This is a genomic window from Bacillus sp. 1780r2a1 (genome assembly GCA_024134725.1).
Classification (GTDB): Bacteria; Bacillota; Bacilli; order Bacillales; family Bacillaceae_H; genus Priestia; species Priestia aryabhattai_A.
In genome coordinates this window covers 2,580,661-3,503,406 of the sequence record CP099863.1, presented here as the reverse complement: position 1 = coordinate 3,503,406, position 922,746 = coordinate 2,580,661, and the positions used below count along the sequence as shown (strand labels likewise).

The following is a 922,746-nucleotide window of genomic DNA, read 5'->3' as shown; positions in this document are numbered from 1 at the left end:
ATCCACAATTATAAGTGGATAAGCTGTGGGTATTTTGTTTATAATTACCAATAATGCATAATCTATGAAAGGGATAATGTGAATAAAATTATCCACAGAATACCAGTTAGCATAATTTGTCGAAAAGTTTCTTGAGAAAATATCGGAAATTTTAAGGTTTTTTCATTTGTTTTTAATCATTTTATTCTTTTTTTGGTGAAATTAAGATATGATTATAGTTTGACTGCAGAAATTTCAACAAAAGAAATAGCTGATGAAAATAAGTAGTATTTAAATATAAATGACTGGTGGAAAAATGAACATACCCCGTGATAATGATCGGTGGAAATTGTTCTTAGAACGTTATTAATATAGTTGAGGTGCATAATACGTGTTAAAACTTTTTTTACCAAACCAACATGTGAAAAGTGTATTGCAAATTAAACCTGAGGATTTAATTGAGCGAGGAGTAAAAGGCATTATCACAGATTTAGATAATACGTTAGTGGAGTGGGATCGACCTGACGCAACGCCTGAGCTTATCGAGTGGTTTAAGTTAATGCAAGAACACGGTATTAAGATTACTATTGTATCGAATAATGTGGAAAAGAGAGTTAAGCTCTTTTCAGATCCTGTAGGGTTACCATTTGTTCATCAAGCAAGAAAGCCGATGAGAAAAGCATTTAGACGAGCACTGCGTGATATGGAGCTACAAAAAGATGAAGTAGTTGTCATTGGAGACCAGCTCTTAACAGATGTACTAGGCGGAAATCGCTTAGGTGTGTATACCATTTTAGTTGTGCCCGTTGCGCAGACGGATGGATTTATTACAAAATTCAATCGTAAAATGGAGCGACGTATTTTAGCGTGGATGAAAAGAAAAGGTATGATTAATTGGGAGGAATAAAAGTGAGTGAAGAAAAGCTACAATGTATGGGTTGTGGGGTAGAAATTCAAACAGAACGCCCAAACGATATTGGTTATGCCCCTAAGTCTGCACTTGAAAAGGAATTTGTTATCTGTCAAAGATGTTTTCGTTTAAAGCACTATAATGAAATTCAAGACGTAGCCTTAACAGATGACGACTTTTTAAAAATCTTAAATGGAATTGGCCAAACGGATGGCTTAGTCGTGAAGGTAGTAGATATCTTCGATTTTAACGGTAGTTGGCTACCAGGCCTACATCGTTTTGTAGGCGAAAATAACGTTATTCTTGTTGGGAATAAAGCAGATTTACTTCCTAAATCTGTGAAGAAAAATAAATTGATTCACTGGATGAAGAAATCTGCAAAAGACCTTGGGTTAAAGCCCGTAGATGTCTTTTTAATGAGTGCGCATAAAGGACAAGGCATTAAGGAAGTTGCTGAAGCAATTGAACACTACCGATTTGGAAAAGATGTTTATGTTGTTGGCTGTACAAACGTTGGTAAATCAACGTTTATTAATGCAATTATTAAAGAGTTTACAGGTGAAAAAGATGTTATCACAACATCTCAATATCCTGGCACCACTCTTGACATGATTGATGTACCGCTTGATAATGGCGCATCGTTATATGATACACCTGGTATTATCAATCATCACCAAATGGCCCATTATGTAGATAAACGCGATTTGAAGCTTATCTCTCCAAAGAAAGAGATTAAGCCGAAAATTTATCAGCTAAATGAAGGGCAGACGCTGTTCTTTGGAGGATTAGCGCGATTAGATTATGTAAGCGGCGGTCGTAAATCACTAACGTGCTATGTGTCAAATGAACTTCTTATTCATCGTACAAAGCTCGAAAAAGCAGATGAGCTGTATAAAAACCAATTAGGAGAGTTGCTTCAACCTCCAAGACCTGAACAGCTAAGCGAGTTTCCAGAGCTTGTTGCCCATGAATTTACAATCAAGCATGATAAGACGGACATTGTATTCTCTGGACTTGGCTGGGTGACGGTAAACGAACCTGGTACAAAAGTAGTTGCATATGCACCAAAAGGTGTTGGGGTATTTGTACGTGAATCATTAATTTAAATATAAAGAAGAGGGGAAATAGGTTGAAGCAGTTATATGGACTAATAGGTTATCCAATAGGGCATTCACTTTCACCGCTTATGCATAACGATGCGTTTGAAAATTTAGGAATAGACGCTCATTATGAAGCGATTCAAATTGAGCCTGACTCCTTTAAGGTTGAAGTTGAGAAGCTAAAAAAGCAGCAGATTAAAGGGTTTAACGTGACGATTCCGTATAAAGTTGATATCATGGACCTTTTAGATGAGGTCGACCCTTTAGCTAGAGCGATTGGAGCTGTTAATACAGTTGTAAATCAAAATGGCCGCTACGTTGGATATAATACAGACGGGGATGGCTATGTGGCATCTCTACTACAGCATGTAGGCCACACTTTAAAAGGTAAAGCTGTTGCTATTATTGGTGCAGGAGGAGCGGCTAAGGCAATTTTTTACACGCTAGCATCTCACAAAGATAGCCCTTCTTCTTTTTATATATGTAACCGAACGGTTGAAAAAGCACAGAGGTTAATTGATCAATTGCCATTTGAAGCTAATGCATCAGCTATCACGTTAGACGAAGCAGAAAAAGAAGTAGGTACGTTTGATGTCGTTATTAATACAACATCTGTGGGGATGCATCCTCATGTGGAGGATGTACCAATTGACATTCAACATATTCGCCCAGAAACAATTGTTAGTGATATTATTTACAATCCGTTAGAAACTAAATTATTAAAAGAAGCGAAACAAAAGCAAGCATATTGTCATAATGGTGTAGGTATGTTTGTATTACAAGGAGCGCTTGCTTTTGAAAAGTGGACAGGTATCGTTCCTGATCAAAAAAAGATGGAACAAATTGTATTGAAGAAACTTACTGAAAAGTAAAAGCATCATGGAGGTTTTTATGTTAAAAGGAAAACAAAAGCGATTTTTACGTTCAAAAGCACATCACTTATCACCAATCTTCCAAGTGGGTAAAGGTGGAGTGAATGAAAATATGGTTCAACAAATTTCAGATGCACTTGAAGCGAGAGAGCTATTAAAAGTTAGCATTTTACAAAACTGTGAGGAAGACCGTAACACAGTAGCAGAGCAGTTAGCTAAAGGTACTAGAGCTCAAGTTGTTCAAGTCATCGGCAATACGATTATTCTTTATAAAGAGTCACGTGAAAACAAACAAATCGTATTACCTCGATAAGAAAAGGATACCCTATCATACGCGTATGATAGGGTATATGTACATGTCGAGAGAAGCTTAATACAATAAAAGGAGCTATGATTTTTTGAAACGTATTGGTATTTTTGGTGGAACGTTTAACCCTCCCCATATCGGACATTTAATTATGGCAAATGAAGTATTGTTTTCGTTAAAGTTAGATGAAATTTGGTTTATGCCTTCGCATATTCCACCTCATAAAAACTTGAAACAAGAAATTGACCCTAATCATCGTTTAAATATGCTTAATTTGGCAACTAACGGTTATTCTAAATTCCGTGTTCAATCGATTGAATTCGAACGTAACGATATATCATATACATTTGATACGATGTGTATCTTAAAAGAAACGTATCCAGACAATCAGTTTTATTTTATCATCGGAGCGGACATGGTAGAATATTTACCGAAATGGTACAACATTGAGGAACTGCAAAAGCTTGTAACATTCGTGGGAGTAAAAAGACCTGGGTACAAAATGCAGTCTCCTTATTCAATATTAGAAGTAGAAGCACCTCAAATGGATGTTTCTTCATCATTCATACGAGAACGTCTTAAAATGCAAGGCCCTATTGATTTTTACGTGCCTTTATCAGTAAAACACTATATTGAGGAGAATCAGCTATATGAATCAGAGTGAAGCGTTAGCTGTTGTAAAAGAGCAGTTAACGGAACGAAGATATATTCATACGTTAGGAGTCATGGAAACGGCTAAAAAATTGGCCGAGCGATATGATGTAAACATAAAAAAAGCTGAATTAGCTGCAATCTTTCATGATTACGCAAAGTTTCGACCAAAAGAAGAAATGAAAGCGATTATCATAAATGAAAGCATGTCTGTTCATCTTCTTGAGGCAAATACAGAACTTTGGCACGCTCCAGTTGGTGCATTTTTAGTTGAAAAAGAAGTGGGGATAGCAGACGAGGAAATACTAGATGCTATTCGTTATCACACATCTGGGAGACCAGGAATGTCGCCTTTAGAAAAAATAATTTATGTGGCTGATTATATTGAGCCAGGTCGTAAGTTTCCTGGGGTTGAAGAGGTAAGAGAACTTGCAGAGCAAAATTTAGATAAAGCGTTACTTCAAGCATTAAAAAATACGATTAGCTTTTTAATTAGCAAAAATCAAAGCGTTTTCCCAGATACGCTGTATACTTATAATGAATTAGTTTTAGGAGGAAAAAATAAATGAACGAACGCGATTTATTATCACTTGTGGTAAAAGCAGCAGACGATAAAAAAGCAGTAGATTTAGTTGCATTAAATATGCAAGGAATTTCACTCGTAGCAGATTACTTTGTCATTTGTCACGGTAACTCTGATAAGCAAGTTCAGGCTATTGCAAGAGAAGTAAAAGAGCAAGCGCATGAACACGAAATTACGGTAAAGCGTATGGAAGGATACGATGAAGCGCGTTGGGTACTTGTGGATTTAGGTGATGTTGTTGTCCATATCTTCCACAAAGATGATCGTGGTTACTATAATTTAGAGCGTTTGTGGGGAGACGCTCCTTCTGTTGACTTACAAGAAGAATTGCAATCATGAGCAGCTATAAGCAATTTGCTTACGTCTATGATCATCTCATGACGGACATTCCATATGATCAATGGATTCAGCTTGTGTCTCGTAAGGTGGGAACAGGCAAAAAGCTGTCAATTCTTGATGTGGGATGCGGCACCGGTGAAATGTCAATTCGTCTAGCTAAGCAAGGTTATGAAGTCACTGGAATTGATTTATCGGATGATATGTTGGTGATTGCGCAAGAGAAAGCGCAACGTGAAGGCATTATGTTAAAGTTATACGAACAAGACATGTCAGAACTTGAATTGATGCAGCAGTTTGATTGTGTCGTTATCTTTTGCGATTCACTCAATTATCTCCAAACTGATGAACAAGTTAAAGAAACGTTTACGCGTGTCTATGAACATTTAGCTCCAGGTGGCTTTTTGTTATTTGACGTTCATTCAACTCACAAACTGAAAAATGTTTTTGGAGACAATTCATTTTCATATGTAGATGATGATGTATCGTATATTTGGAACTGTGAGTACAATGAGATGAATCAAAGCGTTCAGCATGATATGACGTTCTTTGTATATGATGAAGAAATTGAAGCGTACGATCGATTTGATGAAGTTCATATTCAGCGAACGCTATCAGAGTCTACGTATAAAGAGTGGTTAATACAAGCTGGATTTTCAGCTGTTGAAGTAAGCGCTGATTTTAAAGACGAGCTTCCCAACCAAAACAGCGAAAGAATATTCTTCTCCGCAAAAAAATAAAAGAAGCATCAGCTTCTTTTATTTTTTTTATCAAAAAGCAGGAATTTTGTTGAATAAAGGTGAATAGTGTTGATTACGTAAAATTAAACTGCTTTTCAACGAGCTCGATATCCTCATCAAATTTTTCGTGTGTTTTTTGAAACAAATGCACAAACATATCTCCAAGCTCTGCTTCTAATACTTTAATTCCTTCTCCTGTAACACCGCCTTTTACGCATACTTTCTCTTGTAGAGTAGGAAGCGTAAAAATTTCTTTTTCAAGTAGTTTTCCCATTCCAATAATCATATCACTAGCCATAATGGTTGCTTCTTCTTTTGAAATCTCTGTTTCTTGAACAGCAGCATCAATAAATCTTTGCAGCAAGAAGCTAAAGAAAGCGGGTCCACAGCTAACAATATCTGATGATACTCTTGTAATGTTTTGTGGAATTGATACAGTTTTGGACATGCTGCTAAATAAATTCGTTAAATAGTTTTGATAAAAAGCTGAACAATGATTTCCATATGTCATAAGTGATACGCCTGATAATGCACGGTTCGTAATACTTGGAATGATTCTCGCTACTTGGGTAGGCACAATGCTTTCTAGCTGTTCCACACTTATGGGACTTGTAATCGATACAATGCAATGTTCTTGTGTTAACAGCGGTTTGATTTTTATTAAAAGGGGGTGAATATCCAATGGTTTTACACATACAAAAATAAGTTGTGAAGAACGGACAACTTCTTCCGCACAATCTCCCAGCTGAATTTCTCGGTGCTGCTTTTGAATCGTTTTTGCTTTGTTTTTTGTTCGGTTTGTAATAATTAGTTGTGAAGGATGTACGGCTTTTGATTCAATAAACGCATCAATTAATATTCTCCCCATATTACCTGTTCCAATAAATCCTATATTCACTTGTACTTCCCTCCTTCAAAAGCCTATTCTTCTAAACAGTATGAGATTATTAACCAATTTATGACGTTAGTTCATAATCCCATAAGGAGGAAACCATGACTTTACCAAAAAAGCATTGGATTATTTTAGGTTTCATTTCGATAGTTGTATGTGGATTTTTAATTTACACAAATGTTTTATTTCCCCAGGTAGAAACGAGTGCTCAAGTTGAAGAAGACTTCCCATTTACTGAAAAACAAGAGGATAGCTCTTTAACACTGGATGTGCCTCAAAAAGACTCGACCAGTACTCAAATCGTTGTTGATGTGAAAGGGGCAGTTCAAAAACCAGGCATTTACAAGCTTGAGGAGGGCCTTAGAGTTCAGGATGCCATTGAGAGAGCGAGTGGAGTTACGAAAGAAGCAGATATGAACCATGTGAATTTAGCAATAAAAGTAGCTGATGAAATGGTCATCTACATTCCAGCTATCGGTGAAGAGCCTGTAGTTCCCATGTCAACTGGGGGAAGTATGGACCAGAATAAGAGTGCAGTCAATTTGAACACAGCAACTTTGGAAGAATTACAAACCTTAAATGGAATTGGGCCGTCAAAGGCGCAAGCCATTCTCACATATCGCGAAGAGAATGGACCATTTAAAACACTTGAAGATATTTTACAAGTTGCAGGAATTGGGGAAAAGTCACTGGAAAAAATCAAAACAGAGATATCAATAAATTAGTGAATGCGTTGACGTTATCTCCTTTTAACCGATACACTAGGTACTAGATAGTGAGACAAGAAAGTAGGGAGTAGACGATGTCAAGAATTTCATGGGATCAGTATTTTATGGCACAAAGCCATTTATTAGCATTACGCAGCACGTGTGAGCGCTTAGCTGTAGGTGCTACCATTGTGAGAGATAAACGCATTATCGCAGGAGGGTACAACGGGTCAATAAGCGGAGGGGTCCACTGTGCAGACGAGGGCTGTTATGTTATTGATAACCATTGTGTTAGAACCATTCATGCAGAGGTAAATGCCCTGTTACAGTGTGCTAAGTTCGGTGTTAAAACAGAAGATGCAGAAGTTTATGTAACGCACTTCCCTTGCTTAAATTGTTGCAAAGCACTTATTCAAGCCGGGATTAAGACAGTTTATTATGCTAACGACTACAAAAATCATCCATACGCTGTTGAATTATTTAAGCAATCAGGGGTAAGGTTTGAAAAAGTAGAGCTAAACGAAGCCGTCATTGATTTAAATAGTCAAGAAAAGTTGAGCTTTGTAAATAGTATTTTAGAGAAACTTCACCATAGCAATCTTTCCAAAGAAGAAATTGCTCGTTTAGAAGATCAAGCTTTTTCCCTGTTTCAGCATTCATAAGCTAGGCACTTAGTGTCTAGCTATCTCTTTTGAGTGGGAGGTTCTGTTTTGAAAGGCTTTTATTTATATGCAGCAGTTAGCGCCATGTTAACCATGTTTTTAGCCTACCACTTCTTATGGATTACACTCATAGTTGTACTAAGCTACGCAGTTTTTTTATACCTTAGATGTCCACGCTATGTTTTCATCCTTTGCGTTCTTATTGGCAGCTTTTTCTTTGGGTTATTTCATCTTTTTTTATTTCATCATCAAACATCGATTTCTTCGAATCAAACAATATTTACCGGACAAATCTCTTCCATTCCTAATATAGATGGAAGCCAAGTACGCTTTTTCTTTAGCACGCAAGGTGAAGAAGTATCTGTTGTATACTATATGAAAAGTGAAAGTGAAGTTAAGCAGGTTCAAAGCTTAATGATTTATGACCGCTGTATGTTAAAAGGAAAACTTTCATCTTTTGAAGAAAGGCGAAATCCAAACGCATTTAACTATAAAGGGTACATGGATACTAAGCATGTTCATTGGAAGCTTAAAGCATCTACGTTTACACCCTCTTTATGCCACCCTTCTAAACAATTGTCTTTTCCTCAGCGGCTTTCTATTTATCGACAACATGGAATTGATTATCTTCAAAAGAATGTTCCTCAACCAGCGTCGTCTTTTATGCAAGCGCTCATTTATGGAGAGAGGAGTCAAATCGATTCTGATTTACTTCAGCTTTACCAAAGCTTTGGGCTCATTCATTTGCTAGCTATTTCAGGTCTTCACGTTGGCCTAATGACGTTTATGTTCTTTTATGTGCTAATTCGAATGGGAATGACGCGCCAGTTAGCCACGAATATTTTATTAGTGACTCTTCCTTTGTACGCCATTATCGCTGGTGGGGCACCTTCAGTTATTCGTGCCGTGTTAATGAGTATGTTAGCTTTAGCAAGTACAAAGTATCAAAAGAAAATTAGTCTAACAGATAGCATAGCGCTGGCATTTTTGTTAATGATAGCTGTTAACCCATTTTACATTTTACAAGTAGGATTTCAATTATCTTTTGTCGTCACCCTCTTTATTGTGCTTAGTGCACAGGTGATTTTAAAAAGAATTACGTCCACTATGGGTCAGTTACTGCTGGTATCATTTATTGCACAGCTCGGATCACTACCTCTATTATTGTTTTACTTCTATGAAGTTTCGCTACTAAGCCTTCCTCTTAATATGATTTATGTTCCCCTTTTTTCAACAGTCATTCTCCCTCTTTGTTTGTTCATATTTACTACGTCATTTTTCTTTTTACCCATTGCAGGTATCGGTCAATGGATACTAAATAATGTATTATTACTAAGCGAATGGTTCCTGCAACTAATACACAATGTATCTCCTGTATTCGTAGTAACAACCGGTAAGCTTTCTTTATGGGTTGTAGGACTTCTGTACATAGCCATTTACAGTGTTTTATGGTCCATTGAGAAGAAGAAATATACGTCTTTTTTTAGCATAGTTACGGTCTTAATACTTGTGGTTCAGTGTCTCTTTCCGTATGTAAATCCATATGGGAAAGTGACGATGATTGACGTGGGCCAAGGAGACAGCTTGTTAATTGAACTTCCATATAGGAGAGGAGTCTATTTGATTGATACAGGAGGAAGCGTTCTGTTTTCGAGTGAAGGCTGGCAAGTACGCCGTGATTTGTTTGACGTGGGAAAGGATATTGTTATGCCAGTTTTAAAATCAAAGGGAATTCGAAAGGTAAATAAGTTATTGATTACACACGGGGACTATGACCATGGCGGAAGTGCCAGTACGTTACTGGATCAAGTCAAAATTGAACAGGTAGTACTGGGGAAAAAGAAGCAGCTTACAGATTTAGAAGTAAATATTATCGAACAAGCAAGAAAAGCAAATAGCCAGATTTCCTACGTTAAAAAAGGAGACTATTGGAAACAAGGAGATACTTCCTTTTACATTCTTTCACCAACAGGTACAGAAACAACGAGCAATAATTCATCTATTGTTTTATTTACAGAGCTTGGAGGAATTAGTTGGCTTTTTACAGGTGATTTGGAAGAAGCGGGAGAAGCTGAGATTCTTCGTACTATTCCTTCGATACAAGCTGATGTTTTAAAGGTTGCACATCATGGAAGCAAATCGTCTACATCACCTGCATTTCTTCGTGCACTCAATCCTCAAATTGCTCTCATATCCGCAGGCCAAAAAAATCGCTATGGTCACCCGCATAACGAAGTGGTTGAAAGGCTACAAGAAGCTAACGTTTTCATCTATCGAACAGATGAAAACGGTGCAATTACGTATACATTTCGAAAAAACAAAGGAACCTTTTACACAGAACTTCCATAGTCTATATCAAGTTAAAAAAAACGACTGTAGATGACAGTCGCTAAGTATTGCTGATTTTCTATCTCGTTTACCGATTCAACTAATGAATAGAACTCTGTTCATTAGCAGCTACTTATGATCTATGATCCAAAGTAGTGAATGACCGTTGCGATAATAAATAAGGTAGTAAAAAATCCAAATGATGCGATAAATCCTACAGCCGAATCGACTGCGTCGTTTCGTTTACTTTGAACGCTTTCTTCAAATTGATTCATTGCCACCCCTCCTATTTACAGTATAATCCATGTTTTTAAAAAAATCTATAAAATATAAAGCGTTTTCCTAACCTGACAACAGTTAACAATCATTGTTTGTGGTAAAAAAGTAAACGATAATTATATGGGTTTACTCATTAACAAATAAGTAACCTAGGGCTTAATTTGTTAGTGTTTATTATAAACTGAGGAATTGCTACTTTTAGCAATTCCTTTTTGTATTCTTGCCAAACCGCTATTACACCTATACCATAGAAGATGAAGAACTATAGAATGGAGCGTAAAAAATTGGCAATAGATCCGTTGAAAACTATCAATTCTAAGGACATAAAACCCGTCTATTTATTACATGGTTTAAATGCTTTTATTATGAAAAAAGCAAGAGATAAAATTATTCAATATTCCTTATCAGACGAGGAAAAAGAGTTTAATTTATCGATATATGACTTAGAGGAAACGCCGATTGAACAGGTAATTGAGGATGCTGAAACGCTGCCTTTTTTAGGTGATAAGCGAGTGGTAATTGCCAAGAATGCTTTTTTTCTAACTGCAGAAAAATCAAAATCTAAGGTAGAACACGATGTTAGTAAATTACAGACTTACCTTGAGCAACCCGCACCTTTTTCAACTTTAATCGTGCAAGCTCCTTATGAAAAATTAGATGAGCGAAAAAAAATAACCAAAGCGTTAAAAAAGCAGGCTATGTATGTTGAAGCAAATGAATTGAATGAGCAGGACTTAGTGAGATGGATAAAAGATGTACTGCATAAAAGAAATGTAGAAATGGATGAAGATGCTAAGCAGCTCTTGTTGCAGCTTGTTGGATTAAACGTTACGATTATTACAAATGAAGTAGAAAAAATGATGCTTTATGTAGGAGATAATGGTGTCATTACGCGAGAAGTTGTACACGAGCTAGTAGCTAAAACGTTAGAACAAAATGTTTTTACGCTTATTGAAGCAGTTATGAATAAAAATTTAAAAGAGGCGTTAAATATTTATCAAGATTTGCTTCGAAATAATGAAGAGCCAATTAAAATTTTGTCTTTACTGGCTTCACAATTTCGCTTAATTTATCATACAAAGCAACTTTCTGGCCAAGGGTATGGTCAACAGCAAATTGCACAAACGTTAAAAGTACATCCTTTTCGAGTGAAGATTTCTCTTCAACAAAGTAGAAGGTTTGAAGAGCCGGTGCTACGTAACATTATTAAAGAGCTAGCAGAAGCAGATTATGAAATGAAGACGGGGAAAATAGACAAAGCATTGCTTTTACAATTGTTTTTCTTAAAGCAAGCTGGTGGCTAAAAACCATAAAAAAAACGATCCTATGGGGATCGTTTTTTCGCTTATTATGCAGATAAACCGTTAAGTTTTTGCGCTAAGCGAGATTTTTGACGAGCTGCAGCGTTTTTGTGGATAAGACCTTTTTGTGCAGCCTTGTCTAATTTTTTAGAAGCAACAGAGTATGCTGCTTTTGCATTATCTACATCGTTGTTTTCAACTAAAGCTTCAAAGTTTTTGATAGCAGTACGCATAGCAGATTTTACTTGGATGTTATGTGCACGACGAGCTTCAGTAGTTTTTACACGTTTGATAGCTGATTTAATGTTTGGCATTCGTTTCACCTCCCGAAATTATAGCAATCGAGATTATATAGAACTCGACATTTCTTACAATAAGAACAAAGGATATTTTATCAAACCCACGGCTATAATGCAATAGCACCTAAAAGGAATTTTATCGCTCTTGTGCATGAATTAATTAGCAACAGGTGAAACTAACTTCTATGATAATAGCTGAGGAGGGTCTGCAATGAATGAAAACTTGGATTTAAGTCAATATAGTATTCGCACCGATTTAGCCGTGGAAGCAAGGACGATGGCTGTTGAAGACAATGAAAAGCAAGCGAAGCAGTCTGAGCTTGAAGGCGTTATTTTTAAAGAAAAAGATGTCGATGGAGTAAAGGTTTCTTTAGTTGAAATAACTGAACAAGGTGCCCAAACGGTTGGAAAGAAAAAAGGGCGCTATCTTACTCTAGAATCTGTTGGAATTCGCGAGCAGGATACCGAAAAGCAGGAAAAGATGGAGGAAGTATTTGCTAAGGAACTGAATCATTTTATAAAAGGCTTAAATATTGCAGATGATGCAAGCTGTTTAGTAGTCGGCCTTGGAAACAGTAGCGTTACTCCGGATGCACTTGGTCCAAAGACGGTAGAAAATTTATTAATTACTCGTCATTTATTTGCTCTACAGCCTGAAAGCGTAGAAGAGGGGTTCCGTCCAGTAAGTGCTATTATACCTGGTGTGATGGGGATCACTGGAATTGAAACTAGCGATATTATCTTTGGGGTTGTACAAAAAGTCAAACCAGATTTCATTATTGCTGTTGATGCTTTGGCAGCGCGTTCAATTGAACGTGTAAACGCAACAATTCAAATTTCAGACTCAGGTATTCATCCCGGCTCTGGAGTTGGAAATAAACGAAAAGAAATTAGCTATGAAACGCTAGGCATTCCAGTAATTGCAATTGGTATACCTACAGTTGTTGATGCGGTATCAATTACAAGTGATACTATTGATTTTATTTTAAAGCATTTTGGACGTGAGATGAATGAACAAGACAAGCCTTCGAAGTCACTTATTCCTTCTGGAATGACGTTTGGAGAAAAGAAACAGCTAACTGACGAAGATTTACCAAGCGAAGAACATCGTCAAACATATTTGGGGATGATTGGTACGTTACCTGATGAAGAAAAGCGTCGTTTAATTCATGAGGTGTTAGCCCCACTAGGCCATAATCTGATGGTTACACCAAAAGAAGTTGACTTATTTATTGAAGAAATGGCTAACGTCGTAGCTGGAGGATTAAACGCAGCTCTTCACCATGAAGTGGACCAAGGAAACTTTGGATCTTATACTCATTAAAAGTGAATGAAATCAGCAGAAGTGTCCCATAATGAATACTACGAAAATGAATAGGTATGTTTAGATGAAAGGAGCATTCTCATGGTGAAATTCATGATGAAGTCGCTGCTGCTAAGCGTTGTTTTATTGTTCGGCGTATTATTAGGGATGCAGACTGCCCAGCAAGGATTAATCAAGATGAAAGGGTATGATGACCCTAGTATTGAGCAAGTGTTTACAGTTTCTAAGACGGGCGAGGGCGAAGTAGAAGCAGATGTAATGGGAAGCAAACGAGTTGTGGACCTTGAAGAAAAACAAAAGCTGCTGGAAGAGCGAAAGGCATTTAACTTTTTTTCTTCAATTGGAAAAAGCTTAGCTAACAGCATCCAGGCTGTTATACAAAAAGCAGTCGAAGCTTTTCATAACCTGTTTGTATAAAAAAACAAAGCAGAGCAGCCTTAATGTTTCGCTACACATTAAGGCTGCTCTGCTTTATTATTGAACTCATCTCTCTTCCTCCCTTGAGAAGTTTATTGAATGTTGACTGATGTGTTGTTATAATTTACTTTAGTGTATTTTGCCGATTTTCAGTAGGAGTGAAAAAATGATGGATAGAGAAGCGAAGTTAAACCGACAGTCGAAAATTAGAAACTTTTCGATTATTGCTCATATAGATCACGGAAAGTCAACATTGGCTGACCGTATTTTAGAAAAGACAAATGCGCTTACCCAGCGCGAAATGAAAGCTCAACTTTTGGATTCTATGGATTTAGAACGTGAACGTGGAATTACCATTAAGCTAAATGCTGTTCAGCTTAAGTATAAAGCAAAAGATGGAGAAGAATATATTTTCCATTTAATTGATACTCCAGGGCACGTCGATTTTACATATGAAGTGTCTCGTAGTCTTGCAGCTTGTGAAGGAGCAATTCTTGTAGTGGATGCTGCCCAAGGAATTGAAGCGCAAACATTAGCCAACGTATATTTAGCGTTAGATAATGATTTGGAAATTTTACCTGTTATCAATAAAATTGATCTTCCAAGTGCTGAGCCTGAACGCGTGCGTCAAGAAGTGGAAGATGTAATTGGCTTAGATGCTTCAGAAGCAGTGCTTGCTTCTGCAAAAGCAGGTATTGGAATTGAAGAGATTTTAGAGCAAATTGTAGAAAAAGTACCTGCTCCTGAAGGGGATCCAGAAGGGCCTTTAAAAGCCTTAATTTTTGATTCATTCTATGATGCTTATCGTGGTGTTGTTGCATCTATTCGTATTGTAGAAGGGTCGGTCAAAACAGGCGATAAAATTCGCATGATGGCAACAGGAAAAGAATTTGAAGTTACTGAAATTGGTGTGTTAACACCAAAAGCAGTTCCACAGGACGAACTATCTGTTGGAGATGTAGGATATTTAACAGCTGCTATCAAAAACGTAGGAGATACACGCGTAGGGGATACGATTACACTTGCTAAAAATGGTGCAACTGAACCCTTACCTGGTTACCGCCGATTAAATCCAATGGTATATTGCGGCTTGTATCCAATCGATACAGCCAAATATAACGACTTACGCGAAGCTTTAGAAAAACTAGAACTGAATGATTCAGCTCTTCAGTTTGAACCAGAGACATCTCAAGCGTTAGGGTTTGGTTTCCGTTGTGGATTCTTGGGCCTCCTTCACATGGAGATTATCCAAGAGCGTATTGAGCGTGAGTTTAAGATTGACTTGATTACAACAGCGCCAAGTGTTATTTACGATGTATACATGACAGATGGTGAGAAAGTATCTGTTGATAATCCGTCTAATATGCCAGATGCTCAAAAGATTGAAAAAGTTGAAGAGCCTTATGTAAAAGCAACAATGATGGTTCCTAATGATTATGTAGGAGCAGTTATGGAGCTTTGTCAGAAAAAGCGTGGTAATTTCATCGACATGCAGTACTTAGATGCAAATCGAGTAAGTATTGTGTATGAGATTCCGCTAGCTGAGATTGTGTATGATTTCTTTGATCAACTAAAATCAAACACAAAAGGGTATGCATCTTTTGATTATGAACTAATTGGTTATAAAGAATCTAAGCTCGTAAAAATGGATATCTTATTAAATGCAGAAAAAGTCGATGCACTATCCTTCATTGTGCACCGTGACTCAGCATATGATCGCGGTAAAATCATCGTAGAAAAATTAAAAGAACTGATTCCACGTCAGCAGTTTGAAGTGCCTATTCAAGCAGCTATTGGTCAGAAGATTGTCGCGCGTTCAACAATCAAAGCCATTCGAAAAAATGTATTAGCAAAATGTTACGGTGGGGATATTTCTCGTAAGCGTAAGCTTCTTGAGAAACAAAAAGAAGGTAAGAAAAGAATGAAGCAAGTCGGATCAGTAGAAGTTCCACAAGAAGCATTCATGGCTGTATTACGTATGGATGAAGAGTGAGGAATTATTTAACATAAGCAGTTTAGTGTTGTATAACTGATTGATTTGTTACACTATAGCGTAGAGCGATTAAAGGCGCGTTACGATAAAAATACCGCAGAGAGCATCTGCGGTATTTTTATCATTTACTTTAACTATTTTGAGGTGGAAGACAATGATTGAAGCAGCTTATTTGCATATTCCTTTTTGTCATCATATTTGTCACTACTGTGACTTTAATAAAGTATTTTTCAAAAATCAGCCGGTTATGCCTTATCTAGAAAAAATGAGGGACGAGATGAGGCATACAGTAGCAAAATATCCTGCTAATCAATTAAGGACAATTTTTGTTGGTGGAGGAACTCCAACAGCTCTCGATGAGAAGCAGTTGACTTACTTTTTAGAATCGATTCACGAATCATTTCCGGTTCAAAATGTAAAAGAGTTTACGTTTGAAGCAAACCCAAATGAGCTGACAGCAGAGAAATTACGAGTTTTACATGCGTACGGTGTAGACCGCTTAAGTATTGGAGTTCAAACATTTAACGAAAAGCTCCTTGAAAAAATTGGACGTGTTCACAGTAACCAACAAGCATTTCAAGCCGTTGATGAAGCTAGAAAGATAGGGTTTGAAAATATCAGCTTAGATCTCATGTACAGCTTGCCTGGTCAAACGATTTCTGATTTTAAAGAAACGCTTGATATTGCGTTCTCAATGGACGTAGAGCATATTTCTGCTTATTCTTTAATCATTGAGCCTAAAACAGTATTTTATAACTTGATGAATAAAGGACAGCTTCGCGTGCCTTCCCAGGAAGATGAAGCGTTCATGTACGAGATGTTAATGGATGAGATGGAGAAGCACGGATATTCTCAATATGAGATTAGCAATTTTGCTCGCTTGGGCTACGAAAGCCTTCATAACCTCACATATTGGGATAATAATGACTACTACGGAATAGGAGCAGGAGCACATAGTTATATTGATGGAATTAGACGGTCTAATATTGCACCATTGAAAAAATATATGCAAACTATTACGGAAACAAAGAGTGCCTGCTTAGATGAAATTTCTGTTTCTAAAGTGGAAAGAATGGAAGAGGAAATGTTTTTAGGGCTGCGCAAAACAGATGGTGTGAATAAAGCTAATTTTTATGACAAGTATAAAGTAGAAATGAATGAAGTTTTTTCAAAACCGATACAAGAGTATGTTAACAAAGGGCTGCTTGAAGAGACAGACAGTTCGCTACGATTAACAAAAAAAGGGCGCTTTCTAGGAAATGAAGTATTCCAGGCATTTATTGGTGGAATCTAATCGTTGACATGACCCATGATGATTTGGTAATTTATTATTAGATTTAGCACTCAAGCTTTTAGAGTGCTAACAGAGGTGATGAAACGTGCTTACTGATCGACAGCTATTAATTTTACAAGTCATAATTGATGATTTTATTCGATCTGCACAGCCTGTTGGCTCTCGTACACTTTCTAAAAAAAGTGAGATTAATTTTAGCTCAGCAACAATTCGCAATGAAATGTCTGATTTAGAAGAGCTTGGCTTTATTGAAAAAACTCATACATCTTCAGGGCGCGTTCCGTCTGAAAAAGGATATCGCTATTATGTGGATCATTTATTGTCTCCGCAGCTATTAACGGATGAAGATATTTCAACGGTTAATTCTCTTTTTGCTGAACGCGTTGTTGAGCTGGAAGAGATTGTACAAAAATCTGCTCAGATTTTATCAGATTTAACAAGCCTAACGTCAATTGTTCTTGGCCCTAAAGCGGTAACCAATAAGCTGAAGCAGCTGCAAATTTTGCCGCTAACTGAAGAATCAGCCGTTGCTATTATTGTTACAGATGCAGGTCACGTACAGCATCGTACAATTACTTTACCTGCTGGAATTGGCGCATCAGATATTGAAAAGATGGTCAATATTTTAAACGATAAGTTAGTGGGCGTTCGGATTACTGAGCTACATGATAAGATGTACAAAGAAGTAGCGTTATTGCTAAAGAATCATATTCGAGGGTATAAAGAAACGATGACGATTTTAAACGATGCATTAAAGCTAAACACAAGCGGTAAAATGGTTATCGGTGGAAAAACGAATATGTTTGCTCAACCTGAGTTTCATAACATCGATAAAATTCGTGATTTATTCACTATTATTGAACATGAAAAAGAGTTTTCGCAGCTTTTAACGTCTAGCAAATCTGGTATTCACGTTAAAATTGGTCGTGAAAATGAAGTGAACGAAATGGCTGATTGCAGTTTAATTACCGCTACGTATTCGTTTGGTGAAGAACAAATTGGTACCATTGCTTTACTAGGTCCGACTCGCATGGAATATGCGCGAGCTATTAGCTTAATGACATTGTTATCTTCCGATATGTCCCGCTTATTAACGAATTTATACAAGCAATAAAAATATAAGGAAAGTGCTGGAAGATATTGCTTCCTGCCTTTCCTATGATAAAATAGACAGCGGCATGAACGTGCTCTAACTTTAAGGAGGTGAAGGAATTGTCAAACGAAAAGCAAGTAGAAGAACAAGTAGAAGAAGTAGTAGAAGAAACTGTAGATACAGAAAATCAGCAAGAAGAAACTGTTGAAGAATCTGTAGAGGCTACTCTTCAAACACAAATTGACCAATTAAAGCAACAGCTTGAAGAACAGGAAAATAGATATGTACGTCTACAAGCTGATTTCGATAATTTCCGTCGTCGTTCTCGTCTTGATGCAGAAGCAGCACAGAAATATCGTGCGCAATCTTTAGTGACAGACATCTTACCAGCACTGGATAACTTTGACCGTGCTCTACAGGTTAACACAGAAGATGAGAACACGAAGTCTGTAATGAAAGGTGTAGAAATGGTTTACCGTCAATTAGTTGAGGCACTTCAAAAAGAAGGTGTTGAGGCAATTGAATCTGTTGGAAAACCGTTCGACCCTTATGAACATCAAGCTGTTATGCAAGTAGAAGATGAGGCGTATGAATCAAATACAGTCGTAGAAGAACTTCAAAAAGGGTATAAGCTAAAGGATAAAATTATTCGCCCTGCAATGGTAAAAGTAAATCAATAAAATTATTACATAAAACAAGGAGGTTATTTTACATGAGTAAAATCATTGGTATCGACTTAGGTACAACGAACTCTTGTGTCGCTGTTTTAGAAGGCGGCGAGCCAAAAGTAATCCCAAATCCAGAAGGAAATCGTACAACACCATCTGTTGTTGCGTTTAAAAACGGTGAGCGTCAAGTTGGGGAAGTAGCAAAGCGTCAAGCAATTACAAATCCAAACACAATCATCTCAATTAAACGTCACATGGGTACAGATCACAAAGTAGAAGCTGAAGGAAAAGAGTATACACCTCAAGAAATGTCAGCAATTATTCTGCAACATTTAAAAGGATATGCAGAGGAGTACTTAGGTGAGCCTGTAACAAAAGCAGTTATCACGGTTCCTGCATACTTTAACGATGCTGAGCGTCAAGCAACAAAAGATGCTGGTAAAATTGCTGGTTTAGAAGTTGAGCGTATTATCAACGAACCAACAGCGGCTGCTCTTGCATACGGGTTAGAAAAAACAGACGAAGACCAAACTGTACTTGTATACGACTTAGGTGGAGGTACGTTTGACGTATCAATTCTAGAGCTAGGAGATGGCGTATTCGAAGTGCGCTCAACTGCTGGTGACAACCGCCTTGGTGGAGATGACTTTGACCAAGTAATCATCGATTACTTAGTAGCAGAGTTTAAAAAAGAAAATGGCATTGATTTAGCTAAAGATAAAATGGCACTTCAACGTCTAAAAGATGCTGCTGAAAAAGCGAAAAAAGATTTATCTGGTGTAACTTCTACACAAGTTTCACTACCGTTTATCACAGCTGGCGAAGCTGGACCGCTTCACTTAGAAGTAACGCTATCACGTGCGAAGTTTGAAGAATTATCTGCAGATCTAGTAGAGCGTACAATGGCTCCAGTACGTCAAGCTTTACAAGATGCTGGTCTCTCTGCAAGTGAGCTAGATAAAGTAATTTTAGTTGGTGGTTCTACTCGTATCCCAGCGGTGCAAGAAGCCATTAAAAAAGAAACTGGTAAAGAGCCTCATAAAGGCGTAAACCCTGATGAAGTTGTTGCTTTAGGTGCAGCAATTCAAGGTGGAGTATTAACTGGTGATGTAAAAGACGTAGTGTTATTAGACGTAACGCCACTATCTTTAGGAATTGAAACAATGGGCGGCGTATTCACAAAGCTAATTGAGCGCAACACAACAATTCCTACAAGTAAATCACAAGTATTCTCAACAGCAGCTGATAACCAAACGGCTGTAGACATTCACGTACTTCAAGGTGAGCGTCCAATGTCAGCTGATAACAAAACGTTAGGTCGTTTCCAATTAACGGACATTCCACCAGCTCCACGTGGTGTACCTCAAATCGAAGTAAGCTTTGATATTGATAAGAACGGTATCGTAAACGTACGTGCAAAAGATTTAGGTACAAATAAAGAGCAAGCAATTACAATTAAGTCTTCTACTGGTTTATCAGATGATGAAATCGAACGCATGGTAAAAGAAGCAGAAGATAACGCAGATGCAGATAAACAACGTAAAGAAGAAGTTGAATTACGCAATGAAGCAGATCAACTTGTATTTACAACTGAAAAAACGTTGAAAGACCTTGAAGGTAAGGTTGAAGAAGCTGAAGTAGCAAAAGCTAACGAAGCAAAAGATGCGTTAAAAGCTGCAATCGAAAAGAATGACCTTGAAGAAATCAAAGCGAAAAAAGATGAGCTTCAAGAAGTTGTTCAAGCTTTAACGGTGAAAATGTATGAGCAAGCTCAACAAGCTCAGCAAGCAGCTGGTGGCGAAGGTGCTCAAAATGATGATGTTGTAGATGCAGAGTTTGAAGAAGTAAACGACGATAAAAAATAATGCATCTTGACGACTAATGTGAAGGACGCCACGGTGCAATTCACAGGATTTTAAAAGTCAAAGTCAAGCTATCTCTTGGCTTTGACTTTTTTAACGTACAAAAATAGCAATTCACAATAGGTTCGGTGTATCGCTTAACTTTTCTGTTGCGATGAAAAGATTAATGATGATACAATTACGTTTATGTGAAACGATTCGGGAGTGAGTATTGATGAGTAAGCGAGATTACTATGAAGTACTCGGCATCAGCAAAGGCGCTACAAAAGATGAGATTAAAAAAGCGTATCGTAAGCTTTCAAAAAAATATCATCCGGATATTAATAAAGCCGAGGATGCTGCAGAGCAATTTAAAGAAGTCAAAGAAGCATATGAAGTGTTAAGTGATGACCAAAAGAAAGCACACTATGATCAATTTGGTCATACTGATCCAAACCAGGGCTTTGGTGGTTTTGGCGGAGGTTCAGACTTTGGCGGTTTTGGCTTTGAAGATATTTTTAGTTCAATCTTTGGTGGCGGAGGTCGTAGAAGAGACCCTAATGCTCCAAGGCAAGGTGCCGATTTACAGTACACGATGACATTATCGTTTGAAGAGGCGGTATTCGGAAAAGAAACAACTATTGAAATTCCTCGTGAAGAAACGTGTGACACATGTAACGGATCGGGTGCAAAGCCAGGTACAAAAGTCAGCACGTGTTCACATTGTAACGGTTCTGGACAATTAAATGTAGAACAAAACACGCCGTTTGGTCGTGTAGTAAACCGTCGTGCTTGCCATCATTGTAATGGGACTGGTAAGAAAATTGAGCAAAAATGTTCAACATGCCACGGTGAAGGCAAAGTAACAAAACGTCGTAAAATTAATGTGAAAATCCCAGCTGGTGTGGATGATGGCCAACAGCTTCGTGTGAGTGGTCAAGGAGAACCGGGTGCAAATGGCGGTCCATCTGGAGACTTATACGTTGTGTTTAACGTTCGATCACATGAGCTCTTTGAGCGTGACGGTGATGATATTTATTGTGAAATGCCGTTAACCTTTGCACAAGCTGCATTGGGAGATGAAGTGGAAGTACCGACGCTACATGGAAAAGTAAAGCTGAAAATTCCTGCAGGTACTCAAACGGGTACAAGGTTCCGACTAAAAGGAAAAGGAGTAGCAAACGTTCGAGGATATGGTCAGGGTGACCAACATATTCATGTGCGCGTTGTTACACCAACAAAGCTCTCTGAGAAACAAAAACAATTAATTCGAGAGTTCGCAGAGTTAAGCGGACAAGAAGCAGTTGATGAGCAACACGATTCTTTCTTTGCAAAAGTAAAGAGAGCAATTAAAGGCGAATAATAAACATTGACAGGTTGGTAAAATGCTTTACCAACCTGTCAGCTGTGATAAAACAAAATAAAGCGAAAAAACAGAAGGGATGAAGTTGGTAGAGATGAAATGGTCTGAAATTTGTATTCATACGACACAGGAAGCGATTGAACCAATCTCACATATTTTACATGAATCAGGAGCAAGCGGTGTTGTAATCGAAGATCCAGCAGATTTAATAAAAGAGAGGGATACAACTTTTGGGGAAATCTACCAGCTTAATGCCGATGATTACCCTGAAGAAGGTGTAATCGTAAAGGCATACCTTCCTGTAAACAGCTTCTTAGGTGAGACGGTTGAAGGTATTAAAGAAGCTATTAATGGCTTGTTAGTTTATGATTTTGATTTAGGTGCAAACAAAGTGACAATCAGTGAGGTAAATGAAGAAGAGTGGGCTACTGCTTGGAAGAAATACTATCATCCTGTAAAAATATCTGAGCGTTTTACAATTGTTCCTACTTGGGAAAACTATGAAAAAGTCAACACAGATGAATTAATTATTGAATTAGATCCAGGGATGGCGTTTGGAACAGGGACCCACCCAACAACAGTCATGTCGTTGCAAGGACTTGAGCGAACGGTTAAAGAAAATGATACGGTTATTGATGTCGGAACAGGTTCCGGTGTTTTGAGTATTGGTGCAGCAATGCTTGGTGCGAAATCTGTAAGAGCGCTTGACCTTGATGAAGTAGCGGTTCGTTCAGCTCGTTTAAACGTAAAGCTAAACAAAGTGCAAGGTGCTGTAACGGTTGCTCAAAACAACCTTTTAAATAATATTGAAGGTCCTGTAGACGTTGTTGTTGCAAATATTTTAGCAGAAATTATCGTTCGCTTTGTTGACGATGCATATGCAGTTTTGAAGCCAGGCGGTTCGTTTATTACATCAGGTATTATTAGTGCTAAGAAAGAAGAAGTAAAAGAAGCCCTTGTGAAAGCTGGATTTGTTATTGAAGAAGTGACAATGATGGAAGATTGGGTAGCTATTATTGCAACTAAACAAGCTTGATAAGTGAGAAGGTGTAGCTGTGCAACGTTATTTTTTAAAAAATGATCAATTTGTTGATAGAACGGTGAAAATTATTGATTCAGATGCTCACCACATCCAGCGAGTGATGAGAATGTCAGAAGGAGAGCGCGTTATTTGTTGTAATGAAAACGGACAAGCGGCTCTTTGTGAGATTGAAATGATTTCCACTGACGAAATCCAAGGATCTATTATAGAATGGTTAAGTGAAGAAAAAGAGATGCCTGTGACAGTTACGATTGTGAGCGGGTTGCCTAAAGGGGATAAGCTTGAGCTTATTATTCAAAAAGGGACAGAACTTGGCGCAACGAAGTTTATCCCTTTTATTGCGGATCGCTCCATTGTGAAATGGGACGAGAAAAAAGGCAAAAAGAAATTAGAGAGATGGAACAAAATTGCAAAGGAAGCTGCAGAGCAATCCCACCGTACCATAGTGCCAGCTGTTGATAGTCCCATGACTTTAAAACAGCTTGTTGCAGCAAGTGAATATACGCATAAAATCGTAGCGTATGAAGAAGTAGCTAAGCAAGGTGAAGCTTCTAATTTGCATCATGTTTTATCTCATCTGCAGTCTGGTGATTCTCTTTTGGTTGTTATTGGACCAGAAGGTGGATTGACAGAACAAGAAGTTGCGTTTTTAGAAGAACATCAATTTACTAAATGTGGATTCGGTCCTCGAATTTTACGTGCAGAAACAGCACCGCTATACGTGCTATCTGCTATATCATATCAAACTGAGTTAATGGGGTGAATACAATGCCAACAGTTGCTTTCCACACATTAGGGTGTAAAGTGAATCACTATGAAACAGAAGCTATTTGGCAGTTGTTTAAAGGAGCTAACTACGATCGCGTAGAATATGAGCAAACTGCTGATGTATATGTTATCAATACCTGTACGGTAACGAACACAGGTGATAAAAAAAGTCGTCAAGTAATTCGTCGTGCAATTCGTAAAAACCCAGATGCGGTTATTTGTGTAACGGGTTGTTACGCACAAACATCACCAGCAGAAATAATGGCGATTCCTGGCGTGGATATTGTTGTAGGTACACAGGATCGTGTAAAGATGCTAGATTACATTGAACAATTTAAGCAAGAGCGTCAGCCGATTAACGGCGTAGGAAATATCATGAAAACACGTGTATATGAAGAGTTAGATGTACCAGCTTTCACAGACCGTACACGTGCATCTTTGAAGATTCAAGAAGGTTGTAACAATTTCTGTACGTTCTGTATTATTCCTTGGGCAAGAGGCTTAATGCGTTCACGTGATCCAAAAGAAGTTGTAGCGCAAGCTCAACAATTAGTAGATGCTGGTTATAAAGAGATTGTGTTAACAGGAATTCATACAGGTGGCTATGGTGAAGATATGAAAGATTATAATCTTGCACAGCTACTACGTGATTTAGAGTCTCAAGTAAAAGGATTAAAACGTATCCGTATTTCATCAATTGAAGCTAGTCAGATTACAGACGAAGTTATTGACGTGTTGGATAAATCTGAAATGGTTGTTCGCCATTTACACGTTCCCCTTCAATCTGGATCAAATACAGTGTTAAAACGCATGCGTCGTAAGTACACAATGGAATTTTTCGGAGAGCGTTTGACTCGCTTAAAAGAAGCGTTACCTGGTCTTGCGATTACATCTGATGTAATTGTAGGATTCCCTGGTGAAACAGAAGAAGAATTTATGGAAACATATAACTTCATTAAAGAGCATAAATTCTCAGAGCTTCACGTGTTCCCGTACTCTAAGCGTACAGGTACACCGGCTGCTCGTATGGATGACCAAATTGATGAAGAAGTGAAAAACGAGCGCGTACATCGCTTAATTGAACTTTCAAATCAACTGGCAAAAGAGTATGCTTCAGAATTTGAAGGTGAAGTGTTGGAAGTGATTCCAGAAGAACGTTACAAAGAAGAGTCAAATAGCAATTTGTATGTGGGTTATACGGATAACTATTTGAAAGTAGTGTTCCCAGCAACGGAAGAAATGGTTGGAAAGCTTGTTAAAGTGAAAATCTCTAAAGCAGGTTACCCTTATAATGAAGGTGAATTTGTCCGCGTGATGGATGAGGTAGAAATGCCAACTGATCGCGTTAAACTAAGCTCTTAATTTTAAAGAATGCACGTGGATTTGCAGAATAAAGTCAATCTGCGTGCATCAGCTTTATAACTACTTGAAAAAATGGGTATGGTTTAATAAGTGAATTCATAAAATACAATTGAATGGGTTTATTACTTTATTTAAACTGGTTGACCTTAAGAGTTCATTATATTATAATGGCAAAAGACATGTCTAACACATGTCATTATGATGTTAGTGGTTTTGTTCGGAGGGAGGGAATTAGAATGTCAAAAACAGTTGTTCGTAAAAACGAATCGCTTGAAGATGCTCTTCGTCGCTTCAAACGTTCAGTTTCAAAAACTGGTACGTTACAAGAAGCAAGAAAGCGCGAATTCTATGAAAAGCCTAGCGTAAAGCGTAAGAAGAAATCTGAAGCTGCTAGAAAGCGCAAGTTCTAATAAGAGGGTGGATTTATTATGAGTCTTCTCGAGCGTTTAAATAGTGATATGAAGCAAGCGATGAAAAACAAAGAGAAAGAGAAGCTAACCGTGATTCGCATGGTAAAAGCATCTCTTCAAAATGAAGCCATTAAGTTGGGCCACGATCTAACTGAAGCAGACGAGTTGACGGTTATTTCTCGCGAATTCAAACAACGTAAAGACTCCCTCCATGAATTTGAGAAAGCAGGTCGTCAAGATCTTGTTGATAAAATTCATTCTGAATTAGTTATATTAGAAGCTTATGCGCCTAAGCAACTAAGTGAAGAAGAGTTAAGCGAATTGATTAAAGCAACGATTGAAGAAACGCAGTCTTCCTCTAAAGCTGATATGGGGAAAGTTATGGGAGCGCTTATGCCTAAAGTGAAAGGTAAAGCTGATGGCTCTCTTGTAAATAAGCTTGTTCTTCAACACTTATCGTAAAAAACACCTTACACACGTAAGGTGTTTTTTATATGTCTCTATCAATTAATACATAAAAAAGTTTCAAAAACTTGAAACTATTTGTAAAGTTAATCGTATAAAAAGATAAGCACTCATATGATGCAAAGAGAGGAGGGGTGATAGGATAAGTGAAAAAAATAACTTTAAGCATCATTGCCGCTACGTTCATCATACTTTGTTTTTTACCGCAAACCTTCACTGCTAATTCAAAAAAAGTATACGTAATCCCAGTTGAAGATACGGTCGAAAAAGGCCTTTTAGCCTTTTTAAATCGCAGCATTAAAGAAGCTGAAGCTGAACAGGCTGAATTGATTGTATTAGATATTAATACCCCTGGTGGAGCCGTAGATGCCGCTTCTGACATTGGCAAGAGTATTACAAAAACGGACATTCCCATTGTTGCTTTTGTCAATAAGAAAGCATTGTCTGCAGGAGCATACATTGCATTAAATGCTGATCAAATTTATATGACTCCTGGATCAACGATGGGTTCTGCAGCCGTTATTGATGGATCCGGCAACGCAGCAGATGATAAGGCACAGTCTTACTGGCTGTCTGCAATGAAAAGTGCCGCTGAGCAAAATGGACGTGATCCTAAATATGCAATGGCAATGGCAGATAAATCAATTGAGCTGCCAGAGCTGGACATAACGAATAAAGAACTATTGACGCTGACCCCAAAACAAGCCGAAAACGTACAATACTCTGAAGGTACAGTTGCTAATTTAAACGAGCTATTAAATAAATTAGGCTATGAAAAATCGGATGTGATTACAACAAAAGTTAGTTGGGCAGAGCATATTGCTCGTTTTGTTACCAATCCAGTAGTCGTACCGATTTTGCTGTCAATAGGAGGGCTAGGTTTAGTGATCGAGTTATATACGCCAACGTTTGGTTTAGCTGGATCTATGGGAATTGGTGCGCTGCTTCTATTCTTTTATGGTCATCTTGTAGCAGGGTTAGCAGGAATGGAAGCAATTATTGTATTTATTATTGGAATAGTTCTTTTATTACTCGAGCTTTTTTTACCGGGTGGAATACTGGGGATCATTGGGTTAGGGGCTATCTTTATTAGCTTCTTTCTTACTACGGACAACTACATGCAAATGGGCGTGTCACTGATCATTGCTTGTGCTGTTGCTTTGGGAGGAGCGTTTGTTATGGTGAAATTTTTTGGTAAGAGAATGAAAACGTTGAGAAAAATGGTGTTAAGTGATTCATTGAATACCGAATCGGGTTATGTTTCAAACCAAAATCGTTATGAACTAATTGGCAAAGAAGGAATAACGGTTACACCACTTCGACCATCTGGTACAGTTTCCATTGATGATGAATACATCGATGTAGTATCAGAAGGGAATTATTTGGCAAAAGATGTTAAAGTGAAAGTAATGAAAGTAGAAGGTTCACGAGTTGTTGTACGTAAAGTGAAAGATTTACCAACTGAGGAGGAAATTAAATAATGGAACCAGGTAGCTTATTATTTTTTGTGGGAATTGGCTTAGCAATCATTTTATTAGCCGTTTTCTTTACGTTTGTACCGGTAATGCTGTGGATTTCAGCATTAGCAGCAGGTGTACGTATTAGTATTTTTACACTAGTGGGAATGAGATTACGTCGCGTTATTCCATCTCGCGTTGTAAATCCTTTAATTAAAGCAAGTAAAGCTGGATTGGATGTTTCAACAAATCAGCTAGAGAGTCACTATTTAGCAGGTGGTAACGTTGATCGCGTTGTTAATGCATTAATCGCTGCTCAGCGTGCAAATATTGAGTTATCATTTGAGCGCGGAGCTGCTATTGATTTAGCTGGGCGTAATGTATTAGAAGCTGTTCAAATGAGCGTTAACCCAAAAGTAATTGAAACACCATTCATTTCAGGTGTTGCGATGGATGGTATTGAAGTAAAAGCAAAAGCTCGTATTACAGTACGTGCAAACATCGATCGTTTAGTAGGGGGAGCTGGAGAAGAGACAGTTATTGCTCGTGTTGGTGAAGGAATTGTTTCTACCATTGGTTCTCAGCAAGATCATAAAAAGGTGTTAGAAAACCCGGATATGATTTCACAAACTGTTTTAACAAAAGGATTAGATTCAGGCACAGCTTTTGAAATTCTATCGATTGATATTGCAGATATTGATATCGGTAAAAACATCGGTGCCGTTCTTCAAATTGATCAAGCAGAAGCTGACAAAAATATTGCACAAGCAAAAGCGGAAGAACGTCGTGCAATGGCTGTAGCGCAAGAGCAAGAGATGCGTGCAAAAGTAGAAGAGATGCGTGCAAAAGTAGTAGAAGCAGAAGCGGAAGTTCCGTTAGCAATGGCAGAAGCACTGCGCTCTGGCAATCTTGGCGTGATGGATTATATGAATATCCGAAACATTGATGCAGATACAGATATGAGAGACTCTATCGGTAAAATGGGACAGGATGAAGAAGAGAAGTAAGGAGGACTCTCCTCATGAACGTAATTCAAGGTATATTTGAATTTATTATCGGAAATCTCTTTCTTGTTATCATCGTCGGAGGCTTTATTTTAAACGTTATTCAACGTTATATTGGTTCGGGTGCAGAGGATCAAGAAAAACGTCCACAGCGCCAGCCAATGCCTCCTGTTGGTAATCCTACTTCTAGAGAAGAGAGAAATCGTCCGCAACGAATACCGTACCGTCCTTCTGATCGTGATGAAAAGGAAACGGTAGTAGAAGTTAAGAAAGATATGCAAGAAGAAGCTCAAGCAGTTCGCAATGAGCTTCAAGAAAAGCTTGAACAGCTAAAGACCCAAAGGGAAATGCCGAAGCGAGCTGTTGGAGGCTCATCTCTAACCATCGATAAGAAGCAGAGAACGTCTACTCGTCCTGTTGCATTTTCAAAGAAATCAGCAGTTCAAGGAGTTATTTGGTCGGAAGTACTAGGACCACCAAAGTCGAAAAGACAAAGTTATAAAAGATAAATAGATGTGATACATTAACCCCCTTTCTCATAAACATGAGATGAAAGGGGGTTCTTTTTTATGAGCAAAACATGGAGACAGCAAATGAAAAGATGGATGACGAAAACGATGGAACTACCCGCTGATGTGTTAATGGATCTTCCTCGGATTACGTTAGTTGGACAAATACACATATATATTGAAAATCATAAAGGTTTATTAGCCTTTTCTGATACTGAAATACGAGTGTTGTTAAAGCAGGGACAAATGCTAGTCCGCGGTGAAGGACTCGTGATAAAGGTGATTTTACCTGAAGAATTAGTATTAGAAGGGAAAATTAATCAAGTTCTTTATTTAGAACAGTAGGGGTAGGAGGAACATAATGAAGAATGGATGGACAAACTTTATTATTGGAACCGTGCGAATTCGAATTGTTGGAAAAGGCATTGAACGTTTTGTGAATTTATGCGTACGCCAAGGAATTATGGTCTCTCATGTCAAAAAAGTAGAAGAGGGTTGTATTACAGCCACTATTTTGTTGAAAGATGTTAAAAAAATTCGTATACTGATTCGAAAAGCTGACTGCAAAATTTATTTTGTACGTCGGCAAGGCTTTCCTTTTTTAACAAAAACAATGTGGAGAAACAGCGGGTTTGTCTTAGGTTTTCTTTCTTTTTTTCTTTTGCTCACGCTGCTATCTAATATGATATGGAAAGTTGAAATAACTGGAGCTTCTCCAGAAACAGAATATGAAATGACCAAGAAGCTAAAGGAAGTGGGCGTTAAGAGAGGGGAATTTCAATTTTTACTAGGTAGCCCTGAACAAATACAGCGTTACTTAACCGATTCCATGAATAACATCACATGGGTCGGTGTAGAGGTTAAAGGAACTTCTTATCACTTTCAAGTGGTTGAGAAAAATGAGCCAAAACCCCAAGAGAAATCTTCTTACCAGCACTTAGTTGCAGCAAAAAAAGCAACGATTACAAAAATGTTTGTGGAGAAAGGACAATCTTTGGTAAAAGTAAACGATGTGGTTAATGAAGGTGAGGTGCTGGTTTCTGGTATTATTGGCAATGAGAAAAATAAGAAGGTTGTATCAGCTAAAGGAGAAGTTTACGGGGAAACATGGTACAAGTCTGAAGTAGAAGTTCCACTTGAAACTAATTTTCATGTGTTAACAGGAGAATCCTATAGTAAGCATTACTTAGATTTAAGCGCATTTAAAATGCCGCTTTGGGCGTTTTCAAAAGAAAAGTATAGAACGACAAAAGTTGAAAAAGAAGTAAAGCCGCTGTATTTTTTTAAATGGAAAACACCGCTTTCTTATGAAAAAGTTATTATAAGAGAAGATCAAAGCACAAAACGGGTATACTCTAAACAAGAAGCCGTTGAAAAAGGGCTTGAAACGGGTCGGAAACAATTAAAAGCATTTTTAAGTGAAGATGCTGAAATAAAAGGTGAAAAAGTTTTGCACCAACAACTTGAGAATGGTAAAGTAAAATTATCAATACATTACCAAGTTATAGAAAATATTGCGAGTACCCAACCAATTATTCAAGGAGATTGAGGAATGTCAGAACAGCTAGTAACAATTAACGTACAACTTGACGATTCAAATGAAGCAATTTCTTTATTCGGTGTACAGGATGTTAACTTAAAGAGAATTGAAGAAGAAATGAATGTCAACATCATCTCTCGAGGTGAAACAGTTATTGTTTCAGGTAACCCTGAAGATGTACAAACCGTTGAAGAAATGTTAAAAAAACTAGTAAAAATTATTCGTAAAAACATTACAATTTCAGAACGAGATGTTGTCTACGCTATTCAGCTCGCCAAAAAGGGTACGCTGGAGTTTTTTGAAGATGTATACGAAGAAGAGATTGCCAAAAATGTACAAGGCAAGTCAATTCGTGTTAAGACGTTGGGACAAAGCCACTATATTTCTGCTATTAAAAAGAATGACCTTGTATTTGGTATTGGACCAGCGGGAACGGGAAAAACGTATTTAGCCGTTGTAATGGCCGTTAATGCTTTGAAAAATGGATTTGTAAAGCGTATTATCTTAACGCGCCCAGCTGTTGAAGCAGGGGAAAGCTTAGGTTTTCTACCGGGAGATTTAAAGGAAAAGGTGGATCCTTATTTACGACCACTATATGATGCGTTGCACGATGTGTTAGGAACCGAGCACACGCAGCGATTAATCGAAAGGGGCGTAATTGAAATTGCACCGCTTGCTTATATGCGTGGGCGTACCTTAGACGATGCTTTTGTCATTTTAGATGAGGCGCAAAATACAACATTAGCACAGATGAAAATGTTTTTAACTAGATTGGGTTTCGGGTCAAAAATGATTATTACAGGTGACGTATCACAGGTGGACTTGCCTAGAGGTGTGAAGTCTGGTTTAGGGTCAGTTACAAAAATATTAAATAATGTAACAGGCATTTCGTTTATCCATTTAGATCAATCAGATGTTGTTCGTCATCCATTGGTTGGTCGAATTATTCAAGCGTATGACCAATTTGACAAAGAGACCCTTTAATTTAGGGTCTATTTTTTGTAAAAGGGGGAAATTGGTGTGTCAAAGTTTCGGTTTTTGAAACAAACAATGGCACAGATCGAAAAGCTGCGGTTAATTCAACTAGGGTTATATGCTTTAATTGGTCTCATTATGTTTGCGTCTATGTATAGCAATGTAAAGCCAGAAGAATTGGACTTGAGGCTTCTATCGATTTCACCGGAGACGATTTATTCACCTGTGACAATTGAGGATAAAGAGAGTACTGAAAAGAAAAAGGCAGAGGCAAAAGAAGCAGTTGAAGATGTGTATACACAAAAAACAGAATATGCACAAAACCAGGTCGATCTTGTCGCATCTATTTTTGATGCTATTATTGAAGTGAATAAAGAATACGATCAGCTAGAAAATAAAAGCGAAGCAAGCAAACAAGAAATGTTGAAGGATAAGCTTCCGGATAATATTCGCAAGGATCTATCTGACAAGGCAATTAGTGAGCTTTTACAGACGAACAAAGAAGAATTATCGGTTGCCAAAGATGCGGTTGTTACAGCGGTCCATCACGTAATGAAAAACCAAGTCATGATTAGTGACTTAGAAGAAATGAAAGACCAAGCTGAAGGGCAGTTGGTGTATACGACTAATGTAAGTTCTAATCTAAAGGCGGCAATGAATGAAATTGCAAGATCTTCTATTATTCCAAATGTTATTTATGACCCACAAAAAACATCTGAAAATCGCCAGGCAGCAGTTGAGAAAGTAGAGCCTGTAAGAATTAAGCAAGGTCAAATTATTGTGGAAGAAAATCAGCTCATTAATGCCGATATCTACCGCCAGCTTCAGCTTGCTGGGCTGTTAAATAATAAAGGAATGCTGCAGCCGTTTATTGGCTTAAGCTTGTTAATTATTATTATGATTGGCGGAGCAGCTTTTTATTTGCGCGGCTTTCATGCAAATACATATAAGCCACTCCTTTTATATGCGATTATCACGAGCATTACGATTGCTTTAATGAAGATCTTAAGCTTTTTTCAACGAATTGATTTATCTGAAATTGGCTATTTAGCCCCTGTGGCTGTTGGTGGTATTCTGCTGCGAGTGTTAATGAATGAGAAGATTGCGATTATCTCTAGCATACTCTTTGCCATTTGCGGTAGCATTATCTTTAACGGTGAATTGACAACAGCTTTTAATATGAATATAGGGATTTACTTGTTGATTAGTAATATTACAGCCATTTTGTTTTTAATGGACAAACAGCGCAAAGCAAGAGTGCTACAAGCAGGACTTGTTGTTGCACTAATGAATGTTATCGTTAGTCTATCCATTATTTTTATTAAAAATGGTCAGTTAGATACGGTGGAGCTTGGCTACTATAGCTTAATGGCAATGGCATCTGGTATTATTTCTTCAGTATTAGCTATTGGTTTGCTCCCTTTCTTTGAAAGTGGCTTTGGGATTTTATCGACGATGAAACTAATTGAGCTATCTAGTCCCAACCATCCTTTACTGAGAAAAATTTTAACCGAAACGCCGGGTACGTATCATCATAGCGTAATGGTAGCTAACTTGTCAGAGGCCGCTTGTGAAACTATTGGGGCCAACGGCTTGCTCGCACGTGTAGGGGCCTATTATCATGATATTGGTAAGACGAAGCGGCCTCAGTATTTTATTGAAAACCAAATGAATATTCGCAATCCACATGATGCGCTATCTCCAAAAGTTAGTAAAAATATCATCACGTCTCATACAACAGACGGAGCAGCTATTTTGCGCAAACATAAGCTACCCAAAGAGATTGTTGATATTGCGGAACAGCATCATGGAACATCTTTGTTAAAGTTTTTCTATCATAAAGCGCTGGAACAAACAGAAGAAGAGATAAAAGAAGAAGACTATCGTTACGAAGGGCCTAAACCCCAAACAAAAGAAGCCGCCGTCATCTGCATTGCAGACAGCGTAGAGGCTGCTGTGCGTTCAATGCCAAATCCAACCCCAGAAAAAATTGAGAAAATTGTGCGCAGCATTATTAATGACAGGGTTGAAGATAAGCAGTTTATTGAATGTGACATTACATTAAAAGAATTGGAATTAATCAGACAAGCTCTTTGTGAAACGCTAAACGGTATATTCCATTCTCGTATTGAGTATCCTGAATTAAAAAAACAGAAGGTGAAAGCATGAGTTTACTAATTGACTTTATTGATGAAACAAATGAAATAAAAAATGAACAAAAAGAAACGTTAGAAGCCTTATTAGCGGTAGCTGCTGCTAAAGAAGGTGTAGAAGATGGAACGGAAGTGTCAATCACGTTTGTAAACAATGAGCGCATTCAAGAAATCAATCGTGAATATCGTGACAAGGACAAACCAACGGATGTTATTTCTTTTGCTTTAGAGGAAATGGGCGAAGGTGAAATTGAAATTTTTGGTGAGGAAATGCCGCGAGTGTTAGGGGATATTATCATTTCTGTCCCAAGAACAATTGAGCAAGCTGAAGAGTATGGCCACTCCTTTATGCGTGAACTAGGTTTTTTAACCGTACATGGGTTTTTACATTTGCTTGGTTATGATCACGAAACGGCTGAAGACGAGAAGCAAATGTTTACACGTCAAAAGGACATTTTAGATGAGTATGGCCTTACGCGATAGGGGAAAAATAAGACGTTTGGTCCGTAGCTTTGGCTATGCAATAGAAGGTTTTAGGTATGTGGTTGCAAAGGAAGCGAACATGAGAATTCACGTTTTGGCTTCTTTTGTAGTCATCCTAGCGAGTTTTTGGTTTCGTATCTCATTAACAGAATGGTTGATTGTTTTACTGTTAATTGCAGGTATGTTTAGCTTGGAACTGATGAACACAGCTGTTGAAAAAACAGTGGATTTAATTACAACTAAACGTCATCCCTTAGCAAAGCACGCAAAGGATGCTGCCGCTGCGGCAGTGTTGGTTTATGCGTGTTTTGCTGTGATTATTGGCATGCTAATCTTTTGGAAATACATCTTCTTTTCATGAGTTGTTTGTATTCCACATATAGCGTTGTGCTATAATGATGCTATAGTAAGATTTTCTCTTTTTACAGCACGCTGAACTTATTACGTGTTGGAGAAAAGATAGTAAGAATACTATGAATGGATCAATCATCGGAGGCTTTACATGAGTAATCATACATTTAAATCAGGTTTTGTTTCAATTATTGGTAGACCTAATGTTGGAAAGTCTACCTTTTTAAATCGAGTAATTGGACAAAAAATCGCCATTATGAGCGACAAGCCACAAACAACTCGTAATAAAATTCAAGGCGTTTATACGGAAGATGAGGCACAGATTGTGTTCATTGACACACCTGGGATTCATAAACCTAAGCATAAGCTTGGAGACTTTATGATGAAAGTTGCGCAAAATACCTTAAAAGAAGTAGACCTTGTGCTGTTTATGGTAAACGCAGCTGAAGGATTAGGCCGTGGTGATGAATTTATCATTGAACGTTTAAAAGAGACAAAAACACCAGTGTTTTTAGTCATTAACAAAATTGATGAAATTCATCCAGATGAGCTGTTTACAATCATTACAACATATAAGGATTTATATCCTTTTGCTGAGATTATCCCAATTTCTGCTTTGCAAGGAAACAACGTAGAGCGTTTGTTAGATCAAATTAAAAAAGTACTTCCAGAAGGTCCACAATACTACCCTGCTGATCAAGTGACGGATCATCCAGAACGTTTTATCATTACAGAATTAATTCGTGAAAAGGTATTGCATTCAACTCGCGAAGAAATTCCCCACTCTATTGCAGTTGTCATGGACTCTATGCAAAAGCGAGATAACGGTGCAATATACGTGGGGGCAACAATTATTGTTGAACGTGATTCTCAAAAAGGTATTGTGATCGGGAAGCAAGGAAAAATGTTAAAAGAAGTAGGTAGAAAAGCGCGTGCTGACATTGAAGCTTTATTAGGCTCAAGAGTTTTCTTAGAACTTTGGGTTAAAGTACAAAAAGATTGGCGTAACCGTGCATCACATTTAAGAGATTATGGATTCCGAGAAGATGAATATTAAGTTAACACGTCATAAATTGTAAAAAATTGTGTTACATGATTTTAGCTAGGAAGGCTATTCTAAACGTAAGGAATTGAAATTGTATCTGATCTATACGATTAGAAAGGTGGGAGTTCTATGTTAAATTTTACTTGGAACGTCTTTTCACAAACAGGTAGTATCGATACATACCTTCTTTTCAAAGAACTTGAAAAAGAGGTAATAGAAGGGCCTGAAGCACACGAAGATGATCCTGAAGGTCTCAATTCTCCAGTTTCGTAGCCTTCCCAATAGTAGGTGATAAAGTTTGTTTAAAAAATGTGAAGGTATTGTTATTCGAACGAATGACTATGGTGAATCAAATAAAATTGTAACCATCTATTCACGTGAATTGGGCAAGGTAGGCTTAATGGCAAGAGGTGCGAAAAAGCCTAGTAGTCGTTTAGCTTCTGTGACACAGTTATTTACGTATGGCTATTTCTTTATACAGGCAGGTTCAGGAATGGGAACTCTTCAGCAAGGTGAAGTGATTTCTTCTATGAGAAGCATACGCGAAGATATTTTCACAACCGCGTATGCTTCTTATATTCTTGAATTAACGGATAAAGGAACAGATAACAACAAGCCAAACCCCTTTCTTTTTGAGCTACTTTACCAAACGATTCATTATATGAATGAAGGATACGATACTGAAATCTTAACGTATATTTATGAAATGAAGATGCTGAATGTACTGGGGTTATATCCAATTCTCGATGAATGCGCGGTTTGTCATGCAAAAGAAGGAACCTTTCACTTTTCTGTACGAGAAGGGGGCTTTATTTGTCACCGTTGCCTAGAAAAAGATCCTTATCACTTTAAACTTACGCCCACGTCCGTTAAATTACTGCGTTTATTTTATTATATGGATCTAAAAAGGCTAGGGTCTATTTCAGTCAAGCCTGAAACGAAAAAACAGTTGCACTTTATTATTGATCAATATTATGATGAGTATTCAGGCCTGTATTTAAAAACAAAGCGATTTTTAACTCAAATGGAATCGTTGAAAGCGGCATTGCCAACTAAAAGCGAATAAGGTTACGTGTAAGTTCTATAATATAATGTGAGGGTGCCTCAAGATAAAGTGATATTTGAGACGCCCTTTTTACTGTTGTTTTAAAAAAACAATAGCGATTAGAAAAGTGACAAGCATCTTTCATGTTTTTTTGGACGTAACGTGATAGAATAAAAAATCCTTTTAAAAAATATATCTTTTCATCTTTTACTTTTAAATAAAAAGTATATAATGTTTTTATAAATAGTATGTCACATTTAACGGCTAGGTGGTGATTAAAATCGAACTAAATAAAAGACAAGAACATATCTTACAGATTGTAAAAGACCAAGGTCCCATTACTGGAGAGCATATTGCAGATAAGCTAAACTTGACACGGGCAACACTTCGACCGGACTTAGCGATTTTAACAATGGCAGGTTATTTAGAAGCACGGCCTCGCGTGGGGTATTTCTATACGGGAAAAACAGGAGCGCAACTTTTAACGGATAAAATAAAAAAAATCCAAGTTCAGGACTATCAATCTATCCCTGTTGTAGTCAATGAAAATGTGTCTGTATACGATGCAATTTGTACGATGTTTCTCGAAGATGTAGGAACATTGTTTGTTGTGGATGAACAGTCGTTATTAGTAGGAGTTCTATCTCGAAAAGACTTGCTGCGTGCAAGTATTGGAAAGCAAGAGCTTACATCAATTCCTGTTCACATTATTATGACTAGGATGCCTAATATTACATATTGTCATCGTGAAGAGCTGCTCATTGATATTGCACAGGTGTTGATTGAGAAACAAATTGATGCCATTCCCGTGGTGAAAAAAGTAGATGCAGGACTTGAAGTAGTAGGAAGAGTGACAAAAACAAATATCACAAAATTACTAGTAGCACTGGCTCATGATGAAGTATTATAATCGAAGTGATTAAAATGATTAAGGGGATGTGCCAAAATGAACAACCCATGCTTATATGTAATCTCGGATTCGGTTGGGGAAACAGCAGAATTAGTTGTCAAAGCAGCTTCCAGTCAATTTAATATGACGGAATTTATTATTAAAAGAGTTCCTTATGTGGAAGATACAGCTACGCTAGCGGAAGTAGTATCTCTAGCTAAGTTGAACAATGGAATTATTGGGTTTACACTTGTGAAACCAGAAATGCGCAGCTTTTTGCTGAACGAAGCGGCTAAAAAAGGCGTGGAAGTTTTTGATATTATCGGACCACTTATTGACAAAATTCAATCATCGTATCAGTTATCGCCAAGGTACGAACCAGGAACAGTTAGCAAGTTAGATGATGATTATTTTAAAAAAGTAGAAGCGATTGAATTTGCAGTTAAATATGATGATGGACGAGATCCACGAGGTATTTTACGAGCGGATATCGTACTCATTGGCGTATCACGAACGTCAAAAACACCATTGTCTCAGTTTTTAGCTCATAAACGCTTAAAGGTGGCTAATGTTCCAATCGTACCGGAAGTAGATCCACCAGAAGAACTCTTTCACGTGTCACCTAAAAAATGCATTGGTCTAATGATCAGTCCTGATAAGTTAAATGACATTCGCAAAGAGCGTTTAAAGTCATTAGGATTAAATGACCAAGCTATCTACGCAAATATCGAAAGAATTAAAGAAGAGTTAGATTTCTTCCAAGGGATTGTCGATAAAATTGGATGTGAAGTAGTCGACGTCTCAAATCGAGCTGTAGAAGAGACTGCTGGGATTATTGCAAAAATCATTCAACAAAAAAAATAATGCAGTTGTCAGCAGAGCTAAAAAATGACGTGACAATACCGTATTGCTTTATGAGCCATCATTCCTGAATGATGGCCCTTTGCATAACGAGCTATTCCTTAACTTTATGGTAGAAAATATCGCGTAGTTATATTATAATTAAAAATTGTGATAAAAAAGAATAGTTTTAGGTTTAGACTTTGTGAAGAACGAATAAACTATTTATATAAATGTCAAGGATCGAGTCTAAAAAGTATTCGACAAACGCAATCTACATGAAATTACAAATGGTAGAAGGAATCTGTGGAGGGATGTAGAATACAGAGTTATAGCAAAAGAAACTATACGATTTTTGTCGATGCTGATGCGTGTCCTGTAAAAAAAGAGATTGTAGAACTAGCACATACATACTGCGTTGAGGTTATTTTTGTTGCTTCATATGCTCACATGCAAACAAACCCTTCAGCGGGTAAGTGGGTTTACGTAGATAGTGAGAAAGAAGCAGTAGATTTATACATTTTAAATCACGTTCAGCAAGGAGACATCGCTGTAACACAGGATACGGGGTTAGCGAGCATGCTTCTTAGTCGACGGGTTTATGTATTGTCTCCACGTGGAAAAGTATATAGTGAGAGTGATATGGATACGGTTCTTTTTTTTCGATATGTTTCAGCAAAGGAAAGAAAAGCAGGTCGTTATTCAAAAGGCCCTAAAGCTTTTAGCGATGAAGACAGAGAGAAGTTCAGTACAGCGCTCGAAAAAATATTGTCGAAACGTGAAGGAATTTAGCTTTTAATGAAGAATTACTATAGAAATACGGAGCTGTTAACATGGCAAATCGAATTCCCGATGAAGTGATTGATCGTATTCGACGTTCAGTAGATATTGTCGATGTCATAAGCGACCATGTGCAGCTAACCAAACAGGGCCGAAATTATTTCGGGCTATGTCCGTTTCATGGGGAAAATACACCATCATTTTCCGTATCGCCAGACAAGCAAATTTATCATTGCTTTGGGTGTGGAGCTGGAGGAAACGCATTTTCATTTGTTATGGATTTAGAGGGGCTTTCGTTTACCGAAGCTGCTCAACACCTTGCTGATAAAGGGAATATTCCATTTGAATATGAAGTTCAACAGCCGAGCTCCGAGGGTTCAAAGTCAGAAAATGCCCTGGTTGATGCACATGAGCTTTTAAAGAAATTTTATCATCATTTATTGGTAAATACAAAAGAGGGCCAGGAAGCATATGATTATTTAATTAACCGTGGTTTCACAAGGGAAATCATAGATGAGTTTGAAATTGGATATGCACTGGATTCCTGGGATTTTGTTACTAAATTTTTAACAAAGCGTGGATTCAAGCCAGATGAAATGGAAGCTGCAGGTCTTATTATTAAACGAAACCAAGAAGAAAGTTATTTCGATCGGTTTCGAGATCGAGTTATGTTTCCCATTGCAGATTTACAAGGGAGAACCATTGCTTTTTCAGGGCGCCTATTAAAAGAGATAAAAGGGCAGCCTAAGTATCTAAATAGTCCCGAAACTTCGATCTTTAATAAAAGTCGTACACTCTACAATTTTCACCGTGCCAAAAAACACATTAGAAAAAATCAACAAGTCATTTTATTTGAAGGATTCGCAGACGTTATTTCATCGGTGACTGCGGAGTGTCAGCAGTCCATCGCTACGATGGGTACCGCGCTTACCGAAGAGCAGGCTAAAATCATCCGTCGAAATGTTGAATCCGTTATTTTATGCTATGATGCAGACTCAGCAGGTATTGAAGCCGCGTATAAAGCTGTGAATATTTTAACAGATGCAGGCTGCTCAGTAAAAGTCGCTATGATGCCAGATGGATATGACCCTGACGATTATATAAAAGAGTTTGGAGCAGCAAAGTTTCGAAACGAAGTTATTGAAAACAGCTTGACGCTTATGGCATTTAAAATGCGATATTTGCGACGTGGTAAAAACTTGCAGATTGAAGCCGATCGTATGAAGTATATTGACGAAGTGTTAAAAGCAATTAGTCAATTAACAAAAGCGGTCGAAAAAGATTATTATTTAAGGCAGCTGTCTCAAGAGTTTTCAATTTCATTAGATGCTTTAAAAGAACAGCAACAACAAGTTCGCCATGAAGTGAAAAAGAAAAAGGATAATGATTCTTGGAATAGAAATACTATATCAAGACATCCTGTCACAAAAAAGAACCTCCTTCCTGCACATGAAAATGCAGAGAGGCATTTAATTGCATATATGCTAAAAGACAGGGATATAGCGTTTCGGATTCAAGATATGCTTCAAGCACAGTTTAATATAGAAGAACATAGGGCTCTTGTGACGTACTTATATGGGTACTATGAAGAAGGTTATAGTCCTAACCCAAGCAACTTTATCGAACGTATTCCTGATTCAAACCTGACAGGTTTAGCTTCGGAACTAGCGATGATGTCAATTAACGAAGAATTGTCGGAGCAAGCGTTGCATGATTACATTCAACAAGTGTTGAATTATGAAAAGAAGTCCATAATAAAAGACAAAGAGCAGCAAAGGCAAGAAGCGGAGCGTCAAAAGGATTATGTAAGAGCTGCGACAATTGCAATGGAAATTTTGGAATTAAAAAAGGCGTTAAAATAAAACGTGTTTATTAGTCCCACTTTTAAAAAAGGTGTCCTCAAAATTTTGGAAGGAGGGGATTTGATGGCTGAAAAATCAGCACATTCAAAGCAACTTGATTCAGATTTAACAATAGAGCAAGTCAAAGAACAATTGACTGAAATTGGTAAAAAACGTGGTGTTCTCACATATGAAGAAATTGCCGAACGCATGGCGAATTTTGAAATTGAGTCCGACCAGATGGATGAATATTACGAATTCCTTGGGGAACAAGGTGTTGAAGTGATGAGCGAAGCGGAAGCAAATGAAGATGCGGATCCAGATATTCAACAATTGTCTAAGGAAGAAGAGTTTGATTTGAATGACCTTAGCGTACCACCAGGAGTAAAAATCAATGACCCTGTTCGTATGTATTTAAAAGAAATTGGTCGTGTAGACCTTCTATCTGCTGAAGAAGAAATTAACTTGGCAAAACGTATTGAAGAAGGCGATGAAGAAGCTAAGCGTCGTTTAGCAGAAGCAAACTTACGTCTAGTTGTAAGTATTGCTAAGAGATATGTAGGACGCGGTATGCTTTTCTTAGATTTAATTCAAGAAGGAAACATGGGCTTAATTAAAGCAGTTGAAAAGTTTGATTACCGTAAAGGTTATAAATTTAGTACGTATGCAACATGGTGGATTCGTCAAGCGATTACTCGTGCAATTGCAGACCAAGCGAGAACAATTCGTATTCCTGTACACATGGTAGAAACAATTAACAAGTTAATTCGTGTTCAACGTCAATTACTGCAAGATTTAGGTCGTGAGCCATCTCCAGAAGAGATTGCAGAGGATATGGATTTAACACCAGAAAAAGTACGTGAAATTTTAAAAATTGCTCAAGAGCCTGTTTCACTTGAAACGCCTATTGGTGAAGAAGATGACTCTCATCTAGGTGACTTCATTGAAGATCAAGATGCAACATCGCCTTCTGAGCACGCTGCCTACGAATTATTGAAAGAACAATTAGAAGACGTCTTAGATACGTTAACAGATCGTGAAGAAAATGTGCTACGTCTTCGTTTTGGTTTAGATGATGGTCGTACACGTACGCTTGAAGAAGTTGGAAAAGTGTTTGGCGTAACGCGTGAACGTATTCGTCAAATTGAAGCAAAAGCATTGCGTAAGTTAAGACATCCAAGCCGCAGCAAACGTTTAAAGGATTTCTTAGAATAGAATTTAAGATGAATTAATAGTTTACTTCTATATAGGAGTAAACTATTTTTTTGCTTCTTTTTTTTACCAATCATTACCCTTTGAATATATTTTACTGAAATGAGTTTTGTTTTGCAAATGCTCTTTTTTAAAAATTCCACTAAGTTATACAAGAAAACTTTTAAATGCAATCGCTATCATTTTTTAAAAGGAACTTTTCGTTTATTATATCATGAAATGGATTCTCTTATTTTAAAAGTTGAGAAAATTTACAAAAATGACTTATAATTAATTATTGTAAGCGTATACATTTTGTTTGGGGGGGAATTTGAGATGAATTTTGAATTAACAGCAGAACAGAAAATGATTCAAAAAACACTTCGAGAGTTTTCAGAAGCTGAGGTTGCACCAGGAGCATTGGAACGAGACAAGACGAAAGAGTTTCCGTTAGATGTGTTTAAAAAGTTATCTGATTTAGGCGTTATGGGGCTTCCTTTTCCAGAAGAGTATGGTGGAGGGGGTGCTGATACTGTTAGCTTTGCTATTGTAGTAGAAGAGCTAAGCAGAGCATGTGGTTCAACGGGAATTACATATTCTGCTCACGTATCGTTAGGCGGTGCACCTATTCATCTATTTGGAACACCTGAGCAAAAAGAAAAATACTTAGTTCCAATCTGTACTGGAGAATCGTTTGGAGCATTTGGTTTAACTGAACCGAATGCAGGAAGCGATGCTGGAGGAACTGAAACGAGTGCAGAGTTAGAAAATGGTGAATATACGATTAACGGCAGTAAATGCTATATTACCAATGCAAGCTATGCAAGATTTTTAGCTCTGACAGCTGTTACAGCAAGGAATGAAGGGAAAAAAGAAATCTCTGCGCTAATTGTGCCGACTGATTCAGTTGGTTTTTCAGTTATTGATAATTATGAAAAGATGGGCCTTCATGCTTCGAATACAACGGAACTAATTCTAGAAGACGTAAAAGTGCCAGAAGAAAATTTACTTGGCAAAAAAGGAGAGGGCTTTAAGCAATTCTTAAAAACGCTCGATGGAGGCAGAATCGGAATTGGAGCAATGGGAGTTGGAATTGCTCAAGCGGCTTATGAAAAAGCTCTTGCTTATGCCCAAGAAAGAAAGCAGTTTGGAAAAAACCTTTCATCTTTTCAAGCAATCCAATTTAAACTGGCAGATATGGCTATGAAAGTGGAACTGGCAAGAACGATGGTTTATAAGGCAGCGTGGCTGAAAGATCAAGGCAAACCTTTTACTAAGGAAGCGGCTATGTGTAAGCTTTATGCGTCTGAAATATGTATGGAAGTAGCAAGCCAAGCTATTCAAATCCACGGTGGATATGGGTATATGAAAGAGTATCAGGTCGAGCGTTTTTTACGAGATGCGAAACTATTGGAGATTGGTGAAGGGACATCTGAAATTCAGCGTTCCGTTATTGCTAGACAGATTGGCTGCTAATGAACTTTAAAAAGTGTAAGCGTTTCGAAAAATAGTGGATTTTATAGAGAGATTAGATAATTCTGTCAATAAAACCCTTTCACTTGTCCCCGTTTTACAGTAAAATAAAGATGCTTATATTATTTTGCTATTTCACGGGATGGGAATACATAAAGGGGGTATAGTTAATGAATCGAAATCCACTGATACCATTTTTGCTCATCGCACTTATTGGAATTGGATTAATGGTAACCTTCTCATTTAATGGTCTCAACAACGCAGAAGAAATAGCCGCTGAAAAAGAAGGTGGGGGCGAAGAAGATCAAGCCTCAGCAAAGCCTGAAGATCTCTATCAACAAAACTGTATTGGATGTCATGGCGATCAGTATCAAGGAGGCGTAGGGCCAGCTTTAAAAGGAGTGGGCGACAAGCTTTCTGAAGAAGAAATTGCTGATATTCTAGTGAACGGAAAGGGATCAATGCCATCCGGGTTAATATCTGCTGAAAAAGCTCCTGAGATGGCGAAATGGGTTTCAGAAATTAAATAACTAAGAGTTTTATGGTAGCCTCTTATAAACTAAGAGGCTTTTTTTTATACAAGTTAGGAAATAATAGAACCGGGATCACAGTATGATTCGTAAGAGTGTTTATGATAAAATAATGAACAGTAATTACATAAAGAATAGGTGACAAGACAATGAATGAGTTAAAATTATCTAAGCGACTAGAAGAAGTGGCAAAATCAATACCAAAGGGAGCAATGATTGCTGATATTGGATCAGATCATGCTTATCTACCTTGCTATGCATATTTACAAGGATATATAAAAGGCGCAATTGCAGGTGAAATTACAGAAGGTCCTTTTCAATCAGCTGTTAAACAAGTAGAAAAAACCAGCTTAACAGACGTCATTGAAGTAAGAAAAGGCGATGGGTTAGCTGTTATTACACCGGGTGAAGTGGATTGCATTACCATTGCAGGAATGGGTGGAACCTTAATTCAAACTATTTTGGAAGATGGGAAAGAGAAGCTGCAGGGCGTTAAAAGACTTGTGCTACAGCCTAATATCGGAGCTCACCATATCAGACAGTGGTTGATTGAACATAAATGGTCTTTAGTTGACGAAAAAATCATGGAAGATGACGGCCGAATTTATGAAATCCTTGTAGCTGAACAAGGGGATCCATTAGGTGCCTATGGTGACAAGGTCGAAGAAGGAATTTTAGTAGGACCAATTTTGGCAAGGGAGAAAAATGGTGCCTTTAAGAAGAAATGGAATCATGAGTTAGCACATACGAAAAAGATTGTCGAGCAAATGGAAAAATCAGCTACAACAAAAGAAGGACAAGAAAAAAAGAAAAAATTAGAAAATGAAATTCGAATCATTGAGGAGGTTTTATCATGAATAAAGTACCAAACGGTTATCAAGTTATTGAGCTGTTTGAATCTTTTTCTCCGAAGCACTTAGCTATGGAAGGGGATAAAATTGGTTTGCAAATCGGCACATTAAACAAGCCAGTTTATAAAGTGATGATTACCTTAGATGTATTAGAAATGGTTGTTGATGAAGCAATTGAACAGCATGTTGATCTCATTATTGCTCATCACCCTCCTATCTTTCGACCGTTAAAGCAAATCCAAACGGATCAGCCTGCTGGACGTATCGTTGAAAAGTGCATTAAACATGATATTGCTGTATATGCTGCTCATACAAACTTAGATATTGCTGAAGGTGGCGTTAACGATTTGCTAGCTGAAGCATTAGGTTTGCAAAACACCGAAGTTCTTGTTCCAACGGGTGCTGAAGAACTAAATAAATTTGTAGTTTACGTACCAGAAACACATTACGAAGCGGTTCACCAAGCAATCTCAAAAGCAGGTGCAGGTGAGATCGGATTATATAGCGGCTGTGCGTTCTTTACAGAAGGCGTTGGAACCTTTACCCCATCGGAGCAGGCAAATCCTTATATCGGCTCACAAGGTACTGTAGAACGCGTGAAAGAAGTGAAAATTGAAACGATTTTTCCAGCAAGGCTTCAAAAGAAAGTTGTGCAAGCTGTACTACGTGCTCACCCATATGAAGAAGTAGCCTATGATATTTATAACCTTAAGCAAAAAGGAAAAGAGTATGGTCTTGGGAAAATCGGACATCTATCCCGTGAAATGACACTAAAAGAATTCGCTCATCATGTAAAAGAAGCGTTAGATGTAGAAGGGTTAAGAGTCGTTGGTAACTTAAATGATACTGTGAAAAAGGTTGCGGTATTAGGTGGGGATGGTAACAAATACATTTCTAATGCAAAATTTAAAGGTGCCGATGTTTATGTGACAGGGGACTTATATTTTCATGTAGCACATGACGCAATGATGATGGGGCTGAATGTTATTGATCCTGGTCATCATGTCGAAAAAGTAATGCGTCAAGGAGTTGAAAAGAAAATGCAAGAGCTCTGTAAAGACAAGAAGTTTGAGTGCACAATCTTTTCATCAAAAGTTAATACAAATCCATTTACGTTTCTATAAAAAAAGATGCTCATCAGAGCATCTTTTTTAGGATGATTTTTTCGTACGTACTTTTGGTAAGATTTTCGATAATGGAACAGTTTTTTCAAGTGTCCATGTTGTTTCGTCAGCAGGGTCAAACTGCTCTAGAAACTTAATGACTTCTTTTGTAATTGGCGTAGGAGTGGATGCACCAGCCGTTACAGCGACTGAAGTAGCATCTTTCAACCAAGCTACTTTAAGCTCAGAAATATCGCTAATACGATAAGCTTTTGTTCCAGCAATCTCTTCAGAAACTTGCGCTAGACGGTTAGAATTATTACTTTTTGGATCACCAACAACAATTGTCACGTCAGCTTCTCCAGCTTGTTCTGCTACCGCTTCTTGACGTACTTGTGTTGCTAGACAAATTTCTTTATGCACTTCAGCATGAGGGTATTTCTCCTGAACTTTTTCAATCACATCGGCTACGTCCCATTGGCTCATTGTTGTTTGATTCGTCACAATGATTTTATCTCTTGTAATATCAAGGGATTCTACATCTTCTTCTTTTTCAATTAGATGAACGATGTGAGGCGCAATACCCACTGCTCCTTCCGGCTCAGGATGGCCTTTTTTACCGATATAAACGACTTCATAGCCTTCTTTCTCTTTTGCAAGAATAAGGTCATGTGTTTTGGTTACGTCTGGGCACGTTGCGTCAATTGTAACAAGTCCTTTTTCTTTTGCGCGCTCTTTTACTTCTGGTGATACACCATGAGCTGTAAAAATGACCGTACCTTCATTAATTTTATCTAAAATCTCTAAACGATTTGCACCGTCTAGGGTAATGATTCCATCTTCTTCAAACGCGTCTGTTACGTGTTTGTTATGCACAATCATGCCTAATATATAAATTGGGCGTGGAAGTGATGTATCCAAAGCTGCGTTGCGTGCAATAACCATTGCATCAACAACTCCATAGCAATAGCCGCGTGGAGCAATTTTTATAACTTTCATTAGTATCCTCCTCATCATAAGGTGACGAGTATTTGTAAACTCTTTTCTATTATATAAAAGCATGAACAATAATACAAAGGATATATTGGTCGTGTAATGCTTCCTCTCTATAATTGACATTAGTCTTTCTTTTTGGGTGACAATATGTATAAAAGGTAGATGTTAACCTCTCTACCTTTCTTTTGTTAAATATAAAGCTTTGGTGTTGATTGGCGTACTTTTTTAACGGGTTTAATTTCTTCATCATCAAAATTAAATTCGTCGCTTTCTAATTTCTTTTCTTTTTCGTTCTCGTTCTCTTGAGAATTATTAATTTGGGTGCTTCCTTCATTGTTTTTTTCTTCGCTATTGTTACTTGCGTCATCTTCTTCCTCTTCACCTGTATCCGCTGTGCGTAGTAGCTGATACATTTTTATAAGAGACGGAGCGTTTTTAACGAGTGGTCCGTACTGTTGTACCATTGGCCCCATTGTTTCAGCCACTTTAATAACCTTTTGAATATTGGTCATCATGGAGCTCAGCGTAGCAGGGTTCGTTAAATTTTGTAAATTGCTTAATAATGAAGCAGACGATGCGGGTGTAGCTGCACTTTGAACCGTATTGAATAGAGAAGTAGGTGGAATCATCCTTTGAGCTCCAGCAGCTCCAGAACCTCCAAAGGCTTCAGTGCCTCTGGCACCAGCACGACCTCTTCCAAATATACGAGCTAGCAAATTTCCTGGACCACGAGGCGTTCCTTGAGGGTTGATTCCCTGTGTATTCGGGAAGAATGTTTGTTGAGTATTAGTAGGTCCAAATGGGCTCTGCATACGAGGGGGAAAGGATGGTCTTCTTGGAATCAAAGAGCGCACCTCCTTTAGGTTAGTAAACTTCTTCTTTATCCTATGCATTTGTACCGAAAATGTTTGCAAAACCCAACATAAGTTTTTAGAATCAAAATGATCAGTAGTCAGCGAGAGCAAAATGGATTATAATCATATATTGTGTTTAAAATTGAACGTGACAGTAAAAAAAGGAGATTTAATATGGAAAAAACTAACTTTGAACGTTTTGAGCTACAGCCATTTTTAATAGAAGCAATTAAGCAATTAGGGTTTTATAACCCAACAGAAATTCAAGAACGCTTGATTCCATCAGTTTTAAAAGGAGACAGCGTTATTGGTCAGTCGCAAACAGGAACAGGTAAAACACATGCATATTTACTTCCTCTTTTAGAAAAAGTGAATCCGGCAAAGCAAGAAGTACAGGTTGTTATTGCAGCTCCAACACGTGAGCTAGCTTCACAAATTTATCAAGAAGTATTAAAGATTACGAAATACTGTGAAGAAGGAAAAGAAATTACAGCAAAATGTTTTATTGGTGGAACAGACAAGCAGCGTACGATTGAAAAGTTAAAAAAACAGCCACAAATTGTAGTTGGAACACCTTCACGTCTATTTGATTTAGTAAATGAAAAAGCGTTATTTGTTCATACGACTGCAGCAATCGTTGTAGATGAAGCGGATTTAATGCTTGATATGGGCTTTTTAGAAGATGTAGATCGTTTGGCAAGCAGCATGCCTGAAAAGCTTCAAATGCTTGTATTCTCAGCTACAATTCCAGAGAAATTAAAGCCATTCTTGAAAAAATATATGGATAACCCTAAATATTCTCATGTGGCACCAAATCAAGTAGCAGCAGCTAAGCTAGAGCATGTATTAGTACCCCTTCGTCATCGTAACAAGTTTAAACTTTTACACGATATGCTTGTTTCTTATAATCCATACTTAGCCATTGTGTTTACCAACACGAAGAAGATGGCTGATGAAGTAGCGGATGATTTAATGGCAAAAGGCCTTCGTGTAGGGCGTATTCATGGGGATTTAACGCCACGTGATCGTAAGAAGATGATGAAACAAATTTCAAACCTAGAGTTTCAATACGTTGTAGCAACAGATTTAGCAGCTCGCGGTATTGACATCGAGGGCATTAGTCACGTAATTAACTTTGAACTTCCTTCAGATCTAGATTTTTATATTCACCGTGTAGGACGTACAGCACGTGCTGGATATTCAGGGATTGCTGCTACAATGTATGATGTAGAAGATGAAGATGCGGTGATTCGACTTGAGAAAATGGGAATAGAGTTTGTGAACAAAGACTTGAAAAACGGTGAATGGATTTCAATTGATGACCGCAACCGTCGTAAAAAACGTCAGAAAAAAACGGATGATGTTGATAAAGAAGCAAGTCGCTTAATTCAAAAGCCAAAGAAAGTAAAACCTGGCTATAAGAAAAAACGTGCTCGTGAAATTCAAAAGTTTGTTCAAAAGAAAAAGAGAAGCGAGCGCCGCAATAATCGATAAAACAGAGGTGGTAACAACATGTTAAAAATCGGTTCGCACGTATCAATGAGTGGGAAAAAGATGCTGCTTGGGGCTAGTGAAGAAGCTGTTTCGTATGGAGCTAATACGTTTATGATTTATACGGGCGCTCCTCAAAACACAAGGCGTAAAAAAATTGAAGAGCTAAACATTGAAGCTGGTCTACAGCATATGAAAGAAAACGGTATTGATAACATCGTTGTGCATGCTCCATATATCATTAATATTGGTAATACAACAAATCCAGCCACGTTTGAGCTTGGAGTAGAGTTTTTAACTTCAGAAATTCAGCGTACCCATGCTCTTGGTGCTCGCCAAATTGTACTTCACCCAGGAGCTCATGTAGGAGCTGGCACAGAAACAGGTATCAAGCAGATTATCAGCGGATTAAATGAAGTGCTTCGCCCAGACCAAGAAGTACAGATTGCCTTAGAAACAATGGCGGGAAAAGGATCTGAATGTGGACGAAGTTTTGAGGAAATTGCTATGATCATTGATGGTGTTACGCATAACGAAAAGTTATCGGTTTGTTTTGATACATGCCACGTTCACGATGCAGGATATGATATTGTGAACGATTTTGATGGAGTATTAAATGAATTTGATAAAATGGTGGGGATTGATCGTATTAAAGTACTGCATGTTAACGATAGTAAAAATAGCTGTGGGGCTAAAAAAGACCGACATGAAAATATTGGCTTTGGTCATATTGGCTTTGACGCGTTAAATTACATTGTTCATCATCCAGCATTTGCAGATGTGCCGAAGATTCTAGAAACACCGTACGTTGGCGTGGATAAAAAGACGAAAAAAGCACCATATAAGCTTGAAATTGATATGTTAAAAGCAAAAGTATTCGATCCCGAGTTACAAAATAAGCTGATGAACTAACAGTTAAAATAAGCTGAGACATAAGTATTTGAGCGAACGAGATATCCGAACTAGTGGAAGGTAACGACTTTTAATAGTTTGGGTATCTTTTTATTTGTTCCAAAAATAAGTTAAAAAGCCTAGTGGAATGGAGCGTAAGATACATAGCTCCAGAGGGAACTAGAGGAAAGGCTGAGACCCCGCAGCACAGCGAGGAGAACCAGGTTCCTCCCTGCGAAAAGCGAGTGTCTGCAGCATCATGGAATGAGCTTGTTATTGCAGCCTAAAAGATTTTAGAAAAGGCATAAGTCGTGTTTGAGAAAGAATCATTTCGTTTTCCTAGATTCTTTGTTTATGTTACATCAGTTTTTGGAACAGCTCATTGACCTTTTTAGCTGTTTCCCGATCTGTTACTTGAGCAATTTGCTTAATTAAATAACGACGCTCAGCTTCATTATAAATGTTTACAGGTTTTTGCCTAATGACGTTCACAAGAGTATGAGCCTGCTCGGGTGTAATAAACACATTATACTGTTTACTATATTTAAGCAACTCGTTTGGTGTTAAGCTATTCACTTTTTTGTTAACGATTTGTTGAACTAATTTCATGTCAATCCCTCCTCGTTATATACATTGTATGAGGGAAAGTGCAACATGTGCTGATTTTCTTTATGTATTAACATTTACAACAAAGTAGGATTGAGGTATACTACTAGAATGATTAAATCGTAACGATTCTGACGTGAATGGGGTAACGGCTAAAATAATGAAACCGTGCCCTGTTCGTCGTGCTTAAATATAGAAAAGAATGGTGATAAATATGAGTATAGCGAATGCTATTGAAGTTGAACAATTATCGTTCCAATATGATGGGAGATATGTTTTAGAGGACATTAGCTTTTCAATTCCAAAAGGATCCTTTTTAGGACTTGTAGGTCCAAATGGTTCTGGAAAATCAACGCTCATTAAATGTATTCTGGGACTGCAGAAGCCTTCAAAAGGGTTAATTCGCTTATTTGGAACAGAACAAAGAAAATTTAAAGAGCGAAGCAAAATTGGCTATGTGTCACAAAAAGCAAATAGCTTTAACAGCGGTTTTCCCGCAACGGTATTTGAAGTTGTATCAACAGGGCTAACATCTAAGATTGGATTGTTTAAGTTTATGACACCAGCACATCGAAAAAAAGTTAAAGAAGCAATAGCTGCTGTTGGTATGAGTGAGTTTATAAATCGAAACATAGGTGAGTTATCGGGTGGGCAGCAACAGCGCATTTTCATCGCACGTGCTCTTGTAAGTGACCCGGAGCTACTCATATTAGATGAGCCTACGGTTGGTGTGGATGCTCAAAATGTTCAAAATTTTTATCAATTATTAGAAAAACTAAATAAGGAGCACGGAATTACTCTGTTACTTGTTACACATGATATTGGAACGATTACTGATAAAGTAACGCACGTTGCGTGTTTAAATAAATTTTTACATTTTCATGGGGAATCAAAGGACTTTGAAACGTTTTGTGAGCATGATGTATCCATGTTTTATGGACATGACGTTCATATGTTAACTCATCACCATGACCATGGAGGGCAGCACGCATGATTGCAAGCTTATTTGAATTTGAATTTTTACGCAATGCATTTGCAACGGGAATGATCATTGGGGTCTTAGCTCCGCTTTTAGGCGCTTTTATCGTTGTGCGCCGCCTTTCTCTTATTGCAGATGCACTTAGCCATGTAACTCTTGCCGGCATTTCTTTTAGTTTGTTATTGAGTCAGAAAGTAGGGTTTATGCAAGGGGTAAATCCACTATATTTAGGAATGGTTGCTTCGGTTGGAGGATCGCTTTTCATTGAAAAGCTACGTGCGGTTTACAAGCATTACCAAGAATTAGCCATTCCCATTATTTTATCGGGCGGAATAGGAATTAGCGCCATTTGCATTTCATTAGCAGATGGCTTTAACAATGACTTAATGAATTATTTGTTTGGTAGCGTCAGCGCTGTAAGCCGATCAGATTTATGGACGGTTATTGGTATTGCGGTAGTAGTTATTACGCTCGTTTTCGTATTTTATAAAGAATTGTTTATTTTATCCTTTGATGAAGAGCATGCGTCAGCATCTGGCATTAAAGCGAAATGGGTGCATTTTTTATTTATCGTAATGGTTGCTTTAGTTATTGCGGTTTCCATGCGAATTGTTGGGATTTTATTAGTGTCATCCTTAATGACGCTCCCGGTAGCAGCGAGCATTCGCTTAGCTAATGGTTTCAAACAAACCATTTTATTATCGGTCATTTTTGGAGAAGTATCCGTACTAGGTGGATTGTTTTCAGCTTACTATTTAGATTTAGCTCCCGGAGGTACAATTGTTGTCATTGCTGTTATAATTTTAATTATATCAATCATGATTAACAAAGGGCGAAAGGGGAAAAGAAAATGAATTTGTCAGAAGCAATTAATTTGTTAAAAGATGAAGGATATAAGCATACTGGAAAACGAGAAGAAATGCTTGCGTTGTTTTCAAAAACGGATAAGTATTTAACGGCTAAAGATGTGTTAGAGCATATGCGATTGGATTATCCAGGTCTTAGCTTTGATACTATTTATCGTAACTTATCACTATTTGCAGACCTTGGCATATTAGAGATGACGGAGCTTTCAAGTGAAAAGCATTTCCGCTTTAAATGTGCAACTAAACACCACCATCATCACTTTATTTGCTTACAATGTGGCAAAACAAAAGAAATTGATGCTTGTCCAATGAAGTATGTAAACGAAGATTTAGAGGGATTCGATGTAACGGGACATAAATTTGAAATCTACGGTAAGTGTACGGATTGTAACGAGCAAGTGGTAAACTGAATTTGATAAAAAGAAGGCGAACTTAGCTAAGTTCGCCTTTTGTTTTTGTCATTACGATTGCTTTTTGATCCAATTGTTTACCCATTCATTTGCTTCTAACCAATTGTGAACTCGTACAACTTTTGAAGGCACTGGAAGACGGTTATATGGCGTATCAAAAAGAATGACAGGTATATCACACTCTTCACTTATATCACAAGCATTGTCATGTTTGTCTTCAAAGAATATATCCACTTTGTACTTTTTTGCTGCTTCTACTTTGAAATGTGTTCCAATAAGTTCAATATGATGAAACGATACATCATGTTCATTAAACCAATTTTTCGTCACATCTAATAGTTTATCTGAGCGAGCACTGATAAAAAAAAGTTCATGCTGCTTATGCCACTGTTGTAAAATTTCTTTTGCGTGGGAAGCAAGAGGGGATGACTTGTAAATTGCGGCTTCGTTGTCTGTAAACCATTGTGCTAATTCTTCACGAGTAGCATTTACAAAAGGTAAGAAATCATACTCCGTAATATCTTCGTAAGTTAAATTTGCATTAAATGCTTTATTTAAATGAGGAACAAATGTTTCGGGTGAAGTAACTGTTCCATCAATATCAATTCCAAATCGTTTAGACAAACAATTGCACTCCAATCTGTAAAATCTTCTCTAGCGGTTTGTTATGTTAAGTGTACTAAAGTAAGAAAACATTAACAACTATAATTTTAAGATGACATCACATACTATAAATGCTCCTTTATTTCAGAAAGTGAGGGATAGACATGGAGAATGAGCAGCATGAACGACGTAAGGATACAGATTACGACGCGTACGAAGCGGACTTTATGGAAGAAACAGCTGCTGAGATAGCAGTTCCAGCTTCAGGACGTGAAGAGCATATTCATCGTGAACATGAAGTAGTTGGTCAAGATGAAGGAAAAGGGTATGGGCGCTTTGCGCTGATCCTATCCATTCTTTCGTTATTTTTCTTGCCAATTATCCTTGGCGCAGCTGGGATTATTTTAGGGTTTATCGCACGAAGAAAAGGAGCAAACACGTTAGGAGCATGGGCAATAGGGATTGGGATTGTATCCATTATTGTGGGAACCTTTATCCTCCCGTTCTTTTAACAAAGAAAACAGGGTACCGTTTGGGTACCCTGTTTTTTAAGTGTTTTGTTCTGCTTTTTGCTTTTCATAATATTCTTCAGCAATCTTATCGACTTCTTTTTTCAACTCTTCAACCATTGTTTCTTCTGGAACCTTGCGAACGATTTCTCCTTTGCGGAAGAGCAATCCTTCACCTCTTGCACCAGCTATTCCGATATCTGCCTCGCGAGCTTCACCAGGTCCATTTACTGCACAACCTAATACAGCAACTTTAATCGGTGCTTTAATATGTGAAATATACTCTTCAACTTCGTTTGCGATGCTAATAAGGTCGATTTCAATGCGTCCACATGTAGGACAAGAAATTAAAGTCGCTGCGTTAGCTGCTAAGCCGAATGATTTTAATAATTCGCGAGCCACTTTTACCTCTTCAACAGGATCAGCACTCAAAGATACGCGAACGGTATTTCCAATACCTTTGGATAGGATAGCACCTAATCCAGCAGCACTTTTTACTGTTCCTGCAAATAACGTACCAGACTCTGTGATACCTAAGTGTAAAGGATAATCAAAAGCTTTTGCTGCTTTTTCATATGCTTCAATTGCCAGGTTTACATCAGAAGCCTTCATAGATACGATGATATCGTGGAAGTCTAGATCTTCTAGAATTTTAATGTGATGTAATGCACTTTCAACCATTCCATCAGCTGTTGGATATCCGTATTTATCTAGAATACGCTTTTCAAGTGAGCCTGCGTTAACTCCAATACGAATTGGAATGCCTTTAGCTTTTGCAGCGTTAACAACAGCTTCAACTTTTTCACGGCGTCCAATGTTTCCTGGATTAATTCGGATTTTATCAGCTCCGCCTTCAATTGCTTTTAAAGCAAGACGGTAATCGAAATGAATGTCAACAACTAAAGGGATGTTAATTTGTTTTTTAATATCTGCAATAGCATTTGCTGCGCGCTCATCTGGGCAAGCTACGCGAACAACTTGACAGCCTGCTTCTTCTAGGCGCTTAATCTCAGCGACCGTTGCTTCAACATCATGTGTCTTTGTTGTTGTCATACTTTGGATAACTACTTCATTATTGCCACCGATTGTTAAATTTCCAACTTTAACAGGGCGTGTTTTTGTACGATGTATAATTTCACTCACGTGATAATCTCTCCTTCAAAAAGAAATCAAGAATTTAGATTCATTAATAGAATAACTCTTTATAGATAAAATAACTAGTATAAAGTGTTGCCTGTTTATTTTAACAATGACAATCTTTGTTTGACAAGAAGTATGCTGTAATTACTTGTAAGTAGGGAATTTATATGTTTTTCCAACTTGGATTTCATGTGGAGAAAGCCCGTTATTTAAAGTGGTAAAGTCTTTTGACAGCTGATTGATTGAAACGGGAATAGAACCTTTTAATGACTTTTCCATAATAGACAATACCGTATCTCCAGCTTTTACTTTTACTTCTATAAAATGTGTTGTTGTTTGTGTTGGCTGTTCTTTCTCAACATTTGCCAGAACAGGAGCAGCTTCAGTTGAGGAAGGAATCGTACCATATTTAATATCATAATGACAAATATAACCAACAAATGCGAGAGCGGCAAGGGCAGATAGTCTTTTCATAAGCTCCTCCTGAAAGCAAATTTTAAATAAACAGGGTGTTATAGCTTATGCTTGTCCAACTTTAACTATGAATGGAGAATTTATTTTGAAAGAAAAATTAATGATGATTTCACTAGGACTATTACCGCTCATTATGGTTCTGGGGAATTCTACCTTGATTCCTCTGTTACCAAATATTCAGCAGTCGTTGGATTTAAATGAATTACAAACGGGCTTTATCTTAAGTGCTTTTACAATTCCAGCAGCCATCTTAATTCCAATTGCAGGTATCTTATCAGATCGTTATGGTAGAAAAAAACTTATCTTAATTTCGTTAACTTTTATTATGGTAGGAAGTATTGTATCTTTTTTTAGTATGGCAATACCAAGTCAGGCGTTTTCAATATTAATTGGAGGGCGAGTAATACAGGGAATAGGAGCAGCAGGTACGACAACTCTTGCAATGGCTTTAGTAGGTGATGTGTTTCATAATGACAAGCGGGCGACGGCATTAGGGTTGTTAGAAGTATATAACGGAGTTGGAAAAGTCATTGCTCCTATTATAGGTGCGACTGTTGCGCTCGTAACATGGTCTGCCGTTTTCATTGTCTATCCTTTGGTTGCATTAATGGCTTTTTTAGGTATTAATCGATACGTAGAAAATGTAAAGAACAGTGAAAATGCGTTAGGAATTCGAGCTTATTTTCAACAAGCTTTTCGGATTGTTTATCAACGGAAGAGAGAATTGTTTCCTCTTTTTTTTATAGGAGGGGTAGGGCTGTTTATTGTCTTTGGTGTTCTGTACTTTCTATCCTTTTTAATTCAAGAAACGTATCATATCGATGGCTTTTTTAAAGGGACAGCTTTTTTCTTCCCTCTCACTGCGATGACCCTTGCTTCTTATTGGAGTGGAAAACGAATTAAAAATGATGAGGTCTTAATGAAGAAATTAATGCTTCTAGGTACGAGTTTATTATTTATAACGTTTGGTTTGCTTATTTTTGTCCATTCTCTTTCTGTTCTAATGTTTAGTTTGACGCTTGCTTTTGGCGGGCTTGGCTTTGTGTTGCCGTGTGTGAACATGATGATTACGTCTACAACTTCAGATGCAGAAAGAGGGTTTGTTGTGTCGTTATACGGCACAACCCGGTTTCTAGGTGTTGCTTTAGGACCCATCGTATATGGAGTTTGGATGGTAAATGAAAAAAGCATGTACATGTATAGTTTCCTAACTTTGCTCATAGCGGGCGGATGGCTGATTTTACGAATCTTCAGCTCAGTTGATATCGGAAAGAGAAAAGTTGTAAAGGTGAAACTGAAGTAGTTTTTCATTTAAAAAGAACAATTTCTTTATATAGAGTTTACAACCTTCTCTCATACTTTGGACTACTAATTAAAAGAGGGAACAAAGTTGCATCTATGTGTGATAAATGAGATACATGATATCAGAAATCAATCCATTCGCTGAAAGCTTAATGGCAGTTTCCAAAGAAGTGGTTGCGAGTACCACGGAGCTTTGTACATACTTTTAATAGCTAAAGAAAGCATGTTGAAAACACTGAGTAAATAGCACAAGAGTTAACCATACTCTCCAAAAAGCTACAGCAAGTCGCTCAGTTTTTTTATTAATATAAAGGGTACCTCTTAAGCGTTTAAAGAGATACCCTTTTCCTTTTTAATTGGAAGCCTCGATAAAATAAATACATACGTAAATAGCACTCCAGCTAAATAAAGGCTTGTTGAGTAAGGGGCAGAATAAGAGAATAAATCAATAATCATAAATAGAACAGTCATGGGAGTAATGCTGTAAGCACTCAATACCCAAGCATGTTTGAACGTTACTGTTTTTTTGGTGAAGCGACTCGCGTACAGACCAATTACAGCGAAAAGTGTAATTTGAATAAACTTTAATCCTGCTGTTAAACAAAATAATAAAAAGACAGAGAGAGGAATAAAAACAAAAAGCGTATTTTTAATATCCTTTAAGTGATGTAAAAGATCCACTTTGCTTAAAGAGTCCCAACCTAAAAGTTCGTATGAATACACTTGTGCTTGTCCTTTAATGGCAAGAAAGACACCATCTTTCACCAATCCTATTCCGTATAAAGGCGGTGTAATTGAAACTTCCTCAGTTGTAGTCGTGGAATCTAGAGTAAATGAAGAACTAGAAATATTCCTTTTTCCTTCTTCGTAAAGTGTGTAATCTTCAAGGTAAACAGTTGTGGATGGTGTTGTAATATACTGAATGGCATTTTGATAACCGCTTACAATTGTGGGTATCATAAAAAGCAAAGCTGGTAGTAATGAGAAAGCAGTTAACAATAAAACATAACCGATGGTTTTATTTGGATGTTCAAATCTAAGCATCACTACTTTTTTTGGAAGGTATGTACTCATTAAAAAGCGGCGAAACATTTCCATGGACAAAGCTCCTTATTTTAGTAATATTTGCTTTTTATTTTACCATTATATTCATAATGAAAGTGCGAAAAGGTGATTTTTTTTATGTAGATGCTGTGTTATGTAAATGAAATGTTAAGATAATGTAAATTTTTCAGAATCAGCGTTTACACAACATTTATTTTACGTTAATAATTATGTGGGACTTGTAGATGTCTGTCGAAAAATGAAACTGTAGAGATAGGAGTGGAATTCTTTGGAACTAGATGTTCAGAAGATGATATTTGAATTTATCGGTGGCCTCGGGATTTTCCTGTTTGGGATTAAATTCATGGGTGATGGCTTACAAAAGTCAGCCGGAGATAAATTGCGCGATATACTAGATCGTTTTACAACAAATCCATTTATGGGTGTGCTTGCAGGGATTTTGGTTACCATACTCATTCAAAGTAGTTCTGGAACAACCGTTATTACAGTCGGGTTAGTAAGTGCTGGTTTTATGAACTTACGTCAAGCAATTGGAGTTATTATGGGAGCGAATATCGGAACAACCGTTACAGCTTTCATAATCGGTATTAAAATTTCAGATTATGCGTTACCTATTTTAGCTGTGGGTGCTCTCCTATTGTTCTTCTTCAAGAGCAAGCCAGTTCAAAACTTTGGACAAATTGTGTTTGGCTTTGGAATGTTATTCTTTGGACTAGAGCTAATGGGTGATGGCATGAAGCCACTCCGTTCACTTCAAGCGTTTCAAGATTTAACGGTAAGCATGAGTGATAATCCAATTTTAGGTGTTGTCATTGGTACGGTGTTTACAGTTATCGTTCAAAGTTCAAGTGCAACAATTGGTATCTTACAGGAGCTTTTTGGACAAGGAGCAATCGATATTTATGCAGCGTTACCGGTATTATTTGGTGACAATATTGGTACTACCATTACAGCAATTTTAGCATCTATTGGTGCAAGCGTTGCGGCAAGACGCGCAGCGTTAACCCATGTTGTATTTAATATTGTGGGTACAGTAATTTTCTTAATTATTTTACCTGTATTTACTAAATTCATCATCTATCTACAAGGGGTGCTAAGTTTAAACCCAGAAATGACGATTGCGTTTGCGCACGGTGCATTTAATATTTCTAACACGATTATCCAGTTCCCATTAATCGGTTTCTTGGCTTATATCGTAACAAAAGCAATCCCTGGAGACGATGCGCTAGTTGACTTTAAACCGAAACATCTAGATCCAGTTTTTATTGAGCAATCACCATCGATTGCGTTAGGACAAGCAAAAGAAGAGCTAGTTCGTATGGGACAGTTCTCAACAATTGGATTAGAAGAAGCAAACAATTATTTAAAAACGAAGCAACATAAGCATTCTGATATGGCTCTACAAATTGAAGATGCTATTAATAATTTGGATAAAAAAATTACCAACTATTTAATTTTACTTTCTTCTTCTTCTATGTCAGCGTCAGAAAGTGAAGAGCATTCAATGTTGTTAGACACAGCTCGTGATATTGAACGTATTGGAGATCATTTCGAAAATATCGTTGAGCTCGTTGACTATCAAATCACTAACAAAGTAAAAGTAACATCTGAAGCTAATAAAGATTTAGCAGAAATGTTCGAGCTAACAATTTCAACAGTTAAAGAAGCTGTTGCAGCACTAGAGCACAACGATCGTGAAAAGGCTGTTCACGTTATGCAGCAAGAAGATCAAATTGACAGCATGGAGCGTTCACTTCGTAAAAAGCATATTTTACGCTTGAATGAAGGAGCTTGCACAGGGTCAGCTGGAATTGTATTTGTTGACATTATCAGTAACTTAGAGCGTATTGGAGATCATGCTGTTAATATTGCAGAAGCGGTATTAGGCGAAAATAAAAAAAGCGTGGCTCAAAAATCTAAATAAAAATAAGCTAAAAAGAGCGACTTATTAAAAGGTCGCTCTTTTTTATGGAATATTATTATCAAAAAAGTTGTTAAGGTGTATACTGTTTGATAATGGCAAATAGAGATTGAGATGAAAGGGAACGTGTTAAGTTGGACTTTTTATATTGGACACTCATTGTAGTTTGTTTTGTAGTATCATTTATTGGATTAATCTATCCTATTATCCCAAGCGTACTGTTTGTAGCATTGGGGTTTTTATTGTACGGTTTCTTCTATAGTTTTGAGCCATATACCTTCTTGTTTGTACTTATTCAAGGTCTGCTTGTAGCAGCGCTTTTTGCAGCTGATTATTTGGCAAATCTAATTGGGGTTAAAAAGTTTGGTGGAACAAAAGCAGGAATTTGGGGAAGCACCATTGGGTTATTGGTTGGCCCGTTTTTAATTCCTGGAATTGGGATACTACTTGGTCCATTTTTAGGAGCGGTGATTGGAGAGCTAGTCGTACATCGTACTAGTGTTCAAAATGCTGTGAAAATTGGTTTTGGTTCGTTAGTTGGTTTTTTCAGCGGGGCCATTTCAAAAGGAATTATTCAAGCGGCAATGATTATATATTTCCTTATTGTTGTTTTATAATAATTTGTTGACTTTTATTTAAAATCATGTTAAATTTTTAATGTCGCTAATAAATGTTATATCGTTCCACAGTAGCTCAGTGGTAGAGCAATCGGCTGTTAACCGATCGGTCGTAGGTTCGAGTCCTACCTGTGGAGCCATGGCGGTGTAGCTCAGCTGGCTAGAGCGTACGGTTCATACCCGTGAGGTCGGGGGTTCGATCCCCTCCGCCGCTATACCTTTCAGTGACAAAGTTTACATATTATTATTCCACAGTAGCTCAGTGGTAGAGCAATCGGCTGTTAACCGATCGGTCGTAGGTTCGAGTCCTACCTGTGGAGCCATGGACCCTTAGCTCAGCTGGTTAGAGCAGACGGCTCATAACCGTCCGGTCGCAGGTTCGAGTCCTGCAGGGTCCACCATGAAAAGGTTGGAGGAATACCCAAGTCCGGCTGAAGGGATCGGTCTTGAAAACCGACAGGGGTGTTAAAGCCCGCGGGGGTTCGAATCCCTCTTCCTCCGCCATACATATTGCTGATAAATCTTTCTTTACAATTGTAAAGAAAGATTTTTTATTTTGTTTTTAGCTAAAATTTTATGTTTAAATAGGATAGACAATGGGAATCGGGTAAATATAAATGATGATTAGATGCTTTTTCATTGAAAGCGTAGGTTAAATTTGCTAATCTAAAAACATGAGGTGAATTTTCTTTCACCAAATTAGGTACATATTTTAAAGGAGGAATTACCCATGGCTTACGAATTACCACAATTACCTTATGCATACGATGCACTTGAACCACACATCGACAAAGAAACGATGAACATTCACCATACGAAACATCATAACACTTACGTTACAAACTTAAACGCAGCAGTAGAAGGAAAAGCTGATTTAGCTTCTAAAAGCGTTGAAGAGTTAATCTCAAACATGGACGCTGTACCAGAAGACATCCGTACAGCAGTACGTAACAACGGTGGTGGACATGCTAACCATTCACTATTTTGGACAATTCTTTGCCCTAACGGTGGCGGTGAGCCAACAGGTGAGTTAGCAGACGCAATCAGCAGCAAATTTGGAAGCTTTGATGCATTTAAAGATGCATTCGCTAAAGCCGCAACTACACGCTTCGGTTCTGGCTGGGCTTGGTTAGTTGTAAACAATGGAGAATTAGAAGTAACAAGCACACCAAACCAAGATAGCCCACTAATGGAAGGCAAAACGCCAATCCTAGGACTAGACGTTTGGGAGCATGCTTACTATCTAAACTACCAAAACCGTCGTCCAGATTACATTTCAGCATTCTTTAATGTAATTAAATGGGATGAAGTTGCAAAGCGTTACGCAGCAGCAAAATAATAAAAAAAAACCAGTAAAGCAATTATTGCCTTTACTGGTTTTTTTGTTTTCCAATTCTTTTACATATCTCTTTTTCTTTTTCACACACTAGGGGTAGAAGAGAAAAGGAGTTTTTTATATGCCTTTATTAAAGAAAGTTGTTGGAGATGTAGAAGTTAATAAAGATTTATTGTTATTACTTATTATTGGAGGGCTATATGCTTTAGCTATTTCAATTTCGAATTCGTTTGTAAATGTGTATTTATGGAAGCAAACAGGAGAATTTTCTGCTTTAGCGATCTATAACTTAGTCATTGTTATTTTTCAACCACTGACCTTTATTTTAGCTGGAAGGTGGGCTAAAAAAATCGATCGGGTGGTTGTGCTTCGATTAGGTGTGTCGTTTCTGTCTATTTTCTATATTGTTGTATTAATGGTAGGTGACCGAGCTGATGAGTTTTTAATTCTTCTCGGTGCGCTTTTAGGAATAGGATATGGATTCTATTGGTTAGCATTTAACGTATTAACATTTGAAATTACAGAACCTGATACACGGGATTTTTTTAACGGATTTCTCGGAGTATTGAATTCATTTGCCGGAATGATTGGCCCTCTAGGCGCAGGTTTTATTATCGCTAGCCTTTACGAATACATCGGTTATCGCGTAGTCTTTGGAGTGTCACTTTTAATGTTTGTTAGTGCGGTTGTCCTTAGCTTCTTTTTACAAAGGCGTCCAGCTGAGGGCGTATATAAATTTAGAGAAGTATTGAGGGAAAGAAAATATAATCGAGACTGGCGCAGAATTTTATATGCACACGTATTTCAAGGAATTAGAGAAGGTACGTTTATTTTTGTAGTGTCAGTATTGGTCTTTATTACAACTGATAGCGAACTTGCACTTGGTACGTTTGGTCTGGTTAACTCAGCTGTAGCCTTTGTTGCATATTATGTTGCCTCTAGGTTTATTAAACAAAAAGATCGCTTAAAGTTCATTTTAGCAGGTGGAATTCTTCTATACGGTTCAGTTTTTTTACTGCTATTCAATTTATCGTACACAAACCTTATTTTATATGCAATTTGTATTGCAATTGGCTACCCTATTTTGCTGGTACCGTATATGTCCTTAACATATGATGTTATTGGTCGAGCCAAAGATATTGTTTCTAAACGTATTGAATATATTGTGGTTCGAGATGTCTTTTTAAATATTGGACGCATCATTTCAATTGGCTCTTTTCTCATCGCTGTCGTTTTTTTTAATGAACAGCAAAGTTTACCCATACTATTAGCCATTATTGGCGCAGGACACTCTTGTATTTACTTCTGTGTTCGCAACATTTCTCAACCTACAAATAAGCATACACCTAAGCCGGTTACGCAGCCAGCTTTAAATGAAGGAGACGGTGAATCTCCAGCATAATGGGGATAGATAATTACTTTGTACTATAGAAATCAACACAAAATTCTTTTACAATAGACACAGCATAAATAGACACCTTTAGGGTGTCTATTTATTTGCCAAATTAAAAAAATTATGATGAGATTGTATATATGCTGATAAATTGTAGGTGAAGAAATGAAAAAGAAAAATAAACGTAAAAGTCATGTCTCGTTTCGAATGAACATTTTATTTCTAGGCATCTTTGCACTGTTTTCGGTACTGATATTACGTTTAGGTTTAGTACAAATTGTACATGGAGAAAGTTACCAACGTGAAGTTGAACGTACGGAGGACGTAACCGTTAACACTCCTGTTCCACGAGGTAGAATGTATGATCGTTATAATCGTGTAATCGTCGACAATACACCATTAAATGCGATTACATATACACGCTTCCAAGGAAATACTGCGGAGGAACGGTTAAAAATTGCTCGACAACTAGCAAAGCTAATCGATGTTCCGTACTCAACGAATGCAATTGATGTACCGGAAAAAAACGTAGATAAAGATTCCGAAGATGTTGTGAAAATCACAGAGCGTGATCTAAAAGACTATTGGATTATGCTTAATCCAAAAGAAGCTGAAAAGAAAATCAGTGATAGTGATCGAAGCAAAGTAGAAGCGGGAGAAATGACGGATGAAGAGCTTTATAACAGGCAGTTAAGTCGTATTACAGAGGGAGATTTACAAACATTAGCGGGCGACTTAGAAGTTTTGGCAATTAAAAGACAAATGGAAGCAGGTTATGCTCAAACTCCTCAAATTATTAAGAAAAATGTAACTCCTGCTGAATTTGCTATTGTTAGTGAAAATTTATCGCAACTTCCAGGTGTTGATACAACTACTTACTGGGAACGTTATTATCCACAAGGTGGTACGCTTCGTACACTGCTGGGGAATGTATCATCGGCCAATGAAGGTCTTCCAAGAGACAAAGTAGACTACTACTTGTCCAGAGGATACAGCCGTAATGATCAAGTTGGTACGAGCTATCTTGAAAAAGAATACGAATCACAGCTTAAAGGTCAAAAAGAGCAGGTTCAATACGTAACGGATCGAAGCGGAAATCTTGTCGATACCTTACAGTTAACTGAAGGGCAGCGCGGAAGTGATTTAGTATTAACTATTGATATGGAGCTTCAACAAGCAGTAGAAGAAGCAATTACAAAGCAACTAATTGAGAAGAAACAAATGTCTGGTACAAGGTTTTTAGACCGAGCATTTGTTATTATGATGGATCCAAATACAGGTGAGATTTTGACAATGGCAGGGAAAAGATATACAACTGATTCTAAAACAGGTGCTGCTAAAATTGAAGATTTTGCCTTGGGGAATTTATCGACTTCATATACAATGGGTTCAGTAGTAAAGGGTGCTACCGTACTAGCAGGGTTTGATTCTGGTGCCATCACAACAGACACGGTTTTTGTCGATGAGCCAATTAAGTTTGCAGGAACAAAAGAAAAGAAGTCCTTTAAAAATATGGGACCTATTAATTACTCTACCGCGTTAAAGCAATCGTCAAACGTATTTATGTTTAAAACGGTTATGGCAATGGCTGATGTTCAGTATAAGTATAATGGTTCTTTACCTATTAAAGCGGATACCTTTGCGCAGCTTCGCTCGTACTATAGTCAATTCGGTCTTGGCGTGTCTACTGGGATTGAGCTTGACAATGAAGCAACAGGTTTCCAAGGCGGAAGCAGCATCCCAGGTACAGCTCTTGACTTAGCTATTGGTCAATATGATACGTATACGCCTCTTCAAGTTGTACAGTATGCCTCTACAATTGCGAACGGTGGCTATCGTATTAAGCCCCAGATTGTAAAAGAGATTCGAAAGCCAACAATTAAAGAAGAAGAAATTGGTGGTGTTGAATACTCGTTTGAAACACAAGTATTAAACCGAATTACTATGAAGCAGGAATATATTGAAGCTGTACAAAGCGGAATGAAACGTGTTACGCAAGAGCAAGGTGGAAGTGGATATGCAGCATTTGCAAGTGCTTCTTATAATCCAGCAGGTAAATCTGGTACGGCGCAGGCTTATGAGAAAAACCCAAATGGTGGCGACCCAATTGCAATTAATAATTCAACATTTATCGCTTACGCTCCGGCTGACAATCCAGAAGTAGCAATGGCGGTTGTTGTTCCGTCTGCGTTCACACCAAGTAGCCCGAACAATATTACAAAAGAACTAGCTCGAGAATCAATGGATTTATATTTTGATTTAAAGCAAAAAGGTGAAAAAGAAGTAGATGAACAAGAACAACAGCAACAAGTAATTGATGCAGAAGCTACAAATACAGAAGAATAGAAAAGGAAAAGGCGCTGAGGAACTCAGCGTCTTTTTTGCATGCTCTTGTTTTCTTAAGGAAATAATATCTCTAAATTAAGGAGTAAAGATCAGTTAAATAGTAATATGAAATCCAAAAATAAGAAAAAGGACTGTTGTTTTTCCAATAGTTTAAGTAAAAGGACCTTGATTTACAAAAGCTTTACATTTGCTTAAAACGGAATTAATAGTTGGGCTTTAATGTATAGCTTGTAGGACAAAACAACGAAATGTCGTAGGAGGAATTTGAGAATGAAAAGCTTTAAATTTCTAGCAATGTCAGCAGTAATTGGATCAACAGTTGCACTAGCAGCATGTGGCGGTGGCCAAGGAAGTGGCGCTGGTGGGTCAGGTGAACAGTTAAAAGGAAACGTGGCAATTGATGGTTCATCTACTGTGTATCCAATTATGGAGGCAGTTGGCGAAGAATATATGGCAACTCAACCTGGAGTTCAAGTATCCGTTGGTTTGTCTGGTACGGGCGGTGGATTTGAAAAATTCACAAAAGGTGAAACGGATTTAAGTAATGCATCTCGTCCAATTAAAGATGAAGAAAAGAAAGCAGCTGAAGAGGGCGGAGTAGACTTTCAAGAGTTTGAACTAGCTTACGACGGACTATCAGTTGTTGTTAATAAAGAAAATGATTGGGTTGATCATTTAACAGTTGAAGAACTAGAAAAAATGTGGGTTAACGATGGAAAAGCAAAAAAATGGTCTGATATTCGTGAAGGTTGGCCAGATGAAGAAATTAAATTCTATTCTCCAGGACATGACTCTGGGACATTTGATTACTTTGATGAAGTAATTTTAGATGGAAAAGAGATTACAGAGTCTGCAACATTATCAGAGGATGACAACGTATTAGTAAACGGTGTAACGGGTGATAAAAACGCAATTGGTTACTTTGGTTATGCGTATTACTCAGAGAACAAAGATAAGTTAAAAGTTGTACCAATTGATGGTGGAAACGGCCCAGTAGAACCAACAAAAGAAACGGTAATGAGCGGTGAATATGCACCATTATCTCGTCCACTATATACGTATGCAAGTGTTGGAGCATTAAAAGATAAAGAGCAAGTATATGACTACGTTAAGTTTACGCTTGAAAATGCAGGAGAGCTTGCTGAAGAAGTAGGTTATGTGAGCTTAAAAGATGAGGAATACGACGAGCAGTTAAAAACGCTTGAAGGTTTAAAGAAATAGACAAATGAAGATGAGGAGCAGAGCAACGCTTGCTTCTCATCTTTCCATGCGATGGAAGGGAGTTTACTACATTGGCTTTAGCGAATAATAGCAATACTAAGAAGGGTTCCGTTAGAGAATTAATCAAGCAAAATAAATCAAAAAAAGGCGCATCAATGATTATAGAGAAAGTGATGCCCATTTTGCTTTTCTGTACGGCTGCTGTATCAGCATTAACAACCGTGGGGATTTTGTTTACATTAATTTTTGAAACAATTATGTTCTTTGAAAGAGTATCTTTTGTTGAGTTTGTTACGGGGCAAAAATGGCTTCCGTTTATTGAAAAAGCAGGTAACTTTGGGATTTTACCACTTGTTACGGGAACGCTACTGATTACGGTAATTGCAATGATTGTTGCGATTCCAATCGGGTTAGCAGCAGCTATTTTTTTGAGTGAGTACGCGTCGGATCGAACAAGACGTATTATTAAGCCGATTTTAGAAGTATTAGCGGGTATCCCAACAATTGTATATGGCTTCTTCGCATTAACATTTGTTACGCCGCTTTTAAGAGGTGTTATTCCAGATTTAGGATTATTTAATGCTTTAAGTCCAGGTATTGTAGTTGGTGTCATGATTATTCCTATGATTGCTTCTTTATCAGAAGATGCAATGAGTTCTGTACCTCAATCAATGAGAGAAGGAGCTTTAGCTTTAGGGGCGACACGTTTAGAGGTGGCATTAAAAGTAGTGCTGCCAGCAGCTTTGTCAGGAATTATCGCATCGTTTGTACTCGGCATCTCGCGTGCGATCGGTGAAACGATGATTGTTACAGTAGCTGGTGGAGCTACACCGACAATGGCACTAGACGTAACGGGTTCAATTCAAACGATGACTGCATATATCGTGCAAGTAGCAACGGGAGATGCAGGATACGGGACGACTGTTTATTACAGTATCTATGCTGTGGGAATGACGTTATTCGTCTTTACACTCATTATGAACCTACTAGCTCAGTTTATTACAAAGCGCTTTAGAGAGGAGTACTAATTATGTACGTGGATCGCGAGCAAGTACAACAACGTATGCATGGGCGGTTATTAAAAAATAGTATTTTAAGATTCATCTTTTTCTGTGCAACGATTTTTGGATTAGCAGTTCTAGGTATACTTTTATATCGGGTATTGACTCAAGGATTAGGCTGGCTCGATGCGGGGTTTCTACAAAACTTTGCATCAAGAAGACCAGAAGATGCTGGAATTAAGGCAGCACTAGTTGGCTCCTTATGGCTGATGGCTGTCATTGCACCAGTATCATTAATTTTAGGAGTAGGAACAGCTCTTTATTTGGAAGAATACGCAAAGAAAAATAAATTTAACGATTTTATTAAATTAAATATTTCTAACTTAGCCGGTGTACCTTCAATTGTCTTTGGATTGTTAGGATTAACGATTTTTGTTCGTGAGTTATCCTTAGGGAGAAGTATTCTAGCAGCTGGATTAACAATGAGTTTGTTAATTTTACCGGTTATTGTAGTAGCGGCACAAGAAGCCATAAGGTCAGTACCAACCCATCTACGTGAAGCTTCATTTGGAATGGGAGCAACTAAGTGGCAAACGATTTACCGTGTGGTACTCCCAGCAGCAGTCCCTGGTATTTTAACGGGAAGCATCCTAGCTCTATCAAGAGCCGTAGGTGAAACAGCGCCGCTTGTAGTAGTTGGCTTACCTACATTCATTGCCTTCTTACCAGCGGGTGTATTAGATACAGCAACTGCTTTACCAATGCAAATTTATAACTGGACGAGTCGACCACAAGCAGACTTCCAAAGTGTAGCAGCAGCAGGAATTATCGTGCTATTAGTGTTCTTAATTGTAATGAACTCTATTGCTGTATTTATTCGTAACAAATTTCAAAAGCGTTATTGAGCTTAATTGAATGATGATAGTAGGATGAAGGAGGAGCTTTCCATGACAATCACAATTGATCAAAAAATGACAGAGAAAGATATAAATCCCATTAAAAAACAAAAAGAAGTTGTTTACAAAACAAAAGGTTTAAATTTATGGTACGGAGAAAATCAAGCATTAAAAAATATTGATTTAGATATTTATGAAAACGAAGTAACAGCCATTATTGGTCCATCAGGGTGTGGAAAGTCTACGTATATTAAAACGTTAAACCGAATGGTTGAAATGAGTCCAATTGTGAAAACATCCGGTGAAATTGAATACCGCGGACAAAACATTTTTAATAAGTCGTATCGAGTAGAAGAGCTGCGTACCCAAGTAGGAATGGTTTTTCAAAAGCCCAACCCATTCCCGAAATCAATTTACGATAATATAGCTTATGGACCTCGTATTCACGGTATTCGAAATAAAAAAATCTTAGATGAGATCGTGGAAAAAAGTTTACGTGGTGCAGCAATCTGGGACGAAGTAAAGGACCGTTTAAATCAAAATGCTTATGGTTTATCAGGTGGTCAACAGCAACGTTTATGTATTGCGAGATGTTTAGCAATTGAACCAGATGTAATTTTAATGGATGAGCCAACGTCTGCTCTGGATCCAATTTCAACATTAAAAGTCGAAGAGCTTGTTCAAGAATTGAAGAAAGAGTTCAGTATCATTATCGTAACGCACAATATGCAGCAGGCTGCACGTATTTCAGATAAAACGGCGTTTTTCTTAAATGGAGAAGTTGTTGAGTTTGCAGAGACAGATCGAATTTTCTCAAACCCATCTGATAAACGAACAGAAGACTATATTACAGGACGTTTTGGCTAATAATTGATTAATTAAGGGGAGAGGGACTACATGGTTGTACGCGAAAAGTTTCATGCTGATTTAAAAATTTTACGTGAAAAACTTTTAGAGATTGGTCGATTGACAGAAGAGGCATTAATAAAGGCTATTGAAGCTTTACAAACGCAAAATGTCGATTTAGCGCTTGAAATTATTGATGGGGATACGGAGATTGATCAACTTGAAGAAGAAATTAATGACTTAGCTATTCTGCTGCTTGCAAAACAGCAGCCAGTTGCTACGGATTTAAGAAGAGTTATTGTAGCTATTAAGATTGCATCTGACGTTGAGCGAATGGCAGACTTTGCAGTGAATATCGCTAAATCAGCAATTCGGATTGGCAAAGAAGACTTAATTAAGCCTCTAGAGCATGTGAAAAAGATGCATTCTATTTCAATTGAAATGCTTAGCTTGTCCTTGAAGGCATATCATGAAGAGAACCTAACTCTTGCTAAAAAAGTTGCTGAAATGGATGATGAAGTAGATGAGCTTTATGGCATTACTATTAAAGAGCTGCTTAGCCTTGCTAAAGAAAAGCAGGAAGCTATGAATCAAATTACGCAGCTGTTATTTATTGCTCGCTACTTAGAAAGAATGGCAGACCATACCACAAACGTAGCAGAAAGCGTATTTTACCTAGTGAAAGGAAAACGATACGACTTAAATGAATAATAAAAATAAAAAGCACACAGCATTTGCTGTGTGCTTTTTATTTTGTTAAAGTGTTAACAATTTGCTCTAAGCTCATATTCGATGTAAGCGTATATGTACCAACTTGAAATTTTGTGCTTGCGTTCTTTTGAGCAACGAGGTCTTCAAATTCATCTGTCGAATTAATAACATGATTGTTTACTAATGTATTTGCAATATCTAAACTAGACATCCCTGCTGTTATAGAGATTGAGACTTCGTTTGTTTTAGGTATATTCTCTTGCTTCTCAAAGCCAGGCTTCAATGAATCCTTGTATTCTTTTTCCTTAATTAATATATACTCATGGTCTTTTGCGTAAGCACGTAGGTCAGCAACGCTAATTTTTAAAGAAGCAGCATTGTTCTCTTGAATCACATAAACGACAGCTAGAATTGAAGTGGCTGTTAATATCCCGATAGCAAATCCTCGTATTGTTAAACTATTCATAGTGATGTGTCCCTTGCATGCTAAGCAGTCGTTTTATATCTTCTTTATGAAGTGGTTGCTGATTTGGAGATAAAAGCTTAGCGTTGGCCGAGCGAATCGCGTTATCATCATCTTCGTCAGAGAATAAGGCTTCTTCTAATGAATCTAAACGCTTAGTGGTTTGATATTGGTCTTGTAGCACAGTTAATGAAAGGTGCTCTAGCTGTTTTTCTAGCGAATGTACCTTTGTTTCCTTTAAAAAAGAAAATAAAAGTAAAAATAAGGAAATTATAGTTAGTGTAATAAAAGCATATAACATGTGGTTCACCTCTTATAAAAGATAAAATCAATCCATGATACCATAAATCGACAAATTGTGTTTATTGTTACAGTTTTTTCTTAGTGGTAATATGACAATAAGTATATCTTAAGTAAAGTGGTGAGGCTTTGAAGACAGAAGTAAATGAATTGGATGTATGCGTTATAAATCGAGTAAACGCTTCGGCCTTATATGTACACTGGTCTTTTTCTGACGCTGTTCAGGAAATGGTAGAAAAGATGTATCAAAAGAAATGGAATGATCTGTCATTTGCTTTATGTATTTATGACGTAACCGGTCTTAGCGTTGCATTTGATGGACATCAATCGAAGCGGCATACGCTTTTAGAGATTTGTAGTCATCAGACAGAAGCATTCTTGAGAGATATGGATACTAACTGTACATATGTTGTAGATGTGGGTGTATACGAACATCACTTCTTTGCGCTGATACGTTCGAGCCGAGTTCAGCTGAGGTCAGATATAGAAACCGAACAGTTGGAACAAATAACGTGGTCCTGGAGTGAAAAGGCACCACAAACCGATTATTTTCATGATGACTGCTTTAGTACGTATTCTTATTATACAAATGAGTGGGACAAGGTGAATAAAAGTGATGAATGACTGTACGTGCTTAATTATTAATATGGAAGACCCTGTATACGACATGATTTGTTGGGATAAAGCGAATGAAAACGTACTATTTGAGCATTTGTTTAAAAATTATCTCCCGCTTGTACATGACATTCAAAATAATAGGTTAAAAGGTGCTTCAATTATTGTTTCTTCTTTTATTTTAGGAATTTTAGATCATAGTGACTTTAATCAACGATTCAATGATTTTATACAACGTCAAGGGCAATTTATTAATACCCTGAAACAATGGGACGGAAGGCTGCTTGACGCGTTAAACTATTATCAGCGCGAACAAATTATAGAGTGTATAGCAACACCTATGACCACGCGGCATCCATCTTTATTAAAAACACCTAACGGCTACCATTTACAGATTAGCCTTGCGATTGAGCTATTTAGTAAATACCTTGGGGAGAGCCCTAAGGGGTTTTACTTGCCAAGTGGAGATTATACGTATGAAATTGATAAGTTATTGAAAGCGCATAACATTGAATATAGTTTTATTGATGTACAGTACGATTACGGAGACGGAGTCAATCTATATAGTACACCAAGCGGTATATGCCTTCTTAAGCATGCTGAGTTAACACCGATCATTTCAACAAGTGCAAAAGCCATGAAATTTTTAAAAGATGGAAAGCTACTATATCAATGTGTGAAAGATATAAAAAATCAACAGAAACCAGTGAAGATTTCGCCTAAGTATGAGTCATCTAAATATAATTATCCCATCACAGAGGAAAACAGCTGGTTTTATAAGACAATGCAACAGACGGAAGCAAAGTTAAGTAAAGTCTATCCTAAGCTGCATACATTTGAGAGAAAAAAAGAATTAGAGCGTACCTGGATTATCTTGGCGTGCAGTGATTGGTTAATTCATGCCAAATATGACTATAGCAAGCAGTTAAACTTATTCAACCAGCTATGCCAGGCTGAAGAACAAAAAGTAATGAAGAATGACTACTTACAATGGCTTCCTTCTGTTTTAAAAGAATGCGGGATTGTTTATCAAGAAACGGATAAAGAGATTTCTTTATATTTACCGGGAAATATGTCGATTTTAATGCTGGCATGGGAATATCCCCCGCTTGTTATTGGCGGATTGGCTCGACACGTATTTGATTTATCCCGTGCTTTAGCGAAATCTGGCCATTATGTGGTTGTTATTACAACATTTGTAGAAGGGTTACCCTTGTATGAATGTATGTATGGTGTTCATGTTTACCGGGTGAAAAGTTTACAACCTCATCATGCTGATTTTCTTACATGGGTAAATAGTTTAAATGTAGCAATGGCACTAGAAGGTATTCGTTTAGCAACTGCTAGGCCATTCCAAGTAATTCATGCTCATGATTGGCTGGTTGGAACAGCAGCACAAAGTATTGCTACCCACGTGAAAAAACCGCTTATTACAACTATACATGCAACAGAGCATGGACGAAATAATGGCATTCATAATGACATGCAGCAAAAGATTCATCAGCGTGAAGAAGAACTTGTGCATGAATCCACAGCTATTATCGTATGCAGTAGCTATATGAAAAAAGAAATAATGGAATTGTTTAATATAGAAGAAGAGCGCATTTCAATTTTTCCAAACGGCATTGATCAGCATATGGTTGCTAGTGTTGTTAATCGTTCAAAAGAAGTAGCGGTCAAAGGAAAGTTTAAGCTGCAAAATACACCCATCTTTTTTTCAATTGGTCGTATTGTTTATGAAAAAGGCTTTCAGCTTTTAATTCAAGCTGCAGAATATTTTAAGAAGGTAAATATTGATATTCAATTCATCATTGCTGGTAAGGGTCCACTTTTACATGAGTTTCAACAGCAAATTAAAGATCGAAAGCTAAATCAGTATATTAAATTTATTGGGTATATTACGGATGAAGAACGAAACTGTCTGCTACACTTAAGCACCGGAGTAATATTCCCAAGTCTGTATGAACCATTTGGGATTGTGGCATTAGAAGGAATGGTAGCGAAAAAACCTACAATTGTCTCTGAAACAGGCGGTTTAAAAGATATCGTTAATCATAGGATAACCGGACTTACGTTTAAGCCTGGAGTTGTCGAAGAGTTAATCCACTGCATTTTTACTGTGATAACAGACTCACAGCTGGTTCAAGAAATTAGCGAAAAAGGATATATTGAAGCAACTACAATGTTTAGTTGGGAACAAATTGCACGGGATACAAGCGTGTTATTTCAAAATCAAATCAAACAGAGTAAAAGGAGGAAGGAAAAGCGTTGAAAGCCATTATACTTGCCGGTGGTAGAGGGACGCGTTTACAGCCACTAACAAACGACGTTCCAAAACCAATGCTTCCACTCTATGAATATCCTGTTATTGAATATATAGTTGAACTCTTAAAAAAGTATGGAATTAATGAAATTGGCATTACGCTGCAATATTTACCTGAGCAAATTATGAATTACTTTGGGGACGGAAAGAAGTGGGATGTCTCAATTACCTATTTTATTGAAGATATGCCTCTTGGAACAGCTGGAGGGGTCAAAAAAGCAGACTGGTTTATTGAAGAAGAATGTATCATCATTAGTGGAGATGCTGTAACGGATTTAAATCTAGCTAACGTTATTGCGTTTCATCGACAGCATCAAAGTGAAATGACAATTGTAACAAAGCTTGTACCAGACGTTACACATTACGGACTGGTATCTGCAAATGACAAAAATGAGGTCACGCGTTTTATTGAAAAGCCAAAACAGTACGAAGCAACTGGCAACTTAATCAATACTGGTATTTATGTAATTCATAAGTCAGTTTTAAACAGTATTAGATGTGAAGGAGCAGTTGACTTTAGCTTTGATGTTATTCCTGCACTGCTAAAGGAAAAGCGTAAAGTCTATCATTATACAACGGCAAGCTATTGGATTGATATCGGACAGCTACATCATTATCGGCAAGCACATTATGATTTATATGAAAAGCTATTCGGTTCTAACAGCTTGAACCATATTTCAGAAACCGCTGTTATTGCAGAAGATGTGAAGGTAATTCCTCCAGTTTATATTGGAGAAAAGGTACAAATTAGATCAGGATGCACAATCGGTCCATGGACCGTTATTGGGAAGAATAGTCATATTAATAGTAACGCAACAATTCGAAAAAGTGTGTTGATGAATGATGTTATTGTAAAAAAGAACTGCTTTTTATACGATGTTGCATTGGAACATGGGATGATTCTTGAAAGAGAGAGTGTTCTTTTAAATGATAAAGCCGAAAGCGGAGCTGTAGCGCGTGTGTTTGATGTAAAAGCTAAGCCTCTTTTTAGTATCGCAAAGTTTATGAATCAATTTTCACTTAGAGCGCAAAAACAAAAAAAAGAATTTTAGAAAAATCATCATCAGAAGGAATTTATTAGTTAGCGAATGTACGTGCTAATCTGTGCTAAAGGTGAAAAGAAACAATATAATCAAAAATTAACTATGTTAGTTAAAAAAACAGACTGGCATTCCGAAGTGAAAAATGATATTATAGTAAAGTCTGATTTATGTTTATAATGTTTGGAGGGAAAATAGATGCGCGTAAACGTTACATTAGCTTGTACTGAAACTGGTGATCGTAACTACATCACAACTAAAAACAAACGTAACAACCCAGATCGTCTTGAGTTGAAAAAATATAGCCCAAGACTTAAAAAAGTAACACTTCACCGTGAAACTAAGTAAGCAGTAGGAGAATATTCCTGCTGTTTTTTTTATATAAATATCAGTGTAAGGAGTGGAAAGATGAACAAAGCGGACATGCGACGTAAAATGAAGCAGCGGTTATTGAATTTATCGACAGCAGGTACATACCATGCAAAATCAATGTTAATTGCAAAAAAACTCTTGGATACTACCTGGTGGCAAGAGGCTGATGTAATTGCAATAACAATTTCTAGAGGACAAGAAGTAGATACAAAACGACTAATTGAAATAGCTTGGTCTCAAGGAAAAACGATTGCTGTTCCAAAATGCGTCTCCGAAAAAAGTGAAATGATTTTTCGGAAAATTACGTCTTTCTCTCAGCTAGAAGTCGTATTTTTTAACTTGCAGGAACCAATTGAATTACAAACAGAGGTTATTAAAAAGAGTGAGATTGACCTCATTCTTGTACCGGGTGTTGTATTTAGTTCAAATGGTTATCGAATTGGATACGGAGGAGGCTATTATGATCGCTTTCTCATCGGTTACGAACAAATGAAGGTAAGCTTGGCTTTTAATGAACAAATTGTACAAAGTGTACCGGTTGAATCCCATGATATCCCGGTGGACGCTATTATTACAGATGAGGAGATTATACATTGTGCTCATAAATAGTTTTCTTATTTATGTAATCATTTGCTTTGTGTCCTTTATAGGATATGCACTTCGTGTTTTATCAAGGTCAGGTGCCATTATGGCTGCTGCTGTTGGCATCAGCATTTATATTGGTTTTGAATTAAAAGGTTTATTATTGTTAGGAGTGTTTTTTGGCACATCTACGTTCTTTAGTCAGTATAAAAAAGTGAAAAAGAAAATAGTGGAGGAAAAAGTAGCTAAGCATAATCAGCGTGACTATGTACAAGTAGCTGCAAATGGTGGAGTTGCGGCGCTGAGTGCTCTTTTATTCTTTAACTTTGAATCTCACGTCTTTTTAATGATGTTTGCCATTAGTTTAGCAGCGGCTAATGCCGATACATGGGCTTCTGAAATCGGCGTATTAAGTAAAACCAAACCAGTCTTTATCTTAACTTTGAAACAGGTAGATCCAGGGACGTCGGGCGCCATTTCAATACTTGGAACAGCAGCGAGTATCGGTGGATCCTTCATTATTGCAGCTACTGCTTTCTATGCTTTTCCCGAACTATCAATTATAGAGTGCTTACTTATTAGTATGTTTGGATTTTTAGGAAACCTTATTGATACGTTTTTAGGAGCGACAATCCAACTGAGGTATCGCTGTTCAGTTTGTCATTTGCAAACTGAAAAAGAACAGCACTGTGGGGTTCCAACTGCTTATGAAAAAGGCTGGAAGTATTGTAATAATGATGCTGTTAACTTATTATCAATTATTTTTGCGACTACTTTTGGTGGATGGCTTTTTTATCTTATGTAAAGCTAAAGGATAAAGGAAGTGAAACTGTGCATGCTAAATCGTAAGGAGGTTTAGCGAAATGAAACGTTTTATAGGATGGCTTAGTGTACTTTTAATCGGTTATGTTATATACCAGATAAGATATCGTTTAGTTAACGTGTTTTTTCGTAATTCGTTTTTACGTAGCTTAGCAGTTCGTTCATTTTTTAATATGCCTTATGTGCGTGAGCGTTTAATGAATCAAGTGTTTCGCTAAATGCAACGCATAATAAAAGCACTTTATAAGTTAGCTTATAAAGTGCTTTTATTATGGGGAGAAAAGATTGATTTTTTAAGTTTTTTTTGCGATGGTAATAAAGAGAAAAAAACAGGGGAGGCATAAGAAATGTCGGCCATGCAAGATTATTATTATTGGTCTTTTATTCATGGAGTACAACATAAGAAAGAATATTCGCTTATACATACGAATCATGATGGAACAGAAGTGTGGTTTGATTATAACAGACGAGGTGAAAAAACAACGTTTCGAGTGGCTCGTAAAACCTTTAGCTGGGAGAACGATTTCCAAAAAGATCAAGTGCTAGCGTTAGAGCGCGCTGAAGGGCTGCGAAAGCAACGGTTTCAGCGTAGAATGACCTTTCACAATATATACGTAATGGATTTTGAACCTTTGCAATACGAGGGCAACGAGCAAAAAAATCTTCAGTTAAAAAAAATGAAGGTAAAAGTAGAAAGGTATATTGGCGAACAAGTTTATAAAATGGAATCGCTATTTTCACTTTTAGACTTAGCAGCACCAAATGTTGAAAGGTACTCTGAAGAAGAGTTATTTCACCAAGCACACCAAATACGCTATGAAGTATTAAGTAAAATTGATGCAGAGCGTAAAGAAGAAGAGAAATTATTTCAGTATGGAAAACCTTTCTTTACATACATCTTTCTTGCTGCTCAAATTTTAATGTTTCTATTTTTAGAATGGAAAGGAAGCAGCGAAGATCCGTTAACTCTCATTGAGTATGGTGCTAAATACAATCCTCTTATTTTAGAGGGAGAGTGGTGGCGGTTTTTTATGCCAATCATTATACATATTGGTGTTTTTCATCTATTAATGAACAGCTTAGCCCTCTATTATTTAGGAACATTGGTAGAAAGAATGTATGGTAACGCACGCTTCTTATTTATTTATATACTAGCAGGATTTGCTGGCGTTTTAGGAAGTTTTGTGTGGACTTCAAGTTTATCAGCAGGAGCTTCAGGTGCAATATTTGGCTGTTTTGGTGCGCTGCTCTTTTTAGCACGTACAAATCCACGAGTCTTCTTTCGGACAATTGGATACAATGTATTAGCTCTAATCGTCATTAACCTTATCTTTGGCTTAGTAGTACCAGGAATTGATAACGCAGGACATATTGGTGGGCTCATCGGTGGGTTCTTAGCTGCAAGTATTGTTAGTTTGCCGAAGAAACCAAAGCTATACGTACAGATACCAGCACTTGTATCAACTATATTGCTCGTAATGGGCCTATTATATTATGGATTTTATGTTCGAACAACAACATCAGATGAGCCGTACGCTCTCAGCTTAGCAAACGAGTATATTGAACAAAAAGAATATGAAGTAGCGATTAAATCTTTAGACAGCTTTGTAGAACGAGATACAAACAATGCATTGATTTACTACTTAAGAGGGTATGCTTACGCACAGCTTAAAGAATATGAACGTGCAGAGCAAGATCTAAGAGAGTCCGTTAGGTTTAACTCTAATTTTCACGAAGGTTATTACTACTTAGCTTTATTGAATGCGGAGTTAAATCACATAGATGAAGCGAAAGACAACGTAGAAAAAGCCTTAGCAATAGAACCAGCTAACAAAAAGTATCAAAATTTACAAAGGAAATTAAATGGATAAAAATAGACAGAGAACTTAAGATTTTCTGCTTTACTATTGTGAGAACGTTTACTAAAATAAACTAGATAGGATTAAATGGACTCATTATTTTATGACTATATGCAGGTGAAGAGATGAACACATTATACGATGTGCAACAACTTTTAAAATCGTTTGGAATCATCATATATATTGGTAATCGTCAAGCTGATATAGAGTTAATGGAAACAGAGATACGAGAGCTATATCAATCAAAACTGATTGAAACACAAGATTATCAAATGGCAATTTTATTACTTAGGCAAGAATTACAAAAACAAAAGGAAAAAGGATGAGTACACAATGGATGATAAATGGTTAGTTGGTGTTGACTTAGGTGGTACAACAATTAAGATGGCTTTTGTTAATCAATATGGAGAAGTAATTCATAAATGGGAAATCCCCACAGACATTAGTGAACAGGGTCGCAAAATTCCAACAGATATTGCGAAAGCAATTGACAAAGAAGTAGTGAACCTAGGAGAAAGTAAGTCAAAGCTTATGGGGATTGGTATCGGTGCTCCAGGCCCTGTGAATTTTGCAAACGGTTCAATTGAAGTAGCAGTTAACTTAGGTTGGGAAAAATTCCCTATCAAAGATATTCTAGAAGTAGAAACTTCTTTGCCTGTGGTAGTGGATAATGATGCAAACATTGCAGCAATTGGTGAGATGTGGAAAGGTGCAGGAGACGGAGCGAAAGATTTATTATGCGTAACGCTTGGAACAGGTGTAGGAGGCGGCGTTATCGCAAACGGTGAAATCGTTCAAGGGGTAAACGGTGCTGCTGGTGAAATTGGACATATTACATCAGTTCCTGAGGGCGGAGCACCATGTAACTGTGGGAAGACAGGCTGCTTAGAAACTATTGCTTCTGCAACAGGTGTTGTGCGATTAGCAATGGAAGCAGTTGTGAACACGGATAAGCCAAGCACTCTTCGTACACTTCTAGATGAGCATGATCAAATTACTGCTAAAGACGTGTTTGATGCTGCGCGTGCAGACGATGAATTAGCAGTTGAAGTTGTTGACAAAGTAGCATTTCATTTAGGACTAGCGCTTGCAAATTCGGCTAACGCATTGAATCCTGAGAAGATTGTTCTTGGGGGTGGTGTATCACGTGCCGGAGATGTGTTGCTCAATCCAGTGAAGTCTTACTTTAAAAAGTTTGCGTTCCCACGAGTAGCTGAAGGGGCAGAGTTAGCAATTGCTACACTCGGTAATGATGCTGGAATTATTGGCGGTGCATGGTTAGTTAAAACATATGTATAAATAGATGTAAAACAAAAAAGAGAATGGTAGATGATTCTACCATTCTCTTTTTTATGTAAAATAAAAGAAGGATTATCTGAACTCTTTGGTAAATTATCTTAATTATGTTTTTTTGAAACTTTTTAGAAGAAAAAACGTAGAAAAAGAGAGATATCCAATCTTATCATAACATTTCAATTGTACAGGTAATATGTTATAAATCATTTGCTTTTTTGTAAAAAAAACATTAAGATTAGGGTCGTTATATGACATTTACTATGTCTGAAAACAGTGGATAAGGAGGTCCTTGATGAAAGACAAAATTTCATTGTCAAAGTTGTCGTTTATTCTTACTGCTGTCGTTTTACTTTGGATAAAAACATATATTGTTTATAAAACACAGTTTGATATTACAATTGAGAATTCGACACAAGAGTTTCTATTGTTTATAAACCCACTGAGCTTTTTATTGCTTATTCTAGGGGTAGGTTTATTCTTTAAAACACGTAAAGGAGCTAAAGCTTACGTTTTAACTACTAGCTTCATAGTTTCCTTTATTTTATTTGCAAACGTCATGTTCTATCGTTTCTTTAATGATTTCCTAACGTTACCCGTTCTTTTTCAAACAAGTAATATGGGAGACTTAGGAAACAGTGCGTTTGAGCTGTTTAAATTGACGGACGTTTTAATGTTTGTAGACGTGATTTTTCTAGCAATTCTCGCTTTCTTATTTAAAGCAAACAATAAAGTAGACGAGCCGACTACTCGTAAGACAAGGTTTGCTTTTTATATCGCAGTGGTGGCCGTGTTTATTTCAAACTTGGCTCTCGCTGAAACAGAACGTCCAGAACTATTAACTCGTGCATTTGATCGTGAAATGCTGGTGAAAAATATCGGTACGTACAACTATCATATTTACGATATTGTACTGCAGTCAAAAACAAAAGCCCAGCGAGCATTTGCTGATAGTAGCGAATTTGTCGAAACAGAAAACTACTTAAAAGCAAATCAAAAAGACCCAAATCCTGATATGTTTGGAAAAGCAAAAGGGAAAAACGTAATTGTTGTTTCACTAGAGTCTACCCAAAGTTTTGTTGTGAATAATACGATAAACGGTGAAGAAGTTACGCCATTTTTAAATGACTTTATTGAAGAGAGCTATTACTTTGATAATTTTTATCACCAAACAGGACAAGGAAAGACTGCTGATAGTGAGTTCTTATTAGACAATTCACTGTACCCACTAGGGCGTGGATCGGTATTCTTTACGCATGGAACCAATGAATTTAATGCAACGCCTGAAATATTGAAAGAAGAAGGTTACTACTCTGCTGTTTTCCACGCAAATAACAGTAGTTTCTGGAACCGAGATATTGTATACCCTAACTTTGGTTACGATCGATTCTTCAATATTAATGATTACAACGTAACAGATGAAAATTCTGTAGGATGGGGATTGAAAGATAAAGAATTCTTTGAACAATCTGTGGAACATATGAAAACATTACCACAGCCTTTTTATTCAAAGTTCATTACCTTAACAAACCACTTCCCGTTTGAGCTAGATGAAGAAGATCGAATGGTTGATGAGTACGATTCAAACAGTCGCACGTTAAATCGTTACTTCCCAACATTACGTTATCAAGATGAAGCGTTTAAACAATTCATTCAAAAGCTAAAAGACGAAGGATTGTATGAGGATTCCATTATTGTTGTATATGGTGATCACTATGGTATTTCACAAAACCATAACGCAGCAATGGAAAAATATCTAGGAAAAGAAGTAACGCCTTATGTATGGACACAGCTACAGCGAGTGCCTATGGCGATTCACATTCCTGGAGAAACCGATAATAAAACAATTTCAAAAGTTTCAGGTCAAGTTGATTTAAAACCTACTATTTTACACTTATTAGGTATAGCTACAGATAATCACGTGCAGTTTGGAACAGATATGTTTTCGGAAGATAAGTTAGATTTCACTGTACTTCGTGACGGAAGCTTTATCACCGATAAATATGTGTATGCTAGTGATAAATGCTATGATAAATCTACTGAGCAAGAAACAGATATAAGTAATTGTGAACCTTATATGGAGAAAGCAAAGCAGGAATTAAGTTACTCTGACCAAATTGTATATGGAGATCTTCTACGTTTCTATGACGGAACAAATTATCGTCCAGATAAAAAGCAAAAAGAAGCTGATAAAGAATAAGAAAAAAGACTTTAACATTCGTGTTAAAGTCTTTTTTTGTTCATGCTTCGTCATAGTTTTAACATATAGATAATAAAGAGGAGCGTGATGTGATGACCATTGTAAATGAATTTGTTCCATATAACTATGAGCGAACAGTAACTGACCTCTATCGACTACTTTCTAAGTATCCTTATGGAAAGGTTGAAAGCATTGGAAGGAGTGTACTTGGAAAACAAATTCCACATCTACTCATTGGCCATGGAACCCATGTTGTACATATAAATGCTTCATTCCATGCAAACGAGTGGATTACAACAAACGCGCTAATGAAATTTCTAGAAACATATTTACGAGCCATTTATCGAGGAGAACGCGTTGCTGGAATTGACGCTCAGCTTTTATACGAAAATATTACTTTATCAATTGTACCAATGGTAAATCCAGATGGTGTGAACTTAGTTATAGATGGAATAAACATGCAAGAAGCGTATGCAGCTTTCATTCCTTATATAGGAAGGGAGGTTGATGATTTTCAAGGGTGGAAAGCAAATATTAGAGGAGTGGATTTAAATAATCAATTTCCAGCATATTGGGAAATTGAAAGGGATCGAAAAATTCCAAAGTCACCTCATTTTCGAGACTTCCCTGGCTATGCTCCTTTATCTGAACCTGAGGCTAAAGCCATGGTAAAAGTTGCAAAACGTTATCAATTTGACTGTGTAATTGCGCTGCATACACAAGGGGAAGAGTTTTACTGGGGATATATGAATAAAGAACCGAAGGAAGCGAAAGAAATGGCTGATTATTTTGAGAAAGTGAGCGGATACCGAGCGGTAAGAACAATTGACAGTCATGCTGGATATAAGGATTGGTTCATTCTTGAAACTGGAAAGTTGGGCTTTACGCTTGAACTTGGTAAAGGAATTAACCCAATTCCTTTATCACAATTTCATATTTTATATCCAAAAACAGAAGCCATTTTGGCTAATGCAATGAATATGCTTGCATGTAAATAAAGTATAATATTAATAAAAGCGCCTCTAAAAGAGGCGCTTTCTTATACTCATTCGTTAATGAGCTGCTGGATATCCGTGATGTAAAATAGTCATAACCGTAAACCAACCAAACACAGCAAACGTTGCCACAGCAAAGCCTACTCCAAGGAAGTTTTTATTGCGCAAAGATGAAATAGCGGCAAAAATACCTAATAGTGTTGTTAAGCCTAATATAATCATTAGTCCCATGAAACAACCTCCTTATTTGTAAGGATTGAAAGTAAAGCGCTAACATACTTCTAACTTCTTTATTGTAAAACTTTTCTAAACATTTGTCGAGGTGAAAAATTCGCAAAACAATGTTCAAGGGTTTTCATTTATCTATATTTATGTGTATGATAAAACATAGAGACAATGAACTTAGAAAGATAAGGAGGCGCTGCTGATGAAATATCATCGCGTACCGCTAGGACCTATACAAACAAACTGCTATTTACTCGTAAATAATGATAAAGAATGCTTAATTGTTGACCCAGGCGGCGAGGGAAAAAAGCTTAATCAACTCATACATAAGCAACAATATAAACCACAAGCAGTGGTGTTAACTCATGCGCACTTTGATCATATTGGTGGAGTGGATGATGTAGCATCACATTTCTCTATCCCTATATATGTTCATAAAAAAGAAAAATCTTGGTTAAAAGATCCAGAAGTAAATGGTTCCACATTCTTTGGCTTAGGAGAAGTAACGGTTCAATCTGATGTGACGCTTTTTGCCGGAGAGGGTAGTACAACGATTGGATCATTTTCGTTTGAATTATATGAAACGCCAGGTCACTCACCAGGCAGTGTATCCCTTTACTTTAAAGAAGCAGAGTTAGTTATTTCAGGAGATGCATTGTTTGAAGGAAGTGTTGGACGTACCGATTTACATGATGGGAATCACGAACAGTTGTTGAAAAGCATTCATACAAAGCTTTTAGTACTGCCTGAAGAAACGTTAGTTTTATCTGGACACGGTGCAGAAACAACAATCGGTCAGGAAATGGATCACAATCCGTTCTTAAATGGATTTTAAAAAAGAAGCAGCGATAAATTCATCGCTGCTTCTTTTTTTATCATTATTGTCCGCCTGGCGCCATCATAAATGTACTCCAGTAAGTAAATCCTACAAAGAATACTGTTAAATAAGCACCAAACACATAGATGTACATACGTTCTGACAGTTTTAAATAGCTTAGTAAGACAAAAAAACCTGTTTGAGCTAAAAAGAGCAAGGATGTTTGTGGCATATGTCCAAGGTAAAACATGACTGCAAAAATCCCTGTCCAAAACCCCATTACACGGTACATACGTTCCATGTTTGTTGCCTCCTTTATCCCACTTGTCAATTATTAATTATAAAGTACAATTTATCCAATTGTAAATATAATCTAAGCGAGCGTGTTTAACGAGTATTAAACACGTGTATATAAAAAGATAAGTAATTCTTTTCCATTATAGTACATTTATAGTTTGATGAAAACGTTATCTTTTGGGTTTTGTTAATATTTTTATGAAAAACAACAAAAATAATATAAAATAGTGTACAAAAGTTATACAAAACATGTACAATGTATATAAATTAATTAAACGATCTTACAGGAGGCTATAAAATGGAATCAGTGATGTTTTATACGTATCCAAGTTGTACATCTTGTCGTAAGACGAAAAAATGGCTTGTAAAGCAAGAAGTTAATTTCAATGAGCGCCACCTTTTCCGCGAAACCCCTACTTATGAAGAGATGCTTGAACTATTATCAATGACAACTGAAGGTATTGACGAAATTTTAGCGAAGCGGAGTCAAGAATATAAAAATTTAGATGTCGATGTAGAAAGCATGACGCTATCGGAAGTCGTTCATTTGTTGATAGAGCAACCAAGACTTCTGAGACGGCCCATCTTAACAGATGGTAAAAAGCTTGTAGTAGGATACAATGAATCAGCTTTAAAAAACTTAGTAAAAAAGCAGAAAAAAGTTTCATCCATGGTGGGGTAATGTCAGTAGTTATAATAGATGAATGAACGGTAACGATTAAAGTTAAATAAATCGTTACCGTTTTTTTATGTTTTCGTGGAAAAAGTAGTTCTGAGTCGGTTTTTTGAAAAAAAAATAAAAAAAGAAGGAATTTATCTAAATAAGTCGAATTTTAACTAACACTACCGAGAAACATGCTTAAATATGACAGGAAAAGGAGAGATGTTCTTTGAACGAAATTGAACAATTAGCCACCCGCATGATTGGTGAAGCATGTGAGATGAAGAGCTCAGACATTCACATTATTCCTCGAGCTAGAGATGCCATAGTTCAGCTAAGGGTTGATCAAGATTTAGTGGCTCATCAAACGCTCCCAAAAGATGTATCTGAACGACTTATCTCCCATTTTAAATTTCTAGGAAGCATGGATATTGGTGAAAGACGCAAGCCTCAAAATGGTGCACTGTCTACAACAATTAATCACATCAAAGTTAATCTACGTTTATCCACTTTACCTACATCGCAGGATGAAAGTCTCGTTATTCGTGTATTACCCCAAACACAAACAACTTCTCTTAAACACTTATCACTTTTTCAAAATCATACAAAAAAACTTATTTCGCTGCTTAAGCATTCACATGGTTTAATTGTGTTTACTGGGCCGACGGGATCTGGTAAAACAACGACTTTATATACGCTACTTCATGAGGTTAAACATTTGTTAAATCGCAATGTCATTACGCTTGAAGATCCGATTGAACAGCAGAGCGAAAAAGTCCTGCAGGTACAGGTCAACGAACGAGCTGGTATTACGTATGCAACGGGATTAAAAGCAATTTTACGTCATGATCCTGATATTATTATGGTCGGTGAAATTCGTGACGCTGAAACAGCTCAAATCGCGGTTCGTGCAGCCTTAACCGGTCATCTAGTGTTGACAACTATGCATACAAAAGATACAAAAGGCTCTATTTATCGGTTGCTTGAGTTTGGTGTTAGTATTCAAGAAATTGAACAAACGTTGGTAGCTGTAGCTGCGCAGCGATTGGTCGAAATAAAATGTAATTTCTGTGAAGGGAAATGTCATCCACTATGTAAGAGAGAGCGTTTAAATAGACAGGCAAGCGTGTATGAGCTTCTATATGGGAGAGAAGTAAATCAAGTACTCAATGAAGTGAAAGGAAAGGAATTTCAATATGAATATGCACGACTAAGAGATGCAATTCGAAAAGGTATTGCGCTTGGCTATTTATATTCACATGCGCTAGATGGGTGGGGGTCCTATTAAACGAAAAAGATCTAACAAACATTGGGGGCTTTCTAAACAAGCTAAAATGTTAAGTCAGCTATCAAAGCTTGTTGAAAAAGGCTATACGTTATCTCAAGCCTTATCTTTTATAGCATTTCAGCTATCAGCGAAGCAGCGCAGCGATATAAAAGCTTGTTTAACAGAAATGCGTCAAGGGAATTCTTTGCACAGCTGTCTTTTAAAACTGAATTTTCACCGAGATGTGCTAAGCTACCTTTATTTTGCTGAACAGCATGGAGACCTTCATTTTGCTTTAAAAGAAAGTAGTTATATGCTAAGTGAGAAAATAAAGAACAAAAAACGATTTCAAAAGCTAGTACAATATCCACTTTTACTTTTAGGGTTTATACTGGGAATTTTATTCATATTAAGCACCGTTTTATTACCACATTTTCAGTCTCTGTATAAAACAATGGGACACGAACAATCACCGTTTCTTCTTATCTTCATGTCGACTATGTCTTACTTTCCACATGCACTTGTTGGGATTACAGGAACCTTATTGCTAATCGGAGGTTTGTATCTTATTAGTACAAAAAAACTAGCTCCTGTAGAAAAGATGAATATCTTAATGAAGGTTCCTTTTATGAAGCAATTTACTAGGCTGTTCAATTCATATTTTTTTGCTGTCCATACAAGTAATTTATTAAAAGGGGGGCTGTCAATTTACGAGTGTCTTTCACTCTTTCAATTGCAGCAACATTATCCGTTCTTTAGAGAAGAGGCCAAGCTTTTCACAACAGAACTTGCCGCGGGAAAAGCTCTTAATCAAATTCTACAATCCCGCCCTTATTATCAAAAAGATTTAGCAGAGGTGGTTATTCATGGACAAAAAAATGGTGATTTAGCAGAAGAATTGTACGACTACAGTCTATATATGGTCGAGAGAATGGAAGAGTGGATTTTTCATATTCTAAAGTATATTCAGCCAATTACGTTCGCTTTTATCGGTATCGTTATTCTACTTATGTATATGTCAGTCATGATGCCAATGCTAGAAATCATGTCGAGTTTATAAAGGAGATTCAAATATGTTAAAAAATGAGAAAGGTTTTACTTTAATTGAGATGCTCATTGTTATGTTAGTTATTACAGTGCTATTGCTTATTATGGTGCCAAACGTATTAAAGCACAATGCTGTTATTAACAATAAAGGGTGTTCTGCTTTAGTGAAGACAGTCGAAGCACAAGTACAGGTGTATGAGCTTGAAAACGGAAAAAAACCTACTTTAAACGATCTTGAAAGCGGAGGGTACTTAAAAGAAGGAACGGTGTGTCCAAATGGTTCCAAAATTACAATAGGCACGGATGGGCGGGTATCAGCGAGTGATGGAAACTCGTAAAATGAATCAAAAAGGCTTTACGCTAATTGAGTCCTTAATCATATTAGCCGTTGTGCAAGTTATGGTGTTAATTATTGTCATCAATTTAAAACCTCTTATGGACCACTATCAGTTAACCTCTTTTTTACGTCAACTTCAAGCAGATACCTTTTATACGCAGCAGCTAGCTATGACTACGCAACGTCCGGCAAGGCTTACATTTGAGCCAGTGAATTCCCGATACGTGTTGCTTAGAGTTGGAGCTGAAAAGCCCATTATGCAAAGAGGTTATCATTCCAACATTCGTATTGTGTTTAGCAGCGGCACAAATTCAATTCAATACAATGAGCAAGGAAATATTTCTCAAGCGAAAAGTTTGTTCATTTCGAACAACAAAGAAACATATAAGGTCACGTTCCAAATTGGAAGAGGGCGCTTTTATGTTACGAAAATATGATAATCAAACAGGCTTCACACTACTGGAAATGCTAGTAGCATTCAGTGCGCTTATTATGCTCACTACCGTCATTGTTCCTTTATATATTCAAGCAATACAAGCTGAAAAAGATAAGAAGCGAATGTATGTGGGAAATGCACTTTTGTATGAAAAAGTCATGACTGAGGCTAATCAAAAACATTTACTGTCTGAAAAGAGGACGTATAACGGCATTGACTATGTCATTGTATTCAAAGAAGAACCGGTTTCAGAGTGGTGTGTTTCTTGGAAAAGAGTTAATCAGAAAACAATAGAAAGATGTGAATCTACGTTACAATGAAGAACCAAAAAGGTTTTACATTAGTAGAGATGTTACTTAGTTTAACGATTTTCTTTGTCATAGTGTCCTTCATTCCACCTATTCTGTCATTAGCTAACCCAAACCATGATAAGGATAATTTAGCGACGGAAATGGAATGGGAAATCTTTATTCAGCAGCTAACAAAGGAATATCGAAGAGCGCAGCATGTTAGTATTAATGAAAAAATTTTATCCTTACAACTAAATGGAGAGCCCTTAATTACGTATGAACCTTTTAGTGATAAAGTCCGTCGAAGAGTCGATCAGAGTGGTCATGAAGTTGTCTTGCAGTTTGTGAAATCAATTGAGTACAAGCACCAAAACAATTTACTTCGTATTAAGGTGGTATATAAACACGGTGAAATTCATGAAACAGCGATTAAAACATTTATGCACGTTGAATAAGGCTACAAAAGCGTGCCAAGCGGGATTTGTTCTCCCTTTTGTACTAGCTTTTAGTGCATTATTTTTGTTTTTACTGTCCCATCAGTTAGTGTATTTTGTAACGAAAAGTACATTTTATGCAGAAGTAAATCAGCGTCATGAATTAGATTATTTACTTCAAAAAGGAATTCGAGATTTACAAGTTGATGTTCGCAGACATCATTTTTCACAAGAAAGCGATGGATCCATGACTTATGATTCAGGAACGGTTAAGTATCAAGTGCTAAGGCAAGCGGAGGATAGTGTGACTATTCAGGTTCGCTGCGCTACAAATGAAGGGAGACAACTTATTCATACAATTACTTTTCAGCGAGAAAGCGGTAAGGTGATTGCTTGGGTTTAGGCACAAAGCAAAAGACCTTGAATTTATCAAAAATTCAAGGTCTTTTGTCATTAATCATCGATTTCAACATCTTTATCGTTGATTTTGATTTTTACATGATGCTTTTCAACATCGCGGTCTGAGTAATTATTGGAAGGTGGACCAATAACTACGGTTTCATCGATGGGCTCCAACGCTTGTTTAATTGTCTTTTCATTGACATTATAAGCTTTTTGAAATACTTCGGGAGGTGTTAAGCGGAGGATATCCGATCCTTCCGATGATTCGAACTGGTCGTTATTAAAGAAAAGGTGTAAATGGGCTTCTTCTGTTAGTGGTTCGATCCAATGCCACCAACCCATTGGGATAAAAGCTACATTTCCTTCTTTAATTTGAAATGTGTGTAGACTGCTTGTATCTGGATCTACAATAGATACTTGAACTTCTCCAGATACAACAACATCTAATTCCCAAGCGTTAGGATGCCAATGAGGTTCTCTCATATGACCTTTTGTTAAATATAAGTCTACAAAAGCTCCACCAATCATGGCGGGAAGCTGAGTAGATGTTACTCGATACGCAATGTTGTTGGCGTCTCTTTTAAATAATATGCTGTTTTGGTAGTTAAACGATAAGTTTGGTGTACCAGACGTCTTCTTAATATTCGAATTATCAGGAACGAATCCAGAGTGACTCATAGTTGTTTCAACCTCTTTCTTACAATGGAATATAACGTATCATATTATTAGTTAGGAAAGAGTGTGTTACATCACCATAAAGTCTTCTTGTTTTGATTAATAGCTTTTCAGCGAGGATATACTAGTTCGTGAGGAGATGATTATTTGAAAACAAACGACTATGTGAAGTACGTAACGCAGCAGCTTGTTCAATATATGGATCAACCGAAAGAGATTCGTAAAACCAAACGAATTGAAAAGAAAGAAGCACGAGATCCATTTTTTAATAGGTGGTTTGGAATGATTCCTCTGTCATTTCAAATTTGGTATCGAAATACGAAAAAAGGTAAAAAGTAGCTAGCGCTCTTTTTACCTTTTTTATTTATGAAATGTCTTATGCGAAGTGACGTGAAAGGTGATGATTTACAGTTTGTTCAGACAGGTAGAACAACCCTCCATTTGTTATTTTTGTTAAAATAACAGGCTCATATAAATCTTGTAAGGCTTGTTTTTCTGTTGTATAGCTTTCCGGTACTTCTTCCATATTCTCATAGAAATGATCTAAAAGTCCTAGGTCTTCATACCATCTTTCTTGCGCTTTTTTAGCCCATTCCATCGGTTGCTTTGAAATGTGATCTTCCACATAAGCTGATAATCTTGAAATTCCACTTTTTGGGCGAATGATTGGTGAGAGTGTAAAGCAGTAGTCGGGAATCTTTGACGTAAAGTCTTGCTTGGACATCATCAGCTGAAAGTTATCAAGAATTACTCCTGTAATTAAATTTAACCCAAGCGATAGTAATTCATCTTTTTTTCGGTCACACTTATACGATACTTTCATATTTAAAGCAAGCCAAGGCTGAAGCGAACGCTGCGATTGTGAGTGAGAATGCATTTTTTCATATAGATGAACGAATCCACCAAATTTTTGAGCAGAGCCAAAAATTTGGTGTAAGCGCGGTGAACCAAAGTGAATTTTTTCGCCTTGTACAGATGAATCATCATAAGTTGGATCAGTTATAAACGTAAGTGAAGCCGGATTAGGTTCTCCACCTGTTTTTTCAATATAATGCCAATAAAAGGGCCGATTCATAAGCTCTTTATCCATGTCAATAGTAAGCTGAACTTTTAAGTAAGATGGGTGGTCTTCTGTCAAGTTACAGCCGTGTGCCGTAAAATATGTTTTGAGAAACTGATGAATGTCAGTTTGCTGCATGTTGTTCACCTTCTTCATCTTCGTGATATTCAATAATGGATGTGAGATTGTTCATCTTAATTTTCATTTCTCCTTCACTTCGTGAATGAAGAAGGATATCTTGAATGTGATCTTCAATGTTGTCAATTTCTAGCTTTGTTAAAATTTCATCCAGCTCGCCAACAACACGCTCAAATAAATTTATTTTTTCATAAAGCAGCTTCAAAATATGTTCTTCGACTGTATTTTCAATTGCTAGATTATAAATGTGCACGTCATGCTGCTGGCCTAGTCTATGAACGCGCCCAATCCGCTGCTCTAATCTCATTGGATTCCAAGGTAAATCGTAGTTAATAATATGGTGACAGAATTGAAGGTTAATTCCTTCACCACCAGCTTCCGTTGCGATAAAAACCTGAGCGTGACTTTCAAAAAGCTGCTTCATCCAGTCCTTTTTCCCACGCTTAAATCCACCCCTAAACGGAACCGATGTAATACCGTGTTGTTTTAAATACCACTGTAAATAAAGCTGAGTTGCACGATACTCCGTAAAAATAATGACTTTATCATTAATCTGTTGGATTAATTCAATCACCTTTTCTGCTTTTGCATTTTGAGGAACTGTTTGTACTTTTTCAAGTAATGGTTTAAGCATCTGAGTAGCTTTTTCACTATTTTCATCCTCTTGGCGTTCAAGCATGCTTTTTAACGTCATAAATACGGCTTCACGACTGCTACAAGCTTCGCGTTGCAATGTTAAAATGGCAAAGGAACTGCTGGGTAGATGGGCATGCTGCTTAAATGAGGTGATTTGATCATATAATTCTCGTTCTTCAGATGAAAACTCAACAGGAACAGTTTGAACAATGCGCTTTGTCCATTCAATACCTGTGTCTTGCCTGCGATTTCGAATCATCACTTTGTTAACGAGCTCCTTTAAATGCTCATCATTTTGAACCGAACGCTTCTTAGCAGAAAATAAATCAGCAAAATAATCTTTGTTTCCTAGATGCCCTGGCTTTAATAACGAAACTAAATTAAAAATCTCTTCTACACGATTTTGAATTGGTGTTGCTGTTAATAATAAGCAAAACTTTTTCTTTAAGCTTTGAACAAACTCATAGTTTTTTGTTTTGTTATTTTTTAGTTTATGAGCTTCGTCAATGATGATAAGGTCATAATCTTGTTCTAACACAATTTCACGATGAGGAGAGCGTTTGGCTGTATCAATGGATGATACCACTACGTCGCATTGCTCCCACACGTACGTCTTCTTTTGGGGGACAGCAGGGATGAAAAATTTATGATTAAGTTCCATTGCCCATTGAGATACAAGAGATGCCGGTACAAGAATAAGGGCTTTTTTTACAAGACCACGAATCATATATTCTTTTAGGATAAGCCCTGCTTCAATTGTCTTTCCAAGCCCCACTTCATCGGCTAGAATTGCTTTTCCATTCATCTCTTCTACCACTTTTTTAGCTACTTCTAACTGGTGTGGATGTGGCGTTAGATCTGTTAAATGACGAGGTGCTTGTAGACCTTCGAATTCAGTAATTAACGTTTGCTCCTCAATTTCATATGCTAATTTATACATTTCCCAATCAGACCAAGGTCCATCTTGTTCAAGTTTATTTAAAAAAGTAGATTCCCATGCTTCATCTTGCTTCATACTAATGTTCATCGTTAGTTTTGCTCCTTTCTGAAAGTTTTTATTGAACTGCTGAACAGAATCATGTAGGATAAAAATATATTTTAGAAAATTTTAAATAGAAAATAGATTATCACTAAAAAAACTATTGTGTTATTGATATGTGTAAGTAATAGTTTCTTAGTAGTATGCCCAAAATTACAAACTTTATAGAGGCGAATGATGACAAGGGGAGAGACTGCTTTAAAGTAGCGCCGAAGGAGCAAACAACATGTGAATCTCTCAGGCAAAAAGACTCTTGTTGGACGCAACTCTGGAGAGCGTCTATTTCGAATAGACCACCCACGAGGCAAACCTATTTAACGGGTAAACTTTCAGGTGAAAAGGACAGAGACTTCCTGCTATATAGCAGGGAGTTCTCTGTCCTTTTTTATGTGTAAAAAGATACAATGATTCCCCAAAACCAAAGCAAATGGCCTTATATGAGGAGGATGTTAAATGACTGAGCTAAACAAAACACCACTTTACGATGTCTATCAACAATACGGTGGAAAGATTATTGATTTTGGAGGTTGGGCTCTTCCAGTTCAATTCTCATCCATTAAAGAAGAACATCATGCGGTTCGTACAAAAGCTGGCTTGTTCGATGTTTCTCACATGGGAGAGTTCGATGTGAAAGGTACAAATAGCTTGGAATTTTTACAAAAAGTTATGACGAATGATATTTCAGCATTACGTCCAGGTAAAGCACTATATACTGCGATGTGCTATGAAGATGGAGGCACAGTGGATGATCTCCTTGTTTATCAAAAAGGGGAAGGTGACTACCTGCTGGTTGTAAACGCAGCAAATATTGAAAAAGACTTTGAATGGTTACAACAACATAAGTCACAGGATATCGAACTTGTAAATCGTTCAAGTGAATTTGCTTTACTAGCTTTGCAAGGTCCAGCTGCACAAGATGTTTTGCAGAGATTAACAGCTGAATCATTATCTGACCTAAAGCCATTTACATTTAAAGATAATGTAGAAGTAGCTGGTGTGAGAGTGCTTGTTTCACGTACAGGTTATACAGGCGAGGATGGTTTTGAACTGTATTGTTCTGCATCAGATGTAGTAACGCTTTGGAATGAACTTTTAAAAAATAAAGAGGTCGTTCCATGTGGTTTGGGAGCGCGAGATACGCTGCGTTTTGAAGCAACGTTAGCTTTATATGGCCAAGAGCTTTCAAAAGATATTACGCCGATTGAAGCACGTATCGGATTTGCTGTGAAAACGGATAAAGAGGATTTTATCGGCAAAGAAGTATTAAAGGGTCAGCGTGAAGAAGGCCCGAGCCGCAAGCTTGTTGGGATTGAAATGATTGATAAAGGAATTCCACGACACGGATATGAAGTGTTTAGTGAGGAAGAAGAGATTGGCTTTGTTACAACAGGCACACAATCGCCAACTTTAAATAAAAACATTGGTCTTGCACTTATTGATGCTAAATATGCTGAGCTAGGTACAGAAGTATATGTGCAAGTGCGAAAAAGACGTTTAAAAGCAAAAGTCGTGAAGACACCTTTTTATAAGCGTTCAAAATAATGTTGGGTAATTAAAGAGAGGGGACAAAAGAATGGTACATCGTTATTTACCAATGACATCAGAAGATCAGCAGCAAATGTTAAAGGCAATTGGCGTGTCTTCAGTGGATGAGCTATTTTCAGATATTCCAGAAAGCGTTCGTTTCCAAGGGGAATATAATATAAAAAAAGCGGCATCAGAATCTGAATTAATAAAAGAATTAACAAACTTGGCTACTAAAAATAAGAACGTAAAGGAATATGCTTCATTTTTAGGAGCGGGTGTTTATGATCACTATATGCCAATTATTGTTGATCACGTTATTTCGCGTTCAGAGTTTTATACGGCTTATACACCATATCAACCTGAAATTTCACAAGGAGAACTGCAGGCTATTTTTGAATTTCAAACGATGATTTGTGAACTAACAGGAATGGATGTTGCCAATTCATCTATGTACGATGGTGGTACAGCACTTGCTGAGGCAGCAATGTTAAGTGCAGGTCAAACAAGAAAGAAAAAAGTGTTAGTTTCAGAAACAGTTCATCCGGAATCACGCGCTGTATTAGAAACGTACGCAGCAGGTCAGTACATTGAAGTCGTAGAAGTACCAAGTCAAGATGGCGTAACAGATTTGACTGTGCTCAAGGAGCGCATGGATGATGATGTAGCAGCTGTCATCGTTCAATATCCAAACTTCTTCGGTCAAGTAGAACCTTTAAGAGAAATTGAAGCCATTGCTCATCAAGGCAAAGGAATGTTTGTTGTATCAAGTAACCCACTATCCCTTGGGTTGCTAACTCCTCCAGGCCAGTTTGGTGCTGATATTGTTGTAGGAGATGCACAACCTTTTGGTATTCCAACACAGTTCGGCGGTCCTCATTGCGGGTATTTTGCTACAACGACAAAGCTGATGCGTAAAATTCCAGGGCGCTTAGTTGGTCAAACGGTTGATGAAAATGGTAAACGCGGCTTTGTGTTAACACTTCAAGCACGTGAGCAACATATTCGCCGTGATAAAGCAACTTCAAACATTTGTTCAAACCAAGCGCTAAATGCACTTGCAGCTTCAGTAGCAATGACTGCCTTAGGAAAGCAAGGAGTAAAGGAAATGGCTACCCAAAACTTATCAAAAACGCATTATGCATATAATGCATTAAAAGCAAGTGGAGTAGACGTTGTATTTAATGGGCCATTCTTCAATGAGCTGGTTGTAAAACTACCTCAATCTAGTAAGGAAGTAAATCAAAAGTTACTAGCTAAACACATCATTGGCGGCTATGATTTAGGTCGTGACTATCATGAGCTTAAGGATCATATGCTACTTGCTTTTACTGAACTCCGTACAAAAGAAGAAATCGACCAACTTGTGAAGGAATTGGGGGATCTTTATGCATAATCAACATCAATCGCTTATCTTTGAAATGAGTAAAGAAGGACGTGTTGGCTACTCATTACCAGAACTAGACGTGCCGGAAGTAATCAGTACAGAAATACTGCCAGCAGAATATGTACGTACCGAAGCGCCGGAACTTCCAGAAGTATCTGAGTTAGACATTATGCGTCACTATACCGCTCTTTCAAAACGTAATCATGGGGTAGACTCCGGTTTTTATCCGCTTGGTTCTTGTACGATGAAATATAATCCGAAAATTAATGAATATACAGCTCGTATTCCAGGATTCGCTAATATCCACCCACTTCAAGATGAAGAAACCGTTCAAGGTGCTCTGGAGTTAATGTATGATTTACAGGAACACTTAACAGAAATTACAGGGATGGATGAAGTTACGCTTCAGCCAGCAGCAGGTGCTCACGGTGAGTGGACAGGATTAATGATGATTCGTGCTTATCATGAAGCGAACGGGGATACGAAGCGTACGAAAGTAATTGTTCCTGATTCAGCTCACGGTACAAATCCAGCTTCGGCAACAGTAGCTGGTTTCGAAACAGTTACTGTAAAATCTAATGAACATGGGTTGGTAGACTTAGATGATCTTCGTAAAGTAGTAAGCGAAGAAACAGCTGCTCTTATGTTAACAAATCCAAATACGTTGGGTCTTTTTGAAGAAGATATTTTGGAAATGGCAGAAATCGTTCACGCCGCTGGTGGGAAGCTTTATTATGACGGAGCGAATTTGAACGCTGTATTAAGTAAAGCAAGACCAGGTGATATGGGCTTTGACGTTGTGCATTTAAACCTGCATAAAACATTCACGGGCCCACACGGTGGTGGTGGTCCAGGTTCTGGTCCAGTTGGTGTAAAAGCAGATTTGATTCCGTTCTTACCAAAGCCAGTACTAGTCAAAACAGAAAGCGGCTTTGCTTTTGACTACAATCGTCCACAGTCTATTGGACGAGTTAAGCCGTTTTACGGAAACTTTGGTATTAACGTCCGTGCTTATACGTACATCCGCTCTATGGGACCAGACGGTTTAAAAGCAGTAACGGAAAATGCGGTATTAAATGCAAACTACATGATGAGACGATTAGCAGAACATTATGATTTACCATTTGATCGTCATTGTAAGCATGAATTTGTTTTGTCAGGAAAACGCCAGAAAAAGCTCGGTGTTCGCACCTTGGATATTGCGAAGAGATTGCTTGATTTTGGGTATCATCCGCCGACAATTTACTTCCCTCTCATTGTGGAAGAGTGCATGATGATTGAGCCAACTGAAACTGAATCAAAAGAGACGCTGGATGCGTTTATTGATGCAATGATTCAAATTGCAAAAGAAGTGGAAGAAAAACCAGAAATCGTTCAAGAAGCACCTCATACGACAGTTGTTAAGCGATTGGATGAAACGCTCGCAGCAAGAAAGCCTGTACTTCGTTATCAAAAAGAAAATTAAAAAAACAGCCCCTTCATCTAAGAAGGGGCTGTTTTTATGAATTATTTCTTTGTCTTAATTTTACCGTTCCATGCTTTGAATCCGCCTTTTAGGTCATGAATTTCTTTCACACCATGCTTGCGTAAGAGTTGAGCAGCACGACCTGTTCGCATGCCACTTTGGCAATAAATATAAACAGGTTGATCAGTGCGAAACTCCTTTATACGCATACGGAACTGTGAAAGGGGAATATTTCTTGCGCCTAAAATATGTCCGTTTTCAAACTCATTTGGTTCGCGAATATCAACTAGCTGTGCTTTACGGTAACCGCTTCGGAATTCTTCCTCCGTTAACGTTTTCATAATGCGACGTTGGTAAAAAAACATTACGACAGAATAGATAATAATTGCCGCAAGTACAATGATTAGTGCCCACATGTTGTTTCTTCCTTTCTTCGACAAAATACATAACCTTATTATATAAGTGAATGAAATTAGAAGTAAAGGGAATCTTCCTGAAGTCAGGGTAGTTTTTACGAAAGAAAAGTAAAAAATTACTGCTTCACTTTTCTTTTCCTTCTGCTTATCTTTTGGTAGACTAAAAAACGGATTAAGTTTATTACATATGTAAATGTCTACTATACTAGTTAGGGATGAGAAAAATGAAGCAAAAATGGAGATTCATTGATTCAAAAGAACGTTCGCCATATTATAACATGGCACTTGATGAGGCGCTTTTAGAGTGGCATAGCACTGGTCAAATACCACCAACGATTCGATTTTACGGCTGGAATCCTCCAACATTATCAATTGGCTACTTTCAAAAAGCCGAAAAAGAAATTAACTTTGAACAAGTAGATGAATTAGGATTAGGGTTTGTACGTCGTCCAACAGGTGGTAGAGGCGTTTTGCACGACGAGGAGCTTACCTACAGCGTTATTGTATCGGAAAACTATCCAAATATGCCTAAGACGGTGACTGAGGCGTATCGCGTCATTTCTGAAGGATTATTAGAGGGGTTTCGCTCATTAGGGCTTGAAGCATACTTTGCAATTCCTCGAACGGAAGAAGAAAAGAATAGCTTAAAAAATCCACGTTCATCTGTTTGTTTTGATGCACCTTCATGGTATGAGCTTGTGGTAGAAGGACGTAAGATTGCCGGAAGCGCACAAACTCGTCAAAAAGGGGTTATCTTACAGCACGGTTCAATTTTATTAGAGATTGATGAAGATAAATTATTTAGCGTATTTAATTATCCAAATGATCGTGTGAAAGAGAGAATGCAGCGTGCGTTTCGTTCCAAAGCTGTTGCAATTAACGCTATTGCAGGTCGTAAAATTCAAATGGAAGAAGCTAAGGAAGCATTTTATAAAGGCTTTGCTAGCGCTTTAAATATTGACTTAGAACCTTATGAGTTAACAGAAGAAGAAGAGCGTTATGTAGAAGAATTGGCACAAAAGAAGTATGCTTCTGATGAATGGAATTTTAGAAGATAATGACTGCGTGGGAGTACCGGATTTAATCTGTACTCCTGCAGGTTTTATTCAACTGACGAAAGTAATTGATGTAAAAGTCAAATACTTTTTTTAATGTAAAAAAAATATTTCTCTTGACACCTGTCTATATGTGGGTGCTTGGTTTTTGGTTGAATACTACATGTTGAATTTGTCCAATTCGTGTGGTAAGTTATTGATAGTTGAAATTTTATTTTTTCCAAAATGAGGTAAATGATTGGTAAAATAGAGCACGATTGGTAAGGGAGTTGTCAGAATGACTGTTATAGTTAATCAAAAAGTAAATATGAATATTGAAAAGCTCAATCAAGATATTGAACGCTTTCCGCAAGTACACCCAATTACACCCGATATGAAAATTACTCATAAAGGTGTATCTCGACTCGTAATGTTAGACCGCTATGCGTTTAAAGATACGGAAAAACTTACGTTATCAAAAGGAGACTTTGTTGTTTTAACCGTAAAGGAAGATCCGAAGTTTCCAGCTCGAGGACTTGGCTATGTGGAAAGCATTAATTTTGACCAAAAGATGGCAGTCGTAAAGGTTGAAGATGAATTTCGCGGAGCTTTAGCGCCTGAAGAAGCAGAAAGTGGACTTATTACTCGTTCATTAGACGTAATTGAAAAACCACTGGAAATCTTCTACGAGCAAATTGCAAAACGTAACGCTACTGGGTTAGCTTCCGCTGAACAAACGGAAGAGAAGCGAAACGAATGGTTTGAAAAATTCTATCAAGAGCTTGTTCAAATGAACTTTGTACCAGCTGGACGCGTTCTGTACGGAGCGGGAGCTGAAACGGATGTTACATACTTTAACTGCTATGTAATGCCATATGTAAAAGATTCTCGCGAAGGAATTTCTGAACACCGTAAGCAAGTTATGGAAATCATGAGCCGAGGTGGAGGAGTTGGAACAAATGGTTCAACTCTGCGTCCACGCAACACGCTAGCGCGTGGTGTAAACGGTAAATCATCAGGTTCTGTCTCTTGGTTAGACGATATTGCGAAACTTACGCACCTTGTAGAGCAAGGCGGTTCTCGTCGCGGTGCTCAAATGATTATGTTAGCGGATTGGCATCCAGATATTGTTGAGTTTATTATCTCTAAAATGCAAAATCCACGCATTTTACGATTCTTAATTGAAAACACAAATGATGAAATGATTAAAAAACATGCCCAAGATAAGCTGAAATTTACGCCGCTTACGGAATCTGAAAAGGACATGTACCAAGGAATTATCAATTATAAGCAAATTCCAGGTCTTGGTGGATTCAGCGAGAAAATTATTGCAGATGCTGAAGAAAAGCTACAAACTGGTGGAACGTATAGCGTTCATAATTCTGAATTCTTAACAGGAGCAAACATTTCTGTTTGTTTAACAAAAGAGTTTATGGATGCAGTTGAAAACGATAGTGAATACGATCTTCGCTTCCCAGATGTAGAAAGCTATTCGAAAGAAGAAATGGCACACTACAACGAAAGCTGGCATGAGGTAGGAGATGTTCGCGAGTGGGAAAAACAAGGTAATAAGGTTCGTACGTATCGTAAAATTCGTGCAAAAGAGCTTTGGAACTTAGTTAACATTTGTGCAACGTACTCCGCAGAACCAGGTATCTTCTTCTTTGATAATGCGAACGACATGACAAATGCACAAGCATACGGTCAGCATGTTGTAGCGACAAATCCATGTGGAGAACAACCACTTGCACCGTTTTCAGTTTGTAATTTAGCCGCTGTAAATTTAGCGCAAATGGCAGATAAAGAGACAAAAACAGTGAACTTTGAAAAACTTCGTCAAACGGTTGAAACGGGTGTGCGCATGCAGGATAACGTTATTGATGCAACGCCTTACTTCTTAGAAGAAAACCAAAAGCAAGCTCTTGGTGAGCGTCGTGTAGGTCTTGGTGTAATGGGGCTTCATGATTTACTTATCTACTGTGAAACAGAGTACGGTTCTGAAAAAGGAAATGAACTTGTTGATCAAGTATTTGAAACAATTGCAACAACAGCATACCGTGCATCTGTAGAGCTTGGAAAAGAAAAAGGAAGCTTCCCATTCTTAATTGGTGATTCAGAAGAGGAAACAGCTCGTTTACGTGAAGCTTTCACTAACACAGGGTTTATGAAAAAAATGCCGGAAGATATTCGAGAAAGCATCAAAGAGCACGGTATTCGTAACTCACACTTACTAACTGTAGCACCGACTGGTAGCACAGGAACAATGGTTGGCGTATCAACAGGTCTTGAACCATACTTCTCATTCTCTTACTTCCGAAGCGGTCGCTTAGGGAAATTTATTGAAGTAAAAGCAGATATCGTTCAAGAATATTTAGACCAACATCCAGAAGCGGATCCAAATAACCTTCCTGAATGGTTTATTTCAGCAATGGAATTGGCTCCAGAAGCTCATGCTGATGTTCAGTGTGTTATTCAGCGTTGGATTGATAGTTCAATTAGTAAAACAGTAAACGCACCTCGTGGCTATACAGTTGAACAAGTTCAAAAAGTGTACGAGCGTTTATATAAAGGCGGAGCAAAAGGTGGTACAGTTTATGTAGACGGTAGCCGTGATGCTCAGGTATTAACGCTAAAAGCAGAAGAAAACACATTTGATGAAGAAGTAAAAGAAAGAAAAGCAGAAAAGCCACACGTTGTATTAGTAGATACAATCAACGAAGTAGGATCAACAGACGTAACGATTGGTTCTGAAGTTGGAAATACGTGTCCGGTTTGTCGCCAAGGAACAGTTGAAGAAATGGGTGGCTGCAACACATGTACAAATTGTGGTGCCCAGTTAAAGTGTGGTTTATAAGAAAGTCATAAAAAGGCTGACAATGTGTCAGCCTTTTTATATGTTGAAGTAAATGCATACTAGATTTTCTTGTATTTGCTTATACTATATAGTATGATTTTACATGAATGTCTTTTGTAGTATCGTTAGTTTTTAACTTTTTGAGCAATAGATTACTAAAGGTTTATAGAAGCGTGTTTCGGTAGTTTATACATAATAATTATTTTATTGGGGGAGATTTCATGCCTACGCCAAGTATGGAAGACTATATTGAACAAATATATATGCTGATTGAAGATAAAGGATATGCTAGGGTTTCGGATATCGCTGATGCTTTAACAGTTCATCCCTCATCAGTCACAAAAATGGTGCAGAAGCTTGATAAAGATGAATATTTAATCTATGAAAAATACCGTGGTCTTGTTTTAACTCCAAAAGGACAAAAGATTGGTAAACGCCTTGTTTATCGTCATGAGCTATTGGAGCAGCTGCTGCGTATTATCGGCGTAGATGAAGAGAATATTTATGAAGATGTTGAAGGTATTGAACACCATCTAAGCTGGAACTCAATTGACAGAATCGGTGATCTAGTACAATACTTTGAGGAAGATCCAGAGCGTGTGCAAGGCTTGCGAAGCGTCCAAAGGAAAAATGAAGAAGAGCAACAGTTATAATGCATATTGGAAAAGTCGTTCTAATTTAGATTAGAGCGGCTCTTTTTATTTTTAGCATAATTTAATGCGAGAGGTACTAAAGTGTAGATAGGAGGCAGACTGAAGGAGTTGAGAACTTCTGTATATTGATGGTGTTTTTTCAGGTGGTGGGCTTAAAGGTTTCGCGCTACTTGGAGCCTTGCAAGCTTTAGAAGAGCGAGATTTTATTTTCAGGCGCCTAGCGGGTACAAGTGCTGGTTCGATTGTATGCGCCCTTATTGTAGCGGGTTATACAAGTGAGGAAATGATGGAAATGATGGATGAAATGAACGTGAAGTCTTTACTAGATCAACGTGTTTCTTTTTTGCCGTCTGCTCTTACAAAATGGCTTCTTCTCTATTGGAACTTAGGCTTATATAAAGGTGAAAAGTTAGAAAAATGGATAGCTAGCAAGTTAAAAGCAAGAGGGATTGTTACATTTGGTGATTTGCCAGTCGGATCATTACGAATCATTGCTTCTGATTTAACAAATAGCCAGCTAGTAGTATTACCTGATGATTTGCCTAAATATGGAATAGATCCAAAGAAATTTCCCGTAGCAAAAGCGGTACGGATGAGCTGTAGTATTCCCTACTTCTTTGAACCAGTTAGGCTGCGGACAAATCCCGTAAGCCTTATTGTTGACGGTGGGGTATTAAGTAATTTTCCCATTTTTTTATTTGATGATGATCAAAAACGTAAACAGAGGCCTGTGTTGGGTATTAAACTTAGTCCTCGTGAAAAAGAAGAAGATAAAAAAAATATAAAAAATGCAATCGCGATGTTTTCAGCTTTATTTGATACAATGAAAGACGCACATGATGCAAGGCATATATCAAAACGTCACGAACGAAATATCATCTTTTTACCAGTTAGTGAAGTGTTGGCTACGGAATTTTCTTTATCAGAAGAACAGAAGCACCAGCTTTTTCACTATGGAAAGAATAAAGCAGAGCTGTTTTTAAAAAAATGGTGCTATTAAATAGAAAAAACTGCGTCTTTGTAAGGCGCAGTTTTTCATTAAAAGAAGGCACGATTTTTCTTTTTTCCTTTTTTGCCTTCAATGACTGTTAAATGTGTATTGCTTTTCTTTTTCTTTAACGGTTTGTTAACTTTAGCAGATGGACGTTTTTGGACGTTGCGATAAGCGTTCATATCCACTTTATTACCGCTTCGTTCTTTTTCTTTTTGACGTATTTTTGATTGTTTCACAGCTCGATGGTATCCTTTGTCTTGCCCTTTTGTTTGAGCAGGGCGGATAATAAATCGATAAACTAAGTAAAACAAAATGATAAATAAAAAGATATAGCCTGCTTGACGCAATAGGCTTGTTGGATTTGTTGCAAGAGTGTAAATAAATCCAATGATCCCTAAAGCAATTAATGAATTAACAAGTGGTTTAACGAATGGACGTCTCATTTTGTTCACCTCCTAAAATGATAAAAGAAAGCAAAACAGTCTTAACTTACTTGTTCGCCACCGGGTACAGAGCTCCCTTCGTTTTCAATGCGTAAAAGCTCTTGAAATGAAGAGATTGCAACTTCGACTTGGTCATCTTTAGGTTCCTTTGTAGTAAGGAGCTGTAACCATAATCCCGGGTAACCTAAGAAGCGTAAAACAGGTACATGGCGAACCTTATTGGTTAATTGTAGTACTTCAAAAGACAGCCCCAACACGACTGGAATTAATGCAAGTCGGTTTACAACTCTAAGCCAAAGCGGGTCCGTAGGGACGAGTAGGTAAACAAACATTCCAACAACAACTGTAAATAGAATGAAACTACTTCCGCAGCGATAGTGAAGGCGAGACTGAGCTTGAACTGATTCTACCGTAAGCTCCTGGTTGTTTTCATATGCATTAATGACTTTGTGTTCTGCTCCGTGGTATTGAAAGACGCGTTTAATAAGCGGAGTTTGTGAAATCGCGTAAATATAAGCGAGCAATAATAAAAGCTTAAAGAAGCTTTCAATAACTACTTGTGCTAAATCAGAAGCGAAAATAGGACGAGTCAAATTTGCCAAAAACACCGGAATTAGGGTGAAAAGCACTTTTCCAAATAGAAAAGAAAGTACACCAATTGTTGCAACACCCAATATTAAGGATAGTTTTGATTCTTTTTTTTCTTCTTTAATTACATCATCTTCGTTAGGATGCACATCGTAACGTTCAGATGAAAAATTTAAATGTTGTGTACCGTTTGCACTTGCTTCAATAATTGCTGCAATTCCTCTTAAAAACGGAATTTTTTTCAACGCTGTTAGTACACGATTTGATCTCCGAGGAGATTGAAAATACTCAATAGATTGATCTTTACGACGAATGGCAGTGACCATCACTTTCTTGCCACCAAACATGACACCTTCAATGACGGCTTGCCCACCGTATGCGGCTTTTTGTAATTTAGACATTTCAGACACCAACCTAACCCAGACTAATTGTCTCTTAATAATCTATATTCTACAGCAATTTCGAATAAACCTCTAGGTCGATGTATGTTATCTAGTTTAGACAAAATTTTTCTATATCACACATGAAATGATAAAATTTTCCTTCTTTTATCTTTAAGAAACGTTTCGCAGTATAATAGAACAACAAAAATCAGCTCATACTATCCAGTAGAGGTGATGAAGATGACAGCTAAACAAGATAATAAGCCGGCAAATCAACAAATACAATCAAAGGAAGGCTCATTCTTAGCTAAAGCGATAGTTATTGGTTTTGTAGGAGGAGTGTTTTGGAGCTTAATGGGATACGTTACGTATTTATTTAGCTTTAGTGAAATTCATCCTAATACAATTTTACAGCCGTGGGCTTTTGGTAGTTGGAAAGACCGTTGGCCAGGGCTTATTGTTAGCGTTTTGATTATTGGTATTATATCAATTGGTGTAGCGCTTCTTTACTATGTGTTCTTGAAAAAGTTCAAGTCAATATGGTTTGGTATTGTATATGGAGCAGTGCTTTGGGCGTTCGTCTTTCTGCTGCTTAACCCATTGTTTCCAAGCATGAAAACGATAGGAGAACTAACTTCTAATACCATTATTACAACTATTTGTTTATACATCTTATACGGGATATTTGTCGGGTATTCCATTTCCTTTGAGGCAGCAGAGCTAAACAGCAGTTCTGGACATAAATCAGAACTTGTGAATGAGTAGTGTGAATGTTTTGATTTATGATAAACTAAAAAGAGAAAACATAGGGTCTATTTTAATAATAGAACTAGCTGTGTAAGTAAGGGAGAGTGTCCATGAAAAAGTTTTTAGTAATTAATGGTCCAAACTTAAATAGGCTGGGCGTTCGAGAGCCTGCGGTGTATGGTAGAGAGAATTTAAAAACGTTAGAGCACAACCTACATCAGCTTGCTGAGCAACAGAGTGTGCATATTGAATGTGTTCAGTCTAATCATGAAGGAGTCATTATTGACTGGATTCATGAAGCAGACGAGAACTTTGATGGCATTGTCATTAACCCAGGGGCATTCACACACTATAGTTACGCAATTCGGGATGCGATTGCAAGTATTTCAGTTCCTGTGCTTGAAGTTCATATTTCAAACGTACATAAGCGAGAAGAATTTCGTCATGAATCCGTGACGGCACCTGTCACAGCAGGACAAATTGTAGGATTGGGCATTTATGGATATGAGTTAGCGATTCTTGCTCTGTTGCAAAAGAAAGGGGAATGAAGTATGAAAATAGAGAAATTACGTAAGCAGTTGCAAACGTTAAATGTTGATGGAATAGTTATTACAAGTGAATACAACCGTCGCTATATGACTAATTTTACTGGTTCAGCAGGTATAGCAGTAATCTCCAATGATAAAGCTGTATTTATCACAGATTTTCGCTATGTAAAGCAGGCTAGTGAACAAACAGAGGGGTTTGAAATTGTTCAACATAAAGGCCCAATCCTGGAAGAAGTAGGTCAAGTTATTACACAGCTTGGAATTAAAAGCGTTGGTTTTGAAGAAAATCATGTTTCATACGCTCAGTTTCAACAGTTTAAAAAGCATGTTAAAGCAGAGCTTGTTCCAGTTTCCAATGCGGTTGAAAACTTACGCTTGATAAAGAGTGACTCAGAGATTAAGATATTAAAGGAAGCTGCAAAAATTGCAGATGCAGCATATGAGCATATTTTGACCTTCGTTAAGCCTGGTGTAACAGAGCTTCAAGTGTCTAATGAGCTGGAGTTCTTTATGCGAAAGCAAGGTGCAATTTCGTCCTCGTTTGATACAATTGTGGCGTCAGGTCATCGTTCGGCATTACCGCACGGCGTTGCTTCTGAAAAAGTCATTGAAGCAGGAGAATTTGTTACGCTTGATTTTGGTGCGTATTATAAAGGCTATTGTTCTGACATTACGCGCACATTTGCGGTAGGGAAAGTCAGTGAAGAACTAAAGGGAATTTATGATACAGTATTAGAGGCGCAGTTAAGAGGCATGAAAGGAATTAAAGCGGGTATTACGGGTAAAGAAGCCGATGCCTTAACACGAGACTATATTGTAGAAAAAGGATACGGACAGTATTTTGGTCATTCTACCGGTCATGGTGTGGGATTAGAAGTTCATGAAGGCCCGTCGCTTTCTGTGAAGTCTCAGGATACGCTGCAGCCAGGAATGGTTGTAACCGTTGAACCAGGTATTTACATACCAAACCTTGGTGGCGTTCGTATTGAAGACGATACCGTGGTAACAGAAGAAGGAAATGAGTCATTAACATACTCACCGAAAGAACTTATTATTTTATAAGATGTAGGAGGATTTTTTCATGATTTCAGTAAACGATTTTCGCACAGGTCTAACAGTAGAAGTAGACGGAGGTATTTGGCGCGTAATGGATTTCCAACACGTAAAGCCAGGTAAAGGAGCAGCGTTTGTTCGCTCAAAACTTCGTAATTTACGTACTGGAGCTGTTCAAGAAAAAACATTCCGTGCAGGGGAAAAAGTAGCAAAAGCACAAATCGATAACCGTAAAATGCAGTATTTATATGCAAGTGGTGATCAGCACGTATTTATGGATAACCACTCATACGAGCAATTAGAACTTCCAGCAACAGCAATTGAATATGAGCTAAAGTTCTTAAAAGAAAATATGGAAGTAGCTATCATGATGTATCAAGGTGAAACGCTAGGTGTTGAGCTTCCAAATACAGTTGAATTAAAAGTTACTGAAACAGAACCAGGTATTAAAGGTGATACAGCATCAGGTGGCACGAAGCCAGCTACGGTTGAAACAGGCCTAATTGTACAAGTTCCATTCTTCGTAAATGAAGGCGATGTATTAATTATCAACACAACAGATAGCAGCTACGTATCACGTGCATAATAAAGCAAAAAAAGAAGAGATAATTATCTCTTCTTTTTTTTGTGCTTTTCTTTTTCGTAAGTGATAAGTTGTCCACCGATTGCATAGGTTGTACTAAATGATGTAATACGTGGGAGGAAGTTATGAAGCATTGGTTTGATCACATAAACGGAACTGTTTTGACAATGGCTTGCTTACGATTTGTTTCATCTTTTATTGAATTCATTGCGGCTATTTTAATTTTTACGAATAATGATGTCAAAAAAGCATTAATGATTAATGGAATGCTGGCGCTCGTAGGGCCAATTGTGATGATCACGTCATTTAGCCTTGGGTTAGTGTCGGTTGCTGATCAGCTATCTTTTGGTAAGCTTGTGCTCATCGGTACAGGCGTCCTTTTAATTTTAATTGGAGTGTTTAAGTGAAGTTTCTGACATAACAACTAAAAGCTTGCCATACATTGAAATGAGTATAAAGGTGAGGGGATTTCAATGCTAGATGAAATTGTCGCTATTTTTCCAGAAGGTATTAAGCATAATGTCCAGCCGTATATACAGCGTTATATAGCAACTTTAGAGGAAGTACGCATTCGAATTGGAAGGCAAATTGAGTTAACGATTGACAGTGAACCTGTGTTTTTGCCCTATGTGGTAACGGCAGAAGACACGCTATTTATTTTAAATAAACTCAGTCATTTCTCTATTTATATGATTGAAGAAGAATTAAAAAAAGGGTATGTGACGATTGAAGGCGGTCATCGTGTAGGGCTTGCGGGTAAAGTTATTACTGAAAATGGACATGTTCGTGTAATTCGCGATGTGACTTCGTTTAACATTCGAGTAGCAAAAGAACAAATCGGCATAGCAGAACCGCTAATTCCTCTGCTCTATCAATCCAGATGGCTTAGTACTATTTTGATTGGTCCTCCACAAACAGGAAAAACAACAATGATAAGAGACTTAGCAAGAATGATGAGCACAGGAAATAGTCAACAGAAGATTGGAGCGGTTAAAGTGGGTATCGTAGATGAACGCTCGGAAATTGCAGGCTGTGTCAAAGGTGTTCCCCAACATACCTTTGGAACACGAATAGATGTTTTAGATAGTTGTCCGAAAGCCGAAGGAATGATGATGATGATTCGATCGATGAGTCCAAACGTATTAATTGTGGATGAGGTAGGAAGCGAAGAAGACTGTCAAGCCGTGCTAGAGGCCGTCAATGCAGGAGTACAAGTATTTATGACGGTGCACGGTTACGATCTGTTTGATTTAGATAAACGCCCTTCTTTAAAACAATTATTAGAACTTGAAGTATTCGATCGCTATATGGTATTAACCAATGAGAATGGACCAGGAACTGTGAAAGCCATTTATGATCAAGCAAGAAAACCACTTTCGTTGAAGTCCAATTATTCTTTGAAATAAAAAGGGTGACGAAGAAATGAAAATTTTAGGAGCTATTTTTATTTTACTGGCTTCTACGTTCACAGGCTTTGAAGTTGCCAAGCAGCTTAGTGAAAGGCCAAGACAACTTCGGCAACTAAAAACAGCGCTACGATCGTTAGAGTCAGAAATCATGTACAGTAACCGCCCTCTTCATGAAATATCAAACATGCTTTCAAAACAATTTCCTAATCCATTATCGCTTTTTTTTAAGGAGTTCGAACAGCGTTTAATACAAGGAATGACCACTGCGAAAGAAGCGTGGGAACATGCTCTTCAAGCACATAAAAAAGCGCTTGCCTTTAAAGAGGGAGAACTTGAAGTGTTAAAGCAGTTTGGTGAAACGTTAGGGCAACATGATCGGTATTCCCAGCAAAAACATATATTGTTAGCTATTAACCACTTGGACCGGGAAGAGCAGGATGCGCTTGAACAGCAAAGTCGGTATGAAAAAATGATAAAAAGCCTTGGCTTTTTATCAGGATTGCTACTCGTCATTTTATTGATGTAGTGATTGGAGGAATAAGGATGAACATTGATATGAATACAATTTTTCAAATAGCAGGGATTGGTATTGTTGTAGCGTTTCTCGTTACAGTGTTAGAGCAAATGGGCAAGAAAGATTATGCAAACTGGGTAACACTTATAGGGTTTATTTATATCTTGTTTATGGTTGCATCGATTGTTGAAGATTTATTTCAAAAAATTAAAGCCGTTTTTTTATTTCAAAGCTAAGGGGGTGATTAGCCATTGAAATGATACAGATTGTGGGCTTAGGCTTAGTTGCTACCTTTTTAGCACTCATTTTAAAAGAGCATAAATCGCCCATTGCTTTTTTACTTGTTGTCTTTGTAGGGTGTGTGATCTTTTTATTTTTAATCGATCAGATATACGAGATTATTAAAATGATTGAAAAGCTCTCTGTGAACGCACACGTTAACATGATTTATGTTGAAACAATCTTAAAGATTATAGGAATTGCTTATATTGCAGAATTTGGTGCTCAAATTACGAAGGACGCTGGGCAAGGTGCGATCGCTTCTAAAATTGAACTGGGTGGTAAAATTTTAATCTTATCAATGGCTATTCCCATCTTAACAGTAATTATTGAAACAATTATTTCCATGCTACCGTCTTAAATTATTAAACTCATGAGGTGACGAGATGAAGTGGTGTATGAGTAAACGAAAATTGCTCGCATTCCTTTTGCTCCTCTTCTTTTTCTTTCCAAATAATGTACAAGCCTCTCAGTCTGCGCCTCAAGAAGAAATAGTAGATGAACAAATTGACCAGCTCAATATCGACGAAGTGAAGCAGTTTTGGGATGATATCTTGACTCAATATGGTGGCTTTTTACCAGAAAGTCAAAAAGGTAGCTTAGTTGACTTCTTAAAAGGTGACAAAGAGTTTTCAATTCAGGAGTGGCTGAGCGGGTTGGTGAAATTTTTACTTCATGAAATTATTTCAAATGGAAAACTGCTAGGAACACTCATTATGTTAACCGTATTCAGCGTCTTTTTACAAACGTTACAGAGCGCATTCAATCAACAAGCTGTTAGTAAAGTTGCCTATGCGCTTGTGTATATGGTGTTAATCATCATTGCGCTAAATAGTTTTCAAGTAGCTATTTCATACGCAACAGGCGCAATCGAAACAATGTCTAAGTTCATTTTAGCTCTGGTTCCACTATTATTAGCGTTAATGGCTTCATCGGGCGGGGTAATATCGGCGGCATTCTTTCATCCAGTGATCTTATTTTTAATGAATATTAGCGGCATGCTCATCCAGTATATAGTCATGCCACTATTGTTTTTATCAGCGCTTTTAAGCATTGTAAGTACTATTTCAGATCAGTATAAGGTCACTCAGTTAGCTCAGCTGCTTCGAAACATCAGCATTGGTATTCTAGGAATCTTTTTAACAATTTTTTTAGGAGTCATTTCAGTACAAGGTGCTACTTCTGCTGTTGCGGATGGAATTACTATTCGGACCGCTAAGTTTGTTACCGGAAACTTTATTCCAGTTGTGGGAAGGGTATTTACAGACGCGGCAGATACCGTTATCACAGCCTCACTTCTTTTAAAGAATACGGTTGGAATAGCGGGAGTGGTTGTTTTACTCTTAATCGTTGCCTTTCCAGCTATTAAAGTACTAGCGCTTGCGTTAATTTATAAGCTAGCTGCAGCACTTTTACAGCCAATCGGAGGCGGTCCTGTTATTTCGTGTTTAAGCATTATTAGTAAGAGTGTTGTTTATATTTTTGCTGCATTGGCAATTGTCTCACTGATGTTTTTCCTATGTTTAACAGTCATCATTACAGCCAGCAACGTTACGATGATGGTGAGGTAGGAGGAGAAAAAATGCAAGCATTAACAAGCTGGATTACAAATATTATTCTATTCATTTTACTAGCAACAGTTATAAATTTATTGCTTCCTAATTCAGGGTTTCAAAAATATACGAAGCTAGTCATTGGCTTACTCCTAATGCTAATTATTGTTACGCCAGTCTTTCAAATTTTAAAAGTAGACGTAAATAAAATGTTTAATTCGATTCGATTATCAGCGGTTGGTGACGATGCAGGAGTAGAAAATTTAATAGAAAGTAAGAAAAAAGAAATACAAGCTTCACAACGTGCATATATTTTAGAACAAATGGCTGTCCAAATGGAGACAGAGGTAAAAGAGGAGCTGATGGAACAGTATGGTGTAGCAATTGATCGGATGCACATTGAAACGAAAAATGAAGAAGCAGATCCTGAAGCCGACAACATAAAAACGATTACAGTTGTGATGAGTGCACAAGAGCCTGAAGATGAACAGGCCGTGGCAGTTGTGAAAGAAATCTCCATTGACACCTCCACACCAATTGAAAAAGAACCTTCAAAAGAAGCGACGGATATTACTACGTATCTAGCAGCTAAATGGGGCATAGATGAAAAACAAATGATTGTAAACTTGGAGGAGGAGTGAACGTGACATGAATGATAAAAAAGAAGAATCATCGTTTTTTAAAAGACTTTTCTCCATGACCAAAAAATCAGGTGACAAAAAGCCTTCTAAGCTCGTTTATATGGGTATTTTATTAGCAGCAGGAATGGTCTTTATGCTCATGAACGGTTCAAAGGGTATGTTGCAATCAACAGTAGATGAAGCAAAACCAGCTTCTTCTACTGTACAGGACCAAGAGGATGTTCCAACGTTTGGTTCGAAAAAAAACACAGCGATTACTGATTATGAAAAGAAATATGAAGAACAGTTACAAGAAGTATTAGAACAGATTGATGGTGTAAGCAAGGTGGAAGTAATCGTGAACCTCGATGCAACAGAGGCGAAAGTTTATGAGAAAAATACGGTGACCCAAAAGCAATCGACGGATGAAACGGATCGTGAAGGTGGAAAGCGAAAGGTAGAAGACATTTCTACAGATGAAAAGTTAGTTATCGTTAGAAGTGGTGACCAGGAAAAGCCTGTTGTAGTGAAAACAGAAAAACCGAAAGTACGAGGCATTCTTGTCGTCGCGAAAGGGGCTGATAATATCGAGGTGAAAAAGTGGATTATTGAAGCAGTGACACGCTCCTTAGATGTTCCTAGTCATAGAGTTGCCGTATTACCTAAAAAAGGTTAAGGGGGAAATCCAAATGTTATTAAAAAAGCAAACAGTTTGGTTATTAACAATGTTAAGTTTAGTAGTGGTTTTATCAGTATACTATATGACAACCCCAGAAAGCCCTCAATCAAACGTAGCGGTTGTGGATCAACAAGAAGAAAATACGAAAAAAGAAGCTGGAAAAGAAGATGCTAAAGAGCCCGCAAAAGAAGATACAAAAAAAGAAAATGCTAAGTCTACTACAGAGAGCAAAACGACTGTATCAAATGTAGAAAGTGATGAATTGTTTACGGCGCTTCGATTAGAGCTAATTGATGAGAGAAGCAAGTTGAAAGAAGAGTTACAAGAAGTAGCTGCTTCCAAAAACGTATCGGCTACTGAAGTAAGTAAAGCAATGGATAAAATCGACCAACTGTCAGAGCTAGCAGAAAAAGAGGCTGTCATTGAAACATTAATTAAATCTAAAGGTTATGAAGATGCATTGGTAAGAGCTGATGGTAGCGAGGTTAATATTACTGTGAAAACTGAAAAGCATTCTAAAGCAAAAGCAAATGAAATTATTCAATTAGTGAAAAAAGAGCTTGGACAAAAAGAGGTGGCAGTTGAGTTTCAACCAACAAAATAAATCAATTCAAAAAGCGATGAAGCCTATTGTCATCGCTTTTTTTTACGTTTTATTCCATGGGGGTAGCTAAATTTTAACGTGGATTTATCCAAGTGGTTGGGTTATAATTATCATTATAGCCTTATATTAGTACTAGGTTATAATATTTTTCTACAATTGTAATTTCTCCATCGATACGATTATAATTGTAAATAGTAGTAAGTTCTAAAACCCATTTTGAGTAGATTATTCTTTTAAATGCGTACAAAGCAATTTGAATGAAGATTGCAATTTGTCGTATCATAGCAAAGTAGTAGAAAGATTTCTATTTCATGAAGTAGGAGTGTTTAATATGTTAAAAATTCAAGAAATCCGTGAATTAATTAAATTAGTTGATCAATCATCCATTGAAGAATTTGTATATGAGCATGAAGGATCAAAAGTAAAAATGAAAAAGAAAGATGCAATTGTTTCAAAGAACGCTTCGCCTGTACAAGTTGTTTCATCAACTCCTGAAGTAGTAGCACCACAACCTGTTGCTCAACCACAAGCGGCAGCCGTAAGCGAAACAAAACCAGCTGAGCCAGTAGAAGCAGCGCCAGCTAAAGATGAGAATCTACATAAAATTACGTCTCCAATGGTTGGAACGTTTTATGCATCATCTTCTCCAGATGAAGATGCATATGTTGCAGTTGGTGACAAAGTTCAAAAGGATTCCATTGTATGTATCGTTGAAGCAATGAAATTATTTAATGAAATTGAAGCAGAGGTTAAAGGTGAAATTGTAGAAATTTTAGCTGAGAATGGTCAGCTTGTAGAGTATGGTCAACCTCTTTTCTTAGTGAAGCCTGAATAAGGAGCGGTAAAACATGATTAAAAAGCTTTTAGTTGCAAATAGAGGAGAAATTGCAGTCCGTATTATTCGTGCCTGCAAAGAATTAGGCGTAGAGTCAGTTGCAGTTTATTCCCAAGCCGATCGCAACGCTCTTCATGTACAGCTTGCAGATGAAGCTTATTGCATTGGACCTACGGCATCAAAAGATAGTTATTTAAACTTTACAAATATCATGAGCGTTGCAACATCAACAGGTTGTGATGCAATTCATCCAGGATATGGATTCTTAGCGGAGAACTCTGATTTCGCAGAGCTTTGTCGAGAATGCAATATTACGTTTGTGGGACCTACTCCTGAAGCTATTACAAAAATGGGCACAAAAGATATTGCGCGAGAAACAATGCGTCAAGCAGGCGTGCCAATTGTTCCAGGTTCAACTGGTATTGTAGAGTCAGTTGAAGATGGCATGTCAATTGCTAAAGATATTGGATATCCTGTAATTATTAAAGCAACAGCCGGTGGTGGCGGAAAAGGAATTCGCGTTGCAAGAACAGAGCAAGAGCTTGTAAAAGGCATTACGATCACGCAACAGGAAGCTGCTACGGCATTTGGTAATCCAGGTGTTTATATCGAAAAGTACATTGAAGATTTCCGCCATGTTGAAATACAAGTATTAGCAGATACACATGGTAACGTGATTCATTTAGGAGAGCGTGACTGTAGTATTCAGCGTCGACTTCAAAAGTTAATTGAAGAAACGCCTTCGCCAGCACTAAATGAAGAAACACGTGCTAAAATGGGAGACGCAGCTGTAAAAGCAGCTGAGGCAGTTGGCTACACAGGTGCCGGTACAGTAGAGTTTATCTTTGATTATCGTGAAAATAAATTCTATTTCATGGAAATGAATACGCGTATTCAAGTAGAGCATCCTGTAACAGAAATGGTAACAGGTGTTGACTTGATTCAAGAGCAAATTAAAGTAGCAAATGGCGAATATCTTCCTTTGAAACAAGAGGAAGTAACATTTAATGGATGGGCGATCGAATGTCGTATTAACGCAGAGAACCCTGAGAAAAACTTCATGCCATCTGCTGGAACAATTGAAATGTATTTACCACCAGGCGGCTACGGAGTACGCGTTGATTCAGCTGCATACCCAGGCTATACAATCCCGCCATATTATGATTCTATGATTGCGAAGCTAATTGTTCATGCACCAACTCGCGAAGAGGCAATCGAGCGAATGAAGCGTGCTTTAAGTGAGTTTGTTATTGAAGGAGTTGCAACAACGATTCCGTTCCACTTGAAATTATTAAATCACGAACAATTTGTAGGTGGAGAATTCAATACAAAATTTCTTGAGCTACATGATGTAATGAATTCGTAGTATAGTATAAATAATAGGAGGTGCTGTACATGAATGAAAATCATGTATTAGAAATGGAAGAACATCCAAATTCCTTAGGTAAAGTTGAAATTGCTCCTGAAGTTATTGAAGTAATTGCAGGGATTGCGGCTTCAGAAGTAGAGGGCGTTACGGCTATGCGTGGCAATTTTGCAGCAGGTGTCGTTGAAAAGCTAGGGAAGAAAAACCATGGAAAAGGCGTTAAAGTCGATTTAACTGAAAATGGTATTAAAGTTGATGTATTCTGCATGATGAAGTTTGGTGTATCTATTCCAGTTGTGGCGCAAAAGGTGCAAGATAATATCCGCCAAGCGTTAAAGAATATGACAGCAATTGAAATAGATGAAGTAAATATTCATATTGTGGGCGTTCAATTTGATACGCAAAAGCAAGAAGTTGAAGAAGAGGAGTAACTCCTGATTTTAGTTATTTCTTTTCCAGACAAGCTATGGTAAAGTGAAAAAGACTGTCTCGTCACATAGACGGTCTTTTTCGTGTTTATGAATTGATCTAGAAGGTGTAACATGGCGGAAAAGCACTGAATAAAGAAGGACGCCATGTTACGCTTTCTAATGTTGGATGATTAACAGTCGCGCAAAAGTGAGATAGTAATGACGGGTGAAATTCCTTCTTTGATTTACAATAAATTGTGCTATTATCTAGGTATACTAGTGAAAGTAGATAAATAAAGGAGTCAAAATAATGAAAAGACATACAGCAAGACAAAAAGCATTACAGGCCTTATTTCAGCACGACCTTGGGCAAATTGAGCCGTTAGAAGCAATGGAGAATGTGTTGCAAGAAGGAAAAGGTGACGATTTCTTAGAAAAATTAGTATTAGGCGTAGCAAATAACCAAGAAGAAATCGATGGCATTCTACGTGATCACTTAGAAAAATGGACGTTAGATAGAGTTGCAACGGTAGACCGTACTATTTTACGTATGGCGGTATATGAAATGAAATACGAAGAAGAAATTCCTGGAAATGTTACGATGAATGAAGCAATTGAATTAGCGAAAGTATTTGGTGATGATCAATCTGGTCGCTTTATTAATGGTGTATTATCGAAGGTAGCTGTTACTCTATCTCGCTAACCGAGTACAATCTAATGAGGTACTTCTCTCCTTTATCTAAAAAGGAGAGGGGAAGAACCTTTTAGAAACAAGGAGGTTATATTATGAGTGAAGTTCGTTATTTAACTGTATCAGCATTAACACGCTATATTAAGCGGAAATTTGATGTTGATCCTCACTTACAAGATATTTGGATTAAAGGTGAAATATCTAACTTTAAAAAGCATAGTAGAGGTCATATGTATTTTACCTTAAAAGATGAAAATGCTCGAATTGCAGCGGTTATGTTTGCTGGTCATAACAGCAAATTAGCTTTTCAGCCTGAAGAAGGAATGAAAGTGTTAATTCGCAGCGAAATATCCGTATACGAACCAAGTGGAAACTATCAAATGTATGTAAAGGAAATGCAACCTGATGGTGTTGGTAATCTCTACTTAGCTTATGAGCAGTTAAAGAAAAAGCTTGAAAAAGAAGGCTTATTTCATGCTTCCCACAAACAAAACCTTCCAAAATACCCGAGTGCAATCGGTGTAATTACATCCCCGACAGGAGCCGCAGTCCGCGATATTATCACAACGCTGAAAAGGCGCTACCCAATCGCTAAAATTATTGTTATACCAGCTCTCGTTCAAGGTGTGAATGCTGCTCCTTCAATCGTAAAAGCAATCAACGAAGCAAACAAGCGAGACGAAGTTGATGTACTAATTGTTGGGCGAGGAGGAGGGTCGATTGAAGAGCTATGGGCGTTTAATGAAGAAGCGGTTGCACGTGCGATTTATCATTCAGCGCTACCTGTTATTTCAGCAGTTGGGCATGAGACCGACTTTACAATTGCAGATTTTGTAGCAGATCTAAGAGCCCCGACTCCAACAGGAGCTGCAGAACTCGCAGTACCAAGTATTGCTGAGATTTCGGAGCGTATTTCGCAACGAAATATTCGCTTACTTCGCGCGATGAATGAAAAAATTCAGCATAGTAAAAGACGATTGGAAAAGTCCCAAAAATCCTATGCGTTTCGCTATCCACAAAAACTAATCGAACAAAAAGAGCAACAACTTGACCGCGTTATCGATACATTATATCGTGAAAGCAAGAGATTTTTCGAAAGAAAGCAAAATCAATACGAACAACTTGCCATGAACTTGCAGCGCAATCATCCTCAGCAAAAAATCAAGCAAGCACGTGAACAGCACATGCAGCTAACAAAAGTGTTGCAAAGAGAAATGCAACAACTTATGAAACAGCAGCACCTTTTATTTGCAACCACAGCCTCTAAGCTACATGCACTAAGCCCGTTAAAAACAATGGAGCGGGGATATAGCTTGGTGTATGATGATGATCAGAAGTTAATAAAATCAACAAAGCAATTGGCAAAAGGTGATACTATTCAAGTTCGGTTAACTGATGGGCAACTACAGTGTGAAGTGTCAGATATAAAGGAGCGATAAAAGATGGCGAATAAAAAAGAGCAGACGTTTGAAGACGCAATGGATCAGCTGGAGAAAATTGTGAATAACTTAGAAGAAGGTGACATTCCGTTGGAAGAAGCGATTGAAAAATTTCAGCAAGGAATGTCTTTATCAAAATTCTGTCATGATCGTCTCCAGCAAATCGAAAAACAAATGGAGAACATTTTGCAAGAAGACGGAACGTTAGCACCTTTTACTGTTCAGGAGGAAGAATAAACGTGAGTGAACAGCAGCTACAGAATTATATTCAATTTACAAAAGAGAAAGTAGAGACATTTTTTCATGAGTATGTAACAAATCTGCAAGCTCCTTCATTATTAAAAGAGTCGATGTTGTATTCATTAATGGCAGGAGGAAAGCGTCTGAGACCAATGTTAGTTTTTGCGACGTTAAAAGCATTGGGGCATGATGAAGAAAAAGGAATCGCAGTTGCAAGCGCAGTTGAAATGATTCACACGTATTCACTCATTCACGATGACTTACCAAGCATGGATGACGATGATTTACGAAGAGGCAAGCCTACAAATCACAAGGTATATGGCGAAGCAACGGCAATTTTAGCTGGAGACGCGCTATTAACAAACAGTTTTCAGGTAATTATAAATGCCTCACAAATAAAAGATGAAGTAAAAGTAGAGCTTCTGAGCGAGCTTACAAAAGCAGCGGGAGCAGAAGGCATGATTAAAGGACAGGTTGCTGATATGCAAGGAGAACAGCAACATGAATATTTAACCCTTCAGGAGCTAGAAGATATTCATATACATAAAACAGGAAAGCTTTTAAGTTTTTGTGTGAAAGCAGGTGCAATTTTAGGTGAGGCAACTGAAGAGCAGTTGAAGCTTCTAGAAAAGTTCAGCTTTAACTTAGGAATTGCTTTTCAAATTCAAGATGACATTTTAGATATTGAAGGGTCCGAAGAAGCAATTGGCAAACCAGTGGGAAGCGATAAGGAAAACGAAAAGACGACGTATCCACTTCTACTGGGAATGGAAGAAGCCAAACAAAAGCTTCATCACCATATTCAATCGAGCTTAGATGCGCTTAAAACAGCGAATTTGGATACGGGGTTGCTTGAAGAAATTTGTCTATACGTAGCAAAACGTGATCGTTAAGCAACGGCCTTGTTTTTTATATAAATGAGATAAAATAAGATTGAGTCCCAATATTGCCTATGCTATAATAGCCTTACTACTATGTCAAAGACGTAGTGCATAGGTTTGCAAGACATATACAATATTTTGGTGGCCGTTATCACATTTGTGTTAGCGGCTATTTTTTCACTGTTTTCTTTTAAAGAGAGGTATGTTTACTTATAACCTGACAAAGGTATTATAAGTAGTAACTGTGTTAATAATTGACTATTAGTATAAAACCATACAAAATGTATTAAGGTAACTTTATAACAAGTACGAAAGTGAGTGATCCAGATTGGATCTTACAGCGATAAAAAGTCCTGATTTTTTAAAAAAGATGTCAATAACAGAATTAGAAGCATTGAGTGAAGACATTCGTCGCTTTTTAATTACAAAGCTCTCTGTAACAGGAGGCCATATTGGGCCAAACTTAGGAGTAGTTGAGCTGACGGTGGCCCTTCATAAAGTATTTAACAGTCCTAAAGATAAATTTCTATGGGATGTTGGACATCAGTCCTATGTTCATAAAATTTTAACGGGGCGAGCATGCGAATTCGATACTATTCGCCAGTATAAAGGCCTTTGCGGTTTTCCTAAGCGTGATGAAAGCGAACATGATGTGTGGGAAACGGGACACAGTTCTACTTCATTATCAGCTGCAATGGGAATGGCAGTTGCGCGTGATTTACAAAAAACAAAATCTCATGTTATCCCAATTATTGGTGACGGAGCCTTAACAGGCGGTATGGCCTTGGAAGCGCTAAACCATATTGGCCATGAAAAAACAGATATGACTGTTATTTTAAACGATAATGAGATGTCGATTGCTCCAAATGTAGGTGCCCTTCACAGCGTACTGGGGCGACTTCGTACAGCAGGGAAATACAATTGGGTAAAAGATGAGCTAGAAGTGCTTTTGAAAAAAGTTCCAGCCGTTGGTGGGAAACTAGCAGCCACAGCGGAGCGCGTTAAAGATGGTCTAAAGTATATGGTTGTATCCGGTATGTTTTTTGAAGACCTTGGATTTACATACCTCGGTCCGGTGGATGGTCATAATTACGAAGAGCTTTTAGAAACTCTTCAGTATGCCAAGAAGACAAAAGGGCCAGTTGTCGTTCATGTTATTACGAAAAAAGGTAAGGGGTACTTACCAGCAGAAAGTGATACTAGCGGTGCGTGGCATGGTACAGGCCCTTACAAAATTGAGTCTGGTGACTTTATTAAAGATAAAAATGTACCGGTAGGATGGAGCGCACTAGTGAGTAATACTGTTTTAAAAATGGCTCGTAAAGACGACCGTATTGTAGCGGTCACGCCTGCTATGCCAGTTGGCTCTAAGTTAGAAGCATTTCAACAAGAGTTTCCGCATCGTATGTTTGATGTTGGAATTGCAGAGCAACATGCAACAACGATGGCAGCTGGCTTAGCTACTCAAAATATGAAGCCGTTCTTAGCTATTTATTCAACGTTCTTGCAGCGTGCTTATGACCAAGTTGTACATGACATTTGTCGTCAAAAGCTAAATGTATTTATCGGAATTGACCGAGCAGGCTTAGTTGGAGCAGACGGAGAAACACATCAAGGTGTATTCGATATTGCATTTTTACGCCATTTACCAAACTTAGTGTTAATGATGCCGAAAGATGAAAATGAAGGTCAGCATATGGTTCATACAGCATTAACATATGAAGCAGGACCAATTGCTATGCGTTATCCTAGAGGGAATGGTCTAGGGGTACCATTAGATGAAGAGCTAAAGTCAATTGATATTGGGACATGGGAAGTACTAAAAGAAGGTACAGATGCAACTATCCTAACGTTTGGTACAACGATTCCAATGGCTATGGAAGCGGCGGAAGCGTTAAGTGAAAAAGGTATTCAAGTTGAGGTTATCAATGCACGTTTCATCAAGCCAATGGATGAAGCAATGCTGCACCAAGTTTTAAAATCAAATCGCCCTGTTTTAACAATTGAAGAAGCTGTATTACAAGGTGGATTTGGAAGTGCAGTATTAGAGTTTGCTTCAGAGCATGGATATTATTCCCCTATCGATCGTATGGGAATTCCAGATAAGTTTATTGAGCATGGAAGCGTAACAAAGTTATTAGAAGAAATTAACCTAACAACTGATGAAGTAATTAATCGAGTAAATAAACTCGTAAGACCAATACAAAAGAGGCTTGAAGTGAAGTGACGAAAAAAGAACGAGTAGACGTTCTACTAGTCGAAAGAGGCTTGGTAGAAACGAGAGAAAAAGCGAAGCGAACAGTTATGGCTGGCCTTGTATACGCGAATGAACAGCGTTTAGACAAGCCTGGGGAAAAGATTGATCGAGAAACACCTTTGACTGTAAAGGGAGCAGTAATGCCGTATGTAAGTAGAGGTGGCTTTAAGCTTGAAAAAGCACTGAAAGAGTTTGATGTACAAGTGAAAGATCGTATTATGATTGATATTGGCTCATCAACAGGTGGATTTACTGACTGTGCTTTGCAAAACGGAGCAAAAATGTCATATGCACTGGATGTCGGCTATAATCAACTTGCTTGGAAGCTGCGACAAGATGAGCGAGTGGTTGTGATGGAACGTACGAACTTTCGCTATGTTACGCCAGCTGACCTTACGGCCGGGTTACCTGAATTCGCATCAATCGATGTTTCATTTATTTCCTTAAAGTTAATTCTGCCCGTGCTAAAACAACTTCTTGTATCAGGAAGTGACGTGGTAGCCCTTGTGAAGCCGCAGTTTGAAGCAGGTCGCGAGCAAGTTGGAAAAAAAGGAATTGTACGAGATGCAAAGGTTCATCAAGAAGTTGTTGAGAATATGGTGAATTTTGCTTTGAAGGAAGGGTATGATGTGCGCAACGTATCGTACTCACCAATAACGGGTGGAGACGGAAACATTGAGTTTCTACTTCACCTACATTGGAAAGGACAAAGACAGCAAGGAGAGAATCTTGCTACTCTAACAGCTCAGGAAGTTGTTGAACAAGCGCATTCAGTACTTAAAGAGAAGAAGTCTTAACGCTCTTGTCTCTGTTCAAGCATGAAAAGCCAATGCTAGTAACTCTAGCATTGGCAATTTGATTATACACCTTTATACGCAAAGGTGTATAATCAAATTGAATGTCAGCATGATGTGGAAGAGAATCATAACATTCCGTCTATACTATAAGAAATAAGATAATACATATTAGTGTGAGGTGCCAGTATGAACAAAGGGCAAAGACATATTAAAATTCGTGACATTATTACAAACAATGATATTGAAACGCAAGACGAGTTAGTAGATATTTTGAAAAATCAAGGATTTAACGTAACGCAAGCAACCATCTCTCGCGACATTAAAGAGCTTCACTTAGTAAAAGTTCCGTTAATGGATGGTCGCTATAAATACAGCCTTCCTGCCGATCAGCGCTTTAACCCTTTACAAAAGCTAAAGCGGTCATTGATGGATGCTTTTGTAAAAATCGATTCAGCAGGGCATATGCTGGTAATGAAAACTTTGCCAGGTAATGCCAACGCTATTGGAGCATTGATTGATCATTTAGATTGGGAAGAAATTCTAGGTACAATTTGTGGTGATGATACGTGTTTGATTATTTGTCGAACGCCTGAAGATACTCAAAAGATTTCGGATCGATTCTTAGAAATGTTGTAAAGGTGTGTGAAACAGATTGTTAGCAGAACTATCAATCAAAAACTTTGCCATCATTGATGAGCTTTCAGTATCGTTTGAAAAAGGCTTAACAGTTTTAACAGGTGAAACAGGAGCTGGTAAGTCAATTATTATTGATGCTATTCATTTGCTTGTTGGAGGGCGTGGTTCATCTGAATTTGTAAGGCATGGAACAAATCGAGCGGAAATTGAAGGGTTATTTTTAATTGAAGACGAGCACCCTTGCTATGAAAAAGCCAAGCAAGTGGGAGTTGAAGTTGAAGATGGAATGGTGGTGCTAAGACGAGACATCACTATGAACGGTAAGAGTATTTGCCGTATCAATGGAAAGCTAGTCACGCTTGGCATTTTACGCGAAGTGGGTCAAACACTGATGGATATCCATGGACAGCATGAACACCAGGACTTGATGAACCAAGATCGACACCTAATTCTTCTTGATCAGTATGGGGGTCAAAAGGTTGAAGAAGCACTTTCAGAATATCGAGAAGTGTTTACTACATATACGACGCTAAAGAAACAATTAGAACAATTGACAGAAAATGAACAGCAAATGGCTCATCGCTTAGACTTGATTCAATTTCAGCTTGATGAAATCAAAGCAGCTGATCTTCAACCAAATGAAGATGAGCTGCTGATGGATGAGCGCCTTAAGATTTCTAACTTTGAGAAGATTTATACGTCCTTAACAGATGCGTATAATGCGCTTCATGGTGAGCAAAGAGGGTTAGATTGGCTGGGTGTAGCTATGAATCATGCCGAAGAAATTTCAAACTTAGAAGATACCTATGGTGAAATTTCAGAAGTTATATCATCAAGTTTTTATCAAATTGAAGATGCTTCTTATCGTATTCGTCAGCAGCTTGATTTATTAGAGTATGACCCAAAGCGCCTTAATTTTATTGAATCACGGCTAAATGAAATTAGTCATTTAAAGCGTAAGTATGGTCAAAGCGTTGATGAAATTCTGGAGTATGCAGCTCAAATTGAAGATGAAATTGATCGAATTGAAAATCGAGATACTCATGTTGAGAAAATTATACAAAAGCTGTCGAGCATAGCGGAAGATTTGCTTGTTGAAGCGAAAAATGTTTCTGAGGTTAGAAAGCAGCTAGCAGCGGAATTAACGGATAGTATTCATCAAGAGCTACAGGAGCTTTATATGGCTAAAACTATTTTTAATATCGTATTTGAAAAGCTACCATCAAATCAAGCTGATAGCGAACTTAGCGGTGATTCTGTTAAGTTTACTAAGGATGGTATCGATTCAGTGGAGTTTTACATTTCTACAAACCCAGGTGAGCCGTTAAAGCCTCTTGCTAAAGTAGCGTCTGGTGGAGAACTATCTCGTATTATGCTTGCACTAAAGAGTATTTTTTCTAAGCATCAAGGCGTTACGTCCATTATTTTTGATGAAGTAGATACAGGAGTGAGCGGCCGTGTCGCACAGTCCATTGGTGAGAAAATTCATGCCATTTCTGTAGATTCTCAGGTACTATGTATTTCTCATCTTCCACAGGTGGCTGCTATGGCAGATACACATTTGTTTATTTCAAAGCAAATTAAAGATGATCGTACTACAACATCTGTTCTACCTTTAAGTGAAGGGGAGAAAACAAAAGAAATTGCTCGCATGATTGCAGGAGCCGAAATAACTGATTTAACTCAGCAGCACGCCCAAGAACTGTTGGGTTTAGCAGCAAAAATTAAACAATAAGCATTTAAAAAGCGCTTCTGGTGGATTGTTATGTGCCAAAAGCGCTTTTTTTATGTAGTAAACTTTGGTTAAAAATCTTTCCTGCCGTTCTTTTTATTTTTCTTTGAACTTCGGTTATAAATGGGCTATAAGAAGGCAAAAGTAAAAGTGTAGCCATTTAGGCGAGGAAGCGAGGAGAGTGAAAAGATGAACAATCGAATTAGATATATAATTGGTGCAATTCTCCTTGTTTCGTTTATTTTTGTAGGCTTTATCCCTGTTGTGCAGCAATACCTTACTATCCCAAAACAAATGACATTGTTTAAAAGTGATGAAGTGAATTTTCCTACATCGTTAGCAGTTAGCACTCATAGTAATGATGTTATTGAAACGATGAAACAAGACGCTAAGCTTAGTATCGCTGGCAAAGAAGTAGGAAAAGAAGAAATGATGCTTCACCTTGCAGGAGTACCGGTCAAAAGAGTAGATGTTCAAGTATTATCTGACTTTAAAGTCATTCCTGGAGGCCAATCAATTGGTGTCAAGCTGAACTCTAAAGGTGTTTTAGTTGTTGGTTATCATCAAGTTGATACGAAAGATGGAAAGAAATCTCCTGGTGAAATTGCAGGTATCCAAGTAGGCGACATGATTACAAAGATCAATGGCAAAACGATTGAAAAGATGAGTGATATTACCCCATTTATTCAGCAAGCAGGAAAAACTGGAGAGCCTTTAAAATTGCAAGTAATGAGAGAAAAAGAACAATTTCAAACAAAGTTATATCCTTTAAAAGACAAAGAAGATTACGCGTATCGAATTGGTCTATATATTAGAGATTCGGCAGCAGGTATTGGTACGATGACTTTCTATGATCCAAAATCAAAGAAATATGGAGCGTTAGGTCACGTCATTTCCGATATGGATACCAAAAAACCAATTGTTGTAGAAGATGGGCAAATTGTACGCTCTACCGTCACATCAATTGAAAAAGGTGAAAACGGCGTTCCAGGCGAGAAGCTAGCACGCTTCTCAGAAGATAAAGAAATTATCGGCAACATCAAAACAAATAGCCCATTTGGTATCTTTGGAAAGCTATCTGAAACGATGGAAAACGGTATTTTAGATAAGCCAATGCCGATTTCACTATCTCATCAAGTAAAAGAAGGACCCGCTAAGATTCTAACGGTAGTTGAAAATGATAAAGTGGAAGAGTTCGATGTGGAAGTTGTTAGTAGTATTCCACAAAAATTCCCTGCTACTAAAGGGATGGTCATTAAAATTACAGACAAAGAGTTATTAGACAAAACAGGTGGTATTGTGCAAGGAATGAGCGGCAGCCCAATTATTCAAGATGGCAAAGTAATCGGAGCTGTTACGCATGTATTTGTTAATGATCCAACTTCAGGATATGGTGTTCATATTGAGTGGATGTTAAATGAAGCTGGTATTAATATTTATAAAAAAGAATCAAAAAGAGCGAGCTAACGATAAATAGTTCGCTCTTTTTGTGATGAAAAGACTGTCGTAATACCGTTAGAAAAACGTCGAAAAAACCAGAAAACACAAGGAATTTATGGAATAATGATAAAAAAGACTTTTTTATAAAAAAATAAAGGAAATAATGTTGCATTGTCGAATTTGTCCTTTAGAATAAAGAGTAGAGACATGCGGGACTGGCGTATAAGTTAAGGGAATGAGGAGGAAGATACTTTGAAAAAAATTAAAGTATGTTTAGTCGATGATAATAGAGAATTAATTGGACTGCTTGAGGATTACATTTCTGAACAAGATGATATGGAAGTAATCGGGGTTGCGTATAACGGGCAGGAATGTTTGTCTATTTTAAAAGATAAAGATCCAGACGTGCTTGTACTAGATATCATCATGCCTCATTTAGATGGGCTTGCAGTATTGAGTCAATTAAAGGAAATGAAAAAAGAAAACTATCCTAACGTAATTATGCTAACCGCTTTTGGTCAAGAAGACGTGACGAAAAAGGCAGTCGATTTAGGCGCTGCTTATTTTATTTTAAAGCCATTTGATATGGAAAACTTAGTAAACCATATTCGCCAGGTAAGCGGTCAAGCTTCATCTTTCACAAACCGTTCATCCTCATCAGCAATGCGCTTACAGCGTGATAATAAGCCTGCGAACTTAGATGCAAGCATCACAAGCATTATTCATGAAATTGGCGTGCCTGCTCACATTAAAGGCTATTTATATTTACGTGAAGCGATTTCCATGGTTTATAAAGATATTGAATTACTGGGTTCAATTACAAAAGTCCTTTATCCGGATATTGCTAAAAAATATAATACTACAGCAAGTCGTGTGGAACGTGCGATTCGTCATGCAATTGAAGTAGCATGGAGCAGAGGTAATATCGATTCAATTTCCTCTTTATTCGGCTATACGGTTAGCATGACAAAAGCAAAGCCTACAAATTCAGAGTTTATCGCCATGGTTGCGGATAAATTACGTCTTGAACACAAAGCTTCTTGAGAGGGTAAGAAGTAAACGAAGGCTTACTAACTGTTAAATATGAACGAGATAGTACAATAAAAACATCATTCTCTACGAGGACGCTAATCCGATAAAGAATGATGTTTTTTATTGTACTAGTTTTTCAAAACCTAGTGATGATGTTTACGCATTAAGTCTAATAACGTTAATGCGTGTCTGTATAATTAGATTTAACAATAGTTAATTTACTAAAATAAATATAGATGATACCATATATACTTGTAAAAGTGTTGAATTGTAGAGAAGTGGAACGAGCTGTTACACATACTTGTTATTTTTTTCACATATTGAATACGTAATATAACATTCACTCCTACCTTTAATTTATCTATTAAAAAAGAAGGTGACATTCAAAATTGAGGATTCATATAAGATATAAGCGTATTATTTTTGCCTTCTGCATGGCTTTAAGTATTTCTTGTTTTGTTTCATTTATGTTGGTATCCATTAACTTTGGTTACAATGATACATTTATGCAAACGTGGTTAAAAATCTGGTCTGAAGCTTTTGTATGTGCTTTTTTTGGCTCTTATTTCTTTCCAATCGGAATTAATAAACTAATGAGTAAAATTCAGTTTGTAGAAAAATCTCTAAATGGTAGTGGTAAAGAAATATAAAAAAACTCGGCTTTTTAAGCCGAGTTTTTTTATTGAAAAAGAGATAAGATAAAAGTCCAAATACAAACAAATAAAAGTAAAGTGAGGCTGTAGCGCAGCGTCATTTTGGTTAACTCAGCTTCTTTTCCTGTTTGGCCAACTGCTGCTGTTGCAATAGCAATTGACTGTGGAGATACGAGCTTTGCCATGACTCCTCCAGCTGTGTTGCTAGCAACTAGCATAGAAGGATTTGTTCCAATTAAAGACGCGGCCGTTGTTTGAATTGGAGCAAAAAGCGTATTGTTATTCACAACAGAACCTGTCATAAACACACCAATCCAGCCAAGAACAGGGGAGAAGAAAGGAAAAATTTGACCTGCTTCAGCTACCGCATTCCCAAGTGCCATTGTTAATCCACCGTATGTCATTAGTTTGGCGATACTAATGACAGCACAGATCATCCCAATGGGAATGATAAATTCTTTTATTGTCTTTCCTAGAAGTGCTAGGCTCCGAGATAGACTAATTTTTTTCGTTGTTAAAACAGTGGTTACAGCAGCCAAAAGGATGGCCGTTCCAGTTGCTCCAATAAAGTCAATTGAAAGTGCAATTGGTGTTCCAGGAGCATTAAACGTGAAAACAAAAGATGATAACAGGTTTCCTGGTTGGAAAAGAGATTTGAAAACTGGAAGACTCCAAAGCAGTACAAATCCTGTTAACAAATAAAAAGGTGACCATGAAAGAATGATGTCTTTTAATGCGTACTTGTTTACAGTAGAGACTTGTCCATTTAGTAAGAAAATACGCTTTGGCTGCCATTTACGTAAGAAAAGAGCAAGGGCTCCCATTGCTAGAAGCGCAGGAATAATATCAGCAAGCTCTGGCCCAATCCAGATAGTCATAGCGGCTTGTGCACTAGTATAAACAAAAGACGTGACCAAAATAGCAGGGAGCGTTTCTTTAACTCCTCGCCATCCATCAAGTAATAAGATGAGCAAGAAAGGAATCGTAAAGTTAACCAAAGGGAGCGTTAAAGCTGTTTGAACAGATACATCCATAGCACTTACATTCTCTAACTGAAAAGTATCAACGATTGCTATTGGAATACCAATGGCACCAAACGCACCAGATGCTCCGTTTGCTATTAGGCAAAGCATAGCTGCTTGAAGTGGCTTAAAGCCGAGTGAAACGAGCAGCACGGCGCAAATTGCAATTGGTACACCAAAGCCCGCAGCTCCTTCTAAAAAGGCATTAAAGCAAAAGCCGATGAGCAACAGTTGAAGTCGCTGATCACTGGAGATGTTGATAATACTACCTCTTAGAACATCAAATTTCCCGGTTTCGACGGCAATTTTGTAAAGCCAAACCGCCATAATAATAATATAGCCGATAGGCCAAATACCTTGAATGAAACCTTGAATTACGCTCCCAACTGCATTGGTAGGTGAAAGGTCAAAAAAGTAAACAACAAGAAACAGTGTAATAGCTAGGTTTAATAGTGCTGCATAAATCCCTTTCATTTTAAAAAGAGTTAAGCATATTAAAAATGAGATAATAGGAATAGCTGCAATAAGTGCTGAAAGTGTAAGATTCTCAAATGGATTATACGTATCAACAAGCATTTAAACGGCTCCTTTAGGAAGCGAGAAAGCGAACTTACTCGCTTTCTGCTTAGTTTGTTAAAGTGAAAAGTGATTTCTGAATTTCTTTTAACGTTTGAATAGATTCTGAGAACTTTTTCTGTTCCATCTCATCTAACGGAAGTTCTAAGACTTTTTTGACACCTCCGCGATGAATGATACTTGGAACACCCACATAAATATCGTGCTGATCGTATTCACCATCTAAATAGGCTCCTACTGGAAGAACAACTTGCTCATTTTTTAAGATAGCTCTCGTAATCCTGGCTAGCCCCATTGCAATACCGTAATAAGTAGCGCCTTTTGATTTGATAATGTCATAAGCTGCATTTCGTACTTGAACAGCAATTTCTTCTTTTCGTTGTGGTGATAGCTGATTTGCAATTGGTGTTCCACAAATATTTGCTCCGCTCCAAACGGCAAGCTGAGAATCACCATGTTCTCCAATGATATAACCATGAACGCTTGTTGGAGCTGCACCAAGCTCTTCACTGAGGAGGTGGCGGAAACGAGCTGAATCAAGGATGGTGCCTGAACCAATTACGCGTTCCTTTGGAAGACCTGAAAATTTCCATGTGGCATAGGTAAGAATATCAACTGGGTTTGTCGCTACTAAAAAAATGCCATTAAATCTAGATTCCATAACTCCATTTACAATATGTTCGAAGATTTGGACATTTTTATGAACAAGGTCAAGTCTCGTTTCTCCTGGCTTTTGAGCAGCTCCTGCACAAATTACGACAATAGCAGCGTCTTTACAATCATCATACGTTCCAAAAGAAATGTGCATAGAGCTTGGAGCATATACGATACCGTGAGCTAAATCCATTACATCACCGCGTGCTTTTTCTGCGTTTAAATCAACTAATACTAACTCATCGCAAATACCTTGATTCATTAATGAATACGCATAGCTTGCTCCAACTGCACCTGTACCTACTAACACAACTTTATTTCCTAACGTCATTTCCATAAGAGTGCCTCCTCAAGAGAATAGTATGTGAAATATTTCACATATTCGGATAAATAAAAAACAAATCAACTTTATTTTTTAGGCTCATTTCAACAAAAAAGATATTGTGAAATGTTTCACAAGTAGATAATAACACTTGATTTTTCATTTGGCAACAACAAAATATCATTTTTTATTAAAAGTTAATTAAATAAAAAAGGCCTTAAAAAAGGCCTTTTTTATCTTCTGTAGTTTCATAATAGCTAGTGCTATTTTTGATATTAGTTATTTTCGTCTTCTTTATCCAGCTGAGCAAGCTTTTGCAATAGGATATGCTGTGGCATGTGCATCAGTTGTTCTAAAGGGACGTTCAGTTTTTCAGCCAGTTTAACAGCCGTATCAGGTGAGATTTGTAGTGGTCTCATACATATCAACTCCTATTCTCTTGTAAAATATATGTGTAAGCATTATGATAAATTGCAACTACCTTGTTAATCATAAGTCATAATGAAGGGATTGAGCAAGTATGCGTATTATGGGTCACAGAGGAGCAGCAGGGACGTTTCCTGAAAATACAATGATTTCGTTTGAAGAAGCAATCAGAGTAGGAGCAGATGGAATTGAACTTGATGTTCATATGTCCAAAGACGGTGAGCTCATGGTTATTCATGATGAAAAAGTTGATCGAACAACAAATGGTAAAGGATATATAAGAGACTTTAACTATAAAGAATTAAGAAGTCTTGATGCGAGCTATAAATTTAAAAAGAAATACGGAGCTTGTCAAATACCTACGTTAAATGAAGTACTAGCTTGGGCTTCTAACCAGCAGTTTTCTGTTAATATTGAATTGAAAAATAACCTGTTTGAGTATGCTTATTTAGAAATGAAGGTACTTGATCTCATCTACTATTATAAAATGAAAGAGCGTATCATTATATCTTCATTTAATCATAATAGCTTAGCAAGAGTCACATCTTTTGATTCAACAATTGAAACAGCTATTTTATATTCATATCCAATGTTTGAACCCTGGATTTATGCTCAACACCTTGGTGCTAGAGCACTTCATCCAAATTATCGCACAGTTAATCAAGTAAACGTAGCCGCTTCCAAAGACTATCGTATCCCTGTGCGGCCATATACAGTGAATGATGTAAAGCTAGCGAAACAGCTATACGGATATGGTTGTGAATCCATCATCACTGATTATCCTGAGAAAATGATTAAAGAATTTGCTGCTAATCGTATGTAATAAAAAAGCATCTCTATTTTTTTGATAGAGATGCTTTCTCTTTTTGCTGAAAGCGAGGTTGAACCTTTTGACGCTTTCGATCTCGATGAAGAATAAAACCTGCTACAAATCCTAAACCAATTACAAACAATAGTAACCCTATGGTAAATTGAAGCATTAAGGATGAAAAAGGAGGCTGTAAAATTCCAAACACCATATCTCTCATTAATTTAATGCCATACCCTGCTAAAACTCCGGGAATTAATAAAATGAGCAACGCAATAATCCTCATCATAGTTAGGAAATCCTTTCCTGATCTGTCTTACTTAAATGATAAAACAGCAAAAAAAATTGTCAAGACTGTTTAAAGTTTTATATGATAAAGTAGTGCAAGAAGTTGCAGAGTATTTTTCCATTTTAAATGAAAAAGGTGAAAAAATATGCAAACTGTGTTGATTATTGGTGCTAACACGGGTGGATTAGCCGTACTAAAAATGATTGAAGAAGCCGAGGGAATAAAGGTAGTTGGAGTAGTAGACGTTAATTCTAAAGCCCCAGCGATGAAGTATGCAGAGCAATTAGGAATAAAAGTTTCCACAACCTGGGGGTCTTTTCTCCATAAAGGTGTAGACGTCATTGTAGATGCGACTGGGAATGAATATGTGTTTCAGGAACTACATAAGCAAAAACAAAGTAATACGTTACTAATACCAGGTTCAGTTGCTAAAATGATGGCTAGCTTAATGGACCAAAAAGAAGAGTTAATTGAACGCTTAACGCATGAATCAGATAAGTATAATCTAATCTTTAACTCTACACATGATGCAATGATTGTTGTAGATAAAGAGGCGAAAGTAACCCTCTTTAATAAAAGTGCTGAAAGAATCACGGGCTTAAAAAGTGAAAATGTCATTGGAAAGCATATCCATGAATCCATTCCAGCAAGCGAGTTACCAACAACTTTACTGACAAAACGAACGGATTATAATCGAGAGTTTACTATTACCAATAGTCATAAAGTAATTACGTCACGTATTCCTATGGTTAATGAAAAAGGAGAATTATTTGGAGCCTTTTCTGTTTTTAAAGATATTACAGAAGTGGTAAATTTAGCTGAAGAAGTGACGAATTTAAAGGATATTCAAACTATGCTTGAAGCAATTATTCAGTCATCAGAAGAAGCCATTTCAGTTGTGGATGAAGAAGGTGTTGGGTTATTAATAAACCCTGCTTATACAAAGATTACGGGGCTTCAACGCTCAGATATTATTGGAAAGCCGGCGACCACAGATATCTCTGAAGGAGAAAGCATGCACATGCAAGTGTTAAAAACAAGAAGAGCTGTGCGTGGTGTTAGCATGAAGGTAGGGCCGAACAAAAAAGATGTTGTTGTAAACGTTGCTCCAGTTATTGTTGATGGTAAGTTAAAAGGGAGCGTAGGTGTTATCCACGATATCTCAGAGATACAGCAGCTTACTACGGAATTAAACAGAGCGCGCCAAATTATTCGTACGCTAGAAGCGAAGTATTCGTTTGCAGACATTATTGGTGAATCTGAAGAGTTTTTGTTAGCTATCGAACAAGCAAAACTAGCAGCTAAAACTCCTGCAACAGTATTATTACGCGGAGAGTCCGGAACTGGAAAAGAGCTGTTTGCCCACGCTATTCATAATGCAAGTGAACGAAAGTATAACAAATTTGTGCGCGTAAACTGCGCTGCGCTATCAGAATCTCTTTTAGAAAGCGAACTCTTTGGATATGAAGAAGGAGCATTTTCAGGTGCTAAGCGTGGAGGCAAGCGCGGGTTGTTTGAAGAAGCAAATAACGGAAGTATTTTCTTAGATGAAATCGGTGAATTATCAGCACATATGCAAGCAAAACTATTACGAGTACTGCAAGAAAAGGAATTAGTACGAGTAGGAGGAACTAGCTCAATTCCTGTAAACGTACGAGTAATTGCAGCAACGAATGTGAATTTGGAACAAGGGATTGCAGAAGGAACAATTAGACAAGATCTTTACTATCGATTAAATAAAATTCCAATCCAAATTCCGCCTCTTCGTCTGCGAAAAGAAGATATCGAGGCCTTGGCGCTACACTTGATTACAAAAATTAATCAAGACTATGGTAGAAGCGTAGAAGGTCTATCAGAAGATGCGTTGAAACTACTTCTACACTATGATTGGCCTGGGAACGTCAGAGAGCTTGAGAATATTTTGGGAAGAGCTGTTATTTATATGCAGTATAGTGAAGTGCTCATTACTGCAAAGCATCTTCCAACCTTAAATAATGTAAGTGAGCAGTCTGAATCAATACCTGTTGATTTTACTATACAAAATGGTGAAACTCTTTCAACGTTAGTGGAACAATATGAAAGAGATGTTATACTGCACGTTTTAAAAGAACATGATTATAATAAAACAAAAACTGCGAAACGTCTAAATATATCCATCCGTGCTCTTTACTACAAACTTGAAAAATATGGAATTGCAAATATAGGCATGCAATAATATGCATAGTATGCAAATTATTGCGCATGGACTTATAAACTTATTAACTGATTTTGTATCCCTGAAAAATAATAAAGTCTACTGTTTTTAGCATTAATCAAGGCAATTCGTTAGAAAACGAGGGATTTTTCGGTGTTATCAGTATTTGGCATGGTTCTTGCAAATATAAAAAGTGGTGAAGCTATTCGCTTCGTTTTTACCAAACTCTAACATGAAAGGTCGAGCACTTCATGATACTTAAACAGTTAATGCGTAAAAGTATAACGAATAAACAGGTTACAATCGCCGTTGCTGCTGCTGAGGACGCAGAAACCCTTGAAGCGGTTAATCAGGCCTGTGAGCACCAATTAGCTCGTTTTATTTTATATGGAAACGAAGCTAAAATTAAATCAAATTTAGAGCAAAAAATCAAAAGACGCTTGGAAGCAGGCGAAGTTACGATTGTGCATACAAATTCACCTCAACAATCTGCCCAAGAAGCAGTGCGTGCTGTAGCAATGAATGAAGCGCATATCGTTATGAAAGGTCACCTCTCAACTTCAACCATTCTTAAAGCTGTTTTACATAAAGAGAACGGTTTGCGAACTGGAAACGTCTTGTCACACGTAGCTGCCTTTGAAATTCCAGGGTATGACAGACCTATTATTGTCACAGATGCAGCAATGAATATTGCACCAAATATTCAAGAGAAAGTTCAAATTATTGAAAATGCCGTGGGTGTTGCACAAGCAATGGGGATAACCAAACCGAAAGTAGCACCAATTGCGGCTGTTGAAGTAGTCAATCCAGCAATGGAAGCGACTACTGATGCTGCATTACTAACACAGATGAACAAGCGTGGTCAAATAAAAGGTTGTGTTGTCGATGGACCTCTTGCTTTGGATAATGCCATCAGTCACGTAGCTGCTGAGCAAAAAGGAATTCAAAGCGAAGTTGCTGGAGCAGCTGATATTTTAATGGTACCTACAATTGAATCGGGAAACATTTTATATAAATCACTTATTTATTTTGCGAAAGCAAAGGTTGGAGCTGTTATTGCTGGAGCAAAAGCGCCAATCGTACTTACGTCACGAGCAGACTCTGCTGAAAGTAAACTTTACTCGTTAGCGTTAGCAATCAACGTAGCGACACATAATTAATAGGAGGAAACAACAATGAAAATTTTTAGCTATATGGAACAATACGATTATGAACAATTAGTTTTTTGCCAAGATGAGCAATCGGGGTTAAAAGCAATTATTGCCATTCATGATACAACAATTGGGCCTGCTTTAGGTGGAACGAGAATGTGGACGTATGAGTCTGAGGAAGCGGCAATTGAAGACGCGCTGCGCCTTGCAAAAGGGATGACATATAAAAACGCAGCAGCAGGGCTTAACCTGGGAGGCGGTAAAACAGTTATTATCGGTGATCCTAAAAGAGATAAAAACGAAGAAATGTTCCGCGCGTTTGGACGTTATATTCAAGGGCTAAACGGACGCTATATTACAGCTGAAGATGTGGGAACAACTGTTGAAGATATGGACCTTGTATATCAAGAAACAGACTACGTGACAGGAGTTTCACCTGCGTTTGGTTCATCAGGAAATCCTTCGCCAGTTACGGCTTATGGAGTTTATCGCGGGATTAAAGCAGCTGCAAAAGAAGCATTCGGTACGGATATTTTAGAAGGAAAAGTAATAGCAGTTCAAGGAATCGGAAACGTTGCATATAACCTGTGTCGTCATCTTCATGAAGAAGGAGCAAAGCTCATTGTGACAGACATCAACAAGGAGTCTGTGCAGCGTGCAGTTGAAGAATTCGGTGCAAAAGCAGTAGACCCGCAGGATATTTATGGAGTAGAATGTGATATCTATGCACCTTGTGCACTAGGTGCAACAATCAATGATGAAACAATTCCACAATTAAAGGCAAAGGTAATTGCAGGAGCAGCAAACAATCAGTTAAAAGAAGCCCGTCATGGTGATATGATTCATGAAATGGGAATCATTTATGCACCGGACTATGTAATCAACGCTGGAGGAGTAATTAACGTAGCGGACGAATTGATTGGTTATAATCGTGAACGCGCATTGAAAAAGGTTGAAACGATTTATGATAATATTGAAAAAGTAATTGAAATTTCAAAGCGAGATGGAATTCCGACATATGTAGCGGCAGATCGCCTAGCAGAAGAGCGAATTGAGAAACTAAGACGCTCTCGCAGTCAGTTTTTGCAAAATGAACATCACCTTTTAAGTAGACGTTCTCGCTAATAATTAACAGCTAGGGACCTGTAGAGATACGTTCCCTAGCTTCATTTAGGCAAACAGCATTTTACCCCACTCTTAACGGATAGTAAATCCTTCTTTTAAGATGATGAGGTTACAAAGAAAAGAAGTGGGAAATCAGCTGTCTGTAAAGGTTCGGTAAGTTGAACTAAACGTCAATGGAGATAAAGAACGTTTCCGCTGATGGAAGTTAAACTTGATACAGCTAGGAGGCTCTATGTTAATTATGCAAGATTATCGAATACTCACCATTAATCCAGGATCGACATCAACGAAAATCGGTGTATTCCACAATGATCAAATGATTTTTGATCGCACGATTCGCTATGAAGCAAAAGAACTGAGTGTATTTGAAACCATTTATGATCAATATGAGTTTCGGAAAAAATCTATTCTAGAAGCGCTTGATGAAGAGGGAATTAATTTATCAAAACTTAATGCAGTCTGCGGACGTGGTGGGTTGTTACGTCCAATTGAAGGCGGTACGTATGAAGTAAATAAGCTAATGCTTACAGACTTAAAAGAAGGATATGCAGGTCACCATGCATCAAACCTTGGTGGAATCTTGGCATATGAAATCGGTTCTGGTTTGAATATTCCAGCATTCATTGTAGACCCTGTGGTTGTTGATGAATTATTGGACGTGGCTAGGATATCAGGTAGCCCATATATGGCGCGTAAAAGCATTTTTCATGCATTAAATCAAAAAGCAGTAGCCCGTAAAGTTGCTGCCAAACTTGATAAAAAATACGAAGAATTAAATTTAATTGTGACACATATGGGTGGAGGTATCACTGTAGGTGTTCATAATTATGGAAGAGTCGTTGATGTGAATAACGGTTTACATGGTGACGGTCCTTTTAGTCCAGAGAGAGCGGGAAGTGTTCCAGTGGGAGAACTTGTCCGCTTATGTTTTTCCGGTGAGTATTATCGCGAAGATATTATGAAGATGCTTGTTGGTAAAGGTGGATTAGTTGGATATTTAGGGACGTCTGATGTTCAAAAAGTTGAAAAACTTATTGAACATGGAAATGAAAAAGCAAAATTGGTGTATGAAGCAATGGCTTACCAAATTGCAAAAGAAATTGGTGCAGCAAGTGCTGTGTTAGCAGGTAAGGTCGATGCGATTATTTTAACAGGTGGAATTGCTTATTCAAAAATGTTCGTGAGTTTAATTATTGAACGCGTAAAGTGGATTGCAGATGTTACGGTGTTTCCTGGGGAAAATGAGCTTCAAGCACTGGCTGAGGGTGCACTGCGCGTCTTAAAACAGGAAGAAAAAGCAAAGCAATATCCTGGTGAGCACATTCACTCTTCTACACTTTAAAAGGAAAGGCGTGACAATATATGGCAAGAGAATATGATGTAGTAGTTCTAGGAGGAGGCACGGGCGGATACGTAGCGGCAATTCGTGCTTCTCAGCTCGGCTTAAGCGTTGCAATTGTAGAAAAAGAAAAGCTGGGTGGTACATGCCTTCATGCAGGGTGTATTCCAAGCAAAGCTTTGTTACGAAGTGCAGAAGTATATCAAACAACAAAAAAAGCAGCCTCTTTTGGCGTTTTAGCATCTGATGTAAAACTTGATTATGAGCGTGTACAAGAGCGAAAAGATTCGGTTGTCACACAGCTGTATAATGGTGTCAAAGGACTGATGAAAAAAGGCAAAATCGATGTGTATGAAGGCTTTGGTCGCATATTAGGACCATCCATCTTTTCACCGATGCCAGGAACCATTTCAGTTGAACTAAAGAGCGGTGAAGAAAATGAAATGCTTATACCAAATAACGTAATCATTTCAACGGGCTCGCGCCCAAGAACGTTACCAGGACTAACGATTGATGGAGAGTTTATCATTACATCGGATGAAGCGTTACAAATGAAAAATCTTCCTCAATCTATTATGATTGTTGGTGGCGGTGTGATTGGTGTTGAATGGGCTTCAATGCTTGCTGACTTTGGAGTTAAGGTAACAATTATTGAATACAGTGATCGGATTCTGCCGACCGAAGATTACGATGTATCAACTGAAATGAAAAAGCAGCTACAGCGAAAAGGAATTGAGGTAGTTACTTCTGCTAAAGTATTAGCGGATACTGTTGAAGTAGCTAGCAGTGTAAAAGTGAAAGCTGAAGTGAATGGTGAAACAAGTACATACGAAGCTGAAAAGATGCTTGTATCTGTTGGACGACAAGCCAACGTTGAAGGTATTGGATTAGAAAACACAGATATTGTTGTTGAGAATGGTTTTATTAAGACAAATGAATTTTATCAAACAAAAGAGTCGCATATCTATGCAATTGGTGATGTCATTGGTGGTCTTCAACTTGCGCACGTTGCTTCTCATGAGGGAATTGTAGCCATCGAACATATAGGAGACAAAAAGCCGCTGCCAATTCAATATGAAACTATTTCAAAGTGCGTATATAGTAGCCCAGAAGTGGCAAGCGTGGGTTTAACAGAGCAAGAAGCAAAAGAAAAAGGTCATGCCGTGAAAGTTGGTAAAATGCCGTTTAAAGCAATTGGTAAAGCACTTGTATATGGTGAAGCAGAAGGATTTGTAAAAATCATTAAAGACGAAGAAACAAATGACTTGCTTGGAGTGCACATGATTGGTCCACACGTAACAGACATGATTTCAGAAGCGGGTCTTGCAAAAGTGTTAGATGCAACGCCATGGGAAGTTGCTCATACTATTCATCCACACCCAAGCTTATCTGAAGCAATCGGTGAAGCAGCACTAGCTGTTGATGGAAAGGCCATTCATTTTTAATTATTAAGGAGGTTTTAACTGATGACTGAAAATCGTCATGAAGCGCTAGGTTTAACAAATGAACAAGTAGTTGAAATGTATCGTACAATGCTTCTTGCTCGTAAAATTGATGAGCGTATGTGGTTACTAAATCGTGCTGGGAAGGTACCCTTTGTTATTTCGTGTCAAGGACAAGAGGCAGCGCAGGTCGGTGCAGCGTTTGCGTTAGATCGTGAGAAAGACTACGCATTACCTTATTACCGAGATATGGGAGTAGTTCTTGCGTTCGGAATGACAGCACGTGATTTAATGCTATCAGGATTTGCAAAAGCAGAAGATCCAAACTCAGGCGGTCGTCAAATGCCAGGTCACTTCGGGTATAAAGAGAAGCGCATTGTAACGGGGTCTTCTCCGGTAACAACGCAGGTTCCTCATGCTGTTGGCATTGCTTTGGCAGGTAAAATGGAGAAAAAAGAGTTGGTGACATTTGTAACATTCGGTGAAGGCTCATCAAACCAAGGTGATTTTCACGAAGGTGCTAATTTTGCAGGGGTTCATAAATTACCTGTTATTTTCATGTGTGAAAATAACAAATATGCCATTTCAGTGCCAGTAGAAAAGCAGCTTGGGTGTGAAAAGGTATCAGACCGTGCAATAGGCTATGGAATGCCTGGATACACAGTGGATGGAAACGATCCTTTAGAAGTATATAAAGTTGTAAAAGAAGCAAGAGAAAGAGCAGTAAAAGGTGAAGGACCAACACTTATTGAAACGGTTTCTAGCCGTTTAACTGCTCACTCAAGTGATGATGATGATCGTGCGTATCGTGAAGCAGACGAAATTTCAGAAGCGAAGAAAAATGATCCAATTATTCGCTTTGGTGCGTATTTAAAAGAAACTGGGACTCTAACAGATGCGAAAGAAACTGAAATGCTTGAAGAAATCATGAAAATTGTGAATGAAGCAACAGACTACGCAGAACATGCTGCATATGCAGATCCAGAATCAGCTTTAAAATACGTATACGGTGAGTGAGGAGGAAACAAAAATGCCAGTAATGTCATATATCGATGCCGTAACAATGGCTATGCGTGAAGAGATGGAAAGAGATTCACGTGTATTTGTATTAGGAGAAGATGTGGGAAGAAAAGGCGGCGTATTCAAGGCAACTAACGGCTTATATGAGCAGTTTGGAGAAGAACGAGTAATTGATACGCCGCTGGCAGAATCAGCGATTGCTGGAGTTGGAATTGGAGCAGCAATGTACGGAATGCGTCCAATTGCTGAAATGCAGTTTGCTGATTTTATCATGCCTGCTGTTAACCAAATCGTTTCAGAGGCTGCAAAAATTCGCTATCGCTCGAACAATGATTGGAACTGTCCAATTACAATTCGTGCACCTTATGGTGGAGGCGTGCACGGTGCTCTTTATCATTCACAATCAGTTGAAGCGTTGTTTGCCAATCAGCCAGGGTTAAAAATTGTGATGCCATCTACGCCTTATGATGTAAAGGGATTATTAAAAGCAGCAATCCGTGATGATGATCCGGTGTTATTCTTTGAACATAAGCGTGCGTATCGCTTAATTAAAGGTGAAGTGCCAGAAGACGATTATGTACTCCCAATCGGGAAAGCAGATGTGAAACGCGAAGGCGATGATATTACTGTTATTACATATGGTCTTTGTGTCCACTTTGCACTTCAAGCAGCTGAAAAACTTGCCGCTGATGGAATTTCAGCTCATGTATTAGATTTACGTACAGTGTATCCATTAGATAAAGAAGCAATTATTGAAGCTGCATCTAAAACAGGTAAGGTGCTTCTTGTAACAGAAGATAACAAAGAAGGAAGCATCATGAGTGAAGTAGCGGCTATTATTGCAGAACATTGTTTATTTGATTTGGATGCACCCGTTCAACGTTTGGCCGGTCCAGATATTCCAGCTATGCCATATGCTCCAACGATGGAGAAGTATTTTATGGTAAATCCAGATAAAGTAGAAAAAGCAATGAGAGAATTAGCTGAATTTTAAAGGAGTTGTTTCCAGTGGCAATTGAAAAAATCAAGATGCCTCAGCTTGGAGAAAGCGTAACCGAAGGCACGATTAGCAAATGGCTAGTAGCTGTGGGAGATCAAGTTAATAAATATGATCCATTAGCAGAAGTGATGACGGATAAAGTGAATGCAGAAGTTCCATCTTCATTTACGGGTGTAATTAAAGAAATTATTGCAGCTGAAGATGAGACGCTACCAGTTGGAGAAACGCTGTGTTTGATTGAAGTAGAAGGAGCATCTTCAGCAGAGGCAGCTCAAAACCCTTCAAAAGAAACGAGCGAACAAGTTTCACAATTAAATACAGCTGACCATTCCAATAAAAAGCGCTACTCACCAGCCGTTCTTCGTTTATCTCAAGAACATGGAATTAATCTTGAAACACTTATAGGATCAGGTGCAGGTGGTCGAATTACAAGGAAAGACGTACTGGCTGCAATTGAAAAAGGTCCACAGATGGATTCAGCTGGTCATCAAGAGACGCCAAAAACAGTATCGGTTCCATCAGCAACGCCTTCACCAAAAGCAGAGGTCAAAAAGCCAGAGCCTGTTCCAACGGCTTCTGGGGATAAAGCAATTCCTGTATCTGGTGTGCGTAAAGCAATTGCTAGCAACATGTTACGAAGCAAGCACGAAATTCCTCATGCCTGGACAATGGTTGAGGTGGACGTAACAAGCCTCGTATCATATCGTGATTCTATCAAAACAGAATTTAAACAAAAAGAAGGATTTAACTTAACGTACTTTGCTTTCTTCGTCAAAGCGATTGCACAGGCTTTAACGGAATTCCCAGAAATCAATTCGATGTGGGCAGGGGATGAAATTATTCAAAAGAAAGATATTAATATTTCAATTGCTGTTGCAACAGACGATGCGCTATTCGTACCTGTCATAAAAAATGCGGATGAAAAAACAATTAAAGGAATTGCACGTGAAATTAATGAATTGGCACAAAAAGTACGAGCAGGTTCATTACAAGCAGCAGACATGCAGGGTGGAACGTTTACCGTAAATAACACAGGATCATTTGGTTCCGTTCAATCTATGGGAATCATTAACTATCCACAAGCAGCGATTCTACAGGTAGAATCCATTGTGAAACGTCCAGTTGTTATCGATAATATGATTGCCATTCGAGACATGGTTAATCTATGTTTATCTCTTGACCATCGTGTACTTGATGGACTTGTCTGTGGTCAATTCCTAAAACGCATTAAGGAAATTTTAGAATCGATGTCTAAGGAACATACATCGATTTACTAAAAATAAAAGCACAATGATTCGCTCATTGTGCTTTTATTTGTTTAATATTTAATTCGAAAAAGTTCTGCTCGTTATGACGATTTGACATAGTGGATTTTGAGAAGGTATATATATTTCGCTTATAGAATGTAATAAAATAAAAGAAAGTATGTTAGTAGCAAAAGGCTTTGGTATCAAAGTGCAAAGGGGAAATGACGATGAATAAACCATCTTTTCATGAATTTACCTATACTCCTCAACAAGAATGGATAGAAGAAGTAAAAAAAGCGCTAAAAGATGATCCTCATTTATATGAAAAAGGAACATTTGAGAACATATCTTTGAAAACGCTTTATCGGAAAAAGGATGTGCAGAATTTATTGCATTTAAAAGATGAAGACCTTTACTTATTTGTCAGAGGTATAGACTCACATTCCGCATCAAATAAATGGAATATTGCACAGCGAATAAATGTAGCCGTTCCAAAGAAAGCAAATCAAATGATAAAGGAAGCGTTAGATAACGGACAAACGTCATTGGCTATTGAGTTAAACCCTATCTCAACTAACGGACAGAATCCTTTAACAGTTCCTTTTACTAAATTGAAAAATGGCGTTTTGCTCTCTAACTATACAGATCTATGTGCGCTTTTTAAAGATATTCAGTTGCCTGAAGTACCTCTTTTTATTCCTTCTGGATATACAGTAATACCGTTGATTGAATCTATCAATACGTACTGTCAACAGGAAGGAATCACGTTATCTCAAATGGTTGGAGTGATTGGAATGGATCCGCTCGGTTCGTTAGCTGAACACGCTAAGTCACCAATTCCGATTACTGATTTGTATCATGACATGGCAAAAGCGATTTCGTTTGTACAAGAAAAGAAAAGCTTGCTAAAGACAGTACTTATTGATACAAAACCTTATCATATGAGCGGAGCAACAGCCGTTCAAGAGTTAGCATATGCACTTTCAACAGCCGTACAATACACGGATGAATGTTTAAAGCGCAATATTCCCTTACATCATGTATTACCTCATCTGGCATTTTCATTCTCAACAAGCTCACAGCTTTTTATGGAAGTTTCAAAACTGCGTGCATTTCGCTTTCTATGGCTTCAGGCCGTTCGAGCGTTTTCCAAGACTATAGACGTACCGCTTCCTTTCATCCATGTCAACACATCCATCCATACGCTTTCAGCACAAGATTTACATACGAATATTTTACGAGGAACCCTGCAAGCATTTGCTGGAATTATTGGAGGAGCAAATAGCCTACATGTTTATCCATATGATGCTATAACAAAGCAATCAACAGAGTTATCCAATCGACTCGCACGAAATACTCAGCTAATGCTTCAAGAAGAATCACAATTAGGAAGAGTCATAGATCCAGCAGGAGGTTCATGGTACATTGAATCCTACACGCATGAACTTGCAGAAAAAGCTTGGAAGCTATTTCAAAAAATTGAGTCCAAAGGCGGTATGGAAGCATGTCTAAAGTCAGGGTGGATTCAATGTGAGCTCCAACATATAAGTGAAAAGAAAAGAGAACAGCTACATAGTAGAAATGAAAGAATGGTAGGAGTGACGCATTATGTATCTTCAAGTGAAAGTATTTATGAAGAAGACAACGCTGCAAAAAAAGACTACCATGAATATCAATTGCAGTTAAGAAACGAATTAGCAGAGCCCTTCCTGTTAGTGGATGCATATGAGCAACAATCCTGTCCTGAATCAATTCTTCCTTTAAACCAGTGGAGAAAAAGCGAAGCGTTTGAGCAGGTGCGTAAAAAAACCAAAGGAATGACTATTGGTTGCATTGAACTATCACAAAGTAAATTGGTCAAGCAACAAAAAGAGTTTGCTTATGGTTTCTTCCAGTCTGGTGGATTTCAATGTGAAATTTTTTCGCCTTTATATCATGACTTGGATACCATTGAATGGTTGAAAAAACATCCTTGTCATGCATACGTAGTATGTGGTGAACCTGAACAAGTAAAAGATATGCTTGCTTTCCTTAACAAGTATAAGCAAGAAAAACTTTATGTATATGTTGTAGCGAAATCAGAGGTAGCCGGAGCGACAAAGGTTATTAATGAAAATGTAAGTGCAATTAACTGCTTTACCCAATTAGTACGCTGGATTGAGGTGAATCAACATGTATAAAAAACCACAATTTGAAAACATTGATTTTGGCTCTGATACACAAACAAAGGGAGTAAAGAGTAAGCAGCATACTGTAACATCTTTTCAAACAAATGAACAAATTCCTGTGAAATCTTTATATACAGAAAAAGATTATACAGGCATTGAATTTCTGGACTTTACACCAGGAAAGCCGCCTTACCTAAGAGGACCTTACGCGACGATGTATGTGAAAAAACCATGGACGATTCGTCAGTACGCAGGGTTTTCAACAGCAGAAGAAAGCAATGCTTTTTATCGTAGGAATTTAGCTGCAGGACAAAAAGGGCTGTCTGTTGCTTTTGATTTAGCAACACACCGAGGGTACGACTCTGATCATCCTCGTGTTGTGGGCGACGTAGGCAAAGCAGGGGTGGCAATCGATTCTATCTTAGACATGAAAAAGCTTTTTGACGGTATTCCGCTGGATAAAATGTCAGTTTCAATGACTATGAATGGTGCTGTACTACCAATCATGGCTTTTTATATCGTAACTGCTGAAGAACAAGGTGTGCAAAGGGAACAACTAGCCGGTACCATTCAAAATGATATTTTAAAAGAATACATGGTGCGGAATACGTATATTTACCCTCCAGATATGTCGATGAGAATTATTGCAGATATTTTCAAGTATACGTCTGAACATATGCCTAAATTTAATAGCATCAGTATTTCGGGTTATCATATGCAAGAAGCAGGAGCACCAGCTGACCTGGAGCTAGCCTACACCCTAGCAGATGGATTAGAATATGTTCGAACGGGGATAAAATCTGGTATTTCAGTAGACGCTTTTGCCCCGCGGCTATCATTCTTTTGGGCGATTGGAATGAATTACTTTATGGAAGTAGCAAAAATGAGAGCTGGTCGATTGCTATGGGCTAAGTTAATGAAGCAGTTTAACCCCAAAAATCCCAAATCACTAGCTTTGCGCACCCACTCACAAACGTCTGGTTGGAGTTTAACGGAGCAAGACCCATTCAATAACGTAGTACGTACATGCGTAGAAGCACTTGCAGCTATTTCAGGACACACACAATCATTGCATACGAATGCATTAGATGAGGCAATTGCGTTACCAACAGATTTTTCTGCAAGAATAGCACGTAATACACAGCTATATTTGCAAGATGAAACGTCTATTTGTTCTGTTATCGACCCACTGGGAGGAGCTTATTATATTGAATCGCTAACAAATGAGCTTGTTCATAAAGCATGGGCTCATTTAGAAGAAATTGAAGCACTTGGTGGCATGGCTAAGGCAATTGAAACTGGAATTCCAAAAATGAAAATTGAAGAAGCTGCTGCGAGAAGGCAAGCCAGAATCGATTCCAAAGCTGAAATTATTGTTGGAGTGAATGCATTCAAAGCGAACGAAGACGAGGAACTAGAGATTTTAGATATTGATAATCAAGCGGTGCTAACAGCGCAGGTAGAAAGGTTAAAAGAGCTGAAGAATCAGCGCGATGACAAGCAGGTGGAAAAAACCTTACGTGATTTAACACATGCTGCTGAAACAGGCCAAGGAAATTTACTAGAGCTAGCGGTTGAAGCTGCGAGAACAAGAGCAACGCTAGGAGAAATATCATTTGCTCTTGAAAAAATATCTGGTAGGCATCAAGCAGTTACACGCTCAATAAAAGGTGTTTATCAAGCAGAATTTGAAGGAGCAGAGCTTATTGATAAAGTTCGCCGGTTAACGGATGATTTCTTAGAAGAAGAAGGAAGAAGGCCAAGGATTCTAGTTGCTAAAATGGGTCAAGACGGTCACGATCGTGGAGCAAAAGTCATTTCTACAGCATTTGCCGATCTAGGTTTTGATGTTGATATTGGTCCGCTTTTTCAAACGCCTGAAGAAACTGCAGTGCAGGCAATTGAAAATGATGTTCATGTAGTAGGGTTTAGCTCGCTTGCTGCAGGACATAAAACGCTACTTCCACAGCTTGTTGAACAGCTGCACTTACATGGTAGAGAAGATATTTTAGTCATTGTAGGAGGCGTTATCCCTAAACAAGATTATCCATTCTTAGAAGCAAGCGGAGCAGCAGCTATCTTTGGTCCAGGTACGATCATTCCAAAAGCAGCTATCCATGTGTTAGAAAAGATTAAAGAAAAGCTAGCGGTAGATGAGTGATTATATGGCCAAATTAAAAACGGTGTCTCAGTATAAAGATGGAATTTTAAAAGAAAATCGAGCTGCTTTAGCACAAGCCATTACCTTAATTGAAAGCCAGGCTGCTAAGCATAAACACTTGGCTCAACAGTTAATGAAAGAAATTTATTCGCATACAGGAAAATCAATTCGAATTGGATTTACAGGTGTACCAGGAGCCGGAAAAAGTACGTTAATTAATGCATTTGGGACGTATCTATGTGATCATGGGTACCGAGTAGCAGTACTGGCGATTGATCCCAGCAGTACGGTGTCCGGTGGAAGTATCTTAGGTGATAAAACGCGCATGGAACAGCTCGCTAAGCATCCAAGAGCTTTTGTTCGACCGTCTCCTTCACAAGGAACATTAGGAGGAGTTCATCGTAAGACAAGAGAAGCTATCCTTTTATGTGAAGCAGCAGGTTATGACGTTATTTTTGTCGAAACAATGGGCGTGGGGCAAGGTGAAGGAATCGTTAAGCAAATGGTTGATGTTTTTATTCTTCTTGTGTTAACAGGGGCAGGAGACGAACTTCAAGGAATTAAAAAAGGAATTCTAGAATTAGCTGACTTAATTTGTGTCAATAAAGCGGATGGAGATAATCGACAAAAAGCAGTACTTACGAAAAAAGAGTATGAATCCGTTATTTCATTTCTATATGCTCATTCACCTAATTGGCAACCAAAAGTGTTAACAACCTCTATTTATGAAGCAGGTGACTTTATAAACTTGTGGAATCACATTGCTGATTATAAGGGTTGGATGATACAAAATGGCCAGTTTGAAAAAAAGCGGGGATTACAGCTATCTGCATGGTTGCAGTCAAGAATTTCTGATTATCTGTACGAATCTTTTTATGGTAAGCAAGAGCTGCGACAGGCTTTAAAAAGCGTTGAGCAACATATGCAAAAAGGACACCTAACGATGGAAGAAGCATTTGAGAAAATAATTCATCAGTATGAACAAGTGAATCAACCGATAAAATAACAATAATTTTTTTACAAACATAAGCGAAAGAAATCGCGTTTTAAGTCATGGTTTGCTATGATAAAAGTAGCTAACTAAAGGAGGTAAAAAGATGAACATCGATTTTAATTTATTTATGAATGATGTTGTTCGCCAAGCGCGTCAAGAGATTGAAGCTGCAGGCTATACACAATTAACGACAGCTGAAGACGTAGAGGATGCGCTTCAAAAGTCAGGTACAACATTAGTAATGGTGAACTCAGTTTGTGGATGTGCAGGTGGAATTGCTAGACCAGCAGCTGCTCATTCCGTTCATTACGATAAGCGCCCAACGAATCTCGTTACTGTATTCGCTGGTCAAGATAAAGAAGCAACGGCTCGCGCTAGAGAATATTTTGAAGGTTATCCACCATCTTCCCCATCTTTTGCGTTATTAAAAGATGGTAAAATTATGACAATGGTAGAGCGTCATGAAATTGAAGGACATGAGCCAATGTCTGTTGTAACAAAACTTCAAGAAGCGTTTGAAAAATATTGTGAAGAAGTATAAATGAAAAAGCCGCGTAAGCGGCTTTTTTTGTTTGGTGAAAATGTTTATAATATTAATTTTTTATACATAATTCACATAGTTATGGAAAATGGTGGATAAGTATTTTCATATAGCTAAATCTATATTTAAAAAAAGTATTGCATAAATATAAATACGTGTTAAAATACAGTTACATGAATATATATTTATTTTTTGTAATGACTTGTAATAAGGAAAAACTTATTTCATAATATTATTAATTTTAAAAATATTAGAATTTGGAGGGTATGTGATATGAAAATGAAGAAATGGCTATCAGTAACAGTTATAGGGTTGTTAACAGCCGGAGCATTAGCTGCTTGTGGTGCTGGTGAAGGTGCTTCAAATGGAAGCGGAGGCAGTGATGATGCAAAAGTATTAAAAATGGGAACTTCAGCTGATTATCCACCGTTTGAGTATATTGATACAGCAAAAGGCGACAATGAGCCGATTGGTTTTGATATCGACTTAGCAAAAGCAATTGGTAAAGAACTAGGTTATGAAGTGCAAGTTGTCGACATGGAGTTCGGTAGCTTAATACCATCTTTACAGTCTAAAAAAGTGGACTTTGTTTTAGCAGGAATGACGCCAACGGAAGAGCGTAAAAAGAACGTGGATTTTTCAGATGTATACTATGAGGCGAAAAATGTACTTGTATCTAAAAAGGACGAGCCAATTAATAGCATTGAAGAGTTGAACGGAAAAAAAGTAGGTGTTCAAACAGCATCTATTCAAGAAGATGAAGCAAAAACACTATCAGAAGAAGTAGACATTAAAATTGAAAGTCGCGATCGTATTCCACAATTGATTCAAGAAATGAAGTCAAATCGTATTGATGTAGCAATCATTGAGGATACAGTAGCAAAAGGCTATGTTGCAAAAGATGATACGTTACAACTTGTAGAAACAGGCCGAGAAGACTCTAATAAAGGATCTGCAATTGCGTTTTCAAAAGATAGCAAACTGACAGACGAATTTAACAAAGAGTTAAAAGAAATGAAAGACAATGGAGAGCTAGAAGAGCTAATTGTTAAATGGTTTGATAGCAAAGAATAAGAGACAATGAACGGAGAGGAAGGAAAACAGGCATGAATTTGGACTTTTCACAAATCGTGCCTTCAATCCCTTATATTTTAAAAGGGATAGGAGTGACGATTCAAATAGTTTTAGCTTCAGCCATTGTGGGTTTTGTACTAGGAACAATCTTATCCCTATTTAAGATTAGTCGTTCAAAACCGCTCATTTGGTTAGCTGACCTTTATACATCAATCTTTCGTGGTACGCCGCTCGTACTGCAGTTATTGCTTATTTATTTTGGGTTACCACAGATTTTAGGTTTTGATATTGCGCCGTTTCCTGCTGCAGTTGCTGCATTTGGATTAAACTCAGCTGCGTATATTTCAGAAATTATTCGTGCTGGTATTTTAGCAGTCGATAAAGGGCAACGTGAAGCTGCTCTTGCTCTAGGAATTCCATATCGTAAAATGATGGGCCAGGTTATTATGCCACAAGCCTTAAAAAATATTTTACCAGCTTTAATGAATGAGTTTATTACGCTCACGAAAGAATCAGCACTTGTAACGGTTATCGGTGCTCTTGATATTATGAGACGTGCATATATCGTTGGAGGAGAAAAGTTTGCATATTTTGAACCTCTATTATTTGCAGGATTAATTTATTACATCATGGTAATGGGCTTAACGCTCCTTGGTAAAGTGATCGAGAGGAGAATGAGAAAAGGTGATTAAAATTGAAAACTTACACAAGTCCTTTGGCCACAATGAAGTTCTAAAAGGCATTTCTACAATTATTAAAGAAAAAGAAGTAGTCGCTGTCATTGGCCCATCAGGTTCAGGGAAGTCAACGTTTTTACGTTGTATGAATTTACTTGAGCAGCCAACTAGTGGAGCTATTACAATAGCTGATCAAGAAATTACCAATGCGAAAACAAACATTATGAACGTACGACAAAATGTCGGAATGGTGTTTCAGCATTTTCATCTGTTTCCTCATATGACGGTGCTTGAAAACTTAACGTATGCGCCTATTACAGTTAAAGGCATTTCAAAAGAAGAAGCGAAAAATAAAGGAATGCAACTGCTAACCAAAGTCGGACTAGCTGAAAAAGCAAACGAGTATCCAAATCGACTTTCAGGAGGTCAAAAGCAGCGTGTTGCTATTGCTCGTGCTCTTGCGATGGAGCCAGAAATAATGCTTTTTGATGAACCAACATCTGCTTTAGATCCAGAGATGGTAAAGGAAGTATTAGATGTAATGAAATCATTAACTGAAACGGGTATGACAATGGTTATTGTTACGCACGAAATGGGATTTGCGCGCGAAGTAGCAGATCGTGTTTTATTTTTAGATGGTGGTCGCCTAGTGGAAGACTCACCTCCCACTGAGTTTTTTACTGCACCTAAAAGTAAGCGTGCGAAAGATTTTCTCGAAAAAATCTTATAATAATCAGAAAGCGTAGAACGAAAGTTGTTCTACGCTTTTTTTAATTTATAAAAAGCTCCAAGCATTGCGTAATTGAATGAAACATGTTAATAAATAATAGTATTATGAATAACTTATAAAAAAGGAACTGCTTAGGAGTTTTGACGACATGAAATATAAAATTGGTTATCGAACCTTTAAAACAGCCGTAGGTACTGCACTAGCAATTAGCATTGCACAGCTCATTGGCCTTGAGTTTTTCCCATCAGCGGGGATTATTACAATCTTATGTATACAAAATTCACAGAAAAAATCGTTGCAAAGTGCGTTTGATCGCTTTGTAGCTTGTTCGATTTCAATTTTATTTTCATTTATTTTCTTTGAAGGAATTGCTTACCACCCAGCGGTTATTGGGCTAATGCTGCTATTTTTCATTCCGTTAACCGTTATTTTAAAGGTGAACGGAGGAATTGTAACAAGTTCGGTTATCTTATTGCACATTTATTCTCTTGAAAATATGACGTGGCAAATTGTTTTAAACGAATTGGGGCTAATTGTGGTTGGGATTGGCGTAGCGCTTCTTGTTAACTTATACATGCCAAGTTTAGACAAAGAGCTTCGTCAGTATCAGCAGGACATTGAAGAGAATTTTCATATTATGCTTAAAGAAATGGCGATTTATTTAAGAATAAACGAAAGTACTTGGTCCGGTAAAGAAATTGCTGATACAGCAGTGCTTTTAGAAAAAGCTAAAAGTTTAGCCTTTCGAGATGTTGAAAACCATTTTGTACGTTCAGAAAATTATTATTATCGATATTTTAAAATTCGTGAAAAACAATTAGAAATTCTAGAACGTACTCTTCCTCTTCTCACATCAATCGATCTTGTGGTTGAACAAAGATATATGATTGCTGATTTTATTGAAGAATTAAGTTTTTCTATTCACCCTGGTAATACAGCCAAGCTTTTTTTATTAAAGCTAGAGCAACTCAAAGAATCTTTTCAAAGCATGGATCTACCTAAGTCTCGTGAAGAATTTGAAGCGCGAGCGGATCTGTTACATTTTGTAAAGGAAATAGAGCAATATTTAATTATTAAACAAAGCTTAAAAATTACGTAAACAATATGCATGTTGTAGCAAACCCTTACGAACAATAAGAAAAAGCGTAAGGGGTTGAATTGTATGCACGTCGTATTTCTTATTTTAGTACTTGTATCACCAATTTGGCCGCTGGGAGAAAATCCTTTACCAGCTGACCCTTTTATTATTGTAAACAAACAGACAAATGAATTAGCATATATTGAACATGGTAAGATAGAGAGTGTTATTAAAGTGGGTTCAGGAAGAACAAAAGATTTAACACCAGAAGGGGAATTCACAATCACAGTCAAAGCAGCAAATCCTTATTATCGCAAAGATAAGATAGAAGGTGGGGACCCTACTAATCCACTTGGATTGAGGTGGATTGGATTTGATGCAAAAGACACGGATGGACGAATTTATGGCATTCACGGTACAAACCAGCCAAACTCTATCGGTAAGTATGTTTCGAATGGGTGCATTAGGCTTCGAAATGAGCGAGTTGTGGAGTTATATGAAAAGGTTCCTCTTGGAACAAAAGTATGGATTGTGACCAGTGGAAAACCCTTTGAAGACCTAGCGAAAGAAAAAGGAATAGAGGTGCAATAAAAGGTAGGTGAGAAATCACCTACCTTTTTTATAGCCACATTGTAATGCCAGCAAGAACAGTTGTGATTACCATTGTTCCTAGCATTAAATAGACCACAATTTTTTGCCATTTTTTATTCGACATAAAAGAGTAGCTCCTCTCACAACCTTTTTTTCTATTTTACATGTAGCAACGAAATGGGACAAGCAACTTCTTTATTCGCTTTTGTTTTAAGAAGGAGAATGACGATTCATTCAAGAATATGTCTAAATGAAAACGCTTTTTTGTGGGGGTGGGAAATATGAACAAAATTGATCATATTGGCATTGCTGTTCACTCGATTGATAAAATTAAACCATTTTATGAGAGGCAGCTTGGCTTAGTATGCTTAGGGACAGAAAAAGTAGAAAATCAAGGTGTAAAGGTAGCTTTTTTTCAATGCGGTGATTCGAAAATTGAGCTTCTTGAACCTTTAAATGATAGCAGTCCAGTTGCTAAATTTATTCAAAAGCGTGGAGAAGGTATACATCACATTGCTTTTGGCGTTAAGAGCATTGAAGAACGGATTCAAGAACTGAAAGAACGTGGAATTAAAATGATTGATGATGAGCCAAGATTAGGAGCTGGTGGTGCGGCCATTGCTTTTTTACATCCGTCTTCCACGGCAGGGGTTTTGTATGAGCTTTGTGAAAAGAAACCAACAAAGGAGGAATAGCAGATGGTTGATATTTATGAAAAGCTAAATGAGCTATACGATAAGCGCCGCAAAATTGAACAAGGGGGGGGAGATGAAAAAATTGAAAAACAGCATTTTAAAGGAAAGCTAACGGCTAGAGAGCGAATTGATTTATTGGTTGACAACGGAACGTTTGTTGAAGTTCAGCCTTTTATAGAACACCGCTGTCTGGACTTTAATATGAACACACAGACGGGTCCTGGAGACGGTGTTGTCACGGGGTACGGTAAAGTAAATGGTCGAGGTATCTATTTGTTTTCTCAGGATTTTACGGTATTTGGCGGTGCGCTTGGAGAAATGCATGCAAAAAAAATCGCCAATGTAATGGACCTAGCAGCGAAAACTGGTGTGCCTTTTATCGGATTAAATGACTCCGGTGGAGCGAGAATCCAAGAAGGCGTGATGTCGTTAGACGGATACGGTCAAATCTTTTATCGAAACGCTATTTATTCTGGAGTCATTCCTCAAATTTCAGTGATTATGGGACCATGTGCAGGTGGGGCAGTATACTCACCAGCCATCACTGACTTTGTATTTATGGTGGAAAAGACGAGCCAAATGTTTATTACAGGACCGAAAGTAATTGAAACAGTAACGGGTGAAACCATCACAGCAGAGAACTTAGGTGGAGCTGCTGTTCATAATGAAATTAGTGGAAATGCTCATTTTAGTGCAGGTTCAGAAGAAGAAGTGCTTGAGCAAGTTCGCCTCTTACTAAGTTATTTACCTTTATCTAATACTGAAAAGCCACCGAGTGTCCCTTATGATGATCAAAGCAATGACCGCCCGGAATTACTGGATGTTGTTCCTTTTGATGCTGTTAGACCATATGATGTTCGCCATGTTATTCAACATGTCGTAGACGAAGGCACATTCCTAGAAGTGCAAAAAGATTTTGCTAAAAATATTGTGGTTGGCTTAGCTCGCTTGAATGGAAGCGTGGTGGGGCTTGTTTGTAATCAACCAAAATTTATGGCCGGCAGCTTAGATATTAACTCCTCAGATAAAGCCGCACGTTTTATAAGGTTTTGTGACTCTTTTCATATTCCACTTATTACGTTTGAAGATGTAACAGGATTCTTTCCAGGTATTAAGCAAGAACATGGCGGTATCATTCGTCACGGTGCTAAAATTTTATATGCCTATTCTGAGGCAACTGTTCCGAAAATTACGGTGATTTTGCGAAAAGCTTACGGTGGAGCTTATGTTGCGCTAAATAGTAAATCGATTGGTGCAGATATGGTATATGCTTGGCCAAATGCTGAAATTGCCGTTATGGGTCCTCAAGGAGCTGCCAATATTATCTTTGCGCATGAAATTCATAATAGTGATGCTCCTGAAGAGGTTCGAGCTGAAAAAATTGAGCAGTATCGCGATAAATTTGCTAATCCGTACGTTGCAGCAAGAGCGGGTATGGTAGATGATGTAATTGATCCAAGAGATACGAGAATAAAACTAATACAAGCACTTGAAATGTTGCACAATAAAAAGGAAGAGCGTCCACAGCGAAAACATGGTAACATACCATTGTAGGTTAATTTTGGAGGGATTACATATTATGGTTAATGAGCAACGTTTAGTTGATCTATTTTTAGAACTTATACAAGTTGATTCAGAAACAAAGTATGAAGCCGAGATTGCAAAAGTATTAACGAAAAAATTCACGGCGTTAGGAGTAAGAGTTGTTGAAGATGATACAACAGCTGAAACTGGACATGGTGCAGGTAATTTAATTTGTACCCTTCCTGGAACAAAAGAAGGAGTAGATACCATCTATTTTACTTCTCATATGGATACAGTTGTTCCTGGAAAAGGCATTAAGCCATCCATTGAAGACGGTTATATTAAAAGCGATGGAACAACGATTCTAGGAGCTGATGATAAAGCTGGGTTGGCAGCAATGTTAGAAGCTATTCAAGTGTTAAAAGAGCAAAATGTTGAGCACGGTACCATTGAGTTTATCATTACGGTTGGAGAAGAATCCGGATTAGTGGGTGCAAAAGCATTAGATCCAAAACTTGTAACGGCTAAATTTGGCTATGCGCTTGATAGCGATGGAAAAGTGGGCGATATTATTGTTGCTGCTCCAACTCAAGCAAAAGTTAAAGCAGATATTTACGGAAAAACAGCTCACGCTGGTGTAGCGCCTGAGCGCGGGGTTTCAGCGATCACCATTGCTTCAAAAGCGATTTCACGTATGCCGTTAGGGCGCATCGATGAAGAAACAACGGCAAACATTGGTCGTTTTGAAGGTGGAACACAAACGAATATTGTGTGCGACTACGTATCGATTTTAGCAGAAGCTCGTTCACTGGTTCCTGAAAAAATGGAAGCGCAAGTTGCCAAAATGAAGGAAGCTTTTGAATCTGCAGCAAGTGACATGGGAGGAAGAGCTGAAGTAGATATTAAAGTAATGTATCCTGGATTTAAATTCAGCGATGGAGACCATGTTGTTGAAGTAGCTAAAAAAGCCGTTGCCAATATCGATCGCTCTTCACGTCTGTTACAAAGCGGCGGTGGCAGCGATGCAAACGTCATTGCAGGTTTTGATGTGCCGACTGTAAACTTAGCGGTGGGTTATGAAGACATTCATACAACGAGCGAAAAGATTCCAGTTGAAGAACTTGTAAAAACATCAGAGCTGGTTGTATCGATTATCAAAGAAGTAGCAAATGGATAATAATCTTATTGTAAAAAGCTTGAGCCTTGCAGCTCAAGCTTTTTACATATCGGCTAATTTAAAGTTTGAATTTTTTGACACTTTGTATAATGTAAACAGCAGGTTTCTTCAGTAAAATGGATTATAAGCTTAAAACCTTAACGAAAAGGAGTGAAATCAGTCGAGGGGAAAGTCAATAAAAAAATATGTAAGCGCTTTCAAAAATGTTTTATATAAAGCAATTTAGAAGGGGGATGGATTTATGAAGTCTTCAGTTCAGCCGATGCTTCAAACAATTGTACAGAACTTTAGTGAAGTTGAAAAAGGCTTGTCAAATCAAGAAGCTATTGAAGAAGCTAATCGATGTTTATACTGTTACGATGCTCTTTGCATTCAAGCTTGTCCAACGGGCATTGATATACCAACGTTTATTAAAAAAATTGCGTCTGGAAACTTAAAGGGGTCTGCTCAAACGATTATGACATCCAATCCTGTTGGAGCGAGCTGTGCGAGGGTTTGTCCAACAGAAGAGCTTTGTGAAGGAGCATGTGTATTAAATCATTCGACTAAGTCTATTATGATTGGCGATCTTCAGCGGTATGCTACTGATTGGGCTATTCAAAATGAACAGGTGTTATTTACAAAAGGAAAGCCAAATGGAAAGCGAGTTGCCATTGTAGGTGGAGGACCAGCTGGGCTTTCAGCTGCCAGGGAGCTAGCTCGCTTTGGATATGCCGTAACAATTTTTGAAGCAGAAAAAGAAGCAGGTGGGTTAAATACTTATGGAATTGTATCATTTCGACTTCCTCAAGCTATTTCCTTTTGGGAGGTACAACAAGTAAAAGCTCTAGACGTTGAAGTTAAGACAAACGTGCGCGTTGGTGAAGACGTGATGCCGAGTGAACTTTTAAAGAACTATGATGCAGTCGTTCTTGCTATTGGAATGAGTAAGGTTCCAAATTTAGGTATTGAGGGAGAACAGCTAAACGGGGTTTATGATGCAATTGAATTTGTGAAGAAAACCAAATCGGAAGCTTTGACTACAGAGTTTGTAGGAAAAAAAGTAGCGGTTGTTGGTGCAGGAAATACAGCGATTGATGGAGCAACATGTTCCGTACGATTAGGGGCAGAAAACGTGCAGATTCTATACCGTAGAACAAGTGCTGAAATGACAGCTTATGATTTTGAATATGAATTTGCCAAGCAAGACGGTGTAGAGTTTCGCTGGTTAACAGCACCTGTGAGAATTGTTGGAAATGACAAAAACGAAGTGACAGGTATTGAATGTATTAAAATGGAACTAAAAGAATCGGAAGGCCATGGACGAAAAAAGCCTGTACCAATAGAAGGGTCGGAGTTCTTAATTGAAGTCGATGCTGTTATTAAAGCCATTGGACAAGAACGTTACTTATCTTTAATTAATCAATTTGAATTAAAGCAAGATGGTGGCGTGGTAATTATTAATCAAGATACGTTTCAAACCTCCAATCCTAAAGTTTTTGCCTGTGGTGACGTTGTATTTGGAAAAGGACAAGGTGAAGCCATGGTTGTAACTGCTGCACAGCAAGGGAAGAAAACGGCATATGGCATTCATGCTCAGTTAAAGAAAGAAGCAATTGAAACAGCTTAAACAAACGAGAGGGGGAAACAAGTATGGCAGATCTACGGATAAATTTAGCAGGTATTAAATCACCAAATCCATTTTGGCTAGCATCAGCGCCGCCTACAAACTCAGGGTATCAAGTACAGCGTGCCTTTGAAGCAGGGTGGGGTGGAGCAGTTTGGAAAACGCTTGGAGATCCAATTTTAAATGTATCATCACGGTTTGCAGCAGTGAGTTTCAATGGCCAGCGCGTAGCGGGTTTTAATAATATTGAGCTTATTACAGACCGTCCGCTTGAGGTCAATTTAAAAGAGATTTATGAGACTAAAAAGAAATTTCCTGACCATGCTATCATCGCTTCTTTAATGGTTGAACCGAAACAGGAGAAATGGCATGAAATTGTAAAGCGTGTAGAAGATGTGGGTGTTGACGGCTTAGAGCTAAATTTTGGCTGTCCTCACGGTATGGCCGAGCGAGGAATGGGAGCAGCTTCAGGGCAGGTGCCAGAACTTGTTGAAAAGCAAACGTACTGGGCTAAAGAAGTAGCGAAAACGCCTGTTATTGTTAAGTTGACTCCAAATATTACGGATATCACGGTTACAGCAGAAGCAGCTGTAAGAGGTGGAGCGGACGCAGTGAGCATGATCAACACTATTAATAGCTTAGCCGGAGTGGATATTAATTCATGGAACACAATTCCTCACGTGGCTGGTAAAGGTGCACATGGAGGCTACTGTGGTCCAGCTGTGAAGCCTATCGCATTAAATATGGTGGCTGAATGTGCAAGAAGTCCTCATATTAACGTACCGATTTCAGGTATGGGAGGCGTATCGAATTGGCAGGAAGCAGTGGAGTTTATGCTTATGGGGGCGACTGGGGTTCAAGTGTGCACAGCCGCTATGCATCATGGCTTTAGAATTGTAGAGGACATGCTTGATGGGCTAAATAACTACCTTGATGAGCGAGGAATTGCAAAAATGAGCGATCTTGTTGGGAAAGCTGTTCCGAAATACTCTGATTGGGGAAATCTTGATTTAAACTATAAAGTTGTGGCTCGAATAGATCCCAATACATGTATTAACTGTAACAAGTGCCATATTTCATGTGAAGACACGTCTCATCAATGTATTGATATGTTAAAAGACCCTTCAGGAAAACCATATTTGCAAGTAAGAGAAGAAGATTGTGTGGGCTGTAATCTCTGCTCGATTGTCTGTCCTGTTGATGGCGCAATTTCCATGGTGGAGGTAGCAAGTGAGCAGCCACCTATGACATGGAATGAAAGACAAGCGGCACTTGCGATGACATCTGCACAAAAATTAGACGTATAACAAACAATAGGGGGATTAAGCCATGAGAAAATTAGTGAAAGATGGAGTGATTGTTACAGCAGCAGATACGTACAGGGGAGATATTTTAATTGAGGATGGGAAAATCACAGCAATTGGAACAGGGTTAGATGAATCTAACTGTGAGGTTGTTGATGCCAACGGAGCCTACATTTTTCCTGGAGGGATTGATCCACATACTCATTTAGACATGCCGTTTGGAGGGACTGTCACCAAAGATGATTTTGAAACAGGGACCATCGCAGCAGCGTTCGGAGGGACTACAACAATCATTGATTTTTGCTTAACAGATAAAGGGAAACCATTGCAAAATGCCATTAATACTTGGCATGCAAAATCAGAAGGAAAAGCAGCTATTGACTATAGCTTTCATCTAATGATTGGAGAGATGAATGATGCCGTATTAGAACAGCTTCCTACTATTATTGAAGATGAAGGAATTACGTCGTTCAAAGTATTTATGGCATATAAAGACGTCTTTCAAGCGGACGATGCGACCCTTTACCAAACGCTCATTCAGGCAAAAGAGCTTGGTGCGTTAGTTATGGTACATGCTGAAAACGGAGACGTAATTGACTATTTGACAAAGAAAGCATTAGAAGCAGGAAATACAGATCCAATTTACCATGCGCGCACTAGGCCCCCAGAGATTGAAGGTGAAGCAACAGGTAGAGCAGCATGTTTTACAGGTCTTGCAGATTCGCAACTATATGTAGTGCATGTATCTTGTGCTGAAGCGGTGAATCAAATTGCTCAGGCTCGGAACCGAGGTGTAAATATTTGGGGTGAAACATGCCCACAATATTTAGTTTTAGATGAATCGGCCTTAGAGAAGCCAAATTTTGAAGGAGCCAAATACGTTTGGTCACCACCTCTTCGCGAAAAGTGGAATCAAGAAGTGTTGTGGAATGCATTAAAAAATGGAGATCTACAAACGATTGGATCTGATCAATGTTCATTTGATTTTAATGGACAAAAAGATTTAGGTAAGAACGATTTCACAAAAATTCCAAATGGCGGTCCTATTATTGAAGATCGTATGAGCATCTTATTCTCAGAAGGCGTGCAGAAAGGGAGAATAACGCTCAATCAGTTTGTGGATGTCACCTCTACTCGTACGGCGAAGTTATTTGGCCTATATCCGAAAAAAGGAACAATTGCTGTAGGAAGTGACGCTGATTTGTTAATTTTTGATCCAACAGTTAAACGCAAAATCTCGGCTGAAACCCATCATATGGCTGTTGACTATAGCGCATTTGAAGGAATGGAAGTTACGGGTGAGCCGGTTTCAGTATTGTGTAGAGGAGAGTTTGTGATTAAAGAAAAGCAATTTGTTGGTAAAAGTGGTTATGGTGAGTACATTAAGCGGTCAAAATTTAATGAGCGTAATGAAGCTCAGCAAGCTCCGGTGAAATTGTAACTATACTACTGTGCTGTGCTATGGCATAGCGCAACCCCTAGAGAAAGAGAGAGAAAACAGCCTTCATGATGAATGTAACGCGTTTACTAAATAGTATGAGGGGTGCAAGAAATGAAAAAATCAAAAAGCTATTTAAAATCACCGGATTTATTACCTATTGCGCATCAAAATCGTAAGATTGGAACGCTTGGCTTTTCGTTAATGTGGGTTAGTATGGCAGTTGTATTAGCTGCATTTGCAATCGGAGGATCTGGTGTGCAAAGCTTATCTCTCGGTTGGGTTGTCGTAGCAACTGTAATTGGATCTATTGCAATTGGTTTGTTTGTAACAATTATTGCTGATATTGGAATCGAACATGGTTTATCATTTCCAGTTTATATGAGAGCTCCGTTTGGAACAATTGGTACTCATATTCCCTCTGTTATGCGTGGGCTTGCAGCTTCTTGTTGGTTTGGGATTAATACGTATTTTGGTGCTACGGCAATGAATGGAATTTTAAATGCTCTAGCAGGGTTTAATAACTGGCTCGTTTGTTTTTTTCTCTTTGCGTTATTACAGCTTATCAATACAGCACTTGGAATTAAAGCAGTAGAACGGTTTACAGACCTAGCAGCGCCAGTTATTATCATCATTTCAGCCTGGATGTATACAACTCTGTCAGACCAAGCCCTTTCTCAAGGTAGAGAGGTTTGGGCTTGGATTGAAAGTCCGGTTACAGGAGGAGCAGCTGTTACAGCATTTATCGTAGTCATTATGAGCAACATGGGGTTTTGGGCAACGCTTGCGGCAGATATTCCATCTATTTCAAGGTTTATTAAAGCACCGACACATGAGCGGAGTTGGATAAAGCGTAATAAAGGGGCTCTTGTAGGAAGCGTAGTAGCGTTGCCGCTAACTCAAACGTTTATGGTTATCATTGGCGGTGTGTCATATATTGCTGTGAAGAACTACGATCCAGTAGTGGCACTTCAAGAAGCTGCATCTGGACTTGCGCTTGGCGTATTACTTTTGATGGTTGTGTTTGCCCAGTGGTCAACAAATATCTCAGCAAATCTGATTCCAGCTGCCACGATTTTTTCAAATGTTGGTGGACCGAAAGTACCCTTTTGGGTTGGGGTAGTTATCGCTGGAATTGTAGGCACAATTGTACAACCTTGGAGCTTGTTCAGCATCATTGTTCCAGCATTGTTAATTGTAGGTGGGATTTTGTCAGCGATTGTTGGCATTTTGTTTGCAGATTACTACTTATTGCGAAAGCGTAGAGTAAATGTAACAGAGCTGTATGAAGAAAATGGACAGTACCGCTACTTTTACGGCTTTAATATAGCTGGGTTACTAGCATGGACTATAGGTGGAACAAGTGCTTACTTTTTATCAACTTATTCGTTTGTCGTTGGATTTATAGTAGGCGCTGTCTGTTATTATGTTTTAGCTAAATATTGGTGGTTTAAGCATTATAAACAAGATGAGATTGAGACACCAAGTGATGAAAAGTATCTAGGTATTACAGTTGGTCGAGATTGGGTTATCTCAATTGATGAAGAAGTAATTCAACCTGTCGCATCCAACCAAACTATTTCAACAGATTGAGGTGAAGTTATGTCAGACTACCAGCATTTTGTTGCAGAACGTGAAAAGATTGATTTTCTTATTGAAAAAGGTTTTATTATTAAAAGCGTGACGGAAAATCTAAGCGGTGCGTTTCTAGAATTTGAACGCATAAAGCAAGGAAAGGTTGAAAAAGAAAAGCTCCATATCCTAACGGCAGATGCTAGAAAGTATTTTTCAGGAATATTAATTCAGCAACTATAAAATAAGCCTACTTCATATTTCAAATATGAGGTAGGCTTATTTTTTAAAAAAAAATTAGGGTGAAAAGTGAAACTAAATCATAAAATCTTTCGTTACTATTCATGTCAAGTATTACGTATTACAAACAGTTATTACATTTCATTTACAACAATGGAAAAAGGGTTTAGTTAGGGTGTGATTTGTAGTAAATAGTATAGTATGAAAGTTTTTTGAAAATGAAAATGTAAACGTTAAATAATTTAATAAATGATAAGGGTGTGACACAGAGATGATGAATGAGAAAGATTTAGACGTGATGACAGTTGAGGAAAGAAAAGTAATAGATAAGCTTAAGATGGAAATGCTTAATGCAGTGTCACTTCATGACCTACGTTTTTATAAACAAGAGATTCAAAGAATAAAAGAGCAAGCTAAAAAAAGACATGGTTTCTTTAAAACGCTGCAAGTAGCTGCTGAAAAGCTGTAAATCGCTGAATGATTTATAGCTTTTTTTTTGCAAAATTCTATGTAAGCAAAGGCGTGTATGATTATATTCTAAAAAAATATAAAGAGATAAAATGATTTATTTTTCAGAAAACTTAAGCTAATATAAAGAGATAGACTGATTAAGGGTGGTGTGGGTTTGAAATCTTATTTGACCATTAATGAGGTTTTAAAAAGAAAACATTTTAACAGCTGTGAAGTAATTGCAGGTAAAGTCGGTCTCACAAATCGAGTGAAATGGGTTCACGTGATGGAAGTGACTCGGGTGAATGAGCTTCTAAAAGGGAATGAATTAATTCTTTCAACCGGTGTAGGATGGAAGGAAGATAATGAATTGTGCCTGTCGTTTTTAAAGCAGTTAATCGAATGTCAGGCTTCAGGATTATGTATTGAACTGGGTACGTACACCTCTCAGATTCCTCAAAACGTCATTGAATTTGCAAATCAACATGAATTTCCTATTATTTTATTTCATGAAGAAGTGCCGTTTGTTGAAATAACCCAAGATTTGCATGCGTTACTAGTAAACCAGCATTATTTAATGATTTCAGATTTAGAAAATTACTCTCAGCAGCTGAATCAAATGCTGCTTTCTGTCAACGATCCAAAAGATATATTACAGCATCTTTGCGAATCAACCGGACTTTTAGCCGGGCTTCGTATACATAATGAAGTAATACTTTTTCCAGCCTGTCTAGACTTACCCCAACAACAATTATTACAACATCATATTACTGAACAAAATCAGAATCAAAGCAGCTTTTTTACTCATTCCATTCAATTGTTAGGTGAAAGCTATGCAGAGCTCCATATTCTTTCAACTAATGATTTTTTTACAGAGCTTGAAATGTTAACGGTTGATCGCACAGCTACAGCTCTAGCACAGCACTTTTTACGAGACTTATATGTTGAAGAAAAAAAGCGAGTTCAAGAAACAGAGTGGATGGTTCAATGGGTTAACGGTGAAATTTCTTCCTCGCAAATTACACATTATTTACAAGAAGTATTAAATGATTTTCCAATCCAAGGCGGAACAATCGTATGCTGTCAATGTGTACAAGACGTCAAGGTAGATCATACGTATTTAAAGCTAACGATTCGAGCAATTTTTGAACAAGAAGGCTTTCATCTTCTCATTTTAGAAAAGAAGAGAGAGTTAGTGTTGGTGGTTTTAAATAAACGTCAGGTGACGACGTGGAGAGAAAGGTTAGAAAAAAGCTTGAACCGTTGGATAAACCACGGTGATTTACAAGAAGTCAACAAATCACTAGGAGTGCAGCTGATCGGGGTAGGGCAGTTTAATCGACGATTAGACTACATTCATAAAGGTTATGAAACTGCTAAAAAAACGGTTTCGATTCAAATGACTTTGCACAACGAAATGAAAAATCATATTTGTTTTTATGAAGACCTTCACATGTATCGCATTATTTCGTTAGTCAATGAACAGCAGGAATTACAAGAAGTGGTGATGGAGTATTTACAGCCAGTTCTCGAATACGACCGTAAATTTAATGCTAAGTTATTTGAAACTTTGAAAGTATATTTAGCATGTAACGGATCAAAGCAAGAAACAGCAAAGCGCTTATATATTGTGCGTCAGACTCTGTATCATCGTATTGAAAAATTGGAAAAGCTATTAGGTTCTGATTTTATGGTTCATGAAAAACGAATGGCCATTGAATTTATGATTATGACCTATGACTATTTGTTTGCACTAAACGCATCTACTACTGCTATTAATAAATTAGGAAAAGCATCTTTTACATGATTCTCTTTCATTTTACTAGGTTTGTTTTGTATTTCATTACCCAATGTGTGAAACCATACAGAACTTCTATTTCACATTCTGTCTAATGAATCCGAAGCAAGAATTAATGATAATAAAAGTAAGATTGTATGTTAAAAGGGGGCTAATGGGATGTCAGTCGTGAATGAAGATACAAAGCAGTTAAGAAACTATGTGGGTGGAAAGTGGGTTGCTTCAGCAAGCAATCAGTTTCAAGATGTAATTGATCCTTCAACAGGAAAGACGCTTGCAAAAGTACCTCTCTCAACGAAGCAAGATGTTGACCACGCTGTTAAAAATGCGAAAGAAGCGTTTAAAACATGGAGGCATGTACCAGCTCCGAAACGAGCAAGGCTGATGTTTGCCTTTCAACACTTGCTTATCGAGCATCATGAAGAGCTTGCAAGACTCGTAGTAAAAGAGAATGGAAAGGCTTATAAAGAAGCTTATGGAGAGGTCCAACGTGGTATCGAATGTGTAGAATTTGCTGCGGGAGCACCAACGCTACTTATGGGTGAATCACTTAACAATATTGCGGAAGAAATTGATTCAGAAATGTACCGTTATCCAGTTGGAGTTGTGGGAGGAATTACGCCATTTAACTTTCCAATGATGGTTCCGCTTTGGATGTTCCCGTTAGCTATCGTCTGTGGAAACACGTTTGTATTAAAACCATCAGAACGTACTCCTTTATTAGCTACGCGAATAGCTGAGTTGTTTACAGAAGCCGGAGCTCCATCCGGCATACTAAATCTTGTGCATGGTGCACATGATGTGGTAAATGGTCTCATTGAACATGAGGATATTAAAGCAGTTTCTTTTGTTGGCTCCCAGCCAGTTGCTAAATATGTGTATGAACAAGCTGCGGCTCAAGGCAAGCGAGTTCAGGCTTTATCAGGTGCCAAAAACCATCATATCGTTATGCCAGATTGTGATATAGATAAAGCTGTAAACCATATTATAAGTTCTGCTTTTGGTAGCGCTGGGCAGCGCTGTATGGCATGCAGTGCTGTTGTGGTGGTAGACGGTGTTAAAGAACAGTTCGTTGCGAAGTTAAAGCAAAAAGCAGATGAATTAGTTATGGGCAGTGGGTTACAGGATGAAGTGCTTTTAACGCCTGTTATTCGTAAAGAACATCGAGATAAAGTACTTGGCTATATCGAAGCTGGAGTGGAAGAAGGTGCTCATTTAGTTAGAGATGGTCGTAAAGAAATGGAAGATCATTCGGAAGGTAATTTTCTTGGCGCAACGATTTTTGATCACGTAACACCTGCTATGACCATTGCAAAAGAAGAGCTATTTGCACCAGTATTAAGTCTGCTTCGAGCGGAAAGTTTAGATGAAGCGTTAGAATATATTGAAAAATCTCGATTTGGAAATGGTGCAACAATTTATACAAAGGATGCAAAAGCAATCCGCCAATTTAGAGAAGAAGCAGATGCTGGTATGCTAGGTGTCAACGTAGGAGTGCCTGCTACTATGGCTTTCTTCCCATTCTCAGGTTGGAAAGACTCTTTTTATGGAGATCTACATGTAAATGGAAAAGACGGATTAAACTTTTATACGCGTAAAAAGATGATAACATCACGCTTTGATTTTTAACATATTTATTAGGTGAAAACAGAGACTTCGGCTTTGGTCGGGGTCTCTTCATCCATATAATTATTGGAATCAGAAGGAGTGAACGCAATGGTTCAAGCTAGCAGTGGGGAAAAGAATAAAAGCTTAAAAAATAAGGATGAGCAATATTTATGGCACGGCATGAAACCTTATTCTCCTGAAGCTACTATGGTAGTAGAAAAAGCAAAGGGCGCTTGGGTAACAGATGAGGATGGAAATCGCTTTTTAGACGCTATGGCAGGGCTTTGGTGCGTAAATATTGGGTATGGAAGAGAAGAGCTAGCACAGGCAGCATATGAACAGCTCAAAGAACTAGCCTATTTTCCTTTAACGCAAAGTCACCCTCCTGCAATTCAATTAGCTGAAAAGCTCAATGAATTGCTAGGAGAAGAATATGTGATCTTTTTCTCTAATAGCGGATCAGAAGCGAATGAGACCTCATTTAAAATTGCGAGGCAATATCATCAGCAACAAGGGGAACAGGGGCGGTATAAAATTATTTCACGGTACCGTGGATATCATGGAAACTCAATGGGGGCATTATCAGCTACGGGTCAAGCTCAGCGTAAATACAAGTACGAACCTTTAGCAACTGGTTTTCTTCATGTCCCACCTCCTGATAGCTACCGAGGTGTCGATGAAATAGATGCACCAAAAGAGCAGCTTCAGTCGGTGAAGGTGATTGATGAAACAATGACGTGGGAGCTTAGTGAAACAATCGCTGCAGTTATAATGGAGCCAATTATTACAGGCGGAGGCATTTTAATTCCACCAGATAACTATATGCAAGGGGTAAAAGATGTTTGTGAAAAGCACGGAGCGTTATTGATTGTAGATGAAGTTATATGTGGGTTTGGACGCACAGGCGAAGCGTTTGGATTTATGAACTATGGCGTGAAGCCTGATATTATTACGATGGCAAAAGGTATTACAAGTGCTTATTTACCTTTGTCGGCAACAGCGGTCAAGAGAGAAATTTATGAAGCATTTAAAGGTAGCGATCAGTATGAATATTTTCGACATGTAAACACATTTGGAGGAAGTCCAGCTGCCTGTGCACTTGCACTCAAAAACCTAGAGATTATGGAAAGTGAAGGTTTATATAATCGTTCCAAAACGATGGGAACCTATTTATTGAATGAGTTAAAAGAAGAATTGAAAGAACACCCTTATGTAGGAGACATTCGTGGAAAAGGACTGCTGGTAGGGATTGAGCTTGTGTCTGATAAAACATCCAAAGTGCCCCTGGATATACAGTTGGTGAATCAAGTAATTGCAAAGTGTAAAGAAAAAGGAGTTATTATTGGGAAAAACGGTGCAACAGTAGCTGGCTATAATAATGTGCTCACTCTTTCACCGCCTCTCATGATTCCAAAGGATGATTTAAACCTTCTTATTTCTGTATTAACAGAGGCACTTCAAACAATTAAGTAGCATAGGTAAGGAAAAAGCCTGTATAATGTGCATACAGGCTTTTTGTTCGGATTCACGTTTGGGTTAAGTAGAAAGGAAGAAGCACATGGAACTATTATTTTTAGGAACGGGTGCCGGAGTACCAGCTAAACAACGAAATGTTTCGTCGATTGCTTTGCAGCTTCTGCAAGAGCGAAGTGCCGTATGGCTTTTTGATTGCGGAGAAGCAACGCAGCATCAAATTTTACATACCTCCATTCGCCCTCGTCGCATCGAGAAAATTTTTATTACGCACTTGCATGGTGACCACATTTATGGCCTTCCAGGTTTATTAGGTAGCAGATCGTTTCAAGGAGGAGAAGAACCTCTTACCGTATACGGTCCCCCTGGTATTGAGCAATTTATTAAAGTTACGTTAGAAGTTAGCCAAACCCACTTGAAGTATGGTCTTAAAGTTATTGAAGTGAATGAAGGGGTCATTTTTGAAGACAGTACGTTTAAAGTAGAATGTGCAAAGCTTGAGCATGGCGTGACGTCATATGGATATCGAATCGTTGAAAAAGACTTACCGGGTGCACTACAGGTAGAGCGTTTGAAGGAAGCTGGAGTACAACCAGGACCTCATTATAAGCAGTTAAAAGAAGGCAAAAGGATTTGTCTAGAAGATGGACGAGAAATTAACGGAGCGGAATTCATTGGAGAATCCAGACCGGGAAAAATCGTAACCATTTTGGGCGATACGCGAATGTGTAAAAATAGCACCAAGCTTGCAGAGAATGCGAACGTTTTAGTTCATGAAGCAACATTTGCTGAGGGAGATGAAAAACTAGCTTATGATTATTATCACTCCACAGCCAAGCAAGCGGCACAAGTAGCTCGGCAAGCGAACGTGCAGAAGCTAATCCTTACTCACATAAGTGCGAGATATCAAGGTCAAGCTGTTGAAAGCTTAGTAGAAGGCGCGCTGAAGGAATTTAAGTACACTGTGGTTGCTTCAGACTTAGCAAGTTTTCCTGTTGAATAAAAGTAAAGTGAGGGCCATAAGGACCCTCACTTTTTTACCATCCTCGTTCATATTGAACAGGTGCTTCAATATTTGTATTTAATTCTGTGGCAGCAGTACGTGGCCAATAAGGGTCGCGCAGTAGTTCTCTTGCGACGAAGATAAGGTCAGCACGTTTGCTTTGGAGAATTTCTTCAGCTTGTAGACCGCTTGTAATTAAGCCCACAGCACCAGTATCAATAGCTGCTTCTTGCTTAATTTGTTCTGCAAATGGCACTTGGTAGCCAGGATATACGTTAATTTTGGCATGTACAAGTGCTCCTGAACTTACATCAATTAGATCAACACCTTGTTCTTTCATCCATGTAGCGAATGTTACATGGTCATTGACAGTTAATCCACCTTCAGTATAGTCAGTTGCAGAGACGCGAACAAATAGAGGTCCATCCCATACTTCTTGTACACTATCAATGATTTCTTTTAAGAAACGATAGCGGTTTTCAGCAGAGCCACCGTACTCATCCGTACGCTTATTGCTTAATGGAGACAGGAATTGGTGAACTAAATATCCATGCGCTCCATGAATTTCAATAATATCAAAACCTGCTTGCTTCGAGCGCTGTGCACCTTCTTTAAAAGCTGCAATTGTACGCTCAATATCTTCTTTTGTCATTTCAGCAGGTGTTTTACTTTCATCATCAAATGCAATAGCAGAAGGAGCGTAGATTGTTCCATCTACCGTTGCTTTACGGCCTGCGTGTGCAAGCTGGATTGCTGTTTTACTACCGTTCGCTTTTACTTGGTTAACAAGTCTTTGTAATCCCTCAACATGCTCGTCATTCCAAATTCCTAAATCACGTGAAGAAATACGACCCTCAGGTGTTACAGCAGTCGCTTCAATCATAATTAATCCAACTTGTCCAACTGCTCGTGAGGTATAGTGAGCTAGGTGCCAATCTGTTACGATGCCGTCTTCTTTTTCGCATGAATACATGCACATCGGTGACATAACAATACGGTTTTTTAGCTTTACATTTTTTACTTCATAGGGTGTAAATAATTTAGCAGTCACTTCATATCCCTCCATTATTTCGAGTTCCTAACAAAATGCATTATAGCACTGAGCTTTAGTAGATTTCACTTTATATGCTTTGCTGTTTCATGGTCATTTAGTAAAAAAACCTCAGCACTATGCTGAGGTTTTAACGTGACGTACGACTGCTCATCATTTTTTCATCAATGGCTTCGCCTAATTCTTTTGAGCGAAGTGTAGCTTTGTCAATACATTGGATAAGGGCTTCTTGAAATTCGTAATCAGTCAGCTGTTCTAGTCCTGCTTCTGTCGTTCCCCCTGGACTTGTAACTTCTTTTCGTAGCGTCGTAGGACTCTTTGGAGACGTTCGAAGCATTTGAGCTGCACCAATTAATGTTTGTGTAATTAAGTCTTTCGCTACGTCTGATTCAAGCCCTTGATGTAGCGCAGCTTTTTGCATCGCTTCTACCAAATAATAAACGTATGCGGGTCCGCTGCCTGATAAGCCTGTAACGGCATGCAGCTGTTCTTCATGAACAACTGTAACCGTTCCAACTGTATGGAAGAGAGTTTCTGCTAGTTTTATATGCTCGTCGTTAGCGTGCTCTCCTTTGGAAATAGCTGTTGCAGACAAACCAATTGAAGCAGAAGTATTTGGCATAGCTCGAACAACAGGCACATCGTGTTGAAATAACGATAGGATGCTCGTTGTTGACACTCCTGCAAGGACAGAAATAATAAGGTGGCTTCTATGGATATAAGGTTTAATACTTTCAATGCTTTCTACAACGTCTTTTGGTTTGACTGCCAATATAATTACATCGCTTTTTTGAACGATTAAAGGAATATTTCGGGTAATATTAATCTTATATTGATTACGTAATTCATGAAGTCGTGCGTCGTTGCTGTAATTTGTAACGTGAATTTGTCCAGGTTTAAATTTATTTGTGCTAATTAGCCCTGAAATCATGGCTTCAGCCATTGATCCAGCACCGATAAAAGCAATATTTAATGGTTGTTTCATCAAGGGATGAACCTCCTTTTTATATACTTATTAATGAATAAAAATACTTTTTGTTCTGTATGAAGTCGTTGGATTTAATACATATAAGCTTTCTTCTATTAGTTGATTTTATAAGCATATTGTTGTAATTATGCACTGAGAAAATGATGGATGTCAATCTAATTTTCAGAAAAGAAAGCATATTGTATGAATGTATATTGGAATCGTGTACACTTAAAGAAAACGTCATTGCTTAGAAGGGGACAACGTTATGAAGGAACAAATTCACAAGTTCATATTGCCAACACCTTTTGCAGTTGGAGATGTAAATGTATATGTACTAAAAGGGGAATCCATTACTTTAATTGATGCAGGGGTGAAGACCGAAGAAGCTTGGAATTCTTTTACGAAACAGCTAAATGAAATTGGCTTACATGTAGAAGATATCGATCAAGTATTACTGACACACCATCATCCGGATCATGTAGGTATGCTTGATTATTTTTCACCAGATACACCTGTAATTGGACATTGGAGAAACGAGCCGTGGATTTCAAAAGATTCCGCTTTTTTTGATCGGTATGACGAATTTTTCACCGGGTTCTTCACACAGCTTGGCGTAGATGAACGGTTTCGAAAATATCTAAAAGGCTTACGTCATTCAATGAAGTATTCTTGTGACAGGTCACTAACAACTCAAATTCAAGAAGGTAGTCTAATAAAAGGTTTGGAAGATTGGAGTATTATTGAAGTGCCAGGGCATGCTCAAAGTCATATTGCTGTATATCACGAGCAAAGCGAAACTTTAATTGGGGGAGATGTGTTGCTTAAGCATATTTCATCTAATCCACTTATTGAGCCTCCGTATCATGAAGGTGAGGAACGAAAGAAATCAATGCTTCAATATAATTCATCTCTTCGTCGTCTTTCTGAATTGCCTATTTCATGTATCTACACAGGCCATGGAGACGAAGTGAATGAAGTAAGTAAGCTTGTGTCAGAACGACTAGCTAAGCAAAGAGAACGAGCTGAAAAAGTATATCAGCTTTTAAAGAACAAGCCGATGTCTGCATTCGATGTTTGTAAATTCTTGTTTCCATCCGTGTATGAAAAAGAATTAGGGTTGACGATGTCTGAAACGGTAGGGCAACTAGACTATCTTGAAAGCCTCCGCCAAATTAGTTGTCAATATGAAGGGAATCATTTTGTTTATCATACTCATTGAGCTTGTTTTTTTAAGTATAGAAAGATAAGATTAAAAACACTGAGTTTGTACAATTGAGGTGTAAAAATGAATAATCTTAAAGGAAAGTATATTTTAATTACGGGTGCATCTGGCGGATTAGGAGAAATGATTAGCTATGAAGTAGCTAAAAAAGGAGCTAACCCAATCCTTGTTGCTAGAAATGAAGCCCGCCTTCAAGAAGTATCAGAACAGATTAGTGAGAAGCATGGAGTTACTTGCCGTACATATCGATTAGATGTTGCCAATCTAAGTGATGTTGAAGTTGTCATAGGTAAAATTATGGAAGATGTTCCTAAAATTGATGTGCTGATTAACAACGCTGGCTTTGGTGTGTTTGAGGAAGTGACGGAAGCTTCGATGGATACAATTTCGTCCATGTTTCAAGTAAATGTACTAGGGCTAATCGCGTGTACGAAAGCTGTTTTACCAGCTATGTTAGAAAGAAATGAAGGTCACATTATTAATATCGCGTCTCAAGCAGGTAAGCTTGCTACGCCTAAATCTAGCGGATACGCTGCTTCAAAGCATGCTGTATTAGGATTTACAAATGGACTACGTCTCGAAATTGCTAAAACTAATGTACGCGTCACTGCAGTTAATCCAGGTCCAATTCAAACCAACTTTTTTACAATTGCCGATCAAACAGGTTCCTATGAAAAGAGCATGAAAAATATGATGCTTGACCCAGTGGATGTTGCAAAAAAAGTCGTTGAATCGATTGGCACCAATAAGCGAGAGATTAACTTGCCAAGATGGATGGGCATTGGCTCTACAATTTATCAGGTTGCGCCTCGGTTGGTTGAAACACTAGCAGGAAATGCGTTTTATAAAAAATAAGCTCAATGCCCTCAATGGGCATGAGCTTATTTTTTGTAGGCTGGGTCATAAAGCATTTTACCAGGACGTGTGTATGCCGTGTGACCTCCATCAACCGCAATGCAGTCTCCCGTTCATCATCAATAGCCATTGTTCGAGTGAGAGGTGTAACAGCCTCTTGTTCAGCATTACATCCGAATCAATCTAAATCTGTAGCTAGCCCAGATACAGAGGAGTTATTACTCATTGAAGCAGTTACAGATTACTCGTCTAATACGGCTTTAGCACGCACACAAGACTCAAATTTACCTTTATGATTTCCGTCACAAAAGGGCATCTTTTGTGACATGCCACATCGACATAGTGAAAACGTGGGTTTCGTTTCATACTTATTACCCTCAGCATCGATCAATTCAACATCACCAGTCACTCGAAATGATCCGTTATCCATTACCTTGATTTGAACTTTTGACAAGTTAATTCCTCCTTATGTATGATAAGCGCTCTTCCATAGTCTATATTAATGAGCGTAATAGTTTATGGAGTGAGCATTGTATATTATACTTCATTATATAAACATGTTCGCATCGTTTATACATTTATTTAAAAGGAGCGATAGAATGAATATTACATTTACTAATCGTGCTCTTGAAAAAGTGGCTGAAAAATATGACCAAAACTCATCTCTGTTTTTAAAATTGAAATATGATACGGACGGCTGTGGCTGTGTTGTAAGCGGCGTTACATCACTTTGGATTGTTGCTGATAAAGAATTTGATGATGTTGTTGTTTCAACAAATGGTGGTGACATTCTTGTTGAGAAAACAAAGCAAGTGTTTATGGATGATAATATGACGATTGATTACAGTGATGCTGCTGGAACATTCATGCTAAAAAGTCCATCCCAAATTTTAAATCCAAGAATGTCAATTATTGACCAGTCAGCAAAAGCGCGGTAGATTCTACCGTGCTTTTTTACTTTCTTATTGCTTAGCTAATTGATAGAGGCGATATTGTTTGCTTGAAATTGGATGTGAAAGGTAAGGTTCAATATACGAAACAGCAGCCAGAAGCTTTTCACTGTTCACGTTTGTTTGAACACCCATCTCATCTAACATAAAAACTAAGTCTTCTGTTGCAATGTTTCCTGTTGCACCTTTAGCAAATGGGCATCCGCCAATTCCGCCAGCTGAAGAGTCAAAGCGCATGACGCCAGCTTGAAGGCAAGCATAAATATTAGCCATGGCTATTCCTCTTGTATCGTGAAAGTGTGCATTTAGCAAAACCGTAGGAAATGCGCGTTTCAATGATGAAAAGAGAGTAAAAACGTCTTTGGGGTTAGCCATTCCAATTGTATCGGCGATGCTTAGCTCGTTTACGCCAGCTTCTACAAAGCGTGCGCACAGTTCAATGGTTTTGTCTGGATTAATTTTCCCTTCATACGGACAATAAAAGGAAGTTGATATGCATGTGCGAATGTAGGCGTTACGTTCTTTAAGCTTCTCAATAAGAGGTAGCTGCTGGTGAAGAGCTTCAGTGGTAGTTTTATTAATATTATGCTGGTTAAACGAGTTGCTGACGCCGATAAATAAAGCAACAGATTGACAATTTTCTTCAAGCGCTTTAGTTAGGCCTTGCTCATTTGGAACGAGAACAATATGACGGTCATTAGTAGAATGCTGCAATGGAAATGCTTGCATAATTCGATTTGCATCTTTCATTTGAGGTACCCATTTTGGCGACACAAAAGAAGTTAATTCAATCTCCGATAGGCCAGCTTCTTTTAGTAAAGAAATAAACTGAATTTTTACAGGAGTTGGTACAAACGCTTTTTCATTTTGGAGCCCATCTCGCGGTCCCACTTCAATGATGGTTGCTTTAGAAGGTAATGACATAATTCTCCTCCTTTTTTTGATAACGCTTTCAATTACTTATTTTAAAGGATGGAAGTTTAAATTCAATAAAAATTATAAATTTTTACAAAATAATCGAAATTACAACAGGAAAATTAAGTTGGTTGTCGAATAAGCATATATGTGACAGTAATCAAACAGTAAGGAGAGGTTAACGACATGAGTCAAACAGAAGTGGTCATTGTAAGCGCTGTTAGAACGGCAATCGGCAGCTTTGGGGGAGGCTTACAAAATGTTTCTGCGCCAACTTTAGGTGGAGTAGTCATTAAAGAAGCACTAAATAAAGCAGGAATCGCAGCAAATGATGTAGATGAAGTAATTATGGGGAACGTCTTGCAAGCTGGATTAGGTCAAAACCCGGCTAGACAAGCAGCTCTTGCAGCTGGATTACCAGAAACAGTTTCTTCATTAACAATCAACAAAGTGTGTGGATCAGGACTAAAGGCAGTTCATCTTGCAACTCAAGCGATCCTTGCTGGTGATGCTGAAGTTATCGTAGCGGGTGGAATGGAAAATATGAGCCAAGCGCCATATTTGTTAAAGAATGCTCGCAATGGATTTAAAATGGGAGATCAAAAAGTCGTTGATAGCATGATTCAAGATGGATTATGGTGTGCTTTTAATGATTATCATATGGGAATTACAGCAGAAAATTTATGTGATAAATATAGCATTACGCGTGAAGAACAGGACTCTTTTGCAGCTGCTAGCCAGCAAAAAGCAGAGGCTGCTATTGAATCAGGACGATTCCAAGATGAGATTGTGCCTGTAGAAGTACCAGGACGCAAAGGTCAAGTAACCATTTTTGATCGCGATGAGTTTCCACGTGCTGGTACAACAGCAGAAAGCTTAGGCAAGTTACGTCCTGCATTTAAAAAGGATGGTTCTGTAACTGCTGGAAATGCTTCTGGTATTAATGATGGTGCTGCAGCTGTTGTTGTAATGAGCCGTCAAAAAGCAGATGAGCTAGGTTTAACACCTTTAGTAACAATTAAATCTAATGCAAGTGCTGGTGTTGACCCAAGTATTATGGGAATCGGCCCAGTAAGCGCTGTAAAAAAAGCATTGGAAAAAGCAGCAGTATCTTTAGAGGATGTTGAGCTAGTAGAAGCAAACGAAGCGTTTGCAGCACAGTCAATTGCTGTTGATCGTGAGCTTAAATTTAACCAAGAAACATTAAACGTTAACGGTGGAGCAATTGCACTAGGACATCCAATAGGAGCTAGTGGAACTCGCGTGTTGGTTTCTCTTATTCATGAAATGCAAAAACGTGAAGCGAAGCTAGGCCTTGCAACGCTATGTATTGGTGGCGGACAAGGTGTTGCTACATTAGTAGAACGTCCATAATAAAACAAAAAGCCATGAAGCTATTTTAGCCATTCATGGCTTTTTTTTATGATATATATTCTTAAACGAAGTGAACGTTCTTAAATAGTGGGCATATAGTATAGAAAATACCTATAACTTTTTCGAACGAAAAAATAATTACTTATAATTGCTAGTTATATATTTAAAAAAAGTTCTAAATATTCTATAATAAAAAAGTAAGCGTTTTCAAAAAATCAAAGGGGTGGGTTATGTATGAAACCGGTACATACATCATTTATTGAAGCAGTTAAGCCAGTAAAAGATGGTTCGACAATTATGGTTGGAGGATTTGGTCTTTGTGGCATTCCGGAAAATCTCATTTTAGCGTTAGTCGAAAAAGGGGTGAAAGACTTAACGGTTATCTCCAATAACTGTGGAGTTGATGAGTGGGGACTAGGGTTATTATTAAAAAACAAGCAAATTAAAAAGATGATAGGTTCCTATGTTGGTGAAAATAAAGAATTTGAGCGTCAAGTTCTATCAGGAGAGATTGAAGTAGAGCTCTTACCACAAGGGACGCTTGCAGAAAAGATTCGTGCTGGAGGAGCAGGGATTCCAGCTTTTTATACACCAGCAGGAGTTGGCACGCCAATTGCGATGGGAAAAGAAACGAGAATATTTGATGGCAAAGAATATTTATTAGAAGAAGCATTAGTGGCAGATGTCAGCTTGGTAAGAGCTTGGAAAGCTGATTACATGGGAAATCTTATATACAATAAAACAGCTCGCAACTTTAGTCCAATGATTGCAGCTGCAGGTAAAGTGACAATCGCTGAAGTAGAAGAACTTCACGAAACCGGTACATTAAATCCAAATATGATTCATACACCGAGTGTTTATGTTCAGTCTTTAATTGTTGGTGAACAGCAAAAACGTATTGAACGCTTAACGGTTCAAAAATAACGAGAGGAGCGGTTATGATGATTGAAAATGGTGTAAATGTAAGAGAGCGAATTGCAAAGCGAGCAGAAAAAGAAATTCAGGATGGATTTTATGTAAACTTAGGTATTGGTATTCCAACACTTGTTGCCAATTATATTTCAGACAATAAAACGGTGGTACTGCAGTCAGAAAATGGATTATTAGGTATTGGACCGTATCCAAAAGAAGAAGACGTAGACCCAGATTTAATTAATGCCGGTAAAGAAACCGTAACAGCCATTGATGGAGCAGCATATTTCGATAGCGCTGAGTCGTTTGGAATGATTCGTGGTGGTCATATTAACATTGCGATTTTAGGCGGTATGGAAGTTTCTGAAACTGGTGATTTAGCAAACTGGATGATCCCAGGAAAGATGATTAAAGGCATGGGTGGGGCCATGGATCTTGTCCACGGAGCTCAGCGCATTATTGTTATTATGGAACATGTGACTAGAAAAGGCGAGCCTAAGATTTTAAAAGAATGCACGCTTCCTTTAACAGGTCAAGGCGTTGTGAACCGCATTATTACGGATCGTGCTGTGATTGATGTAACCGATAGCGGACTAAAGCTTATAGAAGTAGCATCAGGCTATACGGTCGATGATATTATTCAATCAACCGCTCCAGATTTAGCAGTAGACGAAAATGTAAAGCTAGATGCATTTTAATTAATTGTTGTAGGTATTTGCTTATGGTAAAATGTCTATCATAATTTAATTGCAGTGGGTGAATAATGATGGCAAAACAAAAGCAAAAGAACAGCCAAAAGAAGAAAGATGATCAAATTAGCTTAAAAGATCAACTGAATAGCGATTTAGTAAAGCAGCTTCAGGCAAAAAAACATGCGCTTGCGAAGCGTGAAGAGCAGAGAATTGAGGAAGAGCAAAAAGAGAAAGAGCGCGCTCGAAAAGAAAGAGAAAAAAATAAATCATTTGAAGAATTATTTAATGAAAGTAATTTGAAATGGAATGAATTTAAATAAAAGCTCTTGCCTTATTGGCAAGAGCTTTTATTTAACGGTGCGCTTCGTACTTATTTGCTTGAGTTAATGATTGAAGCTTTTCATAGTGCAGTTCACTTAATGGAAGCTTTTCAACAGCTTGTACATTTTCACGAAGCTGAGCTGGACTACTTGCTCCAGCTACTACTGACGCAACAGCAGGATGATAAAGGCAGTAACTTAACGCTGCGTGATTTAAGTCTGGTTCCACTGTCTGTAGAGCAGGTATAAGCTGTTCTAAATCTTTTTTCGTATAAGTTAAATAACCTGAGTTATTTAAAGAAAGCTTTTGGTAAGCTTGATTGGTTAGTAATCCTTTTGCAACGGGACCTCTTGCTACCACGCTGATAGTATGTTCGTTTAAAAGGGGAAGCACGCTTTCTTCAGGTCGACGGTCTAATAGGCTATACTGCATCATTACGCTCACAATTGAAGATTTTTTTACGAATTCGCGAATAACGTTTGGGCGTATAGACGAAATTCCGTATTCACGAATGAGTCCTTCTTTTTTTAGCTCTTCGAACGTTTCAATTGTTTCGTCAATGTTGTCTTCAATTGTGCCTCCATGCAGCTGATATAAATCAATATAATCAGTTTTTAGTCGGTGTAAACTCTCTTTTACAGCATCTTTTATGTATGCTTTTGATGGATCCCAGCGCCAACCATCCTCAACATCATTCCAGCGGTTTCCTACTTTTGTAGCCAAAATAATATCTTGTCGTTTATGTTGTAACGCTTGACCAACAATCTCTTCATTAATACCAAAATCATATAAATCAGCCGTGTCAAAATAATTGATACCAAGATCAACGGCTTCATCTATAATGCGCTCAGCATTTTTCATATCTGTTCCTAGAGACATACATCCCAAGCTAACTTCACTAACCAATAGATTGGAAGAACCTAGCTGCCTTTTTTTCATCCTATCCACTCCTTTAAATCCGTTTTATCTATTATATTGTAGCCTGGATATTTTTATAAACTCAACTAATTCACTCAACGATACATAAAAAAAAGCAGCGCTTAGCTAGCACTGCTTAACTGTTTATTACCTTTTTTGATTCATTTGAAATAGAAGAGACCCATTCGTGAACGTATTGAAAATGTGCACCATATTCTTTTAGCTTTTGACGGATTTCCCATGCTTTGCCTACTAGAATTACTTGCTTACCTTCTACATAAACTTTCATTTCTTCTACCTCCTAAAAGTCATATGATAGAATATATGTAAAGGATTTAAATTTAGAACGAGGTGGATAAAATGGATCATTTAATTGAAAAAACGCTTGCGAAAAAAGAGATTTTTAAAGGAAGAGTGATTGATTTACAGGTAGAAGAGGTAGAGCTCCCGAACGGGAAAACGAGCACAAGAGAAGTTGTTAAGCATCCTGGAGCAGTTGCTGTTATTGCATTAACGGCTGACCATAAGCTAGTAATGGTCAAGCAATATCGTAAAGCGATGGATCGAGTTTTAGTGGAGATTCCAGCAGGTAAACTTGAAAAAGGAGAAGAACCTATCGCCACAGCAAAACGTGAGCTAGAAGAGGAAACGGGTTATACATGTAAAGAACTGAAACATATTATTTCTTTCTATACGTCCCCTGGCTTTGCCGATGAACTTGTACATCTCTATACAGCTGAGAAGTTAGAAGTTATGGAAACAAAAGCAAGCCTAGATGAGGATGAATTTGTTGAAGTGGTGGAAGTAAGCATCGAAGAAGCGCTTCACATGATTCAAGTAAATGAAATTTACGATGCCAAAACAGCGTATGCCGTTCAATATTTACAGCTTCGAAGTGCCTTAGGGGAGTAACTAATATTCGTTTCTACTATAAAAAGTAGAGTAATCTCTGTCATAGTTGCGCTGAATCTATCATATACTCTATCAAGTGATTGATAGGGGGAAGACGATGAGAAAAATGTGGGTGAAGCGTGCTTATACACAGCACTTACGTGATAATAGTTCAATTTATTTATTTGTAACAGTGTTGTTTTTAATGGGGATTATCTTTGGAGCTATCGTAGTCAATAGCTTAACTGTCGATCAAAAAGAAGATCTTTATTTTTATCTAAACCGTTTCTTTGGCCTAGTGAAAACTGGAGAAGTCGCCACAAGTACTGAAATGTTTCAACAAAGCTTTTTTCATAACGTAAAATATCTAGGACTTATTTGGATTTTAGGTATAGCCATCATCGGCCTACCAGTCGTGTTAATCTTACTTTTTATTAAAGGAATGGTTATTGGGTTTACGGTTGGATTTTTAGTGAATCGTATGGGGCTTTCCGGCTTTGCGCTATCTTTTGTTTCGGTAATGCCACAAAACATTTTCTTAATACCTGCATTTTTAATCTTAACAACAGCTTCCGTAGCATTTTCTCTAAAGCTTATTCGTCAACAGTTCTTTAAGGGAGCAAAGGAACAGGTGGCTGCTTCTTTCTTTCGTTACAGTGGTATCCTAGTAGGAGTATTTGTTCTAATTGCGTGTGCATCCTTAATTGAAGGCTATGTTTCTCCTACATTAATGAAAACGATGATGAGCTTAGTAAATAAATAATAGTTATTCTTATTTTAAAAACATTCTTTTATTTACGTTATAATAATTTTATTTTGACACCCCTTCCACATTTGATATAATAAATGAGTGAATGGCGAGGGAGGGAATGTTATGGAAAATCGAGTTGAGCGAATAAAGCAACAGTTGCACTCAGCAAGCTACAAATTGACACCTCAACGTGAGGCGACTGTAAGAGTACTCCTTGAACACGAAGAGGATCATTTGAGTGCCGAAGATGTGTATCTCCTCGTCAAGGAAAAGTCTCCGGAAATTGGTTTAGCAACTGTTTATCGAACTTTAGAATTACTAACAGAATTAAAAATTGTTGATAAGATAAACTTTGGTGATGGCGTGTCTCGCTACGACCTTCGTCAAGAAGGGGCTGCACACTTTCATCATCACTTAGTTTGTATCGAATGTGGATCAGTGGACGAAATTCAAGAGGACTTGCTTGAAGATGTAGAAGAGATTGTTGAAAAGCAGTGGCGTTTTAAAATTAAAGATCACCGCTTGACGTTTCATGGCATTTGTCATCGTTGTCAAGACGAAGATGAAAACAAAGACGAGTGAAATAAGCCTTTTCCTTTTGGGAGAAGGTTTTTGTTTTTTTTGAAAACAACTAAGCTCAGTGCTGTATTTATAAGCGCTGAGCTTAGTCGTAGAAAGTTAATAGAATGGAAGGTTTTGAAAAAGTGAAACCGTTAATGGTACGGCTAGTAGAGTACCCGCAGGTAGTAGCGTAATAAGCTTGTAGTTATTTATTTCTTTAGATGGTTTCATTGTTTCTCGAGATACTTCATACCATATTGCGGTTGATACTAAAGCAATTAAAAATAACATAGTAGTGGTCATTGTTTTACCTCCTTCAAATGTATTTTAACATATTTGTAATTTATTTACATTAATTAATCCTGAATTAGGTAGGGTAAAGTAGGTATAAAACATGTCCAGATTGGCATATCTTTTAATAGTGTTGAAAATTGGAGGATATGTCTAATGAAATCATGGGTTGAGCTAGTATATAATAGTTGTAAAGTATTTATTTTATTTACAGGCTGCACGCTACTATTCTATTTCGGCATGGTATGGGTGTCAGGAGAATACCAAGACTATAAGCGCTATGATGAGCCGAGCGGATCAGCAGTGAAAGTAATGCAAATGAATGTATATGAAGATCAAACGTGGATTGAAAGATTATTTATGTTTTATCAAAACGGGGAGTAGAGGCAATTGAAGGATCAAGTTCAAGATTTTATTCACTATTTAATAGTAGAAAGAGGTTTAGCTAAAAATACAATCGATTCGTATGAGCGGGATTTAAAGAAATATAGTCAGTATTTAGAACATGTCGAGCAGTTGAATCACCTGAATGCTGTAACGAGAGCACATATTGTGAGTTTTCTTAAGCATTTAACAGATCAGCAAAAATCATCAAAAACAATTGCCAGGCATATCGCATCGATTCGTTCGTTTCACCAATTTTTACTTCGAGAGAAAGTGACTGAACAAGATCCATCCGTTCATATTGAAACGCCGCAGCTTGAACGAAAACTACCGAAAGTATTAAATGCAGAGGAAGTAGAAGCACTCCTGTCAGTCTTTGATACGTCTACGCCGTTTGGATTGCGAGATAAAGCGATGCTGGAGCTTCTCTACGCAACGGGCATGCGTGTGTCAGAGCTTGTGAACTTAAACATAGAAGATGCACATTTAACAATGGGCTTTGTTCGTTGTTTTGGAAAAGGTAGCAAAGAGCGAATTGTGCCACTTGGACGAATGGCAACGGAAGCAATTGAAGCGTACCTAGCACAGGCTCGTCCTGTTTTAACGAAAAAGCAGCAGGGAGAACATGCTTTGTTTGTGAATCATCACGGCAAACGACTAACAAGGCAAGGGTTCTGGAAGATTTTAAAAGGATTAGCGAAAGATGCGCGTATTGAAAAAGAATTAACGCCTCATACCTTGCGACATTCTTTTGCTACACATTTGCTTGAAAATGGAGCGGATCTTCGAGCAGTTCAAGAAATGTTGGGGCATGCAGATATTTCGACGACTCAAATTTATACGCACGTAACAAAAACAAGGTTGAAAGATGTCTATAATCAGTTTCATCCGCGTGCTTAAAGGTAGAGGGTTAACGGCATTGTTTCTAGCAATGTCGTTCTTTGATTGAAAACACTTTCATTTTCTGTGTACAAATTAGAAAAAACCTTTTATACTATAGAGGTCAGACTTCTGACCAATAAAGATTATGGTTAAACTTTTCTTTAAAGGGAATTTTATAATATATTGGAAACTATACGATTACAGTATGGTTTATTATAGCTTCATGAGTGAAGTGAAATTTACAACAAAGATGGAGGAATGAAGATGTCATCATCTACATACAAGCGCGTATTCCTAGTTGTTATGGACTCTGTAGGAATTGGCGAATCACCAGACGCAGAAAAATACAATGACTTGGGAGCAGATACACTTGGGCATATTGCAGAGCATCGCAACGGCTTAAAGATGCCGAACATGAGCAAGCTCGGTTTAAGTAACATCCGTCCAATTAAAGGAATTGAACCAGCAGAACAGCCGTTAGCGGTTTACACAAAGATGCAAGAAGCTTCAGCAGGGAAAGATACGATGACGGGGCATTGGGAGATCATGGGACTTAATATTGATACACCATTTAACGTATTTCCTGATGGATTCCCAGATGAGCTTATTAAAAAGCTAGAGGAGAAAACAGGACGTAAAATTATTGGTAACAAGCCTGCGTCAGGAACAGAAATTTTAGATGAGCTTGGCGAAGAACATGTTAAAACAGGTGCGTTAATTGTATATACTTCAGCAGATTCTGTGCTACAGATTGCAGCTCATGAAGAAGTAGTGCCGCTTGAAGAACTATATGAGATTTGTGAGTATGCTCGCAAGATTACACTAGACGATCCATATATGATTGGGCGTATTATCGCTCGTCCATTCCTTGGAGAGGCAGGCAATTTTACACGTACAGCAAATCGACATGACTACGCACTAAAGCCGTTTGGTCGCACAGTCATGAATGAATTAAAAGATAGCAATCTTGATGTCATTGCCATTGGGAAAATTTCTGATATCTATGATGGGGAAGGCGTGACAAAGTCACTTCGTACAAAGTCCAACATGGATGGAATGGATAAGCTAATTGAGACATTAAAAATGGACTTTAACGGGTTAAGTTTCTTAAACTTAGTTGATTTTGATGCGTTGTTTGGTCATCGTCGTGACCCAGAAGGATATGGAAAAGCTCTTGAAGAATTCGATGATCGTTTAGCAGAGGTATTTCCATTATTAAACGATGATGATTTATTAATTATTACAGCTGATCATGGAAATGACCCGGTTCATCATGGTACAGATCATACACGTGAATATGTTCCAATGCTAGCTTATAGCCCGAGTATGAAAACTGGTAAAGAGATTGACGTGCGCTCAACGTTTGCTGATATTGGCGCGACTGTAGCTGAGAACTTCGGTGTGAAGATGCCACAGTTTGGAAAAAGTTTTTTACGTGAATTAAATTAAGAGAGCGGGGAAAAAAGATGAAGCGAGACGTAATTCATACAGCAGCAACATACATTCAAGGTAAAACGACAATTCAACCAACAATTGGATTAATTTTAGGATCAGGTTTAGGCGTATTAGCGGATGAAATTCAGGACGCTGTAAAGATTCCGTACAATGATATTCCAGAGTTTCCGGTATCTACAGTTGAAGGACATGCAGGTCAACTTGTAATTGGTACTATTCATGATGTACCGGTTATTGCAATGCAAGGACGCTTTCACTTTTATGAAGGGTACTCTTTAGAAAAAGTAACATTTCCGGTCCGTGTTATGAAAGAGCTTGGAATTGAAACAATTATTGTGACGAACGCAGCGGGAGGCATTAACGAATCTTACAATCCTGGAGATTTAATGCTTATCTCAGATCATATTAACAATTTTGGAACGAACCCTTTAATTGGCCCAAATGATAGTGAACTAGGCGTTCGTTTTCCGGATATGTCAACTGCTTATTGTCCAAAGCTACGTGCATTAGCAAAAGACGTAGCTAGTGAGTTAAATATTACTGTTCAAGAGGGTGTATATGTAGGAAATACTGGTCCTACTTACGAAACGCCAGCTGAAGTTCGTATGCTACGCGTTGTAGGAGGAGACGCAGTAGGAATGTCAACTGTGCCTGAAGTAATTGTTGCTCGTCATGCGAGTTTACGCGTCCTAGGAATTTCATGTATTTCAAATATGGCTGCAGGAATTTTAGATCAGCCTCTTCATCATGATGAAGTAATTGAAACAACAGAAAAAGTAAAAAAACAATTTCTAGCACTAGTAAAGGAAATTGTAAAACAAATTCCACAACACTCATAAGAAGAGAGGAGCTGTTACACACCGTGTAACAGCTGCTTTTCACCTAATAATGAATCCGTTTTCAAATACTATTTTAAAGGGGAGTTACGAATATGAGGATGGTAGATTTAATTGAAAAAAAGCGTGATTGCAAAGAACTTACAACAGAAGAGATTCAATTCATTGTAAAAGGTTTTACAGATGGAGATATTCCAGACTACCAAATGAGCGCTCTTTCTATGGCTATTTTCTTCAATGGTATGACAGAGCAAGAGCGTGCAGATTTAACAATGTCAATGGTGAACTCAGGTGATGTCATTGATTTATCAGCAATTGAAGGTATTAAAGTTGATAAACATAGCACAGGAGGAGTGGGAGATACAACAACTCTAGTGCTTGCGCCTTTAGTGGCAGCTGTAGGTGTACCGGTAGCGAAAATGTCAGGACGTGGTTTAGGACATACAGGTGGGACAATTGATAAACTAGAAGCTATTTCAGGCTTTGACGTAGAAATTAGTAAGCAAGAATTTATTGATTTAGTTAATAAAAATAAGGTTGCTGTTGTAGGGCAAACTGGAAACTTAACGCCTGCTGACAAGAAGCTATACGCGCTTCGCGATGTAACGGCGACCGTTAACAGCATTCCTCTTATTGCAAGTTCAATTATGAGTAAGAAAATTGCTGCAGGGGCAGATGCAATCGTATTGGATGTCAAAACAGGTGCCGGTGCTTTTATGAAGAGCTTGGATGAAGCAAAAGAATTGGCTCAAGCGATGGTGAACATTGGTAATAACGTGGGGCGTAATACAATGGCTGTGATTTCAGATATGAGCCAACCACTTGGCTATGCAATTGGAAATGCGCTTGAAGTAAAAGAAGCAATTGATACTCTACAGGGAAAAGGGCCAAAGGATTTAGAAGAGCTATGCTTAACGCTAGGAAGTTACATGGTACTATTAGCTGAAAAAGCAGAATCATTAACAGAAGCACGTCAAAAGCTAGAAGAGGTAATCAATAATGGCAAAGCACTTGAAGCATTCAAAGTCTTTTTAGAATCACAAGGTGGAGATGGCTCTCTTGTAGATGACCCGACAAAATTACCACAAGCGAAGCATATCGTGGAAGTTGAAGCAAAAACAGATGGTTATGTATCTGAAATTATTGCTGATTCTATTGGGACAGCGGCGATGTGGTTAGGTGCTGGTCGAGCAACAAAAGAATCGGAAATTGACCTTGCGGTAGGGTTGGTTCTTCAAAAGAAAATCGGAGACTACGTGAAGGCTGGAGAATCACTTGTAACCATTCATAGTAATACAGAAGATGTTGTCAAAGTAAAAGAAAGAATTTATGAAAGCATTAAGCTAAGTGAAGAAGCGGTGGAAGCACCACCACTTGTATACGATACAATTCCTAAATAAATCATTAAAAAAGCATTGAGGTTAACCTCAATGCTTTTTTATTTGGCAGCGTAGTATAAAGTCTTACAACGGTGGAAAAAATAGGTTTGTATAAAGAATGGAGGTTTGTGTAGATGAAGCGTAATATTATGAAACTACTCGTTGTCATCTTTTTATTCTCACTTATGACACAGCCTGTTTTAGCTAGTGAAAAAAAATCTACAGAGCTAGCGGCACAAGCTAAATCGGCAATTTTAATTGAACGAGATACGGGAAAAATTTTATACGAAAAAAATAGTAATCAACCACTCCCACCTGCAAGTATGACTAAAATTATGACAATGATTTTAATTATGGAAGCGCTTGATGAAGGTAAAATTACGTTCAAAGACAAAGTTAGAGCAAGTGAATATGCAGCTTCTATGGGAGGTTCACAAATCTTCTTAGAGCCTGGTGAAGAGATGACGGTCAATGAGTTATTAAAAGGGATTGCAATTGGATCTGGAAATGATGCTTCAATGGCAATGGCTGAGCATTTAGCCGGTTCAGAGGATAAGTTCGTTGAAATGATGAACAAAAAAGCCAAAGAAATTGGCTTAAAACATACAAAGTTTCAAAATCCAACGGGACTGCCTGTGGATGACCATTATAGTACTGCCCATGATATGGCTATGATGGGAAAAGAGCTGCTGAAATATGAAGACATTATTAATTATACAAGTAAATATGAAGACTATTTAAGAGAAGACACAGATAAGAAATTTTGGCTCGTAAACACAAATCGTCTGGTGAAATTCTATCCGGGTGTGGACGGTTTAAAAACAGGGTTCACAGGACAAGCCAAATACTGCTTAACAGCTACTGCTAAAAAGGGAAATATGCGCGTCATTGCAGTTGTATTTGGAGCAAATACACCTAAAGAGCGAAATAATGAAGTAACAAAAATGCTAGATTATGCATTTAGTCAGTATACAACCACTCCTTTATATAAAAAAGACGCACCAATTAAGAAGGTAGAAGTTAATAAAGGAGAGCAAAAATATGTAAATGCTGTAACGTCAGAGCCATTATCTGCTCTTACGAAAAAAGGAACAACAGCTAAGGACATGAAGACAGAAGTGAAGCTTGATAAAAATTTGAATGCTCCTGTAAAAAAGGGTGATGAGATTGGTACCATTACCATCAAGAAAGATGGCAAAGTTATGAGTACATCTCCACTTGTTGCGGAAGAAGACGTTGAAATTGCTTCATATTGGCAGCTGTTTAAGCGTACGTTTTCACTATTTTCACAAACATCTTGAGAAAAACGACTAACATTGACGAAATGCTACTAGTTTTGTCACTTAGAAGGAATCCGTCTCTGCTATAGCGAAAGATTGACTATACGACTGATAGGAGGTTTGTATAGTGAGTCTTTCTATAGAACTTGAATTAAAACAGGATGTGCTGTTAGTTCGATTGGGTGGAGAATTAGATCATCATGCTGCAGAGCATTTAAGAGCACGCATTACAGAAGAGTTAGAACAAAATGCGATTCAGCACTTAATTTTAAACCTTGAGAACTTAACGTTTATGGATAGCTCAGGTCTTGGGGTTATCTTAGGAAGGTACAAGCAGGTTCGAAACAATGGAGGAGAAATGGTTGTATGTGCAATCTCTCCGCCGGTCGAACGCCTCTTCAATATGTCTGGTTTATTTAAGATTATTCGCTTTGAGCCAAGTGAACAAAATGCGCTACAGAAGCTGGGGGTGGCATGATGAAAAATGAAATGCACCTTCAATTCTCAGCTCTTAGTCAAAATGAATCATTTGCACGGGTGACGGTGGCAGCTTTTATTACGCAGCTTGACCCTACAATGGATGAGTTAACGGAAATTAAAACGGTTGTTTCAGAAGCCGTAACGAATGCCATTATTCATGGTTATAACAATAACGCAGAAGGTATCGTACACATTGACGTTACGCTTCATGATAATGGAATGGTTGAACTTACTATTAAGGATGACGGTGTGGGAATTGATGATGTTGATGAAGCCACGCAGCCTCTTTACACAACAAAACCTGAACTTGAGCGTTCTGGAATGGGTTTTACAATCATGGAGAATTTCATGGATGAAATTAACGTCGTATCTGCGCCTTTAGCGGGAACAACTGTCTACTTAAAAAAACAATTAACAAATAGTAAAGCGCTATGTAATTAAGGAGACTTGCCGATGGATGTGGAGGTCAAAAAGGAAAAAAATGAGCCGTATTTAAAAGATCATGAAGTGAAAGACCTCATCAAGCGCAGTCAAAAAGGTGATCAGAATGCTAGGGATACAATTGTTCAGAAAAATATGAGGTTGGTTTGGTCAGTGGTACAGCGATTTATTAATCGAGGGTATGAACCTGATGATTTATTTCAAATTGGCTGTATTGGCTTACTTAAATCAGTCGATAAGTTCGATTTATCCTATGATGTAAAATTTTCAACCTATGCAGTTCCAATGATTATTGGTGAAATACAACGTTTTATTCGAGACGATGGAACAGTGAAAGTAAGCCGTTCATTAAAAGAAATGAGTAATAAAATTCGAAAAGCAAAAGATGAATTATCCAAAATGCTTGGGCGCGTTCCCACTGTGGCAGAAGTTGCTGAACATTTGGATTTTACACCTGAAGAAGTTGTTATGGCACAAGAAGCAAATCGAGCACCTTCTTCTATACACGAAACTGTTTATGAAAACGATGGTGATCCAATTACGCTTCTTGATCAAATTGCTGACCATAGTGAAGCAAAATGGTTTGATAAAATTGCGTTAAAAGAAGCTATTGAAGAGCTAGAAGAACGTGAAAAGCTCATTGTATACTTGCGTTATTATAAAGATCAAACGCAATCAGAAGTTGCGTCTCGTCTGGGAATTTCGCAGGTGCAGGTATCAAGGCTCGAAAAGAAAATTTTAAAACAAATGAAAAATCAAATGAACGAATAAAGAGTGGTAGGTTATCTATAACCTGCCGCTCTTTTTTTTTTGGTAATTAATGGTCTGTTGTGAAACTCTGAATTAGAAAATTTAAGTAAATACATACTACACGTACAAGGAGGATAACGAATTGTAGGTGTGATGTAAATGGATAATACTTTATATATCAAAATGAGGCATCGCGTGCAGGTCGAACCAAATGCAGTGGTTAAACTTGGACAGCTAGCTCTCTTGATAGGTGAAGAATCAATCGAGAAAGAAATTGCTCAGCTCAGCGTGTATAAGGTGAAAAAGAGTGATCGTAACATTATCATCATTGATTTAATGAAAGTAATTGCATTATTGAAGAAGACTTATCCTCACCTTGATGTTCAGACAATTGGTCCTGCTCAAACGATTGTTGAAGTAGTTTATAAAAAAAAGCAATCGTCTTTTATCGCGTTTATAGCTGTTTGGTTTCTATTGTTTATCGGTGCGGCCATGGCCGTCATGAACTTTCATGAAGATGTTAGCATGCAGCAAGTGCATCAAAAATTGTTTTATATGCTGACTGGAATAAAGGATAAGCAGCCTTTAGTCATTCAAATCCCCTATTCATTTGGCCTTGGTTTAGGCATGATTCTCTTTTTTAACCATGTGTTTCGTAAGCGAATTAATGAAGAGCCTAGTCCTCTAGAAGTTGAAATGTTCAATTATCAGCAGGATTTAGATCAGTATGTCATTATGCATGAGAATAAAGAAAGTATGAAGAATTTAGATGATCGCTAACATTGTATTTACCATAATTGTAGGATTTGCTAGTGGGCTAGCTGTAGGTGGAGGATTCGTTGCTTTTTTGACAGTACTAGGTATCATTCCAAGGTTAATGCAGCTTACAAAAACAATGAAATATATTCAGTTTTATGAGTGGGCTGTTGTTGGAGGAGCAGTAGCTGGGGGTTGGTGTAGTTTACATCAATATACATGGAGCATTCCTTCACTATTTATTGGCGTTATTGGGTTAGCGAGTGGTATTTTCTTTGGCATGCTCGCAGCTGCCCTAACGGAAATGCTAAATGTATTACCCATCTTAACAAAGAGAATAGGAATGGATGGAAAGCTTATTCTATTATTAATGGCCATTGTAATGGGAAAAGTTTTTGGATCGCTTTTTCACTGGGTTTATTTTGTTAATCAATAAAAAGGAGTGGATACTAAGTGGCAGATAATCAAAAGCTAAAAGATAACTATCAAGAGAATATAAAATCGTTTCAACCAAAGCCTCCTTATGCGTTGAATTGCCTAAAAGCTTTTATCGTTGGAGGGTTGATATGTGGGTTTGGGCAAGCTGTCCAAAACTTTTATATCACGTTTTTTGATTTTACGACAAAAACAGCAGGGAATCCAACAGCAGCAACACTCGTGTTAATTTCAGCCATCTTAACAGGTATTGGTGTTTACGATCGAATTGGTCAGTTTGCGGGTGCTGGATCTGCTGTACCAATTACTGGGTTTGCAAATTCAATGACGAGTGCAGCCTTAGAACATAGAAGTGAAGGAATTGTTTTGGGAGTTGCCACCAATATGTTTAAGTTAGCTGGGAACGTTATCGTTTTTGGAGTTGTAGGTGCTTATATCGTCGGAATGATTCGATATGCGTTTAAAACATTTCTATAAAAGGAGAGGGGAAAGCACATGAGAAAGGCTGGAAAACAAACATGGGTATATGAAAATCCTGTTTATATTAATGCAGCTGGTACAGCTGTTGGGCCTAAAGAAGCGGATGGTCCATTAGGGAGTACCTTTGATATTACGCATAAAGATTTACATTGTGAAGAATCAAATTGGGAGTTAGCTGAGCGTAAGCTTATGCGTGAATCCATTGACTCATGTTTGGGAAAGGTGAATTTATCGTATGAGGACGTAGATTTGTTTTTAGCTGGGGATCTTTTAAATCAGAACGTAACGGCTAATTTTGTAGCAAGAGATCATCAAATTCCATTTCTTTGTATGTTCGGAGCCTGTTCTACTTCGATGGAAACGTTAGCAACCGGAGCAGCACTTGTTGATGCAGGGTTCGCTAACCGTATTATAGCCTCTGCTAGTAGTCATAACGCGACGGCAGAAAGACAGTTTCGATATCCGACTGAATATGGAGGACAAAAGCCTGATACTGCGACCGCAACGATTACAGGAGCAGGAAGCGCGCTCGTTTCTAAACAAAAGAGTTCCGTTCGTTTAACATCCGCTACTATAGGGCGAGTAATGGATTATGGAATTAAAAATCCTTTTGATATGGGTTCAGCTATGGCTCCAGCAGCTGCAGATACGATTCAAAAACATTTTGAAGATTTACAGGTGTCTCCCAATCACTACGATTTAATCGTTACGGGAGATTTATCAGGCGTTGGTAGTCCAATTTTAAAACAGTTATTAAAAGATGAAGGATATGATGTTTCAGAGAACCATAATGATTGCGGGTTAATGGTTTATCGTCCAAATCAAAACGTGTTTGCTGGAGGAAGTGGATGCGGTTGTTCGGCTGTTGTCACATATGGACATCTGCTTAATGAATTAAAGTCCGGAAACTTAAAACGAATCTTTGTTGTTGCAACGGGAGCATTACTTAGCCCAACGATGACGCAGCAAAAAGAATCAATACCAACCATTGCACACGGTGTCGTAATGGAACATGTTGAGGAGGGATAATTGTGGATTATGTTATTGCTTTTGTGGTAGGAGGAGCAATCTGTGTAATCGGTCAGCTGTTGCTGGATTTTGCCAAGCTTACCCCTGCTCACGTTATGAGTTCCTTTGTAGTAATTGGGGCTATTTTAGATGGATTTGGGATTTATGATAAATTTATTGAATTTGCTGGAGCAGGCGCCACGGTTCCAATTACAAGCTTTGGCCACTCGCTATTACACGGAGCTATGCACCAAGCAGATGAACACGGCTTTATTGGAATTGGAATTGGTATGTTTGAGCTAACATCTGCAGGTATTTCAGCAGCTATTTTATTTGCTTTTATCATCGCGCTAATCTTTAAACCAAAAGGATAAGAGGTGTGACATGAAAAAAAGGCAAGTTATTTTAGTTACCGATGGAGATGAATACGCACGGAAAAATATTGAGTACATTGCGAAAAAGGTGGGCGGGAGATGTATCTCAAAGTCCTATGGGAATCCAACCACTCTAACCGGTAAAGAAATTGTTGGCATGATTTTAGAAGCACCGTATGATCCTGTATTTGTAATGTTCGATGACAGTGGCTTTGTTGGTGAAGGTGCTGGAGAACAAGCGCTCAGGTATGTAGCGACGAATAAGCAAATTGATGTATTAGGGGTTATTGCGGTAGCTTCTAGAACCCATCAAAGTGAATGGTCCAAAGTAGATGTTACCATCGACCGTTTTGGTGAACTAACGCATTATGGTGTAGATAAAAGTGGTATTCAAGAGTTGGAAGTTGGGCGAATAAATGGTGACACGGTTTACTGTTTAGATGAGCTTGATGTTCCGCTTATTGTCGGAATCGGAGACATTGGCAAAATGGCACGTATGGATGATGTAAAAGCCGGGTGCCCAATTACAGAACAAGCTGTACAGCTGATTTTAGAAAGGAGTGGGTTCAGTGAGCGAAAAAGTGGAAAATAAAACAAAAATTTTTCCAAAGATTCAACAAAACGATGAATGGTATAAAAAGAACGCTAGTATGATTACAAGCTTCGACGTAGGTGTTCGTAAACTGCTTATACTAGGTCGAGAAGTGCATGTATACTACGTAACAGGCCTTTGTGATAGTGCATTTATTATTGAGATTACCAAAGTGCTTGTTCAAATTAATGATAATGAAGTTGAGCAGGCAAAGTTAAAAGATATTATTGAAAATCGTTTAATTCATCAACAGGTTAAGCCTTTAAGAACACTAGATGAAGGAATGGATACAATTTTATCAGGCCTCATCTTTGTTCTTATTGATGGAGAAGAAGTAGGTTTTGAAGTTGATGTAAGGATGTATCCAGGGCGTTCGCCAGAAGAACCAGATACGGAAAAGGTTATTCGCGGTGCACGCGATGGATATACAGAGAATATTATCGTCAATACAGCATTAACTCGCCGTCGAATCCGAGATGGAAGACTACGCTTTGAAATCTTTAAAGTAGGTGAACGTTCCAAACTGGACGTAGCAATTGGTTACATAGATGAAATTGCAGATCCTGGACTTGTGGAAACTATAAAAAAAGAGCTTACTTCTATTAAAGTAGATGGTCTACCTATGGCAGATAAATCGCTAGAAGAGTATTTGGTCAAACAAGGTTTTAATCCATTTCCTATGGTACGTTACACGGAAAGGCCAGACACGGCTGCTACGCATTTATTAGAAGGACATGTTATCTTAATTACAGATACATCGCCGAGTGTCATTATTACGCCAACGACGTTTTTTCATCATATACAACATGCAGAAGAATATAGACAAGCTCCTGCCGTTGGCACATTTATTAGATGGGTAAGGTTGTTGGGGATTTTAGCATCTTTATTTTTATTACCATTATGGTTATTATTTGTTTTAGAACCACAGCTTTTACCACCGGAACTTCAGTTTATAGGGCCAAATGAGGAAACAAATATTCCAACTGTTGTTCAGATTTTCTTAGCTGACTTAGGGGTCGAATTCTTAAGGATGGCCGCCATTCATACACCAACTGCTCTAGCCACCGCCATGGGTTTGATTGCAGCTGCTCTTATTGGACAGATTGCCATCGATGTAGGGCTTTTTGTACCTGAGGTAATCTTATATGTAGCCGTAGCAGCAATTGGTACATTTGCTACTCCAAGTTATGAATTGGCCATTGCAAATAAAATGATTCGTTTAATGCTCTTAATAGGTGTAGCTGCTTTTCACACGCCTGGATTTGTCATTGTATCCACGCTGTATTTAATACACCTTGTGAGCTTAAAGTCGCTTAATACACCTTATCTATGGCCATTTATGCCGTTTAACCCTAAAGCATTGCTTCAGGTTATTATTCGACCATCAGTACCATCTGCTAAATCAAGACCGAGTATTGTGCATCCACAAGATAAAGATCGTCAGCCAGCAGAGTCGTAAATCTAGTATCTGTCTCTTGTTTATTTAGCAATATGTAGTTGAAACCTGTAAAAAAATGTGATAAGTTTGTTTTAATTATGTAAAATAATAAATCTTTAGACAGTTAGCAGCTCTTTATGCTGTCAGCTGTCTTTTTTACAATATATAAAGGAACGGGGTAGAAGGATGTTTTTACATGGTACAAGTCGCATTAATGAACAAGGTCATCTAGAAATCGGTGGTGTAGACGCGATTAAGCTAGGAAAAGAGTTTGGAACACCTCTTTACGTATATGATGTCGCTTTAATTCGTCAACGCGCTAGAGGGTTTAAAGAAACTTTTGAAAAACACAATATCAAAGCGCAGGTAGCATATGCAAGTAAAGCCTTCTCAACCGTTGCAATGGTACAAGTAGTAGACCAAGAAGGCCTGTCCTTAGATGTTGTATCTGGAGGAGAGCTATATACGGCGCTGGCAGCTAATTTTCCTAAAGAACGCATTCACTTTCATGGCAACAATAAAAGCAGAGCTGAGTTAGAAATGGCTATTAAAGAAGATATTGGGTGTATTGTTGTAGATAATTTCTATGAAATTGCTCTTTTACAAGAGCTTACAGAGCAGCATGATAAAAAAATGCCCGTACTATTGCGCTTAACACCTGGTATCGAAGCTCATACGCATGATTATATCTTAACTGGGCAAGAAGACTCTAAATTTGGTTTTGATCTTCAAAATGGTCAGGCTGATGAGGCAATTAAAGCCGTGATGGAAAGCAGTGGACTTAATCTTTTAGGAATTCACTGCCATATTGGTTCACAAATCTTTGAAACAACAGGATTTGTTATGGCGACTCAGAAACTCTTTTCAAAAATGAAAGAGTGGAAAGAAACAATTGGCTATGTGCCGGAGGTACTTAATCTTGGCGGAGGGTTCGGCATTCGTTATACAGAGGAAGATCAGCCAATTCCTGTTTCCGAGTATGTAGAAGTGATTATCGAAGAAGTTAAAAAGCAATCAGCACAGCTAGATGTTCCAATTCCAGAAATTTGGATTGAACCTGGACGTTCACTCGTAGGAGATGCAGGGACAACACTTTATTCTGTTGGTTCACGCAAACATGTCCCAAATATTCGTGAATATGTAGCGATTGATGGAGGGATGAACGATAATATTCGACCAGCATTGTATCAAGCAAAGTACGAAGCTGCTCTTGCGAATCGAATGAATGATGTGAAAGATGAACTTGTATCAATCGCTGGGAAATGCTGTGAATCTGGAGACATGTTAATGTGGGACTTGTCGTTGCCAACAGCGCGTCCAGGTGATGTTTTAGCCATGTTCTGTACCGGTGCATATGGTTATTCAATGGCGAGTCAGTATAATCGTTTACCTAAACCAGCAGTTGTATTTGTTGAAGATGGAGATGCCCAGTTAGTTGTGAAGCGTGAAACGTATGAAGATATTATTAAAAATGATCTAAAATATAACGTTGCGTTAAAAAAATAAAAAAACGGTTGCCGTAGAGGCAGCCGTTTTTTTATGAGAATAAGGCTTTAATAGCATCAATGATACTAACAAAGAAGTTCTTTAGTTTATCAAGAAACGATTGTCCTTCTTCAGACTGTAAAAATGTTGTTACTTTCTCTTTAGTAGCTGACAATTGATCTTTAACTTGATTCCAATCAATATCTAAGTCTTTTAAACGATTGAAAAAATCAACGAGTGCGTTGAGCTCAGAGTCTGTTAAGCTAATGCCTAAATCATTGGCTACACGCTCGATTAAAGCACGCAAATCATCTTTTGTTTGTGGGTTTTCCTTGGCAATTTCTTCTTTTATTGTGGCCATAAATTCAGCTGCTTTTTCTTTTCCTACTTTTTCACCAAGTTCAGCTGTTTGGACCATCTCTTCGTTAGCAGCTTTTTTAACCTCTTCAGGTATTTTTTTATTTGTTTGTACTTCATAGGCTTTCATAATGCCTGTTAATGCAGCAGTACCTGACACTTCAAAAGGTGCCGTGATTTTAATGTCAGCATCTTTTACACCTGCAGTCATTAAAGCGTTTAGATACATATCATCGGTAATGGATGTAATGTTTTGAGTTGCTACACTTAAGCCTGAATCTTTTGCAGTAAGCGTAATGCTTGAAGATGAAATCGCTCTAGAGCCAATGGTTGCTTTTGGAATAAAGTCACCTAAGTACTCATGCTCTTCGGCATTCGATACAGTAATGGTTTGGGCATTTTCAGGCGCTTCAAGATCTTTTAATACTTTTTCTTTTTGCGCAATTGTTAAGTCTTCTCCTAACGTAACAATAACGTCACCTACGGCTGCGTCTGCCAGGCTTTTTATTGGTGCAGTTAAAAATAAAACCAAGCTCATAGTAAGCAAAATTACTTTTATATAAGGCTTCATAATTTTTTCCTCCTTTAACCATATCCTATTATAATACGATTTTAGATAATGCGATAGTTTCATCCCACGCTATTTATTAAACGAAGAGAAAACAAGAAAGTTTCAAAAAAAGAAAAATTCGCTGATGGGTTGAAGAAAAGTGATTCGTTGAATTTAGATATTCACTTATAGTACAATAAGATGAAACATTGTAAGAGCGTGCATAGTTACTTATGTACAACCATAAGTGTTGAAATACATAATTTGGAGGTTTTACACATGAAAAAAGCAAGTATTTTAATGGAAAATGGAGAAAAAATCCTAATCGATTTATTTGAAAACGAAGCGCCTGGAACAGTTGCAAACTTTGAAAAATTAGCAGCTGAAGGTTTTTACGATGGCGTAACGTTTCACCGTGTAATTCCTGGATTTGTATCACAAGGTGGAGATCCAACAGGAACAGGTGCTGGTGGCCCTGGTTATACAATTAAGTGTGAAACAGAAGGAAATCCTCACAAGCATGAAGCGGGTTCATTATCAATGGCTCATGCAGGAAAAGATACAGGAGGAAGCCAATTCTTTATCGTACATGAGCCACAACCACACTTAAATGGCGTGCATACTGTATTTGGTAAAGTAACAGAAGGTTTAGACACAGTATTGAAGATGCGTAACGGTGATGTAATGAAAGAAGTTAAGGTGTGGGAAGAGTAATATTCTGATTCTGTAGTAACTCAAGATTAGCTTGAAAAGAGCGATAATAGAGCGCCTTGTAAGTTGTGAAATCGACTTTACATGTCGCTCTTTTTATGTGAATTTACGGTGATGTTGCTATTATTTCATAAATTTTGTATGATAAAAGCATTAGAATTAACGAACACATCGTAGGAAAGTTTGAGAACGAGGGAGAATTTTATGCTTATTCGCTATAAAAGAAGTCATGAAAAAATTGCTATGGGTCTTCTGTCGTTTGTGCCAACTGAAAAGGATTTAAAAAAACTTCAGCAAACGATGAAAGATTATGAGCAAAACGAAAATCGCCAGCTATATTTATGGAAACAGGGAGAAGACTTTATCGGTATTGTTGGAGTCTCAATTATTGATCAAGATCTAGTTGAGGTTCAACATGTGAGTGTCAATCCATCTCATCGCCAGCAGGGGATTGGAAAAGAAATGATTAAAGCACTTCAGCAGATGTATTCTAATGCTCAAATTAAGCCTAGTGAGTTAATTGCACCGTTTTATGAAAAATGTCAAAGTGAACAATAAAAAGCAGAGCTGTAGTAGTTTTAACTACGAGAAGCTCTGCTTTTTCGTAATTTCTTTGCGCGCTCTGCGATAATAGCTGTTCGATCACGCAGCTTATGACGGTGAATAAGGTGTTCATCCTGCAAATTAGATGGTGTAAGCCATCCGAATGTTTGAGCTAAAGGGTGTGCTTTGCATTGCTGAACAAGATGCTCATCGATAATTGGCATATTTAAACTTTGGTAAGGCTTTGAAGCCTGTATCAAACGCAAATGTTTAGTGAGCATGCTAATTAAATCGATTGGTTGCAGACCAATCTGAAGTAGTTCTTCATGGTGCGCATCAAGAATTGAGATTGCTTTTTTTATCGTACGTTCAGCACCTGCGTAGTTACTTCTTCGATGATGATACAACGAAACAGCAACTTGAATGAGCCCAACCCATAAAACATTGCGATGTCCAGGATCAGCAGCTTTCCAATGTTCTTCTAGTACTTCATGGCATTCGAAATAATCTCTGTTTGTATGAAAATAAACAAGATAATCTATATATGGTTTTGGATACATAGCTGATAACCTCCTAATGCCAGTGTAACACAAAAAAAGTGTCCAGCTAAACTGAACACATTTGGGTCATTTTATTAAAAGTGTAAGCAAGCGCATCCGATGATCACTAATAAAATAAACAATACAATAATTAAAGAAAATCCTCCGTTATAATCATGCTTGTGAGTCATGAGAATTCCTCCTTCGAGTTATCAAAATGCTATTACCCTGACATCATATGTTCATTTTTACGTTTGGTATGGGCGAATGACCTATCTTTCCTAGAAATTATATTGGACATGTGTCTAGAATCCTCTATACTAATGATAGTGCGACTTATGACTAAATGATAATTTTGGTGGGATAGAATTGGAATATAGTGTGAAGGTAGATGCTTTTGAAGGACCGCTAGATCTCTTATTGCATCTTATTAACCGATTTGAAATTGATATTTATGATATACCAGTAGCAACGATTACCGAACAATACATGATGTATATACATACGATGAACGAGCTTCAGCTAGACGTGGCAAGCGAATATTTAGTAATGGCTGCGACGCTTATTCAAATTAAAAGCAAAATGTTATTGCCAACATACGACGAAGACGACATAGATGATAGTATGGATGATGTAGAAGAAGATCCTCGCGAGCAGTTAATGCAACAATTAATCGAATATCGAAAATTTAAAGAAGCTGCTGTTGAACTTCAAAAGCTTGAAGAGACACAAACGCATATTTACGCGAAGGCACCTAGTAACTTACAGCAGATAAGTGATGAAAAACCGGCGCAGCAAGATAGTGGAGATTTAGATGTGTCGCTTTATGATATGCTCAGTGCTTTGCAGAAACTGATGAAGCGAAAGCAGCTACAAAAGCCAGTTCAAGCAAGGGTAGCTCGCCAAGACGTCCCAATTGAAAAAAGAATGACGGAAATTGTATCCGTACTTCGGAAAACAAAAGGAAAACAAAGTTTTTATACGCTGTTTCCTTATCCTGAACGCAATCATATTGTGGTAACGTTCTTAGCCATCTTAGAACTAATGAAAAAGAATGAAGTCATCGTAGAACAGTCAAATAACTTAGATGAACTATACGTTGCATATCAAGAAAGGAATGATGAAAGATGAGTAAACAGCATATCTCTGCAGCTATCGAAAGTTTACTATTCGTTGTAGGAGATGAAGGGCTATCTATTAAGCAACTGCAAGAACTTCTTGATGTGTCGAAAGACGAAGTGAGTATAGAACTAGATAAATTAATGAAAGAGTACGAGAATGATAAGCGAGGTCTTCAACTAGTAGAGATTGCTGGACAATTTCAATTTGCAACGAAGCAGGAATATGCTTCTTATGTGGAGAAATTAATTGAAACGCCACCTGCTCAATCCCTATCTCAAGCTGCACTCGAAACGCTTGCAATTGTGGCATATCGCCAACCCATTACGCGAGCTGAAATTGAAGAAATTCGAGGTGTAAAAACTGAAAGGCCGCTTCAAACGCTAATAGGAAAAGCACTTTTAAAGGAAACGGGACGCGCAGAAGGAGCAGGCCGAGCGATTTTATATGGAACAACAAAAGAATTTTTAGCTTATTTCGGCTTAAAAGATTTGAGTGAATTGCCACCGCTTCCAGAAGAAGAATCAGGTGCTGAACAGGAAGCAGACTTGTTTTTTAGAACGTTTCAAGAAGCTGAATAACTTACTTGATGAAGAACACGATGAGCAAACATCGTGTTCTTTTTATGAATAAATAAGAAGAATATTACAAATAAGATAAAACTTGAAAAATACCTCCGCGTAAATAAATCATAACATGAAAACAAATGCATAAACTTGTACAAACAGATAAAGGGACGGGGATGACATGCGAAAAATAAAGCAAAGCATTATTTGTTTCATGATTTTATTTTTAGGTCTAAGCAGTTTGCCTCCTACTACATATGCAGCAGGTGTAAGCGCCCATAGTGCAGTTTTAATTGAGCAAAAGTCTGGAAGAGTTTTATACGAGAAAAATGCTGATGCCATTAGTCGTATAGCAAGTATTACGAAAATTATGACGGCTATATTAGCAATCGAATCTGGCAAAATTGATCAAACAACAACCGTTAGCCCTCGAGCAGTAGGAGTAGAAGGGTCATCCATTTATTTGGTTGAGGGTGAAAAAATTAAGCTCAAAGACTTAGTATACGGGCTCATGATGAGGTCCGGCAACGATGCGGCTGTAGCGATTGCTGAAACAGTGGGTGGAAGCGAAGAGGGATTTGTGTATTTAATGAATCAAAAAGCAAAAGAAATTGGAATGACTAATACAACATTTCAAAATCCTCATGGCTTAGATGATCATGAAAATCATCGTTCAACGGCTTACGACATGGCAATCTTAATGCGCTACGCGATGAATAATAAGACGTTTAGAGAAATTTCAGGAACGAAAGTTTACAGAACACCTCATCCCGAAGAAAAATGGGATCGAGTGTGGAAAAATAAAAATAAATTATTGACGAGCTTATATGCATACTGTACAGGTGGTAAAACTGGATATACCAAGCTAGCAAAGCGAACGCTGGTAACAACCGCCACAAAAAATGGAATGGATTTAATAGCTGTTACGATTAATGCACCTAGCGATTGGAATGACCATATCTCGATGTACGAAGGGGCTTTTGACACTTATAAAATGACAAGCTTAGCTCCAAAAGGAGAATTAAAAGGTATTGAAGATTCATTTTACAAAAAGAAGCTTGAAATAAAAAGAGATGTTGTATACCCACTAACAAAAGATGAGCAAGAAACCGTTAAGTTGAAAACAATTCTAATTAAACCTCAAAAAGAATGGAAAGAAGGAAAGCCTGTTCCAAGCGTTGTAGGAGAATTACAGGTGACGCGAGATGGTGATTCGATAGGCAATATCCCAATTTATTTTCACAGTGAGCCAAAGAAAGAAGAGGGGTTCTTCAATAAGGTAAAGAATTTATTTTTAGTTTATCCAGGAGCACGATAAGATGGTCAATATCATTTGGATGTTGCTGACGATTATTGGAATTGTATTTGCAATCATTAATGGAAAGATGGAGGCAGTTAACAAAGCAATTTTTCAAGGGGCAGGAGAAGCCGTTACCATCAGTATTGGTTTAATAAGCGTATTAGTGTTTTGGCTAGGTATTATGAACATTGCACAGCACGCTGGATTATTAGAAAAATTAGCAAAGTTGTTTCGCCCCATTATTGGAAGGCTGTTTCCTGATATTCCAAAAGACCATCCTGCTTTAGGGTATATACTGTCTAATATGATGGCTAATATGTTTGGTCTGGGTAATGCCGCTACCCCGCTTGGGATTAAAGCAATGGAGCAGTTAAAACAGCTAAATGGTAATAAGGATGAAGCGAGCAGGTCAATGATTACGTTACTAGCGCTCAACACAACCAGTCTAACACTAATTCCAACAACTGTTATTGCTATTCGAATTACGTATAATTCCGCCAATCCAACAGAAATTGTAGGAACGACACTTCTTGCAACGGTTGTCGCTACAATGGGAGCCATTGTCATTGATCGTTATTTCTACCATCGCCGCATGAAAAAAGGAGGCGGACGTAGATGACCTTATTAAATCAGATTTCCATTATGTTTATCCCTCTTATTGTAGGGTGTATCCTTTTATATGGAACATATAAAAAAATTCCAACTTATGAACGGTTTGTAGAAGGCGGGAAGGATGGTTTACAAATTGCGTTTTCTATTATTCCTTATCTTGTCGGGATGCTCGTCAGTATTTCAATCTTTCGAGCGTCTGGAGCATTAGATTTCTTTTTAAACTTTATGAAGCCATTTTTGAATGCGGTTGGCGTGCCTGCTGATATAGTCCCACTTGCTTTAATCAAACCAATTTCAGGAACTGCTGCTTTGGGTATTACCACCGATTTAATTTCAACGTATGGACCGGATTCTTTTATTGGGAGATTAGCTTCTACTATGCAAGGAAGTACTGATACCACTTTTTATATTTTAACCGTTTATTTTGGAGCCGTAGGGATAAAGAAAATGGGCGATGCTCTAAAGGTTGGTTTGTTAGCGGATTTAGTAGGTATTATCGCATCAGTTGTAATTGTTATTCTTGTTTTTGGGTCATAATAAAGGTAAAAGAAAGCAAGCTTGGCATGCTTTCTTTTTTTGTATGAGAAAATTAATAGGTATTTGCTGTACAGGCTTGTATATTAGAGAGTAAACAAGTAAGATGTTACAAGAGGTGAGATATAAATGGAACGATTACAAAAAGTAATTGCTCATGCGGGTGTTGCTTCAAGGCGTAAAGCTGAAGAGCTTATTACGCAAGGACGAGTAACGGTGAACGGAAAAGCAGTAAAAGAGCTAGGAACAAAGGTAGGACCTAACGATAAAATTGAAGTGGACGGTGTACCATTAGAGCGTGAGGAACCGGTCTATTTTATGTTATATAAGCCAAGAGGCGTTATTTCAGCAGCGAAGGACGACAAAGATCGAAAAACAGTTGTAGACTTTTTCCCCCACGTTGAAGAACGTATTTATCCAATTGGGCGCTTAGATTATGATACGTCAGGTCTAATTCTTTTAACAAACGATGGTGAATTCGCCAACCTGCTAACGCATCCAAAGTACGAAATTGATAAGGTGTACGTAGCAAAAGTTAAAGGTATTCCACCACGTGAAAAAATTAGACAGCTACAAAGAGGTATTATGCTTGAAGATGGAAAAACATCGCCTGCGCGTGCAAAAGTTCTGTCGATTGATAAAGGAAAACAAACAGCTATCGTAGAGCTATCGATTCATGAAGGTAAAAACCGCCAAGTTCGTCGCATGTTTGAAGCGATTGGTCACCCTGTTTTAAAGCTAAAGCGTGAGCGCTATGCGAATTTAGATTTAAGAGGTTTAAATGCAGGAGAAGCAAGAGAATTAACGGCTCATGAGGTAAAGCAACTGTATACGAAAGCACAAACAGGTAAATAAGTATAAAGAGGCACGTTTAGCTAATGGTATAATCCGTCAGCTAAACGTGTCTTTTTTTATGAAGACGTATACCTAGAGATGGCAAGTGAGCTTTCTGTCGATGGCCGATTAAACAGATAAGTGTGTCACATAACCTTCATAATATTTTTCCCTTTACGAATGCGAAAAAATGCTATAATTGTAAGAAAACGCATAATGAAAACGATTTAGAGGAGTTCGATTGGGATGAAAAAACGTCGCTTATTTATTCGTACTACGATTCTAACTATTTTATTAGTTGCCGTCGGCTACACTCTATATACGCAATTTATAGCTGACAAGCAAGCCTTTTCAGTAGGTGATCAGGCTCCTAACTTTGCGCTCCAAGATTTAGAAGGCAATGAGCATAAGCTTTCTGATTACAAAGGTAAAGGCGTCTTTTTAAATTTTTGGGGCACGTGGTGTAAACCTTGTGAAAAGGAAATGCCTGTAATGGAAGCGCAATACGCCAAGTATAAAGATCAGGGTGTTGAAATTTTAGCTGCAAATGTTGGTGAAACAGATGTTGCTGTTAAGCAGTTTGCAAACCGCTATGGATTATCCTTTCCGATCCTAATGGACAAGGATTCACAGGTTCTCCATGCATACGGTGTAGACCCGTTACCAACTACGTTTTTAATTGATAAAGATGGAAAGATTGTCGATGTGTTTATTGGAGGGTTGGATGAAAAACGAATTCAAGAGTACATGGAATTAATTAAGCCGTAGGGAGTTTTTGCTATGAAACAAATACGATGTGAATGCGGTCATCAAAATAAAGAAGGAACCGTGTTATGTGAAGCGTGTGGGAAGCCATTAAATGAAGAGGCCTCAAAGCAACTGGTTGATATGCGATACGAGGGAAGTGCAAGGCGGTCACAAACATATAATAAAACAATCATTGATAAGATATGGAACTTTTTCTCCTCAGTAAAGGTAGGTGTTTGGATTATTATCCTTACACTTACAGCATCAGCTCTAGGAACGATTTATCCACAAGAAATGTACATACCACCAGGAACAACAGCAGTTCAATATTATGAACAAGAGTACGGATGGACGGGAAAACTCTACTATGAACTAGGATTTCACAATTTATACGGTTCATGGTGGTACATGCTTTTAATCGCATCACTTGGTATATCATTAGTCATTGCCAGCTTAGATCGAGTTGTTCCACTTTATAAATCACTAAAATATCAAAGGGTAAAAAAACACGCAAATTTCTTGAAAAAGCAGCGTTTATTTAGCGTTACGAAGTCATGGACAGATGAAGACTATGAAACTTTGAAAGAACAGCTGAAAAAGCGTCGATATACGGTTCGAGAAGAAAGCGGAAACATATTGGCTGAAAAAGGAAGGTTTTCAAGATGGGGACCTTATGTCAATCATGTTGGGCTTATTATTTTCTTAATCGGCGCCATGCTTCGGTTTGTACCTGGCATGTACGTTGATGAAGTGCTGTGGGTACGAGAAGGTGAAACAAAGGTAGTGCCCGGTACTGATGGGGAATACTATTTAAAAAACAATGCGTTTAAAGTTGAAATGTACGATAAAGACACGGAAAAAGAAGTTTTTCAACAAGCGATTGACCGAGTCGGTAATCAAACGATTGTAAAGAATTATCAAGCTGATGTGACACTATACGAGCGTGAAGGGGACAGTATTCCTGGACAAACGCCAGAATTAAAAGAATTAAAGGATAAAAGCATTCGTGTAAATGAACCTTTAAAGCACGAGGGTTATGCCATTTACCAGGTGGATTATAAGCTTAATGAGTTTAATGCCATGTCATTTCATTTAACAAATAAAGAAACGGAAGAAAATATTGGCCAATTAACAGTTGATTTATATAATCCGCAGGAAACATATGAGCTTAAGGATGGTTATAAAGTAGATTTAATTAGCTATTTCCCAGACTTTTACTTAAATGATGACGGAAATCCTGATACCAAAACGCGCGTGCCGAATAATCCAGCCTTTGTGTTTAAAATGTTTTCACCTGAGCATCCCAAAGGTGAGGTAGCACTTGTCGCTATTCAACAAAACCTAGAGCCACTTGGTGAAAATGACTATAAAATGTCCTTTGCAGGTGTGGATACAAAAAATGTAACAGGTTTAACAGTGAGGAAGGATTATACACTTTGGGTTTTAGGTCTTGGAGGTGCCATCTTTATGATTGGTGTCATTCAAGGAATGTATTGGAATCATCGTCGACTATGGATTCAAAGAGTTGACAATGAGCTCTGGTTAGCTGCTCATACAAATAAAAACTGGTACGGTTTAAAAAACGAGCTAAATCAAGCAATTCAACAGACCAAGGTTATGCCGTTGCATGATCAAATGGATAAAGACAAGGGGTAGGAGGAGACAAAATGGATTTTGCAAGCGTTAGTAGTAACTTGCTTTATGTAGCTTTTATTGCTTATTTAGTCGCTACGTTTTTCTTTGGTGGAGCCATTAGAGAAAAGAATTCAAAGCATAAGACAAACAAGTGGCCGGTATTTGGAATTAGCGTAACGATTGTTGGATTCATTGCGCAAGTTGGTTATTTTATTACGAGGTGGATTGCTTCAGGTCATGCACCAGTTAGTAATCTATTTGAGTTTACAACCTTCTTTGGCATGATGGTTGTCGGAGCATTTATTATTATTTACTTTATTTATAAGTTGAGTATTCTAGGCTTATTTGCTCTTCCTGTGGCGCTGTTAATTATTGCGTATGCAAGTATGTTCCCAACAGAAATTTCGCCTTTAATACCGGCTCTTCAAACAAATTGGTTACATATTCACGTTACAACAGCTGCTGCAGGGGAAGCAATTTTAGCCATTAGCTTTGTAGCGGGACTGATTTACCTTATTAAATGTATTGATCAAACAAAAGCAACAAAAAAAACATTTTGGCTAGAGTTTATCCTGTATTCTTTACTTAGTACGGTTGGATTTATTATTATGACAACAGCTTTTAGCTTATCAAACTATGACGCTACCTTTACATGGGTTGATAAAAATGAAAAACAGGCTGAAATGGTATATCATCTGCCAGCCCTAGTTGGTCCGCATGAAGGTGAGCTAATCACGGATAATCGATTAGAGCCAACGGTTTCGGTACCTGCAATTATAAATGCACAAAAATTAAATACAGTTTTATGGTCACTGATGAGTGGTTTAGTCCTATATTGGTTACTTCGCCTTGTTCTTCGCAAGCGAATTGGTGCTGCTTTAAAACCGTTAGTCAAGCAAGTCAATAGTGAATTACTAGATGAAGTAGGCTATCGCTCTGTTGCTATTGGGTTTCCTGTTTTTACTTTAGGTGCTTTAATTTTTGCAATGATATGGGCGCAAATTGCCTGGACGCGCTTCTGGGGATGGGATCCGAAAGAAGTATGGGCTTTAATTACGTGGCTTTTCTATGCAGCCTTTTTACATCTGCGTCTAGCAAAAGGGTGGCAAGGTGAACGTTCAGCGTGGTTAGCAGTTGGTGGCTTTGCTATTATTATGTTTAATCTCGTTGCAGTTAACTTAGTCATTGCAGGTCTACATTCATATGCATAACCAAAACTCGCTGTCATTGCGACAGCGAGTTTTTTTTGTCATAATGAATCCAACCAGGTCTGGGAATTAGATATGAATGAAAAATGATTTCAAAAGAGTACAAATAAAAGAGAAATCTATTAAGCCTCATTCATTTGTTACATAGATTGTCACAATGTTGGTTAGACATTGGTAGCAGTTCATCTGTTTTTTTTGTAAACTAAACGTAGGAGGTTGAGAACATGCAAACTGAACAAAGGTTATTACTTGTGGACGATGAAGATCGTATTCGTCGTTTATTAAAGATGTATTTAGAAAAAGAAGGATATACGATTGAGGAAGCTGCTGATGGCCATGAGGCTATAGAGAAAGCGTTACATATAAATTATGATCTTATTATTTTAGATTTAATGATGCCTGGAATTGATGGAATTGAAGTGTGTAAACAAATCAGGGAGAAAAAAACAACACCAATTATTATGCTAACGGCAAAAGGGGAAGAAGTAAACCGTGTTCAAGGCTTTGAAGTTGGAACCGATGACTATATTGTTAAACCCTTCAGCCCTAGAGAAGTTGTACTGCGCGTGAAGGCCTTATTACGACGCTCATCGTCTATACCTGTTATGGAACCAACACCTTCAGTTAAAAACATGATTGTATTTGATCATTTAACAATTGACAATGATGCACATCGTGTGACTGCTGATGATAAAGAAGTAAACTTAACACCAAAAGAGTACGAACTGCTGTGTTTTTTAGCAAAAACGCCAGATAAAGTGTACGACCGAGAGCAGTTGCTGAGAGAAGTTTGGCACTACGACTTCTTTGGAGATTTAAGGACGGTAGATACCCATGTCAAACGTTTGCGAGAAAAATTAAACCGCGTATCTCCAGACGCTGCTAAAATGATTGTAACCGTTTGGGGTGTAGGATATAAATTTGAGGTTGGGAACAGCTGATGTTTTGGCGCAGTGTTGTTGGTAAACTTTGGTTTACTATTTTATTACTCGTTACGTTTGTTTTATTTATTTTAACGGTTTTATTGCTGCAGTTCTTTGAAAATTATCATGTAGATGACGCAGAAAAGCGATTAACGAAAACAGCAGCTAAAATCTCCACCATCGTACAAGAAACCAAAGACCAGGAGCTTGGACTTTCAATTGCACGAGAATTAGCTGATCAAGCCAGTATCTTAATTGTGCAAGGAGATAAAAAGTATTGGAATTCTACACATCCAGAAGAAGAGAGACGCGACACTGTCATCTCGCTTATTTCTGAAGACAAAAATCTTCAGAGAGTAACTACACATGGTGAAGTTGTACACGAAGAGATGTACATGAACGAAGGTAGAAGTACTTCAGAAAGTCCACTGATGTTTATTGTAGGCGTTCCGTTATCTGTGGATGGTCAAGGTAATGGAGGAGTTTACTTGTACCAATCATTAGCTGAGATTGAAGAGCCTGCGCGCTATACAACAAAGTTTATTATCTTAGCTGCGGGTATTGCCATCGTGTTGACTACAATCTTTGCCTTTTTCTTATCAACGCGAATTACCGCTCCGCTTCGAAAAATGAAGCAGGCAGCTTTTGAGGTTACGAAAGGAAATTTCGAGACGAAAGTACCGATTTTGACACATGATGAAATTGGTGAGCTAGCCATTGCTTTCAATCAGATGGGAAGACAGTTAAAGTTCAATCTTAACGCTTTAAATCAAGAAAAAGAGCAGCTATCAAGTATTTTAAGTAGTATGGCGGATGGTGTTATTACATTTAGCCAAAATGGTTCAATTTTAATTACGAATCCACCTGCAGATCAGTTTTTACAAGCATGGTACTATGAGCAAAATATGAACAATCAGTCCATTCCAGAACTTCCTTTAAAAGTTGTTCGTTTGTTCGAGAGCGTTGTTAAAAGTGAAAAAGAGCAGAGCGCAGAACTAACAATACAAGGGAAGACATGGGTTATTCTCATGTCACCACTTTATAACCAAACAAAGATTCGAGGAGCCGTTGCGGTTTTACGCGATATGTCAGAAGAGCGTAAATTAGATAAACTTCGAAAAGATTTTATCGCCAATGTTTCACATGAATTACGAACACCGATTTCAATGCTACAAGGTTATAGTGAAGCGATTATTGATGACATTGCGAGTACGGAAGAAGAGAAAAAAGAAATTACCCAAGTTATTTATGATGAATCCTTAAGGATGGGGAGGCTTGTTAACGAACTATTAGATTTAGCTCGAATGGAAGCGGGGCATGTTCAACTCCACGTAGCTGAAATTGAGATGGTTGAACTTGCTGAGCGAGTAGTTCGTAAATTCCAGGGCATTGCTAAAGAGCAAGACATTAGGTTGGAACTTCAAACCAATGCACAAATAAAACTCCCGGCAACCATTGATGCAGATCGGATAGAACAAGTATTAACCAATTTGATTGATAATGCAATTCGTCATACTCCTAAAGGAGGCAAAGTGACGCTTGGTATTAACAGTAACCAAACGGAAGTTCATCTTTCAGTTGAGGATACAGGTGTAGGAATACCAGAAGAAGATTTACCGTTTGTTTTTGAAAGATTTTATAAAGCAGATAAGGCAAGAACAAGAGGAAAGTCGGGTACGGGACTCGGGCTCGCAATTGCAAAAAATATTGTAGAAGCACATCATGGAGTCATTGTGGTAAATAGTATTTTAAATCAGGGCACAACATTCTTTATTAAGCTTCCTAAACACTACTCATAGTGATAAATGTTACTTTGGGGTCACAGGTTGAATAGTAAAAGGTTAGAAAATATTTCACTATTTTCTAACCTTTTTTTATTGGAAATGTCTAGAATTTTTGAAAATGCATATAGTATATTTATGTGTCAAGAAACGCTTAGTACATAGGAGGATATGTATGCTTGATATTGTAAGGCGAATATTAGTAGTAGTTATTATGGGAATGTGTATAGGTCTATTGTTTGTTGGCGGAACAATGGCTAAAGCACAAGCTTCAACACAGTGGAACTGGCCTACTGAAGAAGGAACGCTTACAGATGTGTTTGGTTCTCGTAACGCAAAACATTTTGGTATTGATATTGCAGCGCCTGTGGGAACACAGGTGTATGCAGTATATAGTGGGAGAGTCACCAAATCTTATTACTCTGATACATATGGACAAGTTGTATTTATCAAGCAGGATAATGGATACGAAACGGTGTATGCACATTTGAATAATCGAGGTGTTGCGGAGGGAGAAAGAATTTCTGCTCGTCAGACAATTGGACAAATAGGTAATACAGGTCGATCGTCTGGTGCCCATTTGCATTTTGAAGTTCATAAAGGAACGTGGAATATTGATAAAACGAATGCTATTAACCCAATCGCAAAGCTTGATCAAGAAAAATTATCAGCCTACGTAACGGAACAGTTAGAAGCTGCTGTATTTAGACAGTTAAATGAAGGATACGTTGTTGAAAGAGGGGACACGTTATCTGAAATCGCAAAAAAATACAAAATAGATGTAGACGATTTAAAAGGAAGAAATCATATGACAACCAGTGATATTTATCCTGGTCAACACCTAAAGATAACAAAATAAAAACAAGAAAGGCATTTGCCTTCCTTGTTTTGTTTTATAGTTCAATACGTTGAATTGTAACAATTTCACTTGCTTGCTTTAGAGACTCAATTGTTGCATCTTCAATAAGACGGTCGAACGTAAGCATCATAATCGCTTCTCCGCCTTTTTGTTTACGTCCTACCTGCATTGTTGCAATGTTGATATTTAAATCACCAAGCGCTTTACCAACATTTCCAATAACGCCAGGTTGGTCTGTGTGTCGGATATATAATAAATGTCCTTCTGGATAAAAATCAATGTCAAAGGAATCAATATTAATAACGCGAGGACCGTAATCTTTGATATACGTACCGGTAATAGAGAATGTACGAGATTCTCCTTTTACAACAACTTCAATAATATTAGCATAGCCTTGAGTGTTATCAGAAATTTTCTCACCAAACGTAATGCCTCTCTCTTTGGCAATCATTGACGCGTTTACTTCGTTAACTGAGCGGTCGATACGATGAGTTAAAAATCCAGACAACAAGCTTCGGGTAATATACGTTGTTTCTAAATCCGCTACTGTTCCTGCGTACGTAACAGAAATGTCTTGAACAGGTTCTTTCATGCATTGTGATAAAACGGCACCAAGCTGTTTTGTTAAGCTAGTAAACGGCTGGATTTTTTCGAATACGTCTTTTGAAAGTGTCGGTAAGTTAATTGAAGAACTTACTGGGTTACCTTCTAAGAAGCGTAGCACATCATAAGCAACATCTTCAGCTACATTTAACTGCGCTTCTTTTGTTGAAGCACCTAAATGTGGCGTTGTAATAACCTGATCAAAGTTTAAAAGTGGATTATCAGTAGGTGGCTCTACTTCAAACACGTCAATTGCAGCACCTTGAACGTGACCAATTTCTAAATAGTGTGCAAGTGCTTCTTCATCAATAATGCCGCCTCGTGCACAGTTTAGTAAATAAACGCCTTTTTTTGTTTTGGCTAACGTATCGCGATTTAATAAACCTTTTGTATCTTTCGTTAATGGCGTATGAACAGTAATAATATCAGCTACTGCTAGTAAATCATCTAACGATAAGAGGTCAACTCCTAGTTTTTCTGCACGAGATGTTGTTAAAAATGGATCATATACATGTACCGTCATGTTAAAGGCTTTCGCACGTTTGGCAAGTTCAGAGCCGATACGCCCAAAACCAACAATTCCTAAGTGCTTGCGGTTGAGTTCTGTACCAACAAATGCTGATCGGTTCCATTCGCGAGATTTGACAGAAATATTTCCTTGAGGGATATGGCGAACTAAACTAGCCATCATGGCAAAAGTATGCTCAGCCGTAGAAATAGTGTTTCCATTTGGAGCATTGATAACAACAACGCCTCGCTTAGTTGATGCTTCAATGTCAATATTATCGACACCTACACCTGCACGAGCAACAATCTTTAAATTCTTCATCTTGTCTAACAAGTCTTCCGTCACAGTCGTTGCGCTTCGAACAAGCAGTGCATCGTATGTATGCAATAAATCTTCAACTTCCGTTACTTTTTTTCTTGTTAAATTAACATTTGATGCTTCTAATAATGGAGCAAGACCTTCATTGCTAATTGAATCGGCTACTAACACTTCATACATGTATTAACATCTCCCTTTCACAACTCAAATATCTGATAATTTATCACGTTAAAAAAATTCTGTCAATTAGATTGTAAAAAAGTTCACAATTGGTAACGTTTTCATTTTTATTTTTTTGATTAATATTCGGATTTTTTATAAAAAAAGGAGGATTTAGAAGATTTATTTCTAGTTAAATATTTTTAAAACGTACTTTTTTGAGGTTTTTATATATGAAAGTACGTTGAAAGGATGCCTGACAATCTTTCAATATTCCGCTGCTTTTACCGCCGTGCAAAAATAATGACTAAAAGAATGAGAATTGTGGGATTTTTTATATTAAATGATTTACTTTTAATTCAAGGTATCATATAATGTGAACATCATTAAATATTGATCTATCTTCGGGGCAGGGTGTAATTCCCGACCGGCGGTGATAAACAAGTTGTTTTAAGCCCGCGAGCTCTTTAAGTTTGGAGCAGGATTTGGTGTGATTCCAAAGCCGACAGTAAAGTCTGGATGGGAGAAGGTGGAGGTTCAAACGTTCAAAAGCAAATGTGCTGAACGTTTATTGAATGTGCCTGCATTTTCCCTCAACAAATTTGTTGAGGTTTTTTTATGGAGCGCATATGCAATGAACCTTTCTTCTTGGAAGAGTGGATCGCAAGAAGGAGAGAGGAAAATGGAACAAAGCAAGAAAACACAAAAGCTTGTTATTTTAGGGATGCTAAGCGGTTTGTCTTACGTATTAATGATGCTTAACTTCCCAATACCAGGTATACCACCATTTTTAAAAATTGATTTTAGTGAGGTGCCGGCACTGCTTGCTGCATTAATCTTTGGTCCTGTAGCAGGTATTATTGTCGAAGGAATTAAAAATCTTCTCCACTACCTCATTCAAGGAAGCGCAACAGGCGTCCCTGTAGGCCAATTCGCAAATTTTGTAGCAGGGCTATTATTTATTTTACCGGTTTCTCTTATGTTTCATAAATTTAAAACTACAAAAGGTATTACAACAGGTTTAGTAGTTGGAACAGTAGTAATGTCCGTTGGCATGGCGTTTTTAAATTACTATGTGTTCTTACCTGCATATACGCTTTTCTTGCAGTCACCGGCACTGTCAAGTGAGGAAACACGTCAGTTAGTCGTAACGGGGATTCTGCCATTTAATATGATTAAAGGGATTATTACAGGCTTAATTTTCGTTGTTTTATTTAATAAAATGAAGTATTGGATTACAAAGCGAGTCGCAGTTTAAATAGAAAAAAAGACCTGTACATCTCTATGTACAGGTCTTTTTTTACTTCTTATTCAAATTTGTTAGAGTCACCGTCAAACTTCTCATCTGCTACGCGGATTGAATCTGTTGGACAGCCTTCAAATGCATCCATCATATCATCTTCTAATTCATCAGGAACTTCCACAATCCCTTGGTTATCATCTAATGTTACGAATGCAATTCCTTCATCATCGTAATCATAAATGTCTGGTGCTGCTGCTCCACATGCTCCACATGCAATACATGTATCTTTGTCAACAATTGTATATTTTGGCATAACAAGACCTCCTGTAAAGTGTTCGAAAATTTCGTGTTATATAATCTCTTTTCAACATAAGCGTGAAATTTCTCTTTACCCATTGTAAGACGATTTTTAAAACTTTTCAATAGAAAAGTCATTGATAATGCTTATCAGACAAGGGTTTGTCATGACTTATAGCACTGCTTTTTTGATTCATCTCGATTCGCTCAATGACAAAAGGGTGCGTTCTGTTAAAGTTTTGGTAAAATGAAAAGAGAAAGGAAGTTGACGATTGTGAACTATATTCAAACCGTTATGCTATATAGTATGCAACAACTAAAAGGTGAACGAACAGTTTACGGAATTTATCATATAGTAGCTGGTAAAAAATCAGCGCAAACAATTCAAGACGGTAAAATCTTTGGCTTGTCTTTTTTATTTCAATCATTTAGTTACTTGAAAAAAGAAACATTTTCTCGATACGTAAAAGAGCTTAATTCTCAACAATTTATTAAAGAAGTAGATCATCAAAAATATGTGCTAACAGCCAAGGGCGAACAAGTACTTCGCACACAGTTACGTGAATGGCCTCTGCCAGCTAAGCTTAGCGGTTGGCAATTTGCAAGTAGCACACAATTATTTTTATCGAGACTGACCTTGTTCATTCAAACAATCTCTAACCTACAGTATTTTCAAAAGGGATTTTTACCAATAACGCAAGATGCTGAGCCCATTCAATGGGTGAAAGCTTATCTATTTTCTCAGTCGTATTCACGAGAAGAGTTGGCAAAGCATTTATTTGATGAGTTACAATGCATATTAAAGAGGTGTTCTTCCCGGGATGCTGATATATTTGTCCAACACTTGAGTGGATATAAACGAATTGGCTTAACCAAAAGCCAGCTTGCTGAGTATTACAATATGGACGAAAACTACGTTCACTTATTGGTAATCAGCGTTGTTCATCAAATTATTGAGCAAATTAGCGAATGTCCAAGTGAATTTCCTGTTCTCCAGAAATTTGTACAAGATGTACATATGACTGTACCATTAACAGCTTCAACAGTTAAAACGTATGAGTGGTTACAAAAAGGAAAATCGTTAAAAGAAGTAGCGAGAATTAGGCGGTTAAAAGAGAGCACAATTGAAGATCATATTGCTGAACTGGCATTGTTTCTTCCTAACTTTACGATTGATGCTTATGTGAAAGTAGAGGATCAAGAGGAAATTATCAACGCTTTCAAAGCGTTAAATACCAATCAGCTCAAAGAAATAAAAAAAGAGGTTAGTGATCACCTTACTTATTTTCAAATTCGTCTTGTATTAGCTAAGTGCGTAACGGATTAAGAAAGGAGTAAGACGATGCAGTTAGAACAGGTACTTCAAAGAGAATTTGGCTTTTCAACTTTTCGAAACGGTCAAAAAGAAATTATAACGGACTTATTAAATCACAATCATGTTCTGGCCGTTTTGCCTACTGGAACAGGAAAGTCACTTTGCTATCAGCTCCCTGGCTATTTTTTAAAGCGGCCAATCCTTATTGTGTCCCCATTACTTTCCCTGATGGAAGATCAGGTTCAGCAGCTTAAAGCCAAAGGAGAGAAGAGGGTTATTGCTCTTAACAGCTTTTTACGTGAAGATGAAAAGCAGCAGGCACTACGCTCTTTAAATAGCTATCGTTTCATTTATGCTTCCCCCGAAATCTTACAGAATCCCCATGTAGTTCATGCTTTAAAACAAACGAATATCGGTATGTTCGTTGTAGATGAAGCACACTGTATTTCACAATGGGGACATGACTTTCGATTAGACTACTTAAACTTAGGTATTGTATGGGAAAAGCTAGGGAAGCCAACTTGCTTAGCGCTAACCGGTACAGCAACGAGTGAAGTACTCAGTGATATTAAAAAGTATTTACACCTTGATCAAGTTAATGAGCACTTATATTCAATGAATCGTTCAAATATTGCTATCAGCGTAGAGCATGTGCATGGTCTTGAAGAAAAAAAGAAAAAGCTATTGGAATACGTAACGAAAATTCAAAAACCAGGTATTATTTATTGTTCTAGCCGGGCTTTAACAGAGTCGCTAACGCACTACTTAAAAGAAAACGGTGTTGAGAAAGTTCAATATTACCACGGAGGAATGGAAGCTAACGATCGTACACTTATCCAGCGACAATTTCTTGAAAATCAGCTCGACTTTATTTGTTGTACAAGTGCTTTTGGAATGGGAGTTAACAAATCAAACGTTCGGTTTGTACTGCATTTTCAAACGCCTACCCAGCTTGAATCCTACGTTCAAGAAATTGGCAGGGGAGGTCGTGATGGGTTACCGAGTTTGGCGATTTTATTATATAGTGAAGAAGATGATGGTTCTGCGCAGGCTTTGTTAGACTTAGAGCTTCCTTCTTCGGATACGCTTTTATATTGTTTGTCACAAATTCGTTCAAGTTCCAGCCCGGTTGGAGTTCGAGAAGTAGAAGCGCACTTCTTATTTACAATTGGTATTTACGAAACCCATTGGCGTTTTATCCGTCACTACTTAGAAAATATTGGTGCTGTTCATGATGGATTAATTTATCCAGAGAAGGTCACGGAATCTCTATATGAAGAGCTGATGGAAATTGTAAATAAACGCTTAAATGCTAAACAGAAAAAATACCACGCAATGAAAGAGTTTATCCATACAAAGGATTGTAGAAGAAAAGCTTTAATGAGCTATTTCGAAGAAGAGGGTATTTCAGAGAAGCACAATTGCTGTGACCTTTGCAATATTGATTTGGATGAATATAGTCAACCTGAACATGAGTGTACGGAGTCTACATTTTTAGGATGGCAAGGCGAACTAGCAAGGTTGCTCAAACAAGCTGTCCATTAAAAGATTCATTGTTGAAATTTTAAACATAAACATTCATCTTTCTTCATACTGTGGTACTAGCCTTATAAAGGGGAGTTGAAGAAAGTGAAAGAGCTATCTCATTATCATGTTGATGAACCAACTCAATATATATTAGAAAGTGTTATAACTAAAAAAGAAAAGCTATCAGCTACTCAAAAATCGATGAATAAATGGAAGTGGGCATTCTTTGGGTGTTTGCTTCTTGGGATGAGTTATTTATTTGTATTTACTTCGCAGCTGAATTTACGAGCTTTTAGTGATTTTATTCAATTCTTTCTCGATGATAGTAAGCATCTTTTTTTGCTTATTATTATTGTTTCTACCTATTTCAAAATGATACAGATGCAAAAGCAGTGCGATAAGTTGGAAAAAGAATTTAATGATTTGCGGTGTGAAATCATTCAAAAAAGCAAGGATATTTGGTCAACGCCAGCACAGTGGGAAAACCGAAAAGATTTGTATGCGGCAATGAAACAAACCTACGATATTAATTTGTATCATGAAAATAAATAAGGATTAAATACATGCAATAGCCTCTTCTCACATACAAGTTGTAGTGAGGGGAGGCTTGTATTATGAGAAAGTGGTTATTATTTGTAATAGGTTGGGTATGTAGTTATTATTTCATTACAACCTCTGTATTTGAACAAAAAGGAGTTTCACTAGATACCATTGTGTACTTTCTGAAAAATCCAGAGAATCTCTTTGCAACGATTTTGCTCTTTTTGATTAGCTGTACGTGTCAGGCTATTTGGGTAAAAATGCTATTTGAAAATATGTACCGTTGGATACAAGGGACAAGGGTGCAGAAGATGGACTTTTTCGTAGCATGGATTTCTTTAGTAGGATGCGTAGCGTTTATTTCATATGAGTTTTACTTACTATTACCAGTTATAGTGGCTTCATTCATTTACGGTATAGGTGCTGCTTCACAAAGCAAATAAAAAGGAGTGAGCATAATTATGATTATAGGAATTATCGTTGTATTGATAGTAATTGCTATTGTTTTACTTACTTACATGGCAAAAGAAGCACAGCGTACAGTCGTCGAACAAGAAAATATTGAAGTGAAGGGTGTTCCAAAGGAGTGGCAGTCATTACGCATTTTCTTTATTTCAGATATACATAAACGTACGATTACACAATCCTTAATTGAACAAGTGAATGGAAAGATTGACTTTGTTGTTATTGGAGGAGACCTAGCTGAAAAAGGTGTCCCAATCCAACAGATTGAAACAAATATTAAGCAATTAAGCCAGTTAGGTTCTATTTACTTTGTATGGGGAAATAACGATTATGAAATTGATCAAGAAAGTTTAATGAATATCTTTAAAAAGCATGAGGTAATAGCTTTAAAAAACGAAGCAATTTGCATAGAGAAAGAAGGGGTTTCCTACAATATTGTAGGAGTTGATGACTTGTCAGAAGGACAATTAAACATGAACCAAGCCTTTAAAGGCATAGATCAACGGTATTTTACATTGTTGTTTAGCCATAATCCGGATGCAGTCTTTGAAGTAGAAAATCATCGTGTTGACTTAATGCTTAGTGGTCACACCCATGGTGGACAGATTCGTTTGCTTGGATTCGGTCCTTATGAATTAGGTGGACTAAAAGCACATAAAGATACAGTTTATTTTGTAAGCAATGGTTATGGAACTACTTCTGTGCCCCTTCGTTTGGAAGCAAAAGCTAAGGCGCATGTTCTCACAATCACTAGAGCAAACTAACTACAAGAGTCTCTGAAACCCAGCATATATAAATTTTACACAACGTGTAACTTATCCTATAATGCAAGTAATACGTTATAGTTCATGAAGAGTCGTTGGAGGTTACATATGGCTTCACAAGAAGGAAAGTATAATATTAAAGCCATCTCAAACATGGTCGGAATCCAACCCGGAACGTTGCGTGCATGGGAGCGTCGCTATAAAATATTTAACCCTGTGCGAAACGAGTCGGGTCATCGTTTGTATACAGAGGCAGATTTAAAAAAATTAAAGTGGTTAACAGATAAAGTAAGCAATGGCTTTACGATTAGTCAAGCCGTCTCGTTGTTAGAAACAGAGAGCGCAAATGTTCACCAAACTGATGACCAAAGTGAAGTGGAAACACCTCAACGTTTAAAGGATCAAATTTTACATCATTTATTATCTTTTGAAGAAAGTAAAGCACAAGAGCTAATTAATCATGCTTTTAGCTTATATTCGGTGGAGCAAGTAGTCATTGATATACTAGGTTCTTTATTAGTTACAGTAGGAGACATGTGGGAGAAAGGAAAGATTACAAGTGCCCATGAACACTATGCTACACAGCTTTTAAAAACAAGAATTAGTATGTTATTTTATTCTCTTCCTTCAAGTGGCTTATTGCCAAAAGCCATTGCGGTATGCGGTCCGAATGAAACACATGAAGTGGGGTTGCTTGTTTTTACATTATTCTTAAGAAGAAAAGGGTTCGAAGTTATTTACTTAGGGAGTAGCATTGAAGAAAGGGATATTTATCTCATTTTAAAAGAAGTGGATCCAACCTTCTTCTTTATGTCCTGTACAATGATGGAAAATGCTAAGAAAACCGTTGATTTAGCGTGTGATGTACAGGGAGAGTTTCCTCATTTGAAAATTGGCCTTGGTGGTTTTGTTTTTGAAATGTTAGAAGGAAAAGATAAAGAGCGAGCTTCTTCATTTTTATTAGGGAATTCCAAAAACGAATGGAATGAATGGCTAACTGAAAAATTAGCTGAGCATCATAATCAATAGGCTTGTTTTTAACCGTGTAAACCTGTAAACTCGTAAGTAAACATCACGAACCGTTTTCTAGAAGGTACATATACTGCATTATCAAACCATGTGGTTATGAGTGCAAGCGGGGAGGGACGCAAATGAGACTTGAGCGTTTAAATTATAATAAGTTAAAAGTCTTTGTCACGTACGATGATTTAAAAGAGCGAGGACTCACAAAAGAAGATTTGTGGACTGATACATTTAAGGTTAAACAGCTGTTTCGTGAGATGATTGAGCAGGCGTCCAAAGAATTGAATTTTGAACCGACAAGCTCGCTTTCAGTAGAGATTTTTTCCCTTCAAGCTCAGGGAATGGTCGTGTTTGTGACGAAACAAGATAGTCAAGATGAAATGGAAATTATGGATGACCATGAAGATATGTATGAAGAATTTATCGAGATGCAAGTGATGTTGGATGAGAGTCACGATTTATTCTTTGAGTTTCAAACGTTTGAAGACGTTATTCAACTAGCAAAACGGATTAATGAGCATTACGATATTGAAACCATTCTCTATTCGTTTGAAAATCGGTTTTATGTGTTAGTAGGAGAAGAAAAACTGACGATGAAAGAGATTGGAAATATTATAGCGTTATTAGCAGAGTACGGAAACCCTTCTACGATTACGAAACATCGTGTACAGGAGTATGGAAAGCAGCTAATTCATAATCAAGCTCTTTCGTATATTGCAGATACTTTTTCATAAACTTAGAGCAAAGGTACATTCAAATGTAACAGCTCCTTTTATTGCTATAGGTGTTACATAAACCTGCGGCAATAAAAGGAGTTTTTTTAGGGATTTACCTCACATGGTCTTGCGAAAAATAGTAAAAATTATGATGATTACACAATTAATTGGAAGCGTTTTCGTTTTGTCCTACAAAATATCATAAAACTTTCATATTTCCCTTTGCATTGTAAAAGTAAGGGTGTATACTATGTCATGAAAGATGCACCAAATTAATGAATTACTAATTTTTTGATCCACTTTAGGAGGTTTACAGATGGTAGCCGACAAAATGCAAGAAAGCAAAAGCAATCGACAAGAAGAGAAAAATGATGTGTTAAAATCTACTCAAACGGTCATACATAAGGCGTTGGAGAAATTGGGCTATCCTGAGGAAGTATATGAATTGTTAAGGGAACCACTTCGCATGATGACGGTGAAAATTCCTGTCAAAATGGATGATGGTTCGGTTAAAATCTTTACAGGTTACCGCGCTCAGCATAACGATGCTGTTGGTCCCACAAAAGGTGGAATTCGCTTTCATCCAAATGTAACAGAAAAAGAAGTGAAAGCTCTTTCTATTTGGATGAGTTTAAAATGTGGGATTGTCGATTTACCTTATGGCGGGGGAAAAGGTGGAATTGTATGTGACCCTCGTAACATGTCGTTTGGAGAATTAGAAAAGTTAAGTCGTGGATATGTAAGAGCAATTAGTCAGATTGTAGGTCCAACAAAAGATATTCCAGCACCAGACGTGTTTACGAATTCGCAAATTATGGCCTGGATGATGGATGAATACAGTCGAATTGATGAATTTAATTCACCAGGTTTTATCACAGGTAAACCGCTTGTCTTAGGAGGTTCTCACGGACGTGAAACAGCAACAGCTAAAGGGGTTACAATCTGTATAAGAGAAGCGGCTAAAAAACGTGGAATTGATTTAAAAGGTGCAAGAGTCGTGGTGCAAGGTTTTGGAAATGCCGGAAGCTTTTTAGCGAAATTTATGCATGATGCAGGAGCTAAAATTATCGGTATTTCGGATGCATATGGTGCTTTGCATGACGAGAACGGTTTAGACATTGACTATCTATTAGATCGCCGAGATAGTTTTGGTACGGTAACAAAGTTATTTAATACAACAATTAGTAACAAAGAATTATTAGAACTGGATTGTGATATTCTTGTTCCGGCAGCAATTGAAAACCAAATTACAGAAGAAAATGCTGATAAAATCCGAGCAAGTATTGTTGTAGAAGCAGCAAATGGACCAACTACATTAGAAGCAACTCGTATTCTGTCTGAGCGTGGCATCTTGCTTGTGCCTGATGTATTAGCTAGCGCTGGAGGCGTTACGGTTTCTTACTTTGAATGGGTTCAAAATAATCAGGGTTATTATTGGACAGAAGAAGAAGTAGAAGAAAAACTAGAAAAAGTAATGGTTAAATCCTTTAATACTATTTACGAAACGTCGACAACACGTAAGGTTGATATGCGCTTGGCTGCTTACATGGTAGGCGTACGTAAAATGGCTGAAGCATCGCGCTTTAGAGGCTGGATTTAATAAGTAGAAAGATTTGCGTATTTATAAAAAATCTCCTATCATAAGATAGGAGATTTTTTTGTGCGTAAAGATAATTTACTTAGTAGAAACCAATGGAGTTGAAAGAGAGCTTGGTGCAACGCTAAAGTTCGTTGGAAGTAAAGGAGTGAGTAGTTTGGAAAAAGAAACAGCAATCATTATCGGAGGGGGACCTTGTGGACTTTCTGCAGCACTGGAACTGCAGGCTATCGGCATCAATGCCCTTGTCATTGAGAAAGGGAACATTGTAAATGCCATCTACAATTACCCTACCCATCAGACTTTTTTTAGTTCAAGTGAGAAGTTAGAGATTGGAAATGTTCCATTTATTACAGAAAACAGAAAACCAGTTCGAAACCAAGCTCTTGCTTACTATCGTGAAGTAGTTAAACGCAAAAAATTACGAATTCACTCGTTTGAACTTGTAAAACATGTACAAAAGAACAATGGAGGACAATTTGTTGTTACCACTTCAAAAGGTGAGTACGAAGCAGAGTATGTTATTGTTGCAACTGGCTATTATGATTCACCTAACTATATGAGCGTGCCTGGTGAAAATTTATCGAAAGTCCATCACTATTTTAAAGAAGGGCACCCATACTTTAATCAAGATGTAGTTGTAATTGGTGGTAAAAATTCCAGTGTGGATGCAGCATTGGAACTAGTAAAAGCAGACGCTCGTGTGACAGTTATTTATCGAGGGACAGAATATTCAAAAAGTGTGAAACCTTGGATATTACCAGAATTTGAAGCCTTGGTACGAAACGGCATCATCGAAATGATTTTTGATGCAGTTGTTACTCGTATCGATGAACACACGGTAACGTATTCGAATGGAAAAGATGAAATTACAATTCCAAATGATTTTGTCTTTGCGATGACCGGTTATCATCCAGATCATTCATTCTTAGAGAAAATGGGTATTGAGATTGATTTTGAATCAGGTCGTCCGCTGTTTGATCCTGATACAATGGAAACAAATGTGCAGGGTATTTTTATTGCAGGGGTAATTGCAGCAGGAAATAATGCAAATGAAATCTTCATCGAAAATGGGCGTTTTCATGGAAGGCAAATTGCTGAATATCTAGCAAGCAGACAACCATAATGGTGTAACACCATTATGGTTGTCTTTTTCTATTAATGATGAAAGATTTCTTGAATTTCTTCTTGATTTGAAGAGCTTTGAAGAGCAACTAACAATTTAATTCTTGCTTTTTGACCGTTGAGCCCATTTGAGAAAATCATACCTAGTTCCTTTAAATGCTTTCCTCCACCTTCATATCCATATACATCCTGTGCAATACCATTAAAGCAACGAGATACCAGTACAATTGGAATGTTTTTATCCAATAGTTGTTGTAAACCTTGTAAGGTGCGGGGAGGTAAATTTCCTTGCCCAAGTGCTTCAATGATTAAGCCATCAATATGTAAGGAGGCTAATGATTGAAAAATCTGTTCATCCATACCTGCATAAGCTTTCAGTAAAACAACCTGCTTGTCAATATTATCTACAGGATAAAATTCATGCTCTGTAGGCATATGATGAAATGAGATGCCTTGCTTTGTTACAATTCCAATTGGTCCATATTGAGGGCTTTGGAATGTAGCTACATTGCTTGTATGTGTTTTAGTCACGTTTTTAGCCGTATGGATTTCATCGTTCATGACCACGAGAACGCCTTTTCCTTTAGCAGCATCACTTGAAGCTACGCGCACTGCAGAAATAAAGTTATAAGGGCCATCAGATCCAATTTCATTGCTGGAGCGCATTGCACCCGTTAATACAATTGGAATATCCGTTTTAGTTGTTAAGTCTAAGAAGTAAGCGGTTTCTTCAAGCGTATCAGTACCATGTGTAATTACGACGCCATCAATTTGGTCAGTCTCAATTTTTTGCTCAATTTTTTTCGCTAACGTAAGCATTTCTTTTGGTGTAACGTGAGGTGAAGGTAAATGAAACACTTCCTCGACAATTATGTTTGCTAAGCTAGCTATTGACGGTGTGGAGTGTTGTAAAGGATTATGATCATCAGGTTTTACTGCGCCAGTTTGAGCATCCTCTTTCATTGAAATAGTTCCACCGGTGTGAATAATATAAAGAGTTTTCATAATGACATCCTTTCGTTATTGAATTGTTAAAAGTCTTTGCTACTTTCAATTAGGTAGTAGATAAATGATTTTCTTTCTAACAATAACATGATACGATGGAAAAAAACAGATGAAAAGAGGCGCTGCTTTATGTTAGCGATTTTATCTGCAGGTATTGCGCCTGGATTAGCATTACTCAGCTTTTTTTATTTAAAAGATGAGTACGAAACCGAACCAATTTCAATGGTCTTCAAAACTTTCATTTTTGGCGCGATGCTTGTGTTGCCGATTATGTTTATCCAATATGTGCTTCAAGAAGAAAACTTGTTTCATTCTCCTTTTTTAGAAGCATTCGTTTCCACCAGTTTCTTAGAGGAATTTTTTAAATGGTTTATTTTGTTTTTTACGGTATATCAACACGTTGAGTTTGATGAGCATTATGATGGCATTGTATATGGTGTTTCTGTTTCATTGGGATTTGCTACTGTTGAAAATATCTTTTACTTGTTTGCTAACGGTTTAGAATCAGCGATTGGTCGAGCGATTCTACCGGTTTCTAGTCATGCCTTATTTGGAGTTATTATGGGTTATTACTTAGGAAAAGCAAAATTTTCAAAAGGAAATGAAAAAATAAAATGGACCTTATATTCAATCGTTACACCATTTTTATTACATGGCGTTTATGATTATATTATCATCACAATGGATAATTGGATTTTTATTATTATTCCATTCATGATTTATTTATGGTGGTTGGGATTACGTAAAGTAAAGCAAGCAAAAAAGGTATTTATTGCTTAATAAAAGGACGTAGCTTTCTGATTAAGAAAGCTACGTTTTTTGTTTTATTTGGGTAAATTTCTCCTAGCCTGTATAAAAAAACATCCTTTACAAAAAATACTCCTATCATCTTATCACTTACATACGATGTAGGAGGTTATGGAATGTTTTTAATGGGACGAATTACAAAGTATATTTGTTCAGCTTGCGTATGTTCTTTATTAGCAATAACAATGATTAATCCGCAGTCTTCATCAGCTTTTACCAATCAAGTCATTCAACAGGGTGCAGTAGGGGAAGACGTTATTGAATTACAGTCTCGTTTACAGTACATCGGCTTTTATAATGGGAAAATCGACGGTGTTTTTGGATGGAGTACGTACTGGGCACTTCGAAATTTTCAGTATGAGTTTGGTATAAAAAAGATTGATGGATTAGCCGGAGCGCAAACCAAACAAAAGTTAGCAGACGTAACAAAATATTATGAGTATCATGTAAAGACTGAGTTGAAAAAAGGAAACAAGTTTACGCATTACGGTGGAGTTCCAATTGATAAACAAAAGGGTTCTTCATCAAAGTCGAATCAGAACAATGTACAAAGAAACGCAAAATCACAATCAGAAAGTCAACGTCAGCAGTCGGCAGGCCAACAATCAGGAAATCAGCGTCAGCAGTCAGCAGGCCAACAATCAGGAAATCAGCAACAACAGTCACGAGGACAGCAGCAATCAGCAGGCAGAAATAACAATCAAGCTACTCCTCAACAAAGTCAAAATAATAACGCTGCTACCAATGGAGGCAGTGAACAACAGCAAGAAACAGCGCAAAAACCTACGGCTTTAAATGTTCCAAATGGATTCTCACAAAATGATATACAGCTAATGGCCAATGCTGTATATGGAGAGTCAAGGGGTGAGCCGTATAATGGGCAGGTGGCTGTAGCAGCGGTTATTTTAAATCGAGTTAACAGCCCTACATTTCCAAATACGGTGGCAGGAGTTATTTTTGAACCAAGAGCTTTTACAGCCGTAGCAGATGGCCAAATTTGGCTTGAACCAAATGAAACAGCAAAAAGAGCTGTATTGGACGCCATTAATGGCTGGGATCCAACAGGTAACGCAATGTACTATTTTAATCCGGATACAGCAACGAGTGCATGGATTTGGTCAAGACCGCAAATTAAACAAATCGGTAAACACATTTTCTGTAATTAAGAGAGGTGATAATAATGATTCGAACAATTTTAATTACAATTTTAGCAGTTGGTGTGGTAGGAGTCGGATACTGGGGGTATACAGAGCATCAAGAAAAAGATGCAGTTTTATTACAAGCCGAAAATACGTATCAGCGAGCGTTTCATGATTTATCGTACGAGCTTGATTTATTAAATGATAAAATTGGTGGGACGTTAGCGATGAGTTCGCGAGATCAGTTATCGCCGGCGCTTGCAGAAGTATGGCGTTTAACTTCAGAAGCACATAGCAATGTAGGACAACTGCCACTTGCGCTATTACCTTTTAATAAAACGGAAGAGTTTTTATCCGATATTGGCGATTTTGCGTACGAGGTAGCGGTTCGAGATCTCAGTAAATCTCCACTCACAGATAAAGAGTATAAAACATTAAACTCTCTTTATGAAAAGTCATCTGAAATTCAGAACGAAATGCGTACAGTTCAGCATTTGGTTATTGATAATAATTTAAGGTGGATGGATGTGGAACTAGCTTTAGCAACAAAGGAAAAGCAGGGTGACAATACCATTATTGATGGATTGAAAACGGTTGAAAAGAGCATGGATTCCTATGCTGAGTCAGACTTGGGTATTACCAATACATCAAATGAAGAAGAGAAGAAAGCTTTTAACCAGCTTAAAGGTCGTGAAGTGGATGAAAGAGTTGCAAAAGAAGTAGCACGATCATTTTTAGACTTAAAAGGAAAAGAAGAAATGCGCATTGTTGAAAGTGGTAAAGGAGCTAATTATCCTTTTTACAGCTTAACAATTAAAGACCCTTCAACAAAGCAAGAGATTTATATGGATATTACGAAAAAAGGTGGATATCCGATTTGGGTGCTAGAAAACAGAGATGTTAAAAAGCAAAATATTAGCTTAAACGAGGCAATGGAAAAAGCTAATAAATTTTTAAAAGATCATCGTTTTGAGAGCCTTGTAATGTCGGAGAGCGCTCAGTACGATAACCTTGGTGTCTTTACATTCGTTGAAGAAACTGAAAGTGGAGTGCGTATCTATCCGGATGCTGTAAAAATGAAAATGGCGCTAGATGATGGAACAGTAGCGGGGTTCTCAGCAAAAGAGTTTTTATTGAGACACCGCACACGAGATATTCCTGAACCAACGATTACAAAAGAAGAAGCAAGGTCAAAGTTAAATCCAAATCTTAAAGTTATGGAAGATCGCCTAGCCATTATTGAAAATGATTTACAGGAAGAGGTATTGTGTTATGAGTTTCTTGGCACAATTAATGACGATACGTATCGAATCTTTGTAAATGCAAAAACAGGTTATGAAGAGAAGGTAGACAAATTACAAAACGCTGAACCAATCTATGATGAGGTTTAATCAAAAAGCCTTCAAGTATGAAAAATACTTGAAGGCTTTTCTAATTTTGTATAAATGATGTGTAATTTATTGGATGTTAAATAAGTATATAAGACTAAATGTATTTACAAAGTAAGTACATTTTACTATTTTTAATAGTAGGTCTACTAATGATATGGGGGGCTTTTATATGATTAAAGTTGGAATGCCGCTTAAACTGGAAAATGAAGAAGGTGAAATCACCTATCGATGTAAAGTGGTTGATTGCACAGAGCATAAGTTAATAATCGATTATCCACTTAATGAAAAGACCAAAAAAACCGCTTTTTTAATGAAAGGGACAAAATTAAATGCAATGTTTATAGGGGAAGATAAAAGTGTTTATGGATTCTCAACAGAAGTGAAAAATCGAGCGATTAAAGATATACCTATTATCGAATTAGATTATCCAGGGGACAAGTATTTAGAAGCTGTACAGAGAAGAAATTTCTTTCGTGTTCCTGTAACGCTAACAGTAGTTATGAAGAAAGATGGTGAAAAGGAGGGTTCATTGCAAAGCTTTACCAAAGATTTAAGTGCCGGGGGAGTTTGTATTCATTTGTTTGAAAGAAGTGATTTTAAAGTGAATGAAGAAGTTAAGATAGGTTTACTATTGAAGTATGAAGAAAAAGAGGTAACTCTTGAGTTGCAAGGTAAGCTTGTACGCATTGAACAGCCAATTAACGAACAGCATGGACAGTTATCCGTAGAGTTTTTGAGCGCAAGTATAAAAGCAAAACAACTACTAATGCGCTATACGTTAAAACGGCAGCTTGAATTAAGAAGAAAGGGATTGTTATAAAATAAGTATAAATTAAGTCTGTTCGTTCCAAACTAGTATGTAAATACAATAGTGGAATGAGAGATTAACATGAAGCGTATTGAAAATTTACTGATAAAATTTGTTATTGTACAGTTCTTTTTTTTGTTTACTGCTCAAGCTCTTTTATTTTACAGCGAACACACAACTTATTTTTCTAAAGTTATACAGTATGAAGGAGTAGCAAAAAATAATTTCAACAAAATTATTGAAACGTTCGACCAGTAAAGCGGCGATATGATAAAATAAAAATAATGATTAAAAAAGCAGGGGACAACCTGCTCTTTTTTTTCGTGTAAAAAGAAATGAATGAAAAATATGTTCTTGTTAGCACGTCAAGGAGGATTTATGGAAAAGCAAATTTCAATTGCTATTGATGGACCTGCTGCGGCTGGTAAAAGTACAGTAGCAAAGATTATAGCAGAAAATTTATCATATATTTATGTAGACACAGGTGCGATGTATCGTGCACTTACGTATCAAGCTCAGCAGCAAGGGATTGAATTAGAAAGCGAAGAAGCGTTACTTCGTTTATTAAATAAAACAGAAATTGAACTGAAGCCTTCGGAAAATGGACAAGTTGTTAGTGTAAATGGTAAAGAAGTTACAAACGACATCCGTTCAGCAGAGGTAACAAATTCAGTATCAATCGTTGCTAAACACCGATTGGTACGTGAAGAAATGGTCGTTCGCCAGCAGAAGTTAGCTCAAAACGGAGGCGTCGTAATGGATGGACGTGATATTGGCACGCATGTGCTTCCTCATGCAGAAGTGAAAATCTTTTTACTTGCATCAGTGGAAGAGCGAGCTCAGCGTCGTCATGAAGAGAATGTGAGAAAAGGCTTTCCATCTAATCTAGAACAGCATAAGATTGACATTGCCCGACGAGACAAAATTGATTCAGAGCGTGAAGTCGCACCTTTGAAAAAAGCGGATGATGCAATTGAAATCGATACAACAGCATTGTCAATTGAAGGTGTCGTTGAAAAAATACTTTCTATTACGCATGAAAGGGTTGGAATGCTGTGAGCTTTTATACATTTGCACGTTCAGTAGTACGCGGTATATTAAAGCCTGTCTATCGTTATGAAGTAATTGGCACAGAGAATATCCCATCAGAAGGTGGGGTATTACTGTGCTCAAATCATATTGATAACCTAGATCCGCCTACCGTAGGAATTACGTGTCCTCGCCCAATTTCATTCATGGCCAAAGCAGAATTATTTGACGCACCCATCTTAAAAACCATTTTACCTAAATTAGAAACATTTCCAGTAAAGCGTGGCATGGGAGATCGTGAAGCTCTGAGAAAAGGGTTGGGGATTCTAAAAGAAGGGAAAGTGCTTGGACTTTTTCCTGAAGGAACAAGAAGCAAAGACGGTAAGCTAAAAAAAGGATTAGCAGGGGTAGGTTTTTTTGCATTGCGTTCTACAGCTGATGTTGTACCTTGTGCAATTATTGGTCCATATAAAGCATTTTCCAAAGTGAAAGTAGTATATGGAAAACCATTGGATATGTCAGAATTTAGAGAACGTCGTGCATCTGCTGATGAAGTGACGGAAGCAATTATGAGTGAAATTGCTAAATTGATTGAAAAATACCAATAGTTCATAAGCTTTTCGCTTGACAAAAGATTCTATTTATTAGAAGTTAGTAACAAAGAGAGTTTTTTCTATACAAAAATAGATACAAGGATATATAGTGATAAGAGCTTCGCTGCTTTTTATCTGAAAATATATTGCTGCTAGATATTGAAGGAGGAAAAGACGATGGTAGAAGATATGAATCAAGTAGAAGTAAAAGCATTAGAAGTTGGCGAAATTGTAACTGGAACTGTAACGAAAGTTGAAGATAAGCAAGTTCTGGTTGAAGTTTCCAATAGTAAGTTAGATGGTGTTATTCCAATTAGTGAATTATCAAGTTTACATATTGAAAAAGCAAGTGATGTAATTAAAGAAGGTACAGAGATTCAAGCAAAAGTAATTAAAGTTGAAGAAGAGCTGTTAGTTTTGTCTAAGAAGGCAGTCGATGCCGAGAAAGCTTGGGATGATTTAGAAAAAAAACTAAGCACAGGCGAAGTATTTGAAGCTGTTGTAAAGGAAGTTGTTAAAGGTGGGTTAGTAGCAGACATTGGTGTGCGAGGATTTATTCCTGCATCTTTAGTTGAAGCGCATTTTGTTGATGATTTTGCTGGTTACCAAGACCAAAGGTTAACAGTTAAAGTAGTAGAACTCGATCGTGAAAAAAATCGTATTATCCTATCACACCGTGCTGTTGTTGAAGAAGAAAACGCACAAAAGAAACAAACAGCTCTTAGTTCTTTAGCAGAAGGTCAGGTACTTGAAGGAACCGTGCAGCGCTTAACAGATTTTGGAGCTTTTGTTGATGTTGGAGGCGTTGATGGCCTTGTTCACATCTCTCAACTTTCACACGAACGAGTAGAAAAGCCCTCTGATGTAGTAAAAGAAGGGGATAGTGTGAAGGTAAAAGTACTATCAGTTGATAAAGGAAACGGACGTATTTCTTTATCAATTAAAGATACGCTTGAGGGACCATGGGACAATATTTCTTCAAAGCTCAAACAAGGTGATGTAGTCGACGGAACTGTTCGTCGCTTAGTATCGTTCGGAGCTTTTGTAGAGATATTACCTGGTGTAGAAGGGCTTGTACACATTTCTCACATTTCTCACAAACATATTGGTACTCCTCATGAAGTATTAACTGAAGGAGAAAAGGTTAAAGTAAAGGTATTAGATGTGAGCGAAGGCGAACGTCGAATTTCATTAAGCATTCGTGATCTTGAGGAAGAAGAACCACTGGATTACGGTGACTACAATCTTCAAGAAGAATCAAAAGGTTTTCAATTAGGCGACATGATTGGAGATCAATTAAAAAAATTAAAATAATGGTGATGTTTGGTGAGTAGAGCGAAACGAAAAATCGATCACATTCATCATGCGATCCACACCGGACAACATCGCTTACACGGACTCGACGACATTCAGTTTGTGCATAACACTTTGCCAGATAAAAGCGTAAAAGATGTCCAGTTAAATACAAAAATTGGCGAACTTTCACTGAGTTCGCCAATTTTTATCAATGCAATGACTGGCGGCGGTGGATTAGAGACGGAAGACATTAACCGCTCTCTAGCAAGGGTTTCTAACGCTTGTGGTTTAGCGATGGCTGTAGGTTCGCAGATGGCTGCAATTAAAAATGAAGAAGAAGAAAAAACATATCGAGTAGTAAGACAAGAAAATCCAAATGGGGTTATTCTTGCTAATCTTGGAAGCGAAGCGACAGTGGATCAAGCAAAGCGAGCTGTTGATATGCTTGAAGCAAATGGAATGCAAATTCACTTAAACGTAATCCAAGAGCTAGTCATGCCGGAAGGAGATCGTGACTTTACTGGAGCTTTAAAGCGCATTGAACAAATTGTGTCTGCTTTAGATGTACCTGTCATAGCAAAAGAAGTCGGTTTCGGTATGAGCGGCGCAGCGGCAGCTAAACTAAAAGAAGTTGGCGTAAGTATTATTGATGTTGGTGGCTACGGTGGTACCAATTTTTCGAAAATCGAAAATGAGAGACGTGAGAAGCATTTTCATTTTTTTAACGATTGGGGGATTTCAACCGCAGCATCTTTAGCAGAGGTATCACAGAGTGTAGATGGTATTTCAATTATTGGCTCTGGGGGTATTCAAACATCAATGGACATAGCTAAATCGCTCGCTTTAGGTGCTTCAGCAGCTGGACTAGCTGGGCATCTACTGTCTATTTTAATAAATTCGGGTATAGAAGCTGTCATTGAAGAGATTTTAGAGCTTCACGAACAGTTAACGTTTATTATGGTTGCGTTAGGTGTCGCCTCTATTTCTGAGCTTCAGAAAGTTCCACTTGTCATTACGGGAGAAACTTATGATTGGCTACGCCAGCGACCAGTGTTTATTGAAAAATTTAATAATAGATAGCTAAAAAAAGAAAACAAGCACACGTTAGCGTGTGCTTGTTTTCTTTTTTTAATTGAATTTTCATCTTCATAGTAAAAAGGTAGGCAAGAAACCTGACAACTTGAATGAAATACAAAACGTTTACTAGGTATAATAGTCTGAAAATACAGAAAAAAGAGGTGTGGTTATGAAAAAAGGGCATCCTGTACTAACCATTTTTCTATTCTTTTTAGGCTGGGTTTTCATGTATGCAGACCGTAATATTTTATCTCCGGTGATGGGTGATATTGGAGAACAGTGGGGGCTGACAAAAACAGAATTGGGATTAATGTCTACGGTATTTTTTGCTTCCTATGCGGCTATGCAGATACCGACTGGCTTTTTAGCAGATCGTTTTGGGCGAGTGAAAGTGCTTGTTATTGGATATATTTTATTTGGAGTAGCAACGTTTTTAACTGGCCTGGCTACGACGTTTGGCATGTTTTTGCTAATGCGTGCACTAACTGGTCTTGGAGAAGGTACTTATTATGGTTCACAGTATGGTATCTCTTCCAGCATCGCTTCAGAAAGGTACCGAGGGCTCGTGTCGGCATTGATTAACAGCGGTATGGCGTTTGGTATTTCACTAGGCTTTATCGGCTCATCTTATATTACATATACGCTTGATAAAGGGTGGCAGTTCACTTTTTATCTTTTTGCTGTACCAACTATAATTGTAGCTATTTTAATTGCACTATTTGTGGAAGATGGGAAAGTTAAGGAGAGTAAGGCACAAGTAAAGGAAAAAGAACCGCTGCGAAAACTATTTACAAAAAACCATATTCTAGTGTATATATTAATCTTTTGTTCACTTTACGGATTTTTTGGAATGCTAACATGGTTGCCGTACTACCTACAAAGTTCTAGAGGGCTTGAAGCTTCAGAAACAGGTATTATTGCTTCTTTGGTACCATGGGCATCTATTCCTGGGGCTATTTTCTTTGGCTATATGTCTGATCGAATTCAGAATAAAAAAGTGTTGATTGTTAGTTTGTCAGTTGCTGGGGCACTATGTCAATTTTTTATACCTTACACAAACAGCTATGCTTGGCTTTTAGTTGGACTTGTAGTGTATGGGCTGATTGGAAAATTAGCGTTAGACCCAATTTTAATTTCCTACATTGCATCTATTACGCCTTCTACAATGTATTCTAAAGTGTATGGATTTTTTAACTTTAGCGGAATGCTTTCATCTATTTTTGCACCGTATATTACTGGTTATTTTGCTGATCGCTCAGAAAGCATGGAATTGGGGTTTTATTTGTCAGGTGGACTTCTTTTAATTGGAGCGCTGCTCTTTTTGTTTACAGGGAGACAGAAGTCTGTTTACACTGTTTCAAATCCTGTTTTAAAATGACGAATATAATATGAAGGTACAAGGCTGGGACATAAATATTTAAGGCAGTAATATATCCAAACTATGGAGGAGTAATCCTTTTTATAGTTTGGTTTTTTTGTTAAGTGAGTAACCTGTTTGAAAAACTAGTAAAATAGAGCGTAGGGCACGTAACTCCTGCAAGTACTAAAGGAAAGGCTGAGACCTCGCTTTCCACGAGGAGGCTCAGATTCCTTCTGGTGGAAAGCGAGTGTCTGCAGCGTAATGAAACAGACTAGCTGTTACAACCTCAATTCTTGAGAAACGTCATGATTCGTTTCTGAGAAAAGGTCATCAGCACCTTACTTTTGTCCGTTTATATCTCGTGCTTCTTCAGGGCTCTGTAAATTAGTTGCACCAGGGTAATGCAAACCTTGGTCACGGTCTGACTCAACACGCTTTGATTGTTTTAACTTTTTCTCTTGGCGATCTTTTCCCATAATCTCTACCTCCTCATTTTTTATTTATTATAGGTTTACCGAAGTTTGTGTTTCTATGCTTACACACACGGTTAATTTTTATAAAACTGATACATAATGAGAGAATAGGGAGTTGAGAAGATGGAAGGTTTTCTATTCTATTGGTTTGCTTGGATTGGGTGGATTATTTCAACATTTTTTTTGGGTAAAACGCCTTTAAGGTGGAAGGTGTCGATGCTGTTGCTGATAAGCATTATGCTATCAACAACGTCTGTCTGGGTAGGACCATTTTTCATTAGCTATACTTACCTTTTTTTACTAGTCATGGTGTGTATAGACGCTTCAAGGTTTAAGGCTTCAAAGCAATTATACGTATTATTTATTTCACTCATTGTTATGTTTGCCTATGTAGGATTTTGCTTGTTAGAGCTGTACGATCCAGTATGGATCTTTGTGAATCGCCAATGGCTTTTAACAGCTATTATTTTATATATTGTTTTTCTTCTAGTAAAAGATGACTATATGCGGTGCATAGTTATTTTGCTAGGATTGTTGGGCGGAGATTTTCTGTATAGCTTAATAGTCACCAGTCTCTCAATGCCTTATCCTGTAGGACAACCAACGTTCCTTGACCTTGTAGCCGCTGTACTAATGCTTCTTTTTATTTGGAAAATTGTGCGGACATTCGCATCACAGTTTGATTGGCTGTTAGGGAAATTTCAGCGTCAAAAGCACAACCCGGTAAAACCTAATAATTGATTTCTGAAAAATTTGTTGTTGTGAAGCAGCTTTTTTGATAAAATTGTTTGATTGAGAGAGTACTCTTAATTGTTGCATACAGGTGAATAAGATATTGACTAGTAGGCAATAATTTGAGGTCATGCATGTTTGCATGACCTCCATTTTTGAAAAAGAATGATCTTATCTATTAAAAATATTCAATTGTGAAATGAATGAGCAAAAGGTTGCTATTTATACATAGAACAGATCAAAGAAAGGAAAGATTCGCATGCCAAAACCAATTATTGCAATTGTAGGCCGACCAAATGTTGGAAAGTCAACGATTTTTAACCGAATTGTAGGAGAGCGCGTATCAATTGTCGAAGATATTCCAGGCGTAACGCGCGATCGTATTTATAGCTCAGCTGAATGGCTTAATATGGACTTTAATATCATTGATACAGGGGGAATCGATATTGGAGATGAGCCGTTTTTAGAGCAAATTAAGCAACAAGCTGAAATTGCTATTGATGAAGCGGACGTTATTGTCTTTTTGACGAATGGGCGAGATGGTATTACATCAGCTGATGAAGAAGTAGCAAAAATCCTATACAAGTCTAAAAAACCCGTTGTATTAGCAGTTAATAAAATTGATAACCCTGAGATGAAAGAGTTAATCTATGATTTCTATGCTTTAGGATATGGCGAGCCATTCCCTATTTCAGGCACGCATGGTTTGGGGCTAGGAGACTTATTAGACGAAGCAGCTAAGCATTTCCCAAAAGATGAAGATGAAGATTATGGAGACGATGTTGTTAAATTTTCGTTGATTGGTCGACCAAATGTTGGGAAATCATCACTTGTAAATGCTGTGCTAGGTGAGGATCGCGTTATTGTAAGTAATATTGCAGGTACGACTCGTGATGCTATTGATACAAAGTTTACGAAAGAAGAACAAGAATATGTTGTGATTGATACAGCTGGTATGAGAAAGCGCGGTAAAGTATACGAGAGTACAGAGAAATACAGTGTACTTCGTGCGTTACGAGCGATTGAACGTTCAGATGTCGTCTTAGTTGTATTAAACGCAGAAGAAGGAATCATTGAACAAGATAAAAAGATTGCCGGTTATGCACAAGAAGCAGGAAAGGCAGTTGTTATCGTCATTAATAAGTGGGATACAGTAGAAAAAGACGATAAAACGATGAAAAAGTTTGAAGAAAATGTTCGTGAACATTTCCAATTTTTAACGTATGCACCAATTGTCTTTTTATCAGCGAAAACAAAAAAACGTACGCATACTCTTTTACCAGTTATTAATATGGTAAATGAAAACCATGCAATGCGTGTTGAAACAAGTATCTTAAACGATGTAATCATGGACGCTGTTGCGATGAACCCAACACCAACACATAATGGTAAGCGTCTTAAAATTTATTATGCAACGCAGGTAGCAATTAAACCACCTACCTTTGTTGTCTTTGTAAATGATCCTGAACTACTTCACTTCTCTTATGAGCGTTTCTTAGAAAACAAACTGCGCGCAGCGTTTGGATTTGAAGGAACACCAATTCGAATTATTGCTCGATCAAGAAAATAAAAAGGAGTGCAGATGACATGGAGAAAATTGCGGTATTAGGTGCAGGAAGCTGGGGCACAGCTTTGGGCTTTGTATTAGCGGATAACGGTCATGATGTACGTATATGGGGACATCGCCAGGAAACGATTAATGGTATTAATGAAATGCATGAAAATAAAAAATACCTTCCTGGCGTAGAGCTTCCAATGACTATGCGAGGCTACACATCATTAGAAGAAGCAATTCTTGGAGTAGAAACGATTATTTTAGCTGTTCCAACAAAAGCAATTCGTGAAGTGTTACAAAGTCTTGGAGATGTTGCGACCAATCCGTTAACAATTGTTCATGTTAGTAAAGGAATTGAACCAGATACGCTGCTTCGCATTTCTGAAATGATTGAACAAGAAATGGAACCTGCTAAATTACAGGATGTAGTTGTTTTATCTGGACCAAGCCATGCAGAGGAAGTAAGCAGAAGGCAGCCTACTACTGTTACTTCGTCCTCTAAGAATATGAAAGCAGCAGAAAAAGTACAAGATTTGTTTAATAATCAGCAATATTTTCGCGTATACACAAACCCAGATATAATAGGGGTAGAAATTGGTGGAGCGTTGAAGAATATTATTGCATTAGCTGCTGGAATCACTGACGGCCTTGGATATGGTGATAATGCTAAAGCCGCACTTATGACACGTGGATTAGCAGAAATTGCGCGACTTGGTAGCATATTGGGTGCAAATCCACTTACATTTTCAGGATTGACTGGAATCGGTGACCTAATCGTAACGTGTACAAGCGTGCACTCAAGAAATTGGCGTGCAGGGAATATGCTAGGTAAAGGTCACAAATTGGAAGAAGTACTAGATAGTATGGGGATGGTAGTAGAAGGTGTTCGGACAACTAAAGCTGCCCATCAGTTAGCTGAAAAGTACAGTGTTAAAATGCCAATTACCCAAGCGTTATATGATGTATTGTTTAATGATGTTAGTGCAAAAGCAGCTGTTGATTCTTTAATGTCTCGTACAAAAACTCATGAAATGGAAGATTTAGCGAACATTTTAGGAGAACGAAAGAACTAACTTGCAAAGAAATGTAGAAAAAATAGTAAATTGGTGATGCGGAATCACTTGTAGTTGCATAAAATAACATGTAAATAAAGATGAGTGGAACTCTTCATGGGAATATTTAGTTGTAGCCGAAATAAAGTGCCCCCTTTATTTCGGCTTTTTATTTTGAGTCAATTAATAGAATCCTTTAATTCCCTTTTTTTACACGAAACATGGACTTCCTATGCTATAATGAGAGCGAGAGGGGAGTGGATGAGCGGTGTCGCCAGCGTTATTAAAAATGTGGATTTCACTTGGTTCAATTGCATTTATGTTTATTTCCGTGTTTTCTATTTATTTAAGTCGTTACAAAATTAAAAATGTTATATTTAAATATGTACTCGCTTTCATTGCCTACGCATTGATGATTATTGCGGGATTTATTATGGTGATTGTTGTCTTTAGTGGCCCAACACCTGGAGCATAACAAAAACTGATAGGGTGAAGTTTAATGAGAAAAGTCTTACTATTTATAATTTTCTGTAGCTCAACATTCTTATTATCAGCTTGCTTGTACCCTGAGGCCAATCTATCTCAAAATCAGGTGCCTTATAAAGATCAGCTTGCAGCTGTGCAACAAGCGGTTGATGATTTTCAAAAAGATAGCGGAGGATTATTACCAATCAAAACAAGAGATAACGATACGCCTATTTATCAGAAGTACCCTATTGAATTTAACAAACTTAGCCCACGCTATATGCAAGAGCCACCTGGTACAGCGTTTGAAAGCGGAGGCGTTTTTTCATATATGCTGGTGGACGTAGAAAAAAATCCAACCGTCAAATTAATAGATTTACGAATGGCTGAACAAATCAAAGAGGTAAATATTCACCTGAATCTATACAGACAAAAACATAGTGGTTATGCGCCATTTAAAGAGGTAATTGCCGATGGTGTTTTTTCCATTGACTATAAAAAATTAAACATGCAAGAGCCACCCACCGTTGTAAGTCCTTATAGCAGCCAATTACTTCCACTTGTGTTAAATGAGAAAGGTGAGCTGTTTGTAGATTATTCATCGGACTTATATGAAGCGTTGCAAAAGCATAAACATACATATAAAGAAGGAGAAGATATTCGGAATCTTCTAGTTGAGCATTCTCCTTTTGTTCCAGCTTATTCACTGCCGTATACCATTAACGAAAAAACAAATGAACCAATATTTTTAGAAAAATGAGTCATTAACCCTTTCTCGCTGAATAAAATTCAGAGAGAAGGGGTTTTCTCTTTCTTCTAAGAAATTTTAGCCTAACTTGTGATTGAGTCAGCATGTGCATGAAAAAAATTATAAATTTTTCTATCGAAAGTCATATTTTAATAGGACAACGTCATAACTATATAGTGTCCTAATTTACTCTCGCAATGGATGTCATATCCTATGAACTCATAGATCGGAGGGGATCTTTTGGAAAAGGTAGATGTGTTTAAGGATATCGCCGAACGTACAGGAGGCGATATATATTTAGGGGTAGTTGGTGCAGTAAGAACAGGAAAGTCAACTTTTATAAAGAAATTTATGGAACTGATGGTATTACCTCATATTGAAAATGAAGCAGAACGAGCACGAACACAAGATGAACTGCCTCAAAGTGCAGCAGGAAAAACGATTATGACAACTGAGCCCAAATTCGTTCCAAATCAAGCGGTTAGCGTACAGGTGGATGATGGGCTAGATGTTAACATAAGATTGGTAGACTGTGTAGGGTATACGGTTCCAGGTGCGAAAGGTTATGAGGATGAGAATGGTCCTAGAATGATTAATACTCCTTGGTATGAAGAGCCGATTCCGTTTCATGAAGCCGCTGAAATTGGCACTCGAAAAGTAATTCAAGAGCATTCTACAATCGGTGTTGTTATTACAACGGATGGAACAATTGGAGATATTCCACGCCATGATTATCTAGAAGCGGAAGAGCGAGTAATCAATGAATTAAAAGAAGTAGGAAAGCCTTTTATCATGGTTATTAATACCGTACAGCCTTATCATCCAGATACAGAGAAGCTAAGAGCAAGTCTTAACGAGAAATATGATATTCCAGTGTTAGCAATGAGCGTGGAAAGCATGCGTGATACAGATGTGCTAAACGTGCTAAGAGAAGCGCTATACGAGTTCCCAGTGCTAGAAGTTAATGTTAACTTACCGAGCTGGGTTATGGTGCTAAAAGATAAACATTGGCTACGTGAAAGCTATCAAGAAGCAGTTCAAGAAACGGTAAAAGATATTAAAAGGTTACGGGATGTTGATCGGGTAGTGGCTCAGTTTACGGAATTCGAATTTATTGAGCAGGCTCGATTAGCAGGAATCGAAATGGGGCAGGGAATTGCAGAGATTGATTTATATGCTCCAGATGACTTATATGATCAAATTTTAAAAGAGGTTGTTGGTGTTGAAATTCGCGGGCGAGACCACCTATTACAGCTTATGCAGGATTTTGTGCATGCTAAAATGGAGTATGATCAAGTATCTGATGCGCTTCGAATGGTGAAGCAAACTGGTTATGGGGTTGCCGCACCATCTTTAGCAGATATGAGCTTAGATGAGCCAGAGATTATTCGTCAGGGATCTCGCTTTGGAGTTCGTTTAAAAGCCGTTGCACCTTCAATTCATATGATTAAAGTGGATGTAGAATCAGAATTTGCTCCAATTATCGGTACGGAAAAGCAAAGCGAAGAGCTGGTTCGCTATTTGATGCAGGATTTTGAAGATGATCCACTGTCAATTTGGAATTCAGATATCTTTGGTAGATCATTGAGCTCCATTGTAAGAGAAGGTATACAAGGCAAACTTTCGCTAATGCCGGAAAATGCACGATATAAATTAAAAGAAACGCTAGAACGTATTATCAACGAAGGTTCAGGTGGTTTAATTGCGATTATTTTATAAGATTGATTAATAATAGATGGTTGCAGGCTCTTTTAATAAGGAGCCTTTTTCTTATGTTTAAAAGCCAAAATACGGAGATATCTCTTAAATCAATAAGGGGTCAAAAATAACAAAAAGAACATACGTTTCTGTTTTTTTGCTATATGACGATTTTCTGCTTGCTATGCTATTAGCGATATGTTAATCTTTTAAAAGAAATCGATTGGACATACTAGTTTTAGTATGGAAGTCTCCGAGACAAAATGAAAAACGTTGAATTATTCATAACAATCGTTTATTATTAGGCTTGTTGATACATAGGTTATGTATAATATTCGTTAATTTTGTTAACAAATGAGATATCGTCGATTACTAGATTCCTTTTGTAATGGGATTTTAGTTTTTATATGATCCGATTTTTGGGAGGAGGTGAATGGCATGAACAAGACAGAATTAATCAATGCTGTTGCAGAAGCGAGTGAGCTTTCAAAAAAGGATGCTACAAAAGCAGTTGATGCTGTTTTTGATACAATCTTAGATGCTTTAAAAGATGGTGACAAAGTTCAACTAATTGGTTTTGGTAACTTTGAAGTACGTGAGCGTGCTGCACGTAAAGGTCGTAACCCTCAAACGGGTGAAGAGATTGAAATCGCTGCAAGCAAAGTTCCTGCATTCAAACCAGGTAAAGCTCTTAAAGACGCTGTAAAATAATATTTACATAAAATGTCTATTTTTATAGTCATAATACAAGAGCTTTGAAAGGTCGCATATTTTGCGACCTTTCTTTTTTGCCTTTAGTACATACATATGCTAGAATTTTTTTAACTACGTCGTAATGCAACGAATGGGAGGCTACAGGATGTCAGCTGTAAATAAAGAGCAAATTGAACAAGCGGTAAGACAAATTTTAGAAGCAATTGGAGAAGATCCAAATCGAGAAGGACTATTGGATACACCAAAGCGCGTAGCTAAAATGTATGAAGAAGTCTTTTCAGGATTGAAGGAAGATCCAAATGAACATTTTAAAACTATATTTGGCGAGGAGCACGAAGAGTTAGTTTTAGTAAAAGACATCAACTTTCATTCAATGTGTGAACATCACTTGGTTCCTTTCTATGGAAAGGTTCATGTTGCATATATTCCAAAAGGTGGTCGCGTAACTGGATTAAGTAAGCTTGCACGTGCAGTGGAGGCTGTCTCTAAGCGTCCACAGCTTCAAGAAAGAATTACTTCTACAGTTGCTGATTCAATCGTGGAAACTCTAACTCCTCATGGAGTCATGGTTATTGTAGAAGCTGAACATATGTGCATGACGATGCGAGGGGTTCGCAAACCAGGAGCTATGACCGTTACATCAGCAGTTCGAGGAGTATTTGAACACGACCAAGCAGCGCGTGCAGAGGTATTATCATTAATCAAGTCGTAATTGGCTAGATATGGAGGGAAAGTTATGGCACAAAAATCGAATCCAGAATACATCGTCATTAAAGCGGTGGAAGATGGTGTAAATGTTATAGGTTTAACAAGAGGTGCGGATACACGATTTCATCATTCTGAAAAGCTAGATAAAGGTGAAGTGATGATTGCTCAATTCACAGAGCATACGTCAGCAATTAAAATAAGAGGCAAAGCACTTATCCAAACAGTTCACGGTGAGGTTGAATCCGACGGCAAAAAATAAGCAGGAGTTTCCTGCTTTTATTTTTATGATATCCACGAGCACTTAAAGTGACGTGAATAACACCATGTAAAGAATGGAAAAATAAAAGTGCGAGAAAATCCAACAATAACCTAGCTGTCGATTATGATTTTACAGGTTAAATTAACCTATAGTTATGGTATAATTGACACTATCGAATTTACTTTGGAAAAAGCAGTGACTGAAAGGGAGACAAGGGTGATGAATGTGCAAAACATCTACGATACGGTTGCAGACATGAAAGAACAGATTCATGCTGAGTTGAGTCATCCATATGTTCAAAAATTTATTCATCATCCAACTGTAGATGAAAATAAATTATTATACGTATGCTCGTTTTTAACGACTCTTTCACTTGAACAGCAAAAGTGGAGTCGCTGTGCGCTGTCGGTTATGCTTGTGCAAACTGCACTAGATACTCACGACTTAGTCTCTACTCAAAATGTTGATAGCGAAGGAAAACAACTGCATGAGCGACAGCTAACCGTATTAGCAGGCGACTATTATAGCGGTTTGTATTATTATTATTTAGCACAGACGGGGCAAATCGACTTAATTAAGGTAATTGCTTCGTCTATTAAAGAAATTAATATTGCTAAAATCCACATCTATCATAACCATACAAAAGACTTACAGGATATGATGACAAATTTCTTTACGGTTGAATCATCACTTATCAGTTCCTTATGTGATTATTTTAATTGTTCAGAGTGGCAAGAGCTTTTAGAACACGCTTGTCGTTTAAACGCTATTTCAACTCAGTTAACGAAGCTGGAACAGCATGAACCTTCTATTTTGTTAGACAGTTATAAAAAAAATGGAATGGAAAGCACGAGAATTCAAGAAGCGCTCTATGCTTCAAGTGAGTCATCAATTGCTGTAGTAAAGCAATATTTAGCAGCGGGTTCAATTGATATTAATGAGCCATTAAAGAAGCACTTATACGAAATGATTGGCAGCTTAGAGCGTCTTAAAAATGTTGTAGGAGAAGGATAGTATGCAGCAATCAAAAGAAGAGCGTGTGCATGGAGTTTTTGAAAAAATATATAAAAACTACGATCAAATGAACTCAGTAATTAGCTTTCAGCGTCATAAAGCATGGAGAAAAGATACAATGAAGCGAATGAACGTACAGCCAGGAACAGCTTCACTTGATGTATGCTGCGGAACTGCTGATTGGACATTAGCTATGGCTGAAGCAGTGGGACCAAAAGGAAAAGCTGTTGGACTTGATTTTAGTCAAAATATGCTGAAAATCGGGCACGAAAAAGTAAATCAATCCTCATTTTCAAACATTGAATTGTTACATGGAAATGCAATGAGTTTACCGTTTGAAGATAATTCATTTGATTATGTCACAATAGGATTTGGGCTTCGAAACGTTCCCGACTACATGACTGCCTTAAAAGAGATGTATCGAGTAGTAAAGCCAGGTGGAAAAGTAGTATGCTTAGAGACGTCGCAGCCGACCATGATAGGTTATCGACAAGCTTATCTTTTCTATTTTAAATACATCATGCCTGCATTTGGGAAACTGTTTGCAAAAAGCTATGATGAGTATTCATGGCTTCAGGAATCAGCACGTGATTTCCCAGGCCCTAAAGAACTAGCTGAAATGTTTAAAAAGGCAGGATTTCAAGACATTGAAGTCAAAACCTATACAGGTGGAGTAGCTGCAATGCACTTAGGGTACAAACGAGTATAGAGACAATTGTAATAAATATTAATGTGTAAAGTAGTGTAACATCGAACGATTGAAATGAATTTATAATGCTAGGTGAGTCCAATGAAATTAAAAATGATGTATACTTTTCTAAACACGGATATTGCACTAATTGAAAAAGAATTAGAGCAAAGGATTGAAACAAAAGAGGCATTAATTACAAATGCATCTCTTCACCTTTTACAGGCAGGGGGAAAAAGAATTCGCCCTGTCTTTGTTTTATTAGCCGGCAAATTTGGTTCTTATGATATTAACCAGATTAAGCATGTCGCAGTAGCCCTTGAACTGATACATATGGCGTCTTTAGTTCACGACGATGTAATTGATGATGCAGATATGAGGCGAGGCAAGCCAACGATTAAAGCTAAGTGGGATAATCGAATTGCTATGTATACAGGAGATTATATTTTTGCGCGTGCGCTTGAAACCATTACTAAGATTGAACAAGTGGATGCTCATAAAATCTTATCCGATACGATGGTTGAATTAACGCTAGGCGAGATTGAACAAATCAAAGATAAATACGATTTAAACCAAGACTTGCGTACGTACTTGCGTCGTATTAAGCGAAAAACAGCGTTGTTAATTGCAGCAAGCTGTCAGCTTGGAGCAATTGCAGCTGGTGCTCCTGAGTCTATACATAAAAAGCTATTTCTGTTCGGTTATTATGTGGGAATGTCGTTTCAAATTACTGATGATATTTTAGATTTTACATCCTCGGAAGAAAAGCTGGGTAAGCCGGTAGGAAGTGATTTGTTACAGGGGAACATCACACTGCCTGTTCTTTACGCACTAGAGGATCCAAACTTCCGCCTTAAAGTTGAGAAGTTATTTGTAGCAGACGATCAAACAGAGCTTATTTCCGAAATTATTACGTATATTACTACTTCTTCTAACGTAATTGATCGTTCTGTTGAAGTAAGTGAGCGATACCTTGAAAAGGCCATGATGATCTTAAAAGAGTTACCCGATAATAAAGCTCGCAAAGCGCTATATCAGATTGCTAAATATATTGGTAAGAGAAAATTTTAAAAAAATCTTTTTGGTAAGTTGTAAAACAACTTAAAGAGTGGTAAGATTTTCTTGAGTGTGATTACGCTTTCATTTGCTTTACATATCATAACTTCAGGGGTGGAGAGAAAATGATACAACAAACATTTTTAATGGTCAAACCAGACGGGGTACAAAGAAGTATTGTAGGAGAAATTGTATCTCGCTTTGAAAAAAAGGGGTTTCAATTAGTTGGTGCAAAGCTTATGCACGTATCGCAAGATTTGGCTGAAACACATTACGGAGAACATCGTGAAAAACCATTTTTTAAAGAACTAGTTGACTTTATTACATCAGGACCAGTATTTGCAATGGTATGGGAAGGGGAAAATGTCATTGCAAATGCACGTCAAATGATGGGGAAAACAAATCCCCAAGAAGCGCTTCCAGGTACAATTCGAGGAGACTACGGGCTTATCGTTGATAAGAATGTTATTCATGGTTCAGATTCTCCAGAGAGTGCTCAACGTGAAATTGGGCTGTTCTTTTCAGAATCGGAAGTTGTATCATACAACAAACAGTTAAATAGCTTGCTTTATTAAGCAGACAATTAGACAATTACCATAGAAAAAAGCAAATGAATTTAATTCATTTGCTTTTTTCTATGGAGAAATTTAACATCAATAAACAAGATTCCGATATAATGAAATAAAAAGAAATATGTAATGTGATAGATAGGGGTCTTATTTATGACAAATGAATATGAAGAATTTGTTCGCAAAATTAAGCTAAAAACAGGTATCGACCTGGCGTTATATAAAGAAGCACAAATGAGAAGAAGACTGGTATCTTTATATGAAAAGAAAGGCTTCACTAGCTTTCAAACTTATTATCAAGCCCTAAATTATCAAGAAGAATTATTAACTGAATTTTTAGATAGAGTTACCATCAATGTCTCAGAATTTTATCGAAACCGCAAGCGGTGGGAAGTATTAGAAGAAACAATCTTACCTCAGTTAACAAAAGAAAACGAAACCTTAAAAGTCTGGAGTGCGGCATGTTCTACCGGAGAGGAACCGTACACGTTAGCGATGGTGTTATCTTCTTACTATCCACTTTCAAAAATTAAAATCCTAGCTACAGATTTGGATCAAACGGTTATTGAAAAAGCTAAAATAGGCTTGTATACGGAAAAATCACTACAAGAAGTGCCTGTACATATAAAAAACAAATATTTTACTAGTCAAGGATCATTTTACAAGGTAAACGATGAGATAAAAAAAACCGTTACTTTTAAAAAACACAATTTACTTGCGGACCCTTTTTCACAGCAGTTTGACTTAATTGTTTGTCGCAATGTGCTTATTTATTTTACGGAAGAGGCGAAGCACCAGCTTTATCAAAAGTTTTCAGATTCATTGAGACGAGGAGGTATCTTTTTTGTAGGAAGCACGGAGCAAGTGTTTCAACCTCAGAAATATGGGTTAGAAGTAGCAGATACGTTTTTTTATCGCAAGCTATAACAGAGAAAGTAAACAGTGCGTTCGCTTTTTTTTATGTGGTGAAGTAACATAGAGTGTGGTATAGTCATATTTAAAAATAAAAATTCAGACGATTTCCTGAAAAATACATAATCGTGGAGGTAGAAAGATGAGATACTTAACCGCAGGAGAGTCGCATGGTCCACAATTGACGACAATTCTAGAAGGTGTTCCAGCAGGACTACCTTTAACTGCAGAAGACGTAAATACAGAGCTTGCGCGTAGGCAAAAAGGGCATGGACGAGGACGCCGTATGCAAATTGAGAAGGATCAAGTGCAAATTTTGAGTGGTGTTCGCCATGGCTATACGCTAGGGTCTCCTATTGCGCTTGTTGTTGAAAATAACGATTGGAAGCATTGGACGAAGATTATGGGTATTGAGCCAATTTCCGAAGAAGAAGCCGAAGACGTGAAGCGGAAAATTTCACGCCCACGACCTGGACATGCAGATTTAAATGGAGCAATTAAATATGGGCATCGGGATATGAGAAACGTATTAGAGCGTTCCTCAGCACGTGAAACAACAGTTCGCGTCGCGGCTGGTGCAGTGGCAAAGCAAATTTTAGCTCAGTTTGGAATTAAGGTGGCAGGACATGTTCGTGAAATCGGTGGAATTAAAGCTAATCCTCCAGCTTATGAAACCCTTGAACAACTAAAGGAAGTTACAGAGCAGTCACCGGTTAGGTGTTTTGATACAGCTGTTGAAAAAGATATGATGCAAGCAATCGACGATGCAAAAAAAGCTGGAGATTCAATCGGTGGAATTGTTGAAGTCATCGTGGAAGGTATGCCAGCTGGTGTTGGTAGCTATGTACACTACGATCGGAAATTAGATGCTAAAATTGCTGCGGCTGTAATGAGTATCAATGCGTTTAAAGGGGTTGAATTTGGTCTTGGCTTTGAAGCTGCCCGAAAGCCCGGTAGCGAAGTTCATGATGAAATTTTGTGGGATGAACAAAGTGGATATACAAGAAGAACAAACCGTTTAGGTGGCTTTGAAGGTGGAATGACGACTGGAATGCCAATTGTTGTTAGAGGTGTTATGAAGCCTATCCCGACGCTTTATAAGCCATTGAAGAGTGTTGATATTGAAACGAAAGAACCGTTTGAAGCGAGCATTGAACGCTCAGATAGCTGTGCGGTTCCTGCGGCTAGCGTCGTAGCAGAAGCTGTCGTTGCTTGGGAATTAGCAGATGCCATTATGGAACAGTTTGGTCAAGATCAAATTAAAACAATATCTGAAAACATCAATCAAATGCGTGAATATGCGAGGGGATTTTAATGGAACAAATTCAAATCGAAACCAAGTCTAAAACATACCCTCTTTATTTAGGTGAAAATATTCTATCTGAACTTCCATCAGTGATCAAAGATGTAAAGCCAAACACATCACAAATTCTAGTATTAACAGATGAAGCGGTAAACGAACGCTATGGAGATAAAATGATAGAAGCGTTAGCTGCTTATTCAACGGTTTATAAATACGTACTTCCTAGCGGTGAACAAGCAAAATCTTTTGACCATTACTATGCGTGTCAAACGTTTGCTTTAGAAAAGCAGCTGGATCGTAATGCTCTTATCATTGCATTTGGAGGAGGCGTAATTGGAGATTTAGCTGGCTTTGTTGCAGCAACTTATATGCGTGGTATATCATTTATTCAAGTTCCAACAACCCTTCTTGCCCATGATAGTGCAGTTGGTGGAAAGGTAGCAATTAATCATGAGCTAGGCAAAAATATGATTGGTGCGTTCTTTCAACCAGAAGCTGTTTTTTATGATATTGACTTATTAAATACGCTACCTGAAAAAGAATGGCGTTCTGGTTTCGCTGAAGTTATTAAACATGCGTTAATTCATGACGTGGAGTTCTATCAATGGCTAAAAACAACGATTAAAACGTTAAGTGACTTACGAGAAGATGCTTTAATCTATGCGCTTAAAAAAGGAATCTCTGTCAAAGCAGCGATAGTAAAAGAAGACGAAATGGAAGCGGGTGTTCGAGCACATTTAAACTTCGGACATACATTAGGCCATGCCATTGAATCAGAATGTGGGTATGGAAAAATTAGCCATGGAGAAGCGGTAGCAATCGGAATGCTTTTCGCTATGGATGTGAGCAATGCTTTAGGGAAAACGAAATTTCCGGTATCTGAAATTGCCTCATGGTTTAAACAGTTTGGTTATCAAACGTCTATTCCTTCACATCTAGAAAAAGAGCGTTTGTTAAAGAAAATGCAGGCTGATAAAAAATCTAAACAAAGCGACGTATATATGGTCTTACTTGAAGAAGTTGGTCAACCTTATGTTCAAAAGGTGGAAAATGACCTTATTCTCACACTGTTAAGTCAGCAGCTAGAGAATTCCAATTAAAACAGTCTCATGGTTGACAATTTTTAGATAAGCGTAATACAATGTAGATAGTTTAGAGCTAGTAATAAGTAGTTTAGTTGAGTTTAGGGTAGACGAGAATGAGATAGTTGAGAAGAGCTGAGTTTAGTTAAAATATGACATTCGTTTACCCAAAGGCATGCTTTTTTGATGTGCCTTTGGGTTTATTTATAATAACTTCTAAAAACACCTCACTATTTCTCATTCTCCATTTGAAATGGAGGAATGAATCACATGACAAACACGTATGCTTCCTTTTTGGAAGACTCTTCACACTTTTTAACAATTCCTATTACAAAGACGTTATATGTTGACAGTCTAACCCCGGTTGATTTGTTTCAGCGGGTACAGGACGAAGCAGTTTACTTACTTGAAAGTAACGATGATACATCACCTTGGTCCAACTATTCATTTATTGGATTAAATCCTTTTTTATATGTTGCCGAAGAAAACGGTGAGTATATCATTAAAGACCGTCATCTCCAACGACAGTTTTCAGCTTCTAGCTTCAAGAACGCTGTTCAAACAGTGAATGAGAAGTTTAAAGTAAAGCTTCCCAACCTGTCGCTTCCCTTTAAAGGTGGTGCAGTTGGTTTTATTAGTTATGATGCGGTTTCACAAATTGAAAAGGTACCGGTCAATAAAGAAAATGATTTACAAATGCCAACATTTCATTTTATGTATTGCGAAACACTGTTAGCATACAATCATCAATCAAAAGAGTTAGTTTTTCTCCGCTATGTTCAGCTTAACGAAGGAGATACAGATGTAGAAAAAAACAAGAAATATCAGCTTGCGGTTGAAGATATCAATTCGTATGTTAACAAGATAGTAAATCCTTTAATAAATAAGTTACCGCTAGTGTTTAATTCAGAACAAAAAGACGTAACGTTTAAAGGCGTAACTTCTTCATATGAAAAAGAGAAGTTTATGAACGACGTTAATAAAATTAAAGAGTATATCAAAAGCGGGGACGTTTTTCAGGCGGTATTATCCCAACGCTTTCAAGTTCCGACTAAAGCTTCTGGATTTGATATTTACAGAGTATTGCGACTAGTTAATCCATCTCCTTATTTATTTTATGTCAAAGTAGACGGTGTGGAATTAATCGGAAGCTCTCCAGAAAAACTTATTGGAATCGAAAACGGTGAATTAGAAATTCACCCTATTGCTGGCACAAGACGCAGAGGACGGAACGAACAAGAAGATCAGCATATGTACAAAGATTTAATTCAAGACGAAAAAGAACGTGCTGAACACTATATGTTAGTCGACTTAGCGCGTAATGATATTGGAAGAGTAGCTAAATACGGTAGCGTACAAACACCTGTATTAATGGAATTAGTTAAATTTTCACACGTCATGCACTTAATTTCTAAAGTAACAGGAACCATTCGTCCAAGCGTTCATCCAATTGATGCTTTGTTAGCGGCTTTTCCAGCGGGGACAGTATCAGGTGCACCGAAGGTGAGAGCCATGCAAATTTTAAATGAAATAGAACCTGTTGCGCGCAATGTTTATGCAGGAACCGTTGCATACATGGGATTTGATGGAAATATTGATTCGTGTATTGCCATTCGAACAATTGTCTTAAAAGATAAAGTAGCTTATGTACAGGCGGGTGCTGGCATTGTAGCAGACTCTAAGCCAGAACTAGAATGGAAAGAAACTCGTAACAAAGCAAGTGCTTTAATTAAAACGATTCAAATCGCTCAAGACATCTACGACAAAAAGGAGAATGTGTATGTTTAAAGAACTGCTATCAAAATGCTTAAACGGTGAAACATTATTAGCTGCAGAAGCACAAGAGCTTATGAATGACATTATGAATGGGCAAGTTCCACCTACACAAATTGCAAGTATCCTTACTTTGTTAACCTATCGAGGCGAAACGGTTGAGGAAATCGTTGGCTTTGTAAAAGGGATGAGAAATAACATGAACACAATCTCTATCAAGTATGAAAACGTCATTGATACATGTGGCACGGGAGGAGACGGTGCGTCAACGTTTAATATTTCTACAGCCAGTGCTATTGTGGCATCAGCAGCTGGTGTAAAGGTAGCAAAGCATGGCAATCGTGCTGTTTCATCAAAGAGTGGAAGTGCAGATGTACTAGAGAGATTAGGAGTAGATATTCAAGGCGAGAAGACTGAAGTTGAGGAAGCGCTTGAACGTGTTAACATGTCATTTCTATTCGCGCCTCTTTATCATCCTGCTATGAAACATGTTGCTCAAACCCGCCGAGAATTAGGATTTCGTACAGTTTTCAATGCCCTTGGTCCTTTAGCTAACCCTACTAATTGCAGCAAACAGGTAATTGGAGTGTATTCAATAGATTTAGCAAGAAAGCTTGCGCAAGCTTTAGTGCAGCTTAGAGCAAAACACGTGCTGCTTGTTTGTGGTCGAGATGGTTTAGACGAAATAAGCGTAACCACTGAAACAGACGTGGTAGAAGTGAAAGATGGACGCATAATAGAATATACACTGTCACCTGAATCACTAGGTATCCAAAGAGGAACTATGAAAGACCTTATAGTAAATGGTGCAGAAGAAAGCGCAGCTCTTATTCAATCAATCTTTAAAAACAGTGAAAATAAAACTGCACAGTCAGCGGTTGCTGTGAACGCAGCGGCTGCAATATATGTAAGCGGCGCTGTTCAAACAATCCAGCAAGGAGTCGTTGAAGCGATGCGAATCATTGAAAGCGGTCAGGCATTCAAACAGCTCCAGCTTTTAAAATCTGAAGAGGTGGTTAATCATGCTTAACAAAATTATTGAAACAAAAAAACAAGAAGTGGCAAACCTGGTGTTACCAGATCCCGTTCAGGTAAAGAAAGTATCATTCTTAAAAGCTCTTGCAAATCCAAATCGTATGCTTTCGCTGATTGCCGAAGTGAAAAAAGCATCACCTTCAAAAGGATTGATTCAACGAAATTTTAACCCTGTTACAATTGCTAAAGCGTATGAAGAAGGAAGAGCAGATGCACTTTCAGTTTTAACAGATGAGCAGTACTTTATGGGCCATCACACGTATTTGACTGAAATAAAGCAAAGCGTAAACCTTCCCGTTTTGAGAAAAGACTTTATAATCGATGAGCTTCAAGTTGAGGAGAGTGCTCGCATCGGTGCAGATGCTATTTTATTAATCGGAGAAGTCCTTGACCCTGTACATTTAAAAGAGTTATATGAACAAGCCGGAGAATTGGGACTTGATTGTTTAGTAGAGGTTCATGAAGCTGAGACGTTAGAACAAATTTTACGCGTATTCACGCCTCGCATTATTGGTGTCAACAATCGCAATTTACGTACATTTAAGACATCAATTACACAAACGAAGGACATTTCTTCAATTGTTCCTAAAGATAGCTTATTCGTTAGTGAAAGCGGAATTTATGAATATAAAGATCTTACTTATGTAAAAGAAGCTGGTGCAAAAGCAGTTCTAGTTGGAGAATCATTAATGAAACAAGATGATCAGCAAGCAGCAATTAAAAATCTATTTGGAGAAACAAATCATGCACATTAAATACTGCGGTATCCAAACAATTGAAGATTTTCAATTAGCAGAGGCTGGACTTGCTGATTACGTAGGCTTCATCTTTTATTCGAAAAGTAAGCGGTACGTTACGCCAGAAACAGTTCAGGCTATGAAACAATCAAACTTTAAGATAAAAAAAGTGGGCGTGTTTGTGAATGAAGCTCCTAGTCATGTATTGGAAACAGCGGTGACAGCAGACTTACAGGTAATTCAATGTCACGGGAATGAATCACCTGAAGAACTTATTTTTTATAAAAATGTTGGCTATGAAGTTTGGAAAGCTTTACCTCATGGTCCAGAAACTTTACAAGCAATGGAGCGTTATAAAAGCGTTGTTGACGGCTACGTAATTGATAGTAAAGTGAAAGAAAAATTTGGTGGAACAGGGGTTGCGTTTGACTGGAGTTTTATACCAACCTATATAAATACGGCTCGTTCTTATAAAAAGAAATGCTTTATTGCAGGTGGAATCACAGACTCTAATATTGATAGTTTAATGTACTATCAGCCAGATGGTATCGATTTGTCCAGTGGAATTGAAAGTGAAGGTAAAAAAGATCAACAAAAAATAAAGCGTATTGAAAGGAAGATTTTACATGACATACAATCATCCAGATGAATTTGGTAGATTTGGAGAATTCGGCGGGAAATATGTACCAGAAACGTTAATGAAACCATTGGAAGAAGTAGAAAGAGCACTAGACGAAGCTATGCAGGACCCAGCTTTTAAAGAGGAGTATTTATTTCTTCTTAAAAATTATTCAGGAAGACCTACAGCGCTAACTTATGCAGATAATTTAACAAATACACTCGGTGGAGCGAAGGTTTACTTAAAACGTGAAGACTTGAATCATACGGGAGCTCATAAAATCAACAATGCGATTGGTCAAATTTTGCTAGCAAAGCGCATGGGGAAAAAGAAGATTATCGCTGAAACAGGCGCTGGTCAGCACGGTGTAGCTACGGCCACGGTGGCGGCTAAGTTTGGAATGGAATGTAAAGTGTTTATGGGAGAAGAAGACATTGAACGTCAAGCGTTAAACGTATTTCGCATGAAACTATTAGGAGCAGAAGTTATCCCAGCTACTTCAGGTACAAAAACCTTAAAGGATGCAACGAATGAAGCGATTCGTTACTGGGTTCAGCACTGTGAAGATCATTTTTATTTAATTGGATCTGCTATTGGTCCTCATCCATATCCAAAAATGGTTCGCGATTTTCAAAAGATTATTGGAGAGGAAGCGAAACAGCAGTTTCTGCAAGTGGAAAGAAAGCTTCCTGATACGGTAATTGCTTGCGTTGGTGGTGGTAGCAATGCAATCGGTATGTTCTATGACTTTATTAAGGATGAAGGGGTAGAGCTTGTAGGAGTAGAAGCTGGAGGAAAAGGTGTTCATACCCAGCTTCACGCTGCCAAAATGGAAAAAGGAACTAAAGGCGTTATTCACGGGACATTAACGTATTTACTGCAAGATGAAAATGGTCAAATTACAGAGCCTTATTCGATTTCGGCAGGCCTTGACTATCCTGGAATTGGACCAGAACACTCTCACTTATCTTCAATAGGGAGAGTAAGATATGAAAGTGTAACGGATGACGAGTCGATTGAAGCGCTTCAGCTACTTTCAAAAACAGAAGGGATTATTCCGGCAATTGAATCAGCACACGCCCTTGCTAAAGCGTTTGAGATAGCGAAAACCAAAACAAAAGATGAAAGCATTTTGATTTGTTTATCAGGTCGAGGAGATAAAGACGTTCACACGCTTGTTAATTTGTTAGAAGGGAAGGAGAACGAATATGAGCACATTTAAACAGAGATTACCAAAGCATGATACGCTATTTATTCCATTTATTACAGCTGGAGATCCGCATGAAGATATCACTGTAGAGTTAGCTTTAGCTTTGCAAAAAGAAGGAGCTTCTGTATTGGAGCTAGGCGTTCCTTATTCCGATCCTTTAGCGGATGGACCAATTATCCAAGCGGCTTCTAACCGTGCACTTGCGCAGGGAATGTCTATATTAAAAGCAATTAAACTTGTGCCAAAAATGAGAAAAAAAGGGGTGGGAATTCCGATTATTCTCTTTACCTATTTTAATCCTGTGTTACAATTAGGTTTAGAATCCTTTTTCGCTTTAGTGCGAGAAAATGAAATTGATGGTGTACTAATTCCTGATTTACCTTATGAAGAAAGTGCAGAGATTCGTTCCCTTGCTGAGCGAAACGAAGTAGCTTATATTTCAATGGTTGCTCCGACATCTAAAGAGCGTATTGAAAAAATCTCCAAAGATGCAACAGGTTTTTTATACTGCGTATCATCTCTTGGCGTGACTGGAGTTCGAGAAACACTTCCTGAAGACTTAGATTTATTTTTACAAGAAGTTAAAGCAGCGACGTCTATACCAGTTGCTGTTGGATTTGGGATTTCAACAAGCCAACAAGTTGAAATATTGAAAGAATACACGGATGGTATTGTAATTGGTAGTGCAATTGTTCACAAAATTGCGGAACTTCAATCTGTACTTTTAAATGAGGAGACAAGATCAGAAGGAATAGCGAATTTTCAAGCGTATATAGCGTCCATCGTTTCACCGATACAAAAATGCGAGGTGTAACAAGTTGAAAGTAAAAGAGCAATTATTAACGTTATCTCCATATAAGCCAGGCAAGCCTATTGAGGAAGTTAAAAAAGAATATAACTTAGAAACTGTTGTGAAGCTAGCATCTAATGAGAATCCGTACGGCTGTTCAAATCGTGTGAAGGAAGCTATTTACGAAGAGCTTAATCATATGGCACTTTATCCAGACGGCTATAGTGCAGAATTAAGAACAGCACTTGCTGAATATTTACATGTCAAAGATGAACAGCTTATTTTTGGGAACGGTTCAGATGAAGTTATTCAAATTATTTGCCGTGCTTTACTATCACCAGAAACAAATACGGTGATGGCAACGCCGACATTTCCTCAATACCGCCACAATGCGGTAATTGAAGGAGCAGAAATTCGTGAGGTTCCACTGCGAAACGGTGACCATGACCTTTCAGCAATGTTAGGCGCAATTGATGAGCAAACGACTGTTGTGTGGGTATGTAGTCCTAATAACCCAACCGGTACCTATGTAAAGCAACAAGACCTGATGGAATTTATTAAGCAAGTTCCAAAGCATACGCTAATTGTTATGGATGAAGCATACTATGAATATGCAGCACAAGAAGAGGACTTTCCACAAACGGTAGATTTACTGGATGAGTACGAGAATTTAATTGTGCTACGCACGTTTTCAAAAGCTTACGGATTGGCTTCACTTCGAATTGGATACGGTATTGCAAATGAAGCATTATTACAAAGGATAGAACCTGCTCGTGAACCGTTTAATACAAGTCGCATGGCTCAAAAAGCAGCAGTTGAAGCTTTGAAAGATCAAGAATTTATTAATGAGTGCAAGCGTAAAAACGAAGAAGGTTTACAGCAATACTATGCATTTTGCGAAAAGAACGGTTTAAATTACTACGCTTCTTATACAAACTTCGTACTAATTGATTTTGGTCAACCAGGCGATGAAGTATTCCAGTTTTTATTGGAAAGAGGATATATTGTTCGTTCTGGTAATGCATTAGGTTTTCCTACATCTGCACGTATCACAATTGGGACGAAAGAGCAAAATGAGCAGATAATTCAACTGCTTCAAGAGTATGTGAGTAAACATAAATCATTTGCATAATAATGTAGAGATGAGAGTGTGAGATCACACTCTCATTTCATATGTGAAATATGAGGTGACAAAGGTGACAGGAACAGTTTTTGTAATTGGGATGGGCCTAATTGGTGGTTCGTTAGCGTTAAATATAAAGAGTACATATGAATCAATGCATGTTATTGGTTACGATATTAATGAAGAACAGGTAAAGTTAGCAAAGTCGTTAACAGTTATTGATGAAATAAGTAATTCAATTGAAGCGGGAGCTAAAGAAGCGGATTTCATTGTTATTGCTGTGCCTGTTACGCAAGCCGTTCAAGTTGTGCAAGAATTAGAAAATATTCCTTTGAAAAAAGAGGTTATTGTTACTGATGTTGGAAGTACAAAAGAACAAATCGTTCAAACAGCCGAATGCTTGATTTCAAAAGGTATTCATTTTATTGGCGGTCATCCGATGGCTGGATCTCATAAAAGTGGCGTCGCAGCGTCTAAAGCCCATTTATTTGAAAATGCAATGTATGTGTTAACTCCTTCTCCTCATACGGAAAGTGAGGCTGTTGATAAACTTAAAAAGCTACTCGCAGGTACAAAAGCTAATATCATTGTTTTATCACCAAAAGAACATGATAAACTTGCAGGTGTTATCAGCCATTTCCCTCATATCATTGCGGCTAGCCTTGTGCATCAAGCAGAACATTATCAACAAGGGAACCCGCTTGTTTCTAAGCTAGCAGCGGGTGGGTTTCGTGATATTACTCGCATTGCATCGAGCAGTCCAGCGATGTGGAGAGATATTTTGCTTCATAATCAAGATGCGTTACTTCAAATGTTCGATTATTGGCTAGATGAGATGCAAAATGTGCGTAGTATGATTGAGAAGAGAAATGCTGAGAATATCTATGCTTATTTTTCTCAGGCAAAAGAATTTCGTGATCAGCTTCCCGTGCGTTCAAAAGGAGCTATACCGTCTTTTTATGATCTATATGTAGACGTCCCTGACTATCCTGGTATCATTTCAGAAGTAACAGGGTACTTAGCAGAAGAAGAAATTAGCATTACAAACATTCGTATTCTAGAAACGCGCGTTGATATCTATGGTGTTTTAAGACTTAGTTTTCAAACCGATGAAGATCGTAAAAAAGCAAAAGTATGCTTAGAAGGCCGAGGTTATCAGACGTTTATTTCATAATGTAGTTACAAGAGAGGTGATATACTTTATCACCTCTCTTATTATTCAATCCGTTTTGTTGAACAAAACAGTAATCTCATTTATTATAGGGACTACCAACAAATTTGTTTATACCTATTAGTCAATACAATTAATCATACTAAGTGATAAAAACATATAGACGAAGTGATAAAGGAGATTATAGAATGACGAAATTAGATCGTGCTATACGATATGTAGAGGAAAATGAAGTTGAAAAAGGACTAGCGCTTATCAATGAGCTGAAGCATGAGGCAACTGACGAGGAAAAGTTTTTAATGGTCGAACAGCTTCATGAATGGGGACTTGTAAATGAAGCACTACCTTTAATAGACGAGCTAATTAAAGAGTATCCATCAGAAGGTGAGCTTCATCTATTAAAAGCAGAAATTTTAATTGACTTAGAGGAAGAAGAAGAAGCTATCCATATCTTAAGTCAAGTAGCAACGACTGACTCAAATTACGTAGCAGCTTTGATCTTAATGGCTGATTTATACCAAATGCAAGGTTTAACAGAAGTAAGTCAACAAAAGCTGCTTGAAGCCAAACGTTTGTTGCCAACTGAAAAGGTAATTGATTTTGCACTAGGTGAATTCTACAGCAGTCAAGGTATGTATCAGCAATCTATTCCTTATTTTGAAGAGGTGCTAAAAACAGATAAAGAACTAAATGGAATTGACTTAAGGCAGCGTCTGGCAGAAAGTTTAAGCGGAGTAGGGAAATTTGAAGAGGCTCTTCCTTATTTTCATGATGCGTTAGAAGATAAGCTAGAAATTAACACGTTATTTGAGTACGCATTTTCAGCTTATCAAGCTGGTCACTATCAAACAGCTATTGAAAAATTTGTGGAGTTAAAAGAGTTAGATCCTCAATACCATTCTTTGTATTTATATTTAGCAAAATCCTACGAGCACGAAGAGCTGCTTGAAGAAGCTGCAGCTGCAGTTAATGAAGGAATATCTCAAGATGAATTCCAAAAAGAACTCTATTTCTTTAAAGGGAAAATTGCGTTAAAACGCGGTATAGAAGAAGAGGCAGAAGCAGCTTTTAAACAAGCCGTTGCGTTGGACCCAGGATATGTTGAAGCAATTTTGACATTATCTAAACTGTATATGAGCCAGGAGAAATACGAAGAAGTTATCGAGTTAATTACCCATGCTAATGAATACAATGAGCATGACCCAAACTTTGACTGGGATCTGGCAAAAGCTTATCAGGAAATAGAAGAATATGAAAAAGCAGCAGAGCATTATGAAGCAGCATCTCGCGTCTTTTTAGATGAATATGCGTTTCTTGAAGAATACGGCTACTTCCTACTGGAAGAAGGAAATCGAGAAAAAGCCAAAGCAATGTTTGAAAAATTACTTGTCTTAGATCCATCATCAGTTGAAATTCAAGACATATTATTTCAACTGGAAGAATAAATAATAGTTCAAAGGATTTTCTAATTGTCATGTGGAATATTAATCTGTAAAAGGTGTTTAAGACCTGTGATTAAACACAGAGGAGGGAAGTGAGACTATGACGACCCCTGTTACTGTCAACGAAAAGAAAGAATTTGTTCGCTGGTTTTTAACAAATTATCAATTAAAACGCCGAGAGTGTGTATGGATTTTAAACTATTTAATGAGTCATGATCAACTGATGCAGCGCGTTCACTTCGTAGAGCAAGCGCAGTTTTGCCCTCGAGGAATGGTCATGTCAACACATTGTGTAGAAGACCCACCGTTTCGTTTTTATAAAGAAAACATCATGACAACAGATGCAGAAAAATCATTTCATGATATTCGATTAAATCGAGATGAAGATATTTATATTCAGCTTAATTTTCGCTCATTATATTCATCAACGCAATATGTTGCGGTGCTAGAAGAAAACCCATATATGCCTAAAACAGTTCAAACAAATGAAAAAGATCGCCTCCTTGCAGAGCAAGTGTTGGAACAGTCCATTCAGCGCTTCCAACGTTCAAAAATCATGGAGTTAATCGATAAAGCACTAGATGAAAATAACAGAGAAGAATTTGAGCGTCTCACGACATATTTAAATAAGCATTATCAATTAAAATGATGTAAAAAGAGATTGGCTACACTAGCAGTACAGTCAATCTCTTTTTGCCATATCTAAAAAGTAATATACAGCAACAATGGGGTGAAATGTAAATGAAATGGCATGTAAAAGATATTGAATTATACCTACAATCTAAAGAATATGTTGATTCAATTATTATTCCGCTAATTCCAATTGACTTTGGAGCAGCAATGAAAACAACTGCAGCAATGAACGAGTATACAGCAATTATTACGTCAGAATTAGAACGACAATTTAAAGGACGAGTTCTAGTAGCACCAAGTTTTACATACCTAAAACAACCCGGAACTCAACATGCTCTCAAGAGCTTGATAGATTGGAAGAATCAAGCGTGTGCTAGTGAGATAAAGCATATTTTCTTCTTAACAAATGATCGGGACTGGATTCCTTATGATCAAGAGTTGGCATCAAAGCTAATATGGATTCCAACGCTTCCTTTAGAACATATGGAAGAATACCATAAGCAAAGGGTGGTTGCAGATCAAATTGAACAAATCATTCCAGATTTCCTGGAAAAGTGGAAAAGCTAAACCTTAATAAGATAAGAATGGAAGCGTAAACAAAAAATAACCAAAAAATTTAGAAAAATACGGGTTATTTCCATGTTTTAGGGGTTGCTTATATTGACCTTCCATGCATATTGATATATCATGAAAATGTCCTAGTTTAATAGAATAAATCATCATGTTTCCACACTATGTTTAAGGGGCTGAGCTTTTAATAGAGGGGGGAATATCATGAGTGAGAAAGACCATCGGGTATCAAGACGACAGTTCTTAAATTACACTCTTACTGGTGTAGGAGGATTTATGGCTGCCGGTATGCTCATGCCAATGGTAAGGTTTGCGGTTGATCCAGTATTAAAAAAAGGGGTAGATCAGGATTTAGTGGCTGTCGCACAAGTGGATGACATCACAGCTGAACCGAAGCGGGTTGACTTTAAAGTAAATCAAGTTGACGGTTGGCATGAGTCAGAAGAACCGCGTTCAGCTTGGGTTTACAAAGACAAAGATGGAGAAATTGTAGCTTTATCACCAATTTGTAAGCACTTAGGCTGTACGGTTAACTGGGCTGGTGATAAAGCGCATCCAGACCAATTTTACTGTCCATGTCATAACGGAAGATATTACAAAGACGGAAAGAATGTAGCCGGCACTCCACCGATGGGGCCGCTAGATGGATACGTACAAAAAGTAAAAGATGGTACATTGTATCTTGGGAAAGCTAAACCACGGGGAGGGGCATAGAGCATGCTAAATAAGATCTATGATTGGGTAGACGAGCGGCTTGATATTACCCCATTATGGCGTGATATTGCCGATCATGAAGTACCTGAACACGTCAATCCAGCTCACCATTTTTCAGCGTTTGTTTATTGCTTTGGTGGTCTGACGTTTTTTGTAACCGTTATTCAAATTTTATCTGGTATGTTTTTAACGATGTACTATGTACCGGATATTAAAAATGCATGGGAATCTGTTTATTATTTACAAAATGAAGTTGCATTCGGTCAAATTGTTCGTGGTATGCACCATTGGGGAGCTAGCCTTGTTATTGTCATGATGTTTCTACATACACTTCGCGTTTTCTTCCAAGGAGCATACAAAAAGCCAAGAGAACTAAACTGGATTGTAGGAGTTCTAATCTTTTTCGTTATGTTAGGTTTAGGGTTTACAGGCTATTTATTGCCATGGGATATGAAAGCGCTATTTGCTACAAAAGTAGGGTTACAAATAGCTGAGTCCACGCCAATTATTGGCCAACAAATAAAAACGCTGTTATCAGGACATCCAGATATTGTTGGTGCCCAGACGCTTACTCGATTCTTTGCGATTCACGTCTTCTTCTTACCTGGTGCTTTGCTGGGATTAATGGGTGCTCACTTCTTAATGATTCGTAAACAAGGTATTTCTGGTCCACTATAAGTTAAAACATTTAATTTATATGTGAGAAATATGTGAAGAAAGGGAGGGAGAATCGGCATGCATCGTGGTAAAGGGATGAAATTCGTCGGTGACTCACGTGTACCTGCTGAAAGAAAACCGAATATTCCAAAAGACTATTCGGAATTTCCAGGTAAAACGGAAGCATTTTGGCCAAACTTTTTATTAAAGGAATGGATGGTAGGTGCTGTCTTTTTAATTGGTTATCTTTGTTTAACTATCGCGCATCCTTCTCCATTGGAGCGGATTGCAGATCCGACTGATACAGGATATCTGCCATTACCAGACTGGTATTTCTTATTTTTATACCAGCTCTTAAAGTATACGTATGCTTCAGGTCCATATAACGCCATTGGAGCCTTTATTATTCCAGGTATCGCTTTTGGTGCGCTTATGCTTGCGCCGTTTCTTGACCGTGGTCCGGAAAGAAGGCCAACGAAGCGCCCGTTGGCAACTGGCTTTATGCTATTAGGAGTAGCTGCCGTGTTTTATTTAACATGGGAGTCAGTTGTAAGTGTTGACTGGGAAGCAAAAGAAGCACAGGGAGAAATCCGTGAAGAAGTAGCAATTGATACGGAAGCAGACGGCTACAAAATTATGCAAGAGCAGACGTGCTTAACCTGTCATGGTGAAAATCTTCAGGGAGGACCTGCAGCTCCGGCACTGACAGGATTAGATTTATCTGCTGAAGAAATCGCAGATATTGCTAAGAATGGTCAAGGTAGTATGCCAGCCGGTATTTTTAAAGGCTCAGATGAAGAATTAAAAACGCTTTCTGAGTTTATAGCAAACATAGGGAAAGAGGAATAAAAAGATACCTATTTATAGCTTTGCTATGAATAGGTATTTTTTTTTGTGAAAAATAACTTTATAATGATGAAGAAATTGTCGCAATTCATATGAAACGGAAGAGAGGTGTTCACGTTGAGTTGGTTTTGGTATACGTTAAAGGATAAACGCTTTTTGACACTTTTACTAATCATCAACATCTTGGGAACAATCTATGGTTATATTTGGTATGGGAATCAGTTATCACAAACTCCTGCTCATTTTCTTTTATTTGTTCCAGATAGTCCGACGGCAAGCTTGTTTTTTGTTATCGTTTTAATTGGCTTTTTATTTAAAAAGCAGCTTCCACTCTTTGAAGCTCTAGCAATGATTACGCTGTTTAAATATGGAATTTGGGCAGTTGTAATGAATATTCTTGTCTATTTGACAACGGGGCAAATGGATGCCATCATGCTTATGCTTATGGGATCACATGGTGCCATGGCTGTTCAAGGTTTATTATATTCACCGTTTTACCGAATCAAGCTTTGGCATTTAGCAATTGCGGCTGTTTGGACTTTACATAATGACATCATCGACTATGTGTTCTTTATGATGCCAAGGTATAGCATGTTAAATGATTATATCCCTCAAATTGGTTACTTTACGTTTTGGCTGAGCATCTTTTCAATTCTGTTAGCATACATACTAGCGGTTTTACCGTTTCAAAAAAACAGCATAATTATGAAAAAAATTTAAAAAATAGGCGAACCAAACAACCCCTCATACTCTACACTATAGTAGGCTATTATGTATGAGGTGAGTGACTGTGAATGAGACAAAACGAGAAGTTCATCCATCTGTTGTAGAATTTAAAAACTTTGTTAAAGCGCACCCGAAGCTAGTGGAAGAAGTTCGGGCGCAGAGAAAAACGTGGAAAGAACTATATGAAGACTGGTACTTATTTGGAGCTGAAGATTCCATATGGGATACTTATCGCTCTGAAGGTGAGAAAGCAGAATTAGAAACGGCAGAGGAAGCAGAGAACAAAAAAGATATTATGTCCACAATTGTATCATCCTTTAAAAATATGGATTTAGATCAAATGCAAAACCATATTACAAACATTAACTCAGCTATTACCAATATCCAGCAGGTGTTGCAGCAGTTTCAATCACCAAAATCATTAACGCGCAGCACGCCGACTGGTCCAAGAAATCCATTTGGTTTTCGGAAGGATTAGCTAATTATGAGGGAAGATGTATATGAGTACATTCGTTCTAAGCCAAAGTTGAATGAGTTCATTCGGGAGCAGCCGATGTGGTATCGACGCTTGACGAGAAACCCAGATGAATTAGAGAAGTTTGACTTAGAGTCCAAAACCTATTATAAGCAGACAATTCCTCATAAAGTTGAAAAATTTTCAAACTCAATTCAGATGGCAAACATGATGTTTCACATGTTTCAATCGATGAGGAATCAATAATGTGTTAGAGAGCTTCGTGTTTACGAAGCTTTTTTTTGAGTAAAAAAGAATGTCAGTGCAAAAGCTAAGCATAAAACATATGCAAAGGATGATCTGGATGCGTGTTATATTATGCTTAGTAGCTTGTATCTTTTCACTTGTAGGATGCCAGAATGATAAGCCAAAGCCGGAAACAAATAAAGAAATAGTAAGCTTTTCAGGCCAAGCTGCTATGGAAACGATTGGTACAGAGAAACAATTGGTAGTACATCAGCATGTAAGGGGAGCTAATGTATATGTTGAATGTATCATTAACGGATTTTCATTTAATGATGGCAATGGTTTTCTTGAAGTAAAAGTCGACGGTAAAGCAATTAATCCTATTACACAAGCAGCTTTTGTTATTAAAGAATTACCTAAAGGTTCTCATCAAGTTACGATTGAACTAATGAAAAATGAGCATGAAAGTTACAATTTAAAAGAATCTTTTACAATTAAAATTGTATAAATGAAAAGAACATGTAATAAAATGTTGCATGTTCTTTTTCTTTTGAAAGTGAAACATGATAAGATAAAGTAGGAGGTGTATATTTACGATGCTCACAACAATGAGAACTATTGAGCTACTTGATGAGTCTGATGCACTAGCAAATATGGTCTTGCATTCAGATGTAGCTGAACATTATCGTGAATGTTTAAATAGATTAAATAAAGACACAGAAGCACAGGAATTAATTGCTGAATTCGGTAAAATGAAAGAGCAATACGAAGATGTCCAGCGGTTTGGTAAATATCATCCCGATTATAAATCCATTACAAAGCAAATGCGTGATATTAAGCGTTCTGTAGACTTACAGCATACGATTGCTGCGTTTAAAAAAGCAGAAAATGAGCTACAAAAGCTTTTGGATGAGATTAGTGTTATCATTGGACAATCTGTGTCAGAACATATAAAAGTTCCAACTGGCAATCCATTTTTCGATACAGGAAGCAGCTGTGGCGGAGGGTGCGGAGCAGGTGGAAGCTGCGGTTGTAGTGCCTAAGCCTTACAATCGCAGTCTCGTACAATCTGTACCGCACACGTTTCCACAACAGAATGATTTTCTTTGAGGGACAAAGAAGCGGTGGCGGTAGACATATGTTGAAGTGGCGTGGCGAACAAACTCCGTTTGCCACGTTACTTTTGCATTTGTGGTAGCGGCCTCAGATGCTATACGAATCCACTCTTCAATTTGATGTAAATCACCTTTGCTTGAGGTAATGTAAAGGAACGGAACATGCGTAATTTCTTTTTTTTCTACTTGTTCAATTAATTTATTCCTAGTAAAATGAGAAAAAAAGGAAGACCAAATGTCATCTAACGTCATACATAACTCACCTACTTCAGTTTCATATAAAACTATTTTAACCTATGTAAAAGGGGAAGCTATTATGTTTGTTAATCGTCAAGGACTTATTGCATATGTACACTCTGTAAAGCAAGCCAAAGCACTTCGTAAGTATGGAAATGTACAGTATGTTTCAAGAGAACTAAAATACGTTGTGTTGTATTGCAATCAGGACGGAATTGAAAAGACAATGGAGCGTATTCAATCGTTGCCTTTTGTGAAAAAAGTATTGCTTTCTTATCGACCAGAATTAAAAACTGAATTTGAAAATTCAAAGCCTGATAAAGCAAAAGAGTACGACTACAAGATTGGCATATAATTAAAAGGAATGTTTCTTTGAAACATTCCTTTTTTTATGTATGTCTATTGCAAAGGTAAAATATACCTGTTCATACGCAAAATGCCAATTAAATGTTGGTAATAAAGCTCTGTTTCTGAAAACATTGTGGAAGGTTTAACATCTAATACGATTATGCTTTTATCTAAGGAATTAGCTAATTGTTCAAACAGCTCGACGCGTTTACTTGCTTTAGTTTCTGATAGGCTAATTCCTTCTCGACATACGTAAAGGGGTTGGAAATTTCCTTCAGTTGTTGGATTCAGTGCAACAATGAACGATGCTTTTGGCTGATTGTCAATCACGGTGCGCAACATGATTAAGTGCTGTAGGCGATGCGTATTGTGCTTTGCAATTTCGAATAGTTCATAGATATCTGAGTAACCTTGTCCAAGCTCAATAAAACGTTGAATCATCCTTAATCTCCTTTAGTTTTATTTACAGTCAAGTTTAATGTAACATTGAATTTTTTGAGAGTAAATAGAAAAATCCCTTGTCTCTACCTTATAGTAATATCCTTCCTAAGAGAATGAGACGTCGAAAAATATAGAAAGATAAAGAGCGGTGAGTAATATAAGACATACTATTACTTGCACACCTATTGTATTAGAAGTAGAGCTTGGCTTGTATAAAATAGTCATTTTAACGTGAGTTATCGTTTTCTTTTCCTGTATATTTTTTATCTCACACATAAAAGTCTTCACTTTTAGGACAATATAATTGTATCGAGTGGTTAGCTGTCGAACCTAAAATTATGTGTAAATAAATGGAAAAGAGGTATTGCTTATGTGGAATCAAGTTTATGATCCGTTTAATAACATTTGGTTATCTGCCTTAGTTGCAACTATACCTATTTTGTTGTTCATCATTTTATTAACTGTTTTGAAAATTAAAGGACACATTGCTGGTTTAATTAGTGCAATTATTGCCGGACTTATAGCGATTGTTTTTTACGGAATGCCTATTTCAAAAACAGTATGGACGGGTATTTATGGGGTGCTAGCAGGTTTATATCCAGTTGCTTCTATTGTGCTGGCTGCAATCTTTCTTTATAAATTGACTGTTAAAACAGGTAAATTTGACATTATTAAAAAGAGTATTACTTCCATGTCTCCGGATAAACGCATTCAAGTAATTATCGTTGCTTATTGTTTTGGTGCTTTCTTAGAAGGGGCAGCAGGATTTGGAGCACCAGTTGCCATTACTGCTATCATTTTAGTTGGTTTAGGTTTTGATCCCGTTAAAGCTGCTGGTATTTGTTTAGTTGCTAATATTGCTGGTGGTTCGTTCGGTGCTATGGGTATTCCAGTTACAACCCCTGCTCAGCTTACTGGGCTTGATCCCTTAGATGTTGCGATGAGAACAACTTATATTATTCCCTTTGTTACGTTTGTTCTACCTTTTCTGCTTGTGTTTTTAGTTGATGGTATAAGAGGTATTAAGGAAACATTTAAGACAATTTTAGTGGCTGCTGTCACATTTACAGCAGTCCTATGGGCGACACTTAACACTATTGGAGCACCGTTAGTTGACATTTTATCTGCTTCTATTACGCTGATTGTTCTGTATATATATTTAAGGCCAAAACAACAGGAAAGTGTTGGAACGCTTATTAGAGCTTGGAGCCCATTTATCTTCTTAACCTTACTTGTAATTGTATTTTCTAAGTTAAAATTTGAAAGCCTAATTATGAATTTTCCTATTCCAACCCTCAATGGCTTAATTAATAAAGTTCCACCAGTTGTATCAGATGTTACACCGTTTGGAGCGGTGTTTACTCTTGATTTGTTATCATCAACAACAAGTGCAATTGTTTATGCTTCCCTCCTTACAATCCTTATATTTAAAGTTAAACGTTCAATTATAAAGCAGGCTCTAAAAGAAACGGTTAAAGAACTAGTTATTCCAATTGCTACCATCTGTGCAGTTCTAGCATTTGCTTACATTTGTAACTATTCAGGAATGAGTTCTACATTAGGACTTGCTTTTGCTTCTACCGGTGGTTTATTTCCGCTATTTAGTCCGGTATTAGGATGGATAGGTGTATTTTTAACAGGATCAGTTGTTAATAGCGGATCACTCTTTGCACCACTACAAGTTATTACAGCAGAGCAAGTCGGTTTAAGCCCTGCTGGTATGGTAGCGAGTAATATTGTTGGAGGGGATATGGCAAAAATGTTAAGCCCTCAATCTATAGCGGTAGCAGCCGCTGCAGTTGGCCTGGTAGGTCGTGAAAGTGAAATATTCAAATATACTATTAAAATAAGTTTGATATTCCTTGCTTTTGTGGGAATTATAAACTTGATTATTTATTAAGGATGGTGAGAGCATGAGGAAAATTGTTTTAGTTGGTTGTGGTTCAGTTGGTACAGCTTATGCTTATAGCTTAGTCAATCAAGGCTTTGTTACAGAACTTGTATTAATTGATGCTAATAAAGAAAAGGCAGAAGGTGAAGCAATGGACTTGGTTCATGGTATGGCTTTTGCTAGTACAAATATGAGAGTATACGCAGGAGATTACTCAGATTGCAAAGATGCTCGTATTGTTGTAATTACAGCAGGAGCTAATCAGAAGCCAGGTGAAACAAGACTTCAATTAGTAGAACGTAACACTCGTATTATGCAATCCATTATTCAAAATATTAAAAAGAGTGGGTTTGATGGGATTATTGTGCTTGCTTCTAATCCGGTAGATGTATTGAGTTATGTTGCATATAAAGAAAGCGGGCTTCCAGCAAGCCGAGTTATCGGTTCAGGAACTACGTTAGATTCAGCTCGCTTCAGAGTTCTTTTAGGAGAATACTTTGAAGTGGATCCTCACAATGTACATGCTGTTATTGTGGGAGAACATGGTGACAGTGAACTACCCGTATTTAGTCAAGCATCCGTTGGAGTTGAATCATTTGACAACTTACTTGAAAGAAGAAACAACGAGAAAGATAAAGAAAATCTCACTAAAATCTTTGGGTCAGTTCGAGATGCTGCTTATGAGATTATTAACCGCAAAGGGGTTACAAACTTTGGAATTGGCATGTGCTTAACAAGAATTACAAAAGCTATTCTGAATAATGAGCACTCGATATTACCGGTGTCTTGTTTACTCAATGGGGAATATGGTCAAGAGGATATCTATATGAGTGTTCCAGCTGTCGTTACCCGTGAAGGTGTAAAAGAAGTGATTGAGTTAAAATTGAATGATAATGAACAAGAATTATTCAACAAGTCGGCCGATATACTGAGAGAAATTCGTGTTAAATAAGATGAAAATATTGCCGTGGTATCTGCCCACGGTATTTTTTTATGTTTAGGCAACCATGTCTATAAAAGTGAACAATAAGCTGCTTTTAAACTAAAAAAACCCCCATAACCACTAGGGTCATAGGGTTATTTTCATGCACCCTTCGAGTGAGAAAATAAAAGGGAGAGGAGAAACCGGAGGAAGAACTTATGGGGAAACGTAAGTCTTCTCCGCGGTTGGCAACAACATCGGTTCGATGATGTTGTTGGTAAGTAGTATGTCCTCTAATTCTTGTTTTATACATAATCAGAGTGAAACTTCTATTCTTTTCGTTGTTGACGTCACTTTATGCCATAAAAATGGAAAAAGTTTATTTCCGCTAGTTTTTATAGTTAATTTTGTGTTAGGATAATGAAGAATAAGCAAGTAAAAGTAAGGTAGTGATAGACATGAGAGTAGTAGCTGGAAGCTGTAAAGGACATTCACTAAAAGCAGTCCCAGGTAATTCCACGCGCCCTACAACAGATAAAGTAAAAGAAGCTATTTTTAATATGATTGGCCCTTTCTTTGAAGGTGGAATAGCTCTTGACTTATTTGGAGGCAGTGGAGGCTTAGGCATTGAAGCGCTAAGCAGAGGGATAGATCGAGCGATTTTTGTGGATCGAGACGGTAAAGCCATTCAAACGATAAAAAGTAATTTGGAAACATGTAGTTTACAAGAACAAGCAGAAGTGTATCGCAACGACTCTGAAAGAGCGCTAAAAGCTATCATTAAGCGAGAGATACAGTTTGACTTAATTTTACTGGATCCTCCGTATAAGGCACAAAAGTTGAAAGCGCTTATCGAAACAATTAGCGAGCATAAACTGTTGCAAGCTTCAGGTGTAATTGTTGCTGAACATGCAAACGATGTAGTGCTTCCAGATGAAATTAATGAGTTTGAAAAGATAAAAAGTGAAAACTATGGAATTATTGGTGTATCAATTTATACATACAAGCAGCCTGAAGAAGTATAACAATTGTTTTACATAAAAGAAAGGGGATTTTTATGGGGAGCATAGCAGTTTGCCCAGGGAGCTTTGATCCTGTAACGAACGGTCATTTAGACATTATTAAGCGAGGCTCAAACGTATTTGATACGTTATATGTGGTTGTATTAAACAACTCATCCAAAAACCCGTTGTTTACAGTACAAGAGCGAATTGAACTATTAAAGCAAGTAACAGAATCAATTCCAAATGTAGTAGTAGAATCGTATAGCGGCTTACTGATGGAATATGCAAAACAAAAGCAAGCTAGCACCATCTTACGTGGTTTACGAGCAGTATCGGACTTTGAATATGAAATGCAGATAACATCTGTAAACCGTGTGTTGGATAAAGAGATTGAAACGTTGTTTATGATGACGAATAATCAATATTCTTTCTTAAGTTCTAGCATTGTAAAAGAAGTCGCTAAATATGGTGGCAATATTTCTGAGCTTGTGCCTCCGCTTGTAAAAGAAGCACTTTCTAAGAAATTTTCAGCAAAATGATAGAACGCCATTACATCCTTACGCAAACGTTTATTTTAGCTTGCTATAGGAATGGATGGCGTTTTTGTCGTTTATTTTAGTGGAAAGTTACGCTTCATATATAACAAAGAATAAGTAAATAATAATAAAATCGTAAACGTTGGTCCATATAGAGTGCAAAATTCAAAGTAAGCTTGACTCCAGCTGGTTGTGCCGTCCTGTAAAAAAGTAGGCAAAGCATGTGGAGACCACTGAGCCTGAGATAAAATATTTTGCTCAAAAGGTTTCCATGCTAGGATAGCAAGGATACTAGCAAATAGTCCGTGCATCAGGCGTGCACAAAAAAAGGGAAAAAATCGAATATCTGTATCAGCAAGAATACTCGCAACTTGAGCATGAACAGAAAAACCACTAAAGCCCAGGATGAAACTAACAACAATAACCTGTTGCAATAGGGTAGATTCTGCTGTTTGGCTAGTTAATTGACTGCCCATTGTGATTTCAAAAAGTCCTGATATAAAAGGAAGACTTAGTGCCGTTGAAAGTTGCAGTAAACTAAATAAATATGAAAGGCCACTGCTTATAAACGTTGTAATGTTCATGACGAACAGCAGCTTGTTTAAAACAGAAAATAAAATAATAAATCCACCAATCATCAATAAAGATTGAACTGACGATAAAACAGCATCACCTAAAAGCTTACCGATGGGCCTTTGATCTTTTATGCGGGCTTGGTGCATTTCTTTGAAAGCTTGGATAAGGGACGGACGCTGCGCTGAAGCAGAGTATGTTGTATCCGTCTTTTTTCCGTAAAATCGCATAACAAGTCCTACTAAAATGTTTCCGAGATAGTGTGCAAAAGCAAGGATTACTCCTACCGCTGCGTTGCTAAAAAAGCCAACCGCAACCGCCCCGAAGATAAAAATAGGGTTTGAGGAGTTGGTAAAAGAAACAAGGCGCTCAGCTTCTGTTTTTGATAGCTGCTCTTCTTGTCGTAATCGAGCGGTAATTTTTGCTCCAGAAGGGAATCCAGAACCCATTCCCATTGCTAACGCAAACCCTCCGACTCCTGGAACTCGAAACAAAGGGCGCATTAAAGGTTCTAATATTGATCCAATAAAGCGAACAACTCCAAATCCTATTAACAGTTCGGAAAGAATGAAGAAAGGCAACAATGAAGGAAATACGACCTTCCACCATGTATTTAATCCTCGGACTGAAGCTTCCAGTGCTTCTTTTGGATAAGTGAGTAAGGCAAAGGTAAGCGTTAAAGCAGTTCCTCCTAACACAATCGTTTTTACCATGGATTTATTCAATTCGATTCCCTCTCCTTTTAAACAGCATACGATACAGCAGGTACATGTCCTATATATCAATATACGAATTAGTTAGTCCAATTTATGCTAGTTAATCGTTTAGAACACGTTTTCTTTCTCTACTTTCTTGGTTAAGCTAAAGATAAAAATGATTATTTATGTGCTCAGGTTTCACTTTATAGCGACAGACGTATATACTGAATAAAACGAGTGATTAGTAAGGGGGCCTAACTATGAAAAGCCCAACGATTGGAGTAGCATTAGGGTCAGGAGGAGCAAGAGGATTTGCTCATCTTGGGGTTATTAAAGTTCTGGTGGAAAACAATATCCCTATTCACTATTTGGCGGGTAGCAGCATGGGCGCTTTAGTTGCGGCTATGTATGCATCTGGTACTGAGATGAATCAACTGTATAAAATGGCACTTACTTTTAAAAGGAAATATTATTTAGATTTTACAATCCCTAAAATGGGGTTTATTGCGGGAAATCGTATAAAATCTTTGGTAAAAGCTCTAACCAAGAATAAAAAGATTGAAGATTTAAATATTCCCGTTGCTATTGTAGCTACGGACTTAAAAGCTGGGGAAAAAGTCATTTTTAAAACGGGATCAGTTGCACAAGCTGTAAGAGCGAGCATCTCTATTCCAGGTATCTTTGCACCGGAGAATGTAAATGGACGCTTGCTAGTAGATGGAGGGGTTATCGATCGTATTCCGGTATCCGTTGTACGAGAAATGGGAGCAGATATTGTGCTTGCAGTCGATGTCTCTCATGTGAAAAGAAATGCAGAAATCACATCGATTTTTGACGTTATTTTACAGAGCCTAGATATTCTTCAAGACGAGCTTGTAACGAATCGCGCAATTGCTTCTGATGTAATGCTTCGTCCTAAAGTAGAAAGGTTTAGTTCTCGAGCGTTTACAAATATTAAAGAAATTATTGAAATTGGTGAACAAGCTGCAATCGAGCAGTTACCGTCTATTCAAGAGGCTATCGAAAAGTGGAAGGAGAATCGTAAAGGTGAAGAAGAGAGTTAGAATTTTATCTTACATAGCATTAGTAGTAACAGTTGCTATGTTATTTTTTTACCCCTTGCCTTATTATATTACAAAGCCTGGCATAGCACAGGAGCTAAAGCCTATTATTAATGTGCAAGGGGGGTATGAAGAGCAGGGAACGTTTATGTTAACCACAGTTCGGATGGGAAGAGCAACGCCTTTATCATATGCTATGGCTCATATTCAAGATTTTCATCACTTGTATCCTGAAGAAGACATTTTGCAGCAAGGAGAGAGTGATAGCGATTATACGGTAAGGCAATTACATATGATGGATACGTCCAAAGATGCAGCGGTTATTGTTGCATACAATGCAGCAAATAAAGAAATTAAGTTTGAAAATAAAGGTGTTTACATTGTTACAGTAGTACCTGATATGCCGGCCTATGGCAAGCTTAAGGTTGGCGATATCGTGAAAGAGGTAGATGGTCAAAATATTGAGACAGCAGAGCAACTAATTGAATACGTAGCGAAGAAGAAAAAAGGTGATAAGGTCGCTGTAACTATCCTACGAAATAAAGAAGAACAAGTAGTAGAACTTCCTCTATCCCCATTTCCAGACGATCAAACACGCTTTGGGTTAGGCATCTCTTTAGAAACCAGTCGAGAAGTGGACGTAGAACCAGACGTAGAAATTGATACTGAAAAGATTGGTGGCCCTTCTGCTGGTCTTATGTTTTCACTTGAAATTTATAATCAACTTACAAAAGAAGATATGACAAAAGGGCATAAGATTGCAGGCACAGGAACAATCAACGATAAAGGTATTGTAGGTCCTATTGGAGGAATCTCTCAAAAGATTGTGGCTGCGGATAAAGAAGGAGCCGAAGTTTTCTTTGCTCCTAACCAGCAAGGAGCCCCTAATTCGAACTATAAGGAAGCGCTACAAGCGGGAGAAAAAATTGAAACTGATATGAAAATTGTTCCGGTTGATACATTTAATGATGCGGTCGAATACCTAGAAAAGTTAGATAAAGCTAAAAAAGCGAAGTGAGTCGATACTAACTCACTTCGCTTTTTTTAAATCATGATAGGCGGCTGCGTATACTCCTGTTTTAAAAATTGGGAGCGTATGGGCTCTTTTAAAGGCGAACTATAAATGTTCGTCGCTTTTATATCCAGTAATAAGTCTGTGTGTTTACATTGAGACACAGTGGATACAATAGGAACAGACATGTCTTTTTTTACGTGCTTTATATATTGTCTACCCGTTTGAGACATACCAAGCAATCGAAGGTAATTGATTAAAGGTGATTTGTTCATGTCGCTTTTTTGGGTGTTGGTTAAAATATGAACACACATCCGCTGAAGGCGTGTACGAGTATAGCGCTTGGTCTTTACTTTGCTTAGAAAATCTTCAAAGGATAGCGAATCTTTTATAGCGTTTAATAAGCGATGTTCAATGCCTTCTTCAATTTCGTAGATGGATTGAAGAGACTTAGGTGAATGGGTCATGAGCTGATACTTTAAAAATGCAAAATAGAGCTCCCAGTTATGTAAAAAGCCAGTTCTTGTTTGATAATCTTTTAACTCTTGAATAACATGAGTAGGCATATGGCGTGATAAGTCTTTAACATCAATGATATCCTGGAATAAAGCATGACGAATACTTGTTGCGCTTGTAATTTCTGTCTCAGAAAGCGTTTTATCGTGATAATGGGATTGAATTCGAGTAATCGTATGTGGTTTAATAGATGCATGCTGTTTTTCAATAGCTTTTACATAGCTTACCCCTAAAATGTTATTTGGTTGGTCCATATTTAGCCCAATTTGTTCATTAGTAATATTGTTCATAGCAAGGGAAAGCGCTTTTGGATAGCTATTTCCATCCTTTAAGTAGTTTTTTGTATGCTCTGCTATAGAATGTTCATGCTCTCTTAACAGTTTGCTAAATTCAAGAAAAGACTGCGTGTTTCCATGTTCGCTGCCAAAGCATACATACGAAGCTTTAAGGTGTTCTAATATGGCTATAGCACCGTTTGCGAATGTATCAGCTTGCTGAGTGGAGAATGCATAAGGTAGTTCAATGACAAGGTCGGCACCTGCTTTTAAAGCCATTTTCGTACGAGCCCACTTTGATACGAGAGCAGGTTCACCCCGCTGTAAAAAGTGACCGCTCATCACTGCGATGACGCAATCAGCATTTGTTTGCTCTTTTGCTTTTTGCAAATGATAGTAATGGCCATTATGAAAAGGATTGTATTCAACTATAATTCCTACAGCTTGCATAATGAGTCTCCTTTTATTAAATTTTTAAGTACTATTGAGCAGTTTTAGCGTAAGGATTATGAAAAGAAAAAAATAAATTTAAGTACATTATAGTGTAAAGAAAAAATATTGACAAATAATCTTGTGAAAGCTATAATAACCTTTGTTGCCTTGAGGTGATTAACAATGAAATGGACAATACATCAGTTGTACCAGTTACAAAATAAAGGATTAACTTTTGATGAAATTGTAGACGGTAAGGATTTTGTTAATACCGATCCACAGATTCGTCGCATGTCAGATGTTCATGTGAAAGGAAGAGCTGATATCAGTTCTTCAAAAGTCACATTCCATCTTAAAATTTCTGGAGAAATGACATTGCCTTGTGCTCGTACATTAGTCGATGTTCCGTATCCTTTTTCTATTGAAGCAACAGAAACGTATCTGTTCAATAGCGATGCCGATTATGAAAATGACGGTGAAATGAGAATTGTGGAAGGCGAAGTAGTGGATTTATTACCACTTATTAAGGAATTAATTATTGTTGAAATTCCGCTTCAAGTTTTTAGCGATAATCAAGAACAAAAGGGTGCTGCTCCTCAATCAGGAAAAGATTGGGAAGTTGTAACGGAAGAAGAGCAACAGGAAAAGGTCGATCCACGTTTAGCTGTATTAGAAAATTTCTTTAAAAACAAAGAAAATAACTAACGCGAAGATCCGGCTTTCGGGCCTTCATATGATTAAAAACTCTTTTAAGGAGGTGGGAATAATGGCTGTACCTTTTAGAAGAACATCTAAAATGAAGAAAAGAACGCGTCGTACGCACTTTAAACTACAAGTTCCTGGTATGGTAGAGTGCTCAAATTGTGGCGAAATGAAACTATCACACCGTGTATGTAAGGCTTGTGGTACTTACAAAGGAAATGACGTAGTAAACAAATAATGCAAAAATAAAAGACCCTGTTGAAGGGTCTTTTATTTTTGCATTAAAACGTTCTTTAAGGATTGGAATAACTGCTTTTCTGAAGGGAAATGCAGGAGTTTATATTTCGCTTCTCGAATTCTTTACTTATGAAAAAGTTGAGTAAAGATGAAAAAGGGGGAAAAAGACATTGGTAAAGACAAAGTTTTTTGTAGATAACAACGGCATTAGCACATTTGTTATTAATCGCCCCGAGAAGCGAAACGCTGTGGACTATGACGTGATGAATTCTTTAGAGGAGGCTTTAGCTGAAGTGAAAGCGAATCCTCATATTAAAGCATTGGTAATTACCGGAGCAGGTTCACAAGCTTTTTGTAGCGGTGGGGACATTTCAGCTTTTCATGCTCTAGAAACAGCGGCAGAAGCCGAGAGTATGCTAAAGAAAATGGGGAGAATTTTATATCAATTACTTGTATTACCAAAACCCACAGTAGCTTTATTAAACGGTACAGCAGTTGGGGGCGGATGTGAAATTGCAATTGCTTGTGACTTTCGCATCAGCGCAGCTCACAGCGAATTTGGGTTTATACAAGGGGACTTAGGCATTACAACTGGCTGGGGGGGCGGCACAATTTTATTCGAAAAACTTCGTTACTCGGATGCAATGGAAATGCTAACGAGCTCTCAAATCTACAGCGTGGAGCGTGCCAAGCAGGTTGGCTTTTTATCTTACGTAACATCATACCAAGAGCTCGCTATGCGCTGTGAAGAATGGTTGTTACCAATTATTACAAAGCCTAGTACGGTGCTGACGGCATACAAACAAATGCCTATTGCAAAATGGAACCAAGTTGATTTATGGGAACGAATGGAGGCAGAGGTTAACCATTGTAGTTTGCTCTGGGAAAGTGAAGAACACAAGCAAGCGGTAAATAACCGACTTCAAAAGAAGGCTTAATAAAGCTAATTATGTGGATAAAGTATCTTGAAAAAGGCAAGTTAAGAAATTCTGCCTTGAGAAGTTGAACAATAGTCTATCTTATCTAGTAGTTGCATACTTATTTAATAAGTACGGATAAGGAGGGATAGAAAAATGACTTCTTCTCGTCAAGATGCATGGACTCAAGATGAAGATTTACTACTAGCTGAAATTGTATTGCGTCATATACGTGAAGGTGGCACACAACTCGCTGCATTTGAAGAAGTGGGAAAGAAACTTTCGCGAACATCAGCAGCTTGTGGCTTTCGCTGGAATTCTTTTGTGCGCAAACAATACAAAACTGGTATTGACATAGCGAAAATTCAACGAAAACAGTTAAAATCACGCGTGATCACAAAAGATGAAGAACAGCCCGTGCGCTTCTCATATATAGATGGTCAATCGATTACTTCGTTAAGTGAGGTTATTCGTTACTTAGAATCGATTGAACAAATTCAGCAGCAGTCGAGTGGGTTACTGGAAGCAAATGAGGAGCTGCAGCATAAACTTGAACAGTTACAGCAAAAAGTGACGGTTCTTGAAAAAGAGAAAAAAGTGTTAGAAGGCAATCTATACACGGTGGAAGAAGACTATAAAGCGTTGATTGAAATCATGGAACGGGCTCGTAAGATGGTTGTTCTAAAAGAAGATGAAAAAAGTAGAAAAGTTAAATTTCAAATGGAGAAAAACGGTAATTTAGAACGAGTTGAAAATAAATAATAAAGCTTAGTACCTCATTTATATAAAAGCCCTTGACTCTTTATCACACTGTAGCTTAAAGATAAAGAAGATTCAAGGGCTTTTTTATATTATCTATTAGTTTGAGGTTGATACATCTTCTGGACTCCAAAGCATTGGATTTTCTCCTAAATCTCGCTCTAAATCATAAGAAGCAGGAGTAAAGCCCATTTTTGTCCAGAAATGACTAGAATGAACTCGTGGATTTGTTTTAATAGGCAACTTAAAAGATTTAGCATATTCAATTAGACTCGTGCCCAGTCCCTTTGATTGAAATTCTTGGAGCACTTCAAGCTTCCATACTTCAAGGTAAGGTTGGTGTGGCTTAAAGTAGTGATCATGCTTTTTAGACTGTTGGTACAAACTCATTCGAGCTACAAGACGATTTCCAATATAAATACCGTAAAACGGGGAATGAATCTCGTTTTCAGATATTTGGGCATTTAATTCTTCTAACATGGACAATTCTTGGAGCCCATATTGCTTAAACTGCTTAAATTCTTCAAGTGTTTTATAGTTAATGCGCAACTGCTGGACTTCATACATTATCAATCACTCCTTAGAAATGAGCTGCTTGTATAGCATATGAACAAATTTTCAAATATAGGATAGATAGATGAGAATAAAAAAAGTAAGCGTTTGCAAAAAAACAAAGGGATTTTAAGAAAATTGTAGAATTATACGTTTTGGGAGATTTTTTTCTCTTTTAGTCTCATCGTACCATGGTTTTGAATAGACTTGAGAATATTTTATACTGCAGCGAAGGGAGAAGAAATATAATGAAAAAAGTTTTAATCGCTAATCGAGGCGAGATTGCTCATCGTATTATTAAAACTTGTCATACGATGGATATACAAACTGTTGCTGTTCATTCTACAGCCGATGAAAACCTACCTTATGTTAAAGCTGCTACAGTTGCTTATGAAATTGGAGAGCCTCCTGTTCAAAAATCGTATTTAAATATTGAGCGCTTGTTAGAAATTGCTCATAAAGAAAACGTTGATGCAATTCATCCAGGCTACGGATTTCTATCAGAAAATAGCACATTTGCTAAGCGTGTGGAAGAAGAAGGGTTTATTTTTATTGGACCATCTCCAAAAGTTATAGCAGATATGGGAGATAAAGTGAGAGCGAGAAAAATTATGCAAGAAGCAGGAGTTCCTGTTGTGCCTGGAAGTGAAGGGGCTGTAGCTGATATTGAAGAAGCGTGTAAAGTAGCTCAAGCTATTGGTTATCCGGTTATGCTGAAAGCTAGCGGTGGCGGTGGAGGCATTGGAATGGTTCGGTGTGATGATGAAAAGTCACTGCGTACAACATATGCATCGACAAAAGCGAGAGCTAAAGCATATTTTGGTCACGAAGAAGTATTTATTGAAAAATTAATTACAGATGCAAAGCATATAGAAGTTCAAATTTTCGGAGACCAGCTTGGGAATGCAGTTCACCTTTTTGAACGAGATTGCTCCGTACAGCGCCGCAATCAAAAAGTGATTGAAGAAGCGCCTGCAACATCGCTATCTATTGATACAAAACACCGTATGTATGAAACGGCCGTAGCCGCTGCTAAGGCAGTTCAGTATTACAATGCTGGCACTATTGAATTTATTGTAGATGCGCAGGAAAATTTTTATTTTTTAGAGATGAACACTAGACTTCAAGTTGAACACCCAATTACAGAGCAAGTTACGGGATTAGACTTGGTAAAGTGGCAGCTCTTAGTAGCTAGAGGGGACGCGCTACCCTTACAACAAGAAGAAGTTCAGCTTGCCAACCATGCGATAGAGTTTAGAGTATATGCAGAAGACCCTGTCACGTTTTTGCCTGCTCCTGGACAAATCACGCAGTTTTTGCTTCCAGAGCGTTCTTATGTTCGAGTGGATGCAGGGTATGATAGCGGAGACAAAGTAACACCTTTTTATGATCCGATGATTGCAAAGGTCGTTGTCACGGGTCGTACGAGAGAAAATGCAATTGAGCTTGCTAAAGCGTATTTCACGGAGGCATCAATTGAAGGAATTAAAACAAACTTACCTCTGTTTAAACAATTATTAAATGCAGAGCAATATGTAGCTGGAAAATACAACACAGCGGTATTGACAGAAGCTTTGAAGTGAAAAAGGAGGACTAAAAATGAAAGAAATGACAGCAACGATGGCGGGGATGGTATTAAATATTCATGTATCCGAAGGGGATTCTGTGACACAAGGTCAGGTGTTGATTATCCTTGAATCTATGAAAATGGAAATACCAATTGAAAGCACTGATGCAGGAACAATTGATGCAATTTTAGTTGGTGTAGGTGACTTTGTAAATGAAGGCGATGTATTAGTAACAATTTCTTAAAAGGAGTGAGCGTATGATACATACAAATGATTTACAAAAGCGCTATGAAGATAAATGTGAAGAAATTCGAGCAGGTGGAGACAAAAAATATCATGAAAAGTTAAAGCAACAAAATAAATTATTTGTTCGAGATCGTTTGGCTTTATTGTTTGATGAAGGTGAGTACAAAGAAGACGCGATGTTTGCTAATAATAAAGCGAAAGGCCTACCAGCTGATGGTGTTGTTACAGCCATTGGCAAGGTGAATGGTCAAACGGTATGCGTAATGGCGAATGATTCAACAATTAAAGCGGGGTCTTGGGGAGCAAGAACAGTTGAAAAGATTATTCGTATTCAAGAAACTGCTGAAAAGTTGCAGGTCCCAATGCTCTATTTAGTTGATTCAGCAGGAGCCCGAATTACGGATCAATTAGACATGTTCCCGAACCGACGAGGCGCAGGGAAAATCTTTCATAACCAAGTGCGTATGTCGGGAGTAGTTCCGCAAATCTGCTTATTATTTGGTCCTTCTGCAGCAGGAGGGGCTTACATCCCTGCTTTTTGTGACATTGTTATTATGGTAGATGGGAACGCTTCGATGTATTTAGGGTCGCCACGAATGGCTGAAAAGGTTATTGGAGAAAAAGTCACGTTAGAAGAGATGGGTGGTGCTCACATGCACTGTAGCGTGAGTGGTTGTGGAGACGTTCTAGTTTATTCGGAAGAAGAAGCAATTTCAAAAGCAAAATCGTACCTAAGCTATTTCCCTCAAAGCTTTCACCAAAAGCCAGCTGCGCTTGAAGGGAGGTTGCCTGTTAGTACGTCTAAAACACTAGGAGAGTTAATTCCTGAAAATCAAAACGTGCCGTTTGATATGTATGAGGCAATTGATACGTTGATTGATGAAGGAACGTTCTATGAAATTAAGAAATTATTTGCACCCGAACTTATTACAGGGCTCGCAAGGATGGATGGGAAAGTTGTTGGGATTATCGCAAATCAACCAAAGATAAAAGGTGGCGTATTGTTTGTTGACTCCGCTGATAAAGGAGCGAAATTTATCCAGCTATGTGATGCATTCCATATTCCACTTTTATTCTTAGCTGACGTACCAGGATTTATGATTGGAACGAAAGTGGAAAGAGCAGGGATTATTCGTCATGGTGCAAAATTGATTGCTGCAATGAGTTCTGCGACTGTTCCAAAAATCTCTGTAGTGGTACGCAAAGCATATGGAGCTGGATTATATGCTATGGCAGGCCCAGCGTTTGAACCAGATTGTTGTATTGCCCTTCCTACAGCACAAATTGCCGTAATGGGGCCGGAAGCAGCGGTTAACGCTGTTTATTCCAATAAAATTAATGAGATTACCGATCCAAAAGAGCGAATGATGTATATCAAGCAGAAGCAGCAAGAGTATAAAGAGCATATTGATTTATATACGCTAGCTTCTGAGATGATTATTGATGATATCGTGCCAGCTAACGACCTTCGCCAAACTTTAATTGAACGATTTGCTTATTATGAAACAAAAGCAATAGCTGAAGTTCGAAGAAAACATCCTGTATATCCAGTTTAATTATAAGAAACGAGAGTGTAGAAAAGCTAGGTAAGGGCTCCTTACCTAGCTTTTTATTATAAAGAGATATTATTTTAATGGTTAAAAATATTTGCTAAACTAATAGAGCGTATGCTACTTATGTAAAGAGGCATATCGAGAAAATAAACTAATAGAATGAGGAAGTTTTAATGAGGATAGCAGTTATTGGAGGCGGTGCAATCGGCCTTTTAATGAGTTCATACTTGGCTGAGCATGCTCACGTTACTCTGTATACGAGAAGAAAAGAACAGAGAAATCAATTACGGACGAATGGAGTAACACTAAAGCATAAAGCGACTGAGAAAAATGTAAAGGTAGATGCGCGGATTTTAACATCTAATGAAAACTTTGAACAGTATGAACTTGTTATTATAGCGGTTAAACAATATGGTATTAAAGAGGTTATTCCTTATTTAATGAAAGCTTCAAAGCATACATCGCTATTATTTGTTCAAAATGGAATGAGTCATCTTAATTTGGCGCAGAACCTTCCTCAGCATAATGTATACTTAGGTGTTGTTGAACATGGTGCAATGAAAGAGGCAGATGATGTTGTTATCCATTCAGGGGTTGGCATCACGCGCGTTGCTTTGTTTAGAGGAGACCACCTAATTCCCTTTCAACAGTTTCATTCGACTGAGTTTGGATTTGTTTGGGAGAATGATTGGTATGAGATGCTTATTCAAAAGCTAATTGTAAACGCGGTAATCAATCCTTTAACAGCTCTTTATCGAGTGAAAAATGGTGAGATTACAGCTAACCCATTTTTTTATAAAACAGCTAAAGCTGTTTTTAATGAGCTGCATGCTGTGTTACGATTAAAAGAACCAACAGCCTATTGGAATCGAGTAGTAGATGTTTGTGAAAAAACGGCTCAAAATCATTCATCGATGAGGAAAGATCTTCAACAGCAAAGAAAAACAGAGGTTGAATCCATATTAGGTTATATTTTAGAAGAAGCGGCTCAGCGCCAGGTTAATACTCCTATTATCCAATTTGTATATAATGGAATATTAGGGTTGGAAGATAGTGAAGGAAGGTGATCGGGAATGGGGAGCTTAGTTGCAAGCATCTTGGCTACGTTTATCACGCTGCCAGTAGTAGGTTTTTTTGTATTATACACCCTGCTCAAAAAAGTGATAAAAAATCGGCGTAAAGCAGTTCATATCTCTACATATGTCTCAACGATTTTTTTCATTGTATCCACGCACTACTTTGCCAAGCAAATTTTTGACCAGTCTTTTTTGTGGTTGATTATTTTAGTGCTGCTGGTTTTGGCGATGATTGTAATGCTTATAAACTGGCAGGTGAAGAAAGACTTACAGCTGAAAAGAATGACAAAAGGAATGTTTCGAATCAGCTTCTTTTTCTTTTTGTTTTCGCATGTGTTATTAGTTGTTAGTGGCCTAATCTTTGAATTATTAAAGTTATGAAGCATGTTACTAGACGTGTCGAGAAACAATATGGATAATGAAGCTAGGTAAACTGAACAAGTATTAGTTATAGAAAGGAAGTTCTTTCATGGAGATTACAGATGTCTCTTTATCAGCAACTAACAAGTTAACAGAAGAATATATACAGGATAGCAACCAGGCTATGTCATACTTTGATTACAATATACATAAGAGTGATGTTTATAAAGAGCGCTTACAAGATTTGAAAAGCTATACTCATCCAAGAGAAGAGCTTGTTGAATACTTAATGGCATTTAACAAGAAATTAAATGCGTCAAATAAAACGTTAGAAAATATTGAAAAGCTTCGTAATCGAGATAGTGTTGTGGTGGTTGGAGGTCAGCAAGCAGGGCTTTTGACAGGACCTTTATATACCATTCATAAAATTATTTCAATTATCCTATTAGCAAAACAGCAGGAAAAAGAGATGGGAGTGCCTGTATTACCAGTGTTTTGGATTGCTGGAGAAGACCATGATTTTGCTGAAATTAATCATGTGTATATAGAAGATAAAGGACATATGCTGAAGAAAACGTTTAAGCAGTCTCTTAAAACAAAAGACATGGTTTCTCATGTTACAATTAATAAAGAAGCCTGTAGTGAGTGGATTGATAGTTTATTTCAATCGTTTGGTGAAACAGAGCATACAAAAGAAGTGTTGGCTTTCTTAAAAAACTCCCTTCAGAACTCTCAGACATTCACTGATTTTTTTGCATACTTAACAACAGAATTATTTACACAGTATGGCTTAATTTTAATGGATGCCGCTTCAAAAGAAGTACGTAAGATTGAATCTTCCTTCTTTATTCAGCTTATTGAACAAAATGAAGCTTTATCTCAGTCAGTTATCTCTCAGCAGCAAAAACTAAGTGGAGAATATCAAAAGGTAATTGATGTGGGAAGTGAAACGGCACATCTTTTCTACTCTCATGAAGGAAATCGTATCTTGTTAGAACGAGATGAAGATCAGAATTTTAAAGGGAAACAGAATGAAGTATCCTTTTCAAAAGAAGACTTGATTCAACTCGCGAAACAGCGTCCAGAGTTACTAAGCAATAACGTAGTGACACGTCCGTTAATGCAAGAGTACTTGCTTCCAACGTTAGCTTTTGTTGCTGGACCTGGTGAGGTAGCGTATTGGGCAGAATTACAGCAGGCGTTTAATATCTTTAATTTTACTATGCCTCCAGTTGTTCCTCGGCTATCCTATACGTTAGTCGAGCGAAACATTGCAAAATATTTAGAAGAACTAAATATTGATTCAGAAAAAGCAGTTGTACAAGGTGTAAGTACAGAACGAGAAGCATGGTTACATGCAGAAGTTCGTAACCCTTATGAAGGCTACTTTAATGAAGCGAAGGCAAAAATAGAAGAAATTCATAAAACTCTTCGTGAAAATGTTCAAAAAGAAGACAAAACGTTTGAAGAAGTTCTATTGAAAAATCGAGCAATTCTTCAAAAGCAAATGGAGACTGTTCAAAAGATTGTCGAATCTAAACAGCTCGTTAAGCACGATGTAACGCATACGAAATATAATAAAATTGAGTGTGCGCTTCGTCCTAATGGAGCTCCTCAAGAGCGAATCTGGAACGTCGCGTATTATTTGAATAAATATGGCATGCAGTTCGTGTCACAATTACTCAATGAGGAAGTCGAATTTAATCATCACTTAAAGGTTTGTTACCTCTAATAAAATCCTGCTGCAAAGCAGGATTTTTCTTTTGCAAAAGAGAAACAGTGTACATACACAAAGCAACCAAACAAATCCTTAACAGTTATTTTTTTACAAACACTAAAAATCATCATGGCGCCTTACTTTTTATGTCAGGAATATGTCTCATGTTTAACAAAATAAAACCTTTTGTAACAGAAAGACAAAATTCTACTTAATTCTTGTATAAATAGCTGAAAAAATGTTGAAATTTGATATATAATGAAATGGTATTGAAAATGTATAAAAGTTGCCTTTATTTTAAGGTGTTTATACATAATTAAGTAGTTTAAAAAGAAGTAGGTGTCAACATGTTTAATCACACAACTGTTTTGCTAAAAGAAGCAGCAGAAGGCTTAAATATTAAGCCTGACGGAATTTATGTAGACTGCACGCTTGGCGGAGCAGGTCATAGTGAATATATCGTCAAAAAGTTATCTGATGAAGGTAGGTTAATTGCATTTGATCAAGATGACATTGCAATTGAAAATGCAAAGGATAAATTAGCCCCTTATCTAAATCGAGTAACGCTCATAAAAAGTAATTTTCGTTATTTAAAAGAAAAGTTAGAAGAACATGGAATCACAGAAGTAGACGGGGTTTTATTTGATTTAGGTGTTTCGTCTCCGCAGTTAGATACCCCAGAACGAGGCTTTAGCTTTCACCATGATGCACCTCTTGATATGAGAATGGATACGAATTCAAGCCTTTCTGCTTATCATATTGTCAATGAATGGCCGTATGAAAAGCTTGTGAAAATTTTCTTTCAATATGGTGAAGAGAAATTCTCAAAGCAAATTGCTAGAAAAATTGAGTCATATCGTGAGCAAAAAGCAATTGAAACAACTCTGGAGCTTGTTGACATTATTAAAGACGGTATTCCCGCAGCTGCACGTAGAACAGGTGGGCATCCAGCAAAGCGCGTGTTCCAAGCAATTCGTATTGCTGTAAACGATGAACTTCAAGTATTTGAGGATGCAGTTGAACAAGCAATGGACGTAATCAGCGTTGGTGGACGAGTAAGCGTTATTACTTTTCACTCGCTAGAAGATCGGATTTGCAAAGTAGCATTTAAAAATGCGAGTACAGGCCCGCAGCTTCCACATGGATTACCAGTTATTCCAGAAGAATTTCAACCAAAGATGAAGGTAATTACGCGCAAACCAATTGTGCCTTCTGAAGAAGAAGTGGTTGATAATAAGCGAGCTCGTTCTGCAAAGTTAAGAATTATTGAGAAACTAAAGTAAGCGTAACAGGCAAAGAAAAAAGAGGAGGGGATTGTGTTGAGTAATGTAGCGTATCAAGTTAAACCAAACACGCAACATGAACAACAAAAGCAGCCGGTTCGTAAAGTTGTAAAAAAGTCGAAACGAAAGATTTCAGTCGGTGAAAAGTTTGTTTATACAGGTACACTTGCACTTATGCTGTTTGGTGCAGTTCAAATGATTTCTAATCAAGCGACGCTTTACAGTACAAATGCGGAAGTACAGGCGTTAGAATCAAACATTCAACAGCAAGAAACAAAAAACAATGAGTTGAAGCTTCAGGTAACAGAGCTAAGTGCGTATGAGCGAATTTGGGCAAAAGCAAAAGAACTAGGACTAAGTTTAAACGAAAATAACGTTAAAGTAGTCGAAAATTGAACCAATGAAAATGCCTAAGAAAAATAGCAATATTAGTACGGGAGCAGCAATATTGATTGTAATATTTGCATTGCTCTTTTTTGTATTAACAGGAAGGTTCTTTTATATACAGGCCACAGGGAAAGCTGAAGGTCAAGCTTTAGCCGAAATCGCACAAAAGAAATATACGAGAGAAACAACCATTGAAGGACAGCGTGGAACGATTTATGATCGCAACGGGGAAGCTATTGCACACGATACGGGAGCATATACGGTTGTAGCAATCCTAGACCCAGACCAAACAAAAGATAAAGACAAGCCAAAGCACGTAGTAGATACGGAAAAAACAGCAAAAGAATTAGCACCGCTGCTTAATATGAAAGAGGAAGAGTTACAGAGTTTGTTAGATAAAGGTGTAAAAAAAGGTTCGTTTCAAGTAGAGCTTGGCCCCGGGGGACGGGATATCAATAATACGACTAAGCAAAAGATTGAAAAGCTGAATTTACCTGGTATTACGTTCTTGCGAGATGCGAAGCGTTTTTATCCAAACGGAGTATTTGCTTCTCACATTTTAGGTTACGCGCAAAAGAATGATGAAGGAAAAATCGTTGGAAAAATGGGGATAGAGCAAGTTTATGATAAGCAGTTAACAGAAGAGGATGGAAAAGTACTCTATCAAGCTGGTCAAAACGGAATTAAGCTTCCTGATCCCAAGGAGTCTATCGTTCCTCCTAAAAATGGTGATAACATTTACTTAACCCTTGATGAAAAAATCCAAACGTTCGTAGAAGACGCTTTGACAAATGCTCAAAAGGAATACGATCCGGATAACATTATGGCTGTGGTTGCAAACCCAAAAACAGGCGAGATTCTAGCAATGTCTACGAGACCAACGTTTAATCCAAACGTTCGTGATATAACGAATTATCGAAACCCTATTATTGAAGACAGCTTCGAGCTTGGTTCTACGATGAAAATTTTTACGCTCGCTGCTGCGATTGAAGAAGGCGTGTATAATGGCGAGGATATCTATCAATCAGGAGCTTACAAAGTTAGTGAAAAAGATGCGCCAATTCGTGACCATAACGGTGGTAATGGCTGGGGGCCAATTACATTTAATGAAGGTATTCGTCGTTCGTCCAACGTTGCCATTGCGATTTTAGCGAATGAAAAGCTCGGCACAGAAACGCTCTTTAATTATTTAAAGGATTTCGGATTTATGAAAAAAACAGGAATTGATTTGCCTGGCGAAGCTTCTAGCAAACTGATTTCTAAATATCCAAGGGACCGAGTAACGACTGCTTTTGGTCAAGGTTCAGCATTCACTCCGATTCAGCAAATTCAAGCTGCTACTGCCATTGCCAACGATGGTAAGATGATGAAGCCTTACGTCATTGAAAAAGTTGTAGACGGTACAACGAACAAAGTGAAAAAAGAAACGAAGCCAGAAGTAGTAGGAAAACCTATTTCAAAAGAAACGGCTGATGAAGTACTTGACATTCTTGAAAGCGTTGTGTCTGAGGATGATGGTACTGGAAAAGCATACGCTATTGAAGGTTACGACGTAGCCGGTAAAACAGGAACAGCTCAAATACCGAATCCGAATGGGGGAGGGTATTTGCGTGGATATGGTAAAAACTTATTCTCATTTATAGGGTTTGCACCAGCGAAAGATCCAGAGCTAGTAGTTTATGTAGCAGTACAAAATCCAAAATTAACTCCTCAAGAGTCAGGTTCAGCTCCGATTTCGATGATTTTTAATCCCGTTATGAAAAATAGCTTACAAGCATTGGGAGTTAAACCTAAAGAAACGGACGAAGAAAAACAGAAGCAAAAAAGCACATCGTCTGAAATTAAACTTGATAATTATGAAGGTAAATCGATAAGTGACGTCACGAAAGAATTAGAAGCAAAAGGACTAAAACCTGTCATTGTTGGAGAAGGCAAAAGCATCAATGACCAATTTCCTAAGGCTGATCACACCGTTATTAGTGGAGAAAAGGTATTTTTACAAACAACGGGTACACCAACGATGCCTAATATAATCGGGTGGTCTCATCGTGATGTGATACGATTTACTGAGTTTATGAATGTGAAAGTGAGTGCATTAGACAGTGGTTTTGTGGTGACTCAAAGCATTAAGCCTGGTAAAGCTGTTAAAGAAGGAAGCTATTTAGTAGTAGAGCTTGAACCTCCTGAATCCCTTTCAGAGGCTTTAGAAGCAAAAGAGAAACTGAAAGAAGAAGAAGTTCAAAGTGAAGAAGGTCAGGGAGATTCCGACGAAAAACCTGCTGAACCAACTGATTAGAAATACGTTCTACCCAAGAGTGTACAAGCATATATTGGAACGAGCCGATTCAGAGGAGGTTCTACTATATGCGGGTATCAGGAGTAACTGTTCGCAAACGATTAGCAGCAGTTTTAATTGCAGGTTTTTTAATCTTTTTAATTATTGACACAAGGCTTGGGTACGTACAGCTTTTTATGGGGGATACGTTGACAGAAAAAGCTAAGGGGCTTTGGAGCAGAAATATCCCTTTTGAACCAGAAAGAGGGAAGATTTTAGATCGGAACGATGTGCCACTAGCAACCAATAAAAGTGCGCCCACGGTGTTAATTATGCCAAGACAAATTGAAGATCCGGCAAACACAGCTGAACAGCTAGCAAAAGTGTTAAATACAACGAAAGAAAAAGTATATGAGCAGATTACAAAGTCGGCTTCTAGCGTCTATTTACGCCCCGAAGGTCGTAAAATCTCACATGCTAAAGCAAATGAAGTGAGAAACTTGAACCTAAAAGGCGTGTACATCGCAGAAGACTCTAAGCGCCATTATCCATTTGGTAGTTACCTCTCTCATGTGTTAGGGTTTGCGGGAGTTGATAATCAAGGTTTAATGGGCTTGGAACTTTACTATGATAAGGAATTAAAAGGTGAGCAAGGTTCAGTTAAGCTCTATTCAGATGCAAAAGGGAAAAAAATGCCCAATATTGCAGATGATTATACAGAGCCGGTTGATGGGCTGGATTTAAGACTAACCATTGATTCTAGAGTAAATACAATTATTGAGCGCGAGCTCGATAATGCACAAACTACGTATAACCCAGATGGGATGATTGCTATTGCAATGAATCCTAAAACGGGTGAAATTTTGGGGATGTCAAGTAGGCCGACATTTGACCCTGCTGATTTCCAAACAGTTGACCCAGATGTGTATAATCGTAACCTTCCTATATGGAGTGCGTATGAGCCTGGTTCCACGTTTAAAATTATTACACTAGCAGCTTCTTTAGAGGAAAAGAAAGTGGATTTATTAAAGGACCAATTCTATGATGACGGAGCGGCAGAAGTGGGCGGTGCCAAACTAAGATGTTGGAAGCGTGGAGGACATGGACAGCAAACTTTCTTAGAGGTTGTACAAAATTCTTGTAACCCAGGCTTTGTGGAACTAGGAGAGCGTTTAGGGAAAGAGACGCTTTTCAAATACATTCGTAACTTTGGTTTTGGTGACAAAACGGGTATTGACTTACAAGGGGAAGCAAGAGGCATTTTATTTCCGCTCGACCGTGTTGGTCCAGTAGAACAAGCCACAACTGCTTTTGGTCAAGGTGTAGCTGTCACTCCCATCCAGCAAGTTGCTGCCGTAGCAGCGGCCGTAAATGGGGGAACTTTGTATACTCCTTATATTGCTAAGGAATGGGTTGATCCAAAAACCGGAAATGTGGTTCAGAAAAATGAACCAGAAGCAAAGCGCAAAGTTATTTCTGAAGAAACATCAAAACAAGTTCGCTTTGCTCTTGAGAGTGTTGTTGCTCAAGGATCGGGTAAAAACGCGTTTGTAGAAGGATACAGAGTTGGTGGTAAGACTGGAACAGCTCAAAAGGCAAAAGATGGGAAATATTTAGAAAATAATCATATTGTTTCATTTATTGGATTTGCTCCCGCTGATGATCCTGAACTAGTGGTATATGTAGCGGTAGATAATCCGAAAGGAACTACTCAATTCGGTGGAGTAGTTGCTGCGCCAATTGTAGGAAAGATTATGGAAGATAGCTTGCCAGTATTAGGTGTACAACCTCGGACTGGCCAAATTGAGAAAGAGTTGACATGGTTAGATACACCAATGATAAAAGTACCAAATCTTGTAGGGTTATCAAAAAAAGAGTTACAAGAGCAGTTAGTTAATTTAAAATTAGATGTGAGTGGTTCAGGGGAAGAGGTCATTAAACAATCACCTGAGGCTGGAACGAAGGTGAAAGAAGGCGAAACAATTCGAGTATACATGAGTAATTAAGTCATATATATATGAGTGATTACGTGGTACAATAGAAGATGTTTCATTTTATAGAATAAGTAATGACATGAACTGACTCTTTTATTCTATTCGTTTTATTCACTATAAGTGGAATTATCTACTTGTATGTTTGAGACAATTAAGCCTTGAGGGAGTTCCCTCGTGGCTTCTTTTTCTGTAAAATGTTCAAGGTGATACTTCGCTTTACACATAGAGAGGACATGGTAACAATGGATTTAAGAAAGCTATTAGGGCATTTGCATGACTTCGTGCAAATTCCTGAAAACAACATTGAAATTACTTCAATTGAAATGGATTCAAGAGAAGTACAGCCGGGTGCACTATTTATTTGCATAAACGGTTATACGGTTGATGGACACGATTTTGCACAAACAGCTGTCGAAAAAGGTGCAGTGGCTATTCTGGCAGAGCGTCCGCTTAATGTTGATGTACCTGTTATTTTAGTCAAGAGTACCAAGCGAGCAATGGCTGTGTTAGCTGATGCTTTTTATAGCCATCCAACTCAAAAATTACGTTTAATTGGCGTAACGGGAACAAATGGTAAAACAACCATTACACATTTAATTGAACATATGTTTAAAGCACAACAAAAGAAAACAGGTCTTATTGGTACAATTGAAATTCGTATTGGCGATCAGTCATATGACGTGAAGAATACCACGCCAGAATCGTTAACTTTACAAAAAACATTTGGTCAAATGGTAGAAGAAAATGTTGAAGTAGCAATGATGGAAGTGTCTTCACATGCACTTGATATGGGAAGAGTGCACGGATGTGACTTTGATGTTGCCGTGTTTACAAATTTGACCCAAGATCATTTAGACTATCATGAGACAATGGATGACTATCGTCGAGCAAAAGGGCTATTATTTGCTCAATTAGGCAATGCTTATTATAGCGACAAGCGCCCTAAATTTGCGATTTTAAATGCGGATGATGATGCATCAAAAGAATATATTCGCAGCACGGCAGCTACAGTCATTACATATGGCATTGACAATGAAAGTGATATACGTGCAAAAAATATTCAAATGACAAACGGTGGTACAACATTTACGCTTGTAACTCCTATGGAGAGCGTGGATGTAACGATGCAGCTTGTTGGGAAATTTAGCGTGTATAACGTACTAGCAGCAACTGCAGCTTGCTTAGTGTCGGATATGCCGCTGTCCATTATTGTCGAGGAAATAACGAAATTGCAAGGGGTCTCGGGTCGTTTCGAGTTAGTAAATGAAAACCAAGATTTTACGGTTATTGTTGATTACGCACATACACCAGATAGCTTGGAAAATGTCTTACAAACGGTAAAACAATTTGCAACAAATAACGTCTATACTATTGTTGGGTGCGGTGGAGACCGAGATCGTACAAAGCGTCCAATTATGGCGAGCATTGCCGCTTCTTATAGTACGGAGGCTATCTTAACATCTGATAACCCAAGAAGTGAAGATCCGGAAGCGATTTTAAATGATATGGAACAAGGGATTGAAACCGATAATTTTGTTACAATTGTTGACCGAGCAGAAGCCATCAAGTTTGCGGTATTAAAAGCTCAAAAAGATGATGTTATTGTCATTGCAGGAAAAGGGCATGAGACGTATCAGATTGTTGGTAATCAGGTTCTGGATTTTGATGATCGTGAAGTGGCACGTAAAATGATTAGGGAGCGAAATTTGTAATGAATTGTTTGAAACAAAAAAGAAGAAACATCAATACATTCAATGAGGAGGGAATGACATGCTAGAGCCAGCTATTTTATTAACCATCGGCTTAGCCTTCCTCATTACGGTTCTATTGTCGCCGGTATTCATTCCGTTTTTACGAAGATTAAAGTTTGGTCAGAGTATTCGAGATGAAGGACCAAAATCACACCAGAAAAAATCTGGAACCCCTACAATGGGTGGAATTATGATTTTACTATCAATCATTGTGGCTACGCTTATCATGGCTAATCAATATGCAGAGGTAACATATCGCACATTCCTACTGTTATTTGTAACAATTGGCTTTGGATTGTTAGGTTTCCTAGATGATTTTATTAAGGTAGTATTAAAGCGAAATTTAGGTTTAACATCAAAGCAAAAGTTTTTAGGGCAAGTGGTTATTGCGATTATCTTTTACTTCATCGCTAGGCAATTTGAGTTTTCAACTGAGGTAACCATTCCAGGAATTCCAACACCAATTGATCTTGGTTGGTTCTATGTTATCTTCTTAATTATTTGGTTAGTTGGTTTCTCAAACGCAGTAAACTTAACAGACGGTCTAGATGGTTTAGTATCAGGTACAAGCGCAATTTCCTTTGGTGCTTTTGCTGTTTTAGCATGGAATGTAGGTCAATTTGAAATCTCTATTTTTTCAGTCGCTGTTGTAGGCGCGGTTCTAGGCTTTTTAGTATTTAATGCATATCCAGCAAAAGTGTTTATGGGAGATACAGGTTCACTAGCCTTAGGCGGAGCTATTGCAACGATTGCGATTTTAATGAAAATGGAATTTTTACTTGTTATTATTGGCGGTGTTTTTGTTATTGAGACATTATCCGTTATGATTCAGGTAGCATCATTTAAAACAACGGGCAGACGCGTGTTCAAAATGAGTCCATTACATCATCACTATGAGCTAAGCGGTTGGTCCGAGTGGCGCGTTGTTATGACATTTTGGGCTGTAGGGTTATTGTTTGCAATGCTGGGAATTTACATTGAGGTGTGGATATAAGTGAAAACAATTGATGGTTATCAAGGTAAACAAGTCCTTATTTTAGGGCTTGCAAAAAGTGGTTTAGCAGCAGCGAAACTTGTGAAGAGTTTAGGAGCAAAAGTGGTTGTAAATGATCAGAAACCATATGAGGAAAATGATGCAGCTCAGCAACTTGAAGCGATTGGAATTAAAGTCGTTTGTGGTCATCATCCGTTAGAGCTACTTGATGGCGTGGAGGTTATTATAAAGAATCCAGGGATTCCTTATTCCAATCCTCTGCTTCAAGAAGCATTAAAGCGCAAGCTCTCAATTATTACTGAAGTAGAACTAGCATATCAAATTAGCGAAGCACCTTTCATAGGGATCACAGGGAGTAACGGAAAAACAACAACTACTACGTTAATTTATAAAATGCTAGAAGAGGATCGTAAAAGTCCGCTAATTGCAGGTAATATTGGTACAGTGGCTTGTGAAGTAGCGCAGGAAGCAAAGCCGGAAAACGTTATTGTGACGGAACTTTCTTCTTTTCAATTGATGGGTATTGAAACGTTTAAACCTAAGATTTCTTTATTCTTGAATCTATTTGAAGCGCACCTAGATTACCACGGTACAAAGGAAGAGTATGCGCAAGCAAAAGCAAATATCTTTAAAAATCAAACACAAGATGATTTTGCTGTAGTTAACATGGATGATTCAGAAGTAAAAAAAGCAAGTAAAAGTATTGCTGCACAAATTGTGCCGTTTTCTGTTAATGAAGAAGTAAAAGACGGTGCCTACCTATTAAACAACCAGCTTTACTTCCGCAACGAAGCGGTTATGAATGTAAAAGATGTTGTTTTACCCGGTAAGCATAATTTAGAGAATATTTTAGCAGCGATTGCGGTCGTTAAGTTATTAGGTTGTTCAAATGAAGCGATATATCGAGTGCTTACAACATTTGCAGGAGTTAAACATCGCGTTCAGTATGTGACAACCATTAACAAACGTAAATTCTACAACGACTCTAAAGCTACTAATATATTGGCAACAAAAGTAGCGCTGTCTGCTTTTACACAGCCTACCATTTTGTTAGCTGGTGGATTGGACCGAGGTAATGAGTTTGATGAATTAAAGCCATCGTTTGAACATGTGAAAGCTGTTATTACATTTGGTGAAACGGCACCAAAAATTGAGCGTGTCGCAAAAGAAGCAGGAATACAAGTCGTTAAACGTGTCGATAATGTTAAACAAGCAGTAATTGAAGCATATGACTGTTCAGAAGAAGATGATGTTGTACTATTATCTCCAGCTTGTGCAAGCTGGGATCAGTTCAAAACTTTTGAAGAACGTGGAGACATGTTTATCAAGTCTGTGCATAAACTGAAATAAGGGCTTGTCTAAACACCTAGAAAACAAGAGCCCTAATCTATTGTTTCGAGGTGCATGACATTGTCGACGAAAAGGTCTACGCCAGATTTTTTTCTTATAATCGTTACACTATCTCTTTTAACGATTGGACTTATTATGGTTTACAGTGCAAGCGCGGTATGGGCTACATATAAGTTTGAGGATTCATTCTTTTTTGCTAAGCGTCAGCTTTTATTTGCTGGGCTCGGCATATGTGCTATGTTTGTCATCATGAACATTGACTATTGGACGTGGCGCACGTGGTCCAAAACGCTTGTCATTATTTGTTTTGTACTATTAATATTGGTTTTGATTCCGGGTGTAGGTTTAGTAAGGAACGGTTCTCAAAGTTGGATAGGTGTAGGCGCTTTTTCAATTCAGCCGTCGGAATTTATGAAGTTCGCAATGATTACCTTTTTAGCCAAATATTTATCGGAGAATCAAAAGAACATAACCTCTTTTAAAAAAGGCATGCTACCAGCTTTATCTTTTGTTTTCTTAGCTTTTGGTATCATTATGCTTCAGCCGGATTTAGGAACAGGAACCGTACTAGTTGGAACATGTATCGTTATGATTTTTGTCTCAGGAGCTCGTATTAGTCACTTTGTAGGTCTAGGGTTATTGGGGATTGGAGGATTTGTTGTACTTGTACTATCTGCTCCATATCGAATTAAACGAATTACATCGTTTTTAGATCCATGGGAAGATCCGTTAGGAAGTGGTTTTCAAATTATTCAATCCTTATATGCAATTGGACCAGGAGGGCTTTTAGGGTTAGGCTTGGGACAAAGCAGACAGAAGTTCTTCTACCTCCCAGAGCCTCAAACAGATTTTATCTTTGCGATTTTGTCAGAAGAGCTTGGTTTTATAGGAGGCTCACTAGTTTTAGTGTTATTTAGTTTGTTATTATGGCGTGGTATACGAGTAGCTCTAGGTGCGCCCGATTTGTACGGTAGTTTCTTAGCGCTTGGGATTATTTCAATGGTTGCTATTCAGGTTATGATTAATATTGGAGTAGTAACTGGATTAATGCCGGTAACCGGTATTACACTGCCTTTTTTAAGTTATGGAGGCTCTTCACTAACCTTAATGCTTGCCGCAGTAGGAGTATTGCTGAATGTTAGCCGCTATTCTCGCTATTAAAGATATGATACTAATGTAACGATAAACCGTCAATGAAACCTATGAAAAATAGGTGTTAATTGGCGGTTTATTTTGTTTCTTTACAGGTGTATGATATTTTTGAATGAAATGTTTTAAAAATGTAATGTTGTCATAACCAAATCTACTGTCAACTATGATATGATGTGAAAGATTGAGTGTTTTTTTATAATAAGCTAGCAAACCCTATTTACATAGGTTATTGCATGAAATATATTAAAACAATTGATAAAATAATATTGAAAGCTTCACTAAAATCTAAAATAGACGTACATTCTTTAGGTGAATGTCATACGATAAATAAATGTAATGATGGATGACAACAGTAAAAATGGTTAGTAGGAGGTTCTTATGGAAGCGTTAGTAAAAGAATTAATGGAATTAAATATTGGAAGAGTTCGTGAAAACGAACCGTTGTCCAAGCATACAACAATGAAGATTGGTGGGCCTGCAGATGTTCTTTTAGAACCAAGCTCTGTAGAAAATCTAAAAATAGCAATGGACATTATTCGCAAGCATAACGTGAAGTGGAGAGCTATTGGACGCGGCTCTAACCTATTAGTGTCAGATAAAGGAATTGAGGGTGTTGTCATTAAGCTTGGAGCAGGACTTGATGATTTACAAATTGACGGTGAGCGCGTTACAGTAGGTGGAGGATACCCTAGTATTAAACTTGCTACTGTTATTACCAAACAAGGTTTATCAGGGCTTGAATTTTCAAGTGGTATTCCAGGTTCAGTGGGCGGTGCAGTTTATATGAATGCAGGTGCTCATGGTTCTGACATGTCACAAATACTAGAAAAAGCTTACATTTTGTTTGAAGATGGAACGTTAGAATGGCTTTCAAATGAAGAGATGAAGTTTTCGTACCGCAACTCAATCTTACAAAAAGAGCGCCCGGGAGTTTGCGTGCAGGCAGTTCTACAGCTGAAGAAAGGAACTCGCGATGAAATCGTAGGGGTTATGCAAAAAAACAAAGATTATCGTCGTGAAACTCAGCCTTGGAACTTCCCTTGTGCAGGTAGTATTTTCAGAAATCCACTACCAAACTATGCGGGAGATTTAATTGAAAAGTCTGGCTTAAAAGGTTACTCAATCGGTGGAGCTCAAATTAGTGAAATGCACGGTAACTTTATTGTGAATACAGGCAACGGCACGGCAAGCGATGTCTTAGCATTGATTGATCATGTGAAAAAAACAATTAAAGAGCGCTTTGACATTGATATGCACACAGAAGTAGAAATAATAGGTCGTTAATGATAAAACAATGGAAAAAAGTGCAAAAACCAAGGGGATGGATCTTGATTGTATGCTATAATCAAGGTATTCTAACAAAGAATTTGGGAAAATGAGTAAGGGAGAGCAGGGAGCTTTCTCAACAGGGTAAGGGTGAAACAAAATGGATAAAGATAAAAGCAAGTTAATTGTTCTTGAAGATCGCGTGCCTAAGCTAAAAGAGCAGCGTAAGCATAAAGCAAATAGGCGGCTTATCTTTTATTTATCACTCTTTTTCATCCTTATTCTATTCATTGTATATTCGCAGTCATCCCTGAGTAATATTTCAAAAATTGAAGTTATAGGGAACGAATATGTGGGTAGTAAGGATGTTATAAAAGCAAGCAACCTAACAAATAAAACAAGCTATTGGGAAGTCGACAAAGATAAGGTCAGTGAGATGGTAGAAAAACATCCTGAAATTCAAACAGCGACGATTATTAAAAGCTTTCCTAATAAGGTAACAATTAAAGTGAAAGAATACGAGCGCACAGCATACGTATTTTCAAACGGTACATATTTCCCCGTCAATGAAAATGGAAAAGTTCTCAAAGCAATCAAGAGCAGCGAAATGATATCAAGTGCTCCTTTGCTTGTAGAATGGAATGACCCAGAAGCTATTCAAGAGATGGTACAAGAACTAGCGAAGACGCCGGTAAGCCTGGCAAGTTCTATTTCAGAGATTTATTATACGCCTACCAAAGCAGAACCCCTTCAAGTTGAGGTGTTTATGAACGATGGTAGAGAAGTTAGTGCTAAGATTAAAAATTTCTCAGAAAAAATCGTGTACTATCCGGCTATTGTAAAAGAGCTAACGCCAGAACAACAAGGTGTAATTGATCTGGAAGGAAACTCTTTTACACCATATAAGAAAAATGAACAGAAGAGTGATGAATAGCTGCCCATTCTTTGAATGGATAGAAATAACAGCGAGTGCAGAACATGATATAACCTTAATGTGTTAAAAAAGGTAACATAATTAGGTAAACGTTGAAATTTCGCTTTTCTAGCTTTCATTCATGGTGTAGACTTATAGTTATAGTAAATAGTTATTCTATGAAAAAATATGCGTTCAGTACAAAACTGTATTCAAACCGATTAACTGAATGAAATTGAAAGATTAACATGAAAAAGTCGAAAAAAATTGAATTTACAAAAGGGAAACAGCTTAGTTTGTTGAATATTTTCATATAATAAAAGCTAAATTGAAAGTTTGTTGTTCTTCTGACGTCAAAGTAGTAAAGATGTGTAGAATGTAAAAGGAGGTGCCAAAGAATGAACAGCAATGAAATATACGTTAGTTTAGACATCGGTACATCCAGTGTGAAAGTAATCATCGGAGAGATGAGTAACGATTCATTGAATATCATTGGTGTAGGGAATGTAAAGTCACACGGGTTAAAAAAAGGTTCTATCGTTGATATAGACGCAACAGTTCAATCAATTAGAAAAGCAATAGAACAAGCTGAAAGAATGGTTGGCATTACAATTAAAAAGGTAGTCGTAGGCATTAGTGGGAACCACGTGTTTTTACAAGATTGTCATGGAGTCGTGGCGGTATCAAGTGAAAATCGTGAAATTGCTAATGAAGATATTCACCGAGTAATTGATGCAGCACAAGTCATGTCCATTCCACCTGATCGTGAAATCATTGATGTTATTCCGAAGCAGTTTATCGTAGATGGATTAGAGGGAATTAATGATCCTCGTGGGATGATTGGCGTACGCTTAGAAATGGAAGGCACAATTATTACAGGGTCTAGAACGGTGTTACATAACTTATTACGCTGTGTAGAGAGAGCCGGTTTAGAAATCAGTGATATTTGCTTACAGCCACTTGCCTCTGGTTCAATTGCTTTATCTCGCGATGAAAAAAACCTAGGAGTTGCACTGGTTGATATAGGCGGAGGCTCTACGACTATTGCTATTTTCGATCAAGGACATTTAAAAGTGACGACCGTAGTAGCAGTTGGTGGGGAACATATTACAAAGGATTTATCAATTGGACTTCGAACATCAACAGAAGATGCAGAAGCTATTAAAATTAAGCATGGACATGCTTTCTATGACCATGCATCCGAAGAAGAGGTTTTTAGCGTACCTATTATTGGTAGCGATCAGCACCAGCAGTTTAACCAACTAGAAATCTCTGATATTATCGAAGCAAGATTAGAAGAGATTTTTGAAATGATAACGCAGGAAGTGAACCGTTTAGGATACAGAGATATTCCTGGTGGTTTTGTTTTAACAGGTGGCGTTGTAGCAATGCCAGGCATTTTAGAACTAGCACAAGTTGTGTTGAAAAATAACGTGCGCATTGCTGTACCTGATTATATTGGAGTTCGTGAGCCGCATTACACTACTGGTGTAGGCCTCATTAAGTTCGCTTATAAAAATGCAAAAATTCAAGGGCGTGAAATTGGAGCCCCAGTTGTGGAAGAACAGGTGTTTGAGGAAGAGTTTGTTCCAGCAGCGAAACCTCAGCAGCAACAAGTACAGCCACAGCAGTCAAGTGAGAAGCCAAAAAAGAAAAATGACCAAAATTTAATGAAGAAGTTCTTTGGATACTTCTTTGATTAACGTTACGGATTGGTAATTTCGATGAATTAGGAGGAACTATCATGTTGGAGTTTGATACAAGTGTAGACCAATTAGCAACGATAAAAGTAATCGGTGTAGGGGGCGGCGGTAACAACGCAGTAAACCGTATGATTGAACACGGTGTTCAAGGTGTAGAATTTATTGCAGTTAATACGGATGCCCAAGCGCTAAATTTATCAAAAGCAGAAACAAAAATGCAAATCGGCGCTAAGCTTACTCGTGGTCTTGGTGCTGGAGCCAATCCAGAGGTAGGAAAAAAAGCAGCGGAAGAAAGTAAAGAGCAAATTCAAGAAGCCTTAAAAGGTGCAGATATGGTGTTCGTTACTGCAGGTATGGGTGGTGGAACAGGAACTGGTGCTGCTCCTGTTATCGCTCAAATTGCAAGAGAACTCGGCGCTTTAACAGTAGGTGTTGTTACACGTCCGTTCACATTTGAGGGGCGTAAACGTTCTACTCAAGCAGCTGGTGGTATCGCTTCTATGAAAGAAGCTGTTGATACGCTAATTGTTATTCCAAACGATCGTTTATTAGAAATCGTAGATAAAAACACACCAATGCTTGAAGCATTCCGTGAAGCAGATAACGTACTACGTCAAGGTGTGCAAGGTATCTCTGATTTAATCGCGGTACCTGGACTTATCAACTTAGACTTTGCCGATGTAAAAACAATTATGTCTAACAAAGGCTCTGCATTGATGGGGATTGGTATTGCAACAGGTGAAAATCGTGCGGCCGAAGCAGCTAAAAAAGCTATTTCAAGCCCATTGCTTGAAACATCAATTGATGGTGCGCAAGGCGTACTAATGAACATTACTGGTGGAACAAACTTAAGCCTGTATGAAGTTCAAGAAGCAGCTGACATTGTCGCTTCTGCATCAGATCAAGAAGTAAACATGATTTTTGGTTCGGTTATCAATGAAAATCTAAAAGACGAAATCGTTGTTACAGTTATTGCGACAGGCTTTAGTGATCAAGACCTATCTCAAGGTAAGCCAGGACGTCCATCTTTAACAGCTAACCGTGTGCCGCAACAGCAACAGCCTGTGGCTGCTCCGCCAAAGCGTGAAGTGAAGCGTGAAGAGCCTGTTCAACAAGAATATTCTCGTCCAACGCAGCCTCAATCGTCATCAGATGATGCTTTAGATATTCCAACGTTCTTACGTAACCGAAATCGTAGACGCTAAAAAAATGCGCTGATCTTAAAAGAGATCAGCGTGTTTTTTTTTTTAATTCTTTGTTCAATAGATAAAGAATGACAAATATCGGATTATTTCCTCAAAAATACTGCTTGTTTCTCCCCATGAAATGACAGACTTTCTACTAGATTATGCTTTATACTAATTTTTAACAAAAGAGATTAAGAGGAATGGAGAGGTTCAATCATTGCCAATCTATTTAGATTTAATCTGGATTCTTAATTTTGGATTAGATACGATTTTGCTACTTTTATGCGCAACGGTTTTAAAGCGGCAGTTTAAATGGTGGCGACTTTGCTTAGGGGGATTTATTGGCTCTTTAATTGTACTTCTTATGTTTACTGAATTTTCTCATATTATGCTCCATCCTGCAGTTAAAATTATGTTCTCCCTCATTATGGTGTTAGTAGCTTTTGGGTATAAGCGTCTGCGTTTCTTTGTTGAAAATTTATTGACATTGTACTTTTCAACGTTTGTCGTAGGTGGTGGATTAGTAGGAATTCATTTCCTATTTGATCAACAATATTTGCTGGTAGATGAAATGGTGAGCACACAACCGCAGTTTGGAGATCCTATCAGCTGGTTATTTGTATGCATAGGTTTCCCTATTCTAGCCTATTTCTCTAAGGCGAGAGTTGAAGATATGAAAATGAAAAATATTACATTTGATCAGCTAGCAGATGTGAAGGTTAGTTTAAACGGTGTAGAAATTCATACAAAAGGTCTTATTGATAGCGGTAACCAACTTGTTGATCCATTAACGAAAACACCTGTTATGATTGTTGCAGCTTCCTTACTTGAAGAAGTCCTTCCTTCCTCCCTGCTTCAATTAAGTAAAAATGTCCAATCATTTTCGCATGATGAGGATATTGATCACGACTGGTATGCGAGAGTTAGATTTGTGCCGTATCGAAGTGTTGGACAGTCTAATCAGCTATTGATGGCTTTAAAGCCTGATCACGTAACGATTGTTCACAACTCCCAGGAAATTCATGTTGAAAAGGTGTTGATTGGAATTAGCCATACAACATTATCGGTTGAAGGACAATATGAATCAATTATTCATCCGAAGCTATTAGTCATTGGAGAAGTCAGCTCAGCTTCTTAATTTAAACAAAAATAAAAGGGGGAATTTGAATGTCTACATATCGTATTAGGTTACAGTTATGGTGGTACAAGTTATTAATCAAGTTAAAAATTAAAACGGATGAAGTATATTATATTGGCGGGAGCGAAGCATTGCCGCCACCTTTAACAAAAGATGAAGAAGAAGTATTACTGAAAAAACTTCCTTCTGGTGATGAGGCAGCAAGATCTTTATTAATTGAGCGCAACTTACGCTTAGTTGTTTATATTGCACGTAAATTTGAAAATACGGGGATTAATATTGAGGATTTAATTAGTATTGGGACAATAGGGTTAATAAAAGCAGTAAATACGTTTAATCCAGAAAAGAAGATTAAGCTAGCTACGTACGCATCGAGATGTATTGAAAATGAAATTCTCATGTACTTACGCCGCAACAATAAAATTCGTTCAGAAGTTTCGTTTGATGAGCCATTAAATATTGATTGGGATGGGAATGAGCTTTTGCTTTCGGATGTGATGGGTACTGAGGAAGATATCATTACAAAAGACTTAGAAGCCAATGTGGACAGGAAGCTCTTACTAAAGGCTCTACATCAGCTAAATGATCGTGAAAAACAAATTATGGAGTTAAGATTTGGATTAGCGGGTGGAGAAGAGAAAACACAAAAGGATGTAGCCGATATGCTTGGCATTTCTCAATCGTATATTTCACGATTAGAAAAAAGAATTATTAAAAGGCTTCGAAAAGAATTTAATAAAATGGTGTAACAAAATGCGGTAACAAGTAGGAGTTCTGATCCTGTTGTTACCGCATTTTGTTTCAGGAATAAAATGTAAGAAATTTGAATGTGCATATTTTTTCCTTTCAAGGAGATACTGAACTCAGAACATCATCTCCTGTGAGGAGGGAAAGAATTGACAAGAAATAAAGTAGAAATTTGTGGAGTAGATACTTCAAAGCTTCCTGTATTGAAGAATGATGAGATGCGCCTTTTATTTAAGGAGCTGCAAGCTGGTGATGAAACCGCTCGTGAGAAATTAGTGAGCGGTAATCTACGTCTTGTTCTAAGTGTAATTCAACGCTTTAATAACCGCGGAGAATTCGTTGATGATTTATTTCAAGTAGGCTGTATTGGGCTTATGAAATCCATCGACAACTTTGATTTAGGACAAAACGTGAAATTTTCTACATATGCTGTTCCGATGATTATTGGAGAAATTCGACGCTACTTGCGAGACAATAACCCAATTCGAGTATCGAGATCATTAAGAGACATTGCATATAAGGCACTTCAAGTGCGAGAAAGATTAATGAGTGAAACATCAAAAGAACCAACTGCAGAAGAAATAGCCAAAGTATTAGAAGTTCCACATGAAGATATTGTATTTGCGTTAGACGCTATTCAAGATCCAGTATCATTATTTGAGCCTATCTATAATGATGGAGGAGATCCTATTTATGTGATGGATCAGCTTAGTGACGAGCGAAATCGTGATTCTACTTGGATTGAAGAAATAGCCTTACAGGAAGGGATGCGTCGACTAAATGAGAGAGAAAAGCTAATTTTACGAAAGCGCTTCTTTCAAGGAAAGACTCAAATGGAAGTGGCTGATGAAATTGGGATTTCACAAGCACAGGTATCTCGTTTAGAAAAAGCAGCCATTAAACAGATGAATAAGAACATTCAAAGCTAATATTTTTGGCTTCATACGTATGATAAACCGCCGCATAGATTACTCTGTGCGGCGGTTTGTTTGATAGAAGAAAAAGCGCGTAAAATTACCTTTTCTTTCATGAAACCACTCAAGTTTAAATATACATATACAAAGGGATTTTTTCGTTTCTTAAAATGACGTGTTGGATAAGAGAGTAGGGGGAATAGGGATGTTAAAGATTTCTGAATTTCAAATTAAAGATGTAGTTAACGTAGCAGACGGCAAGCGATTAGGGCATGTGGGAGACATTGATATTGATTTGGCTACTGGTAAAATTCAGGCAATCGTCATCGGTAATTCAAGAATGCTTGGTTTTTTTGGGAAGGAAGAGGAAATTGTTATTCCGTGGCGAAACATCGTAAAGATTGGTTCTGACGTTATTTTAGTCCGCTATAAAGACAGCTATGAACTTGAAGAGAATTAATGTATTTTTATAAACAGCTATTCTCAATCTGTGGTACAATATTTGAGAACAATAGATAAAGGGTGTGTCACATACATGAATAAAGCTGCTTTTACAAAAAGCCATCATGAATCGTTTATGTGGCTTCGTCCATGGATGAATGAAAATAGTCAGCTGATTAGTGGCTTTACGACTAAAAATGGTGGGGTAAGCGAGCTCCAGTTTACGTCATTCAATCTAGGACTGCACGTACATGACAACAAAGAACACGTTATTTTAAATAGAGAAATGTTAGCTAACCATCTAAATATGCCCTTATCAAGTTGGGTTTGCGCTGAACAAGTACATAATTCAGTTGTACAAAAAGTAACGCGTAAGCAATCAGGAAAGGGAACGCATGTTTATGATGATGGAGTTGCACAAACAGATGGAATTTATACAAATGAATCAAACGTCTTGTTAGCACTATGCTATGCGGACTGCGTGCCTCTATATTTTTATGCTCCAAACCATCATATAGTAGGACTAGCTCATGCTGGATGGCAAGGAACGGTTAAAGATATTGCAGGTGAGATGGTTCGGAAATGGGTACAGGAAGAGAGAATACCTGTTGAAGATATTTATGCTGCTGTAGGTCCAGCGATTGAATCATGTTGCTATATTGTCGATGACCGCGTCATTTCAGCAGTGAACAAGATAGCGCCATCAGCGGACGTATATGTGCAAACTTCTCCCAATCAATATCGATTAGATTTGAAAAAACTAAACGTTTATTTGATGAAAAAAGCTGGTGTAAATGAAGCGAATATTACTGTTTCATCCTATTGTACAAGCTGTGAAGATGATCTATTCTTTTCGCATCGTCGCGATCAAGGTAAAACCGGTCGTATGTTTAGCTTTATAGGTTTTAAGGAGGATTGACTACATAGTGACAGCAAGCGTAGCAAGCAATTTAGAACAAGTAAAAGAACAAATTAAACTAGCCTGTGAGAAGGTAGGGCGTCATCCAGAAGAAGTAAAGGTTGTAGCCGTGACAAAATACGTATCTACTGAACGTGCACAAGAGGCCGTAGCTGCAGGTCTTATACACCTAGGGGAAAATCGTGACGAAGGTATGACGGAGAAATATGAGACAATTAGTAACAACGCTACATGGCACTTTATTGGGACGCTTCAAACGCGTAAAGTGAAAAATATTATCAACCAAGCATCGTACATCCACTCGTTAGATCGCTTATCGCTAGCAAAAGAAATTAATAAACGAGCAAGTGAACCAGTAAAATGTTTTGTGCAAGTAAATGTTGCTGAAGAAGAGTCTAAACATGGGTTATCAGCTGATGAGGTTGTTCCATTTATTCAAGCATTAGAGGAATACCCAAATGTTCAAGTGGTTGGACTAATGACAATGGCTCCTCATACAGATGATGAGCAGGTCTTACGAAGTTGTTTTAAAGACTTAAAAAAGCTACAGCAAGAAATTCAAACTCTTAATTTACGCTATGCTCCTTGCCAAGAGCTCTCAATGGGAATGTCAAATGATTATCAAATTGCTATTGAAGAAGGAGCAACATTTATTCGATTAGGAACCACGCTGGTTGGTTAAGAACGTTAAGGAGGTGTCAGGCGATGAGTATGAAGAATCGTTTTAAAAGCTTTTTTGCCATGGATGATGAAACAGAAGAGTACGTAGAAGAAAGATACGATCAAAAAGAATATGACAATGAACCTGCTGCTGTTCAACCTTCTAAGGCCCAAAAGCAAGTGAACAGTCAGCAACAAAATGTTATAAGCTTACAAAGCGTACAAAAGTCATCAAAGATGGTTTTATCTGAACCACGAGTCTATGCCGAAGCCCAAGATATTACCGACCATTTAAAGAACCGCAAAGTCGTTGTTGTGAATTTACAGCGCATTCAGCGTGATCAAGCAGTAAGAATAGTCGACTTTTTAAGCGGAACGGTTTATGCTTTAGGTGGTGACATTCAAAAAATCGGAACCGATATTTTTTTATGTACGCCAGACAATGTCGATGTTAGTGGCAGCATTTCAGATATGCTCACTGAACATGAAACAAGCAACGTAAAGAGGTGGTAACCGTATATGGAAATCGTACTTAGGATTTTACTCCAACTAATCGAGATTTACTCTTGGGCACTCATTATTTACATTTTTATGTCGTGGGTTCCGGATATTCGTGCATCTCGATTTGGACAAATGCTGGGAAGCATTTGTGAACCTTACCTTGAGCCGTTTCGACGAATCATTCCTCCGCTTGGAATGATTGATCTCTCACCATTGGTAGCTATTCTTGTGCTACGTTTTGCAAGTGGTGGACTCGTATCGCTATTTAGAATGTTAGGGTTCATATAAAAAGGAATCATTTGATTCCTTTTTTACATATGAGCAAGGAGAGTAGACATGTCTATTTATCAACATTTTCGAGAAGAAGAACGAGCATTTATTGACCTCGTATTGGAGTGGAAAGAAGATGTTCTTAATCAATATAGCCCAAAGCTGACGGACTTTTTAGACCCTCGCGAGCAGCAGATTGTTTCAGCTATCATTGGAACAGAAGGAGAAGTGCTTGTTTCGTTTGACGGTGGAAGTGAACAAGGAGAACGAAAGCGAGCGCTTTTGTATCCTGATTATTATGAGGCGAGAGATGAAGATTTTCAACTGAGCTACTACGAGCTGCACTATCCTAGTAAGTTTGTAAACGTGGAGCATCCTCAAGTACTAGGAGCTTTAATGTCGCTTGGGTTAAAACGGTCGAAGTTTGGTGATATTTTAGTGCAAGATGAGCGGATACAGCTGGTTATTGCCGATGAAATATCTTCTTACGTAGAAGCAAACTTCACTTCAGTGGGAAAAGCAAAAATATCCCTTGTGAAAAAAGGGCGTACAGAGTTGCTTCAAATTCAAAGTGAATTTCAGGAAAAAACGTATACCGTATCATCCATGCGGTTAGACGTTTTACTATCTACCATTTACAATCTATCTCGTCAAAAAGTGCAGCCGTTTATTGGTAATGGAGCGGTAAAAGTAAATTTTAAAACGGTTGAACAGCCTTCTTTTGAATGCAAAGCAGAAGATGTGCTTTCGTTAAGAGGGTTTGGTCGAAGTAAGGTCATATCCATTGAAGGGAAGACAAAAAAAGACAAGTGGCGAGTAGTTGTAGGAAAACAACAATAACAAAAATTGTAAGCAGGAAATAACAGAAATATGTCGAATATTCCATTACAAACAATGTAATGAGACAACGTGGAGGTGGCCTACATGCCTTTAACCCCTTTAGATATTCATAACAAAGAATTTAATCGTGGGTTTCGTGGATATGATGAAGACCAGGTCAATGAATTTCTTGACCAAGTAATTAAGGATTACGAATTAATTATTCGTGAGAAAAAAGAATTAGAAGCGCGAGTAACTGAACTTACTGAAAAGGTAGGACATTTTACTAACATCGAAGAAACACTGAATAAATCAATTTTAATTGCTCAAGAAGCAGCAGAAGACGTAAAGCGAAATGCAGAAAAAGAAGCGAAGCTAATTGTAAAAGAAGCGGAAAAAAATGCTGATCGTATTATCAATGAAGCTTTATCAAAGTCTCGTAAAATTGCGATGGATATTGAAGAGACGAAAAAGCAATCAAAAGTATTCCGTACTCGTTTTAAAATGTTAATTGAAGCTCAGTTAGAAATGTTAAATAGTGATGATTGGGATCAATTAATGGACTATGAAATGCCGGCGTTAGAAGAAAAAATCGACTAGTCAAGACAGAACCTTGACTTCTTTCGTTTTGTTGTCATATAATTTGGTAACAGATGAAATTTCATACGTATAGTACGGAGATAGGGACAGTAGTTTCTTGCATGATTACGTTTAGCGAACCGAGGAGGGTGAGAGCTCGGTCTAATCAAAGAAACGAATATCACCCTGGAGTATTGCTGCTGAAACGAAGTAAGCAGCGACGTGTTATTCACGTTACGAATGCTGAGAGGACAAGCGGAAGTGCAGTTTGTCTACAAGGGTGGTACCGCGGGAGACCTTCTCGTCCCTTTTTGGGATGAGAAGGTCTCTTTTTGTTGTAGCTATATACGGAATGAAATTTACGATTTTATGGAGGTTAGAACTTTGGAATATAAAGATACGTTATTAATGCCGAAAACAGAATTTCCTATGCGTGGAAATTTGCCAAATCGTGAGCCACAAATGCAAGAAAAGTGGGCAGAAATGGATATTTATGCAAAAGTTCAAAAGCGTACAGAAGGTCGTCCGTTATTCGTTTTACATGATGGCCCTCCTTATGCAAATGGTGATATTCACATGGGTCATGCACTGAATAAAATCTTAAAGGACTTTATCGTTCGCTATAAATCTATGTCAGGTTTTTGTGCACCTTATGTACCTGGTTGGGATACGCACGGTTTACCAATTGAAACAGCTTTAACAAAGAATAAAAAAGTTAACCGTAAAGAAATGAGCGTTGCTGAATTCCGTAAGCTTTGCGAACAGTACGCGTGGGAGCAAGTGGAAGGTCAGCGTGAACAGTTTAAACGTTTAGGTGTACGTGCTGATTGGGATAATCCTTATGTGACACTTCAGCCTGAATACGAAGCTCAGCAAATTAAAGTGTTTGGAGATATGGCGAAAAAAGGTTATATCTACAAAGGGCTAAAACCAGTTTATTGGTCTCCATCTAGTGAATCAGCGCTAGCAGAAGCTGAAATTGAATATTACGATAAGCGTTCTGCTTCTATTTACGTTGCGTTTAATGTAAAAGATGGTAAAGGCGTAGTGGAAAGCGATGAGAAATTTATCATCTGGACAACAACGCCATGGACAATGCCGGCAAACTTAGCTATCGCTGTAAACCCAGAGCTTCAATATAGCGTAGTGGCCGTAGATGGTGCTAAATACATCGTGGCATCAGAACTTGTTGAGACCGTTGCAAAAGAAATTGAATGGGTTGAATATGAAGTAGTGCGTACTATGAAAGGTGCTGAACTTGAGCACGTAGTAGCAGAACATCCAATTTACAAGCGTGATTCTCTACTCGTTTTAGGTGACCATGTTACAACTGATGCGGGTACTGGTTGTGTTCATACGGCTCCAGGACACGGGGAAGATGATTTTATTGTGGGTCAAAAATACGGTTTAAGTGTACTTTGTCCAGTTGACAGCAAAGGTCACATGACAGAGGAAGCACCTGGATTTGAAGGCTTATTCTATGACGAAGCAAACAAGCCAATTACAGAAAAACTTCAAGCCGAAGGCGCGCTGTTAAAGCTATCGTTTATCACGCATTCATATCCACATGACTGGCGTACGAAAAAGCCGACAATTTTCCGTGCAACAGCGCAATGGTTTGCATCAATTAAAGACTTCCGCAAAGAGTTATTAGAGGCAGTAGAAAAAACACAGTGGGTTCCTGCTTGGGGCGAAACGCGTCTTTATAACATGGTTCGTGATCGTGGAGACTGGTGTATTTCTCGTCAACGCGCATGGGGCGTACCAATTCCTGTGTTTTATGCTGAAAATGATGAGCCGATTATTACGGATGAGACAATTGAGCATGTATCAGAGCTTTTCCGTCAGCACGGTTCGAACATTTGGTTTGAGCGTGAAGCAAAAGATTTATTACCAGAAGGCTTTACTCATCCTGGTAGTCCAAACGGTCAGTTTACAAAAGAAACGGATATTATGGACGTATGGTTTGATTCTGGATCTTCTCACCAAGCTGTACTTGAAGAGCGTGAAGGGTTACAGCGTCCTGCTGACCTTTATTTAGAAGGATCTGACCAATATCGCGGTTGGTTTAACTCAAGCTTATCTACAAGCGTTGCTGTAACGGGTGAAGCACCTTATAAAGCCGTTTTAAGTCATGGTTTTGCTTTAGATGGTGAAGGTCGTAAAATGAGTAAATCACTTGGTAACACGGTTATTCCAGCTAAGGTTATGAAACAGTTAGGTGCAGATATTCTACGCTTATGGGTAGCGTCTGTTGACTACCAGGCAGATGTACGCGTATCTGATAACATCTTGAAACAAGTAGCTGAAGTATATCGTAAAATTCGTAATACGTTCCGATTCCTATTAGGAAACCTGGCAGATTTCAATCCACAAACGGATGCAATTGCAGTAGAGCAGCTTCGCGAAGTGGATCGTTACATGCTAGTTAAGCTAAATAAATTAGTCGATAAAGTCAAAAAATCATACGATGCATATGAGTTCTCAAGTATTTATCATGCGGTTCATAATTTCTGTACAATTGATATGAGTTCGTTCTATTTAGATTTTGCAAAAGACGTATTATATATCGAAGGTGCAAACAACGTAGAACGTCGTAGCATTCAAACCGTTCTTTACGAAACGCTACTATCTCTAACAAAGTTAGTATCTCCAATCCTTTCTCATACAGCTGATGAGGTATGGGTTCACATTCCAAACGTAGAAGAAGAAAGCGTACAGCTAGTGGATATGCCAGAAGTGAAAGAAATTGCTGGTGCAGATGAGCTAGAGAAGAAGTGGGATGCGTTTATGGAACTACGTGATGAAGTGTTAAAAGCACTTGAACAAGCTCGTAATGAAAAGGTAATCGGAAAATCTCTTGAAGCGAAGTTGACTCTATACCCAAATGCTGAGACGAAGCAATTGTTAGCATCTATCTCAGAAAATGTAGGTCAATTGTTTATCGTTTCAGCCTTAGAGATTGCTGGTGATGTAGCAGATGCACCGGAAACTGCACAGCGCTTTGAGCATGCAGCAATCGCTGTAACACCTGCTGAGGGAGAAAAGTGTGAACGTTGTTGGACAGTTACAACAACAGTTGGTTCAGACTTAGCTCATCCAACATTATGTGCAAGATGTGCAGATGTTGTGAAAACGAACTACGTTCAGCAGTAAATGGAAAAAGCACGCTCTTTATGAGCGTGCTTTTTTTTGAGGAGAAAAGACTGTACGAAATTCCCAACACCTATTGCTATTAGGTTTTTCAATGAAGGAAAAACTTGTCGTGTTGTATTCGTCCTCATATCGGTAACGATAAAATCAAGAAGATTGATTTCATCGATAAGGAGGCGGTTTAATGTACGAGCAGTACCTTTCAATTGGACAAGAACTATCAGTTATAAAGGAAGAACTACAAGAACGCCTAATTCAATATGATGGTAATACGAATGAGATGAAATATGACCCCTATAAAGAACGATATGTTATTGATATGATTAAAGCAGATTTAAAAGATGTAGAGCGAGCTTTAGCAAAGCTCGATGTTGGAGCGTTTGGAATAGATGAAAATACAGGGGAGCAAATGTGTATTCATAAATTAAAAGTTATTCCAACGGCCAGAACGGAACAAGATTTATTTGTTTTATGGTAAGAAGCGAGAAAAAATATAAAATGTATGCTAAAATGCTGTAGTATGGATTCGTTTGACTTTACGGCAGGAGGAAACGGCTTTGTTTTATTATATGATCGCTTTAGCTATTATTATTTTTGACCAGTTAACAAAGTGGATTGTAGTTAAAGAAATGGAACTTGGTGAAAGCATTCCGGTGGTTGAAAACTTTTTGTATATTACTTCACATCGAAACAGAGGAGCAGCTTGGGGCATCTTAGAGGGACAAATGTGGTTTTTTTATGCCATTACTGTTGTTGTTGTAATAGGGCTTATCGTGTATATTCGCAAAATAAATAAAGCGGATAAGTGGCTTGGAGTAGCGCTTGGACTGATGTTAGGTGGAGCAATAGGAAACTTTATTGACCGTGTTTTTCGCCAAGAAGTGGTGGATTTCGTTAATACATACATTTTCACATACGATTTTCCAATCTTTAACGTTGCGGATTCAGCATTGGTAGTCGGTGTTGGAATTATGTTTATCCTCACGTTATTTGAAGGAAAGCAAAAGAAGGAGAGCACGAAAGAATGAGCGTAGTTGAAATTATTATTGAAGAAGGACAAAAAAGTGAACGTATTGATAAGGTATTAGCAACTGCTAATGCAGAATGGTCACGTTCACAGGTTCAGCAGTGGATTAAAGATGAGTGTGCAAAAGTAAACGGCGATACGGTAAAAGGAAACTATAAATGTAAAGTTGGGGATGTTGTCACTTTAGAGGTCCCTGATTTAAAAGAACCAGATATTGTTGCTGAAGAAATGGATTTAGATATTTACTATGAAGATGAAGATGTGTTAGTCGTTAACAAGCCTAGAGGTATGGTTGTTCATCCAGCTCCAGGCCATTATACAGGAACCCTTGTAAACGGCTTAATGGCTCACTGCAAGGATTTATCCGGTATTAATGGAGTAACGAGACCAGGAATCGTACATCGTATTGATAAAGATACCTCTGGACTGCTAATGGTAGCAAAAAACGATATGGCTCATGAATCACTTGTAAATCAGCTTGTTGCTAAAACAGTAACGCGACGTTACAAGGCGATTGTACACGGCGTTATTCAACATGATCATGGTACAATTGATGCACCAATTGGCCGTGATAAGCAAGATCGTCAAAGCATGACCGTTACAGATGATAAATCTCGTGATGCCGTAACGCATTTTACAGTATTGGAACGTTTTAAAGATTTTTCTTTAGTGGAGTGTAAGCTTGAAACGGGAAGAACCCATCAAATTCGCGTTCATATGAAATACATTGGTTTTCCACTTGCAGGAGACCCAAAGTATGGACCGAAAAAGACGCTTCCTATTGAGGGACAAGCACTTCACGCTGGCGTTTTAGGCTTTGTACATCCTCGTACAAACGAGTATATCGAGTTTGAAGCACCTGTACCAAAAGTATTTGAAGAAATGCTGGAGCTACTTGAAAAAAGAAGTTGACAAGAAGTAAACAAACTGTCATACTGTAGATAACTTAATGAGAACCTTTAAAGACAGTCCCGTGAGGCTGAGAAGGAAACGTTCAAAAACGTGGGGTATTTCTACCCTTTTCTACAGATTAACGTAGACGTTTTAATCCTCTCACCTTAGCGGTAGAGGATTTTTTTATGTCACAATTGGGGTGAAGAACAGATGAATGTAAAAGCAACTGTACTAGATAACCAAGCAATTCGTCGCGCATTAACAAGAATCGCGCATGAGATTATTGAAAAGAATAAAGGGATTGATAACTGCGTCCTTGTTGGAATCAAGACGCGTGGAATTTATATAGCAAAGCGTCTAGCTGAGCGTATTGAACAAATTGAAGGAAAAACGCTACCAGTTGGAGAGCTAGATATTACGCTTTACCGAGATGATTTATCAAAAGTAACGAATAATGATGAGCCACTTGTAAAGGGATCGGATATCCCTACAGATATTACAAGCAAAAACGTCATATTGGTTGATGACGTATTGTATACGGGTCGTACGGTTCGTGCAGCGCTGGATGCGCTCATTGATATCGGCAGACCTGAGCTAATTCAGCTAGCTGTGCTTGTGGATCGAGGCCATCGAGAGCTTCCGATTCGTGCGGACTACGTTGGGAAAAACGTGCCAACAGCGAAGTCAGAAAAAATTGCCGTTCAGTTAGCAGAAGTTGATGAACTGGACCAAGTAGCCATTTACGAAAAATAATATACACGCCCTTTTAAACGGTAGTCCCGTGAGGCTGCAAAAGGGGGAAACACTGCGTGAAGCAAATGATTTGTCATGTTGTTTTATGCTGTGGAAACCTCTTTGCGCACTTGTGTAAAGAGGTTTTTTTATGGGCGTAAAAGGAGAAGAGAAAAATGAAACAACAAATTATACTCGATATACACGATCGACCAAGTCCGATAAAATGGTTAGCTCTTAGTATTCAGCACCTGTTTGCGATGTTTGGAGCAACGATTTTAGTTCCGTTTCTAGTAGGATTAAGCCCAGCCGTAGCACTTGTATCAAGTGGAGTGGGGACCCTGGCATTTCTGCTAATTACGCGAGGGCAAGTACCGGCTTACCTTGGGTCATCCTTTGCGTTTATCGCACCAATTATTTCAGCCAAAGCAACGCTTGGACCTGAACAGGCCATGGTGGGGTGTTTCCTAGCAGGGTTAGTATACGGAATTGTAGCTCTTGTTATTAAAGGAACAGGAATTAACTGGGTCATGAAGATATTGCCACCAATCGTAGTAGGGCCCGTTATCATTGTAATTGGCTTGGGCTTAGCGAACACGGCTGTAAGCATGGCGATGAATGATGCTGATGGGAATTACAGCAGTCAATACCTGCTTGTAGCCCTTGTTACACTCGCTATTACGGTCATTTGCTCAGTATACTTTAAAAATATTATTAGCTTGATTCCAATCTTTATCGGAATTGTTGGAGGCTATCTTTTTGCCTATACACAAGGCTTAGTAAGCTTAAAAGAAGTAAAAGAAGCACCATTCATTGCAGTCCCAGATTTTTATATTCCATTCGTGTCCTACACGCCATCGATTTCGCTAGGCATTATTCTAGTCATGGTCCCTGTAGCTGTAGTGACGCTTTCAGAACATATTGGACATCTGCTGGTGTTAAATAAGATTGTGGATCGTAACTATATTGAAAAGCCAGGCTTGCATCGCACTGTGTTAGGTGATGGAGTTGCAACGATGCTTGCAGGCTTAATCGGAGGTCCTCCTAATACAACATACGGTGAAAACATCGGAGTACTTGCAATTACAAGAGTGTTTAGCGTCTTTGTACTAGGAGGAGCAGCGGTCATTGCCATCTTGTTTGGATTTAGTGGAAAAGTGACGGCGCTTATTTCAAGCGTACCTTCACCAGTCATGGGTGGTGTATCAATCCTCTTGTTTGGAATTATAGCTGCATCAGGGCTGCGCATGATGGTTGACGGACAGGTTGACCTTGGAGATAAACGCAACTTAGTCATCGCATCAATCATTCTCGTATTAGGAGTTGGGGGAGCACACCTTGAGCTTTCTGAACAAGTACAGATCGACGGAATGGCACTTGCAACGATTGTAGGAATCATCTTAAACCTTGTACTGCCAAAATCGAAAGAACAAGAAGCTGTGACTTCAGAAGTGGAAGAAATGCAAGGAAATCAAAAAATTTCATAAACGCCTTTTAAAAGAAATCCAGAGAGGTTTCCAAGGGTGTAGTACAGCGCGTCAAAGACGATGCTTGTTTTCTCACACCCTTTCTATATCAAGAGAGGGTGTTTTTTATTCCGCCTATACCGCTAAATAACATTTAACAAGTTTAACTAACAGACAGTAGAGATGAAGGAATTCTTCACTTAGGAAAGTTGAATGTTATAAAAAGTGAATGAGATGAAACAAATGGAGGGAATCGATATGAAACATTTAGTGACAGTCTCAACGCTAGAAGTAAATGAAATTCTACAAATCTTAAGCGATGCTGAAAACTATCGAATAAATAAAAAAGGGTGGTACCCAAAAGAAAAGATGTTTGTGGCAAACCTGTTTTTTGAAGCGAGCACAAGAACGCGCTGCAGTTTTGAAATGGCTGAGCAAAAGTTAGGATTAACAACCATTCCTTTTGAAGTGACAACGTCAAGTGTCCAAAAAGGAGAAACTCTTTATGACACCATTGAGACGCTAGCAGCAATTGGAGTCCAATCAGTGGTCATTCGTCATCCAGAAGATCGTTATTATGAAAAACTTCAAGAACAAGTATCGATTCCAATTCTTAATGCAGGAGATGGCTGTGGTCAACACCCAACGCAGAGCCTATTGGACTTACTCACGATTCAACAAGAGTTTGGATCTTTTAAAGGCTTAAAAATCGCCATTATGGGTGATTTGAGGCACAGCCGCGTTGCCCGCTCAAATGCTGAACTGTTAACAAAGCTAGGCGCAACGGTTTATTTCGCTGGACCAGAAGAGTGGCGGGATGAATCAAATCCATATGGTACATATATAGACGTGGATGAGGCTATACAAGCTGTTGATGTGGTGATGCTACTGCGGATTCAGTTTGAACGACATTCAAAAAGTAACTCTACTCTAGAGGAAGAATATCATAGCCGCTACGGTCTTACGATTGAGAGAGAGAAAAGAATGAAAGATGGCAGCATTATTTTACACCCAGCCCCAGTCAACCGTGGTGTAGAAATTGCAGATGAACTAGTTGAGTGTCAACGCTCAAGAATTTTCAAACAAATGGAAAATGGAGTTTACATCCGAATGGCTGTTTTAGCACAATCATTACAATCAGTTGAAAGGGGAATGAACAATGAAAACAATCATCAAAAATGCTACATGGTTAACTGAGGGAAAGCGTGAAAGAATTGAATTAAAGATTGAAAATGGCATAATCACTGAAATTGCAAACGAGATTCCCGCAGCGGATGAAAAAATTATTGATGCAAACGGTCATTTAGTAGCACCAGGGTTTATCGATGTACATGTTCATTTAAGAGAACCGGGTGGGGAAAAGAAAGAAACGATTGCAACTGGAACATTAGCAGCTGCCAAAGGTGGATTTACAGCAATTGCAGCTATGCCAAATACGCGTCCAGTACCAGATACTGTTGAACAAATGGAATGGCTGAATAAACGAATTGAAGAAACGGCTCACGTACGTGTGCTACCTTATGCATCCATTACAACTCGTCAGCTTGGAAAAGATCTTACAAACTTTGAAGGACTAAAAGAAGCAGGAGCGTTTGCTTTTACAGATGATGGCGTAGGTGTTCAGTCAACAGGAAAGATGCTAGAAGCAATGAAAAAAGCTGCTGAGCTAGATAAAGCAATTGTTGCACACTGTGAAGATAATGAACTGATTAACAAAGGGTGTGTGCATGACGGAAAGTTTGCAAAAGAGCACGGGCTTAACGGAATTCCATCCATTTGTGAGGCTGTACAGATTGCAAGAGATGTTCTATTAGCGGAAGAAGCAGGTTGTCACTACCATGTATGTCATGTAAGTACAAAAGAGTCCATTCGTACAATTCGCGATGCGAAAAAAGCAGGTATTCGAGTAACTGCCGAAGTAACGCCGCATCATCTGCTATTAAGCGAAGATGATATTACGGCGCTTGATGCTAACTTCAAAATGAATCCACCGCTTCGCGGAAAAGAAGATCAAAAAGCGTTAATTGAAGCATTATTAGACGGGACGCTTGACTTTATTGCAACAGATCACGCGCCGCATACGGCTGAGGAAAAAGCGGAAGGAATGGAGCTTGCTCCGTTTGGAATTGTTGGGCTTGAAACAGCGTTCCCCCTTCTTTATACAAACTTAGTTTTAAAAGGAGTCATTACGTTAGAGCAGCTCATCTCGTACTTAACGAACAAGCCAGCAGAAACATTTAAGCTTCCATACGGAACGCTTGAAGTTGGAAAGCCAGCAGATTTGACGCTCATTGATTTAGAAACAGAAAGAAAGATTGACCCAGAAGAATTTGTATCAAAAGGTAAAAATACACCATTTGCAAACTGGCCTTGCAAGGGTTGGCCAGTCATGACATTAGTAGAAGGTAAACAAGTATGGGAGGATGTTAAAGTATGCAACGTCAACTAATTTTAGAAGATGGAACAGTATTTATTGGGGAAGGATTTGGGAGCGAAAGAGAGATGACGGGAGAAGTTGTCTTTAATACAGGAATGACGGGATATCAAGAGATTCTATCAGATCCCTCTTACTGCGCGCAAATCGTCACTTTAACATATCCTATGATTGGAAATTACGGAATTAACCGCGATGATTTTGAATCGATTGAACCAGCTGTGCACGGTTTAATTGTTAAAGAAGTTTGCGAAGTTCCATCAAATTTCAGAAGTGAACTTTCAGTTGATGAGTTTTTAAAACAAAAAGACATTCCGGGTTTAGCTGGAATTGATACGCGCAAACTAACGCGTAAAATTCGTCAATACGGCACGCTTCGCGGTCGAGTATGTGGGATGGATGTGAACGTAGAAGAAGTAGTTGCAAGTCTTAAAAGCTACAGCTTGCCAACAGATTCAGTTGAAAAAGTATCAACAACAAATGCATATCCAAGTCCAGGACGCGGTCAAAAAGTAGTACTAGTTGACTATGGAATGAAGCACGGTATTCTTAGAGAATTAACGGCTCGCCAGTGTGACGTTATCGTAGTCCCTTACAATGTGACTGCAGAAGAGATTCTTCGCTTGAACCCAGATGGAATAATGCTTAGCAACGGGCCTGGAGACCCAAAAGATGTGCCGGAAGCTATCGATATGATTAACGGGATTTTAGGGAAAGTACCTCTGTTCGGAATTTGCTTAGGACATCAATTGTTTTCATTAGCCTGCGGAGCAGATACAGAGAAAATGAAGTTTGGTCATAGAGGTTCTAACCACCCTGTAAAAGATTTACGAACAAATAAAGTTGCTCTTACTTCTCAAAATCACGGCTATACGGTACGTGAAGCATCACTAGAAAATACGGATTTAGAAATTACGCATATCGCGTTAAATGATGGAACAGTTGAAGGAGTTAAGCATACGAAGTATCCAGCGTTTACTGTACAATATCATCCAGAAGCATCACCTGGACCAGAGGACGCAAACGGATTATTTAATGAGTTTATGGAACTTATGAAAAACAATCAGAAAGTAGGTAATTGCTAATGCCAAAACGTCAAGATATTCAAACTATTTTAGTAATCGGATCAGGTCCAATTGTCATTGGGCAAGCAGCAGAATTTGATTATGCGGGTGCACAAGCATGTATTGCATTAAAAGAAGAGGGATACAAAGTTATTCTTGTAAACTCTAATCCTGCAACGATTATGACAGATTCCGAAATGGCAGATAAAGTATATATCGAACCTCTAACGGTTGAATTTGTAAGTTCAATTATTCGCAAAGAGCGCCCGGATGCTTTACTTCCAACACTTGGAGGTCAAACGGGTCTAAACTTAGCTGTGGAGCTACACAACACAGGCATTTTAGAAGAATTTAATGTTGAAATTCTTGGTACAAAGCTGTCAGCTATCGAACAAGCAGAAGATCGTGAGCAGTTCCGCTCTCTAATGAACGAGTTAAACCAGCCCGTTCCAGCAAGCGAAATTATCCATACGCTTGACGAAGCATATTCATTTGTTGAAGAAGTAGATTATCCGGTTATTGTTCGCCCAGCATACACGTTAGGTGGAACAGGCGGCGGTATTTGCCACAACGAACAAGAACTCATTGAAATTGTTACAAGCGGTTTGAAGCACAGTCCGGTAACGCAATGTCTGTTAGAAAAAAGTATCGCTGGATTTAAGGAAATCGAATATGAAGTAATGCGTGATGCAAACGATAATGCGATTGTTGTATGTAATATGGAAAACTTTGATCCAGTAGGGATTCATACGGGTGATTCGATCGTTGTAGCACCGAGTCAAACGTTAAGCGATCGCGAATACCAGCTGTTACGAAATGCTTCACTAACAATTATTAGAGCATTAAAAATTGAAGGTGGATGTAACGTGCAGCTAGCGCTTGATCCAGAAAGCTTTCAATATTATGTCATTGAAGTAAATCCACGTGTAAGCCGTTCTTCAGCACTTGCATCGAAAGCAACGGGATACCCAATTGCAAAGCTAGCCGCTAAAATTGCTGTTGGATTAACTCTAGATGAAATGATGAATCCTGTTACAGGAAAAACGTATGCATGCTTTGAACCAGCGCTTGATTACATCGTATCAAAAATTCCACGCTGGCCGTTTGATAAATTTGAATCAGCTAATCGTAAGCTTGGAACACAAATGAAAGCAACAGGCGAAGTAATGGCAATTGGCCGTACGTTCGAAGAGTCACTTTTAAAAGCAGTTCGTTCACTAGAAGCAAATGTTCATCACTTAGAGCTTAAAGATGCGCATGAGTTTAGTGATGAAATCATCGAAAAAAGAATTCGTAAAGCAGGCGATGAGCGTTTATTCTATATCGCTGAAGCAATTCGCCGCGGTGTAACAATTGAACAGATTCACGATTGGAGCAAAATTGACTTATTCTTCTTAGTAAAGCTTGAACGAGTAATTCGATTTGAATCTGTGCTAAAAGAAGAGGTTCATAATATTGAAGTGTTACAGAAAGCAAAAGAAATGGGATTTGCGGATGATACCATTGCAAAGCTATGGAATCAATCAGAGCGTGAAGTATATGATTTCCGCAAGCAAAACGGCGTAACACCAGTTTATAAAACAGTTGATACATGCGCAGCAGAGTTTGAATCAAGCACACCTTACTTCTACGGAACGTTTGAAGAGGAAAATGAGTCAATCGTAACAGATCGCAAGAGCGTGATGGTGTTAGGCTCTGGTCCGATTCGTATCGGTCAAGGAATTGAGTTCGACTATGCAACGGTACATTCCGTATGGGCCATTAAAGAGGCTGGTTACGAAGCAATCATCGTTAACAATAATCCAGAAACGGTTTCAACTGACTTTAGTATCTCAGATAAATTGTACTTTGAGCCGCTTACAGTAGAAGATGTAATGCATATTATCGACTTAGAAAAACCAGAAGGTGTGGTTGTTCAGTTCGGTGGACAAACAGCTATCAATCTAGCAGAAGAGCTTGCAGCAAGAGGTGTAAAAATCTTAGGAACATCTCTAGAAAGCTTAGACGCAGCCGAAGATCGTAAAAAGTTTGAAGCAACGCTTGCTCGATTAGATGTACCACAACCTTTAGGCAAAACCGTAACTTCAGTTGAAGAAGCGGTCGTTGTTGCAAGTGAAATCGGCTATCCAGTTCTTGTTCGTCCTTCTTATGTACTCGGTGGACGTGCAATGGAAATTGTATACAAAGAAGAAGAGCTGCTACATTATATGAAAAATGCAGTAAAAGTACACGCAGATCATCCTGTTTTAATCGACCGTTACTTAACAGGGAAAGAGATTGAAGTAGATGCAATTTCTGATGGTGAAACAGTGGTTATTCCAGGAATTATGGAGCATGTAGAGCGCGCGGGTGTCCACTCAGGAGATTCAATTGCAGTATATCCTCCTCAAACACTGTCAGAGGAAGTAAAAAGCACAATTATCGACTATACAACAAGAATTGCGAAAGGCTTGAACATTATTGGACTGCTGAACATCCAGTTTGTTCTATCAAAAGGTGAGGTTTATGTACTAGAAGTAAACCCACGTTCAAGTCGTACGGTACCGTTCTTAAGTAAAATTACGCGCATTCCAATGGCTAACGTTGCAACAAAAGTCATTTTAGGAACAAGCCTAAAAGATCTCGGCTACGAGTCAGGCTTACACCCAGAAGAAGAAGGCGTATATGTAAAAGTACCGGTGTTCTCATTTGCAAAGCTACGCCGTGTTGATATTACGCTTGGACCAGAAATGAAGTCAACGGGTGAAGTAATGGGGCAAGACTCTACGTATGAGAAAGCTCTTTATAAAGGCTTAATCGCGTCAGGAATGTCAATCAAGCCATACGGCTCAGTACTGATGACCGTATCAGATAAAGACAAAGAGGAAGCAACAGAGCTTGCAAAACGATTTGCAAATATCGGTTATCAAGTTATTGCAACAGAAGGAACAGCTGAAGTGTTTGAGAAAGAAAATATCCGCGTGAAAGTTGTGAACAAAATTCACGACCAAGATCATAATCTATTGGATGTCATTCGAACAGGTGAAGCACAGCTTGTGGTTAATACGTTAACAAAAGGTAAGCAGCCAGCTCGTGATGGATTTAAAATTCGCCGTGAAGCGGTTGAAAATGGCGTACCTTGTTTAACATCACTAGATACAGCTGAAGCAATTCTACGCGTGCTTGAAACAATTAGTTTCCACACTGTACCGATGAAAGAAGCGCGTCCAGCTCGTGAGGTGACAACTGTATGAACAAACATGAAATGATGCAAGTCGTCAAACAGCGTCCTTTAACTCATAACGTTTACGAATTAACACTGAAAGGCGAGCTTGTTCGTTTCATGAATGAGCCTGGTCAGTTCGTTCACATTCGCGTTGAAAATCAGTATTTGCCTCTTTTAAGAAGGCCGATTAGCATCGCTGAAATTAATCAAGATGCAAATGAGTTTAAGATGATTTATCGTGCGGAAGGTGCGGGAACAAAGCTGCTTGCTAGCAAGCAATCAGGCGAAGCAGTAGATGTGTTAGGACCTTTAGGTCACGGGTTTCCAACAGATGTACTAGAAAGTGGGAAAACAGCTGTATTGGTAGGTGGAGGAATTGGAGTTCCTCCTCTATACGAGCTGTCCAAACGATTAACAGCAAAAGGAATTAAGGTTGTTCATATACTAGGCTTTCAGTCAGCTGCTGATGTGTTTTATGAAAAAGAATTTAACGAGCTAGGAGATACGCATATTGCAACGGTAGATGGAACGTGGGGAATAAAAGGGTTTGTGACGGATATAATCGATCAGCTTCAGCTGCCGTACGATACGATGTTCTCTTGTGGTCCAACGCCTATGCTACGTGCTTTAGAAGCAAACTATAGCGATAAGCCCCTTTATATTTCATTAGAGGAAAGAATGGGTTGTGGAATTGGAGCTTGTTTTGCATGTGTCTGTCGTCAAAATGAAGAGTCTAATGCATATAAGAAAATTTGTAGTGATGGACCGGTTTTCCAAGCAGGGGAGGTGCTTTTATGAACATGCTTCAAACGACATTACCAGGCCTAGATTTAAAAAATCCCATCATGCCAGCTTCAGGATGCTTTGGGTTTGGAAGAGAGTATGCACAGTTTTATTCATTGGATACGCTTGGAGCTATTATGATTAAGGCTACAACTGCGGAAACAAGGTTTGGAAATCCAACACCACGCGTTGCAGAAACGCAGGCAGGGATGCTCAATGCAATCGGATTACAAAACCCAGGGTTAGAAAAAGTCATGTCAGAAGAATTAGTTTGGCTCCAAAAATATGATGTACCCATTATTGCAAACGTGGCAGGTGCATCTGTTGAAGAGTATGTCGAAGTGGCAAAGACAATTTCAACTGCTTCGAATGTAAAAGCATTGGAATTAAATATTTCATGTCCGAACGTAAAAGAAGGTGGTATCGCCTTTGGTGTTGATCCAGTAATTGCTGCGCGCTTAACAAAAGCAGTAAAAGAGGTATCAGAAGTGCCTGTATACGTTAAATTATCTCCCAACGTGTCAAACATTGTAGAAATGGCTACAGCTGTAGAAGCAGCGGGAGCAGATGGTTTAACAATGATTAATACGCTTTTGGGAATGCGTCTTGATTTGAAAACAGCACAGCCAGTGCTAGCGAATGGAACTGGGGGATTATCAGGTCCGGCAATTAAGCCAGTAGCTATTCGCATGGTCCATGAAGTGAGTCAAAAAGTAAACATTCCAATCATCGGAATGGGCGGAGTGACAACGGCTGAAGATGCGCTAGAATTCTTATACGCAGGTGCGAGCGCAGTTGCAGTAGGAACAGCAAACTTTGTAGATCCTTACGTCTGCCCAACTATCATCGATGAGTTGCCAAAATTAATTAATTCTTTAGGGTATGAACACGTATCTGAATGTGTAGGAAGGAGCTGGAAAAAGTATGAAAAAGCCGTTTATCATTGCTCTTGATTTTTCATCACTGCATGATGTGAAGAAATTTTTAACATCGTTTGAAGGAGAATCTCTTTATGTGAAAGTGGGAATGGAGCTTTTCTATAAAGAAGGATTAGCAATTATTTCTTATCTGAAAGAGCAAGGGCATGAAATTTTTCTAGACTTAAAGCTTCATGATATTCCAAACACAGTAAAAAATGGAATGAAATCATTGGCTTCTCTAGACGTTGATTTAGTAAACGTTCATGCAGCTGGAGGTACACATATGATGCAATCGGCTATTGAAGGGCTGGAAGCAGGCACTTCTGTTGGTAAACAGCGCCCGCTATGTATCGCAGTGACTCAGCTCACAAGCACATCAGATACGATGTTGAAAGAGCAGCAGCTTATTACACATTCAATGCAAGAAGTTGTAACACATTATGCTTCTCTTGCTCATCAAAGCAAATTAGATGGTGTGGTCTGCTCAACTCATGAAGTGCCAAGTATACGTAAGGCTGTAGGTGAATCTTTTTTAACCGTAACGCCTGGAATTCGAATGGCGCTTGATTCAAATGATGATCAAGTACGAGTAGCAACACCTGAGCTTGCGAGAGAGTATGGAGCAAGTGCTATTGTAGTAGGGCGCTCTGTGACAAACGCAAGGAATCCAGTAGAAGTTTATTATCAAATGTTAAAGCAATGGAAAGGGGAGCATGTATCACAATGACAAACTTACGAAAAGAAATCGCAAAACAACTAATTGATATCGAGGCAGTTAGCCTTCGGCCAGATCACCCATTTACTTGGGCTTCTGGAATTAAATCTCCCATCTATTGTGATAATCGTCTAACGCTATCTTATCCAGGCGTTCGAAAAGAAATTGCTAAAGGTTTACAAAGTTTGATTAAAACATATTTTGCAAATGCAGAAGTAATTGCAGGAACAGCAACGGCTGGAATTCCACACGCAGCGTGGGTGAGCGAAGCGCTGGAGTTACCAATGTGCTATGTGCGCAGTAAAGCGAAGGGGCATGGTCGCGGCAATCAAATTGAAGGAAAAGTAAAAGCAGGTCAAAAGGTTGTTGTAATTGAAGATTTAATTTCAACTGGAGGCAGTGTTTTAACAGCAGTGAATGCGTTAAAAGAACAAGGTTGTAACGTACTCGGTGTCGTATCTATCTTTACATACGAACTGGAAAAAGCGCGCCAATTATTTAAAGAAGAAGGTTTGCAAGTTTACTCTTTAACGGATTATTCAACGCTTGTAGAAGCGGCAAGTGAAGCAGGGTATATTCAAGAAGGTGCAATGAAAAAGCTCTTTAAGTGGAGAGAGAATCCTTCGGATCCAGCTTGGATGACAGCTGAAGAAACAGTTTAAGCTAAATAAAAAAGCGTGTCCAAGGTAAAGGACACGCTTTTTATGCTGGCATTAATCTCTTAATTTTAATACAAGTTCTTCACTAGGCGTTACGTAAACTGTTTGCTGATTATCGTAAGTAACAAATCCAGGTTTAGCACCACTTGGCTTTTTGACATGGCGAATCTTTGTAAAGTCAACTGGTACGGAGCTAGAATTTTTCGCCTTGCTAAAGTAAGCAGCAAGATGAGCGGCTTCAAGAATGGTTTCTTCTGTTGGCTCAGCGTTACGAATAACGACGTGAGATCCAGGTATATCTTTTGTATGGAACCAAATATGATCTCTCGCTGCAAGCTTATTTGTTAAATATTCGTTTTGTTTGTTGTTCTTGCCGACTAAAATGATGGTACCGTCACTGGCTTTATATTGCTCAAGCGTTGGAGTTGAATTCTTTTGCTTTTTACTTTTCTTTTGTTGGCGATTGCGTAGGTAGCCTTCTTCCACAAGCTCCTCTCGAATTTCAGCGATATCTTTGTGAGAAGCCGTCTCCATTTGCTGTAGTAAAGATTCAAAGTAGACAATTTCTTGTTGAGCTTTTTCAATTTGCTCATGAACAATCGCTACTGAATTTTTTGCTTTTTGATATTTAGTAAAGTAGCTCTGTGCATTTTGAGCAGGCGTTTTTTGAGGATCAAGCTCGATTGTTAGTGTCCCACTGTTTTCGTCATAGTAGTTTATAACGTCAACGGTCTTATCCCCTTTTTTAACAAGGTGTAAATGGGACGTTAGCAGCTCTCCTGCAAGTTGGTATTCACCAGCTTTTTCAGCTTGCTGTAGCGTCCTCTGCAACTTATTAATTTTCTTTTCATTTTTCTTTTTTTCAGTTGTCATGAACTGAAGTAAATCATGAGCTTGTTGCTTAACACGATCGCGCTCTGCTTTTCCATAATAGAAGCGGTCTAAAAGTTCACTAATAGTTTGGAACGTCTTTTCTTCACCTTGTAAGTGACTAAGAGATAAAAGGTGGAAGTAATCTTTTCCTTGTACCGAAGTGAGAGTTGGCTGCATGTCGCCCTCTTTAATAGCATTCATTGTATTAATAAACGCTTTGGGTAACGTAGTTTGGTTAGCTAGACCAGCGCGATAAACGATTTCATTTGCAAGCAGAGGTGAAAGCCCAGCAAAAGCTTGAACAAGTTGATTGCCAATCTTTCCGCTGTTGAAGTCTAAGCTTCTTAAAATCATCTCTTCATCTGCTTCAAATGGATCAAGCTTTTCCTGATTTGGTGGAAGTACATAAGTTGCACCAGGCAGTAGTGTGCGATGACGATTCATGGCCATTGGGATGTGCTTAATGCTATCGATAATGACATTTGTTTCTTTATCCACAAGCATGACGTTACTGTGACGTCCCATAATTTCAATAATAAGTTGCTTAGATGTTACATCGCCAATTTCGTTGCGCCCTTTTGTTTCAATGATAAGAATACGATCAAGCCCTAACTGATAAATTCGCTCAATAATATTTCCTTCTAAATGTTTACGAAGAAGCATGCAAAACATTGGCGGTTCAGCTGGATTTTCGTATGTTTCTTTTGTAAAGTGAACGCGTGCATAATTGGGGTGAGTTGAAATAAATAACTTTCGATTTTCCCCTTTAGCGCGAACTTGTAAAATTAGTTCATTTGGAAATGGTTGATAGACTTTTGCAATTCGACCGGATGTTAATGCGTTATCTAGTTCTTGTAAGATTCCGTATGTAAAGATTCCGTCAAATGACATGTTGTTCACATCCTTTAATGTTTCAAAAATAGTCCTTCGTAAAAGTATAGCATTTTTTAGGACGAGTCTGAATAAGCATACGATATAAGATTGTAACAATCTATGTGACTTATTTACAAACAAAAGGGTGTGAAGGAATGCGATGAAATGGTATGAGCTGAGTGAGCGAGCGACATTAGAAGTGACAAAAACAAATAAAGAAAATGGGTTAACCGCAAAAGAAATCGCATTGAGGCAGAAGCAAGAAGGTTTTAATGAGCTTGCTGAAGGTGAAAAGCAGTCTGCACTGCTCGTATTCTTGGAACAGTTTAAGGATTTTATGGTTTTGGTTTTATTAGCAGCCACGCTAATATCAGGTTTATTAGGAGAGTATATTGATGCAATTGCCATTATTGCAATTGTCGTGATTAATGGGTTCCTTGGTTTTTTCCAAGAACGTCGTGCTGAAAAGTCACTGAATGCATTGAAGGAATTGTCGGCGCCGCAGGTACTTGCTTTACGAGACGGTAAATGGTCAAAGACCCTTTCAAGAGAACTTGTAGTGGGAGACATTGTAAAGTTCGGAAGCGGTGATCGGATTGGTGCTGATATTCGTCTTATTGATGCCAAAAGTTTAGAAATTGAAGAATCAGCGCTTACAGGTGAATCTGTCCCTGTTCCAAAGTATACACGGGTATTAGAAGGAAATGAAATTCCACTTGGAGATCAAGAGAACATGGCGTTTATGGGAACTCTTGTAACGCGTGGGAGCGGTGTTGGAGTTGTAGTAGGGACAGGCATGAAGACGGCGATGGGGCAAATTGCTGACTTGTTGCAAAATGCAGAAGCCGTTATCACACCCCTGCAGAGGAAGCTTGAACAGCTTGGGAAAATTCTCATTATTGTTGCGCTTTTATTAACGATTCTTGTAGTTGGAATTGGTGTCTTACAAGGGCATGATTTATACACGATGTTTTTAGCGGGCGTATCACTAGCGGTTGCCGCAATTCCAGAAGGATTGCCGGCTATCGTAACCGTTGCTTTATCATTAGGTGTTCAGCGGATGATCAAACAAAAATCTATTGTTCGGAAGCTTCCAGCTGTTGAAACACTGGGCTGTGCATCTGTTATTTGCTCAGATAAAACAGGAACACTTACTCAAAATAAAATGACGGTTACTCACTTATGGTCAGGTGGGAAAACGTGGAACTTGTCTGGAACAGGCTATGACCCAAGTGGAACTTTTTCTGTTGAGGGGAAAGATGTGAACGTTAGTCGAGAAAAACCATTGCAGCAGCTGTTGCTATTCGGTTTATTATGTAACCAAACAACGGTTACGAAAAAAGACAAAGATTATGTAGTTGATGGTGATCCTACAGAAGCCGCTTTAGTCGTAGCCGCAATGAAAGCAAACTTTACCCGTCAAAATGTAAAAGGAGACTTTAAAGTAATTGAAGAGTTCCCTTTTGACTCTACTCGTAAAATGATGAGTGTTGTGATTGAAGGTAAAGATAACAAGCGGTATGTGGTAACGAAAGGTGCACCGGATGTACTGCTAACAAACAGTAAGTCGATTGTATGGGAAAACCGTCATCAGTCCCTATCAGTTAGCGGTCGTGACGAGGTGCAAAATGCTATCCATTCTCTAGCAAGTAAAGCTCTTCGAACAATTGCCGTTGCTTATCGTCCACTTGAATCGTACGAAACGATTACTACTGAACAGGAAGCTGAAAAAGAGCTTGTATTCTTAGGACTTCAAGGGATGATTGATCCTCCACGCCCTGAAGTAAAGCAGGCTGTAAAAGAATGCCGAGATGCTGGAATTAAAACGGTTATGATTACAGGAGATCATGTGATAACCGCTGAAGCAATTGCCAAACAGCTAGGGATCTTACCAAAGGGAGGACGAGTGCTGGAGGGCTATACGCTAAATTCGATGTCTCAATCTGAACTTGAAGATGTGGTAGATGACGTATATGTTTATGCACGGGTATCGCCGGAGCATAAACTAAAGATTGTTAAGGCGCTACAAGCAAAAGATCACGTGGTAGCTATGACGGGTGACGGTGTAAACGATGCGCCTGCAATTAAAGCTGCAGATATTGGTATAGCGATGGGGATTACAGGAACGGACGTTGCAAAAGAAGCTTCAGCACTGGTGCTTTTAGATGATAACTTTGCAACGATTAAATCAGCAATTAAAGAAGGCCGAAACATTTATGAAAATATTCGAAAGTTTATCCGATACTTACTAGCTTCTAATGTAGGAGAAATACTTGTCATGCTGTTTGCTATGATTCTAGCTTTGCCACTGCCGTTAGTACCTATCCAAATCCTATGGGTCAACTTAGTGACGGATGGCCTTCCTGCGATGGCATTGGGGTTAGATCAACCTGAAGATGATGTAATGAAGCGCAGACCAAGGCATCCAAAAGAAGGAGTGTTTGCACGGGGATTAGGTTGGAAGGTAGTGAGCAGAGGGTTTTTAATTGGAATTGCGACCCTTGCAGCGTTTATTATTGTCTATGATAATAACCCTGATAACTTACAGTACGCTCAAACGATAGCATTTGCCACGCTTGTTATGGCTCAACTGATTCACGTATTTGACTGTCGAAGTGAAAAATCCATTTTCGATCGGAACCCTTTTGAGAACCTTTACTTAGTTGGTGCGGTTATTTCATCAATTTTGCTAATGCTAGTTGTTATTTATTACCCACCTTTACAGCCAATCTTCCATACCATGGCTATTGCGCCAAGGGAATGGTTAATTATTTTAGGTTTAGCGAGTGTTCCAACATTTTTGCTAGCGGGTTCACTTTTAACAAGAAAAAAAGCATAATTAATGATATAGTAATAAAGCACTGGTGGAAGCATACGGTTTGCTTTCACCAGTTTTTAAAGAGTGAAGTACATTGCTGTTACTCTTTTTTTGAGTAACACTTTCTTTTATTCCTTTTTTTTTGTAAGATGTACATAGTGGATGTGATGATAATGATAAGAAGTATGACAGGTTTTGGCCGAGGACGAGCAGATAATGACGCTCAAGCGGTAACGGTAGAAATGAAATCGGTAAATCATCGCTTTTGTGAAATTACTGTGCGAATGCCAAGGCAATTAATGGAAATTGAAGATAAAATAAAAAAAATCATTCAAACATACATAAAACGTGGTAGAGTAGAAGTATTTGTTACAATTTCAGGTGAAGGTTTGGCTAAAAAGACGTTGCAAACGGATTGGGAGCTGTTAAGTGAGTATATGAAAGCTTTCCAAGAAATTAGCGAGCGTCATGAGCTTTCCAAGTCTGTCGAAATTCAAGATATTCTACACATGCCTGACGTAATGACGACTTCTGAAGAAGAAGTAGACCAAACATCAATTCACCAGCTGGTATTTACAGCGGTTGAACAAGCAGTGTGTCAGCTGCTAACGATGCGTGAAAAAGAGGGGCAAGAATTATATCAAGATTTAGTTCAGCACCTTACAAACATCCAGCAGCTTCGGGAAGAAGTAGAATTGCTTGCACCAACTGTTAGTGAGCAATATGAAGATCGCTTGAGAAAAAGGTTAACTGACTATCTTGAAGGTACAATCGATGAACAGCGAGTGCTAGCAGAAGTGGCTATTTTTGCTGAAAAAGCGGATGTTAACGAAGAATTAACGCGTATTAACAGTCATCTTACTCAGTTCTTTCAAACCATCGATACAACTGATGTTATCGGAAGGAAGCTTGACTTTCTTGTACAAGAGTTAAATCGAGAAATGAATACAATTGGAGCGAAAGCAAACAGTGGTAAGATTGCTCAATGTGTCATCGATATGAAAACGCAGCTAGAGCGTTTGAAAGAACAAGTTCAAAATATTGAATAGTTACTAGTAGCCTTCGGAATAGACGGACACAATATGGATACAGTAGGGGGCTTTGTATGAGCGGTAAATTAGTTAATGTTGGGTTTGGAAATTTTATTTCTTCTAATCGCATCATTTCTGTCGTTCAGCCGGAATCAGCGCCAATTAAACGAATTGTGCAGGAAGCAAAAGATCGCGGAAGTTTAATTGATGCCACGCAGGGAAGAAAAACCCGAGCTGTGATTGTAATGGACAGTAATCATATTATTTTAGCTCCTGTTCAACCGGAAACTGTAGCACAAAGGCTTGTGAATAAAGAAGAATTAGTAGAAGGGTAGGGCGTATAAACCAATGATTGAAAGAGGTTTATTAATCGTTCTTTCAGGACCATCTGGTGTTGGAAAAGGAACGGTAAGAAAAGCATTATTTGAACAAGATGATATTAAACTTCAGTACTCTATTTCAGCAACAACACGTCGTCCACGTGAAGGCGAAGTTGATGGTGTGGATTATTTCTTTAAAGAACGCGAAGAATTTGAGCACATGATTGAAAATAAAAAGCTTCTAGAATGGGCAGAGTACGTAGGTAATTACTACGGTACACCTATTGACTACGTTGAAGAAACGTTAGCTTCAGGGAAAGATGTCTTTTTAGAAATTGAGGTTCAAGGTGCCCTTCAAGTAAAAGAAGCATTTCCAGAAGGATTGTTTATCTTTCTGGCACCGCCAAGCTTATCAGAGTTGAAGAGTCGTATTGTAAACCGCGGTACAGAAACAGAAGATTTAATTAACAACCGTATGCGCGTAGCGAAAGAAGAGATTGAGCTTATGCATGCATACGATTATGTAGTAGAGAATGACAAAGTAGAAAATGCATGTGCACGTATCCAAGCAATTGTGACGGCAGAACATTGCCGCCGCGACCGTGTATCAGCACGCTATAAAAGAATGTTGGAGGTAGAATAAATGCTTTATCCGTCAATTGACTCATTAATGCAACGTTTAGATTCTAAATATACACTAGTAACAGTAGCTGCAAAGCGCGCACGTCAACTTCAAATGCATAATGATACACCAATCGAAAGACCTGTATCTCATAAATTAGTAGGTTGTGCATTAGAAGAAATTAATTCAGAACAGCTTACGTATACGCACGTACCTTCAAAAGACGAGAATGAAGAAAGATAATTGTTAAAATAACAACCTATTCGCAGTAGGTTGTTATTTTTTTCTGTTAGAAAGAGGGTTTATCAAAATCAACTTCTATTCTTGAACATGTTATAATATGGACATTGTAAAGGTTGTTCAGTAGATAAAAAGATGGGAGTATGGGTAAAGATGTTGAAAGGAAAACGAATTTTATTATGTGTTAGTGGTGGAATTGCTGTTTATAAAGCATCAGCACTAACTAGTAAGTTAGTGCAAGCAGGAGCTGAAGTAAAAGTCATCATGACAGATTCTGCTCGTGAGTTTGTTACGCCGCTAACATTTCAAGCACTTTCAAGAAATCCTGTATACACAGATACATTTGATGAAAAAGATCCGGCTGTTATTGCACATATTGATTTAGCAGATTGGCCAGATTTAATTCTCGTCGCACCTGCCACTGCTAATATGATAGGGAAATTAGCAAATGGAATTGCCGATGATATGATTTCAACTACTCTTCTTGCTGCCACAGCTCCAGTTTGGATTGCTCCAGCAATGAATGTTCATATGTATGATCACCCAGCTGTGAAAAAGAACATGCAAACATTAGCTTCATTTGGCTATCAGTTTGTTGAGCCTGGAGAGGGTTATTTAGCATGTGGTTATGTTGGAAAAGGTAGGTTAGAAGAACCTGAAACAATTGTTAGCCTTCTACAGTCTTACTTTCATGACCAAAAGGCACCTCAAGCGCTAAAAGGTACGAATGTTTTGGTTACCGCAGGCCCAACGGTTGAGCGAGTGGATCCTGTGCGTTTCTTTACTAATCGTTCTACTGGTAAAATGGGCTATGCTATAGCAGAAGAAGCAGCGAAGCAAGGAGCCAATGTAACGTTAGTATCTGGTCCAACGCAGCTTACGCCTCCTGCTAATGTTAAAACAGTGCAAGTTGAGAGCGCACAGCAGATGTTTGAAGCGGTGATGAAGCATTATACAAATATGGATGTTGTCATTAAATCCGCGGCGGTTGCTGACTATCGTCCAAAGAATGTTCATCAACAAAAGATGAAGAAGCAGCCTGGAGAGGCAGTGCTAGAATTGGAGCGAACTACTGATATTTTGAAAACGCTCGGAGATTACAAAGATTATAATCAGGTGCTTGTTGGATTTGCAGCAGAAACAGAACAAGTAGACCTATATGCTCAAAAGAAGCTCGAGAGCAAAAATCTAGATATGATTGTCGCTAATAACGTAACAAGTGAAGGCGCAGGCTTTGGAACAGATACGAACATTGTGACATTTTATAAGCGAAACGGTGAGCAAAAGCAGCTTCCGCTCATGTCTAAATCATCCGTTGCCAAAGCTTTATTAGAAGAAGTGAAGCAGTTGCTAGCGAGTGTTCGACAATGAACTTTGCTAGCGTAATTGTTGATGTAGCGGCAAAGCAAACGGACAGAGTATTCGATTACTCAATTCCTCAACAGTGGAGAGAGGTTCTTGTCCCAGGAATGCGAGTAATCGTTCCGTTTGGCCCACGCAAGGTGCAGGGATTTGTTGTAGACGTTAAAGTAGAAACAGATGTAAAGCGAACGAAGCCAATCGCTGAGCTGCTTGATTTAACACCAGTGTTAACGCCTGAACTATTAGAGTTAGGCCATTGGCTCACTGAAAAAACACTTTGCTTTAAAATATCGGCTTTTCAAGTAATGTTACCCGCTGCGATGAAAGCAAAATATGATAAAAAAATAATGCTTCAATCAGGAGTAGAAAGTTCACAGCTTCACTCAAAGGTGCAGCCATACTTTCAACATACGTCTGAAGTGATGTGGAGCGATATTGAGAAATCAGAGGCTGTAAATAGTTTTTATCGTGATATCCAAAAAGGTCTCTTAGAAGTTGTATATCTAGTCAAGAGTAAAGGGAATAAAAAAACTGTGAAAGCTCTTCGCTTAGCTCAGCCTTCTGAACGTGTGAAACAGGTTATGAAAGAGCTGCCTAAACAAGCTGAAAAGCAAAAACAAGTCCTTGAATTTATGTTGGTGCAAGAAGAGGCGGTAGCACAAAAGGACATTATGACCGCACTTAACGTAACGGGAGCACCTATTAAAGGATTAGTGTCAAAAGGTTTGCTTTACGAGGTTGATATGGAGATTTATCGAGATCCTTATGCCAATCGCGATTTTGTTCCATCAAAACCTTTTCCGTTAACAGATGAACAATCTGCTGCTATCAAACCAATTCTACGTGACATTGAGAACGATGAACACGATGTTTTTCTCATGTATGGTGTAACGGGAAGCGGTAAAACGGAAGTGTATTTGCAGTCAATTGACCAAGTATTGAAACAGGGGAAAGAAGCGATTATGCTTGTTCCCGAAATATCACTAACGCCTCAAATGGTCAAAAGGTTTAAAGAACGATTTGGTTCGAAGGTGGCCGTGATGCATAGTGGTTTGTCAGCCGGTGAGAAATACGATGAGTGGCGTAAAATTCAGCGTAAAGAGGTATCCGTGGTTGTAGGAGCAAGATCAGCTATATTTGCTCCGTTTCAACATGTGGGCATCATCATCATTGATGAAGAGCATGAAACAAGCTATAAGCAAGAAGAAAATCCTCGGTATCATGCGCGCGATGTGGCAATTAAACGTGCAGAGTTTCACAACTGTCCAGCGATTTTAGGGAGTGCAACCCCAACGCTAGAGTCATTTGCACGTGCTCAAAAAGGCGTTTATAAACTTTTAACACTGCGTGAACGGATGAATAAATCAGCTCTTCCAAAAGTAGATATTGTGGATATGCGTGAAGAGCTCCGAGACGGAAATCGGTCAATGTTCTCTACGCTTCTTCTTGAAAAAATACATGAGCGCCTTGAAAGAGGAGAACAAATTGTATTGTTCTTAAATAAGAGAGGACACTCATCTTTTGTTATGTGCCGTGACTGCGGTTATGTTCCTTCGTGTCCTCACTGTGAAATTTCATTGACATATCACCGCTACCAAAACCGAATGAAATGTCATTACTGTGGGTATGAAGAGCCAACTCAAACGGCTTGTCCAGAGTGCGAAAGCGACCATATTCGCTTTTTTGGATCAGGAACGCAAAAGGTGGAAGAAGAGCTGGGAAAAGTGTTGCCTGCAGCGTCTGTCATTCGAATGGATGTTGATACAACAAGCCGCAAAGGAGCTCACGAAAAACTACTAACAAAGTTTGGAGATGGAGAAGCGCAGATTTTATTAGGTACGCAAATGATTGCTAAAGGCTTAGATTTTCCAAACGTAACGCTTGTTGGAGTTTTATCAGCAGATACAATGTTAAACCTTCCGGACTTTCGAGCGGCTGAAAAAACGTTTCAGCTCCTTACACAAGTAAGCGGAAGAGCAGGACGCCACCACCTGCCTGGTGAAGTTGTAATTCAAACCTATGCTCCTGAGCATTACAGCATTCAATTAGCAAGTCAGCACGACTATGATACTTTTTATCTTGAAGAAATGAAGCTTAGACAAGCTCATCGCTATCCGCCGTTCTTTTATTTGGCGTTGGTAACTGTCTCACATGAAAACGTGGCAAAAGTGGTGTCTGTAACTGGGAAAATATCGCAGTATTTAAGGCAAAAGCTCACTCCGCAAGCCGTTATTTTAGGGCCTGTTACCTCTCCGATTGCTAAGATAAAAGATAGATATCGATATCAATGCATGATAAAATACAAGCTGGAACCGAATATGATACCAGCGTTAAAATATATAGTAAACCAGTACCAAGATCAAATGCAGCAGGAACAACTAACGATTACGATTGATTTACACCCGTATTCAATGATGTAAATCGACAACGAAAACGTTAAATGACTGCTGTTTTGGATATAAATAGAAAGAGTTGAAGGAGGGAGTAGCTTGGCTAAATTAAAGCTAGTTTACCACCCCAATGAAGTATTAGAGACAAAGTGTGAACCTGTCACAGTGTTTGATAATAAATTAGCTAAGTTAATGAATGGCATGTATGATTTAATGCTTGAAGCAGATGGAGTAGGACTTGCTGCTCCACAGGTTGGTGTATTACAGCAAGTAGCAGTGGTTGATATAGGAGATCGACACGGCAAAATTGAATTGGTTAATCCAGTCATTCTTGAAAAACGTGGTCAACAAACTGGTCCTGAAGGCTGCTTAAGTTTTCCGGGCCTTTTTGGTGACGTAACTCGTGCTGACTATGTGAAAGTACGAGCACACAATCGCCGTGGGAAAGTATTTGTAATGGAAGCAAAGGGTTTTTTAGCGCGTGCCATTCAGCATGAAATTGACCACTTACATGGGGTGCTTTTTACTGAGAAAGTATCGCGTTACTATGAAGATGGAGAACTAGAAGGGTAGGAATTTAAAATGAAAGTTGTGTTTATGGGAACACCGGATTTTTCTGTACCGGTATTGCAGACTTTAATTAAGGATGGATATGAAGTAGTGGCCGTTGTAACGCAGCCTGATCGTCCAAAAGGAAGAAAAAGAGTTATGACTCCACCACCAGTAAAAGTAGAAGCACAAAAGCACGGCATCCCAGTGCTACAGCCAGAAAAGATTCGTTTAGAAGAAGCGTATAGTGAGGTATTAGCGTATAACCCTGAATTAATTGTAACGGCAGCATTTGGACAAATTTTACCAACACCAATCCTAGAAGCGCCGAAATATGGCTGTATTAATGTTCATGCATCATTGCTTCCTGAGCTTAGAGGAGGAGCACCAATTCATTATTCTATTTTACAAGGTAAGCCAAAAACTGGCGTAACGATTATGTATATGGTTGAAAAGCTAGATGCCGGTGATATCTTGACGAAAGTCGAAGTGCCTATTGAAGAAAAAGACCATGTTGGAACGTTGCACGATAAACTAAGCGAAGCGGGAGCTAAATTATTATCTGAAACTATTCCATCTCTCGTATTAGGTGATTTAACACCAATAAAGCAGAACGAAGATGAAGCTACATTTGCATTTAACATAAAGCGCGAACAAGAAAAAATTGATTGGACGCGAAGCGGTGAGGAAATTTATAATCACATCCGTGGTCTTCACCCTTGGCCAGTGGCGTATACGACGCTAAATGGTCAAGTGATGAAAGTTTGGTGGGGAGAAAAGGTTGCGGCAGAAGGAGAGCCAGGTAAGGTAGTATCGCTTGAAAAAGATGGGTTTATCGTGGCGACAGGAAACCGTACAGGAATTAAAATTACAGAGCTTCAACCATCTGGAAAAAAGAGAATGGAAGCCGCACAGTTTTTACGCGGAAATGGTATTGAAGTAGGGGCTGTGTTAGGAGCTCATAATGAGTAAATATAACGTTCGTGATATTGCGCTTGATATTTTACTTTCGATTGAAAAGAATCAAGCTTTCAGTAACTTGTTGTTAAACAAAAGTATTCAAAAGTACGGTGTTCAAGGGAAAGATGCCGGCCTCTTAACAGAAATTGTATATGGTACAATTCAAAGAAGAGATACGCTAGACTATGGCTTGGCTCCGTTTTTAGCAAAAGCAAAAAAGCTACAGCCTTGGGTTAGAGTACTGCTTCGCTTGTCTCTTTATCAAATGTTGTACTTAGACCGTGTTCCTGATCGCGCAGTTATTCATGAAGCAGTGGAAATTGCTAAGCAGCGTGGTCATAAAGGAATTGCTTCAATGGTGAATGGTGTTTTGCGTAATGTACAACGAAATGGCGTTCCAAGCGTAGAAGAGATTAAAGATCCTATTGAGCGCTTAGCGATAGAAACAAGTCATCCTTTATGGTTGGTGAAGCGATGGGTGGAACAATATGGATTGGACAAAACGCGTGAAATTTGTTTAGCTAATCTAATGTCCCCTAAGCAAACGCTTCGTGTAAACACAGCGCGTTTCACTATTTCTGAAGTGATTGCACAGCTTGAACAAGAAGGTATTTCTGTAGAAAGTGGTGGACTTGTTAAGGAAGCTCTAGAAGTTCAAAGAGGAAATGCAGCATATACAGATGCGTTTAGAAATGGGATGTTTACTGTACAGGACGAAAGTTCAATGCTTGTTGCTCATGCTCTTGGTGCTGAGCAAGGAGAAACGATTTTAGATAGCTGTGCGGCACCAGGTGGGAAATCAACTCATATCGGTGAAAAGCTTAACAACACGGGACAAGTCATTTCTTTAGATATTCATGATCACAAAGTCAAGTTGATTTCTGAGCAGGCAGAACGCTTGCAACTTATGAATATTTCACCAACAGTGCAAGATAGTCGTAAGGTAGCAGAGCGCTTTGAAGAAGAAACGTTTGATCGTATTTTAGTCGACGCTCCGTGCTCAGGGTTCGGTGTTATGCGAAGAAAACCAGATTTAAAGTATGTTAAGACCGAGCGTGACGTTCAGCAATTGTCAAAAATCCAGCTTGATATTTTATCAGCTGTTGCTCCACTATTAAAAAAAGGTGGGACACTTGTATACAGTACATGTACGATTGATCGGGATGAGAATGAAGATGTAGTGGATGCATTTCTCGATAATCACCCAGAATTTATGGTAGACTCTACCTTGGCAGAACGTATGCCAGAAAAGATTAAACAAAACGTTAAACACGGTCAAATCCAACTTCTTCCAAGTGAAGAAAGTGATGGGTTTTACATTGCCTGTTTACAAAAGAAGGTGTAAAAATGGAAGGAACTATTAGTAAAAGAGCCAAAGATAAAAAAGTAGAAAATAAAAAGCCGTCAATTTATTCATTACAATTACATGAGTTAGAGGCATGGTTAGTATCTCAGGGAGAGAAAAAATTTCGTGGGAAACAAATTTTTGACTGGCTATATGTAAAGCGCGTGACTGAATTTGACGATATGTCGAATTTGTCAAAAGGACTCCGTGATAAGTTAAATGAGGCCTTTGTTTTAACTACGTTAAAAACCGCTGTTCAACAAACTTCTTCAGATGGAACAATGAAATTTTTATTTGAACTTCACGATGGCTATACAATTGAAACAGTACTTATGCGACACGAGTATGGAAATTCAATTTGTGTAACAACACAAGTTGGCTGTCGCATTGGTTGTACGTTCTGCGCGTCTACTCTTGGCGGATTAAAGCGCAACTTAGAAGCTGGTGAAATTGTTGCTCAAGTAGTGAAAGTACAAAAAGCGCTTGATGAACAAGGAGAACGCGTAAGTCATGTCGTAATTATGGGTATTGGTGAACCGTTTGATAACTACGACCAAATGATGGGCTTCTTAAAAATCATTAATCACGATAATGGCCTTAATATTGGTGCTCGTCACATTACGGTATCAACAAGTGGAATTATCCCTAAAATCTATAAATTTGCTGATGAGCAAATGCAGATTAATTTTGCCATTTCCTTACATGCACCAAACAACGACATTCGTTCAAAGTTAATGCCAATTAACCGTGCTTACAAACTACCTGACTTAATGGAAGCAATTAAATACTATACCGACAAAACAGGTCGTCGTATCAGCTTTGAATATGGTTTGTTTGGTGGAGTAAATGACCAGGTGGAACATGCTGAGGAGTTAGCAGCGCTTATTAAAAACATTAAATGTCACGTGAATTTAATCCCTGTAAACTATGTTCCAGAGCGTGACTACGTTCGCACACCGAGAGAACAAATTTTTGAATTTGAAAATACGTTGAAAAAACATGGTGTTAACGTAACAATTCGACGTGAACAGGGACATGATATTGATGCAGCTTGTGGTCAATTGCGTGCGAAGGAGCGTAAAGAAGAGACGAGGTGATTGTATGGAAACTGTCTTTATGACAGACCGAGGGAGAATACGTCAACACAATGAAGATAACGGAGGGGTATTTTTGAACGCTCATGGCCAAGTGCTTGCAATTGTAGCAGATGGTATGGGAGGTCATCGTGCTGGGGATGTAGCCAGCGCGATGGCGGTTCAAAAATTGCAAGATGTCTGGACGAGCAGTCCAGCTATAAATGAACCGAACGATGCTACTACTTGGATACGTGAACAAGTAATGAATGTAAATGAAGCTATACATCAACATGCAAGCGAACATGAGGAATGTAAAGGAATGGGGACAACCATTGTACTAGCTATTTGCACATCTGAATTTTGTACAATTGGTAATATTGGAGATAGCCGTGGCTATTTATTCAGTGAAGATGGTTTTAGGCAAATTACAGAAGACCATTCCCTTGTCAATGAGTTGGTTAAAAACGGTCAAATTTCACGAGAAGATGCGGAACATCATCCTCGTAAAAATATTTTGTTACGTGCATTAGGTACGGAAGAAAAAGTAGATCTTGATGTAAAAACTGTTGAAATCGAATCAACAGATTTATTATTATTGTGTTCAGATGGGCTTTCCAATAAAATAAGCGAAGAGAAGCTCCAAGACATTTTACAACCTGGAACGTCTCTAAACGAAACAGGTGCACGCTTAATTACATTGGCTAATGAATTAGGTGGAGAAGATAACATTACACTAGCAATTGTGGACTTTACATCTGAAAGTGGGTGAGAACGTTGCTAATCGGGAGACGGCTAAACGACCGTTATAAAATTCTACATGTCATTGGTGGAGGTGGCATGGCCAACGTTTATTTAGCACGTGATATGATTTTAGATCGCGACGTGGCAATCAAAGTTCTGCGATTAGATTTTGCTAATGACGATGCTTTTATTAAGCGTTTCCACCGTGAGGCACAATCTGCAACAAGTATTGCTCATCCAAATATTGTGAGTATTTATGATGTTGGAGAAGAAGAGGACATCTATTACATTGTAATGGAATATGTTCCTGGAATGACCTTAAAGCAATATATTTTACAAGAGTCACCGCTATCTTTAGAGAAAGCGATACATATTATGACTCAAATCACATCCGCAATTGCTCATGCTCATCAATATGGAATTATTCATCGAGATATTAAACCACAAAATATTTTAATTGATCATGATGATACGGCAAAAGTGACAGACTTTGGAATTGCTGTGGCTTTAAGTTCAACAACTATTACACATACAAACTCTGTGTTAGGGTCTGTTCATTATCTCTCTCCAGAACAAGCGAGAGGAGGTCTAGCGAATAAAAAGTCTGATATTTATTCATTAGGCGTCGTTTTGTTTGAATTATTAACTGGTCGAGTGCCATTCTCGGGAGAGTCTGCTGTTTCGATTGCATTAAAGCACTTGCAAACGGAAACACCATCACCAAGAAAATGGAATCCTTCCATCCCACAAAGCGTAGAAAACGTTGTATTAAAAGCAACAACAAAAGATCCGTTTTATCGCTATAGTACGGTAGAAGAATTTGAAGAAGATTTACGTTCTGCGATTCATCCTACTCGACATAATGAACAAAAGTTCATTGTACCAGATGATGATGAAGTAACAAAAGCTATTCCAATTATAAAAGATGAGCTATATGGTCATGAATTGGAAAAAACGCCTGTTCGTAAACCTTCAAATACAAATAAAAGTGAAGTAGAATCCAAGAAAAAGCCTAGAAAGAAAAGTAAAGTTATTTTAACGCTCGCGCTTATTTTTTTATTGTTAGCGGCAGCGAGTGTCGCTGCGGTGACTTTTATCCCTTCTTTACTATTGCCTAAAGATGTTACGGTTCCTGATTTACATAATGAGGACTATGAGTCAGCCGTTACTGAACTTGTATCGTTAGGGTTTAATGTCAAAGATCCAAAAGATATATCTGATGATGAAGTAGAAGAAGGAGATGTTGTTAAAACATCGCCTAAAGCGGGAAATGTTGTAAAAGAAGGTACAGGTGTTATTATCTATCGAAGTACTGGAAAAGCAAAAGTAGCATTTGACCGCTTTAATGGACGAGATGTAAGTGAAGTTCAAAAGCTGCTTGAAAGTCAGAAATATCGTGAAGTACGAACAATTGAAATTGATAGTGAGGAGCCTAAAGGAACAATACTAGATCAAAGTCCAAAAGAAGGCGAAGAAGTTGTTCCAGAAAGCACGGCCGTAACGTTATGGATAAGCAAAGGCCCTCCAGAAATTAAAGTTAAGGATTTTTCAGGATGGACGGAAAAAAGCCTTCGAGATTATGTAGCAGAAGAAGAATTTGAAATTGCAGTAGAAAGTGAATATTCTGATACTGTTGAAAAAGGTTTGGTTATTTCTCAAACACCCAAAGCGGGTTCTGTTATTAAAAAAGGTGATAAACTAACGTTTAAAGTTTCCTTAGGAAAGGAAGAAGTACCCCCTCAAACCGTCAATGTACAGGTGACGATTCCATATGAGGACAAGAGTAGCACAGGAGAAAAGGCTGAGCAAAAAGTAGAAATTTACGTAGAAGATGCAGATAATACAATGTCTGTACCTATTAAAGAATTAACTATCACAGAAACGGTTACTGAATCATTCGATGTATTAGTGAAAAAAGGCGAGCAAGCTAAATACAAAGTAGTTCGAGATGGTCAAGTAATTGAAGAAAAAGCTGTAGAATATCCAGAAGAATGATAGGAGTGAGGTTATGCCAGAAGGAAGAATTATTAAATCCTTAAGTGGATTTTATTATGTTCTTCATGATGGACAAGTAACCCAGTGTCGCGGAAGAGGAGTATTTCGAAAGAAAAAAGTCACTCCTTTAGTAGGCGATGAAGTAGTGTTTCAAGCTGATAATGAGCTTGAAGGGTATATACTTGAAATTAAAGAACGTAAAAATGAGTTAGTTCGACCCCCAATCTCAAACGTTGATCAAGCGTTGTTAGTATTTTCAGCTATCGAGCCTGATTTTAGTACGGTGCTTTTGGATCGCTTTTTAGCTTTGGTAGAGTCTAATGATATTCAACCGGTTATTTGTATTTCAAAAGTTGACTTGTTGTCAGAGAAACAAAAGCAATTAATTGAGCAATATGCCGAAGATTATCGTAAAATAGGATATGAGGTAATTTTAACATCAACCGTAACGGAAAACGGGATTGCAGAAATTAAGCCGCTGTTTGAAAATCAAATAACGGTTATTGCAGGACAATCAGGAGTTGGTAAATCTTCGTTGCTAAACGTTTTAAAGCCTGAACTAGAGCTGAAGACAAATGATATCTCAACATCATTAGGACGAGGAAAGCATACAACCAGACATGTGGAGCTTATATCATTTGGTGACGGACTTGTAGCAGATACACCGGGCTTTAGCTCCTTGGAGTTTCTAACTTTAGAGGTAGAAGAACTTTCTCACTGCTTTCCAGAAATGTCTCGCTTAAGTGAAGACTGTAAGTTTAGAGGATGTCTGCACGTGAAAGAACCAAAGTGTGCAGTTAAGAAAGCGGTAGAGAATCAATCAATTCCAGCGTACCGTTATGAGCATTATTTGCAGTTTATTGAAGAAATCAAGCAAAGAAAGCCGAGGTATTAAACATGACAAAAATTGCACCTTCCATCTTATCAGCTAATTTTTCTAAATTAGGAGAAGAAATTCGTGAAGTAGAAGCTGGTGGAGCTGATTATATTCATGTAGATGTAATGGATGGCCATTTTGTTCCTAACATTACAATTGGTCCTTTAATTGTAGAAGCAATTCGTCCAATTACATCTCTTCCGCTAGATGTACACTTAATGATTGATAACCCTGATGCGTACATTCCAATGTTTGCAAAAGCAGGTGCTGATATTTTAACTGTGCATGCGGAAGCATGTACACATTTACACCGTACGATTCAATTAATTAAAGAACATGGAATGAAAGTTGGAATTGCGTTAAATCCAGCTACGCCAATCGATGTTGTAAAACATGTTTTGGAAGACATCGACTTAATTTTATTAATGACGGTTAATCCAGGTTTTGGAGGCCAAAAGTTTATTAATAGCGTACTACCAAAAATTGAACAAATATCTCAGCTTATTGAGATTCGTCAGCTATCTATAGAAGTAGAAGTAGATGGTGGAGTAAACGAAGAAACAGCAAAAAAATGCGTAGAAGCTGGGGCAAACGTTTTAGTAGCTGGCTCAGCGATTTATGATCAAGAAGACCGCGCAGCTGCAATTGATCGAATTCGCTCAACTATATAATTAGTAGATAAAAGTTGTCAAAGGAAAAGTGAAATCTGTTTTTCCTTGGCAACTTTTTTAAATAGTTCGTAAAGAGAAAGGGTGGCTTATTATGATTATTCATATTTTGGCAGGTGGTCCAGATAACTATGTGCCGGAACTTCACAAGTGGAAGGCATGCGATAAGTGGATAGGTGTAGATCGCGGTGTGTTCACTCTGCTTGAACAGGGAATTATTCCTGATGAAGCGTTTGGAGACTTTGACTCTATCAACGCGGAGCAGCTGAAGGTTATTCAGGATAGGCTTGGAGATTTACATATTTATCCGTCTGAAAAAGACGCAACGGATTTAGAACTTGCAGTTGAGTGGGCTGTATCGAAAAAGCCTGCATACGTTCGGATCTTCGGAGCCACAGGCGGCAGGATTGATCATATGTTCGGAGCTGTTCAACTTCTGTATAAAAGCCTGCAAGAAAACGTAAAAGTAGAGCTAGTTGACAAGCAAAACAGCATCCAATTGTTTTCGCCTGGAACGCATGAGATTGAAGAAAGAATTCATGCAAAATACGTCTCGTTTATTCCCTATGCTGGAGGTGTGGAAAACCTTACGCTAACAGGCTTTAAGTATCCCTTAACAAACCACTATGTAGAACTTGGCTCTACTTTATGTATAAGTAACGAACTTCTTACACAAAGAGGTACTTTTTCATTTACTACAGGCATATTAATGATGATAAGAAGCAATGATGCAGATTGCTTATGAAACACTTTAATAATGTTGATGGAAGAATGGGTGAAAGTAGGCCATTAAAAGTAGATGAATGGTGGAAATGGTGAGGAGGAGTAGTATGAAATTTTATACGATTAAACTTCCAAAGTTTTTAGGCGGTATTGTAAAGGTCATGTTAAATTCATTTAAAAAAGATTAAAAGGCGAGATAATAAAAGAAGCACCATATACATGGTGCTTTTTCGTTATCGAAAATTAAACGCGTTCAACTTTACCTGATTTAAGGGCTCTAGCTGATACGTATACACGTTTTGGTTTACCGTCCACAAGGATACGTACTTTTTGAACGTTAGCACCCCATTTACGCTTTGTAGCGTTCATAGCGTGAGAACGTGCATTACCTGAACGAGCTTTTCTGCCAGTGATTACACATTTGCGTGCCATAGTTTTCCCTCCTAACACAAAAAAACTACTCAATTCTGCTTCTTGAGAAATACTATATTAATTTATCACAGCATTCTTTATAATGCAATACTTCTCAACAAAAGCTTTCAAGAAATTTTCCTTGACATATAAATTGAATGTATGTTCAATAATAAAGAGAGTTAAATTTGGGTAATTAGGGAATGTTCTTTTAAAAAGAGATTGATTATAGTAAAATATTTATTAGCCTATGTATAGAAAGGGGAAAAAGTATGTCCATCGAAATGAAAACTAAGTACGGTCAAATTGATATCTCCACAGACGTAATTGCAACGATTGCTGGAGGGGCAGCTATTGACTGCTATGGAATTATCGGCATGGCTTCTAAGAATCAAATCAAAGATGGTCTTACTGACATTCTTCGTAAAGAAAACTTTACACGCGGTATTATCGTAAGGCAAGAAAATGATGAAGTACATATTGATATGTATATCATTGTTAGTTATGGAACGAAAATCTCAGAAATTGCTCATAACGTACAGACTAAAGTGAAATATACGCTAGAACAAACAGTTGGTCTAACGGTTGACTCAGTAAATATTTACGTGCAGGGTGTTCGTGTAACGAACGTGTAATTAAGGAGGAAGATTCGTGTCAATGACAACATTGAACGGAAAACGTTTTGCAGAAATGGTGCTTCAAGGAGCACAGCATCTGTCAAATAATGCTGACTATGTAGATGCACTAAACGTTTTTCCAGTTCCAGATGGAGATACAGGTACCAACATGAACCTGTCAATCACATCAGGTGCTAAAGAAGTAAAAAGAAATGTATCAAATCATATTGGTCAAGTAGGACAAGCTTTATCAAAAGGACTATTAATGGGGGCACGTGGTAACTCAGGTGTTATCTTATCACAGCTTTTCAGAGGTTTTGGCAAAGCGATTGAACAAAAAGAGTTTATCACAACTGTAGATTTTGCACATGCGCTTGAGGTGGGTGTTGAAACAGCCTACAAGGCTGTTATGAAGCCTATTGAAGGTACAATCTTAACGGTTGCAAAAGATACGGCTAAAAAGGCCGTTGAAGTAGCTGAAAAGCAGCCAGAAATGATTCCGTTTATGGAAGAAGTGCTAAAAGCATCAAAAGCATCTCTTGATCGCACTCCAGAATTGCTTCCTGTTTTAAAAGAAGTAGGCGTTGTAGATAGCGGTGGACAAGGTCTAGTGTTAATCTATGAAGGGTTTCTAGCCGAGTTAAAAGGTGAAAAGCTTCCCGGCGTACCTTTGGCAATCCCGTCAATGAATGAGCTTGTAAACGCTGAACACCATAAGCACGCTCAAAGTCATATGAACACTGAAGATATCGAATTTGGATATTGCACAGAATTTATGGTTCGTTTAGAAGCAGACAAAATGGAAAAGCATGCATTCTCAGAAGAAACATTTCGTCAGGACCTGAGTAAATGGGGCGATTCTTTATTAGTTGTGTCTGATGATGAAGTCGTAAAGGTGCATATCCATGCTGAGCATCCGGGTGAAGTATTAAACTATGGTCAGCGCTATGGTAGCTTAATAAAAATGAAAATTGAAAACATGCGTGAACAGCATAGCGAAATTGTTTCGAAAGAAGCTCCTGCTCCTGTAAAGGCTGAGAAGAAACCATACGGTATTGTGACAGTTTCAATGGGAAGCGGTATTGCAGAGCTGTTTAAAAGTATTGGAGCCACTGTTGTAATTGAAGGTGGCCAAACGATGAATCCAAGTACAGAAGATATTGTCAAAGCAATTGAAGAAACACATGCTGAAAAAGTCATCATTCTTCCTAATAATGGGAATATTGTGATGGCTGCAAACCAAGCTGCGTCTGTAGTAGGAGACCACGTTGCTGTTGTTCCTTCTAAAACCGTTCCACAAGGAATGACAGCGCTTCTATCGTTTAATCCTCAATCCGATTTAAATACGAATGAAGAAGCGATGACGGAAGCACTTAGTCATGTGAAAACGGGTCAAATCACGTATGCTGTACGTGATACAAATATTGATGGCCTAGAGCTTGCAAAAGGTGACTTTATGGGAATTGCTGAAAAGCAAATTGTTGTAAAGGATACAGAAAAGCTTGAAGTTGCTAAAAAGTTACTGCAGCATATGGTTGATGAAGACTCAGAAATCATTACAATCTTGCAAGGCGAAGATGTTGCTGATGAAGAAATGGATGAGTTAGTATCATTTGCCGAAAGTCAATTTGAAGATGTTGAAGTGGAAGTTCATAAAGGTGGGCAACCATTATACTCGTATATTTTTGCGATCGAATAATAAAAATGCAGGTTAGTTTTTTTTAGCTAACCTGCATTTTTTTATTGGATATAAAGTGTCAGAATTTACAGAATACGAACGTTTTATTCTTTTTGTTTGTTTTTGTTCGTGTAAAAGGTTATTTCGGTTGAAAAGCTCACTATATTGTGATAATTTTTAAAGTGACGTACATCGTGCGTTACTTTAAAGTAAATACTTAAGTAAAGATGAATGCAGCATAGGGGGAATTTACAATGGAGATTTTGAAAGGTACGGCACTGCTTTTATTGGTCTTATTTTTATTTTGGCTTTTCAGTAACAAAGCACCGTATGGGATGAAAGCTATGGGAGCTTTAGCAGGCGGTGCCGTTGCGGCGTTTCTCGTTGAAGCATTTCAACTGTATGTCGGTGGCGATTTATTAAACATCAAATTTTTAGGTGAAGTAGGGGAAGCGGCTGGTGGTATGGGTGGCGTTGCTGCCGCTGCGTTAGTAGCATTAGCCCTAGGGGTATCTCCTGTTTATGCATTAATGATGGGAGTTGTCTGTTCAGGTTTAGGTTTGTTACCAGGCTTCTTTGCAGGTTATATCATGGCTTTTGTTATGAAAGCAGTAGAGAAAAAAGCACCTGCGGGTCTAGATTTATTAGGAGCAATTTTAATTATTGCGCCGTTAACGCGCTTAATTGCAACAGGCATATCTCCCGTAGTGGATGCGACACTACTAAACATTGGTTCCATTATTAGGGAAACAGCAAATGCTAACCCAATTCTAATGGGGATTATACTAGGTGGCGTTATTACGGTTGTAGCTACAGCTCCTCTAAGCTCAATGGCTCTAACAGCCATGCTTGGTTTAACGGGTCTTCCAATGGCCATTGGAGCACTAGCGGTTTTCGGCTCGTCATTTATGAACTATGTATTGTTTGATCGTTTAAAATTTGGAGATCGCCGTACCACAATTTCGGTAGCTGTGGAGCCGTTAACGCAAGCTAATATAATATCGGCTAATCCTATTCCAATTTACGCAACGAATTTTGTTGGTGGAGCAGTAGCTGGTGTTATTGTTTCTTTATTTGGATTAGTAAACGATGCAACAGGAACAGCTACTCCAATTGCAGGTCTAGCGGTAATGTATGGCTTTAATGATCCAATAAAAGTAACAATCTGCGCAGGGCTATGTGCAATTGGTGGAGCGGTTATTGGATACATTGGTTCGATTGTGTTTAAAAACTTTAACATCAAAACAGTTGCAGAGCTTGAACAAGAAACAAAAGAAGCGGCATAATAAAAAAGCTGACTCAATAAAGAGTCAGCTTTTTTATTATGAACTAAAGAGAAAAATGTTAGCTTATTATTTCGAATTTTAAAACTTTATTATAACGGATTTCTAGGGTTCCAAAAATAGAAAACCTCAAGTAACATATAAGATGATAGCGATAACATCAAAGTTTAATATCCTTTTTACAGGGGGAGAGTAACCATGAAATATAAATCCGTATTTGATATTATTGGACCAATCATGATTGGTCCATCAAGTTCACATACAGCAGGTGCTGCGCGTATTGGTAGAGTAGCAAGAACGCTGTTTGGCAAGCAACCAGAAAAAGTCATTGTCTCACTTTATGGATCTTTTGCTCAGACGTATAAAGGCCATGGTACAGATGTAGCGATTATCGGAGGGGTATTAGATTTTGATACGTTTGACCCTCGAATTCCTGAGTCTCTTACATTAGCTAAACAAGCTGGGATGGAAGTGACGTTCATTGAAGAAACAGCCATTACTGATCATCCAAACACAGCGCGTGTGCGCATGATTGATGGAGATAAAGAAATTGAAGTTGTGGGTATATCAATTGGTGGCGGTAAAATTCAAATCACTGAATTAAATGGATTTGAGCTGAATTTATCAGGGATGAACCCTGCTATTCTTGTTGTACACAACGATCGGTTTGGAGCGATTGCAACCGTGACGAATATATTAATGAAGCATTCCATTAATATTGGTCATATGGAAGTATCTCGAAAAGAAAAAGGACAGGTAGCATTAATGGCCATTGAAATGGATACAAACATTGAAGATGAAGTAATTGAAGAGCTACAAGGGTTACCGAATATTATTAAAGTAACAAGAATGGTTGAGTAGCATCCTGTTTTTTATGCCTTTTGGGAAGAAGGAAATAATCTGTCGTTTAAATAAATGTTTAGTAAGATGATAGTGGCTTAGATAGAATGACATCATGTTGTAAATTGGGAGGATACTATGTTTCGAAATGTAGCCGAATTAGTAGAGTTAGCAGAAAGTAAAAAAGTCAAAATAGCGGAAATTATGATTGAACAAGAAGTAGAGGTTACTGGCTTAACCCGTGAACAGGTCTTTGAAAGAATGGATCGCAATTTAACGGTAATGGAGGAAGCAGTAGAGCGTGGATTAAGGGGCGTCCAGTCCGTTACTGGCCTAACAGGTGGAGATGCTGTTTTATTACAAAAGTATATTGAAAGCGGAAATGCTTTATCTGGTAATTTAATCTTAGATGCAGTAAGTAAAGCGGTAGCAACGAACGAAGTAAATGCTGCGATGGGAACGATTTGTGCAACACCGACAGCCGGTTCAGCTGGAGTGGTGCCTGGAACGTTATTTGCAGTAAAAAATAAATTAAATCCCACGCGTGAAGAAATGATAGAGTTTTTATTTACATCAGGAGCATTTGGTTTTGTTGTGGCAAACAATGCTTCCATTTCAGGTGCAGCAGGAGGCTGTCAAGCTGAAGTAGGGTCAGCGTCGGGTATGGCAGCGGCAGCGATTGTAGAAATGGCAGGTGGTACGCCTAGTCAAGCAGCTGAAGCAATGGCAATTACGCTTAAAAATATGCTAGGATTAGTATGTGACCCCGTAGCAGGATTAGTAGAAGTACCGTGCGTAAAGAGAAACGCGATGGGCGCGGCGAATGCAATGATTGCTGCTGATATGGCGTTAGCAGGTGTTACAAGTCGAATTCCGTGTGATGAGGTAATTGATGCAATGTATCGAATTGGTCAAACAATGCCAGTAGCGTTACGAGAAACTGCACAAGGAGGCTTAGCGGCAACACCAACAGGTCGCGAGCTCGAAGCAAAGATCTTTGGTATTGCATTAAATAAAAGTGAATGAATTAAATAAAATTTCTATTAAAACCATTAAAGGGATTGGAGAAGAAACAGCGACTCTTCTCGAAGAAATGAAGATACAATCTGTCCAAGATTTACTTGAGCATTTTCCTTATCGCTATGAGGACTATGAGCTAAAAGATTTAGCGGATGCTAAACATGATGAAAAAGTAACGGTAGAGGGAAAGGTTCACAGCGTTCCCTCTCTTACTTATTACGGAAAAAAACGGTCTCGATTAACCTTTCGCCTGTTGGTTGGTCGTTATCTTGTTACCGTTACATGTTTTAATCGACCCTATTACAAATCGAAGCTTGACATCGATCAAACGGTTACAGTGACGGGTAAATGGGATCAGCACCGTCAAACGATTACCCTTCAGGAACTACAGTTTTCACCTTTCAAAAAAAATCAAACTATTGAGCCTGTTTATTCCACAAAAGCAACGCTTACTGTAAAAGCGATTCGTAAGTTTATCACCTTGGCTTTAAATCAGTATGGAAGTCAAATTGAAGATATGCTCCCTTTATCGCTCCGAGAACGATATAAGTTAATGACGCGAGAAGATGCTGTGCGCACCATTCACTTACCTCGAGATCATGGCGATTTAAAACAAGCGCGCAGACGATTTGTATACGAAGAATTTTTACTGTTTCAGCTTAAGATGCAAGCACTTCGAAAGCGTGAACGAGAAGAAACGGCTGGCATGTCTCAAGTGTTTCCATCCAGCGATTTGGTTCAGTTTACAAATCAGCTGCCATTTCCGTTAACAGGTGCTCAAAAACGAGTAGTAAATGAAATTACCGCCGATATGAAGTCACCGTATCGAATGAATCGGCTATTACAAGGAGATGTAGGTTCAGGTAAAACGGTCGTTGCTGCCGTTGCCCTATATGCAACGGTATTGGCAGGGCATCAAGGTGCTCTAATGGTTCCGACGGAAATCTTAGCCGAACAGCATGCTGAATCTCTAAGTAACATGCTTGAAAAAGTTCAGGTACGCGTTGGATTATTAACAGGTTCGGTTAAAGGAAAAGCAAGGCGTGAGCTTCTGCAGCAAGTGCAGGCTGGAGAAATAGATGTGCTAGTCGGTACTCATGCGCTCATCCAAGATGAAGTAGTGTATAACAGCCTTGGTCTTGTTATTACAGATGAGCAACACCGCTTTGGTGTAGGTCAGCGTAGAGTTTTGCGTGAGAAAGGTGAAAGTCCAGATGTATTGTTTATGACGGCGACTCCTATTCCAAGAACACTTGCTATTACTGCTTTTGGTGAAATGGACGTGTCGATCATAGATGAAATGCCGGCTGGTCGAAAAGCAATCGAAACGTATTGGGTAAAGCATGATATGCTAGAGCGTATATTGCAATTTGTCCAGAAAGAATTGAATGAAGGGCGACAAGCCTATGTAATTTGTCCACTGATTGAAGAATCAGAGAAGTTAGACGTTCAAAATGCCATCGATGTTCATAGTACCCTTGTTCAATATTTTAAAGGTCAATGGAATGTGGGGCTAATGCATGGGCGCTTAACACCGGATGAAAAAGAAGAGGTCATGAAAGAGTTTAGCGTAAATAATGTGCAAATTCTTGTTTCGACAACGGTTGTTGAAGTAGGAGTGAACGTTCCAAACGCAACGGTTATGGTTATCTATGATGCGGAGCGCTTTGGATTATCACAGCTCCATCAGCTCCGTGGGCGAGTGGGAAGAGGAGACGCGCAGTCGTATTGTATTTTACTAGCAGATCCAAAGTCTGAAGTTGGAAAAGAACGCATGAATATTATGACGGAGACAAACGATGGTTTTGTACTATCAGAACGAGATCTTGAACTTAGAGGGCCTGGAGACTTCTTCGGTCGAAAGCAAAGCGGAATGCCTGAGTTCAAAATAGCGGACATGGTCCACGATTATCGAGCGCTTGAAGTAGCGCGTACAGATGCTGCTGAGCTTGTTAATTCAGAGATGTTTTGGAAAGATGAGCAATATCAGCTGCTGCGTTCTTATTTGGAAGCGACAGGTGTCTTAGCAGGTGAAAAATTTGATTAGTAGTCAGTGAACAGGCGTTGCAATTGAGATGTAACATTACTAAAAATGTTGCATTTCAATTGCAATAATTATATACTGCTATTAGTACCTAGTATTAAAAGTTCGGATGGTGTGTTATGAAGCGTAATAAAAGAGATCGACAGCTGTTATTAAAAGCTACAATTGACGAGAATCCATTTATCACAGATGAAGAATTAGCCGATCGTTTTTCAGTTAGTGTACAAACAATTCGCTTAGACCGCCTAGAATTGTCTATCCCTGAATTACGCGAGCGAATTAAATACGTAGCTTCTAAGAAATTAGAAGATGAAGTGCGTTCTTTACCTATCGAAGAAGTAATTGGAGAAATTATCGATATTGAGTTAGACCAATCGGCTATTTCTATCTTTGATGTGCGTGAAGAACACGTTTTTCAGCGCAATCAAATTACAAGAGGACATCACTTGTTTGCTCAAGCAAACTCACTTGCAGTAGCGGTTATTAATGACGAATTAGCATTAACAATTGAAGCTACCATTCGCTATCATCGTTCCGTAAAAATCCATGAGCGTGTGATAGCAAAAGCAAAGGTTCTGTCTACAGATGAAACCCGAACAATCGTAGAGGTAAACAGTTTTGTAGGGCAAGAGCAGGTGTTTTCAGGAACGTTTAATATGTACCGATCTACATCTGATAAATAAAGTTAAAGGATGAGAAAGAACATGAAAATAGCAATCGATGCTATGGGAGGGGACAATGCTCCCAAAACGGTTATTGAAGGTGCAGAATTAGCCATTCAACAGTTTGAAAACTTACATATTACACTTGTTGGTAATGAAGTTGAGATAAAGAAATACCTAACAAATCCAGAACGTATTAAAATTCTTCATACTGAAGAAGTAATTGAAGCGACAGATGAACCAGTTCGTGCAGTGCGTAGAAAGAAAAATGCATCAATGGTACTCATGGCTACTGAAGTAGCTGAAGGGCGTGCAGATGCGTGTATTTCTGCAGGTAACACGGGAGCTTTAATGACGGCTGGATTATTTGTTGTTGGTCGTATCAAAGGAATTGAGCGTCCTGCTCTAGCTCCAACACTGCCAACTTTGGATGGTAAAGGTTTCTTAATGCTAGATGTAGGAGCTAACGTTGATGCGAAACCTGAGCACCTTGTTCAATACGCAATCATGGGCTCGGTATACGCGGAGCAAGTAAGGGGGATTCATTCACCTAAAGTTGGTCTTTTAAACGTTGGAACGGAAGAGAAAAAAGGTAATGAATTAACAAAGCAGACGTTTAAACTGCTTCAAGAAACCAATATTAACTTTATCGGGAACGTAGAATCACGCGATCTTTTAAACGGCGTTGCAGACGTTGTGGTAACGGATGGTTTTACGGGTAATGTTGCGTTGAAAACAATAGAAGGAACGGCACTCTCACTATTTTCAATGCTAAAAACAGAGTTAACGAGTAGTTTTAAAAGCAAGGTAGCTGCTTCCGTGTTAAAGCCTCAGCTTAAAGGGTTAAAAGCAAAAATGGACTATAGCGAGTATGGAGGCGCAGGCCTGTTTGGGCTAAATGCGCCGGTTATTAAAGCTCATGGGTCGTCAGACGCTACGGCCATCTTTAATGCAATTAAGCAAACCGTAAATATGGTAGAAAATAACGTATCTTCTACCATTCAAGCTTCCGTTGAAAGTGAAGAAAATAACGAATAAACGAGGAGAGAATAAGAATGGGGAAAATAGCTTTTATGTTTCCAGGCCAAGGCTCACAAGCCGTAGGTATGGGACAAGACTTATATGACCAATCTGAAGAGGCAAAGCAACTTCTTTCAAAGGCAGATGAAGTGCTAGGCTTTTCATTGTCAAACCTGATGTTTAAAGGTCCACAAGATGAACTGACATTAACGTATCATGCGCAACCTGCTCTTGTTACTGCTAGTACAATGCTTTTAAATGAGTTTAAAAAGAGTGGAATTACACCTGATTATGTAGCAGGTCATAGTTTGGGAGAATACAGTGCGTTAGTCGCAGCTGAAGTAATGTCTTTTGAAGATGCTGTTGTTGCTGTAAACAAGCGTGGACGCTATATGGATGAGGCTGTTCCTGCTGGTCAAGGAACAATGGCAGCTATCTTAGGAATGAGTGCTGAAGAGCTAAAGACTGTAACGGATCAAATTACAGATTCAGGATTCTCAGTTCAGCTAGCTAACATTAATTGTCCAGGTCAAATTGTCATTTCTGGAACAGCAGAAGGTGTTGAAAAAGCGAGTGAGCTTGCAAAAGAAAAAGGAGCGAAGCGAGCGATTCCTTTAGATGTAAGTGGACCGTTCCACTCTAATCTCATGAAACCAGCTGCTGCTAAGCTTCAAGATACGCTTAGTACGATGACATTTCAAGATGCGAAGGTGCCTGTTGTAGCTAACGTAACGGCCCAGCCAACAATACAACAAGAAGCTGTACAAGCACTATTAATTGAACAATTATATTCTCCAGTTCGCTGGCAAGAAACGGTGGAGTTATTGCTTGCTGAAGGCGTAGATACATTTATTGAGATTGGTCCAGGAAAAGTCTTATCAGGGCTTGTGAAAAAGGTAAATCGCCGTGCTACGGTTTATTCAGTAAGTAATGTTGAAACGTTGCAAGCAACGATTGAAGCAGTGAAAGGGGCAGAATAAAATGTTAGAAGGAAAAGTAGCGGTTGTTACAGGAGCGTCTCGTGGAATTGGACGTGCGATTGCGCTTGAATTAGGAAAGCAAGGAGCCAAAGTAGTTGTAAACTATGCAGGTAGCGAAGCAAAAGCGCTTGAGGTTGTTGATGAAATTAAAGGCTATGGGACTGATGCCATTGCAGTTCAAGCAAACGTAGCGGATGCAGATTCTGTTCAAATCATGATTAAAGAAGCAATTTCAACGTTTGGCTCTTTAGATATTTTAGTAAACAATGCTGGTGTTACAAGGGACAACCTGCTAATGAGAATGAAGGAAGATGAGTGGGATGATGTTTTATCAACAAACCTAAAAGGCGTGTTTTTATGCACGAAAGCAGCAACTCGCCAAATGATGAAACAACGTCATGGACGAATCATCAACATTTCATCCATTGTGGGGGTTAGTGGCAACGCAGGACAAGCAAACTATGTAGCTGCTAAGGCTGGTGTAATTGGGTTAACGAAAACATCTGCAAAAGAGCTTGCAAGCCGTAACATTACAGTAAATGCAGTGGCACCAGGGTTTATTGCAACTGATATGACGGATGAGCTTCCAGAAGAAGTGAAATCTGAAATGCTAAAACAAATTCCACTTGCATCCTTTGGTGATCCACAAGATGTTGCTAATGTAGTTTCTTTTTTAGCTACAGACGCTAGTCGCTATATTACGGGACAAACCATCCATGTTGACGGCGGAATGGTTATGTAATATCTTAAAAGAATTGAAAAGTAAGGATTTTGACAAACTTTATTATTCAGCCATAGTATTTTAAAAGGAAATCTACTATAATGACTTGAGGGGAGGTGAAGAACAATGGCAGAAGTACTAGAGCGCGTAACAAAAATCATTGTTGATCGTCTTGGTGTAGATGAAAGCGAAGTGAAATTAGAATCTAATTTCAAAGAAGATTTAGGTGCTGACTCTCTTGATGTAGTTGAGCTTGTAATGGAGCTTGAAGATGAGTTTGACATGGAAATCTCTGATGAGCAAGCAGAACAAATCGCAACTGTTGGAGATGCGGTTAATTACATACAGAGTCAAGTTTAATTCTGTTGTATCACTAAAAGCCCCGTTAATAGCGGGGCTTTCTGTGTTTTTTGCGTTATTTTTGAAAAAAATAAGTTTTTTTTCAAAATCCGGTGTATCTTTTAGGATACGTCGTTTTATAATGGGTTATGTTATGAAAAAAATTATGAACTAATTGTGGCTGTTAAGCGGAGGTATTTTATGCCTAAACATTATTCGAATCGAGACCGAAAAAATAATTCTCAAGTAGTGAAAAACTTTAAGCAGTTTCAAGAAGAAATCAACGTGACGTTTGAAAATGAAAAGCTTTTATTTCAAGCTTTTACACATTCATCGTATGTGAATGAGCATCGTAAAAAACCTCATGAAGACAATGAGCGTTTAGAATTCTTAGGGGATGCCGTGTTAGAGTTGACTGTCTCACAATTTCTATTTAAAAAATACCCAATGATGAGCGAAGGAGAGCTAACAAAGTTACGTGCAGCGGTCGTGTGTGAACCATCTCTTGTGACTTTCGCAAATGAGCTCGAATTTGGTAAACTAGTATTGCTTGGTAAAGGTGAAGAAATGACGGGTGGTCGTCAACGTCCAGCTTTATTGGCAGATGTGTTTGAAGCATTTATTGGTGCATTGTATTTAGATAAAGGAATTGAAACAGTAAATCAATTTTTAACAAAAGTTGTATTCCCGAAAATTAATGAGGGTGCTTTTTCTCATGTGATGGATTTTAAAAGTCAGTTACAGGAGATTATTCAACGAGACGGGTTTGGTCAGCTGGAGTACAAAGTACTACAAGAAAAAGGACCAGCTCATAATCGTGAATTTATGTCACGCGTATCACTTAATGGTGAAGAGTTAGGCGTTGGAGTTGGAAGATCTAAGAAAGAAGCTGAGCAAAAAGCTGCTCAAGTAGCCATCTCAAAAATAAAAGCGTCGAATGCAAAGTAAAAGAGATTATTAGCATAATGCAGGAACCAATCCCCCCAAGCAATAAGTGATTATTGCAAAGGGGGATTTACTATGAAAATAAGGAAAAGGGGGAATCTATATGTTCCTCAAGCGTTTAGATATTACCGGCTTTAAATCATTTGCTCAGAAAGTATCGATTGACTTTGTACCAGGGGTTACAGCAGTTGTAGGGCCAAACGGTAGTGGTAAAAGTAACATTACAGATGCGATTCGCTGGGTAATGGGTGAGCAGTCTGCCAAGTCACTGCGAGGCGGAAAAATGGAAGACGTTATTTTTGCAGGAAGTGAATCGAGACGTGCTGTTAACGTAGCAGACGTAACGATTACGCTAGAAAATGACGATCAGTTTCTACCGCTAGATTATCATGAAGTAAGTATTACCAGACGAGTAAACCGTTCAGGCGATAGTGAATTTCTTATTAATAACCAGCCATGCCGTTTAAAAGATATAGTGGATTTATTTATGGACTCCGGTTTGGGAAGAGAAGCTTTTTCTATTATTAGTCAAGGGAAAGTTGAAGAAGTTCTCAGCAGTAAACCAGATGAGCGCCGTAAAATATTTGAAGAAGCAGCGGGCGTTTTAAAGTATAAAACGAGAAAACGTAAGGCTGAGTTAAGATTAATTGAAACACAAGAAAACTTAAATCGGGTACTTGATATTTTGCATGAAATCGAGGGGCAGTTAGAGCCTTTAAAAATACAGTCTTCCATTGCAAAAGATTATTTGCAGAAAAAAGAAGAATTAGAACAAATTGACATTGAAGTAACAGTTTTTGAAATTGAAGAGCTTCATGGGAAGTGGGAAGTGCTGAAGAGAGATATAGCGTCTCATCAGCAAATGGAGCAATCGCTTTCTGCTAACGTTGGAGAGCGTGAGCAAGAGATTAATCGTTTACGCGCGTATATTCAGCGCGCGGATGAAGAAATCGATGCGCTACATAAACACCTTCTTTTTGTTAGTGAAGAAGTTGAAAAGCTAGAAGGGAAGAAAGAAGTATTAAAAGAGCGTAAAAAGAATGCTTCGCAAAATAAAGAGCAGTTAGAGCGACTTGTAAAAGAATATACTCAAACAAAAGAAGAGCTTGTGATAGCGAAGCAAAAAGAAGAAAATGAATTAACTAACTTTGAAAACGACGTTGCTAAAACGCGTGAAGAAGTAGCCGAACAAGAGCGTTTGTTTGCGACGTATAGTGAAAACTTGGATGAACAGCTAGAGCAGTTAAAAAGCGAATATTTTGAGTTGGCAAATGCACAGACAGCTTCTCGAAATGAGATTGCTTTTCTTGAGCAGCAAAAGCATCAAACGTCTGAAAAAGAAGCGAGGCTTTTAAAAGCAAACGAGCAATATGTTCAGCAACGAGCGGATCTTGAACGGAAAAAAGGCGCTCTTATTGATAAACTGCAAAACTTTCAAAAAGAATTGCAGGATTCCATGCGCCAGTTAAAAGAGCAGCTTGCGAAGTTAGATTCCTTGCGAGAGGAATATCGAAAGCAAGAGTCAACCCTGTATCAAGCCTATCAATATGTCCAGCAAACAAAATCTAGAAAGCAAATGCTTGAAGAGATGCAAGAGGACTATGAAGGGTATTTTCATGGTGTAAAGGAAATTTTAAAAGCGAGAAGTCAGAAGCTTTATGGAATTGAAGGAGCTATTGCTGAATTAGTTAGCGTGCCAAAAGAGTATGAGACGGCGATTGAAATTGCGCTGGGTGGTGCAACTCAGCATATTGTGACGTCTGATGAACAGAGTGCGCGACAAGCAATTAGCTTTTTAAAGCAAAATCACTACGGGCGAGCTACATTTTTGCCATTAACATCCGTACGTTCGCGATTTATACCGCCGCAAACCATTTCGTTAATTGAAAGTCATGATACGTTTGTGGGCGTTGCTTCTTCGCTTGTAAAATATGATGAAAAGTATCGCAGTATCGCAGAAAACTTGCTTGGTACGGTTATTATTGTAAAAGATTTAAAAGGAGCAAATGAGCTTGCTAGGCTAATCCAGCATCGCTACCGCTTTGTTACTTTAACCGGAGACGTCGTGAATCCAGGCGGATCCATGACAGGTGGGTCGGTTAAGCAAAAGACCAATTCATTGTTGGGGCGTCAGCGAGAACTTGAAACAATTACTGCGAAGCTAAAAGAAATGGAAGAAAAAACGCTTCAACTTGAAAAAAATGTGAAAGCTAAGAGAGAAATGATTGAAGAGTTGGAGCAAGCGATTGGTAAAGAACAGTCTTTTGTTAAGCGTCTAGAAGAGCAAGAAAAAGCGCTGGATCGAGATGTGAAGCAAGTAGAAATTGAAGAGCAAGCAGTAAATGATCGATTAGCCATGTACGATCAAGACATGGTCAGCTTTAAAAGTGATCAAGAGCATTTGGTTAAGCGAATTCAAGTATTAGAAAAGCAGCTAGACGAAGCAAAAGAACAGACCTTGGAACTAGAGGTAGTTATTGAAGAACTTACCCATCGTAAGCGCACGCAACAAACGTCACGAGAAGAGGTGCGCCAGAAGCTAACGGAAGTAAAAGTAGAGCTTGCTGGACAAGAACAGTCTCTTAAAAATAAGCGTGAAAAGTATGAGCGTATTTGCTTTGAGTTAAATCAAACAACGAAGCGCTTAGAAGAAGTGACAGAAGACTTGGCTCTTTTAGCGAATGAGATGACATCAAATGATTCTGGAGAGCTTTCTCTAGAAGAAGCAGCTGCAGAAAAAGTTAAAGAAAAAGCAGAGACTTTGAAGAAAATGGATGATTGCCGCGCTGAACGCTTAAAATCACAAAATAAACTAGAAGATGCAGAACGCTTTGTCAAAGAACTACATCGTCAGCACAAGCAAATTACAAATGCATTAAAAGACGAAGAGGTAAAATTAAACCGCATTGACGTTGAGTTAGACAGTCGTTTACATCAGCTGAATGAAGAATATCAAACGAGTTTTGAAGCAGCAAAAGCTTCGTATCAGCTTACGGTTCCAATTGACGAAGCCCGTAAAAAAATCAAACTTATTAAGCTTGGTATTGAAGAGCTTGGTACAGTGAACATCGGGTCTATTGAACAATATGAACGGACGGCCGAACGCTATGAGTTCTTAAGCAGCCAGAAGAATGATTTAGATGAAGCTAAAAACACGCTTTATCAAGTTATTGAAGAAATGGATGAAGAGATGAAAAAGCGTTTTTCTGATACGTTTTATCAAATTCGTGAAGAGTTTAATCATGTATTTCAGTCTCTATTTGGGGGAGGAAAAGCAGAGCTAAAGCTAACGGATGCGACAGACTTGTTGAACACTGGAGTTGACATCATTGCTCAGCCTCCAGGTAAAAAGCTTCAAAACTTAGGACTTCTTTCTGGTGGAGAGCGTTCTTTAACAGCTATTGCACTTCTATTCTCTATCTTAAAGGTTCGACCTGTACCGTTTTGTGTGTTAGACGAAGTAGAGGCAGCTTTAGATGAAGCGAACGTGCACCGCTTTGCCACGTATTTAAGAAGTTATAGTGAGCAAACTCAGTTTATCGTCATTACGCATCGTAAAGGAACGATGGAAGAAGCAGACGTGCTTTACGGCGTAACTATGCAAGAGTCAGGCGTTTCAAAGCTGGTATCCGTACGTTTAGAAGATTCAAAGCAATATGCTTAATAGAAAGGGTGTTAGAACATGAGCTTTTTTAAGCGGTTAAAAGAAAAGATTACGAACCAAACAGATTCCGTTACTCAAAAGTTTAAAGATGGACTTTCAAAAACACGCGATTCGTTTTCAGAACGCGTGAACGATTTAGTTTCTCGCTATCGAAAAGTGGACGAAGAATTTTTTGAAGAGCTAGAAGAAATTCTAATTAGCGCAGATGTTGGCGTTTCCACTGTTATGGATTTAATTGACGAATTAAAAGATGAAGTAAAACGAAAGAACATTCAAGATCCTCAAGAAGTTCAAGCAGTTATCTCTGAAAAATTAATTGATATCTATGAGTCAGGTGAAGAGCAGCTAGCGGATCTTAACATGCAGCAAGATAGCCTTACCGTTGTTTTATTTGTAGGTGTTAACGGTGTAGGGAAAACAACAACGATTGGTAAAATTGCCCATAAATTTAAGTCAGAAGGCAAGAAGGTCCTGATGGCAGCTGGCGACACGTTCCGTGCAGGCGCTATCGAGCAGCTAGAAGTGTGGGGAGAGCGCGTTGGAGTAGATGTTATTAAGCAATCGGCTGGGTCAGATCCAGCTGCTGTAATGTACGATGCTATCCAGTCTGCAAAAGCTCGTAAAGCAGACATTTTATTATGTGATACAGCAGGTCGCTTGCAAAATAAAGTGAACTTAATGAAGGAGCTGGAGAAAGTAAAGCGCGTGATTGAACGTGAGGTTCCTGGAGCTCCGCATGAAGTGCTGCTTGTGTTGGATGCAACAACTGGACAAAATGCTCTTAGTCAAGCAAAAATCTTCTCACAAGCAACAAACGTAACAGGAATTGTGCTGACAAAGCTAGATGGTACAGCAAAAGGTGGTATTGTATTGGCTATTCGAAACGAGCTGAACTTACCAGTGAAATTCGTAGGGTTAGGGGAAAAGATGGACGATCTTCAGCCGTTTGATACGGAGCAATACATCTATGGCTTATTTGCTAATGCGGTAGAAGATGAAGTGCAAAACAGTTAATTAAAAAACGCGATGAAGCCTTTCTTCGTCGCGTTTTTGCTGTTAAGGAAAAAACTTGACATTCTAATTGGTTCTTTGTAAACTAAAGACATGTAAAGGCTTTTCACTTAACAAGGGGGGGCGGTCGTATGTTAGAAAAAACGACGCGAATGAACTTTTTATACGACTTCTATCAAGCGTTGCTTACACCAAAGCAAAGAAGTTATATGTCTCTTTATTATTTAGATGACTATTCCCTAGGTGAAATAGCAGAGGAATTTGATGTGAGTCGTCAAGCAGTTTATGATAATATAAAACGTACAGAGCAAATGCTTGAACAATATGAGGAAAAGCTATTGTTATTTCAAAGGTTTCAAGAGCGTCAATCAATTGTTCAACAACTAAAAAATGAACTGACAGGCGCACTTGAAACAAACAGCAAGCTTTCTTCTCTTCTTGATTCGCTCGAGAAATTAGATTAGGGGGCGGCATATATGGCATTTGAAGGATTAGCCGACCGTTTGCAAAGCACGTTACAAAAGCTAAAGGGAAAAGGGAAAGTAACTGAGGCAGATGTTAAGGAAATGATGCGTGAGGTACGCCTAGCCCTTTTAGAAGCGGATGTAAACTTTAAAGTAGTAAAAGACTTTATTAAGCGCGTAAGTGAGCGTGCAGTAGGTCAAGACGTATTAAAAAGCTTAACGCCTGGTCAACAGGTTATTAAAGTTGTACAAGAAGAATTAACAGTACTGATGGGCGGCGAGCAAAGCAAAATTGCAGTGGCTCCAAAAGCTCCTACGGTTATTATGATGGTAGGGCTTCAAGGTGCGGGTAAAACGACAACAACTGGTAAGCTAGCTAACCTACTGCGTAAGAAACATAACCGCAATCCATTGCTTGTGGCAGCTGACGTATATCGCCCTGCGGCGATTAAACAGCTTGAGACGCTTGGAAAGCAGTTAAGCATGTCTGTGTTTTCACTGGGAGATCAAGTAAGTCCCGTTGAAATTGCAAAGCAGGCCATTGCTTACGCCAAAGAAGAGCATCATGATTATGTATTAATTGATACAGCTGGACGTTTGCACGTAGATGAAAATTTAATGGAAGAGTTAGAGCAAATTAAAGAACTGACGAACCCTCATGAAATTTTCCTTGTTGTCGATGCAATGACGGGTCAGGATGCTGTAAACGTAGCTGATAGCTTTAATAAACAGCTTGGCTTAACAGGTGTAGTGTTAACGAAGTTAGATGGAGATACGCGCGGTGGTGCGGCTTTATCAATTCGTGCGGTTACCAATACACCGATTAAGTTTGTTGGTTTGGGTGAAAAGATGGATGCAATTGATGCATTCCATCCGGAACGTATGGCTTCTCGTATTTTAGGAATGGGAGACGTTCTTACGTTAATTGAAAAAGCGCAGGCTAACGTAGATGAAGAAAAAGCAAAAGAGCTTGAAGCGAAACTGCGTACGCAGTCGTTTACATTTGATGACTTTTTAGAGCAGCTTGCTCAAGTTCGTCAAATGGGGCCGTTAGATGAACTTATTGGCATGCTTCCAGGTGCTAATAAAATGAAAGGTCTCAAGAACTTACAGGTAGATGAAAAGCAAATTAGTCATGTAGAAGCGATTATTCGTTCTATGACAAAAGCTGAAAAAACAAATCCTGAAATCATTAATGCTAGTCGAAGAAAACGAATTGCAAAAGGTAGCGGTCGATCGGTTCAAGAGGTTAACCGACTATTGAAGCAGTTTGAAGACATGAAGAAAATGATGAAGCAGATGACAAACATGTCTAAAGGGAAGAAAAAAGGCATGAAATTACCTTTCTTCTCTTAATTTCTTACTAAATTTAGTTGTAAAAATAAACAGAATAAAATATTTTTTATACTGTTAAGAAAAAAACCTTTACAAACATTTTATCTTTTTGATATTATATTATCTTGTTGAAACATATTCGGAGGTGCTTTAAAAATGGCAGTAAAAATTCGTTTAAAACGTATGGGAGCTAAAAAATCTCCTTTCTATCGTATCGTAGCAGCAGACTCTCGTTCACCACGTGATGGACGTTACATCGAAGTAGTTGGGACTTACAATCCAGTAGCTCAACCAGCTGAAGTTAAAATTGATGAAGAGTTAGCTCTTAAATGGTTACAAAATGGTGCAAAACCATCTGATACAGTACGTAACCTTTTCTCTAACGAAGGCATCATGGAGAAATTCCATAACGCTAAATTAGGAAAATAATTATACTCGCGATGACATCACTAATTGAAACAATTGTTAAGCCACTTGTTGATTATCCAGATGAAGTTCGAGTGAAAGAAGTAAGTGAAGAACATCAAGTGACGTACTTCATTGAAGTTCACAAAGAAGACATCGGCAAGATTATTGGAAAGCAAGGGCGGGTTGCCAAAGCCATTCGGACTGTTGTCTCTGCGGCGGCATCGCAATTAGATAAAAAAGTGCATGTGAAAATTCAAGAGTGAAAAAAAGGGAGAGGGATAACCTCCCCCTTTTTTTTATGTAAGTACTTCTCAAATGACAGATAGAAATGGTTTAATAAGAATCGTAGGATGAAGAGGAGGGGTTTGATGCAAATTATTCAAAAGGTTGTTGTAAAGCAAGTTGTGACGGAAAGCAGCAAGGCGTTACTGCATAATCGTTTCTCGCAGCGGAAAATCGAGCTGCAAAAAGAGTTAGAACAGCTTAAGTTTCAACTTAAACAAATAGAGAAAACGAAAAAAACTCAATCATCTTTGCTTCATACCCAGTTTGAAAAAGAGCGTTCATCCAGACTTGAAAAAATAGACGTCATTGATTTTCAAATCGAGCAGCTAGAGCGTTTGGCACTAGGAAGTGAGCTTGTTGAATCCGAAATGGATTCATTGCTTGAAGTGAAAATCGGTGATAATTGGAACAATATAAAGCAAAAAAAAGAGATTGTAATTAAAGACGGCATTGTCGTTGAAATTCGATAGAGGTGAACAATGGATAATTGGTTTAAAGTAGGTAAAATTGTTAATACGCACGGGATTAAAGGTGAAGTACGCATTATCTCAACAACTGACTTTGCAGAGGAACGCTATGAAGTAGGCAACAAACTTTATTTGTTTCAGGAAAAGCAAGTTGAACCTGTTGAAGTGGTTGTTGCTACACATAGAAAGCATAAAAATTTTGACCTTGTATCATTTGAGGGATATCCAAATGTAAACGATGTTGAGAAATTTAAGAATAGCATGGTTAAAGTATCGGAAGATCAATTGTCTGAGCTTGAAGATGGTGAGTTTTATTTTCATGAAATTATTGGCTGTATCGTCAAAACAGACGAAGGTCAAGAGCTTGGAAAGATAAAAGAAATCTTAACTCCTGGTGCAAATGATGTGTGGGTTATAAAAGGAAAAGGTGGAAAAGAGATTTTAATTCCTTATATCGACGAAGTTGTTCAGGAAATTAATATTGAAAAGAAAGAAATTATGATTACGGTAATGGAAGGGTTATTAGACTGATGAAGATTGATGTCCTGTCTTTGTTTCCTTCAATGTTTGAAGGAGTGTTTGGTGAATCTATTTTAAAAAAAGCGCAAGAAAAGCAGGCTGTAGAATTAAACGTGGTGAACTTTAGAGAATACTCAGCAAACAAGCATCAAAATGTTGATGACTATCCATATGGCGGCGGAGCAGGCATGGTCTTAACACCTCAGCCGGTTTTCGACGCGGTGGACGCGCTGACAAAAGGTTCTAAGCCACGCGTTGTATTACTTTGTCCACAAGGAGAGCGCTATACGCAAAAAAAAGCAGAGGAGTTAGCGCAGGAAGAACATCTGATTTTTGTATGCGGTCACTATGAAGGATATGACGAGCGAATTCGTGAGCACGTTGTAACTGATGAGATTTCAATCGGTGATTATGTGTTAACGGGTGGAGAACTAGGGGCAATGGTTGTAATTGACAGCGTAGTACGCCTATTGCCAGGTGTATTAGGGAATCAGGATTCGGCTGTAAAAGACTCGCATAGCACAGGGTTACTAGAACACCCGCATTATACGCGTCCAGCTGATTTTAGAGGGTTTAAGGTCCCTGACGTCTTAATGAGTGGTGACCATCAAAAAATTGCAGCATGGCGCGAAAAAGAGTCTCTCAAGCGCACGTTGATAAGAAGGCCAGATATGCTAGAACAGCTTGAGCTTTCTTCACAGCAAAAGAAAATAATAGCTGAACTAAAAAATGAAGAAAGTGAATAAGGCAGAGAGTTCCCAATGTAGTTTAAAAGATACAGAAAAATAATTTCTCTTATTGCATACGCAATGAGAGTGTGCTAAGATAAATCTTGTGGCTTGAGCTGATAGGCTTTTGTCACTTATAACGATGTTCCGCTGCAATGATCTATAAGCATTGTTATGAGCGTCTGTTGGAAGGAGTTGAAACACGCGATGCAAAAATTAATCGAAGAAATTACAAAAGAACAACTTAAAACTGATCTTCCTACGTTCCGTCCTGGTGATACTGTACGTGTACACGTAAATATCGTTGAGGGTAGCCGTGAACGTGTTCAGGTATTTGAAGGTGTTGTTATCAAGCGTCGTGGTGGTGGTATCAGCGAAACATTTACAGTACGTAAGATCTCTTACGGTGTAGGTGTAGAGCGTGCATTCCCACTTCATACGCCAAAAATTGCAAAAATCGAAGTAATGCGCCGTGGTAAAGTACGCCGTGCGAAACTTTATTACCTACGTGAATTACGTGGTAAAGCTGCGCGTATTAAAGAAATTCGATAATCGTGAAGGGGAGCTTGTTAAACAAGCTCCTTTTTTCAAATCTTTTTTTATAATTATTAGGTGTTTCAGTAACTTTCAGATACAATAAAAGATGTAGTATATAAAGGTTGGGGGACTGAGAATGGCCCGAGGAAAAAATGAATTTTTTGAATGGATTAAAGCCATTGCTATTGCTGTTTTATTAGCTGTAGTTATTCGCTACTTTTTATTTGCGCCGATTGTAGTAGATGGATTATCAATGATGCCGACGCTACATGATCAGAACCGAATGATTGTAAATAAGTTTTCGTATAAAATTGGGGATCCTGATCGCTTCGATATTATCGTCTTTCATGCAGATGAACAAAAAGACTACATAAAGCGAATTATTGGCCTGCCTGGTGATCATATTGAATACCGTGATGATGTTTTATATGTAAACGGCAAGCCGTATGAAGAGCCATATCTTGATGAATATAAAAAAGAAGTTATTGATGGTAACTTAACAGAAGATTTTACCCTAGAAGGTTTGACAGGTGAAGGAGAAGTACCTGAAGGACATTTGTTTGTAATGGGAGATAATCGCCGCTACAGTAAGGATAGTAGACAAATTGGATTTGTAAGTATGGATCAAGTACTTGGAAAAACAAGCTTAGTTTATTGGCCGCTATCTGAAGCTAGACTATCTAACTAAAGAATGTAGTAATTGATAAAAGGTGAGTAGAACATGACGATACAATGGTTTCCGGGACATATGGCAAAAGCGAGACGTCAAGTAACGGAAAAATTAAAATTAATTGATATTGTATATGAGCTGGTAGATGCTCGTATTCCACAATCATCAAGAAATCCAATGATTGATGAGATTATTGTAAATAAGCCTCGCATTGTCTTATTAAATAAAACAGACAAAGCGGATCCGCGTATGACGGAAGAATGGTTACGCTATTATCGCGAACAAGGTGTACAAGCCCTAGCGATTGATGCACAAGCAGGAAAAGGGATGAAACAAATTGTCTCTTTGTCTAAAGAAATTCTACATGAGAAATTTGAGAGAATGAAAGCAAAGGGAATTAAAAAACCTCGCGCAATTCGAGCGATGATTGTTGGCATTCCAAACGTAGGAAAATCTACGCTTATCAACCGATTAGCAAGCAAAAAGATTGCTAAAACAGGCGATCGTCCTGGTGTGACCCAAGCACAGCAATGGATTAAAGTTGGAAGTGAGCTGGAGCTTTTAGATACTCCAGGAATTCTTTGGCCGAAGTTTGAAGATCAAACGGTAGGCTATAAATTAGCCACAACAGGTGCAATTAAAGATACGATTGTTAACATGCAAGATATTTGTGTTTATGCACTTCGCTTCCTTTCTCGCTATTATCCCGTTAATCTGAAAGAACGCTATGGTCTTGAAGAGATACCAGAGGATATTGTTGAGCTTTTTGATGCAATTGCATCAAAGAGAGGTTGTATTATGAGCGGTGGAATGGTTGATTATGATAAAACAGCCGAACTGGTGCTGAGAGAGATCCGAACGGATAAACTGGGAATGCTAACGTTTGATGATCCAGCCGAGCTTTCTTCAGAAGAGTAAGCTGTAAAAAATTTCAAGTCGCTTTTTACCTCAATAAGGTAATGAGCGGCTTTTTTATTGATTGAAAACAACAAAAGCACAGTCGATATCAACGATAGTGAGGAGAGAGAAAGATGAAAGAGAAAATTAGTGATATTAAACAAGCGCTCCAAGAAATTGACAGTCTTAAAGACCCTGTATTCGCACAGTATGAGCAGGATGAACGCAAGGGTGTACAACAAGCTGTTATTCAACGAAAGAAACAAATACAAGCCTCTGAGCGCTTAAAAGAGCAATTCTATCAAATGATGTCGTACGAAAACAAACAATATGACCAAGGTGTAAAGTTTATCGCGGGAATTGATGAAGTAGGAAGAGGACCTTTAGCGGGACCGGTTGTGGCTGCGGCAGTTATTTTACCTAGAGAGTTCTTTTTACCTGGATTAACGGATTCTAAAAAGTTATCAGAAGCCAAAAGAGAAGAGTTTTACGAAATAATTTGTCAGCAAGCAGTAGCAGTTGGTGTTGGAATCGTAGATGCAGCAACTATTGATAAATTAAACATTTATCAAGCAACAAAAACAGCGATGATGGAAGCGATTGAAGGTTTAGCAGTTAAGCCTGAAGCACTATTAATTGACGCTATGACTCTCCCACTTGATCTTCCACAGGAGTCTATTATTAAAGGTGACGCTACAAGCATCTCTATCGCTGCAAGTTCCGTCATTGCGAAGGTGACAAGAGATCGAATGATGAAGGAATTGGCATTAAAGCATCCTGAATACGGATTTGAAAAACACATGGGGTATGGAACAAAGCAACATTTAGAGGCAATTGATAGCTATGGGGTTTTAAAGGAACATCGACGTTCTTTTGCACCTATTAAAGAGAAAATATAATTGGTAAAGAGACAGAAGAATGGTAAAAATCTCAGATTTTCAACAACTTGTTTCATCACCTGGTCATAATACTTGGAAAACTAATTGAATCAATTTTTTTCGGGACTAGCTGTGCTTAAAATGAACATTTGCAAAAGCATCTGTTGATTAGTTATAAGCGCCTCTCCATAATGGAGAAGCCTATCGGAATGCTACAGCGTCTGAAAGTGTTTTCTGAGGTTAGAAGATAACAAGATGTATTAAGTGTAGCTTCACACTTATTTACTTTAAAGGAAGGCGGAGTGAAAGCTATATCCTTAGCCATCATGCCAAAATCTTTTCATGAAGGTTTTGGCATGATGCATCAGTTACCATAACAAGTGTACGAACAGGCTGGACTTATGAAACACTATCCATCTCACAGAAAGCGTTTAATCATTATTCCAATCCGGTAAGTAAGTTAACTATCTATGAACAGATTCCAAGCGAATTGCATGAAGTGGTGGCTTTTGTTTTGGCATTGTTTATCAGCTAGACAAAGAGATGAAGAAAAAATAATTTTCCAATTATTTTAATATTTTTTAATTGAGTAGTAGACAACTAGACAATTATTTTTATACAATGAAAGCGCAGTCTATTTTATTGGTTGATTACGTTAGGAGGATGGGAAATGAATATCCATGAGTATCAAGGGAAAGAACTCCTAAGAAAATATGGAGTAGCAGTACCTAATGGTAAAGTAGCATATAGTGTAGAAGAAGCAGTTGAAGCTGCTAAAGAACTTGGATCTCAAGTTTCAGTGGTTAAAGCGCAAATCCACGCTGGGGGACGTGGAAAAGCGGGTGGTGTAAAAGTAGCGAAAAACTTAGATGAAGTTCGTACATATGCACAAGATATTTTAGGTAAAACGCTCGTTACGCATCAAACAGGTCCAGAGGGGAAAGAAGTAAAGCGTTTACTTATTGAAGAAGGGTGCGATATTAAGAAAGAGTACTATATTGGTTTAGTATTGGATCGCGCAACTTCTCAAGTTGTATTAATGGGTTCTGAAGAAGGTGGTACGGAGATTGAAGAAGTAGCGGAAGCAACTCCTGAAAAAATCTTCAAAGAATACATTGATCCAGCGATTGGTTTACAAGGTTTCCAAGCGCGTCGACTTGCGTTTAATATTAATATTCCAAAAGAATTAGTAGGTAAGGCAGTTAAGTTTATGGCTGGTTTATATACTGTATTTGTTGAAAAAGATTGTTCAATCGCTGAAATCAACCCACTTGTTGTAACAGGCGATGGAAACGTAATGGCTCTTGATGCGAAGCTAAATTTCGATTCAAACGCATTATATCGTCAAAAAGATATTTTAGAATATCGCGATTTAGATGAAGAAGATGCAAAAGAAATCGAAGCATCTAAATATGACCTAAGCTATATTTCATTAGATGGAAACATCGGTTGTATGGTAAACGGTGCTGGCCTTGCTATGGCGACAATGGACATCATTAAGCATTATGGCGGAGACCCGGCTAACTTCCTTGATGTTGGGGGCGGCGCTACAGCTGAGAAAGTAACAGAAGCGTTCAAAATTATTCTATCTGACCAAAATGTAAAAGGAATTTTCGTTAACATCTTTGGTGGAATTATGAAGTGTGATGTAATTGCAACTGGTGTTGTAGAAGCAACAAAACAAGTTGGCTTAAGCTTACCATTAGTTGTGCGTTTAGAAGGAACAAACGTAGAGCTAGGTAAGAAGATTCTTCAAGAATCAGGGCTGAATATTACAGCAGCTGAGTCAATGGCAGACGGCGCACAAAAAATCGTTTCACTAGTGAAATAGAAAGGCTGGGGGATAGGAATGAGCGTATTTATTAATAAAGACACAAAAGTAATTGTACAAGGTATAACAGGCGGAGTAGGTCTTTTCCATACAACGCAGATGTTAGAGTACGGCACACAGATCGTCGGCGGTGTAACACCAGGTAAAGGCGGTATGGAAGTTGAAGGCGTGCCCGTTTTTAATACGGTATTAGAAGCCAAAGAAAAAACAGGTGCTACAGCTTCTGTTGTTTACGTGCCACCTGCGTTCGCGGCTGACTCAATTATTGAAGCAGTTGATGCAGATTTAGATCTTGTTATCTGTATCACAGAAGGTATTCCGGTATTAGATATGGTAAAAGTAAAGCGCTATATGGAAGGCAAAAAGACTAGACTTGTAGGACCAAACTGCCCAGGTGTTATTACACCAGAAGAATGTAAAATTGGTATTATGCCAGGATATATTCACAAAAAAGGTCATGTTGGTGTCGTGTCACGCTCTGGTACGTTAACATATGAAGCAGTACATCAACTTTCTGAAGCGGGAATTGGTCAATCAACAGCAGTTGGTATCGGTGGAGACCCAGTTAATGGTACAAACTTTATTGATGTTCTAAAAGCCTTCAACGAAGACGAAGAGACGTATGCTGTTATTATGATTGGTGAAATTGGTGGTACGGCAGAAGAAGAAGCTGCAGAGTGGATTAAAGCAAACATGACAAAACCTGTAGTAGGGTTTATCGGTGGTCAAACAGCACCTCCAGGGAAACGTATGGGCCATGCTGGTGCCATTATTTCTGGTGGAAAAGGAACGGCTGCTGAAAAGATCAAAACAATGAATGAATGCGGTATCAAAGTTGCTGAAACGCCGTCTGTAATGGGTGAGACATTAATTAGCGTGTTAAAAGAACAAGGCTTATTAGAAAAATGTAAAACTCATTAAAGCATAAAATAGTCCTCCTCGCTGAGGACTATTTTCTATGCTATAAAAGGAGTCGATGATATGGATGAGTTGCGCAAAAAAATAATTCACTTATCACATTGTCAGCTATTGACTTGGAAGCAAATCTTTTCGTTTCTCCAGTATGATTCTTCTCTTCAACATCTGTACAATTATTCTCCGAATGACCTTCAGCAAATTCTTCAGGTTCCATTCAATCGAGCATGTCAAGTGAAAAAATATTTGCAAACTATTCCAATACAAGATATTCTAAATAAATATGAAGAGCAAAGTATTTACTGTATAACAATTATTGATGATGAATATCCCCATTTGTTAAAAAATATCTATGATCCACCTTGGGTTTTGTTTTGTAAAGGAGATTTGTCATTATTTCAGTATAAAGATTGTTTAAGCGTGGTTGGAACTAGACAGCCGACTCAATACGGATATGATGCTATACAATCAGTTTTAGCTCCATTGCTTCATGATCAATTTGTAATTGTAAGCGGATTAGCCTTAGGTATTGACACGGCTGCTCATCAGTTAGCTGTTGCTAAACAAGCAAAAACTATTGCAGTTTTAGGAAGTGGCTTTTATAATATCTATCCAAAGCATAATCTTCCATTAGCAAATGAAATTGCTCGTCACCACCTTTTAGTATCAGAGTATCCACCACCCACTAAACCAGCCAAGTGGCACTTTCCAAAACGGAATCGAATCATTAGTGGCTTGACAAGTGGTACAGTTGTGGTTCAAGCTAAAGAGCGAAGTGGTTCATTTATTACAGCTGACCAAGCACTTCAGCAAGGAAGAGAAGTATTTGCTATACCTGGCCCTATTACAGATGATGCTTCAAAAGGAGTAAACAAGTTGATTCAAATGGGGGCAAAGCTTGTACAAAACCCTACAGATATAATAAGTGAATTACATCGATTCCAAAGTCTCAGATAATTTTTATTTGGAAAGATGTATGATTTGTAAGATGAAAGAGTATTACTGAAACATAACGAAATTTAGAGAAAAGCATTTGATACAATATGATAAAAAAAGATTAATTAATAATGAAGGTTTTATTTTACCTCTTGAGGAGGAGCAAATAGATGTCTGACTACCTAGTAATTGTAGAATCGCCTGCTAAGGCTAAAACAATTGAGCGATATTTAGGAAAAAAATATAAAGTAAAAGCATCGATGGGACATGTTCGCGATTTACCAAAAAGTCAAATGGGAATTGATACAGAACACAACTACGATCCAAGATATATTACCATTCGAGGTAAAGGACCGGTACTAAAAGATTTGAAAACAGCGGCTAAAAAAGCGAAAAAAATCTATTTAGCAGCCGATCCAGATCGTGAAGGTGAAGCTATTGCATGGCACTTAGCTCATAGCTTAGATGTAGATATTGCATCAGACTGTCGCGTTGTATTTAATGAAATTACAAAAGATGCCATCAAAGAGTCTTTTAAACATCCACGTGCAATCAATATGGATTTAGTTGATGCACAGCAAGCAAGACGTATTTTGGACCGATTAGTGGGATATAACATTAGTCCGTTACTATGGAAGAAAGTGAAAAAAGGATTAAGTGCTGGACGTGTTCAATCCATTGCAGTACGCTTAATCATTGATCGTGAAAAAGAAATTACGGACTTTGAGCCAGAAGAGTATTGGACGGTTCAAGCAACTTTCCAAAAAGATAACGATCAGTTTGAGGGATCATTAATTGAGTACAAAGGAAAGAAGGCAAACCTTTCTAATGAAGAAGAAGTAAAAGCCATTCTTCAGACGGTAGAAGGTAACGAGTTTAAGATTTCAAAAGTAACAAAAAAAGAAAGAAAGCGAAATCCTGCTCCTTCCTTTACAACTTCTTCTCTTCAACAAGAAGCAGCACGAAAGCTGAACTTTAGAGCAAAGAAAACAATGATGATTGCACAGCAGTTATACGAAGGTATTGATTTAGGAAAAGAAGGAACCGTTGGTTTAATTACGTACATGCGTACTGATTCAACCCGAATCTCTGAAACGGCGCAAGAAGAAGCAAAAGAATATATTTTAAACGCATATGGCAATGATTATTTGGCACAAGAAAAGAAAAAAGAAAAGAAACAAACCAACTCACAGGATGCTCACGAAGCAATTCGGCCAACTTCAGCAATGCGTAAGCCTTCGGATGTAAAGGAATTCTTATCGAGAGATCAGTTTCGTTTATATAAGCTTGTGTGGGAACGTTTCTTAGCCAGTCAAATGTCTTCAGCAGTAATGGATACTATGGCTGTTGACTTAAAAAATGGTGAAGTAACGTTTCGGGCAAATGGTTCAAAAGTGAAATTTCCTGGGTTTATGAAGCTATATGTAGAAGGTAGCGATGACCAAGTTGAAGAAAAAGAAAAGCAACTTCCTAACCTAGAAGAAGGGGAAGTAGCTTATTCAAAAGATATTGAGCCAAAACAACATTATACGCAGCCGCCACCGCGTTACACGGAAGCAAGATTAGTTAAAACGCTTGAAGAGTTGGGAATAGGAAGGCCATCAACCTATGCACCAACGCTTGATACGATACAAAAGCGCGGATATGTTGCTCTAGAGAATAAGCGCTTTGTACCAACTGAGCTTGGTGGAATTGTGCTAGAACTTATTTTAGAATTCTTCCCTGAAATTTTAGATGTTGAATTCACAGCTAAAATGGAAACCGATCTTGATAAAGTGGAAGAAGGAAGCGTGCAGTGGGTTAAAGTTATTGACGAATTTTATCGCGATTTTGAAAAGAGGCTTGAAAAAGCAGAAAAAGAAATGCGAGAAGTAGAGATCAAAGACGAACCTGCTGGAGAAGACTGTGAATCTTGTGGATCACCAATGGTATTTAAAATGGGACGCTATGGAAAGTTCATGGCATGTTCAAATTTCCCGGAATGCCGCAATACGAAGCCAATTGTTAAAGAAATTGGTGTGAAGTGTCCAACGTGTGAAGAAGGAAACATCGTAGAACGCAAATCCAAGAAGAAACGTACTTTCTACGGCTGTGATCGTTTTCCTAGCTGTGAATTTATCTCTTGGGATAAGCCAATTGCTAGAAAATGTCCAAAATGTGAGAGTTTACTCGTAGAGAAAAAGCAGAAAAAAGGAACGCAGGTAGTGTGCACAAGCTGTGATTATAAGGAAGAAACGCAGCAATAAGAAGTACAATCAGCTCTGTGGAATAAATTGTAACGATGAATGATGGATTTTTATGAAGGATATAAGTGCGACGACATGAGGTAGTGTGCTAAAATGGAAACGTTCTTAGCGACTCATTTACATGGCGTCGTATTTTTTTGAGAAAAAAAGTAGCAGCGAGTGGAAATAAACGATTAAACAAACAGAAAAAAGGTATGTTATAATACTTCTTTGTTTGATATTTTAGTTGGAGGATTGAACATGACAGAACAAGTAATTAACGTAATCGGTGCCGGTCTTGCTGGAAGCGAGGCTGCTTGGCAAATTGCGAAAAGAGGATTAAAAGTAAGACTTTATGAAATGCGTCCGGTAAAGCAGACACCAGCGCATCATACAGATAAATTTGCAGAATTAGTATGTAGTAATTCACTGCGTGCGAACACTTTAACAAATGCAGTTGGAGTATTAAAAGAAGAGATGCGTAAGCTAGACTCAATTATTATCGAATCAGCAGATGCGTGCGCAGTTCCGGCAGGTGGCGCTTTAGCTGTAGATCGTCATGAGTTCGCAGCGCGCGTTACTGAAAGTGTAAAAAACCACCCGAATGTTGAAGTTGTACACGAAGAAATTACAAAGATTCCAGAAGGGCCAACAATTATTGCAACAGGTCCATTGACATCAAAGGATTTATCAGAACAACTCCGTACTTTAACAGGTGAAGACTATCTTTACTTTTATGATGCGGCAGCTCCAATCATTGAAAAAGACAGCATTGATATGGACAAAGTATACTTAAAGTCACGTTATGATAAAGGGGAAGCAGCGTATTTAAACTGCCCAATGACAAAAGAAGAATTTACGAAGTTTCATCAAGCATTAATTGATGCTGAAGTTGTACCCTTAAAAGAGTTTGAAAAGGAGATCTACTTTGAGGGTTGTATGCCAATTGAAGTAATGGCAGCGCGCGGAGAAAAAACGATGCTGTTTGGTCCACTTAAGCCTGTAGGTTTAGAAGATCCAAAAACAGGTAAACGACCTTATGCAGTTGTACAACTACGTCAAGACGATGCAGCAGGGACTCTTTATAATATTGTCGGCTTCCAAACGCACTTAAAATGGGGAGCTCAAAAAGAAGTATTAAGCTTAATTCCTGGCCTTGAAAATGCTGAAGTTGTTCGCTATGGAGTAATGCACCGCAATACGTTCATTAACTCTCCGAAGCTACTTCGTCCAACTTATCAGTATCGCGAACGCGATGACTTGTTTTTTGCTGGTCAAATGACCGGAGTAGAAGGTTATGTTGAATCTGCTGCTAGCGGTTTAATGGCTGGAATGAATGCAGCCCGTTACGTGTTAGGGGAAGAGCTAGTCGTGTTGCCTCAAGAAACAGCGATTGGAAGTATGGCTCACTACATCACGCATACGAGCGCGAAAAATTTCCAACCGATGAACGCAAATTTTGGCTTGTTTAAAGAGCTAGAAGTCCGTATCAAAAACAAAAAAGAGCGAAATGAAGCGCTGGCTACAAGAGCATTAGAAACTATTCAGAATTTTACAACAAAATAACGAAATTATTTGCAAGGGCTACTGAATTGTGATAATATTTAGTAGCCCTTGTGAGGTGATATGAGTGGAATTTGTTAAAGTTTCTTTAAATTCCTTCCTAGAATATTTACAAATTGAAAAGAACTATTCACAATATACAGTTGATTGCTATGAAAAAGATATTGAGTCGTTCATTTCTTTTTTAGAAGCAGAACAAATACAAAATTTACAAGATGTTACATATGCAGATGCGAGACTGTTTTTAACAAGGTTATATGAAAAGTCATATTCAAAAAAATCAATGTCGAGAAAGATTTCGTGTTTACGAAGCTTTTATCGATACTTGTATCGTGAACAAATAGTGATTGAAAATCCGTTTGTGCTTGTTTCATTGCCGAAAAAAGATCAGTACACGCCGCGCTTTCTTTATGCTGAAGAGCTGATGAAACTGTTTGAACTAAATGATCATAGTACGCCTCTCGGGCAACGTAATCAAGCAATCCTTGAATTAATGTATGCTACGGGAATTCGTGTGAGCGAATGTGCAACCATTCAGCTAAGTGATATTGACTTTTCACTTCAAACGCTTCTTGTGCATGGAAAAGGAAAAAAACAGCGCTACGTTCCATTTGGTAAATATGCAAAGAATTCTCTTCATACATATATACAGAATGGGCGAGTGCAGTTAAAAAGCAAAAGCGCTACCAAAACGAATGCGCTCTTTTTAAATAATCGCGGAACACCATTGACGGATCGAGGTATTCGGTTAGTTATTGAAAACCTTATGAATAAAACAGCAGAGAACATACATATTAGTCCTCACGTTTTACGTCATACCTTTGCTACGCACTTATTAAACGAAGGAGCTGACTTACGTACGGTTCAAGAGCTACTTGGTCATGAAAATTTATCCACAACTCAAATATATACGCATGTAACGAAGGATCGGTTAAAAACAGTATATATGAATCATCATCCTCGTGCATAGAAGGAGGAGTTAGTTATTATGTCTACATTTCATGCTACAACGATTTTTGCCGTTCAACATAATGGTCAATGCGCTATGTCAGGTGATGGGCAAGTGACGTTTGGAAATGCTGTTGTAATGAAGCATACAGCTAAAAAAGTGCGTCGCTTATTTCAAGGACAGGTTTTAGCCGGGTTTGCAGGTTCAGTTGCTGATGCGTTCACATTGTTCGAAATGTTTGAGAGCAAGCTAGAAGAATATAATGGCAATTTACAGCGTGCATCAGTTGAATTAGCAAAGCAATGGCGAAGTGATAAAGTTTTACGCAAACTAGAAGCTATGCTGATTGTGATGAACAGAGATAGCCTATTATTGGTTTCGGGAACAGGTGAGGTCATTGAGCCTGATGATGGAATTTTAGCTATCGGTTCTGGTGGGAATTATGCATTATCGGCTGGCCGTGCATTAAAACAGCATGCCGGAGAACATTTAACTGCAAAAGAAATTGCAAAAGCTGCTTTGGATGTTGCAAGTGAGATTTGTGTGTATACGAATAATCAAATTATTGTAGAAGAACTGTAGGAAAGGGGATTTTCTATGAATTCTCATTTAACGCCTCGACAAATAGTTGAAAAGCTTGATCAATATATTGTTGGCCAAACAAGTGCAAAAAAAGCGGTTGCCGTTGCGCTAAGAAATCGTTATCGACGTAGCTTACTAAATGAAGCTTTGAAAGATGAAGTTGTTCCCAAAAACATTTTAATGATTGGGCCCACTGGTGTTGGTAAAACAGAGATTGCACGCAGACTTGCGAAGCTTGTTGGTGCACCCTTTATTAAAGTAGAAGCAACAAAGTTTACAGAAGTAGGTTACGTTGGTCGTGATGTAGAATCAATGGTCCGTGATTTAGTGGAGACATCAGTTCGATTAGTGAAAGAAGAAAAAATGGTTTCTGTATCGGATAGTGCGCAAAGAAATGCCAATAAGCGTCTTGTTGAACTTTTAGTTCCAAGCAAGAAAAAGCAACAGGCATTTAAAAATCCATTTGAAATGATTTTCTCCAATAATTCACAGCAAGCCGATACTCAAGCAGAACAAGAAGAAGAAGTAAATGTTGAAACAAAGCGTAAGCAAGTCGCTCATCAGTTAGCCCTTGGAGAGCTTGAGGATCATTATGTAACAATTGAGGTAGAAGAACAGCAACCTTCAATGTTTGATATGCTTCAAGGTTCGGGTATGGAACAGATGGGGATGAATATGCAAGATGCTTTAAGTAACTTTATGCCAAAGAAACAGAAAAAGCGTAAACTTACGGTGAAAGAAGCTCGTAAAGTGTTAACAAACGAAGAAGCACAAAAATTAATTGATATGGATGAAGTGACACAAGAAGCCATTCATCGTGCAGAACAGTATGGAATTATCTTTATTGATGAAATTGACAAAATTGCTCAAAAAAGCGGTAATTCTTCTTCGGCGGATGTATCACGTGAAGGTGTGCAACGCGATATCCTTCCAATTGTAGAAGGTTCTACAATTGTAACAAAGTATGGAGCAATTAAGACAGATCATGTGTTATTTATTGCTGCGGGTGCGTTTCATGTTTCCAAGCCTTCGGATTTAATTCCGGAATTACAAGGGCGTTTTCCAATTCGTGTTGAGTTGACAAAATTAACGGTAGAAGATTTTATGAGTATTTTAGTTGAACCAGATAATGCACTATTAAAACAATATGTAGCATTATTGGAAACTGAAGGTATACAAATTGAATTTTCTGACGATGCTATACGTAAGATTGCAGAAATTGCCTTTCATGTTAACCAAGATACGGATAATATTGGGGCAAGAAGACTTCATACTATTCTTGAAAGGTTACTCGAAGACCTATCATTTGAAGCGCCAGAAGTCACGTTAGAAAAGATCGTTATTACTCCTCAATACGTGGAAAGTAAGTTAGAAAAGATTGCGAAAAATAAAGATTTAAGTCAATTTATTTTATAGGTATAGAATAGAGATTTCAGGAGGAACAAGAATAATGGATTTATTAGGAAAAACTAGAAAGATTAATGCGATGTTACAAAAGGCTGCTGGGAAACCAGTAAACTTTAAAGAAATGGCTGAAACTTTATGCGAAGTTATCGAGTCAAACGTGTTTGTCGTTAGTCGTCGCGGTAAGTTGTTAGGAATTGCAGTTAAACAACAGATTGAAAATGACCGTATGAAGGGTATGTTAGAAGCACGTCAATTCCCAGAAGAGTATACGCAAAACTTATTCAACATTTCTGAAACATCTTCAAACTTAGATATTAATAGCGAATACACAGCGTTCCCTGTTGAAAACAAAGAGCTTTTTGAAGCTGGTTTAACAACAATCGTTCCAATTATTGGTGGAGGGGAAAGATTAGGTACGTTAGTATTAGCTCGTTTAGATCGTAACTTTGCAGATGATGATTTAATCCTAGCTGAATATGGGGCAACTGTAGTTGGTATGGAGATTCTTCGTGAGAAAGCTGAAGAGATTGAAGAGGAAGCTCGTAGTAAAGCAGTTGTTCAAATGGCTATTAGTTCACTATCATACAGTGAGTTAGAAGCAATTGAGCATATTTTTGAAGAGTTAAATGGCAATGAAGGTTTATTAGTAGCAAGTAAAATTGCTGACCGTGTAGGAATTACACGCTCTGTAATTGTAAATGCACTTCGTAAGCTTGAAAGTGCTGGTGTAATTGAGTCACGTTCTCTAGGAATGAAAGGAACGTATATTAAAGTATTAAACAGCAAGTTTCTTGTTGAATTAGCAAAATTAAAATCAAACTAATCGTTAGAGTAAAGAGACCTTTGACTAGCAGTCAAAGGTCTCTTTTTTTGTTAAGGTTTCTCTCCTGAAAAAGTACCTTTTTTATATAAAATGCGAGTTAATAGAACTATTATCATTTTTGTTTAATTTTTAATTGAAACACCAAAAGATCATAAAGAACTAGTTAATTTGAATAAATATAATCCATTAAGACTATACTTAAAATCGATTAATCTTTCAATTTTTAGTATTTAAGACTCTTATAAATTACATTAAAAGTAATTTATAAGAGTCTTATTAATTATATTTAGTGTATTTTGTCGAAAAAAGAGCACGAACCTATTTTATAGGTGTTAAAATAGATTTGTTAATTCAATGATAAATTTTAGTAATGTAGTACAAAAGTTCCTTGTTAGGTATAGACAAGAACCATACTTTTTTTTACAATAGGCTTTATGGTATAAAAGTCGAAATTTGTCAAAAAACCAAACATGGTAAGTAGGTGTCCTATATGAGTTTATTTTCAGGAACAATTCAGTCATTAGAGCATGGTCTGAACTATTCAATGCTTAAGCAGCAAACAATTTCTCAAAACATTGCAAATGTAGATACGCCAAACTATAAGGCTAAAGATGTATCTCGAAAGAATCAATTTCAGGCAGAGCTTCAACATTCATTGAAAGCTTATCGCACAAATGAGAAGCATATTGAATTCTCAAAATCATCGGAACAAGCAGCTGTTATTTCAACAACAAATTACGCATACCAAGAAAATGGTAACGGAATTGATTTAGATAAAGAAATGACTGCAATGGCAGAAAATCAAATTTATTATGAAGCATTAATTGATCGTCTTAACGGTAAATTTAATTCTCTACAAACTGTCGTTAGAGGAGGGAAATAGAGATGTCAATATTTCAAAACCTCAGCATATCTGGCTCAGCTTTAACTGCTAATCGACTGCGAATGGATGTTATTTCTTCTAATATGGCGAATGCCGAAACAACGAGAAGTGAACTTGTAAATGGAGAATGGCAGCCATATCGCAGAAAAATGGTTGCACTGCAATCGAGCGGTGGTTCAAGCTTTTCTTCGTTACTACAAAGTGAAATGAGTAAAAGCTCAGCGGGCGGTGTGAGAGTTAAGGCAGTAACAGAAGATCAATCCCCTTTTAAGCTTGTCTATAACCCAACGCATCCTGATGCAAACGAAGAAGGATATGTTCAACTTCCAAATGTGGATCCATTAAAAGAGATGACGGATTTAATTGGTGCAACAAGATCATATGAAGCGAACGTTACAGTGTTAAACGCAAATAAAAATTTATTATTGAAAGCATTGGAAATAGGAAAGTAAGGTGAAAAAGTATGATTCAAGCAATTCAGCATCAAATGCCGATACTAACTGAGAAAGTATCAAACACAGGGACAGTTAAAGAAGCTCATAGTGAATTTTCAAATCTTTTAAAAGAATCGTTAAACAAAGTAAATAATGCACAAAAGGCATCAGATTTGGCCACGGAAAAGTTAGCTCGTGGAGAGAAAATTGATTTACATAATGTCATGATTGTATCACAAAAAGCCAGTATCGCGATGCAGACGACAATTGAAATACGTAATAAAGCTGTTGAAGCATATCAAGAAATGATGCGTATGCAGATGTAATAAATGGTTGCGGTTATTTCATCCCTAGATAGAAAACAAGTAATAGCCGGAGGATTGTAATGAATGAAAAACTAGCACTCTATAAAAATCAGATAGGTGCGTTCTGGTCAAAGCGCACTAAGATTCAAAAAGGCTTAATCATTGGTGGCCCCCTGGCGCTACTAATTGCCCTTATTGCTATTTCTTTAGTAGCAACGAATGAGAAGTTTGTCCCCCTATACAGCAACTTGTCCGTACAGGAAACAGGTCAAATTAAAGCAGAACTGGATACAAGAAAGATCCCTTCTGAAATCTCAGAAAACGGAACGGTTATTTCAGTACCGGAACAACATGTTGATTCATTAAAGGTGGATCTTGCTGCACAAGGTATACCAGACAGCGGGAGCATCGATTATTCCTTCTTTGGACAAAATGCTGGATTTGGTATGACAGATAATGAATTTAACGTTGTGAAGCTGGAAGCTATGCAAACAGAAATAGCTAACCTGATGAAGAATATCCAAGGTGTCAATAATGCAAACGTGATGATTAGTTTGCCGGAAGAAAGTGTTTGGGTGAAAGATGAGCAGGGAGAAGCTTCAGCATCAATTGTTTTAAATACACAGCCAGGCTACAAATTCGATGAGGGGCAAATAAAATCTCTCTATCATTTGGTTTCAAAAAGTGTTCCAAATTTACCTACGGATAATATCGTAATTATGAATCAAAACTTTGAATATTTCGACTTAAAGAGCAGCGAAGAAATGTCTAATTCATCTAGTTTTGCTACTCAGCACGGTATTAAAAAAGAAATTGAACGTGATGTTCAGCGTCAAGTTCAACAAATGTTAGGTAGATTGGTTGGACAAGACAAAGTCATGGTTTCTGTAACCGCTGATATTGACTTTACGCAGGAGAACCGAGAAGAGAATCTAGTTGAACCTGTAGATAAAGAAAATATGGAAGGCCTTGCAGTAAGCGTAGAGAGAATCAATGAGACGTTTACCGGAAAGAATCCTGAAGACGGTGGGATTGCAGGAACTGGTGAAGAAGATACAACAAATTATGTTGAAAGTGGAAGCAATGATAGCGGGGATTATGAAAAAGCAGAAGAACGAATTAATAACGAAGTAAATAGAATTCGTAAAGAAATCGTAGAGAGTCCTTATAAAGTTCGTGATTTAGGAATTCAAGTAATGATTGATCCTTCTAATGCAAACGGTGAAGGTGAACTAGCTGGGAGTTTAGAGGATGACATTCAGCAAGTGTTAAGCACAATTGTTCGTACGTCAATTTCAAAGGATGAACAAGGTGCGGAGTTAACTGACAATCAGATTGCCGACAAAATTGTAGTTTCCGTACAGCCGTTTAAAGAACAGCAAGTAGCCTCTAATCAGCAACAAAGCGGGATTCCAACATGGCTATACTTTGTGGGTGGTGGCTTACTGCTCGTTATCCTTGCACTTCTTTTCTTATTGTTAAAGCGTAGAAGGGAATTGAAAGACGAGTTCTATGAATATGAAGGTGAGTATGAAGAACCAATTGAAACTATTCAAAAGCCTCCTGTCCTAAGTGAAGAACAGCAGTCAAGAAAACGTCTAGAAGAGCTTGCAGGTGAGCAACCAGATGAATTCGCAAAGCTATTGCGCACTTGGATTAGTGAGGAGTAGGAGGGAGTATAGTGGCGAAAGTAGTAAGTAAAAGTGAATTAACAGGCAAGCAAAAAGCAGCTATTTTATTAATTTCCCTTGGTCCTGATGCATCCGCTTCCGTCTATAAGCATTTAAGCGAAGATGAAATTGAACAGTTAACGTTTGAGATTTCTTCGATGCGAAAAGTAGAGCCTGCAATTAAAGAAGCCGTTTTAAAAGAATTTGAGCAAATGACAATTGCTCAGAATTATATAGAAAAAGGTGGCATTACTTATGCCAAGGAAGTATTGGAAAAAGCTTTAGGTCCTGAACAAGCCATAATGATTATTAATCGTTTAACTTCATCTTTGCAAGTTCGACCATTCGATTTTGCTCGTAAAGCAGAACCAATGCAACTTTTAAACTTTATTCAGCATGAGCATCCGCAAACAATTGCTTTGATTCTATCCTATTTAGAACCAGCTCAGGCGGGGCAGATTCTGTCATCTTTACCTCAAGAGCGTCAAGGTGATATTGCAAGAAGAATTGCTACAATGGATAGCACATCTCCAGAAGTCATCAGTGAGGTAGAACAAATTTTAGAAAGAAAGCTTTCGACAACGGTGACCCAAGATTATACTCATACTGGTGGAATTGAGACGGTTGTCGAAGTGTTAAATGGTGTGGATCGTGCAACAGAGAAAATTATTATTGATACTCTAGAAATTCAAGATCCAGAGCTTGCTGAAGAGATCAAGCAGCGTATGTTTGTCTTTGAAGATATTGTGACCTTGGATAACCGATCGATTCAGCGTGTCGTTCGTGAAGTTGAAAATGAAGACTTGCTGTTGAGCTTAAAGGTAGCAAGTGAAGAAGTAAAAGATATTATATTCCGCAATATGTCTAAGCGAATGGTAGATACGTTTACAGAAGAAATGGAGTATATGGGACCCGTCCGTTTAAAAGATGTAGAAGAAGCTCAATCTCGCATTGTGGGGGCCATTCGTAGATTAGAAGACATGGGAGAAGTAGTTATTGCAAGAGGTGGAGGAGACGATATTATTGTCTAGTATCATTAAATCTATCTATGCAAACCATGTAAATGATTCAGCCAAAAAAATTGAAATCAAGCCACTATTTAGTGAAAAAAATTTGAACAATTCAAATGGCCGAGCAGTAAATAATGAAAATCCTGACAAAATTATTACTGAAGCAAAAGAAGCATCTGCGCGTCTTTATGAAGAAGCTGAGGCAAGACTACTAGAAGTCAAGCAGCAAATTAAAGCAGAACGCCAGCAGTGGGAAAATGAAAAAGTACAGCTGTATGAAGCGGAGAAGAAAAAAGGTTTTAATGCCGGATATAGTGAGGGGCAACATGCGGGATATCAGGACTATATAGCACTTTTAGAAGAAGCGCAAGCTGCTGTTAACGTGGCTAAAAGAGATTATACTGATTACCTTTCTCAAGCTGAAGAGGTTATATTAGAGCTTGGTTTTACACTTGCTGAGAAAGTCATTGGGCAAAAACTTCAACGTGATAATGAGCAGGGCTTTTTATCACTGGTTAAGCAAGCAATAAAGGAAGTTAGAGAAAGCAAAGAGCTTCGAATCTTTGTGGCACCTTGCCATTATGAAATGATGTGTGAAAATAAACAGCAATTGTTCGATATATTGAATGGAGAAGCTAGTTTATTCATATACGCAGATGAAAATTTAACAGGTGAGAATTGCATTATTGAGTCGGTATATGGAAAGCTCGATGCATCTGTTGATAGTCAATTAATGGAACTAAAGAAGAAATTGAAATTACGTTTAATGGAGGAAAAGCAAAGTGAAAGTGAAACAGCTTATTCCTGAAATAGCTCATCTCTCTTCGTTTAAACGATATGGGAAAGTTAGCAGAGTCATTGGCATGATGATTGAATCAAGAGGGCCACAAGCTTCAATTGGTGATGTTTGCTACATCCATTTAAAAGATACTTGTGAACGAATTCAAGCAGAAGTGGTTGGATTTAAAGATGAGCATGTCATTTTAATGCCCTATACATCTGTTCGATATATTGGACCTGGCTGCATAGTGGAAACGACTGAAAAGCCTCTTCAAGTAAAAGTAGGAGCTGAATTGATTGGGCGAGCGCTAGATTCCCTAGGTAATCCACTTGATGGAACTAGCTTACCTAGTTATCTTCCTTCAGTACTAACCGAACAGGACCCTCCTAATCCATTGCATCGCCCACCGATTTCTGAACCAATTGAAGTAGGAGTTCGGGCGATTGACAGTTTGCTTACAGTCGGTAAGGGTCAGCGGATTGGAATCTTTGCAGGAAGTGGAGTTGGGAAAAGTACGCTCATGGGAATGATTGCGAGAAATACGAATGCAGATGTCAACGTTATTGCATTAGTAGGAGAACGAGGTCGGGAGGTCCGTGAGTTTATTGAAAGAGACTTAGGTTCGGAAGGATTGAGAAACTCAATCGTCGTTGTCGCGACGTCTGATCAACCTCCGTTGTTACGAATGAAGGCTGCGTATACAGCTACATCGATTGCAGAATATTTCCGAAGCCAAGGGCTTAACGTCATGATGATGATGGATTCCGTTACACGCGTTGCTATGGCGCAGAGAGAAATTGGCTTAGCTGTAGGAGAGCCTCCTACAACCAAAGGATATACGCCGTCGGTTTTTGCTTCACTACCGCGTCTGCTAGAAAGAACAGGTACTACTGAACAAGGCTCTATTACAGCATTTTATACGGTATTAGTTGACGGTGATGATATGAATGAACCAATTGCCGATACGGTTCGAGGAATCGTTGACGGGCATATCGTACTGGACCGGAATTTAGCTAATAAAGGTCAATATCCAGCCATTAATGTGCTCAAAAGTATTAGTCGCGTAATGAATCATATTGTAGAAGAAAATCATAAAATAAGTGCTGAAAAGCTACGGTTACTACTTTCTACATATATTGAAGCGGAAGATCTTATTAATATTGGTGCCTACAAAAGAGGCTCCTCTGCTGAAATCGATGAAGCTATTTCATATTATCCAGAACTTATTTCATTTTTAAAGCAAGAAACGAATGAACATCCGACGCTTACAGATAGCGTAGAGATACTAAAACAGCTCTTTCAGAAAGGTGAACGAATGTGACGTATCAATTTAAGTTGGCAAAAGTCATGACGATCAAGCAAGATGAAAAAAATCGTTTATTAGCTCAATATAACGAATCAGTTCAATATTTCGAACAAGTCGGGCAGGAGCTTTACGATAAGCTCAAGCAGAAAGAAGAACTACTTGAAGTTCAGGCAAAAAAGTTTAAAAGTGGTTTGGTAATTAGTGAGATTAAATTTTTTCAACAAGCGCTTGAAAGTGTTGAAGTGACAATTGCTAATCTTCAGCGAGACGTCATGTTGGCACGACAGCAGATGAGTATGAGGGAACTGAAACTTCAAGAAAAAAATATTGAGTGCAAAAAGTATGAAAAGCTTAAAGACAAGAGCTATACAAGCTACCTAAAAACTCAGGGTGATGCAGAAAGTAAACAAATGGATGAGATTTCTCTGCAACAGTTTATGCTACACAGAAATTAGGTGAGGAAATGGCTAAAAAAAAGCAAAATGATTATGAAGAGGTAGAAGAAAAAAAGCATAGTAAGTGGCAAGTTTTCTTATTTATTATTTTTATACCACTGCTGTTCATTATTACAGCTATTTATATTGGTTTAACAATTAGTGGAGTCGATGTTCAAGAGAAAATCTCGTCGGCAACGTCATCTCTTCCTGTAATAGGAAACGATAATGAAAGTTTAAAATCTACTAATCAGCAACAGGCAAATAAAGAATTAGAAAATCAAATAAAGAGCCTAAACGAAAAGCTTCAAAAGAAAGAAGACAATATTCAAAGCTTAGAAGAAGAAATAATGGCTAAAGAGCGTGAGATTGATGAGTTGAAAATTAAGATTAGGGATTCAGAAGATGAGAAAGGTGCTTCTAGTCAAGAAGGTGATGGAGATGATGAACAGAAAGATATTGTCTCGACTTATGAAAAGATGAAGCCAGCGAAAGCAGCTCTCATTTTTACCGAATTAAAAGAAAATGAAGCTATCTTGCTGCTAAAAGCATTAAAAACGGATGCACGCACGAAAGTCTTAGAAAAGATGGACCCTACCGTTGCAGCTCGCTATACAAGTTTACTAGCTGAGCCGTTGAGTGAGTAATGGAGGTGAAGAAATGAAGGTAGCTATGCAGCCTATGTTTCCAGTTATGAAGGATAAGCCAAAGGTAGATACTACAGTTGTGACAGAGAATCCTTTTTTATTTCAAACGATGCTATATGGAGTAATTGAAACGACTAATAATCTCAGTGAAAGCAGTCAACCGATTAACCAGCCTTTAAACAATCAAATAATGAACGTAGCTAGTAGCGAAGACTTGACTGAATTTTTGGCGTTGTTTGAGCTTCATTTAGAAGAAGGGGATGGTAACAAGATAGAGGGAGAAGAGCAAAGTATTTTGTTTAAACCTTTTATGGAGTTTATTCAACAGCTCCCTACGAGCGGAACAAAAGAGTCTAAGCTTCAGCAATTGCTTTCCAGTGCTACGAATTTAAAGGCGCACTCAGAAGATGTCACGTTACGGGGAAACATAAAAAATTTTGTTAAAGAATTTCAGCAGTTTTTTCAACTTTTGCGAGAGCTTGTTCCAGTGGAGCCCAGTCAGCTAAAAACACTGCAAGAAAAGCTACAGCAGCCTGAGATACAACCTGTTCAGTTCTCTCATAAAGAGATGAACAAGTTTATCGACATAATTACCAAAAGGATTGCTGCAGCACGTGATAATCATTTGATGCCAATTAACCAATTAACAAGAATAGAAGCTGGTGAGTCAGGTGATCAAAAAAATTCTGTTGATAAAGGGGCGTTTATACCGGGTGAAATGAGCAAGCTGCAACAGCTATCGCTTCACGTAAACACGAATTTACCAAAAGATATGCAAGCATCAAAGGTGATGAAGCAAATTCAAGAGCTACTGGTGAAAGCTTCTTTTCATCAGAATGCCTCTCAAACGAAGCTAGTGTTAAAGCTTTTCCCTGAAAGATTAGGATCGATTCAAATTGAGTTAGTGCAGCGAAATCATGAGACTGTCGCTCGAATTATTGCATCATCTTCTCAAACAAAAGACCTCTTAGATACTCAGCTAGGGTCTTTGAAACAAACGCTGATGAATCAGCAGGTGCAAATGGATAAGGTTGAGGTTTTTCATACAGCTGATCAGTGGATGGCGAACGATAAGGAGCACCAGGAGCAAAGACATAAGCAAGAAAAGCAAACTGTAAAAGATGAAGAGGATGAAGAAAGAAATCAACCTTTTTTGAACTCATTAGAAGAAGCATTAATTAACTACAATGTGTAGGTGACGAAGATGACAGATGCCATTCAATCCAATTTATATTTAGCAAATCAGCCCGTACAGCAAAAGCAAACAGGCTCAAGTTCACTAGGAAAAGATGATTTTTTAAAGATTTTAATTACCCAATTACAAAATCAAGACCCAACTAGTCCTATGGAAGACAAGGAATTTATTTCTCAAATGGCTCAGTTTTCAACACTGGAACAAATGACAAATATGAGCACATCAATAGAGGGATTTTTACAAGCAGTCCAAAGTGAATCTCCAATTTTAAAAGGCAGTGAGCTTATTGGCAAGACAGTTTCCTGGATGGATGAAACGAATAAAGAGAAAGAAGCTGTTGTGAAAGCCACTTCTGTAAAAGACGGTAAGCTTACTTTTATGTTAGATGATGAATCTAATACAACGTTAACTCTTAACGATATTTTATCGGTCACTCGTTAAACACTATAAATAAGGGGGAAATTACATGTTACGTTCAATGTATTCTGGAATTAGTGGAATGAAAAATTTTCAAACGAAGTTAGACGTAATTGGTAATAATATTTCAAATGTTAATACCTATGGCTTTAAGAAAGGGCGTACAACATTTAAAGATTTAGTTAGTCAGCAAATAGCAGGAGCGAGTGCACCGGGAGAGAATCGAGGCGGCGTGAATCCAAAGCAGGTAGGCCTTGGATCTCAAATTGGAACAATTGATACGATACATACTTCTGGAAGCATTCAGCCAACCGGTCGGCCACTTGACCTGGCTATTTCAGGAGAAGGGTTCTTTACTGTTGGAACAGGTGCCGGGAGTCAAGTGGTGAATGATCCGCTGTATACAAGAGCTGGAAACTTTTATCTAGATGCAGACGGTAACGTGGTAACCGCAGAAGGGCTCTTTTTGATTGGTGAAACAGCAGGAGGCGGCCTAGGAAAGTTACAAATTCCTAACGATGCTAAAAGCTTTAGTATCGGCCAAGATGGAACCGTGAACTACGTGAATGCTCAAGGCACTTTACAAACTGCTGGTCGAGTTGTTTTAGCAAAGTTTCCGAACAACGACGGTCTTGAAAAAGTCGGAGGTAACCTTTTTTCTGAAACAGCTAACTCAGGTAGTGTAATAGATGGAGGTGGCTTTCAATTAAATGAACCAGGAGCAAACGGAACAGGAACGCTCGTATCAAGCGCTTTAGAGATGTCTAACGTTGACTTATCGGAAGAATTTACAGAAATGATCGTATCCCAGCGTGGTTTCCAAGCAAATACGCGCATCATCACAACTTCTGATGAAATTCTACAAGAGTTGGTCAACTTAAAACGATAAATTAATAGCCTAGGAGGAAAGAAGCTGAGCTTATCAGTTTGGCTTTTTATCAGGTATGGTAACTTTAACAAGATTAAATGGAAAGCAATTTACGCTAAATGCAATTCACATAGAGCAAGTGGAATCCTTTCCTGACACGACCATTACGCTAACAAACAATAAAAAGTTGGTTGTAAAAGAATCAGTTGCTGAAGTGAACGAAAAGGTATGCGCTTATTATCAATCGGTTAATGTGTTGGGTCTGCGACGTGATATGGAGGAGTAAGCTTTGTTTAAAAATAAGTTAGTTGGTACTATGGTTATTATTTTATTGTCTTTGACATTGATTGGAAGTATTGCGGTTATTGTAACGTTAAAGCTAACAAGCGAGCCGGTAGCTGAAGCGGCTCCTTCCATTGATGAAGTGATTGATTCATCTGTTGATATTGCTGATATTAAAACGAATTTAAAAAGCAATAATTATATTAGTCTATCATTTAAGATTCAAATGGACAGCAAAAAGGCAGCTAAAGAATTGCAGAAAAGAGAGTTCCAAGTAAAAGACATCATTATTAAAGAACTATCGGAGATGACAGCTGAGGATTTCGAGGGGAAAAAAGGTTTAAAAGCACTTGAAGAGCGAATTTCCAAGCAAATCGATAGCTCGATGGAGACTGGGCATGTGGTAAAGATTTATACGACCTCCAAGGTTCTACAATAATGGGAAGATGGCAGGTAGGAGGTGAGGTTTTTGGCCGGTGATGTATTGTCTCAAAATGAGATTGACGCACTGTTGTCTGCGCTGTCGACAGGAGAGATGGATGCACAGCAGTTAAAAGACGAAAATACGAAAAATCGCGTCAGGTCCTATGATTTTAAAAGGGCCCTACGATTTTCAAAAGATCAAATTAGAAGTTTAACAAGAATCTATGAGAACTATGCGAGACTGTTAACAACATTGCTGTCAGCTCAACTACGCACGATAACACAGGTTTCAGTTGTATCAGCAGACCAAATCCCTTATGAAGAATTTGTTCGTTCGGTTCCGAGTATGACGGTTTTAAATGTCATGTCAGTCGAACCATTGGATGGCAGAGTGATCATGGAAGTAAATCCAAATATTGCATACGCAATGTTAGACCGCATTTTAGGCGGTAAAGGGGAAGCTGGAAATAAAAAAATAGATAACTTAACAGAGATTGAAACCAAACTACTTTGTAATTTGTTAGATAAAACGCTAGATAGTATGGAAGAGGCCTGGAGCTCAGTTGCTGTGATTAATCCAGCAATGGAAGAATTTGAAGTGAACCCACAGTTTTTACAAGTTATATCACCAAATGAGATTGTTGTGGTCATTTCACTAAGTGTACAAATTGGTGAAGAAACAGGCATGATTAACTTATGTATTCCACACGTTACGCTGGAGCCTATTATTTCAAAATTATCGGTGCATTATTGGATGCAGTCATCTAAAAAAGAGCCAAACGAATTAGAGGTTGAACAGCTTCGAACACAAGTTCAAGATGCAACGGTTCCAGTTGTTGCAATGCTAGGGCAAACTGATATATCCATTGAAGACTTCCTTTCCTTAGATAAGGGAGATATTATTCGATTGGATCGAGGGGTTAATCAACCTCTTACCGTTCAAGTTGGCGGCGTGCCAAAGTTTAGTGCACAGCCTGGACAGTTGAAAAGGAAGTTAGCAATTCAAATCTTAAATCAGTTTAAGGGGGGAACGTCGCTATGACAGGAGATATGCTTTCTCAAGATGAAATCGATGCATTGTTAAAAGGAACGTCTTCATTAGACCCTATGCCTTCAAGTAGCAACATAGAAGAAAGTGAAATTAGTAAGCACTTTACGGAGATGGAACGCGATGCGCTTGGTGAAATTGGCAATATTTCATTTGGTAGTTCTGCTACTGCGTTGTCAACTTTATTAAACCAAAAAGTTGATATTACAACACCTTATGTTTCATTGATTCATAAAGAAGAATTAAAAGAAGAATTTCCTAATCCGCATGTTGCGGTAGAAGTTCATTATACAGAAGGAATTTCAGGGCGAAATTTACTTGTTATTAAACAAAGTGATGCAGCTATTATTGCTGATTTAATGCTTGGTGGAGACGGAAAAAATCCAGGAGAATTGCTAGATGAAATTAAACAAAGTGCTGTTCAAGAAGCAATGAACCAAATGATGGGCTCGGCAGCCACGTCTATGTCTACGATTTTTCAAAAGAAAGTAGATATTTCACCACCGAGCCTTGACATCTTAGATCTTCCAGAGGGAGAAGGAGCGAACTTACTAGAAGGTGACGATGTCTTAGTTAAAGTTTCATTCAACTTAAAAGTTGGCACGTTAATTGACTCTAATATTATGCAGCTTTTATCTTTGCCTTTTGCAAAAGGATTAGTAAATGAACTGTTAAATCCGGTTGCTCACGAGGAAGAAGAGGATGAAATTATTCAAGAAGCCCCTTCTCAGCCGTTGGAGAATCATGTAAGTGAACCATTACAGCAAGAGCCAGTTATGCCAGCAGCTCCTGTTAATGTTCAACCTGTTGCTTTTTCATCTTTTGATGGAAATGAAATGCCTTCACAGCCAGAAACACGTAATTTAGGTATGTTACTAGATATACCGCTTCAAGTAACTGTTGAGTTAGGGCGCACAAAACGAACTGTTAAAGAAATCTTAGAGATGTCATCAGGATCAATTATTGAACTAGACAAGCTTGCTGGTGAGCCGGTGGACATTTTAATTAATAGCAAGCTGATTGCTAAAGGTGAAGTCGTAGTAATTGATGAAAACTTTGGCGTTCGCGTGACGGATATAGTTAGTCAGCGCGATCGTATTAATAAATTAAAGTAATTTTATATAGGGGGAAAATAAAATGAGTAAACGAGTATTAATTGTAGACGATGCAGCATTTATGCGTATGATGATTAAGGATATCCTTACAAAAAATGGATACGAGGTTGTAGGGGAAGCTGCTGATGGAATGCAAGCTATCGATCTTTATAAAGAGCATCAGCCAGACCTTGTAACAATGGATATTACAATGCCGGAAATGGATGGAATTACGGCTTTAAAAGAGATTAAGCAACTGAATCCAGCTGCGAGAGTTATTATGTGTTCAGCGATGGGACAACAAGCAATGGTTATCGATGCAATTCAAGCTGGCGCAAAAGACTTTATCGTCAAGCCATTCCAAGCAGACCGAGTTCTTGAAGCTATTTCAAAAGCTGTAGGATAAAGAAAACAGTGGAGCAGCTGCTCTGCTCCACTTTGTACTATGAAAAGGTAAGAGGTGGCAAACGTTGCTGCGATATATCGTATTTATTTTAGGAATCGCTGGAAGTCTATTGTTTCAAGATAGTGTAAGTGTGCAAGCGGCAGAAACATCAGATTCAGTGAAAGAATGTATAGAAAATCCAAGTGCTTGTGAAAAAGAGTTGGATGCTAATACAGTTGGTGACAGCAATTCCAATCAAGGTGCGACTATTTCAGCTGGTGAAGTAGTAAAAATGTTATTTGCTTTTGCATTTGTGATTGGTTTATTACTAATTGTATTAAGGGTTGTTAAGTCCAAAGGAAATATGTTAAAGCAAAATCAGTTAGTGGAAAATTTGGGTGGAACAAACCTTGGGAATAGCAAATCTGTTCAAGTTGTCAAGGTAGGTGAGCAGCTGTTCGTTGTAGGTGTAGGAGACAATATTGAGCTGCTTTCAGAAGTGGTTGGAGAAGATAAAGAGCAGTTGTTAAAGAAATACCAAAATCAACACAGTGATGGTGAATATAAAGTGATTCTTCCATCACTATTTGAGCGAAAAGAAAAGGAAACAATTGCAGTTAAAAATATAAAATCTTTTACACAATCGTTAAGTCAAATAATGAAAAAGCGGAAAGCCAAGTTGGAAGAATTAGAAAGGAACCGTAAGCAAAATGAATGAAGTAATGGAGATTTTTAATGCTAGTAATGCTGAAAGCGTATCAACGTCAATCCAGCTATTGCTGCTTCTAACGGTTCTGTCAATTGCTCCGGGTATTTTAATTTTAATGACATGCTTTACTCGAATTGTCATTGTCCTTTCGTTTGTTCGAACGTCACTAGGTACTCAGCAAATGCCTCCCAATCAAGTGTTGTTAGGGCTCGCTTTATTTATAACGTTCTTCGTTATGGCACCAACATTTTCACAAGTGAATAAAGAAGCTTTACAGCCGTTATTGAATGAAGAAATTAATCTAACAGAGGCGTATGATCAAGCCGCACTTCCTATGAAAGAGTTTATGAGTGCTCATACGCGCCAAAAAGACTTAGCATTATTTTTGGAATATGCAGACATGGATAGACCAAGCTCAGTAGAAGACATTCCATTAACAGCATTGGTTCCTGCATTTGCAATTAGTGAATTAAAAACAGCATTTCAAATTGGTTTTATGATCTTTGTTCCGTTTCTTGTCATCGATATGATTATTTCCAGCGTATTAATGTCGATGGGAATGATGATGTTACCGCCTGTTATGATTTCTTTGCCGTTTAAAATTTTGCTTTTTGTTTTAGTAGACGGTTGGAATTTAGTCATTAAATCATTATTAATAAGTTTTCAATAGGTGAAAAATATGAATGGAGAATTTGTTATTTCGTTAGCAGAAAAAGGCGTATATACAATCTTAATTGTGTGTGGTCCACTTTTGCTATTAGCACTCGTTGTCGGCTTGCTTGTCAGTATCTTTCAAGCAACAACTCAGATTCAAGAACAAACCTTGGCCTTTGTGCCAAAAATTGTAGCGGTCCTTGTAGGAATTGTATTTTTTGGTCCATGGATGTTATCTAAGATGGTGTCATTTACGTATAATATTTTTTCAAACCTACATAGGTATATTGGATAAAAATGACACAACTCATCAGTATTTATCCAACATTTCTTTTAGTTTTAGTACGATTGTCCGCTTTCTTTATTACGGTACCGCTCTTTTCATATCGTACAGTTCCGGCTTTTCACAAAGTAGGGCTAGCAACAGCTTTATCACTTGTGGTAATCACAACATTAGATTTCCCAATTATTCCACTTGATAGTCACTTTTTGCTTCTTATCATTAAGGAATGTCTCGTGGGGATTTCGATGGGGTTAATTGCATATATCGTGATTATGGCTATTCAGATTGCAGGTGGGTTAATTGATTTTCAAATGGGCTTTGCTATTGCTAACGTGATGGATCCCCAAACGGGTGCTCAAAGTCCTATTACCGGTCAGTACCTCTATATTTTTGCACTGCTCTTTTTATTATCGACTAATGGTCATCATTTGTTAATAGATGGAGTCTATCATAGTTATGAAGTATTAAAGATTAACGAACTTTCATTTTCAGTTGGAAGTGAACTGTTTGTAACGACAATTATAAAAACGTTTAGCATGATGTTCTTATTAGCCGTTCAAATGTCGCTTCCGGTTGTAGGTGCGTTGTTTCTTGTCGATATAGCACTTGGAATTGTCGCAAGAACGGTACCTCAGCTTAATATTTTTGTAGTAGGATTTCCGCTTAAAATCATCGTAGCATTTCTTTTTCTAATCGTTGTTATGGGAAGTATGTTTTATATGATGCAGCTAATCTTTGAATACATGCTAGAGTCGATGCGAACGATGATTCATTTACTAGGAGGAGTATAAAGATGTTTCTCGTTCGGTTAGATTTGCAGTTTTTTGCGGGAGAAAAAACGGAAAAGGCAACGCCTAAAAAAAGGCAAGATTCTAGAAAAAAAGGACAAGTAGCAAAAAGTCAAGACGTCACGACAGCTATTATGCTACTCCTTGTTTTTCTCTATTTTATGTTCGGGGCTCGGTATGTGCTTGAAAAGATGATGCTTATTATAAAGGAGTCTTTTCAGACATATATGCTAACGGAAGTTACGGAAGAAAGTGTATTTATTTTGCTACGAGACTTACTCCCTGAAATTGTGTATGCACTCGGACCTATTATGCTCGTTGCCTTGGTAGGTGCGCTTGCAGCTAATTACATGCAGGTTGGCGTTCTCTTTTCAGCTGAACCTCTGCAGCCAAAACTGGAAAAGATTGATCCAATTAAAGGAGCAAAAAGAATTTTTTCGATGAGAGCAATTGTTGAACTATTGAAGTCTACGCTAAAGATTCTCTTAATCGGTGCTGTTACGTTTGCAGTGTTGTGGCTTAATATTGATCAGGTTCTCATTTTATCTCATCGCAGCATTGGAGACAGCTTAGTATCACTAGCGAAATTAGTTTTGCAAATGGGACTTGCAGCCTCTTGTGTTTTACTTTTATTGTCTGTTCTTGACTACATGTACCAAAAATTTGATTTTGAAAAAAATATTCGTATGTCAAAGCAAGATATTAAAGATGAAAATAAAAACGTGGAAGGCGATCCGCTCATAAAATCTAAAATTAAGCAGAAACAGCGCGAAATGGCAATGTCTAGAATGATGCAAGAAGTGCCAAAAGCTGATGTTGTCATTACGAATCCAACTCATTATGCAATTGCTTTAAAGTATGATGAAGATAAAATGGATGCTCCGTATGTAGTAGCAAGCGGAGTAGATTTCGTAGCTCAAAAAATAAAAGCTGTTGCAAAAAGCCATGAAATTATTATGGTAGAAAACCGGCCTTTAGCAAGAGGCTTATATGAGCAAACAAAAGTTGGCGATGTTGTGCCTGAAGAGTTTTTTAAGGCAGTAGCTGAGATTTTAGCTTATGTGTATCGCATTCAAAAAAAGGTATAAGTATTGAAGATTATAAGAAATAAGGAGAGAAATGATTCATGTCTGCAAGAGAGTTACCAGTTGTTATAGGTGTTGTACTCATTATTGTTATGCTTGTTATTCCGCTCCCATCTTGGTTGCTCAGTGTGTTAATTATGGTAAATATATCTCTTGCACTGCTTGTTTTGCTTGTATCAATGAACATGAAAGAGCCGCTTGAGCTATCTGTGTTTCCATCGTTACTGCTTGTACTGACACTTTTCCGTCTCGGGTTAAATGTATCGACCACAAGAGCTATTTTAGGTGAAGGTAATGCAGGTGGTGTGGTAGAAACATTCGGTAACTTTGTTATTGGTGGGAATCCACTTGTAGGGTTCGTTGTTTTTGTTATTTTAATTATCATTCAGTTCTTAGTTATCACAAAAGGAGCTGAGCGTGTCTCAGAGGTAGCTGCACGCTTTACTCTTGATGCAATGCCTGGGAAACAAATGAGCATTGATGCTGATTTAAATGCGGGAATGATTTCCGAAAAAGAAGCCATTCAAAGGCGTGAAAAAATTCAGCGTGAAGCCGATTTTTACGGATCAATGGATGGAGCCAGCAAGTTTGTAAAGGGAGATGCAATTGCTGGTATTGTTATTACACTCATTAATATCTTATTTGGAATCATTATTGGAATGATGCAGATGGGTATGAGCATTGGAGAGGCATCCCAGACGTTCACTTTATTAACAGTTGGCGATGGGTTAGTCAGTCAGATTCCAGCATTAATGATTTCGACTGCTACAGGTATTATTGTCACAAGAGCTGCTTCTACGGGGAATTTAAGTCAAGATATCACCGGACAGCTATTTGCGTTTCCTGCAATGTTATATGTTACTGGAGCAACAATTGCTGTTCTTGGTCTCATTACGCCAATCAATGATTTATTAACACTACCATTAGCACTTTTACTAGCAGCAGGAGGTTATTACTTATCCCCTAAAAAAACAAAACTTCTTTTAAACGAAGAAGCCGTATCAGAAGAAGAAATGCCAGCTGATGATATGAAAAGTCCTGAGAGTGTTGTGAATTTACTGAGCGTAGATCCTATTGAATTTGAATTTGGTTATGGTCTTATCCCTTTAGCAGATACAAATCAAGGAGGGGACTTGTTAGACCGTATCGTTATGATTCGCCGCCAGCTCGCTTTAGAGCTTGGCTTAGTAATTCCTGTTGTAAGGATTCGCGATAATATTCAATTACAGCCAAACGAATATCGTCTAAAAATTAAAGGGAATGAAATGGCAAGAGGCGATTTGTTGCTCGATCATTACCTAGCAATTAGTCCTGGAATGGGTGACGATATGATAGAAGGCATTGATACAATTGAGCCCGCCTTTCAAATGCCAGCCAAGTGGATTAATGAAGCAACGAAAGAGCAAGCAGAGATGTTTGGGTATACGGTAGTAGATCCGCCTTCAGTGGTATCAACACATATTACAGAAGTAATTAAAGCGTATGCTCACGAGTTAATAGGTCGTCAAGAAACAAAACAATTAATTGATCATGTAAAAGAGTCGTATCCAATTTTAATTGAAGAGGTTACCCCATCTCCACTCTCAGTAGGAGAAATTCAACGAGTATTGGCCAAATTATTAAAAGAGCAGGTATCGATTCGAAATTTGCCAGTTATCTTTGAAGTACTAGCTGATTATGGAAAGATGACATCTGACACGGACTTATTAACAGAATATGTTCGTCAAGGATTATGTAGGCAAATCACGACCCAGTATGCTGCTGGAGAGCAGCTGCTTCGCGTCATTACGCTATCGGGAAAAGTTGAAAAAGTACTAGCTGAAGGAGTTCAGCAAACAGAACATGGAAATTATTTATCATTGGATCCATACGTTTCCCAAAATATTGTGGAGCATATCGTTGCTCAAGTTGATGGAGCAGGGTTTCAAGATCAAACACCGATTGTTCTTTGCTCACCAGCCGTACGGATGTATGTCCGCCAGTTAACAGAACGGTATATACCGCAAGTTGCGATTTTATCATATAACGAACTAGAAGCCAGTATTGAAGTTCAGAGCGTTGGAGTGGTTGATTTATCATGAAGGTAAAAAAGTATGTGGCATCTTCAATGCCAGAAGCAATGAAAGTTATTCGAGCAGAGCTTGGTCCAGAAGCCGTAATTTTAAAGTCTCGTTCTGTTAAAGTTGGTGGGTTTCTGGGTGCGTTTACTAAAAAAAAGTTAGAAGTTATTGCAGGGGTAGATGACCAAGTCAAAAAGCCTAAAAAATATGTTAAAAATCATACAAATGAAGAGTTAATGAAGCAGGTTAATGAATTAAAACAGCTGATTACAACGATGCAACCATCAAGAAATACTAGTGTTGAATATCCGTTGCTTGTTCAAAAAGCTATTTCATTTTTGCAGCATCAAGAGATTGAAGAGCGTTTATTAAAAGAAGTAAGAGATAAAGTCATGGAGTTATATTATACAACACCTTCGCTAGGCGATAAGCAGCTGGTTGAGTGGCTGAAAAACTGGTTTGAAGAGTACCTATCCCATTCAGAATGTTCAAAAGTGTTTCAAAAAAAATATATCAACGTTGTTGGTCCTACCGGTGTTGGTAAGACAACAACGCTAGCAAAATTAGCTGCGTCATGTATTTTAGAACAAAATCAAAGAGTTGCATTCATTACAACTGATACATATCGTATTTCAGCCATCGATCAATTAAAAACATATGCATCTATTCTGAATGTCCCAGTTGAAGTTTGCTATAACAGTGAAGATTTTCAACAAGCTCTTCAGAGATTTAATGAATACGATATTGTGTTCATTGATACAGCAGGTCGAAACTTTTTAGACAGCCAGTACATTCATGATCTCCACAATATGCTGTCATTTAATGAATACATGGAGACCTTTTTAGTACTAACAGCGACGGCAAAAATGGCTGATTTACGTGAGGTTTACAAGCAGTTTAGTAATATACCAATCGATTCAATTATTTTGACAAAGCTAGATGAGACCACAACATTTGGTCCAATTATTAATTTGCTAACGGAGTGTCAGCTACCAGCTGCTTTTATAACAATTGGACAAGATGTTCCTGACGATTTAGAGAAATATACTACTAAAAAAATAGTGGATTATCTGTTTGGAGATTGGAAATATGAATGATCAAGCGGCGGCTTTAAGAAAAAGAGTGGCAGCTGTCAAACATGTCTCTAATGAAAGGACGGAGGCTAAGACGTTAGCGGTTATTAGTGGAAAAGGAGGCGTTGGAAAGTCTAATTTTTCCCTAAACTTTGCATTGGCTTTACAGGAGAAAGGGCACCGGGTACTGCTGTTTGATATGGATATTGGAATGGGCAATATCGACGTATTGATGGGAATTGCTTCGAGTTACACCATCGTGGATATGTTAGAGAATAAATGGCCCATTCAGCGTGTTATCAAACAGGGAACACAAGGCCTAGCCTACATTGCTGGCGGATCTGGAATTACTTCTTTATTTGAGTGGAAGCGACAGGACTTACAATATTTAATTAATCAATTTAATTCTGTTGCTCAAGACTATGATTACTTAATTTTCGATATGGGAGCAGGAATGACAGAAGGGGTCATTACCTTTTTAAAGACAATGGATGACATGGTGCTCATTACGACACCTGAACCAACATCCATTACCGATGGCTATGCTGCGCTAAAGTTCTTACATCTATATGGTGTAAATTCCTCTTTTAAGATGGTAGTAAATAAATCACTCTCTATCAAAGAAGGTGTAAGTACGTATGAACGTTTTAATCAAGCGGCTAAACAGTTTTTAAAATGCTCAATTGAATTGTTAGGAATAATAGCAGAAGATCGCTGTGTTTCTAATTCGGTAAACAGTCAAGTGCCATTCGTTTTGCATTATCCTAAAGGCAATGCGAGCCAAGGAATTAAAGATATTGCAAATCAATATGCAACATCGTCTAGTACCAGAAATTACGGCATTGGATTTGTAGCCAGGCTCAAGAAGTTATTTCTCGAAAGGTAGGGTTGCTAGTTGAATAAAATTAAAGTATTAATCGTTGACGATTCAGCTTTTATGAGAAAGGTTATTACTAATTTACTAGAGGAAGACGGTAGGTTTACCGTAGTGGGGACAGCCCGAAACGGCGAGGAAGCATTAAAGAAAGCAGTGTTATTAAATCCACACGTTATGACGCTTGACGTAGAGATGCCTGTGATGAACGGATTAGAGATGTTAAGAGAATTAATGAAAATCAAGCCAACTCCTGTTGTAATGTTGTCCAGTACAACGTTTGAAGGAGCAAATAATACCTTTTTAGCGATGGAGTATGGAGCAGTTGATTTTGTTGCCAAACCTTCAGGTGCTATTTCATTAGATATCGATAAAGTAAAAGATGAACTATTAGCAAAACTCTATATTGCGAGCAAAGCAAACCTTCCTTTCAATTTAAAAGAGTCAAATAAAAACAAGTCTATAAAATTACCAATAGCGAAGGGAGAGCACCAGTCGTTAAAGAAAGTGGTTTGCATCGGTACATCAACCGGAGGGCCAAGAGCATTACAAGAAGTTCTAACGATGCTTCCTGCAACGATTTCAGTCCCTATTTTAATTGTTCAACATATGCCAGCAGGTTTTACGAGTTCACTAGCAGCTAGATTAGATAGGTTAGCTACTATTTCGGTGAAAGAAGCAAAAGATGGTGAAAAGTTAGAGCCAGGGTGTGCATATATTGCACCCGGAGGTTATCACCTAACCGTAAAAGAATCTAAAGAAGGATTAATAGCGGTTTTAGATCAATCGTTACCAGTAAAAGGACACCGACCATCAGTTGATACTTTGTTTCAGTCGCTTGCAGATTGTTCTAACTATGAAAAAGTTGCGGTTGTATTAACCGGGATGGGAGCGGATGGAACGGAAGGCGTTATTTATATGAAAAGCAAAGGTCAAACCATAGCGATTGCTGAGTCGGAAGAAACAGCTATTATTTATGGGATGCCAAAGTCTATCATTGCCACAAGGTTAGTAGATGAAATACAGCCATTACATGATGTAGCAAATCGTATTTTACATCACGTGCAGAAATAGGGGGAGCATTCAATGGATATGAGTCAGTATTTAGAAGTGTTTATTGAAGAAAGTAAGGAACACTTACAAAATATTAATCAACAGCTATTAGAATTTGAAAAGGATGTTAATAATCTTAGTTTTGTAAATGAAATTTTCCGTTCAGCTCATACGTTAAAAGGCATGTCAGCAACAATGGGATTTGAGGATTTGGCGAATCTTACTCATAAAATGGAGAATGTACTAGATGCAATTCGTAACCAACAGCTAAGCGTAAATACAAGCGTTGTGGACTTGGTGTTTGAATCAGTAGATGCTTTAGAAGTTATGGTAGAGTCAATCGCCACAGGTGGTGATGGAGGATATGATGTGCAAGAGATTGTAACGAAACTCCAAGCTTTAGAAAGCGGAGAACTAGAAGTGGCGGTAGCGGTAGAAAGTAAAGTGGTACCGCCTAGCATTGTATATGATGAATGCGAAATAGGCCTTTTAAAACAAGCGTTAGATCAAGAATTTTTTGTATATGAGATAACCGTTATATTAGATGAGCGTTGCTTATTAAAAGCAGCGAGAGCATATATGGTATTTGACGTAGTTGAGCAAGCTGGTGAAGTCGTGAAGTCAAACCCAATCGTTCAAGATATCGAACAAGAACAGTTTGATCAACAATTTACGGTTGTATTGGTATCAAAACAAGAGGCAAGCTCGTTAAAAGAGCAGTTGATGCAAATCTCTGAAGTAGAGCTTGTGCAGATTAATACTGTGGATCCAAAAGAAGATATAGCAACTGGTAGTGAAAACCAAGCCTCACGCGCTCAAGAGGCTAATGTAGAACGTGTCGATGACCATACTGGTAAAGAAACAGCACCAGCGAAAGCTGTGTCTATTAATAAAACAATACGAGTCAACATCGACCGACTGGATAGCTTAATGAATTTATTTGAAGAGCTAGTCATTGATAGAGGGCGTCTTGAACAGATTTCAAAAGATTTAAATAATCAAGAACTAGAAGAAACTGTTGAGCGGATGTCACGTATTTCTGGAGATTTACAGTCTATTATTTTAAACATGCGTATGGTTCCAGTTGAAACTGTTTTTAATCGCTTTCCGCGTATGGTTCGTCAACTAGCAAAAGATTTAGGGAAAGAAATTCATCTAAAAATTATTGGGGCTGAAACAGAGCTTGATCGTACAGTTATTGATGAAATTGGTGACCCACTTGTCCACTTGCTTCGTAATGCGCTAGATCATGGAATTGAAATGCCGGACGTACGCGAACAGAACGGAAAAAAGAGGGAAGGTACAGTTCGACTGAAAGCATATCATAGCGGTAATCATGTGTTCATTGACCTTGAGGATGATGGTGCAGGGATTGACCGCGATAAAATTTTAGAAAAAGCTTTGAAAAAAGGAATTGTTTCAGAAAGGGATGCTCAAGGTTTAACGGATCAACAAGTGTATGATCTTATGTTTGCATCTGGTTTTTCCACAGCTGAACAAATTTCTGATGTTTCAGGGCGAGGTGTAGGGCTTGATGTTGTTAAAAATACAATTGAATCCTTAGGTGGAACAGTGACAATTGATTCGATTCCAGGCTATGGATCTACTTTTTCTATTCAACTACCTTTAACATTATCAATTATTTCAGCACTGCTTGTTAATATGCAAGATGAACGCTATGCACTTCCACTATCATCTATCATTGAGACAGCACTTGTGAATAAAAAGGATGTTATGAAAGCCCACGGACAAGAAGTTATTGATTTCCGAGGGAAAATCATACCACTATTAAATCTCAAAAAGCTGTTTAACGTACCGGAAGCTTTTGAACAGAAAGACGTTTACCCTGTTGTAATTGTACGAAAAGGTGATAAAACAGCAGGTTTAATTGTGGACTCATTTATAGGTCAGCAAGAAATCGTTTTAAAATCATTAGGCAACTATTTAACTTCTCCGTTTGCCATTTCAGGAGCAACGATTTTAGGCGATGGGCAAGTAGCATTAATTATTGATTGTAATGCTTTAATTAAATAATAATGTTTGGCAAAATAACGTTTTAAGTCGTAGTGGAGGAGAGCGGAATGGAAACGAAATTCATTGTATTTCAGCTGGGGAATGAAGAGTATGGAATTGTAGTAGATCAGGTTAAATCAATTGAGAAAATGCAACATATCACGCGAGTGCCTCGAACTGAAAAGTATGTGCGTGGCGTTATAAACTTACGTGGAGTAGTAATACCAATTCTAGATTTGAGAAAGAGGTTCGGCTTGCAAGAGCAAACTTATACAGATCATACAAGAATTATTATCGTAATGATAAATGATATTGAAGTTGGCTTAATTGTCGACGCAGCAAATGATGTGTTGGATATTTACAGTGACCATATTGAACCGACACCGGAAGTTATTGAAGGTGTTGAAGCGGATTATATAAGCGGTGTTGTAAAAGTAGAGGAACGTTTAATAGTATTAGTGAATTTAGGAAAGGTTTTAGGATTGGATGACCAAGAATAAAACCAGCTTAGATAATCTGAAGTTTGGCGCAATTCATTTAGATGTTTTAAAAGAAATAGCTAATATTGGAGCAGCTAATTCAGCGACTGCTCTTTCTCATTTGGTGAGAAAAAGAATTGAGATGCGACTTCCAAGCGTAAAGATTGCGGGCATAAATGAAGCGGTTGAAGAAATTGGAGGACCTGAGCGAGTAGTAGTACAATTTTTATTACAGATTAAAGGAGATATCCAAGGAAGCCTATTCTTTCTATTATCAGTAGATGATACTAAGACGTTACTAGGCTGTTTATTAGATGAATCCTCCATAGAAATTGAAAGCTTAAATTTCCTTCAATCAGCATTAGTGAGGTCTGCGCTATGTGAAATAGGAAATATTCTATGTGGCGCCTATTTAACTGCGCTTGCAGACTTAACAACTCTTCACCTTTACCCTTCGTTACCAGCTGTTTGTATAGATATGCTTGGTGCTACGGTGACAAGTGGGTTACTGGAAAAAGGATATCAGATGGAATCGGTTTTAATAATTGAAACAACGTTACAAGAACAAGCGCACTCTTCCGTTATGAAAGGGAGTTTTCTTCTTATTCCGGACAACCGTTCCATTCAACCGTTGTTTCAAGCATTAGGGGTACCATTGCATGAGTAAGCATATTGTAAAAGTTGGCATTTCAGATATGAATGTTGTGCAAGAACCGGATTTAATTCGAACAGCAGGCTTAGGCTCGTGCGTAGGGGTTGTATTGTATGATGACATCTTAAAGGTGGCCGGTCTGGCTCATATTATGCTGCCGAATTCTCGGCATGTGAAAGGCTCATTTAACCGTGCTAAGTATGCAGATACAGCTATTATTGATTTAATTGAAATGCTCGTACATCTAGGTGCCAATAAAAGACGCTTATGTGCCAAAATAGCAGGTGGTGCGCAGATGTTTCAATTCACTTCAAGTAATGACTTTATGAAGATTGGTGCTCGGAATATTATAGCCGTGGAGCAAGAGTTAAAGGAACATCATATTACGTTAATATCAAAAGATGTGGGAGGAACAAACGGCAGAACAATTGAATTCAACCCCACAACTTCACAGTTAATGGTTCGAACGGTAAATAAAGGTGTGGTTGAAATCTAGCCGGTAAGCTAAAAGGATAGCTATTTATTGTACGAAAGAAGGGGGAGAAGCCGTCATGACAAGTGTAAATGTAATGGATGAAAAGAAACGGTGGGAAAAATGGTCGAAACAAAGAGATGAAGAGGCTGGTAATTTGCTAGTGAAGCAATATATGCCCCTTGTTAATTACCATGTGCAACGAATTGGAGTGGGTTTACCTCGAAATGTACATAAAGAAGAGTTGAAAAGCCTTGGCTTAATAGGTTTGTATGATGCACTTGAAAAATTTGACCATGAACGTGATTTGAAATTTGATACGTATGCATCATTCCGAATCAGAGGTGCTATTTTAGATGGATTACGAAAAGAGGATTGGCTATCTAGAAGCGCGCGTGAAAAAGCTAAAAGGGTGGAGCATACGATAGAAAAACTGGAACAACGATATTTGCGAAATGTTACTGTTCAAGAAATTGCTAGTGAAATAAAGATGACAGAAGAAGAAGTCGTTCATGTAATGAATGAAGGTTTTTTTGCTAATGTGTTATCAATTGAGGAACCAATAAAAGAGCATGATGAAGGTGATCATCAATCGTATGCAATTCGTGATGAACGAATGATTACTCCTGAAGACCATCTTTTAAAAGAAGAATACTTTGCGGAATTGGTACAGATAATTGAACAGCTTAACGAGAAAGAACAGCTTGTTATTTCATTGTTTTATAAAGAAGAATTGACTTTTACTGAGATTGGACACATTTTGGGTTTATCCACATCACGTATTTCACAAATACACTCAAAAGCTCTTTTTAAACTAAGAAATACGTTAAATAAAATGATGTAGGTTAGAGGGATTTTACAATGTATACCTTGTTAATGATTAGCTTTATTTTACACGCTGTAACGTTTCTGGCTTTTTGGCATCTTCGTCAGCAACTATATTCGATAAAGGTTTTAGAAAAAAAACAGCGTAAAATAATAGAAGAAATGGATAGCACAATGGCAACTTATTTAGCTGAAGTGGATGCTCAAAACGATGCGTTTCTATTAAAGATTCAGCAAAAAATGAAGCGAATAGAAGTTGAACAGCCAGATGTGTCGATAATAAAACCGGATTTTGAGGAGTTAAAGGAAGAAAAGTTAGATATCTCGTATCCAAAAATAGATTTAAAAAGCGAACCAGAATTGACTTTTGCAGCGCTCCTTCAACAAGAGATGACAGACAGGATTGAAAGAAGTGAACACGTGCTGACAAAAGAAGAAGCTAGTAAATTATCAAGAAATGAAGTGCAAAAAATTGCGTTTTCTCTACAAAAAAAAGGTTTAACAATTGAAGAAATTGCGAAAAATCTATATAGAGGGAAAACTGAAATTGAGTTATTGTTGAAATTTCAACAATAAACTGCATTTTAGGCTTGCTTGTGAAAAGTGAGTGTGCTATATTTGTTTTTGGTGTTAATACACACGCTCGTTGATTTAGTCATTGGTGCTACACTTTGTAGTTTTGGCTAAAGATGAAATGGGCGGAGGATAATCAAAACCATTAGGAGGAAAAACACATGTCAGTAATTTCAATGAAACAATTACTAGAAGCTGGTGTACATTTCGGTCACCAAACTCGCCGTTGGAACCCAAAAATGAAGAAATATATCTTCACTGAGCGTAACGGCATCTACATTATCGATCTTCAAAAAACAGTTAAGAAAGTAGAAGAAGCTTACCGCTTCGTTAAAGAATTAGCTGCTGATGGCGGTACTATGTTATTCGTAGGTACTAAAAAGCAAGCTCAAGATTCTGTTAAAGAAGAAGCAGCTCGCGCTGGTATGTACTTCGTTAACCAACGTTGGTTAGGTGGTACATTAACAAACTTCTCTACAATCCAAAAACGTATTAAGCGTTTAAAAGACATCGAAAGAATGCAAGAAGACGGTACTTTTGAAGTACTACCTAAGAAAGAAGTAGTTCAACTTAAAAAAGAGTTAGAGCGTCTTGAGAAATTCTTAGGCGGTATCAAAGATATGAAACAACTTCCTGATGCATTATTCATCATTGATCCTCGTAAAGAGCGTATCGCAGTAGCAGAAGCTAAAAAATTACACATCCCAATCGTTGGTATCGTAGATACAAACTGTGATCCAGACGAAATTGATTATGTAATCCCTGCAAACGATGATGCAATTCGTGCTGTGAAACTTTTAACTTCTAAAATTGCTGATGCAATCTTAGAAGCAAAACAAGGTGAAGAAACAGCAGTTGAAACTGAAACAACTACTGCTTAATTCCACGAAAGGTGATAAGAGGGAATAGCCTTTTATCACCTTTTTTTGAAAAGATTTAATTAATTGATATAGAGTACATACCCAAATAAGGAGGCTATTTATTATGGCAATTACAGCTCAAATGGTAAAAGAATTACGTGAAAAAACTGGCGCTGGTATGATGGATTGTAAAAAAGCATTAACTGAAACTGGCGGTGACATGGAAAAAGCAATCGATTTCTTACGTGAAAAAGGTATTGCTAAAGCTGCTAAGAAATCTGATCGTATCGCTGCTGAAGGTTTAACTTACATTGAAGCACAAGGTAACGAAGCTGTTATTCTTGAAGTAAACTCTGAAACAGATTTCGTTGCGAAAAACGAAGGATTCCAGAAGTTAACAAAAGAACTTGCTGCACATATCTTAGCTAACAAACCAGCTAACGTTGAAGAAGCTGTTGCTCAAAAAATGGAAAGTGGAGCTACTGTAGAAGAGCATATCAATTCAGCAATCGCTACAATTGGTGAAAAACTTTCTCTACGTCGTTTCGCTGTAGTAAGCAAAACAGATGCTGATGCATTTGGTGCTTACTTACACATGGGTGGACGCATTGGTGTATTAACAGTATTATCTGGTACAACTGATGAGCAAGCTGCAAAAGATGTTGCAATGCACATCGCTGCTATCAACCCTAAATATGTATCTCGTGACGAAGTTTCTGCTGAAGAAACTGAGCGTGAGCGCGAAGTATTAACACAACAAGCACTAAACGAAGGTAAGCCAGAAAAAATCGTTGCAAAAATGGTTGAAGGTCGCTTAAGCAAATTCTTCGAAGATATCTGCTTATTAGATCAAACATTTGTTAAAAATCCTGATCAAAAAGTTCGTCAATTTGTTGAGAGCAAAGGCGCAACAGTAGAGAGCTTTGTACGCTTTGAAGTAGGAGAAGGTATTGAGAAGCGTCAAGACAACTTTGCTGAAGAAGTAATGAGCCAAGTTAAAAAGTAAGAATGTGATTAAATGGGGAACACTCTGTGTTCCCTTTTTCAAAAAAATGGATCTCACCGTTGACGATGGAGGTTAGGCATGAGTCAAGCAAAATATAATCGTATTGTATTAAAATTAAGTGGCGAAGCATTAGCAGGAGAAGATGGATTTGGTATTAATCCTTCTATCATTAAGTCGGTTGCAGAGCAAGTGAAAGACGTTTATGACTTAGGCGTTGAAGTAGCAGTAGTCGTTGGTGGTGGAAACATTTGGCGTGGGAAAATTGGTAGTGAAATGGGAATGGACCGTGCAGCTGCAGATTACATGGGCATGCTTGCAACTGTTATGAACTCACTAGCACTTCAAGATAGCCTAGAGAACATTGGAGTACAAACTCGCGTTCAAACGTCTATCGAAATGAGACAAGTTGCTGAACCATACATAAGAAGAAAAGCGGTTCGTCACCTTGAGAAGAAACGCGTTGTAATTTTTGCAGCAGGTACAGGCAATCCTTACTTCTCTACTGATACTACAGCTGCGTTACGTGCGGCTGAAATTGAAGCAGATGTAATTCTAATGGCGAAAAATAATGTTGATGGTGTATACAGTGCTGATCCGAAATTAGTTCCAGACGCAGTAAAGTATGAAACATTAACATACATTGATGTCTTAAAAGATGGACTAGCTGTAATGGATTCGACTGCTTCTTCTCTATGCATGGATAATGATATTCCATTAATCGTCTTCTCCATTACGGAAGAAGGAAACATCAAACGTGCCGTAACAGGCGAAAATATCGGAACAATTGTAAGGGGGAAATAATGATGGCAAAACAAGTGTTGCAAGATGCGAAGGAAAGAATGGAAAAAGCACTTCAGTCATATAGCCGTGAATTGGCTTCAATTCGCGCTGGTCGTGCGAGTGCTTCATTATTAGACCGCGTGACGGTTGAATACTATGGTGTTCCAACACCAATTAATCAACTTGCACAAGTTAGCGTACCCGAAGCTCGTATGTTGGTAATCCAACCTTATGATAAATCACAGCTTGGTGAAGTGGAAAAAGCAATCATGAAATCTGATTTAGGTTTAACGCCAACAAGCGATGGTTCAATTATCCGCTTATCGATTCCTGCTTTAACAGAAGAGCGTCGTAAAGAGCTTGTTAAAACAGTGAAAAAAGCTTCTGAAGATGCGAAAGTAGCAGTTCGTAATATTCGTCGTGATGCAAATGATGACCTTAAAAAGTTAGAGAAAAACGGTGAGATTACTGAAGATGATCTTCGCGGATACAGTGATGATATTCAGAAGTTAACAGATGACCACATTGCTAAAGTGGATAGCGTAACAAAAGATAAAGAACAGGAAATTATGGCGGTATAAGTCATTTCAATGTAAAATATATTGTAAAAGACCCTCTATTGTTTACAGGGGGTTTTTTTGTTAATAATGTGTAGTAAGATAAAATATCGAATGACAAAGAACAAATGTCAATGAGAACATACAACGGGGGACCTTTGCATGTTAAAAAAAATTCAAGCATGGAAAAAAAGTCAAAATCCAGGCACACAGTCTCTTGAGGAAAGAAAAGAGAGAGTGAAAAAGCAGGCTGTACCAGAACACATTGCAATTATTATGGATGGTAATGGTCGCTGGGCACAAAAAAGAGCACTTCCTAGAATGATGGGACATCATGAGGGAATGAAAGTCGTTCGACAAATTACAAAAGCAGCAAACCAATTGGGCGTTAAAGCACTAACTTTATATGCTTTTTCAACAGAGAACTGGAAACGACCAAAAGTGGAAGTAGAATTTCTTATGAAGTTACCCGAGGAATTTTTAACGACTTTTTTACCAGAGCTAATTGAAGAAAATGTTCAAGTGCGCATTATGGGAGAGAAAAGTGAACTACCTTCTCACACATTACGTGCAGTTGATAAGGCAATCCATGAAACCAAAGACAATACGGGCCTTATTTTGAATTTTGCACTTAATTATGGAAGCCGACATGAAATCGTTAAGGCTGTTCAAGCAATTGCAAAGGATGTTGAATCTCACAATTTAAATCCTGCTGAAATTAATGACGAAGTGTTTTCCTCGTATTTAATGAGTGGGAGTTTACAAGATCCAGATTTGTTAATTCGAACAAGTGGTGAACTGCGTTTAAGTAACTTTATGCTTTGGCAGTTAGCTTATACCGAGTTTTGGTTTACAGATGTATTATGGCCAGATTTTAAAGAAAATCATTTAATTGAAGCAATTGAGGCGTTCCAAAATCGTGGACGTCGCTTTGGTGGAGTCTAAGAGGGTGTTGAACTAACATGAAACAAAGAATCATTACAGCCATTGTTGCACTAGCAGTGTTTGTGCCTATTGTCATGATTGGTGGCTTACCATTTACTGCTCTAATGTATTTGTTAGCAACAATTGGCGTTGTTGAACTGCTAAATATGAAAAAAATTAAGCCATTGTCTTTCCCTATTATTGTCAGTCTCTTACTGACCTGGGTATTTTTATTGCCAACTAGCTCAGATGCTGCATTTCAAATGGTAAGTGAACATAAAGTAGAAGTAGCTCTATTTGCCACGCTATTACTATTAATGTATACGGTAGTTGTAAAAAATGTATTTACATTTGATGGGGTAGGCTTTCTTTTATTGACGACACTTTATGTAGGACTAGGCTTTCATTATTTTATCGAAGTTCGTTCAGAGTATGGGTTAACGTATCTATTTTTCGCATTTCTTTTAATTTGGGCAACTGACTCTGGTGCTTATTTTATTGGACGAGCAATGGGAAAGAGGAAGTTGTGGCCTGAAATTAGTCCAAATAAAACGATTGAAGGTTTTGTTGGTGGAGTAGTGTGCGCATTAGTGGTTGCCATTATTTTTAAAGTGGCGTCGGGCATTGAACAATCCATGGGCGCAGTACTTTTAATTGGAATCATCATCTCGTTATTTGGACAAATGGGAGATTTAGTACAGTCGGCATTTAAACGACATTATGGAGTGAAAGATTCAGGTAAACTGTTACCAGGGCATGGAGGAATACTAGACCGATTTGACAGTCTGCTATTTATTATGCCAATTCTGGCTTTCCTTTTATCTCTTTAATAGAACCATAATTAAAAATAGCTAAGGCTTGTCTACTCAGTAAAAAACATGTCTTTGAAGTAATGGGAGTGAATATATTTGAAGAAACTTTCTTTATTAGGTGCTACAGGTTCGATTGGGCTTCAAACGGTTGATGTTGTTCAAGCTCACCGTGACTCTTTTGAACTTGTAGCAATGTCATTTGGTCGAAATGTACAAGAAGCACGTAAAATCATTCAATTATGTAATCCGTCTCTTGTTTCACTTATGAACAAAGAAGACAGTGAAACACTGAAGGCAGAATTTCCAAACGTAACGTTTATGTACGGTGAGGAAGGTCTGGTAGCAGTAGCCACGCATCCAGAAACAGAAGTGGTAGTGAATGCAGTTGTGGGAAGTGTTGGATTAGTACCAACTCTTGAAGCGATTAAAATGAAAAAAACAATTGCGTTAGCTAATAAGGAAACGTTAGTTACAGCAGGACATATTGTTATGAGTGCGGCTAAGGAATATGGGGTGGACATTCTACCAGTAGATAGCGAGCATTCAGCTATTTTTCAAAGCCTTCAAGGGCAGGATGATAAAGCAATTGATCGCTTAATCTTAACAGCTTCTGGTGGAAGCTTCCGAGATAAAACAAGAGAAGAGTTAAAAGGTGTAACGGTTCAAGAAGCATTAAATCATCCAAATTGGTCAATGGGAGCAAAAATCACAATTGACTCAGCTACGATGATGAATAAAGGACTAGAAGCCATTGAGGCACGCTGGCTTTTTGATATTCCTTATGAACAAATTGATGTATTATTACATAAAGAAAGCATTATTCATTCAATGGTAGAGTTTGCTGATACCAGTGTAATTGCACAGCTTGGAACACCGGATATGCGCGTGCCGATTCAATATGCGCTAACTTATCCAAAACGCTTACCGCTGCAGGGAACAAATCGATTAAGCTTGGCTGATATTGGCCAGCTACACTTTTCAAAAATGGATCAAGAACGCTTTAGATGTTTGCGTTTTGCTTTTGAAGCAGGTAAAGAAGGCGGTACAATGCCAACAGTTTTAAACGCAGCAAATGAATGTGCTGTTCAAGCCTTTTTAGATGGAGCTATTACGTTTTTAGAAATTGAAGATGTGATTGAACGAGCAATGAATGAGCATCAGGTTATAAAAAATCCTTGCTTGTCTACAATAAAAGAAGTAGATTTAGAAACAAGAAAACTTGTAAACCTTTTAGCTCGTACTAATTAAAGTTAGTATGGTAACTTAAAAAGGCGCATATTTCTAATTAACGTTTCACCTTATCATAAGAAGGGGGGCATACCCATTGAATACGGTCATTGCGTTTATTATTATCTTTGGTGCTCTTGTCTTTTTCCATGAGTTAGGGCACTTGATTTTTGCGAAACGAGCTGGGATTCTATGCCGTGAATTTGCCATTGGCTTTGGACCAAAAATTCTTTCGTTCAAACGAGATGAAACAGTCTATACAATTCGCTTATTGCCATTAGGTGGATTTGTACGTATGGCCGGTGAAGATCCGGAAATGATTGATGTGAAACCGGGTCAAGTTATTGGCTTGCTATTTAATAATGATGAAAGAGTAGAAAAAGTCATCATTAATAATAAAGAGCAGTACCCAGATGCCAGAGTTATTGAAGTAGAGCATGCAGACTTAGAGCATGAAATGATTATAAAAGGATATGAATCAGAAGACGAGGAACGACTACACACCTTTAGAGTGGCAGAAGAGTCGTACTTTATTGTGGACGGTGATGAAGTTCAAATCGCACCGTACAGTCGTCAATTTGCTTCTAAAACGTTGGGACAACGTGCTATGGCTATCTTTGCGGGTCCTTTAATGAACTTTGTGCTAGCGTTTGTTATTTTTGTGGTGCTAGGAATTTCCCAAGGCTATGCAGTGGATAAACCTGTACTTGGTGAATTAACTAAGGACGGCGCTGCTATTGAAGCTGGATTGAAACAGGGTGATGAAGTACAAGCAATTGATGGTGCAGCTGTGTCGACATGGCAGGATGTTGTTGAAATCATTCGTAAGCATCCAGAGCAAGAAATCATGTTCACCGTTAATCGTGGTGATGAAACGCGTGAAATAGAGGTAACACCGGATAGTCGTGAAATGGGAGAAGAAAAAATCGGTTTAATTGGTGTGTATGCACCTGTTGAAAAATCGGTAATTGGCTCGATCACAAACGGTGCAACCGAAACAGCAACGTGGATGAAAGAAATTGTGACTGGACTAGGCAAGTTAGTGACGGGGCAATTTTCACTTGATATGCTCTCCGGCCCTGTTGGTATTTATGCAGCTACTGACCAAGTAGCACAATCAGGTATTTACTATCTAATGAAGTGGGCGGCTGTTTTAAGCATTAACTTAGGAATCGTTAATCTGTTACCAATTCCAGCTCTAGATGGTGGACGTCTCGTATTCTTCGCAGTTGAAGCGGTACGTGGTAAGCCGATTGATCGACAAAAAGAAGGTGTAGTTCACTTTATTGGATTTGCGTTACTTATGCTATTAATGCTTGTGGTAACATGGAATGACATTCAAAGTTTCTTTTTATAAAAACAAATAGGGAATATGTGATGAACAAGTTAAGCCCCTGTAAATAGGGGCTTACTGTGGTTGTAAAAGCGTGATAAACTATGAAAATAGAGAAGTGAGTAAAGAGGTGCGAGGTTATGAGACAAAGTGCAACATTAATTCCTACATTAAGAGAAGTACCTGCTGATGCAGAAGTAAAAAGCCATCAGCTTTTATTAAGATCAGGTTTTATTCGCCAAAATGCTAGTGGCGTATACAGCTTCTTACCATTAGGTAAGAAAGTGCTTCACAAAGTCGAAGAAATTGTAAGACAAGAAATGGAGCGTGCTGGCTCAGTTGAATTACTAATGCCTGCACTTCAACAAGCAGAGTTGTGGAAAGAGTCTGGTCGTTGGTATTCATATGGACCAGAATTGATGCGTATGAACGATCGTCATAGTCGTGAATTTGCTTTAGGCGCAACTCATGAAGAAGTTATTACAAGTTTGCTTCGTGATGAAGTAAAATCATACAAAAGATTACCTTTAAACCTATATCAAATTCAAACAAAGTTTCGTGATGAAAAACGTCCACGTTTTGGACTATTGCGTGGTCGTGAGTTTGTGATGAAAGATGCTTATTCTTTCCATGCTTCACAAGAAAGTTTGGATGAAGTATACGATAAGATGTATGAAGCGTATAGCCGCATCTTCGAACGCTGCGGATTAAACTTCCGCGCAGTTATTGCAGACTCAGGGGCAATGGGTGGAAAAGATACGCATGAGTTTATGGTACTATCTGAAATTGGTGAAGATACAATTGCTTATTCTGATACATCTTCTTATGCTGCCAATATTGAAATGGCTCCAGTCGTAACACAGTATGAGAAATCAAACGAAGCGCCTGTTGAACTTCAAAAAGTAAATACGCCTGATGTTCGTACAATTGAAGAAGTCGCAGCGTTCTTAAATGTGGAAGCATCATCATGTATTAAGTCGCTGTTATTTAAGGTAGATGACCGCTTTGTATTGGTCTTAGCTCGTGGAGATCATGAGATTAATGATATCAAAGTGAAAAATTATTTTGAAGCAACAGTTGTTGAGCTTGCAACACCAGAGGAAGCAAAAGAAGTGATGGCAGCTCAAATCGGTTCACTTGGTCCTATTCAAGTAAGTGAGAAAATTGAAGTAGTCGCAGATCATGCAGTAAAAGCTGTTGTAAATGGCGTATGTGGAGCAAATGAAGACGGTGTTCACTACCAAGGCGTGAATCCAGAGAGAGATTTTACAGCAACATATGAAGACTTCCGTTTTATTCAAGAGGGAGACGCTTCTCCAGATGGACAAGGTATTATTAAGTTCGCTAAAGGAATTGAAGTAGGTCACGTATTCAAATTAGGCACGCGCTATAGCGAAGCAATGGGTGCAACATACCTAGATGAAAATGGTCGTTCGCAGCCAATGATTATGGGCTGCTATGGAATTGGTGTATCACGTACATTAGCAGCAATCGCTGAGCAGTTTAACGATGAGAAAGGCTTTGTATGGCCTCAAGCTGTTGCACCTTATCATGTACATGTTATCACGGTGAATGTGAAGAATGATGAGCAGAGAGAGCTTGGTGAAACGTTATATAACCAGCTATTAGATCGTCGTGTAGAAGTATTGCTTGATGATCGCCAAGAACGAGTAGGGGTTAAATTCGCAGATTCAGATTTAATTGGAATTCCAGTGCGTGTTACGGTTGGTAAACGTGCTTCTGAAGGAATTGTAGAAGTAAAAATGCGTCAAACAGGAGAATCATTTGAAGTCCATGTTGACGAGGTAGAAGCAAAAATTATGGAAATGTTAGCTAAGTAATTTATGCTAACCTTAAAATCGCTCAATGCAAATATGACAAGTTTCGTATTTGTAGTTGAGCGATTTTCGTTTGATTTTATAAGCATTGCGTCAACAGCTGATGCTAGGTTTATGTTAAAATGAAGTGCATTATTTTTTAAAGGAGGCAGAAGTTTTGGGAGAACAAACGCTAGGAAAAAAAGAGCGTTTTAAGCTACTGCTGCAGCAGTTAGAGTTAACGAGTGACCAAGTTGTTTCTTATTTTGACCAAGCCTCAATTGAAAAGGTAGTTATTAATAAAGAGCAAAAAAAATGGCACTTTTATTTTCATTTTCAGCAAGTACTTCCGTTTAATGTATACGAGCTTTTTCAAGCACGTATTCAATCGGCTTTCTCACATATAGCAAACGTCTCTTTTTCTATTGTAGCAGAGACGAAAAATTGTACACAGGATGACATTCAAAGCTACTGGCAACATTGTATCAGCGAACTCCAAGGCATTTCGCCTTTGCTAATGTCGCTTTTGCAAGGACAAAAGCCAACGCTAAATGGTGTAAAGCTAGTCTTAAATGCAAGACATGAAGCAGAAGGAACGGCTCTTCGAAAAAAATATGGTCAGCTAATTGCCGACCAGTACGCATCCTATGGTTTTCCGCAGATGCAGCTTGTAACTGAGGTTGTGCATTCTGAAGAAGCTTTTCAACAGTTTGTTGAGCAGCGTAAGCAGGAAGATACCGAAAAAGTGTTACAAGCCATTACTGAAATGCAGAATAAAGAAAATGAGAAAAGTGATGGACCAGACGTACCAAAAGGTCCCCTCACAATCGGTTATACAATTAAAGATGAAGTGGTTTCACTTGATACCATTGTTGATGAAGAGAAGAGAATTGCGGTACAAGGCTATGTGTTTGATGCTGAAACAAGAGAGCTTAGAAGCGGCCGTACGCTATTAATCTTTAAAATTACGGATTATACAAATTCTATTATGATTAAGATGTTCTCACGCGATAAAGAAGACATTCCACTACTTCAAGCAATTAAAAAAGGTATGTGGGTGAAAGTGCGAGGCAGTGTACAAAATGATACCTTTGTCCGTGATCTTGTTATGATTGGAAACGATGTGAATGAAATTTCTCCAATTACAAGACAAGATAAAGCTTCTGATGACGAAAAGCGTGTTGAACTTCATCTCCATACACCAATGAGTCAAATGGACGCCGTGACATCGGTGAGTACATTAGTCGGTCAAGCTAAAAAGTGGGGACATAAAGCAATTGCCGTAACCGATCATGCTGTAGCTCAATCATTCCCTGAAGCATACGGTGCCGGAAAGAAAAACGGTATTAAAATTTTATATGGCGTGGAAGCAAATCTAGTCGATGATGGTGTACCAATCGCATACAATCCTCAAGATGTTGCACTTCCAGATGCTACGTATATCGTATTTGACGTAGAAACAACAGGCTTATCAGCTGTGTATGACACGGTCATTGAGCTAGCTGCTGTTAAGATGAAAGAGGGAGAAATCATTGATAAATTTGAAAGCTTTGCTAACCCGCATCACCCTCTTTCAGCTACAACAATTGAATTAACGGGCATTACAGACGATATGGTCCAAGATGCGCCTGATGCTTCAGAGGTATTAAAGAAGTTTAGCGATTGGATTGGAAATGACATTTTAGTTGCACATAACGCGAGCTTTGACATGGGCTTTTTAAATGCAGGATTACAGCGAGCTGGATTCGAAAAAGTGCAAAATGGTGTGATTGATACGTTAGAGCTAGCAAGGTTTTTATATCCACATATGAAAAATCATCGTTTGAACACGTTAGCGAAAAAGTTTGATATAGAGTTAGTCCAGCATCACCGTGCGATTTATGATGCTGAAACAACAGGCTATTTACTAGCAAAAATGTTAAAAGATGCGTTTGAACGTGATATCTTAAATCATAATCAGCTTAACGATTATATGGGAGAAGGGAATGCTTACCAGCGCGCACGCCCGTATCATGTGACGATGTTGGCTCAAAATGAAACAGGCTTAAAAAACTTGTTTAAGCTCATTTCAATGTCTCACTTAAACTATTTCTATCGTGTACCGCGTATCCCGCGTTCCAAACTTCAAAAGTTTCGAGATGGGATTTTAATTGGGACTGCTTGCGACCGCGGTGAAGTATTCGAAGGAATGATGCAAAAAGGTATCGATGAAGTGCAAGAAGCAGCAGAATTTTATGACTATATTGAGGTACAGCCACCTGAAAACTACAAGCATCTCATTGAACTAGAGCTGGTAAGAGACGAGCGAGCGTTAAAAGATATTATTAATAATATTGTGAAGCTTGGTGAAAAGTTAGATAAACCTGTAGTTGCTACTGGAAACGTTCATTATCTAAATCCAGAAGATAAAATCTATCGGAAAATCTTAATTAGTTCACAGGGTGGTGCTAATCCACTTAATCGTCATCAGTTACCAGACGTTCATTTCCGCACAACAGATGAAATGTTGGAGTGCTTTTCATTTTTAGACGCTAATAAAGCCAAGGAAATTGTCGTAACAAATACGCAAAAAATTGCTGATATGATTGAAGAAGTTAAGCCAATTAAAGACGACTTGTATACGCCGAAAATTGAAGGTGCCGATGAGGAAATGAGGGCGATGAGCTATGCGATGGCTAGAAGCATCTATGGAGATGATTTGCCAGAAGTCGTTGAAGCAAGACTGGAAAAAGAGTTAAAAAGTATCATTGGTCACGGCTTCGCGGTTATTTATTTAATTTCTCATAAGCTTGTAAAGAAATCCCTAGATGATGGGTATCTTGTTGGTTCACGTGGTTCTGTTGGATCTTCATTTGTTGCGACAATGACGGAAATCACTGAAGTAAACCCATTGCCACCGCATTATGTATGTCCTTCGTGTAAGCACTCAGAGTTTTTTGATGACGGTTCGGTTGGTTCTGGCTTTGACCTACCTGATAAAAGCTGCGTGGAGTGTGGCACGCCGTATAAAAAAGACGGACATGATATCCCATTTGAAACGTTCCTTGGTTTCAAAGGAGATAAAGTACCAGATATCGACTTAAACTTCTCTGGAGAGTATCAGCCAAGAGCGCATAACTATACAAAAGTATTATTCGGAGAAGATAACGTATATCGTGCTGGAACAATTGGTACCGTTGCAGAGAAGACGGCGTATGGCTATGTAAAAGGGTACGCTGGAGATCATGAATTGCACTTGCGAAATGCGGAAGTTGATCGATTAGTAGCAGGGTGTACAGGAGTAAAGAGAACAACAGGGCAGCACCCTGGGGGAATTATCGTTGTACCCGATTATATGGATATCTATGACTTTACACCAATTCAGTTCCCAGCAGATGATCGAAATTCAGAATGGCGCACAACGCATTTTGACTTCCATTCGATTCATGATAACCTCTTAAAGCTTGATATTCTAGGGCACGATGATCCTACGGTTATTCGTATGCTACAAGATTTAAGTGGGATTGACCCCAAGACCATTCCGACAGATGACCCGGAAGTCATGAAAATCTTTAGCGGAACAGAATCATTAGGCGTCACGGAAGAGCAGATTATGTGTAAAACAGGAACTCTCGGTATTCCTGAATTCGGAACCCGATTTGTTCGTCAAATGCTAGAAGACACAAAGCCATCTACGTTCTCAGAGCTTGTGCAAATTTCTGGACTATCTCACGGAACGGATGTATGGTTAGGAAATGCCCAAGAGTTAATCCGTAACAATATTTGTAACCTAAGTGAAGTAATTGGCTGTCGTGATGATATTATGGTGTATTTAATTTATCAAGGGCTGGAGCCTTCTTTAGCGTTTAAAATCATGGAATCAGTTCGTAAAGGGAAGGGATTAAGCCCTGAATTTGAAGAAGAAATGATTAAAAACGGCGTACCGGATTGGTACATTGATTCATGTAAAAAGATCAAGTACATGTTCCCGAAAGCCCATGCGGCAGCATATGTTTTAATGGCTGTACGTATCGCATACTTCAAAGTTCATCATGCACTTTTATATTATGCAGCATATTTTACAGTACGTGCCGATGATTTCGACATTGATACAATGATTAAAGGTTCAACTGCTATTAAATCGAAAATGGAAGAGATTAACGGTAAGGGACTTGATGCTTCTCCAAAAGAGAAAAATTTATTAACAGTGCTTGAACTTGCGCTTGAAATGTGTGAACGGGGCTATTCGTTCAAAAAAGTTGACCTGTATGAATCAAGTGCCGATGAATTTATTATTGATGGAACATCCCTAATCCCACCATTTAACTCTATTCCAGGATTGGGAACAAATGCGGCTTTAAATATTGTGAAAGCCCGCAAAGATGGCGAGTTTTTATCAAAAGAAGATCTGCAGCAAAGAGGAAAAGTATCAAAGACAATTCTAGAGTATTTAGACAATCATGGTTGTTTAGAAAGCCTGCCAGATCAAAACCAACTTTCACTTTTCTAACATTTGCATAAAATAAGCGGTTATGATATAGTGAATGTGGAAATGCTAAGGATACGGACGAGTAAAGAGTGGGGAAACCCGCTCTTTCTTATTGATATGAACTTACGAACTAGTAAGGAGTATGGGAAACGAATCGGCGGTTAGCATGATTCGTTTTTTCTGTACGTGCATGCTTTTTAACTCGAGACGTTCTAGCATCGAAACTTAAGTATCGGACTGTATCACGGCGATATGAATTGAAAACATCCATTATTAATTTCATCATCCTTACTCATTAGTATATCGTGCGTATGTACCAGCTTCATACTAGGTATTGAAAGGACAGTATCAAATGTGTCCACTCTTTTTTAGATAAGAGACAGATATTTTGTTGTCTCGAAAGGAGGATTAGAAATGGGCAAAAGCGTAAAAGAAACAGTAGAAGAAATGGTTACACCAATTTTAGAAGAAATGAACTTAGAGCTAGTAGAAATAGAATATGTGAAAGAAGGGCGCGATTGGTTCCTTCGAGTTTTTATTGATTCTGAAACGGGTGTAGACATTGAAGACTGCGGAACTGTAAGTGAAAAGCTTAGTGAGAAAATGGATGAAGTTGATCCAATCACACACAACTATTTCCTTGAAGTATCTTCTCCAGGTGCTGAGCGACCTTTGAAGAAGGATAGAGACTTTGAACGTTCAATCGGTAAGCATGTATACATAAAAACATATGAACCAATTGAAGGTGCAAAGGAGTTTGAAGGCGAACTAGTAGCATTTGACGGTACAACAGTAACGTTGTCAATTCGCATTAAAACACGCACAAAAACAGTGGAATTACCATATGAAAAAGTCGCGTTTGCAAGGCTAGCAATTGTGTTTTAACGCATTAGCAACTAGCTAATATTAAAGGGGGATTAACCAAAATGAGCAGTGAGTTATTAGATGCCTTGGTAGTTCTTGAAAAAGAAAAAGGCATTAGTAAAGATGTTATTATTGAAGCGATTGAAGCAGCGTTAATTTCTGCTTATAAGCGCAATTTCAATCAAGCGCAAAACGTGCGTGTTGATTTAAATTTAGATCGAGGAACAATGCGCGTATTCGCACGCAAAGACGTTGTAGATGAAGTGTATGATCCTCGCTTGGAAATTTCAGTTGAAGAAGCCCAAGGAATCAATCCTAACTTCCAATTAGACGACGTTGTAGAGATTGAAGTAACGCCAAAAGACTTCGGTCGCATTGCTGCACAAACAGCGAAGCAAGTTGTAACACAACGCGTTCGTGAAGCAGAGCGCGGCGTTATCTACTCAGAGTTTAGCGATCGTGAAGAAGACATCATGACAGGAATTGTTCAGCGTCAGGATTCTCGCTTTATCTATGTAAGCCTTGGGAAGATTGAGGCTCTTCTACCACAAAGCGAACAAATGCCAAATGAACAATACAAACCACATGACCGTATTAAAGTGTATATCACAAAAGTGGAAAAAACAACAAAAGGTCCTCAAATTTACGTTTCCAGAACACACCCTGGATTACTTAAGCGTTTATTTGAAAAAGAAGTACCAGAAATTTATGATGGTACGGTTGAATTGAAGTCAGTTGCACGTGAAGCTGGCGATCGTTCTAAAATCTCTGTACACTCAGAGTTTGCTGAAGTAGATCCAGTTGGTTCTTGTGTTGGTCCAAAAGGACAACGTGTTCAGGCTGTAGTGAATGAATTAAAAGGTGAAAAAATTGATATCGTTCGCTGGTCAAATGACCCGGTAGAATTTGTGGCAAACGCGCTAAGTCCATCAAAAGTATTAGAAGTAATGGTAGATGAAGAAGAGAAAGCAACAACGGTTATCGTACCGGATTACCAACTGTCGTTAGCCATCGGTAAACGTGGACAAAATGCACGTTTAGCAGCTAAGCTAACAGGGTGGAAAATTGACATTAAGAGTCAATCGGAAGCAGAGCAAGAAGGTATTTATGTTCAAAAAAGTGATGACATGTTAGTGAGTCAACATGCATTTGATTCAGACGAAGATGACATGGAATAAGAGGTGAGCCAAATGAACAATCGTAAAAAAGTCCCGATGCGAAAATGTGTGGCCACTGGTGAAATGATGCCTAAAAAAGAGTTGGTACGAGTTGTACGCTCTAAAGAAGGTGAAGTTTCGGTTGACTTAACGGGTAAAAAGTCCGGGCGTGGTGCTTATTTAAGTAAAGATAAAGAAGCCATTTTATTGGCAAAAAAGAAAAATGTCTTATCCACTCACTTAAGCGCACCGATTGAAGAAGCAGTTTATGATGAATTGTTGACGCTTGTAGAAAAGGAGAAGCAATGACATTGAATAATGAAAAGTGGCTCTCTTTTTTAGGACTTGCAAATCGAGCACGTAAATTAATTTCTGGTGAAGAGCTTGTAATAGGAGAAGTACGTAAAAAAAAAGCAAAGCTTGTTCTTTTAGCCGGTGATGCATCAGATAACACAACAAAAAAAGTCATCGACAAATGCACGTATTATCAAATTCCGGTTCGAACCGTTGTGGATCGCTACGTTTTAGGAGAAGCAATCGGTAAAGATGCACGTGTTGTCGTTGCAGTGATGGATAGTGGCTTTGCCAAAAAGCTAATCACGATGCTCGATTAATCTTTTTGGGGGTGAAAATATTGAGTAAAGTTCGCGTACATGAATATGCAAAACAATACAATATTTCAAGCAAAGACGTTATAGAAAAATTAAAAGAAATGAATGTTGAAGTGTCTAACCACATGACAACGTTAGAGGATGAGCATGTGAAAAAACTAGATGCAGCACTAAATAATAATTCAAAACCAAATAACAATGATAAAAAAGGTAACAAAAAGCCAGCAAAACCTGCTGCCAATAAAGGTGGAAAAGGCAATAGAAAGCCTCAGGGAGGAAAAGGAAGACCTGCACCAGCACAAACAAAAGAACTTCCTGAAAAAATCACATACTCTGAAAGCTTAACAGTTTCTGAACTGGCAAAAGAGTTAGGCAAAGAGCCTTCAGAGATTATTAAAAAGCTGTTCATGGTTGGCGTTATGGCAACAATCAACCAAGAACTTGAAAAAGAAGCAATTGAACTAATCGCTGGGGAGTATGGCGTAGAAGTGGAAGAAGAAGTTGTGGTAGACGCAACTGACTTTGAAGCAATGGAAATCATTGACGATGAGAAAGATCTTCAAATTCGCCCACCAGTTGTTACAATTATGGGTCACGTAGACCATGGTAAAACAACGTTATTAGATTCAATCCGCAACACAAAGGTAACTGCAGGAGAAGCTGGTGGAATCACACAGCATATCGGTGCTTATCAAGTTGTGGTAGAAGAGAAAAAGATTACATTCTTAGATACACCAGGACACGCTGCGTTTACAACAATGCGTGCACGTGGAGCAAAAGTAACAGATATTACAATTCTTGTTGTCGCAGCTGATGATGGTGTAATGCCACAAACAATTGAAGCGATTAACCATGCAAAAGCTGCTGAGGTACCAATTATTGTAGCTGTTAATAAAATGGATAAAGAAGCAGCAAACCCAGACCGCGTGATGCAAGAGTTAATGGAACACGGACTAGTAGCGGAAGAATGGGGTGGAGATACAATCTTCTGTAAGCTATCTGCTCTATCAGGAGAAGGTATTGACCAGCTTCTTGAGATGATTCTATTAGTAAGTGAAGTAGAAGAATTAAAAGCAAACCCAAATCGTCGTGCTGTTGGAACAGTTGTCGAAGCACAGCTTGATAAAGGCCGCGGTTCAGTAGCTACTTTGCTTGTTCAAAATGGAACATTAAAAGTTGGGGATCCAATCGTTGTTGGAAATACGTTTGGTCGTGTTCGTGCAATGGTAAACGACATCGGTCGTCGCGTGAAAGAGGTTGGTCCGTCAACTCCAGTTGAGATCACAGGTCTAAACGATGTACCTTTAGCTGGTGACCGTTTCATGGTGTTTGAAGATGAGAAAACAGCTCGTCAAATCGGTGAGCTACGTGCTCAAAAGCAGCTTGAACAACAGCGTGGTGAAAAAACGCGTGTAAGCTTAGATGATTTATTTGAGCAAATCAAGCAAGGTGAAATGAAGGACTTAAACTTAATCGTAAAAGCTGACGTGCAAGGTTCTGTTGAAGCTTTAGCAGCATCTTTACAAAAGATTGACGTTGAAGGCGTAAACGTACGCATCATTCACACTGGCGTAGGGGCAATTACGGAATCTGATATCATCTTAGCAACAGCTTCTAATGCAATTGTAATTGGATTTAACGTACGTCCAGATGCAGGTGCAAAACGCACGGCAGAAGCTGAAAAAGTAGATATTCGTCTACACCGTATTATCTATAAAGTAATTGAAGAGATTGAATCAGCGATGAAAGGAATGCTTGATCCTGAGTTTGAAGAAAAAGTTATTGGTCAAGTTGAAGTTCGTCAAACGTTCAAAGTATCTAAAATTGGTACAATCGCGGGTGGTTATGTAACAGAAGGTAAGATTACACGCCACAGCAGCATCCGTTTAATTCGTGATGGTATCGTTATCTTTGAAGGTGAAGTTGATGCTCTAAAACGATACAAAGATGATGCAAAAGAAGTAGCTCAAGGCTACGAGTGTGGAATTACAATTAAAAACTTCAATGATATTAAAGAAGGCGATGTTATTGAAGCATACGTAATGGAGCAAATCGATCCTAAGTGATTGGATTAGTGGAATGTGAATGTCTAATTTATAACGCAGCCTCACTCAAGGATAAGCGAGCTGTTTTACAGCGGATTATAATGCGCTTAAAACAAAAGTACAATGTATCGGTATCCGAAACGGATTTTCAAGATGTGTGGCAGCGCACAAAAATTAGCATAGTTGCAGTTTCGTCTAGTCGCGTCGCAACGGAACAAGAATTACAAAAAGCAATTGCTCTAATTGATTCTTTTCCAGAAATCGAGCGCACTATTACAACCTTTGATTGGTTATAATACCGATTATAAGTAGAAAAACTTTCTGCTAATGAAGTGTTTGAACCAATCAGATTTTTCAGGCTGATCTAATAACAGTCAGCCTGTTGAAGTGGTATAAAAGGGGTGACACAGTATGAAAATTAGAGCAACTAGAGTCGGTGAACAAATGAAAAAAGAGCTAGGCGAGATTTTAAATCGAAAAATTAAAGATCCTCGCATCGGCTTTGTAACGGTTACGGACGTTCAAGTTTCAGGCGATTTGCAGCAAGCAAAAGTATATATCTCTGTACTAGGAGATGCTGAGCAGCGTGAGAATACGTTAAAAGGTCTTGCGAAAGCAAAAGGCTTTATTCGTTCAGAAATTGGTCAGCGCATTCGCTTACGTAAAACACCTGAAATTACATTTGAATTTGATGAGTCGATTGATTATGGTAATCGCATTGAGTCATTGCTTCATGAAATTAAAAAAGAAAGCAACGATGAGCAAGACCATAGTTAATGGATGATTAAACAAACTGCTCAAATGAGCATGATAAAGGGTGTCTCAACAAGTACATGTGCTTTTTGAGGCACCTTTTTTATGGAGGAAAAGGAGTTGAGTAAGTTGGATGGTGTTTTAGTTTTAAATAAGCCAGCGGGGATGACGTCTCATGATTGTGTTTTTAAAGTTAGAAAGCTATTAAGAACAAAAAAAGTAGGTCATACGGGTACGCTTGATCCGGATGTAACAGGTGTACTGCCCATCTGTATCGGTCGTGCAACCAAAATTGTAGAATATTTAACAGGTGCAACAAAAACGTATGAAGGGGAAGTAACAATCGGTTTTTCTACCACAACGGAGGACTCATCTGGTGATGTTGTAGAAAGAAGAGAAATAAATGAAACGTTTACGCGTGCTCAAATTGAAACAGTTCTTAAGTCTCTAACGGGGACAATTGAACAAGTTCCCCCTATGTATTCAGCTGTGAAAATTAACGGTAAAAAGCTATACGAATACGCAAGACAAGGAATTGAAATTGAAAGGCCTGCGCGTACTATTCAAATTTATCAGTTTGAACTTCTTGATGAGCGAGATATATTTACGGGTGAAAACATTTCATTTCGATTTCGAGTCACGTGTAGTAAAGGAACGTATGTTAGAACTCTTGCTGTTATGATTGGTGAGAAACTTGGTTATCCGTCTCATATGTCTTATTTAAAAAGAACAGGGTCAGGTCAGTTTTCATTAACAGATTGCTTAACATTTGAACAGATTGAACAAGCAGTAGAAGAAGGAACAATTCAGTCGCTTTTACATCCTATTGAGCGTGCGCTCTTTCATTTGCCGAAATTCAAAATAAATGATACATTAGCAGAGAAAGTGAGAAATGGTGCGGTATTACCATGTCCAGAAGACGAATCTTTACTCGAAGGACAATTTCTAATGGTGGATTCAACTGGAAAATGCATGGCAATTTATGCGCAGCATCCCACAAAAAAACATTTAATTAAACCGGTAAAAGTCTTAGCAATCGACTGAATTGGTTAAGGAAAAGGTGAAGTACGTTTTGGAAACGATAGAGATTCGACATCCACATCATTTAGGACGAGAGGCTGTACAGCGCTCTGTTTTAGCTCTTGGATTTTTTGATGGTGTACATTTGGGGCACCAGCAAGTGATTAAAACGGCAAAACAAATCGCTAATGAAAAAAACATAGCGAGCGCAGTGATGACTTTTACACCTCATCCATCCGTCATTCTTGGGAAAAACGTTCAGCACGTTGATATGATTACACCTTTAGAAGAAAAAAAGCGACTCATGAAAAAGCTAGGAATTGACTTTTTATATATAGTACATTTTGATCGAGCATTTGCATCTTTACTACCACAAGAGTTTGTGGATCAGTATATTATCGGTTTAAACGTAGAGCATGTTGTAGCAGGATTTGATTATTCATACGGTAAGCTAGGTAAAGGAACCATGGAAACGTTACCTTTTCATTCTCGCTCACAGTTTACGCAGACGGTCGTAGATAAGCTAACAACAAACGAAGAGAAAGTAAGTTCAACGTTAATTAGACAATTCTTAGCTGATGGGGAAATGGACAAAGTGAAATTTTTGCTTGGACGTAATTACGAAGTAGAAGGTACGGTCGTTCACGGTGAAAAAAGAGGCAGACAAATTGGGTTTCCAACGGCAAATATCTCTTTGGCTGCTGATTATCTATTGCCAAGAACAGGCGTATATGCAGTGGAGTTAGAACTCAATAATCAATGGTATCAAGGTGTATGTAATGTAGGGTATAAGCCTACATTTCATGAAGACTTGAAAAAGCCCACAATTGAAGTGCATCTTCTATCATTTAATGAGCAAATTTACGGTGAGCAAGTGAGAGTTCGTTGGCATAAGCTTATTCGTAGTGAACGCAAGTTTTCTGGAATTGAAGCGTTAATTAAACAAATTTCATTAGATAAAGAAGAAGCGCATCAATACTTTTTAGGTATTTCAAAGAACGTATAATAAACTAAAAGAAAAAGTGCAGATTTCCTTGCTTTTTTGAAAAGAAAGTAGTAACATAACACTTGTATGCAAAACAACCATTGCTTGGCATTACGATTCACCAACGTTCTGCTCGGTAACTGGGGTTTATAAATAAGGAGGTGAATAGGATGGCTATCACACAAGAGCGTAAAAATGAAATTATTAATGAGTACAAAACTCATGCGAACGATACTGGATCTCCAGAGGTTCAAATCGCTGTCCTAACAGAGCAAATTAACAATCTAAACGACCATTTACGTACTCACAAGAAGGATCACCACTCTCGTCGTGGACTTCTAAAAATGGTAGGTAGACGTCGTAACTTACTTAACTATCTTCGTAACAAAGACGTTACTCGTTATCGTGATCTAATCAACAAGCTTGGTTTACGTCGATAATAAGAAGAAAGCGGGAGCATTCCCGCTTTTTTAGTATGTACATTTAGATATTTTGAAAAGATGTTACATAATGTGAAAAAAGCTATTGTTTTTTAGTATTTCGTTTATAATAAAACTATCACATTTATTTACATACATATATTTTATATGTAGAGAGGGGTACTCGTCGATATGGAACAAGAAAAACGAGTGTTCTCCATGGACCTAGCCGGTAGAAGGCTAGAGGTTGAAGTTGGTCAATTAGCTAAGCAAGCTAACGGAGCAGCACTAATTCGTTATGGAGACACAGTAGTATTAAGCACGTCAACAGCTTCAAAACAAGCGAAAGACGTAGATTTTTTTCCTTTAACAGTTAACTATGAAGAGCGCTTATACGCAGTTGGTAAAATTCCAGGTGGATTTATTAAGCGTGAGGGCCGTCCAAGCGAGAAAGCTATTTTAGCGAGCCGCTTAATTGACCGTCCAATTCGTCCGCTATTCGCAGATGGATTCCGTAACGAAGTACAGGTTGTAAGTGTTGTAATGAGTGTAGATCAAAACTACTCATCTGAAGTAGCCGCTATGTTTGGTTCTTCTTTATCACTTTCTATCTCTGATATTCCATTCGAAGGACCGATTGCTGGCGTTATCGTTGGACGTGTAGACGGTAAGTTTGTTGTGAATCCGGGTGTAGAAGACCAAGAGAAAAGCGACATTCATTTAACGGTTGCTGGAACAAAAGATGCTATTAACATGGTTGAAGCTGGTGCGGACGAAGTACCAGAAGAAGTGATGTTAGAAGCAATTATGTTTGGGCATGACCAAATTAAGAAGTTAATTGAATTTCAAGAAGAAATTGTTGCAGCTGTTGGTAAAGAGAAAATGGAAGTGCAGCTTTACACAGTAGACGCAGACTTAGAAAGACAAGTACGTGAAATTGCAGAAGCAGACATGAACCGAGCTGTTCAAGTCCAAGAAAAACATGCTCGTGAAGAAGCAATTAGTGAAGTAAAAGCAGCAGTTATTGCGCAATTTGAAGAGCAACAAGTTGAAGCTGATGTACTGGGGCAGGTAAGCGAAATCTTATCTAAGCTTGTTAAAAGTGAAGTGCGCCGCTTAATCACAGAAGAAAAAGTACGCCCAGATGGTCGAAGCATTGACGAAATCCGCCCATTATCATCTGAGGTTGGCTTATTGCCTCGTACACACGGTTCTGGATTATTCACACGTGGACAAACACAAGCCCTTAGCATTTGTACATTAGGAGCGCTTGGAGATGTGCAAATTCTAGATGGCTTAAGCGTAGAAGAATCAAAACGCTTTATGCACCACTATAATTTCCCTTCTTTCAGCGTAGGTGAAACAAGACCAATGCGTGGACCTGGTCGTCGTGAAATTGGTCACGGAGCACTTGGTGAACGCGCACTAGAGCCTGTCATTCCAACAGAAAAAGACTTCCCATATACAATTCGACTTGTATCAGAAGTATTAGAATCAAACGGTTCAACATCTCAAGCAAGTATTTGTGCAAGTACGCTTGCTATGATGGATGCTGGGGTTCCAATTAAGGCTCCTGTAGCCGGTATTGCGATGGGTCTGATTAAATCAGGTGAACATTATTCAATTTTAACAGATATCCAAGGAATGGAAGATCACTTAGGTGATATGGACTTTAAAGTAGCGGGAACAGCAAAAGGTGTTACTGCGTTACAAATGGATATAAAAATTGATGGCTTATCTCGCGAAATTTTGGAGGAAGCTCTTCAACAAGCACAAAAAGGACGCATGCAGATCTTAGATCACATGATTTCTACAATTAATACACCGCGTGAAGAGTTATCTCAGTACGCTCCGAAAATCTTAACAATGGCAATTAACCCAGATAAGATTCGTGATGTTATTGGACCAAGTGGTAAACAAATTAATAAGATCATTGAAGAGACTGGCGTTAAGATTGATATTGAACAAGATGGTACAATCTTTATCTCATCCATTGACCAAGAGATGAACTTGAAAGCGAAGAAAATCATTGAAGATCTTGTTCGTGAAGTTGAAGCAGGACAAATGTATCTAGGGAAAGTTAAACGTATCGAGAAGTTTGGCGCATTTGTCGAAATTTTCAGCGGTAAAGATGGCCTTGTTCATATTTCAGAGCTTGCTGAAGAACGCATTGGTAAAGTAGAAGACGTTGTTGCTATCGGCGATGAAATTCTTGTGAAAGTAATGGAAATCGATAAGCAAGGTCGCGTTAACTTATCAAGAAAAGCAGTTCTGAAAGAGCAAAAAGAAAAAGAAGAGCAGGCAAAAGCAAAAGAAACAAAATAATTGCCTTGTTATTCCCCCACGCAGTTTAACTGATGTGGGGGTTTTATTACATTGGCTTGAAGACGCTGTTCTACCTTGTCCCTTTTTTACATACTTTGTATGGAGAAGGGGGAAGGATAAGTGAAACGTTCAATCATTCAATTCACTGCATTTTTATTTTTACTTGCAATTACATATAAATCAATTTATAACCCGTTTGCTACCGATTATGTAGAAGCATTTCAGACAACGGTAGAGCAAGCTGGTGTAGAAAGAAACGATCTGTATCAAGAGATTGCCGAGAAAGCGAAGGAATATAATGTCAAGCCTTCTAACGCAGTCATCGATCCTGTTTGGAAGAAAACACCAGGTTACAATGGGATCGCTATAGATGTAAAGGCTTCCTATGAGAATATGAAAAAAAGCGGTAAATTTAATGAAGGCAAGCTTGTTTATAAACAAGTAAAGCCGAAAGTGCATTTGGATGATCTTCCACCTGAAGCTATTTATCGTGGACACCCTGAAAAGCCTATGGTATCGTTTACGATAAATGTGGCCTGGGGAAATGAATATTTGCCAGATATGCTTCAAACCTTGAAGAAACACGATGCAAAAGCAACGTTTTTTTTAGAAGGAAGATGGGTTAAAAATAACCCTGAGTTGGCAAAGATGATTGTAGATGAGGGGCATGAAGTTGGAAATCATTCCTACTCTCATCCAAATATGGCTACATTATCATCAGGGCAAATTATTGATCAATTAAAGAAAACGAATGAAGTAATTACGGCTACTACTGGTAAGAAAATAAAATGGTTTGCGCCCCCAAGCGGTAGTTTTCGAAAAGAAGTAGTAACGTTAGCTTCAGAGCAAAAAATGAGTACAATTATGTGGACTGTAGATACGATTGATTGGCAAAAGCCGACAACAGACGTGTTAATTAATCGCGTAATGAAAAAAATTCATCCAGGTGCCATCGTGCTGATGCATCCTACTGAGGCTACGGCTAATTCGTTGGATAAGTTATTAACTGATATTGAAAAAAAAGGGTTAGATGTTACAACGGTAACGACGCTGCTTGATGAGGAAAGAGTGGTCACTCATCTTAAAGATTAACGTATGTCAAACGTATTTTTTCATATAAATGTATCTCATTAAAATGAAGAAAGTAACAAAGGAGGAGTTAGCTTGATTACTCGACATACATGCAAAAATGGTGTGCGAATTGTTTTGGAAAACATTCCAACGGTTCGTTCGGTAGCAATTGGTGTTTGGATTGGTACAGGTTCTCGAAGTGAACACCCAGAAATTAATGGTGTCTCCCATTTTCTAGAGCACATGTTTTTTAAAGGTACCAAGACGCGCTCTGCTCGTGACATCGCAGAGAGCTTTGATCAAATTGGAGGACAAGTTAATGCCTTTACATCAAAGGAATATACTTGTTACTATGCAAAAGTATTAGACGAACATTCCAATCAAGCACTTGATGTGCTGGCAGACATGTTCTTTAACTCTTCATTTGATGAAGAAGAGTTAGCTCGAGAAAAAAATGTAGTATACGAAGAGATTAAGATGTATGAAGATACGCCAGATGATATTGTACATGACTTATTAGGTAAAGCTGTGTATGGGGATCATCCATTAGGTTATCCAATCTTAGGAACAGAAGAAACGTTAAAAACGTTTAACGGTGATTCGCTTCGTAGTTATATGGAAAAGATGTATATTCCTGAAAATGTTGTGATTTCAGTAGCGGGTAACGTAGATGATTCGTTTATAAAAGAAGTTGAAAAGTATTTTGGTACATACACTTCATCATATGATGCCCATCAGTATGTACAGCCAGCTTTTCATACAAATCATATTGCCCGCAAAAAAGATACAGAGCAGGCACATTTATGCTTAGGATTCGAAGGTCTTCCAATTGGTGGAAAAGATGTGTATAGCCTAATTGTTTTAAATAATGTATTGGGAGGAAGCATGAGCAGTCGTTTGTTTCAAGAGGTACGAGAGCAGCGTGGTTTAGCTTATTCGGTCTTCTCTTATCATTCTTCCTATCGTGATAGTGGGCTTGTGACGATTTACGGTGGAACAGGTAGCAATCAGCTTGATGTGCTTTATGATACGATTCAAGATACGCTTACAGAGCTTACGGACACGGGAATTACGGCGAAAGAGCTTGCTAACAGTAAAGAACAGCTAAAAGGAAACTTAATGCTGAGTCTAGAAAGTACAAATAGTCGTATGAGTCGTAACGGAAAGAATGAACTGATGTTAGGTCATCATCGCTCATTAGATGAAATTCTAGAGTTAGTTAACACGGTGACAATCGACAGTGTCAACTCATTGGCGCGTTCTATTTTCAAAGATGACTTTGCGCTATCTTTAATTAGCCCTAGCGGTGAAATGCCAAAAGGGTTGAGTAAAAAATAAGAGTTGGAAAGCGGCTGAAACATGAGTAGTTCAGTCAATAATCTATCCGAACTATTAAGAGTTAACGACTCTTTTATAGTTCGGATTTTTTTGTTGATTAGGAAACTGATTTTAGAGAATCGATAGAATGAAGTGTAAGACACATGACTCCTCCGGTAACTACAAGAAAGGCTCAAGTTCCTCCCAAAAGAAAGTCAGTAGGTAAAGCGCAATGGAACGAACTAGTTATTATTAACCTAACTACGTTAGTAAAGACAAAGTTAGCCTTTGAGAAAGAAACATTTCGTTTTGTCCCAGGTTTTTTCATTTTTTTGTCATGTTTTTACTATGTTCATTGATAAACTAGTTATAAGGGGGAGAGATTTATGAGGCTAAGTGAACTAAGCGGCAAAGAAATTGTAGATTTAAAGCGGGCAGAACGTCTTGGGATCCTGGGACAAACGGACTTAGAGTTTAATGAGCAAGGCCAGATAAAAGCGCTATTAATTCCTTCTATGAAATGGTTTGGTTTCCGTAAGCAAGGCAACGATGTAAGAGTACCATGGTCTCATATTGAAAAGATAGGAACGGACATGGTTATCGTTAATTTAGAACAATACGAAAATACAACAATTGAATAGTATAAAAGCATGGCTGTTGGTAGCCATGCTTTTTTTGTACGCGAATATTTGTCATACAATGCAGAGAAAGATTCACAGATTTTCATTTGTTTACATATTATGTTGAAGAAAAAGCAATAGGTATCTAATGGTAATGAATGATTCTATGATATCTATAATTTTAAAGAACTAGACGTCTCTATTTAATATTAAAGAAGGTGAACAGACACATGTTAACGGATTTGCACATAGCTGTCATTGGTGGTGATGCAAGACAGCTTGAGGTCATACGAAAGCTCATCCAATTAGATGCAAAAACATCGCTTATAGGGTTTGATCAGCTTGATCACGGCTTTACTGGTGCGACAAAATATCAAATTGATGAACTGAATTTTTTCGATGTCGATGCCATTATTTTGCCTGTACCAGGTACAAATCATGAAGGGCAAGTCGATACCATCTTTTCAAATGAGAAAGTAATTTTAACAGAAGAGATCTTAGCTAGTACTCCTGCACATTGTACAATTTATTCAGGAATCAGTAATGATTATTTAAATAACCTTGTTCAAAAGACAAATCGAACTCTCGTCCAGCTATTTGAGCGGGATGATGTTGCTATCTACAACTCAATTCCAACAGTTGAAGGAACAATTATGCTGGTTATTCAACATACAGACTTTACAATACATGGAGCAAATATATCCGTTCTTGGATTAGGAAGAGTGGGAATGAGTGTGGCGCGCTCGTTTGCTGCTTTAGGAGCAAATGTAAAGGTTGGTGCGCGTAAATCAGAGCATTTAGCACGCATTAGTGAAATGGGCTTAAAATCATTTCATTTAAACGATTTAGCTCAAGAAATAATGGATAGTGATATTTGTATTAATACAATTCCATATCCAGTTTTGACATCCAGTGTCTTAGCAAATGTTCCAACTCATGCTCTTGTGGTGGATCTTGCATCAAAGCCTGGAGGTACAGATTTTCGCTACGCTGAAAAAAGAGGAATTAAAGCGATTCTAGCACCAGGACTTCCTGGAATCGTAGCACCAAAAACAGCAGGACAAATCGTTGCCAATGTCATTGTGACGTTACTGAAAGAAGCTGCTGATCAAAGGGAGGAAAAACAATAATGTCACTTAAAGGAAAAAGAATTGGTTTTGGATTAACGGGTTCCCACTGTACGTACGATGCAGTAATGCCAGAAATTGAAAAGCTTGTCAACCTAGGAGCGGAAGTAATGCCTGTTGTATCCTATACTGTTCAATCAACAAATACTCGCTTTGGAGATGGAGAAGATTGGATTCGAAAAATTGAAGAAGTTACCGGCAATTCTGTCATCAATACCATTGTAAAAGCGGAACCTTTAGGACCGAAAATCCCATTAGATTGTATGGTAGTTGCTCCTATTACAGGAAACACAATGAGTAAATTTGCGAATGCTATGACTGAATCTCCCGTTCTAATGGCTGCAAAAGCAACGTTACGTAATAATAAGCCTGTTGTATTAGGTATTTCAACCAATGACGCATTGGGTCTAAATGGTGTAAACTTAATGCGACTCATGTCAACTAAAAACATTTACTTTATTCCATTTGGTCAAGATGATCCCGTTTCAAAACCAAATTCAATGGTAGCTCGTATGCCGATGCTTTCTGATACAGTGTATGCGGCATTGGAAGGGAAACAAATTCAACCTGTTATCGTGGAGCGTTTTCGCGATTAAGAAACAAAGTAGCGCGCCGCATCATAAAGTAATTTTAAGAACATATTTCTGTCAAAGGTAAAAAAAGAAGAGAAGATTTTAAAATCTTCTCTTCTTTAGCGCAATAAAATAAGGTATTATGTTAAAATAGTCAGTATATGCAGAAAAATGTTGAGTAGTTGAAAATTGTTGGAGGCGGTATTAAAATGACAAGAGAATTACATGTAGCAGTAGTAGGAGCAACAGGTGCAGTAGGGCAACAAATGATAAAAACTCTACAAGAGCGTAATTTTCCAATTGGTAAATTAACATTACTATCTTCAGCTCGTTCAGCGGGTAAGAAAGTAACTTATAATGGAGAAGAGGTAATCATTCAGGAAGCAAAGCCAGAAAGCTTTGAAGGAGTAGATATTGCTTTATTTAGCGCAGGAGGTAGCATTTCAAAGGCATTAGCGCCAGAAGCAGTGAAGCGTGGAGCAATCGTAGTTGATAATACGAGCGCATTTCGTATGGATGAAAATGTACCTTTAGTTGTGCCAGAAGTAAACGAAGAAGCACTAAAAGCACATAATGGAATCATTGCAAATCCAAACTGTTCAACAATCCAAATGGTAGCAGCACTGCAACCACTGCGCGAAAAATATGGTTTATCTAAAGTAATTGTATCGACATATCAAGCTGTTTCAGGTGCGGGTGCGGCAGCAATTAATGAATTAAAAGAACAAGCACAAGCAATCCTGGACGAAAAAGAATTTACACCGGAAATCTTACCAGTTGGTGGAGACAAAAAGCATTATCAAATCGCTTTTAATGCTATCCCTCAAATTGATAAGTTTCAAGATAATGGCTTTACATTTGAAGAAATGAAAATGATTAACGAAACGAAAAAAATTATGAGCATGCCTGAACTACCAGTAGCTGCTACTTGTGTTCGCTTACCGGTTGTTACAGGACATTCAGAGTCAGTTTATATTGAAATTGAAAACAATGATGCAACGGTAGCTGATGTGAAAAAATTACTAGCTGATGCACCTGGTATCGTTTTACAAGATGACCCAGAGAATCAAGTATATCCAATGCCTGCAGACTGCGTAGGCAAGCGCGAAGTATTCGTTGGTCGTATCCGTAAAGATTTAGATCATGCAAATGGCTTCCATATGTGGATTGTATCTGATAACTTATTAAAAGGTGCAGCTTGGAATTCTGTACAAATTGCAGAGTCACTTATTAAGCTTGGCTTAGTAAAATAAGCGCAACTAGCGTGTTTCAGAGTATTAATGAGGTGTAAGTATGAAAATCATCGTCCAAAAATTTGGAGGAACTTCCGTTCGTAATGAACAAGGAAGAGAACGTGCTATTCATCATCTGAAAAATGCACAAAAAGAAGGTTACAAAGTAGTGGTAGTTGTATCTGCAATGGGGCGTAAAGGTGAGCCGTATGCAACAGATACGCTATTATCACTTGTTAATGGCAATAAGGCTTCTGTGAATAAACGAGAGTTAGATATGTTAATGGCTTGTGGAGAATTAATTTCTTCCGTTGTATTCACTAACTTATTAAACGAAAACGGCATAAAAGCTACAGCTTTGAATGGTGCTCAGGCTGGGTTTATCACGAATAGTGACTTTACTAATGCCAAGATTCTTGAAATGAAATGTGATCGTATAATAGAAGAATTAGAAGAGTATGATGTCGTAGTAGTAACAGGCTTTCAAGGAGCAAACGAAAGCGGAGATACAACAACGTTAGGTCGAGGAGGCAGCGACACGTCTGCGTCTGCTTTAGGAGCTGCATTACAAGCTGAATACATTGACATTTTTACAGATGTTGAAGGTGTAATGACAGCAGATCCACGCATTGTTGAAGATGCAAGACCGCTATCGGTTGTGACATATAATGAAATTTGTAACATGGCATATCAAGGTGCAAAGGTGATTCATCCAAGAGCTGTTGAAATTGCTATGCAGGCAAAAGTACCAATGCGCGTACGTTCAACCTATGCTGATTCTGAAGGTACACTAGTAACGTCCCATAGTGCAGCTCAGCAGCGTGGAAGCGATGTACAAGAGCGTCTGGTAACAGGAATTGCTCACGTGTCCAATGTGACGCAAATTAAGGTATTTAGTAAGGACGGTTATTACGACACGCAAGCTGAAGTATTTAAAGCGATGGCTCAGGAAAAGATTAGCGTGGACTTTATTAATATTTCACCAAAAGGTGTTGTGTACACTGTTACTGAAGAATCAACAGATAGAGCAATTGCGGTTTTACAAGAGCTCGGTTACGAGCCTTCTGTTATTCGCAATTGTGCTAAGGTATCTACCGTAGGGGCAGGAATTGCTGGTGTGCCTGGCGTAACAGCTAAAATTGTAACGGCGCTTGCAAGCGAAGGAATTCAAATTTTACAATCAGCTGATAGTCATACAACAATTTGGGTACTTGTAAAAGAAGAGGACTTGAAGAAAGCAGTCAATGCTCTTCACAGTGCTTTTGATTTATCAAAAGTGACTCAATAAATTAAACAGACTCCATCAATCGAATATTGTTGATGGAGTTGTTTACTAATGGAGATAATCGAACGTCAAGGAGTGAAAACATGATTGATTTTGGTAAAGTAGCAACGGCTATGGTAACCCCTTTTGATCATAAGGGAAATATTGATTTTGAAAAAACAACACAGTTAATTAACTATTTGATTGAGAATGGATCAGATTCTTTAATCATTGCTGGAACAACTGGTGAATCACCAACGTTGTCCACAGAAGAAAAGCTAGCTCTATTTAGACACTCAGTAAAAGTAGTAGCAGGCCGTGTTCCAGTAGTAGCGGGAACTGGTAGTAACAACACGTATGCATCGATTGAGCTAACAAAAAAAGCTGAAGAAATTGGTGTAGATGCGGTAATGATTGTTGCGCCGTATTACAATAAACCAAATCAAGAAGGTTTATATCAGCATTTTAAAGCAATTGCAGAAAGTACAAAGCTTCCTGTGATGCTTTATAATATTCCAGGTCGCTCTGTGATTAACATGGAGCTTACTACAATTGTACGCTTGTCAGAGCTTTCAAACGTGGTAGCAATTAAAGATGCAAGTGGAGATCTTGATGCAATGACCGCTATCATTAACAATACTGCCGATGACTTTGCACTTTATAGTGGCGATGACGGTTTAACGTTGCCAGTATTATCAATTGGTGGTAATGGTATTATCTCTGTGGCATCACACGTATTAGGTAATGAGATGCAGGCTATGGTATCAGCATTCGAAGCTGGTAAGATAAAAGAAGCAGCTCAGGTACATGGTAAATTATTGCCCGTTATGAAAGCTCTTTTCTCTGCTCCAAGTCCAACACCTGTAAAAACAGCTCTACAGTTTAAAGGGTTAGACGTAGGATCTGTAAGACTACCACTTGTACCTTTAACTGAACCTGAGCGTGAATCATTACGAAAAATGCTTAACTCACTATAATAAAAAGCCTCCTCATTCATAAAAGAATGCAGGAGGCTTTTTTACTCATTAGAAAAGCATGGATGAAATTTCTTGTATTCCAATTCTGTCATCAGTTATAATGAAAACAAATGAGATTATGGACGGGTCTATGATTTTGGGAGGAAACAGAATTGAATAAAAAGACAGAAAATATTAAAATTTCAGCTTTGGGTGGCATAGGAGAAATTGGTAAAAATATGTATATCGTTGAATTGAACGATGATATCTACGTACTAGATGCAGGAGCAAAGGTTCCAGGCGGGGATATGCTTGGAATCGATATGGTGATTCCAGATATTTCGTATTTAATTGAAAATAAGGAACGCGTAAAAGCTATTTTCTTAACGCATGGTCACGAAGAGCAAATTGGTGCTATTCCATTTATTTTAAAAAAACTTGAAGTACCCGTATATGGAACGGAATTTACTCTTGCGTTAGTCAAAGAAAGAATGAAAGAAGTTGGATCAAATGGTTTCTCATTATTAAATGTTATTAGTTCGTCAACACGCCTTTCGTTTGAGAACGTAAGCGTTTCATTTTTTCGAACAAACCACAGCATCCCTGACTCAGTAGGCATTTGTTTGCATACTTCACATGGTGCAATCGTACATACAGGAGACTTTATTTTTGATCAAAATCGGTTATCAAAAAAACCTGATATCGGAAAAATGGCCATGATTGGTGAACAAGGGGTGTTATGCCTCCTATCTGATAGTATCAATGCTGAAAAGCCAGGCTATACAACTTCTGAAGCTGTAATTGGTCAAGAAATTGCTTCGCTTTTCCATCATACAAAAGGACGCATTATTGTAGCGACATATAGCTCAAACATCCAGCGAATTCAGCAAGTAATTCAAGCGGTTTATGAAACCAATCGCAAGCTAGTTGTAGTTGGGAAAAGTATGATGAAAACGATTGAAATTGCAGTGGAGCTTGGCCATTTATCGATACCTGAAGATTTAATTGTGCCTGTGCAAAAGCTTCGTGATATTTCTGAGCATGAAACGGTTGTATTAACGACAGGCCATCAGGGAGAGCCGATGGCAGCATTACATCGTATGGCCAAACAATCTCATAAATTTATTCAAGTGAAAAAAGATGACACGGTGTTAATTGCTGCAACGCCAATTCCTGGTCATGAAGTAATCTTTGCTAAAGTAATTGATATTGTTAGCCGTTTAGGAGCAAACGTCGTTCATAGTCAAAAGCAAGTTCATGCTTCTGGACACGGCAGTCAAGAAGAGCTAAAGTTCATGTTAAACTTAATGAATCCTAAATACTTAATCCCTGTAAACGGCGAATATCGTATGCAAAAGTCACATGAAAAAATTGCAAAAGAAATAGGCTTAAGTGATGATCAAATTTTTGTGCTTGATAAAGGTGATGTAATTGAGTATAAAGATGGGCGCATGCAGCCTTCAGGGCGCATCTATGCGGGGAACACGTTAATAGATGGGTTAGGTGTTGGTGATATTGGTAATATTGTCTTGCGCGATCGTCGTCTGCTTTCACAAGATGGAATTTTAACAGTGGTGGTTACAATTAATAAAAAGCAGCGTACTGTTGTGGCAGGACCAGAAATTATTTCTCGAGGGTTTGTATACGTGAGAGAATCGGAAGCGTTACTTACAGAAGCAGGAAAAGTGGTTGAAGAGATTTTAGCGAAGTGCATGGAAGAAAAAGTGATTGAATGGTCATCTTTAAAATTAAAAATGCGCGAAGCCCTAAACCAGTTTTTATATGAAAAAACAAGACGTAAGCCGATGATTTTACCAATTATTATGGAAATATAATAGTTAAGAGGCTGGAAGGTAAAGGTAATGACATATCCGATCTATTGAAAGTTAACTCTCAATAGATCGGATTTTTTGTTGATTAGGAAAATAAGTGAGTGTCTGCAGCGTAACGGAGTGAACTTGTACTTTCATCTTAACTTGTTTAAAACAGCCAGGATTCGCCCTTGAAAAGGAAGTATTTAGATTCTTTTTATTAGGAAACAGCATGAATTATAAAAGCGATGGATTTAATAAAAAAGAAAAGCTCATACTAACAATATTATTGTTGGAAAGGAGCAAAACTATGTTTGAACCCAATGAGATGAATTCTTCGGAAACAGCACCACAGCAACCTGAAAAAGGTGAAGATAATACTAAAGGTGGTATTTTAGATAAAATTCAGCAGCTAGGACAAACAAATGTTGCACAGATGCCACAGGATTCAAAGATTCACTGCTTAACAATAGTAGGGCAAGTAGAAGGACATATGCAGCTACCGCCTCAAAATAAAACGACAAAATATGAGCATGTTATTCCGCAAATTGTAGCGATTGAACAAAACCCTAATATTGAAGGATTATTAATTATTTTAAATACAGTAGGTGGAGATGTAGAAGCTGGTTTAGCAATTGCTGAAATGATTGCTTCTCTTTCAAAACCGTCAGTATCAATTGTGCTTGGAGGAGGCCATTCAATTGGAGTTCCAATTGCGGTATCCACTCATTACTCTTTTATTGCTGGTACTGCGACAATGACAATACACCCGATTCGTTTGACGGGCTTAGTCATTGGCGTACCTCAAACATTTGAATACTTGGATAAGATGCAGGAGCGAGTGGTGAATTTTGTTACGCATCATTCCAATATCACTGAAGAAAAGTTTAAAGAACTTATGTTTTCAAAAGGGAACCTAACACGAGACATTGGAACGAATGTTGTGGGAGCTGATGCAGTTGAATACGGATTGATTGATGAAGTTGGCGGGGTAGGTCAAGCTATTAAAAAGCTGAATGAGCTCATTGAACAGAACAATCAACATCAACAGGAGAACCAATTATTACAATGATTTTGTATACTATGATGCCCCAAGAGCTAATTTATCCTGATACAACGCAAGAGCTTCCAAAGCAAAAAATGATGCAGTATAACGGCATTTCTATGCTTGTAGAAGAAAATGAATACAATCAACAGCAAATTGTCCGTATTTTAAGCACAGATCCTCAGCATTATTTAGACAAAAAATATTACCCAGGTCAAATTCTGTCGTAAGGATTTGAGTATAATTTTGCTAAAATTATATGGTATAATAATAAGTGAGTATGTTGCAGCCGAGTAATGGCTGCTTTTTTGTTCAGTGTATATGAATAAGAAAATCAACATAGGAAGACGTTGATTGGAGTGAGAACATGGCAAAGAAAAAACGAAGAGGGAAATTTAAGAAGGAAGAATGGAAACGCATTGTACGATTTGAACTCATAGGTTTACTATTATTAGCTATTACATTAATTGCGATGGCAGGGCTGGGTGCGGTTGGCCAGGCGCTTGTGCTACTTGTTCGTCTTTTTATTGGTGAATGGTACATGCTTATGCTAATCGGTTTGCTGGTGCTGTCAGGCTATATTATCTGGAAAAGAGCATTGCCACCATTTATAACAAGACAGCTAGTTGGTACATATTTAATTATTTTAGCTATTTTATTATTTAGTCACGTTACGCTATTTGAAAACCTTTCTAAGAACGGCACTTTTACTGATCCTTCAGTTATCTTAAATACATGGGATTTATATATGTTAGAAGCAACTGGGGAAGTAAATCGCAGTGATTTAGGTGGCGGAATGGTTGGAGCCGTTATGTTTGCGATGTTTTATTACTTATTTGACAGTTTAGGAACTGAGCTCATTGCCTCACTTTTAATCGTGATTGGCGTGTTATTAATTACAGGACGTTCTTTGCACGAAACGCTTCGAAAAGTGTTAACGCCAATTGTCCGCTTTTTAGTGACGGAATTAAAAGAGGGTTGGGAAGACATTGCAAATTGGGCTTCTAAAAGGAAGCAAACACCAAAAGGGAAGAAAAAGCGTAAGCCAGCTGTAGAAGAAGAGGAGGAAAATGATGAACAGGAAGCAGAAGCACCTGTCATTGCAAAGCAGCCTCCAATTATTGAGCACTTTGATTATGAAGAAGTAGTAGATCCTATTTCATCATCTATTCAGTCTCAACCAGAACCCGAGCCACAGCCAACAGTTAAGCCTGTTCAACCAGTGGCCAAGAAAGAAGACCCGCCTCAACAAGAAGAAAAGGCACCAGTTATTTCATTTGTGGAAGCTGAAAACATGGAATATGAACTTCCACCTATCCGATTGCTAACAATGCCGAAGAAAAGTAATCAAGCAAAAGAGAAAAAGAATATTTATAAAAATGCTGAAAAACTAGAAAAAACGTTTCAAAGTTTTGGTGTGAAAGCAACGGTTGCTAAGGTTCATTTAGGGCCTGCTGTTACCAAATACGAAGTATATCCGGACGTTGGAGTGAAAGTAAGTAAAATTGTAAATTTAAGCGATGATTTGGCTCTAGCTCTTGCTGCCAAAGACATTCGAATTGAAGCGCCTATACCTGGTAAATCAGCAGTGGGGATTGAAGTTCCAAATGAAGAGGTAGCGATGGTTTCTCTTCGTGAAGTGTTGGAATCAAAAGAAAAAATAGATCCTGATAAAAAGCTACTGGTGGGATTGGGAAGAGATATATCCGGCGACGCTGTTTTGGCAGAATTAAATAAAATGCCTCATATGCTTGTTGCGGGAGCAACAGGTAGCGGTAAAAGTGTTTGTATTAACGGAATTATCATAAGTATCTTAATGCGAACGAAGCCTCACGAAGTTAAGCTCATGATGATTGACCCTAAAATGGTTGAGTTGAATATGTATAATGGTATTCCACATCTATTGGCACCTGTTGTAACTGATCCAAAGAAAGCATCTCAGGCTTTAAAGAAAGTCGTAAGCGAAATGGAGCGCCGTTATGAGCTCTTCTCACACAGCGGTACAAGAAATATTGAAGGGTATAATGATCTTGTGAAGCGCCAAAATGATGACTCGGATGCTAAGCAACCAACGCTACCTTATATTGTCGTCATTGTAGATGAGTTAGCCGACTTAATGATGGTTGCTTCATCAGATGTTGAAGATTCAATTACACGTTTAGCGCAGATGGCGCGTGCTGCGGGAATTCACTTAATTATTGCAACGCAAAGACCGTCAGTTGACGTTATTACAGGGGTTATTAAAGCTAATATCCCGTCTCGAATTGCGTTTAGCGTGTCCTCTCAAACCGATTCCCGTACCATTTTAGATATGGGAGGAGCGGAGAAGCTGCTAGGTCGTGGAGATATGCTATTTATGCCGGTTGGAGCTTCTAAGCCAGTTCGTGTACAAGGAGCGTTCTTATCTGATGAGGAAGTTGAAGAGGTTGTAGACTTCGTTATTGCTCAGCAAAAAGCGCAATACCAAGAAGAAATGATTCCAACAGACGCTCCAGAACAAGTAGAAGAAGTAGCGGATGAATTGTATGATGAGGCAGTTCAGCTTGTAGCAGAAATGCAAACAGCCTCTGTTTCAATGCTGCAAAGACGCTTTAGAATTGGATATAATCGAGCAGCTCGCTTAATTGATGCAATGGAAGAACGGGGAGTTGTCGGACCTTATGAAGGAAGTAAACCCCGAGCAGTACTGGTTTCACAGCAAAACGAAGATGTTGGAACATAATTAAATGGTTAGAAAAGACGTAAGCATATGCTCTACGTCTTTTTTTATCATTAAGGGTATTATTTTTTATAAAAAGATATTATAAAAAAATGTGTTATCATGTTTGGTTAATTAAAACACGAATATTATTAATTTAATTTTAATGTTTGTTAGTTTTTGGTGAAAAAAATACTGAAATATTAGGTTGTTAGACATGCTTACATACAATAAATAGAAAAAAACAATATTTTTAAAAAAATATTAAAGTTTTTTACATAAAATTAATATAACCTATTTATTTATGTTGAAAAAAATGATATATTATTTTCGATTAAAGAGTCAAACATCAGAGGTCTGATGACTAGTTGAGGGTATGGAGGAAGTGTGATGTCTATTCGAGCGGATAATCGACATTTGTATTTACAAGTGATTGATAACATTAAACAAAACATTGAACGAGGAGTTTTCAAAGAAAAAGAGAGACTTCCATCAGAGTTTGATCTGTCAAAACAGCTGGGCGTAAGCAGAGCAACGCTACGTGAAGCACTTCGCATATTGGAAGAAGAAAATGTTATTGTCAGAAGACATGGAGTAGGTACATTTGTGAATGCGAAGCCGACGTTTCTTTCAGGTATTGAGCAATTAAATAGTATAACACATATGATTGAACAAGCTGGAATGAAGCCTGGTACCATTTTCTTATCATCCAATGTACAAGTTGTTTCAGAAAATGATATAGAGCGTTTTGGCTGTCAAATTGACGAAAAAATGCTTTTTGTTGAGCGTGTGAGAACTGCAAATGATGAGCCGGTTGTATATTGTATGGACAAGGTTCCACAAACAATATTGCCCGAAGATTTCGAATATAAACAAGAGTCTCTACTAGGGATTCTTGAAAAACAGGCTGGCAAACATATTTCATATGCAGTAGCCCACATTGAGCCAATCGGGTATCATGAAAAAGTTTCTCCTATTTTACAATGCAGTCCAGAAACAGCACTTCTTGTACTGCGACAAATGCATTACGACCAATATGATGAACCGATTTTGTATTCAATTAACTATTTTAAAGCAGATAAATTTAGTTTCCAAGTATTGAGAAAAAGAGTTTAATAGATTTTAAGTTTTCGCAATTTTAGTAATGGTTTTACACGGATTCTTTTAAGGAGGTGTTCAATACCAAGGGCGACGAACGTGAAGTAGCATTACAATTCTTTTACACTATTTTGGGGGTTAATAAAATGACAAAACGTAAATACGGAATGGCTTTATCACTTATGTTAGCGGCAGGTACACTACTAAGTGCCTGTGGATCTAGCGACTCAGAAGGCGGAAGTAGTGAAAAATCAGCTTCAGATTTCAAAGTAGGGATGGTTACAGATACTGGCGGAGTTGATGATAAATCATTTAACCAATCAGCATGGGAAGGTCTTACAAAATTCGGTAAAGAAAATAACTTAGAAGAAGGTACAGGCTATAAATATTTACAATCGGCTGAAGCTGCTGAATACCAAAGTAACTTATCAACGTTTGCTGAAGCAGGCTATAACCTTACGTACGGTATCGGTTTCTTATTGAAAGAAGACATCAAAAAAGTGGCTGGTCAATATCCAGAATCACATTTTGCGCTAGTTGATGACACATTAAAGTCAGAAAAATTAGATAACGTGGCGAGCATTCTATTTAACGAAGAGCAAGGTTCGTTCTTGGTAGGTGTTGTTGCAGCTAAACAAACAGCAACCAATAAAATCGGCTTTGTTGGTGGAGTAGAATCTCCGTTAATTAAAAAGTTTGAAAACGGATTTAAAGCAGGTGTTAAAGCTGTAAACCCAGATGCTGAAGTAGTTGTTCAATACGCAGAAGATTTCAATGCGCCAGAAAAAGGTTCAGCGATTGCATCAACAATGTACAGCCAAGGTGCTGATATTGTTTATCACGCAGCAGGTGGTACTGGTAACGGAGTGTTTACTGAAGCGAAAAACCGTGCGAAAAAAGGTGAGAAGGTTTGGGTAATCGGTGTAGACCGTGACCAGCACCAAGAAGGTATGCCAGAAAACGTAACACTAACATCAATGGTAAAACGTGTTGATATTGCGGTTGAAGAAGTTGCAAAACAAGCAAAAGACGGAAAGTTCCCTGGTGGAGAAGAAGTAGTATTTGGACTTCAAGAAGATGCGGTTGGTATTGCTCCAACTATGGATAATGTAACGGACGAGTCAAAAACAGCTGTTGAAGAGTACAAACAAAAAATCTTAGATGGCGAAATTAAAGTACCAGCAACGGATGATGCATATAAAGAGTTTGAGAAAACTCTTAAATAATTCTTCATATCAAAACAGGATAGGTATGAAAAAAGGCTAGTGAACCACTAGCCTTTTTCATAGCCTTTAAGATGATGAGAAATTCAAGATAATAGACTTTACTCTAGATACAAATAGGGAGTGAACATAGTGGAATATGTAATTGAAATGCTAAATATTCGTAAAGAGTTTCCGGGTATCGTAGCGAATGATAACATTACACTCCAAGTGAAAAAAGGAGAAATCCATGCTTTACTAGGTGAAAATGGCGCAGGGAAATCAACGCTGATGAACGTTCTTTTTGGGCTTTATCAACCTGAAAAAGGCGAGATAAAGGTGAAAGAAAAAGCTGTTAAAATTACGAATCCGAATATTGCAAATGACTTAGGGATTGGGATGGTTCACCAGCACTTTATGCTTGTGCAAAATTTTACAGTTACTGAAAACATTATCCTTGGTAATGAGCCGACAAAAGCAGGAAAAATCAACATTGCAAAAGCTGCTAAAGAGATTGAAGCACTATCAAATCAATATGGGCTTTCTGTTGATCCATATGCGAAAATTGAAGATATTTCGGTTGGTATGCAGCAACGTGTCGAAATTTTAAAAACACTATATCGTGGTGCAGATATTTTAATCTTTGATGAGCCCACAGCCGCTCTTACACCTCAAGAAATCACAGAATTAATTGAAATTATGAAGCGTTTAATTAAAGAAGGAAAATCCATTATTTTAATTACTCATAAATTAAAAGAAATTATGGCGGTTTGTGACCGCTGTACAATTATTCGCAAAGGTGTAGGGATTGGAACAGTAACGGTTTCTGAAACCAATCCAGATGAATTGGCGTCCTTAATGGTTGGACGTGAAGTGCATTTTAAAACGGAAAAGAAAACAGCAGAACCGAAGGATGCTGTGTTAACAATAGATGGCTTAGTAGTGGAAGATGCCCGCGGAGTAGCAGCTGTTAATGATCTATCGCTAACTGTCAGAGCGGGTGAAATTGTAGGAATTGCAGGAGTAGATGGTAATGGGCAAACAGAACTAATTGAAGCCCTCACAGGTCTTACAAAAATCAAATCAGGTGCTATCACGCTAAATGAAAGTGACCTGACAAAGCTATCGGCACGTAAAATTACTGAATCAGGTGTAGGACATATTCCTCAAGATCGCCATAAGCATGGTCTTGTCTTGGACTATACAATCGGTGAAAATATCGCGCTTCAAACGTACTATAAAGAGCCAATGTCTAAAAGGGGTATTTTGAACTATAAAGAAATTTATCGAAAAGCCAAAGCACTCATTGCAGAATATGATGTTCGCACACCGAGTGAATATACACAAGCGCGAGCTCTTTCTGGAGGAAACCAGCAAAAAGCCATTATTGCTCGTGAAGTGGACCGCAGTCCTCAGTTGTTAATTGCAGCTCAGCCGACGCGTGGATTGGATGTAGGAGCAATTGAGTTTATTCACCGTAAGTTAATTGAAGAGCGTGATAAAGGAAGAGCGGTTCTTCTTGTGTCTTTAGAACTGGATGAAGTTATGAATTTAAGTGATCGTATTGCTGTTATCTACGAAGGAAAAATTGTAGATATCGTAAATCCAAACGAAACAAATGAGCAGGAGCTTGGATTGTTAATGGCAGGCGGAAAGCGTGAGAAAGCAGGTGAAACATCATGAAATGGCTAAGAAATGAGCGAACCATCCACATTCTAATTCCGATTATCTCGGCAATTTTAGGATTGCTTGCTGGTGCAATCATCATGGTTCTTGGGGGCTATGATGCGGTGAAAGGCTATGATTCTTTATTTAATGGTATGTTGGGTAGTCCAAAAGCTTTAGGTGAAACTATTCGTGCAATGACGCCCCTTGCTTTAGCAGGTATTGCTGTAGCATTTGCTTACAAGACAGGCTTATTTAATATTGGAGTAGAAGGTCAGCTTCTTGTTGGGTGGTTAGCGGCAGTGTGGGTAGGCTACGCTTTTGAACTTCCATCTGTTATTCATATTCCACTCGCAATCCTTGCAGCAGGTATTGCTGGTGCATTATGGGCCTTTATTCCTGGTTATTTAAAAGCTCGCTTTCATGTTCATGAGGTTATTGTCTCCATTATGATGAACTATATTGCCCTTTATACAACAAGCAGTATTATCCGTGAATTTTTGTATGCAGGGAATGAAAAGTCATACAACATCAATGAGTCAGCGTCATTAGCATCTTCATTTTTAGCTGAGGCAACGAACAATTCTCGTTTGCACTATGGGATTATTGTAGCGTTTTTAGCAGCTTTTGTAATGTGGTTCCTATTAAACAAAACCTCAAAAGGCTTTGAACTTCGTGCTGTTGGGTTTAATCAGCATGCTTCTAAATATGCAGGAATGAATGTGTCTCGCAACATCATTCTTTCTATGTCAGTATCTGGTGCATTTGCAGGATTAGCCGGTGCGATGGAAGGGCTTGGTACATTCCAATATATGAATACTTTTACGTCATTTACTGGAACGGGATTCGATGGAATTGCTGTTGCCCTTTTAGGAGCTAATAGTGCAATTGGTATCTTGCTTGCTGCATTTCTATTCGGCGGTCTACAAACAGCGGCACCACAAATGAACTTTATGGCGGGAGTGCCGTCAGAATTAATTGAGATTGTTATCGCTCTTATCATTTTCTTCGTGGCGTCCAGTTACCTTATTCGTTGGATTATTGGTCGTTTAAGTAAAGGAGGAGCACAATGAGTTTCTTAGACGTTTTAATTATAATTATTCCAGCTGCGCTGTATTCTGCAGCACCGCTTATTTTTACAGCATTAGGTGGAGTGTTTAGTGAGAAGTCTGGTGTTGTAAATATCGGACTGGAAGGTCTTATGATGTTTGGTGCATTTACAGGAATTGTTTCAACGCTACTTCTTCAAGACTCATTGGGAGCATGGGCACCTTGGGTTTCAATTTTAATTGCAGCAGGGGTTTGTGCAATCTTTTCACTTATTCATGCAGTAGCAAGTATTACGCTTAAAGCAGATCAAGTAGTCAGCGGGGTTGCACTCAACTTCTTAGCTGGAGGTTTGTCTATCTTTTTAATCAAGAAAATTTTTGGAAAAGGACAAACAGATTTTATTCAATTTCGTATTGATAAAACAAGCATTCCTTTCCTATCTGATATTCCGATTATTGGTAAGCTGTTTTTCTCAAATGTTCCAATTACATCATATTTAGCGATTTTGCTAGCTTTCGTTGTATGGTATATCATTTACAAAACGCCGTTTGGGCTGCGTCTTCGCTCTGTAGGTGAACATCCAATGGCTGCGGATACGATGGGGATTAAAGTTATCACAATGCGATATGTGGGCGTTATGTTATCGGGTGTGTTAGCTGGTATTGGTGGTGCTGTATATGCGACGTCAATCGCAACAAACTTCTCAGCTGGAACCATTTCTGGACAGGGCTTCTTAGCACTTGCAGCCATGATTTTTGGAAAATGGCACCCAATTGGTGCGATGGGAGCAGCTCTCTTTTTTGGGTTAGCACAATCTTTAAGTATTACAGGAGCACAAATTCCAGTTATTCAAGATATTCCAACTGTTATTTTAACGATTGCTCCTTACGTCTTGACAATTTTAGCGTTAGCTGGATTTGTTGGTCGAGCAGAGGCACCAAAAGCACTTGGTACGCCTTATGAAAAGGGAAAAAGATAATAAAACTATTTTCAAGAACAAAGGTTTGTAATCTGCCTTTGTTCTTTTTAAATTCGCACAAAAAAAGTAAAGGATTTTATCAAAAAAAATGTAGACAAAAAGAAATTAAAAAAGTTTGCGGTAAAGAAAGAAGGAATCTTACGCAATCATGTGGTGAAAAGGGATGGGGATTATTAGAATTCTATTTTTTATAGCACTATTCAAGAAGAATGACAACACATTAAAGAAGAGTTGAAGATAAGAATATATGACAAATGAGATCTTGTATAAAAGGTGTTTCCTTGAAAATCTTTCCTCTAATTAGATATAGTGAAGGTAAGACTAAAAACGGCAAAATAAACTAAAAATAAAGGTATTGTGTTGTTTTTAGCAAACTTACTATTAAAAGGAGGTATCTTGATGAAATTATTGACTGAACAAAAGCACGAATTGAATGGCCTGACGCTGCATACAATCCCAACTACAAAGTATAAAACCAATACGTTTATTCTAAAATTAAATGCTCCATTGGATGAAAAAACGGTGACAATGCGAGCTCTTTTACCTTATGTATTACAAAGTGCTACAGAATCTTTTCCAACCACAACACAGCTGCGTACATATTTAGATGAACTATATGGTGCAACTCTTCAGGTGGATTTGACAAAAAAGGGTGATAATCACGATATAACTATTCGGATTGATATAGCGAACGAAAAATATTTAAAAGACTCAACTCCTCTTCTTCAAAAAGCACTTGCACTGCTTGGTGAAATTCTATTGAAGCCGGCAACGGAGGAGGGAGCTTTCTTAAATGACGCAATGGAAAAAGAAAAGCGATCGCTTCGACAACGGATTCAAGCTGTATTCGATGATAAAATGCGCTATGCAAATCTTCGCTTAGTTGAAGAGATGTGTAAAGAGGAACCTTACTCTCTGCATGTTAATGGTCGAATTGATGATATTGAATCCATTACAGCAGATAAGCTCTATAATTATTATCAGCATGTATTAAAAGAAGATGCTATTCACCTCTATGTTATTGGTGATTTTCATGAACAAGAAGTAAAAAACACGGTTGAGCAAGCGTTTAATTTACCACAACGTCAACCCAAAAAAATTGAACGCTCAATTACGCAAAAAGAAATTACCAATGTGAATGAAGTGATAGAAAAGCAAGAGGTAAAACAAGGTAAATTAAATATTGGCTACCGTACAAACGTTGTATATGGAGATCGTCAGTATTTTGCCCTACAGGTGTTTAACGGTATATTTGGCGGGTTTTCTCATTCAAAGTTGTTCATTAACGTTCGTGAAAAGGCAAGCTTAGCTTACTATGCTGCATCACGAGTTGAAAGCCATAAAGGTCTTCTGATGGTTATGTCAGGAATCGATGCAAAAAACTATGACCAGGCTATAACCATTATTAAGGAACAAATGGAAGAAATGAAGAATGGCTCGTTTACTGATAGTGAAATCGCTCAAACGAAAGCAGTTATTCATAATCAACTGTTAGAAACGGTAGACACACCACGAGGTCTGGTTGAAGTTATGTACCATAATGAACTAACAGGGAAAAGTATTTCGGTTGATGAATATCTAAAACAAATCGATGCAGTATCAAAACAAGAAATTGTGAAGGTAGCTGAAAACATTGCGATGGATACAGTTTATTTCTTAACAGGAAAAGGCGGTGAAAACAATGGAGAAAATTGAATTTTCTCAGCTGAAAGAACAGCTTTATCATGAAAAAATGGATAATGGATTAGAGGTTTATATTTTACCAAAGCCTGAGTTCAACAAAACGTTTGCCACGTTTACTACAAAATATGGTTCCATTGACAATCAATTTGTTCCGCTCGGAGAAGATGAGATGATTAAAGTTCCTGATGGAATTGCGCATTTTCTTGAGCATAAGCTGTTTGAAAAAGAAGATGGTGATGTCTTCCAACAGTTTAGCAAGCAGGGTGCGTCTGCCAATGCATTTACATCATTTACGCGCACAGCGTATTTATTTAGCTGCACGTCTAACTTTGAACAAAATTTAGAGACGCTTGTAGACTTTGTTCAAGAACCATATTTCTCTGAAAAGACAGTCGAGAAAGAAAAAGGAATTATTGGACAAGAAATTACGATGTATGATGATAATCCAGACTGGCGCTTGTACTTTGGAACAATTCAAAACATGTATAAAAATCACCCTGTTAAAATTGACATTGCTGGTACCATTGAGTCCATTTCCCACATTACAAAAGATTTGCTTTATACGTGCTATGGAACATTTTATCACCCGAGCAATATGCTACTATTTGTGGTAGGGCCTGTTGATGCAGAAAAGGTAATGACTCAAATTCGTGAAAATCAAGCTAAAAAAGATTATGAAGATATGCCTGAAATTACTCGTCATTTTGATAAAGAGCCAGAAACGGTAGCGGAACAAAAACAGGTATTAAACATGCCTGTCCAAGCCTCCAAAGCTATGGTTGGCTTAAAAACAAGAAAGCCTGAACGTTCCGGACAAGATATGCTTCGCCACGAGCTTGCAATGAATATTGTACTTGATCTTGCATTTGGAAAAAGCTCTTCTTACTATGAAGATCTGTATAAAAATGGGCTCATTGATGAGACATTCTCATATGACTATACCGAAGAAAGTGGCTTTGGATTTGCGCTAATTGGCGGAGATACAGAAGATCCAAATAAGTTTTATGGGAGAATTAAAGAGATTTTATTTGAAGTGAAATCTAAAGGTTTACAAGAAGATGAGTTAGAACGAGTAAGAAAGAAGAAAATTGGAGAATTTTTGCGAGCTTTAAATTCTCCAGAGTTTATTGCTAATCAGTTTACCCGCTATGCATTTAATGATATGAATTTATTTGATGTTGTAGATACGCTTGAAAAGCTTACAGTAGACGACGTGAAGCATGTAATGAATGATATGATTCAAGAAGAAAGCTTTACTGTATGTGAGGTTGTACCGAAATAAGTGATAAGATAGTATATGAAAAGCTGACGTTAAGTCAGCTTTTTTATTGGATAATACAAGGAGAATCAACATGGAGAAATATGCGCTAATTACAGGAGCGAGCGGAGGAATTGGCAGTGCTATTGCCGAGAAAATGGTAAAGGAAGGATACGGAGTAGTCCTTCATTATTATCAAAATGAAGCAGCGGTGAACAAACTAGCTAGTTACCTTCGTTCCTACACGGATAATATTATGGTGGTGCAAGGAGATTTGTCTTCAAAAGAGGGGGTTGATCACTTTTTATCGACTCTTGTTGTACCGGTAGATCTGCTTATTTACAATGGTGGTCAAAGCTTATCAGCATTAATGATGGATGTGACAGATGAGCGTATTGAAGAAATGGTTTATCTGAGCGTAACCGCTCTTTATCGAATTGCAAAATTTGTTCTCCCTAAAATGATTCAGAAAAGAACTGGGAATATTATCGTTATCTCATCTATCTGGGGATTGGAGGGAGCTTCTTATGAAGTGCTGTATTCAACGGTGAAAGGGGCTCAGAATACTTTTGTCAAAGCGTTAGCTAAAGAAGTTGCGCTAAGTAAAATTCGAGTGAATGGAATTGCGCCAGGAGCTATTTTGACAAATATGCTATCTGATTATACACAAGAAGACCTTGAAATGATGGAGCAGGAAATTCCGATGGGACGCATTGGAAAGCCTTCAGAAATTGCCGATGCAGTTGCTTATTTAGCTTCTGATCAATCCTCTTATATAACAGGACAAATTTTATCAGTAGATGGTGGTTGGCATACATAATAACGCGAATAAAAAAGAGGAAGGTGTACAAACTATGATATGAATAAACCTTAAGGAGGGCTACTCATGTCAGTATTAGACAATTGGGGTAACTGGAAAAACTTTTTAGGCGATCGCTTACATCATGCTCAAAACGAAGGAATGAACAACGAGGTAATCAACGACTTAGCATATCAAATTGGTGGCTATCTAGCGAACCAAGTTGACGCAAAAAACGAACAAGAAAAAATATTAGCAGACTTATGGAGCGTTGCTTCAAAAGAAGAGCAACATGCAATTGCTAATATGATGGTAAAGCTTGTTCAAAATAACGGTTCTGCTAATTAATGTAAAGATGTTAATGAAGCGAACAAAAGAAGGAGTCGACTCAAATTTGTTTGAGAAACGACTCTTTTTTATTTATAAATAATTCACTCATAAGCAAAGGTAGAAAGTACAGCGCTTACAATAAGAACATTTACATAAGAAATAGGTTTTACACTTTATAATTTAATGAAAATCATTTATATTTAAATTATGTGAAAAAAGGGGAAACATAACAGCGAGCGCCATTTTAGAAACTCGCATTTTTAACATATCTAATAACAGCTTCTCCGAGTGGTGTTTGAGGTGATTTGTTAATCGTTCTTCAAGCATTTTTGTGCTGTGAATGAGTGTTTTGCTATGTTCATTCTATTATTGGATTAGGTTTAGACGGAACAAATGGGATGAGGAGGGGTTTCGTGAACAAAATTGAGTGGTACTTAGAATATCAAATACAGAAAAATCGACCTGGTTTATTGGGAGACATCTCGTCTCTTTTAGGTATGCTGGCAATTAACATTGTTACAATTAATGGGGTAGATGACAAAAGGCGTGGCTTGCTATTACGGTGCGATTCCCATGAGCAAATTGAACGGCTTGAATCTATTTTGAAAACAATGGATAATATTGTTGTGACAAAGATGCGTCCTCCAAAGCTACGAGATCGTTTAGCTGTTCGTCACGGTCGTTATATTCAACGAGATGCTGATGATAAAAAGACATTTCGTTTTGTGCGAGACGAACTTGGCTTGCTAGTGGACTTTATGGCAGAGCTTTTTAAACAAGATGGTCATAAATTAATTGGCATCAGAGGAATGCCTCGCGTTGGTAAAACGGAGTCGATTGTTGCTGCTAGTGTTTGTGCGAATAAGAGATGGTTATTTGTGTCATCAACGCTGTTAAAACAAACAATTCGCAGTCAACTAATTGAAGATGAGTATAATTCTAATAACATCTTTATTATTGATGGTATTGTATCAACAAGAAGGGCGAATGAAAAACACTGGCAGCTCGTTCGTGAAATTATGAATGTGCCTGCAACAAAGATTGTTGAGCATCCTGATGTATTTGTACAAAATAGTGAGTATACGCTGGATGACTTTGCGTATATCATTGAATTACGAAATGATCCAGATGAAGAAATTACATATGAAGTCATTGAAGGATCGCAAATGTTTCCAAACGGTGGATTATCCATGTTTGATTTTTAGCATAATTGGTAGGTGTTAATATTGACAGAGTTAGGGCAAAGGTTAAGACAAGAGCGAGAAAATAAAGGGATGTCGCTAGAAGATTTACAAAAAAACACAAAAATTCAAAAGCGCTATTTGATTGGTATTGAAGAAGGTAATTATGATGTCATGCCAGGGAAATTTTATGTGCGAGCGTTTATCAAGCAGTATTGTGAAGCTGTAGGGTTGAACCCCGATGACATTTTTGATCAGTACAAAACGGATATTCCAACGACTCAAACCGATGATATTCCACAGCCTTTATCTCGTGTTCGCAGTCGAAAAGAAATCCCCCAAAATACGAAAGCATCAAAAGCAGCAGATTACTTACCGACGATTTTAGTAGTTGCTGGTGTGCTGGTAGTCGGAATTATCATTTGGGTGATTGCTCAAAATATTGTATCCGGTCGTCAAGAAGATCAAGTTGCAAATACTGAACAAACAAATAACGAAGTGCAACAATCCCAAGAGCAGCAAGCATCTAATGAAGATCAAGCTGCAAAAGAAGCGGCAGAAAAAGAAAAGGCAGAAAAAGAAAAAGCTGCTAAGGAAGACGAAGAGAAAAAAGAAGAAGAAAAAGAAGAAACACAGCAAGCTTATAAAGAAGTTCAAAAGTCAGGTCACAACGGAACGTATGAGTTGTCTGGAACAGATGAGTTTAAGCTAGAAGTATCGTCTACTCAAGCTGATACATGGTTGGATGTGAAAAATGGTAAGGGGAATTCATTTTATAATGCCATGTTGAAAAATGGTGAAACAAAAGAATTCGACTTAACAAAAGAAAGTGAAGTTCGAGTGAATATTGGCTTCTCACCAGGGGTACAATTAAAAATTAATGGCCAAGACGTTAGTTTACCATTTGATGCTAACCAACAAATTAGACAAGTTGTAACGATTAAATATGAGCCGGAAAAAGCTCAATAACTAGCTTAAAAGTATTAAAAATGGTTAAGTCGTGCCGACAACAGTTTGCACGACTTCCGTTTTTGTATGTAATTGGAGGAAACAATAGTGAATTTACCAAATAAGATTACAATCTCTCGAATTTTTTTAATCCCACTTTTTTTAATTTTAATGATGGCACCATTACCTTTTGGCGAAGTTAGCGCTGCTGGAATGGATGTGCCAATTGCTCATCTACTAGGGGCAGCGTTATTTATTATTGCGTCTACAACAGACTGGATCGATGGATACTACGCTCGTAAATATAATTTAGTTACAAACCTTGGGAAATTTTTAGATCCGCTAGCAGATAAGCTATTGGTTTCAGCAGCGCTGATTGCTATTGTAGATTTGGACTTGATTGCCGGTGCAGGTTGGGCTGCAATTATTATTATTAGCCGTGAATTTGGAGTAACAGGCTTACGTTTAGTTCTCGCTGGAGAAGGAGAAGTCGTTGCTGCAAATATGCTAGGTAAAATTAAAACGTGGACACAAATTATTGCTATTTCAGCTATTTTACTTTATAACTTACCTTTTGAATTTGTGTCATTTCCATTTGCAGCAATTGCCCTGTGGATTTCTGTTGTATTTACAGTAATTTCTGGATGGGATTACTTTGCAAAAAACAAGCAAGCATTTGTTAATTCAAAATAATGGGGATGATTTGATGAACGCGGAAATTATTGGAGTAGGTTCAGAGCTTTTGCTAGGCCAAATTGCCAATACAAACGCGCAGTACCTATCTAAAAAATTTGCAGAGCTTGGTATTAATGTATACTATCATACGGTAGTTGGCGATAATGAAAGCCGATTAAAAGAAGCTATTTTGACCGCTCAAAAGCGTGCGGATTTGATTGTATTTACAGGCGGGCTTGGTCCGACAAAAGACGACCTTACCAAAGAAACAATTGCTTCAGAACTAGGTGTCTCACTTGTAACAGATCACAAAGCGCTTGAAAGTATTGAATCGTACTTCGAAAAAACCAATCGAACAATGACGCCTAATAATAGGAAGCAAGCAATTGTACTTGAAGGTGCAACAATACTGCCAAACGATTATGGAATGGCACCGGGAATGGGTATTACGGTGAATGGTATTGACTACATGTTGTTTCCTGGTCCGCCAAAGGAACTTTATCCTATGTATGAGTCGTATGGACAAGCATATTTAGCAGAAAAGCTAGATATAAAAGAGCAAATTGAGTCTCGTGTTTTACGTTTCTTTGGAATTGGAGAGTCTCAGTTAGAAACAGATATTGAAGATTTATTAGATGCACAAACAAACCCAACCATTGCACCGTTAGCTGCTGATGGAGAAGTAACGCTTCGCTTAACGGCTAAGCATGAGGATGTGGCCGAGGCCCATCGAATGCTTGATGAAGTAGAAAAGCAGATTATGAATCGTGTAGGAGAGTTTTTCTATGGATATGACCTGACGTCTCTACAAGCAGAGCTCATTGCTACGCTTCAAGAACAACAAGTGACGGTTGCTTCAGCTGAAAGCTTAACTGGCGGCTTGTTCAGTGGGACGCTGACAAGCATTCCTGGATCTGGAGATGTTGTAAAAGGCAGCATCGTTGCTTATCAAACTGAGATAAAGCACCACGTATTACATGTAGCAAAAGAAACCCTAGAGCGAGACGGAGCAGTTAGCAAGAGGTGCGCAGAAGAAATGGCCGTTGGTGTGAAAAAACTGACAGGCTCTGATATTGGCATTAGTTTTACAGGCGTCGCTGGTCCGTCTAAGCAAGAAGATAAGGAAGTTGGTACAGTTTATATTGGTATAGCTTTTAAAGATGAGAAAACACGCGTATATCCGTTAAAGCTTACGGGCAGTCGTGATGGTATTCGTAAACGTACTGTGAATTATGGAAGCTATTATCTTTTACAACTTCTGAAACAGTGATATATTGAAATGGTTTAGTCCCTCCTTGTATATAAGGAGGGATTTTTCCTTCACAAATATTCACTTTTTTCTTTTAATATAGTCCCAGCCTTCAAAATAAAAAAATCGAACATTTATTCGCTTTTTGCTTGTCAAATGACTTGAAAGCGAGTATAGTTATGTATAGAAAGTTAATTAAAACGTCATTGCTACTACAACGTAGTAATCTTAAATTATAAAAAAAAGCAAGCAAGTATAGAGGAGGAAATCGAGTGAACGATCGTCAAGCAGCCCTTGATATGGCTCTAAAACAAATTGAAAAGCAATTCGGTAAAGGTTCAATTATGAAATTAGGAGAGCAAACTGAACGTAAAATTTCAACTGTGTCTAGTGGTTCTCTAGCGTTAGATGTTGCGCTTGGTGTAGGTGGATATCCGCGAGGGCGTATTATTGAAGTTTATGGTCCAGAAAGTTCTGGTAAAACAACAGTTGCACTTCATGCAATCGCAGAAGTGCAACAGCAGGGCGGACAAGCAGCGTTTATCGATGCTGAGCATGCGCTAGATCCGGTTTATGCACAAAAGCTGGGTGTTAATATTGATGAGCTTCTTTTATCACAGCCTGATACAGGTGAACAAGCTCTTGAAATTGCTGAAGCGTTGGTTCGTAGTGGAGCGGTTGACATTCTAGTTATTGACTCTGTTGCAGCACTTGTGCCTAAGGCTGAAATTGAAGGTGAAATGGGAGATTCTCACGTTGGTTTACAAGCTCGTTTAATGTCTCAAGCACTTCGTAAGCTGTCAGGTGCTATTAATAAATCGAAGACAATTGCTGTTTTCATTAACCAAATTCGTGAAAAAGTTGGCGTTATGTTTGGTAACCCTGAAACAACGCCAGGTGGACGTGCGCTTAAGTTTTACTCTTCAGTGCGCCTTGAAGTTCGTCGTGCTGAGCAGTTGAAGCAAGGTAACGATATTGTGGGAAATAAAACAAGAATTAAAGTTGTCAAAAACAAAGTAGCACCACCATTCCGCGCAGCTGAAGTGGATATTATGTACGGAGAAGGAATTTCGAAAGAAGGAGAAATTTTAGATATTGCTTCTGATTTAGATATCGTACAAAAAAGTGGAGCTTGGTATTCTTATAACGAAGAACGTTTAGGTCAAGGCCGTGAGAATGCGAAACAATTCCTAAAAGAGAATATTGATATTCGCCAAGAAATTGCTGGTCAAGTTCGTGAATATCATGGATTAGATGAAGCGGCAGAGCAAATGCCTGAAGACGATGGTCAAGATGAATTGAAAATTTAATGGCATTTCTTTTGCTTAAAAAAGACTCTTTTTTAAAAAAGGGTCTTTTTTTTGAAAAAAATGTTAATCATAGTGATAGCAAGCGCATGAATTTTCGTGACATAGCATTTTCATAGGCTTGACAATAAAAATGGACAGACTTACAATTAAGATGTATATTTTCCCTTTTTAAAACATTTTAGCGTTTAAAAGCCTTTGTGTGTATATTGAAAGGTGAAGACGATATACATGCCGACATGAAATTAAAAACTTACAAGTTTATAGCAAGGGGAGGTGAAATGATGGATATAATTACAATCATCTTCGCTTTGCTTGGCCTAATCGTCGGTGCAGTTGTTGGCTTTTTTGTTTGTAAATCGATTGCTGAAGCTAAGGTTGCGGGAGCAAAGTCAAATGCAGAACAAATTATCGATGATGCAACCCGTGAAGCGGAAGCTTTGAAAAAGGAAGCTTTATTAGAAGCGAAAGATGAAATCCATCAGCTTCGTACAGAGGCAGAACTAGATATTCGTGATCGTCGAGCAGAACTTCAAAAACAAGAAAATCGATTAATGCAAAAAGAGGAAAATCTTGATCGTAAAGACGAGTCACTTGATAAACGTGAAGCGGCACTTGAAAAGAAAGATAATTCTCTTACTGTTAAACAACAGCATATTGAAGAGATGGAAAGCAAAGTTGAAGAATTAGTCAAGGCTGGTCAAGCGGAACTAGAACGCATTTCAGGCTTAACGAGAGACGATGCACGAGCGATTATTTTAGATCGTGTTGAAAATGAACTTTCCCATGATGTTGCGATGATGGTGAAAGAAACAGAAAATCGTGCAAAAGAAGAAGCAGATAAAAAGGCTAAAGAAATTCTTTCGCTTGCGATTCAGCGTTGTGCAGCAGATCACGTAGCTGAAACAACGGTTTCAGTTGTTAACTTACCAAACGATGAGATGAAAGGTCGAATCATTGGTCGAGAAGGTCGAAATATTCGTACATTAGAGACATTAACAGGTATTGATCTTATTATTGATGATACACCAGAAGCAGTTATTTTATCAGGTTTTGACCCTATTCGCCGTGAAACGGCACGTATCGCCTTGGACAAACTTGTTCAGGATGGACGTATTCACCCAGCTCGAATTGAAGAGATGGTTGAGAAATCTCGTCGTGAAGTAGATGAGTATATTCGTGAGGTTGGTGAACAGACGACGTTTGAAGTTGGAGTTCATGGCTTGCATCCAGATTTAATGAAGATACTAGGTCGTTTGAAATTCAGAACGAGCTATGGTCAGAACGTCTTAAAACATTCGATGGAAGTTGCTCATTTAGCTGGATTGATGGCTTCTGAACTTGGTGAAGATGCTACGCTTGCGAAGCGTGCAGGTTTGCTTCACGATATTGGAAAAGCAATCGACCACGAGGTAGAAGGAAGCCACGTTGAAATTGGCGTCGAGCTAGCTACGAAATATAAAGAGCATCCTGTTGTTATTAATGCAATTGCTTCACACCATGGTGACACAGAACCGACATCAATTATTGCTGTTCTAGTTGCTGCAGCAGATGCGTTATCAGCTGCAAGGCCGGGTGCTAGAAGTGAAACGTTAGAAAACTACATCCGTCGCTTAGAAAAGCTTGAAGAAATTTCTGAGTCTTATGAGGGTGTTGAAAAATCATTTGCTATTCAAGCAGGACGTGAAGTCCGCATTATGGTTAAACCAGATACGATTGGTGACTTAGAAGCGCATCGCTTAGCGCGTGATATTCGCAAACGCATAGAAGATGAACTAGACTATCCTGGTCATATTAAAGTAACAGTAATTCGAGAAACACGAGCTGTTGAATACGCGAAATAAGTAAAATAAAGTGGCGATTGCCACTTTATTTTTTTGAGTCAGAAATAAGGAGCTAAAAGATGAGAATTTTATTTATTGGAGACGTTGTTGGTTCTCCAGGCCGAGATATGGTAGAAGAATATTTACCACGATTAAAGAGAAAATATGCGCCAGGCTTAACAATTGTAAATGGTGAAAATGCTGCGTCTGGAAAAGGAATTACGGAAAAAATATATCGGGCATTTTTACAAGCTGGTGCAAATGTAGTCACGCTTGGTAATCACGCATGGGATAAGCGTGAAATCTTTGATTTCATTGATGATGCTAAGAACTTAGTGCGTCCAGCCAATTTCCCAGAGGGAACGCCTGGAAAAGGAATTACATATGTAACCTACAATCAATATGAAGTAGCTGTTATTAACTTACAAGGTCGAACGTTTATGGCCCCCCTTGACTGCCCGTTTAAAAAGATTGACGAGTTAATTGAACAAGCAAAGCAACGTACGCCAATTATTTTTGTTGATTTTCATGCCGAAACCACAAGTGAGAAGCAGGCGATTGGCTGGTACGTAGATGGTCGCGTAAGTGCTGTAGTTGGAACTCACACGCATGTTCAAACAGCTGATAACCGTATTTTACCTCAAGGAACTGCATATATTTCAGATGTTGGAATGACAGGTCCTTATGATGGTATATTAGGCATGGAGCGAGAAGCAGTAATGAAGCGTTTCTTAACATCGCTTCCAGTTCGCTTTGAAGTTCCAAAGGAAGGTCGAACGCAGCTGAGTGGAGTTATTATTGACCTTGATGAGAAAACAGGTCAAGCTAAAAAAATTGATCGGATTTTAATTAATGATGATCATCCTTTTTTTGAATAAATGAGATAAAAAAAGTGGTATGTTTCTGTGGAGGCGTACCGCTTTTTTTGTCGTTTTACTGAGCGAAAAAGAACAAAGATTAGCGAATATGTACAAACGACAAGTTTTTAAACAATTAGAGAAAACAAGCAGGAATACGTTTACTATTTCGTGAATATAGTATCATTGAAATCAATTAAGTCATTGGTCTAATGATCTCTCATCATACATTGTAAAGAATAAGGAGGAGTTAGATATGGAAATTTTAAAGGTTTCGGCGAAGTCTAACCCGAATTCAGTTGCTGGTGCTTTAGCCGGAGTATTGCGCGAACGTGGTGCAGCTGAAATTCAGGCGATTGGCGCTGGTGCACTAAATCAGGCAGTAAAAGCAGTCGCAATAGCTCGAGGTTTTGTAGCGCCAAGCGGTGTCGACTTAATCTGTATTCCTGCTTTTACCGATATTCAAATTGACGGGGAAGAACGGACAGCGATTAAACTCATCGTTGAACCTCGTTAATCATAAAATGGACGGGACCTGCTAGGTATAACCTAGCAGGTCTTTTTTGTAGATAATAGATTGAAAGGAGTAGAGGAAATGATTTTCGATGCGCATTGTGACGTGTTAGCCAAGTTATGGTGGAATCAACATTTATCTGTGGAAAATAGCCCGAACCTCCATACAACGATTGATGGAATGAAGCAAGCAGGTGGTAAAGTACAAATATTTGCTATCTTTATTCCAGAAGCTGTTCCAGCAGAGCAGCAGTTTGACGTGGCTCTTGAAATGGTGCAGCTCTTTAAAAAGCATATTATTAGCTCTCCGAACGTTAAGTGGATTCGATCACAGGAGGATATTGTACGTTTAGGGAAGAAAGAAATAGGCGCAATGCTTAGTTTAGAAGGGTGTGATGCTATTGGAGTTCATCTCGTTCGTTTACAAACGCTATTTGCTTTAGGGGTTAGGTCAGTAGGTCTGACATGGAACTATGCGAATGCGGCATGCGATGGTATTCTAGAACCACGTGGTGCCGGTTTGTCTAGCTTTGGCAAAGAGATTGTAAAGGAAAATAATCGTCATAAAGTCTGGACCGATGTTTCTCACTTATCAGTGCAAGGCTTTTGGGATGTATTAGAAGAATCGGATTTCGTTGTCGCAACTCATTCAAACGCGTATTCACTGTGTTCGAACCCGAGGAATTTACGCGATGATCAAATTGATGCCTTACTGAAAAAAAAGAGTGTTATTGGCATTACCTTTGTCCCGCAGTTTTTAACGGATAAAAATGAAGCGACCGTGGATGATGTATTAAGACATCTGGATTATATATGTAGCAGAGGAGGAGAGTATTCAGTTGGATTTGGCTCAGACTTTGATGGTATTGATCAAACAGTAGTAGGACTAAGTAAATTTAAAGATTATCACAATCTAATTAACCAACTACATAAGCATTATTCAGCGGACCAAGTGCATCGATTTTTATTTTCAAATTTTGTGCAACGATTACCATAATGAACCTAGTAAATACGGTAAAAATATAAATCTGTGAATTATGTGGAAAGGGTTGCATTTTAGCGCATGTGGGAATAGAATTGTAGACGGATTAAGAAACTTAGTATTTTATTGCTCACTTTTAGAATGATTTCATTAGAAAGAAGAGCAATCTTGACAGAATAAAAGGAGTGGCTTAGATGGTAAAGCAGCTTTCATGGAAAGTTGGCGGTCAGCAGGGTGAAGGAATCGAAAGTACAGGTGAAATTTTCTCAACTGCCTTAAATCGATTGGGATACTATTTATACGGCTATCGTCATTTTTCTTCACGTATTAAAGGTGGACATACAAACAATAAAATTCGTGTAAGTACAACGCAAGTGCGTTCTGTATCAGATGATTTAGATATTTTAGTAGCGTTTGATCAGGAAACAATCGATGTGAACGTACATGAGCTTCGTCAAGGTGGCATTGTCATTGGAGATGCGAAGTTTAAACCAGCACTTCCTGAAAACTGTACAACAGCAACGTTGTATTCCGTACCGTTTACCGAAATTGCAACTGAACTTGGAACGTCTTTAATGAAGAACATGGTAGCAGTAGGAGCGTCAAGCGCTGTTTTACATATTGATACAAATGTATTCGAAGAAGTAGTATTAGAGATTTTTGGTCGCAAAGGACAACAAGTTGTTCAAAAGAATATGGAAGCTATTAAACGAGGCGCAGAATATATTCGTGAGCAGCTTGGTGAGAATTTAGAAACGATGAGACTTGAACCAGCAGATGGACAAAAGCGTATGTTTATGATTGGAAATGACGCTATAGCTTTAGGTGCTGTAGCAGGTGGAGCGCGCTTTATGCCTGCATATCCAATTACGCCTGCATCAGAAATTATGGAGTATTTAATTAAAAAGCTTCCGCAGTTTGGCGGTACGGTTATTCAAACTGAGGATGAAATTGCAGCGTGTACAATGGCAATTGGTGCAAACTATGCCGGCGTTCGTGCCTTAACAGCATCAGCGGGTCCTGGGCTATCTCTTATGATGGAGTCAATTGGTCTTGCAGGGATTACAGAGCAGCCAATCGTTATCATTGATACACAGCGTGGAGGCCCAAGTACAGGATTGCCGACAAAACAAGAACAATCCGACTTAATGGCAATGATCTACGGCACTCATGGTGAAATTCCGAAAATCGTGATGGCGCCAAGTACGGTTGAAGAAGCCTTCTATGATACAATCGAAGCATTTAACCTAGCTGAAGAATACCAGTGTCCTGTTATTATGCTGACGGATTTACAACTTTCACTTGGAAAACAATCTGTGAATCCTCTAGACTATAGTCGCATTCAAATTCGCCGAGGAAAGCTTCAAAAAGATGAGCTTCCTGAGCTGGAAGCGAAAGAATACTATAAGCGTTACGAAGTGACAAAAGATGGCGTTTCTCCTCGCGTTATTCCTGGTATGAAAAATGGTATTCATCACGTCACAGGAGTTGAACATGATGAAACAGGAAAGCCTTCTGAGTCACCAATTAACCGTAATAACCAAATGGATAAGCGTATGAGAAAGCTAGACAACATTCAGTTTAAAACACCAATTCATCTACATTCAGATGAAGTTGATTCAGATGTCTTATTCGTTGGCTTTAATTCAACAAGAGGGGCAATTGAAGAAGCGATGGAGCGTTTAGAAGCAGACGGACTTCGCGTCAACCATGCGCATATTCGCTTGATTCATCCGTTCCCTGCTGATGAAATTCTTCCTTATGTAAATGGAGCGAAGAAGGTCGTTGTAGTGGAAAATAACGCTACGGGCCAATTAGCCAATATTTTAAAGATGAATGTCGGTAATCACCATAAAGTGCAGAGTATCTTAAAGTATGATGGAAATCCATTTCTACCGCAAGAAGTCTACGCAAAAAGTAAGGAGATGTGCTTGATTAATGGCAACGTTTAAAGATTTTCGTAATAGTGTAAAACCTAACTGGTGTCCAGGGTGTGGAGATTTCTCGGTTCAAGCAGCAATTCAACGTGCATCGGCCAACGTAGGACTAGAACCACATGAACTAGCAGTTATTTCTGGTATTGGATGCTCTGGGCGTATTTCTGGTTACATTAACTCATACGGATTTCATGGTATTCATGGACGTGCGCTACCAATTGCGCAAGGTGTGAAAATGGCTAATCGTGATTTAACGGTTATTGCTTCTGGTGGAGATGGCGATGGATTTGCCATTGGTATGGGGCATACTGTTCATGCAATTCGCCGTAATATTGATGTGACATATATCGTAATGGATAACCAAATTTATGGCTTAACAAAAGGGCAAACATCTCCTCGTAGCGATGTAGGCTTTAAGACAAAGAGCACGCCGGAAGGTTCGATTGAATCATCTTTGTCTGTTATGGAACTTGCTTTAACATCTGGTGCAACTTTTGTGGCACAGAGTTTTTCAACTGATTTAAAAGAGCTTACAAGTTTAATTGAACAAGGTATTCAGCATAAAGGGTTTTCTTTAATTAACGTATTCAGCCCATGTGTAACATATAACAAAGTGAATACGTACGATTGGTTTAAAGAGAATTTAACAAGCCTTAAAACAATTGAAAACTACGATCCATCAAATCGTATGCAAGCGATGCAAACATTAATGGAACACAATGGATTAGTAACAGGGTTAATTTATCAAAATGCTAACCAACCTTCTTATCAGCAGCTTGTGCATGGTTATAGCGACCAGCCACTTGCTGATTCTGATTTAATGATGTCGGAAGAGAAATTTAAAGAACTTGTAGCTGAATTTATGTAAATGAAAAAACCTTCTTGATGAGTGGGACTGACCCCGTAAAGTGAGACAAATAAAAAACACCTTTAAGTTGAAAACTGGGTATGTAGTACCTAACCATCACTTGGAGGTGTTTTTTCTATGGGAACAAGAGTCAGTTATCCAGTCGAACTAAAGTTAAAGGCAATTGAAATGAGATTAGCCGGTGTACCTGTAAAAGAAGTCTTATCACAACTAAACATTCGAAATCCTACCCAATTAAAAACGTGGATGAAGTGGTATCAAACTGGGAATGTACACCGGTTGGAACAGCCAGTAGGCAAGCAATATGCCTATGGAAAAGGTCCTGATTTTGAAAGCGAGACAGCGAAGTTAGAGGCTGAGAACCGACAGTTAAAGCAACAAATCGAGATTTTAAAAAAGTACAAGGAATTGGAAAGGAAGTGGTACCAGAAATCGCAGTGAACCTAGTGGAAGAGTTAAAAGAACAAATCCCTATTTATCAAATCTGTTTCCATCTTGGTATTCCCCGATCCACTTACTACCGTTGGAAGCAGCATAGTCAACAGGATACACGAAAGAAATGGATGGAACAGCAAGTGGGTGAACAATGTCGTGCACACAAGTTTCGATATGGCTATCGAAAAATCACAGCTGTACTCAAGCGAACCATGAAGATTAACCACAAGTTTGTGCAGCGTACCATGCAGAAATACGGTTGGCAATGTCGTGTTAAACGAAAGAAACGGCAGCGAACAGGGCAACCTTATCAGGTTGCAGAGAATGTATTAAATCGTGACTTTCAAGCTGAACGCCCTCTCCAAAAGCTCGTGACCGATATTACGTACTTGCCTTTTGGGCCGAAACCATTGTATCTTTCAAGTATTCAAGATTTATTTAACGGAGAGATTATTGCGTATTCCATAGGTGATTGTCAAAATGTCGCGTTTGTTTTAGACACGCTTAACCAACTCCCTTCTCTACCGGAAGGGTGCACGTTGCATAGTGATCAAGGCTCTGTGTACACATCGTATGCTTATCAACAAACAATTAAAGAGAAAGGCATTATCATGAGTATGTCCCGAAAAGGGACGCCCGCAGATAATGCCTCAATTGAATCGTTTCATTCCTCACTAAAGTCTGAAACGTTCTACCTTGACGAGTTGACATACACTACGACTACCATCGTAGAGCAAACCGTCAAAAGCTATATTACGTATTATAACCATGCCCGTATTCAAACAAAATTAAACAACCAGTCTCCTGTACAATACAGAAAACTGGTTGTTTAAAAGGTGTTTTGATTCCTGTCTCAAAAACAGGGGTCAGTCCCGAGTCAAGAAGGTTTTTTTTGATATTTTTTCTCTCGTGGTGACATATGTATATGTGGAGAGGACTCGCTTATTTACCTAAATTTAAAAAGGTGTTAATATATTTGTGATGAAAGCGTTTTTATAAAAAGGGGATGTGCACCATGGGTGGAAAAATGAAAGCGTTGATAAAGGATAAGAGGGGATTTGGAGCTGCTTTAACTGAAGTTAATATTCCATCAATTGCAGAAGACGAAGTATTAATTAAAGTGAAAGCAACTTCAATTTGCGGTACAGACGTTCATATTTATAAATGGGATAAATGGGCATCTTCACGCGTCAACCCTCCTTATGTGTTCGGTCATGAATTTTCGGGAGAAGTTGTTCAAGTTGGTCAAAATGTAGCGGGCGTACAGATTGGGGACTCTGTTTCGGCTGAAACGCATATTGTATGTGGACGGTGCATGCAGTGCTTGTTAGGTAACGCTCATATTTGTCAAAAAACAAAAATTATTGGTGTTGACCGAATGGGCTGCTTTGCTGAGTATGTAGCTGTACCAGCTCAAAATATTTGGAAAAACCCTAGTCACTTATCTCATGACGTTGCATCTTTGCAGGAACCGCTTGGAAATGCAGTTCATACAGTTTTAAATGATAGTATTGCAGGTAAATCTGTCTTAGTAATAGGATGTGGGCCTATTGGTTTAATGGCCGTAGCCGTTGCAAAAGCTTCTGGAGCATCTCTTGTGGTAGCGATGGATGTGAATGAGTATCGCTTGAGCTTGGCTAAGGACCTTGGAGCTCATGTTGCCCTTAATCCTCTTGAACAAGATCCGATAGAGGTTGTCAATAAGTTGACAAGTGGTAATGGTATAGATGTTGTCTGTGAAATGTCAGGCCAGTCCACAGCAATGAATCAAGGATTTAAGATAGTTGCAAATGGGGGAAGAGTATCTATTTTAAGTTTACCAACGGCACCTGTTTCCATTGATGTGACGAATGATATTGTATTTAAAGGGGTAACAGTTCAAGGCATTACAGGGCGTAAAATGTTTTCAACTTGGTATACAGTTTCTAATTTATTGGCAGGAAATCAGTTGAATATGAACGAACTAATTACGCATCGTTTGCCACTAGAAGATTATGAAAAAGGCTTTGAGCTCATGATGGAAGGAAAATGCGGGAAAGTTGTATTCATTTTAGAATAGTTGAAAGGGGAAGGGTCAAATGAGAGGGTTTGAATTCTTAGATCAAGAGCTACAGGAAATGAAAAAAGCAGGTACTTTTCGCAACTTGATACCAATTGAGTCTGAACAAGGATCAAAGGTGCAGATTAATGGGCAGAAGCTTATTCAGCTATCGTCAAACAATTATTTAGGATTAACATCTCATCCTAAAATGAAGAGCGCAGCTATTGAAGCAGTTCAGAAATATGGTGCCGGTACGGGATCTGTGAGAACCATTGCAGGAACATTTTCTATGCACGAGGCACTGGAGAAAAAATTAGCGAAATTTAAGCATACGGAGGCAGCGCTTGTGTTTCAATCTGGTTTCACGACGAATCAAGGCGTGCTTTCATCCATTTTAACAAATGAAGATGTGGTGATTTCTGATGAACTAAATCATGCATCCATTATTGATGGGATTCGATTAACAAAAGCTGCTCGTAAAGTATATAAGCATGTGAATACGGAAGATTTGGAGAGAGCGCTTAAAGAATCAAAAGACTATCGTAAACGGATTATCGTAACGGATGGTGTATTCTCAATGGATGGTAACATTGCACCGCTTCCCAAAATTGTTGAGTTAGCTGAACAATATGATGCTCTTGTGATGGTAGACGATGCTCATGCCTCCGGAGTGCTTGGTGAGAATGGTCGAGGTACAGTCAATCATTTCGGTTTGGATGGACGCGTTCATATTCAAGTAGGGACGCTCAGTAAAGCAGTTGGTGTTCTTGGTGGTTATATTGCGAGCTCTCAGACGTTAATTGATTATCTAATTCACAAAGGCCGACCGTTTTTATTTAGTACTTCTCATCCACCGGCAGTGACGGCTGCATGCAGTGCGGCTATTGATGTCTTGCTTGAAGAGCCGGAGCTCATTGAGACACTATGGGAAAACACAGCCTTCTTTAAAAAAGGGTTGTCTGAGCTAGGTTTTGATATCGGGCACAGCGAAACGCCTGTTACACCCGTTATTATTGGTGATGAAGCATTAACGCATAAGTTTTCAGAAAAGCTAGCAGAAGCAGGTGTCTTTGCTCAAGGGATTGCGTTTCCAACGGTTGCTAAAGGAAAAGCTAGGATTAGAACAATCGTAACGGCTCAGCATACAAAGGATGAATTAACAGCTGCTCTTACTGCTTTTGAAAAAGTAGGAAAAGAGTTAAAGATTTTAGTATAAACGTCAAGAAAATACTGCACCCCGCAGTATTTTCTTTTTTACAGGTGAAGGGTATGTTATTGTGTTCAATAGATGAAAGTTATATACTAATATAATGTGATTCTGTTTCATTTTTTTGTATGAATAAAGACAAAAAATAAAAACATGAATGGCATTTTTTTTACGAGTTTATCAAGAAACACATAAAAATGAAAAAATTAGTAAATGTGCACGTTGAAAGGAGCTTTTACATGAACGAAAAACAACGTTTAGAAAGTGGACAAGTAACTCCAGCGGACAAAAAATCCGAGAAGGATTACAGTAAATATTTCCAAACAGTATATATGCCACCTTCTTTAAAGGATGCAAAAAAGCGTGGTAAAGAAGAGGTTGCTTATCATAACGACTTTTCTATTGAAGAGCGTTTCAAAGGTATGGGACAAGGCCGTAAGTTTTATATTCGTACATACGGCTGTCAAATGAACGAGCATGATACGGAAGTAATGGCAGGGATTTTCTTAAGCCTAGGCTATGAGCCAACTGACTCCGTTCAAGATGCCCATGTTATTTTATTAAATACATGTGCCATTCGCGAAAACGCTGAGAACAAAGTTTTTGGTGAGTTAGGCCATTTAAAGGCTTTAAAGCGTGAGCGTCCAGACTTACTAATCGGAGTATGTGGCTGTATGTCACAAGAAGAATCCGTTGTTAATAAAATCTTACAAAAGCATCAGCATGTTGATATGATTTTCGGAACACATAACATTCATCGTTTACCTCATATTTTAAATGAAGCATACATGGCAAAAGAAATGGTGATTGAAGTATGGTCGAAAGAAGGAGACGTTATTGAAAACCTTCCTCGTGCAAGAAAAGGCAGCATCAAAGCATGGGTTAATATCATGTACGGCTGTGATAAATTCTGCACGTACTGTATCGTTCCTTACACGCGTGGTAAAGAGCGAAGCCGTCGTCCGGAAGAAATCATTCAAGAAGTGCGCCACTTAGCCGCTCAAGGTTATAAAGAAATTACGCTGCTTGGTCAAAACGTAAATGCATACGGAAAAGACTTTGAAGATATGGAATACGGTCTAGGTGACTTAATGGATGAGATTCGTAAAATTGACGTTCTGCGTATTCGCTTTACAACAAGTCATCCACGTGACTTCGACGATCGTTTAATCGAAGTGTTAGCAAAAGGTGGAAACCTAGTTGATCACATCCATCTACCAGTTCAGTCAGGTAGCTCAGATATTCTGAAAATCATGGCACGTAAGTACTCACGTGAACACTACCTAGAGCTTGTTCGCAAAATCAAAGAAGCAATTCCAACAGCGTCTCTTACGACAGATATTATTGTTGGCTTCCCTAATGAAACGGATGAACAGTTTGAAGAAACGTTATCATTATACCGTGAAGTTGAATTTGATAGTGCTTATACGTTCATCTATTCTCCTCGCGAAGGTACGCCAGCTGCTAAAATGAAAGACAACGTGCCAATGGAAGTGAAAAAAGAGCGTCTTCAGCGTTTAAATGCGCTTGTAAACGAAATTTCTGCGAAGAAAATGCAGGAATACGAAGGTCGTGTTGTCGAAGTATTAGTGGAGGGTGAAAGTAAGAACAACCCAGATGTTTTAGCGGGCTATACTGAAAAGAATAAGCTTGTAAACTTTGTAGCACCACAATCAGTAATCGGTCAAGTTGTAAAAGTGAAAATTACAAAAGCTAAGACATGGTCTTTAGATGGAGAGATGGTAGAAGAAGCAGCAGAGGTGAAGTAAAATGTCTCAGTATACAAAAAGTGATGTGATTGCTAGAGCGAAAGAGCTTGCAAAAATGATTTCTGAAACGGAAGAAGTCGAATTCTTCAAGCGTGCAGAAGCTCAGCTGAACGAAAACCAAAAGGTTCGCGAAAAAATTGCGAGCATTAAAAGTTTGCAAAAACAAGCGGTGAACTTTCAGCACTATGGAAAAACCGAAGCGTTAAAGCAAGTGGAAGAAAAAATCGATCGAATTCAAGCTGAGCTAGATGAGCTGCCAATTATTCAGCAGTTTCAAGATTCTCAGGTTAATGTTAATGATTTGCTTCAGCTTGTCGCGAGTACAATCTCAAATACAGTCACTGATGAAATCATTGTGGCAACAGATGGTGACTTACTTCGTGGTGAAACAGGCTCAAAAGTCCGTAACACTCCGGGGGCAAGCTGCCATTAATAAAAAACTCCTAGCGGAAGCTGGGGGTTTTTTATGTTGTACAATTTTCTCTGGAATAATTGTCACATTTCTCTAAGGTGTTGCATACAATGAAACATAGGTTTTTTATGTCTTTAACCTAGTTTTACAAAATAATGTGCAAACAAGCGATAGAACCTGCATAGGATGAAATGAAGATAGTTTGAGGAGGGTATGCTCACATGTCACAACACTATAGAGAAATTATTACAAAAGCAGTCGTAGGTAAAGGGCGTAAGTTTACGCAGTCATCACACACGCTTACACCACCGAACCGACCGACGAGCATTTTAGGTTGCTGGGTAATTAACCATCAGTATGATGCTAAAAAGCGCGGAAATACAGTTGAAGTGGACGGCAAATATGATATTAACGTCTGGTATTCTTACAAAGATAATACAAAAACAGAAGTGTTTACAGAAACGGTTCACTATCGTGATGTGATTAAGCTCCGCCAGAAAGATGACGATGCTTTTGGAGATGATTGTGAAATTATCGTACGAGTGCTACAGCAACCAAATTGCCTTGAATGCACGATTTCACCAAACGGCAATAAAACGATTGTCCAAGTAGAGAGAGAGCTTTTAGCTGAGGTAATCGGAGAGACAAAAGTATGCGTAGCCGTTAATCCAAAAGGATGCGATGATGGTGATGAGCTTGATTTAGATGTTGATGATGATGAATTTGAAGACCTCAATCCAGATTTCATTTTAGGTGACGATGAGTAACTAGGAAGAATTTCTTCCTAGTTTTTTTATGTGCACCAAAAGTGATTAGCAAGTTTTACAATCATGAAGTTTTTCGCAAACCTATGTTATAATACGTGTAGAAAAAATGATTAACAGAAGTTTTTGGAGGAATAGTATGGCAACATATACGCCAATGATACAGCAATATTTAAAAATCAAGGCAGACTATCAAGATGCCTTTTTATTTTTTAGATTAGGTGATTTTTACGAAATGTTTTTCGAAGATGCAACGACAGCATCTCAAGAGTTAGAAATTACGTTAACAAGCCGAGACGGAGGGGGCGATGATCGCATCCCAATGTGCGGTGTACCATACCACTCAGCGCCTACATATATTGAAAGACTAATTGAAAAAGGCTATAAAGTGGCAATTTGTGAGCAAGTGGAAGATCCTAAGAAAGCCAAAGGAGTCGTCAAGCGTGAAGTTATTCAAGTGATTTCACCAGGAACTCTGATGAATGAAAAAGGGCTGCAAGAAAAAGAGAATAATTACATTTGCTCGGTCACGCATTTCCCAGATGACACGTTTGGATTAGCATTATCAGATTTATCAACAGGAGAAAATAGCGTGACTCTCATTTCTTCATTCCATGACGTTGTTTCTGAAATCTATGCAAAAGAAGCAAAGGAAATTGTTGTTTCAAGCAATTTTTCTGCTGAATTGCTGCAAACGCTAAAAGAAAGAATGACGATGACCATTTCGTTTGAAGAAAGTACAAAGGTTGAAGAATCGTTTTTACATTTAACTGAATCACTTCAACAGCAAAAATTAGTGGACACGTTTGCTCGCATTCTGCAGTATCTAGTACGTACCCAAAAGCGCTCTCTTGAGCATTTACAGCCTGTACAGCTTTATCAAATCAATGAATATATGAAAATTGATTTGTTCTCTAAGCGAAACTTAGAGTTGACGGAAACAATTCGTTCAAAAGGAAAAAAGGGTTCTCTTTTATGGCTCCTTGATCAAACAGTGACGGCAATGGGCGGACGCCTCTTAAAAAACTGGATTGATCGCCCTCTTTTAAGCAAAGAGAAAATTGATGAACGCTTAAATATGGTTGATGTTCTTATGAAGCAATTTTTTGAACGTGAAGAACTGCGAGATTTATTAAAAGAAGTGTACGACCTAGAGCGTTTAGCTGGGCGCGTTGCATTTGGCAATGTTAATGCGCGTGACTTAGTACAGCTGCGCAAATCACTGCAAAAGGTTCCTGAAATTCAAGAAGTGGTTTATCGATTAAACAATTCGTATGCTTCTAAACTTGTGGAAGATATTGATCCATGTGAAAGATTAACTGCGCTGTTGGAGAGAGGGTTAAAAGAACATCCTCCTTTATCTATTAAAGAAGGAGATATTATCGCAGACGGTTATCACGATCAACTTGATCAATACCGAGATGCTAGTCGAAACGGGAAGACGTGGATTGCGTCTTTAGAGCAAAAAGAGCGTGAAAAGACGGGGATTCGTTCGTTGAAAATTGGCTATAACCGCGTATTTGGCTACTATATTGAAGTAACGCGTGCCAATTTGCATCTATTACCTGAAGGCATGTATGAGCGTAAGCAAACTTTAACGAACGCTGAACGCTTTATTACACCTGAGCTTAAAGAAAAAGAAGCGCTTATTTTAGAAGCGGAAGAAAAAATCGTTGAGCTTGAGTACGAGCTGTTTGGACAAATTCGTGAAGAGGTCAAAGTGTATATTCCTCGCCTTCAAGCGCTAGCTAAAAAAGTAAGTGAGCTTGATGTGCTGCAGTGCTTTGCAAAGGTGAGCGAAGAGCGTCATTATACAAAGCCTGCGTTTTCTATTAATGGAGATATTCATATTAAAAATGGACGCCATCCAGTTGTTGAAAAAGTAATGAACGCACAAGAGTATGTACCAAATGACTGTCAAATGAAAGATGACAGTTCAATCTTACTCATTACAGGACCAAATATGTCGGGTAAGAGTACGTATATGCGCCAAGTAGCATTAACCGCTATTTTAGGACAAATCGGCTGTTTTGTTCCTGCGGAAGAAGCAGAGTTGCCAATCTTTGATCAAGTGTTTACGCGAATCGGAGCGGCTGATGATTTAATTTCAGGGCAAAGTACGTTCATGGTTGAAATGCTTGAAACGAAAAATGCAGTGACTAATGCGACGCAATCAAGCTTAATTTTACTAGATGAAATTGGACGAGGTACGTCAACATATGATGGAATGGCGTTAGCTCAAGCAATTATCGAATATGTGCACGAGCATATCGGATGTAAAACATTATTTTCTACGCACTATCATGAGCTAACAGTGCTAGACCAACAGCTTTCAGCACTACGTAATGTGCATGTTAGCGCTATTGAAAAGAACAATAAAGTAGTCTTCTTACACAAAATTAAAGAAGGACCAGCAGATAAGAGTTATGGTATTCATGTTGCTGAGCTAGCGGAACTTCCGGAGCCTTTATTACAGCGTGCGCGTGTCATTTTAGCAGATTTTGAGAACGCGAGCGAAGAGCCAAAAGTGAATCCGACTGCTGATACAGTAGCTGAACCTCAGCCAATTGAGCAGCCAAAAGCTGAACTTAAATCAGATACCGAACAAAGTCAGCTTTCATTTTTCGGAGAAGAAAAAGACCAGCAGGTAAAAGAAGCTAGTTTATCCAAGCGTGAAAAGCAAATTCTAGCAGAGTTAAAGCAGCTTGATATTCTGGAAATGACGCCGCTTGATGCAATGAACGCCATGTATAAGCTACAAAAATTACTGAAGAAGAAATAGACTTGAGAGGAGTGAGTCTGTGGGTAAAATTAGACAGCTTTCAGACGAACTTTCAAATAAAATTGCAGCAGGAGAGGTTGTAGAGCGACCTGCTTCTGTTGTGAAAGAGCTCGTTGAAAATGCGATTGATGCCAATAGCACAGTAATTGAAATAGAACTAGAAGAAGCAGGATTATCAAAAATTCGTATTTTAGATAACGGAGACGGAATTGCACAAGAAGATTGCTTAACGGCTTTCCGACGCCATGCAACGAGCAAGATTAAGACTGAGAATGACTTGTTCCGAATTCGAACATTAGGCTTTCGTGGTGAAGCACTGCCAAGTATTGCGTCTGTATCTATGCTCGAAATTAAGACAAGCACCGGGGATGAAGCCGGCACGCACTTAAAGCTTCGCGGAGGAGAGATAACGCATCACGAGCCGTCTTCAAGTCGAAAAGGTACAGAAATCATTGTAGAAAATCTATTTTTTAACACGCCAGCACGCCTTAAATATATGAAAACAATTAATACAGAATTAGGGAACGTAACAGACGTTGTAAATCGCCTTGCCCTGGCGAATCCTCATGTTTCCATTCGTTTAATTCACCAAGGACGTCAGCTTCTCTATACAAACGGAAGTGGAGATGCGCGTCAAGTGTTAGCTGCTATCTACGGGATGGCAGTAGCGAAGAAGATGATTCCGTTAAAGGTAGAATCGCTAGATTATGAGATTACCGGCTATATTGCTTTGCCAGAAGTAACGCGTGCATCTCGCAACTATATGTCTACCACAATTAACGGAAGATTTATTAAAAACTATGGTTTACTAAAAGCCATCCAGCAAGGTTATCATACGCTATTGCCAATTGGACGTTTTCCAGTTGTATTTTTAGCTATCAATATGGATCCGCTGTTAGTAGATGTGAACGTACACCCGGCAAAGCTTGAGGTAAGATTAAGTAAAGAAGCAGAGCTGTATGAGCTTGTAGAAGATGCCATAAAAGCAGCGTTTAAAAAGAAGCAGCTTATTCCAGAAGTTATAGCCCCTGCTCGCACAAAACAAGCCGTGCTTCCAACCGAACAGCAAACCTTTACGTTTGATCACGGGGTACCTAAAGAGTCATCCTCCCTATCGCAGGAACCTGTTGAACGAAGCAAAGATTTACCTTTCTTTAGCGCGAACGTTGCTGAAGCACAAGAAAAGTCAAGCTTTACGGTAACAGAAAATGTTGAAAATGAGCTTGACTACGATGAACTTGAAGTGCAGGATACAGAACCGGTATTTTCTTATGAGGAAGAACATGATGTACACAAGCAGCAATCTAATAGTGAGATAGTTGAAGAGGTTCAAACCGAGCGAGTTCCGCCCATGTATCCAATTGGCCAGATGCACGGTACGTATATATTAGCTCAAAATGAAAACGGCTTGTTTATCATTGACCAACATGCGGCGCAAGAGAGAATTAAATATGAATACTTTAAGAAAAAACTTGGTCAAGTAGATGCAGAAGTGCAGGAACTTTTAATGCCACTTACGTTTGAGTTCTCAGGCAATGAAGCTCTCATTTTAGAAGAAAATCGTAGAGCTCTTGAAGAGGTCGGCGTATTTTTAGAGCCGTTTGGTCAAAATGCTTATATTGTTCGAGCACACCCTCAGTGGTTCCCAAAAGGTGAAGAAAAAGAAACAATTGAAGAGATGATTCAGCAAGTGTTTGTGATGAAGCGTATAGACATAGAAAGCTTACGCGAAGAAGCTGCTATTATGATGAGCTGTAAAGGTTCAATCAAAGCGAACCATCATCTTCGAAATGATGAAATTTTAGCCTTGCTTGAGACGCTAAGAAAAACGACGGATCCGTTTACTTGTCCGCACGGGCGACCAATTATTATTCATTATTCAACATATGAAATGGAAAAGATGTTTAAGCGCGTGATGTAAAGGAATTTCTACAATGTTTTACTCCGGTTATTGAAGTCATACCTGCACCATTTTTACTGTAATGTCATGTTTAAAAGTAAAATCGCAAAGCAGTACATGGTGCGGGTATTTTTTTAAAATGGAAAAGATTGTTTTCTTTTATTATGTATGTAGATTCTGTAAGTCAGATACCTATACGTTAGCCGTTTCCCTTGCATATACTAGCGATAGAAATTAAACATAATGTGAAGGGGAAGTTATGATGAATAACCATTTTAACAGATTACACACCAATTCAAATGGTGATAACGATTCTAATAGAGATAATGATTTGGGAAATAAAAATATTATTAGCAATAGTGGAAGTTCTAACGTTAATATCAATATACCTCAGGTAAGAGAAACATCTCGAAATCGCTCCGGTCATCGTAAAAAATGTCGCTCTAAAAAACGCTCTAAAGGACGTGTACAATCCCAATCAGAAAATCGCTCTGGTTGTCGCAGAAAACGTCGAGCAGAAAATCGCCCTCAAGGACGTGTACAATCCCAATCAGGAAACCAATCCCAACCTCTTGTTCGACCCCAGTCAGAAAACCGCCCTCAGTCTCTGAGTCGCCCACAAGTAGAAAACGACGCTGATAATCGTGTACAGCCGCAATCAGAAAACAACTCTGGTGGTCGTGTCCAGTCACAGTCGGAAGAAAACTCTCAATTTAGACGAAATCCTTTTCGTTTCTTTTAATCCAGAAGGCAGAACTTTCAAGAGGAACAGTTGTAAAATGCTAATTTTCAAAGCGGAAAAGAATCTTCATTATTGTTTTGTAGTTTCGTGCCTGCTCAAAACTAGCTTTCAAACAGTTCCTGTTTCTCTTCTTTTTATAGGACTGTAAAGGAATTTTTATGTATCCTCAGCTTTTGTTTTTTTTTTTTTTTTTTTTTGGAAATATTTCTTCCAGCCAAGTTATTGTTATTGACGTATGTTCAGGTTAAGAGGTAAGTTCCTTAAATTCATAGTCTTTCATCCGTTAAAAAATGGAGTCTTTGTTTCTACTTTTATAGTTGAACTCCGTTAATCTAATTGCTGTAAAAGAACGTTCCTTCTTTATGAGCCTTGAATAAAGATAGGCTTTCCGGGTAAAATGAGAAGATGTAAATGTAATAGATGAAAGTAGTGTGGTTATGACGGGAGAGAAACAAAAATTAATAGTAATTATTGGTCCGACAGCCGTTGGTAAAACCAAGCTGAGTATTGAAATGGCCAAGCAGTTCAATGGAGAAGTTATTTCGGGAGATTCCATGCAAGTCTATAAAAAGATGGACATCGGAACAGCGAAGGTTACAAGTGATGAAACGGAAGGAATTCCGCATCATTTAATTGATATTAAAGAGCCGACTGAGTCTTTTTCTGTAGCTGAATTTCAAGAGATTGTAAGAGAAAAGATTACAGATATTCACGCTCGTGGTAAAATGCCGATTATTGTAGGTGGTACAGGATTATATATTCAATCTGTCATTTATGACTATCAGTTTACTGAATCAGCAGGGGATGAACAATTCAGACAGCGCATGGAACACTTTGTTGCAGCGCATGGAATTGATCCTCTTTACGAAAAGCTTTGTGAAATAGACCCAGTTGGTGCAGAGTCCATTCATCCCAACAACCATAGACGCGTTATTCGTGCTCTTGAAGTGTATGAAGTGACTGGGAAGCCTTTCAGTGTTTATAATCAAGAGCAGAATCAAGAGCTTCTCTATGATGTGACACTCATTGGCTTGACAATGGATCGTGATCAACTATACGATCGAATTAACCAACGTGTTGATATGATGGTGCAAGAAGGCTTGGTAGAAGAAGTCAAATCACTGTACGATGCAGGGGTTCGTGATGTACAATCAATTCAAGCGATTGGCTACAAAGAACTGTATACATATTTCGACGGGAACTGCACGCTTGAAGAAGCGATTGAACAGTTAAAGTTGAATTCTAGAAGGTACGCCAAACGTCAATTAACGTGGTTTCGTAATAAGATGCCTGTAACATGGTTTGAAATGGAAGTTGACAATTTTCATGAAAAATTCAACAAAATTTTCACTTATGTAGCAGGAAAGCTGAAAGAAGAAGCGAATTAACTAGTAAAGATAGAGAAATGAGGAGGCCGAATAGTGAAACAATCCGTTAATATTCAAGATCAGTTTTTAAATCAATTACGTAAAGAAAATATTTATGTCACTGTGTTTTTATTAAATGGTTTTCAACTGCGCGGACTAATTAAAGGTTTTGATAACTTTACAGTTCTATTGGATTCAGAAGGAAAGCAGCAGTTAATTTATAAACATGCAATCTCAACGTTTGTTCCAAATAAAAATATCTCTGTAGAGCTAGAGTAGTCAGATAACCAGCCAAATCCGTGAGGATGAGGCTGGTTTTTCTTATGGCTGGAAGAGAGAAGTATTTTTCTTAACATGGTTTAGCGTTTTAGCACATACAACTATAATAAGCGTTTATTTCTTGGGTAATGGCGAGCTACAGAAAGAATACAAGCCGCTAAAGGAAAATGATGATCTCATTCGTTCGTCCTACAGCTTGAGATAGAGCGATACAATGTCATCAGCGTAACTGTGATGAAACGAGAGGTGAACAGTGTGGAGCAGCCTATAACTCTTAAAAACAATGGGCAAATTAATATTGTTTTAAATAATGAGACAAAGAAAGAACGAGTCTATACAACATCAATTCCACGTCCTGTGAAACGACCGATTGTTAATCATGAACCACTGCTAGAAATTGAAAGAGAAATGAGCGGTCTGGTTGGAATGGATGAGCTAAAAAAAATGATTAAAGAAATATATGCTTGGTTATATATTAATAAAAAAAGAGAAGAAAGCGGTCTGAAGGCAGAAAAACAAGCGATGCATATGATGTTTAAAGGAAATCCGGGTACAGGAAAAACAACGGTTGCAAGGCTTTTAGGAAAATTGTTTTTAAATATGAATGTGTTATCAAAAGGGCATCTTATTGAAGCTGAAAGAGCAGACTTAGTTGGGGAGTACATTGGGCATACGGCACAAAAAACCCGAGATCTTGTGAAAAAAGCGCTGGGTGGCATTTTATTTATTGACGAAGCCTACTCGCTTGCCCGAGGTGGAGAGAAAGATTTCGGAAAAGAAGCAATTGATACGCTTGTGAAGCATATGGAAGATGCAAATGATAAGTTTGTCTTAATTTTAGCTGGCTACCCGCGTGAGATGGAGAACTTTTTAAGTTTAAACCCCGGTCTTCGATCAAGATTTCCATTCATCTTTGATTTTCCAGATTATGATGTCAATGAGCTGATGGATATTGCAGACCGAATGATGGATGATCGTCAGTATCAGTTTAGCAGCGATGCTTATAAAAAATTAAAAGAACATTTCATGGATGTAAAGTACAATCAGACGCCTCGAGACTTTAGCAATGGTCGCTATGTACGAAATATTTTAGAACGCTCTATTCGTGCGCAGTCCATGAGGCTTTTAGAAGAAGCAAGCTACGGTAAAGATCAGCTAATAACGCTTAGGTCTAGCGATATTCGTTTATAAAAAAATCCGGCTTTATGCCGGATTTTTTTATTACATATTTGGTTGGCGAATCGAACGAATTGGCAGCTTCCATTTGTACATGTAAGATAACATACGACATGCAACAAGCAAACCAAATAATACGTAAAGCTCTACCGGAGAGCTAGCAATTTGAAGGCCAACAATTAAGCCTGCAAGAATTGCCCAAAGCGCATAGATTTCATCTTTTAAAACGGTCGGCTTTCGACGAGCTAGCAAATCGCGTACAATCCCGCCGCCGCTACCTGTTAATACAGCAGCAACGATAACAGCGCTTAAAGGGTGTCCCATGCTGGTAGCATAGAGTGCGCCTTGAATGGCAAAAGCCGCAAGCCCAATCGCGTCAGAAAAGTTTCCCCAACGTTTCCACTGTCTTAAGATGCTGTTTGGAAACAAAAAGGTTGCTGTAATTGATAATAGCGCAATTTGAAAAAATAATCCTTGTTCCCAAAGAGCGGATACCGGTACACCAATTAATAAGTTACGGATGGCGCCACCCCCAAACGCTGTGACGATTCCTAAAATATAAACACCTAAAATATCGTATTCTTCTTCCATTGCAATAAACGCACCGCTAACTGCAAAAGCAACGGTGCCAATGATGCTCAAAACGTCCCATGTCATCGCAACTGCCCCTTTATGTATAAAAATTCGTTTGTTAGAAAGTATTACAATGATAAAGTCATTCAAATTGTATCCACTATTGAACAGAATTTCAACGTTTTTTTAGGGATAATTTCTTAAAAGAAACAAAGCGTGATAAACTAGTAAAAACAATCTATTCTGCATCTTTGAAGAAGATAGAGAAAATCGTGTTTTTTTGTTATGATATGAATGCGTTAATACTTTAACAGTAAGGGAAGGAAAGTCATTGACATTTGAGATGAAACAAGAGCTTGAACGTGTAATTTTAGTGGGGTGTCAGCTTCACGATGATGATGAGCGCTTTGAGTATTCGATGGATGAACTAGCATCATTAACTGAGACAGCACAGGGTGAGGTTCTAGTACGCTTGTCTCAAAAGCGCGACCGTATACATCCAGCTACATATATCGGAAAAGGGAAAGTGGAAGAGCTTGTTGCGCTTGAAGAAGAGCTAGAGCCAGATTTAATTGTGTTTAACGATGAGCTTTCACCGAGTCAAATTCGTAATTTATCCAGTCAGCTAGAAGCTCGAATCATTGACCGAACGCAGCTGATTTTAGATATTTTTGCGCAGCGTGCGCAAACAAAAGAAGGAAAGCTGCAGGTTGAGCTTGCACAGCTGAACTACTTACTACCTCGTTTAGTCGGACAGGGAACAGCACTTTCTCGTTTAGGGGGCGGTATTGGTACAAGAGGTCCAGGTGAGACAAAGCTTGAAAGTGATCGCCGCCACATTCGTCGTAAAATTGATGAAATTAAGCGTCAGTTAAAAACAGTTGTCAGTCACAGGGAGCGTTACCGAGAGAGAAGAAAGCGTAACCATGTGTATCAAATTGCTATAGTAGGCTACACAAATGCAGGTAAATCTACACTTTTTAACCGCCTAACAGAAGCGGGGATTTATGAAGAAAATCAGCTGTTTGCAACTCTTGATCCTACAACGAGACAGTATACCATGCCAGCAGGCTTAACTGCTCTTTTAACGGATACGGTTGGATTTATCCAAGACTTGCCAACCACTCTTGTTGCTGCGTTTCGTTCCACATTAGAAGAAGTGACAGAAGCAGATTTTATTTTACACGTGGTTGACTCGGGTAATCCAGACTATCACAATCATGAGCAAACTGTTCATAAGCTATTAGCGGAGTTAGACGTAGAAGATATTCCGATGTTAACCGTTTATAATAAGCGAGATGTGAAGCATGAATTATTTGTGCCAACGACACCCGCTTCTATTTTAATTAGCGCGTTTAATAAGGAAGATCTTGCTTTGCTGGGAACAAAGATCCAAGATGAAATGAAGAAAGAGATGGAGTACTTTCATCTATTCATTCCTTCGGATGAAGGCAAGCTGTTGGCGGAGTTAAAAACCGTTGCGCTGGTCGACTCTCTGAAGTTTAATGAAGAACAAGAAAAGTACGAGTGCCGAGGCTACATTGCAAAAGAGCACCCAATTTATAAGCAGCTAAGAATGATTGAAGAAAGTTGAGGAAGATAGAAAATGATGTTTGATCAGTTAGCAAACGGAGAGAGAATTAAAGGGTTGGCGAAGGAAGTAGAGCAGCAAATTAAGCCGATTCATGAACGAATTGATGAAGTGATAGAAGCGAATCAGTTTCGCGTGCTGCAAAGCTTTCAACAAAACCAAGTGAGTGATTCACATTTTATTCCCTCCACGGGCTATGGTTATGATGATTTAGGAAGAGATACGCTTGAAAAGGTATATGCTGATGTATTCGGAACCGAAGCGTGTCTTGTACGTCCCCAAATCATTTCGGGTACGCATGCAATTGGCATTTCGCTTTTTGGCGTGTTGCGACCTGGTGATGACCTTTTATATATTACCGGTAAGCCATACGATACGCTTGAAGAAATTGTCGGAATTAGAGGGTCTGGCGTAGGTTCATTGAAAGAGTATAACATTGGATATAAAGCCGTGGACCTAACAAAAGAAGGGCAAGTAGACCTTGAAGAAGTGAAGGCATCCATTACGGAAACAACGAAAATGATTGGTATTCAGCGTTCAAAAGGCTATGGAATTCGTCCTTCGTTTACGGTAAATCAAATTAAAGAAATGATTGCTTTTGTTAAAAGCATTAAACCAGACGTTATTGTATTTGTTGATAACTGTTACGGAGAATTTGTGGAAACAATAGAACCATCTCATGTTGGAGCGGATTTAATTGCGGGTTCTCTTATTAAAAATCCTGGAGGTGGGCTAGCGAAAATCGGGGGCTATATTGCTGGACGTAAAGACCTGGTTGAAGCATGTTCTTATCGTATGACAACGCCAGGTATCGGAGCAGAAGCAGGTGCAACTCTGTACAGTCTCCAAGAAATGTACCAAGGCTTCTTTTTAGCTCCTCACGTTGTAGGGCAGGCTTTAAAGGGAGCGGTATTTTCTTCAGCCATGTTTGAAAGACTTGGGATGCAGTCAGAACCAAAGTGGGACGCTGAGCGAACAGACTTAATTCAGTCCGTTCAGTTTGATGATCGAGATAAGATGGTGGCGTTTTGCCAGGCGATTCAATATGCTTCTCCAATTAATTCGCACGTGACGGCATATCCAGCTTATATGCCTGGCTATGAAGACGATGTAATTATGGCAGCCGGGACGTTTGTTCAGGGAGCTAGTTTAGAGTTAACAGCAGACGGTCCGATTCGTCCGCCCTATGTTGCTTACGTACAAGGCGGTTTAACGTATGCGCACGTTAAGGTAGCCATTTGCACAGCAATTGATTCAATGATTTCAAAAAAGTTAATTTAAGTATAACTTATTCAGTAACATCAAAAGACAGGCTATCGTGGATAAAAAAATTAAAAATAAACTAAAATCGCTATTTTATTGTATTCGTGAAATATTCTAAAAATTTTTATGTGAGAAATTCTCACATATGGTTGACAGATAAACTAACATGGCATACAATGAAAATAGTTAATCAAAGGAGGAACTGAGATGAGTGACAACATACGAAGAAATACGCCGCTTTTCCCAATTGGAATTGTGATGCAGTTAACTGAGTTGTCGGCTCGCCAAATTCGCTACTATGAAGAACATGAATTAGTTACACCTGTACGATCTGAAGGTAATCGTCGATTATTCTCGTTTAACGATGTTGATAAATTACTAGAAATTCGTGACTTAATTGAACAAGGTGTAAATTTAGCTGGTGTTAAACAGCTATTTCAAGTTCAGAAAGCGCAAGAAGGGCATAAAAAAGAGACCAAACCAGAAGATGAAAAGGTTGTGGCGGAAGCAAGCAAATCTGAGCTATCAGATGAAGAATTACGCAAGATGCTTCGCGCTGAGTTAATGCAAGCAGGACGCTTTAACAAAGCAACGCTCAATCAAGGAGATATGTCTCGGTTCTTTCATTAAAAATTGTAAGTATTTATATGCTTCGTTAGCAGGAAGTATATAAACTATAAATATTTTTTAGATTTAGGGGAGGATCACACGATGGCAAAGTACACAAAAGAAGATATTTTCAAAAAGGTTCAGGAAGAGAATGTAAAATACATTCGCCTTCAGTTCACTGACATTTTAGGAACAATCAAAAACGTTGAAATTCCAGTAAGTCAATTAGAAAAAGCGTTAGACAACAAGATGATGTTTGACGGTTCTTCAATCGAAGGTTTCGTACGTATCGAAGAATCTGATATGTACTTATATCCAGATCCAGACACGTTTGTTATATTCCCTTGGACGTCTGAAAAAGGTAAAGTTGCACGTTTCATTTGTGACATCTACAATCCAGACGGAACTCCATTTGATGGAGACCCACGTAACAACTTAAAGCGTGTATTAAAAGAAATGGAAGACTTAGGATTCAGTGATTTTAATCTTGGGCCTGAGCCAGAATTCTTCTTATTCAAGCTAGATGAAAAAGGAGAGCCAACGTTAGAATTAAACGATAAAGGTGGCTATTTCGATTTAGCACCAACTGACCTTGGTGAAAACTGCCGTCGTGACATCGTATTAGAGCTTGAAGAAATGGGCTTTGAAATTGAAGCATCTCACCATGAGGTAGCTCCTGGTCAACATGAGATTGACTTCAAATATGCTGGCGCATTAAGAGCTTGCGATGACATCCAAACATTTAAACTAGTAGTTAAAACAATTGCTCGTAAGCACGGCTTACACGCAACATTCATGCCAAAACCATTGTTCGGTGTGAATGGTTCAGGTATGCACTGTAACCTTTCACTATTCAAAGATGGCAAAAATGCATTCTATGATGCAAACGGAAACTTAGAATTAAGTGATACAGCTCGTCAATTCATCGCTGGTATCATTAAGCACGCTCACAGCTTCACTGCTGTAACAAACCCAACAGTAAACTCTTACAAGCGTTTAGTACCTGGTTACGAAGCTCCTTGTTACGTTGCATGGTCTGCACGCAACCGTAGCCCATTAATTCGTATCCCAGCTTCTCGCGGAGTAGGAACTCGTGTTGAGGTACGTAGCGTAGACCCAGCTGCTAACCCATACTTAGCAATGGCTGTATTACTAAAAGCTGGTTTAGACGGAATCAAGAACAACCTTGAAGCTCCAAAACCAATCGACCGCAACATCTATGTAATGACTAAAGAAGAGCGCGTAAAAGAAGGTATCGTAGATCTACCTGCTACGCTAGCTCAAGCTTTAGATAGCTTCCAAGCTAACGAAATCATGGTTTCTGCATTAGGTGAGCACTTAGCTGAGCACTTCATCGAAGCTAAGGAAATTGAGTGGGATATGTTCCGCACACAAGTTCACCCATGGGAACGCGATCAATACATGAGCCAATATTAATTGGTAGAAAGCCTGATATGACTGCATTTGCAGTCATTCAGGCTTTTTTTATTGGGGGCGTGTTTCTTTAACATTTTAAGGCTTGACCACATTCTAACCACAAGCATCCACGAAACCAATTAATAATTTGCGAAATATGATTTCTAGAAGACTTTGATGATGTGAAACTTATTCCACACACCAGTTTCCTTATAGCAATGCGATCAATAAAAAAGTCAATATTAATTGTTAGGAAACACCTTGGCATAATGTATCGAGGCGTCTTTTTATGGAGCTATCTTTCTATTTTGATAGTAAAAACTATAGAAATAAAAAATCTTTTTTTATTACAATAAGTAATAATTTACCTTTTATGGTATTATATAAAAGTGTGTTTGTATAGCTAGCAGATATGACTATAAAATAGGTAACTGGATCTTTTAATTTATATTTTCAACATAAATAAAATATAATGGAGGCATTATTATGTGGTTAATATTAGGGCTTATTGCCATAGTAGCGACTATTATAAATCTGTATATGTATAAAACAGGAAAAGATTATAAACTTGCGATGGCGATGGGATTATCATTCACGGCACTGACACTCTGTGCAGAACATAGCCTTGTATCTGATTGGGTAAAAGGGGAAGATTGGTCAGCTTTAGTGGATGTTGTTCCTACTATGGAAAAGGCAGTATGGTTTTTAACAATTGTTTCTATTTTACTAAATATAGTACCTATACTGCTAGAACTAAAAGGTGAAAAATAAGAAGTTATGGATGCTAGACTAGATCTGCTCATAAGAGTAGGTTTTTACTTGTTTTGTAATAACTATAAAGTGATAGTGAGAAAATTTTCATAAATATTTTAAAAAAAGAGAGCCGTGTAACCTATTATAGCTAAAGCTAACATCACAGCTTGTATTCCAATACCAAGAGTACTAAATATTCCTCCTGTAAGGGCAAATCCTTTGCCTTTTTCAAGATTTCTCTTAATCTCTTTTGTGCTTTTTACTGAAAATATAAGACCAGCAACCCCAATAATTATACCGATATATGGTATAGCTAATGATAATACACCTAAAATAAGTGAAACAATTGATTTGCTATTTGTTTTTTCCATTATCTACCCTCCTTATAGTTTATAATTTTTTATACCATAAAAATCGGAGAAAATAAATATATATATTTCTAAAATTGGAAATATATATATTTATTTTTGGGTTTTTGATTATGTAAAAAAAGTATCCAATAATTATTTACATATTTTAAATGGATAAATTTTCAATTTAATTACAGCTTATTCACAATACTACTAAACATTCACCTGGACTATTCATTCTTGTTGTGTAGTAAATGCACGTTCTTACATTATGTAATTCTTGAGATTGTGGAGAGACTTCGTTGAAAGAATAATCTATTTGATCATCAACTCATTTTGGCGCACAATAGGGTCCAAAGAACTTTACAATAAAGGTAGAGATTTAATTTTATGAGGTATGTAGAGCATAATAGAAGAGTAATTATTGCATAATGAACTGTTCTTGAATAACTTTTGCTGACCACATTTTGACCACAATCATTACGAAACCAATTAATAATTGGCGAAATATGATTTCTTGGATTAAAATAAATCTTTTTAAATCAAAGCTTATTGACTATCTCTAGAAGAATTTGATGAGGTGAAAATGTTCTGCACAAAAATTTATCCATCGAAGTAAGACAAATACATGTCCTAATATTAATTAGTTAAAGCCTGAAATGACAATATTTATAGTCATTTCAGGCTTTTGAGTATTACCATATTTATTTACAAAAAAGCTAATTTGGACAGGGATAAATTTAAACCGAGGCAATTCTAGTTCTCAGACAACTACAAATACATCCAATTTAAAAGATAAATAGATGGATTAAGTTCGCTAATAGCTACAGAAGCAACTCCTGCTATAGCTGGAAAAATAGCGACCATGTATCGACTTTTGGACCCACCAATTCTTTTGACAAGCTTTAGATAAAATAACCATGCATCAAAAGAGGCGATAATTGTTAAGTAAAGTAAACTGACCAACAGGAAATCGATGGTGGGAAGCTAATTTCCGGACCTTGAAAGATTACACCTCCACCTAATAATAAGCCACCTTTATTCTTTACATATCATTCTCTTCTACAGCGTTTTATTATAGCCATTTCTAGAAGAGCCATTATATTAACATTTATCATATATATAGAACTTTCATCTTAAAACAGAAGGTTTTGTATTTGAAGGAGCCTCATACCATTTTTGGAAACCATAAATAATTAATGAAGCAGAAAGCATAAGACCTAAAATAAATGTTTTTGAAGTATAACGCTTTCCAACTCCAATTTTCTCTGCAAAAGGGACAATTATGTAAACGAAAAACGAATCAATTAGAGCATTCGTGATTAAATAGGGAACAAAACCAATTCTATATACTAATTTAAATATCCAAATTGTACCTACAAAGAATGCGCCAAATACATAAAAAACGTTGATAGACTTAAGTCCTGGTATAATTGGTTTTTTTAATTTCCACCAACCGAAGTCAGTAGCCATAACGAATGTCAATGAAACAATAAGGGAGGTAAATATGGATACAGGGGTATATTTCTTTACTTGCTCTTTAGGTATAAATCTTATACTTATCCAAGATATGATAAAAGTAAGAGACACAAAAAGTTTTGGATTCAATGTATAGTCAACTCCTTATCATTATAAAGTTATTATTTGATATGGCATGCTTGATTATTCAAAGGGAAATAATAATCGATACGGTGGAAGTGCTATAAACTTATGAGAGTATTTTATTTAAGTGATTATCTTAGAAAGAATAGACCTTCAATACATAACTTGGACGTTTTAAAATTCGAAAAGGTTAAAAGTTACTCCTTATAATTCGCTTTATGATAACTAGATTTTATATTAGCGGTTAAAGAAAGAGATTAACGATTTACTTAGTCTCTTATCAATTCTTTTGCTGCTTTAACATAGGGAACCATTTGTACTTTTCTCTACAACAAAATACGGTTGAGAATATTGATGAAGATAAATAAGAATTTAATTTCTAAAAAAACCAAAAGTCTTTTAGCAGAACTTACAACGAAAAAGAACCCTTGTGTATCAAGGGTTCTTTTTCTCCTTATATTTATTACATATGCAACTTTTTATGCATTATAAATTTAACAACGTTTCTTAGAGACAAAAACACCTTTATGTATAAAAAAGCAAATATCTATATAATTTCAATTTATTGATCTGCTTTATAGTTGAGATTTTATCGATTCCAATATTTATTTGCAGCATATTGGAAAACATACGCAAATAATACACCTACAATAAACCATGTTATAGATTTAAATAAAAGAGAAATTAAAATTATAATGCTAGCTATACAATTTATTAAAATTATTCTTGCTCTTTTGCTCATGTATTAACATCACCTATCTTTATTGTTTTCCTTTTTTACCTATAACTCCTGTATAGAAATTATAATCAAACCAAATCCTATCTTTAGTATTAAGGCCAATAATTACACCTAATGATCCTGCTACTTTTGAAGCAACAGCATGAGGAATCCAAATACCAGATAAGCTTAGGCTGACTCCTAAATTACTCAAGGTAGTAGCAAATAAATACACACGAGCATAACTCCAATAAACTTGAATCTTCGTTACATCCTTTGTCATGATAGAAAATTCACCATCAGAAGATCACCTGTAAATGTATTACCTTCTACATTCAATTCAGAAGAATCTAATTCTCCAAGGAATTTATTTGTTTCCTCTATTTATCTAACGACAATATTAAAATCTTCTTCTCCTAGTTTATTCAATAGTTCATCTTTATTTTCTCAGACAAATTTTTGCTCTTTAGTTTTAACATATGAATCAACAATATTCTTTACAGAGTCTTGAATGACCATTTCTAAAGGTGAACTTTGAGAAGAAATATCTAATTCTGGAGATGCTCCATTAAAACCTCCAAGTAAAATTGTTGTTGATAATAAAGCAGCAACTACACCAGGATTAACGTATTTTAAAGCACTTCGTTTCATATGAAAACTTCCTAAAGTTTCTCATTTTTAACAACAGGTAAAATATAACATGATATACTATTAAATACAATTAATACCCTGCTAAATTACCAATCTATGTCTGATAGATTCAATCAGCTGTTTCGCTCCTAAAGCCTAAAGTATGAGAGAAAAAATTGCAGAGGAGCGCATGGGGAAGTATCATAACGTACCTAAAGACAACCGTTACTTAAGTTAGATTAAGAAGAAAAAAGCTATAAAAAATTAATATGTAGGTGATGAGTATCTATAATACGTTTTATGGTAATGAAACTGTTAAAGGTAAATGTTAATATTTATTATATTCATCATAATGACAGAAATTTTGTAGGTAGGAAAAGGTTGAACTGAGCGTTCAGTAACTTATGTTTACAAAGTCTATTTTTTGCGAAAATCTGTTAAAATTATAGGGTTTACTTTGATTACGCTTGTCGAAATTTTAAACGCTCTAAAAAGATTTAGAAAAAGTATGATAGAGGTGTAACTTTTTGGGTTTTAATGTTGTTTTATATAACCATAATAGACAAAAAAATCAGATTTTTGAAATCTCCTAAAGTCTTCATAATTCAATATTTAGTACAAATGTGTTATGGAGAAGCTACTTGGAACTTAGAAAATTAAGTGATTATTATTTAACAGATGAAATATTTTTAGGTGGTAAGATAAGACAGTTAATATCAGATTTAAACTAATATCAAAGCAATTTACCGAGTCATGAACAAAATGATTATTAAGAATTTATCTCTAAAATATCTCACTCAAAAGTATGGTTAATTCACATTGCAGGAGATTAAATATGGCCTAATGGGGGGATTATGCCTGGAAATAATCCCCTTAAATTTATACCAATTTATCAACATTAAAAATCAATACACTCTAGAATAAACATATAGTTAGCTATTTTATAACAAAACCGGAGATGTTCATATAGCTTTCATATATTTCTTAATCCATGGCTATGTTAAATCTTAAAGTTGATTTTTGTTTTTCTTGATATGCTGAACAATGTTCGTTAGAAATACAGTAATTTTCCCTACTTTTTAAAGCTGTTACTTCTAATAAGATAAAACGCTGATATATCAAGGATGTATAAAAAGCTGCACAAAACAGAAACAAGGAATTCATCAGAATCCTTTTCTCAATAGGGGTTCTCTTTTAGCAGGTATACCGAAAGAGTGATTATGTAAAATTCTTGTGTATATGATATACATACAAGTATAGTAAGCTTATACTTTAAAAGTAATAGAATTGGATGGAAATATTAAGAGGTGATTAAATTGATTATTAAAAGTCTTGAGAACATAAATTTACAAGAATTCACAACTTGCTTTAATGACGCCTTCTCTGATTATGTAATTCCGTTTAAAGTATCTGCCGATTATTTAGCTGAAAGATTTACAGGTGCAGGGATTCAATACAACTTATCATTTGGTGCGTTTAGTAAAGATGAACAGGTAGCCTTTATTATGCATGGAATTGAAGAACACAATGATAGGAAAATAGCTTTTGATATCGGTACAGGAGTCATTCCCAAATATAGAGGTGAGCGTCTTGTAGCACAAATTTACAACCATGCTATTCCTATACTTAAACAACATAATGTTCAAAAATGCTTATTAGAAGTTATCCAAACCAATGAAAAAGCTATTAAGGCTTATAGCAATTTAGGGTTTGAAATAAAGCGAGAGCTTGTTTGTTTTAAAGGTAGTATCGACCTTAAACCCATGACTATTCATAAAAAGGTATGTATAAACACTGTTAGTCCAAATAAATTTGATTGGACTATGGCACATTCTTTTTGGAATTTTTCCCCCTCTTGGGAACAATCTGTTCAAGCTATATTACGCAATCCACATTTATATGATGTCATCACGATAGGAAAACAAGATGCCGTTTATGGATATGCTGTAATTAATTCAAAGCAGGGAAACGTTCTCCAATTTAGTATTCTTAAAGAAAGAAGAAACCAAGGTCTTGGTCATTCTTTGTTTCATTGGATTGGGAAGCGCCATTCAGTCATCTCCATTAATAACGTCGATAAACGAGATATAAAATCTATACAATTTCTAAAAAGAATAGGTCTTAACGTACATGTTGAACAATATGAAATGGAAAAAGTGTTATAATTTATATCTATTTTATGTAAAATAATGAACGTAATACAATTAAGGTGAGAAAACGCCCATAGAAAAAATAAAACACTGATATCAGTCACTTCCACGAATACGTTTTATGTTAATGAGTCTGTTAAAGATAAATGTTGATATTTGTTATAGTCACCACAATAACAGAAATTTTGCAGGTAGGAAAAGGTTGAACTGAGCGTTCAGTAACTTATGTTTACAAAGTCTATTTTTGGCGAAAATCTGTTGCTAAGAAGTATTTAACTGGTTATTCACTTATTGATATAAAAGTTCAAGTTGAAACTGATCTAAATCATTTTTTTAGAGGTTCCTGATTAACAGGTTATCATTAATCGCTGCGCAATTAATAAATAATTAACTTTAAGTGACCACATTTTGACCACAACCTTTGGGAAAACTAGCACTAATTTGTGAAATGTAATTTCTCAAAGTCATTAAGAGATTTTGTTAAATAGAGGGATAAAGGCTATTTATAAACGTATTTGGTGAAATAAAACTTGTTCCGCACACAGGTTCACCCATGGGAACTCGAGCAATATATGAGCCAATATTAATTGGTGAATTCCTTGACACTACTGGTGTCAGTTTTTTCATTTTGGCCGCAAACTTAATTTGATGTACTGAAATGTTTACGACCAAAATCGGACCAAAATTTTTAACTTTCTAAAACAGACGATATATATTCCTCTGTTTACTCTTGTAAATGTTTTTAACGTGAGTAATTATAAATAGACTAATTTATTAATATATAAATATTCACTTGTTTTAAAAAAACTTTTGTCTAAAAATATGTTCGTTATATAAGTACGGACAATATTTATTTTTTTCAGATATTTAAGAAAATAACTATTGTAAGCGCTTAATAATAATGATATATTACCAATATACAAAATACTGTATATTGAAATTAGGTGAATAAATTGGATAGAAATGAAAATTTGTATTTGAAAAGTGGAATTATCATGCAAAAAATTGCGGAAGCACTTTTATTTATTGAAATTGGTGAAAGGATACCAAGGGTTGGTGATCTTTCCAGTGAATTTAATGTAGGCCGCGGAACCATTCAAACGATATTAAAAAAATTAGAAGATTTAGATTGTATAAAACTCGAATCGCGAGGACACCTAGGGACATTTTTAAAGAGGAAAAATATAAATAACCTTTTAAATTACTCCGGAATAAGTCAAGTTACAGCGGTAATGCCACTTCCCTATTCAAAGAAATACGAGGGGCTTGCCACAGGTCTTACTTATGAGTTTGAACAATTAAATCTCTCTTTTAACATAGCATTTATGATAGGGGACAAACTTCGCCTGAATGGTTTGAAGGAGGGAAGGTATGATTTAGCACTTGTTTCAAGGTTTTCTGCATTAGAAGAATTAAAGAATAGATCAGAGCTTTCAGTCGCTTTGGATTTTGGTGTTCAGACGTATGTATCCAATCACGCCATTATTTTTTCAGATCCATCGAAAACAACAATTACTGATGGTATGAAAATTGGAATTGATGATTGTTCAACCGACCAAGTAACGCTGACGAATGCAGAAACAGAAGAGAAAAAAGTAGAGTATGTGAAGCTTAATTATATGCATTTGTTACCACATCTAAGTGCAAATAATATTGATGCTACCATATGGAGTATAGATGAAATAGATAAGAATCATTTCCACACTCAACCTTTATCTTCAGCAAAAGCTATACAATATGAAAAAGAAATGAGTCAAGCTGTTTGTTTAATACAAAAAGAGAACAAGAAAATGGAATACATTTTAAGTCTTCTTTCTAAAGAAAAAATTGTGAAAATCCAATCCCTTGTTGAGGAAGGGAATTTTATTCCAAGATACTAATTTTTTTAAAACCAAAATACAATAAATTGTATATTGGTTTTCTAATTAATGGAACTAATATTGGAGGGACAGAATGAGCTTATTGAATGAACGTTTAGAGTTATTGCATTCAACAGGTACGATTACAGACCGTGCCAAAATGGTTTGCGAGGAAACAATTAAACAGTTTGTAAATGAGGATAACGAAGAAAAGTATGTGATGCTTATTACCCATTTAGCCATGGCAATCACAAGAATTGAACGAAATGAAAAACTATCTGCACCACCAGAAGTGGTAATGGATGAAATACGCCGGTCCTCCTGTTTCTCTCAAGCACAATCAAATGTTGAATGGGTGGAAAGTATTTTAAATGAGAGATTACCGCAAGAAGAGGAAAATTTTTTGTTAATGCATTTTGGAAGCGTTTTAAATTAATAAGAGTATAAATTTATTTCAAAAAAAGAGGGAGTTTTTAATATGAAAATTGTAATCGGTGGACAAGTAGAGAAAAGTGAAATTGAAGCTTTAGTCAAACAACATGCTGGCGACAAGGTAGAGACAGTTGTGAAATCAGATTTAGATGCAGCGATGATGATGACAAGTGGAGGAGCTGATTATTACTTTGGAGCTTGTCACACTGGTGGGGGAGGAGCTTTAGCGATGGCAATTACACTGTTAGGAAAGCCAAAATGTGTAACGGTTTCAATGCCAGGAAAACCACCAGTAAAAGAAAAAGTAGAAGAAGCAGTGAGCCAAGGAGCAAAAGCGTTTGGTTTTACCGGGGATCATAAAGAAAAAGCAGTACAACTTTTGATTGAAGCATTATTATCTAGATGATCTTATACATAAAGGGTTTTAGTATGCAATGTTAGGGAGGGGAATTCCGTGTTAGAAGTTGTATTAGTCATTAGTATAGGTGTAATCACGGCGATTATGGCGAATTTAGGAATTGCCGTGTTTAATGATGGATTAAGACCTATTATACCAGAAAATTTGGAAGGGCGAATGTCACGTAAAGAACTTTCAATCACGGCGTTTGCTATGAGTTTTGGACTGGTAATCGGCTTTGGAATTCCAATTTCCATTGCAGGAAGCATTTTGCTCATTCATAGTATTTTGCTTGGCACTGACATTATTGGTTTAACCTTTAAACGAGGGAAACTGTCAACTGCTACAGCAGGTTTGATTGGAGGTTTATACGGTGCTGGTGTTTATTTAGGACTTCAAGCCGTAGTGAACGCATTCGAAGCATTACCACTAAATTTCGTCAATGGGTTTAACAAGGTCGGTGAACCTGTTGTTGTTTCTTTTATGGTGTTTCCAGCTATTGCAGTAGCTCTTCAGTTTAGTGTAAAAAAAGGAATTCTAACATTTATCGTTTCAGCCATTGCTCGCCAATTAATTGTTTTTTCAAATACTGAACAACTAATTAAAATTGGTGATTCTACCGTTGTATTAAGTCCTGAGGGAATTGCTCTTATTGTGGGAATGACCTTCCTAGTGATTTATGCAATGAGAGAAAAGTCAGAAGAGCAAAACTTATCAAAACTGGCTACTCTATTTGTTGATCGCGTGAATCGTATTAAAAAATCATCATGGCTTGTTATGATAAGTGGTGCACTGATTGCCACCTCTACCAATCTTTTATTAATGGCGGGAGATCCAATTTCATTAAATTTATTATCTGAAGGCAAAGTCACTGAAGGTGGAATTGCAGCATTAGCTAAGGCTGTTGGATTCGTTCCTTTAATTGCTAGTACAGCTATTGCAACAGGAGTATACGGTCCAGCTGGTTTCACTTTCGTCTTTGGAGCTGGTATTCTTTCCCCAAATCCATATATTGCCGCAATTTTGGGGGCGGTTATCGTCTTTTTAGAAATTCAATTGTTGACCAAAATGGCTAAGTTCTTAGATCGCTTCCCTGGTATTAGGTCATCAGGTGAAAACATTCGTACGGCAATGACAAGGGTTTTGGAGGTTGCGTTGCTTATTGGTGGAGCAAACGCAGCAAATGCCATTGTTCCTGGATTTGGTTTTTTTGTTATTGCAGGTTTCTATCTGCTGAATGAGATTGCTGGACGCCCCATTGTCCGAATGGCAGTGGGACCATTGGGAGCTATTGCAGTGGGCATTGTTGGAAACATATTGGTGTTACTTGGACTATATACACCTCCAGTTTAATAAGGGGCTGATTTACAATGTACATTCAAACTGTTTTAGGGAAAATCAGATCAGAAGAATTAGGTGTTTGTGCTTGTCACGAGCACCTTTATCTTGATTTGAGTCATGTGAAAAAAAATGAGGACGCGTGCTTACAAGATTTAAATCTTGTGTTAACAGATTTGTACAGCTTTGTGGAACTTGGCGGCAAAGCTATTATTGAATTGACCAATGATGGTATGGGACAGGATGTAGAAAAACTTGTAGAAATAAGCAAAGCACTTAATCTACAAATTATTGCAAGTACAGGATGCTATAAGGATCCATTTATTCCTGATGAAAAGTTGAAATGGACAAGAGATGAATTCAGTGCGTGGATGATTGATGAAATTAAAAATGGAATTAATGGTACAGATATAAAACCGGGGGTCATTGGTGAGATTGGAAGCAGTTTAAATAAATTTCAGCCTGTTGAAATTGAACTTTTTCATGGGGCAATTCAAGCTGCAAAGACGACAAAGCTACCTTTATCAACACATACAACGCTGGGTACATTAGCCTTGGAGCAAGTCGAGCTATTTACATACGAAGGATTGCCGTTAAACCAAGTTATTATTGGGCATCAGGATTTAAATGAACATGACGAGATTGTTTTAGATGTCTTATCTTCCGGCGCTTACGTAGCACTGGATACAATCGGAAAAGAAAATTATAGAACGGACGAAGACCGTCTTACGTCATTGTTAAAGTTTCTTGAGAAAGGGTATGAAAATCAAATCCTACTTTCCAGTGACTTAACACGAAAATCTCATTTGCGTGCAAATGGAGGGCAAGGTTATGACGTGGTATTAAGAGATTTTGTTCCACGCTTAAGAGAAAAAGGTATTCCAGAGATAGTAATTGAAAAACTGTTAGTGAAAAACCCGCAAAGAGCATTTAGTATCCGAAAAGAGGGGGAGACAAGATGAGCGAAAAATATGAGCAGTCAATCTTGCAGAATATGTCTTTAGAGGAGGCAAAACAATTACAATTCCGGCTCATTGATGAAATTACTAAAGAATTTACGAATAATGATTTCTTTCAAGTGGGAGATGTAGGCCTTCACCCCGAGAATAAGCGCCCTTTAACAACTGCTCGAGTTGAAAAGGTTCTTGCTAGTACATTTCGTGGAGAAGCATGTGCATTAGTCAGAGGAAGCGGTACTGGAGCTATTCGTATCATACTTAGTATGTTGCTTAATCCGGGAGATACATGTATGGTACACTCTGCTCCTGTATATATGACGACGAAAGAAACGTTCCGATTAATGGGATTGAAGCAAAATGTGGTTGATTTTAACAATAGAGAAGAACTTTTGAGAGCTCTGCAAAATGATAAGCAATCAAAAGTTTTCTATGTTCAACATGCCCGACAACAGCCAACGGATACGTACGATTTACAAGAAGTTATTTCATTAGTAAAAGAAGTTCGTCCCAATTTGCCAATTATAGTAGACGATAATTATTGTGCGATGAAAATGAAGGGTATTGGTGTAGAGTATGGTGCAGATTTTTCTACTTTTTCTGGATTTAAACTTTTAGGACCGGAAGGAATAGGAGTAATTCTAGGCAAACAAGAATTAATCGAACAAATCCATAATAGAAATTACTCTGGAGGAGGTCAGGTACAAGGGTTCGAAGCCCATGAACTTATTCGTAATATGACGTTTGCCCCTGTCATGCTTGCTATTCAAAATGAGCAAGTAGAAAACTTATGTGAACGTTTGAATAGTGGTGAAGTAGAGGGAGTTAATGGTGTATATATTACAAATTCCCAATCAAAAAATGTCATTGTGGAATTGGATCAACCAATTGCTACACAAGTAATTGAAAGGGCATCCAAGTATGGTGCTGCAACTTATCCTGTGGGAGCGGAATCACGATATGAGTTAATTCCTATGATTTACCGTGTTTCCGGAAGTTTTCTTGAGGGACAGCCTAAATTAAAAGATTATGGAATTCGTATTAATCCAATGAAATCTTCTGCAAATACAGTCATCCGTATTTTGAATGAAGTAATGAAAGAATTGTCAAAGGAGTGCAATTTCAGTGTTTTTAGATATGACATTAAAGCGAAATGAGGGAATCATTCGAACTGCTACGAAACTTCATCAAGAAGGGATCATACCGGCTAACACTTATGTCATCGACCTTGATTCGCTGGAGTACAATGTACGATGTCTCAATCAAACGGCAGAAGAATATGGACTTAATCTTTATTACATGACGAAGCAAATCGGAAGAAGTGGTTTTGTCGGCAATGCAATTAGACGAAATGGTATCAAAATGGCAGTGGCTGTCGATGTGGATGAAGCAATTGAATTAAAAAAAAACAATTGTCAAGTTGGTAACATTGGACATATCGTTCAGCCTAGCAGATCACAATGGAATCATGTATTGACGTATCTTCGTCCTGAGGTAATTACACTATTTTCATTTGAAAGAGCAAAACAATTATCAGATACAGCTGAAGTGTTAGGAATTAAACAAGATGTTATTCTACGAGTCATCAGGTCAACTGATAATATCTTTCCTGGACAGTTTGGAGGTTTCTTACTGCAAGACCTCAATTACGAGATTGAAAGGATCAAAGTATTAAAAGGCATTAGAGTAATTGGAATTACTAGTTTTCCAGTTTTTCAGCTAAATGAGAGAAAAGATGACTTTTCTTTTACTTCCAATATTGAAACCCTGAATATGGCAAGGACTATCCTCGAAGATAGAGGAATTAATGTTAAACATGTAAATGCGCCAAGTGCTACAAGCTGTTACACGATTCCTCTTCTAAAGAAACACGGTGTCACTCATGGTGAGCCAGGGCATGCTTTAACTGGTACTACGCCATTGCATGCCTATAATGCGAATTTAAAGGAAATACCGTCAATTATTTATGTATCCGAAATCTCTCATTTAGATGATCAACATGCTTATACAATAGCAGGAGGTTTTTATGCTCGTTCTAATATGGAGCATGCATTGTATGGGACCAATGAAAGAGAGTTAATCAAACAACGCACGAAGGTAAGTGACTTTTCATCCTCAAACATTGATTATTATGGATGCCTTGAAAAGCAAGCCCAAATGAAAGTCGGTGATACGGTCATCTATGCATTCCGTACACAAGTCTTTGTAACCAGAGCTCATGTTGCATATGTACGCGGTGTGAATTCTGAAAATCCTGAATTAGTTTATTTTCAAAGAAGGGGGCTATAAACAATGAAGAAGGTCACATTACTTGTTTTAGACGGATTCGGAATAGGAGCAATGGCTGACTGTAAAATAGTTAAGCCCGAAGATATGAAGGCAAATACGTATAAAAACATAAGAAAAAGTACGTCTTTAAAAATCCCGACTTTATATCAATTAGGTCTTGGTAAAATTGTAGATGGAAAAGGAAAGCCGAAAGCAGCATACGGTAAAAGTAATTTAGCTCATCATGGCGCAGACACTTTTATGGGACACCAAGAGTTAATGGGGAGCTTCCCTAGAATTCCTCAAAAACGTTTAATGAGAGAAATTGGACCGCAATTAAAAGCCATTCTAAAGGATAAAGGTTATAAAGTTACTCACCCTATAGAAGGAGCAACAGTTCTACTTGTAAATGGAGCTGTTGTAATTGGCGATAATTTAGAATCTCAGCTGGGTAATATTATAAATGTGATTGGAGATTTAAATCAATTGTCTTTTGAAGATCTAGCTTCAATTGGTAAAGTTGTAAGAGCTTATGTAGATACAAGCAGGGTAATTATATTTGGTAATCGGAAGACAAACATAGAAACGATTTTGTCAGTTGTGAGAGAAAATCATCCCGGTCAGTGGGGAGTAGACTCCCCAAGGGCAAATTTATATGGAGAAGGATATAAGGTCTTGCATCTAGGACACGGTGTCGACTTTGAAAAGCAATTTGCCTATATGGCAGAAAAAAACGGATATCCTGTTTATCGTATTGGAAAAACAGCAGATGTCATTCAAGCAAATGGATATGCAAATCCTGTGGTTGCCACAAAAGATGTACTAGAAACATTTCATCGAGTTTATAATGAAACTAAAGAGGAAGCAGTATTTTTAGTGAATGTACAGGAGACTGATTTAGCAGGCCATAAAGAAGATGAGAATTGGTATAAGACTGTTTTAGAGTGCTCAGATCAATTTCTTACTAAATTTATTCCTGAATTAAGGTCTGATGAATTGTTAATTATTACAGCTGATCACGGGAATGACCCTACAATTGGCCATTCTAATCATACTCGTGAGCAAACCCCAATCATAGTAGTTGGACCAGCTATCAAAGCAGCATCTATTGGAACTAGAAATACAATGGCAGACATTGCGGCAACGATGGCGGACTATTTAGGAATTGAAAAGCCTGAATATGGGGAAAGCTTTCTTAACATTATCCAGGGTATTCCGATGGATAAAAAAGGAGAAGAGATTGCGTCGAAGTGATGAAAAGTGATTATTCTTTGTTATTACTAGTAAATATAATGTGTCTTTCCCAAACTAAAAAGCAAAAGAATCCTTGGAGCGGTAAGCCTTCAACAAGGGTTCTTTTTACGTATTATGCAGCTTTTGAAGACTATATTAATTATTTAGATAAGTAAAAGACACTGGAATAAGTATTTGCGTTTCTACACTAAAATTTTAAGTTCGTAGAACAACGAGGTACTCATTAATATAGAAGTAAGCTACAAATAAGATTACCGTATTAATAGAACCTTCTATAAATATAGGATGCTCTATTCCAACCTATTCATGATCTGGATAATCTTCAATTATAGTTCTGTCTCTGTCAAAGAATGCTACCTTCAATAATCACACCTCTTATTATTTATCCTTATAAAAAAATACATTTATATTTTATAATTTTACTTTTGAAGGGTTGGTATGTGGAGGCCGAATATAATAATTTTTAGTTATATAAGTAATTCTAAAAAGATTAATGAAGGATGTATGGAATACATTTTTTTAAATCATTCGTGATAGTATGTAAATACAAGGTTAATAGGAGCTGATTCGGTGATTGAAACGAAACGTTGTTGGCTTAATCATATCCAAAAATCTGATTGCAAAATTATAAAGAAGTTATATACAGATATGAGTGTAAGACAATACCTAGAAGGGCCTCGTAATGTCTAGCTACGTTTATGTTTCGATTTTATTACTTATATGTATAGTGGGGATTGGCTTTTATATAAGAGATAATAATACAAAGACGAAAAAAGATTTTAAAAGTCACATTGATAATAAACAAACAGAAAGTAACAAGCTAAATGAAGCTCATTCTTATTCTAGTTTTAATCGAAAAAGTTTAGAGAGAGATTATATATGCGGCTGCTTTTATTGCTTGAAAATTTTTAATCCCAAAGAAATTGAAGAATGGGAAGGTAAAAGAGAAGACACTGCACTTTGTCCTTATTGTGGTATTGATTCTATAATAGGTCAAAGTTCTAAATTCCCTATAACAAAAGCTTTTTTAGAGAAAATGAATCAAAAGTGGTTTAGTTGAAGTTCAAAAAGCTAAAAGACATGCGCTGTATAGCATGTCTTTCTTATATTCATAGGTGGTGCTTATAATAACTAACTTTGTATAACGTATACAGCTTAAAAATAGCAAATATTCCTTATAATTCCTATCGCATCAAGTGAATAATTTTTCATTGGAGCTACCGAATCATACTTAGGCAACTATTTGAGAAGCCCACGCAAAAATAAATAAGATAAAATCTTTTTATTTGAAAAGATTTTACTATCGATAACGCACATTATGATAACTTACGTATATAGAATTATGAAATGAAGTTAGTTAGTTTATGAATGGTAATTATACGTGCCCTTGCTGCGGATATAAAACACTAGATGAAGAACCACCAGATACCTTTGATATTTGTAGAATATGCTTTTGGGAAGATGATGGCGTTCAATTTCAAGATCCTGACTTTGAGGGTGGAGCTGAATGACAGACTCCCTGTAAAAGATGAACATTTTAAGTTGATATTAAACTATAAAGTGAAAATCATTTTATACATTGCTTTAAGAAGGCTAATCTTATAGTACGCTACTGACTAGAAAAGATGCATAATAAAAAAGAAATTAGAAAGCGGCTTTTTATTTTTGTTGAAAAAAGAATGTTTGTTGCTTTTTCTTGACTTGGGAAAGAACTACTCAATTTAGCAGTAGGGTTCTGATATTTATGCTTTAATTCCTATAATTTCGTTAACGATTTTTTAGTAACAGGATGTTTAACTTTTTGTAAATCCTCACATAGCCAATTTAATCGTGATTGATAAAGAGTGATAAGAGTTTTAATATCTGTTCATAGCTCATTTTCTACCCCTTTTAACATTCACTTTAATAGGGTATGTTGTATTACTAAGAGAAATTTTAATTGATAAATATAATAATTAATAGAACGAAATACTAAGAATTCAAAGGTGAAGTTTAATTTTTACAAACTTATTTTAAATCCCCCAACCTTTCAAGAAGGGGGATTTTTGTCATTTTCAAAAGAAAGTTCTATAAGTTCGAGATCTAAACCCTTCGTCAATGATATTAGGAATTATTGACTCCAAAATATTTAATCCTGTTTCTAAACTTAACAGTGAAACAACTATTTCATCAATTTTTTCATGTGATATATTTTTACCCATGAAGTGAGAACTAATGTCTTCCTTCATAGAACTTAAAATTAAGTTGTAGCGCGAAGCTAATTTTTGTTTAATATCTTCATTACGCAATGCATACAAGGTAAACTCTAACATTAATAAAGTCCACTTACTATCATGGTTACTTTTTGAGTGGGAGATAAGTAAACTTTCTATCTTATCAAACCTACTTCCATTTTCTAACTGACTTTTAAATAGTTGCTCCCACTCTTCTAGTTGGTGTTTGAACCTTCTATCATATAAGGCTAAGAATAGATCTTCTTTATTAGAGAAGTTAGAATATACTGCTCCCTTTGAATAACCCGCTTCTTCTGCTATTTCATCAACTGAAGCCCCATTAAATCCTTTTTTTGAGAAAATCACTTCTGCTGAGTTAAGAAGCATTTCTTTTGTCTGTTGTTTTTTTTCTTCCATAGTTAATCGTTTTGGCATTTTATTTACTCCTCAAATTCATTTGACATACTATATAGTATCAGTATACCATACAATTATATATACTTATAAGTATTTAAATTCTATATGGTATTTGGAGGTCTTAGGAATGAAAAAACAGCTAACGGTTAAAGAGAAATGGATGGGAATATGGTTTTCTTTAGGCACATTGGTTTTAGTGATGCTTGCTGCGGGTCTAGGTTTCTATTCCGCACCCCCTAACGAAAATTTGCAAACAGCTCCAAGTGATTCTTTTTTTTGGATGGCATGGTTAATTGTTTTGCCAACGTGGGGTATTGCAACTTGGCTTGTTTGGCTTAAAAGAAATGAAGCTGATATTCGTGGGGCAATGGTTTTATATGTATGGTTTTTACTAGGGATTATTTCTTTCTTCCCTTTAACAGCAGTAACAAATCAAAGTGTAGTAGGTATATTTATAAGTGACATAATCGGCATTGTTCAGAGTCTATTTATCTTGTGGCTGTATTCTCGTTATTCGAAGCCAGCGATATATTGGCTGATTCCTCTAGTTGTCTGGTTTCCAATTACAACATATATTAAGTTTATAAATTTGTAGAACATAGTAATTATTACACTGAACATAATTTGTAAAGTCACATTATGAATACACAAAGGAGCTAGACATGTATAAATAGAATACTTAGAGTGAATTTATTACGGCAAATAGAAAAGATTATTTGTAGTTGATAAATTAGAGAAAGGTGAGTCATAATAATACTTATAGTACTATTTTTGTTATTTTCGGTACTCTTTTTCTTATTAACGTTATTTATTCATAAAAAGTGGGAGGTGCTTGAGAATGGAAAGGCAAAATACAGATGTCTTAATTGTTGGAGCTGGACCGACTGGTCTACTTGCCGCACTAGAGCTCATGAAAAGAGGTATATCTTGCATAATAATTGAAAAAAAAGAACAACGCTCTCAGTTTTCTAAAGCGCTGGGCTTACATGCGCGTACTTTAGAAACTTTAGAGCTAATGGGAATAGCACACCATTTTTTAGAAAAGGGTTATCCTGTCACAGGATCTCGGTTACATTTTGGAATTGGAAAGCCAAATCAGGTTGATTTTAGTCAATTAGATACTCTTTTTCCCTATGTTTTAGTTTTACCGCAATATGAGACAGAAGAGATTCTAGAGAGTTGTGTAGAGGAACTAGGAGGGAAAGTTGAGAGGGGAAGTGAACTAATTGATTTAACCATTCATTCTAATGAAACACGGGCTATTATTAACCAACATGGACAAGAAAAACAAATAAATGCAAAATATGTATTTGCTTGTGACGGTGCTCATAGTAAAGTGCGTGAAACACTGGCTATACCTTTTATAGGAAATAAAGAAAATATGGTTTTTTTCTTAGCTGATGTGAAGATAAAGAACTTTAATAGTCAAGGATATATGAATGTAATGATGAGTAATCGTGGAATGTTATTTCTCTTACCTTTTAAAAATGAATATACCCGAGTCATTGCCATAGACTTTGAAAAACAAAAACGAGAACACGTTAGTGAATTACCCTTACATGAGATTCAAGATAGTGTAAATCATATTGCTCCAGGCATAACACTAGAGGAACCAATTTGGCTTTCACAATTTGGTACTTCACATCGATTAGTTCCTAATTATCGACATAAGAATGTTTTCTTTATTGGTGACTCAGCTCATATTCATAATCCTGCCGGTGGACAAGGAATGAATTTAGGTTTACAAGACGTAATGAATTTAACATGGAAGTTAGAGCTTGTTGTCAAAGGGTATTCAAAGGACAGCATACTTGATACGTATCATGAAGAGCGTCACTTTATTGCTTCTCAAGTCATTTCAGCTACGAGTAAGATGATGAATTTAGTCACTAAACGTGGATTTGTGATAAAGAGAGCTCGAAGATTATTGGGGAAATCAGCCACATCTGTAGAGAGTGTGAAGAAATTTGCTGCTACTAGGTTAACAGGACTAAAATTTAATTACCGACATTCCAAGCAGGCTATAAACCATTATGAGAAAGCTTTACAGAAACAAGCTTTGCAAGCAGGAGATCGAGTCCCAAATGTTTATTTATTTACTGGCCAAGAGTCTCAAGTAAGCTTATATTCAATTGTAAGTAAATGCTCATTTACGTGTTTTATTTATGCTACGCATAGTGAAGATGAGAAAGTTGTTCAAGCTAAGAAATTATCTAACTATATAAAAAAACATTTTTATAAGCAAGTTCAAACTTATTTTGTACTAAAAAATGGTGCTCCAGCTGTTGAAGAGACTTTGTCAGTACTTATCGATGTGAGAAATGAATTACAAAGAAAGTGTGGTCTTATGGAAGACAGCATCATTGTATTGCGTCAAGATGGTGTTGTAGCATTTCATCAAGTGAATACGGATTTAGAGCAATTTGTTGAAAAGTTAAAATTTTGGATACATCCAGGGAGTTAGTAATGACTAGTAAAGATCAAAAGCAAAGAGAGAAAATACTCAAAGGTACACAAGAATTAATTATGTCTCAAGGGTTTACGAACACATCAACACATCAATTAGTAAAGCATATACGTATAAGTAAAACAACGCTATATAAGCACTTTTCTACAAAAGAAGAATTAATAAAAGAAGCAATTTTATCTATATTAAACGAAATAGAAAACGAACTGAATGCAATAATAAAAAAAGAGAATGTTCTACTGCTTGATAAAATCCAACAGTTTATGTATGTTGTTGTTGGCCATGTAAAAGACTTGAGAATAGATGTCATAAATGATATAAAACAAAATGCTCCAGAGATTTACTTGGCTGTAATTGAACGTCAATCTCAAATTATAGATCATTATGCTTTAATTTTGTTTAATGAAGCAGTGGCCCAAGGAATTTTCCGAAGGGATTTAGACCAACGAGTCGTAATTGATGTTATTATTAATTCGGCTAAACATCTAGCTTCTCCAAGTTACTTGCAACATTCTCCACATACGTTTGAAAGTATATTTCAACAAATCTTCAAGTTAGTTATTGAAGGAAACCTTTCATCGTTTCAAAGAGAAAAACTTATAAAGTAAATGAAGTTTTTAGGATATACATTTTAAATTATGTTAAACATATTTAAGTTAAGAATGCGACCAAAATACAGATCAACATCGTACCAAAAAATTAATAAAGATGTATGATAAAGAATAATAAGCAGTGTTAATTCATAATTACAACAAGTTGGTAGTATAAGGTTTATAGAACATAAATAAAAACAGACGTATGCTACGTTCTTGTTCCGCACACAAGTTCCACTATGAGAACGCAATCAATACATGAGTCAATATTAATGAAGAAAATCCCTTGACACTACTGGTGCCACGGGATTTTTTAATTTTTGTTGAAGTGAATTATTTTAGTACTTAAGCTTTAGCATTTAAAATTTGAAGAATAGAATGATAGCACATGTCTTTATAATAGGTGTGTAAATGATTATCATCTCTCATTAACCATTGAATTAAACTGCCATCAATAATACAGCGAATACTGATAGAAGATTGCTCAATGTCATCTACTTTAAATACTTTCTCATCAATTCCTTGTTTAATAATACTTCTAGATATGGACCAGCAATTTTCGTAAAATGTTTGGTTTATCGCTTTGTACTGTTCATTATTTGGAACTTGTGCTAGAAAGTCTAAATATATACGATAGAATGTTTTATTTTCTTCAGGGCTTGTAAACACTTGATTAATATAAGCTTCTAACTTTTCCAAGGCCGTTTCTTTTTTATTCACAGAATTTGTTTCTTTTTCAAAGATTCGTGTTGTCACCCATTCAAATAAATGAGCGAATACATCAGCTTTATTTTTGAAGTAATAGTTAGAAACGCCTTTACTAACACCCGCATAATCTGCAATGTCTTGTAGAGTAACAGAGTCGTATCCTTTTTCTGCTACAACTTGAAAAGCTGCTTTTAAAATTTGGTGTCGTCGCTGTTCTGACTTTTGGGACATAAATATAAAAACCTCCATTTAATAACTTCTATTATTATACAAGATGTTACTCAATATTACTAAGTTTTATTCTGACCAGACAAAATATATTGACCGGTCAGAATAAAATGTATTATGATTTATCTATAATAACTTTAAATTAATTACTTGAGAGGAGCAATTTGTAATGCCAACAAATTTTAATGCGCTTGTCGTGAATAAACTAGAAGAAGATTTTTCAGTTAATATTGAATCACTATCATTAAACGATTTACCAGATGGTGAAGTCACCATCCGTGTTCATTACTCAAGCGTAAATTATAAAGATGGCTTAGCAAGTATCCCAAATGGAAAAATAGTTCAATCTTACCCTTTTATTCCGGGAATTGATCTTGCAGGAGTTGTAGAGGCTTCAGATGACTCACGTTATAAAAAAGGTGATAAGGTACTTGTCACAAGCTATGAATTAGGAGTCTCTCATTATGGTGGTTACAGTGAATATGCAAGAGTTCCAGGAGATTGGATTGTACCTTTGCCAGATAATTTAACATTAAAAGAAGCAATGATTTTTGGAACAGCAGGCTTTACTGCAGCTCTTTCCATTCACCAGTTAGAAAGCCAGGGATTACGACCAGAAAATGGCCCTGTTTTAGTTACAGGTGCAACGGGTGGTGTAGGCAGTATGGCTATTTCAATGCTTGCTAAAAGGAAGTATCATGTGGTAGCGAGTACAGGAAAAGAATCTGAACATAATTATTTAAAGAAATTAGGAGCAAAAGAAATTATTTCTCGAGAAGAAGTGACACCAGAAAAAATTAGACCAATGGGAAAAGAAAAATGGGCAGGTGTTGTTGATCCAGTTGGTGGAAAAACATTAGCATCAGTTTTAAGTAACACAAAATATGGTGGAGCTGTGGCAGTAAGTGGACTAACTGGAGGAGCGGAAGTGCCAACAACAGTTTTTCCATTTATTCTCAGAGGTGTTAATCTATTAGGAATTGATTCCGTATATTGTCCAAAAGGCTTACGAGAAATGTTGTGGAATCGATTAGCAACAGATTTAAAGCCAGATAATTTAAATGAAATTGAAAATGAAGTGTTACTGAAAGAACTACCTAATACATTGTCTCAAATTATAAAAGGAAAAGTAAAAGGTAGAACTGTTGTAAATATGTTAGCTTAAAGTATAGTCATATATATTAAGCTTACTGTAGTCAAAACTTTCTTGTGAACAACAATAAGGTTATATAGGTAGAAATTAAAGTTCATTGATAAATTATAACGTATTTATAAAAGTCCTCTACTTTTCAAAAATAATTGGAAAATCCCTTGACACTATTAGTGTCAAGGGATTTTTATTTTGGGCGCAAACTTAAGTATAGAAACACTCCTTATTTACTGCCATTAAGCGTTAGGTTGATAGATTTAATAGTACACTAATCAAAAGTCTGTAGATATTGAAATAGAGTATGAAAAAGTGTTGACAGCTCTTATTTTAAAATATAATATAAACATATTAAATCTATGCATAGTAAATCTATGTATAAAAGGTGGGTTTTCATGAAAATTAATAAAGAGCTGCTTAAAGGGAGTACCTCTACTCTTATTTTAAGCTTACTTGACTCTAAACCAATGTATGGGTACGAAATTATTAAAGTATTAGATTTGAATTCAGACGGTATTTTTAGTTTCAAAGAAGGTACAATATATCCCATTCTGCACAATCTAGAAAACAAAGGTTTCATTGTGTCTTATTGGGGAGAAGGAAATGGAAACAGAAAAAGAAAATACTACAAAATTAATGATAGTGGTAAAGAGTTTGTTAAAGAAAAAAAGAAAGAATGGTCAGTTTTTAAATCTGCAGTTGACCGAGTCGTAGATGGGGAGAAAATTGTATGGGATTAGAAAAAAAGTTTGATATGTATATCAAAGACTTATGTAAAAAGGTTAAAAATAAAGACGTTCATGATAGCATCAAATTAGAAATAAGCGACCATCTTCATACTCTTAAAGAAGAAGCAATGCTTGCAGGGCTATCTGAAGAAGAAGCGATTGATAGAGCGTTGGCTTATATGGGGGATGTAGAAGTATTAGGAAAGCAACTTAATGAGATACATAAAGCCCAGATAGATTTCAAAACAGCTATTCCAGTGATAGCCGTTTCTTTTTTTGGGTTATTGGTTATGTATTATCTACAATTCCATTCTGTTTTTACTAAGGTTCAAGGTGTAGAAATATTTAATAAAAGTCTTGTTTTTTACTTGTTGGGTACAGTGTTCATGCTAAGTTTATTTACCTTAAATTATCGAAAGTTGATAAAGTATTCACCACATCTATATATAGGAACCGTTATTATTCTTGCTCTAACTGTTTTATTCGGTGTTAGAGTCGATGGTGTACCGTTTTTAACTCTTGGTTTTATAAACATTAATTTTACAGAGATCACTCCGTTTCTTCTAGTTATTTCTTTTTCAGGAATCTTTAAAGCCTGGAATTGGAGAAATTCTCAAAAATTTTGGCTTGGAATAAGCATCATTTTATTACCTATTGTTTTATTATTAACTACCGGAGCTTTATCGACAATTATCATAAGCATTATTATCTGTGTAGCGATCATGCATGCGTCAAAAGCAAGCCTTAAGCAAGTTATAGGATTTGCAATAGTAGCTTCGATATGGCCTTGCTTACAGCTGTTATTGCATTCTCACAACTACACCCTAGTAAATCCTTTTGTAACTAAACAACTATATGCTGCAGGCTTTATGGGAAGTGGCCTCGGGTTAAATCAAGAGTTAATTTCTGAAGTTCATACAGATTTTATTTTCGCTTACATTATATATTCGTTTGGCTGGTTTGCTGCAATTGTTGTTTGCGCACTGGTTGGGTTTTTTATTGCTAGAATAATAAGTACAGCAAAAAAAATGAACTCTTCTTATGAAAAAATATTGTTCACTGGATTAGCGGCAACCTTTACAACTCAATTTATTTTGAGTGTCTTGACAAACCTAGGCTTATCTCCTTTACCAGGTGTGGCGCTACCATTTATAAGCTTTGGGGGTTCACATATAATTTTAGAGATGATTGCAGTAGGTTTAATTTTAAGTATATGTAGAAGACGCCAATTAGACCATAATCTCCATCTAGATACGGAAATAAATCCCTAAATTTCACAGGCGTTAATATACAGTTTAGAAGGATAAAGTTTATGAAACTAAGAATACTTAATTTTTTTCCAATATTAGTTGCCTTTCCAGCGGTCTTTATTGGTGTAATAGCTATGTATTTCAATGAAGTTCCCATGTTCATTTGGATTCAAAATGTTGTCTTCTTTACAATAGCAGGAAGTATTTCATGCTTCCTAATTACCTATAAGCGTAATATAAGGCTTTCAAAATCTACATCCTTTATAGTAATAATATCAATCTTATTATTGCTATTAACTTTTATTAGTAGGGATATAGGTGGTGTGCATAGATGGGTAGCCATTGGGGGCTTACAAATCAATGTTTCCATGGTAGTGTTGCCAGCGCTTTTACTAATGATATGGAAATTAAGTTTAAAATCACTAAAGCTCTCAGTTGCTGTAGTTTTAAGTGTCTCAATAATTCTTTTTTTCAGCCTGACGCATCTCAACTCACAAGCTTTGGTCTTCCAGCTATCGTGTTGTTAATTAATAGAGGTGTGAGAAAATCCGTCAGCTTATTGCTTATAGTAATCCTCTTTGGATTAATTACGACATCTTGGATATTTTTAGATAACCTTTCTTCAATAGCATACGTGGAAGAGATAGTAGGCTTAGTCGCTCAAATGGGAATAATATGGTATATCTCTGGTATACTTGCGCTTATTTTATTACCTATCCCTTTTGTGTTATTTCCACCTAAGCACTTTGTATTACCATCCATATGTATTGGTATGTATTTTACACTTCTATTAATCTCTACACTTTTCGGGAGTTTCCCAGTTCCTTTAATGGGTTACGGAGCTTCCCCAATCTTAGGATTTTTGATAGCAATCACTTGGTATGGAAGAACAAAATTTAGTTCTTTAGTGAAGGGTGAGAGTATTGACAAAGAACCTTTATAAGTGGATTTGACCTATATTTTAAATCCTTTTTCTAACAATATTAATTTATTGAAAGCCTGAATGACTTCATTTACAGTCACTCAGGCTTTTTTAATACGACCGTATTTATTTACATCTTAAAAGTAAACGTCGTTATTCATTTGGAAAGCCATGTTGCTTTCTGTGTAGCTTACGTAAATTTCTTTCAATGGTGTCTTTCACAACTCGAGGATGTAATTCACATGTAAATGGGAGAGGAGATCCTTACAAATCTTTAATACCTGTAAATCCATTACTCTATTAATATAAATAATAGCTAGGTTCGTTTTGACTTGTTTTCTATATAATTTTGTATCTATTATTAATTCGGGAGTTGAAATAACTCTTCAAATGATATTGGTGTTTGTAGTAAGGGTTTTTGTAAAACCTAAAGACGATTTTTTAATAAATTGCTCACTTAATGATTTAACCCTATGAAAAGATGCTGAATAAATAGTTGACGTTATATCATTAAGATAAAGAATGGACCTATTTGATAGTGAAGACAATATATATCACCTGTAAATCGGTTTTTTATTTTGGATATATTGTTAATGTCTCAAGAAACAAACCTCTATTTATTCCGCTAGAGACTCCGTTACTTGAACACTTTATACCAGTATAAAGTTGTTTCAATATTAGGGTTGTATGACTGCTTTAGTGTGTCAACTCCGCCTAGGCTGAATCCTTGTTTTACATAAAATCTGCACGCACCAAGATTATCATCTTGTGTTTCCAAGGACATTCCTATAAGTTGCCTTTGTTTTGCCCACTCTTCTGCTTTATTTAAGAGCAACGTTCCAACTCCGCTGCCCCTATACTCTTTTTTAGTAGAAATACTTTCAATATAACAGAAGCGATTCCAATCTTTAATTATTCTAATTTGTCCTATGCAAGTATTATTCATATAAGCTAAAAATAAAGCTTTATCTTCTTAGTTTATATATTGACTCCAATCAAGTTTGTCATCTGGAAAACGTGTTTTTCTCGTTTTATTAAAAAGAACTTCTTTGTAAGACCATCTTCCTGATTGTAAGCTAGGGACAACTCTACCGTACAACTCAAAATAATCATTTGTCATATTGATATCGTCTATTAAATCATTATTTAATGAAGAAATAATAAGTTTACTTTCATTACCCACTATTACAACACTTCCTTTTATGATGTTGTGAACATATTTTGTTTTTTTATTTATTATATGATCGAGGAATAGTAAAGTCGGTTAATCCATATAAGAATGAAAATAAAATAGTATTCAATGAATCCTTAAATGTGGTGGGTCTGCTTTGACTGTTTGGAATATCCGAATATAGTATAACAGAATTAATTAAAGATAGGCTTTTAACCATCTGCTTGCGTTACGAATATATTGTTTATAAAAGTTATTATATTCTAATGGAGTGAATGGAGATGCAGAACCAGGAGAAAAATCAATTCGAGCAAGAAGAAACACAATTAGCAACAAGTTTAAAGTTATATTTATTATCCGGCATACTTGGTACTGTAGCGGATATTATAGCGACGTATGCGGCAAAGTTTGCAATTGATGAAGTAATGGAAGAGCAGGCGTTTGAACAACAAGAAAACGCTGAGCAAGAAACAAGATTAAAAGAATTAGAACGACAGGTCGAAGCTTTACAAAGAAAGCTTGAAGAATTACAGCTGTAGGAAACTAATCACTATGTAGTGATTAGTTTTTTTTATTTCAAAAAAGCGAATGCAAATGGAAAGTAGAATAAACTAAAATATGTGCTAAATGAAAAGCGTAAAAGCCAAAGAGAGCCGCATTCTAGAAGTATGAAGTATAGCATCTAGTCGGTAATTCACCGAACATGAACAGAGTACATAAAAATAACTAACTATGTAAAATGAAGAGGTGTTTTATGTATTATTATCATTATTATAACCCATGCTTTCAACAGCAAATGAATCGTCAACCACAATCCCCACCAGTTGATACTTCTATTTTTAGTCATTCTGTCAATTCCCTTCAAAAAATTGTTCTTGAATCCAGTGTTTTGCTGAAAAAATTAGCTGATCCAAAGTTTTCTCAGACCTTGATGACAGCAGCTCAGGCTGGAAATCACAAGCAGGTTGATAATTTAATTAAATCAATAGGAATAAGTACACCTATAACAACCAAGTACAATCCAGATGGGCTTTTGTTAATTATGCCTGCTCAGTCTGAGGGGAAAGAATGTTGTGCGTTAAGCATGTTTCTTAAATGGGGAGAATTCCGTGGATATAACTCTTGAAAAGCTAGTGTTTTATTATAGGTTGTTTTTTGCCTGGAAAGCCTTATAACCCATGTATCTATCTTGACATATAGCGAGCATTTATTGGACAAAGAAGCCAAATAAATGAAAGGGAATTGAAAAACAGGAGCTTAATGCAAACGCTCCTGTTTTTATTATTCTTGAATCCTGTTTATAAAATTAGTTTAATTTAAAGATGAACAGAAAGATTATAAAATAAAACGCTATATACGTTACGTATAGCATGAAAATTTTGAGGTTTAGATGTTCGCATATTTGTTTTAGTTTTAATGAGATGTTAGTTTTACTAATTAAAATTAGTGCTACTGTGCTGAAAATTAATGCTGAGGTCCATCCAACATAGTTATTAATAGTGCTGTTTTCAAAGAAATCAAGAATTCTTAACGAAATGGTTAATGCAACAAAGGTTAAGAAATTTTCATGTTTTTTATTAAGTTTTTTTGTTGTTAGTTCATAAGCATTCTCCATTGCAATTCTCTCCTTCTAGAAGTCACATCGTATTTTCTTCTTTAATACATTCTATCATAGGGTAATCAAGGGGTTATAGAAAATTTTTCTTTATTTGTGAGAAAAAACAAATCGAATTATAAATTTTTTAAAAGATATATTTTATTAGAATTTTTCAAGATGTAAACATGGTGAAATATGTATTAAGAGAGTGGTGAATGCTGGATAGGGGTGTTCTAATGGCTTTAGTATTGGCTGGACTTTTGATGTATATTTATCTCGCTTTAATGACAATTGGCTGTAGTATCCTTTATAACATAATGACAAAAAAGACGACTAGCTATGACTGGACGTTGCTTCCTCCAATACTGCTAGTTGCGGCTGCTGTTTCACGTGATATTGCAGCAGGGTTAGTGGAATGTAGTCAATTAATTGGCCAGTGCGTACGTGAGGATATCGCAGCAATGTTCAGCCAATTTCACATGGAAAAAGTAGCGCTAGGCGGTAAATTTTTAAAGCTTAGTAAAGAAAAAGGATGGTTAATTCCTCCACCTCTTCATAAGTCTAAGAACACGGATTGTTAATAACTGTTTTTTTTAGATTATTAAGACTTCAATTCTGTACGTAATCAATTATAAAAAGAGGGGATTGGATTTTTCCAACCCTCTATAAAAATTGTACGGAGTGTCATCAACTAAAAAAGAATTTTTAGTTGAACAACGTCAAATCTTTTGTGAAAGTCACTTCGTCTACCTAGAGCCATTTATCTTTATAATTTTCAATGTAAGTTGAAATAGCAGTAGGTTTTCTAGACGTAAGAATTTGAAAGTCATTCTTAATGCCTTTAGCTAGACCAAGTTTTGTCGGGATATGAATCCCAATCACTACATTAATAAATCTTTCATCTTCTCCGATTTTAAGCATGAACTCTCTAAACTCTTTTATTGAAGGATTAGCATAATGAATAGGAGTTTGAAGTACTTCACTCATTCGAGAAGCCACCTCATAAAAATCCAATGCTTCATTACCAGTAATCACATACTTTTGATAATGATGTTTCTCATCTCCTTGCAAAACATTGGAGACTACTTCCGCAATGTCTCTTGTATCTACAAAGCTAGTTTTTCCTTTTCCAGCAGGTACATAAATTCGGTGTCTAATCTTTAATTCGCTACCTAGAAAATCATTTAGATTTTGCATGAAGTACCCAGCGCGTATAAACGTGTAAGGAATGGTAAGCTTCTTGATTAATTTTTCATTTTTAAAGTGATGAATGAAAGGTAAAAACTGTACATCTTTGACAGATAAATAAATGATGTGACTCACGCCATGCTGTTTTGCATGAGTTAAAAATTCTTCAAATTCAATCTGATCTCCAGGTGGATAAATAAGAAAGATTTTACTAATATCCTTTAAGGCATGCTGAAAAGTAGTAGGATCTGAAAAGTCAAGAGAAGTAAATTCATATTGATCGCCGTATATTTGCTTTGCTTTCTCTGTGTTTCTTACTGCACACTTTATAGGTTGATGAGATGCTTTTAGTTTTCTAGCAACTTCAAACCCAACCTTTCCATTAAACCCGGTAACAAGCGTATACATACTGTCACTTCTTTTCTCTCATAGTTTTGTTGGATACTTTACTTATGTAGCGTTAAAATATGATGTTATAAGCTGATTAGAAACATTTTTAGCATTCCCTTTGTTTTTTATTCCATGTTCAAAGAAGGAACATCATATAACTCAATTTGATGAAAAAAGCTAATTCAACTACTCAAAGTAATAGAAGAAATAAGTTCTAGCCATAGTGTGTAAAGTAGGTGTAATGGTAGTAAAAATGATGAGGGTTATCGCATAAATGAGAAAAGTAAACTATGAGTGAACTGTTTCTATGCACAAATTCACTCATGAGAAGTCATTTTGTATAAGATCTAAGAAGATTTCTTAATACAGTTAGAGTAAGATTTTTTATAAAAATTATTTTGTTAGTAGCAAATCAATATAGTAAACCCTACTTGCTGTACGTATGGTTTAAATCCCATGTAACATTAAAGGGATCTTTTACTTTTGCGTAGCGGGCTCCCCAAAACGTATCTTGTAGCTCCATAATAACAGTGCCGTTTTTTGATAAACGCTGATAAACAGTATCAATCTCTTGCTTGTCTTCAAACTCTAAAACTAAAGAAATATTGCTTCCAGATGCTACAGCTTGACCAGGAAAAGAGTCAGAAACCATGAAAAATAGTTCTTCATTTTGAAACTTAGCGTGCATAATTCTATCGTGAGCTTCTGGAGGAGTTGGGAAATCTGCTTCTCCAAACGTTTGTATTTCTTGAATTTGGCCTTCAAAAACTTCCTTATAAAACTCTAAAGCTTCCATGGCATTTCCATTAAAAGATAAATAGGGTGTAATTTGTTTCTTCATTTTAAGCGCTCCTTTAAGTTGAAGTATCGGACAGTTTAATTATAGTGCTAATAATTCTTTAAGTAAAGAACGTTTGTTCGTTTTTTTAATTCGTAATGTTATTAAATTTGATGGATACTTTTTAATCGTAAAATGGAGCGTGCCAAGCGTTAATAAAAAGAAGTAAACCAAATTGCATCTTAGCAAAAGAATATGCTAAAATTTGACGAGTGTACTTGACAGAAGTACATTCTTTTTTTGTGTATAAACAGCTAGTCTTCATCATTAGAGAAAAAGGAGTGGATTCCTTTGCCGCAGCAAGATTTAAAAAAGGAAATTGGGTTCTTAGCTGCTCTTACGACAGTTATTGGAACAGTTATTGGAGCGGGTGTGTTTTTTAAACCAACCGCTGTTTATGGAGCGACTGGCTCTGCTAGCCTTGGACTTATAGCCTGGTTAATTGGCGGGCTTTTAACAATATGTGCAGGCCTTACAGCTGCTGAATTATCAGCTGCTATTCCTGAAACAGGAGGAATGATGGCCTATCTAAAAAGAACGTATGGAAACCTTGTTGCGTTTTTGCTTGGGTGGGCACAGACGGTTATCTACTTTCCAGCTAATATTGCTGCGCTTGCGATTATCTTTGGAACGCAAACAATCAGCTTATTTGGCTTAACGGCAAACGATAATCAATCTCTCATTGTTATAATTGCTATTGCTACTGCGTTATTTTTGACCTTAATGAATTTTTTAGGTGCAAAAGCTGCGGGGGCAATTCAAACGATTGCCACTGTTTGTAAGCTCATCCCACTAGTACTCATTATTATCTTTGGTTTATTACATAAGGGAGACGTACCGTTTCAGCTGTTTCCAGTAGAAGCAGGGGCAGATAAAGACTTTTTAACAGCGCTGGGATCAGGGTTACTGGCGACCATGTTTGCGTATGACGGCTGGATTTTAGTTGGAAACATTGCAGGGGAAATGAAGAATCCGAAAAAAGATCTTCCAAGAGCTATTATTCTTGGCTTATCTGCTGTTATGACGGTATATCTTCTTATTAACGTTGCGTTTCTTATGGTCATGTCGGCAGCGTCATTAGCGGGTACAGATACGCCAGCATCAGATGCTGCAAGCTTAATTTTTGGTGCTTTTGGTGGGAAGTTTGTCAGTATCGGTATTTTAATTTCTGTATTTGGCTCAATCAATGGTTACGTGATGACAGGAATGCGTATCCCTTATGCGATGGCAACAGAGAATAAGCTTCCATTCAGTAAATGGTTTGGGCGCCTTTCGAAAAAAAGTAAAGTACCTTATAATTCGGGCATTTTTATTTTGTTTATCGCCGTTATTATGATGACAATCGGCGGATTTAACACGCTAACGGACATGCTGGTGTTTGTTATTTGGATTTTCTACACGATGACTTTTGCGGCTGTGCTTATTTTACGTAAGCGTGAACCCGATCTTCAAAGACCTTATCGAGTACCACTTTATCCTGTACTACCACTTATTTCGTTACTAGGTGGATTGTTTATTGTGATTAATACGCTTTTTACACAAACAACGCTTGCTTTGTGGGGGTTAGGTATTACGGCTCTTGGTTTACCGATTTACTTTGCAATGAAAAAGAATCATATTAATAATTAGAAAAGAAGTCTTTTAAGGCTTCTTTTTTTATTGTGTTTTTTGTTGTAAATGCAATAAAAATAAGATATGTTATATATAAATATTTTGTTGTAAATGCAACAAAATGGAGGTGTGACACTGTGGAGATTTTACGAGAAATTGGGATGATTGCAAGAGCACTTGATTCCATCAGTAATATTGAATTCAAAGAATATGACCTTACCAAGGGGCAGTATTTGTATCTTGTTCGGATTTGTGAAAACCCAGGAATCATTCAAGAAAAGCTAGCAGAAATGATAAAGGTTGATCGAACAACGGCAGCTCGCGCTATAAAAAAATTAGAGATAAATAAATTCATTGAAAAAAAAGAAGATATCCAAAACAAAAAGATAAAAAAGCTTTTTCCAACTGAAAAAGGCATGAGTGTTTTTCCAATTATTAAAAGAGAAAATGAGTATTCAAACGAAGTGGCGTTAAACGGATTTTCAAAACAAGAAGTGGAAATGATGGTCGACCTACTTAAACGTGCAAGAAGGAACGTTGAAAAAGACTGGGAGTTTGTTAAAAAAGGAAATAAAAGAACGTATGAATAAGTAGAAAGGAAAGGTAATCACGACATGAATATAAAAATTGAACCTTGCAATTATGAACAATTAGAGCAGCTGCAAGTCATTAGCTATGAAACGTTTGATGAGACGTTTCGACATCAAAATTCTCCTGAAAACATGAAAGCTTATTTAGAAAAAGCGTTTACCCTACAGCAGCTAGAAAAAGAGTGGGTCAATGATTTTTCACGCTTCTTTTTTCTTTACCATGACGATGAGCTAGCAGGCTATTTAAAAGTCAATGTAGATGAAGCTCAGTCTGAAGCAATGGGGGAGGATGCTCTTGAAATTGAAAGAATTTATATTCGAAACAAGCATCAAAAACGTGGTCTTGGCAAGATGCTATTTAATAAAGCTATCGAAGTAGCGTTAGATTTAGGTAAACAAAAGGTTTGGCTAGGCGTTTGGGAGAAAAATGAGAACGCGCTTGCTTTTTATCAAAAACTGGGATTTGTTCAACAAGGGCAACACTCTTTTTATATGGGGAATGAAGAGCAAATTGATTTAATTATGGTTAAAACACGCATCTAAATAATTTTTTAAGGGGACTGGGACGTATGTACATACCGAAGTATTACATGATTCAAGATGAAGAGGTAATATACGAGATTATTAATCAGCACGGGTTTGGTACTTTATTTTCTTATCATAATGGCGAGCCTTTTGCTACGCATTTGCCATTTGATTTACATAGAGAAGAAAAAACTTTATACGGGCATGTAGCTCGAGCGAATGAACAGTGGAAAGATGCTGTCGACCAACAAGTGTTGGCAGTTTTTCAAGGACCACACTGTTACATTTCGCCTTCTTGGTATGAGACCAATCAAACTGTACCTACTTGGAATTACGTTGCTGTTCATGTATCTGGTAAGTTAGAAATTATTAAGGATCAGCACACGATCGTTGAAGTGTTAAATAAATCAGTTGCCAAATATGAAAAGCCGGAAAGCACGTATGAATTAAAAGATGTCCATGCTAATTTACTAGAAGGATTAAGCAAGGGCCTTGTTGCGTTTAAGATTCATATCACAAAAATTGAAGCGCAGGCTAAGCTAAGTCAAAATCATTCAGTTGAACGACGAAAAAGAGTAATTCACCATTTAGAAGAAAGTGGTCAGTACGATAATATACAAGTGGCAGAACTAATGAAAAAAGGATTGGAATTAAAGGAATAAAATTTGAAAGAAAAAAGAGTGAGTTTTTCCATCACTCTTTTTTTAACTAATTAAGATAAAAGCTTTCAGACTAAAGAAGCTACTTGGAAAAGCACTATAGCAAGGAAACAATAATACAAAGTGCGATGGGGTTAAATTTCTTTAACAACTCGACACGGATTGCCTATTGCTAATGAGTTTTCAGGAATTGATTTAGTCACAACGCTTCCAGCGCCAATAACAGAGTTGTTACCAATCGTAACGCCTGGCAAAATTATGGCATTTCCACCAATCCAAACGTTATCCCCAATAGTGACAGGTTTAGTTAAGGTACGGTAAGGTGCTTCGTTTGGCTTATGGTTTGAGTTAATTCGTTCATCAGCTTTTAAAGGGTGGGTCGCTGTATAAATTTGTACGCTTGGTGCAATTAGAACATTTTCACCAATGACGATTTTATTAGTATCTAAAAAGACGCAGTTAAAGTTGATAAATGTATTTTTTCCAATTGAAATATTTTTACCGTAATCGCAAAAAAACGGTTTTTCAATCCAAACGTTTTCTCCAACAAACTCACATAGGTTTTTTAAGATACTTGTTTTATCACCATCTGGATGATTACCAGGCTTATTAAATTCATCCATATAATAGCGTGCTTCTTGGGCCATCTTTAGTAACTCAGGATCCCTAGCATTATAATTCTCACCGTTTAGCATTTTTTCTTTTTCAGTCATGGTTTGGCTCCTTTATTAGGTAAGGTATGTATAACTCAATTAATAGTTTATCCACTTTAAAATAAAAAAGCGAAAAAATAGTGCTTGGTTTTGAGAAAATCCTTCTTTAGTAATACATGATTTTTCTTTCAATAGGCTTATTGCTTAATTAAAAAAAGAGCTTTTCTAGCAACGCCTAGGTTAGAAAAGCTCTTTTTTACATTGAAACGAAGCCTCGAAAGAACATCTAAATTTCTAGAATGAAAGAAACCTTCAATGTTCATAATGTTTAGTAGTGTATAAAGAAGGTTATACAAACAATAGTTAAAAAGGAATTTTTTGTATGTTAGTTAAAGTGTAAAATAAGCTAGAGGAGATGAACAGGTATGCCGCAATGGCACGAAGATCGCGAGCAGAAGAAGCTGCCAAATGAGTTTGAAATTAATCCACTGTTTTCACGACAAGGTGAAAAAACGATACCTCGTCTTAGAATGCGAGATGAAGGAATGCTACCGGATACGGCATATCAAATCATTCATGATGAAATTTCTCTGGATGGAAACGCTCGGTTAAACTTAGCTACGTTTGTCACGACATGGATGGAACCAGATGCAGAACGTTTGTACAAAGAGTCGTTTGATAAAAACATGGTTGATAAAGATGAATACCCTCAAACTGCGGCTATTGAAGAAAGATGTGTTCGTATCTTAGCAGATTTGTGGAATGCACCTGACCCGGAATCTACAATGGGTGTCTCAACAACAGGTTCTTCGGAAGCTTGCATGCTTGGAGGCCTTGCCTTAAAGCGCAGATGGCAGCAAGAGCGAAAGAAAAAAGGACTGCCAACAGCCAAGCCTAATATTGTGTTTAGCTCAGCGGTTCAAGTTGTGTGGGAAAAGTTTGCAAACTATTGGGATGTAGAGCCACGATACGTCAATATTAGTCCTGATGCTCCTTATTTAGATCCCAAGGGAGTGTTAGAAGCAGTTGATGAAAATACGATTGCAGTTGTTCCAATTTTAGGTGTTACATATACAGGAGTTTATGAACCGATCGCTGAAATTGCAAAAGGGTTAGATGAATTAGAAGAGAAAACAGGAATTAATATCCCCATTCACGTAGATGCCGCATCGGGTGGATTTATCGCGCCATTCTTACAGCCGGATTTAGTGTGGGACTTTCGCTTGCCAAGAGTAAAATCAATTAACGTTTCAGGCCACAAATATGGGCTTGTTTACCCAGGTCTAGGATGGGTTATTTGGAGAGAAAAAAACGATCTTCCAGAGGATTTAATCTTCCGCGTATCGTATTTAGGTGGGAACATGCCAACTTTTGCACTGAACTTTTCACGTCCAGGCTCGCAGGTTCTTTTGCAATATTATAATTTCCTTCGGTTAGGAAAAGAAGGCTATTATGCTGTGCAAAAAGCGTCGCAAGAGACAGCTTATTTTTTAAGTGAAGAAATTGGCAAACTAGATTCGTTTGAAGTTCTCTCAAACGGATCAGATATCCCAGTGTTAGCCTGGAAGCTAAAGGATGGTTATACGGATAACTGGACGCTTTATGATTTATCAAGGCAGCTCCGTACATACGGATGGCAGGTTCCAGCTTATCCATTGCCAAAAGACATGGAAGAGATAACGATTATGCGAATTGTAGTACGAAATGGGTTTTCAAGGGATCTCGCCCATTTGCTTCTTATTAATTTAAAGCAAGCTGTTGAATTTTTAAACTCATTAGACCGTCCAATTAAGAAAGATTCAAAATATGATAACGGATTTCACCATTAATAAAACACCAGTTTTCTTCCTTCTTGCAAAGGTTGAAAACTGGTGTTTTATATAAATTAGCAATCGTAATTTATATAAAATATGTTCTAAATAATCAACAATAATTTTAAGGCATGTTATTTAAATTATAAAAAAGAGACAGTAGCGAAGGCTAGTGTCTCTTTGCAATTTATTCTGGCTCTGCTTCCATTGCATCTTGTTTCGTTTGGTGAACGGTTCCGAACGGATGGTTTGGCGGAGCATAAATAGAATAGAGCTTTAGAGCTGTATCTCCTGTATTCGTTAAGTTATGCCATGTTCCTGCAGGTACGATAATGGCAAAGTCATCTGAAACGTCCGTTTGAAACGTTAAGTTATCTTTTCGACTGCCCATTTTAACAGAACCTTGCCCTTGTTCAACCCGTAAGAACTGATCTACGTCTGGATGCATTTCCAAACCAATATCTTCTCCTGGTGCAAGACTCATTAGCGTTACTTGAAAATGCTTTCCTGTCCACAAAGCTGTCCGAAATGTTTCATTTTGCTTTGTCGCTTCGTTAATGTTTACAACGAGTGGGTTTGGACCGTAATCTCTAATTTCTTTTGTTTGATGGTTTCGGCTGCTTGCTGCTGGTGTAGGATAATAAGGTGGATGAAACTGTTGATACATTTGGTGATACCACTGATGGTAATAAGGTGAATTTGGATACATTATTTTTCCTCCTCTAACTAGGTGTTTTCCCTGTTCATCATATGCAGGCGATGTCAGAAAGGGAGGAAGTGTGCTAAAAATGGGCGTTGAAAAGTTAAAGTGTTTTATTCACTTTTGTAAAGCATATGGAATTCCTTCAGTAGTTAGTAATTGTTCAAAGTCATTGTAGTAAGGAAGCAATTTGTCCGCTGTTTCAAAATCCACCCATTCAACTTTTAAAATGTTTTCTTCAACAATTTTTCCTCCTTTGCTCTCTTCATTCTTATAGTACAGATACACTACATGATGAATATTCTTAGAGAGGGGCAAAAAAACAACAAAATTAGAATATTATGTAAAAAAAGTGATTACTATGATAAAATAAAAAGTAATCAGAATGAGCGGGAGGAAGTCCGATGTAAAAGTCTCTTACACTTATAAGCTAAAAACTAAATAAGATGTGAGGGATTTCTATGTCAAAATTTCATAAAGAACAATCATTTCGCTTTCTGTGGATTGGACAAATGCTAGCGAATTTAGGTGATGTATTATATATTGTGAGCTTAACAGCAGCAGTATATCACATAACTAAATCAGTTACCTTTATGTCCTTAATTCCCTTTGTTATTACAATGACAGCGTTAGTAAGCGGTATCGTCGCGCCTTTAATTATTGAAAAGCATCACTTGAAGGCAATTCTATGTTACTCTCAGGCTGGGAAAACGATTTTTTTGCTAGTGCTTTGTTTTATGACATGGCATATAAGAATAGACCTTTTATGGCTAATCTATATAGTAATTGGATGCGTGTCATTTTTAGATGGAGCTGCATCACCAGCTCGCAATGCCCTTGTCCCAAGCTTAATCGCAGAAGAGCGGCTTATAAAAGCAAACAGCTTTTTAGCTATGACTGATCAAATAACAAGACTTATAGCTTGGCCGGCTGGAAGCATACTTATGATATGGTGGGGCGAAGCTAATATGCTATGGTTTACTTTTTTGCTGTTTACCATTTCATCCGCTTTTATGTGGTGTATTCATGTAGAAGGTATCCAAAAAAGCGCAGAAGCGTCATCCAAGCTAGCTGTGGTTAAGGAAGGGTGGACAGTTATTTGGAATTCAAAACAGCTGCGGACAACTAGCATAATGACGATGTTAGAAACTGTGGCTGGAGGGGTTTGGATTGCAGCGATTATACTGGTGTTTGTCGAAGAAAGTCTTCATCAAACGTACGTGTGGTGGGGGATTATCAATGCAGCTTTCTTTGCGGGAATGTTAGTAAGCGGAGCGCTTGTATATCGTTATTCAAAAGTAATGGAGAAAAATTTAGGTCAAGCGATGGTATGGTCCTCGTGTTTCCTAACGGTTCTTACTTTTTGGTTTGGCACGAATTCTATAGCGTGGTTAGCTGCTATAATTTCACTATTGTACGGCTTACCACAAATGGCGAGAGACGTTGCAGAAGTGACTATTATTCAAAAGAATGCCAAGAAAGAGCTGCTAGCAAAAGTACATTCAGCAAGAAATACACTAATCTACGGATCTTTTGGACTTTCTTCGTTACTATTTGGATATATAACAGATTACTTTGGTGTTCGTGTAACGTTTACAATTGCAGCAGGTTTTTGTTTGCTTTCCTTTTTTATTGCAATTCTGAATAGAACTAACCTTATTCAACTATCAGCTGTTAATAATAGAGAAAACCAAGTTGGCTAATCTGCCACTTGGTTTTTTCATTCTTCTTTAAAGTTTATCTTTGAAACAGCTTCTGACGATGTGTTAAATTCAATTGAAACAATTACCGTGAATTTTCGATTGTTTTCATTTAACCAAAGCTTAAAAATTTCTTTTGACATACTGCCTTGTTGTTCTCTTTTTACATGTAAATAGTCATAAATAGCGGCTTTTGGATACTTTTCTTTTGTTTTTTGCATCGCAAGCTTTCCCCACTTTGCGTAAGCAGGCTCTCTAGATTCTGCTGCATAAGCATGAGGAAACGAAGCAAGGTGGGTGAACGAAATAAAAATGAGTGTTAAGCATAAAAGTAACTTTTTCACTAAAATCGACCTTTCTAGTATTAATTGAAATAAATTACGTTTCTTTAGCATTCCTTTTCCTTATCACAGGACTTGTTGATTTTTTGCAAAAGCATAGTGTTAAAAAAAGTGCTTTCACAGCTGTGCTAGCTATTCTTAGTGTGTGAAAGATGATGGAATTTATGTTAGAATTCTAAAAACGAATACATAAAAGGTAATGGTCTCTGTGTTAAAAACCTCAATGCTTCCCAACCAGTCTTATTTTATTTAATTTCTTGATTATAAACCAGCCAATTAGGTTTTGATATTTGAGAAGACCGTTCCAAAATTTTATTCATGACACGATCTTTCTCGGAGCCTTCGAGAGGCGTGGGTTGGTAGTTGTTTCTAGACGCGATAGACGAAATGCTATAGGGAATAATAGCAATATCCTTTTTATCAGTTAACTTCTTGTTTTTAAAATGAAAGGTTTGTTGAAAAACAAAGGTATCTTTATCTCTAGGATTCTTATTACCCCCAAACATGAAATTTCCTAGGCTATATACAATAAATTTTCCTTGATATTCTTCAATACCTTGCACAACATGAGGATGATGACCTAAGATGACGCTTGCGCCGCTATCAATTGTATAGCGAGCTAGTGCTTGTTGGCTTTCAAGCGGGATTTCACTTCGTTCTACTCCCCAGTGAAAATGAACAATAATAATGGCTGCTCCTTGTGTTTTTAATGTTTGAATATCACGATTAATTTGTGATCGTAAATTTCGCGTATCGTCCCATCCCTCATAGCCCAGAGCTCCCACCTTTATTCCTTTGATTTCTTTTATATAGGTATGCCCGTTTCCAAAATATCCGATATGCGCATCCGTCAGATGACGAATCGTATCTTTGTATCCTTGTTCTAGGTAATCGTATGTGTGATTGTTTGCTAGGTTAACGGCTTCAATGTTAGCGAGTTGTAATATTTTTGTATAAGACGGATCTCCTTTAAAACGAAATTTTTTAGCAGCCTTTGCGGTCGCAGTCGTTAAAGGAGTTTCTAAGTTAACCGTTGTCAAATCATCACGACTAAATAAAGTAGATATATGTTCAATGAAAAAAGGAAGCCCATTTTGCTTCGCCTCATCATTGAAGCTATTAGGATAAGGAAAAGTTTCGTCACTCCCAATGGTAAAATCACCAGCAGCGCTAATCTTTATTGTTGTGCCTTTTGTTTCCTTCGGATAAGTAGCTACTTTTTTTTCAGAAACATTAGCTGGTTTCTCGAACGTAGACACTTGCTGCCTCGCTTTTTTCGAATCGCCACCAGTGTTAATAACTGCTAGGTAAATAATGCAAGCAAGTACAGCGATTGTAATGATTCCTCTTTTACGAACTCTGATTTCTCGGTTATTAATCTTTAATTTCATTTTTATTGTTCCTCCAAAGCTATTCTGTTCTTAGTAAACAGAATAGCTTTGGAGTATTTCAATGGTATCTCCACTTGTTTCTAATTTGTATCGAAGAATGAAAAAGTTATACGTTTGCTTCAGATTGACGTTTTTTGCGAAATATCCCCACTATAAAAAGAAGCAGTGGATAGATCAATCCGAAAATTAAGCTATAAGATAGCCACGTCTCACTATCCCAATTTCTTTGGTAACTAATGCTTGGATAGACAGTAATTGATAATACAATAGCCATAATAGCAAAGGGCATGGTAAAAGCTTTATACTCTTTTAATCCAAAAATTTGTGCAAAGCTTGAGACTGTACTGTAAAAGTAAATAGCTAGCTTAAAGTACAGAGAAATAAACCACATAATGGCAATGATAATTTCGATTCCTTGCAGAAATGTACCCATGTTAATTCTCATTCCTAGCTCATAACTAGGATAAGAAGCACTTGCAGAAAGAAATGGTCCTAAAACCAAAGTACTTAATAAAATGAGAATGCACATAATGGCTCCACCTATAATACCACCTTTTAAAAAGGAAGGTTTTGCTTCTTTAAGCCGGCTTATATGAGCTGGATATAGCATAAGTAAAGCAGGAAAAGTAAGATAGCTAATATTAACAAAAGTAAATGTAGAGCTAATAAGTGATTTTAAGTCTATAGCCACTATAGGCTGAAGATTTTTAAAATCGCTTTGTGGCGTAATAAAACAGATTAACGCAATAAATGGTATGACAAACCATGGAAATAAAATTTGAGCTGACCTTGCTAAATTTTCTACTCCTGATCGAACTCCAATCGCTACAACAAGCATAAATGCAATATTGATTAATAAAATAGGAGTTTCGTCAATTACCTGTGTGGCTAAAAAGCTTCCTAAGTAATATAAAACTTCACCACAAAACAAGAAGACAGAAAGAAAAAAAAGAAGAGATACAGCCTTGCCAACCCACTTCCCTAGAAGATATTCATTTAGTTCAATTAGCGTTTTATCAGGAGAAAGATTCCCGATTGCCGCATATAACTGAATAAGAATAACGCCAATTATAATTCCTAAAAGAGCCGGAATCCATGCGTCTTGTTTTGCATCAGCAGCTATAGCTGAGGGTACAACAAGAATAGCGCTTCCTACACAGTGCAACGTGACCAATATTCTAAACTGAGTAGGGGATATTTTATTTTTCTTCATAGTTGTTTCACCCATTTTTATCTTAGAATCTGAACTAGAATATCAGTAAGAGGTTTTAAAAGAAAAGCAACCCCGTTTAAAGGATTAGGAACGTCTTGTAATACACCCCTAGCCATAACCATGCTAAAGCTAATTGCAAGCAAAAAAATAAGCACTTTAAATTCTTTGTGCATGTTTGCTTTTCGTAAACGAGGAACGTCAATCTTTAGAATAAATATCGAAGCTAAGACAAGACAGATTATAGGAATCATTTTTATTTCATGCACTCCTGTTGCGTTGGTTACGTTTAGTTATTGCCTTAGTGAAAGGTTTTTATCAGTTTAGTTAAAAAATTGCTTGTTTTAACATGAGAAATTCGTTTCATGACGAGACGCGTCGGGTATACAAAATATAACAAATCAAATATAGGAGGGATTGCAATGAGTAATCAAAATCAGGGTTTAGGAGATAAAGTAAAAGGTGCTGTTAACAAGGCAAAAGGTGAAGTAAAAGATCAAGTAGGTAGCGCGACAAACAACAAAAAACTTCAAGCAAGCGGTAAAAAAGATAAGGCAAAAGGACAAGTACAAGAAGGTGTAGGAAAGTTTAAAGACGGTCAGTAAACTGGTGAAAAAGTAGGCATTGTATTGGACAAGCCTGCTTTTTTTAATTAAACAAAGTATTATGAAATTAAAGTAAGTGGATTTTATAGAGGAATGAGTGCTACTATTACATTATTGGTACGAACAATACCACCATACCCCTTTGACTTAAAGTCAAAAAATCCTAGTTATCCCCTTGATAACTAAGACCTTACTGGTCAATTTTAGTTTGATGTAGATGAAAAAGCGCTGCTTGCGAGCAGCGCTTTTTCGTTATCCTTCTAAATATCGATATAGCGTTGACTTACTAATTCCCGTTTTTTCTTTAATATCTGATAATGTGTAGTTTTTGCTTTGATACATTTCAATTGCCTTTTTTACATTTTCATCTGGTTTTCGTGGACGCCCAGTCGAAACTCCTTTTTTCTTCGCTCGTGAGACCCCTTGCTTTGTTCGCTCGCTAATAACATCGCTTTGGAAGTCTAAAAGATGCTTTACTGTATGTACAAATATCTTTCCATTAGATAAGCTCGTATCAATGTCTTCATCAAGAAATTGAACGTATGCTCCTTTTGCTTGAATTGCTTCAAGCAGCTCCAAAAGGTGTCTAGTAGAGTCAGCTAACGTGAAGAAACGTTTAACAACTAGCTGATCATTTGCTAAAAGACTATCAATTAAGTTTGCTAACTGAACTCGTTTTTTTGCACAGCCATGTTCTTCTTTTATAATAGTATCGCATGGAATTTCTTTTAGAGATAGTTCTTGATTCTTACAGTTTATATCTCCTTCGTAAGGCCTCATGTATCCAATAATCATCTCACTGCTCCCTTGCTAATTAGTGCATGTCTTTTATCATACCACAAAGAAAATTATAAATAAAAAGTATCAAAAAGGTTCCATTTTGGGAAAAAGAGTGGTAGACTACTTTTTGTTGAAGACGAATTCGGCTTGCGAGTAGCGAGTCAAAATAAAAGGATAAGAGGTGCAGGATTTGGTAGATAAAATTAAGCAAGAATGGTTTTCAAACATCCGTGCTGACGTACTAGCAGGAATCGTAGTTGCTTTAGCACTAATTCCAGAAGCCATTGCATTTTCGATTATTGCAGGCGTTGATCCGATGGTGGGTTTGTATGCTTCGTTTTGTATTGCCGTTATTATTTCATTCGTTGGTGGCAGACCAGGAATGATTTCAGCAGCAACAGGCGCTATGGCTTTACTGATGGTACCATTAGTAAAAGGCTACGGACTAAACTATTTATTAGCAGCGACTATTTTAACAGGAGTGATTCAACTTTTATTTGGTATTTTTAAAGTAGCTAAGCTAATGAAATTTATTCCAAGAGCGGTTATGATAGGCTTTGTAAACTCTTTAGCTATTTTAATTTTTATGGCTCAGGTTCCACATTTTTTTGGAATCTCTACTTTAACATACGTGTTTGTAGCAATTACACTCATCATTGTGTATCTTGTACCACGATTTTTTAAAGCAATTCCAGCACCGCTTATTGCCATTGTCGTGTTAACCATTGTGGCTATATCAAGTGGTGCAGACTTACGTACAGTAGGAGACTTAGGAGTAATTAAACAATCCTTACCGTCGTTTTTGATTCCAGACGTTCCGTTTACGTTTGAAACCCTTACTATTATCTTTCCGTACTCTGTTGCATTAGCTATTGTTGGATTATTAGAGTCGCTTTTAACAGCGACAATTGTAGATGATATGACGAATACTGAAAGTGATAAAAATAAAGAAGCAAAGGGTCAAGGTATCGCTAACTTTGTGACAGGATTTTTTGGTGGAATGGCAGGATGTGCGATGATTGGACAGTCAGTCATCAACGTTAAATCAGGTGGTCGAAGTCGCTTGTCGACTTTCGTAGCTGGAATGTTTTTGATGTTTTTAATTCTGATTTTAGGTCAACTTGTTGTGCAAATTCCAATGCCTGTACTCGCTGGAATTATGATTATGGTTTCCACCGGAACGTTCGATTGGTCTTCCTTTAAATATGCTGTTACCGCACCAAAAGGTGATGTAATTGTCATGATTGTCACGATGGCAATCGTTGTGGCAACACACGACTTATCAAAAGGAGTTATTGCAGGCGTAATTTTAAGTGCAGTGTTATTTGTAGCAAAAATCTCAAAGATTAATCTTTATCAAAAGGTAGAAGGTTCCAACTTACTTGTTAACGTAGAAGGACCTTTATTCTTTGCTTCAGTTGAAAGCTTTGTAAATGCTTTTGACTTTACAGCTGATGCTAAATCCGTCGTTATTAACTTTTCAAATGCCAAGGTTTGGGATGATTCAGCTGTAGGTGCTATTGACAAGGTTGTGATGAAATATCGCGAACATGGAACGAATGTTGCAATTGAAGGATTAGATTCGACTAGTAAAAGATTAGTAGATAAGCTCGCGATTTATGATCGCTCAAATGTTAAGCCGTCAGCTCATTGAGTTTAAAACTTTATTATTGGAGATAGGCTACTAACTATAGCCTTGATCTTGTTTAGATTGAAAAAACGGATACGTGTGTATCCGTTTTTTTGAAGTCCAATTTATGAAGTAGCGCAGTCAAAACCAATGCGTCGGATACTGCCTTGCACGAAAGGCATTATTATAGATGGTTGAAATAAACACGACTACCAAAGCACCGAAAACAATAGGAAGTAGAAACTTCCACGTTACTTCGTTATTGATGGCAACGAGAGCACTAGCTGCTGCTGGAGGGTGCATTGTTTCTGTAAGAGCCATAAGAAAAAGGACAAATGCTAATACAAACACGAGGGAAAAAACACTTTTGCCTAGTAAACCAAGTATAATAATTGCGCAAGTTGTAGAAAGAAAGTGTCCTCCAATGACATGTCGAGGTTGTGAAAGTAAACTTTTGTGAGCACCGAAGACTAAAATACAGCTTGCACCAAGAGGAGCTATAGCCATAGGGTAACCTAGGTGTAAAACGATAAAACTAACGACAAGCATGGCAATTAATGCACCTGCAGCAGAAATAGTTGAATCTATATAATCGATTTTTCCGCGTTGTCTCATAGTTCCTTTCATTTTCTTAAAATATGAAATAAAAACAATAGTAGATTGGTGAGCATGCTTTGTAAGTTTCTTTTCCACAGTAGCAAGTAAAGCTCCTTTCCAAAACAGTTATGTTAAGTATAGAATGTTTTATCTATTTAAATATTCTATAATAAAAACTATTTTGTTCAAGGGGCTATCAATTTTTCAAACTAATAGAACATTCAAGCTTGTAGGTAATTATTTAAATAAAAGCATCCAAAACTCGAGAAGATGATTTTAATAATAGGCACTTAAATAGATAATCATTCATGAATTTTTCACCGTTCATTTTCAGTTCACATTTCCTTGCTAAACTGTGTAACAAATGATGAACAAAAGGAGAAGTTTATGAAAAAAATCACGCAACGATTGGATCTAGTATTAGTTTTAAGCTTGGTAGCTACACTAGTATTAAATACATACAACATTTGGCAGGACGGGGCTGCGAACCAATATTATTTAGCTGCGGTGAAAAGCATGACTCAGAGCTTTCACAATTTCTTTTACGCTTCATTTGACCCGTCTGGCTTCGTGACGGTGGATAAACCACCTGTTGTGCTATGGATTCAAACTATTTTTGCACTTTTGTTTGGCGTGCACACATGGAGCGTGATCTTACCCCAAGCCCTTGCTGGAGCAGGATCAGTTTACTTACTTTATAAAATGGTTCAACCGACGTTCGAAGATGGAGCAGCTCGAATTGCTGCAATTGTCATGGCGTTAACTCCTATTGCAGTAGCAGTAAGCCGAACGAATAATATTGACAGTCTGTTAGTATTTACACTTCTTTTAGGTACTTGGTGTTTAATGAAATCGCTGAAATCAGGAAAGATCCTTTGGCTTATATTTGCTTTTGGACTAATTGGACTGGGCTTTAATATGAAAATGCTTCAAGCATTTATGGTATTACCAGCTTTTATCGTCATGTACGCTGTTGCTGCACGGAAGTCAGTAAAAAAAAGAATTTTATCACTTATACTGTCTATGTTTGTATTAGCAAGCGTTTCGCTATCGTGGGCTTTGGTAGTAGAGTACGTGTCAGAAGATAATCGTCCTTACGTTGGTAGCAGCCAAACGAATTCAGTTTTGGAGTTAGCTTTTGGTTATAACGGTACGGAACGTCTTTTAGGGCAAACAACAGGAAATGCAAGAGCTGGAATGGGCGGATTTGGAGAACAAGGAAGTGTTCAGGCATCAAAGAATATATCAATTCCTGACGACTCAGAAAGTGACGATGCTCAAGGGACACCTCCGTCAATGAACGGAAATAATCAGCCGCCGCAAATGCCTCAAAATCAAGGGGATGGTGGACCTCCAGGAAACAATAATTCAAGAGGGCCACAAGGAAGTGTAGGAACTGGAGGTAGCCAAAGTATGAATATGTTTGGAACAGGTGAAGCAGGTCCACTTCGATTATTTCAGTCGGCTTTATCTGGGCAAATTAGCTGGGTGTTGCCTTTTGCATTAATGGGAATTTTAGCGGTAGCACTGACCGCATTTCGTGAGCGAAGAAAGAAAGAATGGCAAGAAGCGATGTTTTGGACTGCATGGCTGGTTCCAGTAGCCGGGTTTTTTAGCATTGCGGGATTTTTTCATCACTACTATTTAATTATGCTTGCTCCTCCAATTGCCGCTTTGTGCGGGATTGGCTGGAGTGCAATGTATCGCTTATACAAAGAGTGTAACGATTGGAAAAGTTATTTACTACCCGCAGCAGTGGGAGTTACTGTCATCTTTCAAACGTATATTCTAGGCTCTTACACAGAGCAAATTGGAAGCGTATGGATGTATACATTAGGTATTGTAGGTGTAATGCTGACAGTTGCTTTTGTTATACTGAAGAGTCACGACATAGCTAGAAAAAGACTGTCAATTATCAGTTTATGTATCCTTTTGATAGCGCCAATGTATTGGTCTGTGACTCCTATCCTTTACGGTGGAAATAGTGTACTCCCCGAATCAGGGCCGCAGCTTAGCAACTCAATGAACGAAGGTGGAATATTTAGCTCAAACGTGAATAGCGAGCTTCTTTCATACCTTCGCGAAAATAATACGGGAGAAGAGTACTTATTTGCGACGCTCACAACCGTTACGGCCGCACCTTATATTATTGATGCTAATGAAAGCGTCATGGCATTAGGAGGGTTCAACGGTACGGACCCTATTCTAACAACGAGTGAGCTAGAGGGTCTTGTAAAGAAAGGGAAGGTTAAATATTTTTTACTGAGCGGGGATAACTCAGGAAATAGCGAACTTGTTAAATGGATTAAAATTCATGGTGTCGAAATTTCACAAGAACACTATTTAAGTGAAGAAGACCAAGGGAAGAATAATCTTGGTATGGATCGAGGTTTTGGTAGTAGAAACCAAGAGGCGCTTTATAAAATAGAAATAAAGAATAATAGAAAAAGGTACGAGGTGTCAAACCTCGTACCTTTTTCTATTATTCTTTAAGGAATGACTTTTCATAAAAGCTTAAAAGATGTTCTAGCGTAATAGGATCGCTGTAAGTTGATGCTTTGGCATTGATTTCAAAAACCTGGCCATTTTTTACAGCAGGGATGTTTTTCCATACTGCTGTTTTTAAAAATGAATTGTCCCCGTCTGCATACTTACTTAAAATCATATAATCACCAGCAAACTCAGGAAGAAGCTCGGCAGAAATCGTATGAATACCGGATTTAAGCGCCGTTTCTTTAACTTTTTCAGGCATGTTTAAACCCATAGCTTGATATAAGATTTCCGTTCCGCGTGCGTAGTTGTTTCCAAACACATAAAATTCTTTGTTGCCACTTTCAATAACCGAAACCGTCGCGTCTTCACCGATTTTTGCACGAATTTCTTCACCAGCAGCAGCTGCACGCTTTTTAAAATCATCGACCCATGCGGTAGCTTCAGCTTCTTTATTTAGTAGCTTTCCGATTTCAATTTGCTGTGATAAATAGTCAAGCTTCCCCCATGTAAAAGCAACGGTAGGAGCAATTTCGCTTAATTTTTTTATGTTTTTCATTTCTGAGCCAGCAATGATTAAATCAGGCTCTAACTCCATAATTTTTTCTAAATCATCTTCTGATACAACTTCTACCCCTTTTACTTTTTCTTTAAAAAGTGGGTTTGCGCTGCTCCATTCATCAATTCCAACGATGTTGCCATCTAGAGACATTACGTTAGGGCCGTTAGAAAGAGCGATAATACGCTTGGGGCTTTTAGGAACTTCTATCGATCCATTTTCAGCTTCATACGTAAATGTTTCACTTTTGTTTCCACCTTCGTTTTGAGAGACCGTTTCTGCGTTGTTACCACACGCACTCACTAGTATCGCAAGCAACAGCAAAAATGGAATAGTTAAGAGCTTCTTCAGTGTAATCTACCCCTTTATGTATATTGTTAATAATGATAATCATTTTCAATTATATAGTAGAAGAAAACATTGTCAATAAAAAGTACTAAATAAAAACCTTTGAGAGTAGTGTCAAAGGTTTTTAGACAAAGCTTTATGAAATTTCTTTTAAAATAGCAGGAAGATTTGTTGTGAAAAGGAGATAGGGTTGCTTTTTGGTTTTGATGCAAATTCGATCAGTCGTTCCGTATGGTGTACCAATACGAATTGAGTCATCTTGTTGACCACCATATGTATCATCTTCTTGAATCTCAATAATATCATCAAGAGGAATCGTAAACGTAGAGAGCTGCCACTTAATAACTAACTGTTCATTCGTCTTTTTGACTGTAATCCCAAACATCATATCACCCTTCCAATGTATATAACATTATTTTACAATTGAACCAAATATCAAACAAGTAATTTTCTTCCACTTAGATAGGTGGGTTGAATGGAAGGAAGGATTATGAACACGTTCATGTCGCATCAAGTTTTAAAACCAAAAGAAGTTGTAAAGAATTTGGAAAATCTTATAGAAAAGCAAAGCCACGTTCAAACATACGATTGGACACAGTTTCTACCTTTACATAAAAATGAAAAAAGAGGGCATAGATAAGTGTACGCTCTGTAGAGGGGGATTTTGATGAGTGAAGAACAGTATTGGCAAACGATTCATAAAACCCAAGATCACCTAAATCATTTATTTTATGATTATTGGAAGCAGTATTCAGACTTTGGAAACTGGCAGTTTTGGGCTGTTTTAGCATTAGCAGTATTCCCGCTTGTATTACTTTGTTTTACGGTAGACCGAAAACGAATTTTTGAGCTTTTTTTCTTCGGCTATACGGTGCATATTCTATGGACTTATATTGATATTGCGCTTGGGCGAAGTAACCACCTTACACATGCTTATTTTCTAATTCCGATATTACCAAACGCATCTAACATTACCGCTTCTGTACTTCCAGTTGGCTTTTTACTTCTCTATCAATATTGCACAAAACACAGTAAGAACTTTTATATCTATACCATTATAGTAAGCGCGCTCTTTGCATTTGGCTTAGCACCGTTAGAAAAAAGTTTAGGATTAATTGAAGCGCGTAAGAGCATGAATTTATTTTACGTGTTTCTAATAGACCTAGGTATTGTATACTTTGCTTATTGGATTACTAAATGGCTATTAAATATTCAAAAGAAAGAGCAAGCTTTAGATAAATAAAAAAAGAATGTTGAATACTCAACATTCTTTTTTTATTTAAGCAGAACAGTTGTGTGTAAACATTTAAGCCAGAGCTGCCAATACAATCGCAATTCCGTTAAAAACGCCGTGGATAATCATTCCCGGTACCACAGAACCTGTTTTTTCATAAGCCCAGCATAGAATAATGCCAGATATGAAATTAACTAGCAATGTATTGTAGGTTGGCAAGTGAGCCAATGTAAATAATAATGAGCTGATAAGAGTGGCATTGAAAATACCCCATCGTCGAAACCAACGATACAGAAAACCTCGATAAAAAATTTCTTCGTATACAGGAGAAACAATACTAGCTGATATAAAACCAATCATAAAATTCATAAAGGTTAAACGTGATTGAAGACTTTCAGTTTTTTGATTGCTTGTACCAATGCCAAGTAACTCCATTACTATCACAGCTATGATACTCATTATAATTAATAGAAGAGTTAGCCAAGTAATGGTTATCCAAGCCTTTTGAGGGAATGTTTTTAATCCTACTTCTGTCCAATGAAGATGATTAGGCCGTAAAGCTACTACGTAAACACCTACTGTGAAAAGAATGGCCATCACCAATCCAGTTAATGTACCCGCATATAAATCATTTTGTAAAATAGCGTTTAGCTCTTTTTTGAAAAGATATTCAATTGCAATAGGTACAACAATAAACACAAGGCCTAATAATAGCGTTAGTTCTTTCCAACTCCATATACGCTTATTCCAATTCATTTTTTCAACTCCTAAGTAATGGGCTGCCTTTATGTATATTAGCTGTGCATGAACAATATCCTTTTTAATTTTGATTGAGGTTATTGCTTTGCATCAATACTTTTTTCTGCTAGGGTAGTACAAAAGCATAGGAGCGTGATGATATGCAAAATCGTAGTGTGCATAATCCATTGATTATTGATGTGTCACATCATCAAGGAAAAATTGATTGGAACCGAGTAGCTAGATCCGGCGTGCAGGGGGCATATATTAAGTTAACAGAAGGGAAAACGTTTACAGATCCAAGGGTATATGAGAATTACGATGGAGCTAAGAGAGCTGGTTTACCTGTTGGCTTTTATCACTATGCGCACTGTACCAACGACCCTAAACAGGAAGTGGCCTTTTTTTTACAGCAGCTTCAGTCAATGGAGTTTGATTTTCCCCCATGCCTAGATTTAGAAGTCAATAAAGGGAAAAGTCCTGAGTTTGTCTCTAGGTTTGGACAAGCATGGCTAAAGGAAATGGAGAAAAATACAGGTGTACAGCCGTTGTTATATAGCGGCTACCACTTTGCTAAAACATACTTCTCAAAGGAACTTTCTCATTATCCTCTTTGGATTGCTCGTTATAGTAGCAGCAATCGCGCAGAAGGATTTGATTGCCCGGGAAATCTACTTGGTTGGTCAGAATGGGCCATGTTTCAATATACAGATCAGGGAAAAGTTGAAGGAATTTCTACACATGTCGACTTAAATGAAATGAACATTGCGTTTTTTCAAGATATCACTGAGGCCAAGCCAGGCATACTAAGCACAGTGGCAACCTCTTTTCAACAAATAAAAAGTCAATTTGTGAAAAGACCTAAATCTTCTCTCCCCAAGAGCATATTAAAGAAGGGAGCAAGGGGAGAAGAAGTATACACGCTTCAAAAAGCTCTGGCATCAGTTTACTTTTATCCTAATAAATCGGCTCCTAATCATGGCATAGATGGAATTTATGGAGCAAATACGGCTGATGCGGTTGCTCGTTTTCAAAAGGTCTATTTGCCAAAGGAAGTAGATGGAATTTACGGACCGAATGTTCGAGTAAAATTAGAGAAAGTGATGAAAGAACAATGACGAGCATAGAACCTATGCTCGTCATTGTTGAAGGCGGTCTTTAATTAGCTTATATAGGGCGTTTATACCTAGGCTAATGCTAATTGTAATTCCTGATAAGGCAACGATAAATGCGATGTATTCAAACATTGAATAATCTTTTATCGCACTCCAATTTAGGTTTTTATTCCAGCTTTCGATAACTAAGTTCATTCCATAGATACCAGATAAGACAGTATAGATTGTTAAAATTAATAGTAGATAATTATGCCGCTTCCCTGCAATTTTTTCTTGATTTTGATATAAAGTCCCAAGTGTTTCTTTCACCTCTTGATAGAGTGAATCAATGTGAAACGTCTTTTTGAAAAGTCTAGAAAATTCTTGCCCTTCCGTTCGGGAACTGATTTCTAAAAACAAGTATTTACCCGAAAAGAGCGTGATGGAGCGAATGAGTCGTTCAATGTCATTTTGGTCTTTTTCAAATGTAAGTTGCGAATATTGATAAGATAGTTTCAATAGTACAATCTTATAAAAGAAATGTAAAAATAAATTATAGTAGTGCTGACCAAATAGATGATTCATTAACATTTGATCCGTCTCTTCATCAGCTGAATGTGAAATACAAGAAAAAACGTGATCTGTTACAACATAGTATGTTTCGGGCATCCATCGCTTGTATACGTGTTGATCATTGTATTCGTCAATATATTGTTGGTTTCTAGCTGAAATAAATGGTTTACCGCCAGTATCATAGCTGTTCAGTTGTCCAGTTCGAAATAATGTTCCACTGCTAATAGGCTGTTCATTGTTGACGGTCACATAACTTAGTACGTACATGCGTTCATCAATAAAATAAGGCAAACTTCCAAAGTGTTTGCTGTGCTGTGTTTCTTGCTCAATATAAGGTTTTAGAAACGGGGTTAAATTTGAAAAAATATAATCTTGTACTTTATCATAGGTTTTATTTTCGTATGTAATGGTTGCTCCATGCTCTTCAGCCAGTTTAGGCTCCAATACGCGAAACTGATTCATAAATTCAATGACGTCATCGTACGAATAATGGTTTCCCTTTACTTCGGTACGAATCGTCATTACACCGATTTCAAATGGGCATAAAAAAATATCAATAGACAACACTTCGTTTAAAATGGTTGACGCCTTTGTTTCAAATGTAATCTCTTGATTCATTTTTTTTGAAAATCGAATAAGTCCAGTTTCTTTCGTTGATTGAGGAAAAAGAATACATTCAATATAAGGAAGAAAATATTGATCAAGACTAGCATGAGAAACAAAGTAGTCCTCGCTATAAAATTTCTTTTCTAAATCTTTATTTTCTAGAGAAAAAAAGTCAAACTCATGTTTATTAAGAGCGGAAATTAAATCTTTTTTCTCTTTTCGATTAAAAGAAAAAGGAAACAAGAACATATTCATTGCATGATTAGGTGTAATATCTTGAAAAGGAGAGTTCATTGCTTGCGGCTTATTCACTAAAAAATCCCTCCCTTACGTTTTTCATTGTGGCTCTTTAAGTAATATACCTATATTTGACCAAAAAAAAACATAAAGAAACCAGCTGATTTTCCAGCTGGTTTGTTTTAATGAATAGAACGGTATACTCCAATGACTTTTCCTAAAATAGTTACATGGCGTAAGATAATAGGTGCCATTGTAGAGTTTTCTGGCTGTAAGCGAACAAAATTATCTTCTTTAAAGAAACGTTTTACAGTTGCTTCGTTGTCTTCGGTCATTGCTACAACAATATCGCCGTTATTAGCTGTTTGTTGTTGGCGAACAATTACCATATCTCCATCTAAGATACCAGCTTCAATCATACTTTCTCCCATGATTTCTAGCATAAATACTTGCTCATCAGGAGAGGCATACTTGTCAGGTAATGGAAAGTACTCTTCTACATTTTCAATTGCAGTAATTGGAAAACCCGCCGTAACTTTACCAATAACAGGAACATTTATCACTGCGCTGTGTGGAATGGTCACATCAGCCTCTGCTTGAAGAATCTCAATTGCTCTTGGTTTTGTTGGATCTCTACGAATTAGCCCTTTGCTTTCTAAACGAGCTAAGTGCCCGTGAACTGTTGAACTAGATGCTAAACCAACTGCTTCACCAATTTCACGAACAGATGGCGGATATCCTTTTAATTTCACTTCATGCTTAATGAAATCTAGTATTTCTTGTTGCCGTTTTGATAGCTTCATATATTTCACCTCATCTTTAGCTATTCTTTGCTATAAATTATATCATGGCTATATATAATATACAAACATAAGTTCGAAAAAACCCATTGACAGAAACGGGTGTTCGCAATAAAATGAGAACATACATTCTGAGGGGGATTTGAGATGAGACCATTAATTGAATCTATTAAGCATTACACTACCTTTTTTGTGGTTATCGCCGCACTTACATATGTCTTGACGTTATTATTAGGAGCAGATAGAGTGGAGTTAGAAAAATACACAACTGTTACCATTGCAAAGGGTGATACTATTTGGGAATTATCCCAAGAATATAGTAAGCATCATAATTTATCACCAAACGAATTTGTAGAATGGGTCCAAAATATGAATGAGCTAACTGTTCCATCTACACAGTCGCTTTCTCCGGGAGATCAGCTATATATTCCGGTACTAAAATCTGAGTTAGCAAGTGATCATCAGATTGCTTTTGATAAATGAACTAGAACTACGAGTCCCCTGCTAAATGATGGTAGGGGTTTTATTATTTTGAAATAAAGAAAGGGAGCTAGATAGATGAAAGCAGTTATCTATTGTCGAGTAAGTACAGATAAAGAAGCGCAAGAAACATCGTTAAAGAGGCAGGAAGAAGAGTTAATGCAGCTTGCTAAGGTGCATAATTTTACAGTTGGTGAAGTTATCTCTGAAAAAGCGAGCGGTTATGAAGTTGACCGAGAAGGAATATTAGAAGTGTTAGAATTGGTAAAATCAGAAGGTGTTTCGACCTTGCTCATTCAGGATGAGACACGACTAGGACGAGGGAATGCAAGGATTGCTTTATTACATGCATTAAATAAGGAAAAAGTAGCAATTTATACGATTAGTCATCAGGGACAGCTACAGCTATCAGAAGCTGATTCCATGTTGTTAAACATCATTAGCTTGGTAGAGGAACATCAAAGGAAATTACATAATGCAAAGATTAAACGAGGGATGAAAAGAGCGGTTGCCAATGGTTATCATCCAGAGCATAATTTAAAGAACCAGCATGTAAACTCAGGTAGAGACCGAAAGGAAGTTCCTATAGAAGAGATTGTACAACTACGTAACAACGGCTTAACGTTTGCAGAAATTGCTGTCACCCTAAAGGGCTTTGGCTATAAGGTGTCAAAAGCAACTGTACATCGTCGCTATCAGGAGTACTGCGATGATCAAGGCGAGCTTCTTGCTAAAAAACAAGAGATTTAGTAAGATGTGTGTACGTATTGTATTATGGTTTAAATTGTATTAAAAAGCGAGGAGTTCTGACAAAATGTTGTCTAAAGATAAAATGGCACGAATCAATCACCTATCTAAAAAATCAAAGGCGGAAGGTTTAACAGAAGCTGAAGCCACAGAGCAGCAAGAGCTTCGTAAAGAATACTTACAAACGTTCCGTCAATCAATGACAAATCACCTTCATACAATCAAAGTCGTTGATGAAAAAGGGAATGACGTAACCCCTAAAAAACTGAAAGATAGCAAAAAGAAGCGTCTACACTAAGGCGATAGTTTGCTGTGGTGCAAAAACTAGAGAAATGAGTTTCTCTAGTTTTTTGTATATTTTTGCGTTTGGAAACGAAAAATGTAAAAGTACGAAAAAAAACGAATCAAATATTGTACAAAATCGTGAATCATTAGTATGATTACATATATACATAGTTTTGAAAGGAATGAAGAGTTATGACACAACGTATTGAAGATCTTTCAATTGCAACAATTCGTACTTTATCAATTGATGCTATCGAAAAAGCAAACTCAGGTCACCCAGGTATGCCAATGGGAGCAGCTCCAATGGCTTACACGCTATGGACAAAGTTTATGAACATTAATCCATCAAATCCAGATTGGTTTAACCGTGATCGCTTTGTTTTATCAGCAGGACATGGTTCAGCACTTTTATATAGCTTATTACACTTAGCAGGCTATGACCTATCAATCGACGATTTAAAAAACTTCCGTCAATGGGGAAGTAAGACACCGGGTCATCCAGAGTATGGTCACACAGCAGGTGTTGATGCAACAACTGGTCCATTAGGACAAGGAATTGCAATGGCGGTTGGTAAAGCAATGGCCGAGCGTCATTTAGCTGAAACATATAACAAAGAGGGACTTGAAATCGTTGACCACTTTACATACGGTATTTGTGGTGACGGAGACTTAATGGAAGGTGTATCAGCTGAAGCAGCTTCACTAGCAGCGCACTTGAAATTAGGTCGCCTTGTCGTGCTTTATGATTCAAACGACATCTCATTAGACGGAGACTTAGACCGTTCATTCTCTGAGAACGTAGAAGATCGTTTCAAAGCTTATGGATGGCAAGTAATTCGCGTAGAAGATGGAAATGACTTAGAAGAGCTTTCAAATGCAATTGAAGCAGCTAAAGCAGATCTTTCTCGTCCAACTTTAATTGAAGTTAAAACAACAATTGGCTATGGCTCTCCAAACCATGCAGGAACATCAGGCGTTCATGGTGCTCCACTAGGCGCAGATGAGACAAAATTAACAAAAGAGGCTTACAGCTGGACGTTTGAAGAAGATTTCTATGTGCCAGAAGAAGTTTATGCTCACTTTAAAGCAACGATTGCTGATGAAGGTGCAAAGAAAGAAAAAGAATGGAACGACGTTTTTGCTCAGTATAAAGAAAAACATCCTGAGCTAGCCGCTCAATTCGAATTAGCTGTCCAAGGTAAACTTCCAGAGGGCTGGGAACAACAATTACCTGTATATGAAACAGGTTCAAGCTTAGCAACTCGTGCTTCATCAGGTGAAGTATTAAACGCAGTAGCACAAGCTGTCCCTCAATTCTTTGGTGGTTCAGCAGACCTTGCTGGTTCAAACAAAACAATGATTAAAGGTGCAGAAGACTTTACTGCAAAAGCTTACAGTGGACGCAACATCTGGTTTGGTGTTCGTGAATTTGCAATGGGTGCAGCGCTTAACGGTATGGCTCTTCATGGTGGTGTGAAAGTATTCGGAGGTACATTCTTCGTATTCTCTGATTACCTACGTCCAGCAATTCGTCTAGCAGCATTAATGAAGCTGCCTGTTACGTATGTATTTACTCATGACAGTATTGCAGTTGGTGAAGATGGTCCAACACATGAGCCAATTGAGCAACTACCTTCATTACGTGCAATGCCTGGTCTATCAGTTATTCGTCCAGCAGATGCTAACGAAACAGCTGCAGCGTGGCGTTTATCATTAGAGTCTACAGATACGCCAACAGCGCTTGTGTTAACTCGTCAAAACTTACCGACTCTTGAGGGTACAAATGAAACTGCTTATGAAGGTGTTTCAAAAGGAGCTTACGTTGTATCAAAAGCAGGTAAAGAACAAGCGGACGCACTTCTACTTGCAACTGGTTCTGAAGTAAGCTTAGCAGTAGACGCACAAAAAGCACTTGAAGCAGAAGGTATTTCAGTGGCTGTTGTCAGCATGCCATCATGGGATCGCTTTGAGAAGCAGTCAGCTGAGTATAAAGAAAGTGTTATTCCAAAATCAGTGAAGAAGCGCTTAGGTATTGAAATGGCTTCGACATTAGGTTGGGAACGTTACGTAGGTGACGAAGGTCAAGTTCTTGGCATTAACCACTTCGGTGCTTCTGCTCCTGGTGAAACAATTATGAAGGAATTTGGCTTCACAGTTGAGAACGTTGTAGCAAGAGTAAAAAGCATGTTAAATGCATAATTATTGAAAAAGAGCAGGTCCTTTGGGCCTGCTCTTTTTGTTTCGACAAAAAAACAAAAGAATTTTTGCATCAATAGACAACCATTGCAAGATGAACAAGCTATAATAAAAAAAATAAAAGGAGAAAGAAGGAGGAGAAGTATGAGAACATATGAAGTATATTTAATGGAAGACGAAGTAGCAAAAGCATATTTTCAGAGAGAGAAGCTTGTTTTTCAACTATTTGTGGATTATAAAATGAAGAGAGGCTTAGAAGATCAATATCTTCAAAAACAGGTTGAATACATTACAAGACCTCTTGCTATTTCATACATTCAGCGCGCAATACTTCAAACATTTTCTCAATACCCTCACTTCTTTATACACAATGATCATTTCGTTTTAGAATACCCACATAAAAAAAGTCGAGCTTCACTCAAAATAAATAGTCAATGTATAACGATTGAAGGAGATGGAAATGTTGATGCAGAGACCGCTTTCTTTGAAGTGCTGCGAAAGCTTGATGCGTGCTATTTAGCAATTAATTATGGGACAGAAGAGTACGGGTGGCTAAGACCTGTTAAAACAAGAAAATATGTGTAATTATTTAAGGAAATTAGTCTGGAAATATTGTATATTGGCGAATGATTTAGTACACTGTAAGGTAGACAACACGAAGGAGGAAGTTGTAGTATGTGGCCATATATTCTAGTTGGTATTCTAGCATTGCTTGCTGGGGTAGCGCTAGGATTTTTCATTGCTCGTAAATACATGATGAGCTACTTTAAGAAAAATCCACCAATTAATGAACAAATGTTAAAAATGATGATGATGCAAATGGGCATGAAACCATCACAGAAGAAGATTAACCAAATGATGAAAGCGATGAACAGCCAAATTAAATAATGGTTAATTGGACAGACACTCTCAGCTTAAAAGGGTGTCTTTTTTGTTCACTAAGCACTATAAGGTGGAATAGAGCTAGCTTAATTATCAATGTGTTATAAAAAGCATCAACTCCTGCGTGTATATTAAGTATGTACTGACGATGGCATGTGGTTGTGTTAAAATATGTAAACAGTATACCGTTTTAATTGTTAGAAAATATAGAAAAATAGGGGTAGTGGTGGAGCTGTGAATATATTTCGTGATTTGGGATGGTTTTTTAAGCAAGAAAAGAAAGCATATATTATAGGGATTTTACTTTTGATAGCGGTTGCTTTACTTCAGCTAGTGCCACCTCGTGTTATTGGATGGGCAGTAGATGCTATTGAAAGTAAAAGTTTATCGAAAGAAACCCTTCTCCATATGGTGATCTTTTTAGGAGCAGCTGCTGTCGGTTCATATGGTATGAGGTACATGTGGCGAGTTATGATTTTTGGGGCAGCTGTTAAACTGGCAAGGCAAATGCGTAATAAGCTGTATGAACACTTCACAAAAATGAATCAAACTTTTTATCAAAATAAACGCACTGGTGATTTGATGGCTCATGCAACGAACGATATTCAAGCTATTCAACAAACAGCTGGCATTGGTGTATTAACACTTGCAGATTCTGTTATTACAGGGGGTGTTGTATTAATAACAATGGCTGTAACAATCAGCTGGAAACTAACGATAATTAGCTTATTACCTATGCCCTTAATGGCCTGGTTAACGAGTAAATACGGCACGATGCTACATAAAAGATTTGGAGAAGCTCAAGCGGCTTTTTCCTCTTTAAACGATAAGGTACAAGAAAGTATTACGGGTGTAAAAGTTGTAAAAACGTTCGGAAAAGAAGCATCAGAAGTCAATATGTTTACGAAACAATCAGCTGATGTTGTCGAAAAGAATATGAAAGTAGCGAGAGTTGATGCTTTATTTGACCCTACTATTTCGTTTATTGTGAGCTGGTCTTTTTTATTTGCTCTTATTTTTGGGTCACGAATGGTTGTAAGCAATGAAATTACGCTAGGAGAATTAGTTACATTTACTACGTACCTTGGGCTGTTAGTATGGCCGATGCTGGCGTTTGGTTGGCTTTTCAACATAGTCGAAAGAGGAAGGGCGTCATATGATCGAGTTTTTGCTCTGCTACAAGAAAAAAATGAGATTGTCGAGAGTGACCAACCTATCACAAAAAGCCCCAAAGGAGCGATTGTGGTACAGGTTAATCGCTTTGTATATCCAGGTACAGATGAAGTGGTTCTTAAAGATATCCACTTTGCCTTACAGGAAGGTCAGACGCTTGGAATTGTAGGGAAAACAGGAGCTGGAAAAACAACGTTACTAAAACTGCTTATTCGGGAATTCGATTTGACGGTTGGAGATATTTATTTTGATCAGCATAGCATTAAATCTTATAGCTTTGATTCTTTATATAATAGCATTGGTTACGTCCCGCAGGACCATTTCTTATTTTCAACGACAGTCGGAGAAAATATTGCGTTTTCGAATCTAGATGCTCCTCATTCAGATATAGAGCGAGTGGCACAGTTGGCACATGTTCATGAAGACATCATGTGCTTTACACATGGATATGACACCATTGTAGGAGAAAAAGGTGTTTCTTTATCAGGTGGACAAAAGCAGCGGTTATCAATTGCTCGGGCGCTATTACAGAATCCTCAAATGCTTTTTTTAGACGACTCACTTTCAGCAGTTGATGGGAAAACAGAAGCCCTTATTTTGAAATCTTTAAAGCAGCATCGTCAAAATAAAACAACAGTTATTACTACTCATCGACTTAGTGCAGTTGCGCATGCGGATTTAATTTTGGTCATTGAAGGTGGACAAATTATTCAGCGTGGAAGACATGAAGAACTTTTACAGGCACACGGATGGTATCAAGAAATGTATAAAAGGCAGCAGCTAGAAAAGATTGTAGAAGCTGGAGGCTATAAATATCATGAAAAATAGAGGAGTATTAAAGCGGTTATTAAGATATGCAGTTCCTCATCGCAAAGAATTTGCGCTTGCATTTTGTTTATTGTTGGTAGCCACCACGGCGGATTTGTTAGGTCCCATGCTCATCAAAGTGTTTATTGATACGTATTTAACAGAGCGTTATTTCCCTTTAGAGCCTCTCTTATTATTAGGAGTTGGCTACATGGTGTTGAATATGATTAAGGTAGTTATTCAATACTTTCAACAGCTTAGGTTTCAGAAGATTGCTTTAAACGTTATTCAACAAATAAGGATTGACGTGTTTTCACATGTACATAAGCTTGGGCTTCGGTATTTTGACCGAACACCAACGGGAAGTCTGGTCTCACGAATTACCAATGACACGGAAGCAATTAAAGAAATGTTTGTAGAAGTTATTGCAGTATTTATTCAAAACGGTGTCTTTTTAATTGGTATTTTTGTAGCCATGTTCATTTTAGATGTGAAGCTAGCTCTTTATTGCTTAGCGCTTTTACCATTCATTTTTTTCTTAATGAAAACATATCAGCATTTTAGTGGGATTTATTATACGAGGTTAAGAGAAAAACTCAGTCAGCTCAATGCAAAGATTCACGAATCGTTACAAGGTATGGGAATTGTTCAGATATTCAGGCAGGAAAAGCGTCTAAGGCGTGAGTTTGGAGATATCAATGAATCACATTATCAAGCTGGTGTACGTAATTTAAAGCTGGATGGTCTACTTTTAAGGCCAGCAGTTGACGTGTTGTATGTTCTCGCAATTATTGGTGTACTTAGTTACTTTGGTATATCAGTTTTAGATAGTCCGGTAGAAGTTGGAGTGTTGTATGCTTTTGTAAACTATTTGGAACGTTTTTTTCAGCCAGTTAACGAAATGATGCAGCGCCTTTCAATGTACCAGCAAGCCATGGTCGCTTCAAAGCGAGTATTTGAACTGATGGACGAAGGTGAAAAAGCCCCTTCTTTTATGAAAGACTCACAAACTACAATTAAGCGAGGTATGATAGAATTTAAAGGAGTTACTTTTTCTTACGATGGAAAGACGAACGTATTATCGAACATTTCTTTTTCAATTAAAGAAGGTCAAACCGTTGCGTTAGTGGGACATACAGGTAGTGGGAAAAGTTCCATTATTAATTTGCTTCTAGGTTTTTATACGCCAAAGAAAGGTGAAATTCTAATTGATGGTCAACCTCTTCAAACGTATAGTGAAGAAGAAATTCGAAAAAGCATTGGTCTAGTACTGCAAGATTCATTTATTTTCGCTGACACAGTTAACGCCAATATTTCTCTTCACGACCCTTTAATTTCAGAAGGAGACGTACGAGAAGCGCTGAAATTTGTACAGGCAACACCTTTTATTGAAGGTTTACCTAATAGTTATAATGAAATGCTTGTTGAAAGGGGAGCCACATTGTCAAGCGGTCAGCGTCAGCTCTTATCATTTGCTCGCACAATGGTGCGTCAACCCAAAATACTAGTTCTAGATGAGGCAACAGCACATATTGATACAGAGACAGAAGACGCTATTCAAGCTGTTTTAGGAAAGATGAAGGCCAACCGAACAACGGTGGCAATTGCTCATCGTTTGTCTACTATTCAACATGCAGACGCTATCTTAGTGCTACATAAAGGTGAAATTGTTGAAAGAGGTACTCATATAGAGCTGTTAGAAAAGCAGGGGCTTTATTATAGTATGTATCGGCTCCAGAACAATCAAGAAGAGGCTGTTAGAGAGATATAAAAAAACAACCTCTTAAATAGAAGTTGTCTCGGAGTGCTGTGAAGGAGTGTTATTGTAGATGTTTAGCAGGTGGTCTAATTCTTGACTATGCTTAATAGCAGGAGGAGAATTTAATCCACTAACTCGAACGACCCGAATCAGCTCTTCACGCTTCTTTTCAATCTCTAACAATATATTTTGTTTCAGCAATAGAACTGGTCCCTTCTCAATAAAACTTTTACCTAATTATACAAGATAATGGCACTTTTTGAAAAGGAATAGATAAGTCATTTTGATGACAAATTGGTAACAGATTCTAAACAAATGGAGTGAATTAAAGATGGCTGATGTGAATTTATTTTTAGCATTTGGAGCAGGATTTTTATCGTTTATTTCACCATGCTGTTTACCGTTGTACCCTGCTTTTTTATCGTATATTACAGGTGTCTCAGTAGGCGATCTAAAAGAAGGAAAAAACGTACATCAGCGCAAAGCTCTTTTACATACCACTTTTTTCTTATTAGGCTTTTGTTTAATCTTTATTGCAATTGGTTTTGGTACTTCTTTTATTGGAAATGTATTTGCAAACTATGGAGACTTAATTCGTCAAGTAGGCGCCATACTCATTGTATTTTTAGGGCTTGTAACGATTGGAGTCTTTAAGCCAAAGTTTTTAATGAAAGATCGCAAAGTACAGTTTTCGAACCGCCCTACAGGTCTGTTAGGTTCTTCTCTTATTGGAATGGCGTTTGCTGCAGGATGGACGCCATGTACGGGACCTATTCTTGTATCGGTTATGGCCTTAGCAACTACTAACCCTAGTTCAGCTATGCTTTACATGATTGCTTATTCGCTTGGGTTTTCAATACCATTTTTCATCATGTCATTTTTTATAGGTAAAATGAACTGGATTAAGCGCCATATGAAAACGATGATGATGACTGGTGGATATGCAATGATTGGAATGGGAATCATTTTATATTTTGACTGGATGACTAAGATTATTATTTATACAACGAGCATCTTTGGAGGGTTTACAGGATTCTAGATAGCGAAGTAAGCTACCTGAAACCTAAGATAAAAAATAAAAAGCAGTTATTAAAATCGTTAAAGCCAGTGTGAAAGATCTTATTGTAAAACCTTTGAAGAGTTATCAGTTTAACCTATGCAACATTTGATAAACTAGTAAAAAACAATCGTTCATTGAATTAGAGACGCTTATATTAAGCGTTTTTTTTGTTAATAAAAAATTTATTTTTATGTATTCCTTAACGATATAGAGAGTGATACAATGAAACCGTGAAATTTGTAATTTAAAAGAGGTGTAGAAGTGAAAGAGATTATTTTAATATTGATTTTGCAACTAGTTTATGTACCAATCTTAACGTTGCGAACTATTTTTCTAGTAAAAGGAATGAGTATGTACGCCTCGGCTTTTGGTTTTCTAGAAGCATTAGTATATGTATTTGGTTTATCCCTCGTCTTTTCAGGTGACCAAAGTATTGTAGCTATGATTGTGTATGCTGTAGGGTTTGGTGCTGGGATTATATTAGGTGGATATATCGAGTCACGCTTAGCAATTGGGTATACGACATTTTTAGTGAATTTAATGACAAAAAATGAAGAACTGATTAACCGCCTTCGTCAAGAAGGTTTTGGAGTTACGGTTTATCAAGGTGAAGGAAGAGATAGCGCACGTTATCGTTTAGATATTTTAACAAAAAGAAGTCGTGAAGAAGAGCTATTAGACTTTATTGAAGAATATGAACCGAGAGCATTTATTATTTCATACGAGCCTCGTAAATTTAAAGGTGGCTTCCTATTAAAAGCAATGAAAAAGCAAAAAGCAAAGTCTAAACAAAAAACGAAAAACGATCCTTCGCATTTAAAATAAGACAAGATTTCACATTCTTTTGCAGTTGTTTTATAATAGGAAATATATTATGAGTAAAGAAGGGGTTACTTTGATTTATGCGTCCACGATTTTTGCTGTTTTAATGGGTTCATTCATTATTTTTATGAGGATGAAAGCATCTGAAAAGCCGGTAAATGCTAAGAAAATCATTTTACCACCTTTTTTTATGAGCACGGGAGCATTGATGTTTATTTTTCCAGTTTTTCGAGTAACTGGAGCTGAATTTTTAGAGGCCTTGATAGTCGGTCTGTTCTTTTCATTATTTCTAATAAAAACATCAAAGTTTGAAGTACGTGATGATGATATTTACTTAAAACAGTCAAAGGCGTTTATTTTTGTGATTATTGCATTGTTACTCATTCGCGTTGTCATGAAACTATATTTAAGCTCAACAATTGATGTAGGCGCTCTTGGGGGAATGTTCTGGATATTAGCATTCGGTATGATTGTACCATGGCGCATTGCAATGTATCGCTCGTATAAAAAACTTGAGCAACAGCTACAGCATAACTTGATGAATAAAATGATTTAAAAAGGTGTCCATAAGGGACACCTTTTTTGGTTATTCAAATAAATGTTGGTACGGAGCGTGATCGATACGTTGAGCTTTTAATGTTTTTAACAAAAACTTATGATCTCGTTTTGGAGTTGCCGTAATGTATCCTCGAATAATTAAATCTTCCGTAATACTTGCAGCTTGTTCTTGAAGTGCAAGTTCACCGATTTTGCCGGCAATTTTTTGCCTAGCTACGTCGCGAAATAGCTCAGGAACAGGTTGTACAAGCGTCTCCAATAATTGTTTTTGTTCATTAGACCACAAATGAATCGTTTGCTCTAAGTAATAGTCTTGCCAATCAAGAATTGACTTTCCATCTTCCTTTGGTAACCGCTTTAAAAATTTTCGAAACATAAAAAAGCCACCGATTGCAAACAAGCTAACTAATATGACAACCCATAGTATAATGAACCACAAAAACCATCCCTCAAGCATTTTATCCCTCCTATGTATTGTATGCTCTTAGCAATATATAGCTTTTATCTTTATTATAGCGAGGAGTGGATAAACGTGGCAACAGCTAGTTTAGAAGAATAAAAGCTTCACGTGAGTCGAAAACGACTTAATTAAGTCGTTATTGACTTATAAAGAAAGAGAAAATTGTTCAGAAATGTCGAAAAAATTAAACTTTTAGAGTTGGCACGCTTCTTGCATATTAAAAACGTGAGGAAATCAACTAGTGAAAGGAAGATTATAATGAGCAGACAATTCAGTCAGGTAGATAAAAACTTTCCGGGTGAAAACGCAAAACAACTATTAGAGCGTAGACATAAAGCTGTGCCAAAAGGTGTGAGCTATGGTATTCCAACATTTGCTGAAAGAGCAGAAGGTGCGTTAGTAACAGATGTTGACGGCAACACGTTTATCGATTTTGTTGGTGCTATCGGAACAATTAATGTCGGTCATGGACATCCAAAAGTAAAAGAAGCGCTCCATAAGCAAGTCGATCGATTTATCCATACAGGTTTTAATGTAGTGATGTATGAATCGTACGTAGCATTGTGTGAACGATTAGCAGCTATTGCACCAGGAAACTTTGACAAAAAGGTATTATTATTAAACAGCGGTGCTGAAGCAGTGGAAAATGCTGTAAAAATTGCTCGTAAATATACAAAACGTCAAGGCATCATTTCGTTTACTCGTGGTTTCCATGGACGTACACTAATGACAATGACGATGACAAGTAAGGTGAAACCTTATAAATTCGAGTTTGGACCATTCGCTCCAGAGGTATATAAAGCTCCTTATCCTTATCCATATCGTAGACCAGAAGGGTTGACTGAAGAAGCTTATGAGGACTACATCATTTCAGAGTTTAAAAACTTTTTGAATAATGAAGTAGCACCTGAAACAGTAGCAGCAGTAGTCATGGAACCGATTCAAGGAGAAGGTGGTTTCATCGTTCCTGGAAAACGCTTTGTTCAGGAAGTATATAATGTATGTAAAGAAAATGGAATTTTATTTGTTTCAGATGAAATTCAAGCCGGTTTTGCACGAACAGGTCGTTATTTTGGAATTGAACACTTTGATGTCGAGCCGGATTTGATCACAGTATCAAAATCACTAGGTGCCGGCGTACCAATTAGTGGTGTCATTGGCAGAGCTGAAATTATGGACGAGTCTAATCCTGGAGAACTTGGTGGAACGTATAGCGGAAGTCCTTTAGGGTGTGAAGCAGCATTAGCTGTACTAGATATTATTGAAGAAGAAGGGTTAAATGAGCGCAGTGAGGTCCTTGGTAAGGCTGTTCGCGAACGTTTTGAAAAGCTGAGTGAAACGTATGATGTCATTGGAGATATTCGAGGTCTTGGCTCGATGTGTGCCGTAGAATTAGTAAAAGATCGCGTTAAAAAAGAGCCAAATAAAGAATTAACACAAAAAATTGTGCAAGAAGCAAATAAGAGAGGGTTATTGTTGCTGAGTGCAGGGGTCTATGGCAATGTGCTTCGTTTCTTAATGCCGATTGTCATCACAGATGAACAGCTTGAAGAAGGGCTGCAAATTGTGGAAGAATCGTTGGTAGCAAGTGTACAACAACTTGTCAATGCGTAAACAAAAATGATGAGACAAGGGTCACTTCCTTGTCCTTTGTCTCTTAATAGAAGTATCATTTTCGTTACCAAACTTTTCTGATAAAATAAATGAATACTATTTTTGATGAAAAGGTGATTTAGTTAATGAGCAACAGCGAGAATATGTCTTATATGAATCAAGAACTTTACGATATCTTTGAGTCATCCTTTGATGAAGTGTTTGTTACGGATGCGCAAGGCCATGTCGTGATGGTAAATTCACAGTGTGAAAAAAATTACCATCTGAAAGCGGAAGAGTTTATTGGAAAGCACGTAAAGGAACTTCAAGAAATGGGGATTTTTTATCCCTCAGCAACGCTGCAGGTCATTGAATCCCACACATCGCTAGAGCTTGTACAAAAAACAAGTTCAGGTAGGTATTTGCATGTTCGGACTCGTCCCGTTTTTGATGAAAGTAAGCAATTGAAAAGCGTCATTAGCTATTCCCGTGATTTAACGGATTTAATGCAGTTGAAAAATAAAGTAGAACAGATGGAAGAGCAGCTAGAGAGTTATCAAAAAGAGATGTCCGATTCTATAGAGCTAGAGGGCATTGTAACCAACAGCAAAGCAATGAAGAAAGTATTTGCTATTGTTCAACGAATTGCTTCTGTTCATACAACCGTTCTCTTACTTGGAGAAACAGGTGTTGGAAAGAGTAGGGTAGCAAAATTAATTCAGCAGCTAAGCGTTAGAAAGAATGCTCCTTACTATGAAATTAACTGTGCAGCTTTACCAGATCAGTTAATTGAATCGGAACTGTTCGGCTATCAAGGTGGTACATTTACAGGCGCGTTCCGTGAAGGAAAAAAAGGTATTATCGAGCTATCAAACGGAGGAACCTTGTTTTTAGATGAAGTTGGTGAGCTATCGTTACAAGCACAAAGCAAATTGCTTCATGTGCTTCAAGACCGCACCATTCGGCCTGTCGGTTCAAGTAAAACAATTCCGGTAGATGTACGCATTATTGCTGCAACCAATCAAGAGTTGGAGGCGATGGTGGACAAAGGTTTATTTCGAAGAGACTTATATTATCGTTTGAATGTAGTCCCCATCACAATTCCTCCTTTACGTGAACGGGCAGAAGATATTTTACCGCTGGTCTATCAGTTTTTAAATCATTTTAATGCAGTGTATGACCGCAAAGTGGAGCTTTCACCAAAAGCATTAGATGCGTTTAGTAGACAGGAGTGGAAGGGGAATGTGCGAGAAGTTGAGAATATGATTGAGCGTCTTGTCGTTACAAGTGATAACGTAGTAACGCTAAAAGATTTACCATTCCAACAGGACTTTTCAGTTCATAAAAACAATCGTACATTGCCAGAAGTCGTAGAAGAAATAGAGAGAAAAATGGTGGTCGAAGCTTATGAAAAGTACGAATCTTCTTACAAAGTTGCGGAACAATTAGGGATTAGTCAATCACAAGCGAATCGAAAAATAAGGAAGTATCTAGAGGGGATGGATGAAGGAGATGAGCAAGCAACCTAAGCAATTGGATAAGGTATTATCGAAATTTGATGTATTATGTTTAGCTATTGGAGCCATGTTAGGCTGGGGTTGGGTTGTACTATCAGGTACTTGGCTAAATTCGGCTGGATCATTAGGAACATTAATTGCTTTTTTAGTGGGAGGACTACTTGTTATTTTTGTAGGACTTACCTATGCTGAATTAGCATCAGCCATGCCAAAAGTAGGCGGAGAGCATGTATTTGTAAAAAGAGGTCTTGGAAAAAAGGCATCGTTTATAGGTTCATGGGCAATCGTTTTAGGGTATGTATCTGTAGTAACGTTTGAAGCAGTTGCGCTTCCCACTGTCCTAGACTATTTAATTCCAAACTATCAAACGGGGTATTTATGGACAATTAATGGCTGGGATGTTTACCTAACGTGGGTATTGGTTGGAAGTGTAGGAGCCGTTATCTTAACAGCCATCAACTATTTCGGTCTCAAAACAGCAGCCTTTTTACAAGTTGTACTAACAGTTGCCATTGTGGGGATTGGTATTCTTTTAATTTTTGGCTCAGGGATTAATGGAGATACAAAGAATTTGGAACCATTATTTATTGGTGGAGCAGGTGGCATTATGACCGTACTCGTCATGGTCCCTTTCTTATTCGTTGGTTTTGACGTTATTCCTCAAGTAGCAGAAGAAGCTAATTTACCAGCAAGAGAAATTGGTAAGATTTTAATTATTTCTGTAAGTGCTGCAATTGTATTTTATATGTTAATTGCTTTAGGTGTAGGCATGTCACTAAATAAGGGTGCTTTAGAAATTTCGCAGTTAGCAACAGCTGATGCGATGGCTGCAGCGTTTAATTCACCATTATTCGGGAAAATTCTAATTATTGGTGGTATTGCAGGAATTGTGACAAGCTGGAACGCATTCATTATCGGAGGAAGCCGTGTTATTTATGCGATGGCACAAGATGGAATGTTACCATCTTGGTTTGGTCGCCTTCATCCTAAATATAATACTCCTTCCAATGCGGTTATTTTCTTAGGGGCATTAGCAGTGTTTGCTCCACTATTAGGTAGACCTGCACTTGTATGGATTGTAGATGCAGGTGGATTGGGGATCGTTATAGCTTACTTAATGGTTGCATTATCGTTTGTAGCTTTACGTAAAAAAGAACCACAGATGAATCGTCCATTTAAAGCTGGAAAAACAACTTTTGTCGGTTGGTTAGGTGTCATCTTTAGCATTGGATTTATTGCATTATATATGCCTGGCATGCCTGCTGCTCTTATTTGGCCATATGAGTGGGTTATGGTATTAGGATGGACGCTTATCGGAGCATATTTCTTTATTAAGATGAACAAAGGGGTTTATCATAGCAATGACGAAGAAATACAAGTAAACGATACTGACAGCTCGGTTGACGCGAAAATTAATTAAAGGAGTGATCATTCATGAAGCAAGCAAGTTTATATATTAACGGTGAGTGGGTAAAAACGTCTGAAACGTTTGACGTTGTAAATCCATCTACAAATGAAGTCGTAGCTTCAGTTGCTAAAGGTGGAGCTAAAGAAGCAAAATTAGCAGCGGATGCAGCATACGAAGCGTTTGTAGAATGGTCTAAGAAAACAGCAGAAGAACGTGGGAAATTATTAATGAAGTGGCATCAGCTAATCGAGAAGTATACGGACGAGCTGGCTGAAACAATGACAATTGAGCAGGGAAAACCACTAAAAGAAGCAAAAGGTGAAATCGGCTATGCGAATGGATTTGTATCGTGGTATGCAGAGGAAGGTAAGCGAATATACGGTGAAACAATTCCAGCATCAGCTCCTAACAAACGCTTATTTGTTCATAAACAACCAGTTGGTGTAATCGCGGCTATTACACCTTGGAACTTTCCAGCTGCAATGATTACACGTAAAATTGCGCCTGCTTTGGCAGCGGGTTGTACGGCTGTTATTAAGCCGGCTGAACAAACCCCTTTAACTGCATTGCGCTTAGCTGAACTAGCAGCGGAAGCAGGTATTCCGAAAGGCGTAATTAACGTCGTTGCCGGAGATGCGAAATCAATTGGTGAAGCTTGGATGGAAGATGGTCGTGTTCGTAAACTGTCATTTACAGGTTCAACGGCTGTTGGGAAGCTATTGATGAAAGGTGCAGCAGATACAATGAAAAAAGTATCACTTGAGCTTGGGGGACATGCACCGTTTATCATAACAGAAAGTGCAGATTTAGATAAAGCAGTAACAAATGCCATCGCATCTAAGTTTCGCAATGCTGGTCAAACGTGCGTATGTACGAATCGTATTTATGTGCACGAAACGGTCGCAGAGGAATTTACAAAGCAGTTTGCACAAGCAGTCTCCCAACTAAAGATTGGTGATGGCTTAGAGGAAGGAACAGATATTGGGCCGCTAATTGACGAAAAAGCGTTAGAAAAAGTTCAGAAGCAGTTAAATGATGCAGTAGAAAAAGGTGGCGATGTTGTCACTGGTGGATCTGTTTTAACAAAAGGAAGCGGCTTATTTGTAGAACCAACGGTTGTCAAAGGCGCTACAGATGAAATGCTTTGTATGTATGAAGAAACATTTGGACCGATTGCTCCAATTGCTACTTATCGAGATGAAGCAGAAGTAATTCGTCGTGCGAACAATTCGCCATTCGGTTTAGCAGCTTACGTATTTACTGAAAATATTTCAGAGGCAATCCGTATTGCAGAAGCACTTGAATATGGAATTGTCGGTTTAAATGACGGTCTTCCATCAACACCGCAAGCTCCGTTTGGTGGTTTTAAAGAAAGTGGACTTGGTCGAGAAGGAAGTCACTTTGGAATTGAAGAATACTTGGAAGTAAAATACATCTCACTAGGACTGTAATTCAATAAATAACAAAGAGCTAGCTCCCTAATTTTATGGGAGCTAGCTCTTTTGTTACCCTGCTGCTTGGTTTGGTGATTTTGGATGCGTGTAGTCAATTTCCAAGCCGTTTGCGATATTTTGTTTTGCTTTTTTAAAGAATAAGAATAAAAAGATTATGCTTACCGCAAATGCGATTATATAAGATATGTCTATCGATAAATTAAAGCCGATTGGTGCATTCATAATGTAAGTTGTCGTTGCCATCGTCATAAATAACGCTGGAACCGTTGAAATCCAATGGTTAGCTCCTTTTACAATGAGATACATCGATGCGATCCATAGGGCAATAACTGCTGTTGACTGGTTAGCCCATGAGAAGTAGCGCCATAGCAGTGTAAAATCAATTTTAGTTAAGATAAATGCAATAACAAACAATGGTGCAGAAATGATTAAACGATTTGGTAATTTAATTTGAGAAAAATTCAGGTAATCTGCGATAATCATACGAGCGGAACGAAAAGCCGTATCACCTGATGTAATAGGTAAAATGATGACGCCAATAATGGCAAGCGTACCTCCGATTGCACCAAGCATTAATGTCGATACTTCAGATACAATGGCTGCTGGACCACCACTGCTAATAATACTATTTAAATCACGACCATCAAATAAACTCATAGCTGCCGCAGCCCAAATCATTGCAATTGCAGCTTCTGCAATCATCATGCCATAGAAAATTTTACGCCCTGATTTTTCATTTTGCAATGTGCGTGAAATAATAGGTGATTGCGTGGCGTGAAAACCTGATAATGCACCACAAGAAATCGTTAAAAATAAGAGTGGGAAAATTGGAATATTGTCAGGGTGCATGTTTGTAAATGAAAGCTCTGGAATAGGTGCTCCAGTTATAACAAGCATAGCTCCTACACCAACTGCACTGATAATTAGAAATGCACCAAAGATTGGATAAATGCGTCCAATAATTTTATCAATTGGTAAAATTGTAGAAAGAATATAGTAAGCAAAGATAGCAAAGATGATGATAGTCAGTGGAATGGTTCCATTCGCTAAGTCATTAATTAATGCAGCTGGTGATGTAATAAATACAGTTCCGACTAAAACGAGTAGCAAAATAGAGAAACCGTTTACAATATGCTTTGAAAAAGCTCCTAAAAATTTTCCAGCTAATTCAGGAATATGAGCACCACGGTTTCGAATGGAAATCATGCCGGTTAAATAATCATGTACAGCACCTGCAAAAATTGCTCCAATTACAATCCAAACAAATGCTACGGGACCATAAAGTGCTCCCATAATAGGTCCAAAAATGGGACCAACACCGGCAATGTTTAGTAGTTGAATTAACGAATTTTTCTTATTGTTCATCGGTACGTAGTCAATGCCATCTTTCATTGCATAGGCAGGAGTTGGTCGAGAATCTTTAACTCCGAATACGCGTTCAACTACTTTTCCATAAGTTAAGTACCCGATGAGTAATAGCACAAATGAAAGTAAAAATGTAATCATCGTATCAGTCCTTTACTAAGTTTTATGAAAACGGTTTCTTAAACTTAGTATACTAGAAAGCTAGCAAAAGAAAAAGGACCTTTTAGTCAAATTTAGTAAAAAGCCAGATCCTAAGAAAGGTTATCCTGAACGTAATATTTGTAGTCTAAAAACAAAAAGCAAAACTCTTCAAAGGAAAAAGTATTAAATGTTTCACAAGAGTAAGTGTCTAAAAAATCTTCAATCATATTGCGGGAGATGGATTGAAATAATCCCATTGTTTGAAACGAATGATGAAACTTATGATATAAAGGTTGTAATCCATAGTAGTCAAAGACATCTTCTAATTGTTCTGTATGCATTTTTCGCTCTCCTTTTTAAGTAGTATGTTCATGATGAGTGAGAAAAATAAAGGGAGTTTTCGTATAAAGGCTAGATTTTCTATTTCGAAGAAGCTATGCTAAAAAGATACACTGGTGATAAAGGAGAAAAGAACATGTTTATGTACGTCACAATATTAGGATTTTTAGCTTTTGCACTGTATGCTTGCACATTTGTGTACGCCATTATGAATAAAAATGGACAAGCAAAGCAAAATGGAAAGCGTGCCTTAATTGGCTTTTTAATAATGGCTGTAGGTTTAATCGGTATGCAAGTGTCATAGTTTGAGATTTCTTTGACAATTTTGCTACCTTCACTTATAGTTAACCATGAGCGAACGTATGTATCTGTTTTTGGTTTTCGTTCATAAACTGAATAAGAAAGAAGGTGGCATATTTGAGATACCATACACATATTGCAACATCGATTGCTGCCGGTGCAGGAGTAGCGATTCAAACAGATGTCTCTTTTACTTTTCCGTACGTAGTAGGGATTGCTATTGGCTCATTGCTCCCCGATATTGATGAGCCTAACTCGTACGTTGGGCGAAGATCGTTTGGGCTTGCAAAAGTAATAAAAGGTATTTTTGGGCATCGTGGAATTACACATTCACTTCTTGTTTGTGGCCTTATTTTTTATTTATATCAGCTATATCCATATGAATGGCTGTTTGGTATAGCTTGTGGCTATATCTTTCATGTAATAGGAGACTTCTTTTCCAAAAGAGGTGTGCCTTTATTTTGGCCAATTGTACGAAAGAAAATAAAATCGCCTCTTACATACGAAACAGGAAAACCTTCAGAACAGCTTATCTTTTACATAGCAATAGGTCTTATCATTTATTTCTTGTATAAATATAGCTTATATTCTCAGCTGTTTTAATGTTAAAAACCCCGACTTAAGTAGTCGGGGTTTTTAACATTAAAATGGAATTAGTGTCAACATGTGCAATCGGTAACATAACGTCAATCGTTGTACCTTCTTGAAGTATACTTTTTACGCTAAGCGTACCTTTATGTTCATGTATGACCTTATTGCAAATAGTCAAGCCTAATCCGACACCACGCTCTTTTGTTGTATAAAAAGGTTGACCAATTTTTTTTATTCGATCAGCATCCATGCCACAACCATTGTCAGTGATTTGAATAGTAACGTGTTGTTCATTTATCTTTTTGAAAGCGACTGTAATTTGTCCCCCTAGAGGCATCGCATCTATTGCATTTTGAATGACATGTATAAATACTTGCTTTATTTGGTGCGGTTGTCCATAAATGACAAAGTTATCATAGGTAGTATCGTATTCATAAACTACTGAAATTCCTTGATGTATACATGCTTGAGAGAAACGTTTTGTCACATCTTGTAATAAAGCAAGTAAATCAATATGCTCATAAGGCTGAACTTCTTGCTTGGCTAAACTCATAAATTCATTTACAATTTGTTCAATTTGATCAATTTCATTTTGCATCATGCGACGATAAGCAATATCTTGAGCACTTTGATATTCTTCACTAAACAGTTGTAAGAAACCTTTAATTGTAGTTAAAGGATTCCTAATTTCATGAGCAATACTTGCAGCTAATTCCCCAATTGCTGATAATTTTTCAGCATTTCTCATCATTTCTTCAAGTTTTCGCTGTTCTGTTATATCACGAGAGACGAACACAAAACCTTCAACTTTTCCATCATTAACAATAGGTACGCCTTTTCCTTCAAGTAAGATTGAAGTACCATCAGCACGTAGTTTTCGATAATGAAAAGTACTTGCTGTTTTTGTTACCATCATGTTTTCTATTCCAGTTGCCACTTTTTCATGATCATCTTCGTGTACATGAAGAAGTGCATCCTTTCCGATTAAGGAACAAGGCAAAAGGCCGAGTGTGTACTGGTAAGAAGGGGAAGCATATTCATAGCAGCCATCAGTTCCAACCACACAAATTAAATCATGGGTGTGTGAGAGAATTAAGCGATGGCGGATTTCGCTTTGCTTTAAATGCTCTTCCGCTTCTTTACGAGCCTGAATATCACGAGCAGTAATAACAACATAGCTAACCTTGTCATCTTTTACAGACGGAGTTCCTCGACCCTCAACCCAAATATAAGAACCGTCATCTTTTAGCAAACGATATTCTGCACTCATTTCAACTTTCAATGAAAACACTTGATGTAATTTATGTCGTATCTGATCTATATCATCAGGGTGTATTACATTAAAGTTTAAAGATTGTCCTTCTTCTGTTGGTAAATAACCTAATACGGATAAATGAGAAGGGGAGTTATAAATTAAATGCCCATGCTGGTCCACAACGGTGATTAAATCTCGCATATTATCTGTAATGATTCGATCTTTTAGCTGATGAAAAGATAAAGCTTGGTTTTCGTTAAATTGATATTTTACAGGTGTACCACACATTCTGCAAAAATTATATTCTTCTTGATAACCGCAAGATGAACAAACAGGCATCGAATCACTCCAATCTTCCGTAAGGTGAAATATAGGCTCTATATTATATTATACCTCATTCTAAACAGTTCTTGGTAGAAAGAAAACCCAAAAGTGAGGCTCTTTCGATAGATACAAAGTCTCATTTTTGGGTTTCTTCTTTTAAAGAGTGATAATGATGTAAAGCTCTTTCACGTGCAAATTTATGGTCAATAATAGGAAGTGGATAATCTTCTCCTAATTTTAAATTAATCTCTTGAAGCACACTTTCTGGTGTTTTCCAAGGCTCATGAATATATTTAGTTGGTACGTTTTTTAACTCAGGAAGCCATTTCTTTATATAAGTGCCATTCGAATCGAATTTCTCAGATTGGGTGATAGGGTTGAAAATTCGGAAATAAGGGGCAGCATCGGCTCCTGAACCAGCTACCCACTGCCATCCCAATGTATTATTAGCCAAGTCCGCGTCTACAAGTGTATCCCAAAACCACTCCGCACCGTAATGCCAGTGAATTAATAAATGCTTCACTAAAAAAGAAGCAACGACCATACGAACTCGATTGTGCATAAACCCTGTTTTCCACAGCTGTCTCATTCCTGCATCTACAAGTGGATAGCCCGTTTGGCCATGTTGCCAATTGCGTAAGCTTGCCACATCATTTTTCCAGTTGAAATTCATGAATTTTTCATTGAGAGGCTCTGTAATAGTGGATGGAAAGTGAAACAACAAATGATAAGCAAAATCACGCCATGCTAGCTGTCGAATAAACGTTTCAGCTTGATGAGTAAAGGTTGGATGCATTACTTTTTCTATCTTAGACAACAAGTAATGATAAAGAACTCTTACTGACAGCTGACCAAATGCTAAGTAAGGTGAAAGCTTGGAATGAATTTCTTTAGAAGGAAAGTCTCTTCCTTCCTCATAATACTTAAGGTTGTGTTTTAAAAATTGACGAAAAACGCTAATTCCACCTTTTTCAGTAGGTGTCCATGTATCGTTAATTGTTGTTGCCCATGGAATAGTTGGTAAGAGATTTAATTCGGCTATTTCCCAAGAATTAATTGAAAATGGAATTGCTTTTACTTTTGTTATTTTTGGAACAGCTGCAGGTATATGAGATTTTCGCAAAACTTTATAAAAAGCGGTAAAAACTTTGTATGGTTCACCATTTGCTTTTCTTATCGAAGAAGGCTCCTGTAATAAAAAACCTTCAAATTGACGATCTGCAATCCCATACTTATCACAGAGGGAAATTAAAAGCTGCTCTTGCCGCCTTAATTCTGGTTCATAGCTAGTATTCCAATAAATGGCGATAGGTTTTATTTCTTTTATGAGGGATTCGATTGTTTCTAATCGAGCGCCCTTTCGAATAACTAAAGAACCTCCACATTCTTGAATAGATTGTTTAAAGTCTTCTAAAGCATGATGTAACCACCACTTTGATGCACTCCCTATAGAATCCTCTTCATCGTAAATAAAAACAGGAATGGCTAGGCCATCTTTACAAGCGTGATATAGAGCTGGATTATCTACGAGGCGAAAATCTCTTCGAAGTAATACAATGATTGGATTAGCCATCATAAACGTCCTTTCTTTCAATAGTTTGCTATCTAGTATAAACATAAACAAGTCGATTGCCCAAGTTTTAATATGTTGCCCATTTTTAATAGGACGAAATTCAAACGCAAAGACAGGTGAATATGTTAAAACGGTAATAGTAACGGAAGGAGCCCTATAAATGAAACATGTATATGGAAGTTTACCAACTCCAATGCACGATCTTCGAATGAATCAAACGATGCAGGGAATGCCAATGCAGGGAATGCCAATGCAGGGAATGCCAATGCAGGGAATGCCAATGCAGGGAATGCCGATGCAGGGAATGCCGATGCAGGAAATGCCGATGCAAGGAATGCCGATGCAAGGAATGCCGATGCAGGAAATGCCGATGCAAGGAATGCCGATGCAGGGAATGCCAATGCAGGGAATGCCGATGCAGGGAATGCCGATGCAGGAAATGCCGATGCAGGGAATGCCGATGCAGGGAATGCCAATGCAGGGAATGCCAATGCAGGGGATGCCAATGCAGGGAATGCCAATGCAAGGAATGCCAATGCAGGGAATGCCAATGCAAGGAATGCCAATGCCAGAAATGCCACCAATGCATGGGATGTCAATGTCAGGAGGAGCAGACTGTGGGTGTGGGCAAAAGCCTAACAATTTCATGCCTGCAATGAATCAAGGTATGAATGCACCACTTGTACAAGGTGAAAACGTACAGATGCCTTCTAAGTCCATGATGCCTATGAATCCAATGCACAATGCGAATAAGCGAAGTGCTGGATACTTCTAATAAAAATGGTTAAAAAGCTAGAATTCTAAAGTTATAGAGTATAATTGTTGCATTTTTATAATAAAAACGTCATGAGAAATAGCCGGGTTTTTAGCGGTTATACTTGGCGTTTTTTGTTCGTAAGGAAAAAGACATCTTTTCAAGCGTGGTACGATATTGAAGAGAGTTTACTATGCTCTAGATTAATGAAGAAGAAAGGATGTTTATTGTAATGATAGATGTGATTGCGACTACATTGCATGATGCAAAGCTAGCTCAAGAGAATGGGGCAGATCGAATTAGTATTTGCACGAGCATCAATGAAGGTGGTATTACTCCAAGTTATGGGCTAATTAAACAAATAAAAGAAGTGATTACCCTTCCTGTATACGTAATGGTTCGACCTCATAATCAGTCGTATCAATACAATGAAGACGATATTCAAACGATGGTTCATGATATCGAAGCAGCAAGAAAACTCGGAGTAGAAGGAGTAATCTTGGGCTGCTTAACGTCAGAGAGAACCATTGATGAAAAGACGTTAAAAACTTTACTAAGTGCTTCTAAAGGAATGGATGTGACTTTTAACTTAGCTTTTGATGATTTACATAATCAAGAAGAAGGGCTTCAAACATTATTGAGTTATCCGGAAATAAAGAGGGTTATGACGTCTGGAGCGGATAAAAGTGCGTTAAATGGGATTCCACAAATCAAAAAAATGTTGCGTCAAATGAGAAATGAAAATCTTATATTTGTCGGAGCTAAAGGGTTAAAACCAGAAAACTTACAGGCTTTTCTATCAGTTACCAATTTAACTGAAGTGTGTATTGGAGCAGGTATACGAGTTAACTGTCAATATACACAGCCAATAAATGAAAAAAGTGTGCAAAAAGCAAAAGAAATTATGAATAAAATGAAATAAGAAAAAGCGCTACGAATTTAAGTAGCGCTTTTTTTAGTAAGATCAGCATTAAAAATTGTCAATTACTAAAGAAGAGTTTAGGAAAAAATGCATATTTTTAGAAAAATCAGTTGACATTGAAAATCATTATCATTTATCCTTATGTATGTAATTAGTAATGAAAATCATTATCATTTAAATATAGGAGGATTATTCATGTCTATTTCAATAACAAATCAATCTACAAATGAAGCGTTACTTTCACAACAAGAACTTCGCGAATCAAATGCGAGATCTTATCCAAGAAGAATTCCAATTGCTATTCAAAAAGCAGAGGGTGTCATCATCACGGATATGAATGGCAAAGAGTATATTGATTGTTTAGCAGGAGCGGGCACTTTAGCGCTTGGTCATAACCATGAAGTAGTCCATGAAGCGATTCAACAGGTATTAGCTGATCGTATTCCTTTACATACATTAGATTTAACTACGCCGGTTAAAGAAGCGTTCGTAGATGAGTTGTTTGCAAATTTACCAACTGATTTTGCAAAAAAAGCAAAAGTGCAATTTTGTGGGCCTACGGGTGGAGATGCAATTGAAGCAGCGTTAAAGCTTGTAAAGACGGCTACGGGGAACCGAACTATTTTGTCGTTCCAAGGCGGCTACCATGGTTCTACTCATGGCACATTAAGCATTAGCGGAACAATAAGCCCTAAAGAGCGAATTCATGCCTTAGTTCCAGATACACATTTCTTACCTTATCCTTACGAATATCGTTGTCCATTTGGAATCGGTGAAGGTGGTCACGAAGTAATTAGCACATACATTGAAAACTTACTAGACGATCCGGAAAGCGGTATTGTTAAACCAGCAGGAATTGTTGTTGAAATTGTTCAAGGTGAAGGAGGTTCGGTACCTGCTCCTGTTGCATGGTTGAAAGAGCTTCGTCGTATTACAAAAGAGCGTCAAATTCCGTTAATTATTGATGAAGTGCAAACTGGAATTGGTCGAACGGGTAAAATGTTTGCCTTTCAGCATGCTGATATTGAACCAGATGTTCTGGTGTTATCAAAAGCAATAGGCGGTAGCTTACCACTATCTGTTGTTGTATACGATAAAGCGTTAGACCAATGGGAACCAGGTGCTCATATCGGCACTTTTCGCGGTAATCAGCTCGCAATGGCAACGGGACAAGCAACGCTTAGCTTTGTGAAAGAGCATGCTTTAGATGCACACGCCCATGAACTTGGAACATACATGCAAATGCAGCTAAAAGCCATCCAAGCCGATAGTTTTTCTATTGGAGATGTTCGTGGTCGAGGGTTAATGATTGGAGTAGAAATTATCGATTGGTCTAAGCCAGCCAACAAGATTGGAGCCCATCCTGGAAATGGAGAGTTAGCGAAGATGATTCAGCAAGAGTGCTTTAATCGAGGAGTTATCTTAGAAGTTGGAGGAAGGCATGGAGCAGTTATTCGCTTGTTACCACCTTTAATTTTAAGTCAAGCTCAGGCTGATGATATCTTAGAGCGCTTTAAAGAATCGGTAAAAGCAGCAGAAGCTAAGTGGGTGAAAAGATAAGATGGAACAAGATTGTCAAAAGTGGTTTCTATCCCAGGATAATCAAAGCTTAAAAACGTATAGGAAGTTAATGAATCAGTCTATAGAGATGATCTCAAATTATTATAAAACAATCGACAGGCCTTATCATCATTGGCAACTAGAAGATTGCTTTGAGCACTTTAATGCTGAAATGACATTCAAAGAAAAGGGACGCACGTTCACAGAACTGACAGAGGCCCTAGAGCAACTTGTTTTAAAGCATTCCTTGCATATTTCTCATACCGGAGCAATGGCACATTTGCATTGTCCTCCAGCTATACCTGCTTTGGTTGCAGAAGTGTTTATCACAGCTCTCAATCAGTCGATGGACTCTTGGGATCAAAGTCCAATTGCGACTTATATAGAAGATGCTGTCATTAAAGAGTGCATCAAGCAAATTGGATATGGATCAAACGCAAACGGTGTATTTACAAGTGGTGGAACGCAATCAAATTATATGGGGATGCTACTAGCTCGCAATGATTATTGTAAGCGAAAGCTTAAAGCAAACGTACAGCAAGAAGGTCTACCACCTGAAGCAAATAAACTGCGAATCTTTTGTTCTGAAAAAGCACACTTTACAGTTCAGCAATCTGCTGCACAGCTTGGTTTAGGGATAAGCGCAGTTATTCCAGTAAAAGTAAACGAGCGCTATGAGATGTGCATAGAAGATTTACGTGCAAAGATAGAGCTTTCTCAAGAAAGTGGAGAGCTTCCGATGGCCATTGTAGCAACAATTGGAACCACTGATTTTGGAAGTATCGATTCTCTTTATGGTATTCATCAACTAGCATCAACTTATGATATGTGGGTGCACGCTGATGCTGCGTATGGTGGTGGCTTATTGTTCTCAGGGATAAATAGACATCTAGTTCAAGAGCTAAAGCTTGCAGACTCCATTACAATCGACTTTCATAAGTGGTTTTATCAGCCTATTAGCTGCGGTGCCTTCTTTGTAAATGATGAAAAAGCCTTTCAGCATATTCAACTTTATGCAGACTACTTAAATCCAGAAGAAGATGAGCATCTTCACCTTGTTAACCGTAGTATTCAAACAACTAAACGTTTTGATGCTCTTAAGGTTTGGCTAACGTTTCAAATGATGGGTACATCTTCTTTTGGTCAATTGATTGACCAAACTATTCAAAATGCGAGGAAGTTAGCTGAATATTTACAAGAACATTCAATGGTTAAAGTTATGAATGAACCGACGATGAACGCTATTGTATTTAAGTATCAATGCAAAGAGCTAGGAGAAAGTGCTGAAGATCAAAAGTATATTGAAAACAAAATTAATACAATGATTCAGCAACAGCTATATGAAGCAGGAACCTTTGTTATAGCAAAAACAAAAGTGAACCAAGAAGTATGTTTAAAAGTAACAATGTTGAATCCGATGATTGAGTTTGAAAACTTAAAACAATTTATAAAAGAGGTACTTCAACTTGGTAGCGAGTTGGAGCAGAGGGAGGAAGCGTTACGTGAATGCGCAACAATCAGCTAATTTTATTACGATGCAAAATGTAGTGAACTGCTATGTAAGAGAAACAGGAAAGGGAACATGGGTAAAAGCGGGGGAGACTGAAGAACTTGTTGTCTCCCTAGAAAAGCAGCCCGTCACGCTCTATTTTCCAGTTTATTATCGGTCTTTAACTGGACGCCATCTATTAAAGGAGCAAATGGTATATCAAGTAGAAGGGCATGAGCGTCAAGAGCTAGATTTGTTAACACTATTGGCGCTGCTAATGAAAGAAGTAACGGAGGACTTACTTCAAATAAATGAACTGATTGTGCGCGTACTATTAAGCTATGAAAATATGAAGCAATTCATTGAAGTGAGACAAGCAGAACTTCAAGAGTGTTACGGGGCTGATAAGAACTTTTTACAATCCGAACAAGCGCTTTTAATTGGGCATCAGCTTCACCCAACTCCTAAAAGTAGACAAGGGATTTTGCCTGAAGAAGAAGTAATCTTCGCTCCAGAGCTAAAGGGAAAGTTTCAACTACACTATTTTTGCGCAGAAGCTTCATTGGTTAAACACGGCTCTGCACTGGAAAAAGCAAGTTTAATCATTAAAAAACAGCTGTTAGAAGACGCAGAAGTATCAAGTGAATTTAAAGCTAACTATTGCCAAGACGAAGAAAATGTATTGATTCCAATGCATCCTCTTCAAGCAAGATATTTACTTGGAAAATCAGAAGTTTGTGACTGGATTCAAAGCGGGCAACTTTCATATCTAGGCCCTCAAGGACAAGCGTTTTATCCTACTTCGTCTGTACGAACTGTGTATAACTCAAACGCAGACGTTATGTATAAGTTTTCAATACCCGTAAAAATAACAAATTCACTTCGCGTTAATAAACGAAAAGAGCTGTACCGAGGTGTAGAGGTAACGGAACTTTTACGTGCTGGTTTAGAGGAAGAGCTTCAGGTTCATCATCCTGCTTTTAAGATTATTAAAGACTTTGCATACGTCACGCTTGGTGAAGAAGAGCTTGGATTTGAGGTTGTAATTCGAGAAAACCCTTTTAAGGGAACAGAAGGGGATTCGACTACTCTTTTAGCAAGTTTATGTCAAGATCATGTGTACCGTCACCATACGCAGCTTCAAGAGATTATTCATCGTTTAGCTAAAGCTGAAAACCGATCACTGGAAGCTGTTAGTCAAGATTGGTTTAAGAAGTATTTAGACATTTCGTTAAAGCCAATGATGTGGTTGTATACAGAAAAAGGAATTGCGCTTGAAGCGCATCAGCAAAACTCAATTATCAAACTGACAAAAGAAGGCTATCCCAAAGCATTTTATTATCGCGATAACCAAGGATATTATTTTATGCGCTCTAAGCAAGAAGACCTGCAAAAACTTGTCAAAGGCTTAAACCAGATGAGTGATACAGTATGTGACGATGCGGTTGCTGAAGAGAGGTTTCGTTATTATGTTATCTTTAATCATCTATTTGGCTTAATTAATGCTTTTGGGACAAGTGGACTAATTGAAGAAAGCAAGCTGATTGAACAGATGCGTACAGTTATCTTGGGATATGAAAAGAATGATCATACAAATCTAGTTAAGAGTATGCTTTCTCAGGAAAGTTTGCCTTGCAAAGCCAATTTATTAACGCGCATTCATGATATGGATGAGCTAGTTGGTAGTTTAGAAACACAATCTGTTTACGTGGATGTCACTAATCCGCTTGCGGTTTTAGAAGGTGTGTATAAATGAAGCTATTAGCTGAAAATCATTATCCTATCTCAGTATGGGATGCAAAAATCAAAAAAGAGATTACGTTTCGCTATGTAACGTTTGAGAAAGATTTTGACCGCTTGCATGGTTGGATGAATCAAGAGCACGTCATTCCGTTTTGGAATTTGGATAAGCCAAGAGCTGAGTATGCATCTCATTTAAAGCACTTTTTAGCAAAAAAACATCAGCAGCTATTAATTGGTGAAATAGATGGGCAACCAATGAGCTATTGGGAGGCATACATGGTATCTGAAGATTTAATCCGTCATTATTATGACTATGAAAAAGGAGATCAAGGCATTCATCTGTTAATTGGCGAGAAAGATTATCTTGGCAAAGGATTTATTTATCCATTGATGCTAAGGCTCATGAAAAGAATGTTTGAAGTATCGGAAACAAAGCGTATTATGGCTGAACCAGATATTCGAAATAAAAAGATGATTCATGTTTTTGAGAAATGTGGATTTCAACAGTTAAAGACGGTTGACCTTCCGGATAAAACAGCTATGCTTCTTTATTGTCAACAAGACGTGTTTGAAAGTAGGTGGAACGCATGGATTCAAGGGAAGTTTTAGAGGTTATTGGAGTTGGAATAGGGCCATTTAACCTTGGACTAGCAGCTTTATTAGAAGAAACAGAATACTCGTATAAATGCTTTGATCAGAAATCTCAGTTTAATTGGCATCCAGGTATGCTTTTAGAAGGAACTACGCTACAGGTGCCGTTTATGGCTGATTTAGTAACGATGGTTAATCCATCTAGCCCCTATAGTTTCTTACGCTATTTACATGAACACGAACGATTGTATCAATTTTATTTCTTTGAGAAATTTCACATTCCACGAACTGAGTACAATCATTATTGTCAATGGGTAGCTAATCAGTTAAAAGGGCTGCAGTTCAACAGCAAGGTTCAGAAAATTGAAATAGAAAAAGAGCAGCTATATAAAGTAACAGTTGAGGAAAGTGGTAAACCAACCGTTTACTACGCGAAAAATGTAGTAGTAGGGGTAGGAACAAATCCAGCAGTTCCAGCTGACTTTAAAAGTTTACAAAGCAATCAATTCTACCATTCTGCTTGCTATAAGCAAAATCGTGATGAAACCGTTAAAGCTCGTCATATTACGGTCATTGGTTCCGGGCAAAGTGCCGCTGAAGTAGTGTATGATCTGTTGCAACATCAACAGGAAAACAACTATGAACTCCATTGGTACACAAGGTCTAAAGGGTTTTATCCAATGGAGTATTCAAAGCTGGGGTTAGAACATTTTTCACCAGAATACACCCGTTATTTCTATCACTTAAATCAGGATAAAAAAAGAGAGGTATTAAAAAATCAAGCCCTCTTATATAAAGGAATTAGTTTTGATACGATTGCTGACATTTATGAACATTTGTATGAACGAACGGTTGGTGGAAAAGCTTCTCCTATTCATATGCAAGCACTAACAGAAGTCCAAGATGTTTGCCGAGAAGAAACTGACTATAAACTCACCCTTTATCAATATGAGCAAGGTCAAACCAAAGAATTGAAAAGTGATGTTGTTATTATGGCTACAGGATATATCAGCAGCTTTCCATCATGCTTAGAAAGTTTACAATCTCATTTACTATTTGATGAGAATGGACAACTGCAAATTGATGAACAGTTCAAAGTCAGGACTCAATCTGTTGAAGCCAATTTGTTTATTCAAAATGGAGAGCTTCATACACACGGCGTGGGGGCTCCGGATTTAGGGCTTGGTGCTTACCGAAATGCAGTTATCATTAATCAAATTGCAGGAAAACAAGTCTATAAAGTTTACAGTAAGAATGTTTTTCAACAGTTTGGTGTGTAACGCAAAATGAGTCGCTCGTGGATTATATTTACGTGCTTGTTTATGACAGTGGTGTCGGAAGTTCTCTTGTCACCTTTCTATCCCCAATTTTTCACAGAGTTCTTTCAGGTTGATGGCTTACAGGCGACATCCTTATTTATTATTTATTGTCGAATGGTTGCTATTATTATGACTCCGATTTGGGGGATTCTTTTAAAAAAGTGGGAGGTTGAAAAAGTAAGCGTGTATGCGCTTATTAGCATAGGTATTTGCAAACTAATGTTGAGCGAAAGCAACAGCTTTTTCATGTTCCTATCTTTTTCACTTCTACTACTTGTATTTCAAAGCTGCCTATATTTACTGTATCCACACCTGGTAAGCACAAGTGAAAATAAAGAGAAAAAAGCAGCAACTTATCTCTTGGCATTGCACGGCGGAATAATTGTCGCAAGTCTGGCTGGAAGCTTCGTCATTTCATGGGAAATGCCGCTTTTAATTTATAAGTTCTTTGCGTGCACTGATTTGATTTTTGCCGCTATTTTTGCCAAAGGGTTTAGTGAATCTAAAAAAGCCAAGGAGAACAGGCGGGTTATTCGCACATCCTTTCCAACACGCCTAATTGGCTATTTGCTGGCCGTTTTTCTTTTTCATGTCGCTCACAATATGGTAAGGCCATACTTTACGGTTTTTGTTTCAAATGAATATGGAATCGATGAATGGTTAAATGCAGTGCTTTACGTGATGCCAAGCGTAATGGCGATTGTGCTAAAGTTTATGCTCCCTCCAGGAATGTTCGATCGCTTTAATATGATGTATGTGTTATATGGAGTATTGGCATTTAGCTCAGTCGTCTTAATTATACAAGCTTTTACATCATCGCTAGTTCTTTTTATAATCAGCAGATGTTTATATGGAATAGGATTCTACATTAGTCTCCTACTTATCGATCTTTATCTTTTTAAGCAAAGCAACACGGAGACAGTTTCTTATTATAGTTGGATGTTAACGGCACAGAATGTAGGTTTGCTCTTTGCGCCGCTGCTTGCACTAATACTTGTTCAAAATGGCAAGCTTCATATTCCTCTTATTGGTGGTGGCATAGTACTACTGATAGCAGTTCTATCATTTATTATGGCTCAGCAGAGGTTAACAATCTATAAATCGATAAAGGAGAATAAAGGATGAAAATAACAGATACGAATTTAACAGCATTTACAAAAGAGCGCTGGGATAAGGCAAATAATCAATTGCTTGCTAAAATGTTAGAGGAGTTTATGTATGAAAACATTATTACTCCAGACGAGGTAAAAGCAAATGGGAACAGTTCATGGTATGAATGGAAAGATCCTCGTGGAATTACTTATCGATTTGAAGCGAAAAAACGTCTATTTGATAGTTACGAAGTGTTAGAAGAAACAATTTATATAGAAGAAAATAATATGACAATTTCCTCTTCGAGAGCACTACAGCTATTAATCAGTCTGTCTGATTTTAATGAAATGTCTTTTTCAACAGCAGGACATTTAGCTAAAGAATATATGCATACCCTTGTTGCTGATCTTCACTTGCAAGAACGTCTTAGTGCCGATGAACTAGCAAACCTTGATTATGCAGAGCTTGAAGGTGAAATGACGGGACACCCTTGGATTACATATAACAAAGGACGAATTGGTTTTAGTTATAGTGATTATATGAAATTTGCTCCTGAACAAAAACAAGAGATTCAGTTATCATGGATTGCCGTTTCGAAAACAGTAAGCTCGTTCCATTCATTGACCCCTCTTAAGTTTCAACAAGTAATGGAACAAGAGCTAGGTGAAAAGACGGTAGAAGTATTTGAGAGCCAATTGAAGGAAAAAGGCTTGCAGCCAGAAGATTATTATTATCTACCTGTTCATGAATGGCAGTGGAATAATATGATTATTCCTTTATATGCACAATATTTAGCAGAAAATCTCATAATACCACTGGGTGAAGGAGATGATTATTACCTTCCACAACAGTCGATTCGAACATTTGTTAATACAACAAATCATAATAAGTATCATGTAAAGTTACCAATGAGTATTTTAAATACGCTTGTCTATCGAGGGCTTCCGAGTGAACGGACGGTTATTGCACCTCAGGTAACAAAGCATATAAAAGACATTCGCGACAATGATTCATTCTTGCGAGATATATGTAAAGTGGGATTATTAGGGGAAGTAGCCACTTTAAATGTAGACCATCCGACATTTGCTGCAATAAAAGATGCTCCTTATCAATATTTAGAAATGCTTGGCGTCGTGTGGAGAGAAAGTATTTATCAGGAGTTAGAAGAAGGAGAGAAAGCTATTACCCTAGCAGCACTCTTGCATGTGGATTCTAAGGGGAAAGCATTGGTCTCATCTTATATACAGCAGTCTGGCTTATCTGCTTCCGAGTGGATAGAAGCGTTAATGAGCGCAACTCTTCCACCGTTATTACATTACCTCTATCAATATGGAACGGTGTTCTCACCTCATGGTCAAAATACAGTTCTTGTTTTAAAAGAAGGTAAGCCTGTCCGCATTATTATGAAAGATTTTGTTGATGATGTAAACATTAGTGATCAGCCATTTAAAGAATTACAAAGCTTAACGCCCGAATTAAAAGCCGTATTGCGGAGCGAAAAACCAGCTGGCTTAACACAATTTATCTTAACAGGCTTGTTTATTTGTCACTTCCGTTATCTAGCGAAAGTGCTTGAAAAGAAAGAAGAAATAAGTGAATATCAATTTTGGAATAGTGTTAGAAGTGAAATACTTCAATATCAAAAGCAATTTCCAGAGCTTAAAGAACGCTTTGAGCTATTTGATTTACTTCGTCCATCTGTGACTAAGCTTGCATTAAACCGAAATCGTATGTTCGATTACGGGTACAATGACGGTGAAGATCGACCACATGCAAGTGAACATGGAGAGGTAAAGAATGCGCTTCATGAAGTGGCAGCTATAAAGCAAGTCTAACAGCCAAGGTGCTATTGGTTACTAGATAAGCAGGAAGGATAATTGTAATTTTCGTAAGCCCTAAAAAAATTGACTATCCTAAAATGCTAAAGCCGATGTAGAAATCAACACACTTTCTACATCGGCTATTTATTATATTTCTAAAATTCTTTTTCATGCTTGAGTATAAGCCCTAATTCTGTGGTACTAATATCAGCAAATCTGCGGCTTCACGGTATTTCTCACTCATCCATGTGATATGATAAGCTCCTTCAGTCCAATCATTCATTTGGTCAAGATACCAAGGACTCATTACATGACCTGACTGACCGGGACCAACGATATTGTAGCTCTCCAAAGGTTTTTTCATGTCCACGACCGTTCTCCAAGATGCTCCGTGGTTCACTTCTCCCGTTTCACTATTCCAACCAGCAGCTCCAACGGTCACGCGGCTTCCTCTCATTGGAACCGAGCCTTTTGCATTAAAAAGAAGATGCAAAGGCTTAACGGATGATAATGGATGAGTAAACGTGACCGCATGAACTTCGCCCCATTTCCAATTAGCAGGTGTTTCTCCTTGAAACGAACTAGCACGATTGACGGCATTCTTTAGAGATTTTTGTAGCACGTTTGGCAAACCGCCGTTTTCAGCCATCCATATTCCTTCTTTCCCTTCATGTGCTTGTCGTAAGAGTTGATCAACTACTTGGGCTTTTCCAATGAACAGTTTTAGCATGTCATCACTAATCTCTTCATTAAATAAAACATTTGCTATTTCTTCCATCCAAAAATGGAAGAGTAGAGGTGCAGCTAGCTCGGTGTCATCTGTAAAATTCCAGTCTTCCAAGGTCTTAAGAGCTTCTTTATCTATCTCTCTTAAGGTAGAGGTATCAAGGTGTTCTAATAAAATTGGTGTAAACTCTTCCGCTTGGAGGTTGTAATGGTCAAGTTGTAGATGCATCATATCCTTAGCATTTAATTTTTCTTTGGATTCTAGCACATCTTGAATTCGTTGCTGACGATACGGTTGTGCCCATATGTTGGAGAGGTGATAAGGATACTCACTCCCAGCTATTTTGTTATTTGCTGTTGATATATAACCTTTCTCGGGATTGACAATAGTAGGCAGCTTATCCCAAGGGATGTAGCCATTCCATTCATACTCATCTGTCCAACCAGGAACAGGTAGTAAACTATCTCCTTTTTTCCGAATCGGTATTAAGCCATTTGCACGATATGCAATCGTTCCATCAGTAGAGGCAAAAACAAAATTTTGGGCTGGCGTATGAAAATATTCTAAGGTATCTTTGAATTCCTCCCAATTTTTTGCTTTGCTGAATTTCAAAACAGCTTCGAGCTCTGCGGAAGGATCTAGTGCAGTCCACCTCATTGAAAGAGCTGTGTTAGCTTCTTCGTAATGAGCAAATTCAGACAATATAGGGCCGTGTCTTGTTATCACAACTTCATAGTTTACAGCTTTCTCATCTTTAACTGGAATGGTTTCTTTTATAACTTCTGCAGGTTCCCATTTGTCTTTATACAAGAATTCGTGTTTGTTTTCAGGGTTACGCTTTTCAATATAAAGATCTTGTACATCTGGTCCAACGTTTGTTACGCCCCATGCTATAGTGTCATTACGCCCAAGAATAATGCCTGGAATACCTGCGAAAATAACACCACTGACGTTAACTTCTGGGGAACGGAGGTGAGTTTCATACCAAATAGCTGGTGTGGCTAAACCAAGGTGAGGATCATCAGCTAAAATTGGAAAGCCTGATGCAGATTTTTCTCCACTTATGACCCAGTTATTACTTCCATTAAATTCATGGGGAACAACGGCCTTAGCAAAACTTTTCTCTATATTAAGCGTAGAGTTTTTTACTGAATTAATAATGGTAGGCCCGTCTTTTGGATAGCTTGGAAAAAGCTCCAGAGCCTTGTCTTCTGAGAAGTTCTGAAGTAAGTAATGACGAAATGCCTGGCCTTCCCAATGACCACCAAGATCGAATGCCATATATTTACCAATTGTCAAGGAATCCAGTTCGGACCATTCCGTTGGTTCATAGCCAAGAATGGTAAATTCGACTGGTAGCGTATTGTTTGCTTTTGCTTCTTTAATAAATTGATTTACTCCCTCAGTATAGGAGTGAAGCGCACTTATTGCCTCTTCTGAATAAAGCGCTATTGATTTTTCAGCAGCTCTTCTTAATCCTAATGTTCGAAAAAATTTATCTCGTTCAAGTGCTTGTTTTCCCACAACTTCACTTAGCATACCTGAAGCTTGTCTTCTGCTTAAATCCATTTGAAAGATGCGATCTTGCGCTGTTACATATCCTTGAGCCAAGAAGAGATCATGTTGATTTTTTGCTTCAATATGAGGAGTTCCTGCTGCATCACGATAAACGCTTACTTCCGCTTTTAACCCATTAATTTCTATTTTCCCTTCAGTTTGTGGCAAGCTTTTATGTAGAAACCAATAGAAGTATACCCCTGTTATGACTGCAAGTAGCAGAAACACAATAAATATTGTCATGGTAATTTTCCATCGTTTTTTCTTTAGCCAATTCGGCAATTTCTTTTTTATAACAACCTCCAATTTAACCCCTCCTTTTAATGATAACGCTTACACAATATAACCTATGTTCCTGTTAAATTATATAGAATGAAGTTACGGTATAGGTCGCAAAGATTTAGACTGTAGCAGGTGTACCTTATGAATAGAAGTGTTTACTTTTACATTTTTGGGTTGTTAGATCTAATGCTATATGTTTTAAATGCAAGGCATCAGGTAAAAAGAGTAGTGTGTAATTCATGTGCGGAAGCATGGTTTAAATCATTTTAGGAAAACCTCATAAATAAAGAACGCAGAGAGAAAAGGTTGGTGTTAAGTAACGTGACAACATATATGATAGGTGTTGATATTGGAACAACAACAACAAAGTCGGTTTTATTTACTGCTGATGGAAAAGTGAAGGAGTCACATCATGTTGGGTATCCTCTTCATACGCCGGATGCCCTAACAGCTGAACAGAAGCCAGATGAGATTTTTGCAGCTGTCCTATCAACAATTAAGAAAGTAGTGGCAAAGGGAAAGGTAAATAAAGAAGATTTAAAAGTTGTATCTTTTAGCAGCGCGATGCATAGCCTTATTGCTGTTGATGAAAGTGGTGAGCCACTTACAAATTGTATAACGTGGGCTGATAAGCGAGCGGCTACATATGCAGATAAGCTTTGTAATCAACGAATGGAACTATACAAGCGAACGGGTATGCCTCTTCATCCTATGTCACCTCTTGTTAAGATTAAATGGTTAAAGCATGAGCACCCCGAAATCTTTGAAAAAACAGCTAAATTTATTTCAATTAAAGAATATATATTCCATAAATTATTTGATGAGTATATAGTGGATTACTCCATTGCTTCTGCAACAGGAATGCTTAATTTAGAAACAAAACAATGGGATGAAGTTGCGTTAACAAATGCAGAAATCTCTTCTGTTCAACTATCTACTATTGTGCCAGCAACACATGTGAGCAAAGGGATTAAAAGTGAAATCGCTCATACGCTTAAAATTAATGAGGATACTCCTTTTGTAATAGGGGCAAGCGATGGCGTATTATCTAACTTAGGCTTAGATGCTATCCATCAAGGTGAGATTGCCATTACAATTGGCACAAGTGGGGCAATTCGAACGGTTACAAAAAAGCCTGTTCTAGATAAAGAAGGTCGAACATTTTGTTATGCATTTACGGATGACTTATGGGTCGTAGGAGGCCCTATTAATAACGGTGGAATGATTTTACGATGGGCAAAAGACGAATTGGCCAAAAGTGAATCTGCAGTTGCTGAGCGTTTAGATGTGAATGTATATGATTTACTGACGAAAATGGCCGATACAATTCGGCCTGGAGCTGAAGGGCTTATTTTTCACCCTTACTTATCAGGAGAACGGGCTCCTTTATGGGATGCAGACGCAAGGGGTTCATTCAGCGGGCTATCTCTTCATCATGGTAAAGAGCACATGATCCGTGCGGTGTTGGAAGGAATTATGTACAATCTATATACAGTGTTAGAGCCTCTTGAAGAACTAATTGGACCTGCTCGTGAAATTAAAGCTTCAGGTGGATTTGCTCGTTCTGAAGTATGGAAGCAAATGATGGCTGATATTTTTAATGCAGAAGTAAGAATTCCGGAAAGTTTTGAAAGCTCTTGTCTTGGCGCAGCTGTACTAGGTCTCTATGCAATCGGTGAGGTTGAATCCGTCAATGTGGTAGAAAAGATGGTTGGAAAAACTACACACTTAGAGCCGATTGCTGAAAATGTGAAAGTATATAAAAAAATCCTGCCAGTCTATCGAGATATTATGGATAGTATGAAGCCTCATTACGCGAAATTAGCAGAGCTTCAGCATGAAGAAGAAGCGAATCCTTACTCTAAAAATAAGAATGACGCTTGATAATCGGTAAACTTTCATTATAATGATAGAATAGTCTGTACATTCAAAGAGAGAGGGAACTTTATGAAATCGCATATTGAGCAACACGTAACATCATACAAAGAGAAGTATAAAAATAGAGGGCGGTTGTTAATTAGCTGTTCAGACCAACCTGGAATTGTGTCGGCTGTCTCTACGTTTTTATTTGAACAAGGAGCAAATATTGTAGAGTCTAGTCAGCATTCAACTAATCCAGAAGGTGGAACATTTTTTATTCGTTTTGAATTTGAATGCGACCGTTTGGATGAAAAAGGACCAGCAATGGAAGAAGCTTTCCAATCGATTGCAGAATCCTTTTCAATGGAAGCGAAGTTTACGTACGCACATCGTTTAAAGAGAACAGCGATCTTCGTGTCAAAAGAGTTACATTGTTTATTAGAACTACTATGGGCATGGGAAAGCGGCGACTTAATGAGCGACATTGCCGTAGTTGTTAGTAATCATGAAGATGCGCGTGAAGTCGTTGAGTCTTTTGGAATTCCGTTCTATCACATTCCTGCAACAAAAGAAATTCGTGCTGAAGCGGAAGCACAGCAGCTCCAATTATTAAAGGACTATAACATAGATTTAATTATCTTAGCGCGTTATATGCAGATTTTAACGCCGACATTTGTAGCCGAAAATCCATATCGTATCATTAATATTCATCATTCGTTTTTACCTGCTTTTATCGGTGCAAAGCCATACGAGCGAGCGTACAAGCGTGGTGTTAAGCTAATCGGTGCTACTTCGCATTATGTAACGGATGATCTAGACGAAGGACCGATTATTGAACAAGATATCGAACGAGTAAATCACCGAGATGATGCGGAAGAACTGAAGAAAAAAGGGCGCTTAATTGAGCGTACGGTCTTAGCAAGAGCGGTAAAATGGCATTTAGAAGATCGAATTTTAGTTTACGGTAATCGCACAATCGTATTTAATTGATGAAAAGAGGCTGGGATATAAACGTTTCAGCTGATGATTTATCCGAGCTATTTAAAGTTAACTACTTTTTATAGCTCGGATTTTTTTGTTGAGTAGGAACAAATTTTAAAGGACAGTGTTTGTAACAATGGAGCGAACATGTTTTGAAAACTATATCGTTTAGAAACGGGATGAATCGTCTCCATGAAGGAATCAGTCAGCTATGTCTTGGATTTTTTCTATAAGAAACCCTGCACTTTCTCATAGACATGAGAAAAAATCGCCTATACAATAGAGAAAGACTTTTGAAAAAGGAAGTGTCGGAAGTGAAACAATATCTCGACTTATGTGAACATGTACTGAAACATGGAACGAAAAAAGAAGATCGGACAGGAACAGGAACAATTAGTACATTTGGTTACCAAATGCGATTTAACCTTCAAGAAGGGTTTCCTGCTTTAACCACTAAAAAGCTTCATTTAAAATCAATTATTCATGAATTATTATGGTTTTTAAGCGGTGATACAAACATCAAATATTTACAAGATAACGGCGTACGTATTTGGAATGAATGGGCTGATGAAAATGGAGAATTAGGCCCTGTTTATGGTCACCAGTGGCGCTCTTGGCCAACACCAGAAGGAAGTACCATTGATCAAATAACAAATGTTATTCATCAAATTAAAAATAATCCAGATTCAAGAAGGTTGATGGTAAGTGCGTGGAACGTTGCGGATGTTGATAACATGGCGCTTCCGCCATGCCACTGCTTATTTCAATTCTACGTAGCAGATGGTAAATTATCTTGTCAGCTATACCAACGCTCAGCTGATATTTTTTTAGGCGTACCTTTTAATATTGCATCCTATGCCCTTCTGACAATGATGGTTGCTCAAGTGTGCGATTTAGAACCAGGTGATTTTGTTCATACGTTTGGGGATGCTCATATTTATACAAATCACCTTGAACAAGTAAACCTACAGTTAACGCGTGAACCTCGTTCCCTACCAAAAATGAAGATTAACCCAGAAGTCAAATCTATCTTTGACTTTAAATTTGAAGACTTCGAGCTCGTTGAGTATGATCCACATCCTCATATTAAAGGAGCGGTTAGCGTATGATTTCGTTAATTGTAGCGATGGACAACAACCGCCTAATTGGGAAAGAAAATGATTTACCTTGGCGTTTGCCAGCTGACTTACAGTATTTCAAGCAAACCACAATGGGCCACACAATTGTAATGGGACGTAAAACGTTTGAATCAATTGGCAAGCCTCTTCCAAACCGACGCAACGTTATTTTAACAGGGAATAAAGACTATCATCATGAAGGTGTAAAAGTTATTCACTCTGTTGACGATCTTATGTCTCTTGAAGAGGAAAGTGAGCTTTTTGTAATTGGTGGAGCAACAGTATATGAGCAAACTATGAATGTGGCGACTCGTTTATACGTTACTCATATAGAAGAGGCGTTTGAAGGAGATACATACTTTCCTGAAATTGATTCATCAGTTTGGAAAGAAGTATCCAAAAAGCAAGGTATTAAGGATGAAAAGAATCCCTATGTTTACTACTTCACAGTTTATGAACGTTCATAATGAAATAACTACCCACAGCAAGTCAGTATGTTTATTGGGAGAAATAGAATGAAAATGATTCGAATGATTGTGTTTTTTATCTACTTTTTTACGTATCTTATTTTCAGCTTACCTACTCTATCTAAAATGAAGCGGCTGCCAACTGAGTGGAGTAATGAGCGTAAAAGACAAGAACAGCATCAGATCCCTAAACACTGGGCGCGCACTCTTGTAAAAATTGCTGGAGCCAACGTTGAAATAACTGGAAAATCCAACATTCCCAAGGGGCCAGTTCTGTTTGTAAGTAATCATGAAGGCAACTTTGATGTTCCCGTTTTACTTGGTTTTATAGAAAAGCCATTCGGCTTCTTTTCAAAAATTGAAGTAAAAAAAATTCCGCTTGTTGCAAGGTGGATGGAAGTAATGGACTGTGTGTTCATTGATCGAGCTAATCGCAGAGCATCGGTTCAAGCTTTAAAAGATAGTGTTTGCTTACTCGAAGAAGGGCATTCAATGGTCATTTTTCCAGAGGGGACACGAAGTAAAGGCGAAGGAATTGGTGAGTTTAAAAAAGGAAGTATAAGGATTGCGCTAGATGCTAAGGTACCAATTGTCCCTGTTGCTATCCAAGGAACATCGAAAATTATGGAACAGTCTAAAGTTGGGTTCCAAAAAGCAGATGTAACCATACGAGTTTTACCTGCAATTACAACGCATCTAGATGCAGAAAGTAATCCAAACGTGATTCACCATGAAGTTCGTGAGCAGATTATTCAAGCTTTAAACAATCATCATCCAATGCAATCAAAAAGCGTCTCTTAAGTGAGACGCTTTTTTTGTTCAATATATTCCTGCAAATGATGAACTAATTGTCTAAATTCTTCTGGATTAACAAATTGTTTCTCATTCCAGTGTTTTTGGACCCATTGCGTAAGCTCAGAAGCTGAATTGAACACTTCCCCGCTTGTATCTGCATTTCTCAGCATGTATCGTCCATTATCATCATCAACAGTTACTTCACAAGGAATGGCACTATCAATGCTTTTTAACGTATACTCCATGTTACTCACCAGCTTTCGATCTTTTTTTTACTGTTTACTATCCTGCTGAAAATATGCTGATTAAAAAAAATCAAAAGATTAACTAAAAATAATGATTTTTCTAAATTTTATGTGATATAATGTACAAATTAAAAAAAGGTAGGAAGAGGAAGGAAGTTGGTTATGAAACAACAAGTAGATAATCGAACAAAACATGTACAGTTAGAGGACATCATGATTGCGAATCAAATGATTAAAGATGTTGTTGTACATACACCACTACAGCGCAATGATGTGCTTTCTGAACGTTATGAATGTAACGTGTATTTGAAGCGTGAAGATCTGCAAGTCGTTCGTTCATTTAAAATTCGAGGAGCGTATAATCGTATTAAGCAATTGACGAAGCAGGAGTTAGAGCATGGAATTGCATGTGCAAGTGCCGGTAATCACGCACAGGGTGTGGCTTATGCTTGTCGCCATTTGAACATTGATGGCAAAATCTTTATGCCTAGCACTACTCCCCGACAGAAGGTCAACCAAGTTAAATTTTTAGGGAGAGATAATGTAAAGATTGTTTTAACAGGTGATACGTTCGATGATTCCTATGAAACAGCGATCCAGTGCAGTGAAGAAGAAAAGAGAACGTTTATTCACCCTTTTAATGACGTTGATGTAATTGCGGGACAAGGAACGGTTGCTGTTGAAATGTTTAATGATTGTGAAGATGAAATAGACTATGTGTTTGGAAGTATTGGGGGAGGCGGTCTAATTTCAGGCGTAGGGACTTATGTGAAAAGTATCTCTCCTAAAACAGCAGTTATTGGCGTAGAGCCTGCTGGAGCAGCTGGAATGCAAACGTCTTTTGATAGAGGGGAAGTTGTAACGCTTGAGTCTATTGATCCATTTGTAGATGGGGCAGCCGTAAAAACCGTTGGTAGCGTATCTTACGAGATTAGCCGAGAAGTGGTTGATGATATCGTTATTGTTCCTGAAGGGAAAGTCTGTACAACCATTCTATCCCTTTATAATGAAAATGCAATTATTGCAGAGCCTGCCGGTGCACTTTCCATCGCTGCTTTAGACTCTTATCGTGAACAAATTAAAGGAAAAACAGTAGTGTGCGTTATCAGTGGAGGAAACAACGATATTGGTCGTATGCAAGAAATCAAAGAGCGTTCCATGATGTATGAAGGTTTGCAGCATTATTTTATTGTGAACTTCCCTCAGAGAGCAGGAGCACTACGGGAATTTTTAGATGAAGTGCTTGGGCCAAACGATGACATTTCACGATTTGAGTATACAAAGAAAAATAACAAAGATAGCGGTCCAGCGTTGGTGGGTATCGAATTAAAACATAAAGAGGATTATTATCCATTAATTAGCCGAATGGATAAAAAAGGATTTCCTTATACGGAAATTAATAAAGAAAGCAGCTTGTTCCATTTATTTATTTAAAATTGATAACATAGCCTGTAATAAATTAGCGGTATGACAAAGGAATGTCTCATTGTACGTCGAATATGATGTCCATGAGACATTTTTTCTAAAAATAAAGTAAAAATGAAAAGACAAGTAATTAGTTTACCATGTATAATAAAAGAAACGGGTAAAAAGAGGGTTGATCGCCTTGCTATTGAAAAGCCTTGAATTTAAACATGAGAATGGTCAAAAGGTAAAAATTATTGATATTCCAGTATTGGAGGAAGATAGCACATTTCGGTTTATAATCTCTGTAAAGTTAAATGCTTTGATAACGGATATTATGAAGAAATCCATGCCGAAACAAACCTACTCGTTTCAAGAATATTTAAAACGTGTGTTGAAATGGAAAGATTATGAACAGCTATTTAAGTCTGACGCATTAAAACATAATGCTTGAAGAGAAAAAGTTGACTATTCTGGATTCTTCAGCGTAGTCAACTTTTTATGTTTTACGTGAAATAGTTGTATTATACTAACGTAGTAACAAACACTTTAGGATATTGCTGTAACCAAGTTTAGAACAATGCTATAATGAGCGCAAAGGATTTTGTAGGGGTGAACTCATGACGAAAATTAAAGTGGTAACGGATTCAACAATAGATTTAACCGTAGAGCAAGCAGCTCAATATGGTATTGAAATTGTTCCGTTATCGATTAATATTGATAATGAAACATATTTAGATCGAGTTGAAATAACGCCAAGTGATTTTATTGAAAAGATGAAAAGGTCTGATGTATTACCAAAAAGCTCTCAGCCAGCGGTTGGAGCCTTTGTTGAAGTATATGAGCGCCTTGTAAATGAAGGATACGATGTTTTATCAATTCATATGACAGGCGGTATGAGTGGTACAGTACGTTCAGCAGAAAGTGCTGCTAAAATGGTAGATGGAAATATTACCGTAGTGGATTCTATGTATATCTCAAAAGCGCTCTCTTTTCAGGTGTTTGAAGCTCTGGATATGATTAAACAGGGTTCTGAAATGCACGAAATTGTCCAGCGTTTGGATGAAATTCGTCGTAATACGACACTATTTGTTGTAGTCGATACGTTAGAAAATTTAATAAAAGGTGGGCGAATTGGACGAGGTAAAGCGTTAATTGGTTCGCTACTAAATATTAAGCCTATTGCTTCACTTGCTGATGGGGTATATACGCCTGTTGCAAAGGTTAGGAGTCATTCTCAAATCGTGAAATTTTTAACAAAGCAAATCGTCGAAGAGACGGCAGGAAAGCAAATTAAAGGTATCGGATTAGTACATGCAGAAGGGCGTGAACTAGCTGAAAAGCTAAGAGAATCGATTATTGCTGCCTGTGGCTATGAAGATTTTATAATTGAAGAGACAACACCTGTTATATCTACTCATACAGGGGTTGGCGCAATCGGGTTTATGTACTTTGCTGAATGAACTGAAAGTGATCTGTCTGATGAGCAGGTCACTTTTTTATTGGGAAAATCATATAGACTTCAACGTTAATAGTGGTGAAAAAATGTTATAATAGTTAAAAAGTAACCATTGTCTATTTTGAAAAAAATCTATATGGAGTGCAATCATGAGAAATTATATTCGGAATTTAAGTGTGTTTAACAAAACTGTTTTGTTCTCCACGTTAATTGTTATTATTGTTGGAGTTGGGACAGCTTCGGTTAGCTACTATCTCCAAAATGTAACGACCAAGCAGTTACTCACTCAGAATGCACTAACGACAACAAAGCTTTGGAAAGAGACGTTATCTCCTAATGAGATCACGCAATCTGTTAAGGCAGAAGATTTACCTAGTGCTTTAGCTCGAACAGGGATTGAGAAACAGTTTGAGCGTATTTATAAGGCAAGTCCAGAATATTTACAAGGTCATCTGTTTACAGTAGAACCTTATGAAAATCATGGATTTAAAATAGTTGTTACTGCTAATCCAAAGGTGCGTCAACAGCTTAAACCTTCTATGATATACTATGGAAAAAAAGAGTTTTATACCCATTTTATGAAAGCGAAAACAGAAAAAACAGAAGCGATAACAGATACATATACGGATCAGTTTGGGACATGGATTACTGCCTTTTCTCCTATTTTAAACGAAAAAGGCGAAGTTATTGCTATGCTGGCAATTGATGTTGATGCTAGCGTAATGACAATTTATCAGCAGCGTTTGTTTTCATTACTATTTTTTGCTCTTCTTTTTCTATTTACAATCATTATTTTTATTCAAGATTGGGGGCTGCGCGTGGTAATGGCGCCTCTTAAAGAATTAGTAGAGGGCATTAAATCAGTTAGTAATGGTAACTTTCAAGTTAAATTACAGCAGAAAGATGCTTCGGAAATTGGTCAAATCAGCCAGCAGTTTAATGTAATGACACAAAGATTACAGCATTTGTTCCAGCAGGTTGCTGCTACAAAAGAACAGTTGGCAGTAAAGCAATCGAGCTTGGAGTCTAGTGGAGATTTAGAAAAAGCTCTGGATGAACTTGAGATTATTATGGAACGAACGAAACTTCAAAAGGAGCTTCAGCGTGCAGAGAAGATGAATGCAATTGGTCAGTTAGCTGCATCTGTCGCGCATGAAATTCGAAATCCAATGACCGTGGTAAAAGGTTTCTTACAGCTGTTTCAAGATAACCAAAAGCTAACAAAATCGGAGTTGGGTTATATTCATTTAATGATTAGCGAAATGGACCGAGCCGAAGTTATCATTAACGATTATTTATCTTTAGCACGACCTGGGGTAAAAGAAGTAGATATTATTGACTGCATCGTAAGCGTAACGAGCTTAGTTGATTTATTGTCTTCATATGCACTGTTAACAAGCAATATTGAAATTGAAATTCAAACGAATCAGTTAGCATACGTTCGAGGCAATAAAAATGAATTTAACCAAGTGCTTCTTAACATTATGAAAAATGGTATTGAAGCTATGCAAGATGGTGGAAAGCTCTCTGTGTCTATTGATGTACAAGATAATCAAGTTCAAATTGCAATTAAAGATACCGGTGAAGGAATGACGAAACAAGAGTTGGAGAGGCTAGGAACAGCTTTTTATTCATTAAAAGAAAAAGGTACAGGGATTGGCTTAATGGTATCGTATCAAATTATAGAAGAAATGAGAGGCAAAATTACGGTTGAAAGTGAGAAAGGAAAAGGATCTACGTTTACTATTTTAATACCAGCATATAAAACGTAAACCATCGTACTGGGGGAAAAGATATTGAAAAACAACAATCAAAAGCTGATGCTACTGTGTTTGGTTTTAATTCTTGTTTTAGCAGCTTGTGGATCACAAATTAAAGACCCTTTAAATTGGAAGCTCAATTCTTTTACTTATACAAATCAAGAGAATAAAAAAGTTAGTCTAGACGATCTTAAGGGGAAGGTTTGGGTCTCTAATTTTATTTTTACAAATTGTGAAACAGTTTGTCCACCAATGACTGCTCATATGGCTAAGCTTCAGAAAATGGTGAAAGAAGAGGGACTTGATGCTAATTTTATTTCTTTTAGTGTAGATCCAGAGAATGATTCACCAGATAAATTAAAAGAGTTTGCTACTAAGTTTAATGCAGATTTTTCGAATTGGCATTTTCTAACGGGTTACACCCAACAAGAAATTGAAAAATTTGCTTTGGACCAATTTAAAGCTGTTGTGAAAAAGCCAGAAAAAGATCCGCAAGTTATTCATGCTACAACTTTTTATTTGATCAATAAAGAAGGCACTGTTATGAAGTCTTATAGTGGTGTAGGAGATACTCCATATGACGAGATTATTAAAGATATGAAAACGTTAAGTAAGTAAAAAGAAGGTATCTATGAGTTAAAAGTCGTATTTTAATTCATGGTTACCTTTTTTTAGAATAAACATTCTTATCCATCTTTCTACATATACTATAGACATGGAAAAGACCGCCCTTGACAAGGTATGTTACTATATAAAGATATATAAGTGCGCTATAGTAAATCTAGTCAAGCAAGGTGACAACTAGAATACAGCATAGTAAGTAGGTGTTGTGATGAAAAGATGGAAAAAAATAATCGTGGCAAGCGTGTGCTCTGTCACTTTAGCTAGCTGTTCTCAGCCTACCTTTCTTGTTAACCAAGAGGACGTTGTAGATCAAAAAGAAGTTCAGCTTACAAAAAAGGAACAAATACCAAAGGGCTTTTTCCCTGTGGAATTAGAAGCTGTTGCGATAGGCGACTCGTTAACGGAAGGTATAGGAGATGAATCCAAAAAAGGTGGATACGTACCTTTTATTGAACAGTATATTGCTAAGCAAAACGAAGTGGGAAATGTAACAATTTCTAACCTGGGCAAAAAAGGTAATCGTACGGATCAGCTGTTAGCAAGACTGAAAGATCCATCAATTGCGAGCAAAGTTTCAAGAGCAGACATGATCTATGTTACAATTGGTGGTAACGACGTAATGAAAGTTGTAAGGGACTATTTTTATGATATTTCAATTAAAACATTTGAATCAGAAAAATCAAAATATGAAAAACGTTTAAATGAGGTCTTTCAACGAATTCGAAAGCTAAACCCAGATGCACATATTTATTTAATAGGATTTTATAATCCATTTTTTAAAACGCTAAGTGATATGAAAGAGATTAATGTTGTAATTGATGAATGGAACCAAGCAAGTCAACAAGTGGCAATGAATTATGGAAATGTAACATATGTGAAAGTAGATGATATCTTTTACGATTCTCCTGACAACCTCTTAGGAAAAGACGAGTTTCATCCTAATAAAAAAGGGTATGAGTTAATGGCGGAACGAATTAGCCATGCAATGGAGGAAGAAGATCCTTTATTGGGTCAAAACAAAGAGAAAGCACAGGGAGAAGAACCGAACGGAAACGAGTAAGGAGCTTATGAAATGAAGAAGTGGAAATGGTTATTTATTGGATTGCTAAGCGTTAACCTTCTCTTAGCGGTTGTAATCATTGGCCTTATCTTTCAACCGGTCGATGAAGTAACACCGCTGAAGTCTGGAGACGTAGAAGGGGACGCTGAACTAACAATTTTAGCTAAAAAAGAAGATTTAAATATACTTATTGATAAGTATCTAAAAAGAGAGCTTAATAATCAGCCTCTTAATTACGACATCACGTTAACGGATGTCGTGCAGCTAGATGGAACCATTGAGGTTTTTGGAGATGATATTGATATTCGAATGACCTTTACTCCGGAAGTGCAAGAGAATGGAGATATTGTTCTTGAACAAGAAACGCTATCAATTGGAAAAATTCAACTTCCGGTAAAAACAGTACTTCGCTACGTTAATAATAATTTTAATCTTCCTGAATGGGTGACCATCGATCCGAAGAGTGAATCGGTATATGTAGCTCTTCAAGAGATGGAGCTTCAAACAGATTTTAATGTGAAGGTTGAAAAGTTTGACTTAGAAAATGATGATATACAAGTCAAATTAATTTCAAAGAAAGAATAGCCAAAAAGCTCTCAGTAATAATTTGTTACTGAGAGCTTTTTTGGCGTTAGCGATCTTGTGAAATTAAGGCTTCTAATGCAGGTTTTCCTTGTGCATAACCTACTGCATAGACAGTATAAGCTCGGTTTGGACGCAGGCTGAGAGGTGGAATAGATAGAACAACATCATCGGTTCCTGCTATTCGTACATCAAGCTGTACAAACATTGGAGATAATCCTAGATAGTTAGTGATTTCCTTAAACGTAACGTCGGAAAAGACAACGTCTCCCCCTCTGGCAGCAATGTCAACTGCTGGTGCATTAGGAGACAGGTGAATAAACCTCACCTTTGTTTCTCCACTGGGAACTTTACTATCATCATAAATAAAAAGCAATTCTAGCTCGTTTAAATTATTTACGGCTGCAACCGTATATTTTTGGTTCCCTTCAAACGTAAACGACTTTGTAAGTAACGGTTTTTCTGTTTGGCCAGCAGGATAAACAGAAATTGTATAGCGACCTGGGTCTCCTAAAGGCAAATAGTCGGTTTCTTGCTTGTAAGTAAGATTACGAATGACACGTCTTCCATTCAAGTAAATATCAACGGAAGGTGCATCAGGAGAAGCGTGGAAAATTCTGGCCATTGGTTTAGCTACTCGTGGTCCTTGTGTATGGTCCCCTGCTAAGATTGCTTGTTGCACATAGTATAAATGCTTTTCGTAATAAGCAATATGACGGGAAGGGTCGCTATATTTGTAGTAGTTTGATAAGAAATCATATTTCATTGCTTTTTTAATGTATTGGTCAAATGAATAATTAGCCATGCGTTCAGCTCCTCTGTTATACGGAGTAGAAAAAGAAATCTATACGTAACCAAACATATGCTAAAACTCATAAATTATGCTGTAAAACAATTGACCAACTTTCATCTTGCTTTTTCTTGAATAGAATGAATCATAGCCGTTAATCCGCAATGGTTATAAGTAAAAGAGGTGAAGAGGATGAAGCTGTTTTATGAGAAGATGCTCAAAATCATGCTCACTGGATTTGGACTCATTCTTCTATTACTGTATTTCATTGTCTTCTCATTTTAGTTATTAAATTACTAAAAGGGGTGACTGCATTATGAAAGAAAGCATGTGGTTCACCGTCTTTCGGTATGTACTTGTGTGTTATGCCGTTTTTTTTACTCTTATTGTTGCGAGTTTATTACCGGCTTTGTTTGGATTTACTGTAACGTTACAGCAAGAAGATGGACCGGGAGTTCCAAGCGGGTCAGTAGTCGTTTTTCAGCCATCACAAGATATGGATACCGAAGGAGTTGTACTAGTTGCTCGACAAAGCTCATTGGTAGTGATAGAAGCCAATACCGTCTTGCCAGGTGAAAGGGTAGTGGGATCATACTCTTACCATATTCCATATGTAGGCTTTCTACTTACACTTATCAAGAAGTACTGTGCAGTTCTTGTAATGATAACGATTCTTTGTTTTATACTCCTTGGAATGAAGAATTTGACAATAAAAAAAGGAGAATAAAAATGGGCATTCGCACATACACATCGCTTTTTCACAACATAAAGTAACAATGTGCTAAACGAATATCACGAATGAGGAGAGATTGCTATGTATAATTATGATTGCTATGATCAATGTCACTATCCGGTTGGAGGGTATCACCACCACCACTGTGGATCAGGAAATTCATTTGCATTAATTCTTGTGCTGTTTATTTTATTAGTTATCATTGGGTGCAGTTACATCTGCTAGTTTATCTAAAGAGCTCTTTTCAAACTTCGGGGTGGAAAGAGCTCCATTTATGCGAAGGTTGGGAAAATATTTTTGTTCGGAAAAATAAAAATATTTTGCCAAATGTTATTTTTCCATATTATACTATAATTACTATCCTAATAACTGAAGGTGAACATATGGATCAAGAAAGGCTATATGAACAGCTATTTTCAATGTCGTTAACACCCATGCTTATCATGGATCTTAATGGAGAAGTTCAAGCTTTAAATGATGCTTGTGCACATCTATTTAAGAAAGAAAAAGAGCAACTTCTTTCTTCCAATGTCTTTCAGCACGTTAGCCAATTTTTAATTAAAAAAGCTGATATTGCTCCTCTTCATAATTGTGAAGAAGAAGTGGTTGTACTGAACAAGCAAATAAACCAACAAGTGCCTATACATATTCATATTCAGAGAATGAAAGAGCAACCTCATCTTCTTGTTGTACAGTGGAAGGAATTTTCTTCTAGTTTTGAAAAGCAAGAGGAAGTTATCCGGAAAATGAAGCAGTACAAACAGTTTGTAAAGCAGAGTCAAGATGCTTTTATCGTTACCCAAGAAGGCAAGATTCAATACATAAACCCAGCTGGTGTGCGTATGCTTGGTGGAACTAAAAAAGCGGACTATCTAGGGCGATATTGGCTTCACTTCATCCATCCAGAACATCTAGAAATCGTAAAAAAACGAATGAATCAGCTCATGAAAGGAATGTCTATTCGCCCTCGGGCTGAAGTGAAGTTATTAACTAAGCGCGGAGTGGTTAGTATTGAATCTTCTGCAACAAAAATTAAATTTAAAGGCGAAGATGCCATTCAGTATATTATTCGTGATGTAACTGATCGAAAGAAGTATGATGAAATGGCAAGTAAGTCTGAAAAGCTCATGATGGTGAGCAAGTTAGCAGCTGGCGTAGCCCATGAAATAAGAAACCCATTGACTGCAGTTAAAGGGTTTGTACAATTATTAAATGCATCTCAGCAGTATAATAAATCCTACCATGATATTATGCTAGAAGAACTGAATCGCGTTGAATCAATTATTCAAGAGTTTTTAACGCTGGCAAAGCCAAAAAGCGAGCACCCTTTTAAGAAGAAAAGCCTTCACCAAATTTTAAATCATGTAACGTTACTGCTTACTACTCATGCAAATTATAAAAATAGTGAAATTAAAAGTTTTCTCGAAGGAGACATTGAAATTCTCTGTGAGGAGAATGCATTAAAGCAAGTATTCATAAACCTTATTCAAAATTCATTGGAATCAATGGATAAAGGTGTAGTAACGGTTAGAACAGAAAAAAGAAACGGATATGGCGTAGTAACAATTGAAGATCAGGGTTGTGGAATAGACGAACAATCACTAGCTCGTTTAGGTGAGCCGTTCTATTCTACGAAGCAAACGGGAACAGGCTTAGGTCTGATGGTCAGCTATCAAATTATTGAACAGCATCAGGGGCATATTTCATTTACAAGTCAAATAGGGGTAGGCACAAAAGTTGAAATTGCGATTCCGCATGTAAAAGAGCCAGTGAATGTATAGTAGTGGTACTATTTATTCGCTGGCTTTTTTGTGTATACGTCAAAAGCGAATATTATAATTTTATTTTTTTATAATGTTCGTGTTTATTGTTGACGTAAGCGTTTTTGTTTGATATAGTATCAAATGGCTAGAAGATAACCGAATAATAAATAAAAACGGTTGATTGAAATGAAAAAGGTTAACGGGGGAATGTATCGATGAATCAAAATTATGATGTAATTGTTGTAGGAGCAGGCCCAGCTGGAATTTTTACTTGTTATGAATTAACGCTAAAACTACCTGAAGCAAAAGTATTGTTAATTGATAAAGGACACGATATTTACCGAAGAAATTGTCCGATTCTTCAAAAAAAGATAGAAAAATGTCCGCCGGCAAATAACAAAAAAGATTTTGCAGGCTGTTTACCCGCTTGTTCAATTACCAATGGATTTGGTGGAGCAGGCGCATATTCAGATGGGAAATTTAATATCACAAGTGAATTTGGAGGATGGATGACAGATTATCTTCCTGAATCACAGGTTGTCGATTTAATTAAATATGTAGATGAAATTAACTTAAAGCATGGGGCAACAGATTCGATTACGGACCCATTAACTGACAAAGTACGTGAAATTGAAAAACGTGGCTACGCAGCAGGCTTAAAGTTATTGCGTGCACAAGTTCGTCACTTAGGGACAGAACAAAACTTAGAAATTTTGAAGAGTATTTATGAATATTTAAAAGAACGCATCGACATGCAGTATAAAACGGAAGTTGCTGATTTTGTTACAGAGAAAGTTGATGGAAAGCATATTGTTCGTGGGATTGAACTTAAAAATGGAGAAGTACTAACTGCTGATAAAGTCGTTGTATCTCCAGGACGAGATGGTTCAAAATGGATGACTGATTTATTAAAAAAACGCCGATTAAAAATGATTAACAACCAAGTCGATATTGGAGTCCGTGTTGAGACTTCGGATATTGTAATGGAAGAGATTAATAAGCACTTATATGAAGGTAAATTTATTTATAATACATCAGTTGGTACGCAGGTAAGAACGTTCTGTAGTAATCCTTCAGGGCATGTAGTTGTTGAAAATCATTCAGGCATTATGTTAGCAAACGGTCATGCGTACAAAGATCCAAAGCTAGGTAGTAAGAATACGAACTTTGCACTGCTTGTATCTCATAAATTTTCAGATCCATTTGATCAACCAAACGAATATGCACACGAAGTATCAAGGCTAGCAAACATGCTATCAAATGGAGGCTTAGTCGTACAGAAGTACGGTGATATTTTAAAAGGCCGACGTTCAACACCAACTCGTATTAAAGAAGGGTTCTTAGAACCAACGTTAAAAGAAGCAGTCCCTGGAGATCTTGGACTTGTTCTCCCTTACAATACAATGAAGAGTTTAATTGAAATGACCGAAGCACTGGATCATGTAACGCCAGGTTTAGCTTCTGAACACACGCTTTTCTATGGGGTAGAAGCAAAGTTTTACTCTGCGCGTCCAAAGTTAACCGATCGCTTTGAGACAGAGATTTCAGGTTTATACGTTGGAGGAGATGGTGCTGGAATTACACGAGGATTAGCTCAAGCAAGTGCTTGTGGCGTATGGGTGGCACGAGATATCGTGGAAAAGTTAAAAGACGGAAAAACAAAAGAACAACCAGCAATGGTATAAGAAAAAGCGGACGCATAGGTCCGCTTTTTTTGTTTACATAATAGCTTTTTTAATATGTTTTAGATAACGGGAGCGAATCAATAAGAAATACACTACCTGAATAGCTCCGAATCCAAGCAGAACAACTGCAGTTTCCTTAACAACTGAGAATTCAAATAAGCCTTGTAGAGCTTTAAATGCAAATACACTGTGTACAAACGCTACAAGAATGGGAACAAAAAATAATAAAACAAGCTGTGGCGTAATAATCTTATGGAGCTCAGCCTTAGTTAAACCAACTTTTGCAATCGTTTGATACTGGCGCTTATCATAGTCAAGGTCTGTATACAAACGGAAGTATAAAAAGCTTCCTGCTGCAATAAAGAAAACACACCCAACTAAAAGAGCGACAAAAAGAGCAGTGCGATACATTTCCATCATCATATTGTAATCATATCCAGCTGATGAGAAAGAAAAAGCTGGATCACTCGTATAACTCCCGTTATAAATGCCGTCTTCTCTACTATATAAACTCAAGCCAATGTCTTTTGTTTCAACCCAATCTTTGGTTGCAAACCCGTAGTAGTGAGTTGTTGACGTAGGTTTTTGAATTTGTTTATAAAGCTCATTTGGAATGACGTACAAATCATAGCCGACCATTCCAGAAGAAAAGTAAGGTGCATCAATAATTTTTGTTACGTTAAATGTTAGATTGCTTTCACTTAAGGTAATGGGCTTCATCTTTTCATCTGAGAACGTATTATAAGTGACTGTGCTGACATAATGACCTTCATTTTCTTTTAACTGAAGCGGTTTTTCACCAGCGGCAATGGCCATCGCATTATAATCTGATAAAGAGATAAGCTCAACTTTTTTATTTGTTTCGGTTTCTGTCTGTTCGATTAAGGTTACTTTGATTTCATTATATGATAAGTCCGTTTTATGAAAATCATCTCGAATGGCTTGTACTTGTGCTGCTTGGTTCGGGTTTTGGTCCGATGATTGATAGACAACTGGGATTTGAGCACGTTCATCAAATAGCTTTTTAGAACCACCCATCGCCGATAAGGTTCCAATTGCACAAAAAGCAACAGTTGACACGATTGTTACCATGAAAAACATACGAGCGTTATCTTTCATTCTATAAGCTAAATCTGAAATGGTAATAAGACGCGTATGATTCCAGTAAAAGCGCTTATTTTTCTTAATCATTTTTAATAAGAAAACACTTAGCTGCGTATAGAAAAAGTAGGTTCCAATAATGGTCATCAGGATAACGATAAAAAATCGAAAGGCGATGTTATAGATGTTAGCCGTCCAAGCTAAGTAATAGCCTCCAATTAATAACCCAGCAGCCAGTAACGATAAAACAATAGAAGTTTTAGGTTCAGGCTTTGGTTTTGATGTGGATTGAAACAAATCTAACAATTTGTTTGTGCGTACAAAAAAGCTTGTGAAAAATGAAATAACCAGAAATAAAACGGTAAATGCAGCTGTTGTTAATGCGAGTGCTTGCCAAGGGACTAGAAACGCAAGAGGCTTCTCCATGCCAATAACGTAAGATCCAATCATTAAGTAGAGCTTGCCAAGGAGCATTCCAACAAGGATTCCTGTAATGATGGCTGAAAAACCAATAATCATATTTTCTAAGAAAATCATGGTGTTTAGCTGACGTTTAGACATTCCGTGCATAATAAAAATTCCAAATTCACGCTTGCGAGACTTTAAAAATGCGCTGACAGAATACAGAACGAAGAAAAACGAAAATACATAGATAATATATTCAGCGGCAGTCATGCCCTTTTTTGCCATTTCTTTTGTTACACCTTCTGTGACTCCAGGGTGAAAAATAAACATTGCATAGAGAAAAAAGACGGCTACAGAAAAGGCGCTACTTAAAAAGTAAGCTGCGTACGTACGCTTATTACGCATAACGTTTTTAAAGGCGAGTTGTCGAAAGCTCATGTGCGTCTCCTCCTAAAACTGATAGCATATCAATAATTTGCTGATAAAAAGCTTGGCGGTTATTCCCGCGATAAATTTCGTTATAAAGTTGTCCGTCTTTAATAAAAATTACACGATTACAATAACTAGCTGCGTGCGCATCATGAGTAACCATCATCATCGTCGCATTTTCTTGTTCATTTAAATGTTGCAGAGTTTCCATCACATCTTTAGATACTTTGGAGTCTAAGTTCCCTGTTGGTTCATCAGCTAAAATCAGCTGTGGATGGTGAATAATCGCTCGAGCGATGGCTGCTCGTTGCATTTGCCCTCCTGAAATTTCGTACGTACGTTTCTTTAAAATATGTTCAATGCCAAGTTTGCTAGTAATAGAAGCTACTCGCTTAGCCATTTCTGAACTTTTTACTTTATCTAAAGCGAGTGGCAAGATAATATTTTCTTCAACAGTTAATGTATCTAATAAATTAAAGTACTGGAAGACAAACCCAAGCTCACGTCTTCTAAAAAGTGCAACCTCTTTTTTCTTAAGTTGATGAGGGTTGCGGTTATTAATAAGTACTTCTCCAGCTGTAGGTGAATCAATGGTAGAAACCATATTTAGCAGAGTTGTTTTTCCGCTTCCAGATGGTCCCATAATGCCAACAAATTCTCCTTTTTCAATTGAAAAATTAACGCCTTCTAACGCCTTGTAAGAAACGTTTCCTTCATATACTTTTGTTAAGTTATTGACTTGTAAAATAGGCATAGTCAAACTCCTTTGTAAATATTTGTTTTTATCTATACTCTTATCTTATTGAAAATTAACCGAGTGTGCTATGTGGTAAGCTTACAGAAATCTTACACTTCTGTAAGAAAGCAAGAGAAGGCTAATTTATACATTAGCCTTCTTAGTTACGTGCAATATTTTGTTGGAAAATTAAGCGTATGGTAGTCCCTTGCCCCACTTTTGATTCAAGCTCTACCTGGTGGTGGAGCTGTTTGCAAATTTCTTTTACGAGATAGAGTCCCATCCCCGTGGATTCTTGATATTTTCGGCCGTTTTCGCCGGTGAAATAGGGGTCAAACACACGTTTTAGATCTTGTGATGGAATACCTATTCCTTGATCTTTTACTTCTAATATGACCTGTCTTCCTCTTTCAAATGCTGAAATAGTGATGTTTTGATTAATTCCAGCAGAATAGCGGACGGCATTAGTGATAAGCTGTGAACAAGCAAAGTTAATCCACTTTTCGTCAGAAGCTACGATGAGTTGAGGTGAAATATCAACTGTTGGAAATACCTTATTGCGAATAAAAAAACGTTTGTAACTTGAAATAAGCCTTGTTATAACGTTATGTAGGGAAACACTCTCTGCTTGGAAATCATGATTGAAGTCATTCAGTCTCGACGTATACAGTACAGTCTCTAACCCTTTTTGAATTCGATCCATTTCATCTTGAATGCTCAGAAAGATAGGTTCGTCTTCGTTTTGAATCATCAGATGAATAACGGATACAGGGGTTTTCATTTGATGAACCCACTGATTCATAAATGTCATATGTTGATTAAGTTTATTTTGATAGTGATACATTTCATTATGAAAGCTTCGAAATTGACTCTCGAAAAGTTCTTTTAACGCTTCTGAAAGCGGAGAGTCTTCCTTAGATAATACGCTGTCTTCTAACTTATGTAATGGACTTGAAAGGTGCTTATAAAATGTTTTGTTTGTGTAATAGCGATAACAGAGGTAAGTGATATAGATAACTGTGCTGATCAAAATAGCGTAAAGAATAGTAAAAACATCTCGAAAGCCATCTAAAGCAAAAATTGTGCATACTAAACCCAATTGCATAAGATAAAAAAATGTAAGTGGAAGATGTTCTTTAAAAAACAGCTTCATGATTTATTCGCCTCTTGAATTCGCAGTATATAGCCTGTACCTCTAATCGTTTCAATTGCCTTTTCAATACCAACATCCGCTAGTTTTTTACGCGTACGCGTCATATAGACATTTAAAGTATTGTCATCAACAAAGAGCTGGTCGTCCCAAATTTTCTCAAGCAATCGATCTCTGCTCACAACTCTTTCTGCTTTAACTAATAATGTTTCAATGAGCTTGCTTTCTGTTTGGCTAAGTTCAATTTCTTTGCTTTTGTAGCGTAATAGTAGCCTTTCAGGATATAAAGTTAAACCAGCATGCTCTATAATTCGTTCTTGATTCGTAGGTGCATAAGAGCCATATGCGCGTCGTAGTTGGCTGTTTACCTTGGCAATAGCTACGTCGTAGTCAAAAGGTTTGGTTAAATAATCATCGGCTCCACTTTCTAATGCCATTACTTGGTCCATTTTTCCATCACGTGCTGAGATGAAAATAATAGGGCAAGTGGAGAGAGTGCGAATTTGTCTGCACCAGTAAAATCCATCATATTTTGGTAAATTCACGTCCAATAAGACAAGGTTAGGCTGGTGCTTTTGAAAATCATCAAGTACATCCGTAAATGATGTAACGATATGTACGTGTAAATTATATTTTTCAAGCTGCTCTTTTAATAAAGAAGCAATTTTTTGATCATCCTCTACAATTAAGACAGTAAACATGGTTAGAGCTCTCCTCTATGATATAAAAATCAATATATTGTTCTTTATAGTTTATCAAAAAGAGTAGGGAGATTGAAATGGTTTTTAGAAAAAAATGTAATTTTTGAGGGGGGTTGCGAAAAAATAAAGTTTAAACTAGCTAAACTCACTGTTGGTGAAATTTAGAGGGAGAGGTTTAAGGATATACAGTAAATCAGTATAAAATATGAAAATAAAAATGATAATGCTTACAATTAATGAATAAAAATAAATAAATATGAATATTAATTATACTATTTTAAATGTTATAAAATGGCTTTTTGGTATTTTGTTTAGTATGACTATACAATTTGTTAGTTGTTATTGGTATGAGGTGCTATTTTAAGTTGAAATGTTGTTTAGAAAAGAAAACTTTGGCTTATAGCGAACATAAAAATGAATATAAAACGCACATTAAGTGTGAGGAAATATGACATGTAAATAAAAAAATCGACAGCGTTTTGAATTTTTTTTGTATATTATCTTGACAAAGTGATAGGAAATGAATTTTAATAAAGAAGTAAGTTATTGCAGTGCAAAACTATTACATCAAAATAACAGTTGCTTAATTTCAGATTTGAAAGAAAGCGGGGGACCCAAATTTGTGCGGACAAGCACTAGGGGTGAATCTTAACTTGATAGTTAAGTAGGGTAACTCACATACCCGAATCCGACAGCTAACCTCGTCAGCATTTTGTGGGAGAGTACATGGAAGGTTTGAAAACCAGAGAGGGCTCTCATGGTTTTTTTTGTACACTTTTTTCGATAATTTTAAAAAAAGCAGCTGGAGCTCGTTCTATTCTGAAAATTTCAAAAATAATATAAATTTAAAGTGATTATTCTTTTTGGAATATTAAATCTTTTATTCTTGGTAGTTATTAAATTAATAATATAATTTGTTTATATGAGGGGGTTCATCAATGAAACTATCAACAAAGATTATCATTGCACTAATTATTGGTGCTGTTGTAGGGGTCTTATTAAATACGTTTTCACCAGGGACGTTTACAACGCTAGATAAATATTTATTTACGCCGCTTGGACAAATCTTTTTAAGCCTTATTAAAATGCTTGTTGTGCCAATTGTATTTTTCTCAATTGTACTTGGCGTTGCAGGTTTGGGAGATCCGAAGAAACTTGGCCGCATCGGTGGTAAAACAATTGGTTACTTTTTAATTACGACAACAATTGCTATTACAATCGCTATTATACTAGCATTTATTATTAAACCTGGTACAGTTGGAACATTTGACACAGAAAACGCATCTTTTGAAGCACAAGAAGCACCTCCTGTAGGTGAAACGTTGCTAAACATGATTCCGACGAATCCAGTTCTAGCAATGACTGAAGGAAACATGCTTCAAATCATCGTATTCTCAATCTTTATTGGGTTCGGAATTACGATGCTAGGTAACAAAGCGAAAGGACTTTACAACATTATTGATCAGGGTAACGAGCTTATGATGTACCTTGTAAACTTAGTAATGAAGTTTGCTCCATATGGTACGTTTGGTTTAATCGCAACGGCGGTTGGTAGCCAAGGGTGGGGAGCAATTAAAGCAATGGGGCTTTACATGTCAGTAGTTGTGCTCGCGCTATTTGTTCACGCTATCTTAACGTACGGTGGCTCTGTAGCGCTCTTAGCAAAACGTAATCCAATCGAATTCTTTAAAGGATTCTCACCAGCTATGACGGTTGGTTTTAGTACGTCAAGTAGTAATGCCACGTTGCCAATTGCAATGAACGTAGCTCAGAAAAATCTTCGTGTACCTGAGTCCATCAGTAGTTTTGTTCAGCCGTTAGGTGCGACAATTAATATGGATGGAACAGCAATTATGCAAGGGGTAGCAACTGTTTTCATTGCTCAGGTTTACGGAGTTGACTTATCATTCAGTGCACTAATTACAGTTGTGGTAACAGCCGTTCTTGCAAGTATTGGAACAGCTGGAGTTCCAGGTGTTGGACTTATCATGTTAGCGATGGTACTTTCAGCAGTTGGCTTACCAGTAGAAGGTATTGCATTAATTATCGGTATTGACCGCTTGCTTGATATGATTCGTACATCGGTTAACATTACAGGGGATGCTGCATGTGCAGTGATTGTTGCTGAATCTGAAGCAAGAAGAGCTGAAAAAGCGGGAGCTTAATTTAAAACATTAACCAGTAGGGGATGACTGGGAAATTACAAACAAAGGGTTTTTGATACGATAATAAGGCTCACTCTTTACGTTAAAAGCGTAAGGAGTGAGCCTTTTTCTATTCCAGTAAAAACAATCCTTTTTACTTAGCAAAAACAGTGTTCATAGGGCATAGACTTTAATAGAGGTCTTGTGATAAGGAGGAATCGCGATGACTGATAAGTCTTTATCGAACTTAATCAAACCACTGTTAGATGCTTGGTATCCTACGATTTCTCACGGAATGGGAGTTTATCTGTATGATGTACAAGGCAAAAAATATTTAGATGCATCATCTGGTGCGGTGACGGCAAACGTTGGACATGGTGTTCAAGAGATTATTGATAAAATGAATGACCAAGCAAAAAAAGTTGCGTTTGTGTATCGCTCTCAGTTTACAAGTGAACCTGCTGAAAGATTAGCAGCACGGCTTTGTGAGCTGAGCAATCATCATTTCCAATTTGTTTTTTTTGTTAATAGTGGAACCGAAGCAACAGAAACCGCAATGAAGATGGCTATTCAACACTGGCAGGAAAAAGGAAAGCCTCAAAAAATAAAAGTATTATCAAGGTGGATGAGTTATCACGGCATTACAATTGGTGCTTTGTCTATGTCAGGGCATGCAGGTAGAAGGAAAAGGTTTGTGCCTTTACTAGAGGAGTACCCTTCCGTTTCGCCACCTTATTGTTATAGGTGTCCATTTGAAAAAACGTACCCATCTTGTAACTTAGCATGTGCAAACGAACTTGAACGAGTAATTAAGCGTACGGGAAGTGAGCAAATTGCAGCTTTTATTACGGAACCTATTATTGGAGCGGCTGGAGCGGCGATTACACCACCGGATGGATATTACGAGCGAATCCGAGAGATTTGCGATAAATACGATGTTTTATGGATTGTAGATGAGGTAATGACGGGAATGGGACGTACAGGAAAGGTGTTTGCGTATGAACATTGGAAAGCTAAGCCCGATCTTTTGACTCTTGGTAAAGGTTTAAGTGCTGGATACACTCCAATTGCAGCCGCCGTTGCTACCAAGGACGTACTAGCACCCGTACTGAATGGATCTAATCTAATTATGAGTGGACATACACTAAGCGCAAATCCGCTCTCTTCAGCAGTTGCTTTAGCTGTACTCGATTACATCCAGGATCACTCTTTAATAGAAGCAGTTGAAAGCAAAGGCGCATATTTGTATGCAAAGCTTAAGAGTTTGCAACAGCATGTAAATATTATAGGAGATATTAGAGGAAAGGGATTACTGCTAGGTATAGAACTTGTTCAAAATTTAAATTCTAAAGCTTCATTTGCTTCATCGATTGAATTGACGTCTAGGATTATTCAAAAAGCTCAAGATAAAGGTCTTCTGCTATACCCCTCTCAAGCTGGAGAAGATGGGATAGAAGGGGATGGGATTATCATATCACCTCCATATACTATTACGTCACACGAAATTGATGAGCTGGTGGAATTACTAACTGTGACGATGATTGAGATTGAAAAAGAACTGGGGGGAGAGGAAGAGAAAAATGAATAATCTTCAAAATAAGTTTCATAAAATGGTTAAAAGTAAAGATATCATGAACTATGTTCAAAGTGGTATGACGATTATGTTTGGTGGATTTGGAGGAGTGGGTACAGCTCCTACTATAATCGAAGAAATGTTAAAAAGTGATGTTAACGAGCTAACGCTTATTTGTAATGACGCAGGTTTTCCAAACATTGGTGTAGGGAAGCTTGTATGTGAACAGCGAATTAAAAAGCTCATTGCTTCGCATATTGGTTCCAACCCGGTTGCTGGTAAACAAATGACAGATGGAACACTAGAAGTAGAATTTTCTCCTCAAGGAACGCTTGTTGAGAGAATTCGAGCAGCCGGAGTAGGCATCGGCGGCATATTGATTGATGTGGGTATTGAAACCGACGTAATTTGTGTGGGAAAGCAAATGATTACTCTATCAGACAAAACGTTTTTAGTGGAGACGCCGTTGGAAGCAGATGTATCAATTGTTTACGCTAAGAAAGCAGATGAATTTGGGAATTTGCTGTATGATAAAAGCGCTCGTAATACGAACCCGCTTGTAGCTATGGCTGGTAAAGTAACGATTGCTGAAGTGGAAGAAATTGTCCCGTTAGGTGAACTTGATCCTGATTCAGTTATGACTCCAGGTGTTTTTGTAAACTATATTGTTCAGTCAAAAGGGGTGGATTGGAAATGGGTTTGGGAATAGATAGTCGACAGCGAATTGCTAAGCGCGCTGCTCAGGAAATTGAAAATGGAATGATTGTGAATCTAGGTATTGGAATTCCATCACTTATTCCTAACTATATTCCTTCGACGATAGCGGTAATGTTTCATGCTGAAAATGGAATTGTTGGAATCGGTCCCTCCCCAGTTAAAGGGCAGGAAGATGAAAATGCCTGCAATGCAGCAGGTTATCCCATTACTACGCTTGCAGGATCTTCATATTGTGATAGCGCTATTGCTTTTGGGATGATTCGAAAAGGATATGTTGATATGACCATATTAGGTGCGCTAGAAGTCAGTGAACAAGGGGACTTGGCAAACTGGATTGTACCTGGCAAGCGAGTACCAGGTATGGGAGGAGCGATGGAATTAGCCCAAAAAGTTAAGAAGGTGGTTGTATTGATGAACCACACTAATAAAAATGGAGAACCTAAGCTTGTAAAATCATGTTCGTTGCCACTTACCGCTAAGCGCTGCGTGGATTTAATTATTACAGATCAAGCCGTCTTAAAAGTAGAAAATAATCGCTTGATTTTAATAGAAGTAATGTCTCCTTATACCGTCGAAGAGGTGCTGCAAGCAACTGATGCAACAGTAGAGCTTAGCGATAGCATTAAAATGATTCCCTAAGGAGGTTTGTAGATGACGAATTGGCAAGAGAAAATTCAGGGGTGGTTAATTGAATATAAACATGAAATAGTTCGGCTCTTACAACGTTTTGTGCAAGAAGCAAGTGTACAGGGGAATGAAAAATATGTGCAGGCAATCGTGATTGAAAAGTTAAGGCAGCTTCAGTTAGTCATTGATATATGGGAACCAGATTTTAAAGAGCTGCGTAAAAATGAAGCATTTGCCTCGACTCGAACCAGCTTTCAAGATAGCCCTAATGTTGTAGGTGTTTTAAAAGGAAGGGGGGGAGGCAAATCTATTCTATTAAATGGTCACATTGATGTGGTACCACCAGGAGATTTAACACATTGGAAAGATGACCCATTTAGTGGAATTGTAAGAGATGGAAATGTATATGGCAGAGGGAGTACGGATATGAAAGGAGGAAACGTAGCTCTTCTTTTTGCTATTCAAGCGTTACAAGAAATCGGAATTTCATTAAAAGGTGACGTTATCTTTCAAAGTGTAATTGAAGAAGAAAGTGGAGGAGCAGGTACGCTTGCATGTGTGTTAAGAGGCTACAAAGCGGACGGAGCCATTATCCCTGAACCTACGAGCATGAAGATATTCTCCAAACAGCAAGGTTCTATGTGGTTTCGTTTAACCATACATGGTCGATCTGCTCACGGAGGTACAAGGTATGAAGGAGTGAGTGCAATCGAGAAAGCAATGCTTCTTATTGAACATCTGCAGCAGCTAGAGAAAAATCGCAATGCCCGCATTGTGGATCCGCTGTACAAAAATACTCCCATTCCTGTGCCAATTAACATAGGTACTATAAAAGGTGGATCTTGGCCGTCTTCAGTTGCAGATGAAGTCATAATTGAAGGAAGGATTGGAGTTGCACCTCATGAAAAGATGAAAGATGTGAAGGAAGAAGTAGAAGAATGGTTGAAAAAAATTAGCGTGCAAGATTCTTGGTTTAATATTCAACCTGTGAATGTAGAATGGTTTGGGGCACAATGGCTACCAAATGAACTAGATATACAACACCCTCTTATTTCATCTCTCTCTCAAAGCTATGAGCAAGCAATGAGTCACCCTCCTAGTATTGAAGCATCACCTTGGGGTACTGATGGAGGAATTTTATCTCAGGTTGGTAAGATTCCAACGGTGGTGTTTGGTCCAGGAGTTACGGAAGTTGCTCACTTTCCAAACGAATACATTTCTATTGAATCTGTTATAAAAGCTACTGAAATCATTGCTCTTACCATTATTGATTGGTGCGGAATTGCTGAATGATGAAGGAGGGAAACGGTTTGCTTGAAGTTAATAGACCGGAATTCAGCGCGCTCTGTATACACGACTCCTTTAATAAAAGGCTTCGAATTGAGGATTATCGAGGAAATATTTCTAGCATAAGTCACTATATAAAGAGAGAGATGAATAAGCATCAGTTAGAAAAAGCAATAATAAAGTCTCGCTACGAACAGGTTGAAAGCTGGTTGAAATATGGATATCGTTTGGAAGCAACCATTCCCTCTTATTTTAATGGAAGCACTGCTTACTTAATGACCTTTTATGAAAGCCAAGAGAGGCAAGTGCATAATTATTATGTGAAAGAAAATAATCTTCTTGAAAAAGTTCAGTTATTACCGCTAAAGTGCCAGGAAACATTGGTGCTACCTTACAAGTTAAGGAAAGCTGTAAAGAGTGATGCCAAACAACTCGTAACATTATATAAAACAGTATTTACCATTTACCCTTCTCCCTTACATGATTTGATTTACGTTCAAAACATACTTGAAGATGGAACACTTTTCTTTATTATTGAATATGAAGGAGAAATTGTAAGCGCAGCTTCCGCAGAAATTAATAAGGTGTATCACAATGCAGAATTAACAGATTGTGCTACTCTGCCATCTCACCGCTCACTTGGTTTAATGAAGCATTTAATGGTTGAAATTGAGAGAGAATTGAAAAAGGAATATGTTTATTGTGTATACACCATAGCGAGAGCGCTTTCATTAGGTATGAATGCCGCTTTCCACCAGCTTGGCTATTCCTATAGTGGGAGACTTATTAACAATTGCTTCATTTCTAAGACGCTAGAAAATATGAATATATGGTCAAAGGATTTATCAACATTAAAAAATGGGCTTTAGAATAGGAAAGTTAGATAAAATATAACCATTTACTAGGCATCCACATATATAAAGTAGTAGCACAGTCTAAATTTTAATTAAGGGAGGCGTTTTTGTGTTACATGACTTATATAAGCCATCGCGTCATTGGAAAGACATCGACCTTTGGAAAGATGTACCAGAAGAGAAATGGAATGATTGGATTTGGCAATTAACCCATACAATTCGAACGCTTGATGATTTAAAAAAGGTCATTCATTTAACACCCGAAGAAGAAGAGGGGGTTCGAATTGCAACCAAAACGATTCCATTAAATATTACACCTTATTATGCTTGGTTAATGAATCCAGATGATCCGCGTTGTCCAATTCGCATGCAGTCTGTACCAATTGGTCAAGAAATGCATAAAACGAGATATGATTTAGAAGATCCTTTAGAGGAAGATGAAGATTCACCTGTACCTGGGCTTACACATCGCTACCCTGACCGAGTTTTATTTCTTGTCACCAATCAATGCTCGATGTACTGTCGTTATTGTACCCGGAGACGATTCTCAGGACAAATTGGAATGGGTGTTCCTAAAAAACAACTAGATATGGCAATTGAATATATTGCTCAAACAAAAGAAGTACGAGACGTTCTAATATCCGGTGGCGATGGGTTGCTAATTAATGATCAAATTTTAGAATATATCTTAAAAAACTTACGCGCTATTCCCCATGTTGAAATCATTCGTATTGGCACAAGAGCACCGGTTGTTTTTCCGCAACGAATCACAGAAAACTTATGTGCCATTTTAAAAAAGTATCATCCAGTCTGGCTAAATACTCATTTTAATACATCAATTGAAATCACAGAAGAAACGAAAAAAGCATGTGAAATGCTGGTGGATGCTGGTGTGCCTGTGGGAAATCAAGCAGTTATCTTATCTGGTATTAATGATAGCGTACCAATTATGAAAAAGCTAATGCATGATTTAGTGAAAATTCGTGTCAGACCTTACTATATTTATCAATGTGATTTATCAGAAGGAATTGGTCACTTTAGAGCACCTGTATCCAAAGGGCTTGAAATTATTGAAGGACTAAGAGGGCATACGTCAGGCTATGCTGTACCTACTTTTGTAGTGGACGCACCTGGTGGTGGCGGTAAGATTGCCATTCAACCAAACTATTTAATTAGTCAAAGTGCTGGTAAGGTTGTACTTCGAAACTTTGAAGGGGTAATTACCACTTATCCAGAACCAGAAAACTATATTCCTAACAGAGCGGATGACTACTTCTATTCAATTTATCCGGATGCAAAGCAAAAGGAATCTTCTATTGGAATAGCAGGGTTAATGAATGAAACAAACTCAACGCTTATCCCGGAGGGGTTAGGAAGAGTAACTAGACGGAAATCTTATGAAGCAGATACAGCACATGCAACTCTAAAGGATAAACGTGAAAAAAGAGATGAGTTAAAGGAGAAAAAGTTTCAAGCTCAAGCACAAAAAGAAAAGGGTTCCACTTCATCTTGAGGAGGCAAATACAATGATGGTAGAATGCGCATGGTGCGGCGAAAGCGCTGGGGAAAAAAGCGTCCATACCGCTTTTTGGGAACTTCCAGATGGAACAAGAGGAATTGAAATCACGGATGTACCTTGTATTAAATGTTCTGCCTGTGGAATGCATTATCAAGAAGAAGAAGTGATAGAAGAGATTGAAACACAGCTGCTGCTTGTAGATACAAAGCTGCTTCAAAAGGTTATTTCTTATAAAGAACTACTGGCAACACCGCGTCTATTAAAACGTAACTATTTCAAGTTCTAAGAAAAAGCCCTTATTTGAAGGGACTGACCCCTGTTTTTGAGACAGGAATCAAAACACCTTTTAAACAACCAGTTTTCTGTATTGTACAGGAGACTGGTTGTTTAATTTTGTTTGAATACGGGCATGGTTATAATACGTAATATAGCTTTTGACGGTTTGCTCTACGATGGTAGTCGTAGTGTATGTCAACTCGTCAAGGTAGAACGTTTCAGACTTTAGTGAGGAATGAAACGATTCAATTGAGGCATTATCTGCGGGCGTCCCTTTTCGGGACATACTCATGATAATGCCTTTCTCTTTAATTGTTTGTTGATAAGCATACGATGTGTACACAGAGCCTTGATCACTATGCAACGTGCACCCTTCCGGTAGAGAAGGGAGTTGGTTAAGCGTGTCTAAAACAAACGCGACATTTTGACAATCACCTATGGAATACGCAATAATCTCTCCGTTAAATAAATCTTGAATACTTGAAAGATACAATGGTTTCGGCCCAAAAGGCAAGTACGTAATATCGGTCACGAGCTTTTGGAGAGGGCGTTCAGCTTGAAAGTCACGATTTAATACATTCTCTGCAACCTGATAAGGTTGCCCTGTTCGCTGCCGTTTCTTTCGTTTAACACGACATTGCCAACCGTATTTCTGCATGGTACGCTGCACAAACTTGTGGTTAATCTTCATGGTTCGCTTGAGTACAGCTGTGATTTTTCGATAGCCATATCGAAACTTGTGTGCACGACATTGTTCACCCACTTGCTGTTCCATCCATTTCTTTCGTGTATCCTGTTGACTATGCTGCTTCCAACGGTAGTAAGTGGATCGGGGAATACCAAGATGGAAACAGATTTGATAAATAGGGATTTGTTCTTTTAACTCTTCCACTAGGTTCACTGCGATTTCTGGTACCACTTCCTTTCCAATTCCTTGTACTTTTTTAAAATCTCGATTTGTTGCTTTAACTGTCGGTTCTCAGCCTCTAACTTCGCTGTCTCGCTTTCAAAATCAGGACCTTTTCCATAGGCATATTGCTTGCCTACTGGCTGTTCCAACCGGTGTACATTCCCAGTTTGATACCACTTCATCCACGTTTTTAATTGGGTAGGATTTCGAATGTTTAGTTGTGATAAGACTTTTTTTACAGGTACACCGGCTAATCTCATTTCAATTGCCTTTAACTTTAGTTCGACTGGATAACTGACTCTTGTTCCCATAGAAAAAACACCTCCAAGTGATGGTTAGGTACTACATACCCAGTTTTCAACTTAAAGGTGTTTTTTATTTGTCTCACTTTACGGGGTCAGTCCCGAAAAAATAAGGGCTTTTTGTTCTTATATTAACTTTGTACGTGTACTTGCTGCTCTCGAAATGTTTGGTATGCATTAGTTAATTTATCAATAATAGGACGTGTTGTTGACAAGTCTTGCCCATCGATGCGTGCAATTGGTAAGATACCAATGGATGTGCTCGTGACAAAGGCTTCATCAGCTTGCTTAATAAAATCAATTGTCATATGCTGTTCTCGCACTTGAATGCCTTCTTGTTTTGCGCAAGAAAGAATATTGGTACGTGTAATACCGCATAAAATTTGCTTAGTGGCTGGAGTGGTATATAGGGTTTGATCTTTTATGACGAACACATTGCTGCTAGAACCTTCTGTTATGTATCCGTCCTTTACAAGAATGGCTTCTTTGCATCCTTTAGAGGCAGCTGCTTGTTTTGCTAGAATATTTGGAAGTAAGTTTAATGATTTAATGTAACAGTTTGCCCAACGCTCATCTTCTAAAAGTAAGGTGGAAATCCCTTTTTCATAAGCCTCATCAGGCATTTGGCGTGGATGTCTAATCGTCATAGATAACTCTGCTTTGGTATCTGGAAATAAATGATTTCGAGGAGAAATTCCACGCGTGACCTGCATGTAAATATCGGCTTCTGCCAATGTGGACTTTTGTAGTCCTTCCTCGATTAATTTTTCTAATTCCACTCTGCTAAATGGAAGCTCAATTAATAACGCTTTTGCGCTTCGCTCAAGACGATCTAAATGCTGAGATAGTGCTAAAGGTGTTCCTTTGTATACGCGAATAAATTCATATACGCCATCGCCAAATTGATGCCCGCGCTCATCAATAGGAATTACTCTCTCGTTGATATCTCGAAATTGTCCATCATAATAACCAAGTTCCATGTGTATACACTCCTTCTTTCTCTTATAGTGAAACGTTACCATAAAATTCAGTAAAATGAAATTAGAAACTATTTGAGCCCCATAAACAAAAATCTCATCCCTTAGTAAGAGATGAGATTTTTGTTTATGGGAACGTTCGTTTAATTGCTAATGAGAATTTTTCTATGGCTTTCTTTGGCGTAATGAACTGAATAAATAGTTTCGTACCAGTAATAACCCAATCAACAATGCGACTACCTAATAAAAGCGTTACTAAAATAGACATAGCTGTTAAAACCATTATGCTCCAAAAGCTAGCATCTAAGCTTTTAGCAAATTCAGTAGTGAAAAACCACTTTAAAACAAATCCATGTAAAAGGTAGACATAAAGCGAACGCTGTCCGATGCTTGTTAAAGCAAAAGAACGTGTTGGGATTAAGGCCATAAATGCAAAAGATACAATAAACGCAATGGCATAGTGAGACAAACGCATTAGAAATTCGCTTACGCTATTGTATGTGTTTGTGCCATAAAGCATGTCCGTATAAACGGTGTCATTTAAAAAGTAATAACTTGCTGCCAGTGTTACAACTAGAATAGTTGAAGCAATCACCCGATTTTTGGCTGTTAAAAGATTTTTAAATGGTTCTTCTCTCTGTGATAGATAATAACCCATCAAAAAGAAAGGGAAGAATACAAACATACGACTGATACTTAGGATTTTTTCAAATCCATCAATGTTGACAAAACCAATTCCAACACCTAGTAAAATAGAAGCGGTCATGCTAATCCACATTGGAAACTTTGCGAAAAATGGCAGCATTAATTTCCAAAAGATTAAGCTAAGCAAGAACCACATTGCCCAACGTGGTACTAAATACTGTAACGTGTACGTTTCGTTCGTATAAAGCGCACTATAGTAAAAGGTGTAGATGGTTTGAAATGCTAAGTAAGGAATAGCAACTTTGGTAAAGATTTTTTTATAATATCCTTTTTTATGAAAATTTTTAGAGAAATAACCAGCTAGTAAGATAAATACTGGCATATGGAAAATAAAGATAAAGTGATAAATGGACAACATGCCCTCGCTATCTGTACGATAAGGTGAAATCATATGTCCAAATACAACTAAAAAAATTAATACAAATTTAGCGTTATCAAAATAAGCATTTCGTGTACTCATATTATTCATCTTTCCTTATTCTTTGCTGATTTAAACGTGTATCAGCAATTTTTTATTGTGCTTTCAGTAGCAAATTAAATCATGAAAATGAAAAATTTGCAATTTATATTTTTACTATAAAACCTGTCGAAACAGCATTTTTGTTACAGTTGTGCATCGTTTTTGTCACATTCAATTAAAGTTAAAAACCAAATGCTTGATATGACAACTTGTTTTCTTTACTATACAATGCAACTAGAACACAAATCTGTAATCATAATGTAATGTTTTTTGTGTATCCAAGTCAGGATTCGACGTCATTCACAAGAGACTATTTACATGGTAGTCTTATACCAAATAAAACTTGAGCAAATGCTGCATAAAATACAGGGGGAACAGCGTATGAAGTCATTTTATCACTACATGATGAAATTCAGGTTAAATCCAAAAAATGATGTAATAGGACAGCTAGCACGCTTTGTGTATGAAGACCATAGCTTTCCTAAAATGGCAGATGATTATAATGAGATCAGCTCTTATCTCGAATTAAATGGTGATTACACGATGAGCATGTCTGTTTTTGATGAGGCATGGGAGCTATATGAAATGAATCAGTAAGGTGTCAAAAAACAAAGGACCTCTATACTCAGAGTATAGAGGTCCTTTGTTTTTTGTGAAAATCAGCGCATTTCAGGCTTGATTGAGGTGATGTTACACTTCCCCTTTTACTATTTTTGCATATACTATTGTAACTTTTCAGTAGGTGTTAGTTTAACAGGGAGGTGCGACGATGGCAGGCAAGAAAAAGCCTAAATACCGCATTGGGGATACAATCGTTGTAACGATATATGGGACCGTTGGCACCATTACAGATATAAAAGTGATGGATGGACTCTTTGTATATGAGATTAACCATAGTGAAGGTCTGTTTTTAGAAGATACAATTGAGTTACTAGAAGATTATGATGGACAGATCTTAGTACAAGAACGCGTTGAGTTAGAATATAAGTATTTCTTTGGTGACATTGTTCAAGTGTTTAATTATGGAAAAGAATTGTTTAAAATCATTGGCATTCGTACAGAAATATGGCGATATAAAGAAGATGCATGGGAAGATATTGTATATGAATTATCCCGTGTTACTGACGGAGAATGGCTTGAAGCAAGTGAAGAAGAGCTTATTCTCGTGACTCCTCATGAGGAAACAGAAAACTATGTACAAAATATCGATATGTTGTATTTAGGAAAAGAAATTAAAAAGACGGAGTTGCTACCGACGATGAAAAAACAAAATGGACATGGAAAAGAAGAGATGAAATTAACAAAAGAAAAGCACGAAATCATAAATGGTTTGTTAGATGTTTATAACGATTACAGGACTTTACACGAGATGTTTCAAGATGATGAGTATGTAGAAGTAATGAACTTAGTACTGAAACATTTACACAAGATCTCCAAATCAGAGCAAGATAAAGCGTAATGCCATGTCAGTTGTTATAAGCGTATGTTAGAAAGTGTAAGCTATACATAGAAAGAGACGTATAGCATTAAAAATTTTAGACATACTCTTGTACTTTTGCTCATAAAAGTATATAAAGTAAAGTTTGAGCTAGTAAGATTAGATATTTGCTAGTCCTTTGCTTTGCTATTTTGCGAGCTCATGAAGCTACGCTTGCCCGCTGAGACGGGGTGAGGAGTGATATTGTGAAAGAAATCGAAGTAGTTATTGATACAGAGGAAATCGCTGAGTTCTTTTACAATGAACTAATAAAGCGGGGGTACGCTCCAGCTGAGGAAGAGCTAGGAGAGTTGGCTGATATTACATTTGATTATTTGATTGATAAATGTATTATCGATGAGCAAGATGAATAAAGAGAGATAATAGTAATTTAATAGCCGTACTTTATGTAACGACGAGGCCACTCGTCGTTTTTATATTATAGAGGGGATATTTAGTGTTGTTAAGTAGTGATAGGGTGATGTCCCTACAAACCAATCAGATTGATCTAAAAACGTGTGAACGCGGTTTCCCCAACACATATCTAGGGGAACAGTGGATGAAGGAGCCTTAAAATGATTAAATTTTGGGTGTAGGCTTGATGAATAGTCGTGTCTCGCTCCTGTATGTTCTACGCTATCCGCAAATGAATAAGTACCTGAATATAAATGATTATGAAAAAACAGAAGTGCATAAAGTAGCTTTCCAGCAATAATTCGGTTTTTAAGGGAAGAAAATTGTGAAATGTTCACTCCAATTAAAGCTAATTCTTTATCACATTCATAGGGAATTAATACTTGGGTCATACCAAGTAAGCTTTGTGCATAAAACTGCCATGTGTCCAGTACGTCTTCTTTTGTTTTTTTATCGTGAATGAGCTTATTTTCAATATAGTGTTGCTCATTCACAATTAAAGCCATGGATAGCAAATGTTCTTTTTCAGTAGGGTCGTTGATAAACTCAGTCCAAATGGGGTGCATAAATGCGGATACCCCTAAGGGTGAAAGCAAGTGAGACAGGTTTTGCTCATTTTTTTGACTTTCTTCATATAACAACAGTTGAGCAAAAGCATCTTGAAAGATTGTAGCATTTGCACGCTCTAAAAATAGAAAAAAAGCGTGCTGTTGGACAGGAGAAAGAAGCTTTTTGGCGAAAGTAGTTTGCAAGTCGGTCATATAGTAGCCGCCATTTCTAGAAACGAGGTGAGCTAAAAACGCCCATTTTATTTCCGGATAACTCTTATAAAATTTAAGATAAGCATGAGTTCGCGTAATGTTGTTTTTATTGTGTAAGCCAACTTTTGTTTTAATTCTTTGAACAATCTTAGACTCTTTTTCATTTAATTCAATACTGTTAGAAAAGGAAGATAGAATAGCTAAAGAGCGCTGGCTTAAGTGTGCCAAGTTGTTCGTTGTTTCAATTGTCATGGTCTTGTTAACCTTGAATGGAAGTGAATAAATCATAAAAGTTCTCCTTTTCGTTTTAAAGCAACTAAACCGGGAATAAAGTTTTTGAAACCTTTATATTATTAGTACGTAGAAAGTGTAATAAGTGTTAAGAAAAGAGGGAATTATTATGATAAAAAAACTATTGAATTCAATATTAGGTTCGAAAAAACACCATCGCTATAGCAGCAGTGATTATCATCGTCGTCCTCGACATTATAGTAGCAGCGACTACAAAAAAGGACGTCACTATGACAGTCGAAGTCACTCAAAGTATGGACATCATCATTATAAGCGTAAGAAAAAAAGCTTTTTCTCCAGCTTTTCTTCTAGCTGATTGAACAAATGAAACACTTTTTAAAATCGATTCAACGATTTCTAATAGATCGCCCTTTAAGACCAGGAACACTAATTAAGAATCGTTATAAAATTGACCGTGTTTTAGGAATGGGAAGCTACGGTATTACATACCTAGCTAAAGATCAAAAATTTGAAACACAAGTAGTAGTGAAGCAGCTACGTAAAACAAAACAAAAGCTTGAGCAAGGCAGGCGCGCTTTTGAGTATGAAAAAAAGATATTAGCAAGAATAGATCATCCACAAGTTCCTCGGCTACTGGACGTAGAGGAAAGTAGCGCTGGATTTTTTATTATAATGGACTATATTAACGGGAAGACGTTTGAAGATTTAATATTTGAACATCATCATAAATACAAAGAAAAAGATGTAGTTCAAATATTGCTACAAGTCATAGAAGTGATTCAATTTCTTCATCATGAAGGAATTGTTCACCGTGACTTGCGAATTCCAAACATTCTTAAGGTTGGTGATGTTATTTACATCATCGATTTTGGTTTAGCACGTTTTATTGGAGATGATGAACGAGTAGAAGGTTTAGTAACAGAACAGCAGTATATGAGAAGAACAACTGTTCAAAGTGATGTATACGCTTTAGGGCACTTCGCACTGTTTTTGCTGTACTCAGACTATAAGCCCACTTCAAGAAAAGAGAAGAGTTGGGAAGAAGAGCTTCTGTTATCATCAGAGCTCACAGCAATCATTCGCAAAATGTTACAAACCGATGACTTTTATAAAGATATAATGCAACTCAAAGGGGATTTGCAGTTTCTTGTTGATAAAAATATGAAGTCTTTAAACTGGTAATATAGCGTAAAAATGGGGAGGATGGAATGAATGGCTTTATTTAATAAGATATTAGCTCGAATTGGTATTGGTGCTGCTAGAGTAGATGCAAAGCTAGTAAACGATGAATTTCGTGCAGGTGAAACAATTGAAGGAATTGTAGAAGTATATGGAGGAAATGTTGAGCAGAGGATTGATCGAATTTATTTACGTCTTTTTACATCATACGTAAAAGAAGTAGATGATAAAAAGGTCAAGCAGGATATACAGCTTAATGTATTCAAGGTTAATGAGCCATTTACTATTCAGCCAGCTGAAAAAAAAGAAATTCCTTTTACTTTCCAACTACCTGATGATACACCTGTTACGCTTGGGAAAACACGAGTATGGGTAGCAACAGGTTTAGATATTAAAGATGCAGTAGACCCATCAGATATTGATTATGTGAAAGTTCTTCCCAATTTGATGGTCACAAGCGTTATGAAATCAATGGAAGACCTTGGATTTCGACTTCGACAAGTGGAGTGCGAAGAAGCACCAAGAAGAATGCGAAAGAGACTTCCTTTTGTACAAGAATTTGAATTTGTTCCAGCCAACGGCCCTTATTATGGAAAGTTAGACGAAGTAGAGGTAATTGTCCAATCAGTAGGAAACAGCCAATATGAGCTATTGCTAGAAATTGACCGTAAAGCTCGAGGATTTGGCGGCTTTTTATTTGAGGTATTGGACGCTGATGAATCTCTTGTACGGATTACAGTATCTGAAAGTGAGATTCCTCAGCTATCTGCGACTCTAGAGCGAGTTATTTCAAGATATAGCGTATAAGTTAGGATAGTCTGTCTTTCTTCTTCACATATTAAACGTGTGAGGAAGGGAGGGAAAACCATGTCTCATAAAACAAGTAATCAAACACATCAAAAAGGAATGAAAAAGTCGTCACGTCAACAGCCGGAATTCTCGAATGAATTTGTTATGAATCAAGCACCAAAGCCTGAACACTATAAGCAGCCTAAAAAAGACTAACGACTACATAAGGAGCATGTATTTGCATGCTTCTTATTCATTCTTTCCTTATCGTTTAATGGAGGAGAGCACAACATGTTAACGCGAAGACAATATATTGTTACAGTCTGCATTGCACTTGCTTTATTTTTAATTCTAATGCTGACGTATAAAACACCTGTTGTAAAAGAGCTGGATTATAATGTATTACATACCATCTTTGAGTGGAGGACAAGCTGGCTAACGTCATTTTTTATTTTTATTACAACGTTAGGATCATGGCATATTACTGCGCCGACCTGGCTTGTTCTGGTCATGCTGTTAATGTATAAGCGTCAAGGAGTGGCAGCCTTATTTATTACCCTTGTTTTTTGGGGGATTAGAGGGTTAAATTGGCTGTTAAAAGAAATATTTGAACGTCCCCGACCAGAGTGGAGTCAGCTAGTTGATGCATCACACTATAGCTTTCCAAGCGGTCATGCTATGAATTCCAGTGCTTTTTTCGTTGGCCTTCTATGCCTTGTGTTCATATATACAAGAACGCAAAGTGTGAGAATAATCGCTTCTTTATGCCTTATCCTTCTAATCCTTTTAGTTGGGTTCAGCCGCATGTATTTAGGGGTTCATTATTTAACAGATATTTTGGCTGGCTATGCTTTGGGCATCTCTTGGGCACTTAGTATGTATCAGCTATATAATAAACTTATGTATTCATCTTTAAAACGGTACCAGTTCCCCACATAATACCATTACAGGTTTTTAACAAATATTTCATTTTGTTAATTTAGGGCCCAACCTTTATCTACTAACTTTATTGAGATGATACACTAGTAAAAGCATGGCGTCCGCCATGCTTTTTTGGAGAACTTTATGCTGAGGTCGTTTAATTATAAAAGAAAGTACAAATAAAAACATGTATTTGAAATGAAGGATTTTAATCTATCTATCGCTAATATAAATGACATGGTATTAATTTATACATAGGGTACAGGATAGAATATTGAGGTTTGGAGGGAAGACATGTGAATGTGTGGACAAATTTAAAAAAGCAGTTAAATATCATTACAGAATACGACGTTACAATTATGCAGACAGAAGAAAAAGGAGAAAAAAGAGGATATAAACCAGTTCATCGTTTGACGGTCAAAGCTCTGGACCATCAAGATGCAGCGGTTAAAGTCTTTCAACAGTTCAACATTGCTGACAATCTCCCAAAAGAATGCAATGCCCGCTTTATTAGTACAGGAGATATCTTATTAATTGATGAAGGCACCCGAGGAAAGTATTACTATAAGCTTTGGACGGATGGATGGCAAAGAGTAAATCGACTTCACGTTCGGTAAAGCAAAGCGACCCATAAGGCCGCCTTTTTTGCTGAAAAAATTAATAGTCTCGCGTATGGTGTCCGGGACCATTTTTGCGTTTGTTTGCCGTGTATTCATCCCCATGTGCCTCTTGCTCCGCAATAATAGCTTCTTGAGGAATGTGATTGTTTTTCTTTGGTGAATTAATGCGATTACGATGTTTTTTGCCCATATGATCACCTCATTTATTCAAAAGTAGTGTTCTTCAGTATTTTTCCTCGAAAAGCGTTTTTCATTAAGCCATTTTTTTCAGTACATAGTTCTGCAAAAATGTTGGAATAATGAAAGGCAGAGAAAGAAATCAGTAGTGAATTCGACAAATTATGTTATAGTGAAAAGGTAACATTTTTACACAATAGGAGGTACAAAGATGAGTGTACATATTGGGGCAAAAAAAGGTGAAATTGCAGAAACGATCTTACTCCCTGGAGATCCGCTTCGTGCGAAATACATTGCGGAAACATTTCTAGAAGATGTAACTTGCTATAATGAAGTTCGTGGCATGTTAGGTTTTACAGGAACATATAAAGGAAAACGTGTGTCCGTACAAGGAACAGGAATGGGTGTTCCATCTATTGCTATTTATGTAAATGAGTTAATGAGTGAATATGGTGTTCAAAACTTAATTCGTGTCGGAACTTGTGGAGCAATTCAAAAAGATGTAAAAGTTCGTGACGTTATTTTAGCTATGTCTTCATCAAGTGATTCACAAATGAATCGCGTGAAATTTGGACCTATTGACTATGCGCCAACGGCAAATTTTGATTTATTAAAGCGCGCATATGACGCTGGGGTTGAAAAAGGATTGCATTTAAAAGTGGGGAACGTCTTCACTTCTGATCAATTTTATAATGAAGATGGGCAGTTAGAAAAGCTAGCTGCACACGGAGTACTGGCAGTTGAGATGGAAACAACAGCACTTTATACATTAGCGGCTAAATATGGGCGTAATGCGCTGTCTGTTTTAACAGTAAGTGATCACATCTTTACAGGTGAAGAAACAACAGCTGAAGAGCGTCAAACGACATTTAATGATATGATTATTGTTGCTCTAGAAGCAGCAATCAATGAGTAATAAATAGTTGAATTTCGTTCAGAACTTCCTTATAATATCTTTATAAATAAGATTCCTTAAAGGGGAGTAGCGTCAGGTTCTTTCCTGAAATAAAGTCGACATCTCGTAGAAAAATCTACCGGCTTTATTGGCATATTGAAACAATGTCTAGCAAGACCTTTACCGATTAGTGGTGAAGGTCTTTTATTGTTTAATTTAGAAATAAAAGATGTAACCATAATCGTTTGTTCTTATTTTTATGTTAAAAAGAGGAGAAGCGATGGTTCGTTGAAACAAAAAAAGAAGCTATTTTTAATGGTAGCATTTCTTATGTTAAGTAAATTATTTTTACTTGCAATGTTGACCTTAGAGGTGAAAAACCCGCCTCGATTTCAACATTTATTTGGCTTAATTCCAGTCAGCTATTCATTAAATTATACGGAAGTTCCACCTCGACGTTAATGAGAAGGACTTCACTAAAAAAAGAGCGTGCAGGTTGCGCTCTTTTTTAGTGGGATAGATTGTTCAACATGATGGTGAAAATATATTTTCAATTCAAAGAAGGTATGGTACGATAACCTACGTTCAAACCGGCTTTGGTTTTCGTGAGAGTCGAAAATCAATTTACTATATACTATGAGGTGATTTAGTGAACGTAGCAGCTATTAAGCAACAGTGGTTTTCAAATGTTCGAGGAGATATCCTCTCAGGAATGACTGTTGCTCTTGCATTAATTCCCGAAGCACTTGCATTTTCAATTATTGCAGGAGTAGATCCTATGGTAGGTCTATATGCTTCTTTTTGTATGGCAATTGTCATTGCATTTACCGGAGGGCGACCGGCAATGATTTCTGCAGCAACTGGTGCAATGGCTCTTTTAATGATTGATTTAGTGAAAAATCATGGGGTTGAGTATTTGTTTGCAGCGACAATTCTAACTGGAATTATTCAGCTTGTTTTAGGTATCTTGAAAGTTGGAAGATTTTTATCATTTTTACCACAAACGGTTATGTTTGGTTTTGTTAATGCGTTAGGAATCTTAATTTTCACCGCCCAGCTTCAGCATTTTAAAGGTGCGAACTGGGCTATGTACGCGATGGTAGCAGGAACATTATTAATTGTGTATGTATTCCCTCTTGTAACCAAACTAATTCCAGCACCGTTAGTAGCAATTGTATTTATGACGGCCGTAGCCATTTTTGGTGGAGGGTTTGGTTTGAAAACGGTAGGAGATATGGGCGAGATTACGCGTACACTACCATTTCTTCATTTTCCAGCAGTAGAATTATCATTACAAACATTATTAATTATCTTACCCTATTCACTGCCGTTAGCGATTGTTGGTTTGTTAGAATCATTACTAACTGCCACAGTTTTAGATGATATGACGGATACGGATTCTAATAAAAATAAAGAAGCACGTGGACAAGGACTTGCCAACATTGTGACAGGCCTATTCGGTGGAATGGCAGGGTGTGCTATGATTGGACAATCGGTAATCAACGTAAAGTCCGGTGGGCGCGGAAGACTTTCAACACTTATAGCAGGCGTGTTTTTATTATTTTTAATTATGGTGTTAGGTGATGTTGTAAAGCAGATTCCAATGGCCGCGCTTGTTGGCGTCATGTTTATGGTAGCGGTAGGGACGTTTGATTGGCAGTCTGTTAAAGACATTCATAAGTATCCTATATCGGACTCTGTTGTTATGATTGCAACGGTTGTTGTAGTACTACTTACACATAATTTAGCGTTAGGAGTTATGGTTGGTATTGTCATTAGTACAGTCGTGTTGGGGTGGAAAATGGCGAGATTGACCATAGTAAAAGAAGAAGAGTCTGATCGAATAGTTTATTATGTTAACGGTCCTCTTTTCTTTGCAACAACAACAATTTTTGTAAATGCATTTCACTACGAAGGTGAGCAAATGACAATCGTAATCGATTTTTCAAACTCTTACGTCTGGGACCAATCTGCGATGTTAGCCGTGGCAAAAGTGGTAGGGAAATATGAAAGTAATAATAAAAAGGTAGTATTACAAGGGATGAACAGCGCTACCCAAAAAGCAATGGGGCGAATTGGCTTAGAATCTTCAATATAGATAGCATAAAGAGGTGATTAATCACCTCTTTATTTTATTGAGAAGGCTTTTCCAAAATGACAAGGTTACCGAGGACGAATCCACTATACAATTATGTTGTTTCTTTTGAAGTAAATCATATGCTTTGCGACGATATTGGTAGTCAAACATTATAATCACCTCGTAAAATTAAAAAATGTAAGCGGTTTTATTTATAAGCTTAGCAGAATCTAAGTAAAATAAAAAGAGCGGAGTCTATACCGCTCTTTTTGTTTTACTCTGTACCAAACATATAACGTTTTTGGTGCCAAGATATTCCAAACATTAATCCAATGGCAAACATACTTCCCATTAAGGAGCTACCTCCGTAAGAAATAAATGGTAGAGGAATACCGGTTATTGGCAAAACTTGGATTGTCATACCAATATTTTGGAAGACGTGGAAGGTAATCATCGTAATGACACCTACGCATAAATAAGAGTTAAATTCATTTTTTGTTTCTAATCCAAGCTTAATTAAGTAATAAATAAGAAGGAAAAATAAGCTGATAACGATACTTCCTCCTATAAAACCGAACTCTTCACCTATTACAGCAAAGATAAAGTCCGTTTGACTTTCTGGAATATAAACAACGCCATTTCCCGGACCTTTTCCGTTAACCATACCCGAACCGATAGCATTCAGTGATTTTACTAAGTGATATGCTTCACCTGTACTGTAAGTCGTCGGGTCTAGCCATGCATAAATTCGACCAAACTGATACTGCTTAACACCTAAGTATTTTTCAAGGAAGTCGGGAGCATAAATTACTAGTGCAAGAATGCCAGCACCGATTGAACCAAGCCCTAAAAAAGCTGGAACAATTAGTTTCCAGGTTACTCCTGATACAAAGACCAGACCTACAAAAATTGCTAATAAAACAAGTGCTGTTCCCAAATCCGGTTGCTGCATCACAAGCAGTAAAGGGAATCCTAGTGTTGCACCCATTTTGGCTAGTAATAAAAGGTCTTCACGTATCGTGCGAATGCGATATTTTTCATTGTGCTTGACAATAATGTTACTTAATACAATAATCAAAAAAACTTTTACAAACTCAGAAGGTTGAAATGAAAAGCCAGGTAGTGTAAACCAACTTTTTGCACCGTTAATTTCTCGAGCAATACTGCTCGGTGCAATAATCAAGAAAATTAGAAGGAAGTTTCCAAAACCATAGAAGACCCAAGAGAGTTTTTGTAATTGATCAGAATCTAGTCGCATTACAAATGCAATAATCACTGTTCCAATTACGTAGAAAGCAACTTGTTTAATAACAAAGTTTGAATCATATTGTCCAATAGTTTGTGCACTATTAATAGCAGTAATACTTACGCAGAAAAAAAGAAAGAGAAGAAAAGCTAAATTCCAGTCAAATCTACTAACATTTCGTTGATTTTCACCCATATTATTCACCTGTCAATATCGAATCTAATTATATTCTTACTGTGGCATACTAGTGCTCAACCACAGGAGATATCTTCACTACGATGAAGATAATATCATACAGCCTCTTATTATACATGAATCATTCTACAATATAAATAGGTCAAACGATAACATTTTGTCTTTTCCACCTTTTTGCTAGATTTTTAAGGTAGATAGGACTAAATCTAGCAACCTTATCATAGAGATTACTATATAAAGAGATAATTTAATTAATTACTAATTACTAGTAAATTTAATAGATAAAAATGAAAATTGAGTGAAAAAGCGTCTTATATAATAGAGAAAAAGGAGGATTAGCTTATGGTTTGGGGCGTGGTTCTTGTAGGCTTATTTATTTGGTGTTCTTGTTACTATACCGTGTGTCACCATGGTTATATATCAACAAAAGCTGGTAATTTAGCTGCCGTATATACAGCAATGAGTACAAGCTTTATAACTGCTTTTACGATGTTTGTATTGGTGGAAGAAACGCTTATGTTCTCAAGTGTTTGCGCTGCTTGTGCTGGTATAGGGGTAGGGTGGTTTATTGCAATTCCTTTCACGGTGAAAACAATTATAGGTAGTGTTGTTAGCGGTACTATTGCTAGTTTCAGTTTTTATACAATCCACGTCTTTTGGTCATATAGCAGTGAATTTTTATGGGCAATCTTTATTCTAATCTCTCTAGTAGGAAGCAGCCAGGCTCTTTTTAAAATTTTAAAAGAAATTCCTATGTTTGAATCAGTTTTTGTTAAGCGTTGTATTCAACACCCTCTTGTGTTAACCCCAATCTTTGTTTTAATCTTTTTTGTATATCAATTTATTGAGCGCTACATGCCGCAATATGACCCTACTCGAAAAACCTAGTTTGTGGATATTCACCTATTCAAAAAGTGAAGCATATAGTAATTTACATGCACATTGGAAAGGAGAATATATATGTATCGATATTATTATGATCCCCGCTTTCAAATTATATTTCCTGGACAGGGAGGGCAAGGTTTTCCACCGAGACCACCAGGACAGGGAGGGAGTTTTTTACCACCACCGCCACCACCACCAGGCCAAGGGGGCGCACCAGGGTTTCCTCCATCTTCTGGCCAGAGTGGTCCACCAACAGGTCCACCGCCAGCTTTTACACCTCAATTAGCTTCTTCAGGAGGGCCATCTCTTTATGCAGTAGATCCTGGGTCAATAGCAGGTTGTCTATATAAGTATACTTATATTTGGGCAAAAGGCGGGCGTTCATATTGGTTTTATCCAACATATGTTGGTCGTAAATCGGTAGCAGGATATCGCTGGACTGGATTTAACTGGATATATGCTGGAATTGACTTAGATCGAGTGAATGAATTTCAGTGTTATTAAAAAGAAGAGCGTTACATTCGTAACGCTCTTCTTTACTATGTAGACAATAAAGAAAATTCTTCTGTTACTCTTTGAATAAGAACAGTAATTACATAAAATAAAAAACTTATTCAAACGGTTGACGATTAGAAAATAGAATCATATAATATATCTTGAATCCGAGATAATTAATCAATCAAAAATCTCGAAATAAAGATAAATCATTTAAAGGTAAACAGGAGATGAGAACTATGGCAAACGTATTGTATGTAAAAGTAAATCCACAAGTTGATGAAGCTGCCTTCTCAACAAGATTGGCTAAAGCATTTTTAGATGAGTATCAAACAGTGAATCCAAGTGATACAGTAACAACAGTCGATCTTTATAAAGAAGGCGTTCCTTTAATTGATTCTGATGTGTTAAGCGCTTGGGGGAAAGCAGGAGCAAATCAAGAACTAACAGCAGATGAAGCAGTAAAAGTTGAGCGTATGGGAGCACTATTAGAGCAGTTCTTACAAGCTGATAAAGTAATTTTTTCAGCACCGATGTGGAATTTAAGCTTCCCACCACTTATGAAAGCATACATTGATAACATTCTAATTGCGGGAAAAACGTTCAAGTACACTGAAAGCGGACCTGTTGGATTAGCTACTGGAAAGAAAGTAGCCCTATTAGAAGCACGCGGTGGCATTTATAGCGAAGGCCCGGCTGCAGAACTTGAATTTACACAGAAATACTTCCGCACTGTTATGAGCTTTATTGGCATTCAAGATGTTGATTTAGTTGTTGCAGAAGGTATGGCTTATACACCAGCAGAAGCAGATCAAATTTTAACTAATGCAATAGAAAAAGCAAAAAACGTGGCGAAGACATTTTAATAAGCAGTGAAAAAAGAGTATGGTAACTATCCTACTCTTTTTTTATTTCAGTAAGTTAAATTAAATTCAATATTATTCCAGTTGAAGAACTTTTTTATTTACAATATATCGTAGGCATGTTTAAATAATGAACATATTTATCTCAATATCCTAATGTAATAAGGGGAGTCTTATATACAGATTTTGGGGACATAGGAAGAAGGTTCTTCTTAATAAAGTTGCGTTTTTCAAAGTTAATAAAGGGGTATGCTACCAATAAAATGATAAAGGAAAGGTGATTGACATGTTTAAAAAACTTTTTGGCGGTAAGACAAAATCTAAAGAAACAGTAGTAACAGCACCAATGACTGGGAAAATTCTTCCATTAGAGCAGGTTCCAGACCCGGTGTTTTCTCAAAAAATGATGGGCGATGGATTTGCTATTGAACCAACGGATGGACAAGTAGTATCTCCAGTGGCAGGAGAAGTAGTTCAATTATTCCACACGAAGCATGCTGTTGGATTAAAAACAGAAGCAGGTACAGAAGTACTTATACATATTGGACTGGAAACAGTAGCAATGGAAGGGGAAGGCTTTGAAGCGCATATTCAAGCAGGCGATAAAGTAGAAGTAGGTACACCTCTTATTACTTTTGATTTACCATTAGTAACAGAAAAAGCGAAAAGCATAATTACGCCTGTTGTCATTACAAATAGCGATGCAGCAGATTCATTTGAAATTGTAGCAAGTGGCGATGTTCAAAAAGGACAAACTCAATGTGCGAAAGTGACAATGAAATAAATTTGTCACCTTCTTCCTGCTGAGGAGGAATAACCGGTTGAAAATATTTAAAGTACTAAACAACAATGCAGCTGTTGTAAAAGAAGGGAAAATTGAAAAGATTGTAATGGGGCCGGGAATTGCCTTTCAAAAAAGTAAAAATGATATTTTAAATAAAGCCAAAGTTGAAAAAGTTTTTGTGATGAAAGAAGAAAATGAAAAATTTCAGGAAATATTAAAAAGCTTACCTGAAGAGCATATTCAAGTAGCAGAAGAAATTATTTCATATGCAGAACAGCAACTAGGCGTTACGCTTAGTGATCATGTTCATATTGCTTTAAGTGATCACTTATCATTCGCAATTGAAAGGTTATCTCGAGGAATTGTCATTCAAAATAAACTGTTACATGAAATTAAAGCACTGTATCGTCCAGAATATGATATTGGTGTGTGGGCGATTGAACAAGTTTCCAAACGTTTAAAAGTTCAAATGCCAATTGATGAAGCGGGCTATATCGCTCTTCATATTCATACAGCTAAACTGCATACATCCAATATGGAACAGGTAATGATGAATACAACAATCATTAACGAAATGATTGAGATTATTAAAGAAGAACTTGAGCTCAAAATTGATGAAGAGAGCATTTCCTACCAGCGATTACTCACTCATTTGCGCTTTGCGCTAAATCGAATTGCTGAAGATGAGCCTTTTCATTCAATGGATGAAGAAATGCTGAACATGCTGCAAACTAAGTACAAGCGTGCTTACACATGTGCTTTAAAAATTGGAGCATTTCTAAAAGCTGAATATGATATAAATTTTCCACCTTCTGAACTTGGCTATATTACGCTCCATATTGAAAGAATTGGCCAAAGACCCTAAAAAAGTCTTGACGAACAATGTCGAAATAGATACAATGAAAGCGTATTAATTGAATAAGCGGGATTGTGACTGGTTAAGCAGGCAAGACCTAAAATGCGTAAAAGATGTATGCACTGCGGTTGTGCATATGTATTTGAATGCGCGTTTTAGGTCTTTTTTTGTTGTCATCGTGCATGAGGCTAGTTAAGTCGCAGAAACTATAGTAAAAACAATAAATAAAGGGGGAATTCGCATGGATGTGAAAGAAATTGCGAAAAAGCTTGTTCCGCTTTTGGGTGGAAAAGAAAACGTTGTCAGTGCTCAGCACTGTGCGACACGCTTGCGTTTAGTTATTCGAGACGAAAGCAAAATCGATCAAAAAGGTTTGGATGAAATAGACGATATTAAAGGTGCTTTCTCTAATTCAGGACAATTTCAAATTATTTTTGGCACAGGACTTGTTAATAAAGTACATGCAGAACTTATGAAAGAGCTAGGCGTAGAGCACCAAAAAGCAGAAAAGCCAGCAGATCATCAAGAAGAAATGAAGAAAAAGATGAATCCGTTCGCAAGGTTCGCTCGTATGCTTTCAAATATTTTTGTTCCAATCATTCCTGCCATTGTAGCAAGTGGTTTATTAATGGGTCTACTTGGAATGATGAAAGCATTTAAGTGGGTTTCAGAAGATAGCTCACTGTTTATTTTACTGGACATGTTTTCGAGCTCAGCATTTATCATCTTACCAATCTTAATAGGGTTTTCAGCTGCTAAGGAATTTGGAGCCAATCCATATTTAGGAGCCGTAATGGGTGGAATATTAACCCATCCAATGCTATTAAACCCATGGACCTTAGCAGATGCCAAGCCTGAATATATGGATTTCTTAGGATTGAGTATCCCATTGATTGGCTATCAAGGTACGGTTGTACCGATTTTACTTGCGATTTATGTAATGAGCAAAATTGAAAAAGGTTTGCGTAAAGTTGTTCCAAATGCAATTGATTTACTAGTAACACCATTTTTGACGGTTATTGTTACAGGATTTATCTCACTGTTATTTATTGGGCCATTTGGAAGATATATTGGTGATTTGATTTCAATTGGTTTACAATCAATGTATGATGTAGCCGGTGTATTTGCTGGTATTGTGTTTGGTGGTTTGTATTCTACGATTGTATTAACAGGACTACAACATAGTTTTCATGCAATTGAAGCGGGCCTTCTGGCAAATCCTAATATCGGAGTTAATTTCTTATTACCAATATGGGCATGCGCTAATGTTGCACAGGGTGGCGCCGGCTTGGCGGTATATTTTAAAACAAAGAATGCAAAAACAAAGAAAATTGCAATTCCAGCCGCTGTTTCTTCGTTTCTTGGCATTACTGAACCAATTATTTTTGGTGTAAACTTAAAGTTACGTAAACCATTTATTGCAGCAGCTATAGGTGGTGCTGCTGGTGGTGGATATGTGGTACTAACGAATGTTGTTGCAAACGCATACGGTTTAACAGGTATCCCAATGATGGCTATTGCAGCTCCGCTAGGAATGAGTAATTTAATTAACTATATTATTGGAATGGTCATTTCAGTAGGGGTAGCGTTTATTGTTACGTGGTTTATGAAATTAGAAGAGGAATAAAGAAAATGAAAGAAAAGTAGGAGTAAAACAAAGGTTCATTTTACTCCACTTTTCTTCATTTGTATCATAAGGAAAGAGAGGGAGAAAAATGAAAAATGGTGTTATTTCATTAGGAGAGGCATTAATTGATTTTATTCCATTAGATCATACGAATCTTACATATCAAAAAAGCCCAGGAGGTGCGCCTGCCAACGTGGCGGTAGGAGTGTCAAGGTTAGGGTTGAAATCTACATTCCTTGGAAAAGTTGGAAATGATGTATTGGGTCATTTTCTAAAAGATACGCTTGACGAATACGGCGTTGATACAACAAATATGCAGCTTACGGATGAAGCACGTACGGGAGCGGTTTTCGTTACGTTAGATAAAGACGGTGACCGCAGCTTTAATTTTTACATTGACCCAAGTGCAGATCGGTTTTTACACGAAGCAGAAATTGACGAAGAGCTATTTAAAGAACATCGAATTCTTCACTTTGGAACAATTTCAATGATTAGTGAACCTTCACGCTCTGCTACTTTGAAAGCTGTAGAACTGGCGAAGAAGAATGATGTTCTTGTGTCATTCGATCCTAATGTTCGTTTAACGTTGTGGAAAGATGAAGAAAAATTGAAACGAACAATTGTGGAGATGCTTCCAAAGGCAGATATTGTAAAGCTTTCAGAGGAAGAACTTACTTTTATTACTGGAAAAGAAACGATTGAAGAAGGATTAGAAGTGCTAAGCCATTATGCTATCCCGCTTTTAATTATTACATTAGGAGCAGACGGCAGCCTTGCTGTATCTTCTAAAGCAAAAGTAACTATTTCTGCTATGAAAGTAAATGCTGTTGATACAACAGGGGCAGGAGATGCCTTTGTGTCTGGGATGCTTTATTCTATTAATCAATATAATGGTCAGCTTTCAAACTTAACGGAAGAAGAACTTACTTCTTTTGGACGCTTTGCAAGTGTTTCTGGAGGATTAGCAGCTTCAACAAAAGGTGCGATGACAGCATTACCTACAATTCAAGAAGTTGAAAAGCTTCTTGTAAAATAAAAAATAAGCTGGGTCATAAGTAATTCAGTCAATGATAAACCTGAACGATTGAGAGTTTCTTACTTTTAATTATTCAGGTTTATTTGTTAGTTGTGAAAACAGTTTGAGAAACAGGGGAGAATGGCAGTAGCGCAATGGAACGAACGTGTTCTGACAAGGTAAAGATATAAGAAAAGAGAGTGTTCGTCTTTTGGAAATTTGTTTTGTGATGTCCCACACTCTGTCTATAAAATATAAGCCTTGGTGAAACTTTTTCACAAATAAACCGTAGAAGATAAAGACGTACGTATTGTGTCAGCACATTGTAAATGCTACACTACTAGTAGATTCATTAACTACAGTTTAGAAAGAGAGTAAACATATGGATTTTTATCATGATTTGTTTCTATATGTTCCGTACTTAACTGCCCTTATGGCTTATGTAGTCTGCTATTATATGCTTCGGGAATCGAGGTATGTAGCGGTACGTACAGAGGAGCTAAGAGAGTCCACTTGCATTCAAACTAGCGTGGCAGTATTTGCGGCATGGAAGCGTTTGAAGACGCTTATTCATGTATATAGAAAAACACCGGTAAAAGAAAAAAACACAGATGAAGAAGACCCTTTCCTTCTTGTTTTCGCTTAACGTAATCATTTAAACAATTAGGAGGAAAGAAAATGAAACGACATTATAAATTATTAGCAGTTTTAGGAATGGTATTAATTGCACTAGCAGGATGTAGTACACAGAATCCTGTTACGTCTACAAGCGGCGGGTTTTGGGATCACTACTTTGTGTATCCTTTGTCTCTTGCGTTAACAAATGTAGCAGAATTTCTTGGTGGTAGTTATGGATTATCTATCATTGCTGTCACAATTATTATTCGTCTAGTTCTACTACCTCTTATTTTAAAGCAACAAAAAAGCACTATGGCTATGCAAGCATTACGTCCTGAAATGGAAGCTATTCAAAAAAAATATGCAGGTAAGAAAGATCCTGAAACGCAGCAAAAGCTTCAAAAAGAAATGATGGCGTTATATCAAAAGCACCAAATTAATCCTTTAGGCGGATGTTTGCCTATTTTGATTCAAATGCCAATTATCTTTGCGTTTTATAACGCTATTGCACGTACAGAAGAAATTGCACAACATTCATTTTTATGGGTGAGTTTAGGTGCCCCAGATCCATACTTTATCTTACCAATTGTTGCAGCTGTTACGACATTCTTACAAATTCGTGTAAGTATGACCGATGAAATCCAGCCTCCAATGAAGATGATGATGAACATTATGCCAGTCTTTGTACTAGTTGCTGGTTTTACACTTCCATCCGCTTTAGCTCTATATTGGGTTATTGGTAACTTATTTGGTATTGGACAAGGTTATTATTTGAAAAAGAGAATGACGTTATTAAAAAGCAAATCAGATACTAAACCAGCTCCTACTAAGTAACTAAAAAAGGCAGTCGTATGTATATACGACTGCCTTTTTGTTTTGGGTAACAACATTTTGGTTGTGAAAAATATATAAATTGGATTCACTTACATACTTTCAAGGTATAACAGCGAGACTTCTTAAACAGAAGTCTTTTTTACAGTTTTTTGTCATGAGATGTTTGAATTTGTGCAAGGATAAGAAGAAGTATATATGAGAGATAAATTTAATAAAAAGGAGTGACAAGATGAGACGCTTTTTCTTATGCTTCTTCATGATAGTATTACTTCCAAACACAGTTCAATCAGCTTCTAATTTTAAGGTGAGTTTTATTCGAGATGGTGACGTGTGGATTTATGAAAGCGGAAAAGAAACAAAAATTCCTTCAAGCAATGAGGCAAGTGAACCGGTTTGGTCAAAGGATGGTTCCTATATCGCCTATAAAAACGGAAAATCGTTGATGGCCGCTAGCGTAAAAGGTAAGCAAACCGAAATTGAAAAGAATGTACAAAGCTATCAATGGTCACCAACTGGTATGGAGTTAGCTTACATATCAAACAACATTTTAACTATTTATAACGTTAAGCAAAAGAAAAAAAGCCATGTAGCCCTTGGTGTTGATCAATTTTCATGGTTCCCAGACGGTGAAAAATTTTTAATAACGGAGTCCGCGACGCTATCACCGAGAGGTTGGGGAGCGGTTAAGTTATATACAGTTGAAAAAAATGCAAACTTAGATATAAAAAAGGTTGAACCTTTTGCAACCTTGCCCCACCCCAGCGACTCCTTTTTTGCTTATACAACGAGTGAATTTAAGTGGTCAGAAAATGGCCATTGGATTAGCTTTTTAGCTATTCCGACAGCTTCTATGTCAGCGGATGGAAACACGCTATGCGTCATAACTTCTGAGGGCAAAGCTTTTCAAACAATCGGTACAATGCTAAACGTATCAAATTGGTTTAAATGGTCTCCACATCAGCAAGAGTTAGCTTTTATTAACGGAGAAGGTCGAATTGCTACTGAAAATAAAACGTTTACTTTAAAAGAAATGCCTGTTTTTAAAGAACATATCTTTACTCCAAAAGGGTTTGCTGATTGGGACTTTACATGGGCGGCGGATAAGAAAATTATTATTTCAAGAGTACAGGAATCGGATTGGTCAAACGACGTTAAGAAACGGCCGCTTCCCTCACTTTATACAATTAACTTATCAAAAAACGAGCAAGAAAAATTAACCAATCCTTTAAAAGGCTGGGGAGATTATGCACCAACATATATAAATCACTCTAAGCAAACCTTATGGATACGTACAAATCGCAAAAGTGCCAACATTATGTCTGGTAGTACCAAGCAAGAGAAAGCACTTATTAAAGATATTGATGTGCCCGCTAATTATTATGATTTATATCGGTGGAGTGATGTTTTCACTGTATACGAGCCCTAATATGTAAGAAAATAAGCGAAAACCAGGTGAGGATATGAACATTCGGTTATTAACGAAAGAAGATGCAGATATTTATTGGGAGCTACGTTTAACAGCCCTGCGAGATCATCCAGAAAGTTTTGTTTTAAGTTACGAAGAAGAATGTGAAAAAGAAGTGTCAGATATTCGCAAGCAGTTTCCTACGCTTGAAGATGAGTTTATTGTGGGAGGTTTTCTTGATGATAAACTGGTTGGAATTGTAGGGTATAAAAAACAAAAGCCTTTAAAAGTTCAGCATAAAGGAGAGGTTTGGGGAATGTACGTAGCTCCAGAAGCGAGGGGGATGGGGCTTGGAAAATCACTTTTAAAAACAGTTGTTGAACAAGCTTCAAAATCAAAAGAGCTGCTGCAAATCTATCTTGTAGTGGCAGCTAATAATCCAGGCGCCAAAGCTCTGTACACATCTTTAGGATTTAAAAGTTATGGATTTGAAAAACAAGCTTTACACGTAGATGATAAATTCATTGATGAAGAACATATGGTTCTTTATATGTAGAAGAGGAAAAGGGGCGGAGACATAAGCATTGCAGTGAACTAGGTATCCAAGTGATTGCGAATGAACTTGCAATCATTTGGGTATTTTTGTTTGCTTTGAAAATAAGTTAACAAGCGAGTGTTTGCAGCGTAATGGAACGAACGTATTTCTGCCACTTACTTATGTTAGAAACGTCATAATTCGCCTCTGAGAGTTAATTTTCTTGTCTAAAATTGTATGTGAAAGCACTATTTATGTAGTAAATATGCTACTATTTAACTAACCATATTTATTACATGTTTTACTAAAGGAAGGACAAGTAAAATGGAAACATTAATTCAATTGAAAAATGTCTCAAAATCATACAAAAAGCAAACGGTACTAGAAAATGTCCATACAACTTTTCAAAAGGGAGAAACAGTAGCCATTGTCGGCAAAAACGGTGCCGGAAAGAGTACGTTATTAAAGATTTTAGGAGGGTTAATTAAGCCAACTAAAGGGAGTGTAACAATTGATTCCTGCGTTGGATTACCGGCATTTGTGGTAGAACAATTTCCTCAAGAACTTCCATTTCGACTTCAAGATTATCTATTCCATATGGGGCGTATTCAGCAAATCTCGAAAAAAAAGCTGCTTTTAAAAATTGAAGAGTTGCTCGAGACCTTTGACATGACCGAGTATAAGTATGAAGAAATTACATCTTTTTCAAAAGGGATGAAGCAAAAAGTCAACATGATGCAAGCAATGTTGGGATCTTCAGAGCTTCTTCTTCTTGATGAACCGTTATCTGGTCTAGATGCCAAAGCACAGGTTGATGTTGAGAAAGCGTTTCGTCGATTAAAAGATCGAGGGATGACCATTATTTTTACTTGTCATGAAGAAAGGTTAATTCAAGTAACAGCAGATCGAGTAATTACCATTGGTGCCCAAAAAATACTTCGAAGTCAGCGTATTGAGTCTATAGATAGGCTTGCTGTTATTGAAGCAGACTTTATTATAAATAAGCCGATTCGAGAGCTCAAAGGGAAGTGTGCTAAAGTTGAGCAGCACGGTAGCCGTTATACGCTTTATATTAAAAAGCAAGACATGAACCAATTGCTCAAAGAGCTAATCGAGGTACGAGCAGATATTCATCGGATAGAAATTATTGAAAGGGAAGACTATTAGAAATGATTGCATTAATACGATATCATTACCTTACGTATTTAAAGTCATACCGGTATATTCCGCCATTGGCTTTATACTTAATCTTATTAATTATTACCTATACATACACACCGAATCCAATACTAGATAGTTTCTATAATACTTCTATTTATTTATTCTTTACTTTCTCATGGGTTACAATTTCATTCATGCATGCAGAAAATAGTAAGCAAGAAAGAATTACAAGGCTACATGTAAGAAAAAAATCAGTTTATTTTATCAGTAAACTAATCAGTATTGTAGTAATGGCAGTTGTTCTAAGCGCTGTTTCAATCATATACCCAATCGTCTTTAATATGTTTTCTTCAATGCCCACTGTTAAAGAGCAATTGTTTGGATATTTTCTGCATTTGGTAAGCTGCTTAACAAGCATGAGTGTGTCATTGCTATTTACTCGCCATATGCTTCGCACGGGTAATCTTTCATGGTTTGGACCAGTTTTTGTGTTGGTGTTAACGCTGGCAGTAGCTGGTGTTCCTTATCCTTATGAAGGTTTGCAAATGTTTATTTATTTATTGCCACCAATAGCAGCCATGATAAATTTTATTAGTGAGGATTCCTATGTGTGGGTTGGCTTTTGCTGGGGAATAGCCTATTCGGCTATAGTAATAGGTTTTTATTTATCACTTGTCCGTAACCGAGATATTTAACTTTACCAAATAGTCTAAAGCCCCTTTTACATAGGAAAATTATATGTAAAAGGGGTCTTTTTGTAAGGATGAACAGCTTGATATAAACGGTCAGGATAATTCGTGAAAATACCGTTTACACCCCATTGAATTAGCTTTTTCATCTCTTTTGTATCGTTTACTGTATAAGCATGAATGTCTAGTCCATATGCTTGAACCGTTTTTATATAGCTTTTTGTTAATGTCTTCGAACTTGGGCCGATTCCATCAGCGTATCGATGAATGTTCTTTAACTGATTCGGCGTTAATAAGCCTTGTCTATAGGAAACTAATTGAATGAGCATAATAGAAGGTTCTAAGTGGTGAAAAGTGCGCAGACTTTCATCACTAAACGATTGAATAATAAGCTGTTGTTTATTTATATTGTACGTATCTAAAAGAGTCATTAGCTTTTTTTCCATACCGGGATATTCATGAGGTGATTTTGTTTCAATATAATAGCGAATGTCGTTTCCAAACGTAGCAAAAATTTCGTCAAGTGTTGGAATATAAGCTCCTTTTCGTTTAGTAGAAAACCAGCTTCCTGCATCTAAAGCCTGAAGTTGCTTTACAGTTTTATTTTTCACATATCCTGTTCCATTCGTTGTACGGTGTAGGGCATAGTCATGAATGGCCACTAGTTGCCCATCTTTAGACATATGAAGGTCAATCTCAATATAGTCACTTTTCATTTTTTGTGCCAGCTTATAGGCTTCTATTGTATGCTCTGGTTCATGGCCAGAAGCTCCGCGGTGGGCAATGATAAGCGGGTTTTTTTCAGCAGTAGTACCCACGCTGGCGTTACCAATAAAAAAAGCAACTCCCACTAGGCACGTAATTAAAAGTACAATAAGCCATTTATGCTGCATATGATAGCCTCCTGTTCATCTGCTTTTATTTTATAGTAGTAAGGAAGTGCATGTAAACGAAGTTTTCGTATTCATTAGTATGTCCGATAGAACAAGATGTTTTCATGGATATAGTGAAAAAATCATAAAAGGAGCCAATGCTTATTGAGCATTGGCTCCTTTAGTATCCTGAAGTTTTGTATAAACAACAAGACGTTCTTCATGTGTTTTATTTTGTCTATCGAATAATCCTGTACATGTAATTAAATTAAGTTGATGATCAAATGTTGGTCCAAAGATTTCTCGTAAAGGTGCATCTTCACGAGGGTAGGCTTCTTTATTGGTAACAACAAATGTAAGCACATTACCTGATTCGTCGGATACAAAAATTTCATCGCCTTTATCAAGTTTATGAAGGTTGTAAAAAACTGCGGGTCCTTCCTTATCATCAACATGTCCAGCAATAACAGCATTTCCTTCATTACCAGGCTTTGTACCAGGTTCAAACCATGCCACATCGTTACCGTTATCAGGAACCCCCATTTGTCCGTCATTTGTTAAGCCGGTTTTTTCAATCGGCGCTTGAATGCTTAACTTTGGTATTGTAAGCTGAGATGGGGCAGAAACATTAACTGACGCTTGTGGAGGCGAACTTGTTAATTTTGTTTCTGCCATTTTTACTTTTTCAGGCTCTGGTTGTGCAGTAGTTGTGACTGACTGTGCTGAGCAACCGACTAACCCTAAAAAAGCTGTGCATATAACTGGTAAAGCCCATCTCATGTTCTTCATTAATTCTCGTAGCCTTTATGACGACGAACAACAAAGATAGCAACCGCTCCAATTCCTAATAGAGTTAATACAGGAAGAAGAGAATCATTTGATTGCTCAGAAGCTCCACCCATACCTGTTTTTGGCATTTCAGAAGGCATTGCTGTGTTGTCTTTTAAGACAATTGGCTCAAGGTTATCAGCAGTATTCACAGCTAAAACTGTATATACTGTATTTGCTTCTAAGTTTGTACCTGCAAGATCTAATACTTTTGTATTACCGTCAGCAGTTGTTACTTCTAAATCATACGTATCAGCGTCAACTTCTGAATAATCTGTTACTTGTTTAAATGATGCGTTTTCAAAAAGTGTAGGGCCATTGACAACGCCTACATTTACGGCCGGAGCATCAGGAGAAAAGTGGCCTACACGTACTTTGGCTTTTCCTTCTGTTACATTCATATCGTCTTCAAGTACTTTCAATTCTAAACTAGCCACTTTGTTAATTGCAGCTACAGTATAAGCTTTTCCGGCTTCAACTGTTAAGCTTGTAGAAATGACAGCCTCTTCTTTTCCTTTTGTGCCAGCAGCATAGATGTCAACTTTATGTTCACCAGAAGGTAAAGTTAAATAATCAGTAGCATCTTTAAAAGCCGCACCTTCAACAGCAGCTTTTCCATCAACATATACGTCAACTTCAGGTGCATCTGGTGAAGCATGAACAACACGTACCATTGCGTCATTGCTTGCAGCTGATGCGAAATTTCCGGTAAAAGCAAGTAATAAAACAGCCATTAAAGAAGCAATACCAACTTTAATTTTTTTCATTTGTTTCATTCTCCTTTTTTGTATACTTTTTGTTTAACATTTGCGCAAATGTTGTACACATATTTTATACCCAATATGTAATTTTGAAAACTTTTAAACTGTTTTTTTAATTTGAACATTTTTTGAAGGTAAAAAATGTCTATACAACTCTGCAATTGTTATCATCTACAAGTTTCTCCAATATATTCATGGTTTAATGCGCAAGAAGCGAAATATAATAAATAAAACAAAGTAAAATATTCAGAATGTTATGATAAAATTTATAGAAAGGAGTGGATGTGCCAATGTTACCAGTTGAAGAAAAAAAAGTGAAAGTAGTGCATCGATCTTTGCCACGCAAGATGATTATTAAGCGTGTGTTACTAATTTTATTTGGCGCTATATTAATGGCGGTAGGTTTAGAATTTTTTCTAGTACCTAATAAAGTCATTGATGGAGGCATTGTTGGAGTGTCTATCATATTGTCTCATTTAACAAGTTTAAAGCTTGGAGCGTATATTTTTGTACTAAATTTACCTTTCTTTTATATAGGCTATAAGCAAATTGGCAAAACGTTTGCTTTATCAACTCTTTTTGGAGTCAGCATTTTATCTATTGCTACATACATTTTTCATCCACTGCCTGTGCTAACAACTGATCCACTTTTAGCAACGGTTTTTGGAGGTATCATTTTAGGTATTGGGGTAGGAATTGTAATTCGGTACGGTGGCTCTTTAGATGGCACAGAAATTCTCGCTATTTTATTTAACAAGAAAATGCCTTTTTCTGTTGGAGAAATTATCATGTTCTTTAATCTATTTATTATAGGAAGTGCAGGGTTTGTGTTTGGGTGGGATCGTGCTATGTATTCGTTAATGGCTTACTTCATTGCTTTTAAAACAATTGATATTGTTATTCAAGGGCTAGACGAGTCAAAATCTGCATGGATCATTAGCGAACAATACGAACGAATTGGTGAAACCATTTTAGCAAGGTTAGGCAGAGGAGTAACGTACTTAAAAGGAGAAGGAGCATATACGGGTGATGATAAAAAAGTAATCTTTTGCGTTATCACAAGGTTAGAAGAAGCAAAGCTAAAAGAAATTGTTGATGAAATTGATTCAACTGCCTTTTTCGCAGTAGCAAATATTGCTGAAGTAAGAGGAGGAAGGTTTAAGAAAAAAGATATCCACTAAGTATAAAAAAGGCTGGGATACAACTAATTGTACTCTTCTCAAAGACAAATCGTGGCGTTTTACAATAGTTAGGTTGGAGCCTCAGCTTTCCTTCTAGTTCTCGTGGGAGTGGAATGCCTTACTCTCCATTCCACTAGTTTTTAAAACGATCTTTTAAACCAACTTAATAAAAACATCCGAACTATCAAAAGTAGTTAACTTGCGATAGTTCGAATAGATAGTTGGCAGAAATAATTATGTTTCACCTTCTTTTTGCTCTATGAAAGAACTGCTAATCCCTTAGAGAAGTTTGTTTTTAATATTTTAATTACATGATCTGTTTGTTCGGGTATACACTCTACGATTAAAATCACTTCCGCTCCTTGCGCTTGTTTACTTCGCTTTTTAACAAATTTATAATAAATAAAGTTAATTAAAAAGCCAATGATAAATCCTGAAGCAGCACCAATTAACCCCCAGTATATAGGTCCCCATGTTAAGATAAATCCAACGCTTGCGCCTATAACTGCAAAAGCTGTTGCCAAGCCAGCAGCGATGTCAAATAGGCTAATACCGTCTGATTGATGAATGCTATCAAAAATTAAAAATTGGTCATCTTTTATTTCCAGTGGGATGGCTAAAATTTGGCTTTTAGGAATGCCACTGCGCTCCAATGCTACAATGGCAAGTTCTAAATAAATTGAGTGATCGAAAGTAGAGAATACTTGCATAATGGGCTCCTTACTATATCGAGATTTAGCATATAGAAGCTATAATCGCTGTTTTAATGAAAAGCGGTATTGTTGATAGTTTTGTGAAAGAAAGTCAGCTTGTTCACGATCATATAATTTATTGTTCTCAATGGTGTTAACATAGGCATCATAGGAGCTAAAACCGTATATAGAAGGAAGGAATAAAAGCCATTCTATATTTAAAACGCTTGTTGAACTTGGGATGTCTCCTAAAAAAAGAAAATGAACTGCCGGAAGAAATTGTGATTGATAAAAAAATACGACTACCCAAATTAAAGAGAAGAAACCTATGATAATTCGGTGAATATAAAGTTGACCGGCGCCTGGCATCAGTATGGACCACATGACAGCTACTAGAGGGCGGCGTTTATCAAGGTAATTGACTTCTAAAGCACCCATTTTAAAGGTATCAAAAGGCTCGTTTTGGTGTTCAGCCAGCACGTATACTTTGTTTATGTCGATGGTTGTGCGGTAGCTATCCCAAATGGCAAATAGATAAACAGGAATATATAAAAGCGCCCATCGAGTATCCAATATGGTCTTGGCTTCTTCTACCCTACCGGTAAAAGAATATACCATCGCAACATTAATATTGGCATGGATATTTGTATAAACCTCCCAAATGAATAAGAGCAGTCCCGTGATGTTTTTAGATAACAAAAGGTGACCGAAACCTGGAAAAGCAGCAGACCACCAGGCAATAATATAAGGGTTTCGAAGGTGGAGTTGAGTTGTGCCAAACAAGCTAACATGGGCTTTATGTCGCTTGTGCGTTTGGTAAGTAATATGCTTCATACAGAATTCCTTTGCTGGTTAATTTGTTTTATTGTTCCGTAGAACCATTATTTTCATTCATAAAGGTGCATTTTTGCTACAAGATAATGTAAAGTTGAATGTTCCATTCGGTAGTATAAAGAAAAGAGGAATTTTATGTTTAAACGATTACTTAAAGTACTAGTAGTAGGAGTTTTGGTTTTACTTGCTGTTTTGATAGCATTCTTTGTCATTTGGACACAGTTTGATTATAAGCATTCTCAAGAAGTTGAAAATTTAGGCGTTTCAAAGCAAGCGATACAAAAAGATGGCTACCTACTCTTTCAGCCAAGTGACAATAGTGATATAAAAGGTGGCTATATTATTTATCAAGGCGCAAAAGTAGATGCAATGGCATACGGTTACTACGCACAAGAAGTTGCAAAACAAGGATATCTAGTAGGCATAGTAGATGCGCCTTTTAATGTTAGTTTCTTTTCAAGTAACAAGGTAAAAGAAATTATGAAGGAATATCCTACTATTGATAATTGGTTTATCGGAGGCCATTCTTTGGGAGGAGTTGTAGCCAGTTCTTATGCGTATAATCATCAAAGTAGGATAAAAGGTCTTATTTTGTTGGCTTCCTATCCAATGAATAAAAATGATTTTTCAAACACGAATTATCCAATTCTATCCCTAACAGGTGAAAGAGATGGTTTATCAACGCCCAATAAGATTTCAGAAACAAAGCATTTACTTTCAAGGAATGCCAAAATAGTGGAGTTAAAAGGAGCAAACCATGCGCAGTTTGGTCTATACGGTGAACAAAAAGGGGATAATAAAGCAACGATTTCTCCTCAAGAACAGCAAACGCAAATGGTTCAACACACGGTTCAGTGGCTTAATAAGCAAATAAAATAAAACAAAGCTGCTGTATCTATTCATAGATACAGCAGCTTTGTTAGCTTATTGGTGAATGTTCAGTAGCATCCATATCCAAAATCCATTCTTTAAACTTTTCTTGTAGTAACCCAAGCGAACGTTGATTATTAGATACGACATCTAACGCTCGATCATCATAGAGATGAAAAATGGTTCCTTTGCTTACATTGATAATGTAACATTCCTCTTCAATCGCAGGTTGGATATGTAAATCGCGATTCGCAATAGATTGTAGTAACTGTTTTTGCTTCAAGTCAGTTGGCTTGCATGCAATAGCATACTCATTTTTAGTTGATAACAGCTGTACGCTTGTCTTTCTTAACCGAGAGCGAATAAATTTTTTCATTAATATATCAGTGCGCTTTAGAAAAGATAGTTCAGTTTTTGGAGATGGCGAACGAAATACTACGATGAGCTCATCCTCTTCATCATGAAGTGCTTTAAAAATTTGGTATGTGCGTTTATAAACATTTTTCATATACCCTTGTTCCCACACGCGCTTTTGATTTGTTAGCTTGAATCGAATACCTATTGGTGCATTGTAAAAAAGCGGTTTTTTCATTTGGACATTAGGAAATAAGTGAGATAAATATGATTGTAAAGTAACATTGTTCATACGCAACACCCTATCTATTCGTAAAGTTTTTACGTTATTATTGACTCAAGTTTAGCATGAAGTTAATTGGAAATGTGGAGTGCAAACCTGATTTAACGGAAAGGTAATGAAACTGTTATATTTCCATTCAAATTCTTATAAAAGAAAGGTGTTTTTTACAAAGCTGTCGTATTAGTAACGTAAATACTTTTACGTCAATCAACCTTCATAAAAATAACATGGCAGAGCATTTTTGCTCACGCAGAATTTCACTTGATAATAGAGTTAACCATATGAAAAGTAGGTGAAGATAATAAAAAAACAAATCTTGCTAGTCGTAGGCGTTACGTGCTTATTATTTGTGCTCATTTTTTATAAGACTATTTTTCAAGAAGGAAATCCGATACCTTTAGCAGTTGGTATAGCAAAAATGAAAACAGGAAATGAAAAAGTAGTTCAAGTTTCAGATAAACCAGAGCGGTACTTAATTCACTCGGATGATTACCTGTCGTTTATTAAAGAAATGGATAAAAAAGGTGATACCTTTCAATACCAGGAAGATGAGTTATTTTATTTTGATCGAGAGGAAAAGCGAACTTCTTTTGAAAGAAAGTCATATACAAATCACTATATGATCATGGAATTAAAGTAAGACAGCGGCTCATTAGCCGCTGTCTGTTTTTGCTCCAAAATCTTCAATTGTAACGTTAATATGATAATCAATAGTAGAATTTGAAAAAATAGTGTCCCATTCTTTTCGATGTTTCTTCCAAAATGAAGGGTGGTTAATTCGTACATATTCTCTAAATTCAATTGCATCTGCTTGATAGTCATTTTGGAGTTTTTGAACTATTTTGCTTGTATCTGATTTTATAATTTTTTCGACATTTTTTTCAATATGGTTAATAAAAGAAGGGGAAAGCTTCTGGTCAGAAGCATCCCAATCTTCTGATAGCCTTCCAGATGTCTTTACGTAGACATCAAAATGAATGCTATGGTCGTTTTTAACTTTGGTTTTGACTTTTTGTTTAACAGAACCAATTTCAAACGAGAAAGGATACCTTCCATGCTTGCCGTACACGATCCCACCTTGAATATCCCCTCTTAACCAACTAAGTGCTTGTAAGTCGTTTTGAGATAAAAATGCGTATATCTTCCTACCTTTAATTAAAGCTGCTCCGTTTAACTGGATGTCTTTTTCTAACTTTGAAACACGTTGTACTAAAAAGCTTTGGTCCGTTTCTAACTTAGCTGATATTTCTCCTAATGATAAAGTGGGAAGTATTTTATTGGTTCGATATCTATTTTCAACTAAATCATATATGACATTAACCGGTGGAGTATCCATTCCTTTAATCGTTAAAATATCCTTTGCTTGGCCATTTGTAACAAAAATAAGGCAGCTTCTGCGGATTTCATTATCCCTAGCAAGCTGATCCATCAGAGCGTCTAATTTAAAGGTCTTCCCAGCTTGTTCACCAAATACTAAAATACGCTGATGCTGACTGAACAAAGGGTCTTGTTTTAATGCAATATCTCGTGTAATTTCATGTACTGTGGGTCCTTTAGTGACAATGTTTTTATACGGTGAGGACGAGGACGATGACATCCCACCTCGGTCTGGAGATACAAGAGTTTGGTGAGTGAGCATAAGGTTATGCTGATCCGTCTTTTCGTTTACCGTGTCTAATGAATCAATACCAACGCCAATGACGAGTGAGAGTTGTTCAATATTACGGTGCCGAGAGCAACCCACTAATATAATTATCATCATGATGAGAGCCAAGTACTTATTCATATCTTCTTCACTCGTTTCTTAATTAGCATAATGGGCCCTAAGAAAAGTGGAACTGCAAGAAATACAATTAAAAAACCCCAGCCTAAAAGGTCAGCAAACGCAATAACGTCTCCGGCTGTTTTAGGGAGAAGTGAGCCTACTACAATGATAACTGCTAGAGTTACACGAATAATAGCGGACTTCTTTGTGGAATTCTTTTTTAACATCATGGTAATTCCTGAAAAAGCTAAAAAATTAAACATCTGAAACGTTAAAAAAAATTGTAACAGCCAAACTGTGAGCAAGAAAAGCTCTAAGCGTTCAACAAAGATCCCTTTTACTTCATGAGACTGAACAAATGCAATAGTTGGATAAACAATCGTTTTAACTTCAGGTACTGTTAAAGCGCCAACGACAAGAATATAGGTAATAATATAAAGGGTAAGGGGAATCCCAAATCCTATGAGAGCTATCTTTCGAATTTGCTTTTTATTCTTTAGATATTTTGGTAAAAACAAGATTAATTCTGCACCTACAAATGAAACAGAAACTGTTGTAAATGCATTTAAAATTGGATGAATCCCATCAGCTAAAACGGGTCGAAGATTTGAAATGCTAACCATATTAACGCTAAAACCATAAAGGGCTAATAAGATAATAATAGTAAAAGGAAAAAACAAAGCCATCATCTTACTAATTGTATTCATACCACCTGTTAGCGTATAGAGTGATGTGAGCATAAACGTAATGATGATTACTCCCAAAGGAACACTTTCAAGAAGGTAAAATTGAATCATTTCCGACATAGCTCGAATTTCAAAACTTGATACAGCGGTAAAATAAGTAATGGCGAAAAGATTAATAATACTGCCTAAAAATTTGCCCGTTACTTCTTTTGAAAATTCATATAGCGATTGAATTTGAAAAGATTTTATCATCCAAGCAAGCAAAATAATAATTAAAGAGAATAATCCCCATTCAACTAGTAAAACAATCCATCCATCTGCATTATTTGTTTTTTCAGTAATAGAGCGTGGCAGCGTTAATAATCCTACACCGAGCATCGTACATGAAATGGTTGCTATTGCATAAAAGTTTGATAGCAGCTGATCTTGTTGCTTCATAATGCCTCCTTATCTCTTCGTTACATTTGCTTTTTTAAAGGGTAAGCGTACGTAGGAATCTTTCCATGATTTACTGTTTTTAGCGTAAAAAGGTTTAAAATATTCCATTCCAAAACTTTCAAGCTTTGTTAAATGTGTAACTAATATAAGTAAAAAAAGAGTGACTCCGTATAATCCCAAGAATGCTGCAATAATCATTGAACCAAATCTTAAAATTCGAAAAGATAAACCAATCCCATATTGAGGAACGGTGAAAGAAGCAATTGCCGTAACGGATACGATAATAATCATGACGGAACTTACAATATGAGCTTCTACAGCTGCTTGTCCAATAACAACTCCTCCTACTAATCCAACGGTTTGTCCGACAGGTGTTGGAAGGCGAAGCCCGGCTTCCCTTAGTAATTCGATGGTCACTTCCATTACCATCGCTTCAATAAAAGGTGAAAACGGCACGTCTTCTCGCGTTGCTGCAATTGTAATGGCAAGCTCGGTTGGAAGCAGTCCTTGATGAAACGATACAAGGCTAATATAGATAGCTGAGAAAAAGAGCGTAATGAAAATTGAAATATAGCGAAGAAGGCGTAAGAGAGAACCTGCCAACCATCTTTCATAATAGTCATCTGGTGATTTCATAATCATGTCAATTGTTGTTGGTACTAATAGAGCAAAAGGTGAACCATCTACAAAAATTGCAACTCTTCCTTCATTAATAGCTGCTAAAACGCGATCGGGTCTCTCCGTATTTTGGACTTGGGGAAAAGGGGAGTACGGAGCTTCTTCGAGAAATTCTTCAATCATTCCAGAATCTTGAACATTATTAAGGTTAATGTGTTGAAGCTTTTCACGAACTTGATTCACTATATGAGGTTGACATTGCTTTTTATGAAAAACCATTGATGTTCGATGGAGCTGTTCTTCTCCTATAAAAACATCCTCCACGATTAAGTTTGCATCACTGGCTCTTTGCCTTAAAATACCGATATTTTCTTCTAAATTCTCAATTAATGCAACCTTTGGACCGCGCACTACTTTTTCAGTTGTTGGTTCACTCCATGTACGCTGTTTAGCCATTGTCATGTTTAATGAGTAGGCTGTTGTACGATTATGAATAAATAATAAAGGTTCTCCTTTGAAAAAAGAAGTGAGAGCTTGCTTGTATGTGTAAATCTCAGTACTTTCAATTGTTGAGATAAAAGAATCCCAACGATCTAGTGTATTGACTGGAGAGGAGGTTTTAGACTGAACCATCTTTTCTGTTAGTTGATTCAGCTTTTCGCTATCTACAAGTCCTTGTAGATAAAGGATATAAAAGAAATCAGTAGATGAAATCCATAGCTTTTTTGAAGCTATGTCACTGCTGTCACCTGCTAGTTCTAGAAATGTCTTAACCACATACTCTGTATCTCGTTGAAAAGTTGAATTGAGCAAGTCTTCACCGCCTTTATGTCATTAACCGTATATTGAATTCAGTAGTAAAAAACAGTACGATAAAAAAGAATATATACTAGTCTTTGCGAGTTCAGTAGATGTTATGCTAACTAACAAAAAAGGAAGTGAAAACATGTTACATTCATTTAAGATTCAAACGAGTAGTCGTGATGAAATGGTTGATGTGACAAGTGAAGTAAACGCGGAAATCAAGAGAAAAAAAGTGAAAAGCGGAGTAGTCACGGTGTATTGCCCCCATACAACTGCTGGTATCACAATTAATGAAAATGCAGATCCAGATGTAAAACGTGACATGATTAGAAGGTTTGATGAGGTATATCCTTGGATTGATGAAAAAGATCAACATTTTGAAGGAAATACAGCAGCCCATTTAAAGGCAAGCACCGTCGGTTCTTCACAGCAAATTATTATTGAAAATGGAAGTCTATTATTAGGAACGTGGCAAGGGATTTATTTTTGTGAATTTGATGGCCCTAGAAATCGTACATGCTACATTAAAATTCAAGCGGATTAAAAGAAGCGCTCACTAAATCGTGAGCGCTTCTTTTAGCACGTCTTCTTTTTTTAGAATTTTTGTTATAAAACAAAAGGAAAACGATATATATGTTATATAACAGAAAAAGGGAGAGATATTTTGTGGAGCAAATTACAATTAAAAAAGAAACAGAACAAGAACAAAACGAGAAGACTAACTTTACGTGGGTAGATGAGTATCCAACAGTACTAGATATCATTAATGAATACTATAGTTTTTGTCGTTAAAAAAAGCCAACGTAAGTTGGCTTTTTTTGATTAACGAATTCTTTTTGCACCGATATAACGCTTACTCCAATAGCTATCTTTTAATGAAGCAACTGAAACACCTTTTGAAGATGAGCTATGTAAAAATTGATTGTTGCCCATATAGATGCCAGCATGTGAAGCACCTTTTTGGTATGTTTGAAAAAACACGATGTCCCCAGGTTGCAAGCTTGTTACTCGAGTACCTTTTTTATAAATCTCGGCCACAGTTCGAGGTAGAGTAATGCCAACGCTCTGCTTGAAAGTATAACCAATAAAGCCGCTACAATCGAATCCGCTAGGCGTTGTTCCACCCCAACGATATGGAACACCTATATATTGTTTTCCTTTGTTAATAACTTTTGAAGCATTAAACGTAGAAGTCTGTGAAGAAGTTTTCACTCCTAGCTTTGCGTATGTACCTTTTCCAACAACTCCATCGGCAGACAGTCCATTTTTACGCTGGAATGATTTAACTGCATTTGATGTAGCTGGGCCAAAATAAGTTGTTGTATTGCCAGTAAAATAACCTTTTTTCTTTAAAAGTTGCTGCAATTGCTGAACATCTTGATGCCTCATGCCCTGCTTTAATGTTTGATCACCTAGCGCAGCTTGACTAACTAAAGGGCTAGCAAATAAAAAGCTAGCGAGGGTAAAAACTGCTACAAGTTTCTTCATAATGGTCCTCCATCAATTTTCCGTCAATTTTCGTAAAATAATCATAACACCTTTCGACAGGTTAAAACGTTACATTTTCATTACAAAATATGAAAAAAATGAAAATTATAGCGAGTAGAAAGATGTATTTTCCTTTAAAAAAATAGAAAAAAATTGAATATTTAACTGTTAATAACTAAAACATATGAAAATGTAAGGACATTTAAAAATAATAATAGAAATCTGTTGTGAATTACTACACAAATACTTTGTAGTCATGTAGAATGTAAAAATAGAATACAGTGTCAATTGATTTGACTTTTGATGAGGTGAAAATTAATGAAAAGAATAGGTGTATTAACAAGCGGCGGTGATTCTCCAGGAATGAATCCTGCGGTTCGTGCTGTTGTGCGTAAAGCGATTCATGAAGGAATGGAAGTTTACGGTATTTATCAAGGATATCAAGGGTTAATTGAAGGAAATATTCGAAAGCTTGAAGTGGGTGATGTTGGGGATATCATTCAACGCGGTGGAACAATGTTGTATTCTGCAAGATGTCCAGAGTTCAAAACAGAAGAGGGACGCCGTAAAGGTATTGAAAACCTAAAAAAACACGGTATTGAAGGCTTAGTAGTAATCGGTGGAGATGGATCTTACATGGGAGCTGTTAAGCTAACTGAGCTAGGTTTTCCATGTGTAGGTATTCCAGGAACGATTGATAATGACATTCCAGGAACAGACTTTACTCTAGGGTTCGATACAGCTTTACATACTGTTATCGATGCGATTGATAAAATTCGCGATACGGCTACTTCACATGAACGTTCGTTTATTATTGAAGTAATGGGACGTAATGCTGGAGATATTGCTCTATGGTCTGGATTAGCTGGAGGAGCTGAAACAATCTTAATTCCTGAAGCAAAAGATGAGTTCCAAGAGATGGTAGATCGTCTAAAGAAAGGCCAAGAGCGTGGCAAAAAACATAGTATTATTGTTGTTGCTGAAGGTGTAGCTACAGGAAATGAAGTAGCAAAACAGCTTGAAGAAGCTGCTGGAATTGAAACTCGCGTTACGGTTCTAGGTCACATTCAGCGTGGTGGATCACCAACTGCACAAGATCGCGTGTTAGGAAGTCGTTTTGGTGGCCGCGCCGTTGAGTTATTAATGGAAGGTAAAGGCGGGCGTGCAATCGGTATCCGTAAAAACGAAATTGTTGATTATAATATTATGGAAATCTTAGGTGAGCCTCATCATATTGATGAGCGTATGTATCAACTATCAAAAGAATTATCAATCTAAACGATATAAAGGCGAGACTTCTTACAGAGGAGTTTCGTCTTTTTTTAATTTCAAACCAGTACCTTCGCAATGCTTACACTTTTTTGTGTAGAATATGCCAGGAATAATCATTACTTTCCCAAGCCCTTTGCAAAAGGTACATATCAGCTCAAAACCCATAATAGCCATCAGTCCTTTTAGTTAGCTTTTATTTAGTATAGCACTTCTGTTTATTAGTATAACACAAAAAGCGAGGGTATTTTTAGAAAATTTAATTTTTATATCGATTTCTTCAATGGAATAAAAATTAGTAGAGCTGTTATAATTGATAGAAAAGGAGTGAAGACATGTTCAAGCGAATTCTATTAGCTTCAGATGGTTCTGAACACGCTGCTAGAGCAGCTGAAAAAGCGGTTACTCTAGCGAACTTAACTGACCGCAGCTTTGTTCAAGTGATATATGCGGTAGAAGGAGATAGTAGGTTGAATACGCTTGGAATAGATGAAACAAGAGAAAAGCGTATCCAAACAACACAAGAAGTGTTAGCAAAATCTAATATAGAATATGAAATTACGTTTATTCATGGAGATGCTGCTAAAACTATTATTCAATTTGCTAACAACAATCACTTTGATGTTGTAGTAGTTGGAAGTCGAGGGTTAAATCCAGTAAAAGAAATGTTTTTGGGAAGCGTAAGTCATAAAATTGCTCAGCATGTAAAGATACCCGTACTTATTGTTAAGTAGGAGAGAGAGCCAATGAATATGCAACTTGAAGAGTTAAAGAAACAAATTGGAGAAGCAGAGCGAATTTGTTTCTTTACGGGGGCGGGAGTAAGTACAGAGTCAGGCATACCTGATTTTCGCTCTCAGAATGGATTGTATCGAAAGAACTTAGAATTTTCAGATGTGATTTCCACTTCTTTTTATCGAAATGATCCGGTGCTTTTCTGGGAGCTATTTAAAGAGATTTTTCGTGTAAAGCTACTTCATGAATATGAACCTAACTCAGGCCATGACTTTATAGCAGAATTAGGACAAGAAAAGACGGTGCATGTCATTACACAAAATATTGACGGGCTGCACCAAAAAGCAGGAAGTAAGAATGTATATGAAATTCACGGAACAATTAAGCGAGCACATTGTCAAAAGTGTAAAAATGAATTTGGGTTAGATTTTCTAAACAAAGCGGGATTACCGAGTTGTACGTCATGTGAAGAGGTATTAAAGCCTAATGTTGTTTTGTTTGGAGATTCAATTCACTGTTTTGAAGAAGCTGTAGAGGTAGCTTTACAGAGCGATTTATTTATTGTAATGGGTTCATCTTTGCAAGTAACGCCTATTAATCAAATTCCTTTACTAGTTAGAAAACTTGGTCAGATACCAATGATTATTATTAATAAAGAGCCAACTCACTATGACTATGTGTTTGATAGTCAAATATATCTTCCAATCGGCGAAGTTGTAACCGCTTTAAGAAATGAGAAATGAAAAAGCACGCTATGAGCAGCGTGCTTTTTTTACACTTCAAAATAGATAGCGAAGCAGAACACAGAAATGACTAGAAAAAATGCTGAATGCAGTTTGCTTTCCTTAAACGTCAAAACAGCTTCAATAAATAAAAATAAACTTAGCATTAACTGAATGTATGGTAAATAAGCAATATAGTTGGTGGAATCACTGTTTTGAAAAGCAATTATTCCGTATACCACAGCTCCGATTAAAAAGACATATTTTAATAGTTGTAATCCTTTAACTAACATCTTTGTGAGGTTCCTCCTTATTTAAAACCTAGGTCACATGATTATAACATATATCATATAGATAGAGACAAGTAAAGTGACAAGGTATATTTGAGCACGTTTTATCTTTTATGAATTCGGATATGCATCAATCCTCAATATTACAAGAAAAATGTTTCATTTCTGATTTTTCAAATTCCTTGTTGACAGGTTAAGAAAATAAGTGTAATATTTTTCCTAGTTAATTAATTGAATATTCTTATCTCGAGAGGTGGAGGGACTGGCCCCGTGAAGCCTCGGCAACAGACTGTTTAAGTACTGTGCCAATTCCAGTAGCAACTTGCTTGAAGATAGGAGAAGAACCGATAATGACTATTAACCTCTTCTTATCTTTAAGATGAGGTTTTTTATTTTGAATAGAAAGAGGGAATAGAACTATGACAAAGACATTAGTGAAAGCTCCATTTAAAGCTGATCACGTAGGGAGCTTTTTAAGAACAACTCCTCTCAAAGAAGCAAGAGAAGCTTATATCAATGGTAGAATTAGCAAGACGGCTTTAAAATCTGTAGAGGACCAGGAGATTTTAAAGCTTGTCCAGAAACAACTTGAAGTGGGACTTAAATCTATCACTGACGGAGAATTTAGACGTGCTTGGTGGCACTTGGATTTCTTATCAGGCCTAGAGGGTGTAGAAGAGTTTGAAACGGAGTATATTAGTCAATTTAAAGGTGCTAAAACAAAAAATAAAGCAATTAAGGTAGTTGGTAAAGTAGATTTCAACCATCATTATATGCTAGAACATTTTACATTTTTAAAAGAAGCCGTTGAAGAATACGGTGATGGAAGTCAAGTTGCTAAGTTTGCTATTCCAAGCCCAAACATGCTATTTACTCGAATTCAAGAGGACACTTATTATAATGGAGATAGAGAACAGTTTTATCATGACACGGTAGTTGCTTATCAAAAAGCGATTCAAGCTTTTTATGATGCAGGATGCCGCTACTTACAGTTAGATGACACTTCATGGATTGATTTTGTTTCTGAAGAGCGTATCGATGCAGTTGTGGAGAAGTTGGGTATGGATGTAAAAGATATTATTGATACGAGAGTTAATTGCTTAAACGACGCTATTTCTAAAAAGCCCGATGATATGATTATTACGATGCACATCTGTCGTGGGAACTTTAGGTCTACGTACATTACTAGTGGTGGCTACGATACTATATCCGATGCAATCTTTGCTAACTTACATGTAGATGGACTTTTCCTTGAATATGATGATAATCGTTCAGGAGATTTTGGACCGTTAAAAAGCTTTACACGTGACAACCAAACAGTTGTATTAGGACTAGTAACATCTAAGTTTCCTACGCTAGAAGATACAGAAGTTATTAAACAAAGAATTAAAGAAGCGAGTGCATCTATTCCTCTAGAAAATCTGTCCCTTAGTCCTCAATGTGGCTTTGCAAGTACGGAAGAAGGAAATGAACTAACAGAAGAAGAGCAATGGAATAAAATTAGTCATGTCGTTAAAATTGCTCAAGATGTTTGGGGCACTATCTAAAAATTATCAGTTGTTTTTTAGCTTTACATAAGAATCTCATTAGATTTTTCCTTTCATTAGTAATAAAAGCAAAAAAGCCGTATCTACAAAAGATGCGGTTTTTTTATATAAAAAATATCGGGTAGTTTATTTCTTCATATATATAAATAATCAGTGATAAGTAGTTTGGGAAATTCATACTTTGATAATAAGTGAAAATTCTGTCATTACAGGAATGTAAAAGATGAATATGTGAAAGGAATGTTTTTATTGGGAATCAGGAGTAGACTAGGGTTGTTTTTGTTAGGAGTTTGTTTAAAAGCAATTGCATTCGTTAGTCTCATCATGGAATTGAATTTAGTTCCCATTCACGCAAGGAAAGCAGGTGATTACCTGACAGTATTTTTAAATGAGGTGCCTGTTTTTCTCTTTTTGATAGGCCTAATATGTGTGATTGTCAGCTTCTATATGCCTTTGAAAAGTAAAAAGTAAGAGTGTGTTTTATAAAAGGTGTAAGGTATTTATACTTGAGATTCGTGTTAGAACACTAGCTAAAAGGTTTGACGACACAGTTTTTTAGATTTAAAATAAAAAGAAATAACTATTTAGGAATAAAAAGTGTTTTAAACTTTTAATCACTTAGGAGGTGACTCCTTACTCGTACTATTACGAGCTAAGGAACTTGATTGGACATATTTAACTTGATTTTATTAGCGGTGCTGATTGCATTAACTGCTTTTTTCGTTGCTACAGAATTTGCAATTATTCGAATTCGTAGTTCTAGAATCGATCAATTAGTAGTGGAAGGGAGCAAAAATGCAAAAGCTGCGAAGCAAGTTATTACCAACCTTGATGAATATTTATCCGCTTGCCAGCTAGGAATTACAATTACAGCATTAGGCCTTGGGTGGTTAGGTGAGCCTACTGTAGCTCACATGCTTGAACCACTTTTTGAACAACTCGGCATTGAGGGAGGATTATCTACCGTCATTTCAGTTGTCATCGCATTTGCTGTCGTTACGTTTCTACATGTGGTAGTTGGAGAATTAGCTCCTAAAACGTTTGCTATTCAAAAAGCTGAAGCGGTGACTCTATTATTTGTAAAACCGCTAATATTCTTTTATAAAATCATGTATCCTTTTATCTGGGTACTTAATGGTTCAGCTCGCTTGCTAACAGGTTTATTTGGACTAAAACTAGCATCTGAGCATGAATTAGCACATAGTGAAGAAGAGCTTCGCATCTTATTATCAGAAAGCTATAAAAGCGGTGAAATTAATCAATCAGAATTTAAATATGTCAGTAAGATCTTTGACTTTGATGACCGAGTGGCAAAAGAAATTATGGTACCGCGAACAGAAGTGGTCTCGATTGATCAAGAAGATACGATTGAATATATTTTAGATATGGCAAAAGAAGAGCGATTTACTCGCTATCCTATTATTGATGGAGATAAAGATCATATTGTTGGTTTGTTAAACATGAAGGAAATCTTAACTGAGATTGTTATGAAAGATACGCAATCAATTCATTTAAAAGATTATATTCGTCCAATTATTCAAGTGGTTGAAACGATTTCTATTCATGATTTGCTGCTAAAAATGCAGCGCGAACGTATTCAAATGGCGATTTTAGTTGATGAATATGGTGGTACAGCGGGTATTGTAACAATTGAAGATATTTTAGAAGAAATCGTTGGTGAAATTCGTGACGAATTTGATACAGATGAAAAGCCCCTTATTCAAAAAGTGAAAGACTACCACTATATTGTGGATGGAAAAGTGCTAGTAAGTCAAATTAACGAGCTTCTTGACATCCGGATTGATGATACAGAGATCGATACGATTGGTGGCTGGGTATTAACAGAAAAATATGATGTGAAACAACAGGATGTTATTACGTTTGAACAGTATGAGTTTAAAGTAAAAGCAATGGAAAACCATCATATTCAATACGTGGAAGTCATCAAGCGTCGTCAGGTAACTGAAGTCGTTTCAGAACCAATGGCGATCCCTGAAGTGGAGCCGTCACAGGCCCTATCTTCATAAAAAAACGCACGGTTAACCGTGCGTTTTTTTGTATAAGCTATTCTCTTAAATTAGTATTATAGGTGATTATTACCGCTATTAATCTGTCAAAAAATTTGCTTTAATATGATTATGAAAACTTTATTAAAATTATCATCAATTACAATGTTGTCTGTCACTCTTGTTTTTGGATTAAATCATACCGCTCAAGCATCTACAGTACATACTGTTCAATCAGGAGATACTATGTGGAAAATTGCAGTGAAATACCAGGTAGGTGTTCAAGAAATTATTGATGCAAACCCGAGTATTTCGAACCACAATGTCATTTATCCTGGTCAAAAAATTAATGTACCAAGCGTAAACACTACGGCTCAATCTTTTGAAGAGCAAGTTGTAAAGCTTGTGAACGAAGAGCGTGCGAAAGTAGGGGTAAAACCGTTAAAATCTAATTGGGAAGTAGCACGAGTAGCTCGCTATAAATCTCAAGATATGATTGATAAAAACTATTTTAGTCATACTTCTCCTACATACGGAAGTCCTTTTACTATGCTGAAAAACTTTGGCATCTCTTATAAAACAGCAGGTGAAAACATTGCTGCTGGACAAGCGACACCAGAAGCCGTTGTGAAATCATGGATGAATAGTGAAGGACATCGAAAAAATATTTTATCCAGTAGCTTTACAGAAATTGGAGTAGGTTATGTTAAAGGCGGAAGCTATGGGCATTACTGGACACAAATGTTTATCTCAAAATAAAATAGAAAGGAAAAAGGTTGCTAATTTATTTAGCAACCTTTTTGTTAACCGCGAGATCTTTCCAATATGTTTGTATCTTGTTTAATAATATCTTCGGATTGTTGCATGACAAGAGCACGAGTTGGAAAAGCAAAGTCAACGCCTTCTTCTTGTAAAATGTCCATAATTTTAAAGTTTATCTTTTCTTTTACCTCTAAATAGTCAGCATAAGCTGTTGTGTTAGAGAAGAAGTATAACAGCACATCAAGGCTCGATTCATTAAAGGTTTCAAAATTAACAATAATCGTTTCCTTATGAATATCTTCATCTTCCATCAGCATTTGCTTAATACGCTCAACTGAGGTCTCCAGTTTTTCTTTAGGGGTATTATAATTCAATCCTAAATGAAATGATATTTGACGTTTCCCCATTTTAGCCCAGTTTACAATAGGCTCATTTGATAGCGTTGCATTAGGAACCGTTACAAGCGCTTGAGCGAATGTTCGTACTTTTGTGCTTCGAAATGTAATATCTTCAACTACGCCTTCAACGCTTGGTGTTTTAATCCAATCTCCAATTGTAAAAGGCTTTTCTGTGATAATCACAACTCCGCCAAAAAGGTTGCTAACCGTATCTTTAGCTGCAAGGGCAAATGCTAGCCCTCCGAGTCCTAGGCCGGCTACGAATCCATTAACATTGAAGCCCCATTCTTCACCAATAATGGAAGCAGATAAAACAACAACGATGATGCGGATGAATTTCTCAACAAATGGAATAACAATGCGGTCTACTTGTACATCAAAATTTTTTGAGAAAGTTGAGAAAAAGAGCGCTGTTGCATCCGCCAAATTGTAAAGTCCCCATCCTGCAAGAATAATAAAAGCAGAACGTATAATCTGGCTTTCACGCTCAACCGTTAAAAGTTCAAATGGTAAATAAGGGAGCGCAAGCTGAATACCAATGATTACAAAAATCCACCTCATTGGCTTTTCAAATGCTTCTAAAATACTCGTGATAAGATCAATTTTTTTATTCTTCACAAACCCGATAATAAATTTAAATAAATAAGTTGTAAACAGTTTACGAAGCACAAGGAAAATCAAAAAAATCCCAACTGCTAAACCGATATTTTTCCAACCATCAACTGATGATAGTGAGTCAATAAAGCCCATATAAACCTCCTAATACGCAAACAATCTTGTATCTACTAAAATAGCATAACTTCACAGTTAAATCTATAAAAGTCCATGCTGTACATTTATTCAGAAATATTCAATAAAACAGTTTACCATTAGGAGGTCTACAGTATAAATACTTAATAAAGCAAGCTGAATTTTTAATGATGAAGGGGAGGAGCTGAATTGTTTGGTGAATATAGTGAGACATGTAGTTTACCTTCATCAGTCAATGACGCAAAGAAAATGTCAGAGAGGCTTTCAATACCCTGTGTTTTTAACTCGCCTACTAACCATTCTTTTGTCTGGTTACAGTGAGTTAATACATCCTCATATACTTTTCCTTCAATAATTAAAGGGTAAGCCAAATCTATTTTACTGTTTGAAATATGCAGGTCTTCCCGTGTTAAAGTTTCTTTAGACGATTTCTTTTGAACAGTTAGTTTACCATTAGATTCAATAACAGCCATTTTTACAATGCTAATATCAAAGACGTTACTTTCACGGAGCATATATAAGATATTATCAATTGAGTATCGAATACGCTGAAGGTTTTTAACTAAAAATAAGCCATCCTTAATAACGACAACTGGTTCAAACGTAATCTTTTCTCCAAAAGAACGATAGCGAATCTTACAATAAGCAATAATCTTTTGAAAGATGCCGATCATCACAATTGCAACAGCTGTGTGAATATGTTCAACTTCTGGATCAGCAATGTCGGCCCCTACAACTGCTCCAAGAGACATTAAAATGAGAAAGTCAAATATGGGAAGCTCACCAATTGAGCGTCTGCCCATAAACAGAGTCATAATAAGCAAAAGTGGCAGAATAGTAATAATTCTACATAATAAAATAAGGAAATCTTTTAATAAATCCATGAAAGTACTCCTTGCTTTTTTAGGCTTTTTACTTAGTATGTATAAAAGAATAATTAATATGAATAAAAAAAAGCTTGGCATAAGCAAGCTCTTTTAGTGATCTGTAAATAACAATTTTAAACCTAAAATGCCAAATACTGTACCCTGTATATATTTTAATGATGACTGCACGCGCCCATTATTTTTTGCACGTTTTCCAAGATAAGAAGCAAAAAATGCTACAAGCGAAAAGATAACTAGCGTTTCTAAAATAAAAATTAACCCAAAAGCAAACATCTGTAGACCTACATAACCTAAGGATGGATTCACAAACTGAGGCAAAAATGTGATAAAGAATATAGCTACCTTTGGGTTAGACAAGTTGGTGAAAAAACCTTTTTTAAAGAAGCGTGTTGTACTCATTTGATGGGAAGTCAAAGATAAAGGTTCAGATTTAGAACGAAATGACTGAATAGCTAAAAATAAAAGGTAAAGCACACCAACAATTTTTAAAATATTGAATGCTAATACGGACTGCTGAAAAATAATAGACAGACCTCCAGCTGCCAAGAGCGTATGAATGAAAGTACCGGTAATGGAGCCTAGTACTGTTTTCATTCCTGCTTTAATGCCTGATGTTAAGCTTTGAGTCAGGACAAAGAGCATGTCTTGACCTGGAATTAATACAATTGTTAATGAAACAACTATGTAAGATAAAATCCAAGATAATGTCATAATCACCCCTCCTGACATTGATTAAATCATGTCTTTATGACGATTCTCAAGAGTCCGTGCTAATGAAGTAATAAAGTAGTTTATTACTAAAGTAAAGGAGTAAAACAACTTGACGAATTTTCTTTTTATAATATAATTAACTTACATAAAGTAAGTTAATTATATAAAATAAATATCCGTGGATTTTAAATAAAAAAGAAGGAGAGAAAAAAATGTCATTTCATCAAAAGCCTCATACATTTGTTAGCCAGGTTGCGCTTCGCGTAAATAATATTGTAAAATCGCTGCGTTTCTATGAAGAGGTGTTAGGCTTTCAAGTTCTAACAAGATCCAGTACGAAAGCTGTATTAACAACAGACGGAACAACACCTCTCGTTACATTAGAGCAGCTTTCTAGACCAGAGCCCAAGCAGGAACGTAAAACCGGCCTTTATCACTTTGCCTTACTATTACCATCACGTGCTGACTTAGGCGAGGTTATTCGTCATTTAGTTAAAACCGGGTATCCATTGCAAGGAGCTTCTGATCACTTAGTCAGTGAAGCGATATATTTAGCTGATCCTGATGGTAACGGAATTGAAATATATCGAGATCGATCTAATGCTAACTGGGAGTGGAGTGATAATGAAGTTAAAATGGCTACGCTTCCCCTTGATGCTCAAGCTGTGTTAGCAGAAGCAAAAAATGAAAAGTGGGCAGGGTTACCAAGTCATACAGTAATGGGGCATATTCATTTGCACGTAGCTGATTTAGAAGAAACAAAAGTATTTTATGAAAAGCTAGGGTTTGATGTCGTTAGCAAATTTCCTAACCAAGCATTATTTATGTCCACAGGGCGATATCATCACCATATTGGAGTGAATATTTGGAATGGAAGAGGAGCGGATGCACCGTCTGAAAGCAGCCCTGGCATGAAGTATTTTACAATTGAGTTTCCAGATGAAAAAAAGCGAGATATAGTGGTGAATCGTTTGAAAGAGATAGGCGCAGAGGTCAGCAAAGAAGAGCATGCTATCTTTACAAAAGATCCTTCACAAAATCAAATAAAGCTAGTTGTCCAATAAACTTAAAAAAAAAAGCGCATAGGAATGCGCTTTTTTATACAATAAGCAAAAAGCCTGAAAAGATGGGTAAAGCAACAAGAGATGTTTTTAACACGGGTGTTGGCACGCGGTTTGTGAACTTAGCACCGATATATGAACCTACCATTGTTCCAACAACTACCTCAAATAATAATTGAATATCTAAAAAGCCCTGTTGATAATAACCTGTTCCTCCTCCAATGGCAATGGGAATAATGATTAACATAGTTGTTCCCGCTGACTTGTGAAGCGATAAACCAAGTATCATCATTAGTCCAAGCTGAATGAATGGAGTGGATCCTATACCGAACATGCCGGATAAGAGCCCGGTTACTACTCCAATTAATATGGACGCTATCACAAAATGAGCGCCCTGCGGTATTGGGGTGTTGCCGGATTTTCTTGATAGCACAACAGTTCGCACCCATAGTAAAACGCCCGATAAAAATAACATGCTGGCTGTCAACCAAGTTAATTGCTCCTCGGGTATAAAGCTTGAAAAGTGAGAGCCAAGCCATGCTCCTAAAGCACCTACAACCCCAATAATAATGCCTGATTTAAGTGAAACATTTCCCTCACGGTAGTGGCTGATGGCACCGGAAAGAGAAGAGAAAATCATGGCTGCCAGAGCAGTAGCTAAAGCAATATGAACAGGAACGTTAAAGAATAATGTTAAAAGAGAAATAATAAATCCAGAACCTCCTGCTCCCACAAAACCTAAGATAAGCCCAACAGCTAGCATTGTTAAAATAATTGAAATATGCATTTAAAGTATGCCTTCTTTCCATGGTAATTTCCATTTTTATTCTAACATATATTTAGTTTCACGAAAGACATAGAAGAAGGGAAGCAGAATATAGTAGAGGTAGTAGGAGCTTTTTGGCATAATAAAAGATAGATTTGATGTAAAAGGGGAGGGCAACTGATGAAAACACGTGTTACTGAGCTACTAGGAATTCGCTATCCAATCGTTCAAGGTGGTTTAGCTTATCTAGCTTATAGTGAGCTAGCTGCAGCTGTATCAAACGCAGGTGGACTTGGACAAATTACGGCTATGACTCTAAAGACAAAAGAAAACCTTACCCGTGAGATTCATAAGGTTAGGTCACTTACTTCTTTTCCTTTTGGTGTTAACTTTGCTGTTGGAGGACAAAGTGGTACTTCTTATGAAGAGCTTTTAGAAGTAGCAATCGCTGAAGAAGTACCGGTTGTTTCTATTACAGGAGCGAATCCAGCTCCAATTATTGATCGGTTAAAAGGCACTAATATTAAAACATTGGTTCTTGTTTCTAACGTGAGACAAGCACAAAAAGCAGAAGAGCTAGGTGCAGATGCGGTTATGGCTGTTGGTCAAGAAGCAGGTGGACATATTGGGAGAGACGATTTAGGAACGATGGTACTCATTCCTAGAGTAGCTCAAGCAGTGTCCATTCCCGTATTAGCTAGTGGAGGAATTGGAAACGGTCAAGGTCTTTTAGCTGCATTTGCGCTAGGAGCAGAGGGAATTGAAATGGGAACAAGATTTATTGCTACAAAGGAATGTGTACATGCAGGTGAGAGCTACAAACAAGCAATTGTTGAAGGGACGGAAAGAGATACACTTGTCATAAAACGTTCTTTAGGTGCCCCTGGACGCGTATTAAAGTCAGATTATACACTTGCGATTGTAGAACGCGAGCGTATGGGAGAACGGTACGAAGAATTACAAGACGTGATTAGTGGAAAAGCTAACTGCCGTTATATATACGAGAACAATGAAAAAGAAGGGTTTGGATGGGCTGGTCAAGTTATTGGTTTAATTTCGACTATTCCAACTGTACAAGAGCTTTTTAAGCAAATGATAGAAGAGTATGAAATTGGTCGTCGTAGGTTGAACCAATTATCTCAATAATTCAACCAAATTTGTAACAAATTGTGAAAAAGCTATTTCAAAAAAGGTGAGAATGCAGTATTCTAACAAGTAGATAAGTAGAGCTAGTTGAAGAATATGTTGAAAGACCGGTGAATGAATGAGCTTTTTCACAAAAGATTTATTAATTAACTTTTTGTTTATATTATTACCATTATTTTTAGTTCAAATGTACTATTTATTAAAGTATGCAAAACAAATAGATTGGTTAAAAAATTGGACAATAGCAATATTTCCAATCCTTTCTATCTTGTTATGCATGCTTTTTCCAGTTGATGCTGTTATTGTCCCTGATTTATACAATATTGACCTGCGGCGTATCCCATATATCTTAGGAACATTATACGGAGGAGCAGGATTAGGTGCTTTTCTTTTTGTATTGATTTTAACAATACGCTTTCTAATAGGAGGGGTAGGGTTTTACGTTACGCTAATAGCTTTACCAATTTTAAGTATTCCATTATTCATACTTGCAAAGAAATTCTTAACGATGTCCTTGCAACAAAGGATTATAGCAAGTACACTAATGAGCCTCTTAGGTGCACTGTTGGCTATGGGAGTCTCAATTTTTGTTTTTGATATTGCGCTGCCAACTTTTTTATGGATTGAATTTGTTTGCCTAGATGTAATTGGTACGCTAGTTATTACTATTTTATGGGAAGCTATTCGAACCAATTTATCAATTCTTAAACGATTAGTGAAAGCTGAAAAGCTAGAAGTTGTCAGTCACCTAGCAGCGAGTATTTCACATGAAGTACGAAATCCATTAACAGCTAGCCGAGGTTTTATGCAAATGCTAGGGGAAGATGAACAAGATCCCGTAAAGAAGCGGTATTTATCAATTGCAATTGATGAGCTTGATCGAGCAAAGGATATTATTGATGATTATTTACTTTTTGCAAATTCAGCCCCTGAGCGACCGGAAAAAGTAGATGTAGGAGTGGAAATTCAGCATGTTTTACAAATTATGAAGCCACTTGCAAATATGAACGGTGTCGTTTTACCGCCTCCTTCTCTTTTACATGAGCAAGCTCAAGTGTGTGGAGAACGAAGGAAGCTTCAACAATGCTTTATTAACTTAGTCAAAAATAGTATTGAAGCCATGCCTAACGGGGGGAAGCTCGAAGTAAAGCTAAAAAAAAGCGGAGAGACAGTTACGGTAGAGATTCATGATACGGGGTGTGGAATGACGAGCGAGCAGATTAGCCGCTTAGGAGAGCCTTATTTTACGACTAAAGAAAAAGGAACGGGCCTAGGGACAATGGTCTCTTTTCGTATTATTCATTACATGCAGGGGAAGGTTCAAGTCACAAGCGAAAAAGGAAAAGGAACATGCTTTTCAATTGAGCTACCACTTTGTGAAAAAACGTCACCTAAAATAGATTAATCTGTTTTAGGTGTTTTTTGTCTTGAAAAATCATTTTGAAAGCGTTACAATGTTCTCATAAGTTATCCGAAACGTTTTGGAGGAGTGTAATTGACAACTATAAAAGATATTGCGAAAGTTGCAGGTGTCTCTATTACGACGGTATCTCGTGCGTTAAATGGCTATTCTGATGTGAATGAGAAGACTAGGCAAAAGATTATGAATGTAGCTAAAGAGCTGAATTATAGCCCAAATACTTTAGCTCGTGGTTTGGTTATGCAAAAGTCGAAAACAATTGGTTTACTTGTGTCAGGAATCAGTCGAGAAAGTGTAAAAGATAATTTCACCTTTGAGGTGTTATGTGGAGTAAATGAAAGAGCCTCTCTTTTAGGCTATGATTTGATTTTATTTAACACTAATACAACAAAACAACGCGAGAAAACGTATACGCAGCTTTGCAAAGAAAGAAGAGTGGATGGAGCAATCATTCAAGGAATTAAAAAGGATGATCCGTACCTAACGGAAGTACTTGAAAGCAACATTCCCTGCGTCCTTGTCGATATTCCAATTCGTTCAGATTTAGTTGGTTATGTTACAACAGATAACAAGCTAGGTGCTAAGAAAGCAGTTGAACATTTAGTGCAATTAGGACACGTGCACATTGGAATGATAAACGGAAGTGAAGATGCGTTTGTGAGCCAAGAAAGGCTTAAAGGGTATTTAGACACTTTGGAAGAGCACGGTATTGATATACGTCAAAGCTGGATTGTAAACGGAGAGTTTGAAGAAGCCGTTGCAGAACAACAAGCATATGAGTTACTAAAAGCTAACGAGGAAATCACATCTCTTTTTTGTGCAAGTGACTTGATGGCATTAGGTGCATTAAAGGCTTGTAAGCGCTTGGGGAGAAGGGTACCTGATCAAATTTCTATCGTAGGCTATGACAATATTATGCTCGCTGCTTACTCATCACCTCAACTGACAACAGTAGGGCAAGAAGTGTATCAGATAGGGTATGAAGCCGCAGATTTATTGATTGAGATATTAGAGAATCGGTCTACAAATATGGAGCGATATTTAGAGACAGAACTCATTATTAGAGAGACGACAGCTAAAAGCCACGAATAAGTGGTTTTTAATATAAGAAAAATCCGAAACGTTTCGGATTTTTCTTATGAAATAAATCCAAAACGTTTTGGTAAATAGGAGGAGTAGTAATGGATTATCGTGTAATTAAAGAAAATGATTTATTTCTGTTAACAGATCAAATGGGAAATATCACTAAAAATCATCAGTATGGCTTAGGTTTATATACAAAGGATACTCGCTTTTTGAGCGGACTTAATATAAAGATAAATGGTGAGAATCCAATTTTACTAGCTTCAGATGCTGATGAAAACTATATGGCAACTATTCGGTTAACCAACCCCCATATGGAAAATGAAGAAAATCTTATTCTATGGCGTGAATCGATTGAAATTTTACGTGAGCGCTTTATTTATGACGGTGTATTATATGAGACAATTAAGCTTAAAAATTACTTTCCAAAGCGTGTAGATTTTACGATTACAGTTCATATGGATGTTGATTTTAATGACATGTTTATTGTTCGAGGTTTTCAAACGGGTCATGTAGGAAAAAGAAGTGGACAAACCATTGGTGAGCAAAGCTTAGTATTTAAATATATGGGAGCAGATGATATTTATCGTGCTACAAATATTGCATGGGATCGTCCAGCAACTTCAGTAACGGAAGAAGGGCAAATTGACTTTCATTTTTCATTAGATCATCAGGAAGCAGAAGAAGTGGTGTTCACTATCCAACCACAGATTGGACAGGATGATCCTAAAGCTAAACTTCCAGTTAAGGTAGCACTCTCTGAGCTAAAAGATTCATATAAAAAGTGGGAAGAACAATCGACGAAAGTACAAACAAATCATGAATCAATTCAAAGGTTAATAAATCGAGGGATGAACGATCTGCGTGTGCTATTAACTGACGTAGGATATGGAGAGTTCCCTGTTGCTGGTTTACCGTGGTTTGGTGTTCCATTCGGTCGAGACAGTTTAATCGCCGCTTTACAAATGCTTCCTTTCAATTCAAGCATTGCAAAGGGTACACTTTTAACTATGGCAGCGTATCAAGGTGAAACTTTAAATTCATGGAGAGATGAACAACCAGGGAAAATCATGCATGAGATTCGATATGGAGAGTTGGCTAACACGAATCAAATTCCATTTACGCCGTATTACGGAACGATTGATGCTACTCCTTTATTTCTAATTTTATTAACAGAGTATGTAAAGTGGACAGGAGACATGAAGCTTGTATATGAGCTTGAAAACAATATTGATAAAGCACTAATGTGGATTGATGAATATGGAGATCGAGACGGGGATTTATTTTTAGAATACCACCAAGAATCTAGTAAAGGAATTGCTAATCAAGGTTGGAAAGATTCAGCAGATTCAGTAGTGCATAAAAATGGTGAATATGCTAAAACACCAATCGCTTTAGCAGAAGTACAAGGCTACGCATATCAGGCGAAATTTGAAGTTGCAAATCTCTATGAGCAAATTGGGAAAACAGAGAAAGCTGAGAAGTTACGTAATGAAGCAGCTCTACTAAAAGAAAAGTTTGAACAAGAGTTTTGGATGGATGATGTGTCCTTCTATGCAATTGCACTAGACGAGCATAAGAAAAAGGTAGAAACGATTACTTCTAATCCAGGTCACATTTTATTTGCGGATATGTTAAGTTCAGACAAAGTAGACCACGTAGCAAGCATGTTGTTATCCGATAAAATGTTTTCTGGCTATGGTATTCGTACAATGGGTGAGGGAGAGGCAGGGTATAACCCAATGAGCTATCATGATGGAAGCATATGGCCTCACGATAACAGTATGATTTTGCTAGGGCTTAGCAAGGTAGGAAAACAACGTGAAGCAAATAAAGTCATAGAAGGCTTAGTTAATGCATCAACATACTTTGAATATGACCGCTTGCCAGAACTGTTTTGTGGCTATTCCAAATCAAATGGCAAACCAGTGAAATATCCGGTTGCTTGTTCTCCTCAAGCGTGGGCGGCAGGGACACCGTTAACGTTTGTTCAGACAATGTTGCAGTTGTTTCCAAACAGCATGAAGAAGCAGATTAAGATCAACCCAATCTTACTGAATAACATGCATGATTTAACGGTTCAGCATATTCAGATTGGTGAAGGAATGCTTTCCGTAAAAGTAGTGAAGGACAACAATGAACACGTATTACAAGTGCTAGAAAACTCAACGGGCTACGAATTAATAACAAATTGTCGCATGGTAAATTGTTCATAATCATTTATGAGTCGAGTGGAAAATCCTGCTCGGCTCATAGATGACGAAGGAGGAATGGTTGATGAGCTATAAAAAGTGGTTAATGATGTTCAGCATACTTTTGGTTGTAGCCAGTACCGCTTTAGTAGGGTGTTCAAATGAAACCAAAAGCAGTGCTGAAAAAACCGAAGTGGTGTTAGCAGGATGGGGAGGAAATCCTGAAGAAATGCGATTATTGAAGCAAACAATCGCTGAATTTGAAAAGAAGCATCCAGAAATCTCTGTAAAACATGAAGTTATTACGGATCAGTACATGGATATTTTAAAAACACGTTTAATTGGAGGCAATGGACCTGATGTGTTTTATTTAGATGCGTTAGAAGCACCAGGCCTAATTGAAACGGGAATTATTGAAGACTTAACCCCTTACGTGAAGAAAGAATTTGATGTTGAAGACTTTGAAACCCCAATGTTGAAAGCGTTTCAAAAGGATGGTAAAACGTATGGATTTCCAAAAGATTATTCAACTTTAGCACTTTTTTATAATAAAAAGCTCTTTAAAGAAGCAGGGGTAGAAGTTCCAACAACCTGGGATGAGCTCATTGAAGTATCAAAGGTTTTTGAAAAACAAGGTATCAAAGGTCTAGGCGTATCGCCTGAGTTAGCGAGGCTTTTCTATATTGCTGAATCAAATGGTGGAGATGTTGTAAAAGATAACAAAGCTAATTTTGCAAGCAAAGAAGTAATCGATGCGCTACAACCTATTGTAGATCAGTATCAAAAGGATAAAACGTCTGTTCAGCCATCTGATGTTGGAGCTAATTCAGGTACTGATATGTTTGCTCAAGAAAAAGTGGCAATGGTAGTAGAAGGAAATTGGATGATTCCATTTCTTGATCAATCATTTCCGCATTTAGATTATGGTACAGCCGAAGTACCAACGGTGAATAAGAAACGAGGAACCATGGCTTTTGCAGTGGGATATGTGATGAATGCAGAATCCAAGCAAAAAGAGGCATCTTGGAAACTTATTGAATATTTAACAGGAAAAGAAGGGATGGAAATTTGGACAAGCAAAGGTTTTGCTTTACCAACAAGAAAGTCTGTTGCAGATAGACTGGGATATGCAAATGATGAAAAAAGAAAAGCACTTGTCGCTGGAGCTTCCTATGCAACTGTGTGGCAGGACGGTCCATACCTCCCTATCATCATGAACAATTTTAACAACCAATTTTTAAGTGCTCTTCTTGGACAAAGTGAGTTAAAAGAAGCGCTACAAAAAGCAGAAGAGCAGGCGAATAAAGAAATCAGTATCTACGAATAAAGCAAGCTCAACAATGGAGTGGATAAAATGAAAAAAGCTAAAAGACAAAAACAACAGTATAAGCTACGTGATATTGGGCAAGGCTACGGGTTCATGTCACCAACGCTTTTTGTATTATTGTTATTTGTAATTACTCCCATCTTCTATGCTATCTTTCTATCGTTAAATAAAGTCCAGCTACTAGGTGGTACTGAATTTAGCTTTCGAGGGCTAGAAAACTATATGAAGGTGTTAGAGGATGACAAAGCACATATTGCGCTTTGGAACACGCTGAAGTATGTAATTATTGTTGTACCTGCACAAACTATTTTAGCTTTAGTATTAGCAGCTACATTAAATGCAGGACTAAAAGCAGAGAAATTTTTTAGGATTATTTATTTTCTGCCAACGCTTACATCATCTGCGGTTTTAACGTTAATTTTTATGTGGATGTATAATCAAAACGGATTAGTTAATCAATCTTTAGCTATATTAGGACTTCCTACATACAACTGGTTGGGAAATCCTCAAGTAGCTCTTGTTGCAATCATGATTATGAATATTTGGGCAACGGCACCATTTTATATGGTTATTTACTTAGCAGCTTTACAAGATGTACCAGACTCTTTATACGAGGCAGCACAGCTTGATGGAGCCAATGCTTTTCAACGATTTTGGCATATTACCGTTCCAAATTTAAGGCCAATCACATCATTTGTAGTTATTATGGGTCTCATTGGAACATTTCAATTGTTTGATCAATCATTTATCTTCTCAGGAGGATCTGGAGGTCCAAATAACTCAACGCTTACTGTTGTTCTGTTAATTTATCAATATGCATTTAAAAACCTAGGAACGATGGGTTATGCAGCTGCTTTAGCATTTTTATTAGCGTTTGTTATTTTAATCGCGACATTAATTCAGCGTAAATTTTCAAAAGAAGAAAGCATGTATTAAGGAGGGGAAGATATGAAAAAGACCCAAAGTGCCTGGAAAGTTGTTGCTTATGTTGTTTTAACAGTATACGCGTTGATTACGTTAATACCTTTTATTTGGGCAATGTCAGCCTCTTTTAAAACATTAGAAGAAATTGTTTCAGGAACGATGAACTTTATACCAAAAGATTTTACTTTCGAAAATTACAAGCAAATTTTCATTGAACAAAAATTGTTCCCTCGTTGGTTGTTTAATAGTTTATTTATAGCTGTTGTTGGAACAGCTTTAAATTTATTGTTTAATTCGATGGCGGGATATGCACTTGCTAGGCTTAGCTTTCCTGGGAAAAAGAGCATATTTATGATAATTTTAGCTGTGCTTATGATCCCAGGACAGGTTACTATGATTCCCAATTTTTTAATTTTAAAAGAGCTTGGTTGGTTAAACACGTATCAGGGAATGATTGTACCGGCAATGGTAAATGCAACGTTTATCTTTATGATGCGACAATTTTTTATTAATTTTCCAAAAGAGCTTGAAGAAGCAGCGGAACTAGATGGGTTATCTAAATTTGGAACATTCTTTAAAGTCGTTCTTCCACTGGCCAAGCCGGCTCTAGCTGCTCAAGCAATTTTTGTGTTCATGGGCTTTTGGAATGATTTTATGCGACCTTTAATTGTGATGTCAGACACGGAGATGTTCACGCTAACCCTCGGTCTTAATACGTTCAAAGGTCAATATATTAGTTATTGGAATTATATTATGGCTGCGTCAATGGTCTTTACATTACCAATGTTATTGCTATATGCCTTTTTTAATAAATACTTTGTTAAAGGCATCTCGTTTACAGGCGGAAAATAAAGCTTTACTTAGAAGCATGTGCTGATTATTAGTTAGCGCATGTTTTTTTTGTGGAAAAGAGAAGGAAAAGTTCTAATTGAAATTTGATTTTAATAATATTAATTAGTTATTGAAATTTAATTTTAATAAAATTATAATGAATGTAAATTTAACTGTGTTACAGGAGGAAAAGTCATGGATAAAAATCTAACTATACTAACAACAGAATCTCGCAATGAACGCACAATGAATATCGATGTTGAAAACACAGCTGATATTTTACGCATTATGAACGAAGAAGATCAAAAGGTAGCTGCAGCTGTTAATGCGGTTTTACCAGATATTGAAGCAACTGTTGAATATGTTGTTCAGTCTTTAAAATCGGGTGGTCGACTCATTTATATTGGAGCTGGTACAAGTGGTCGATTAGGTGTTCTGGATGCTGTAGAGTGCCCTCCTACTTTTAGTACGGATCCATCTACTGTACAAGGAATTATGGCTGGAGGAGAAGGTGCATTTGTAAAAGCTGTTGAAGGAGCAGAAGACAGTGAAGAAGGTGGCGTGCAAGATTTACAAAGAATTGAATTAACAAGCGCTGATACAGTTATTGGGATCGCTGCTAGTGGAAGAACTCCGTATGTAATTGGAGCTTTGAAGTATGCGAAAAGTATTGGAGCGAAGGCCATTGCCTTATCATGTAATGAAAATGCAGCTATTTCACAAGTGGCAGATCGAGCAATAGAAGTCGTTGTAGGCCCTGAAATTTTAACAGGATCAACACGTTTAAAGTCCGCAACAGCTCATAAAATGATTTTAAACATGATTTCAACAGCTTCTATGATTAAACTTGGGAAAGCATATGAAAATTTAATGATTGACGTAAATGTCAGTAACTACAAGTTAAAAGAACGAGCGATTGGGATCATCGAAAAAGTAACTGCAGCTTCATATGAAGAAGCAAAAGCAGCGCTAGAAGAAGCCAATAATGAAGTGAAGACAGCCATTGTTATGATTAAAACGCAAGCAACAGTTGAAGAAGCGCGAACTCTTCTAGAAAAAAATGATGGATATGTTCGAAAAGCAATCCAACAAAGCAAGTGAAAAGGAGAGAGAAAAAATGGCGACAGGTGGATTAAGAATTATTCACGCTCTCCTTCCACAGCTACCAGCTTCTGAGAAGAAAATCGCCGAATATATTTTAGCTCAGCCTGAAGCCGTGATGGATTACACAGCTGGTGAACTAGGTTCATTAGCGGGTGCTAGCGGAGCTGCCGTTATTCGCCTTTGTAAATCGTTGGGTGTAAAGGGATTTCAAGACTTAAAGGTTCGGATAGCAGGAGACTTAAGCAAAAAGGTAGAGCAAGGGTACCGTGATATTACGCCTCATGATACGATACAATCTATTGTAAAAAAAACAACAATCAATAGTGTTCAAAGTATTAGTGATACTTCTGAGCTATTGCAGCACGAGGAGATTGAAAGAGCCGTTAGGGCTTTAAGCAAGGCAAAAACGATACACTTTTTTGGTGTTGGAGCTTCTCATATCATCGCCATGGATGCACAGCAGAAGTTTTTACGAGTAAATAAGGGAGCGACGGCCTTTACTGATGTTCATATAGTAGCGACTTTAATTGCAAACGCAGGAGCTGATGATGTTGTCGTAGGAATTTCTTTTTCAGGAGAAACGTCTGAGGTCATTAATATTTTATCCTTAGCGAAAAAGCAAGGTTTAACAACCATTAGCTTAACGAAGCAAGGTTTATCTGCAGTATCAGCCTTAACGGATATTTCACTGCATACTTCCTACACAAGAGAAGCGCCGTTTCGAAGTGCAGCTACCTCATCTAGGTTAGCTCAGTTGTACGTCATTGATACATTGTTTTTAGCTATGGCAAGTACTAAATACGATGAAACCGTTGAATATATAGATCGTACAAGAGATGCAATTCAATTTTTAAAGGATAAGCAAAAGTAAGGCTTTATACATCAAAACTTTGGAGAGCCAGTAAAACAAAGGGGGAGCTAGCATGTCAACAGAAAATAAAGTGTTAGCAAAATCAATATTAGAAAATCTCGGAGGCGCTAGTAATATTAACGAGTATACGCATTGTATGACGCGCTTAAGAGTAAAAGTAATAGATTCGAGTCTAGTAAACTTGGACGCTATTAAGCGTATAGATGGTGTATTGGGCGTCGTAGAAGAAGAGACGCTTCAAATTATTTTGGGTCCAGGAAAAGTTACGGTGGTAACAGAAGCATTTGGTCAGCTGATAGATGAAGCTGGAGGGCTAGATTTAAGCGAAAGAGCTGCTCAAAAGAAGAGTGAACTAAAAGCAAAAAATCAAACACCGTTTAAGTTGTTTTTACGAAGAATTGCAAGTATTTTTATTCCATTAATTCCAGCTCTTGTAGCTTCTGGATTAATTACGGGAATTACAAAGTCAGTTGTGCAGGCGGAGTGGTTAGCAGCAGATTCACAGCTGGCTTTAATTCTAACAGCCATTGGAAGCGGTTTATTTGCGTATTTAGGTATCTTAGTTGGAATTAATGCAGCAAAAGAGTTTGGTGGATCTCCAGCTTTAGGAGGTCTGGCTGGCATCTTAGTTATTAATCCAGCGGTGGGAGACATTCAACTTTTTGGAGAAGCGTTATTACCGGGTCGAGGCGGTTTAATTGGCGTATTGTTTGCAGCTATTTTCATTGCAATTGTTGAGAAAAAAGTTCGACCGTTTGTACCTCAATCTTTAGATATTATTGTAACACCTACTGTAGCTCTTCTTGTTACAGGAGTTGTCACATATATTGTTTTTATGCCTCTTGGAGGATTCATTTCAGACTTAATTACAAAAGGATTACTGAGCGTGCTTGATCTTGGAGGAATTGTGGCTGGCTTTGTTCTAGGAGCAGCATTCTTGCCACTTGTTGTAACAGGACTACACCAAGGATTAACGCCTGTTCATTTAGAACTAATCAACTCAATTGGGGATGATCCTTTGCTACCTATTCTTGCGATGGGTGGAGCTGGTCAAGTCGGGGCGGCCTTTGCGATTTATGCAAAGACAAAGAAAAAGCGTTTGAAACGAGCTATTGGTGGAGCGTTACCTTCAGGAATGCTGGGTATTGGAGAACCACTTATCTTTGGAGTGACGTTACCATTAGGTCGACCGTTTTTAACAGCTTGTTTAGGTGCTGGAGTTGGAGGTGCTTTCCAAGCATACTTTAATATTGCAACAGTTGCAGTAGGGGTTTCTGGATTACCGCTAACCTTCCTGGTTCATGCACAGCAAATCGTTTTATATTTAGTTGGGCTATTGATTGCATATATAGCAGGATTTTTATTCACATACGGATTTGGATTTAAAGATGAAATGGCAGGAGAGTTCGATTGATAGGTATTTCTTTTTATTTAAATGATCAATTTGCTGAACAGAGAATTATAGAAGCAAGTAAAAGTGGAGTGAAGCGAGCGTTTACCTCGCTTCACATTCCTGAGGAAACAGGTCATCTTGCTCAAAGAGCTAAATATTTACTGCAAGTAGCAAAGAAACATCAAATGGAAGTTTATGCTGATGTTTCTAAACATACACCTACTCATCTGCAGATTCACCAGTTGGAAGATTTGGCTTCCTTGGGCGTGACGGGTATTCGATTAGACGACGGGTTTGAGGTAGAGGATATTGTTCGTCTTTCTCAATTTTTTAAGTTGGCTCTTAATGCCAGTACGGTGTCAGAAAGTTTTCTTAACGCGCTGTTTACAGCGGGCATAGAAGCTAATCAGCTAGTGGGATGGCACAATTTTTATCCAAGGCGTGAAACAGGATTGGATGAAGTGTTTTTTCAACAGCAAAATCGTATGTTTTTTCAATATCAGATTCCCGTTGTTGCGTTTGTGGCGGGTCAAAAAGAAAAACGAGGACCTTTGTTTGAAGGATTACCTACTTTAGAACAGCATCGTACAGTAAACATGCTGTTAGCAGCAGTTCGTCTAGTTGAAGAAGGGATTAGCAATATTTATATTGGAGATCCTGAATTCGATGAAAGAATATTGAATGCGTTAGATGATTGGAATAAGTATAAGATATTAAATCTTCGTATGTTGACAGAAACGCTGCCAGCGTGTACATACCGACTACGTCCGGATCGCTCACGAGATGTTGTGCGGTTACAAGGAACGCGTACAAGTGAGGTTATAAATCCAATTCAAACGGTTAGTCGAACGCGAGGAACTATTACAATGGACAATGAACGTTACGGGAGGTACCAAGGTGAGGTCCATGTTGTTTTGAATGACTTACCGGCTGATGATCGGGTCAACGTAATAGGGAAAATCCATCCAGAAGATATAGAATTATTAGAACTTGCTCAGCAAGCTTATAGTCTCAGATTGATAAAAGAATAAAAGATTTTCATTTGCAAAACCTAATGGGTATCCTTTTTAGACATTTTATACTCTGCAGCATGAGAAGGAGCCATTTCACACAATAAACGAAATGGAGCGGATTATAAATGAAGAGATGGTCAATGGGAGTTTTAATAGCTGTTCTTTTATTTAGTATAGCAGTACCTTATTTTACTTCATCCAGTGAAGCAAAAGGTCCTGGGAAGAAACAACAGTTTAAGTTAGGTGTTGAAGTTCTTTTAGAAGATGAGTTGAAACTTCTAGAAGGAAAAAAAGTAGGACTCATTACAAATCCAACAGGTGTTAATCAAGAGCTTAAAAGTATTGTTGATATTTTTAATGAACATAAAGCTTTTGACCTTGTCTCCTTATATGGACCGGAACACGGAGTAAGGGGAGATGCTCAAGCTGGTCAGCACGTAGAATTCTATATCGATCAAAAAACGGGGCTTCCTGTGTACAGTCTGTATGGTCCAACTAAAAAGCCAACTCCTGAAATGTTAAAGGGTGTAGAAGTTCTGGTTTTTGATATTCAAGATGTAGGTACGCGCTTTTACACTTATATTTATACAATGGCTTACGCAATGGAAGCTGCAAAAGAAAATAATATTCCTATCGTTGTTTTAGATCGACCGAATCCCTTAGGTGGTGAGAAGATAGAAGGACCGGTTTTACAAGCAGAGTATGCTTCCTTTGTCGGCATGTATCCAATTCCAATTCGTCACGGCATGACAGTAGGTGAATTGGCACAGTTATTTAATCAAGAGTTCAATATTGGAGCTGATTTAAAAGTAGTCAAAATGCAAGGCTGGAAACGATCAATGACCGCAAAGGATTTACCTACAGAATGGATTGCTCCTTCACCTAACATGCCAACAGCAGACACAGCCATTGTATATCCGGGAGCTTCGTTAATTGAAGGGACAAATGTTTCAGAGGGAAGAGGAACAACTAAGCCGTTTGAAACAATTGGAGCACCGTTTATTAACGGAAGTGATCTGGCTGAAGAACTCAATAAACTTGCACTTCCAGGCGTTACGTTCCGTCCATCTTATTTCACACCTTCTTTCTCTAAGCATAGCGGTAAACTTTCAGGAGGAATTGAAATCCATGTAAGTAATGAATCAACATATGAACCTGTGAAAACAGGGGTAGCAATTGTAAAGACTATTCACGATTTGTACCCAGATCACTTTGCGTTTAACGCTGGAAATAAACCATTCTTTGATTTACTAACAGGCAATAATTTAGTTCGACAAGGCATTGAAAATGGAAAATCAATTCAAGACATTGTTGCAGAATGGAAGCCGGAGCTAAGCGAATTTCAAAAGTTGAGAAAAGGATATTTGCTGTATAAATAAAATAAAGAGGAGAGCGATCTCATGAAAAAGGTAATCTGTGCAGGACTTGTAGCAGCTTTAGCCACCTCAATCTTTATTCCTTTTAAGGCTCCTTTAGTATCAGCAAAAGAAGTGAGTGATGCTAAAAGAATTGTTTCAGAAATGACGCTAGAAGAAAAAGTTGGTCAAATGCTGATGCCAGATTTTCGTAACTGGAAGAAGCAAGGGGAAAAAACGGCTGTAGGATTTACTGAAATGAACGATGAAGTAGGAAGTATTATAAAGAAATACCATCTTGGCGGCGTGATTTTGTTTGCAGAAAATGTGGTAGATACTGAACAAACAGTTCGATTAGTTAACGGCCTGCAAAATGCCAGCGAAGATATTCCTCTTCTCATTACAATTGATCAAGAGGGCGGAATTGTTACAAGGCTGCAGTCGGGAACCAACTTGCCAGGAAATATGGCACTTGGTGCTACTAGAAGCGAACAAAATGCATACAAAACTGGAGAGATTATCGGTAAAGAGCTGTCTTCTTTGGGGGTTAACGTAAACTTTTCACCGACGCTTGACGTAAATAATAACCCAGGAAACCCGGTAATTGGTGTTCGGTCATTTAGTTCAGATCCACAGTTAGTAGCAAAGTTAGGTGTTCAAACAATTAAAGGGTTGCAAAAACAAAATATCGCAACGGCAGCCAAGCATTTCCCAGGACATGGAGATACCGCTGTAGATAGTCACTATGGTTTACCAGTTGTACCACATGATAAAAAGCGCTTAGACGAAGTGGAGCTTTATCCGTTTAAAGAAGCGATGAATGCAGGTGTAGACATGATTATGACGGCGCACCTACAATTTCCTGCTCTTGATGACACAACATATACAAGTAAAAAAGATGGTCAACAAATTATGGTTCCAGCTACTTTGTCAAAAGGAATTATAACCGACCTTTTACGGGAAGAGCTTGGATACAATGGAATTGTGGTTACAGATGCATTGAATATGAAAGCTATTTCGGATAATTTTGGTCAAGAAGAGGCTGTTATTATGGCTATTAATGCTGGTGTAGATATTGCACTTATGCCTGCTCAAGTCAACTCTATTGAAATGGAAAAAAATTTAGAAGATGTTTATAATGGAGTAATAAATGCAGTCCATAGTGGAGAAATTCCAATGGCTGAGATTAATGACTCAGCTGAACGAATTATAGATTTAAAAATAAAGCGAGGAATTTACGAAGCAACTGATCACAACGTAGATGAACAAGTGGAAAATGCTTTAAGCGTAGTAGGAAACAAAGAGCACCTAAAAGCAGAAGAAAAAATAGCAGAAGAAGCGGTGACATTACTAAAAAATGATAAGCGTACTTTGCCATTTAAGCCTAAAAAGCATGAAAAAGTACTGGTAGTTGCACCTTTCAAAGACCAAACGGATGCAATGGCGCGAACAATTCAAGAGTTAGTAGATAAAAAGCACATTAAGTCAGTAGAAGTGGAACGCTTAGAATTCGAGAATAAGGCGTTTACAGAAGAAACTAAAGAAAAGATAAATGAAGCTGATTATGTTATTACAAGTTCATATGTAGTAAAAAATGATCCAGCAGTGAACGATGGGGTAATCGATGACGCAGTTCAAGATTCATCCAAATGGGCAACAGCTTTCCCAAGAGCTGTTATGAACTATAGCCAATCACAGGGTAAAAAGTTTGTATTGATGAGTGTGCGAAATCCTTATGATGTAGCAAACTTTGAGGAAGCAAATGCTGTTTTGGCGGTCTACGGTTTTAAAGGATTCACAAATGGACGCTATCGTCAGCCAAATATTCCAGCGGGTGTTAAAACCATTTTTGGGGTTGCTAATCCAAAAGGGAAGCTTCCCGTAGCCATTCCTTCTGTCATTAATAAAGGAGAGACGCTATACCCGTTTGGTTCAGGATTAAATATTAAAAATAACAAGCCTTTAAAATAAACAAAAGAGCTACCTACATAGGTGGCTCTTTTTGTTCTTCAATTAGGAGATCAATAAGCTCTTCTAAACGTTTAAACTCGTCTGATGTACCTACTACTGTTTTGCTTAAAGAATACAAAGTACTGCTAATGACAAAGGAGCGTAATTTAGGTTGACGAATCAGCTCTTCTTGTAAGAAGGTTAGTAGTTCAAGAATTTTTGGCTTATCTACATCATTAGCGTCTTCTGCTTCTTTCGTTACTAATAAGATAGATGCCCGAATCTTTTGTTCAGTTGTTTGAGGAGAATGATTGTGAAAAGGAACCCACTGTGTTAGTAAGTCAGGATCAAAAAGCATTTCTTGGTTAGTAGAAACGTCTTTCACTAGATGAACTAATCGATTAACCGTATAGCGAATGATTTTAGGTGCGTTAATTTGGTTATGATGTGCCATAACGCTGTAGTGAAAGTTACGGTGTAGAAGTCCTAAAAACATAATGGCGCAGTCCAGTAAATAAGCTTTTTTGTCTGAGCCAAACAAGTCAATTAATCGATTATAAAGCCAGTGTAATTCGTAAAGCTGAGCTTGTTTAAAATGCTCCTTTAGCTCAGCGTTATTTGAAAAGAAAATCTCTTCAAATAGTGTAAACAATTGATTTTGATGATGCATTTGTACTTGAAGTTCAATTTGCTTAATGAATATATCTAAGTCTGAACGGTTTTGGCCAATTAAAAATTCATTTCTTTTGGTTTCTAACTCATTATAAACGGACTCGAAAATTTTAATGACTAGCTCATTCTTAGACGAAAAGTAATTATAAAACGTGCCTTTTGAAATTCCACTATCTTCAACGATATCTTGTATAGATGTTGCTTGGAATCCTTTTTCAACAAAGAGCTTATGAGCACTCTTTAGCATCAATTCTTGTTTTTTATTCATTTTATCACCTGCAATAAAAGTGTACTACCTGTCTATTTATTTATGATACAAGAGAAAAAGCGTTTACACAAACTCTTTTAAAATAAGGGCTTTTTTTTGTTGCAAAAAGTGGACTGAAGGTATAATATACAATATGTAAACTGATGGTATAAAAAAATATACTAATGGTTTAATGAGAGGAGGAACTTTATGCAAACTACAAAAAAACCACCATATGGAATTATTGGTATTTTACTTATAGGAGCATTTATTTCATTACTTAATGAGACATTATTAAACATTGCTTTACCATCCATAAAAAATGAATTAGGAGTAACAACATCAACCGTTCAGTGGCTAACGACAGGTTATATGCTTGTCAATGGTATCATGATTCCAACCACTGCTTTTTTAATTCAACGATACTCGGTCCGCAGCTTGTTTTTAACAGCGATGGCTCTTTTTACAACGGGTACAATAGTAGCTGGGGTAGCACCGGAATTTGGAGTATTGTTAGCTGCTCGTGTTATTCAAGCATCGGGAGCAGCTATTATGATGCCGCTATTAATGAATGTGCTGTTAACGAGCTTTCCAATTGAAAAGCGCGGGGGAGCAATGGGTATTTTTGGATTGGTGATGATTTTTGCACCTGCAATCGGCCCAACTCTTTCAGGATGGTTAATTGAACATTATGACTGGAGAATGCTATTTCACGTTGTAACGCCAATTGCAGTTATTGTTCTTGTGTTAGCATTTTTCTTGTTGAAAGATCAAAAGGAAAAGGTAGATATTCAGTTAGATAAGCTTTCTTTAATTCTTTCTGTATTTGGATTTGGGGGGTTACTGTACGGATTTAGTTCAGCTGGAGACAAAGGATGGGGATCACTAGAAGTATACGGAACAATCATCGTTGGAGTGATTGGGTTAGTCCTATTTATTACTCGTCAATTTAAGCTTGAAAAGCCAATGCTAGAGTTTCGTATCTTTAAATATCCAATGTTTGCATTGTCATCTGCCATTTCAATTGTTATTACGATGGCATTGTTCTCTGCAATGCTATTGCTTCCAATGTACGTACAGAGTGCTCGAGGGATTTCGCCTTTAGATTCAGGACTCTTGTTATTACCAGGAGCCTTAGTCATGGGGATTATGTCTCCAATTACTGGGAAGCTGTTTGATAAATTTGGTGCACGCGTACTAGCTGTAATTGGGCTAGCTATCACAGGTATTACGACGTATATGTTTAGTCAGTTATCGTTAACAACTACGTATACGGAGTTAATTATTCTATATACGGCTCGTATGTTCGGTATGTCAATGGTTATGATGCCAATTATGACAAATGGGTTAAATCAGCTTCCGCAGCAGTTTAATCCACATGGCACAGCGATGAATAATACATTACAACAAGTGTCAGGAGCTATTGGTTCGGCTTTACTTGTAACAGTTATGTCTAACCGCACAGAATTTCATGCAGAAGAATTAGCGAAAGAAGCAATGAGTAATGGAGTGGTTGCACCAACGGCTGATTTGCAACAGCAAATTGGACTACAGGCAATGGTTGAAGGAATTAATGATTCATTTTTAATTTCATCGATACTTATAGTGGTGGCATTAATTTTATCTCTCTTTATGAAGCGCGTGACAGTTAGCGGAGTTAAACAAGATCAACAAGCTGTTAAAAGAGAACAGTTTGCTAAATAAAATGAAAAAGGTAAGGTTCATTTATAAGTGAACCTTACCTTTTTTTATGAATGTGTTCATTGTATAGTGAAAAAAGTATGATGAGTATTGAAAGGAGGAGGAGTTATGGGGCAACCTCTTCAAGGTGAACGGATTTGCCTAATTCCAATCCAACTTGCGCACGCACCGGAGCTTTTTAAAATATGGTCTAATCCAAAAATAACTGAATTCATGAATATTGATCCTTTTTGTGATGAAAAGCAAGCAGGGGAAATGATTGTGTATCTAAAGAATCTCGCGAAGGAACAAAAAGCGCTACGCTATACGATCTTTCATAAAGAGCAAGCAAAAATTATGGGTTCATGCGGGTTTAATCAAATTGATACTCATAATCAGCATGGAGAGATTGGTTATGAACTAGACGAAGCGTTCTGGAGACAAGGGTATGGTTCAGAGGTAGTTGAACAATTAGTTAATCATGGTTTTTCGTACCTTCATATGGTTAGAATATCGGCTAAAGTAGAAGCAGCAAATAAAGCTTCGATTCATGTATTAGAGAAGAATCGCTTTCAATATGAAGGGACCTTGCGAAAAGCTGAAAAGTCAAAAGGAACGTTTATTGATTTATGCATGTATGCCCGACTCAAACATGATCAATAAAAAGCGCGTCAAGTTTCAACCTGACGCGCTTTTTATTAGCTCGTATAAATAAAGCTTAAGCCCATTGATTTTAGCAGTTTTCGATAAGCAATGGATGTTTGGTCAGCCGCGATATGAGCTTCCATTTGTAAATCAAGAGGAAGATCTTCAGGCTTTTGATTTTCGACCATCTCACGATCCTCATCAAATACTCGAAGATTAAAGTCATAAACACCTTCAACAGGAGAGTCCTTGTCAAAGTTGCGGGCAATAGGTACAAATAAGCGTGTTTCACGGGCAGAAACCGGACAAACTGCATTCATAATCCAAAGCTGGCCCCCTTCAGGAAAATAAACTTTTAGCGTAGCAGTGAAAGGTGGATACACGTCAAATACTCGCAGCCATTTAAAGTTTTCCGGATTTAAGTGGGCTTGCTCTTTAGAATAATTACTCACAGTGCTTAAATACTCCACGTTTAAACCATAGTCTGTTTTATCAACTTTATATCTGGGAACGAATGCATTATTCCGATCACCAAATGTCTCCGTATGAACCCAGGCAAAATGTGCAACATCCAAAAAGCCTTCCATCTGTCGACCTGCTGAACCACCTATATCAAAGCTAGGACAAACAATTTGTTGAAAGTCAGGGTCATCCCAAGCCTGAAACTGTGGAATGTTATCTATTTCCCCTGTTAACGATGTCCAAATGAGTCCAAAACGCTCGATAGCAGGGTACACTGTCATGCAAAGGCGGGGAGATATATTTGCATCAGGGTGCGCTGGTATTGATGTGCAAGCTCCTTCTGTGTTGTAGCGGAATCCATGATAAGGACATACAATTTCATCGTCCTCTATCCAACCCATACTAAGCGGAGTTCCGCGGTGAACGCAGAGATCTCGGGCTACAACAACTTGTTTTTTAGTTCGATATACCACTAAATTAACATCTAGCAGCTTAACGCTAAGCGGCTTTTCGTTTACTTCAGCTATTTGTGCGACGGGATACCAATAAGTTGAAAGAGTAGTCCAGTCCTCCTTGCTAAACGTACAGTCACGTGGGTAAGGTGTTTTTGGGGGAGATTTTTTAAGCATTTGTTGTTGGTCCATTTATCTTCTTCCTTTCTAGTTTCTTGAATGTTTTACCAGTGTAACTCATTTTTAGAAAATTCTCATTTTTATTGTTAGGTATTCTTACATTCATTTGAATTTTTGTAGACTATGGTGGATTAGATAAATATATTTTGGATAATAAATGAAATAAAGTGTTTTGAAAAAATACAAGAATATGATATAATTATGATTGACGCTGGCGTAGCTCAGTAGGTAGAGCACTTGCATGGTAAGCAAGAGGTCGCAGGTTCAATCCCTGTCGCTAGCATAATAAGTGTAGTAAAACGAGAGCCTTTTTAAGTAAGGGATCTCGTTTTTTTTTGGTATTCTTTAAAAGGTTTATTTTCAAAAAAGAGAGAAACGATAAAAATGTTTAAGCAATAAAAACCAGGGGTAAAAGAGGTTAGCAATAAAAATTGGACGAGGAGTGCATCTAAATTTGATTACATTTAAAAATGTTTCAAAACAGTATGAGGATGGAACTATAGCTGTCAAAGAAATTAATTTAGAAATAAAGCAAGGAGAGTTTTTTGTTCTTATTGGTCCTAGTGGATGTGGAAAAACAACAACGCTCAAAATGATAAATCGCTTACACGATGTAACTAGTGGTAATCTATACATAGCAGATAAAAAAGTAACTGATCACAACATCAATGAACTTCGCTGGGAAATCGGTTACGTACTCCAGCAAATTGCTCTATTCCCTCATATGACCATTGCTGAAAACATAGCGGTAGTACCTGAGATGAAGGGGTGGAAAAAGAATAAAATTAAAAAGCGTGTAGACGAGTTATTAGAACTTGTTGGACTTGACCCTAAGCAGTACCGCAATCGCAAACCTTCTGAGCTTTCCGGTGGGCAACAGCAGCGCATTGGTGTAGCTAGAGCCCTCGCAGCCGATCCGCCCGTTATTCTGATGGACGAACCTTTCAGTGCATTGGACCCGCTAAGTCGTGATCAACTGCAGCAAGACGTTTTAGCTTTAAAAGAAAAGATAAAAAAGACATTCGTCTTTGTTACGCATGATATGAGCGAAGCAATGACGCTTGGCGATCGTATTTGTTTAATGAAAGATGGGGAAGTAGTTCAAATTGGCACACCGGAAGAATTTATTCAAAAGCCTAAAAATGATTTTGTGAAATCATTTATTGGTAATCAGGGAAGCATATTGCTCCAACCATTGGAAGTATTCGTTAATGAAACAAACCAGCAAGATTTTGAGCACATTGAAGCACCCGTACAATTAAAGTCATCCGCATCTATTAGCGAAGCGATAGAACTTTTACAAGAAAACGATTATGTTGGTGTTTATAAAGGTTCAAGAAAAATTGGTATTGTAACAAACAAAAATATCCTTGCCTTCTTGTCTAATAAATCAAAACAAGGAGCGATGGTATAATGAACGGATTAACTACTCTGTTAGAACAAAGGGGAGACGCGCTTCTTCAAGCACTGCTTGAACATGTTCAGATTTCCGTACTCGCGCTATTAATTGCAGTGTTAATTTCCGTACCTCTTGGTCTGTATTTAACAAGGCATGAACGAATTGCTGAGCCTATTATTGGCGTAACGGCTGTTCTACAAACGATTCCTTCATTAGCTTTATTAGGGTTATTAATTCCAGTAGTAGGAATAGGAACCGTTCCCGCTGTTATTGCTTTGTTTCTCTATGCTTTATTACCAATTGTTCGCAATACATATACAGGAATTAAAGAAGTAGATCCATCTTTAATTGAAGCAGCAAGAGCAATGGGGATGAATTCATTTAGGCGACTGGTAAAAGTCGAACTCCCATTAGCTCTTCCAGTTATAATGGCTGGTATTCGTACAGCAATGGTTCTAATTATTGGAACAGCGACCATCGTTGCATTAATTGGTGCAGGTGGATTAGGTAGCTTAATTCTATTAGGAATCGATCGAAGCGATAATGCTCTTATTTTATTAGGGGCCATTCCAGCAGCCCTATTAGCAATTGTCTTTGATGTCGCTCTTCGAATAATTGAAAATTCTTCAAAGAAGGGTTCAAAAAAACGTCCTATTATCATGGTGGCTATTTTAGTACTGATTCTTTCTTCCCCGTTCATCGCTATGAAAACAACTGAACCAGATCTTGTAATTGGTGGGAAACTTGGTGCAGAACCAGATATTTTAATTAATATGTATAAGCAGTTAATTGAAGATGAAACGAATTTGAAAGTAGATTTACGTTCGTCATTGGGAAAAACAGTTTTTGTATTTGAAGCCCTTCGTAATAAAGAAATTGATATTTATCCAGAATATACGGGAACAGCGCTTGTTACGCATTTAAAAGAGCAGCCTGACAGCAAAGAGGCTAGTGAGGTGTACGAACAAGCCAAAATAGGACTCAAGGAGAAATTTGATTTAGCTTACCTTCAACCGATGGCTTTTAATAACACGTATACATTAACAGTGACCAAAGAGTTTGCGGAACAAAATAATGTGAAAACCATTTCAGACTTAACAAACGTGGCGGATCAGGTAAAGGCTGGCTTGACCCTCGAATTTAAGGATCGAGAAGATGGATATGCAGGTCTTCAAAAAGAGTATGGCTTAGCTCTAAAAAATGTTAAAACGATGGAACCAAAGCTTCGCTATAATGCAGTCCAAACAGGTGATATTAACTTATTGGATGCGTATGCAACAGATCCAGAAATTGAACAGTATAATCTAGCAGTTCTAGAAGATGATGAAAAGTTCTTTCCACCTTATCAAGGTGCCCCGGTCTTAAGAGAAGAAACATTAAAAGAATACCCTGAATTAAAAGAGATTCTCAATAAGTTAGCAGGGAAAATTACGGATGAAGAAATGCGTAAAATGAACTATGAAGTCAATGCTGAAGGAAAAGCAGCAGAAGAGGTAGCTCGTAAGTTCTTGGTTGAAAAGGGATTAGTATCAGGAGGTAATTAGTAAATTAGGTTTGAGCATAAGTATTTAGGATAATGAGATATCAGAACTGTTGAAAGTTAACTCCTTTTAATCGTTCTGATATTTTTTGTTGGCTTCAAACACTTGCTTTCGCCGCGGAAAGCAAGTGTTTGAAGCATAATGGAACGAACTTGTTTTTACAACATAATTATGCTAAAAAAGGAATCATTTAGTTATGACTATCCTCTTTTTTACTTACGACGAAGCTGTACCTTTATGTAGTGCTTGAAGCCACGTATCTGGAGAAATCTCAAAGCCTTCAATACTAATACAGGTCATTCCATTCGCACTACCAAATTCAACGTATTCACCAGCTTTCCAGAATACGGCTTCTCCGGAATTGACACCAATTCGCTCCTCACTGTTACCAACCCATCCTTCGCCGCCTACAACTAATAATAGTTTTGGAATCGTGGCTTCAGTTTGAGGCGCGTAATCATAAGGAGCTAATGAAATGTAATTTATTTTTACATCTCCTGTTTGAGAAAGAATGGTGTTGAAATGATAAGGCTGATAAAGCATAGAGTCAGTTTTACGCTGAGCATATTGATATAGTTTCACGTTGGTCCCTCCAGTAGACACGGATTTCGTTGTCGTGTTTCCGTAGCGTAACTAATATATGTATGAACATAAAAAAAAGACCCAAAAAGCAGAAAACTGTCTGCTTTTTGGGTCTTTTTAATCTAAGAATGTTTGAATTTCCTGCCTGTTCTTTTCTAGATCTAATCGTAGTACAGCGCCTGCTCCTGAAACGCGTTCATTGGTAAACGCACCGTCAACAGGGATGCGGAGCGAATCAAGCTCATTCGAACTTCCAAGTAAGAAGTCTTTTCCGATAGACACGAAGGTCTTTGGCGGTACATTTGTATCCACATATGGATCAATAATTCCCCATAACTTAGGTGCTTTAGCTATTGTTTGAAGCGTTAACGCTTCTTCTGTAAGTTTACCTAAAACTTCTTGCTGTCTTTGAACACGTCCAAAGTCACTTTGACTATCATGTCTAAATCGCACATAGCCTAATAGCTCTTCACCGTGAAGCGTCTGCTTTCCCGGTTCTAAGGTCATCCCGATACCATGGGACATTCTTTGGTTAATATCAACTTCAATACCATTTGGAGCAATTGTATCTACAACTTTTGAGAAGCCTTTAAAATCTACTACCGCATAGTAATTCACATCGATACCGAAATTTTCCTTTATTGTTTTGCGCAAAAGCTCAGGTCCCCCAAATGCATATGCTGCATTGATTTTATTTTTTCCATACCCGGGTATATCTACATAACTATCTCGCATAAGAGATACAATCTTTGGCTGGTTATTATCCTTGTCATAGTGCGCAATCATAATTGTATCAGCACGTGAATGTTCTTCCCCACGGGAATCAATCCCTAAAAGAAGAACGTTCATAGTATCTAAATTGGCGCTTTTACCGTTAAATTCAAATTGTCCATCTTTTTGAAAGTCGCCGTCTGCTTCAGCCAACCCTTGTTGATATTGATAAAAAACATATCCAGCTAAAGCAATCAGTACTACAAAGCAAAAAAGAAAAAATCTTCTCATTCGCTTTTTCTTTCTCTGTTTATGTCGTTTGCGATGTTCACGTTGTTCCAATATTCTCACCTATCATTTTAAAGTAATTGAAAAGTATAGCAATTATATTCTTATATAAAATTACCATCACATTCTATGATTAGCAAGTATTAGCCATTTTAACCGTAAAAGCTAGGTATGTATTATGTAAGATTGAAGCAAACAAAAAGGTTTTAATGAATTTATACGTTTTTTGCAGGTGAATGAGCCAAAAGTCTCTAATTAGTAAAAGGTGAAAAAATGCAGAATGGCAAAGGAGATGGATAAATGAGCTTATACGTATCATCTTCAAATATAGTCGTTATTCCACAAAAAGCTGTTTCACACTGGAAAACATATGGAGTGGGAACAATTAAAGGAGCAAAAGTGACGGGAAAGCGATGTGAACAGTTGAAGTTACGATTTAAAGAGAAGGTAATGACGCCTTTTCAAATGGTATCTTATCACGAATCATTCATTGTCATGTTTGATGATGAGCAAAGCAAAGAGCATTTTGAATTAATTGCAAACATGCTCCAGGCAGATGGATATAAGTTTAACTACTACCTGTTATTTGATGATCATGAATCTGAAGTTTTGAAGGGAATGGAACAATTTTTAAAAGTAGGCGAGTTTAATGTACCGGTCGTACGGCTCGATCAAACAGGTGAATTTGATTTTCATAGCAATGGCAATTCTGTTGAAATAGTCATCGATGATGATGTAGATGGAGAAGGAGTAAGTTCGTTTATTCAAACGTTTACATTAAAAGAAGGAAACTATTTTATTGGTGACCCAGGCTTTTTAAACAACCAAGAGATGCTTGAGAAACAATACTTTACCGGAGGAGATTACCACCTTGTTTATCAGTATAATAATCAATGGCTTAAAAAAGTAATTATTCAACCTAGGGAATCAGTACAAAATAGTATATAAACTAGAATGTCTTTTACGCCTAAAGGCGTTGTTTCACTAGTCGAGAAAGTAGTGAAATTATGGTATAATAGCTTTAAGAGATTAAGAAAGGAAGTTATATGCGATGAATGAACGCTTAAGTAACGTGGCTTCTTGGCTTTCTGAAAAAAGCTATGATGCTGCATTTATTTCTTCAACAGAAAATGTATTTTATTTAACAAATTTTTATACGGATCCACATGAACGACTTTTAGGTCTATTTGTATTTCCAAATACTGAACCTTTACTTGTTTGTCCTTTTATGGAAGTTAATCAAGCAAAAAGTGCAGGGTGGCAATATGATGTTGTTGGATATGAAGATCATGAAAACCCTTGGGAGCTAATTCATGCTGCATTACATAAAAGAGAAATTAATACTATTGATCGTTTAGCAGTTGAAAAAGAGCAGCTATCTTTCCTGCGAAGTGAAGAGTTAAAAACATTGTATCAAGATGTTGTATTTGAAAGCGTAGAAGAAAAAATGAACGAATTAAGGGTAGTGAAAACGCAAGCAGAAATCGACATTTTACAAGAAGCAGCAGCTCTCGCTGATTATGGTGTTGAAGTAGGTGTATCTGCTTTAAAAGAAGGCGTTACGGAAATGGACGTTCTTGCTAAAATTGAATATGAATTAAAGCGAAAAGGTATTCGCGAGATGTCGTTCTCTACAATGGTTTTATTTGGAGAAAAAACGGGTGACCCTCATGGCAATCCTGGGTTACGTACACTAAAAAAAGGTGACATGGTTTTATTTGACTTAGGCGTTGTGTTAGATGGATATTGTTCGGATATTACGCGAACAGTGGCATTCGGGGAAATTTCTGAAAAGCAACAGCATATGTATGAGACGGTTAATAAAGCGTTAGAAGCTGCTTTATCTGCATCCAAGCCTGGTACAAGGATTGGGGACTTAGACATGATTGCGCGTAATCTTATTTCAGAAGCAGGATACGGAGAATACTTCCCACATCGACTAGGTCACGGGCTAGGAATTAGTGTACACGAATTTCCTTCTATGAACCGTACCAATGATGACATACTAAAAGAAGGCATGGTTTATACCATTGAGCCGGGCGTTTATATCCCTAACGTTGGTGGAATACGTATTGAAGATGATGTAGTTATTACGAAAGATGGAAATAAAACGTTAACGAAGTATCCTAAGAAGTTACAAATTATTAAACTGTAAGAAAAACCCCCTTTTAAAAGGGGGTTTTTCTATATGAATAGAAGAAGACTAATAGCCATGATAGCCATTCCGCCGATAAGTCCATAAATAGAAAGGTGAGCCTCATCATATCGCTGAGCAGCAGGTAAAAGTTCATCTAAAGAAATAAAGACCATAATTCCTGCAACTGCGGCAAATATCACTCCGAACATAACGTCGTTCAAAAAAGGCATGAGTAAGAAATATGCAGCGATAGCTCCTAAAGGCTCTGAAAGACCTGACAAAAAAGAGAGTTTAAATGCTTTCTTTTTATCACCTGTTGCAAAATAAACCGGCACTGAAACAGCAATTCCTTCAGGAATGTTGTGAATAGCAATTGCTACTGCAATCGCTATTCCTAAAGAAGGATCTTGAAGAGTCGACGTAAACGTAGCAATTCCTTCAGGGAAATTATGAATAGCGATTGCTAAAGCGGTAAATGTACCCATCTTTAAGAGAGCAGTGTCTTTTACTTCTGGTTTCTTCATATCTTCTACGGTTTTTAGTTCATGGGGGTTTCCTTGCTTTGGTACGAATTTATCAATCATTGCAATTAAGAGCATTCCAGCAAAAAAACCACCAACTGTTACCCAATTTCCAGATACTTTACCAAGTGATCCTACAAGTGCATCCTGTGCTTTTACAAAAATTTCAATCATGGATACATAAATCATAACACCAGCTGAAAAGCCGAGTGCAATTGATAGAAATTTTGTATTCGTTGTAGATACAAAAAAAGCTAAAATACTTCCTATTCCTGTTGCTAGACCTGCCATTAATGTTAAACCAAAGGCTAGTAATAAATGTTCAGTCATGAAATAGTCCTCCTGAAAGAATAAGAGTGAGTTTTTATCTATATTCCAAAAATATCTGAGACATGACCAGTGTATAAAGGCAATGGAAAATAATATCACATGTTCAATTCTCAATTTATCTAGCACAGTATATTCAGCTTCTTTTGATTGGGAACTTGCCTATGGTTTAGAAGAAGTAGTAAAAAGAAAATGTGAAGTTGGTTTTTAAAGGATATGTTACGAACAGATAACATTTTGTTCACAAATTATCGTATTGCTATCGATTTTTCGTTTGGTAGTATATCCTGTACAGTAGAGGCTTTGTAAGCTTGATAGCAAGGAGGCTTTTTGATGACTAATTATTCAAAAGACGATGAGAAAATTATACATAAAGCAGTTGAAGTTTTTGGAGGGAAGGATCGCATTGATGAATTTGAAGATGCAAAAAAAACACACAGCGTGCATGTTTTAGCAACAGGCAATCATCCGCGATCAGAATTAACTGCATACGCAACATTAGGAGGATATCATTGTCCAACAGGATACACGGTTGGTGGTATTCCACTTCGCATTGAAATTGTAGGGGCATGTCATTCTTCATTTGAACTTTTCCCGCAAATTTTAAGCAAGTGTGTATTTCATATGATGAAGTCGCACGTTTCAATCTTTCCTGGAGCAATTTATAAAGACATTATTACTTCTTTCGACCATAGCCTTCATATGCAGCATATTTTATTGATTCCGCCATTTTTATGGGACACATTCTCTACTATCGAGTTATCAGATAAAAAAGTTGCATTTTTACAAGCGGTCCCAATCTCTGAAAATGAGCGAGCTTTTGCATTAGAATATGGAGTGGACTCTCTGCTAAGCCGATTCGACGATGAACGAGTGAATGTATTTAATTTAGAACGTCGAACGGTAGTATAAGGATAAAAGGAGGCGGCCAAGTATGGCCGTCTTTTTTATTGAAAACAGGCTTGTATCTAGAAACTTTGGGACAAAACTCCACGATTGTCCTAAGGCAAACACCTATACGTGATAAATTCCCATTACATATAGTAGAACATAAGTATTAAACATAATTAGAAAGGGGAAGTTATGATGAATAATCCGCGCAGAAGGCCACAAATAAATCCAGATTTTCGTCCAAATGGGGGCACAAACAATGAGGATGGAAATAAAAACATCATTAGCAACAGTGGAAACTCCAGCGTTAATATTAACCTAGGACAAGGAAAAAGATCAAAACAGTCTCAGAAGCTAGATCAGTCTGATAGCGGCTTAATCTTTTAAATTAAGGGGACTCTTTAGTCAGCGGGTGTAGTGGAAATTCGCTTGGGCTAGTGAAGAGTGAATAGCGGTTAGTACGGGGAGGTTTATCATGAAAAGCTTAGTAAGTGATAGTGGAAACGCAAAAGTAGATATTACTATTAATATAGATAATTCAGCTCTAGCTTATTTAGTAGGAAGCTGCCTCCATGCAACTCAGCAAATAACCGATGAACAATATCTTCAAATGATGACTAATTTGACAACATTACTTGGGAAAAACAGCGAAGAAGTAAAAAAATTGTTTTCAAACCATCATATTTTGACGAATAAAAAATTTAAATCTGCTAATGAGCTAGAGAATTTAAAAATCTATTATAATAAGAAATAGAAGCACTTGATAAAAGTGCTTTTTGTTTTGAATTCAGTCATAAAAAGGGGAAATTAATGAACAATAGAAATAGAGTTATCTATGCTTGTTTATGTTTAATAATAGCTCTACTAGGGCTATCGACACGGGTGTTTCAAGAGTATTTGCCCGCTTTTTTAAGGATGTATATAGGGGATACCCTTTGGGCGATAATGATTTTTCTTGGATTTTCCAGTGTATATAAAACAGCTAGTACCATTCGAATTATTGTAATATCAATTTTATTTTGTTATGGCATTGAATGTAGTCAGCTCTACCAAGAAGAGTGGATTGTACACCTTAGACACACTACTTTAGGAGGACTAATTTTAGGCTACGGTTTTCTTTGGAGTGACATAATTGCATATACTGTGGGAATTGCAGTGGGGGGATTGACAGAACTGATTCTTAGAAAGAATTCTTACATAAATGGTGAAAAGTATTGACTCTCACGCTACGTTATACTTTATCGTTACTAATTAAGAGGAGGGATTGAAAATGGCCATGCAGGTAAAGGAAGTAGCTAGCTTAGCTGGTATTAGTATACGCACCCTTCATCATTACGATGATATCGATTTATTGAAGCCTACTGAGGTAACTGAATCAGGATACCGGCTATATGTTGAAGAAGATTTAGAAATGCTGCAACAAATCTTATTATTTAAAGAACTAGGGCTTTCGTTAAAAGAAATTAAAGCAGTCATTTATGATCCTTCCTTTAATAAACAAGAAGCGTTAGAGTTACATCAACAGCTTCTAATTGAAAAAAGAAATCGACTTAATCGTATGATTGCCATGACTGAACAAACGATTAAGTCAATGAAAGGAGAAAAATCAATGACTAATAAGCAAAGATTTGAAGGTTTTGATTTTAGTGAAAATCCGTATGAAGAAGAAGCTAAAAAGCGATGGGGGAACGAAAAAGTAAACGAAGCGAATAAAAAAGTTAGAGGGATGACGAAAGACGAACAAGCGGATTTAGCAGCAGAAGCAAATGAGATTTATAAAAAGTTAGCTAAGTTGATGAATGAATCATCATCATCAGAACCTGTTCAAAAAGCAATACAAGAATGGTATGACTTTTTGAATCGTAATTTTACGACGTATTCACCAGAGGCATTTCAAGGATTAGGGGAACTATATGTTCAAGATGAAAGGTTTCAAAGTAACATTGACCAATTCGGAGAAGGGTTAGCTGAATTTTTAAAAGAAGCGATGGCGATTTTTGCAAATAACTTGTTAAAAGAGAAAAAAGGATAAAAGAAATCATTCGAAACGCAAACGCATATTAAATTTATTTTTAACTGAAAAGAGTCCCTATAATGGGGACTCTTTTCAGTTACTGCTGCGCAATGTTTTTGAAAGAATTTTTGCTACGGATTTACTTTGTTCAATTTGTGTACGCTTATTATTTTTGCGTTCTAATGCAATCGCTTGTAGGCTTTTTTCTTCTTCAGTTTGAGCTACAACCTTTGGCACAATAGCAGGCTTTCCACCTTCTAAAGCAACAAACGTTAAGAAAGAAGTCGCTGCAATTCGTTTAACACCTGTAATTAAATGCTCAGCGATTACTTTTACAAAGATAATCATTGAGCTTTTACCAGTTAGTACAACAAAAGACTCATATGATATGAAATCTTCTTCCGTCACAGGTTCAATAAAATCGACGTGATCAATCGATGCTGTAACGCATGGCTTTCTTGAATGTTTTGTAGCAGATAATGATGCGATCATGTCCATATCCGCTACAATTTTCCCTCCAAATAACGTATGGTGATTATTTAAATCATTAGGGAAGATATGCTGCGATTTTACAACTCTTGATACACTGCAAGGTATTTGTTCAACTGTCATCTATAAAGCACTCCTTTAAAACCTCAATCCATAATGAATGTACATATGTAATATTAAAAACATATATCAATTTTATTCCCTATTTTTGAACCAGTAATCTTTACGATAAAAAGTAAAAAAATAGAGTATTTTCTGTCATATTAATTAGGTATAAAGTTATGTAGATTTGAAATTCACTTTATTTTTTTGGAATATATAGATAAAAAAGATTAAAAAACCCTCCTTTTGTCCGATAAAAAGTTTAAAAGATTCATAGATTTATTTATGTCAAGGAGGAACGTATGAAAAAAGTACTTGCTGCTTTAGTTGTTATGTTCATGCTTAGTTCGAGTTATTCCATGGTAAATGTGAAAGCTGAAACGAATCCAACTATAAGCGTCCAGCTAAAAAATTATCTAAAAAACAAAAAAGAAATTCAAATTCAAACGTCAGAAGATGCAGCAACATCTTATGAAGGAGTTCGTTTAGAAGCTAATCAGACCTATCGCTTAAAGGTAGAACAAGGGAAAATTTCTTTATATAAAGGAACGACCAAATTAAAGGAAGATACAACCTTTAAGCTATACACTAATCAAACAGCAGAAACGCTTATTGAGGGAAGAGTGTATAGTGGAAGTTTTGATTTTGTGATTGAAAGTAACGAATACGTACAACCAATTAACCACGTATCAATGGAGGAGTATTTGAAGGGAGTCGTTCCTAACGAAATGATTCCAAGTTGGCCTGTAGAGTCACTAACGGCTCAAGCGATTGCAGCACGCACATATGCAATGGGGCATTTGAACAAAACAATTAATGATACAATTCAATATCAAGTATATGGTGGCAAAACAGTCTACGCTAATACGAATGCAGCTGTTGAAAAATCATATGGTCAGACACTTACATATAACGGGAAATTAATCAGCGCACTTTATTCATCTAGCAATGGTGGAGTTACGGAGTCTAATGCTAATGCATGGTCAGGCTCACCGCTTCCTTATTTACCAATTCAAACGGATTCATATGATCCAAAACATCCATGGAATTTAACGGTGAAAAAGCAGCAAATAGACACAGAGAACTTAGACTTAGTTCATTATAAAAATTGGTGGAGCACCATCAAAGAAAATGATAAGGAAATTACTGATAATATCAAAACTTATTTACAGCAAAAAGATTACAAAGGAAAAGAAATTAAGGTTCTCTCAATCCCAAAACTAGAATTCACGGAAAAGAATGCTAGTAATCGTTACAATAAGGGAAGTTTAGAAGTGAAGTTTATTGTAAAAGATGATGTTGATTCAGAAGGGAAACTTAATGTAAAAACATTAAGCTTAAACAATGTAAAGGCTTCTGATATTCGTCCAATTATTGGGGTAAACCTTATTAAAAGTTACTATGTAACAGAACAAAATGCTACTGATAAAGAAATAGTACTAAAAGGTCTAGGATATGGTCATGGTGTAGGAATGAGTCAATACGGAGCTTATTATCGTGCCAAAGCTGGTCAAACCTATGATCAAATTTTACGTTTTTATTATCGGAATGCAGAGCGCACGCAGCAATACAAGCGAGAAGCAAAGCGTTTAGCAGGCCCAGAACGATATGATACAGCTGCAGAAATTGCAAGAGAAGGGTGGACTACGGCTCGAACAGTTGTCATTGCAGCAGGAGGGAATTTTCCAGATGCGCTAGCAGGAGCTCCTCTTGCAGTTCAGGAAAATGCTCCACTATTACTAACAACAGGTCATGAATTGCATCCAACTGTAAAAGCAGAGCTTCAGCGCTTACAGCCTGAAAAAGTAATTGTATTAGGAAGTTCAAGGGTTATTCGAGATTCAGTATTAGATGAAATTAAGCAGTTAGGTGCTAAGGAAGTCCAGCGTTTAGGAGGAGCAGATCGTTTTGAAACGTCAGCGGCAATTGCTAAGCAAATAAATTCTTCAAAAGTAATTGTAGTGAATGGACAAAACTTCCCAGATGCTCTATCAGTAGCTCCATATGCAGCGAAAGAAGGAATTCCTATTGTACTAACAAGGCCAACTTCAATTCCTGCAGCTACAGCACAAGTGCTTGAAGGAAAAGCAGAAGCTATTGTTATTGGTTCTGAACAGGTAGTAAATGCAACAGTTTATAATTCTCTTCCAGCTAACCGAGTAAGATATGCAGGAGAACATCGCTATGCAACAAATCAAAAAGTTGTGACGAACCTGCTTGGCAATACAAAACAAGCTTATGTTGCAGCGGGAACTAATTTTCCAGATGCACTAGCTGGCTCAATTTTAGCTGGAAAACGTGGTGTGCCAGTTATCCTCACAGATGCAGACAAGTTGCCAGCGGGCACAGCTGATATTTTAAGCGGCTATAAGGATTTTACAGTACTAGGTTCTACTCGCGTAGTAAACGATTCTGTAGTTAATGAGCTAGAAGAAATTGCAAATAAATAAACAACAAAGCCGTGGCGAAAACGTCACGGCTTTGCTTGTAAAACTGGAATGCGAATAGTAAAAGAAACACCTTTATCTAAATTTTGTACGGAGATTGTCGCATTATGCATAGTAACAATCCGTTTTACAATACTAAGCCCGATGCCAAATTCTCCTTTTGAACCTTTTTCAAACGGTTCAAAAATTGTAGATAGTACGTTCTCTTCGATAGGAGGTCCGTCATTGGCAATGCAACACTCTACAACGTCCATCTCTTCATAGAAACTTTTGTGAACAGAGATAGAAATAGATGAATCAGCGTATCTAATCTGGTTTTCTAAAATGTTCTCAATAACTTTGGTCCATTGCTCTTTATCACCGTCAATAGTCACTCTATCATCCCTAATATCCCACTGGATTTCAGTACGACTCCACCGTAGCCTATCAACTACCTCGCCGATAAGTTCTGACAAAGTAAACGGCTCATGATTGACAGGGTGAGCAGATAAGTAATCTAGCTTTGTTAAATATAGTAAGTCACGGATTTTCTTTTCCAATTTCAGTGATTCATCTTCAATGACTTGAACGGTATTGGATAAATCCCCTTTTGGATAAATACCATCTTGTATCGATTGAGCGTAGCTTCTAATGACCATTACAGGCGTTTTCAAATCATGTGAGATATTTTGAAGAAGAGTTTGTTGTGCTTCTTCTTTCCGAATGAGTCGTTGTCGCATTTGTTCTATAGAAGAACCCAATTTTCCAATTTCATCCGTACGATCTAACGTTACAGGCTCGTGCCATTCTTGCTCTGCAATTCGCTTAACATGCTTCTCAAGTGATACAAGAGGGCGACTTAAATATTTTGCGAGCCAAATAGAAGGAATCCAGCTTAGAAGGAAAACAATGGACATTACGACTAATAGCTGTTTAAATAAAGCGGAAGCTAAAGCATTTCGATACGTATCCCATGAAAACGATAGTAAAAATGCCGGCTGGTCGTTAATGATTACTTTACTAACCACATAAAATAAAGTTCGATTACCTAAGTCTTTTTCATACCGTTCGACAGCTGATTCTTGATTTTGAGCTAGATGCTGTGCATGTCTTAAAAAATCTTGAGGTAGAACACGCGATGATAGGTAGGAAATATCGACATTTTCAGGTAATAAAATGTGGTCTACCGTACGGTTTCGTAAAGACGGTCCATCTTCATCATTGCTAAAATAATATTCACCAGACCGGCTAGGTAACCCGTATTCTTTTAAAATATGCTGTTCATTTTCAATACTTGTATAAATTTCATCCGTAAAGAATTGTCTAAGTGCGCTTGGAAACAACGTAGCTAACAAAAGTGAGATAACTAGTAATATGCCTGAGATGACAAGCCAAATTTGAAAAGCAAGAGATCGATTTTTCATGTGCTCATCATCCGATAACCATATCCATAAATTGTTTCAATTCGAGCGTGTGGGAGCTTTTTCCGAACTCTGCGTACTAAATCATCCACAACTCGGTCTGAACCGAAATAATCCTCACCCCAAATAGAGTTTAATAACTGCTCGCGTGAAAATGCTTGACCTATGTCTTTAGATAATGTGACAAGAAAATCAAATTCTTTTGACGTTAAATCAATAGGCTCATTGTTTTCATATACAGTTCGTGTATGAAGGTCTAACGTATAGGGACCGATAGCAATTGTTGATTCGTATTTTTGTTTTTGACCATATACAAGATTTAAAAGCTTTTGAACACGAATAACAAGCTCGCGAGGCAGGAAAGGCTTAGACAAGTAGTCATCGCTTCCCATTTCTAGCCCTAACACTCGATCAATATCTGCGTCTCTAGCAGAAATAAAAATCACGGGAATATGAGGGGTAGCGGACTTAATTTCACGGATGAGTTGATAACCATCGATATCAGGAAGCATGATATCTAAAACCCAAAGGCTAGGAGGGGTATGAATCATTGCCTTGGCATCTGTTCCATTTGAAAATGAAGTAACAGACCAACCTTCTTTTTGTAAATAAAGGGTTAAAACTTCATTTAAGTTTTGTTCATCTTCGACTAAGTAAATTGTAAAGCTCACTTTATACACACTCCTCTTTCTATTCAAAGCTATTATACTATGTGTTTGGAAGCAGAAAAAAATTTTTCACAATTTCCCATATTCTTTTGATACTTATCCCAAAATTTTGTTTTATAGTGTACATAACGAAAAAACATAATTGAATATAAAGGAGCTAACCATATGGAACCAAGAGACTTTAATCAAAATCACAATGATGATGAATATAACAGTCATTCTAACAATGAGCAAACACAGAATCAATACAATGAGGAATACGATAAAGCACGAAGTATGAGACAAGACTACTCGTCTTATCGTTCTGAGAATGGAAGAGAAGAAAAATCTAAAAAAAGGTTTTTACCATTTCTTGCATCGTCCATCGCAGGTGCTGTGTTAGGTGGAGGAATTGTGTTATATAGTGCACCTCACCTAGGGTTCATCAATGATGAAAGCCAAACCGATACTGCATCCACTTCAACAAGTGCTGCAACTACAGCTGCGACCAAAACCATTAGCACTAATGTAAGTCAAGGTGACCTAGTATCCGTTGTAGATAAAGTTTCACCGGCCGTAGTAGGTGTAAATAACATTCAAGAGCGAACCAATCCTTTTTCAGGAGATACGCAAACAGCAGAATCTGGAACAGGTTCAGGCGTCATCTTTAAGAAAGATAATAACAAAGCATATGTTGTAACAAACAATCACGTAATAGAAGGATCAAGTAAAGTTGAAGTTACGTTATCAAACGGAAAAAAAGAGGATGCCAAAATTGTAGGTGCGGATCCGCTCACTGATTTAGCTGTTTTAGAGATGGAAGCTAAAAACGTAGAAGCGGTAGCGGAGTTTGGTGATTCTACTTCACTTGTTGCCGGAGAACCGGTACTTGCAATTGGAAACCCTCTTGGTGAGCAGTTCTCAAGAACAGTTACACAGGGGATTGTGAGCGGCACGGAGCGAACGGTAAACATTACAACATCAGCTGGAGAATGGAACTTGGATGTTATTCAAACAGATGCAGCTATTAACCCAGGAAATAGCGGTGGAGCATTAATTAATGCTGCCGGTCAAGTAATTGGTATTAATAGTTTAAAGATTGCTGAAGACGGTGTAGAAGGTATTGGGTTTGCTATTCCAACTGCAGATGTTCAACCGATTATTGATAAGCTAATGAAAGACGGCAAAATTAATCGACCATATATGGGAGTTGGCCTGCAGGATGTAGCGGGTTTATCAGCTGCAATTAAAGAAAATGAGCTGGGCTTAACAGAAGATACTTCTGACGGTGTTGTGATTACAACAGTTGAACCTTTTTCAGCTGCTTCAGAAGCTGGCTTGCAATCAAAAGACATCATCGTAGGGATAGATGGTAAAGAAGTAAAAACATCCAGTGATTTACGCAAGTATTTATACACGGAGCGTGCAATTGGAGATAAAGTAAAGCTTGACGTTTACAGAAACGGAAAAAAAATAAACCTTTCACTAACGTTGAAGCAACAAGGCAACGATGAATGATGTACACAGCACGGCAGCTATTTCTATTTTTAATCGCTGCCTTGTTGATTACTGGGTGTGTAAATGCTTCAGAAGAAGTGGTTTTTCCAACACTAAACAATGAACAGCCGTCTAATAAGGTGGTCGCTATATACAGAGGTGACTCTATTACAAATGGTGAATTTCAAGAGTTTTTAGCCGTACAAGGTTTTCTAAACCCGGATGCTCCGGTAAACGATTCTTCTTATCGAAAAGATGCTCTATATCAGCTTATTGTTGATAAGTATGTAGGAGAAAAAGCTATGGATACTGATTGGGTAAATCAACAGTCAGAACAGCTGTGGAATGAAATTGAAAGTTCCTATAGTCAAAAAATTAGAGAGAAAGCCTATGAAGAGTTAGGCATTACGGAAGCAAGCGTAAAAAAACACATTAAAGCTCATTATCAATCCAAACAATTTTTTCGAGACAAAGTATCCGAAGAAGATGTAAACGATTATTTTGACAAAGCAGAATATAGCGCTGAATTTAAAACAGTTGAAGAAGCGAAAGAGCCAATTTTGCAAAAGCTTGTGCAAAAAGCTATCAATAGCTATATTCAGGATGAATTAAAGAGACAGGTTAAGCGCATTGAAGTCTCCTAATTCACCTTTTATATAGATTACTGAGGCTGGGACGTAGACATTTCAGCTACTCTAGAAAAGTTATGATTTGTATGCGAGAAGGAATCTTTCCTTATGCCCAAGCCTCATCCTATTCGTTCTTTTCATTGATGAAGCCCCCTTTTATCGTGATAGAGCAACGTGAATGAAGTGGAAAAAAATAGAAATAGACAAGTGGTTTTACAACTGATAAAATAAGAGTGTAAAACTTTCATTATTCGGAAAATTCATCGTCCTTTCACCTTTTGGTTGAAAGGCATTTTTTTGTTTACTTCCTGTAAAAGGATACAGAAGATAAAATGGATAGTAACTATTCATATTCCTCAAACGTGATGATAGCATCACGTTTTTTTGTAGTTAAATGTTAATGTTGAGCTTTATGAAAAGACGTGATGATTTGAAGTAAGCCATAGTTTAACTCATTTTTCTTTTAAAAGGCAGTCGATAAAATTAGGTTGGATTTCAACTTGTGAAATCCCTACATGAGACAAAGTATGTGCAAAAGGGGTAACTTCATCAATAAAAGACTCAAGTTCCTTAAGGCTAGGCAGCTGTAGTTTTGTAATAAAGCAAGCTTTTCCAGCTATCCTTTCACAAAACAAGGCGTATGGGTAAGTAGCGATAAACTTTTTAAAACGGTTATATTCTCCGTTTTTAATTGTAACCTCAACAAAACAAGAAATAGGAAGTCCTAATTTTTCACAGTTAATATTAACGGAATATCCGCTAATAATACCAACGTGTTCGAGGTGACGAACCCGTTCAGCGACGGACGGAGCCGATAAATTGACTAGTTTGGACAGCTCTCTCATAGAAAGTCGAGCGTTATTGGTTAACTCTTTTAAAATATGTAAATCAATGCGATCAATGTTCATAAGCTTCTATCATCTTTTCCGTTTTTATATTCTATTATAGTGAAAAAAGATAAAAAATTCTTCTTTTTTTCTTCTTATTTTAAGAGAGATTTTATTATTTAAAAAAGTATTGACATACCAAAAATGTGGGAGTAATATAAGGTGAAATCTTAAGTAATAACTTATTTTTCCATTTAAAGTAAGAAATCAACATAATACAATCGCTGAATCCTAATAGGAGCGGAGGAACCAATTTTGCACGTTTTGTGCTCGGGGTGAATCCTTTAGAGGTAGGGTTACTCTCATGACCCGAATCCGACAGCTAACTTCGTAAGCGTTTTGAGGGGGAGATGTAATGTGTAGAAAAACACAGGATCCTTCCTGTGTTTTTTTGTGCGTAAATTATTCGTTCAAATAAGTAAGATACTAAAAAAAGAGCACAATAAAAAAGAGAGAAACCGGAACAAGAAAGGATAGTTTGAAATGAAGAAGCAATTTGCGGTATTAGGATTAGGGCGTTTTGGCGGCAGCCTTGTAGAAGAATTCGTCAATCTAGATGTGGATGTTCTAGCTATTGACCGCAATCAAGAAGTCGTAAATAAGTACACAAATACAGCCACCTATGCGGTGCAGGCGAATGGTATAGATGAAGCAAGTCTCAAAAGTCTTGGAATTCGAAATGTTGATCATGCAATTGTATCATTTGGAGACGATATTGAAGCGAGTGTATTGGTAACAATGTTATTGAAAGATATGGGTGTGAAGCAGGTTTGGGTAAAAGCAGTAAATTCATACCATCAAAAAGTACTTGAAAAAATTGGAGCCGATAAGGTTATTCATCCTGAGCGAGATATGGCTAAGCGAATTGCGCACCACGTAGTTTCTGAAAAGATTATTGATTACATTGAACTTTCAAAGGACTATAGTATTGTGGAAATAATGGCTTCAAAAAAGATTCATAATAAAACACTATTTGATCTAAACATCCGTTCAAAGTATGGGTGTAATATTATTGGGTTTCAACGTGAAAACGGTGAAATGGTAATTTCTCCAACAGCTCATGAGATTATTCATGAAGGTGACATGCTCATTGTTATTGGACACAATCGAGATATTAATCGCTTTGAGGAAGAAGGCGTATAATCAATGAGTTTAGCCAGAAGTATTAAGCTAACGCCCCCCCAATTGTTAACATCAATCTTTGGGGGTGGAATTATTATTGGTGCACTACTTTTAATGCTTCCGTTTTCTACAACAGAACCAATCTCCTGGGTAGATGCTTTGTTTACATCTACTTCAGCCATGACGGTAACAGGGTTAGCGGTTGTAGATACAGGAACGCGCTTTACGGTATTTGGGCAGGTAATTATTATGCTTCTAATACAAGTGGGTGGATTAGGGATTATGTCGTTTGCTGTGCTAATCTTTATTATGCTTGGAAAAAAAATTGGTTATAAAGAACGAATGGTAGTCCAGCAAGCTTTAAATCAAACCAATATTGGCGGCGTCATTTTGCTAGTAAAGCGCCTTTTTATTTTCTCTTTTCTCATTGAATTAATTGCACTGATCTTTTTAGCAATTCGGTGGGTACCAGAATTCGGATGGGGAAAAGGACTGTTTTTTAGCTTGTTCCATTCAATATCAGCATTTAATAACGCTGGATTTGGTCTTTTATCGGATAGTTTAATGCAATACGTTGGCGATCCACTTATTAATATTACAATTTCATTCTTGTTTATTATTGGAGGTATAGGGTTTACAGTACTTGCTGACGTGTGGGTGAAAAAATCTTATAAAAAGTTAAGCCTCCATTCAAAGTTAATGATCATTGGAACATTCGTCATTAATATCGTTGCTATGCTGTTTATTTTTTTCTTAGAATACGGTAATGCCAAAACATTGGGAAGCTTAGCTCTTGGTGATAAAATTTGGGCCTCCTATTTTCAGGCTGTTACTACCAGAACTGCTGGATTTAATTCTATTGACATAGCTAACTTGACGGATTCAACAGCCTTTTTAATGATCATTTTAATGTTTATTGGGGCGGGAAGTGCGTCTACTGGTGGAGGAATAAAGTTAACGACATTTATTGTGATAACTTTCGCAGTCATTTCCTTTATTCGAGGGCGTGAAGATATTGTACTACTAAAGCGTCGATTAAGTGAGCTGTATGTATTAAAAGCGTTAGCTATTTCGACGATTTCCATTATGTTTGTGTTCCTGGCTATATTTGCATTAAATATCTCTGAGCCTAATATTCCTTTTTTAAAGCTAATGTTTGAAGTGGTGTCAGCGTTTGGTACAGTTGGGTTATCTATGGGAGCAACGCCAGAGTTATCATACGTTGGACGTGTTATTATTATTTTTATCATGTTTTTAGGTAAAATAGGTCCGTTAACCTTAGCGTTTTCTTTAGCTAAACCAAAACGGGAAAAAATTCGTTATCCAAATGAAGATGTATTGATTGGGTGATAAAGAGACCGCATTCTTTGTTTATCTATGAAAACAAAGAATGCGGTCTTCTTTTTTGTATTAAAACATAATAGTAGCCCCTAAAATTGTGGCGATCATCAAAAAAAATGTAAGCATTAAGATTCCTGGCAATTTTGATTGATTGCGCATTCACTCAATCCCTCCTTTTCAATTATTATCACGTTAAAGTGACTTCCTTTATATAACGTATAAGTAAGTCATTTAGATTCATTTTTTTTTGAAATATTTTAACGCACTTCCAAAAGCACACTCCTTCTTCAAGAAGGTAAAGACTGTAGTCCAACGGTTAGTGGAGGAAATAGTTCACGATATAAAGTCTTAATACTGAAAAAAGGTCATTTATAAAGTAGGGTGTAGCATTTCTATTTTATAAAAAAGTATCAGAATCCACGTTTGTCCATGGCAAAAAAACGTATATTGAATATAGTAAAATAGGAAGTCATTATGATTTCCTTTCACATCATAACGCCCTCTAATAAAGGCCCGATGCATGACAATTCCCCCAACTGTCTGGTTCGATCGGTATGTGACCATACTCTTTGTATGGTCTTTTTTACTTGTTAGATTGAAAGAAATCAATATATATAATAATTATTATAAAGAACTAAAAAAGAATAGGTCTTTATTAGTGTTTTTTAAAGTAAAGAATGTTTAGAATATTATTATAATATTATTTTATGATACTGATATAATAATATGAATATTTTGTAACTGTTCTTTTATACTTTCTAGTAAAGTATACTCTTTAATTGGGAAAAAAATACTTTTTGAATGCCCTTAGATTCGTTCATGTCAGCTTTTCTATACAGTCTATTAACCTATAGCCAAAAAGTTGTAAAAATAGATAATTAAAGTTAATAAATCCAACTTTCACTGGTAAAGTTAATGGATTGTCTCTGCTGCTACGAAACTACTAAAACTAGCAGTAGAAAATACGAAAGGGGCAATGGGATGAAAAAGTATAGTTGGTTAAAAGTTGTAACATCGTTAGCAATTACGGCAGGGGTATTAATACCATCTACTGGAGGAGCGTATGCAGCAACGGAAGAAAAAGAACAAGTAATCGTTGGATTTAAAAGTAGTGTTAATGAAAAAAGTATCACAAAAGCAAACGGTAAAATGAAAAAGAAAATGAAAGAATTACCGATTGCTGTTGCAGAAATGACTCCAAGCGAAGTTAAAAAACTTGAAAAAGATCCAAACGTAGCTTATGTAGAAGAAGATATTCGTGTTTCAGTAGCAGCAGACACGCAAGATTGGGGAATTTCCAAAGTGAAAGCTCCTACAAGCTGGGCTACTGGTTTAAGTGGTCAAGGTGTTAAGATTGCTGTAGTTGATTCTGGAGTTGCAACAAATCATCCTGACTTAAAAGTAGCTGGAGGGGCTTCATTTGTGTCCTATACATCTTCTTATAATGATGATAATGGACATGGTACGCACGTAGCAGGAATTATCGGTGCTGAAAACAATGGTACAGGTACAATTGGTGTTGCATATAATGCAGATATTTATGGTGTAAAAGTACTTGAGAGCAGCGGTTCTGGCAGCCTTTCTAGTATCATTGCTGGAATCGACTGGTCTGTAGCAAATGATATGGATATTATTAACTTAAGTTTAGGAACGTCTGTAGGCTCTACAGCATTAAAAACAGCAGTTGATCGTGCTTATCAAAGTGGAGCAGTTGTAGTGGCTGCTGCAGGAAACTCTGGAAATTCTGCTGGAACAGGGGATACAGTAAATTACCCAGCGAAATATAATTCAGTTATTGCTGTAGGAGCTACAGATCGTTATGATCGCCGTGCTTCATTCTCATCAACTGGCTCTACTGTTGAAATAGCAGCTCCCGGTGCAGCTATTCTAAGCACATACTTAAACGGTCAATATTCAACGTTAAGCGGTACGTCAATGGCTAGTCCTTATGTTGCTGGTATCCTAGCGCTATATAAACAAAAATATCCATCTTATTCAAATGCACAGTTACGTCAGTTGTTAATCAATAAATCAATTGATTTAGGACCAGCTGGTCGTGACACGCACTTTGGATACGGATTATCACAAGCTGGCACTTTTTAATTTAGATAAAGACAAAGCAGAGCCTTGGCTCTGCTTTGTTTATACTTTTTCAGATAGTGTATAAAGCTCATCGGATGATGCAGCAATCTTATCAATACGATTTGTTAATTCTGCAATAATAGAGGATATTTTGTCTAGTTCTTTTTTTGTTAGAACGCTTTGTTGTTTATTTTCTGTTGTGACACTCAAAACATTTGTGAAAAACGTTGTGATGTTATTCATATTTACCGTTGTATCTTTTGTTAACCCTGCAACTTCATCTCCAATCTCAGCTACGCTTTTGATTTGCTTTTGAATATCTTTAATGAAAGTTGAAATATTTGCAATCGATTTTTTGGTTTCCTCCGCTAATTTACGAACTTCCTGAGCAACCACAGCAAACCCTTTTCCATGTTCCCCTGCACGAGCTGATTCAATTGAAGCGTTTAAAGCAAGTAAGTTCGTTTGTTCAGCAATCGAGGTTACAATTGCCACGATTTGTGTAATTTGCTTTGATGTATCTTCTAATGTTTTCATGCGTTGCTGAATAAGAGACGTATTTTTCTGAATGTCATTAAGCATTGCTTGCTCTTGTTCGAGCTTAGTTTGACTTTCAATTGCATCTTTGGAAACCATCTCAGCTAACTCTGAACTTTTATTTGCAAATGATACAACATCCGCTGTTTGACCGCTTATTTGGCAAACAAACTGTGCTGTTTCCTCAGACAAGCTGGCTAATAAGGAAGAGGTATGGCTAATTTCATCTTGAATGAGCTTTTTCTCTTGATATAAAAGTTGTCGTTGTTCTTCAAAAGCTTCTTCATAAGCAGTTAACACAATTTGCTGTTCCAGGTTTATGAGCGTTGTAATACTTTTGATGGTTTGAATGCATGTTTCTTTCTCTTCTATCTCCTCATGGCATAAAGCAATTAATGCAATTTGTAAGTTCTGAAAAGCGCATAAATAAAAATTCGGTTCAAGACCAATTTTTACGTGCATGTGTGAAATCATTTTGCGCTTTTGGACAAATTCATCATCCACTTTGCCGTTAAACATTTCTAATATATGTTTTTGTAGCGTGTTTTTTAAGCGATCAATACTGCTGTGTTTTTCAATAATGGTAACTAAGTGTTGCTGTTCTCCAATAGCTCGGTAAAATTCATTTACAATTGAATTAAGATTTTCTTCAACTGCAGGCTGTAGCCTAACGATTCTATTAAGGTCGTCTAAGTTTAGACCAATCATTTTGATTTGTTGTTGAATTGCTAAATTAGACACTTGCATGCTTGCGTTCATTTCTTCAAGAGCAACTACTTTTTCGGTACGTGTATTTCTCCTAAACCAATTCATAAAATCACCTATTATCCTTAAAGTTGTAAGCACATATATGGGTATATAACGGTCATGGACCCTTACTATGTATTTCGGTTTACTTGTTGAAAAGCTTGAGCGTTATTTTTAAAAATGTCATGAAAATGTGATGTGCTGTCATGGAATTGTTATGTTCCATTTATCTGACTGTGATGCGTACATGATAAGGTGATACAGTGACCACTTTGATCGATAGTAGTGGGGAAAATAGGTGAAGGAGTGTGTATAATGAAAAAATTGGTTGCGTCTATGTTAATGGGAGGAGCCGTATTGTCTACACCAGTCATTGGACAAGCTGCTTCAAGCGACGAGCTATTAAAGCAAGGGATGAAAAATGAAAGCGTATATGAAGTAAAAGATATTTTAAAGCAGGAAGGATATTTAAAGGGTGAGGTTTCTACATACTTTAATTACGAAACAAAAGTAGCAGTTCAAGCTTTTCAACAAGACCATAATTTAAACGCTGATGGAATTGTTGGACCAAAGACACATCAAGAACTAGAAACAACGGGAGTTGAAGAAGGAACGTCTAGCTTGGATGAGTCTGCGGTTATTAGTAAAGCCAAATCTCTTATTGGAACACCTTATAAATGGGCAGGTACAACACCTTCTGGCTTCGATTGCAGTGGTTTTTTACAATATGTATATAAGGAAAGTGTAGGTGTAGAAATCCCGCGCACAGTGGCAGACATATATGCAGCAGGTGAAAGTGTGAAGGAACCTTCCGTAGGAGATATTGTTTATTTTGAAACGTATAAGGAAGGACCTTCTCATGCAGGGATTTATTTAGGTAATGATCAGTTTATTCATACATCTACTTCAAAAGGTGTAACAATCAGTGATAAAAACTCGAGCTATTGGAGTGAACGTTATTTAGGTGCTAAAAGAGTAAAATAGGTTGAGAAAACAGTAGAGACTTCTACTGTTTTTTTGTTTTTTAAAAGTTAAACCATTGTTCATCCTTTCTTTCTTAGAATCCAAGACAAGCGCATATTTATTGAAAAATGTGAAAAAAGTTCTATCACTTCCTCCTTACAGCTTGTATATATTGGTAAAGTAATCGTTTGAGTGTTCTAGTAAAATTCAAATGATTTCATAACTAACAAGGAGGAAAAAATATGTGGTGTTATAGCTATTATCGTCTCAAAAAGAAAATTAAGAGACTGTTATTTTCAAAAAGATTTGGTACTTTTATCGAAAACAGTACAAAAAAAGCAGTAGAAGAGGTTGTTTATTCTCAGCGGTTTCGAGACTACTTTATTCAGCTGATAAGAGAAGCAGATGTTTCACCTTTTAAGGAAATTGCACTTCAATATTTAAATGAAGAGGTTGTCATTTCAACAGTTGCGGGACCTTTGCAAGGTACGGTTACTGAAGTAGGCGATGACTATTTAAGGTTAACCGAAAGTGCTACTTCCAGTGTTTTATTACCATTTACTAGTATTATTACAATTCAAAAAGCTTAAAGAGAGGAGGGAAAAACATGTTTCAAGAAGCATTAAGAGCAAGCATTGGTTCATTTGTGCAAATTATCACCCCAGTCGATATTATTAGCGGTACATTAATTGCAGTATTTGAAGCTTCAATTGTTGTTCGTACATCAAGCTCATATGGAGAGCCTACTGATGTTACAATACCTTTTACATCTATCACATATGTTCGTATTATTAGCGGAGATGAATAAAGTGAAAGTATCGGTTATCATTCCAGCATGTAATGAAGAGGAGTCATTGCAAAGTGTCGTCCAGGAAATAAAAAAAATAGCACCTTTTGAAATTATTGTTGTTGTAAATGGAGCTACTGATAATACAGTTTTAATTGCAAAGCAAGAAGGATGTAAAGTACTAACGTACCAAGAGAAACTTGGGATTAACATTGGTCGAGCAATTGGCGCAAAAAAAGCAAAGGGAGATATCCTTTTATTTCTAGATGGAGATATTGTTGTACCTTTTGAAGAGCTAAACCAGTATGTGCAAGCTATTAAAGATGGCCATGACCTTGCGCTGAATGACTTAGAATGGACAATGAAGCGGAAAATTCGTCCTCACGTAGTGGCTGTCTCAAAATATATGCTTAATTTAAGCTTAAAAAGACCAGATTTAACGGTTCAAGCCGTTACTGCAATTCCACATGCTATAAAGCGCTCATCAGCTGAAAAAATTGGCTTTGAAAATTTAGCTCATCCCCCTTTAATGCAGACAATTGCTATCTTAAAAGGAATGTCTGTTGTATACCCTTGTTCCACAGATGTGATTTATACCAACCGAATTCGTAATACCCATAAAACCCTAGTTCCTAACTCTCCATTTCCCTTTTCTACGGAGTCAATTTTAGCTGATCATCTAAAGGCTTTTTCTCACTTAATTTATCAAAAAGGAGTAAGGGGAGGACTTACGGATGGAAATCGTAACCGTCAGATTGTATCAGAATATACACCTACGCTTCTTAAAAGAGAGAGATGTAAAACAAGTGCAATCATTCCGGTAGGAGAAGAAAGGGAAACAATTCACCTTGTCATTCAGGAAGTACAAAAAGCAGGAATTGAAGAGATTATTGTAGTAGCAAACGGATCTGATGAAATAACGATTTCAAGAGCACGCGAAGCAGGTGCAACGGTACTTGTTTACCCAAATAGGCTTGGACATAATGTTCCAAGAGCAATTGGCGCAATGTACAGTTCAGGTGATATTTGTTTGTTTATTGACGGAGACATCGTTATTTCTGCCGAAAACCTTCAACCTTTCATCCGTGCAGCTGAAAACGGGGTTGACGTTGCGCTCAATAATTTAGAGTGCTTATTAGACCAAGTGCACCCTTTACATTCTGTTAGTGCAGCAAAGTATTTTTTAAACGCTATCAGCAAGCGACCAGATTTAACTATTAACACAACAACAGCAATTCCCCATGCAATAAAAAGAGAAGTAATGGAGAAAGTCGGATATGACTCGCTCATCATTCCTCCTTTATTTCATTTGAAAAGTTTGTTAGCAGGCTTTTCAGTCAAACCAATTCACTTTGTAGACGTAGCGCGTACCAACCGCATTCGAAAAGAGCATTTAAAGACAATAGGATTGCCTCAATCAACGGAAAGAATCTTAGGAGATCATATTGAAGCAATTGCTTATCTACTGAATGAAACAACGGAAAGAGGTCTCTTTTTAAAAGATACAAGAAGACATGACATTTTGTCTGAGGTGATGCGCGATGAAAACTAAAAAAGTAGCGGTATTAGGACTTGGGTATGTGGGATTACCTTTAGCTTTATTATTTGCTAAAAAAGGATTTAATGTTATAGGTCTTGATGTTGACCGTAGCAAAGTTAACCTACTTCAGCAAGGAAAAAGCTATATTCCAGATGTATCAAATGAGGAAATTAAAAGAGAAAAAAATTTTAAAGCTCAATTTTTACAAAGCGGAATTGAAGAGTTTAAACAGTGTGAATATGTAATTGTGACAGTTCCAACACCAATTAATGATCAGCATGAGCCGGATTTAACGGCAATGATTAGCGCTTCGGAATTTTTGCAAAAAGAAATGATTGCAGGGCAAACGGCAATCTATGAGAGCTCAACTTATCCAGGTACGTTAGAAGAAGTTGTATTACCAATTCTTTTAAAATCAAACTTACAAGTAGGAACCGACTTTTATCTCGCTTATTCTCCTGAAAGAGTAGACCCGGCAAATGCGCATTATCACATTGAACAAATTCCTAAAGTGATTAGTGGATATACGGAAAAATGCTTACAAAAAGTTAGTGAATTTTATGGTAGCGTCTTTCAAAAAGTGGTTCCTGTTTCGTCACCAAACGTGGCTGAAATGTGTAAACTGTTTGAGAATATTCAGCGATTAGTTAATATTTCTCTTGTGAACGAAACGAATGTATTATGTGAACAGCTGAACATTGATTTTTATGAAGTACTTGAAGCAGCAGCAACGAAACCATTTGGATTTACTCCGTATTATCCGGGGCCTGGTATTGGTGGGCACTGTATTCCCGTAGACCCGCTTTACTTTGTATGGAAGCTAAAACAGGTTGGTTTAAAGAGTGAGCTCATTCAAGCAGCTCATGAAATTAATGAACAAATGACTGAGCATGTGGTGAGACTTGTTGAAAAGCAACTTGATAAAAATGAAAAAAATATTTTAGTCATTGGCATTGCGTATAAACGAGATGTAAACGACGTACGGGAGTCACCAGCATTGCCGATATGCAACGAGCTAATTGCAAGAGGATATAAGCTATCATATCATGATCCATATATCGACTCTTTTACGCTAAATGGTAGCAATATTCAGTCTGTAGAGCTTACTAAACAAGCCGTACAACAAGCGGATGTAGTCTTAATCTTAACGGACCATCAAAACATTGATTGGTCACTTGTGAAAACTGCTTTGAAAATAGTAGACACAAGAGGAGTATTAAGGCGTTAAAAAGGAGGGTGTAATGTGAAGAAGCTTTCGGTCATTTTAATTGTTCAAAATGATGAAGCAACAATTAGACAAGTGATTCGCAGTACTCACTGCTTAAACCCTTATGAAGTTCTTATCGTAGCCAATCAGTCAACCGATGCATCGGTTTTAATTGCAAAAGAAGAAAGCTGTGTTGTAAAAATAGAGAATGGTGAAGAAACAGCACATGAATTGCGAATGAAAATGACTCGCATGTGTAAGGGAGATGTCTTTTTATATTTGGATAGCGACTACATCATCTCAGAGAAACAAATAAAACAATTTGTTCAACCACTTTTATTTAGTCACTGTGATGTGGTTTTAAACAAATGGGATAAAGCATTTCAGCATGATTTTGGAAGATTTGAAGTCATGTGGAGCAGAGTTCTGCACGATATGTATGATAAACCTCATTATGCCAATGCGTACCTTTCTCCTCCCTATGCATTTTCGAAGGAAGTATATAGTCAATTATCTTCTGGAGTTTACACAGACCCTCTTGCTTTATTTATTGAATTGCACACTAATTCGTTTCGAATAAGTCATCACCTTTCCATTACTACTTTTGGAGAAGGAAAGTTTGTTCCTGGTGCTTATGAAAACAAACGAGCTGAATATAAAGAAAGATATAAGATGCTTTTGGACGAATATATAGCTAAAACGAATAATGTTTCAAAAGGGATCAACGGAAAAAACGATTATCAGCCATATGAAAAAATGAGCAAAGGGTGGGGCAAACTTTCCTCTTTTTATAAAGGAAAACAGCTATCAGTTGTCATACCAGTAAAGAATGAAGCCAAAACGCTACAAGAAGTGATCAAAGAGGTTCGAAAGCTTGAACCTCTTGAGGTTATAGTTATAGTTAACGGCTCTACGGATGAATCAGAGCGAATTGCTAAAAGTATGGGAGCACACACAATTGTTTATAAGAATGCGTTAGGACATGATGTGGGTAGAGCGATAGGTGCTGAGGTTTCAAAGGGAGATATCCTTTTATTTGTAGATGGAGACTTTAGTATTAAAGCCTATGATTTATATCCATTTGCAAGAGCGATAGCAGACGGCCTAGATGTAGCTTTAAATAAAAGTGAAGATGAAAAGAGCTTATCTCATAGTGTGCAGGCTTGGAAATTTCTATTGAATGAAATAAACGATAGAGGAGATTTATGGATGAGCTCCTTAACCGCAGTTCCCCATGCACTTAGTAAACAAACGGTAAATAAGATTGGTACTGATGTTCTCGCTAGTCCTCCTATGGCGATGTTAAAATGCTTTCAAAACCAATTAAGCATAGCTTCTGTTCATGATGTTAACGTAAATAAACAGAATCGTTTTCGATTTCATGATCAGCTTCCAACCAATTTCATTAGCCCAACAGCGGAGCTTATTATTAAGGAATATATGAGAGCTTTTTATTTAAGTTGATAGTGAGAATAAACCTACTTACTAACAAAATGTAAGGGGTTTATTTTTTGTTACATAATTATAATATAAAAATAACTTGTAATTATATATATTGCTACTACAATAGTGATAGAGAATACATAAAAGGAGGGAATAGCATGAAGGGTTATGCAATTGGTACATTTTTTATACGGATTGTATTAGGTTTAACATTTTTTATTCATGGTCTAAGTAAGTTCCAAGGTGGAATTGAGGGAACTGTAGGTTTTTTTGACAGCCTTGGTATTCCTGGTTTTATAGCATATGTAGTAGCAGTTATTGAATTAATTGGTGGAGTTGCTGTTATCGTCGGACTAGGTACACGAATTGTTGCAGCGCTGTTTGTTTTCGTTATGCTAGGAGCTATTTTTACAGCGAAGCTAGGAGCTCCATTCTTAGGTGGATATGAGTTAGATATTGCACTGCTAGCTATGTCTTTACATCTTGTCTTTGCAGGAAGTGGAACATTATCTTTAGATCATCTTTTGAAGAAAGAAGAAAGCTATTCGTAAAGAAGCACAGTTTAACGCTGTGCTTTTTACTATAAGAAAAAGTTAATCGTTTTCGTTTTGAAATGGTAATATTTTTATCGTTAAATGGTATTGAAAATTCTTAAAAAAAGAGTAGAATGTAGGAATAACCTTTTTAAAAAAAGGGTATAGAGAAAAGCAGGAGCTTAAGCGGGATGAATAGCGTATATTTCAAAGTAGAAAAGGAGATGTTCATATGCCAATCATTCTCAAAGATGTTGTAGTAGGGTTTTTCTCAATGGCTGCTGCAGGTATATTTGCTTTTCAAGGAATTGAAGTTGTATCTGCTGTTGTAGACTTAGTACAATCTTGGAAACAAAACTAACCATTCAACTATAAGCGAAAGCATGTAGATATAATTTCTACATGCTTTTTTTATTGCTTATCTCTTCTGATTTTAAAATAAATGAATACATATAGTAGGAGGAAACGAGCGGTTCATATGATGTATACTAGTAATAAATAAGTTTCCATGAGAATTGTACAAGGTATGACAGGGGGAAAATGATGAAGTATGGGAGATGGATAATTTTAGGGGTTGTTAGTACAAGTATGGTACTTACGGGATGTGGAAAAGAGAAGAGCATTAGTGACCATGCATCTCATTCACATCATGAAACTGAAACGATAGCGGACATTCGCGAAGAAACAAAGAGTAATGAAATTTTACCAACGTTTTTAAATGATAAAGACGAAAATATGAAAGTTGTATATCGCTCAGTTGGTAAACACAAGGAGCTTCTTGAAAAGATTCCTTGTTACTGCGGATGTGGTGATACAGCAGGTCACACAAGCAGTTACGATTGTTTTATTTATGAAAACAAGACAAGTGGAGCTGTTGTATGGGATGATCACGCAACAAGGTGTGGGATATGTCTAGACATTGCTGCGCAGTCAGTAATTGAATACAGCCAAGGTAAAAGTATAAAGCAAATTCGAAAAGATATTGATGAGAAATATAAAAAAGGATATGGAAAACCTACTCCAACTCCTGAGATATAGTAATGCCTGGAATGGAATGATAAGTATAAAATTCCTTCCAGGCATTTTATTTTCACCTAAAAATAAAATGTGTTATAATTAGAATAATTAGAAAACTCAATTTAGGAAGGAGAGGAAATGAAGTCTATGTTAGTAAAGGAATCTAAAAATCAAAAGTTGTCTGATGAATGGAAAACTTACAATTTGTTAGGTAGAGTCATCTTAATCAGTTCATTATTGCTTGTGTTTTTTGTATTATGGGTGATGTTTAGTATGCTTACAACGTAAAAACGCTGTATGGAAAGTGAGAATCCACACAGCGTTTTTTTTATTTCACTTCTTCAACCGATTGTTCTAATTCATGCACTTCAGTTTCGATGTTCTCAAGCTCTTGTTTTACTTGACTATCTGCTTCTAATGTAGGGACTTCTTCATGCGTTTCTTCCTCGATATCTGTACGTTCAGTAGTCGCAGCGGCTTCAAGTTCTTCAGTCGATGGACGAAGTGATTTTACTTTGTTTACAACTTGAACAGACTGTTCTGATACAACTTGTGAGATGCGTGCAGTACGTTGTTTTAAGTCTTGTCCTTTTGCATAGACGCTTTCTTTTACTTGCCCAGTTTTTGCTAATGCTTGATTAGCTTGATCTTGAATGCTAGCGCGGAGCTCTTTTCCAGATTTCGGAGCTACTAACAGCGCAGTTGCAACCCCCACAACGCTCCCTACAATAGTACCTACTAAAAGCTCTTTACTACCTCTGTTTACAACTTGTTTTACGTTTTCTTCTTTCATGACATATACCTCCTCTTATAATATGTAATCATATGAAGGACCTACCATTTTGTTGAATACTTCCTGTAAAACATATTGCGTTAGTTGAAAAAATCTGCCGCTTGCCGTCGGATGCTCGTACAGGTTGATGAATTTTGATTGTTATATAATATTCAACTATCCTTCCAAGAACCCTTCTTTTTTGACATGAAAATTGTAAAAAAACTTGTCTTTAAAATACGACACAATAAAACGACAAGATTCGTTTTGGATCTGTTGGATTTTTAAAAGAAAGTTTTATATGATAGAGTGTGAAATAAAATGTTTGTTGAATGTGTTGGAGGGATTTATACATATGTCTACATCAAAATATCGAACGGTTCTAGAAGCCGGACCCGGCGAACTTGAAGAATTAAAAAACAAAGCGAAGCAGGATAGCTGGCAACCTATTTATCATATCTATCCTGAGTATGGCTTAATGAATGACCCAAATGGTTTAATTCAACTTAATGGAGAATATCATGTCTTTTACCAGTGGTATCCTTATGGAGCAATTCACGGCATGAAGCATTGGGCTCATGTAAAGTCAAAAGATTTAGTGAATTGGGAAAGACTTCCTGTAGCTATTACTCCAACCGAAAAGTATGAGTCACATGGAGCGTACTCTGGAGGTGCTATTGTAAAAGAGGGAAAAGGGTTGCTTTACTATACGGGAAATGTAAAGTATGAAGATGGATCTCGTACAGCAAATCAATGCATTGCTATCTTGCATGAAGACGGGATAGTAGAAAAGTATAGTCAGAATCCTGCAGTGGAAGGCGTTCCAAATGGTTACACTGGTCATGTTCGCGATCCAAAGGTATGGAAAGAAAACGACATGTACTACATGCTTTTAGGAGCGCAGCGTGAAAACGAAACGGGAACGTTAATTGTATACGAATCAACTGATGCGCTTGATTGGCAATTTAAAGGTGAAGTGAAAACAAAACTACCTAATTTTGGCTATATGTGGGAGTGTCCTGATTACTTTAAATTAGATGGCAAAGACGTTTTTGTCTTTTCACCTCAAGGGATTCAAGCAGAAGGTCATAATTTCCATAATATCTATAATGTTATTTATGCCGTAGGCACATTTAACCTAGATGAGCTAACGTTTGATATGGAATACTATCGTGAAATCGACAAAGGTTTTGACTTTTATGCTCCTCAAACGTTTGAAGATGAAACAGGAAGGCGTTTAATGTTTTCCTGGATTGGAAATCCAGACGTAGAATATCCATCTGATCAATATGGTTGGGCTCATGCTTTATCCCTTCCTCGTGAGCTTTCGTTGGAAGGAACAGAATTAGTTCAAAAGCCTGTCTCGGAGTTAACAAAACTAAGGGACGATGCGGTTCATTTTCGCGGTCGTTTAACAGATGAAGAAGTTATTATTGATGAAGCTACGAACAATGCCTATGAAATAGATATGAGCTTCACCAATATTAATGCTTCTCAAGTAGGCTTACAGCTTTTTAACAGCAAAGAAGAGACGCTAATGCTTGTTTTTGATCGTGAAAAAGAGGAAGTGCGAGTAGATCGTTCTCGTTTTAAGCATCAATACGCTACGGATTACGGGGTTATAAGAACGGAAAAATGGTTGCCAACTTCTTCTATAGATGTTCGCATTTTCGTTGATAAAAGCATTTTAGAAGTGTATATTAACGGAGGAAAAACAGTATTTACTTCACGCGTATTTCCACAAAAAGACTCAAAGTCTGCAGTTACGGTATTTGCAAAAGGCGAAGCAAATTATCAAATTGCCTACTATGGTTTATCAAGAGGAATTTAGAGCTAAAAAGAAAGGTCAGGAATTGTTCTTGGCCTTTTAGTTTGGAATAAAACCAACTTGACACATTGGAATAATTAGTTTAATGTTTGAATACATACTGTAAAGAAGGTACCAGACTGGATAACCAGAGGTTCTTACATTAGTAGCACAAACGTGCTGATGTAAGAGCCTTTTTTTATAAAAAAGGAGATGATACATATGAAATCACTGTTAGTCGTTGGAGGAGATAATATTGAAGGGTTAATTGAAAAGTTAAAAAAAAGCGGATTTGATCATGTTTTCCATTGTAACGGAAGAAAGGCAAACATGACTAAAATTTCTATTCCAAAAAAGATAGATGCTATTTTAATTTTAACCAATTACATTAACCATAACTTATCTTTGGCAATAAAACGACAAGCACAAGAAAGAAAAATACCTGTTTATTATGCTAAGCGGTCTTGGTGGGCTATTCAAGAGGAAGTGAAGAAAATGCCTTTATACGCTGTTTCTCAAAGCTAAGAATTTAAATTCTTAGCTCTTTTTTTATTTTAAACTTGTTTTTGTTAATTTAATTGTGTACAATTAAATTAACAAAAATCAAAAAGGAGAAATGAATCAATGAAAACATTGTATGAAACAACAGTTATTAATACCGGAGGAAGAAGTGGTGAAGTGCATTCTCCAGATAATATTTTCAACTTAGAAGTTGCTGCACCTTCATCACTAGGAGGTAATGCAACAACTGAAACAAATCCAGAGCAATTGTTTGCTGCTGGCTACAGCACATGTTTTAACAGTGCTTTAGAGTTTATGTTGAAAAGACACAGCGTTGAAATTGAAAGCAGTAAGGTAACCGCTACGGTACGTCTTGGAACAGATGCTAAAGATCAAGGAGTTAAATTAGAAGTTGACTTAACGGTCCATGTTGAAGGATTAGATTTAGACAATGCCAAGAAGTATGTAGAAATGGCACATTCTTATTGTCCATATTCAAAAGCAATTAGTGGTAACGTTGATGTGAAAATTGACGTGGTTTAATTAAGTAAGCTCTGATGACAATATTCTCATCAGAGCTCTTTTTGCATTGCGGTGTAGGGAAATCGATACGTATACATTAGAAAACTTGTATAGTAGACTGAAGAATAAGAGTTAAATAAATTGGAGGGGAAATAATGTATACCGTGTTTTCAACATTTGATGTACCTGATGAAAAAGCAGAAGAAGTGATTAATATTTATAAAAAGCGCTCAAGGAAAGTTGACCAAGCACCTGGCTTTGTAGACTTTCAACTGTTACAAAATGATAAGCGTCTGGGAGAGCTGACGGTGCAGCTTACATTTGAAACGAAAGATTTTTATTTAACATGGGTGCGAAGCAAAGAGTTTAAAGAAATTCATGAGCTTGAAAAAAAATATCCAGATCAAGAATTAGCTGCTACCATTCCGAGTATACGTCAGTATAAGGTTGTGGCTACATGAAAAGCCTTCCTATAAATGAAATTGTGGAAAAGGTAACGGAAAAAATTTATGAGCAAGAGCCGTCACTTTTACAAAAATTTGGCGAACGAGGGAAGCAAAAATGCATAGAAGACAATCATTATCATATGAAATATTTACATACGTCATACTTGCTTCAAAATGAAACAGTGTTTAGTGATTATGCTCTATGGTTGAATAGTTTGTTAACGAGTAGAGGCATGAAAACGAAGCATATTATTGATAATTTTATCCTAATTGAAGAAGCTCTTTTAGACCTAGCTGGAGATGTTGATGAACCAGCTAAATCGTATCTCTCTTATTTACAAGCGGCGAATGAAGTGTTACAAGGAGCGGAGAAAAATGATTCGATTACTGACGAGAAATGATGCAGGTCACTATGTTAAACTAAGGCTTGAATCGCTTTTGGAAAGTCCGACGGCCTTTCTAAAAACTTATGCTGAAGAAGTTAGCACTCCTCAATTAGAAAAAGAAATGGGAGAGAAGCTAGCAAAAGAGCATTTTTACACATTCGGTTCTTTTCAAGATGAGCGGCTTGTCGGAATGATTACCCTTCAAGCAGAGCAACCTTTGAAGATTCGCCATAAAGGTAACCTGTTGGCAATGTATGTAGAAAAAGGTGTACGAGGAAATGGCCTTGCTAAAGGGCTTGTGCAAGTTGCGTTAGATAAAGCAAAAGAATTAGGGCTTGAACAGCTGCAGCTCACCGTTGTTTCGACGAACAAAGAAGCAATCGCACTTTATGAATCGCTTGGATTTGTGACCTATGCAGTTGAACGAAATGCACTAAAGCATAAAGGACAGTATTGGGATGAAGAGCATATGGCTTTATCGTTAAGATAAAGCTGCTTCCTTTTTTATAAACGAAAATAAGCTTTAGAATGCTAAGTAGCGAATTGCTAATTTATATAGTCAAAGATAAAACAAGCCGCATTAATGTATAATGCGGCTTGTTTTATCTGGATAGAAATAATAGTAGTATAACTGTAAAAGTTTTGCAAATTAAGACTGGGACAGCTCTTTTTGTCCAACTTTTTTGATTAAGACAAACCCGATTATAACGGAAAGAAATGCAAGAATCATGATGCAAGTAAATACCGTATGGATACCCGAAAAGAGATGCTCCTGAATGGACGCTAACGAACTTGGAGCTATCTTTTGGTGTTCAAAAGATGAATTAATCATTGAGCTATCACCGCCGTTTGCATTCACTTGAAGGTTAAACAAAGTACCAAAAACGGCAGCTCCTAGAGTCTGACTAAACGTATTTGTAAAGGTATTTAAAGAAATAGCTGTTCCACGTTTGTGTTGTGGTACAGAACCTTGAATAATCAGCATGAGTACAGGCGTAATAATCCCCATACCAAGTCCAAGAATTCCAATTGAAGCATAAATGAACCAATCAGATGCTTCCTGTGTTAATGAAAATAAAGAGGATGCTGCAATTAATAAAAAAATCGTTCCAAGCGTAATAACATATGTAGGTTTTAACTTTGAAACGAGCTGACCAGAAAAAATAGATCCAATCGTCCAGCAAACGGGCATTGGCATTAGCATAAAGCCAGCAGCTGTAGCGCTTTTTCCAAGTATACCTTGCGTAAATAAAGGAAGGTATACTGTTATGCTGATTAAAATACCACCCATGAATAGTGTTAAAAAGTTAACAGTTGTAATGGTGGAGTTCGAAAACAGGTTTAGGGGTACAAGTGGTTCAGGAGATTGTTTCTGAATCCAAATGAAAAGAATAAAAAGCACAAACGAGCTGCTAAACAAACCGATAAGTAAATTGTCGGTCCACTGCTGCGTCTGGCTTCCTGTTAAAAGCGCATAAAGCAAAGCGATAACCCCTAATGAAAAAGTAACAGCCCCTGGATAATCAATATGTCTTTTTTCTTTCAGAATTTGTTCTTTGTAATATTTCACAATCATAAACAAGGATAAAAGGCCAAACGGAACGTTTAAAAAGAAGATGTAGCGCCACGATAGCGTATCCACCAAAAATCCACCTAATAAAGGGCCAATGACCCCTGAAACACCCCACACAGCGCTAATCCAACCTTGTGCTTTTACGCGAGCCTGAGCTTCTTTATTTAAGTCGCCAATGATAGTCATTGTAATGGGCATAACAGCTCCAGCTCCTAAGCCTTGAATAGCACGAAAGACAATGAGTTGCGTCATGTTCATTGCCATTCCACATAGCATTGATCCAATTAAAAAGATAACGATGCCAACGAGTAACACGCGTTTGCGTCCCAACAAGTCAGCAAGCTTTCCATAAATGGGCGTCGACACAGCTGTTGCTAACATATAAATTGCATAGACCCAACTTACTAATTCAATGCCTGATAGATCACTTGTAATCCTAGGTGTAGCAGTACTAACGATAGTACCTTCCATCGCTGCTAGTGACGTAACAAGCATGAGTGCAATCATAATTTGTTTTTTCATAGAAGCAGCCTTCCTTTCTTAAATAACTCCAAACTTTTACAGTATACCTTATTTAATGTTATTAAACAATAAAGCTATTAAAAAATAACCAAGCACTTGGTGTGCTTGGTTATTTTGCAAGAGATTGCTTACGTTTGTAAATGAATTTTCCTACATAGTAAAATACAACAGTAAAAAGGACAATAGCTGCAATGACATATTCATTAATCATGTCCGATAATAATCCTGCAGATAAAAAAGACAAGATGGCGAAGTAAATAAGGTTTCCGGATGCTGTTCCCCATAAAAACTGGCGAAAGTGAATGGAACTAATAGCTGATACAAAGTTAATAAGGCTGGTTGGAATAAAGGGAAAGACTCGCACTTGAAAAACGTAACTCGTTCCGTTTCTTTCAATCTTTTCAAGTAAAGAAGGCTTTACTTTTTTTAATAGTGCATCTTGAAAAACATAGCGAACAAGTAAAAACACACAGGCAGCTGCTAGTATACTTGTAAACCAGCTCCATACCAATCCAAGTCCTAACCCTAGTAAATTAATATTAACTGCAATGATTAGTACAAGGGGAATCAATGTAAATGCATTTTGAACAAACATAGCAATTAGTGTAAACAATAGTGTTGTCAGCAAATTTTCTTGCAAAAATGCTGTGATGTTATCCATATCGCCAGTGCGAATTGAGTAAAACAGATCAGTGTTAATAATAAAAACGATTAATACAATAGCAAATAGAAAGAGCAAGCTTGCTTTTATCCACGTTTTAATGTGAAATCACCTTTTTTCATCAGTTAAGTTAACAAATAGTAAATAGGCTTTTATTATATCTCAGCTCTTTGAAAATGAACATTAATTTACTATATAAGAAACATTAAAGGCAAAAGAACAAGGTAAAGAAAAGGTGTGATAGGATAACAGGTAAGAAAACAATTAGGAGATAAATATGAAGGATACATATAAACATTTTGCTGAGCTATCACGATTTGAGAAAGCTGAAAGAGATTATCGAATTAGAACACAAGCGACTTCGTCTGAACTGCTAGTGCTAGCTATTCATGGTGGAAGGATTGAACAAGGAACATCAGAAGTGGCTATTGCTATTGCAGAGAAACAAAACAGCTATTATCTATTTGAAGGAATGAAAAGTGCTCAAAATCGCAAGCTGCATATCTCATCTTCTCGTTTTGATGAGCCCACTGTATTATTTATGTTGAAAAAAGCTCAATATGTTCTTAGTATTCATGGATACAAGGAGAAAAAGAAGAAGCATACGCTAATCGGTGGGTTAGATGAAGAGAGAAAGCAGCAAGTATATAACGCGTTAAAAAAAGCAGGATTTAGTGCTGAAATCGTTAATCAAGATCATTTATTATCAGGTACACATAGGCACAATGTTGTAAATAAAGGAAGGCAAAAAAAAGGCGTACAGCTTGAAATTAGCTATGAAGAAAGAGCAAACTTCTTTCTAACAAAAAATCAGTATACAAGTTCTTTTTATCGCTACGTAGCGGCGATTCAATCGGCATTTTTAGGAAACGATACACCTTAAGGTGTATCGTTTTCTTGTTTTGAGCAAATGCCATGCAAGTAATCACGAATAACAGCCTCCACTCTTTCGCTGTTTACGCGCTTACGATCGAACATCGCATGCAGTGCTAGCCCATCGATTAAGGCATAAAGCTTTTCTGATTCTAGGTCCGTGTTTATCTGTTCTTTTAATATATTTTCATTTTTTAAGTAAAGCATCATTTTTTTTATACCTGAGAAGATTCCATCGTCAATTGGCCCTTGATTTTTATATTTCTGATGTGCTGTAAAAGTAAGCCAAACCTCCATTTCAGCCATTTTTTCATCATTAGTTGGAACAATCTCTAACAGCATCTTTAACACTTTTTCTTGAGGGGGAAGGTCCTGTGAAGCAATTGAAATAATTCGCCGTTCAGCTTGTTCCTTAACCAGTTCCATGGCATAAGTTAACAGGTCATCTTGAGAAGAGAAATAATGACGTAAGGAACCTAGTGATAATTTTGCTTCCTTTGCAATGTTTCGAACAGTAGTGCCTTCCATACCTTGCTTTAAAATAACTCGCCATGTTGCTTTGGCAATTTGTTCTTTTCGTTTTTGGTGATCAACTAATTTTGGCATGACTTTATTGTAGCAATAAAAAAGGCAGGTTGCAATTTTATAATACAGTTGTATTACTAAAAAAGAAGTGCTAAAATACATTTAAATAATACAATTGTATTAGAAAAGGGGTGGGAGCTTGAATTTTATTGCTTGGATGATTGTAGGGTGCGAAATTGCTTTTTGGATAGTCATTCTGTTAGGGTTAACAACACGGTATATAGCTAAAAAGGAAAAACTGGGTTTTTTCTTTTTAGCGTTAACGCCATTTATTGACTTAATTTTATTGCTTATTACAGGGATTGATTTATATAATGGTGCGAAGGCAACGACTGCTCACGGTATTGCAGCTATTTATATTGGGGTATCTTTGGCATTTGGAAAGAGCATGATTAAATGGGCAGATGAACGTTTTTTATATTATGTGACAAAGCAAGGAGCAAAGCCAATTAGGCGATTTGGGCTCGAACATGCTAAACATGGATTAAAGGGATGGTTTCAACACTTAATAGCATACGCAATTGGAGCTGGTCTTTTAGTTGTAATCATTAACCTTTTGAATAACGCACAGCAAACTGAGGCTTTAAGTGGTATACTCCAAATATGGACTCTTGTGTTAGCCATCGATTTTTGTATTACAATGAGTTACTTTATCTGGCCACGCAAGATGAAAGCAACAATTAAACAGTAAGCTGTAGAGTGCTCATTTGTAGATGAGCATTCTTTTTTTTATAAAAGTAGGATAATAGAATTGTCTTTCATTTATCTGAAAATTTTTCAACTTATTTACGCTTCTATCCTTTATAATAGAAAACGTTAAAGAAATGATAGATAAAGGAGAAAGAGAATGGACATTTTAAGTGCAGAGTTTTTGTCAGCGCTTCTTGCTATTATTATTATTGATTTAGTTTTAGCTGGCGACAACGCAATTGTAATTGGTTTAGCAGCGAGAAAACTGCCTAAACATCAGCAGAAAAAAGTAATCATTTGGGGAACAATTGGAGCAATCGTCATTCGTATGCTTGCAACATTAGCAGTTGTTTGGTTACTAGAAATTCCCGGTTTGCTTTTGGTTGGAGGAATCTTGTTAACTATTATTGCGTACAAGCTTTTGGTTGAAGATCAAGACCATGATGTAAAGGCTGGAGATAGCATGTGGGCTGCAATTCGTACAATTATTATTGCAGATGCGTTAATGGGACTGGATAACGTATTGGCAGTTGCGGGTGCAGCTCATGGAAGCTTTTTACTAGTAGTACTTGGGTTGTTAATTTCAGTTCCTATTGTGATGTGGGGAAGTACGTTAATTTTAAAATGGGTAGAAAGATTTCCAATTATTATTACAATTGGAGCGGCAGTACTAGCTTGGACTGCTTCTAAAATGATTGTTGGTGAGCCGTTCTTACAACCGTATTTTGAAAATGGTTTTGTTAAGTATGGTTTTGAAGTACTAGTCATTGCTGCTGTAATTGGTGCAGGTAAAATGAAGCAAAGTAAAATGCAGAAGCAACCTGTAGAAGAAACCATTGAGAAGACTCAATCTTTTTCTAAGTAGAAGCAAGCTTATAATTGAAACAAAAAGAGGTGCATTTAGCACCTCTTTTTTCGTGGTTTGAATTATAGCTTTATGAGAGATGTGGACTTTTTAGCATAGCTTTATAGATGAGCTTTGTTAATTGCTGGGCACCTTCTGGAAGCAGATGAACGCCATCTTTTGTAAAATATTCTGGATGTTTGGTTCCTAAAGTATGCCAATCAACAAGCACCACGTTTTTATATTCTTTTGCTGCATTTTCTAATTTCTCATTTACTTCTGTTTCCCATTGTCGTGGCACCCGTGTGTTGACCAGGTATACATCTGCTTTTGCGAACTGTTTAAGTAGTTCATCTAGCTGTTCTTCTGTAAAGTAACCATTTGTACCAAGTTGAATAATCACTGCACTAGAAGGTTCATTATATTGAGTATACTTCTTTGCGACGTTTAAAGCTTCTGACAGCTGTCGACCAACTTTGCCATCAATTACAATATTAGGATAAGTTTCTTGCAGTGGATCGGCTAAGTTTAGCATAACTGAATCACCAATTGAGAGAACTTGAGTATAGTGAGGTTCATTTGTTGGTAATTCTTTTTGTTTCAGATGATGATCTTTGGATACTGGATTTGCTGCAGTTTTAATATGAATAGCTGCAGGTTGTTTGCTTTCTGTTTTTTTAGGTTCTAAAATCCCGGTAACACCAAGCACAAATAATAAGAAGGCCATAGCAAATACGATAGGTACAGCGACTTTCAGATGAGAACGAAAGGTAGCCGGTGATTTAAATGTTGGCAGTGCTTGCCTAAAGAAGGTTTTAAAACCTCCTTTTCGTATAGGTTGCTCAATCATTCGATAAGAAACTTCCGCAATAAGACATGTTGCTATAACCTGTAAGCTGATATGTACATAATTGAACTGCCCAAATTCAGTAGCAGGCGTTGTTAATATAATGATAGGATAGTGCCATAAATAAATGCCATACGACCGTGTACCAACCCACCGTAACGGCTTAAAAGATAACAGTTTGCCAGTTATGCTGCTAGGATGTGAAATCGTTGCGACGAGGACAGCAGCATTTAAACTAACTAAAAGCATACCTCCGCGATACATTGACGGGGCAAATTCAGTTAGTAATGAAGTGCATAGAAACACTAACAGTAAGCTTGTAAGGCCCGTAACATTTAAAATAAACTTTCCTGTGTTTGGGACATTTTTAGAAGATAAGCGATAGAGTGGCCACACGAATGCTAAGCAACAACCAATTAGCAATTCGAATGATCTTGTATCTGTGCCGTAATATACACGACTAGGATCCATACCTGGTTTATATAAAGCTCCCATTAATAATGCAGATACTATTGCTCCACAGCTTATCACTATAAGAATAGTCTTTTTCTTCTTTATAAAACGTAGTCCAATTAGTAATAAAAGTGGCCATATAATATAAAATTGTTCTTCAATTGCCAGTGACCATAAATTCTTTATTGGAGAAGGCGATTGAAAGCTATCAAAATATGAAACATCTTGAAAAATAAACCACCAGTTGCTTACATAGAGTAATCCCGCTATGGCATCCCCTTGTAAGGTAGATAAAAGAGATGGCTTGAACAAAACGGTCCAAGCAACTACGCATACAACCATGAAAAAAGCTGCAGGAAAAAGCCTTCTTATTCGGCTTGTGAAAAACGAAGAAAGGAGCAGCTTTTGGTGCTCTTCATATTGTTTTAATAAAATAGATGTAATTAAGTATCCAGATAAAACAAAGAAAATGGACACGCCTAAGAAGCCACCGCTTGCCCAACTAAAGCCATAATGATATGCAAATACAAATAAAACAGCTAGCGCTCGAAGTCCATCTAACCCATGAACGTATCGATGCTGTAGCTGAGTGTTAGCCATATTAAAGACTCCTTTACAATCTAAATTGTCATGTGTATGTAAATAATATTTTTATGAATTCTCAAAGATAACCTTTGAAAATTTCAGAACAAACCACAAGATATATGGTACAAAGAATTATTTTACCCGTAAAGTATTTTTTACCATATCGTCATAAAATGCAAGACTTTTAGCAAGAAAATATTTTTTTGTGCAAAAAAACCGGACGTACCTTTGGTAAATCCGGTTCTTTCATTTAAATTCTATAGAGGAGAGCGGACGGCTCTATCTGCATTTATTCTACCATAAACCCAGTTTGTTCCTGTACCTGTTATTGGGTCACAAGTATTTTGAATGACTGTACGAATTTGAGAAGCACTACGTCCTTGAGATGCTAGTAATGCTGCTAATCCAGCTACGTGTGGAGCTGCCATAGACGTGCCGCTTAAATAAGAGTAAGTGCTTGTAGGGTAAGTGGATAGAATACTAGAGCCTGGTGCTGCAACTTGCACCCAAGTTCCAAAGTTTGAAAAAACAGAGCGTTGATCAGAGGAAGTTGTAGAGGCAACTGCAATGACGTTTGCGTAAGCTGCAGGATAAGTGAGGGCGTTGCTACCGTTATTGCCAGCTGCCCCAATAACAACAACGCCTTGGCTAGCCGCGTAGTTAACAGCACCTTCAAGCGTAATGGTGTCTTGAGGAGATCCTAAACTCAAATTAATAACTTGTACTCCTTGGTTAACCGCATAAATAATGCCATCGGCAACCTGGCTTAGTAATCCGCTACCACTGTTTGAAAGCACTTTTACTGGCTGAATTGATGCTAAAGGAGCCATACCAGCAATGCCAGCCCCATTATTGGTTGTTGCTGCAGCAATGCCAGCTACATGAGTCCCATGACCATTAAAGTCATTTGTGTCAGTGTTATTATCAATAAAGTTATAGCCTGGAACTAATTTTGATGCAAGGTCAGGGTGATTTGGCTGGACGCCCGTATCAAGTATTGCAATTCTAATGCCAGCATTGCTTTGAGTAACATCCCATGCAGAAGGAGCACTTACTTTTTGAGGGCCGTATTGAAAGGAATAGAACGAATCGTTTGGAATATAGGAAGCTTCAAAAACGTAGTTTGGCTCTGCGTATTCAACTTCATCGAGCTCTGAGTATATTTTCATCATCTTATTAATATTTTTAGCTGTAGTAACCACTTGAAAGCCTAATGTTTCATTACAACATGAAGCTTCACATTTATATTTTTTATGAATTGAAGCAATTGTATCTTCATCAACGTCATCATTAAATTTAACAATAAATTGATTTTGGGCAAATACTGGTTGTTTAACCTTTAAAGCTTGTACCAATTTTTTAATAACAAAAAACAAAAGTGTAATTACACCAAGTGAACCTGTAGTTAAGGCAATCCATGTCAGCATAATACCAATCCTCCTAATTTTGTAACACCTTATATCATATGCGTTGCTACAAAAAAGGGATTGGACAAACTACCTGATTTCAAAAAAGAGGCTGAGACATAAAGAAATGATTTCTTCTTAAAGATGAATGAAGATGTTTCTAACCAATTTGGGTTATAAGAACATGCTCGTTTTCCACTAAGATTCATTCCATAAGTGTTTAAACTTATTTTCTGAGCAAATAAAAACTATCCGAATCATTGTAAGGTAATTCACAAAAATTCGGATAGTTAATCGGCTGAAAGACTTATGTCCTAGTGTGTATTCGTCCTATTATCTAGTGATTTCTTTAATAACTCGTGCAGGGTTTCCACCAACGACTGTGTTTGGAGGAACGTCTTTCGTTACCACGGCTCCTGATGCAATGACTGCATTATCACCAATAGTAACGCCTGGATTGATGATAGCGCGGCCCCCAATCCAAACGTTATCTCCAATGACAACTGGCTTTCCGTATTCTCTACCGCTGTTACGTTCAACAGGATCAAGCGGGTGAGTAGCTGTATAAATATGAACGCCTGGTGCGAGCATACAGTTATCACCGATAGTTACAGGACAGATATCTAAAATTAAGCAATCAAAGTTTGCATAAAAGTTTTCGCCTACATGAATGTTGTATCCATAGTCACAGCGGAAGATTGGTTCAATATAGATATTTTCTCCAGTGGAACCAAACAACTCTTTTATTAAACTCATACGGTAAGTATCATCTGTCTCAACTGCTTGATTAAATAATCTTGTTATCTTTCTTGCATGAGTGCGATCTTTAATCAATTCAGAATCTCCAGATATGTACATTTCGCCTGCAATCATTTTTTCTTTTTCTGTTGTCATTTTTTAGTCTCCCTATCCTTTTTAATTTAACGCTTTCATAGGGTAGTGTAGCGTAAAATTAAACGTTCGTTAAGTAAAATAGCTAAGAATCAACTAGCTTTTTCTTTATTCCATCGATGACAAAAAGGAGAAAAGGTAAAGCAAAGCCAATTGTGCCTGTATAAAAGGGAGAAGTAGTAAGTGTGTAACTTCCCAAAAAAGGACCATTAGGTACGAAAATATTGGAGGAAGCTAAAAATAATAATCCTAAAGGCAAAGTTAAGAAACGGTAAGTAGTTAGGTTAAAAAGCTGAGCTACTCCTAAATTTAATACAAACAGCAAAATGCTAAGCTTGAAAAAAATTGAAATAAACCAGATGATAGCTACAATTACTTCAATGCGGGTTATGAAATTTGTCACATTAATTTCTTTAGCCAATAGGTAGGTAGGAGAAAGGCGAGTAGAGGTCTGATCTACTCCTAAAACTAAAACACAAAGAAAAATAATGATAATTAAGAAAACACCGCCAATCAGTGTACCGATATAAACAGGTGTGCGCTTTTTACTCGTCCATTTAACATAAGGAAAAATCATTAAAAAAACAACGGTATCCAAAAATGGAAATGTCAAAAAGTGAACTGTAGAAATGAAAATAGGCCGCAAACCCATAGTAAAGAATGGCTGAAAGTGATCAAAGTTAATTTGTTTAGTAAGAAATAGTACGAGTAAGCTAAAGAGAGCAATGACCCATGGGAATAGGATTTCACCGGAACGTGCTAAAACCTCAAGTCCTAAGCGAACGCCAAACAACGATACGCTTAACACAAATACGTAAATGGGAACAATGGGGGTTTCAGGCATAACTTGCGTAATGATAAAGTCACCAATATTATAAAGCGTCAAAGAACCTGCTATTACGGGGAAGGTTAAAAAGATAATAGAAAATACTTTGCCAATCCATTTGCCGAGAATTTCTTCGGTGAATTCCGTAAATAGCATTGTTGGATATCGCTTTCCTAGCGCTATGTATAAAGGCAATATCCCCAAAGCGATAACAAGGGTTAAAATACTCGTAATCCAAGCATCTTGTTTTGCAATTGAAACAATAATAGATGGGATAACTAAAATAGCACTCCCGATTATGTAAAGGCTAAGTAGCACGATGAATTGCTTTTCAGAGATTTTAACATGTTTGAGCATGCTGGAAGTACCTCCTATATAAGGCATATTGTTCTTTGAACCTTATATGCTCGTTAGTATGCCTCATTCAACGTTACTTATGAATAATGTAAAAAAAGTAAAAGAAAGTAGGGCATAATAAAACAAATTAAAAAAAGACCAGCAATTCCTTTTTTTACCGCTTCACATTGTTAGAACGCGTTCGATTCATTGCACTGCGCCTATTCGCTTTCTGCGGTGCGGGATCTCAGTTCTCCCTTTCTTTCCCCCAGGAGTCGAGTATCCTACGCTCCATTCCACTCTGTTTCCAGCATTGTTTTCACAATCAAAAAAACCTGAACGATTAAAAGCAAAGAACTCTTAACCATTCAGGTATAGCAGGGACTAAACTACTTATGTCTCAGCCTCTTTTGAGGAATTGCAAATATAACTCTTACTTTATAGCCCAATGGTAAATAGCTTTAGCAACACCATCTTGATCATTAGTTTCAGTTATCCAGTCAGCCGCTTTCTTTACCACATCTTGCGCATTACCCATGGCTATGCCTACTCCAGCTTCTGTAATCATGGCGATATCGTTTAGGCTATCCCCCATGGCCATTACTTCGTTTATTGATAGATTTAAACGTTCACAAACAGTTTTTAGTGCTTTTGCTTTATTGATTCCAAGAGCGTTGATTTCAAGATTTGTTGGGCTAGAATTCGTAATCTCAAGATTTTTGTTTTTAGTTAGCGTGTTCAAAATTAGCTTTCTTGTATCATCATCATGGATGTCATACCCGAACTTTAGCCATTCATGACTTGTAATATCGGTTGGAAAATCGTCTTTCCATACCTTTTCGCTTGTAACAGCCCAAAAGGTTAAGTCATGCTTTTGCTTTAAATCCCACATCTCTTGTATGTAATCTGGTTCTAAAATCGTCCGCTCAATTAAATTGCCTTCACCGTCCCAGATTTCACTCCCGTTTACATTAATAATATAAGATGACAGCTTTAATGACTCGGCAAATTTAATACTAGTTGGGCGTGAACGTCCTGTACTTAAAACAACATGTATTCCTTTTTCTTCTGCTTCTGCTATAGCTTTTCGGTTTCCATGTGAAATTTCGCCTTTTGTATTTAATAGTGTACCATCCATATCAAGAGCAATTAACTTAATCGATGGTTTATCCATAGCGCGTCACCCTTTCAAAATACTTTTCTACTTTAAGAATAGCATGAACACACCTTGAAAAAAAGAAAGGTGCTGGGTAAAGGGTAGATCAAATGACTCATTTTTCAAAAAAATAAAAAAGTGAATTGACGAATACGAACGGAGTTTCTATAATTTTCTAGAAAAGAAATTCATGTTTTGTAAAATTGCAAACGGTTGCACAAAAAAACGATGAATACTTTTAACAATAATAAGGGGGAAAAGAGATGGGGAAAAGTGTGAAAGTACTGTTAGTATTCATCATGAGTATAGCAATTATATTTACAAGCTATACGAGTGCTCAAGCAGAAGTCAAATCGGATTACAAGCTGTATGTTATGGCTCCTTTAGGAGAAATCACAGATTGGGATCAGTTCGAACGTCAGCTTGTTCAGATGAAGAAAAATGGTGTATACGGATTAACAACAGATGTTTGGTGGGGAATTGTTGAAGCAAAAGGAGATAATCAATTTGATTGGTCTTATTATAAAAAGTATGCAAGCGCTGTGGAAGATTCAGGGCTGAAATGGGTTCCTATTTTATCTACACATCAATGTGGTGGTAACGTAGGAGATGATTGTAACTATCCGATACCTAATTGGTTATGGAAAAAAGATGACATTGAAAACATGGCATTCAAAAGTGAAAGTGGCTTTGTTAACAAAGAAGCATTAGCACCTTGGTGGGGTGGAATTGAGAAGCAGTATGGCGAATTATACCGTTCATTTGCTAAAAACTTTGCTGACTATGATGATGTTATTAGTAAAATTTATTTAAGCGGTGGACCAGCAGGCGAACTCCGCTACCCATCTTATCAGTTTGCAGACGGATGGGGTTATCCAGAGCGTGGTCAGTTACAAGCATATACAGAAGGTGCAAAAGAAGATTTTAGAGATGAAATGAAGCATCAATATAAAAACATTAAAAATCTTAACAAGGCGTGGGGAACATCATTTAAGACGTGGGATAAAATTGAACCTCCAGCTGATGGAGATGCTTTCTTTAGAAAAGGAGAAGCTTACAACACTTCATATGGAAAAGATTTCATGAAATGGTATCAAGGGGCTCTTGAAGATCACCTACAGACCATTTCAAAGCAAGCTCATAAATATTTTGATCGTACGTTTGACGTAGAAGTAGGCGCAAAAATTTCCGGTGTGCATTGGAAGATGAATGATCCTGAAATGCCACATGCTGCTGAGTACAGCACAGGTTATTATGATTATGCTAAGCTTCTAGATCAATTTAAAAAATCAAATATGGCATTAACGTTTACCTGTTTAGAAATGGGCGACCAGGATGCACAAACAGCTCCTTATTATAGTGCTCCAAAAACGTTAGTAACTCAAATTGCTACATTAGCAAACGAGCGTAACCTTTCGTTGAATGGAGAAAATGCACTTCCGATTATTAATAATGAGTGGGGATTTGATAACGCGTCTGAAATGGTATTTAACTATGACTTTGATGGGTTTACGCTTCTTCGTATGACGTATCTATTTGACGAAGCCGGCAATCCAACCAACGAACTTAGGATGTTAAAAGATAAGCTCGCGCTAGAACCCTTACCGGTTACGCTGAAGGTAAGTGGTGTACAGCTAGAAAAAGGACAAACCCTTCATGTAACGGGTAATCGAGGAGAGTTAGGACGTTGGAATACAAGCAGCTATCACTACATCTTAAAGCAAAAGTCAGACGGAATCTTTGAGGGAAATTTTGATTTAGCCGCGGATCGTCAGTACGAATTTAAGTTTTATATTAAAGATCAAGGTGGGGAAATTATTTGGCAAGATGGTGAGAACCAAAACTATCATACACCAGCAAAGGGAAAAGGGTCTTATTTAGCAACATGGTAATGGAATTGAAACAGCCGCCTATTCTTTCAAGAATAGGCGGCTGTTTTATATTGAATAGTTTCGTTTTTTATTTTGCTTGGTCTTGACTGTCGGCATGTTCTTTTGGACTTTGTTTATCATGACTAGAAGACATCATGTTTGACATGATGACATGGCCATCTCCACCGCATACTTTACACTTTATAAATGAAAGCAGCGCAAATCCAAATTTCGTTCCGCTTCCTTGGCAGTGTGGACAAACATAACGAAGAGGCATTTTGATACCATCCTTTTTTATAAATTCTTTTACATTATAATTTTTTCATATTTCTCTCACAAGGTACAAAAGGTAGAAGAGTAAGCAAGGGATTTTGCTGCTAGTTAAAAAGTCGGGGGTGTAAAATCATCGATTTTTGTTGCTTTTAGGCGAAGAGTTCAATATTTTCCACCCTTTTTGTCAATGTAATCGGTTTCAAAAAGGTTCATGCTGCACTAAAATGAGAGCATATAGGAGGTGCGGTTACATGGAGAGCCAAAGCAAATTGCAAGAAAAAGAAGTAATTTCAGTACAAAAAACAAAACAAACGCAGTCGTCAATTCGCACAAATAATCGTAAAAAGTGGAAAAAAGCAGGAATATTTACCTTGTTTGTAGGGCCCGTCTTTTTAGCATTTAGTATGATTGTTTTATATCCATTTTTATCTGGTGTTTATTACGCCTTTACAAATTGGAATGGTGTAACAGGAAATATTGAGTGGGTAGGGTTAGATAACTTTAAATACTTACTTTTTGAAGATAAGCAATTTCATGCTTCCTTCATTCTAACCGCGAAGTACACCGTTGTCGCTATTTTATTAACAAATGTGGTCGGATTTAGCCTAGCTTTACTGGTCACACAGATGCTTAAGACAAGAAATATTTTAAGAACAGTTTTCTTCTTGCCTAACTTAATTGGCGGACTATTACTGGGATTTGTATGGCAATTCATTTTTATTCGAGGTTTTTCGTCTATCGGTCAATTAACGGGTTGGTCACTTTTTGAGCTTCCTTGGTTAGGAGATGCTAATACTGCATTTTGGGGAATTGTTATTGTCAGCGTATGGCAAGGCGCAGGGTATATCATGATTATCTACGTAGCAGCTTTGCAAAACGTTCCGCAAGAGCTTCTTGAAGCAGCAAGAATTGACGGGGCAAACCGTTGGCAAACACTTCGCCATATTACACTACCAATGGTAGCACCAGCCGTCACAATTTGTTTATTCTTAACTATTTCGTCCTCATTTAAAATATTTGATGTAAACTTATCATTAACAAACGGTGGTCCGTTTAAATCAACAGAAATGTTAGCGCTTAACATTTATACAGAGGCTTTCGTTAATAACCGTTATGGTATTGGAGAAGCAAAAGCACTGATTTTCTTCTTAATCGTAGCAGGTATTACAACGCTTCAAGTTATGTATACGAAGAAGAAGGAGGTTGAATCTTAATGGGCAACAAGTATACAGGAAAGACGTTTATTATTGAAATCTTAGCAATTGTCTTAGGTTTAATCTTCCTTGCTCCGTTTTACTATGTTATTGCTAACTCATTAAAGCCGTTTGCAGAAATTTTAACCAATACATCAGCTTTACCATCGGCTTTTCAATGGCAAAACTACGTAACAGCTTTTGAAAGAATGGATTACTTACGAGTTTTCAAGAATTCACTAATTATTACAGTAGCAAGCAACCTAGTTATTGTGATCTTTTGTTCAATGGGAGCATATATGCTTGTACGTACAAAATCAAAGTTCAGTAATTTTATCTTTTTGCTCTTCGTAGCAGCCATGGTTATTCCTTTCCAATCAATTATGATTCCTTTAGTAAAAGCGGCAAGTTCATTTGGATTAATGAACAGCATTTGGGGACTAGTTGTGATGTATCTAGGATTTGGTTCTGGGTTAGCAATCTTCTTATATCACGGGTTCATTAAAGGGATACCAGTGGAATTAGAAGAAGCAGCAATTATTGATGGGTGCTCCACGTTTGGTGTATTTTGGAGAATTGTATTCCCTTTATTAAAGCCAATTACGGTAACGATTATTATCTTAAACAGCTTATGGATTTGGAACGATTTCTTATTACCATTACTTGTTCTGCAAGATCCATCATTACGTACAATTCCACTAGCAACGTTTTTCTTCTTTGGACAATACACAAAGCAGTGGGATTTAGCACTAGCAGCATTAATGTTAAGCATCATTCCATTATTAATCTTTTTCTTTTCGATGCAAAAACATATTATCAAAGGAATTACAAGTGGGTCTATTAAATAATAAACTTGGAACCTATGCTCATAATTAATGAGCATAGGTTCCAAACATAGGAGGAACCAAACATGAAACTAAAAAAACTTCCCTTAGCAGCAGGTGTACTATCAGCATCTCTTTTATTTACAGCAGCGTGCTCTAGCGATAGTTCGTCTGGAGATAATGCAAGCGGTGGCGCAAAAGGTGATCAAGTTGTTGTTGATATTTTCCAAGGAAAAGTTGAGATTGCAGATCAGCTAAAAGCATTAACGGATCAATATACAAAAGAAAATCCAAACGTAACATTCAACATTGAAACAGTTGGAGGCGGTGCAGACGGTGCAGCAGCACTAAAAGCGAAGTTTGCTTCTGGAAATGAGCCTGATATCTTCTCAAACGGTGGCTATCAAGAAGCCGTTACCTGGAAAGACAAGCTTGAAGATTTATCTGATGAGCCTTGGGTGAAAGATGCATTTGATAATACGTTAGATCCAATGACGATTGACGGCAAGGTATATGGTCAGCCGATGAACTTAGAAGGATACGGCTTTACGTATAACAAAGAGCTTTTTAAAAAAGCGGGCATTAAAGAAGTACCACAGACGTTAGATGAACTAGAAGCAGCAGCTAAGAAGTTAAAAGCAGCGGGAATCACGCCGTTTTCAATTGGATATGGTGAATGGTGGGTATTAGGAAATCATGGTTTAAACATTCCATTCTCTGCTCAAGAAGACCCTGATGCTTTTATCAAGAGCTTAAACGAAGGTACTGGAAAAATTTCAGGTAACCAGCAGTTTAAAGACTATATTAAGCTATTAGATTTAACAATTAAGTATGGAAATAAAAACTCGTTGACAACGGATTACAATACGCAAGTAACAAACTTTGCAACGGGTGAAGCAGCTATTATTCAACAAGGAAACTGGATTCAGCCAATGCTTGATAAAATTAATCCAGACTTAGATTTAGGTGTTATGCCAATGCCTCTTGGTGACGGTGGAAATGTGAAAGGGAAAATCTCAGTCGATGTACCAAGCAGCTGGGTTGTTCATAACGGTGCACCAGAAGCAGATAAAGAAGCAGCAAAAGATTTCTTAAACTGGATGGTAACATCGGAAGAAGGCAAGCGTGCACTTGTAGAAGAGTTTAAGTATGTTCCTGCATTTAAGACAATTGAAGCGGACGCAAAAGATATCGGTCCATTAGGTGCGGAAATCTTAAAGTACTCTGAAGAAGGACAAACAATGCCTTGGCAGTTTATGAAGTTCCCGGATGGTGTGAAAGAAGAATTTGGTGCTTCACTTCAAGAGTATGTTGGTGGTCAAGTAACGGAAGAAGAATTGTTTAAATCATTTGAAAGTACTTGGGATAAACTAAAAAAATAACTTAATGTATAAGAGCTTCTCCTGTAGTGGAGAAGCTTTTTATTGTACATAATACTTTACATAGGGTGGGGGGGTACATTATAATTTCAATTATGAAAGGTGGTTTTTGGATGGAAGAAAACCGTGGGTCGGAAGTAAAAGTAGATTGCCATGCAGGTAATGCAAGGCGAAGTCATCATTCTCCAGAAGTAAAGAAAAACTTAACGAGTCGCCTTAATCGAATTGAAGGACAAATTCGGGGAATTAAAGGGTTAATTGATAAGGATACGTACTGTGATGATGTCATTACGCAAATATCGGCTGTTCAGTCAGCTTTAAATAGTGTCAGTAAAATTTTATTAGAAGGTCATTTAAAGCACTGTGTTGTAGAAAGAGTACAAGAGGGCGACGAGGAAGTAGTAGATGAGTTATTAACAACAATTAAAAGATTAATGAAATAAAAAAGGAGCTGGAAAAGATGGAACAAACAGTATTATCAGTACAAGGTATGTCTTGTGGACATTGTGTAAAAGCAGTTGAAGGTGCAGTATCAGAATTAAGCGGTGTAAAAAGTGTAAAGGTTAATTTAGAATCAGCAACGGTTGAAGTTGAATATGATGAAAGTAAAGTCAGCCTTGAAACGATTAAAGAATCAATTGATGATCAAGGCTATGACGTAGCGTAAAATCGCGTGCGAATAACTTCGCACGTTCTCTTTTAAAAAGTAATATACCTATATAGGGTATATGAGGAGGGGTTCTATGAAAAGCCAAAAAGACATTACGTTACGTATAGAGGGTATGACGTGCTCAGCCTGTGCAAGCCGAATTGAAAAAAGTTTAAAGAAAATAGATGGAGTTGAAGATGCAGCTATTAACCTTGCATTAGAAAAAGCAACAATTCGCTATACACCTGAAGTAGTTCAGTCACGCGTTTTTGAAGAAAAAGTGCAGAATCTAGGATATGATGTCATTTATGAAACAGAAGAACTAGACATAACCGGGATGACCTGTGCAGCTTGTTCAAGCAGAATCGAAAAGGTATTAGGAAAGCAGCAGGGAATTGCTCATGTAAACGTGAATCTTGCATTAGAAACGGCAACTCTAAAATATAATGAAGAACAAATTGATCTATCTACCATCATTAATAGAATTGAAAAATTAGGATACGGTGCGTCTTTAAAGGCTGAAAAAAACGAAAATATCCGTGAAAAAGTAACCAATCAACAAGAGCTCAAATTTTTAATTGCAGCAATATTAAGTATCCCGCTACTTTGGGCCATGGTTAGTCACTTTTCCTTTACGGCCTTTATTCCTGTACCGCCGATGTTTTTAAATCCATGGTTTCAAATGGCCCTTGCTACGCCAGTTCAATTTCTTATCGGTGGACAGTTTTATGTTGGAGCCTATAAAGCGCTAAGGAATAAAAGTGCAAATATGGATGTTTTGGTGGCTTTAGGAACGAGCGCTGCTTATTTTTACAGCGTTTATTTATCGATTCAATCCATTGGTTCAAATGCTCATATGATTGAACTTTATTATGAAACAAGCGCAATCTTAATTACCCTTATTTTACTCGGGAAATTATTTGAAGCTAAAGCAAAAGGGCGCTCTTCAGAGGCAATTCGAACGCTTTTAAGTTTACAAGCAAAAACGGCAATTGTAGAGCGAGAAAATCAACAGGTTGAAATCCCTATTGAAGAAGTGAAGCACGGAGACGTTGTTTATGTGAAGCCAGGCGAAAAAATTCCAGTAGACGGTGAGGTAATAGAAGGACAATCTGCAATTGATGAGTCCATGCTAACAGGAGAAAGTATTCCGGTTGAAAAATCGATTGGTGATGATGTGACGGGAGCCACAGTGAACAAAAATGGCTTTTTAAAAGTAAAAGCAACAAAAGTGGGAAAAGAAACAGCCCTTGCACAAATTATAAGAGTTGTGGAAAGCGCACAAGGTTCTAAAGCCCCTATTCAACGCGTGGCTGACCGTATTTCAGGTATTTTTGTTCCCATTGTTGTAGCAATAGCAATCGTTACGTTTTTTGTTTGGTATATGGTGCTTGATCCTAGTGACTTTGCTTCAGCGCTTGAAAAAATGATTGCTGTACTTGTAATTGCCTGCCCTTGTGCATTAGGTCTAGCTACCCCAACGTCAATTATGGCAGGATCAGGTCGAGCAGCCGAACTAGGTGTTTTATTTAAAGGCGGTGAGCATCTAGAAGCAGCTCATGAAGTAGATACGATCGTGTTAGACAAAACTGGTACCGTGACAAAGGGTGAGCCACAAGTAACGGATATTGTGACGGAAACAGGCGCAAGCCAAGAAAAGCTTTTACAGCTTGTTGCCTCTGCTGAAAGTCAGTCTGAGCATCCATTAGCACGCGCCATTGTCAAAAAGGCTTCTGAACAAAATCTTAGTTTGCTAAAAATTTCAGCTTTTGAAGCAATACCTGGACATGGTATAAAAGCGATTATAGAGGATGAGGAAATTTTAGTGGGTACGAGAAAGCTTATGTCTGATTCTGGTATTGAAGTTGCGGGTGTTGAATCACTCATTTCAGAAATTGAGTCTCAGGGGAAAACGGTTATGCTAATTGCTTTAAACAGTGAATATGCAGGGTTTGTAGCAGTTGCTGATACGGTTAAAGAAACGTCAGCGAAAGCTATTAAGGCCCTAAAAGAAATGGGACTTCACGTTGTGATGATTACAGGTGATAATAAGCAAACAGCAAATGCTATTGCTAATGAAGTGGGAATTCATCATGTGCTTGCTGAAGTATTACCAGAAGAAAAAGCAGCCGAAATTCAAAAGCTGCAGGCTCAAGGGTCAAAAGTGGCAATGGTTGGTGACGGCTTAAATGATGCACCGGCTCTAGCAGTGGCTGACGTTGGAATGGCGATTGGAACCGGTACGGACGTTGCGATTGAAGCAGCAGACTTAACGCTTATGAGAGGTGACCTTACAAGCATCGTTCATGCTTTGCAAATGAGTAAAGCAACAATGCGTAACATTAAACAAAATCTCTTTTGGGCATTCGGCTACAATACTATTGGAATTCCAATTGCTGCAATAGGATTTTTGGCACCGTGGTTAGCTGGAGCAGCCATGGCGTTCAGTTCTGTATCCGTTGTGTTAAATGCGCTGCGTTTGCAGAAAATGAAGATTTAGAAGACAGACGGGAACATAAGGAATTCAGCTAATGATAAACCTGAACGATTAAAAGGAAAGAATTTTTAATCGTTCAGGTTGTTTTAATTGTGAAAACAATGTTGGGAACGAGTTTAGACAACGTAAAGAAATTTTTTCTTTTTTGAACATTTGTTCTGTTATTTCTCACCTTCTTTTTTGAATGGAGGAGGTGAAACTTTTTGCACAAAAAGAGCTCCATCCATTTGTTCGCGGGGCGTAATTAATGTTTGCATGGTTCCGCTATCTAAGAAAATTGTTTTTTTGAATATCCATTCGTTTTCCCGTTGCTTTTGTAGTTGAGAAAAATCTACAAACGTAGTAGGTGAATTCACCTTAGAGAGGTAGTCTTCCAAACTTTTTTTAGGTGGCTTGCTTAGTTTATAAGCTTGACCCGTATCTGTTATAGTTTCGCCTTCATACATAAACAGACCCATATAGTAAGAGTCATTCTGAAGGGTTTTTGATATCTTAGAGCCCATTGGTTCAAACTTTGAAAAGAACGAACGGAAATTTTTAAAAATATGCATGTTATGAGCCCAAATGATGATTTTTTCATTTGGATAAAGTTCATTGCACAACCATTCAACATTTTCACAAAGTCGTTGTTCACGCACTTTTTTATAAGTGCGATGATCTTCTGTCAGGTGATTCAGAAAATATAAGCGGTTAGCTAACGAACGCTGCATGACGTATAGATAAGTTTCTTTAGCTTGTTCTCGTTCATTAAGAAGGTGAAATTGAATTGATTTTATCAGATCGTTAACCTTTGTGATTGCTTGTTCTTTAAAATGTTTAAAGAGCTGCAACACATCGTTTGGTACTTTTTTTCGTGCCGCTGTATATTGACCAATTTTGTAGTACCACTCATATGCACCTCGTTCAATAAATTCAAATGCTTGTAGCTGTTCTTCTGTAACGAATGGCTGTAATTTTGCTACAAATCTTAAAAAGGTGTCAGGGGTTGAAGAAGGGTTTATATCAATTCCAGCTAAACGAAAATCTTGTCTTTTTAATAGATGAAAAAGGGGCTCGGTATCTTCTGTTGCCCACAAAGAATAAATACTATTTTTCATGAAAGCTCCTGGTGTTGACGCTTCTTTCAATTCATTTGCTCCGTATGCCTCAGCAAGGCCGCTTTCGAATGCCAATACGTTAAAACCCATCTCTTTATGCAAGAATGAAATTATCTTTTCTTTTAACATGGTGTGTTCACGAATGAAGTGCCCATTTTCACCAAGCCAGACAATTCGTTTATCTTGAATAACTGACTTTAAAAATGAAAAGTCTTGAGAAGCACAATCTATAGGCTCAGCTAGACGATATGAATGTGCTTCTAGCCAATTAATGACTTCCTTTTCTCTCTCTTTACTAAAAAACATGAGACACCACCCTTTGTATAAATTACCTATTTAGTATACAAAAATAGGAAGAAAATTTAAAATAATAAGATAAAAATGAAAATGATATGGTAGTATATGTATATAGTTAGTGCTTCTACTATCTAGACAAAAGGTGGAGGACAACATGATTCAAGGAATAAATCACTGCTGCTTTTCAGTATCTAATTTAGCTCAGTCAATCGGTTTTTATAAGCAGGTTCTAGGTGCCAACCTTCTTGTTACTGGCACAACCACAGCTTATTTGGATTTAAATGGTTTATGGATAGCGTTAAATGAAGAGAAACATATTCAAAGAAATGAAATTCACGATTCCTATACCCATTTTGCGTTTTCAATTAAAGCTGGAGATTTAAAATGTTTTGAGGCAAAACTAGCGGCTTATCATGTACCAATTTTAAAAGGAAGAACAAGAGATGAGCGTGATAGAGAGTCAATTTATTTCACGGACCCAGACGGGCATAAGTTTGAAGTACATACGGGCACGTTAGAAGACAGACTTCGCTATTACAAAGAAACAAAACCTCATATGGTATTCGCTGAAGAAGAGAAAGGGAAATGAAAAAGTGGCTTATGTTGAGCGGAATCTTTTTTCTAATGGTAGGAGTTGTTATAGGGTTCATATATATAAGAAAGGGTGAATCTCTTCAAATAGGAACCATTACAACTTTTCCTCACAATAAAAAAACAGTGGCAATCGAGTTAGATAATGAAAGCTCTATTAGCTCAGTTCATCTCATAGCTATACAAGTAAATAATCAAGCACATCCAAGTGGGCTAGAAATTGAGCAAATAAAAGCGAACGAAGTGATCAACTTATCAGATCAGATTGATCAACAGCTAACGCTACAAGAGGTGCATAAGAAGATAGAGCCTTCCAGTAAAAGATATATGTTAAAAATTACTCATAGCAAACCAATTGAACGAGTGGCTCTTACCTATAAGTATGTGGGAAAAACGCAAACACAAGTAATAATTTTGGATTAAAAAGTGGGAGTGTGCCAAATGATTATTAAAAACCTTGAAGTAAAGCATGAAACTATTCCGTTAAAAGTACCATTTAAAACAGCGCTCCGAACAGCCACAGAAATTGAAAGCGTTGAAGTGATTATTACGTTAGAAAATGGAATAACAGGTAGAGGAGCGGCTGCTCCAACGTATGTGATTACAGGTGATTCGTTAGAGAGCATTTTAGCAGCTCTTAAAGGGCCTATTAAAGCTGCGATAATTGGAAGAGATGTTAAAGAATTTCAACTGTTACTTCAAAGCGTACAGTCTTGCTGTATAGGAAATACTAGTGCTAAAGCTGCTGCTGATATCGCTCTTCACGACGCATATAGTAGATTGATAGAAGTTCCGCTTCATACTTACTTAGGGGGTAAAAAAACACTTTCTACCTGTATGACCATTGGTGTGGACACTCCAGAGAAGATGACGAAAGCTGCTAAATTAGCCGTAGCTGACGGCTTTCAAGTGCTTAAAATAAAGGTTGGGGCGAATCCAGAGTTAGATATTGAACGCATACAGAAAATTCACGAAGCTATTCCTTCATACATAAAGCTTCGTTTAGATGCAAATCAAGGTTGGCGTGCGAAACAAGCAGTGCAGATTATTCATGAGATGGAAAATAGAAACTTTAACATTGAGTTTATTGAACAGCCAGTTCCTTCCTATGATTTAGATGGCCTAAAGTTTGTAACTAATCAGGTTTCTACACTTATTATGGCAGATGAAAGCTTGTTTTCGGTAAAGGACGCGTTAAAGCTTGTCGCAGGGCGCTATGTAGATTTATTAAATATTAAGCTTATGAAGTGCGGTGGAATAAACGAAGCATGGAAAATTGCGAGTATTGCAGAAGCAAACGGTGTGAGTTGTATGATTGGTAGCATGATGGAACCTTGTTTTTCTGTAGGAGCGGCAGCACACTTTGCAGCAGCACATCCAAATGTTCAGTACTTTGATTTAGATGCTCCCTTGTGGTTAGATAGCGATCTGGATGTGTTAAGTTATCAAGGGGACCAAGTCATCTTATCTTCACTTCCAGGAGTGGGAGCTATGCAATCTACTTTACAAGGAAACTAAAAAAAGTGCCAGCTAATAGCATAATCTAGTTGGCATTGTTGTCTTTTTTGCTGAATGTTTGAAAATATAAGCTTGTACGTTTTTACTGCGCGTCTTTTTTTTTCTCCTCGATGATAGTTGCAATATGGTTGATAGTTTTGGTCAAGTCATCAATTTTTTTCTCAAAGCGAATGAGCAAATAAAAGGCGACCGCAATTGGAAAACCCACATTGGCGATAACATTTAACCAGCTTTCGATTAGAGGCACCTCCTTAATATGGACTTGCTATATCATATGCAGTCTTTCACAAAGGGTTCATTATGCTGAAAATAAGTTCTTATATACGTTTTTATTGTTGTTAAATGGAAAGGGGGAAGATTTTCCTTGGAGCAAGAAGTTTCCATTTTTTTAGATCCCAAAGATGTTAATAGAAAAGCATCTTATTACACATTGGGGGTTGTATTGCTTAGTACGATTGTTTACACATGGCTTTGGGGATTAGAATTTACCATTACTTTAATGTTCTTTTTTAAGTTTATTGGTTTTTATCTTTTATTGATTCTTCTTCATGAATTGCTTCATGGAATTGGTTTTTTGTGGTTTGGAAAGGTAAAGTTATCAGATTTAAAGTTTGGTTTTATTTGGAAATATATGATTTGTTACGCACACTGTAAAGTTGCCATTCCTATGCGTGCTTTTCGCATGGCACTGTTGTTACCTGTACTTCTTACAGGATTTGTTCCGCTCATTATCGGATTGGTAGTTGGCAACGGCATGCTTGTAGCAATCTCAACATTATTAGTTGGGGGTGGTGCTGGAGATTGGCTTATTTATCGTTCGATTCGCTCATTTTCTAAAGATACGCTGGTAAAAGATCATAAAGATAATATTGGTTGTACGGTTTATTTTTGTAATGAAATGAATGAAAATAAAAACATCAATATATAGATTAAAAAGCGCATGAATTTCTTCATGTGCTTTTTGTATAAAAAAATTTCAAAAAAAGACTTGAAATTTTGGATGCGTTTTCATATTATTATAAACAAAGGTAATTACTTTTAGAAAAAGATACCTATGTTATGATGTTTAGTAAATAATTATAATAAACAAGGGGATGGAAAAAATGAAATATTTTTTAGACAGTGCAATCTTAAATGAAATTACATATGCTTATGAGAATTGGGCAATTGATGGAGTGACAACTAATCCACGGCACATAATGAATAGCGGTAAACCATTTTTAACAGTGTTAGATGAGCTAGCAAAAGAGTTTGAAGGCGTTGCAAATTTTCCAATTTCAGCAGAGATCAATCCACATCTAGATGATGCGAAAGAGATGGTTCATGAAGGTAGAAAAATTGCTCAACTTTCACCAAACTTTATTATTAAAATTCCATGCACAGAGCCTGGATTGATTGCGGCAAAAGAACTTGAAAAAGACGGAATATCAACTAACGTTACGCTTGTCTTTTCTCCATCTCAGGCATTGCAACCGGCTAGAGTTGGTGCCAAATTCGTTTCTCCTTTTGTAGGCTGGAAAGAAAATAGTGGAGACGATGCGACAGCTTACATTCAAGATATTATTAAAATCTATCAAAACTATAATTACGAAACAGAAGTTATCGTAGCAGCGTTACGAAACGGTAAGCAAATTGCAGATGCGGCAAAAGCAGGTGCTCATATTGTGACATGTGGGTTTGATGTGTATAAAGAAAGCTTCTATCATCCATTTACAGATTATGGGTTAGATAAATTTAGAAAAGCATGGGATAATACAATTACCGAACAAACGGTTTTAAAGTAATATACTAGATAAATAGAAAGCTCCTCTTAGTAGCATTATCAATAATCCTTAGAGGAGCTTTTTAGATAAGCATTTTACAACAAAGGAAGCGATTGTTGATGTCTAAGTTTGAGCAGTTAAAAAGCCTGAATTCACACCTATCTTTTTATCATGTAAAAGAAAAACAATTTAAGAATTATGGGAAGGTTATCACAGACTATAATTTTGATGAAATAAAGGCTTATATGGAAGAGATACAAATTCCTAGCGAGGGAAATATATACGTAGCTTCAGACAGTATAATGGAAGAAAAATCATTAAAGAAGCAGATTGAAGCAAATTCATATGGTCAGATGCCTATCCAAATTGGTTACTGTAATGGTTTAAATACTTCTTTAAACGGGCTGGAGTATCATCAAGGTAATGAAATTAATTTTGCTGTAACCGATATGGTTTTGTTGCTAGGGAAGGTGCAAGATATTTCAGAAGGGTTATATGACTCTAAAAATGTAGACGCTTTCTTTATTCCGGAAGGGACCGCTGTAGAGCTATATGGTACAACGCTTCATTTTGCTCCATGTAAAGTAACAGATGAAGGGTTTAAAACGATTGTTATTTTGCCAAAAGGAACGAACGAACCTTTAGCTGGTGGAGTGGATAGTAAAAGTGATCAGTTGCTTTTTATGAAGAATAAATGGCTTTTAGCTCATCCAAATCGTAAAATACTCATTGATAAAGGTGCACACCCTGGAATAAAAGGTGATAATATACAAGTTAATTACTGAATATTAAAGCAAATATTGGTGTAGGGGGAATAAAACGTGCAAAATCAAAGTCCATTATTTACACTTCTGTCCTGTTTAGTGTTTATGGCACTACTCGGTTGGTGGACGTATAAAAAGACAAAGGGTACAAACACCACAACGGAAGGATACTTTTTAGCAGGGCGTGGCTTGTCCGGTGGATTTATTGCTGGAGCTTTAATTTTAACGAACTTATCTGCAGAGCAAATGATTGGGTTAAATGGTCAATCGTATGCAGCGAACATGACAAATATGGCTTGGGAAGTAACAGCGGTTATTGCAATTGTTATTATGACGCTTATCTTACTACCTCGCTATTTAGGCGGAGCATTTACAACACTACCACAGTTTTTGAGAGATCGTTATGATGAAGGCGTAAGGCGTTTAGCTGTTTTACTATTTATGTTAGGGTACGTCCTTGTTACGATTCCTTCTACTTTATATTCAGGTGCATTAGCTCTGATGAAACTGTTTGATATTCCGAGTTTACTAGGAATTTCTTATATCCAATCCGTTTGGTTGATGGTTTGGACTATTGGGATCATTGGCGCATTCTTTGCTATTTTCGGAGGAATGAAAGCCATTGCGGTTTCCGATACGTTTATTGGAATCGGTTTAATCATCGTTTGTTCCATTATTCCTTTAATCGGATTGTTTCAATTGGGCGATGGAAGTATCGGTGCGGGGCTTAAGACCATTACAACTGTACATCCAGAAAAGATGAATGCAGTTGGATCTAGTACAGATTCTGTGCCTTTTTTAACAATTTTTACAGGAATGATTTGGGCAAACCTATTTTATTGGGGAACCAATCAGTATGCAATTCAGCGTACCCTTGGAGCGGCTAATCTAGCTGAGGGACAAAAAGGAGTATTATATACAGGGTTCTTTAAACTGTTAGTTCCAGTCTTTATGATGATTCCAGGAATTATTGCCTTCCACTTATATGGAGGGGACATGAATCCTGTAGACTTGGCTTTTCCTACTTTAGTATCTAATATTTTACCTTGGTATTTACAGGGATTCTTTTTAGTGGTGCTGCTGGGAGCAGTATTTAGTACTTTTAATGCTCTTATTAACTCAGCAGCTACGATGTTTGCTTTAGACGTGTATAAACCGCTTCGTCCAAACGTAACGGATCAAAAGTTACTTAGTTTAAGTAAATGGTTCGGGGCCGTGCTAGCGCTTGTTAGTTTCTTTATTTCCCCGCTTCTCATGTTTGCTCCGGATGGACTATGGGAGTTAATTCGTCGCTTTACAGGATTCTTTAATATTCCTGTGATTGCCATTGTATTAGTCGGTATCTTTGCAAAGCGTGTGCCAGCAGTTGCTGCAAAAGTCGCGATTGGTTTTCATGTTGTTACATACTACATGCTTTTATGGGGAACCAATCATTTATTTGGATTTAAAGTAGATATTAACTTTATTCATGTTTACGCTATTCTTTTCTTTACCGAAGTAGCGATGATGTTGATTATTGGAAAGATTTCACCAAGAAAAGAAGCATGGAACTTCATTCCTAGACCAAAAGTAGATATGAAGCCGTGGAAATATTCACTGCTTGTCTCAATCGTATTACTTGGTTTAATGTTTGCATTTTACATTGTCTTTTCACCAATCGGCTTAGCCTATGCAGGTGGCGTGGTTTCTCCGTATTTCTGGCCAGCACTTTTAGGATTGTTTGTGGTTACCGCTATTTTGGGCTATGTCTCTTTGACGAGATGGAATAAAAAGTATGGACAATATGTAGAAAAAAATACAACTGTTAAGACAGATAATAAGCAGTTTCCCGCTTAATAAAAATGTAAGGTAAAGGAGAACGGCTATATGTTAAAGACAACAATGACAGGGATTTATTTAAAGGAAATTGATAACGGATTTGAGCTGTTTTTTAACAATCAACTTTTTATAAAACACACAGTTGAAAAACCTAGTATATTTGTTGGAGTTGGGGAAGAAAACATTGAAATGTATCGAGGCAATTTCAATATACAAGACTACCTGGTTGAACGCATGGGCTTAAAGTGCGCTGCAATTACTCCAACTGATAGTGGTTATACAATTCAATTCTCTACATTTAAAGGTGAAGATCCGATTCTTCTTGTTGGTATCACAGAAGAAGAAGGGCGTTTAAAGTTAGAGTATACGCAACTAGACGAATCGATCAATCGTTTTTGGCTTCGAGTTGCAGCTGATAAATTAGAAAAAGTATACGGGTGCGGAGAGCAGCTTTCACATTTTAATATGAGAGGTAAAAACTTTCCACTTTGGACTTCTGAACCTGGTGTAGGGCGCAATAAAAAAACGTATACGACGTGGCAAGCTGATGTTAAAGATAAAGCCGGAGGGGATTATTACAATACTAATTACCCTCAACCTACATTCGTTTCTACGAAAAAGTACTATTGCCATGTAGAAACAACTGCGTACGCAGATTTTGATTTTCGTAATCCGAATTTTCATGAGCTTCAGATATGGGAAATTCCTCAATACGTATTATTTGAGACGGCAGATACATATTTGGAGCTAGTTGAAAAGATGACGGCAGTTTTCGGTCGTCAGCCTGAGCTTCCTGATTGGGTGTATAATGGCGTAACTTTAGGCATTCAAGGTGGAACGGAAGTTGTTGAAGAAAAGCTAAACAAAGCGTTAGAGAAAGGTGTTAAAGTTGCTGGGGTATGGTGTCAGGACTGGCAAGGTAAACGCATTACGTCTTTTGGTAAGCGACTAATGTGGAACTGGGAATGGAATCAAGATGAATATCCGAAACTAGATCAAAAAATAGTAGAATGGAAACAAAAAGGCATACGCTTTTTAGGCTATATTAATCCTTACGTAGCGGTTGAGGGACAGTTATATAAGGAGGCAAATGAGAAAGGGTATTTAGCATTAAACGAAGCTGGTGAAACGTACTTAGTAGACTTTGGAGAGTTTTACTGTGGTGTCGTTGATTTCACCAATGAAGAAGCGACTGAGTGGTATAAAAAGGTTATTCAAACAAATATGATTGAGTTTGGGTTAGATGGTTGGATGGCTGATTTCGGAGAGTATTTGCCAACAGATGTAGTGCTTAAAAATAAGGAAGATGCGAAAAAAATGCACAACGCGTGGCCAACACTTTGGGCAAAAACAAATTATGAAGCCGTTTCTGAAGCAGGTAAACTTGGAGAAGTCGTTTATTTTATGCGAGCTGGCTATACGGGTATTCAAAAATATTGTACGCTCCTGTGGGGAGGAGATCAAAGTGTTGACTGGTCTCTGGACGACGGATTAGCTTCTGTGATACCAGCAGCACTGTCATCTGGTATGACAGGATGTGGATTACACCATAGTGACATTGGTGGTTATACAAGTCTTCATGGAAATAAGCGTTCAAAGGAACTGCTGTTAAGATGGACTGAGATGGCAGCGTTTACACCTTTTATGCGAACTCATGAAGGAAATCGTCCCGATGATTGCTTCCAATTCGACGGAGATGATGAAACGTTAGAACACTTAGCAAAAATGACGACTGTATATACAACATTGGCACCGTATACAAAGACACTTGTAAAAGAAAATGCTGATCGCGGTATACCTGTACAGCGCCCACTGTTTATGCATTATGAACAAGATCAGAAAGCTTATGATATTCAGTATCAATATTTGTATGGTCAGGATCTATTAGTAGCACCTGTACACCAAGAGTTACAGACAAAATGGGATGTGTATCTACCAGAGGATGACTGGGTTCATCTGTGGAGTGGTAAGGAGTATCAAGGTGGAGAAGTTTCAGTTGAAGCACCTATCGGTTATCCACCAGTTTTTTATCGTAAAAGTTCAGAATGGAAAGCTTTATTTGAAAAAATTTCTACTCTGTAAAAAAAACAGAAAAAACTGCCGGTTTCTTCAGCAGTTTTTTCTGTTTAGTTAAAAAAGATCACTAAAAGGTAGTGATGTATGATATAATCATTATGATGAATGAGAGAAACAAGGAATAAAGGGGAAAAGTTTATGTTAAATACATCTGTTTTATATTTGCCAATCGGGAGAAAAACATTTGATATTGAAGTGGCAGAACAATATCGCAAGCAAAGTGAAAATTGGCTGCAAGCATCTTGTGCCAAAGTTATAGCACCAAATGAAATTCTTACATCTGTAGAAGAGTTAGAAGACTTTCTACAATCAATTCGTCATGAGTCAATTGATACTTTACTATATCAAAGCGTAACGTTTGCCGATGGAGAGTTTATGGTGAAAACGCTTGAATATTTTACAAATCCTGTTGTGGTATGGTCTGTTCGAGAACCAAGTGTTGGCGGTCGCTTGCGACTAAACTCGTTAACAGGTGGCAATAGTACAAGTAACGTACTTAGAAATCATAACCATCCATTCTCATTTGTATTTGGAAACCCTGATGAAGAACAGCTGCAGCGCAAGTTAACTAAACAGCTTAGCGTAATGCGTGTCATTCAATCATTAAAAGATATGAAGGTTGGAGTAGTCGGAGATTATCCACCTGGATTCTTCTTCTCTCAAGCCGATGAAGATGAACTGCATCAAGCATTTGGTGTTACCTTAAAAAAAGTAGATTTGCAAAAAGCATTTAAAGAATGTATTCATATTCCAAAGTCAGAATGGGTTGGAGAAGTAGATCGTGCTGAACAACAAGTAATAGGGCTGCAGCGCGATGATGAAACCGTGCAAAAGTTTGCTCAATTTTCTACTTATATAAAACGAGAGATTGAGAAGGAAGGTTTTACATCACTTGCTATGCGATGTTGGCCAGATTTTTTCAATGATCTAGGAGCAGCACCGTGCTCAACTCTGTCTCAGTTCACAGAGGATGGAATGGTAACATCATGCGAATCTGATATTCATGGATCAATTTCCATGTTTATCTTAAGAGAATTAGCAAACGGAAACGCTCCATATTTGGGAGACTTAGTTCACATTGATGAAGAGAAAAATTCAGCTGTATTTTGGCACTGTGGAGCTGGTGCTTATTCGTTAGCTCGTCCAGATACTGGAGCTACAGCTGGTGTTCATCCTAACAGAAAGATTGGCTTGGCAATGGACTTTGGGTTAAAAGCTGGAGAAGTAACGATGTTCCGAGTAAGTCATACACCAGACGGTTATCGTTTATTAATTATGAAAGGAACGGCGCTTGACGTTGAACAGCCTTTTACCGGTACGTCAGTTGAAGTAGAATTAGCTACGGATGTAACGGAGACTTTATATGATTTAATGCATGCAGGTTACGAGCCACATTTTGCATTAGTATACGGTGACGTAGTAGATGAACTTAAAGAGTTAGGAAGAATTTTAAACATCCAAACCAATTTATATACTGGATGTTAAAAGTTTATAAGAAAAGGGTGATAAAAGAAAGTGAAAGCAATTATAGATCCTACCAAAAACATTGCGCTATATTTGCAGGTTAAAGATATTCTTGTAAAGCGTATTCAAGAGAAAGTATGGCCTCCTAATACACTAATTCCAACTGAACAAGAATTGATGGAAGAGTTTGAAGTTAGTCGTACAACCTTACGTCAAGCAATCACAATGCTTGTGCAAGACGGTCTGCTGGAGAAAAAGCAGGGGAAAGGAACGATTGTCAAAACACAGCCATTAATAGGGGGAAGCTTAGGTAAGTTGAAAGGATTTGCAGAAGAAGCAATTGAAAGAGGGTTAACGCCTGAATCAAAGTTAATTCGAGCAGAATTTAAAAAAGATCTTTATTATGAAAAAACAAAGTTGGGGATAGCTGATGATGAAGAAATTCTAGTCATTGAGCGCGTACGGTTTGCTGATGAAGTGCCAATTGCGATTGAAAGATCTTGTTGGCCGGTTCATATCGGAAAAATTTTAAATAAAGAGGATTTAAATAGAGCTAAATTTTATGAAGTCTTAGAAAGTGAAGGGATTTTATTAAAACGTGCAAAAGAAAAGATATCTGCAATGAATGCTACCATTTATGAAGCAGATTTATTAGGTATTAGAGCGGGAGAATCTCTCTTGGAAATGACAAGGTTGAGCTTTGGTTTTGATGATAAGCCTATTGAGTTTACAACTACAAAGTTTCGTAGTGACAAGTACCATTATGATATTGAATTAACGAGATAACAAACATTTTGGGGAGTGGGAGACATGGTAAATACGGCAAGCGTAAAGCAATATGGGTTATATGTAGATGGAGAATGGATTGAGACTAAAAAAGAAATGGATGTTCTTGATAAATATACGCAAGAAACAGCTGCAAGAATAGCAGTTGCCGAAAAACATCACGTTAATCAAGCTGTTCAGGGAGCAAAGAAAGCACTTGAAACCTCATTTTCACCATATGCGCGATACGAAGTATTAATGAAGGTGGCTGAATTGTTAGTAGCCAGAAAAGAAGAATTTGCACAAATATTAGCGATGGAGGTCGGTAAACCAATTCGTGAATCAAGAGGCGAAGTAGAACGTGCTGCTCAAACACTGCAGCTATCTGCTGAAGAAGCTAAGCGTATTCATGGAGATGGAGTTCCTGTTGAATCCGCAGCTGGCTCTGAAAATCGAATGGCATTTACGGTTCGCGTGCCGGTTGGCGTTATCGCTGCGATTACACCGTTTAACGTACCGCTCAATTTGGTGTGTCATAAGATTGGACCAGCACTAGCAGCTGGAAATACTGTTGTACTAAAACCTGCTGAGGTAACCCCTATTTGTGCATTAAAGTTAGCAGCTTTATTTGAGGAAGCAGGATTACCTACAGGCCGCTTACAAGTTGTAACCGGAGATGGTGAACAAATTGGTACATGGCTATTAGATAATCCAGACGTTAATATGTTCACTTTTACTGGTAGTCCCCGCGTTGGAGAGTTCATTCGCTCAAAAGCAGGTCTGCGAAAAGTGGCGCTGGAACTAGGAAACAATTCAGCAACGGTTGTTCATAGCGATGCTAATATAGAACAAGCTGCTTCTCTAATTTCTCAGAAAAGCTTTAATAATGCAGGTCAAGTGTGTATTTCTGTGCAGCGCGTGTATGTACATGAAGCCGTTTATACAGCATTTATTGAAAAGCTTAAAGAAAAAACAGCAAAGTTAATTGTAGGAAATCCAATGAGCGAAGAAACTGATATCGGCCCGATGATTCGCTTAAAAGAAGTTGAGAGAGTCGACGCTTGGGTTCAAGAAGCAAAGAGTCAAGGGGCAACTGTTGAAATAGGCGGAAAAGCAAGCGGTTCCTTTTATTTACCAACGGTTTTAACTAACGTAAAGGATGATATGAAGGTTTGCCGTCAAGAAATATTTGGCCCTGTGGTTGCTGTTGCGACATATACTGAAATTGATGAAGTAATTGCTAGAGTGAATGATTCAGAATATGGTCTTCAAGCAGGCTTATTTACAAACGATTTAAGCTTTGCGATGAAAGCTGCTCGTGAAATTGAAGTTGGTGGTTTAATTGTTAACGATGCTTCAGCTTACCGAGTGGATCATATGCCGTATGGTGGTGTGAAAAACAGCGGTAGTGGTAAAGAAGGACCAAAATACGCAATAGAAGAAATGACGGAAGAGCGTATCATCGTTTTAAATCTATAATAACAGCAGAGGCCTATGTATAAACAAGGCCTCTACTTCTGTATAAAAACATAATAGTGAAGGTGCAAACAATGGAATTTTTATTTGTATTAATCCCGATATTTGGAATATTTGCGCTTGGATTTATTGGACAAAAGCGGATTGGATTTGATACGAAATCCATTTCCACAATGGCTTTATACTTAATGTCTCCTGTTTTAGTGTTCCGAACCTTTTATACGACTGTGTTTAACCAAGAGTATGTGTATTTTATTTTATATACGTTTGGCCTTTGTTTCCTACTGATTAGCGTGGTATTTATCTTATCGTGGATAAATCGCTACACAAACTCACAAACGTGTGGAATGATTCTAGCTTCTGCTTTTATGAATAATGGAAATTACGGCACGCCGGTTGTATTATTACTTTTTGGCGCAACGGGGCTTGAGTCGGCTATTATACTGATGGTTATTCAGCAGCTCGTGATGTGTACAATTGGTGTATATTATGCTGCTAAAGGAGGGAAAGGGACAAGTGGAATAAAAGAGTCACTGCGTGCGGTTAAGCGAATGCCAATTATATATGGTGCAATTGTTGGAGTAATGTTTCAGCTCTTACATATAGAACTTAGTAAGCCAGTTTATCAAGCAGTTGATTTAGTTGCTAATGCCGCTATCCCGACAATTATGATTGTGCTGGGAATGCAGCTTGCTACTATATCCGTTCGAAATTTAGCCAAGAAGAAACTATCTTTCTCCCTTGCTATTAAGCTAGCTATTTCCCCGGTTATTGCATACGTTTTAACGTTGTTTCTCCCGGTTGATGACGTGACAAAGCAAATTATGATTATCATGGCTGCTATGCCTACAGCTGCCAATACAACGATGTATGCCATGCAATTCGACACGGAACCGGAGTTTGTCTCGGTTGCTACACTATTCAGCACGTCTTTAAGCTTAGTGACGTTACCCATTGTGTTTTGGATTGTACTGTAGATATAAGTTAAAAGCTGAAAGGATAGATAATATGCAGAAGCAACAGTCCTATGTAATCAAAAAATACGTTAAGTGGCTTTTCATACTTACATTTATCGTTTTTCTTTTCATGTATTTACTCTATGGTTTTTCGCACTATGTAACCGGAGTTTGTTTTTTAATTTCATTTGTGACGGGTGTTTCATTTTTAATGAGAGAATATACGACTTATTTAGATCATTAAGATTCGATGCACTAACAACAGTTTACTTATATGTTACTATATTCATAGTGGAAAATTATAGGGGGATGATTGATGAATCAATTATTTACTTTATTTTTTTCCGATTTGTTAGCTACTATTCCGCTTTTTATAAGTATAAATCTTTTAAGAGTATAGGTTTACTAATAGGTAAAAAAGACATGGCATAAGCCATGTCTTCTTAATAATAGTAACCATATGGTGGATAGTAAGGGTATGGTGGATAAGGGTATGGGCCGAAGCCGCCACCGTAAAGAGAGCTAGCAAGTAATCCTCCAGCTAATCCCCCTAAGAACGGAGCTCCAAAGATAAATGGTCCTCCGAAAGGACGTCCGAATGGTCTGCCAAATGGACGACCGAAGCCGCCTGGTCTGCCATAAGGTCTGCGAAAATCGTGCTCAGTGTATACGTGTTGGTTTTGATACATAACAATACCTCCTTTTTCTTTAGAAGTATATGCAACAGCCTACAAAACGTTTGGGCAGTAATCTTGTTTAGGTAGATTATTTTTAAAAAAACATAAAGGAGAAAAAGCTATGAATTCATATTCGGTAACAAAGGCAGTTGAAAGTGATTTTTTATCATTTTCAGAGCTGAAAAATCAAGTGCAGAAGCTTCATATTAAAGGAAGGCCTGATTTATATGAAAAGAAGGATTCAACCTTGTCCCGTGGTGAATATCAAAAATGGCTTGAATCGGCTGAAACAGAATTACTAGTCGTACGAGATACAGAGAAGTCTGTCGTTGGATATGTGATCCTTGATTTTAAAAAGGCAGGAGATACTAATCCCATTTTAAAAAACCGGTGCACTTTATTCATTCGAAGCATCGGTATTAGTGAGGATCATCAAAGCAAAGGAATTGGTAAGCTATTAATGAATGAAATCGTTAAATACGGCAGAGAAAAGTCAGTAGATGCTATTGAACTAAACGTATTAGAATTCAATGATCGCGCGATTCAATTTTATGAAAATATAGGATTTACTACTAAAAGTCGTCAGATGGAACTGTTGTTTTAAAAAAGGAAGCGCTCAGTATGGTTATATTGAGCGCTTTTATTTTATCTATTTTGTGCAAGCTCCAGTAAAAAATCATCAAATTTTAGGGAGTGCTGACTATTATCCGTGCGTTTTCGAATAGCAAGGCTGCTATTCGCTACTTCTTGATCGCCAATAATTACGATATAAGGAGCTTTTCTTAGCGTGGCTTCCCTAATTTTAAGGCCAATCTTTTCTTTTCGGCTATCAACTTCAACCCGTCTTCCATGCTGACGTAAGCGCTGTGCAACTTCATTTGCGTAGTCTATATGAGCATCAGCAATCGGCAGAATTTTCACTTGAACAGGTGCAAGCCAAAGAGGGAAGTCTCCACCGTAATGCTCGATTAAAATACCCATAAATCGTTCGATTGAACCGTAAACTGCGCGATGAATCATTACTGGGCGATGAGGGGTGTTATCTTCTCCGATATATGTGCAGTCAAATTTTTCAGGCATTTGAAAATCGAGTTGAACTGTTCCACACTGCCAGCTTCGGCCAAGGGAGTCTAAAATATGAAAATCAATTTTAGGTCCGTAGAACGCTCCGTCTCCTCTATTAATTTCGTAAGCTAATCCTCGTGCTTTTAAGACATTTTCAAGAGACGCTTCCGCTTGTTCCCACATGCTTAAATCTCCCATGTATTTTTCAGGGCGTGTTGAAAGTTCAACTTTATATTCAAAGTCGAACTGTTCATAAAATTCATGAACTAGCTTCAAGACACCATTAAGCTCTGCTTCGATTTGAGCAGGCGTAACAAATAAGTGTGCGTCATCCTGCGTAAATGAGCGAACGCGAAACAAACCGTTTAAAGATCCAGATAGTTCATGTCTGTGTACGAGTCCAAGTTCAGCATAACGAACCGGAAGCTCTCGGTAGCTTCTACGTTTGCTGTTAAACAATAAAATTGCACCGGGGCAGTTCATTGGCTTTAGGGCATAGCTCTGTTCATCTACGTTTGAAAAATACATATTTTCTTGATAGTGGTCCCAGTGTCCAGATTGTTCCCATAAATGTTGCTTCATCATAACGGGTGTTTGAATCTCCGCATATTCAGCTTGAATATGCTTTTGTTTCCAATCGTTAACGAGTTCGTTTCGAATAGACATGCCGTTTGGTAAGAAAAATGGCATGCCGGGTGCTTCTTCCAGAGTCAAAAAGAGTTCAAGCTCTTTTCCTAGCTGCTGATGGTTTTGTTTTTCAAGTTTTGCGTTTCTCATGTTTTTTCCTCCCAATAATTAAATAAAAAAACGCACTCATCCCAAAAGAAGGGACGAGTGCGGTCGTGGTACCACCCTAATTTCACGACAAATAAGCGTCGTGCTCAAAAATGATAACGGATCTCCCGATTACGGATAGTTTGCAAAGCATTTCCCCGCAATAGCTCAAAGATGGTAAATCAACTTTGCTTTTAAAGGGCTCACAGCCAAAGGCCCCAGTCTCTGGATAAAAGGTAAAAGAAGATTCGTATTCTTATCAACGCCATCTATAAAATTGTATAAAAAAACGCACTCATCCCAAAAGAAGGGACGAGTGCGGTCGTGGTACCACCCTAATTTCACGACAAATAAGCGTCGTGCTCAAAAACGATAACGGATTTCCCGATTACGGATAGTCTGCAAAGCATTTCCCCGCAATAGCTCAAAGGTGGTAAATCAACTTTGTTTCTAAAGGGCTTGCAGCCAAAGGCCCTAGTCTCTGAGTAGAAATGAAAAGTTATTCATGTCCTTATCAATGCTTACGGATGATTATAATGGATGGATTTTCCTTAAGTCAAGAGAGATTTTAAAAAAAAGGAAAATAAAGATAAAATAACCCAGTTAAAGTTAATTATGGTATGATGAGCAATATATTCGGAAGAGAGAAATAAGGGAGTGCAAGTCATGATTCAATTTCCACGTTTAAAACATACCGTAACGATAGGCGTAACCGCTCCTTCTTCAGGTATTCCAGAAGCTTTACATCATATGTTTCGATCAACTTGTGACAAAATGGAAGAGCGAGGGTACAAGATTCAATGCCACCAAACTGTTTGGACGCAAATGAAAGCAAAATCTGCTTCGGCGAAAGTGAGAGCTCGCGAATTGATGAGCCTGTTAGAAGATTCAGCAGTCGATCTGATTATACCGCCTTGGGGCGGAGAACTTTTGATTGAGATTTTAGAGCATCTTCCATTTCAAGAGATTAAACCAAAGTGGGTTTTAGGCTATTCTGATACAAGCTTATTCTTGCTTGCTCTGACACTTCAAACCGGTATCGCAACCGCTCATGGTCCAAACTTAGTCGATTTGCGAGGCGAGTACTGGGATGAGACGACTAAGATGTGGGAACGAGTATTAAAACTTGAAGAAGGAAAGAGCATTACGCAGTACTCTTCTACTAATTTTCAAAAAGAATGGCAGCACAATAATCCATCTCCCTGCGTCTTTCATTTAACCGAACCTACCGAGTGGAAAACAGTTGGAAACAAAGAGGTTGTGATTGAAGGAAGGTTACTTGGTGGATGTATTGACGTAATCCGTCATGTAGTTGGCACACCGTTTGGGAATGTTAAAAGATTTCAGCAAAAGTTTATACATGGTGGAAAGCTTATATGGTATTTTGAAAACTGCGAGTTATCAGCCACAGATCTGAGGCGTACCCTCGTTCAAATGAAGCTAGCAGGTTGGTTTAATTATTGTAGCGGCATACTTTTTGGTCGAAGCGCTGCTAACCATCCAGTCGGAGGCTATACAGGTGAAGATGTGTATGAAGATCTTTTTAAAGAGCATGAAGTACCTATTGCATATGATCTTGACTTTGGACATATGCCGCCTCAGCTTACGCTTGTGAACGGTGCTTTTGCGAAGGTTGAAATTAAAAATGGAAAAGGTTATATAAAACAAACATTTAAAAACTAACAGAGGTTGCATAACGCAACCTCTGTTAATTTTTATGGCTGTAAGTCGAGCATAGCTCCATAATATTGTGAAGCGGTTGTGAAACAAATAAAGGCACAAAGCTCGCTAATCTCCTTATCGTTAAAAGCTTCTTTTAAAACAACAAATGCAGTATCAGGAACGCTTTCTTTTTCTTTTAAAAAAACGTCTGTAAAGGCAATCGCCAGCATGGTTTTCTCATCTTGTTGTTTCCAATTTGGCGCACCTTTTGCTTTACAATAAGCGCAGCCATTTTTTTCAGCTAATACGCGCCTTACTTCTTCCTTTAGCTGTGTTGATAGACTAAGAGTTTTTTCTAACTCATCACCTAAATCACTCCATTTATTCATGATATCTACGTTATGACCTAATAGCCGTTGAAAAGGCGTAAATCCAACTCTAGAAAGTTCAATTCTTGACATATTTTACATCCTCCTTTCATTTTTCTAGTATAGCGTAACGGAAAAAAACAAACCTTTTCATTTGGAATTTATCTTTATCATATAATTTTTATATGTAACAAAAAAAGCATATAAAGATTACAATTGAAAATAGTTTATTCGCAAAGTAAAAATTATCCGAAAAGGTTATTTATTTAGATTATTTTGATATATTCCTAGTTTTTTCTAAAAAGTTATAGTATCCTGTTGGTAGAAAGGTTCATTTTTTGTAAAAAAATGATAGATTTTTAGGGAAAATGGTATAAAGGGGAATCGGTCAGATGGAAGAAAGAACAGGGAGAAAACAAAAGTATCGGCGGATGAAAAAAAGAGGGGTTTTTACTATTCTAGCTTTGTTACTTATGGGTTACTTTGTTATTACCAATATGAATCGTTCAGAACCTGTCAGTAAAAATGTTGCTTCGACGGAAACAGAACAACCTAAAAAAGAGCAAAAAGAAGAAGTAAAAGAGAAAAAAGCAGCATCCGTCAAGAATGAAAAAGAAACAACGATTAAAATTAGTGCAGCGGGAGACTTTACACTTGGTACAGACGAAAGTTTTCCATATCAACAGTCGTTTCCGCATGAAGCAGATAAAAATGGATTACCGTATTTTGTAGAACATATTAAAGACTTATTTGAAAACGATGACTTTACGACAGTTAATCTTGAAACAACGCTAACTAACTCGACGCAAAAAGCAGCCAAAACCTTTCGTTTTAAAGGAGATCCGTCCTACGTTAATATCTTAAAGTTAGGAAATATTGAAGCTGTAAACTTGGCAAATAATCATATTTTTGATTATCTAGATCAAGGGTATGAGGATACGATGAAAACATTAGATGAAAATGATATCGGTTACTTTGGTTATGATAACGAGTACATAACAGAGGTTAAGGGTGTTAAGATTGGTGCACTTGGGTATGAAGGTTGGGATTCAAATGTGGAAACAGCCAAAAAAGAAGTCAAGGCTGGCATAAAGCGCTTGCGCAAAGAAGGTGCAGAGATTGTTATTGTACATTACCATTGGGGTATTGAAAAAAGTCCTGTGCCAACACAAACTCAGCAAGAGCTAGCTCGCTACACGATCGATAACGGTGCAGACTTAATTCTAGGACATCATCCACATGTTGTTCAAGGCATTGAAGAGTATAAGGGAAAGTTCATTGTATATAGCCTAGGAAACTTTATGTTTGGTGGAAATCGCAATCCAAGTGATAAAGATACGTTTGTTTTTCAGCAAACGTTTCATTTGAAAGGCGGAGAGCTAACGAATAAAAAGGAAATTCAGGTTATTCCATTTAGCATTTCATCCGTAGCATCAAGAAATAACTATCAGCCAGCACCTTTACAAGGAGCTGAAGCAAGTCGAGTGAAAAATAAAATTATTAATTTATCTGCTCAAATTACAGATTCAAACTGGCTTGTTTATGAAGGCGGAGAATAAGAAAAAGCTGATACGTTGGTATCAGCTTATTTTATATTTGAAAATCCGTTTATAAATGTTTGAATCATGACAGTTAGGCTAGTGTTAGCATCGAGGTCTAGCTGAAATCCTCGCTGTTGTTCAATAAAGGTAAAGCCATGGAGTAAGCTTCTTAATCCACGTACAAGGTGAATTTTAGTAACTTTATCGATAGAATAAGCATCCATTGACTTAGTCACAATCTGCACAACGGCTTCTTGATGAGTTTTAAGCTCTGGGTCATCAGGGTTTGAAACGCGAAACATTGCCTCATACAAACCGGGAGATTGTCTCGCAAAATTTACGTAAGCAAAGCTAAGAGAGAGAATAGCTCTTTCACCAGATTGACCAATCGCTGCTTCAGCCATTACTTTATATAATTGTTGTAGTCCATAAATTGCAAGGCGCTGTCGCAAATCTGCTAGATTGGCAATATGATTATATAAAGAAGGAGTCTTAATATTTAATGATTTTGCTAACTTTCCAAGCGTTAAATTATCATGTCCTTCTTCAGTTATTAGTGATAATGAAGCTTGCAGTATAGTAGATAAGTTAATACCTGCACGAGGTGACATGAGGTGTCCTCCTATTTTAAAATGTATTTTCAGCTCTTTGAATCGCTTTCATCATGGCTTCATATGGATCTGTTATGCATGTACCATGTCCGACAGCTAGAAGCTTTGGGTGTAAAGATGCTAACTGTTTAGCACTATTAAGTGACCGATTTTTATCCCACGTTGCAAATGCAGGAAAAGGAAATGTAAGCTTTAGCGTTCCCGCAACGGCTATCCCACCTTTTGTTTGAAAAGCATCTCCTGCAATTAAAAAGCGATTTCGCTCATCAAATAAAGAGATAGAGCCAGGAGTATGCCCGGGGCTTGAGATAACTTTTAAAGAGCCAACGGTATTTTGTTCATAGAGTAAGCGGTCTGGAGAACTTTTTATTTTGGTTGATATTCCCCCCTTAATAGGCAGCATCCCTTCATCATCTAGCAAGCGTTTATCTCCATTGAGTAAAAGAGAATCTCGAGCAGATATACAGAGCTGAGCGTCAGGAAACTCTTTTTTTAGTATATCTACGGATCCAACATGATCGTCATGACCATGAGTTAGTAAGATAGTTGTCAGGGGTTTAGAAAGGGATTTAATGACTTCAATTATTTTTGGACCATGTGAAGCCAATCCTGTATCAATAAGTGTTAGTTCAGTTTCTTCTTCAATAATGTAGCAATTAATAGGGAATAAGTTCGGAAAAAAAGTTAATTGATAAAGCGTATCAAATTGAGTTACTTTCATCTATTTATCAGCTCCCATCAAGAATAAACTAATAATATTAGCTATAAAACTAATAATATTAGTTTGTTCTCAGATTTTCAAGTATTAAGGTAAATATTTCTTCCTAAAGACCTACACAAAATTAATTAATTCATATAAAATGGATAATTATAGGAAAAGGGGTGCGGAATGAAATTTCTTATAACGTTTGGAACATTTATTTTTACAACTAGTTTATTAATGCTAATAGGAGAGCTATTTTCAATATCAATTCTTCGCTTTAACTATGAATATATGAATGATGATAAGGGTTTTGAGATAAGTGTTGGATCAATTATGCCATTTGTCATAGGGATAGCTATGGGAGCTATTGTAGAAAAGCTGTATGAGCATAGCGTAAAGAAACATGCATAGAAAAGGAGAGGAGAACTTTGGAATTTATCTTTACAACTGTTGTTATTGCTGGTTTATTAGTTTCAAATCTATACGTTGTCCAAAAGAGAAAGAAACTAGGGTTAAAAGGAATTAAAAGTGCGTTAACTCCCATTTGCTTTTCTCTGATTGCTTTATGGCAGTTAGCGGCGTATTGGTTTCAGTTTTTAGGTGTGGTAAGCGTAGCTCTTACAATTATATTGCTGTTAGCTGGTGCTTATTTCACCAAGTATTCAATTATTGAAGGACCAACGAGTTGAGAGGAATGTGGCATGGAGCTACATTTCTCTTTTTTAGGAGTGAGTGGAAATGAAGTTGTGTTTAAAGCTTTTATCTATGAAAGATGAAGAAGCTTTATATCAGTTTGAAGTCATCAACCGTACGTATTTTGAACAGCATGTTCCCTCTAGAGGTGAAGACTATTATTCACAAAGTGGATTTCATGAAAGGATGCGTGCGCTTGTGCTTGAACAGGAGCAAACAGGTTCCTTATTTTATCTGATAAAAGATGAGCATCATGGTATTATTGGACGAATCAATGTAGTTGATATTCATGATGAAGCGGGAAAGCTAGGTTATCGCATTGGAGAAGAACATGTTGGTCAAAAAATTGCAACAGAGGCAGTAAGATTACTTTTAGATAAGCTAGTAGCACGCAAGCAGGTAAAATCCCTGCAAGCTAAGACAACAGTGACAAACGTTGCTTCACAGAAAGTATTGGAGAAGAATGGGTTTTTAGCTCAAAAAAGTGTAGAGAATAACAGTGCAGCCAATCCTTCTTTGTCTTTCATTTATTATAAATGGAGCCAATGAGTTTCTCTGCTAAATCCATGAAGAGCTTAAAAATCTTTTGTTTTTGTCGATATATATAGTGTCAAAAATCGCTTTATTTTATGAAAGAGACGATTCCGACGTATTTTAACTCTCATCTGTTTCTATAACAACATGATGATATAGGAGGAAGTATAAGACTTATGGATATCGTTTCAAGTACATATTCTCTGCCGTTGGTTATACTGTCAATTATCATTGCTATTATTGACTCATTTGCAGCATTAAATATTGGCGCACGTATATACAAAGCAAAAGGGATGTCAAAGTGGCTTTGGCTAACAGCAGGAGGAGTTGCAATGGGCGGTGGCATATGGTCCATGCACTTTATTGCAATGCTTGCATTTCATCTAAGTATTCCTGTGAGTTATAAGCTATTAGTTGTTGTTTTGTCCATCTTGCCAGCTGTAATAGCGTCTGGTTTAGCGCTTTATATAGTTGGTCAAAAAAACGTCAGTACTAGACAAGTTATTATTGGCGGAGCTGTGGTTGCAGCAGGTATTTCAGCGATGCATTATATTGGGATGGAAGCGATGGATATGGCGGCGGAAATTATCTATGATCCTTTGCTATGGATTCTATCCGTTATCATTGCTTTTATTGCTTCTGTTGTAGCAATACGCTTATTATGCTATGCGCGGATAAATGAAGGCAAGCCTCATTTTTGGTGGCAAAAGGGGTTAAGCGCACTAATCATGGGAGCAGCTATTTCAGGGATGCACTATACGGGAATGGCCGCGGCAACTTTTACCCATACTCATGATTATCAGCTGATTACGTCGTCTTTAAATCATGTGATTTTAGCTTATTCGATTGGGATTAGTACATTGCTGATATTAGGTATTACCTTAATTAGCACGTTAATTGATCGCAAGTTTGAATCGCAAACACTTCAATCTGAGCGTAAGTTTCGGTCCGTTATTGAATCCGCGATGGATGCTATTGTTTTATCAGATGCATATGGGACAATTATTTCTTGGAATAAAGGTGCTGAGCATATGTTTGGCTATAAGGAAAGTGAAGCGTTGGGGCAAAACCTTAGACTTATTATTCCACCTCGTTTTCAACAAGCCCATGCAGATGGAATGAAGCGTTATTTAAAAAGCAAATCACCGCAAGTCATTGGGAAAACGGTTGAACTAGTAGGGGTCAAAAAAAGAGACATAGAATTTCCAATCGAGCTTTCTTTAGCAAGCTGGCAGGAAGATGAACAAACATATTTCAGTAGTATTATTCGAGATATTACAGAGCGAAAGCAAGCAGCAGATAAAATAAATGAAATGGTCTATTTAGACCCTCTAACAGGATTGCCGAATCGCCATTTATTAAATGACCGCTTAACCCAAGCTATTGATCAAGCAGTCATTAACAAGTATATAATCGGCGTAATGTTTATTGATTTAGATCGCTTTAAGTATGTCAACGATACGTTAGGTCATGCTGTGGGAGATGAACTTTTAATTCACGCAGCGTCGAGGATGAAAAAACTTTTAGACAAAATAGATACGCTTAGCCGTCAAGGCGGAGATGAATTTATTATTGTATTACCGAATACAACAAGTGATAGTATTGCAAAGCTCGCAAAACATTTGTTAGAAGCGTTTAGCGAGTCATTCATTGTTAACGAACATGAAATATTTATCACACCATCGATTGGAATCTCATGTTATCCAACCGATGGACGAAATATTGAGTCATTAATTAAAAATGCAGACACGGCTATGTATCGTGCAAAAGAACAAGGGAAGAATAATTTTCAGTTTTACACACCTGATATGAATGAAATCGTCTCAACAAAGATGAAGCTTGAAATTGGAATGAGAAAAGCGCTAGAGAGGAAAGAGTTTGTGCTACACTACCAGCCTCAAGTTGATATCTTAACAGGAAATACAATTGGAGTAGAAGCACTTGTACGTTGGCAACACCCGGAATGGGGACACATTTCTCCAGGCGAATTCATTCCCATAGCTGAAGAAACAGGGCTTATTATTCCAATCGGAAAGTGGGTTCTTGAAGAAGCTTGTCGTCAAAATAAGGAATGGCAGGAGGAATATAATATTCCCCTGCGAATGTCAGTAAACATCTCTTCGAGGCAGTTTCAGCAAACAAACCTTGTTCAGATGGTAAAACAAACGCTAGAGGAAAGTAGATTAGCCCCTGAGTATCTTGAGCTTGAACTAACCGAAAGTATCATTCAAGACTCAAAGCATGCAATTAAAACGATGCATGAGTTAAAAAAAATGGGGATTCACCTATCAATTGATGACTTTGGAACAGGCTATTCTTCTCTTAGTTATTTAAAGTTATTTCCAATCGATACGCTGAAAATCGATCAGTCCTTTACAAAAAATATCTTTGAAAACTCAAAAGATGCCGCTTTAGTCGAGACAATTATAAATATGGCTAATAATATGGATTTGAAAGTAATTGCTGAAGGTGTAGAAACGGAAGAACAGTTAAGCTTTTTACGTCAAAAGCATTGTGATGAAGCACAAGGATATCTTTTTAGTCGACCGATTACTCCAGCTGAACTCTCAGAGCAATTTCATAAAAGGCAAACAGTATCCTAACAAGTAAAGAACCTCCCTTGAAAAGGGAGGTTTTATTGCAGATGAAAATCAAGAGATTTCATCTCAATGCCATTTACAAGTAACGTTAAAGTATGTAAGCCGCTATAGTGTTTACGCGTAGATAAATCTTTAAAGGAAAGCTTTCTTTCATAGTGTTTAGATAAATGCTTTTTGACTTGGAATTCTGCTAGCTTAAACACTTTTCTTGTGCGATTACCCCTTGACTTTACATAGTCTACTGCATATTCAATACGGATTTTCTCTTCTATTTCGCCATATAGATCAAATTGAAACGTTAAAGAATTTCCAACTATCACTTCATTAGCTGAAAGTTGAAAATTTGAGATAGTCACTTGATGACTTTGATTAAAGCCAAAAAGGTGTAGAGCCTTAGGGTGACCGTTCTTCAATAGCGTTCGACATGCATGCTTTAAAATCCAATCCGTATGTGGATGCGTATTAAGGTTAGCCTCAGTAAAATCTAAAAGAAGATGAGAATGCGTTTTAGAAATATCATTTAAATTATTTGCGACGCTTTTACGTACGTATAAAGAAGGGTCTTGAAGTAAGTTATTTAACACTGGAAAAATTGGAGTTGGATCTTTTTTAAAGGACACAATGGATATTCCCCAAGGAAGGCGAGGACGACAACCTTCACTAGCAAGGCGACGAACATGTTCATTTTTATGGGTGGACCACGTCAAAAATTGTTTCATCATACGCTTTTGATCTTTCAGTAAAAAGGGTCGCACTGCAAACTCGGAAGTAGAATAAGTCGTGAAAACAGCAAGTGCTTCCATTGATGTATTCCATTCATTCAAACCATACTGTTCTACATAGTCTGGAAAAATAATTCCTGCCAGCTGTCCCTTAAATTCAGGGGCAACTTTATATAAAACAGCAAGTGCTCCCTGATAATCTAAAGCTAAATGCTTATGTAGCATTATAGTAATGTGCCTCATTCTGTCTTTTAATGATTGATTGTCCCACTCTTTATGAAAGACACTTGATACAAAAGCATCTTTTGGAAACGAAGAATAAGCTGCTTTTATCGAATAGGCCAGCTTGTTAACAAAATGTTTATTGTAGATATTTCTTTGCTCAGCCATTGGTACACCTCTTCTATATAAATTGATAAAGTAAGGTAGAGACAGTATTCTTAAAATAAACGCCCTCGTAGCTCAGAAGGGAAGAGCGCCGGAAAACATTGTAGCCACCGGGTCGCAAGGTAAGGGTTTCAGAAGCACCGAAAAGCAAAATAAGCTGAAACGGGTGAAATTCCTGTTGGTGAAACTCCGTAGGGAAGCGTGTTCCCCCGAACCTAAGCTTACGAAAGGAGTGCGGGTTCGAATCCCGTCGAGGGCATAAAAAAAGCAGAGAATTTCTCTGCTAATTACCACTCTTTGGGTTCATAGTTTAATTCTTTAAACAGCTGGTTACGCTCTTTTTTTGTTAAATCACGCCATTGACCAACCGGTAAATTATTTAAGTGGATATTCATAATACGTGTACGCTGTAGGCGTAATACCTGGTAACCTAGCACTTCACACATGCGACGAATTTGACGGTTAAGCCCTTGGGTTAAAATGATTTGAAATTCATATTTCGACAACTGTGTTACTTTACACGGCAGTGTTTTTGTTCCTAAAATATGTACACCCTCTGACATGTTTTTAACAAATTCCGGAGTGATAGGCTTGTCTACAGATACCACATACTCTTTTTCATGCTGATTTTCTGCACGTAGAATTTCGTTTATAATGTCATTATCATTTGTTAAAAGAATAAGGCCATCTGAATCTTTATCCAATCGTCCTACGTGGTGAATACGTAGCGGATGGTTGACAAGGTCAATGATGTTTCCCTTTACTTTCTTCTCGCTTGTACTTGTAATACCAACTGGCTTATTTAAAGCAATATATACGTTATTACGAGCAATACGAAGCTGTTCTCCACTTACTCGTACATCATCGCCAGGATATACTTGGTCACCAATCTTTGCTTTCTTACCATTAATGGTTACGCGACCTTCGCTAATTAATTTATCTGCACCGCGTCTAGAAGCTTTCCCAGATTCGCTAATGAATTTATTAACTCGCAGTTTCATCACATCCATATCTTCATTCATTTTACTTTAAAGTAATGCCTTAATATCTTATCATGCCAAGGGAATTCCGTCATTAGTTGTTCTTTTTATTATTAACAAATTTCATCTGTTTTTAACAGTGAAAAAAGGATGGAGAAAACTGTTAGCATGCTTTATGTACATTTAGCCATGCTAATAAGTGAGGTGCCAAGCGAGGCTTTCTCGTTAAAGGTAAGTATCCTAACTTTGAGGTGATAAGAATGAGTTATAAAGATCAATTAGATCCGCACTCAGAACTTTTTAGCCACAACTGGACAAGACCAAAGCGCTCGAAATCGCAGGTAAATGGACATACTCAAATGTCACAAACAAACATTATTCTGCGAAGTAACGCGAAAGCGCATCGTTGGTAAGGATGCTATTCTCTATGCAAAAGGCGCACATAGCGCCTTTTGTTAATTCAGTGAAAGTGGAGGGATGATAAACAATGAATCAAAAAAGTCGTGTAGAAGCGGAAAAAGCTAAATATTTCTCTTCTCAAATTATGAAAAAGCCAGGTCACTCCGATGGTGTCTACGAAGAGTTTTCAAGCGAGCTTGATCAAGCGGATTTAAAAGCTCAAGAACGTGCAAAAGCTGCGGATGAACGTCAAAGTCATTAATAAATAAAATAGCTGCCGTTTGGCAGCTATTTAATCGTCACTTAGTTATTCTCCTTGTGCACCACCAAGTGTTTTTTGGTGAGCATGTTCCGCTTCATTTCCGTTCTCTCTAAGCTTAGCTGCTTTATCATCAACTAGCTTCGATTGATCTACTTCTTGTGAGGGAGTTAATTTTTTCTTAGACAATAAAATCACCGCCTTTCGATTACACTTTTAGCTTTTCTAAAACTCAATAAAATATCAGCCTAAAATAAAAAAGACTCCCAGATGGAAGTCTTTTATTTTCTCAAAAGTAGATAAATGAAATATGGTGCACCAATCAATGCGACAATAATTCCAGCTGGAATCCCTTCAGAAGTCAGCAAGTTACGCCCAATTGTATCAGCTACTAAAAGGAAAAAGCCACCCATTAAAATAGCAACAGGAATAAATAGCTGGTTTCTCGGTCCTACAAGGCTTTTAGCAAGGTGAGGGGCTATTAATCCAATAAATGCAATTCCACCCGTTACAGATACTGCAGAAGCTGCAAGGGCTACAGCGGCAAGTAATAGTGTAATTCGTTCTTTTTCAATAGAGATTCCAACACCGATGGCCGTATGCTCATTGAGTGATAAAATATTAAGTCTGTTAGCTTTGTATAAAACAAAAGGGATTAACACAATTAGCCAAGGCAAAAGAGCTAGAACAAACGGCCAGTCTGCCCCCCAGATGTTTCCGGCTAACCATTTTGCAATAAAGTCAACCTTTTGACGTTCAGCGGAAGAGATTAAGACAATCATCGCTCCCGATAGAGCCATGGAAAATCCAACGCCAGTTAGAACTAACTTAGTAGGGGCGAGGCCTACATTTTTTTCGTAGGCAAATGCATAAATCAAGGCTGCTGTCATAATTGCTCCAATAAATCCAACAAAGGGAATCATATATACAAATGAGCCAGGATCAATTGGAAAGAATAAGAAAAATAAAGCCACACCTACTCCAGCACCTGAATTAATGCCGATAATACCTGGCTCTGCTAAATCATTTCGAGTAATGCTTTGTAAGATAGCTCCTGATAAAGCAAGCGCCATACCAGCTAGTAAAGTAATAACGATACGAGGCAGACGGATTGAAAATAAGATAAATTCTTCTTTAAACGTACCTTGTCCAAATAGAGTCGGAAGCAAGTGGTCAAAGGGTAAAGCCGCATAGCCTAATCCCATACTAACAGCAACTGTTAGCAAAATAAGAGCTGTTAGTAAAAATAAAATAAATAGCTGTTTTTTTCGTAGTGTAGGATGGATCATCGGATTGCGTGACCTCCTTTTTTAATAATAAACAAAAAGAAAGGGAGGCCAATCATTGATACAACTGCAATAATAGATGTTTCGTACGGAGCGTTAATTGTACGTGCTAGCGTATCCGCAAATAACATGAAGGATGATCCAATAAGTACAGACATCGGGATGATAAACCGGTAATCTGTTCCCACAATCGCCCTTACGATATGAGGAATCATCAAACCAATAAAAACAAGGTTACCGGCTAAAGCAACCGATGAACCAGCTAACAATACAATGACTCCAAACAAAATGACTTTAATCTTAGTGGTGTGCTGTCCTAGCCCTGTCGCTACTTCATCACTCAAGCTAAGGATGGTCAGCTGTCTAGAAAGAGCAAGTGCGATAAGTGTACCTACTATAATAAATGGAATTACAATCGATAATTGATTCCAAGATGTCAAAGTAAGTCCACCGGAAGTCCACATAGACACATCTTTTGAAATATTAAAGTAAATGCCAATTCCATCGGCGATTGCGTATAGGAAAGTGGAAACTGCCGCACCAGCTAATACAATGCGAAGAGGAGAAAATCCGCCTCTTTTTAAAGAGCCAATTCCAAATACCAGCCCAGCACCAACACCAGCTCCAATAAAACATGCAATCATAATCCAAAAATAGTTAGCAGATGGAATGAGAGCAATTGTAAGAGCAAGCGCAGCTTTAGCACCCGCTGTTAATCCAAGTAAACCAGGATCTGCAAGTGGATTCCTTGTCATTCCTTGCATGATGCCACCTGATACTGAAAGAGCAATACCCACAAAAATAGCCGCTACTTCCCGAGGAAGGCGAAGTTCGCGAATAATTAAGATTTGATCATTTGTACTAGTTGAGGTAAGCGCTAACCAAACATCTTTGATAGAAATATCAGCTGCCCCAAAGACCATTGAAATAATAAACATTCCAATAAAGATTAAAAATCCAATAATGAGTTTGAATATAAAGGGAATAAATGGTTTTTTGTTCGTTGTCATGAGCCTCTCATCTTTTCTTTTATAGAATAAAGCAAAAGGAATTCTTAAAGTAAGAATTCCTTTTTATGATTGTATTACTGCTGTAAGAATTTTTCTTTAAAGAAGTTTAATTGATATTCTAATGAAATTGGATCATTAAAATAAAACTCTTTTGCATTTGCTTCAAACAGTTGATTATTCTTTACAGCAGGAATGTTTTTGTACGTATCCGTTTCTTGGAATGACGTATCTCCATCTGCATTTTTACTGAAGATTACGTAGTCACCAGCATAATCAGAAAGAACCTCTGGTGAAATTGCATAGTAACCATCTTTTAATGCCATTTCTTTTACTTTTTCAGGCATTTTTAATTCCATTTCTTGATATAAAATTTCTGTACCACGTGCCCAATTATCACCGAATACATAGAGTTGCTTGTCAAAGTTTTCAATAACTGAAACAGTTGCATCTTCACCAATTTTTGCTTTAATATCTTTACCAGCTGCTTTTGCATCAGCTTTGAAATCATCAATCCATGTTTGAGCTTCTGTTTCTTTGTTTAAAGCTTTACCAATTTCTAAGTGCTGAGTTAAGTAATCTACTTTTCCATACGTATACGTAACGGTTGGAGCAATTTCTTGTAGTTTATCAATGTTCTTTGTTGTAGATAAACCAATGATTAAATCTGGGTTTAATTCAATGATTTTTTCTAAGTCGTCTTCTGTTACAACTTCCGCATCTTTTAGCTGGTCTTTAAAGCGAGGATTGTCTTTTGACCATGAATCTACTCCAACTACGTTTGTATCTAAAGCTAAAACGTTTCCAACAAATGAAGCAAGAACAACTACGCGCTTAGGATCAGCAGGAACTTCAATTGGTCCATTTTCAGATTCGTATGTAACAGTATCTGATTTTTTATCTTTTGCTTCATTACCTTGACTTTCGTTTGCGTTACCGCAAGCGCTAATAATGAGCACGAGTAAAAGCATAAAGGGAAGTAATAATTTTTTCATGTTGCTAGTCTCCTTCTATAGTAAATTATACGTAATACACATCGGTTTATTTGTTCTAGGATCTCGTCCAATTTCAGCATCGATTTGGAAGACTTCCTTTAAAACGTCTTGCTGCATGACTTCTTCGCACGTACCCGCTTTTATAATTTCGCCATCTTTCATTGCGATAATGTAATCTGCAAAACGGGCAGCTTGGTTTAAATCATGCAAAACCATGATAACAGTGCGCTCTTGCTCTTTGTTGAGTTTCTGTAAAAGCTCAAGTACTTCAAGCTGATGCGCCATATCGAGATAAGTAGTGGGTTCGTCTAAAAAGATTATATCAGTTTCCTGAGCTAATGCCATTGCAATCCAAACGCGCTGACGCTGGCCACCGGATAAGGCATCAACAGGACGGTACTTATAGTCTAGTGTTCCTGTTACTTCAAGTGCCCAGTCAATAACTTCGTAATCTTTCTTTGTTAAGCGACCAAAACCTTTTTGATAAGGGAATCGTCCATAAGATACGAGCTCTCCTACGGTGAGTCCGTTGGCGCTTTCAGGAGACTGAGGAAGGATTGCTATTTTCTTTGCAAGCTCTTTCGTATTTTCTTTTGCAATACTAGATCCGTCTAATAATACGGTGCCAGATTGATGAGGAATTAAGCGTGTAATAGCTTTCAACAGCGTTGACTTTCCACAGCCATTTGAACCAATAATAGTGGTGATTTTTTTATCAGGAATTTGAACACTCAAATTTTTTACGATTACCCGTTCACCATATCCAATGTTAAGCTCTTCTGTATGTAGGCGAACCATGGCGAAACCTCCAGTGCAAAAGTGTTAATTAGAATGGTGATAATGATTATCATTTCTAATTCATTTTTACTATAATAGTCTGTTTGAGTTCTGTCAATCATTATTTTATTTGTCAATTCAATTAAAAAGATGTATATTTAAATGAGAATGATAATCAATGATGATTACTAGGAGTGAGCGAATCGTGAAAAACTCAGAGCTTTATGATGTAACCGTAATTGGCGGTGGACCAGCTGGGCTATACTCTACCTTTTATAGTGGGCTTCGTGAAATGAAAACGAAATTAATTGAATTTCAGCCTCGTTTAGGAGGGAAAGTCCACGTTTATCCCGAGAAAATGATATGGGACGTGGGAGGTTTAACCCCGACTCCTGGAGCCCAATTAATTGAGCAGCTTGTAGCTCAAGGATTAACGTTTGATCCAACAGTTGTATTAAACGAGAAAATTGAATCTATCTCTCGAAATAATGAGGGACATTTTTTATTAATGGGTTCTTCGGGCGAAATACATCAATCTAAAACAGTAATCATAGCGGTAGGTGGCGGGATTTTGAATCCGCAAAAGTTAGAAATTGAAGGAGCAGAGCGTTTTGAGATTTCAAATTTAAATTATACTGTAAAATCACTGCAACGCTTTAAAGATAAAGTCGTAATTGTTTCGGGAGGAGGAAATTCAGCCATTGACTGGGCTAATGAATTAGAGCCTGTGGCGAAAAAAGTGTACTTAACATACCGAAAAGACTGTTTATCTGGTCATGAGTCACAGGTGACCCAGTTAATGAATAGTTCTGCAACTTGTATGTTAAATACATCAATTAGCAAGTTAATAGCTGATGGAAACAGTGAAAAAATTGCTAAAGTGGAGCTTATCAATCATTTAACTGGAGAAGTTACATATTTACCAATTGACGAAGTAATCATTAATCATGGGTACGAGCGAGACACATCATTACTTCAGAACAGTGAGCTTTCAATTGAAATGATTCATGACTACTATATTGCGGGAAACTCGTCAAGCGAAACAACTGTGCCCGGCTTATATGCAGCAGGCGATATTTTGCAGCATGAAGGAAAAGTAAACTTAATTGCCGGTGCGTTTCAAGATGCAGCAAACGCTGTAAATCGGGCAAAGCTGTTTATTGAGCCTAATGCTAATAAAGTCGCAATGGTTTCTTCTCATAACGAAGTGTTCAAAAAGCGCAATAGAGAGCTAGTAAAGCAAATGTTACAAGCGTAAGAGGTGGCTACATATATAGTAGCCACCTTTTTTTCGTGTAATTGTATCGTGACAAACTACTAGACAATTTCATATAATTTTATAAGTAAGCGCTTACAATTAGTAGGGAGATGAAGGGAATGGCGAACACAGAGAAATATAAATTTGAAACAAAAGCGGTTCATGGCAAATATGAATCAAGCATGCATCATGACAGCCTTGCTACACCGCTATATCAAACATCCACTTTTACCTTTTCAAGCTTAAACCAAGGAGCAAGGCGTTTTGCGGGAGAAGAGAGTGGATATGTCTATTCAAGATTAGCAAATCCCACCGTAGCAGAGTTTGAAAGTCGAATGGCAGAGCTGGAAGAAGGTGAAGAAGCGCTAGCATTTAGTTCAGGAATGGCTGCTGTATCTGCAGCTTTAATTGGTTTAACAAAGGCTGGAGATCATATTCTTTGTTCAAAAGGTCTTTACGGCTGTACGTTTGGTTTATTGGAGCTATTAAATGAAAAATATGGCATTACACATTCTTTTTCAACCTTTCTAACAGTAGAAGAAATCAAAGCTAGCATTACTGATAAAACCGCGTGCATTTATATTGAAACACCGATTAATCCTACTATGCAGGTCATTGATTTAACCCTTTTAGTGTCAGTAGCAAAAGAACATGGAGTTCCAGTTATCGTTGATAATACATTTTTAACGCCATATTTGCAAAAGCCGTTAACTCTTGGATGTGACCTTGTTATACACAGCGCCACTAAATATATTGGTGGGCATGGTGATGTTGTGGCAGGCGTAATGGTTGGAGAAGCAAGCCTGATTCAAAGCATAAGAAAGACTGTTCAAAAAGATATTGGTGGAATTCTTGCACCTTTTGATGCGTGGCTATTAATTAGAGGTTTAAAAACCTTGCCTGTTAGAGTGGATCGACATTGTGAAAATGCAGAGAAAATTGTTGAAAAGCTGAAAATACATCCAAAAGTAAAAACGGTATATTATCCAGAAATAAAAGGGAGATTAGAAAAACAAATGGAAAGGAGCGGAGGGGTGTTAGCCTTTGAATTGAATGGATCAGAGGAATCTGTGAAGGAGTTTATGAATGAATTAAGCCTAATCTCCATTGCAGTTAGCTTAGGTGATACAGAAACTTTAATTCAACACCCTGCTTCAATGACGCACGCGGTTGTTCCTGAAGGTATCAGAAAGGAAATGGGCATATCAAACAAGCTATTGCGCCTATCTGTAGGCTTAGAATTTTGGGAAGATATATGGAAAGACTTAGAAAATGCACTTGATAAAATTAGCTAATTATGTAAGGAGGAAAAGACCTTTTTAATAGGGTCTTTTTTGTTTTGTCAAGAATTTTGTTCTCAAAATAAAAAGTTATGTTGAAATATACATATTCACTAGTTATAATGGTGTACATGCTTCTAATGAACGTTTTTAAATTATTCTGAAAAATATTTTCGGAAAGTAATTTCAACCAAGAAATACGGAGGGTTTTAGTTGTCAAATAAAATACCATTTTCATTTATTGTTGTAATTGGTCTTATGTTATTCGCTCTATTTTTTGGAGCGGGAAATTTAATTTTTCCAGCTATGCTTGGTCAATCAGCTGGTACTAATTTATGGTCCGCAAATGCTGGTTTTTTACTTACAGGGGTAGGTCTTCCTTTAATCGGGGTAATGGCCCTTGGGTTTTCAGGCAAAGATGATTTGCAATCTTTAGCTAGTCGAGCACACCCTGTTTTTGGTCTTGTGTTTACGATTATCCTTTATTTAGCTATCGGTCCACTTTTTGCAATCCCTCGAGCGGGAACAGTTTCTTATGAAATTGGCGTTAAGCCGTTTTTATCAGAAAGCGTAGGAGGCTTACCTCTATTAATTTTCACCATTATTTTCTTTGGGCTTGCGTGCTTCTTTTCACTTAAGCCAGGAAAGATTGTCGATATTATTGGAAAGGTGTTAACACCTGTTAAAATTGGTTCTATTGGTATTTTAGTTGTTGTAGCGATTGTAGCTCCAATCGGTGAATTTAGAGCTCCTCTAGAAGCGTATGAAACCAATTCATTCTTCAAAGGCTTTCAAGAGGGATATCTAACGATGGATACGCTAGCTTCATTTGTATTCGGTATTATGATTATTAATGCTATCCGTGATAAAGGGGCTACGACTAGGAAGCAAATCATTGCGGTATGCGGAGCAGCAACTCTTATCACAGCGACAGTATTAGGCGTTTTTTATACTGCTCTTGCTTACATGGGAGCAGCAAGCGTATCTGAGTTAGGCTATTTAGATAATGGTGGGTCTGTGCTCGCTAGCGTATCAAATTATTATTTTGGTTCATTTGGAGGCGTGTTTCTAGGTATTATGATTACCGTAGCATGCTTAACAACAAGCATTGGACTAATCATTGCTTGTTCTACTTTTTTTCACCAGCTATTTCCTAAAGTTAGCTATAAAGCAATTGCTGTTATTCTATCTGCCTTTAGTGCACTTGTTGCTAATATCGGTTTAACACAGCTAATTGCAGTTTCTGTACCAGTACTAACGGCTATTTATCCACTTGCCATTGTACTTATTGTGCTTACATTTTTGCATCCTTTATTTAAAGGACATCCTGTTGTATACCAAGGAAGCTTACTTTTAACATTCATTGTAAGTTTATTTGATGGATTGGGTGCTGCTGGGGTGAAAATGCAGGCTGTAGATTCAGCTTTTACACAATTATTACCTCTATATGATGTGGGGCTAGGATGGGTTGTTCCAGCCATCATTGGGGGCATCGTGGGATATGTTGTTGTATTGCTACGAGCGGGAACAGTTTTAAATAGACCAAGTAAATAGAAATGAAAAGAGCATGCTGAAGAGCATGCTTTTTCTGTTACACCCACTCTAAAAACTCCAAGCGATTACCAAAAGGATCATTTACATAAATGCGGTTAGCGTTTAGTAACTTTTCATCTTGGATAAAGGGAACGTGATGAGTTGTAAGGTGCTTTTTCAAAGCAAATAAATTTTCAACTTCAAAAGCAGGGTGTGCTTTTTGGGCAGGTATAAATGTTTGTTCAATTCCAATATGAAGTTCACAGTTGTTGAGTGTAAACCATACTCCACCATTTTTTTGAAGTTCAGTCGGTTTTTGAACTTCTTGAAAACCAAGAAGTTCATGAAAAAAACGCCGGGCTTCATTTTCACTATTAGGTGGAGCAGCAAGCTGAACGTGATCAATGCGTTTAAGAGAATAAACCAATGAATCGCCTCCATTTAAACTCACTTCTTTCTTCTATAATTTAGTATAGTGGATAGTTCTATTGTGTAGTAGAAAGAAAAAGTAGCGCACAATAATAAGAAATTCTTATGAAAAGACTAATTTTTTAGAAAATTTATTGATTTCTGTTTTCTTTTCGTGTTACCCTTTTAAAAAGGAATTTAAATGGAAATTTTCCTAAAACATCGATAGAAGGGAAGGCAGCTATGAATCCGGAAGTAAATCAGGTTGAGAAAAAAGGAATTATAGTAAGGGTATTAGACTCTATTGAAAGGATTGGGAATAAACTTCCACACCCCGCAGTATTATTTGCTGTTTTTGCGATGAGCATTATGATTGTTTCATGGGCTGTAAGTGTATTCGACGTAACGACTGTCCATCCTGGAACAGGTGAAGAACTTCCAATTAGAAATATGGTTTCTAAAGAAGGGATTCAGTTTATTTTTACATCAATGCTATCCAATTTCACAGAGTTTCAGCCTCTTGGTTTAGTACTAGCTATGATGCTTGGTATCGGAGTGGCTGATAAGGTTGGACTAATTGAAACATTTATTAAAAAGACTATTATAAATGCACCTAAAAGTGTTATTACATACGCAATTGTTTTTGCAGGAGTGCTTGGTAATTTAGCAGCAGATGCGGCGTTTGTCATTATTCCTCCGCTTGCGGCAACCGTTTTTTATACGCTAGGAAGGCATCCTTTTGCTGGTTTAGCAGCTGGCTTTGCGGGAGTAGGTGCAGGGTTCAGTGCTAACTTGGTCATTTCAGGTAATGATGCTTTATTATCCGGAATTGCAAATGAAGTAGTGAAAACGGTGAGCGATACGGCAACGGTAACACCTGTTGATAACTGGTTTTTTAATGCGGCATCTGTAGCGCTTGTTGTTCTTGTCGGTGGACTTGTAACAGAAAAAATTATTGAGCCAAGACTTGGTACGTACAAAGGGAATAAAGCATCTGTGATGTCAAAGGTATCCAACCTTGAAGTCAAAGGGCTTCGAAATGCCGGTATTGTAGGGTTTCTTTACATAGGAATGATTGCTATGATGACTGTTCCAAAAAGTGGGCTGTTAAGAAGCGATGAAGGTACTATTATTCCAAGTCCATTTTTAGATGGTATTGTACCAATTACGCTCATTTTCTTTCTGTTAATTGGAATGGCTTATGGATTTACAGTAGGAAATCTAAAGTCTATTTCCGATGTTCCTAACTTAATGGCAGAGTCAATGAAAGACATGGCAGGCTTTATCGTCTTAATTTTTGCGGCTTCTCAGTTTATTGCGTACTTTAACTGGACGAACATTGGTACGTGGATTGCTGTAAGTGGAGCTGAGATACTAACAGGAATTGGGCTAACAGGACTGCCTGTTATCATCGGATTCATCTTTTTGACTGCAGTATTGAATTTATTTATCTTTAGCGGGTCTGCCCAGTGGGCTTTAATGGCTCCTATCTTTATCCCGATGTTAATGTTGCTTGATTATCATCCGGCATATGTGCAAATGGCTTACCGAATTGCCGATTCGTCCACTAATGTTATTACGCCATTAAATCCGTATTTTCCAATTATCTTGGCATTAATGAAAGATTATGATAAAAGGTCAGGAATTGGCTCTCTCATTTCATTAATGCTCCCGTATAGCGTAGTCATTTTGGTTGCCTGGACTTTATTCTTTCTCATTTGGAATCTTTTTGGGCTTCCGATTGGGCCGGGGATTGAGATGTTTATCAATAAATAAAAAAGTCGCTGTGTAAAGCGACTTTTTTATTTGTCATCACCGCATTTTGGAGATAATGCCATTAGGATCTTGGCAGTAGCTTCATGTCCATAAAAATCGTATCCCATACCCCATCTTTTTCAGTGAAGCGTGTGTGAAAGCCCCTTGATTGCCAAAATGCAAAGCCACCAGGAAGGAATGGGTGAGTGTGTAAGCTTAAGACATCATACGTCCCTTGACTAAAAGACAGTGCTTGTTGAAAGAGCTGTTTGCCAATTCCACAGCGGCGATACTTTTCGTCAACATAACACTTAACAATTTCAGCTGTGTTTTCTGGATAAAAGTCGTTCAGGTGACTAAAACGACGGTCATATGGATAAACACAAATGGTTCCAATTACTTCATTGGTAGGTGAAAAAGCAGCGAAGAAAGCTGTTTTTTCTTTATGTAAGTAGTGCATTTCAAAGTTTGCTAAATCTGGAGAAAGGACATCCTTATTCAGCATGGGAAACAGTTGACTGCGCATTTTAACTAAAAAAGCAACAACTTGTTTTGCGTCTGTAGTGGTGACTTGCTTAATAGCGACAGTAGATAGCATAAAATTTCTCCTTAGACTAAAAAAATTCCGTGTATGGTGAGAGTATACACCATTTCTTTGTAAAAAAGATTAGTATTTTCTGAAAAATAACTTTAAATATTCTATAAATTAGATTATAGTCTAATTAGATAAATATCTAACTAGGAGTGTTTATATGCAGTTGAAACGTATTGTGGACTTTCATAAAACAATGGGAGATCCGACGCGAATTCGTATTCTAAGTTTACTAAAGTCAGGACCTCTGAACGGGCAAGCAATTGCAGGCAAGCTAGGACTAAAACCGCCAACGATTACGCACCACATGGCAAAGCTTCGAGATATTGGACTGATTAAAGAACGAAGAGACAAAAATACGATTTATTTTTATCTCAATGTAAAAGCACTAGAAGCAAGCGCAACGGCTATTTTAACGATTGTAAATGAAGAGGTGATTGAAACAGTGGAAGAAAATGATCGTTTTAAAATTTTAAAGACCTTTTTTACTGCTGATGGAAAGCTGACAAATTTACCAGCACAGCGTAAAAAGCGTATGGTTGTGCTTGAAAAGATTATCAGTGATCTTAAGTATGGAATTGTTTATGAAGAAAAAGAACTGAATGAGTATTTAAAAAAGTTTCATGATGATTACGCAACGTTAAGGCGTGAATTAATCATGAATCATTATATGTATCGAAAAGATAATCAATATGAAATGAACCCTAAAGAGCTATGGGGTAAGATGTAAGCTAGTTTAATCAACTAGCTTTTATTTCACACAACTAATTAGATAATTATCTAATTAGTTAAAGGGGATAGAAAGATGATTTATTTATTAAAAGTTGAGAAAGCATATCGAAGTTTATTTTTAGCAGGGATTGTGAACGGAGTAGGAGATCGTTTCAGCCAAGTAGCGTTGTTAGCTTTGCTTTTAGAATATACGGAATCTGGCCTAGCAGTAGGTACAGCACTTGGCATTAGGGTTCTTCCGTTTCTTTTTTTTGGCCCCTTAGGAGGAGCGCTTGCGGATCGTTTTTCAAAGCCAATGATTTTAATTGTTACAGACCTCATTCGAATTCCGTTTGCTTTAGCTTTTATATGGGTAAACGATTCTTCAATGATTTGGCTTGTTTATGTAAGTACGTTTGTATTAGCAGCGGGAGAAGCTATCTATGCTCCTACAAGAAAGGCTTTAATACCTACTGTTATTCATTCGAACCGTATTGTAAAGGTTAATAGTTTAGAGCAAGTATTATTAGGAATTGTATTAGTTGGTGGCTCTCTTATTGGTGGCTTTGCTTCTTTTTATATAGGAAGTGATGTCACGTTTATATTAAATGCGTGTTCTTTTTTATTTGCCAGTTTAATTGTATACAAACTAGTAGATAGAGGTGGACAACAAGTAAATTCGAAACCAACAGAATCCATTACAATTTCTGCTGTTTATTCAATTATTACGTCTTCGGTAGCTTTAATTTTGGTTTTTTGCTTTGAACTTTTTGTACCTATCTTTAATGGAATTGATAACGTACTCATTAGCGTGTATGCTGTTCAAGAATTTAACATAGAAAGCTGGGGGGTAGGCTTGTTTTACGGAGGACTTGGGATGGGGCTAATGCTTAGCTTTATTGTGGCGAATCGAATCCGAAAATATCTGTTGATTTGTGGATTAGTCTCTCTTGGAGTAGAAGGCATTTTCTTAATGATGATAAGTAACACCTATTCCTGGCAGCTAGCGTTTTGCTTTTATTTGGTTCTAGCATTCTTTTCAGGTATTAGCAATGCTTGTCTGGATTCAGTTGTTATGAGAGTGACGCCTTTACAACATCAAGGAAAGGTATTTGGTATGTTTACAACCATTTCCAACGTAACTCTGGGTTTATCTATGTTTGGAGCAGGCTTATTATTGACAGTAATAGATAGTCGAACACTTGGATTAATTGGTGGGATGGGATATGTAATCATCAGTGTAGGGTTAGTATGTATTTATATCATAAGGACTCTTAAGCAAAAAAAAACTCCTTTAATATAACATAATGAGTTGAAAGGCTGCTCAATTATTTTAGTAGCTTTTTTAGTTAATTAGGACCTATTAGTTTCTAAATATTGTTATTTATAGTTAAAATGTATTATTTTGCTTTATTTTGTAAAAAATTATGAAAATTTAGTTTATTATAGAATGTGAAGGGATACATTCCACCTATTAAAAAGGAGCGTGAAGTAGATGAAGGTGTTAAAAAGTTTTTTTGCTATTATGCTAGTCTTTAGTGTTATTGCACCAGTAGGATCTGCAGAAGTGCCAGGAGTGAATCGCTCGATGAAGCAAGGAGCGACGAAAGGCCTTGTGTCTGTGTCACACCCTTTAGCAGCTAAAGTAGGGAAAGAAGTGTTAGAAAATGGTGGTAACGCCGTCGATGCAGCCGTAGCTATTCAGCTTTCTTTAAACGTTGTTGAGCCAATGATGTCAGGTATTGGTGGCGGCGGATTTATGATGATTTACGATGAGAAAGAAAACGATATTGAAATGATTGACGGTCGTGAAATGGCGCCAGCTAATGTAACATCGAAATTGTTCTTAGATGAAAAAGGAAAGCCTGTACCTTTTAGCAAGAGACACACAACTGGAAAGGCAGTTGGAGTTCCTGGTACAGCAAAAGTATTAGAACAAGCCCTTGCAGATCATGGGACAATGACATTTGAAAAGCTAATTGAACCAGCTATTAAACAAGCGGATAAAGGTGTTAAGGTCAATTGGTCGATGGCACAGTATATTAATGAAAATAAGTCGAAGTTGAAAAATAATAAAGCAGCAGCCGAAATTTTCCTTCAAAATGGCGAACCCCTTGAAGAAGGAGATTTACTCCTACAAAAAGATCTTGCTAAAACGTTTAGAATTTTACAAGAGGATGGTCCTGCAGCTTTTTATGAAGGAGATATTGCGAAAGCTTTAGCTGAAGAAGTACAAGCTAAAGAAGGAACGATGACTGAAGAAGATTTGAAAAATTATACAGTTAAGAAAAGAGAGCCTGTAGCTACTACATACAGAGGTTATGATGTTATTAGTGCAGCACCGCCAAGCTCAGGTGGATTAACGGTGTTACAAATTTTAAAGCTGATGGAAGGTTATGATGTTAAAAAAATGGGAGCAAACTCTCCTCAGTACCTTCATTATTTAACAGAAGCGATGCACTTAGCGTACGCAGATCGCGCAGCTTATATGGCTGACGAAGATTTTTACGCTGTACCTAAAGAAGGCTTACTAAACGAAGAATATTTAAATGAGCGTCGTAAGCTTATTAACAAAAATCGTTCAACACCTGAGGTGAAAGAAGGAGATCCTTGGAAGTATCAAGGTGGGGAGAAAGAAAAGAAAGAAGTCGTGAAAGAAGAAACGCCAATCGGACAAACCACCCATTTTTCAGTAGTAGATAAGTGGGGAAATATGGTTTCGTATACAACTACTATTGAACAAGTATTTGGGTCAGGTATTATGGTACCTGGATATGGCTTTATGCTTAATAATGAAATGACGGACTTTGATGCAACACCAGGTGGAGTTAACGAAGTAGAGCCAGGCAAGCGACCACGGAGCAGTATGTCCCCAACATTTTTAGGAAAAGATGGAAAGCCGTTTATGGCAATTGGTTCACCAGGAGGCCCAACAATTATTGCATCAGTCGCTGAAACAATTATGAATGTTGTAGATCACGAGATGCCTATTCAAGAAGCAATTTTAACACCGCGTATTTATTCAGCAGCTTATCCAACCGTTAGATGGGAGCCTGATATTGATCAAAATACGCGATTAGAACTAATGGCTAAAGGGCATGCTTTTGAAGAAACAGCGCAGCATATTGGAAATGTCCAAGCAGCTATTCTCGATCGAGAAACCGGAAAGATGTACGGTGGGGCTGACAACACGCGCGAAGGAACCGTTTTAGGAGTGGATCGCTTTTCCTATAAAGCAAAACAGCCCAAGCCAATTCAAGAACAAAAAGAGGGGCCGTTCACAGTAAAAGTGAATAATGTCAAGTACCCATATACGCATGACCAGCTTAAGCTCATCGATGGCAAGCCTTATGTACAAGCTGATAAACTGCTACTTGGTTTGGGGCTTTTAAAAACGAGCGATTTGAAGCTGTATAAGCCAACGAAACACTCCTACTTACCGGCTGCTACTACTGCAGTAGGAGCAGGATTTGAAGTGAAGTGGGACGAAAAGAAAAAAGAGCTTTCTTTAGAGAGGGACCCTGTAGAAATTGATAATCCAATTGATGATGAAGATGGAGACATTATCACGAACTAAAGTTTAGTATTAAAAGAGACCAAGATATAAGTAGGTAAGCCCCTACTATACCTGAACAATTAAGAGTTATGAATTCTTAATTGTTCAGGCTTTTTGTTGTTTATAAAAAACAGTTTGAAAATAGTATGGAATAGAGCGTAGGACATTCGACTCCTTCTGGAACTAGAGTAAAACCTGAGATCCTGCAGCGCAGTGGAATAAACGTGTTCAGATAAAAGAGGTGAAAACAGCTAGTGTTCGTTTTTTAGAAGCAATCATGTTGTTATATCTCAAACTCTTTTGTTACAGGAATGTAAAAGCTTTAAACGTTAAAATGAAGTTCATAAATTCGCCATGAACTTATCTGTACGTTTCTCCAAAATCATGTATAATGATTCTTAATCTTTGCTATACATTATAGTAAAAACCATTAAGTGATAGTTTAAAAGGGGGTGATTCCATGGGGCAGGGAGACATAGCAGACGAAGCAGATTTGCAAGTATGGTTAATGTAATAAAAGTAGCGTGCATTAAAAAGAGATTGAAAGTTACACTTATGCACCTGGAATCACCTTTATACATAAAGGTGTAATCCAGTCGATACTTTTATAAAACAGGAGGTGTTCTCTTATTCTGCTTTTTGCCAGAATAAGAAAACGTATTGATTACACTTAATTTACTATTAGTTGCGCTTTTAATTGGTTTAACCGCGTTCTTCGTAGCGGCTGAGTTTGCCATTGTAAAACTTCGTAGTTCAAAGGTCGATCAGCTGATTGCTGAAGGGCGCAGAGGGGCACTTGCAGCCCAAAGGGTAACCACACATCTTGACGAGTATCTATCTGCCTGTCAGTTAGGTATAACAATTACAGCGTTAGGGTTAGGTTGGTTAGGAGAGCCGACTGTTGAGAAAATCTTAAATCCAATCTTTGCTGATTTTGGTTTTTCATCAACTCTGTCACATTTATTATCCTTTGCAATTGCCTTTGCCATTGTTACGTTCCTGCACGTTGTAGTAGGAGAACTAGCTCCGAAAACAGTTGCTATTCAAAAAGCAGAAACGGTAACACTGTTATTAGCGCCAGCTCTTATTTGGTTTTATCGTTTAATGTATCCTTTCATCTGGTTATTAAATGGATCAGCACGTATTTTAGTTGGTCTTTTCGGACTAAAGCCAGCTTCTGAACATGAAATTGCGCATAGCGAAGAAGAGCTTCGTATTATTTTGTCAGAAAGCTATGAAGGTGGAGAAATTAACCAAGCCGAATATAAATATGTAAATAATATATTTGAATTCGATAATCGCGTTGCACGTGAAATTATGGTGCCAAGAACAGAGATGATTGTGGTATCCAATGAAGATACAATAGAAGAATTTTTAAAAATAGCAGTAGAAGAACGCTATACGCGTTATCCAATTGTAGCAGAAGGAGATAAAGATCAAATCATTGGCCTAATTAACCTGAAAGAAGTTTTAAATGATGTGGTCATCCACAACCACTTAAAGCAAGAGAAGGTTGAGCGATATATGAAGCCAATTATTCAGGTTATTGAATCTATTCCAATTCACGACTTACTGTTAACAATGCAGAAGAATCGTACGCAAATGGCTGCTTTAATTGATGAATACGGCGGTACGTCTGGACTTGTTACAATTGAAGATATTCTTGAAGAAATCGTTGGAGAAATTCAAGATGAATTTGATGCTGAAGAAGTTCAAGAAGTTCGTAGAGTATCAGATAATCACTACCTTTTAAATGCCAAAGTTCTAGTTCAAGAGGTAAATGACTTATTAGGCATTCATCTCGAAGAAGAAGAAGTTGATACAATTGGTGGTTGGATTTTAACGCAAAAAACTGATATTGAGCTTCATGATTGTATCGTTTACGAGGGATATGAGTTTAAGGTGAATGATGTAGACGGATTGCAAATAAAAGAAGTAGAAGTAATGAAGTTGCAAGAAGACGTAGCTGAAGTATAATAAAAAACCAGCTTGACTATAGGGTCAAGCTGGTTTTTTTATATGTGATTTCTGCGCTTCCAATCTTCATAAAAATGCAGCAACGTTTGGTGTATCCCCTGGAGTGCCATGAGGACTAAGTAAAGCATCATAAATAGCACGATTTCACCTGTGAAATATGGAATGATAGCGATTATCGCCAATCAAACATAAAACATTTTATCTTTCATTCTCTTTCTACCTTTTCAATAGAACGAAGCTGTAATGAGCCACTTTGCAGCTTCTTCTAAATTTGTAGCAACATAATGAGGAAAGTCTTTCGTTTGTTTATGCTTATGCTCAGCAAGTGATTGTTTTCCTGCACCTGTCTGCACTAAAATTGTTGTTGCTCCTACTTTCCTTCCAGCTTCAATGTCCGACCACCGATCTCCAATTACCACACATTTTGATAAGTCTAACTGATGCTTACGGGCAGCTTCTATAAGCATGCCGATACTCGGCTTTCTGCATGTGCATCCCGCAGTGTGATGATGGGGACAAATGCAAAAGTCGTCAAACCCAAATGAAGTCAATTCGTTTATAAACTCATTTTTGGTTGCTTCTCCGCTTGAAATTCCAGGCTGGTTGGTAAAAGCAAATAGTTTAATATTGTGCTCTTTTAATAAATGAATGGTTTTTAATGAAAAAGAAAACAACGTAAAGTCTTTTGGGTAATGAACTGTATCGTCGCCTCCTATTGTGCCATCACGATCAATAAAAACTGCTTGAATACACGGAGCCATCAAGAAACCTCTTTTCTATTAAACTATTTTCATCTTATATGAATATGGATAATTGTTCAATTAATGGAATATTAAGTTGACAATTTTAACTATGAAATGTAATATATAGTTAACAAAAGTAATATATATATTGCAAAGTGGAAAAGGTGGTTGTTTGAAAAATAAAGTTAAATTTGCCCGCATTGAAAAAGGAATAACACAGGCAGACCTTGCACAAAAAGTAAATGTAACAAGGCAAACAATTGGATTAATTGAAAAAGGTAAATATAATCCTACCCTTCAGCTCTGCGTTAATATTGCAAAAGAACTTGACAAAACGTTAAATGATTTGTTTTGGGAGGAGGAATAACAATGAAAGATTCGTGGTTATCATATGTGCTTCCTAACGATGAGTACAAAGCTCAAAAAGTGGTTTATTTTCTAGGTGAAGGCTCGTTGTTGATGTGTGTTTCATGTGGTATCTTAGTCGTAGGAACCCACTCTCTACCAGAATGGAATCTGCCAGCTCAGTGGATTGCAGGGGTACCTATCTTACTGTTTGTAGCGTACGTATTTATTCGATATATTTTTTCTGGGATTGAGTATGCAAATGTAATGTCTGAAGATGCGTTTAAAAAAGAAAAAAAGCGAATCATGGTAAGGTCAGCGAGTTTTATGATCATCTTTTCAGTGCTCTATCTTGTTTCTGTAGGTCTGCAGTTACTTGGTGAACAGCTGTTTGACTTCATGATCGTTGTATTTGCAGGTTTATTCATTTTTCTAGCCGAATACACCTCGTTAAAACGCTCCTATTTAAAAAACAAAGAACTCTTAGATTAATGAAATAATGAGTGTGAAAAATAAACGAAGAAAAAAAGAAATGCAGGCTATACTTAGGCCTGTATTTTTATATGATAAAAAAATTGAATATTTCGTTTTATTTATTTGTAGTCCTAACTCATTGCTTGAATCCTTGGAGTAAGATAAGATATGTTCATATGAAAGGTGTGAATAGAAAGTGATAGTACGTACTGAAGAAGAAAAGCAAGGCTTAATGAAAATTGGAAAGATCCTTGCTGAGATAAGAGATACGTTAGTAAAAGAAACGAAGCCTGGAGTTACAACAGGTGAACTAGATGAACTAGCTAAAGAACTTTTTGAAAAACATGGAGCAATTTCTGCCCCAAAGGAATTATTTGATTTTCCAGGCTATTCTTGTATTAGTGTAAACGAAGAGGTAGCTCACGGCATTCCTGGAAAGCGCGTGATTAAAGAGGGAGATCTTGTTAATATTGATGTTTCAGGCTCTAAGGACGGTTATTTTGCTGATACGGGTATTTCATTTGTTGTTGGAGACAATAATAAGTTTTTGGAGAAGCTTTGTAAAGCAACAAAAGAAGTATTTGATGAGGGACTGAAAAAGTTTAAAGCTGGCGGTAAGCTTAGTAATGTTGGGCGAGCTGTTCATAACAGTGCGCGAAAACGTGGATACACGGTTATTACAAACCTAACGGGTCACGGGGTAGGACATTCACTTCGCGATAAACCAGATCACGTTCATAACTACTATGAACCAAGAGACCGCACTCTTTTAAAAGATGGAATGGTTATTGCGTATGAACCGTTTGTATCAACAAATGCTGAAGAAGCATATCAGTTGGATGACGGCTGGACGCTAGCGACAAATGACGGGAGCTTTGTTGCACAAATTGAACATACGATTATTGTGACAAAAGGTCAACCAATTGTTGTAACAGAATAAAAGCAGATGCATATGCATCTGCTTTTTTATTTATAGAATAAGCTGCAATAAACTCCATAGTCCAAATCCTACTATAATATAGCCGGATAACTTGTTTATCCAGCTTAGCCTTTGAGGCGTGAATGCTGATTTAAATATGCCAACTCCTAGGCTAAGTGACAGCCACCATAATCCTGAACCGATAAAGACTCCAACAACCATTTGCAACGCGCTAGGTAATGAAAACGATTCATTACTTAAACCGATACCTGAAAAAATACCGATAAAAAACAGGACCGTCATTGGATTTGTAACAGTAAGAATTAATATAGAAAAGAAGGATTCAAACAGCTGTGTGCTTTTTTGTGCAACAGCAGCTTTTTCTGCAGGTCGAGAACGAAATGTTTGTACCCCTAAATAACATAAAAAAGGCCACCGATTAACTGCAGCCATATTTTTTGACTTAACAAAAAGCTGCTACTAAGCCATATAAAGCATCTGCTTTAGCAGCGCCTAATCCTGATACAAAGCCATGCAGTTTTTCTTTTGTTAAAGTACGATTAATGCATAAGATACCAATTGGGCCAACAGGTGCTGCGACTGAAACCCCAATTGCTAAGCCTTTGATTAAATAATGCAAGTCCATTAAGTCATACTCCTCTAAATGTAATTCCTTTATCATAACAGCATACAGATAAGAGGAAAAGCACAATATATGTAAAAAAAGAATAGAACAAAAATCGTTCTATTCTCTCTAACTAAAATGAATTTAGTCGATTTAAATTAGTAGCCCCATTTACCGTGGCGTTTGCTGCTTTTTTTATAAGAGCATCTTTCTTTCTTGTCGTAGCTGTGTTTCTTTTTATCACAAGTTTTTTTGCCAGTTCTTTTGTCATCGTGCTTGTAATCTTTTTTGTAAGAATCTTTTTCGTAGCAGTAGCATTTAAACTCTTTCTTACCATAATCTTTTTTACCTTTACGGTGTTTGTCGTGTTTTCTACACATTGACAATCATCTCCCAGTTGTTTTATTAGTAGAAGCTCTAATGCATTCTACTTAATATAAGATATGAAAAACAGGACAACCTGGTATATGCAAAAGCCCTTATTGAGTAGAAAAGGGCGAGTCCATTTTTACTTAATTATCATGAGTTAATTGATTGACATTGACATGATGAAAGCGAATTTGATATAATTATCTCGAATTAAAGATATTTGATATGAAAATAAAATGATACTATAAACATAATCCCATTTAGGAGGAATTAGAATGAATGAATTAAAAGGTATTCATCACGTGACAGCTATTACGAGTAGTGCTGAAAAAAATTATGAGTTTTTCACGTATGTACTAGGGATGCGCTTGGTGAAAAAAACAGTCAACCAGGACGATATTCAAACCTATCATTTGTTTTTTGCAGATGATAAAGGAAGTGCTGGAACTGATATGACGTTTTTTGACTTCCCAGGAATTCCAAAAGGATCTCATGGTACGAATGAAATTTTTAAAACATCATTTCGTGTTCCAAACAATGAAGCACTTCAATATTGGGAAAAGCGATTTAATCGTTTAGGTGTTCATCACGGTGGTATTCAAGAACTATTCGGAAAGAAAATTTTATCTTTTGTGGACTTTGATGATCAGCAATACCAATTAATTTCTGATGAAGGAAATGCGGGAGTAGCCTCTGGCACACCTTGGCAAAAGGGCCCGATTCCATTAGAATACGCAATTACTGGACTTGGTCCAATCTTTGTACGCGTTGCTAATTTCGATTTCTTCAAGGAAGTATTAGAGAAAGTATTATTATTCCGACAAGTAGACCAAAAAGGTGACTTGTATTTATTTGAAGTTGGAGAAGGTGGAAACGGTGCTCAAGTAGTCGTTGAACATAATACAACTTTACCAGAAGGTATTCAAGGATACGGAACCGTTCACCACGTAGCGTTTCGAGTGAATGATCGTCAAGTGCTTGAAGAGTGGATTGATCGACTTGCAAGCTTTAGATTTCCAACATCAGGCTATGTGGATCGTCACTTCTTTGAATCTTTATATGCTCGCGTTTCTCCTGGTATTTTATTTGAATTTGCAACCGATGGTCCAGGATTTATGGGAGATGAAGAGTATGAAACATTAGGTGAAAAACTTTCACTTCCTCCATTTTTAGAGCCTAAACGTGAACAAATTGAAAAGCTTGTACGACCAATTGAAACAGTTCGTAGTACAAAAATATTTGAGAAAGAGTATGAGTAAAAGCAGCTTCCAATGGAAGCTGCTTTTTTTACGTCATTGTCAGAAGAACTGACGTATAATAGAAAGAGAAGGTGTGGAGGTGTTGATTATTAATAAAAAGAAAATGATTTTATTTGCTGTTTCCATTATGATTGCAGCACTGAATATGAGGCCAGCCATTAATTCAATTTCCCCTATTTTACAGGAGCTTACATCAGCGCTTCAAATGAATGCATCTACGGCCAGCCTTTTGACAGCTGTGCCTGTATTGTGTATGGGGGTGTTTTCCCCACTTGCTGCAGGTTTGGGTCAAAAATTTGGGCTAGAGCGTATTATTGGATATGCACTTTGCTTGATTGGACTTGGAACAGTTTTGCGTTTTTTTACATATTCAACCAGTTTTTTAATTATGACCTCCCTTATAGCAGGGATAGGCATTGCTGCTATGGGGCCGCTTTTGTCTGGCTTTATAAAAAAATATTTTAATGAGCATGTACCTTTTATGATTAGCCTTTATACAGCTGCATTGACAGCGGGAGCAGTGGCCGCTTCATGGCTTTCAGTTTCAATTTATGAAAGCACAAATTCTTGGAGAGTGACGTTGAGTATTTGGGTACTATTTGCTATCATAGCTATTCCGGTTTGGTGGCACTGGATTTTGAAGAATAGCAAAGCTTCCTCTAATCTTTCGATACACGAAGAAGTAAAGCCAATTCCTTGGAATAGCAAACGTGCGTGGTTACTAACATTATCTTTTGGCTGTATGGCGATGATCTTTTATTCAGCAACAGCATGGATTGCTCCATTAATTGAATCTCAAGGCTATTCGAAGCAGTACGCTGCAAGTATTCTGACGCTCTTTACGGCAACTCAAATTCCAGTAGGATTTTTATTACCAGTTTTACTAAAAAAAGTGACGTCACGCCTTTTTTGGCTCTGGTTTGCTGCTGGGATGGAAGCGTTAGGTCTACTTTTATTAGCTCTTGAAGTTGTTCCGTGGGTGGGCGCAATCTTTATTGGTATCGGTGCTGGAACGCTATTTCCGCTAAACTTGCTATTGCCCATTGATTTATCCAAAAATGCTGATGAAGCTGCCGGCTTGTCAGCAATGACCCAGTCAGCTGGCTATATCATCGGCGCATTGGGGCCAATTATCATCGGAACTTTAGTTGATTTAACTGGTCAATTTTACTCTACGTATGTTTTTTTACTCGTTGTAATATTTATAATGAGTATTATTCAGTGGTTCGCTATGAGGTCAGTTGCTAGACATAGAGGATAGTATATATATTAAATAAATAGAATAAAATCATAAGAAAAAAGTGGACTCTATATATAGAGTCCACTTTTTTCTTACCGTTGATCAGAGATAGTCGCGTTGTTGTTGGCTGCTTGCAGAGCAGGGATATTGTTATATGGAGGTCCGGTAGTTGTACCTGCTAAGAGCACAATATCAAATTCATTTGGAGGAGTGCCCCATGAGTTTCCAAGAAAAGTCGTAAAAGCACCATCCACTAAAAAACCACCTTTAGTATTGTATACAACATTGTTATTAATAGCACCTGTTGTATTCGGATTAATGTACATTCCCGTTCGTAAAGAATAAAAAGTATTGCCTTCTAAGAGGATATTAGATGCTCCAACCTGAGAAACAACGGCACGATTAACAACCCAGTTTGACATTGGCAGTGGTTGAGGGGGGCCGTAAATTGTATTATTTAGTAGGCGAATATTGCTACCACCAACTTGAATAAACTCCACTGCATATGGAATAGGGCTAGTCAGCGTTAATCCGTCCACCGTAACGCCACTGGCTGTAACTAAAAGAGGGATGACAGCAGCTTGTAATAATAAGACAGGATTATTTTCTCCAAGTAGAGTAATATTAACCTTGTTCACGTTGATTTGAGAGGTAATTGGATACGTTCCCTCTAAAATATGAACAGTACCTCCGACATTTACAGCTGCAATGCCTTGAGGAATGGTTCCAAACGGGCTTCCAAGACTGCCGTTACCTCCTACGGCACCTGCTCTTACATAAATATTATTAGGGTCCACTAATTGGCTGATTTCATTATCAAGAGCAATCTGGACGCTTTGAACTGTCGGGTAGCCTAAAGCAGGCCGGTTAGTAATTAACCCTTGTAAGACCTGGTCTTGTTGTGCAAGAGTTAACGAATTAAATGCTGTTAAATTTAAGCCAAGTGCAGGGTTAGTAATGGCAATGCGCATTTCCGCAATAGTTTGAGCACTGTTAACAGCTGCTAAAGTTGGATCGGGTGATATAGGAGGACCTACTTTAATTAGCATAATTGAAGCGCTAACGTTTGTTTGTGTTCCTCCAGAAGCATTATCTAAGTTTACTGGGGCCGCACTTGTATGGTTTCGTACCGATAGCTGGTCACCTACGAGTGCAGAAATAATGACCATTCCGATATTTCCAGCAGACGTTCCAGCAGCAGGTGTTTCTGTGCCGTAAATACTTCCAGGAACAAGAGTGTTATTTTGGTATAATGCGAATTGATTAGAGGTTGTTCCGTTTACGATAAACCAAACTGCATATGTTCCAGGATTTTGAATAGTAATTGGTGTAGTGCTAGTGCTATGAGAGATGCCTAGCAACGCTCCGTTTGAACTAAACGGAATATCACTTTCAACAGGTATATTTTGATTACCAGTATTGAAGACATAACCGTAGTTTGGAGTTGGAATGACAGGCGGGGAAGGGGGACAGCATTTTCCGAGCTTTTTTGCTTTTTTACTCAATGGTATAACATCCTTTGCATTTTTTATACTATTTTATGTTAAAAAATGTAAAATTGTGATCCTTGTCCTTAGAAATAAGGCTCGTAAATGGAAAAATTAAGCCAAATGCAGTATTTAAATATCGGCTGGAATAAAAAAACAGGACCTATATCAAATATCTTCTAATTTAGTTTTCTTTTATAATAATAGTAGAAGCACAATCCTAGTTATGCATCTACTATTCTTGTAGGAGGAAGTGCAATGAAAAAAACGTACGCAGTATTATCTCTAGCAGGGCTACTTGCCCTAGCAAGCAGCCCTTTATCTGCATCTGCTAATATTCATTCAGAAACATCTGTTCATCAAGATATATCTCACCCTATCAATCACTCAGTGTTAAAAAAAGCTAAACCTGAGGAGGTCGGAATGTCGTCTGCAAAGCTAAGAGAAGTGGATGCCATGATTGAACAAGAAATTAAAAGTGGCTTTCCAGGTGCCGTATTATTGGTTGTGAAAAATGGTAAGGTTGTGAAAAATACTGCTTATGGTTATGCTAAAAAATATAATGGTTCCACACTACTAAAACATCCTGAAAAAATGAAGGAAGATACAATGTTTGATTTAGCTTCTAATACGAAAATGTATGCGGTAAATTTTGCTCTCCAAAAGCTAGTTAGCGAAGGGAAACTGAATTTAAATGAAAAGGTTCAAACATACCTATCAGACTTTAAAGACCAGCCAGAAGATGTTATTAAAGGAAAGAATCAAATGAAAGTGATTGATTTACTGCATCATAGCGGGGGATTTCCGCCAGACCCACAATACTTCCATCCAAAAGCCAGTGCTTTATACTCCCAGGACAGAGCAAAAACTATAAACTTAATTTCCAAAACACCTCTTCAATACGAGCCGGGAACAAAGAACGTATACAGCGACGTTGACTATATGCTCCTTGGCATTATTGTTGAGAGAATTACCAATCAGCGTTTAGATTATTACGTAGAAAATGAAATTTATCGACCATTGGGCTTAAAGCATACACTGTTTAATCCGCTACAAAAAGGGTTTAAGTCTAAAAACTTTGCGGCAACTGAACTACAGGGTAATACGCGAGATGGTGTTATAAGTTTTCCGAATGTTCGAACATATACATTGCAAGGAGAAGTTCATGACGAAAAAGCATACTATTCAATGGGAGGTATTTCGGGACACGCTGGTTTGTTCTCAACAACAAATGATTTAGCTGTTTTATTACAAGTAATGTTAAACGGGGGAGGATATGGTCGCCAGCGATTATTTGATGAGAAAACCATTCAAGTCTTTACAGAGCCATCACCTATGAATTCTACGTATGCGCTTGGGTGGAGAAGAAATGGGGATGAAAGCATGGAATGGATGTTTGGTCCTCATGCAAGTCGAGATGCAATTGGTCATACTGGTTGGGTTGGTACGGTTACCATTATCGACCGTGAAAAAGATTTAGGTATTGTTTTATTAACGAATAAGAAACATTCACCACTTGTTAATCCTTCGGAAAATCCGAATCGCTTTGAAGGAGACGTGTTTGAAACTGGTCAATATGGAAGCGTTATAACAGGCGTTTACGAAGCCATTAAATAGAGAGATAAGAAAGAAGGAGATGAGATTAATCAGCTTCTTCTTTTTTTTTTTTTTTTTGAAAACGCATTCAAAAAAACATTGAACTGTAGTAAAGGTTTTGGTAAGATTAATTTAGTTAATTTTACTAAAAAAAAGTAAATAGAATCAACTTATCGACGGCTACATAATAAGCAAGGAGTCTTTTTTCCTTAAACTATTTGGTCTATACCAATTTTCGTGTGCTATCATAAAAGCAAATAGAAGTTTTTATAGGGAGTGGCTAATTTATGGCAACGATTAAAGATATTGCACAGCAAGCAGGTGTTTCAATTGCTACCGTATCTAGAATTTTAAATAGTGATCAAACACTATCCGTCGCTGATGATACGCGGAAGCGAGTGATAAACACTGCAAAAAGCTTAAATTATCAGTCGTCAAAAAGAAAAAACATGGCACATTCAAAGTTAACAGAGACTCGTTCTATCGGTTTAATTCTAACAACATCACCAAAAGATGAAGTGAATGATCCATATTTTTTATCTATTCGATTAGGCATTGAAAGTATTTGTGAAGCTTATCAATTTAAGGTGGAAAACGTGTTTGTGGTTGGTGAAAATGAAATCCCTAAAGGCGGACTTAATCATTTAGACGGCTTAATTGTGATAGGGGCAATTGATGAAAAAGATTTAACTTCATTTTATTACAATAAAAATAGGCTAATCTTTGTGGACTATGCTCCTGAAGATACAGGTTTTGACGTAGTAACCTCTGATTTCGAAGCTGCAACTAGAGGTTTGATTGAAAAACTGGAAGAAATGAAGCATAAAGATATCGCTTTTATTGGTGGAAAAGTGATTACAAAGCGTCTCAGTGACAGTGCTGGAGAGCATCACTCTGAAAGCCGTCAAAAAACATATGAGCGAGTGATGAAGGAAAAAGGAAACTTTAATTCACGCTACATAAAAGTGGCAGGATGGGATCCAATTCACGGATATGAGATGACAAAAGAGTTAATTGAACAGGGCAGCATGCCGACTGCAATTATTGCAGCGAGTGACCCTTTAGCTATTGGCGCTTTAAAAGCGCTTAATGAAGCATGTATTTCTGTGCCAAAGGAAGTATCAGTTGTTAGTTTTGATGATATTAGTGCAGCTGCTTATTTAACTCCAAGCTTATCTACGGTGAAAATTTATACAGAGGAAATGGGGAAAACAGCGGTAAAGCTTTTACACGATCGGTTAAAAGGAAGAGAATTACCGATTAAAGTAATGTTACCTACGAGCTTTATTGCTCGGGAAAGTATAGCAGAAAAAACCAAATAATAACAAAGCTAGGGGAGCGGTAGACAAATGGGTATTATATTTGATGAAAAGAATAAGGTTTTTCACTTGAAAGCGAAAGATACCAGCTACGCAATGGGGCTTGTTCGTGATAATTACTTAGCTCATTTTTACTGGGGAAGAAAAATCAATAACTACAACCATACAAACCAGATTCAGCCGCTAGACCGTTCATTTTCTCCGAATCCATATCAAGGAGACCGCACTTTTTCACTGGATTGGTTGCCTCAAGAGTACCCTCAGCATGGTAACGGTGATTTTCGTTCACCCGCTTATCAAGTTGAGCTGCCGAATGGTACAGTGGTTACGGATTTACGTTATAAAGAGCATCGGATTTATAAAGGGAAACCGAACTTAGAAGAACTACCAGCTACATATATTCATTCCGATGATGAAGCAGAGACGCTTGAAATTTTGCTAGAAGACAGCGTCATTGGTTTACATGTAACGTTACAATATACGGTTTTTGAAAACTATAATGCGATTACGCGGGCGATAAAGTTTGAAAATCAAGGGAAAGAATCAATAAAGTTAATTCGTGCTCTCAGTGCTAATGTTGATTTTCGAGATGCAGAATTTGATATGCTTTCGTTGCCAGGAGCATGGGGAAAAGAACGGCATGTTGAGCGTCAGTCATTGCATACGGGTATTCAATCTGTTGGTAGTATAAGAGGAGCAAGCAGTCATCAGCAGAACCCTTTTCTTGCTCTACTTCGTAAAGATACGACTGAATATTCAGGAGAAGTATACGGATTTAACTTTGTTTACAGCGGAAATTTCTTAGCTCAAATAGAAGTAGATCAATTTTCAACGGCGCGTTTATCAGTAGGTATTCATCCTCATAATTTTACGTGGTTACTAGAAAAAGAACAAACTTTTCAAACGCCAGAAGTTGTGATGGTGTATTCATCTGCTGGTTTGTCGGAGATGTCTCACACATTTCACCACCTTTATAAAAACCATCTACTGCGTGGCGAATTTAAAACGAAAGATCGGCCAATTCTGGTTAATAATTGGGAAGCTACTTACTTTGACTTTGATGCGGAGAAAGTGGAGCAAATTGCCAAGGTAGGTAGTGAACTCGGCATGGAGCTATTTGTGCTTGATGATGGTTGGTTTAAAAAGCGCAACTCAGATACAACATCACTTGGAGATTGGTTCGTTGATAATGAAAAGCTTCCTGCCGGTCTAGAAGATGTAGCCAAACGTGTGAACAACGTCAATATGGAGTTCGGTTTATGGTTTGAACCTGAAATGGTTTCAAAAGATAGTGACTTATATAGAGAACATCCAGATTGGTGCTTGCACGTACCGAACCGTCATCGAACAGAAAGCCGAGAGCAGCTCGTTCTGGATTTTTCCAGGGAAGATGTACGCACTGAAATTACAAAACGTATCTCAGCTATTCTTTCAAAGGTTCCAATTACGTATGTTAAATGGGATATGAACCGTCACTTAACAGAAGTGGGTTCTGCGCTTCTTCCTGCTGAGCGTCAAAAAGAAACGTCCCATCGTCATATTTTAGGCGTATATAAAATGATGGAAGACCTTACAACTGCGTTTCCTCATATTTTATTTGAAAGCTGTTCTGGTGGTGGAGGACGCTTCGACCCAGGAATGCTTTATTATATGCCGCAAACGTGGACCAGCGATAACACGGATGCAGTGGAGCGCTTAAAAATTCAGTATGGAACAAGCCTTGTCTACCCAATTGTATCCATGGGAGCACACGTATCTGATATTCCGAATCACCAAGTTCACCGTTATGCACCGTTAAAGATGCGCGGTGATGTAGCGATGGCTGGAAACCTTGGTTATGAATTAGATTTAACGAAGTTAACAGACGAAGAGAAACAAGCTGTAAAAGAGCAAATTGTGGAATACAAAGAAATTCGAAGACTCATTCAATACGGTGATTTTTATCGACTTTTGAGTCCGTTTGAAGGAAATGAAACGGCATGGTTGTTTACGGATGAAGCAAAAGAAGAAGTAGTGGTATTTTATTATCGTGTACTTGCTGAGCCAGCAACACCGCTGCGTTCAATCAAGCTCCATGGATTAGCTTCAGACAAGTCATATGAATTAATAGGAACGGATAACGTATACGGAGGCGATGAGCTTATGTATAGCGGAATTCATGTACCTATTTCCTTGCAAGGTGACTTTCAAAGCTATGTATGGAAATTTAAAGCAAAAAGATAAAGAAGGGGAGATTGAGATATAAGTAGCTCAGCTCTTCCTATGCCTGAACAATTAAAAGCTTACAACTTTTAATCGTTCAGGTTTTTTTGTGGAGTGGGAAAAATCGGTTTGGAAATAAAGTGAAATGGAGCGTCGTGTCTGGAACTTCTCCTCGCAAAAAGCGAGTGCTCAAACTTTTTTTTGTGATGGTTATTCTCCACTATTTAGTAGGAGTATGGTAAACTATTTAGCGAGAAAAGATTTTGTTAGTAAGATTGGAGATGCAAGATCATGTTAACGAATCATGATAGTCAACAGCCCATGAGTCGTTCTGAACGAAGAAAACAAGCTCAGCCAAAGAAAAAAACTCAAACGTTTCAAAATCGACTTTTAAATGGATTAATTGGAATTGTCTCAATATGGATTTTATATTTACTAGTTAAAATTTTGTTTTTAGTTCAATGAGCAACAGATACAGTTGCTCTTTTTCATTTGGTTAAAAAGGAGAGAATATGATGCAAAGAGAGTTTGCGCAAAGTATAGCAGCTGGTTCAAAAAGCCGCTTGCTGCTCGTTTTAATTTTAGGAGGGTTGGGTGCATTTGGTCCTTTTACAATTGATATGTATTTACCAGCTCTTCCCACAATCGCAAAAGAACTTGATGCGACAACATCTTTAGTTCAAATGAGTTTAACAGCCTGCTTGATTGGGCTAGCATTTGGCCAACTATTAATGGGTCCTTTTAGCGATATTAAAGGTCGAAAAAAACCGCTCGTTATTTCAATTATTATCTACACAATTGCTTCAGCTTTATGTGTTGTGGCACCTTCTATTTGGCTGTTTATTGCCCTTCGCTTTATTCAAGGAGCTGCAGGGGCGGCTGGTATGGTCATTTCAAGGGCTAGCGTCCGAGACTTATTTTCAGGAACGGACTTAACCAAATTTTTTGCAATGTTGATGCTTGTTAACGGGTTAGCACCTATTGTGGCACCCATCGCAGGTGGTCAAGTACTGGAGTTTGTATCATGGCGAGGAGTATTCGGCGTTTTAACTGCAATTGGCATAGTTATGTTAATTAGCGTTATGGTTGGTCTGGATGAAACGCTACCACCTGAACGCCGTAAAACAGGGGGCTTTAGAGAGATTTTACAAACGTTCGGAAGCCTAGTGAAAGATAAAACATTTGTAGGTTACGCGTTGACGCAAGGGTTGGTAATGAGCGCCATGTTTGCTTACATTTCGGGCTCAACATTTGTTCTTCAAGAAATTTATGGGCTATCTCCACAAATGTTTAGTGGAGTATTTGCTATTAATGGTGTAGGTTTAATTATCGCCACGCAGGTGACAGGACGTTTGGCAGGGAAAATTTCTGAAAGTACATTGTTAACGTATGGTTTGATTCAAGCTACAATTGGGAGCATTAGCTTAGTACTCGCTATTCTATTGACAGACTCTGTCTTGCTTCTATGTATCTTTTTATTTTTATCAGTAACAAGTGTTGGGATTGTTAACACAACGGTATTTTCATTAGCCATGCAAACTCAAGGAAAACAAGCAGGGAGTGCAGCTGCTTTGTTAGGTTTACTGCCATTTTTATTAGGAGGATCTGTAGCGCCATTGGTGGGAGCATTTGGAAAAAATACGGATTTGGCGATGGGAATTGTCATTGCAATTTGTGAGTTACTTGCTTTATGTGCTTATATGTTGCTCGTTAAGAAAAAACGATAATGGTCTTAAAAATTGCGCTTTACATACCGTAAAGCGCAATTTTTTTGGTTGAAATCACTTTTAATTTATGGTGCATATGCTGTAAAAAGAACTTTACGACGGGGCGTGAAATGGATGGATAATGGACAATTGGAAGTAGTTGGGGCTGCAATTGCCGCTATCGGAACCATAACGGCCGCGGTTGGAAGCACACCTTTTTGGTGGCTTTCAGAACAAGCTAAGTACAATTTAAACCTTTGGGGGAACTTGCTACAGGGAACAGGTAACGCATTAGAAGCAGATGGGCAAGAAGGAGTTTCTCTCGAAAAGATTGGAAACGAAATTCAAGCGGTTGGAAACTCCACCATTGTAGCAGGCCTTCTTTTATTAGAAGAAGGAGAAACACAAACTCGTCTTACGATTGCTGGTAACCTGATGCAAGCTTTAGGAGGAGCTGCTGCATTAGGAGACGAGTTAAAGGATGACTCAAATATTGGAGAGGTATATAGCATCGTCGGAAATATTATGCAAATTATTGGGAATTCGATGCAGGCTCTAGGCGATGGCTATGATTTAAGAGCAGAAAAACTAGAAGAAGCAGCGGAGATAGGTGATAGTTCTGGTGAAGATAATGATAAAGGGGAAGTATTAAACGTATTTGGAAGCTGGATTCAAGCAGGCGGATCCGTACTGTCGTTCATCGGTCAGGTTATAGAAGAAGAGGAAGAATAGAGAAAGCACCAAGTTTCTAACTAAAGATAGAAGCTGCGGTGCTTTTTGCCATATTTATAAAGTTCTTTGAAGCTTGACTAAGGTAGGAATCCTTGACGTGAGCAAATACAAGCGTACGCGTAGCGTGCTCTAGTTTTATATAGCGAATCATGGAAGGATTGTCACGTTTAATAACCATTTCAGGAACAAGGGTAACTCCAAGGCCGTTCAAAACTAATGATTGAGCTGTTTCAATACTACTTGTTTCATAAGCTACTGCTGGTTGGAACTGGTGATTTGCACATAAAGAGAGTACCTTTGAGCGGAAATCAAACCCGCTTTTTAATAAGACGAATGGGCAATTTTTGTAATCTGTTAAGCGATTCGATAAAGGTGGTAGCCAATTGGGCGAATTCTTTGGAACGGCAAGGTAGAGAGCTTCTGTTAAAAAAGGTTCATATTTTAAGCGTTCATCTTTAATCGGAAGCGATAGCAAAGCAAAATCTACTTTAGTGTTGACTAATAAATTCAGTATATTTTCGCTTGAGTCTTCCACAAACTTTACTTTTACAGTTTGATACTCATGCATAAACTGCTTTAGTAAAGGCGGAAGAAGATGCCCACCTGTGATAGGGGTAACGCCAATTGTGATACTATTTTCTTTTATGTTTTTGGAATCCTCTAGCTCTTTTTGTAAATTGTCATGCATACGTAAAATAGCTTGTGCTCTTACAACAAACAGCTTGCCTTTCTCTGTTATTTCAATACCAGTTGAATAACGATTAAATAATAAAATACCCAGCTCATCTTCTAGCTTGGAGATTTGTTTACTTAAAGAAGGCTGAGCGATATGTAAATTCGCAGCAGCTTTCGTAAAGCTTTTCATCTTGTAGACTTCTATTACATATTGAAATAAGCGTATCTCCATTTTTCCCTCCATAGTTTTAAACTATCAGTATAATAGCTACCATATATTAGCCATTAAATCATTTAGTATGTAGGATAAATATAACAAATATTTCTAAAAAGGGGTTAGTTAAAAATGAACTCAATAAATGTTTGGAATCCTTCTTTATATGACCAAAAGATGCAGTTTGTTTCAAAGTATGGTGAAAGTTTAATTGATATTCTTTCTCCTAGAGAAGGTGAACGGATTTTAGATTTAGGATGCGGTACAGGTGATTTAACTGCAAAAATTGCTGAGCATAATGCGTTAGTCACGGGTATAGACTATTCCGAAGAAATGATTAATGCTGCTAGAAACAAGTATTCACACATACAATTTAATATCGGAGAAGGACAGTCATTCGTAGTTAATCAACCATACGATGCGATTTTTTCAAATGCAGCGCTTCACTGGATGAAAGATGCTAAAGGTGTATTATCATCAGTTCACCAAGCTTTAAAACCGAAAGGGCGATTTGTTGCCGAATTCGGTGGGAAAGGTAATATTCAAAGCATTATTGAGAGCATTTCGTATTTTCTACAACATGAATATAGCATTGATGCAAAGGAAAGGAACCCTTGGTATTTTCCTAGTATAGGAGAATATAGCGTGTTGCTTGAAGAGACCGGGTTTAAAGTGCTCTTTGCACAGCACTTTAACCGCATTACACCGTTAGCTGATGGTGAGGACGGTATGCAGCAATGGTTAGAAAGTTTTGCTGGTGATTTTGTGACAGGCCTTAGTCATAGTGAGAAGAAACACCTTTTTGGACAAGTCACTAAGCATCTTAAGCCACAGCTGTATATAAAAGGTCGGTTTGAAGCCGATTATCAACGTATTCGAATAGTGGCAATAAGAGAATGAAATATTCCATCTATAAACTAGAGGATGGAACATAAGTATTTCAGTCAATAATCTATCCGAATTGTCGACAGTTAACGCTGTTTGATAGTTCGGACGTTTTTGGTTGGTTCGGAAGATAATTTAGAAAAAGAGTGTCTGTAGCGCAATGTAACGCAATTGTTCTTACAACCTAACTATTATAATAAAGTAATGCTTTGTCTTTGAGAAGGAATCATATTGTTATGTCTTATCTCCTTTTTGTTTAAATATCATTATTAACTTTCCTGAAGTCTCATATTAATATTTTTAATACAACTAATAAATTATCTGTATTTTACTAATTTTGAATTTTAGTGTAAAATCAATTAAAAAAATAGGAATAGTAGAGATTAAGAGATTTTTAGAGAAATATTCGTCAGAATAATGAAATCATTTTGTATAATTTGTATACATACTAAGCTTTATATTCCTTTGTGAGGTGGATATTTTTGCAACTTCAGGTTACAAACAGTCCTTTTAATCAAGAGCAGGTAGAATTACTTAACAAATTACTACCAACGCTAACAGAATCCCAAAAAAGTTGGCTAGGTGGATACTTGGCTGCAAGCGGTTCAGCATCAGCACCCGCACCCGCTGTTGAACCAGCGCAGAGTGTACCAGCTACTCAGCCGGTGTCTAAAGATGTAACAATTCTTTATGGATCTCAAACAGGAAATGCTCAAAACCTAGCAGGTCAAACAGGTAAAACATTAGAAGCAAAAGGTTTTAATGTTAAAGTCGCGTCTATGAGCGAGTTTAAACCAAATACCCTTAAAAAACTTGAGAATTTACTTATTGTGGTAAGCACTCATGGAGAAGGAGAGCCACCTGATAACGCGCTTTCTTTCCATGAATTTTTACACGGAAAACGCGCTCCAAAGCTTGATAATTTACGATTTTCAGTTCTTTCTCTTGGAGACAGTTCCTATGAGTTTTTCTGTCAAACAGGAAAAGAGTTTGATCAGCGCTTAGAAGAGCTAGGGGGTACGCACTTATATCCACGAGTTGACTGCGATTTAGATTATGAAGAACTAGCAGCAGAGTGGACAGAAGGTGTTTTAAATGGTTTAAGTGAGGGGAGCGGTGTTCAAGAGGCTGCTGTGGCAGTAGAAGAAACATCGGCACAGCCATCAACTTATTCTAGAACGAACCCATTTAAAGCTGAAGTACTAGAAAACTTAAACTTAAATGGTCGCGGATCAAATAAAGAAACGCGTCACTTAGAGTTATCTTTAGAAGGTTCTGGATTAACGTTTGAACCTGGTGATAGCTTGGGTGTTTATCCAGAGAATGATCCTGAACTTGTTGATTTGTTAATTTCAGAGCTAGGTTTCAATCCAGATGAAGTAGTAAAGGTGAACAAACAAGGCGATGTGCGTTCTCTACGTGAGGCGCTAATTTCAAACTTTGAAATTACTACATTAACAAAGCCGTTGCTTGAACAAGTTGCAAAGCTTACAGGAAATGAAGAGCTCCATGCGCTTATCAGTGATAGCACAAAAGTAAAAGAGTACGTTTATGGGCGTGACCTTTTAGATCTTGTTAAAGACTTCGGCCCTCTTGGCGTTTCAGTTGAAGACTTTGTTACTTTATTGCGTAAGTTGCCAGCACGGTTGTATTCCATTGCAAGCAGTTTAGAAGCTAATCCTGATGAAGTGCACTTAACAATTGGAGCTGTGCGCTACGATTCACATGGAAGAGAGCGTAAAGGCGTATGTTCTATTTTATGCGCAGAACGCTTACAGCCAGGTGATACTTTACCTGTTTATATTCAGCATAATCAAAACTTTAAACTTCCAAGTAATCCTGAAACGCCAATTATTATGGTTGGTCCAGGAACAGGAGTTGCACCGTTCCGTTCGTTTATGCAAGAGCGCGAAGAGGTCGGTGCAGAAGGTAAGTCATGGATGTTCTTTGGGGACCAGCATTTCGTGACGGACTTTTTATACCAAACGGAGTGGCAACAGTGGCTAAAAGCCGGTGTACTTACTAAGATGGATGTTGCATTTTCACGTGATACAGCTGAAAAAGTATATGTTCAGCATCGTATGAAAAAGCATAGTAAAGAGCTTTTTGAATGGTTAGAAGAAGGTGCAGTGGTTTATATTTGCGGAGATGAAAAGCATATGGCACATGACGTGCACAATACGCTGATTGATATTATTGAACAAGAAGGCAACGTAAGCCGTGAACAAGCAGAACAATATTTAGCTAATATGCAGCAGCAAAAGCGCTATCAGCGCGACGTATATTGAGGATTGAAAGGAGAGTTTCAACATGGTTAACAAAATTTTAAAAGCGCCCGAAGGTCCTCCAAGTGACGTTGAGCGCATAAAAGAAGAAAGTAATTATCTGCGCGGTACGTTGAAGGAATCGATGCTTGAGCCGATTAGCTCAGGGATTTCAGATGATGACAATCGCTTAATGAAATTTCATGGAAGCTATTTGCAAGATGATCGTGACCTTCGCAATGAGCGTCAGAAACAAAAGCTAGAGCCAGCTTACCAATTTATGCTTCGTGTTCGTACACCAGGCGGAGTTTCAACGCCAGAACAATGGCTTGTTATGGATGATTTAGCTCAAAAATATGGAAACGGCACGCTTAAGTTGACAACGCGTCAAGCTTTTCAAATGCATGGGATTCTAAAGTGGAACATGAAGCAAACGATTCAAGATATCCATGCATCAATGCTTGATACAATTGCAGCATGTGGTGACGTTAATCGTAACGTGATGTGCAACCCAAATCCTTACCAATCTGACATTCATGAAGAAGTATTTGAATGGTCAAAGCAACTCAGCGACTATCTGTTACCACGTACGCGAGCATATCATGAGCTTTGGTTAGATGAAGAAAAAGTCGCTTCAACGCCTGAAGTTGATGAAGAGCTTGAACCAATGTATGGGCCGTTATACTTACCTCGTAAATTCAAAATCGGGATTGCGGTGCCACCATCAAATGACATTGACGTTTATTCTCAAGATTTAGGCTTTATTGCAATTGTTGAAGAAGGTAAGCTAGTTGGCTTTAACGTTGCAATCGGAGGCGGTATGGGAATGACGCACGGAGATAAGCAAACATACCCGCAATTGGCAAAAGTGATTGGTTTCTGTACCCCAGACCAAATTCTTGAAGTAGCTGAAAAAATTATTACAATTCAGCGTGACTACGGTAACCGCTCTGTACGTAAATACGCGCGCTTTAAGTATACGGTTGATCGCTTAGGGTTAGATACGGTCGTTGAAGAGTTAGAAAATCGTTTAGGGTGGAAGCTTGAAGAAGCGAAAAACTTTCACTTTGACCATAACGGTGATCGCTATGGATGGGAAAAAGGTGTCAGAGGAAAATGGCATTTTACACTATTTGTTCAAGGGGGCCGCGTAACGGATTACGATGGTTATTCGTTAATGACTGGGTTGCGTGAGATTGCGAAAGTGCATACTGGAGATTTCCGCTTAACAGCCAATCAAAATTTAGTTATTGCTAATATATCAAGCCAAAACAAAAAGCAAATTAGTGAATTAATTGAACAATATGGATTAACAGATGGTAAGCATTATTCCGCACTTCGCCGTAGTTCACTGGCTTGTGTATCGTTACCTACCTGTGGATTAGCGATGGCAGAAGCAGAGCGCTACTTGCCGACTCTTATTGAGAAAATTGATGGAATTTTAGATGAAAATGGTCTTCGCAATCAAGAGATTACGATTCGTATGACTGGCTGTCCAAATGGATGTGCTAGACCTGCACTTGGTGAGATTGCCTTTATCGGTAAAGCGCCTGGAAAATACAATATGTACCTAGGAGCTGCTTTTGACGGTAGTCGCTTAAGTAAAATATATCGTGAGAATATCGGTGAAAGCGAAATTTTAAGCGAGCTACGTGTACTAATTAGCCGCTATGCAAAAGAGCGTCATGATGGTGAACACTTCGGTGACTTTGTTGTGCGTGTTGGGGTTGTGCAGGCCGTAACGGACGGTACGAATTTCCACAGCTAAAAAGGAAAAAGACAGAGAATGTTCTCTGTCTTTTTTTTTTTGAGTTCATGAACCGAATGAGGAGCCTGTACATATACTAAAAAGACAAGTCGGTTTAAAAGGAGAACTTGTAATGCCAATCAATGACCCTATTCAATTTTTAGATGTTCGATATGAAGCTATCTTTTATCATTCTTTTGTAAGTCTAAGCACCATACTTCCTCAGTTGATTAAAATAAGAGATTCGATTGCAATCAATCAATTTAAGGCGCTAACAGGAACGTTATTAACGTTATTTACAGCAAGAGTATCTGTAAGTGCTGAACAAATTAATTTTTTGCAACAGGCTACTAACGAAATTAATAATGTTCTATCCGACGCATCTATCTCAAGACAGCTAATAGGAGATTACGTATTAGTCTACCTGGAACGATGGTTGTTTCTAATAAATCATATAACAAATTTCAAACCTGAAATCAGTGTAGAAATACATATGATTTTTAGTGAAATGAAAAATATTGTTCGACAGTATTCCGTATGAGAAAGGGCCTCTCCCTTGGGAGAGGCCCTTTCTCATGTTAAAATAAATGAATTAACTAAAAGGAGAGTGAAAGTCCCTGAAAGAATTTACGCAGCGAGTTATTCAAATTATTCAAAATATCCCTAGTGGGTATATTATGACATATGGACAAATTGCAAAGGAAGCAGGAAATCCAAGGGCAGCGAGACAAGTAGCTCGCATTCTGCACTCTATGAGTCAAAAGCATAATTTACCGTGGCATCGTGTTGTAAATGCAAAAGGTGAGATTGTAATTAAAAATGAAGAAGGTGTTTGGACTCAAAGGACTCTTTTAGAGAAAGAAGGAATTTCTGTCCAAGAAGGAAAAGTAGCAGTAGAGCAGTATTGCTTTGATAAAAAAGCATAATAGTTCGTGCATTAGCTTGAAAAAAGAGAAAGTAGCACGTACCTTCTCTTTTTTAATAAAACGTATTATCTTCAATCCAATATTCGTATTCCTCAGCTTCTTCATCACTTAGCTTTTTACCGTTTATGTAGACTTCATGCCACTCGTATACTTGCTTATGAATATATGTATAAAATAGGATACGTACATGCTCTTTCTCCGAATAGTCATAGCCTTTAAACTGAATAATATGATGGTTATCTTCTTTTTTAATATACGTCCACGTTGGATGATCCGTAAATGCTTCTAACGTTATGCCTTCATCGCTGTACCTCATAATGTCTTTGGCATTTGTTTTAGTAGGCAAATAGGATAGACCATAATCAGCTCCAATACTAAAAGCAATAACAAGTGCGTTTAATCCAATTAAACTACCGATGTGTGTGCCACCTTTATCTTTTAAATAAAGAATTTGTTTTTCTTCTGGAAGGTCCATAGCGGACTGTACCAGTTTAAAAGCATGCTTATAGTACCAACGATTAGCATTTATCCCTATTACGACGGCAATCACCAAATAAAAAAGTACTTCAACCAGAAATGGAACATCAACGATATATGTTGCAACAAGCAGTGGGATATCAATGAGCGCAATAATTAAAAAGAGTTTGTATAACTTCCGGTAGGCAAGCCAGAATGGGAAAAATAAAAATGCCATCCAGTTCCAGCTGTTATTTTCAGCCGGGTCTGCAACCGAGCTCCATTTTGTATGGTAGTAAGAGGTATTGGTTTGCACTACTTTATGCTGAGCATCAAGTGATAAAGGATGGGTTGTGGAATCTTTCATCTAAGTCCTCCTTTCTTTTTTTCTTTCTCATCCAATCTAGAATACGCCATTCATACAAATGAAACAAGTATGTTTATCTGTTTAATAGGTAGTTTTTAGTCCGTATAGTAGGTTGCTTTCTTCAAATTAAAAAATAGTATAGGGAAAATGTTTTTCAGTGTATAATAGATACACTGTAAGAGTAATAAGTAAAGGCAGGAACATATATGAAAACGAAATGGAAAATGAGGATACGCACAAAGATTTTAGGTGGCTATTTCTTTATTGTTTGTAGCTTATTTATAGCTATTATTCTTTTAAATAACCAAATTAAGTCTTTGCAACAAGAGCGAAATTTTATTATTGATCATGATATTCAAATTCATGAGTTAACAGGCCGAATCGAAAATAGTTTGTTGAATATGGAAACCGGTCAACGAGGCTATGTGCTCACAGGGGACTCAGTTTATCTAGCACCTTATGAACAAGGACAATCTCAATGGCTAGATGACTATAATAAGTTATATCAGCTATTAGATGATAATTCTCAACGAGAGAAGCTAAAGGAAATAAAGTCAACGATTGAAAGTTGGATTGAAAACGCTGGAGAACCAACAATTAAATGGCAGCAAGAAGGTAACACCAAAGAGCTAGAGTCGTTTTTCGAAGTAGATTCCGGCCGTCGCTACATGGATGAAATGCGAAGTCAGTTTAGTTCGTTTCGTGAAGCGGAAAAAGCAATGACCGAACAAAGAGCAGCAGAATTAGATAACCAAAATAAAAATATTACTCTAGGCATGTATGGTCTCCTTTTATTTGTAGCCTTATTTTCAATGATAATGGGCCTTTTTTTATCAAAGTCGATTGTTAATACAATGAAAGAAGTGACAAATACAATCAGGGAAATTGCTACATCAAAAAACCAGTTGAATACACGGATTGCCGTGAAAACAAATGACGAAATAAAAGAGCTGGGAGATGCAACTAATGAGCTGCTAGATAGTGTAGAAAAGCGAAATTGGCTTCAAACAAATCTTGCAGAAGTTGTGACGATGTATCAAGGCATCACGTCTGTCCGTACATTAGCGGAACAGTTTTTAATAACAGTCTCTAAAATAACGGGTGCTTCATATGGCGCCTTTTACATTCGAAATGATGAGCACGATAAGATTGAGTTTGTAAAGGAAGCCAGCATTGCTGATCGATTTGAAGACGTAGGAAGAGAATCATTTAAAATGGGACAAGGGCTTATTGGACAGTGTGCATTAGAGAAGAAACAGTTATATTTAACAGATTTACCTGAAGGGTATCAGTTGATTGGATCAGGCTTAGGTGCAACCGTACCTAAGAGTGTGTTTATTGCCCCTGTTTTATTTGAAGGTGAAGTTATTGCAGTTATAGAATTAGCAAGTTTAGAAAACTTTACTGCGCTTGAAAAAGAGCTTATGAATCTGGTGATTGAGACGTTTGGATTGACGATAAATAGCGTTACGAGACGAATGGAAATTGCTCGATTACTGTCAGAATCTCAAGCAATGACTGAAGAACTTCAAGCACAATCCGAAGAGCTTCAAACGCAGTCCGAAGAGCTACAGATGCAATCCGAAGAGCTTCAAACCATTAATGAACAGCTAGAGGAGCGCACGCGAGACGCAGAACATCAGTCTGAAGAGCTTTTGGTCGCTAAAAAAGAGCTAGAAGAAAAAGCAACTCAACTTGAATTAAATTCACAATACAAGTCTGAGTTTTTAGCAAATATGTCTCATGAGCTGCGTACCCCTCTTAATAGTATATTAATTTTATCAGAGATGCTTGCAGAAAATGGAGACAACAGGCTTACAGGTGAAGAAGAAGAATATGCGCGTATTATTCATTCTTCAGGCAGTGATTTATTGGGGTTAATTAACGATATCTTAGACCTATCAAAAGTAGAAGCAGGAAAGCTAGAGCTACTTTTAAGCGAAGTAAATATGAGCGAGCTTCCACAACAGCTAGAGCGTCAGTTTGCTCATGTATCGGAAAAGAAAAATGTAGCTTTTCATGTATACAAAGAAGATGATGTACCGAATCTGTTTATAACAGATGAAAAGCGTGTTCAACAAATTTTGAAGAACTTGCTGTCCAATGCTTTTAAATTTACTCATCAAGGAGAAGTATCTATTTTTATTCGACGAGCAAGTGAAAGCATCTCTCATCCAATAAAGAAATTGGTGGATTCAAACTGTTGGCTCGAGTTTGAAGTAAGAGATACGGGAATTGGTATTCCTAAAGAAAAGCATGAACTGATCTTTGAAGCTTTTCAACAAGCGGATGGTGCCACGGTTCGTAAGTACGGTGGTACAGGTTTAGGGTTGTCTATTTGTAGCGAATTTGCAAAGCTTTTAGGTGGTTTTATTACGCTTCATAGTGAAGTAAGCAAAGGAAGTTCATTTACGCTTTATTTACCAAGCTTAATTAATGGAGCTGTGGATTATACTCAGCTAGAAGAAGCGTACAGCCAAGTGGCAGTAACGTTTAATGAAGTAGAAGTTATGGAAGAACAGCCGGAAAGCACAATTGAAGATCAAGAAGAAAATACTTCGGCTAAAAACGACTCAAACGTATTCAAAGGAAAGAAAGTACTAATTGTTGATGATGATCAGCGAAATATTTTCGCTTTACAAACAGCATTGAAAAAACAAGGAATGGACATCATCACGGCTCAAAATGGCCTTGAGTGTTTAGAAATTGTAGAGTCAAAAGAGCATCATATTGACTTAGTTCTAATGGACATTATGATGCCATATATGGATGGATACGAAACAATGCAAAAGATTCGTCAAGAGTTGGAACTAAATGATTTGCCAATTATTGCATTAACCGCAAAAGCGATGAAAAATGATCGGGAAAAATGCTTAGAAGCAGGGGCGTCTGACTATATTAGCAAGCCGTTAGATCTTAGTCAGCTATTTTCGGTGATGCGCGTGTGGTTAGCAAACTGAGTAAGTAATGAAAAAGGATGTTACGTATGGATACAAATCAACTAGAAGTAAACGAGGCATCATATAAATCAAATCTAGAGCTGGAGTTGCTATTAGAGGCGATTTATCGACTATCTGGATTTGATTTTAGAAAATATGCCCAGTCCTCTGTATATCGACGAATTCAAAACCGAATGAACATTGATGGCATTCCAACGATTTCGAGAGTAATTGAAAAAGTTGTGCATGACGAGGAATTTCTAGAGCAAATTTTAAACGATTTATCAATTAATGTAACAGAGATGTTTAGAAACCCAACGTTTTTTAAAGCATTTCGTACGAAAGTCGTTCCCTTACTAAAACAGCATAAAGAAATTCGAATTTGGCATGCTGGCTGTGCAACGGGTGAAGAAGTCTTTTCAATGGCTATTCTGTTACAAGAAGAGGGATTGATTGATAAATCAGTTATATATGCAACAGATATGAACGAAGAAGTCCTTCAAAAGGCAAGACAAGGAACATTTTCGCTTCGCAAAATGAAAGATTATACCAAAAACTATATACAAGCTGGTGGAACCGAAGCATTTTCACAATATTACCAAACCGATCATCTCTATGCTTATTTTCACCGAAGTTTATTGAAAAACATTATCTTCGCACAGCATAATTTGGTAACGGATCAGTCATTCAATGAATTTCACGTTATCATTTGCCGCAACGTGCTCATTTATTTTACAAATGAGCTTCAAGAGCAAGTATATGATTTGTTTTCAGAAAGTTTATGTGAAGGTGGATTTTTAGGACTTGGAGATAAAGAGACGCTGCGTTTCTCAGCTGGAGCTGAATTGTATGAAGAATTTGTAGGAAATGAGCGAATTTATCGAAAAAAAGTCACATAAAAAAGGTCGAGAGCGTGCTCTCGACCTTTTTAAATAGCTTTAGCTTGAACAAGCAGTAAACACATGTCATCAGGTTGATTTTCACGCTGTTCGGGAGGAAGAATTTGATCCATGATAATGGAGGTGTCTTCCCACTTTTGAGAGGTAATTAATTTTAGCTGTTCAGTTGCCTCCACTTCGGAAGGTCCCATCGCCTCTAACGCACCATCTGTAAATAATAAGAGCTGAACGTCCTCTTCAAATGATACTATAAACTTATTGACGATAATGTCATCAAAAAAACCAACGGCACAGCTTCCTCGCTCCAACGGCAAAACGTCCTTCCCATCAATCAACATAAAGCCCGGAGGATGCCCTGCGTTTACGTATTCGACTGTTTTATTCTTTGTATCAATCACAATATAAATACCCGTGAAATAATAAGGAATATGATCTTTTTCAGTATGAAGTAGAGTCATATAGCGATTTAATTCTTTAATTACAAGCTCAGGGTCAACAAGAAGTTTAATGGCTTCTCTGAGAACAGATGAGATAAACATACATACAAGAGAAGCTGAAATTCCGTGCCCCATCATATCAAATAAGATAATTCCATATCGATGCTTATCAATTTTATGACAGTAATACATGTCACCTGCTAGCTTAAAAGATGGTAAATAGGACACGTCCATTTTAATATCATCTTCTTTTAATAATTGACTAAGAAGGTTTCGCTGAACGTTTGTAGCTAAATCAAGCTCTGTTTGAATCTTCTTTTCGTGCTCAGAGTGCCAGTCAAGCTCTGATTTCAGCCGAAGCGCAACTCGTATGCGAGCTAGCAATTCTACTTTGTTAATGGGCTTGGTAATATAGTCGCTTCCTCCAGCGTCCAGCGCTTCAACAAGCTTGGAAGAGTCCTCAAGAGCCGTGACGAAAATAATGGGGATGTTCCTCAAACGCTCGACGGTTTGAATACGGCGACACGCTTCAATACCATCGATTTCAGGCATCATAATGTCTAATAGAATTAAATCAACAGGCGGTGTTTTTGCATGAAGTTCATCCACTTTTAGATAGGTGAAAAGCTCTTGTGCTGATGTTAGTGATACGGTATCAGTATAGCCGGCACCTTTTAAAATTTTATCAATTACAAATAAGTTGACGGAATTATCGTCTACCAATAAAATGGCCATTCTTTATCTTTCCCCTTATCTTGTTTGAAGACTATTCAGTTTTCAAGCATACATTTTCTTTTAAGCTATATTATACAAAACTTATAAAGCTTATGGTATTAACATCCCTTAATGTGAGTAATAAAAATTTTCTTCCACGGAAATAAAGGAGATTATAATAGTGAAAATGTAATAATTTTCTAGAATACGAAAGTGAAATAAGGTAATATGTAAATATTGGATAAAGAAAGGAAGGGTAACATTGAAAAAAGGATTTTTATGGGGCGCTAAGATTGTTGTTTTTATATTATTAATTAGTAGTATATATCTATCATATACGCAAAGTAACGATCCTTATCGCTTTTTTACAGGATTAGGGAGTGAAATTTCAATCTCTCCAAATGACGATCGCTTTTTATTTTCATATTATAAAGATGGAAATGAGCAGGTTTATCGTTCGAGTATAAGCGGAAAGGATGTGCAGCAGCTTACAACGTCGAGTGAAACTCGCAGTCATACACCCCGCTATTCAAGTGATGGCAAAAGAATTTTATTTTTAACAAAAAAACCGGGTGTTGATGAGCCAAACGTTCTTAACGTTGCGAATGCGGATGGGCAATCTCTTCAAAAGATTAGTGATGATTCTCTACACGTAACGGACGCCGTATTTTCAACGAACAGTCAGCAAATCTATTTTATTGGAATGCCAGCTTCAGATCTTGGGAAATTAGAAGGAACAGAAGAAGGTGGAAATAATCTCTACGCCGCAGATGTACAAACGGGAAAGGTTAAGCAACTAACAAAGAAAGACTATTTTGTCATGAGTGATTTGGCAATTGATGATGAAAAAGTTTATTATAAAATTCCTAACGATCAAGATTATAGTGATGAGCTATACGAGTATGATATAAAGACAAAAAAAGAGCAGGCCGTTACGCAGCTTAAATTACCTGGAGATATGTATGAAACAACATTTTCTCCAACTGGGAATCAAGTAGCTTATACAGCAGTCTCACAAGAATCTGAAAACAGTTCATTATACGAATATGAACTATTTTTATTCGATGTTCAATCAAATAACACAGAGCAGTTAACAACGTTAAAATCCAGCGTGAATTCTCCTGTATTTTTTCATAAGCGAAATAAAGTTGCCTTTCTACATGATACGGCCTGGGCAGCACAGCCTGAAGAGTATAAGCTAAAAACCATTGATTTAAAAACAAAAGAAATACAAGAAGTAGAGTTAGCAATTCCTAAGGATGCGAATAATGAGGTGCTGAGCAGTTTAGTTGGCTATATAGGAAACGTGTACACAATTGCACTATTATATGTCGTACTACTTTCTTTATTTACGTATTCGTTTCGTAAGGATAAACCATACTTAATACCGATTATTAGTCTTAGCATTGCGATTGTAGGAGTTATAGCAAGCTTTGTTACAGCGGCTGTTTTCGATCCATGGGCAGGCATTGGAATAGGGACGCTATCAATTGGCATCGCGGCATGCAGCATCATTTTATTTCTTGTTGCGTTTTTCATAAAACAGGTGACAACAAAACGTAATCATTCACTCTAATAATAGTTGCAGCAGGTACAGGCGAACTGTACCTGTTTTTTCTATTTGAAAAAACAGGTATAATAAGGTGAACCGTTTTCATAAAGCAGGGGGATTAAAGAATGAAACCAAAAATTAGCGATGTGGCCAAACGCGCTGGCGTATCACCAACGACGGTATCTCGCGTTTTAAATAATCGAGGGTATATTAGTGAAGAAACAAAAGCACGGGTGCATCAAGCGATGAAAGATATTAACTACTTCCCGAATGACGTAGCGCGTTCCCTATTTAATAAGCGAACAAACGTCATTGGTTTAATCTTTCCAACCGTTTCCAATCCATTCTTTGGTGAACTGACGTTTTACATTGAAAATATTTGTACTAAATTAGGGTACAAAGTGCTTTTGTGTAATAGCTTAAACCGAGTAGATGAAGAAGAGAAATACGTTGAAATGTTAATGCGTAACCAAGTGGATGGAATTATTGTTGGGACGCATAACCGAGGTATCATTGACTATCACAAAGAACATCTTGCCGTTGTAGCTATCGATCGGAATTTATCTGACACTATACCAGTTGTTAGTTCAGATAACTATGCAGGTGGAAAGTTAGCGACAGAATTGTTGCTGAAAAAAGGATGTCACCATATTGTTCATTTAAATGGACCAGTCGAATTAGAAACGCCAGCGAGGTTTAGACGAAAAGCATATGAAGACGTCATGAGGCAAAGTGGAAAAGAACCAATTACTTATGAAATTCCCGCAACGTTTGATCGCCGCAGTCAACAGGGGATAATTAAACAACTGTTTGATGAACAAGTTAACGTAGATGGGATTTTTGCTAGTGATGATGTCATTGCAGCTTCGGTTTTACGAGAAGCTAAGAGGCGAGGAAGAGACGTTCCTAGTGCTTTAAAAGTAGTTGGATATGATGGCACAGATGTAACACAAACGCTGCTTCCAGAGTTAACAACTATTAAGCAGCCGATTGAACAAATTGCTCAAGAATCTGTTAATCTACTGCTAAAAGCTATTGAAGGAAAGTTTGAGGAAATGCCTTTAGAAACCAAGCTACCTGTTCAGTTATTGGAAGGAAGCACAACGTAACCATACATAGCCTAAAATAGGCTATGTGCTTTTTTTATGTCAACCCGTTGACATGTGAAACCGGTTGACATAGAATGTAATTGAAAGTGCTTTCAATTGTTGGGAGAATGAGTACACTTCAAAGGGGTTAGAGGGATGAATAAATCTAAAAGTTTGTATTGGAAGTTAAGCGCTTATTTTTTCTTTTTCTTTTTTACATGGTCATCGAGCTACTCATTATTTTCTATTTGGCTTGGACAAGAGATGAATTTAAACGGCGCTGAAACAGGTATTATCTTTTCTGTAAACGCTATCTTTGCTCTTTGTATGCAGCCGATTTATGGATATGTTTCTGATAAAATTGGTTTAAAGAAAAATATTTTATTTTTTATTAGTACGCTACTGGTGTTTGTAGGACCTTTTTACGTATTCATCTATGGCCCATTGCTCCAAGCCAATGTAATAGTTGGAGCAGTAGTAGGGGGATTATATCTTGGGGTGGCCTTCTTAGCAGGAATTGGAGCTATCGAATCTTATATTGAAAAAGTCAGTAGAAAGTATAGCTTTGAGTATGGAAAATCGAGAATGTGGGGATCTTTAGGCTGGGCGGCAGCGACGTTTTTTGCAGGGCAACTGTTTAATATCAATCCCAATATTAATTTTTGGGTCGCTTCTGTATCCGCTATCATTCTGGTTTTAATCATTTTATCGGTCAAAGTTGAAATGACAGATTCAGAGATGAATAAAGCCGAATCTGTGAAAATGAAAGACGTTTGGAATCTTTTTTTATTGAAAGACTTCTGGTTCTTCATGATTTATATACTTGGCGTTACGTGCATTTATGGCGTATATGACCAGCAATTTCCCATCTACTATGCATCCTTATTTCCAACGGAGCAGTTGGGAAATCAAGTTTTTGGTTATTTAAATTCATTTCAAGTTTTCTTGGAAGCTGGAATGATGTTTCTAGCACCTTTTATTGTTAATAAGCTTGGGGCAAAGAATAGCTTAATTCTAGCTGGCTTTCTGATGGCACTTCGCATTATCGGCTCTGGTTTGGTTGGTGGGCCAATTGGGATTTCATCTATGAAACTCATTCATGCACTTGAACTACCAATCATGTTAATTGCTATTTTTAAATATTTAGCAGCTAACTTTGATACACGTTTATCATCTATTCTTTACTTAGTTGGCTTTCAGTTTGCCTCACAAGTAGGAGCCTCTATTATGTCTCCTCTTGCAGGAAGGCTATACGATTTAGTTGGTTTTAGAACTACGTATTTAATTATGGGTGGATTTGTATTGTTTTTTACAATTCTATCAATCTTTACATTGTTAAATCATAAAAAGAGAACTGGCCTGAAGCAAGCTGACAACGTACCTAAAATAGTGTAGGGGGAATGAATATGTTAACAACAAATGGAATTCAACAAGCAACAGAAGCAGTGGAACAAGCAAAGAAAAAGGTAAACAACCGTCATCGTCTCGGCTATCATATTATGGCTCCAGCAAATTGGATCAATGATCCAAATGGTCTCGTTCAATTTAAAGGAGAGTATCACGTCTTTTATCAGCATCACCCTTATGATGAGAATTGGGGTCCGATGCATTGGGGACATGTGAAAAGTTCAGATTTAGTAAATTGGGAACATCTTCCGATTGCACTTGCTCCAGAAGATGCTTGTGATAAAGATGGCTGCTTTTCTGGTAGCGCAGTTGATAATGATGGAGAGCTTACGCTAATTTATACCGGTCATCATTATATCGATAAAGAAAAAGACTTGTTTTATCAAAATCAAAATATTGCAGTTAGTACAGATGGAGTACATTTTAAAAAAGTAGTAGAAAATCCAGTTATTGAAAAACCACCAGCAGATAGCTCTCATCATTTTCGTGACCCAAAAGTATGGAAGTACGAAAGCCACTGGTACATGATAGTAGGAAATGCTAAAAACAACATTGGCCGCGTTATTTTATATCGCTCTCCAAATCTTCGAAACTGGGAGTATATTGGGGTACTGGCAGAAGGAAACGAGCACCTTGGTTATATGTGGGAATGTCCAGATTTCTTTGAGCTTGATGGTAAACATGTGCTGATGATATCACCACAGGGGATAAAAGAAGATGGAGACCACTATAAAAACTTGTTTCAAACGGGCTATATGATTGGAGAGTATGAGTATTGCCAGAACAAGTTTACTCACGAAGAATTTATTGAGTTAGATCATGGTCATGACTTTTATGCCGTTCAAACATTTTTAGATGATAAAAACCGCCGCATTGCCATTGGGTGGATGGATATGTGGGAATCAGATATGCCTACAAAGAAAGATGGTTGGTGCGGTGCCCTTACATTACCTAGAGAACTTACGCTTGCAGCTGATGGAAAGATAAAAATGGTGCCTGTGACAGAAGTGAAAAAGCTTCGAAAAGAGCAGGTATCAGCAGCTAAAGATAAAATGATTACCTCTACGTATGAAATGAATGTTCAAGAGTCAATGTTTGAGTTTCAAGCTGAGATGGATTTAGTAACTGCGGAACAAGTAGAGATAGTACTTCGGGGACAGAAGAATGAGGCCACGGTTCTTACCTATAACAAATCTACAAATAAGCTCACGCTTGATTGCTCTAAGTCAGGAAAGAAAAAAGATGGAATTCGTCGCGTTAAACTAGCAGCTAGCAATCAGCTGAAGCTACGCATTTTTGTTGACCGTTCTTCAATTGAAGTATTTATTAATGAAGGAGAAGCTACGATGACAAGCCGTATTTATCCAACAGAGTCCTATTGCAGTGTAGAATTTACGAGCTATTCAGGAAAAAGTATGCTGAAAGAAGCAACGTGTTGGAAGTTAAAAGATATTTGGAATGAGAAATAAGCAAAAAGCACGGGACTATTTCCGTGCTTTTTGCTACTTTGCAAAATTATTCTCAATAAATTTTGTTCTTCTTCAACTGTGGGCGTGCCATTCGGTTATACGCTTACTTATCAAAGCTTTTACTACGACTTTTTCTCATAGTTTCTATTCTTTTTATTCATTTCACTTATCGAATAGGTAGATGTACACTAGTTTTGATTCAATTATTACTACATACGTATTACATACAGCTAGAAGGAGGTGCATAATATGGTGATTTTACTTGGTTTACTGCTGCTTATGTTTTTTGCTTATCTAGGCTGGTCTATTATCTGGGTAGCGCCTGTGGTAGCAACATTCGTGGCTTATTTTAGCGGATTGGACGTGCTTCCTACGTATGCCGATGTGTATATGGGAGGATTCGTTGATTTTGCTGCGAAGTGGTTTCCAATTTTCCTATTAGGAGCAATTTTTGGGAAGCTAATGGAGGATACAGGAGCTGCTAAATCATTGGCACAGCGAATTGCAAAAGTATTTGGCAGCAAACGAGCAATTCTTGGTGTATTAGTAGCATGTGCAATTTTAACATATGGCGGCGTGAGTTTATTTGTTGTTGTATTTGCTATTTATCCACTTGCCATTGCGTTATTTCGTGAAGCGAACGTTTCGCGTAATTTGCTGCCAGCGACAATTGCACTTGGAGCGTTTACTTTTACAATGACAGCGATTCCAGGAACGCCACAGATTCAAAATTTAATCCCAACTGATACGTTTAAGACAGATGCGATGGCAGGTTCCATTATTGGAATAGTGTCGGGCTTAATGATGGCAGTCGGGGGCTATTTGTGGTTAGCTTATCGTGACAAAAAGCTAAAGGCCAAAGGTGAGGGCTTTACAGAACCAGCTGGATGGAAAGAAGAAAGGAATGATAAACCAGCAGGGAATTTTGTTGTTGCATTGCTTCCATTACTCGTGGTTGTTTTTACTCTTAACATCTTGAAGTGGGAACCAATTATCTCTTTATTAATTGGGATTGTCTCTATTTTTATTTTAAATGCCAAGCAGTATAAAACATTTGTTTCATCTGTTAATGAAGGAGCCAAAGGTTCAGTAATGGCAGTCATTAATACAAGTGCTGCTGTTGGGTTTGGATCAGTTATTACAGCTGTTCCTGAATTTAAAGATATTACAAATTTGCTTCTAAACGTATCAAGCAATCCGCTTGTTTCAGAAGGACTAAGCGTACAGGTGCTTGCAATGATTACCGGTTCAGCATCAGGTGGTATGGGAATTGCGCTTCAAGCATTGGGAGATACCTGGTATCAGCTTTCTCAAACTGGAGCAGTTAGTGCAGATGCGCTACATCGTATTGCCAGCGTGGCATCAGGTGCCTCTATATTACCTCATAATGGGGCATTATTAACACTGCTTGCCGTAACGGGTTTAAGACATAAAGAAACGTATAAAGATGTATTTGTGGTTGCGTTAATTATCCCAACGCTTGCATTAATAGTAGGGATAATGCTAGCAGCAGTTGGAATTGTATAAAAAGTAGGAGGAGATTAGCATGATTAAAGATCAAGTTATTGTTATTACAGGTTCAGCACGTGGGATTGGATTTGAAATTGGAAAGCAATTTGCTGAAAATGGTGGAAAAATTGTTCTTTCTGATATTAATCAAGACGCAGTCGAAAAAGCAGCAGCGTCTCTTCGGGATTTAGGTTACGAAGCAATTGGTGTAAAAGCAGACGTAACCAGTGAAGAAGAGATTAAAAACTTAATTGATACAGCTAACAATCACTTTGGTGCAGTTCACACAATCATAAACAATGCTGGCTTACAGCACGTATCACCAATTGAAGAGTTTCCGACTGAAAAGTATGAATTGATGCTCAAAATTATGCTAACAGCTCCATTTATGGCGATTAAGCATGCGTTCCCACTTATGAAGAAGCAAGGTTTTGGTCGCATTATTAATGTTTCATCTATTAACGGGTTAATCGGCTTTGCTGGGAAAGCAGCATACAACAGTGCTAAGCACGGCGTAATTGGTTTGACAAAAGTAGCGGCATTAGAAGGTGCTGAGCACGGTATTACCGTGAACGCTTTATGTCCGGGCTACGTTGATACTCCACTTGTTCGTGGTCAAATGGAAGACTTAGCAAAAACACGTAACGTACCATTGGAAAGCGTATTAGAAGAAGTCATCTATCCACTCGTACCACAAAAACGCTTACTAGACGTTAGTGAAATTGCAGATTATGCAATTTTCTTAGCAAGTGACAAAGCTAAAGGTGTCACAGGTCAAGCTGTTGTAATGGACGGCGGTTATACGGCTCAATAATGAAAAACCTATCGAATCGCTGAAACCGATTTGATAGGTTTTTTATTGTTTCTTGTCCGTAGAAGAAGTTAAAAAAGCAAGAAGCTCCTTTAAGGCAAATGACATATATTTTTCTTTACGCGTAATAACGCCTAGTTCCCACCTTAATAATTCATCATGAATAGGCACAGTTGTTACGGAAGGGTCCGTTACTTTTTTAGACAAAGATTCAGGCAGGATACCAATGCCCAGCTTTGCTGCGATTAACTCAATAATTAAATCCCACTGTGAAGTTTTATAAGCAATATTAGGCATAAAGCCGGTGCGTAAAGTCTCTTGAATTAGCCGGTGATGAAGGGTAAACTCTTCGCTAAACATAATGAATTTTTCATCTTTTAGCTGTTCAAGCGTTACGAATTGGCGGCTAGCAAAAGGATGGCTTTCGTGTACATAAAGTAAAAATTGCTCTTCAATAAAAGGATAAATATGAAAAGCATCTTGGTGCTTGTTAACTGGAAGCATAATAATTCCCAAATCCACTTGATCTTCTTCAACAAGCGTTTCGATTCGCTTTGCGCCGTATTCGACTAGTTCTAGCGAAACATTAGGATAAAGGTCATTAAACCCTTTGGCGATTCTAGGGAAAAACAACGTACCAATAAGCGGTGGAATCCCGAGCTTTAGCTCGCCGCTTTGTAAATTCATTAAGTCATCAAGTAGGTTAGGGAGCTTATCTAATGTAGAAAGCGCTTTTAATGCTTGGTTATAAACAACTTGTCCAGCATCAGTTAGCTTTAGCTCACGCATTGAGCGGTCCAGTAACTCAACACCTAGTTCTGTTTCAATTTTTTTAACGGCTTTGCTTAGCGCTGTTTGTGATAGATGAACAGCAGCAGCAGCTTTTGTAAAATTTTTATGGTTGGCTACCTCAATAAAATAGTGTAAATCTCTAATTTCCATATGAAACCCCACATTGTTGTTTGTCTACTTTCATTCTAGTGAGTCGTGTGCAACTTGTAAATGGCTTAGCTAAAAAAGAACTCCTTTCTAATTGAAAAGAGCTATGGTCAAAGAGAGGTATCCTGCTTTTTTGTTGTCAATCGAAGCGGCCCCATAATGAACCAAATAAATATGGAGGAAATAATTGCTACAAGCCAGTAAATGAGCCAAAACGCATCTTGAAAGGGAACGATAAAAAAAGCAGATCCAATTAATATAAGCATAATAAAAGAGCATTTACAAAAGCGATAGAAGGAACGCCACTGCTCTTGTTTTCTAACTTCGCCTACTAACGTTATTTTTTCGGGAAGCGTACCGTTGTTCCAACGATAGTTCGCCCACTGGTCTGCCCACTTGATGGTTTGATGACCATAAACGATTGAAAAGGCAATATATGCTGCTGATAAGCCGTGAAAAAAGGTTGGCTTGGTTCCGTTTGACAAATCCATAAACGTAACTCCGAGCAGAAATAAATCGATGAGCGGTGTTGCTGCTAATAGAATAAGAGAGAGCTTTTCTTTTTTCCACACGTATCGAGAAAGCAAGCCTAGGGATAAGAACATCCAAAACGCTACTTCTCCAAGTATAATAGCTAGAAAAATCGGATTCATCTACCTTATTTCCTCCTTCTTAATTCAAGGTTAGTTGTATCCCATATGACAACCACCTCAACTAGATGCTTTTATAGAATTAAATTCTCAATCATAATACGGAACTATTAAATCTAATAAATAGGAAAAATCCCTATACTCCCACTATACGTATATCAAAAGTATAACTTCTTGTTTTAAATAAAGTAACACAATAAAAGGAAAAAAAATCATTTTTTAAAGTCGTAGTAAAAACTCAGGCTAAAGTTGTAGAAAAACATGCCAAAAGATACGGCAGGTGATGGATACGATAAAAGCTCTTTGCTCATACAATGAAGGTAGAAAGAAAGAGAGCGTTAGTAACAGAGGAGGAAGCAATAATGCTAGCTAAACAAAATGTTGAAACGAAAAAGCATATGTTTAAAGAATACTGGAATGAAATAATCAAAGCCCTCATTGCAACGAAATAAAAGGAGGAACGAATATGATTTACGTAAATGACTATGTAGTAAAAACCATTCACGAACTACACGTGCAGGAAGTTGAGCGAAAACGATTTTACCTTACTATATTTAAGCGCCAGCACTGAGCATCTTATTAATAATTTCTTCAGTCATATGGTATGATAACAAATATCTTGAATTGAAGAGGTGCGAAAATGAAAATTGAAGTATGGTCAGACTTTGTTTGTCCGTTTTGTTATATTGGAAAACGTCGTTTAGAAGATGCTCTTGCGCAGTTTCCGCATAGAGACGATGTTGAAGTAGAATTTAAAAGCTTTGAGCTTGATCCAAATGCTCCGTTAAATACGGGTCAAACTATTAATGAAGCGTTAGCCAAAAAGTATGGTATGACGGTTGAACAAGCGCAGCAAGCGAATGAAGGTATTGGCCAGCAGGCTAAAAGTGTTGGATTAACGTTTAATTTCGATAACATGAAGCCGACGAATACCTTTGATGCTCACCGTTTAGCAAAGTTTGCTAAAACAAAAGGTCTAGAAGAAGCAATTACTGAAAAATTACTATATGCGTATTTTACGGACTCAAAAGATCTTGGGGATCGTGATGTGTTAGTAAGCGTAGCGGAAGAAGCTGGGGTGAATCGCTCAGAAGCTTTAGCAGTTCTAGAAGATAAAACAGCTTACTCAAATGATGTTCGTATTGATGAAAGCTTAGCCCAGCAATACGGCGTAACAGGTGTTCCGTTTTTCGTAATTAATCAAAAGTATGCAATTTCAGGTGCTCAGCCAAAAGAAACGTTCACTAGTGCTCTTGAAAAAGTATGGGCAGAAGAAAACCCTGCTCCTAAGCTACAGGATTTGTCTGGAGATGGCTCTGCAGATGCAGCCTGTGTGGATGGCAATTGTGCCGTTCCACCAAAAGATGAACAATAACTAGTGAGTTGTATCACAAAAAAAGAGGAGCCTAAGCTCCTCTTTTTTTTAATGGAATAGTTTCTTCACTTTTTCTTCGTCGTTTAGATAATTTGTAGCCAATTCTTTTAATGACTTTTCATTTGAGAAATCGCTTAGCTGTTTACCATACCAGCCTTCCAGCTCCTCTTTTGTAAGCTTATATTCAGCATTATCAAATTGAAAGATAATCCAATCTACATTTTGAATTAATGCGAAGATAAAGGTAGCGTTATAAATAGCTACTTTCTCACGCTCATTGTCTGCTCCACTGATGTCTTCATATGTTAAATGGATACCATACGGCTGTTTTTTTGTCTGAAGCTTAAGCTTTTTAAACTCTTCTTCATGTAAGAGTTGGTGAACAATATGTACCACTGCGCTATTATCTCCGATGTAGGAATCTTTAAATTCGAATAAATTTTTAGTCGTATTAGCTGAACTACAGCCGTTTAAAAGGAGTAGTACCGATAAGGAAAATAAAAATAGTTTCATATACTTAAGCAATTTTCGACCTCCTGATTTATCTCCAATCCCCATTGCTAATCGTAACATAGATGAGAACTCAATTGTTAAAATTAAACAAATATGTAGCGCTCTTTCAAGAAATCAGCTTGAGTTTCACAATATTGACAATAGAAATAAATTGAATATTTTGGTAATGTATAAGTGGGACAACTGGGAAAAGGGGTATCTATGAAAATAGTATTTATAAGACATGGTAAATCTGCTTGGAAAGAAAATAAAAAAATAAGCAGTGAAGAATTTCGTCAATGGGTGTCAGCTTATAACGAAAAAGGCGTTCAGGAAGAAAAAGAGTATCCGCAGTCAACTGTCGAAATTGTTGCTAGCAGCGGCATCGTACTAACGAGTGACTTAAAAAGAAGTCAACACTCAGCTAATCTATTGACGAGAGGATCACGCTTAAACTCAGACAGCATCTTTAGAGAAGTAGAGCTCCCTCAATGTACATTTGGTCAGTTCATTAAATGCAAACCAGCTGTTTGGCTTGTCATGTTAAGACTTTTATGGATGGCTGGTTATAGTCAGTCATGTGAATCTTACAAACAGGCGAAAAAGCGAGCGAAAATTGGAGCAGAACGCTTAGTTCAATATGCCAAAAATAAACAGACAGTTGTCCTTGTTGGTCACGGATTTTTTAATCGTTTACTCGCAAAAGAACTGGAGAAAATGGGCTGGGTTACATATGAAAAAATGAGCAGCAAACATTGGAAATGCATTACATATGAGTTTGTCATGGAGTGAAGTATGAGCAGTATAGATGAAAAACAGATAAGTTGTTGGTAATATGGATTTAAACTTGTATAAGGAGGAAGATACTTTGTCAACATTACAAGAAGAAATTCAAGACTATAAAAAAGTATTTAAGCAAAAAGCGTCCAAAGAAAAGCAAGAAAAAATGAAACAAGCCACAGAAGAGCTTGAGAAATCAGGTATTGCTCAAGGTTTAAAAGTTGGTAATCAAGCACCTGATTTTACACTATTAGATGCTACTGGCCAAAAGGTTTCATTCAAAAACCTCCTTCAAAAGGGACCTGTAATTGTAACATTCTATCGCGGAGGTTGGTGCCCTTATTGTAACCTTGAATTAAAAGCTTACCAACGTGAACTTACAGCAATTAAAGAAGCTGGTGGGGAACTAGTTGCTATTAGTCCTGAATTGCCAGATTCTTCGTTATCAACAAAAGAGAAAAATGAACTTGAGTTTATTGTTTTAAGTGATGAAGGAAATAAAGTAGCAGAAGAGTTTAACTTGGTGTTTAAAATGCCGGACTATTTAATTGATTTGTATAAAGAGTCAGGCCTTGATGTAAGTGGACATAATGGAAATAACGACTGGGAACTACCAAAGCCAGCTACTTTTGTTGTTGACCAACAAGGTAGAGTGGTATTTGCTGACGTTGATTCAGATTATACAAAACGTACAGAACCTTCTAAAGTTATAGACGTGTTAAAAAATCTATAAATACCAAAAAGTCACCTGTTTTATCAATAGAGCAGGTGACTTTTTTGAGAATAATATTGCATTATGCTGTTCAACTACATCGTTGAATTACATAGAAGTTATGAACAATTCAGAAGCATAACGTTTTGAAATGCTTATTTCCTGCCCTCATCATTCTTCTTCTACAATTTTACCTACAGAAAGAATTGTAACGTCTATGAAGTCAGCATAAATTTTTCGTTTTGTTTCCATAACTGATTTTGTTTGATATTGGCGATGGTACGTTACGTTTTGTCTACAGTCCCTAATTTGACCAGCAATTCTTACAATGTCTTCATAAGAAACAGACTGAAGAGATTTTTGGATATTATCAAGTGTTTCTTCTGTACGACTGAGTGTTAAGGTGTCTTTTCCATATGTGAGGTGTTTATCTGTGTATGTGCGCTTATTGTGAATGAGTTCTAGTGGTGGAAATAAGCCGAGTTAGGTACAGTAGCGAATAGTTGTAAGTTTTATGAATTGTATTGCTGTGTAATTTCTGTAAGTTCATTAGCGGTATACACTCGCATATTATCAACTTTTACATTTTAATGATGAAGTTACAGTTAACTGTAACTTATTTTTTTACTATCTCTACTAACTGTAATCAACAGATAATATGTAAAAAATGTAATTTTAGTTATAGTGTTCCTTTGGAATTATTGGTAAAATATACATGATTACTGGGAGGTGAAGGTGTTGGCAAAGCAGATTCACAGCGGGCGCTATACGGTAGATTCAAGCGAAAATATGGTTGTGTTTATTATCGGTATGAGAATTAATAAACTATTTTCTTTCTCAAAATGGCTTCCTGTATTTATGGCCATGCCGCCTATGATTAAAGAACTTTATCAAAACAAAGAGCTTGGTTTTTTACATACGGAAATATCTTTTTCATGGAAAACCATTACTTTAATACAATACTGGAAAAGCTTTGAACAACTTGAGTCTTATGCAAAAGGATCTCGTCATTTAAAAGCATGGAAGAAGTTTAATCAGCGAATTGGAAGCGATGGAACAGTTGGAATCTATCATGAAACGTATAAAGTCGAAGAAAATGCATATGAGTCCATTTATGCAAACATGCCGCTGTTTGGGCTTGCAAAAGCAAAAGGACACAGACCTGTAAATCGAGGGTTAGAGTCTGCGAGAGAAAGATTGACGAAAGAGCAGTTATAATTTCATTGCTAGTTACACTTTCAAAGTACTAATAGTGCTCAAACGTTTTTGTAGAAAAATAGAAAAAAGTAATGAAACGTTCAAGGTTGAAGCGAAAGGTGAAGAGGTTAAAAGTAGCTGGTAGCTGCTTTTTTAGCGAGGAGAGAAATATGAATAACAAGTTAGTACGTGGCACGCTCTTTTTAACAGCTGCTACGCTTATCTCAAAAATCTTAGGGTTTGTTTATATTATTCCATTTATGAACTTGGTCGGAGATGAAGGATACGCTCTTTACAAATATGCGTATGGGCCTTATGGTCTTATGATTAGCTTGTCGACAATGGGTCTCCCGCTAGCCGTTTCTAAATATGTGTCAAAATATAATGAGCTAGGAAACTATCGGGCAAGTCAAGATTTATTAAGGTTTGGCTTATTTTTAATGATGGTGACTGGGTTTATAGCATGCGCAACTTTATATGCTTTAGCTCCAACTCTAGCTCATTTCGTCGTTGGAAGGCAAGACGGAAGTGGAAATAGTATGGATGACGTAATTTACGTAATTCGAATGGTCAGCTTTGCTCTTCTCATTATTCCAGCAATGAGCTTGCTACGAGGATATTTTCAAGGTAATCAATCAATGGGACCTTCGGCTTTGAGTACGGTAATTGAGCAGGTCGTTCGCGTTGTATTTATTGTATGTGGAGCGTATGCTGTGTTAACGATGTTTAATGGTAGTATAACGAGCGCGGTTGGAGTGGCGACATTTGGCGCAGCAGTAGGAGGGGGCGCAGGTCTTCTTGTATTAGTTATTGTGTATCAAAAGCGCAAGCATTTTATTTACAAACAAGTACAGAACAGCCAAGAAAATAAAAGCATTTCCATTGCTTCAATGTTAAAAGAGCTATTAAGTTATAGCATTCCATTTGTGATTGTTGGATTAGCCATTCCTATCTATCAAAATATTGATACGTTTACAGTTAATGCATTGTTTCAGTCAATCGGCTATACCCAGGAAAAAGCTGAAACAATCAACGCAGTTATTGGCCTTGCGCAAATTTTGGTAATGATTCCAGTCTCACTAGCAACTGCTTTTGGGATGTCGCTGCTACCAAGCATTACGACTTCTTATACAAAAGGCGCCGAAAATGAAGTTAAGCAGAAAATCACGCAGGTTCTGCAGCTCTTTTTCTTTTTGACGTTTCCGGCTGCGGTTGGTTTATCGCTGTTAGCAAAACCTATTTATCGAATGATTTTTCCATCAGGCAGCAGCTATGAGCTGGGAGGTTTTGTTCTCCAATGGTACGCACCCATGGCCATTTTATTTGGTTTATTCACTATTACAGCAGCTATTTTACAAGGGGTTAACCAGCAGAAAAAAGTAATTGTTGGTCTACTAACTGGTATTATACTGAAGTTCATTCTAAATATTGCACTGCTTTCATCTTTTAAAGAACTTGCACCAATTTTGGCTACGTACATAGGGTACGGTGTATCCGTTTTATATAATTTTCACCTTATTAAAAAAGCTCTGTCGTATCGTATTATACCTGAGCTTGCCAAAGTGAAAATATCCATTATGCACGTTGCATTAATGGGAATCGTTGTGTTTATCATGAACAAATTGTTAACGGTTCAGTTAACAGGCGTTGTGCAGGATCACATGGTTTCTGTTCTTACCGCTACTCTTTCAACGATAGCAGGAGCATGTATTTACGCGGGATGCAGTTTTAGTAACAAGCAAATACGAGAGCTATTTAAAAAGCCAAGGAGAAAAGCATCATGATGCTTTTCTCCTTGGTTCTTTATCTATAAATATATTTATAGATAAAGATATATTTTCTAATTTGTATTATCGGAAATCAGGTCGTACAATATGACTTGTAGTACAAAACAATACAAGCTTTTAGGAGGAACTTAATATGTCAAAACATATTTTAATGGTTGTAACAACAGCAGATAAAATGAACGATGATCATAAAACAGGACTATGGCTTTCAGAGTTTGGTGAAGCATATCTTGAATTTACAAAGAAGGGATACAACGTAACAGTAGCAAGTCCTTTAGGTGGAAAAGCACCGGTTGATGACCGAAGCCTTGAAGGGGATGTTCCACAAGAAATGCTTGATACGGCTATTCATTTAGAAAATACGGTAAAACTAGATAGTATTGCGGATGTATCAATATTTGATGCGATTTTCTTACCTGGTGGACACGGTACAATGTTTGATCTTCCAGACAATGAAAAGTTGCAGGCTGTTATTCGTGAACTTTATGAAGATAACAAAATTGTGGCAGCGGTCTGTCACGGACCAGCTGGTTTAGTTGGAGTGACACTGTCAGATGGTACACCGCTAGTAGCAGGGAAATCAGTTACAGCATTTACAGATGAAGAAGAAAGAGAAACAACGCTTGACCAGTTTATGCCGTTTCTTTTAGAAACACGTCTTCGTGAACTAGGTGCTAACTTTGTAGGAGCAGCGAACTGGACAAACCATCTTCAAGTAGAAGGAAACTTGATTACAGGTCAAAATCCACAATCAACAATTAGCGTAGCGAAAGAAGTAATTAAACAATTAGCATAAATAAAACCTCCTATAGAAGTACAAGCTTTTATAGGGGGAATCTCTGAATAGGAGTGATCAGCAATGAAAGCATTATTATTACATGAGCCAAACACATGGCGTGAAATGAAAATTGAAGAAATGGCAAAGCCTGTAGCGAAAAAGGGAGAAGTTGTTGTAAAAGTAGAAGCAGCAAGTTTAAATCCAGTTGATTATAAAACGGCTACAAACGGCAACCCTAGCTGGGTTTATCCACATATTTTAGGGTTAGACGTAGCCGGTACGATAGAAGAAGTTGGAGAAGGAATTACGGAATGGAAAAAAGGTGACCGTGTTGTGTATCACGGTGATTTCAATAAAAAAGGTGGATATGCAGAGTACGGTGTAACAACGGCTCATACGATTTCTCGTATTCCAGATTCTATTACTTTTGTAGAAGCAGCAGCACTTCCAACAGCTGGTTATACAGCCTACCAAGCATTATTTCGCAAACTTCCAATGAATGCGATTGATACAATTTTAATTCATGGAGGTGCTGGTGGTGTTGGTGGTTTTGGAATTCAATTAGCAAAAGCAGCAGGGAAAACCGTCATTTCAACAGCTTCTGCTCATAATCACGAGTACGTAAAATCACTAGGAGCAGATTATGTAATTGATTACCGAGAAGAAGACGTGAAAGCACGAGTGATGGAAATCACAAACGAACGAGGCGTAGATGCCGTGTTAGACACGGTAAGTCGTGATAACGCAACTGCTTCTTTAGATTTAATTGCTTACAATGGACATATTGCCCATATTGCTGGAGCACCTGACTATACGAAAGTGAAGCCTTTTACGAAAGTCATTTCGTTCCATGAAGTAGCGCTGAACGCTATTCATCATAACCATGATGAAATTGCCGAACGTGACTTGGCAAAAATGGGTGACGAATTTTTACAGTTAGTACAAGAGAAAAAAGTATCTCCGCTCGTTGAAAGAGTGATTTCGTTAAGTGAAGTACCACAAGCTCTAGCGGAGCTGTCAGAGCGCCATGTAAAAGGAAAAATTGTCGTTGATATGAACAAATAAAAGGAGAGAAACAATGGAAAATTTTCAATATCATAATCCCACAAAATTAATTTTTGGAAAAGACCAATTAGCGGCTTTACCAGCAGAAGTGAAAGCTTATGGCAACCGTGTTTTACTACTATATGGTGGTGGAAGCATTAAGCGCAGCGGTTTATACGATAAAGTGCAAGAGCTTTTAAATGAAGCAGATGTACAGGTGGTTGAATTAGGTGGAGTGGAGCCGAACCCACGTCTAACAACGGTTGAAAAAGGGATTCAGCTTGTTCGTCAACATGAAGTAGACCTTATTTTAGCAGTTGGTGGAGGTAGTGTTATCGACTGTGCAAAAGCGATCGCTGCTGGGTCCCATTATGAAGGTAGTGCTTGGGATATTGTCATGAAAAAAGCTGTTCCGACATCTGCTGTACCTATTGGAACCATTCTAACATTAGCTGCAACGGGCTCTGAAATGAACGGTGGAGCAGTTATCACCAACTGGGAAACAAATGAAAAGCGTTCGTTTGGATCAATTCATACTTATCCGAAGTTTAGCATTTTAGATCCACAGCTTACGTATACTGTACCTCAAGATCAAACGGTATATGGAATCGTGGATATTATGTCTCATGTATTTGAGCAATATTTTCATGCTTCTCAAAATGCGCCTCTTCAAGAGCGTATCGGTGAGTCAATCCTTCGCACAATGATTGAAACCGCTCCGAAACTTATGAAAAATCTAGAAAGCTATGAGCACCGTGAAGTTATGCTCCTTAACGGAACTTTTGCGCTAAACGGCACGCTTTCAATGGGGGTAAAAACTGATTGGGCTACGCATATGATTGAGCACGCAGTGTCTGCTGTCTATGATATTCCCCACGGCGGAGGTCTTGCTATTTTATTCCCTAACTGGATGGAATTTGTTGCTAGTCAAAATCCAGCCAAAGTAGCACAGCTTGGAGAACGAGTGTTTGATATTAATCGTGAAGGAAAAGAAGATTCACAAGTTGCAAGTGAAACCATTGCTGCTTTACGTACCTTCTGGACTTCAATTGGAGCACCTTCTAAGTTAGCTGACTACAATATCGATGATGAAAAGCTAGATTTAATGGCAGATCGTTCAATGGTTCGCGGTGAAACATTAGGAAGCTATGTTCCCCTTCGTAAAGAAGACGTAAAAGATATCTTACGTCGCTCTTTGTAAGGAAGGAATTTATTCAATGGAACCAGTTATTATCCATGCAAAGTTAAAAGCCAAAAAGGGCTATGAAGAAGAATTGCAAAAAGCTGTTGCTCATGTTGTTCAACCTTCTAAGCAAGAAGAAGGCTGCATTCTTTATGCTGCTCACTCGTCTAAAGAGGAAAAGGGCACAGTTATTTTCTATGAGCGTTGGGCTTCAGAAAAAGCTTTTCAGCTTCATATTAACTCCTCTCATTATCAACAATACCGAGAAGCTATTCGAGACATTATTGAGTTGAGAGAAGTACACCAACTCCGGTTATTTTAAATGAAAGCATCGCTTCTGAAAGGAGCGGTGCTTTGTTTATGTGTATAAGAAAGGATATGTATACTATGGAATCTTGTCATCAAATTCGTATGGGGGCTCCATCTGAGTTTTTTGTTAAAAGAGCGTTAAATTACCTTTGTCAGGCGAACTGTCGCTATGATATTCAATTTGGTCTTACCTATCCACTGCTAGAGGAACTTGTAGAAGGTAATCTTGATGCCGTGTTGGCGACAAAGAAATATGAAGTAGATGGTGTAAACTACTTAAAAATTGAGGAAGAGAAGTTCGTGATTGTAGCACCGAATAGTTTTGAAGCAATTCCGGCAAGTAATAGAAAAGCGTGGCTGGAGCAACAGAACTGGATTAGTTATGGTAGAGAACTTCCTATTATTCGACGAATTTGGAAGCAACATTTTAATGAAAGAGCAGAAATGGAACCTTTTCACGTTATTCCTGACTTAAGAGGAATTCTAAAAGGCATAGAAGCGGGTATGGGAATGAGTGTCTTGCCGACATATTTGATTGAGCAATCCGTTGCTGAAAAAAAGTGCCAAGTTCTTTTCTTAGACCTAGCTGTTACAAATCAAATTTACTTAGCTTACCGAAATGCAGAGGTTGTGAAGCCAATTGTCCAAGCTTGCGACGAAAAAGTAGCACTTTTGGTATACTAAAGATAAGTTTATAAGCTCGGAGGATAGAACATGATTGATTTTGAATGGTACCGCAGTTTTATTAGCATATATAAACATCGTTCAGTATCCGCTGCTGCTAGAGCACGTATTTTGACACAGCCTGCGATGAGTCAGCATTTGTCTGCATTAGAAGCGGAAGTAGGAGAACCTCTTTTTATTCGAGCACCACGTAAAATGATTCCAACAGATAAAGGAAAAGAACTTTATACCAAAATTGTTCCCTTGATTGAAAGTCTTGAGACAGCGTCTCTAGAACTTCGGCATGAGTCTTCCTCGTTAGCGCCGGTTATGCGAATTGGGTCACCTGTTGAATATTTTACAAAAGGATCTCTTCCCAAAATTAAAGATTTGAATCTGCGCTTTACCGTTCAGTTTGGAGTCGCACAGATTCTATTAGAAAAGCTTGAGCGAGACGAAGTAGATTTCATTATTACAACTCAAAAGCTTCAGCAGGCTGGAATTGATTGTGTGAAAATTGAAGAGGAAACGTTTGTGGTTGCTGCTCCCGCTCAGCTTGAAGAGCCAAGCTTACAACAGGATGAACTAGAAGTATGGTTGAAAAAACAAACGTGGCTCACATATGGCTTGGAGCTTCCGATTATTAGAAGATACTGGCGCGAGCATTTTAAAAAGCGTCCGGATATTCAGCCTTCTCACGTTATTCCAGATTTAAGAGCCATATTAGAAGCAATTGAGCAAGGTATGGGTATAAGTATCCTACCAACATATTTAATTCAAGATTCAATTGCACAAAACCGCTCTAAAGTATTGTTTTCAACGATGTGCGTATCGAATACAATTTATGCAGCTTATAAATCGGATCATAAAAGCCATCCAGCGTTTCAAGAGACACTTTTGAAGCTGCAAAAATAGCATGAAGCCCCGTGTTGGCTTCATGCTATTTTTATAGTAGGGCTTGCTTTTTAGATGAAACTATAGTTTAATTACACCTATACAAATTAATCGTTAGGTAGCTAATGATTCTGAAAATTAAAGGTAAGGTGCGAATGGATAAGAAAAATAAATATAAACATCGAATAGAAGAAGTAGATCGCTTAAAGATTTTATCTGAAAGTCTAGGAAAAGACGTTGATTTACACGCAGTAGCGGTTGCTACAAACCTCTACCGAGCAGCTCAATCTTTACGTATTGTAATGGAACGGGACGTACTCTCAGCTCATAAGCTATCGTGGACTGCATTTTCATTATTATATGATGTGTGGGTATGGGGTCCGATGGAAACAAAAGAATTAGCTGCTTCTTCAGGCGTTACGACGGCCACAATTAGTACTATTACGAATACATTAGAGCGCAAAGGCCTATGTGAGCGCAGTGCTGATCCAAGAGATCGACGGCGTGTTAGCATTAGCTTAACAAAGAAAGGTGAACAAGTAATCAAAGAGCTGTATCCAAAATTTCATCAAGGTGAAAAGAAGCTTGTTTATTCAATGGAAGTAAGTGAGCAAGAACGGCTAGCTGAGCAGCTTCGCTATATAATTCAAAATATTAATAACGTATAGGCATTGAGAGGATCTTAGTAGCTTTTATCTCCCTATTTTCAGAGAGCCAGTGGACGGTGTGAACTGGTATATAGATAAAAGTGAATTACATTCCTTGAGCTTTCTTTGTGTAGAAGCAAAGAACGGTGAAGAGCCGTTAAAAAATGAAGTGGAAGAGAGGGAACTCTCTTCAACAAGGGTGGTAACGCGTGTAAGAACCACGTCCCTTATTTAGGGGCGTGGTTTTTATTATTTTAAGGAGGAAGTAAAATGGAAAACTTTTTAGCGCAAGCAACAGAGAATCAAAAAGAAGAGATTGAAAGGCAGTACAAATTATATAGTGTTGGGACTCAGGAAATTATCCCTGCCGATGAGCTGAAACAAAAAGTAGCAAAGTCAATTGTAACAGGTGTACCGCTAAAAATTAAGCTGGGATTAGATCCTTCAGCACCCGATGTTCACTTAGGGCATACAGTCGTATTAAATAAGCTTCGTCAATTTCAAGAAAATGGGCATGTTATTCAGCTTTTAATTGGTGATTTCACAGGTAAAATTGGTGACCCAACCGGCAAGTCTATTGCGAGAAAACAATTAACCGATGAGGAAGTCAAACATAATGCGAAAACGTATTTTGAACAATTTGGAAAAGTGCTAGATATGAACAAAGTAGAACTTCACTATAATTCCTCTTGGCTATCAAAGCTTAATTTTGAAGATGTCATTAATTTGGCAGGGAAAATTACCGTATCACGCTTATTAGAGCGAGATGACTTTGAAAAGCGTTTAGGAGAAGGAAAGCCAGTTTCTCTTCACGAATTCTTCTACCCACTTATGCAGGGATACGATTCTGTAGAACTAGAATGTGACATTGAGCTTGGTGGAACCGATCAGCACTTTAATATTTTAATGGGACGTCACTTTCAAGAGAAGTATGGAAAAGAAAAGCAAGTGGCCATGCTTATGCCTTTATTAGAAGGGTTAGATGGAATAGAGAAGATGTCTAAATCTAAACAGAACTATATTGGTATCGATGAAGAACCTTGGAATATGTACGGAAAAGCAATGTCAATTCCAGATGAGCTCATGATAAAGTATTACAAACTTGCTACGGATGTCCCTTTAGAAGAGATTGAGGAAATGGAACGAGGTTTAACAATAAACACGAAACATCCTAGAGATGTAAAGATGCAGCTGGGGAAAACGATTGTGCGAATGTACCATGGTGAAAAAGCTGCACAAGAAGCTGAGAATCATTTCAAAACGGTCTTTCAAAAAGGAGCTTTACCTGATGATATTCCGGTGGTGAACTGGAGAGGTTCAGAACAACTTCCCATTATTGAACTATTGGTTGAACTAGGACTTCAAACCTCTAAAAGTGAAGCGCGTCGAATGATAAAAAATGGTGGAGTAAAACTAAATCAAAAAAAAGTGATAGATGAAAATTTACAAGTAGCAATAGAAAATGACTTGATTGTCCAAGTAGGCAAAAGAAAATTTGTTCAGCTTAAAAAATAATGGAAAAAGCTCTCATAATAGAGAGCTTTTTTTATGGACTACATATTATGATTAAAAATGTAAATAGTAGTAGTATCAAAAAAGTAAAGATAGAGAGAAAAGTGTCCAATTTAGAAGCCATGCTATTTAGTAGAGCTTTTGCAGGAGTTACTCAGAATTTACATAAAAAAATAATCGAAAATTTTTTATTTATCCTGATAAAGTATAGGGGGCAACATACATGACAAGTCATATACCACTTAGTTCAAGCGAACTAGCAACACTATGGATGACATATCAACAAAAAACAATGTCTCAGCGGCTACTGGAACATTTTATTGAGCATGCAGAAGACGAAGGCGCCAAAGAAATTTTAACATCTACCCATAATAAAATTGTTCACTATATAGGAAGAATAAAGCAAATTTTCGAACAAGAAGGAGCGGTTGTACCCGTTGGATTTACAGAGCAAGACGTGAATCCAGGGGTGCCAAAACTTTACGATCATCTATTTGACATTATGTTTTTACGCTTATTAAAGCAAATGAGCATGGGATTGCATACACTTCATTTAAGCATGGCACAACGTGATGATGTCGTATCTCTATATCAAGAGCTAACAGGATTTACGCAAGGTGTATATAGCCAATGTGTAGATTATTTACAAAAAAAAGGTGTTCTAGTGAGACCACCTGTGGTATCCATGCCAAAAGAAGTAAAGTTTGCTAAAGGTACGGGGTATATGAATGGCATAAAACTGTTTTCTGAAAAGCGAGCGCTTAATACGGTGGAAGTAGCGCATATTCATTATGCAGTCGACACAAATATTTTAGGTATGCAAATGATAACAGGCTTTGCACAAGTGGCGAATGAGCCTGAAGTACGTAAATACTTTATTAAAGGAAAAGAATTATCAAAGAAAATTGTAGCTAACTATACGCAGCTACTTCTCGCTAGTGATATTCAAGCTGCATCAACGTGGGCTGGTAAAGCGACAAATTCTCAAATAGCACCATTTTCAGATAAACTCATGATGTACTGTACAAGTATTTTCTGCAGCTTCGGATTGGGAAGCAATGCACTAGGAACTGCATTTAGCTTACGAAATGATCTTCCACTATCTTTGATTGATACGGCGAAAGATATCTTAACCTATGGTCAAGATGGCGGAAAAATCATGGCGAAAAATGGTTGGATGGAAGAACCACCCCAGATGGAAGATCGAATCGATTTAACAAAATAAAAAAAGTAAAAAAAGTGAAAGACAATCGTTTGTACATGGTAGAAATTACCCTTCATTTCAGTTATTATAAAAGGAAAATGAGTTGTTAGATAATTAGGTGGCTAACCGTAATAGGGTAGGGGAAATCAATGTTAAAAGAAACGGTAAAAGAGTATATTAAAGAAGAACTAAAAGGTTGTTCTGGACAAGAAGTAGAGCTTTATGAAGAGGAGAAGATTTTTGCAATGAAAAATGAATTAATTCCAGAAGGCGTCACAATCTCTTCCAAAAGTGATCACACTCGATTTGCGGACGCGTACGTGGAGAGAGTAGACAAAGAGTCTGAAAATTTATTATCTGAAGAAGCTGCTAGTACATTCTTAAAAGAGTCAATTCAATATGTGAAAACCCATCCAAAAGAGTTTATTTATATTGAATGTCAATCATTTGATGTGATTCGTGTTGAAGGGGTTTCTGTAGAGCTTGATGATGTGTTTCGTACCTATAAAGTGCTTTTCGGACTGCGCCAGCCAAAAAAAGTAGGTTCTCATATTAAAGCATTTTTAACAAATGAGTTAGCAGAAGGACAAAATAGCTTCCAAGCACTATTTAATGATAAAGACGGCATGTGGGACATTAATATTGATATTGAATCAATGACGGGGTTTGATGAAAGCCTTTCTCTACATGATACATTCGAGTTAATTTATCACGTATTGTTTGAATTAGTACAATATATTGAGGAACAAAAATAAAAAATGAGAAAAGCGCCTTTTAATTAATGATATATCCAAACTATCTTGAGTTAACTACTTTTGATGGTTTGGATATTTTTTGTTGGTTCGAAAAACCATTAAACAAACTGGGGGGGAAGGGAGTAGCTTTAGCACAATGAAACGAGATTGTCCCAACAAACTAACTACTATAAAAAAGTATAATGAGTTATCTTTGGGAAGGAATTAGTTCGTGATATTCCAGCCTCAGTTTTCTATTGAAGAGCTGTTCTACCAGCCGTTCTTTTAAACAAGTTTGATAAAAAAGCTGGATTAATAACAAGGAAGAGATAACTGAATGATTTCAGAGCATGGCTTCTTATGTGGACTGTATCGTTAAAAATGAAGTCTTTATTTACATGGGATAAAAATTAAATCTACTTCTTTGTGGGAAAAAATTCAAAAAATATTCGTTTGTCCAAGCTTTTTTGGCCCTTCACCATATGATAATAATAAACTAAATAAAGTAAGGTGAAGGAAGTTGAACTTAGAGGAACTCAAAGGTTCTTATCACGTTGTTTTAAGTTTGGGAAGTGCGTGTAACCCTGCTTCAAAACTGAAAGAGTATAATCTCCGCACATTTTCTGGACCGCTGGATTGGAAAGTTACTCTGTTTCTGTCAGATGTAAACCGATTATTAAAGAATCGATTTCAAGGGTTTATGGAATTAAGAAATATGATGCTTTTAGATGATACGGACTTTTTCTTTAACGAAGAAGAAGCTGAAAAGGAAGAAAATGCTAATGAAAGTAAGTTAGTTAGATCTTATTTTGTAAAAGATACGCTGTATAACGTGATTTCCGTACATGATTTCCCTATTGTTCAACAGCAGCATTGGCATGCCACATATCCAGCATTTAGAAGAAAGTTAGTGTTTCGCATACGTCGCTTTTTACACGCAATCAAAAAGAGTCCATCCATTTTGTTTGTTCGCTGGGCTGGGTCATATGAAGAAGCCGCTGAATTACAAGAGACAGTTAAAACGATGACACGAGGTAAGTTTTCTATTCTTTTACTGTGTCCAGAAGATGGGTTTCAGGGAGTGGAAGAGTTAAATTGGGATTTAAAGCACGTTTGTGCACTAAAAGTACCGAATATTCCGTTTGATGATGACACGTGGCGATACGTACTGAGCGGTATTACATTAGCAAAGCAATAGTGTACGTTTTCAGTAAGACAAAAAAGCTATCTCGGTATAAGTAACCGAAATAGCTTTTTTAATTGATTTAACGGATTAGCACGCTTTTAAAGTGTGAAAATGTATCGAAGCTTGCTTTTCCATGATAAGCGCCCATTCCGCTTTCACCCACTCCACCAAAAGGTAGGTAGTGAGAAGTCATATGACTAATTGTATCGTTTACAGCAGAACCGCCAAACGATAAGTTATTTAAAATATAGTCCTGTACCCTTTGGTCTTGTGTAAATACATAAAGAGCTAGCGGATTTGGACGATTACGAACAGCTGCTATAACTTCTGATAACTCGTCATATTCAATAATAGGTAAGATCGGACCGAAGATCTCGTCCTGCATAACTGAATCGTCAAATGAAATCTCATCAAGAATTGTTGGTTCAATGAAAAGCTTAGAACGATCGCTATTTCCTCCAGCAACAAGCTTACCGTTATCTAAATAGTTAGTTAGACGCTCGAAATGTTTTTCGCTAACAATATGTGAAAAATCTAAATCAGATGAAATGTTTTCACCATATGAAGTTATGATTACTTCTTTTAGCTTTTCAATTAAAGCTTGCTTACTATTTTTTTGTACAAGGATATAATCTGGTGCTACGCATGTTTGTCCAGCATTTGCAAACTTTCCGCGTGCAATACGGACTGCAGCTTCTTCTATATTTGCATCACTATGAACGATGGTTGGACTTTTTCCTCCCAATTCAAGGGTAGTAGGTGTTAAGTGTTCAGCTGCAGCTTTTGCAACAATTTTACCTACAGCCGTACTCCCTGTGAAGAAGATATAATTAAAGTTTTCCTTTAATAAAGCAGTGCTTGTTTCTACTTCTCCTTCTACTACGCATAGGTACTCTTCAGGGAAGTTTTCGTTAATGAGTGCAGCAAGTAAACTTGATGTTCTTGGTGTCAATTCAGATGGCTTTAATACCGCACAGTTACCAGCAGCAATGGCTCCGGCAAGAGGAGTTACAGCTAATTGGAAAGGGTAGTTCCAAGGTGCGATTACAAGCGCAACACCGTAAGGGTCGGGTTGGATAAAGCTTTTTGCACCTTCGTGAGTAGCTGGTGTTGATACTTCTTTAGTAGCTGCCCATTCTTCGAGATGTTTTAGTGTAAATTCAATCTCTCCTAATACTAAACCAACCTCTGCGCGCTTAGCTTCCGCTTCTGGCTTATTTAAATCTGCTTTTAGCGCATCTAAAATATCTTGTTCATGATTTTGAATTAGCTCTTTTAGCTTTGTTAGTGTCTCAATTCGAAATGCAACGTCTTTTGTTTTACCACTGTAAAAGAATGAACGCTGGTTTTTGACAAGTTCTTGATAGCTAGTCATTTTAATAGTCCCCTTTAGCAATCGTTATTTAATTGTAAATGTGAATGATAATCTGTAGCCCAACTAACATTCCCGTTTTGATCAGAGTCTAATCATCTAAGTCAAAGATAGAAATGGTGTTCTATTTAATTTCGTGCAATGTAATGAGTCGACGGAAACTAATATAGTATACCTATATAGCAATAGCAAGAATTGTGCTTAGGAATGGATGGGGAAACAAAATGAAAAAAAGGAGATGGATAAAATAATTCAACAAAATCGTTTAGGGAAATCTGATTGATATGTTAATTCAATTGGCTTTGGTGCAAACACTGTAGGAAGGCATAATTTATATCTAGACTTGAATGAAGAAGCAGGTAAAGAGTTGGTTCGCACAGTATTAAACCAAGTAATGAACTTTTTAGATACAGCATATCAGAACGTTCAGAAGAGCTCATCGGTGAAGTGCTAAGCGAAAAAAGGGACCGTTCTGAGATAATTATAGCTACAAAGGTTGAAATAGAAGAAGTTGATCAGTTCTTTCGCAAGTTAATAAATTCGTGATATCAGCATAAAAAAGCTCCCTTTAAGTTTTATTTATTCAACCAACGGGGAGTTTTTTAGCGAGCATATTTTAACAATGAGTAGGCTGCTCTACCACTAGGTAGCCGTATGCTGTTGTGCTTTCTTTAACTGTTCATATGCTAAAGCGGTAATAGTTTGCGTAAGCAAAAAGACAGAAAATGAGTATGTAAGTGAAAATCCGTTTTGGAACGCAATGATATCCGACTTAATAAAAATCCAATTCATTCCGATACCAATTAATGTCCAAATAAGAATGTAGTAAATAAACGTATATTTTGAAATATGAAACGTCTCATAGAAATAAATGAAAAAGTAGCCAAAAGGCGCAAACAATAAATAATAAAGACCATCAAACAATTCATAGTGTGGAGAGTCATTTACCGTGTAAAAATCAATAATTCCACCACCGATTGTAAAATCAAATACAAGGCCGCTAGCAAGTCCCCAAAGCCAGCTTAAAATGGTAATTTCTTTCGTCAACTTTCTGGGTAACAGCAATGCAATAACGATAGCAAATCCAATCATACATAATAAGATGACTTCGTTCTTACTCCATTCACCAAACCACATATTTATAACATCACCTTTCGTAAGGTAATTTTGCGATACATGTTAAATACGTAAAATAAAATAAACTGTAGTATGAGCGTATATCCAGCATCATACAAAAAGTTCCACTGTTCATAAGTGTAAACCTCCAACCGAACAGCCAGAAATCTTAAGCAAACAAACCCTGCTAAAAATAAGAGTGTAATGCCAAACCAACGTTTGATCCCAGAATAGCGATAGAGAAGGTTGAATTGAATAACAAATAGCATTGGAAAGATAAGACTTCGATCTAAGATAAAGGCTGTATAGGGAATAGGGGTTGTTGGTGTATTAATCAAGTTGAGCTCTTCGTTAATAATCCAAGCAGCATTAATATTAATAATTAGTACGATTAAAAACAAAAACGTATTTTCAACAACAGACAATACTTTATGCTGCATATAAAAAAGGGATATCGTAAGGAATGAAATAAAAACAAAAATAGATAAGACCATGGTAAACCTCCTTTATATAGTTATTTGTTTTAGAAAGCAGAACTATACGAAGACCAAAATGGTAAGAGTATTTTAGAGAGAACTTCAAAAAAGATTGATGGAAATTGATGAACAAAATATGATAAAAGTAATGAGAGTGAAGAACTGATTATGAAGAGGATATTACCTTTTGTGATGTCTTTTGGTTTAGTTGTAGGTGCTTCATCGATGATTCCTTTAACTGCAGATGCCGCTCCAAAATCATATAAAAACTGTGCGGAGTTAAACAAAGCATATAAGGGAGGCGTAGCTCGCGCAGCAAACATTAAAAATAAAGGTGGAAAAACATATCATAAGCCCTATGTATCAAAAGCGTTATATGATGGGAATTCAAAGTTAGATAGGGACAAAGATCTTATTGCTTGTGAAAAATAATCAAATGTAAATAGCCCTCTTCTTGTTAGAAGAGGGCTATTTTATGAACGACGACTTAACGATTTCCACCATAAATATTGCCTGTAGAAGAAGTGATAGTGCCATTGTTGACGTTCAGCGTGTAAGACAGTCCGCCAGAACCTGACCATGTTGAAAGATTAAATGTGTTACCGTTAAACAGCTTATAAATAGAAACGTTGTTGAACGTTAGGGGTACCCCACTTACACAAGTAGTTGGGGCTTGGTTTGTTTTTGCCATATAAACTGCAGCGTTCACAGCGCCAGGCTGCGTAACAACCTTTGCTGTCCCGTCCTTCTCAACTAAAAGAGCAGACTGTTCATTTACAGCAATACCTTTGGCGCTTGTTCCAGTTTCTTCACCGTCTTTAATATTACGAGCTAAGAATGTTAAAAAACGCCCCATTCGGTCTCTTTGTTCAAAATGAGTGTCGGTTTGTACATGATTATTATGCGGAGTTTGAATGAGATAATCTGTAAAAGAAATAAGTGAGCTATACGGATTTCTTAGTGCTGTTGCAGAATCAAGCGTTGTTGAACCTGCTGATATCGAATCATAAATATGATCTCCTTGAATCATAGTGCCGGCACTTGTGCCTCCAAAAGGAATTCCTTGTGCAATACGGTTATTAAGTGCAGTAAGAGCGGGTGTTCCTTCTAAAAAATCAACGTAATCAGCTTGATTACCTCCTGCAAAGAAGATTCCTTCTGCTTTATTAATGCGACTTATTAGTGAGGAGTCTGAACCTGCTCTGGCTAGGTCAGTTACAACGATTGTACTAACAGAGTTTAATGGCTTTCCTATTGAGTTAGCTAAATCATAAACATATTGATTATATCCGTCTGAACCCGTTGCACGAAGAATTAAAAAGTCGCCACCATTCGCTTTATTAATCATCCATTTAAACGCTTCGTCTACATCGGTACTGCCTCCCATGTACACTTGTCCAAAAGTCGTGGTTGTTGTTTTATCAACTGAACTGCCCGTTGTATAGAGCGTATAGTTAGCTGCAGCTGCTGAGGTTGGTAACGTGGATAGAAGTAGTCCCCCCGTTAAAGCGATGCATGTGATCATACGTTTACCAAAGTGGTTTCGTTTTTTTGTGTTCTTCATTTGTTTACCTCCTTTAATCGAATTACATAAAGGTATTGCAAAATGTGTGCCAAGATCAAAAAGATAGGTACAAGTAGGTTTTCTATACATAATTAATTTATATTGGGTGTATATGGTTAAATAAATTTGTGCTAAACAACCACTAAGACAGAGAGCATGTGATACTGGGAGTCAATTTCCAGAGTTCAAGAAAGCATATGGTTTTTTGAAGGAGAGTCAGTTTATTCGACTTACCCTATATGTTGTAGGAAGGTTTGGAATGGTTTAGGTTTATTTTAAAATATATTTTTATCTTTTATTTGGTACTGTAATATGGTCTATATCAAGCTGTGGATAAACGGAGGGATAGAGATGAAGACACAAACGGTATTAATTACAGGAACCTCAAGTGGATTTGGTTTACTTAGTGCATATCAGCTAGCTAAAGCTGGATATAAAGTCATTGCTTCAATGCGTAATTTAGAAAAGAAAAGTGCTCTGTTAAGGATGTTAGAAAAGGATAAGTTAAAAGAAAGAGTAGTATTTGTTGAACTAGATGTTACGTCTCAACGTTCAATTGACGAATTAACTACGCTATTACATAACACAAACGGCATTGATATATTAATTAATAACGCAGGATTTGCGTTTGGTGGCTTTAGCGAGGAAATTCATATAGATGAATATAAAGAGCAGTTTGAAACGAACGTATTCGGTGTCATGAGGGTAACTCAGGCAGTGCTCCCATTTATGAGAGAAAAGCGCAAGGGCAAAATTATTAATATTAGCAGCATCAGTGGGTTAATTGGGTTTCCAGGACTATCACCGTATGTATCATCTAAACATGCACTCGAAGGTTATAGTGAAAGTTTACGGCTTGAGCTAAAGCCGTTTGGAGTTGATGTTGCTTTAATTGAACCAGGTTCTTATGCGACGAATATTTGGACAACAGGCAAGAAGGTATCAAAGCATTCATTGAATGAAGGATCTGCTTACCGTGCTTATATGCGTGCAATTGAGAATGAGCTACAGGCTGGTGAGAAAAAGCTCGGTGACCCTGATCAAGTTGTTTCTTTACTTCTTTCTTTATGCAACCAACGTCAGCTAAAAAAACTTAGATACCCTGTTGGTAAAGGGGTTAAGGTATCTGTATGGTTAAAACGTATGCTTCCGTGGAGCGTTTGGGAGAGAATCATCATTAAAAAGTTGTTGAAATAAGACCTTGAAAGCCTTTTACATAAGTGAAGGTTTTTAGGGTTTGCATGCTAAATTCTTCTATCGTATACTGAGTTAATTAACGAAAAATTTAAAATTATGAAACGGTTAAGGAGGACAACATGAGTGAACCCAATATTGTAAGAAGTGGTCCTAATCACTATATTTGTGAAATAGGTGCTGCGAAGAAAATGGACCAATACATAGCCAGCTTTTCTAAGCCAGTAGTTTTTACAGGATTCAAATCATTTGATGCTTTTAATCAATACAGCGCGTTGCCTGAACACATCCCGGTTATTCAGCATAAAGGATATTGTTATGATGAAGATATTCATATCTATGCAAAAGAACTTTATAACGTTGATTTAGTAATTGGTATTGGTGGAGGTATTGTATTAGATAGTGCAAAATCGTTAGCGGATTATTTAGACGTTGAAGTTATTCTTGTGCCAACGGTTCCTGGAACATGTGCAGCAACAACGCCTCTTAGCGTGATGTATGATGAAAACGGGCAGTATGTTCGGGTTGATTACCATAAGAGAGCGAGCTTTTTAACAGTTGTAGACCCGAAGCTTCTTCTTTCATCTCCTGTTAACTATGTTAAAAGCGGCATTGGAGATACTCTAGCAAAATGGTACGAAGCAGATGCGATTATTCGAAATACAAAAAACGCCCACGAGCTTTCAGCAATGGTATACTCCGGGCTTAATCAAGCGCAATACATCAGAGATATATTGATGGCAGATAGCGAAGCTGCTATTAAAAGTTTACAAGAACAGAAGGTTACTCCAGCATTTACACGAGTAGTAGAATCTATTATTATGATTGCTGGAACCGTTGGAGGATTCGCGGTTCAGTATGGTCGGGTATCAGGTGCACACGCAGTTCATAACGGACTTAGCTTTGTTAAAGAAGCTCATCATGTTCTTCATGGTCAAAAAGTAACGTATGGTATTTTGGTTCAGCTCATGTTAGAAAATCAACGAGAAGTAGTTAAGAAACTTATGCCATTTTACGAAGCGTTAGAATTTCCGCGGACTCTCTCAGATTTAGGGGTTACAGAAAAAGAAGAAGCAAAACAGCTAGTAGCAGCTCATGCAATCAAGGAAGAAGAGGCTCTTCGTTTTATTGGGAAGTTTACAAAAGAAGAGGTAATGGATGCTATGGATCGTGTAGAAATATTTACATCAACCGCTAATCTATAGAAGAAAGTAAATAAAAGGCATGAGAAAATGACTCGTTTCAGAGAATCATTTTTTCATGCCTTATGTTGTCTTTAAGCGCTTATATTCATTAATAAAAGCTGAAGGGTCTGCTTGAATTTCATATTTAAAAACACCTTGGTGGGTATGTAAATACAATAAACCTTTTTCTGAAGAGAAAGGTTTATATGAAATGTCTAAAACCTGTTCAAGTGTGAACGACCGCGCATTACACTTTACTTGATTAGTGAAAAGCTGGAGTTCGTATTCCTTTTTTATATAATGTTGCTGAAAACGATCGACTTTTCTGACAACATATGAATACATAATACTTGAAATTGGCATGTCATAAACTCCTTCCTAAAGTTCTTTTGTATGGCTATGATAGCATGGCAGTGTAAAAAAGCGAAACATTTGACAAGGAAACTTACATTTTCTAAAATGATAGTCATTATAGGATGTTGCTCTAAGGGGAGTAGCTTTTACAACAAGGTCGTCAGTACAGAGCATATGCTCTCGGCTTTGTTGGCAACAATTTTGTTGTTAGCAAGACCTTGCCAACAAATCAGATAGAGGTCTTTTAGGTTATGGATATGCCGCTACCTAATTGGTAACGGCTATTTACATATTTAAATATAAGGTTGGGGATTTTGTGAAATTATTATCATTACAAATGTCAGCGTATATTCAAAAAGAGGTGGAACAGCTTCAAGAAAAACTGTCACCTTTTACAAAGAAAGTATCACGCTATATGTTTTGGTCACTGCCGCTTATTGCGGTTTCAGTCTTCAATTTAGGGTTCATGCTCTTTACTGAGCCCGTTACTCGTGAAGCACTACCGATGTTAGGTATCTATGCTTTGATTGGAGCAATCGGTATGGCTTTATCGAGAGAGACCAAATTAAAGCGTAAAGAAATGCAGAAGGTAGGGGCAGAATACGCCATTGAGCGCATTCAAAAAAGTGAAGTCGTCTCTTCCTATCGTAAAGAAGAATATATTGAGCGAATTAAAGCACAGCCGCTTGCAATGATGGCTCACTTTATACAATTTTTAAGCGAAGAAGAAAATAGAATGAAACGTGCAGATATGTAACTTTGTAATGGCAGGTACTACGTCGTGAGTACCTGTTTTTTTATATAATAAAAACTATGTTAGGTTTTTTTACATGAAAATTGAATTTATTTATGATATACTATAACTAGTTTCAATTTTCTAAAAAATGAAACGTTAGATTTTTTGTCAAGGGGTGGAAGAAGAAATGACGGTTTTACAAACTACTGAGCAAGACAACAGCGTCGCATTGCGTCGAGACGTCAAGTTTCTCGGACAACTACTAGGGAATGTTTTAATTTATGAGGGTGGCCAAGATTTACTTAATAAAGTTGAAAAAATACGTGAAGTAGCCAAAATGCTTCGTGAACATAATGATCAGGATATCTACGAACAGTTAAAATCTGAAATAACAAGCATTGAGGACCCAATGAGACAGCAGGTTATTCGTGCGTTTTCTGTTTATTTTCATCTAGTTAATATTGCGGAACAAAACCATCGCATTCGCCGTAAACGTGAGTATCAGCAGCAAGAAGAAGCAAATGTACAGCCTGGCTCACTTGAAAAAGCAGTCAGTGATTTGAAAGATAGCGGCGTAACAGCAGATGTTATCACAAAACTTCTCCAAACGCTGTCTTTAGAGTTAATTATCACAGCACATCCAACAGAAGCAACGAGAAGAAGTGTGCTGGACATTCATAAGCGAATCGCCGATATTTTACAAGCATTTGAACAAAAATCAGTAACAAAGCGTGAAAGAGAAGAGCTAGAAGAGCAGCTTTTTAACGAAGTTATGGTTTTATGGCAAACAGCTGAACTACGAGATCGTAAGCCGCGCGTAATGGACGAAGTAGCAAATGGGTTATATTATTTTGATGAAACGTTGTTTGAGGTATTACCACATATTCATCAAGAGCTAGAGGATTCATTAAAACGTTACTATCCTGAACAACAGTGGCAAGTGCCAAACGTGCTGCGTTTTGGATCTTGGATTGGTGGAGACAGAGATGGTAACCCGAACGTAACACCAAAGGTAACATGGCAAACTTTAACGAAGCATCGTAGCGTAGCAGTTCGAAAGTATAGAGCAGCTTTGTTGAATTTAAGGGAGCGCCTAAGTCAATCAACAAAGCGAGTTTTAATTTTAGATGACTTGGTGCAATCGGTTGAACAAGAAAAGCAGCTTCTGCCTCAAAAGAAAAGATGGCGTGTGCCTCATGAGGTATATCGCTGTAAATTAACGATTATGCTTCACAAGTTAGAAAATGTTGGACAAGAAGGTGGATATAAGCAAGCAGACGAGCTACTTAGCGATATTAAGCTTATTCAAAAAAGCTTACGTTTACATCATCCAATGCAGTACGAGTTAAAAAGCGTTCGTCAATTGATTCGTCAAGTAGAATTATTTGGTTTCCATTTAGCAACGCTTGATATTCGAAATCATAGCGGTGAACATGAAGCTGCGATTAAAGAGATCTTATATTCCGTTGGCATTGTAGAAGACTATTCTTCCTTGACAGAAAAAGAAAAGTTGGAGCTGCTAAGCGGAATTTTACAAGACCCTCGTCCACTCATTTCGTTCACCGAAGACTATTCGCCAGAAACAAAGCAAATAATTGAAGCGTTTCAAATGATAAAGCGCGCGCATGAAGAATTTGGAAAGCGTTCGATTGAAGTTTACTTAATTAGCATGACTCAATCAGCTAGCGATTTATTAGAAGTGATGGTTTTGGCAAAAGAAGCAGGGATTTATCGTTTGCATGCCAACGGAGAAATTGAAAGTTATTTAAACGTTGCTCCTTTATTAGAAACAATTGATGACTTAACAGCTGGGCCAAAAATTATGGAGGAACTGTTCCAGCTAGATTTTTATCGAAAACATTTGGCAGAACAAAATGATTTACAAGAGATTATGCTGGGGTATTCCGATGGAAGCAAGGACGGCGGGACGTTAACGGCAAACTGGAAGCTCTACAAAGCTCAGCAGGAAATTCATGATATGGCAAAGCGCTATAACGTGCGCCTTAAGTTCTTCCATGGCCGAGGTGGATCTCTTGGTCGAGGCGGTGGTCCATTAAACCGAAGCATTTTATCACAACCTGCTGAAACGTTAGGAGACGGCGTGAAAATTACAGAACAAGGGGAAGTATTATCCTCTCGCTATTCGCTATACGACATTGCACATCGAAGCTTGGAACAAGCGGTTTCAACTTTGCTAACAGCAGCTGCCAAAGTGTCGTCTGAAGCTGAACAAACAGACGTGCGTACATCTCAGTGGGAAGAAGCGATGAACATTGCATCAAAAGAAGCGCTCGCTCATTACCAGCATCTTGTGTTTGAAGATCCAGACTTTTTAACATATTTTAAACAAGCAACACCGTTACCAGAGTTAGGTGCTCTTAACATTGGGTCTCGTCCAATGAGCCGAAAAGGCAGTGACCGTTTTGAAGACCTGCGAGCTATTCCATGGGTATTTGCTTGGACGCAAAGCCGCCAACTTTTACCTGCTTGGTATGCAGCTGGAACAGGGCTTGTACATCTTATTAAAAAAGAAGGAAGCCTTTCTTTACTCCAGCAAATGTATAAAGAGTGGCCATTTTTCCGCTCAACAATTGATAACTTGCAGATGGCTTTAACGAAAGCGGACCTAATGACTGCGAAAAACTATACTTCAATGGTTGAAGACAAAGCGATTGCTGATCGAATTTTCGGGGCAATTGAGAAAGAGTATACCGAAACGAAAGAAGCAATTCTTCAAATTACAAATCAAGAAGAATTAATGGAGCACCTACCGAATATTCAATCGTCTATTCGTTTGCGAAATCCATACGTTGATCCGCTAAGCTTTTTCCAAGTCGAGCTTATTTCTAAGCTTCGTCAAGCAGATGAAGAGCAGGCTGATAGACTTCTACAAGAAGTGTTGTTAACTATCAATGGAATTGCGGCTGGCTTGCGTAATACAGGCTGATTTTCTAGCGTATGATGCCCTAAAAAAGTGGAGAAGCTAACGGGGTATAAAGCTGGAGGTGATAACATGAGCAATGCAAAAGGACGTTCAAAGAAAAATTTACCGACTGATGCCAATCATGTGAATGCTCAGGAGAAAGCTGAGCAAATGCGTATGACAGATGAGCGCAATCAAAAGCATAATGATGGTCGCAAATATGATGGGAAAATCTAACTGCGATATAAAAAACCTTCTACTCTCAAATAGAGAGTAGAAGGTTTTTTAGCTATTTAAAATCGCATCAATCTGACGAAGTTCGTCTTGGGTAAATAATCGGTTATGAAGAGCTGCAACGTTCTCTTCAATTTGACTTACGCGACTTGCTCCTATGAGAGCAGAGGTAATATTTCCATCTCTTAACACCCAAGAAAGAGCCATTTGAGCCAAGCTTTGATCTCGTTCCTGTGCAATTTGATGAAGTCTTTGCACTTGGTTAACCACCTTTGCAGTTACGCGCTCCGCATCTAAAAATCCAGTTTCTTTTGCTGCTCTCGAGTCTTTTGGAATGCCATGTATGTATTTATTTGTAAGTAACCCTTGCTCAAGGGGGCAAAATGCAATAGATCCAATTTGATGCTCTGTTAGAACATCTTGAAGGCCATCCTCTATCCAACGATTAAACATCGAGTAGCTTGGCTGATGAATAAGGAGAGGTGTGCCCAGCTCATTTAAAATATGTACTGCTTCTTTTGTTTGTTCAGCGCTATAGCTTGAAATTCCTACATAAAGCGCTTTACCTTGTTTTACGATTAAATCAAGTGCTTGCATAGTTTCTTCAAGAGGTGTATTGGGATCGGGACGATGAGAATAGAAAATATCTACATATTCAAGACCCATGCGTTTCAAACTTTGATCTAAACTAGCAACAAGGTATTTCTTTGACCCCCATTCTCCGTAAGGCCCTTCCCACATTCGATAGCCAGCTTTTGTGGAGATAATTAACTCATCTCGATAAGAGGCGAAATCTTCTCTTAACATTTTGCCAAACATCTCTTCAGCAGAGCCAGGTGGTGGCCCGTAGTTGTTTGCTAAATCGAAATGAGTAATTCCTAAGTCAAAAGCACGTCTTAGCATGGCTTTTCCATTTTCAAACGAATCTACCCCTCCGAAGTTATGCCAAAGTCCCAGTGAAAGTGCGGGAAGCAGTAAGCCAGAATTTCCACACCTGTTATAAATCATTTCTTTGTACCGCTGTTCATTTGCGCTGTAAGTCATCACACATCTACCCCTTATGTTTAGTGAAATCGCTTTAATGATAATAGGAAAATAAAAAAATGTCACTTAATTTATCTTTTGGATTAGCTCTAATAAAAGAATAGTTCGTGATAAAATGATAATAAAGCATAGAAAAAAGAGGGGGAAATAAGGATGGAAATAGTCAAGCACGACGTAGTAAGGTTAACAGAAACATTTCCCGTTATAAAAGAACTTATCCAACTTACTGAAACCTGCTGGATGAATCCAGATAAGCAGTCTTTTCAACTACATAAACAAAACATACTCCTCACTGAGCAGGACGTTAAGGATGCAGAAGCAAGGTTTGAACGGTTTGCACCTTATCTACAGAAAGTTTTTCCTGAGACGAAAGAGGCAAACGGAATAATTGAATCACCTTTAACTGGCATTCCCATTATGAAAGCGCGTTTGGAAAGCCGTTTTAATCAACAAATCGAAGGGGAGCTTTTGCTTAAGTGTGATCATGACTTGCCTATTTCAGGTTCAATTAAAGCACGAGGTGGCATTTATGAAATTTTAAAGCATGCTGAAGACTTAGCTATTAAACATAACATGCTTTCATTTAAAGATAATTACCAAAAATTTGATAGTGAAAAATTCCGTTTGTTTTTTCAGCAGTATACAATTGCGGTAGGGTCGACTGGCAATTTAGGATTAAGTATTGGAATAATTAGTGCTAAGCTTGGCTTTCAAGTAACTGTTCACATGTCTGCGGATGCAAAGCAATGGAAGAAAGATCTGTTAAGAAGTAAAGGAGTAAGGGTTATCGAGTACACAGATGACTACAGTAAAGCTGTAGAAGAAGGGCGTAAACAGTCATTACGTGATCCGATGTGCTATTTTGTAGATGATGAAAATTCAAAGCACTTATTTTTAGGTTATGCTGTAAGCGCCATTCGTTTAAAAAAGCAGCTCGCTGACATGCAAGTGAAAGTAGACAAAAATCATCCTTTATTCGTGTATTTACCGTGTGGAGTGGGAGGTGGTCCAGGGGGAGTGGCTTTTGGCTTAAAGCTTATGTATGGCGATGATGTTCGTTGTTTTTTTGCTGAGCCAACTCACTCACCTTGTATGCTGTTAGGTTTAGCAACAAATCTGCATGATAGAATCTCTGTGCAAGATATTGGACTTGATAATTTAACAGAAGCAGATGGACTAGCTGTAGGGCGACCATCTGGATTTGTTGGTAAAGTAATTGGTCCTGTTCTAGAGGGAAGCTACACAATCAGTGATGATGAAATGCATCGACTGCTAGCAGATTTAGCTGATAGCGAAGGAATTGAATTAGAGCCATCGGCACTAGCTGGTATGATAGGACCGATAGTGACAAACAGACAGCTGTCTCCAGAAACACTTGAACATGCGACTCATATTGTATGGGCAACGGGCGGAAGCATGGTGCCACTAGAAATAAAAAAAGAATACTATGAAAAAGGAAAACAAGCTTTAAGGAGATGATAAGAACTCCCCTCATGCACATGAGGGGAGTTCTTATAATGCTACATAATAAGATTCAATAATATCTTCATCGGAATGAGGAATATATTCTCCTTTTACAATTTGTGAACCGTTGATACAGCCGCTTGTTAATAAAATAATATCATCTGGTCCTCCAAGCTCTAAGGATTTTAAGACTCCTTCTTTTCTTGTTGGAGCTCGGTGAAGGTTCGAAGCATTGGGATGAGCAAATCCTGTAAATACTTGGTCAATGATATCATTAGGGTTATGAAAGCCAGGATGATCAACAGTAACAACCACTTCATCGGCTTGTCCCTCAATAATGCTTGCCATTTTGGGCATTTTGTTAAAGTCTCGGATGCCAATTCCAGCAATCATCACAATTAAACGATTATGTTTTAATTTCTTTACCTCTTGTAAAAGACGAGTTAAAGCTACAGGTGTATGAGCATAGTCAAGGATAATCTTTTGATTTTGTGGCCCTTTAATTACTTGAAAGCGTCCTTCAGGGCTAGCAAGCTGTGGTAGAACGTTAAGAATATCTTCAATGTGATAATCAAGCAGTAGCGCTGTACCGATAGCTGACAATACATTAGCAATATTATATTCCCCAAATACAGGTGCAGTTACTGGATAGACGTTGTCATTATAATGAAGCTCAAACGTTGACCCTTTTTCTTCTACGGTGATGGAATCAGCGCGCAGCGTTGCGTTAGAGTTTCTGTTGAGGCTATAAGTAATCATTGGGTTTTTAAATGATTGAAGCAAATCTTGACCCATTAAATCATCATCAACATTTATAACGGCTGTTTTAGCTTGTTCAAATAGCTTCATTTTACAGTTTTTATAGTGCTCCATTGTTTTATGATATTCCAGATGTTCTTCTGAAAAATTTGTATGAATGGCCACATCAAATAAAATTCCTTCAACGCGCTGTTGATCAATGGCGATGGATGAAACTTCCATGACAGCTGCCTGATCTCCGAACGTCTCTAAGTCATGAAAAATTTGGTGTAAATCAGTTGATTCAGGCGTCGTAGGAGTACTTTTTTGATAGGTTAATTTTTTATGCGAAGACCAAATCCCCGTGGTGCCGATTGAACCCGTTGGTAATCCGAGCAGCGTTAATAATGAACGTACGTAAGCAGCTACTGTTGTTTTCCCGTTTGTACCCGTTACACCAATTGTTTTGAGCTTTTCATCCGCTCGTTGGAAGTAGTATTTAGCGAGTCTTGCCATTGTTTTTCGAACATCATCGACAACGATAAACGTACAGTGCGGATATTTATCATGAAGTTGTTGAAAACAATGATGAACGGACCCAAAGACTCCTACAGCGCCTTTTTGAATAGCTTCTTCTATAAATTGATATCCGTCCGCGTTTTCACCTTTCATGCTAAAAAATAATGACGAGTTTTTGACATATTTCGAGTGATAAGCGAGATGTAAGACGCGCTGAGAAGCTGGGCCGACTAATTGCTTAATTTGAATGTCAGGTAACTGTTCAAAGTTTAGTATCATGATTTTCCTCACCATTTAGTTTATTTTACAAGTCAACTTGCAGAAATTACCGTTTATATTGTTCTTACTATTTGTCAGTTTGAAATGAACTATTCGCAAGAACATATATGAACCATACAAAATATCTAAACAAGATTTCAAGTTCTGACTCTTTTCCCTAAAGATAAGCATGATAAACAAGGGGTAATATGGAAAAAATCCCTTCTTAATCCTTAGTAACCGGGTATTCATAAAGAGGGTTGCAAATAGTTGATGAAAAGGGAAATAGTGGAATAATTATGTCAAAAAAACATGAACATTCATTCATTTATAATTTGTTTTCATGTGAAAATTGTGATAATTATAGAAATTTTTTTACATTTTTTTAAAAATTAATGTATACTTGTAATACAAAGAAAGTTTAAAGCGGTTACATACGAGAGGTTTACACTTCATCAAGGGGACTCAGTACAGAGTAGGGGGGATTTTACAGCACGTGAATCCCTCTTTCGTGCAGGGAGAAGAATGTTGTAGACGAATAAGACAAAAAGCAAACAGAGAGGGGAATAATAATGTTTGTACCAATTGAGCGTAAGAAAGTATCAAGTCAAGTTCTTGACCAGTTAAAGAAGATGATAAAGGAAAAGACGTTTCCACCTGAATCTCGCTTACCTTCTGAACATGAGCTTTCGAAAATGTTTGGCGTTAGTCGTGCACCAATCCGCGAAGCGTTAAGCGTTTTGTCGGCCAGTGGATTAATTGAATCTAGACAAGGTGGAGGAAGTTACGTTAAGCGAGTAAATTTAGCAGGGATGCTTGATCCGATGACGTTTGAAATGGTTGAAGCAGATCAAGTGCTAGAGTTAGTTGAAATGCGAATTATCATTGAATCAGAAGCAGCAAGCTTAGCGGCTATTCGTCATACGGAAGAAGAGCTACTAGAAATTAAAGAATCTTTAGAAGCATTCAAAGGTACCATTAAGAATAGTGCTGAAATTGGTTATGAAGCAGATTATCGCTTTCACCATGATATTGTAAAAGCGGCACATAATTCATTTTTGCTTCATACAGTAGAGAACCTAGGTCATCTATACCGAAAAGCGCTAGCATATTCGTTAACGCAAAGGCCTGAAAGTCGCAAGCAGGTCCATGAAGATCATGATCGCATTTTTGAAGCGATTAAAAATAGGGATGCTCAAGGCGCAGCAGAAGCAGTTCGTGAACATTTAGAGCATGTTCGTATGAAAGTAATGCAAGGTTAATATAGATTTACAAAAAAAGAACGCTAGCAATAGCGTTCTTTTTTTATAGCTCTAAAACTCTCTAAAGTTAAAAACAGAAGCAATGTCAGTATGGGCTAGGTATACAGACGAACAAGACGTTATCAATAAACTAAGTTGAGGAATTATTAGAAGATGATAAGAGACTGAGACATAATGAAATGATTATTGAGGAGCTAACAATTAGTTTGTGCCATTACGCTACAGACAGGCGCTTTCGGCAGGTCTCGTTCTTCCTCTAGTCTACTGTTTTCAAAACAATAAAAAATACCCAAACTATCAAAAGTCATTAACTCATGATAGTTTAGATATCTCATTTGCTGAACTACTTATGTCTTAGCACCTTAAGTAATTATGCTTGTTTTGGGTCAAATAGTGCAAATGTTACGTCCGCTTCACAAGCCACTTCGCCATCGACTGACGCAACAGCACGAGCTTTCGCAATTGTACCACGCACGCGCGTCATCTCTACTTCTAAACGAAGCTGATCTCCAGGAACAACTTGCTTTTTAAAGCGGCAATTGTCAATACCTGCAAATAAACCGAGCTTTCCTTTATTATCGTCTTTTTTCAACATAACAACGGCACAGACTTGAGCAAGTGCTTCGACAATTAGAACACCCGGCATAACTGGATATTCTGGGAAGTGTCCATTAAAAAATTCTTCATTAGCTGTCACGTTCTTAATACCAACGGCACTTTTGCCTTCTTCGACTTCAATAATACGATCCACAAGTAAAAATGGATAGCGATGAGGGATAATTTCTTTAATTTGCTCTATTGTTAGCATAATGGTCTCTCCTTTATGTAAAAACTTATACCTGATACTAGTATCAAACTATATACGTACAAAGTCAACTTGTAAAGAGTAAAATCAATAAAGTGCACGAATCTCATTTCGGTTTTGCTAATAAGGTTTGGGTAAAGCGATAAGTGAAATAACAGTGACCAAATAAACCCAATATGCCAAGTGGAATTAAGAAAAGGTACTTTTCCGAAAGCAGTATGCTTATAGAAAAGAGTAAAAAGCATGCTGTTATTATCAATAGGTAAATGACTAGTTTGCTTGTCATGAATTAGACCTTCCTTTTATAAGAATCATATACCATATTTTATCATATATGGTTATGATGGGCTTATTATAAAAAAGCCCAGAGAAAAAATTCTCTGAGCTTTTTAATAGGAAAGAGCCACGGATTGCTTTAAATGAATTTCTGTATTTGCAGCGTGTAATAAAAAGTGGGCTACGTCTGCACGACTAATATTTTTACTGTCTTCTGGTACACCCGTTACTGCTTTTCGATATTGAGCGGTTACGGGTCCATTTGTTAGCCCCATCGGTCGAGCGACTGTCCAATTAAGATTGCTTGTTTTTAGCAGCTGTACAGCTCTTAAATGATCGCGCAGTGGATTTTTTAAAATGTTTTGAGCAAGCCAACCTGTCATACCTGGAATTTCTCCTTCAATTCCAGCTGAAGCGGTATATAAGATTCGGTGTACGCCATGCTCTTGCATTGCTTTAATAATGGTAGATATTGCTTCTTCTAAAAACGTAGAAGGGCCTAAACCATCTGTGCCTAGGCAGGAAACAACAGCATCATGGTCTTTAATGGCATGAGACACCTGAAAGAAATCCGTTGCATTTCCTTCTATAATGTGTAAATTGCTATCTGTTAGTGTGAGCTTATCTGGTGTTCGAACGAATGCTGTGACGAAATGTCCTTCTTCTAAAGCCTGAGTCACGAAAGCTTGTCCAGTGCGTCCACTAGCTCCAAATACAACAAATTTCATGATCATCATCCTTTTCTGTGGAATTACTATCGTATATCATTCTTATAAAAAACATTCTATACGTAACATAGCATATTTTACGGTGGATTTCTCATAAAAAGTATGCAATTGCTGAAAAAAACAGAAAACTAGCGTTTTAATGCGAGATTTGCAAGATGAGGGGAAAAAGGAATGAGTCTTGCATCCACCGTCTGACAAAAGGATGGCTAATTTTTAAACTCCTGTCATAGACTGTCTAGAAAAGAGAGAAATGAACGAACGGTTTATAAAGGTGTTTTTCAATAGAAAGCGAATTTTGTATATAAGCAAATGGAGCGAAAAGGGAGCGATCAGGAATGGGAAAAAAGATAAGTAAGGTTCGGATTGGCGTTATATTGATAGGGCTACCACTCGTTTTTGTCATCGTATCCATCATCACAAAAGACTGGCGATATTTAACGTGGAGTATACCACCTGCGTTAATGTCTTGTTGGACTGCACTTGTGGTTTTACGAAAGCAAGAAGAGTCTTAAAAGTCAAAAAGGAGATGAGGAAATGAATGGTCAACAGCTTCTTTATAGTTTGCTAACAGCAAATGGACAAGGATTACAAAGTGCGTTTGTTATAAGTAAATATAAAATTGTAAAGCTACAACCAACGTTACCAAACGAAAAGGATGAACATGTCCAGTTTCAGCAAAATCTCCAGCAGAATATGAGAAAAATTGCTAAGCAGCCTGAGGTAGATTTGCATCTTCAACTGTTTTTGCATATGGCTGAATATTTTCGACTCCCTGTTTCTCACACTACAACGAATGGAGAGCTATACGAACTTAGTGAAGAAATAGCCAATATGTTTGTTGCGAAATATAATGAATTGTTTTCTATTGCTCGCTGTCATTCCCTAGACGACGTTTTGCGTCACCAAATTCGGTTGTTTATTCACCTTGCAGATTCACAGTACTTAATCGCTTCAAAGCGAGAACAACTGATTTTACAAACAGCTCTTTTAACTTGGATTGAACAGTTACCAAGCTTATATCAAGATCGGATTTTGGAATTGTTCAGCAGAGAAGTTACTCAAAAAGCAATGGAAGAGATCTTACAAAGACAAGGGATTATCAGTTTTTTTAAACAACTTCCTCCGAACGCATATGACTTATTGTCATCTTTACTTTGTGCAGTCATGCCTTTGTTTGTTCCGATTCAGTATGGACCGTCACTTCTAGTGGGGTTCAATGCACCTTTATGGACGCTAGCGAGCTTGGAAAGTCATGAAATTGTAGCCAAGCGTAAGGAAGCAGAACCTTTTTTACCGCTGTTAGCGGCCGTTGTTCATTTAATGTGGATGTGTAAGGTGGAGCACCAAGATGAGCTGCTCAACTATCAATCTTTATTAATTAAATGGTCATCTGTATATCGTCGGTACGAAGATTTTCAAATAAAAAAAGAACAAGCTCAATTTGATGTTGAGCGCCTAGAAGGTCTTATTTACAATGGAGAACAAGATATTAGGCAGCTTAAAGGCATAGAAAAGCAGCTTACTAAAAAAATAGATAGCTTAAAAGAATCTATTCGCCATCAGCTAAATCAAATGGATTTAAAAACCCTCAACTGCGGTCTTGTCATGAAAAGGATGATTGAAGAGCATGAAGCCTTAAAAGAAGATGTAGACGAATTAAGAAGAAAGCTTTCAATAAAAGGCGATATTATGGAACGAATTCGACTTACGTTTCGGTCTGCTGAACGTGTAGTGAAAAGTAAGGTGAAGGAAGTTGAGCGCAAAAAAATACTAATGCAAATGACGGATTTTATTCTAGCTAATCGGCTTCCGATTTGTGTGGATATACAAAATGAAATCGAAGAGTTACAGGAGCGCTTAACCAGAACATTGTTGAAGCTTAATCAGCATCTTGAACTGTTGGACGAAACCAAAAGCTCTCGAGGGCTAACAAGCGGTAAACTTAAGCGATATGAGGCGGAAATTAAGCGCTTAGAAAAAGTCTATTATGGATTAGCTATCAAAGAATTAGAGCCAATTTCTTAGCTTGAAAAAGATTAAGAGATAAATGTGAATATTTCTAAAATTAACCTAGGTTAGTGAGAATGAAAAAGCAAAAAAAAGTGAGATTTTTTTGAAAAAATAAGTAGAAGATTATACAAATCCCTTTGAAATTTTTTTGATAATTTGGTACAATAAAAGTGCTTATTTTTGTTCCATAAGGATAGTTCGATAGGTTTCGTCTTGACTTATTGTAAGAGCAAGAATGGAGTAATACACAAGGTGTAGCTTGCTGCACGAGGAGGAAAAGAGATTATGTTACAAGGTAAAGTAAAATGGTTCAACGCTGAAAAAGGTTTCGGTTTCATCGAAGTTGAAGGACAAGACGATGTATTCGTACACTTCTCAGCTATCCAAGGCGAAGGCTTCAAAACTTTAGAAGAAGGCCAAGAAGTTACATTTGAAATCGTTGAAGGTGCTCGTGGACCACAAGCTGCTAACGTTCAAAAGTAATTCTTTTTATAGGATTATCAGAGGCTCCCAAATGGGGGCCTTTTTTCTTTTCCTTTGAAAAAGGCTGGTCATCTTGTATAAAAAAAGCGTATAATGAAATGATGAAAATAGGAATTGTATAGTAGAAAGGATAATTGAACTTATGAGCAATCAACAGCAACAGCAGATGGTCGACTCACGTCGTACGTTCGCGATCATTTCCCACCCGGATGCTGGAAAAACAACATTAACTGAAAAAATGTTATTACTAGGTGGAATGATTCGTTCTGCTGGAACAGTGAAAGGTAAAAAGTCAGGAAAGTTTGCAACATCTGACTGGATGGAAATTGAAAAGCAACGTGGAATCTCCGTTACATCAAGTGTAATGCAGTTTGAATATAAAGATCATTTTATTAACATTCTAGATACACCAGGACACGAAGACTTCAGTGAAGATACATATCGAACACTAACCGCGGTAGATAGTGCTGTCATGGTTATTGATGGTACAAAGGGGATTGAAGCGCAGACGTTAAAGTTATTTAAAGTATGTCGTATGCGCGGAATTCCAATTTTAACATTTATCAATAAGCTCGATCGAGAAGGGAAAGATCCACTAGAGCTATTGGAAGAAATTGAAGAAGTACTTGGAATTGAGTCATACCCCGTTACGTGGCCAATCGGAATGGGAAAAAGATTTCAAGGTACGTACGACCGCTTTTCGAAGCAAATTGAAGTGTATCAAGGAAATAAAGAATCATATTTTGCAGACTTTGATGGTGAAAACATTGATGATGAAGTGAAAAAGCACGTGGATGAAATGTATTTGCCGACGCTTGTGGATGAATTATCCCTTCTTGATGAAGCGGGTAACGACTTTTCAATTGAAAAAGTAAAGCAAGGTCTTTTAACACCTGTGTTTTTTGGTAGTGCCATTGCAAACTTTGGAGTACAGTCGTTCTTTAATTCATTTTTACAATTAACATCACCACCACAGCCACGTGAATCATCTGTTGGGACAATTCAACCGACGGATAACAATTTCTCAGGCTTTATCTTTAAAATTCAAGCAAATATGAACCCAGCCCACCGCGATCGAATTGCTTTTGTGCGCGTGTGTTCAGGAAAGTTTGAGCGTGGCATGAACGTAACGCTTGCTCGTACAAATCGTAAAATGAAGCTTGCTCAGTCACATCAATTTTTAGCATCAAGTCGTGAAACAGTTGATACAGCATACCCAGGAGATATTATTGGTCTCTATGATTCAGGTACGTATCAAATTGGAGATACAATCGTCGGCGATGGTAAAGTATTTCAATTTGATGCGCTTCCGAAGTTCCCACCAGAGTTATTTGTAAAAGTACGTGCTAAAAATGCCATGAAATCAAAGCATTTTGAAAAAGGGATTAATCAGCTCGTACAAGAAGGAGCTGTTCAGCTTTATCGTACACCGTTCTTTGGAGATTATATTTTAGGTGCGGTTGGTGAGCTTCAGTTTCAAGTGTTTGAACACCGCATGAAAGGCGAGTATAACGTAGATTTAGAGTTTGTTCGTATGTCCCATAGCATTGCAAAATGGGTGGACAAAGAGACAATTAAGGACAGCATGTTTGATTCTCGTGTTATGCTTGTTGAAGATCGTGATGGCCATGCTGTACTCATGTTTGAAAATGATTTTGTATGGCGCTTATTCCAAGATAAGTATCCTGACGTAAAGTTTTTAGATCCATTTAACTTATAAAAAAAACGCTTGGCAGCTGCCAAGCGTTTCTTTAATGTGCAAATGATTTTAGATTTAAAATAACAACCCCTGCAATAATTAACGTAATGCCAATGACCATTGAGATGCTGCCGCTTTCCTTCCAAATGACAACACCGATAATAGCTGTAATAGCAGTTCCTACTCCTGACCAGATTGCGTAAGCGATGCTTAGTGGGATTTGTTGAAGTGAAGCAGAGAGTGAATAAAACGCAATTCCAAACCCAACAATTACACCAATGCTTGGCCAAAGTTTCGTAAATCCCTGAGATGCTTTTAACATGGATGTTCCAAAAAGTTCTGCTGTAATAGCAAGTGCTAAAAATAAATAGGCTTGCATTCGAAGTCACTCCTTGCTGCGTAAAAACATTTTTACGACCTATACTGTAAGATATGATGAATTGAACTTCGACATCTTATCACAGGATAAAAAAACTCGCTACTATTTTTTTTGAGATAAATAATCTACAGTTTCTTGCTTTCCTAAAGCGGCGTGTCCTTGTTTTTTGTTATAGTTTAATATCACTTTAATTTCATGAACCTCACAATCATCGCTTAGTGCGTGAAGGCCTGATAAAAAAGGGATAAGGTGGTTTAGCATATCGAATTCTGAGGCTGCATTTTGAAGGTAATCAATGGGGGGGACGTAACCAATTTTCTGATAAAATGCTAGGACATTAATTCGTTCATGAAACGTTTGAACCACTTCTTCCTGTGACATATCTGGATAAGATAAGGAAAATACGTTGCGAACGGGAGTCTTAAGCCATTTTGTTAAGCATGTTTGCGGATTATTCACAACTGCTTTAGCACCTTTTAAATAGCCGGCTAATATGAGGGACATAAAGCCTCCTCCTGATGAACCGTAACAGGTGACCTTTAGGAGAGGTATGTGTAATTTTTCTAAGATTTCTTTTAGCAACACGGAGATTTCCTGAAGGTAAAACCGTTCTTTCGTTCCTTGCCCCCATCCTAAAGAGAGAGGACCTAAATATAAAGTAGGGTCGTTGTAGTAAATAACCGATGCATCAAATAGATCCATCCATGAATGACGCTGAAAATAAGGAGGGCCTTGCGGGTGTTCTTGCTTAGCGCCTGCACCAGAGCCTAATAGAATCATGTTTGAAGAGCTTTCTTTTAGCTTGATTAAAAATTCATATAATACGCCGTCCCACTCAATTGCAAGGACATACGGCTTGTTATTCAACAAATCAACATCATATAACTGATGCTTTTTGATTTCAATACGTTTGTAGTTTTCAATCAATTGTTTAACACCACTTTCTATATAATAAAAAGCATTCATTCCATAATATGCAGGAGCAAAAAAAGTGCTTGTACGTTTGATGTATACTCTGTACAAATCGAGTCATATTAAGAAACAATGGAAAGGAAGTGATCGTTGTGCGAGATGTATATCAAACGTTTCAAGAGTTATCTCAGTGTGAGCGAGCTGGAATTGACTATGAAATTGAGTGCATCATTCGTAAGAAAGATATTGTTGTATTGGCAATTCACGGCGGTACAATGGAAGAGGGTACACTTGAAATAGCAAGGGAATTAGCGCAGGAAGTCAAAGGGACGTTCTATGCGTTTAAATGCTTGAAAGAAGAAGATCCTTTTGAATTGCATGTAACATCTACTCATTACGATGAAGAGCTGGCAAGATCATTAGTCAATCAGTCAGATATAACTATTTCATTTCACGGTGCACGTGGTACGAAACGAGAGATTTATATAGGAGGACGAGATGAATCTCTTGCGTCTCGCGTAGAAGAATTCTTAACACCACAGTTTATTGTCAGTGAACCTCCTGCTCATTTAAGAGGAGTTTCGCCAGATAATATTGCAAATGATAATACCCGCCATCAGGGACTTCAGTTAGAATTGACTGTGCCTCAGTATGATGAACTATTAACTAACGTAGAGAAAAAGCACTCTTTTCTTGAATCACTAGTCAAAGCAATTAAAGAAAGCGAATAGCATGTATACAGCGCCGAAAAAATAGGCGCTGTATTTTTATTGCAAGATAGTCAAAAAGCACATTTTCCATATGGAAGATATGCTAAAATATAGAAAAAAGTGTTGTGCCTTTAATGTTTGGTTTATAAAGTGAGGAGATTAGATGAAAATCAAAACAGAAGGAATATCAGAAGTTGTTCTTGAAGTACAGTCAATGGAACGAGCCGTGCAGTTTTGGTCTAATCAGCTTGGTTTTCCAATCGTGGAACAATGGGGATATGATAACGGACAGTTTGTCGAGGAATTAAATGAAGTTTGGGCAACATGGCTCTACGTTGGAGGCCCAACAAGGCTAGGACTCTGGCTTCCTCGTATGTTTTCAAAAGCTGATCAGAAGATGAAGCAGCGAAGTGTTTCGAGCTGGCAAAATCTTTATGATGAAGGTGGTATTCACGTTCATTTGGCTCTACACGTGCAGAAGCAACATTTTGAGGGTGCGCTTACGGTTTTGAAACAGGAGCGTATCGAGATGAAGGTAATGAAAGAAGCAAATGAAACAAGAGTGTATTTTAAAGATACGGAATCAAATATTATTGAATTCTATACAAAATCAATGGCCAAAGATTACGCAAAAAAAGTGGCAGAGAACTAGTTAAATAGGGAGGGTTAATAATGAATGAACTCAATGGCTATTTGCTTGCAATGGAACATGTAAATCATTATACAAATCATGTCTGTACGTTTGTATTTGATCAAATTCCCCGCTTAGAAACCATTGAGCAGTCGATAAAGGAATACTTTCAAGAAGAATATGTGGACCATGCACTTTGTTTAGAGTATGAGCCGAGGTTAACGGATGCACTATACGGCTGGTTTTTTGCAAGAGAAGATGAATGTAAAGAGCGTTATCGTATTGCACTTCCAGAAAGAGATAATCGAGTTGAGGGGTTTTTACAACTTTTATTTAAATTAATAGACGAAGCAAATGTAAACGTGTATGAAATTGAAGGAAATGATTACTGGCATGCACACGGTCAATATTTTGTATTTGATGCAAAAGATGTACTGTATGTGCTTGAGCTTGGGGCTGATAGCTAGAAAGGCAGGACAAACATGTATCAGCTATCAGTTGAAAACAAAAGAAGCGGATGCAAATGCATGGGGATTGATTGACTAGGTGAAAAGTATAAGAAAGAGAGAAGATGTTTATCGACTGCTAGATATTCTTGTTGAAGAAACAGGATATGTTCCAAAAGTATGATTGGACTTGGTACGTCTCATTATCGGTATGAACTATGTCATGAGAGAGAGATGTTTCTGTTTGGGTTTGCTCCTCATAAAGCGAAGTTTAGTCTTTATTTTGCAACTGGAGATCAGCAAGGAGCCTTTCTTTTGAAACAGCGTGGAAAGAACAAAGCTGGAAAAAAATGTGTCTATACCAATACGCTTTATGACCTTAATGATTACGTACTTAGACACCTGATCCATCAATCTGTATCATTTTTACAAACGCGATCTCTGATTTCGTAAGTCTTAAATAAATGAAGAGCAATGATGTAAGAGCATCCATTGTTTAAAAAGAACCTTGATAGAAAACAAAAAAGTAAGTTTTTGTCGAAAAATTTATTTTAATAATTTAAATTTTCTGAATATGTAGTATACTTACCTATATGATAGGTAGATAGCTACAGCAAAGAAAGGAAAGAAGCATCTATGAAAAAAAGGAAAAAACAGTTAAATCATGAAATCGTTGCAGAAGAAGTGAAAAGATATATTAAAGTCAATGCTCTCAAGAAAGGGGAGTCATTACCATCTATTGCTGATCTCGCAACAGAGTTTAGTGTGAGCCGAACGAGTATTCGTGAAGGTCTACGTGTGCTGGAAGCATTACATGTCGTTGAAATAGTAAATGGAAAAGGTGTATTAGTTAAAGACGTGGAGGGCCATCGTATTCAAACTCGTATAACCATAAAGGATAAAAAGCAATTTTTATTAGACCTTTGTGATGTTCGCCGAGGATTAGAAGGGAGAGCGGCGGAGCTCGCAGCAGAACTAGCAACAGAGGCTCAGCTTCAAAAAATGAGCAAGCATTTAGCAGTTTTTGAAAAGTTACGCACTTTGAATGAAGATACAGCAGAAGCTGATTTGCTTTTTCACCGAACGCTATATGAGGCTTCTCATAATCTAATTCTCTGCCAAATCATTAACTCTGTGTATGACTCTTTTTATGAATCTTGGCATTTTCCTTTTGATTTAGCGACAATCTTTGAAGATACCTATCACCTACATGAAGAATTATTTTGTGCAGTAAAAGAAAAAAAGCCTAAAGAAGCACGAGAGAAAGTAAATCAATTGATAGATGTCGTCGAATCGGCAATTAGACAGCTCTTGTAAATACATAGCGTACGCCATCGAAATACGAGGAGTGGGGTATAGTATGAAGGAAACAGGTGTTGAGCGGAAAACAGCAAACAGAGCATTAATTGCAAGTTTAATTGGAAGTTCAATTGAATGGTATGACTACTTTTTATATGGGACAGTTGCAGCGCTCGTATTTAGCAAGCTGTATTTTCCATCCGATGATCCAACTGTAGGGCTCATGCTAGCCTACGCATCGTTTGCTATTCCATTTTTTATTCGGCCGCTTGGAGGGGTAATCTTTAGTCATATTGGTGATAAGATTGGACGGAAGAAAACACTTGTCATGACGCTGTCATTAATGGGGATTGCAACCATTTTAATTGGTTTGTTGCCTACATACGAAACAATTGGAATTTGGGCTCCAATCCTTTTAATTTTTCTTCGATTAGTGCAAGGCCTTGGTATTGGCGGAGAGTGGGGCGGAGCGTTGCTATTAGCAGTTGAATACGCACCCGAAAACAAAAAAGGCTTTTTTGGCAGTATTCCTCAAATGGGTGTGACAATTGGAATGTTGTTAGGAACGTTATCGATTTCACTGATGACACTTTTACCAGATGAAGCTTTCCTAGCATGGGGCTGGCGTGTTCCATTTATATTAAGCGCTGTACTGGTCTTTCTAGGTCTTTGGATTCGAAATGGTTTAGATGAAACCCCAGCATTTAAACAAGCGAAAGAAACAGGAAACATTGCAAAAGTTCCAATTGTAGATACATTTAAGTATCACTGGCGCTCTGTATTAATTGCTGTAGGAGCTAAATTTGTTGAGACTGCTCCATTTTACATTTTTTCAACATTTATCATTTCCTATGCAACGGGTATTTTATCTTTTGAACAAAGCGCAGCTTTAAATGCTGTAACCATAGCAACACTTGTTACGACAATTTTAATTCCTATTATGGGAAGATGGTCTGATTCGATTGGCCGTAAGCCGCTATACATTGCTGGAACAGTTGCCATGATTTTGTATGCATTTCCATATTTTTATTTACTTTCACAGGGGTCCGTCTTGCTGTTAACAGTTGCAACCATTATCGGATTAGGGTTGATTTGGAGTCCTATTACTGCGGTTCTTGGGACAATGTTCTCTGAAATCTTTTCAACAAATGTTCGATACACGGGGGTAACGGTTGGTTATCAGTTAGGCGCAGCCTTAGCAGGAGGAACAGCTCCCCTTGTGGCTACAGCTTTACTAAGCGCTTACAACAACTCGTTTGTTCCGGTGGCTCTGTATATTATTGTGACGGCTATCATTTCACTTGTGACGGTTTTATTTGTAAAAGAAAAAAAGAATAAAGTAGTGGAAGACAAACAAAATATTGATTTTACACAATCATAAGGGAGAGATTTCGTTGTTGCTTTTAAATGAAAAAATGATTCGAGAGCTTTATACGATGAAAGATTGTATAAGAGATGTAGAACAGGGGTTTCGATATGGAACAGAAGGGAAAGCGAAAGCACCTGTAAGATTATCATTAGCTCATGAAAAGAAGCAAGCAGAGACGCTTTATATGCCTTCTTATGTTGAGCCTGTTGATTACACAGCTGTTAAAGTTGTGAGCATTTTTCCTGAAAACGCAAATGAAGGAAAAAAAGTATTACAAGGAATGATTCTATTAACCAATGCGCTAACTGGAGAGCATGTGGCCCTCCTCGACGCGAGCTATTTAACAGTTTTGCGGACAGGCGCATCAAGTGGTGTTGCAACGAAGTATCTCGCACGAAATAATGCTAAAGTCTGCGCTGTTTTAGGATGTGGTACCCAATCTATCGGTCAAGTTCAAGCAATGATGGAAGTGAGAAGTTTAGAACAAATTTTGCTATATAACCGTACAGTGAAAAAAGCATATGCGCTAAAAGACGAAATAAAAGCACTGTATCCTACATGGAGTGGTGATATTACAGTTGTAAATGACGCAGATCAAGCTGTTCAAGGAGCGGATATTGTTATTTGTAGTTCAAAGTCCTCGACGCCTTTGTTTAATGGCAGCTTACTTCGACCAGGTACTCATGTAAATGCAATTGGCTCATATCAGCCACATATGCAGGAAGTTGATGTTGAGACACTTTTAAAAAGCGATAAAGTGGTTGTAGATACGTATGAAGGAGCTATGCATGAAGCTGGAGATTTACTTGTTCCTATAGATCAAGGGCTGTGGGAGGCTACAGCTATTTACGGAGAGTTAGGAGAAATTGTATGTGAACGTAAAGGAGGACGCACAGCTGAGGAAGAGATTACATTTTATGAATCAGTTGGCATTGCTTATTTAGATACGATGGTGGCAAAAAGCGTATATGAAAAAGCTGTTGAGTTAGGAATAGGGACAACATTTGAGTTTTAAATGGAAAAATATGAAACTTTTTAAAAACCATTTCGTATTACTTAATACGAAATGGTTTTTATTTTAATAAAGGAGATGATAGAAATGAAAGAGGCAGGATGTATAAAATGTGGTGGACAGAGCGTTGGGCAAAAGGAAGTTGCAATGACAGGAACAGGGCTCTCAAAGCTTCTAGACGTTCAGCATAACCGATTTGTTGTTATCTATTGTAAGTCATGTGGTTACTCAGAGTTTTATAATAAAGAAGCGTCTAAAGCATCTAATATCCTCGATTTGTTCTTTGGTTAATTTAGAAGAAATACGACTGTTTAGCCACTTTTCATCATATGGATAAGTTATAGGCATATGATGAGGAGGGGAAACTGTGAGTGATTCGTTTTATTCGCCGTTCATAAACGAAGAGGGAAGAAAGCTAACGATTGCTGAAATTTGTTTCTCTGATGTAGAAGTGATGGTTGCCAAACAGCTAGAAGAAGGATATCAGCTTGAATTTAAGCGGGAAATTAGTTCTACTGTGAAGAGAAAGATTCCAAACATTATTGCATCGTTTGCTAATGAAATGGGTGGGTGGCTAATCTTTGGAGTTGATGAAGATGATTACTCAATCAATTTACTTGAAAGAAAAGAGTATGAACTCTTTATCCATAATATGCTGAAGGATGTAACGAATCCAATTCCTCGTATCTTCACTCGGTTTCTATCGCCTGAACATACTACAGAGTACGGTGTCTTTATCATTTGGATTCCAGAAGGCTTATACCCCCCATATATGTCATACGGGAAAATTTATCGACGTATCGGGAGTGGAACGTCTCCTATCTCAGAAATTGATGATCGCTATCACCTGGACCGGCTATATCAAAAATCAAAAGATCGAATGATGCGCTTAGAAGCATTTTGTACAAAGGAATTATCCATTTATAATCGAAAGGGGCTTACCCACGGCGAAGGCTATGTTTACTATGGAATGTGTAATATGTACGTTATTCCAATTTATGACCTGTACTTACTGGAACACATGGATGAAGATAAATTAAAACAGTACATTTTATCAAAATCAAATGAACCTAAAGCTTATCCAATGTATGAAGAAGTTGAGATGAACGTTCATTTACCGTTTGTTAAAGCATCGCATTCAGCTGAATCTATTATTTTTCGAAACACCGATGTGATTGACTCGTACGATGAAACCGTTGCTTGGGAACAGTTTGTCAATGGAGCGGCTAAGTTTCATATTCCAATTCCATACGTGGAAGAACTTGATGAAGTAAAGTCTGTCTTGCAAGAGTGTGTTCCAAGCTACAGGAACGCCTCTATCTTTGATCAGTTTCAATACGTTGATGGTCATCAATTTTTAACATTATTACTCAGCTGTCTGGGTGAGTATATTGAATGTATGACGCAGCTTAATGCTGAATTAGAGGATATGATTGTTGTGATTGACCTTGAAAATGTGCGGAATGATGTTTTGTATTTTAATCATGAAGTATATAAAGATTTTCTCAGAGAAGAAGGTCTAGTGTTTTCTGACAAAAAACATTATCGATTTAATAAATCTTTTCGCGCTATGAAGCTGAAAGAAAAAAACGGTGAGTCTTTATTTCAATACGTTGACTATATTATTAATGCATTTGGCCTTTCAAAAAACAAAGCTCTTCATTTTCTTATGCAATCTTTTTATCAATCTAAGTAAAAAAATGACAATTTTTTAACAGATGAAAACATTTACACATTTTTTGGAAAAGGTATGGTACCATCTAATAGAGTGAGGAGGATAAGGGGGATTCCTCACGCTCGCTTGAATGAACCTTTTAGACAAAAGGGCGATCACAAAAGGTTTCTATCAGACTTTGTGAGACATAGGGGAGAGAATGAAACATGAAAAAGGTTGGGTCCATTCTGTTAATCGTGTTAGCGCTAGCAGGATTGGGAGGGGTGTGTGCTGCTTACTATCACTTTGAGCAGCAAAAAGAAGCAGTAGATAAGTTTGTTGTGGATAAAACATACATAGTAGAAATAGGGAAAAGTCGAATATAAAGTAATTGTAATACGAAAATCTTTTAGTAAATAAATGAAAAAAAAGCAACAAAAATCCTAACATCTGTTAGGATTTTTGTGTTTGAACGGCTTTTTTAATTTGTTTAATTGTCTCCACATGCATTCCTTCATGATAGAAGCTGAATAAAAATGTGCTGCCAACATGATCAAACGAAATGCCAGCTTTATTAGTAAATGGTTTGGCTAGTTTCATATCAAAATGAGCGGGTATGAATTCTTTAATACGCTCAGTTTGAACCGTCAGTTCTTCTTGTAATTGAGTTAAGGTAGGAGGTTCTTCTTCCCATTGAGAAGGCCTTGTTCCGGCCGCGAATAATTGCTCATATGAGGCAGGTAACTGATTCTTCTGTCCAGCAAGTTCAAAAACCAGTTTTTCTTGAATATATGCAATGTGTCCTAAGTTCCACACAATGTTGTTTGAAAAGCCATTGGGAGTTAGTAAACCTTCTTCTTCAGTTACGGTTGATAAAACGTTTAGAGTAATACTTCGAACGGTTTCTAAGTGATGTAATAACAATGAATTCATAAATAATTCCTCCTTTAGACTTGTTTCTTCTCTAGTAATATCTTTTAATTATAACAGGGAAACCGTCAATTACGGTGTAATTTGTTTAACGAAAATAGTAGAAAGAAGGGGCGATAGCATGTCTAGTTTACGTTTTGAAAAAATATTGCAAGTGTCAAAGAGTCATATTGAGTTGTTAAAGGAAGCTGATCCATCAGAAGAAGTCATTGCAGGATATATTGAACGAGGAACGTGTATTGCGGGAATAGCAAATGGCGAGCTGGTAGGTCTCATTGTGCTACTTCCTACAAGGCCTAACACGGTTGAAATCGTTAATATTGTTGTAAAGAAAAATGTGCGAAATCAAGGATATGGCAAGCTATTGGTGGAAGAAGCGTTAAAGCTTTCAAAGCACTACGGATATAAAAGCGTAGAAATTGCAACAGGTAATTCAAGTATTGAACAGCTAGCGTTGTACCAAAAATGTGGATTTCGTATTACAGGAATTGAAATTGATCACTTTGTTCATAACTATGAAGAAGAAATCTATGAAAATGGTATTCAATGTCGTGATATGATTCGCTTACGACAAATATTGAGTTAGCGGTACATATTTTTAGAAAATGGGCGTTTAGACAAGCAAAAGGATGATGTGTGCATACACTGAGATAGAAAGGATGGTGTATGTTATGTGTTTTTACGGCGGTTATTGTGGAGGATACGGCTATAATAAAGGCGGCAGTGGGTTTGCCTTAATCTTGGTTCTGTTTATTCTTCTTGTGATTGTAGGATGCGTTTGCTGGAATTAATAAAGAAAAGAAGCATACAAAAGGAAACTTTTGTATGCTTTTTTTGTATGAATTAAAACTAATCTAAAAATTTTCATAAAATAAAATTAAAAAAATATTGACACTATATACAAACTACCTGTAGAATAGCCATCATAACAAAGTGAATAAAAAAGCAACTCTTATCGAGAGTGGTGGAGGGACTGGCCCTATGAAACCCGGCAACCTAACAGCAATCGTGCTGTAACGGTGCTAAATCCTGCGGTGTATTTTTATACACTGAAAGATAAGAGAAGTGGATTGTTTAAAATCGCTTCTCTTTATCTGTAAGAGGCGTTTTTTTTATGGGAAAAAGAAAAGGGAGCGATTGGCATAATGAAAAAAACAGCAAAAGTACTAGGAGTAACATTGGCATCAGCATTACTGATTGTAACGGCTGCGTGCGGAAAAGAAGAAGCAAAAACTTTAAGCACAGAAAAAATTACAATTGGCGTAACTGGTGGTCCTCATCAACAAATTAACGAAGAAGTGAAAAAGCTAGCAGAAAAAGATGGGCTCGACATTACTATTAAAACGTTTAACGATTATAATACACCGAATACAGCACTTGATGAGCGCGATTTAGATTTAAATAACTACCAAACACTACCGTTTTTAGAACAGCAGGTAAAAGATAAGGGTTATAAAATTGAAGATGCATTTAAAACAGTAGCGTTTCCAATGGGTATTTATGCCGAAGGAATTAAAGATATAAAGGAGCTAAAAAAAGGTGACAAAATCGCTGTACCTAATGATCCAAGTAATGAATATCGCGCGTTAAAACTCTTTGAAGCAGCTGGAGTTATTAAGCTAAAAGAAGGCGTTGAAGAAAAAGCTACGAAGAAAGACGTTGCTGAAAATAAACTGGGTCTTGAGATTGTTGAGCTAGAAGCTTCACAAATTCCATCTCAATTAGGTGAAGTAGCAGCTGCTGCAATCAATACAAACTTTGCCATGGGAGCAGGACTAACAATTAATGAGGATGCTATTTTCCATGAAGAAATTGAAAACAACCCATATCCAAACTACGTTGTTGTGCGCACGGAAAATAAAGATGATGAAGTTGTAAAACAGTTAGAAGAATATTTCCATTCAGATGAAATTCGTCAATTTATTGAAGAAGAGTTTAACGGATCAGTTGTCCCAGCATTTTAAGGAGTGGTGAATGTGATTGAATTAAAGCAGACTTCCAAAACATATGAAGTCAACGGCAAGAAAGTGGAGGCTGTGAAAGATGTATCCTTAACCATTGAAAAAGGAGAAGTATTTGGGGTAATTGGATATAGCGGTGCGGGCAAAAGTACGCTAATTCGCTGCGTCAATTTGTTAGAGCAGCCAACGTCTGGAGACGTGTTAATTAATGGCATTAGTTTACCTTCCCTTTCGAAGCAGGACTTGCAAAAAACACGTCGGAAAATTGGTATGATTTTTCAAGGGTATAACTTGTTAAAAACAGCAACGGTATATGAAAATATTGCAATTCCACTAAAGTTAGAAGGAATCGATAAACAAACCATTCAAAGGCGTGCAGATAAGTATTTAGAAATTGTTGGGCTGTCAGATAAAATCAACCATTATCCATCTCAGCTATCAGGTGGTCAAAAGCAGCGTGTCGCCATCGCAAGAGCTTTAGCACACGAACCGGAAATCTTATTAAGCGATGAGGCAACAAGTGCCTTAGATCCAGAAACAACGGAAGCTATCTTGGAGTTACTATTAAAAATTAATCGAGAACTAGGCTTAACAATTTTTCTAATTACGCACGAATTAAACGTTGTTCAGCGTATTTGTGACCGTGTTGCAGTGATGGAAAATGGGAGAGTTGTAGAAGAAGGAAGAGTAGTGGATGTGTTTACTCATCCACACCATCCAACAACTCAGCGTTTTATTGGATCAGAGTCTGCATTTAATCTACCAGAGGCTTTAAAAACCGAGTATCGTAAAACTGGTAAGCTGGTATCACTGTATTTTAAAGGAAGTGAAAAGTCCAACGAGCCGGCACTGGCAATGGTCTCACGCAAATTTGATGTGTTACCAAGTATTTTAGCTGGTGGAATTGAACAATTAAAAAATGAAACGCTAGGAAAGCTGCTTGTTCATTTAAGAGGAGATAAAGTAGCTTACGAAGAAGCCATTGAATATTTAGAGAGCGAAGGCGTTATTGTAGAGGAGTGGAAGTAAGGTGGCTGAATTTTTTGTAGAGTGGAGCGACGTTATTTGGGAAGGATTCCTTCAAACGTTAACAATGACAAGCATCTCATTAGTTATTGCCATCTTAATTGGTTTACCGCTTGGTATTTTACTTGTTGTAACTAGACAGGGAGGGCAATCAGAAAACAGATGGTTATATCAAGCTCTTAACTGGATTATTAATATTATTCGTTCAATACCTTTTATTATCCTTTTATTTTTTATTCTACCATTTACTAAACTTATTGCTGGAACAACAATCGGTGTACAAGGCGTAATTGTTCCCCTTGTAGTGTATACGGCACCTTATATTGCGAGATTAATGGAGTCTGCGCTGTTAGAAGTTGATAAAGGAATAGTAGAAGCGTATCAGTCAATGGGAATTTCAACACCAAAAATTATTTGGTATGTAGTCGTAAGAGAAGCACGTTCTGGTATTATTTTAGGACTAACAATTGCAACCATTGGTCTTATTGGTGCTACGGCAATGGCTGGTCTTGTTGGGGCTGGTGGACTTGGAGATATTGCTTTCCAATACGGACACTTGCGCTTCGAACCAACGGTCATGTATACCACTATTCTCGTATTAATTATCATGGTGCAGGTAATTCAATCATTTGGTAGTCACCTAGCTAAGCGATTGAAAAGAGAGGGATAAGAGAAAGGAGAAGAGCTCATGGGAAGGAAAGTTGGAATTATTGGATGTGGAAATGTTGGCTCAGCGACAGCTTTTTCATTAGTTAATCAGCAAGCAATAGAAGAATTGGTGCTTGTGGATTGTTTAAAGGAAAAAGCGGAAGGTGACGCGCTTGATTTACAGGATGCAACTGTCACTGCGTCTGGGTTTACAAACGTATATGCAGGTGGATTGGTCGATATTAAAGATGCAGATGTAATTATTATAAGCGTTGCCGGTCCGAGACCTCAAAAAGGTGAAACGAGGCTTGATGAATTAAAAGCAACTGCACCTATTATTATTGAAGTAGTTACAACTCTAAAAGAGCTTGGTTTCTCAGGCTGTTACGTTGTAGCCACAAATCCATGTGATGTTATTACATACCATGTATGGAGTTTGTCTGGACTGCCAAGAGAGCGTGTAATTGGAACAGGAACCTTGTTAGATAGTTCGCGTCTTCGGCGAGTTGTTGCAAATGAACTCAAGGTAAAGCCACATGACGTTCATGCGTATATGCTTGGCGAACATGGCGATTCGCAGTTTGCACTATGGTCACATTCAACAATTTTTGGACAAAAACTAGAAGATTACTACCAACATGAGCAGTCTACTTTAGATAAAGAAAAAATTGAAAAAGGAGTGATCAAACTAGGTTTTGAAATCTATTGGCTAAAAGGAAATACGGAATTTGGTATTGGAAACGCGATTGCACAGCTAACCAAAGCCATTATCAGTAACGAACGAGCTGTTTTTCCAGTTTCTACGATATTGCAGGGAGAGTATGGCTTACATGACGTAGCTATTAGTATTCCATCTGTTATTGGAACCGGAGGAATTGAGAAACGAATTCCTCTTCATTTATCACTAGAAGAACATCGTAAGCTGGAATATTCAGCAACCATTATTCAAACAGCAATTTCTGCAATCTATTCTGAAAAAATAGAGCAATAAAAAAGCACGCTTTTCTAAAAAGCGTGCTTTTTAACGATGGATTATCGTAAGTACATGGCTTATACTAAATAAAATAAAGTTTTCGCTTGCTCAGTCTTTTTAAAAATTTCTATAGTTGTAATAAGCAAAAAAGCAAAAGCAACGCTCGAGGCTAAAAGGGAAATACGTAAAAATAAACGCTTCCTTTTGAATAACCGATAAATAAGAAAAAGTATAATTCCCATTAACACCATACAAGCAATACCAAGTTGGATAGAGAGTTTTGCTAACTCATCAATGGTTTCTTTAAATAAGAGTAGGCCTTCATTGTTAAGCTTTGTTTCAGAAATGTTTGTTTTTTCTTCATGGTTTAATACCCCAATATCCCACTTTTGAGAAGGTGCATCATTATATACTGTGTAATAAAACGGCCCGAGCTTTTGTTCATCAACGTGATGGTTACTTGCTGAGACATGTGAAGCAATAGGCAAGGTGAGTAAAAAAATAAGCAGTGAGATCCATCTTTTCATAGTTAAAATCCTCTTTCTCTATCACAATCTTCTTTTATTATAAAGGAGATTTTTTTTTGTATCTATCATCCCTCGGTCCTATTTAGATTTCTATATATAAGGCGAAAGGGGGAATGAAGAATGGCAGAAAAAATCCAGGAAAAAAGCCAGCTTCGTATGACATTTCACAACGGGGATAAGGAGGATGGAACGATGATTTTAAAATCCAAATTATACTCAAATATCGCACTAGCTTCTTCACCTGATGCGTTGCTAACAGCTAGTAAAGCTATTGCGAGTCTACAGCTACTGCCACTTGTTGAAGTGGCAGAAGTCGTAACATATACGCTTGTAAATGAATGATAGAGGGGGAGCTAAATGAAAACATTAACGATGCAATTTTTGAATTTAGAACAAAAAACAGTGGGTATTTCAATTGAGCAACCAAAAGAAGGACTTGAAGCTACTGACATTGGCGCAGTAATGGATCAGATTCTAGCAAGCAATGTTTTCACATCAAATGGTGGAACGCTTACATCAAAAAAAGGCGCACAGATTATTGAGCGAAACATAACGGAATTTGAAATCTAAAGATGCTTTGCCTTGACCAAAAACCACCTCCACACTACAATGAGTAGTGTGAGGTGGTTTTTTTATGAAGATTCAACAGTTTAAGTTTAAGGAAAGTGGCTTGAATCGTTTTTTTGGACCTCTAGAAGCAAAGGTAATGGAATGTATATGGCGTGGAAAACAAATGACTATTAAAGATGTTCAAATTGCCCTTGAAAAAGATAAGGTAGTCAATTTCAATACGGTTATGACCGTTATGAATCGTCTTGTAGAAAAAGGGCTATTGGACAAGCGCGTAAAAGGAAGAGTTTCCGTTTATCAACCTGTGCTGTCACAGCAGGAATTTTTAGAAGGGCAATCTAAGGAATTAACGTCTGAATTAATTGATGAATTTGGACTTTTGGCCGTGAGTCATATGCTAGATGCAGTAGAAGAAGCAGATGAAGAGCTGCTTTTGCTTTTGGAACAAAAAATTAAAACGTTAAAAGCGAGCGAGGAAATATGAATAAAAAGCAATCTCTTATTCTTTTTTACGCATCCATACTAGTAGCCATTAGTTTGCTTGTACAAATGACAGTTTATCTCATAAATCCAGATCACCATTTAAATGTGTTTACTCTATGCTATCACGCTGTAGAGCATATCGGTTGGAAGTGGGCACAGTATGTTTTATATGGGTTTGTGGTTTACACTCTTTTGCTGGTTTTCTGGAAGCTAACTAAACAGCTTTGGCTTTTGTCCCAATTTCATTATCAAATCAAAGTCAGTAAAGTATCAAGCTTAACTTGTTACATAGACAAGCATGAAAATATTTATCAAGGGGTTATTGTAGTCAAATCCCCCCGTCCGTTTGCTTTAACTAAAGGATTTCTGAAGCCTCAAATTGTTGTTTCAACGAACTTAGTTAACCTGTTAAATGAAAAGGAACTTGAAGCAGTGTTATATCATGAGGGGTTTCATGCGCGCAATAAAGATCCACTGAAAATTTTTCTTTTATCATTGTGCGCGTCCACACTGTGGTATCTCCCTGTGCTTAGGTGGAGCAATGAACGTTACAAATTAATAAGTGAACTATTAGCTGATCGTGCTGCAATTAATTCACTAGATTCACCACTTCCAATTGGAAGTGCGCTTTTAAAGCTGATTAAGTACCAAAGGGAGCAAGCTTCTTGTACATATGCACCCTTTGCGGAAACAGCAGTAAATTATCGCATAAAGTGCTTAGTAAATCCAAGGATGACTATCACCTGGAACATTCCAACATTCACGATGGTAAAGTCAGTGACAGTGTTTGTACTGCTTTGGTCAGTATTTGCTTATTAATGCATGAATAAAATATATTGAGAAAGAGGTGAAAGCTGCTTCTATTTAAGTTGCAGCAAGCAAAATGGCAAAGTCAAAGAAAAAAGGAAAAACAGGAGCTCAAAAAAAGCAGTCTGCAAATTCTAAATGGTTGTTTTGGACAATTGGAATTGTGAGCGTCGCTGTTTTAGCGTTTATTATCTTTGGTAATATCAATAAAGGCAGTGAACAAGCTGATATTAGTTACGAAAATCAACCATTTTTGGGGAAAGAAAATGCACCAGTTGAAGTAATTGAATTTGGTGATTATAAATGTCCTCATTGTAAAGAGTTCAACAACACGTTCTTTCAATTGATTGATCAAGATTACATTCAAACAGGCAAAGTGAAGTTTTACTTTATGAACTATGCCTTTATTAACGTAGACTCAACTCGTTCGGCTCAGTTTGCTGAAACGGTTTACAAAGAGCTAGGCAATGATACATTCTGGAAGTTCCATAAGTTGCTTTACGAGAAGCAACCTGATTCAGCAGGTGCTGAAACGCAGGATATTTTTACAGATCAATTTTTACAAGATACCCTTAGTGAGGTAGCAAATGAGGAAGATGTGCAAAAAGTAGTGAAAGCTTATGAAAACGAAGAGTTTAAAGAAGCGTTCCGAAAAGACATGTCTTATGCCAAAAAACTAAACGTTTCTGGAACACCAGCTCTTTTTGTAGATGGAAAGCCGTTTGAAGGATCAACTGCTGAAGACTTTGATAAGATGGTTAAAGAAGCAGCTGAGAAGAAGGGACAAGAATGAAAAAAACGTTAATAGGAAGCTGGATTGTTGCAATTGTTGCAACTCTTGGCAGCTTATCGTTTAGTGAATTATTTAATTTTATTCCATGTACATTTTGCTGGTATCAGCGAATTTTAATGTATCCACTTGTGCTCATTTTAGGCGTAGCTGTATATGAACAAAATGACAGAATTTGTAAATACGTACTGCCTTTTTCAGTGGTAGGTATGCTTGTATCAGGCTATCACTATGCATTACAGAAAATACCTGCATTACAAGCGTTTGAAACATGCACAAGCGGTATACCTTGCTCAGGTCAGTATATTAATTGGCTTGGTTTTATTACAATACCATTCTTAGCATTTGTCGCGTTTACAATCATTACAGTTTTAATGGTAATGTTAAAAAGACAAAAATAAGTAAGAGACCCTAAGTTGTTAGCTTAGGGTCTCTTACTTATTTTTAAATAAAATATGTTCTAAATAAACACATTATACATTAACTAAAGGTACTGTCCTTACAAAGAAGAGGCTTGTTTAATAGAAAGAAATCTTGAAAAGAGAAATCGGACAGCAGGTCCTACAATAAGAATCTGTGCTGGGTAGGCGATCATTATATTTTTTGAAAAAATTGTAAAGAAACTAGTTAGTACATGTTGATTTGTCAGAGAACCAGCGATAGATGCATGAATAAGTCCATAGATTGACATGAAAAACACCATTCCTATTACCATGCAAGTAGATAAAGTTAAGATCATATAAAGTTTCTTCTCTTTCTTAAAAGGTAGCGAAAAGACAACTTTGTGAGCTATAGGACCTACTATTATTAATTCAAGTGCAAGAGCAATAATAAAAATAATTATCATTTCTTTTAGCATTTGCAGCGGGGTTAGCACGTCCAGCATTCCACTTAGCATGAAATTATACGTTGTCATAATAAACACCATACCTAGGCACATCATCATCCCAAAATAAACTTCCTGTTTTTTTGTTGTTGGCATATTATAATCCTCCTTTTGAATTCTTTGTTAAGTATAGAGATTTCAAAATTCCTTCGTAAGTGAACATTGTGTGAACTTTTTAATGTGTGTATCCCTTTGTAAGAGAGAAGTCTCTATATATACAGCAGTAGAGCATTAAAGGGGGAAAGATAAAATGACGGATTGGCTTTCTTTAATTTCAGACGTTGGCTTTCCGGTTGTAGTGACGTTATATTTGCTACATCGGATTGAAGCAAAGCTTGATATGGTTGTAACGTCAATTCAAAAGTTACCGTATGAGCTAAGGCAGCGGGAAAATAAATCAACTTAAAAGTGGAGAAATATCCATGTGTTAGTAAAATAGAGGAAAAAAGCTTTTTGCATTTATGGACATGTTATACTTGGTCTAGCTGTTAAGATAAAAAGTGGAGGGATTCAAGTAATGAACATATACCCTGACATCGCAACAAGCTATGGAGCAGATTTAATAGCATGTGAAAACCAATTTGAAGCAAGCTATTATTATCATGAAGTGAGAGAGCAGTGCTTACAAAAGTTAAAAGAAATCAGCAAGTTAGTTGATGAATTTGACTTGGACTTTTCACCAGACAGTTTAAAGATAATTGAACTTCTATATTATGATGTAGAAGAGCAGCATTCTTTTTCATTTTTTAATCTGACCAAAGAAGAGTTTGAACGTTGTTTAGGCGTTTATTTAGGAGAAGTTGTAGTCAGAAATATTGAAAAAGCTCGCTGGGTTGTTCGTGGATATCCTCTTGACTCTACCAAGTTTGTAATGGGAATTGAAAAAGGAAAGTTTGCGTTAATGCTTCCCTATGGATATCGCGAGCATAAGGAGCGTTACCCTCGCTTTCGATTTACTCTTTATCGAGACTTTTTACAATTTAAGAACCGTAACTAATTCTGAAAAATAATGTAGCTGAACATAAAATCATTAATTATAGATTGGATAAAGAGAAAGAAAAGCCGAGAACATTTTCTCGGCTTTTTTCATGAATATGGATGGAGAAATGGTATAATTAGGTGGATATCTCGTTTTGGGGAGGTGATCGGGAATGGTAAACAGCTGTTTACCTGCTTCTGTTCGTACTCATGCAAAGCCTACAAATGGAAAGGCGATACTTTGCATGGGGATAAACGCTTGATTAAGTCGCCCATTGCTTAGTTCACTTCATTTAATAGGCTTTGCCACCTTATTTATAGTAAAGAATAAGGAGCGAGCGGAAATGAAATATGTGAACGCAACGACGGTTTTACCTACTGAGCTAGTTAAAGAACTTCAGAAATATGTTCAAGGAGAAACAATTTATGTGCCAAGTACAACCCGAAAAGAATGGGGAGCGTGCTCAGGTACGCGAGAGTGGACGAAAAAACGAAATTGTGACATTAAAACAGCATTTCAAGAAGGCCATACAATATATGAACTAGCAGAGCAATACTTTTTATCTGTTGAAACAATTAAAAAGATTGTCTATAAAAAGTAGTTATGAAGGCGCTCATCAAATGATGAGTGCTTTTATGTATATCTTTTTTTAGAACTGTTTTTGCCATGTTAGCAAAGTGACTTGAGCATATAATAAGAAGTAGAATAAAAGAAAGGCTTGATTTAATATGGAAGCATTTATTAATCATCATCAATACAACCTTATACGTGAGCAAGTAAAGTTAATCTCTGACAGTTATGCGAAATCTAATAGTCACGACGTAACAAGTGCTATTAAAGCACTTGCCGCTGAGCGAGTGTTTAATCAATTTGAAGAGCTAACACCGTTGCAAAAAGATATCTTGTCACCTATTTCAATGTTGTCAGACAGTAAGGAAGGCGAGCTGCTGCTCAATCACTTAAGTTCGCTGATCATTCCTTTTCCACAAATGAGCGAAACAACAATTAAAAAGCTATTTAAAAAAATAAAAAAATTAAAGGTGCCTGCTACAATTAAAGACAATCTAAACTTCTGCTCCTATATTGGGTGGAATGATTATGGAGCCAATAAAAAATATCTTATCGTAGAACATCATGGAAAGTTAATTGGAGTTGCGGGTGAATTTAACCGTATTCAGGATAAAGGTGTATGTACCATTTGTCATCGTATTTCTGATGTAGGGTTATTTATGAACCAGAAAAAAGCAAGCTCAGACGGCACGTTTACAAAGCGTGGAAACTATATTTGCCAAGATAGTGAATGGTGTAATAATCACTTAACAAATCGAGATAAGTTAACTGAATTTATTGAGTGGTTATATTAAAAAGCGAGGAGTAAATCCTCGCTTTTTATTGACCAATTTTTATAGGAATATAAATCTTTATTACAATATCGTTATCTACGTTAAAGTGTGTAGATGTATCAACTATTTCTAAAGTCGGTCCAGGAATTGCTTGATATCCTGATTGAGAGAGCCAATTTTTTTGAATCATTTCGTAAGTTTTATCAAGGCTTTTAAATGTTCCTTTGTGCTCATATTGTATATATGTATAAGCGGGAAACGTGTGAACATTCATTCCTTTTGGGATAGTGGTTGAATCGTTTACTTCTATACCAGCGATATAAAAGTAGTCATTTTCACATGGAGGGAGACAAATCCCTGTCATGATATAATCATGCGTTCGATGAGGAATGGTACTTTGATTCTGTTCCATCTGCTCCCAAAGAGCTCTTACTATCTCGTCATCTCTTTTATTGAGTTTAGATCTTTTTTGAGCAACACCAACTACTGAAAATCCTTCTTTATAAACGATTTGACCTTGCATAATCCACCTCGTATGTAATGGGATAAAGTGAAGCTTATCGTGATTTTAACATACAATGAGGCATTGGAAAACAGATAAAAAAAGGTGAAAGAATTCTTCTTTACATAAAATGTAATAAATGTGTATAGGACATAATTGGCTCTCGTATATATTCAATAATGTCTATTCTTCATTGATGAATCGAATATAAAGGAGCGAACGCTATGATTAGTTTATTCAAAAGCCGAATTCAAATGTCTGCTACCCAAACTACGAACTCTTTATCGATTCCGTTTAACACTGAGACAACAGTTTTAACACTAGCTGTGCCTACAACCATTCCTCAGCAGCCCAAAAAAATCGATGGAATTGTAGGAGTAGAAGCGAATATTCCACTGGGACTAACAAGCTATGAGTATGGTGTGACGATGCGCTTGTATCGAAATGGTCAACAGCTAATGAGCCAAAACCTACGCCAAGGTGCAGCTGCGGTATTAACGCTGGGATTCATTCAAAATAATACTATCCCTTTTTCATGGGTAGATCAAAATGCTGTTCAAGGAACGAATACGTATACCGTGACGCTTCAATTCTTTACACGTTCAACAAGCGGAGTGACCATTCAAACAAATACAAGAAGCCTAAACGTTATCTCCTAGCTCAGCAAAGTTCGAAGTGATAGTTAAACCAATAATCCTCTTGAATGTTGCGAGTATTAGAAGCAAGGATATGCTCTTTTCCTTCCTCATCTAGTGCTAACCAGTTATAGTTAATGTCCATTTTAATAGAGTAAAAATGTCCTTCTTTAAACAAAATGACGGGAGGGGTTACTTCTACATAATCATTTAGTTTCTTAACAACGTCTTGTTTACAACGAATAAGTTCCATAAAATCGTTTCTCCTTTATCCATATGTATAGCATATTCTTTGCATTATCGCACGCACTCTCTTTACAATAAGAGAAGCAAGGTTATTTTAACATATTTAAAAAAAGAATCAGAATGAAAAGGAGCGAGACAAATGAATGAACAAATTATCTTTGCCAAAAGACCAGCTGGAATGCCAGAAGCAGATACATTTCAATTTGAAGAAATTCCTATGCCAGAAGCAAAAGAAGGAGAGGTAGTTGTTCAAACTCTTTATTTGTCAGTGGATCCTTATATGCGCGGACGAATGAATGACCAAAAGTCTTACGTACCCCCATTTCAAGTTGGTGAACCTTTTGTCGGTGGAATTGTTGGACGAGTTATTCAAACAAAGTCAAGCTCATATAAGCAAGGGGATATTGTAACAGGGTTACTACCATGGCAGCGTTATACGGTCGTGTTAGATGATCATATACAAAAAATAGACCCTGAACTGGCTCCGGTTTCAACGGCACTAGGAGTATTAGGGATGCCAGGTCTAACTGCTTATTTCGGACTTTTAGATATTGGTCAGCCAAAAGCTGGCGAAACGGTAGTTGTTTCCGGCGCAGCAGGAGCAGTTGGAATGATTGTAGGTCAAATCGCAAAAATAAAAGGCGCACGCGTAGTTGGAATTGCAGGTGCTGAAGAAAAAATTGCTTATTTAAAAGGCGAACTTGGCTTTGATGCAGTTATTAACTACAAAACAGATAACGTAAAAGAGGCTTTAAAAGAAGCATGTCCAAACGGAGTAGACGTATATTTTGAGAACGTTGGTGGCGAAATTTCAGATGTGGTTGCAGGGCTTCTAAATAAGCATGCACGTATCCCACTATGTGGACAAATTTCTCTTTATAATTTAGAAAAACCGGATGTTGGTCCTCGTATTCAAACACAGCTTTTAATTAACAGTGCTTTAATGAAAGGGTTTATTGTGGCTGATTACGCAGATCGCTTTCAAGAGGGAATTCAACAGTTAGGGGAATGGGTGCAGCAAGGAAAGCTCAAGTATCGTGAAAATATTGTAGAAGGATTTGAAAACGTTCCAGAAGCATTTTTAGGATTGTTTAGTGGTGCAAACCTAGGAAAGCAGCTTGTAAAAGTAGCCGAGTAACGGCTTATATTAAAAACCCAGCCTTTATACGGGACTGACCCCGTAAAGTGAGACAAATAAAAAACACCTTTAAGTTGAAAACTGGGTATGTAGTACCTAACCATCACTTGGAGGTGTTTTTTCTATGGGAACAAGAGTCAGTTATCCAGTCGAACTAAAGTTAAAGGCAATTGAAATGAGATTAGCCGGTGTACCTGTAAAAGAAGTCTTATCACAACTAAACATTCGAAATCCTACCCAATTAAAAACGTGGATGAAGTGGTATCAAACTGGGAATGTACACCGGTTGGAACAGCCAGTAGGCAAGCAATATGCCTATGGAAAAGGTCCTGATTTTGAAAGCGAGACAGCGAAGTTAGAGGCTGAGAACCGACAGTTAAAGCAACAAATCGAGATTTTAAAAAAGTACAAGGAATTGGAAAGGAAGTGGTACCAGAAATCGCAGTGAACCTAGTGGAAGAGTTAAAAGAACAAATCCCTATTTATCAAATCTGTTTCCATCTTGGTATTCCCCGATCCACTTACTACCGTTGGAAGCAGCATAGTCAACAGGATACACGAAAGAAATGGATGGAACAGCAAGTGGGTGAACAATGTCGTGCACACAAGTTTCGATATGGCTATCGAAAAATCACAGCTGTACTCAAGCGAACCATGAAGATTAACCACAAGTTTGTGCAGCGTACCATGCAGAAATACGGTTGGCAATGTCGTGTTAAACGAAAGAAACGGCAGCGAACAGGGCAACCTTATCAGGTTGCAGAGAATGTATTAAATCGTGACTTTCAAGCTGAACGCCCTCTCCAAAAGCTCGTGACCGATATTACGTACTTGCCTTTTGGGCCGAAACCATTGTATCTTTCAAGTATTCAAGATTTATTTAACGGAGAGATTATTGCGTATTCCATAGGTGATTGTCAAAATGTCGCGTTTGTTTTAGACACGCTTAACCAACTCCCTTCTCTACCGGAAGGGTGCACGTTGCATAGTGATCAAGGCTCTGTGTACACATCGTATGCTTATCAACAAACAATTAAAGAGAAAGGCATTATCATGAGTATGTCCCGAAAAGGGACGCCCGCAGATAATGCCTCAATTGAATCGTTTCATTCCTCACTAAAGTCTGAAACGTTCTACCTTGACGAGTTGACATACACTACGACTACCATCGTAGAGCAAACCGTCAAAAGCTATATTACGTATTATAACCATGCCCGTATTCAAACAAAATTAAACAACCAGTCTCCTGTACAATACAGAAAACTGGTTGTTTAAAAGGTGTTTTGATTCCTGTCTCAAAAACAGGGGTCAGTCCCATACAAAGCTGGGTTTTTGTTAAAGAACAGACACCGTTTGCTGTTCCTCTGTACTTTCTTGTTTGTGATTACGCTCAATAGCTGAGCGTTTATGGTAACGACCAAGTAACCCTGTCATAATGAAAATTGCTAATAGAGAATAAAGCACCTGAATGACTCCAAATACGGCAGTTGCTGATCCGACAATAAAAAGATCCGTAATAAGCATCGTTTTTCCAGGATTCACTCCAAACCTTTTGTCTAAAAAAACGCAAAGCATATTAATACCACCAAGTGAAGAGCCGTTTCGGAACAAAATAATAAGCCCAATTCCAATGATAATACCTGCTGTAATTGCAGAGAGTAGTGGATGAGGTAGCTGAAATGACAACATGCTTGCAAGAATATCTGACATAATAGACATTAAGCTAACGCTTATGAAGCTTCGGATTGTAAACTGCAAACCAATTTGAGTAATGGCCATGAAATAAAATGGTAGGTTAATAATAAAGAAAAGCATGCCAAATGAAATGTTACTTAATTGTTCAAGTACAATCCCCAATCCTGCTGTTCCGCCAATAACGAGGCTTGAAGCAGTTAAAAATTGAATGCCAGCTGCAACGAAAAAGCATCCAACTGTAATCCATACCCATTGTTTCACCCTGTTCATTTTTACTACCCCTTTGTATATAAATTAATTTTTTTGTATATAAATTCTCATTTTCCGATATCACAAGTCTTATTGTACTACAAAAAAAACGCTTTGTATCTATAATTGTAAGAGATTCTAACACAATTATAAAAAGTAAGATAATTTAAATTAGTTTAACTTTTCTGTGTATAATTGGAATCTTAGAATGAATATAAAATGTATATTTGGAAAATAGAAAAGGTGAGCAGAAATTTGTGTAAAGCGTTTCCTAGTTGGTAAAATAAAAGCGTAGTGTATTAGCTAAAAGAAGAAAAGAGGCAGCATGAAGATGAATCATTCCGTTGATGTAACACAATTAAAGACAATGAAGCAAACATTAACAAGATTTATGATGGCTTATAAGTTTGCTTTAGATGAAATGAGCACGAAAATCAATGTATTAAAACAAGAATTTGAATATGTACATGATTACAATCCAATTGAACATATTAAAACCCGTTTAAAATCGCCCGAAAGCATTCTAAAAAAAGTGTATCGAAAGAACGGAGAGTTATCTTTAGATTGGATTAAAGAAAATTTAAAAGATATTGCAGGCATTCGAGTAACGTGTTCTTTTATCTCTGATATATATAAGCTTCGCGATATGATTCAAAGTCAAAAAGATATTAAAATCGTTGAATGTAAGGATTACATAGAAAACCCAAAAACAAATGGATATCAAAGCCTGCATCTTATTATCGAAATCCCGGTCTTTATGTCCGATAGGCAAGAAAATGTATTTATCGAGCTTCAAATCCGTTCTATTGCTATGGACTTCTGGGCCAGCCTTGAACATAAAATTTACTATAAATATAATAAAAAGGTTCCAAAGCAGCTGATAGATGAATTAAAAGAAGCGGCAGTTACAGCAGCAGAATTAGATCGTAAAATGGAAAAGCTTCATGAAGAAATCAATTACTTAAAGCTTGTAGATGGTGAACAAGAAGAAGCAAATGAGCTTGAGATTAATCACGTCAAATTTCCTTTACCAGAAGAATTACTAAAGCTTGTAATAAACAATAAAAAAGAAGGTTGAACGCATTCAACCTTCTTTTTAGAAAATGATGATAAACTCATGAATAAGTAATAATAGCAAGAAGAGAGTTACAATGAGGTGTTGGTTATCGGGAACAAGATTTTTTCTAATTGGGGGCAGTAGTTTACTGGTTTTACTATAAAGTTGCTCATATTCATGTTTTGTTACTCGGTGAGCACCTAAGATGTACGGAAACCACCAAGTAAAGATGTGAGAAATAAATAAGATAATAGTAATAATAAAAGCTAGCTTAGTGGTAAAAGGTGAGTTGATGTACAGACAGCATCCAATGACTAAAAGAGGGAGATATTGATAGAACAGTTCGCTTTTGCGATGGACGGACGTTTTCTTTTGAAGATCGTTAAACGGATATAAAGGACATAAGTTTTTAATTAGTAGATAGATGAAAAATAAGGCAACCACTAATAAGTTCCATGCATGTAAAGAGATCATTGAGCTCACTCCTATGATGTTAGCTTATTATATATATACGATTTTCAGTAGTAAACATTCTGAATAAAGCATGGTTTAATTTATGGTAAAAAGCCACGTTAGCGCATGACAGCGCCAGCGTGGCTTTTTATAATGTTGTTTCTTTTGAATTTAGCTTCTTCCATTCATGCTGAAGAAGTCCATAAATCACAAGGTCATGGTAATGGTCATATAAATACTCTCCATCACGGCAAATACCTTCTTCGGTAAAGCCTAATCGTGTGGGAACGGCACGGCTTTTGTAGTTATCAACGCCACAGCGAATTTCGACACGGTGAAGTTTCAGCGTATCAAAGGCATAAGTAAGGCAACCTTGTACAGCTCTAGTCATAATGCCTTTTCCTTGAAATTGTTCACCAATCCAATAGCCGAGGCTCGTGCTTTTATTCCCCCAGTTAATTGCATGAAATCCAACCATGCCAGCAATTTCATCATAGTAGCGAATAATTGCTTGAAAACCTTGATTGTTATAATATTGAGTTCGCCATTCGGGAATTAAATCGTCATAGTCGGAGATGCTTCTCATGCTGTCAACCCAGGGTAACCACTCTCGCAGGTAAGGTCGTGATTCATTTACAAGAGATAAAAGTGGAAATGCATCACTTGGCTCAATTAACTGTAAACTAATCTCATTATCAATTTTATACTCGAACATAAAACAACCTCCGAAATCAATAAGAATAGGCTATAGATATAGTTTCATCATAGCATATTTATAAACTATTTTTTTGAATTTTTATATGGTTCAGAATGATTTTTAAGACATAAAAAGTTAAATAAATGGTAAGAATTATCCTACATGAAAACAAGACAGTGCTATAATAAGAAAGTATGAACTACTAATAAGGCTGCATTTTGTAATTTAGAAGGTGACAAGATGGACGTACAATTATTACTGACAGTATTTGCATTAGGATTTTTAGGCTCATTTTTAGCGGGTATGCTTGGCATTGGAGGCTCAGTTATTTTATATCCAGTTTTACTTTTTGTACCACCTCTTATTGGAGTAGGGGCATTTACAGCGCATGAGGTAGCGGGAATCGGAGCAGTACAGTCTTTATTTGCATCAATTTCTGGAACGCTTGCCTATAAAAAAGGCGGCTTTTTACATAAATCACTTATCATTTATATGGGAACGAGCGTATTGCTTGGAAGCCTCATCGGTTCAACTCTGTCTAATTCATTTTCAGAAGATGTCATTAATTTAATTTATGGAGTAATGGCTACGATTGCAGCAATCCTTATGTTTGCACCTAAGGGGCCAACAAAAGGAGAGTACGAAATGGACGTCTGGTTTTCAAAAAAACTAGCTGTCCCACTTTCTCTATCCGTAGGTATATGTGGAGGGATTGTGGGAGCAGGTGGTGCTTTTCTGCTTGTTCCAATTATGATTACCATATTAAAAATACCAGTAAGAGTGACAATTGCTAGTTCGTTAGCAGTAACCTTTTTATCTTCCATTGGGACAACCTTCGGAAAAGTGGCTACGGGACAAGTTTTATTACTACCTGCACTGATGATTATTGGTGCAAGCTTATTAGCAGCGCCAGTCGGAGCTTTTGTTGGTCAAAAGACAAAAGTGAGTTCGCTCCAAGTCGTTTTAGCGATAGTTATTACCGCAACTTCGTTAAAAATTTGGTTTGATTTACTTAAAAAATCAATTTCTCTTCATTGAATAAAAAAAGATAGCGTCATTTATACGCTATCTTTTTTATGTGGTTTCTGATGAAATAAGATGTGCTACTAAGATGTAGCGTTCTGGCGCAGAGCCTATAAAGTTAAAAGGGTAGCAAGTGCTGACCGTTAGTGTGGCTCGGGGCTTAGGAACAATTACCGTACGGTCATCGGCATCGACAATTCGCACTTTATTAACTCGGTAGGTAAATGAACCAGCCGCTGTATGAACTAATAACAAGTCTCCTTCACCCACTTCACCTAGTTTTCGAAAGACAGTATCACGGTGGCCCGACAACACGGAATTATCGCTTTCTCCAGGCAACACGCTGTCTGCAAAATGACCAACGCCTTTTTCTAGCTCATCTTCGTTAGTACCATGATAAATGGGAAGAGTGGCATTTAGCTTAGGAATTTCTAGTTCACCCATCAAGTCTCCTATTTTAGGCTGTGAAGGATAGGATGCATCGCTTTTTTTTATTTGCTTTACTGAATTACTGCTTTCTTTCGTTAGAGGCTGTTCTGTTTTTGCTTCAGTTGGCTCTGTTACTTGCGGTTCAACAGCTCCTGTTTTATAAGCAAAGTATCCTTTGGCAAATTTATAAGCGTTAGTAGTTGTGAACCATAGGCCAAAACAAAGCACTCCTACAGTAATGGAAAGAAAAATCAATCGCTTTTTGCGACTGATTTTTCCTTTTGAACTTCTTGGTTTCATGTTATGCTCGTCTCACTTTACGATATGCAACAAATGCTAACAGAACAATAGATGCTCCAATTAAAGTGTTTAATAAATAGTTTGAAGCTGTATTTGGTAAGCGAGCCCCTTTAACAGTCTTCTTTACTTCAGCTTTTTTTACTTCTGTTTTTTGAGTCTTTTCTTTAACAGGTGCTTGTTTTACAACGTTATTTACGTTTTGAGCAGATTTTTCAATGCTCTTTCCTGTATTTGCAACCGTATCTGAATCAACCATTTCCCCTGTGATAATCATATCAGCTAAAAATTTGCCGTCAGCTGTATATAGGTTAATCTTTAAGCTAGCATTTTTTAGTTCTTTCATATTCATTAAATCGAATAAAGAAAGCGGCTTTTCAGTTCCATCTTGAATCAACGTATAAGTTGCTTTCATTTTAAAGATAGAAAGCATTTCGTTGTAAATTGACATTAATTCCGCAATTTGATCAGAAGTTAGTTCGGTTGTTGTATCAAAATCTTCAAAAGCTGCTAGACGCTCAGCAAGTGCCATTAAGCGATTTAACGTTTCTTCATTTGCAAGCTCATCTTCAATTGACATTAAGTGGTCGTTAATACGCTCTAACTCTTCACGCGTTAACCCAAACTCGTCTTCTAACATTTGTAAAGCGGATTCAAAATCGTCAGTGCTAATTTCGTCCGTATATTCTTCATCATCAGCGTAGTCGAATTCATCTTCTAAATAGAAGAAAACTGTTTGATCTAAATCATCAACAAATACATAGTCATTTAAATCTTCACCATTTTCTTCTAATAGTGATTGAAGCGATTTTTGATTTAAGTCATAGTTTTCATAGATAAAGCTTAAATTACTTAAGTCACTCTTAATGACTTCACCTAAAAACTCTTTTAATTCTTCCACTGTATCAAAGTTTGATAATTCCTCATCATAAAGTGAAAGTGAAAACTCGATATCTTCTTTGGAAACATCAAATCCACGAGTAGTGCTTGCAGTTGTTAAGTAGTTCTTCAAGTCTGCTTCAAACGTCTTGGATTGAGCAGCAAACGATACACCAGGAAAACTACTAACCATCAGTAATAAAGCCAATAAAATTGAAACACCTTTTTTCATCTCGTATTCTCCTTTTTATGTAGTCTAGAAGATTATAATTTATGAGTAATATTTTTACAATACTAGATATTAAAGTTTTTATATGGAAAAAAATAACTTACGCACGGGAAGTTAATGTATTAAAAAAACAGCTCACCTCTTTTCTATTAAAAAAGAGGTGAGCTGTCTTTATTCGTAAATGTTACCGCTCTCTATTTAAGGTAGCTAAAAAAGGGGAGAAAAAGAGCGTATGTAGTGATATTCGTTACCGTTACGTTTTAAGGCTTTAGTAATGAAAGGGTTGAAAAATGAGAACGAGGCTTTGTAAGCTCAATTTTTATCCCTTTTAGTTTTAAACGCTCAACGAACTGTTTGCGCTTTTGACGTTTTTCTTTTGGGGAACGATCCATTGTTTACCTCAACCTCCATTTAGTTAGGTACATCTCAATATACTCATCATACCAAAAAAATGCATATATACAATAAACATTGCAAGATATTCACAAAGATTTAAAATATGAAACATTACTTTCTCTTTAACTAGTATTCTATACCCTGTTTTTAAACCCTTTAACATTGAAAAAGAAGCTAATGCGCATTGATGTTTCTTTATGTGTGTCGTATGATACACATAAAGCTTATATAGAGGTGATAAGTAGATGAAAATTCGTAAAGCACATATTCGCATAGACGAAAAAGTCATTGAAAATGTATTTGTTCATGAAAATAAAAAAGAAGAACAAACGCTAATTGCAATTCCAGATGTGGAATGGTCAACCATTATCCCTTATGAAGAAGAAATTCAAGAGTGCAAAGACCGACTACGGGCATCGTTAGCTTCTAGAGTTAGCGGAGAGGTAGCGGAGCAACTAACAAACAAAATTAACTTTTGGGTACGAGAGATGTAAAAAGAGCAACTGAAAGAATAATAATACCTTTTACTTTATTTTAAATATACAGGCATTTAAATGTACTACATAGTGATTCTAAAATCATAAGACTTCTCAACCCAACCTTGCGTTGCAGATTGAAACCGTTACTTTCTTTGGGTTTCCATGGTTAGCTCTTTATAAATGAAGTGGATTTTGCAAAAATGAATGTAGGATGGAAAATAAAAGGCGATGGAGTTCGCCAAAACTGCTGCAGAGCTAATGACTCCTACCCATATACAGGGTAGGAGTTTATTTTTTTGTTCATAATTAAGGAAGAGGTGAAGAAGATGAACTATTTATTAGTAGGTATAGGAGGAATTTTTGGAAGCCTGCTTCGTTATTATCTGGGTGTATTTACACACTCATGGTGGGCATACACTTTTCCATTAGGAACGTTAATAACGAACCTAATTGGCTGCTTTATTTTAGGGTGGTTTACATATCGAATGATTAAAATGAACGCATTTCCTCCTGCCGTTTTAGCAGGTATTGGTACAGGAATCGTGGGATCTTTCACGACATTCTCTACCTTTAGCGTTGAAACGGTTACTTTAATACAGAATGATACTTTGCTGTTGGCTTTTCTTTATGTAGGACTTAGTTTATTTGGTGGTTTACTGATGTCTTGGTTTGGTTACCAAGTAGGAAACCGTTCAGCAAATAAATTGAAAAAGAAAGGAGAACAGCTTCTATGACGGCTTTACTCATTGCTTTGGGAGGTTTTTTAGGGGCGATAGCTCGGTATGTACTAAGTACGTGGATGAATCAAAAATCGACTACAGGTTTTCCAGTTGGTACTTTATGTGTCAATTTAGTCGGTTCATTTCTACTTGGAATCCTTGTTGGAAAAGGAGTAGGGTCTGGGCTGTATTCTTTTTTGGGAGTTGGGTTTATGGGAGCATTTACAACATTTTCGACGTTTAAACTGGAAAATATACACCTTCATGAAAAGAAAATGCATACCGTCTTATTTCCTTATTTGGCGTTTAGTTATATTGGAGGTATTGTATTAGCATTTATAGGAATCTTAGTCGGTGCTCTTTGAAAAAATTTAATTTTAACAGATGGTGATTTAGATAAAAGCTAATTTATTTTTTCTTCACGTCTTTTCTATATTAAAACTATATCTATGAAGAAACTTTTTTATTGACGTATGTTCTAAAGGACAGCTATGATGATACTAATATGGGTATGAAGTTACGTCGGGGAGGATACAATGATACTACTTTATATTGGTGTAAGCTTAGTTTGTTGTGCCATTATGTTTAGTTTATATAATCGTCATGTGCCCGTTCATGGAATTAAGAAGCTTTCTACGCTCGACTGTGAGACTACGGAAATTGCAGTTGTAGATGTTCGGCATTTTCATGAAATGAAACATAAACCTTGTCAGAAAGCCATACACATTCCACTACCGTATTTGGAAAGGCAGCATGTTGAAATTCCATCAAAACAAGTAGTGGTTATTGTACCCGATACAATTGCAAGAAACTTAAGCATTCGTAAGTTGCAAAAGTATGGTTATCAAGTGAAGGGATATTGCTGTGCATGTGAAGGCTAAGTCATTAGTAACGCACAAAGTATAGGAGGGATACTGCGTGAATTATACTGACCAGACTAAAAATCGGTTAAAGCGGGTTGAAGGTCAAGTGCGAGGCGTGCTGCGTATGATGGAAGAAGATAAAGATTGTAAGGACGTTGTAACACAATTATCAGCTGTTCGAAGCGCAGTCGACCGAACAATTGCTCAGATTGTTGCGCTGAACTTAGAACAATGTATTGTTGAAAGACAGCAAGCTGGAGAAGAGACTGCAAAAGTCGTAGAAGAAGCAATCGCTTTATTAGTAAAAAGTCGATGAGTAGAAAAGTTATCTGACGAAAGTCTGATAGCTTTTTTTTTGATTTTCATGCATAATTCGTACATGTTATTTTTTAACGTCACTCATTAAATGGAAAGGAGCGTGAAGACCAATTCGAAAGTTTAAGCGATTCTTATTTCTAATCATTCTTATAGGTGTTGTTGTGGGAGGTATTGAATTTTTTAGATATCCAATTCAAAGCAGCGCTAAGGATGTTGAAGAACATATAAGAAAATGGAAAGGGATGGGGGACATTAACGGTTCCAAAAAGCTTGACATTCGAGAAATTCAAAAAATTAGCGGTTCGGACACATATGTTGCGCTCTTCACTATTCCTGGTAACGGAGAAGGAATGGCCATTTTAAAAGAAGGATGGAGCAAAAGGTTACGAATTGAAGTGATGACAAAAATGAACAATCTTGTTGAATATGATGACATACATACAAGCAAAGGAACGTATGCGCTATTTTTAGGGAAGAATCCAAGCAAACAGATACATCGAGTGAAGGCCTCGCTTGTAAATGAAAATTACACGTTTGATATTAAAGTTCCCAGAGGAGAATATTTTATTTCATATCAACCTGTGCCAAAATACGTTAAAAAGCCATTTCCAGCGGATCTTATCCTATTGAATAAGTCAGGAGATGACATAACTATTAAAGAATATATGGATCAAGAGCTGCGCGAATAATGCGCAGCTTCTTTATTGTGTAGACAACATACATGTCAATTTTTGAACTTTTTGTGAAGTATATAACAAAAGTATTTAATGTGTAATATACTGTAAATGGGCGGTCATCAAACCTAATAAACTTGAATAGTGATTGACACATTTCTGTATGAATTTTGTCACAAAATATTCAATAATAGTTGAAACCCCTTTTGTATCAAGGGTGATTGCGTTTACATTACATGAATTACCTTCAAAAAGGTAAGTTTCGGTAAGAAAATGCAACATTCATCCTTTTATTTACATTTATTCCTTGTCGAATATATGCTAAAATATCGCAAGGATTGAAGTGTTCTTTGACCTCATGTTTTTACACTATTTTAGAATATTTTCAAAATAAGAAAATCGACAAAAAGTGACGAAAAAATTGTCACTTTGTATTACAATAGTAATGGTTGATGTATGACATGAGTTTAAAGAGATTTTGTATTAAAGCTTTCTATAGTTAACTAGATAGAAAGTTTTAGAGATGATCTAATGTAGAGGCTTCGCATCATGAGTTGTTAGAAAGGAGAGTTTTTAGTGAAACCAAAAAAAGGATTTTGGAAGCTAGCAGGTTTATTCTCTGCACTTTCAGTATTTTTCTTGAGCGGCTGTTCAGAATTAGCCGTTTTGAATCCTCAAGGTCCTGTCGCTAAAGAACAAGCTGACCTTATTGTTTGGTCGCTTTGGATGATGGCGATTGTGGTCGTAGTAGTATTTGCAATCTTTGCTTATGTACTTATTAAATATCGTGAAAGACCTGACAACATGGACTATGAGCCACCAGAGCAAGAGGGTAACTTAAAGATGGAGATTATCTGGACTGCGTTCCCGATTATTATCTTAATTCTTTTAGCAATCCCAACTGTAAAATCGATTTATGCTCTTGAAGAACCACCAAAAAATGAGCAAACAAAAATTGAAGAACCGTTAACAATTCATGTTACTTCAGCAAACTGGAAATGGATTTTCAGTTATCCGGAAGAAAACATTGAAACAGTTAACTATGTAAACATTCCAGAAGATCGTCCAGTTCGTTTCGAATTGACGTCTCAAGGTTCAATGAACTCATTCTGGGTACCGGAGCTTGGTGGACAGAAGTATTCAATGAACAACATGGCAATGGATTTATACCTTCAAGCAGATAACCCAGGTTCTTATATCGGACGAAGTGCTAACTTCTCAGGTGAACACTTTACAGATATGGAATTTGAAGTGTTAGCCCAAACTCATGAAGACTATGAAGAGTGGGTTGACGAAGTTAAAGCAACAGCTAAGCCATTAACTGAAGAGAAGTATGATGAAATTATTGAACCAGGTGTAGTAGGTCGTATGACGTTTAACGGTACACACTTAGAGTGGGTTAACCATGCGAAAGATGCATACATCCCTGGTAAAGTAGACGAGCGCGGTATGAACATGGGACATGGAAATCATAACCATGGAAGCGACGATAGCAAAAAAGAAAGCCATGACGAGCATGAAGGTCATGATGAACATGCAGGTCATTAATAAGGGCCTAAATAAACGTACGATTGGGGGAAGACATAATGAAGCTAGATGAATTCTTTGTCACTGGCGATCCCGTCATTTATGCAGCTGACGCAGCGATTGTCTTGACAACCATCGGTATCATTTTTGTCTTAACATATTTCAAAAAATGGAAATGGTTATGGACAGAATGGTTAACAACAGTAGACCATAAAAAACTTGGTGTAATGTATATTCTTGCAGCCGTCTTAATGCTTTTCCGTGGCGGTGTAGACGGACTTATGATGCGTATGCAGTTAGCGTTCCCGGATATGAATATCCTGAACCCGCATCACTATAACGGTGTATTTACAGCTCATGGTGTTATCATGATTCTATTCATGGCAATGCCATTCTTGATTGGTTTAATGAACGTTGTGGTTCCGCTTCAAATTGGAGCGCGTGACGTAGCATATCCGTTCTTAAATGCAGTAAGTTTCTGGACATTCTTTATGGGAGCTATGTTATTTAACATCTCTTTCGTTATTGGAGGAGCTCCAGATGCCGGTTGGACATCGTATTTTCCACTGGCCGGAAAAGAATTTAGTGAAAGTATAGCGAACAACTATTACGCAATTGCTATTCAGATTGCCGGTGTTGGTACGCTAATGACAGGTATTAACTTCTTAGTTACAATTTTAAAAATGCGTGCACCAGGCATGACGTTAATGAAAATGCCAATGTTTACTTGGTCAATTTTAATTACGTCAATTATCATTATCTTTGCGTTCCCTGTATTAACAGTAGCGCTTGCGTTAATGACGCTTGATCGTGTATTTGGCACAGCATTCTTTACCGTTGCCAACGGCGGTCTCCCAATGATGTGGGCAAACCTATTCTGGATTTGGGGACACCCTGAGGTATATATTGTAATTTTACCAGCATTCGGTATTTTCTCTGAAATCATTAGTACACATTCTCGTAAAAACCTATTCGGTTATAAAGCGATGGTTATCTCAATGGTTGGTATCGCGTTCTTAAGTTACATTGTATGGGTTCACCACTTCTTTACAATGGGTAACGCACCAGCTGTTAACTCGTTCTTCTCGATTACAACGATGTTAATCGCCGTTCCAACCGGGGTTAAAATATTTAACTGGCTCTTTACGATGTATAAAGGCCGTATTAAATTTACAACATCTATGCTATGGTCATTAGCATTTATCCCGAACTTCGTTATCGGTGGGGTAACTGGGGTAATGCTTGCAATGGCTTCAGCTGACTATCAGTATCATAATAGTTACTTCCTAGTAGCTCACTTCCACTACGTATTAATCTCAGGAACAGTATTTGCATGTTTCGCTGGATTATACTACTGGTATCCAAAGATTTTCGGTCACACGTTGAACGAAAAACTAGGAAAAATCTCTTTCTGGATCTTCGTTGTTGGATTTAACGTATGTTTCTTCCCACAATATTTCCTAGGTCTAGATGGTATGACTCGTCGTATGCAAACTTATTCAGAAACATTAGGTTGGGGAACATTAAACTTAATTTCAACAATCGGTGCTTTCTTAATGGGTGCAGGTTTTATCGTATTGGTTGTAAATTTACTTTGGAGCGCTTGGAAAAACAAACGCGACACTGCAAACGACCCATGGGATGGACGTACGCTTGAATGGTGGACTAAATCACCAGTTCAACACTATAACTTTGCGGTAGTTCCACATGTGAAAGAAATGGATGAGTTCTGGCACATGAAAAAACGCGGAGAAACAGAAATTAAAGAAGAAGACATTAAACCAATTCACTTACCAAGCAACTCAGGTATCCCATTCATTTCAGGTGTATTCTGGTTCATCGGTGGATTTGGACTTGTCTTTGAATGGATGCCAATGGCTATCTTCGGATTAATCGGAATTTTAGCTTGTCTAGTTGCACGTTCATTTGACTATGATGAAGGCTTCTATGTTCCGGTAGATGAAATTAAACAAACAGAAGGTATTACAGGGGGTGACAAATAATGGGTGGACATTTAGATAAATCTTTACCACTCGAGTATCAAGATCACCAGGGCCGAATGAATATTCTCGGCTTCTGGATTTTCTTGGGTGCGGAAATTGCACTGTTCTCTACGCTGTTTGTCACGTATTTAACGTATCACACTCGTACAGCTGGAGGCCCTGGACCACAAGATTTATACGTTGTTGAAACATTTATGATTCAAACGGTTTTACTATTGGTAAGTAGCTTCACAATGGGAATCGTTGTCTGGCATATGCGTAACAATAACTTAAAAGGTTTAATCACTTGGCTTGTTATTACGCTATTACTAGGTGCAGGATTCTTGTACTATGAAATTGAAGAGTTCATTCTTTACGCAGCACACGAAGGTGCAACAATGCAAACTAGTGCATTCTTGTCTTCATTCTTTGCGCTGTTAGGAACACATGGACTTCACGTAACGATGGGTATTGGTTGGGCAATTTTACTTATTATCCAGTTAGTAAAGCGCGGCTTAACGCCTGTTACAGCAAGAAAAGTATTTATTATCGGTTTATACTGGCATTTCCTTGACGTAGTATGGATTTTCATCTTTACGTATGTATACTTGAACGGATTGGTGGGATAAGACATGGAAAACAAACAAGGCCAAAAAGCAGGATTTCCGCTTAGTCATGTAATGGGGCTTATCCTTTCTTTAGCACTAACGTTTGCAGCGCTTGGATTAGTTATGTTAGCTGACTTATCAAGAGGCGTAACGATGACACTAATCTCAATTCTTGCGTTCTTACAAGCAGCTATGCAGCTTGTAATGTTCATGCACATGACTGAAAGTGAAAACGGCAAGGTACAAGTTGCAAATATGCTTTATAGCTTCTTTATTGCACTATGTATTGTTGTTGGTACGCTTTGGATTTTAGCAGATCACTTTAACCATTAATACAAAAAGCCACTTACGCAAAAGTAAGTGGCTTTTTTATTATTCATTGGCAGAAGCTTTATATCGAAGTGTTTGATAATGACCTGTGGCGACTCGGTCAACCACTTCGCCATCTTCATTTGTATATACCTCGTATTCTTCATAAACTTCAACATCAAACCCATTAATTCTCTCAGTTGTTATAAGTACATTTTTTAAGCTCATTTCAATGCTTTCTTCGCTACTTGAAGCCTCTATCTCACCGCTGTCTAAAGAAAGAGGAGAAACGGTTTCAAAGTATTCCTGAGATTCGTTGTCCATGTAGCTAATCACAACGATTATTCCAATAAAAAAAATTCCTAAAAACAGCATACGAGCTGATGTCATCTTAAAAGACCCCCGTAAATTGACATACTAAAACAATTAAGCCAAGAATCCATACGTAAACAGCAAATGTCTTTAGGGAATGGTGCTTTAAGTAGTGAATCATCCATTTTACGGCCATATAGCCAAAAAGTGCAGCTGAACATGTTGCGACAAATAAGGAGAAAAATGAAATGTATTCTACGCCACCACCAACGACATCTTTAAGCTGTAAAAGAACGGCTCCACATATGGCTGGCGTTGATAATAAAAAAGAAAAATAAGCAGCGGTTTCTCGATCTAACTTGCGCATTAAAGCAGCAGCCATTGTTAAACCAGAACGTGAAACAGCAGGGAAGATGGCTGCTGCTTGAAAGGTACCGATAAACAGTGCGTCTTTATAGGAGATATCGTGCATCTTTTTAGCTCCTTTTTTCACTGAATCAGCAAACCATAAGAAAAGGCCTGTTACAAGGAACTCCCAACCAATTGTAGAACCAGTAATTGAAATTTCTTCGAAATAATCTTTAAATAATAAGCCAACTATAACAGCTGGAATCGTACCAATGATTAGCAAAAAGGTAAGCTTGCTAAACGGATGACGAATCATGTGCCACAGCTCGTCTTTATAAAACACGAAAACAGCTAGCAAGGTACCTATATGCAACATCGTATCTAAATACAGACCAGCGCTATCTAATCCAAATAAGTGTCTGCCTAAATACAAGTGTCCTGTGCTACTAATGGGCAAAAATTCTGTTAGCCCTTGAATAATTCCTAAAATTAATGCTTCAATCCATGACATATTTTCACCTCTTAAAGCGTGTCCTTGTATCATTGTATCGATCAAAAGGCATGAACATGACAAAAATTAACGAGAATGGTGAAATAAAGTAAAAAATAGTTAGAGTCAACCAGCGGTTTGCTTGACAGTGTGCAGCAACTAGTGATTATGGTGAAAAAGAAGTTAGAGCACAAAAAATGACTAAATCAAAAGGTGAATCTTTGCGGGGAAGGTTGAAATCAACATGGATAATCTCAAGTAATTACACAAACGATAAGGTTGAAACCAACATAACGTTTGTGCAAGAAAAATGGATATTTAGCTTGCGGTATACAAATTTGTATTCATCAAACGGAGGTGGGAACTCATGATAAAAAAAGTGTGTATAGCACTTATTTTATGCTTCATTGGAATTCATTCACATGTGGCAATGGGAGAACAACCTAAAGTGGAAGTGTTTCAACTTGATACGGGTAAAGTCATTCGAGTAGCTGATAAAACTGAAGTTGTTCAAAAAGAAGTAGAAAAAAGCATTGCTTCTATCACTGGAATTTACAAAAAAGTAAACCCTTTACCTAAAACCGGTTATTTAGTAAAGGTACCTCTGGACCCGGCTGTACAAGTCCAGCAAAAAGGTTTAGAGGTGTTAGCTAGTGAAGCAGTTGTGGTATTAAGCCCAAACGAACAGCCTGTGCTCATGCTATACGACAATGAAAACAAAATTTATTTTTTTGAATTTACCTATGATATCACTAATTTACGAAAAGAATTAGAATTATAAAAGAAAGCTCCGTATAGAAATATCGGAGCTTTCTTCTTCGTTATTTTTTATATGTTTCAAACATGGAAGTGTTATCAGGCATATTAGCCAAGTAGTTAATTTTCCCCTCAGCGTTTAGCTTTGTTACACCCTTATCTGTTTGTGTAAACCCTTCTTTAGATACGCGCTTTCCACATACTGCTCATTTCGTTTTGTATTTATCAGATCGCAACTTGTTTTCAACCTTCAAACATATGTTTAATATCTAGATTTTGTGTAAGCACCGTCTGTACAAAAGATTTTCAGTTATTAATACCTCATTGTTTATAGTCATTTAGTACAAAACAACATCAGCATCAAATAAACTTGACAGCCCCCTTCATTGCTTTTTCACTAGTACGTGATTCGTCAAATAAAAAATTTTTGATAATTTGACAGTTTATTCAATCAAATGTAATATATTTAGAAAAATCAAATTTTTATGATGGGGTGGGAATGCGATGATTGACTTAAGACCGTTCACAAAAAAAGATATAAAAGAACTCATTGAATGGATTCCCTCAGAAGCTTTTATGATTCAGTGGAGTGGCTCCACGTTTTCATATCCACTTACGCCTCGCCAGCTTAAAGAGTATATCCGCTATGCCAATTATGAAGGAGCTCACACTTACGCTTTCTCCGTGTTTCATCAACAAACCGGCCAGCTAGTTGGTCATATTTCTCTTGCTCATATTGATTATCATCACAAAACGGGAAGAATTGGTCGAGTATTGCTTAAAGAAGAGGAAAGAGGAAAAGGATACTGTGGTGAGATGTTTAATTATGTTTTGTCCTTTGGCTTTAATGTCTTAGGGCTTCATCGCATTTCTCTTGGCGTGTTTGACTTTAATGAGGCAGCTATTAAGTCATACGAGCGCATCGGATTTTTACGTGAAGGGATGATGCGAGATGTGAAACACGTGAATGGACAGTATTGGAGCTTAATTGAAATGAGCATGATTGATTATGAGTGGAAACAGAGAGAAGATCGTTCTGTGGAAGCAATAAAGCATATTCAGTAAAATGAAGCCGGATTGAAAAACTCAATCCGGTTTTTTGGGTCAAAGCCTTTTGTCAATTTGTTTTTCCCCTTCTAATTATACTTAGCAGGTATAAATCTTTGAAAAAAAAGGCATATAGGAAGTAAATAAGCTAATAAAAGAAGCGAAGGGACAGAAGGGAGAGACATAAGGTATGAAGCTCAAATACACGTTACTTTCCTTACTCATATTCCTTGGTTGCGTCTTAACTGGGGTCGTATATGTTTTTAGTGAAAAAAAAGTTGAAGCAAAGGAATTTAACATGCTCGTAATGGGAGTAGACGAACGAGAAGCCGATACGGGACGTTCTGACGTACTGATGGTTGTTCATTTTAACTCTGAAAATGGACATTTAAAAATGATGCCCATCCCTCGAGACACGCGTGTGAAAATTAAGGGGAAAGCAGAAATGGAAAAGATTAATCACGCTTATAAGTATGGTGGAATTAAGCTAACTGTTGATACTGTGGAACAATTTTTAAACATGCCAATCGATTATTATGTGAAAGTAAATATGGAAGGATTTAAAGCGGTTGTGGACGAGGTAGGTGGTGTGACGGTTAATAACCCATTTCCATTTACATTTGCATCTTATTTATTTCCCCAAGGTGAAACAAATTTAAATGGTGAAAAGGCTTTAGCTTATGTAAGGATGAGACACGAAGATCCTAAAGGCGACCTCGGCCGAAACGAGAGGCAAAAGCAAGTAGTAGAAGCGCTTTTAGACAAAGGAATGAGTATGTCAACAGTAGCGAACCTGCCTAATCTCTTAAACATTACAAAGCAATACGTTGATACAAATGTAACGATTAAAGACGCGTTAGCGGTATATAAGGCAATGGAAAAAGGTAAACCAACGTTTGAAACGGTGCATGTAGAAGGAGAAACACAAATAGTAGACGGAACATGGTATTATATTGTAAAAGACCAAGAGAAACAGCATATAAAAGCCATGCTATATGGAGATAATGCACCGGAAGAGCACTGAAAAAGCGCGCAGTCTGCGCGCTTTTTACTTAATTCATTTCTTGCTCGCCAATTTCTTCTTGACGCTGCAGACAAGAAATCTGCTTTTTTTCTGGATGAATATTAAAGGTATATCCCCATGTCTGAATTTTTTCAAGAATAATTTCATCTTTTTTGAAGCCGAAAATGAGTACGATATCTTGATTTTCATCTAATAGTAAATATTTCTCATCTTTTCTCCACATTGTTAGGTTAGCTGCATAAAAGAAATTCCAACCATTATTCATACGATGACCCGTTGCTTGGTTTTTATAGTTTAAAATCATAATAATTTCCTCCAGTAGACAAACTTTCTAGTAAAATAGTTCATTTCTCATTATAAACAGTTCTTTCTTATAAATCTATAAGACGAATGAAGCATAAAATGATACAATGTTCACGTTAGATTTTCTAGAGATCTACCGTTTTTTTATTAGAAAGGAGATTTGTAATGAGTATATGGTATTTTATCATTGGAGCATTAATCGCCGTTATCGGAATGATGTTTATTTATCAGTCAACCATTTATACAATTGAAGGTAAGCTACAGGAAGACAAAACAGACAATGAAATTTATCAAGATCTTGTTCGTATTCAAACCATGTTTTTTATCAAGCACGCCGTAGTAGAAATTGTTCCGTTGATTTTAATCGTACTAGCATTTATGAACCCAGAACCTGCATCAAGCATGAGTCCATTAATTATTTTGGCGGTCGTTTGGATTGGAGCAATGCTCCGCATTTATCAAACTCATCAACGGGTAGCAAGCAACTTAAAAAAAGAGCAGTTTCGTGGATTCCTAACGAAATTCATGATGATAGAAATAGGTTTGATAAGTGCATTTCCAATTATAGCAGCCGTTGGTTCACTTACGCTTAATGTAGGGTAATGCATAAAAACCTGTATTAGTAAGCCCTCTTTATTCATTCTAAACAGCATATTTAATTTTTACGTTTAACTATAACAGCAATGGGTAAACAGAAAGTATCACTATATTTAGATTACAAATAAGGTAGGGAAATATATGATTACAAAGGGCGAAGTTATTCCATTGTTAACTGATGCAAGTCCATCGTTCCAATATGATGAAGAAGTGAATACAACAACAATAGAAGGTTTGCAGCAAGAGCTCAAGCGCTTTGCATCTCACTTAATTTCATTAGAATTCAATAATCAATTAGCCCATGAACCTGAGATATTTGAAACCATTGAAAGATTATATACAGAAGGTGAAGCAGAAGTAAAAGAAAGCATAACGATTGGACTGTTTGAAACTATGTATGAAATGCTTTCTGAGCAACACATAACATCTGAGGAAATAGGAAAGCTTTTAAAGCCACATTCTTTTAAATGGTGGAAGACGATTGAACAGTTTAACAGGCTTTCTTAACGATAAATAAATCACGCCAGTTCTTTGGCGTGATTTATTTATTGCTCATCTTTTAACTGCTTGTCTAGATAGAACGTTCCAAAAGGAATAATAGATAAGATAAATGCATAGATACCCCATAAAATTGTTTTTCTATGCTCAAATTTCACGTGCACAGCAGCAAGTATGTATAATACGAACAGAGCACCATGGGCAGCTCCAACAATGGATACAGCCTCAGGAATATCAGCCAAATATTTTAATGGCATAGCAATAAACAGTAAAAGTAAATATGAAATGCCTTCTACAATACTTAACAAGCGCAAGCGGCCAATCGATGATTTTAACATCATGGTTTACCCTCCAAATGTATGTTTTTTTCAACTATCGTGAAAAATGTACCATGTAGATGCAATCGTTACAAGCATCAATGGTCGTTTTCACAAAAGGTTCAAAACATAATAAAAAAAAGCACACTATGTGTTGACAAGGTATAACGTTATCTTTTATAAGTATATATAGTAAATGATGAAACTGTACTTTTATTTACGTTCAGTCTCGATGCGTTGATCCTGTTCTACACGTGCAATAAGAGGCAGGAAAGGGTTTGGAAATATGACAAAAGGAATAGAACAAAAGGAAAATATCCTGGATGCAGCGTTTGTGGTATTTGGAGCAAATGGTTACCATGATGCTAAAATGATTGATATTGCTAAAAAAGCAGGTGTGTCAAAAGGGACACTTTACCTTTACTTTCCTTCAAAAGAAAGCTTATATATTGCGGTTAATGATCGCTCTTTTCTCTATTTCATTGCTAATGCAAAGCGAGAAACCGATCGATGCAAAACGTTTAGGCAAAAGCTTTATTCAATAGCAAGGCATCACCTATACTTCTTTTATAACACAAGAAAGTACCCAGATTCGTTTTGGCAAGCTCCTCATCAGATGCCAGGAATGATGGAGCGATTGCATCGCTTTTTTAATGATTATCATTCCTTAGTATCAGACCTGATGAAAGAAGAGGGACTTGAAGATACAGCTTTACATTCAAAAGCGTTTTGTAGCATGCTAAACGGGTATAGAATGGATATCGTATCTAACCAAAATGTGTCAGAAAAAGAAATTGAACGTTATGCAACGTTTACAGTTGACCTTTTTTTAGAAGGTTGTTACTGATTTCTTTTTTTAAAAAACTGACCCGTGGGTACTGAAGTTAAATTGTATGGGAGGTTCTCAATGAATAAGGAACAACAAGCGATGGATTTTACGTACTTTTATGGACAACAAGTTATAAATATCATTCATCAATATGACAATCCGTTATCTTTAGAGTTTTCTAATGGTGGTCTTGTTATTGAATGTCCATGGCGGTTAAAAAAAGCAGATGATGTGATTGCAGGTCAAGCGGATTGGAAGTTGAATACTTCGTTTGAATGGCGTTATCATATCACAAAGAAATTACTAGGGAAGCAGATTAACAATATTGTTTGGTATGAAGACTTAAACATCCTAAGAGTATATCTGACAGAAGACTATCTATTGGATCTATTTCAAGATAGTGCAATGTTTGAAGGATGGGACCTTCACGGAGAGAACGGTTTCTCTTTTATTTCATTGCCGGGGGGTTCAATGGATTACGTCCCGAAAAATGTTTATTAATTTTTAACATAAAGGAGGTGAGGCGCTTAGTGATATAAACTGACCCACTGGTACTCATTTATTACACATATAAATACGACTAATAAAATAGATGGAGGCTCTTTATGAATTTCTTGACAAAGTTTAGCTTGAAGAATGCAGTAGCAGTATTTATTTTGTCTTTTCTTCTTATTTTAGCTGGCTTATTCTCATTTTCAAAATTAAAAATCGATTTATTACCTAATATTGAATTTCCACAGTTGTCGATTGAAGCCGTATATCCTGGTGCTTCTCCTGATGATGTGAACGAACAAGTAACAACAAAGTTAGAAGATCAATTAAAAGGTCTTGAAGGTGTTAAAAGCGTTCAGAGCGTTTCTTATGAGAACGTAGGAATTATTAATCTAGAATTTCCTTTTAATACAGATTTAGACGATATTGAGCAACAAATTGACACGATAACAAAAGACTTAGATTTACCAGAATCAGCAACAGTTGATGTGAACCGCTTTTCTTTTGGCTCTTTTCCAATTATGAATATCTCTTTGTTTGCTGAAGGTGATGCGGAAGTTGAAAAGCTTTTAGATAGCGAAATTATTCCAGAATTAAATAAAATTGAAGGAATCAACTCTGTATCGGTTGGCGGAGTAAAGGAGGATCTGTTACAGATTACGCTTGATAAAGAAAAAGCAGTTGCAGCAGGCCTAACGCTTGAGCAAATTAAGGAACAGATTAATCAAAAGTCTGTATCTTTCCCAGCAGGGACTGTAAACGGTGAAGAACTTCAAATTCCTGTGCGAGTGGAAGAGAAACTAGATACAATTGATGCATTAAAAGAAGTTGAGCTAAAATCTACAGTTAATCCAGAAGCTCCACCAGTTTCACTTGGAGATATTGCAACTGTTGAAGAAGTAAGCGAGCAAGGTGAATATACGCGCTATAACCAACAAGAAGCGCTAACAATGGCAATTACAAAGAAACAAGATGCAAATACGGTGCAAGTTGCCAACGACGCATTAGAAGTATTGAAAAAATACGATGATGATATTAACTACGCTATTGGATTTGATTCAGCAGAAGGAATTGAAAAGTCAGTTGAGACGTTAGTAAAAGAAGGGTTGCTTGGGGCGTTGTTCGCTTCCATTGCGGTGCTAATCTTCCTGCGTAATTTCCGTGCTACAATTATTTCAATTATCTCAATTCCATTGTCGCTTCTTGTATCAGCTATTTTCTTAAATGGGCTGGATATCTCGTTAAATATCATGACATTAGGTGGAATGGCAGTAGCAGTTGGACGCGTTGTCGATGATAGTATCGTAGTTATTGAAAATATTTTTAGACGTGTTCGAAAATCAGAAGAAGGCATTTCTAATGAACTAGTTGAATCTTCAACAAAAGAGATATTAAAGGCCATTACGTCATCGACTATTACAACCGTTGTTGTATTTTTACCAATTGGTTTTGTCGGTGGAATTACAGGTGAATTCTTCTTACCATTTGCGTTAACGGTAGTATTTTCACTTTTAGCTTCACTTCTTGTTGCTGTTACAATTGTACCTATTTTAGCAAAGTTTGCGTTTAAGAAGGTACCAGCAGAAGAGAAAGAAGGTAAAATTCAACGTGGATATGCAAAAGCAATTGCATGGTCATTAAATCATAAAATCAAGATTTTAATCTTATCATTCTTATTACTATTTGGTTCATTTGCTCTTGTTCCATCGCTTGGTTTTACATTCATTCCAAACGAAGAGCAAAAACTATTACAGGCAAATATCCAGCTTCCTTCGTCTACTTCTTTAGAACGTACAAATGAAGTGTCATTAAAAGTAGAGGAGCTATTTGCAGCAGAAGATGAAATTAAAGATGTTACAACAGAAGTAGGTTCACGTGATTTTGCAACAGGCGTAAAGCGTCCAAATCAGATTGGTTATTTCTTAAATCTGAAAGATGGCGCAGATGTAGATACGTATATTGATGAACTGCAGAGTAAGATAGAAGACATTGTAGGAAAAGAGTCTCCAAAAGCAACGCTAAGCGTATCTGAAGCATCAACGGGTGGCCCACCAACTAATAACAACGTAACGGTCGATTTATTTTCATCTGACTTGAATGACTTACAAACAGCGGCGAAAGAAGTAGAAGAATATTTAAATACCTATGATAATTTAAAGTATGTAAAAAATAATTTCTCTGATAAACAAAAGCAGCTTGTGGTTGAAGTTGATCAAGATAAAGCATCTGAGTATGGTGTATCTGGATTCCAACTTGTAGGAACAATTACAGATCAAACAAAACCTGTATCAGTAGGTGACTTAACGCTAGATGGAACAGATCGTGCAGTTCAGCTTTCTTATGATGAAGATATTAGTTCAACAAAAGAAATTGAAGATCTGCAAATCTTTACACAAAGAGGGCCAGTAGCAGTAAAAGATATTGCCAGCGTAAGCGAAATCGATACATTTACGTCCATTCAAAAATTAGATGGAAAAGTATTTGCTCGTGTTGAAGCAGATATTAAAGATGAAAATATTCAAAAAGTGACGCAAGATGTAGTAGCTGGTGTAGAAAAACTTGATTTACCAAAAGGTGTAAGTCTTGAAGGTGGAGGCGGTAGTGATGAAACCGTAGAAATCTTCCAATCTTTAGGATTAGCTATTTTAACAGCTATTGGCCTTGTGTACTTAACGATGCTGATTACGTTTGGTAAAGCTCGTATTCCATTCATTATTTTATCATCGTTAATCTTTGTTCCGATTGGTTCACTAATTGGGCTAGTTATCGCAAAAGAGCCTTTATCTGTTAGCGTAATGATTGGTTTCCTAATGTTAATTGGAATTGTAACAACAAACGCCATTGTATTAGTAGACCGAATTACCCAAAATAGAGAGCAAAAAAGGATGACAATCCGCGAATCGCTTATTGAAGCTGGTAAAACGCGCTTACGTCCTATCCTAATGACAGCCTTTGCAACTATTGCAGCGCTGATTCCACTTGCTTTAACAACATCAAGTGGAACATTGATCTCTAAAGGTTTGGCAATTACGGTTATCGGTGGTTTAACATCTTCTACCTTATTAACGCTAATTATCATTCCAGTTGTATATGAATTATTCTTTGCTAAGCAGGTTCGTAAAGAAAGGGAACTGGAAAAAGGTGCGAAATAAGAACTATTTTCTATAAGAGGAAAATATGACCATTAGTTGTGTGCTATAATAAAGGTACGTTTTATTTAACCCCTTATATTATATAGATGAAGCCAGGACCCTTTAAGCCGAGGGGATCTCTGGCTTCGTTTTTTTTATTGCTTTTTTTTAGAGATGGTTTACACTTAAAAAGTATCTATAATGAAATAAAGTATCAATATGCGAGGTGAAGGTGGATGGGCACTGATGACCCCAAATTGTATAAAAATATAACTAGAGGCAGCATTAGGTGTTCCATGTCTCTTTTCGCACGTGAAGAAGCGCTCCTTATGATGCCTCACTTTTAAAATGAGGTGAATGAATATGATTAAAACATATCTTTATAATCAGCAAGATGAACAAACGAAAGTCGGTATGCCATTAACAGAGGCAATTGAACAACTAAAAAACCCTCAGAATCTTTTGTGGATTGATTTGTATGATGTTGAAAGTATAGAGTTAAATGAAGTAGCGAAAAAATTTGGTTTTCACCCTTTAGCCATTGAAGACTGTCTACACGATAGTCCTAGAGCTAAAATTGATGATTACGAAGACTACAAGTTTTTTGTATTTCATGCTTTACGATACAATGAAGAAAGCGATAACGAAATTACCACGTTAGAACTTAACGTGTTTGTAGGTCCAAATTATGTGGTGACGATTCATAAGCATAAGTTAAAGTGGTTGGGACAAATGGATGCTATTTGTTCTCGAAGCTCTAAGTATATGAATAAAGGTGCCGACTTTTTGCTTTATGCACTTATTGATGGTATTACGGATGAATATTTTCCAATTCTTGACCGTATCGGTATTCGGATTGAGGAGTTAGAAGATGAAATGTATGACGAAGAAGTAAAAGAAGTAACGGAAGAATTCCTTGCGTTAAAGCGAACAATTATCTTGATTCGTCGTGTTATTTTACCTCAGCGTCGTATTTTCTTGGCGGTAAATGGAAAGTGGAAGTTTGATATTAATGAAGACAACACCCCGTTCTTTATTGATTTAATTGATCATTTAGAGCGAATTGTAGACTCAACTGAGACTTTTCGTGACTTAGTAAACAGTGCCCTTGATACGTATTATTCTATTATTAGTGCTAAGTCATCAGAAAAATTAAACATGTTAACAATAATATCAACCATTATGCTTCCGCTCACTTTTGTAACGGGTTTTTTTGGAATGAATGTTCCAATTCCCTATCAGGACTCACATTATTCTACGCTTGTTATCTTACTGATACTTATTGCGTTAACATGGGGAATGTGGAAGTATTTTAAAAGCAATCGTTTATTATAAACAAAAAAAGCTTCGTGCACACGCACGAAGCTTATTTCATCATTATTGAATCTCTCGCTTAGAGTCTTGCTCTTTTTCGGCATTATTATTTTTTGTTTCAAACTCTTCACGAGTCATTACGTCTTCCACATGCATGTTCACTTCAACTACCTCAAGCCCAGTCATTTCATGCACTGCTTTTTTTACGTTTGTAACCGTTTCATTAAAGATTGTTGGCACATTCTTACCATATTCAACAATCACTTTTAAATCAAGCGCTACTTGTTTTTCTCCTACTTCTGCCTGCACGCCTTTTGTAATATCTTCTGAGTTTCGGAACCGATCTGTTAAACCACTCATAAACCCTCCGCTCATCGATAAGATACCTTTGATTTCGTTAGCAGCAATACCTGCAATCTTCTTTATCACCTGATCTTCAAATGTTAATTTATTTTCATGTTTCATTGTTTGTGTAGTAGATTCTGCCATGTTAGTTCTCTCCTTTGTTAGTTAAGGTCTGCGAGTAAAAAAACGCAGCCAAGCTTCAATATCTAATTGTCCATCTCGCCACTTTCCAATCAAGTACCCAATACCCATAAACCCAATTACAAGAATTGTAGGGCCAAAGCCAATTGTTAATAATAAAATTGCTAAAATAAGTCCAAGTAGTAAGCCAAACAAGCGTCCGCGGTAAGGAAGTAACTTATCAAGTCCACTCATGTTAATGCCTCCTTCATTACACAACGCGTTCTTTCGTTTGTGTTTTTGTATCAGTTAAATGAATGCGGACAGAATGAACAGGAAGTTCTAGCAAAGATTCAACAGCGCGCTTAATCTCTGCCTGCATGTCCTTACCGATTGAAGGTAACCCTTCACGACCAAATAAAGAGCAGCTGACCAATACGCTCACATATTCTTTTCGAGGATTAATTAGCGCTTCTACTTTTGGTGAACGAATTCCTTGAACGCTTTGAATGGCTTTTAACGCAGTTGATTCAATAGTAGCTTTGGAAATCGTTATTTTTCCTTCACTAGTGACAATGATTAACTCTCGGTCAGGAGAGCTAGTAAATAAGCCTGTACATAGCAAGATAAGAAATACTACTGCTAAAAAGGCACTTATAGCTAAAACTGTATAGTAGAACCATTCTTGCTGCTGCCAAGTTTGTAACCAATTAGATAAGTTTGGAACATCATAAACAGTTAGGGCTAATAAACCTGCAGAAATAAGTCCAACTACTCCAATTAGAACTAAAAGAAGTCGATTAAAACTATTCAATTTTCCACCTCATCTCCATGTTCAGCGCTGTAATTGTAAATGAGTTAATAGTCAATGGGAAGCGAGATATGTGTATGGTACCCTAGATATTACTCTTATAAACCATACAGTGTGTTTTTAAAAAAGAGGCTAAGAAAAGGGGAGTGAAAAACAAATTTAAGCAAGAAAAGAGCGGGTCATTCCCGCTCTTTTGGTATTATTAAATAAGTTTTGGTAAGTGTGTAGCAGGGTCGTACTCTACAAGGGGTTCATCTTGTTTAATACGATGTAAATAGTCAGGGTTTGCAATAAGTGGACGCCCGATAGCTGCTACGTCAATCCAGCCAGCTTCTAAAGCACGTTCTGCAGAATCTGGCGTTAAATCACCTACGCCGATAATTGGGCCACTCCAGTAGTTTCGAACGATTTCATACAGGTTCTTACCATCTTTTACATCTTCGTAAAAATTAAGCATGGAAGGGTGAATTATTTTCACGCCGACTTCTTTAAATGCTTCGACATAGGTTTGAATTGCTTTTTCCGCATCATCCCATCTATAGTCAGGTGCATCAACTTTATGCGGAGAGAAACGAATTACAACACGTTCTGCGCCAATTGCATCAATCACGGAAGAAATTACTTCTTTCATGAACGTTAATCGTTGTTTTAAATCTCCACCGTATTCATCCGTGCGCTTATTAGAAAACTCAGAGTTAAACTGATCAATTAAGTAGCCATGTGCACCGTGAATTTCAACTCCGTCAAATCCAGCTTCTATAGCATTTTTAGCAGCTTGAGCATATTGAGAAACAACCTCTTTAATATCTTCTTTTGTCATTTCTTCCGGTGTCTCATAAGGTTTACGGAAGCGAGGAACTTGACCATCAGCAGCGATAGCAGAAGGAGCTTGAGGTTGTTGACCCTTAATTAACTCATGATGGCTTAAACGTCCTACGTGCCAAATTTGCGCAATAATCGTCCCTCCTTCTTCGTGAACAGCATTTGTTACTTCTTTCCACGCTTCAATTTGCTCTCGCGTATAAATTCCTGGAACACCTGGATTTCCTTTCGCGCGGTCACTGATTACAACACCTTCTGAGATAATAAGACCAATGCCGTCTTTAGCGCGACGACGATAGTACTGGGCAATCTCCTTGTTTACAACGCCTGTTTCATCATCTGCAAAGCATCGTGTCATGGGAGCCATTGCAGTTCTTGTTTTCAATTGTAAATTCTCTAACTTTGTTCGTTCAAATAGCTTAGAATAGCGAGTCATTATTCGTTCATCTCCTTCAAAAAAAGTCCTTGTATTCAATCCTTTTAAGTAAGGATAAACTCAGTGTACAAGAAGGATATTTTTGATTCAAATATTTTGACTCACGAAAAAAACGCTGCTTTATAAAGCAGCGTTTTTTGATATTAAGCATGATTTCTACGCATTTTTCTCATAACGAAACTTACAATTAATACTAAAATTATAGAGCCGATAATCGCAGGTACAATGGCGAATCCGCCCATCTCAGGACCCCAGTTTCCAAAAATAAGTCCACCTAACCAAGCTCCGATAAAACCGGCGATAATATTACCAATGATACCTCCAGGAACACCTTTTCCAGTAATAATGCCAGCTAACCAACCAATAAGTCCACCTACAATAAGCATCCAAATAAATGACATAATAACAACCTCCTAATAGTGTATTTTAATCTTATATCTTTTTGATACCCGCGATTAAACCAAGTTATGCATGTTTTGGCGAAAAATAAAAGATAATGTGAAATTAGTTAAAATAAAGAGTAATTTTTTTAAAAAAGGGAATAAGTCTACGTTAAAGATGGATAAATAGGGTGATTTATACTATTTATTCATAAATACAGTAGTTTCAGTTGTTGACCCAGTATTTATATGATAAGGTTGAATAAAACTGAAATTTATAAATGGAAAGATATCACCTTTAGCGAGAAAGTTCTTTAGGCTTTCTCGCTTTCTTATTTTTATTGGTAAAAAGCTACAAATGATGGACTGAGGTGAGAAACATTGGAATCTCAAACTCTGAGGTTAGTTGATGAGCTACTTTCAGGAAATCAAGATAGTGCGTGGAATATAGTAGAGAAAGCAGTAGAAAAAGGCGCAAGTAGCCTAGATATTTATGAAGGTCTGTTGACCCCTGCTATGCGCTATATTGGTACGCTGTGGGAAAAGAATATCGTTACGGTTGCTGATGAACATGTAGCAACTACAACTTGTGATTACTTATTAACACGCTATGGATTTTATAAAGAGGTAACAAGTAAGAAAAACAAAAAGCACGGAAAAGTGATGTTGTTTTGTCTAGAAGAAGAACAGCATTTTATTGGATTAAAGATGGTCTCACTTCTATTTGAAGAACATGGATTTGACACGCGGTTTTTAGGAGCAGATTTGCCAAGAGAAGCAGCGGAGGTTATGGCAACGGACTGGCAGCCCGATATTGTAGCATTATCCGTTACCATTTCATTTCATTTAGACCAACTTCCGCAATATGTAAATTTGTTAGAGAGTTTAGATCCAAAACCCATTACGCTAATTGGCGGAAGGCTCATTGCATCAAATCATGTTGCAAACAGTGTGGTTGACAACGCAAAACAAATACCAAGTTTAAACGAACTAAATGAATGGTTATTACGTTATAAAAAAGGGGTGGACATACATGTCGATGCTTAAAAGTGCTCCTGTTCCATATTTTACTGTGGACCGAAATCTTAAAATTTTAAATCGTTCCAAGCTAGCGATGACGACTTTTGCGTCGGTCGATAACTTCTTAGAAGTTGTTGATACGTTCAGCAAAGAAAAAGCAAAGAAATATTTAAGAACAGAGTATATTGCAAAAGACGACAACGAAAAAAAGGAAAACCGTAAGCGCACAACGCTCTTGGAAGAAAAAGAGTATACCGCCCAGAAGGTAGAGCTAGTGTTACAGACTGAGCAATCACCTTATGCTTTATTTGAATGTTTTATACAGTGGGATGAAGGAGTCGGACACTTAGTTTGCCTTCACCAAGACGAACGTATCAAAGAGCTAACAAAGATGGTCCAAGCTCATCAAAAAAGATTGGCACATACGGACTTTGAGCTCTTACAGCAAAAAGAGCGTTTAGAGGCGTCTCTAAAACGAATTAAGCAGCTATCAGCTTCTTTCATTAAGCTCTCTGAAAAGGTAGCTCTTATTCCGCTGTTTGGCGATTTAGATGAGCAGCTCGTAGCAGAAAATTCCAAAGTGCTCCAAGATGCTACATATGATGGTCATTATTCCATTATGCTCTTTGACTTTTCAGGAATTAATGAACTGAAACCAGAAGGCATCCACGCCTTTTCATCCTTTATGCGTTCGTTTGATATTATGGGAGTTACCTGTTATATCATAGGAATGAAACCATCTCATACAGAAATGTTAAAGGGAAATTCATTTGGTAATCAGATTATCTATATGAATAATTTAAGTGATCTCGTAAACATTAAACATTCTGTTGGATAAAAAAGCTGTGCCACGTGCACAGCTTTTTTTTGTTCTTTAAAATGTTATGCTGATTTTTAATTAGGGGAAATGTGTATAATACAGACAGAGTAGGGAGGTGAAAAAATGGAGCATAAAGAACATAGTGGGTTACATAAGCATGAGCATAGCCTAGCATGTGGACATACGAAAATTATGCATGATGGTCATATTGATTATGTTCATAACGGTCATCTACACCATAAACATAATGATCATTGGGATGAGTGTGTAATTCCAGTAAATGAAACTAACCCTGATGCATGTCAGCCAATTGAGTGTGGATGTAATCATGAAGAAGATTGCGGCCATGAGATGGTTCCCCATGGAGATCATATGGACTATTTAGTAAATGGAAGGCTACATCATGTGCATGACGGTCACTGTGACGATCATGGACCAGTAGAAGTCATCACAAATCATTGAATAGACCGAAGATTTTAAAAATGTAAGCGCATACTATTTACAATTTAGGTATCAATTGCTATTATTGTCTTACAGGATATTTGTTCGAATTATCTTGTAAGACAATCTACTAAGTCGATTTTCAAAGGAGGAAAAGTTATGGTAATGGAAGAATGGTTCGCACTTTTCGCACTTGCAGGAGTATGCATGATCCTTGTTAATCGCATGTTGCATAAAATCTATAAAGAAACAAGTACAGACGATTCCTAACATCTTCTCTTACTATGAAGGTGTTTTTTTATGTTTTGATATAAGAATATGTTTATATAAAAGAAGCTGGAAAAGAAATAATTAACCCAACGGGATATCCGAACTGTCGAAAGTTAACTCTTTTCAATAGTTCAGATATCTTTTGTTGGTTTTGAACTTATTTTTACAATTTAACCACTGTAGAAGCGTCATGAATTATCTTTGAGAAGAAATTATGACGTTTTGTTCCCTCTTATTTTTAATAAATTACGGAGTAGGTAAGTTTTGAGCTTCTTCTTTTTTCATCATATGGGACGGTAGGATAATTTCTTCATCTACTAAGAAGCTAAGAAGCTCTCGCGTAGCAAATGACATATAGCGTTCTTTCTTTAAAATAATACCTAGCTCCCACATTGGTGTTGGGGATGAAATAGGAATGCTACGTATGAGCGGGTTATTAATCTTTGGATAAACTGATTTTGGCAAAATAGCAATCCCTAGCTCAGAAGCCACGAGTTCAATGATGAGGTCCCACTGCGAGCTTTCATATGCAATTTTTGGCTGAAAGCCGGCTTCGATACACTCATGGATAATACGGTCATGAAGCGAAAAATCCTTACTAAATAAAATGAAAGGTTCCTCTTTTAATTCCGATAGAGACACGACCTGCTTTTGAGCAAGTGGATGTTTGTGATGAATATATAAGTTAAATTCTTCTTGTACAAAGGGATAAACATGAAACATAGGATTTTGCACCGGAAGTACAATGATTCCAAGGTCCACCTGTTCAGACTCAACAAGTTCAACGATACGCTTAGCACCTAATTCTACGAGCTCTAGGGTTACTTGTGGATGCTTCTTAGTGAATTTTTTGGCAATCATTGGAAAAACAATGGTGCCAATTAAAGGCGGGATACCGATTTTAATTTCTCCGGTTGGTAAGTGTCTAAGATCATCTAATAAAGCATGAAGTTCATGCAATGTCGAAACTAATTTTTGACTTTGATTATATACAACTTGACCTGCATCTGTAAGAGTCAATTTGCGAGTCGAGCGATCAAATAAATCTACACCCAATTCTTCTTCAAGCTTTTTCACAATTTTACTCAAAGCTGGTTGAGATAAATGAATAGCAGATGCAGCCTTAGTAAAACTCTTTTGGTTTACAACTTCCATAAAGTGTTGCAGTTCACGAATGTCCATAATCAAGCCCCTCACTAATATTCTTTGTTTTCATACTATTTATTCTATTTATCTATTTTACTTATGTTTCAATAAAATGTAAACTCTTACATAAGGAAACTGAATGATAATTCATCTTTTTTTACAAAAATGGTCCTTCGTACTTTGTATAAGAACACAATGTTGAAAGCGTTATCATTGATAGCTATACCCTCAGAAATACTGATTGTTAGAGCCTCCGATTTACAGAAATAATAACAGTTGTTCCCCATCTATCATCATTGATTTGTTCTTACATACAAAGAATAAGAATAAATATAGAAAGATGAAATTTATCAGACTACAAGAACACCTCGTAAATAAAGAGAAAATAAAAAGGGGAGAGTGGTCATAATGACATATGTAAAAGGTTTAGAAGGAATTGTAGCAGCTGAAACAAAAGTTGGGCATGTTGATGGAGATAAAGGTCAGCTAATTTACCGTGGATATTGGGCAAAAGATTTAGCAATTAACTATACATTTGAAGAAGTAGCTTATTTGATTTGGAACGGACAGTTACCAAATCATGAACAGCTTAATGAATTTAAAGAAGAGATGAAAGCGCATCGAGTATTACCTAAAAATATCGTAGCTTTAATGGATTGTCTACCTAGAGATACAGAAGTAATGAGTGCTCTTCGTACATGCATTTCAGCACTGGGGGATCCATCTTACAGTTGGCCGCCTACAAAAAATCAAGCGGTTGCATTAACTGCAGTTACGCCAACTATTATTGCTTACTGGTATCGTAAAATGAATGATTTAGAAGTGGTGGAGCCGAATGAGAATTTAGATCACGTGGCTAACTATTTGTATATGATTACAGGAGAAGTACCGGATTCAAGCCTTGTTAAAGCATTGAGCGCTTATTTTGTACTTACTATTGAGCATGGTATGAACGCATCAACATTTTCTTCACGCGTGGTAGCGTCAACCGAATCAGACATGGTCTCTGCGATTTGTGGAGCGATTGGTGCAATGAAAGGACCTTTACATGGCGGTGCTCCTTCTGGTGTTATTAGTATGTTTCAAGAAATTGGGTCTCCAGAAAACATTGAAACTTGGGTGCGACAGAAGCTTGAGAAAAAAGAGAAAATTATGGGCTTTGGACATCGTGTTTACAGAACTCATGATCCTAGAGCAGAAGCTTTAAAAGAAGTTTCCAAACAAATATCAAATGATAACGAATGGTTTGATTTTATTGTGAAAATTGAAGATACAACCATTCGATTGTTAAATGAATATAAGCCAGGAAGAAAGATTTACACGAATGTGGAATATTTTGCTGCAGCTGTTATGAAAGCAGTAGAGCTTCCAGCAGATTTGTTTACGCCAACATTTACGGCAAGTCGACTGGTTGGATGGACTGCACACGTACTTGAACAGTCAGAAGATAATCGGATTTATCGTCCACAGTCATCTTATATTGGTTATACTCCAGTTGAACAAAAACAATAAACAATCGAATCAAAAAGAAGCGGCTGTTGAAGAGTCGCTTCTTTTTGTGAATTAAATCATCACTAGTGTAATAGTTGATAGAAGCAATGAGGTAATGATAATTGCTATTAGTGGTCGAGCAGATTTGAAACATAACGTTTTAATGTTAACGTTTAATCCTAGACCAACCATTGCCATTGTTAAAAGGAACGTAGTTAAGGTAGGAATGGTGCTCACTATTGCATTAGGAATGTATACATATCTTTCTAAAATATAGCTATTGAAAATGCTCATTAAGAGAAAGCCCACTAAGAACCAAGGGAATTTAATGACAGTTGATGTCTCTTGTTTTTCCTTCCTTTTCATAAATAAAACAAACAAACAGCTAAGTGGAATTAACCATAGAACTCTGCCAAGTTTAGCTATAATAGCAAGTGATAGAGCTTCTTGGCCGGCAGGCATAGCAGCAAGGGTTACATGAGCGATTTCGTGTAAACTCATGCCAGACCATATTCCGTACTCTTCAGGAGAAAGGTCTAAAATTGACTGAAGAAAAGGGTAGGCAATGGAGAGAATGCTTCCAATTAGCGCAATAATCCCAACACTTATTGCAATGTCTTCTTCTTTTGATTTTAAAATAGGCGAAACGGCCCCAATGGCGGCTGCTCCGCATACGCCTGTTCCTACACCGAGTAATAATAAAATGGCCAAATCTGCTTTTAGCCATTTTCCAATCAGTAACATACAGGTAATTGATAAGATAATAACCAATGCATCTTTGAAAAAAATACCAATCCCTACGGCAAATATTTGATCAATCTGAAGCTGAAGACCATATAAGATAATAGCACCACGAAGTAAAAACGTAGATGCAAATTTAATGCCTGGCTTAAATTGAGTGGGATACCCAATGTAGTTACGATAAATAATTGCAATCAATAGTGCACAAGCAAGGGGACCTATCATTTGAAAAATTGAGAGAGATGCAAGTAAATATCCTCCTATTGCAACAGCAAAAGTAAAAGTAAGACCACCGGTATATGCCAAAAAACGTCCATTTTTTATAAAATTATTTCTATTCATGTTTTTTCACTCCAATATCATTTATACTTCTTCAGCTTAAAGGAAATTTAATTATTAGTGAAATATTGTTATTTTATTTCAATCATTAATATTTTTAATGATAAGTTCAGGATTTACATAATATGTTTTTCTTTGCTTCATACTATGACGTAGAGGTGACGTTATGGATAACAATGGAAGAGTTGTAACACTAACATCAGGGGAAGTGGGCTCTTTATGGGAAGGGTATATTGGTGAAACAATGCTCTTATGCGTAATGAAACACTTTTCACAACATGTATACGATGGGAATGTAAAAGGAATTTTAACAAAAAATACCGACCTTTTGCACGCTCGAATTGCACGTTATCAGCTAATTTTTGAGCAAGAGAAAATGATAGCTCCAGCAGGTTTTAGTGAAGCAGATGTTTTTTTGAATGCTCCGCGAATGTTTTCAGATAAGTTTTACTTATTCTATTTAAAGGAAATGGCCAGAGGCTCAATTATACAATATTCAGATGCGCTATTTGGTTCGCATCGCCGCGATATGAGAGAGTTTTTTATTCAAAACATGAACGAGTATATAGACATTTTTCACGATACGATTGAATATTTGTTGGAAAAGGGAATTGTTATTCGAACACCGAGTATCCCTATTCCTAGTAAAATAGAGTTTGTTGAAAGCGAATCGTTTTTAGGAAAGCTGCGAGGAAAGCAGCGTCCCATTACAGCACAAGAAATTAAAGCCGTGTATGTGAACTTAGATACGAATATGCTTGGAAAGTCTTTAATGATTGCGTTTAGCCAAGCGGCTGAATCAGATGACTTAAGAGAATATTTAGTGCGAGGCCGAAAGATTGCTCACAAGCATATTGAACTGTTTATCAATTTATTGACGGATGAAGACCTTCCCTCACCACAGCTATGGGATCCGGAAGTCTCTGAGTCTCGAATTGCACCTTTTTCAGATAAATTAATGATGTATCACACAGGCATTGCAAGCACAAACGGACTTTCTAATTATGGAACAGCCCTTTCAAAAGTTGCTCGTAAAGACATTACAATTGACTTCGGTCGATTATCATTAGAAACAGCTAAATTTGCTCTTGATGGCGTGAAAATTAGTATTAAAAAAGGCTGGCTTGAGCAGCCCCCTTTAGCTGCTAATCGTGATTTCCTCTCGAAATAATCAGAGTAAAATAATGTTCATCAGCGCTACAATGGTGTAAGATTATACCAGTGTGGTGCTTTTTTATGATTATAAGTAAAGGAGCGTCGTTATGAAAAATGAAATGTTAAGGATATTTGATGATAACAATCAGTTAATTGGACAAGCATCACGGGCAGAAGTTCATCGACTTGGATATTGGCATGAAACGTTTCACTGTTGGTTTATTAGTCATGAAGCAGCTAAAGACTATATTTATTTACAGCTTAGAAGTCTCGATAAAGAAGACTATCCAGATTTATTTGATATCACTGCTGCAGGACATCTTTTAGCTGACGAGACCGTTGGAGATGGAATTCGAGAAGTTGAAGAAGAACTAGGTGTAAAAGTCAAAAGGGAAGAACTAATTTCAATTGGAAAAATTCACTACCAAGCTTACAAAGAAGAGTTCATAGATAAAGAGATTGCGCATGTGTTTATATACGAAACGCCATATAAAATAAGCGACTATCAGTTACAGTTGGAAGAGGTAGCAGGAATTGTTTGTGTGGATTTTAATCATTTTTACAATTTTTGTTTTGGGAAAACAAACAGTTTTCTTGCCGAAGGATTCATATGCCAGGGCGGTGTGAAGTCTATTTTCAAAGATGACATCACCTACAACAGTTTAGTCCCTCATGAACTTAGTTTTTATCAACAGGTGGTAGAGCGTATTAAACAGTATTTAAATAGAAGATAAGCGAGGAGAAAAAATGGTTCATGTTCAACAATTTTTAGAGCATATTCACGTACATCCACAAACAGATCAAACATTACTATTAAAACACATACATAAGCAATCCGTCCTTACAATTCCTTTTGAGAATCTTGATATTCACTTAAATAAGCCTTTATCAATGAACCCAGAGGAAGTGTTTGATAAAGTTGTACGAAACAAACGCGGCGGGTTATGTTTTGAAACAAACAGCTTATTGTACACAATCTTAACAAAAATTGGGTTTGAAGTAAGGTTGATATCAGGCGCATTTTGGAACGAAACGCAAGAGAGTTGGAACAAAGACTGTACGCATCTCGCGCTCTGTGTAGAGATAAGTGGAAAAAGTTACTTAGCCGATATTGGAATTGGAGGTGGCTTTTTTGAACCTTTACTAATTGAGGACCGATATACGTATAAAGATCATAATGGTGAATATCGAGTGGTAAAGCGTAATGACGAATGGATTGTTCAAGAAAAAAACAATAATTGGCAGGATCTTTTTAAATTTTCTCTTCAATCAAGAAAACTAGAAGACTTTTATGGTGCCTGCAGGTATTATGAACAAGATTCAACCTCATTTTTTCGCCAAAAGAAGCTCTGTAGCGTAGCGACTAAGGATGGAAAAATCTCATTGTCATCCAATACGTTGAAAATTACAAACGGACTGAATAAAAGGGAAACAGCTATTAACTCAGAGGGTGAATTTAGAGCAAAGCTAAAAGAATATTTTGATATTGTTCTATAAAAGAAAAGCACAAGGAATCAAAGAATATACTAGGATCCTTGTGCTTTTTTATCTAAGTAAGGAACAAAAGGTTATGAAGATAAGAAAGGGATTTTGTGAGTTTTTAAATACTTTAAACCATAGTAAAAGCTGAAAATTAACACAAACGACCCGGTTGTTAAGCAAGTTTTCATAAGCGATCCTGCTCCTACAGTCGGACTTGCCGATAGTTTATACCCAAGGGAAAACAGCAGCATTGCTAGTATAAATAAACAAAAACTCATATATGAACAGCGGTTCTTAAAAGCAACAAATAACAGGAGAGTAAGTAAGTATAAGCCGCTCGTAAGCATCATTATAGGGAAAAATGGGTAAAATTTAGCCGCATAAATAAAATAATCCACTTGTGAAATGTCGTATCCTGATTGAATAGATGAACTAGCAACAGAAGTGTACTTTGCTGAGTCTCCCCATTCAAATGAATCATCAATTAAGTTGGAACCCTCATACCATGTTGCAGCTATTGATAAAAGAAATATGAAACAAGCTGCAAATAGCTGAGTCATATATTTAATTGACATAAATTACTTCATCTCCTTCAGATAATGCCATGCTCTAGGAAAACATTATATCAGCTTTTAGAAGAAGAATATTTTATTTTACAGAGTGTCATAAAACGTTCAAAATTCACATTAGGAAAAGTTGATGTTTCAATTTAATAAAGATAGGGGAACAATGACAAATAAACGTCATGTATAGGAGAGACAAACATGAAAATAGCAGTTATCTTAAACCCAAACGCAGGTAATAAAAAATTAATTGAGTCCATTGACCTTATTTGTAATAGATTGAGAACAATTTTTTCAGAGGTAAAGCTATATGAAACCGAAGCCCCAGGTCAGGGGAGAGAAATTGTAAAAGAAATTGCTTCTGATGTAGATGTTATTGTTGGAGCTGGAGGAGACGGAACTATTTATGAACTAATAAATGCACTTGCCCCTCTTGAACGGCGACCTATCTTTGCAATTCTTCCAGGAGGAACATGCAATGATTTTTCTCGTGCAATTGGTATGAATCAAAATCCATTGAAAGCAGTAGAGCAAATTATTGAGCAAAAGAAAACAGCGGTTGATATCGGCCAGCATAATCAACAGTACTTTTTGAATTTCTGGGGAATCGGTCTTGTAGCAGACGTTTCTGAAAACATTTTAGAAGATGGGAAAGAAAAGTTTGGCAAGCTCTCATATTATATGAGTGTGGGTAGAACGATTAGTCAAGTAGAACCTTTTGAAGTAAAAGTTGATAGTGATGAAACAACGTATGAGGGTGAAGCAGTAATGGTTTTAATTGGAAATGGCCCTTTCCTTGGTGGAAACAGGGCTGTTTTAGGAAATTGTTCGTTTCAAGATGGTCTTTTAGATGTATATGTGGTCAAACAAATGGCTCTTGAACCTCTCATCAAATGGCTTCAAACAGCGCCTGGAGAAGAGCAGATGGACCCAACAAGTCAACTATTACATTTTAAAACAAAACGAGTAACGATTGAGGCTACTCCACAGAAGACTGTAGACTGTGATGGCGAAAAAGAAACAGCTACGCCCGCAACAATTTCGGTTCTTCCTCATCATTTAGATATGTATGTTGGTAATATGTAAAGCGCCTGTAGCTGGCGCTTTTTATTATGGTATCCATTTCTTTGAAGTGAAGGTAATAATCATAAAGCTGCTCATCATGATGACAATCATCGAGTAGCAAAAAGCCGTAAAACCTACGATATGTAAGCCGATAAGCATAATTAAGCTGTCCAATAGAAAAATAACGAGGCCAATATTAATCGGCCATTTTGTTGAAATGATCAAAGCGATAAGATCAAGTCCATCTGAGCTGACTTCATATCGAAGCATTAAACCGATTCCCATACCAATTAGCACGCCTCCAATTATGGAACTAAAAAGTAAAGGTATTTCCATACTTCCATCAAAAACATTGAGCTTTTCTGTCATAAAAAAAGAAAAGAGTAGCCCAACGCTTCCATAAAAAAAATGTTTGCGATGGTAAAAAAAAGCGTAAATAAAAACAGGGATATTAACTATTAAAATAGATATGCCGATTGGTAAACCAATCATGTAATAAATAACTAAGCCCAAGCCGATAAGTCCACCATCTAATAAATGATGGGGTGCAATAAATCCGTTAAGTCCTAAGCCGATTAATAAACTACCACAAAAAATGACGACTGCACGAGTAAAAATAATCCTCACCCTATATAAAAAGTTATTCATTATTTGTTAAAAAGCTAGTACATTGATAATATATGGGAAGTTTGTCCAGTGTATGCCTTTCTTTAGAGAGATTATTAATCTATCAGATTGTTCTGTAAAATATCCAATTTATGCTATAATAAATAGTTGGATTTTCATACTATTTAACTAGAGGAGTGAGCATATGGTCGTTATTAGACGTGTAGTTGAAAAAGATGTTGAACGACTAGCAACGTTGATGAAAGAATATATTGTTGATTTTTACCATCAGCCTGAACCCCCACGAAAAGAGATAGTTTCTCATATTGAGTTAGTATTAGCTGATCCATCAAAAGGAGTTCAATACGTAGCCGAGGAACAAAATCGCTTACTTGGTTTTGCAACCATTTATGTAACTTTCAGCACACTAAAGCTAAAGAAAACAGCCATTTTAAATGATTTGTACGTCTTGCCAATGAATCGCGGAAATAAAGTAGGAGAAAAGTTATTCCAGACATGTGAAACGTACGTAAAAGAACATGATTTAGTGGGGTTGTCTTGGGAAACAGCCACTGATAATGAAGTTGCTCAGAACTTTTATGAGAAAATGGGCGGGGAAAAATCAAGATGGCTACATTATGAAAAATAATCGATTATTGCAATTTATAAACAAATTATGGTATAGTATGGAAATGGATGAGGTTGTACGTTAGTTGTTATGAAAGGAAAGGAGAAACTTACGAATTGAAGAGCAATCCAATTGTACATATGTGGAAACTTTTAACCGCGATTGGCGGGTTTCTCGTTGCTTTCTTTCTTTTTAAAGTTCGCAAAGGTAAGTAACAGATATATGAGTAAAAAGCACGATTTCGTTTATGAAATCGTGCTTTTTTGAGTTGAGGGAAATGGCATGCTAATTTTATCATGGATAGAATCCTTGTAAGAATGGTAAGTGAAAAAATCTCCTGTGGACTGCTGTATCGACATGTACAGCAAATAGCTATCTTTTGTCTCCATATAATAACTAGCACTGTCCAGCTTAAGGGAATAAAAACAATAATTGAAGTTAAGCAAGGATTGTTTTTGGATATGGGTTCCAGGATGCTCCTTTACCCACTCATATAGCTCAAAAACAGTGGTACAATCAGTAGATAACATTACTTTTGCTTTTTGTTGAATTTCATTAGCAGCGTTAGTGACTGAATCTTTAAGTTGTTTAACAAAAGAGGAGAGTTGTTCTTTCACATTTTTC

At 37.5% G+C, this 922,746-nt stretch carries 949 protein-coding genes, 6 tRNA genes, 5 pseudogenes, 8 riboswitches and 3 other annotated features; of the genes and pseudogenes, 773 read left to right on the top strand and 187 right to left on the bottom strand.

Annotated elements, in window-relative coordinates:
* The first annotated feature begins 370 nt into the window (after positions 1-370).
* From NIZ91_17680 to NIZ91_17645, 8 genes are all read left to right on the top strand, one after another.
* On the top strand, positions 371-886 hold the full coding sequence (locus NIZ91_17680; protein ID USY54548.1) for a YqeG family HAD IIIA-type phosphatase: 516 nt from the start codon (positions 371-373) through the stop codon (positions 884-886).
* Positions 887-888: 2 nt separating this feature from the next.
* Positions 889-1,995, top strand: coding sequence for a ribosome biogenesis GTPase YqeH (yqeH, locus tag NIZ91_17675; protein USY54547.1), 1,107 nt, complete (start codon positions 889-891; stop codon positions 1,993-1,995).
* A 23-nt stretch (positions 1,996-2,018) separates the two neighbouring features.
* Entirely contained in the window at positions 2,019-2,861 is an 843-nt protein-coding gene (gene aroE, locus NIZ91_17670; protein USY54546.1) for a shikimate dehydrogenase, read from the top strand.
* Between the two features lie 19 nt (positions 2,862-2,880).
* Positions 2,881-3,174 carry a ribosome assembly RNA-binding protein YhbY gene (gene yhbY, locus NIZ91_17665; protein ID USY54545.1) on the top strand — a complete coding sequence of 98 codons (294 nt, stop codon included), beginning with the start codon at positions 2,881-2,883 and terminating at the stop codon, positions 3,172-3,174.
* Between the two features lie 85 nt (positions 3,175-3,259).
* Positions 3,260-3,832: a nicotinate-nucleotide adenylyltransferase gene (locus NIZ91_17660; GenBank protein USY54544.1), complete on the top strand. Its 573-nt coding sequence runs from the start codon at positions 3,260-3,262 to the stop codon at positions 3,830-3,832.
* Complete coding sequence (gene yqeK / locus NIZ91_17655) at positions 3,819-4,388, top strand: bis(5'-nucleosyl)-tetraphosphatase (symmetrical) YqeK (protein ID USY54543.1); 570 nt, start codon at positions 3,819-3,821, stop codon at positions 4,386-4,388. The genes NIZ91_17660 and yqeK overlap by 14 nt, the downstream gene beginning before the upstream one ends.
* The gene (gene rsfS, locus NIZ91_17650) at positions 4,385-4,741 is read left to right on the top strand and encodes a ribosome silencing factor (GenBank protein ID USY54542.1); all 357 of its coding nucleotides are present in this window, start codon (positions 4,385-4,387) and stop codon (positions 4,739-4,741) included. The genes yqeK and rsfS overlap by 4 nt, the downstream gene beginning before the upstream one ends.
* Positions 4,738-5,478, top strand: coding sequence for a class I SAM-dependent methyltransferase (locus NIZ91_17645; protein USY54541.1), 741 nt, complete (start codon positions 4,738-4,740; stop codon positions 5,476-5,478). Before rsfS ends, NIZ91_17645 begins: the two co-directional genes overlap by 4 nt.
* Positions 5,479-5,551: 73 nt before the next feature.
* Here the strand turns inward: NIZ91_17645 and comER are convergent, their stop codons facing one another.
* The gene (gene comER, locus NIZ91_17640) at positions 5,552-6,376 is read right to left on the bottom strand and encodes a late competence protein ComER (GenBank protein ID USY54540.1); all 825 of its coding nucleotides are present in this window, start codon (positions 6,374-6,376) and stop codon (positions 5,552-5,554) included.
* Positions 6,377-6,471: 95 nt separating this feature from the next.
* Here comER and NIZ91_17635 point away from each other — a divergent pair, with 95 nt between their 5' ends.
* The 3 genes from NIZ91_17635 to NIZ91_17625 all read left to right on the top strand — a co-directional run bounded on the left by NIZ91_17635 (position 6,472) and on the right by NIZ91_17625 (position 10,088).
* Complete coding sequence (locus NIZ91_17635) at positions 6,472-7,095, top strand: helix-hairpin-helix domain-containing protein (GenBank protein ID USY54539.1); 624 nt, start codon at positions 6,472-6,474, stop codon at positions 7,093-7,095.
* Positions 7,096-7,172: 77 nt separating this feature from the next.
* On the top strand, positions 7,173-7,739 hold the full coding sequence (locus tag NIZ91_17630; GenBank protein USY54538.1) for a ComE operon protein 2: 567 nt from the start codon (positions 7,173-7,175) through the stop codon (positions 7,737-7,739).
* Positions 7,740-7,787: 48 nt separating this feature from the next.
* A complete protein-coding gene (locus NIZ91_17625) occupies positions 7,788-10,088 on the top strand; it encodes a DNA internalization-related competence protein ComEC/Rec2 (protein ID USY54537.1) in 2,301 nt (766 codons plus the stop codon).
* 119 nt (positions 10,089-10,207) lie between these two features.
* On the opposite strand, the gene NIZ91_17620 is transcribed toward NIZ91_17625, so the two are convergent.
* A complete protein-coding gene (locus tag NIZ91_17620) occupies positions 10,208-10,342 on the bottom strand; it encodes a YqzM family protein (protein USY54536.1) in 135 nt (44 codons plus the stop codon).
* A gap of 273 nt (positions 10,343-10,615) precedes the next feature.
* Here NIZ91_17620 and holA point away from each other — a divergent pair, with 273 nt between their 5' ends.
* Positions 10,616-11,650: a DNA polymerase III subunit delta gene (gene holA, locus NIZ91_17615; protein ID USY54535.1), complete on the top strand. Its 1,035-nt coding sequence runs from the start codon at positions 10,616-10,618 to the stop codon at positions 11,648-11,650.
* Between the two features lie 44 nt (positions 11,651-11,694).
* Here holA and rpsT read toward each other — a convergent pair whose 3' ends face one another.
* Complete coding sequence (gene rpsT / locus NIZ91_17610; GenBank protein ID USY54534.1) at positions 11,695-11,961, bottom strand: 30S ribosomal protein S20; 267 nt, start codon at positions 11,959-11,961, stop codon at positions 11,695-11,697.
* Between the two features lie 196 nt (positions 11,962-12,157).
* Between rpsT and gpr the strand changes: the two genes are divergently transcribed.
* The 34 genes from gpr (at position 12,158) to NIZ91_17440 (ending at position 46,067) form a co-directional block, all read left to right on the top strand.
* The gene (gene gpr, locus NIZ91_17605; GenBank protein USY54533.1) at positions 12,158-13,270 is read left to right on the top strand and encodes a GPR endopeptidase; all 1,113 of its coding nucleotides are present in this window, start codon (positions 12,158-12,160) and stop codon (positions 13,268-13,270) included.
* An 81-nt stretch (positions 13,271-13,351) separates the two neighbouring features.
* A complete protein-coding gene (locus NIZ91_17600; protein ID USY54532.1) occupies positions 13,352-13,687 on the top strand; it encodes a YqxA family protein in 336 nt (111 codons plus the stop codon).
* A gap of 166 nt (positions 13,688-13,853) precedes the next feature.
* The gene (lepA, locus tag NIZ91_17595) at positions 13,854-15,680 is read left to right on the top strand and encodes a translation elongation factor 4 (GenBank protein ID USY54531.1); all 1,827 of its coding nucleotides are present in this window, start codon (positions 13,854-13,856) and stop codon (positions 15,678-15,680) included.
* A 154-nt stretch (positions 15,681-15,834) separates the two neighbouring features.
* The gene (gene hemW / locus NIZ91_17590) at positions 15,835-16,974 is read left to right on the top strand and encodes a radical SAM family heme chaperone HemW (GenBank protein ID USY54530.1); all 1,140 of its coding nucleotides are present in this window, start codon (positions 15,835-15,837) and stop codon (positions 16,972-16,974) included.
* Between the two features lie 85 nt (positions 16,975-17,059).
* Positions 17,060-18,088, top strand: coding sequence for a heat-inducible transcriptional repressor HrcA (hrcA, locus tag NIZ91_17585; GenBank protein USY54529.1), 1,029 nt, complete (start codon positions 17,060-17,062; stop codon positions 18,086-18,088).
* Positions 18,089-18,186: 98 nt separating this feature from the next.
* On the top strand, positions 18,187-18,747 hold the full coding sequence (grpE, locus tag NIZ91_17580; GenBank protein ID USY54528.1) for a nucleotide exchange factor GrpE: 561 nt from the start codon (positions 18,187-18,189) through the stop codon (positions 18,745-18,747).
* Between the two features lie 32 nt (positions 18,748-18,779).
* Complete coding sequence (gene dnaK, locus NIZ91_17575; protein ID USY54527.1) at positions 18,780-20,600, top strand: molecular chaperone DnaK; 1,821 nt, start codon at positions 18,780-18,782, stop codon at positions 20,598-20,600.
* Between the two features lie 211 nt (positions 20,601-20,811).
* Positions 20,812-21,939 carry a molecular chaperone DnaJ gene (gene dnaJ, locus NIZ91_17570; GenBank protein ID USY54526.1) on the top strand — a complete coding sequence of 376 codons (1,128 nt, stop codon included), beginning with the start codon at positions 20,812-20,814 and terminating at the stop codon, positions 21,937-21,939.
* Between the two features lie 94 nt (positions 21,940-22,033).
* Complete coding sequence (gene prmA / locus NIZ91_17565) at positions 22,034-22,975, top strand: 50S ribosomal protein L11 methyltransferase (protein USY57214.1); 942 nt, start codon at positions 22,034-22,036, stop codon at positions 22,973-22,975.
* 19 nt (positions 22,976-22,994) lie between these two features.
* On the top strand, positions 22,995-23,744 hold the full coding sequence (locus NIZ91_17560) for a 16S rRNA (uracil(1498)-N(3))-methyltransferase (GenBank protein ID USY54525.1): 750 nt from the start codon (positions 22,995-22,997) through the stop codon (positions 23,742-23,744).
* Positions 23,745-23,749: 5 nt separating this feature from the next.
* The gene (gene mtaB / locus NIZ91_17555) at positions 23,750-25,111 is read left to right on the top strand and encodes a tRNA (N(6)-L-threonylcarbamoyladenosine(37)-C(2))-methylthiotransferase MtaB (protein USY54524.1); all 1,362 of its coding nucleotides are present in this window, start codon (positions 23,750-23,752) and stop codon (positions 25,109-25,111) included.
* Positions 25,112-25,347: 236 nt separating this feature from the next.
* Positions 25,348-25,521 carry a 30S ribosomal protein S21 gene (gene rpsU, locus NIZ91_17550; GenBank protein ID USY54523.1) on the top strand — a complete coding sequence of 58 codons (174 nt, stop codon included), beginning with the start codon at positions 25,348-25,350 and terminating at the stop codon, positions 25,519-25,521.
* 18 nt (positions 25,522-25,539) lie between these two features.
* Positions 25,540-25,983, top strand: coding sequence for a GatB/YqeY domain-containing protein (locus NIZ91_17545; protein ID USY54522.1), 444 nt, complete (start codon positions 25,540-25,542; stop codon positions 25,981-25,983).
* A gap of 188 nt (positions 25,984-26,171) precedes the next feature.
* On the top strand, positions 26,172-27,467 hold the full coding sequence (locus NIZ91_17540; GenBank protein ID USY57213.1) for a nodulation protein NfeD: 1,296 nt from the start codon (positions 26,172-26,174) through the stop codon (positions 27,465-27,467).
* The gene (gene floA, locus NIZ91_17535) at positions 27,467-28,450 is read left to right on the top strand and encodes a flotillin-like protein FloA (protein ID USY54521.1); all 984 of its coding nucleotides are present in this window, start codon (positions 27,467-27,469) and stop codon (positions 28,448-28,450) included. The genes NIZ91_17540 and floA overlap by 1 nt, the downstream gene beginning before the upstream one ends.
* A 14-nt stretch (positions 28,451-28,464) precedes the next feature.
* Positions 28,465-28,956 carry a hypothetical protein gene (locus NIZ91_17530; protein ID USY54520.1) on the top strand — a complete coding sequence of 164 codons (492 nt, stop codon included), beginning with the start codon at positions 28,465-28,467 and terminating at the stop codon, positions 28,954-28,956.
* A gap of 60 nt (positions 28,957-29,016) precedes the next feature.
* The gene (gene yqfC / locus NIZ91_17525) at positions 29,017-29,301 is read left to right on the top strand and encodes a sporulation protein YqfC (GenBank protein ID USY54519.1); all 285 of its coding nucleotides are present in this window, start codon (positions 29,017-29,019) and stop codon (positions 29,299-29,301) included.
* 16 nt (positions 29,302-29,317) lie between these two features.
* The gene (gene yqfD, locus NIZ91_17520; protein USY54518.1) at positions 29,318-30,505 is read left to right on the top strand and encodes a sporulation protein YqfD; all 1,188 of its coding nucleotides are present in this window, start codon (positions 29,318-29,320) and stop codon (positions 30,503-30,505) included.
* A 3-nt stretch (positions 30,506-30,508) separates the two neighbouring features.
* Positions 30,509-31,480, top strand: a complete 972-nt coding sequence (locus NIZ91_17515; protein USY54517.1) for a PhoH family protein — start codon at positions 30,509-30,511, stop codon at positions 31,478-31,480.
* Between the two features lie 129 nt (positions 31,481-31,609).
* A complete protein-coding gene (locus tag NIZ91_17510; GenBank protein ID USY57212.1) occupies positions 31,610-33,640 on the top strand; it encodes an HD family phosphohydrolase in 2,031 nt (676 codons plus the stop codon).
* Entirely contained in the window at positions 33,637-34,107 is a 471-nt protein-coding gene (gene ybeY, locus NIZ91_17505; GenBank protein ID USY54516.1) for an rRNA maturation RNase YbeY, read from the top strand. Before NIZ91_17510 ends, ybeY begins: the two co-directional genes overlap by 4 nt.
* Positions 34,091-34,468, top strand: a complete 378-nt coding sequence (locus tag NIZ91_17500) for a diacylglycerol kinase family protein (GenBank protein ID USY57211.1) — start codon at positions 34,091-34,093, stop codon at positions 34,466-34,468. The genes ybeY and NIZ91_17500 overlap by 17 nt, the downstream gene beginning before the upstream one ends.
* Before the next feature lie 141 nt (positions 34,469-34,609).
* Positions 34,610-35,515, top strand: a complete 906-nt coding sequence (gene era / locus NIZ91_17495; GenBank protein ID USY54515.1) for a GTPase Era — start codon at positions 34,610-34,612, stop codon at positions 35,513-35,515.
* 117 nt (positions 35,516-35,632) lie between these two features.
* Entirely contained in the window at positions 35,633-35,776 is a 144-nt protein-coding gene (locus NIZ91_17490) for a YqzL family protein (protein USY54514.1), read from the top strand.
* 25 nt (positions 35,777-35,801) lie between these two features.
* Entirely contained in the window at positions 35,802-36,569 is a 768-nt protein-coding gene (gene recO / locus NIZ91_17485) for a DNA repair protein RecO (GenBank protein USY54513.1), read from the top strand.
* Between the two features lie 250 nt (positions 36,570-36,819).
* A complete protein-coding gene (locus NIZ91_17480; protein ID USY54512.1) occupies positions 36,820-37,458 on the top strand; it encodes a helix-turn-helix transcriptional regulator in 639 nt (212 codons plus the stop codon).
* Between the two features lie 36 nt (positions 37,459-37,494).
* Positions 37,495-38,301, top strand: a complete 807-nt coding sequence (locus NIZ91_17475) for a kinase/pyrophosphorylase (protein ID USY54511.1) — start codon at positions 37,495-37,497, stop codon at positions 38,299-38,301.
* Between the two features lie 282 nt (positions 38,302-38,583).
* On the top strand, positions 38,584-39,069 hold the full coding sequence (locus NIZ91_17470; protein USY54510.1) for a YaiI/YqxD family protein: 486 nt from the start codon (positions 38,584-38,586) through the stop codon (positions 39,067-39,069).
* Positions 39,070-39,110: 41 nt separating this feature from the next.
* Positions 39,111-40,919: a DNA primase gene (gene dnaG / locus NIZ91_17465; protein USY54509.1), complete on the top strand. Its 1,809-nt coding sequence runs from the start codon at positions 39,111-39,113 to the stop codon at positions 40,917-40,919.
* Between the two features lie 63 nt (positions 40,920-40,982).
* Positions 40,983-42,113: an RNA polymerase sigma factor RpoD gene (rpoD, locus tag NIZ91_17460; protein USY54508.1), complete on the top strand. Its 1,131-nt coding sequence runs from the start codon at positions 40,983-40,985 to the stop codon at positions 42,111-42,113.
* A 312-nt stretch (positions 42,114-42,425) separates the two neighbouring features.
* On the top strand, positions 42,426-43,565 hold the full coding sequence (locus tag NIZ91_17455; protein ID USY54507.1) for an acyl-CoA dehydrogenase family protein: 1,140 nt from the start codon (positions 42,426-42,428) through the stop codon (positions 43,563-43,565).
* A 167-nt stretch (positions 43,566-43,732) separates the two neighbouring features.
* On the top strand, positions 43,733-44,092 hold the full coding sequence (locus NIZ91_17450; GenBank protein USY54506.1) for a cytochrome c: 360 nt from the start codon (positions 43,733-43,735) through the stop codon (positions 44,090-44,092).
* A gap of 149 nt (positions 44,093-44,241) precedes the next feature.
* On the top strand, positions 44,242-44,949 hold the full coding sequence (locus tag NIZ91_17445; GenBank protein ID USY54505.1) for a tRNA (adenine(22)-N(1))-methyltransferase TrmK: 708 nt from the start codon (positions 44,242-44,244) through the stop codon (positions 44,947-44,949).
* Positions 44,946-46,067 carry a Nif3-like dinuclear metal center hexameric protein gene (locus NIZ91_17440; GenBank protein USY54504.1) on the top strand — a complete coding sequence of 374 codons (1,122 nt, stop codon included), beginning with the start codon at positions 44,946-44,948 and terminating at the stop codon, positions 46,065-46,067. The genes NIZ91_17445 and NIZ91_17440 overlap by 4 nt, the downstream gene beginning before the upstream one ends.
* Positions 46,068-46,094: 27 nt before the next feature.
* Here NIZ91_17440 and NIZ91_17435 read toward each other — a convergent pair whose 3' ends face one another.
* Both NIZ91_17435 and NIZ91_17430 read right to left on the bottom strand, forming a co-directional pair.
* The gene (locus tag NIZ91_17435; protein ID USY54503.1) at positions 46,095-47,045 is read right to left on the bottom strand and encodes a 4-hydroxy-3-methylbut-2-enyl diphosphate reductase; all 951 of its coding nucleotides are present in this window, start codon (positions 47,043-47,045) and stop codon (positions 46,095-46,097) included.
* A 185-nt stretch (positions 47,046-47,230) separates the two neighbouring features.
* Positions 47,231-47,887 carry a YqfQ family protein gene (locus NIZ91_17430; protein ID USY54502.1) on the bottom strand — a complete coding sequence of 219 codons (657 nt, stop codon included), beginning with the start codon at positions 47,885-47,887 and terminating at the stop codon, positions 47,231-47,233.
* 183 nt (positions 47,888-48,070) lie between these two features.
* Here NIZ91_17430 and NIZ91_17425 point away from each other — a divergent pair, with 183 nt between their 5' ends.
* Together NIZ91_17425 and NIZ91_17420 are read left to right on the top strand one after the other, a co-directional pair.
* Positions 48,071-49,390 (top strand): DEAD/DEAH box helicase, encoded by a 1,320-nt coding sequence (locus NIZ91_17425; GenBank protein ID USY54501.1) that lies wholly within the window; start codon positions 48,071-48,073, stop codon positions 49,388-49,390.
* 18 nt (positions 49,391-49,408) lie between these two features.
* Positions 49,409-50,299 carry a deoxyribonuclease IV gene (locus tag NIZ91_17420; GenBank protein ID USY54500.1) on the top strand — a complete coding sequence of 297 codons (891 nt, stop codon included), beginning with the start codon at positions 49,409-49,411 and terminating at the stop codon, positions 50,297-50,299.
* A gap of 336 nt (positions 50,300-50,635) precedes the next feature.
* On the opposite strand, the gene NIZ91_17415 is transcribed toward NIZ91_17420, so the two are convergent.
* Positions 50,636-50,887 (bottom strand): DUF2624 domain-containing protein, encoded by a 252-nt coding sequence (locus NIZ91_17415; protein ID USY54499.1) that lies wholly within the window; start codon positions 50,885-50,887, stop codon positions 50,636-50,638.
* A gap of 217 nt (positions 50,888-51,104) precedes the next feature.
* On the opposite strand from NIZ91_17415, the gene NIZ91_17410 reads away from it, so the two are divergent.
* The 3 genes from NIZ91_17410 to NIZ91_17400 are packed head-to-tail and all read left to right on the top strand — an operon-like array spanning position 51,105 to position 53,139.
* The gene (locus NIZ91_17410; GenBank protein USY57210.1) at positions 51,105-51,878 is read left to right on the top strand and encodes a metal ABC transporter ATP-binding protein; all 774 of its coding nucleotides are present in this window, start codon (positions 51,105-51,107) and stop codon (positions 51,876-51,878) included.
* A complete protein-coding gene (locus NIZ91_17405) occupies positions 51,875-52,717 on the top strand; it encodes a metal ABC transporter permease (protein ID USY54498.1) in 843 nt (280 codons plus the stop codon). The genes NIZ91_17410 and NIZ91_17405 overlap by 4 nt, the downstream gene beginning before the upstream one ends.
* Positions 52,714-53,139 (top strand): transcriptional repressor, encoded by a 426-nt coding sequence (locus NIZ91_17400; GenBank protein ID USY54497.1) that lies wholly within the window; start codon positions 52,714-52,716, stop codon positions 53,137-53,139. Before NIZ91_17405 ends, NIZ91_17400 begins: the two co-directional genes overlap by 4 nt.
* A 51-nt stretch (positions 53,140-53,190) precedes the next feature.
* On the opposite strand, the gene NIZ91_17395 is transcribed toward NIZ91_17400, so the two are convergent.
* Complete coding sequence (locus NIZ91_17395) at positions 53,191-53,763, bottom strand: hypothetical protein (protein ID USY54496.1); 573 nt, start codon at positions 53,761-53,763, stop codon at positions 53,191-53,193.
* A gap of 143 nt (positions 53,764-53,906) precedes the next feature.
* Here NIZ91_17395 and NIZ91_17390 point away from each other — a divergent pair, with 143 nt between their 5' ends.
* Positions 53,907-54,254 carry a DUF4190 domain-containing protein gene (locus tag NIZ91_17390; GenBank protein ID USY54495.1) on the top strand — a complete coding sequence of 116 codons (348 nt, stop codon included), beginning with the start codon at positions 53,907-53,909 and terminating at the stop codon, positions 54,252-54,254.
* Positions 54,255-54,290: 36 nt separating this feature from the next.
* Here the strand turns inward: NIZ91_17390 and ispG are convergent, their stop codons facing one another.
* Together ispG and NIZ91_17380 are read right to left on the bottom strand one after the other, a co-directional pair.
* Positions 54,291-55,394, bottom strand: a complete 1,104-nt coding sequence (gene ispG, locus NIZ91_17385) for a flavodoxin-dependent (E)-4-hydroxy-3-methylbut-2-enyl-diphosphate synthase (protein ID USY54494.1) — start codon at positions 55,392-55,394, stop codon at positions 54,291-54,293.
* A 141-nt stretch (positions 55,395-55,535) separates the two neighbouring features.
* The gene (locus NIZ91_17380; GenBank protein ID USY54493.1) at positions 55,536-55,865 is read right to left on the bottom strand and encodes a LysM domain-containing protein; all 330 of its coding nucleotides are present in this window, start codon (positions 55,863-55,865) and stop codon (positions 55,536-55,538) included.
* Between the two features lie 85 nt (positions 55,866-55,950).
* Here NIZ91_17380 and NIZ91_17375 point away from each other — a divergent pair, with 85 nt between their 5' ends.
* A complete protein-coding gene (locus tag NIZ91_17375; GenBank protein USY54492.1) occupies positions 55,951-57,168 on the top strand; it encodes an MFS transporter in 1,218 nt (405 codons plus the stop codon).
* 320 nt (positions 57,169-57,488) lie between these two features.
* Here NIZ91_17375 and NIZ91_17370 read toward each other — a convergent pair whose 3' ends face one another.
* Positions 57,489-58,265 (bottom strand): DUF1189 domain-containing protein, encoded by a 777-nt coding sequence (locus NIZ91_17370; protein USY54491.1) that lies wholly within the window; start codon positions 58,263-58,265, stop codon positions 57,489-57,491.
* Positions 58,266-58,500: 235 nt separating this feature from the next.
* Between NIZ91_17370 and NIZ91_17365 the strand changes: the two genes are divergently transcribed.
* From NIZ91_17365 to phoU, 15 genes are all read left to right on the top strand, one after another.
* Entirely contained in the window at positions 58,501-60,156 is a 1,656-nt protein-coding gene (locus NIZ91_17365) for a Na/Pi cotransporter family protein (GenBank protein ID USY54490.1), read from the top strand.
* A gap of 131 nt (positions 60,157-60,287) precedes the next feature.
* Positions 60,288-60,770, top strand: coding sequence for a DUF456 domain-containing protein (locus NIZ91_17360; GenBank protein ID USY54489.1), 483 nt, complete (start codon positions 60,288-60,290; stop codon positions 60,768-60,770).
* A gap of 65 nt (positions 60,771-60,835) precedes the next feature.
* A tRNA-Asn gene (locus tag NIZ91_17355) sits at positions 60,836-60,910 on the top strand.
* A gap of 1 nt (position 60,911) precedes the next feature.
* Positions 60,912-60,985 (top strand) — tRNA-Met (locus tag NIZ91_17350).
* Positions 60,986-61,018: 33 nt separating this feature from the next.
* Positions 61,019-61,093 (top strand) — tRNA-Asn (locus NIZ91_17345).
* Between the two features lies 1 nt (position 61,094).
* Positions 61,095-61,171, top strand: a tRNA-Ile gene (locus NIZ91_17340).
* Positions 61,172-61,181: 10 nt separating this feature from the next.
* Positions 61,182-61,274 (top strand) — tRNA-Ser (locus NIZ91_17335).
* A gap of 226 nt (positions 61,275-61,500) precedes the next feature.
* The gene (sodA, locus tag NIZ91_17330) at positions 61,501-62,109 is read left to right on the top strand and encodes a superoxide dismutase SodA (GenBank protein ID USY54488.1); all 609 of its coding nucleotides are present in this window, start codon (positions 61,501-61,503) and stop codon (positions 62,107-62,109) included.
* A 118-nt stretch (positions 62,110-62,227) separates the two neighbouring features.
* Entirely contained in the window at positions 62,228-63,508 is a 1,281-nt protein-coding gene (locus NIZ91_17325; GenBank protein USY54487.1) for an MFS transporter, read from the top strand.
* A 156-nt stretch (positions 63,509-63,664) separates the two neighbouring features.
* Entirely contained in the window at positions 63,665-65,845 is a 2,181-nt protein-coding gene (locus NIZ91_17320; GenBank protein ID USY54486.1) for a penicillin-binding protein 2, read from the top strand.
* Between the two features lie 270 nt (positions 65,846-66,115).
* Positions 66,116-67,066 (top strand): PstS family phosphate ABC transporter substrate-binding protein, encoded by a 951-nt coding sequence (locus NIZ91_17315; protein ID USY54485.1) that lies wholly within the window; start codon positions 66,116-66,118, stop codon positions 67,064-67,066.
* Positions 67,067-67,137: 71 nt separating this feature from the next.
* Positions 67,138-68,094: a phosphate ABC transporter permease subunit PstC gene (gene pstC, locus NIZ91_17310; protein USY54484.1), complete on the top strand. Its 957-nt coding sequence runs from the start codon at positions 67,138-67,140 to the stop codon at positions 68,092-68,094.
* 2 nt (positions 68,095-68,096) lie between these two features.
* On the top strand, positions 68,097-68,972 hold the full coding sequence (gene pstA / locus NIZ91_17305; GenBank protein USY54483.1) for a phosphate ABC transporter permease PstA: 876 nt from the start codon (positions 68,097-68,099) through the stop codon (positions 68,970-68,972).
* Between the two features lie 42 nt (positions 68,973-69,014).
* The gene (pstB, locus tag NIZ91_17300) at positions 69,015-69,830 is read left to right on the top strand and encodes a phosphate ABC transporter ATP-binding protein PstB (protein ID USY54482.1); all 816 of its coding nucleotides are present in this window, start codon (positions 69,015-69,017) and stop codon (positions 69,828-69,830) included.
* A gap of 30 nt (positions 69,831-69,860) precedes the next feature.
* Positions 69,861-70,520 (top strand): phosphate signaling complex protein PhoU, encoded by a 660-nt coding sequence (gene phoU / locus NIZ91_17295; GenBank protein USY54481.1) that lies wholly within the window; start codon positions 69,861-69,863, stop codon positions 70,518-70,520.
* Positions 70,521-70,557: 37 nt separating this feature from the next.
* Here phoU and NIZ91_17290 read toward each other — a convergent pair whose 3' ends face one another.
* Together NIZ91_17290 and NIZ91_17285 are read right to left on the bottom strand one after the other, a co-directional pair.
* On the bottom strand, positions 70,558-70,986 hold the full coding sequence (locus NIZ91_17290; GenBank protein ID USY54480.1) for an endolytic transglycosylase MltG: 429 nt from the start codon (positions 70,984-70,986) through the stop codon (positions 70,558-70,560).
* Complete coding sequence (locus tag NIZ91_17285) at positions 70,979-71,284, bottom strand: hypothetical protein (protein ID USY54479.1); 306 nt, start codon at positions 71,282-71,284, stop codon at positions 70,979-70,981. Before NIZ91_17285 ends, NIZ91_17290 begins: the two co-directional genes overlap by 8 nt.
* Positions 71,285-71,412: 128 nt before the next feature.
* On the opposite strand from NIZ91_17285, the gene NIZ91_17280 reads away from it, so the two are divergent.
* The 12 genes from NIZ91_17280 to NIZ91_17225 all read left to right on the top strand — a co-directional run bounded on the left by NIZ91_17280 (position 71,413) and on the right by NIZ91_17225 (position 83,387).
* Complete coding sequence (locus tag NIZ91_17280; GenBank protein USY54478.1) at positions 71,413-71,907, top strand: DUF4912 domain-containing protein; 495 nt, start codon at positions 71,413-71,415, stop codon at positions 71,905-71,907.
* Positions 71,900-74,170 carry a glycosyltransferase gene (locus NIZ91_17275; GenBank protein ID USY54477.1) on the top strand — a complete coding sequence of 757 codons (2,271 nt, stop codon included), beginning with the start codon at positions 71,900-71,902 and terminating at the stop codon, positions 74,168-74,170. The genes NIZ91_17280 and NIZ91_17275 overlap by 8 nt, the downstream gene beginning before the upstream one ends.
* Positions 74,167-75,273 carry an NDP-sugar synthase gene (locus tag NIZ91_17270; GenBank protein USY54476.1) on the top strand — a complete coding sequence of 369 codons (1,107 nt, stop codon included), beginning with the start codon at positions 74,167-74,169 and terminating at the stop codon, positions 75,271-75,273. The genes NIZ91_17275 and NIZ91_17270 overlap by 4 nt, the downstream gene beginning before the upstream one ends.
* Before the next feature lie 186 nt (positions 75,274-75,459).
* The gene (rpmG, locus tag NIZ91_17265; protein ID USY54475.1) at positions 75,460-75,609 is read left to right on the top strand and encodes a 50S ribosomal protein L33; all 150 of its coding nucleotides are present in this window, start codon (positions 75,460-75,462) and stop codon (positions 75,607-75,609) included.
* A gap of 60 nt (positions 75,610-75,669) precedes the next feature.
* A complete protein-coding gene (locus NIZ91_17260) occupies positions 75,670-76,242 on the top strand; it encodes a 5-formyltetrahydrofolate cyclo-ligase (GenBank protein USY54474.1) in 573 nt (190 codons plus the stop codon).
* Positions 76,229-77,020 carry a DUF92 domain-containing protein gene (locus NIZ91_17255; GenBank protein USY54473.1) on the top strand — a complete coding sequence of 264 codons (792 nt, stop codon included), beginning with the start codon at positions 76,229-76,231 and terminating at the stop codon, positions 77,018-77,020. The genes NIZ91_17260 and NIZ91_17255 overlap by 14 nt, the downstream gene beginning before the upstream one ends.
* Before the next feature lie 58 nt (positions 77,021-77,078).
* Entirely contained in the window at positions 77,079-77,255 is a 177-nt protein-coding gene (locus NIZ91_17250) for a hypothetical protein (protein USY54472.1), read from the top strand.
* A 129-nt stretch (positions 77,256-77,384) separates the two neighbouring features.
* Positions 77,385-78,908: a rhomboid family intramembrane serine protease gene (locus NIZ91_17245; protein USY54471.1), complete on the top strand. Its 1,524-nt coding sequence runs from the start codon at positions 77,385-77,387 to the stop codon at positions 78,906-78,908.
* Positions 78,909-79,021: 113 nt separating this feature from the next.
* A complete protein-coding gene (locus NIZ91_17240) occupies positions 79,022-79,222 on the top strand; it encodes a YqgQ family protein (GenBank protein USY54470.1) in 201 nt (66 codons plus the stop codon).
* Between the two features lie 7 nt (positions 79,223-79,229).
* A complete protein-coding gene (locus NIZ91_17235) occupies positions 79,230-80,195 on the top strand; it encodes an ROK family glucokinase (protein USY54469.1) in 966 nt (321 codons plus the stop codon).
* Positions 80,196-80,484: 289 nt separating this feature from the next.
* A complete protein-coding gene (locus NIZ91_17230) occupies positions 80,485-82,389 on the top strand; it encodes an LTA synthase family protein (protein ID USY54468.1) in 1,905 nt (634 codons plus the stop codon).
* Between the two features lie 92 nt (positions 82,390-82,481).
* Complete coding sequence (locus NIZ91_17225) at positions 82,482-83,387, top strand: M14 family metallocarboxypeptidase (GenBank protein ID USY54467.1); 906 nt, start codon at positions 82,482-82,484, stop codon at positions 83,385-83,387.
* Positions 83,388-83,441: 54 nt separating this feature from the next.
* On the opposite strand, the gene NIZ91_17220 is transcribed toward NIZ91_17225, so the two are convergent.
* Positions 83,442-83,615: a DUF2759 domain-containing protein gene (locus NIZ91_17220; GenBank protein USY54466.1), complete on the bottom strand. Its 174-nt coding sequence runs from the start codon at positions 83,613-83,615 to the stop codon at positions 83,442-83,444.
* A 196-nt stretch (positions 83,616-83,811) separates the two neighbouring features.
* On the opposite strand from NIZ91_17220, the gene NIZ91_17215 reads away from it, so the two are divergent.
* Positions 83,812-84,444, top strand: a complete 633-nt coding sequence (locus NIZ91_17215) for an MBL fold metallo-hydrolase (GenBank protein ID USY54465.1) — start codon at positions 83,812-83,814, stop codon at positions 84,442-84,444.
* Between the two features lie 43 nt (positions 84,445-84,487).
* Here the strand turns inward: NIZ91_17215 and NIZ91_17210 are convergent, their stop codons facing one another.
* Positions 84,488-84,727, bottom strand: coding sequence for a DUF2626 domain-containing protein (locus NIZ91_17210; protein ID USY54464.1), 240 nt, complete (start codon positions 84,725-84,727; stop codon positions 84,488-84,490).
* Positions 84,728-85,021: 294 nt separating this feature from the next.
* Here NIZ91_17210 and NIZ91_17205 point away from each other — a divergent pair, with 294 nt between their 5' ends.
* The 8 genes from NIZ91_17205 to comGG all read left to right on the top strand — a co-directional run bounded on the left by NIZ91_17205 (position 85,022) and on the right by comGG (position 89,598).
* Positions 85,022-85,405, top strand: a complete 384-nt coding sequence (locus NIZ91_17205) for a Spx/MgsR family RNA polymerase-binding regulatory protein (GenBank protein USY54463.1) — start codon at positions 85,022-85,024, stop codon at positions 85,403-85,405.
* Positions 85,406-85,613: 208 nt separating this feature from the next.
* Positions 85,614-86,672: a GspE/PulE family protein gene (locus NIZ91_17200; protein ID USY54462.1), complete on the top strand. Its 1,059-nt coding sequence runs from the start codon at positions 85,614-85,616 to the stop codon at positions 86,670-86,672.
* Between the two features lie 46 nt (positions 86,673-86,718).
* Positions 86,719-87,711, top strand: coding sequence for a type II secretion system F family protein (locus NIZ91_17195; protein USY54461.1), 993 nt, complete (start codon positions 86,719-86,721; stop codon positions 87,709-87,711).
* Positions 87,712-87,724: 13 nt separating this feature from the next.
* A complete protein-coding gene (locus tag NIZ91_17190; GenBank protein ID USY54460.1) occupies positions 87,725-88,036 on the top strand; it encodes a prepilin-type N-terminal cleavage/methylation domain-containing protein in 312 nt (103 codons plus the stop codon).
* The gene (locus tag NIZ91_17185; GenBank protein ID USY57209.1) at positions 88,023-88,472 is read left to right on the top strand and encodes a competence protein ComG; all 450 of its coding nucleotides are present in this window, start codon (positions 88,023-88,025) and stop codon (positions 88,470-88,472) included. The genes NIZ91_17190 and NIZ91_17185 overlap by 14 nt, the downstream gene beginning before the upstream one ends.
* Positions 88,456-88,791 carry a type II secretion system GspH family protein gene (locus NIZ91_17180; GenBank protein ID USY54459.1) on the top strand — a complete coding sequence of 112 codons (336 nt, stop codon included), beginning with the start codon at positions 88,456-88,458 and terminating at the stop codon, positions 88,789-88,791. The genes NIZ91_17185 and NIZ91_17180 overlap by 17 nt, the downstream gene beginning before the upstream one ends.
* Positions 88,788-89,216, top strand: coding sequence for a prepilin-type N-terminal cleavage/methylation domain-containing protein (locus NIZ91_17175; GenBank protein USY54458.1), 429 nt, complete (start codon positions 88,788-88,790; stop codon positions 89,214-89,216). Before NIZ91_17180 ends, NIZ91_17175 begins: the two co-directional genes overlap by 4 nt.
* Positions 89,179-89,598: a ComGG family competence protein gene (comGG, locus tag NIZ91_17170; GenBank protein USY54457.1), complete on the top strand. Its 420-nt coding sequence runs from the start codon at positions 89,179-89,181 to the stop codon at positions 89,596-89,598. Before NIZ91_17175 ends, comGG begins: the two co-directional genes overlap by 38 nt.
* Positions 89,599-89,648: 50 nt before the next feature.
* On the opposite strand, the gene NIZ91_17165 is transcribed toward comGG, so the two are convergent.
* Positions 89,649-90,275 carry a cupin domain-containing protein gene (locus NIZ91_17165; protein ID USY54456.1) on the bottom strand — a complete coding sequence of 209 codons (627 nt, stop codon included), beginning with the start codon at positions 90,273-90,275 and terminating at the stop codon, positions 89,649-89,651.
* 144 nt (positions 90,276-90,419) lie between these two features.
* On the opposite strand from NIZ91_17165, the gene NIZ91_17160 reads away from it, so the two are divergent.
* Complete coding sequence (locus tag NIZ91_17160; protein ID USY54455.1) at positions 90,420-90,611, top strand: YqzE family protein; 192 nt, start codon at positions 90,420-90,422, stop codon at positions 90,609-90,611.
* Between the two features lie 37 nt (positions 90,612-90,648).
* Here the strand turns inward: NIZ91_17160 and NIZ91_17155 are convergent, their stop codons facing one another.
* Both NIZ91_17155 and NIZ91_17150 read right to left on the bottom strand, forming a co-directional pair.
* The gene (locus NIZ91_17155; protein USY54454.1) at positions 90,649-91,470 is read right to left on the bottom strand and encodes a YqhG family protein; all 822 of its coding nucleotides are present in this window, start codon (positions 91,468-91,470) and stop codon (positions 90,649-90,651) included.
* Positions 91,457-93,133, bottom strand: a complete 1,677-nt coding sequence (locus NIZ91_17150; protein USY54453.1) for an SNF2-related protein — start codon at positions 93,131-93,133, stop codon at positions 91,457-91,459. The genes NIZ91_17155 and NIZ91_17150 overlap by 14 nt, the downstream gene beginning before the upstream one ends.
* A gap of 186 nt (positions 93,134-93,319) precedes the next feature.
* A riboswitch (glycine riboswitch) is annotated at positions 93,320-93,408 on the top strand.
* A 190-nt stretch (positions 93,409-93,598) separates the two neighbouring features.
* Here NIZ91_17150 and gcvT point away from each other — a divergent pair.
* The 3 genes from gcvT to gcvPB are packed head-to-tail and all read left to right on the top strand — an operon-like array spanning position 93,599 to position 97,521.
* The gene (gene gcvT, locus NIZ91_17145; GenBank protein USY54452.1) at positions 93,599-94,687 is read left to right on the top strand and encodes a glycine cleavage system aminomethyltransferase GcvT; all 1,089 of its coding nucleotides are present in this window, start codon (positions 93,599-93,601) and stop codon (positions 94,685-94,687) included.
* A gap of 31 nt (positions 94,688-94,718) precedes the next feature.
* Positions 94,719-96,065 (top strand): aminomethyl-transferring glycine dehydrogenase subunit GcvPA, encoded by a 1,347-nt coding sequence (gene gcvPA, locus NIZ91_17140; protein USY54451.1) that lies wholly within the window; start codon positions 94,719-94,721, stop codon positions 96,063-96,065.
* Positions 96,058-97,521: an aminomethyl-transferring glycine dehydrogenase subunit GcvPB gene (gene gcvPB / locus NIZ91_17135; protein ID USY54450.1), complete on the top strand. Its 1,464-nt coding sequence runs from the start codon at positions 96,058-96,060 to the stop codon at positions 97,519-97,521. Before gcvPA ends, gcvPB begins: the two co-directional genes overlap by 8 nt.
* A gap of 41 nt (positions 97,522-97,562) precedes the next feature.
* On the opposite strand, the gene NIZ91_17130 is transcribed toward gcvPB, so the two are convergent.
* Positions 97,563-97,937, bottom strand: coding sequence for a rhodanese-like domain-containing protein (locus NIZ91_17130; protein ID USY54449.1), 375 nt, complete (start codon positions 97,935-97,937; stop codon positions 97,563-97,565).
* 224 nt (positions 97,938-98,161) lie between these two features.
* Here NIZ91_17130 and NIZ91_17125 point away from each other — a divergent pair, with 224 nt between their 5' ends.
* From NIZ91_17125 to NIZ91_17110, 4 genes are all read left to right on the top strand, one after another.
* A complete protein-coding gene (locus NIZ91_17125; protein ID USY54448.1) occupies positions 98,162-98,995 on the top strand; it encodes a lipoate--protein ligase family protein in 834 nt (277 codons plus the stop codon).
* 274 nt (positions 98,996-99,269) lie between these two features.
* A complete protein-coding gene (locus NIZ91_17120) occupies positions 99,270-101,825 on the top strand; it encodes a vitamin B12-dependent ribonucleotide reductase (GenBank protein ID USY54447.1) in 2,556 nt (851 codons plus the stop codon).
* Between the two features lie 221 nt (positions 101,826-102,046).
* Positions 102,047-102,478: a transcriptional regulator MntR gene (gene mntR / locus NIZ91_17115; protein USY54446.1), complete on the top strand. Its 432-nt coding sequence runs from the start codon at positions 102,047-102,049 to the stop codon at positions 102,476-102,478.
* Between the two features lie 118 nt (positions 102,479-102,596).
* Positions 102,597-103,478 (top strand): patatin-like phospholipase family protein, encoded by an 882-nt coding sequence (locus NIZ91_17110; protein ID USY57208.1) that lies wholly within the window; start codon positions 102,597-102,599, stop codon positions 103,476-103,478.
* Between the two features lie 38 nt (positions 103,479-103,516).
* Here the strand turns inward: NIZ91_17110 and NIZ91_17105 are convergent, their stop codons facing one another.
* Positions 103,517-103,915 carry a hypothetical protein gene (locus NIZ91_17105; protein USY54445.1) on the bottom strand — a complete coding sequence of 133 codons (399 nt, stop codon included), beginning with the start codon at positions 103,913-103,915 and terminating at the stop codon, positions 103,517-103,519.
* A gap of 41 nt (positions 103,916-103,956) precedes the next feature.
* Positions 103,957-104,904 (bottom strand): DUF1385 domain-containing protein, encoded by a 948-nt coding sequence (locus tag NIZ91_17100; GenBank protein ID USY54444.1) that lies wholly within the window; start codon positions 104,902-104,904, stop codon positions 103,957-103,959.
* Positions 104,905-105,126: 222 nt separating this feature from the next.
* Between NIZ91_17100 and NIZ91_17095 the strand changes: the two genes are divergently transcribed.
* The 27 genes from NIZ91_17095 to NIZ91_16965 all read left to right on the top strand — a co-directional run bounded on the left by NIZ91_17095 (position 105,127) and on the right by NIZ91_16965 (position 127,881).
* Positions 105,127-105,651, top strand: a complete 525-nt coding sequence (locus NIZ91_17095) for a YqhR family membrane protein (GenBank protein ID USY54443.1) — start codon at positions 105,127-105,129, stop codon at positions 105,649-105,651.
* 92 nt (positions 105,652-105,743) lie between these two features.
* The gene (gene aroQ, locus NIZ91_17090) at positions 105,744-106,181 is read left to right on the top strand and encodes a type II 3-dehydroquinate dehydratase (protein USY54442.1); all 438 of its coding nucleotides are present in this window, start codon (positions 105,744-105,746) and stop codon (positions 106,179-106,181) included.
* A gap of 3 nt (positions 106,182-106,184) precedes the next feature.
* Positions 106,185-107,243: a Xaa-Pro peptidase family protein gene (locus NIZ91_17085; protein ID USY54441.1), complete on the top strand. Its 1,059-nt coding sequence runs from the start codon at positions 106,185-106,187 to the stop codon at positions 107,241-107,243.
* A 19-nt stretch (positions 107,244-107,262) separates the two neighbouring features.
* On the top strand, positions 107,263-107,820 hold the full coding sequence (efp, locus tag NIZ91_17080) for an elongation factor P (GenBank protein ID USY54440.1): 558 nt from the start codon (positions 107,263-107,265) through the stop codon (positions 107,818-107,820).
* 122 nt (positions 107,821-107,942) lie between these two features.
* Complete coding sequence (locus NIZ91_17075; protein ID USY54439.1) at positions 107,943-108,224, top strand: YqhV family protein; 282 nt, start codon at positions 107,943-107,945, stop codon at positions 108,222-108,224.
* A gap of 66 nt (positions 108,225-108,290) precedes the next feature.
* Entirely contained in the window at positions 108,291-109,223 is a 933-nt protein-coding gene (gene spoIIIAA / locus NIZ91_17070) for a stage III sporulation protein AA (protein ID USY54438.1), read from the top strand.
* Between the two features lie 16 nt (positions 109,224-109,239).
* Positions 109,240-109,752, top strand: coding sequence for a stage III sporulation protein SpoIIIAB (spoIIIAB, locus tag NIZ91_17065; GenBank protein USY54437.1), 513 nt, complete (start codon positions 109,240-109,242; stop codon positions 109,750-109,752).
* A gap of 17 nt (positions 109,753-109,769) precedes the next feature.
* Positions 109,770-109,976 carry a stage III sporulation protein AC gene (spoIIIAC, locus tag NIZ91_17060; protein ID USY54436.1) on the top strand — a complete coding sequence of 69 codons (207 nt, stop codon included), beginning with the start codon at positions 109,770-109,772 and terminating at the stop codon, positions 109,974-109,976.
* 20 nt (positions 109,977-109,996) lie between these two features.
* Entirely contained in the window at positions 109,997-110,380 is a 384-nt protein-coding gene (gene spoIIIAD, locus NIZ91_17055) for a stage III sporulation protein AD (GenBank protein USY54435.1), read from the top strand.
* A 37-nt stretch (positions 110,381-110,417) separates the two neighbouring features.
* The gene (gene spoIIIAE, locus NIZ91_17050; protein USY54434.1) at positions 110,418-111,590 is read left to right on the top strand and encodes a stage III sporulation protein AE; all 1,173 of its coding nucleotides are present in this window, start codon (positions 110,418-110,420) and stop codon (positions 111,588-111,590) included.
* Between the two features lie 11 nt (positions 111,591-111,601).
* On the top strand, positions 111,602-112,213 hold the full coding sequence (spoIIIAF, locus tag NIZ91_17045) for a stage III sporulation protein AF (GenBank protein USY54433.1): 612 nt from the start codon (positions 111,602-111,604) through the stop codon (positions 112,211-112,213).
* Between the two features lie 7 nt (positions 112,214-112,220).
* Positions 112,221-112,868, top strand: a complete 648-nt coding sequence (gene spoIIIAG, locus NIZ91_17040) for a stage III sporulation protein AG (GenBank protein USY54432.1) — start codon at positions 112,221-112,223, stop codon at positions 112,866-112,868.
* A gap of 13 nt (positions 112,869-112,881) precedes the next feature.
* Positions 112,882-113,475 (top strand): SpoIIIAH-like family protein, encoded by a 594-nt coding sequence (locus tag NIZ91_17035; protein ID USY54431.1) that lies wholly within the window; start codon positions 112,882-112,884, stop codon positions 113,473-113,475.
* A 331-nt stretch (positions 113,476-113,806) separates the two neighbouring features.
* Positions 113,807-114,310 (top strand): acetyl-CoA carboxylase biotin carboxyl carrier protein, encoded by a 504-nt coding sequence (gene accB, locus NIZ91_17030; protein USY54430.1) that lies wholly within the window; start codon positions 113,807-113,809, stop codon positions 114,308-114,310.
* A 13-nt stretch (positions 114,311-114,323) separates the two neighbouring features.
* A complete protein-coding gene (gene accC / locus NIZ91_17025; protein USY54429.1) occupies positions 114,324-115,676 on the top strand; it encodes an acetyl-CoA carboxylase biotin carboxylase subunit in 1,353 nt (450 codons plus the stop codon).
* A gap of 29 nt (positions 115,677-115,705) precedes the next feature.
* On the top strand, positions 115,706-116,107 hold the full coding sequence (locus NIZ91_17020) for an Asp23/Gls24 family envelope stress response protein (protein USY54428.1): 402 nt from the start codon (positions 115,706-115,708) through the stop codon (positions 116,105-116,107).
* A gap of 289 nt (positions 116,108-116,396) precedes the next feature.
* Positions 116,397-116,789, top strand: a complete 393-nt coding sequence (nusB, locus tag NIZ91_17015) for a transcription antitermination factor NusB (GenBank protein ID USY54427.1) — start codon at positions 116,397-116,399, stop codon at positions 116,787-116,789.
* Between the two features lie 83 nt (positions 116,790-116,872).
* Positions 116,873-118,216: an exodeoxyribonuclease VII large subunit gene (xseA, locus tag NIZ91_17010; protein USY54426.1), complete on the top strand. Its 1,344-nt coding sequence runs from the start codon at positions 116,873-116,875 to the stop codon at positions 118,214-118,216.
* Between the two features lie 3 nt (positions 118,217-118,219).
* Positions 118,220-118,453, top strand: a complete 234-nt coding sequence (locus tag NIZ91_17005; protein USY54425.1) for an exodeoxyribonuclease VII small subunit — start codon at positions 118,220-118,222, stop codon at positions 118,451-118,453.
* 29 nt (positions 118,454-118,482) lie between these two features.
* Positions 118,483-119,349 (top strand): polyprenyl synthetase family protein, encoded by an 867-nt coding sequence (locus tag NIZ91_17000; protein USY57207.1) that lies wholly within the window; start codon positions 118,483-118,485, stop codon positions 119,347-119,349.
* Positions 119,350-119,665: 316 nt separating this feature from the next.
* Entirely contained in the window at positions 119,666-121,564 is a 1,899-nt protein-coding gene (gene dxs / locus NIZ91_16995) for a 1-deoxy-D-xylulose-5-phosphate synthase (protein ID USY54424.1), read from the top strand.
* Positions 121,561-122,391, top strand: a complete 831-nt coding sequence (locus tag NIZ91_16990; GenBank protein USY54423.1) for a TlyA family RNA methyltransferase — start codon at positions 121,561-121,563, stop codon at positions 122,389-122,391. The genes dxs and NIZ91_16990 overlap by 4 nt, the downstream gene beginning before the upstream one ends.
* A 186-nt stretch (positions 122,392-122,577) precedes the next feature.
* Positions 122,578-123,027, top strand: coding sequence for a transcriptional regulator ArgR (gene argR, locus NIZ91_16985; protein USY54422.1), 450 nt, complete (start codon positions 122,578-122,580; stop codon positions 123,025-123,027).
* Positions 123,028-123,043: 16 nt separating this feature from the next.
* Complete coding sequence (gene recN / locus NIZ91_16980; protein USY54421.1) at positions 123,044-124,762, top strand: DNA repair protein RecN; 1,719 nt, start codon at positions 123,044-123,046, stop codon at positions 124,760-124,762.
* 186 nt (positions 124,763-124,948) lie between these two features.
* Positions 124,949-126,226 (top strand): SpoIVB peptidase, encoded by a 1,278-nt coding sequence (gene spoIVB / locus NIZ91_16975; GenBank protein USY54420.1) that lies wholly within the window; start codon positions 124,949-124,951, stop codon positions 126,224-126,226.
* Between the two features lie 225 nt (positions 126,227-126,451).
* Positions 126,452-127,243: a sporulation transcription factor Spo0A gene (gene spo0A, locus NIZ91_16970; protein ID USY54419.1), complete on the top strand. Its 792-nt coding sequence runs from the start codon at positions 126,452-126,454 to the stop codon at positions 127,241-127,243.
* Between the two features lie 377 nt (positions 127,244-127,620).
* Complete coding sequence (locus tag NIZ91_16965) at positions 127,621-127,881, top strand: DUF2798 domain-containing protein (GenBank protein ID USY54418.1); 261 nt, start codon at positions 127,621-127,623, stop codon at positions 127,879-127,881.
* 29 nt (positions 127,882-127,910) lie between these two features.
* On the opposite strand, the gene NIZ91_16960 is transcribed toward NIZ91_16965, so the two are convergent.
* From NIZ91_16960 to NIZ91_16950, 3 genes are all read right to left on the bottom strand, one after another.
* Positions 127,911-129,482 carry an L-lactate permease gene (locus NIZ91_16960; GenBank protein ID USY54417.1) on the bottom strand — a complete coding sequence of 524 codons (1,572 nt, stop codon included), beginning with the start codon at positions 129,480-129,482 and terminating at the stop codon, positions 127,911-127,913.
* 49 nt (positions 129,483-129,531) lie between these two features.
* On the bottom strand, positions 129,532-130,473 hold the full coding sequence (locus NIZ91_16955) for an L-lactate dehydrogenase (protein ID USY54416.1): 942 nt from the start codon (positions 130,471-130,473) through the stop codon (positions 129,532-129,534).
* A 260-nt stretch (positions 130,474-130,733) separates the two neighbouring features.
* Positions 130,734-130,877, bottom strand: a complete 144-nt coding sequence (locus NIZ91_16950) for a YycC family protein (GenBank protein USY54415.1) — start codon at positions 130,875-130,877, stop codon at positions 130,734-130,736.
* A gap of 101 nt (positions 130,878-130,978) precedes the next feature.
* On the opposite strand from NIZ91_16950, the gene NIZ91_16945 reads away from it, so the two are divergent.
* Positions 130,979-131,707, top strand: a complete 729-nt coding sequence (locus NIZ91_16945) for a glycerophosphodiester phosphodiesterase (protein ID USY54414.1) — start codon at positions 130,979-130,981, stop codon at positions 131,705-131,707.
* Between the two features lie 13 nt (positions 131,708-131,720).
* Here the strand turns inward: NIZ91_16945 and NIZ91_16940 are convergent, their stop codons facing one another.
* Positions 131,721-131,981, bottom strand: coding sequence for a DUF2627 domain-containing protein (locus NIZ91_16940; GenBank protein ID USY54413.1), 261 nt, complete (start codon positions 131,979-131,981; stop codon positions 131,721-131,723).
* A gap of 145 nt (positions 131,982-132,126) precedes the next feature.
* Between NIZ91_16940 and NIZ91_16935 the strand changes: the two genes are divergently transcribed.
* The 17 genes from NIZ91_16935 (at position 132,127) to NIZ91_16855 (ending at position 152,513) form a co-directional block, all read left to right on the top strand.
* Entirely contained in the window at positions 132,127-134,196 is a 2,070-nt protein-coding gene (locus NIZ91_16935) for a sigma 54-interacting transcriptional regulator (GenBank protein ID USY54412.1), read from the top strand.
* A gap of 230 nt (positions 134,197-134,426) precedes the next feature.
* Positions 134,427-135,335, top strand: a complete 909-nt coding sequence (yqiS, locus tag NIZ91_16930; GenBank protein USY54411.1) for a phosphate butyryltransferase — start codon at positions 134,427-134,429, stop codon at positions 135,333-135,335.
* Between the two features lie 15 nt (positions 135,336-135,350).
* Positions 135,351-136,451, top strand: a complete 1,101-nt coding sequence (gene bcd / locus NIZ91_16925; protein ID USY54410.1) for a branched-chain amino acid dehydrogenase — start codon at positions 135,351-135,353, stop codon at positions 136,449-136,451.
* Positions 136,452-136,692: 241 nt separating this feature from the next.
* Positions 136,693-137,793 (top strand): butyrate kinase, encoded by a 1,101-nt coding sequence (buk, locus tag NIZ91_16920; GenBank protein ID USY57206.1) that lies wholly within the window; start codon positions 136,693-136,695, stop codon positions 137,791-137,793.
* 20 nt (positions 137,794-137,813) lie between these two features.
* Positions 137,814-139,235 (top strand): dihydrolipoyl dehydrogenase, encoded by a 1,422-nt coding sequence (lpdA, locus tag NIZ91_16915; GenBank protein ID USY54409.1) that lies wholly within the window; start codon positions 137,814-137,816, stop codon positions 139,233-139,235.
* A gap of 21 nt (positions 139,236-139,256) precedes the next feature.
* Complete coding sequence (locus NIZ91_16910; protein ID USY54408.1) at positions 139,257-140,249, top strand: thiamine pyrophosphate-dependent dehydrogenase E1 component subunit alpha; 993 nt, start codon at positions 139,257-139,259, stop codon at positions 140,247-140,249.
* Positions 140,250-140,262: 13 nt separating this feature from the next.
* The gene (locus tag NIZ91_16905) at positions 140,263-141,246 is read left to right on the top strand and encodes an alpha-ketoacid dehydrogenase subunit beta (GenBank protein ID USY54407.1); all 984 of its coding nucleotides are present in this window, start codon (positions 140,263-140,265) and stop codon (positions 141,244-141,246) included.
* A gap of 14 nt (positions 141,247-141,260) precedes the next feature.
* A complete protein-coding gene (locus NIZ91_16900; protein USY54406.1) occupies positions 141,261-142,529 on the top strand; it encodes a 2-oxo acid dehydrogenase subunit E2 in 1,269 nt (422 codons plus the stop codon).
* Between the two features lie 197 nt (positions 142,530-142,726).
* Complete coding sequence (locus NIZ91_16895; GenBank protein ID USY54405.1) at positions 142,727-144,679, top strand: methylmalonyl-CoA mutase family protein; 1,953 nt, start codon at positions 142,727-142,729, stop codon at positions 144,677-144,679.
* Entirely contained in the window at positions 144,672-146,828 is a 2,157-nt protein-coding gene (scpA, locus tag NIZ91_16890; GenBank protein ID USY54404.1) for a methylmalonyl-CoA mutase, read from the top strand. Before NIZ91_16895 ends, scpA begins: the two co-directional genes overlap by 8 nt.
* A gap of 4 nt (positions 146,829-146,832) precedes the next feature.
* Entirely contained in the window at positions 146,833-147,834 is a 1,002-nt protein-coding gene (meaB, locus tag NIZ91_16885; protein USY54403.1) for a methylmalonyl Co-A mutase-associated GTPase MeaB, read from the top strand.
* A gap of 91 nt (positions 147,835-147,925) precedes the next feature.
* Positions 147,926-148,363 (top strand): BrxA/BrxB family bacilliredoxin, encoded by a 438-nt coding sequence (locus NIZ91_16880; protein USY54402.1) that lies wholly within the window; start codon positions 147,926-147,928, stop codon positions 148,361-148,363.
* Positions 148,364-148,642: 279 nt separating this feature from the next.
* On the top strand, positions 148,643-149,437 hold the full coding sequence (locus NIZ91_16875; protein ID USY57205.1) for a transporter substrate-binding domain-containing protein: 795 nt from the start codon (positions 148,643-148,645) through the stop codon (positions 149,435-149,437).
* Positions 149,438-149,469: 32 nt separating this feature from the next.
* Entirely contained in the window at positions 149,470-150,129 is a 660-nt protein-coding gene (locus NIZ91_16870; protein ID USY54401.1) for an amino acid ABC transporter permease, read from the top strand.
* On the top strand, positions 150,122-150,844 hold the full coding sequence (locus NIZ91_16865) for an amino acid ABC transporter ATP-binding protein (protein USY54400.1): 723 nt from the start codon (positions 150,122-150,124) through the stop codon (positions 150,842-150,844). The genes NIZ91_16870 and NIZ91_16865 overlap by 8 nt, the downstream gene beginning before the upstream one ends.
* Positions 150,845-150,992: 148 nt before the next feature.
* Entirely contained in the window at positions 150,993-151,943 is a 951-nt protein-coding gene (locus NIZ91_16860) for an aromatic acid exporter family protein (GenBank protein ID USY54399.1), read from the top strand.
* Between the two features lie 63 nt (positions 151,944-152,006).
* Positions 152,007-152,513, top strand: coding sequence for a L,D-transpeptidase (locus tag NIZ91_16855; protein USY54398.1), 507 nt, complete (start codon positions 152,007-152,009; stop codon positions 152,511-152,513).
* A gap of 28 nt (positions 152,514-152,541) precedes the next feature.
* Here the strand turns inward: NIZ91_16855 and prli42 are convergent, their stop codons facing one another.
* Entirely contained in the window at positions 152,542-152,637 is a 96-nt protein-coding gene (gene prli42, locus NIZ91_16850; GenBank protein USY54397.1) for a stressosome-associated protein Prli42, read from the bottom strand.
* 157 nt (positions 152,638-152,794) lie between these two features.
* Here prli42 and mce point away from each other — a divergent pair, with 157 nt between their 5' ends.
* From mce to rnz, 13 genes are all read left to right on the top strand, one after another.
* Complete coding sequence (gene mce / locus NIZ91_16845; GenBank protein USY54396.1) at positions 152,795-153,208, top strand: methylmalonyl-CoA epimerase; 414 nt, start codon at positions 152,795-152,797, stop codon at positions 153,206-153,208.
* Between the two features lie 3 nt (positions 153,209-153,211).
* Positions 153,212-154,762: a methylmalonyl-CoA carboxyltransferase gene (locus NIZ91_16840; protein ID USY54395.1), complete on the top strand. Its 1,551-nt coding sequence runs from the start codon at positions 153,212-153,214 to the stop codon at positions 154,760-154,762.
* Positions 154,763-154,787: 25 nt separating this feature from the next.
* The gene (locus NIZ91_16835; GenBank protein USY54394.1) at positions 154,788-155,909 is read left to right on the top strand and encodes a tripeptidase T; all 1,122 of its coding nucleotides are present in this window, start codon (positions 154,788-154,790) and stop codon (positions 155,907-155,909) included.
* A gap of 241 nt (positions 155,910-156,150) precedes the next feature.
* The gene (locus NIZ91_16830) at positions 156,151-157,518 is read left to right on the top strand and encodes an NAD(P)-dependent oxidoreductase (protein USY54393.1); all 1,368 of its coding nucleotides are present in this window, start codon (positions 156,151-156,153) and stop codon (positions 157,516-157,518) included.
* Between the two features lie 23 nt (positions 157,519-157,541).
* Positions 157,542-158,822 carry an NAD-dependent dihydropyrimidine dehydrogenase subunit PreA gene (gene preA, locus NIZ91_16825; protein USY54392.1) on the top strand — a complete coding sequence of 427 codons (1,281 nt, stop codon included), beginning with the start codon at positions 157,542-157,544 and terminating at the stop codon, positions 158,820-158,822.
* Between the two features lie 22 nt (positions 158,823-158,844).
* Positions 158,845-160,260, top strand: coding sequence for a dihydropyrimidinase (gene hydA, locus NIZ91_16820; protein ID USY54391.1), 1,416 nt, complete (start codon positions 158,845-158,847; stop codon positions 160,258-160,260).
* Between the two features lie 111 nt (positions 160,261-160,371).
* The gene (locus tag NIZ91_16815; protein ID USY54390.1) at positions 160,372-161,850 is read left to right on the top strand and encodes an NCS1 family transporter; all 1,479 of its coding nucleotides are present in this window, start codon (positions 160,372-160,374) and stop codon (positions 161,848-161,850) included.
* A gap of 9 nt (positions 161,851-161,859) precedes the next feature.
* The gene (locus NIZ91_16810) at positions 161,860-162,072 is read left to right on the top strand and encodes a hypothetical protein (protein USY54389.1); all 213 of its coding nucleotides are present in this window, start codon (positions 161,860-161,862) and stop codon (positions 162,070-162,072) included.
* A 268-nt stretch (positions 162,073-162,340) separates the two neighbouring features.
* Complete coding sequence (locus NIZ91_16805) at positions 162,341-162,538, top strand: hypothetical protein (GenBank protein USY54388.1); 198 nt, start codon at positions 162,341-162,343, stop codon at positions 162,536-162,538.
* Between the two features lie 156 nt (positions 162,539-162,694).
* Positions 162,695-164,326: a PucR family transcriptional regulator gene (locus tag NIZ91_16800; GenBank protein ID USY54387.1), complete on the top strand. Its 1,632-nt coding sequence runs from the start codon at positions 162,695-162,697 to the stop codon at positions 164,324-164,326.
* A gap of 150 nt (positions 164,327-164,476) precedes the next feature.
* Positions 164,477-165,946 carry a CoA-acylating methylmalonate-semialdehyde dehydrogenase gene (locus NIZ91_16795; GenBank protein ID USY54386.1) on the top strand — a complete coding sequence of 490 codons (1,470 nt, stop codon included), beginning with the start codon at positions 164,477-164,479 and terminating at the stop codon, positions 165,944-165,946.
* 87 nt (positions 165,947-166,033) lie between these two features.
* On the top strand, positions 166,034-167,398 hold the full coding sequence (locus tag NIZ91_16790) for an aspartate aminotransferase family protein (protein USY54385.1): 1,365 nt from the start codon (positions 166,034-166,036) through the stop codon (positions 167,396-167,398).
* A gap of 85 nt (positions 167,399-167,483) precedes the next feature.
* Positions 167,484-168,401 carry a ribonuclease Z gene (gene rnz / locus NIZ91_16785; protein ID USY54384.1) on the top strand — a complete coding sequence of 306 codons (918 nt, stop codon included), beginning with the start codon at positions 167,484-167,486 and terminating at the stop codon, positions 168,399-168,401.
* A gap of 34 nt (positions 168,402-168,435) precedes the next feature.
* Here rnz and namA read toward each other — a convergent pair whose 3' ends face one another.
* Complete coding sequence (gene namA / locus NIZ91_16780) at positions 168,436-169,452, bottom strand: NADPH dehydrogenase NamA (GenBank protein ID USY54383.1); 1,017 nt, start codon at positions 169,450-169,452, stop codon at positions 168,436-168,438.
* A 130-nt stretch (positions 169,453-169,582) separates the two neighbouring features.
* Positions 169,583-170,437: a pyrroline-5-carboxylate reductase ProI gene (gene proI / locus NIZ91_16775; GenBank protein ID USY54382.1), complete on the bottom strand. Its 855-nt coding sequence runs from the start codon at positions 170,435-170,437 to the stop codon at positions 169,583-169,585.
* Positions 170,438-170,687: 250 nt separating this feature from the next.
* Here proI and NIZ91_16770 point away from each other — a divergent pair, with 250 nt between their 5' ends.
* Together NIZ91_16770 and NIZ91_16765 are read left to right on the top strand one after the other, a co-directional pair.
* Positions 170,688-171,641: an MBL fold metallo-hydrolase gene (locus NIZ91_16770; protein USY54381.1), complete on the top strand. Its 954-nt coding sequence runs from the start codon at positions 170,688-170,690 to the stop codon at positions 171,639-171,641.
* A gap of 66 nt (positions 171,642-171,707) precedes the next feature.
* A complete protein-coding gene (locus NIZ91_16765) occupies positions 171,708-172,499 on the top strand; it encodes an SDR family oxidoreductase (GenBank protein USY54380.1) in 792 nt (263 codons plus the stop codon).
* A 241-nt stretch (positions 172,500-172,740) separates the two neighbouring features.
* Here the strand turns inward: NIZ91_16765 and NIZ91_16760 are convergent, their stop codons facing one another.
* Positions 172,741-172,929, bottom strand: a complete 189-nt coding sequence (locus NIZ91_16760; protein ID USY57204.1) for a CDGSH iron-sulfur domain-containing protein — start codon at positions 172,927-172,929, stop codon at positions 172,741-172,743.
* Between the two features lie 169 nt (positions 172,930-173,098).
* On the opposite strand from NIZ91_16760, the gene NIZ91_16755 reads away from it, so the two are divergent.
* Positions 173,099-173,437: an iron-sulfur cluster biosynthesis family protein gene (locus tag NIZ91_16755; protein ID USY54379.1), complete on the top strand. Its 339-nt coding sequence runs from the start codon at positions 173,099-173,101 to the stop codon at positions 173,435-173,437.
* 24 nt (positions 173,438-173,461) lie between these two features.
* Here the strand turns inward: NIZ91_16755 and NIZ91_16750 are convergent, their stop codons facing one another.
* Complete coding sequence (locus NIZ91_16750; protein ID USY54378.1) at positions 173,462-174,373, bottom strand: hydroxymethylglutaryl-CoA lyase; 912 nt, start codon at positions 174,371-174,373, stop codon at positions 173,462-173,464.
* Positions 174,374-174,550: 177 nt separating this feature from the next.
* Here NIZ91_16750 and NIZ91_16745 point away from each other — a divergent pair, with 177 nt between their 5' ends.
* The 4 genes from NIZ91_16745 (at position 174,551) to NIZ91_16730 (ending at position 177,662) form a co-directional block, all read left to right on the top strand.
* Complete coding sequence (locus tag NIZ91_16745) at positions 174,551-175,738, top strand: acetyl-CoA C-acetyltransferase (protein USY54377.1); 1,188 nt, start codon at positions 174,551-174,553, stop codon at positions 175,736-175,738.
* Positions 175,739-175,972: 234 nt separating this feature from the next.
* Entirely contained in the window at positions 175,973-176,662 is a 690-nt protein-coding gene (locus NIZ91_16740; GenBank protein USY54376.1) for a CoA transferase subunit A, read from the top strand.
* 17 nt (positions 176,663-176,679) lie between these two features.
* Positions 176,680-177,348: a CoA transferase subunit B gene (locus NIZ91_16735; GenBank protein ID USY57203.1), complete on the top strand. Its 669-nt coding sequence runs from the start codon at positions 176,680-176,682 to the stop codon at positions 177,346-177,348.
* Positions 177,349-177,416: 68 nt separating this feature from the next.
* Positions 177,417-177,662 (top strand): YqkE family protein, encoded by a 246-nt coding sequence (locus NIZ91_16730; protein USY57202.1) that lies wholly within the window; start codon positions 177,417-177,419, stop codon positions 177,660-177,662.
* A gap of 31 nt (positions 177,663-177,693) precedes the next feature.
* On the opposite strand, the gene NIZ91_16725 is transcribed toward NIZ91_16730, so the two are convergent.
* Both NIZ91_16725 and NIZ91_16720 read right to left on the bottom strand, forming a co-directional pair.
* Positions 177,694-178,602 (bottom strand): aldo/keto reductase, encoded by a 909-nt coding sequence (locus NIZ91_16725; GenBank protein USY54375.1) that lies wholly within the window; start codon positions 178,600-178,602, stop codon positions 177,694-177,696.
* 115 nt (positions 178,603-178,717) lie between these two features.
* The gene (locus NIZ91_16720; protein USY54374.1) at positions 178,718-178,870 is read right to left on the bottom strand and encodes a Z-ring formation inhibitor MciZ; all 153 of its coding nucleotides are present in this window, start codon (positions 178,868-178,870) and stop codon (positions 178,718-178,720) included.
* 71 nt (positions 178,871-178,941) lie between these two features.
* Here NIZ91_16720 and NIZ91_16715 point away from each other — a divergent pair, with 71 nt between their 5' ends.
* The 3 genes from NIZ91_16715 (at position 178,942) to NIZ91_16705 (ending at position 180,805) form a co-directional block, all read left to right on the top strand.
* Positions 178,942-179,493, top strand: coding sequence for an NUDIX hydrolase (locus NIZ91_16715; protein ID USY54373.1), 552 nt, complete (start codon positions 178,942-178,944; stop codon positions 179,491-179,493).
* A 97-nt stretch (positions 179,494-179,590) separates the two neighbouring features.
* Positions 179,591-180,235 carry a stage II sporulation protein M gene (spoIIM, locus tag NIZ91_16710; protein ID USY54372.1) on the top strand — a complete coding sequence of 215 codons (645 nt, stop codon included), beginning with the start codon at positions 179,591-179,593 and terminating at the stop codon, positions 180,233-180,235.
* A 111-nt stretch (positions 180,236-180,346) separates the two neighbouring features.
* Entirely contained in the window at positions 180,347-180,805 is a 459-nt protein-coding gene (locus tag NIZ91_16705; GenBank protein ID USY54371.1) for a transcriptional repressor, read from the top strand.
* 96 nt (positions 180,806-180,901) lie between these two features.
* Here the strand turns inward: NIZ91_16705 and NIZ91_16700 are convergent, their stop codons facing one another.
* Entirely contained in the window at positions 180,902-181,087 is a 186-nt protein-coding gene (locus NIZ91_16700; protein ID USY54370.1) for a hypothetical protein, read from the bottom strand.
* A gap of 144 nt (positions 181,088-181,231) precedes the next feature.
* On the opposite strand from NIZ91_16700, the gene NIZ91_16695 reads away from it, so the two are divergent.
* The 17 genes from NIZ91_16695 to lysA all read left to right on the top strand — a co-directional run bounded on the left by NIZ91_16695 (position 181,232) and on the right by lysA (position 195,551).
* Positions 181,232-181,459: a YqzK family protein gene (locus tag NIZ91_16695; protein USY54369.1), complete on the top strand. Its 228-nt coding sequence runs from the start codon at positions 181,232-181,234 to the stop codon at positions 181,457-181,459.
* Between the two features lie 6 nt (positions 181,460-181,465).
* Positions 181,466-182,359, top strand: coding sequence for a site-specific tyrosine recombinase XerD (gene xerD / locus NIZ91_16690; protein USY54368.1), 894 nt, complete (start codon positions 181,466-181,468; stop codon positions 182,357-182,359).
* A gap of 246 nt (positions 182,360-182,605) precedes the next feature.
* The gene (gene deoB, locus NIZ91_16685; protein ID USY54367.1) at positions 182,606-183,790 is read left to right on the top strand and encodes a phosphopentomutase; all 1,185 of its coding nucleotides are present in this window, start codon (positions 182,606-182,608) and stop codon (positions 183,788-183,790) included.
* A 17-nt stretch (positions 183,791-183,807) separates the two neighbouring features.
* On the top strand, positions 183,808-184,635 hold the full coding sequence (locus NIZ91_16680; protein USY54366.1) for a purine-nucleoside phosphorylase: 828 nt from the start codon (positions 183,808-183,810) through the stop codon (positions 184,633-184,635).
* Between the two features lie 92 nt (positions 184,636-184,727).
* Positions 184,728-186,032: a pyrimidine-nucleoside phosphorylase gene (locus tag NIZ91_16675; protein ID USY54365.1), complete on the top strand. Its 1,305-nt coding sequence runs from the start codon at positions 184,728-184,730 to the stop codon at positions 186,030-186,032.
* A gap of 113 nt (positions 186,033-186,145) precedes the next feature.
* The gene (locus tag NIZ91_16670) at positions 186,146-187,312 is read left to right on the top strand and encodes a D-alanyl-D-alanine carboxypeptidase (GenBank protein ID USY54364.1); all 1,167 of its coding nucleotides are present in this window, start codon (positions 186,146-186,148) and stop codon (positions 187,310-187,312) included.
* 106 nt (positions 187,313-187,418) lie between these two features.
* Complete coding sequence (spoIIAA, locus tag NIZ91_16665; protein USY54363.1) at positions 187,419-187,769, top strand: anti-sigma F factor antagonist; 351 nt, start codon at positions 187,419-187,421, stop codon at positions 187,767-187,769.
* Positions 187,769-188,212, top strand: a complete 444-nt coding sequence (gene spoIIAB, locus NIZ91_16660; GenBank protein USY57201.1) for an anti-sigma F factor — start codon at positions 187,769-187,771, stop codon at positions 188,210-188,212. The genes spoIIAA and spoIIAB overlap by 1 nt, the downstream gene beginning before the upstream one ends.
* Positions 188,213-188,224: 12 nt before the next feature.
* Complete coding sequence (gene sigF, locus NIZ91_16655) at positions 188,225-188,983, top strand: RNA polymerase sporulation sigma factor SigF (protein USY54362.1); 759 nt, start codon at positions 188,225-188,227, stop codon at positions 188,981-188,983.
* A gap of 138 nt (positions 188,984-189,121) precedes the next feature.
* On the top strand, positions 189,122-189,742 hold the full coding sequence (locus NIZ91_16650) for a stage V sporulation protein AA (GenBank protein ID USY54361.1): 621 nt from the start codon (positions 189,122-189,124) through the stop codon (positions 189,740-189,742).
* Positions 189,732-190,154: a stage V sporulation protein AB gene (locus NIZ91_16645; protein USY54360.1), complete on the top strand. Its 423-nt coding sequence runs from the start codon at positions 189,732-189,734 to the stop codon at positions 190,152-190,154. The genes NIZ91_16650 and NIZ91_16645 overlap by 11 nt, the downstream gene beginning before the upstream one ends.
* A 17-nt stretch (positions 190,155-190,171) precedes the next feature.
* On the top strand, positions 190,172-190,630 hold the full coding sequence (gene spoVAC / locus NIZ91_16640; protein ID USY54359.1) for a stage V sporulation protein AC: 459 nt from the start codon (positions 190,172-190,174) through the stop codon (positions 190,628-190,630).
* 18 nt (positions 190,631-190,648) lie between these two features.
* Positions 190,649-191,662, top strand: a complete 1,014-nt coding sequence (gene spoVAD, locus NIZ91_16635) for a stage V sporulation protein AD (protein ID USY54358.1) — start codon at positions 190,649-190,651, stop codon at positions 191,660-191,662.
* 2 nt (positions 191,663-191,664) lie between these two features.
* Complete coding sequence (gene spoVAE / locus NIZ91_16630; GenBank protein ID USY54357.1) at positions 191,665-192,015, top strand: stage V sporulation protein AE; 351 nt, start codon at positions 191,665-191,667, stop codon at positions 192,013-192,015.
* A 10-nt stretch (positions 192,016-192,025) separates the two neighbouring features.
* Positions 192,026-192,607, top strand: coding sequence for a stage V sporulation protein AE (locus NIZ91_16625; protein USY54356.1), 582 nt, complete (start codon positions 192,026-192,028; stop codon positions 192,605-192,607).
* The gene (locus NIZ91_16620) at positions 192,585-194,066 is read left to right on the top strand and encodes a spore germination protein (GenBank protein USY54355.1); all 1,482 of its coding nucleotides are present in this window, start codon (positions 192,585-192,587) and stop codon (positions 194,064-194,066) included. The genes NIZ91_16625 and NIZ91_16620 overlap by 23 nt, the downstream gene beginning before the upstream one ends.
* Before the next feature lie 165 nt (positions 194,067-194,231).
* Positions 194,232-195,551, top strand: a complete 1,320-nt coding sequence (lysA, locus tag NIZ91_16615; protein ID USY54354.1) for a diaminopimelate decarboxylase — start codon at positions 194,232-194,234, stop codon at positions 195,549-195,551.
* A gap of 31 nt (positions 195,552-195,582) precedes the next feature.
* Here lysA and NIZ91_16610 read toward each other — a convergent pair whose 3' ends face one another.
* Complete coding sequence (locus NIZ91_16610) at positions 195,583-196,458, bottom strand: DUF1002 domain-containing protein (protein USY54353.1); 876 nt, start codon at positions 196,456-196,458, stop codon at positions 195,583-195,585.
* 258 nt (positions 196,459-196,716) lie between these two features.
* On the opposite strand from NIZ91_16610, the gene NIZ91_16605 reads away from it, so the two are divergent.
* Positions 196,717-197,151 carry a peptidylprolyl isomerase gene (locus NIZ91_16605; GenBank protein ID USY54352.1) on the top strand — a complete coding sequence of 145 codons (435 nt, stop codon included), beginning with the start codon at positions 196,717-196,719 and terminating at the stop codon, positions 197,149-197,151.
* 201 nt (positions 197,152-197,352) lie between these two features.
* The gene (locus NIZ91_16600; GenBank protein USY54351.1) at positions 197,353-197,706 is read left to right on the top strand and encodes a GNAT family N-acetyltransferase; all 354 of its coding nucleotides are present in this window, start codon (positions 197,353-197,355) and stop codon (positions 197,704-197,706) included.
* A gap of 20 nt (positions 197,707-197,726) precedes the next feature.
* Here NIZ91_16600 and NIZ91_16595 read toward each other — a convergent pair whose 3' ends face one another.
* Together NIZ91_16595 and NIZ91_16590 are read right to left on the bottom strand one after the other, a co-directional pair.
* Positions 197,727-198,251 carry a DUF309 domain-containing protein gene (locus tag NIZ91_16595; protein ID USY54350.1) on the bottom strand — a complete coding sequence of 175 codons (525 nt, stop codon included), beginning with the start codon at positions 198,249-198,251 and terminating at the stop codon, positions 197,727-197,729.
* A gap of 74 nt (positions 198,252-198,325) precedes the next feature.
* Positions 198,326-198,421, bottom strand: a complete 96-nt coding sequence (locus NIZ91_16590; protein ID USY54349.1) for a YjcZ family sporulation protein — start codon at positions 198,419-198,421, stop codon at positions 198,326-198,328.
* Between the two features lie 178 nt (positions 198,422-198,599).
* Here NIZ91_16590 and NIZ91_16585 point away from each other — a divergent pair, with 178 nt between their 5' ends.
* From NIZ91_16585 to NIZ91_16530, 12 genes are all read left to right on the top strand, one after another.
* Positions 198,600-199,361 carry a segregation/condensation protein A gene (locus tag NIZ91_16585; GenBank protein ID USY54348.1) on the top strand — a complete coding sequence of 254 codons (762 nt, stop codon included), beginning with the start codon at positions 198,600-198,602 and terminating at the stop codon, positions 199,359-199,361.
* Positions 199,358-199,930, top strand: coding sequence for an SMC-Scp complex subunit ScpB (scpB, locus tag NIZ91_16580; protein USY54347.1), 573 nt, complete (start codon positions 199,358-199,360; stop codon positions 199,928-199,930). Before NIZ91_16585 ends, scpB begins: the two co-directional genes overlap by 4 nt.
* Positions 199,931-200,096: 166 nt before the next feature.
* A complete protein-coding gene (locus NIZ91_16575; protein ID USY54346.1) occupies positions 200,097-201,233 on the top strand; it encodes a D-alanyl-D-alanine carboxypeptidase in 1,137 nt (378 codons plus the stop codon).
* A gap of 1 nt (position 201,234) precedes the next feature.
* Positions 201,235-201,834 (top strand): spore maturation protein, encoded by a 600-nt coding sequence (locus NIZ91_16570; GenBank protein USY54345.1) that lies wholly within the window; start codon positions 201,235-201,237, stop codon positions 201,832-201,834.
* Complete coding sequence (locus NIZ91_16565; GenBank protein ID USY54344.1) at positions 201,831-202,364, top strand: spore maturation protein; 534 nt, start codon at positions 201,831-201,833, stop codon at positions 202,362-202,364. Before NIZ91_16570 ends, NIZ91_16565 begins: the two co-directional genes overlap by 4 nt.
* Positions 202,365-202,490: 126 nt before the next feature.
* A complete protein-coding gene (locus tag NIZ91_16560) occupies positions 202,491-203,216 on the top strand; it encodes an rRNA pseudouridine synthase (GenBank protein USY54343.1) in 726 nt (241 codons plus the stop codon).
* Between the two features lie 225 nt (positions 203,217-203,441).
* On the top strand, positions 203,442-203,963 hold the full coding sequence (resA, locus tag NIZ91_16555; GenBank protein USY54342.1) for a thiol-disulfide oxidoreductase ResA: 522 nt from the start codon (positions 203,442-203,444) through the stop codon (positions 203,961-203,963).
* 12 nt (positions 203,964-203,975) lie between these two features.
* Complete coding sequence (locus tag NIZ91_16550) at positions 203,976-205,598, top strand: cytochrome c biogenesis protein ResB (GenBank protein ID USY54341.1); 1,623 nt, start codon at positions 203,976-203,978, stop codon at positions 205,596-205,598.
* An 11-nt stretch (positions 205,599-205,609) separates the two neighbouring features.
* A complete protein-coding gene (ccsB, locus tag NIZ91_16545) occupies positions 205,610-206,788 on the top strand; it encodes a c-type cytochrome biogenesis protein CcsB (protein USY54340.1) in 1,179 nt (392 codons plus the stop codon).
* A 221-nt stretch (positions 206,789-207,009) separates the two neighbouring features.
* A complete protein-coding gene (locus tag NIZ91_16540) occupies positions 207,010-207,726 on the top strand; it encodes a response regulator transcription factor (GenBank protein USY54339.1) in 717 nt (238 codons plus the stop codon).
* A complete protein-coding gene (locus tag NIZ91_16535; protein ID USY54338.1) occupies positions 207,726-209,507 on the top strand; it encodes an ATP-binding protein in 1,782 nt (593 codons plus the stop codon). The genes NIZ91_16540 and NIZ91_16535 overlap by 1 nt, the downstream gene beginning before the upstream one ends.
* Before the next feature lie 157 nt (positions 209,508-209,664).
* Positions 209,665-210,348 carry a peptidoglycan DD-metalloendopeptidase family protein gene (locus tag NIZ91_16530; GenBank protein ID USY54337.1) on the top strand — a complete coding sequence of 228 codons (684 nt, stop codon included), beginning with the start codon at positions 209,665-209,667 and terminating at the stop codon, positions 210,346-210,348.
* A gap of 34 nt (positions 210,349-210,382) precedes the next feature.
* Here the strand turns inward: NIZ91_16530 and serA are convergent, their stop codons facing one another.
* On the bottom strand, positions 210,383-211,957 hold the full coding sequence (gene serA / locus NIZ91_16525) for a phosphoglycerate dehydrogenase (protein ID USY54336.1): 1,575 nt from the start codon (positions 211,955-211,957) through the stop codon (positions 210,383-210,385).
* A 375-nt stretch (positions 211,958-212,332) separates the two neighbouring features.
* A riboswitch (FMN riboswitch) is annotated at positions 212,333-212,471 on the top strand.
* A gap of 147 nt (positions 212,472-212,618) precedes the next feature.
* On the opposite strand from serA, the gene NIZ91_16520 reads away from it, so the two are divergent.
* Positions 212,619-213,194, top strand: a complete 576-nt coding sequence (locus NIZ91_16520; protein USY54335.1) for an ECF transporter S component — start codon at positions 212,619-212,621, stop codon at positions 213,192-213,194.
* Between the two features lie 49 nt (positions 213,195-213,243).
* Here NIZ91_16520 and NIZ91_16515 read toward each other — a convergent pair whose 3' ends face one another.
* Complete coding sequence (locus NIZ91_16515; GenBank protein ID USY54334.1) at positions 213,244-213,492, bottom strand: ferredoxin; 249 nt, start codon at positions 213,490-213,492, stop codon at positions 213,244-213,246.
* Between the two features lie 258 nt (positions 213,493-213,750).
* Here NIZ91_16515 and NIZ91_16510 point away from each other — a divergent pair, with 258 nt between their 5' ends.
* From NIZ91_16510 to NIZ91_16470, 9 genes are all read left to right on the top strand, one after another.
* Entirely contained in the window at positions 213,751-214,803 is a 1,053-nt protein-coding gene (locus tag NIZ91_16510; GenBank protein ID USY54333.1) for a helix-turn-helix domain-containing protein, read from the top strand.
* A 15-nt stretch (positions 214,804-214,818) separates the two neighbouring features.
* Positions 214,819-216,336, top strand: coding sequence for an ATP-dependent DNA helicase (locus NIZ91_16505; protein ID USY54332.1), 1,518 nt, complete (start codon positions 214,819-214,821; stop codon positions 216,334-216,336).
* Positions 216,337-216,420: 84 nt separating this feature from the next.
* Positions 216,421-216,870, top strand: a complete 450-nt coding sequence (locus tag NIZ91_16500; GenBank protein ID USY54331.1) for a YpbF family protein — start codon at positions 216,421-216,423, stop codon at positions 216,868-216,870.
* 62 nt (positions 216,871-216,932) lie between these two features.
* On the top strand, positions 216,933-217,301 hold the full coding sequence (locus NIZ91_16495; GenBank protein ID USY54330.1) for a hypothetical protein: 369 nt from the start codon (positions 216,933-216,935) through the stop codon (positions 217,299-217,301).
* 18 nt (positions 217,302-217,319) lie between these two features.
* Positions 217,320-218,087, top strand: coding sequence for a metallophosphoesterase (locus tag NIZ91_16490; GenBank protein USY54329.1), 768 nt, complete (start codon positions 217,320-217,322; stop codon positions 218,085-218,087).
* 108 nt (positions 218,088-218,195) lie between these two features.
* A complete protein-coding gene (locus NIZ91_16485; protein ID USY54328.1) occupies positions 218,196-219,116 on the top strand; it encodes a MerR family transcriptional regulator in 921 nt (306 codons plus the stop codon).
* 122 nt (positions 219,117-219,238) lie between these two features.
* The gene (locus NIZ91_16480) at positions 219,239-219,844 is read left to right on the top strand and encodes a genetic competence negative regulator (protein ID USY54327.1); all 606 of its coding nucleotides are present in this window, start codon (positions 219,239-219,241) and stop codon (positions 219,842-219,844) included.
* A 313-nt stretch (positions 219,845-220,157) separates the two neighbouring features.
* On the top strand, positions 220,158-221,426 hold the full coding sequence (locus NIZ91_16475) for a Glu/Leu/Phe/Val dehydrogenase (protein USY57200.1): 1,269 nt from the start codon (positions 220,158-220,160) through the stop codon (positions 221,424-221,426).
* Between the two features lie 154 nt (positions 221,427-221,580).
* Complete coding sequence (locus tag NIZ91_16470; protein USY57199.1) at positions 221,581-222,549, top strand: YpdA family putative bacillithiol disulfide reductase; 969 nt, start codon at positions 221,581-221,583, stop codon at positions 222,547-222,549.
* Positions 222,550-222,581: 32 nt separating this feature from the next.
* Here NIZ91_16470 and NIZ91_16465 read toward each other — a convergent pair whose 3' ends face one another.
* Positions 222,582-223,553 carry an asparaginase gene (locus NIZ91_16465; GenBank protein ID USY54326.1) on the bottom strand — a complete coding sequence of 324 codons (972 nt, stop codon included), beginning with the start codon at positions 223,551-223,553 and terminating at the stop codon, positions 222,582-222,584.
* 129 nt (positions 223,554-223,682) lie between these two features.
* Between NIZ91_16465 and prsW the strand changes: the two genes are divergently transcribed.
* From prsW to NIZ91_16415, 10 genes are all read left to right on the top strand, one after another.
* Positions 223,683-224,333 carry a glutamic-type intramembrane protease PrsW gene (gene prsW / locus NIZ91_16460; protein ID USY54325.1) on the top strand — a complete coding sequence of 217 codons (651 nt, stop codon included), beginning with the start codon at positions 223,683-223,685 and terminating at the stop codon, positions 224,331-224,333.
* Between the two features lie 212 nt (positions 224,334-224,545).
* Complete coding sequence (sleB, locus tag NIZ91_16455; GenBank protein ID USY57198.1) at positions 224,546-225,526, top strand: spore cortex-lytic enzyme; 981 nt, start codon at positions 224,546-224,548, stop codon at positions 225,524-225,526.
* Between the two features lie 14 nt (positions 225,527-225,540).
* Positions 225,541-226,890, top strand: coding sequence for a germination protein YpeB (ypeB, locus tag NIZ91_16450; GenBank protein USY54324.1), 1,350 nt, complete (start codon positions 225,541-225,543; stop codon positions 226,888-226,890).
* 169 nt (positions 226,891-227,059) lie between these two features.
* Positions 227,060-227,710 carry a flagellar brake domain-containing protein gene (locus tag NIZ91_16445; GenBank protein ID USY54323.1) on the top strand — a complete coding sequence of 217 codons (651 nt, stop codon included), beginning with the start codon at positions 227,060-227,062 and terminating at the stop codon, positions 227,708-227,710.
* 69 nt (positions 227,711-227,779) lie between these two features.
* Positions 227,780-227,956 (top strand): YpfB family protein, encoded by a 177-nt coding sequence (locus tag NIZ91_16440; GenBank protein ID USY54322.1) that lies wholly within the window; start codon positions 227,780-227,782, stop codon positions 227,954-227,956.
* Between the two features lie 120 nt (positions 227,957-228,076).
* On the top strand, positions 228,077-228,757 hold the full coding sequence (gene cmk / locus NIZ91_16435; GenBank protein USY54321.1) for a (d)CMP kinase: 681 nt from the start codon (positions 228,077-228,079) through the stop codon (positions 228,755-228,757).
* Positions 228,754-229,335, top strand: coding sequence for a 1-acyl-sn-glycerol-3-phosphate acyltransferase (locus NIZ91_16430; protein ID USY54320.1), 582 nt, complete (start codon positions 228,754-228,756; stop codon positions 229,333-229,335). Before cmk ends, NIZ91_16430 begins: the two co-directional genes overlap by 4 nt.
* Before the next feature lie 162 nt (positions 229,336-229,497).
* Entirely contained in the window at positions 229,498-230,634 is a 1,137-nt protein-coding gene (gene rpsA, locus NIZ91_16425) for a 30S ribosomal protein S1 (protein ID USY54319.1), read from the top strand.
* A gap of 12 nt (positions 230,635-230,646) precedes the next feature.
* Positions 230,647-231,696 (top strand): type 2 isopentenyl-diphosphate Delta-isomerase, encoded by a 1,050-nt coding sequence (gene fni / locus NIZ91_16420; GenBank protein USY54318.1) that lies wholly within the window; start codon positions 230,647-230,649, stop codon positions 231,694-231,696.
* Positions 231,697-231,862: 166 nt separating this feature from the next.
* On the top strand, positions 231,863-233,071 hold the full coding sequence (locus tag NIZ91_16415) for an MFS transporter (protein ID USY54317.1): 1,209 nt from the start codon (positions 231,863-231,865) through the stop codon (positions 233,069-233,071).
* A 320-nt stretch (positions 233,072-233,391) separates the two neighbouring features.
* On the opposite strand, the gene NIZ91_16410 is transcribed toward NIZ91_16415, so the two are convergent.
* Positions 233,392-233,529: a YpzI family protein gene (locus tag NIZ91_16410; protein USY54316.1), complete on the bottom strand. Its 138-nt coding sequence runs from the start codon at positions 233,527-233,529 to the stop codon at positions 233,392-233,394.
* A 120-nt stretch (positions 233,530-233,649) separates the two neighbouring features.
* Between NIZ91_16410 and NIZ91_16405 the strand changes: the two genes are divergently transcribed.
* The 35 genes from NIZ91_16405 (at position 233,650) to NIZ91_16235 (ending at position 263,870) form a co-directional block, all read left to right on the top strand.
* Positions 233,650-234,267 carry a hypothetical protein gene (locus NIZ91_16405; protein ID USY54315.1) on the top strand — a complete coding sequence of 206 codons (618 nt, stop codon included), beginning with the start codon at positions 233,650-233,652 and terminating at the stop codon, positions 234,265-234,267.
* Positions 234,268-234,517: 250 nt separating this feature from the next.
* Positions 234,518-235,828: a ribosome biogenesis GTPase Der gene (gene der, locus NIZ91_16400; GenBank protein USY54314.1), complete on the top strand. Its 1,311-nt coding sequence runs from the start codon at positions 234,518-234,520 to the stop codon at positions 235,826-235,828.
* 17 nt (positions 235,829-235,845) lie between these two features.
* Positions 235,846-236,886, top strand: a complete 1,041-nt coding sequence (locus tag NIZ91_16395; protein USY54313.1) for an NAD(P)H-dependent glycerol-3-phosphate dehydrogenase — start codon at positions 235,846-235,848, stop codon at positions 236,884-236,886.
* 247 nt (positions 236,887-237,133) lie between these two features.
* Positions 237,134-237,340, top strand: a complete 207-nt coding sequence (locus tag NIZ91_16390) for a DUF2768 domain-containing protein (protein USY54312.1) — start codon at positions 237,134-237,136, stop codon at positions 237,338-237,340.
* A 24-nt stretch (positions 237,341-237,364) separates the two neighbouring features.
* A complete protein-coding gene (locus NIZ91_16385; GenBank protein USY54311.1) occupies positions 237,365-238,090 on the top strand; it encodes a hypothetical protein in 726 nt (241 codons plus the stop codon).
* Positions 238,091-238,318: 228 nt separating this feature from the next.
* The gene (gene spoIVA, locus NIZ91_16380) at positions 238,319-239,797 is read left to right on the top strand and encodes a stage IV sporulation protein A (GenBank protein USY54310.1); all 1,479 of its coding nucleotides are present in this window, start codon (positions 238,319-238,321) and stop codon (positions 239,795-239,797) included.
* Between the two features lie 417 nt (positions 239,798-240,214).
* Positions 240,215-240,487, top strand: coding sequence for a non-specific DNA-binding protein Hbs (gene hbs / locus NIZ91_16375; protein USY54309.1), 273 nt, complete (start codon positions 240,215-240,217; stop codon positions 240,485-240,487).
* Positions 240,488-240,635: 148 nt separating this feature from the next.
* Complete coding sequence (gene folE / locus NIZ91_16370; GenBank protein ID USY54308.1) at positions 240,636-241,202, top strand: GTP cyclohydrolase I FolE; 567 nt, start codon at positions 240,636-240,638, stop codon at positions 241,200-241,202.
* 24 nt (positions 241,203-241,226) lie between these two features.
* Positions 241,227-241,457 carry a trp RNA-binding attenuation protein MtrB gene (gene mtrB / locus NIZ91_16365; GenBank protein USY54307.1) on the top strand — a complete coding sequence of 77 codons (231 nt, stop codon included), beginning with the start codon at positions 241,227-241,229 and terminating at the stop codon, positions 241,455-241,457.
* A gap of 219 nt (positions 241,458-241,676) precedes the next feature.
* Positions 241,677-242,471, top strand: coding sequence for a heptaprenyl diphosphate synthase component 1 (locus NIZ91_16360; protein ID USY54306.1), 795 nt, complete (start codon positions 241,677-241,679; stop codon positions 242,469-242,471).
* A gap of 1 nt (position 242,472) precedes the next feature.
* Positions 242,473-243,180, top strand: a complete 708-nt coding sequence (locus NIZ91_16355) for a demethylmenaquinone methyltransferase (protein USY54305.1) — start codon at positions 242,473-242,475, stop codon at positions 243,178-243,180.
* Between the two features lie 81 nt (positions 243,181-243,261).
* A complete protein-coding gene (gene hepT, locus NIZ91_16350; protein ID USY54304.1) occupies positions 243,262-244,230 on the top strand; it encodes a heptaprenyl diphosphate synthase component II in 969 nt (322 codons plus the stop codon).
* A 110-nt stretch (positions 244,231-244,340) separates the two neighbouring features.
* Positions 244,341-244,790, top strand: a complete 450-nt coding sequence (gene ndk / locus NIZ91_16345; GenBank protein USY54303.1) for a nucleoside-diphosphate kinase — start codon at positions 244,341-244,343, stop codon at positions 244,788-244,790.
* Positions 244,791-244,937: 147 nt separating this feature from the next.
* Positions 244,938-245,711, top strand: coding sequence for a protein-glutamate O-methyltransferase CheR (locus tag NIZ91_16340; GenBank protein USY54302.1), 774 nt, complete (start codon positions 244,938-244,940; stop codon positions 245,709-245,711).
* 127 nt (positions 245,712-245,838) lie between these two features.
* Positions 245,839-247,011 (top strand): chorismate synthase, encoded by a 1,173-nt coding sequence (aroC, locus tag NIZ91_16335; protein USY54301.1) that lies wholly within the window; start codon positions 245,839-245,841, stop codon positions 247,009-247,011.
* Positions 247,011-248,099, top strand: coding sequence for a 3-dehydroquinate synthase (gene aroB, locus NIZ91_16330; protein USY54300.1), 1,089 nt, complete (start codon positions 247,011-247,013; stop codon positions 248,097-248,099). Before aroC ends, aroB begins: the two co-directional genes overlap by 1 nt.
* Before the next feature lie 252 nt (positions 248,100-248,351).
* Positions 248,352-249,869, top strand: a complete 1,518-nt coding sequence (trpE, locus tag NIZ91_16325; protein ID USY54299.1) for an anthranilate synthase component I — start codon at positions 248,352-248,354, stop codon at positions 249,867-249,869.
* Positions 249,862-250,884 carry an anthranilate phosphoribosyltransferase gene (gene trpD, locus NIZ91_16320; GenBank protein USY54298.1) on the top strand — a complete coding sequence of 341 codons (1,023 nt, stop codon included), beginning with the start codon at positions 249,862-249,864 and terminating at the stop codon, positions 250,882-250,884. The genes trpE and trpD overlap by 8 nt, the downstream gene beginning before the upstream one ends.
* Complete coding sequence (trpC, locus tag NIZ91_16315; GenBank protein USY54297.1) at positions 250,877-251,644, top strand: indole-3-glycerol phosphate synthase TrpC; 768 nt, start codon at positions 250,877-250,879, stop codon at positions 251,642-251,644. Before trpD ends, trpC begins: the two co-directional genes overlap by 8 nt.
* The gene (locus NIZ91_16310) at positions 251,634-252,275 is read left to right on the top strand and encodes a phosphoribosylanthranilate isomerase (protein ID USY54296.1); all 642 of its coding nucleotides are present in this window, start codon (positions 251,634-251,636) and stop codon (positions 252,273-252,275) included. Before trpC ends, NIZ91_16310 begins: the two co-directional genes overlap by 11 nt.
* Positions 252,253-253,467: a tryptophan synthase subunit beta gene (gene trpB, locus NIZ91_16305; GenBank protein ID USY54295.1), complete on the top strand. Its 1,215-nt coding sequence runs from the start codon at positions 252,253-252,255 to the stop codon at positions 253,465-253,467. Before NIZ91_16310 ends, trpB begins: the two co-directional genes overlap by 23 nt.
* Positions 253,454-254,269: a tryptophan synthase subunit alpha gene (gene trpA, locus NIZ91_16300; protein USY54294.1), complete on the top strand. Its 816-nt coding sequence runs from the start codon at positions 253,454-253,456 to the stop codon at positions 254,267-254,269. The genes trpB and trpA overlap by 14 nt, the downstream gene beginning before the upstream one ends.
* Positions 254,270-254,273: 4 nt before the next feature.
* Positions 254,274-255,377: a histidinol-phosphate transaminase gene (gene hisC, locus NIZ91_16295; protein USY54293.1), complete on the top strand. Its 1,104-nt coding sequence runs from the start codon at positions 254,274-254,276 to the stop codon at positions 255,375-255,377.
* Between the two features lie 64 nt (positions 255,378-255,441).
* On the top strand, positions 255,442-256,542 hold the full coding sequence (locus tag NIZ91_16290; GenBank protein USY54292.1) for a prephenate dehydrogenase: 1,101 nt from the start codon (positions 255,442-255,444) through the stop codon (positions 256,540-256,542).
* Between the two features lie 185 nt (positions 256,543-256,727).
* The gene (locus NIZ91_16285) at positions 256,728-257,984 is read left to right on the top strand and encodes a tetratricopeptide repeat protein (protein USY54291.1); all 1,257 of its coding nucleotides are present in this window, start codon (positions 256,728-256,730) and stop codon (positions 257,982-257,984) included.
* A gap of 97 nt (positions 257,985-258,081) precedes the next feature.
* The gene (locus NIZ91_16280) at positions 258,082-258,630 is read left to right on the top strand and encodes a ReoY family proteolytic degradation factor (GenBank protein ID USY54290.1); all 549 of its coding nucleotides are present in this window, start codon (positions 258,082-258,084) and stop codon (positions 258,628-258,630) included.
* A gap of 92 nt (positions 258,631-258,722) precedes the next feature.
* Positions 258,723-259,181, top strand: coding sequence for a YpiF family protein (locus NIZ91_16275; GenBank protein USY54289.1), 459 nt, complete (start codon positions 258,723-258,725; stop codon positions 259,179-259,181).
* Between the two features lie 207 nt (positions 259,182-259,388).
* Positions 259,389-259,898, top strand: coding sequence for a ubiquinol-cytochrome c reductase iron-sulfur subunit (locus NIZ91_16270; GenBank protein ID USY54288.1), 510 nt, complete (start codon positions 259,389-259,391; stop codon positions 259,896-259,898).
* Positions 259,899-259,901: 3 nt separating this feature from the next.
* Positions 259,902-260,576 (top strand): cytochrome b6, encoded by a 675-nt coding sequence (locus NIZ91_16265; protein USY54287.1) that lies wholly within the window; start codon positions 259,902-259,904, stop codon positions 260,574-260,576.
* A gap of 57 nt (positions 260,577-260,633) precedes the next feature.
* A complete protein-coding gene (locus NIZ91_16260) occupies positions 260,634-261,404 on the top strand; it encodes a c-type cytochrome (protein ID USY54286.1) in 771 nt (256 codons plus the stop codon).
* A gap of 114 nt (positions 261,405-261,518) precedes the next feature.
* Positions 261,519-262,121 (top strand): DUF1405 domain-containing protein, encoded by a 603-nt coding sequence (locus NIZ91_16255; protein USY54285.1) that lies wholly within the window; start codon positions 261,519-261,521, stop codon positions 262,119-262,121.
* A gap of 70 nt (positions 262,122-262,191) precedes the next feature.
* The gene (locus NIZ91_16250; GenBank protein USY54284.1) at positions 262,192-262,605 is read left to right on the top strand and encodes a YlbD family protein; all 414 of its coding nucleotides are present in this window, start codon (positions 262,192-262,194) and stop codon (positions 262,603-262,605) included.
* A 6-nt stretch (positions 262,606-262,611) separates the two neighbouring features.
* Complete coding sequence (locus NIZ91_16245; GenBank protein ID USY54283.1) at positions 262,612-262,848, top strand: YlbE-like family protein; 237 nt, start codon at positions 262,612-262,614, stop codon at positions 262,846-262,848.
* A 97-nt stretch (positions 262,849-262,945) separates the two neighbouring features.
* Positions 262,946-263,335, top strand: a complete 390-nt coding sequence (locus NIZ91_16240) for a hypothetical protein (protein ID USY54282.1) — start codon at positions 262,946-262,948, stop codon at positions 263,333-263,335.
* 88 nt (positions 263,336-263,423) lie between these two features.
* Positions 263,424-263,870: a YlbF family regulator gene (locus NIZ91_16235; protein USY54281.1), complete on the top strand. Its 447-nt coding sequence runs from the start codon at positions 263,424-263,426 to the stop codon at positions 263,868-263,870.
* A 3-nt stretch (positions 263,871-263,873) separates the two neighbouring features.
* On the opposite strand, the gene NIZ91_16230 is transcribed toward NIZ91_16235, so the two are convergent.
* A complete protein-coding gene (locus NIZ91_16230) occupies positions 263,874-264,194 on the bottom strand; it encodes a hypothetical protein (protein ID USY54280.1) in 321 nt (106 codons plus the stop codon).
* A gap of 64 nt (positions 264,195-264,258) precedes the next feature.
* Here NIZ91_16230 and NIZ91_16225 point away from each other — a divergent pair, with 64 nt between their 5' ends.
* Positions 264,259-264,534 carry a YlbG family protein gene (locus tag NIZ91_16225; GenBank protein ID USY54279.1) on the top strand — a complete coding sequence of 92 codons (276 nt, stop codon included), beginning with the start codon at positions 264,259-264,261 and terminating at the stop codon, positions 264,532-264,534.
* Between the two features lie 44 nt (positions 264,535-264,578).
* Here the strand turns inward: NIZ91_16225 and NIZ91_16220 are convergent, their stop codons facing one another.
* Positions 264,579-264,968, bottom strand: coding sequence for a methylthioribose kinase (locus NIZ91_16220; protein USY54278.1), 390 nt, complete (start codon positions 264,966-264,968; stop codon positions 264,579-264,581).
* Positions 264,969-265,332: 364 nt separating this feature from the next.
* Here NIZ91_16220 and NIZ91_16215 point away from each other — a divergent pair, with 364 nt between their 5' ends.
* From NIZ91_16215 to coaD, 4 genes are all read left to right on the top strand, one after another.
* The gene (locus NIZ91_16215) at positions 265,333-266,868 is read left to right on the top strand and encodes a lactate permease LctP family transporter (protein ID USY54277.1); all 1,536 of its coding nucleotides are present in this window, start codon (positions 265,333-265,335) and stop codon (positions 266,866-266,868) included.
* A complete protein-coding gene (locus tag NIZ91_16210; GenBank protein USY57197.1) occupies positions 266,864-267,811 on the top strand; it encodes an L-lactate dehydrogenase in 948 nt (315 codons plus the stop codon). The genes NIZ91_16215 and NIZ91_16210 overlap by 5 nt, the downstream gene beginning before the upstream one ends.
* A 428-nt stretch (positions 267,812-268,239) precedes the next feature.
* Positions 268,240-268,806 (top strand): 16S rRNA (guanine(966)-N(2))-methyltransferase RsmD, encoded by a 567-nt coding sequence (rsmD, locus tag NIZ91_16205; protein ID USY54276.1) that lies wholly within the window; start codon positions 268,240-268,242, stop codon positions 268,804-268,806.
* Positions 268,807-268,838: 32 nt separating this feature from the next.
* A complete protein-coding gene (coaD, locus tag NIZ91_16200) occupies positions 268,839-269,324 on the top strand; it encodes a pantetheine-phosphate adenylyltransferase (GenBank protein ID USY54275.1) in 486 nt (161 codons plus the stop codon).
* A gap of 71 nt (positions 269,325-269,395) precedes the next feature.
* On the opposite strand, the gene ylbJ is transcribed toward coaD, so the two are convergent.
* Positions 269,396-270,619 (bottom strand): sporulation integral membrane protein YlbJ, encoded by a 1,224-nt coding sequence (gene ylbJ, locus NIZ91_16195; GenBank protein ID USY54274.1) that lies wholly within the window; start codon positions 270,617-270,619, stop codon positions 269,396-269,398.
* Between the two features lie 233 nt (positions 270,620-270,852).
* Here ylbJ and NIZ91_16190 point away from each other — a divergent pair, with 233 nt between their 5' ends.
* Together NIZ91_16190 and NIZ91_16185 are read left to right on the top strand one after the other, a co-directional pair.
* The gene (locus NIZ91_16190; protein USY54273.1) at positions 270,853-271,656 is read left to right on the top strand and encodes a patatin-like phospholipase family protein; all 804 of its coding nucleotides are present in this window, start codon (positions 270,853-270,855) and stop codon (positions 271,654-271,656) included.
* 37 nt (positions 271,657-271,693) lie between these two features.
* Complete coding sequence (locus NIZ91_16185) at positions 271,694-272,671, top strand: PDZ domain-containing protein (protein USY57196.1); 978 nt, start codon at positions 271,694-271,696, stop codon at positions 272,669-272,671.
* A 26-nt stretch (positions 272,672-272,697) separates the two neighbouring features.
* Here NIZ91_16185 and NIZ91_16180 read toward each other — a convergent pair whose 3' ends face one another.
* The gene (locus tag NIZ91_16180) at positions 272,698-273,906 is read right to left on the bottom strand and encodes a nucleotidyltransferase (protein ID USY54272.1); all 1,209 of its coding nucleotides are present in this window, start codon (positions 273,904-273,906) and stop codon (positions 272,698-272,700) included.
* A gap of 165 nt (positions 273,907-274,071) precedes the next feature.
* On the opposite strand from NIZ91_16180, the gene NIZ91_16175 reads away from it, so the two are divergent.
* From NIZ91_16175 to NIZ91_16160, 4 genes are all read left to right on the top strand, one after another.
* Positions 274,072-274,593, top strand: coding sequence for a YceD family protein (locus NIZ91_16175; GenBank protein ID USY54271.1), 522 nt, complete (start codon positions 274,072-274,074; stop codon positions 274,591-274,593).
* A 61-nt stretch (positions 274,594-274,654) separates the two neighbouring features.
* Positions 274,655-274,828 (top strand): 50S ribosomal protein L32, encoded by a 174-nt coding sequence (gene rpmF, locus NIZ91_16170; GenBank protein USY54270.1) that lies wholly within the window; start codon positions 274,655-274,657, stop codon positions 274,826-274,828.
* A gap of 169 nt (positions 274,829-274,997) precedes the next feature.
* Entirely contained in the window at positions 274,998-275,765 is a 768-nt protein-coding gene (locus NIZ91_16165) for an enoyl-CoA hydratase/isomerase family protein (GenBank protein ID USY54269.1), read from the top strand.
* Between the two features lie 135 nt (positions 275,766-275,900).
* Entirely contained in the window at positions 275,901-276,506 is a 606-nt protein-coding gene (locus NIZ91_16160) for an RsfA family transcriptional regulator (protein ID USY54268.1), read from the top strand.
* 96 nt (positions 276,507-276,602) lie between these two features.
* Here the strand turns inward: NIZ91_16160 and NIZ91_16155 are convergent, their stop codons facing one another.
* On the bottom strand, positions 276,603-277,073 hold the full coding sequence (locus tag NIZ91_16155; protein USY57195.1) for an N-acetyltransferase: 471 nt from the start codon (positions 277,071-277,073) through the stop codon (positions 276,603-276,605).
* Between the two features lie 230 nt (positions 277,074-277,303).
* On the opposite strand from NIZ91_16155, the gene NIZ91_16150 reads away from it, so the two are divergent.
* From NIZ91_16150 to pyrE, 42 genes are all read left to right on the top strand, one after another.
* Positions 277,304-278,638, top strand: a complete 1,335-nt coding sequence (locus NIZ91_16150; protein ID USY54267.1) for an acetyl-CoA carboxylase biotin carboxylase subunit — start codon at positions 277,304-277,306, stop codon at positions 278,636-278,638.
* A gap of 16 nt (positions 278,639-278,654) precedes the next feature.
* The gene (locus NIZ91_16145; GenBank protein USY54266.1) at positions 278,655-278,867 is read left to right on the top strand and encodes a biotin/lipoyl-binding protein; all 213 of its coding nucleotides are present in this window, start codon (positions 278,655-278,657) and stop codon (positions 278,865-278,867) included.
* Between the two features lie 13 nt (positions 278,868-278,880).
* Positions 278,881-280,425 carry an acyl-CoA carboxylase subunit beta gene (locus tag NIZ91_16140; protein ID USY54265.1) on the top strand — a complete coding sequence of 515 codons (1,545 nt, stop codon included), beginning with the start codon at positions 278,881-278,883 and terminating at the stop codon, positions 280,423-280,425.
* 170 nt (positions 280,426-280,595) lie between these two features.
* Positions 280,596-281,489: a 2-dehydropantoate 2-reductase gene (locus NIZ91_16135; GenBank protein USY54264.1), complete on the top strand. Its 894-nt coding sequence runs from the start codon at positions 280,596-280,598 to the stop codon at positions 281,487-281,489.
* A gap of 6 nt (positions 281,490-281,495) precedes the next feature.
* Entirely contained in the window at positions 281,496-281,879 is a 384-nt protein-coding gene (locus NIZ91_16130; protein ID USY54263.1) for a DUF3397 domain-containing protein, read from the top strand.
* A gap of 88 nt (positions 281,880-281,967) precedes the next feature.
* The gene (bshC, locus tag NIZ91_16125) at positions 281,968-283,590 is read left to right on the top strand and encodes a bacillithiol biosynthesis cysteine-adding enzyme BshC (protein USY54262.1); all 1,623 of its coding nucleotides are present in this window, start codon (positions 281,968-281,970) and stop codon (positions 283,588-283,590) included.
* Between the two features lie 332 nt (positions 283,591-283,922).
* Positions 283,923-284,858, top strand: a complete 936-nt coding sequence (gene rsmH / locus NIZ91_16120; GenBank protein ID USY54261.1) for a 16S rRNA (cytosine(1402)-N(4))-methyltransferase RsmH — start codon at positions 283,923-283,925, stop codon at positions 284,856-284,858.
* Positions 284,859-284,894: 36 nt separating this feature from the next.
* A complete protein-coding gene (gene ftsL / locus NIZ91_16115; GenBank protein USY54260.1) occupies positions 284,895-285,254 on the top strand; it encodes a cell division protein FtsL in 360 nt (119 codons plus the stop codon).
* A 10-nt stretch (positions 285,255-285,264) separates the two neighbouring features.
* Positions 285,265-287,541: a penicillin-binding protein gene (locus NIZ91_16110; protein ID USY57194.1), complete on the top strand. Its 2,277-nt coding sequence runs from the start codon at positions 285,265-285,267 to the stop codon at positions 287,539-287,541.
* A 68-nt stretch (positions 287,542-287,609) separates the two neighbouring features.
* Positions 287,610-289,526, top strand: a complete 1,917-nt coding sequence (locus tag NIZ91_16105) for a stage V sporulation protein D (GenBank protein USY54259.1) — start codon at positions 287,610-287,612, stop codon at positions 289,524-289,526.
* A gap of 230 nt (positions 289,527-289,756) precedes the next feature.
* A complete protein-coding gene (locus NIZ91_16100) occupies positions 289,757-291,226 on the top strand; it encodes a UDP-N-acetylmuramoyl-L-alanyl-D-glutamate--2,6-diaminopimelate ligase (GenBank protein USY54258.1) in 1,470 nt (489 codons plus the stop codon).
* Between the two features lie 58 nt (positions 291,227-291,284).
* Complete coding sequence (gene mraY, locus NIZ91_16095; GenBank protein ID USY54257.1) at positions 291,285-292,259, top strand: phospho-N-acetylmuramoyl-pentapeptide-transferase; 975 nt, start codon at positions 291,285-291,287, stop codon at positions 292,257-292,259.
* Positions 292,260-293,609 carry a UDP-N-acetylmuramoyl-L-alanine--D-glutamate ligase gene (murD, locus tag NIZ91_16090; protein USY54256.1) on the top strand — a complete coding sequence of 450 codons (1,350 nt, stop codon included), beginning with the start codon at positions 292,260-292,262 and terminating at the stop codon, positions 293,607-293,609.
* A gap of 60 nt (positions 293,610-293,669) precedes the next feature.
* Positions 293,670-294,770, top strand: coding sequence for a stage V sporulation protein E (gene spoVE, locus NIZ91_16085; protein ID USY54255.1), 1,101 nt, complete (start codon positions 293,670-293,672; stop codon positions 294,768-294,770).
* Positions 294,771-295,139: 369 nt separating this feature from the next.
* On the top strand, positions 295,140-296,045 hold the full coding sequence (gene murB / locus NIZ91_16080; protein USY54254.1) for a UDP-N-acetylmuramate dehydrogenase: 906 nt from the start codon (positions 295,140-295,142) through the stop codon (positions 296,043-296,045).
* 142 nt (positions 296,046-296,187) lie between these two features.
* Complete coding sequence (locus tag NIZ91_16075; GenBank protein USY54253.1) at positions 296,188-296,961, top strand: cell division protein FtsQ/DivIB; 774 nt, start codon at positions 296,188-296,190, stop codon at positions 296,959-296,961.
* A gap of 377 nt (positions 296,962-297,338) precedes the next feature.
* The gene (gene ftsA, locus NIZ91_16070) at positions 297,339-298,643 is read left to right on the top strand and encodes a cell division protein FtsA (protein ID USY54252.1); all 1,305 of its coding nucleotides are present in this window, start codon (positions 297,339-297,341) and stop codon (positions 298,641-298,643) included.
* Positions 298,644-298,684: 41 nt separating this feature from the next.
* Entirely contained in the window at positions 298,685-299,848 is a 1,164-nt protein-coding gene (gene ftsZ, locus NIZ91_16065; GenBank protein USY54251.1) for a cell division protein FtsZ, read from the top strand.
* A gap of 199 nt (positions 299,849-300,047) precedes the next feature.
* On the top strand, positions 300,048-300,968 hold the full coding sequence (spoIIGA, locus tag NIZ91_16060) for a sigma-E processing peptidase SpoIIGA (protein ID USY54250.1): 921 nt from the start codon (positions 300,048-300,050) through the stop codon (positions 300,966-300,968).
* 29 nt (positions 300,969-300,997) lie between these two features.
* Positions 300,998-301,717, top strand: a complete 720-nt coding sequence (sigE, locus tag NIZ91_16055) for an RNA polymerase sporulation sigma factor SigE (protein ID USY54249.1) — start codon at positions 300,998-301,000, stop codon at positions 301,715-301,717.
* 147 nt (positions 301,718-301,864) lie between these two features.
* The gene (sigG, locus tag NIZ91_16050) at positions 301,865-302,644 is read left to right on the top strand and encodes an RNA polymerase sporulation sigma factor SigG (protein ID USY54248.1); all 780 of its coding nucleotides are present in this window, start codon (positions 301,865-301,867) and stop codon (positions 302,642-302,644) included.
* Between the two features lie 190 nt (positions 302,645-302,834).
* Entirely contained in the window at positions 302,835-303,089 is a 255-nt protein-coding gene (locus tag NIZ91_16045; protein USY54247.1) for a YlmC/YmxH family sporulation protein, read from the top strand.
* Between the two features lie 75 nt (positions 303,090-303,164).
* Positions 303,165-303,989, top strand: a complete 825-nt coding sequence (gene pgeF, locus NIZ91_16040) for a peptidoglycan editing factor PgeF (protein USY54246.1) — start codon at positions 303,165-303,167, stop codon at positions 303,987-303,989.
* A 7-nt stretch (positions 303,990-303,996) separates the two neighbouring features.
* Entirely contained in the window at positions 303,997-304,671 is a 675-nt protein-coding gene (locus NIZ91_16035; GenBank protein USY54245.1) for a YggS family pyridoxal phosphate-dependent enzyme, read from the top strand.
* A gap of 23 nt (positions 304,672-304,694) precedes the next feature.
* The gene (locus tag NIZ91_16030) at positions 304,695-305,162 is read left to right on the top strand and encodes a cell division protein SepF (protein USY54244.1); all 468 of its coding nucleotides are present in this window, start codon (positions 304,695-304,697) and stop codon (positions 305,160-305,162) included.
* A 6-nt stretch (positions 305,163-305,168) separates the two neighbouring features.
* Positions 305,169-305,438, top strand: coding sequence for a YggT family protein (locus tag NIZ91_16025; GenBank protein ID USY54243.1), 270 nt, complete (start codon positions 305,169-305,171; stop codon positions 305,436-305,438).
* A gap of 48 nt (positions 305,439-305,486) precedes the next feature.
* A complete protein-coding gene (locus tag NIZ91_16020; protein USY54242.1) occupies positions 305,487-306,260 on the top strand; it encodes an RNA-binding protein in 774 nt (257 codons plus the stop codon).
* 84 nt (positions 306,261-306,344) lie between these two features.
* Complete coding sequence (locus tag NIZ91_16015; GenBank protein ID USY54241.1) at positions 306,345-306,839, top strand: DivIVA domain-containing protein; 495 nt, start codon at positions 306,345-306,347, stop codon at positions 306,837-306,839.
* 68 nt (positions 306,840-306,907) lie between these two features.
* Positions 306,908-307,130, top strand: a binding site (T-box leader).
* 72 nt (positions 307,131-307,202) lie between these two features.
* Positions 307,203-309,974: an isoleucine--tRNA ligase gene (ileS, locus tag NIZ91_16010; protein ID USY54240.1), complete on the top strand. Its 2,772-nt coding sequence runs from the start codon at positions 307,203-307,205 to the stop codon at positions 309,972-309,974.
* A gap of 181 nt (positions 309,975-310,155) precedes the next feature.
* Positions 310,156-310,449 carry a conjugal transfer protein TraR gene (locus tag NIZ91_16005; protein USY54239.1) on the top strand — a complete coding sequence of 98 codons (294 nt, stop codon included), beginning with the start codon at positions 310,156-310,158 and terminating at the stop codon, positions 310,447-310,449.
* Between the two features lie 79 nt (positions 310,450-310,528).
* Positions 310,529-310,999: a signal peptidase II gene (lspA, locus tag NIZ91_16000; protein USY54238.1), complete on the top strand. Its 471-nt coding sequence runs from the start codon at positions 310,529-310,531 to the stop codon at positions 310,997-310,999.
* Positions 310,996-311,910: an RluA family pseudouridine synthase gene (locus NIZ91_15995; protein ID USY54237.1), complete on the top strand. Its 915-nt coding sequence runs from the start codon at positions 310,996-310,998 to the stop codon at positions 311,908-311,910. The genes lspA and NIZ91_15995 overlap by 4 nt, the downstream gene beginning before the upstream one ends.
* A gap of 192 nt (positions 311,911-312,102) precedes the next feature.
* Positions 312,103-312,645 carry a bifunctional pyr operon transcriptional regulator/uracil phosphoribosyltransferase PyrR gene (gene pyrR, locus NIZ91_15990; protein ID USY54236.1) on the top strand — a complete coding sequence of 181 codons (543 nt, stop codon included), beginning with the start codon at positions 312,103-312,105 and terminating at the stop codon, positions 312,643-312,645.
* A gap of 155 nt (positions 312,646-312,800) precedes the next feature.
* Positions 312,801-314,111 (top strand): NCS2 family nucleobase:cation symporter, encoded by a 1,311-nt coding sequence (locus NIZ91_15985; protein USY54235.1) that lies wholly within the window; start codon positions 312,801-312,803, stop codon positions 314,109-314,111.
* Positions 314,112-314,348: 237 nt separating this feature from the next.
* Positions 314,349-315,287 carry an aspartate carbamoyltransferase catalytic subunit gene (locus NIZ91_15980; GenBank protein USY54234.1) on the top strand — a complete coding sequence of 313 codons (939 nt, stop codon included), beginning with the start codon at positions 314,349-314,351 and terminating at the stop codon, positions 315,285-315,287.
* Positions 315,250-316,539: a dihydroorotase gene (locus tag NIZ91_15975; GenBank protein USY54233.1), complete on the top strand. Its 1,290-nt coding sequence runs from the start codon at positions 315,250-315,252 to the stop codon at positions 316,537-316,539. Before NIZ91_15980 ends, NIZ91_15975 begins: the two co-directional genes overlap by 38 nt.
* On the top strand, positions 316,524-317,609 hold the full coding sequence (locus NIZ91_15970; protein ID USY54232.1) for a carbamoyl phosphate synthase small subunit: 1,086 nt from the start codon (positions 316,524-316,526) through the stop codon (positions 317,607-317,609). Before NIZ91_15975 ends, NIZ91_15970 begins: the two co-directional genes overlap by 16 nt.
* On the top strand, positions 317,609-320,821 hold the full coding sequence (carB, locus tag NIZ91_15965) for a carbamoyl-phosphate synthase large subunit (protein USY54231.1): 3,213 nt from the start codon (positions 317,609-317,611) through the stop codon (positions 320,819-320,821). The genes NIZ91_15970 and carB overlap by 1 nt, the downstream gene beginning before the upstream one ends.
* Entirely contained in the window at positions 320,818-321,591 is a 774-nt protein-coding gene (locus NIZ91_15960; GenBank protein USY54230.1) for a dihydroorotate dehydrogenase electron transfer subunit, read from the top strand. The genes carB and NIZ91_15960 overlap by 4 nt, the downstream gene beginning before the upstream one ends.
* Entirely contained in the window at positions 321,588-322,529 is a 942-nt protein-coding gene (locus tag NIZ91_15955; protein USY54229.1) for a dihydroorotate dehydrogenase, read from the top strand. The genes NIZ91_15960 and NIZ91_15955 overlap by 4 nt, the downstream gene beginning before the upstream one ends.
* The gene (pyrF, locus tag NIZ91_15950) at positions 322,501-323,223 is read left to right on the top strand and encodes an orotidine-5'-phosphate decarboxylase (GenBank protein USY54228.1); all 723 of its coding nucleotides are present in this window, start codon (positions 322,501-322,503) and stop codon (positions 323,221-323,223) included. The genes NIZ91_15955 and pyrF overlap by 29 nt, the downstream gene beginning before the upstream one ends.
* Positions 323,220-323,873, top strand: a complete 654-nt coding sequence (gene pyrE, locus NIZ91_15945) for an orotate phosphoribosyltransferase (protein ID USY54227.1) — start codon at positions 323,220-323,222, stop codon at positions 323,871-323,873. Before pyrF ends, pyrE begins: the two co-directional genes overlap by 4 nt.
* Positions 323,874-323,924: 51 nt before the next feature.
* Here pyrE and NIZ91_15940 read toward each other — a convergent pair whose 3' ends face one another.
* Positions 323,925-325,634, bottom strand: coding sequence for an NFACT family protein (locus NIZ91_15940; protein ID USY54226.1), 1,710 nt, complete (start codon positions 325,632-325,634; stop codon positions 323,925-323,927).
* Positions 325,635-325,776: 142 nt separating this feature from the next.
* On the opposite strand from NIZ91_15940, the gene NIZ91_15935 reads away from it, so the two are divergent.
* The 17 genes from NIZ91_15935 (at position 325,777) to spoVM (ending at position 343,521) form a co-directional block, all read left to right on the top strand.
* On the top strand, positions 325,777-328,455 hold the full coding sequence (locus tag NIZ91_15935; protein ID USY54225.1) for a calcium-translocating P-type ATPase, SERCA-type: 2,679 nt from the start codon (positions 325,777-325,779) through the stop codon (positions 328,453-328,455).
* A gap of 152 nt (positions 328,456-328,607) precedes the next feature.
* Complete coding sequence (locus NIZ91_15930) at positions 328,608-329,483, top strand: YicC family protein (protein USY54224.1); 876 nt, start codon at positions 328,608-328,610, stop codon at positions 329,481-329,483.
* 56 nt (positions 329,484-329,539) lie between these two features.
* On the top strand, positions 329,540-329,800 hold the full coding sequence (locus NIZ91_15925; GenBank protein ID USY54223.1) for a DUF370 domain-containing protein: 261 nt from the start codon (positions 329,540-329,542) through the stop codon (positions 329,798-329,800).
* A 13-nt stretch (positions 329,801-329,813) separates the two neighbouring features.
* Positions 329,814-330,428 carry a guanylate kinase gene (gmk, locus tag NIZ91_15920; protein USY54222.1) on the top strand — a complete coding sequence of 205 codons (615 nt, stop codon included), beginning with the start codon at positions 329,814-329,816 and terminating at the stop codon, positions 330,426-330,428.
* On the top strand, positions 330,429-330,650 hold the full coding sequence (rpoZ, locus tag NIZ91_15915) for a DNA-directed RNA polymerase subunit omega (GenBank protein ID USY54221.1): 222 nt from the start codon (positions 330,429-330,431) through the stop codon (positions 330,648-330,650).
* Positions 330,651-330,800: 150 nt separating this feature from the next.
* Positions 330,801-332,018 carry a bifunctional phosphopantothenoylcysteine decarboxylase/phosphopantothenate--cysteine ligase CoaBC gene (gene coaBC, locus NIZ91_15910; protein ID USY54220.1) on the top strand — a complete coding sequence of 406 codons (1,218 nt, stop codon included), beginning with the start codon at positions 330,801-330,803 and terminating at the stop codon, positions 332,016-332,018.
* Complete coding sequence (gene priA, locus NIZ91_15905; GenBank protein USY54219.1) at positions 332,015-334,429, top strand: primosomal protein N'; 2,415 nt, start codon at positions 332,015-332,017, stop codon at positions 334,427-334,429. Before coaBC ends, priA begins: the two co-directional genes overlap by 4 nt.
* A gap of 69 nt (positions 334,430-334,498) precedes the next feature.
* On the top strand, positions 334,499-334,972 hold the full coding sequence (gene def / locus NIZ91_15900; GenBank protein ID USY54218.1) for a peptide deformylase: 474 nt from the start codon (positions 334,499-334,501) through the stop codon (positions 334,970-334,972).
* Positions 334,973-334,981: 9 nt separating this feature from the next.
* Positions 334,982-335,920 carry a methionyl-tRNA formyltransferase gene (fmt, locus tag NIZ91_15895; GenBank protein USY54217.1) on the top strand — a complete coding sequence of 313 codons (939 nt, stop codon included), beginning with the start codon at positions 334,982-334,984 and terminating at the stop codon, positions 335,918-335,920.
* Positions 335,913-337,253 (top strand): 16S rRNA (cytosine(967)-C(5))-methyltransferase RsmB, encoded by a 1,341-nt coding sequence (gene rsmB / locus NIZ91_15890; protein ID USY54216.1) that lies wholly within the window; start codon positions 335,913-335,915, stop codon positions 337,251-337,253. Before fmt ends, rsmB begins: the two co-directional genes overlap by 8 nt.
* 2 nt (positions 337,254-337,255) lie before the next feature.
* The gene (gene rlmN / locus NIZ91_15885) at positions 337,256-338,350 is read left to right on the top strand and encodes a 23S rRNA (adenine(2503)-C(2))-methyltransferase RlmN (protein ID USY54215.1); all 1,095 of its coding nucleotides are present in this window, start codon (positions 337,256-337,258) and stop codon (positions 338,348-338,350) included.
* Between the two features lie 4 nt (positions 338,351-338,354).
* Complete coding sequence (locus NIZ91_15880) at positions 338,355-339,098, top strand: Stp1/IreP family PP2C-type Ser/Thr phosphatase (GenBank protein ID USY54214.1); 744 nt, start codon at positions 338,355-338,357, stop codon at positions 339,096-339,098.
* A 5-nt stretch (positions 339,099-339,103) separates the two neighbouring features.
* Positions 339,104-341,065 carry a Stk1 family PASTA domain-containing Ser/Thr kinase gene (pknB, locus tag NIZ91_15875; protein ID USY54213.1) on the top strand — a complete coding sequence of 654 codons (1,962 nt, stop codon included), beginning with the start codon at positions 339,104-339,106 and terminating at the stop codon, positions 341,063-341,065.
* A gap of 13 nt (positions 341,066-341,078) precedes the next feature.
* The gene (rsgA, locus tag NIZ91_15870; protein ID USY54212.1) at positions 341,079-341,960 is read left to right on the top strand and encodes a ribosome small subunit-dependent GTPase A; all 882 of its coding nucleotides are present in this window, start codon (positions 341,079-341,081) and stop codon (positions 341,958-341,960) included.
* A 2-nt stretch (positions 341,961-341,962) separates the two neighbouring features.
* Positions 341,963-342,613, top strand: coding sequence for a ribulose-phosphate 3-epimerase (gene rpe, locus NIZ91_15865; protein ID USY54211.1), 651 nt, complete (start codon positions 341,963-341,965; stop codon positions 342,611-342,613).
* A gap of 88 nt (positions 342,614-342,701) precedes the next feature.
* Entirely contained in the window at positions 342,702-343,355 is a 654-nt protein-coding gene (locus tag NIZ91_15860; protein ID USY57193.1) for a thiamine diphosphokinase, read from the top strand.
* Between the two features lie 85 nt (positions 343,356-343,440).
* The gene (spoVM, locus tag NIZ91_15855; GenBank protein USY57192.1) at positions 343,441-343,521 is read left to right on the top strand and encodes a stage V sporulation protein SpoVM; all 81 of its coding nucleotides are present in this window, start codon (positions 343,441-343,443) and stop codon (positions 343,519-343,521) included.
* 55 nt (positions 343,522-343,576) lie between these two features.
* On the opposite strand, the gene rpmB is transcribed toward spoVM, so the two are convergent.
* Positions 343,577-343,765, bottom strand: coding sequence for a 50S ribosomal protein L28 (gene rpmB, locus NIZ91_15850; GenBank protein USY54210.1), 189 nt, complete (start codon positions 343,763-343,765; stop codon positions 343,577-343,579).
* A 251-nt stretch (positions 343,766-344,016) separates the two neighbouring features.
* On the opposite strand from rpmB, the gene NIZ91_15845 reads away from it, so the two are divergent.
* From NIZ91_15845 to spoVK, 131 genes are all read left to right on the top strand, one after another.
* Positions 344,017-344,379, top strand: a complete 363-nt coding sequence (locus tag NIZ91_15845) for an Asp23/Gls24 family envelope stress response protein (protein USY54209.1) — start codon at positions 344,017-344,019, stop codon at positions 344,377-344,379.
* A 16-nt stretch (positions 344,380-344,395) separates the two neighbouring features.
* Positions 344,396-346,060 carry a DAK2 domain-containing protein gene (locus NIZ91_15840; protein USY54208.1) on the top strand — a complete coding sequence of 555 codons (1,665 nt, stop codon included), beginning with the start codon at positions 344,396-344,398 and terminating at the stop codon, positions 346,058-346,060.
* Positions 346,061-346,293: 233 nt separating this feature from the next.
* Positions 346,294-347,325, top strand: coding sequence for a PTS sugar transporter subunit IIC (locus tag NIZ91_15835; GenBank protein ID USY54207.1), 1,032 nt, complete (start codon positions 346,294-346,296; stop codon positions 347,323-347,325).
* A 195-nt stretch (positions 347,326-347,520) separates the two neighbouring features.
* A complete protein-coding gene (sdaAB, locus tag NIZ91_15830) occupies positions 347,521-348,183 on the top strand; it encodes an L-serine ammonia-lyase, iron-sulfur-dependent subunit beta (protein USY54206.1) in 663 nt (220 codons plus the stop codon).
* 117 nt (positions 348,184-348,300) lie between these two features.
* On the top strand, positions 348,301-349,188 hold the full coding sequence (gene sdaAA, locus NIZ91_15825; GenBank protein ID USY54205.1) for an L-serine ammonia-lyase, iron-sulfur-dependent, subunit alpha: 888 nt from the start codon (positions 348,301-348,303) through the stop codon (positions 349,186-349,188).
* The gene (gene recG, locus NIZ91_15820; GenBank protein USY54204.1) at positions 349,181-351,229 is read left to right on the top strand and encodes an ATP-dependent DNA helicase RecG; all 2,049 of its coding nucleotides are present in this window, start codon (positions 349,181-349,183) and stop codon (positions 351,227-351,229) included. The genes sdaAA and recG overlap by 8 nt, the downstream gene beginning before the upstream one ends.
* 116 nt (positions 351,230-351,345) lie before the next feature.
* Positions 351,346-351,909: a transcription factor FapR gene (gene fapR, locus NIZ91_15815; protein USY54203.1), complete on the top strand. Its 564-nt coding sequence runs from the start codon at positions 351,346-351,348 to the stop codon at positions 351,907-351,909.
* Between the two features lie 21 nt (positions 351,910-351,930).
* Positions 351,931-352,926, top strand: coding sequence for a phosphate acyltransferase PlsX (gene plsX / locus NIZ91_15810; GenBank protein USY54202.1), 996 nt, complete (start codon positions 351,931-351,933; stop codon positions 352,924-352,926).
* A 17-nt stretch (positions 352,927-352,943) separates the two neighbouring features.
* The gene (fabD, locus tag NIZ91_15805; GenBank protein USY54201.1) at positions 352,944-353,888 is read left to right on the top strand and encodes an ACP S-malonyltransferase; all 945 of its coding nucleotides are present in this window, start codon (positions 352,944-352,946) and stop codon (positions 353,886-353,888) included.
* A 1-nt stretch (position 353,889) separates the two neighbouring features.
* Entirely contained in the window at positions 353,890-354,630 is a 741-nt protein-coding gene (gene fabG / locus NIZ91_15800; protein USY54200.1) for a 3-oxoacyl-[acyl-carrier-protein] reductase, read from the top strand.
* A 105-nt stretch (positions 354,631-354,735) separates the two neighbouring features.
* Complete coding sequence (gene acpP, locus NIZ91_15795) at positions 354,736-354,969, top strand: acyl carrier protein (protein USY54199.1); 234 nt, start codon at positions 354,736-354,738, stop codon at positions 354,967-354,969.
* Positions 354,970-355,149: 180 nt separating this feature from the next.
* Positions 355,150-355,896 carry a ribonuclease III gene (rnc, locus tag NIZ91_15790; GenBank protein ID USY54198.1) on the top strand — a complete coding sequence of 249 codons (747 nt, stop codon included), beginning with the start codon at positions 355,150-355,152 and terminating at the stop codon, positions 355,894-355,896.
* A gap of 100 nt (positions 355,897-355,996) precedes the next feature.
* The gene (gene smc / locus NIZ91_15785; protein ID USY54197.1) at positions 355,997-359,557 is read left to right on the top strand and encodes a chromosome segregation protein SMC; all 3,561 of its coding nucleotides are present in this window, start codon (positions 355,997-355,999) and stop codon (positions 359,555-359,557) included.
* 18 nt (positions 359,558-359,575) lie between these two features.
* Positions 359,576-360,571 carry a signal recognition particle-docking protein FtsY gene (ftsY, locus tag NIZ91_15780; protein USY54196.1) on the top strand — a complete coding sequence of 332 codons (996 nt, stop codon included), beginning with the start codon at positions 359,576-359,578 and terminating at the stop codon, positions 360,569-360,571.
* Between the two features lie 128 nt (positions 360,572-360,699).
* A complete protein-coding gene (locus NIZ91_15775; GenBank protein ID USY54195.1) occupies positions 360,700-361,032 on the top strand; it encodes a putative DNA-binding protein in 333 nt (110 codons plus the stop codon).
* Between the two features lie 12 nt (positions 361,033-361,044).
* Entirely contained in the window at positions 361,045-362,388 is a 1,344-nt protein-coding gene (gene ffh / locus NIZ91_15770) for a signal recognition particle protein (protein ID USY54194.1), read from the top strand.
* 135 nt (positions 362,389-362,523) lie between these two features.
* Positions 362,524-362,796, top strand: a complete 273-nt coding sequence (gene rpsP / locus NIZ91_15765; GenBank protein ID USY54193.1) for a 30S ribosomal protein S16 — start codon at positions 362,524-362,526, stop codon at positions 362,794-362,796.
* Positions 362,797-362,807: 11 nt separating this feature from the next.
* Positions 362,808-363,038 (top strand): KH domain-containing protein, encoded by a 231-nt coding sequence (locus NIZ91_15760; protein ID USY54192.1) that lies wholly within the window; start codon positions 362,808-362,810, stop codon positions 363,036-363,038.
* A 105-nt stretch (positions 363,039-363,143) separates the two neighbouring features.
* The gene (locus NIZ91_15755) at positions 363,144-363,530 is read left to right on the top strand and encodes a YlqD family protein (GenBank protein USY54191.1); all 387 of its coding nucleotides are present in this window, start codon (positions 363,144-363,146) and stop codon (positions 363,528-363,530) included.
* Positions 363,531-363,539: 9 nt separating this feature from the next.
* Positions 363,540-364,058 (top strand): ribosome maturation factor RimM, encoded by a 519-nt coding sequence (gene rimM / locus NIZ91_15750; protein USY54190.1) that lies wholly within the window; start codon positions 363,540-363,542, stop codon positions 364,056-364,058.
* Positions 364,058-364,792: a tRNA (guanosine(37)-N1)-methyltransferase TrmD gene (gene trmD, locus NIZ91_15745; protein USY54189.1), complete on the top strand. Its 735-nt coding sequence runs from the start codon at positions 364,058-364,060 to the stop codon at positions 364,790-364,792. Before rimM ends, trmD begins: the two co-directional genes overlap by 1 nt.
* A gap of 189 nt (positions 364,793-364,981) precedes the next feature.
* Positions 364,982-365,326: a 50S ribosomal protein L19 gene (rplS, locus tag NIZ91_15740; protein ID USY54188.1), complete on the top strand. Its 345-nt coding sequence runs from the start codon at positions 364,982-364,984 to the stop codon at positions 365,324-365,326.
* A gap of 121 nt (positions 365,327-365,447) precedes the next feature.
* Positions 365,448-365,999 (top strand): signal peptidase I, encoded by a 552-nt coding sequence (lepB, locus tag NIZ91_15735; protein ID USY54187.1) that lies wholly within the window; start codon positions 365,448-365,450, stop codon positions 365,997-365,999.
* A gap of 33 nt (positions 366,000-366,032) precedes the next feature.
* Positions 366,033-366,899: a ribosome biogenesis GTPase YlqF gene (gene ylqF / locus NIZ91_15730; GenBank protein USY54186.1), complete on the top strand. Its 867-nt coding sequence runs from the start codon at positions 366,033-366,035 to the stop codon at positions 366,897-366,899.
* A 113-nt stretch (positions 366,900-367,012) separates the two neighbouring features.
* Positions 367,013-367,777 carry a ribonuclease HII gene (locus NIZ91_15725; GenBank protein ID USY54185.1) on the top strand — a complete coding sequence of 255 codons (765 nt, stop codon included), beginning with the start codon at positions 367,013-367,015 and terminating at the stop codon, positions 367,775-367,777.
* A gap of 649 nt (positions 367,778-368,426) precedes the next feature.
* A complete protein-coding gene (gene sucC / locus NIZ91_15720) occupies positions 368,427-369,587 on the top strand; it encodes an ADP-forming succinate--CoA ligase subunit beta (GenBank protein ID USY54184.1) in 1,161 nt (386 codons plus the stop codon).
* Positions 369,588-369,605: 18 nt separating this feature from the next.
* Positions 369,606-370,508 (top strand): succinate--CoA ligase subunit alpha, encoded by a 903-nt coding sequence (gene sucD / locus NIZ91_15715; GenBank protein ID USY54183.1) that lies wholly within the window; start codon positions 369,606-369,608, stop codon positions 370,506-370,508.
* Positions 370,509-370,568: 60 nt separating this feature from the next.
* A complete protein-coding gene (gene dprA, locus NIZ91_15710; protein USY54182.1) occupies positions 370,569-371,459 on the top strand; it encodes a DNA-processing protein DprA in 891 nt (296 codons plus the stop codon).
* Positions 371,460-371,608: 149 nt separating this feature from the next.
* Positions 371,609-373,684: a type I DNA topoisomerase gene (topA, locus tag NIZ91_15705; protein USY54181.1), complete on the top strand. Its 2,076-nt coding sequence runs from the start codon at positions 371,609-371,611 to the stop codon at positions 373,682-373,684.
* 240 nt (positions 373,685-373,924) lie between these two features.
* A complete protein-coding gene (gene trmFO, locus NIZ91_15700) occupies positions 373,925-375,229 on the top strand; it encodes an FADH(2)-oxidizing methylenetetrahydrofolate--tRNA-(uracil(54)-C(5))-methyltransferase TrmFO (GenBank protein ID USY54180.1) in 1,305 nt (434 codons plus the stop codon).
* A gap of 64 nt (positions 375,230-375,293) precedes the next feature.
* A complete protein-coding gene (gene xerC, locus NIZ91_15695) occupies positions 375,294-376,196 on the top strand; it encodes a tyrosine recombinase XerC (protein USY54179.1) in 903 nt (300 codons plus the stop codon).
* A gap of 18 nt (positions 376,197-376,214) precedes the next feature.
* Positions 376,215-376,757 (top strand): ATP-dependent protease subunit HslV, encoded by a 543-nt coding sequence (hslV, locus tag NIZ91_15690; protein USY54178.1) that lies wholly within the window; start codon positions 376,215-376,217, stop codon positions 376,755-376,757.
* A 15-nt stretch (positions 376,758-376,772) separates the two neighbouring features.
* Complete coding sequence (hslU, locus tag NIZ91_15685) at positions 376,773-378,173, top strand: HslU--HslV peptidase ATPase subunit (protein USY54177.1); 1,401 nt, start codon at positions 376,773-376,775, stop codon at positions 378,171-378,173.
* A gap of 34 nt (positions 378,174-378,207) precedes the next feature.
* The gene (gene codY, locus NIZ91_15680; GenBank protein USY54176.1) at positions 378,208-378,987 is read left to right on the top strand and encodes a GTP-sensing pleiotropic transcriptional regulator CodY; all 780 of its coding nucleotides are present in this window, start codon (positions 378,208-378,210) and stop codon (positions 378,985-378,987) included.
* Positions 378,988-379,477: 490 nt separating this feature from the next.
* Complete coding sequence (gene flgB / locus NIZ91_15675) at positions 379,478-379,870, top strand: flagellar basal body rod protein FlgB (GenBank protein ID USY54175.1); 393 nt, start codon at positions 379,478-379,480, stop codon at positions 379,868-379,870.
* A 2-nt stretch (positions 379,871-379,872) separates the two neighbouring features.
* Positions 379,873-380,322: a flagellar basal body rod protein FlgC gene (gene flgC / locus NIZ91_15670; GenBank protein ID USY54174.1), complete on the top strand. Its 450-nt coding sequence runs from the start codon at positions 379,873-379,875 to the stop codon at positions 380,320-380,322.
* An 11-nt stretch (positions 380,323-380,333) separates the two neighbouring features.
* A complete protein-coding gene (gene fliE / locus NIZ91_15665; protein ID USY54173.1) occupies positions 380,334-380,630 on the top strand; it encodes a flagellar hook-basal body complex protein FliE in 297 nt (98 codons plus the stop codon).
* A gap of 59 nt (positions 380,631-380,689) precedes the next feature.
* Positions 380,690-382,279: a flagellar M-ring protein FliF gene (gene fliF, locus NIZ91_15660; GenBank protein USY54172.1), complete on the top strand. Its 1,590-nt coding sequence runs from the start codon at positions 380,690-380,692 to the stop codon at positions 382,277-382,279.
* 11 nt (positions 382,280-382,290) lie between these two features.
* On the top strand, positions 382,291-383,310 hold the full coding sequence (gene fliG / locus NIZ91_15655; protein USY54171.1) for a flagellar motor switch protein FliG: 1,020 nt from the start codon (positions 382,291-382,293) through the stop codon (positions 383,308-383,310).
* The gene (gene fliH, locus NIZ91_15650) at positions 383,303-384,097 is read left to right on the top strand and encodes a flagellar assembly protein FliH (protein ID USY54170.1); all 795 of its coding nucleotides are present in this window, start codon (positions 383,303-383,305) and stop codon (positions 384,095-384,097) included. Before fliG ends, fliH begins: the two co-directional genes overlap by 8 nt.
* A complete protein-coding gene (gene fliI, locus NIZ91_15645; protein ID USY54169.1) occupies positions 384,072-385,391 on the top strand; it encodes a flagellar protein export ATPase FliI in 1,320 nt (439 codons plus the stop codon). The genes fliH and fliI overlap by 26 nt, the downstream gene beginning before the upstream one ends.
* Positions 385,388-385,831: a flagellar export protein FliJ gene (gene fliJ / locus NIZ91_15640; GenBank protein USY54168.1), complete on the top strand. Its 444-nt coding sequence runs from the start codon at positions 385,388-385,390 to the stop codon at positions 385,829-385,831. The genes fliI and fliJ overlap by 4 nt, the downstream gene beginning before the upstream one ends.
* 8 nt (positions 385,832-385,839) lie before the next feature.
* Positions 385,840-386,457 carry a hypothetical protein gene (locus NIZ91_15635; protein ID USY54167.1) on the top strand — a complete coding sequence of 206 codons (618 nt, stop codon included), beginning with the start codon at positions 385,840-385,842 and terminating at the stop codon, positions 386,455-386,457.
* 13 nt (positions 386,458-386,470) lie between these two features.
* Positions 386,471-387,652 (top strand): flagellar hook-length control protein FliK, encoded by a 1,182-nt coding sequence (locus tag NIZ91_15630; protein ID USY54166.1) that lies wholly within the window; start codon positions 386,471-386,473, stop codon positions 387,650-387,652.
* A 9-nt stretch (positions 387,653-387,661) separates the two neighbouring features.
* The gene (gene flgD / locus NIZ91_15625) at positions 387,662-388,093 is read left to right on the top strand and encodes a flagellar hook assembly protein FlgD (protein USY54165.1); all 432 of its coding nucleotides are present in this window, start codon (positions 387,662-387,664) and stop codon (positions 388,091-388,093) included.
* Positions 388,094-388,118: 25 nt separating this feature from the next.
* The gene (flgG, locus tag NIZ91_15620) at positions 388,119-388,958 is read left to right on the top strand and encodes a flagellar basal body rod protein FlgG (protein USY54164.1); all 840 of its coding nucleotides are present in this window, start codon (positions 388,119-388,121) and stop codon (positions 388,956-388,958) included.
* 55 nt (positions 388,959-389,013) lie between these two features.
* Positions 389,014-389,223, top strand: coding sequence for a flagellar FlbD family protein (locus NIZ91_15615; GenBank protein ID USY54163.1), 210 nt, complete (start codon positions 389,014-389,016; stop codon positions 389,221-389,223).
* A gap of 3 nt (positions 389,224-389,226) precedes the next feature.
* Positions 389,227-389,658: a flagellar basal body-associated protein FliL gene (fliL, locus tag NIZ91_15610; protein USY54162.1), complete on the top strand. Its 432-nt coding sequence runs from the start codon at positions 389,227-389,229 to the stop codon at positions 389,656-389,658.
* 30 nt (positions 389,659-389,688) lie between these two features.
* Positions 389,689-390,684 (top strand): flagellar motor switch protein FliM, encoded by a 996-nt coding sequence (gene fliM / locus NIZ91_15605; protein ID USY54161.1) that lies wholly within the window; start codon positions 389,689-389,691, stop codon positions 390,682-390,684.
* Positions 390,681-391,805 (top strand): flagellar motor switch phosphatase FliY, encoded by a 1,125-nt coding sequence (fliY, locus tag NIZ91_15600; protein ID USY54160.1) that lies wholly within the window; start codon positions 390,681-390,683, stop codon positions 391,803-391,805. Before fliM ends, fliY begins: the two co-directional genes overlap by 4 nt.
* A gap of 22 nt (positions 391,806-391,827) precedes the next feature.
* Positions 391,828-392,190, top strand: coding sequence for a response regulator (locus NIZ91_15595; protein ID USY54159.1), 363 nt, complete (start codon positions 391,828-391,830; stop codon positions 392,188-392,190).
* A gap of 64 nt (positions 392,191-392,254) precedes the next feature.
* Positions 392,255-392,887: a flagellar biosynthetic protein FliO gene (locus NIZ91_15590; GenBank protein USY54158.1), complete on the top strand. Its 633-nt coding sequence runs from the start codon at positions 392,255-392,257 to the stop codon at positions 392,885-392,887.
* Positions 392,880-393,548, top strand: coding sequence for a flagellar type III secretion system pore protein FliP (fliP, locus tag NIZ91_15585; protein USY54157.1), 669 nt, complete (start codon positions 392,880-392,882; stop codon positions 393,546-393,548). The genes NIZ91_15590 and fliP overlap by 8 nt, the downstream gene beginning before the upstream one ends.
* 9 nt (positions 393,549-393,557) lie before the next feature.
* Positions 393,558-393,827 (top strand): flagellar biosynthesis protein FliQ, encoded by a 270-nt coding sequence (gene fliQ, locus NIZ91_15580; GenBank protein ID USY54156.1) that lies wholly within the window; start codon positions 393,558-393,560, stop codon positions 393,825-393,827.
* 2 nt (positions 393,828-393,829) lie between these two features.
* Positions 393,830-394,606, top strand: coding sequence for a flagellar type III secretion system protein FliR (fliR, locus tag NIZ91_15575; GenBank protein USY54155.1), 777 nt, complete (start codon positions 393,830-393,832; stop codon positions 394,604-394,606).
* A 2-nt stretch (positions 394,607-394,608) separates the two neighbouring features.
* Positions 394,609-395,691: a flagellar biosynthesis protein FlhB gene (gene flhB, locus NIZ91_15570; protein ID USY54154.1), complete on the top strand. Its 1,083-nt coding sequence runs from the start codon at positions 394,609-394,611 to the stop codon at positions 395,689-395,691.
* A 38-nt stretch (positions 395,692-395,729) separates the two neighbouring features.
* Positions 395,730-397,769 carry a flagellar biosynthesis protein FlhA gene (gene flhA / locus NIZ91_15565; GenBank protein USY54153.1) on the top strand — a complete coding sequence of 680 codons (2,040 nt, stop codon included), beginning with the start codon at positions 395,730-395,732 and terminating at the stop codon, positions 397,767-397,769.
* On the top strand, positions 397,766-398,845 hold the full coding sequence (gene flhF, locus NIZ91_15560; GenBank protein ID USY54152.1) for a flagellar biosynthesis protein FlhF: 1,080 nt from the start codon (positions 397,766-397,768) through the stop codon (positions 398,843-398,845). Before flhA ends, flhF begins: the two co-directional genes overlap by 4 nt.
* The gene (locus tag NIZ91_15555) at positions 398,838-399,707 is read left to right on the top strand and encodes a MinD/ParA family protein (protein ID USY54151.1); all 870 of its coding nucleotides are present in this window, start codon (positions 398,838-398,840) and stop codon (positions 399,705-399,707) included. Before flhF ends, NIZ91_15555 begins: the two co-directional genes overlap by 8 nt.
* 51 nt (positions 399,708-399,758) lie before the next feature.
* Positions 399,759-400,769 carry a chemotaxis response regulator protein-glutamate methylesterase gene (locus NIZ91_15550; protein USY57191.1) on the top strand — a complete coding sequence of 337 codons (1,011 nt, stop codon included), beginning with the start codon at positions 399,759-399,761 and terminating at the stop codon, positions 400,767-400,769.
* Between the two features lie 12 nt (positions 400,770-400,781).
* Entirely contained in the window at positions 400,782-402,782 is a 2,001-nt protein-coding gene (locus NIZ91_15545; protein ID USY54150.1) for a chemotaxis protein CheA, read from the top strand.
* Positions 402,783-402,829: 47 nt separating this feature from the next.
* Positions 402,830-403,261, top strand: coding sequence for a chemotaxis protein CheW (locus tag NIZ91_15540; protein ID USY54149.1), 432 nt, complete (start codon positions 402,830-402,832; stop codon positions 403,259-403,261).
* The gene (locus NIZ91_15535) at positions 403,248-403,907 is read left to right on the top strand and encodes a chemotaxis protein CheC (protein ID USY54148.1); all 660 of its coding nucleotides are present in this window, start codon (positions 403,248-403,250) and stop codon (positions 403,905-403,907) included. The genes NIZ91_15540 and NIZ91_15535 overlap by 14 nt, the downstream gene beginning before the upstream one ends.
* Positions 403,900-404,388, top strand: a complete 489-nt coding sequence (locus NIZ91_15530) for a chemotaxis protein CheD (GenBank protein ID USY54147.1) — start codon at positions 403,900-403,902, stop codon at positions 404,386-404,388. Before NIZ91_15535 ends, NIZ91_15530 begins: the two co-directional genes overlap by 8 nt.
* Before the next feature lie 55 nt (positions 404,389-404,443).
* Positions 404,444-405,208, top strand: a complete 765-nt coding sequence (locus NIZ91_15525; protein USY54146.1) for a FliA/WhiG family RNA polymerase sigma factor — start codon at positions 404,444-404,446, stop codon at positions 405,206-405,208.
* Positions 405,209-405,225: 17 nt separating this feature from the next.
* The gene (locus NIZ91_15520; GenBank protein ID USY54145.1) at positions 405,226-405,765 is read left to right on the top strand and encodes a hypothetical protein; all 540 of its coding nucleotides are present in this window, start codon (positions 405,226-405,228) and stop codon (positions 405,763-405,765) included.
* 158 nt (positions 405,766-405,923) lie between these two features.
* Complete coding sequence (gene rpsB / locus NIZ91_15515) at positions 405,924-406,643, top strand: 30S ribosomal protein S2 (GenBank protein ID USY54144.1); 720 nt, start codon at positions 405,924-405,926, stop codon at positions 406,641-406,643.
* Between the two features lie 103 nt (positions 406,644-406,746).
* The gene (tsf, locus tag NIZ91_15510; protein ID USY54143.1) at positions 406,747-407,628 is read left to right on the top strand and encodes a translation elongation factor Ts; all 882 of its coding nucleotides are present in this window, start codon (positions 406,747-406,749) and stop codon (positions 407,626-407,628) included.
* Between the two features lie 78 nt (positions 407,629-407,706).
* Positions 407,707-408,429 (top strand): UMP kinase, encoded by a 723-nt coding sequence (pyrH, locus tag NIZ91_15505; protein USY54142.1) that lies wholly within the window; start codon positions 407,707-407,709, stop codon positions 408,427-408,429.
* A gap of 2 nt (positions 408,430-408,431) precedes the next feature.
* Positions 408,432-408,989 carry a ribosome recycling factor gene (frr, locus tag NIZ91_15500; GenBank protein ID USY57190.1) on the top strand — a complete coding sequence of 186 codons (558 nt, stop codon included), beginning with the start codon at positions 408,432-408,434 and terminating at the stop codon, positions 408,987-408,989.
* A 138-nt stretch (positions 408,990-409,127) separates the two neighbouring features.
* Entirely contained in the window at positions 409,128-409,910 is a 783-nt protein-coding gene (locus NIZ91_15495; GenBank protein USY54141.1) for an isoprenyl transferase, read from the top strand.
* Between the two features lie 17 nt (positions 409,911-409,927).
* Positions 409,928-410,719: a phosphatidate cytidylyltransferase gene (locus NIZ91_15490; protein USY54140.1), complete on the top strand. Its 792-nt coding sequence runs from the start codon at positions 409,928-409,930 to the stop codon at positions 410,717-410,719.
* A 78-nt stretch (positions 410,720-410,797) separates the two neighbouring features.
* On the top strand, positions 410,798-411,949 hold the full coding sequence (gene dxr / locus NIZ91_15485) for a 1-deoxy-D-xylulose-5-phosphate reductoisomerase (GenBank protein USY54139.1): 1,152 nt from the start codon (positions 410,798-410,800) through the stop codon (positions 411,947-411,949).
* Between the two features lie 76 nt (positions 411,950-412,025).
* The gene (gene rseP / locus NIZ91_15480) at positions 412,026-413,285 is read left to right on the top strand and encodes an RIP metalloprotease RseP (protein USY54138.1); all 1,260 of its coding nucleotides are present in this window, start codon (positions 412,026-412,028) and stop codon (positions 413,283-413,285) included.
* Positions 413,286-413,401: 116 nt separating this feature from the next.
* Positions 413,402-415,102, top strand: a complete 1,701-nt coding sequence (locus tag NIZ91_15475; protein USY54137.1) for a proline--tRNA ligase — start codon at positions 413,402-413,404, stop codon at positions 415,100-415,102.
* Positions 415,103-415,256: 154 nt separating this feature from the next.
* Positions 415,257-419,567 (top strand): PolC-type DNA polymerase III, encoded by a 4,311-nt coding sequence (locus NIZ91_15470; protein USY54136.1) that lies wholly within the window; start codon positions 415,257-415,259, stop codon positions 419,565-419,567.
* Between the two features lie 393 nt (positions 419,568-419,960).
* On the top strand, positions 419,961-420,431 hold the full coding sequence (gene rimP, locus NIZ91_15465; GenBank protein ID USY54135.1) for a ribosome maturation factor RimP: 471 nt from the start codon (positions 419,961-419,963) through the stop codon (positions 420,429-420,431).
* A 41-nt stretch (positions 420,432-420,472) separates the two neighbouring features.
* A complete protein-coding gene (gene nusA / locus NIZ91_15460) occupies positions 420,473-421,588 on the top strand; it encodes a transcription termination factor NusA (protein ID USY54134.1) in 1,116 nt (371 codons plus the stop codon).
* Positions 421,589-421,600: 12 nt separating this feature from the next.
* Positions 421,601-421,876, top strand: coding sequence for a YlxR family protein (locus tag NIZ91_15455; GenBank protein ID USY54133.1), 276 nt, complete (start codon positions 421,601-421,603; stop codon positions 421,874-421,876).
* Between the two features lie 2 nt (positions 421,877-421,878).
* Positions 421,879-422,181 carry a YlxQ family RNA-binding protein gene (locus tag NIZ91_15450; GenBank protein USY57189.1) on the top strand — a complete coding sequence of 101 codons (303 nt, stop codon included), beginning with the start codon at positions 421,879-421,881 and terminating at the stop codon, positions 422,179-422,181.
* Between the two features lie 20 nt (positions 422,182-422,201).
* Positions 422,202-424,244 carry a translation initiation factor IF-2 gene (gene infB, locus NIZ91_15445; protein USY54132.1) on the top strand — a complete coding sequence of 681 codons (2,043 nt, stop codon included), beginning with the start codon at positions 422,202-422,204 and terminating at the stop codon, positions 424,242-424,244.
* Entirely contained in the window at positions 424,241-424,519 is a 279-nt protein-coding gene (locus NIZ91_15440; GenBank protein USY54131.1) for a DUF503 family protein, read from the top strand. The genes infB and NIZ91_15440 overlap by 4 nt, the downstream gene beginning before the upstream one ends.
* A 115-nt stretch (positions 424,520-424,634) precedes the next feature.
* The gene (gene rbfA, locus NIZ91_15435; protein ID USY54130.1) at positions 424,635-425,000 is read left to right on the top strand and encodes a 30S ribosome-binding factor RbfA; all 366 of its coding nucleotides are present in this window, start codon (positions 424,635-424,637) and stop codon (positions 424,998-425,000) included.
* A 105-nt stretch (positions 425,001-425,105) separates the two neighbouring features.
* Entirely contained in the window at positions 425,106-426,020 is a 915-nt protein-coding gene (gene truB, locus NIZ91_15430) for a tRNA pseudouridine(55) synthase TruB (GenBank protein ID USY57188.1), read from the top strand.
* A gap of 28 nt (positions 426,021-426,048) precedes the next feature.
* Positions 426,049-427,002: a bifunctional riboflavin kinase/FAD synthetase gene (gene ribF / locus NIZ91_15425; GenBank protein ID USY54129.1), complete on the top strand. Its 954-nt coding sequence runs from the start codon at positions 426,049-426,051 to the stop codon at positions 427,000-427,002.
* Positions 427,003-427,151: 149 nt separating this feature from the next.
* Complete coding sequence (gene rpsO / locus NIZ91_15420) at positions 427,152-427,421, top strand: 30S ribosomal protein S15 (protein USY54128.1); 270 nt, start codon at positions 427,152-427,154, stop codon at positions 427,419-427,421.
* A 171-nt stretch (positions 427,422-427,592) separates the two neighbouring features.
* A complete protein-coding gene (pnp, locus tag NIZ91_15415; protein USY54127.1) occupies positions 427,593-429,725 on the top strand; it encodes a polyribonucleotide nucleotidyltransferase in 2,133 nt (710 codons plus the stop codon).
* Positions 429,726-429,845: 120 nt separating this feature from the next.
* Positions 429,846-430,817 (top strand): polysaccharide deacetylase family protein, encoded by a 972-nt coding sequence (locus tag NIZ91_15410; GenBank protein ID USY54126.1) that lies wholly within the window; start codon positions 429,846-429,848, stop codon positions 430,815-430,817.
* Positions 430,818-430,889: 72 nt separating this feature from the next.
* On the top strand, positions 430,890-432,134 hold the full coding sequence (locus NIZ91_15405; protein USY54125.1) for an insulinase family protein: 1,245 nt from the start codon (positions 430,890-430,892) through the stop codon (positions 432,132-432,134).
* Positions 432,135-432,499: 365 nt separating this feature from the next.
* Positions 432,500-432,754 (top strand): YlmC/YmxH family sporulation protein, encoded by a 255-nt coding sequence (locus NIZ91_15400; GenBank protein USY54124.1) that lies wholly within the window; start codon positions 432,500-432,502, stop codon positions 432,752-432,754.
* A gap of 209 nt (positions 432,755-432,963) precedes the next feature.
* Positions 432,964-433,863, top strand: a complete 900-nt coding sequence (gene dpaA / locus NIZ91_15395; GenBank protein ID USY54123.1) for a dipicolinic acid synthetase subunit A — start codon at positions 432,964-432,966, stop codon at positions 433,861-433,863.
* Positions 433,863-434,456 (top strand): dipicolinate synthase subunit B, encoded by a 594-nt coding sequence (locus tag NIZ91_15390; GenBank protein ID USY54122.1) that lies wholly within the window; start codon positions 433,863-433,865, stop codon positions 434,454-434,456. The genes dpaA and NIZ91_15390 overlap by 1 nt, the downstream gene beginning before the upstream one ends.
* A gap of 185 nt (positions 434,457-434,641) precedes the next feature.
* On the top strand, positions 434,642-435,685 hold the full coding sequence (gene asd / locus NIZ91_15385; protein USY54121.1) for an aspartate-semialdehyde dehydrogenase: 1,044 nt from the start codon (positions 434,642-434,644) through the stop codon (positions 435,683-435,685).
* 40 nt (positions 435,686-435,725) lie between these two features.
* Positions 435,726-436,952 carry an aspartate kinase gene (gene dapG / locus NIZ91_15380; GenBank protein USY54120.1) on the top strand — a complete coding sequence of 409 codons (1,227 nt, stop codon included), beginning with the start codon at positions 435,726-435,728 and terminating at the stop codon, positions 436,950-436,952.
* 80 nt (positions 436,953-437,032) lie between these two features.
* Entirely contained in the window at positions 437,033-437,905 is an 873-nt protein-coding gene (dapA, locus tag NIZ91_15375) for a 4-hydroxy-tetrahydrodipicolinate synthase (GenBank protein ID USY54119.1), read from the top strand.
* Between the two features lie 152 nt (positions 437,906-438,057).
* Positions 438,058-439,719 (top strand): ribonuclease J, encoded by a 1,662-nt coding sequence (locus NIZ91_15370; protein ID USY54118.1) that lies wholly within the window; start codon positions 438,058-438,060, stop codon positions 439,717-439,719.
* Positions 439,720-440,023: 304 nt separating this feature from the next.
* Positions 440,024-440,767 (top strand): ClpP family protease, encoded by a 744-nt coding sequence (locus NIZ91_15365; protein ID USY57187.1) that lies wholly within the window; start codon positions 440,024-440,026, stop codon positions 440,765-440,767.
* Positions 440,764-440,970 (top strand): YlzJ-like family protein, encoded by a 207-nt coding sequence (locus NIZ91_15360; GenBank protein ID USY54117.1) that lies wholly within the window; start codon positions 440,764-440,766, stop codon positions 440,968-440,970. The genes NIZ91_15365 and NIZ91_15360 overlap by 4 nt, the downstream gene beginning before the upstream one ends.
* 137 nt (positions 440,971-441,107) lie before the next feature.
* Positions 441,108-443,462, top strand: coding sequence for a DNA translocase FtsK (locus NIZ91_15355; protein ID USY54116.1), 2,355 nt, complete (start codon positions 441,108-441,110; stop codon positions 443,460-443,462).
* 366 nt (positions 443,463-443,828) lie between these two features.
* Complete coding sequence (locus NIZ91_15350) at positions 443,829-444,554, top strand: GntR family transcriptional regulator (GenBank protein USY54115.1); 726 nt, start codon at positions 443,829-443,831, stop codon at positions 444,552-444,554.
* Positions 444,555-444,682: 128 nt separating this feature from the next.
* On the top strand, positions 444,683-445,762 hold the full coding sequence (locus NIZ91_15345; protein ID USY54114.1) for a BMP family protein: 1,080 nt from the start codon (positions 444,683-444,685) through the stop codon (positions 445,760-445,762).
* Between the two features lie 129 nt (positions 445,763-445,891).
* Positions 445,892-447,421, top strand: a complete 1,530-nt coding sequence (locus NIZ91_15340; GenBank protein ID USY54113.1) for an ABC transporter ATP-binding protein — start codon at positions 445,892-445,894, stop codon at positions 447,419-447,421.
* Complete coding sequence (locus NIZ91_15335; protein USY54112.1) at positions 447,418-448,476, top strand: ABC transporter permease; 1,059 nt, start codon at positions 447,418-447,420, stop codon at positions 448,474-448,476. Before NIZ91_15340 ends, NIZ91_15335 begins: the two co-directional genes overlap by 4 nt.
* The gene (locus NIZ91_15330) at positions 448,473-449,432 is read left to right on the top strand and encodes an ABC transporter permease (GenBank protein USY54111.1); all 960 of its coding nucleotides are present in this window, start codon (positions 448,473-448,475) and stop codon (positions 449,430-449,432) included. Before NIZ91_15335 ends, NIZ91_15330 begins: the two co-directional genes overlap by 4 nt.
* Before the next feature lie 399 nt (positions 449,433-449,831).
* Entirely contained in the window at positions 449,832-451,127 is a 1,296-nt protein-coding gene (locus tag NIZ91_15325) for an insulinase family protein (protein USY54110.1), read from the top strand.
* The gene (locus NIZ91_15320; protein ID USY54109.1) at positions 451,114-452,397 is read left to right on the top strand and encodes an insulinase family protein; all 1,284 of its coding nucleotides are present in this window, start codon (positions 451,114-451,116) and stop codon (positions 452,395-452,397) included. Before NIZ91_15325 ends, NIZ91_15320 begins: the two co-directional genes overlap by 14 nt.
* 70 nt (positions 452,398-452,467) lie before the next feature.
* Positions 452,468-453,193, top strand: a complete 726-nt coding sequence (locus tag NIZ91_15315) for an SDR family oxidoreductase (protein USY54108.1) — start codon at positions 452,468-452,470, stop codon at positions 453,191-453,193.
* A gap of 66 nt (positions 453,194-453,259) precedes the next feature.
* Positions 453,260-453,520 carry a DUF3243 domain-containing protein gene (locus NIZ91_15310; protein USY54107.1) on the top strand — a complete coding sequence of 87 codons (261 nt, stop codon included), beginning with the start codon at positions 453,260-453,262 and terminating at the stop codon, positions 453,518-453,520.
* A gap of 395 nt (positions 453,521-453,915) precedes the next feature.
* A complete protein-coding gene (locus NIZ91_15305; GenBank protein ID USY54106.1) occupies positions 453,916-454,707 on the top strand; it encodes a YmfK family protein in 792 nt (263 codons plus the stop codon).
* Positions 454,708-454,719: 12 nt separating this feature from the next.
* Complete coding sequence (locus NIZ91_15300; GenBank protein ID USY54105.1) at positions 454,720-455,652, top strand: DUF4115 domain-containing protein; 933 nt, start codon at positions 454,720-454,722, stop codon at positions 455,650-455,652.
* 87 nt (positions 455,653-455,739) lie between these two features.
* Positions 455,740-456,324: a CDP-diacylglycerol--glycerol-3-phosphate 3-phosphatidyltransferase gene (gene pgsA, locus NIZ91_15295; GenBank protein ID USY54104.1), complete on the top strand. Its 585-nt coding sequence runs from the start codon at positions 455,740-455,742 to the stop codon at positions 456,322-456,324.
* 13 nt (positions 456,325-456,337) lie between these two features.
* The gene (locus NIZ91_15290) at positions 456,338-457,576 is read left to right on the top strand and encodes a competence/damage-inducible protein A (protein USY54103.1); all 1,239 of its coding nucleotides are present in this window, start codon (positions 456,338-456,340) and stop codon (positions 457,574-457,576) included.
* 251 nt (positions 457,577-457,827) lie between these two features.
* On the top strand, positions 457,828-458,865 hold the full coding sequence (recA, locus tag NIZ91_15285; GenBank protein ID USY54102.1) for a recombinase RecA: 1,038 nt from the start codon (positions 457,828-457,830) through the stop codon (positions 458,863-458,865).
* 278 nt (positions 458,866-459,143) lie between these two features.
* Complete coding sequence (gene rny / locus NIZ91_15280) at positions 459,144-460,706, top strand: ribonuclease Y (protein ID USY54101.1); 1,563 nt, start codon at positions 459,144-459,146, stop codon at positions 460,704-460,706.
* A 59-nt stretch (positions 460,707-460,765) separates the two neighbouring features.
* The gene (locus NIZ91_15275) at positions 460,766-461,563 is read left to right on the top strand and encodes a TIGR00282 family metallophosphoesterase (GenBank protein ID USY54100.1); all 798 of its coding nucleotides are present in this window, start codon (positions 460,766-460,768) and stop codon (positions 461,561-461,563) included.
* Positions 461,564-461,798: 235 nt separating this feature from the next.
* Entirely contained in the window at positions 461,799-462,059 is a 261-nt protein-coding gene (gene spoVS, locus NIZ91_15270) for a stage V sporulation protein SpoVS (protein USY54099.1), read from the top strand.
* A gap of 78 nt (positions 462,060-462,137) precedes the next feature.
* The gene (locus NIZ91_15265) at positions 462,138-463,052 is read left to right on the top strand and encodes a dipeptidase (GenBank protein ID USY54098.1); all 915 of its coding nucleotides are present in this window, start codon (positions 462,138-462,140) and stop codon (positions 463,050-463,052) included.
* A 179-nt stretch (positions 463,053-463,231) separates the two neighbouring features.
* Positions 463,232-464,989, top strand: a complete 1,758-nt coding sequence (locus NIZ91_15260; GenBank protein USY54097.1) for a 2-oxoacid:acceptor oxidoreductase subunit alpha — start codon at positions 463,232-463,234, stop codon at positions 464,987-464,989.
* Positions 464,976-465,842: a 2-oxoacid:ferredoxin oxidoreductase subunit beta gene (locus NIZ91_15255; protein USY54096.1), complete on the top strand. Its 867-nt coding sequence runs from the start codon at positions 464,976-464,978 to the stop codon at positions 465,840-465,842. The genes NIZ91_15260 and NIZ91_15255 overlap by 14 nt, the downstream gene beginning before the upstream one ends.
* A 117-nt stretch (positions 465,843-465,959) precedes the next feature.
* Positions 465,960-467,110, top strand: a protein-coding gene (locus NIZ91_15250) for an IS3 family transposase (protein ID USY54095.1) whose coding sequence is annotated in 2 segments (ribosomal slippage) — positions 465,960-466,233 and positions 466,233-467,110 — 1,152 coding nt in all. Because the reading frame shifts where the segments join, the coding sequence is not laid out codon by codon here.
* Between the two features lie 182 nt (positions 467,111-467,292).
* Entirely contained in the window at positions 467,293-468,336 is a 1,044-nt protein-coding gene (tdh, locus tag NIZ91_15245; protein USY54094.1) for an L-threonine 3-dehydrogenase, read from the top strand.
* Positions 468,337-468,355: 19 nt separating this feature from the next.
* The gene (locus NIZ91_15240; protein ID USY54093.1) at positions 468,356-469,534 is read left to right on the top strand and encodes a glycine C-acetyltransferase; all 1,179 of its coding nucleotides are present in this window, start codon (positions 468,356-468,358) and stop codon (positions 469,532-469,534) included.
* Positions 469,535-469,764: 230 nt separating this feature from the next.
* The gene (gene miaB / locus NIZ91_15235; protein ID USY54092.1) at positions 469,765-471,294 is read left to right on the top strand and encodes a tRNA (N6-isopentenyl adenosine(37)-C2)-methylthiotransferase MiaB; all 1,530 of its coding nucleotides are present in this window, start codon (positions 469,765-469,767) and stop codon (positions 471,292-471,294) included.
* 1 nt (position 471,295) lies between these two features.
* The gene (locus NIZ91_15230; GenBank protein USY54091.1) at positions 471,296-471,727 is read left to right on the top strand and encodes a RicAFT regulatory complex protein RicA family protein; all 432 of its coding nucleotides are present in this window, start codon (positions 471,296-471,298) and stop codon (positions 471,725-471,727) included.
* A gap of 200 nt (positions 471,728-471,927) precedes the next feature.
* A complete protein-coding gene (locus tag NIZ91_15225; GenBank protein USY54090.1) occupies positions 471,928-472,473 on the top strand; it encodes an outer spore coat protein CotE in 546 nt (181 codons plus the stop codon).
* A gap of 136 nt (positions 472,474-472,609) precedes the next feature.
* Positions 472,610-475,252: a DNA mismatch repair protein MutS gene (gene mutS, locus NIZ91_15220; protein USY54089.1), complete on the top strand. Its 2,643-nt coding sequence runs from the start codon at positions 472,610-472,612 to the stop codon at positions 475,250-475,252.
* A 19-nt stretch (positions 475,253-475,271) separates the two neighbouring features.
* A complete protein-coding gene (mutL, locus tag NIZ91_15215; GenBank protein USY54088.1) occupies positions 475,272-477,173 on the top strand; it encodes a DNA mismatch repair endonuclease MutL in 1,902 nt (633 codons plus the stop codon).
* 310 nt (positions 477,174-477,483) lie between these two features.
* Positions 477,484-477,894 carry a hypothetical protein gene (locus tag NIZ91_15210; protein ID USY54087.1) on the top strand — a complete coding sequence of 137 codons (411 nt, stop codon included), beginning with the start codon at positions 477,484-477,486 and terminating at the stop codon, positions 477,892-477,894.
* 437 nt (positions 477,895-478,331) lie between these two features.
* Entirely contained in the window at positions 478,332-479,282 is a 951-nt protein-coding gene (miaA, locus tag NIZ91_15205) for a tRNA (adenosine(37)-N6)-dimethylallyltransferase MiaA (GenBank protein USY54086.1), read from the top strand.
* Positions 479,283-479,315: 33 nt separating this feature from the next.
* Entirely contained in the window at positions 479,316-479,540 is a 225-nt protein-coding gene (gene hfq / locus NIZ91_15200) for an RNA chaperone Hfq (protein USY54085.1), read from the top strand.
* Between the two features lie 255 nt (positions 479,541-479,795).
* Positions 479,796-480,731: a stage V sporulation protein K gene (gene spoVK / locus NIZ91_15195; protein ID USY54084.1), complete on the top strand. Its 936-nt coding sequence runs from the start codon at positions 479,796-479,798 to the stop codon at positions 480,729-480,731.
* Positions 480,732-480,761: 30 nt separating this feature from the next.
* On the opposite strand, the gene NIZ91_15190 is transcribed toward spoVK, so the two are convergent.
* Positions 480,762-481,373, bottom strand: a complete 612-nt coding sequence (locus NIZ91_15190; GenBank protein USY54083.1) for a trimeric intracellular cation channel family protein — start codon at positions 481,371-481,373, stop codon at positions 480,762-480,764.
* Between the two features lie 247 nt (positions 481,374-481,620).
* Between NIZ91_15190 and hflX the strand changes: the two genes are divergently transcribed.
* From hflX to NIZ91_15165, 5 genes are all read left to right on the top strand, one after another.
* Complete coding sequence (gene hflX / locus NIZ91_15185) at positions 481,621-482,883, top strand: GTPase HflX (GenBank protein ID USY54082.1); 1,263 nt, start codon at positions 481,621-481,623, stop codon at positions 482,881-482,883.
* 15 nt (positions 482,884-482,898) lie between these two features.
* Complete coding sequence (locus NIZ91_15180) at positions 482,899-484,161, top strand: aminotransferase class I/II-fold pyridoxal phosphate-dependent enzyme (protein ID USY57186.1); 1,263 nt, start codon at positions 482,899-482,901, stop codon at positions 484,159-484,161.
* 189 nt (positions 484,162-484,350) lie between these two features.
* A complete protein-coding gene (locus tag NIZ91_15175) occupies positions 484,351-484,773 on the top strand; it encodes a MerR family transcriptional regulator (GenBank protein USY54081.1) in 423 nt (140 codons plus the stop codon).
* Positions 484,774-484,854: 81 nt separating this feature from the next.
* A complete protein-coding gene (glnA, locus tag NIZ91_15170; GenBank protein USY54080.1) occupies positions 484,855-486,189 on the top strand; it encodes a type I glutamate--ammonia ligase in 1,335 nt (444 codons plus the stop codon).
* 465 nt (positions 486,190-486,654) lie between these two features.
* Positions 486,655-486,939 carry a hypothetical protein gene (locus tag NIZ91_15165; GenBank protein ID USY54079.1) on the top strand — a complete coding sequence of 95 codons (285 nt, stop codon included), beginning with the start codon at positions 486,655-486,657 and terminating at the stop codon, positions 486,937-486,939.
* 98 nt (positions 486,940-487,037) lie between these two features.
* On the opposite strand, the gene NIZ91_15160 is transcribed toward NIZ91_15165, so the two are convergent.
* The 5 genes and pseudogenes from NIZ91_15160 to NIZ91_15140 form a co-directional block, all read right to left on the bottom strand.
* The gene (locus NIZ91_15160; protein USY54078.1) at positions 487,038-487,292 is read right to left on the bottom strand and encodes a DUF4190 domain-containing protein; all 255 of its coding nucleotides are present in this window, start codon (positions 487,290-487,292) and stop codon (positions 487,038-487,040) included.
* A 771-nt stretch (positions 487,293-488,063) separates the two neighbouring features.
* Positions 488,064-488,308, bottom strand: a pseudogene (locus NIZ91_15155) (EamA family transporter).
* A gap of 94 nt (positions 488,309-488,402) precedes the next feature.
* Entirely contained in the window at positions 488,403-488,879 is a 477-nt protein-coding gene (locus tag NIZ91_15150; GenBank protein USY54077.1) for a hypothetical protein, read from the bottom strand.
* A gap of 755 nt (positions 488,880-489,634) precedes the next feature.
* Positions 489,635-489,874: a hypothetical protein gene (locus tag NIZ91_15145; GenBank protein ID USY54076.1), complete on the bottom strand. Its 240-nt coding sequence runs from the start codon at positions 489,872-489,874 to the stop codon at positions 489,635-489,637.
* A 164-nt stretch (positions 489,875-490,038) separates the two neighbouring features.
* On the bottom strand, positions 490,039-490,242 hold the full coding sequence (locus NIZ91_15140; GenBank protein USY54075.1) for a hypothetical protein: 204 nt from the start codon (positions 490,240-490,242) through the stop codon (positions 490,039-490,041).
* 1,295 nt (positions 490,243-491,537) lie between these two features.
* Between NIZ91_15140 and NIZ91_15135 the strand changes: the two genes are divergently transcribed.
* The 11 genes and pseudogenes from NIZ91_15135 (at position 491,538) to NIZ91_15085 (ending at position 502,380) form a co-directional block, all read left to right on the top strand.
* Positions 491,538-492,386, top strand: coding sequence for a GNAT family N-acetyltransferase (locus NIZ91_15135; protein USY54074.1), 849 nt, complete (start codon positions 491,538-491,540; stop codon positions 492,384-492,386).
* A 938-nt stretch (positions 492,387-493,324) separates the two neighbouring features.
* Complete coding sequence (locus NIZ91_15130) at positions 493,325-494,251, top strand: GntR family transcriptional regulator (protein USY54073.1); 927 nt, start codon at positions 493,325-493,327, stop codon at positions 494,249-494,251.
* A gap of 73 nt (positions 494,252-494,324) precedes the next feature.
* The gene (locus NIZ91_15125; GenBank protein USY54072.1) at positions 494,325-494,666 is read left to right on the top strand and encodes a PRD domain-containing protein; all 342 of its coding nucleotides are present in this window, start codon (positions 494,325-494,327) and stop codon (positions 494,664-494,666) included.
* Positions 494,667-494,708: 42 nt separating this feature from the next.
* Positions 494,709-495,068 (top strand): DUF2620 domain-containing protein, encoded by a 360-nt coding sequence (locus NIZ91_15120; protein ID USY54071.1) that lies wholly within the window; start codon positions 494,709-494,711, stop codon positions 495,066-495,068.
* A gap of 48 nt (positions 495,069-495,116) precedes the next feature.
* Positions 495,117-496,412 (top strand): YhfT family protein, encoded by a 1,296-nt coding sequence (locus NIZ91_15115; protein ID USY54070.1) that lies wholly within the window; start codon positions 495,117-495,119, stop codon positions 496,410-496,412.
* Positions 496,413-496,429: 17 nt separating this feature from the next.
* Positions 496,430-497,359: a phosphotriesterase gene (locus NIZ91_15110; protein ID USY54069.1), complete on the top strand. Its 930-nt coding sequence runs from the start codon at positions 496,430-496,432 to the stop codon at positions 497,357-497,359.
* Entirely contained in the window at positions 497,356-498,510 is a 1,155-nt protein-coding gene (locus NIZ91_15105; GenBank protein ID USY54068.1) for an aminotransferase class V-fold PLP-dependent enzyme, read from the top strand. The genes NIZ91_15110 and NIZ91_15105 overlap by 4 nt, the downstream gene beginning before the upstream one ends.
* Positions 498,491-499,642: an alanine racemase gene (locus tag NIZ91_15100; protein ID USY54067.1), complete on the top strand. Its 1,152-nt coding sequence runs from the start codon at positions 498,491-498,493 to the stop codon at positions 499,640-499,642. The genes NIZ91_15105 and NIZ91_15100 overlap by 20 nt, the downstream gene beginning before the upstream one ends.
* A gap of 3 nt (positions 499,643-499,645) precedes the next feature.
* Positions 499,646-500,875 carry a phosphopentomutase gene (locus tag NIZ91_15095; protein ID USY54066.1) on the top strand — a complete coding sequence of 410 codons (1,230 nt, stop codon included), beginning with the start codon at positions 499,646-499,648 and terminating at the stop codon, positions 500,873-500,875.
* A 790-nt stretch (positions 500,876-501,665) separates the two neighbouring features.
* Positions 501,666-501,935 (top strand): cytoplasmic protein, encoded by a 270-nt coding sequence (locus tag NIZ91_15090; protein USY57185.1) that lies wholly within the window; start codon positions 501,666-501,668, stop codon positions 501,933-501,935.
* A 304-nt stretch (positions 501,936-502,239) separates the two neighbouring features.
* A pseudogene (locus NIZ91_15085) lies at positions 502,240-502,380 on the top strand (CPCC family cysteine-rich protein).
* Positions 502,381-502,929: 549 nt separating this feature from the next.
* On the opposite strand, the gene NIZ91_15080 reads toward NIZ91_15085, so the two are convergent.
* The gene (locus tag NIZ91_15080) at positions 502,930-503,523 is read right to left on the bottom strand and encodes a TetR/AcrR family transcriptional regulator (protein USY54065.1); all 594 of its coding nucleotides are present in this window, start codon (positions 503,521-503,523) and stop codon (positions 502,930-502,932) included.
* Between the two features lie 109 nt (positions 503,524-503,632).
* On the opposite strand from NIZ91_15080, the gene NIZ91_15075 reads away from it, so the two are divergent.
* The 3 genes from NIZ91_15075 to NIZ91_15065 all read left to right on the top strand — a co-directional run bounded on the left by NIZ91_15075 (position 503,633) and on the right by NIZ91_15065 (position 506,580).
* Complete coding sequence (locus NIZ91_15075) at positions 503,633-504,100, top strand: tryptophan-rich sensory protein (protein USY54064.1); 468 nt, start codon at positions 503,633-503,635, stop codon at positions 504,098-504,100.
* 243 nt (positions 504,101-504,343) lie between these two features.
* Positions 504,344-505,969, top strand: a complete 1,626-nt coding sequence (locus NIZ91_15070; protein ID USY54063.1) for an FAD-dependent monooxygenase — start codon at positions 504,344-504,346, stop codon at positions 505,967-505,969.
* Between the two features lie 2 nt (positions 505,970-505,971).
* Positions 505,972-506,580: a TetR/AcrR family transcriptional regulator gene (locus NIZ91_15065; protein USY54062.1), complete on the top strand. Its 609-nt coding sequence runs from the start codon at positions 505,972-505,974 to the stop codon at positions 506,578-506,580.
* Between the two features lie 330 nt (positions 506,581-506,910).
* On the opposite strand, the gene NIZ91_15060 is transcribed toward NIZ91_15065, so the two are convergent.
* Positions 506,911-507,504, bottom strand: a complete 594-nt coding sequence (locus NIZ91_15060; GenBank protein USY54061.1) for a TetR/AcrR family transcriptional regulator — start codon at positions 507,502-507,504, stop codon at positions 506,911-506,913.
* 166 nt (positions 507,505-507,670) lie between these two features.
* On the opposite strand from NIZ91_15060, the gene NIZ91_15055 reads away from it, so the two are divergent.
* From NIZ91_15055 to NIZ91_15040, 4 genes are all read left to right on the top strand, one after another.
* A complete protein-coding gene (locus NIZ91_15055) occupies positions 507,671-508,666 on the top strand; it encodes an acryloyl-CoA reductase (protein ID USY54060.1) in 996 nt (331 codons plus the stop codon).
* A 377-nt stretch (positions 508,667-509,043) separates the two neighbouring features.
* Complete coding sequence (locus tag NIZ91_15050; GenBank protein ID USY54059.1) at positions 509,044-509,388, top strand: PadR family transcriptional regulator; 345 nt, start codon at positions 509,044-509,046, stop codon at positions 509,386-509,388.
* Positions 509,379-510,647: an FtsW/RodA/SpoVE family cell cycle protein gene (locus tag NIZ91_15045; GenBank protein ID USY54058.1), complete on the top strand. Its 1,269-nt coding sequence runs from the start codon at positions 509,379-509,381 to the stop codon at positions 510,645-510,647. The genes NIZ91_15050 and NIZ91_15045 overlap by 10 nt, the downstream gene beginning before the upstream one ends.
* Before the next feature lie 310 nt (positions 510,648-510,957).
* Entirely contained in the window at positions 510,958-511,569 is a 612-nt protein-coding gene (locus NIZ91_15040; protein ID USY54057.1) for a hypothetical protein, read from the top strand.
* 616 nt (positions 511,570-512,185) lie between these two features.
* Here the strand turns inward: NIZ91_15040 and NIZ91_15035 are convergent.
* Complete coding sequence (locus tag NIZ91_15035; GenBank protein USY54056.1) at positions 512,186-512,494, bottom strand: GNAT family N-acetyltransferase; 309 nt, start codon at positions 512,492-512,494, stop codon at positions 512,186-512,188.
* Positions 512,495-512,521: 27 nt separating this feature from the next.
* On the bottom strand, positions 512,522-512,731 hold the full coding sequence (locus tag NIZ91_15030) for a hypothetical protein (protein USY54055.1): 210 nt from the start codon (positions 512,729-512,731) through the stop codon (positions 512,522-512,524).
* A gap of 269 nt (positions 512,732-513,000) precedes the next feature.
* Here NIZ91_15030 and NIZ91_15025 point away from each other — a divergent pair, with 269 nt between their 5' ends.
* From NIZ91_15025 to NIZ91_15015, 3 genes and pseudogenes are all read left to right on the top strand, one after another.
* Positions 513,001-513,258 carry a hypothetical protein gene (locus NIZ91_15025; GenBank protein USY54054.1) on the top strand — a complete coding sequence of 86 codons (258 nt, stop codon included), beginning with the start codon at positions 513,001-513,003 and terminating at the stop codon, positions 513,256-513,258.
* 215 nt (positions 513,259-513,473) lie between these two features.
* On the top strand, positions 513,474-513,845 hold the full coding sequence (locus tag NIZ91_15020) for a hypothetical protein (protein USY54053.1): 372 nt from the start codon (positions 513,474-513,476) through the stop codon (positions 513,843-513,845).
* 842 nt (positions 513,846-514,687) lie between these two features.
* Positions 514,688-514,897 (top strand): annotated as a pseudogene (locus tag NIZ91_15015) (DUF3231 family protein).
* Positions 514,898-515,066: 169 nt separating this feature from the next.
* Here the strand turns inward: NIZ91_15015 and NIZ91_15010 are convergent.
* Positions 515,067-515,912, bottom strand: a complete 846-nt coding sequence (locus tag NIZ91_15010) for an SDR family oxidoreductase (protein ID USY54052.1) — start codon at positions 515,910-515,912, stop codon at positions 515,067-515,069.
* A 409-nt stretch (positions 515,913-516,321) separates the two neighbouring features.
* Positions 516,322-516,735: a VOC family protein gene (locus tag NIZ91_15005; GenBank protein USY54051.1), complete on the bottom strand. Its 414-nt coding sequence runs from the start codon at positions 516,733-516,735 to the stop codon at positions 516,322-516,324.
* Positions 516,736-517,023: 288 nt separating this feature from the next.
* Here NIZ91_15005 and NIZ91_15000 point away from each other — a divergent pair, with 288 nt between their 5' ends.
* From NIZ91_15000 to NIZ91_14985, 4 genes are all read left to right on the top strand, one after another.
* Complete coding sequence (locus NIZ91_15000; protein USY54050.1) at positions 517,024-518,361, top strand: amino acid permease; 1,338 nt, start codon at positions 517,024-517,026, stop codon at positions 518,359-518,361.
* Between the two features lie 143 nt (positions 518,362-518,504).
* Entirely contained in the window at positions 518,505-518,933 is a 429-nt protein-coding gene (locus NIZ91_14995) for a MarR family transcriptional regulator (GenBank protein ID USY57184.1), read from the top strand.
* A 24-nt stretch (positions 518,934-518,957) separates the two neighbouring features.
* A complete protein-coding gene (locus NIZ91_14990; GenBank protein USY54049.1) occupies positions 518,958-519,476 on the top strand; it encodes a GNAT family N-acetyltransferase in 519 nt (172 codons plus the stop codon).
* Between the two features lie 26 nt (positions 519,477-519,502).
* Positions 519,503-520,120 (top strand): FMN-binding negative transcriptional regulator, encoded by a 618-nt coding sequence (locus NIZ91_14985; protein ID USY54048.1) that lies wholly within the window; start codon positions 519,503-519,505, stop codon positions 520,118-520,120.
* Between the two features lie 131 nt (positions 520,121-520,251).
* Here the strand turns inward: NIZ91_14985 and NIZ91_14980 are convergent, their stop codons facing one another.
* Positions 520,252-520,830 (bottom strand): sugar O-acetyltransferase, encoded by a 579-nt coding sequence (locus tag NIZ91_14980; GenBank protein ID USY54047.1) that lies wholly within the window; start codon positions 520,828-520,830, stop codon positions 520,252-520,254.
* A gap of 365 nt (positions 520,831-521,195) precedes the next feature.
* Between NIZ91_14980 and NIZ91_14975 the strand changes: the two genes are divergently transcribed.
* A complete protein-coding gene (locus NIZ91_14975; GenBank protein ID USY54046.1) occupies positions 521,196-522,599 on the top strand; it encodes a glutamate decarboxylase in 1,404 nt (467 codons plus the stop codon).
* A 169-nt stretch (positions 522,600-522,768) separates the two neighbouring features.
* Here the strand turns inward: NIZ91_14975 and NIZ91_14970 are convergent, their stop codons facing one another.
* Positions 522,769-523,290, bottom strand: coding sequence for a cupin domain-containing protein (locus NIZ91_14970; protein USY54045.1), 522 nt, complete (start codon positions 523,288-523,290; stop codon positions 522,769-522,771).
* A gap of 452 nt (positions 523,291-523,742) precedes the next feature.
* Between NIZ91_14970 and NIZ91_14965 the strand changes: the two genes are divergently transcribed.
* On the top strand, positions 523,743-524,984 hold the full coding sequence (locus tag NIZ91_14965) for an MFS transporter (GenBank protein USY54044.1): 1,242 nt from the start codon (positions 523,743-523,745) through the stop codon (positions 524,982-524,984).
* 17 nt (positions 524,985-525,001) lie between these two features.
* Here the strand turns inward: NIZ91_14965 and NIZ91_14960 are convergent, their stop codons facing one another.
* From NIZ91_14960 to NIZ91_14945, 4 genes are all read right to left on the bottom strand, one after another.
* A complete protein-coding gene (locus tag NIZ91_14960) occupies positions 525,002-525,376 on the bottom strand; it encodes a YqzG/YhdC family protein (GenBank protein USY54043.1) in 375 nt (124 codons plus the stop codon).
* A gap of 191 nt (positions 525,377-525,567) precedes the next feature.
* Positions 525,568-526,713 (bottom strand): CapA family protein, encoded by a 1,146-nt coding sequence (locus NIZ91_14955; protein USY54042.1) that lies wholly within the window; start codon positions 526,711-526,713, stop codon positions 525,568-525,570.
* 106 nt (positions 526,714-526,819) lie between these two features.
* A complete protein-coding gene (locus NIZ91_14950) occupies positions 526,820-527,926 on the bottom strand; it encodes an endospore germination permease (protein USY54041.1) in 1,107 nt (368 codons plus the stop codon).
* Between the two features lie 17 nt (positions 527,927-527,943).
* Positions 527,944-528,177, bottom strand: coding sequence for a hypothetical protein (locus tag NIZ91_14945; GenBank protein ID USY54040.1), 234 nt, complete (start codon positions 528,175-528,177; stop codon positions 527,944-527,946).
* A gap of 168 nt (positions 528,178-528,345) precedes the next feature.
* Here NIZ91_14945 and NIZ91_14940 point away from each other — a divergent pair, with 168 nt between their 5' ends.
* Positions 528,346-528,528, top strand: a complete 183-nt coding sequence (locus tag NIZ91_14940) for a CsbD family protein (GenBank protein ID USY54039.1) — start codon at positions 528,346-528,348, stop codon at positions 528,526-528,528.
* A gap of 252 nt (positions 528,529-528,780) precedes the next feature.
* Here the strand turns inward: NIZ91_14940 and NIZ91_14935 are convergent, their stop codons facing one another.
* Entirely contained in the window at positions 528,781-529,323 is a 543-nt protein-coding gene (locus tag NIZ91_14935) for a recombinase family protein (GenBank protein USY54038.1), read from the bottom strand.
* Positions 529,324-529,498: 175 nt separating this feature from the next.
* Here NIZ91_14935 and NIZ91_14930 point away from each other — a divergent pair, with 175 nt between their 5' ends.
* Entirely contained in the window at positions 529,499-530,962 is a 1,464-nt protein-coding gene (locus NIZ91_14930) for a SulP family inorganic anion transporter (GenBank protein ID USY54037.1), read from the top strand.
* A gap of 117 nt (positions 530,963-531,079) precedes the next feature.
* On the opposite strand, the gene NIZ91_14925 is transcribed toward NIZ91_14930, so the two are convergent.
* Entirely contained in the window at positions 531,080-531,631 is a 552-nt protein-coding gene (locus NIZ91_14925) for an HPP family protein (GenBank protein ID USY54036.1), read from the bottom strand.
* Positions 531,632-531,922: 291 nt separating this feature from the next.
* On the opposite strand from NIZ91_14925, the gene NIZ91_14920 reads away from it, so the two are divergent.
* A complete protein-coding gene (locus tag NIZ91_14920; GenBank protein ID USY54035.1) occupies positions 531,923-534,028 on the top strand; it encodes a glycosyltransferase family 39 protein in 2,106 nt (701 codons plus the stop codon).
* Here the strand turns inward: NIZ91_14920 and NIZ91_14915 are convergent.
* Both NIZ91_14915 and NIZ91_14910 read right to left on the bottom strand, forming a co-directional pair.
* The gene (locus NIZ91_14915) at positions 534,018-534,935 is read right to left on the bottom strand and encodes an iron-hydroxamate ABC transporter substrate-binding protein (protein ID USY57183.1); all 918 of its coding nucleotides are present in this window, start codon (positions 534,933-534,935) and stop codon (positions 534,018-534,020) included. The genes NIZ91_14920 and NIZ91_14915 overlap by 11 nt on opposite strands.
* 133 nt (positions 534,936-535,068) lie before the next feature.
* Positions 535,069-535,317 carry a hypothetical protein gene (locus NIZ91_14910; protein ID USY57182.1) on the bottom strand — a complete coding sequence of 83 codons (249 nt, stop codon included), beginning with the start codon at positions 535,315-535,317 and terminating at the stop codon, positions 535,069-535,071.
* Positions 535,318-535,407: 90 nt separating this feature from the next.
* Between NIZ91_14910 and NIZ91_14905 the strand changes: the two genes are divergently transcribed.
* Together NIZ91_14905 and NIZ91_14900 are read left to right on the top strand one after the other, a co-directional pair.
* On the top strand, positions 535,408-535,572 hold the full coding sequence (locus tag NIZ91_14905) for a hypothetical protein (protein ID USY54034.1): 165 nt from the start codon (positions 535,408-535,410) through the stop codon (positions 535,570-535,572).
* 27 nt (positions 535,573-535,599) lie between these two features.
* Positions 535,600-536,175, top strand: coding sequence for a hypothetical protein (locus NIZ91_14900; protein ID USY54033.1), 576 nt, complete (start codon positions 535,600-535,602; stop codon positions 536,173-536,175).
* 63 nt (positions 536,176-536,238) lie between these two features.
* Here NIZ91_14900 and NIZ91_14895 read toward each other — a convergent pair whose 3' ends face one another.
* The gene (locus NIZ91_14895) at positions 536,239-536,922 is read right to left on the bottom strand and encodes a CPBP family intramembrane metalloprotease (GenBank protein ID USY54032.1); all 684 of its coding nucleotides are present in this window, start codon (positions 536,920-536,922) and stop codon (positions 536,239-536,241) included.
* Between the two features lie 143 nt (positions 536,923-537,065).
* Here NIZ91_14895 and NIZ91_14890 point away from each other — a divergent pair, with 143 nt between their 5' ends.
* Positions 537,066-538,022, top strand: a complete 957-nt coding sequence (locus NIZ91_14890; protein ID USY54031.1) for a peptidoglycan-binding protein — start codon at positions 537,066-537,068, stop codon at positions 538,020-538,022.
* 21 nt (positions 538,023-538,043) lie between these two features.
* Here the strand turns inward: NIZ91_14890 and NIZ91_14885 are convergent, their stop codons facing one another.
* The gene (locus tag NIZ91_14885; protein ID USY54030.1) at positions 538,044-539,489 is read right to left on the bottom strand and encodes a hypothetical protein; all 1,446 of its coding nucleotides are present in this window, start codon (positions 539,487-539,489) and stop codon (positions 538,044-538,046) included.
* 107 nt (positions 539,490-539,596) lie between these two features.
* The gene (lexA, locus tag NIZ91_14880; GenBank protein USY54029.1) at positions 539,597-540,217 is read right to left on the bottom strand and encodes a transcriptional repressor LexA; all 621 of its coding nucleotides are present in this window, start codon (positions 540,215-540,217) and stop codon (positions 539,597-539,599) included.
* A 144-nt stretch (positions 540,218-540,361) separates the two neighbouring features.
* Between lexA and NIZ91_14875 the strand changes: the two genes are divergently transcribed.
* The 8 genes from NIZ91_14875 to NIZ91_14840 all read left to right on the top strand — a co-directional run bounded on the left by NIZ91_14875 (position 540,362) and on the right by NIZ91_14840 (position 548,555).
* Positions 540,362-540,697 carry a LysM peptidoglycan-binding domain-containing protein gene (locus tag NIZ91_14875; protein ID USY54028.1) on the top strand — a complete coding sequence of 112 codons (336 nt, stop codon included), beginning with the start codon at positions 540,362-540,364 and terminating at the stop codon, positions 540,695-540,697.
* Between the two features lie 75 nt (positions 540,698-540,772).
* Positions 540,773-541,444, top strand: coding sequence for a recombinase family protein (locus NIZ91_14870; GenBank protein USY54027.1), 672 nt, complete (start codon positions 540,773-540,775; stop codon positions 541,442-541,444).
* Positions 541,445-541,508: 64 nt separating this feature from the next.
* The gene (locus tag NIZ91_14865; protein ID USY54026.1) at positions 541,509-541,739 is read left to right on the top strand and encodes a DUF896 domain-containing protein; all 231 of its coding nucleotides are present in this window, start codon (positions 541,509-541,511) and stop codon (positions 541,737-541,739) included.
* 179 nt (positions 541,740-541,918) lie between these two features.
* Positions 541,919-543,925, top strand: coding sequence for a transketolase (gene tkt, locus NIZ91_14860; protein ID USY54025.1), 2,007 nt, complete (start codon positions 541,919-541,921; stop codon positions 543,923-543,925).
* A gap of 141 nt (positions 543,926-544,066) precedes the next feature.
* Complete coding sequence (sirA, locus tag NIZ91_14855; GenBank protein USY54024.1) at positions 544,067-544,507, top strand: sporulation inhibitor of replication protein SirA; 441 nt, start codon at positions 544,067-544,069, stop codon at positions 544,505-544,507.
* A 90-nt stretch (positions 544,508-544,597) separates the two neighbouring features.
* Positions 544,598-544,810, top strand: a complete 213-nt coding sequence (locus NIZ91_14850; GenBank protein USY54023.1) for a YneF family protein — start codon at positions 544,598-544,600, stop codon at positions 544,808-544,810.
* Positions 544,811-545,038: 228 nt separating this feature from the next.
* Positions 545,039-546,805 carry an ABC transporter transmembrane domain-containing protein gene (locus NIZ91_14845; GenBank protein ID USY54022.1) on the top strand — a complete coding sequence of 589 codons (1,767 nt, stop codon included), beginning with the start codon at positions 545,039-545,041 and terminating at the stop codon, positions 546,803-546,805.
* Positions 546,795-548,555, top strand: coding sequence for an ABC transporter transmembrane domain-containing protein (locus NIZ91_14840; protein ID USY54021.1), 1,761 nt, complete (start codon positions 546,795-546,797; stop codon positions 548,553-548,555). Before NIZ91_14845 ends, NIZ91_14840 begins: the two co-directional genes overlap by 11 nt.
* Positions 548,556-548,567: 12 nt before the next feature.
* Here NIZ91_14840 and NIZ91_14835 read toward each other — a convergent pair whose 3' ends face one another.
* Positions 548,568-548,744 (bottom strand): aspartyl-phosphate phosphatase Spo0E family protein, encoded by a 177-nt coding sequence (locus NIZ91_14835; GenBank protein USY54020.1) that lies wholly within the window; start codon positions 548,742-548,744, stop codon positions 548,568-548,570.
* Between the two features lie 130 nt (positions 548,745-548,874).
* Here NIZ91_14835 and NIZ91_14830 point away from each other — a divergent pair, with 130 nt between their 5' ends.
* From NIZ91_14830 to NIZ91_14820, 3 genes are all read left to right on the top strand, one after another.
* On the top strand, positions 548,875-549,582 hold the full coding sequence (locus NIZ91_14830) for a cytochrome c biogenesis protein CcdA (protein USY54019.1): 708 nt from the start codon (positions 548,875-548,877) through the stop codon (positions 549,580-549,582).
* 282 nt (positions 549,583-549,864) lie between these two features.
* Positions 549,865-550,428: a DUF2179 domain-containing protein gene (locus NIZ91_14825; protein USY54018.1), complete on the top strand. Its 564-nt coding sequence runs from the start codon at positions 549,865-549,867 to the stop codon at positions 550,426-550,428.
* 49 nt (positions 550,429-550,477) lie between these two features.
* Positions 550,478-550,981, top strand: a complete 504-nt coding sequence (locus NIZ91_14820; GenBank protein ID USY54017.1) for a cytochrome c biogenesis protein CcdC — start codon at positions 550,478-550,480, stop codon at positions 550,979-550,981.
* 30 nt (positions 550,982-551,011) lie between these two features.
* Here the strand turns inward: NIZ91_14820 and NIZ91_14815 are convergent, their stop codons facing one another.
* The gene (locus tag NIZ91_14815; protein USY54016.1) at positions 551,012-551,440 is read right to left on the bottom strand and encodes a DUF2621 domain-containing protein; all 429 of its coding nucleotides are present in this window, start codon (positions 551,438-551,440) and stop codon (positions 551,012-551,014) included.
* A gap of 258 nt (positions 551,441-551,698) precedes the next feature.
* Between NIZ91_14815 and gabT the strand changes: the two genes are divergently transcribed.
* The 4 genes from gabT (at position 551,699) to NIZ91_14795 (ending at position 557,412) form a co-directional block, all read left to right on the top strand.
* The gene (gene gabT / locus NIZ91_14810; protein ID USY57181.1) at positions 551,699-553,057 is read left to right on the top strand and encodes a 4-aminobutyrate--2-oxoglutarate transaminase; all 1,359 of its coding nucleotides are present in this window, start codon (positions 551,699-551,701) and stop codon (positions 553,055-553,057) included.
* Positions 553,058-553,182: 125 nt separating this feature from the next.
* On the top strand, positions 553,183-554,565 hold the full coding sequence (locus tag NIZ91_14805) for a sigma 54-interacting transcriptional regulator (protein ID USY54015.1): 1,383 nt from the start codon (positions 553,183-553,185) through the stop codon (positions 554,563-554,565).
* A complete protein-coding gene (locus NIZ91_14800; protein USY54014.1) occupies positions 554,549-555,973 on the top strand; it encodes an APC family permease in 1,425 nt (474 codons plus the stop codon). Before NIZ91_14805 ends, NIZ91_14800 begins: the two co-directional genes overlap by 17 nt.
* A gap of 14 nt (positions 555,974-555,987) precedes the next feature.
* On the top strand, positions 555,988-557,412 hold the full coding sequence (locus NIZ91_14795) for an NAD-dependent succinate-semialdehyde dehydrogenase (GenBank protein USY54013.1): 1,425 nt from the start codon (positions 555,988-555,990) through the stop codon (positions 557,410-557,412).
* A 54-nt stretch (positions 557,413-557,466) separates the two neighbouring features.
* Here the strand turns inward: NIZ91_14795 and NIZ91_14790 are convergent, their stop codons facing one another.
* Together NIZ91_14790 and NIZ91_14785 are read right to left on the bottom strand one after the other, a co-directional pair.
* Entirely contained in the window at positions 557,467-558,921 is a 1,455-nt protein-coding gene (locus NIZ91_14790) for a carbon starvation protein A (GenBank protein ID USY54012.1), read from the bottom strand.
* Between the two features lie 110 nt (positions 558,922-559,031).
* Positions 559,032-559,262, bottom strand: coding sequence for a hypothetical protein (locus NIZ91_14785; protein ID USY54011.1), 231 nt, complete (start codon positions 559,260-559,262; stop codon positions 559,032-559,034).
* A 134-nt stretch (positions 559,263-559,396) separates the two neighbouring features.
* Between NIZ91_14785 and NIZ91_14780 the strand changes: the two genes are divergently transcribed.
* On the top strand, positions 559,397-559,564 hold the full coding sequence (locus tag NIZ91_14780) for a hypothetical protein (GenBank protein ID USY54010.1): 168 nt from the start codon (positions 559,397-559,399) through the stop codon (positions 559,562-559,564).
* A 113-nt stretch (positions 559,565-559,677) separates the two neighbouring features.
* Entirely contained in the window at positions 559,678-560,163 is a 486-nt protein-coding gene (locus NIZ91_14775) for a metal-dependent hydrolase (GenBank protein ID USY54009.1), read from the top strand.
* A gap of 16 nt (positions 560,164-560,179) precedes the next feature.
* Here NIZ91_14775 and NIZ91_14770 read toward each other — a convergent pair whose 3' ends face one another.
* Complete coding sequence (locus NIZ91_14770; protein USY54008.1) at positions 560,180-561,745, bottom strand: PAS domain S-box protein; 1,566 nt, start codon at positions 561,743-561,745, stop codon at positions 560,180-560,182.
* A gap of 121 nt (positions 561,746-561,866) precedes the next feature.
* Positions 561,867-563,303 carry a DNA photolyase family protein gene (locus NIZ91_14765; protein USY57180.1) on the bottom strand — a complete coding sequence of 479 codons (1,437 nt, stop codon included), beginning with the start codon at positions 563,301-563,303 and terminating at the stop codon, positions 561,867-561,869.
* A gap of 160 nt (positions 563,304-563,463) precedes the next feature.
* Between NIZ91_14765 and NIZ91_14760 the strand changes: the two genes are divergently transcribed.
* From NIZ91_14760 to NIZ91_14720, 9 genes are all read left to right on the top strand, one after another.
* Positions 563,464-564,078 (top strand): hypothetical protein, encoded by a 615-nt coding sequence (locus NIZ91_14760; protein USY54007.1) that lies wholly within the window; start codon positions 563,464-563,466, stop codon positions 564,076-564,078.
* Between the two features lie 211 nt (positions 564,079-564,289).
* Entirely contained in the window at positions 564,290-564,979 is a 690-nt protein-coding gene (locus NIZ91_14755; GenBank protein ID USY54006.1) for a copper homeostasis protein CutC, read from the top strand.
* 195 nt (positions 564,980-565,174) lie between these two features.
* Positions 565,175-566,539, top strand: coding sequence for an aspartate aminotransferase family protein (locus NIZ91_14750; protein USY54005.1), 1,365 nt, complete (start codon positions 565,175-565,177; stop codon positions 566,537-566,539).
* 1 nt (position 566,540) lies between these two features.
* Positions 566,541-568,064: an aspartate aminotransferase family protein gene (locus tag NIZ91_14745; protein ID USY54004.1), complete on the top strand. Its 1,524-nt coding sequence runs from the start codon at positions 566,541-566,543 to the stop codon at positions 568,062-568,064.
* Positions 568,042-569,784 (top strand): IucA/IucC family siderophore biosynthesis protein, encoded by a 1,743-nt coding sequence (locus NIZ91_14740; protein USY54003.1) that lies wholly within the window; start codon positions 568,042-568,044, stop codon positions 569,782-569,784. Before NIZ91_14745 ends, NIZ91_14740 begins: the two co-directional genes overlap by 23 nt.
* A complete protein-coding gene (locus NIZ91_14735) occupies positions 569,781-570,380 on the top strand; it encodes an acetyltransferase (GenBank protein ID USY54002.1) in 600 nt (199 codons plus the stop codon). Before NIZ91_14740 ends, NIZ91_14735 begins: the two co-directional genes overlap by 4 nt.
* Entirely contained in the window at positions 570,359-571,642 is a 1,284-nt protein-coding gene (locus tag NIZ91_14730; protein ID USY54001.1) for a lysine N(6)-hydroxylase/L-ornithine N(5)-oxygenase family protein, read from the top strand. The genes NIZ91_14735 and NIZ91_14730 overlap by 22 nt, the downstream gene beginning before the upstream one ends.
* A gap of 6 nt (positions 571,643-571,648) precedes the next feature.
* Positions 571,649-572,806 carry an MFS transporter gene (locus tag NIZ91_14725; GenBank protein ID USY54000.1) on the top strand — a complete coding sequence of 386 codons (1,158 nt, stop codon included), beginning with the start codon at positions 571,649-571,651 and terminating at the stop codon, positions 572,804-572,806.
* Entirely contained in the window at positions 572,803-574,608 is a 1,806-nt protein-coding gene (locus NIZ91_14720; protein ID USY53999.1) for an IucA/IucC family siderophore biosynthesis protein, read from the top strand. Before NIZ91_14725 ends, NIZ91_14720 begins: the two co-directional genes overlap by 4 nt.
* Before the next feature lie 172 nt (positions 574,609-574,780).
* Here the strand turns inward: NIZ91_14720 and NIZ91_14715 are convergent, their stop codons facing one another.
* Complete coding sequence (locus NIZ91_14715) at positions 574,781-577,183, bottom strand: penicillin acylase family protein (GenBank protein ID USY53998.1); 2,403 nt, start codon at positions 577,181-577,183, stop codon at positions 574,781-574,783.
* A 309-nt stretch (positions 577,184-577,492) separates the two neighbouring features.
* On the opposite strand from NIZ91_14715, the gene gntK reads away from it, so the two are divergent.
* The 5 genes from gntK (at position 577,493) to NIZ91_14690 (ending at position 582,386) form a co-directional block, all read left to right on the top strand.
* Positions 577,493-579,043: a gluconokinase gene (gntK, locus tag NIZ91_14710; GenBank protein ID USY57179.1), complete on the top strand. Its 1,551-nt coding sequence runs from the start codon at positions 577,493-577,495 to the stop codon at positions 579,041-579,043.
* A gap of 63 nt (positions 579,044-579,106) precedes the next feature.
* Complete coding sequence (gene purU / locus NIZ91_14705) at positions 579,107-580,009, top strand: formyltetrahydrofolate deformylase (GenBank protein USY53997.1); 903 nt, start codon at positions 579,107-579,109, stop codon at positions 580,007-580,009.
* A 305-nt stretch (positions 580,010-580,314) separates the two neighbouring features.
* Complete coding sequence (locus tag NIZ91_14700) at positions 580,315-581,109, top strand: thymidylate synthase (protein USY53996.1); 795 nt, start codon at positions 580,315-580,317, stop codon at positions 581,107-581,109.
* The gene (locus tag NIZ91_14695) at positions 581,106-581,585 is read left to right on the top strand and encodes a dihydrofolate reductase (protein ID USY53995.1); all 480 of its coding nucleotides are present in this window, start codon (positions 581,106-581,108) and stop codon (positions 581,583-581,585) included. The genes NIZ91_14700 and NIZ91_14695 overlap by 4 nt, the downstream gene beginning before the upstream one ends.
* 48 nt (positions 581,586-581,633) lie before the next feature.
* On the top strand, positions 581,634-582,386 hold the full coding sequence (locus NIZ91_14690) for a 1-acyl-sn-glycerol-3-phosphate acyltransferase (protein ID USY53994.1): 753 nt from the start codon (positions 581,634-581,636) through the stop codon (positions 582,384-582,386).
* Here the strand turns inward: NIZ91_14690 and NIZ91_14685 are convergent.
* On the bottom strand, positions 582,383-582,625 hold the full coding sequence (locus NIZ91_14685) for a hypothetical protein (GenBank protein ID USY53993.1): 243 nt from the start codon (positions 582,623-582,625) through the stop codon (positions 582,383-582,385). The genes NIZ91_14690 and NIZ91_14685 overlap by 4 nt on opposite strands.
* A gap of 162 nt (positions 582,626-582,787) precedes the next feature.
* Between NIZ91_14685 and ilvA the strand changes: the two genes are divergently transcribed.
* From ilvA to NIZ91_14650, 7 genes are all read left to right on the top strand, one after another.
* Complete coding sequence (ilvA, locus tag NIZ91_14680; protein USY53992.1) at positions 582,788-584,059, top strand: threonine ammonia-lyase IlvA; 1,272 nt, start codon at positions 582,788-582,790, stop codon at positions 584,057-584,059.
* Positions 584,060-584,231: 172 nt separating this feature from the next.
* Positions 584,232-584,483, top strand: a complete 252-nt coding sequence (locus NIZ91_14675; protein ID USY53991.1) for a YpmP family protein — start codon at positions 584,232-584,234, stop codon at positions 584,481-584,483.
* A gap of 166 nt (positions 584,484-584,649) precedes the next feature.
* Positions 584,650-585,492 carry a DegV family protein gene (locus NIZ91_14670; protein USY53990.1) on the top strand — a complete coding sequence of 281 codons (843 nt, stop codon included), beginning with the start codon at positions 584,650-584,652 and terminating at the stop codon, positions 585,490-585,492.
* A 145-nt stretch (positions 585,493-585,637) separates the two neighbouring features.
* The gene (locus tag NIZ91_14665; protein ID USY53989.1) at positions 585,638-587,260 is read left to right on the top strand and encodes an ATP-binding protein; all 1,623 of its coding nucleotides are present in this window, start codon (positions 585,638-585,640) and stop codon (positions 587,258-587,260) included.
* Between the two features lie 48 nt (positions 587,261-587,308).
* Positions 587,309-587,866 carry an SCO family protein gene (locus NIZ91_14660; protein ID USY57178.1) on the top strand — a complete coding sequence of 186 codons (558 nt, stop codon included), beginning with the start codon at positions 587,309-587,311 and terminating at the stop codon, positions 587,864-587,866.
* Positions 587,867-588,080: 214 nt separating this feature from the next.
* Positions 588,081-588,932 (top strand): GDSL-type esterase/lipase family protein, encoded by an 852-nt coding sequence (locus tag NIZ91_14655; GenBank protein USY53988.1) that lies wholly within the window; start codon positions 588,081-588,083, stop codon positions 588,930-588,932.
* 12 nt (positions 588,933-588,944) lie between these two features.
* Complete coding sequence (locus tag NIZ91_14650; protein USY53987.1) at positions 588,945-589,517, top strand: YpmS family protein; 573 nt, start codon at positions 588,945-588,947, stop codon at positions 589,515-589,517.
* A 46-nt stretch (positions 589,518-589,563) separates the two neighbouring features.
* Here the strand turns inward: NIZ91_14650 and NIZ91_14645 are convergent, their stop codons facing one another.
* Positions 589,564-590,319 carry a DUF4397 domain-containing protein gene (locus tag NIZ91_14645; protein ID USY53986.1) on the bottom strand — a complete coding sequence of 252 codons (756 nt, stop codon included), beginning with the start codon at positions 590,317-590,319 and terminating at the stop codon, positions 589,564-589,566.
* Between the two features lie 301 nt (positions 590,320-590,620).
* On the opposite strand from NIZ91_14645, the gene NIZ91_14640 reads away from it, so the two are divergent.
* The 4 genes from NIZ91_14640 (at position 590,621) to NIZ91_14625 (ending at position 594,485) form a co-directional block, all read left to right on the top strand.
* A complete protein-coding gene (locus NIZ91_14640) occupies positions 590,621-591,031 on the top strand; it encodes a hypothetical protein (GenBank protein USY53985.1) in 411 nt (136 codons plus the stop codon).
* An 87-nt stretch (positions 591,032-591,118) separates the two neighbouring features.
* Positions 591,119-591,262: a YjcZ family sporulation protein gene (locus tag NIZ91_14635; GenBank protein ID USY53984.1), complete on the top strand. Its 144-nt coding sequence runs from the start codon at positions 591,119-591,121 to the stop codon at positions 591,260-591,262.
* A 158-nt stretch (positions 591,263-591,420) separates the two neighbouring features.
* On the top strand, positions 591,421-592,818 hold the full coding sequence (locus NIZ91_14630) for an ATP-binding protein (protein ID USY53983.1): 1,398 nt from the start codon (positions 591,421-591,423) through the stop codon (positions 592,816-592,818).
* A gap of 197 nt (positions 592,819-593,015) precedes the next feature.
* On the top strand, positions 593,016-594,485 hold the full coding sequence (locus NIZ91_14625) for an NAD(P)/FAD-dependent oxidoreductase (GenBank protein USY53982.1): 1,470 nt from the start codon (positions 593,016-593,018) through the stop codon (positions 594,483-594,485).
* Positions 594,486-594,518: 33 nt separating this feature from the next.
* Here the strand turns inward: NIZ91_14625 and NIZ91_14620 are convergent, their stop codons facing one another.
* The 4 genes from NIZ91_14620 to NIZ91_14605 all read right to left on the bottom strand — a co-directional run bounded on the left by NIZ91_14620 (position 594,519) and on the right by NIZ91_14605 (position 599,007).
* Positions 594,519-596,429: an ABC transporter permease gene (locus NIZ91_14620; GenBank protein USY53981.1), complete on the bottom strand. Its 1,911-nt coding sequence runs from the start codon at positions 596,427-596,429 to the stop codon at positions 594,519-594,521.
* Positions 596,404-597,174: an ABC transporter ATP-binding protein gene (locus NIZ91_14615; GenBank protein ID USY53980.1), complete on the bottom strand. Its 771-nt coding sequence runs from the start codon at positions 597,172-597,174 to the stop codon at positions 596,404-596,406. Before NIZ91_14615 ends, NIZ91_14620 begins: the two co-directional genes overlap by 26 nt.
* Before the next feature lie 142 nt (positions 597,175-597,316).
* Positions 597,317-598,309, bottom strand: coding sequence for a sensor histidine kinase (locus NIZ91_14610; GenBank protein ID USY53979.1), 993 nt, complete (start codon positions 598,307-598,309; stop codon positions 597,317-597,319).
* Positions 598,306-599,007 carry a response regulator transcription factor gene (locus tag NIZ91_14605; protein ID USY53978.1) on the bottom strand — a complete coding sequence of 234 codons (702 nt, stop codon included), beginning with the start codon at positions 599,005-599,007 and terminating at the stop codon, positions 598,306-598,308. The genes NIZ91_14610 and NIZ91_14605 overlap by 4 nt, the downstream gene beginning before the upstream one ends.
* Before the next feature lie 570 nt (positions 599,008-599,577).
* A riboswitch (cyclic di-AMP (ydaO/yuaA leader) is annotated at positions 599,578-599,733 on the top strand.
* A gap of 212 nt (positions 599,734-599,945) precedes the next feature.
* Between NIZ91_14605 and NIZ91_14600 the strand changes: the two genes are divergently transcribed.
* The 8 genes from NIZ91_14600 (at position 599,946) to NIZ91_14565 (ending at position 608,014) form a co-directional block, all read left to right on the top strand.
* The gene (locus NIZ91_14600; protein USY53977.1) at positions 599,946-601,172 is read left to right on the top strand and encodes a dicarboxylate/amino acid:cation symporter; all 1,227 of its coding nucleotides are present in this window, start codon (positions 599,946-599,948) and stop codon (positions 601,170-601,172) included.
* A 202-nt stretch (positions 601,173-601,374) separates the two neighbouring features.
* A complete protein-coding gene (locus NIZ91_14595; protein USY53976.1) occupies positions 601,375-602,739 on the top strand; it encodes an aspartate aminotransferase family protein in 1,365 nt (454 codons plus the stop codon).
* Positions 602,732-603,433: a CoA transferase subunit A gene (locus NIZ91_14590; protein USY53975.1), complete on the top strand. Its 702-nt coding sequence runs from the start codon at positions 602,732-602,734 to the stop codon at positions 603,431-603,433. The genes NIZ91_14595 and NIZ91_14590 overlap by 8 nt, the downstream gene beginning before the upstream one ends.
* Complete coding sequence (locus tag NIZ91_14585) at positions 603,418-604,080, top strand: 3-oxoacid CoA-transferase subunit B (protein ID USY53974.1); 663 nt, start codon at positions 603,418-603,420, stop codon at positions 604,078-604,080. Before NIZ91_14590 ends, NIZ91_14585 begins: the two co-directional genes overlap by 16 nt.
* A 12-nt stretch (positions 604,081-604,092) precedes the next feature.
* Entirely contained in the window at positions 604,093-605,361 is a 1,269-nt protein-coding gene (locus NIZ91_14580; protein ID USY53973.1) for a peptidase, read from the top strand.
* 17 nt (positions 605,362-605,378) lie between these two features.
* On the top strand, positions 605,379-606,224 hold the full coding sequence (gene ablB, locus NIZ91_14575; protein USY53972.1) for a putative beta-lysine N-acetyltransferase: 846 nt from the start codon (positions 605,379-605,381) through the stop codon (positions 606,222-606,224).
* A 94-nt stretch (positions 606,225-606,318) separates the two neighbouring features.
* Entirely contained in the window at positions 606,319-607,722 is a 1,404-nt protein-coding gene (gene ablA, locus NIZ91_14570) for a lysine 2,3-aminomutase (GenBank protein USY53971.1), read from the top strand.
* Between the two features lie 13 nt (positions 607,723-607,735).
* Positions 607,736-608,014, top strand: coding sequence for a YokU family protein (locus NIZ91_14565; GenBank protein ID USY53970.1), 279 nt, complete (start codon positions 607,736-607,738; stop codon positions 608,012-608,014).
* A 60-nt stretch (positions 608,015-608,074) separates the two neighbouring features.
* Here NIZ91_14565 and NIZ91_14560 read toward each other — a convergent pair.
* From NIZ91_14560 to NIZ91_14550, 3 genes are all read right to left on the bottom strand, one after another.
* Positions 608,075-609,225 (bottom strand): IS3 family transposase gene (locus tag NIZ91_14560; GenBank protein USY53969.1). Its coding sequence is split into 2 segments (ribosomal slippage): positions 608,075-608,952 and positions 608,952-609,225, totalling 1,152 coding nucleotides; the frame shifts between segments, so codons are not numbered across the junction.
* Between the two features lie 122 nt (positions 609,226-609,347).
* Positions 609,348-610,196 (bottom strand): D-amino-acid transaminase, encoded by an 849-nt coding sequence (gene dat, locus NIZ91_14555; GenBank protein ID USY53968.1) that lies wholly within the window; start codon positions 610,194-610,196, stop codon positions 609,348-609,350.
* Between the two features lie 124 nt (positions 610,197-610,320).
* Positions 610,321-611,358, bottom strand: coding sequence for an acyltransferase family protein (locus NIZ91_14550; GenBank protein USY53967.1), 1,038 nt, complete (start codon positions 611,356-611,358; stop codon positions 610,321-610,323).
* Between the two features lie 381 nt (positions 611,359-611,739).
* Here NIZ91_14550 and NIZ91_14545 point away from each other — a divergent pair, with 381 nt between their 5' ends.
* The 3 genes from NIZ91_14545 to NIZ91_14535 all read left to right on the top strand — a co-directional run bounded on the left by NIZ91_14545 (position 611,740) and on the right by NIZ91_14535 (position 613,209).
* The gene (locus NIZ91_14545; GenBank protein ID USY53966.1) at positions 611,740-611,955 is read left to right on the top strand and encodes a YozE family protein; all 216 of its coding nucleotides are present in this window, start codon (positions 611,740-611,742) and stop codon (positions 611,953-611,955) included.
* Positions 611,956-612,127: 172 nt separating this feature from the next.
* Positions 612,128-612,817 carry a hypothetical protein gene (locus tag NIZ91_14540; GenBank protein USY53965.1) on the top strand — a complete coding sequence of 230 codons (690 nt, stop codon included), beginning with the start codon at positions 612,128-612,130 and terminating at the stop codon, positions 612,815-612,817.
* Positions 612,818-613,041: 224 nt separating this feature from the next.
* A complete protein-coding gene (locus NIZ91_14535) occupies positions 613,042-613,209 on the top strand; it encodes a YozD family protein (GenBank protein ID USY53964.1) in 168 nt (55 codons plus the stop codon).
* A gap of 60 nt (positions 613,210-613,269) precedes the next feature.
* Here the strand turns inward: NIZ91_14535 and NIZ91_14530 are convergent, their stop codons facing one another.
* Positions 613,270-614,298: a DUF2515 domain-containing protein gene (locus tag NIZ91_14530; protein USY53963.1), complete on the bottom strand. Its 1,029-nt coding sequence runs from the start codon at positions 614,296-614,298 to the stop codon at positions 613,270-613,272.
* A 112-nt stretch (positions 614,299-614,410) separates the two neighbouring features.
* Here NIZ91_14530 and NIZ91_14525 point away from each other — a divergent pair, with 112 nt between their 5' ends.
* The 6 genes from NIZ91_14525 to NIZ91_14500 all read left to right on the top strand — a co-directional run bounded on the left by NIZ91_14525 (position 614,411) and on the right by NIZ91_14500 (position 617,768).
* The gene (locus NIZ91_14525; protein ID USY53962.1) at positions 614,411-614,617 is read left to right on the top strand and encodes a hypothetical protein; all 207 of its coding nucleotides are present in this window, start codon (positions 614,411-614,413) and stop codon (positions 614,615-614,617) included.
* An 8-nt stretch (positions 614,618-614,625) separates the two neighbouring features.
* A complete protein-coding gene (locus NIZ91_14520) occupies positions 614,626-615,444 on the top strand; it encodes a serine/threonine protein kinase (GenBank protein USY53961.1) in 819 nt (272 codons plus the stop codon).
* 30 nt (positions 615,445-615,474) lie between these two features.
* The gene (locus NIZ91_14515) at positions 615,475-616,248 is read left to right on the top strand and encodes a sporulation protein (GenBank protein USY53960.1); all 774 of its coding nucleotides are present in this window, start codon (positions 615,475-615,477) and stop codon (positions 616,246-616,248) included.
* A gap of 60 nt (positions 616,249-616,308) precedes the next feature.
* On the top strand, positions 616,309-616,446 hold the full coding sequence (locus NIZ91_14510; GenBank protein ID USY53959.1) for a hypothetical protein: 138 nt from the start codon (positions 616,309-616,311) through the stop codon (positions 616,444-616,446).
* A 75-nt stretch (positions 616,447-616,521) separates the two neighbouring features.
* On the top strand, positions 616,522-617,169 hold the full coding sequence (locus NIZ91_14505) for a phosphatase PAP2 family protein (GenBank protein ID USY53958.1): 648 nt from the start codon (positions 616,522-616,524) through the stop codon (positions 617,167-617,169).
* 278 nt (positions 617,170-617,447) lie between these two features.
* A complete protein-coding gene (locus NIZ91_14500) occupies positions 617,448-617,768 on the top strand; it encodes a hypothetical protein (protein ID USY53957.1) in 321 nt (106 codons plus the stop codon).
* A gap of 40 nt (positions 617,769-617,808) precedes the next feature.
* Here NIZ91_14500 and NIZ91_14495 read toward each other — a convergent pair whose 3' ends face one another.
* The gene (locus NIZ91_14495) at positions 617,809-617,961 is read right to left on the bottom strand and encodes a hypothetical protein (protein USY53956.1); all 153 of its coding nucleotides are present in this window, start codon (positions 617,959-617,961) and stop codon (positions 617,809-617,811) included.
* 198 nt (positions 617,962-618,159) lie between these two features.
* On the opposite strand from NIZ91_14495, the gene deoD reads away from it, so the two are divergent.
* The 3 genes from deoD to NIZ91_14480 all read left to right on the top strand — a co-directional run bounded on the left by deoD (position 618,160) and on the right by NIZ91_14480 (position 620,941).
* On the top strand, positions 618,160-618,864 hold the full coding sequence (gene deoD / locus NIZ91_14490) for a purine-nucleoside phosphorylase (protein USY53955.1): 705 nt from the start codon (positions 618,160-618,162) through the stop codon (positions 618,862-618,864).
* Between the two features lie 49 nt (positions 618,865-618,913).
* A riboswitch (yybP-ykoY riboswitch) is annotated at positions 618,914-619,074 on the top strand.
* 57 nt (positions 619,075-619,131) lie between these two features.
* Positions 619,132-619,305 (top strand): hypothetical protein, encoded by a 174-nt coding sequence (locus tag NIZ91_14485; protein ID USY53954.1) that lies wholly within the window; start codon positions 619,132-619,134, stop codon positions 619,303-619,305.
* A gap of 250 nt (positions 619,306-619,555) precedes the next feature.
* A complete protein-coding gene (locus tag NIZ91_14480) occupies positions 619,556-620,941 on the top strand; it encodes a SulP family inorganic anion transporter (GenBank protein USY57177.1) in 1,386 nt (461 codons plus the stop codon).
* Between the two features lie 253 nt (positions 620,942-621,194).
* On the opposite strand, the gene NIZ91_14475 is transcribed toward NIZ91_14480, so the two are convergent.
* Positions 621,195-622,361: a rod shape-determining protein RodA gene (locus NIZ91_14475; GenBank protein ID USY53953.1), complete on the bottom strand. Its 1,167-nt coding sequence runs from the start codon at positions 622,359-622,361 to the stop codon at positions 621,195-621,197.
* Between the two features lie 342 nt (positions 622,362-622,703).
* Here NIZ91_14475 and NIZ91_14470 point away from each other — a divergent pair, with 342 nt between their 5' ends.
* From NIZ91_14470 to NIZ91_14410, 13 genes are all read left to right on the top strand, one after another.
* Entirely contained in the window at positions 622,704-623,249 is a 546-nt protein-coding gene (locus NIZ91_14470; GenBank protein USY53952.1) for a hypothetical protein, read from the top strand.
* Positions 623,250-623,321: 72 nt separating this feature from the next.
* Entirely contained in the window at positions 623,322-623,750 is a 429-nt protein-coding gene (locus NIZ91_14465) for a transporter (protein ID USY53951.1), read from the top strand.
* Positions 623,751-623,980: 230 nt separating this feature from the next.
* Positions 623,981-624,607 carry an FMN-dependent NADH-azoreductase gene (locus NIZ91_14460; GenBank protein USY53950.1) on the top strand — a complete coding sequence of 209 codons (627 nt, stop codon included), beginning with the start codon at positions 623,981-623,983 and terminating at the stop codon, positions 624,605-624,607.
* A 283-nt stretch (positions 624,608-624,890) separates the two neighbouring features.
* Positions 624,891-625,388 carry a PTS glucose transporter subunit IIA gene (locus NIZ91_14455; GenBank protein ID USY53949.1) on the top strand — a complete coding sequence of 166 codons (498 nt, stop codon included), beginning with the start codon at positions 624,891-624,893 and terminating at the stop codon, positions 625,386-625,388.
* A 37-nt stretch (positions 625,389-625,425) separates the two neighbouring features.
* Positions 625,426-626,253: a PRD domain-containing protein gene (locus tag NIZ91_14450; GenBank protein USY53948.1), complete on the top strand. Its 828-nt coding sequence runs from the start codon at positions 625,426-625,428 to the stop codon at positions 626,251-626,253.
* Between the two features lie 232 nt (positions 626,254-626,485).
* Positions 626,486-627,871, top strand: coding sequence for a sucrose-specific PTS transporter subunit IIBC (locus NIZ91_14445; GenBank protein ID USY53947.1), 1,386 nt, complete (start codon positions 626,486-626,488; stop codon positions 627,869-627,871).
* Positions 627,872-627,959: 88 nt separating this feature from the next.
* Complete coding sequence (locus NIZ91_14440; protein USY53946.1) at positions 627,960-628,907, top strand: aminoimidazole riboside kinase; 948 nt, start codon at positions 627,960-627,962, stop codon at positions 628,905-628,907.
* Positions 628,908-629,268: 361 nt separating this feature from the next.
* On the top strand, positions 629,269-629,532 hold the full coding sequence (locus NIZ91_14435; protein USY53945.1) for a hypothetical protein: 264 nt from the start codon (positions 629,269-629,271) through the stop codon (positions 629,530-629,532).
* A gap of 32 nt (positions 629,533-629,564) precedes the next feature.
* A complete protein-coding gene (gene yidC, locus NIZ91_14430; GenBank protein ID USY53944.1) occupies positions 629,565-630,338 on the top strand; it encodes a membrane protein insertase YidC in 774 nt (257 codons plus the stop codon).
* 229 nt (positions 630,339-630,567) lie between these two features.
* Positions 630,568-631,764 carry a PD40 domain-containing protein gene (locus tag NIZ91_14425; protein ID USY53943.1) on the top strand — a complete coding sequence of 399 codons (1,197 nt, stop codon included), beginning with the start codon at positions 630,568-630,570 and terminating at the stop codon, positions 631,762-631,764.
* 34 nt (positions 631,765-631,798) lie between these two features.
* Entirely contained in the window at positions 631,799-632,299 is a 501-nt protein-coding gene (locus NIZ91_14420) for a GNAT family N-acetyltransferase (protein USY53942.1), read from the top strand.
* A gap of 303 nt (positions 632,300-632,602) precedes the next feature.
* Positions 632,603-633,445, top strand: a complete 843-nt coding sequence (locus NIZ91_14415; protein USY53941.1) for an ATP-binding cassette domain-containing protein — start codon at positions 632,603-632,605, stop codon at positions 633,443-633,445.
* Positions 633,446-633,447: 2 nt separating this feature from the next.
* Positions 633,448-634,134, top strand: a complete 687-nt coding sequence (locus NIZ91_14410; protein ID USY53940.1) for an ABC transporter permease — start codon at positions 633,448-633,450, stop codon at positions 634,132-634,134.
* A 26-nt stretch (positions 634,135-634,160) separates the two neighbouring features.
* Here the strand turns inward: NIZ91_14410 and NIZ91_14405 are convergent, their stop codons facing one another.
* The 3 genes from NIZ91_14405 to NIZ91_14395 form a co-directional block, all read right to left on the bottom strand.
* Positions 634,161-635,021: a glycerophosphodiester phosphodiesterase gene (locus tag NIZ91_14405; protein USY53939.1), complete on the bottom strand. Its 861-nt coding sequence runs from the start codon at positions 635,019-635,021 to the stop codon at positions 634,161-634,163.
* A 141-nt stretch (positions 635,022-635,162) separates the two neighbouring features.
* Positions 635,163-635,789 (bottom strand): class F sortase, encoded by a 627-nt coding sequence (locus NIZ91_14400; GenBank protein ID USY53938.1) that lies wholly within the window; start codon positions 635,787-635,789, stop codon positions 635,163-635,165.
* A complete protein-coding gene (locus tag NIZ91_14395) occupies positions 635,789-636,595 on the bottom strand; it encodes a DUF4397 domain-containing protein (protein USY53937.1) in 807 nt (268 codons plus the stop codon). Before NIZ91_14395 ends, NIZ91_14400 begins: the two co-directional genes overlap by 1 nt.
* Before the next feature lie 284 nt (positions 636,596-636,879).
* On the opposite strand from NIZ91_14395, the gene NIZ91_14390 reads away from it, so the two are divergent.
* Positions 636,880-637,770 (top strand): YitT family protein, encoded by an 891-nt coding sequence (locus tag NIZ91_14390; protein USY53936.1) that lies wholly within the window; start codon positions 636,880-636,882, stop codon positions 637,768-637,770.
* Between the two features lie 257 nt (positions 637,771-638,027).
* On the opposite strand, the gene NIZ91_14385 is transcribed toward NIZ91_14390, so the two are convergent.
* Together NIZ91_14385 and NIZ91_14380 are read right to left on the bottom strand one after the other, a co-directional pair.
* Positions 638,028-638,480, bottom strand: coding sequence for a hypothetical protein (locus NIZ91_14385; GenBank protein USY53935.1), 453 nt, complete (start codon positions 638,478-638,480; stop codon positions 638,028-638,030).
* A gap of 39 nt (positions 638,481-638,519) precedes the next feature.
* Positions 638,520-639,296: a hypothetical protein gene (locus NIZ91_14380; protein USY53934.1), complete on the bottom strand. Its 777-nt coding sequence runs from the start codon at positions 639,294-639,296 to the stop codon at positions 638,520-638,522.
* A gap of 135 nt (positions 639,297-639,431) precedes the next feature.
* Here NIZ91_14380 and NIZ91_14375 point away from each other — a divergent pair, with 135 nt between their 5' ends.
* Positions 639,432-640,175, top strand: coding sequence for an alpha/beta hydrolase (locus NIZ91_14375; GenBank protein USY53933.1), 744 nt, complete (start codon positions 639,432-639,434; stop codon positions 640,173-640,175).
* A gap of 40 nt (positions 640,176-640,215) precedes the next feature.
* Here the strand turns inward: NIZ91_14375 and NIZ91_14370 are convergent, their stop codons facing one another.
* A complete protein-coding gene (locus NIZ91_14370) occupies positions 640,216-640,812 on the bottom strand; it encodes a DUF3885 domain-containing protein (GenBank protein USY53932.1) in 597 nt (198 codons plus the stop codon).
* A gap of 283 nt (positions 640,813-641,095) precedes the next feature.
* Between NIZ91_14370 and NIZ91_14365 the strand changes: the two genes are divergently transcribed.
* On the top strand, positions 641,096-641,443 hold the full coding sequence (locus NIZ91_14365; GenBank protein USY53931.1) for a hypothetical protein: 348 nt from the start codon (positions 641,096-641,098) through the stop codon (positions 641,441-641,443).
* Between the two features lie 12 nt (positions 641,444-641,455).
* Here the strand turns inward: NIZ91_14365 and NIZ91_14360 are convergent, their stop codons facing one another.
* Genes NIZ91_14360 through NIZ91_14350 form a run of 3 tightly spaced genes read right to left on the bottom strand, consistent with a single transcriptional unit; the run spans position 641,456 to position 645,123 of the window.
* Positions 641,456-642,589 carry a Ger(x)C family spore germination protein gene (locus NIZ91_14360; protein ID USY53930.1) on the bottom strand — a complete coding sequence of 378 codons (1,134 nt, stop codon included), beginning with the start codon at positions 642,587-642,589 and terminating at the stop codon, positions 641,456-641,458.
* Entirely contained in the window at positions 642,586-643,692 is a 1,107-nt protein-coding gene (locus NIZ91_14355) for a spore germination protein (protein USY53929.1), read from the bottom strand. Before NIZ91_14355 ends, NIZ91_14360 begins: the two co-directional genes overlap by 4 nt.
* Before the next feature lie 9 nt (positions 643,693-643,701).
* Positions 643,702-645,123: a spore germination protein gene (locus tag NIZ91_14350; GenBank protein USY53928.1), complete on the bottom strand. Its 1,422-nt coding sequence runs from the start codon at positions 645,121-645,123 to the stop codon at positions 643,702-643,704.
* A gap of 133 nt (positions 645,124-645,256) precedes the next feature.
* Here NIZ91_14350 and NIZ91_14345 point away from each other — a divergent pair, with 133 nt between their 5' ends.
* The gene (locus tag NIZ91_14345; GenBank protein ID USY53927.1) at positions 645,257-645,658 is read left to right on the top strand and encodes a secondary thiamine-phosphate synthase enzyme YjbQ; all 402 of its coding nucleotides are present in this window, start codon (positions 645,257-645,259) and stop codon (positions 645,656-645,658) included.
* Between the two features lie 278 nt (positions 645,659-645,936).
* On the opposite strand, the gene NIZ91_14340 is transcribed toward NIZ91_14345, so the two are convergent.
* Positions 645,937-646,602, bottom strand: coding sequence for an NlpC/P60 family protein (locus NIZ91_14340; GenBank protein ID USY53926.1), 666 nt, complete (start codon positions 646,600-646,602; stop codon positions 645,937-645,939).
* A 318-nt stretch (positions 646,603-646,920) separates the two neighbouring features.
* Between NIZ91_14340 and pfkA the strand changes: the two genes are divergently transcribed.
* The 3 genes from pfkA (at position 646,921) to NIZ91_14325 (ending at position 649,349) form a co-directional block, all read left to right on the top strand.
* The gene (gene pfkA, locus NIZ91_14335; protein USY53925.1) at positions 646,921-647,880 is read left to right on the top strand and encodes a 6-phosphofructokinase; all 960 of its coding nucleotides are present in this window, start codon (positions 646,921-646,923) and stop codon (positions 647,878-647,880) included.
* 326 nt (positions 647,881-648,206) lie between these two features.
* On the top strand, positions 648,207-648,605 hold the full coding sequence (locus NIZ91_14330) for a universal stress protein (protein USY53924.1): 399 nt from the start codon (positions 648,207-648,209) through the stop codon (positions 648,603-648,605).
* Positions 648,606-648,617: 12 nt separating this feature from the next.
* Positions 648,618-649,349, top strand: a complete 732-nt coding sequence (locus NIZ91_14325) for an NAD-dependent protein deacylase (protein USY53923.1) — start codon at positions 648,618-648,620, stop codon at positions 649,347-649,349.
* A gap of 29 nt (positions 649,350-649,378) precedes the next feature.
* On the opposite strand, the gene NIZ91_14320 is transcribed toward NIZ91_14325, so the two are convergent.
* The gene (locus NIZ91_14320) at positions 649,379-649,621 is read right to left on the bottom strand and encodes a hypothetical protein (protein USY53922.1); all 243 of its coding nucleotides are present in this window, start codon (positions 649,619-649,621) and stop codon (positions 649,379-649,381) included.
* A gap of 235 nt (positions 649,622-649,856) precedes the next feature.
* Positions 649,857-649,957, top strand: a riboswitch (SAM riboswitch).
* Positions 649,958-650,037: 80 nt separating this feature from the next.
* On the opposite strand from NIZ91_14320, the gene NIZ91_14315 reads away from it, so the two are divergent.
* The 3 genes from NIZ91_14315 to safA all read left to right on the top strand — a co-directional run bounded on the left by NIZ91_14315 (position 650,038) and on the right by safA (position 653,930).
* Positions 650,038-651,165 (top strand): 5-methyltetrahydropteroyltriglutamate--homocysteine S-methyltransferase, encoded by a 1,128-nt coding sequence (locus NIZ91_14315; protein ID USY53921.1) that lies wholly within the window; start codon positions 650,038-650,040, stop codon positions 651,163-651,165.
* Between the two features lie 665 nt (positions 651,166-651,830).
* On the top strand, positions 651,831-653,192 hold the full coding sequence (locus NIZ91_14310) for a hemolysin family protein (GenBank protein USY53920.1): 1,362 nt from the start codon (positions 651,831-651,833) through the stop codon (positions 653,190-653,192).
* Positions 653,193-653,303: 111 nt separating this feature from the next.
* Positions 653,304-653,930 (top strand): SafA/ExsA family spore coat assembly protein, encoded by a 627-nt coding sequence (gene safA / locus NIZ91_14305; protein USY53919.1) that lies wholly within the window; start codon positions 653,304-653,306, stop codon positions 653,928-653,930.
* 44 nt (positions 653,931-653,974) lie between these two features.
* Here the strand turns inward: safA and NIZ91_14300 are convergent, their stop codons facing one another.
* From NIZ91_14300 to NIZ91_14290, 3 genes are all read right to left on the bottom strand, one after another.
* Positions 653,975-655,081: a mechanosensitive ion channel family protein gene (locus NIZ91_14300; GenBank protein ID USY53918.1), complete on the bottom strand. Its 1,107-nt coding sequence runs from the start codon at positions 655,079-655,081 to the stop codon at positions 653,975-653,977.
* A gap of 164 nt (positions 655,082-655,245) precedes the next feature.
* The gene (locus NIZ91_14295) at positions 655,246-655,965 is read right to left on the bottom strand and encodes a DUF421 domain-containing protein (GenBank protein ID USY53917.1); all 720 of its coding nucleotides are present in this window, start codon (positions 655,963-655,965) and stop codon (positions 655,246-655,248) included.
* Between the two features lie 93 nt (positions 655,966-656,058).
* A complete protein-coding gene (locus NIZ91_14290) occupies positions 656,059-656,679 on the bottom strand; it encodes a LysE family translocator (protein USY53916.1) in 621 nt (206 codons plus the stop codon).
* A gap of 212 nt (positions 656,680-656,891) precedes the next feature.
* Between NIZ91_14290 and NIZ91_14285 the strand changes: the two genes are divergently transcribed.
* Positions 656,892-657,743, top strand: a complete 852-nt coding sequence (locus NIZ91_14285; protein ID USY53915.1) for a VOC family protein — start codon at positions 656,892-656,894, stop codon at positions 657,741-657,743.
* A gap of 34 nt (positions 657,744-657,777) precedes the next feature.
* Here NIZ91_14285 and NIZ91_14280 read toward each other — a convergent pair whose 3' ends face one another.
* Positions 657,778-658,527, bottom strand: a complete 750-nt coding sequence (locus tag NIZ91_14280) for a sulfite exporter TauE/SafE family protein (protein ID USY53914.1) — start codon at positions 658,525-658,527, stop codon at positions 657,778-657,780.
* 159 nt (positions 658,528-658,686) lie between these two features.
* On the opposite strand from NIZ91_14280, the gene NIZ91_14275 reads away from it, so the two are divergent.
* From NIZ91_14275 to NIZ91_14215, 13 genes are all read left to right on the top strand, one after another.
* A complete protein-coding gene (locus tag NIZ91_14275; GenBank protein USY53913.1) occupies positions 658,687-659,652 on the top strand; it encodes a nitronate monooxygenase family protein in 966 nt (321 codons plus the stop codon).
* Positions 659,653-659,770: 118 nt separating this feature from the next.
* The gene (locus tag NIZ91_14270; GenBank protein ID USY53912.1) at positions 659,771-661,057 is read left to right on the top strand and encodes an ATP-binding protein; all 1,287 of its coding nucleotides are present in this window, start codon (positions 659,771-659,773) and stop codon (positions 661,055-661,057) included.
* A gap of 90 nt (positions 661,058-661,147) precedes the next feature.
* The gene (locus NIZ91_14265) at positions 661,148-662,164 is read left to right on the top strand and encodes a LacI family transcriptional regulator (GenBank protein USY53911.1); all 1,017 of its coding nucleotides are present in this window, start codon (positions 661,148-661,150) and stop codon (positions 662,162-662,164) included.
* Between the two features lie 89 nt (positions 662,165-662,253).
* Positions 662,254-664,371 (top strand): amylo-alpha-1,6-glucosidase, encoded by a 2,118-nt coding sequence (locus NIZ91_14260; protein ID USY53910.1) that lies wholly within the window; start codon positions 662,254-662,256, stop codon positions 664,369-664,371.
* A 61-nt stretch (positions 664,372-664,432) separates the two neighbouring features.
* A complete protein-coding gene (locus NIZ91_14255) occupies positions 664,433-665,674 on the top strand; it encodes an ABC transporter substrate-binding protein (protein ID USY53909.1) in 1,242 nt (413 codons plus the stop codon).
* 93 nt (positions 665,675-665,767) lie between these two features.
* Entirely contained in the window at positions 665,768-666,610 is an 843-nt protein-coding gene (locus NIZ91_14250; GenBank protein ID USY57176.1) for a sugar ABC transporter permease, read from the top strand.
* Positions 666,611-666,622: 12 nt separating this feature from the next.
* Positions 666,623-667,450 (top strand): carbohydrate ABC transporter permease, encoded by an 828-nt coding sequence (locus tag NIZ91_14245; GenBank protein USY53908.1) that lies wholly within the window; start codon positions 666,623-666,625, stop codon positions 667,448-667,450.
* Positions 667,451-667,624: 174 nt separating this feature from the next.
* Positions 667,625-668,530: an N-acetylmuramic acid 6-phosphate etherase gene (murQ, locus tag NIZ91_14240; protein ID USY53907.1), complete on the top strand. Its 906-nt coding sequence runs from the start codon at positions 667,625-667,627 to the stop codon at positions 668,528-668,530.
* 16 nt (positions 668,531-668,546) lie between these two features.
* Positions 668,547-669,404, top strand: coding sequence for a MurR/RpiR family transcriptional regulator (locus NIZ91_14235; GenBank protein USY53906.1), 858 nt, complete (start codon positions 668,547-668,549; stop codon positions 669,402-669,404).
* A 52-nt stretch (positions 669,405-669,456) separates the two neighbouring features.
* On the top strand, positions 669,457-670,818 hold the full coding sequence (locus NIZ91_14230) for a PTS transporter subunit EIIC (protein ID USY53905.1): 1,362 nt from the start codon (positions 669,457-669,459) through the stop codon (positions 670,816-670,818).
* Complete coding sequence (locus NIZ91_14225) at positions 670,815-671,828, top strand: MupG family TIM beta-alpha barrel fold protein (GenBank protein USY53904.1); 1,014 nt, start codon at positions 670,815-670,817, stop codon at positions 671,826-671,828. Before NIZ91_14230 ends, NIZ91_14225 begins: the two co-directional genes overlap by 4 nt.
* A gap of 107 nt (positions 671,829-671,935) precedes the next feature.
* A complete protein-coding gene (locus tag NIZ91_14220; GenBank protein ID USY53903.1) occupies positions 671,936-673,189 on the top strand; it encodes a DUF1343 domain-containing protein in 1,254 nt (417 codons plus the stop codon).
* A 21-nt stretch (positions 673,190-673,210) separates the two neighbouring features.
* A complete protein-coding gene (locus tag NIZ91_14215; protein USY53902.1) occupies positions 673,211-675,136 on the top strand; it encodes a glycoside hydrolase family 3 protein in 1,926 nt (641 codons plus the stop codon).
* A 13-nt stretch (positions 675,137-675,149) separates the two neighbouring features.
* Here the strand turns inward: NIZ91_14215 and NIZ91_14210 are convergent, their stop codons facing one another.
* Positions 675,150-676,055, bottom strand: coding sequence for a TetR/AcrR family transcriptional regulator (locus NIZ91_14210; GenBank protein USY53901.1), 906 nt, complete (start codon positions 676,053-676,055; stop codon positions 675,150-675,152).
* A gap of 189 nt (positions 676,056-676,244) precedes the next feature.
* Between NIZ91_14210 and NIZ91_14205 the strand changes: the two genes are divergently transcribed.
* Both NIZ91_14205 and NIZ91_14200 read left to right on the top strand, forming a co-directional pair.
* Complete coding sequence (locus NIZ91_14205) at positions 676,245-677,738, top strand: DHA2 family efflux MFS transporter permease subunit (protein USY53900.1); 1,494 nt, start codon at positions 676,245-676,247, stop codon at positions 677,736-677,738.
* Positions 677,739-677,843: 105 nt separating this feature from the next.
* Positions 677,844-678,377, top strand: coding sequence for a GNAT family N-acetyltransferase (locus tag NIZ91_14200; GenBank protein USY53899.1), 534 nt, complete (start codon positions 677,844-677,846; stop codon positions 678,375-678,377).
* Between the two features lie 35 nt (positions 678,378-678,412).
* On the opposite strand, the gene NIZ91_14195 is transcribed toward NIZ91_14200, so the two are convergent.
* A complete protein-coding gene (locus tag NIZ91_14195) occupies positions 678,413-679,465 on the bottom strand; it encodes an aromatic ring-hydroxylating dioxygenase subunit alpha (protein ID USY53898.1) in 1,053 nt (350 codons plus the stop codon).
* A gap of 198 nt (positions 679,466-679,663) precedes the next feature.
* On the opposite strand from NIZ91_14195, the gene NIZ91_14190 reads away from it, so the two are divergent.
* The 3 genes from NIZ91_14190 (at position 679,664) to NIZ91_14180 (ending at position 682,396) form a co-directional block, all read left to right on the top strand.
* Positions 679,664-679,736 (top strand) — tRNA-Thr (locus NIZ91_14190).
* Between the two features lie 171 nt (positions 679,737-679,907).
* Entirely contained in the window at positions 679,908-680,867 is a 960-nt protein-coding gene (locus NIZ91_14185) for an ABC transporter ATP-binding protein (GenBank protein USY53897.1), read from the top strand.
* Positions 680,867-682,396 (top strand): ABC transporter permease/substrate-binding protein, encoded by a 1,530-nt coding sequence (locus NIZ91_14180; GenBank protein ID USY53896.1) that lies wholly within the window; start codon positions 680,867-680,869, stop codon positions 682,394-682,396. Before NIZ91_14185 ends, NIZ91_14180 begins: the two co-directional genes overlap by 1 nt.
* Before the next feature lie 213 nt (positions 682,397-682,609).
* On the opposite strand, the gene NIZ91_14175 is transcribed toward NIZ91_14180, so the two are convergent.
* Complete coding sequence (locus NIZ91_14175; GenBank protein USY53895.1) at positions 682,610-682,975, bottom strand: cupin; 366 nt, start codon at positions 682,973-682,975, stop codon at positions 682,610-682,612.
* Positions 682,976-683,092: 117 nt separating this feature from the next.
* Positions 683,093-684,028: an LCP family protein gene (locus NIZ91_14170; GenBank protein USY53894.1), complete on the bottom strand. Its 936-nt coding sequence runs from the start codon at positions 684,026-684,028 to the stop codon at positions 683,093-683,095.
* A 246-nt stretch (positions 684,029-684,274) separates the two neighbouring features.
* Here NIZ91_14170 and NIZ91_14165 point away from each other — a divergent pair, with 246 nt between their 5' ends.
* Together NIZ91_14165 and NIZ91_14160 are read left to right on the top strand one after the other, a co-directional pair.
* A complete protein-coding gene (locus tag NIZ91_14165; protein USY53893.1) occupies positions 684,275-684,922 on the top strand; it encodes a hypothetical protein in 648 nt (215 codons plus the stop codon).
* A gap of 103 nt (positions 684,923-685,025) precedes the next feature.
* Positions 685,026-686,129, top strand: a complete 1,104-nt coding sequence (locus NIZ91_14160) for a Xaa-Pro peptidase family protein (GenBank protein USY53892.1) — start codon at positions 685,026-685,028, stop codon at positions 686,127-686,129.
* A 29-nt stretch (positions 686,130-686,158) separates the two neighbouring features.
* Here the strand turns inward: NIZ91_14160 and zupT are convergent, their stop codons facing one another.
* Positions 686,159-686,962, bottom strand: a complete 804-nt coding sequence (zupT, locus tag NIZ91_14155; GenBank protein ID USY53891.1) for a zinc transporter ZupT — start codon at positions 686,960-686,962, stop codon at positions 686,159-686,161.
* Between the two features lie 330 nt (positions 686,963-687,292).
* Here zupT and NIZ91_14150 point away from each other — a divergent pair, with 330 nt between their 5' ends.
* The 5 genes from NIZ91_14150 to NIZ91_14130 all read left to right on the top strand — a co-directional run bounded on the left by NIZ91_14150 (position 687,293) and on the right by NIZ91_14130 (position 689,882).
* Complete coding sequence (locus NIZ91_14150; GenBank protein USY53890.1) at positions 687,293-687,871, top strand: suppressor of fused domain protein; 579 nt, start codon at positions 687,293-687,295, stop codon at positions 687,869-687,871.
* Between the two features lie 171 nt (positions 687,872-688,042).
* A complete protein-coding gene (locus tag NIZ91_14145; protein ID USY53889.1) occupies positions 688,043-688,237 on the top strand; it encodes a hypothetical protein in 195 nt (64 codons plus the stop codon).
* Positions 688,238-688,325: 88 nt separating this feature from the next.
* On the top strand, positions 688,326-688,604 hold the full coding sequence (locus NIZ91_14140; protein ID USY53888.1) for a hypothetical protein: 279 nt from the start codon (positions 688,326-688,328) through the stop codon (positions 688,602-688,604).
* A gap of 56 nt (positions 688,605-688,660) precedes the next feature.
* Positions 688,661-689,068, top strand: a complete 408-nt coding sequence (locus tag NIZ91_14135) for a DUF2809 domain-containing protein (GenBank protein ID USY53887.1) — start codon at positions 688,661-688,663, stop codon at positions 689,066-689,068.
* A gap of 52 nt (positions 689,069-689,120) precedes the next feature.
* A complete protein-coding gene (locus NIZ91_14130) occupies positions 689,121-689,882 on the top strand; it encodes a MerR family transcriptional regulator (protein USY53886.1) in 762 nt (253 codons plus the stop codon).
* A gap of 75 nt (positions 689,883-689,957) precedes the next feature.
* On the opposite strand, the gene NIZ91_14125 is transcribed toward NIZ91_14130, so the two are convergent.
* Positions 689,958-690,476: an acyl-CoA thioesterase gene (locus NIZ91_14125; GenBank protein USY53885.1), complete on the bottom strand. Its 519-nt coding sequence runs from the start codon at positions 690,474-690,476 to the stop codon at positions 689,958-689,960.
* Positions 690,477-690,757: 281 nt separating this feature from the next.
* Between NIZ91_14125 and NIZ91_14120 the strand changes: the two genes are divergently transcribed.
* Positions 690,758-692,905 carry a SpoIID/LytB domain-containing protein gene (locus NIZ91_14120; protein USY53884.1) on the top strand — a complete coding sequence of 716 codons (2,148 nt, stop codon included), beginning with the start codon at positions 690,758-690,760 and terminating at the stop codon, positions 692,903-692,905.
* 23 nt (positions 692,906-692,928) lie between these two features.
* Here NIZ91_14120 and NIZ91_14115 read toward each other — a convergent pair whose 3' ends face one another.
* Together NIZ91_14115 and NIZ91_14110 are read right to left on the bottom strand one after the other, a co-directional pair.
* Entirely contained in the window at positions 692,929-694,305 is a 1,377-nt protein-coding gene (locus NIZ91_14115; protein ID USY53883.1) for an ATP-binding protein, read from the bottom strand.
* A complete protein-coding gene (locus tag NIZ91_14110) occupies positions 694,302-694,973 on the bottom strand; it encodes a response regulator transcription factor (protein ID USY53882.1) in 672 nt (223 codons plus the stop codon). The genes NIZ91_14115 and NIZ91_14110 overlap by 4 nt, the downstream gene beginning before the upstream one ends.
* A gap of 273 nt (positions 694,974-695,246) precedes the next feature.
* On the opposite strand from NIZ91_14110, the gene NIZ91_14105 reads away from it, so the two are divergent.
* Both NIZ91_14105 and NIZ91_14100 read left to right on the top strand, forming a co-directional pair.
* Complete coding sequence (locus tag NIZ91_14105) at positions 695,247-696,467, top strand: trypsin-like peptidase domain-containing protein (protein USY57175.1); 1,221 nt, start codon at positions 695,247-695,249, stop codon at positions 696,465-696,467.
* Complete coding sequence (locus NIZ91_14100; GenBank protein USY53881.1) at positions 696,464-697,090, top strand: hypothetical protein; 627 nt, start codon at positions 696,464-696,466, stop codon at positions 697,088-697,090. Before NIZ91_14105 ends, NIZ91_14100 begins: the two co-directional genes overlap by 4 nt.
* A 437-nt stretch (positions 697,091-697,527) precedes the next feature.
* On the opposite strand, the gene NIZ91_14095 is transcribed toward NIZ91_14100, so the two are convergent.
* Positions 697,528-697,983, bottom strand: coding sequence for an Lrp/AsnC family transcriptional regulator (locus tag NIZ91_14095; GenBank protein USY53880.1), 456 nt, complete (start codon positions 697,981-697,983; stop codon positions 697,528-697,530).
* A gap of 191 nt (positions 697,984-698,174) precedes the next feature.
* A riboswitch (cyclic di-AMP (ydaO/yuaA leader) is annotated at positions 698,175-698,314 on the top strand.
* A gap of 131 nt (positions 698,315-698,445) precedes the next feature.
* Here NIZ91_14095 and NIZ91_14090 point away from each other — a divergent pair.
* The 3 genes from NIZ91_14090 (at position 698,446) to NIZ91_14080 (ending at position 702,528) form a co-directional block, all read left to right on the top strand.
* Entirely contained in the window at positions 698,446-699,105 is a 660-nt protein-coding gene (locus NIZ91_14090) for a TrkA family potassium uptake protein (GenBank protein USY53879.1), read from the top strand.
* Between the two features lie 3 nt (positions 699,106-699,108).
* Entirely contained in the window at positions 699,109-700,434 is a 1,326-nt protein-coding gene (locus tag NIZ91_14085; protein USY53878.1) for a TrkH family potassium uptake protein, read from the top strand.
* A gap of 972 nt (positions 700,435-701,406) precedes the next feature.
* On the top strand, positions 701,407-702,528 hold the full coding sequence (locus NIZ91_14080; protein ID USY53877.1) for a S8 family peptidase: 1,122 nt from the start codon (positions 701,407-701,409) through the stop codon (positions 702,526-702,528).
* A 39-nt stretch (positions 702,529-702,567) separates the two neighbouring features.
* Here NIZ91_14080 and NIZ91_14075 read toward each other — a convergent pair whose 3' ends face one another.
* Positions 702,568-703,857: a globin-coupled sensor protein gene (locus tag NIZ91_14075; protein USY53876.1), complete on the bottom strand. Its 1,290-nt coding sequence runs from the start codon at positions 703,855-703,857 to the stop codon at positions 702,568-702,570.
* A gap of 249 nt (positions 703,858-704,106) precedes the next feature.
* On the opposite strand from NIZ91_14075, the gene NIZ91_14070 reads away from it, so the two are divergent.
* The 9 genes from NIZ91_14070 (at position 704,107) to NIZ91_14030 (ending at position 711,569) form a co-directional block, all read left to right on the top strand.
* The gene (locus NIZ91_14070; protein ID USY53875.1) at positions 704,107-704,775 is read left to right on the top strand and encodes an NlpC/P60 family protein; all 669 of its coding nucleotides are present in this window, start codon (positions 704,107-704,109) and stop codon (positions 704,773-704,775) included.
* A gap of 221 nt (positions 704,776-704,996) precedes the next feature.
* Positions 704,997-705,344 carry a DUF2642 domain-containing protein gene (locus tag NIZ91_14065; GenBank protein USY53874.1) on the top strand — a complete coding sequence of 116 codons (348 nt, stop codon included), beginning with the start codon at positions 704,997-704,999 and terminating at the stop codon, positions 705,342-705,344.
* 17 nt (positions 705,345-705,361) lie between these two features.
* A complete protein-coding gene (locus tag NIZ91_14060; GenBank protein ID USY53873.1) occupies positions 705,362-705,562 on the top strand; it encodes a hypothetical protein in 201 nt (66 codons plus the stop codon).
* Positions 705,504-707,093 (top strand): glycosyltransferase family 2 protein, encoded by a 1,590-nt coding sequence (locus NIZ91_14055; GenBank protein USY53872.1) that lies wholly within the window; start codon positions 705,504-705,506, stop codon positions 707,091-707,093. The genes NIZ91_14060 and NIZ91_14055 overlap by 59 nt, the downstream gene beginning before the upstream one ends.
* On the top strand, positions 707,083-708,309 hold the full coding sequence (locus tag NIZ91_14050) for a nucleotide sugar dehydrogenase (GenBank protein ID USY53871.1): 1,227 nt from the start codon (positions 707,083-707,085) through the stop codon (positions 708,307-708,309). Before NIZ91_14055 ends, NIZ91_14050 begins: the two co-directional genes overlap by 11 nt.
* A gap of 15 nt (positions 708,310-708,324) precedes the next feature.
* Complete coding sequence (locus tag NIZ91_14045) at positions 708,325-709,752, top strand: glycosyltransferase family 2 protein (GenBank protein ID USY53870.1); 1,428 nt, start codon at positions 708,325-708,327, stop codon at positions 709,750-709,752.
* Between the two features lie 137 nt (positions 709,753-709,889).
* Complete coding sequence (locus NIZ91_14040) at positions 709,890-710,282, top strand: DoxX family protein (protein USY53869.1); 393 nt, start codon at positions 709,890-709,892, stop codon at positions 710,280-710,282.
* A 525-nt stretch (positions 710,283-710,807) separates the two neighbouring features.
* On the top strand, positions 710,808-711,302 hold the full coding sequence (locus NIZ91_14035) for a PCYCGC domain-containing protein (protein ID USY57174.1): 495 nt from the start codon (positions 710,808-710,810) through the stop codon (positions 711,300-711,302).
* Between the two features lie 117 nt (positions 711,303-711,419).
* Positions 711,420-711,569 (top strand): hypothetical protein, encoded by a 150-nt coding sequence (locus NIZ91_14030; protein ID USY53868.1) that lies wholly within the window; start codon positions 711,420-711,422, stop codon positions 711,567-711,569.
* A 40-nt stretch (positions 711,570-711,609) separates the two neighbouring features.
* Here NIZ91_14030 and NIZ91_14025 read toward each other — a convergent pair whose 3' ends face one another.
* Positions 711,610-712,074: a YtxH domain-containing protein gene (locus tag NIZ91_14025; protein ID USY53867.1), complete on the bottom strand. Its 465-nt coding sequence runs from the start codon at positions 712,072-712,074 to the stop codon at positions 711,610-711,612.
* 334 nt (positions 712,075-712,408) lie between these two features.
* On the opposite strand from NIZ91_14025, the gene NIZ91_14020 reads away from it, so the two are divergent.
* The 6 genes from NIZ91_14020 (at position 712,409) to NIZ91_13995 (ending at position 716,205) form a co-directional block, all read left to right on the top strand.
* Positions 712,409-713,884 carry a sucrose-6-phosphate hydrolase gene (locus NIZ91_14020; GenBank protein ID USY53866.1) on the top strand — a complete coding sequence of 492 codons (1,476 nt, stop codon included), beginning with the start codon at positions 712,409-712,411 and terminating at the stop codon, positions 713,882-713,884.
* A 198-nt stretch (positions 713,885-714,082) separates the two neighbouring features.
* Complete coding sequence (locus NIZ91_14015; protein USY53865.1) at positions 714,083-714,385, top strand: DUF2325 domain-containing protein; 303 nt, start codon at positions 714,083-714,085, stop codon at positions 714,383-714,385.
* A 99-nt stretch (positions 714,386-714,484) separates the two neighbouring features.
* On the top strand, positions 714,485-714,904 hold the full coding sequence (locus NIZ91_14010) for an organic hydroperoxide resistance protein (protein ID USY53864.1): 420 nt from the start codon (positions 714,485-714,487) through the stop codon (positions 714,902-714,904).
* 134 nt (positions 714,905-715,038) lie between these two features.
* Positions 715,039-715,344, top strand: coding sequence for an antibiotic biosynthesis monooxygenase (locus NIZ91_14005; protein ID USY53863.1), 306 nt, complete (start codon positions 715,039-715,041; stop codon positions 715,342-715,344).
* A complete protein-coding gene (locus tag NIZ91_14000) occupies positions 715,341-715,730 on the top strand; it encodes a hypothetical protein (GenBank protein ID USY53862.1) in 390 nt (129 codons plus the stop codon). Before NIZ91_14005 ends, NIZ91_14000 begins: the two co-directional genes overlap by 4 nt.
* Positions 715,705-716,205 carry a GNAT family N-acetyltransferase gene (locus NIZ91_13995; protein USY53861.1) on the top strand — a complete coding sequence of 167 codons (501 nt, stop codon included), beginning with the start codon at positions 715,705-715,707 and terminating at the stop codon, positions 716,203-716,205. Before NIZ91_14000 ends, NIZ91_13995 begins: the two co-directional genes overlap by 26 nt.
* A gap of 159 nt (positions 716,206-716,364) precedes the next feature.
* Here the strand turns inward: NIZ91_13995 and NIZ91_13990 are convergent, their stop codons facing one another.
* Both NIZ91_13990 and NIZ91_13985 read right to left on the bottom strand, forming a co-directional pair.
* Positions 716,365-717,810 (bottom strand): MFS transporter, encoded by a 1,446-nt coding sequence (locus tag NIZ91_13990; GenBank protein ID USY53860.1) that lies wholly within the window; start codon positions 717,808-717,810, stop codon positions 716,365-716,367.
* A gap of 109 nt (positions 717,811-717,919) precedes the next feature.
* A complete protein-coding gene (locus NIZ91_13985) occupies positions 717,920-718,549 on the bottom strand; it encodes a VTT domain-containing protein (GenBank protein USY53859.1) in 630 nt (209 codons plus the stop codon).
* A 199-nt stretch (positions 718,550-718,748) separates the two neighbouring features.
* Between NIZ91_13985 and NIZ91_13980 the strand changes: the two genes are divergently transcribed.
* Positions 718,749-719,354, top strand: coding sequence for a poly-gamma-glutamate hydrolase family protein (locus NIZ91_13980; protein ID USY53858.1), 606 nt, complete (start codon positions 718,749-718,751; stop codon positions 719,352-719,354).
* On the opposite strand, the gene NIZ91_13975 is transcribed toward NIZ91_13980, so the two are convergent.
* Positions 719,351-719,950, bottom strand: coding sequence for a TetR family transcriptional regulator C-terminal domain-containing protein (locus NIZ91_13975; GenBank protein USY53857.1), 600 nt, complete (start codon positions 719,948-719,950; stop codon positions 719,351-719,353). The genes NIZ91_13980 and NIZ91_13975 overlap by 4 nt on opposite strands.
* A 118-nt stretch (positions 719,951-720,068) precedes the next feature.
* Between NIZ91_13975 and NIZ91_13970 the strand changes: the two genes are divergently transcribed.
* The gene (locus NIZ91_13970) at positions 720,069-720,620 is read left to right on the top strand and encodes a hypothetical protein (protein USY53856.1); all 552 of its coding nucleotides are present in this window, start codon (positions 720,069-720,071) and stop codon (positions 720,618-720,620) included.
* Positions 720,621-720,776: 156 nt separating this feature from the next.
* Positions 720,777-721,484: a TerC family protein gene (locus NIZ91_13965; GenBank protein USY53855.1), complete on the top strand. Its 708-nt coding sequence runs from the start codon at positions 720,777-720,779 to the stop codon at positions 721,482-721,484.
* 70 nt (positions 721,485-721,554) lie between these two features.
* Here the strand turns inward: NIZ91_13965 and NIZ91_13960 are convergent, their stop codons facing one another.
* The 5 genes from NIZ91_13960 to NIZ91_13940 all read right to left on the bottom strand — a co-directional run bounded on the left by NIZ91_13960 (position 721,555) and on the right by NIZ91_13940 (position 727,981).
* The gene (locus NIZ91_13960; protein USY53854.1) at positions 721,555-723,363 is read right to left on the bottom strand and encodes an acetyltransferase; all 1,809 of its coding nucleotides are present in this window, start codon (positions 723,361-723,363) and stop codon (positions 721,555-721,557) included.
* Positions 723,364-723,605: 242 nt separating this feature from the next.
* The gene (locus tag NIZ91_13955; GenBank protein USY53853.1) at positions 723,606-724,775 is read right to left on the bottom strand and encodes a S8 family peptidase; all 1,170 of its coding nucleotides are present in this window, start codon (positions 724,773-724,775) and stop codon (positions 723,606-723,608) included.
* Between the two features lie 312 nt (positions 724,776-725,087).
* Positions 725,088-725,648 carry a maltose O-acetyltransferase gene (gene maa / locus NIZ91_13950; protein ID USY53852.1) on the bottom strand — a complete coding sequence of 187 codons (561 nt, stop codon included), beginning with the start codon at positions 725,646-725,648 and terminating at the stop codon, positions 725,088-725,090.
* 82 nt (positions 725,649-725,730) lie between these two features.
* A complete protein-coding gene (locus NIZ91_13945; protein ID USY53851.1) occupies positions 725,731-726,828 on the bottom strand; it encodes a spore germination protein in 1,098 nt (365 codons plus the stop codon).
* A 412-nt stretch (positions 726,829-727,240) separates the two neighbouring features.
* Complete coding sequence (locus NIZ91_13940) at positions 727,241-727,981, bottom strand: Cof-type HAD-IIB family hydrolase (GenBank protein ID USY53850.1); 741 nt, start codon at positions 727,979-727,981, stop codon at positions 727,241-727,243.
* Between the two features lie 245 nt (positions 727,982-728,226).
* On the opposite strand from NIZ91_13940, the gene NIZ91_13935 reads away from it, so the two are divergent.
* On the top strand, positions 728,227-729,855 hold the full coding sequence (locus tag NIZ91_13935; protein ID USY53849.1) for a family 14 glycosylhydrolase: 1,629 nt from the start codon (positions 728,227-728,229) through the stop codon (positions 729,853-729,855).
* A gap of 67 nt (positions 729,856-729,922) precedes the next feature.
* Here the strand turns inward: NIZ91_13935 and NIZ91_13930 are convergent, their stop codons facing one another.
* On the bottom strand, positions 729,923-730,111 hold the full coding sequence (locus NIZ91_13930; protein USY53848.1) for a hypothetical protein: 189 nt from the start codon (positions 730,109-730,111) through the stop codon (positions 729,923-729,925).
* Between the two features lie 247 nt (positions 730,112-730,358).
* Here NIZ91_13930 and NIZ91_13925 point away from each other — a divergent pair, with 247 nt between their 5' ends.
* From NIZ91_13925 to NIZ91_13900, 6 genes are all read left to right on the top strand, one after another.
* On the top strand, positions 730,359-731,321 hold the full coding sequence (locus tag NIZ91_13925) for a sugar ABC transporter permease (GenBank protein USY53847.1): 963 nt from the start codon (positions 730,359-730,361) through the stop codon (positions 731,319-731,321).
* The gene (locus tag NIZ91_13920) at positions 731,321-732,148 is read left to right on the top strand and encodes a carbohydrate ABC transporter permease (protein USY53846.1); all 828 of its coding nucleotides are present in this window, start codon (positions 731,321-731,323) and stop codon (positions 732,146-732,148) included. Before NIZ91_13925 ends, NIZ91_13920 begins: the two co-directional genes overlap by 1 nt.
* 62 nt (positions 732,149-732,210) lie before the next feature.
* Positions 732,211-733,506, top strand: a complete 1,296-nt coding sequence (locus NIZ91_13915; GenBank protein ID USY53845.1) for an ABC transporter substrate-binding protein — start codon at positions 732,211-732,213, stop codon at positions 733,504-733,506.
* A gap of 110 nt (positions 733,507-733,616) precedes the next feature.
* Entirely contained in the window at positions 733,617-733,946 is a 330-nt protein-coding gene (locus NIZ91_13910) for a metal-sensitive transcriptional regulator (GenBank protein ID USY53844.1), read from the top strand.
* A 17-nt stretch (positions 733,947-733,963) separates the two neighbouring features.
* Entirely contained in the window at positions 733,964-734,170 is a 207-nt protein-coding gene (copZ, locus tag NIZ91_13905; protein ID USY53843.1) for a copper chaperone CopZ, read from the top strand.
* Between the two features lie 76 nt (positions 734,171-734,246).
* Complete coding sequence (locus NIZ91_13900; GenBank protein ID USY53842.1) at positions 734,247-736,652, top strand: heavy metal translocating P-type ATPase; 2,406 nt, start codon at positions 734,247-734,249, stop codon at positions 736,650-736,652.
* A 158-nt stretch (positions 736,653-736,810) separates the two neighbouring features.
* Here NIZ91_13900 and NIZ91_13895 read toward each other — a convergent pair whose 3' ends face one another.
* Positions 736,811-738,052 carry an erythromycin esterase family protein gene (locus tag NIZ91_13895; protein USY53841.1) on the bottom strand — a complete coding sequence of 414 codons (1,242 nt, stop codon included), beginning with the start codon at positions 738,050-738,052 and terminating at the stop codon, positions 736,811-736,813.
* A 145-nt stretch (positions 738,053-738,197) separates the two neighbouring features.
* On the opposite strand from NIZ91_13895, the gene fosB reads away from it, so the two are divergent.
* From fosB to NIZ91_13880, 3 genes are read left to right on the top strand one after another with little or no spacing between them, the layout of a single operon-like run.
* A complete protein-coding gene (gene fosB / locus NIZ91_13890; GenBank protein ID USY53840.1) occupies positions 738,198-738,632 on the top strand; it encodes a metallothiol transferase FosB in 435 nt (144 codons plus the stop codon).
* A complete protein-coding gene (locus NIZ91_13885; protein ID USY53839.1) occupies positions 738,629-739,057 on the top strand; it encodes a hypothetical protein in 429 nt (142 codons plus the stop codon). The genes fosB and NIZ91_13885 overlap by 4 nt, the downstream gene beginning before the upstream one ends.
* A gap of 18 nt (positions 739,058-739,075) precedes the next feature.
* Positions 739,076-740,152 (top strand): dipeptide epimerase, encoded by a 1,077-nt coding sequence (locus tag NIZ91_13880; protein ID USY53838.1) that lies wholly within the window; start codon positions 739,076-739,078, stop codon positions 740,150-740,152.
* A gap of 82 nt (positions 740,153-740,234) precedes the next feature.
* On the opposite strand, the gene NIZ91_13875 is transcribed toward NIZ91_13880, so the two are convergent.
* A complete protein-coding gene (locus tag NIZ91_13875; protein USY57173.1) occupies positions 740,235-740,360 on the bottom strand; it encodes a YvrJ family protein in 126 nt (41 codons plus the stop codon).
* A gap of 156 nt (positions 740,361-740,516) precedes the next feature.
* Here NIZ91_13875 and NIZ91_13870 point away from each other — a divergent pair, with 156 nt between their 5' ends.
* The 9 genes from NIZ91_13870 (at position 740,517) to NIZ91_13830 (ending at position 751,255) form a co-directional block, all read left to right on the top strand.
* Positions 740,517-741,080 (top strand): DUF3267 domain-containing protein, encoded by a 564-nt coding sequence (locus NIZ91_13870; protein USY53837.1) that lies wholly within the window; start codon positions 740,517-740,519, stop codon positions 741,078-741,080.
* Positions 741,081-741,255: 175 nt separating this feature from the next.
* Positions 741,256-741,936 (top strand): transaldolase, encoded by a 681-nt coding sequence (locus tag NIZ91_13865; GenBank protein USY53836.1) that lies wholly within the window; start codon positions 741,256-741,258, stop codon positions 741,934-741,936.
* A 98-nt stretch (positions 741,937-742,034) separates the two neighbouring features.
* Complete coding sequence (locus NIZ91_13860; GenBank protein ID USY53835.1) at positions 742,035-742,700, top strand: DUF4867 family protein; 666 nt, start codon at positions 742,035-742,037, stop codon at positions 742,698-742,700.
* Positions 742,701-742,784: 84 nt separating this feature from the next.
* Positions 742,785-744,515: a solute:sodium symporter family transporter gene (locus tag NIZ91_13855; GenBank protein ID USY57172.1), complete on the top strand. Its 1,731-nt coding sequence runs from the start codon at positions 742,785-742,787 to the stop codon at positions 744,513-744,515.
* Between the two features lie 30 nt (positions 744,516-744,545).
* Positions 744,546-746,579 (top strand): alpha-glucosidase, encoded by a 2,034-nt coding sequence (locus NIZ91_13850; GenBank protein USY53834.1) that lies wholly within the window; start codon positions 744,546-744,548, stop codon positions 746,577-746,579.
* Between the two features lie 132 nt (positions 746,580-746,711).
* Positions 746,712-748,058, top strand: coding sequence for a hypothetical protein (locus NIZ91_13845; protein USY53833.1), 1,347 nt, complete (start codon positions 746,712-746,714; stop codon positions 748,056-748,058).
* Between the two features lie 30 nt (positions 748,059-748,088).
* Positions 748,089-748,823: a GntR family transcriptional regulator gene (locus tag NIZ91_13840; GenBank protein ID USY53832.1), complete on the top strand. Its 735-nt coding sequence runs from the start codon at positions 748,089-748,091 to the stop codon at positions 748,821-748,823.
* 24 nt (positions 748,824-748,847) lie between these two features.
* Complete coding sequence (locus tag NIZ91_13835; GenBank protein ID USY53831.1) at positions 748,848-750,281, top strand: aldehyde dehydrogenase family protein; 1,434 nt, start codon at positions 748,848-748,850, stop codon at positions 750,279-750,281.
* 71 nt (positions 750,282-750,352) lie between these two features.
* Positions 750,353-751,255 carry an AEC family transporter gene (locus NIZ91_13830; protein USY53830.1) on the top strand — a complete coding sequence of 301 codons (903 nt, stop codon included), beginning with the start codon at positions 750,353-750,355 and terminating at the stop codon, positions 751,253-751,255.
* A 422-nt stretch (positions 751,256-751,677) separates the two neighbouring features.
* Here the strand turns inward: NIZ91_13830 and NIZ91_13825 are convergent, their stop codons facing one another.
* Positions 751,678-751,923 carry a hypothetical protein gene (locus NIZ91_13825; protein USY53829.1) on the bottom strand — a complete coding sequence of 82 codons (246 nt, stop codon included), beginning with the start codon at positions 751,921-751,923 and terminating at the stop codon, positions 751,678-751,680.
* A gap of 109 nt (positions 751,924-752,032) precedes the next feature.
* Here NIZ91_13825 and NIZ91_13820 point away from each other — a divergent pair, with 109 nt between their 5' ends.
* On the top strand, positions 752,033-752,515 hold the full coding sequence (locus NIZ91_13820; protein USY53828.1) for a GNAT family N-acetyltransferase: 483 nt from the start codon (positions 752,033-752,035) through the stop codon (positions 752,513-752,515).
* Between the two features lie 41 nt (positions 752,516-752,556).
* On the opposite strand, the gene thrS is transcribed toward NIZ91_13820, so the two are convergent.
* Positions 752,557-753,753, bottom strand: coding sequence for a threonine--tRNA ligase (gene thrS, locus NIZ91_13815; GenBank protein ID USY53827.1), 1,197 nt, complete (start codon positions 753,751-753,753; stop codon positions 752,557-752,559).
* A gap of 302 nt (positions 753,754-754,055) precedes the next feature.
* Positions 754,056-754,277, bottom strand: a binding site (T-box leader).
* Between the two features lie 139 nt (positions 754,278-754,416).
* Between thrS and NIZ91_13810 the strand changes: the two genes are divergently transcribed.
* Entirely contained in the window at positions 754,417-755,433 is a 1,017-nt protein-coding gene (locus NIZ91_13810; protein USY53826.1) for an LD-carboxypeptidase, read from the top strand.
* A gap of 32 nt (positions 755,434-755,465) precedes the next feature.
* On the opposite strand, the gene NIZ91_13805 is transcribed toward NIZ91_13810, so the two are convergent.
* Entirely contained in the window at positions 755,466-755,873 is a 408-nt protein-coding gene (locus tag NIZ91_13805) for a carboxymuconolactone decarboxylase family protein (GenBank protein ID USY53825.1), read from the bottom strand.
* 299 nt (positions 755,874-756,172) lie between these two features.
* Here NIZ91_13805 and NIZ91_13800 point away from each other — a divergent pair, with 299 nt between their 5' ends.
* Positions 756,173-757,339, top strand: a complete 1,167-nt coding sequence (locus NIZ91_13800; protein USY53824.1) for a CapA family protein — start codon at positions 756,173-756,175, stop codon at positions 757,337-757,339.
* Positions 757,340-757,365: 26 nt separating this feature from the next.
* On the opposite strand, the gene NIZ91_13795 is transcribed toward NIZ91_13800, so the two are convergent.
* Both NIZ91_13795 and NIZ91_13790 read right to left on the bottom strand, forming a co-directional pair.
* The gene (locus tag NIZ91_13795; protein USY53823.1) at positions 757,366-757,932 is read right to left on the bottom strand and encodes a WHG domain-containing protein; all 567 of its coding nucleotides are present in this window, start codon (positions 757,930-757,932) and stop codon (positions 757,366-757,368) included.
* 16 nt (positions 757,933-757,948) lie between these two features.
* Positions 757,949-758,653, bottom strand: coding sequence for an MBL fold metallo-hydrolase (locus NIZ91_13790; GenBank protein ID USY53822.1), 705 nt, complete (start codon positions 758,651-758,653; stop codon positions 757,949-757,951).
* Positions 758,654-758,821: 168 nt separating this feature from the next.
* Here NIZ91_13790 and NIZ91_13785 point away from each other — a divergent pair, with 168 nt between their 5' ends.
* The 4 genes from NIZ91_13785 (at position 758,822) to NIZ91_13770 (ending at position 762,465) form a co-directional block, all read left to right on the top strand.
* On the top strand, positions 758,822-759,046 hold the full coding sequence (locus tag NIZ91_13785) for a hypothetical protein (protein USY53821.1): 225 nt from the start codon (positions 758,822-758,824) through the stop codon (positions 759,044-759,046).
* A 26-nt stretch (positions 759,047-759,072) separates the two neighbouring features.
* Positions 759,073-759,324, top strand: coding sequence for a hypothetical protein (locus NIZ91_13780; protein USY57171.1), 252 nt, complete (start codon positions 759,073-759,075; stop codon positions 759,322-759,324).
* Between the two features lie 49 nt (positions 759,325-759,373).
* Positions 759,374-759,877, top strand: coding sequence for a GNAT family N-acetyltransferase (locus tag NIZ91_13775; GenBank protein ID USY53820.1), 504 nt, complete (start codon positions 759,374-759,376; stop codon positions 759,875-759,877).
* A 161-nt stretch (positions 759,878-760,038) separates the two neighbouring features.
* The gene (locus NIZ91_13770) at positions 760,039-762,465 is read left to right on the top strand and encodes an EAL domain-containing protein (protein USY53819.1); all 2,427 of its coding nucleotides are present in this window, start codon (positions 760,039-760,041) and stop codon (positions 762,463-762,465) included.
* 32 nt (positions 762,466-762,497) lie between these two features.
* Here NIZ91_13770 and NIZ91_13765 read toward each other — a convergent pair whose 3' ends face one another.
* Positions 762,498-763,574, bottom strand: coding sequence for a DNA alkylation repair protein (locus NIZ91_13765; GenBank protein ID USY53818.1), 1,077 nt, complete (start codon positions 763,572-763,574; stop codon positions 762,498-762,500).
* A gap of 284 nt (positions 763,575-763,858) precedes the next feature.
* Positions 763,859-764,566, bottom strand: coding sequence for a 23S rRNA pseudouridine(2604) synthase RluF (rluF, locus tag NIZ91_13760; protein ID USY57170.1), 708 nt, complete (start codon positions 764,564-764,566; stop codon positions 763,859-763,861).
* Positions 764,567-764,811: 245 nt separating this feature from the next.
* Here rluF and NIZ91_13755 point away from each other — a divergent pair, with 245 nt between their 5' ends.
* Both NIZ91_13755 and NIZ91_13750 read left to right on the top strand, forming a co-directional pair.
* Entirely contained in the window at positions 764,812-764,964 is a 153-nt protein-coding gene (locus NIZ91_13755; protein USY53817.1) for a YpzG family protein, read from the top strand.
* A 131-nt stretch (positions 764,965-765,095) separates the two neighbouring features.
* A complete protein-coding gene (locus tag NIZ91_13750) occupies positions 765,096-765,212 on the top strand; it encodes a YfhD family protein (GenBank protein ID USY57169.1) in 117 nt (38 codons plus the stop codon).
* A gap of 45 nt (positions 765,213-765,257) precedes the next feature.
* Here the strand turns inward: NIZ91_13750 and NIZ91_13745 are convergent, their stop codons facing one another.
* The 5 genes from NIZ91_13745 to NIZ91_13725 form a co-directional block, all read right to left on the bottom strand.
* Positions 765,258-765,398 (bottom strand): hypothetical protein, encoded by a 141-nt coding sequence (locus NIZ91_13745; protein ID USY53816.1) that lies wholly within the window; start codon positions 765,396-765,398, stop codon positions 765,258-765,260.
* 92 nt (positions 765,399-765,490) lie between these two features.
* A complete protein-coding gene (locus NIZ91_13740; GenBank protein USY53815.1) occupies positions 765,491-766,498 on the bottom strand; it encodes an iron ABC transporter permease in 1,008 nt (335 codons plus the stop codon).
* Entirely contained in the window at positions 766,495-767,505 is a 1,011-nt protein-coding gene (locus NIZ91_13735; GenBank protein USY53814.1) for an iron ABC transporter permease, read from the bottom strand. Before NIZ91_13735 ends, NIZ91_13740 begins: the two co-directional genes overlap by 4 nt.
* 74 nt (positions 767,506-767,579) lie before the next feature.
* Positions 767,580-768,497, bottom strand: a complete 918-nt coding sequence (locus tag NIZ91_13730) for an iron-hydroxamate ABC transporter substrate-binding protein (protein ID USY53813.1) — start codon at positions 768,495-768,497, stop codon at positions 767,580-767,582.
* Positions 768,498-768,512: 15 nt separating this feature from the next.
* Positions 768,513-769,295, bottom strand: a complete 783-nt coding sequence (locus NIZ91_13725) for an ABC transporter ATP-binding protein (protein USY53812.1) — start codon at positions 769,293-769,295, stop codon at positions 768,513-768,515.
* Between the two features lie 184 nt (positions 769,296-769,479).
* Between NIZ91_13725 and NIZ91_13720 the strand changes: the two genes are divergently transcribed.
* The 3 genes from NIZ91_13720 to brnQ all read left to right on the top strand — a co-directional run bounded on the left by NIZ91_13720 (position 769,480) and on the right by brnQ (position 773,366).
* Positions 769,480-770,532 (top strand): NAD(P)/FAD-dependent oxidoreductase, encoded by a 1,053-nt coding sequence (locus NIZ91_13720; protein ID USY53811.1) that lies wholly within the window; start codon positions 769,480-769,482, stop codon positions 770,530-770,532.
* 119 nt (positions 770,533-770,651) lie between these two features.
* Entirely contained in the window at positions 770,652-771,827 is a 1,176-nt protein-coding gene (megL, locus tag NIZ91_13715) for a methionine gamma-lyase (GenBank protein USY53810.1), read from the top strand.
* Between the two features lie 198 nt (positions 771,828-772,025).
* The gene (gene brnQ, locus NIZ91_13710) at positions 772,026-773,366 is read left to right on the top strand and encodes a branched-chain amino acid transport system II carrier protein (GenBank protein USY53809.1); all 1,341 of its coding nucleotides are present in this window, start codon (positions 772,026-772,028) and stop codon (positions 773,364-773,366) included.
* Positions 773,367-773,403: 37 nt separating this feature from the next.
* On the opposite strand, the gene NIZ91_13705 is transcribed toward brnQ, so the two are convergent.
* Entirely contained in the window at positions 773,404-773,772 is a 369-nt protein-coding gene (locus tag NIZ91_13705; GenBank protein ID USY53808.1) for a VOC family protein, read from the bottom strand.
* Between the two features lie 224 nt (positions 773,773-773,996).
* Here NIZ91_13705 and NIZ91_13700 point away from each other — a divergent pair, with 224 nt between their 5' ends.
* Complete coding sequence (locus tag NIZ91_13700) at positions 773,997-775,529, top strand: AbgT family transporter (protein ID USY53807.1); 1,533 nt, start codon at positions 773,997-773,999, stop codon at positions 775,527-775,529.
* Between the two features lie 61 nt (positions 775,530-775,590).
* On the opposite strand, the gene NIZ91_13695 is transcribed toward NIZ91_13700, so the two are convergent.
* A complete protein-coding gene (locus NIZ91_13695; protein ID USY53806.1) occupies positions 775,591-776,106 on the bottom strand; it encodes a GNAT family N-acetyltransferase in 516 nt (171 codons plus the stop codon).
* A 154-nt stretch (positions 776,107-776,260) separates the two neighbouring features.
* On the opposite strand from NIZ91_13695, the gene NIZ91_13690 reads away from it, so the two are divergent.
* The 4 genes from NIZ91_13690 (at position 776,261) to NIZ91_13675 (ending at position 782,344) form a co-directional block, all read left to right on the top strand.
* The gene (locus NIZ91_13690) at positions 776,261-776,830 is read left to right on the top strand and encodes a metalloregulator ArsR/SmtB family transcription factor (GenBank protein ID USY53805.1); all 570 of its coding nucleotides are present in this window, start codon (positions 776,261-776,263) and stop codon (positions 776,828-776,830) included.
* 75 nt (positions 776,831-776,905) lie between these two features.
* A complete protein-coding gene (locus tag NIZ91_13685) occupies positions 776,906-778,114 on the top strand; it encodes an MFS transporter (GenBank protein USY53804.1) in 1,209 nt (402 codons plus the stop codon).
* Between the two features lie 192 nt (positions 778,115-778,306).
* Complete coding sequence (gene ggt, locus NIZ91_13680) at positions 778,307-780,388, top strand: gamma-glutamyltransferase (GenBank protein ID USY53803.1); 2,082 nt, start codon at positions 778,307-778,309, stop codon at positions 780,386-780,388.
* Positions 780,389-781,027: 639 nt separating this feature from the next.
* Complete coding sequence (locus tag NIZ91_13675) at positions 781,028-782,344, top strand: hemolysin family protein (protein USY53802.1); 1,317 nt, start codon at positions 781,028-781,030, stop codon at positions 782,342-782,344.
* Positions 782,345-782,568: 224 nt separating this feature from the next.
* Here NIZ91_13675 and NIZ91_13670 read toward each other — a convergent pair whose 3' ends face one another.
* Positions 782,569-783,105 carry an HAD-IIIA family hydrolase gene (locus tag NIZ91_13670; protein USY53801.1) on the bottom strand — a complete coding sequence of 179 codons (537 nt, stop codon included), beginning with the start codon at positions 783,103-783,105 and terminating at the stop codon, positions 782,569-782,571.
* Positions 783,106-783,259: 154 nt separating this feature from the next.
* On the opposite strand from NIZ91_13670, the gene NIZ91_13665 reads away from it, so the two are divergent.
* The 3 genes from NIZ91_13665 (at position 783,260) to map (ending at position 784,846) form a co-directional block, all read left to right on the top strand.
* Positions 783,260-783,454, top strand: a complete 195-nt coding sequence (locus NIZ91_13665) for a helix-turn-helix transcriptional regulator (protein USY53800.1) — start codon at positions 783,260-783,262, stop codon at positions 783,452-783,454.
* 2 nt (positions 783,455-783,456) lie between these two features.
* Positions 783,457-783,924: a DUF3278 domain-containing protein gene (locus NIZ91_13660; GenBank protein ID USY53799.1), complete on the top strand. Its 468-nt coding sequence runs from the start codon at positions 783,457-783,459 to the stop codon at positions 783,922-783,924.
* Between the two features lie 178 nt (positions 783,925-784,102).
* Positions 784,103-784,846: a type I methionyl aminopeptidase gene (gene map / locus NIZ91_13655; protein USY53798.1), complete on the top strand. Its 744-nt coding sequence runs from the start codon at positions 784,103-784,105 to the stop codon at positions 784,844-784,846.
* A gap of 30 nt (positions 784,847-784,876) precedes the next feature.
* Here map and NIZ91_13650 read toward each other — a convergent pair whose 3' ends face one another.
* From NIZ91_13650 to NIZ91_13640, 3 genes are all read right to left on the bottom strand, one after another.
* Positions 784,877-785,278 (bottom strand): LysE family transporter, encoded by a 402-nt coding sequence (locus NIZ91_13650; GenBank protein ID USY53797.1) that lies wholly within the window; start codon positions 785,276-785,278, stop codon positions 784,877-784,879.
* Positions 785,279-785,288: 10 nt separating this feature from the next.
* Entirely contained in the window at positions 785,289-785,471 is a 183-nt protein-coding gene (locus tag NIZ91_13645) for a hypothetical protein (GenBank protein USY53796.1), read from the bottom strand.
* Positions 785,472-785,583: 112 nt separating this feature from the next.
* Positions 785,584-785,787 (bottom strand): hypothetical protein, encoded by a 204-nt coding sequence (locus tag NIZ91_13640; GenBank protein ID USY53795.1) that lies wholly within the window; start codon positions 785,785-785,787, stop codon positions 785,584-785,586.
* A gap of 307 nt (positions 785,788-786,094) precedes the next feature.
* On the opposite strand from NIZ91_13640, the gene NIZ91_13635 reads away from it, so the two are divergent.
* Both NIZ91_13635 and NIZ91_13630 read left to right on the top strand, forming a co-directional pair.
* Positions 786,095-787,078, top strand: a complete 984-nt coding sequence (locus NIZ91_13635) for a ring-cleaving dioxygenase (protein ID USY53794.1) — start codon at positions 786,095-786,097, stop codon at positions 787,076-787,078.
* An 82-nt stretch (positions 787,079-787,160) separates the two neighbouring features.
* Entirely contained in the window at positions 787,161-788,339 is a 1,179-nt protein-coding gene (locus tag NIZ91_13630; GenBank protein ID USY53793.1) for an MFS transporter, read from the top strand.
* A 71-nt stretch (positions 788,340-788,410) separates the two neighbouring features.
* Here NIZ91_13630 and NIZ91_13625 read toward each other — a convergent pair whose 3' ends face one another.
* On the bottom strand, positions 788,411-789,823 hold the full coding sequence (locus NIZ91_13625) for a hypothetical protein (GenBank protein ID USY53792.1): 1,413 nt from the start codon (positions 789,821-789,823) through the stop codon (positions 788,411-788,413).
* Between the two features lie 240 nt (positions 789,824-790,063).
* On the opposite strand from NIZ91_13625, the gene pbp4b reads away from it, so the two are divergent.
* The 6 genes from pbp4b (at position 790,064) to NIZ91_13595 (ending at position 797,360) form a co-directional block, all read left to right on the top strand.
* Positions 790,064-791,422 carry a penicillin binding protein PBP4B gene (gene pbp4b / locus NIZ91_13620; GenBank protein ID USY53791.1) on the top strand — a complete coding sequence of 453 codons (1,359 nt, stop codon included), beginning with the start codon at positions 790,064-790,066 and terminating at the stop codon, positions 791,420-791,422.
* A gap of 266 nt (positions 791,423-791,688) precedes the next feature.
* Positions 791,689-792,723: a LacI family DNA-binding transcriptional regulator gene (locus NIZ91_13615; protein ID USY53790.1), complete on the top strand. Its 1,035-nt coding sequence runs from the start codon at positions 791,689-791,691 to the stop codon at positions 792,721-792,723.
* A 27-nt stretch (positions 792,724-792,750) separates the two neighbouring features.
* Positions 792,751-794,943, top strand: coding sequence for an alpha-galactosidase (locus tag NIZ91_13610; GenBank protein ID USY53789.1), 2,193 nt, complete (start codon positions 792,751-792,753; stop codon positions 794,941-794,943).
* A 270-nt stretch (positions 794,944-795,213) separates the two neighbouring features.
* Positions 795,214-795,387 carry a hypothetical protein gene (locus NIZ91_13605; GenBank protein ID USY53788.1) on the top strand — a complete coding sequence of 58 codons (174 nt, stop codon included), beginning with the start codon at positions 795,214-795,216 and terminating at the stop codon, positions 795,385-795,387.
* A 47-nt stretch (positions 795,388-795,434) separates the two neighbouring features.
* Entirely contained in the window at positions 795,435-796,649 is a 1,215-nt protein-coding gene (locus NIZ91_13600) for a multidrug effflux MFS transporter (protein ID USY53787.1), read from the top strand.
* Positions 796,650-796,763: 114 nt separating this feature from the next.
* Positions 796,764-797,360, top strand: coding sequence for a hypothetical protein (locus tag NIZ91_13595; GenBank protein USY53786.1), 597 nt, complete (start codon positions 796,764-796,766; stop codon positions 797,358-797,360).
* Between the two features lie 16 nt (positions 797,361-797,376).
* Here NIZ91_13595 and NIZ91_13590 read toward each other — a convergent pair whose 3' ends face one another.
* The gene (locus tag NIZ91_13590; protein ID USY53785.1) at positions 797,377-798,267 is read right to left on the bottom strand and encodes a LysR family transcriptional regulator; all 891 of its coding nucleotides are present in this window, start codon (positions 798,265-798,267) and stop codon (positions 797,377-797,379) included.
* Between the two features lie 114 nt (positions 798,268-798,381).
* Here NIZ91_13590 and NIZ91_13585 point away from each other — a divergent pair, with 114 nt between their 5' ends.
* From NIZ91_13585 to NIZ91_13565, 5 genes are all read left to right on the top strand, one after another.
* The gene (locus NIZ91_13585; protein ID USY53784.1) at positions 798,382-799,149 is read left to right on the top strand and encodes a class I SAM-dependent methyltransferase; all 768 of its coding nucleotides are present in this window, start codon (positions 798,382-798,384) and stop codon (positions 799,147-799,149) included.
* 467 nt (positions 799,150-799,616) lie between these two features.
* Positions 799,617-801,422 (top strand): assimilatory sulfite reductase (NADPH) flavoprotein subunit, encoded by a 1,806-nt coding sequence (locus NIZ91_13580; protein ID USY53783.1) that lies wholly within the window; start codon positions 799,617-799,619, stop codon positions 801,420-801,422.
* Between the two features lie 22 nt (positions 801,423-801,444).
* Positions 801,445-803,166: an assimilatory sulfite reductase (NADPH) hemoprotein subunit gene (cysI, locus tag NIZ91_13575; GenBank protein ID USY53782.1), complete on the top strand. Its 1,722-nt coding sequence runs from the start codon at positions 801,445-801,447 to the stop codon at positions 803,164-803,166.
* 112 nt (positions 803,167-803,278) lie between these two features.
* Positions 803,279-803,686: a hypothetical protein gene (locus NIZ91_13570; protein ID USY53781.1), complete on the top strand. Its 408-nt coding sequence runs from the start codon at positions 803,279-803,281 to the stop codon at positions 803,684-803,686.
* A 76-nt stretch (positions 803,687-803,762) separates the two neighbouring features.
* Complete coding sequence (locus NIZ91_13565) at positions 803,763-804,071, top strand: MGMT family protein (protein USY57168.1); 309 nt, start codon at positions 803,763-803,765, stop codon at positions 804,069-804,071.
* 52 nt (positions 804,072-804,123) lie between these two features.
* On the opposite strand, the gene NIZ91_13560 is transcribed toward NIZ91_13565, so the two are convergent.
* Entirely contained in the window at positions 804,124-804,894 is a 771-nt protein-coding gene (locus NIZ91_13560; GenBank protein ID USY53780.1) for a DUF2628 domain-containing protein, read from the bottom strand.
* Positions 804,895-805,100: 206 nt separating this feature from the next.
* Here NIZ91_13560 and NIZ91_13555 point away from each other — a divergent pair, with 206 nt between their 5' ends.
* Both NIZ91_13555 and NIZ91_13550 read left to right on the top strand, forming a co-directional pair.
* Positions 805,101-807,854, top strand: coding sequence for an ATP-binding protein (locus NIZ91_13555; GenBank protein USY53779.1), 2,754 nt, complete (start codon positions 805,101-805,103; stop codon positions 807,852-807,854).
* Positions 807,855-807,880: 26 nt separating this feature from the next.
* A complete protein-coding gene (locus NIZ91_13550; GenBank protein ID USY53778.1) occupies positions 807,881-808,732 on the top strand; it encodes a protein-glutamate O-methyltransferase CheR in 852 nt (283 codons plus the stop codon).
* Positions 808,733-808,761: 29 nt separating this feature from the next.
* Here NIZ91_13550 and NIZ91_13545 read toward each other — a convergent pair whose 3' ends face one another.
* Positions 808,762-809,904: a fused response regulator/phosphatase gene (locus NIZ91_13545; GenBank protein USY53777.1), complete on the bottom strand. Its 1,143-nt coding sequence runs from the start codon at positions 809,902-809,904 to the stop codon at positions 808,762-808,764.
* A 241-nt stretch (positions 809,905-810,145) separates the two neighbouring features.
* Between NIZ91_13545 and NIZ91_13540 the strand changes: the two genes are divergently transcribed.
* From NIZ91_13540 to NIZ91_13515, 6 genes are all read left to right on the top strand, one after another.
* Positions 810,146-811,459, top strand: coding sequence for a DPP IV N-terminal domain-containing protein (locus NIZ91_13540; protein ID USY53776.1), 1,314 nt, complete (start codon positions 810,146-810,148; stop codon positions 811,457-811,459).
* A 101-nt stretch (positions 811,460-811,560) separates the two neighbouring features.
* Positions 811,561-812,544 (top strand): LacI family DNA-binding transcriptional regulator, encoded by a 984-nt coding sequence (locus tag NIZ91_13535; GenBank protein ID USY53775.1) that lies wholly within the window; start codon positions 811,561-811,563, stop codon positions 812,542-812,544.
* 135 nt (positions 812,545-812,679) lie between these two features.
* Positions 812,680-813,918: an MFS transporter gene (locus NIZ91_13530; protein USY53774.1), complete on the top strand. Its 1,239-nt coding sequence runs from the start codon at positions 812,680-812,682 to the stop codon at positions 813,916-813,918.
* 11 nt (positions 813,919-813,929) lie between these two features.
* Positions 813,930-815,399 (top strand): sucrose-6-phosphate hydrolase, encoded by a 1,470-nt coding sequence (locus NIZ91_13525; GenBank protein USY53773.1) that lies wholly within the window; start codon positions 813,930-813,932, stop codon positions 815,397-815,399.
* Positions 815,400-815,648: 249 nt separating this feature from the next.
* A complete protein-coding gene (locus tag NIZ91_13520; GenBank protein ID USY53772.1) occupies positions 815,649-816,926 on the top strand; it encodes a GntP family permease in 1,278 nt (425 codons plus the stop codon).
* A gap of 19 nt (positions 816,927-816,945) precedes the next feature.
* Positions 816,946-817,722, top strand: a complete 777-nt coding sequence (locus tag NIZ91_13515) for a 3-hydroxybutyrate dehydrogenase (protein USY53771.1) — start codon at positions 816,946-816,948, stop codon at positions 817,720-817,722.
* A gap of 42 nt (positions 817,723-817,764) precedes the next feature.
* Here NIZ91_13515 and NIZ91_13510 read toward each other — a convergent pair whose 3' ends face one another.
* Both NIZ91_13510 and NIZ91_13505 read right to left on the bottom strand, forming a co-directional pair.
* Positions 817,765-818,661, bottom strand: coding sequence for a LysR family transcriptional regulator (locus NIZ91_13510; GenBank protein ID USY53770.1), 897 nt, complete (start codon positions 818,659-818,661; stop codon positions 817,765-817,767).
* Between the two features lie 107 nt (positions 818,662-818,768).
* Positions 818,769-819,311 (bottom strand): hypothetical protein, encoded by a 543-nt coding sequence (locus NIZ91_13505; protein USY53769.1) that lies wholly within the window; start codon positions 819,309-819,311, stop codon positions 818,769-818,771.
* A gap of 637 nt (positions 819,312-819,948) precedes the next feature.
* On the opposite strand from NIZ91_13505, the gene NIZ91_13500 reads away from it, so the two are divergent.
* Positions 819,949-820,683 (top strand): DsbA family oxidoreductase, encoded by a 735-nt coding sequence (locus NIZ91_13500; protein USY53768.1) that lies wholly within the window; start codon positions 819,949-819,951, stop codon positions 820,681-820,683.
* A 48-nt stretch (positions 820,684-820,731) separates the two neighbouring features.
* On the opposite strand, the gene NIZ91_13495 is transcribed toward NIZ91_13500, so the two are convergent.
* Positions 820,732-821,208, bottom strand: a complete 477-nt coding sequence (locus NIZ91_13495) for a DUF4825 domain-containing protein (protein ID USY53767.1) — start codon at positions 821,206-821,208, stop codon at positions 820,732-820,734.
* Between the two features lie 189 nt (positions 821,209-821,397).
* Here NIZ91_13495 and NIZ91_13490 point away from each other — a divergent pair, with 189 nt between their 5' ends.
* The 15 genes from NIZ91_13490 (at position 821,398) to NIZ91_13420 (ending at position 835,817) form a co-directional block, all read left to right on the top strand.
* Complete coding sequence (locus tag NIZ91_13490) at positions 821,398-821,967, top strand: phosphoglycerate mutase family protein (protein ID USY53766.1); 570 nt, start codon at positions 821,398-821,400, stop codon at positions 821,965-821,967.
* A gap of 76 nt (positions 821,968-822,043) precedes the next feature.
* The gene (locus NIZ91_13485) at positions 822,044-822,688 is read left to right on the top strand and encodes an AhpC/TSA family protein (protein ID USY53765.1); all 645 of its coding nucleotides are present in this window, start codon (positions 822,044-822,046) and stop codon (positions 822,686-822,688) included.
* A gap of 717 nt (positions 822,689-823,405) precedes the next feature.
* The gene (locus NIZ91_13480) at positions 823,406-823,885 is read left to right on the top strand and encodes a DUF4188 domain-containing protein (protein USY53764.1); all 480 of its coding nucleotides are present in this window, start codon (positions 823,406-823,408) and stop codon (positions 823,883-823,885) included.
* A 149-nt stretch (positions 823,886-824,034) separates the two neighbouring features.
* The gene (locus tag NIZ91_13475; protein ID USY53763.1) at positions 824,035-825,648 is read left to right on the top strand and encodes a polysaccharide biosynthesis protein; all 1,614 of its coding nucleotides are present in this window, start codon (positions 824,035-824,037) and stop codon (positions 825,646-825,648) included.
* 136 nt (positions 825,649-825,784) lie between these two features.
* Complete coding sequence (locus NIZ91_13470) at positions 825,785-826,447, top strand: type 1 glutamine amidotransferase domain-containing protein (GenBank protein ID USY53762.1); 663 nt, start codon at positions 825,785-825,787, stop codon at positions 826,445-826,447.
* Positions 826,448-826,510: 63 nt separating this feature from the next.
* The gene (locus NIZ91_13465) at positions 826,511-827,494 is read left to right on the top strand and encodes a zinc-binding dehydrogenase (protein USY53761.1); all 984 of its coding nucleotides are present in this window, start codon (positions 826,511-826,513) and stop codon (positions 827,492-827,494) included.
* Between the two features lie 13 nt (positions 827,495-827,507).
* On the top strand, positions 827,508-828,674 hold the full coding sequence (locus NIZ91_13460) for an iron-containing alcohol dehydrogenase (protein ID USY53760.1): 1,167 nt from the start codon (positions 827,508-827,510) through the stop codon (positions 828,672-828,674).
* Between the two features lie 16 nt (positions 828,675-828,690).
* Complete coding sequence (locus NIZ91_13455; GenBank protein ID USY53759.1) at positions 828,691-828,978, top strand: antibiotic biosynthesis monooxygenase; 288 nt, start codon at positions 828,691-828,693, stop codon at positions 828,976-828,978.
* Between the two features lie 65 nt (positions 828,979-829,043).
* Positions 829,044-829,649 (top strand): substrate-binding domain-containing protein, encoded by a 606-nt coding sequence (locus NIZ91_13450; protein ID USY53758.1) that lies wholly within the window; start codon positions 829,044-829,046, stop codon positions 829,647-829,649.
* 30 nt (positions 829,650-829,679) lie between these two features.
* The gene (locus NIZ91_13445; protein USY53757.1) at positions 829,680-830,543 is read left to right on the top strand and encodes a LysR family transcriptional regulator; all 864 of its coding nucleotides are present in this window, start codon (positions 829,680-829,682) and stop codon (positions 830,541-830,543) included.
* Between the two features lie 134 nt (positions 830,544-830,677).
* Positions 830,678-831,190 carry a MarR family transcriptional regulator gene (locus tag NIZ91_13440; protein ID USY53756.1) on the top strand — a complete coding sequence of 171 codons (513 nt, stop codon included), beginning with the start codon at positions 830,678-830,680 and terminating at the stop codon, positions 831,188-831,190.
* Positions 831,185-831,400, top strand: a binding site (T-box leader). It overlaps the preceding gene by 6 nt.
* Positions 831,401-831,439: 39 nt before the next feature.
* A complete protein-coding gene (tyrS, locus tag NIZ91_13435) occupies positions 831,440-832,684 on the top strand; it encodes a tyrosine--tRNA ligase (protein ID USY53755.1) in 1,245 nt (414 codons plus the stop codon).
* A 220-nt stretch (positions 832,685-832,904) separates the two neighbouring features.
* Positions 832,905-833,906: a DUF3231 family protein gene (locus NIZ91_13430; GenBank protein USY53754.1), complete on the top strand. Its 1,002-nt coding sequence runs from the start codon at positions 832,905-832,907 to the stop codon at positions 833,904-833,906.
* A gap of 128 nt (positions 833,907-834,034) precedes the next feature.
* Positions 834,035-834,640, top strand: a complete 606-nt coding sequence (locus NIZ91_13425; protein ID USY53753.1) for a hypothetical protein — start codon at positions 834,035-834,037, stop codon at positions 834,638-834,640.
* Positions 834,641-835,139: 499 nt separating this feature from the next.
* On the top strand, positions 835,140-835,817 hold the full coding sequence (locus tag NIZ91_13420; protein ID USY53752.1) for a papain-like cysteine peptidase: 678 nt from the start codon (positions 835,140-835,142) through the stop codon (positions 835,815-835,817).
* A 67-nt stretch (positions 835,818-835,884) separates the two neighbouring features.
* On the opposite strand, the gene NIZ91_13415 is transcribed toward NIZ91_13420, so the two are convergent.
* Positions 835,885-837,180, bottom strand: a complete 1,296-nt coding sequence (locus tag NIZ91_13415; GenBank protein USY53751.1) for an aldehyde dehydrogenase — start codon at positions 837,178-837,180, stop codon at positions 835,885-835,887.
* Positions 837,181-837,472: 292 nt separating this feature from the next.
* Between NIZ91_13415 and NIZ91_13410 the strand changes: the two are divergent.
* Positions 837,473-837,672: pseudogene (locus NIZ91_13410) on the top strand (aldo/keto reductase).
* Positions 837,673-837,819: 147 nt separating this feature from the next.
* On the opposite strand, the gene NIZ91_13405 reads toward NIZ91_13410, so the two are convergent.
* Both NIZ91_13405 and NIZ91_13400 read right to left on the bottom strand, forming a co-directional pair.
* Positions 837,820-838,314: a hypothetical protein gene (locus tag NIZ91_13405; GenBank protein ID USY53750.1), complete on the bottom strand. Its 495-nt coding sequence runs from the start codon at positions 838,312-838,314 to the stop codon at positions 837,820-837,822.
* 2 nt (positions 838,315-838,316) lie between these two features.
* The gene (locus tag NIZ91_13400; protein USY53749.1) at positions 838,317-838,787 is read right to left on the bottom strand and encodes a hypothetical protein; all 471 of its coding nucleotides are present in this window, start codon (positions 838,785-838,787) and stop codon (positions 838,317-838,319) included.
* 150 nt (positions 838,788-838,937) lie between these two features.
* Between NIZ91_13400 and NIZ91_13395 the strand changes: the two genes are divergently transcribed.
* Positions 838,938-839,201 carry an excalibur calcium-binding domain-containing protein gene (locus tag NIZ91_13395; protein ID USY53748.1) on the top strand — a complete coding sequence of 88 codons (264 nt, stop codon included), beginning with the start codon at positions 838,938-838,940 and terminating at the stop codon, positions 839,199-839,201.
* 55 nt (positions 839,202-839,256) lie between these two features.
* On the opposite strand, the gene NIZ91_13390 is transcribed toward NIZ91_13395, so the two are convergent.
* A complete protein-coding gene (locus NIZ91_13390) occupies positions 839,257-840,333 on the bottom strand; it encodes a cyanophycinase (protein ID USY53747.1) in 1,077 nt (358 codons plus the stop codon).
* 351 nt (positions 840,334-840,684) lie between these two features.
* Here NIZ91_13390 and NIZ91_13385 point away from each other — a divergent pair, with 351 nt between their 5' ends.
* The gene (locus tag NIZ91_13385) at positions 840,685-841,530 is read left to right on the top strand and encodes an SDR family oxidoreductase (protein USY53746.1); all 846 of its coding nucleotides are present in this window, start codon (positions 840,685-840,687) and stop codon (positions 841,528-841,530) included.
* 119 nt (positions 841,531-841,649) lie between these two features.
* On the top strand, positions 841,650-842,732 hold the full coding sequence (locus NIZ91_13380; protein USY53745.1) for an iron-containing alcohol dehydrogenase family protein: 1,083 nt from the start codon (positions 841,650-841,652) through the stop codon (positions 842,730-842,732).
* A 60-nt stretch (positions 842,733-842,792) separates the two neighbouring features.
* Here NIZ91_13380 and NIZ91_13375 read toward each other — a convergent pair whose 3' ends face one another.
* The gene (locus NIZ91_13375) at positions 842,793-843,074 is read right to left on the bottom strand and encodes a 3-isopropylmalate dehydratase (GenBank protein ID USY53744.1); all 282 of its coding nucleotides are present in this window, start codon (positions 843,072-843,074) and stop codon (positions 842,793-842,795) included.
* A 307-nt stretch (positions 843,075-843,381) separates the two neighbouring features.
* On the opposite strand from NIZ91_13375, the gene NIZ91_13370 reads away from it, so the two are divergent.
* From NIZ91_13370 to NIZ91_13360, 3 genes are all read left to right on the top strand, one after another.
* Positions 843,382-843,822 (top strand): YwnF family protein, encoded by a 441-nt coding sequence (locus NIZ91_13370; protein USY53743.1) that lies wholly within the window; start codon positions 843,382-843,384, stop codon positions 843,820-843,822.
* Positions 843,823-843,988: 166 nt separating this feature from the next.
* Entirely contained in the window at positions 843,989-846,748 is a 2,760-nt protein-coding gene (gene ppc, locus NIZ91_13365) for a phosphoenolpyruvate carboxylase (GenBank protein USY53742.1), read from the top strand.
* Between the two features lie 66 nt (positions 846,749-846,814).
* Positions 846,815-846,961, top strand: coding sequence for a hypothetical protein (locus NIZ91_13360; GenBank protein ID USY53741.1), 147 nt, complete (start codon positions 846,815-846,817; stop codon positions 846,959-846,961).
* Between the two features lie 48 nt (positions 846,962-847,009).
* On the opposite strand, the gene mgrA is transcribed toward NIZ91_13360, so the two are convergent.
* Complete coding sequence (gene mgrA, locus NIZ91_13355) at positions 847,010-848,002, bottom strand: L-glyceraldehyde 3-phosphate reductase (protein USY57167.1); 993 nt, start codon at positions 848,000-848,002, stop codon at positions 847,010-847,012.
* 153 nt (positions 848,003-848,155) lie between these two features.
* On the opposite strand from mgrA, the gene NIZ91_13350 reads away from it, so the two are divergent.
* A complete protein-coding gene (locus NIZ91_13350; protein USY53740.1) occupies positions 848,156-849,481 on the top strand; it encodes a D-serine ammonia-lyase in 1,326 nt (441 codons plus the stop codon).
* A gap of 33 nt (positions 849,482-849,514) precedes the next feature.
* Here the strand turns inward: NIZ91_13350 and NIZ91_13345 are convergent, their stop codons facing one another.
* Positions 849,515-851,002, bottom strand: coding sequence for a UDP-N-acetylmuramoyl-L-alanyl-D-glutamate--2,6-diaminopimelate ligase (locus NIZ91_13345; protein ID USY53739.1), 1,488 nt, complete (start codon positions 851,000-851,002; stop codon positions 849,515-849,517).
* Positions 851,003-851,553: 551 nt separating this feature from the next.
* Here NIZ91_13345 and NIZ91_13340 point away from each other — a divergent pair.
* The gene (locus NIZ91_13340) at positions 851,554-852,243 is read left to right on the top strand and encodes a FadR family transcriptional regulator (GenBank protein ID USY53738.1); all 690 of its coding nucleotides are present in this window, start codon (positions 851,554-851,556) and stop codon (positions 852,241-852,243) included.
* A gap of 370 nt (positions 852,244-852,613) precedes the next feature.
* Here the strand turns inward: NIZ91_13340 and fabZ are convergent, their stop codons facing one another.
* The gene (gene fabZ, locus NIZ91_13335; protein ID USY53737.1) at positions 852,614-853,051 is read right to left on the bottom strand and encodes a 3-hydroxyacyl-ACP dehydratase FabZ; all 438 of its coding nucleotides are present in this window, start codon (positions 853,049-853,051) and stop codon (positions 852,614-852,616) included.
* 386 nt (positions 853,052-853,437) lie between these two features.
* The gene (locus tag NIZ91_13330) at positions 853,438-854,052 is read right to left on the bottom strand and encodes an SDR family oxidoreductase (protein ID USY53736.1); all 615 of its coding nucleotides are present in this window, start codon (positions 854,050-854,052) and stop codon (positions 853,438-853,440) included.
* 335 nt (positions 854,053-854,387) lie between these two features.
* On the opposite strand from NIZ91_13330, the gene NIZ91_13325 reads away from it, so the two are divergent.
* The 4 genes from NIZ91_13325 (at position 854,388) to NIZ91_13310 (ending at position 858,265) form a co-directional block, all read left to right on the top strand.
* Positions 854,388-854,564, top strand: a complete 177-nt coding sequence (locus NIZ91_13325; protein ID USY53735.1) for a hypothetical protein — start codon at positions 854,388-854,390, stop codon at positions 854,562-854,564.
* Positions 854,565-854,586: 22 nt separating this feature from the next.
* Positions 854,587-856,077 (top strand): hypothetical protein, encoded by a 1,491-nt coding sequence (locus tag NIZ91_13320; GenBank protein ID USY53734.1) that lies wholly within the window; start codon positions 854,587-854,589, stop codon positions 856,075-856,077.
* A 270-nt stretch (positions 856,078-856,347) separates the two neighbouring features.
* Complete coding sequence (gene cspD / locus NIZ91_13315) at positions 856,348-856,545, top strand: cold-shock protein CspD (GenBank protein USY53733.1); 198 nt, start codon at positions 856,348-856,350, stop codon at positions 856,543-856,545.
* Between the two features lie 142 nt (positions 856,546-856,687).
* Positions 856,688-858,265 (top strand): peptide chain release factor 3, encoded by a 1,578-nt coding sequence (locus NIZ91_13310; protein ID USY53732.1) that lies wholly within the window; start codon positions 856,688-856,690, stop codon positions 858,263-858,265.
* 31 nt (positions 858,266-858,296) lie between these two features.
* Here the strand turns inward: NIZ91_13310 and NIZ91_13305 are convergent, their stop codons facing one another.
* A complete protein-coding gene (locus NIZ91_13305) occupies positions 858,297-858,623 on the bottom strand; it encodes a multidrug efflux SMR transporter (protein USY53731.1) in 327 nt (108 codons plus the stop codon).
* A 102-nt stretch (positions 858,624-858,725) separates the two neighbouring features.
* On the bottom strand, positions 858,726-859,550 hold the full coding sequence (locus NIZ91_13300) for a glycosyl transferase family 2 (GenBank protein ID USY53730.1): 825 nt from the start codon (positions 859,548-859,550) through the stop codon (positions 858,726-858,728).
* Positions 859,551-859,687: 137 nt separating this feature from the next.
* Between NIZ91_13300 and NIZ91_13295 the strand changes: the two genes are divergently transcribed.
* From NIZ91_13295 to NIZ91_13250, 10 genes and pseudogenes are all read left to right on the top strand, one after another.
* Positions 859,688-860,266, top strand: coding sequence for a poly-gamma-glutamate hydrolase family protein (locus NIZ91_13295; protein ID USY53729.1), 579 nt, complete (start codon positions 859,688-859,690; stop codon positions 860,264-860,266).
* 142 nt (positions 860,267-860,408) lie between these two features.
* Positions 860,409-860,897, top strand: coding sequence for a VOC family protein (locus tag NIZ91_13290; GenBank protein USY53728.1), 489 nt, complete (start codon positions 860,409-860,411; stop codon positions 860,895-860,897).
* Positions 860,898-860,917: 20 nt separating this feature from the next.
* Positions 860,918-861,343 carry a hypothetical protein gene (locus NIZ91_13285; GenBank protein USY53727.1) on the top strand — a complete coding sequence of 142 codons (426 nt, stop codon included), beginning with the start codon at positions 860,918-860,920 and terminating at the stop codon, positions 861,341-861,343.
* A gap of 79 nt (positions 861,344-861,422) precedes the next feature.
* Positions 861,423-861,775 (top strand): annotated as a pseudogene (locus tag NIZ91_13280) (DUF1801 domain-containing protein).
* Positions 861,776-861,958: 183 nt separating this feature from the next.
* The gene (locus NIZ91_13275) at positions 861,959-862,639 is read left to right on the top strand and encodes an FCD domain-containing protein (GenBank protein ID USY53726.1); all 681 of its coding nucleotides are present in this window, start codon (positions 861,959-861,961) and stop codon (positions 862,637-862,639) included.
* A gap of 43 nt (positions 862,640-862,682) precedes the next feature.
* Complete coding sequence (locus tag NIZ91_13270) at positions 862,683-864,002, top strand: MHS family MFS transporter (protein USY53725.1); 1,320 nt, start codon at positions 862,683-862,685, stop codon at positions 864,000-864,002.
* 13 nt (positions 864,003-864,015) lie between these two features.
* A complete protein-coding gene (locus NIZ91_13265; GenBank protein USY53724.1) occupies positions 864,016-865,005 on the top strand; it encodes an ornithine cyclodeaminase family protein in 990 nt (329 codons plus the stop codon).
* 84 nt (positions 865,006-865,089) lie between these two features.
* Entirely contained in the window at positions 865,090-865,293 is a 204-nt protein-coding gene (locus NIZ91_13260) for a zinc ribbon domain-containing protein (GenBank protein ID USY53723.1), read from the top strand.
* A 76-nt stretch (positions 865,294-865,369) separates the two neighbouring features.
* Positions 865,370-866,698, top strand: coding sequence for an ATP-binding protein (locus NIZ91_13255; protein USY53722.1), 1,329 nt, complete (start codon positions 865,370-865,372; stop codon positions 866,696-866,698).
* Between the two features lie 185 nt (positions 866,699-866,883).
* Positions 866,884-867,042 carry a hypothetical protein gene (locus tag NIZ91_13250; protein ID USY53721.1) on the top strand — a complete coding sequence of 53 codons (159 nt, stop codon included), beginning with the start codon at positions 866,884-866,886 and terminating at the stop codon, positions 867,040-867,042.
* A gap of 67 nt (positions 867,043-867,109) precedes the next feature.
* On the opposite strand, the gene NIZ91_13245 is transcribed toward NIZ91_13250, so the two are convergent.
* Positions 867,110-867,589 (bottom strand): DinB family protein, encoded by a 480-nt coding sequence (locus tag NIZ91_13245; protein ID USY53720.1) that lies wholly within the window; start codon positions 867,587-867,589, stop codon positions 867,110-867,112.
* A 118-nt stretch (positions 867,590-867,707) separates the two neighbouring features.
* Between NIZ91_13245 and NIZ91_13240 the strand changes: the two genes are divergently transcribed.
* From NIZ91_13240 to NIZ91_13215, 6 genes are all read left to right on the top strand, one after another.
* On the top strand, positions 867,708-868,172 hold the full coding sequence (locus tag NIZ91_13240; GenBank protein USY53719.1) for a GNAT family N-acetyltransferase: 465 nt from the start codon (positions 867,708-867,710) through the stop codon (positions 868,170-868,172).
* Positions 868,173-868,257: 85 nt separating this feature from the next.
* Positions 868,258-868,377, top strand: a complete 120-nt coding sequence (locus NIZ91_13235; protein ID USY53718.1) for a YjcZ family sporulation protein — start codon at positions 868,258-868,260, stop codon at positions 868,375-868,377.
* A 158-nt stretch (positions 868,378-868,535) separates the two neighbouring features.
* Positions 868,536-868,649: riboswitch (SAM riboswitch) on the top strand.
* A gap of 82 nt (positions 868,650-868,731) precedes the next feature.
* Entirely contained in the window at positions 868,732-869,550 is an 819-nt protein-coding gene (locus NIZ91_13230) for a MetQ/NlpA family ABC transporter substrate-binding protein (GenBank protein ID USY53717.1), read from the top strand.
* Between the two features lie 12 nt (positions 869,551-869,562).
* Positions 869,563-870,576, top strand: a complete 1,014-nt coding sequence (locus NIZ91_13225) for an ATP-binding cassette domain-containing protein (protein ID USY53716.1) — start codon at positions 869,563-869,565, stop codon at positions 870,574-870,576.
* A gap of 1 nt (position 870,577) precedes the next feature.
* The gene (locus tag NIZ91_13220) at positions 870,578-871,243 is read left to right on the top strand and encodes an ABC transporter permease (GenBank protein ID USY53715.1); all 666 of its coding nucleotides are present in this window, start codon (positions 870,578-870,580) and stop codon (positions 871,241-871,243) included.
* An 18-nt stretch (positions 871,244-871,261) separates the two neighbouring features.
* Positions 871,262-872,212: an L-lactate dehydrogenase gene (locus tag NIZ91_13215; protein USY53714.1), complete on the top strand. Its 951-nt coding sequence runs from the start codon at positions 871,262-871,264 to the stop codon at positions 872,210-872,212.
* Positions 872,213-872,271: 59 nt separating this feature from the next.
* Here NIZ91_13215 and NIZ91_13210 read toward each other — a convergent pair whose 3' ends face one another.
* Entirely contained in the window at positions 872,272-872,721 is a 450-nt protein-coding gene (locus NIZ91_13210; GenBank protein ID USY53713.1) for a hypothetical protein, read from the bottom strand.
* 120 nt (positions 872,722-872,841) lie between these two features.
* On the opposite strand from NIZ91_13210, the gene NIZ91_13205 reads away from it, so the two are divergent.
* From NIZ91_13205 to NIZ91_13180, 6 genes are all read left to right on the top strand, one after another.
* Positions 872,842-873,063 (top strand): DUF1659 domain-containing protein, encoded by a 222-nt coding sequence (locus tag NIZ91_13205; protein USY53712.1) that lies wholly within the window; start codon positions 872,842-872,844, stop codon positions 873,061-873,063.
* A gap of 15 nt (positions 873,064-873,078) precedes the next feature.
* Positions 873,079-873,291, top strand: coding sequence for a DUF2922 domain-containing protein (locus NIZ91_13200; GenBank protein USY53711.1), 213 nt, complete (start codon positions 873,079-873,081; stop codon positions 873,289-873,291).
* Positions 873,292-873,355: 64 nt separating this feature from the next.
* Entirely contained in the window at positions 873,356-873,775 is a 420-nt protein-coding gene (locus NIZ91_13195) for a BlaI/MecI/CopY family transcriptional regulator (protein USY53710.1), read from the top strand.
* On the top strand, positions 873,772-874,593 hold the full coding sequence (locus NIZ91_13190) for a M56 family metallopeptidase (GenBank protein ID USY53709.1): 822 nt from the start codon (positions 873,772-873,774) through the stop codon (positions 874,591-874,593). The genes NIZ91_13195 and NIZ91_13190 overlap by 4 nt, the downstream gene beginning before the upstream one ends.
* 64 nt (positions 874,594-874,657) lie before the next feature.
* Positions 874,658-875,374 carry a DsbA family protein gene (locus NIZ91_13185; protein USY53708.1) on the top strand — a complete coding sequence of 239 codons (717 nt, stop codon included), beginning with the start codon at positions 874,658-874,660 and terminating at the stop codon, positions 875,372-875,374.
* Positions 875,371-875,772, top strand: coding sequence for a disulfide oxidoreductase (locus tag NIZ91_13180; protein ID USY53707.1), 402 nt, complete (start codon positions 875,371-875,373; stop codon positions 875,770-875,772). The genes NIZ91_13185 and NIZ91_13180 overlap by 4 nt, the downstream gene beginning before the upstream one ends.
* 98 nt (positions 875,773-875,870) lie before the next feature.
* On the opposite strand, the gene NIZ91_13175 is transcribed toward NIZ91_13180, so the two are convergent.
* On the bottom strand, positions 875,871-876,353 hold the full coding sequence (locus NIZ91_13175; GenBank protein ID USY53706.1) for a DUF2798 domain-containing protein: 483 nt from the start codon (positions 876,351-876,353) through the stop codon (positions 875,871-875,873).
* A 154-nt stretch (positions 876,354-876,507) separates the two neighbouring features.
* On the opposite strand from NIZ91_13175, the gene NIZ91_13170 reads away from it, so the two are divergent.
* From NIZ91_13170 to NIZ91_13155, 4 genes are all read left to right on the top strand, one after another.
* On the top strand, positions 876,508-876,663 hold the full coding sequence (locus NIZ91_13170; GenBank protein ID USY53705.1) for a YvrJ family protein: 156 nt from the start codon (positions 876,508-876,510) through the stop codon (positions 876,661-876,663).
* Positions 876,664-876,774: 111 nt separating this feature from the next.
* On the top strand, positions 876,775-877,254 hold the full coding sequence (locus NIZ91_13165; protein USY53704.1) for a hypothetical protein: 480 nt from the start codon (positions 876,775-876,777) through the stop codon (positions 877,252-877,254).
* A 325-nt stretch (positions 877,255-877,579) separates the two neighbouring features.
* Positions 877,580-877,837 (top strand): CD3324 family protein, encoded by a 258-nt coding sequence (locus NIZ91_13160; GenBank protein ID USY53703.1) that lies wholly within the window; start codon positions 877,580-877,582, stop codon positions 877,835-877,837.
* 127 nt (positions 877,838-877,964) lie between these two features.
* The gene (locus NIZ91_13155; protein USY53702.1) at positions 877,965-878,600 is read left to right on the top strand and encodes a FusB/FusC family EF-G-binding protein; all 636 of its coding nucleotides are present in this window, start codon (positions 877,965-877,967) and stop codon (positions 878,598-878,600) included.
* A gap of 25 nt (positions 878,601-878,625) precedes the next feature.
* On the opposite strand, the gene NIZ91_13150 is transcribed toward NIZ91_13155, so the two are convergent.
* A complete protein-coding gene (locus tag NIZ91_13150; protein USY53701.1) occupies positions 878,626-879,102 on the bottom strand; it encodes a GyrI-like domain-containing protein in 477 nt (158 codons plus the stop codon).
* A 203-nt stretch (positions 879,103-879,305) separates the two neighbouring features.
* On the opposite strand from NIZ91_13150, the gene NIZ91_13145 reads away from it, so the two are divergent.
* Entirely contained in the window at positions 879,306-879,740 is a 435-nt protein-coding gene (locus NIZ91_13145; GenBank protein ID USY53700.1) for a hypothetical protein, read from the top strand.
* A gap of 1 nt (position 879,741) precedes the next feature.
* Here NIZ91_13145 and NIZ91_13140 read toward each other — a convergent pair whose 3' ends face one another.
* Positions 879,742-879,969, bottom strand: coding sequence for a hypothetical protein (locus NIZ91_13140; protein USY53699.1), 228 nt, complete (start codon positions 879,967-879,969; stop codon positions 879,742-879,744).
* Positions 879,970-880,101: 132 nt separating this feature from the next.
* On the opposite strand from NIZ91_13140, the gene NIZ91_13135 reads away from it, so the two are divergent.
* Together NIZ91_13135 and NIZ91_13130 are read left to right on the top strand one after the other, a co-directional pair.
* The gene (locus tag NIZ91_13135) at positions 880,102-881,100 is read left to right on the top strand and encodes an NADP-dependent oxidoreductase (protein USY53698.1); all 999 of its coding nucleotides are present in this window, start codon (positions 880,102-880,104) and stop codon (positions 881,098-881,100) included.
* 124 nt (positions 881,101-881,224) lie between these two features.
* Positions 881,225-882,375, top strand: a protein-coding gene (locus NIZ91_13130; protein ID USY53697.1) for an IS3 family transposase whose coding sequence is annotated in 2 segments (ribosomal slippage) — positions 881,225-881,498 and positions 881,498-882,375 — 1,152 coding nt in all. Because the reading frame shifts where the segments join, the coding sequence is not laid out codon by codon here.
* A gap of 60 nt (positions 882,376-882,435) precedes the next feature.
* Here NIZ91_13130 and NIZ91_13125 read toward each other — a convergent pair.
* Positions 882,436-883,065 (bottom strand): YitT family protein, encoded by a 630-nt coding sequence (locus tag NIZ91_13125; protein USY53696.1) that lies wholly within the window; start codon positions 883,063-883,065, stop codon positions 882,436-882,438.
* A gap of 304 nt (positions 883,066-883,369) precedes the next feature.
* Here NIZ91_13125 and NIZ91_13120 point away from each other — a divergent pair, with 304 nt between their 5' ends.
* Positions 883,370-884,122 carry a GTP pyrophosphokinase family protein gene (locus tag NIZ91_13120; GenBank protein USY53695.1) on the top strand — a complete coding sequence of 251 codons (753 nt, stop codon included), beginning with the start codon at positions 883,370-883,372 and terminating at the stop codon, positions 884,120-884,122.
* Between the two features lie 18 nt (positions 884,123-884,140).
* Here the strand turns inward: NIZ91_13120 and NIZ91_13115 are convergent, their stop codons facing one another.
* A complete protein-coding gene (locus NIZ91_13115; protein USY53694.1) occupies positions 884,141-884,575 on the bottom strand; it encodes a hypothetical protein in 435 nt (144 codons plus the stop codon).
* A 127-nt stretch (positions 884,576-884,702) separates the two neighbouring features.
* Positions 884,703-885,269: a GNAT family N-acetyltransferase gene (locus NIZ91_13110; protein USY53693.1), complete on the bottom strand. Its 567-nt coding sequence runs from the start codon at positions 885,267-885,269 to the stop codon at positions 884,703-884,705.
* A gap of 222 nt (positions 885,270-885,491) precedes the next feature.
* Between NIZ91_13110 and NIZ91_13105 the strand changes: the two genes are divergently transcribed.
* Positions 885,492-886,289 (top strand): sulfite exporter TauE/SafE family protein, encoded by a 798-nt coding sequence (locus NIZ91_13105; GenBank protein USY53692.1) that lies wholly within the window; start codon positions 885,492-885,494, stop codon positions 886,287-886,289.
* Positions 886,290-886,325: 36 nt separating this feature from the next.
* On the opposite strand, the gene NIZ91_13100 is transcribed toward NIZ91_13105, so the two are convergent.
* A complete protein-coding gene (locus NIZ91_13100; GenBank protein ID USY53691.1) occupies positions 886,326-887,003 on the bottom strand; it encodes a class D sortase in 678 nt (225 codons plus the stop codon).
* A gap of 1 nt (position 887,004) precedes the next feature.
* On the bottom strand, positions 887,005-888,111 hold the full coding sequence (locus NIZ91_13095; GenBank protein ID USY53690.1) for a processed acidic surface protein: 1,107 nt from the start codon (positions 888,109-888,111) through the stop codon (positions 887,005-887,007).
* A 638-nt stretch (positions 888,112-888,749) separates the two neighbouring features.
* Between NIZ91_13095 and NIZ91_13090 the strand changes: the two genes are divergently transcribed.
* The 10 genes from NIZ91_13090 to qoxD all read left to right on the top strand — a co-directional run bounded on the left by NIZ91_13090 (position 888,750) and on the right by qoxD (position 896,007).
* Complete coding sequence (locus NIZ91_13090; protein ID USY53689.1) at positions 888,750-888,998, top strand: YueH family protein; 249 nt, start codon at positions 888,750-888,752, stop codon at positions 888,996-888,998.
* Positions 888,999-889,198: 200 nt separating this feature from the next.
* A riboswitch (Fluoride riboswitch) is annotated at positions 889,199-889,258 on the top strand.
* Between the two features lie 21 nt (positions 889,259-889,279).
* The gene (gene crcB / locus NIZ91_13085) at positions 889,280-889,717 is read left to right on the top strand and encodes a fluoride efflux transporter CrcB (GenBank protein USY53688.1); all 438 of its coding nucleotides are present in this window, start codon (positions 889,280-889,282) and stop codon (positions 889,715-889,717) included.
* On the top strand, positions 889,714-890,067 hold the full coding sequence (gene crcB, locus NIZ91_13080; protein ID USY53687.1) for a fluoride efflux transporter CrcB: 354 nt from the start codon (positions 889,714-889,716) through the stop codon (positions 890,065-890,067). Before crcB (NIZ91_13085) ends, crcB (NIZ91_13080) begins: the two co-directional genes overlap by 4 nt.
* Positions 890,068-890,238: 171 nt before the next feature.
* Complete coding sequence (locus NIZ91_13075) at positions 890,239-890,583, top strand: rhodanese-like domain-containing protein (GenBank protein USY53686.1); 345 nt, start codon at positions 890,239-890,241, stop codon at positions 890,581-890,583.
* A 37-nt stretch (positions 890,584-890,620) separates the two neighbouring features.
* On the top strand, positions 890,621-890,881 hold the full coding sequence (locus tag NIZ91_13070; GenBank protein USY53685.1) for a metal-sensitive transcriptional regulator: 261 nt from the start codon (positions 890,621-890,623) through the stop codon (positions 890,879-890,881).
* 163 nt (positions 890,882-891,044) lie between these two features.
* Positions 891,045-891,572, top strand: coding sequence for a hypothetical protein (locus NIZ91_13065; GenBank protein ID USY53684.1), 528 nt, complete (start codon positions 891,045-891,047; stop codon positions 891,570-891,572).
* Between the two features lie 561 nt (positions 891,573-892,133).
* The gene (gene qoxA, locus NIZ91_13060; protein ID USY53683.1) at positions 892,134-893,105 is read left to right on the top strand and encodes a cytochrome aa3 quinol oxidase subunit II; all 972 of its coding nucleotides are present in this window, start codon (positions 892,134-892,136) and stop codon (positions 893,103-893,105) included.
* A 38-nt stretch (positions 893,106-893,143) separates the two neighbouring features.
* Positions 893,144-895,087: a cytochrome aa3 quinol oxidase subunit I gene (qoxB, locus tag NIZ91_13055; GenBank protein USY53682.1), complete on the top strand. Its 1,944-nt coding sequence runs from the start codon at positions 893,144-893,146 to the stop codon at positions 895,085-895,087.
* The gene (qoxC, locus tag NIZ91_13050) at positions 895,087-895,695 is read left to right on the top strand and encodes a cytochrome aa3 quinol oxidase subunit III (protein ID USY53681.1); all 609 of its coding nucleotides are present in this window, start codon (positions 895,087-895,089) and stop codon (positions 895,693-895,695) included. Before qoxB ends, qoxC begins: the two co-directional genes overlap by 1 nt.
* A 3-nt stretch (positions 895,696-895,698) precedes the next feature.
* Complete coding sequence (gene qoxD / locus NIZ91_13045) at positions 895,699-896,007, top strand: cytochrome aa3 quinol oxidase subunit IV (GenBank protein ID USY53680.1); 309 nt, start codon at positions 895,699-895,701, stop codon at positions 896,005-896,007.
* 39 nt (positions 896,008-896,046) lie between these two features.
* Here the strand turns inward: qoxD and NIZ91_13040 are convergent, their stop codons facing one another.
* A complete protein-coding gene (locus NIZ91_13040; GenBank protein USY53679.1) occupies positions 896,047-896,373 on the bottom strand; it encodes a hypothetical protein in 327 nt (108 codons plus the stop codon).
* Between the two features lies 1 nt (position 896,374).
* Entirely contained in the window at positions 896,375-897,154 is a 780-nt protein-coding gene (locus NIZ91_13035) for an undecaprenyl-diphosphate phosphatase (protein USY53678.1), read from the bottom strand.
* A gap of 346 nt (positions 897,155-897,500) precedes the next feature.
* Here NIZ91_13035 and NIZ91_13030 point away from each other — a divergent pair, with 346 nt between their 5' ends.
* The 3 genes from NIZ91_13030 (at position 897,501) to NIZ91_13020 (ending at position 899,960) form a co-directional block, all read left to right on the top strand.
* Positions 897,501-897,914, top strand: a complete 414-nt coding sequence (locus NIZ91_13030; GenBank protein ID USY53677.1) for a hypothetical protein — start codon at positions 897,501-897,503, stop codon at positions 897,912-897,914.
* A gap of 479 nt (positions 897,915-898,393) precedes the next feature.
* Positions 898,394-898,954 carry a GNAT family N-acetyltransferase gene (locus NIZ91_13025; GenBank protein ID USY53676.1) on the top strand — a complete coding sequence of 187 codons (561 nt, stop codon included), beginning with the start codon at positions 898,394-898,396 and terminating at the stop codon, positions 898,952-898,954.
* 172 nt (positions 898,955-899,126) lie between these two features.
* Positions 899,127-899,960 carry an LCP family protein gene (locus tag NIZ91_13020; protein ID USY53675.1) on the top strand — a complete coding sequence of 278 codons (834 nt, stop codon included), beginning with the start codon at positions 899,127-899,129 and terminating at the stop codon, positions 899,958-899,960.
* 28 nt (positions 899,961-899,988) lie between these two features.
* Here NIZ91_13020 and NIZ91_13015 read toward each other — a convergent pair whose 3' ends face one another.
* The gene (locus NIZ91_13015; protein ID USY53674.1) at positions 899,989-900,264 is read right to left on the bottom strand and encodes a hypothetical protein; all 276 of its coding nucleotides are present in this window, start codon (positions 900,262-900,264) and stop codon (positions 899,989-899,991) included.
* A 164-nt stretch (positions 900,265-900,428) separates the two neighbouring features.
* Here NIZ91_13015 and NIZ91_13010 point away from each other — a divergent pair, with 164 nt between their 5' ends.
* Both NIZ91_13010 and NIZ91_13005 read left to right on the top strand, forming a co-directional pair.
* A complete protein-coding gene (locus NIZ91_13010; protein ID USY53673.1) occupies positions 900,429-900,866 on the top strand; it encodes a hypothetical protein in 438 nt (145 codons plus the stop codon).
* Between the two features lie 135 nt (positions 900,867-901,001).
* A complete protein-coding gene (locus NIZ91_13005) occupies positions 901,002-901,367 on the top strand; it encodes a hypothetical protein (protein USY53672.1) in 366 nt (121 codons plus the stop codon).
* 38 nt (positions 901,368-901,405) lie between these two features.
* Here NIZ91_13005 and NIZ91_13000 read toward each other — a convergent pair whose 3' ends face one another.
* Positions 901,406-901,696: a DUF3817 domain-containing protein gene (locus NIZ91_13000; protein ID USY57166.1), complete on the bottom strand. Its 291-nt coding sequence runs from the start codon at positions 901,694-901,696 to the stop codon at positions 901,406-901,408.
* 265 nt (positions 901,697-901,961) lie between these two features.
* Here NIZ91_13000 and NIZ91_12995 point away from each other — a divergent pair, with 265 nt between their 5' ends.
* The 4 genes from NIZ91_12995 (at position 901,962) to corA (ending at position 907,462) form a co-directional block, all read left to right on the top strand.
* On the top strand, positions 901,962-902,522 hold the full coding sequence (locus tag NIZ91_12995; protein USY53671.1) for a TetR/AcrR family transcriptional regulator: 561 nt from the start codon (positions 901,962-901,964) through the stop codon (positions 902,520-902,522).
* 60 nt (positions 902,523-902,582) lie between these two features.
* Positions 902,583-903,005 (top strand): DUF6188 family protein, encoded by a 423-nt coding sequence (locus tag NIZ91_12990; GenBank protein USY53670.1) that lies wholly within the window; start codon positions 902,583-902,585, stop codon positions 903,003-903,005.
* Positions 903,006-903,109: 104 nt separating this feature from the next.
* Positions 903,110-906,148, top strand: coding sequence for an efflux RND transporter permease subunit (locus NIZ91_12985; protein USY53669.1), 3,039 nt, complete (start codon positions 903,110-903,112; stop codon positions 906,146-906,148).
* 342 nt (positions 906,149-906,490) lie between these two features.
* Positions 906,491-907,462: a magnesium/cobalt transporter CorA gene (gene corA, locus NIZ91_12980; protein USY53668.1), complete on the top strand. Its 972-nt coding sequence runs from the start codon at positions 906,491-906,493 to the stop codon at positions 907,460-907,462.
* A 42-nt stretch (positions 907,463-907,504) separates the two neighbouring features.
* Here corA and NIZ91_12975 read toward each other — a convergent pair whose 3' ends face one another.
* From NIZ91_12975 to NIZ91_12955, 5 genes are all read right to left on the bottom strand, one after another.
* Positions 907,505-907,930, bottom strand: coding sequence for an Asp23/Gls24 family envelope stress response protein (locus NIZ91_12975; GenBank protein USY53667.1), 426 nt, complete (start codon positions 907,928-907,930; stop codon positions 907,505-907,507).
* 21 nt (positions 907,931-907,951) lie between these two features.
* On the bottom strand, positions 907,952-908,161 hold the full coding sequence (locus tag NIZ91_12970; GenBank protein USY53666.1) for a DUF2273 domain-containing protein: 210 nt from the start codon (positions 908,159-908,161) through the stop codon (positions 907,952-907,954).
* 16 nt (positions 908,162-908,177) lie between these two features.
* Positions 908,178-908,720: an alkaline shock response membrane anchor protein AmaP gene (gene amaP, locus NIZ91_12965; GenBank protein ID USY53665.1), complete on the bottom strand. Its 543-nt coding sequence runs from the start codon at positions 908,718-908,720 to the stop codon at positions 908,178-908,180.
* 199 nt (positions 908,721-908,919) lie between these two features.
* The gene (locus tag NIZ91_12960) at positions 908,920-909,975 is read right to left on the bottom strand and encodes an alkene reductase (protein ID USY53664.1); all 1,056 of its coding nucleotides are present in this window, start codon (positions 909,973-909,975) and stop codon (positions 908,920-908,922) included.
* A 143-nt stretch (positions 909,976-910,118) separates the two neighbouring features.
* Complete coding sequence (locus NIZ91_12955) at positions 910,119-910,376, bottom strand: GlsB/YeaQ/YmgE family stress response membrane protein (GenBank protein ID USY53663.1); 258 nt, start codon at positions 910,374-910,376, stop codon at positions 910,119-910,121.
* 360 nt (positions 910,377-910,736) lie between these two features.
* On the opposite strand from NIZ91_12955, the gene NIZ91_12950 reads away from it, so the two are divergent.
* The 3 genes from NIZ91_12950 to NIZ91_12940 all read left to right on the top strand — a co-directional run bounded on the left by NIZ91_12950 (position 910,737) and on the right by NIZ91_12940 (position 912,657).
* The gene (locus NIZ91_12950; protein USY53662.1) at positions 910,737-911,402 is read left to right on the top strand and encodes a cobalamin-dependent protein; all 666 of its coding nucleotides are present in this window, start codon (positions 910,737-910,739) and stop codon (positions 911,400-911,402) included.
* Positions 911,389-912,213: a hypothetical protein gene (locus tag NIZ91_12945; GenBank protein ID USY53661.1), complete on the top strand. Its 825-nt coding sequence runs from the start codon at positions 911,389-911,391 to the stop codon at positions 912,211-912,213. Before NIZ91_12950 ends, NIZ91_12945 begins: the two co-directional genes overlap by 14 nt.
* A 105-nt stretch (positions 912,214-912,318) precedes the next feature.
* Positions 912,319-912,657: a hypothetical protein gene (locus NIZ91_12940; protein ID USY53660.1), complete on the top strand. Its 339-nt coding sequence runs from the start codon at positions 912,319-912,321 to the stop codon at positions 912,655-912,657.
* 495 nt (positions 912,658-913,152) lie between these two features.
* On the opposite strand, the gene NIZ91_12935 is transcribed toward NIZ91_12940, so the two are convergent.
* A complete protein-coding gene (locus NIZ91_12935; protein ID USY53659.1) occupies positions 913,153-914,088 on the bottom strand; it encodes a LysR family transcriptional regulator in 936 nt (311 codons plus the stop codon).
* A gap of 372 nt (positions 914,089-914,460) precedes the next feature.
* On the opposite strand from NIZ91_12935, the gene NIZ91_12930 reads away from it, so the two are divergent.
* Positions 914,461-915,564 (top strand): citrate synthase/methylcitrate synthase, encoded by a 1,104-nt coding sequence (locus NIZ91_12930; GenBank protein USY53658.1) that lies wholly within the window; start codon positions 914,461-914,463, stop codon positions 915,562-915,564.
* A 51-nt stretch (positions 915,565-915,615) separates the two neighbouring features.
* On the opposite strand, the gene NIZ91_12925 is transcribed toward NIZ91_12930, so the two are convergent.
* A complete protein-coding gene (locus NIZ91_12925) occupies positions 915,616-916,626 on the bottom strand; it encodes a YeiH family protein (protein ID USY53657.1) in 1,011 nt (336 codons plus the stop codon).
* A gap of 163 nt (positions 916,627-916,789) precedes the next feature.
* Between NIZ91_12925 and NIZ91_12920 the strand changes: the two genes are divergently transcribed.
* From NIZ91_12920 to NIZ91_12910, 3 genes are all read left to right on the top strand, one after another.
* Complete coding sequence (locus NIZ91_12920; protein ID USY53656.1) at positions 916,790-917,794, top strand: DUF3231 family protein; 1,005 nt, start codon at positions 916,790-916,792, stop codon at positions 917,792-917,794.
* 91 nt (positions 917,795-917,885) lie between these two features.
* Positions 917,886-918,512: an NUDIX domain-containing protein gene (locus NIZ91_12915; protein ID USY53655.1), complete on the top strand. Its 627-nt coding sequence runs from the start codon at positions 917,886-917,888 to the stop codon at positions 918,510-918,512.
* A gap of 13 nt (positions 918,513-918,525) precedes the next feature.
* On the top strand, positions 918,526-919,275 hold the full coding sequence (locus tag NIZ91_12910) for an arylamine N-acetyltransferase (protein ID USY53654.1): 750 nt from the start codon (positions 918,526-918,528) through the stop codon (positions 919,273-919,275).
* A 71-nt stretch (positions 919,276-919,346) separates the two neighbouring features.
* Here NIZ91_12910 and NIZ91_12905 read toward each other — a convergent pair whose 3' ends face one another.
* Positions 919,347-919,835, bottom strand: a complete 489-nt coding sequence (locus NIZ91_12905) for a YjdJ family protein (GenBank protein USY53653.1) — start codon at positions 919,833-919,835, stop codon at positions 919,347-919,349.
* Between the two features lie 189 nt (positions 919,836-920,024).
* Between NIZ91_12905 and NIZ91_12900 the strand changes: the two genes are divergently transcribed.
* Positions 920,025-920,909 carry a diacylglycerol kinase family lipid kinase gene (locus tag NIZ91_12900; GenBank protein USY53652.1) on the top strand — a complete coding sequence of 295 codons (885 nt, stop codon included), beginning with the start codon at positions 920,025-920,027 and terminating at the stop codon, positions 920,907-920,909.
* A 24-nt stretch (positions 920,910-920,933) separates the two neighbouring features.
* Here NIZ91_12900 and NIZ91_12895 read toward each other — a convergent pair whose 3' ends face one another.
* The gene (locus NIZ91_12895; GenBank protein USY53651.1) at positions 920,934-921,536 is read right to left on the bottom strand and encodes a YitT family protein; all 603 of its coding nucleotides are present in this window, start codon (positions 921,534-921,536) and stop codon (positions 920,934-920,936) included.
* Positions 921,537-921,699: 163 nt separating this feature from the next.
* On the opposite strand from NIZ91_12895, the gene NIZ91_12890 reads away from it, so the two are divergent.
* Positions 921,700-922,143 carry a GNAT family N-acetyltransferase gene (locus NIZ91_12890; GenBank protein USY53650.1) on the top strand — a complete coding sequence of 148 codons (444 nt, stop codon included), beginning with the start codon at positions 921,700-921,702 and terminating at the stop codon, positions 922,141-922,143.
* A gap of 224 nt (positions 922,144-922,367) precedes the next feature.
* On the opposite strand, the gene NIZ91_12885 is transcribed toward NIZ91_12890, so the two are convergent.
* Entirely contained in the window at positions 922,368-922,739 is a 372-nt protein-coding gene (locus tag NIZ91_12885; protein ID USY53649.1) for a hypothetical protein, read from the bottom strand.
* Between the last annotated feature and the right edge of the window lie 7 nt (positions 922,740-922,746).

What these genes read in the sequence shown, in the direction of transcription:
- spoIIIAG (USY54432.1), top strand. Translation starts at nt 112,221, where the DNA reads ATGAATGATAAAAAAGAAGAATCATCGTTTTTTAAAAGACTTTTCTCC.
- NIZ91_14165 (USY53893.1), top strand. Translation starts at nt 684,275, where the DNA reads ATGAGCTTATACGTATCATCTTCAAATATAGTCGTTATTCCACAAAAA.
- spoIIIAD (USY54435.1), top strand. Translation starts at nt 109,997, where the DNA reads ATGATACAGATTGTGGGCTTAGGCTTAGTTGCTACCTTTTTAGCACTC.
- NIZ91_16410 (USY54316.1), bottom strand. Translation starts at nt 233,529, where the DNA reads ATGGGAAAAGATCGCCAAGAGAAAAAGTTAAAACAATCAAAGCGTGTT.
- sucC (USY54184.1), top strand. Translation starts at nt 368,427, where the DNA reads ATGAATATCCATGAGTATCAAGGGAAAGAACTCCTAAGAAAATATGGA.
- murQ (USY53907.1), top strand. Translation starts at nt 667,625, where the DNA reads ATGGATAAAAATCTAACTATACTAACAACAGAATCTCGCAATGAACGC.
- flgG (USY54164.1), top strand. Translation starts at nt 388,119, where the DNA reads ATGTTACGTTCAATGTATTCTGGAATTAGTGGAATGAAAAATTTTCAA.
- NIZ91_17005 (USY54425.1), top strand. Translation starts at nt 118,220, where the DNA reads ATGGCGAATAAAAAAGAGCAGACGTTTGAAGACGCAATGGATCAGCTG.
- flgC (USY54174.1), top strand. Translation starts at nt 379,873, where the DNA reads ATGTCAATATTTCAAAACCTCAGCATATCTGGCTCAGCTTTAACTGCT.
- NIZ91_15930 (USY54224.1), top strand. Translation starts at nt 328,608, where the DNA reads ATGATAAGAAGTATGACAGGTTTTGGCCGAGGACGAGCAGATAATGAC.
- NIZ91_13560 (USY53780.1), bottom strand. Translation starts at nt 804,894, where the DNA reads ATGAAAGATTCCACAACCCATCCTTTATCACTTGATGCTCAGCATAAA.
- NIZ91_13285 (USY53727.1), top strand. Translation starts at nt 860,918, where the DNA reads ATGAATGAACTCAATGGCTATTTGCTTGCAATGGAACATGTAAATCAT.
- NIZ91_14720 (USY53999.1), top strand. Translation starts at nt 572,803, where the DNA reads ATGAAAATAACAGATACGAATTTAACAGCATTTACAAAAGAGCGCTGG.
- NIZ91_13030 (USY53677.1), top strand. Translation starts at nt 897,501, where the DNA reads ATGATAAAAAAAGTGTGTATAGCACTTATTTTATGCTTCATTGGAATT.
- NIZ91_13805 (USY53825.1), bottom strand. Translation starts at nt 755,873, where the DNA reads ATGTCAAGAATTGAACTTTCTAGAGTTGGATTTACGCCTTTTCAACGG.
- NIZ91_16650 (USY54361.1), top strand. Translation starts at nt 189,122, where the DNA reads ATGGATAATACTTTATATATCAAAATGAGGCATCGCGTGCAGGTCGAA.
- NIZ91_14105 (USY57175.1), top strand. Translation starts at nt 695,247, where the DNA reads ATGAGACAAGACTACTCGTCTTATCGTTCTGAGAATGGAAGAGAAGAA.
- NIZ91_13510 (USY53770.1), bottom strand. Translation starts at nt 818,661, where the DNA reads ATGGAAATTAGAGATTTACACTATTTTATTGAGGTAGCCAACCATAAA.
- NIZ91_17205 (USY54463.1), top strand. Translation starts at nt 85,022, where the DNA reads ATGGAATCAGTGATGTTTTATACGTATCCAAGTTGTACATCTTGTCGT.
- NIZ91_16045 (USY54247.1), top strand. Translation starts at nt 302,835, where the DNA reads ATGTTAAAGATTTCTGAATTTCAAATTAAAGATGTAGTTAACGTAGCA.
- pstB (USY54482.1), top strand. Translation starts at nt 69,015, where the DNA reads ATGACAATCACAATTGATCAAAAAATGACAGAGAAAGATATAAATCCC.
- NIZ91_15530 (USY54147.1), top strand. Translation starts at nt 403,900, where the DNA reads ATGAGTAAGCATATTGTAAAAGTTGGCATTTCAGATATGAATGTTGTG.
- NIZ91_15980 (USY54234.1), top strand. Translation starts at nt 314,349, where the DNA reads ATGAAACATTTAGTGACAGTCTCAACGCTAGAAGTAAATGAAATTCTA.
- gcvPB (USY54450.1), top strand. Translation starts at nt 96,058, where the DNA reads ATGCATAATCAACATCAATCGCTTATCTTTGAAATGAGTAAAGAAGGA.
- NIZ91_16535 (USY54338.1), top strand. Translation starts at nt 207,726, where the DNA reads ATGTTTTGGCGCAGTGTTGTTGGTAAACTTTGGTTTACTATTTTATTA.
- rny (USY54101.1), top strand. Translation starts at nt 459,144, where the DNA reads ATGATGGATATAATTACAATCATCTTCGCTTTGCTTGGCCTAATCGTC.
- NIZ91_16960 (USY54417.1), bottom strand. Translation starts at nt 129,482, where the DNA reads ATGCTTGTTGATACGTATAATCCATTTGAGAATCTTACACTTTCAGCA.
- NIZ91_16910 (USY54408.1), top strand. Translation starts at nt 139,257, where the DNA reads ATGACTGAAAATCGTCATGAAGCGCTAGGTTTAACAAATGAACAAGTA.
- NIZ91_14065 (USY53874.1), top strand. Translation starts at nt 704,997, where the DNA reads ATGTGGTGTTATAGCTATTATCGTCTCAAAAAGAAAATTAAGAGACTG.
- yidC (USY53944.1), top strand. Translation starts at nt 629,565, where the DNA reads ATGAAACGACATTATAAATTATTAGCAGTTTTAGGAATGGTATTAATT.
- NIZ91_14205 (USY53900.1), top strand. Translation starts at nt 676,245, where the DNA reads ATGCAAACTACAAAAAAACCACCATATGGAATTATTGGTATTTTACTT.
- NIZ91_13150 (USY53701.1), bottom strand. Translation starts at nt 879,102, where the DNA reads ATGCAAGGTCAAATCGTTTATAAAGAAGGATTTTCAGTAGTTGGTGTT.
- NIZ91_15260 (USY54097.1), top strand. Translation starts at nt 463,232, where the DNA reads ATGGTAAAGCAGCTTTCATGGAAAGTTGGCGGTCAGCAGGGTGAAGGA.
- trpC (USY54297.1), top strand. Translation starts at nt 250,877, where the DNA reads ATGCTTAACAAAATTATTGAAACAAAAAAACAAGAAGTGGCAAACCTG.
- NIZ91_13965 (USY53855.1), top strand. Translation starts at nt 720,777, where the DNA reads ATGGACATTTTAAGTGCAGAGTTTTTGTCAGCGCTTCTTGCTATTATT.
- NIZ91_16145 (USY54266.1), top strand. Translation starts at nt 278,655, where the DNA reads ATGAAAGAAATGACAGCAACGATGGCGGGGATGGTATTAAATATTCAT.
- NIZ91_13915 (USY53845.1), top strand. Translation starts at nt 732,211, where the DNA reads ATGAAACTAAAAAAACTTCCCTTAGCAGCAGGTGTACTATCAGCATCT.
- NIZ91_14400 (USY53938.1), bottom strand. Translation starts at nt 635,789, where the DNA reads ATGAAGAACATGAGATGGGCTTTACCAGTTATATGCACAGCTTTTTTA.
- NIZ91_16020 (USY54242.1), top strand. Translation starts at nt 305,487, where the DNA reads ATGTCTATTTATCAACATTTTCGAGAAGAAGAACGAGCATTTATTGAC.
- sdaAA (USY54205.1), top strand. Translation starts at nt 348,301, where the DNA reads ATGTTTCGAAATGTAGCCGAATTAGTAGAGTTAGCAGAAAGTAAAAAA.
- coaD (USY54275.1), top strand. Translation starts at nt 268,839, where the DNA reads ATGGGGAGCATAGCAGTTTGCCCAGGGAGCTTTGATCCTGTAACGAAC.
- NIZ91_14140 (USY53888.1), top strand. Translation starts at nt 688,326, where the DNA reads ATGAAAAGCTTAGTAAGTGATAGTGGAAACGCAAAAGTAGATATTACT.
- NIZ91_16860 (USY54399.1), top strand. Translation starts at nt 150,993, where the DNA reads ATGAAATATAAAATTGGTTATCGAACCTTTAAAACAGCCGTAGGTACT.
- NIZ91_15065 (USY54062.1), top strand. Translation starts at nt 505,972, where the DNA reads ATGACTAGTAAAGATCAAAAGCAAAGAGAGAAAATACTCAAAGGTACA.
- NIZ91_13615 (USY53790.1), top strand. Translation starts at nt 791,689, where the DNA reads ATGGCAACGATTAAAGATATTGCACAGCAAGCAGGTGTTTCAATTGCT.
- NIZ91_13095 (USY53690.1), bottom strand. Translation starts at nt 888,111, where the DNA reads ATGAAAAAAGGTGTTTCAATTTTATTGGCTTTATTACTGATGGTTAGT.
- NIZ91_15190 (USY54083.1), bottom strand. Translation starts at nt 481,373, where the DNA reads ATGACATGGGACGTTTTGAGCATCATTGGCACCGTTGCTTTTGCAGTT.
- murB (USY54254.1), top strand. Translation starts at nt 295,140, where the DNA reads ATGGAAGCGTTAGTAAAAGAATTAATGGAATTAAATATTGGAAGAGTT.
- fliP (USY54157.1), top strand. Translation starts at nt 392,880, where the DNA reads ATGAATGAAGTAATGGAGATTTTTAATGCTAGTAATGCTGAAAGCGTA.
- NIZ91_13595 (USY53786.1), top strand. Translation starts at nt 796,764, where the DNA reads ATGGATAATGGACAATTGGAAGTAGTTGGGGCTGCAATTGCCGCTATC.
- NIZ91_13025 (USY53676.1), top strand. Translation starts at nt 898,394, where the DNA reads ATGATTGACTTAAGACCGTTCACAAAAAAAGATATAAAAGAACTCATT.
- NIZ91_16150 (USY54267.1), top strand. Translation starts at nt 277,304, where the DNA reads ATGAAAAAAGTTTTAATCGCTAATCGAGGCGAGATTGCTCATCGTATT.
- NIZ91_15175 (USY54081.1), top strand. Translation starts at nt 484,351, where the DNA reads ATGAGTGACAACATACGAAGAAATACGCCGCTTTTCCCAATTGGAATT.
- megL (USY53810.1), top strand. Translation starts at nt 770,652, where the DNA reads ATGGCGAACACAGAGAAATATAAATTTGAAACAAAAGCGGTTCATGGC.
- NIZ91_13175 (USY53706.1), bottom strand. Translation starts at nt 876,353, where the DNA reads ATGCCAACAACAAAAAAACAGGAAGTTTATTTTGGGATGATGATGTGC.
- NIZ91_16645 (USY54360.1), top strand. Translation starts at nt 189,732, where the DNA reads ATGATCGCTAACATTGTATTTACCATAATTGTAGGATTTGCTAGTGGG.
- NIZ91_13165 (USY53704.1), top strand. Translation starts at nt 876,775, where the DNA reads ATGAACATATACCCTGACATCGCAACAAGCTATGGAGCAGATTTAATA.
- NIZ91_12890 (USY53650.1), top strand. Translation starts at nt 921,700, where the DNA reads ATGGTCGTTATTAGACGTGTAGTTGAAAAAGATGTTGAACGACTAGCA.
- NIZ91_14210 (USY53901.1), bottom strand. Translation starts at nt 676,055, where the DNA reads ATGAATAAAAAACAAGAATTGATGCTAAAGAGTGCTCATAAGCTCTTT.
- NIZ91_16270 (USY54288.1), top strand. Translation starts at nt 259,389, where the DNA reads ATGAGTGAGAAAGACCATCGGGTATCAAGACGACAGTTCTTAAATTAC.
- NIZ91_16190 (USY54273.1), top strand. Translation starts at nt 270,853, where the DNA reads ATGAAAAGCCCAACGATTGGAGTAGCATTAGGGTCAGGAGGAGCAAGA.
- NIZ91_13530 (USY53774.1), top strand. Translation starts at nt 812,680, where the DNA reads ATGAATAAATCTAAAAGTTTGTATTGGAAGTTAAGCGCTTATTTTTTC.
- meaB (USY54403.1), top strand. Translation starts at nt 146,833, where the DNA reads ATGGCCAAATTAAAAACGGTGTCTCAGTATAAAGATGGAATTTTAAAA.
- NIZ91_14320 (USY53922.1), bottom strand. Translation starts at nt 649,621, where the DNA reads ATGTTAGTTAAAGGATTACAACTATTAAAATATGTCTTTTTAATCGGA.
- NIZ91_14460 (USY53950.1), top strand. Translation starts at nt 623,981, where the DNA reads ATGGCAAACGTATTGTATGTAAAAGTAAATCCACAAGTTGATGAAGCT.
- NIZ91_13945 (USY53851.1), bottom strand. Translation starts at nt 726,828, where the DNA reads ATGCTCAAACATGTTAAAATCTCTGAAAAGCAATTCATCGTGCTACTT.
- ftsY (USY54196.1), top strand. Translation starts at nt 359,576, where the DNA reads ATGAGCTTTTTTAAGCGGTTAAAAGAAAAGATTACGAACCAAACAGAT.
- NIZ91_12960 (USY53664.1), bottom strand. Translation starts at nt 909,975, where the DNA reads ATGACTCGCTATTCTAAGCTATTTGAACGAACAAAGTTAGAGAATTTA.
- NIZ91_16495 (USY54330.1), top strand. Translation starts at nt 216,933, where the DNA reads ATGAGAAAGTGGTTATTATTTGTAATAGGTTGGGTATGTAGTTATTAT.
- lpdA (USY54409.1), top strand. Translation starts at nt 137,814, where the DNA reads ATGGCAAGAGAATATGATGTAGTAGTTCTAGGAGGAGGCACGGGCGGA.
- sigF (USY54362.1), top strand. Translation starts at nt 188,225, where the DNA reads ATGGATGTGGAGGTCAAAAAGGAAAAAAATGAGCCGTATTTAAAAGAT.
- NIZ91_16855 (USY54398.1), top strand. Translation starts at nt 152,007, where the DNA reads ATGCACGTCGTATTTCTTATTTTAGTACTTGTATCACCAATTTGGCCG.
- NIZ91_13520 (USY53772.1), top strand. Translation starts at nt 815,649, where the DNA reads ATGGTGATTTTACTTGGTTTACTGCTGCTTATGTTTTTTGCTTATCTA.
- NIZ91_16310 (USY54296.1), top strand. Translation starts at nt 251,634, where the DNA reads ATGCACATTAAATACTGCGGTATCCAAACAATTGAAGATTTTCAATTA.
- NIZ91_15140 (USY54075.1), bottom strand. Translation starts at nt 490,242, where the DNA reads ATGAAACGAAGTGCTTTAAAATACGTTAATCCTGGTGTAGTTGCTGCT.
- NIZ91_16280 (USY54290.1), top strand. Translation starts at nt 258,082, where the DNA reads ATGACGACCCCTGTTACTGTCAACGAAAAGAAAGAATTTGTTCGCTGG.
- NIZ91_12920 (USY53656.1), top strand. Translation starts at nt 916,790, where the DNA reads ATGGATAACAATGGAAGAGTTGTAACACTAACATCAGGGGAAGTGGGC.
- NIZ91_13650 (USY53797.1), bottom strand. Translation starts at nt 785,278, where the DNA reads ATGGCTGCAGTTAATCGGTGGCCTTTTTTATGTTATTTAGGGGTACAA.
- NIZ91_16505 (USY54332.1), top strand. Translation starts at nt 214,819, where the DNA reads ATGCAGTTAGAACAGGTACTTCAAAGAGAATTTGGCTTTTCAACTTTT.
- efp (USY54440.1), top strand. Translation starts at nt 107,263, where the DNA reads ATGATTTCAGTAAACGATTTTCGCACAGGTCTAACAGTAGAAGTAGAC.
- NIZ91_17230 (USY54468.1), top strand. Translation starts at nt 80,485, where the DNA reads ATGAAAGACAAAATTTCATTGTCAAAGTTGTCGTTTATTCTTACTGCT.
- NIZ91_16245 (USY54283.1), top strand. Translation starts at nt 262,612, where the DNA reads ATGAGGGAAGATGTATATGAGTACATTCGTTCTAAGCCAAAGTTGAAT.
- NIZ91_14985 (USY54048.1), top strand. Translation starts at nt 519,503, where the DNA reads ATGTACATACCGAAGTATTACATGATTCAAGATGAAGAGGTAATATAC.
- NIZ91_16905 (USY54407.1), top strand. Translation starts at nt 140,263, where the DNA reads ATGCCAGTAATGTCATATATCGATGCCGTAACAATGGCTATGCGTGAA.
- NIZ91_16515 (USY54334.1), bottom strand. Translation starts at nt 213,492, where the DNA reads ATGCCAAAATATACAATTGTTGACAAAGATACATGTATTGCATGTGGA.
- NIZ91_14435 (USY53945.1), top strand. Translation starts at nt 629,269, where the DNA reads ATGGATTTTTATCATGATTTGTTTCTATATGTTCCGTACTTAACTGCC.
- NIZ91_14795 (USY54013.1), top strand. Translation starts at nt 555,988, where the DNA reads ATGAAGCAAGCAAGTTTATATATTAACGGTGAGTGGGTAAAAACGTCT.
- aroC (USY54301.1), top strand. Translation starts at nt 245,839, where the DNA reads ATGAGATACTTAACCGCAGGAGAGTCGCATGGTCCACAATTGACGACA.
- NIZ91_13990 (USY53860.1), bottom strand. Translation starts at nt 717,810, where the DNA reads ATGAAAAAACAAATTATGATTGCACTCATGCTTGTTACGTCACTAGCA.
- NIZ91_15050 (USY54059.1), top strand. Translation starts at nt 509,044, where the DNA reads ATGAAAATTAATAAAGAGCTGCTTAAAGGGAGTACCTCTACTCTTATT.
- NIZ91_14370 (USY53932.1), bottom strand. Translation starts at nt 640,812, where the DNA reads ATGAACAATGTTACTTTACAATCATATTTATCTCACTTATTTCCTAAT.
- NIZ91_14520 (USY53961.1), top strand. Translation starts at nt 614,626, where the DNA reads ATGAAACACTTTTTAAAATCGATTCAACGATTTCTAATAGATCGCCCT.
- NIZ91_13375 (USY53744.1), bottom strand. Translation starts at nt 843,074, where the DNA reads ATGCCAATTTCAAGTATTATGTATTCATATGTTGTCAGAAAAGTCGAT.
- NIZ91_13685 (USY53804.1), top strand. Translation starts at nt 776,906, where the DNA reads ATGATTTATTTATTAAAAGTTGAGAAAGCATATCGAAGTTTATTTTTA.
- NIZ91_14965 (USY54044.1), top strand. Translation starts at nt 523,743, where the DNA reads ATGTCAAAATTTCATAAAGAACAATCATTTCGCTTTCTGTGGATTGGA.
- NIZ91_17285 (USY54479.1), bottom strand. Translation starts at nt 71,284, where the DNA reads ATGTTATATGCTTTTATTACACTAACTATAATTTCCTTATTTTTACTT.
- NIZ91_14150 (USY53890.1), top strand. Translation starts at nt 687,293, where the DNA reads ATGACTAATTATTCAAAAGACGATGAGAAAATTATACATAAAGCAGTT.
- NIZ91_16355 (USY54305.1), top strand. Translation starts at nt 242,473, where the DNA reads ATGCAGCAATCAAAAGAAGAGCGTGTGCATGGAGTTTTTGAAAAAATA.
- NIZ91_13700 (USY53807.1), top strand. Translation starts at nt 773,997, where the DNA reads ATGAATCCGGAAGTAAATCAGGTTGAGAAAAAAGGAATTATAGTAAGG.
- NIZ91_13170 (USY53705.1), top strand. Translation starts at nt 876,508, where the DNA reads ATGACGGATTGGCTTTCTTTAATTTCAGACGTTGGCTTTCCGGTTGTA.
- NIZ91_14505 (USY53958.1), top strand. Translation starts at nt 616,522, where the DNA reads ATGTTAACGCGAAGACAATATATTGTTACAGTCTGCATTGCACTTGCT.
- NIZ91_14330 (USY53924.1), top strand. Translation starts at nt 648,207, where the DNA reads ATGTTCAAGCGAATTCTATTAGCTTCAGATGGTTCTGAACACGCTGCT.
- rpsO (USY54128.1), top strand. Translation starts at nt 427,152, where the DNA reads ATGGCTATCACACAAGAGCGTAAAAATGAAATTATTAATGAGTACAAA.
- NIZ91_13995 (USY53861.1), top strand. Translation starts at nt 715,705, where the DNA reads ATGATTCGATTACTGACGAGAAATGATGCAGGTCACTATGTTAAACTA.
- ftsA (USY54252.1), top strand. Translation starts at nt 297,339, where the DNA reads ATGAACAGCAATGAAATATACGTTAGTTTAGACATCGGTACATCCAGT.
- NIZ91_14085 (USY53878.1), top strand. Translation starts at nt 699,109, where the DNA reads ATGAGTTTAGCCAGAAGTATTAAGCTAACGCCCCCCCAATTGTTAACA.
- NIZ91_17150 (USY54453.1), bottom strand. Translation starts at nt 93,133, where the DNA reads ATGAACATTAGTATGAAGCAAGATGAAGCATGGGAATCTACTTTTTTA.
- NIZ91_16465 (USY54326.1), bottom strand. Translation starts at nt 223,553, where the DNA reads ATGAAAACTCTTTATATTATTCACACCGGTGGAACTATTTCAATGAAA.
- NIZ91_16815 (USY54390.1), top strand. Translation starts at nt 160,372, where the DNA reads ATGAAAAAATCAAAAAGCTATTTAAAATCACCGGATTTATTACCTATT.
- NIZ91_13425 (USY53753.1), top strand. Translation starts at nt 834,035, where the DNA reads ATGTTAAAAGAAACGGTAAAAGAGTATATTAAAGAAGAACTAAAAGGT.
- spoIIIAF (USY54433.1), top strand. Translation starts at nt 111,602, where the DNA reads ATGCAAGCATTAACAAGCTGGATTACAAATATTATTCTATTCATTTTA.
- NIZ91_14250 (USY57176.1), top strand. Translation starts at nt 665,768, where the DNA reads ATGTCACCAACGCTTTTTGTATTATTGTTATTTGTAATTACTCCCATC.
- spoIIIAC (USY54436.1), top strand. Translation starts at nt 109,770, where the DNA reads ATGAACATTGATATGAATACAATTTTTCAAATAGCAGGGATTGGTATT.
- NIZ91_14945 (USY54040.1), bottom strand. Translation starts at nt 528,177, where the DNA reads ATGATTCCTATAATCTGTCTTGTCTTAGCTTCGATATTTATTCTAAAG.
- NIZ91_14800 (USY54014.1), top strand. Translation starts at nt 554,549, where the DNA reads ATGAGCAAGCAACCTAAGCAATTGGATAAGGTATTATCGAAATTTGAT.
- NIZ91_13450 (USY53758.1), top strand. Translation starts at nt 829,044, where the DNA reads ATGGAATCTTGTCATCAAATTCGTATGGGGGCTCCATCTGAGTTTTTT.
- rpsU (USY54523.1), top strand. Translation starts at nt 25,348, where the DNA reads ATGTCAAAAACAGTTGTTCGTAAAAACGAATCGCTTGAAGATGCTCTT.
- NIZ91_16485 (USY54328.1), top strand. Translation starts at nt 218,196, where the DNA reads ATGGCTTCACAAGAAGGAAAGTATAATATTAAAGCCATCTCAAACATG.
- NIZ91_14875 (USY54028.1), top strand. Translation starts at nt 540,362, where the DNA reads ATGAGACCATTAATTGAATCTATTAAGCATTACACTACCTTTTTTGTG.
- mtrB (USY54307.1), top strand. Translation starts at nt 241,227, where the DNA reads ATGGCACAAAAATCGAATCCAGAATACATCGTCATTAAAGCGGTGGAA.
- NIZ91_14230 (USY53905.1), top strand. Translation starts at nt 669,457, where the DNA reads ATGTCAACAGAAAATAAAGTGTTAGCAAAATCAATATTAGAAAATCTC.
- NIZ91_13010 (USY53673.1), top strand. Translation starts at nt 900,429, where the DNA reads ATGAGTATATGGTATTTTATCATTGGAGCATTAATCGCCGTTATCGGA.
- sleB (USY57198.1), top strand. Translation starts at nt 224,546, where the DNA reads ATGATTAATCCGCAGTCTTCATCAGCTTTTACCAATCAAGTCATTCAA.
- NIZ91_16230 (USY54280.1), bottom strand. Translation starts at nt 264,194, where the DNA reads ATGACGTTAGATGACATTTGGTCTTCCTTTTTTTCTCATTTTACTAGG.
- NIZ91_17260 (USY54474.1), top strand. Translation starts at nt 75,670, where the DNA reads ATGAACAAAGCGGACATGCGACGTAAAATGAAGCAGCGGTTATTGAAT.
- priA (USY54219.1), top strand. Translation starts at nt 332,015, where the DNA reads ATGAACTTTGCTAGCGTAATTGTTGATGTAGCGGCAAAGCAAACGGAC.
- NIZ91_13020 (USY53675.1), top strand. Translation starts at nt 899,127, where the DNA reads ATGAAGCTCAAATACACGTTACTTTCCTTACTCATATTCCTTGGTTGC.
- NIZ91_16100 (USY54258.1), top strand. Translation starts at nt 289,757, where the DNA reads ATGGATTTAAGAAAGCTATTAGGGCATTTGCATGACTTCGTGCAAATT.
- NIZ91_14245 (USY53908.1), top strand. Translation starts at nt 666,623, where the DNA reads ATGAAAAAGACCCAAAGTGCCTGGAAAGTTGTTGCTTATGTTGTTTTA.
- NIZ91_14770 (USY54008.1), bottom strand. Translation starts at nt 561,745, where the DNA reads ATGCCTGTTTGTTCATCTTGCGGTTATCAAGAAGAATATAATTTTTGC.
- NIZ91_14355 (USY53929.1), bottom strand. Translation starts at nt 643,692, where the DNA reads ATGAAGCAACAAGATCAGCTGCTATCAAACTTTTATGCAATAGCAACC.
- NIZ91_16765 (USY54380.1), top strand. Translation starts at nt 171,708, where the DNA reads ATGAATAATCTTAAAGGAAAGTATATTTTAATTACGGGTGCATCTGGC.
- holA (USY54535.1), top strand. Translation starts at nt 10,616, where the DNA reads ATGGAGCGTAAAAAATTGGCAATAGATCCGTTGAAAACTATCAATTCT.
- crcB (USY53687.1), top strand. Translation starts at nt 889,714, where the DNA reads ATGACGGCTTTACTCATTGCTTTGGGAGGTTTTTTAGGGGCGATAGCT.
- NIZ91_13215 (USY53714.1), top strand. Translation starts at nt 871,262, where the DNA reads ATGGGAAGGAAAGTTGGAATTATTGGATGTGGAAATGTTGGCTCAGCG.
- NIZ91_17400 (USY54497.1), top strand. Translation starts at nt 52,714, where the DNA reads ATGAATTTGTCAGAAGCAATTAATTTGTTAAAAGATGAAGGATATAAG.
- NIZ91_15355 (USY54116.1), top strand. Translation starts at nt 441,108, where the DNA reads ATGGCAAAGAAAAAACGAAGAGGGAAATTTAAGAAGGAAGAATGGAAA.
- NIZ91_13120 (USY53695.1), top strand. Translation starts at nt 883,370, where the DNA reads ATGAAGATGAATCATTCCGTTGATGTAACACAATTAAAGACAATGAAG.
- NIZ91_13935 (USY53849.1), top strand. Translation starts at nt 728,227, where the DNA reads ATGGGGAAAAGTGTGAAAGTACTGTTAGTATTCATCATGAGTATAGCA.
- NIZ91_13200 (USY53711.1), top strand. Translation starts at nt 873,079, where the DNA reads ATGAAAACATTAACGATGCAATTTTTGAATTTAGAACAAAAAACAGTG.
- NIZ91_15630 (USY54166.1), top strand. Translation starts at nt 386,471, where the DNA reads ATGAAGGTAGCTATGCAGCCTATGTTTCCAGTTATGAAGGATAAGCCA.
- NIZ91_16560 (USY54343.1), top strand. Translation starts at nt 202,491, where the DNA reads ATGGAACGATTACAAAAAGTAATTGCTCATGCGGGTGTTGCTTCAAGG.
- NIZ91_14600 (USY53977.1), top strand. Translation starts at nt 599,946, where the DNA reads ATGAAACTATCAACAAAGATTATCATTGCACTAATTATTGGTGCTGTT.
- rpmG (USY54475.1), top strand. Translation starts at nt 75,460, where the DNA reads ATGCGCGTAAACGTTACATTAGCTTGTACTGAAACTGGTGATCGTAAC.
- NIZ91_15615 (USY54163.1), top strand. Translation starts at nt 389,014, where the DNA reads ATGGTAACTTTAACAAGATTAAATGGAAAGCAATTTACGCTAAATGCA.
- safA (USY53919.1), top strand. Translation starts at nt 653,304, where the DNA reads ATGAAAACTTTATTAAAATTATCATCAATTACAATGTTGTCTGTCACT.
- NIZ91_13755 (USY53817.1), top strand. Translation starts at nt 764,812, where the DNA reads ATGAGTTATAAAGATCAATTAGATCCGCACTCAGAACTTTTTAGCCAC.
- NIZ91_14475 (USY53953.1), bottom strand. Translation starts at nt 622,361, where the DNA reads ATGGGTGAAAATCAACGAAATGTTAGTAGATTTGACTGGAATTTAGCT.
- NIZ91_13405 (USY53750.1), bottom strand. Translation starts at nt 838,314, where the DNA reads ATGTGGTTTGGTGAATGGAGTAAGAACGAAGTCATCTTATTATGTATG.
- NIZ91_14445 (USY53947.1), top strand. Translation starts at nt 626,486, where the DNA reads ATGGATGTGAAAGAAATTGCGAAAAAGCTTGTTCCGCTTTTGGGTGGA.
- hslU (USY54177.1), top strand. Translation starts at nt 376,773, where the DNA reads ATGAATTCTCATTTAACGCCTCGACAAATAGTTGAAAAGCTTGATCAA.
- NIZ91_14220 (USY53903.1), top strand. Translation starts at nt 671,936, where the DNA reads ATGAAGAGATGGTCAATGGGAGTTTTAATAGCTGTTCTTTTATTTAGT.
- NIZ91_14640 (USY53985.1), top strand. Translation starts at nt 590,621, where the DNA reads ATGAAAGAAAGCATGTGGTTCACCGTCTTTCGGTATGTACTTGTGTGT.
- dnaG (USY54509.1), top strand. Translation starts at nt 39,111, where the DNA reads ATGGCAAATCGAATTCCCGATGAAGTGATTGATCGTATTCGACGTTCA.
- NIZ91_16395 (USY54313.1), top strand. Translation starts at nt 235,846, where the DNA reads ATGGAGAAAATTGCGGTATTAGGTGCAGGAAGCTGGGGCACAGCTTTG.
- ilvA (USY53992.1), top strand. Translation starts at nt 582,788, where the DNA reads ATGAAACAACAAGTAGATAATCGAACAAAACATGTACAGTTAGAGGAC.
- NIZ91_13570 (USY53781.1), top strand. Translation starts at nt 803,279, where the DNA reads ATGCCAATCAATGACCCTATTCAATTTTTAGATGTTCGATATGAAGCT.
- topA (USY54181.1), top strand. Translation starts at nt 371,609, where the DNA reads ATGTCTGACTACCTAGTAATTGTAGAATCGCCTGCTAAGGCTAAAACA.
- NIZ91_15360 (USY54117.1), top strand. Translation starts at nt 440,764, where the DNA reads ATGATTTTGTATACTATGATGCCCCAAGAGCTAATTTATCCTGATACA.
- NIZ91_13895 (USY53841.1), bottom strand. Translation starts at nt 738,052, where the DNA reads ATGTTTTTTAGTAAAGAGAGAGAAAAGGAAGTCATTAATTGGCTAGAA.
- trpB (USY54295.1), top strand. Translation starts at nt 252,253, where the DNA reads ATGACATACAATCATCCAGATGAATTTGGTAGATTTGGAGAATTCGGC.
- NIZ91_13775 (USY53820.1), top strand. Translation starts at nt 759,374, where the DNA reads ATGAAGTTGTGTTTAAAGCTTTTATCTATGAAAGATGAAGAAGCTTTA.
- NIZ91_15010 (USY54052.1), bottom strand. Translation starts at nt 515,912, where the DNA reads ATGTATACGCTTGTTACCGGGTTTAATGGAAAGGTTGGGTTTGAAGTT.
- NIZ91_13645 (USY53796.1), bottom strand. Translation starts at nt 785,471, where the DNA reads ATGGACTTGCATTATTTAATCAAAGGCTTAGCAATTGGGGTTTCAGTC.
- NIZ91_15240 (USY54093.1), top strand. Translation starts at nt 468,356, where the DNA reads ATGAGAGGGTTTGAATTCTTAGATCAAGAGCTACAGGAAATGAAAAAA.
- NIZ91_12910 (USY53654.1), top strand. Translation starts at nt 918,526, where the DNA reads ATGGTTCATGTTCAACAATTTTTAGAGCATATTCACGTACATCCACAA.
- NIZ91_13240 (USY53719.1), top strand. Translation starts at nt 867,708, where the DNA reads ATGTCTAGTTTACGTTTTGAAAAAATATTGCAAGTGTCAAAGAGTCAT.
- NIZ91_17425 (USY54501.1), top strand. Translation starts at nt 48,071, where the DNA reads ATGGAAAAAACTAACTTTGAACGTTTTGAGCTACAGCCATTTTTAATA.
- NIZ91_14730 (USY54001.1), top strand. Translation starts at nt 570,359, where the DNA reads ATGGATTCAAGGGAAGTTTTAGAGGTTATTGGAGTTGGAATAGGGCCA.
- spoVM (USY57192.1), top strand. Translation starts at nt 343,441, where the DNA reads ATGAAATTTTATACGATTAAACTTCCAAAGTTTTTAGGCGGTATTGTA.
- NIZ91_16565 (USY54344.1), top strand. Translation starts at nt 201,831, where the DNA reads ATGACCTTATTAAATCAGATTTCCATTATGTTTATCCCTCTTATTGTA.
- NIZ91_16600 (USY54351.1), top strand. Translation starts at nt 197,353, where the DNA reads ATGCTTATTCGCTATAAAAGAAGTCATGAAAAAATTGCTATGGGTCTT.
- NIZ91_14955 (USY54042.1), bottom strand. Translation starts at nt 526,713, where the DNA reads ATGAAATTAAAGATTAATAACCGAGAAATCAGAGTTCGTAAAAGAGGA.
- NIZ91_16475 (USY57200.1), top strand. Translation starts at nt 220,158, where the DNA reads ATGCAAGAAAGCAAAAGCAATCGACAAGAAGAGAAAAATGATGTGTTA.
- miaA (USY54086.1), top strand. Translation starts at nt 478,332, where the DNA reads ATGACGGGAGAGAAACAAAAATTAATAGTAATTATTGGTCCGACAGCC.
- NIZ91_13460 (USY53760.1), top strand. Translation starts at nt 827,508, where the DNA reads ATGGAAAATTTTCAATATCATAATCCCACAAAATTAATTTTTGGAAAA.
- yqeK (USY54543.1), top strand. Translation starts at nt 3,819, where the DNA reads ATGAATCAGAGTGAAGCGTTAGCTGTTGTAAAAGAGCAGTTAACGGAA.
- NIZ91_13910 (USY53844.1), top strand. Translation starts at nt 733,617, where the DNA reads ATGGAAGAAAACCGTGGGTCGGAAGTAAAAGTAGATTGCCATGCAGGT.
- NIZ91_14980 (USY54047.1), bottom strand. Translation starts at nt 520,830, where the DNA reads ATGACTGAAAAAGAAAAAATGCTAAACGGTGAGAATTATAATGCTAGG.
- purU (USY53997.1), top strand. Translation starts at nt 579,107, where the DNA reads ATGAAATCGCATATTGAGCAACACGTAACATCATACAAAGAGAAGTAT.
- NIZ91_13290 (USY53728.1), top strand. Translation starts at nt 860,409, where the DNA reads ATGAAAATCAAAACAGAAGGAATATCAGAAGTTGTTCTTGAAGTACAG.
- NIZ91_16670 (USY54364.1), top strand. Translation starts at nt 186,146, where the DNA reads ATGAAGCGTAATATTATGAAACTACTCGTTGTCATCTTTTTATTCTCA.
- NIZ91_17545 (USY54522.1), top strand. Translation starts at nt 25,540, where the DNA reads ATGAGTCTTCTCGAGCGTTTAAATAGTGATATGAAGCAAGCGATGAAA.
- NIZ91_14960 (USY54043.1), bottom strand. Translation starts at nt 525,376, where the DNA reads ATGCTAAAGAAACGTAATTTATTTCAATTAATACTAGAAAGGTCGATT.
- argR (USY54422.1), top strand. Translation starts at nt 122,578, where the DNA reads ATGAACAAAGGGCAAAGACATATTAAAATTCGTGACATTATTACAAAC.
- NIZ91_16705 (USY54371.1), top strand. Translation starts at nt 180,347, where the DNA reads ATGGAAAATCGAGTTGAGCGAATAAAGCAACAGTTGCACTCAGCAAGC.
- NIZ91_14540 (USY53965.1), top strand. Translation starts at nt 612,128, where the DNA reads ATGGCAGGCAAGAAAAAGCCTAAATACCGCATTGGGGATACAATCGTT.
- NIZ91_13865 (USY53836.1), top strand. Translation starts at nt 741,256, where the DNA reads ATGAAATATTTTTTAGACAGTGCAATCTTAAATGAAATTACATATGCT.
- dnaJ (USY54526.1), top strand. Translation starts at nt 20,812, where the DNA reads ATGAGTAAGCGAGATTACTATGAAGTACTCGGCATCAGCAAAGGCGCT.
- spoVAD (USY54358.1), top strand. Translation starts at nt 190,649, where the DNA reads ATGAGAAAGGCTGGAAAACAAACATGGGTATATGAAAATCCTGTTTAT.
- NIZ91_14895 (USY54032.1), bottom strand. Translation starts at nt 536,922, where the DNA reads ATGAATTGGAATAAGCGTATATGGAGTTGGAAAGAACTAACGCTATTA.
- NIZ91_14515 (USY53960.1), top strand. Translation starts at nt 615,475, where the DNA reads ATGGCTTTATTTAATAAGATATTAGCTCGAATTGGTATTGGTGCTGCT.
- NIZ91_13820 (USY53828.1), top strand. Translation starts at nt 752,033, where the DNA reads ATGAATTCATATTCGGTAACAAAGGCAGTTGAAAGTGATTTTTTATCA.
- NIZ91_17195 (USY54461.1), top strand. Translation starts at nt 86,719, where the DNA reads ATGTTAAGTCAGCTATCAAAGCTTGTTGAAAAAGGCTATACGTTATCT.
- NIZ91_13310 (USY53732.1), top strand. Translation starts at nt 856,688, where the DNA reads ATGAGCAATCAACAGCAACAGCAGATGGTCGACTCACGTCGTACGTTC.
- NIZ91_15725 (USY54185.1), top strand. Translation starts at nt 367,013, where the DNA reads ATGAAAGAGAAAATTAGTGATATTAAACAAGCGCTCCAAGAAATTGAC.
- tsf (USY54143.1), top strand. Translation starts at nt 406,747, where the DNA reads ATGGCAATTACAGCTCAAATGGTAAAAGAATTACGTGAAAAAACTGGC.
- NIZ91_14650 (USY53987.1), top strand. Translation starts at nt 588,945, where the DNA reads ATGAAGAAGTGGAAATGGTTATTTATTGGATTGCTAAGCGTTAACCTT.
- rnc (USY54198.1), top strand. Translation starts at nt 355,150, where the DNA reads ATGCCTAAACATTATTCGAATCGAGACCGAAAAAATAATTCTCAAGTA.
- NIZ91_16490 (USY54329.1), top strand. Translation starts at nt 217,320, where the DNA reads ATGATTATAGGAATTATCGTTGTATTGATAGTAATTGCTATTGTTTTA.
- NIZ91_14000 (USY53862.1), top strand. Translation starts at nt 715,341, where the DNA reads ATGAAAAGCCTTCCTATAAATGAAATTGTGGAAAAGGTAACGGAAAAA.
- NIZ91_15020 (USY54053.1), top strand. Translation starts at nt 513,474, where the DNA reads ATGTATTATTATCATTATTATAACCCATGCTTTCAACAGCAAATGAAT.
- flgD (USY54165.1), top strand. Translation starts at nt 387,662, where the DNA reads ATGACAGATGCCATTCAATCCAATTTATATTTAGCAAATCAGCCCGTA.
- NIZ91_13205 (USY53712.1), top strand. Translation starts at nt 872,842, where the DNA reads ATGGCAGAAAAAATCCAGGAAAAAAGCCAGCTTCGTATGACATTTCAC.
- rsmD (USY54276.1), top strand. Translation starts at nt 268,240, where the DNA reads ATGAGAGTAGTAGCTGGAAGCTGTAAAGGACATTCACTAAAAGCAGTC.
- NIZ91_14920 (USY54035.1), top strand. Translation starts at nt 531,923, where the DNA reads ATGAAAAAAATCACGCAACGATTGGATCTAGTATTAGTTTTAAGCTTG.
- NIZ91_14200 (USY53899.1), top strand. Translation starts at nt 677,844, where the DNA reads ATGGGGCAACCTCTTCAAGGTGAACGGATTTGCCTAATTCCAATCCAA.
- NIZ91_14655 (USY53988.1), top strand. Translation starts at nt 588,081, where the DNA reads ATGAAAAGATGGAAAAAAATAATCGTGGCAAGCGTGTGCTCTGTCACT.
- NIZ91_16835 (USY54394.1), top strand. Translation starts at nt 154,788, where the DNA reads ATGGTTAATGAGCAACGTTTAGTTGATCTATTTTTAGAACTTATACAA.
- NIZ91_14805 (USY54015.1), top strand. Translation starts at nt 553,183, where the DNA reads ATGAGCAACAGCGAGAATATGTCTTATATGAATCAAGAACTTTACGAT.
- NIZ91_13330 (USY53736.1), bottom strand. Translation starts at nt 854,052, where the DNA reads ATGAAATTTGTTGTATTTGGAGCTAGTGGACGCACTGGACAAGCTTTC.
- NIZ91_13035 (USY53678.1), bottom strand. Translation starts at nt 897,154, where the DNA reads ATGTCATGGATTGAAGCATTAATTTTAGGAATTATTCAAGGGCTAACA.
- NIZ91_12930 (USY53658.1), top strand. Translation starts at nt 914,461, where the DNA reads ATGACATATGTAAAAGGTTTAGAAGGAATTGTAGCAGCTGAAACAAAA.
- aroB (USY54300.1), top strand. Translation starts at nt 247,011, where the DNA reads ATGGAACAAATTCAAATCGAAACCAAGTCTAAAACATACCCTCTTTAT.
- NIZ91_13430 (USY53754.1), top strand. Translation starts at nt 832,905, where the DNA reads ATGACAAGTCATATACCACTTAGTTCAAGCGAACTAGCAACACTATGG.
- NIZ91_15955 (USY54229.1), top strand. Translation starts at nt 321,588, where the DNA reads ATGAACATGCTTCAAACGACATTACCAGGCCTAGATTTAAAAAATCCC.
- NIZ91_13975 (USY53857.1), bottom strand. Translation starts at nt 719,950, where the DNA reads ATGCCAAAATTAGTTGATCACCAAAAACGAAAAGAACAAATTGCCAAA.
- NIZ91_13835 (USY53831.1), top strand. Translation starts at nt 748,848, where the DNA reads ATGGTAAATACGGCAAGCGTAAAGCAATATGGGTTATATGTAGATGGA.
- NIZ91_15390 (USY54122.1), top strand. Translation starts at nt 433,863, where the DNA reads ATGTCACTTAAAGGAAAAAGAATTGGTTTTGGATTAACGGGTTCCCAC.
- NIZ91_16160 (USY54268.1), top strand. Translation starts at nt 275,901, where the DNA reads ATGACTTCTTCTCGTCAAGATGCATGGACTCAAGATGAAGATTTACTA.
- NIZ91_15080 (USY54065.1), bottom strand. Translation starts at nt 503,523, where the DNA reads ATGCCAAAACGATTAACTATGGAAGAAAAAAAACAACAGACAAAAGAA.
- yhbY (USY54545.1), top strand. Translation starts at nt 2,881, where the DNA reads ATGTTAAAAGGAAAACAAAAGCGATTTTTACGTTCAAAAGCACATCAC.
- NIZ91_14685 (USY53993.1), bottom strand. Translation starts at nt 582,625, where the DNA reads ATGGAGTATACGTTAAAAAGCATTGATAGTGCCATTCCTTGTGAAGTA.
- NIZ91_16275 (USY54289.1), top strand. Translation starts at nt 258,723, where the DNA reads ATGAAATGGCATGTAAAAGATATTGAATTATACCTACAATCTAAAGAA.
- mgrA (USY57167.1), bottom strand. Translation starts at nt 848,002, where the DNA reads ATGACTTACAGCGCAAATGAACAGCGGTACAAAGAAATGATTTATAAC.
- lysA (USY54354.1), top strand. Translation starts at nt 194,232, where the DNA reads ATGTTTTTACATGGTACAAGTCGCATTAATGAACAAGGTCATCTAGAA.
- spoIVB (USY54420.1), top strand. Translation starts at nt 124,949, where the DNA reads ATGAACAATCGAATTAGATATATAATTGGTGCAATTCTCCTTGTTTCG.
- NIZ91_15315 (USY54108.1), top strand. Translation starts at nt 452,468, where the DNA reads ATGGAGAAATATGCGCTAATTACAGGAGCGAGCGGAGGAATTGGCAGT.
- rsfS (USY54542.1), top strand. Translation starts at nt 4,385, where the DNA reads ATGAACGAACGCGATTTATTATCACTTGTGGTAAAAGCAGCAGACGAT.
- NIZ91_13670 (USY53801.1), bottom strand. Translation starts at nt 783,105, where the DNA reads ATGGCTCCGTGTATTCAAGCAGTTTTTATTGATCGTGATGGCACAATA.
- NIZ91_13545 (USY53777.1), bottom strand. Translation starts at nt 809,904, where the DNA reads ATGGCCATTTTATTGGTAGACGATAATTCCGTCAACTTATTTGTAATT.
- NIZ91_13600 (USY53787.1), top strand. Translation starts at nt 795,435, where the DNA reads ATGATGCAAAGAGAGTTTGCGCAAAGTATAGCAGCTGGTTCAAAAAGC.
- NIZ91_13040 (USY53679.1), bottom strand. Translation starts at nt 896,373, where the DNA reads ATGACATCAGCTCGTATGCTGTTTTTAGGAATTTTTTTTATTGGAATA.
- tyrS (USY53755.1), top strand. Translation starts at nt 831,440, where the DNA reads ATGGAAAACTTTTTAGCGCAAGCAACAGAGAATCAAAAAGAAGAGATT.
- NIZ91_17455 (USY54507.1), top strand. Translation starts at nt 42,426, where the DNA reads ATGAATTTTGAATTAACAGCAGAACAGAAAATGATTCAAAAAACACTT.
- NIZ91_15070 (USY54063.1), top strand. Translation starts at nt 504,344, where the DNA reads ATGGAAAGGCAAAATACAGATGTCTTAATTGTTGGAGCTGGACCGACT.
- NIZ91_16575 (USY54346.1), top strand. Translation starts at nt 200,097, where the DNA reads ATGCGAAAAATAAAGCAAAGCATTATTTGTTTCATGATTTTATTTTTA.
- rpoD (USY54508.1), top strand. Translation starts at nt 40,983, where the DNA reads ATGGCTGAAAAATCAGCACATTCAAAGCAACTTGATTCAGATTTAACA.
- NIZ91_17085 (USY54441.1), top strand. Translation starts at nt 106,185, where the DNA reads ATGAAAATAGAGAAATTACGTAAGCAGTTGCAAACGTTAAATGTTGAT.
- NIZ91_15005 (USY54051.1), bottom strand. Translation starts at nt 516,735, where the DNA reads ATGAAGAAACAAATTACACCCTATTTATCTTTTAATGGAAATGCCATG.
- trpA (USY54294.1), top strand. Translation starts at nt 253,454, where the DNA reads ATGAGCACATTTAAACAGAGATTACCAAAGCATGATACGCTATTTATT.
- NIZ91_14325 (USY53923.1), top strand. Translation starts at nt 648,618, where the DNA reads ATGAATATGCAACTTGAAGAGTTAAAGAAACAAATTGGAGAAGCAGAG.
- NIZ91_15455 (USY54133.1), top strand. Translation starts at nt 421,601, where the DNA reads ATGAACAATCGTAAAAAAGTCCCGATGCGAAAATGTGTGGCCACTGGT.
- NIZ91_13465 (USY53761.1), top strand. Translation starts at nt 826,511, where the DNA reads ATGAAAGCATTATTATTACATGAGCCAAACACATGGCGTGAAATGAAA.
- NIZ91_13690 (USY53805.1), top strand. Translation starts at nt 776,261, where the DNA reads ATGCAGTTGAAACGTATTGTGGACTTTCATAAAACAATGGGAGATCCG.
- NIZ91_16605 (USY54352.1), top strand. Translation starts at nt 196,717, where the DNA reads ATGAAAAAAGCAAGTATTTTAATGGAAAATGGAGAAAAAATCCTAATC.
- NIZ91_15075 (USY54064.1), top strand. Translation starts at nt 503,633, where the DNA reads ATGAAAAAACAGCTAACGGTTAAAGAGAAATGGATGGGAATATGGTTT.
- NIZ91_17155 (USY54454.1), bottom strand. Translation starts at nt 91,470, where the DNA reads ATGCAGCAAACTGACATTCATCAGTTTCTCAAAACATATTTTACGGCA.
- rsmH (USY54261.1), top strand. Translation starts at nt 283,923, where the DNA reads ATGTTTAATCACACAACTGTTTTGCTAAAAGAAGCAGCAGAAGGCTTA.
- maa (USY53852.1), bottom strand. Translation starts at nt 725,648, where the DNA reads ATGACAACAGAAAAAGAAAAAATGATTGCAGGCGAAATGTACATATCT.
- fmt (USY54217.1), top strand. Translation starts at nt 334,982, where the DNA reads ATGAAAGTTGTGTTTATGGGAACACCGGATTTTTCTGTACCGGTATTG.
- NIZ91_13590 (USY53785.1), bottom strand. Translation starts at nt 798,267, where the DNA reads ATGGAGATACGCTTATTTCAATATGTAATAGAAGTCTACAAGATGAAA.
- NIZ91_16880 (USY54402.1), top strand. Translation starts at nt 147,926, where the DNA reads ATGAACATCGATTTTAATTTATTTATGAATGATGTTGTTCGCCAAGCG.
- NIZ91_15350 (USY54115.1), top strand. Translation starts at nt 443,829, where the DNA reads ATGTCTATTCGAGCGGATAATCGACATTTGTATTTACAAGTGATTGAT.
- NIZ91_12905 (USY53653.1), bottom strand. Translation starts at nt 919,835, where the DNA reads ATGTCAATTAAATATATGACTCAGCTATTTGCAGCTTGTTTCATATTT.
- NIZ91_14530 (USY53963.1), bottom strand. Translation starts at nt 614,298, where the DNA reads ATGATTTATTCACTTCCATTCAAGGTTAACAAGACCATGACAATTGAA.
- NIZ91_14160 (USY53892.1), top strand. Translation starts at nt 685,026, where the DNA reads ATGAATGAACGCTTAAGTAACGTGGCTTCTTGGCTTTCTGAAAAAAGC.
- NIZ91_13155 (USY53702.1), top strand. Translation starts at nt 877,965, where the DNA reads ATGGAAGCATTTATTAATCATCATCAATACAACCTTATACGTGAGCAA.
- NIZ91_14645 (USY53986.1), bottom strand. Translation starts at nt 590,319, where the DNA reads ATGGCTAATTATTCATTTGACCAATACATTAAAAAAGCAATGAAATAT.
- NIZ91_17020 (USY54428.1), top strand. Translation starts at nt 115,706, where the DNA reads ATGAATGAAAATCATGTATTAGAAATGGAAGAACATCCAAATTCCTTA.
- NIZ91_14525 (USY53962.1), top strand. Translation starts at nt 614,411, where the DNA reads ATGATAAAAAAACTATTGAATTCAATATTAGGTTCGAAAAAACACCAT.
- NIZ91_16445 (USY54323.1), top strand. Translation starts at nt 227,060, where the DNA reads ATGATTAAAGTTGGAATGCCGCTTAAACTGGAAAATGAAGAAGGTGAA.
- NIZ91_12985 (USY53669.1), top strand. Translation starts at nt 903,110, where the DNA reads ATGAATTTCTTGACAAAGTTTAGCTTGAAGAATGCAGTAGCAGTATTT.
- NIZ91_14665 (USY53989.1), top strand. Translation starts at nt 585,638, where the DNA reads ATGAGAAATTATATTCGGAATTTAAGTGTGTTTAACAAAACTGTTTTG.
- acpP (USY54199.1), top strand. Translation starts at nt 354,736, where the DNA reads ATGGCAGAAGTACTAGAGCGCGTAACAAAAATCATTGTTGATCGTCTT.
- gmk (USY54222.1), top strand. Translation starts at nt 329,814, where the DNA reads ATGATTGAAAGAGGTTTATTAATCGTTCTTTCAGGACCATCTGGTGTT.
- NIZ91_16760 (USY57204.1), bottom strand. Translation starts at nt 172,929, where the DNA reads ATGGATAACGGATCATTTCGAGTGACTGGTGATGTTGAATTGATCGAT.
- NIZ91_14890 (USY54031.1), top strand. Translation starts at nt 537,066, where the DNA reads ATGCAAAATCGTAGTGTGCATAATCCATTGATTATTGATGTGTCACAT.
- NIZ91_16675 (USY54365.1), top strand. Translation starts at nt 184,728, where the DNA reads ATGAGGATGGTAGATTTAATTGAAAAAAAGCGTGATTGCAAAGAACTT.
- NIZ91_13635 (USY53794.1), top strand. Translation starts at nt 786,095, where the DNA reads ATGAATGAATTAAAAGGTATTCATCACGTGACAGCTATTACGAGTAGT.
- tkt (USY54025.1), top strand. Translation starts at nt 541,919, where the DNA reads ATGACACAACGTATTGAAGATCTTTCAATTGCAACAATTCGTACTTTA.
- NIZ91_14050 (USY53871.1), top strand. Translation starts at nt 707,083, where the DNA reads ATGAAAACTAAAAAAGTAGCGGTATTAGGACTTGGGTATGTGGGATTA.
- NIZ91_17225 (USY54467.1), top strand. Translation starts at nt 82,482, where the DNA reads ATGACCATTGTAAATGAATTTGTTCCATATAACTATGAGCGAACAGTA.
- NIZ91_13515 (USY53771.1), top strand. Translation starts at nt 816,946, where the DNA reads ATGATTAAAGATCAAGTTATTGTTATTACAGGTTCAGCACGTGGGATT.
- rpsB (USY54144.1), top strand. Translation starts at nt 405,924, where the DNA reads ATGTCAGTAATTTCAATGAAACAATTACTAGAAGCTGGTGTACATTTC.
- NIZ91_16015 (USY54241.1), top strand. Translation starts at nt 306,345, where the DNA reads ATGCCTTTAACCCCTTTAGATATTCATAACAAAGAATTTAATCGTGGG.
- pnp (USY54127.1), top strand. Translation starts at nt 427,593, where the DNA reads ATGGAACAAGAAAAACGAGTGTTCTCCATGGACCTAGCCGGTAGAAGG.
- NIZ91_15845 (USY54209.1), top strand. Translation starts at nt 344,017, where the DNA reads ATGTCCATCGAAATGAAAACTAAGTACGGTCAAATTGATATCTCCACA.
- dpaA (USY54123.1), top strand. Translation starts at nt 432,964, where the DNA reads ATGTTAACGGATTTGCACATAGCTGTCATTGGTGGTGATGCAAGACAG.
- NIZ91_13940 (USY53850.1), bottom strand. Translation starts at nt 727,981, where the DNA reads ATGGATAAACCATCGATTAAGTTAATTGCTCTTGATATGGATGGTACA.
- NIZ91_16790 (USY54385.1), top strand. Translation starts at nt 166,034, where the DNA reads ATGGTTCAAGCTAGCAGTGGGGAAAAGAATAAAAGCTTAAAAAATAAG.
- hydA (USY54391.1), top strand. Translation starts at nt 158,845, where the DNA reads ATGAGAAAATTAGTGAAAGATGGAGTGATTGTTACAGCAGCAGATACG.
- NIZ91_17435 (USY54503.1), bottom strand. Translation starts at nt 47,045, where the DNA reads ATGAAAGTTATAAAAATTGCTCCACGCGGCTATTGCTATGGAGTTGTT.
- NIZ91_17165 (USY54456.1), bottom strand. Translation starts at nt 90,275, where the DNA reads ATGAGTCACTCTGGATTCGTTCCTGATAATTCGAATATTAAGAAGACG.
- NIZ91_17275 (USY54477.1), top strand. Translation starts at nt 71,900, where the DNA reads ATGAATGACTGTACGTGCTTAATTATTAATATGGAAGACCCTGTATAC.
- NIZ91_17635 (USY54539.1), top strand. Translation starts at nt 6,472, where the DNA reads ATGACTTTACCAAAAAAGCATTGGATTATTTTAGGTTTCATTTCGATA.
- NIZ91_14315 (USY53921.1), top strand. Translation starts at nt 650,038, where the DNA reads ATGACAAAGACATTAGTGAAAGCTCCATTTAAAGCTGATCACGTAGGG.
- NIZ91_12970 (USY53666.1), bottom strand. Translation starts at nt 908,161, where the DNA reads ATGAGTGGACTTGATAAGTTACTTCCTTACCGCGGACGCTTGTTTGGC.
- NIZ91_14030 (USY53868.1), top strand. Translation starts at nt 711,420, where the DNA reads ATGAAGTCTATGTTAGTAAAGGAATCTAAAAATCAAAAGTTGTCTGAT.
- NIZ91_13500 (USY53768.1), top strand. Translation starts at nt 819,949, where the DNA reads ATGAAAATTGAAGTATGGTCAGACTTTGTTTGTCCGTTTTGTTATATT.
- NIZ91_12895 (USY53651.1), bottom strand. Translation starts at nt 921,536, where the DNA reads ATGAATAACTTTTTATATAGGGTGAGGATTATTTTTACTCGTGCAGTC.
- NIZ91_15230 (USY54091.1), top strand. Translation starts at nt 471,296, where the DNA reads ATGTCTCAGTATACAAAAAGTGATGTGATTGCTAGAGCGAAAGAGCTT.
- NIZ91_15495 (USY54141.1), top strand. Translation starts at nt 409,128, where the DNA reads ATGTTAAAAAAAATTCAAGCATGGAAAAAAAGTCAAAATCCAGGCACA.
- NIZ91_16745 (USY54377.1), top strand. Translation starts at nt 174,551, where the DNA reads ATGAGTCAAACAGAAGTGGTCATTGTAAGCGCTGTTAGAACGGCAATC.
- gntK (USY57179.1), top strand. Translation starts at nt 577,493, where the DNA reads ATGATAGGTGTTGATATTGGAACAACAACAACAAAGTCGGTTTTATTT.
- NIZ91_16870 (USY54401.1), top strand. Translation starts at nt 149,470, where the DNA reads ATGAATTTGGACTTTTCACAAATCGTGCCTTCAATCCCTTATATTTTA.
- nusA (USY54134.1), top strand. Translation starts at nt 420,473, where the DNA reads ATGAGCAGTGAGTTATTAGATGCCTTGGTAGTTCTTGAAAAAGAAAAA.
- NIZ91_16130 (USY54263.1), top strand. Translation starts at nt 281,496, where the DNA reads ATGGGGAGCTTAGTTGCAAGCATCTTGGCTACGTTTATCACGCTGCCA.
- ndk (USY54303.1), top strand. Translation starts at nt 244,341, where the DNA reads ATGATACAACAAACATTTTTAATGGTCAAACCAGACGGGGTACAAAGA.
- NIZ91_13100 (USY53691.1), bottom strand. Translation starts at nt 887,003, where the DNA reads ATGAAACCAAGAAGTTCAAAAGGAAAAATCAGTCGCAAAAAGCGATTG.
- NIZ91_13210 (USY53713.1), bottom strand. Translation starts at nt 872,721, where the DNA reads ATGAAAAGATGGATCTCACTGCTTATTTTTTTACTCACCTTGCCTATT.
- NIZ91_14690 (USY53994.1), top strand. Translation starts at nt 581,634, where the DNA reads ATGAAAATGATTCGAATGATTGTGTTTTTTATCTACTTTTTTACGTAT.
- NIZ91_17415 (USY54499.1), bottom strand. Translation starts at nt 50,887, where the DNA reads ATGAAATTAGTTCAACAAATCGTTAACAAAAAAGTGAATAGCTTAACA.
- NIZ91_13490 (USY53766.1), top strand. Translation starts at nt 821,398, where the DNA reads ATGAAAATAGTATTTATAAGACATGGTAAATCTGCTTGGAAAGAAAAT.
- fosB (USY53840.1), top strand. Translation starts at nt 738,198, where the DNA reads ATGATTCAAGGAATAAATCACTGCTGCTTTTCAGTATCTAATTTAGCT.
- trmD (USY54189.1), top strand. Translation starts at nt 364,058, where the DNA reads ATGAAGATTGATGTCCTGTCTTTGTTTCCTTCAATGTTTGAAGGAGTG.
- NIZ91_14580 (USY53973.1), top strand. Translation starts at nt 604,093, where the DNA reads ATGACGAATTGGCAAGAGAAAATTCAGGGGTGGTTAATTGAATATAAA.
- NIZ91_14340 (USY53926.1), bottom strand. Translation starts at nt 646,602, where the DNA reads ATGAAGAAACTTGTAGCAGTTTTTACCCTCGCTAGCTTTTTATTTGCT.
- NIZ91_14615 (USY53980.1), bottom strand. Translation starts at nt 597,174, where the DNA reads ATGCCTATTTTACAAGTCAATAACTTAACAAAAGTATATGAAGGAAAC.
- NIZ91_17035 (USY54431.1), top strand. Translation starts at nt 112,882, where the DNA reads ATGTTATTAAAAAAGCAAACAGTTTGGTTATTAACAATGTTAAGTTTA.
- NIZ91_17175 (USY54458.1), top strand. Translation starts at nt 88,788, where the DNA reads ATGAAGAACCAAAAAGGTTTTACATTAGTAGAGATGTTACTTAGTTTA.
- pfkA (USY53925.1), top strand. Translation starts at nt 646,921, where the DNA reads ATGAAAAGAATAGGTGTATTAACAAGCGGCGGTGATTCTCCAGGAATG.
- NIZ91_16105 (USY54259.1), top strand. Translation starts at nt 287,610, where the DNA reads ATGCGGGTATCAGGAGTAACTGTTCGCAAACGATTAGCAGCAGTTTTA.
- NIZ91_16875 (USY57205.1), top strand. Translation starts at nt 148,643, where the DNA reads ATGAAGAAATGGCTATCAGTAACAGTTATAGGGTTGTTAACAGCCGGA.
- NIZ91_14290 (USY53916.1), bottom strand. Translation starts at nt 656,679, where the DNA reads ATGACATTATCTTGGATTTTATCTTACATAGTTGTTTCATTAACAATT.
- ypeB (USY54324.1), top strand. Translation starts at nt 225,541, where the DNA reads ATGATTCGAACAATTTTAATTACAATTTTAGCAGTTGGTGTGGTAGGA.
- sigE (USY54249.1), top strand. Translation starts at nt 300,998, where the DNA reads ATGTCTACATATCGTATTAGGTTACAGTTATGGTGGTACAAGTTATTA.
- NIZ91_14850 (USY54023.1), top strand. Translation starts at nt 544,598, where the DNA reads ATGTGGCCATATATTCTAGTTGGTATTCTAGCATTGCTTGCTGGGGTA.
- NIZ91_16480 (USY54327.1), top strand. Translation starts at nt 219,239, where the DNA reads ATGAGACTTGAGCGTTTAAATTATAATAAGTTAAAAGTCTTTGTCACG.
- spoIIIAE (USY54434.1), top strand. Translation starts at nt 110,418, where the DNA reads ATGAGTAAACGAAAATTGCTCGCATTCCTTTTGCTCCTCTTCTTTTTC.
- NIZ91_15125 (USY54072.1), top strand. Translation starts at nt 494,325, where the DNA reads ATGAGCTTATTGAATGAACGTTTAGAGTTATTGCATTCAACAGGTACG.
- NIZ91_14415 (USY53941.1), top strand. Translation starts at nt 632,603, where the DNA reads ATGGAAACATTAATTCAATTGAAAAATGTCTCAAAATCATACAAAAAG.
- rpsP (USY54193.1), top strand. Translation starts at nt 362,524, where the DNA reads ATGGCAGTAAAAATTCGTTTAAAACGTATGGGAGCTAAAAAATCTCCT.
- ftsZ (USY54251.1), top strand. Translation starts at nt 298,685, where the DNA reads ATGTTGGAGTTTGATACAAGTGTAGACCAATTAGCAACGATAAAAGTA.
- pstA (USY54483.1), top strand. Translation starts at nt 68,097, where the DNA reads ATGTACGTGGATCGCGAGCAAGTACAACAACGTATGCATGGGCGGTTA.
- NIZ91_15535 (USY54148.1), top strand. Translation starts at nt 403,248, where the DNA reads ATGACCAAGAATAAAACCAGCTTAGATAATCTGAAGTTTGGCGCAATT.
- NIZ91_15520 (USY54145.1), top strand. Translation starts at nt 405,226, where the DNA reads ATGTATACCTTGTTAATGATTAGCTTTATTTTACACGCTGTAACGTTT.
- resA (USY54342.1), top strand. Translation starts at nt 203,442, where the DNA reads ATGAAAAAACGTCGCTTATTTATTCGTACTACGATTCTAACTATTTTA.
- NIZ91_14820 (USY54017.1), top strand. Translation starts at nt 550,478, where the DNA reads ATGAGTAAAGAAGGGGTTACTTTGATTTATGCGTCCACGATTTTTGCT.
- NIZ91_13110 (USY53693.1), bottom strand. Translation starts at nt 885,269, where the DNA reads ATGTTCGAGTATAAAATTGATAATGAGATTAGTTTACAGTTAATTGAG.
- NIZ91_12915 (USY53655.1), top strand. Translation starts at nt 917,886, where the DNA reads ATGAAAAATGAAATGTTAAGGATATTTGATGATAACAATCAGTTAATT.
- NIZ91_12975 (USY53667.1), bottom strand. Translation starts at nt 907,930, where the DNA reads ATGGCAGAATCTACTACACAAACAATGAAACATGAAAATAAATTAACA.
- NIZ91_16625 (USY54356.1), top strand. Translation starts at nt 192,026, where the DNA reads ATGAAAAAAAGGCAAGTTATTTTAGTTACCGATGGAGATGAATACGCA.
- NIZ91_15985 (USY54235.1), top strand. Translation starts at nt 312,801, where the DNA reads ATGAAACAACAAATTATACTCGATATACACGATCGACCAAGTCCGATA.
- NIZ91_13230 (USY53717.1), top strand. Translation starts at nt 868,732, where the DNA reads ATGAAAAAAACAGCAAAAGTACTAGGAGTAACATTGGCATCAGCATTA.
- NIZ91_16945 (USY54414.1), top strand. Translation starts at nt 130,979, where the DNA reads ATGCGTATTATGGGTCACAGAGGAGCAGCAGGGACGTTTCCTGAAAAT.
- NIZ91_13235 (USY53718.1), top strand. Translation starts at nt 868,258, where the DNA reads ATGTGTTTTTACGGCGGTTATTGTGGAGGATACGGCTATAATAAAGGC.
- NIZ91_13470 (USY53762.1), top strand. Translation starts at nt 825,785, where the DNA reads ATGTCAAAACATATTTTAATGGTTGTAACAACAGCAGATAAAATGAAC.
- scpA (USY54404.1), top strand. Translation starts at nt 144,672, where the DNA reads ATGTATAAAAAACCACAATTTGAAAACATTGATTTTGGCTCTGATACA.
- NIZ91_14970 (USY54045.1), bottom strand. Translation starts at nt 523,290, where the DNA reads ATGTATCCAAATTCACCTTATTACCATCAGTGGTATCACCAAATGTAT.
- NIZ91_15120 (USY54071.1), top strand. Translation starts at nt 494,709, where the DNA reads ATGAAAATTGTAATCGGTGGACAAGTAGAGAAAAGTGAAATTGAAGCT.
- NIZ91_14090 (USY53879.1), top strand. Translation starts at nt 698,446, where the DNA reads ATGAAGAAGCAATTTGCGGTATTAGGATTAGGGCGTTTTGGCGGCAGC.
- qoxB (USY53682.1), top strand. Translation starts at nt 893,144, where the DNA reads ATGAAGCTAGATGAATTCTTTGTCACTGGCGATCCCGTCATTTATGCA.
- NIZ91_16950 (USY54415.1), bottom strand. Translation starts at nt 130,877, where the DNA reads ATGAGACCACTACAAATCTCACCTGATACGGCTGTTAAACTGGCTGAA.
- NIZ91_16810 (USY54389.1), top strand. Translation starts at nt 161,860, where the DNA reads ATGTCAGACTACCAGCATTTTGTTGCAGAACGTGAAAAGATTGATTTT.
- NIZ91_16140 (USY54265.1), top strand. Translation starts at nt 278,881, where the DNA reads ATGATACATACAAATGATTTACAAAAGCGCTATGAAGATAAATGTGAA.
- NIZ91_13320 (USY53734.1), top strand. Translation starts at nt 854,587, where the DNA reads ATGAATGGTCAACAGCTTCTTTATAGTTTGCTAACAGCAAATGGACAA.
- frr (USY57190.1), top strand. Translation starts at nt 408,432, where the DNA reads ATGGCAAAACAAGTGTTGCAAGATGCGAAGGAAAGAATGGAAAAAGCA.
- hslV (USY54178.1), top strand. Translation starts at nt 376,215, where the DNA reads ATGTCTACATTTCATGCTACAACGATTTTTGCCGTTCAACATAATGGT.
- NIZ91_17320 (USY54486.1), top strand. Translation starts at nt 63,665, where the DNA reads ATGAAAAAGAAAAATAAACGTAAAAGTCATGTCTCGTTTCGAATGAAC.
- NIZ91_15330 (USY54111.1), top strand. Translation starts at nt 448,473, where the DNA reads ATGAGTTTCTTAGACGTTTTAATTATAATTATTCCAGCTGCGCTGTAT.
- NIZ91_14120 (USY53884.1), top strand. Translation starts at nt 690,758, where the DNA reads ATGAAAAAAGTACTTGCTGCTTTAGTTGTTATGTTCATGCTTAGTTCG.
- NIZ91_13730 (USY53813.1), bottom strand. Translation starts at nt 768,497, where the DNA reads ATGAAAAAATTATTACTTCCCTTTATGCTTTTACTCGTGCTCATTATT.
- NIZ91_17075 (USY54439.1), top strand. Translation starts at nt 107,943, where the DNA reads ATGAAGCATTGGTTTGATCACATAAACGGAACTGTTTTGACAATGGCT.
- NIZ91_13475 (USY53763.1), top strand. Translation starts at nt 824,035, where the DNA reads ATGAATAACAAGTTAGTACGTGGCACGCTCTTTTTAACAGCTGCTACG.
- NIZ91_16025 (USY54243.1), top strand. Translation starts at nt 305,169, where the DNA reads ATGGAAATCGTACTTAGGATTTTACTCCAACTAATCGAGATTTACTCT.
- NIZ91_16680 (USY54366.1), top strand. Translation starts at nt 183,808, where the DNA reads ATGAAGCGAGACGTAATTCATACAGCAGCAACATACATTCAAGGTAAA.
- NIZ91_17515 (USY54517.1), top strand. Translation starts at nt 30,509, where the DNA reads ATGTCAGAACAGCTAGTAACAATTAACGTACAACTTGACGATTCAAAT.
- NIZ91_17370 (USY54491.1), bottom strand. Translation starts at nt 58,265, where the DNA reads ATGGAAATGTTTCGCCGCTTTTTAATGAGTACATACCTTCCAAAAAAA.
- NIZ91_17630 (USY54538.1), top strand. Translation starts at nt 7,173, where the DNA reads ATGTCAAGAATTTCATGGGATCAGTATTTTATGGCACAAAGCCATTTA.
- rsmB (USY54216.1), top strand. Translation starts at nt 335,913, where the DNA reads ATGAGTAAATATAACGTTCGTGATATTGCGCTTGATATTTTACTTTCG.
- NIZ91_14425 (USY53943.1), top strand. Translation starts at nt 630,568, where the DNA reads ATGAGACGCTTTTTCTTATGCTTCTTCATGATAGTATTACTTCCAAAC.
- NIZ91_14380 (USY53934.1), bottom strand. Translation starts at nt 639,296, where the DNA reads ATGAAGCATATTACTTACCAAACGCACAAGCGACATAAAGCCCATGTT.
- dat (USY53968.1), bottom strand. Translation starts at nt 610,196, where the DNA reads ATGGAACTTGGTTATTATGATGGACAATTTCGAGATATCAACGAGAGA.
- NIZ91_13270 (USY53725.1), top strand. Translation starts at nt 862,683, where the DNA reads ATGAAGGAAACAGGTGTTGAGCGGAAAACAGCAAACAGAGCATTAATT.
- NIZ91_15760 (USY54192.1), top strand. Translation starts at nt 362,808, where the DNA reads ATGACATCACTAATTGAAACAATTGTTAAGCCACTTGTTGATTATCCA.
- NIZ91_16715 (USY54373.1), top strand. Translation starts at nt 178,942, where the DNA reads ATGGATCATTTAATTGAAAAAACGCTTGCGAAAAAAGAGATTTTTAAA.
- rnz (USY54384.1), top strand. Translation starts at nt 167,484, where the DNA reads ATGGAACTATTATTTTTAGGAACGGGTGCCGGAGTACCAGCTAAACAA.
- NIZ91_17210 (USY54464.1), bottom strand. Translation starts at nt 84,727, where the DNA reads ATGGAACGTATGTACCGTGTAATGGGGTTTTGGACAGGGATTTTTGCA.
- yqfD (USY54518.1), top strand. Translation starts at nt 29,318, where the DNA reads ATGAAGAATGGATGGACAAACTTTATTATTGGAACCGTGCGAATTCGA.
- pyrR (USY54236.1), top strand. Translation starts at nt 312,103, where the DNA reads ATGAATGTAAAAGCAACTGTACTAGATAACCAAGCAATTCGTCGCGCA.
- dapA (USY54119.1), top strand. Translation starts at nt 437,033, where the DNA reads ATGATTGATTTTGGTAAAGTAGCAACGGCTATGGTAACCCCTTTTGAT.
- NIZ91_14020 (USY53866.1), top strand. Translation starts at nt 712,409, where the DNA reads ATGTCTACATCAAAATATCGAACGGTTCTAGAAGCCGGACCCGGCGAA.
- yqfC (USY54519.1), top strand. Translation starts at nt 29,017, where the DNA reads ATGAGCAAAACATGGAGACAGCAAATGAAAAGATGGATGACGAAAACG.
- NIZ91_14755 (USY54006.1), top strand. Translation starts at nt 564,290, where the DNA reads ATGATAGATGTGATTGCGACTACATTGCATGATGCAAAGCTAGCTCAA.
- NIZ91_14605 (USY53978.1), bottom strand. Translation starts at nt 599,007, where the DNA reads ATGTTTACTGTCTTAATTGTAGAGGATGATCAAAAAATTGCTTCTTTA.
- NIZ91_14455 (USY53949.1), top strand. Translation starts at nt 624,891, where the DNA reads ATGTTTAAAAAACTTTTTGGCGGTAAGACAAAATCTAAAGAAACAGTA.
- NIZ91_12940 (USY53660.1), top strand. Translation starts at nt 912,319, where the DNA reads ATGGAGCATAAAGAACATAGTGGGTTACATAAGCATGAGCATAGCCTA.
- rpe (USY54211.1), top strand. Translation starts at nt 341,963, where the DNA reads ATGACAAAAATTGCACCTTCCATCTTATCAGCTAATTTTTCTAAATTA.
- NIZ91_15035 (USY54056.1), bottom strand. Translation starts at nt 512,494, where the DNA reads ATGAATAATACTTGCATAGGACAAATTAGAATAATTAAAGATTGGAAT.
- NIZ91_16265 (USY54287.1), top strand. Translation starts at nt 259,902, where the DNA reads ATGCTAAATAAGATCTATGATTGGGTAGACGAGCGGCTTGATATTACC.
- ggt (USY53803.1), top strand. Translation starts at nt 778,307, where the DNA reads ATGAAGGTGTTAAAAAGTTTTTTTGCTATTATGCTAGTCTTTAGTGTT.
- zupT (USY53891.1), bottom strand. Translation starts at nt 686,962, where the DNA reads ATGACTGAACATTTATTACTAGCCTTTGGTTTAACATTAATGGCAGGT.
- nusB (USY54427.1), top strand. Translation starts at nt 116,397, where the DNA reads ATGAAAAGACATACAGCAAGACAAAAAGCATTACAGGCCTTATTTCAG.
- NIZ91_14830 (USY54019.1), top strand. Translation starts at nt 548,875, where the DNA reads ATGGCTGATGTGAATTTATTTTTAGCATTTGGAGCAGGATTTTTATCG.
- smc (USY54197.1), top strand. Translation starts at nt 355,997, where the DNA reads ATGTTCCTCAAGCGTTTAGATATTACCGGCTTTAAATCATTTGCTCAG.
- NIZ91_15475 (USY54137.1), top strand. Translation starts at nt 413,402, where the DNA reads ATGAGACAAAGTGCAACATTAATTCCTACATTAAGAGAAGTACCTGCT.
- NIZ91_13770 (USY53819.1), top strand. Translation starts at nt 760,039, where the DNA reads ATGGATATCGTTTCAAGTACATATTCTCTGCCGTTGGTTATACTGTCA.
- NIZ91_14060 (USY53873.1), top strand. Translation starts at nt 705,362, where the DNA reads ATGTTTCAAGAAGCATTAAGAGCAAGCATTGGTTCATTTGTGCAAATT.
- NIZ91_14280 (USY53914.1), bottom strand. Translation starts at nt 658,527, where the DNA reads ATGCATATTTCAATTATTTTAACAATGCTAGCTGTTGGGCTTATCTTA.
- NIZ91_14745 (USY54004.1), top strand. Translation starts at nt 566,541, where the DNA reads ATGGAACAAGATTGTCAAAAGTGGTTTCTATCCCAGGATAATCAAAGC.
- lepA (USY54531.1), top strand. Translation starts at nt 13,854, where the DNA reads ATGATGGATAGAGAAGCGAAGTTAAACCGACAGTCGAAAATTAGAAAC.
- NIZ91_14410 (USY53940.1), top strand. Translation starts at nt 633,448, where the DNA reads ATGATTGCATTAATACGATATCATTACCTTACGTATTTAAAGTCATAC.
- bshC (USY54262.1), top strand. Translation starts at nt 281,968, where the DNA reads ATGGAGATTACAGATGTCTCTTTATCAGCAACTAACAAGTTAACAGAA.
- tdh (USY54094.1), top strand. Translation starts at nt 467,293, where the DNA reads ATGGGTGGAAAAATGAAAGCGTTGATAAAGGATAAGAGGGGATTTGGA.
- NIZ91_14870 (USY54027.1), top strand. Translation starts at nt 540,773, where the DNA reads ATGAAAGCAGTTATCTATTGTCGAGTAAGTACAGATAAAGAAGCGCAA.
- sirA (USY54024.1), top strand. Translation starts at nt 544,067, where the DNA reads ATGAGAACATATGAAGTATATTTAATGGAAGACGAAGTAGCAAAAGCA.
- rpmB (USY54210.1), bottom strand. Translation starts at nt 343,765, where the DNA reads ATGGCACGCAAATGTGTAATCACTGGCAGAAAAGCTCGTTCAGGTAAT.
- NIZ91_17600 (USY54532.1), top strand. Translation starts at nt 13,352, where the DNA reads ATGGTGAAATTCATGATGAAGTCGCTGCTGCTAAGCGTTGTTTTATTG.
- NIZ91_15540 (USY54149.1), top strand. Translation starts at nt 402,830, where the DNA reads ATGGAAACGAAATTCATTGTATTTCAGCTGGGGAATGAAGAGTATGGA.
- NIZ91_13275 (USY53726.1), top strand. Translation starts at nt 861,959, where the DNA reads ATGAAAAAAAGGAAAAAACAGTTAAATCATGAAATCGTTGCAGAAGAA.
- NIZ91_14670 (USY53990.1), top strand. Translation starts at nt 584,650, where the DNA reads ATGACGAAAATTAAAGTGGTAACGGATTCAACAATAGATTTAACCGTA.
- lexA (USY54029.1), bottom strand. Translation starts at nt 540,217, where the DNA reads ATGAAGCTATCAAAACGGCAACAAGAAATACTAGATTTCATTAAGCAT.
- rpmF (USY54270.1), top strand. Translation starts at nt 274,655, where the DNA reads ATGGCTGTACCTTTTAGAAGAACATCTAAAATGAAGAAAAGAACGCGT.
- mntR (USY54446.1), top strand. Translation starts at nt 102,047, where the DNA reads ATGCCTACGCCAAGTATGGAAGACTATATTGAACAAATATATATGCTG.
- NIZ91_17325 (USY54487.1), top strand. Translation starts at nt 62,228, where the DNA reads ATGCCTTTATTAAAGAAAGTTGTTGGAGATGTAGAAGTTAATAAAGAT.
- NIZ91_14405 (USY53939.1), bottom strand. Translation starts at nt 635,021, where the DNA reads ATGCAGCATAAATGGCTTATTGTACTTTTAATTACGTGCCTAGTGGGA.
- NIZ91_15835 (USY54207.1), top strand. Translation starts at nt 346,294, where the DNA reads ATGGAGATTTTGAAAGGTACGGCACTGCTTTTATTGGTCTTATTTTTA.
- NIZ91_14180 (USY53896.1), top strand. Translation starts at nt 680,867, where the DNA reads ATGAACGGATTAACTACTCTGTTAGAACAAAGGGGAGACGCGCTTCTT.
- dnaK (USY54527.1), top strand. Translation starts at nt 18,780, where the DNA reads ATGAGTAAAATCATTGGTATCGACTTAGGTACAACGAACTCTTGTGTC.
- rbfA (USY54130.1), top strand. Translation starts at nt 424,635, where the DNA reads ATGAAAATTAGAGCAACTAGAGTCGGTGAACAAATGAAAAAAGAGCTA.
- NIZ91_14630 (USY53983.1), top strand. Translation starts at nt 591,421, where the DNA reads ATGGATCAAGAAAGGCTATATGAACAGCTATTTTCAATGTCGTTAACA.
- NIZ91_16955 (USY54416.1), bottom strand. Translation starts at nt 130,473, where the DNA reads ATGGAAATGACGTTAGGAAATAAAGTTGTGTTAGTAGGTACAGGTGCA.
- scpB (USY54347.1), top strand. Translation starts at nt 199,358, where the DNA reads ATGAGTAAACAGCATATCTCTGCAGCTATCGAAAGTTTACTATTCGTT.
- spoVS (USY54099.1), top strand. Translation starts at nt 461,799, where the DNA reads ATGGAAATTTTAAAGGTTTCGGCGAAGTCTAACCCGAATTCAGTTGCT.
- NIZ91_15180 (USY57186.1), top strand. Translation starts at nt 482,899, where the DNA reads ATGTTTGATCAGTTAGCAAACGGAGAGAGAATTAAAGGGTTGGCGAAG.
- spoIIM (USY54372.1), top strand. Translation starts at nt 179,591, where the DNA reads ATGAGAAAAATGTGGGTGAAGCGTGCTTATACACAGCACTTACGTGAT.
- NIZ91_14660 (USY57178.1), top strand. Translation starts at nt 587,309, where the DNA reads ATGCTACTGTGTTTGGTTTTAATTCTTGTTTTAGCAGCTTGTGGATCA.
- spoIIIAA (USY54438.1), top strand. Translation starts at nt 108,291, where the DNA reads ATGCTAGATGAAATTGTCGCTATTTTTCCAGAAGGTATTAAGCATAAT.
- coaBC (USY54220.1), top strand. Translation starts at nt 330,801, where the DNA reads ATGTTGAAAGGAAAACGAATTTTATTATGTGTTAGTGGTGGAATTGCT.
- NIZ91_16840 (USY54395.1), top strand. Translation starts at nt 153,212, where the DNA reads ATGGTTGATATTTATGAAAAGCTAAATGAGCTATACGATAAGCGCCGC.
- NIZ91_13445 (USY53757.1), top strand. Translation starts at nt 829,680, where the DNA reads ATGATTGATTTTGAATGGTACCGCAGTTTTATTAGCATATATAAACAT.
- NIZ91_15290 (USY54103.1), top strand. Translation starts at nt 456,338, where the DNA reads ATGAACGCGGAAATTATTGGAGTAGGTTCAGAGCTTTTGCTAGGCCAA.
- carB (USY54231.1), top strand. Translation starts at nt 317,609, where the DNA reads ATGCCAAAACGTCAAGATATTCAAACTATTTTAGTAATCGGATCAGGT.
- NIZ91_14295 (USY53917.1), bottom strand. Translation starts at nt 655,965, where the DNA reads ATGGATTTATTAAAAGATTTCCTTATTTTATTATGTAGAATTATTACT.
- hepT (USY54304.1), top strand. Translation starts at nt 243,262, where the DNA reads ATGAAATTAAAAATGATGTATACTTTTCTAAACACGGATATTGCACTA.
- fliF (USY54172.1), top strand. Translation starts at nt 380,690, where the DNA reads ATGAATGAAAAACTAGCACTCTATAAAAATCAGATAGGTGCGTTCTGG.
- NIZ91_17185 (USY57209.1), top strand. Translation starts at nt 88,023, where the DNA reads ATGGAAACTCGTAAAATGAATCAAAAAGGCTTTACGCTAATTGAGTCC.
- fabZ (USY53737.1), bottom strand. Translation starts at nt 853,051, where the DNA reads ATGCTAACAATAGAGCAAATTAAAGAAATTATCCCTCATCGCTATCCA.
- NIZ91_13860 (USY53835.1), top strand. Translation starts at nt 742,035, where the DNA reads ATGTCTAAGTTTGAGCAGTTAAAAAGCCTGAATTCACACCTATCTTTT.
- asd (USY54121.1), top strand. Translation starts at nt 434,642, where the DNA reads ATGACAAGAGAATTACATGTAGCAGTAGTAGGAGCAACAGGTGCAGTA.
- NIZ91_14345 (USY53927.1), top strand. Translation starts at nt 645,257, where the DNA reads ATGTTACATTCATTTAAGATTCAAACGAGTAGTCGTGATGAAATGGTT.
- era (USY54515.1), top strand. Translation starts at nt 34,610, where the DNA reads ATGAGTAATCATACATTTAAATCAGGTTTTGTTTCAATTATTGGTAGA.
- NIZ91_13245 (USY53720.1), bottom strand. Translation starts at nt 867,589, where the DNA reads ATGAATTCATTGTTATTACATCACTTAGAAACCGTTCGAAGTATTACT.
- pyrE (USY54227.1), top strand. Translation starts at nt 323,220, where the DNA reads ATGACAAACTTACGAAAAGAAATCGCAAAACAACTAATTGATATCGAG.
- cysI (USY53782.1), top strand. Translation starts at nt 801,445, where the DNA reads ATGGTTAACAAAATTTTAAAAGCGCCCGAAGGTCCTCCAAGTGACGTT.
- NIZ91_16075 (USY54253.1), top strand. Translation starts at nt 296,188, where the DNA reads ATGGATAAAGATAAAAGCAAGTTAATTGTTCTTGAAGATCGCGTGCCT.
- NIZ91_16735 (USY57203.1), top strand. Translation starts at nt 176,680, where the DNA reads ATGATTGAAAATGGTGTAAATGTAAGAGAGCGAATTGCAAAGCGAGCA.
- NIZ91_14765 (USY57180.1), bottom strand. Translation starts at nt 563,303, where the DNA reads ATGGCTAATCCAATCATTGTATTACTTCGAAGAGATTTTCGCCTCGTA.
- pbp4b (USY53791.1), top strand. Translation starts at nt 790,064, where the DNA reads ATGAAAAAAACGTACGCAGTATTATCTCTAGCAGGGCTACTTGCCCTA.
- sdaAB (USY54206.1), top strand. Translation starts at nt 347,521, where the DNA reads ATGAAATATAAATCCGTATTTGATATTATTGGACCAATCATGATTGGT.
- NIZ91_17445 (USY54505.1), top strand. Translation starts at nt 44,242, where the DNA reads ATGAATGAGTTAAAATTATCTAAGCGACTAGAAGAAGTGGCAAAATCA.
- NIZ91_17500 (USY57211.1), top strand. Translation starts at nt 34,091, where the DNA reads ATGGCCTTACGCGATAGGGGAAAAATAAGACGTTTGGTCCGTAGCTTT.
- rsgA (USY54212.1), top strand. Translation starts at nt 341,079, where the DNA reads ATGCCAGAAGGAAGAATTATTAAATCCTTAAGTGGATTTTATTATGTT.
- NIZ91_16110 (USY57194.1), top strand. Translation starts at nt 285,265, where the DNA reads ATGCCTAAGAAAAATAGCAATATTAGTACGGGAGCAGCAATATTGATT.
- NIZ91_17250 (USY54472.1), top strand. Translation starts at nt 77,079, where the DNA reads ATGAAACGTTTTATAGGATGGCTTAGTGTACTTTTAATCGGTTATGTT.
- NIZ91_15635 (USY54167.1), top strand. Translation starts at nt 385,840, where the DNA reads ATGGCTAAAAAAAAGCAAAATGATTATGAAGAGGTAGAAGAAAAAAAG.
- NIZ91_14910 (USY57182.1), bottom strand. Translation starts at nt 535,317, where the DNA reads ATGTTTGGGATTACAGTCAAAAAGACGAATGAACAGTTAGTTATTAAG.
- NIZ91_16260 (USY54286.1), top strand. Translation starts at nt 260,634, where the DNA reads ATGCATCGTGGTAAAGGGATGAAATTCGTCGGTGACTCACGTGTACCT.
- NIZ91_15555 (USY54151.1), top strand. Translation starts at nt 398,838, where the DNA reads ATGAATGATCAAGCGGCGGCTTTAAGAAAAAGAGTGGCAGCTGTCAAA.
- cspD (USY53733.1), top strand. Translation starts at nt 856,348, where the DNA reads ATGTTACAAGGTAAAGTAAAATGGTTCAACGCTGAAAAAGGTTTCGGT.
- NIZ91_17095 (USY54443.1), top strand. Translation starts at nt 105,127, where the DNA reads ATGACAGCTAAACAAGATAATAAGCCGGCAAATCAACAAATACAATCA.
- NIZ91_16415 (USY54317.1), top strand. Translation starts at nt 231,863, where the DNA reads ATGAAAAAAGGGCATCCTGTACTAACCATTTTTCTATTCTTTTTAGGC.
- NIZ91_14695 (USY53995.1), top strand. Translation starts at nt 581,106, where the DNA reads ATGATTTCGTTAATTGTAGCGATGGACAACAACCGCCTAATTGGGAAA.
- NIZ91_14025 (USY53867.1), bottom strand. Translation starts at nt 712,074, where the DNA reads ATGAAAGAAGAAAACGTAAAACAAGTTGTAAACAGAGGTAGTAAAGAG.
- NIZ91_16225 (USY54279.1), top strand. Translation starts at nt 264,259, where the DNA reads ATGTTTGTTAATCGTCAAGGACTTATTGCATATGTACACTCTGTAAAG.
- NIZ91_13160 (USY53703.1), top strand. Translation starts at nt 877,580, where the DNA reads ATGAAATATGTGAACGCAACGACGGTTTTACCTACTGAGCTAGTTAAA.
- NIZ91_15345 (USY54114.1), top strand. Translation starts at nt 444,683, where the DNA reads ATGACAAAACGTAAATACGGAATGGCTTTATCACTTATGTTAGCGGCA.
- NIZ91_16175 (USY54271.1), top strand. Translation starts at nt 274,072, where the DNA reads ATGAAATGGACAATACATCAGTTGTACCAGTTACAAAATAAAGGATTA.
- NIZ91_17245 (USY54471.1), top strand. Translation starts at nt 77,385, where the DNA reads ATGTCGGCCATGCAAGATTATTATTATTGGTCTTTTATTCATGGAGTA.
- NIZ91_15960 (USY54230.1), top strand. Translation starts at nt 320,818, where the DNA reads ATGAACAAACATGAAATGATGCAAGTCGTCAAACAGCGTCCTTTAACT.
- NIZ91_14900 (USY54033.1), top strand. Translation starts at nt 535,600, where the DNA reads ATGAGTGAAGAACAGTATTGGCAAACGATTCATAAAACCCAAGATCAC.
- fliR (USY54155.1), top strand. Translation starts at nt 393,830, where the DNA reads ATGACACAACTCATCAGTATTTATCCAACATTTCTTTTAGTTTTAGTA.
- NIZ91_16220 (USY54278.1), bottom strand. Translation starts at nt 264,968, where the DNA reads ATGATTCAACGTTTTATTGAGCTTGGACAAGGTTACTCAGATATCTAT.
- NIZ91_14495 (USY53956.1), bottom strand. Translation starts at nt 617,961, where the DNA reads ATGGGCAAAAAACATCGTAATCGCATTAATTCACCAAAGAAAAACAAT.
- NIZ91_17190 (USY54460.1), top strand. Translation starts at nt 87,725, where the DNA reads ATGTTAAAAAATGAGAAAGGTTTTACTTTAATTGAGATGCTCATTGTT.
- NIZ91_14440 (USY53946.1), top strand. Translation starts at nt 627,960, where the DNA reads ATGAAAAATGGTGTTATTTCATTAGGAGAGGCATTAATTGATTTTATT.
- NIZ91_14270 (USY53912.1), top strand. Translation starts at nt 659,771, where the DNA reads ATGAGCTTTTTCACAAAAGATTTATTAATTAACTTTTTGTTTATATTA.
- NIZ91_17380 (USY54493.1), bottom strand. Translation starts at nt 55,865, where the DNA reads ATGAAAAGACTATCTGCCCTTGCCGCTCTCGCATTTGTTGGTTATATT.
- NIZ91_13850 (USY53834.1), top strand. Translation starts at nt 744,546, where the DNA reads ATGTTAAAGACAACAATGACAGGGATTTATTTAAAGGAAATTGATAAC.
- hemW (USY54530.1), top strand. Translation starts at nt 15,835, where the DNA reads ATGATTGAAGCAGCTTATTTGCATATTCCTTTTTGTCATCATATTTGT.
- NIZ91_13145 (USY53700.1), top strand. Translation starts at nt 879,306, where the DNA reads ATGATTAGTTTATTCAAAAGCCGAATTCAAATGTCTGCTACCCAAACT.
- NIZ91_14055 (USY53872.1), top strand. Translation starts at nt 705,504, where the DNA reads ATGTTACAATACCTTTTACATCTATCACATATGTTCGTATTATTAGCG.
- NIZ91_14465 (USY53951.1), top strand. Translation starts at nt 623,322, where the DNA reads ATGTATCGATATTATTATGATCCCCGCTTTCAAATTATATTTCCTGGA.
- ccsB (USY54340.1), top strand. Translation starts at nt 205,610, where the DNA reads ATGGATTTTGCAAGCGTTAGTAGTAACTTGCTTTATGTAGCTTTTATT.
- lepB (USY54187.1), top strand. Translation starts at nt 365,448, where the DNA reads ATGGCCCGAGGAAAAAATGAATTTTTTGAATGGATTAAAGCCATTGCT.
- NIZ91_13785 (USY53821.1), top strand. Translation starts at nt 758,822, where the DNA reads ATGAAATTTCTTATAACGTTTGGAACATTTATTTTTACAACTAGTTTA.
- proI (USY54382.1), bottom strand. Translation starts at nt 170,437, where the DNA reads ATGAAACAACCATTAAATATTGCTTTTATCGGTGCTGGATCAATGGCT.
- NIZ91_14470 (USY53952.1), top strand. Translation starts at nt 622,704, where the DNA reads ATGGTTTGGGGCGTGGTTCTTGTAGGCTTATTTATTTGGTGTTCTTGT.
- NIZ91_14950 (USY54041.1), bottom strand. Translation starts at nt 527,926, where the DNA reads ATGAAGAAAAATAAAATATCCCCTACTCAGTTTAGAATATTGGTCACG.
- comGG (USY54457.1), top strand. Translation starts at nt 89,179, where the DNA reads ATGAAACAGCGATTAAAACATTTATGCACGTTGAATAAGGCTACAAAA.
- NIZ91_17120 (USY54447.1), top strand. Translation starts at nt 99,270, where the DNA reads ATGACTGTTATAGTTAATCAAAAAGTAAATATGAATATTGAAAAGCTC.
- NIZ91_13885 (USY53839.1), top strand. Translation starts at nt 738,629, where the DNA reads ATGAAAAAGTGGCTTATGTTGAGCGGAATCTTTTTTCTAATGGTAGGA.
- NIZ91_16830 (USY54393.1), top strand. Translation starts at nt 156,151, where the DNA reads ATGAAGTCTTCAGTTCAGCCGATGCTTCAAACAATTGTACAGAACTTT.
- NIZ91_15545 (USY54150.1), top strand. Translation starts at nt 400,782, where the DNA reads ATGGATATGAGTCAGTATTTAGAAGTGTTTATTGAAGAAAGTAAGGAA.
- yqiS (USY54411.1), top strand. Translation starts at nt 134,427, where the DNA reads ATGATACTTAAACAGTTAATGCGTAAAAGTATAACGAATAAACAGGTT.
- buk (USY57206.1), top strand. Translation starts at nt 136,693, where the DNA reads ATGCAAGATTATCGAATACTCACCATTAATCCAGGATCGACATCAACG.
- fliQ (USY54156.1), top strand. Translation starts at nt 393,558, where the DNA reads ATGAATGGAGAATTTGTTATTTCGTTAGCAGAAAAAGGCGTATATACA.
- NIZ91_14420 (USY53942.1), top strand. Translation starts at nt 631,799, where the DNA reads ATGAACATTCGGTTATTAACGAAAGAAGATGCAGATATTTATTGGGAG.
- NIZ91_14585 (USY53974.1), top strand. Translation starts at nt 603,418, where the DNA reads ATGGGTTTGGGAATAGATAGTCGACAGCGAATTGCTAAGCGCGCTGCT.
- NIZ91_15025 (USY54054.1), top strand. Translation starts at nt 513,001, where the DNA reads ATGCAGAACCAGGAGAAAAATCAATTCGAGCAAGAAGAAACACAATTA.
- NIZ91_15040 (USY54057.1), top strand. Translation starts at nt 510,958, where the DNA reads ATGGGTAGCCATTGGGGGCTTACAAATCAATGTTTCCATGGTAGTGTT.
- NIZ91_13810 (USY53826.1), top strand. Translation starts at nt 754,417, where the DNA reads ATGATTCAATTTCCACGTTTAAAACATACCGTAACGATAGGCGTAACC.
- ylqF (USY54186.1), top strand. Translation starts at nt 366,033, where the DNA reads ATGACGATACAATGGTTTCCGGGACATATGGCAAAAGCGAGACGTCAA.
- fliE (USY54173.1), top strand. Translation starts at nt 380,334, where the DNA reads ATGATTCAAGCAATTCAGCATCAAATGCCGATACTAACTGAGAAAGTA.
- mtaB (USY54524.1), top strand. Translation starts at nt 23,750, where the DNA reads ATGCCAACAGTTGCTTTCCACACATTAGGGTGTAAAGTGAATCACTAT.
- NIZ91_15225 (USY54090.1), top strand. Translation starts at nt 471,928, where the DNA reads ATGTCACAACACTATAGAGAAATTATTACAAAAGCAGTCGTAGGTAAA.
- NIZ91_16940 (USY54413.1), bottom strand. Translation starts at nt 131,981, where the DNA reads ATGATGAGGATTATTGCGTTGCTCATTTTATTAATTCCCGGAGTTTTA.
- deoD (USY53955.1), top strand. Translation starts at nt 618,160, where the DNA reads ATGAGTGTACATATTGGGGCAAAAAAAGGTGAAATTGCAGAAACGATC.
- qoxC (USY53681.1), top strand. Translation starts at nt 895,087, where the DNA reads ATGGGTGGACATTTAGATAAATCTTTACCACTCGAGTATCAAGATCAC.
- NIZ91_14385 (USY53935.1), bottom strand. Translation starts at nt 638,480, where the DNA reads ATGCAAGTATTCTCTACTTTCGATCACTCAATTTATTTAGAACTTGCC.
- NIZ91_17475 (USY54511.1), top strand. Translation starts at nt 37,495, where the DNA reads ATGAACAACCCATGCTTATATGTAATCTCGGATTCGGTTGGGGAAACA.
- NIZ91_14145 (USY53889.1), top strand. Translation starts at nt 688,043, where the DNA reads ATGATGAATAATCCGCGCAGAAGGCCACAAATAAATCCAGATTTTCGT.
- NIZ91_13105 (USY53692.1), top strand. Translation starts at nt 885,492, where the DNA reads ATGGACGTACAATTATTACTGACAGTATTTGCATTAGGATTTTTAGGC.
- NIZ91_13090 (USY53689.1), top strand. Translation starts at nt 888,750, where the DNA reads ATGAAAATTCGTAAAGCACATATTCGCATAGACGAAAAAGTCATTGAA.
- NIZ91_13855 (USY57172.1), top strand. Translation starts at nt 742,785, where the DNA reads ATGGCACTACTCGGTTGGTGGACGTATAAAAAGACAAAGGGTACAAAC.
- NIZ91_16720 (USY54374.1), bottom strand. Translation starts at nt 178,870, where the DNA reads ATGAAAGTTTATGTAGAAGGTAAGCAAGTAATTCTAGTAGGCAAAGCA.
- NIZ91_16360 (USY54306.1), top strand. Translation starts at nt 241,677, where the DNA reads ATGAATGTGCAAAACATCTACGATACGGTTGCAGACATGAAAGAACAG.
- NIZ91_13180 (USY53707.1), top strand. Translation starts at nt 875,371, where the DNA reads ATGAAAAAAACGTTAATAGGAAGCTGGATTGTTGCAATTGTTGCAACT.
- NIZ91_15975 (USY54233.1), top strand. Translation starts at nt 315,250, where the DNA reads ATGAAAACAATCATCAAAAATGCTACATGGTTAACTGAGGGAAAGCGT.
- NIZ91_14080 (USY53877.1), top strand. Translation starts at nt 701,407, where the DNA reads ATGAAAAAGTATAGTTGGTTAAAAGTTGTAACATCGTTAGCAATTACG.
- NIZ91_17125 (USY54448.1), top strand. Translation starts at nt 98,162, where the DNA reads ATGAAGCAAAAATGGAGATTCATTGATTCAAAAGAACGTTCGCCATAT.
- NIZ91_14005 (USY53863.1), top strand. Translation starts at nt 715,039, where the DNA reads ATGTATACCGTGTTTTCAACATTTGATGTACCTGATGAAAAAGCAGAA.
- NIZ91_14070 (USY53875.1), top strand. Translation starts at nt 704,107, where the DNA reads ATGAAAAAATTGGTTGCGTCTATGTTAATGGGAGGAGCCGTATTGTCT.
- fapR (USY54203.1), top strand. Translation starts at nt 351,346, where the DNA reads ATGAAGCGTAATAAAAGAGATCGACAGCTGTTATTAAAAGCTACAATT.
- ffh (USY54194.1), top strand. Translation starts at nt 361,045, where the DNA reads ATGGCATTTGAAGGATTAGCCGACCGTTTGCAAAGCACGTTACAAAAG.
- NIZ91_16795 (USY54386.1), top strand. Translation starts at nt 164,477, where the DNA reads ATGTCAGTCGTGAATGAAGATACAAAGCAGTTAAGAAACTATGTGGGT.
- NIZ91_17530 (USY54520.1), top strand. Translation starts at nt 28,465, where the DNA reads ATGAACGTAATTCAAGGTATATTTGAATTTATTATCGGAAATCTCTTT.
- NIZ91_12995 (USY53671.1), top strand. Translation starts at nt 901,962, where the DNA reads ATGACAAAAGGAATAGAACAAAAGGAAAATATCCTGGATGCAGCGTTT.
- prmA (USY57214.1), top strand. Translation starts at nt 22,034, where the DNA reads ATGAAATGGTCTGAAATTTGTATTCATACGACACAGGAAGCGATTGAA.
- rimP (USY54135.1), top strand. Translation starts at nt 419,961, where the DNA reads ATGGGCAAAAGCGTAAAAGAAACAGTAGAAGAAATGGTTACACCAATT.
- NIZ91_16405 (USY54315.1), top strand. Translation starts at nt 233,650, where the DNA reads ATGGAAGGTTTTCTATTCTATTGGTTTGCTTGGATTGGGTGGATTATT.
- NIZ91_16695 (USY54369.1), top strand. Translation starts at nt 181,232, where the DNA reads ATGAAATCATGGGTTGAGCTAGTATATAATAGTTGTAAAGTATTTATT.
- NIZ91_14550 (USY53967.1), bottom strand. Translation starts at nt 611,358, where the DNA reads ATGAGTACACGAAATGCTTATTTTGATAACGCTAAATTTGTATTAATT.
- NIZ91_14015 (USY53865.1), top strand. Translation starts at nt 714,083, where the DNA reads ATGAAATCACTGTTAGTCGTTGGAGGAGATAATATTGAAGGGTTAATT.
- NIZ91_12990 (USY53670.1), top strand. Translation starts at nt 902,583, where the DNA reads ATGAATAAGGAACAACAAGCGATGGATTTTACGTACTTTTATGGACAA.
- bcd (USY54410.1), top strand. Translation starts at nt 135,351, where the DNA reads ATGAAAATTTTTAGCTATATGGAACAATACGATTATGAACAATTAGTT.
- rpsT (USY54534.1), bottom strand. Translation starts at nt 11,961, where the DNA reads ATGCCAAACATTAAATCAGCTATCAAACGTGTAAAAACTACTGAAGCT.
- NIZ91_13960 (USY53854.1), bottom strand. Translation starts at nt 723,363, where the DNA reads ATGGCTAACACTCAGCTACAGCATCGATACGTTCATGGGTTAGATGGA.
- NIZ91_13345 (USY53739.1), bottom strand. Translation starts at nt 851,002, where the DNA reads ATGATACTAAACTTTGAACAGTTACCTGACATTCAAATTAAGCAATTA.
- NIZ91_16540 (USY54339.1), top strand. Translation starts at nt 207,010, where the DNA reads ATGCAAACTGAACAAAGGTTATTACTTGTGGACGATGAAGATCGTATT.
- NIZ91_14010 (USY53864.1), top strand. Translation starts at nt 714,485, where the DNA reads ATGAAAACATTGTATGAAACAACAGTTATTAATACCGGAGGAAGAAGT.
- NIZ91_16135 (USY54264.1), top strand. Translation starts at nt 280,596, where the DNA reads ATGAGGATAGCAGTTATTGGAGGCGGTGCAATCGGCCTTTTAATGAGT.
- NIZ91_17215 (USY54465.1), top strand. Translation starts at nt 83,812, where the DNA reads ATGAAATATCATCGCGTACCGCTAGGACCTATACAAACAAACTGCTAT.
- copZ (USY53843.1), top strand. Translation starts at nt 733,964, where the DNA reads ATGGAACAAACAGTATTATCAGTACAAGGTATGTCTTGTGGACATTGT.
- flgB (USY54175.1), top strand. Translation starts at nt 379,478, where the DNA reads ATGAGTTTATTTTCAGGAACAATTCAGTCATTAGAGCATGGTCTGAAC.
- NIZ91_16935 (USY54412.1), top strand. Translation starts at nt 132,127, where the DNA reads ATGCAAACTGTGTTGATTATTGGTGCTAACACGGGTGGATTAGCCGTA.
- NIZ91_16030 (USY54244.1), top strand. Translation starts at nt 304,695, where the DNA reads ATGAGTATGAAGAATCGTTTTAAAAGCTTTTTTGCCATGGATGATGAA.
- NIZ91_16005 (USY54239.1), top strand. Translation starts at nt 310,156, where the DNA reads ATGTACGAGCAGTACCTTTCAATTGGACAAGAACTATCAGTTATAAAG.
- NIZ91_15165 (USY54079.1), top strand. Translation starts at nt 486,655, where the DNA reads ATGTGGTTAATATTAGGGCTTATTGCCATAGTAGCGACTATTATAAAT.
- NIZ91_12945 (USY53661.1), top strand. Translation starts at nt 911,389, where the DNA reads ATGTCGATGCTTAAAAGTGCTCCTGTTCCATATTTTACTGTGGACCGA.
- NIZ91_14075 (USY53876.1), bottom strand. Translation starts at nt 703,857, where the DNA reads ATGAATTGGTTTAGGAGAAATACACGTACCGAAAAAGTAGTTGCTCTT.
- NIZ91_13695 (USY53806.1), bottom strand. Translation starts at nt 776,106, where the DNA reads ATGCTATCTACTGTCGCTATTAAGCAAGTCACCACTACAGACGCAAAA.
- NIZ91_14975 (USY54046.1), top strand. Translation starts at nt 521,196, where the DNA reads ATGCCGCAATGGCACGAAGATCGCGAGCAGAAGAAGCTGCCAAATGAG.
- NIZ91_14625 (USY53982.1), top strand. Translation starts at nt 593,016, where the DNA reads ATGAATCAAAATTATGATGTAATTGTTGTAGGAGCAGGCCCAGCTGGA.
- NIZ91_15265 (USY54098.1), top strand. Translation starts at nt 462,138, where the DNA reads ATGATTTTCGATGCGCATTGTGACGTGTTAGCCAAGTTATGGTGGAAT.
- NIZ91_17510 (USY57212.1), top strand. Translation starts at nt 31,610, where the DNA reads ATGTTTGCGTCTATGTATAGCAATGTAAAGCCAGAAGAATTGGACTTG.
- NIZ91_14840 (USY54021.1), top strand. Translation starts at nt 546,795, where the DNA reads ATGAAAAATAGAGGAGTATTAAAGCGGTTATTAAGATATGCAGTTCCT.
- NIZ91_13750 (USY57169.1), top strand. Translation starts at nt 765,096, where the DNA reads ATGAAAAAGCCAGGTCACTCCGATGGTGTCTACGAAGAGTTTTCAAGC.
- NIZ91_16570 (USY54345.1), top strand. Translation starts at nt 201,235, where the DNA reads ATGGTCAATATCATTTGGATGTTGCTGACGATTATTGGAATTGTATTT.
- NIZ91_15325 (USY54110.1), top strand. Translation starts at nt 449,832, where the DNA reads ATGAAATTATTGACTGAACAAAAGCACGAATTGAATGGCCTGACGCTG.
- plsX (USY54202.1), top strand. Translation starts at nt 351,931, where the DNA reads ATGAAAATAGCAATCGATGCTATGGGAGGGGACAATGCTCCCAAAACG.
- NIZ91_15775 (USY54195.1), top strand. Translation starts at nt 360,700, where the DNA reads ATGTTAGAAAAAACGACGCGAATGAACTTTTTATACGACTTCTATCAA.
- NIZ91_14865 (USY54026.1), top strand. Translation starts at nt 541,509, where the DNA reads ATGTTGTCTAAAGATAAAATGGCACGAATCAATCACCTATCTAAAAAA.
- NIZ91_14790 (USY54012.1), bottom strand. Translation starts at nt 558,921, where the DNA reads ATGATTACATTTTTACTTTCATTTGTGCTATTACTCATCGGGTACTTA.
- NIZ91_16730 (USY57202.1), top strand. Translation starts at nt 177,417, where the DNA reads ATGGCAAAACAAAAGCAAAAGAACAGCCAAAAGAAGAAAGATGATCAA.
- NIZ91_13640 (USY53795.1), bottom strand. Translation starts at nt 785,787, where the DNA reads ATGGTAAGAAAGAGTTTAAATGCTACTGCTACGAAAAAGATTCTTACA.
- NIZ91_14115 (USY53883.1), bottom strand. Translation starts at nt 694,305, where the DNA reads ATGAAAAATCGATCTCTTGCTTTTCAAATTTGGCTTGTCATCTCAGGC.
- NIZ91_14285 (USY53915.1), top strand. Translation starts at nt 656,892, where the DNA reads ATGTCATTTCATCAAAAGCCTCATACATTTGTTAGCCAGGTTGCGCTT.
- NIZ91_16530 (USY54337.1), top strand. Translation starts at nt 209,665, where the DNA reads ATGCTTGATATTGTAAGGCGAATATTAGTAGTAGTTATTATGGGAATG.
- NIZ91_14610 (USY53979.1), bottom strand. Translation starts at nt 598,309, where the DNA reads ATGAAGCTGTTTTTTAAAGAACATCTTCCACTTACATTTTTTTATCTT.
- NIZ91_15145 (USY54076.1), bottom strand. Translation starts at nt 489,874, where the DNA reads ATGACAAAGGATGTAACGAAGATTCAAGTTTATTGGAGTTATGCTCGT.
- NIZ91_17100 (USY54444.1), bottom strand. Translation starts at nt 104,904, where the DNA reads ATGTCTAAATTACAAAAAGCCGCATACGGTGGGCAAGCCGTCATTGAA.
- codY (USY54176.1), top strand. Translation starts at nt 378,208, where the DNA reads ATGGATTTATTAGGAAAAACTAGAAAGATTAATGCGATGTTACAAAAG.
- NIZ91_13535 (USY53775.1), top strand. Translation starts at nt 811,561, where the DNA reads ATGAAACCAAAAATTAGCGATGTGGCCAAACGCGCTGGCGTATCACCA.
- NIZ91_13550 (USY53778.1), top strand. Translation starts at nt 807,881, where the DNA reads ATGGATACAAATCAACTAGAAGTAAACGAGGCATCATATAAATCAAAT.
- flhF (USY54152.1), top strand. Translation starts at nt 397,766, where the DNA reads ATGAAGGTAAAAAAGTATGTGGCATCTTCAATGCCAGAAGCAATGAAA.
- NIZ91_14990 (USY54049.1), top strand. Translation starts at nt 518,958, where the DNA reads ATGAATATAAAAATTGAACCTTGCAATTATGAACAATTAGAGCAGCTG.
- pyrH (USY54142.1), top strand. Translation starts at nt 407,707, where the DNA reads ATGAGTCAAGCAAAATATAATCGTATTGTATTAAAATTAAGTGGCGAA.
- NIZ91_17290 (USY54480.1), bottom strand. Translation starts at nt 70,986, where the DNA reads ATGAATAGTTTAACAATACGAGGATTTGCTATCGGGATATTAACAGCC.
- NIZ91_13555 (USY53779.1), top strand. Translation starts at nt 805,101, where the DNA reads ATGAAAACGAAATGGAAAATGAGGATACGCACAAAGATTTTAGGTGGC.
- NIZ91_13790 (USY53822.1), bottom strand. Translation starts at nt 758,653, where the DNA reads ATGAAAGTAACTCAATTTGATACGCTTTATCAATTAACTTTTTTTCCG.
- NIZ91_16185 (USY57196.1), top strand. Translation starts at nt 271,694, where the DNA reads ATGTTATTTTTTTACCCCTTGCCTTATTATATTACAAAGCCTGGCATA.
- NIZ91_13350 (USY53740.1), top strand. Translation starts at nt 848,156, where the DNA reads ATGGAAATAGTCAAGCACGACGTAGTAAGGTTAACAGAAACATTTCCC.
- NIZ91_16755 (USY54379.1), top strand. Translation starts at nt 173,099, where the DNA reads ATGAATATTACATTTACTAATCGTGCTCTTGAAAAAGTGGCTGAAAAA.
- rlmN (USY54215.1), top strand. Translation starts at nt 337,256, where the DNA reads ATGGAAGGAACTATTAGTAAAAGAGCCAAAGATAAAAAAGTAGAAAAT.
- NIZ91_15365 (USY57187.1), top strand. Translation starts at nt 440,024, where the DNA reads ATGAATTCTTCGGAAACAGCACCACAGCAACCTGAAAAAGGTGAAGAT.
- NIZ91_17620 (USY54536.1), bottom strand. Translation starts at nt 10,342, where the DNA reads ATGAATCAATTTGAAGAAAGCGTTCAAAGTAAACGAAACGACGCAGTC.
- NIZ91_15935 (USY54225.1), top strand. Translation starts at nt 325,777, where the DNA reads ATGAAATGGTATGAGCTGAGTGAGCGAGCGACATTAGAAGTGACAAAA.
- NIZ91_14215 (USY53902.1), top strand. Translation starts at nt 673,211, where the DNA reads ATGAAAAAGGTAATCTGTGCAGGACTTGTAGCAGCTTTAGCCACCTCA.
- NIZ91_16740 (USY54376.1), top strand. Translation starts at nt 175,973, where the DNA reads ATGAAACCGGTACATACATCATTTATTGAAGCAGTTAAGCCAGTAAAA.
- NIZ91_15550 (USY57191.1), top strand. Translation starts at nt 399,759, where the DNA reads ATGAGAAAGGTTATTACTAATTTACTAGAGGAAGACGGTAGGTTTACC.
- NIZ91_12900 (USY53652.1), top strand. Translation starts at nt 920,025, where the DNA reads ATGAAAATAGCAGTTATCTTAAACCCAAACGCAGGTAATAAAAAATTA.
- NIZ91_17405 (USY54498.1), top strand. Translation starts at nt 51,875, where the DNA reads ATGATTGCAAGCTTATTTGAATTTGAATTTTTACGCAATGCATTTGCA.
- NIZ91_13340 (USY53738.1), top strand. Translation starts at nt 851,554, where the DNA reads ATGTTTGTACCAATTGAGCGTAAGAAAGTATCAAGTCAAGTTCTTGAC.
- NIZ91_14940 (USY54039.1), top strand. Translation starts at nt 528,346, where the DNA reads ATGAGTAATCAAAATCAGGGTTTAGGAGATAAAGTAAAAGGTGCTGTT.
- NIZ91_15490 (USY54140.1), top strand. Translation starts at nt 409,928, where the DNA reads ATGAAACAAAGAATCATTACAGCCATTGTTGCACTAGCAGTGTTTGTG.
- dapG (USY54120.1), top strand. Translation starts at nt 435,726, where the DNA reads ATGAAAATCATCGTCCAAAAATTTGGAGGAACTTCCGTTCGTAATGAA.
- miaB (USY54092.1), top strand. Translation starts at nt 469,765, where the DNA reads ATGAACGAAAAACAACGTTTAGAAAGTGGACAAGTAACTCCAGCGGAC.
- NIZ91_15045 (USY54058.1), top strand. Translation starts at nt 509,379, where the DNA reads ATGGGATTAGAAAAAAAGTTTGATATGTATATCAAAGACTTATGTAAA.
- NIZ91_12955 (USY53663.1), bottom strand. Translation starts at nt 910,376, where the DNA reads ATGTCATTTATTTGGATGCTTATTGTAGGTGGACTTATTGGTTGGTTA.
- NIZ91_14390 (USY53936.1), top strand. Translation starts at nt 636,880, where the DNA reads ATGTTACCAGTTGAAGAAAAAAAAGTGAAAGTAGTGCATCGATCTTTG.
- NIZ91_13980 (USY53858.1), top strand. Translation starts at nt 718,749, where the DNA reads ATGAAGGATACATATAAACATTTTGCTGAGCTATCACGATTTGAGAAA.
- NIZ91_16610 (USY54353.1), bottom strand. Translation starts at nt 196,458, where the DNA reads ATGAAGCCTTATATAAAAGTAATTTTGCTTACTATGAGCTTGGTTTTA.
- NIZ91_15110 (USY54069.1), top strand. Translation starts at nt 496,430, where the DNA reads ATGTACATTCAAACTGTTTTAGGGAAAATCAGATCAGAAGAATTAGGT.
- NIZ91_13585 (USY53784.1), top strand. Translation starts at nt 798,382, where the DNA reads ATGAACTCAATAAATGTTTGGAATCCTTCTTTATATGACCAAAAGATG.
- NIZ91_14735 (USY54002.1), top strand. Translation starts at nt 569,781, where the DNA reads ATGAAGCTATTAGCTGAAAATCATTATCCTATCTCAGTATGGGATGCA.
- NIZ91_16550 (USY54341.1), top strand. Translation starts at nt 203,976, where the DNA reads ATGAAACAAATACGATGTGAATGCGGTCATCAAAATAAAGAAGGAACC.
- NIZ91_15525 (USY54146.1), top strand. Translation starts at nt 404,444, where the DNA reads ATGACAAGTGTAAATGTAATGGATGAAAAGAAACGGTGGGAAAAATGG.
- sodA (USY54488.1), top strand. Translation starts at nt 61,501, where the DNA reads ATGGCTTACGAATTACCACAATTACCTTATGCATACGATGCACTTGAA.
- xseA (USY54426.1), top strand. Translation starts at nt 116,873, where the DNA reads ATGAGTGAAGTTCGTTATTTAACTGTATCAGCATTAACACGCTATATT.
- NIZ91_14565 (USY53970.1), top strand. Translation starts at nt 607,736, where the DNA reads ATGATGGTAGAATGCGCATGGTGCGGCGAAAGCGCTGGGGAAAAAAGC.
- dprA (USY54182.1), top strand. Translation starts at nt 370,569, where the DNA reads ATGGATGAGTTGCGCAAAAAAATAATTCACTTATCACATTGTCAGCTA.
- NIZ91_13825 (USY53829.1), bottom strand. Translation starts at nt 751,923, where the DNA reads ATGTATCAAAACCAACACGTATACACTGAGCACGATTTTCGCAGACCT.
- NIZ91_13195 (USY53710.1), top strand. Translation starts at nt 873,356, where the DNA reads ATGAAGATTCAACAGTTTAAGTTTAAGGAAAGTGGCTTGAATCGTTTT.
- NIZ91_14620 (USY53981.1), bottom strand. Translation starts at nt 596,429, where the DNA reads ATGAGCTTTCGACAACTCGCCTTTAAAAACGTTATGCGTAATAAGCGT.
- NIZ91_13830 (USY53830.1), top strand. Translation starts at nt 750,353, where the DNA reads ATGGAATTTTTATTTGTATTAATCCCGATATTTGGAATATTTGCGCTT.
- NIZ91_16340 (USY54302.1), top strand. Translation starts at nt 244,938, where the DNA reads ATGACAAATGAATATGAAGAATTTGTTCGCAAAATTAAGCTAAAAACA.
- rpoZ (USY54221.1), top strand. Translation starts at nt 330,429, where the DNA reads ATGCTTTATCCGTCAATTGACTCATTAATGCAACGTTTAGATTCTAAA.
- NIZ91_14130 (USY53886.1), top strand. Translation starts at nt 689,121, where the DNA reads ATGGCCATGCAGGTAAAGGAAGTAGCTAGCTTAGCTGGTATTAGTATA.
- NIZ91_13415 (USY53751.1), bottom strand. Translation starts at nt 837,180, where the DNA reads ATGACTAGCTATCAAGAACTTGTCAAAAACCAGCGTTCATTCTTTTAC.
- accC (USY54429.1), top strand. Translation starts at nt 114,324, where the DNA reads ATGATTAAAAAGCTTTTAGTTGCAAATAGAGGAGAAATTGCAGTCCGT.
- NIZ91_15925 (USY54223.1), top strand. Translation starts at nt 329,540, where the DNA reads ATGAGCGGTAAATTAGTTAATGTTGGGTTTGGAAATTTTATTTCTTCT.
- sucD (USY54183.1), top strand. Translation starts at nt 369,606, where the DNA reads ATGAGCGTATTTATTAATAAAGACACAAAAGTAATTGTACAAGGTATA.
- NIZ91_13190 (USY53709.1), top strand. Translation starts at nt 873,772, where the DNA reads ATGAATAAAAAGCAATCTCTTATTCTTTTTTACGCATCCATACTAGTA.
- NIZ91_17315 (USY54485.1), top strand. Translation starts at nt 66,116, where the DNA reads ATGAAAAGCTTTAAATTTCTAGCAATGTCAGCAGTAATTGGATCAACA.
- trpE (USY54299.1), top strand. Translation starts at nt 248,352, where the DNA reads ATGACAAACACGTATGCTTCCTTTTTGGAAGACTCTTCACACTTTTTA.
- NIZ91_14785 (USY54011.1), bottom strand. Translation starts at nt 559,262, where the DNA reads ATGCATACAGAACAATTAGAAGATGTCTTTGACTACTATGGATTACAA.
- NIZ91_16180 (USY54272.1), bottom strand. Translation starts at nt 273,906, where the DNA reads ATGCAAGCTGTAGGAATTATAGTTGAATACAATCCTTTTCATAATGGC.
- der (USY54314.1), top strand. Translation starts at nt 234,518, where the DNA reads ATGCCAAAACCAATTATTGCAATTGTAGGCCGACCAAATGTTGGAAAG.
- NIZ91_14125 (USY53885.1), bottom strand. Translation starts at nt 690,476, where the DNA reads ATGACAGTTGAACAAATACCTTGCAGTGTATCAAGAGTTGTAAAATCG.
- spoIIAB (USY57201.1), top strand. Translation starts at nt 187,769, where the DNA reads ATGAAAAATGAAATGCACCTTCAATTCTCAGCTCTTAGTCAAAATGAA.
- NIZ91_13845 (USY53833.1), top strand. Translation starts at nt 746,712, where the DNA reads ATGTTAAATACATCTGTTTTATATTTGCCAATCGGGAGAAAAACATTT.
- NIZ91_17130 (USY54449.1), bottom strand. Translation starts at nt 97,937, where the DNA reads ATGTGGGCACTAATCATTGTACTTGCGGCAATTATTATCTATTCTGTC.
- NIZ91_13140 (USY53699.1), bottom strand. Translation starts at nt 879,969, where the DNA reads ATGGAACTTATTCGTTGTAAACAAGACGTTGTTAAGAAACTAAATGAT.
- NIZ91_13920 (USY53846.1), top strand. Translation starts at nt 731,321, where the DNA reads ATGGGCAACAAGTATACAGGAAAGACGTTTATTATTGAAATCTTAGCA.
- flhA (USY54153.1), top strand. Translation starts at nt 395,730, where the DNA reads ATGTCTGCAAGAGAGTTACCAGTTGTTATAGGTGTTGTACTCATTATT.
- NIZ91_15310 (USY54107.1), top strand. Translation starts at nt 453,260, where the DNA reads ATGTCAGTATTAGACAATTGGGGTAACTGGAAAAACTTTTTAGGCGAT.
- NIZ91_13075 (USY53686.1), top strand. Translation starts at nt 890,239, where the DNA reads ATGATACTACTTTATATTGGTGTAAGCTTAGTTTGTTGTGCCATTATG.
- NIZ91_13250 (USY53721.1), top strand. Translation starts at nt 866,884, where the DNA reads ATGAAAAAGGTTGGGTCCATTCTGTTAATCGTGTTAGCGCTAGCAGGA.
- NIZ91_14750 (USY54005.1), top strand. Translation starts at nt 565,175, where the DNA reads ATGTCTATTTCAATAACAAATCAATCTACAAATGAAGCGTTACTTTCA.
- mraY (USY54257.1), top strand. Translation starts at nt 291,285, where the DNA reads ATGCTAGAGCCAGCTATTTTATTAACCATCGGCTTAGCCTTCCTCATT.
- NIZ91_16285 (USY54291.1), top strand. Translation starts at nt 256,728, where the DNA reads ATGACGAAATTAGATCGTGCTATACGATATGTAGAGGAAAATGAAGTT.
- mutS (USY54089.1), top strand. Translation starts at nt 472,610, where the DNA reads ATGGCAACATATACGCCAATGATACAGCAATATTTAAAAATCAAGGCA.
- NIZ91_15335 (USY54112.1), top strand. Translation starts at nt 447,418, where the DNA reads ATGAAATGGCTAAGAAATGAGCGAACCATCCACATTCTAATTCCGATT.
- prli42 (USY54397.1), bottom strand. Translation starts at nt 152,637, where the DNA reads ATGTCGAATAAAAAATGGCAAAAAATTGTGGTCTATTTAATGCTAGGA.
- NIZ91_14035 (USY57174.1), top strand. Translation starts at nt 710,808, where the DNA reads ATGAAGTATGGGAGATGGATAATTTTAGGGGTTGTTAGTACAAGTATG.
- NIZ91_17240 (USY54470.1), top strand. Translation starts at nt 79,022, where the DNA reads ATGAACACATTATACGATGTGCAACAACTTTTAAAATCGTTTGGAATC.
- NIZ91_14780 (USY54010.1), top strand. Translation starts at nt 559,397, where the DNA reads ATGTTTATGTACGTCACAATATTAGGATTTTTAGCTTTTGCACTGTAT.
- NIZ91_17440 (USY54504.1), top strand. Translation starts at nt 44,946, where the DNA reads ATGAATAAAGTACCAAACGGTTATCAAGTTATTGAGCTGTTTGAATCT.
- NIZ91_14510 (USY53959.1), top strand. Translation starts at nt 616,309, where the DNA reads ATGTCTCATAAAACAAGTAATCAAACACATCAAAAAGGAATGAAAAAG.
- NIZ91_15255 (USY54096.1), top strand. Translation starts at nt 464,976, where the DNA reads ATGGCAACGTTTAAAGATTTTCGTAATAGTGTAAAACCTAACTGGTGT.
- ppc (USY53742.1), top strand. Translation starts at nt 843,989, where the DNA reads ATGACGGTTTTACAAACTACTGAGCAAGACAACAGCGTCGCATTGCGT.
- thrS (USY53827.1), bottom strand. Translation starts at nt 753,753, where the DNA reads ATGAGAAACGCAAAACTTGAAAAACAAAACCATCAGCAGCTAGGAAAA.
- NIZ91_16235 (USY54281.1), top strand. Translation starts at nt 263,424, where the DNA reads ATGCTCACAACAATGAGAACTATTGAGCTACTTGATGAGTCTGATGCA.
- NIZ91_15055 (USY54060.1), top strand. Translation starts at nt 507,671, where the DNA reads ATGCCAACAAATTTTAATGCGCTTGTCGTGAATAAACTAGAAGAAGAT.
- rplS (USY54188.1), top strand. Translation starts at nt 364,982, where the DNA reads ATGCAAAAATTAATCGAAGAAATTACAAAAGAACAACTTAAAACTGAT.
- NIZ91_15275 (USY54100.1), top strand. Translation starts at nt 460,766, where the DNA reads ATGAGAATTTTATTTATTGGAGACGTTGTTGGTTCTCCAGGCCGAGAT.
- NIZ91_13390 (USY53747.1), bottom strand. Translation starts at nt 840,333, where the DNA reads ATGAAGAACACAAAAAAACGAAACCACTTTGGTAAACGTATGATCACA.
- NIZ91_13260 (USY53723.1), top strand. Translation starts at nt 865,090, where the DNA reads ATGAAAGAGGCAGGATGTATAAAATGTGGTGGACAGAGCGTTGGGCAA.
- NIZ91_14395 (USY53937.1), bottom strand. Translation starts at nt 636,595, where the DNA reads ATGAAAAAAATTAAAGTTGGTATTGCTTCTTTAATGGCTGTTTTATTA.
- NIZ91_14635 (USY53984.1), top strand. Translation starts at nt 591,119, where the DNA reads ATGTATAATTATGATTGCTATGATCAATGTCACTATCCGGTTGGAGGG.
- NIZ91_14360 (USY53930.1), bottom strand. Translation starts at nt 642,589, where the DNA reads ATGAATAAGTACTTGGCTCTCATCATGATGATAATTATATTAGTGGGT.
- NIZ91_17645 (USY54541.1), top strand. Translation starts at nt 4,738, where the DNA reads ATGAGCAGCTATAAGCAATTTGCTTACGTCTATGATCATCTCATGACG.
- mce (USY54396.1), top strand. Translation starts at nt 152,795, where the DNA reads ATGAACAAAATTGATCATATTGGCATTGCTGTTCACTCGATTGATAAA.
- NIZ91_15970 (USY54232.1), top strand. Translation starts at nt 316,524, where the DNA reads ATGCAACGTCAACTAATTTTAGAAGATGGAACAGTATTTATTGGGGAA.
- flhB (USY54154.1), top strand. Translation starts at nt 394,609, where the DNA reads ATGTTTCTCGTTCGGTTAGATTTGCAGTTTTTTGCGGGAGAAAAAACG.
- NIZ91_17420 (USY54500.1), top strand. Translation starts at nt 49,409, where the DNA reads ATGTTAAAAATCGGTTCGCACGTATCAATGAGTGGGAAAAAGATGCTG.
- NIZ91_14095 (USY53880.1), bottom strand. Translation starts at nt 697,983, where the DNA reads ATGAACATTGATCGCATTGATTTACATATTTTAAAAGAGTTAACCAAT.
- NIZ91_13735 (USY53814.1), bottom strand. Translation starts at nt 767,505, where the DNA reads ATGACAACGAACAAAAAACCATTTATTCCCTTTATATTCAAACTCATT.
- preA (USY54392.1), top strand. Translation starts at nt 157,542, where the DNA reads ATGGCAGATCTACGGATAAATTTAGCAGGTATTAAATCACCAAATCCA.
- NIZ91_16385 (USY54311.1), top strand. Translation starts at nt 237,365, where the DNA reads ATGAGAAAAGTCTTACTATTTATAATTTTCTGTAGCTCAACATTCTTA.
- NIZ91_14040 (USY53869.1), top strand. Translation starts at nt 709,890, where the DNA reads ATGAAGGGTTATGCAATTGGTACATTTTTTATACGGATTGTATTAGGT.
- NIZ91_16240 (USY54282.1), top strand. Translation starts at nt 262,946, where the DNA reads ATGCGTGTTATATTATGCTTAGTAGCTTGTATCTTTTCACTTGTAGGA.
- accB (USY54430.1), top strand. Translation starts at nt 113,807, where the DNA reads ATGTTAAAAATTCAAGAAATCCGTGAATTAATTAAATTAGTTGATCAA.
- ybeY (USY54516.1), top strand. Translation starts at nt 33,637, where the DNA reads ATGAGTTTACTAATTGACTTTATTGATGAAACAAATGAAATAAAAAAT.
- NIZ91_13505 (USY53769.1), bottom strand. Translation starts at nt 819,311, where the DNA reads ATGAATCCGATTTTTCTAGCTATTATACTTGGAGAAGTAGCGTTTTGG.
- NIZ91_15995 (USY54237.1), top strand. Translation starts at nt 310,996, where the DNA reads ATGAGCGTAGTTGAAATTATTATTGAAGAAGGACAAAAAAGTGAACGT.
- NIZ91_13610 (USY53789.1), top strand. Translation starts at nt 792,751, where the DNA reads ATGGGTATTATATTTGATGAAAAGAATAAGGTTTTTCACTTGAAAGCG.
- fabD (USY54201.1), top strand. Translation starts at nt 352,944, where the DNA reads ATGGGGAAAATAGCTTTTATGTTTCCAGGCCAAGGCTCACAAGCCGTA.
- NIZ91_15320 (USY54109.1), top strand. Translation starts at nt 451,114, where the DNA reads ATGGAGAAAATTGAATTTTCTCAGCTGAAAGAACAGCTTTATCATGAA.
- NIZ91_14195 (USY53898.1), bottom strand. Translation starts at nt 679,465, where the DNA reads ATGGACCAACAACAAATGCTTAAAAAATCTCCCCCAAAAACACCTTAC.
- NIZ91_13015 (USY53674.1), bottom strand. Translation starts at nt 900,264, where the DNA reads ATGATTTTAAACTATAAAAACCAAGCAACGGGTCATCGTATGAATAAT.
- NIZ91_16725 (USY54375.1), bottom strand. Translation starts at nt 178,602, where the DNA reads ATGAAAAAAAGGCAGCTAGGTTCTTCCAATCTATTGGTTAGTGAAGTT.
- NIZ91_15940 (USY54226.1), bottom strand. Translation starts at nt 325,634, where the DNA reads ATGTCATTTGACGGAATCTTTACATACGGAATCTTACAAGAACTAGAT.
- NIZ91_14995 (USY57184.1), top strand. Translation starts at nt 518,505, where the DNA reads ATGATTGCAAGAGCACTTGATTCCATCAGTAATATTGAATTCAAAGAA.
- NIZ91_17390 (USY54495.1), top strand. Translation starts at nt 53,907, where the DNA reads ATGGAGAATGAGCAGCATGAACGACGTAAGGATACAGATTACGACGCG.
- NIZ91_17490 (USY54514.1), top strand. Translation starts at nt 35,633, where the DNA reads ATGTTAAATTTTACTTGGAACGTCTTTTCACAAACAGGTAGTATCGAT.
- gcvPA (USY54451.1), top strand. Translation starts at nt 94,719, where the DNA reads ATGGTACATCGTTATTTACCAATGACATCAGAAGATCAGCAGCAAATG.
- NIZ91_13360 (USY53741.1), top strand. Translation starts at nt 846,815, where the DNA reads ATGAGCAATGCAAAAGGACGTTCAAAGAAAAATTTACCGACTGATGCC.
- NIZ91_13000 (USY57166.1), bottom strand. Translation starts at nt 901,696, where the DNA reads ATGTTAAAATCATCGATTGGCCGCTTGCGCTTGTTAAGTATTGTAGAA.
- NIZ91_16770 (USY54381.1), top strand. Translation starts at nt 170,688, where the DNA reads ATGAAGGAACAAATTCACAAGTTCATATTGCCAACACCTTTTGCAGTT.
- NIZ91_14545 (USY53966.1), top strand. Translation starts at nt 611,740, where the DNA reads ATGAAGTCATTTTATCACTACATGATGAAATTCAGGTTAAATCCAAAA.
- trpD (USY54298.1), top strand. Translation starts at nt 249,862, where the DNA reads ATGTTTAAAGAACTGCTATCAAAATGCTTAAACGGTGAAACATTATTA.
- NIZ91_17180 (USY54459.1), top strand. Translation starts at nt 88,456, where the DNA reads ATGTTACGAAAATATGATAATCAAACAGGCTTCACACTACTGGAAATG.
- NIZ91_14935 (USY54038.1), bottom strand. Translation starts at nt 529,323, where the DNA reads ATGATTATTGGATACATGAGGCCTTACGAAGGAGATATAAACTGTAAG.
- NIZ91_13455 (USY53759.1), top strand. Translation starts at nt 828,691, where the DNA reads ATGGAACCAGTTATTATCCATGCAAAGTTAAAAGCCAAAAAGGGCTAT.
- gcvT (USY54452.1), top strand. Translation starts at nt 93,599, where the DNA reads ATGACTGAGCTAAACAAAACACCACTTTACGATGTCTATCAACAATAC.
- NIZ91_16440 (USY54322.1), top strand. Translation starts at nt 227,780, where the DNA reads ATGAAGCGTATTGAAAATTTACTGATAAAATTTGTTATTGTACAGTTC.
- NIZ91_14905 (USY54034.1), top strand. Translation starts at nt 535,408, where the DNA reads ATGGAAGGAAGGATTATGAACACGTTCATGTCGCATCAAGTTTTAAAA.
- NIZ91_15755 (USY54191.1), top strand. Translation starts at nt 363,144, where the DNA reads ATGCAAATTATTCAAAAGGTTGTTGTAAAGCAAGTTGTGACGGAAAGC.
- NIZ91_16520 (USY54335.1), top strand. Translation starts at nt 212,619, where the DNA reads ATGGAACAAAGCAAGAAAACACAAAAGCTTGTTATTTTAGGGATGCTA.
- NIZ91_16895 (USY54405.1), top strand. Translation starts at nt 142,727, where the DNA reads ATGAATAAACCATCTTTTCATGAATTTACCTATACTCCTCAACAAGAA.
- NIZ91_14275 (USY53913.1), top strand. Translation starts at nt 658,687, where the DNA reads ATGAAAACACGTGTTACTGAGCTACTAGGAATTCGCTATCCAATCGTT.
- NIZ91_16805 (USY54388.1), top strand. Translation starts at nt 162,341, where the DNA reads ATGATGAATGAGAAAGATTTAGACGTGATGACAGTTGAGGAAAGAAAA.
- trmFO (USY54180.1), top strand. Translation starts at nt 373,925, where the DNA reads ATGACAGAACAAGTAATTAACGTAATCGGTGCCGGTCTTGCTGGAAGC.
- NIZ91_13740 (USY53815.1), bottom strand. Translation starts at nt 766,498, where the DNA reads ATGATCCATCCTACACTACGAAAAAAACAGCTATTTATTTTATTTTTA.
- NIZ91_15105 (USY54068.1), top strand. Translation starts at nt 497,356, where the DNA reads ATGAGCGAAAAATATGAGCAGTCAATCTTGCAGAATATGTCTTTAGAG.
- pgeF (USY54246.1), top strand. Translation starts at nt 303,165, where the DNA reads ATGAATAAAGCTGCTTTTACAAAAAGCCATCATGAATCGTTTATGTGG.
- NIZ91_13400 (USY53749.1), bottom strand. Translation starts at nt 838,787, where the DNA reads ATGGTCTTATCTATTTTTGTTTTTATTTCATTCCTTACGATATCCCTT.
- folE (USY54308.1), top strand. Translation starts at nt 240,636, where the DNA reads ATGTCAGCTGTAAATAAAGAGCAAATTGAACAAGCGGTAAGACAAATT.
- NIZ91_14480 (USY57177.1), top strand. Translation starts at nt 619,556, where the DNA reads ATGACTGTTGCTCTTGCATTAATTCCCGAAGCACTTGCATTTTCAATT.
- NIZ91_13385 (USY53746.1), top strand. Translation starts at nt 840,685, where the DNA reads ATGAAGACACAAACGGTATTAATTACAGGAACCTCAAGTGGATTTGGT.
- NIZ91_14260 (USY53910.1), top strand. Translation starts at nt 662,254, where the DNA reads ATGGATTATCGTGTAATTAAAGAAAATGATTTATTTCTGTTAACAGAT.
- NIZ91_16700 (USY54370.1), bottom strand. Translation starts at nt 181,087, where the DNA reads ATGACCACTACTATGTTATTTTTAATTGCTTTAGTATCAACCGCAATA.
- rimM (USY54190.1), top strand. Translation starts at nt 363,540, where the DNA reads ATGGATAATTGGTTTAAAGTAGGTAAAATTGTTAATACGCACGGGATT.
- NIZ91_16590 (USY54349.1), bottom strand. Translation starts at nt 198,421, where the DNA reads ATGACTCACAAGCATGATTATAACGGAGGATTTTCTTTAATTATTGTA.
- corA (USY53668.1), top strand. Translation starts at nt 906,491, where the DNA reads ATGATTAAAACATATCTTTATAATCAGCAAGATGAACAAACGAAAGTC.
- NIZ91_13930 (USY53848.1), bottom strand. Translation starts at nt 730,111, where the DNA reads ATGCCTCTTCGTTATGTTTGTCCACACTGCCAAGGAAGCGGAACGAAA.
- NIZ91_13725 (USY53812.1), bottom strand. Translation starts at nt 769,295, where the DNA reads ATGGTTCGCCTACATACAGAAGAGCTTAACATTGGATATGGTGAACGG.
- NIZ91_13765 (USY53818.1), bottom strand. Translation starts at nt 763,574, where the DNA reads ATGGCTGAGCAAAGAAATATCTACAATAAACATTTTGTTAACAAGCTG.
- NIZ91_12925 (USY53657.1), bottom strand. Translation starts at nt 916,626, where the DNA reads ATGAATAGAAATAATTTTATAAAAAATGGACGTTTTTTGGCATATACC.
- NIZ91_16595 (USY54350.1), bottom strand. Translation starts at nt 198,251, where the DNA reads ATGTATCCAAAACCATATATAGATTATCTTGTTTATTTTCATACAAAC.
- floA (USY54521.1), top strand. Translation starts at nt 27,467, where the DNA reads ATGGAACCAGGTAGCTTATTATTTTTTGTGGGAATTGGCTTAGCAATC.
- NIZ91_13660 (USY53799.1), top strand. Translation starts at nt 783,457, where the DNA reads ATGAAAGATTCGTGGTTATCATATGTGCTTCCTAACGATGAGTACAAA.
- fliY (USY54160.1), top strand. Translation starts at nt 390,681, where the DNA reads ATGACAGGAGATATGCTTTCTCAAGATGAAATCGATGCATTGTTAAAA.
- NIZ91_15160 (USY54078.1), bottom strand. Translation starts at nt 487,292, where the DNA reads ATGGAAAAAACAAATAGCAAATCAATTGTTTCACTTATTTTAGGTGTA.
- NIZ91_16750 (USY54378.1), bottom strand. Translation starts at nt 174,373, where the DNA reads ATGTCATTACCTTCTAAAGCAACCATCATTGAAGTGGGACCGCGAGAT.
- NIZ91_14815 (USY54016.1), bottom strand. Translation starts at nt 551,440, where the DNA reads ATGCTTGAGGGATGGTTTTTGTGGTTCATTATACTATGGGTTGTCATA.
- NIZ91_15060 (USY54061.1), bottom strand. Translation starts at nt 507,504, where the DNA reads ATGTCCCAAAAGTCAGAACAGCGACGACACCAAATTTTAAAAGCAGCT.
- NIZ91_13440 (USY53756.1), top strand. Translation starts at nt 830,678, where the DNA reads ATGGATAAGAAAAATAAATATAAACATCGAATAGAAGAAGTAGATCGC.
- serA (USY54336.1), bottom strand. Translation starts at nt 211,957, where the DNA reads ATGTATGAAGTGTTAGTAGCCGATTCAATTAGCAATGAAGGTCTTGCT.
- NIZ91_14375 (USY53933.1), top strand. Translation starts at nt 639,432, where the DNA reads ATGTTTAAACGATTACTTAAAGTACTAGTAGTAGGAGTTTTGGTTTTA.
- NIZ91_13925 (USY53847.1), top strand. Translation starts at nt 730,359, where the DNA reads ATGGAGAGCCAAAGCAAATTGCAAGAAAAAGAAGTAATTTCAGTACAA.
- NIZ91_17220 (USY54466.1), bottom strand. Translation starts at nt 83,615, where the DNA reads ATGGGACTAATGATTATATTAGGCTTAACAACACTATTAGGTATTTTT.
- cmk (USY54321.1), top strand. Translation starts at nt 228,077, where the DNA reads ATGGAAAAGCAAATTTCAATTGCTATTGATGGACCTGCTGCGGCTGGT.
- NIZ91_13115 (USY53694.1), bottom strand. Translation starts at nt 884,575, where the DNA reads ATGATCTCTTTACATGCATGGAACTTATTAGTGGTTGCCTTATTTTTC.
- NIZ91_17105 (USY54445.1), bottom strand. Translation starts at nt 103,915, where the DNA reads ATGAGACGTCCATTCGTTAAACCACTTGTTAATTCATTAATTGCTTTA.
- NIZ91_15595 (USY54159.1), top strand. Translation starts at nt 391,828, where the DNA reads ATGAGTAAACGAGTATTAATTGTAGACGATGCAGCATTTATGCGTATG.
- NIZ91_14235 (USY53906.1), top strand. Translation starts at nt 668,547, where the DNA reads ATGGCGACAGGTGGATTAAGAATTATTCACGCTCTCCTTCCACAGCTA.
- NIZ91_14590 (USY53975.1), top strand. Translation starts at nt 602,732, where the DNA reads ATGAATAATCTTCAAAATAAGTTTCATAAAATGGTTAAAAGTAAAGAT.
- NIZ91_14760 (USY54007.1), top strand. Translation starts at nt 563,464, where the DNA reads ATGAAACATGTATATGGAAGTTTACCAACTCCAATGCACGATCTTCGA.
- deoB (USY54367.1), top strand. Translation starts at nt 182,606, where the DNA reads ATGTCATCATCTACATACAAGCGCGTATTCCTAGTTGTTATGGACTCT.
- NIZ91_13800 (USY53824.1), top strand. Translation starts at nt 756,173, where the DNA reads ATGGAAGAAAGAACAGGGAGAAAACAAAAGTATCGGCGGATGAAAAAA.
- NIZ91_14100 (USY53881.1), top strand. Translation starts at nt 696,464, where the DNA reads ATGATGTACACAGCACGGCAGCTATTTCTATTTTTAATCGCTGCCTTG.
- NIZ91_15095 (USY54066.1), top strand. Translation starts at nt 499,646, where the DNA reads ATGAAGAAGGTCACATTACTTGTTTTAGACGGATTCGGAATAGGAGCA.
- NIZ91_14595 (USY53976.1), top strand. Translation starts at nt 601,375, where the DNA reads ATGACTGATAAGTCTTTATCGAACTTAATCAAACCACTGTTAGATGCT.
- pyrF (USY54228.1), top strand. Translation starts at nt 322,501, where the DNA reads ATGAAAAAGCCGTTTATCATTGCTCTTGATTTTTCATCACTGCATGAT.
- hbs (USY54309.1), top strand. Translation starts at nt 240,215, where the DNA reads ATGAACAAGACAGAATTAATCAATGCTGTTGCAGAAGCGAGTGAGCTT.
- NIZ91_17450 (USY54506.1), top strand. Translation starts at nt 43,733, where the DNA reads ATGAATCGAAATCCACTGATACCATTTTTGCTCATCGCACTTATTGGA.
- gpr (USY54533.1), top strand. Translation starts at nt 12,158, where the DNA reads ATGAATGAAAACTTGGATTTAAGTCAATATAGTATTCGCACCGATTTA.
- NIZ91_12935 (USY53659.1), bottom strand. Translation starts at nt 914,088, where the DNA reads ATGGACATTCGTGAACTGCAACACTTTATGGAAGTTGTAAACCAAAAG.
- prsW (USY54325.1), top strand. Translation starts at nt 223,683, where the DNA reads ATGTTAGCGATTTTATCTGCAGGTATTGCGCCTGGATTAGCATTACTC.
- glnA (USY54080.1), top strand. Translation starts at nt 484,855, where the DNA reads ATGGCAAAGTACACAAAAGAAGATATTTTCAAAAAGGTTCAGGAAGAG.
- NIZ91_14725 (USY54000.1), top strand. Translation starts at nt 571,649, where the DNA reads ATGAGTCGCTCGTGGATTATATTTACGTGCTTGTTTATGACAGTGGTG.
- NIZ91_14300 (USY53918.1), bottom strand. Translation starts at nt 655,081, where the DNA reads ATGGGCTTTATTGACTCACTATCATCAGTTGATGGTTGGAAAAATATC.
- NIZ91_13900 (USY53842.1), top strand. Translation starts at nt 734,247, where the DNA reads ATGAAAAGCCAAAAAGACATTACGTTACGTATAGAGGGTATGACGTGC.
- NIZ91_13325 (USY53735.1), top strand. Translation starts at nt 854,388, where the DNA reads ATGGGAAAAAAGATAAGTAAGGTTCGGATTGGCGTTATATTGATAGGG.
- NIZ91_13525 (USY53773.1), top strand. Translation starts at nt 813,930, where the DNA reads ATGTTAACAACAAATGGAATTCAACAAGCAACAGAAGCAGTGGAACAA.
- aroQ (USY54442.1), top strand. Translation starts at nt 105,744, where the DNA reads ATGAAAAAGTTTTTAGTAATTAATGGTCCAAACTTAAATAGGCTGGGC.
- NIZ91_13955 (USY53853.1), bottom strand. Translation starts at nt 724,775, where the DNA reads ATGCTGACATGGATTGCCTTAACTACAGGTTCACTTGGTGTAATTACA.
- spoIIIAB (USY54437.1), top strand. Translation starts at nt 109,240, where the DNA reads ATGAAAATTTTAGGAGCTATTTTTATTTTACTGGCTTCTACGTTCACA.
- rpsA (USY54319.1), top strand. Translation starts at nt 229,498, where the DNA reads ATGGTAGAAGATATGAATCAAGTAGAAGTAAAAGCATTAGAAGTTGGC.
- NIZ91_13125 (USY53696.1), bottom strand. Translation starts at nt 883,065, where the DNA reads ATGAACAGGGTGAAACAATGGGTATGGATTACAGTTGGATGCTTTTTC.
- NIZ91_13135 (USY53698.1), top strand. Translation starts at nt 880,102, where the DNA reads ATGAATGAACAAATTATCTTTGCCAAAAGACCAGCTGGAATGCCAGAA.
- NIZ91_14135 (USY53887.1), top strand. Translation starts at nt 688,661, where the DNA reads ATGAACAATAGAAATAGAGTTATCTATGCTTGTTTATGTTTAATAATA.
- NIZ91_13395 (USY53748.1), top strand. Translation starts at nt 838,938, where the DNA reads ATGAAGAGGATATTACCTTTTGTGATGTCTTTTGGTTTAGTTGTAGGT.
- NIZ91_13880 (USY53838.1), top strand. Translation starts at nt 739,076, where the DNA reads ATGATTATTAAAAACCTTGAAGTAAAGCATGAAACTATTCCGTTAAAA.
- NIZ91_13185 (USY53708.1), top strand. Translation starts at nt 874,658, where the DNA reads ATGGCAAAGTCAAAGAAAAAAGGAAAAACAGGAGCTCAAAAAAAGCAG.
- NIZ91_13305 (USY53731.1), bottom strand. Translation starts at nt 858,623, where the DNA reads ATGCAAGCCTATTTATTTTTAGCACTTGCTATTACAGCAGAACTTTTT.
- qoxD (USY53680.1), top strand. Translation starts at nt 895,699, where the DNA reads ATGGAAAACAAACAAGGCCAAAAAGCAGGATTTCCGCTTAGTCATGTA.
- fabG (USY54200.1), top strand. Translation starts at nt 353,890, where the DNA reads ATGTTAGAAGGAAAAGTAGCGGTTGTTACAGGAGCGTCTCGTGGAATT.
- NIZ91_13795 (USY53823.1), bottom strand. Translation starts at nt 757,932, where the DNA reads ATGTCACCTCGTGCAGGTATTAACTTATCTACTATACTGCAAGCTTCA.
- NIZ91_13605 (USY53788.1), top strand. Translation starts at nt 795,214, where the DNA reads ATGTTAACGAATCATGATAGTCAACAGCCCATGAGTCGTTCTGAACGA.
- NIZ91_15100 (USY54067.1), top strand. Translation starts at nt 498,491, where the DNA reads ATGACATTAAAGCGAAATGAGGGAATCATTCGAACTGCTACGAAACTT.
- NIZ91_13005 (USY53672.1), top strand. Translation starts at nt 901,002, where the DNA reads ATGATTACAAAGGGCGAAGTTATTCCATTGTTAACTGATGCAAGTCCA.
- phoU (USY54481.1), top strand. Translation starts at nt 69,861, where the DNA reads ATGGTTGTACGCGAAAAGTTTCATGCTGATTTAAAAATTTTACGTGAA.
- NIZ91_17235 (USY54469.1), top strand. Translation starts at nt 79,230, where the DNA reads ATGGATGATAAATGGTTAGTTGGTGTTGACTTAGGTGGTACAACAATT.
- NIZ91_15880 (USY54214.1), top strand. Translation starts at nt 338,355, where the DNA reads ATGGAAACTGTCTTTATGACAGACCGAGGGAGAATACGTCAACACAAT.
- NIZ91_15400 (USY54124.1), top strand. Translation starts at nt 432,500, where the DNA reads ATGAGGCTAAGTGAACTAAGCGGCAAAGAAATTGTAGATTTAAAGCGG.
- NIZ91_14255 (USY53909.1), top strand. Translation starts at nt 664,433, where the DNA reads ATGAGCTATAAAAAGTGGTTAATGATGTTCAGCATACTTTTGGTTGTA.
- NIZ91_13380 (USY53745.1), top strand. Translation starts at nt 841,650, where the DNA reads ATGAGTGAACCCAATATTGTAAGAAGTGGTCCTAATCACTATATTTGT.